Below are 893,158 nucleotides of genomic sequence, written 5' to 3' on the forward strand. Positions count from 1 at the left end.
CGAGGCCTACGAGCCCGGGCGGATCCGCATCCTCGCGCCGGGTAGCGATCTCCAGCGCTTTGCCGGCGCGCCGACCTGCGCACGCGTCGACGCTTCCATCGCCCGCTTCCTGCGCGAGCCGGACAAGCCGGTGATCCTGGCTCTCGCCCGGCCGGTCGCCAAGAAGAACCTCGCCGCCCTGGTGCGGGCCTTCGGCGAAAGCCCGGCGCTGCAGGATCGCGCCAATCTCGTCCTGTTCGCCGGCGCGCGCGAGGACTACGCGACGCTCGACGGCGACATGGCCGAGACCGTCGCCGAGCTTCTCGCCCTGATCGACCGCTACGACCTCTACGGGCGCGTCGCCTATCCGAAGCACCACCGGCCCGAGGACGTGCCGGCGATCTACGCCCACGCCAAGGCGCGCGGCGGCCTCTTCGTCAACCCGGCGTTGAACGAGCCCTTCGGCCTGACGCTGCTCGAAGCCTCGGCCGCCGGCCTGCCGCTGGTCGCGACCGATTCCGGCGGGCCCAACGACATCGTCGAGATGTGCGGCAACGGTATCCTCGTGAACCCGCGTCTCGACGCGGCGATCGCCGAGGCCGCGCTGACGATCCTGTCGGACGAGGCCGTCTATGCGCGCTTCGCGGCCGCGGGCGACAAGGTTGCGGCGGCCTACGACTGGACGCGCCACGCCGCGCGCTACCATGCGCTACTCGGCTCCCTCACGACCCTCAGCGACGCCGCGACGCGGCCTGAGCAGCTTCTCATCTGCGATATCGACAACACGCTCGTCGGCTGCGCCGACGGCGTGCGCACCTTCGGCACCTGGCGCGAGCGCCAGCCGGGGCTCGCCTTCGGCGTCGCGACCGGCCGCTCGTTCCACTCGGCGCTCGCGATCCTCGAACAGCAGGACGCGCCGCGTCCGCAGGTCGTGATCTCCTCGGTCGGCTCGGAGATCCATCACCTCGATCCGAACGGCACGACCTACACGCAGGACGCCGAGTGGCGCGCCATCGTCTCGCGCGCCTGGGACCGGGACGAGGCGCGCCGGGCGCTGGCACGGGTGCCGGGCCTCCTGCCGCAGGCGCCGCTCGAGCAGCGCGCCCACAAGCTCAGCTACTTCACCGAGGGGCAGCCCGGCATCGTCGGGCGGGTGCGCGCGGCGCTGGAGCGGGCCGGGCTGAAATGCTCGGTGATCCACAGCCACGGACGCTATCTCGACATCCTGCCGATCCGTGCTTCCAAGGGCACCGCGGTCGACTTCGTGCGCACGCGGCTCGGCCTGTCGCAGGACGCCGTCTTCGTCGCCGGCGACTCGGGCAACGACATCGAGATGCTGCGCACCATTCCGCAGGCGATCATCGTCGGCAACTTCTCCGACGGCCTCGCCGCCATGCCGGCGCTTCGCCACTCCTATGTCGCGCGCAACACCCATGCGCGCGGCGTGATCGAGGGCGTCCTCCACTTCCGCGACAAGGCGAGGGCCGCATGCAAGCCAGCGTCCTGACGCTGGTGCACGGGCGGCGGGATCACCTCGCCCGCCTGATGCAGGGGCTCGCCCGCCAGACGCAGCGCCCGTCGGAACTCGTGATCGCCTGGATGCAGGACGCGGTCTTTGCCGATCTGCCCGATCCCGGCTGCCCCGTGCGCCACGTCATGGTGCCGGGCGAGCCGATGCCGCTCGCCGCGGCCCGCAACCGGGCGGCCGAAACGGCGGCGTCGGACCTTCTGATCTTCCTCGACGTCGACTGCATCCCCTCACCGACCGTGGTCGAGGCCTATCGTGCGGCCGCCAAAGGGCAGGACGGCCTGTTTCTCGGTGAGGTCCTCTATCTTCCGGCCGGCGCGGCGGAGGCCGGGCTCGACTTCGCGCGGCTCGACGCGCTCGGCCGCGTCCACCCGTCCAAGCCCGCCGTGCCGAACCGGGGCGTGCGCCGCGAGCCGGATGCGGGCGAGCTCTGGGGCCTCTCCTTCGCGCTGCCCGCCGCGCGCTGGCACACGGTGGGCGGCATGGACGAGCGCTTCGTCGGCTATGGCGGCGAGGAGACGGACTTTGCCGTGCGCATGGCCGCCTCCGGCCTGCCGTTCTTCTGGACGGCGGGGGCGCGGTGCTATCATCAGCATCACCCGGTCCGGGTGCCCCCGCTCCACCACTTCGACCACATCCTGCGCAACGCCGCGCTGTTTCGCGAGCGGCATGGGCGCTGGTGCATGGACTACTGGCTCGGCCAGTTCCGCGACGCCGGGCTGATCGATTGGGGGGACGAGGCGATCCGTCTCCTGCGCGCTCCCTCGCCGGCCGAGATCGAGGCGTCCGGCGCGGGCGCGGCGGAGCGCCTCTTCTCCTGACCCGTCAGCGCCGGTGATCGAGCCGGGCGACGAGCCGGTCGCCCGCCCACTGCATGAGGCAGACGAGCACGACGAGGACGGCGACCACGGCCACCATGACCTCGGTCTGGAAGCGCTGGTAGCCGTAGCGGATGGCAAGGTCGCCGAGCCCGCCGGCGCCGATCGCGCCGGCCACCGCCGTTGCGCCGACCAGCGTGATCAGCGTCACGATGAAGCCCGCGACGAGGCCGGGCATCGCCTCCGACAGGAGGACGTGTCGCACGATCGTCCAGCGCCCGGCGCCCATGGCGCGCGCCGTCTCGACGAGGTTCGGGTCGACCTCGCGAAGGCTCACCTCGGCGATCCGCGCGTAATAGGGGATCGCGGCGATCGAGAGCGGCACGATCGCGGCATAGGTGCCGATCGACGTGCCGACGATGAGGCGCGTCAGCGGGATCAGCGCGACCAGGAGGATGATGAAGGGCACCGAGCGGAAGGCGTTGACGAAGCTGCCGAGGATGCGGTTCGTCCAGGGCTCCTCCAGGATGCCGCCCTTGGCGGTCACGGTGAGAAGGAGGCCGATCGGCAGGCCGACGAGGAGCGAGACGAGGCCGGAGGCCAGCGTCATCAGGATCGTCTCCCACGTCGCGCGGATGAGGAGGTCAGTCAGCGCGGACGACATGGCCGAGAAGCTCCGTGCGGATGGTGGACGAGGCAAGATGGGCGAGGATCGGCTCGAGATCGTCCGGCCGGGCCGGGGTCACGCCGACGAAGAGGCGCCCGACCGGAACGCCGCCGACCGGCTCGACACCGCCCGACAGGATGCGGGCCGAGGCGCCGAAACGGGTGCCAAGGTCCGACAGGAGCGGGGCGCTGGCGCCGGGTCCCCCGAGATCGATGCGGACCAGCGCCTCGCCGGCGCCGCCCGGCGCCAGCACGAGGCCCGGCGGCAGCGCGGCGGCGTCGAAGCCGAGGAGGCTCTTCGTGACGGCGGCCTGCGGGTCGGCGAAGACGCGCCACGTCTCGCCGGTTTCGGCGATTCGGCCGTTCTCGAGCACCACGACGCGTCCCGCGATGCGGCGCACGACGTCCATCTCGTGGGTGATGAGGAGGATGGTGAGGCCGAGGCGGCGGTTGATGTCGGCAAGAAGCGCCAAAATCTGCTCGGTGGTTTCCGGGTCGAGCGCCGAGGTCGCCTCGTCGGACAGGAGCATCGCCGGCTCGGGCGCCAGGGCTCGTGCGATGCCGACGCGCTGCTTCTGGCCGCCCGAGAGCTGCGCGGGATAGCGGTCCTCGCGGCCCTCGAGGCCGACGAGCTGCAGGAGGTCGCGCACGCGGGCCTGCCGCGCGCCCCGCGCCATGCCCGCGATGATGAGCGGCAGCTCGACATTCTCGGCCGCCGTGCGGTTGGCGAGGAGGTTGAAGTGCTGGAACACCATGCCGATGCGCCGCCGCACGGGCTTCAGCGCGCTTTCCCCCAGAGCCTGGATCTCGCGTCCCTCGATCGCGACCGTGCCGGCGTCCGGGCGCTCCAGCCCGTTGATGCAGCGGATGAGGGTCGACTTGCCGGCGCCGCTGCGGCCGATGATGCCGAGGATTTCGCCCGAGCCGACGGTGAGGTCGATGTCCGAGAGGGCGGTGTGGTCGCCGAAGCGCTTGCGCACGCCGGCGAGGCTGAGGATGGGGGCGGGAGAGGTCATGGGTGGGACATGCCGAAGGCCGACGCGGAAGGAAAGGCCTGCCGGCCGGATGAAAACGCATCCGGGCCCGCCTTCGGTGAAGGCGGGCCCTCTGGGCGAGACGAACAGGACGGGCGGCGGGCGCTTACCAGGCGGGCAGCGTCGTGCCCTTGTAGGCGTCGTTGAGCGCGGCCTTCACCGCATCGGTCTGGTAGGCCGCGACCAGCGTCTTCACCCAGGGCGCGTCCTTGTCGGCAGCGCGCACCGCGATGAAGTTGCGATAGGGATTGTTCTCCAGCGGCTCCTGCGCGATCCGCTCCCGAGCCGGATCGATGCCGCTCTTCAGCGCCCAGTCGGTGTTGACGACGCCCGCGTCGAGATCGTCGATCGAGCGGCCGACGATGCCGGCGTCGAGCTCGCGGATCTCGAGGTTCTTCGGGTTCTCCTCGACGTCGATCGCGGTGGCGAGGATGCCGGCCCCGTCGCGGAGCTTGAGGAGACCCTGCGCGGCGAGAAGGTTCAGCGCGCGGCCGGCGTTCGACGGATCGTTCGGGATGCCGATCGAGCCGCCGTCCGGAATCTCGGCGACGCTCTTGTGCTTGCGCGAGTAGAGGCCGATCGGCTGGACCAGCGTGTAGCCGACCGGCACGATGTCGTAGCCGTGCTGCTGCACCTGCGCGTCGAGATAGGGCTGGTGCTGGAAGGCGTTGGCCTGGAGCTCGCCGTTCGCCAGCGCCTCGTTGGGCTGGACATAGTCGGAAAAGGCGACGGTCTCGACGGTGAGCCCGGCCTTCGCCGCCTCCTGCGTAACGACCTGCCAGACCGCCTCGTCCTCGCCCGACATGATGCCGACCTTCACCGTCTCGGCCGCGGCGCCCGCGGCCGTGGCGGCCAGCATCGCGCCGGACATCAGGCCGAGGACCGTGCGGCGCGACAGGGCGGACAGGAAGGACGAGGGGCGACGCATCGGCGTATCTCCGGTTGAAATGGCACAGATCGCACTTGGGGGCGATCCGACGGAAGGACCCTAGCGTTTCGCGTTGCAGCACGAAAAGGATCGACTGCCTAAAAATCCGGCTTGGCGCGACAAATTCGACCATTCCGGTGGATTGAAGCGCCGCGCCGGTAGCGTGGCGGCCCCTCGACCGCCGTCAGCCCGGGAGGACCCGGTAGCGCAGATGCACCGCACCGCCCTCGATCGTTTCCGCCGACTGGAGCGACAACTGGGCCTTGCCCTTCAGTCCCTCCTTGCCGAAGGCGACGATGCCCTCGACCTCGGTGCCACCGTCGAGCGCGGGCGCCAGCACGACGCTGAACTCGTCGACGAGCCCGGCGGCGAAGAACGAGCCGTTGATCGCGGCTCCCCCCTCGACGAGGAGGCGCCGGACGCCGAACGCGTTCGACAGGACCTCCAGCGCCTTCTCCAGATCGACCTCAGGCCCGTCCGAGACGACGTAGCTGACGCCATCGGCGACGAGTTCGGCAAGATGGGCGTCGGACACGCCGTTGCCGAGAAGCACGACCACCGGATCGCCGCCGACGTCGGGGCCGCGGAAATGCAGCTTGCCCGCGGTGTCCGGCGCGATCGCCAGCGGGCGCTCATCCGCGCGGGGCGCACGGTGGATCGGGCGGGCCGGCTTGTCGAACGTCTCGGGCCGGTGCGGCTCACCCTTGGCCATCTCGGCCATCGTGGTGCGCCCGACGAGCCAGGCGTCGCCCTTCAGGGTCTCATGGATCGCCTCGTAGGCGCCGCTCCAGTCCTTTACCGCGCCGTCGGGGCTCTGCGTGTAGCGGCTCGGGTGCAGACGGCCGTCGATCGAGGACGTCATATGACAGACGACATGGGGGCGTTGGCTCATGGGACAGGCTCCTTCTTAAAAAAAGAGCCCCGCGTCGTCGGCCCGTCCCCGTTGCGCGCCGTCGTCAGGCGACGGTGGCGACCACGATCAGGGGAAGGGCGAAGGCCAAAAGGCCGAAGGCGATGCCGAGGCGGGGCGAGGGGGATGAACGGCGCATGGGGCGTCTCCGGTCCGTTGCGGGAAGGGAGCAGCCTCGGCGCGCGAGGTTAACGAAGGGTTACGACGGGATTTCCGGCCGAAAGCCGAGGACGAAGCGGGCCACCACCTCCGCCGGCATCTCGCAGGGGCGCAGGAGCGCCTCGCCGTCCGCCAGACGGTAGAGGTTGGCGCTGACGATGCCGCCGCCGCCCCGCTCCTCGCCGTAGAGCCAGATCCGGCGACCGTCGCCGGACCGATGCAGCGTGACGCCGAAGCGCCGCCCCTCGAACGAGCCTTCGCAATGGCCTTCCGGCCAGCCGTCGAGGCGCTCGGCGAGGATGCGGGGTTCGAGACACCCGGTCGCCATCGCTGGGGAGCCCGTCAGTGGCCGGCGTGCGCGTCGCCGCCGCTGCCGTCCGAGGCGGAGGACTGCTGGCTCTGCGTCAGGGTCTGCGTCGCGGCCGAGCCGGCGCCGGGCTGGGTTTCCACCGTGCCGTTGTCCTTGCAGGCACCGAGGCCGAGAACGGCGAGAAGCGCGGCGGCGGTGAGGGTCGGGCGAAGCGTCATCGATCGAAGTCTCCTTGCATTCGGACGCAACGCGCGAAAGCCGCGCCGGTTCGACAACGCGGCCCTTTCGCTGCCGGTCGATCAGGACGGCTCGTGATAGGGGCAGCCGTTGAACCGGGCGCGGAAGTCGGCCGAATGGCGGTAGGGCTCGCGGCGGGCCCGGTTGATGTTGCCGAGCGGCTGGTGATCCGCAATGCCGGTCCAGACCGAGAAGCGCATCTCCTCGTTGACCTTCTGCACGCGGGCGTCGTCCCAGCTGTCCTGCGCCTTGGCGCGGATGGTGCCGACGCGCTGGAAAGGCGCCTCGGTCTCGTCCCAGGCGACCGTCGCATCCTCGACCGGCTGCCGATCGAGATTGCGGCAGAGCTGGACGCGGAACTCCCATTCGGCGTCGAGACCGGCCATCTCGCGCCGCACTTCCTCGCGCACCGCATTGTCGCGGCCCTCGACCTCGATCTCCTGGCCGGTCAGCGCCGTCATCGCAGGCGCGACGGGTTTCAGGCTGAACTTGGCGATATGGTCGCCGTAGCGGAAGGGCGTCGTGGAATAGTAGGTCTCGCCGAGCGGCTCGACGTTCGGCGCGCCGCCGAGCGTGTTGACGGTCGGGCTCTCGATGCCGACCGTCTCCAGCGCCGTGCGCACGCCGCGCAGCACCTTCGAGGCGACCTTCTTGGTGCCTTCGATCCGGTCGGTCGTGGCGGCGAGGAGCTTGAGGCTGCCGAGGAACTGCTTGGCGCTCTCAGCCTGGAACACCGGCGCGTTGACCATCACGAAGTCCTGCGCCGACCCTTCCGAGCCGGGCAGCCGCTCGCCGGCAACGTCGAGCACCTTGATCGCGAGACCGCGTGGCAGGCTGATCGCGTCGGGCAGGATGTCGCCCGCATTGGTCGACATGCGCAGGAACACCTTGTGGGTGCCGGGCTTGGCGAAGAGACCCTGCGCCAGCTCGGGCGGCAAACCCTCGTCGATCCGCAGCTCGCCCTCCAGGATGCCGTGGGACTTCGCGTGCACGGAGCGAACGGCATGGCCGTAGTCTTCCGCGGTGCGCTCCAGGATCGTGTCGAACGTCTCCTTCAGGCCCTCGACGGTTTCGCTCTCGCCGGGATCGACGAACTCGACCTCCGGCCGGTAGAGTACAGCTTGCGCGATCATATCCTGCTCCATCTAGGTAGAACCGTTCAACATCGGGCGGACGGGAAAGGTTGCCGGCTGCGGACGCCGCTCGCCCTTGTGACCCCCTCGGCTTTCCGGCAAGAAGGAGCGATTGTTCCTCCGGTTCCGGTTTCCATGGCGCAGCAACCCTTTCCCGGCCGTCGCTTCGGCGCCTTCCTGTTCGACATGGACGGCACGATCCTGAATTCGATCGTGGCGGCCGAACGGGTGTGGGGGGCCTGGGCGCGCCGTCAGGGCATCGACGTCGACAGCTTCCTGCCGACGATCCACGGCATGCGGGCGATCGAGACGATGCGCCGCGTCGGCATTCCGGAGGCGGTACTGGAGGCGGAGATCGCCGGGCTGGTGCAGGCCGAGATCGACGACGTCGAGGGGATCGTCGAGATCGCGGGCGCGGCGATCTTCCTCAAGTCGCTGCCGCCGGAGCGCTGGACGATCGTCACCTCGGCGCCGCGCGCGCTCGCCGAGAAGCGGCTCGCCATCGCCGGCCTGCCGGTTCCCCCGCTGATAGTGACCGGCGAGGACGTGGCGAACGGCAAGCCGGCGCCCGACTGCTTCCTCCTCGGCGCCCGGAAGCTCGGCGTGCCGATCGAGGAGTGCCTCGTGTTCGAGGACGCCCCCGCCGGGATCCGGGCGGGCGAGGCGGCGGGTGCGACGGTGCTCGTGATCGACGCCACCCACAGCCACCGGCTCGATACGCCCCATCCGAGCGTATCTGGCTACGATGCGCTCGCCGTCTCGCAAGCCTCCGACGGGACGCTGGAGATCATCGCGAAGGGGTAGTTTCGCCCGCGCGGCGCTCATCCACGCGTTCGCCCCGCCCGTGAACCGGCCCGGACGGCCGGTTCACGGGCGGGGCGGCATGCGGCCTACCAGCAGGTAAAGCCGGCGTCGGCCTGCACCGTCGTGCCGGTCATCAGGCTGGAGGCGTCCGAGGCGAGGAAGTGGACCACGGAGGCGATCTCGTGCGGCTGGCCCATGCGGTGCATCGGCGTGTCGCGCAGCCACACGTCGATCATGCCATCGTTGCCCTCGCTGTAGCGCGTCATCTCCGTCTCGATATAGGTCGGCGCGACCGCGTTGACGCGCACGCCCCGGTCGGCCCATTCGGCGGCGAGCGACGACGTCAACTGGTGCACGGCGGCCTTGGAGGCGTTGTAGTAGGTCTGCTTCTGCGGCCGGTTGGAGATGAAGCCCGACATCGAGCCGATGTTGACGATCGCGCCGCCTCCGGCCTGCAGCATGTGCCGGCCGAAGGCGCGGTTGCACCAGAAGACGCCGTTGTAGTTGACGTCGTTGACCTTCAGCCAGCGCTCGTCCTCCGTATCCTCCGCCGCGACACCGGACATTCCGATGCCGGCATTGGCGACGAGGATGTGGACGCGCCCGTGCGCGGCGGCGATCCTCTCGGCGAAGGCCTCGACGTCGCGGGGCTTCGTCACGTCGAGGACGTGGGCTTCGGCCTCGAAGCCCTTGTCCTTGAGGGCTGCAAGGCCGGCGTCCGCGACGGCGCGGTCGATGTCGGCGATCACGATCCGCGCCCCGAACTCGGCCAGAGCTTCGGCGATCGACAGGCCGATGCCGCGCCCGCCGCCGGTGACGACGGCCGTGCGCCCGTCCAGACGGAACTTCTCCTGAAACATCGCGAGGTCTCCTCAAGCGTCGATGAAGGGGTGGCGGCCGGAGGCCGGGGCGCGCCGGTCCGCCGGCTTGGCGGACTCGTGGGCGCGCATCGCGGTCTTCCTCAGGCGACCATGAACCCGCCGTCGACCGGCATCGACAGGCCGTGGACCATGGCGGCGGCGTCCGACAGGAGGAACAGGATCACCTCGGCGATGTCGTCCGGCTCGGCAAAGCGGCCGAGCGGGATGCGGCCGAGCATCGCCGCGGCCTTGTCCGGGTCGCTCCAGGCCTTCACCGCCATCGGCGTCAAGGTCACGGTGGGATGGAGGCCGTTGACGCGGATGCCCTTTGGTCCGAGCTCCTTGGCCATGACCCGGGTCAGCCCGTCGAGCCCGGCCTTGGAGGCACAGTAGGCGGCGTGGTCGGGAATGCCGACGAACGAGGCGCAACTCGACACGTTGACGATCGCGCCGGGCCGTCCCGCGGCCACCCGTTCGCGCGCGTATTCCTGCGCGACGATCATCGGCGCGCGCGTGTTGACGGCGTGGAGGAGATCGAAGTTCTCGACGGAGACGTCGAGGAAGGATTCGAGCTCGGTCGTGCCGGCGCAATTGACGAGAAGGTCGGCGGGCAGCGCCTGCCGCGCCGCCGCGCGTGTCGCTTGCGCATCGGCGAGGTCGACGACGATCGTCTCGCAGCCCGTCTCGGCCTTGAGGGTTTCGAGATCGGCGCCGGAGCGGGTCAGCGCGACGACGCGGGCGCCGCGCCTTGCCAGCATCAGCGCGGTGGCGCGCCCGATGCCCTTGCCGGCGCCGGTGACGACGACGCGTTTGCCGGTGAAGTCGGCGCTCACAGCCGGCGCCCCGTCTCGCGGTCGAAGAGGTGGACGCGGCGCGTGTCGATCACGAACGACACCTCCTCGCCCGGCTGCGCGCCGATCCGGTCCTTGACCACGGCGTCGAGCGAATCCTTGCCGACCTTGGCGAAGACCTGCGTTTCCGAACCGGTCGGCTCCAGCACCGAGACGCGCGCGGGGACGCCGCCCGGTCCGATGTCGATGTGCTCGGGGCGGATGCCGTAGGTGACGGTGCGGCCGGGCTCGACGTGTCGTTCCCCGAGCGGCAGGCGGGCGCCGCCGTCGGCGGCGAAGACGGAGCCGTTCGGACCGGCCTCGATCCGACCGTGGACGAAGTTCATGGCGGGCGAGCCGATGAAGCCGGCGACGAACGTGTTGACCGGATTGTCGTAGAGGTCGAGCGGGGCGCCGATCTGTTCCACGCGCCCGTCGCGCATGACGACGATCTTGTCGGCCATAGTCATCGCCTCGATCTGGTCGTGCGTGACGTAGACGATCGTGGTCTTCAGCCGCTGGTGGAGTTCCTTGATCTCGACGCGCATGGCGACGCGCAGCTTGGCGTCGAGGTTGGAGAGGGGCTCGTCGAAGAGGAACACCTGCGGGTCGCGCACGATGGCGCGGCCCATGGCGACGCGCTGGCGCTGGCCGCCGGACAGCTCCTTCGGGTAGCGATCGAGATACTTTTCCAGATCGAGGATCGAGGCCGCCTTCCTCACCTTCTGCTCGATCTCGGATTTCGGCGCGCCCTTGATCTTGAGCGCGAATCCCATGTTCTCGGCGACCGTCTTGTGCGGGTAGAGCGCGTAGGACTGGAACACCATGGCGATGTCGCGGTCTTTCGGGGCGACGTCGTTGACGACGCGCCCGCCGATCGAGATCGTGCCGCCCGAAATCGGCTCCAGCCCGGCGATCATGCGGAGCAGCGTGGACTTGCCGCAGCCGGACGGGCCGACCAGCACCACGAACTGACCGTCGCCGACATCGACGTCGACGCCGTGCATGACCTGCACCTGGCCGTAGCGCTTGACGACGTTCTGGATGGTGACCTGTGCCATGGGGAACCTTGGGAAGTGAGGGGCGTGTCGGGCGAGCCGGGCGAGAAGCCCGCTCAGCCCTTCCAGACGATCAGCGCGCCGAGCGCGATCGCGATGACGTGGCAGACGGTGAGTGGGACCGCCTGCTCCAGGAAGCGCATCCAGAGGAGCTCCAGCGCGACGAAGAGGTAGATCCCGATGAAGAGCCGGTCGAACCAGTTGGTGGTGATCGGCAGGAAGCCGTGGCGCACCGCGGGTGGCTTCGTGCTGGCTTCCTCGTCTGCGGCGTCGAGGTCGACGGTCTTGTCCATGGCGTTACTCCTTCACCGCGCCGAAGGTGAGGCCGGCCACGATGTGGCGCTGCACGACGGCGAAAACGACGAGGGCGGGAATGAGGGTGATGATGGCGATCGAGGCCATCGTGCCCCATTCGGTGCCGGTGGTGGTGACGTATTCCGACAGGCCCGTGGTGATGGTGCGGGCGTTGAAGCTCGTCAGCGTGGCGGCCAGCAGGAACTCGTTCCAGGCGAAGACCCAGGTGAGGATCAAGGTGACGGCGAGACCCGGACGCGCGAGCGGAAAGATCACCTCGCGGATGACCTGCCAGGTCGAGGCGCCGTCGACGGTCGCCGCCTCGTCGAGCTCCTTCGGCAGCCCGTCGATGGTGGGCCGGAGGGTCCAGATCGCAAACGGCAGGTTGAAGGTGCAGTAGAGGAGGATCATGCCGATCCGCGTGTCGTAGAGCTTGAAGTCCCCGATCGCGAAGACCTGCGTGAACAGCAGGAAGAAGGGCAGGAGGAAGACCGCCGCCGGCGCCATGCGGTTGGTGATCGTCCAGAAGAAGATGTTCTCCTTGCCGCCCAGGTCGTATCGCGACAGCGCGTAGCAGGCCATGAAGGCGAGCGTCGTGCAGAGCACCGCGTTTCCGCTGGAGATGATGATCGAGTTGATCATGTAGCGGCGCAGCGTCTCGTTGCCGAGGACGTTGGCGTAGTTGTCCCAGAACACGGTGTCGAGGAGGACGCTCGGCGTCGTGAAGAGGTCCACCGCCGGCTTCACCGAGATCACGAACAGCCAGTAGATCGGGAAGAGGGTCAGGAAGGAGAGCGCGATCCACAGGAGGATCGAGACGAAGGGCCGCGACTGGCGCATCAGAACGTCCTCTTCTTGCGGGTGCGGGGGGCGACGAGGGCGACGTAGAGGATCCAGCACATCACGAGCGTGAGGTAGAGGACGATCACCGAGATCGCCGAGCCGTAGCCGTAGTCGGTCTTCGGGAACACGACCTTCCAGATGTGGAGGCCGATGTAGCGGGTGGCCGCGCCCGGGCCGCCGCCGGTCAGCATCCACACCTCGTCCACCGTGCGCAGCGCGTCCATCAGGCGGATGAAGACGGTGGCGAGGATCGCCGGGCGGATCATCGGCAGCGTGATGTGCCAGAACACCTGCCAGCGGCTGGCGCCGTCGATCTGGGCCTGCTCGAAGGGCTCCTTGGGCAAGGACACGAGGGCGGCGAGAAGCGTCAGCGTGACGAGCGGCGTCCAGTGCCAGATGTCCATGATGACGGTGAGGATGAAGGCGGCGCTGGCGTCGCGCCCGATGTTCAGCTCGTAGCCGAACCAGGCGTTGAGATAGTAGGGGATGATGCCGATCGAGGGCGTCGTGAGCAGGCGCCAGACCGAGCCGACGACGATCGGGGCGACGATCAGCGGCAGGGTGTGGATCGTGCGGAAGAAACCGCGCCCGGGGAACTCCTTCATGAAGAGCTGGGCGAGGAGGTAGCCGATGATGACTTCGGAGGCGACCGCGAAGAAGGCGAACTTCAGCGTGTACCAGATGGCGGTGAGGAACGCCTTGTCGAAGACGAGGCGGCGGAAGTTGTTGGCGCCGTTGAAGATCATGTCCGGGCTGGCGCCGAACGGGTTCCACTGGTGGAACGCGACGTAGAGCACGTAGACGAACGGCACGATGCCGAAGGTCGCCAGGATGACGATCGTCGGGGCGAGAAGCAGCCAGCCGACCTTGTTGGAACGCATGGGAACCATCCTCTCGAGGGGCTCGCGGTCGAGGATCCGGGCAAGGGGAAGGGCGCACGCCGAGGGGGCGTGCGGCGGCCCGCAGGCGGGCGCCCTGCTCGGTCGCGGTCGCTCCGGGGCGGCGAAAACAGCCCGCCCCGGAGGAGAGCGTCGGCGAGGCCGCCGGCGATGCCGGCGGCCTCGAGGCTTGCGGCCTACTTGCGGTAGCCGAGGCTCGTCAGTTCCTCTTCCGTTGCGGCAGCCATCTCGTCGAGGCCTTCGTCCGGTCCGACCTCGCCGGTCAGGATGCGGTAGAAGATCGGCGCGACGGTCTCGCGGACCTGCGCGTGGAACGGATACTTCGGCGCGCCGGCGAACAGCTTCCCGTCGTTCTTCAGCATCGTGTAGTAGCCGCCGAGCGTCGTATCCATCTCCTTCACCTTCGGGTCGTCGTAGGTGGCGGTGTTGGTGATGCGCGGCGCGGCGACGGCCCAGTCGGGTTGCACCGAGTTCTGGCCGATGTACTGGAGGAAGAGGAGCGCGGCGTCCTGGTTCTTGGCCGTGACCGGCACGCCGAAGGCGCCGCCATCGTAGTAGCCGATATATCCCTTGCCCGATTCCGCGTCCGCCATGACGCCGTCCGACAGCGGGGGCAGCGCGATGCCGACCTTGCCGACGACCTTCGACTTCGACTGGTCGGACGCGATCCAGGCGGCGTTCTCGCCGTAGACGAGGCCTTGCGCCGCGCGGCCGGCGGCAAAGGTCGTGGCGACCTCGGACCAGGTGGAGGCGGCCGATTCCGGCGGCGCGATGTCGCGCAGGTGCAGGAAGTACTTCAGCGCGGCCTTGGCCTTGTCGCTGTTCATCGTGCCGCCGTGCTCGACGGTGGCGCCGTAGTTGTCGTCGGCGTTGATGCCCCAGTTGTAGACGCCGAAGGTCGGTGCGACGGACTCGACATATTCATACCAGGAGGCGGGGTGGCCGGTATGGGCCTGGCTCGTCGTGCCCCAGAGCTGCCCGCCGTTCTCCTTGCCGTATTCGGTGAAGAACTCGGCGATCTCCGTGTAGTCCTCGTGCGTCTTCGCCGGCGCGAGGTCCTTGCCGGTCTTTGCCTTGAAGGCCTCCTTGATCTTCGGATCGTCGAAGAGGTCCTTGCGGTAGAGGTAGACCTTGATGAAAGCCTCCATCGGCACGCCGAAGAGGTCGTTGTCGGTGCCGCGGAAATAGTCGGCGAAGGTGGTGAAGTTCTTCTCGTCGAACTCGGGCGCCTTGAGGTCCGGCTTGTCGGCGAGCGTCTTGGTGATGTCGGTCAGGAAGTTGCGCTGCAGGTAGGCGTAGACGATGTCCTGCTCGATATAGACCATGTCATAGATGCCGGTCTTGGCCTCCATGTCCTTGATGGCCTTGTCGTACATCTGGTCCCACGAGGTGGTTTCCAGCTCGACCTTGATGCCGGTCTTCTCCTCGAACTGCTTGGCGAGCACGTCCTTGACGTAGTTCGACGGCGGCGTGCTCTCGGTCACGCCGTGCAGGGTCACGCCCTTGAACTTGGCGCCCGCGTCGGACCAGAAGTCCGCATGCGCAGCGGACAGGCCGCCGACGAGGCCGATCGTCAGGGCGATCAGGCTGGTGCTGAGGTTTCGCTTCATGAGTTTCGTTCCTCCCGAAGGTCCGCCTTGTCCGGCGGCGCGTTGCTGCCGCCCTTGTTGGCCGGGCGGTTTGTCCTCTGGAAAAGCGGGCCGTCGGTCCGCCGGACACGGCGGGCGGGAAGGCCGTGCCCTCATGCCTAGACCATCACGCGGCCCTGCACAACATTTGTTGCGTGTTCTGTCATATTATGTTGCAACAAGCACAAGAAACGCTGCATCGATGAGTTGCTCATAACCCAAGGGATTGCTTGTCTTCTCGCGAATGCACAATAACATTGTGCTGCACCGCGAATTCGTTGCTTTGCGTCGCAACACGATCCGCCGCTTGACAAATCAAGGTTGCGCAGATTTTGTTGCGCAATTCAACAATAAGGGAGGGCGCGATGAAGCGGCTGGGGATCCATTCGTTCGTGTGGACGGGCGGCGGAACGCAGGACGAGTTGGAGCGCGCGCTTGATCGCTCGGCCGAGTGCGGCTACCGCCTCATAGAATTCGCCTACCTGCGCCCCGAGAAGTTCGACCTCGACCGGCTGGGCGAAAAGGCGCGCTCGCTCGACATCGAGATCGCCGTAACCATGGGCCTGCCGCTCGCGGCCGACGTGTCGAGCACCGACGAGAGCGTGGTGAAGGCGGGTGAGGCGCTGCTCGCCGACGCCGTGAAGGCGGTGCGCGACGTCGGCGGCAAGACGCTCGGCGGCATCCTCTACTCCGCCCACACGAAATACGGCGCGATGCCAACCGAGCGCGGCCGCCAGAACGCGATCGCGGCCATCGCCAAGACCGCCGACATCGCGAAGGACGCCGGCGTCGATCTCGTGCTCGAGGTCGTCAACCGCTTCGAGAGCAACGTCCTCAACACCACCGCGCAGGGGCTCGACTTCATCGAGAAGACCGGCTCGGACCACGTCCGGCTCCATCTCGACACGTTCCACATGAACATCGAGGAGGCGAACCCGGCCGCCGCCCTGCGCCTTGCCGGCGACAAGCTCGGCTACTTCCACATCGGCGAGAGCAACCGCGGCTATCTCGGCGACGGCATGATCGACTTCGAGCTGATCTTCGACGCGCTGCTCGATATCGACTACGCACGCAACATCACGTTCGAGTCCTTCTCCTCCGCCGTGGTGGACGAGGCGCTGTCGCTCGCCTGCGCGATCTGGCGCGACACCTGGACCGACAACATGCCGCTCGCCCGCCATGCCAAGACCTTCATCGAGCTGAAGCAGGACGAAGCCAAGCGCCGCCGCGCCACCAACGCGCGGCCGTAAGCCGACGGGAGCGCCCGTGTCGCACGCCGCGTCCCTCGATCCTGCACTGCGCCGCGTCCGGCAGGGCAGCGAGATGGCGGCGCTGCGTGCGCTGCACCGCTTCGGGCGGCTGAGCCGGGCGGATCTGGCGCGCGTCCTCGGGCTCAACCGCTCCTCGTCCGGCCACATCGTCGCCGCGCTCACCGCCGAGGGGCTGGTGCGCGAGGTGGCGGACGCGCCGGACGGGGCGGAGCGCGCGGCCAAGGGCCGGGCAGGGCGGCCGGGCATTCTCCTCGAACTCCAGCCGGACGCCGTGTTCTTTGCCGGCGTCGAGATCGGCGTCGAGCACATCAGCTTCGTCGCGATTGACCTGTCGGGCACGATCGTCGCGCAGCGCATCGCGGCCTTCGACGCGCCGGCGGCCGGGCTCGACGACGCGTTCGAGACCGCCGCGCATCTGGCCGCCGACGCGCTGCCGTCGGACGGCTGGGCGCGCTGCGAAGGGTTCGGCATCGCCGTCCCGGCGCAGATGGAGCGCGGCGGGCGCGTGCGGGTCGCGCCGCTTCTGGGCTGGCGCGACGTCCATCCCGCCGCACTCATGCGCGCCCATCTGCCGGGCAAGGTGCCGGTGGCCGCCGAGAACGATGCCAACGCGTTCGCGATCGGCGACGCCTACGGACGCGATGCTGCGCGGCCCGGGGTCACGCTGGCGCTGGTGCTGGAAACGGGCGTCGGCGGCGGCATTCTCGTCGACGGCGCGCTGTTCCGGGGCGGCCACGGGCTTGCCGGCGAGATCGGCCACCTTCTCGTGCCGGCGGGCGACGGCGCGCTGCGGCGGCTGGAGGAACTCGTCGGGCTGGAAGGGGTCCTCTCCGCCTGGCGCGCCAGCGCGCCCGACGGGGCGGCGACGCTGGAGGCGTTCCTCGGCGAGGTAAAGGACCGCGCGCCGGGCGCCGTCGCGATCGCGGAAGGATGGGCGCGCGCGCTCGCCTTCGGCCTGTCGCAGGGCTGCCGGCTCGTCGACCCCGACCAGATCGTGCTCGGCGGCTCACTGGCCGCGCTCTATCCCTTGGTCGGCGCGCGTGTCGCCGCGCACTGGGCACGCATCCAGGACCCCGGCTTCCCCATGCCCGGCATCGTCGTCAATGCCGATCCGACCTTCGGGGCGGCCTTCGGCGCGGCCTGCATCCTTCACCAGCGGTTCCTGGCGGCCGACGCCGAACCGGCTCATATCTGACGGGAGACCAAACGCCATGCTGGATCGGTTTCGACTGGACGGAAAGGTCGCCCTCGTCACGGGCGGCAACCGGGGCATCGGGCTCGCCATCGCCAAAGCGCTTGGGCATGCCGGGGCGCGCTGCCTCGTCACCGCCCGGCGCGACAACCCCGACGGCGAGGCGGAGCTTCGCGTCTCGGGCACCGAGTTCGACGTGGCACGCGGCGACGTGCGCGACCCCGACATGCCGGCGCGCGCGCTCGCGCAGTGCATCGAGCGCTTCGGACGCATCGACATCCTCGTCAACAATGCCGGCGTCGCCTCGCACGGCCAGACCGAAAATTTCGACGACGAGCGGCTGGAGTTGATCCTCTCCACCAACGTCGCGTCCGTCTTCCGCTTTTGCCGGGAGGCGCTGCCGCACCTGAAGGCCGCGGGCGAGGGCGTCATCCTCAACGTCGGATCGGTATCCGGCTTTATCTCCAACATTCCGCAGAACCAAGCGGCCTACAACGCGTCGAAGGCCGCGGTGCACATGCTGACGAAATCGCTCGCCAGCGAGTTCGCGCCGGACGGCGTGCGCGTCAATGCGGTGGCGCCCGGCTACATCGACACGGACATGACACGCGGCGGCTTCGACAACCCGGACTGGGACCCGGTCTGGCGGCGGATGACGCCGATGGGTCGCTATGGCCAGCCGGAGGAGGTCGCGGCCTGCGCCCTGTTCCTCTGCTCGCCCGCCGCAAGCTACGTGACCGGCGCCGTGCTGCCGGTCGACGGCGGCTATCTCACTCGCTGACCGACGCGTCACCCGCTGAACAACGGGCACCCGCTGACGAATTTTCAAAGGGAGGAACCATCGACATGGCAGAGAAACTGGCGGGCAAGGTCGCGGCCGTCACGGGCGGCGCCTCGGGCATCGGCCTCGAATGCGCCCGCATCATGCTGGCGAACGGGGCGCGCGTCTTCATCGTCGACAACAACGACGAGCGCCTTGACAAGGCGGTCGCCGATCTCGGCGCGGGCGCGAGCGCGCTGAAAGTGGACATCACCGATGCCGCGAGCACCGGCACGATGCTGCCGCGCATCCTGGAGGAGGCCGGCCAGCTCGACATCTTCCACGCCAATGCCGGCTCCTACATCGGCGGCGACCTCGTGGACGGCAACGCCGACGCGTTCGACCGGATGCTGAACCTCAACGTCAACGCCGTGTTCCGCGGCGTCCATGCCGTGCTGCCGCACATGATCGGCCGCGGCACCGGCGACGTGATCGTGACGAGCTCGGTCGCTGGCCATCAGGCGATCCCCTGGGAGCCGGTCTATACCGCCTCCAAGCACGCGGTGCAGGCCTTCACCCATGCCGTGCGCCGGCAGGTGGCCAAGCACGGCGTGCGCGTCGGTGCGATCGCGCCGGGACCGGTGGTGACGCCCCTCGTCCAGGACTGGCCGGCCGAGAACCTGAAGCGGGCGATCGAGAACGGCGCGCTGTTCCAGCCGGTGGAGGTCGCTGAGGCCGTCCTCTTCATGCTGACGCGCCCGCGCAACACGGTGGTGCGCGACCTTGTGCTCCTGCCGCAGAACTTCGACATCTGAGACGGCCCTCCGCCGCTTGAAACCTCCGCACCGAGCCGCCATGTCGCGGCTCGGTTTGCAGCGGCAGAGGGACACGGCATGACGGCGGATACGGCAACGGGCGAGACGACGAAGAGCTTCGAGGCGGACGTCGCCCGGCTCCTGCACCTGATGGTGCACTCGGTCTATTCCGACAAGGACGTGTTCCTGCGCGAGCTCGTCTCCAACGCCGCCGACGCCTGCGAGAAGCTGCGGTTCGAGGCGATTGCCGCGCCTGAACTGCTCGGCGCGGGCGGCGAGCCGCTGATCACCCTGACGATCGACCCCGCGGCCCGCACGCTCACCGTCGAGGACAACGGCATCGGCATGAGCCAGGCCGAGATGACCGAAGCGCTCGGCACCATCGCGCGCTCCGGCACACGCGCCTTCATGGACCGGATGGCGGAGGAGGCGAAGGGCGGCGAAAGCCGGCTCATTGGCCAGTTCGGCGTCGGCTTCTATTCCGCCTTCATGGTGGCGGACCGGGTGGACGTCGTCTCGCGCCGCGCAGGCGGCGACACGGCGGCGCGCTGGAGTTCGGACGGCCTCGGCACCTTCACGGTCGGCGCCGCCGATCCGGCCGAGGCGCCGCCGCGCGGCACCCGCGTCACGCTCCACGTCAAGGAGGACGCCGGAACCTACCTCGAGCCTCACGTCATCGAAGAGACCGTGCGCGCCCAGTCCGGCCACGTGCCGGTGCCGATCGCGTTGAAGACCGCACCCGACGCCGAAGCGCGGCGCATCGCCGACGGCGCGGCGCTGTGGACGAAGCCGAGGTCCGAGATCTCGACCGACGACTACGCCGACGCCTATCGCACGCTCGCCGGCCAGTTCGACGAGCCGGCGCTGACGCTGCACTATCGCGCCGAGGGTCTGCACGAATACACGGTCCTCGCCTTCGTGCCGGGATCCAAGCCCTTCGACCTCTTCGACCCCGAGCGCGCCGGCCGCATGAAGCTCTACGTGCGGCGCGTCTTCATCACCGACGAGACCGAGATCCTGCCGCGCTGGCTGCGCTTCGTGCGGGGCCTCGTGGATTCGGCCGACCTGCCGCTCAACGTCTCGCGCGAGATGATCCAGGAAAGCCGGGTGCTCGCGGCGATCCGCAAGGGCGTGACCAGCCGCGTCCTGACCGAGATGGGCAAGCTTACTGAGGGCGACCCGGACCGCTACGCCGGCGTCTGGGAGAATTTCGGCGCCGTCCTGAAGGAAGGCCTCTACGAGGACGAGGATCGGCGCGCCGCCCTTCTCGGCCTCGCCCGCTTCCACACCACGACGGGCGGAACCGCTTGGCGCAGCCTCAAGGATGTCGTCGCCGACATGAAGGAGGGGCAGGCGGCGATCTACTACGCCGTCGGCACGGATGCCGAGCGGCTGAAGGCGTCGCCGCAGCTCGAGGGCTTTGCCGCGCGCGGCATCGAGGTGCTTCTCCTGACCGATCAGGTCGACGGATTCTGGACCTCGATGGTCCCCGAGTTCGAGGGCAAGCCGCTGCGCTCGGTGACGCAGGGGCTTGCCGATCTCGGCGCCGTGCCGCTCCGGGAGGGCGCCGAGCCCGCCTCCGCCGAGGCCGTGCCGGAGGTCGAGGGCTTCATCGCCTATCTGAAGGAGACGCTCGGGGAGGACGTCGCGGACGTGCGCGCCAGCGAGCGCCTGACCGACAGCGCCGTCTGCCTCGTGGCCAACGATCGCGGCATGGACCGTCAGCTGGAGCGTCTCCTGGCGAGCGCCGGCCGGCTCGGCGGCGCGGCCGCAAAGCCCATCCTCGAGGTCAATCCGCGCCACGATCTCGTCGCGCGGCTGGCGCGGCTCGATGCGGGCGACGCTGCGCTGCGCGAGGACGCCGCGCGCCTTCTTCTCGACGAGGCGCGCGTCGCCGACGGCGAGGCGCCGTCCGACCCCCGGGCCTTTGCCGCGCGCCTCGGCCGCGTGCTGGCTCGCGCGCTCGGCTGAGGCTCGGCCCGGCGCCCAACGCGCCGGGGTTGAACGCTGCGTCAGGCGGCCACCTGCTGGCTTGCGTGCGGTGCAGCCCGTAAGGATGGGGGACCTTCGTTCCACCCGTTCCGAAAGGCTGCCCCTCGTGCTTCTCGGCCTCTTCGTGCTTCTCGCCTGCCAGCTGGCCGGCGAGACGGTCGTCCGCCTTCTCGGCCTGCCGGTGCCGGGCCCAGTGCTCGGCATCGTCTTCCTGCTCGGCATCCTCGCGGTCACCGAGCGACGCCGAGCGGTCGGCGTGGCGTCGGCGGAGGCGCCGGTCGGCCGGGTCGCCGACGGGCTTCTCGCCCATCTCGGCCTCCTCTTCGTGCCGGCGGGCGTCGGCATCGCGCGCTCGCCCGATCTCCTCCTTGCCAACGGGCCGGGCGTGCTGGCCGCCCTCGTCCTGTCGACGGTCCTGACGCTTCTCGTCACCGTCGGTGTCTTCCGTCTCGTCCGCCGCCGGCGGGAAGGCGGCGCGGCATGAGCGGCGGGGCGTCCCTCTTCGAGCTTTGGGTCTATCTCTCCGCGAGCCCGCTTCTCTGGCTGACGCTGACCATCGGCGTCTTCCTCGCCGCCCGCGCCGTGGCACGGGCGAGCGGCGACCATCCGCTGGTCAACCCAATCCTCCTGTCGATCGCGGTCCTCGTCGCGCTCCTCGCGGCGACCGATACGCCCTACGCCACCTATTTCTCCGGCGCCCAGTTCGTCCATTTCATGCTGGGGCCGGCGACCGTCGCGCTCGCCGTGCCGCTCTGGCGCAACCGCGCGCTAGTGCGCTCGATGCTGGGGCCGGTGCTCCTTGCGCTTCCCGCGGGCGCGCTGGCCGCCACCGGCTCGGCCGTCGGGCTCGGGCTCCTCTTCGGCGTGCCCGAGCCGCTGCTCCTCGCGCTCGCGCCCAAGTCCGTCACCGCCGGCATCGCCATGGGCATCGCCGGCGAGATCGGCGGCGACCCGGCGCTGACCGCCGTCTTCGTGATCGCCACCGGCATCATCGGCGCGATCCTCGTCACGCCCCTGATGAACGCGCTCGGCATCCGCGATTATGCCGCGCGCGGCTTTGCCGCAGGCCTCGCCTCGCACGGCATCGGCACCGCGCGCGCCTTCCAGGTGGACGGCGTGGCCGGTACCTTCGCCGGGCTCGCCATGGCGCTGAACGGGCTCCTGACGGCGCTGATCGTTCCGATCGTGGTCGGGCTTCTCGGCTGATGCGGCTCAGCCGCGCCGCTCCAGGCTGAACTCGACGGCGGCGTGCGGGCGCAGCGGCAGGCGCTGTGCGTAAAGGCGCGAGGGCGCGTCCTCGCGCTGCACGATCGCGGCGTCCGCGCGTCCGACGGCCTCGCGGATCAGCCCCTCCGCCTCGCTCCAAGACCCGGCCAGGACGGCAAAGAGGCGGGTGCCGTGGCGCGGCTCGCGGTCGCGCGCCTCCGGCTCCACGGCACCGACGAACAGGGATGGGGAATCAGGCATGTCACCTCCAGTCCCCGGGAAGGATGGAGCATCGTTGGGCGGCTGACAGCCTGCCTCGTTTCGGTCCCTGTCGAAGTTAAACTAGTTAATGGACGAACGATCCCCAATCCATTCGGAAGGGCCTGTTCCGGAGGACTGGTCTTGGTCGCTTATCTCATCCGCAAACTGCAGAACTTCGCGCCGCTGTCCGACGAGGAGCGCTTGGCGCTGCAGGATCTCGCCGGCCGGCGGCTTCGCGTTCTCAACAGTCGTGACGACATCATCGAGCAGGGGCAGAAGCCGGGCTTCGTCAATCTCATGCTCGAGGGCTTCGCCTGCCGCTACAAGATCCTGCCGGACGGGCGGCGGCAGATCCTGTCCTTCTTCATTCCCGGCGACCTCTGCGACCTTCACAACGACGTGCTCGGCGTCATGGACCATTCGATCGGCGCCATCTCGCCGCTGCGCATCGCGCAGATCGCGGCGGACGAGATCGAAGTTTTGATGACGCGCTTTCCGCGCCTGCGCCGCGCCTTCTGGTGGAACGAACTGGTGGGCGAGGCGACGACGCGCGAATGGCTGACCAATCTCGGCCAGCGTACGGGCTCGGAACGTGTCGCCCATCTCCTCTGCGAGACCTTCGTGCGCATGCGCTCGATCGGCCTCGTGGACGAGACCGGGGCCTGCCCCTTCCCGATCACGCAGGCCGACCTGTCGGATGCGCTCGGCATCTCGATCGTCCACACCAACCGCATGCTGCAGGACCTGCGCGCCGAAGGGCTGATCGTCCTGAAAGGGCGCTCGCTGCAGGTCGACGACCTCGGCGCGCTGATGCGGCTCGCCAATTTCGAGCCGAGCTACCTGCACCTGCGCCGCCCCGGCGCGGACGAGGTCGGCCACGGAACCGAAGCGGACCGCGAGGCGCTCGCCTGACGGGCGCGCTGGCCGGCGAGACTCAGGCCGGTGGCGCCGTGAGGTGGATGCCCTCGGAGCGGAAGCGGCCGAGCAGCGTGAAGAGGATCGCGCTGCGCGTGCCGTAGACCTGCCGCGGCCCGCCGACGAAGGCGAAGGACTTGAAGGTCACCTTGCCGTCGTCGATCCCGTCGATGAAGACCGAGGGCGCGGGCTCGGCCAGCACCGCCTCGTGCCCGGCATAGGTTTCGAGGATCGCCCCGCGCACCGCCGCGACGTCGGCGTCGATCGGCACGGAAAACATGATCTGGATGCGCCCGAGCGGGTCCGCCAGCGTCATGTTGCGGATGGATTTCGTCACCAGCTCGGAATTCGGCACGATCAGGGTCGAGCGGTCGGCGATCTGGATCTCGGTGGAGCGCACGCTGATGCGCTTCACGTCGCCCTCGTCGGTGCCGATGCGCACCGTGTCGCCGATCTTCACCGGGCGCTCGGCGAGAAGGATCAGGCCCGACACGAAGTTCTGCGTGATCGCCTGGAGGCCGAAACCGATACCGACCGAGAGGGCCGAGACGACCAGCGCGATGCGCTCGACGCCGATGCCGAGCGTCGTGATCGCCCAGAATCCGGCGAGCAGGATGCCGGCATAGGTGACGATCGTCGACACCGAGTTGCGCGCGCCAGGGTCGAGATCTGTCGCCGGCAGGTAGCGCTCCTCCAGCCAGTGGCGCACGACGCGCATCAGGCCGATGCCGACCGCCAGCACCACGGCAGCCTTCAGGATCGCGCCCGGCACGATGGTGAAGCCGCCGATCTGGATCTCGGCCGAGGAGCCGATCTGGTAGAACAGGGAACTCGCACCCGGCCCCAGCGGCCCCGACAGGAGAAGCGCCGCCCACACGAGGATGGCGATGCGCAGGAGCGCCGACAGGAGGACGCCGAGCTGCCCGACCTGCGCGCGCCGGAGGCCGAGCCCCGTGTGGAGCGAGCGCCCGAGCCGGCTGTCGCCCGACAGGAACGTGGTGCAGAGGTCGTCCACCACGACGAGGAGCAGGAAGGCGCTGGCGGAGACGACGGCGGTCCAGATCACCTGGCGCGTCAGGAAGAGGGCAAGGTTCACGTAGCCCTGGAGCGCGGCGACGAGGCTCGCCGCGACGCAGGCCCAGGCGAGGAGCGTCGCGATCGTCACGAGCGTCGTGCGCGCGCTCGGCTGGCGGCTGGCGGCGTCGGGGTGGGCGCGGCGGATGCGCCCGAGGGTGACGAGGACGGAGACGATCAGCGCGCCGTAGACGACGGCGACGACGTAGTTGATGACGATCGCCGCCGGCTGGCTGACGCCCACGGCCCGCCCGCCCTCCACCAGGAGGACGCCGAGGAAGGTGAGGACGGCGGCGAGCGTCGGGAAGGGGCGCAGGCGCTGCACGGCCGTCTCGTCGAGGGGCAGGAGCCGCCAGGACGGCTGGCCGACGAGGAGAAGCCCGGCGCCGAGCGACAGGACGAAGGCACCGAGCGCCGCGGTCTGGGCGAGGCTCTCGGCGAGCGGGCGCACCGTGCGTGTCAGGACGCCGGCCCAGCCGAGCCCGAAGAAGAAGACCGAGACGCCGAGCGCGGCGGTGAGCGTGCCCACCACCACGAACCACAGCGCCAGCGCCGAACGGCGGGCGCGCGTGCTCGGCACCTGTTCGGAGGCGACGCGCCGCCCGACCTCGCGCAGGCGTCGGCGCAGCGGCAGGGCGAGCACGAGGGCGAGCGCCAGCGAGCCGGCCACCGCCGCGATGCGCGTCAGGGGGCCCGTCTGCGGGATCTGGTTGCGCCAGTCGCGCGCGAAGTCGCGGGCTCTGGCGAGATCGTCAGGCAGGCGGTTCGCGACCTGGGTCCACAGGAGCGGCGAGAGCGGGGAGGCGACCTCCTTGAACGTGTCGCGGCTGAAGGCCTCGTTGATCTCGCGGATCATCCGGTCGATCGTTTCCTTGGCGTCGGCGCCGACGAGGCGCCCGCGCTTGATCGCTGAATCGATGTCGCCGCGCTGGGCGGCCAGCTGGTCGCGCTGCGCCTTGACGTCGGGCGCCTCGGTGTCGTTCGCCTCGCCAAGTTCTGTGATGCGCGCGTCGATCGCGGCGAGCTGCGGCTCGAGGAGGCCCACCGCCTCGTTGGCCGCCGATCCCACCGCCATGGCGCGGTCGCGAAGCTCCGCCTTCTGGTCGACCGTGGTGTCGCCGTCGGCCGCCTGGCGGATCGCGGCGAGATCGTTCGCCTGCGTGTCGACGGCGGCGATCGTCTCCTGCGCGGCGCCCGCGTCCTGCGCGAGAGCGACCGGCATGCCGGCGCCGACGAGACACAACAGGAGGGCGAGGCCGGCGATGAGCCTCTGGATCGATCGGATCATGGTCGTGTCGCATCGGCGCAAGGCGCGCCGTCCCCTCGAAGTCCGGTTCACGGGCGGCCGCCCCATCCCCTTGGCGCGGCCGCCCGGCAAGAAGGCGGGTTCTGATCCGATCCGATGGGCCGAAATGTGGCTGCCTTCGATGATTTGCCGGCACGCGGCCGCTCGACAAACCGCCGCCTCGCGCCACTTGGCCCCTCATGAACCGCGACAAGGACATTCTTTGGCTGCGCGACGAGCTGACTCGCCGCTTCGATCTGGTTCTTCGGCCTTCCGCCGAGGAGATCGAGCGTTTTCGCGAGGAGGTTGCGCGTCTGGCCGCTGTCGTCGGTGACCGCGAGGTCGCCGAGCGCTCCGCTGCGCGCCGGATCTTCCTGATGCAGGCCGGCAGCGCCGACATGCAGCCGGCCGAAGGCCTTCGCAGCGCCGCCTGAGGCGGCTTTCGTTCAGTCGTGATCGTGCGGGTGCGGGGCGCCCTTCGCCGTCGCTCTGCCGGCGTCGGGGATCAGCACCAGTTCGCCGTGCCGGACCGAGCGTTCGGCGATCACATGGTCCGCAAAGTGCCGCACCGCGCCGATCTCGCCCTTCAGCACCGACACCTCCATGCAGGTTCCCTGGTCGAGATGGACGTGAAGGCTGGAGACCGACAGGTCGTGGTGGTCGTGATGGGCGTGGGTCAGACGGCGCGACAGGTCGCGCGCGGCGTGGTCGTAGACATAGACGAGCGCCGCGACGCAGCCGCCTTCGCCGATGTCCGCGCGGGCGCGCGACAGGCCGGCGCGGGCAAGGTCCCGGATCGCCTCGGAGCGGTTGGCATAGCCGCGCTCGGTCATCACCGCGTCGATATCGGCCATCAGTTCGTCGTCCAGCGTCACCGTCACGCGCTGCATGAGAGGGCTCCTGTTCCGTCCATCGCTCAGCCCGGCTTCTAGCGGGAACCGCGAGCGGATGCGACCGCCGGTCCGCGAGTATGATGATTTCCCATAGACTGCATACCGGTGCTCCCCTAGTGTCGCGGCGATTCGACGATCGCTTGTCCCGGAGTTCCCGTGTTCCCAAACGTCCTGCGTGCCGGCCTCGTGCTCCTGTGCTTCGGGGCGCCAGCCCTTGCCGCGCCGAAGACCGACCTCGTGCTGGCGATCGGCGGCGAACCGGAGACCGGCTTCGACCCGCTGCTCGGCTGGGGCGCCTACGGCCATCCCCTGTTCCAGTCGACGCTCCTGACGCGCGGTCCGGACCTTGAGACGGAAGGCGATCTCGCGACGGCGTGGACGCTCTCGGACGATCGCCTGACCTGGACCGTCACGATCCGGCCCGACGCCGTCTTTTCCGACGGCACGAAGCTCACCGCCCGCGATGTCGCCTTCACCTACCTGAAGGGTCGCGACACGGCGGGCGCGCTCGACCTGTCGGTGCTGGACGGGGCCGAGGCGCTGGACGACACGACCGTCCGCCTGCGTCTCCGGAAGCCCTGGATCACCTTCACCGAGACCTTCTTCTCGCTCGGCATCGTGCCCGCCGCCTCCTACGGGCCGGACTACGGGCGCCGTCCCGTCGGCTCGGGTCCCTACCGCTTCCTGTCATGGCAGCCCGGCGAACAGCTGATCGTCGAGCGCAACCCGAACTACTACGGCCGAGCTCCCGCCTTCGTGCGCGTCACCTTCCTGTTCACCGGCGACGACGCGGGGCTGGCGGCCGCGCGCGGCGGCGCGGTCGACATGGTGTCGGTGCCCGCGCCGCTCGCCGATGCGCTGCCGGACGGCTTTCGCGCCCTTCCCGTGCGCACCGTCGACAATCGTGGCCTCAGCCTGCCATTCCCGCCGGACGAGGGACGCACCACGCCGAACGGCGCGCGGATCGGCAATGCGGTGACCGCTGATCCCGCGATCCGCCACGCGATCAATCTCGGGCTCGACCGGCAGGCGGTGGTGGACGTCGCCCTCAACGGCCATGGCACGCCGGCCTTCGGCCCGGCGGACGGGCTGCCCTGGGCGGGCGAGGGCGAGACCGTCGCCACCGATCTCGACGCCGCGCGGCGGCTCCTCGATGCGGCCGGCTGGGCGCCTGGTGCGGACGGCGTCCGCGTGAAGAACGGGGTGCGCGCCGCGTTTCCGGTCAACTACCCGGCCGCCGACGCGACGCGGCAGGCACTGGCCGAGACGGTGGCCGCGCTGCTCCGTCCGCTCGGGATCGAGGCGACCCCCAAAGGCTCGTCCTGGGACGCGATCGGGCGCGTGATGCATGCCGAGCCGGTGATCTTCGGCTTCGGCAGCCATTCGCCCTATCAGCTCTACAGCCTCTACCAATCGACGCTGGCGGGCGTGGAGTACCAGAACCCGACCTTCTACGGGAACGCCCGCGTCGACGACCTGTTCGCCGAGGCGCAGGGGGCGCCGAGCCTCGAGGCCTCCTATCCCCTCTGGGCGAAGGCCGCCTTCGACGGGCAGACGGGCTACGGCACGCGCGGCGACGCGGCCTGGGCCTGGCTCGTCAATCTCGACCACGTCTACTTCGTGAACCGCTGCCTCGATGTCGGCCGTCCGCAGATCGAGCCGCATGGCCACGGCTGGCCGATCACCGCCTCGATCGCGAGTTGGACCTGGACGTGCGACTGATCCTCCCGGCGACCCTGCGGCTTGCGGCGCTACTCCTCCTCGTCGCAGGAGTCGCCTTCGCGCTCGTGCGCCTGTCGCCGGTGGACCCCGTCGCCGCCTATCTCGGGCCCGGCATCGCGCGTCTCCAGCCGGAGCAGCGCGAGAGGATCGAGGCGGCGTGGGGGCTCGACCAGCCCGCGCCCGTGCAGTTCGGTCGCTGGCTCGGGCACGTGCTCTCGGGGGATCTCGGCTGGAGCACCAGCCATAACGCGCCGGTCGCGACCGTGATCGCCGAGCGCGGCGCGGCGACCCTGCGGCTCGCCCTGCCAGCGCTGGTGCTCTCCAGCACCCTCGGCTTCGCGCTCGGCACCCTCGCCGGCACGCGCGAAGGCTCGCGGCTCGATCGCGCGGTGCGCCTCTACGCCTATCTCCTCGCAGCGACGCCGACCTTCTGGCTGGCGATCGTGACGCTGACCGTCTTCTCCGTCCAGCTCGGCTGGGCGCCGCTCTGCTGTTCCGGCCCGATCGGCGTGACGCCGGACCGGGTGACGCTTGCCGAGACGCTGGCCCACCTCGCCCTGCCGCTCGGTGTCCTCACGCTCTTCGGCGTCGCGCCGGTGGCGCTGCACACGAGGGAGGCGATCGCCGCCGCCATGCGCTCCGACCATGCCCTCTTCGCCTTTGCGCAAGGGGCGAGCCGCCGCGACGTCGCCTGGCGGCACGCGGCGCGCGCAGCGCTCCTGCCGGCGCTCACCATCGTCTGCGCCTCGCTCGGTGAGATCCTCGGCGGAGCGGTGCTGGCCGAACAGGTCTTTGCCTATCCCGGCCTCGGCCGCGCCACCGTCCAGGCCGGCACGCAGGGCGACGTGCCGCTGCTTCTCGCCCTGACGCTCATGGCCGCCGCGCTGGTCGCCACCGGAAACCTCGCGGCGGACCGGCTCTACGCCCGCATCGACCCACGCCTCCGCGCGCCGGGCCCGATCGCTTGAGCGCCCTGCCGCTCGACCGGCCGGCCGACGTGGCGCCCATGGCATCCACCAGGCGCCGGCCGCTCCTCGCGCCGGCGATCCTTGCGGTCGTCGTGACGGCGCTCGCCCCGCTTGCGCTCGGCGACCGGGGTCTCGTCCCCGATCTCGCCGCCCGGCTTCGGCCGCCGGAATTCCTGCACCCCTTCGGCACCGACGCGCTCGGGCGCGATATGCTGGCCCGCACGCTGCAGGGCCTGTCGGTGAGCCTGCGGATCGGGTGTCTCGCCGCCACCGCCTCCGCCGCCATCGCGCTTCTTCTGGCGCTCGTCTCGACGCTGGGCCGCGCCACGGATGCCGCCGTCTCGCTCCTGATCGACGCGGCGCTCAGCCTGCCGCATCTCGTCGCCCTGATCCTGATCGCCTTTTCGCTCGGCGGCGGGGCGGAGGCCGTGGCGGTCGCCGTCGCGCTGACACACTGGCCGCGCCTCGCCCGTATCCTGCGCGCCGAACTCCTCGGCGTCCTCGCCAGCGACTATGTCGCGGCCTCGCGCGGCTTCGGGCGCTCGCGCCTCTTCGTCGCGCGCGCGCATGTCCTGCCCCATCTCCTGCCGCAGCTCGGCGTCGGCCTGGTGCTTCTCTTCCCGCATGCGATCTTGCACGAGGCGGCGCTGACCTTCCTCGGCTTCGGCCTCGAGCCCACGAAGCCTGCGATCGGCGTGCTCCTCGCCGATGCGATGCGGACCTTGAGCGCCGGGCGCTGGTGGCTTGCCCTGTTCCCCGGCCTTGCGCTCCTTGCGCTCGCCCTGTCCTTCGAGGCGATCGGGTCTGCGGCCCGCCGTCGGCTCGATCCGCGGGCGGCGCGGTGAGCGCGCTCCTGTCGATCCGCGACCTGTCGGTGCGCTTTGCCTCGCCAGGGTCGACCGCGATGGACGCGGTGCTTCGCCACCTCTCGCTCGATCTCGACCGCGGCGAGATCGTCGCCCTCGTCGGCGCATCCGGGGCGGGCAAGAGCCTTCTCGCGCATGCGATCCTCGGTCTCCTGCCGCCGGGTGCCGTGGTCTGCGGCGAGGTCCGGTTCGAGGGGCAGGCGCTCGGGCCGGACACGCTGCCCACGCTTCGTGGCCGGCGGATCGCGCTCCTGCCGCAGTCCGTCACCCATCTCGATCCGCTGATGCCGGTCGGGCGGCAGGTGGCGCTGGCTGCGCGCCGCGCCGGCGCACCCGATCCCGGTGCGGACGGGTTCCGCCGCTTCGGGCTCGACCCCGCCGTGCGCCGAGCCCATCCGCACGAGCTATCGGGGGGCATGGCGCGCCGCGTCCTGGCGCTGGCGAGCCTTGCGGGAGCGCCCGACCTCGTGGTGGCCGACGAGCCGACCGACCATCTCGACCCGGACAGCGCCGCCGTCGTTCTCGCGGCGCTGGCGGAGGTCGCGCGCCGCGGCGGTGCGGTGCTTCTCGTCACCCACGACCTGCCGGCAGCGCTCCCCCTCGCGCACCGCGTCGCGCTGATGCGCGGCGGACGGATCGAGGCGGTCGAGCCGGCCGCAGGCTTTTCGGGAACGGGCGAGGGCATCGCCAGCGCCTACGGCCGGGCGCTCTGGCGGGCCCTGCCGCAGAACGGGTTTCTCACCGATGCTTGAGGCGATCGGAGTGTCCTACGCCTATGCGCCCGGCCGTCCGGCGCTCGCCCCGGTGTCGCTCGCGATCGCGCCGGGCGAGATCGTCGGCCTCTCCGGGCGTTCCGGAATCGGCAAGACGACGCTCGCCAAGCTTCTCGCCGGCCGGCTGCCGCTGCAGGCGGGCGCGCTGCGGCTCGACGGGTCGCCCCTGCCGGCGACGGGCCTGCGCCCGGTCCAGTATCTCGCCCAGCATCCGGTGCTCGACATGAACCCGCGCTGGCGCGTCGGGCGAATCGTCGCCGAGGCGGGCCCGCCCGATCCGGCGCTGGCGGCGCGTCTCGGCGTCGAGCCGGCATGGCAGCGGCGCTTTGCGCACGAGCTGTCGGGCGGACAGTTGCAGCGCGTGTCGCTCCTGCGCGCGCTTCGACCGGGCGTCCGGGTTCTTGTCGCGGACGAGATTTCCGCCCCGCTCGATGCGATCGCGCAGGCCGAGATCTGGCGGGTGCTCATGACCCTTGCGGCCGAGCGCGGCCTCGGGATCCTCGCGATCAGCCACGACCGCGCGCTTCTTGGGCGCGTCGCCACGCGCGAGGTGTCGCTCGCGGCCTGAAGGCCGTCAGTCGATGTGGCGCACCGGCAGGAAGTTGACGGCGCGACCCGAGAAATGCGCGGCGCTGCCGGGCTTGGCGCCGGTCGGCGCGAAGCCGAGGGCGAGGACGTCGTGCGGGCGCTCGGCCACCAGCTTGTCGGCGCTCGGCAGCGAGGGCGCCTGTTCCAGCGCCCGGCGCTCGGGATCGGCGAGGAGGGCGGCGATTGCGGTCTGCGAGCCCGACGGACGCGACTGATGCGCCCGCTTCTCGGGACGCGCGGCACCCGCAACGCGGCCGCCGCGCACCTTGGCGGCCAGGCTCGAGGCGGGCGCAGGAGTGGCAGGCACCGCAGCGCGGTGATCAAGGGAGGCTTCGAGGATCGGCGGGCGCGCATGCGGCATCGGTGCGCGTGCGAGACTGGCCGACGTTTCCGGCGCATAGGCAGCCGCCAACAGCGCGGGCGAAGCGGCCGGCGCAGCCGGCGTCGCGGCCGCGATCTCCTGTGCGATCTCGGATGCCGCACCCGGCAGGGCGGGCCGCTCATGCGGCATCGGGATGCCGTGCGGCAGCGCGCTCGCACCGTCGGCCTCCTCGGCGAGCGCCGCCACGAGGACGGCATCGATCGGGTTCGGTGCCTCCGGCTCGGGCGTGCGCGCCGGGGCGTGGGTCGGCAGCGGCACGCGCTCGGGCGTCACGAGGGCTGCGACCGCGACCTCGGCGCTCTTTGTCGGGGCGGAGGCGTCGAACGCGCCGGCATCGGCCATGGCGACGCCCGGCGGCAGTTCGGGCGGCTTCGCCTTCGGCGGAGCGGCGGCGGGAACGGGCTGGGGCGCCGGGGCCGGCGGCGCGGCCTTCTTGGCGAGCAGCGGGGCATCGCTCGCCTCCGCCTCCTCCTCGGCCTCGTCGCGGCCACCGCCGAACAGCGTCGCAAGGAACGAGCGGCGCGGCGCGGTGGAGCCGGCATCGGCCACCATCAGCTCGGACGCGCCCTTGCGCTGCTTGTAGGAGGCCATCGCCGCGGCATAGCCCGGCAGCGGCTTGCCGTCGGCGGGCAGGTGGATCGTCTTCCCGTCGGGGAAGATGCGGGTCAGCTCCTGACGGCTCATGCGCGGCCAGTAGCGCCCCGATCCGACGTCGAAATGGACGAAGGGTGCGCCGGAGCGCGGATAGAAGCCGACGCCGCCGATCTGCATCTTGAGGCCGATCTCGCGCAGCTTGGCGAGCGGCACGTCGGGGATGAAGAAGTCGACCGCCTTGCCGAGCATGTGCTGGGAGTGCTCGGCGACGCCCGTGTGGGCCGAGCGCGAGCGGAGCATCTTGTTGGTCTCGGGCGCCCGGAAGCCGCCGATCACGTGGATCGGCATGTGCGAGCCGCTCTTCTGGTAGGCTTCCCAGAGGAGGTCGAGGAGCCGCGGGTCCATCGTGGTCGGCTGGTTGCGGCGCCAGTCGCGCAGCGCCCAGTTCGCCTTCTTCAAGCCGTCCGGCAGGTATTTGCCGTCACGCTTGAAGGTGATCTCCGAGCTCTCGTGCAGGTTGATGTGGTAGATGCGAAGCGTTCGCGTCTCGGGCCGCGCGGTGGCCGTCGTGCCGAGCGCGACGCCCATCAGTCCGGCAGTCAGCGCCGCCGCATGACGAAGGCGCACGCGCCGTCGAACCGATCCCCCAACGGCCATGCTTCACGCTCTGCTCTCGTTTCCGTGAGGCCAATATGACACACCGAATGCGTCGGCACGAGGGCATGCGTTGCGCGGGGCTGGATCGGCGGCGGGATCCATCCGCCGAGGAGGGCCGATGGATCCCGGTCGTCGACCGCATTGCGCGACCGTGCCACCGCGATCGCGCAACACGCGAGGGTGGTGCCGGACGCATCCGCGCCCGGCGCTGGCGGTCAGTCCGCCGGCTGCGGCGGGATGTAGGGCCGCGGGCGGCCGCCGGGCGCCGGCAGGGCGCGCCCGCCGAAGGCGCGGCCGGCGTTGATCTCCGGCTGGGCCCCTGGGGCGGGACGCACGAGGGACGGATCGTAGCGACGATCGACGTCGGGGCGTGCGGGGGCGACGCGCGGCGGGCGGCCGGGACGGTCGTAGCCGACGCGCTCGGGCCGGTCGTAGTCCCGCCGCGGCCGATCGTAGCCGGGCCGGCCGTAATAGGGGCGGGCATCCTCGCGGTAGCGCGGGCGGTCGTAGCGGCCATAGCGCCGGTCGTCGCGCCAGTATGGGTCGCGATCGCGATAGATCGGCCGCGGCCGGTAACCGTCCTCGTAGACGACCACGGGCCGCGGATCGTAGATGCGCGGGCGCGGTTCGTAGACGGGATAGTCGTCGTAGACGGGGTATTCCGACACGCAGCCCGACAGTCCGAGAAGGGCGGCGCCCAGCACCAGAAGACGTTTCATCGAAGCCTCCCACACACGGAAGGTGAGATAGGCGGCGCTTATCCCAAGTCGATCGTGTCGCGCCGAAATGAATCGCCGGAACGGGATCGGCGGCCAAACGTCTCCCCTGCGAAAGGAGACCGATCATGGCAGACGTGAAAGACGGCACTGGAAGGGACGAGGCGCAGCATGGCGGCGGCATCGGCGACGTCGGTCGCCAGCCGATCGACCAGACCTCGGAAAATCCCGGCAACGGCACCCCGCAGACGGGACCCGGCGGCACCGGCGGCACGGGCCTCGCGGTGGACGAGGATGCGACACCCTCGGACGAGGACCCCGATCGCGACGCGGACGAGACCCTCGGCACCGTGGTCTGACGCGGCAAGAACAGCCGGCGCCGACAAGGCGCCGGCCGGCCTCTTCTAGACTCGAGCTTCGTCGAGTTGCGCCTTCAGCGTCATCGCGAAGGCGTTGAGGGCGGCGCGCACGTCGGCCAGGTGCCGTTCGTGGCCTTCGAAGTCCTCGGGATCGGACGGCAGGGACGCGCCGAGCCCCAGCACCTCTTCGGCGGCTTCCTGCGGGAAGGTGCCGCGCTGCAGGGCGCGCTCGGCGTAGAGGCCGCGCAGGAGTAGGTCCTGCGCCTGGAGCTGCGCCTGCAGCTTCATCACCGCGCCGGCCATCACGCGGATCGTATCGTCGGAAATGGGCATGGGTCGAAAGGTCCCCGCAGATCGCGCCGGGTCCTGCCCGGCTTCGCGCCCACCTTTAAGCGGCGGCGCCCGATCGGCATAGGGCGTCCCGCGCCGGGCCGGTCGGGCCGGGCGCGGGACGGACGGTCAGAGATTGCGCTCGATTGCGCCTTCCACCTTGCCGAGAAGGCCGGTGGTGCCGGATTTCGAGCTCTGCTGGGCCTGCGCGCCGCCGTCCGGCCGGGCGGGAGCCAGCGAGGGCTTGTCGCCCATCGGCACCGACTTGACCGCCGTGAACTCGGCGCGTCCGTCCATCGAGGCGCCGGCGCTCCAGCGGCCTTCGGGGATCGAGCCGTCCATCATGTGCCCGAAGTAGGCATAGGCGTATTCGCCCGCCTCCTGCGACTGCGGGAAGGAATTGGGGATCGGCAGGTTCTCGGCCGCCCCGCCCATGTCCTCGATGGCGGCGAGCCACTGCTGCTGATGCATCGTGTCGCGGGCGATCAGGAAGCTCAGCATGTCCTTCATGCCGGGATCGTCGGTCATGTTGTAGAGCCGCACGGCGAGCACCCGGCCCGAGCTTTCGGCCGTGACATTGGCGTACATGTCGGCGGCGAGATTGCCGGACGCATAGACGTGCGAGCAGTCGAAGGGCACGCCGTTGGCATCCGACGGCAGGGCGGCGAGGCCCGTCGACAGGATGTGGCGCATGTCCATGCCGTTCAGCACGGCGCCGCCCATCGCGTCGGCCGAGACCTCTTCCTGAAAGGAGAGCGGCGCGTTCTCGAGGTTGAGGGCGACGGCGGTCGAGAGCATCTCGATATGGCCGAGTTCCTCGGTTGCCGTGTTGAGAAGCATGTCGCGGTACTTGGCGGGGCCGCGCGCGCCGAAGGCCTGGAACATGTACTGGAGGGCGACGCGGATCTCGCCCTCGACGCCGCCGATCGCCTGCTGGAGGGCTCTCGCGAAGTGCGGGTTGGGGCGCTCGACGCGCACGGGATATTGCAGCTTGCCGTCGGTGTAGAACATGGAAATGGTCGCTTTTCGAATGGAGGTCGGGGCGGCTCAGGCCGCTCTGGCGCGCTCTGCGGGCAGCGCTTCGGCCACCTCGTTCAGGAGCGCGTCGATCTTTTTCTCTTCCTCGAGCGTCTGGCCGAGGAGATCGGCGGCCTCGTCGAGGCCGAGCTTTGCGGCCCAGGACTTCAGGAGGCCGTAGCGAGCGATCTCGTAGTGCTCGATCGCCTGCGCGCAGCCGATCAGGACGTCGTCGGCGGCTTCCGTGTCGCCGAAGTCCTCGAGATCCTCCTCCATCTCGGCCGTGAGGCCCTGCATGGCCTCGCAGGTCTTGCCCCGCGCCGCCTTGCCGATGATCTCGAAGACGCGCTCGAGGCGCTCGACCTGCCCTTGGCTCTCCTCGGCATGGGTCTGGAACGCCTGGCGCAACGCGTCGGCGCGCGCGGCCTTGGCCGATTTCTTCAAGGCCCGCACCGAGGCTTTTTCCGCGTAGTAGACGTCCTTCAGGGTCTCGTAGAACGCGTCGTTCAGGGTCTTCTCTTTGGCCATGGAATGATCCTCGCTGGAACGAAGGGTGGCAGCGCCGGAAGGGTCCCCGGCGCGCCGGATTGGGAGCGACCGCTCGCCGGTCAGGCGATCTGGCGCTTGATGTTCTGGAGAAGGAACAGGTGCGTCTCGATGCCGGTCACGCCGACGAGCGAGGCGCCGCGCGCCATCGGGTCGGAGCCGCCGCGCGCATAGCGGCGATGGAGGTCGAGAAGCTCGCGATGGCCCGCGATCTGGCCGTCGATGTACATCATGTCGAACATCGCGCCGTTCGCCGCCTCGAGTTCGGCGACGATCGCCGCCTGGTCGGGCCGCAGTCCGGCCTCGCCGGGGCGGGCGCCGAAGGCTTCGGCGACGGCCGCCTGTTCGGTGATCTCGAGCTTGGCGAACTCGCGCACGGCCGGATCGCGCGCCTTGCGGGTGGCGAGCTTGCTTGTGGCGGTCGAAAAGTCGCCGCCCATCAGGATCGGCATCTTCATCCGGTCCGTGGGCGCCCGCCGCTGGGCAAGCGCCAGGCCTGGCGCCGCGCCGAGGACCGCAGCCCCGAGAAGGCTTCCGGCGACCTGTCGTCTGTTCATGATCGTTGTCCCTTTGTCGACCGAGCGTCGTGGTCGATTAAGCGGCAGGGACAACTGTTGTTCCGAGACGATGATTTCGTTTTACTTGGCCGGCGAGCGGCATTTCTGCAATAATTGGCCGTATCATATTTCGCTTGGCAAGTATGTCTTGCTAAATATTGCCTGGCGAACCGTACGAAAAAAGGCCGGGCATCGGCCCGGCCTTTCCATTCAACCTCGTAGGATGAGCGAGCGTCCCGCCGGAGGCGGAACGGCATCAGCGCTCAGAGGGCCTTGATGTTCTCGGCGGCGTTCTTGCCCGAGCGACGGTCGGCGACGACCTCGAAGCTGACCTTCTGACCCTCGGCGAGGCCACGCATGCCCGAGCGCTCGAGCGCCGTGGCGTGCACGAAGACGTCGTTGCCGCCCTCGTCCGGTGCGATGAAGCCGAAGCCCTTGGTGTCGTTGTAGAACTTGACGGTTCCGTTCGGCATGACAGTGTCCCTTCAGACAAAGTGGATTGCTCGCGGCGCCGAGTGCGCAGCGATGCAGAAATCGACAGTGCAGAAGAGGATCGTTCAGTCAGCGTCGTGCTGAAAAAAGGGATCGACCGACAAAGTTCGATCGCCAATGCTTACGGTTTTACAGGTCATTTGGCAACCCGGATCGACGCTATGTTGGATTTCTGCCTCGGCAAGGCCCCCGTCGCGGCAGGGCGACCGAGGTTTTGCAGCGTCGTCTGTCGGGACGGATCGCCCCCGCCTCAGGGCGCAACCTCCTCGCTCGGCCGGGGCGAGCGGCCGCGCCCGGCCAGCCGTCGGCCGGCGGCCATCGACGGCGCTTCGACGAGGCGGAAGCAGAGAAGCGCAAAGGCGCTCGCGGCCGCGGCGACGAGCGGCAGGCCGAGCCAGACCGCGGCGTGGCCGAGCGCCTCCACCGGCACCATGCGGAAGACGACGAACACGAACAGGCCGTGGAAGAGATAGAGGCTGTAACTCGCATCGCCGAGCGCGACCGCCGGGCGCGAGGCGAGGACGCCGAACATCGTGTTGCCGGCCGCCACCGCCGAGAAGGGGATCCACAGGAGAAGAAGGGCGAGCGCCCCGAACGGATAGCCGGGAAGCGCCAGCATGGTGCTGAGCGCGGCGAGGCCGAGGATCGCCGCCGCCCGGCCGCGGAGCGCGCGCGCGAGTGCCCGCCCGCGCAGCGCCTCCGAGGTCAGCGCGCCGTAGGCAAAGCCGGCAGCGATATGCCACTGGAACCAGTCGATCGGGGCGGCGGGGACGAGGCTCATCAGCGCCGCGACGATCACGAGGGCCGCGACGCGCGCCGTGCCGCTCGGCCGCCGCATGAGGAGGAGGCCGATGACGGGCAGGGCGGCATAGAAGACCCATTCGTACTGGAGGGTCCAGATGACGCCGGCATTGATGAGATGCGCCTCCGGCGTGCCGCGAAAGCCGATGTCGGGGGAAAAGCCGAAGGTGAGCCAGGTCCAGAGGCTGCTCCAGGCCTCCGCCGCCGGCAGTGCCGACACGGTGTCGGCCGCCGCGAAGGACAGCGCCGCGATCCCGGCGAGCGACAGGAGATAGGCCGGATAGATCCGGAACACGCGCGCAATCGCAAAGCGCGGCACGTCGAGGCGCCCCCGCGCATCGACCAGCTTGCCCCAGAACAGGAAGCCGGTAATCATGAAGAACACGATCACGCCGGCCGGGCCGAGGTTCTTGAAGAGCGTTTCCGCCGGCAGGTCCCAGCGCCCGGTAAGACGCCAGTTCCAAGCGATGCGGAAGTGATGCGCCATGACGGCGAGCGCGAGGACCCCGCGCACCCCGTCGAGCGATCCGAGGCGCGCCATCGCGGTCGCCGGGCCGGGACGCCAGCGCGAGATCCCCCAGGCGACGCCGAGCGCCACCGGCCAGACGGCGAGGAGGGCAAGATAGCCCCAGGGCGCAGCGGCGCTCGACGAAACCAAGTCATCCCCCATCCGCCCCGAGGCGCCGACATCGCGCCTGCCGGCCGCCACAGCTCTCGCACGGGCCGCGCCCACATAGGACGAACCCGGCCGGCGGGAAAGCCGGCGTGCGAGGGGAAGCCCGAACGGCAAAAAGCCCGACGACGCAGGTCGCGGGCGGGGCGTTTCGTTCGGATCTGACGTAACACGGTTGGAGGGAAGGTGGTGGAGCCAAGCGGGATCGAACCGCTGACCTCTACAATGCCATTGTAGCGCTCTCCCAGCTGAGCTATGGCCCCATCGCCGCCTTGCGGCGGACATCGTGTCGGGACCCTTGGGCTGGCCCCGCGACTGGTGTGGCGGCTAGGTATGACAATGCTCGCGGGAGCGCAAGCGAAAAAAGAAGGGGCGGGAGGATTTCCCTCGCCGCCCCCGCAGAACCGGAGTTCCCTGCCCGATCAGGCGTCGTCCTCGTCGTCGCGACCGCCGCCGATGATGTCGGTCATGTCGTCGTCTTCGTCCTCGTCGTCGGCGAGGAACGTGTCGTCGTCGTCCGAATCGTCGTCGTCGTCGATGACGTCGTCATCCTCGTTGCCGTCGACGTTCGGCAGGTCGTTCGACGAGCCGCCGTCCTCGTCCTCGGCGACGTCGGCGAGCGACACCGTCTCCTCGTCGGTATCGGCGACCTCGGTCACCTCGACCTCCTGCTCCTCCTCGTCCTCGTCCTTGATGCGCGAGGCGCGCGGGGGCGCCTTGACGGTCTCGAAGAACGAGAGCGGATAGCTCTTGCCGGTGAAGGGCGAGACGATCGGGTCCTTGCCCAGATCGTAGAACTTGCGGCCCGTTTCCGGGTCGATGCGCTTGGTGCCGAGTTCGGGTTTTGCCATGGAGGGCCTCGCGGACGGGGGAGGGGCGGGCCGTGGAAGCGGCCGTTCGAGGGTCGTTGGGAGAAACCGGGCGACGGCCGATCGTTCCCGCCGAAAAATCGGTGGTCCCTTAGCGTCCTGCGGCCCGGCTTGTCAAAGAGGGCCGGAGGGGCGCCCGCGCGTCGCGCGTGACGCCCCGGACCGCGCATGTTAGGGCGTTGCGCCGAAGATCCCGGCGCCCGCCGCCGCCTGCCGAAGCCTCCCGAGGATGCCATGACCGCCCACGCTTCCGATCCCCGCCCCCTGACCAGCCGGCGCGACGGCGCCCTCCGGGGCCGCGTCCGGGTTCCCGGCGACAAGTCGATCTCGCACCGCGCCTTCCTGTTCGGGGGGCTCGCGTCGGGCCGCACGCGGGTCACCGGGCTCCTGGAGGGCGAGGACGTGCTCGCCACCGGCCGGGCCATGCGCCAGATGGGCGCGCGGATCGAGCGCGAGGGCGATGCCTGGGTGATCGACGGCACCGGCAACGGCGCGCTGCTCGAGCCGGAGGGCGTCCTCGACTTCGGCAACGCGGGCACCGGATCGCGCCTCACCATGGGCCTCGTCGGCCCTTACGAGTTCACGACGACCTTCGTCGGCGACGCGTCCCTGTCGCGCCGGCCGATGGGTCGCGTCCTCGATCCCTTGCGCGAGATGGGCGTCCAGGTGCTCGCCCGCTCCAAGGACCGCCTGCCCTTGTCGCTGCGGGGCCCGCGCGTCGCCGCCCCGATTGAGTACCGCGTGCCGATGGCCTCGGCGCAGGTGAAGTCGGCGGTGCTGCTTGCCGGCCTCAATACGCCGGGCGTCACCACCGTGATCGAGCCGGTGATGACGCGCGACCACACCGAGAAGATGCTGGAGGGCTTCGGCGCCCGCGTGTCGGTCGAGACCGACGGCGCCGGCGTGCGCACCATCCGCCTCGAGGGCCAGGGCGAGCTGCGGGGCGTGCCGGATTTCGTGGTGCCGGGCGATCCATCCTCGGCGGCCTTCCTCGTCGTCGCGGCGCTCCTCGTGCCCGGCTCGGACGTCGTGATCGAGAACGCGCTGATGAACCCGACCCGCACCGGCCTCGTCGAGACGCTGCGCGAGATGGGCGCCGATATCGAGATCCTCAATCCCCGCCTGTCGGGCGGCGAGGACGTCGCCGACCTCCATGTGCGCCACTCCGCGCTTCGCGGCGTCTCGGTGCCGGCCGCGCGCGCGCCCTCGATGATCGACGAGTATCCGGTGCTCGCCGTCGCCGCCGCGTTTGCGGACGGCACGACGCGGATGGAGGGGCTGGAGGAGCTGCGCGTCAAGGAGTCCGATCGCCTGGCGGCCGTGGCCGCAGGGCTTGCCGCCAACGGCGTCACCCATGAGGAAGGGCCGGACTGGCTCACGGTCACCGGGCGTCCGGACGGCCGGGGCCTCGGCGGCGGCACGGTCGAGACCCATCTCGACCACCGCATCGCCATGAGCTTCCTGGTCATGGGTCTCGCGTCGGAGAAGCCGGTGACGGTCGACGACGCGACCATGATCGCGACGAGCTTTCCCGAGTTCGAAGGGTTGGTGACGGGCCTCGGCGGCGTGCTGGAGCCGGCCGCCCGGTCGGAGCATTCGAAGGGGTGATCCTCGCGCTGTTTCTGGCGATCTATGTGCCCCTCGCGTTTATCTACGGCAGAAGCTTGGCTGGGCGGGTCCACGCTCAGGCGCGGCGATACGACCGGTCCGCGCTCGGGGTCATGGCGCCCAAGCTCATCCTGCCGGCAATCGTCACGCTGACGGTCGTTCTCCGCTTTTCAGGGGCGGATCTGGATGAATGGCTGGATGCGACCTCCAGCAGTACCCTCCGTACTGCGATACCGGTCTTGTGGTTCGTCGGCTCGCTGTTCGGCATTCTTTTCTTCGTGTCGATCCCGCTTGTCTTCGGCCGCCTCTTCGCTTTTGTCGCCGTCGCGGCCGGCTGGTTCAAAAATGTGCACGACGATCCGTTGAGCTTCGGCGCCCGAGGCTTCACAACGGATGCCGGGACGGCGGATCGGGAAGGGCTGGGGCGCATGGGGTTCACGGTGGCGATCGACGGGCCCGCGGCGGCCGGCAAGGGTACGATCGCCAAGCGCCTCGCCGACCATTACGGCTTCGCCTATCTCGACACGGGCCTCCTCTACCGGGCGATCGGGCGGGTGGCCGCGGAGCGCGGCCTCGACCTCGACGACGGCGAGGCGATGGGCGCCGTGGCGCGTGCGCTCGATCCCGCGGTCCTCGACGACGGGTCGCTGCGCGGCCGCGAGGCGGGCGAGCTCGCCTCGCGCGTCGCGGTGCACCCGGCCGTGCGCTCGGCGCTAACCGAGTTCCAGCGCGGCTTCGCCCGCCGGCCGGGCGGCGCGGTCCTGGACGGGCGCGACATCGGAACGGTGATCTGCCCGGAGGCCGAGGTGAAGATCTTCGTCACCGCCTCGGCCGAGGTGCGGGCCCGACGCCGCACCGCCGAACTCGTCGCCAAGGGGCGCAGCGTCGACTACGCGACGATCCTCCAGGAGGTGCGCGCGCGCGACGAGCGCGATTCGGGCCGGGCCGCCGCGCCCCTGAAGGCCGCACCCGACGCCGCCTTGCTGGACACGAGCGAACTCGATATAGAGGACGCGTTCCGGGCGGCTTGTCGGATCGTCGACGCGTCGCCACATCAACGGAACGGACCGTAGCGCCGAGCCGTCCAACGCCGAACCCTCGAGGGGGCCGGTGCCGGGCGGCGCGCATGCGTTCCGGAACACCAGAATTCACCGCCGGCCGCCGGTTCCTCGCGCCGAAACGGACCTGTCGCCCTCGAGGCGTCATGGCTCCGTGCCGCCAGCCCTCCCCGCAAAGCGCGGGCGTGGCCGGTGGCGGAACCGGCCGGACGGCCCCGTAGCGACGAACCCCCGGCGCGATGCCCCGAGCCTCGGATAGAGGCGGGGTCCCAAGGAGAACGAATGTCCAACGCAGCAGTTTCGCGCGACGATTTCGCCGCGCTTCTCGAAGCGTCCTTCCATGAGAACGATGTCGCCGAAGGCGCCGTGGTCAAGGGAACGGTCGTCGCGATCGAGAAGGACATGGCCGTCATCGACGCCGGTCTGAAGGTCGAGGGCCGCGTCGCCCTCAAGGAATTCGGCCAGAAGGGCGGCGAGTCCACCCTGAAGGTCGGCGACGTCGTCGACATCTACGTCGAGCGCATCGAGAACGCGCTGGGCGAAGCCGTCCTGTCGCGCGACAAGGCGCGCCGCGAGGAGAGCTGGGTCAAGCTCGAGGTCAAGTTCAACGCCGGCGAGAAGGTCGAAGGCCAGATCTTCAACCAGGTCAAGGGCGGCTTCACGGTCGACCTCGACGGCGCCGTCGCCTTCCTGCCGCGCTCCCAGGTCGACATCCGTCCGATCCGCGACGTCGGCCCGCTGATGAACACCCCGCAGCCGTTCCAGATCCTCAAGATGGACAAGCGCCGCGGCAACATCGTCGTGTCGCGCCGCACGGTTCTTGAAGAGTCGCGCGCCGAGCAGCGTTCCGAGATCGTCCAGAACCTCGAGGAAGGCCAGATCGTCGACGGCGTGGTCAAGAACATCACCGACTACGGTGCGTTCGTCGACCTCGGCGGCATCGATGGCCTCTTGCACGTGACGGACATGGCTTGGCGCCGCGTCAACCATCCGACCGAGATCCTCCAGATCGGCCAGTCGGTGAAGGTGCAGATCATCCGCATCAACCAGGAAACGCACCGCATCTCGCTGGGCATGAAGCAGCTCGAGGCGGATCCCTGGGAGGGCATCGGCGTCAAGTACCCGATGGGCGTGAAGGTCTCGGGTCGCGTGACCAACATCACCGACTACGGCGCCTTCGTCGAGCTGGAGCCGGGCATCGAAGGCCTGATCCACGTCTCCGAGATGAGCTGGACCAAGAAGAACGTCCATCCGGGCAAGATCCTCTCGACCTCGCAGGAAGTCGAAGTGGTCGTGCTCGAGGTCGATCCGGTCAAGCGCCGCATCTCGCTTGGCCTCAAGCAGACGCTCCAGAACCCCTGGGAAGCGTTCCGCGACCAGTTCCCGGTCGGCACGATCGTCGAGGGCGAGGTCAAGAACAAGACCGAGTTCGGCCTGTTCATCGGCCTCGAGGGCGACGTGGACGGCATGGTCCACCTGTCGGATCTCGACTGGTCGCGTCCGGGCGAGCAGGTCATCGACGAGTTCAACAAGGGTGACACCGTGCGCGCCCAGGTTCTCGACGTCGACGTCGAGAAGGAGCGCATCTCGCTCGGCATCAAGCAGGTCGGCGGCGACGCCGTCACCTCGGCCCCCGAGGCCGGCGACCTGCGCCGCGGCGCGATCGTCACCTGCGAGGTCACGTCGGTGAACGAGGGCGGCATCGAGGTCCAGATCGTGGACACCGAGTACTCCGCCTTCATCCGCCGCAACGATCTCGGCCGCGACCGTGACGACCAGCGCCCCGAGAAGTTCTCGGTCGGCCAGAAGGTCGACGCGCGCGTCACGCAGTTCGACAAGAAGGCCCGCCGCGTCGGCGTGTCGATCAAGGCGCTGCAGATCGCCGAGGAGAAGGAGGCCGTGGCTCAGTACGGCTCGACCGACTCCGGCGCTTCGCTCGGCGACATCCTCGCCGCCGCGATGAACAAGCGTGACGCCGAGTAAGCTTCGATCCGGGCGGCTTGCGCCGCCCGTTTCACGTGAGACAGAGAGACCCGCGCCGGACCGCCGGCGCGGGTCTCTTTTTGTCCGCGCGCGCCTTGCCCGGCACCCGGTGGCGTGGCATCCGGCACGCAATCACGGACGTTCCCGAGGACCCGCCATGAGCGAGACGCCCCGCTTCACCCCGATCGGCCGCGGCAAGATCGCGGCGATCGCCACCACGCTGGAAATGCGCGCCCCCGCGCCGCCGCGCCCGGTGCCGGCGGGTCTCGACGGCGAGGTCGTGTCGCTCGAGGGCATCTCGGCGGACGAGTATCTCGACCTCTTCCGCCGCGTCGGGCAGGACTACCTCTGGCTGACCCGCCTGTTCATGGCGCGCGAGACGCTGGAAGCGCAGCTCGCAAGCCCCGAGACAGAGGTCTTCGGCGAGCGCGTCGGCGTACGCCTGGAAGGTCTCCTCGAGTTCGACTGGCGGGGGGGCGCTGGCGACTGCGAGATCAAGTATTTCGGCGTCACCGCCGCGCGCCAGGCGACCGGCGCGGCGCGCCGCCTGATGAACCACGCGATCGCCCACGCCTTCGCGTCCGGCGCGACGCGCCTCTGGCTCCACACCAACACGATGGACCACCCGCGCGCGCTGGCCTTCTACGCGCGCTCAGGGTTCACCGTGGTCGGCCAGGAGGTCGAGATCAACGACGATCCGCGCCTTGCCGGCCTGCTGCCCCGGGACGCGGCACCCCACGTCCCGATCTTCGAGTAGCGAGCGTCAGCGCCAGCCGAGCGCCGGGGCGACGTGGGTCAGGATCGCCTCGATCACATGGGTGTTGTAGGCGACGCCGAGCTGGTTCGGCACCGTCAGGAGCAGCGTGTCGGCTTCCCGGATCGCCTCGTCGCGCCGCAATTCGTCCACCAGACGGTCCGGCTCGGCCGCATAGGAGCGGCCGAACACGGCGCGCATGTTGTCGATGACGCCGACCTGGTCGTGCGACGTGTCGCCGCCGAAATAGGCCCGGTCGAGATCGTTCACGATCGCGAAGATCGAGCGTGACACCGACACGCGCGGCCGCCGCTGGTGCCCGGCCGCCTCGAAGGCCGCGCGGTAGGCGCGAATCTGCCGGGCCTGCTGGACGTGGAACGGCTCGCCGGTCTCGTCGGCTTTCAGCGTCGAGCTCTGGAGGTTCATGCCCTGCTGCGCCGCCCAGACCGCGGTCGCATCCGACGCCGAGCCCCACCAGATCCGCTCGCGCAAGCCATCCGAATGCGGCTCGAGGCGCAAGAGCCCTGGAGGATTGGGAAACATCGGACGCGGGTTCGGCTCGGCGAAGCCTTCACCGCGCAGGAGATCGAGAAACGTCTCCGTGTGTCGCCGGCCCATGTCGGCGTCGCTTTCGCCGGGGCGGGGCAGGTGACCGAAATGGCGCCAGCCGTCGATCACCTGCTCGGGCGACCCACGGCTGAGGCCGAGCTGCAGGCGCCCGCCCGAGATGAGGTCAGCAGAACCTGCGTCCTCCACCATGTAATGCGGGTTCTCGTAGCGCATGTCGATGACGCCGGTGCCGATCTCGATGCGGCGCGTCCTCGCGCCGACGGCCGCCAAGAGCGGAAACGGCGAGGCGAGCTGGCGGGCGAAATGGTGGACGCGGAAATAGGCGCCGTCCGCGCCGAGCTCTTCCGCAGCGACGGCGAGATCGATCGACTGGAGGAGGACGTCGGCGGCCGAGCGCGTGGCCGAGCGGGCCGAGGGCGACCAATGGCCGAAGGACAGGAAACCGATGGACTTCATGGGTCATCTCCTGACGCCGGAACGGATGGGCGGCCGGGGGCGCCGCGCGATGGCCGACAGGTGCCCCCTCGGCGGGTCCCTGTCGAGGTTGCGGGACGGTGACCTCATCGTCTCCAAAGCGAAGACCGCATCGCGCCGCGGTGTCGAGCCGTCGAAGCACTTTGCGACGAACGGAGCGCGGCTTCCCGCCATTCCCCTTCCCAAAGGGAGAAATCCGATGCCTCATTTTATCGAACCCCGCCACGAGAACACCGATGCGCAGACACTGGCGCGCGGGCTCGGATGGTTCTCGATCGCGCTTGGCCTCGCCGAGTTGGCAAAGCCCCGTGCGATCCGCGACGGCACCGGGACGCCAGCCTCGTCCGGCCTCGTACGCGCCTTCGGCTGGCGCGAGATCGGAACGGGTGCTGCGATCCTCGCCTCGCGCCGCCCGGTCGCCATGGTCTGGGGCCGCGTCGCTGGCGATCTCGCCGATCTGGCGGTGCTCGCGCCGACCCTGCGCCACGACAATCCGCACCGGACCGTCGGCCTTGGCGCGTTTGCGATGGTCGCCGCGATCACCGCGCTCGACCTCTGCGTCGCGCTGCAGGGTGACGAGACGGCGTGAGGCGGGGGTACCCATGACCGTCCAGATTCCGCTCGGCAATGACGCGCTGGCGCCCGAAGAGGCCGGGCCCGCCCACCTCCACGAGGTTCGCCCCGACATCGCCTATCTCAGGCTCGCGCTCGTCAACGTCGTCTTCATCGGCCTGCCCTCGGCGGGCGACCGCGGCTTCGTGCTCGTCGACACCGGGATCGTCGGCGGCCTCGAGCGGATCGCCCGCGCCGCCGCCGCCCGCTTCGGGGCGGGGGCCCGACCGGCGGCGATCCTTCAGACGCACGGCCACTTCGATCACATCGGCGCGTTGGAGGACCTCAGTGCCGAATGGGACACCCCGGTGCTCGCCCATCCGTTGGAGCATCCGTTCCTCGACGGGCGGCAATCCTACCCGCCACCGGACATCTCCGCGGACGGCGGGCTGATACCGAAGCTCGCCCCCCTGTTTCCGCGCCGCCCCGTCGATGTCCGCGCACGTCTCCGGACCCTGTCGCCCGACGGCGGCATCGCCGAACTGCCGGGCTGGCGCTGGCTGCACACGCCGGGCCACACGCCCGGCCACGTATCGCTCTAGCGCGAGGCGGACCGGACGCTGATCGCCGGCGACGCCGTGATCACGACGGGGCAGGAATCGGCTTACGAGGTGGCGTTGCAGACGCCGGAGATGCACGGACCCCCGCGCTACTTCACGCCGGACTGGGTATCGGCCGCGCGCTCGGCGCGCGATCTGGCCGCCTTGGAGCCGGAGCTTCTCGTCACCGGCCATGGCCGGGCGATGGCGGGACCATCGATGCGCGCGGCGCTGCATCATCTCGCCGAGCACTTCGAGGCGATCGCACCGCCCGAGCGGCTGCGCGGAAAGGCGCCGGCCGGTTGAACTCCCCCGCGACGAAACAGCCCGGCATCCAACCCGGCGCCTTTCGCGTTGGACCGGCATCCATGATGGAGTTGATCCGATGAACCATCCCAAGATCACGGACGGGGCGAACGACCGGCCCCGCGACGCGTCGATCGGCCAGAGCGCCGGCGGCCTTCCCGACGACAGCGGTCGTCCGGTCATGGTCGACGAGGCCGAGGCGGAGCGCATGGCCGCTTCGCTCGAGGTCGAGGGCGAGGACGAGACCGAAGCGCACCCGTCATGACGGCGCGCGCTTCTTCGCTCGCGCGCGGCGTGCTCATCGTCGCGGCCGCCCTGTCGCTCGCCGCCTGCAACCCGACGGCCGGCGAGCGGACGGGCAGCGGCGACGGCCCGACGAACAGCGCGGGATCATCGAACACGCCGGGCCAGGTCATCAACGGCGGTCCGGCCGCCGAATAGCGATCGATTCCCGCAAGCATCGATTCACCAGGCCGGGGGAAATTCCCCTGGCGCTTACCGATCCTTCGGCAGGATCCGCCAGCTTGGGCGGAGAAACGCCGAAGGTCCGACATGATCGCCTCGCAAAAGGCATACACCCACCTCGTTCGACGCGTGCTGCTACCGATGATCGGTCTCGTGGCGCTGCTTCTCGTCGGGCTTCTCGCGGCCGTGTGGGTCGTCGCCGCGCACCAGACCAGCGCGGCGGTGGGCGAGGAAATCCGGCTCGTGCGCAGCGCGCTCGCGATGCGCGGCGAGTACATGCGCAAGATCGCGCTCGATTACGGCACCTGGGACGAGGCCTACCAGAACCTCGTCGCGGAACCCGATGCCGCATGGAGCGACGAGAACATCGGCTTCTGGTCGTCCAGCCATTACGGCTTCGACATGGCGCTGGTGGTCGGGCCGGACGGTGAGGCCGAGTATATCGCCGACCATGGCGAACGCGTCTCGTCCTCCATGTCGGCGATGCTGCCGGACGGGGCGGACGCCATCGTTCGCGCGGCGGTCTTGCCGACGGGCGAGGGTGCCGCGTCGGGACTCCTTCTCAGCGATGCGGGCCCGGCGATCGCCGCCGCCGCGATCATCCGGCGCGGCGAGCACGATCAGCCGGCCGAGGCCGAGCGCCACGTCCTGATCCTCGTCGACGTCCTCGACGACAAAACCCTCGCGCAGTTCGAGCGCGCCTATCCGCTGGCCCATCTGCGGCTGGAGACGCCGTCGTTCGCAGCGGCGGCGAGCGCGGCGATCGTCGACGACGAGGGCCGAACGATCGCCAGACTTGCCTGGGACGGCGAGCGGCCGGGCGACGATCTCCTGCGGGTCGCGATCCCGATCTGGCTGGCCGTCGCGGCGGCCTTCGGGCTCCTGATCTGGACCGGGACCGGACAGGTTCGGTCCTCCACGCGGATCGTGGCCGCCAGCGTCCACCGGGCGACGCACGACGCGCTCACCGACCTTCCCAACCGCGTCCTCCTGTTCGAGCGGCTCGATGCTGCCGCGCGGGCGCTCGGCGAGGGCGGCGCGCCGTTCGCGGTCGCCTATCTCGACCTCGACGGGTTCAAGGCGGTCAACGACCGGCATGGCCATGCCGAAGGCGACAGGGTCCTGTGCGCGGTCGCCGCGCGCCTGCGTGACCTCGTCGCCACCGATCGCGACACCGTGGCCCGTCTCGGCGGCGACGAGTTCGCGCTGCTCCTGTTTTCGGGGCGTGGCGACCGCGGCCGGCTGGACGGGCTCGCACGGCGCTTCATCGCGGCGATCGAGACGCCGATCGCGCTCGGCAACGGGGCGGAAGCCTCGGTCAGCGCGACGGTCGGCCTGTCGCTGGCGCCCGGCGACAGCACCGACCCGCTCGCGCTCCTGCGCCAAGCCGACGAGGCGCTCTATGCGGGCAAGCGGGCCGGCAAGCGCCGGACCCTGTTTCACGACAGCGTGGAACGCGGGCTCGCGCCCGCCGCCTGAGGCGCCGTCGCGCCGCGAGCGTCAGTGCCGGCCGCCGGCCGCGCGGCGCATGGGCGCGCGTTGGGCGGGCGGAGCGGCGTGCAGGCTCTCGCGCTCGCCGTCGGTCCGGAACGTTCCGACCCGCTCCGACAGGCTCATCGTCTCGGCCATCAGCGTCTTGGTGGCGGCGGTCGTCTGTTCCACCATCGCCGCGTTCTGCTGCGTTACCTTGTCGACCTGGTTGGCCGCGGTCGCGACCTCTGTCAGGCTGATCGACTGGTCCTGCGCCTTCTGGGCGATGGCGCTGACGAGGCGGCTCATCTCGCCGACCTGCGCGACGATCTCCTCGATGCTCTGGCCGGTCGCGGTGACGAGTTCGACGCCCGCCTCCACGTGCTGGCCGGACGCCTGGATGAGGTCCTTGATCTCCTTGGCGGCTTCGGCCGAGCGCTGGGCGAGACCGCGCACCTCCTGCGCGACCACAGCGAAGCCACGGCCCGCCTCGCCGGCGCGCGCGGCTTCCACGCCCGCGTTCAGGGCGAGGAGGTTGGTCTGGAAGGCGATCTCGTCGATCACGCCGATGATCTTGCCCACCATGTCGGACGACTGCTTGATCGCGCCCATCGTCTTGACCGCGGAAGCGACAATCTCCTCGCCCTTCTGGGCGTTACGGAGAGCGACGCTCGCGGTTTTCTGCGCCTGCGTCGCCTCCGTCGTCGTCTCGCGCACCCCTTGGCTGACCTGCCCGATGGCGGCCGATGTCTCTTCAAGCGCCGCGGCCTGCTGCTCGGTACGCTGGGCGAGGTCGCCGGCGGCGACCGAGATCTCGGTCATCCCCTCGGCGATGCGGTTGGAGGCGTTCTGGACCTCGACGATCGTGTCGCGCAGCGTCGTGCGCGCCCGGTTGTAGTCGAGCCGCAGCTGGTCGAGCTCGGGCGTGAGGGGCGCGGCGAGATGCTGGTCGAGCCGGCCTTCCGCGAGCGCGCCGAGCGCCCCGCCGATCTGGCTGACCGCCCGGATGCGCGGCGTCACGTCGGTAGCGAACTTCACGATCTTGGCGACCTGGCCCTTGCCGTCGAGGATCGGATTGTAGGAGCCCTGGATCCAGACGGCCTCGCCGCCCTTGGCCACGCGCTTGAACTCGCCGCTCTGGAACTGACCGGCGCGCAGCTCGTCCCAGAACCTCTGGTAGCCCTCGCCGGCGCGCTGCGTGCCGTCGAGGAACATCGCATGGTTCTGCCCGGCGATCTCGGACAGCTGATAGCCGAAGGCCTTCAGGAAGGCGGCATTGGCGGTCAGTACCGTACCGTCGGGACGGAACTCGATGACGACCTGCGAGCGGTTGATCGCGGCGATCTGGGCGGTGAAATCGATGTTGGCGAGCCGCTCCTTGGCGTCCGCCCATTCGACGCTGAAGCCGAGGAGCCGACCGTCGCGGCGCATCGGCGTCACCATCAGGTCGAAGCTCCAGTTGGCGACGCGGATCGTGGCGCTGTAGCGCGACTGCAGCGCGGCGAGGAGCTTGCGCTGGTGCGCGGGCGCCTTGTGGAAGATGTCGATGTTGCTGCCGATGAGGGTCGCCACCGAGAAGTTCGGCAGTTCCTTGCGAAGGTCGGCCTCGGCTTCCTTCAGGAGCTTGGTCAGCGCCTGGTTGACGAAAGTGATGCGCAGGTCCGCGTCGGCGAGCATGACGTTGGCGTTGAGGCCCTCGAGCGCCATCCGGGCGCTGGCGCCGTGCGCGCGGTGGAACAATCCGAAACCCATGCCTTCCCCCTATCGCACGCGCCTGCCGCGTCGGGGTTGCATCTTGCCGGGGTAACATTGATGTGTGGTTAACAACCTGTCTATCGAAGGACCGGAGGTTGTGGCCGCGGATGGCGATCTGTCGCCGCCCGTCGCCTCAGTTGCGCACCGTCAGGCACGCCTCGCCGCCCGAGCGCATGCGCCGGCACAGGCGGTCGGCGGAGGCGCGGTCGTCGAAGGCGACGCGGATGCGATAGTAGGATCTTGCCCCGCGCCCGCCGAGCCGCGTCGTGATCACGGTCGGCTGGTGTCCGGTGAGGAGCGCGCCGACCCGGCCCTGCAGCGCGCGGTAGTCGTCGAGCGCGCGCGCCTTGTTCGGCCCGGCGACGAGCTGGACGCCCCAGGGCGCGATCGCTTCCGCCAGCGCGCTGCGCGTCTCGCGCGGGTTCGACGCCTGGATCGCGGCGAGCGTCGCGAGGCAGTTGGCGCCGGTGTCGGCGTGCCGCCCGGCATCCCCGTCCCGCGCGTCGGCCGTCAGGTTGGCGCCCGTGACGAAGCGCACATGGGCGCGGGTCTCGTCGGGCAGGCTCGCTTCGCCGCTCCGCCAGCGCGCGATCCGCCCCGGGCCGGCGTTGTAGGCGGCCGCCGCGAGATCGAGGCTGCCGAAGCTGCCGCGCAGTTCCGACAGATAGGAGGCGGATGCGGGGATCGCGGCCTCCGGGTCGAACGGATCGGTGAGGCCCCGCTCGCTGGCGGTGGCCGGCATGAACTGGGCGATGCCCCTGGCGCCGACACGGCTGACCGCCTTCGGCCGGAAGCTGCTCTCGCGCCAGATCAGCCGGGTCAGGAACGAGGCGGGCAGCGAGTGGGTCGCGGCGGCGCGGTCGATCACCGCGCAGATCACGGCGCGCGAGGACTCCTCGGCGCGCGCCGTGCCGGCCGTCAGGCTTGCCGCCATGAGCGTCGCGGCGACGAGGATGGTCGATGGGCGCAAGCGATGATCCCTCCGGCCGGACGCCTCCGGCGGCCGGGACTATAGCCGCTCGACCTTAACCGACACACCCATCCCTCAAGCCGGCCAGTTGCCGTCGAAGGCAGGTCTCCCACGACATGTTGCGGCGAATCTGCGGGGGCGATGGCTCGTCCGGCGCTCTGTCCGGACGAGGATGGTACGCGCGACGAGGATGAAGGAAGAAGAGGGAACCGTTGCGATCGGGCGCGTTTCGAGTTCGCGATGGGCTTGTGCGAAAAAAAGGCGGCGCAGGGTGACGCGTACCGCACGGACCGGGATGCGTCAGCGACGAACAGGGTATCCCATACGTTGATGCGAGCAGCTTCGACCGCGATCGGCACCCGGGTATCGATCCTTCGACCTGTGCAAACCGGCTTCGAGCAATACCTTTCCATCCACGCGGCCGACACGATCCGAAGATGCCGTTGCCTGGCTCCTCCTCGCGAAGGGCCGGTTGGTGCCGGGCGCGCGTTGAAGGAGTACCAGGCCCCATGTCGACCCTCACCCATCCGCCCAGCTCCGCCGCGAGCGGGCTGCACGGGATTTTCCTGAGCTTTCCCGTCGCCCTGTTCTCGACGGCGCTGGCCGCGGACGCTGCCTATCTCGGCAGCGCCGAGATCCAGTGGACGAACTTCGCCAGCTGGGCGATCGCCGGGGCGCTGGTCTTCACGGGACTGACGGTCCTCTTCGCGCTCGCCGGCTGGCTGCGGCATATCCGCCGGCCGGGCGGCGTCCGGCGCCTCGTCTACCTTCTGGTGCTGGCCGCCCTGTTCGCGGTCGGCCTCGTCAACGCCTTCCATCACGCGCAGGACGGATGGAGCTCGGTCGGGACCATCGGTCTCGCGCTGTCCGCCGTGTCGACCCTTCTGGCGCTCGTCGCCGGCTGGATGTTCTTTTCCCGGACGCAGGCGGTGGAGATCGTGCGATGACCAAGGCTCTCTGGACCGCCCTTCTCGCCACGCTCGCCCTTTCCGGGTGCGAGGGCAGCGACCCCGCGCTGAACCAGACCGGCGCGCAACCCGACCTGCCGGCGGTGCGCCAGACGCTGGTGCCGCCGATGAACATCGCAACGCCCATCGGCTGGAACGGCGAGGTGCCGACGGTGCCGCAGGGCTTCACGATCGCGGCCTTCGCGAGCGACCTGTCGATCCCCCGCCAGATGCTGGTGCTGCCGAACGGCGACGTGCTGGTGGCCGAAGGGCGCGGCGGCCATGCGCCGGCGCTGCGCCCGAAGGACGTCATCGCCGGCGTCATCAAGAAGCGCGGCAATTCGAGCGGCAGCGGCGGCAACCGCATCACCCTCCTGCGCGACGCCGACAACAACGGCCAGCCCGAGGTCCGCACCGTCCTCATTGACAATCTCGACGCGCCCTACGGGCTCGCCCTGGTCGACGGGTTCCTCTACGTCGCCGAGCAGGGCGCGCTGACGCGCTTCCCCTACCAAGAGGGGCAGACCGAGATCACCGCGCCGGGCGAGCAGGTGACGAAGCTCCCCTCCGCCATCAACCATCACTGGACGAAATCGCTCGCGGCGAGCGCCGATGGTTCGAAGCTCTATGTCGGCATCGGCTCGAACAGCAATGTCGGCGAGCGGGGGATGACGGTCGAGGAGGAGCGCGCGGTGGTCTGGGAGATCGACCGCGAGACCGGCGCCGCGCGCACCATCGCACGCGGCATCCGCAACCCGACCGCGCTCGCGATCGAGCCGACGAGCAACGCGCTCTGGGCGGTGGTCAACGAGCGCGACGAGCTCGGGCCCCAGCTCGTGCCGGACTACCTCACCTCGGTGAAGGACGGCGCCTTCTACGGCTGGCCCTACAGCTACTGGGGCAAGAACCTCGATCCGCGCGTCGAGCCGCAGCGGCCCGACCTCGTGGGGACGGCGATCGCCCCGGACTACGCGCTCGGCTCGCATGTCGCCGCGCTCGGGCTCTCCTTCGCCCGCGACGGCGGCTTCGGCGGCCCGTTCGCGCAAGGTGCCTTCATCGGCGAGCACGGCAGCTGGAACCGCGAGGACCTGTCCGGCTACAAGGTCGCCTTCGTGCCCTTCGAGGGCGGTCGCCCGGCCGGCGAGCCGGTGGATTTCGCCACCGGCTTCCTGACCGCGGACGGACAGGCGCGCGGACGGCCCGTCGGTGTCGCCTTCGATCCGGGAAAGCGCGTGCTCCTGATCGCGGACGACCTGTCCAACACGATCTGGCGCGTCTCGCAGTCCGAACCCGCGCAGGCGTCGCTCACGCCGGCGCGGTAGGCTGCCAAAACCTCGTCAGACCGTGACGCGCCACGTCATGGTCCGGCTTTCGCCGGGCGCAAGGTTCACGACGCCCGGCTTTTCAGCGAACTCCCCGTCCCAGCCGACGGGGCTCGCCATCGACAGCCACGGCTCGATGCACAGGAACGGTGCGCCGGTCGGCTTCGACCAGATGCCGAGGTCGGGGTAGCCCTCCCACGAAAAGGCCAGCGCCCGCGCTTCGCTCCCGTCCGGTCGGCGCGCGACGAAGCGCACGGAGCGGCTCCTGACATCCGGCAGAACCAGCGCATCGTCGGCAAACAGCGTTTCGGACAGAGGCAGGGTCCGCCCATCGAGCGGGATCGGGCGCGGGGGGCCGAGAAGCCCGCCGACCACCGACAGCGCCTCGGGGGGCTCGTCGGCGTCGAACTCGACGACATGGTCCTCCTTCGCGACATCGTCCACCAGCGGCCAGCGGAAGCCGGGATGGGCGCCGAGCCCGAAGGGCAGAGCGCCGGGGCCGGGGTTCTCGACGCGTGCGACGACGGTCAGCGTCGAACCCTCGACCGCGTGGACGAGTTCGAGCGCAAAAGGAAACGGGTAGATCGCGCGGCTCGCCACGTCGTCGGAAAGGCGCATCACGACGCGCGCGGAGGTCGTCTCCACCACGCGGAACGCGCGGTCGCGCGCGAAGCCGTGCTGCGTCATCGTGTAGGCTTGGCCCTCGTGGCGCAGCGTGTCGCCGGTGAGGCGACCGACGATCGGAAACAGGACCGGTGCCCGGCGCGTCCAGGCGGTGCCGCCCTGCCAGAGAAGCTCCACCCCGTCGCGTCCGCGGATGCTCGAGAGTTCCGCGCCGAGAGGATCGACGGCGACCGTCAGCGTGTCGGTGCGGATGATGATCGGGTCGCTCATGGCGGACGGCTCTCCTCGTGATGCGCCCCGGCTTACGATATCGGGCGCTGCCGTGACAGGGGCGGTTTTCCCGCTTCGCAAAGGCTGCGATCTGCGGCTAGGAAGGAACCCCCGCCGACCGTTCGCAACGAGGACGCCCATGACGACCTACAAGATCGCCCTTATTCCCGGCGACGGCATCGGCGTGCCCGTGGTGGATGCGGCGTGGGCGGTGCTGGAGCGCGCGGGCGCGCGTCACGGCTTCCAGCTTTCGGCGACGCGCTTTCCCTGGTCCTGCGACTTCTACCGAGAGACCGGCGCGATGATGCCGGCGGACGGCATCGAGACGCTCCGCCCGTTCGACGCGATCCTCTTGGGCGCCGTCGGCTGGCCCGCGGCCGTGCCCGACGCCGTCTCGCTGCACGGGTTGCTCCTTCCGATCCGCAAGGCCTTCCGGCAATACGCCAACATCCGCCCGCACCGCCTTCTGCCGGGCGTCGAGGGACCGTTGCGCAAGGCAGGGTTCGACATCCTCTGCATCCGCGAGAATACCGAAGGCGAGTATTCGGGCGCGGGCGGCCGGGTGCATGTCGGCACCCCCGACGAGGTGGCGGTCGAGACGGCCGTGTTCACGCGCGTCGGCGTCGAGCGCATCCTGCGCTTCGGCTTCGAACAGGCGCGAGCGCGCCGCGGCAAGCTCGCCTCGGTGACGAAGTCCAACGCCCAGAAGCACACGATGGTGTTCTGGGACGAGATGACGCAAACGATCGCGGCCGAGTATCCGGATGTGGCCGTCACGCCCTACCACATCGACGCGATGGCGGCGCGCATGGTGATGGCGCCGGACACGCTCGACGTTGTGGTGGCCTCCAACCTCTTCGGCGACATCCTGACCGACCTTGGCGCCGCCATCCAGGGCGGGCTCGGCTTCGCGGCCTCGGCCAACATCACCCCCGACCGCACGGCGCCCTCGATGTTCGAGCCGGTGCACGGCTCTGCCCCTGACATCGCGCATCTCGGCATCGCCAATCCGATCGCGACCATCTGGTCGGGGGCGATGATGCTGGAGCATCTCGGCGAGCGCGACGCCGCGGCCGACGTCATGCGGGCGGTGGAGGCGGCGACGGCGCGGGGCATCGGCACGCGGCCCGGCCAGGACCGGACCGACACGATCGCAAGCGCCGTCCTCGACGCGCTCGGCTGAAAGCGTTCGCGCGGCGGTCGGCCGCCCGTCAAATTCCTATGATTTGCTTATCATCGTGACGGGCGGCTAGACTTGCGATCGGCATTGGGAGGTGCCGATCATGACCAAGCGCATCATCACAGCGGCGCTGCTGCTGGGAACCGTGAGCGCGTTCGCGCCGCTCGCCCACGCCGAAATGGCCGGTTCGGTCGAGACCGAGACGCGTCGCGTACCGGGTCTCGAGCGCCCGGCCGAGATCGTCGTCGACTTCTGGGGCATTCCCCACATCTACGCCGCCAACGAGCGCGACGCCTTCTTCCTGCAGGGCTACAACGCGGCGCGCGACCGCCTCTGGCAGATCGACCTCTGGCGCAAGCGCGGTCTCGGTCGGCTGTCGGAGAGCTTTGGCCCTGCCTATGTCGAGCAGGACCGTGCGGCCCGCCTGTTCCTGTTCCGGGGCGACATGGACAAGGAGTGGGCCGCCTACGGCCCCAAGGCCAAGGGTTACACGCAGGCCTTCGTCGAAGGCATCAACGCCTATGTCGACCGAGTCGCGGACGGCACGCTCGAGCTGCCGATCCAGTTCAGGGCGAGCAACAGCCGACCGGAGCGCTGGTCGCCCGAAGATGTCGTGCGCATCCGCAGCCACGGGCTGACGCGCAACGCGACCTCGGAGGTCGAGCGGGCGCGCGTCGCCTGCCTTGCCGGGCTGCGGGCCGATGCCCTGCGCGCCAAGCTCGAGCCGGCCTGGACGACGAAGGTGCCGGACGGGCTGGACCCCTGCCTCGTGCCGGAGGACGTTCTCAAGGACTACGAGCTCGCGACCAAGGGCGTGAGCTTCTCGCCCGAGACGCAGCGCGACGCCGCGCTCGACGCGCGCTCGTTCCTGGCGGCCTCGCGCGGGAAGCGCGACACGATCGGCTCCAACAACTGGGTCGTCGCGCCGGAGCGCACCGAGACCGGGCGCCCGATCCTTGCCAACGATCCGCACCGGGCGCACGGCGTTCCCTCGCTGCGCTACATCGTCCATCTCAACGCGCCGGGCCTGTCGGTGATCGGCGCGGGCGAGCCATCGCTGCCGGGCATCTCGATCGGCCACAACGGCACCATCGCCTTCGGCCTCACGATCTTCGCGATCGACCAGGAGGACCTCTACGTCTACGAGACGAATCCCGACAATCCGAACCAGTACCGCTACGGTGACGGATGGGAGGACATGCGGGTGGAGCGCGAGACGGTCTCCGTGAAGGGCGGCGCACCGCAGGAGGTCGAGCTGCGCTACACCCGGCACGGCGCGGTGCTCCGCAGCGATCCGGCCAAGAACCGCGCCTTCGCGCTGCGCACGGTCTGGCTGGAGCCTGGCACCTCCGCCTATTTCGGCTCCTCGGACTACATGACCGCCCGCAACTGGGACGAGTTCAAGGCGGCGATGGACCGGTTCGCGACCCCGTCCGAAAATCAGGTCTATGCCGATACCGGCGGCAATATCGGCTGGATCGCGGCCGGCATGACGCCCCGGCGCACCAACTGGGACGGGCTCCTGCCAGTGCCGGGCGACGGGCGCTACGAATGGGGTTTCTTCACGCGCTCTGACCTGCCCTCCGTCTATAATCCCGCCGACGGCTGGTTCGCGACCGCCAACCAGATGAACCTGCCGGCGGACCATCCCGCTGCCGAGAAGCCGATCGGCTTCGAATGGGCCAATCCCTCGCGCTACCAGCGTATCGCCGAGGTCCTGTCGGCCGACGACCACGTGTCGCTGAACGATGCCATGCGGCTCCAGAACGACGACGGCAGCATGGTCGGACGGCGCATCGCCAAGCTCTTCGCCGGACAGCCCGCGCCGGCCGATGCCTTGGAGCGGCAAGCCTTCGACGGCCTGCGCAACTGGGACGGAGAGGTGCGGGCGGACAGCGCGGCGGCCGCGGTCGCCGAGATCATGGTGGCCGGGCCGCTCGGGCGCGAGACCGTCAAGCTCGCGGTGCCCGAGCCCGCGCGCGCCATCGTGGACGACGGCGACATCGGCGCGGTGCTCGATCTTCTGGAAGCGCCGGACGACCGGCTCGGCACCGACCCGCGTGGGGCGCGCGAGCGCATCCTGTCCGCGGCGCTCACCACGGCGGTCGCCAAGGCGAAGGACTTGATGGGCGACGATCCCTCCGACTGGCGCTGGGGTGCGATCCATCGGGCGCTGTTCGTCCCCGACGTCGCGCCGCTTCTGTCGGCCAGCGACAAGGCGCAGATGAGCGTCGGGCCGCTGGCGATCGGCGGCTCCGCCTCGACCCCGCGCGCCACGAGCTACGGGCCGGACTTCGGCGTGCGCGCGGGCGCCTCGTTCCGCATGGTGCTCGACGTCGGCAACTGGGACGCCAGCCGGACCATCAACACGCCGGGTCAGTCGGGCGACCCGATGAGCCCGCACTACCGCGACCTCGCGCCGCTCTGGGCGGCCGGCGCCTATGTGCCGCTCCTGTATTCGCGCGGGGCGGTCGAGACCAGCGCAGCCGAGGTGCTGAAGCTCACACCCTGAGGCGCGAGGGGGCGGCTTCGGCCGCCCGCCTTGCCCCTTCCCATGACGGCGAAGGCCGGGGCGCTCCGGCGTCCCGCAGACACAAAGGAAAGCTGCCATGACCGCCATTCCCCTCCGGGCCGCGGGGCTCGCGCGTTTCGGGATTGCCCTCGGCCTCGTCGCCCTCGTGCCCGGTTTCGCGCAAGCCGATGATGCCGGGCGCGACGAGTTCTTCTGGCTCGGCGAGATGAACAAGGCGACTGCCGTCATCAACAGCGAGGCCGGACTGCTTCCCAAGGACAAGGTGCCGGCGATCGCCGCCGCGATCACCAGGGTGCTGGCCGACGGTTCCCAGCCCGGCGCCAAGCGCCCCTCGACCGTGATCAGCTTCGAGCCGCTCCTGATCAAGGCAGGCGGTGTCGAGGTGACGCTGCTGCATGCCGGCCGCTCCAGCCAGGACATGCACGCGACCTACCGGGCCGCGATCCTGCGCGACGATCTCCTGTCGCTCGCCGGGCAGCTCGAGGCGACGACGCGCACGCTGGTCGACCTCGCCGACCGGCATCGCGAGACGATCGTGCCGAACTATACCAACGGCGTGGCGGCCCAGCCGAACAGCTATGCGCACTATCTCCTGGGACACGCCGCCGGCTTCGGGCGCGACGCCGAGCGCATCCGCGAGGCCTATGCGCGCGTCGACCGCTCGGCGATGGGCACCACTGTGCTGAACGGCACCGGCTGGCCGCTCGATCGCGACCGGATGGCCGGCTATCTCGGCTTTGCCGGCATCGTCGACAATGCCTACGACGCCTCGCAGATCTCCTCGATGGAGCATCCGGTGGAGGCCGGGTCGATCGTCACCTCGATCGCCCTCCACACCGGGCACTTCATCGAGGACGTGATGACGCAATATGCGCAGACGCGGCCCTGGATCCTGCTCGAGGAGGGCGGCGGCAACACCTATGTGTCCTCCGCCATGCCGCAGAAGCGCAATCCCGGCCTCCTCAACTCGACCCGCAGCGACGCCTCCGCCGCGATCGCGCTGGCGCTCGGACCGATCCTTCAGGCCCACAACATCACGCCCGGCATGAACGACCCGAAGGACGTCGAGGCGAACGCCGCCGTGGTGGCGGCGGGCGTCGAGACGCTGGCCGGCCTCGACAAGGTGTTGAAGGGTCTCGTGATCCGCCCGGAGCGGGCGCTGGAGGAGCTGAACGGCGACTGGACGGCCTCGCAGGAGATCGCCGACATCCTGATGCGCGACCACGGGCTGCCGTTCCGCGAAGGCCATCACGTCGCCTCGGAGATCGTGACCTATGCGCGGGCGAACGGCATCAAGCCGCTCGACTTCCCGTTCGCGGACGCGCAGCGCATCTACGCAGAGACGGTGAAGGGCACGGCCTTCCCGCAGGCGCTGCCGATGACGGAGGCCGAATTTCGCGCCGCTCTCGACCCAGCGGCGATCGTGCGCAACCGAGCCACGAGCGGCGGCCCGCAGCCGGCCGAACTCGAGCGGATGATCGTCGCCGCCCGGAAGAGCCTCGACGCGCAAGGCGCCTGGATCGGCGAACGCCGCGCCCATATCGACGCGGCGCTGGCGCGGCTCGACAAGGATTTCGCGTCCCTGTCGCCGCAGTGACCCGGCGACACGGACGGATGGCGGAGCGCGCCGCCCGGCCGCCCGTCTCCCGCCTTCGCGAGGGCCGCGAAACCGGTATCATGCCGGCCGTCGCATTCGGGAGACTGGCATGTCGTTGAAGCTTTTCGATCTCACGGGCCGCACGGCCCTCGTTACGGGCTCCGGCCAGGGTATCGGCCTGTCGCTCGCCGAAGGGCTCGGGCGGGCCGGCGCACGCGTGGTGCTGAACGGGCGCGACGGGGGCAAGCTCGATGCCGCGGCCGAGCGGCTGCGCGGGGAGGGGATCGCGGTGGAGACGGCCGTCTTCGACGTGACCGACCATGCGGCCGTGAAGGCCGGCGTCGATCGCATCGAGGCCGAGATCGGCGCGATCGACATCCTCGTCAACAATGCCGGCATCCAGCGCCGCGCGCCGCTCGAGGACTATCCGGCCGAAACGTGGGACCTGATCATGCGGGCCAACGTCGATTCGGTGTTCTTCGTCGGCCAAGCCGTTGCCCGCCACATGATCGGGCGCGGGCGCGGCAAGATCGTCAACATCGCGAGCCTCCAGGCGCAGGCTGCGCGCTATTCGATCGCCCCCTACACCGCGACCAAGGGCGCGGTGCTGAACCTCACCAAGGGCATGTGCACCGACTGGGCCCGTCACGGGCTGCAGGTCAACGCGATCGGCCCCGGCTATTTCGAGACGCCGCTGAACCAGGCGCTGGTGGACGATCCGAAGTTCACCGAGTGGCTGCAGGTGCGCACGCCGACCGGGCGCTGGGGCAAGGTCGAGGAATTGCAGGGCGCCTGCATCTTCCTCGCGTCCGATGCGGCGAGCTTCGTCAACGGGCAGATCGTCTATGTCGACGGGGGCGTGCTGGCGACGCTCTGAGGCGCTGCTCGGCCGACGCCCGGTGCCGCGTGCGCATGGACCCAAGCGGTGATACGAGGGGGCGACGGCGGCCGGGGCGGGAGCGATTTTCCCTCGGGCCGCACCCCCTCTTCGAGGACTGCCGCCTTGCCAGACACCTCCCGCATTCCCGTCTTCGACGGCCACAACGACACGCTGCTCCGCCTGATGGAGGACGCGACCGGCGAGGCCGAGCGACGCTTCTTCGACGGGGGTGCCGGCGGCCACATCGACATGGCGCTGGCGGCCGAAGGTGGGCTCGTCGGCGGCCTCTTTGCCGTGTTCCCGCCCTCGCACATGGACGCCTCGCTGTCGGATGCGATGCGCGTGCCCCCTTATGCGCTGCCCTTTCCCGAAACGCCGAGCCTTGCCGACGCGCGCGAGACGACGCTGCGGATGATCGCGATCCTCCTGCGCCTCGAGCGCACGTCCGGCGGGCGCTTCGCCGTCTGCCGGACGGCCGGCGAGATCGAGGCGGCGATGGGGCGCGGCAGCTTCGCCGCCGTCCTCCATATCGAGGGCGCGGAGGCGATCGATGCGGACCTCGACATGCTCGACGTGCTCCATGCCGCCGGCCTGCGCTCGGTCGGCCCCTTGTGGAGCCGGCCGAACGTCTTCGGCGACGGCGTGCCGATGCGCTTTCCGTCATCCCCGGATACCGGCCCGGGCCTGTCGGAGGCCGGCCGGCGACTGGTCGAGCGCTGCAACGCGCTGCGCATCCTCGTCGATTGCTCCCATCTCAACGAAAAGGGTTTCGACGACGTGGCCGCCCTCTCGGACGCGCCGCTGGTCGCCACCCATTGCAACGCCCACGCGGTGACGCCGCACAGCCGCAATCTCACCGACCGACAGCTCGGCGTGATCCGCGAGACGGGCGGACTGGTCGGCCTGAACTTTGCGACCGCGTTTCTCGGCGACGGCGGCATGGACGAGACGATCGGCCTCGACCCGATGCTGCGCCACCTCGACCATCTCCTCCGGCATCTCGGCGAGGAGGGCGTGGCGCTCGGTTCCGACTTCGACGGGGCGACGATCCCGAGCGCGGTCGGATCGGCCGCCGGCCTCCCGCGCCTCCTGGACGCGATGATGGCGGCGGGCTACGGGCGCGAACTCGTCGAGCGCATCGCCTGGCGCAACTGGCTGTCGGTGCTGCGGCGGACCTGGGGCGCCTGAGCGTCCCTATGCCCCGGTCGCGAGGGCAAAGCCCTCGTCGATCCAGCTGGTGATGCCGCCCGCCATGATCTTCACCGGGCGGCCGAGTTCGGCGAGCCGCAACGCCCCGCGCGCCGCCCCGTTGCAATGGGGACCGGCGCAGTAGGTGACGAAGAGCGTGTCCGGCGGATAGGCCTCCAGCCGCGAGCGGACGATCTTGCCATGCGGCAGATGGATCGCGCCCGGCACGTGCCCGGCCTCGAACTGGGCGGGACCCCGCACGTCGAGAAGCACGAAGTCGGGCCCGCGCGACAGGGCGTCGTGGACGTCCCAGCAGTCGGTCTCGAAGCGGAAGGCGGCTGCGAAGTGCTCGCGCGCCAGCGTGCTCGGGGCGGCGGAAACGGCGGTGACGTTGGACGGCATGGAAACCTCCTTCAGCGGAATGCCGCCATATCGCCGCAAGCCGCCGGCGCTTGCCATTGGCAGGGATGACAGAGTACGGGCAGATCATGCCAAACACCGCTGGCCCCCTCGTCGTCGCACTCCTCTACGATGGTCTCTGCACCTTCGAGTTCGGCATCGTCGCCGAAGTCTTCGGGCTGCCACGTCCCGAGATGGGGGAGGGGTGGTATCGCTTCGCGAGCGCGGCGGTGGAGGCGGGGCCGCTGCGCGCCCATGGCGGCTTCGCGCTCCAGCCGGATCACGGGATCGACCTCGTGGACGCGGCCGACATCGTCGTCGTGCCGGGCTGGAAGGGGGCAGGGGTCGCGGTGCCGGATGCCTTGGCCGAGCGGCTGCGGGCGGCGCACGAGCGGGGCGCGCGGCTCGTCTCGATCTGTTCGGGCGCCTTCGTGCTGGCCGCCACGGGCCTTCTCGACGGTGGGACGGCAACCACCCACTGGCGCTACGCGGAGGCCCTGCGTGCGCTTCATCCCAGCATCGCGGTGGACGACGCCTCGCTCTACCGCTCGCACGGGCGCATCCACACCTCGGCGGGCAGCGCGGCGGGCATCGACCTCCTGATCGCAATCGTGCGCGAGGACTTCGTCGATGCCGCCGCCAACTCGGTGGCGCGTCGGCTGGTGATGCCGGCTCATCGCGGCGGCGGTCAGGCGCAGTTCCTCGAGCGGCCGGTCCCCGTGCCGCGCTCGGGCGCCGTCGCGCCGCTTCTCGACGCGGTGCGCGCCGACCTCGCCCATCCCTGGACGGTCGAGCGTATGGCCGATGCCTGCCGCATGAGCCTTCGCACCTTCGCGCGGCGCTTCCAGGAGGCCGTGGGCATGCCGCCCGGCGAATGGCTGGCGGGCGAGCGGGTGGAAGCGGCCAAGCATCTCCTCGTCGCGCGACAGCACGGGCTGGACGAGATCGCGGCGGCCACCGGCTTCGGCACCGCGGACACGATGCGCCACCATTTCGCGAGGCGCGTCGGCATCAGCCCGAAGGCCTACCAGGCGCAGTTCGGCACCGGTGCTTTGCCGGCGTCACGCAATGAGAAGGCGGGGTTGGAGCCGCAGCTACGCCTTTCGCGTTGAACCAGACGACGCCGGGAGACACGAGATGGACGACCCTCACAACCTCCAGCGGTTTCTGGATGCGCAGGCGCCCGTGGTCGAAACGGTCGAGAGCGAGTTGCGCGACGGGCGGAAGCGCAGCCACTGGATGTGGTTCATATTCCCGCAGATCGCGGGCCTTGGCCGCAGCCCGACCGCCCGGCACTATGCCATCCGATCGCTCGCCGAGGCGGAGGCGTTCCTCGCCCATCCGGTTCTCGGGGCCCGCCTCCGGCGTTTGACGGACCTTGCGAACCGGCACCACGGCCGCTCGGCTCTGGACGTCTTCGGTCCGCCCGACGACATGAAGTTCCATTCCAGCATGACGCTGTTCGCCCGTGCGTCGGGCGGCGAGGCGGCCTTCACCGAGGCCCTGGCCGGGTTCTTCGCAGGCCGCGAGGACCCGGCGACGATTGCCATCCTCGACGGCGGGGCCGGTCCCGGCTGAGGCCTGTCAGAGCGCGGCCTGCGCCGGCATCGGCAGGTAGGCGACGCGCTCGTAGGGCACGTCGGCGCGCGGCAGCGCCTCGCGCCCGCGGATGATGTCGGAGGCTTTCTCCGCGATCATGATCGTCGGCGCGTTGAGGTTGCCGGTGGTGATCGAGGGCATGATCGAGGAATCGACGACGCGCAGCCGATCGATGCCGATCACCCGCGTCTCGGGGTCCACCACCGCCAGCGGATCGTCGCTCGCGCCCATCCGGCAGGTGCAGGAAGGGTGGTAGGCGCTCTCGACATGCTCGGTGACGAACCGGTCGATCTCCTCGTCGCTCTGGACGGACTCGCCCGGCTGGATCTCGCGCCCGCGATAGCGGTCGAACGAGGGTTGCGCGAAGATCTCGCGCGTCAGGCGCACGCAGGCGCGCATCTCCGCCCAGTCGTCGGGATGGCTCATGTAGTTGAAGAGGATGCGGGGCGCCGCCGTCGGGTCGGCGGAGGCGAGGCGCACGTGCCCTCGCGATTTCGACCGCATCGGTCCGACATGGGCCTGGAACCCGTGCTCGGAGGCGAGGCCTCGGCCGTCATAGGTCACGGCGAGCGGCAGGAAGTGGTATTGGATGTCGGCATGCTCGACATCGGGGCGCGAGCGGATGAAGCCGCAGCTCTCGAAATGGTTGGTCGCCCCAAGGCCCCGCTTGGTGAAGAGCCAGCGCGCCCCGATCGAACCCCTGGCGAAGGGAGACATGGCGGAGAACAGCGTGATCGGCTCGCGGCAGGCGACCTGGAAGTAGAATTCGAGGTGGTCCTGCAGGTTCTCGCCGACGCCGCGCCGGTCGGCGACGACCGCGATGCCGTAACTCTTCAGCTCGTGGCCGGGCCCGACGCCGGAGAGCTTCAGGAGCTTTGGACTGTTGATCGACCCGGCGGCAAGGATGACCTCGCGGCGTGCCAGCGCCTGGCGCGCGGTGCCGCCGACGCGGAAGGCGACGCCGGACGCCGTGCGCCCGTCGAAGAGGACGCGCTCGACGAGCGCGTGGGTGACGACCTTGAGGTTCGGCCGCCCGAGCGCGGGCTTGAGATAGGCGTTGGCGGTGGACCAGCGGCGGCCGTTGTGGACGGTCATGTCCATCCGGCCGAAGCCTTCCTGCGTCGCGCCGTTGATGTCCTCGTTCATCGCATGGCCGGCCTCGCCCGCCGCCCGCACGAACGCGTCGTAGAGCGGGTTGGCGAGCGTGCCGTAGGTCGTGTGAAGCGCGCCCTCGCCGCCGCGGTAGGGGTCGCCGCCCGCGCGCCGGTTCTCGGCACGGCGGAAATAGGGAAGGACGTCCGGGTAGCTCCAGCCGGTCGCGCCCTGGTTTTCCCAGCGGTCGAAATCGGCCGGCGCGCCGCGCACGTAGACCATGCCGTTGATCGAGGACGAGCCGCCGAGCACCTTGCCGCGCGGGCAGTTCATCCGGCGGCCGTTGAGATGGGGTTCCGGCTCGGATTCGTAGCCCCAGTTGTACTTCCGCATGTTCATCGGGATCGACAGCGCGCTCGGCATCTGGATCAGCACCGAGCGGTCCGACCCGCCGAACTCGAGGACGAGGACGGTGCTGCGCCCGTCCTCGGTCAGCCGGTTCGCGAGGACGCAGCCGGCCGAGCCGGCACCGACGATCACGTAGTCGAAGTGTTCGATCTCCATCGCCCCTCGCTCCGGATCAGTAGGGCGCGTCGACGCGGCCGAGATTGACGTAGACGCTCTTCGCATGCGTATGCGCGAGGAGCGCGGCGCGCCCGTTCTCGCGCCCCAGGCCCGATTCCTTGGCACCGCCGAAGGGCAGCTCGATCGGCGTGATGTTGTAGGTGTTGATCCAGGTCGTGCCGGCCTCGAGCCGGGCGACGACGCGGTGGGCGCGCGCGAGGTCGCGCGTGAAGACGCCGGCGGCCAGCCCGAAGCGCGTGTCGTTGGCGCGCGCCACCACCTCGTCCTCGCTCCGGAACGGGAGGACGGTCATCACCGGGCCGAAGATTTCCTCCCGCACGATCGTCATGTCGTCGCGGCACCCGTCGAAGATCGTCGGCTCGACGAAGTAGCCCCGGCCGAGCGCGCCGGCCGTCACCCGGTTGCCGCCGCACAGGAGCTGTGCGCCGCCGCGGCGGCCCTCCTCGATATAGGAGAGGACCTTGTTCATGTGCGTCTGCGAGATCAGCGCGCCGACCTGCGTCGCGGGATCGGCGGGGTCGCCGACCACCATGGCGCGGGTGCGACGCTCCAGCTTCTCGAGGAAGGCCTCGCGCACGTCCTCGTGCACGAAGACGCGCGTCCCGTTGGAGCAGACCTCGCCGGCGGAATAGAAGTTGGCGAGCATCGCCCCGCCCACTGCGTCGTCGAGATCGGCGTCGGGGAAGACGATCAGCGGCGACTTGCCGCCGAGTTCCAGCGTCACCTGCTTCAGGGTGGTGGCGGCGTCCGCCATCACCTTCTTGCCGGTGCCGACCTCGCCGGTCAGCGAGATCTTGGCGATGCCGGGATGGCGCGACAGGAGGCGCCCGGTGCGCCCGTCGCCTTGCAGGACGTTGAAGACACCGGGCGGCACGCCGCACTCGGTCATCACCTCGGCGAGCTTCAGGGCGGTCAGCGGCGTCAGCTCGGCCGGCTTGAAGATGAACGCGTTGCCGGCGGCGAGCGCCGGGGCGGCCTTCCAGCAGGCGATCTGCAGCGGATAGTTCCAGGCGCCGATGCCGGCGACGAGCCCCAGCGGCTCGCGCCGGACATAGCCGAAGGCGGCGGGCCCGAGATCGACATGCTCGCCCGCGATGCCGGCGGCGAGCCCGGCGAAATACTCGATGCAGTCGGCGCCCGACAGGACGTCGACGGCGATCGTCTCCTGGATCGGCTTGCCGGTGTCGCGGGTTTCGAGAAGCGCCAGCTCCTCGTTGCGCTCGCGAAGCCGCATGGCGACGCGGTTGAGGATGCGGCCGCGCTCGGCCCCGGTCATCGCGCCCCACGTGCGCTGCGCCTCGCGGGCCGCCCTGACCGTCGCCTCCACCTCGGCCTCGCCGGCCATCGCGATCTCGGCGATCGTCTCGCCGGTCGCGGGATTGACGGTCGCGAAGGTCTCGGTGCCCTCGTGCCAGGGGAGATAGGCGCCGGCGACATGGCTCGTCAGCACCGGGGCGTCGGCGGCGCGCGCCAGCGCCTTCGGCTGCCCTCCGGCGTGCGGCGGCCGCGCCTCGGCGATCTGCGCGTCGGTGAAGCTCGTGGCGATGGTCCGGGCGAGCACGCTGTCCGTCTCGCCGGCGTCCGACAGGGAGGAGCGCAGCCACAGGCCGTCGATCACGGCGGCGATCGCCACCGCGATGCGCGCGGCATCGTCGGCCGCCACCAGCGCCTTCAAGTCGTGGCGCAGGTTCGAGAGCATGCGCTGCTGGTAGACGCGCTGCACGCGCTTCAGCCGTGCGGAATGGAGGACCTGGCCCCAGAAGGCGAGCCACACGGAGCCCGTGCGTCCGTCGAACTCCTCGGGCGCGAGATTGGCGTCGATCACGCTCTGGATGCGCTCGCGCGGCGTCTCGGCGCGCTTCAGCCGCCAGCGCGTGCCGTCCGAGACGCGCGAGGCGAGGTGACGCAGCGTCGCTTCGAGAAGCCCGTCCTTGTCGCCGAAGTAATGCGAGACGAGGGAGGGCGCGACGCCGGCGCGGCCCGCGATCTCCGACAGGCTGGCGGCGGCGAAGCCGACATCGGCCAGCGCCTCGATCGTCGCCTCGATCAGCTGCCGGCGCCGCTGGTCCTCGGAGCCGGAGCGGAGGGCGATGGAAAGGCGGGTCATGCGGGGGGTCTCCGGCGCAAGCATCGGACGGCAGGATTGATCACTCATTCAATCGAACGAAAACCGGTGGAATGCAATCCCTTGATCCCCGTATCGCGCTGCATGGTGGATGCTGGCCTGCGCCTCGTGGTCTTCAATCGTTGGACATGAGAGATCAGGAAAAGGGCAGTCTGCCTCTCGTTTCGACAGAAGTCATAAGCGCTCTAAAAAGAATTGAACGACTGTTCAACTCGCGCTTGACAGCTGCGGAAAGCCTGTCCTCAATTCACGAGGTCGTTCGATTGATGCAATGGTCCGCAGGTCGGTCCATCTGCTATCACCGGCGTCGGGGCATCGGCCCGTCACATCAGGAGAAGACCTCAATGGCGTCATCGCGTTCCCTCGTTCTGACCGGGCTGACGGCTCTTCTCCTCGGGGCGACAGCGGCCCAAGCCGCCGACCCGGCCTCGTGCCGCGCGGTGCGCTTTGCCGATGTCGGCTGGACCGACATCACCGCGACCACCGCCGCCGCCTCCGCGGTCCTCGAGGGGCTCGGCTACCAGCCCCGCACCGACGTCCTCGCCCTTCCCGTCACCTTCGCCTCGCTGAAGAATCGCGACATCGACGTCTTCCTCGGCAACTGGATGCCGACCATGGAGGCCGACCTCGCGCCCTACCGAGCGGAGGGCTCAATCGAGATCATCCGCGCCAACCTCGAGGGCGCGAAATACACGCTCGCCGTGCCGACCTACCTCTTCGATGCGGGGCTGAAATCCTTCGGCGACATTGCCAAGTTCCGCGACCAGCTCGACGGCAAGCTCTACGGCATCGAGCCCGGCAACGACGGCAACCGCCTGATCCAGGGCATGATCGACAAGGACCAGTTCGGCCTCAAGGGCTTCGAGCTCGTCGAGTCCTCCGAGCAGGGCATGCTGGCCCAGGTCGCGCGCGAGACGCGCTCGAAGAAGCCGATCGTCTTCCTCGGATGGGAGCCGCATCCGATGAACGCCAACTTCCAGCTGTCCTATCTTGCGGGCGGCGACGACGTGTTCGGGCCGAACTACGGCGGGGCGACGATCTACACGCTGACGCGCAAGGGCTTGTCGACCGACTGCCCGAACCTCGGCAAGCTCTTCGCCAACCTCGTCTTCTCGCTGCCGATGGAGAACGAGATCATGGGCGCGATCCTCGACGGGGGCGAGGCGCCGGAAAAGGCCGCCAAGGCGTGGCTCGCCGCCCATCCGGACGCCTGGAAGCCGTGGCTGGCCGGCGTCACTACCTTCGACGGCCAGCCGCCCGAGTCGGCGCTCAGTCAAGCGCTCGGCGGCTGAGGGGCGCCGAACCCCTGAAAGACACGGGCGGCGGGTCGATCGCCCGCCTCCCGCCTCTCGTCCCATCCTTCTCGCGCGAACTTCGAGGCCGCATGACGCAATGGCTCGTCGACCACAAGATACCGCTCGGGGCCTGGCTGCGCGCCTTCGTCGACGCGCTCACCACCAATGCGCAAGGGGTGTTCGACGCGATCTCGGTCAGCCTCGAGTTCCTGATCGGCGGGCTGACCGCCGGGCTTGAGGCGATCCCGCCGCTTCTGTTCATCGCGTTGGTCGCGGTGGGCGCCTATGTCCTGCACCGGTCGCTTGCGCTCGCCGCCTTCGCCGTCCTCTCGCTGCTTCTGATCGTCAACCTTGGCTACTGGGCCGAAATGATCCAGACGCTGTCGCTCGTCTTCTGCGCGACGCTTGTCTGCGTCATCGTCGGGGTGCCGATCGGCATCGCGGCGGCACACCGGCCCTGGCTTTACCAGGCGATGCGCCCGCTTCTGGACCTGATGCAGACGATCCCCACCTTCGTCTACCTCATCCCGACGCTGGTGCTGTTCGGCCTCGGCGTGGTGCCGGGCCTCATCTCGACCGTGATCTTCGCGATCCCCGCGCCCATCCGCCTGACGCATCTCGGCTTCACCACCGTGCCGGGCGCCTTGCGCGAGGCGGCGAGCGCCTTCGGGGCCACCAAGCGACAGCTCCTGTTCAAGGTCGAGCTGCCCTATGCGCTGCCCACCATCATGGCCGGCATCACCCAGTGCATCATGCTGAGCCTGTCGATGGTGGTGATCGCCGCGCTCGTCGGCGCCGACGGTCTCGGCAAGCCGGTGGTGCGCGCCCTCAACACGGTCAATATCGCCATGGGCTTCGAGGCAGGGCTCTGCATCGTCATCCTCGCGATCCTCCTCGACCGCATCTGCAAGGCGCCGGCGCGCCGCGCCGCCAGGGGAGCACGGGCATGAGCGACACGCTTCCCGCGATCGAGTTCCGCGACGTCGACATCGTCTTCGGCGATCGGGGCGGACAGGCCATCGCCATGCTCGACAAGGGCGCGACGCGTGACGAGATCCTCAAGGCGACCGGCGCCGTCCTCGGCGCGGCCGGCGTCAATCTCACCATCCAGCCGGGCGAGATCTGCGTCCTGATGGGCCTGTCGGGCTCCGGCAAGTCGACGATCCTGCGCGCCGTCAACCGCCTCAACACCATGTCGCGCGGGCGCACGATCGTCAGCCATCGCGGCCGGCCGGTCGATGTCGGGACCTGCGATGAGGCGACGTTGCGGGACCTGCGCACGCGCACCGTTTCCATGGTGTTCCAGCAGTTCGCGCTCCTGCCCTGGCGCACGGTGCGCGAGAATGCCGGCCTCGGGCTGGAGCTTCAGGGCATGCCCGCCACTGAGCGCCGGCGCATCGTGGACGAGAAGCTCGCCATGGTCGGCCTCACGCAGTGGGCCGACAAGTATGCGCACGAGCTGTCGGGCGGCATGCAGCAGCGCGTCGGTCTTGCGCGGGCGTTTGCGACCGACGCCGACATCCTCCTGATGGACGAGCCCTTCTCGGCGCTCGACCCGCTGATCCGCACCAAGCTGCAGGACGAGCTCCTGGAACTGCAGAAGCGGATCCGCAAGACGATCCTCTTCGTCAGCCACGATCTCGACGAGGCGATGAAGCTCGGCAACCGCATCGCCATCATGCAGGACGCGCGCATCGTGCAGCAGGGAAGCGCGGAGGACATCCTCCTGTCGCCCGCGACGCCCTACGTCGCCGAATTCGTGCAGCACATGAACCCGCTCAACGTCCTGCGCGGCTCGGCGCTGATGCGCCCGGCCGGCACGCTGCGGCGCGACGGCGACACGGTGCTGCTCGACCGGGACGGCGCGATCCGCCTCGAGCTCGACGCCGCCGACCGGCCGGCAGGCGTGCGGATCGGCGCGGGCGCCGGCACGCTCGGCCACGCCGACGCGCTGGAGGGCCGGGTCGACCGCCCCTGCGACGTGATCGTGGCGCCGGCCGACCTGAAGCTGCGCGCCGCGATCGCGCTGAAGCGCCAGACCAACCACCCGATCCTTCTCGTCGACGAGTTGGGGCGGCTGGCGGGCCTGTGCGGCGACGACGAGATCTATCGCGGTCTCCTGCAGCGCGCCGCCCCGGCCTGACCGGCTCCGGTCAGTCGAGGCTGGCGCGGCCCTCGACGATCTCCTGGCGCGCCGCCTCGTGCCGGTCGCGCAATTCCTTGAAGCGCGGCACGGCGTTCATGTCCTCGCCCGTCTCGTTGCGCCGGGTGAGCGCCCAGAATTCCTCGCTTTCCGCGGCATTCAGGCCGACGAAGACTTCGTGCCCGTCGTCGTCGATCGTCAGGGCGCGCATGCCGCGCAGGAACTCGCGTTCGTCGTCCGAAATGTCCATCGCTGTCTCCCGTCTGGTCGACCGATAAAGACGCTGGCGCGCGAAACGTTCGCAGGGGGCGGGTTCGCCCGGACGATTTTTCGCTGCGGCCGGAATGCGAGGGTCGCGGCGGTCGCGGCGTTTTCCCGCTGGTGCCGGCCCCGATCGGGGGTAAGCTTGCCCGTACCAGCGGGCGGCTTCGCCCGCCGGCATGGGAGGAGACCGTATCATGATCGAGCCGCAGATCGTCGGCTGGGCCCATTCGCAATTCGGCAGGCGGGACGACGCCCGCGACACGCGCGACCTCATGGCCGAGGTCGCCCTGCCGGCGCTGAACCATGCCGGATTGCCGCCGGAGGACGTCGACGCCCTGTTCGTCGGTGTCTTCAACAACGGCTTCTCAAGCCAGGACTTCCAGGCCGCGCTCGTCGGCATGGGCACCGAGGCATTGTCGCGCACGCCCGCCATGCGCACCGAGAACGCCTGCGCCACCGGTTCGGCCGCCCTCTATGCCGCGATGGACTTCATCGCGTCCGGCCGGGGCCGCGTCGCGCTCGTCGTCGGTGCCGAGAAGATGACGGGCGTGCCGACCGCACGGGCCGGCGACATTCTCCTCTCCGCCTCGTTCCGCGAGGAGGAGGCCGACGTCGAGGGCGGCTTTGCCGGTCTCTTCGGGCGCATCGCAAGCAGCTATTTCCAGCGCTACGGCGACCGGTCGGAGGAGCTTGCGATGATCGCGGCAAAGAACCACGCCAACGGGCTTCTCAACCCCTATGCCCATATGCGGAAGGACGTCTCGGTCGAGTTCTGCAACACGGTGTCGGACAAGAACCCCTATGTCGCGGCCCCGCTGCGGCGCACCGACTGCTCGCTGATCTCGGACGGCGCGGCGGCGCTGGTCATCGCCCATCCCGACGTCGCCGCCGATCTGCAGCGGGCGGTGGGATTTCGCGCCCGCGTCCACACCAACGACATCCTCGCCATGTCGCGCCGCGATCCGACGGCGTTCGACGGGCCGCGGCGGGCCTGGGCGCAGGCGCTCGACGCCTCCGGCCTGTCGCTGGACGACCTCGATTTCGTCGAGACGCACGACTGCTTCACCATCGCCGAGCTGATCGAATACGAGGCGATGGGGCTCGCGGGGCCCGGCGAGGGCTGGCGCGTGGTGCGCGAGGGAACCACGAGCAAGGGCGGGCGTCTGCCGGTGAACCCGTCCGGGGGCCTCAAGTCCAAGGGGCACCCGATCGGCGCGACGGGCGTCTCGATGCATGTGATGGCGGCCATGCAGCTCTGCGGCGAGGCGGGCGATATGCAGGTCGCGAACGCCGCCCGCGCCGGCGTCTTCAACATGGGCGGGGCGGCGGTCGCAAGCTACGTCTCGATCCTCGAGCGGGTGCGCTGACCACCGATCCCTAGCGGCAGATCGAACGGCGAGGGTGAGGCGATCGGGCCTTGCCCGCACCTCCAAGCCGCTGTCTCGGGGCTTGGAGCCGGCCAGGGCTATTTTGTCCGTGCCGCCGTCCTCGACGCGTCGGCTCCGCAGCGGCCGATGGTTCGAAGTCCGTCGAACCGGTTCATCTGCCGTTCATGTGGGTGGGCGTAAATCGGAAGCGTCTTCACGAGAAGCGCCTGCTGGCTCCCGTCCCTTCGCGAGCAGGTGCCTATGGCTGGGCGCCCTTCATCGGGCGTCCAGCTATCTTCCCCCGCTTCCGGCAACCGATCCGACCCAAAGCCAACCACCCAACCGGAAGCCGGTGACGGCTCCCGGTTGGGCTTGGCTGCGCCCGTCAGGTTGCCCTTCCGCAGCGCGCCATCTTCGCACGGCGAAGGATATCTTCCAACTCGGCCTTCGGCCGGCCCGGCCGGTTTCTCACCCGCCCGGCAGGAGAGGCGGCGCGTCGCGCCGCAGCTCCACGCCGCTCCGGCCCTGCGCCAGCATGCGCGAGACGAGGTCCTCGACCTGCCTGGCGGCAGCCTCCACGGGCAGGCCGCCCTCACGGATGTTGGAGATGCAGTTGCGCCGCGAGTCCGGGGTGCCGGGGGTGGGCGCGTGGGTGATGTAGGCACCGAGGCTGTCGGCGGCCGAGAGCCCCGGCCGCTCGCCCACCAAAAGCACCACGACGCGGGCGCCGAGCGCTGCGCCGACCTCGTCGCCGAGCGCGACGCGCGCCTGGCGCGCCAGAACCACCGGGGCCAGCCGCCAGCCGCGCCCGGCCGCGAGCGCGGCGATGCGCAGCGCGAGCGGCGCGGCGTTCAGCGTCACCGCCGTCGCCGACAACCCGTCCGCGATCACCAGCGCGAGGTCGGCGCCCTGCGCCTCGCCGCTCAAGACATCGCGTGAGGCGTCCGACAGGCGGCGGCCGAGATCGGGACGGCGCAGATACTCCGCCCGGTCGCCGACGAGGCTTTCGACGTCGAGCGCCGCCATTCCGCCGCCGAGGACCGCCTCGCGCACGCGGGGCCAGTCGACCTCCGTCCACACCGCCTCGCGCGCTCGCGCGTGATCGAGAAGAAAGCGCTGGTGGGCGTTGGTCGGCACGCCGCCGCCCACCTCGCCGAGAGCCACGCGCGCACCGGTAAGCCGGCGAAGGTCGAGCGCGCGCGGGCCCTGGAGAGCGGGCCGATCGTCGCCGCTCATGCCGCCGCTCCCCAGTCGGAGAGAAGCGGCAGGCGGTTCCCAAGATCGTCGAGAAGTGCGCGAGAGGCGCCGAGCCGGCCGCGATCGTCGAGGATGCCGGTCTCGGCGAGCCAGCGCTCGAATTCCGGCGCCGGCGGTCGCCCCAGCGTCTGCCGCGCGAACGCCGCGTCGTGATGCGACAGCGACTGGTAGTTCAGCATGATGTCGTCGGCACCGGGCACGGTGATCACAAAATTGACGCCTGCCGCGACGAGCAGCGTCAAGAGCGCGTCCATGTCGTCGCCGTCGGCGTCGGCATGGTTGGTGTAGCAGACGTCGACGCCCATCGGCAGGCCGAGAAGCTTGCCGCAGAAGTGGTCCTCGAGCCCGGCGCGGATGATCTCGCGGCCGTTGAAGAGGTATTCCGGGCCGATGAAGCCGACCACCGTGTTGACGAGGAGCGGATCGAACTCGCGTGCCACGGCATAGGCCCGCGCTTCCATCGTCTGCTGGTCGATGCCGAAGTGGGCGTCGGCCGAGAGCGCCGAGCCCTGGCCCGTCTCGAAATACATGAACTGGCCGCCCGCCGGGCAGCGGCCCAGCGCGCGTCCCGCGTCAGCCGCCTCGCGCAGCACGGCGAGATCAATGCCGAAGCCGGCATTGGCCTTCTGCGAGCCGGCGACCGACTGGAACACGAGGTCGACCGGCGCACCCTTGGCCATCGCCTCGATCGCGACGGTGACGTGGCCGAGGCAGCAAGCTTGCGTCGGCACGCCGAGGCGGGTGCGCAGCTCTTCCAGGAGCGATACGACGCGCCGGTAGTCCTCGACCGTATCGGTCGCCGGATTGACGCCGATCACCGCGTCGCCCGATCCCATCAGGAGCCCGTCCAGCGCGGAGGCGAGGATGCCGAGGGAATCGTCGGTCGGATGGTTCGGCTGGTTGCGCGTCGACAGGCGTCCCTCGAGCCCGATCGTCGAGCGGAAGCGGGTGACGACGCGGCGCCGGGCGGCGATCGCCACGAGATCCTGCAGGCGGCAGATCTTCGACACCGCCGCCACCATCTCCGGCGTCAGACCCCGGCCAAGCGCCGCGATCGCCTCGCCGTCGGCGGCGAGCAGCCAGTCGCGGAAGGCGCCGACGGTGAGCGAGGCGACGGGCGCGAAGGCCGCCTCGTTGAACTGCCGGTCGATGAGGTCGGTGACCTCGTCGCCCCGATCCGCCAGCAGCGGCTCGGCGCGGAAGGTCTTCAAGGGCGTGTCGGCGAGCGCCATCTGCGCGGCGAGGCGTTCGACAGGGCCGGACGCCGCGATCCCGGCGAGCGCGTCGCCCGAGCGCTGGGGTGTCGCCTTGGCGAGAAGGTCGGCCAGCGTTTCGAACCGGAAGACGGTGCCTTCCACCGTGTGCGAGAAGGGCATGGGTCGGCTCCCCGTTGGCGGCGATCTGCGGGGAGCGACCGGCGGCTCCCGCTCGGGAATGGTAGGCGGGGCGAGCCCCGCACCACAAGACCGCGGCCGCTGTTCAGCCGACCTTTCGCAGGTAGGCGTACCAGTAGGCGAGGCCGACCGAGCCGCCGCCGAGGATGTTGCCGATCGTCGCGAACAGGAGGTTCTTCAGGAAGCCGAAGACCCCGAGCGCCGCGAAGGCCGACGAGTCGGTGCCGGCGGCGGCCCAGAAATCCGGCCCCGCAAAGCCCTTCACGATGAGGGCGATCGGGATGATCGACATGTTGGCGACGGAATGCTCGAAGCCGGCGGCCACGAAGGCGGTGATCGGGCCGACGATCGCGAGGATTTTGCCGGGCACGGTGCGGGCGGCCTGCGCCATCCAGACCGCAAGGCAGACGAGCATATTGGCGAGGATGCCGCTGGCGATGAGCTGGAGGATGCCCTTCTCGACCTTGCCCGTCGCGGTTTCCAGCGCCGCGAGGCCGACCGCGCCGTCGCCCGCCAGATGGCCCCCGGCGATCACGAAGAGGATCGCGACCAGAAGCGCGCCGGCAAGGTTGCCGGCATAGACCACACCCCAGAAGCGCCACATCGTGCCGCGGTCGAGCCGGTCGCGCACGCGCTGGATCACCAGCATCGTGTCGCCGGTGAAGAGCTCGGCGCCGGCCACCGTCACGAGCACGAGCCCGACGGAGAAGCCGAGGCCGGAGAGGAGATGGCGCGGCCCGGAAAAGCCCTCGCCGGCCGCGGTGACGAGATAGAGGATCGCGCCGAAGGCGATGAAGGCGCCGGCCAGGACGCCGAGAAGGAACACGTCGCCGGTCGGCTTCTTCACCTTGGCGGCGAGATAGGCGAGGGCGTTCTTCGCCGTCTCGGGCGGCGACGCGTCGTCGATCGTGTTGGTGGACTTCTCGTCGGACATGGGGGCGCTCCATCCTTGTGCTGGCGGGACGAGACACGCGCGCCCGTTCGTCAGCCGGGAAATGGATGCCGGAGGCCGCCGGGAAAGGTGCGCGCCGCGAGGCCGCGCACCGTCTCCTCGAGGGTCGGTGCTACCACTCGATGCCGATCTTGCCGAAGTGGCTGGCGCCCTCCTCATGGCGGAAGGCCTCGGCGAGATCGGCAAGGGGAAAGCGGCGGTCGACGACCGGGCGCACGCCGTTCGCCTCCAGCGCGCGCACGAAGTCCTGCTGCTGGCGGCGGCTGCCGACGATGAGCCCCTGCAGCCGCGCCTGCTTGGTCATGAAGGCGCCGGTCGGCACCTCGCCGGAAAAGCCGGTGAGAACGCCGATCAGCGAGATATGGCCGCCGATCCGCACCGCCTCGATCGACTGCGCCAGGGTGCCGGGCCCGCCGACCTCGACCACATGGTCGACACCTACACCACCGGTCCACTCGCGGATGCGGCGGCCCCATTCGGGTTCGGAGCGGTAGTTCAGGGTGAACTCGGCGCCGAGCTGGCGGGCGCGCTCCAGCTTCTCGTCCGAGGACGAGGTGATCGCGACCCGGGCCCCGAACATTCGGGCGATCTGCAGCGCCCAGATCGAGACGCCGCCGGTGCCGAGAAGGAGCACCGTGTCGCCCGCCTTCAGCCCGCCGTCGCCGACCAGCGCACGCCACGCCGTCAGACCGGCGGTGGTGATGGTCGCGGCCTCGACCGCGTCGTAGCCCTTCGGCGCCTTGGTGAAGGCCGTCGCCGGCAGGACCGCGACGTCCCGCGCGAACCCGTCGATACCGTCGCCCGGCGTGCGGGCGAAGTCGCCGGCCGTCGGCGCTCCGTCCTGCCAGTCCGGAAAGAAGCAGGAGACGACGAGATCGCCCGGCGCAAAGTCCGACACGCCCTCGCCGACGCTCTCCACGATGCCCGCGCCGTCGGCCAGAAGGATGCGGCCGTCGTCCGCCTTCATCTTTCCGGTGGCGACCGACAGGTCGTGATAGTTCAGCGAACCGCCGTGCAAGGCGACGCGAATCTCGCCGGGTCCGGGCTGGCCGGGATCGGGACGGTCCTCCGCCACGATCCGATCCAGCCCGCCGGGTGCCCTCAACGCCATCGCCTTCATCGTCACATCTCCACGTCGTCCTGCCGGTCTCCAACGGACCGTTCGGCCTACATATGAACCGTCAGGACGCCGGCGAGGGGGAGGCGTCGCGTGGAGCCGGGCGGCCGCGCCGACGCGAGGCGAGGATCTCCTCCAGTGCGACGGGGCGGAAGGGAAAGGCGTCGACGCCGACGTCGTACTGGCGCGGGATCGGCTTCAACCGGGCGTGGGAATGGCCGTGGAGGTCGATCGCGCCCTTGCCCATCCCGTTCCAGGTGCGGAACGCATAGTGGCAGAGGACGAGCGGCCGGCCCTCGACGGTGAGTTCAGCATAGGCCTGGACGCTTTGCCAGCGCGGATTGCAGCGCGTTGCGGCATCGTCGTTGTTGCCGGCGACGAGGTGCTTCACGCCGCTCAGCCGGTCGAGGAGCGCGTCCTTCAACTCGCTCGGACCCCGCGCGAAGTCGCCGAGGTGCCAGACCTCGTCGTGCGGCCCGACGACCGCGTTCCAGGCGGCAATCAGCGCGGCGTCGTGGGCGGCGAGATCGGGGAACGGTCGACGGTCGATGCGCAAGACGCGCGGGTCGTTGAAATGGGTATCGGCCGTGAAGAAGATCATCGACGCGATCTAGGGCGGCGGCGCCCGGGCGGCGCGTGTCAGGCGCTGCGCCGGCCGGTGCGCGAAGGGGGCGCGCCGTAGCGTTCGCGGTAGCGGCGCGCGAACTCTCCCATGTGAAGAAAACCCCAGCGATAGGCGATCTGCGAGACCGGCAGACGTCCTTCGTTGGCAAGAAGGTCGAGATGGGCGTTCTCCAGCCGTCGGTCGAGGATGTAGCCGAGCGGCGTCTTTCCGGTGCGCATCCGAAAGGCCGACTGCAGGGTGCGCAGGCTGACGCCGGCGGCCGCCGCGACGCTGCCGATCGTCATGGGCTCGGCGAGATGCGCCTCGATGAAGTCCACCGCCTTGTCCGCCGCCCGCAACGAGCCGTCCACGGGCTGCGCCTGCCCGCGCGGCCAGGAGGTCAGGATCTGGTTCAGGAGAAGATCCATCAGGAGCGGGCCGGTCAGCGTGGCGGCCGGCGTTCCCAGGTGGTCGCCGATCTGGCGGATCGTGTGCACCAGCGCCTGGAGGCGAGGGCCTTCCAGATTGGTCGACGGCTGGAGCCGGAGGGCGGACGGGCGCTGCCCTTCGAGCTGTTCGAAGCGCGCGCGTAGATCCGATCCGCCGACTGAGCAGTTGAGGATGTCGGAGCCCGGCTGGAAGCGCGTGGCGACGATCTCGTTCGCCGGAAGGATCGTTGCAGTGCCGACCACTGTCTCGAACTCGCGACTGGCGGTGCGACGCACGACGCCGCCGCGCAAGGGGATGCGGATCGAATAGAGATCGAGGCCTTCCGACGGCGCGCTCTCGAAGCCGGTGGAGGATTGCACCGACCAGATCGCGAGGCGCGGCGAGCGGATCCCGCCGATATCGACCTGCGGCGCCTCGCGGCCGGTCGGCCGGAAATGCATCGGCATGCGCGCCTGATCGTTCAGATGCTCGAGCGCCTCGAAACCACGGACATGATGATCGAGCCACACGTCGGCACCGGGCGACCCGGCATCGCGCGTGGCGACATCACCCCTCCCGCCGTCGCTTCGCTCCGACCTGTCCTGCACGTGCCCCGACGCCCTTTTCGGCCTTCGTCCCGATGCGTCCAGTCGCGGGGCGTCTGGGGGAAGGCTCTACGGTTGCATACCACGCTGCGGTTGATGGCGGCATTAAGGCTACCTGTCAAAGTTGCAGGAATTTTTCGCCTCGGGTTACAGCGGGATGGCGACCGGCGCGGTCTGGCCAGGATGGTCGAGGATCGCCATCGCCAGGCCGTAGATCGCCTCCAGCGCCGGCGCGGTGACGACCTCCTGCGGGCGGCCGCGCGCGACGATCCGTCCCGCCTTCAGCGCCAGGATCTCGTCGCAGAAGCGGGCGGCCATGTTGATGTCGTGGAGGACCACCACGACGCCGACGCCGTGCGACCGGCTGAGGGACCGCACGAGGCCGAGGACCTCGATCTGGTGGGCGACGTCGAGCGCCGAGATCGGCTCGTCGAGAAGCAGGCAGCCGGCGTCCTGCGCGACCAGCATGGCGAGCCAGGCGCGCTGGCGCTCGCCGCCGGACAAGGCGTCCACCGCGCGCTCAGCCAGGGCCAGCATCCCGGTGGCCTCGAGCGCGGTCTCGACATGGGCGCGGTCGTTGTCGGTGAAGCGGCCGAAGGGTCCGTGCCAAGGGTAGCGGCCGAGGGCTGCGAGTTCACGCACGGTGAGGCCGGGCGCCGGCGGCGTCGTCTGCGGCAGATAGGCGACGTGACGGGCGAAATCGCGCTCGCCCCATGCGGCCAGATCGCGATCGCCGAAGCGGACGCGACCCCCCGTCGGTCGCTCCTGGCGGGCGAGAAGCTTCAGGAGCGTCGACTTGCCCGATCCGTTATGGCCGACGAGCCCGACGACGCGGCCGGGCGCGAGTTCGAGGTCGAGGGGGTGCAGCAGGGTCCGGCCGGACACCGCGAACGACGCGCCCTGAAGGGCGTAACCCGAACCGGAGCGGGGGCTGTCGGAACGATCGTTCATGGCGCGGCGGTTCTCCGGCGGGCGAGAAGCAGCATCAGGCACGGTGCGCCGACAAGGGCCGCGACGATGCCGGTCGGCAGGGTCCAGGGAAAGGCGAGGCTGCGGCCGAGCCAGTCCGCGACCACGAGGATCGCCGCTCCCGACAAGGCGCTGACGCCGAGCGCGGGCAGCGGACGGTGGACGCCGACGAGCCGGGCGAGATGCGGGGCCATCAGGCCGACGAAGGTCAGCGGCCCGGCGATCGGCGTCGCCGCGGCGGTGAGGACCGCGGCCAGTGCGAAAAGCGCGAGACGCGTGCGGGCAAGCGGCAGGCCGAGCGCGCGCGACACCGGGGCCCCGAGCGGCAGGAGGGCCAGCGGGCGCGCGGCAAGGGCGGCAAGCGACACAAGGACCGCCGCACCCACGCCCGCCGCGATGGCGGCCTCGGGGGTGAGCCCGCCGGTCGAGCCGGCCATCCAGCCCAGCAGCATCAGCGCTCGCGGATCGCCGCCCGCCGACAGGAGGCCAACCACGGCGTCGAGCAGCGCATTGAGCGCAATGCCGGCGAGGAGCACGCGCTCGGGCTGAAAGCCGGAGCGCCGTCCGAAGGCGAGGACCGCCATCAGGACGGCGAGGCTGCCGGCGACCGCCGCCGCGCCCATCGCGGCCGTCGCCGGCGTCGGCATGAGGAACAGCACCATCGCGGCCGCGAAGGCGGCGCCCGCGCTGACGCCGAGCACCTCGGGGCTCGCCATCTCGTTGCCGGTGAGGCGCTGGAGCACGAGGCCGGCGGTGCCGAGCATCGCGCCCGCCGCGCCCGCGCCCAGCATGCGCGGCCAGCGCAGCGGCAGGATGTCGGAGAAGAGGGCCGGCGGGAGCAGGCCCCAGGCGCCCGTCTCCGGATCGGGGCCGACGAAGAGGGCAAGGAGGCCGAACGCGAGGAGCCCGCAGGCGACGGCAGTGAGCCGTGCGCGCGGGCGCGTCGGCCCACCCGCCGCCTGCCGGATGGCGCCGTCGGCCGGAATCGGCGCACGATCGGCAGTGGCGAGCCGCGGCAGGAGTAGAAGCAGAAGCGGCGCGCCGACGATCGCGGTGACCGCGCCGGTCGGCAGGAAGGTGCCGACCGGCCCCGGCACGGCCTGCAGCGCGGCGTCGGTCAGAAGCAGGATCGCCGCACCGAGCCCCGTCGACAGCGCCAGCCGCGCGGCGAAGGAGCGGGCGCCGGACAGGCGCGCGAGAAGCGGCGCGACGAGGCCGACGAAGCCGATCACGCCGACGGCGCTGACCGTAAAGGCCGAGATCGCGACCGACAGGAACACGGCCATCGCGCGCAGGCGCGCCGGATCGAGGCCGCGCGCGCGCGCGTTGGCGTCGTCGAGATCGAGGAGCGCCAACGGACGCACGAGGAGGAGGGCGGGCGGCACGAGGAGCGCGAGGCGCAGGAGAAGCGACAGGAACGGGTCCCAGCTCTGCTGCGACAGCGAGCCCGAACCCCAGATGAAGAGGCTGGCGAGGTAGCGGTCGTTGAGCAGCGTCAGGAGCGCCGAGAGGGCGCCGGCATAAAGGCCGACCACGAGGCCCGCGAGGATCAGCGAGACCGCGGCGAAGTGGCGGCGGCGCACCAGCGCGAAGACGAGGAGTGTCGACAGTCCGCAGCCGGCGAGCGTCACGAGATCGCGGCCCCAGCCGAAGAGGGCGGGGGCCATGAGCGTCGCGACGGCGAGCGCCAGTCGTCCGCCGGCCTCGACGCCGAGCGTCGTCGGCGAGGCCAGGGGATTGCGCAGGGCCTGCTGCAGGAACGCGCCGGACGCCGCGAGCGCGCCCCCGCACAGGACCGCCATCGCGAGCCGCGGCAGGGTGGCGTGCAGCAGCACCATGCGCTCGATGTCGTAGGTCCCGCCCGACGGCGCTTCGAGCGCGGCGCGAAGCGGGCCGGACACGACATAGGCGGCGAGCGCCAGGGCCGGCAGCGCGAGAAGCGCGAGGACGAGGCCGCCGCGCGGCCGGGGCAGGGCCCCCGCGCTCACGCGGCCTCCCCCGCCAGCGCACCGGTGACGAGGCGGGCGCAGCGCGCCGCCGCCGAAACGGCGCCGAAGGTGAGGACGGGAGCGATCCGCCGGACGCGGCCTTCGCGCACGAAGGGCAGTTCGGTCCAGATCGGGCTGCGCTCCAGCGTCGGCCAGGTGTCGGCGGGGGCCGGGTCGACCGACAGGAGAAGCGCGTCGCCGTAGGGCGCGAGCGCCTCCACGCCGACGGTGGCAAAGCCCCACGGGTTCACCTCGCCGGGATAGGCGTTGGCGAGCCCCAGCGCTTCGATCGCGTTGCCGAACAGGCTGGCGCGGCCGAAGACGCGGGCGTGGCGCGTATCCATGAAGGCGACCATGAGAAGCGGCGGCGGGTTCGCCGGCAGGCGCTGCGACAGGCCGGCGAGTTCCGCGTCGAAGGCGGCGAGCGCGGCCGCGGCGCGGTCCTCGAGGCCCAGCCGCCGGCCAAGCGTGAGGAGCACCTCGCGGGCGCGCGGCAGGGGGTCGGTGCCCGCGCCGTAGATCGTCAGCCGCTCCACCGGCGCGATTCGCGCCGCGGCGGCCTCGGCCATCGCGGTATAGTCGGTCGACAGGATAAGGTCGGGCTTCAGCGCCACGAGGCGCTCGAGATTGGGCTCCTGCGAGGCGCCGAGGTCGGCGACCGAGGGGGGAAGCGGCGGCTCGCCGGTCCAGACCGGCCAGTCGGCCGCCGACATCACCGCAATCGGTTCGACGCCGAGAAGAAGCAGGAGCTCGGCCAGCGCATAGTCGAAGCAGGCAACGCGCCGGGGAAAGGGAGCGGCAGCCTCGGCTGCGACGCCGGGCAGGCAGCTGGCGGCAACGAGTGCGGACAGGAAAGCCCGGCGGTGAAGGGAGAACGGCAGCATCGGCCCGTTTTTGTGGAGTACTTCAGTCACCTTTCCCCTAGCGCTCGGCCCCGCCCGGCGCAAGGCCGTGCCGCCGAAGCCTCAGCCGCGCGCCTCTCCCAGCGTGTCGGCCATGCGGGCGCCGCGCTGACCCATCGGCCGCGCCGGGCTCGTGGTGGAATCGCGCGCGGTCTGGTGCTCGAGTTCGGCGTCGAGCTCGGCGCCGACGAGCACCACCATGGTGGATACCCAGATCCAGGTCATGAAGCCGATCGCCGCGCCGAGCGACCCATAGGTCTCGTCGTAGCTGCCGAAATTCTGCGCATACCAGGAGAAGGCGATCGAGAAGATCACCCAGAGCACCGCCGCCAGTCCCGCGCCGGGCGTGATCCAGCGCCAGCGCGCCCGCTCGCGGCTCGGCCCGTAGCGGTAGACGATCGAGAGGCCGCCCGCGACGACCACGAGAAGCAGCGGCCAGCGCAGGACGAGCAGCCACGGCTCGATGCCGCCGAGACCGATGAACTCGAGCGCGATCGGCAGGAGCACGACGGCGGCGAGCGCCAGGATCAGGAACACGATCGCGCACAGGGTGAAGAACAGGGAGACCAACGTCAGGCGGACGAAGCCGCGCGCCTCCTCCTCCTCGTAGACGATGTTGAGCGCGTCGAAGAGCGTCTTCATCCCCGCATTGGCGCTCCACAGCGCGAGGCCGAGGCCGAACGCGAGGCCGAGGCCAAGCTTGGTCTCGCCCTTGGAGGCGACACGCGCCATCTGCTCGCCGATGATGTCCATCGCGCCGCCCGGCAGGAACCCGGAGAGGATGCGCATCTGGTCCCCGAAGTTCGAGGCGTCCGTGAACAGCCCGTAGATCGAGACCATCGCGGTGATCGCGGGAAACAGCGCGAGGAGGACGTAGAAGGTGACGCCCGCCGAGACCAGCATCAGCCGGTCGGCGGAAAATTCAAGGGCGGTGCGCCAGAGGACGTCGATCCAGCCGCGTGCCGGGATCTCGCCGGGATGACGCGCCTCTCGGCCGCGTCCGCGCTCCGCGACGGCCGCCGACGCGTCGGCATGGCCGGCGCCTTCGGAGCGAAAGCCCTCACCCGTCTCGTCCTGGCGTTCGCCGGCGCCGTCGCGGCGCACCAGAAGCCCGAGCGCGCCGAGCAGCCCGAGCGAGGCGAGGCCGACGACGATCTCGCCGGTTCCGATACGGTGCCGGCTGCGGCGGCGGGCGGAAAACTCCATGGCCTGTCCCCTCTGGTCTCAGCTGCAAATCCCCGCGCCCGAAACGCCGCGGATCGCCTTCCGATCCCTGCGGAAGCGGGCGCTGCCGCCAGCCGCCTAACGATACGCACCTAAGCGAACAGTGGGCCCGGAACCCGGAACGCGTGCGGACGCCATCGCCTTCCCCTCCGACATCCCAAAGTCATGGAGGCGATCGATGAAGGCCCTGACCTGGCACGGCAAGAGCGATATCCGCTGCGAAAGCGTCCCCGATCCGACGATCGAGGACGCCGGCGACGTCGTCATCAAGGTGACGGCCTGCGCCATCTGCGGCTCGGACCTGCACATCTACGACGGTGTCATCCCCGGCATGGAGTCGGGCGACATTCTCGGACACGAGACCATGGGCGAGGTGGTCGAGACCGGCTCGGGCGTCTCCAAGCTCAAGGTCGGCGACCGGGTCGTCGTGCCCTTCACCATTTCCTGCGGCGAATGCTTCTTCTGCCAGCGCGGCTTCTATTCGGGCTGCGAGCGCTCCAACCCCAACAAGGACCTCGCCGCCAAGGCCTGGGGTCATTCGCCCGCCGGCCTCTTCGGCTACTCGCACCTCCTCGGCGGCTTCGCGGGCGGTCAGGCGGAATACCTGCGCGTGCCCTATGCCGATGTCGGGCCGATCAAGGTGCCTTCGCATCTCACCGACGAACAGGTCCTGTTCCTGTCCGACATCTTCCCGACCGGCTACATGGCGGCCGATTTCTGCAACATCCAGGAGGGCGACACGATCGCGGTCTGGGGCTGCGGTCCGGTCGGCCAGATGGCGATCAAGAGCGCGTTCATGCTGGGTGCGGGCCGCGTCATCGCGATCGACACGGTGCCCGAGCGCAAGGCCATCGCGGCAGAGAGCGGCGCGATCGTCCTCGACTTCATGGACGAAGACATCTTCGAACGCATCCAGGAGCTGACGGGCGGGCGCGGCGTCGACGCCTCGATCGACGCAGTCGGCTCGGAAGCCCACGGCACGGGTTCGTTCGATGCGGTGATCGACCGGGTGAAGCAGGCGACCTTCATGGGCACCGACCGCCCGCATGTCCTCCGGCAGGCGATCCACTGCACGCGCAACTTCGGCACCGTGTCGATCGTCGGCGTCTACGGCGGCTTCCTCGACAAGATCCCGATGGGCTCGGCGATCAACCGCGGCCTCACCTTCCGCATGGCGCAGACGCCGGTGCAGCGCTACCTGCCGATCCTGCTCCAGCGGATCGAGGAGGGGCAGATCGACCCGTCCTTCATCATCACGCACCGGGCGAGCCTCGAAGAGGGGCCGGAGCTCTACAAGACCTTCCGCGACAAGCAGGACGGCTGCGTCAAGGTGGTGCTGAGGCCATGAGCGCATCCCCGAACGGGCGCCCGCTCGCCGTGGTCACCGGAGCCTCGACGGGCATCGGGCTGGAACTTGCCAGGCTCTGCGCGCGCAACGGCTTCGACCTCGTGGTCGCGGCCGACGAGCCGCAGATCCGCAACGCCGCCGAGGAACTCCGGGCGCTCGGCGCCCGGGTCGACGCGGTGGAGGTGGACCTTGCAACGCGCGAAGGGGTCGCCGCCCTCTGCGAGGCGCTCCACGGCCGCCCGGTCGAGGCGCTCCTCGCCAACGCGGGACGCGGTCTCGGCCAAGCCTTCCTCGACCAGGACTTCGACGCCGCCCGGCGTGTCGTCGACACCAACATCACCGGGACGATCGAGGTGATCCACCGGATCGGCCGGGACATGCGTGCGGCCGGGCGCGGGCATATCCTCCTCACCGGGTCGATCGCGGGCTTCATGCCGGGCGCCTTCCAGGCGGTCTACAACGGCACGAAGAGCTTCATCGACAGCTTCGCCTTCGCGCTGCGCAACGAGCTGAAGGACACGGGCGTCACGGTGTCTTGTCTGATGCCAGGACCGACCGACACCGAGTTCTTCCGCCGTGCCGGCCTCATGGACACAGCCATGGGGCAAGGACCCAAGGACGACGCCGCCGCGGTCGCCAAGGCGGGCTTCGATGCGATGATGTCGGGGCGCGGCGACGTCGTCAGCGGCTGGAAGAACAAGCTGGCGACGACGCTCGCCGCGATCACCCCATCGGGGCTCCTGGCGGAGCAGCACAGAAAGATCGCGGAGCCCGGAACGAAAGGGTGAGGGCGACATTCCGAAGCACTGGCTGATATCGAAATGGGCACCACATCTTATTTCGTGTCCAAATTGATCTTGGCCGGTTGAATCAGCCCCGATTCGACGGCTAGACATACGCGCCAGGACAGGTCCGGCGCGAATGTCGAACTTCGTCCCCTTGCGTGAAGAGTTGATCGTGCCGAGCAAAGACCCCATCGACACCCGCATCGGAAGTCGTCTGCGCGCAGCCCGGGAGATGCGTCGCATGACGCTGGGGCAGGTGGGGCGCAGCATGGGGCTGACCTACCAGCAGATCCGCAAGTACGAGAGTGGCGAGAACCGGCTGAGCGCCAGCCGGCTCTACCATCTGTCGGTGCTCCTGTCGGTCGACCCGGGCTACTTCTTCCGCGGCCTCGACGGGGAGGGCGATGCCGCGGCCCTGATGGCCGATGGCGAGCCGACCCTCGCTGCGGCGCTCGACCGGATCGGCAGCCCGGAAGTGCGCCACCACCTTCGAAGCCTGATCGAAGTCCTCGACATCGACTTCTCATCCCGTGCAAGACTGGGAAGCGAGGCGGACGCGACGCCCTGAAGCACAGGCATGCCGACATGCAGGAAAGGCCGGACCCGGACCTGGTGACGCCATCGACGGGAGCGACCGGCACGGCGGATCCGATGGTTCCGGTCGTCGAAGGACGACGCCTTCGGCGCCTCGGCTACCGCCTCCTGGCATCGACGGCTCTCGCGCTGGCCGTTGCCGGCGTCGTCCTGCCGGGACTTCCGGCGACCCCGTTCCTGCTTCTGGCCGCCTGGGCGGCCTCGCGCGGCTCGCCCGAGCTTGCGGCCCGGATCGAGAATCACCCCCGGTTCGGTCCCATCCTGCACGACTGGCGCACGCGTCGGGCCGTCCCGGTGCGGGCGAAGATCCTCGCCTGCGCCTCGATGGCCGCAAGCCTCGCGATGCTCGCCGCATCCGGCGCGCCGACGGCCGTCATCGGCGGCGTCGCCGCGATCCTCGTCTGCGTCGGCTCCTGGCTCGTCACCCGTCCGTCCCGCTGAGCGAGGCGGCCCGAGCAGGCCTGCCTCATGCCGCCGCGCTCACTCCGCCGGCTGGGGCTGGCCGCGGTCGGGGTTCTCGCGCTCCAGTGTCTCAAGCTCGGCCTCCAGCGCGTTGCGCGGCGGCGAGAAGCGCGACAGGAGGACGTAGAGCGCCGGCACCACGAAGAGCGTCAGGAACGTGCCGAGCGTCGTGCCGGCGGCGATCACCGCGCCGACCGTGGTGCGCGCCTCGGCGCCCGCGCCCGATTCCAGAAGCAGCGGCACCGCGCCGATGATGGTGGCGAGCGTCGTCATCAGAATCGGCCGCAGCCGCTGGCCCGCGGCTTCCAAGGCCGCCTCGAACGGCTCGGCGCCCTCCTCGCGAAGCTGGTTGGCGAACTCCACGAGAAGGATCGCGTTCTTGGCGACGAGGCCGATGAGGAGCAGCATCGCGATCTGGCTGTAGATGTTGAGCGTCTGACCCATCGCCCAGAGGATGAGGACGCCGCCGGCGAGCGCGGCGGGGGCCGCCATCAGGATCACGAACGGGTGGACGAAGCTCTCGAACTGGCCGGCGAGCAGGAGATAGACGAGGACGAGGATCATCAGCATGATGAAGAGGACGGCCGACCCCGTCTCCTGGAAGTCGAGGCTCTGGCCGGTATAGGCGATCTCGGTGCCCGTCGGCTGCGTCTCCACGGCGATCTCTTCCAACTGCGCGAGCGCGTCGCCGAGCGAGAGCGAGGGGGCAAGGTTGGCGCCGATGGTGATCGAGGGCTGGCGGTCGAGGCGCTCGAGTTCGCGCACCGTGCCCACCTCCTCGCGGATCACGACGCTCGACAGCGGGATCAGCTCGCCCTGGCCGGATCGCACGAAGACGTTGTCGATGTCGGACGGCGTCAGCCGGTCCTCGGCGCGTGCCTGGAGGATGACCTCGTATTCCTCGCCGCGCTCGACATAGCGGGTGATCTCCGCCTCGCCGAACATGATCTGCAGCGTCTCGCCGATCGCCTGCGCGTCGACGCCGAGCGCCGAGGCGCGCGAGCGGTCGACGGAGACGCGCACCTGGGGCTTGGTGTCGTCGTAGTCCGAATCGAGATTGATGAGACCGGGGATCGAGCGGCCCTTCTCGACGATCTCCTGCGACCACGCGTCGAGAACGTCGCGGTCCGGCCCCTTCACCACCATCGAGAGCGGGCGCCCGCGGCCGATGCCGAGGCCGTTCGGGTTGATCGCGAAAGCCCGCACGCCGGTCACCGCCGGCAGAGCCTCTTGCAGCCGTTGCTGGAAGGCCATCTGGGTTTCCTCGCGCTCCGACCAGTCCTTCAACTGGACGATGAGGATGCCGACCGTCGGCTGGCCCTGTCCCGTGCGGCCGGGTGACAGGACGGTGAGGATGGCGCGCATCGGCCCGTCCTCGCCGTTGGTCTCGCGCACCACGGTCTCGAGGCTGCGCATCTTGTCCGACATGTAGGCGGGCGAGGCGCCCTCCGGCCCTTCCGCGCGCACGATGATCGCCCCGCGATCCTCGTCGGGCGCGAGCTCGCTCGGCACCACGGTGAAGGCGAAGGCGCCGATGCCGGCGAAGGCCAGGCCGGCGAGGAGCGTCAGCCAGACATGGCGGACGGCGACCCCCAGCACGCGCTTGTAGGCGTTGCCGAGCCGTTCGAGCCGGTCCCCGACGAAACGCTCCATGCGTGTCGGCTCGGTGCGCGTGGTGAAGAGCTTCGACGACAGCATCGGCGCGAGCGTCAGCGCCGCGGTGGTCGAGAACCCAACGATCGCGGCGAGGACGATGGCGAACTCGCGGAACAGGAGGCCGACATTGCCGCCGAGAAAAGCGAGCGGCAGGATCACCGCGATCAGCACCAGCGCGCTCGCGAAGACCGCAAAGCCTACCTGCCGGGTCGCGCGCGCGGCGGCGAGGAGCAGCGGCTCGCCCTGCTGCTGGCGGCGGCGGATGTTCTCCATGATGACGACGGCGTCGTCGGTGCACAGGCTGATCGCGAGGATGACAGCAAGGATCGTCAGGGTGTTCAGCGAGAAGCCCATCGCCACGGCGACGATCGCGGCCGGAATGATCGAGGCGGGGATCGTCGCGGCGGGGATGATGGTGGAGCGCACGGAGCCGAGGAAGACGAAGATCACGACCACGATCACCACGATCGTCTGGATCAGCGTCGAGGCGACGTTCTTCAGGTTCTCGCGGATGAAGACGGCCTCGTTGTAGCCGACCGCGATCTCGACCGAATCGGGGATCTGGTCGCGCACCGAATCGAGTTCCTCGATCACGCCTTGCGCGATTTCCAGCGTGTTGGCGTTGGACTGGCGCACGATGCCGAGCGAGATCGCGTCCTGCCCGTCAACGCGAAAGCCGGAATTGCGGTCTTCGACGCCGACCTCGACGGTCGCGATGTCGCCGAGCCGGACCCGGTTGCCCTGCCGGTCGACGAGCGAAAGTTCGCGGAATTCGTCGGCCGACGAGAATCGCGTGTCGGCCCGCAGGGTGATCGCCTGCGTCGCGGTCTCGAGTTCGCCCGCCGGAAGCTCGACATTCTCGGCCTCGAGGCGCGCCGACACGTCGGAGGCCGTCACGCCGCGCGCGGCCATGGCGCGCCGGTCGAGCCAGATGCGCATGGCATAGCGCTTCTCGCCGCCGATCTGGACCTGGGACACGCCCGACACGGCACCGATCGCGTCCACCACCGTCCGGTCGACGATGTCGGTGAGGGCGGCGGTGTCGAGTTCGTCCGAGCGCACCGTCAGGTACATCATCGGCTGATCGTCGGCCGAGGCCTTTTCGATCACCGGCTCCTCGACGAGGTCGGGCAGGTCGTTGCGCACCGCCGAGACCTTGTCGCGCACGTCCGCCGCGGCGGCGTCGATGTCGGTGCCCGCCACGAATTCGAGGTCGATGTCGGAACTCTCGTCGCGCGTCGTCGAGCGGATCTGCCGGATGCCGGCGATGCCCGACAGGTTCTCCTCGATGATGCGCGTCACCTCGCGCTCCACCACCTCGGCCTGCGCGCCCCGGTAGATCGTGTTCACCGTGACGGACGGCGGATCGACGTCGGGGAACTCGCGGATCGGAAGGGACAGGATCGCGCCGATGCCGATCGCGATCAGGAGGAGGTTGAACGACGCGGCCAGGATCGGCCGGGTGATGACGCTGTCGAGGAGGCGCATGAACGATCAGCCCCTTGCGGCCGGGGTGGCGGCCTGGGCTTCGCCGGGGCCGGTCTCCGGCCCGTCGCGGGCGGGCGGAGTGTCGCCCTCACCCGCATCCTTCGGCTCGATCGCCTGGCCGGAGGTGAGGTCCTGGAAGCCCTCGACCACGACCTGCCGTCCGGCCTCCAGTCCTTCCAGAAGCTCGACCTGATCGGCGTCCCGCTGGCCGACGCGCACCTCGACGCGCTCAGCCTTGCCGTCGTTGGCGGCGAAGACGAAATGGTTCGCGCCCTCGACCTGCACCGCGAGCGGCGGCACCACGACGGCGTCCTCGCGCTGGCCGGTCTCCACGGTCACGTTCATCAGCATGCCCGGCAGGAGCTTCTCGTCGCCGTTCGGCACACTCGCCTCGATCATCACGGTGCGCAGCGCCGGATCGACACGGCTTGCGATCGCCGTGACCTCGCCGCGGAACCGCTCGTCGGAGAAGGCGACGGACGTCGCCTCGATCGGCGCGCCCATGCGAATCTGACCGAGATAGCGCTCCGGCACCGTGAAGCGGATCTCGATCGGATCGACGGCATCGAGCAGCGCCACCTCCGCGCCCGGTTGGATCAGGGCGCCAAGGCTGATGTTGCGAAGGCCGAGGCGGCCGGCGAAGGGGGCGCGGATGTTGTAGTCGTCGAGCCGCTCGCGTGCCGAGGCGACCTCGGCCTCGGCCGCTTCCGCCTGCCGCTGCAGGTCGTTGGCGACGGCACGGGGGCCCGTGCCGTCCTGCGCCAACTGCGCGGCGCGGCCGAAGGCCTGGCGTGCCTCGTCGGCCGCCGCTTCCGCGACGCGCACCTGATCCTCGGCATCGGCCGGATCGAGGCGCACGAGGATATCGCCCTCGGCAACGTCCTGCCCGTCGGTGAAGGCGATCTCCTGCACCCGGCCCGACACGCGCGCCGAGACGGTCACGCTTTCGCGCGCCACCGTGTCGCCGACGGCTTCGAGCGTCAGGGCGATGTCGGCGAGCCCCGCCTTCGCCAGAACCACCGGCGTCGGCGGCTCCTCGCGCTCCTCCGCCTCGGCTTCCGCGGTCGCGCCGGGCAGAAGCGCGGCCACGGGCTCCGGCCAGCCGAACCCATAGGCAGTCGCTGCGAGCCCTCCGGCTGCGACGAGCAGGACGGCGAACGCGGTGGAAAGCGGCTTCATGTCGGGGTCGTCTCCGGCCGTGTGCGTCGTGGCGCAATCGGCGGGCGGGGCAATCGTTCCCACCCGCGGGGCGGGCGCGATGTCGCATCACCGGATGGTGAAAGGCGCTGGGCGATCGGGAGAAGGCCTGAGCGGGACGGCGCAGCGGGCGGCGCCGGTCAGGCCTCGGGCCGACGAGACGCCGGCCCGAGGGCGGATGACTTACTCGGCGGCGGCCGCCTTCTTGGTGGCGCGGCGGCGCTTTGCGGGCTTCTCGGCCTCCACCTCCACGGGGGCGGGCGCCTCCTCGACCTCGGGCTCCATCTCCGGCGCGGCCTTGCGGCCGAGGCCGATGCTCTTGGCCAGTTCCGAGCGCTTGGCGGCATAGTTGGCCGCGACCATCGGATAGTCCGGCGCGAGGCCCCATTTCTGGCGATAGGCCTCGGGGGTCAGGTCGTAATGCGTCTTGAGGTGGCGCTTCAGCGACTTGAACTGCTTGCCGTCCTCGAGGCAGATCAGATAGTCCGGCGTCACCGACTTCTTGACCGGAACCGCCGGCACCAGCGGTGCGGCCGGCGCCGCTTCCGGCTCCTTGGCAGCATCGAAGTCGAGCGAGGCGTAGACGACGCCGATCAGGGGCGCCAGGTCGTCGCGCGTCACATGGTTCTTGCTGACATAGGCCTTGACGATCTGAGCCGTCAGAGCCCGACGCGAGACGTCCTTACTGCTGTCCATTTCAACCCTCTCGAAGTTTTTCGGACAAATAACGTAGTCGCGTATATTGGTCCAGTCGCCGCGGCTCGCGACAACATCGTTACTGAATTATCGACCCTTAGTTGTCCAATATCGCCGATATCAAGACCTTCGACGACGTGGCCGCGGAACCGGGCCCGTCTTCGCATGCCTGACATGCAATTCGGGACATGGTGCACGATACCGATTCGTGGTCAGCCTGCGGCTGATTCGCATGAGTGATTGATCCATGACCCACCCGTCCGCCCCCGCCGTCCGTCCGGCCGACCTGACGCAGGCGCGTGACCGCGCCGCACCTCGTGTCGGCCTGGCGCTCGCCTCGCTGTCCCTCGGCTCCTTCGTGATCGGCGCGGGCGAGTTCGGGATCATGGGCCTTCTGCCCACGATGGCGAGCGACCTCGGCGTCTCGATCCCGCAGGCCGGCCTCCTCGTCACCGGCTACGCGCTCGGCGTCGTGTTCGGCGCACCGCTCCTCGCCGTCCTCACCTCGCGCTGGGAGCGCCGGCGCACGCTGTTCCTCCTGGCGCTCGTGTTCTTCGCCGGCAACCTCGCCTGCGCGCTGGCGCCGACCTACGCGCTCCTGATGGCCGCGCGCCTCTTCACCGCGCTCGCCCACGGCGCCTTCTTCGGCATCGGCGCGGTGCTTGCCGCCGAGATCGCCCGGCCCGGCAAGGAGGCGCAGGCAATCTCCATGCTCTTCGTCGGCATGACGCTCGCCAACGTCTTCGGCGTGCCGCTCGGCACCGTCATCGGCCAAGCCTTCGGATGGCGTTCCGCCTTCTTCGTGGTCAGCGCGCTCGCGGCCGCGACCGCCGCGATGATCTTCCTGTTCGTGCCCGTCAGCCGGCCGCGCCCCGGCGTGCGCTTTGCCGAAGAGCTGCGCGCCCTCGTGCGTCCGCCCGTACTCCTGGCCATGTCGTTGAGCGTCCTCGCCTCCTCGGCGCTCTTCGTCCTCTATACCTACATCGCGCCCCTGCTCGTCGGCGTGACGGGCCTTGCCGAGACCAGCGTTCCCTACCTCCTCTTCGTGCTCGGCACCGGCATGACCATCGGCAACCTCGCGGGCGCCAGGCTCGCGGACTGGAAGCTCATGCCCTCCATCATGGGGCTCTTCGCTGCCATGGCCGCGATCCTCGTCGGCATCCACGTCTTCGCGTCGAGCCCCGTCGTCATGGTCGCCCTGATGCTCCTCTGGGGCATGGTGGTCTTCGGCCTCACCTCGCCGATCCAGATGCGCATCGTCGCGACGTCGCAAGGCGCGCGCAATCTCGCCTCCACCATCAACCAGAGCGCCTTCAACCTCGGCAACGCCTTCGGCGCCTGGGTCGGCGCCATGATGATCTCCGCCGGCCTCGGCTACGACGCCCTGCCGCTCGCTGCCGCCGCGCTGGCACTCTGCGCGCTGGCCGTCGCCGCCTTGAGCTGGCGGATGGACGGGCGGGCATCGCGGGTGTGAGGCAGGGGCGCCGCCCCTGCACCCCGCCAGGGGAATGATTCCCCTGGACCCCCCATCTCGGGTGACATGAAAACGGGGGCCAGCGGCCCCCGTTTTCATGTCAAAAAGAAAGAAGGGCTCGGGAATTCCTTCCCGAGCGCGGACCGGGGCGGCAGCCCCGCCTCGATCCCGTGCTCCCGCTCCGATCAGCCGGCTTCAAGCGGCGAGATGGAGATCTCGACGCGGCGGTTCTGGGCGCGGCCGGCTTCCGTGGCGTTGGAGGCGATCGGGCGGCTCATGCCGTAGCCCTGCGTGTTGAGGCGGCGCGGGTTGACGCCCTGGCTTGCCAGGAACTGCGAGACCGAGGAGGCGCGGCGTTGCGACAGGGCGAAGTTGTAGCCCTCGCCGCCCACGTTGTCGGTGTTGCCCGCGACGTCGACGATCGAGCGGTCGTACTTGTTGAGCACGATCGCGACGGACTGGAGCGTCGGATAGAACTCCGAGCGGACCTGGTCCTCGTTGGTGTCGAAGGTGATGTTGGAGGGCATGTTGAGGATGATCCGGTCGCCCTGGCGGGTGACGGAGACGCCCGTGCCCTGCAGCTGGGCGCGCAGGTCGGCCTCCTGGCGGTCCATGTAGGCGCCGATGCCACCACCGCCGATGGCGCCGATGCCGGCCCCGATCAGCGCGGCGCGGCCGGGATCGGTGCCCGTGGCGCGGCCGACGAGGTAGCCGCCGAGCGCGCCCGCGCCTGCGCCGATGCCAAGACCGCCCGCGGTGTTCGAGATCTTCTGCTCGCCGGTATAAGGGTCGGTGGTGCAGCCGGCCAAAAGGCTCGCCGACGCGACGGCAGCCAGGATGAGCTTCTTCATGACGAGTTCCAGCCTTCCGATGGTTCGGGGCTCCTCGTGCGGCGGGAGGCCCTCGATGGTCGTGAGGAAAGGGCTAGAAAACAGTCTGGGCTGGATTGGGGCTGACGACCCGCTTTCGTCTCCGGCCTGAAAATAAATGCCCCGGCCGTGTCATCGCCGCCGCCGCCGGGCGAGAAGCCAGAGCGCCCCGAGCGACAGGCCGGCGATCTTGAGCGCCGCGCGATGCGGCTGGAGAGCGGTGTAGGGGCTGATCGGGATGCCGCGCGTATAAGGCGAATGGATGCGGCCGCCCTCGGTTGGCCGGTCGAGATTGTCGGTCGGCGTCAGGGGATGGCGCGAATGGGTGATGGGCGGCACGATGGCGGCGATGACCCGGTCGGTGAGGCTGGGAGCCACCGCCATGCCGAGGCGCAGGAGACCGCCGGGAAGGCCGATCGTGACCTCGCGCACAGGCCGCTCCAGCGCGTCGCAGATGGACGTGGCGACCAGTTCTGGCGCGTAGAGCGGCGGCATGACGCGCGGCTCGGCGGTGAGGTGGTTGCGCGCGTGGTGGGGCAGGGCGCTGGCGATGCCGGACGGCTTGACCTGCACGACGTCGATCCGGTCGCCGGCGGCCAGAAGCTCCATGCGCAGCGCGTCGGTAAAGCCCTTCACGGCATGCTTCGAAGCGGAATAGGCGCTGAGCAGCGGCACTGGCACGTCGCCGTTGACCGAGCCGACATTGACGAGGCGGCCGCGCCCCGGCCGCGAGCGGAAATGGGCGATGGCGACGAGCGAGCCGTGGACCGTACCCCAGTAGTTGGTCTCGAACAGGCGCCGGTGATCGGTGAGCGGCAGGTCGGTGAGCGTCGCGTAGGCCGCGACGCCCGCATTGTTGACCCAGGCGTCGAAGCGTCCGAAGCGGGCGACCACCGCCTCGGCCGCGCTGCGCACGGCCTCGTCGGAGGAGACATCCACCGGCAGGGCGATCGCTTCGGCCCCCAGCGCCTCGACCTCGGCGCGCACGGCTTCGAGTTCCTGCTGACCCCGCGCGACGAGGGCAAGGCGCGCGCCGCGCCGGGCGGCCTCCAGCGCCGTTGCCCGGCCGATGCCCGAGCTTGCGCCCGTCAGCACCACCACCATTCCCGAGAGCGTGCGAAGCGAAGCGGCCATGTCGTCTTTCCCGTTGGATCACGGGACCAACGCCGGGACCGCGCGGGCCGTTCGGTGCGCAAATCGTGGCCGACTGCCGATCGGGAGGGCAGCCACGAAAAAGGCCGGCCCCCTCTAAGGGAGACCGGCCTCGATCTGTTCGGGCGGAAGCGGCGTCAGGCGGCCTTCCGCTGGCCGATCAGCTTGCGGTTCACGAGAAGCTCGGCGATCTGGATCGCGTTGAGCGCGGCGCCCTTGCGCAGGTTGTCGGCGACGACCCACATGTTGAGGCCGTTCTCCAGCGTCTGGTCCTCGCGGATGCGGCTGATATAGGTCGCATCCTCGCCGGCGGTGTCGATCGGCGTGACGTAGCCGCCGTCCTCCTGCTTGTCGATCACGAGGCAGCCGGGTGCCTCGCGCAGGATCTCGCGCGCCTCGTCGGCCGTGATCGGGTTCTCGAACTCGATGTTGACCGCCTCGGAATGCCCGATGAAGACCGGCACGCGCACCGCGGTGCAGGTGACCTTGATCTTCGGGTCGAGCATCTTCTTGGTCTCGACCATCACCTTCCACTCTTCCTTGGTCGAGCCGTCTTCCATGAAGACGTCGATATGGGGAATGACGTTGAAGGCGATGCGCTTGGTGAACTTCTTCGCGGTCACCGGATCGGCGACGAAGACGGCTCGGCTCTGCTCGAAGAGCTCGTCCATGCCCTCCTTGCCGGCGCCGGAAACCGACTGGTAGGTCGAGACGACGACGCGCTTGATGGTCGCCTTCTCGTGCAGCGGCTTCAGCGCCACGACGAGTTGGGCCGTCGAGCAGTTCGGATTGGCGATGATGTTGCGCTTGGTGAAACCGGTGACGGCGTCGGCGTTCACTTCCGGCACGATCAGGGGCACGTCGGCGTCGTAGCGGAAGGCGGAGGAGTTATCGATCACGACGCAGCCGGCCTGACCGATGCGCGGCGCCCACTCCTTGGCGACGGAGCCGCCGGCCGACATCAGGCAGATGTCGGTGCCCGCCCAGTCGTAGTTCTCGAGCGCCTTCACCTTGAGGGTCTTGTCCCCGTAGGACACCTCGGTGCCCTGGCTGCGGCGCGAGGCCAGCGCCACCACTTCGTCGGCCGGAAAGCCGCGCTCGTCGAGGATATTGAGCATCTCGCGGCCGACATTGCCCGTCGCGCCGACCACAGCCACCTTGTAGCCCATCTTGAAACCCGCCAGTTCTTCGCCCCGAGAACCTGAAGTCACGCTCCTGTCGCCCCGTCCCGGGGGCAAGCGGGACGAGCGGTCAGATAATGATCGTGGTTTTGGTCAGGGTGAGCGCGGACATGGGCAAGGCTCATGCGCTCTCGACGCGGTGAAGTCAATCGCCGGGATGAGGTCGCCGAAATGGAGGCGGCAAACGAAAACGGCCGGCCCCCGAAGGCGCCGGCCGCGATCCGTCGAAACGGATGCCGAATGTCAGATGCGACGGTCCGGATAGGCGCCGCCCATCGGACGGGGGCGCACCGTGTCGCGGGCGGCGCGCTGCGTGACCTTCTTGGTGACCCAGCCGACGAAGAGGGCCTTGAGGATGCTGCGGATCATGGGGATGCTCCCGATCAGTTGAGTTGGGAGATGAATGCGGGTACCCGGCGTCGGTTCCAGCGCGCGCGACCCGGATGACATTCCTGTGATTGTGGCGAAGACAAGTTTGCAACTTCCCTTTCCGTCAGAATTCGGTAACTTTTCCGGTTAAGGCGCCGCGGAGCGCCGCCGCACCAACGCGGCCTGGGAGGGCAAGGGCGTGACGAGTTATCCAACGAGCGCCGATCTGGCGTCCGAACGCAAACCCATGACGAAGCGGGAGCGGAAGGTGATCATCGCCTCCTCGCTCGGCACGGTCTTCGAATGGTATGACTTCTATCTCTACGGAACGCTCGCCGCGATCATCGGCAAACAGTTCTTCTCGCAGTTCCCGCCGGCGACACAGGCGATCTTCGCGCTCCTGACATTCGCCGCCGGCTTCCTGGTCCGCCCGTTCGGCGCGCTCGTGTTTGGCCGGCTCGGCGATCTCGTCGGCCGCAAGTACACGTTCCTCCTCACCATCCTCATCATGGGCCTGTCGACCTTCGCGGTCGGCCTCCTGCCGAGCTACGACCAGATCGGCGTTGCGGCGCCCATCATCCTCGTCGCGCTGCGCATGGCGCAAGGCTTGGCGCTCGGCGGCGAGTACGGCGGCGCGGTGGTCTATGTCGCCGAGCATTCGCCGCGCAACCGCCGCGGCTTCTACACCGCCTGGATCCAGACCACGGCGACGATGGGCCTCCTCCTGTCGCTCGCGGTGATCGTGACGCTGCGCCTCAACATGGGCGAGGACGCGTTCCAGACCTCGCAGCCCCTGTTCTTCGGGCTCGAGGGCGGCTGGCGCATTCCCTTCCTCCTGTCGATCATCCTTCTCCTGATCTCGATCTACATCCGCCTGCAGATGCACGAATCGCCGATCTTCCAGAAGATGAAGGAGGAGGGCACGCAGTCCAAGGCGCCGCTGTCGGAGGCCTTCGGCAACTGGAAGAACGGCAAGATCGTGCTGATCGCGCTGTTCGGCCTCGTGATCGGCCAAGCGGTGGTCTGGTACACCGGCCAGTTCTACGCGCTGTTCTTCCTGCAGACGGTGCTGAAGATCGACCTCCTGACCGCCAACGTCCTGATCGCCTGGGCGCTCATCATCGCGACGCCCGGCTTCCTGATCTTCGGCGCGCTGTCCGACCGCATCGGCCGCAAGCCGGTGATCCTGGCGGGCTGCCTGCTTGCGGCCGCCACCTACTTCCCGCTGTTCAGCGCGCTGACTCAGGCCGCCAATCCGACCTACTCCAGCGCCATCCAGAACGTGCGCGCCGAAGTCGTCGCCGATCCCGCCACCTGCGGCTCGCTGTTCGATCCGGTCGGCATCCGCACCTTCACGAGCCCCTGCGACGTCATGCGCCGCACCATGTCGCAGCAGGCCTTCCGCTACACGCAGGTCGATGCGCCCGCCGGCACCCCGGCGCAGCTCGTCGTCAACGGCGGCACGCCGATCGCCTTCACCGACGCCAAGGCCTTCACCGAGGCGCTCGGACCCGCGATGGTCGCGGCTGGCTACCCCGCCGCCACCGACCCGGCGAAGGTGAAGATCGACGGCTTCTTCTCGGCGCTCGGCAACCCGCAGGCGCTGAAGGTGATCGCGATCCTGACGGTGATGGTGATCTACGTGACCATCGTCTACGGCCCGATCGCCGCCGCGCTCGTCGAGTTCTTCCCGACGCGCATCCGCTACACCGCCATGTCCCTGCCCTACCACATCGGCAACGGCTGGTTCGGCGGCCTCCTGCCGGCCACCTCGTTCGCGATCGTCGCCTCGACCGGCGATATCTTCGCGGGGCTCTGGTATCCGGTGATCTTCGCCCTGCTCACGGTCGCGATCGGCCTCCTCTTCGTGCGCGAGAAGAAGGGCGTCGACCTCGCCGACTGACGCAGACGGCCGACATGAAAAAGGGCCCCGGCAGCGATGCCGGGGCCCTTTCTTTTTCGGATGATCGAAAGGATCAGGCCGCGAGGCGGCGCGCGAACTCGGCGGCCACCGCATCGCCCATCTCGGCGGTGCCGACCTGCCGGCAGCCGGGCGCCATGATGTCGCCGGTGCGGGTGCCGGATTCCAGAACCGCCGCGATCGCAGCTTCCAGCGCGTCGGCTTCGCGCGTCAGCGCGAAGGAGTAGCGCAGCATCATCGCGAAGGAGGCGATCATCGCGATCGGGTTGGCGATCCCCTGTCCGGCGATGTCCGGCGCGGAGCCGTGCACCGGCTCGTAAAGCGCGCGGCGCTTGCCTGTGGCGGCGTCGGGCGCACCCAGCGAGGCCGACGGCAGCATGCCGAGCGAGCCGGTGAGCATCGCCGCGATGTCGGACAGCATGTCCCCAAAGAGGTTGTCGGTGACGATGACGTCGAACTGCTTCGGCGCGCGAACGAGCTGCATGCCGCCGGCATCCGCCAGCATGTGCTCGAGGCGCACGTCCGGGTATTCGTCGCGACCGACGCGGCTCACCACCTCGTTCCACAGGACGCCCGTCTTCATGACGTTGCGCTTCTCCATGGAGGTGACCTTGCCCTTGCGGGTGCGGGCGGCCTCGAAGGCGGCTCTGGCGATGCGCTCGATCTCGTAGGTCTCGTAGACCTGCGTGTCGATGCCGCGCTTCTGGCCTTCACCGAGGTCGATGATCTCCTTCGGGCTTCCGAAATAGACGCCGCCGGTGAGCTCGCGCAGGATCAGGATGTCGAGCCCGTCGACGAGCTCGCGCTTCAGGGACGAGGCTTCGGCGAGCGCGGGATAGCAGATCGCCGGGCGAAGGTTCGCAAACAGCGCCATGTCCTTACGAAGCCGCAGGAGACCTGCCTCGGGGCGGATCTCGTAGGCGACGCCGTCCCATTTCGGGCCGCCGACGGCACCGAAGAGCACGGCGTCAGCCGCGAGCGCGCGATCCATGTCGCGATCCGCGATCGGCACGCCGTGCGCGTCGATCGCGGCGCCCCCCACCAGCGCCTCCTCCGTCTCGAACCGGTCGCCGCCGGCCCCGTTCAGGACGGCGACGATCTTGCCGACCTCGGCCATGGCTTCGGGTCCGATGCCGTCGCCGGGCAGGAGGAGGAGCTTGTACGTCGTCATGAAGGGTCCTTTCGATCAGGCGAAGTGGGCGCTCGGCGGCGTGTCAGGCCCAGGGGCGCGTTTCGGCGAGCTTCGTCTCGAACGAGGTGATGCCGCCCTCCTGCTCCAGCGTCAGGCCGATGTCGTCGAGCCCGTTGAGGAGGCAGTGCTTGCGGAACGGGTCGATGTCGAAGCGCACGACGCCCCCGTCCGGGCGGCGGATTTCCTGCGCCTCGAGGTCCACCGTCAGCTTCGCGTTCGCGCCCTTGCCGGCGTCGCCCATCAGGGCTTCGAGTTCGTCTTGGGAGACGCGGATCGGCAGGATGCCGTTCTTGAAGCAGTTGTTGTAGAAGATGTCGGCGAACGACGTGGAGATCACGCAGCGGATGCCGAAGTCGAGGAGCGCCCACGGGGCGTGCTCGCGGCTCGACCCGCAGCCGAAATTGTCGCCGGCGACCAAGATCTCGGCCTGGCGGTAGGCCGGCTTGTTGAGAACGAAGTTCTCGTCCTCCGAGCCGTCCTCCCGGTAGCGGATGTTGGCGAAGAGGCCGACGCCGAGCCCGGTGCGCTTGATCGTCTTCAGGTAGTCCTTCGGGATGATCATGTCGGTGTCGACATTGAGGATCGGAAGCGGCGCGGCGACGCCCGTCAGATGGTCGAACTTCTGCATGGGAAACGCGTCCTTTCCTCGTCAGGCTGGCGGTCGGGCCTCGATACACCCTTCAACGCCGAGGCAAAAGCCTCGTCGCGCCCGCTTGAACGCGCGCGTGCGATCGGGCAGGGAGGGTCGATGACCCGCACCCCCGCCGCGCTCCTGCGCTCCGCCCTCTTCGTGCCGGCCGCCAATGCGCGCGCGCTCGAGAAGTCGGCCTTGCTCGCCGTCGACGCGCTGATCTTCGACCTTGAGGATTCGGCCGCCGAGGGCGAGAAGGGCGCGGCGCGCGAACGCCTGCGCGGCCATCTGGCGACCCGCGGCCGTCAGGCGGCCGATGGTCCCCTCCGCGTCGTGCGGATCAACCCGCTCGACACGCCGGCCGGCACGGAAGACCTCCTGATGGCCTGCGCGGTGCGGGCCGATGCGATCCTCCTGCCGAAAGTGGAGGGCCCCGAGGCGCTGGAGGAGGCCGACACCGCGCTCCAGCACTGCGACGCGCCGCCCGCGCTGGCCCTCTGGGCGATGGTGGAGACGCCGATGGGTGTCCTCCGGGCCGGCGCGATCGCGGGCGCCGCGCTGTCGCGCCCGCTCGGCGCGCTGGTCGTCGGACCGAACGACCTCGCGCTGGCCGCGGGGCTCCTCGTCTCGCCGGGGCGGCCCGAACTGATGCCCTGGATCGGCCCCATCCTCGTCGCCGGCCATGCGCACGGCGTGCCGGTGCTCGACGGCGTCTTCAACGATCTGGCGGACGCCGAAGGGTTTGCGGCCGAATGCGCCGCCGGCCGACGCTTCGGCTTCTGCGGCAAGACGCTGATCCACCCGTCGCAGATCGACCCGGCGGACGCGGCCTTCGGGCCGACACCGGACGAGATCGCGCGCGCCGAGGCGATCGTCGCGGCCTTCTCCGATCCGGCCCATCGCGGCCGCGGCGTGATTCGCCTGGGCACGCGCATGGTCGAGCGGCTGCATCTCGCGGAAGCCGAGGCGCTGCTCGCCCGCGCGGCCCTCATCCGAAACCGAAAGGACTAACGACCCATGAAGCTCTACCGCCTTCTGACCGGCCCCGACGATTCGGCCTTCTGCCACCGCGTCAGCCTCGCCTTGTCCAAGGGCTGGGAGCTGGCGGGCAGCCCGGCCTACGCCTTCGACGCCAAGGAGGGCGTGATGAAGTGCGCGCAGCCGATGACCAAGGTCGTCGAGGGCAAGGACTACGATCCGTCGATGAAGCTCGGCGAGCAGTAGGCGCCGTCGGAGCGTCAGGGCAATCCCGTTGCGCCGCGCGCTCGCGGTCGTCCTTGCGCTGGTCGCCACGGCGGCGGGGCTGATGGTGCTCGGCCTCGTCGTGCCCCGGCCGGCCGCGCTGTCGTTCCCCCCGCCTGGCGAGGCTGCGGGACGCCACGCGATCTATCTCGCGGCCAACCCGATCCACACCGACATTCTCCTGCCCGCGACGCCGGCGGTGCGGGACCGTTTCGCCTTCCTGGCGCGCGACGGGCTCGACCTCGGCCATCCCGCGCTCGCCACCATCGTTGTCGGATGGGGCGGCCGCGCCTTCTACACCCAGACGCCGACCTGGGGCGACCTGACCCTCGACGCCGTCTGGCGCTCGGCGACGATCGACCGATCCGTCCTGCATGTCGCGCTCGGCGGCCGGGTCGAGGGCGACCAGCCTGGCCTCGTCCGCGTCGACCTCGGGGACGCCGCCTTCGCCGCGCTTCTTGAGGCCGTCGCGGACAGCTTCCAGCCCGCCTCGGACGGCGCGCCGCAGCTGATCCCGAATGCTGCCTACGGCGCGTTCGACCATTTCTACGAGGCGCGGGGGCCGTTCAACCTTCTTCTCGGCTGCAACACCTGGACCGCCGCCATGCTTCGCGCCGCCGGCGTGCGCACGGGCCTCTGGACGCCCCTTCCGCCGCTGCTTCTCTGGAGCCTGACGCTCCACGAGCCGACCGCCGCGCCCTGACGGGACGCGGCTTCCAAAAGCGCCTCAAGGCGCCAGCCAGCGGCTTTCCAACTGGTGGCCGACCTTCCACCGATCGAGCTCGGCGACGTCGTCGTCGCAGGGCGCTTCGAACGGATCGCGGTATCGCAGGAATTCGCCGTCGACGATGGCGGCGATCAGGAAGCAGGCCTCGTCGTATCGCCCGCGCTCCTGGCTGACGACCCGAACCCGCGCCTCCATGGCGATGGCCTCGAGCGCACGGTCGTCCCACCGGGCCATGCCGTAGTCGGCGATCGTCAGATCGACGGCGGTCGGCTGCCAGTCCTGCGCCGGCAATCCGCGCCGCCAGTTCTCCACGGCGGGAAACAGCGCCGCGATCTCCGCGGAGGCCTTCTCGTCGTCGCCGGCGAGGACGACGCCCGGCTGCGCGATCATTCGCCTCTTGAGCCCTTCGGAGAAGCGGTTGAGAAGGGCCGCGGCCTCGGCGCCGTAGCGCGACCGCAAGTCGGCCTCCCGCGCTCCTCGCGTCTGTGCCTTCGCGTCGGCGGCGCGTTGCGCGACGCTGCGCTCCCCTTCCGCCGCCACCCGGCGTTCCTCCGCCTGGCGCAGGGCCTCCTGCCTCGCCGTCACGAGACCGGCAACGTTCTCTTCCAGGGACTTGCGCTCGTACCAGAGGGGAAGGAAGCTCGCCGCCCGGCCATCGCGCTTCAGACCATCGGCCAGAAGCTTCAAGGCATGCTCGGAGCCGTAGACGAGGCGGCATTCCTCGGCCTTGGCGGCCAGGAACGTCTCGTCGAGGCTCGCAAAGCGCGTCATAGGCCGCTGACTGATTTCCGTCGCGGCGTAGCTCGAGATCCGGCTCAGCATCTCGTCATGCGCGCCGCGGTCTTCCGATACCGTCGCGCAGATCGCCGCCTTGCCTGTCGCGAGCATCAGGGCGCCATAGTCGTTCCGCCGCTCGTTCGCCACGTCGTCCCGGATCGTGTCGGACAGCAACCGCTCCTCGTCCATCCGCTTGGCGACGTCGCGGAAGGGCATGACGTCGAAGACGCGCAACGACGCAGTCTCCAGAGCCTCAAGAAACGGCAAGGCAATGGACGGCGGCGCCGCCAGGAAGGCGCGTCGTTGGATCAGGAGGAGATCGCGGTTGGCGACGTCCATCGGACCGCAAGGGCTGGCGGAGATGATAGCGGCACGACCATCAAAGCGCTCCAGTTCGCTCGCCAAGGCGCGCTCGAGAGCCGGCGTCTGTGGGAGACCATGGAGACATAGGGAGGCCTGGCCCGTCCGGAACGTGAAGGCGCCGACGAGATTGCGCGCGAGCGATGGCGCTCGCGGGCTCGTGTTGTAGAGAACGACGACGTCGTCCGGCGGCCCCTGCAAGAGGACCGCGTTGGCCGCCGTGATGCTGACCGCCTGGGGGAGGGTGCCGGCCCCGTTGGAGACTGCCGTGTCCTTGCGCGTCAGAAGCGCGATTTCGCTGGCGAGACCCTGTTTCTGCACGGCGGCGATGGCGCGATCGCGGGCGGTCGAGAGGACATCCAGATCGTCGCTCTTCGCGTCATCCGTCAGGAGCTTCAGTTCGGCGACGACGCCCGGCAACTTCGGCGAGGCGAGGTTGGCCGCGACCCAAGCCGCCATCTGGCCGCGTGTGGTTTCCAACTCGGTCTGGAGCGCGATCCGGCGCGCCGCCGCCTCGCGAACGCGCTCCTCGCCGCGAGCCGCTTCGAAGACGGCAAATGCGGGCGCCTGCGAAAGGGCCGTGCGCAACCGGAGGGCCGTCGCGGCGAGATCCGTCGCCGATGCCGATGCCATCCCGCCTTTCAGGGTCGCGGCCTCGGCCGCGATATCGAGAAGGTTCGGCGTCTGCGGGTTGAGGCGAAGGAACGCGTCGGCATCGGAGAGAAGGTCCGTCGCCTCGCGCCGCGCCGCCTTCAGGGCATCGGCTTCCGCCCGCTGATAGGCGGACTTGTCGGAAAACCCCTTGGCCTGTGCCTCGCGAAACTCGTTGGAACTCGTGAACCCGGATCGACGAAACGCCTCGTGTTCGCGGGCCGTGTCGAAGCCGTCCACTTGCGCCGAGCGATACTCGGACGCCGTCGCAAAGCCCCCGGCACGGGCGCGGACGAACTCATCGCCGCGACGAAATCCGCCGGACGTCGCCTGATCCCAGTCACGCTGCGTCTGGAAGCCGAGGGTGCGGGCCTCGCTGAAGGCCGTCGCGGAGGGAAAGCCGCCTGCCTCCGCCTGCTGATAGGTCGCGGCATCCTGGAAGCCGCGCGCCTGAGCGAGGCTGCGCTCCGAATTGCTGCGGAAGCCGTCGGTCGCCGTCTGCTCGATGGACGACAGCGTATAGGTGTCGACCACCTCGCCGAACGGCAGGCCGTAACGATCGACATAGGCCGAGAACGCCACCCCGGTCGATGGTCCGATCAACCCGTCGACGGGCCCATGGTAGAGACCGAGACGCGACAGGGCCGCCTGCAGACGCTGGATGGACTGGCGATAGACCGGTCGCGTCATCAGATCGAGCGATCCGTCGCCGTCGAACGAATTCCAGACCACACGATCGAGGTTCTGGCCGTCCGACAGGAACGAGTCCTGCGGAATGATGTGCATCGCCTTCCGCGCTTCGAGGTTCGGCTTGGCCTTGTCCCGGTTGAGCGTCCCGGCCACGACCGCGTATCGCCCGTTTCGGCTCTGGATCACGGCGGTCGGACCGATCATCGGGGCGTAACTCTCTGCGAGGGCGACGGCTTCCTGCGGATCCTCGCGGCTGGCGATGACGAGCCAGGTCGTCACCGCCCGGCGTGCAGCAGGAGGCGCCGCGCGGCGGCCCCGCTCCTGGCTCTTGGCCATTTCCTTGATGATGCCGAAGACGAAATCGGCGGATCCTTCCGCCCTTGCCACCGAAGCGGAGGACAAGAGGGCCGCGACGACCACCCAGCGCATGATCCAATCCACGGGCCCGCCCCATTCACATACTGCGCGACCGGATCATCACGGCTCTTCGCCGCCCGACGAAGCCTGCTCCAGTTTGGCGCAAGCTTAGCAAAGCCGCGTCAACCTCCAATAGAAGATTCACGCGTCTCACGACTTAAGTGAGGATGACGCAACGTCGTGCCCGACAATGCCGATCCGGGAAAGGCCGAATCAAACGTCGGTCGCGAGTGCGGGCAGCGAGGATCGGCACGCAGACAGTCGGGTGAAGGAGGACGATGGAAGAAAACCAACACCGTCCTCTCGGCCCACGAAAGCGACGGTCTTTCGATCCGACAGCGTCACCGACCGGACGCCTTGGCACATTCTAGATGACGACAGCAGCAAACCGGTCACCGTCGCACTCGAAGAAGTATGGAGAATCTGGGAAAAATGGAGCGGGCGATGGGATTCGAACCCACGACCCCAACCTTGGCAAGGTTGTGCTCTACCCCTGAGCTACGCCCGCCCGCTCCTCGCTTCCGCCATTGGACTGTCGCCTCGGCGTCTGCGGTGAGCGGCTTATGGCCCAACCGGCGGAGGATTGCAACAGGGAAAATGACGATGATGCGACGCTTCGAGGGACGGCCCGGCCCGGCGCTCTGCAGCCGCCTTCGAAGGGCCTGCCCGCGCACGCGATCCGCCCGGCCGCGTCCGCCTTGATGGGGCGGCGCTTGCGCACGATATTGCGACCTGTCATCCCGAACGGGACCGGGCGAGCGACAGGCGATGTCCGGGGACGAGTTTTTCGAGAAGGGCCCCACCGGTGGCGCTGCAGCGCGCGGACGGGTGGCAGGTCTTCCAGTCACGCGGACGGTGTCGATGAGCAACAATCCTTATGCCTCGCAGCTCGGCGGCTATGGCGCCCAGACCACGGCCGCAGGGCTCGGCGGCACCGGACGGAGCGCGGCGCCGGCGCCGGCCAGCGAGCTCGTCAAGGACACGACCACCGCCGCCTTCTCGGCCGACGTGGTGCGCGAATCGCGCAACCAGCCGGTCCTCGTCGACTTCTGGGCTCCCTGGTGCGGGCCCTGCAAGCAGCTGACGCCGGTTCTGGAGCGCGCGGTGCAGGCCGCTGGCGGGCGCGTCAAGCTCGTGAAGATGAACATCGACGAGCACCCCTCGATCGCCGGACAGCTCGGCGTCCAGTCGATCCCCGCCGTCTTTGCCTTCGTCGACGGCCAGCCGGTGGACGGTTTCATGGGCGCGCTGCCCGAGAGCGAAGTGAAGGCCTTCATCGATCGCCTGACCGCCGGCCGGGCTGCGCCGGGCGGCGATCCGCTCGCGGAGGCGCTGGAGCAGGCGGCTGGGTTCCTCGCCGCCGGCAACGCGGCTCAGGCCTCGCAGCTCTTCGGCGCCGTCCTCCAGCACGACCCGGAGAACGCCAAGGCGGCCGCGGGGCTCGCCGAATGCTATCTCGCGGCCGGCGACACGGCGCGCGCGCAGTCGCTCGCCGACGCGATGCCGCCGTCGGTGCTCGACGATCCGGCCTTCGCGACCGTGCGCGCGCGGCTGAAGCTCCAGGAGGAGATCGCGGGTCTCGGCGACGCTTCGGCGCTTGAGGCGCGCCTCGCCGCCAACCCCGACGACCATCAGGCGCGTTACGACCTCGCGCTCATCGCGCAGGCCAAGGGCGACCGGGCGGGCGCGGCCGACCAGCTTCTCGAGATCGTGAAGCGCGACCGCACGTTCGAGGACGACGGGGCGCGGCGCAAGCTCCTCGAATTCTTCGAGGCGTGGGGGCCGATGGACCCCGCGACCAAGGACGGCCGGCGCAAGCTCTCCTCGCTCCTGTTCCGCTGAACGCGGGGCGGCCGAGCGAAGCGCCGCACTTGGCGCCGCCCGCCGCTGCGCCACTTGGGCGAGGACGCGAAGGAGGATCCCAGCCGTGGTTCAGGTCGGAAACGTCAACTACCGTAGCCTGTCGGATCTGCCCGAGGTCGTGCCCGTGTTCCCGCTGACGGGCGCCCTGCTGCTGCCGGGCGGGCAGATGCCGCTCAACATCTTCGAGCCGCGCTATCTCGCCATGCTCGACCATGCGATTGCCGGCGATCGCGTGATCGGCATGATCCAGCCGCGCCTCGACGGGGCCATGCGCTCAGACGGCGAGCCGGAGCTGTGCGCCGTGGGCTGTCTCGGGCGCCTCACCTCGTTTTCCGAAAGCGGCGACGGGCGCTACGTCATCAGCCTGCAGGGGATTGCGCGGTTCCGCGTCCTCGAGGAGACGGCCGGCCGCGAGCCCTACCGTCTTTGCCGCATCGCGCCGTTCTCGGCCGATCTCGACCCCGGCGAGGGTGCCGAGGACGTGGATCGCGAGGGGCTCTTGAAGGCCTTCCGCATGTATCTCGAGGCGAACCAGCTGCAGGCCGACTGGGACTCGGTGTCGAAGGCCTCCAACGAGACGCTGGTCAACGCGCTGTCGATGATGTCGCCCTATGGTGCGGCCGAGAAGCAGGCGCTGCTCGAGGCGCCCGACCTCAAGACGCGCGCCGAGACGCTCGTGGCGATCACCGAAATCTCGCTGGCGCGCGAGAATTCGGGCGACGGCGGCGGCCAGATCCTGCAATAGCCGACCGCTGGACCAGAACCGGAAAGGACGCCGCATGCCGGACGAAGCCGAGCGCAACCGGCCGGACCCGAAGCTGCTGGAGCTTCTGGTCTGCCCGCTCACCAAGGGGCAGCTGAGCTACGACGCGGAACGCGGCGAACTCGTCTCGCGCGCGGCGCGCCTCGCCTATCCCATCCGCAACGGCATCCCGATCATGCTGCCGTCGGAGGCGCGGCCGCTGGATTGAGGCGGTCCGTCGCCCCGTAAACCGGTCCGCCGTTTGGACGAAGAAGGGCGGGATCTCGCGACCCCGCCCTGTTCTCGTTCAGATCCCTGCGCCGTCGCGCACGTCGGTCGGGTCGACCGGCAGCGCCTCCGTCTCGGCCGGCACCATGAGGCGCCGGAGATAGGGGCGCAGCACGAAGTCGAGGACGCCGAGGATCAGCGCCTGCCAGACGGCGAGACCGAGAAGGAGGGCGATGACCGCCATCATCACCGCCGCCGCGCCGCGGAACAGCGTCACGCCGCGCGCGCGCCGGGCGTCGCTGGCGAGCGAGGGGCCTAGCCATTCCGCCTTGGCACGGTCGAAGGCCGAGCGCGGGGCGGCAGGCTGGCCCTTCGCGGCGGTCACAGGCGCCGGCATGCCGAGAAGCGTCGTTTGCGCCTCGGTGAGCGCGGTCACGATGCCGAGCGCCACCGTCTCGTTGGTCAGCTGGTCGATCAGGATGAAGGCGCCTAGCTCGCGGCTTTCCCCATAGGTCGTCGCCACCAGCGGCTTGTCGAAGGCGAGGGTGACGCGGCCGATCTCGTTCATCAGGAGCGCGTTGGCGGCGCGCGGCTGGTAGGAATGGATGTCGACCGCCTCGCGCAAAGCGCGCACGGTCGCCGGCGTTTGCGCCGAGGCGAGCTTGGCGATGACGCGCGCGCCGGCGATCAGCGGCCGGTCCACCATCCAGAGGATCTCGGCCTCCAGCCGCGTCTGCGGCGCGATCGCGTCGCCCTCGCGCACGATCACGTCGCCGCGCGACGCGTCGATCTCGTCGGTCAGGGTCAGCGTGACCGCCTCGCCGTCCTCGGCCTCCTCGACCTCGCCGTTCGGGCCGAAGATGCCTTTCACATGGCTGCGCTGGCGGCTCGGCAGCGAGAGGACGGCGTCGCCCTTTCGCACGCGCCCGCCCGCAACGGTGCCGCAGAAGCCGCGGAAGTCGAGGTTCGGCCGGTTCACCCACTGAACCGGCAGGCGGAAGAGCGGCGAGCCGGCCTGGAGCGTCTCCGGCTCGGCGCGCTCCAGCGCCTCCAGAAGCGTCGGCCCGTCGTACCAGGGTGCGGCAGGGGAGCGCGAGGCGAGGTTGTCGCCGTTCTTGGCCGAGAGCGGGATATAGGTGACGCTGGTGAAGCCGAGGCTCGGGCGGATCGCCTCGTAGCCCTTCACGATCTCGCGGAAGGTCGCCTCGTCGAAGTCGACGAGGTCCATCTTGTTGATCGCGACGATCACCGACTTGATGCCGACCATCGAGGTGATGAACGAGTGGCGCCGCGTCTGGGGCAGGATGCCCTTTCGCGCGTCGACGAGGATCACGGCGAGCTCGGCCTGGGAGGCGCCGGTCGCCATGTTGCGGGTATACTGCTCGTGGCCCGGCGTGTCGGCGATGATGAAGGCGCGCTTGCCGGTCGAGAAGTAGCGGTAGGCGACGTCGATCGTGATGCCCTGTTCGCGCTCGGCCGACAGACCGTCGACGAGCAGCGCGAAGTCGAGATCCTCGCCGGTCGTGCCGAACTTCTTGGAGTCGCGCTTCAACGTGTCGAGTTGGTCGTCGAAGACCGAGTTCGTGTCGTAGAGGAGGCGGCCGATCAGGGTCGACTTGCCGTCGTCGACCGAGCCGCAGGTGATGAAGCGCAGGAGCGATTCGGCGGGCGAGGCCAGAAGCGGCATGTCGGCCTGCGGGTCGACGATCTCGCCCGAGGCGGCGTCGGCCACCGCGCCGTCGGGCGCTGGGCCTGCGAAGGTCTCGTCCTCGACGAGCGCCCGCTCGTTGGCGGAAGCCGCCAGGATCTCGTCGCCGGCGGCGGTGTCTTGGGTCTTCAGCGCACCGCTCATCAGAAGTAGCCTTCCTGCTTCTTTTCTTCCATCGAGGCGCCGCCATCCTTGTCGATCAGCCGGCCCTCGCGTTCCGACGAACGCGAGCCGCGCATCTCGGAGATGATCCCCTGGAGGTCGGAGGCCTCCGAGCGAACGGCGCCCGTCAGCGGGTAGCAGCCGAGCGTGCGGAAGCGGACGGTCATCTCCTCGACGCTCTCGCCGGGCAGGAGTTTCATGCGCTCGTCGTCGCGCATGATGATCATGCCGTCGCGCACCACGACCGGGCGCTTCTTCGCAAAATACAGCGGCACGACGGGGATGTTCTCCAGCGCGATGTAGTCCCAGACGTCGGCTTCCGTCCAGTTCGACAGCGGGAACACGCGGAAGCTCTCCCCCTGCCGCTTGCGGGTGTTGAACAGGCGCCACGGCTCGGGGCGCTGGTTCTTCGGCTCCCAGCGGTGCTCGGCCGAGCGGAAGGAGAAGATCCGCTCCTTGGCGCGCGACTTCTCCTCGTCGCGCCGCGCGCCGCCGAAGGCCGCGTCGAACTTGTACTTCGCCAGCGCCTGCTTGAGGCCTTCCGTCTTCATCACGTCGGTGTGGACGCGGCTGCCCGAATCGAACGGATTGACGCCCGCCTTCACGCCCTCCTCGTTGATGTGGACGATGAGGTCGAGGCCGAGATCTTTCGCGATCTTGTCGCGGAACTCGATCATCTCGCGGAACTTCCAGGTCGTGTCGACATGAAGGAGCGGGAAGGGCGGCTTGCCGGGCGCGAAGGCCTTCATGGCCAGATGCAGCATCACGGCCGAGTCCTTGCCGATCGAATAGAGCATCACCGGGTTCTCTGCGGTCGCCGCGACCTCCCGGATGATGAAGATCGATTCCGCTTCCAGGCGCTGCAAATGCGTCATGTGCTTCATGGCGTAGGCTTTCCTATGGGCCGGAGCCCGACTATCCATCGGCCGGTCTGCCCGGGCGAACGCAGCTCGGGTCAGATGTCGGCCCGCTCGAAGAGAGCGGCCTTCGCCTCCTCCGTGTCGCTGACGGCGGCCGGGTCATCGACGTGGAGGCCGCATTCGCGCCGGGTCTCGTCCTCCCACCACCAGCGTCCGGCACGCTCAACCTCGCCGGGCCGGATGGCACGGGTGCAGGGGGCGCAGCCGATCGACAGGAAGCCGCGGCCGTGCAGGGCGTTGACGGGAACACCGTGGCGCGCCGTGAACGCCGCGATCTCGGCCCGCGTCAAGTCGAAGAGCGGGTTAGCCTTGACGAGCCCGCGCGCATGGTCGGCGCTTGCGAATTCCATGCTCTCGCGGTTGGCAGACTGATCGCGGCGCAGTCCCGCGATCCAGGCGCTGGCGCCTTCGAGCGCGCGGTTCAGGGGCTCGACCTTGCGCACCCCGCAGCAGGCCTTGCGCAGTTCCGGCGCGAAGTAGAACCCGTTGATGCCCTGGTCGTCGATCAGCGACTCCAGCGCGTCCGCCTGCGGGTACTTGGCCTTGATGCGGCGGCCGTACTTCTCTTCGGTCTCCTGCCAGAGCGTGTAGGTCTCCGGAAACAGGCGGCCGGTGTCGAGGGTCACGACCTCGATCTTCAACGCGTTGGTGAAGATCAGGTGCGTCAGCATCTGGTCCTCGATCCCGAGCGAGGTGGTGAAGACGATGCGGCCGGGCACGGTCTCGCGAAGGTGCTGGAGGCGCTCCAACGGGCTCATCGCCGGGAACGCGGCATTCAGCGCCTCGACCCGGGTGTCGAGCGCGGCGCTCATGCCCGCTCCCGCTGCGCGGCAAGGCGCTTCTGGAGGATGCTCATCTCCTCGCCATAGCCGGTCTGGTAGTGGTCGCGCACGATGTCCTTGGCCGCCATCCACTGCTCGACGGGTTGGCGCGCGGCCATCGCGTCGGGCAGTTCGATCTCGTCGAAGCCGCAGTCCAGCGCCTCGCGGAACTGGTCGGCGATCAGCGGGCCGGAGGCGCGCAGCGTACCCTTGAACCCGGCGCGGCGCAGGCGCTTGGCGAGCGACAGGCCGCGCCCGTCCGAGAAGGACGGGAAGCCGATCGAGATAAGGTCGACCGTCCCGAGATAGCTTTCCAGCGCGCAGACCGGCGTCTCGCCGCCGACATGGAGGCCGAGCGGCGTGTTGCGCCGATCGGCGATCGCCTGGTCGATCGTGGTGAGCGGCACGATCACTGCGCCCTCGTGAAGCGACAGGTCGGCGCCGTCCTCAACGCGCGAGAACGTGTCGGCCTTGGCGCCGGTCTCGTCGAGAAGAAGGCTCATGCCGGCTCTCCCGCGGTCTCGCGGGCGACATAGGCGGTGAAACCCTCCTTGAAGGGCTCGAGGCCTGCGCGCTTCACCGTATCGATGAAGGTCTCGGACCCCTGCCGCTCGCGCTTGTAGACCTCGACCAGCGCCTCGATCGCGCCGGGCACCTGGTCGCCGTCGATGCCGGGACCGACCCGCTCGCCGAGCGCCGCGTTCTCCGAGGCATCGCCGCCGACCGTGATCTGGTAGTTCTCGCGGCCCGACTTCTCGAGGCCGAGAATGCCGATATGGCCGACATGGTGGTGACCGCAGGCGTTGATGCAGCCCGAGATCTTGATCTGGAGAGGGCCGAGATCCTTCTGGCGCTCGTCGCTCGCGAAGAGGTTCGAGATGTCCTGCGCGATCGGAATCGAACGGGCGGTCGCCAGCGCGCAGTAGTCGAGGCCGGGGCAGGCGATGATGTCGGTCACGAGGCCGGCATTGGCCGTCGCAAGGCCCGCCGCCTTCAGCGCCGCATGGACTGCCGGCACGTCGTCGAGCTTCACGTGCGGCAGCACGAGGTTCTGGATGTGCGTCACGCGGAACTCGTCGAACGAATAGCGCTCCGCGATGTCGGCGAAGGCGCGCATCTCGGCGTCCGACATGTCGCCGGGCACGCCGCCGATCGGCTTCAGCGACACGGTCAGCGCGATGTAGCCGGGCTGGCGGTGCGGGAAGCCGTTCTGCTCGACGAAGCGGTCGAGCTCGGGATCGGCCGCACGGGCGGCGTCGAGCACGTGCGACGTCGCGGGCAGCGCCTCGTAGACGGGCGGTGCGAAGTAGCGGGCGATCCGCTCGACTTCCTCCTCCGGCGCGTTGATCGTCGGGCCGTTCAGCTGAGCGTACTCGGCCTCGACGCGCGCCTTGAACTCGTCCGTCCCGATCTCGTGGACGAGGATCTTCACGCGCGCCTTGTACTTGTTGTCGCGCCGTCCTTCCGCGTTGTAGACGCGCATCACGGCCTCGAGATAGGCGAGAAGCTCGTCCTTCGGCAGGAAGTCGCGGATCACCTTGCCGATCATCGGCGTGCGGCCGAGGCCGCCGCCCACGATGATCTCGTAGCCGATCTCCCGGGTTTCCGGGTGCCGCAGCACGCGGATGCCGATGTCGTGGACCTTGATCGCCGCGCGGTCGTGCTCGGCGCCGGTGACGGCGATCTTGAACTTGCGCGGCAGCCACGAGAATTCCGGGTGGAGGCTCGACCACTGCCGGATCAGCTCGGCGGTCGGGCGCGGGTCCTCGACCTCGTCGGCGGCGACGCCCGCGAACTGGTCCGCCGTCACGTTGCGGATGCAGTTGCCGGACGTCTGGATGCAGTGCATCTCGACGTCGGCCAGAAGGTCGAGGATGTCGGGCACGTCCTTCAGCTTCGGCCAGTTGTACTGGAGGTTCTGGCGCGTCGTGAAATGCGCGTAGCCCTTGTCGTACTTCTCGGCGATCAGGGCCAGCTGGCGCATCTGCTTCGAATTCAGCGTGCCGTAGGGCACGGCGACGCGCAGCATGTAGGCGTGGAGCTGGAGATAGAGCCCGTTCTTCAGGCGCAGCGGCTTGAACTCGTCGTCCGACAGCGAGCCGTCGAGCCGGCGCTCCACCTGATGGCGGAACTGGGCGACGCGCTCGCGCACGAAGCGCTCGTCGAATTCGTCGTAACGATACATGCCGCTGGTCCTTGTCCTGCCGCAGGAGCCTCCCCGGTCCCCCGCTCGATCCGGCCACCGGGGCGCGTCCGCCCCGTCTTGGCCGAAAAACCTCTAGAATTCCGCCTGCTTGCCGTATTGCGTCAGCATGGTCGGGCCCTTCTGGCGGATCGCCTCGCGGAAGTGGTTGGCGACCGGCAGCCCGTTGTCATCGCGCGTGACCTCGACGAGATAGGGATCGACGATCCGGTTCTCGGCAAAGCCCCGACGCCCTTCCGCTTCCATCCAGGCGGCCGTCTCGACATCGTCGGCGATCAGCGCCGCCTTCGGATCGAGGCTCCAGCCGTCCTCGGTCAGGAACACGACCTCGCCTTCGAGAAGATCGTTGGCGGTCATGATGACCGGAAGCTTCGGCCCCTTCGCCTTTGCGCCCGCCTTGACGTCGCCCGCCATAATCCTGCCCCGCTGCCCGATCCACGCACGCCGTCCGCGGGCGGAGTTCGATCCGCCGCGGCGAGGCTGTCATCGTTCTAAATAGGCCAAGGCGCAAGCGGTTGCGCCGTCGCCCGTTCCAATCCGGGGGCCGCAAGGGGAAGGAATTTGCGCGCCGTCCTCCGTGCGGCGTCGGTTCAGATCGGCAGGCCCTGCAGGAGGCGCGGCGACGGGCCGCTCGCGATGCCCGACGCCTGCGCGATGAAATGCCGCTTGGCAAAGGGCGCGCGGTCGACGAGCGACAGGCCGAAGGAGCGCACCGCGCGCACCAGCGCGCTGTCGTTGGAGAACAGGCGGTTCAGGATGTCGGTGGTCACGCCCATCTGCACCGTGTCGAAGCGGCGCCAGCGCTGGTAGAGCTCCAGCGTATCGAGGGCGCCGATGTCGCGGCCGAGCCGGGCGGCATCCACCACCACCTCGGCGAGCGCAGCCGCGTCCTTGAAGCCGAGGTTCAGCCCCTGGCCGGCGATTGGGTGGATGCCGTGCGCGGCGTCCCCGGCGAGCGCGATGCGGGGCTTCACGAAATCGCGCGCGAGCGTCAGGCCGAGCGGAAAGGCGCGTGGGCGCCCCTCGACGGTGAGGGCCCCGAGCTTCAGGCCGAAGCGCTGCTCCAGCTCCAGCTCGAACACCATGTCATCGGCGCGCAGCAGGCGTTCGGCCTCCGCGGTCGATTCGGTCCAGACGAGCGAGGACCGATTGCCCTTGAGCGGCAGGATTGCGAAGGGGCCGGCGGGCAGGAAGTGCTCCTCGGCGCGGCCCTCGTGCGGGCGCTCGTGCGCCACCGTCGCGACGATGCCGCTCTGGCCGTAGTCGGTGTGGATCGTGCGGATGCCGGCCATGTCGCGGATCTTGGAGCGCACGCCGTCTGCCGCCACCAGAAGCCGCGCCTCGACCGTCTCGGCGCCCAGCTCGACCGCGATCGAGGCGGGGCGGTCCGTGATTCCGGTGACCGGAGTGCCGGCGCGGATCGCGATGCCGAGCGCCTCGGCGCGCGCGCGCAGCGCCCCGTTCAAGGCGACGTTCGGCACCATGTGAGCGAAGGGCTCGCCGGGTTCCGCCTCGCCGCCGAAGGTCAGGAAGACCGGGCGCACGGGATCGCTGGTGCGCGAGTCCGTCACGATCATTTCGCGGATCGGCTCGGCCTCGGGGGCGATCGTGTCCCAGGCCCCGAGGCGCGTCAGCATGCGGATCGCGGCAGCCGCGATCGCCGAGGCGCGCGTGTCGCGCTCCCAGACGCCGTCCGGCGCCGCGTCGACCACGAGAACGTCGAGCTCGGGCGCGGCCTGCTTGATCGCGACGGCGCTGACGAGGCCGACATAGCCGGCCCCCGCCACCACGATGTCGGCGCGGGCGGGCGAGGCGTGCGCGGCCTGGGTCTCGGACATGGAACGGGTTTCCCCTCGATCTCTCCGGACCGCCGCGCGGCCCGTTCTCGAGCCTTGATCTAGGCGCCCGGCCTCGCCGGGGCAACCGAGCGGCCCTGCCTTGCGGGCGCGACCGATATGCCGGACAAGGCGCGCGAAGGATCGACGCGCGAGAGGGAGCCGAAGGCATGGACGAGACGATGGACCGGCTGATCCGGGCGCTCGACCTCGAGAAGCTGGAGGAGAACCTCTATCGCGGCGTCAGTTCCTCGGTCGGCTGGCAGCGCACCTTCGGCGGCGAGGTGATCGCGCAGGCGCTCGTCGCCGCGCAGCGCACCGTGGGGCCCGAGCGCCCCGTCCACTCGCTGCACGGCTACTTCCTGCGCCCCGGCAACCCGAAGGCGCCGGTGATCTACGAGGTCTCGCGCATTCGCGACGGCGGCTCGTTCACGACCCGGATCGTCCACGGCATCCAGCACGGCGAGGCGATCTTCACGCTGTCGGCCTCGTTCCAGCGCGTGGAGGAGGGGCTCGACCACCAGATGCCGATGCCCGACGTGCCGCGCCCGGACGAGCTTCCCTCCGCCGCCGAGCTGACGGCCGAGATCCTCGCCCGCGCGCCCGAGCCGATCCGCCGCTACTGGAGCCGGCCGCGGCCGATCGAGTTCCGCCCGGTCTCGTTCGACCATTACCTGACGCGCGAGCCACTGCCGCCGCGCCAGCAGGTCTGGGTGCGCACGGTCGAGCCGCTCGGCGACGATCCCGCGCTGAACGCCGCGGCCCTCGCTTATCTCTCCGACATGACGCTTCTCGACACCGCGCTCTTCGCGCACGGCCTGTCGGTCTTCGACGAGCGCATCCAGGCCGCGAGCCTCGACCACGCCATGTGGTTCCACCGGCCGGTCGATGTCGGCGCCTGGCATCTCTACTCGCAGGACTCGCCGTCCTCGTCGGGCGGACGCGGCCTGACGCGCGGGTCGCTGTTCGCGCTCGATGGCACGCTCGTCGCCTCGGTCGCCCAGGAAGGGTTGATCCGTCCCCGGCGTCCATCGGCTGTGTAATCTGCTGAAAATCTCGCCACCTGCCGCCACAAGCGGCAGTCTTGCGATCACGTTGCCGTTGCGGCTGTTCAATCCGGCGGCACGGCGGCCTTTCGCGCTGCACAATCGCGGCGAAATCGCGGCCGGTGGTCATCTGGCACGCATCTTGTTTCCGTCTCTCACGTGACCCTGTGGCCGACCGGCCGCCGGGCCGCCCAATTCAGCGGAGCGCCCGGGGGCGTGCCACCGCGTGACGATCTGAGGTGCACATGAAAATCGTGATGGCGATCATCAAGCCATTCAAGCTCGACGAGGTGCGCGAGGCCCTGACCACTGTCGGGATCCAGGGCCTCACGGTGACCGAGGTGAAGGGCTACGGTCGGCAGAAGGGCCATACCGAGATCTACCGCGGCACCGAATATGCCGTGAGCTTCCTGCCCAAGCTGAAGATCGAGATGGCGGTGCCCACCGACATGGTGGACCGCGCGGTCGAGGTGATCGCGGCCGCCGCCAAGACCGGCCAGATCGGCGACGGCAAGATCTTCGTCTACGGCATCGATCAGGCGGTCCGCATCCGCACCGGCGAAACCGACACGAACGCGCTCTGAGGGGACACGACAGACCATGCGCTTTCTGAAGACCTCCCTGGCGACCCTGGCCCTCTCCGGCCTCACGACGGTCGCCGCCCTCGCGCAGGAGACCGGCGTCGCGCCGGCGCCAGAGACCGTGCCGGCGGACGCCGCCGCCGCCGTCGTCGACGCCATGGACAAGGGCGACGTCGCCTGGATGCTGGTGTCGACGCTCCTCGTCCTGTTCATGATCCTGCCGGGCCTCGGCCTGTTCTACGGCGGCCTCGTGCGCGCAAAGAACATGCTCTCGGTACTGATGCAGTGCGTGACGATCACCGCGGTCGTCATGATCATCTACGTGATCTACGGCTACTCCTTCGCCTTCGGCGGCTCGACCAGCGCCTTCTGGGGCGGCACGGGCAAGCTGTTCCTCGCCGGCATCACCAAGGACACGATGGCCGCGACCTTCACCAAGGGCGTGGTGATCCCGGAATACGTCTTCATCGCCTTCCAGATGACGTTCGCCTGCATCACGCCGGCGCTGATCGTGGGCGCCTTCGCCGAGCGCATCAAGTTCTCGGCGGTCGTGCTGTTCACCATCCTCTGGGTGACGATCGTCTACTTCCCAGTCGCCCACATGGTCTGGGACGCGAACGGCTTGATCTTCACCGGCGCCCATGCCGGCGGCGTCGCCGCGCTCGATTTCGCGGGCGGCACGGTCGTCCACATCAACGCCGGCATCGCGGCGCTCGTCGGCTCGTTCCTCGTCGGCAAGCGCACGGGTCTCGGCCGTGACAACATGGCCCCGCACTCGATGACGCTGACCATGGTCGGCGCCTCGATCCTGTGGGTCGGCTGGTTCGGCTTCAACGCCGGCTCCAACCTCGAGGCCAACGGCGGCGCCGCGCTCGCCATGATCAACACCTTCACCGCCACCGCGGGCGCCACCGTCGCCTGGGTGCTGATCGAAGCCTTCGCCCGCGGCAAGGCCTCGATGCTGGGCGCGGTCTCCGGCATCATCGCCGGCCTCGTCGCCGTGACGCCGGCCGCCGGCGCCGTCGGCCCGATCGGCGGCATCCTGCTCGGTGCCATCGCGTCCGCCGCCTGCTACTTCTTCGTGGCAGTGGTGAAGCCGAAGTTCGGCTACGACGACTCGCTCGACGTCTTCGGCATTCATGGCATCGGCGGCATCGTCGGCGCCATCGGCACGGGCATCTTCGCCTCGACGGCGCTCGGTGGCGGCGGCTATCTCGACGGCGTCACCATGGGCTCCCAGGTCTACTCCCAGGTCGTCGCGGTGCTGATCACCGTGGTCTACAGCGGCATCGTCTCGGCGATCCTCTACAAGATCGTCGACGCGATCGTCGGCCTGCGCCCGACCGTGGAAGCCGAGCGCGAAGGCCTCGACATCACCTCGCATGGCGAGGCGGCCTACCACGCCTAAATCATGCATGCCCCGGACGAGGGGCTTGGACCGGAAGGGGCAGGCGGAGCGATCCGCCTGCCCTTTTTCATGGACGCCGGAAAATTTGCAGTCAGGCCCGGACGTCGCCGATCGACCAGGGCAGCGGCTCGCCGCCCCGGAACACCACGACGTCCTCGTCCTCGACCGAGACGGCGGCGAGCGCGGTGGCGGGCTTCTTCAGGAGCGTGATCGTGCCCTCGTTGACGGGCAGTCCGTGAAACCTCGCGCCGTTGAGGCTGGCGAAAGCCTCGAAGCGATCCAGCGCACCCTCCTCGTCGAAGACCTGCACATAGGTCTGCAGCGCCGTCGCCCCGCCGAAGACGCCGGCCGAGCAGCATTCGGCCTCCTTGGCGCCGCGACGGTGGGGCGCGGTGTCGGTGCCCAGCATGAAACAGGCCTCGCCCGACGTCGCCGCCGCGCGCAGCGCCAGCCGGTGGCGCTCGCGCTTGGCGACCGGCAGGCAGTAGAGGTGCGGCCGCAGGCCCCCCTGAAAGATCGAGGTGCGGTTGATCACGAGATGATGTGGCGTGATCGTGCAGGCAGCACGGTCGGCATGCGCGCGCACGAGATCGACCGTCTCCGCCGTCGTCGCATGCTCCACCACGACCTTCAGCCCCTCGTGGCGCTGGAGCAGCGGCAACATCTCGGCCTCCAGGAAGGCGGCCTCGCGGTCGAAGATGTCGATCGCGGGATCGGTCGCCTCGCCGTGGACGAGGACCGCCATGCCGATCCGCTCCATGCGCTCCAGGACCGGTGCGAGCTTCGCGATATCGGTGACGCCGGCATGCGAGTTGGTGGTGGCGCCGGCGGGGTAGAGCTTGGCGGCCAGCCACACGCCGTCCCGGTAGCCGCGCTCGATCTCGTCGGGGTCGGTGTGGTCGGTGAGGTAGCACGTCATCAGCGGCTCGAAGTCCGAGTCGCCCGGCAGGGCCGCGAGAATGCGGGCCTCGTAGCTTTGAGCCATCGCGACCGTCGTCACCGGCGGCACGAGGTTCGGCATCACGATGGCGCGGCGGAACTGGTTCGCCGTGAAGGGCAGCACCGCTTCGAGCATCGCCCCGTCGCGCAGGTGGACGTGCCAGTCGTCCGGCCGGCGGATGGTGATCGAGGGGACGGCGTCGGCCGGGGCGCGGGACGCGAAGAGGGTGTCGGTGGACATCGGGCGGGCCTCCGGGCGCGGCGAAAGACGGCTTGAAACGAAAGCGGGCGGCGCGGCTCTTGGATAGCCGCGCCGCCCGTGGATGGCCAGAAGCTGCGCCGGCCTATTCGGCTGCCGGCTGCATCTGCGGCGGGGGCAGGCGCTCGTCGCCGCCGCGCGCCTCGCGACCGCCGAACTCCGTCACCCGCTTCCAGGTCGGCCCGTGGCCGAGGTCCTGCGGCTGGACCGGAGCCAGCGGCGGGCCGTGGATCGGGGCACCGGCATGGGCGGTCTCGCCGTCCTCCTCGCCGCGGTTCGGCCGCAGCACCCAGCGGAAGACGCGGCCCGTCACGTGGCTGAGATCGTCCATCAGGGTGTAGAGCGAGGGGATGAAGACCAGCGACAGCACGGTCGAGACGAGGAGGCCGCCGATCACCGCGATCGCCATCGGCGCACGGAACTCGCCGCCCTCGCCGGTGGCCATGGCCGCCGGCACCATGCCCGCCGCCATGGCGAGCGTCGTCATGATGATCGGGCGCGCGCGCTTGCGGCCGGCGTCGATGATCGCGTCGCGCTGGCTCATGCCGTGCTTCTCCTGCTCCACCGCGAAGTCGACCAGCATGATCGAGTTCTTGGTGACGATGCCCATCAGCATCAGGATGCCGATCACCACCGGCATCGAGACCGCGTTGTGGGTGAGGAGGAGGGCCCCCACGACGCCGCCGACCGAAAGCGGCAGCGAGGCGAGGATGGTCAGCGGCAGGAAGACCGAGCCGAACAGGAGGATCAGCACCACCAACACCATCATGATGCCGGCGCCCATGGCCGAGGCGAAGCCGGCGAAGACCTCGCCCTGGATCTCGGCGTCGCCGACCTGCTGGAGGCGCACGCCCGGCGGCATGGTGCGCACGGCGTCGGACGCCATGATGTGCTCGGAGCCCTCGCCGATCTCGTGGCCGGGCGCCATCGAGGTGCCGACCTTGACGAGGCGCTCGCGGTCGTAGCGCTCGATGGTCGAGGGCCCCTGGCCGAAGCCGATGTCGGCGACGGCGTCGAGCGGCACCGATCCGCCGGTCCCCGTGTTGACGCGCAGCGAGCTGACCGTCGACAGGTCCTTGCGCGCGTCCTCCGACAGCTGGACGCGGATCGGGATCTGGCGCGTGCCGGCGTTGAACTTGGCGAGATTGGCGCCGAGGTCGCCGATGGTCGCGACGCGCACGGTCTGCGAGATCGCATCCGGCGCGATGCCGAGGTCGGAGACCTCGTCGAGGCGCGGGCGGATACGGATCTCCGGCCGGTCGAACGAGGCCATGGCGCTCGGATTGGCGAAGATCGGGTCGCGCCGCATCTCCGCCTCGAGCTTCGAGGCGGCTTCCGACACGGCCTTGCCGTTCTGGCCGAGGATGCCGACCGAGAGTTCGCGCTCGCCGCGGTCATTGACGAAGAACGAGCGGAGGTCCGGGATCGCCTGGAGTTTGGCGGTGATCACCGGCTCGAGTTCGGCCTGGCTGCGCGTGCGCTCGAACTTGCGCGTCAGCGCCACCGTCATCGCGGCGCGGCGCACCTCCAGCGTGCCGGTCGGCGAAGCGCCGCCGATCACGAGCACCGAGCGCACCTCGGGCAGCTCGCGCACGCTCGCCGCCGCCTGGTCGGTGATGCGGCGGGTCGTTTCCAGCGTCGCGCCGGGCGGCAGCTCCAGCGAGACCACGATGCGCGAGGCGTCCTCCTTCGGGATGAAGCCGGTCGGCAGGTACTGGATCGAGTGGATCGACAGGGCGAAGAGGCCGATGCCGACGGCGAGCGTCACCCAGCGCCAGCGCACGGTCACGCCGAGGAAGCCGGTATAGGCGCGCATCAGCGGCCCGTCGTGCTGCTCGGCCGGATGCGGGCGATTGAGGTAGGCGAGAAGCGTCGCGAGGACGAGCGCGCCGGCGAGGATCTCCACCGCGACGCGGCCCGCCGCGTCCCACGAGACGGGCGGCAGCGCGGCGGCATAGGGCTGGACGGCGCGCGCGAGCCCGTTGCCGGCACTGACGGCCTCCGGAAGGGCGGCAAGCCCGAACACCGCGCCGATGGCGAGGCCCGCGAGCGGCAGGAAGCGCAGGAGGTAGCGCTTCAGGAGGCGGCCGAAGCCCGGCCCCTCGTGACGCGGCGCCCGGAAGAAGTAGGCCGCCAGCATCGGCGTGATGAGGCGGGCGACCAGGAGCGAGAAGAACACCGCCACGGCGACCGTAAGGCCGAACTGCTTGAAGTACTGGCCCGCGACGCCCCCCATGAAGGAGACCGGCGCGAAGACCGCGATGATCGTCATGGTGATGGCGATCACGGCAAGGCCGATCTCATCGGCGGCCTCCATCGCGGCGCGATAGGGCTTCTTGCCCATCTGCATGTGCCGCTCGATGTTCTCGATCTCGACGATCGCGTCGTCGACGAGAATGCCCGTCACCAGCGTGATGGCGAGGAGGCTGACGAGGTTCAGCGAGAAGCCGAGCATGCTCATCGCCCAGAAGGTGGGGATGGCGGCGAGCGGCAGGGTGATGGCGGCGACGATTGTCGCGCGCCAGTCGCGCAGGAAGAGGAGCACCACGATGACGGCGAGCGCCGCGCCCTCGCCGAGCGTCTCCATCGCCGATTCGAAGTTGCCGTAGGTGTAGGTCACGCTGTCGTCGATGCGCGAGAAGCGCACGTCGGGATGCTGGGCGCCGAGCTCATGGACGCGGGCCTCGACGGCCGACGCCACGGTCGTGTCGCTCGCGCCCTTGGCGCGGTAGATCGAGAAGGCGACGACCGGCTCGCCGTTCAGCCGCGCGAACGAGCGCGGCTCCTCCCAGCGGTCGAGGACGGCGCCGAGTTCGTCGAGGCGCACCTCGCGCCCGCCCGGCAGCGCGATGCGGGTCGAGGCGAGGCCCGACACGGTCGCGGCCGAGGAGAGCGTGCGGATCGCCTGCTCCTGGCCGCCGAACTCGCCGCGCCCGCCCGACAGGTCCACATTGGTGGAGCGCAGCTGCGCGTTGACGCCGGCGGCCGTGATGCCGAGCGCGGCAAGCCGGTCGGGATCGAGGCGCACCTGCACCTCGCGCTCGACGCCGCCCATGCGATCGACGCGACCGACGCCTTTCAGGCCCTGCAGGGCGCGGATCACCGTGTCGTCGACGAACCACGAGAGCTGCTCGGGCGTCTTGCCGGGCGAGGAGGCCGCATAGGTGACGATCGACTGGTTCTCGACCTCCACCCGCTGGATGATCGGCTCCTCGATCGTGCGCGGCAGGTCGCCACGGATCTTGGCGATCGCGTCCTTCACGTCGTTGACGGCGCGGTCGGTGTTGATCTCCAGCCGGAACTCGGCCGCCGTCACCGACTGGCCGTCGGTGATGGTGGAGGTGATGTGCTTGATGCCGGAAACGCCGGCTACCGCGTCCTCGACGCGCTTGGTGATCTGCGTCTCCATCTCGGACGGGGCCGAGCCCTGCTCCAGGATGGTGACGGAGACGACCGGCACGTCGATGTTGGGAAAGCGCGTGATCGGCAGCGTCAGGAAGGAGATGATCCCGAGCGCGACGAGCACCACGAAGAGGAGGATGGGCGGAACCGGGTTGCGGATCGCCCAGGCCGAGATGTTCCAGTTCATCGCGCGGCCTCCGCGGTCTGCGTCTCGCTGTCCGTCGCGATCGGTGTCACGGCGTCGCCGTCGCGCACGAAGGTGCCGGCGAGCGACACGACGTCCTCGCCGGGCTGGAGGTTGTCGGTGATCTCGACCTCGTCGCCGGCGACAAGCCCGGTCTTCACCTGTCGCGTCTCGATCCGCCCGTCCTTGACCACCTGGACGCGGGCGACGCCCTCGTCGGTGAGGACGGCTGTGCGCGCGATCACGACGCCTTCCGAGCGTGCCGTCTCCACGCTGCCGCGGGCAAAGGAGCCCGAGCGCAGCGCGGGCGAGGGCGGCAGCGCGATGAAGACACGGCCGAGGCGCGTCGCCTGGTCGACCTTCGGCGAGACGAGCCGGACCTCGCCGGCCACGCTCTCGTCCCGGCCGGGCAGGCGCACGCTCGCCGGCTGGCCCTTCTCGATCGCGCCGAGCTGCGTCTCGCTGACCTCGGCGTCGAGCTCGATCAGGCCGTCGCGGGCGATCTCGAAGAGGGGGCCCGCGGCCGCCGAGACGACCGCGCCGAGGCGGGCCGAGCGGGCGAGCACGAGGCCGTCGGTCGGGGCCTTCACCTCGGCCTTGGAGCGGCGCAGCTCGAGCGAGCGCCGGTCGGCCTCGGCGGATGCGCGGTCGGCCTCGGCCAGCGCGATGCCCTGGCGCGCGGAGGCGAGGCGGGCGGTGGCGGCGGCGGCGGCCGAGACGCGCTGGTCGAGAATGTCCTGGCCGACGATGCCCTTGGCCGACAGGGCGCGGGTACGCTGGAGGGCGCTCGCCGCTTCCGTGTTGGCGGACTCGGCCTCCTCGACCTGGGCGCGGGCCTGCGTGATCGCGGCGTCGGCGCGGGCGATCTGGGCGGTGGCGCGGGCGAGATCGGCATCCACGAGATCGGTCGCCAGGCGCGCGATGACCTGCCCCGCCTTCACCGTGTCGCCCTCGTCGGCGAGGAGCTCCTCGATGCGCAGGCCCTCGACGTCGGCGCCGACGCTGACGGTCTCGCGTGGCACGAAGGTGCCGGTGACGGGCACGCTCGCGACGATCTCGCGGCGCTCGGCCTTCACGACGCTGATCGAGGGCGGTGCGACCGCGGGCGCGGCGGCCGCGTTCTCCTGCGCCAAAGCCAGGGGCGCGGTGCCGAGAAGCAGCGACAGGGCGAGAAGGGCGATGCGGGGGGTCATGGGCGGCCTCCGGTGAGACGCGTCGAAACGGAAGGAATGGGCAAGGGACGGACGCACGGGATCAGGCCTCGTCCATGCGAAGAAGCGCGCGCACGACGCGCAGGAGATGCGGCTCGATCGCCTCCAGCGCGACGTCGCGCTCGAACTGCAGGCGCATCATCAGCCCGTCGCCGAAGGCGAAGATCATGGTCAGGGCGACGTCGAGGTCGAGATCGGCCGGCACTTCGCCATGCGCGCGCGCCTCGGCGATCGCGGTGCGCATGGTGGTGCGGACCATCTCCTCGAGCTCGCAGAAGCGGGCGCCGACCGTGGTGTTGCGCAGCGATTCGGAACAGATCTCCACCATCAGCCCGCCGCTCTCCGGATCGCGCGCGGAGGCGAGATATTCCATCGCGGTGGCGACCAGCCGGTCGGCAATCGAGCCGGGACCGCGCAGGTGTTCCATGCAGGCGACGGCGCCCGCGCGTTCCTCCTCGGCGATCGCCTCGATGATCGCGTCCTTCGAGGGAAAGTAACGGTAGAGCGCGCCGGGGCTCATCTGCGCCTCGGCGCAGATCTGACCCATGGAGGCCCCGTGAAAGCCGGCGCGCGCGAAGCAGATGCGCGCGGCCGCCAGGATCTGACGGCGTCGCTCGTCGCTCGGCTGGAGCACTTGGGCGGCGGTGGGGGGAGGGGGCACCAGGGTCCTGACGGCAAGAGAGCGAACGATCGTTCTCATACCGGGGCGGGGTCACAAAGTCGAGAGAAGTTTGGGGACTGTCGAGCGAATTCCACTTCTAGCCAGCCCTGCGACGACCCACCGCCGCCGTCGCGGCTAGGAGGCCGGCGCGTCGTTGGCGGGGCGCGGGGCGCGCGAGGCCGGCGGGGTCCAGTCGGCCCGGAACGCCGCCAGCACCCGTTGCGCCCCCGGCCTGCGGCCCATGACGGCGTCGAGCACCGGACGGTTCAGCACCGACATCGCGCGCAGGATGCGCGCATCCGGCGACATCTCACCGCTTTCCCCGGTGGCGGGAGCTGCCCGCGACGGCTCGGCGGGACCGCCTGAGCGGTCTCCGGTCCGGGACGTGTCGGGGAAGCGTAGGATGTTCATCGCGCCGTCGATTGCATGGCCACCCGCTCCTGGAATTGGCACGGGTTCTCGTCCCAGCCTTACCGCCGGATGCTGAAAAGAGTGTTGGGAAAGGTGCTTAACGCTTTGCTTTTCGCAAGGCGTCGAACGACTTGGCTGTCAGCTGCGTCTTGACAGCGGCGATCGTCTTTGTTTCAAGCACCGGAATTCAGCGTTCGATCATCCGTCCGCGACCCGCCGACCGTGTCCCTTCCTCGGAAGCCGCACGGAGGTCACCATCCGCCAGCGAGTGTCGCCCGCGGATGCGTTTCCGTTTGGCGCTTCGCTCTGGCTTGGATCGGGCGCCACGAGTTCCCATTCTTCCGGCATTGCCGGAAGACAAGGAAGACAGCGGATGTTCGAATCCCTCCAGGACCGCCTCGGGTCCATCCTGAACGGCCTCACCGGCCGCGGTGCCCTGTCCGACGGCGACGTCGCGGCGGCGCTGCGCGAGGTGCGCCGTGCGCTTCTGGAGGCGGACGTCTCGCTGGAGGTGGTGCGCTCCTTCACCGACCGCGTGCGCGAGAAGGCCGTCGGCGCCCAGATCGTGAAGTCGATCAAGCCCGGCCAGATGGTCGTCAAGATCGTCCACGACGAGCTGGTCGCCACGCTCGGTTCCGACCAGGTCGCGATCGACCTTAATGCACCCGCGCCCGTCACCATCATGATGGTCGGCCTCCAAGGCTCGGGCAAGACGACCACCACCGGCAAGATCGCCAAGCGCCTGACGGAGCGCCAGAAGAAGCGCGTCCTGATGGCCTCGCTCGACACGCGCCGCCCGGCCGCGCAGGAGCAGCTGCGCGTTCTCGGCGAGCAGACCGGCGTCGCGACGCTGCCGATCATCGCCGGCCAGGGCCCGGTCGAGATCGCGAGCCGCGCGAGTCAAGCCGCCAAGCTCGGCGGCTACGACGTCCTGATCCTCGACACCGCCGGCCGCACACATATTGACGAGCCGCTGATGCAGGAGATGGCGGAGATCAAGTCCGCCACCCGCCCGCACGAGATCCTGCTCGTCGCCGATAGCTTGACCGGCCAGGACGCGGTGAACCTCGCCCGTTCCTTCGACGAGCGCGTGGGCATTTCCGGTCTCGTCCTTACCCGCGTCGACGGCGACGGGCGCGGCGGCGCGGCGCTCTCGATGCGCGCCGTGACCGGCAAGCCGATCAAGCTGATCGGCACCGGCGAGAAGATGGACGCGCTGGAGGAATTCCATCCCGGGCGCATCGCCGACCGCATCCTCGGCATGGGCGACATCGTCAGCCTCGTCGAGAAGGCGGCCGAGAACATCGACGCGGAACAGGCCGCGGCGATGGCCAAGAAGATGCAGTCGGGCAAGTTCGACCTCGACGATCTCGCAGCCCAGATCGGCCAGATGCAGAAGCTCGGCGGCATGGGCGGCGTGATGGGCATGATGCCCGGCATGGCCAAGATGAAGGACCAGATCGCCGCCGCCGGCATGGACGACAAGCTCCTGAAGCGGCAGCTCGCGATCATCTCGTCGATGACGAAGTGGGAGCGCGCCAACCCCGACCAGCTGAAGCACTCGCGCAAGAAGCGCATTGCCGCTGGCTCTGGGACGGATGCCGCCGACATCAACAAGCTTCTCAAGATGCACCGCCAGATGGCGGACATGATGAAGGCGATGGGCGGCAAGGGCGGCAAGGGCGCCGGCATCATGGGCAAGCTCATGGGCGGCCTCGGCGCCAAGATGGGCCTGCCCGGGGGGATGGGCGGCGGCATGCCGGACCTGTCGAAGATGGACCCCAAGCAGCTTGAGGAGATGGCGAAGGCCATGCAGAAGGGCGGGCTCGGCAGCCTGCCCGGCGGCCTTCCCCCCGGCCTTGGGCAAGGCGGCCTTCCCGGTCTTTCCGGCGGCGGCTTTCCCGGACTTCCCGGCCTTGGCCGGAAGAAATGACTTCCCGGCCTCGGCCGGAAGAAACAAGGGCTGCATCCCGGCTCGGACCACCTGACGAACGAAACCCGACGGCGCATCCCAAGAAGGCGCTGCGAGACAGAAGAAGCAGAAGGAAGACCCTCATGCCCCTGAAGATGCGCCTTGCCCGTGCCGGCTCCAAGAAGCGCCCGTACTACCACGTCGTCGTCGCCGACGCCCGTTCGCCGCGCGACGGCCGCTTCGTCGAGACCGTCGGCTCGTGGAACCCGATGCTCCCGAAGGACGCCGAGCGCGTCACCCTCAAGGAGGACCGGATCAAGCACTGGCTGAGCGAAGGCGCCCAGCCGACCGACCGCGTGCTGCGCTTCCTCGACAAGGCCGGCATCGTGAACCGTCCGACCCGCGCCAACCCGACCAAGGCCCTGCCGGGCAAGAAGGCGCAGGAGCGCGAGGCCGAGCGCAAGCAGCGCGAGGAAGACGCCCGCGAGGCCGCCGAGAAGGCTGCTGCCGAGAAGGCCGAGGCGGATGCCGGCGGCGCCGAGGCGTCGGCCGAGTAAGGCATTCCTTAACGTTTCACGTGAAACACCGGACGCGGCGTCCCGATTCGATCGGGACGCCGCTTTCGTTTCCGCCGCCGCCCGCAGCGATCCTAAACTTGACGAGGCGGGCGGAACGGGCGACTGACGCCCGGAACGAACCCCTGCCGCCTTTCGACCTTTTGACGGGAATTCCGCGCGTGACCGACGCCCATCGCGACACCATCCTTCTGGCCGTGATCGGCGGCGCCCACGGCATCAAGGGCGAGGTGCGCGTCCGCTCCTTCACGGAGGACCCCGAGGATCTTGGCGCATACGGGCCGCTCACCGACGTCAAGGGGCGGCGCTACACGGTCGTCTCGGCTCGCGCCCAGAAGAACGTCGTCGTGGTCCGCTTCAAGGAGGTCACCGATCGGAACGCTGCCGAACTCCTCAACGGGACCGAACTCTTCGTCGACCGCGCGGCATTGCCCGAGGAGGGCGAGGACGAATTCTACCAGGCCGATCTCGTCGGCCTCGTCGCCCGCCTCGTCGATGGGACGGTGATCGGCGAAGTCGTCGCCTTCCATGATTTCGGCGCCGGCGACATCCTTGAGATCGCGCCGGACGCGGGCAAGAGCGTGATGATCCCCTTCACCGAGGCGGCCGTGCCGGAGGTCGATCTCGATCTCGGCTTCATCCAGGTCGAGCCCATCGCCGCCGGCCTCGTTCCGCCGGACGAGGACGCGCCGCGCGACGCGTGACGGATCGACCGACTCTCGCCTCGTTTGAAGGATAGAGCTATCAAGAACCCTTGATCCCCTTCGACCTGCGGAGCGGCAAGACGCATGACGCACGGCCTTCACGATCCGACCCGGCCGTCCGGCGACGGACCCGCCGTGGGCATGGTCGGGGAGGAGCGTGATGACGCCGCGTCTTCGCCGGAGACCGTCGGGGACGAAAACGGGGCGGTCTCGGCCGATCCCGAGGCCTCGTCCGATCCGGCCAGAGCGAACGGAACCGGCGTAACCGCTCCGCTCTATGGGCCGCCCGCGGCTCCCGAAGTCGCGGCCGCCGCCGGGTTGATCTCGGCCATTCCTCTCATCGCACCGGCGTCTCCGATGGGCGCCGAAATTCTGGACAAGCCGGCAGGCGCGGGGGCACCCCCCGAAGCCGAAGCCGAAGCCGAAGCCGAAGCGGAAGCGGAAGCCGAAGGGGAAGCGGTGCTTCCACGGCCGGTCTCGCGCTGGGATGTACCATCCGAGGCCGCTGCGGGTCCGCCGGTGCGGCCTGCGGGCGGCACCGATGGCGGGGCGCTCCCCAGCGCCGTGCGCGTCGTCGCGCTCGTGCTTCTGGCCGGTGGCGCTCTCTATGCCGCACTTCTGGCCGTGCGGCCGGACGACGACCGTGCGGCCGTTGCGGTGCGGGCGCCGCGGGTGGAGGACGGGCGATCGGTGGTGGCCCAGCCCGGCCCTCGACCGAAGCCCCTCGTGGTCGAACGCTTCGCCGGCACCCGCGACCTCGACCTGAAGACCAGCGCCTTCCGCTTCATCCGCCTCGTGCCGCAGCCGCCCGCCGACGTCTGCGCGGTGTTCGGGACGGCCGGATGGGACGCAGGGCCCTGGGGCCCGAGCCCCCTCGGCGACCTCGACGAATGCGTGGCGTCGAAGGTCTTCGGCGGCCGGAAGCAGGCGGAGGCGTTCGCGGTCCTGCGCGGCCGCGAGACGCTGCTCGAGGTGCGCATCAAGCTGAACCTCTACGATGAGGCGCGCCGCGCGGAGGCTGCGAGCGAGATCGCGAGCCTCGTGTCGGGGTTCTTCGAGCGCTGGAACTGGGAGGGTGCGGCCGGCTTGAGGCAGCGGATCGCTGCGCTCGATCCGTTCGAGGAGACCGCCCACGGCACGCGGGTGGTCCTGTCGCGCGAGCGCGGCGAGGTCGAGCGATGGAACCTGTCGCTCCGCTTCCCGAGCCCGCCGAAGCCGCCCGAGGACAAGCCGAAGGCGTCGACCCTTGCCGACATCGCCGCCATGGCGGGCGTGCCGGTGCAGACCGTTCCACCGGAGCGCGACACGCCCTGATGGACGCGCGCCGGCTAACCTTTCAGCCTGCGTCCGGGGTCAGAGCGCGTTGCGGCGCCCGAGCGCCTCTTCCCAATCCAGCGCGTGGCGCACGATGAGCGACAGATCGTCGTATCGCGGTTCCCAGCCGAAGGCCTGCCGCGCGATCGTGGCATCGGCAACGATGGCGCTGGCGTCGCCCGGACGCCGCTCGGCCATCCGCACGTCGAAGTCGCGTCCCACCACCTGCCTCACGGTGTCGAGCACCTCCAGCACCGAATAGCCGTGACCGTAGCCGCAGTTGGCGATGATCGAGGCACCGCCGCCCCGCAGGTAGTCGAGCGCCCGGCGGTGGGCGCTGGCGAGGTCCGATACGTGGATGTAGTCGCGCACGCAGGTGCCGTCCGGCGTGTCGTAGTCGTTGCCGAACACGTGAAGGAAGGGGCGTTTGCCGAGCGCGGTCTCGCTGGCGACCTTGATGAGGTGGGTCGCGCCCTTGGTGGACTGCCCGGCGCGGCCTTTGGGATCGGCGCCCGCCACGTTGAAGTAGCGCAGCGCCGCGAAGGTGATCGGGTGAGCCGCCGCCGTGTCGCGCAGCATCAGCTCCGTCATCCACTTCGACGTGCCGTAGGGAGATTCCGGCGCCGGCGGCTGCGTCTCGGGCACCGGCATCGTCTTCGGCGAGCCGTAGACCGCCGCGGTGGACGAAAAGATGAAGTGCTTCACGCCGCCCTTCACCGCCGCTTCGATCAGCGCGCGCGAGGCGACCGTGTTGTTCAGGTAGTAGCCGAGCGGATCGGCCACTGATTCCGGCACCACGATCGAGCCGGCGAAATGGATGATCTCCCGGATATCCTTCTCGGCGATCAGCCGCTCGACCAGCGCCATGTCGGCGATATCGCCGACGACGAGTTCGGCCTCCGGCGCCACGGCCCATTCGAAGCCGGTCGACAGGCGGTCGAGCACAACCACGCGCTCGCCCGCATCCACGAGATCCCAGACCATGTGGCTGCCGATATAGCCGGCGCCGCCGGTGACGAGTACGCTCATGCGCGGGATCCTTCGATGGGCCGGGCCGCCCCGGTCTGAATCGCGCCGGATGCTATCTTGCACAGGATGTTTCGCAAGTGCGAAAACGCCGGTTGTGGGGCGGCCGGGCCGGTTCGCTTCCACCCACGGGATCGGATGTGCCGGATGCTTCGACGCGATGAATGGGTCGGTGCGCTGACAGCCGTGGCGGCCGGGGTCGTCCTGCTGGTCGGGATCGGCCTCCTTCTGCCGCGAACACCCCTCGTGTCGATGATCGGCCAGGTCCTGCCGATCCTCGGCCTCGCCCTCCTCCTGCCCGCCATTGGCCTCGCCCTCCTCCGGCGCCCGTGGCGGGCCGGCGGGACGGCGCTCCTCGCCCTCGCCATCCTGGCGCTGGCCTTTTGGCGCTTCGAGAGCGGGTCGGCCGACCGGGCTGCGGAGCCCGTCACCGGGGCGCCGTTCACGCTGATCAGCTTCAATGCGCTGTCCACCAACCGGGAGGGCGTCTCGGCGATCCCGTTCCTTCTCGCCTCCGGGGCCGACGCCATCCTGATCTTCGAGGCGGCGCAGTTCGAGGCCGAGCTTCCCCGCCTTCAGGCGGCCTATCCCTACCGTCTCGGCTGCACGGCGCCCGAGCCCTGCGACACACTCCTCCTGTCGCGGCGTCCACCGGTCTCGGCGCGGCAGACCTGGCTCGGCGCGGTGCCGGCCAAGCGCTACGCGGAGTTCGCGTTCGACCTCGATGGCCGCCGCGTGACGCTCGTCGGCGCGCACCTGACGAAGCCCTATTTCGACGAGCTGCCGGCGATCGAGCGCCTCGTGCTCGGCAACCGGCTGCGGGCGATGCGCGGGGCGGTGATCCTCGCCGGCGACTTCAACGCCGTGCCCTGGTCGCCCGATCTCGTGGACCTCGCGACGCGTGCCGAGATGCGCTTTTCCGGTGTTTACGTGCCGACCTGGCCGGCCGGCGCCGGGCGCTTCGGCCTGCCCATCGACCACGTCCTCACCCGCGGCGCCGTCGTGACGTCGCTGGAAGCGCTGCCGAGCGCCTTCGGTTCGAACCACCGCGGACTTCTGGCGCGGCTCGTGGTTCCCTGACCGGGGACCGAATACGACGGCGGCGGCCTCGGGTCGCCCCGAAGCCGCCGCCGATCATCATCCGTTCGCGATGGTCAGCCGATGCGCCCGCCGCCCTGGCGGGTGATCGCGACGACGGAGGGGCGCGTCGGCATGGCGTCGTCGAAGTCCGGCCAGCGGGTCGACAGGTCCTCGTAGTAGGACAGGCGGCCGAAGCCCTCCCAATCCTCGCCGCCGTCGGCCGGGTGCTGCACCGCGACGAAGGCCGTCTGCATGTCGGGCAGGAGGAGGGGGCCGCACATCTCGGCGCCGACCGGCACGCGGAAGAAGAGCTTCGAGGTGCCGCGGCCGTCGCCCTCGGTCTCCACCGCCCAGAGGCCGTCGGTGCGCCCGGTTGCCTTCGGCGAATTGCCGTCGGTCGACACCCAGAGGCGCCCTTCGGCGTCCACCGCGCAGTTGTCGGGCATGCCGAACCAGCCGTTCCTGGTGGTTTCCGTCGAGAAGGTCGCGCCGACCTCGGCCACCGACGGATCGCCGCATTTGAGCAGCACCTCCCAGCGGCCTGTCTCGGCCGTGAAGTCGTCGCCGTCCTCGTGGATCTCGATGATATGGCCGAAGGCGTTGGCCGCGCGCGGGTTGGCGGCATCGACTTGGTCGGCCTTGCGGCGCGTGTTGTTCGTCAGCATCACGTAGACGCGGCCGTTCGCGCCGTTCGGCTCGATGTCCTCCGGCCGGTCCATCGGCGTCGCCTCGAGAAGGTCGGCGGCGCGGCGCGTCTCGATCAGGACGTCGGCCTGGGACCGGAAGCCGTTGGCCTCGGTCAGCGGGCCTTGGCCGTGAACCAGCGGCAGCCAGGTCATGCCACCGTCCTCGCCGAACTTGGCGACGTAGAGCGTGCCCTCGTCGAGGAGGTCCATGTTGGCAGCCCGGTCGTCCGGGTTGTATCGGCCCGCGGTGACGAACTTGTAGACGTAGTCGAAGCGCTCGTCGTCGCCGAGATAGAAGACGACGCGGCCGTCCTTGGCCACCGTCGAGGCGGCGCCTTCGTGCTTGAAGCGGCCGAGCGCGGTGCGCTTCTTCGGCATCGACGTGGGGTCCTCGACGTCGACCTCGACGACCCAGCCAAAGCGGTTCGGCTCGTTCGGCTCCTTCGACAGGTCGAAGCGGTCGTGGAAGCGGCCCCAGGCATAGGTGCCCTCCGGAACGCCGAGGCGCTTGTAGTTGCCAGCCTCCGGGTGGCCCTCGGGCAGCGTGCCCGTGAAGTACCCGTGGATGTTCTCCTCGGCCATGATGTAGGTGCCCCAGGGCGTGACGCCGCCGGCGCAGTTGTTGATCGTGCCGAAGACGCGGGTGCCGGTGGCGTCGGCGTTGGTCTTCAGGCGGTCATGGCCCGCGGCGGGACCCGACAACGCCATCTCGGTCATCGCGGTGATGCGGCGGTTCTTCGCGCCGTCGCGCACCACCTGCCACTTGCCGTTCTCCTTCCGGATCTCGACCACGGTGCCGCCGTGGGCGGCCATCTCGATGTCGACGCGGGTCTTGTCGGCTGGAGCGATCTCCAGCTCCTTGACCATCTTGGCCGGGTCCTTCTTGTCGGCCTTCTCGACGACCTGCACGATCCCGGGGAACATCAGGTGCTCGTTGGTGTACTCGTGGTTGACCACGAGATAGCCGTGGTCGGACGAGCCGTCGATCGGGATGAAGCCGACATAGTCGTTGTTGTAGCCGAACTGGCGGGCCTGGGCTTCCGGCGTCTGGCGGTTCGGGTCGAAGGCCGGGCTGTCGGGGAACAGGGCGTCGCCCCAGCGCAGGAGGATGTCGGCGTCGTAGCCCTCTGCCACATGGTGGTGCTCGTCGATGCCGGCCTCGACTTCCGGAAAGTCGAAGCGCGTCGTCGAGGCCGCGCGGGCATGCTCGGCCGAGATCAGCGCCATCGGGCTGACCGTCGCGGCGATCGCGGCGGTCGCGAGCGAGCCGCGCAGGAAGTCGCGGCGGGAGAAGCGCGCGGCGATGATTTCGCCCATGGTGCGGTTCGCGGTCGGGTTCAGACCTTCGCCCTCGGCCTCCTCGAGGCGGCTGGTCGGAAACACGGCGTGGCGCGGCGTGACGTGCTCGTTCATCGGAGCGGTCCCTTTCCCTTGGAATGGTTCCAGGTCGCCCTAAGCAGCCAAGATCACAGCGGGATGACAGTCGGCGAGTTCGCCCGACGGTTTCACGGGGCTGTGAAGCGGGAACTGTGACGGTGCATGCCGCGTCCGGTTCGTTCCGGAGCCACGATCCCGCAAGGCTCCGTTCTTCAGGAGATTTCGCCCATGACGCCGCCGCTCCGCCCCGCCGCGCTGGCCGCCCTTCTCGCCTTCGCCGTTCTGCCGGTCCATGCGCAGGACCCCGGCGCCCCGCAGCCGCCTGTCCCCTCGGTGACGCAGGAATCCGAAACGCAGGATTCGGGTGTCGGCGACCTCGAGACCGCCGAGTGGATCGGCAAGCCGGTGATGAGTTCGGACCGCAAGGCCGTCGGCACGCTGCGGGAGGTCCGCACGGCGAGCGACACCGCCGATGCCGGCCTCCTCATCGTGGAGCGCGACGGCGGCGAGACGGTGGAGGTGCCGATGCAGGGCGCGGCCTTCGACGGCACGTCGGTCGTGGTCACGCCGCTGGCGGACGCCATCGCTGCCAACTGAGGACATGAAAAAGGCCGGGCGCCCGTCGGGGCGTCCGGCCTTTTCGAAGATTTGCAAACCTCAGTTCGAGCCGAGGCAGAGCACCGGATAGATCGAGTCCTGCACCTTGGCGGTCGCATCCGGCACGCTTTCGAGCGGGGCCGAGGCGTCGGCCGTCTCGAAGGCGACGTGATGGGTCTGAAGGAATCGGGCGGCGGCATCCGGGCGGATCGCGAAGTTGATCGACTGCGGAATGTCGCCCGTGAGATCGGCCACCGCGACGGCGTTGAGCTTGGCGGTGACGACGCCGACGACCCGGCCGGCGAGATCGACCAGCGGGCCGCCGGAATTGCCGGGCTGCACGGGGGCCGAAATCTGCAGGTAGTTCGCGTCGTTCATCAGGCCCATCAGCGACGAGACGTTGCCGCGTGTCACGTTCAGGCTGTCGGCGAGGATCGAGCGCAGCGGGAAGCCGAGCGCCAGGACGTCCTCGCCGAGACGCGGCTTGCCGGCGACGATCGGGAGCGGCTTCCCGACCTTGGCGTCGACCTTCAGGAGCGCGAGGTCATGGTCCTCGTCGACCACCACCTTGGACGCCGCGCCGAGATCGCCGACGAGCACGGTCTTGCAGGCCTTGGCGACGTGAGCATTGGTCAGGAGCCAGCCGTCCTTCGAGACGACGAAACCGGTGCCGGAGGAATCGAAGCCCGGCGACGGGCTGGCGAGCGACGGCGATTCGGACTTCGGCGTCGAAGCCTTGGCGTGCTCGCCCTCGCCGAACGCGACGCCCTCGGCCCGCCCGCTCTCGAAGAGGCGGGCCATTGGGCCGACGTCGCCTGAGCGCGGCTCGCCCGCGAAGGGCTCGACGGACTCGGCCGCGACCTGGGCGTAAGGGGCGATCACCGAGGCGTGCGCCGCGTTCCAGGCGACCGAGAAGCCGCGCAGATCGCCGCCGCGGCCGGAAAAGCGGATCAGGAAGTCGCGGCCGTCCTCGTGACCGCGGATGGTGAAGCCGCCGTTGGCTTTCGAAGCCTCGCTCACGGTCTTGTTCGGGCCGGTCTCGGACAGGACGCCGAACACGCCATCGAGCGTGTAGCCCTCCTTGGAGAAGCGCACGGTCTCGATCTCGACGCCGCCGTCGTCCGAGCGCCAGAGGCTGCCGACCTCGGTCTCGCCGACCGGGGCGACGACGTTGCCGGGCAGGCCGAGGCGCACCCCCGTCGCCGCGTCGGTCACCTGCACGAAACCGGCGGCGTCGCGCGCCGCGTCGCTCTTCTCGATCACGAGCTTTAGGAAGGCGTCGTCCATGACGCCGTCGGCAGCCAGACCGTGGCGGGCCTGGAAATCGCGCACGGCGCGCAGCGTCTGCGGGCCGACGCGGCCGTCGAACGGGCCGGCATAGTCGCCGGTCCAGGTCAGGCGGTGCTGCAGGCCGGTGCGGAAGGCAAGGTCCGTGTGCTGGTTGTAGAGCGTCGCGAGGTCGGCTTCGGCGCCGGTCGCGGCCGCGGCCGGGGCGGTCACGGCCACGGGTGCCGCGCACAGAAGCAGACCTGCCAGAACCGCCGTTGTCACGCCGCGCATTGCCGTTGCCCCCGTTTCATCACTCGCAGAAGAAACGCAGCACAACCGGATTCGATCCCGTGCATTAAACATTTGTCAAGCTTTGGATCAGCTGAATTTCCGTCTGGTTTCCGGAACGTGTGGAAAACCGGACGAATCGGAATGGTTCGGCGGTGGTCGGGCCCTGTCGGACTTAAGCCTGCGGCAGGTGTCCCGGTGCCTCGTCCTGTCCGAGTTCGGCCCCCGCGATCTTCTCGCCCCGCCGGATCAGCTTCTCGGTGGAGATCAGGATCTGATCGACGTCGCGCGCCGTCTGGCCGAGATGGGTCTTCAACGCCGCGACCCGCGCGTCGAGCCGCTGCAGGTCTTCCGACAGAAGGACCACTTCGCGCTGGATGAGCCCCGCCTCGCGCCGCATGCGCTGGTCCTTCAGGAGCGCCTTCACCACCTCGATCGACAGCATCAGGAGCGAGGGCGAGACGATCACCACGCGCGCGCGGTGCGCCCGCTGGATGATGTCGCCGAAATGCTCGTTGATCTCGGCAAAGACCGACTCCGACGGCACGAAGATGAAGGCGGTGTCCTGCGTCTCGCCGGGCAGGAGGTACTTCTCCGACACGGCGCGCACGTGCACCTCCATGTCACGGCGAAGGCGCGCGGCGGCGACATCCCGCGCCTCGTCGCTCGGCGCCTCGCGAAACGCGGTCCAGGCCTCGAGCGGGAACTTGGCGTCCACTACCAGCGCCGGCGCGCCGTTCGGCATCGGGATCAGGCAGTCCGGCCGCTTGCCGTTGGAGAGCGTCGCCTGGAACGAGTAGGCGCCGGGCGGCAGGGCGTCCATGACGATCGCCTCCATCCGCGCCTGCCCGAAGGCGCCGCGCGCCTGCTTGTTGGCGAGGATATCCTGCAGCCGCACGACCTCGCCGGCGAGCCCCTGGATCTGCCCCTGCGCCCGGTCGATCACCGCCAGCCGCTCGGCGAGCCGCGACAGCGTCTCGCCGGTGCGCGCCTGCGCCTCGGTCAGGGAATGGCCGACACGCTGGCCCATGCCGTCGAGGCGCTCCGACACGGCGCGGGCGAGGTCGGCCTGGCGCGCGCCGAGCATCTCGCCCATCGACTGGACGCGTCCGGCCAGTTCCGCCTGCGCCTGCAGGATGTCCTGCGCGGTCTCGCCCTCACGGCTCGGGCGACGCCAGACCATCCGGACGAGGAGCGCCAGGATGCCGAGGAGGAGCAGCGCCTCGCCCCATGAGAGCGCGATGCCGAACGGGGCGGCCAGCGGGCGGTCGAGAAAGGCGGCGAGGGCGGAGAATTCCATTGTTCCGAGGCTAGCCGATTCTGCGCGGGCGGGCCAGATCAAAACGGGAACATGCGGGCGCGGTTGACCGCTTGGCGGCTTGCGATTACCTGACGCCCATGAGCGTCAAGCCCCTTGTCATCCTGCCCGATCCGATCCTGCGCCGCGCGTCCGAGCCGGTCTCCCGCGTCGACGATGCCCTCAAGCGTTTCACCGACGACATGCTGGAGACGATGTACGATGCGCCCGGCATCGGTCTCGCCGCCATCCAGGTCGGCGAGCCGCTGCGCATCGTCACGATCGACCTGTCGAAGGAAGACGATCCGGAAAAGGCGCCGCAGGTCTTCCTGAACCCGGAAATCCTCGCCTCCTCCGACGAGCGCTCGGTCTACGAGGAGGGGTGCCTCTCGATTCCCGACTACTATGCCGAGGTCGAGCGGCCGGCCAAGGTCACGGTGCGCTATCTCGGCCTCGACGGGAAGACGCACGAGATTGAGGCGGACGGGCTCCTAGCCACCTGCCTCCAGCACGAGATCGACCATCTCAACGGCGTGCTCTTCATCGACTACATCTCGAAGCTGAAGCGCGACATGGTGATCCGCAAGTTCTCCAAGGCGTCGAAGCGCGGCGGCGCGTGAGCCGCCGATGACCCTTCGCCTCGTCTTCATGGGAACGCCGGACTTCTCGGTCCCGACCCTGCGCGCGCTCCACGAGGCGGGTCACGAGATCGCCGCCGTCTACACTCAGCCGCCGCGCCCGGCCGGTCGCCGCGGCCTCGAAACGGTGCCCTCGCCGGTCGAGCAGGAAGCGCGCCGGCTGGGTCTTTCCGTCCGCAGCCCCGTCTCGCTGAAGGGCGCCGAGGAGCAGGCGGCCTTTGCCGCGCTCCAGGCCGATGTCGCCGTGGTCGTCGCCTACGGCCTTCTCCTGCCGAAGGCGATCCTCGAGGCGCCGCGCTTCGGGGCGTTGAACGGCCACGGCTCGCTCCTGCCGCGCTGGCGGGGCGCCGCGCCCATCCAGCGGGCGATCGAGGCGGGCGACACGGTGACCGGCATGATGGTGATGGGCATGGAGGCCGGCCTCGACACCGGCCCCGTCGCGCTGACAGAGGAGGTCGCGATCAGCCCGACCGACACGGCGCGCGAGGTGCACGACCGCCTGTCGGCGGCCTCTGCCACGCTGATGGTCGAGGCGATGGCCCGGCTCGAGGACGGCTCGCTCCGTTTCGAGACGCAGGACGCGATCGCCGCGCGGACGGGCCGCGAGGTGAAATACGCCGCCAAGATCGAGAAGGGCGAGGCCGTCGTCGACTGGTCGCGGCCTGCCGCCGAGATCGCCCGGCGCATCAACGCCTTCTCGCCCTTTCCCGGCGCCTGGACGGTGCTCGGCGGCGAGCGGCTGAAGCTCCTGCGCGCGGCGGCCGAGGAGGGCCGGGGCGAGCCGGGCACGGCGCTTGACGACGCGCTGCTGGTCGCGGCCGGCGAGGGGGCGGTGCGGCTTCTCGAGGTGCAGAAGGCCGGCGGCAAGGCGAGCGACGCGGCGGGATTCCTGCGCGGCGCCAAAGTGCCCGCCGGCACGCGCTTCGGCGCCTGACGCGATGCCCCGCTACAAGCTGACCATCGAATACGACGGCTCGACCTATTGCGGCTGGCAGCGCCAGAAGAACGGCATTTCCGTGCAGGAAACCGTGGAACGGGCGCTTCTCGCCTTCTGCGGCGAAGAGGTCACCCTGTTCGGCGCGGGGCGCACGGATGCCGGCGTCCACGCGACGGGGCAGGTCGCCCATGTCGACATCGCCAGGCGCTGGAAGACCGACACGGTGCGTGATGCCCTCAATGCGTATCTTCGCGAGGAGGGCGGCGTCGCGATCCTCGCCGCCGAGGAGATGCCGGACACGTTCGACGCGCGTTTCTCGGCCAGCAAGCGGCACTATCTCTACCGCATTCTCAACCGCCGCCCGCCGCCCTCGATCCTGAAGGGGCAGGTCTGGTGGGTGTGGCGGCCGCTCGACGTCGCGACGATGGACCGGGCCGCCAAGCGGCTCCTCGGCACCCACGACTTCAACACGTTCCGCTCGGTGAACTGCCAGGCGAAGAACGCGGTGCGCACGCTGGAGCGGCTCGACGTCGTGGCGGCGCCGGGCGGCGAGGTGCATCTTCACGCCTCCGCCCAGTCCTTCCTCCACAACCAGATCCGCTCCTTCGCGGGCTCGCTGAAGCTCGTCGGCGAGGGGCGCTGGAGCGAGGGCGATCTCGTCGCGGCGCTGGAATCGCGCGACCGCAAGCGCTGCGGCCCCGTCGCCCCGCCGGATGGGCTCTACCTCACCCGCGTCGACTACGCGCCGGAAGCCACCTGGGGCGTGCCCCGCGCAGCGCCCGCGTTGCCTGCCTCACCCGACCGCCACGCCGAAGAGATCGGAGACGGCGGCGAAGGAGAGGAGTGAGACGAAGATCATCATCGTCACGATGGCGATCGCAAGCGGGGTGTCGCAACTCGTCGCCACCGCGATCAGCCGCACCGTCAGCCCGATCGACAGGAGCGCGATGACGAGGCCGAGGACTTGCGTGAGTTCGCTCGGGCCTCCGACGAGGAGGAGCACGAAGAACGGCGAGAACACCCAGGTCAGGAACGCCCCGCCCCAGTTCACCGCGACCACGAACGGCACCATGCGCCGCTCGAAGCCGATGTGCCGGGCGGCGATGCCGACGAGGAAGAGCGGCAGGAGCCAGGCCGTCAGATCGGCCAGCGCATGGGCGGCCAGCGCCGTGACGGGGCTCGCCGCGCTGAAGCCGCGCTCGACGCGCTCGAACTCCAGCCAGGACAGGGCCGTCGGCGGCAGCGCCACGACCAGCGCCGCGAAGGAACGCCAGAACCCGTCCGCCGACAGGTCGAACCGGTCGAGGCCGCGCCGGTCCCCGGCCATCAGGCGCCAGGCACCGGTGAAATAGCGCCCGATCTCGGGCAGCGTCGGCAGGAAGTCAGGACTGGGCGGCGAACCAGCGGGCAACGAAGGTTTCATAGATAGCCGTCAGCGTTTCGAGGTCCGAGAGGGCGACCCTCTCATTGGCCATATGCATGGTGGCGCCGACAAGGCCGAATTCCACCACCGGGCAGTGGTTCTTGATGAAACGCGCGTCCGACGTGCCTCCGGAGGTGGAGAGTTCGGGCCGGCGCCCGGTCACCGTCTCCACCGCCACCGAAAGCGCCTGCGTCAGGGGGCCGGGTGCGGTCACGAAGACGTCCGACACCGGCTCGCGCCAGGAGATCTCGTAAGGAGCCCCCCCAAGCGCCGCTTCGATCCGCCGCAGGAGCTCGGCGCGCAGCGTCTCCGGCGTCCAGCGGTCGTTGAAGCGCACGTTGAAGGCGATGGTGACGCGGCCGGCGATGACGTTGGTCGCCGCGTTGCCGGTGTCGACCGCGGTGATCTCGAGATTCGAGGGCTGGAACGCCTCGCTGCCCGCATCGAGCGGCGGCTCGTTCAGCGCGTCGACCGCGGCGGCCAGGCGGCGCATCGGATTGTCGGCAAGGTGCGGATAGGCGACATGGCCCTGCCGCCCGAGAAGTGCGAGGCGCCCCGACAGCGAGCCGCGCCGCCCGATCTTGATCATGTCGCCGAGCCGCTGCGGGTTGGTGGGCTCGCCGACGAGGCAGGCGTCGAACCGCTCGCCCCGCGCTTCGGCGAACTCGAGGAGCTTCACCGTCCCGTTGATCGCCGGTCCTTCCTCGTCGCCCGTGATGAGGAGGGAGACGCGTCCCCCGTCCAACGCGCCGCGTGCTTGGAGGCGGGCGAGCGCGGCGACGAAGCAGGCGATGCCGCCCTTCATGTCCACCGCGCCGCGCCCGAACATCTCGCCGTTCTCGACCGCACCGGAGAACGGCCCGTGCCGCCAGTCCGCCTCGGGCCCCGGCGGCACGACGTCGGTGTGGCCGGCAAAGCAGAGATGCGGCCCCGTCTCGCCGCGCCGGGCCAGGAGATTCTCGACATCCGGCGTGCCGGCCTCCGTGAACACCGGGCGCTCGATCGCAAAGCCCAAGGGCGTGAGCAGCGCGGCGAGTTCCGCGAGCGCGCCGCCCTCGTCCGGTGTCACGGACGGGCAGCGCAGGAGGCGCAGGAGATTCGCGGCGGGGTCGATGGGGAGCGTCGTCATGGCCCCGGTTTAGCGTCCGCGGCCGGGCTCGGATACGATTTTTCCACGGATCCCGGAACCTTTCGTCGCAGGAGCGGGCCGACGAATCATCGCGCGGATTCAGTCGGATAGTGTGGCGCGACCTTGTCTGGAATCTGTCAAGCTTGCCCGAAGCGCACGAATCCAACTTCGGTGGGGTGGTGTTTTTCGGTCACGTTGCGCTAACCTTCGTGAACGCTTCGTAACCTTTCCCCCATTCCCGCCACGTTTCGGCCGGGTTTGGGAGGGCAAGGACGAGGTCGAGGGAAACGGCTGTGGGGACCTTGCATGATTGATCAGCGGGCTGTGGGAGCCCGGAGCGCGCGTGTGCGTTCCGGCCGGGTGGTTTCGGTCGCCGGACTGGCGCTCCTCGCACCGTTGATCCTGTCGGCCTGCGTGTCGGACGGCGACCGGATGGCCGGCACGGCCGACATGACCCCGAAGGCCGCCAAGGTGGCCGATGCCGCCTCGGCGTCCACGACCTCCCAAACGCCCGCCGCGCCGACCCGTTCCGTGGTCGAGATCGCCGCCAACGACGCCGGCCCGAGCCGCGTCATCCTGCCGACCGACCGTCCGGACACGGGCGCGGTCGAGGTCGCCGAGGCGAAGGGCGGCCGCGTCGTCCATGTTGCCGCAGCCGCGCCGACCGTGCCCGCAGCTACCGCGCCCGCCATCGAGGCGCCCGGCATCGCCTCGCGGGCGATCGACACCGCCGTCGCCGCGCATGAAACCGTGAAGGGCGGCGTCGTCGCCGCCAAGGACACCGTGGTCGCCGGCGCTTCGGCGGTCGGGTCCGGCGCGGTCACGATCGCATCCGCCGGCGCGCGCACCGTGCGCGACGCGGCCAAGGCGATCGGCGACACGATCACCGGCGATCCGAAGATCGACCGTCTGATCGAGAAGGCCGCCGACGACAACGACATTCCCCGCGAACTCGCCTATGCCGTCGTGCGGGTGGAAAGCCACTACAACCCGCGGGCCCGCGGCTCCGGCGTCTACGGCCTGTCCCAAATCAAGCCTGCCACCGCGCGCGGCCTCGGCTTCGACGGGCCGGCGGAAGCCCTCCTCGACCCCGAGACCAACCTTCGCTACGGCATGCGCTACCTGAAGGGCGCCTGGGAGCAGGGCAACGGCGACGTCTGCCAGACCGCGATGAAATACAAGGGCGGCCACCGCACCACGGTGATGTCGAAGTCCGCCAGCGTCTACTGCTCCAACGTCAAGCGCCACATGGCCGCGATCCGTGCCCGCAAGTCGCCCGCCATGGGCGGCGAGGCGCCGACGCTGGTCGCCGCCGTCGAACCCACCGTGCGCTCCGGCCTGATCGCGCGCGAAGTCGCCGCCCAGCCGGCCGCCGCGCGCAAGGCCGTGGCCGCCGCCATGGCGCCGGAGGCCGCAGCGCCCGCCACCAACGCCGCCGCCGCCGTCCTCACCGTTCCGGCCGCCAGCGCGCCGGTGCCGGTCGCACGGCCCGTGCGCGTCGCCGAGAACACGCCGCGCCCGGCGCAGCCGAAGGCGTCCGAGGGCTCGATCGGGGTCGGCTCGATGGTGGGCGGACGCGTCGTGCGCCGCGAGCAGCCCGACGTCGGACGGTTCGGCGATGCCTTCGACTCCAGCGCGCCCGCCAGCGCAGCGCCCGCGGGTGGCCTCGGCTTCAACTGAGCCGGTCACGATGTTCCAACGAAAAAGGCCCGGAGCGCTCCGCTCCGGGCCTTTTTCGTTGGCAGGTGGTCTGCGCCGCGCGTCAGGCGCGCAGAAGATCGTTGATCGAGGTCTTGGAGCGGGTGCGCTCGTCGACGCGCTTGACGATCACGGCGCAGTAGAGCGCGGGGCCCGGCTCGCCGTTGCCCATCGCCTTGCCCGGCAGCGAGCCGGCGACGACGACAGAGTAGGGCGGCACCTCGCCGTAGGTGATCGAGCCCGTCTCGCGGTCGACGATCTTGGTCGACTGGCCGATGAAGACGCCCATGCCGAGCACCGAGCCCTCGCGCACGATGCAGCCCTCGACCACTTCGGAGCGGGCGCCGATGAAGCAGTTGTCCTCGATGATCGTCGGGCCGGCCTGCAGCGGCTCGAGCACGCCGCCGATCCCGACGCCCCCCGAAAGGTGGACATGCGCGCCGATCTGGGCGCAGGAGCCGACCGTCGCCCAGGTGTCGACCATCGTGCCTTCGCCGACGGAGGCGCCGAGATTGACGAAGCTCGGCATCAGGATGGCGTTCCGGCCGATATGGGCCGAACGGCGCACGATGGCGCCCGGCACCGCACGAAAGCCTGCCTCGCGGAAGCGGGCGGCATCCCAGCCGTCGAACTTCGAGGGCACCTTGTCCCACCAGGTCGCGCCGCCGGGGCCGCCCGCGATGGGTTCCATGTCGTTGAGGCGGAACGACAGGAGGACGGCCTTCTTCAGCCACTGGTGAACGGTCCAGATGCCGTCGTCCCCACGCGTCGCCACCTTCGCCTCGCCCCGGTCGAGGAGGCCGAGCGCCGCCTCCACTGCCTCGCGGACCTCGCCCGTCGTGTCCGGGGAGATGCCGTCGCGCCGGTCGAACGCGGCTTCGATCGTGGTTTCGAGGTCGGCGTGGGCGGCAGCGGACATGGGGCTTCGTCTCCGGGGTCTGGGGCCAATCGAGGGATCGCGCCTCTCCTAGAGGCAGCGCGGAAGGGGCACAAGGCTTGCCCCCGTCCCGCAACAGTCTCTAAACCCTTGGAGCTTCGGCAGAGCACATGGCAGGCAGGCGAAAATGGCCGACGACGATTCGACGAACACTGCACCCGCGCCAGTGGCACCGGCCGGGACCTGGGTCCCCTTTCCCTCGGCCGGCGACGACAAGAAGCGTCAGGAGGCGAAGCCCAGGACCCCGCAGACGCTGTCGCCGACCTACCGGCTCGCCTACGACGATCCGGACTTCCTGACCTCGGAGGCGACGCGCGGCGTCCGGCTGCAGCTCGAGCTGATGAAGCCAGAGCTCGCGCTGATCGAGGCCGGGATCCTCTCCACCGTGGTCTTGTTCGGCGGCGCGCGCATCCCCGAGCCCGGCCAAGCGGCCTGGGCGGCGCGCAACGCGGGCCAGAAGGCGCGCCTCGAGGCGAACAGCCGCTACTACGAGGAGGCGAGACGCTTCGCGCGCCTCGCCTCGCAGCACTCGGCCAACTCGTCGGGCGGCAAGGAGTTCGTGATCGTCACCGGCGGCGGGCCGGGGGTGATGGAAGCCGGCAACCGCGGCGCCGCCGATGTCGGCGCCGTCTCGATCGCGCTCAACATCACCCTGCCGCACGAGCAGGCGCCCAATCCTTATGCGACGCCCGAGCTCTGTTTCAATTTCCACTACTTCGCCACGCGCAAGATGCACTTCCTGTTCCGCGCCAAGGCGATGGCGATCTTCCCGGGCGGCTTCGGCACGCTCGACGAGCTGTTCGAGGCGCTGACGCTGATCCAGACCGGGCGCATGGCGCGCATCCCGGTTCTTCTCTTCGGGGCCGAGTTCTGGCGCCGGCTCGTCGACTTCGAGTTCCTCGCCGAGGAGGGAACGATCGCGCCGGCCGATCTCGACCTGTTCCGCATGGTGGATACGGCCGAGGAGGGGTGGGAAGCAATCCGCAGCTTCTACGGCTTCTGACGCCCGGAGGAACCCGCATCCCCGGCTTCCGTTTCGCCCTCGACAATATGAACGAGCGGAGACGGACGATGGGCGGCGAAGACACCGATTCGGAAATGATGCGGCGGCAGCAGGCGATGGACGTCGCGGAAACGATCCCGCCGGACGAGACGCGCGAGCGCCGTCCCGCCTCCGACAGCGACCCAATGAGCGCGTCGGCGCGTGCGGCGGCAAAGGCCGGAACCGCCGGCGCTGCGGAATGGGCCGAGGATGCCGTCCTTCGCCAGAACCAGGCAGGCCTGCCGCCGGCTCAGGCAACTGCCGGGCACCCCGCCCGCGGCGGCGCCGTGCCGGAGGGCTCCCTCGCCAGCCCGGGCCGCTCCCTGCTCGGTGATTGATCACAATGGCGTCGGATTCATCGCGAGCGCTGGAACGCCCCTGCGATTCGGCTCGTTAGCCGCCTTGAGAACCGCTATCGCAGCATTCGGCTCGGCGGCGGATATTCACGGGAGACCCGCATGAGCGACTATCGGAACTTCGGCGATCGCAACCGTTCGCGCTACGACGACGAGCGCAACGGCAGCCTCAACGAGCGCGACGCGCGACGCCGCGCCGCCTACGGCGAGCGCGATGCCTACGGCGAGTGGGACCGCGACAACTACGGCCAGAACACCGAGACCGGCTACGGCCGCGAGCGCGCGAACGCCGATCGCTACGGCTCGTATTCGCGCAACAGCAGCCAGGCGTCCTTCGGCGGCGCCTACGACGATCGCTACGATCGCAACGACAGCTATCGTGACCAGCGCTCGAGCTACGGTCCCAGCCGCTATGCCGGCCGCAACGACTACGGCCAGACCTCGTCCTACGACGACTATGCCAACCGCGACCGCTATCGCCAGTCCTCCGGCTACGGCCGCGACTATTCGAGCGACCGCGGCTACGGCTACGGCTCGTCCTCCTACAACGCCGCCCGCGACGAAGATCGCGGCTTCTTCGAGCGCGCCGGCGACGAGATCGCCTCCTGGTTCGGCGACCGTGACGCCGAGCGTCGCCGCGAGGCCGACAAGCAGTTCGGCGGACGCGGCCCGAAGGGCTACACGCGGTCGGACGAGCGCATCCGTGACGACGTCAACGACCGCCTGACCGACGATCACTACATCGACGCGTCCGACATCGAGGTGACGGTGAAGGATCGCGAGGTCACGCTGGCCGGCCACGTGCCGTCGCGCGACCAGAAGCGCCGCGCCGAGGATCTCGTCGAGCGCATCTCGGGCGTCAGCCACGTCCAGAACAACCTGCGCGTCGAGACCGGCTCGGGCGGCCTCTTCGGCACCAGCTCGACCACCGCGACCTCGACGACCGGTTCGACCTCGACGACGAGCGAAGTCGGCGGCCCGCGCGGCTGGAGCACCGACACGACGGTGAAGACCATCTCGTAACGACGGCGCGCCGGGACGTCGTCCCGGCGACCCGACCGACCGACCCCGGTGCGGCGACGCGCCGGGGTTTTTTCGTCGATCAGGCGGCGGCGCGGATGCGGCGCAGGAACGCCGTCAGGTCGTCGGTCACGAAGTCGATATGGGCGCCCTCGCGGCCTTCGTGCTCCCAGGCATCGCCGAGCGCCGTCTCGAAATTCTCCGGCACGATCAGGACGGTGCGCATGCCGAGGCGCTTGGGCACCTCGAGGTTGCGCGCGAGATCCTCGAACATGGCGGCGCGCGCCGTGTCGATGCGGTGGAGCCCCATGAACTTGTCGTAGGTCTCGGCGGCGGGCTTGGGGATGAGGCCGGCCGCCACGATGTCGAAGACGTCCTCGAAATGCTCGAAGATGCCGAGCTGGCGCGCGGTGCGCTCGGCGTGGCCCCGGTCGCCATTGGTGAAGATGAACTTGCGTCCCGGCAGGGCCGCGATCTCGGCGCCGAGCTCGGGATTGGGCGCGAGCCACGAGTAGTCGATGTTATGGACATAGGCGAGGAAGGCGTCGGGATCGATGCCGTGCACCTCCATCAGCCCGCGCAGCGTGGTGCCGTACTGGCGATAGAACCCCTTCTGGACCGCCTTGGCCTCGTCGCGCGGCACCGACAGGAGTTCGGCCACATAGTCCGTCATCCGTGCGTCGATCTGCGAGAACAGGTCGGTGCGGCGGGGATAGAGCGTGTTGTCGAGGTCGAAGACCCAGGTGTCGACATGGGCGAAGTCGGCGGGGTCGGCGTCGCGCGTGCGGCCGATCGATGTGTCGGTGCTGTTCATGACCTCATTCGGCACGGGAGCGGGGCGCCGTCAACGCCAAAGCGCGGGGATCAGTAGATGAAGGCGGCGCGAAGCAGGGTGGCGTTCACCCGCTCGCCGTCGTCGGGCCCGTCGACCGTCCGGCTGTGGACGTGCGTCGCGGTGAAGCGGAGCTGGTCGGTCGGATACCAGTTGGCGATGGCGGTCGCGGCAAACTCGGCACCGGCGTCCGGCCCGTCGTCGGTGAGATCGAGATAATCGAACCGCCCGCCGATCTCCAGCGCGCCGAAGCCGCCCTCGCCGAGCCCGCGACGGGGCTCGATCTGCTCGAAGATGCCCGACTTGGCATCATAGGCGCGATGATCGGGAGTAAGGAAGACGAGCGCTCCGAGATAGCCGCCATGCGCCGTCGTCCCGCGTCGCCCGAACCCTTCGGCATGCTGCACCATGTACTGGCTCTGGAGGGTGAAGCGGCCGAGCGTCGCGGCAAGCTCGAGGTTAGCGCCTTGTGTCTTGCCCTTCGGCTCGAAATCATCGGTGGAGACGAGCGAAGCGGAGACGAAGTCGACCCCCGCGCCGCCCGACAGCGAGAAGGCTTCCTGCCGGTCGAACCCCGCCGAGAGGCCGAGGCCGAGATGCACGGCGTCGTCGCCTTCGAGATAGGGCGCGTAGGTGGCGCGCGCGGCAAGGCCGATGCCGTCGTCGAAGGGCTGGCGGTTGATGTCCGAGCCGAAGACGCCGCCCGACAGGCTCCAGCGATCGGCGCCGTAGAGGGCTGCCGCGCCCACCGCATCAGCCGGCGACAGGGTCTCGACCAGGGCGTCCTCGGCAAACAGGGCGGAGCGGCTGCCTTGGAGTTCCTGGAACGAGTAGGTCACGTCCTGTTGGCCGGCACGCAGCGTCACGGCGTCGCTCGGCGCGTAGTCGATGAAGGCGTAGGGCACCTCGACGCGGCCCGGCGTCGCAAAGTCGAGGACAAGGCGGCCGCCGAAATCGTCGTAGCCGAAATCGGTGTAGATGCGCGCCCGGCGGACCGAGCCCTCGCGGCGCTCGTCGTCGCCGAGGAGGTCGCGCGGATGCGAGGACGCCCAACCGCCATCGAGCTGCAGGAAGGGCGAGAAGGCGACGAACCTGTCCTCGTTGCCGAACCGCAAGGGGTCGGCACCCTCTTCGGCCGCTGCCGGCGCGACGGCGAGAAGGAGCGCGAGACCCGGGACGTAACGCGAAACCATCGGCGAACCTCTTCGAAGCGCAAGGGTGCGCTCCGTTATCGCCGACGGGATCGATCGGGGCGAGTGCGTTGCAGCAACAGGCGGGTCGCCCCGCCCCGTCATCGAACCGTCAGGGAACGATCAGCGTGCCGGCGCCGTGCTCAGTGAGAAGTTCGAGGAGCACCGCGTGCAGGACCTTGCCGTTGAGGATGACGACGCCTTGGACGCCGCGCTCGATCGCCTCAATGCAGGTCTCGACCTTCGGGATCATGCCGCCCGAGATCGTGCCGTCGGCGATGAGCGCGCGCGCCTGCGCCACCGACAGTTCCTTGATCAGCTGGCCGTCGCGATCGAGAACGCCCGGCACGTCGGTGAGGAAGAGGCAGCGCGCCGCCTGGACGGCGCCGGCGATGGCGCCCGCGAACGTGTCGGCGTTGATGTTGTAGGTCGCTCCGTCGCGGCCCGGTGCGACCGGCGCGATCACCGGGATCATCTCGGAGCGCGCGAGAAGGTCGAGGAGCGTGCGGTCCACCTCGACCGGCTCGCCGACGAAGCCGAGGTCGAGCACGCGCTCGATGCGCGAATCGGGGTCGACATAGGTCTTCTTGGCCTTCTCGGCGAAGACCATGTTGCCGTCCTTGCCGCACAGGCCGATCGCCCACTCGCCCTCGGCGTTGATGAGCGCGACGATCTCCTTGTTGATCGAGCCGGCCAGGACCATCTCGACGATCTCGACCGTGCGCTGGTCGGTAACGCGAAGGCCGCCCTCGAAGCGGCTCTCGATGCCCATCTTGGCGAGCATCGCGCCGATCTGCGGCCCGCCGCCATGCACCACGATCGGGTTGATGCCCGACTGCTTGAGAAGCGCGATGTCGCGCGCGAAGGCGCGGCCGAGCGTCTGGTCGCCCATGGCATGGCCGCCGTACTTCACCACCACCGTCTTGTTCTCGTAGGCCTGCATGTAGGGCAGAGCTTCGGCGAGAAGGTTGGCCTGCATGGCGGCGCTGTCGGTCATGGAGCGGCTCCCGGCGGGTGTCGTGGTTCGGTCGGCGCTCTGCCTAACCGTGATTCGTGACAGGCTCTAGACCAGGTCGCCCGGCAAAAGAAGGGCATCCCGCCGCGGCCACGCGCCGGACGGGTCGGGATCAACGAAGGATTAAACTTCCAATTGCAATTCTATGCCGGACCGAAGGGGGCCGGGAATCGAGACGATGCCGACGAAACGCATGCGCAGTCGGCCATCGAGGGCTCTGGCCACCCTTGCCGCGCTGTCCGGATTTCAACTCGGGAGCGTGGAGGAGGCCACGGCGGGTGCCTGGACGCTCGAGAAGGGGCGGGGCCTTGCGATCGTCTCGGCCGGCGGGTCCGAGGCGCGGGGCGCCTTCGGTGACAACCGGCGCCGCGCGCCCGTCTCGGGGTTCCGAAAGGCGGAGATCCAGGTTCTGGCCGAGTACGGCATCACCAACCGGTTCACCCTGCGCGGGCGCACTGAAGTCCGCCATCTCAGCTTCGAGGCGCGCAATGGAGAGACGGGGCTCGGCGTGTCGGAGGTCGGCGGCCGGTTCCGCCTGATGCAGCGCGGCGGCTTCGTCGCTTCAGCGGAAGCCAACCTTCGCATCGCCGAGGCCGATCCGGCGCTCGATCCCGGCGGCGCGGGGCTGCTTGCCGGCGAGGTCGAGGCGCGGCTTCTGGCCGGCTACGGCTTCACGATCGCCGGGCGCGACGCCTTTGCCGAGGCGCAGGGCGCCTACCGGACGGCCGGCGGGCTGACGGCCGACGAGATTCGGGCGGACCTCACGCTCGGGATCCGGGCGCGGCCCGACATCCTCCTTCTGGCGCAGAGCTTCTCGGTGGTCGGTCTGCCGAAGGATGGGCTGGAAGGCTTCGACCAGCACAAGCTGCAGCTCTCCGGCGTCTACGATGTCACCTCCGCCATTTCGGTGCAGGCCGGCGGCTGGAGCGCGGTCGCGGGCCGCAACGCGCTCGACGAGCACGGCTTGCTCGCCGCGCTCTGGCTCAAGTTCTAGCGGGTCCCCCTCAGGCCGGGACGCGCTGCGCCTCGAGAACACTCGCGATCGCCGCCTCGAGGTCCTCCATGCCGTAGGGCTTCGACAGGATGGTCACGCGCGGGTCCTCGCCGGGCGTCACGCCCGCGACATGGCGGTCGCCGGTCGCGAACACGATGCCCGTGCCGGGCTTCACCTTGCGCGCCTCGTCGGCAAGCTCCGTGCCCGACATGCCCGGCAGGTTCACGTCGCTGACGAGAACGTCGAAGGGCACGGTCTGGATCGCGGTAAGCGCGTCCTCGGCGCGGCCCGCCTCGAAGACGACGTAGCCGAGGTCCTTCAGCATGTCGGCCGTGTTCATCCGGATCAGGCCGTCGTCCTCGACCAGAAGCACCGTGCCCTTGCCGGTCGGCTCGGGTTTCGGGGCCGCGGCGCCGAGACCGCCGGTCTTCACGGTCGGCGCGTCCGCGGCGGCGGGCGCGAGCGCGGGGCCCTTGAGGGCGGCCCGGCGCGCGCCGTTCACCTGCGCCTGGTTGGCGAGGACGTGACGGAACTTCCGCGCCAGCGCCTCGCGCGTATAGGGCTTCGACAGGAGCTGCACGCCGGCATCGAGCCGGCCACCATGGACGATCGAGTTCTCGGTGTAGCCGGAGGTGAAGAGCACCGCGAGACCGGGCAAACGCTCCTTCGCCTTGCGGGCGAGCTCGGGGCTCTTCAGCTTGCCGGGCATCACGACGTCGGTGAAGAGGATGTCGATTGGAATGCCGCTTTCCACGACGTTGAGCGCCGACTGCGCGTCCACCGCCTTGAGGACGCGGTAGCCGAGGTCGGTCAGCATCTCGACGGCCGTGGCGCGCACCTCCTCGTCGTCCTCGACCACGAGCACCGTCTCGGTGCCGCCGGTCACCGGACCGGTGTCGACCGCGATCTCCTGGTCCTCGCTCTGCGTCGAGCGCGGCAGGTAGAGGCGGATCGTCGTGCCCTGGCCGACCTCGGAATAGATGTTCACATGGCCGCCGGACTGCTTCACGAAGCCGTAGACCATCGACAGGCCGAGGCCAGAGCCCTTGCCCTCGGCCTTGGTGGTGAAGAACGGCTCGAACACGCGCTCGATGACCTCGGGGCTCATGCCGGAGCCCGTGTCGCTGACCGCGAGCATCACGTACTGCCCGGCCGCCACCTCGTGCCGGCGCGCATAGTCGTCGTCGAGATGGGCGTTGCCGAGCTCGATCGTCAGCTTGCCCTGGCCCTCCATCGCATCGCGCGCGTTGATGGCGAGGTTCAGAAGCGCGTTCTCGATCTGCGTCGGGTCGATGAACGTGTTCCACAGACCGCCGCCGAAGACGGTCTCGACCTCGATGCCCTCGCCGATCGCGCGCCGCAGCATGTCGTCCATGCCGCGCACGAAGCGTGTGACGTTGACGACCTTGGGCTCCAGCGCCTGGCGCCGCCCGAAGGCGAGAAGCTGCGCGGCGAGCTTGGCCCCCCGCGAGACGCCGGCGAGCGCGTTGCGCACGCGCGTCTCGGCTCGCTCGTTGCCGGCGATGTCCTTCAGGAGAAGCTGGAGGTTGCCCGAGACGACCTGCAGGAGGTTGTTGAAGTCGTGCGCGACGCCGCCGGTCAGCTTGCCGACCGTCTCCAGGCGCTGCGAGCGGTTCAGCGCGGCCTCGACGGCGCGGCGCTCCTCGACGGCCTGCGCGACGCGATGCTCCAGCGTCTCGTTCAGCTGGCGCAGCTGCTCTTCGGCGCGCTGGCGATGGCGGATCTGGCGCTCCAGCACGCTCGCGTGCTCGCGCAGCTGCTCCTGCGCGAGGCGCTCCTCGGTGACGTCGGTGTGGACGCCGACCCACTCGCGCAAGGCTCCGTTGTCGTCGAGGATCGGCACCGCGCGGATCGCGAACTGGCGCCATTCGCCGGAGGCGACGCGCACCCGGTGCTCGAAGACGAAGGTCGAGCGCGCGGCGACCGCCTCGTTCCAGGCCGCGACCGTCGCGTCGGCGTCTTCGGGGTGCACGGCGGCCGCCCAGCCGAAGCCCTCGTACTCGGCCTGCGTCTGACCGGTCAGCGCAGACCAGCCTGGCTGCTCGCCGCTCATGCGCCCTTCGGCCGAATTGGTCCACAGCGTCGAGTGAATCGCGGCGACGGCGGCGCGGAAGCGGTCGTTGGAGCGGCGCAGCCCCTCGCGCTCGGTGCGCTCGATCACCGTGCACAGGACCCCGCCGATCCCGCCGTTTCCATCGCGGATCGGAGTGTAGAAGAGGTCGAACACGACGTCGCGCAGGGCGCCGTTGCGGTGGAGGCGCATCGGCTGGTCGCGATAGGTCTCGGCCCGGCCGGCAAGGCCGGTCTCAAGGATCCGGCGGTTCCAGTCCCAGATTTCCGGCCACACGTCCGGCACGGTGCCGCCGAAGGCCGCCGGGTGCTTGTCCCCGGCGATCTCGCGGTAGCCGTCGTTGTAGACCATCACATGGTCGGGTCCCCACATCAGGACCTTCGGGATCTGGGAATCCAGAACGGTGTCGACCACCGCCGACAGGGCCGCAGGCCAGTTCGCGCGGGGGCCGAGCGAGGTCGCCTGCCAGTCCGTCCGGTCCAGAAGCGCGCGCGACGTGACCGAGGCCTCCGGCTGAAGGTCGAGCGCTGCGCTCATGCTGGTGGTCCCCCGGTCCCTGGCGCCGCGAGGCGGCCTTTGAAGCTAACGCGTTGACATGCCGTCAAATTGCGGCTCCCGCAAGGCCGTTCGTGCAACGGGCCCCGCGGTTCAGGCCCCCCGGCCGAGCCATCCGCGTGCCGCCAGATAGTGCATCAGGTCCGTGATGCCATAGCGCCAAGGCTGCGCCTTGTCGGTGTGGGTGACGACGTTCTCCAGGCGGCCGAGGCGCGGCGAGGCGATCGAGACGCGGTCGCCGACCTTGTGGGTGAAGCCCTTGCCGGGCGCGTCGCGGTCCTCGACCGGCGCAAAGAGCGTGCCGAGATAGAGCATCATGCCGTCGGGATACTGGTGGTGGCGTCCCAGCGCCTGGCCCGCGAGATCGGCCGGATCGCGGCTGATCTCGCGCATCGAGGAATGGCCCTCGAGCCGGTAGCCATCGTCCGCGCCCTCGACGGTGAGCGTCAGTTCGGCGGTGCGCACGTCATCCAGCGTGAAGCCGTCGTCGAAGAGGCGCACGAACGGGCCGATCGCGCTCGAGGCGTTGTTGTCCTTGGCCTTGCCGAGAAGGAGGGCCGAGCGTCCCTCGACGTCGCGAAGGTTCACGTCGTTGCCGAGCGTCGCGCCGACGATCTGCCCCGTCGAGCTCACCGCGAGCACCACTTCGGGCTCCGGGTTGTTCCATTCCGAGGACGGCAGGATTCCGATCTCCGAGCCCCAGCCGACGCTCGACAAGACCGGCGCCTTGGTGAAGACCTCGGCGTCCGGCCCGATGCCGACTTCGAGATACTGCGACCAGTATCCGCGCTCCTGCAGGATGCGCTTCACCTCCGCGGCCTTGGGCGAGCCCGCCACGACGTCGGTCAGCGCCCCGCCGATCACCTCGCCGATCTCGCCGCGGATCGCGGCCGCAAGGCTGAGGTCGCCCTTGGCCCGCTCCTCGATCACGCGCTCGATCATCGAGCGGGCGAAGGTCACGCCGCAGGCCTTCACCGCCTGGAGATCGCACGGCGCGAGAAGCACGGCGCTCGCCTCGCGGTCCGGCCCGTTGCGGCGGCTGGCCTCGACGACCTCGGCAAGATCCCATTCGCGCCCGCCCGTCGCGGAGCGAAGGGCTCTGACCGGATCGGAGAGTTCCAGGAGCTGCGACAGGGTCGGGGCGGCACTGCTCACCTCCACCAGCGTCTGCCCGCGCACCGCGACGAGGACGGGACCGCCGGTCTCGGGATCAAAGAGGCGGCCGACCAGCGTCGCATGGGCCGCGTCGTCGGGAAGAAGGGAAAGGGAGCTCATGTCGTCCGTCCATCGCTTGCGGGCGAATCACCCGTCGGCGGGGAGGGGACGCCAGAACCGCCGTCCGGTGCAAGCGTGCGTCATGCTGCGCTGCGAAGGACGCGTCCTCACCGGCGTCGCGCGAGCGAGGCCAGCTTGTCGCGCCAGCCAACCGGACGCTCGGGATCGGCCATGTCGGATTCCGCCAGCGCCTCCTCGGCGGCGGTAAGGGGGCGCAGCGGCAACGGCTTCAGCCGCGCTTCGCCGAGTTCGTCGACGACGCGCGCGAGCCGCCCGCGATGGCGATCCAGCGCCTCGCGCAGCGTCTGCGGCAAGACGCCGAGGTGCTCGGCAAGCAGCCCGTCGCGCTTGGCGAGAATCATGCGGCGCGTCCCCTCCTCGCCGCTGCCGGCCTCGATGAGGAGGTCGCATTCGGTGTCGTAGCCCATGGACCGGTTGTTGAGGTTGGCCGAGCCGAGCTTCAGGAGGCGGTCGTCCACCACCATGACCTTGGCATGGACGTAGATCGCCGAGCCCGCCTCGTTCACGGGATAGCGGATGCGGAACCGGTCGAAGCGGTCGGCGCGCTTCAGGAGGCGCAGAAGGCGGATGCGCGCCGTGTCCATCGCCTTCGCCTCCAGCCAGCCGTCGGCCGTGTCCGGATTGATCACGACGATGTCGGGCCCGTGCGGCTCGGCGAGGCGCTCGGCGATCGCGAGCGCGATCTTGCGCGAGGCGAAGTACTGGCTTTCGATATAGAGATTGTCGCGCGCGGCGCCGATCGCGGCGAGCGTCGCCCGCTCGATCTCGGCGACCTGCGGCCGCGTCCCGAATTCGGGCGCGGTGCGCGCGATCCCGATGCGGACGGCCTCGAGATCGACGGCGAGCCCCTCCGGCCAGATCGCGTGCGCGCCGGCCAGCTGCGACAGGGTTTCGCCGGTGGCCTGCGTCCACCGATCGCGCGCCAGCTCGGCAAGGGCTTGGGCGGCTGGTCCGGTGACGCAGCTTGTCGCATCGTGCCAGGGGCCGAGCGGCGCGCCGCGCGGCGAGCGTCGTCCGGGGCGGTTCTCCTCGTGCTCGCGCGTGTCCCAGCGCCCGGTGGTCATGTCGATGCCGCCGCAGAAGGCGATCGTCTCGTCCACCACGAGGAGCTTCATGTGATGGGCGCCGAGCGGGGGATGGGCGCCGTCGAGCTTCAAGCGCACGCGACCGCCCATCATCCAGTTCAGCATGAAGACCGGCGTCTCGCCGCGTGCCAGCGAATTGAGGAGGCCGAGGTCCCATTTCAGGATGCGCACGTCCAGATCGGGACTGCGCTCGGCCAGCCAGTCGAGGAGCGGTCCGATCCGGTTCGGCCCGTCCAGCGTCTGGCGCTCGGGCTCGATCTCGATGCGCGCGTCGAAGTCCCAGCCGACGAGGAGAATCGAGTGACGCGCGGCCAGCATCGCCTGCTTGGCGTGGAAGAAGAAATCGGCGGCATCCACGATCATCGAGAAGCGCTCGGCGCGCGCGATGCGCCAGCACGTCTCGCCCTCGCGCAGGAACGCGCCGCCGCCCGCTTCGGCCTCGTCCGGTTTCGTCATCACGCGGCCCCGCCTCATGCCAGTCCTTGGTCCCCCCTCCGAAGATGGAGGGGCACCCGCCCGCGCCAACCCGCAGGGAGGGGCGATGCCTCGATCCGAAAATCTCCGCCGTTAGACCTTTGTTCAATCTCGACGGCTAGAACAGGACCTGCAGCAGCGAACGAGCCGGCCCAAGCGCCCCTCCCGCCAGGCATGATGCCGATGTTGCCCGACGGTTTCGACCGTCATGTCCCAACAGTTTGTTTTTACGGGACAACTTCACATGTCTTCCATCAACTTCAATTCCGCCGCAAACTCCGCGCTTCGGACGCTTCAGGCTTCGAACACCGCGCTCGATGCAACGCAGAAGCGCATCTCGACCGGCCTCACCATCGGTGAAGCGAAGGACAACGCGGCCTACTGGTCGATCTCGACCACGCTGAAGTCCGACAACAAGGCTCTGGGTACCGTCTCCGACGCGCTCGGCCTTGGTGCTGCGACCGTCGACACGGCGTATCAGGGGCTGAACGCCGCCAAGGACGTGCTTGACCAGATCAAGCAGAAGCTCGTCGCGGCCAGCCAGGACGGCGTCGATAAGTCGGCTGTTCAGGGCGAAATCGCCCAGTTGCAGAACCAGCTGAAGGCGATTGCCTCGTCCTCGACCTTCTCGGGCGAGAACTGGCTCTCCGTCGACTCGACGTCTGGCTCCTACAATGCCACGAAGTCGGTCGTTTCTTCCTTCAATCGCGCCGCTTCTGGTGCGGTTACGGTCGACACGATCCAGATCGACTCCAGCAGCTTCGTCCTCTTCGACGCCAATAGCGCAAAGGAAGGCATCCTGGATGCCGGCAAGGTTGGAAATACGGCTGTCAACGGTCTCGCGACCTCCACGATCGCTGCCGTTACGGCTGCAGGTGCGACCGTCACGCCTGCTGGTACGCTGAACGCCGCCAACATCACAGCTTCGACGTTCTCGGGTAGCGTAGTCTATAACGGGCAGACGTTCACCTTCAGTGGAACTGCGACGGCTACCAGCGCCGCTTCCTTGGCCACCATCATCGGATCGGCACAGGTTGGTGGTACCGGTCCGGCTCTGAGCACCCTCGTGACGGTCGATCCCGCGACGCTGGCCATCACGTCGAACGCTACCGGCTCCAGCCAGTCGCTTGCTGTGACGATCACGGCGGCTGCCGGTTCGGGTCTGAACATTGCGACCACCAACGGTACAGCAGGTATCGACGCCGGTCAGAAGAGCACGGCGGCAGCTTTCGGCTCGACTGCGCTCACGCTGGACAAGAACGACTCGATCGCGATGGTCGCGACGGTTGACGGCGTTGCCAAGAAGTTCTCGATCACTCGTTCGGCGGTCGATGCTGCTCTTGGCGCTGTCGCCGGGGGACGGATCGGTACGGCTGGCGCCTACGCTTCTGTGATCAACAAGGCTCTTCAGCAGGCAAACATCACCGGGATCGTTGCCTCTGCGACGAACACGGGTACGCCGGCGAACGATGCCGTGGTTCTGACCGCGAGCGGCGCAACGGCACTAACGGTCAATCCGGCGGTTGCCAGCAAGGGCACCAGCGTCCTCGGTATTGATGTTACGACCGCCGATCGCTCGACGATCGTCAACTACATCAACATCGTCAGCGATGCGACGAAGCAGATCACGGCGTCCGCTGCGACGCTTGGAGCTGTCACCGCTCGTCTCGATCTGCAGAAGACCTTCGTCCAGAACCTGATGGACACGATCGACAAGGGCGTTTCCGGCCTTATCGACGCGGACATGAACGAAGAGTCCACGAAGCTCCAGGCTCTGCAGGTCAAGCAGCAGCTCGGCGTGCAGGCCCTGTCGATCGCCAACCAGTCGGCGCAGAGCGTCCTGTCGCTCTTCCGCAGCTAAGAACGGGGACCCTGACGGGGCCGTCGCCTTCGGGCGGCGGTTCCCGGATGGGAGAAAGGGCTCCCGGACCATCTGGTCCGGGAGCCCTTTTCGTTGGTCTCAACGGGCGTTCAAAAACTCGCCCGCCTCGATCAGCACGAACTCGTTGTCGTCGGCGCGGTCGAGGGCGCGGCCGGCGGAATAGGGGAAGTTGTTGTCGTTGGCGACGACGATATGCGTGTCGTCCACCCGGTCGACGTTCTCGATCGTCACGAAGGGCATGTCGTAGACGCCATGCGTCGTGCCCTGGCGCGCCTTGCCCTCCGGGTCCTTCACGTCCAACAGGTCGAGATAGCCGATCTTTCGCACCGGCTGGCCGACATTCGCGTCGCTCATCTCGATCTTATAAATGCGCTTAAGCTTGGCGGGCGTCGCGAAGCAGTCCGGCTTTGGCTCGCCCGTGCAGCCCTGCGCGGCGCGGCCCGCTCCGTTGTCGCGCTCGATCACGAGGGCGGTGGTGGCGTCCAGCATGTTGAAGTCGCCGATCGCCACGCCGTCTCGGCTCAGTGGATAGATCCAGGAGCGGCCGGTCCAGTCGCCCTTCGCGGCGTCGAACTCGATGACGCGAAGCCCCGTGCGCCTGTCGGACGTCGCCTCGGTCTTGCCTTCGGCGTAGAGCGGGCCTTCCAGAAGCGCGTAGAGATGCGCCCCGTCGGGCGAGCGGGCGAGGCCCTCGAAGCCGCCGGAGCGCTTGAGGTTGAAGGCCGGCATGGGCTTGGCCGGATCGGCCGGCAACTGCAGCACGGGGTTGTCGGGCGACACGACCTTGGTCTCGCCGACGCGTGTCTCGTGGACGCTCTGGAGCCGGCCTTCACGGTCGAACTTCAGGAGCCAGGGGCCGAACTCCTCGCCGACATAAAACCCGTCCGCGACCGGCTGGATCGATTCGACGTCGAAGTCGGCGCCCGTCAAGTAGCGCTTGTCGGCCCCTTCCATCGCGATCGGGAAGGGCGCCTTGCGATCGGGATCGGACAGGAACACCGTCTCGCGGCGGTCGACCGTCCCCTTGTCCCAGTCGATGGTGATGTGGTGCAGCATCAGCATCGCGTCGCTCGAGTTCGCCTTGGAGCCGAACCCGTTGTCGGAGAGCGTCCAGAACGTGCCGTCGTCCATCCGGCGGATGCCGGAGAAGCCCTGCACGGCCTGACCCCCGAGCGGCAGCGAGACGCCGGTCGGGCGTACGCCGTCCTTGCCGGGCACGGTGCCGAGGGCGTCCGCGCGGCGGCGGTCGGGCGTCGTGAACTTGCCGGCCTGACGCAGGTGCGCGGGGGCGTCGGCGGGGGCGGCGACCTGCGTGTCGGCGGGCAGGACGGCCTGCGCGGACAAGGTCGCCGGAAAGGCCTGACCTTCGGCGTCCTGAGCCTGCGCGTGGGCGGCGGTGCCGAGGGCGAGGAGCGCGAGGCTCGCGGTGAAAAGCGTCTTCATCGGTGTCGGTTTCCTGTTGGCCGGACGGCCGGGAAACCAACCCAAAAGCATGACAGCCGCACGACGAAGCGGTGACGCCCCGATGATGGATCGTCAGTCGCGCCGTGTGTCCGGCTCGCGGTCGCGCTCCTCACCGGGGAGCGGCTCGGGCACTGTCCCAGCCTCCTCGCCAGGCAGCGGCCGATCCTCGTCGTCGCCGCGGCGGCGGATCTCCTCGATATCGGGGGTGATGGGGCTCGCGCCGGGAATTCGGCTCATGGACGACCTCTGATCGCGTTCGAAGACGCCAAGTGCCGTCCGGCCGTCATGGTTCCCGCCTCAGGCGCAGGCGGCGCACAGGCCCTTGATCTCGACCGTCGTGCGCTTCGGAACGAAGCCCCGCTCGCCGGCCCAGCCGGCGAGGCGCGCCTCGACCGCGGCATCGGCGAACTCGGTCACCGCGCCGCATTTCTCGCAGATCGCGAAGGCCGTGAGGGCATGGGCGCAGGCGTGGGGATGGGCGCAGGCGACGAAAGCGTTGAGGCTCTCCAGCCGGTGCACGAGCCCGGTCTCCAAAAGCTTCTCCAGCGCGCGGTAGACCTGGGGCGGCGCGCGCAGCCCCTCCTCGCGCAGCGCGTCGAGGATGGAGTAGGCGCTGAGCGGCCCGTCCGCCTGCTCCAGGATGTCGAAGACGAGCTTCTGGTTGCGCGTCAGCGCCTTCTCGGCGCCGGCCGTATGAGAGTGGTGATGGTCGTGGCTCACGCTCGATGGTCTCCCGCAAGACTGTGCGCAACCCGCGCGTCCCGCCCCTGATATGGCGGCGATCGGCACCCGGCGAAAGGGTGCCGATCGTCTCGGCTCAACTCGTCTTCAGCGCCTTGGCGAGTTCGCCGGCGTTGTGGCGGAACATGTCGAGATAGGTCGGGGCCGGGCCGTCCGGCGCCGACAGGCTGTCGGAAAAGAGCGACCCGCCGATCTCGGCGCCGGTCTCGGCCGCGATCCGCTCGACGAGGCGCGGATCCGAGATGGTCTCGACGAACACGGCGCGGATCTTCTCGTCGCGGATCTGGTCGATGATGCGGGCGACGTCGGCCGCCGAGGCCTCGGCCTCCGTCGACACGCCGTTCGGCGCGATGAAGGCGATGCCATAGGCCTTGCCGAAATAGCCGAAGGCGTCGTGTGAGGTGACGACCTTGCGCGCCTCGGCCGGCACGTCGTCGAGCTCGGCGCGGATCTGCGTATCGAGCGCCTTCATCTCGGCGATATAGGTCGCGCCGTTCGCCTCGTAGTCGCCGGCATTGGCGGGGTCGGCGGCCTTCAGGGCCTCGACGATGTTGCGGGCGTAGATCTGGCCGTTGGCAAGGTCCTGCCAGGCGTGCGGGTCGTTCGGGCCGTGGTCGTGGCCGGCATGATCGTGGTCGTGGTCGTGGTGACCTTCGTGCTCTTCCTCGGAAAACGCGATCGGGGTTACGCCCGTGGCCGCCACGGCGGTCTCGCCGGTGAAGCCGGACGTCGCGACGAGGCGCGGCAGCCAGCCCTCGAACTGCAGGCCGTTGGTGACGAGGAGCTTCGCGCGTCCCAGCGCGCGCGCGTCGGCCGGCGTCGGCTCGAACACGTGGGCATCGCCGCCCGGACCGACGAGGGTGGTGACGGCGACGTGGTCGCCGCCGATGCGGCTCGTCATGTCGCCGAGGATCGAGAACGAGGCAACGACGGGCAGGGGCTCCTGCGCATGGGCGGTGCCGAGCGACAGGATCGCAGCGGCACCGGCGGCAAGACCGAGAAACAGACGGCGATGGATCATGGGAGAGTCTCCGGTTGGAGGGGGTCAGCCCGCCACCAGTCCGCCCCGGAGGGCGCGGGCGGCGAGGCTGTCGATGCGCCCGACGAGAACCGACAGGGCGTAGAGGGCGCTCGCCGACAGGATGATCGCCGGCGAGGCGGGAAGGCTGAGATGATAGGAGGCGAGGAGGCCGGCGACGGAGGACAGGAGGCCGACGAGGATCGCGACCATCATCTGGCCCGGCACCGATTCGGCCCAGAACCGCGCGGCGGTCGCCGGCAGCATCATGATGCCGACCACCATCAGGGTGCCGAGCGCCTGAAAGCCACCGACGAGATTGAGGACCACGAGCGCCACGAAGCCCATATGGACGACGCCCCCCCATCCGCCGACCGCGCGAAGGAAGCCGGGATCGAGGCATTCCACGACCAGCGGCCGGTAGATCGCGGCGAGCGCCAGCATGGTGAGCGAGGCGATCGAGGCCATCAGGAAGAGCGCGGCGTCGTCGAGCCCGAGCACGGTGCCGAAGAGGACGTGGAGGAGGTCGATGTTGGAGCCGCGCACCGAGACGAGGAGGACGCCGAGCCCCAGCGAGAACAGGTAGAAGGCGGCAAAGCTCGCGTCCTCGCGCAAGGTCGTGTAGCGCGACACGAGACCGGCGAGGAAGGCCACGGTGAGGCCCGTCAGGATGCCGCCGAGCGTCATGGCGAAGAGCGAGAAGCCGGCGACGAGGAAGCCGACCGCCGCGCCCGGCAGGATGGCATGCGCCATCGCGTCGCCGACGAGGCTCATGCGTCGCAGCACGAGGATCACGCCGAGCGGGCAGGCGCCGAGGCACAGCGCGAGGCACCCGGCGAGGGCCCGGCGCATGAAGGCATAATCGGTGAAGGGCGCGAGCGCGAGGTCGTGGAGGCTCATGCGGCGCGGCTCCCGAGCGCTTCGGCCTGCGTGTCCAGACCTTCGCTGAGAGCCTGGGCGCGCGCGAGGTTGGCATGGGCCAGCGCGTCGCCCGTCGGGCTCCAGGCGACGCGCTCGCGCGCCAGAAGCAGCGTCTCGGGGAAGTATTCGCGCACGAGGTCCATGTCGTGGAGGACGGCGATCACGGTCCGCCCCTCGCCGTTCCAGCGCTTCACGAGGTCCATGAGATCGCGCGTCGTGCGCGCGTCGATCGCGGTGAAGGGCTCGTCGAGAAGGAGGAGGCGGGCGTTCTGGAGGAGAAGGCGCGCGAAGAGCGCGCGCTGCAGCTGGCCGCCCGACAGGGTGCCGATCAGCCGGTCTTCCAGCCCTTCGAGGCCGACGGCGGCGATCGCCCCCTCCACCTCGCCCGTGAGGTCACGGCCGATGCGCCCGAACGGGCCGGTGCGGCGCCAGAGGCCAAGCGAGACGAGGTCGAGGACGCTGATCGGGAAGGTCCGGTCGAGATCGCCGACCTGGGGGAGGTAGCCGATGTCGCGGCGGCGGACGCCGTCCACCCGCACCTTGCCGCCGGCGGCGCGAACCGAACCCATGATGCCCTTGAGAAGGGTCGACTTGCCCGCCCCGTTCGGACCGACGATGGCCGTCATCGAGCCCGGCGCGAAGCGGCCCGACAGGCCGCGCACGGCCGGGCGCCGCCGGTAGGCGAGCGTCAGGTCGCTGAGTTCGACGGAGGGCGCGACGGCCGAAACGTTCGCCTTCACGCCGCGACCGCCCAGGCAACGACGCCCCAGAGAACCAGCGTTGCCAGAAACGCGACGGCAAGCCGCTCGAAGGCTGAGCGCCGCAGGACGGACGGAGTGCGGGAGGCGATGGGCGGCATAGGTCACGCAACGGCTTGAGGCGATGCGAGTGATATAACATTACACTTGCTGGGAGCAACCCGCTTTCGAGATCGCTGGCACCGACGCCTCCATGATGCGACGGCCAAACAGCCGGGACTCGGCTTTGCCCGCCGCCGCGCCACATTCACGACGCGATGACAAGCGAGGCAGCAAGCGCTATGACGCGGCGCACGCGCTGCGACTGAAGCGTCGGCGTACATCCGCGCCAGAATCGGAACTTGAGATGGCTTTGGGCAGACTCCTCTTCGCGCTCACCGCCCTTGCGCTGGCGGCGCTGGCCGGCGTCCTCTTCGCGGTGGTCATCACCGCCAACGGCACGACCTGGCTCCATGTCATCCAGATCGTGCTGCTCGCGATCTGCTGCGTCTGGCTCGCCTGGGGCTTCAATACGGCGGTGACCGGCATCCTGTTCGGCCGGACGCGCAAGCGCGAGCGCCGCACCGGCCTGCCGCCCGCCTCGCAGCACAAGACCGCGATCCTCGTGCCGGTCTACAACGAGGACGCCGGCGCCGTGATGGCGCGCGTCGCCGCTATGATCGAGGGGCTGCGCTTCATCCGGCGCATGGACAACTTCGTGTTCTTCGTCCTGTCGGATTCGACCAAGCCGGAATGCGTGGCGGACGAGAAGCGCACGATCCTGAAGCTCGCCGGCGAGCTCGAGACCGGCTCGATCCTGTTCTACCGAAACCGGGTCAAGAACACGAACCGCAAGGCCGGCAACATCGAGGACTACGTCACCAACTACGGCGGCGCCTACGAGTACATGATCGCGTTGGATGCCGACAGCCTGATGCGGCCGGAGACGCTGGTCGAGATGGTGGCGCGCATGGACGCCGACCCCGAACTCGCGCTGCTCCAGACCCAGCCGCTGATCATCGGCCGCAAGACGCTGTTCGGGCGTGCGCTGCAGTTCTCGGCCGCGCTCTACTCGCCGATCTTCTCGCGCGGCATCGCCGCCCTCCAGGGGCGCGAGGGTCCGTTCTGGGGCCACAACACCATCATCCGCACCCGCGCCTTCGCCGACTGCTGCGGCATGCCCAAGCTTTCGGGCACCCCGCCCTTCGGCGGCCTGATCCTATCCCATGACTTCGTGGAGGCCGCGCTCCTGTCGCGCTCCGGCTGGAAGGTGCGTCTCGACCCCGACCTCGAAGGCTCTTTCGAGGAAGCGCCCGCCAACATCATCGAATACGCCAAGCGCGACCGGCGCTGGTGCCAAGGCAACCTCCAGCACGGGCGGCTTCTCGGCGCGCCGAACCTGAAACTCTGGAGCAAGGTGTCGATGATTTCCGGCATCATGGCCTACGCGGCCTCGCCGATCTGGCTCCTGTTCCTGATCGCCTCGATGCTCGATCCGGTTCTGGCGCCCGCACCGAACTACTTCCCCGCCGACAGCCTGTTCCCGGTCTTCCCGACGCCCGAGACCGGCAAGGCGCTGCTTCTCCTCCTCGGCATCTTCCTGCTCCTCCTTCTGCCCAAGACGCTGATCGCCTTCCACACGGCGATGTCGCGGCGCGCCTCGCGCTTCGGCGGCGGCTGGGCGGTGCTGCTCGGGGCCACCTGCGAGCTGATCCTGACCAGCGCGCTCGCCCCGATCATGATGCTGTTCCAGTCGAAGGCGGTCGCCGAGATCCTGATGGCGCGCGACAGCGGCTGGCCGGCGACCGAGCGCGAGGACGAGGGCCTGCCCCTGTCGGCGGCCTTCGCGGCCAGCTGGTGGATGATGATCGCGGGCGCCGTGCTCGGCACCGTCGCCTACATCTACTCGCTGCAGCTCTTCCTCTGGGTCTGCCCGATCGCGATCCCGCTCTTCCTCGCGCCCTTCTTCATCTCGCTGACGGGCGATCCGGGCCTTGGCGAAAAGGCGCACAAGCTGTCGATCTTCGACACGCCCTTCGAGACCGATCCCGAGCCGGTGATCCGCGCCGCCGCCGTCTGGCACGCCCGCCTGTCGGCGAGCCCGGAGGAGCGCAAGGACAAGGTCGAGACGGCCGGCGTGCCGCAACCCGCCTGAGGAGACGCCCGTCATGACGTCCGATAACCGCACCTATCACGCCGTGCGCGGCGGACTGCCGCCGCAGACCCAGCTGACCCGCCAAAGCGCCGTCTTCACCGACGCCTATGCCGTCATCCCCGGCGGCACGATGGCCGACATCACGGCGAGCGCCCTGCCGTTCTGGGAGGGCACGCGCGCCTGGATCATCGCCCGGCCGCTGTCGGGCTTTGCCGAGACCTTCTCGCAATATGTGATGGAAGTGCAGCCCGGCGGCGGCAGCGACCGGCCGGAGCCGGATGCCGGGGCCGAAGGCGCGCTCTTCGTCACCGAGGGCGAGGCGACGGTCACCGTCGACGGCACCGAGCATGCTCTTGCCGCGGGCGGCTTCGCCTTCCTGCCGGCCGGCAGGGCCTGGCGCTTGCGAAACCGGGGCAGCGTGCCTGCGCGCTTCCACTGGATCCGCAAGGCCTACGAGGCGGTGGACGGCCTCGGCGCGCCCGATCCGGTGTTCTCAAGCGACGCGGCGGTCGCCCCGTCGGTGATGCCGGACTGCGGCGGCGTGTGGGCGACGACGCGCTTCGTCGACCCCGCCGATCTGCGCCACGACATGCATGTGACGATCGTCACGCTGCAGCCCGGCGGCGTCATCCCGTTTCCCGAGACGCACGTCATGGAGCACGGTCTCTACGTGCTGCAGGGCAAGGGCGTCTATCTCCTGAACCAGACCTGGGTCGAGGTCGAGGCGGGCGATTTCATGTGGCTGCGCGCCTTCTGCCCGCAGGCCTGCTATGCCGGCGGGCCGGGCCCATTCCGGTATCTGCTCTACAAGGACGTCAACCGGCATCCCAAGCTGCGCTGGCGCTGAACAATCCGCATCGAGGCGGCGGGGGCCGCCAGGGGAGGGGACCATGAAGGCATCTGACAAGCGACATCTGAAGCGGGCCGGGGTCGAGGTGACGGCGCTCGGCATGGGCACGGCGCCGCTCGGCGGGCTCTACACGCCGGTGGCGCTCGCCGACGCGCGCGCCGCCATGCAGGCGGCCTGGGATGCCGGCATCCGCCATTTCGACACCGCGCCGATGTACGGCCTGACGCGCTGCGAGCACCTGACGGGCGAGCTCCTGCGCGAGGAGGCGCCGGACTCCTACGTCATCTCCACCAAGGTCGGGCGCCTGATGAGCTTCGACCGCCCCGGCCGCCAGCTGCCGCCCGAAGGGCCGAAGAACGAGTTCGATTCGGGCTGGAACAGCGGCCTCTCGTTCCGCGAGATCTTCGACTACTCCTACGACGCGATCCTGCGCTCCTACGACGACTCGCGCCAGCGCACCGGCTGCCCGAAGCTCGACATCCTGTTCGTGCACGACATCGGCCGGGTCACCCACGGCGAGACGCACGACCACCACTGGGGGGCACTGACCAAGGGCGGCGGCTTCCGGGCGCTGGAGGAGCTGCGGGCGGCCAAGCTCATCGCCGGGTTCGGCCTCGGAGTGAACGAGAACGAGGCTATCCTCGACGCGATGGAGGAGACCGACCTCGACGTCTGCCTCCTGGCCGGGCGCTACACGCTGCTCGACACTTCGGCGGCCGACAGGCTCCTGCCGAAATGCGTCGAGCGGGACGTCTCGCTGGTGGTCGGCGGCGTCTTCAATTCGGGCATCCTCGCCTCGTCGTCGGGGCGCAAGAAGTTCAACTATGTCGACGCGCCGGCCGAGATCATCGAGAAGGCCGACCGCCTGCGGGCGGAATGCGAGGCGTTCGGCGTGGCCCTGCCGGCCGCCGCGATTCAGTTCCCGATGCGCCACAAGGCGACCGGCAACGTGGTGATCGGCGCCAAATCCGCCGACCAGGTCCGCCAGAACGTCGCCTGGTTCGAGCAGGCGATCCCGGACGAGCTCTGGCAGAACTTGGAGAATAAGGGTCTCGTCGCCGCGGTCTGATGAGGGCGGCGCCCGGTTGCCTTGCGCGCCGGGCGCGCCACCCTTGGGACCGATAGCCGGCTGCACACCGTTCCCTCCGAGGGAAAGGGCATGCCGGGGCAAGACCGGATCGGTGAGCAGGACGGAGCGCGGATGGAAATCGAAGAGGCCAAGGGCCCAGCGCGGCGCGACGAGCTCGCCTATCGGCTGAAGCAGCAGAAGCTGCTCGCCGAGTTCGCACGCCTCACCCTCCAGGCGCCGGACCAGGGCGCCCTGTTCCAGGGCGTGACGGAGCTTTGTGCCCGCGGTCTCGAAGCACCCTACTGCAAGATTCTCGAATATCGGCCCGACAAGGACGATCTCCTGATGCGCGGCGGCTGGGGCTGGGGGCCGGGCGAGGTGGGCGTCACGACGCTCGGCGCCGATCTCGAATCGCCGGCCGGCTACGCCTTCCACACCGGCGAATCGGTGCTCTCGAACCACCTGACCGACGAGACGCGCTTCCGCACGCCCAAGCTCCTCGCCGACTACGGCATCCGGCGCGCGGTGAACGTCCTGATCGATCGCGGCGGACGCCACCAGAAGGCATTCGGCGTGCTCGAGGTCGACAGCCCCGACGCCGGTGACTTCGACGCGTCCGACGTCGATTTCCTGTCGGGCTGCGCGCGCATCCTCGGCGCCGCGATCGAGCGGGTCGAGACCGACCGGCACCTCAAGGAGGCGATCGAGACGCAAGGGATGCTGACGCGCGAGATGAACCATCGCGTCAAGAACAGCCTCGGCGTCGTCGCCGGCCTCCTGCGTGTCAACTCCAACGTCGTCGCCGACGCCAAGGCGAAGGCCGCGCTGGTGGACGCCGAGGCGCGGATCATGACGATCGCGCGGGTCCACGACCACCTGTGGAAGGGGGCGAGCGTCACCGAGGTCGACCTGTCGACCTTTCTCGACGACCTCTGCTCGCAGCTCGGCTTCGCGACCGCGGGGCTCGAGATCCAGTGCCGCGCCGACGCGGTGGTGGTCAGCGCCGACAAGGCGATCCCCGTCGGCCTCATCGTCAACGAGCTCGTCACCAACGCGGTGAAATACGCCTACGACGAGGGCCAGCCCGGCGTCGTCGAGGTCTCGCTCTGGCAGAAGGGCAGCCGCGCCATGGTGCGGGTGCGCGACCGCGGGCGGGGCCTGCCCGACAGTTTCGACCTCGAGGCCGCGCGCAAGAGCTTCGGCATCCGCGTGATCCTCAGCCTCGTGCGCCAGCTCGACGCCGAGCTGACGGTCGAGAGCGTGCCGCGCGGCGCCTCGTTTCTCCTGTCCTTCGACCCGGTCACCGGGTCCTGAGGCGACGACGGGCCCGCCGGAGCGGGCCCGAACCCGTCAGAGAACGGGCAGGGCGCCGACGATGCGCAGCGACAGGCCTTCCCAGGGGTCGAGCACGATGCGCAGCTCGCCGTTCTCGGTGAGGTCGCCCTCGATGGTCTCGCCGATCATGTCGACCACGGGGCCGGAGCGCACGTTCGGCAGGATCACGGTCTCGTCCACCGGGGCGCGGCCGAAGTTGAGGGCCGTGACCTGCGTGCCGCGCCCGTCCGGCAGCTCGTGCACCATCAGGAGGAGGCCCGGCGTCGTCACGTCGGGGATCATGGTCTGGCGGCTCGCGGCGATGCCGTAGGCCTCGCGCACGGCCAAGAGCCGCTTCAGCTGCGAGGCGAAGGAGCCGGGCTGGACGAGCTGCTCGTTGATCGGGCCGTAGAGCGCGCGGGCCCTCGGCAGGCCCTCGGCCGACGTCGCCGCCTCCGGGTTGAGACCGATGAGGTCGTAGGCGCCGCGCTCGATCCAGCGGGTGTCGCCGTCCTGCATGTGCTCGGCGACGGCTTCCGGGGGCAGCGGCAGGGCGCCGACGAGATCCCAGCCCGACAGGGCGAAGATGCCGGGCTGGAAGGCGTTGTACATGGCCATCAGAAGATGGCCGCGCTGGATCTCGGCCTTGTCCTCGTCGGTGATCGCCGACAGGTCGGTGATGCCGAGCGCCGCGGTGACGACGCTCGCCGAGGTGCAGGCGATGCCGTTGGTGACAAAGCGCAGGTTATAAGGCGCATTGGTGCCCGACAGCTTCTCGTACATCGTCTCGCGGATGCGGGTGCGTAGCGTACGGCCCTGCCAGGTCTGGCCGCCGAACGTGTAGATGTCCTCCGAATGGAGGGTCCAGAAGTGGACGAGCTCGGTGGTCAGCTCGTCGTGGTTCTGCATGGCGTGAATCAGCGAGGCCGGGTCGATGCCGAACTCGTGGACCATGCGCAGCATCATGCGCAGGAACTCGGTGTCGCCGGTCAGGAGTGCGTGCTGGTAGGCTGGTCGCGTGATGAAGTCGTAGGAGAGGTCCGCCCCGCCCTTCGACATCGACGCGATGTCGTCGACCGTGAGGTTCAGCTCCTGGAACGAGAAGCCGCCGGCCTTGCGGATCATGCCCGCGAGCAGCGCATTGCCGGTGACCGACAGGGGATGGCTTTCGGACCAGGCGGGGCCGTCGAGGCGCTTCTCGACGCCGAGGAACCCGTTGGCGTCGAGGCGCAGGCCCCGCGCGCCCATCTGGTCGATCGAATGGAGCGCGTCGCCGATGATCATCTGCTGGGCGGCGAACGAGGGGTCGAGCCAGTTGAGGCTCGGCTGGCCCTCCTTGAAGTAGTGCAGGTAGACCCAGCGCCGCGTCACGCCGTCGACGCCGGTGACGGGGCCGGTGGCGCTCCAGTCGGTTTCCTTGACGCCCGGCTCGAAGAAGATGACGCGCTGCAGCTGGCCGACGATGTAGCCCTTGTCGCGCAGGGCATCGACGGTCGGCGGCGACAGGTTCACCGCGTCGCGGCCATCGGGCACCGCCGGCAGCAGGCCCCAGTCCTCCTCAGGGATCGCCACCATGTGGTAGAGGCCGGGATAGGACGAATGGTTCATCTCGGCGAGGCGGAAGTCGACGCCCTTGCCGGTATGGGCCGGGATGACGTCGTCGATCACCACCGCGTTGTGGGCGGCCGCCATGCGCGAGATCGCGACGAACTCCTCGGCCGTGCCGAAGGACGGGTCGATGTCGAAGCCGATGCGGTCGAAGTTGCCGTCGATCGTCGGCGTGTAGTGGCCGTCGCGCCAACCGCCGGCGCGCTTCGTCGGTCCGGTGTGGATGCCGCGCACCCCGATCGAGGAGAGTGCCGACCAGAGCTGCTGGTCGCCGAGCGTCGCCAGAACCGTCTCGCCCGGCCGCGTCACGATCGAGGCGGGGTAGGCGGTGAACCAGACGGGCGCGACGGCCGAGGCGATGCGCGGGCGCGTCTCGGCATAGGGCCGCTGCCAGAAGCGACCCTGGCCGCCGTAGTTCTCGGCGAAGCGGCGCGCCTGGTGAAGCATCGAGGTCTCGACCATCTGGTCGACCGTGGCGGTGTCCGGTGCGCTCATCGAGGCTCTGCCCTTCTGGTCTCTCGTGTCGCAAGGGGGAGACCTGTCCGGCGCCGCCCTCGCGAGGCCCCATCTAAGGGCGAGCGGGCCGCCGGCCAGACCCGGAGGATCATCGCCGGCCGCCGGTGTCGGACAGGACGCGGCGGATCGCGAAGGAGGAATTGATCCGCGACACGGCCGGAAGGCGCGACAGGATCTCCTTGTGGATGCGCTCGTAGTCGCCCGCCCCTTGCGCCTCGACGCGCAGGAGATAGTCCTCCGCACCCGTCATCAGGTAGCACTCGCGGATCTCGGGATGCTTCAGGACCTCCGCCTCGAAGCGGTGCAGGACGTCCTCGGTCTGGTGCTCCAGCGTGATGCGCACGATCACGACATGCGCGTCGTCGCCGCCCGGTCCCGCCACGATCGCGGTGTAGCCGCGGATCGCACCGGACTCTTCCAGCATCTGGACGCGGCGCAGGCACGCCGACGGCGACAGGCCGACCTCGGCGGCGAGCGCGACGTTGGTGACGCGAGCGTTGCGGCGGAGCGCCCGGATCAGGGCGCGGTCGATGCGGTCCATGCGAAGATCGTTGCGCCCGTTCGAAGGAAATGTCGGATCTGACGATAAATTAGCAGATCTTGCGGCAGTTCGGCATGTCCTTCGACGATCCTTCGACCATCATGGATGCCGGATCGCTCGGGGGACTTCGCCGTGAACGCCATGCCGTATTCGACCGACCAACGCGCCCCGGCCGCAGGCTCCGCCGGCGGCGTCCTGACCGTCGATCTCGGCGCGATCGCCCGGAACTACCGCGCGCTGGTGGCGCGAGCCGGGGGCGCGGCCGTCGCGGGCGTCGTCAAGGCGGACGCCTACGGGCTCGGCATGGCCCGGGTCGCCCCCGTGCTTCTGGAGGCCGGCTGCCGGACCTTCTTCGTGGCGCATCTCTCCGAGGCGCTGGCGCTGCGCCCGATCCTTCCCGAGGGCATCGAGATATTCGTCCTCAACGGTCTCCTGCCCGGCGACGAGCGCCTGTGCGCCGAGAACGGCATTCGACCGGTCCTCAATTCGCTCGACCAGGCGGAGGCCTGGAGCGCACTCGGAACCGGCCTCGGCCGACCGCTGCCGGCGGCGATCCAGGTCGACAGCGGCATGTCGCGCCTCGGTCTCGCACCGGCCGAGGTCGACGCGCTCGTCGCCTCGCCCGAGCGGTTCCGCGGCGTCGACACCGTCCTCGTCATGAGCCATCTCGCCTGCGGCGACGAGCCGGCCCACCCGGCGAACGCCGAGCAGCTGGCCGCCTTCCAGGCGCTGTCGGCCCGGCTGCCGCGGGCGCGGCGCTCGCTCGCCAACTCCGCCGGCCTCTTTCTCGGCGACGCATACCGCTTCGACCTCGTGCGGCCGGGCATCGCGCTCTACGGCGGCGCGCCGACCGGGGGGCGCCCCAATCCGATGGAGCCCGTTGTGCGGCTGGGCGCGCGGGTGATCCAGCTACGCGAGGTGCCGGTGGGTGCGGGCATCGGCTACGGTTTCACCGCGGTCGCCGAACGCCCGATGCGCCTTGCGACGCTCTCGGTCGGCTATGCCGACGGCTGGCTGCGCTCGGCCTCGAACCGCGGCGCCGTCTTCCATGCCGGCCGCCGGCTGCCGATCGTCGGGCGCGTGTCGATGGACTCCATCATCGTCGAGGCGGGCGATGCGCCGCTTCGGGCCGGCGATCCCGTCGAGCTCATCGGCCCGGACATCCCCCTCGACGCGGCGGCCGCGGCGGCGGGCACGATCTCCTACGAGATCCTGACCTCGCTCGGGAGCCGCTACGAGCGCCGCTACATATCGAACAACGCTGCAGGAGAGCGGGCATGAAGGTCGTCGTCCTCGGAGCTGGCATCATCGGCGTCACCTCCGCCTGGTACCTGATGAAGGCGGGCCACGAGGTGATCGTGGTGGAGCGGCAGGAGGGGCCGGCGCTGGAGACGAGCTACGCCAATGCCGGGGAGGTGTCCTTCGGCTACTGCAGCCCCTGGGCGGCGCCGGGCATCCCGCAGAAGGCCATCAAGTGGCTGATGATGGAGCACGCACCCCTCATCCTGCGCCCCAAGCTCGACCGCGCCATGCTGTCCTGGCTGACGAAGATGCTCGCCAACTGCACGGCCGGGGCCTATGCGCGCAACAAGAGCCGGATGCTGCGCCTGTCGGACTACAGCCGCGTATCGCTCAGCCAGCTTCGCCGTGATACCAACATCGCCTACGACCAGCGGATGCAGGGCACGCTGCAGCTCTTCCGTACACAGGCCCAGCTCGACGCCTCGGCCAAGGACGTGAAGGCGCTTGCCGCCGACGGCATCCCCTACGAGGTGCTCGACCGCGAGGGCTGCATCCGCGCCGAGCCGGCGCTCGCCCACGCGCGCGACAAGATCGTCGGCGGCCTTCAGACCCCGCAGGACGAGACGGGCGACTGCTTCAAGTTCGCGAACGCCCTGGCCGAGATCGTCGCCTCGCGCGGCGTCGAATTCCGCTGGGACCGCACCGTGCGCCGCATTCTCACCGAGAACGGCCGGGCGGTCGGCGTCGCGACGGATGCCGGCGACATCCGGGCCGACGCCGTGGTGGTGGCGATGGGGTCCTATTCGCCGGTGCTCGTGCGTCCGCTCGGGATCAAGCTGCCGGTCTATCCGGTGAAGGGCTATTCGCTCACCATCCCGATCGTCGACGAGACGCGCGCGCCCGAATCCACCGTCATGGACGAGACCTACAAGATCGCGATCACGCGGCTCGGCGACCGCATCCGCGTCGGCGGCATGGCCGAGATTTCCGGCTTCACCAACGACCGGTCGGAGCGCCGGCGCCGCACGCTCGAGCATTCGGTCACCGACCTCTTTCCCGGCGGCGACACCGGGCGGGCGAGCTTCTGGTCGGGGCTCCGGCCGATGACGCCGGACGGAACGCCGGTGATCGGGCCGACGAAGGTGAAGGGGCTCTTCCTCAACACCGGCCACGGCACGCTCGGCTGGACCATGAGTTCGGGCTCGGGCCGGCTCCTCGCCGACCTCGTGTCGGGCGCCACGCCCGACATCGACGCGCGCGACCTGTCCGTCGCGCGCTACGGCTGACCGGCGCTCAGATCCGGCCGACCGGCTTCTCCTCCTCGGTGCGGATGTCGCCGTAGCGCTCGGGATGCCGGTCAAACAGCGCGCGCACATAGGAGCAGGCCGGCACCACGGTCTTGCCCTCGCTCCGTGCGAAGGCGACCGCGTGGTCGACGAGCTTTTCGGCGATGCCTTGGCCGCGCAGGCGCTCGGGCACGTAGGTGTGGTCGAAGATCAGCGAGTTCTGGATGCCGGCCGGCGCATAGGTCAGTTCGGCCCGGTCGTCGCCCTCGCCATAGGCGAAGACGCCGGTGCGGCCCTGGTCCTCGTGAACGATCTGCATGGGGCGTGGTCCCTTGTGTTGCGGTTCCCTTCGCGCCTAGACGCCCCTCCGCCGGGCCCGTTCCATCAAACCAATGCGAGCGCGAGGGGGCCAACGGGCTCCGCAGGGTTAAACGACCCTTAACCCCGTTTGTTTACCTTGACCGCAAAGAGCCGGAGCCCGCGGGGGGCGCGCCGTCGAAGGACGCGTGCGCCCCCCGCGGCGCCGTCCGGGCAGGCAGCAGGCGAAGGGCAGCGACATGGCATCGATCGAGGCGCGGGACGAGGGGACGGGATCGATGGCACGACCGGCACGCTTGGGCCTCGGGGTCGCTCTGGTCGGCCTCGCGCTGTGGCTGGCGACCGCCTTCGCCACCTGGGCGGTGGACGATCCGTCGCTCAGCTATTCCAACGACAATCCGGTCCGCAACATGGCGGGCGCCGGCGGCGCGGTGGTCGCCGATCTCGCCATGCAGGTCTTCGGCCTCGGCGCCGTCCTCGTCCCGCTGGTGCTGGCGATCCGCGGCATCCTGTGCCTCGTCGGCCGCCGCGCGGGCCGCGCCGGCCAGCGCGCCTGGGTGGCGCTCGGCGGCCTCGCGCTCGCCAGCGCCGCGCTCGGCTCGCTCGAGGCGCCGGCCGGCTGGCCGCTGCCGATCGGTCTCGGCGGCATCGTCGGCGATCTTCTCCTGAAAATCCCGGCGCTCGCGACCGGCGCCTATCCGACGGGCGCCTGGAGCTTTGCCGCCGCGGCCCTCTTCGCCGCCCCGGCGCTCTGGTGCATCCTCCACGGCGCCGGCCTCGTTGGCGCGCCGGACGAGCCGGTCGCGCTGAGCGCCCGTCGCGCCTCGAAGATCGAGGAGGACGACGGCGAGGGCCGCCTCGCCCTTCTCGCCGGGGTTGCCAGCCACTGGGCCTACCGCATGCGCTCGGCCGCTGCGCGCGTGACGCAGTCGGTGCCGGTGCTCGGCCGCCGCGAGGATCCGTTCTCGCACCGCGACTGGGACGCCGACGCGCCCCTGATGCCGCCGGCCCCGCCCGCCCGCTTCCGCGACGGGGCGGCCGCGCCCGCCGCCCGCCGCGAGGTGCGCGTCGTGGTGCCGCCGGAGTTCCGCGAGCCCACCTTCGACGAGTCGGTGGCCGACCACGACGAGCGCGCCTGGGCCGAGGTACCCTATGCGCCCGAGTCCGCCGTGCCGGCGAGCCCTCGCGCGCCGGCCGCTGCGGCCCCCGAGATTGAGCCCGCCGCGCCCACCCGCCGCACGGTCGACACGAGCCGCGCCACTGTGCGCCACGGCCGCTCGGACTGGAACGGCTCCTACAAGATGGCGCAGCGCCAGGCCGCGATCGAGGCGGCGGCCGCCGCGGGCCGCGCCGAGCCGACCTTCGCCGCGGACGAGGCGGGCGACGAGGACCTCTTCGAGACCGGCGCGCCGGAGGATCGCGGCGTCGTCGGCTACGACGACATCCACCGCCACGACGCGCCGGCCTTCGACCATGACGACGAGCCGCCGTTCGAGACGCACCGGGACGACGCGCCGTATCTCGGCGACGACGGCCGCCTGTCCCTGGAAGAGCGGATCGCGATGGAGGAGGACGAGGCGCGCCTCGAGGCGCCCGAGCGCGCCCCGGCGCCGGAAGAGGGCGGCGGCTGGCGCGACTTCATCGCCAACAACATCGTCGCCTTCCCCGGTCTGAAGCGCGCCCCGAAGCCCGAGGCCGAGCTGCCGCGCGCCGCGCCCGTCGAGCCGCGCATGGCCCCGGCCGCCCCGGCGCCCGCCGCGCCGGCCCCGCGCGGGCCGATGTTCGAGCGCCCGGCGCGCGTCGTGCCGCAGGCGGCAGCCGATGCCGTCTCGCGCCAGTCCTCGCGCGCCCGCCTTGCCGAACTCGGCAATGCGGCCCTCAACGCCGAGTTCGAACTGCCGCCAATCGAGCTCCTGTCGCCGCCGAAGCCAAGAAACCGCGACAACACGCTGACGCCCGAGATCCTGCAGGAGAACGCGCGCCTTCTCGAGGGCGTCCTCGACGACTTCGGCGTCAAGGGCGAGATCATCGAGGTGCGCCCCGGTCCCGTCGTCACGCTCTACGAGCTCGAGCCCGCGCCCGGCATCAAGTCGAGCCGCGTCATCGGCCTCGCCGACGACATCGCCCGCTCGATGTCGGCGATCGCCGCCCGCGTCGCGGTCATTCCCGGCAAGAACGCGATCGGCATCGAGCTGCCCAACGCCAAGCGCGAGACCGTCTACTTCCGCGAGATGATCCAGTCGGAGACGTTCGCGGGCGCCAAGGCGAAGCTCGCTCTGGCGCTCGGCAAGACGATCGGCGGCGAGGCGGTGATCGCCGATCTCGCCAAGATGCCGCACCTTCTCGTCGCCGGCACCACGGGCTCGGGCAAGTCCGTCTCGATCAACACGATGATCCTGTCGCTCCTCTACCGGATGAGCCCGGCCGAGTGCCGCATGATCATGATCGACCCGAAGATGTTGGAACTGTCGATCTACGACGGCATCCCGCACCTCCTCGCGCCCGTCGTCACCGACCCGAAGAAGGCGGTCGTCGCCCTGAAGTGGACGGTCAAGGAGATGGAGGACCGCTACCGCAAGATGTCGAAGGTCGGTGTTCGCAACATCGACGGCTTCAACACGCGGGTGTCCTCGGCGATCGAGCGCGGCGAGACCATGTCGCGCACCGTGCAGACGGGCTTCGACCGCGAGACCGGCGAGCCGATCTTCGAGTCGGAGGAGTTCGACCTCCAGCCGCTGCCCTACATCGTCGTCATCATCGACGAGATGGCCGACCTGATGATGGTCGCCGGCAAGGACATCGAAGGCACCGTCCAGCGCCTCGCGCAGATGGCGCGCGCCGCCGGCATCCACGTCATCATGGCGACGCAGCGCCCCTCGGTCGACGTCATCACCGGCACGATCAAGGCGAACTTCCCGACCCGCATCTCCTTCCAGGTGACGTCGAAGATCGACTCGCGCACCATTCTCCAGGAGCAGGGGGCCGAGCAGCTGCTCGGCATGGGCGACATGCTGTTCATGGCCGGCGGCGGGCGCATCCAGCGCGTCCACGGCCCCTTCGTCGACGACGCCGAGGTCGAGGAGGTGGTCAAGCACCTGAAAGCCCAGGGCACGCCCGAATATCTCGACGCGATCCTCGAGGAAGAGGACGAGGACGGCGGCGCGGCGGCGGGCGGTTCGGGCGGCGGCTCGGCGGGCGGCGAAGAGTCGGCCGATCTCTACGACCAGGCGGTGGCCGTGGTCCTGCGCGACGGCAAGGCGTCCACCTCCTACGTCCAGCGCCGCCTGCAGATCGGCTACAACCGCGCGGCCTCGATCATCGAGCGGATGGAGCGTGAGGGCATCGTCGGCCCCGCCAACCACGCCGGCAAGCGAGAGATCCTGGTGCCGACGGACAATACGTGACGAGCCGGAGGAAGAAGTCCTCTTCCACCGGCCTTACATCTCGCCGTCCGCATGGCGCTTGTTCCAGCGGGCGACGACGAGCAGACATGAGCGGCATCGTTTCCGCATCATGCCGAGGACGCTGCGCTCCGTTCCCGCTCTCGAGCGCGGTCTGAGGCTTCGCGTGGCTGCGGTGCCCTTCGCCCTTTGGGGCATCGCTGTGCTTGCCTCGTTGCGTCTGTCACCCGAAATGAGGCAACTCTCGCTCACGTTGGCGGCCTACTATCTCGCTCCCATGATGCTTCACGGGATCTGGACCGTCGCATTCCGCAGGCGCCCGCTGAAGGTTTCAAGGTATCCGTGGACGTTTGGAATCGACGGTCTTGTTCTCGCGTGCAAAACCGCACTCATCGCGTTCGCTACCAGTCCCTTCATACTTTCTCTTTGCAACCATCTCTTTGGAGAGGGGCGGGAGCCGAGCCGATCCATATTGGGCGTCTCGGCATTCGATATCACCTTTCTCATGTTTCTGAGCGTCGCGCCCATGACGATCGGTGCCGGGGTCGGGTCTTGGGTTCTTTACAACATCATCGGAACCGGGCACCGCCGACGGCTTTACGAAGCTCTGACGCAGGCGCGCGCCGCACGCTAATTTCTCGCCGACTTCTTGCCGGCTGACCGCACCGGAATAGCTTCGCCGGATGAACCAGAGTTCATTTGAACTGCCGCAATGGAGCCGATCTGAGGCTGTATCGACGGGTCGATCCCGGTGCCGCTCTTCTTCGGCCCGCCCCACGCTTCGAGGACTTGTACGACCCATGACAACTCAACGTGGACGCATCGCTGGCGCCGTTCTCACGCTCGCCCTCCTCGCCGGCGCCTCGCTGTCCGGACACACGCTCGCCCACGCCCAGACCGCGACCGCCGCCGCGCAGCGCGTGGCCGACCATTTTTCCGGCGTGAAGTCGATGAAGGGCAACTTCGTCCAGTTCGACGCGGCCGGAAACCAGACCGAGGGCACGTTCTTCATGGAGCGGCCGGGCAAGATCCGCTTCGACTATTCCGGCTCGCCGGTGCGCGTCATCGCCGACGGCAGCCAGGTCGCGGTCAACAACCGCAAGCTCAACACCTGGGACCTCTACCCCCTGTCGAAGACGCCGCTGAAGCTGCTCCTCGACCAGCGGATCGACCTCTCGGCCGCCAACATCCAGAGCGTGAAGGAAGGACCCGACCTCACGACGATCGTGATGGGCGACAAGTCGATCTTCGGCAATTCGCGCATCACCATGATGTTCGATCCCTCGACCATGGACCTGCGCCAGTGGACGATCCGCGACGCGCAGGGCAAGGACACGACCGTCATGGTCTACAACGTCGTCGAGGGTGGCGCGGTGGACGACAAGCTGTTCAACATCCCCTACGCCAACATCCGCGGCGGCATGACCGGCAACCGCTGACGGGAACAGGCGCGGCGGGCCGGGGTTGAGCCTCTGTCCCGCGGCCTCCGTCGCGCCGCCACCCGGAACACCCGCCCATGCGCCCGATCCCGGTCCCGGTCCTTGCCCTCGGCCTCCTCGCTCTCTCCGGCTGCACCACGGTGACGCCGGCCGAACGACGCGCGGCGGACGAGGCGCGCTGCCGCGACTACGGGTTCCGACCGCGCACCGACGCCTTCGCTGCCTGCCTGCAGCGCATCGATCTCGACCGCAGCGAAGCCCGCCGGGCACGCCTCTACGGCGGCCCGGGGTGGAACGGCGGCATCGGCGTCGGGGTCGGCTACGGCCGGATCGGCTGGTAGGGGCGGCTCACCGGAAGAAGGCGAGCATCGCCGTCAGCGTCTCCTCCGGCGCCTCCTCCACCAGGAAGTGACCGCTGTCGATCGCCTGTCCCGACACGTCGTCGGCGTAGCGCGTCCAGACTTCGGTGGGATCGCCGTGCCTCGCCGGCGTGCCCTTGGCGCCCCACAGCGCCAGCAGCGGGCAGGCGATGCGCCGGCCGGCCGCCCGATCCTCCTCGTCGTGGCGCCGGTCGATCGTGGCGCCGGCACGGTAGTCCTCGCAGACGCCGTGGATCGTGTCGACACGCGAGAAGGACCGGCGATATTCGGCGAGCGCCTGCGGCGCGAAGGGTGCGGTGGACTGGTTGGCCGTCCAGCTCGCCAGCGTATGATCGACGTAGAAGACCGGATCGGAGCCGATCAGGCGCTCCGGCATCGGGTTCGGCTGGGCGAGGAACTGCCAGTGGTAGGAGGAGAGGGCGCCAGCCGCGTCCATCCGCTCCCACATCTCCACCGTCGGGATGATGTCGAGGAGCGCCAGCCGCTCGACGGCGTCCGGGTGGTCGAAGGCCAGGCGATAGGCGACGCGGCCGCCGCGGTCATGGCCGGCGAGGCGGAAGCGCTCGAACCCGAGCGCTGTCATGACACGCATCATGTCTGCCGCCATGACGCGCTTGGCGTAACCCTCGCCGCCCTTCGATTCCGGCGCCGACGACTGGCCGTAGCCGCGTAGGTCGGGCACCACGACGCGGAAGTGCTCGGCCAGGCGCGGGGCGATGCCCGCCCACATCGCGCCGGTCTGCGGGTAGCCGTGGAGAAGGAGGAGGGGAGGGCCCTCGCCCGCGATGCGGCAGAAGATCTCGGCGCCGTCGCCCTCAACCTTGCGCGTCTCGAAGCCTTCGAACATGACCTGAACTCCCGACCGCTCCATACGCGCCCGGCCACAACGCGGGCGCCGCTTTGTCGTTGCCTCCGGCGCGAGACGCCCAGGCGTTTCCTTCCGCGGCGGTGATGGACTAGACAGGCGCCGACGCCCCTGCCCATCGGACACGCCCCATGCCCTTCACGCTCGCCACCTGGAACATCAACTCGGTGCGCCTGCGCCTGCCGATCGTGGAGGCGTTCCTGCGGGCCGAAGCGCCGGACGTCCTATGCCTGCAGGAGACGAAGTGCCCGAACGAGCTCTTCCCCGAGGACGCGTTCCATGCGCTCGGCTACGAGCACATCGCGCTCCACGGGCAGAAGGGCTATCACGGCGTCGCCACGATCTCGCGCCTGCCCTTCGCCGACCTCGTGCGCCAGGACTTCTGCGCGATCGGCGACGCGCGGCACCTGTCGGTGCGCGTGGCGGCGGGCGAGCGGCAGATCCGCGTCCACAATCTCTACGTGCCGGCGGGCGGTGACGAGCCGGACCCCGAGATCAACCCGAAGTTCCGCCACAAGCTCGACTTCCTCGAGGAGATGCGCCTGATGCGCGCCGAGGCCGAGCCCGGCGTCTCGGCGATCCTCGTCGGCGACCTCAACATCGCGCCGTTCGAGGACGACGTCTGGTCGCACAAGCAGCTTCTGAAGATCGTCTCGCATACGCCGGTCGAGACCGAGGGCATGAAGCGCGTGATGGCGGAAGGCGGATGGACCGATCTCGTGCGCCAGCACGTGCCCCTGCCGCAGAAGCTCTACACGTGGTGGAGCTACCGCGCCAAGGACTGGGACGGCGCCGACAAGGGGCGCCGGCTCGACCACATCTGGAGCTCGGCCGACCTCGGACCCCACCTTCGCGAAGCGCGGGTCCTGCGCGAGGCGCGCGGCTGGGACCGTCCGTCCGACCACGTACCGGTGATCGTCACGCTCGACCTCTGAACAACGGGGGCGTGGATCCTGGAATCGTTCCGAAACCCGTGTCCGCGCTGCATCATTCACTCGGCAATACGACATCGCCGCGGTCGTCGCCCCGCGGGTCGAAACCCGGAAATCCCAATGATCGGCCGCGATCGGGCCCTGAGCAGGCCCGGCGACAAATATTGACTCTTTCAGTCATGTTTTCGTAGCGAGGATGGATCGGCGGGCGCGAGGGGCGCCGGCCCCAGCTTCCCGTGTGCGTCCATGCCCCGTTCAACACCCGTTTGCTCCTGCCCGATCCGTCCGCTGCTCCTTGCGACCACCGCTCTCGTGGCCCTGTCCTGCGCGTCGGCGCCAGCGCAGGAGATCGTGCTCGATACGGTGACGATCGAGACCGGCGGCGAGCGCGCGCGGACGGACGGCTCGCTCAGCGCAGCGGGCGGCGGGGTCGCGGGGGCCTCGGCGGACGGCTTCCGGACGGACGGCTACGTCACTGAGACGACGCGCTCGGCCACCAAGACCGACACGCCACTGGTGCGCGTGCCGCAGGCGGTGTCGGTGGTGACGGAGGAGCAGCTCGACGACCGCAATCCGCAGACGCTCAGCGACGCCGTCGGCTATACGCCGGGCGTGCGGATCGGCGCCTACGGGCTCGACCCGCGCTTCGACGCCTTCTTCATCCGGGGCCTGCCCGCGACCTATACCGGCATCTTCCGCGACGGGTTGCGCGAGTTCAACATCGGCTTCTCGACCTTCGACATCGAACCCTACGGACTCGAGGGCCTGTCGATCCTCAAGGGCCCGGCGGCCGGCCTCTACGGCTCGTCGAATGCCGGGGGCATCGTCGACCTGCGCTCCAAGCGTCCGACGCGGGCGGCCGCGCGCGAGGTGGAGGCGCAGGTCGGCTCCAACAGCCGCGTTCAGCTCAACATGGACGCGTCGGGACCGCTCGGATCGTCCGAGACGGCCTTCTACCGCGTCACCGGCGTCGCGCGCGACGCGGAGTCCGACTACCCGTTCGCCTCCGACGACCGGCTGACCGTCGCGCCGGCCTTCACCTGGACGCCGGACGCCGACACCTCGCTGACGATCCTCGGCGAACTCCAGCGCTCGCGCTCCGGCGGCACCTTCGCCTATGTCAACGACGGGACGCGCGTGACCGACGTCGCGGCGGGCGATCCGTCCTTCAACGACCTCGACCAGACCCAGGGCCGCCTCGGCTTCGAACTGGAGCGGCGCCTCGACGAGACCTTCACCTTCCGCCAGAAGGCGCGCGTCCAGAGCCTCGACGTCTACGGCGAGTACGCCTACGCGATCGGCGGCCCGCAGAACGGCATCGTCAACCGCGGCGCGGGCAATGTCGACCAGACGCTGAAGGGCGTCGTGTCCGACACGCAGCTGGAGGCGAGGTTCGACACGGGTCCGCTCGGCCACACGCTGCTCGGCGGCGTCGATGCGTCCTATGCCGAATACACCAACCTCGAAGGCTACGGCGCGGCGCCCTCGCTCCTCTTCGCCGCCCCGCGCTACGACACGGCGATCGCGACGCCCGCCTACTCGGTCGCGGCCTCGCAGGACCAGTCGCAGGTCGGCCTCTACCTTCAGGACGAGATCGCCTACGATCGCTTCACCCTGACGCTCGGCGGGCGGCACGACTGGGTCTGGACGGACACCGCGTCGGGCACGCCGGGCGCCCTCGCCGCCCAGCCGGAGCAGAAGGATTCGGAGTTCTCCGGCCGCGTCGGCCTGTCCTATCTCTTCGACAGCGGCGTCGCTCCCTATGTCAGCTACGCCACCGCATTCGCGCCCAACATCGGCACGAACACGGCGGGCGAGGCCTTCGTGCCGACCACGGCCGAGCAGTGGGAAGCCGGCGTGAAGTACCAGATTCCCGGCTGGAACACGCTCCTGACGGCCGCCGTCTTCGACATCACGCAGGAGAACGGCGTCTTCTTCGACGTGAACCCGCTCACCGGCACCAACGAACAGGTGCAGCGCGGCGAGCTGCGCTCGCGCGGGGTGGAACTGGAGGCGACGGCCTCACTCATGGCGGGTCTCAACGCCACGCTCGCCTACGCCTATACCGACCTCGAGATCGTCGAAGGCACGGCGGCCACCACCGGCAACACCCTGTCCTCGACGCCGCGCCACACGGTCTCGCTCTGGGCGGACTACACCGTGCAGTCAGGCACGGCCGAAGGGCTCGGGTTCGGGGCGGGGCTGCGCTACCTGTCGTCGAGCTTCGGCGACGACGAGAACACGTTCCGCAACGACGCGCGCGTCTTCATCGACGCGACCGCCCATTACGACGTGCTCGCGGTCGAGGGTCTTCGCATCCAGGTGAACGCCACCAACCTCTTCGGCGAGGATGCGCAAATCTGCTCGTCCGGCTTCTGCTACAAGGAACCCGAGCGCAACGTCATCGGCTCGGTGCGCTACCGGTTCTGACGTCTCCCGCGACCATGGGCAGTCAGGCTCTCTCCGCGGGACTGCCACGATGCCGCATCGGCGGGCGATCTGCCCGCCGGATAGGCGTTTTCGACAGGATCGGGCGTCATATCCGTCATGATCGACAAAAAAGTATCGTCGTTGCGGAAAGCCGGAGGTAGCTAAGCATCCGTCGAAGGTCTTAACTCCAAGCTGCAGAGTGCGGGGAACACGCGCCTGCAACGGGAGATACGGCCGGGAGGAGACGGCATGCATCCAGACCTGGAACTCGTCCAGATCCGGCAGGGAGAGGCGTTCAAGGCCTGGACGCACGGCTATCCCTTCCACACGGTCCGCTGGCACTTCCACCCCGAATACGAGATCCACCACGTCGTCGAGACGCGCGGCAACTATTTCGTCGGCGATTTCATCGGCGAGTTCGAGCCGGGCAACCTCGTCCTCACCGGGCCGAACCTCCCGCACAACTGGGTGAGCGACGTCGCGCCGGATGCCGAAATCCCGCTGCGCTGCCGGATCGTCCAGTTCTCCGAGAGCTTCGTCGAGGAGACGACGCGCGCGCTGCCGGAGTTCGCGGCAGCCGCTCCGCTCCTGGCGTCGAGCCGGCGCGGCGTCCTGTTTTCGCCCGACACCGCGGCAGCCGCCGGGCCGATCCTCGCCGAGATGGTCGAGGCGAGCGGCTTCCGCCGCCTGTCGCTGTTCATGGCGTTGATGGACGTCCTGACGGCGGCCGAGGACGCGCGCCCGCTCACCAGCGCCGACTACCTGCCGGACCCGTCGGGCTTCATGAGCGGGGGCATCAACGAGGCGCTCGCCTTCATCAACCGTCACCTGACGGAGGAGTTCTCGGAGCGCGACCTTGCCGCCATCTCCGGGCGCAGCCCCTCGACCTTCAGCCGCGCCTTCCGGCGGCACACCGGCATGACGCTGGTCAGCTACGTCAACCGGCTGCGCATCAACCTCGCCTGCCAGCTCCTGACCAGCGACCCGCACCGCGCGATCACCGACATCTGCTTCGCCGCCGGCTACAACAACGTGTCGAACTTCAATCGCCAGTTCCTGCTGCAGAAGGGGATGACGCCGACGCGCTTCCGCAACCTGTCGCAGCGAAACCAGACCCTGTCCTACGCCGCCTGACCGCGTGCGGGACGAGCCGATCGGCGGGCGGGACTCCGGTCCCGGTCCCGCCGCCAAAGGGCCCTTCGCGCGTGCCCGGAACGCCGAACTCGAAGACCATCAAAACCCAAGGGAGACAATCATGACTGTTTCGATGCGCCATGGCGGCCTTGCCGTCCTCGCCCTCGGCCTTCTGGCCGGCACCGCTTCGGCCCGCGCGGCCGACGCCACCGTCGCCTTCCTGATGCCCGACCAGGGCTCGACGCGCTACGAGGAGCGCGACTTCCCCGGCTTCAAGAACGAGATGGCGAAGCTCTGCCCGGACTGCACCGTGGTCTACCAGAACGCCAACGGCGACGCCGCGCTCCAGCAGCAGCAGTTCAACTCGGTGATCGCGCAAGGGGCGACCGTCGTGGTGCTCGACCCCGTCGATTCCAGCGCCGCCGCCTCGCTGGTGCAGCAGGCGCAGTCCCAGGACGTCAAGGTCATCGCCTACGACCGCCCGATCCCGGCGACGCCCGCCGACTACTACGTCTCGTTCGACAACAAGGCGATCGGCCAGGCGATCGCCCAATCGCTCGTCGACCACCTGAAGGCCAAGGGCGTGCCGGACGGCTCGGGCGTCCTGCAGATCAACGGCTCGCCGACGGACGCGGCAGCCGGCCTCATCCGCGACGGCATCGACGCCGCGCTGGACGCCTCGCCCTACAAGACGCTCGCCGAGTTCGACACGCCGGAATGGGCGCCGCCGGAGGCCCAGCAGTGGACGAGCGGCCAGATCACCCGCTACGGCGCCGACATCAAGGGCGTGGTCGCGGCCAACGACGGCACCGGTGGCGGCGCCATCGCGGCCTTCAAGGCGGCCGGCGTCGAGCCCGTCCCGCCGGTGACGGGCAACGACGCCACCACCGCGGCGCTCCAGCTGATCATCGCGGGCGACCAGTACAACACGATCTCCAAGCCCTCCGAGATCGTGGCCGCGGCCGCCGCCAACATCGCCTTCAAGTTCATCTCCGGCGAGAAGCCGGAGGCCAAGACGACGCTCTACAACACGCCGTCCGAGCTCTTCGTGCCGCTCGTCATCACCCGCGAGAACATCAAGGCCGAGATCTTCGACAAGAACATCACGCCGGCCTCCGCCGTCTGCACCGGTGACTACGCGGCCGGCTGCAAGGAGCTGGGCATCCAGTAAGCCTCGCGCGAGACCGCCGGTCGCCCATGCTCGGACGGCCGGTCCCCGTTCCATTTCAAGGGAGGCCCGGCTCATGGCCGATCATGCCGACCGCTCGACGTCTCCCCGTTCGGGTCGAGGCGAGCCGGTCATTTCGCTGCGCAACGTATCCAAGAACTTCGGCGCGGTGTCCGCGCTGACCGACATCGAACTCGACGTCTATCCCGGCGAGGTCGTGGCGCTCGTCGGCGACAACGGCGCCGGCAAGTCGACGCTGGTCAAGGTACTCGCCGGCGTCCACCAGCCCTCGTCCGGCACGATCCGCTTCGACGGCAAGGAGGTCGCCCTGTCGAGCCCGTCGACGGCGCTCGATCTCGGCATCGCGACGGTGTTCCAGGATCTTGCCCTCTGCGAGAACCTCGACGTCGTCGCCAACATCTATCTCGGGCGCGAGGACAACCCCTGGAAGCTCGACGAGGTCGCGATGGAGGTCCGCGCCTGGACGCTCCTCAACGAGCTGTCGGCTCGCATCCCGTCCGTGCGCGAGCCGGTCGCTTCCCTTTCGGGCGGCCAGCGCCAGACGGTCGCGATCGCCCGCTCGCTCCTGCTCGAGCCCAAGCTCATCATGCTCGACGAGCCGACCGCGGCGCTCGGCGTCGCCCAGACCGCCGAGGTCCTCAACCTCATCGAGCGCGTGCGCGACCGCGGGCTCGGCGTCATCGTGATCTCGCACAACATGGACGACGTGCGCGCGGTGGCCGATCGCATCGTGGTGCTGCGCCTCGGTCGCAACAACGGCGTCTTCACGCCCGCCGATTCCCATCACGACCTGATCTCGGCCATCACCGGCGCGTCCGAGAACGCCGTGTCGCGCCGCGCCGAGCGCCGCGCCGGCGCTGCCGAAGGGGGGCATCCATGAGCCTGAATCCCAATTCCGTGTCCGGCCAGGCGCTCGACCGCGCGGATGCGCGCGTGCGCCAGGACGAGGGCCTCGGCGGCGCGCTGCGCGCCTTCGGCGACCGGGTGCGCTCGGGCGATCTCGGGATGATCCCGGTGGCGGTCGGCCTTGTCCTCATCGCCGTCGTGTTCACGACGCTGAACCCGGTCTTCCTGCGCCCCGGCAACGTCTCCAACCTCCTCTACGACTGCGCGACGACGGGCATCATCTCGCTCGGCATCGTCTGCGTGCTGCTACTCGGCGAGATCGACCTGTCGGTCGGCTCGATGTCGGGCCTCGCCTCGGCGATGCTCGGCGTCCTGTGGATCAACAACGGCTGGCCGCTCGTCGGCGCGGTCGCGGTGGCGCTCGGCTTCGGCGCCTTCGTCGGGGCGCTCTACGCCACGCTCTACAACCGCGTCGGCATGCCGTCCTTCGTGGCGACGCTGGCGGGTCTCCTCGCGCTGCTCGGGCTCCAGCTCTATCTTCTGGGCACGTCGGGCTCGATCAACCTGCCCTTCAACCTTGCCTTCGTGCGCTTCGGCCAGAACGCCTACATGCCGAACTGGCTGTCGGTCCTGCTTGCCCTCGTGCCGGGCGCGGTGGTGCTCTGGGGCGGGCTCAAGGCGCGGGCGCGGCGGCAGGCAGCGGGCCTCACCGGCACGGCGCTCAGTGTCATCGTCGCCAAGGCGCTGGTGCTCACCGTCGGCCTCGTCGCGGTGGTCCTCTATCTCGCGCAGGGGCGCGGCGTGCCGTGGATGTTCGGCATGTTCGTCGCGATGGTCGCAGGCATGGACTACGCCATCACCCGCACCAAGTGGGGCCGCTCGATGATGGCGGTCGGCGGCAACCGCGAGGCGGCCCGGCGCGCCGGCATCAACGTGCGCCGCATCTACATGAGCGCCTTCGTCCTGTGCTCGACGCTGGCCGCGCTCGGCGGCCTCCTGTCGGCGGCGCGCCTCGGCTCGGCCTCGCAGCAGGCCGGCACCGGCGACGTCAATCTCAACGCCATCGCTGCGGCCGTGATCGGCGGCACCTCGCTCTTTGGCGGGCGCGGCTCGGCCTATTCGGCGCTGCTCGGCATCATCGTGATCCAGGCGATCTCGAACGGGCTGACGCTTCTCAACCTCTCGTCCAGCCTTCGCTACATGATCCTCGGCGGCGTGCTGGCGCTGGCCGTGATCGTCGATTCGCTCGCCCGCCGCTCGCGCGCCTCGCACGGCCGCGGCTGACCCTCGTACCCCCGCCCGCACCGCGGGCGGGGCGACCGTCGTCCCCATTCGTCCATTCGGGAACAGCACCCATGAACTTCGATCTCTCCGGCAAGGTCGCCGCCGTCACGGGCGGGGCGTCCGGCATCGGCCTCGAATGCGCCCGCACCTTTCTCGCGGCCGGCGCCGAGGTCGTCCTCGTCGACCACGCGGCCGACCGTCTGGAAGCCGCCTGCGCCGGGCTCGGGGCAGGGGCCCACGCCGTGCGCATCGACCTCACCGACGGCGCCAGCGTCGACACGATGATGCCGCAGATCCTCGAGAAGGCCGGGCGCCTCGACATCTTCCACGCCAATGCCGGCGCCTATGTCGGCGGCGAGGTGATCGAGGGCGACCCCGACCGCTGGGACCGGATGCTCAACCTCAACATCAACGCCGCCTTTCGCTCGATCCACGCCGTCCTGCCGCATATGGCCGAGCGCGGCTCGGGCGACGTCGTGGTGACGAGCTCCGTCGCCGGCCTCGTGCCGGTGGTCTGGGAGCCGGTCTACACGGCCTCGAAATTCGCCATCCAGGCCTTTGTCCACACGCTGCGCCGCCAGGTCATCAAGCACGGCATCCGCGTCGGCGCCGTGGCGCCTGGCCCGGTGATCACGCCGCTGATCGACGACTGGCCGGCCGCCAAGCTCGAGGAGGCGCGCGCCTCGAAGAGCCTGATGGAGGCCAAGGAGGTTGCGGACGCCGTGCTCTTCATGGTCACACGGCCGCAAGGGGTCGTGATCCGCGACCTCGTGATCCTGCCGCACGGCGTCGACCTCTAGTCCGAAGGCCTTCCAGATGAGCGCCAACGATCTCTTCCTCGGCATCGATGTCGGAACCGGCAGCGCGCGTGCCGGACTGTTCGACGAGGCTGGCCGTCTCGTCGCCACCGCCAAGCGCCCGATCCGGATGTGGCGCGAGCCCGGCGAGATCGTGGAGCAGTCCTCGGCCGACATCTGGCGCGCGATCTGCGAGAGCGTCCACGAGGCGCTGGGGGCGGCCGGCGGCGATCCGGCGCGCGTGCGCGGCATCGGCTTCGACGCCACCTGCTCGCTGGTCGCGGTCGGCCCCGGCGCGCAGCCGCTCGCCGTCGGTCCCTCGAACGACCCGCAGCGCGACATCGTGGTGTGGATGGACCACCGGGCGCTCGCGCAGACGGAGCGGATCAACGCCACCGGCCACCCGGTCCTCGCCTATGTCGGCGGGCGCATCTCGCCCGAGATGGAGACGCCGAAGCTCCTCTGGCTGAAGGAGAACAAGCCGGACACCTTCCACAGGGCCGAGCACTTCTTCGACCTTGCCGACTATCTCACATGGCGCGCCACGGGCTCGGCCGCGCGCTCGGTGTGCACCATCACCTGCAAGTGGACCTATCTCGCGCACGAGCGGCGCTGGGACGAGGACTACTTCCGCACGATCGGCCTCGGCGAGTTCGCCGACGAGGGCTTCCGGCGCATCGGGCAGGCGGTGCTCGACATCGGCGAGCCGGTGGGCGCCGGCCTGACGGCCGAGGCCGCCGCCGATCTCGGGCTAACGCCGGGCACGCCGGTCGGCGCCGCCCTGATCGACGCCCATGCCGGCGGCGTCGGCACGGTGTCTGGGGTCGGGCGCGATCTCGCGCTGATCATGGGAACGTCGGCCTGCGCCATGGCGGTGACGGCGGAAGCCACCTTCGTGGAAGGCGTCTGGGGTCCTTATTTCGGCGCGATGCTGCCGGGCGCCTGGCTTCTCGAAGGCGGGCAGTCCGGCTACGGCGCGGCGCTCGACCACCTCGTCGGCTCGCATCCGGGCTTTGCCGCCGCGCGCGAGGCCGCCGAGCGCGAGGGGCGGGGCGTCCTCGACCATCTCGAGGCCCGCGCCGTCGCGCTCGCCGGCTCCGTCGAGGCGGCGGCTCGGCTGGGGGCCACCCTTCACGTCGTGCCGGACCATCTCGGCAACCGCTCGCCGCACGCCGATCCGCATGCGACCGGCACGGTGAGCGGCCTGACGCTCGCCGCCGACGAGGACGCCATCGTGCGCCTCTTCGTCGCCGCGCTCTGCGGCCTCTGCTACGGCACGCGCGACATCGTCGAGGCGATGCGGGCGAAGGGCGTGCCGCTGGAGCGGATCGTGGTCTCGGGCGGCGCCTCGCGCTCGCCCCTTCTGCGGCGCATCCTGGCGGACGCGACGGGCACGACGGTGGTGCTGCCGGAGACGGCCGAGCCTGTCCTTCTCGGCAGCGCGATGCTCGGCGTCGTCGCGAGCGGTGCGGCGCCAGATCTGGCCGAGGCGGCGACGCTGATGTGCCGGGCCGGCGAGACGATCGAGCCCGCCGGCGGTGCGATCGCAGCCTTCCACGACGCGAAGTTCCGGGCCTATCGCACCCTGCAGGCGGCCGAGCGGCAGGTGCGCGAAGCGATGGCGACGGTCGAGGGCGGCGGCGCCAGCCGGGGCTGATCGCTCAGGGGCGCGGTTCGCCGTCTCCGGCCGGCGCGTCCGTCTCGTCGTCGTAGTCGAAGACGTCGGACAGGGCGAGGATCCGGGCGGTCATCGCCGCGAGCTCGCCCGTGATGCGGTCGTGCAGCGTTACCGCGATCTCGGGATATTCCTGCAGCATCCGGCGAAACAGCGGGCGCGAGATGCGGATGAAGTCGCAGTCGGTGGCGGTGACCGCCGTCACCGGCCGGCGCGTGTCGGCCATGAGGGCCATCTCGCCGAGGAGCGATCCGGGACCCGCCGTCTCGACGACGCGCCGCGCGTCGCCCTCGCCGTCCACGAGGTTGACCGTACCCGAGGCCACGATGAAGCCGGCATCCGCGCGCGCCTCGGCCCGAAACAGGATCTCGCCCGAACGCAGGTGGCGATGCTCGGCGCCGAAGGCCAGAAGCCGCAGCTGGTCGCGCGTCAGGTCCTGGAACAGGGAGACGCCGCCGAGAAGCTCCATGTCGCTTTCCAGGCTCATGCCGACCGAAACACCCTTCACGCCCCCTGCCGGGCGCGGGGCGCCCGCTTCGGACATCGCAGGAAATCGCCGCCGCGTGAAGCCCAAAGCGGGGCGAAGTCGCAGCCAGCCGGCCCCTTCGCCCCACGGCGTTTCCAGCCGGCCACACAACCGGCGGTTCGGGTCAGGGCATCAGCTTGTAGCCGCCCGACTCCGTCACGATCAGCCGGGCGTTGGAAGGCTCCGGCTCGATCTTCTGGCGAAGGCGATAGACGTGGGTCTCGAGCGTGTGGGTGGTCACGCCCGAATTGTAGCCCCACACCTCTTCCAGAAGGACGTCGCGCGTCACAACGCGCCGGTCGGCCCGGTAGAGGTAGCGGATGATCGCGGTTTCCTTCTCGGTCAGGCGAATCTTGCCGCCCTTCTCGTCGAGGAGGACCTTCTGGCTCGGCTTGAAGACGTAGGGGCCGACCTGGAAGGTCGCGTCCTCGGACTGCTCGTGCTGGCGCAGCTGGGCGCGGATGCGCGCGAGCAGCACCGCGAAGCGGAAGGGCTTGGCGACATAGTCGTTGGCGCCCGATTCGAGGCCGAGGATCGTGTCGGCGTCGCCGTCCTGCGCCGTCAGGATGATCACGGGCGCCTTGAAGCCGCCCTTGCGCAGCGTCTTCACCGCCTCGCGGCCGTCCATGTCCGGCAGGCCGACATCCATGATCACGAGGTCGATCAGGTTGGCGCGCGCGGTCTGGATGCCCTTGGTGGCGTTCGCCTCCTGGAGCACCTGGAACTCCTCGTGGAGGGCGAGCTGATCCACCAGTGTCGTGCGAAGGTCGTCGTCGTCATCGACAATGAGAATGCTACGTACGCTCATCCAGGGTCCTTCGTTTCAACGATCCGGTCGGGCGACTGATTCGCGCCCGGCTTTGTAATAATTTGTGAGCGCAATGCGGCTTTTTCCACCCCCTAGGCCGAGGAAACCCCGTTCGGGCCCGCTTTTGACCGTTCGCGCCTCGCCGCTCGACCCGCGCCGCGGCATTCTGGCGGCGGGTCCGCTGCGCATTCCTTGTGCGCTCGGCCGCTCCGGCATCACCAGCGGCAAGCGCGAAGGGGACGGAGCGACGCCGCTCGCCGAAATGGCCGTCGTCGCGGCCTTCGTGCGGGGTGGGCGGCGCGGGGCCCCGTTCCGGCTGCCCGGCCTTCCGCTCCGCCGCGCACGGGCCGAGGACGGCTGGTGCGATGAGCCTCGCCACCCCGCCTACAATCGCCCGGTGCGCCTGCCTTTGACGGCCAGCGCCGAGACGATGCAGCGCGAGGACGCGCTCTACGACGTCGTCGTGGTGCTCGACTGGAACCTGCGATCGCGCGCACGCGGGCGCGGCAGCGCGATCTTCTTCCACATCGCGCGGCCGGGCTTCCGCCCGACCGAGGGCTGCGTCGCGGTCACGCGCCGGGACATGGGACGCTTGGCACCGTTCCTGCGGCCGGGCGCGCGATTGGCGGTGCGGCGATAGGATCGCGTGGCGGCAGGGAACCCGGGGCGCTTTCGCGCGTCCCCCTCACTGGACCTTCAATCTTCCGTTCCCGCCGAGGCCTGCCGTCATGAAGCGTAGCGAGATCCAGTCCGAGCCCACGGTCGAACCCTATGACGAGCCGACGGGCGGCTGGGGCTCGGTGAAGTCGCTCGCCAAGAAGAGCCTTGCCGAGGGGCTGGCGATCTCGACCATCTGGAACACGCTCTACAAGCAGAACAAGCCGGACGGCTTCGCCTGCGTCTCGTGCTCCTGGGCGAAACCCGCGGACGCCAACACGTTCGAGTTCTGCGAGAACGGCGCCAAGGCGACGATCTGGGAGCAGACCAAGCGGCGCACCAACCGCGACTTCTTCGCCCGCCACAAGGTGTCCGAGCTTCTCGACTGGCCGGACTACGACCTCGAGAAGAACGGTCGCTTGACGACGCCGATGCGCTACGACGCCTCGCTCGACCAGTATGTGCCGGTGTCCTGGGAAAGCGCCTTCGCCGAGATCGGCCGGGAGCTGCAGGCGCTCGATCCGAAGTCGGTGATCTTCTACGCCTCGGGCCGCGCCTCGCTCGAGACGAGCTACATGTACCAGCTCTTCGCGCGGGTCTACGGGTCGCAGAACCTGCCCGACTCGTCCAACATGTGCCACGAGTCGACCTCGGTCGGCCTGCCGCTGTCGATCGGCTCGCCCGTCGGCACCATCGTCTACGAAGACTTCGAGCATTCCGACATGATGCTCTTCTTCGGCCACAACACAGGCACCAACGCGCCACGCCTTCTCCACCCGCTGCAGGAGGCGCGAAAGCGCGGCGTGCCCGTCTTCACCTTCAATCCGGTGGAGGAGCGCGGGCAGATGCGCTTCAAGAACCCGCAGTCGCCCGTCGAGATGCTGTCGCCGGGCGCCGGCACCAAGATGTCGAGCGAGTACTTCCAGCTGAAGTGCGGCGGCGACATCGCCGCCATCACCGGCATCGCCAAGACCGTGTTCCAGCTCGACGACGAGGCGAAGGAGAAGGGCGCCCCCCGTGTCCTAGACGTCGCCTTCATCGCGGAGCACTGCCACGGCTTCGAAGAGTTCGAGCGCTTCGTGCGCGATGCGACCTGGGAGGAGATCGAGCGCTGCTCGGGGCTTGCGCGCGCCGAGCTCGAGGAGGTCGGCCGCACCTACGCCCGCTCCAACGCCGTGATGGCGCATTACGGCATGGGCCTCACCCAGCACCGCCACGGCGTCGCCAACGTGCGCATGGTGGTGAACCTCCTCCTCATGCGCGGCAATATCGGCAAGCGGGGCGCGGGCATCTCGCCGATCCGCGGCCATTCCAACGTGCAGGGCCAGCGCACGGTCGGCATCACCGAGAAGCCGGAGCTCGCCCCGCTCGACAAGTTCAAGGCGTTCTACGACTTCGAGCCGCCGCGCGAGAAGGGCATGGCGACGGTGGAAGCCTGCCAAAGCATCATCGACGGATCGGTGAAGGCCTTCATCGGGCTCGGCGGCAACTTCTCGCGCGCGGTGCCCGAGACCGAGGCGATCGAGAGGGCGTGGCGGAACCTGCGCCTCCACGTCCAGATCTCGACCAAGCTCAACCGCAACCACCTCCTGCCGGGCGCGGTCACCTACATCCTGCCCTGCCTCGGCCGCATCGAGCGCGACCGGCAGGCCAGCGGCGACCAGATCGTCTCCATCGAGGACTCGACCGCCTGCATCCACGGCTCCAAGGGCTGGCGCCCGCCGGCCTCGCCTGAACTCCTGTCCGAGCCGAAGATCGTCGCCGAGATGGCGAAGGCGACCGTGCCGGGCAGATCCAGCATTCCGTGGGATGCGTGGGTCGGCAACTACGCGCTGGTGCGCGACGAGATCGAGCGCGCCTATCCGCAGTACTTCAAGGACTTCAACAAGCGCTTCATGCAGCCGGGCGGCTTCCACCGCGACCTGCCCGCGTGCCGGCGCGAGTGGAAGACCGAGAACGGCAAGGCCAACTTCCACGTGCCCGAGGACGGGTTCGACACCAACCCCGACATCGATACGCGCGGGCCGGACGTCTTCACGCTGATGACGCTGCGCTCCAACGACCAGTTCAACACCACCGTCTACGGCTACGACGACCGCCTGCGCGGCATCTCGGGCTCGCGGATGATCCTCCTGATGAACGCCGACGACATGGCGCGCCTCGGGCTCAAGGACCAGGACTTCGTGGATGTGGAAACCCATGCCGACGACGGGGTGGAGCGCCGCGTCGAGGGCCTGCGGGTGCACGCCTTCAAGCTGCCGAAGGGCGATGTCGGCGGCTACTATCCCGAGCTCAACCGCCTGATCCCGCTCTGGCACCACGCCAAGGACAGCCATGTGCCGGCGGCGAAATCCGTGCCGATCCGCGTGGCCAAGGCGCGCGTCGCGGCGGTCGCGGCGGAATAGCCGGGTCTGTGGCGCGGCTCTCCCGCAAGGGTCAGTCGCGCCAGGGCAGGGCGCCCGGCGCGCCGCGGCCGAGCCGGTCGGCGAGGAAGGCGAGGGCCGCGACGAGAAGCGTGGCGAGGACGGAGAGCGCCGCCGCCTCGCCCGAATTGCCCTCGTATTGCAGCGAGAACACCATGACGCCGACGGTCTGCGTCCCCGCGGACCACAGGAGCGCCGAGACGGTCAGTTCGTTGAAGGCGGTGAGCGCGGCAAGCAGCATGCCGGCCGCCGTCGCCCGGCCCGCGAGCGGCAGGGCGAGGAACGCCAGGCGTCGCCGGAGGCCGACGCCCGAAACGCGCGCGGCGTCGTCGAGCGCAGGGTCGAGGCTGGCGAAGGAGCTTGCGACCGGCGCCGTGACCAGCGGCAGGAACCGGGCGAGATAGGCGAGCGCCAGGATCCAGGGCGTTGCGTAGAGCGACACGCCGATGCCCGGCAGCGGCGGTAGGAACACCAAGATGAAGGCGAGCGCGAGGACGGTGCCCGGCACCACGAAGGGCGCATCCGCCACGATCCCCGTCATGCGCGCGACGGGGTTTCGCCGCACCGTCGCGAGATAGGCGAGCGGCACGGCCAGGGCGCCGGCGACCACCGCCATGCCGAGCGAGAGCGCCAGCGAGTTGACGAGGGCACGGCGGATCGCATCGCTCGCGAGCACCGAACGGAACTGCGCGAGCGTCGCGGTGTCGGGCGTCAAGGCGACGCCGATGGCGGGCGTCAAGGCGCCGGCGACCAGCGCCAGCATCGGCAGGACGGCGACCACCGCGACGCCGATCCAGACCAGCGCCGGCGCCAGGCCGTGCGGGGCCGTTCGGTCGAGGGCGGCGGGCTGGCCACCGACGCGCTCCACCGGCACGGCGAGCGCGCGCAGCGCAAGGCTTCGCAGCGCCAGCGCCGCCAGTGCCAGCGCCACCAGCACGAGCGCGATCACCGCCACCTGCGGCAGGACCGACGGGCCGAAGCCGTTGAGCCGCTGGTAGGCGAGGGTGGTGAGCATGGGGAAGCGTCCGGGGATGCCGAGGAGCGCCGGGATGCCGAAATTGCCGACGGAGGCCGCAAACGCCAGCGCCGCGCTGCCGGCGATCGTGGGGGCGAGCAGCGGCAGGACGATGCGACGGAGGATGCGGCCGCGCGGAACGCCCGCGATGCGCGCGGCATCGGCGAGATCGCCTGGCACCAGCGCCAGCCCCGCCCGCACGGCCAGAAACACGAGCGGCATCGCCTCGATGCCGAGAAGCAGCGCAACGCCGGGGCCGGAGTAGAGAATCCGGCCCGCCTGTGGCAGCACGAGGCCCGTGAGCTCGATCCAGGCCAGCGCCATGATCTGCGACGGCACGAGGAGCGGCGACAGGAGAAGGAAGGTCGGGAGCGCCCGGCGTCGGGCGGGCATGCGCGCCAGGAGAAGCGCGAGGCCCGCGCCGAGCGTGACCGCGATCGCGGTCGCGCCCAGCGAGGCGGCGAGCGTGTTCCAGAAGGCGCGGTGGATCGCCCGCGAGCCCCAAGCCTCCACGAGATTGCCGAAGACCGCACCGTCGTCGCCGGCCGCGAGGCCGAGCGACAGAAGGCGCAGGAGCGGCCACGTGCCGATCAGCGCGACGACGAGGAGGAGGGCGGCGGCCAGCACCGTCTCCGGCCGCAGCGTCGCACGGGCGAAGGGCCGCCGCTCTGGAGTGGCGGCCTCGAGGCTTGCGGTGCCGTCAGCCACCGAAGAGGTCGGAGAAGCGCGCCTTGAGGTCGGCCTCGTCCTCGACCAGCTTGGCGGAATCGGTCGCCAGAACGCGCAGCGTCTTTGGATCGGGATAGCCGGCGGGCGGCGCCATGCCCTCGATCACCGGGAAGTAGCCCTGCGCCACCGACTGCTCCTGCGCGGCGCGGCCGAGCTGCCAGTCGACGAAGGCCTTCGCCGCGTCGGGATTGTCGGTCCCCTTCAGGATCGCGACCGGCTGGGTGATCGTCGAGACGCCTTCCGACGGGAAGACGAAGGCGACCGGCGAGCCCTTGGCCTTGGCATTCATCGCCATGTAGTCGACGATCATGCCGTAGCTCTTCTCGCCGCGCGCGACGGCTTCGAGCACCGTGCCGTTGCCCTGCCCGGCCACGGCGCCGCCGTCGGCGAGCGCCTCGTAGTAGTCCCAGCCGAAGGCCGGCGCCTGCGTCATCGTGCCGACATGGACAACGGCCGCGCCGGAATAGAGCGGGCTCGGCATGATCAGCTGCGAGGCGGCGTCCTCGGCCTTCAGGTCGTTCCACGAGGTCGGCGCGGTCTTCACCTTGTCGGTGTTGTAGATGATGCCGGTGGTGAGCAGCTTGGTGCCGAAATAGGTGCGGTCGGGGTCGACGAGATTGGCCGGGATGCCCTCGACCGGCGCCTCAGTGTAGGGCAGGAGGCGGTCGGCCTCTTTCAACTGCGTCATCGCCACCGTGTCCGCGATCAGGACGACGTCGGCGGGCGAGCCGCCGGCCGCGAACTCGGCCTGCAGCTTGGCCATCAGCTCGGTCGTGCCGGCGCGGAAGATCTCGACGGTGACGTCGGGATTGTCCTTGCGGAATGCCTCGACCACGGCGGTCATCTGGTCGTTCGGCTGCGAGGTGTAGAGCGTGATCGCGCCGGACGCGTCGGCGGCGAGCGCGGAGCCCGACAGAAGGATGCCGGCGAGGGCGGCGAGGCTGGCGGTTAGGCGGCGCGACATGGGGCTGGATCCTTCGAGAGATGGTCGGGAGATGGCCCCCGCTATCGCCCCAACATGACAGGGGCTTGAAACTTAGTGATCGGCTCAGGGCTGGCGCGGAATGACCCAGCCGTCGGTGACGTGCAGCCGGACCGATGCGCCGGGGGACAGTGAAATCGGCCCATGCACCTCGACCGGCGTGTCGTCCCCGACCGCGACGTCGTGAAGATAGGCGCCGCCCTCGAAGCGCGAAGCCCGTACCGTGCCCGCCAGCGCACCGTCCGGCGATCCGGCATCCGTCAGGGCGAGGCCCTGGCGGCGCACGCAGAGCCAGCCGGGGCCGGCGGGCGCTTCGCCGGGCACGAGGAGGCGCGCCGCACCGAGCGCCACCTTCAATCCCGCGCCGGACGAGCCGTGCACCTCCACGGGCAGGAGACGCCCGTCGCCGATGAAGCGGGCGACCGCGGGCGAGGCCGGCCGGCGCCACAGCTCCTCGGGCGCGGCGCATTGCTGAAGCCGGCCGGCTTCCAGCACCGCAATCGTCGTGGCGAGCGCCAGTGCTTCGGCCTGATCGTGGGTGACGAAGACGAAGGTGGTGCGCGTTTCCGCGTGCAGGCGACGGAACTCGGCGGCCAGCCCCGTGCGCAGCGCCGGGTCGAGATTGGCGAGCGGCTCGTCGAGGAGGAGGAGCTTGGGGCGCAGCGCGAGGCTGCGGGCAAGCGCGACGCGCTGCCTCTGGCCGCCGGAGAGTTGGTGCGGCCGCGCCGCCGCCCGGTCCTCGAGGCCGACCAGCGCCAGCGCCTCGCGCGTGCGCGCCTCGATCTCGGCCGCCGCGAGGCCCTTGCCGTGGAGCGCGAAGGAGACGTTGCCGGCGACGCTCATGTGCGGCCACAGCGCATAGGACTGGAACACCATGCCGAGGCCGCGATCCTCGGGTTCGACGAAGGTGCCGGGCCCGGCCACCACGCGATCGCCGATCGTGATCGTGCCGCCGTCGGGCCGCTCGAGGCCCGCCAGAAGCCGCAGCACCGTGGTCTTGCCGCAGCCGGACGGCCCGAGGAGCGCAAGAAACGCGCCGTCCGCGACCTCCAGCCGCAGGCCGTCCACCGCCCGCGCGCCGCCGAAGCTCTTGGTCAGCCCGTCCAGCCGAAATCCCACCATGCCGCGTTCCTCTCGAAAGCCCGGGGCTTTAGGCAGGCTCCATGACGGTGGGATGACGCGGCTCGAGGCTGAAGGCCGAGCGGAAGCGCTGGAGCGCCAGCTCGTCGTCGCCCTCCGGCCACGCCTCGAGGCCGATCACGCCGCGGTAGCCCATGGCATCGAGCGCGCGAGCGATCGCGGGATAGTTGATCTCGCCCGTGCCCGGCTCGTGCCGGCCGGGTACGTCGGCCACCTGAATCTCGCCGATCAGCGGCAGCGCCCGGCGGCAGAGCTCGATCAGGTTCCCCTCGCCGATCTGCGCATGATAGAGATCGAGATTGAGGCGAAGGCCCGGCCGGCTTACCGCCTCGACCAGCGCGATCGTGTCCGCGGCCTTGGCGAAGGGCACCTTCGGGTGGTCGACCGCCTCGTTGAGGTTTTCGAGGACGAAGGTGACACCCTCGCGCTCGCCGAGGTCGGCGATCCGGCGCAGCGTGTCGACGGCCTCGATCCACATCGGCCCGGTCACCGTCTCGGCCGGCAGGACGGCCTGTCCCTTCCCGTCGAGGCCGGTACCGTGAAGGTTAAGCCGCGGGCAGCCGATTTCCTTTGCGACCGGGATCGACTGCGCGGCGGTGCGCAGGAGTTCGTCGGCGCCCTCGCGGTCGGCGAGCCGGCCGGTGACATAGCCCGTCATCGACGAGAAGCGCGCGCCCGAGGCGGCGAGCGCCTTGATGTCGTGCCGGGTCCAGTCCCAGATCTCGACCAGGAAGCCGGCGGCGGAGAGGCGCGCGAGGCGTTCCGGCACCGGAAGCGCGGCAAAGACGGTCTCGGCGCAGACGGCCAGCTGAAACGGCGTGGTCGATGTCGAACTCATGGATCCTCCCCAGGAACGCATCGAGCTTTACGGGGGATGGGGCGCCGCGTCGAGCGTCAGGCGCCCGCCGTCCAGCGCCAGACCGTGGTGCGCTTGACCTCGGCATCCTCGAGCGCGCGCGTCACCGGCACCTCGTAGACGGCCAGCCGCTCGACGCGTGCCGCCGGCAGGTAGGCGCGGCCGGGATCGCCGACCAGAACCTCGACGCCCCCGGCCGCCAGCCCGTCGAACCAGGGCGCGAGGCGGGCGGCGAAGCCCTGGTCGTAGAAGACGTCGCCGGCAAGAAGCACGTCCGCCTCGACCGGCCGGCCGATCCGGTCCTCGCTGGCGATCGCGAGCGTGACGCCGTTCAGCGCCGCGTTGAGCTCGGCGGCTTCTCGCGCGAACGGGTCGATGTCGAGCGCCAGCACGTGGGCCGCGCCCGCCTGTGCCGCCGCGATCGCGACGAGGCCGGAGCCGGAGGCAAGATCCACGACGCGGCGACCGGCGACAGAGGCGGGATGGTCGAGCACGTAGCGCGCCAGCCCCTGTCCGCCCGCCCAGGCAAAGGCCCAGAACGGCGGCGGCAGGCCGATCGCCTCCAGTTCCTCTTCCGTCTTCAGCCAGAGCTCGTGCGCCTCGTCGGCGAGATGAAGCACGATCTCCGGCACATGGGGCGGCCGGAGCGGAACGGTGTTGGCGCGGATGAAGTCACGCCGGCGCGAACGATCGTCCATCACGCGACGGTACAATCGGTGGAACCGGATGGCATAACGGAGGGTTGCAATCGTGACAGCAGCACAGGAATACGCGTCATGCTCAAAGGCGGCCTTCTCTGGCTGATCGGCATTCCGATCCCGATCATCCTTATTCTCTGGTTCCTCGGCTTTCTCAGCTAAATCCTGGAGAGCCGGAACATCCAACGAAACGGCCGCGCCTTCCGACAAGGCGCGGCCGTTTCGCGAACTTGGCGACGGTCCGGATCAGGCGTCCTTCAGGCGCTTGCTCTTGGCCTGCAACTCGTCGATCAGCTTCGACGCGTCGCCCTTGGTCAGCGTGTCGTCGAACGGGTGGTCCGTCTCCTCGCATAAGGTCTTGAGATAGGACGCCTGCGCCCCCGTCATCGGCTCGTCGCCGGTGGTCCAGTCGTCCGGGTCCTTCACCGTGTTGGAATTGGCGGCGTCCGCCTTGGGATTGGCTTCGGTCATCAAACGCTCCGCGTGTCTGTTGTTCGCGAAACGTTCCGGCCCGCGTCAGGTTCCCGTCGCCGTCTTCCAGTCGAGCCCGCCCATCTCGCAGATCGTGCGGAATTCGTCCTCCGTCACCGGCTGCACCGACAGGCGCGAATTGGTGACGAGGACCATGTCCTTGAGGCGCGGCTCGGCCTTGGCGGCATCGAGCGTCACCGGGTTCGGCATGTCGGCGACGGCGCGGACGTCGACGCATTCCCAGCGCGGGTCGTCCGCGGTCGAGTCGGGATGGGCGAGGGCACAGACCTCGACCACGCCGACGACGGCCTTGCCCTCGTTGGAATGGTAGAAGAAGCCGCGCTCGCCGAGTTGCATGGTGCGCATGAAGTTGCGCGCCTGGTAGTTGCGAACGCCCGTCCACTCGGTGCCCGCCGCGCCGCAGTCCTTCTGCTGCTGGAAGGACCACTTGAACGGCTCGGACTTGAACAGCCAGAAGGCCATCAGGCGGTCTCGGGGTTGTTGACCGACCAGTTCCAGCGCCGCACCGTGACCGACGAGAAGAGGCCTGCCTTCGCGAAGGGGTCCTGTTCGCCGAGCGCCCGTGCGGCCTCTGCGCTGTCCGCCTCGACCACGATCAGGCTGCCGGTCGGCTTGCCGTCCTCATCGAGGAAGGGCCCGGCGAACTTCAGCGTCGGACCGAGCGACTTGAGGTGGGCGAGATGCTCCGGGCGGTTGTCCGCGCGCAGGGTTCCGGCATCCGCGCGGTCTTCGCAGAGAAGGGCATACAGCATCGTCAGTCCCCGATCGTTTGGCTGACCGCCCCGTAGCAAATCGGGCCGGGCGATCAAGCGGTTTTCAGAACTCGCGTTTGAGCGGGCGCGCCAGAAGCGCGGCGACGGCGTCGGCCACCGGCAGCGTCCCGTCGAGAATGCCGGCGACGGCCTGGATGATCGGCGCCTCGATGCCGCGTTCCGTGGCGAGCCGCGCCGCGACACCCGCCGAGAAGACACCCTCGGCAAGCTTCAGGGTTGAAAGGTCCTCGCCGCGACCCAGCGCCAGCCCGTAGGCGAAGTTGCGCGACTGCGTGCCCGAACAGGTGAGCACGAGGTCGCCGAGGCCCGACAGGCCGACCAGCGTGCGGGGATCGGCACCGAGCGCCTCCCCGAGCCGCGTCAGTTCCACGAAGCCGCGCGTGACGAGCGCGGCCTGCGCCGAGGCGCCAAGGCCGAGGCCCGCGCTGGCGCCCGCGGCGATGGCCAGGACGTTCTTCAGCGCCCCGCCCGCCTCGACGCCGAGGACGTCGGTGCCGGCATAAATGCGGAAGGCGGGCCCCGCGAGGCGTCGTGCGAGCACGTCGGCGAGCGCCGCGTCTCGGGCGGCGAGCGTCACCGCCGTCGGCAGGCCGGCGGCCACATCGCTCGCAAAGCTCGGGCCGGACAGGACCGCGACGAGATGGCCGGGCAGTTCGGCCTCGACCACGGCGGAGGCGAAGAGCCCCGTATCGCGCTCGATGCCCTTGGAGCAGAGGACGAGCGCGGCGCCGGCCGGCAGATGCGGCGCCAGCGTCCGGCACACGGCGCGCAGCGTCTGGGCGGGCGTCACCAGGAGGACAATCCCGGCGCCGCCGATCGCCGCCGGCTCCAGCACCGCCTCGATGCCGACGGGCAGCACGATGCCGGGGAGATAGGCCGGGTTCTCCCGCCGCCGGTTGATCGCGTCCGCGATCGCCGCGTCGCGCAGGAGAAGGCGCACCGGTTCCTCGCGTGCGGCGACCGTCGCGAGCGCCGTTCCCCAGGCGCCGCCGCCCACCACCGCGACGCTCATGCCTTGGCTCCGCGCTTGCCGAAGCCGATCAGCGGCGCGGCGGCCTCGTCGAGCGGCCAGCGCGGACGCACCGGGGCGCTCGAGGCATCGCGCTCGCCCGCCTCGAGACGCTCGAGCCCGGCATAGGCGATCATCGCCGCATTGTCGGTACACAGGGCATGGGGCGGCGAGACGAGTCGCACGCCGGTGCGCTCGGACAGCGCGGCGAGCGCCCGGCGGATCTCGCCGTTGGCCGCGACGCCCCCCGCCACCGCGAGCGCAGGGTCGGCGAGATCGGGGAACCGGTCGCGGAAGCGCGCCAGCGCCAGCGCCAGCCGGTCCGCGACGCTCTCGCTCGCCGCGCGCTGGAAGGCGGCGCAGAGGTCGGCGACGTCCTGGGGCTCCAGCGGCGCGTTGGCTTCGGCCGTCTGCCGCACGGCGGTCTTCAGGCCGGAGAACGAGAAATCGAGCCGCTTCTCGCCGCGCAGCGGGCGGGGCAGGGGAAAGCGGTGCGAGTCGCCGCCCTCCGCCATGCGCTCGACGCTCGGGCCGCCGGGATGGGGCAGTTCGAGGAGCTTGGCGGTCTTGTCGAAGGCCTCGCCCAGCGCGTCGTCGATCGTCGTGCCCCAGCGCTCATAGGCCCCGAGGCCCTCGACCAGCAGGATCTGCGTGTGGCCGCCCGAGACGAGAAGCAGGAGATAGGGGTAGGCGAGACCGTCGGTGAGGCGTGGCGTCAGCGCATGGCCTTCCAGGTGGTTGACCGCGATGAAGGGCAGGCCGAGCGGCCGCGCGATGGCCTTGGCCGCCGTCGCGCCGACGATCAGGCCGCCGACGAGGCCGGGCCCGACGGTGGCGGCCACCGCGCCGAGATCGCGGAGCCCGACGCCGGCCTCGTCGAGCGCCGCCCGGACGATCCCGCCGATCGCCTCGGCATGGGCGCGCGCGGCGATCTCGGGCACCACGCCCCCGAAGGCGGCGTGCTCGTCGATCTGGCTGAGAACGACGTTGGAGAGGATCTGCGCCCGGCCTTCGGCGTCGCGTCCGACCACGGCAGCCGCGGTCTCGTCGCAGCTCGTCTCGATGCCGAGGACGAGCGGGCCGGCGGGGGAGGGGACTGTTGGCGTCATGGAGGAGCACATAGCCGCGCGATCAGGTTTTCGCCACCGTCGGCGCGCGCCGGGGCTTATGTGTGGAACCTGCCCGCCGGCCTGTTGTAGGGAGGGGCCGCACGGGCGGCGCATCCCGCCGCCGGTGCCGCGATCGAAAGGCTGAGCCTCATGACCTCCCGACCCTTCCGCATCGGCACGCGCGGCAGCCGCCTCGCGCTCGCCCAGGCGCACGAGGTCCGCACCCGCCTGATGGCCGCGCACGGCCTGCCGGAGGCGGCGTTCGAGGTCATGGTGATCTCGACCGCCGGCGACCGGATCCAGGATCGCGCCCTGTCGGAGGTCGGCGGCAAGGGGCTTTTCACCAAGGAGATCGAGGAGGCGCTGCTTGGCAACCAGATCGACGTCGCCGTCCATTCTTCCAAGGACATGGCGACCGCGGTGCCGGGCGGCCTCAGCCTCTCCGCCTTCCTGCCGCGCGAGGACGTGCGCGACGTCTTCATCGGCCGCCGCGTCCGGGCGATCAATGAGCTTCCGCATGGCGCGCGCGTCGGCTCCGCCTCGCTGCGGCGGCAGGCCCTCCTGCGCCGGCTGCGCCCCGATCTCGACCTCGTGATCTTCCGCGGCAACGTCCAGACGCGCCTCCAGAAGCTGGAGCGCGGCGAGGTGGAGGGCACGCTTCTGGCGCTCGCCGGCCTCAACCGGCTGGACGCCGCCGAGGTGGCCGGCGAGATCCTCGACGTCGCGGCGTTTCCGCCGGCGCCGGGGCAGGGCGCGATCTGCGTCGAGCAGCGTGCGGCCGACGAGCGGACCGCCGAGATGGTGGCGCCGCTCGACCACCCGGAGACGCACCGCGCGCTTCTGGCCGAGCGTGCGTTCCTCGCCGTCCTCGACGGCTCCTGCCGCACGCCGATCGCCGCCTATGCCGAGCCGCGCGGCGACGCCTTCCGCTTCCACGGCATGATCCTCACGCCGGACGGCGCTCGCATGCACGAGACGGAGATCCACGTGCCCCAGACCGACGCGGTGGGCGCGGCGCGCGATGCGGCCCACGCGCTCGTCGCCGAGGCGGGGCCGGACTTCTTCGTCGGCTGGGCTGGCTGAGGCGCCGTGGCGCGGGTCCTCGTCCTGCGCGAGCCTGAAGACGGGGCGCGCACGGCCGCGATCCTGCGCGCGCGCGGCCACGAGCCTTTGATGCTGCCCCTCCAGGCGGTGTGCCCGCTCTGGCCGCCGCTCGGGCAAGAGCCCATCGGTGGGTTCGTCGCGACCAGCGCCCATGCCGCGCCCTGGCTCGCCCGCCATGCGACGGGCACGGGCGCGCCGGTGCTGGCGGTCGGGGCGCGGACCGCCGAGGCGCTACGCTCGAAAGGAGTTTCCGGGGTGATTGAGGGGCCCGGCCGGGCTGAGGACCTCGTGCCGCTGGCGGAGGCGCTGCGGGCGCAGGCCCCGCTCGTCTACGCTGCCGGGCGCACCCGACTGCCCGACCTCGAGGCCGGCCTGCGCGCGCGGGGCGTCGCGTTCCGCACGCTCGAGGTCTACGACATGGTGGACCGGCTGCCCGCCGACCCGGAGGTCGACCAAGCGCTCGCGGGCGGCGCGCCCGACGCCGTACTGATCCTGTCGCGGCGCCAAGCCGACCTCTTCGAAACGCTATCCTCGCGCCGGCCCGAACTGCGGGCCCCCGGTCCTCGCCCGCTCTGCCTCTCGGAGGCTGTCGCCGCGCGCCTCGATCCCTCGCGCCGCCCGGAATGGGGCGCACGCTCGACGCTCGAAGGCCTTCTCACGCGTCTGTCGTAAGCCGGCGGCGAGGCGCTTCTTCACCGTGCCGGTTCACGAACGCGGTTAGTGCCCACAAACTCCGTTGCAGCTTGGCGCGGACACGCTAAATCAGCAACGGCCTGTCCCGGCTCCACCGGGAGAGGCGGATCGGCCGTGCGCCGGAACCCAAAGGATGCGGCTTCGTTCGGAGCCGACGCGACTCGAGGAGACCCGGATGGCCAATCGCCCGCGCCGCCCCACGACCGGCGGCAGACCGGAAACCATCATCGACGGCAAGGCCGAGCGGATCGGGGCGACCGGCGGGCCGGAGGATCTGGCGCGTCCCGCCGACGCCGAACGATCCGCCGTGGAGCCAGGGTTTGCCACGGACACGGTCTCGGGCGGCGACGAGGCGGTGGTGAGCGGCGGCGCTGCGGCCGATCGCACCTCGACGCCGTCCGACGCGGTGGTCGAGACCGGCGATGCGGGCGAGGCGGCGCGCGTTCACGATGCGGTGGCAAACCCCGCGCCCGAAGGTGTCGACCGCGTCGAGCCGGCGACGGGTGCCGCCCTGCCGGCCGGCGACGACCGCCCTGCGGCGGTTGAGACGAGCGAATCGCCGGCGGTCGAGTTTGCGCGCGAGGAAGGCTTCGTGCCCGAGGATGCGGTGGCGGCCGAGCCCGCGCGCCGGCATCTCGGCGAGTTCGAGGATGACGAGACGGTGCATCCGCAGGCCGAGGCCGCGCGCACGCAGACCACGGTTCCCGACAACAGCCCCTATCTCGCCGGCCATTCCAGCGAGCCCCGCGGCGGGGCGGGCTTCGGCTCGCTCCTGGGCGCGGGCGCGCTCGGCGCCGTGATCGCGCTTCTTCTCGGCGGTACCGCGCTCTACGGTGGTCTCATCCCGCCGCCCGGCCAGCAGCAGCCGGTGCAGACCCAGCAGTTCGCCCAGGCCGGCGACGTCCAGCAGCTTCGCAGCGATCTCGACCAGGTGCGCGGCGTGGTCGAGCAGGTCCAGTCCGCGCAGGCCGCCGGCGGCGCGGGCTCGGGCACGGTGTCCACCGCCGAGTTCACGCAGCTGACCGACCGCGTGACCGCCAACGAGCGTGCCATCCAGAGCGGCGGCACCTCGACCGGTGATGCGGCCGCGGCGGCCGCCACCGCCAACGAGGCGGCGACCACGGCGCGCGACACCGCGGCGCGGGCCGAGACCGCCGCCAACGCGGCCCGCGACACCGCGAACGCCGCGCAGGGCGCCGCCGACGAAGCGCGCCAGGGTGTCTCCGCCGCGCAGCAGGCCGCCCAGAACGCCCAGAGCGCGGCCAACGAGGCGCGCTCGGCGATCGACGGTTTCGGCCAGCGCCTCGGCGCGATCGAGGAAGCCAACAAGCGCGCCGCCGTCGCCCTGTCGGCCGCCGGGCTGAAGTCGGCGATCGACCGCGGCACGCCCTTCATGTCGGAACTCGAGAGCTTCGCGACCGCCTCCGGCGACGCTGAGACCGTCGCGCCCTTGCGCGATTTCGCGGCCAAGGGCGTCCCCACCGCGTCGACGCTGAATGCCCGCTGGCAGGAGGCCGAATCGGCGATCCTCTCGGCCGTGCGCCCTGAAGTCTCCACCGAGGATGTCGGCACGCAGGTCCTCTCGGGTCTGCGATCGCTGGTTCAGGTCCGCCCGGCCGGCAGCAGCGTCGCGCCCGATGCGCCGGGGCCGCAGGCGGCCGTCGCGCGCATGGACGCGGCCGTCACCTCTGGCGACTACGCCACCTGGCTCGCCGAGTGGGACAAGCTGCCGGACGCGGCCAAGACCGCCTCCGAGAGCTTCGCCGCCGACGTTCGCGCGCGCGTCGAGGCCGACCGCCTCATCCAGGACACGATCAACCGCGCCGTCGGCGCCTCGTCGCAGGGCTGACATGCTGGCTATTCTCGCCTTCTTCCTCGTCGTCCTGGCCGCCGGTCTCGGCTTCGCCTGGCTCGCCGACCATCCCGGAACCGTGTCGCTGATCTGGCAGGGCCAAGAGGTCGGCACGAGCTTCACCGTCTTCGTGGTTCTGCAGATTGCGCTGGTCGTTGCGGCGGTGCTCCTGTTCTGGATCGTGCGCGGCTTCTTCAAGGCGCCCAACCGCGTGTCGCGCTTCTTCTCGACGCGCCGCCGCGACAAGGGCTACCGCGCGCTGTCGGCCGGCATCATCGCGGTCGGTGCGGGCGATGCCGTCACCGCGCGGCGCATGACCAAGCAGGCGGCCAAGCTCCTGCCGGGTCGGTCCGAGCCGATGCTGCGCTTCCTCGACGCGCAGACCGCGCTGATCGAGGGCGACAATGCCCGCGCCCGCGCGATCTTCGAGGAACTGGAAGCCCAGCCCGAGACCCGTCTCGTCGGCCTCAGGGGCCTCTATCTCGAGGCCGAGCGCCTCGGCGACCGTGGGGCGGCCCGCAACTACGCCGAGCGCGCGGTGCGCATCGCGCCCCATGTCGGCTGGGCCGGCGGCGCCGTGCTCGACCTCAAGGCCGCGCAGGGCGACTTCGACGGCGCGCTGGCGATCCTCGAGGCGCAGCGCGATTCCCGCCTCATCGACAAGGCGGAAAGCCGCCGTCTTCGCGCGGTCCTGCTCGCCGGCAAGGCGCAGACGCTGGCCGACGCCGACCCGAACGGCGCCCGTGCGCTCGCCCGCGAGGCGCAGAAGCTCGCGCCCGATCTGGTGCCGGCCGCCGCGATCGCCGGCCGCGCCGCGATCCGCCTCGGCGACGGACGCGCCGCCACCAAGGCGCTGGAAGCCTCGTGGAAGCACGAGCCGCATCCCGAGATCGCCGCCCTCTACATCCACGCGCGCTCCGGTGACGGCGTCGAGGAGCGGCTGCGCCGCGCCCGTGCACTGGCGGCGCTGCATCCCGGCCATGTCGAGTCGCGCCTCGCGGTGGCCCACGCCGCCCTCGACGCCCGCGATTTCGCGACCGCGCGCGCCGAGGCGACGGCGGCCGCGGACGCTGCGCCTCGCGAATCGACCTACCTGCTCCTGGCCGACATCGAGGATGCCGAGTCCGGCAACGAGGCTCTGGTGCGCCAGTGGATGGCGCGCGCTGTCCATGCGCCGAAGGATCCCGCCTGGACCGCGGATGGCTTGACGCGCCGCGAGTGGGCGCCGGTGTCGCCGGTGACCGGACGGCTCGACGCGTTCCGCTGGGTGTCGCCGCCGGCAACGCCGCAGGTCGCGACCCTGTCGGAGCCCGGCTCGATCCGTGCCATCGCCGACAGCTACCCCCGCAGCGCCGACCAGCCGCGCAGCCCGGACGCTGCGGCCGACACGCCGCACCCCGCCGAACACGCCTGACCCTCTCTCGCTTCCACCCCGCCCGGCCCGGACGATTCCATGCTTGAAGGATTGAAGGACTTTTTCGCCGCGCTGACCGGGGGCGGGGCCGGTCCGCACGACGCCGACGACCTGCGGGTCGCCGCCGCCGCGCTTCTCTTCCATGTCGCGGAGGCGGACGGCTCGGCCTCCGCGCTGGAGATCGAGACGCTGCGTGCGGTTCTGGCGGAGGAATACGGGCTCGATGGCGAGGCCGCGCGCCGCATCGAGGCGGCGGGCGAGGCTGCCGACGCGGAGGCTGTCGACCTCTATCGGTTCACCAGCGTCCTGATGCGCCATCTCGGCGAGGCCGAGCGGGTGCATTTCGTCGAGCTCCTGTGGCGCGTCGTCTTCGTCGACGGAGCGGTGCACGAGCTCGAGGACAATGTCGTCTGGCGGATCGCCGAGCTTCTGGGCGTTTCGACCCGCGATCGCATGCGCGGCAAGCACGACGCGATGCAGGGCGCCGCGGAGCGGACCGGGAGCGTCGAGGCTTGACGCCCGCAGCGCCGGGCGAGGCGCCCGCACGCTTTCGCCTCTCCGGCCGCGACGATCCGAGACCCGTCCTCGTCGTCCTCCACCAGGAGACGTCGACGCCGGGCCGCGTCGGACAGGTGCTGGAGGCGGCGGGCGTGCGCATCGACGTGCGCCGGCCGGTGCTCGGCGAACGCCTGCCCGCCACCCTCGACGAGCATCGCGGCGCGATCCTCTTCGGCGGGCCGCCGAGCGCCAACGATCCCGACCCGCACCTGCGCCACGAGATCGACTGGCTCGACGTGCCCTTGCGCGAGAACCGCCCGTTTCTCGGCATCTGCCTCGGCGCGCAGATGCTGTCGAAGCATCTCGGCGGGACGGTCGGACCGCATCCCGAGGGGCTCGTCGAGGTCGGCTACTATCCGCTCGAGGCGACGGCGGAGGGGCGCGCGCTTCTCGGCGACTGGCCGCCGATGGTTTACCAGTGGCACCGCGAAGGATTCACGCTGCCGTCCGGCGCGACGCTGCTGGCGACCGGCGAGCGCTTCCGCAATCAGGCGATGCGCTACGGCGACAACGCCTACGGCGTCCAGTTCCATGCCGAACTGACGCTCGCGATGATGCACCGCTGGACGACGCGAGGCCACGCCCGGCTTTCGCTGCCGGGCGCGCAGGCGCGGCGCGAGCACTTCACCGGCCGCGCCATCCACGATGCGCCGGTCAAGCGCTGGCTCGGTGATTTCCTGGCTTTCATCTTCGGCCGGCCCGCCTGAGGCTCGAGGCCCGCCTCGCATAAGCTCCTTTCGCTATGCAGCATCGGGCGGCCGTCTCCGTTGAAGCGGCCGCGCAGGATGCGAAACGGCGCGGACGGGGGCCTCGATGCAGCGCTACGACATGATCGTGATCGGCAGCGGGCCGTCGGGCCGGCGCGCCGCCATCCAGGCGGCCAAGCTCGGGCGGCAGGTGCTGGTCGTCGAATCGCAGGCCCGCGTCGGCGGCGTGTCGGTCCACACCGGCACGATTCCGTCGAAGACCATGCGCGAGACCGTGCTCAACCTGTCGGGCTGGCGCGAGCGCGGCTTCTACGGACGCGCCTACCGGGTCAAGCAGGACATCACCAGCGCCGACATCCAGGCGCGCATGGTCAAGACGCTGGAGCACGAGGTCGACGTCCTCGACCACCAGTTCGCGCGCAACGGCGTGAGGATCCTCCATGGACGCGCCGCCTTTCGCTCGAGCCACGAGGTCGACGTCGCGCTGCCGTCGGGCGAGGTGCGCACGCTCCACGGCGACACGATCCTGATCGCTGTCGGCACGCGGCCCTTCCGCCCCGACTACGTGCCCTTCAACGGCACCAACGTCTTCGATTCCGACGAGATCGTCGAGGTGCCGAAGCTGCCGCGCTCGCTGACCGTGATCGGCGCCGGCGTCATCGGCGTCGAGTACGCGACGATCTTCTCGGCACTCGAAGTGCAGGTGACGCTGATCGAGCCGCGCCCGACCTTCCTCGACTTCGTCGACAAGGAGCTGATGGAGGAGTTCGTCCACGATCTGCGGGACCGCAACGTCGCGCTGCGGCTGGGCGCCGAGGTCACGAAGATCGACTTCGACGGCGCCGGGCGCCCGGTCTGCAGCCTCGCCACCGGGCGCGACGTCGCGGGAGACGTGCTTCTCTTCGCGGCCGGCCGCATGGGCGCGACCGACGGGCTGAATCTCGCCGCCGCCGGCCTGTCGAGCGACCATCGCGGTCGCATCGCGGTGGACGGCAAGACGCTTCAGACCGCCGTGCCCCACATCTATGCTGCCGGCGACGTGATCGGCTTCCCGAGCCTTGCTTCCACCTCGATGGAGCAGGGCCGCATCGCCGCCTGCCATGCCTTCGGCGTCGCGACGCCCCCGGCGCCGGAGTTCTTTCCCTACGGCATCTACTCCGTGCCGGAGATCTCGACCGTCGGCATGAGCGAGGAGGAGGTGCGCAAGCGCGGCATCCCCTACGAATGCGGCATCGCGCGCTTCCGCGAGACATCGCGCGGCCACATCATGGGCCTCCAGAGCGGCATGATGAAGATGATCTTCTCCAAGAAGACCCGCCGCCTGCTTGGCGTCCACATCGTGGGCGAGGGGGCGACCGAACTGATCCACATCGGGCAGGCCGTGCTCAACCTGAAGGGCACGATCGACTATTTCATGGAGAACACGTTCAACTATCCGACGCTCGCCGAGGCCTACAAGATCGCCTCGCTCGACGCGTGGAACCGCGCCTTCGCGCCGCTGCCGGGCGCCGTGCCCGTGGCGCCGCCGGAAGGGGCGGGCGAGGCGCTGGCCTGACCGGCCGCAAGCCTCGGAAGCCGCGATGACGCGGCGTTAAGTCCGGAGGCCCTATGCTCCGCCCCGAATGATCGGGAGATCGGGCATGATCCGCGTCGCGGCCCTGTTGTGCATGTGTTCCGTGGTGCTGGCCGCCTGCTACGGCGGGGGATCGCGCGCGGCGATCGTTCGCTCGTCGATGCCCGTCGCGGTCTGCCTCGACGGGCGCGACGCCGACACGCCGTCGTGGCGTCGCATCTGCCCGGGGCCGACGGCCGCGCGGGCCGCGGTGTCGCATCGTGTCGGCGGAACGCGCCTTCGCCGCTCGGCGGAACTCGCCCCTTGGGATCTGCGTCGTCCGGACTCCAGCGGCGAGGCGGCACGGCAGGTCTATCTCAGGCGTTTCGTCCTGCGCCGCGCGTCGTCCGAGCCGCTGTCGCCGCAGGACGCGGCGGGCGCCATCGACGCCTCGCTTCTCATGGTCCCCGCCAGCGGCCCGGCTCCGCTCGCCCAGCCCTATCTGCAGCTCGGCCTCGCGCTGCGCGGCAGCCTCGACTGAGGCCTACTCGCGCGCGGCAAGGCTGCGCGCCCGGCGCAGCTGCGGGAAGGCGAAGGCCCAGATGCCGGCGATCGCAACCGTACAGGCGCCTCCGATCACGGTGGCGGGCACCGCGCCGACCACCGACGCCATGACCCCCGCGCGGAACTCGCCAAGCTCGTTCGATGCGCCGACGAAGATGCCGTTCACCGCATTGACGCGTCCGCGCACGTCGTCCGGCGTCCAGAGCTGGAGCAGGATCTCGCGGATATAGACCGAGATCATGTCGGCCGCGCCCATGAGCATCAGCGCCGCGATCGACAGCCAGGGCGAGGTCGACAGGCCGAACAGGACCGTGAAGGCGCCGAACAGCGCGACGAAGGCGAACATCACGAGGCCGGCATGGTCCTTCACCGGATGGGCGGCGAGCCAGATCGCCGTGAGGATCGCGCCGACGCCGGGCGCCGCGCGCAGGAGCCCCAGCCCGAACTCGTCGACCTGGAGGATGTCGCGCGCAAAGACCGGCATCAGCGCGACGGCGCCGCCGAGCAATACCGCGAAGAGGTCGAGCGACACCGCGCCGAGGACCACCTTCTCACGCCAGATGTAGCGAAAGCCGGCAAGGACGGTGGAGAGGTTCGCGGGCTCGCGGCTGGTGCGCTGGGCGGGGGCCGGTACCGAGAGGATGAGCGCACCGGCAACGACGAAGAGCGCGAGCGCGACCGTGTAGGACAGGTGCGAGGACAGGCCGTAGAGCAGACCGCCGGCCACCGGCCCGACGATCGAGGCGATCTGCCAGGACGACGAGTTCCACGCGATCGCGTTGGCGAGCTCGTCCTTGGAGACGAGGTTGACGACGAGCGAGGAGGCGGCCGGGCCGAAGAAGGCGCGCGCGATGCCGAAGAGGACGAGGACCGCGAAGACCGGCGCGGGCGTGACGAGGTCCCCGTAGGTCAGGGCGAGGAGGACGCCGGCGCCGAGCGCCTGCACGCCGATCGCCAGCGCCATGATGTGGCGGCGCGAATAGCGGTCGGCGACCGTGCCGGTGACGAAGACGAGGAGGAGGGCGGGCAGGAACTGCGACAGGCCGATGAGGCCGAGATCGAGGGGATCACGCGTCAGGTCGTAGATCTGCCAGCCGACGGAGACGGCGACGACCTGTACGGAGAAGGCGGCCATGAACCGGGCGAGCCAGTAGCGCAGGAAACGGGTGTTGCGGAAGGCGGCGAAGCGATCCTCGGCCGGCGCCTCGACGGGCGGCTCGGTGTCGGGGGTCCGCAGGTCGTCGGTCATGGCTGCGCCTCGCGGGGCCGGTCGGGCCCGCTTGTCTGCCATGGGTCGCAAGGGGAGGAAATGGTGGAGCTGAGCGGGATCGAACCGCTGACCTCGTCATTGCGAACGACGCGCTCTCCCAACTGAGCTACAGCCCCGTCCACCAGTGGGCGGCTTGTAGGATAGCGGCGCGGGGCCTGTCAAGCAGGATGTGCCCCCGCGTTCACGATCGCGCAAGCGGGCCCGTGGCGCTGGTATTCGTTAGGGAAATACCCATTTCGTCGTGCGAGCCTCGCGCTTTGAAACCGCTGGCCCGAGAGCCGCAACCGAAAGGCCGCCGCCCGACATGCTCGCCGTCATCCAAGTCGTCCTTCTGATCCTCAACATCCTGTGGTGGATCATCATCGCGTCGGCGATCCTGTCCTGGCTCTTCGCCTTCAACATCGTCAATCCGCGCAACCAGTTCGTCTCCACGATCGGCGACTTCCTGTATCGGATGACCGAACCGCTCTACCGCCCGATCCGCCGCGTCTTGCCGAACTTCGGCGGGCTCGACCTGTCGCCGCTGGTGGTGCTCCTGATCATCTTCTTCCTGCAGCAGATCATCTACATCTACGTGGTCCCGGCGGTGTATCGCGCCGGCATCTGAGCTTTAAGGCTTGGCGAAGGTCGAGGCGGTCAGCGACAGCGGGCCGACCTCGGTCGGAATGCGCACGCGCACCGGCGCATAGACGCCGGTGTCGCCGATCGGGGCGAACCACAGCCGGATCACCTTGCCGCGCAGGAACCGCAGCCCGTTCGACGAGGTGCGGTAGCCGCTGACCGGGCGGACCGTCGTGGTGCAGACCACGGCCTCGCCGTCGAACCCGTCGGTGCGCACCCGCTCCGTTCCGGCGGGGCTGAGGGGCAGGTCGATGCGGCTCCAGCCGTCATAGACGTTGAGCGTGCGCCGGCAGAGATCGGCCGGCTTTTCCGGCGCGATCATCAGGCCGCTCAAGGGATCGACGACGCTCGTCAGCTGCGCCCGGCGCACCGGCACGAAATCGGCAGGCGCCGGGTTGCGCGCCGGTGGCGCGACCTTCGACGACACGACGCTTCCCGAGCGCAACGACAGATCGCTCGACCAGGATTTGCCGTCGCTCGTGTAGGCGAGCGCGTAGCGGTCGGCCAGAAGCCGGCGCCCCGCGATTCGCCCCGACACCGAGCTCGTGCCGCGCGTCGAGGACACGAGCTCGGCAAGGCCCGCCGAGGACAGGGTCCCCACCACCTTGAAGCGCCGCGCGTCGATCGTGGTGCGGAACTCGGCGCGCCCGACCGGTAGCCCGATCAGTGAAATCGTGTAGACCGTGCGCAGCGGCGCGGCCTCGGCGCCCGCCGGCGCGGCGAGGGCGAGCAGCGCCGATGCGAGAAGGCCGGTCGCGGCGCGAAGCATGTGCGGTTCTCCGGCTGGGCTCGAGATCCCTTCTTTGTGGGCGCGTGTGCGGGCCGGATCAAGCCCCGCGCTGGCCCCGATGCTGCGGCGGCTTGACGGGGCGCGCATACGCCACTATAGGCACAGTCGATTTTCCGATCATGCCATGGGGTCGATGATCGCGCTGCCGTTCCGGCGGCGGCGCGCCCCGGAAGGCCGTATCGAACGTTTGAAAGGTGATCCCATGTCACGCGCTTGCGAACTGACCGGCAAGGCCGTCCAGACCGGCAACAACGTCAGCCACGCCAACAACAAGACCCGTCGTCGCTTCCTGCCTAACCTGTGCCAGGTGACGCTGATCTCCGACGCCCTCGGCCAGCGCTTCCGCCTGCGCGTTTCGGCTCATGCGCTGCGCTCGGTCGAGCACCGCGGCGGCCTCGACGCGTTCCTCGCCAAGGCCGCCGAGCACGACCTGTCGCAGAAGGCCCGTCTCCTGAAGCGCCAGATCGCCAAGAAGACCGCGACGACGGCCGAAGCCGCCTGAGCCGCTTCGACACCTGACGATTTTTAGAAGGCGCCGCCCCCTCGGGCGGCGTTTTCGCGTTCGATCCACCCCGACGCTGGTGCCATACCCCAGCCTAAAAAAATGGATGTCCGCCGTGACCCTGTCCCGCCGCACTGTGCTGCCGGTGATCGCCATGACGATCATCGTCCTCGCCTCCAACATCGCCGTCCAGTTTCCCGTCCAGGGAACCCTCGGCCCCCTGTCGCTGGCCGACCTCCTGACCTGGGGCGCCTTCGTCTATCCCTTCGCCTTCATCGTCACCGACGTGAACAATCGGCTGTTCGGGCCGGCGGTGGCGCGGCGCGTCGTGTATCTCGGCTTTGCGGCGGCCGTTGCGAGCTCGATCGTGTTCCCGCCGATCCTCCATCGCCTCGGCCTGACGCCCTTCGAGACGGAAGCCGGTCGCCTGCTGCGCATCGCGCTCGCCAGCGGCTTCGCATTCCTGTTCGCACAACTTCTCGACATCCTCGTCTTCAACCGGCTGCGCCGCCTGTCCTGGTGGAAGGCGCCGCTCGCGAGCGGCATTCTCGGCACGATCCTCGACACGCTCGTGTTCTTCTCGCTCGCCTTCGCGCCGGCCTTTCTCATCCTCGGGCCGAACGAGCCCTTCGCACTGGAATCGGCCCCGCTCTTCGGGCTGCTCGCCGTCGAGGCGCCGCGCTGGGTCTCGTGGGCGCTCGGCGATTTCGGCGTGAAGCTGATCATCGCGGTGTTCGGCCTCGTGCCCTACCGCGTCGCGGTCAACGCCTTCCTGCCCTATCGCGACGCGCGGGTGGCGGTGGCCTGAGAGGCGCCGATCACCGGCCGGGAGCCGCCTCGCGGTCGTCCACGAGGCGGAACTCCAGATAGAGGTTGCGCTGGAAGAAGGAGCCGTTGTCGTCGGAGACGAGCGACAGGTGGGTGCGGCCGTCCGCGCCCCGCCAGGCGTCCAGCCCCTCCATGTTGTCGATCTCCTCGCCGAGATCGGCCTCCATCAATACCGGGCCATCGACTAGGGCGCCCGGACGGATCGTGGCGCCGTCGATCCGGCGGATGCGCATGCCGACGCGCCCCAGCCCCTCGTAGCGCCGCTCGAGAAGCAGGAGGTCCCCGTCCGGCAGGAAGGTGCCGTCGGTCACCGCCCAGGGCAACTCGCGCTTCACCTTGAAGACGCCGCGCCCCATCAGGGCGGCAAAAAGGTTGCCGGCATCGTCGACCGAGGTTTCCGCGACCACCACGACGGCGCCCTTGAGGGGCGAGTCCTCGGGCGAGGCGGCGATCGTCTCCAGCCCGCCGTTGCCGCGAAGCTCGCCGCGCGGGATCGGAAGGGGAAGGCGCCGGCCCTTCGCCTCGAAGGGGTCGGCTGCGGGGCGGAACGCCTCGATCCGATGGTCGCGCTCGAAGCTGACCAGTGCCTCGCCGCCTGCGATCGCGAGCCCTTCGGCGTCGGCCTGCCCCTTGTTCGGCATGGCGCGTCCGGCCGGGTTGAGGATCGGCGCGATGCGGGCGTCCGCGATGCCGACGGGACGCCCTTCGGCGTCGCGGCGGATCGCGCCGGAAAACCAGAAGCCGGTGTCGGTGACGGCAAGAAAGCCCGCGCCGCGCGGGCGCATGCGGATCGAGGACACGCCCGACAGCCGCCCGTCGGACGACGAATAGGCGAAGCCGCCGACATATTCGAGCGCCCCGAAGCGCACCGCGTCGCGCCCGATGCCGAACCGCGCGATCGGCTGCGCGCGGACCTCGGTCTCGGCCGATAGCGCGCGCGGGGCGGGGCTCAGCGTCGCGCCGGCGAGAAGGAGGGCGGCCAGGAGCGCGAGACGCCCCGTCCGCTTCAGGCGCGGCGGCACCGTCAGCGGCGGCCGGCCGAGCGCCGGCGGCGGGCCGGCATCTCGCCCTCGTCCTCGAACAGGGCGGCCAGCTGCTCGGTCATCGCGCCCGCCAGTTCCTCGGCGTCGGAGATCGTGACGGCGCGGCGATAGTAGCGCGTCACGTCGTGGCCGATGCCGATGGCGAGAAGCTCGACCGGGGAGCGCGTCTCGATCTCCTCGATCACGGCGCGCAGGTGCCGCTCGAGATAGTTACCGGGGTTCACCGAAAGGGTCGAATCGTCGACCGGTGCGCCGTCCGAGATCATCATCAGGATGCGGCGCTGCTCGGGCCGGCCGAGCAGGCGGTTGTGCGCCCAGATCAGCGCCTCGCCGTCGATATTCTCCTTGAGGAGCCCCTCGCGCATCATCAGGCCGAGATTGCGCCGGGCGCGGCGCCACGGCGCGTCGGCGCCCTTGTAGATGATGTGCCGGATGTCGTTGAGGCGGCCCGGCCGCTGCGGCTTGCCGGCCTTCAGCCACGCCTCGCGCGACTGGCCGCCCTTCCAGGCGCGGGTGGTGAAGCCGAGCACCTCGACCTTGACGCCGCAGCGCTCCAGCGTGCGGGCGAGGATGTCGGCGCAGGTCGCCGCCACCGTGATCGGCCGGCCGCGCATCGAGCCGGAATTGTCGATCAGGAGCGTGACGATCGTGTCGCGGAACTGGGTGTCGCGCTCCATCTTGAAGGAGAGCGGCTGCATCGGGTCGGTGACGAGGCGCGTGAGGCGCGCCGTGTCGAGGTAGCCTTCCTCGAGGTCGAAGTCCCAGGCGCGGTTCTGCTGCGCCATCAGGCGGCGCTGCAGGCGGTTGGCGAGCCGCCCGACGGCGCCCTGCAGCGACACGAGCTGCTTGTCGAGAAAGGCGCGCAGGCGGTCGAGCTCGGCCTCGTCGCAAAGCTCCTCGGCGCCCACCGTCTCGTCGAACGCTTCGGAAAAGACGCGGTAGTCGGTGTCGCCGAGATCGCGCGGCATCGCCTGGTTGGGGCGGCGCGAATCGCCGGGCGTCTCCGAGTCGGGCTCCTCATCGTCGGAAGGCTCCTCGGCCGTGACCTCGGAGGTCTCGGCCTCGGACGTGTCCTCCGATTCGGCTTCGCCTTCCGATTCCTCCGGCTCCGCCTCGTCTTGGCCGGCTTCCTTCTCGGCGCCGGACTCCTCGTTGTCGCGGCTCTGGTTGTCGCCGGCCTCCTCGGGCGATTCCTCGTCCTCGGACTGCTGGTCGTCGGCGAGCTCCTCGGCCATCTCCATGGAGACGAGCATGTCGCGGATCGCGCGCGCGAAGAGGCGCTGGTCCTCGACGGTCTCGCCGAGACGCTCGAACTTCTGGCCGGCCTTGTCCTCGATCCAGTCGCGCCAGACCTCGACCACGGCCTGCCCGCTCGGCGGCACGGGGCGGCCGGTGAGCTTCTCGCGCACCATCAGCGCCAGCGCGTCTTCCAGCGGCGCCTCCGCCCGGTCGGTCACCTCCGAGAGGTTGGAGCGGTGGTACTTGTCCTCCAGCATCGCGGCGAGGTTGTCGGCGACGCCCGGCATGGCGTTGGCGCCGATCGCCTCGCAGCGCGCCTGCTCCAGCGCGTCGAAGACGGCGCGCGCGCCGCGCCCGTCCGGCGAGAGCGTCGCATGGACGCGTGCGTCGTGGCGCGCCTTGCGCAGCGCCATGGCGTCCGACAGGCCGCGCACCACCGACACGTCGTTCTCGGCCGCGCGCTTGGGCAGTTCCGGCAGGCGGGCGCGGTTGCCCGTCAGGCCCGGCCGCTCGTTGCCGTAGGTGATCTCGAGCTCCGCGTCCCCGGCGATAGCGCGCATGCAGCCGGCCACCGCGCGCCGGAACGGCTCGCGGTCGGGCGCCTTGCTGCGCGGGGCCTTGGTCGAGTTGTCGCCGATGCGCGATGCCATGGAGATCAGTCGAGGACGAGGTTCGACGCCGCCTCCGGCAGGTCCTCGCCGAAGGCGCGCTGGTAGAACTCGGCGACCAGCGGGCGCTCGAGGTCGTCGCACTTGTTGAGGAAGGTCAGGCGGAAGGCGAAGCCGATGTCGCCGAAGATCTCGGCGTTCTCGGCCCAGGTGATCACCGTGCGCGGGCTCATCACGGTCGATAGGTCGCCATTGACGAAGGCTGAGCGGGTGAGGTCGGCGACGCGCACCATCTTGGAGACCTGCGCGCGCCCTTCCTTGGTCTGGAAGTGCTTGGCTTTCGCCTGGACGATGCCGACCTCGTTGTCGTGGGGCAGGTAGTTCAGCGTCGTGACGATCGACCAGCGGTCCATCTGCGCCTGGTTGATCTGCTGCGTGCCGTGGTAGAGGCCCGTCGTGTCGCCGAGACCCACAGTGTTGGCGGTGGCGAAGAGGCGGAAGGCCGGGTGCGGGCGGATGACGCGCGCCTGGTCGAGGAGCGTCAGGCGGCCCGAGGATTCGAGGACGCGCTGGATCACGAACATCACGTCCGGCCGGCCCGCGTCGTACTCGTCGAAGACCAGCGCCACGTTGTTCTGGTAGGCCCAGGGCAGGACGCCGTCGCGGAACTCGGTGACCTGCATGCCCTCGCGCACGGTGATCGCGTCCTTGCCGACGAGATCGATACGGCTGACGTGGCTGTCGAGGTTGATGCGCACACAGGGCCAGTTGAGCCGCGCGGCGACCTGCTCGATATGGGTCGACTTGCCGGTGCCGTGGTAGCCCGACACCATGACGCGGCGGTTCTTGGCAAAGCCGGCGAGGATCGCCAGCGTCGTCTGCCGGTCGAACAGGTAGTCCGGATCGATCTCGGGAACGTGCGGGTCGGCCTTCGAGAAGGCCGGGACCTTCAGGTCGCTGTCGAAACCGAAGGTTTCGCGGACGGAGACCATGGCGTCGGGCAGGTTCGCCACTTCCAGTTCCGCTGCACTCATCATACCTCCAGGGGCGCTGCCGCCGTTCGGCAGGCCTTACATCTCGCGGGTCGCCTCGTGCGGCCGCGCGTCTCGAACAGGGCTGGAATCAGGGATTAACAGAAGCCCGACGCCTTCAAAAGCTTGTAGGCCTGGATGACCTCGCGAAGACGGTCCTCCGAGCCGCGGTCGCCGCCATTGGCGTCCGGGTGGTACTGCTTGACGAGCGCCTTGTACTGCACGCGGATCGCCTCGCCGCCGGCGCTCTCGGGCAGGCCGAGCGTCGTCAGCGCCTTGACCTCGAGGGTGCGCGCCTTGCGGCGCGGCGCGGCCACCGTGGCCTCGCCCTCGCCGAAGAGATTGAAGCTGTCGCGCGGGCGCCCGCCGTTGAAGCGGCGCGGGCGCCCGCTCGGCTTCGTCGAGGGCGTCGGCGAGACCTTCGCCCCGCCCGAATTGTTGGAGCCCATCGTCCAGGTCGGGCGATGGCCGGTGAGCGAGTCCTTCAGGTACTTCTGGATGTCGTCGTCGCCGAGCCCGGAGAAGTAGTTGTAGGACTTGTTGTACTGGCGCACGTGGTCGACGCAGAAATGGAGGTACTGGCCCTCGTGGTCGCGCCCACGCGGCGCCTTGTGGGAGCCCGGCTCCTCGCAGCCCTCCCACATGCAGACGGGCGCACGTTCGGGTTCGGGCCCGGACCGGGCCGGGCGGACCCGGATCTTGTCGAAGTATTTGGAGTCGAGCTTCATCAGACCGCGATTATGGGGACCTGCCCCTGTGCGAACAAGAATTGACAGAACGGAAAACCCGCCCAAAACGGAAAGCCGGCGACGCACCCGCGATGTGGCGGGGCAAAGGCGATCACAGACGGACGGGGCGACATCATGACCAAGGCGGCCGAGATCGAGGCGAAGCTGACGCGGGGCTTGGCGCCTCAGCGCCTCGAGGTGGTGAACGAGAGCCATCTCCATGCCGGCCACCACCATGCCGGTAGCGACCATCACGACAGTTTCGACGGCACCGGCGAGACGCATTTCCGCGTCAGGCTGGTGGCGGAGGCGTTTGCGGGCAAGAGCCGGCTGGAGCGCCACCGCGCGGTGAACGCGCTTTTGGCCGAGGAGCTGGCGACCGGCGTCCACGCGCTGGCGATCGAGGCCGCGGCGCCCGGCGAGCCGACGCGGTTCTGACACCCGTGCGCCGCCGCGTCCGCCGCCGCGCGAGGGCGCGGATCGCCGTCGGCCTCCTCTTCGCCTCGCTCCTGTCCTTTGCGGCGGGGCTGACGGACGCCGTCGGATTTCTCCTCGCCGGCGACTTCGTCTCCTTCATGAGCGGCAATACGACGCGCTTCGGCATTGCGGCCGGCACCGGCGATCTCGCCCGCGCCGGCCATCTCCTGGCCCTCCTCGCGGCCTTCGTCGCCGGCAACGCGCTCGGCGTCCTCGTGATGCGCGTCGTGCGCGGCTCCCAGCCGGTGCTGCTCGTGGTCGTCGCCGCGCTGACGGCGCTCGGTGCGGCGCTGGGTCCCGGCGACCCGGCGATCGTGCTCCTGGTCTTGGCGATGGGCGCAATCAACGTCGCGCTGGAGGAGGTCGGCGGCCAGTCGCTGGGGCTGACCTATGTCACGGGCGCGCTGTCGCGCCTCGGACGGGGGTTGGCGCGCCGCCTCCTGCGCGAGCCGTCGCCCAGCTGGTGGGTGCAGGTCGTGCCATGGCTCGGAATGGCAGCGGGTGCCGTGGCGGGCGGCGTGGCCGAGGCCGAGCTCGGCCATGCAGCGATCCTCGCCTCGACGCTCGCCTGCGCGGTGCTGGCCGTTCTCGCGCTCTGCATTCCGAAGCGCTGGCGCCGCACCTATCTGGCGCGGCGGCCGGACAAGACCGTCAGGCCGCGAGCTCCTGGTTGAGGAAGTCCCGCACCGCATCCGGCGCGACGTCGCGCGCGACGTAGGCCCGGCCGATGCCGCGCGTCAGGATGAAGGTGAGGGCGCCGCGCGAGACCTTCTTGTCCTGCGCGATCTTGTCCATCAGCGCATCGACGGTGAAACCGTCGCCCGGGATCTCCTGGATGCGGGTCGGCAGGCCGGCGGCCCTGAGATGCGCTTCCGCGCGGCCGGCGTCCTGGCCGGGGCAGAGGCCGAGCCGGACCGAGAAGCGGTGCGCCAGCGCCATGCCGATCGCGACGCCCTCGCCATGGACGAGGCGCGCGGGGTCGTAGCGCACGACCGATTCCAGCGCGTGGCCGAACGTGTGGCCGAGGTTGAGAAGCGCGCGGTCGCCGTCCTCGCGCTCGTCGCCCGCGACCACCGCCGCCTTGGCGCGGCAGCTTGCCGCGACCGCCTCGACACGCGCCGCGCCGCCCGAAAAGATCGCGGCGCGGTTGGCCTCCAGCCATTCGAAGAAGTCCGGCCGGTCGATCAGGCCGTATTTCACGACCTCGGCGTAGCCGGCGCGGAACTCGCGCTCCGACAGCGTGTCGAGAACGTCGGTGTCGGCGAGCACCAGCGCCGGCTGGTGGAAGACGCCGACGAGGTTCTTGCCGCGGGCCGAGTTGATGCCGGTCTTGCCGCCGACGGAGCTGTCGACCTGCGCGAGCAGCGAGGTCGGGACCTGCACGAACTGCATGCCGCGCCGCGCGATGCCGGCGGCAAAGCCCGAGAGGTCGCCGATCACGCCGCCGCCGAGCGCCACCACCGCGTCGCCGCGCTCCAGTCGCTCGGCGAGGATCCGGTCGACGACAGCGATCAGGTGGTCGAAGGACTTCGTGGTCTCGCCGGGCGGCAGCGTGAGAAGCGCGGCGCCGATGCCGGCGCCCTCGAGCGCGGCAAGGAGGCGGTCGGCGTGGAGCGCGGCCACCGTCTCGTCGGAGACGACCAGCGCGCGGGCGCGCGGCAGGGCGGCCGCGATGTGCCGGCCGGCCGACGCCACGAGACCCGGCCCGATCAGGATGTCGTAGCTGCGCGGCCCCAGATCGACGCGCACGCGGGCGGGCTCTGGCGTCTCGGTCATGGATCAGGCCTTGAAATGGGGATGGCGTTCCAGCTGGTCGAGGATCTCGCGCGCCACCGCCTCGCGCTTCACGTTGCGGGTCGGCACGTGGAGGTCGGCCTGCGCGTAGACGGGATAGCGCACGTCCATCAGCGCCTTCAGCGTCGCGCGCGGATCGGGCGTCTGGAGGAGCGGGCGCGTCGGCTTCTTCATCACGCGATCCATCAGGACGTCGAGTTCCGCCTTCAGCCACACGGTGATCGAGCGCTCCGCGAGGAGCCGGCGCGTCCCCTCGTTCATGTAGGCGCCGCCGCCGGTCGCGATGATGCGTGGGCCGTCGTCGAGGAGGCGGGCGACGACGCGCGCCTCGAGCGCCCGGAACTCGGCCTCGCCATAGGTGGCGAAGAGTTCCGAGATCGTCATGCGCGAGGCGTCCTCGATCTCCTGGTCGGTGTCGACGAAGGGCAGATCCAGCATCTGCGCGAGCTTGCGCCCGACCGTTGTCTTGCCCGCCCCCATCAGCCCGACGAGCACCACGGGACGCTGGACGGCGCCCGAGGCTTGGCGGTGCGGGAGGGGCGCGGCGGCCCGGGCGGTCTCGATCATCGGTTCAGGCGGCACAGGAAGCGGCGGGATCGGTCCCGCGTGAGACCAGAAAAGCCCTGTGGCGTCAAGCGAGCGGGGCTCGCGCTCCCGCCCCGGACTTGCCGTCTTCGCCCGCCATGGGAGGCACCTTGGCACTGTCGCTTCGCCCGCGCAGCCTCTAGTGTCCGCCTGCCCACCTCATGAAAGCCATGCCGCCCGATGCCCACCCTGACGCGCCTCCTGACCATCCTCGCGCTCCTCGTGGGCGCGGTCTATGCGGCGATGGCGGCGCTGGTGGCCTTCGTGGAGCCGCAGCCGGTACCGGTGACGGTGAAGGTGCCGATCCCGGCGCTGCAGCCGGCGCCCGTCGTGCCCAACACGCAGACGGGGGTGGCAAAATGAGCCGCGACACCGCCCATCTCGACGCGTTCCTGGAGATGATGGCGGTGGAGCGCGGGGCGTCGCAGAACACGCTCGACGCCTATCGACGCGACCTCGACCATGCCCGCGCGGCGCTGAAGGCCGAGGGCGTGGCCTTGAGCGAGGCGACGACCGAGGCCGTTCGCGCCTACATGGCCGGGCTCGACGCCGGCGGTTTTGCCGCCTCCTCGCGCCAGCGGCGCCTGTCCTCGCTGCGCCAGTTCTTCAAGTTCCTCTATGCCGAGGGCCGCCGCGCCGACGACCCGACGTCGCCGATCGAGGGATCGCGCAAGGCGAAGTCGATCCCGAAGATCCTGTCGGAGGAGGAGGTCGACCGGCTGATCGGCGAGGCGGAGGCGCAGGCCGGCAATCCGGAGCTTCGCGGCACGGCGCTGGCAAGAGCCCGCCGGATGCACGCGCTGGTCGAGATCCTCTATGCCACGGGGCTGCGCGTCTCCGAACTCGTGTCGCTGCCGCGCTCGGTGTTGCGCTCGCGCGCCAGCCTGATCGTGGTGCGCGGCAAGGGCAACAAGGAGCGGCTCGTGCCGATCGGCGAGCGGGCGCGCGACGCGATGGACGCCTTCGCCGCCTCGCTCAAGGATCTACCCGGCGCGGGCGAGGCGTGGCTGTTTCCGGCGCTTTCGGAGAGCGGGCACATGACGCGCCAGGCCTTCGCGCGCGATCTGAAGGACCTGGCGATCCGCGCCGGCATCCGGCCGTCCCGCGTCAGTCCTCACGTCCTGCGCCACGCCTTCGCCAGTCACCTCCTGCAGAACGGCGCCGACCTTCGCGTCGTACAGGAACTCCTCGGCCACGCCGATATCGGCACCACGCAGATCTACACCCATGTGATGGAGGAGCGCCTGATGCGCCTCGTCACCGACCACCACCCCCTGTCGGAGCTCTCGGGGGACTGAAACCGCCCGCTTTCTTGACATTCCCATGTCGGATCGCCAGTTTGCGCGCCGACGCGAACCCCATGGTTCGGCGCGCGGCCGAGCCAGCCGGCCGGCCCCTCGGCCGGCAGGCTCCGGAAACCGCCGCCCGAACCCCGACAGGACGGCGCAAGGCCCGGCTGGATGCACAATTATCTCGACTTCGAAAAGCCCGTCGCCGATCTCGACAGCCAGATCATCGAACTCAAGAAGATCGGCGACACCGAGGGGCGGATCGACGTCTCGGAGGACATCCAGCGCCTCGAGACCCGCTCGACGGAAGCCTTGGCCGATCTCTACCGCAAGCTGACGCCCTGGCAGAAGACGCAGGTCGCCCGCCACCCCGACCGGCCCCACTGCACCGACTATCTCGCCCAGCTCGTGACCGAGTTCACGCCGCTGGCCGGCGACCGCTACTTCGCCGAGGATCACGCGATCATCGCCGGCTTCGGTCGCTTCAAGGGTCGGCCGGTCGCGGTGATCGGCCAGGAGAAGGGCTCCGACACACAGACCCGCCTCAAGCACAATTTCGGCATGGCCCGGCCCGAAGGCTATCGCAAGGCGGTGCGCATCATGGAAATGGCCGAGCGCTTCGGCCTGCCGGTCGTCACGCTGGTCGATACCGCCGGCGCCTATCCCGGCATCGGGGCAGAGGAACGGGGTCAGGCCGAGGCCATCGCCCGCTCAACTCAGGTCTGTCTCGGCCTCTCGGTGCCGCTGGTCTCGCTCATCATCGGCGAGGGCGGATCGGGCGGCGCGATCGCGATCGCGGCGGCCAACCGCGTCCTGATGATGGAGCACGCGATCTATTCGGTGATCTCGCCGGAGGCCGGCGCCTCGATCCTGTGGCGCGACTCGAGCCGCGCCAAGGACGTCGCCCAGGCGATGAAGATCACGGCGCAGGACCTCAAGGGCTTCGGCGTCATCGACGAGATCGTCTCGGAGCCGACGGGCGGCGCTCATCGCTCGCGCGAGCGCGCGATCGAGACGGCCGGCGCGCGCATCGAGGCGGCTCTCGGCGAACTCTCCACGCTGTCGGGCGACGAGCTGAAGCGCCAGCGCCGCGAGAAGTTCCTGGCGATCGGCCGCGAGCTGAAGGTCTGATCGGGACGCCTCGTCAGCCGTCACGCGATCGTTGCCTTCAAACGGTCTTCGATCGGGGTTAGAAGGCCTGTCGCAGGGTTCCGGAGGGGGCCTTGCGCCGAGGGAAAGAATTTTCGGACATTTCCCGCCCGGTCGTTAAGCTTCCGGTAACCGTCCCGGTCCGAAAAGAGGGCAGCGTCCCGAGCCGCGCGATGAGCGCGGCCGGGCGGGGATCGGTTCGAGGGCGCGGGGGAAAAGCCACCGCTCGCCCGCATCGTGGGGATCGGGGAATGACGGCACGACGTCTTGGGACGATGGCGTTTCTGGCGCTCGGTCTCATGGCCCTGTCCGGCTGCCAGCAGGACGACGTGTTCGCCGATCTCGTCGGGCCCAACGCGCCGCTGCCGCCCGCGCTCGTCAAGGTCATCAAGTCCAAGGAGATGGGCGAGAACTCGCCCATCCTCGTGCGCCTCTACAAGGAGGAGTCCGAGCTCGAGGTCTGGAAGCAGAAGACCGACGGGACGTTCGCGCTCCTCAAGACCTATCCGATCTGCGCCTGGTCGGGGCAGCTCGGCCCCAAGCGGAAAGAAGGCGACCGTCAGGCGCCGGAAGGCTTCTACCACCTGACGCCGGGCCTGATGAACCCGACCTCGAAGTATCATCTCGCCTTCGACATGGGCTACCCCAACGCCTACGACCGTGCCAACGAGGCCTCCGGCACCCACCTGATGATCCACGGCTCGTGCAACTCGTCGGGTTGCTACGCCATGGACAACTGGCAGATGGAGGAGCTCTACGCGCTCGCCAACCATGCCTTCCAGGGTGGGCAGAAGTCGATCCAGATCCAGGCGCTGCCCTTCCGGATGACGCCGGAGAACATGGCGCGCCACCAGAATTCGCCGCATGTCGCCTTCTGGAAGATGCTGAAGGAAGGCACGGACCGCTTCGACCTCACCCACAAGCCGGTGGCGGTGGCGGTCTGCGAGAAGCGCTACGTCTTCGACGAGACCCTGACGGACGGCCGCACGCTCGATGCCAACGGCGAGTGCCCGGTGGTGGAGACCCCGGCCGACCTCCTCGCCAAGCGCATGGCCGACGAGGAGATGCAGAAGAAGATCGCCGCCACCATGGCGCCCGAGGACTTCGCGATCACCACGGCCTCGACCTACAAGACCGGCACGCCGATCTCCGCCGAGGCCTACGCCGCCGAGCAGCATCGCCGGCAGGGCTTTGATCGCGACGGCAAGCCGATCCAGACCGCGCGCTCCTCGATGTTCAAGAACCTCCTGCAGAAGAAGCCGGCGCTGTCGGGCGGGAGCGACTGAGCGGGTTCGCGCCCGTCTCCGACGCCGCGCGTTCTCCGCTTCGCCGATCCACAGAGCCCGATATCGGGGCGGCGCTTCGCCGCGATGAACGCATTGCTCTTGGCAGCAAGGCCAGCCTGAAGCTCCCTGAGCCCGACGCGGATCACACGCTTGGTGCGGCGCTGACGCATCGCCGCTTTCCGTTCGTTCCCCGACCGACATCAGAACGCGCCACGTGCGAGCGGCATCCGCGCCAGCAGCCGACGCGACAGACGCGCCCGACCGGAGCGCCGATCGCAGACCGCTTCCGGACTTGTGCGGTGAACACTCGCGCGGACGGAGCCTCGGCCCCATCGGGTGTCCGCCACGAAAAAGGCCGGCTCGAAAGCCGGCCTTTTCACGGAGTTCGCCTCAGGCGATCTGCGCGTAGGCGCCGTGGCAGTGCTTGAACTTCTTGCCGGAGCCGCAGGGGCAGGGCTCGTTGCGCGAGACCTCGCCCCAGGTCTCCGGGCGCTCGGGATCGCGCTGCAGGCGGTCGGCGCCCGGCGGGTTGAAGTCGGCGGTGAGGCGCGCGGCACCGCGGCCGAACTCGTCCTCGCCGGTGGTTGCGTCGATATGATGCGCTTCCATGTCGGGCAGGACGGGCGCGTCGGTCTCGGGACGCACGAGTTCGACGCGCATCAGCTGCTGCGTGACGCGCTCGCGCAGCTGGTCCAGCATCACCTGGAAGAGCTCGAAGGCTTCCGACTTGTACTCGTTCAACGGGTCGCGCTGCGCATAGCCGCGGAAGCCGACCGCCGAGCGCAGGTGGTCGAGGTTGACGAGGTGCTCGCGCCACAGGGCGTCGATCGTCTGGAGAACGACCGAGCGCTCGATGTAGCGCATGATGTCGCCGCCGAACCGCTCCTCGCGATCGGCCGCCGCCTTGTCGACCGCCTCGAAGATGCGCTTCTTCACGTCCTGGTCGTCGATCCCTTCCTCGTCCGCCCAGGCGGCGATGGGCAGGTCGAGGTTCAGGAATTCGCGGATCTCCTCCGTGAGTTCGGCCGTCTCCCACTGCTCGGGATACGCGTTCTCGGGCATGCGCTTGGCGACCAGCGTGTCGATCAGCTCGTGGCGCATGTCGGTGACGGTCTCGTGGAGCGACCCGGCGTCCATCAGCTCGAGCCGCTGCTCGAAGATGACCTTGCGCTGGTCGTTCATCACGTCGTCGTACTTCAGGAGGTTCTTGCGAATGTCGAAGTTGCGCGCCTCAACCTTCTTCTGCGCCTTTTCCAGCGCCTTGTTGATCCAGGGATGGACGATCGCCTCGTCCTCCTTGAGGCCAAGGCGCGTCAGCATCGTGTCCATGCGCTCGGACCCGAAGATGCGCATCAGGTCGTCCTGGAGCGACAGGTAGAACTTCGAGCGGCCGGGATCGCCCTGGCGGCCCGAGCGGCCGCGCAGCTGGTTGTCGATGCGGCGCGATTCGTGGCGTTCGGTGGCCAGCACGTAGAGGCCGCCGGCGGCGAGCGCCTCGCCCTTCAGGCGCTGGATGTCGGCCTTCAGAGCCGTGATCGCGGCCTCGCGCTCGGGGCCTTCCGACACCTCGGCGAGCTCGCGATCGATGCGCATGTCGAGATTGCCGCCGAGCTGGATGTCGGTGCCGCGGCCGGCCATGTTGGTGGCGATCGTCACCGCGCCGGGCACGCCCGCCTGCGCGACGATATAGGCTTCCTGCTCGTGGTAGCGTGCGTTCAGCACCTGGAAGTCCTTGAGGCCCTCCTTGCGCAGCCGCTCCGCCAGCATCTCGGACTTCTCGATCGAGGTCGTGCCGACGAGGATCGGCTGGCGCCGCTCGGCCGCCGCCTTGATCTCCTTGGCGATGGCGCGGAACTTCTCCTCCGCCGTCCGGTAGACCTCGTCGTCCTCGTCGATGCGCACGACGGGCAGGTTGGTCGGGATTTCGACGACGTCGAGGCCGTAGATGTCGGCGAACTCGGCCGCTTCCGTCGCCGCCGTGCCGGTCATGCCGGCGAGGCGGTTGTACATGCGGAAGTAGTTCTGGAAGGTGATCGAGGCGAGCGTCTGGTTCTCGGGCTGGACCGTGACGCCTTCCTTGGCTTCGAGCGCCTGGTGCAGGCCTTCCGAGAAGCGGCGGCCCGGCATCATGCGGCCGGTGAACTCGTCGATGATGACGATCTCGTCGCCGCGGACGATGTAGTCCTTGTCGCGCTGGAAGAGCTTGTGGGCCTTCAGCGCGTTGTTGACGTGGTGGACGATCGTGACGTTCTCGATGTCGTAGAGCGAGGGGCCGTGCAGGTGCCCGGCCGCCTCCAGCATGCGCTCCAGCTTCTCGGTGCCGTCCTCGGTGAAGGACACCTGTCGCTGCTTCTCGTCGACCTCGTAGTCCTCAGGGCTCAGCTGCGGGATGAAGCTGTCGATCGTGCGGTAAAGGTCGGAGCGGTCGTCGAGGGGGCCCGAGATGATGAGCGGCGTGCGCGCCTCGTCGATCAGGATCGAGTCCACCTCGTCGACCAGCGCGTAGAAGTGCCCGCGCTGGACCATCTGTCCGCGCTCGTACTTCATGTTGTCGCGCAGGTAGTCGAAGCCGAGTTCGTTGTTGGTGGCGTAGGTGATGTCGCAAGCATAGGCCGCGCGGCGCTCGTCGTCGTTCATGCCATGCACGATGACGCCGACCGACAGGCCGAGGAAGTTGTAGACGCGGCCCATCTGGCCAGAGTCGCGCGTCGCCAGGTAGTCGTTCACGGTGACGACGTGGACGCCCTTGCCCTCCAGCGCCTTAAGGTAGACCGGCAGCGTGCCGACCAGCGTCTTGCCCTCGCCCGTGCGCATCTCGGCGATGGCGCCGCCCGCCAGCACCATGCCGCCGATCATCTGCACGTCGAAATGGCGAAGCCCGAGCGCGCGCTTCGACGCCTCGCGGACCGTCGCAAAGGCGGGCACCAGAAGGTCGTCGGTGGTCTTGCCGGCAGCGATCTGGGCACGGAACTCGTCGGTCCGGGCACGGAGCTGGTCGTCGGACAGCTGGGCGAGCTCGGCCTCCAGCGCGTTGATCGACTTGACCGTGGGCTCGAACTTGCGGACGCGGCGCGAGTTGGAGGACCCCAGCAGCTTGCGGGCCAGACCGCCGAAACTCACCATCCGAAACGTCCTTCCAGGAAACAAGATTGTCGCGGGCGCGATCCGCCTCGCGGGGTCCGCCGCCGGGGATCGTCGCCGATCCGCAAGCCCGCGCTCCGGGACGCGGCGGCTGGACTTTCAGAACGTGGGAGAGATAAGAGGGCCCCCGGAGGAAGTCAACGCCGGCCCCAGCGCGGGCGTGCGGCCCTCAAAACACCGCAAAGTCGGCTCTTTGCCAGTCCTCGGGAGCCGCCTTGCGCACCCGCCCGGCCGGGCGAGGACGCCCGGCGCTCCCCCTTTGTTTCGTCGTCGTCGGGAAGGCTTCCGCTTCATGCTCACCTCGCTCCGCTCGCGGCTCGCCGCCTCCGGCCTGATCCTGGCCTCGCTCGCCGTCGGCGCCCATGCCCAGGACGCGCCGACGTCCGCGCCGGCAGCGCCCGCCGCTGCGCCCGCGCCCGCCCCGGTGCCGCCGGAGACGGTGCTGGTGACGGTCGGCAACGCCAAGATCACGCAGGCCGATCTCGAGGCCGCCAGCGCCGACCTCGGCCAACAGTTCGCCCAGCTTCCGCCCGAGCAGCGTCGTCTCGCGACGCTGGCCGCCCTCGTCGACATCAAGGCGCTGGCCCAGAAGGCCGAGGCCGAGAAGCTCGGCGACGACGCCGAGACGGCGCGCCGCATCGCCTTCCTGCGCGAGCGCGCGCTGCACAACGCCTATTTCGAGAAGCACGGCATCTCCGCCATCACCGACGCCGAGGTGCGCGCGCGCTACGACAAGGAAGTCGCCGCGATCAAGCCGGTCGAGGAGGTGCACGCCAAGCACATCCTCGTCCCCACCAAGGAAGAAGCCGAGGCCGCGATCAAGGAACTCGACGCCGGCAAGGACTTCGATGCGCTCGCCGCCGAGAAGTCGACCGGCCCGACCGGGCCTCAAGGGGGCGACCTCGGCTTCTTCGGACCCGGCCAGATGGTGCCGGCCTTCGAGACCGCAGCCTACGCGCTGCAGCCGGGCACCTATACCAAGGAGCCGGTGCAGACGCAGTTCGGCTGGCACGTCATCAAGGTGATCGAGAAGCGTCCGCAGCAGCCGCCGGCCTTCGAGCAGGTCGCCGACCAGGTGCGCCAGGTCGTGATGCGCGAGAAGTATGTCGAGCTCGTCCAGGCCGCCCGCGCCGACGAGGCCGTGACCTACGACGACCCGGCCCTGAAGTCGCAGATGGACACGATGGAAAAGGCCATGTCGGGTGCCGCCGAGGATCCGGAGGCCGCGGCCGACGAAGCCGAGACGGACGCCGCGCCGGCCCCGGCGCAGTAACCGGCCGCGCGAACATCGAACCGTCGAGACGGGGCGCCGGAGCCGATCCGGCGCCCCTTTTTCGTGCGCCCGTCCGGCCGCGTCGCCGAAATGTCGCTTGCCGCTCACCCGCGGCTTGGGGCACAGGGAGGCGAACCGCTCCAGTTCCCCCGGCCGAAGGGTTGCGCCATGTCCCATCCCGTTTCCCCGCTCGCCCCCCGCTCCGTGCCGGACATGCCCGCCGTCGCGGGCGTGTCGATCGCGACGGGCGCCGCCGGCATCAAGTACAAGGGCCGCACCGACGTCCTCACGATGACCTTCGCGGAAGGCACCGCGGTGGCGGGCGTGCTCACCACCTCGCGCTGCCCCTCGGCCCCGGTGGACCATTGCCGTGCGAGCCTGAAGGGCGGGCGGGCCCGCGCGCTCGTCGTCAATTCCGGCAACGCCAACGCCTTCACCGGCCGCAAGGGCGTCGCCACCACGGATGCGACCGCACGGGCCGCCGCCGAGGCGGTCGGCTGCTCGCCGTCGGAAGTGTTCCTCGCCTCGACCGGCGTCATCGGCGAGCCGCTCGACGCCGCCAAGATCACGCCGCTCCTCGCCGGCCTCTTCTCGCAAGGGAAGGGCGCGCGCTGGCGCGAGGCCGCCGATGCGATCATGACCACCGACACCTATGCCAAGGTCGCGACGCGCGAGGTCGCGCTCGGGGACAAGACCGTGCGCCTCAACGGCATCGCCAAGGGTGCGGGCATGATCGCGCCCGACATGGCGACGATGCTCTCGTTCCTTGCCACCGACGCGGCCATCGCGCCGGGCGTCCTGCAGGCGCTGCTGGCAGACGCGGTCGGCCCGACCTTCAACTCGGTGACGGTCGACAGCGACACCTCGACCTCCGACACGCTGCTTCTGTTCGCGACGGGCGCCGCCGGCAACGCGGAGGTCGCGGACGCCGGCGACACGCGGCTCGGCCCCTTCCGCGAGGCGCTGGCCGCCGTCCTTCTCGATCTCGCGCGGCAGGTCGCGCGCGACGGCGAGGGCGCCCGCAAGGAGATCATCGTGACGGTGGAGGGGGCGGTCGATGACCGCTCCGCCAAGCGCATCGCGCTCTCGATCGCCAATTCGCCGCTGGTGAAGACCGCGGTCGCGGGCGAGGACGCCAACTGGGGCCGCGTCGTGATGGCGGTCGGCAAGGCGGGCGAGCCGGCCGAGCGCGATCGCCTCGCGATCTCGTTCGGCGACGTGCGCGTGGCGGTCGACGGCGAGCGTGACCCGGCCTACTCGGAGGCGGAGGCCTCGGCCGCGATGAAGCGGGACGAGATCCGGATCGGCGTCCAGCTCGGCCTCGGGAGCGGGCGCTGGACGGTCTACACCTGCGACCTCACCAAGGAATACGTCGCGATCAATGGCGACTACCGGAGCTGATCGCGTGCCGCGGCTGACCGTGGTCCGCCGGCTGGAGGCGGCGGGCTTCCGCGCCTGGCCGGCCAGCTCGACCTTCTACGACGGCACCTGGGCGGTGCGGGTGACCACGAGCTTCCCGGCCAAGCGGCTGAACTCGGTGAACCCGCTCGATCCCGCCGACGACGCCGAGATCGAGGCGCGCATCGAGCGGGCCGAGGCGCGCTTCGCTGCGGTCGGCCGGCCGCTGGTGTTTCGCCAGTCGCCGCTCGCCCCGCCGCGCCTCATCCGCCATCTCGACGAGGCCGGCTGGTCGAGCTTCGGCGAATCGATCGTCTACACCGCCGATCTCGCCAGCCTCGACCTCGCCGAGGCGATCGACCGGATTCCGCTGCAGGACGCGCGGCGCTACCTCGAGGCCTCGCTCGCCGTCCATCGCCGGCCGCCGGCGTTGCGCGAGGGGCTGGAGGCGGTGCTGGCCTCGATCCGCCCGCCCGCCGCCTATTTCGTGCGCGAGAACGACGAGGGCCGGCCGATCGCCGTGGCGCTCGCGATCTCCGACAACGACCTTGCCGGCATCCTCGACGTCGCGGTGGACAGCGGCTACCGCCGCCAGGGCATCGGCATCGATCTCGTCGCGACCGCGCTGCGCCACACCGCCCACAAGGGCGCGCGCACCGGCTGGCTGCAGGTCGAGGCCGAGAACGCCGCCGGCCGCGCCCTCTATGCCCGCCTCGGCTTCACGGAAGCCTATCGCTACGTCTACCGCGCCCCGCCGGGCATCATCGTCTGACGGGAGCCCTGTCCATGCCGACGCCTCGTCTCCTCCTCGTCGCGGCCTGCGCGCTGCTCGACGCCGACAACCGCATCCTTCTCGCCCAGCGGCCGCCCGGCAAGTCGCTCGCCGGCCTGTGGGAGTTTCCCGGCGGCAAGGTGGAGGCTGGCGAGACGCCGGAGGAAACGCTGATCCGCGAGCTTCGCGAGGAGATCGGCGTCGAGACCAAGGCGGACTGCCTCGCCCCGCTCACCTTCGCCAGCCATACCTATGACGGTTTCCATCTCCTGATGCCGCTCTATGTCTGCCGGCGCTACGAGGGCATTCCACGGTCGATGGAGGGGCAGGCTCTGAAGTGGGTGCGGGCTTCGGCCCTGCGCGACCATCCGATGCCCCCGGCCGACCTGCCGCTGATCCCGTTCCTCACCGATCTCCTCGCCTGAAGCGAAAAAACATGGGGGAGGCCCCCGCGTTAAGCATGCCGCTTAAACCGGTCTTCACGGTGCGCGGCGATGATCCCATCGGTCTGGCGCAGGGCGCGCCGGACGGGACCGGAGCCGGATCGCATGCGCAAGAAGCCCCACCGATCGCCACGTCGCCCCGGAGTCGCCGGCGCCCTTCTGCGTGCCGCCCTTCTCGTCGCTCCGCTCGCCGGTGCCATCGCCTTCGGGATCGCGCCGCGCGGCAGCGACCGACTGGTCGCGGCCAACGGCTCGGAAGGCATCGACACGATGACCACGGGTTCGGTGTCCGCTTCGCGCTTCACCTTCGCGGTCGGAGCCGGCCCGGTCGGCGGCTGCCTTCGGGTCGGCGACGGGCGGCCGGGGGGCGCATGCTGAAGCGCTTTCCCACGTCGCGCCGCTTTCTCGCCGACCATTCGGGCGCCACCGCCATCGAATACGGCCTGATCATCGCCCTCGTCGGGCTCGCGCTCCTGGTCGGCCTCGGCAATACGAACGACAGCGTCAGCGCGATGTTCAACGACCTGATGGAAAAGGTCACCGAAGTCCTCCAGCGCAAGTCCTGACGGATCGTCAGCTCTTCGGTCGCAACGCCTCCGCCAGGCTGTGCGTCGCGCTGCCGGGCTTCAGTGGCTTCTGCTGGCTCTCGTGCGGCTTCCAGCCGGAGAGGTAGACGACGTCGAAGGTCGCGCGCAGGCGACCGTCCGGGTCCGCGAAGCGCTCGGCATAGATTTGCGCTGCCCGGAAGAACAGCTGCCGCCCCACCGGGCGGCGCGCGCGGGCATGCAGCATGTTGCTCATGCCCATGTCGCGCAGGTCGCGCATCAGCTCGAACATCGAGGCGTAGCGCACCGTCAGCCGGTCCTGGTCGATGACCGGCAGCGCGAAGCCGGCGCGCTGGAGGAGGCCGCCCGCCTCGCGCAGGTCCGCGAACGGCGCGACGCGCGGGCTGGCGCCGCCCGCGATCTCGGCCTCTGCCGCCAGAAGCGAGGCGCGCAGCTCGTTCAGCGTCTCGCCGCCCAGGAGCGCGGCAAGGAACAACCCGTCCGGGCGAAGCGCCCGGCGGATCTGCACCAGAACGCCCGGCGTGTCGTTGGTCAGGTGCAGCGAGAGCGGCGACAGGACGAGATCGACGCTCTCGTCGCGCAGGGGCAACGCCTCCTCGTCCGCGACGACCCCTTCGCCGGGGCCGAGGAAACGCGCGTCGCGCTCGATGCGCAGCAAGCGCTCGACCTGGCCGCCTTCGCCAAGCCGCGCGGCCAGCGCCCCCGTGTGTCCGGCGAGTTCCACGCCCACCGCGAACTGGCGCTGGACGAGCGACAGGCGCTCGGCAAGCTCGTCCGCCACCGCGTCGAGCAGGAACGAGGCGCCCGGTGCCGCGCGTGCCACCGCGCGCACGCGGCGCCGGTCGATCAGCGCACGGTCGAAGGGGGCGTTGGCGGTCATTGTCGGGCTCCAGGTCTCGAAGCGGGGCAAGGGGCTTGTGGCCGGCTCGCCGGGGAGTATCGTCGGTGGCGGCGCATGGGAAGCGCCGGAGGAGAAGACGGGGTGGGGGCGATGGGCATGGATCTCGTCTGGCGCGGCCTGTCCCGTGTCGCAGGGCCGATCGGTCGGCTCATCTATCCGCCGGTCTGCGCCGGTTGCGGCGCCGCGCTCGCACGGGCGCCGGCCGTCTGCTCGCAGTGCTGGCGTTCGCTGCGCTTCATCGAGCGTCCCTATTGCGAGGTGCTGGGCCTTCCCTTCTCCTACGATCTCGGACGCGGCTTCCTGTCGGCGGAAGCGATCGCCGACCCGCCGGTATTCGCGCGTCTGCGGGCCGCCCTCGTCTACGAGACGCTCGCCGCGCGCATGGTCGCATCGTTGAAATACGCCGACCGGGCCGATCTCGTTCCGCTGATGGCGGCCTGGATGCGACGGGCCGGCCAGGAGGCGATCGCCGCCAGCGACCTCGTGGTGCCGGTGCCGCTCCATGCGCGGCGTCTGATGCGCCGGCGCTTCAACCAGTCCGCCGAGCTCGCCCGCGCAATCGCCCGCGCCGAGCGTCTCGCCTATGCGCCGATGAGCCTTCGGCGGCGGCGTGCGACGCGCAGCCAGGTCGGCCTCGGGCCGGACGAGCGGCGCGAGAACGTGCGCGGCGCCTTCGAGGTACCCGCCGCCCAGAGCGCCACCGTGCGCGGGCGGCGCGTCCTTCTCGTCGACGACGTCTACACGACCGGCGCGACGGTCTCGGCGGCAACGCTCGCGCTGAAGCGCGCGGGCGCCGCCGAGGTCAGCGTCCTCGTCTTCGCCAGGGTTGCGGCCGGCGGCGGATGACCGCATATCAGCGCGTCGCCTGAAGTTTCGAGGACGCCATGCCCCCCGTCACCATCTATACCCGACAGTTCTGCGGCTACTGCGCGCGCGCCAAGGATCTCCTGACCCGCAAGGGCGTCGCATTCGAGGAGAAGGACGCGACCGTCGAGCCGTCCTACCGGCAGGAGATGATGAGCCGCGCCCCCGGCAGCTCGACCTTCCCGCAGATCTTCATCGGCGACCGGCACGTCGGCGGCTGCGACGATCTCCACGCGCTGGACCGGGCCGGCAAGCTCGATCCGATGCTGGCCGGCTGAGGACCGAGGCGATGACGACGTTCAAGGCCGCCGTGGTGCAGATGCGCTCCGGCGAGGATCCCGCCCGCAACATCGAGGCTATGGAGGCGCTGGTCGCGGACGCTGCGGCGCGCGGTGCGCAGTTCGTGCAGACGCCGGAGATGACCGGCATCCTCTGCCGCGACCGCGAGCGGTTCCGCTCGCACCTGAAGCCCACGGACAGCGATCCGGTGGTCGCCGCCGCCAGAGCGCTGGCGCGCCGGCATGGCATCGTCCTCCATCTCGGCTCGACGGCGGTCGACGCCGGCGACGGGATGGCGGCCAACCGCGCCTTCCTGTTCGGGCCGGACGGCGGGACGATCGAGACCTACGACAAGATCCACATGTTCGACGTCGACCTCGACGGCGGCGAAAGCTGGCGCGAGTCGGCGACCTACCTGCCGGGCACCCGCTCGGGGCTCGCCGACGTGCGCTTTGCGGACGGCACGGCGCGGATCGGCTTTGCGGTCTGCTACGACATGCGCTTTCCCGAGCTCTTCCGGGCCGAGGCGCTGGCCGGTGCCGAGGTACTGACGGCGCCCGCCGCCTTCACGCGCCAGACCGGCGAGGCGCACTGGCACGTCCTCCTGCGTGCCCGCGCGATCGAGAACAACTGCTTCATGATCGCCGCCGCGCAAGGTGGGCGCCACGAGGACGGGCGCGAGACCTTCGGCCACTCGCTGATCTCGGACCCCTGGGGCCGGATCATTGCCGAGGTGAAGGGCGACGAGCCGGGCGTGGCGCTGGCGACGGTGGACACCGAACTCGTCGGCAGCGTGCGCGCCAAGATCCCCAACCTCAAGAACCGCCGGCCCTTCGAGGCGCCGGCGGTGCGCGCGACCGCAGAGGCATGATCCGCTACGCCCTTCGCTGCCGGGACTGCGGCCACGGTTTCGACGGCTGGTTCCGCTCCTCCGCCGATTTCGAGGCACAGGGATCGCGCGGGCTGCTCGCCTGCCCGGTCTGCGAGGGGCACGGCGTCGAGAAGGCGCTGATGAGCCCGGCCGTCGCGGCGGCGCCCGAGCCGGGTCGCATACCGGGCCACCGGCCGGGCGGCGCGGTGACGAGCGCACCCATTGGCGAGGCGGCCGAGCTTTACCGCCAGCTTCAGGAGATGGCCCGCAAGGTCCGCGCCGAGGGCCATTATGTCGGCGCGGGCTTTGCGGAAGAAGCCCGGCGCATCCACTACGGCGAGGCGGAAGGCCGGCAGATCTACGGCGAGGCGAGCGGGCAGGAGGTGCGCGGCCTCCTCGAGGAAGGCATCGCCGCGCTGCCCTTGCCGCCACTCCCCGAAGACAAGAACTGAACCGACGGACCGACCGACATGGCCAAGACCTTCGCCAAGGCGCCGAGCCCCTGCGTCTCCGTCTGCAAGTTCAAGATCGAGGGGCAGTGCATCGCCTGCCGGATGACCAAGCCCGAGAAGAAGCGGTTCAAGCGGCTGGAGGGCAAGGGCGAGAAGCGCGCCTTCCTCGCCATGCTGCGCGAGCGGCTGCAGGCGGCGGGCCGCTACGCCTACTGGTCGCGCATGTATCGCCGCCGCTGCGAGAAGAAGGGACGGCCCTGTCCGCTCGACAAGCTGGAAGCCGACCTCGACACGGGGGCCGAGGCTGCCTAACTCCAGGGTCCCGGACCCCGAGGACCTCTCCATGAGCGTATCGCCAGCCTGGGCGGATGCCCCGAGCCCCTGCGTCGACGTGTGCAAGTACAAGCGCGCGGGGCGCTGCGTCGGCTGCATGATGACCAAGATGGAGAAGGACTCCTTCCCCCATTCGGGGAGCGCCGAGCGCAAGCGCGCCTTCTTCGAGGCGCTGCTCGAGCGCCTGCGCGCCGAGCACAAGAACCCCGCCTTCTGGGCGATCGCCTATCGTCGCAAGTGCAGCCAGGAAGGCGTGCCCTGTCCGCTCGACGAGGAGGACGGCGACCTCTGACCCCATACGAAAAAGACCCGCCGGATCGCTCCGGCGGGTCTTTTTATCGAAGAGTCGATCGCTCAGGCGGCGGTCGACTTGAGGTGGGCGCGCAGCATCCAGGCGAACTTGTCGTGCTTCTCGATGCGGCCGGTCGCCATGTCGTTGGTCGCCCAGTCGCCGTGCTCCTCGGCGACCTGCGCCAGCGAGGACAGCGTCGAGGACAGCGTCTCCTGATCCTTCATCAGGACCTCGATCATCGTCTTGGCGTCGGTGCGACCGTCATGCTCCTCGACGGCGCTGCGCTCGAGATAGACCGAGAAGCGGCCTTCGGCATGGGCGTCGAACGCCTTGATGCGCTCGGCCAGAAGGTCCTGCGCCTCGAAGTGATCCTCATAGATCTCCTGGAACAGCTCGTGCAGCGAGCCGAAGCTCATGCCGGTGACGTTCCAGTGGAAGTTCTGCGCCTTGAGCGTCTCGATGGCGGTCTCGGCGAGCGCCTGCGTCAGGCCGTTGACGATCTCTTCCTTGGCGCTCGGTTCGATCTTGGCGGCAACCAGACCCATGATGCTTCTCCTGAGGTTTGCGGTTTCAACGCGTGGGCTTGCCCACGGGTTGCGAGGGCGAATTGGAATGGTTCCAAACTAGACGCGATGGCGACCCGTTTCAAGCCTTCTTTGAATCATTCTAAACTAGCAAGTGGGCGACGCGGGTGTGCGTCTCCCTGTGGGGCACGCCGGAGCGGATGCGCGATCGGGCGCTGCCGCAGGAAGAAACAGGAAGAGGCGGGATGAAGCGCATCCCGAAAAGGCCGACCGTATGGACGGGGTCGGCCGGGGCGCATCGGTCAGGCGGCGTCTAGCGCGCGGACCATGGCCGCGGACAGGAAGCGCATCCAGCGCCGCGCCGATGGGGCGACGCGCCAGGCGACGAGGGCGCCCGCCGCCGCGTCCTGCCCGTCGCGGCAGGCGGCAACGAGGCGCAGGAGCCAGGACTCGTCGTCGCTGACCGACACGGCGCTGGGGCGATAGATCACCATCTCCGACGACGCCCGCTCGGACAGGCCGCGGAAGAACACGGTGGCGAGGCGGTCGAGCGAGGCGGTCGGCTGGCCGGCGAGGATGTAGCAGGCGCGTTCGAGGTCGGCGCGCGGGGCGAGCTGCGAGCGCAGCGCGAGCCAGCGCAGGCGCTCAAGGTCCAGCCGCTGATCGTCCGTCAGGGTGCGGGCGACATGGATGCGCTCGGCGGTCGGGCAGCGCGGAAAGGCGACGACCCGGCGATCCTCGTCGGAGGGAAGGGCAAGCCGCGCGAGGGATGCTGACATCGAGAATTCCCGGCCTTCGCCGCGCCCGGAGGCCCGGCAACCTTAAACCTGACTTTCAACGGAAGCATTCCCTACCAGATCGCCGTCGCGACCGGAAGAGGGGGTCGGTTCCGCTTCAGGGTCGGCGGTAGAGGACCATATAGTTGACGTCCATGTCGCGCGAGCGGCGCCAGGCGTCGGCCAGCGGGTGGTAGACGACGCCGGTCTGGTCGATCCGCGTGAAGCCTTCCGCGCCGAGCGGCGCGTCGATCTCGCCGGGGCGGACGAGCTTGGCATATTCGTGCGTGCCCTTGGGCAGCCAGCCGAGAACGTATTCCGCACCGACGATGGCGAAGGTCAGCGCCTTCATCGTGCGGTTGATCGTGGCGACGAAGATCAGCCCGCCCGGCTTCACCATGCGCGCGGCCGAGGTGAGGAAGTAGTTCACGTCCGAGACGTGCTCGACGACCTCGAGCGCCAGCACGACGTCGAAGCGCTCGCCGGCCGCTTCCAGCGCTTCCGCGGTCTCGGCGCGGTAGTCCACCGCAACGCCGCTTTCCGCCGCGTGGAGACGCGCCACCTCGATGTTGGTAACTGAGGCGTCGGCGCCCACGACCTCGGCGCCGAGGCGCGCGAGCGGCTCGGAGATCAGGCCGCCGCCGCAGCCGATATCGAGCATGCGCAGGCCCTCGAAGGGCTTCAGCGAATGGAGGTCCCGTCCAAAGTTGAGGCCGACCTGCTCGCGGATATAGGCGAGACGCACCGGGTTGAACTTGTGCAGCGGCTTGAACTTGCCGCGCGGGTTCCACCATTCGGCGGCGAGCTTCGAGAAGCGCTCGACCTCGCCGGCGTCGATCGTGGTCTGCCGTGCCTCGGTCATGATGCTCATCCGTTGTCCGAAAAAACGCGTTGGCCGGGCATGTTCCGCCCGGCGGCGGGAAGTCAAGCGCGACAGGGTGGCCCGCCTCGCCTTGCGCTCCACCACCGCTTCGGCTAACCGAGGCCGCTCGCCGTGCCGATCGGGGACCGGCATCGAAGCGGGCGCTCGTGTTCCCTCCTGAATGGACGGGCACGCCCGCAGAGCGAACGGCGGGCGGCCCGCTCGACATCGGTCTGAAGTCATGGCGCGTCTCGTTCTCAAATTCGGCGGCACCTCCGTCGCCGACATCGACCGGATCCGGAACGTCGCGCGCCACGTCAAACGCGAGGTGGACGCCGGCCATCAGGTGGCCGTGGTCGTCTCGGCGATGTCGGGCAAGACCAACGAACTCGTCGGCTGGTGCACGCAGGCCTCCGCCATGCACGACGCGCGCGAGTACGACGCGGTGGTGGCCTCCGGCGAGCAGGTGACGGCGGGTCTCCTCGCCATCACGCTCCAGCAGATGGGCATCAACGCCCGCTCCTGGCAGGGCTGGCAGATCCCGATCCGCACCGACGGCGCCCACGCTTCGGCGCGCATCCAGGAGATCGACGGCTCCGAGATCGTGCGCCGCTTCGGTGAGGGGCAGGTCGCCGTGATCGCCGGCTTCCAGGGTCTGGCGCCCGACAACCGCATCGCGACCCTCGGGCGCGGCGGATCCGACACGTCGGCCGTGGCGGTCGCCGCAGCGCTGAAAGCCGACCGCTGCGACATCTATACCGACGTCGACGGCGTCTACACCACCGACCCCCGCATCGAGCCCAAGGCCCGGCGCATGGCCCGCGTCTCCTTCGAGGAGATGCTCGAGATGGCCTCGCTCGGCGCCAAGGTGCTGCAGGTGCGCTCGGTCGAGCTCGCCATGGTCCACAAGGTGCGCACCTTCGTGCGGTCCTCCTTCGAGGACCCCGACGCGCCGGGCATGGGCGACTTCCTGAACCCTCCGGGGACCCTTATTTGCGACGAGGATGAAATCGTGGAACAGCAGGTCGTCACCGGCATCGCCTACGCCAAGGACGAGGCGCAGATCTCGCTGCGCCGCGTCGAGGACCAGCCGGGCGTGGCCGCCGCCATCTTCGGGCCGCTGGCCGATGCCGGCGTCAACGTCGACATGATCGTGCAGAACGTCTCGGAAGACGGCACGCGCACCGACATGACCTTCACCGTGCCGGCCGGCGACCTCGCCAAGGCGACGCAGGTGATCGAGGGCGCGAAGGCCGAGATGCGCTTCGACGTCGTCCAGTCCGAGCGCGGCCTCACCAAGGTCTCGGTGATCGGCATCGGCATGCGCTCGCACACCGGCGTCGCCGCCACGGCCTTCAAGGCGCTCGCGGGACGTGGCATCAACATCCGCGCCATCACCACCTCGGAGATCAAGATCTCGATCCTGATCGACGGCGAGTATACCGAACTGGCGGTGCGCACCTTGCATTCCGTCTACGGTCTCGACAAAGCTTGAGCCGGCGGCGCCGCAGGGGCGCCCGAATCTCCTCCGGCCCGATCGAACCCTTGGGCCGGGACCGACCGCAGACCGACGGAAGACGTGCCTGATGCGAAGCGACTCCTCGGGACCGCGCATCCTTCTGCGCCGGATCAGGGAACTCATGGCCGAACCGCTCGAGGCGCAGGCGCGCCTCGACGAGATCGTGCGCCAGATCGCCGCCAACATGGTGGCCGAGGTCTGCTCCCTCTATGTGCTGCGCGCCGACGGCATCCTCGAGCTCTATGCGACGCAGGGGTTGAACCCCGGCTCGGTGCACCTGGCCCAGCTTCGGCTCGGCGAAGGGCTGGTCGGCACGATTGCCGCCACGGCCCGTGCGCTCAACCTCCAGGACGCGCAGAAGCACCCGGCCTTCACCTATCTGCCGGAGACGGGCGAGGAGATCTTCTACTCCTTCATGGGCGTGCCGATCCTGCGCGCGGGCCGCACGCTCGGCGTGCTGGTCGTCCAGAACAAGGAAAAGCGCATCTATCGCGACGAGGAGACCGAGGCGCTTGAGACGGTCGCCATGGTGGTCGCCGAGATGATCGCCGCCGGCAGCCTCGAGGGCCTGTCGCGGCCCGGCGTCGTCCTCGACCTGTCGCGCCCTGTCCACTTCGAGGGTCTGGCGCTCGCCGACGGGATCGGGCTCGGCCACGTCATCCTCCACGAGCCGCGCGTCGTCGTCACCAACCTCTTCAACGAGGACGCCGAGGCCGAGGTCGCGCGCCTCGAGAGGGCCGTGTCCTCGCTGCGGATCTCGATCGAGGACATGCTCCAGCGCCGCGACATGGCGGCCGAGGGCGAGCACCGCGCTGTGCTCGAAGCCTATCGCATGTTCGCGCACGACCGCGGCTGGGTGCGCCGGCTGGAGGAGGCCGTGCGCAACGGCCTGACCGCCGAGGCGTCGGTCGAGAAGGTGCAGAACGACATGCGCGCGCGCATGATGCACGCCTCCGACCCGTTCCTGCGCGAGCGGCTGCACGATTTCGACGATCTCGCCAACCGCCTCCTTCGCCAGCTGATGGGCCGGGACGGCGACATGTTCGGCGATGGCGTCGCGGGCGACGTCGTGATCGTCGCGCGCTCCATGGGCGCGGCCGAGCTTCTGGACTACCGGCGCGAGCAGATCCGCGGCCTCGTGCTCGAAGAGGGCGGGGCGACGAGCCACGTCGTGATCGTGGCGCGCGCACTCGGCATCCCGGTCGTCGGCCAGGCCAAGGGCGCCGTCTCGATGGCCGAGAAGGGCGATGCGATCATCGTCGACGGCGAGGAGGGGGCGGTGCACCTGCGCCCGCCCGCCGACGTCGAGAAGGTGTTCGTCGAGCGCGTCCAGTTCCGCGCCAAGCGCCAGCAGCGCTACCAGGCGCTGCGCGACGTGCCGGCGCGCACGCGCGACGGACAGGACGTCGCGCTCCTCATGAACGCCGGCCTCCTCGTCGACCTGCCGCAGGTCGAGGCGGCGGGGGCTGCGGGCATCGGGCTCTTCCGCACCGAGTTGCAGTTCATGATCGCCTCGACCATGCCCAAGACCAGCGACCAGGAGCGCCTGTATTCGGCGGTGCTGGACGCGGCCGACGGCAAGCCGGTCACCTTCCGCACGCTCGATGTCGGCGGCGACAAGGTCCTGCCCTACCTCCACCAGTCGCCGGAGGAGAACCCGGCGCTCGGCTACCGCGCGCTGCGCCTTGCGCTCGACCGGCCCGGCCTGATGCGCACCCAGCTGCGCGCGCTCCTCAAGGCGTCGGCGGGGCGCGAGCTGCGCGTCATGTTCCCGATGGTCACCGACCTCGAGGAGTTGCGCCAGGCGCGCGACCTCATCAGCCGCGAGTTCAAGCACCTCACGCGCTTCGCCCATGCCATGCCGCGTCGGCTGAAGCTCGGCGCGATGATCGAGGTGCCCTCGCTCCTGTTCCAGCTCGACGAGCTGATGCAACTCGTCGACTTCGTCTCGATCGGCTCCAACGACCTGTTCCAGTTCTTCTGCGCGGTCGACCGCGGCAATGCGCAGATCTCGGGTCGCTTCGACGATCTCTCCTCGCCCTTCATGCGGGCGCTGCGCGAGATCCTCGACGCCGGGCAGCGCCATTCCGTGTCCGTCACGCTCTGCGGCGAGATGGCGGGGCGCCCCTTGTCGGCGATGGCGTTGATCGGATTGGGGTTCCGGTCCATATCCATGACCTCGTCGGCGATCGGGCCGGTGAAGGCGATGCTGCTCGAACTCGATGCCGAGGACCTGCACCGCACGATCACCGCCCATCTCGCCGAACGTCACCCGCGCCAGACCTTCCGGCAGATGCTGGAAGATTACGCGCAGGCGCACGCCATTCCCCATTGAGAGGGTTGCTGCCGGGCCGCACGGTCCGGCGCGCCCGGACCGGACGACACGCATGGCCATTCTACCCGCCGACACCATGACCGAGATCCTCCGGCGCTCGGATCAGCTGTCATCGGAGATGGCGTCCGGTCCCGACCACGAGACCTATGCCCGGCTCGCCGCCGAATATGCGGGGCTGGAGGACGTCGTCGCCGGCATCCGCGCCTATCACGCGGCGGAGGCGGAGCTGGCGGGCCTGCGCGAGATGCTGGCCGACCCGGCGTCCGACCGCGAGATGCGCGATCTCGCCAGCGCCGAGATCGGCGAGGTGGAGGATCGGCTCGAGACCCTGTCGAAGGAGCTCCTCGTCCTCCTCCTGCCGAAGGACGCGGCCGACGCCAAGGGCGCGATCCTCGAGATCCGCGCCGGCACCGGCGGCTCGGAAGCCGGCCTCTTTGCCGGGGATCTCTTCCGCATGTACCAGCGCTATGCCGAAGGGCGCGGCTGGCGCGTCGAGATCATGGAGGCGTCGGAGGGCGAGGCCGGCGGCTACCGCGAGGTGATCGCCTCGGTGACCGGGCAGGGCGTCTTCTCGCGCCTGAAGTTCGAATCGGGCGTCCACCGCGTGCAGCGCGTGCCCGCCACCGAATCGGCCGGGCGCATCCACACCTCGGCCGCCACCGTCGCGGTGCTGCCGGAGGCCGAGGAGGTCGACATCGCCATCCGCAACGAGGACATCCGCATCGACACGATGCGCTCGTCGGGCGCCGGTGGCCAGCACGTCAACACCACCGATTCGGCCGTGCGCATCACGCATCTGCCGACCGGCATCGTCGTCACCTCGTCGGAGAAGTCGCAGCACCAGAACCGCGCCCGCGCCATGCAGGTGCTGCGCGCCCGGCTCTTCGACATGGAGCGCTCGCGGATCGACGCCGAGCGCTCGGCCGACCGCCGCGCGCAGGTGGGCTCCGGCGACCGGTCCGAGCGCATCCGCACCTACAACTTCCCGCAAGGGCGCGTGACCGACCACCGTATCAACCTGACGCTCTACAAGCTCGACCGCGTGATCGAGGGCGACATGGACGAACTCGTCGAGGCGCTGGTGGCCGACGACCAGGCCGCGCGCCTCGCCGCCATGGGCGACTGAGCCGGCCATGACCGCGCCGACCGTCGCCAGCCTTCTCGGCGATCTGCGCGCGCGCCTGCGCGCCGCGGGGCTGGAGAGCGCGGACCTCGACGCCCGCCTGCTCGTTGCCGCCGCGCTCGAGCTCGATGCCGCCGGCCTGATCCTGCGGGCCGGCGACCGCGTGGATGCCGGCGCCGCGGCGCGGCTCGAGACCATGGCGGCGCGGCGGCTCGGCTTCGAGCCGGTGCACCGCATCCTCGGGTACCGGGCCTTCGGCGAACACGAGTTCGCCCTGTCGCCCGACACGCTGGAGCCCCGGCCCGACACCGAGGCGCTGGTGGATCTCGCCAGCGAGGTTCTGGCGCGCCGGGGCGACGGGCCGCTCCTCTTTGCCGATGTCGGCACCGGCACCGGGGCGATCGCTGTGTGCCTTCTGTCGCGTCTTCCACGCTCGCGCGGGATCGCGATCGATCTTGCGGAAGGCGCGCTTGCGACGGCCCGCGGTAATGCCGAGGCTGCGGGTGTCGCCGACCGCTTCTGGCCGCTGCGGGCCGACTACCTTTCGGCCCTCCGGCCGCCGCTCGACGCGGTGGTGTCCAACCCGCCCTATATCCCGACCGCCGATCTCGACGGGCTCGACCCCGGCGTCCGGCGGTTCGATCCGGCGCTCGCGCTCGACGGCGGCGCGGACGGGCTCGACGCCTATCGCCGGATCGTCGAGGAGGCGGCGCGGCTTCTGCCGGCCGGCGGCGACCTGCTGCTCGAGATCGGCCGGGGGCAGGAACACGACGTGGCGCGTCTGGCCGAGGCGGCCGGGTTCGTCTCCATGGCATGGCGGAGCGATCTTGCCGGTATCGTGCGCGCGCTGTGGTTCCGGCGCGACAGCGATGGGGAAAACGAGGGGCGGATCGGATGATTTCCAAGGTCTCCGGCCCTTTGCCCCTTGTGAGGGGAGGGGCGAGCCACTAGTGTTTCCCAGCAAAGGCGGATGACGCGAGGGGTTTGTCCCCCGACCTCGGCTTCGGAACGCGCTCCAGGCAGGACGCTCGAACGCCGCCGCCCCGTTCGGCAAGACGGCCAGGGATGGCGCCGCACCGGACAGAAAGCTTCCATGAAGGGCATTGCCAGCCGGATCCTCGGAGCCGGGCGGCCGGGTGCCAGACAGTTCCCCCGCGAGGCGACGCGAAGTCCGCTCGCGACGCAAAGGAAGACCCGGCCCGGGACGCCGGACGATCCAGAAAACAGGATGAGCATGAGGCCAGGACAGCAGCAGCAGAACAAGCAGCGCATGCGCGGACGCGGGCAGCGCAAGGGCCCCAATCCGCTGTCGCGGAGCTTCGAGTCCAACGGTCCCGACGTCAAGATCCGCGGCACGGCCCAGCACATCGCCGACAAGTACACGACGCTGGCGCGCGACGCGGCCGCGGCCGGCGACCGGGTGATGGCCGAGAACTACCTCCAGCACGCCGAGCACTACGGCCGCATCGTGGCCGCCGCGCAGGGTCAGTTCCAGCCGAGCCAGCCCGAGCGCGACTATGCCGACTTCGACGAGGAGGACGGCGACGAGGCGCAGGGCGCCGACATGGGTCTCGGCCAGCCCTACGCCGGCGGTCAGGACCGCCAGCCGAACGGTTACCAGGGCGATCGCCAGCCGGGCCAGGGTGACCGCCAGCACGGCGCCGAGCGCCAGGGCGGAGACCGCCCGCAGGGCGACCGCCAGAACTTCCGCGACAACCAGAACGGCCGCGGCGACCGCCGCGACCACCGCGACAATCGCGGGGACCGGCCGTTCCAGAATCGCGACGGCCAGAACCGTGACCATCAGAACCGCGATGGGCAGAACCGCGATGGTTTCGCTCGCGAGGGCGGCTTCCGCGACGGCCAGAACCGGGACGGCCAGAACCGCGAGGATCGTCGCGACCGCGATCAGCGTCATCCCGGAACGGGCCCGCAGCCCTTCCCGCAGGCGTTCGAGACCGAGGGCGAGGGCGCGGCGCCTCGCCAGGACGGCCAGCGCTTCGAGGGCGGTCGGCGCGAGAGCCGCCGTGAGCGCGCCCGCATGAACGACCGCAGCGGCGAGCGCCGCTTCGAGGAGCGTTTCGGCCGCCAGCGTCATGGCGACGACGAGCCGCGCACCGATGCGCCGGCCGCCGAACACCGTCCGCAAGCCGAAACGTCCGTGCCGGCGCCGGTCCCCGCCGAGATCGCGCCCGCGCCGGTTGCCGCGGCGGAGCCTATGGCACCCCAGCCTTCGGAGCCTGTCGCCGAAGCCGTCTCGACCGATACGACCGCCGGCGAGCCCCGCGGGCGCGGTCGTCGGCGCCGGGATGCGGCGGTGGACGATGGCGCTGCCATCGCTCCTGCCGCGCCGTCCGAACTCGTCGCTGCGCCGGTCCCGCAACCCGAAGACGCCGCGCCGCCGCGCCGTCGCGCCGCCAAGCCCGCGGTCCCGGTCGATGCACCGACGGCTGGCGAGGACGAGGCTGCGCCCAAGCGGCGCGCGGCCAAGCCCCGGCGCAAGAAGGACGAGGGTGAGGGCGGTGACGAGCGGTCCCCGGCGCTGGTCGGCACCGACAGCTGAGACGCCGGCGCCTTCCAGCCTGATTTCGAGGGAAAGGCCCGGCACATTCTGCCGGGCCTTTCGGCTTTCCAAGGCCGGCTTTCACGAGACGTGATAGTGATCGCCGGGCGACCGGCCCCATCGAAGTGGCAACCGCGCACCGCTTGTCCGTCACATGCAACTTACCTACGGGAAGCCGTTACGAAGTGGTTGCAATCATGCTGTCATGCAACCTATTGTTGCTGCCGAGGCGGAGCAGGAGCGACGAGCGGTGATCTGGGTGAGGCAGGAGGAGAGCATGGCGGGGCGGGGCGAACAACTGTCCGGGTCGATCGGGTCGGTGGGTTTCGAAGGGGCGGCGATGATGATCGGTTACAAGCTCGGCGCGAACGGTCTGGAGCCCTTGTCGGGTGACGCCACGTCGGCAGGCGCGGACCCGACCGGCGAGACCCAGTCGTCGCGGCAGGTCGACGAGCGCACCGCCGTCTATCTCCTGTCGCTCGCCCGCGAACTCCTTCGTCGTGACCACAGCGCGATCGCCGGGATGATCGATTATGCGATCGCCGAGATCGAGGGTGGGCCCGAGCAGTAGGCACAGGATCCCCGTTGCGCCGATGGCGGCGCGCCAGGATGGAATGCAAACGCCGGCTTTCGCGCCGGCGTTCGTCGTTGCACCGCCCGAGGCGGCTTCGGGTCGCCGTATACCTTCACGAGACGCGAGTTTGCGGTGTCGGCTCTTCGCTGGCCGATTGGAACAGTCCGAGGAGCAAGGATCCAATGCGCTCGGCATCGCCCACTCCCCGCGTTCGGGAATGACTTGACGGTCGATGCGCCGACACGGTCCGGCATCTGCCTCGATCGAACCTTGGTGTCGAAGCATGGTACCGCCCCGAACAGGCCCCACTGGCCCGTTGAGCGCCCCTTCAGCGCCTGTGGGTTCCAGAGCCCGGATGGCACGGGGCCGGCGCACAATCGGATGTCGCTAGGCGACTTCAGTGCCAAAACACCCTGTCTGCCGCCTGTGAGGGTAGGGTGATGCTGCCTTAGTAGGCGTATCGGTTTGACATCGCCCTTCCACCGGATCGTGTCAGAACCCGGATATCAGTCGGGCCTCGGTCCGAACGGCATCTTCCTGCCCATGGCATGCGCAGGCGATCGCTTCGAGCTTTGAGGGCTTCGTGCTGACCATCCCGCACCTCTGCGGGTGTGGGCGGGAGGCCTCTCGGCGGGAACCAACCTCATTCAAAAGTGGCTCTGTCGATAGACGGCGACGCGTCGACAGCCTTGCCGGGTAGATCGGCTTAGTCGTTTCCTCCCTTCCTGGCCGGTTGCTGATGTCATCGCGGATGACAGTGGCTCCGAGCGGTTTGGGCAGGTCGTGATGGCCGGCACTCAGCGAAGATTCGCTCGCGGTTTGAATGGTCCGCGCGTCGGGCGCGGACGGCTGTCGGCAAAATCGTGTACAGCATTCCCTGACCCCCTTGGCTTTCGCTCAACCCGGTCAGCCAACGCCGATTCCCTCGGCTCGGCGGCAGGGCGTCGACTGACCCGACTAGCACTCGTCGGGGCGGAGGATCACAAGATCCGGGTCCTCTCCCGCAACGGCTGAACATCAAGTCTCGTGACCCGCAGAGACCATCGCTAAGCCGATCCCGTTGCGTGTCCTCGGTCTGCATGGAGCGCAAACGATGACGAGTTCGAAGCCGAGATGCTCGAGCGAAATGTGGGACGGTTGAGCTTCGCGCGAAACGAGTGCGCCCGCTCCCTTTGGGCGGGAGCGGGCGCGCAGGGCGACCAGACTTGGAAGTATCGTGGGGATCCTAGGAGGGCACCCTGTCGGGATCGGCAGGCCGCGCGGGGCGGCCTGCCTTGGCGTGTGGCGTCAGACGATGTCCGAGGCCGCGAGGTTGGTGACGCCGGCCAGCTGCACCACCAGATCGGCGCTGCCGTTCTGGTCGCTATCGACGAAGAGCCAGCCATCGCTGCCCACCGTCTGGAAGCTGTAGAGCGTCGGGCCCGAAGCGTTGGCAAAGGCCGCGTTGGCGTTGTTCAGCGCACCGTCGTAGGTGGCCGCCGAACCCGTTCCGAACGTCGTGGCGGAACCTGCCGCGAGGCCGAAGTCGAGGATATCGTCACCGACGGTGAAGCCCTCGATGCGATCCGCCGCGCCGAACGCCGTGCCCGAGGACCCGGCGCCGAACAGGAACGTGTCGACGCCCGCGCCGGCCACCATCGTGTCGGCACCTGCGCCGCCGACGATGGTGTTGTCACCGCCGCCCGAGACGATGCGATCGTTGCCGCCGTTGCCATAGACCAGCGAGTCGCCCGATCCGAGGAGGATCGTATCGCTGCCGTCGGCCGCGTCGAGCGAACCGCGACCGCCGTAGACGGTGGCGCTGACCGCCGACTCCGACAGATCGATGACGTCGGAGTCTTCGCCGCCGTAGATCGTCACGCTGTCCGAAGCCGAACCGTCGTAGACCGTGATCGTGTCGTTGCCGACGCCGCCGAAAATGGTCGACTGGCCGGTCACGTCACCTTCGATGCTGAAGTCGAGCGTGATGTCGTCCGCACCACCGTTGCCGGTGATGAGGGCGCTGCCCGAGCCGAACAGCTCGACGTAGATGTCGTCGGCATCGTCCGTCGGATCGACACCCGTCTGGCCACCGAACACGGTGACGTTGCCGTCGCCGAGGCCGACATAGATGTCGTCCGAGCCCTGGTCGCCCGAGATCTGCGAGTTGGAACCGGTATCGCCGGACAGGTCGGCATAGATCGTATCGTTGCCGACGCCGCCATAGACGGAAGCGGCCTGTGCGTAGACTTCGATGTCGTCGCTGCCGCCGTTGCCGAAGACCAGGGCGTTGCCGAAGGTGTCGACCTCGATGTCGTCGGCGTCGTCCGTCGGATCCACGCTGCCCGTGCCGCCGTAGACGGTCACGTCGTCATAGGCATCGACATCGATCAGGTCGGAACCGGCACCGCCGTAGACGACCGATTTGCCAGTGCGCTCGAAACCTTCACCGAAGACATAGCCGCCGTAGAGCGTATCGTTGCCGTCACCGCCGTAGACCGTGGCCTCGCTGGTCTCCCAGTCGATGCGGTCGTCGCCGCCGTTGCCGAAGATCAGGGCATTTCCGTCCACACCGACCGAAATCTCGTCGGCGCTGTTCTCCGGATCGACATCCGCGCTGCCGCCGTAGACGGTGGCGTTGCCGTCACCGAACACCTCGATCTCGTCCTCGCCGTCGCCGCCCACAACCAAAGCGTCGGTTTCGAAGGAAACATAGACGCTGTCGTTGCCGATGCCGGCATAGACGGTCGCACGCTCGGCATAGACCTCGACATCGTCGTCACCGCCATTGGCGAAGACGACGGCATTGCGACCGGCTTCGACGAAGATGTCATCGTCGCCGTCGGTCTCGTCCACCTCGGAAGAGCCGCCGTAGACGAGGATATCGCCCTCGACCGACGCGGAGATGTTGTCGTCACCCGCGCCGCCGGCGACGAAGGTCTCGTCGGAGAGGTCGCCGGCCGCGACAGCTGCGAGGACGGCGGTGTTGTTCGTCGGGATCGGCGTGAGCCCGAAGCCGGTGTTGATAAGGATCGTGTCGTTGTCGGCACCGCCATAGACGGTGTTGCTGCCCGAGCCCTGGACGACGATCAGGTCTTCGCCGGCATTGCCGGTGATGAGGTTGTCGCCGTTGCCGAACACGGCGATGATGTCGCCGCCATCGGTCGTGTCGCTGGCGCTCGTGCCGCCGTAGATCGTGTTGTCGCCATCCGAGCGGACCGCGATCACGTCGACGCCCGCCAGCGGGTCGGCGCGCTCGAGGACTTCCTCGATGAAGTCACGGTTCTGGAAGTCGAACTCGCCGGTGAACGCTTCCGGCAGGAGGTCGGTGTAGCTGTCCGCGGAGTTCTCGCCGCCGACCAGGAGGTTGCTGCCGTCGCCGGCAGGCTGGTCGAGCGTGCCGGCCAGGATCACGTCGGCGCCGAGGCCACCGTAGATCGTGTTGTTGCCGGTGCCCAGCACCGCGATGAGGTCGCTGCCGCCGTTGCCGTAGATCAGGTTGTCGCCATCGCCGTCGACATAGATCACGTCGCTGCCGTCCTCGGCATCCGCCGCGCCTTCACCGCCGTAGATCGTGTTGTCGCCGTCCGATTCGACGAGGATCACGTCGAGGCCGTCGGTGAGCTCGGCACCCTCGTCGCCTTGGCCGGCCAGAACGGCGACGGCATTGCCGAACGTGTCGGCGTCGTTGGCACCGCCGTAGATCAGGTTGGCGCCGTTGGAGTCCTCACCACCGGCGGTGATGAAGTCGTTGCCGTCGCCGCCATAGACGGTGTTGTTGCCGTCGCCGGCGTTGATTTCGTCGTCGCCTTGGTTGCCGAGGAGCAGGTCGTCCCCGTCACCGGCGTCGATCGTGTCGTTGCCCTGGCCGCCGTAGACCGTGTTGTCGCCGTCGCCGGCGTCGATCGTGTCGTCGCCCTGATTGCCTTCGATGACGTCGTCGCCGCCGAGGCCGAGGATCGTGTCGTTGCCCTCACCGCCGTTCAGCGTGTCGTTGCCGTCGGTGCCGATGATGTAGTCGTCGCCGTCCGTGCCGTTGCCGACGCCGTCGACCGGGAAGATCACGAGCTGGCCGTTCAGCTCGATCAGACCGTTGAGGGCGCTCAGGCCCACGCTGGCGAAGAGGATCTGGGCGCCGTTGTCGAGAGTCAGGCGGACGTTGCCGTCAACTTCGGCAAGGCCAGCGACGTTCAGCGTGCCGATGTTGAGGTTCAGCAGTTCACCGGTCTCAAGGTCGAGCAAGTCGGTGATCTCGACAACATCGCCATCGCCGATGCCGGTCAGGTCGACCGTCTGAACGAGGCCGTCGACAACTGGGACCACGACCTCATCGACCACGTCCCCGACTACGTCAATGATAACATTAAGCGGCATGACGCCCCCACGATGCGCGGCTCTCCACACGCAGGGAGAGCGCCGTTGCGATTGATGAACCTACTTAAGGTTGCAATCGCAGATAAGGACGACTCGCAAGGGCAATGCAACCGAAAATTGCATGGAGAAATTCGGATTGCAACTTGGTGGCAATCCTGCAACGCCGGCTGTGTCGGCCGGGCTGGACGGAAGGCGGAAATCCGGGCCTTTTCCGGAACGTGCCGTCGGGGCCGGCGTTCTGCGTGTCAGTCGACACTGCATGGAGGAGACCGATGTCCGACATCCACTACAAGATCGTCGAGCACGACGGCGGATGGGCCTACAAGGTCGGGGACGTGTTTTCCGAGACCTTCCCGACGCACGACCGGGCGCTGGCTGCCGCGCGCGATGCCTCGTCGCGGCAGGAATTGGCTGGCGAGACCGCCGGCATCCAGTATCAGGATGGCAGCGGCGTCTGGCACGAGGAGGTCGCACGCGGCGACGACCGGCCCCATGCCGACGTGGTGGACGGCGAGGCGTCGCGGGCCTGAGACCGGTTGCGGCGCCGCTATCCCGGCGATTCAGGACCCCGAGGCCGGCTCGCGGTGCGGGGTCTTTTCCCACATGTGCGGGGAATGGAAGAGCTGGCCGATGGCGCGCAAGCCTGCAAGGCTGACGATCAGCCAGTAGAACCATAGGGACCAGAGGCGGGGCAGGAGCGGGCGCTCGGCCTCGTTGGCGACGAGCCGGGCGGTCAGGATGAACACCGCGTAGGCCAGGGCGATGTTGAGGGCGTCGACTGCGGCGAGGACCCCGGCCGACAGGTAGATCTCGCCGTGCACGAGATAGGCGTAGGCCGCCGCAAGGAGGTGCCCTGCGAACATCACGTGCATCAGGCTTGCCGCGATCATGCCGCCGAACAGGATCTGGAAGGTGAGGAAGGCGCGGGGCCCGAGCTGGCGGCAGGCCAGCCGCGGGTCGCGCATGTGAACCAGCCAGGTCTGGCACCATCCCTTGATCCAGCGCGTGCGCTGGTTGCGCCAGTCGAGGAAGCGCGAGGGCGCGATCTCCGAGGTCGGCGAGGCGATGGTGCCGATCCGGTAGCCAAGGCGCGACAGGCGGATGCCAAGGTCGGCGTCCTCGGCGACGTTGTGGCTGTCCCAGCCGCCGGCCTCGACCAGCGCCGCACGGCGGAAATGGTTGGATGTGCCGCCGAGCGGCAGCGGCAGGCCGCGCCGCGCCAGCCACGGCAGGATCGCCCGGAAGAGGACGGCGTATTCCAGCGCGAAGAGGGTCTCCAGCCAGCCGTTGGCGGCGTTGCGGATGACGAGCGGCGCCTGGACGCAAGCGAGCGAGGCCGGGGCCGCCTCGAAGGCGGCGTGCGCGGCGCGCAGCTGGCCGGGATCGGGCCGGTCCTCGGCATCGAAGAGGACGACATAGTCGCCGCGCGTCAAAGGCAGGGCGAAGTTCAAGGCCTTCGGCTTGGTGGTCGGGTTGGTTCGCGGTGTCGCGATGACGGAAAAATTCGCCTCGCCAGCGATCGCCCGTTCCACCGCCATGATCGTCTCGGGATCGTTCGCCTCGCAGACGAAGAACACCTCGAGCCGCGAGCGCGGCCAGTCGAGGGCGGCCATCGCGCGCGCCAGGGGCTCGGCCATCGCCGCCTCGCGGTGGAGCGCGACGAGAACAGAATAGATCGGTGCGGGCGCGACCGTTCGCCGATTTGCCGGCGGGGCCGGGCGCGGCCGCGCGACGAGCGCCGTGCCGACGAGGACGCGCAGGCGAAACAGTGTGAAGCACAGGGCGCAGAGGCTCGCCGTCGCATGCGCCGCGAACCAGAAGTAGCCGGGCGCCGCGAGCCAGGCATGCGCCAGCGCGACGAGGACGAGCACGGCGACGGCCGCCTGCGCGGGCGTCAGCACGTCGCGGGCCGACCAGCGGTTGTGGTCGGCGGCAAGGCTGAGGCGCGCGCGCGTCGAGCGTTCCGTGGCGCTCGCCGCGCCGCGCTTGGCGGCGATGTCGGACAGGGTCGCGATGCGCAGCGTCGTGGCGAGCTCCGGCGCGCGTGCGACACGCCGGGCGAGGCCCTCGAGCCGGTCGAGCCGCGGGGCGAGGTAGAGCCGGGGGCGCATGGCGGTGTCGCATGTCTTGGCGTGACGCTCCGACGCGTCGAAGGCGCCGCGCCCGTCGCGCAGCAGCGAGGCGTCGTCGCGGATCGGCTCGAAGCGGAGGCCGAGGACCGCCGCCAACGTGCGGGCCAGCGTCGCCTCGTCGATGACGCCAGCCGCGATCAGTTCCTCGTCGGCGCTGGACCCGTTCCGCTCGGCGAGCCGGCAGGCGGCATCGAAGCGCTCCGCATCGAGGCCGAGCCGCGCCAGGGCTTCGGCGACGACGGGCGGAAGCGTCGGCAGGCCGGCATCGGCGAAGGCGATAGCGTCCGCGGCGAGCGCCGGCGCCGAAACCAGGCCGAGGCCGCTGGCATCCTCGTCCGCGAGGGCATATTCCGATACACGCAACAGACCAGCCCTCGAACGCGAGTCCCCTTGCGAGGATCGATCATATCTTGGGTTTGAAAACGGTGCCGGAGAAGAAACCCTTGCGTGCATTCCTCGCCGTCAGCGTGCTGGCCATGCAGCCTTGGGTTGTTCCATCGGCTGCCCACGCGCAGAACGCGCCGTCTGCCTCGCCGCCCTCGGCATCCAGTACCGTGGTGCCGACCCCGAATTTCTGGGACCAAGGCCAACGGTTCGCCGAGCCGGACCTGTCGGGCCGCGCGCGCGTCCGCTTCCTCACCTCGGTCGATTTCGCGCCGTTCAACTTCCTCGATCAGCGCGGCCGTCTCGCCGGCTTCCACGTCGATCTCGCCCGGATGATCTGCGAGGAGCTCGACATCGCCGCGCGTTGCCAGATCGAGGCGAGGCCATTTGCCGAACTCGGCGACGCGCTGGCGGCGGGCGACGGCGAGGCGGTGATCGCCGGCCTTGCGCTCAACGCCGACAACCGCGCGCGCTTCGCCTTCACCCATCCCTTCTTCCGCTATCCCGCACGCTTCGTGACGCTGAACGCACGCCCGCTTGACACCGAACTCGAGGCGGGCCTCTCCGGCGTCCCGGTCGGCGTCGTCGCGGGCAGCGCGCACGAGGCGATGCTGGCGGCCTTCTTCCCGCGGGCGAAGGCCGTCGCGCTGCCGACGCGCGAGGCGGCCCTCGAGGCGCTGCGCACTGAGCGCGTGCGCGCCGTCTTCGGCGACGGGGTCGGCCTGTCCTTCTGGCTGTCCAGCGAGGCGGCGGCGGACTGCTGCACCTTTGCCGGCGGTCCCTATCTCTCCGATCATTTCCTCGGCGAAGGGCTCGCCATCGCGGTGAAGCCCGAGGACGAGGATCTGCGCTCCGCCTTCGACTATGCGATCGGGCGGATCGTCGCGAGCGGGCGGATGTCGGAACTCCTCCTGCGCTATTTTCCCGTCAGCGCCTTCTGAGTTCCCGCCCGCCGTTGACGGCGGGACGCTCAAAAACCATAGACGGGTCTGGTCGATGCGAGCCCCGCCCTTTCCTGTGCGCCGTGGCCTCGCGGCACGAAAGGGCGATCCACCATGGGCGTTGAGAGCGAAGCGGCGGGCCGCAACAGGCCGGACATCCTCGAGGCGGCGCAGACCTCGCAGGCCTGGCCCTTCGAGGAAGCGCGCAAGATCGTCGCGCGCCTCCAGCGCACCGGCAAGCGCGAGGCGCTGTTCGAGACCGGCTACGGCCCGTCGGGCCTGCCCCATATCGGCACCTTCGGCGAGGTCGCGCGCACGACCATGGTGCGCAACGCCTTCCGCATCCTGACGAACGACGAGATCCCGACGCGCCTCATCTGCTTTTCCGACGACCTCGACGGGATGCGCAAGATCCCCGACAGCGTGCCCGACCGCGCGGCGCTCGAGCCCTACCTGCAGCGCCCGCTCTCCGACGTGCCGAACCCGTTCGGCGGCGAGGAGACGACGTTCGCCGGCCACAACAACGCGATGCTGCGCCGCTTCCTCGACACGTTCGGCTTCGACTACGAGTTCGCGAGCGCGACCGAGTACTACCGCTCCGGCCGCTTCGACACGGTGCTCCTGCGCGCGGCCGAGCGCTACGACGACATCATGGGCGTGATGCTGCCGACGCTCGGACCCGAACGCCAGGCGACCTACAGCCCGTTCCTGCCGATCTCGCCCACCACCGGCCGCGTCCTCTACGTGCCGATGCGCCATGTCGACGCGAAGGCCGGCACGATCACCTTCCTCGACGAGGACGGCACGGAGACGACGCTGCCCGTCACCGGCGGACAGGTCAAGCTCCAGTGGAAGCCCGACTTCGGCATGCGCTGGGCGGCGCTCGGCGTCGACTTCGAGATGTTCGGCAAGGACCACCAAACCAACGCCGTGGTTTACGACCGGATCTGCGAGATTCTGGGCGGCGAGGCGCCGGAGCACTTCGTCTACGAGCTCTTCCTTGATGCCGAGGGCGCCAAGATCTCGAAGTCCAAGGGCAATGGCCTGTCGATCGAGGAGTGGCTGACCTACGCCTCGCCCGAGAGCCTCGGCCTCTACATGTTCAACAAGCCGCGGGCGGCCAAGCGCCTCCACTTCGACGTGATCCCGAAGGCGGTCGAGGACTACTACGCCTTTGCCGGTGCCTTCGAGCGGCAGGATACGAAGTCGCGCCTCCAGAACCCGACCTTCCACATCCATGGCGGCGAGCCGCCGGTGAAGGGCATCCCGGTCTCCTTCGCGCTTCTCCTCAACCTCGTCTCGGCCTCCAACGCCTCCGACCCGAAGACGCTTTGGGGCTTCATCTCGCGCTATGCGCCGGGCGTGACGGCCGAGACCGATCCCGAGCTCGATCGCCTCGTGACTTACGCGCTGCGCTATTTCGAGGACTTCGTGCGCCCGACCAAGCGCTTCCGGACGCCCGACGAGGTGGAGCGCGCGGCGCTGGAGGATCTCGACCGGCGGCTCGCCACACTGCCCGAAGGCGCGGACGCGGCCGCGATCCAGGACGCGGTGCTCGACGCCGCGCGTCCGATCCCGCGCTACCAGGACGAGAAGAAGAAGGGCCCGGACGGCGGCCCCGGCGTCTCGCTTGAATGGTTCTCGGCGCTTTACCAGATCCTGATCGGGCAGGAGCGGGGTCCGCGCTTCGGCTCCTTCGCGGCGCTCTACGGCATCGACGAGACGCGGCGGCTGATCGCCGATGCGCTGGCCGGGCGTCTCGCCTCAGCCGCCTGACCGGGCGGCCGTCTCGTCGTCCGCAAGACCGTAGGCCCAGATGCCGCGCCGGGCCTCGCGCGCCTCGCGCTCGGCTGCCTCGTAGCGGCTGCCGGGCGCGGCGAACGCCCAGCCGTTGCGGATCACCCAATCGCCGACATCGGCCTCGCCGAGAAGGCAGGGCGCGGTGATCTCGCGCGCGTCGCGCTGGTCGGGCGACACGGCGCACATCAGAGAGCGCCCGCGGATCCAGCCGCGAAGGGCCGTGCGCGCCCGCGTCGCGCAGGACCAGGCCTGCGTGCCGTCCGTGCAGCGCGCGTCGCTCGCCACCGGCTCGACGTCCTCGACGAGAAGCGTGAGGTCGCCGGTCTTCAGCGTCCGGGCGTCCACCGCGATCGGCCGCGGGAACAGGCGATAGGACGGGCCGTCCGGCGCAGCCGCCGCGCTGGCGACCTCGGGCTCCGAGGCCGGGGGCGGGGCTTGCACGGCGGCCGGTACCTCGTCCGCTGCGGATGCTTCGGGCATCTCGGGACGGGGCGGCGTCGCCGCGCCGCTCGTTACGGCCGGCAGGCGGGTGAGGCCGGATGTGTCGATCGGCGTCGCGTCGATGGCGCGCACCGCAGGCGTGGCAACCGGCACTGCGAGCGGCACGGCGGCCGGTTCGGAACCCGCCGTCGCATCGGCGCGCTCCACGGCCGCCGTCGGTTCGCCCGCGTCGCGGCGCCCGGAAAACAGCGTCGTCTGCGCCGGCACCACCAGGAAGAACACGGTGACGAGCGCGAGAAGGCCAAGTGCGATCCGCAGCGGTTGCATCGTCGCCGTCCTCTCTTGCCTGCCCAGGCGCGCCTCGAAACCTGATCCGGCATCAGATTACCGCCGGACGGCGCCTGCGAACAGGCCGACCCGTCGCCGATCGATCCGGCGGACCGTGCCTGCCTTGTGCCGCTCCGGCCCTAGCTAAGGCTGGCAGACCCCAAGGGAAGGACGCCGGATGCAGAACCTCTGGTACAAGAACGCGGTAATCTACTGCGTCGACGTCGACGCCTTCAAGGATTCCAACGGCGACGGGATCGGCGACTTCCGGGGGCTCGCCGACCACCTCGACCACATCGAGGCGCTGGGCGCCAACTGCATCTGGCTCCTGCCCTTCTATCCCAGCCCCAATCGCGACAACGGCTACGACGTTGCCGACTACTACAGTGTCGACCCGCGCTACGGCAGCCTCGGCGATTTCGTCGAGTTCATGCAGGCGGCCAGCGACCGGGGCCTGCGCGTGATCGTCGATCTGGTCGTGAATCACACCTCGATCGACCATCCCTGGTTCCAGGCGAGCCGCTCCGACCCGCATTCGCCCTATCGCGACTGGTACGTCTGGCGGAAGGACAAGCCGGCCGATGCCGAGGAGGGGGTGATCTTTCCCGGCGTCCAGCGGTCGACCTGGACCTACGACCGCAAGCGGCAGGAATACTACAACCATCGCTTCTACGAGCATCAGGCCGACCTCAACATCGCCAACCCGGCGGTGCGCGAGGAAATCCAGCGCATCATGGGCTTCTGGCTCGCGCTCGGCGTCTCCGGCTTCCGCATCGACGCCGCGCCCTTCATGCTGGAAGGGCTGGAGGGCGATCCGCACGCCTATCTCGCCGAACTGCAGTCCTTCCTGTCCTGGCGAAAGGCCGAGGCGATCCTGCTCGCCGAGGCCAACATCCCGATGTCCGAGGCGGACGAGTATTTCGGCGACGGCGACCGCCTGCACCTCATCTTCAACTTCCCGCTCAACCAGCGCCTGTTCCTCGGCCTCGCCCGCCATGACGCCGCGCCCGTCGCGGACCTCCTCAAGACCCTCCCGGAGATCCCGCAGATCGCCCAGTGGGCGACCTTCCTGCGCAACCACGACGAGATCGACCTCGGGCGTCTCACCGACGAGGAGCGCGCCGAGGTCTTCGCGGCCTTCGGGCCGGAGAAGCACATGCAGCTCTACGAACGGGGCCTGCGCCGGCGGCTCGCGCCGATGCTGGGCGTCGACGAGCGGCGCATCCGGATGGCCTTCAGCCTGATGCTGGCGCTGCCCGGCACGCCCGTCCTCTGGTACGGCGACGAGATCGGCATGGGCGAGAACCTCGACCTGCCCGAGCGCCATCCCGTGCGCACGCCGATGCAGTGGACGCCGGAGGGTGCGGGCGGCTTCTCGGAGGCCGACCCGAAACGCTGGGTGCGCGCCCCGGTGATGGACGGCCCGTTCGCCCCCGCCTTCGTCAACGCCGAACGGCAGCGCGTCGAGGGCGAATCGCTGTTCTCGACCGTTCAGCGCCTGGTGCGTGCCCGGCGCGCCGCGCGCGAGATCGGCTGGGCGCCCGCCGAGGTGATCGACCTTGGGGCACCCTCGGTTCTGGCCCTGCGCGCCCGCTGGCGCGGCGGAGACGTTGTGACGCTGCACAATCTCGCCGATCGGCCGGCGACGGTCGACCTGTCGGCGGTGGTGGCAGGGCGGCGCTGTATCGCCCTCCTCGGGCAGGATGCGCAGGATGCGACGGGCAACGGCGGCGTCTGGCGGCTGGGGGCCTTCGGCTTCGAATGGCTGCGCCTCGGCTGATCGTCCGACCCCTCCGGTCGACTTTCCACGTCGATCACCCTCGCGGAAGGACGATAGCCGACGGAACCCTCCTACTTGCAAACCGTTCGCAATTGCATAGTTTGATGCCCAGATGCTTTCGGAGATCTGCGTGACCCTGTCCCGGCGACGCTTCGCCCTGTCCACCCTCGCCCTTGCCGCCGCCCTGGTGTCCGCACCCGCGCTCGCCGCCGACAAGCTGAAGGTCGCCACGACCTTCACGGTCCTCGCCGACATGACCCGCAACGTCGCGGGCGACCGGGCCGAGGTGGTCTCGATCACCAAGCCCGGCGCCGAGATCCACAACTACCAGCCGACCCCGCGCGACATCCTCTCGGTGCGCGACGCCGACCTCGTCCTGTGGAACGGGCTGGGGCTGGAGCTCTGGTTCGAGCGCTTCTTCTCCCGGTTGGGGGACAAGCCCTCGGCGGTTCTGACGAAAGGCATCGAGCCGATCCTGATCGGCGAGGGGCCCTATCAGGGCAAGCCAAACCCGCATGCCTGGATGTCGCCGACGCTGGCGCTGACCTATGTCGACAACATTCGCGACGCGCTGTCTGCCGAGGATCCCGCCAACGCCGCGACCTACGCCGCCAATGCCGAGCGCTACAAGGGCGAGATCTCGGCGAGCGTCGAGGGCCTGCGCACCTCGCTCGCCGCGCTGCCCGAGGGGCACCGCTGGCTCGTCACCAGCGAGGGGGCGTTCTCCTACCTCGCCCGCGACTTCGGTCTGCGCGAGCTTTATCTCTGGCCGATCAACGCCGACTCGCAAGGAACGCCCCAGCAGGTGCGCCGCGTGGTCGACACGGTGACGGCCGAGAAGATCCCGGTCGTCTTCTCGGAAAGCACCGTCTCGCCCGATCCCGCGAACCAGGTCGCGCGCGAGACCGGCGCGCGCTACGGCGGCGTCCTCTACGTCGACAGCCTCAGCGCCGAGGGCGGACCGGTGCCAACCTATATCGACCTCCTGCGCGTGACGACGCAGACGATCGCCGCAGGCTTCTCCTCGTGAGCGCGGCTCTCGGCATCGAGGCGTCCGGCCTCACCGTCGTCTACCGCAACGGTCACGTCGCCCTGCGCGAGGCCACGTTCAGCGTTCCGCGCGGCTCGATCGCGGCGCTCGTCGGCGTCAACGGCGGCGGCAAGTCGACGCTGTTCAAGTCCGTGCTCGGCCTCGTGCCGCAGTCGTCGGGTCGCGTGTCGATCCTCGGCGCGCCCGTTGGCCAGGCGCTGAAGAAGAACCGCGTCGCCTACGTGCCGCAGAGCGAGGAGATCGACTGGAACTTCCCCGTTCTGGTCGAGGACGTCGTGATGATGGGCCGCTACGGCCACATGGGCTGGCTTCGCCGCCCGAAGCCGGCCGACCACCGGGCGGTGGCGGCGGCGCTCGCCCGCGTCGGCATGGCGGACTTCCGCGCCCGCCAGATCGGCGAACTCTCGGGCGGCCAGAAGAAGCGCGTCTTCCTCGCGCGTGCGCTGGCGCAGGGTGCCGAGGTGATCCTTCTGGACGAGCCCTTCACCGGCGTCGACCTGCGCACGGAAGAAGCGATCATCGCGCTCCTGAAGGACCTTCGCCGCGAAGGCGCGGCGATGCTGGTCTCGACCCACAACCTCGCCGCCGTGCCCGACTTCTGCGACCGCGCGATCCTCGTCAACCGGACGGTGCTCGCCGCCGGGCCGACCGCCGACGTGTTCACCCCGGCGCATCTGGAGCGCGCCTTCGGCGGCACGCTGCGCGGCGGGCTGTTCGGCGCGATGCCGGCCGCCTCGGCCCCCGCCGCTGGCCGCGAGCCCGTGGAGGCCGTCGCGTGAGCGCCGCGCTCCTCGAGCCCTTCACCTACGACTACATGTTCAACGCCATCTGGGCCTCGATGCTGGTCGGCGGCGTCTGCGCCTTCCTGTCGGCCTTCGTGGTTCTCAAGGGCTGGTCGCTGATCGGCGATGCGCTGTCGCACTCGATCGTGCCGGGCGTTGCGGGCGCATACATGCTGGGCCTGCCCTTCTCGATCGGCGCCTTCCTGTCCGGCGGGCTGGCGGCCGGCGCGATCCTTCTCATCGCGCGCGTCTCGCGGCTGAAGGAGGACGTGGTGATCGGCCTGATCTTCACCTCCTTCTTCGGCCTCGGCCTCTTCATGGTCTCGATCTCGCCGGTGCCGATCGACATCCAGTCGATCGTGCTCGGCAACATCCTCGCCGTCACGCCGGCCGACACGCTGCAGCTCGTCCTCATCTCGGGTGTGACGCTCGCGATCCTGCTCCTCACCTGGCGCACGCTGATGGCCGTGTTCTTCGACGAGAACCACGCCCGCACGATCGGCCTCGACCCGACGCTCTGGCGCGCCCTGTTCTTCACCCTTCTCAGCGCGTGCGCCGTCGCTGCCATGCAGACCGTCGGCGCCTTTCTGGTGGTTGCCGCCGTGGTGACGCCGGGCGCGACGGCCTATCTCCTGACCGACCGGTTCGGGCGGATGATCGCCTTGTCCGTCGCGATCGGCGCGCTCACCAGCGGCATCGGCGCCTATGCCAGCTACTTCCTCGACGGGGCGACGGGCGGCGTGATCGTGGTGCTGCAGACGGCGCTCTTCCTTCTCGCCTTCGTCTTCGCGCCCAAGCACGGCATCGTCGCGGCGCGCCGCCGGGCGAGGGCCGAGGTCCGGGAGGCGCTGCCATGAGCGTTGCGGATCTCCTCTTCCCCTTCCAGATCGACTTCCTGCAATACGCCTTTCTGGCCGGCGCGCTGATCGCGGTGCCCTGCGCGCTTCTGTCCTGCTTCCTGGTGCTGAAGGGCTGGTCGCTGATGGGCGACGCGGTGTCCCACGCCGTCCTGCCCGGCATCGTCCTCGCCTATGCCGCCGGCCTGCCGCTGGCGCTCGGCGCCTTTGCGGCCGGCCTCTTCTGTGCCGCCGGCTCGGGCTTCCTGAAGAACAACAGCCGCATCGCGCAGGACACCGCCATGGGCGTCGCCTTCGCCGGCATGTTCGCGCTCGGCATCGTCCTCCACGCCAAGGTGCGCTCGGCGCTGCATCTCGACCATATCCTGTTCGGCGATCTCCTCGGCCTCGCGCCGGGGGATCTCGGGGAGATCGCCGCGATCGTCGTGCCGGTCCTTCTGTTCGTGGTGCTGTCCTGGCGCAGTCTCCTTCTGCACAGCTTCGACACGGTGCAGGCGCGCGTCTCGGGCCTGCCCGTTCGCCTCCTGCACTACGGGCTCCTCGCCGCCCTGTCGGCCGCGATCGTCGCCTCCATGCAGGCGGTCGGCATCATCCTCGTGGTGGCGCTTCTCATCGCGCCGGGTGCGACGGCCTTCCTCCTCGTCCGCTCCTTCGGCCGGATGCTGGTGGTGGCCGCGAGCGTCGCGCTTCTCGCCTCGACGCTCGGCATCTGGCTGTCGGTGTTCCTCGACAGCGCCCCGGCGCCGACCATCGTCCTCGTCATGTCGGCCGGCTGGATCCTGGCGCTCCTGTTCGGCCGCCGCGCCCCGCGCGAGGTGGAGGCGGAAGCCGCGACCTGAACCCGGCTGAGGATTTTGCGGGAAACCGCGTTTCCCCCGACGTCGTTCGCCTCCGGTGATCAACGAGGGAGTGCGGGCATGCGAGAGGGCAGGCGGACGAAATCGCAGGCGACGGTGCTGATCGTCGTGGCCATTCTCGTGGCCCTGTTCCTGATCGGGCTCTGGTCCGACGGGTTCGGCCTGATGGGAACCGAGATGGCGCCCGGCACGACGACGCCGCCCGGCAATCCGACCTGACGAGTGCCGGGCTTGGCGGGGGCGCCTCCGCCTCGCTATGACGGGTGGCCGGGACGCGCTGTGCGCCCGGCACCGGAGACGCGGATCACGCATGAACGCCGACAGGCAGAGCCGGGCGACGATCAAGGACGTCGCGCGCGAGGCGGGCGTCTCGGCGATGACCGTGTCCAACGTCATCAACAACAAGACGCAGTTCGTGGGGGCGGCGGCCCGTGCCCGGGTCGAGGAGGCGATCGCGCGCCTCGGCTACCGCCGTCAGTCAAGCGCGCGCAACCTGCGGGGGCAGGGGCCGCGCTCGATCGGCATGGTTATCGTCGACGAATCGCCGGCCTTCCTCGCCAACTTCTTCACCGCGCAGCTCGTCGCGGGTCTTGCCAACGTCCTCAACCGCGCGGACTGGACGCTGACGCTCTCCGGGCTCCATCCCGACCAGCTCGCCGCCTCCAGCCTGATGCGGACCTATGACGTCGGCGGCCTCTGCGCCATGGTGTCGGGCGAGCGCGCGGCGCGCCACGACATCGTGCGGCGCCTTAGCGACCTCGGCCAGCCGGTGGTCCTCTTCCAGGAGGTGGTGGAGACCGAAGGGCGCGACCTCTGCCTCGTGCGCCAGGACGACCGGGGGGGCGGCCGGCGGGTCGGCGCCCATCTCCAGCGTCTTGGCGTGTCGCGCGTCCTCGCGATGCTGCCGCGCCAGAGCTGGCCGGCGATCGAGAACCGGCTCGGCGGTCTCGGCCAGGGGTTGGGTGCCGAGCCGGCCGATGTCCTGCGCGTCGACCATGACGACTTCTCCGCCGTGCAGGAGGCCCTGCGCCTGTGGATCGCCGAAAATGGCCTGCCGGGCGCGGTCTGGGGCGCCAACGACCAGATCGCCTCGGCTGCGCTTCTCCATCTTCTCGACCGGGGCGTGGCGGTGCCGGGCGCCGTGCGCGTCGTCGGCTTCAACGACTTCCCCGCCCACCGGCATGCGCGCCCGCGTCTGACGACCCTGGCTTCGCCCGCCTATGAGCTCGGCGAGCGGGCGGGCGAGGCGATGCTGAAGCGCTTGGAAACCGGGCGCTTCGAGACGCAGGACCTGTGCCTTCCCGTCGCCTTTCTCGCCGGGGAGACGGGATGAGAGCGACTTGCAGGCGGTTTCATGTAACGTTAAACAAGGGGCGAGGGCGTCCTTGGGAGGGGAAGCATGAACCGCATCGATCTTGAAGGCCAGGTCGCCGTCGTCACCGGCGGTGCGCAGGGCATCGGCTTTGCCGTCGCGCAGCGTCTCGTCGCGTCCGGCGCCCGCGTCAGCCTCTGGGACACCAACGTCGAGCTCCTGCGCGACGCGGTGGCGGCGCTGGGGGAGGCCGCGTCGTCGCAAACCGTCGACATCACCGATCTCGCCGCTCTCGGCCGCGCCCATGCGGCTGTGGAGGCGGAGGTCGGCCCGGTCTCGATCGTCGTCAATTCCGCCGGCATCGCCGGCAAGAACGCGACGCTCGACGAATACGACCCGGACGAGTGGCGCCGCGTCGTCGAGATCAACCTGAACGGCACGTTCTACGTCAACCGCACCGTGGTGCCGGGCATGAAGGCGCGGAACTACGGGCGCATCGTCAACATCGCCTCGATCGCCGGCAAGGAGGGCAATCCCAACCTGTCCGCCTATTCAGCCGCGAAAGCCGGCGTCATCGGCCTGACGAAGTCGCTCGGCAAGGAACTGGCCAAGCACGACATCGCCGTCAACGCGATCACGCCCGCGACCGCGCGCACGCGCATCCTCGAAACCCTGACGCCCGAGTTCATCGACTACATGCTGGTGCGCATTCCGCGCGGCCGGTTCCTGGAGGTCGAGGAGGCCGCCGCGATGGTGGCCTGGCTCGTCTCCAAGGACAATTCCTTCACAACCGCCTCGGTCTTCGACCTGTCGGGCGGCCGAGCCACCTATTGAGGGGACACCACCCATGAAGCTTCTTCGCGTCGGCCAGAAGGGCCGTGAGCGCCCGGCCATCCGCCTCGAGGACGGAACCCTGCGCGACCTGTCGAGCCTCGTCGACGACATCGCCGGCGAGGCGCTGTCGGACGAGAGCCTCCAGAAGATCCGCGCCGCCGATCTCGCCTCGCTGCCGACGATCGAGGGCGACGAGCGCATCGGCCCCTGTGTCGGTCGCGTCGGCAAGTTCATCTGCGTCGGCCTGAACTACGCCGACCACGCCGCCGAAAGCGGCATGGCGGTGCCCTCCGAACCCGTCCTCTTCATGAAGGCGACGAGCGCCATCGTCGGCCCGAACGACGACGTCGTCATCCCCAAGGGCTCGATCAAGCCGGACTGGGAGGTCGAGCTCGGGGTCGTCATCGGGACCGAGGCGCGTTACGTCTCGGAAGCCGAGGCGCTCGACCACGTCGCCGGCTACTGCGTCGTCAACGACATCTCCGAGCGGCACTTCCAGACCGAGCGCGGCGGCCAGTGGGTCAAGGGCAAGTCGGCCGACACGTTCGGACCGATCGGCCCGTGGCTGGTGACGCGCGACGAGGTCGCCGACCCGCAGGCGCTCTCGATGTGGCTTGAGGTCGACGGCCACCGCTACCAGGACGGCTCGACGAAGACGATGGTCTTCGGCGTCGCCCACCTCGTCCACTACATCTCGCAGTTCATGAGCCTGCAGCCGGGCGACATCATCACCACCGGCACGCCGCCGGGCGTCGGCATGGGCATCAAGCCGGAGCCCGTCTGGCTGAAGGCCGGCAACGTCATGCGCCTCGGCATCGAGGGCCTCGGCGAACAGCGCCAGGACGTGAAGGCCTACGCGGGCTGATCGCTTCGCATTTCGAGACGAGGCCGGCGGAGCGATCCGCCGGCCTTTTCGTTGAGAGGCGATGATCGTCTTTCTCGACTTCGAGGCCTCGTCCCTCAACGCTAAGAGCTTTCCCGTCGAGGTCGCCTGGGTCTTCGAGACCGGCGAAGGGGAAAGCCATCTCATCCGCCCCCAGCCGGACTGGACCGACTGGGAGGCGGAGGCCGAGGGCATCCACGGCCTGTCGCGCGAACGGCTGGAGCGCGAGGGCATGCCGGCTGATGCGCTGGCGCGGCGGATGCTGGATGTCCTCGGGCCCCACGCGCTCTATGCCAGCGCGCCGTCCTGGGACGGGAAGTGGCTGAGCGTGCTCCTGCGCGGCGGCGGCCAGCCGCGCCACGCGCTCCGGCTGAAGGATACGGAAGACGCGCGGGCCGATCTCGTCGCCCGCCATCTCGGGCCGGGGCGGGACGAGGAGGCGCGGGCGATCCTCGCCGAGATCGAACGGATGGGGCGCGACGCCACGCCCGAGCATCGGGCGCTCGGCGACGCCGAACGCGAGCGGCAGCTCTGGCTGGAAGCCGGGCGCCGCGCTAGCGCGAAGGCGTGAGCCGAAGCCGGCTTCCTGTCGCCCGAACAAACCTCGCGCCGGGGCTTTCGTCGTCTGGACTTTCCCGCCCCGGCTGGCGATCCTCTGCATTGCGTGCGAAGCAGCCGAGGAGGATCGGCGCGGCTCGGCGCCGGGAGGACATGACATGCGGGCGATCCGTCTGGAGGGCGTCGGACAGCTGGCCGTGCGCGATCTCGAAACGCCGGTGCCGGGCGAGGGCGACCTTCTCGTCCGGGTCGAGGCCTGCGGCATCTGCGGCACCGACCGCCATCTCTTCCACGGCGAGTTTCCCTCGCGCCCGCCGGTGACGCTCGGCCACGAGTTCGCCGGCACGGTGGAAGCCGTCGGGCCCGGCGTGACACGCTTCGGCCCGGGCATGATGGTGACGGGCGATCCCAACATCGCCTGCGGCCGCTGCCCCGAATGCCACCGCGGGCGGGTGCATCTCTGCCGAAACCTCCAGGCGATCGGTATCCATCGCGACGGCGGCTTCGCCACCCACGTCCTCGTGCCGGAGACGCAGGCCCATCGCCTGCCGGACGGATTCGATCCCGTGCACGGCGCCTTCACGGAGCCGCTCGCCTGCTGCATCCACGGGATGGACGTCGCGGCTCCGAAGCCCGGCGAGACGGTCGTCGTCCTCGGCGGCGGCCTGATCGGCCTCCTCATCGTCCAGCTCGCACGCCTTGCCGGTGCATCGCGGATCGTCCTCGCGACCCGCAGCGCGGACAAGAGGGCCCTGGCCGAGCGGCTCGGCGCGACCGACACGGTGGATGCCGGGCATTCCGATGCGGAGCGCCGGATCGCGGGCGAAAACGGTCTCATGCCGGGCGGCGCCGATCTCGTGGTCGAGGCGGCCGGTGTCGCCGAGACGGTGGCACAGGCGCCGCGCCTCGCGGCGCGCGGTGGCCGCGTGCTTCTTCTCGGCGTCCTGCCGCAGGGCGAAAAGGTCGAGATCGAACCCTTCGACCTCCTCTTCCGCGAGGTCCAGTTCCTGACCTCGTTCGTCAACCCCTTCACCCATGCGCGGGCCGCGGCGCTTCTGGCCGCGGGCGCGATCGACGTCGCCCCGCTCGTCTCGCGCCGCGTCACGCTGCAGGAGGGCGCCGAGGCGATCTCGGCCCAAGCGCCCGCCGGCGAGATCCGCGCGATCGTCGTTCCCTAGAGCCCGAGGCTCGCCAGGTCCGGCCCGAGCGGCACGACACCGTTCGGGTTCAGTGCCCGGATCGAATAGTAGCCGCGCTTGATGTGGTCGATCGACACGGTCTCGCGCACACCGGGCACATCCAGCATCCGCCTGGTATGGGCGGTGAGGGCGGGATAGCTCGACAGCGGCTGGCGGTTGCACTTGAAGAGGCCGTGATAGGCGGCGTCGAAGCGGACGAGCGTGACGAAAAGGCGGATGTCGGTCTCGGTGAGCCGGCGCCCGAAGAGGAACGGTCCGCCTGCTGCGAGACAGTCCTCCAGCGCGTCGAGCGCCTCGAAGACGGCGGCGTAGGCGTCCTCGTAGGCGTCCTGCGTCGTCGCGAAGCCAGCGCGGTAGACGCCGTTGTTGAGGCGCGGATAGATCCAGTCGTTGAGTGCGTCGATCTCCGGCTCGAGGTCGGCGGGTCGCAGGTCGAGGTCGCCCCGCGCCAGCGTGCCGAAGCCGGAATTGAACATCCGCAGGATGTCGGCGGACTCGTTGTTGACGATCGTGCCGCGCCGCTTGTCCCAGAGGACGGGCACCGTCGCACGGCCGTTCACGTGCGGGTCGGCGCGGGTGTAGAGTTCGTGGACGAAGCGCGCGCCGTTGACCGCATCGTCCGTCGAGCCCGCGCCCGTGCCGAAGCGCCAGCCCTCGGCTCCAAGCTCCGGACGAACCACCGAGACGGACACGACGTCCTCCAACCCCTTCAGCCGCTGCGCGATCAGCGCGCGCGAGGCCCAGGGGCAAATGAGGGCGACATAGAGGTGGTAGCGGCCGGCTTCCGCCGGGAACCCGCCGTCGCCGGTCGGCCCGGCCGAGCCGTCCGGGGTGACGAAGTGGCGGAAGCTCGAGGTCTGGCGGACGAAGCCGCCCTTGGCGTCCGTGCCCTGCACCGGCTGCCAGTTTTCCGCCCAACGGCCATCGACCAGCATCTCAGCCTCGCTTCAGCGTGATGCCGACCCCGGCGGGATCGGTCAGGTGGATCGCCTCCCGCTCCCGCGCGGCCGTCGCGCCCGACGCGAGGATCGCGGCCTCGGCCGCCCCGAAGGCCGCCTCGTCGCGGGCAAGGAGCTCGAAGCCCCTGAGACCGGTGGCCGAGGGATCGCGGGCAGGAGCGCCGCGGCTGTTCCAGATGTTGCCGGCGACGTGGTGGTGATAGCCGCCGCTCGACAGGAAGGTGGCGCTCGGCATGCGCTGCATCACGTCGAGACCGAGAGCGGTCGCGTAGAAGCGCTCTGACTCGGCGACGTCGCCGACCTGGAGGTGGACATGCCCGACCGTGGTGCCCGTGGGCGCGCCGGCAAAGGCGCCGCCGGCGCCGGCGGCCAGCAGCGCCTGCATGTCGAGGGGATCGGACATCATCTGCAGCGCGCCGCCCGCGCGCGGCCATTCGGCCCCGGCCCGGTCGGCATAGACCTCGATGCCGTTTCCCTCGGGATCGGCGAGGTAGATCGCCTCGCTGACGCCATGGTCCGAGGCGCCCTGAAGCGGGGCGCGCAGGTCCGCCGCGTGGCGCAGCCAGCGGCCGAGCGATGCGCGGTTGGGCAGGAGGAAGGCGGTGTGGAAGAGGCCCGCCGCGCGGCGGCCGGAGAGGGGCGCCGACCGATCCTCGGTCAGCGCCAGGAAAGCGCGTGGTCCCGCGCCGAGATGCATGGTCGCGCCGTCCCGACCGATCTCGGCAAGGCCAATCACCTCGCGGTAGAAGTCGGCCATGCGGGCGAGGTCGCGCACCACGAGCGACACCGTGCCGATGCGCAGCGGCGTCGCGGGGATGGGGTCAGGCGGGCTCATGGGCGGGGCTCCGGGTAACGCCGGCGCGGGAGAGCGCCGACGGGTTCCCTGTCAGATAAGCCCCGAGGGGCCCTCCTGCCGAGGGCCTTCCCGTTGAACGGTCAGTCGTCGACGAGGATCGTGTCGGCGACCTCGATGCCAAAGCCGGTGAGGCCGACATAGGCGCGCTCGTGAGTGGCGAGCACCGAGATCGAGCGCACGCCGATGTCGCGCAGGATCTGTGCGCCGATGCCGACCTCGCGCCAGCGCTGGCGGCGCGCCTTGGCGCTGCCGTGGCGCTCGCCGTCGGTCACCGGCTCGCCGGGCGTCGGTGCGGCCTCGAACTGGTCGACCTCGGGCGTGCGCAGGAGCATCAGGATGCCCTGGCCGCGGTCCTTCAGCTTGTCGACGGCGAGCTCCACCCAGCTCGGGCGACCGCGCACCTTGGCGAAGAGGTCGTTGACCGGCTGCTCGCGATGGATACGCGTCGGCACCTTCTCGGCGTAGCGCACATCGCCGAACAGGGCGACGACGTGCTGCATGTCGTCGAACGGCGTCTCGTAGACGCGGATGCGTCCCTTGAGGCCGCCGATCATCATCTCCTCCTCGCGCACGCAGCGCACGAAGCTCTCGCGCCGGATGCGGTAGGAGATGAGGTCCTCGATCGAGACGATCTTGAGGCCGTGCTCGCGCGCGAAGGGAATGAGCTCGGGCAGGCGCTTCACCGTGCCGTCGTCGTTGACGACCTCGGCCAGAACCCCGACCGGCGGCAAGCCGGCGAGCGTGGCGAGATCGGTGCCCGCTTCCGTGTGGCCGGAGCGGGTAAGGACGCCGCCCTCGCGCGCGATCAGCGGGAACATGTGGCCGGGGCGCAGGAACTCCGAGCCCGGCACATTGTCGTTGGACAGGGCCCGCGCGGTCGCCGCGCGCTCTTCCGCCGCGATGCCGGTCGTCATGCCGACGCGGTAGTCGACCGACACGGTGAAGGCGGTGCGCATCGGATCGAGATTGTTGGCGACCATCGGCGGCAGGTTCAGCCGGTTCGCCCGCTCGCCCGTCATCGGCACGCACAGGATGCCGCTCGTGTGGCGGATCATGAAGGCCATCTTCTCCGGCGTCGCGCGCGCGGCCGCCATGATGAGGTCGCCCTCGTTCTCGCGGTCGGTGTCGTCCACCACCACCACGAGTTCGCCCGCGGCGATCGCGGCGATCGCGTCCTCGACCTTGTCCAGTTCCATGCGGCGTTCCCCCGAAAGTCCTTGTCACGCCGCGTGTAGACGGGCGCGCGCCGCCGATCAACGGCGACGGAGCGTTCGCCCGAGCGTTCCCCGGCGAAGCGGCCTCGCCGCGCCGCCGGGGAACGCCTCAGCCGCGCCCGCGATAGGGCGGCACGCCCTGGTCGGGCAGGAAGACGCCCTCCGGCGGCGCGCCGGTCTGCCAGAACACGTCGATCGGGATGCCGCCGCGCGGATACCAATAGCCGCCGATGCGCAGCCAGAGCGGCTGCGTCGCCTCCACGATGCGCCGCGCCACCATCACGGTGCAGTCCTCGTGGAAGGCGCCGTGGTTGCGGAAGGAGACGAGGAAGAGCTTCAGCGACTTCGATTCGACGAGGCGCTGGTCGGGCGCATAGTCGATCACGAGATGGGCGAAATCCGGCTGCCCGGTGACCGGGCAGAGCGAGGTGAATTCGGGGCAGGCGAAGCGCACGATCGCGGGCGGGCCCTCGCGCCGGGTGTAGGGCACGGTCTCGAGGACGGCGTCCTCGGGGCTGGCGGCGGGGCGCGCCTCGGCGCCGAGCTGGGTCAGGGTGGTGGTTGTCATCGGGCGGGCCTCGGGTGGACGTGTCGGCGGATGGCCTAGACCCGCACGCCCGTCGGTTCAACCTTGGCCCGCCATCCATCACGCGTCTTGCAACTTTGCGTGAGGACCGATAAGGCCGGAGGGCCAGGCCGGGCCCCTCTGGCAGTCGCATGATGCGGCTGCGATGTCGGACTGGCGGACGATTTTCTCCATCCGCGACCCGTCGCCTGCGAGCCCCGTCCGCCGACTGAACACCAGCCGCGCGTCCAAAGGTCTCGTCCCGCATGGGTTGCCCATCCGCTGGAGCGGCGGGAAAGGCCCCCATGTTCGAACTCCTCACACCCGAAGGCTGGCTGGCGCTCGGCCAGATCATCATCATGGACGTCGTCCTCGCCGGCGACAACGCGATCGTCATCGGTCTGGCCGTCGCCGGCCTGCCGGTCGACCAGCGCAAGAAGGCGATCTTCTGGGGCATCGCGGCCGCGACGATCCTGCGCATCGCCTTCACCGTCGTCGCGACGCAGCTTCTCGCCATCGTCGGCCTCCTCCTAGCCGGCGGCCTCCTGCTTCTGTGGGTCTGCTGGAAGATGTGGAGCGAGCTGCGCGCGCCCGAGCACGACGCTCATGGCGAAGCCGGCCTCGACGGGACGGCGGCGGGCAAGCCGCGCAAGACGCTGGCGCAGGCGACCCTCCAGATCATCGTCGCCGACGTCTCGATGTCGCTCGACAACGTGATCGCGGTGGCGGGCGCCGCCGAGGGCCATCACTGGACGCTCCTTGCCTTCGGTCTTCTCCTGTCGATCGCGCTGATGGCCTTCGCCGCCAACTTCATCGCCAAGCTCCTCAACCGCCATCGCTGGATCGCCTATGTCGGCCTTGCCGTGATCCTGTTCGTGGCCGTCGAGATGGTGCTGAAGGGCCTTGTGCAGGTCTATCCGCCGGCGGGCGAATACATCCCGTTCGCCATCGAGGACACCGCCCATCCGGCGCTGCCGGCCGGCACGGGGCAGGGCGCACCCGCTACGACCTCGGCGCCCGCACAGTAACCTGGTCCAAGGTCCGCGCCGTTTCGGGGGGCGGGCCTTTCGACATGAAAAAGCCGGCGGCTGCGATGCAGTCCGCCGGCTTTTTCATGTCTTGGGTCGCGGGTTCAGCCTCGGTCGTCGTCGTCCGGCGACACGGTCTCGTCCTCGGGGCCCGGAATGACGTAGGCGCCCGACAGCCAGCGGTGAAGATCGACGTCCTTGCAGCGCGGCGAGCAGAACGGGAAGGTCGCCCGGTCGGACGGGCGGCCGCATTCGGGGCACTTGCGGGCCGCGCGCAGGCCCGTGATCTCGGCGCTCATGGCAGGGCGCCCTCAGGTCAGCGGGGCGGCGCCCGGCCGGGGCACCACGAAGCCCTCGCCCGTCAGGAGCGACAGGGTCTCGTACAGCGGCAGGCCGACGACGTTGGAATAGGAGCCGACGAGGCGCACCACGAAGGCGCCGGCGAGGCCCTGGATGGCGTAGCCACCCGCCTTGCCCTGCCACTCGCCGCTCTCGACGTAGCGCTCGATGTCGTCGCGCGACAGGCGCTTGAAGCGGATGCGCGTTTCGACGAGACGCTGGCGCGCCTTGCCGCCCGGCGTGACGACGCAGACGCCGGTAAAGACGCGGTGCGAGCGGCCGGACAGGAGGCGCAGGTTGGTGACGGCGTCGTCGGCGATCTCGGCCTTGGGCACCACCTGCCGACCCAGCGACACCACGGTGTCGGCGCCGAGCACGAACGTGTCCTTCGTCTCGCCGCGCGCGGCGATCGCCTCAAAGGCCTTCAGAGCCTTTGCCTTCGACAGGCGCTTGGCGAGCGAGCGCGGGTGCTCGGAGCGCTCGGGCGTCTCGTCGATCGCGGTCGCGAGCAGGCGTGCCGGCTCGATGCCGACCTGCTGCAGGAGCTCGAGCCGGCGCGGCGACCCGGAGGCGAGCACCAGCGCGCTGTGGGGCGTGGCCGGCATCGGCGTCTTACTTGAAGCGGTAGGTGATGCGGCCCTTGGTCAGGTCGTAGGGCGTCATCTCGACGAGAACCTTGTCGCCCGTCAGAACGCGGATGCGGTTCTTGCGCATCCGGCCCGCCGTGTGGGCGATGATCTCGTGGTCGTTCTCGAGCTTGATGCGGAAGGTCGCGTTGGGCAGCAGTTCGGTGACCGTGCCGGGGAACTCGAGAACTTCTTCTTTCGCCATGCGGGTATCGGGCCTCGTTGCGGGGCAGGACGACGTCTCGCGTCCTCCCCTTGAGAATCTGGGGTCGCCGGGTGCGGCGACCTCGTCAATGGGTGAATTTGCGCCCTAGATCGGATTTCACGCGGCAAAAAGCAAGCCTGCGCTCCGCTTTCCGCCGCCCGACCGCCGTATCTCAGCCCGAAATGCGCTCGACCTCGGCCCCGCAGGCGCCGAGTTTCTCCTCCAGCCGCTCGAAGCCGCGGTCGAGGTGATAGACGCGGTTGACGACCGTCTCGCCGTCGGCGACAAGGCCCGCGATCACGAGGCTGACCGAGGCGCGAAGATCGGTTGCCATGACAGGCGCGCCGACGAGACGAGGCACGCCTTCGATGCGCGCCATCTGGCCGGACAGCGAGATCCTAGCCCCAAGCCGAGCCAGCTCCTGCACGTGCATGAAGCGGTTCTCGAAGATCGTCTCGGTGATGTGCGAGACGCCGTCCGAGCGCGTCATCAGCGCCATGAACTGGGCCTGGAGATCGGTCGGGAAGCCGGGGAACGGATCGGTCACGACGTCGACCGGCCGGATGCCGCCGCCGTTGCGGCGCACGCGCAGGCCGTTCGGCGTGTCGGTGATCTCGGCGCCCGCGTCGCCGAGCGCCGTCAGTGCGGTCTGCAGGAGGTCGGAATGGGTGCCTTCCAGCGTCACGTCGCCGCCGGTCATCGCGACCGCCATCGCATAGGTGCCGGTCTCGATGCGGTCGGGCAGCACGCGGTGGCGCGCGCCCGACAGCGCGGTGACGCCGTCGATCGTGATGGTCGAGGTCCCGGCGCCCGAGATCTTGGCGCCCATCGCGTTGAGGCAGGCGGCAAGGTCCGCCACCTCCGGCTCGCGGGCGGCGTTCTCGATCACGGTCTGGCCCTTGGCGAGCGAGGCCGCCATCATCATGACATGCGTCGCGCCGACCGAGACCTTGGGGAAGGTGTAGCGGTTGCCGACGAGCCCGCCCTTGGCCTCGGCGACGATGTAGCCGGCGTCGATGTCGATCGTGGCGCCAAGCGCCTGCAGGCCCTCGATGAAGAGGTCGACGGGCCGCGTGCCGATGGCGCAGCCGCCTGGCAGCGAGACGCGTGCCTTGTGGCAGCGGGCGAGCAGCGGACCGATCACCCAGAAGCTCGCGCGCATCTTGGAGACGAGCTCGTAAGGGGCGGTGGTGTCGACGATGGTGCGGGCGGTGAAGTGGATGGTGCGCCCCGAGGCGGCATGTGTCGCCAGCCGCTTGCCCGACACGGTGTAGTCGACGCCGTGGTTGCCGAGGATGCGGATCAGCTGCTCGACGTCGGCCAGATGCGGCACGTTCTCGAGCGTCAGCGTGTCGTCGGTGAGGAGCGAGGCGATCATCAGCGGCAGAGCCGCGTTCTTGGCGCCCGAGATCGGGATCGTCCCGTTGAGGGCGTTGCCGCCGCGAATGCGAATGCGATCCATGGGAATTCCAGCGCCTTGGCCGACGGACGGGACCGACGGACTCGTCAAAGCGCGTGTCCTACACGAGCGGCCCGTGTGGATCAAATTCGCGCCACCGGTCTTCCGGCCGCCGGTCGTCTCAGTGCGGGCGCAGGAGGACGTCGAGGCCGAAGACGACCATCGCGACGATCGCGAGCTTCCAGAAGTCGCCGCGGCGCCGGAAGCCCGGCAGGCCGATCGGGCGGATGATCTGGAGGATCATCACGAGGATGATCAGGAAGGAGAAGAGCTTGTTCATCAAGCTCCGCTCTTAGACCGTGCCACCCTGTCTGTCGCGTGGGGCCGTCAGCGCGAGACCGAGGAGACCAGCGGCTCCGGCGCGTTCTCGATCTCCAGCCACTCGCCGGCATTTGTCGGCGACTGCCGCTTCACGAAGCGGTAGGGCACCTCGGTCCAGCGGCGCACGCGCCAGTCGAGATTGTCGAGCACGAAGTCGCCGGACGCGGTGCGCAGCGTCAGGATGGCGTGGCCGGTGCCGTCGAGCTTGTTGACCACCGTCAGCAGGAGGTCCGACAGGGAGATGCCGGCCGCATGGAGGCGGGCCCGCTTCAGAAGCGCGTAGTCCTCGCAGTCGCCCTTGTTGTCGGTCGGGAAGGTCCAGTACTCCTCCTGACCGTAGAGCGCCTGGTCGCTCACCGGCTGGATCTCGGCATTCACCGCGAGGTTGATCTTGGCGACCTTGGCCATCAGCGCGTCGTCGAGCACGGGGGGCACCTCGCCGGCGTCGGCGGTCGGTCCGCATTCCTCCGGCTGGCGCTCGCAGAAGGCCTTGTGGCCGAAGGGCTGCTTGATGGGGTCGCCCACCACCATGGCGTCGCCGGGCAGGGCCGCGCCGGCTGCCAGGGCAGCCGCCGAATGCAGGCAAAGTACGACCGTCACGCCGAGAAAGCGCCGAAAAATCATCACGATCTCCGTCGAGCGAGCGACCCGTCATCGCTCGCGGACTATCGTGTGTGCAGTGCCAGAAGCTGTCAATCACCCAAAAACAGCGAAGGCGAAATAGGCGAGTGGGATCGGCCGGCAAGGGCGCCGCCTGAAAAGTTTTCCAGCCTGCAAAACTCCATGTGTTGCAGGGGCTTGCCGGCGATCGGGGCGATCGCGGCCGATTGTTGCGCAAACGTCACGATCGCTTGGTGCTGCGCGGCCGCATCGCGTCGGCATCAGGGGTGGGGCGGACGGCTTTCGCGCGCCAGCGCCCGCGCCGCCCGCTCCATGCGGGCGAGATCCTCGGGCCGCGACAGGCGGTGGTCGCCGTCCTCCACGAGCGTCAGCGTCACGCCCGCCGACGGCAGGAGCGAGACGAGTTCGAGCGCATGGCCGTAGGGGACGTCCGGATCCTCCATGCCCTGGATGACGTGGACCGGTACGTCGAGCGCGATCGGCCCCGTCATCACGGCGGCCCGCGCGCCGTCCTCGATCAGCTTGCGGGTGTAGAACGTCGGCTGGTCGGAATAGGGCGAGGGCTCGGCGATGAAGCCGTCGCGCTGGAGCGCCGCGCGGTCCTCCGCCGTCAGCTTCGGCTCGACGAGCCGGCTGGTGAAGTCGGGCGCGGGGGCAAGCAGGAGAAGGGCCTCCACCCGGCTGGGCAGGCGCTGGGCGAGGCGCAGCGCGATCCAGGCGCCCATCGACGAGCCGACGAGGACGAGCGGGCCTTTCGTGCGCGCCGCGATCACCGCGGCGGCGTCTTCCGTCCAGCCCGAGATCGTGCCGTCCTCGAAGCGCCCCTCGGATTCGCCGTGGCCGGAATAGTCGAAGCGCAGGAAGCCGAGCCCCTCGCGCTCGCACAGGGTCGACAGGACCTCGGCCTTGGTGCCGCGCATGTCGGAGCGGAAGCCGCCGAGCCAGACGAGCGTCGGGCCCTCGCCCCGCCCGTCGACCGCGAGATAGGCGAGGCGCTCGCCCGAATGCGGGGCGATCTCGAAACGGGGCGGCAGATGGGGGGCAGGCGCTTCGGTCATTCGGGCCTCCGTGGCGCGGCGATGGCTGAATTCTGGCGTTTTTTCTCAAGGCCCGGCGTGAAATCCGGGCCGGGGCGTGTTATATGAGGCTTCAGTCTCCGGGCAGAAGGTCCGGTCGTGGTGCGCCGCGGCCCCGCCTGTCCCGCCCGGCGCACCGTTTCGAGAATCGACCGTATTCGATCGTCAACAGCCGGAGTCAACGACCATTCGCAGACCATTTCGTGCACCGCCGACCCAGAAGGAGGGGCCGCGCTCCAACCGGGAGATCCGGGTTCCTTCCGTTCAGCTGATCGATGCCGACGGACAGAACCGGGGTGCCATACCCACCCAGGAGGCCCTGGCCCTGGCCGAGGAGGCCGGTCTCGACCTCGTAGAGATCGTGCCGACCGCCGTGCCGCCGGTCTGCAAGATCCTCGATCTCGGCAAGCTCAAGTACGAGGGCCAGAAGAAGGCCTCCGAGCAGCGCAAGCGCCAGAAGGTCATCGAGGTCAAAGAGATCAAGATGCGTCCCAACATCGACGATCACGACTACGAGACCAAGATGAAGGCCGTGCGCCGCTTCTTCGACGAGGGCGACAAGGTCAAGGTCACGCTGCGCTTCCGCGGCCGCGAGATGGCCCACCAGGAACTCGGCATGCGTCTCCTCAACCGGGTGCGTGAAGAGACCGCCGAGATTTCCAAGGTCGAGGCCGAGCCGAAGCTCGAGGGCCGTCAGATGATGATGGTGCTGGCGCCCAAGGGCTGACCGACCCCGGCATCGCCAGAGCCAAGTCTTGAAGGGCGGCCCGTACGGGTCGCCCTTTTTCGTGCGCATCGCGTTCGGGAATGGCGAGGGGGCGTCAGCGGGCTGGCGTCGCCGATGCCTCGGCCGACGCGGCCGCGCCGATCGCGCGCAGCGTCACCACGGCGCGTACCGCCCAGATCGGCGCAATCGGCGGCCCGGCCGGGCGCATGTGGACCGCAAGATGCGTGCCCTCCGGCCCTGCCATGATCCACCGCGTCTCCGGCGCGCCGTCGAGGAGGACGAGCGCGAGCGCGGCGTCGAAGCGCTCGCCGGTCCGGCGATCTGCCGGGCGCAGCGGCTGGCCAAAGGCGGCAGGACGGAACAGGCGCCGGCTCGACAGGATGTCATCGCCGGCCGGATTGGCGAAGAGGATGCGGCCGCGCGCGTCGAGGAGGAGGGCGGCGTAGGGGAGGGGATCGAGGAGGTGCTCGAGATCCGGGCGCGACGGCGTGCGCCCTCCGGCGATCCTCGTGGCGAGGCCGAGGGCCTCGCCGAGCGGCAGGGTCGCGAGGAGGCCGGTATCGGCGCCGGCGGGCACCCGGATCGTCCAGGTTCCAAGGTCCGGCACCTCGACGACAAAGGCGACGGTATCGCCTCGCGAGGCGGGCGGAAGGCGCTCGCCCGCGGGCGCGATGCCGGTGTCCGGCCCGAGTTCCGCCGCAAGACCTTTCGCCACCGCCTGCCAGCCGGTTCCTTCCAGCACGGCCTCGCCGAGGCGGAGCAAGAGGGCGGCGCGGTGACCGGCAGGGCAGGGGGTGTGGGTCATGGGAGCGGGGACGGAGGGCGATGGAGCGAGTATCGCGTGCAAACCTCTGCAAAGGTTCAATCCGAACGCGAAATTTGGCGGCGATGCGTCGATCTTGCGCGCGCCGCGCGTCGCCTGTATAAGCCGCCCGTTCACGCGAACCGGCCGGCAGGGCATGCCGTGTCGGTTCTGATGCTGTCGTGGCCTCCGATCCTTTGTCGGGATTTGATTCGACCGTTCCTTCGGGTCCGGTCGATGCGGGGCGCGATTTTCCGATCGAGGAGAGCAAAATGCCCAAGATGAAGACCAAATCGGCCGCCAAGAAGCGGTTCCGCATGACCGCCTCGGGCAAGGTCAAGGCGGGCGCCGCCGGCAAGCGCCATGGCATGATCAAGCGCTCCAACGACTTCATCCGCAACGCGCGTGGATCGATGATCCTCAGCGAGGCCGATGCCAAGATCGTCAAGGTCTACATGCCCTACAACCGCTGATCGCGGTCGGGCACTCAAAGATTTCAAGGAGATAAGATCATGGCACGCGTCAAGCGGGGCGTTACGTCCCACGCCAAGCACAAGAAGGTCCTGAAGGCCGCCAAGGGCTTCTACGGCCGTCGCAAGAACACGATCCGCGCCGCCAAGGCGGCCGTCGATCGGTCCAAGCAGTTCGCCACGCGCGATCGCCGCGTCAAGAAGCGCAACTTCCGCGCCCTGTGGATCCAGCGCATCAACGCCGGCGTGCGCGAGCATGGCCTGACCTACGCCCGCTTCATCGACGGCCTGAACAAGGCCGGCATCCAGGTCGACCGCAAGGTCCTCTCGGACATCGCGATCCACGAGCCCGAGGCCTTCGCCGCCCTCGTCGAGCAGTCGCGCACCGCGCTCGGCTACATCAAGGACGCGAGCGAGACCGCTCACGCCCGCGCCGTCGGCGAGAAGCAGGCCGCCTGAGGGCGGTCGACCTTCCGAGGTCGATGACACGCAAAGGCCCGCGGCGTCCGACGCTGCGGGCCTTTTGCTTTTCCAGAGGGCCGCCGCCGGGCGCCCGGGCTTTTTTAAGCGTTTTTCTTCCGCGATCGATGCTGTAGGACGGGCCCGCCGGAACGGGCCATCCCGCCCGGCTTCCCTTCGCCTGCCCGTGAGGACCTGCCGTGACGGACCTGTCCGCGATCGAAGCCCGCTATCTCAACGACGTGGAGAACGCTGCCGACGAAGCCTCGCTCGAGGCCGTGCGCCTCGCCGCGCTCGGCAAGAAGGGCGAGATTTCCGAGCTCCTGAAAGGGCTCGGCAAGATGGACGCCGAGGAGCGGCGCGAGTTCGGGCCGAAGCTCAACGGCCTGCGCGACCGCGTGGCCGAGGCGCTCGGTGCCAAGCGCGAGCGGCTGGCCGATGCCGCGATCGAGGCGCGCCTTGCGGCCGAACGGCTCGACGTGACGCTGCCCGTGCGTCCCTCGCCGGTCGCGCGCGGGCGCATCCACCCGATCAGTCAGGTCGTCGATGAGATCACCGCGATCTTCGCCGACATGGGCTTCTCGGTGGCCGAAGGGCCGGACATCGAGACCGATCGCTACAACTTCACGGCGCTCAACTTCCCCGAGGGCCATCCGGCCCGCGAGATGCACGACACGTTCTTCCTGAAAGCCAAGGACGGGGCGGAGCGCAAGCTCCTGCGCACCCACACCTCGCCCGTGCAGATCCGCACGATGGAAGCGCAAAAGCCGCCGATCCGTATCGTCATCCCCGGCAAGACCTACCGGCAGGATTCGGACGCCACCCACACGCCGATGTTCCATCAGGTGGAAGGGCTCGTCATCGACAAGTCCGCCAACATCGCCAACATGAAGTGGGTACTGACAGAGTTCTGCAAGGCGTTCTTCGAGGTGCCGAGCCTCAACATGCGCTTCCGGCCGAGCTTCTTCCCCTTCACCGAGCCCTCGATGGAGGTCGACATCCAGTGCGACCGCTCCGGTTCCGAGGTGCGCTTCGGCGAAGGCACCGACTGGATGGAGATTCTTGGCTGCGGCATGGTGCATCCCAATGTCCTGCGCGGCGTCGGGCTCGACCCCGACGAGTATCAGGGCTTCGCCTGGGGCATGGGCATCGACCGCATCGCCATGCTGAAATACGGCATGCCGGACTTGCGCGCCTTCTTCGACGCCGACATCCGCTGGGTCGAGCACTACGGCTTCCGCCCGCTCGACATGCCGACGCTGTTCGCCGGCCTCAGCTCGTAACGCTGAACCTATGGCGCGCTCGTTTCGCTATCCGGTGCGCGACCCGGCCGACTGGGCGGCGATGGAGCGGCTCTCGCCGCTCCATCGCCTGGCGCTCGCCCTTCGCGAGCGGCGCTACCGGCGGCGTGCGCGGCCGGCTGACGGGATCGTGCTGACGCCGGCAAGGCCGGAGCGGCCGCTGGCGGCGGACGACCTTGCCCTCGTCTGCACCGTGCGCAATTCGGCGAGCTATCTGCCGGCGTTTCTCACCCACTACCGGCGGCTCGGCGTCACCCGCTTCGTCTTCGTCGACGATCGCTCGGACGACGGCACGGCCGAGCTTCTGGCAAGCGAGCCCGACGTCGACCTCTTCACCTCCAACGTTACCTACGGCGCCGCCGCCTATGGCCGGGTGTGGCGCGACGCGCTGTTCACGCGATACGGCCGGGGTCGCTGGTATCTCAACGTCGACGCCGACGAGTTCCTTCTGTTTCCCGGCTGCGAGACGAGGTCCCTGCGCGACTTCATCGCCGACCTCGAGCGCGCGGGGCTGAAGCGCGGGCTTGCCCCGATGCTCGACCTCTATCCCGACGGACCGCTGCGCGAGGCGGTCTACGATCCCGCGCGGCACCGGCATCCGCTGGAGGTCTCGCCGCTCATCGACGGCGAGGGCTACGAGATCGCCCCCGAGAAGTTCACGCTGGCCGTGCGCGGCGGGCCGCGCACGCGGCTCTTCGGCAACCGGATCCGCCTCACCAAGTTTCCGGTGATCTTCGTGGACGAGGCGACGCAGGAGAACGGCTCCTCGATCCACGGACCCTTGCCGATCGCGCGCAACTTCGCGCCGGTCCACGCCGTGCTCCTCCATTTCAAGTTCTCGTCGGTCTCGGTCGAGGAGTTCGCGCGTCTTGCGAAGGAGGGCGAGCATTTCGGCGGCGGCGTCTTCTATGCCGAGATCGCGGCCTCCGGCGCCTTCAATCCCGACCTGTCGCTGGCATATCCCGGCTCGCTGCGGGTCGGCAGTTCGGACGATCTCGTGGCGCGCGGCTTCATGCAGGACCTGCGTCCCTAGCGCTTCGATTTGACCCGTGCCCCAAAGGCGGGCATCACAGCCGCGCCCGTTCCCGGGGCGTATCGCCCTTCAGCTGACGAGGAAACGCATCATGGCCCGATCCGCCGCCGGCATCGCCCGCTCCGCCGTGGTGGAGACCGTGTCCGTGATCGCCGGCGCGATCATCGGCACGCTGGTGGCCGCCATCTTCGGCTGGCTGTTCCTGTCGCTCGGTTTCGCGACGCTCGCCGCCTCGCCCTCGGTCTACATCCTCGCGCTCGTGACGGTCGCGATCTTCGCGGTGCTCTACGGCTATCTGCCGGCGACGCCCGCCGTCCTCGGCTCGCTGGCGGTCGGCATCCTCCTGCCGACCGTGATCGCCAAGTTCGCCTTCGATTCCACCAAGACGCTGGCAACGCTCCTCATCGTCAACCTCGTCTTCGCCGTGGTCGCTCTGTCGGTCTATCGCTTCGTCCACGCCAGCGGCCTCGTGCGACAGGCGGCATCCGACGTCGCCGACCGCACCTGACCGCTCCCGCCTTCGGCCCGCCGGGTCGCCTCCATCCGTTCCGTTCCCGTTTTTCGAGCCCGTCATGAAGTTCACCCTGTCCTGGCTGAAGGATCACCTCGACACCGACGCCACCCTCGCCGAGATCACCGAACGCCTCACCGCGATCGGCCTCGAGGTGGAATCGCTCGACGACAAGGCCGCCATGCGTGCCTTCACCATCGCGCGCGTCCTCGAGGCCCGCCGCCATCCCGACGCCGACAAGCTGCAGGTGCTCACCGTCGATGCGGGGCCCGCCGTCAACGGGGGCAAGCCGCTGCAGGTCGTCTGCGGTGCGCCGAACGCGCGCGCCGGCCTCGTCGGCGTCCTCGGACTGCCCGGCACCTACGTGCCCGGCCTCGACGTCACGCTCGGCATCGGCAAGATCCGCGGCATCGAGAGCTTCGGCATGATGTGCTCGGAGCGCGAGCTCGAACTCTCCGACGAGCACAACGGCATCATCGATTTGGCCCAGGACGCGCCGGTCGGCACGGCGTTCGCCGACTATGCCGGCCTTGCCGACCCCGTCATCGAGATCAACCTCACCCCCAACCGGCCGGACGCGACGAGCGTCCACGGCATCGCGCGCGATCTCGCGGCGTCGGGCCTCGGCACGCTGAAGGGCGGTGCGGTCGAGCCGGTCGCGGGCGAGGGCGCCTGCCCGGTGACGGTCCGGGTCGAGAGCGAGACCTGTCTCGGCTTCGCGCTGCGCCGCGTGTCGGGTGTGCGGAACGGTCCGTCGCCCGAGTGGATGCAGAAGCGGCTGAAGGCGATCGGCCTTCGCCCGATCAACGCGCTCGTCGACATCACCAACTACGTCACCTTCGACCGGGGCCGCCCGCTCCACGTCTTCGACGCGAAGAAGGTCGCGGGCGACCTCGTGGTCCGGCAGGCGGCGGAGGGCGAGGAGATCCTCGGCCTCGACGGGCGCACGCACGCGTTGAACAAAAGGGTCTGCGTGATCGCCGACGACCGGGGCGTCGAATCGATCGCCGGCATCATGGGCGGCGAGCATTCGGGCTGCGACGAGGGTACCACCGACGTCCTCATCGAATCGGCGCTCTGGGAGCCGCTGGCGATCGCCCGCGCCGGCCGCGCTCTCGGCATCATCACCGATGCGCGCTACCGCTTCGAGCGCGGCGTCGACCCGGCCTTCATGGAGCCGGGGCTGGAGCTCGCGACGCGCCTCGTGATGGATCTGTGCGGCGGCACCCCGAGCGAGGTCGCCCTGACGCCGGCCCGCATCGAGACGCGCGAGGCCATCCGTTTCCCCTTCTCCGAAGTCGAGCGCCTGACCGGCCTCACCGTCGAGCCCGTCCGCCAGGTCGAGATCCTGACGCGGCTCGGGTTCGAGGTGGACGAGCGGCCCAACCACGCCCTGGTCGTCGCGCCGTCCTGGCGTCCGGACATCGAGGGCAAGGCCGACCTCGTGGAGGAGGTCATGCGCCTCGTCGGCGTCGACAACATCGCGCCGCAGCCGCTGCCCGCGATTGCCGGCGTCAACGGCCGCGTGCTCACCCCGCGCCAGGTGCGCGACCGCGCCGCGCGCCGGACGCTCGCCGCCCGCGGGCTGGCGGAGGCCGTCACCTATTCCTTCGTCTCGGCCGAGGCCGCGAAGGCCTTCGGCGGCGGCGAGGCGCACTTGAGCCTCGAGAACCCGATCGCGGCCGACCTCTCCGACATGCGCCCGTCGCTCCTGCCGAACCTCCTGCAGGCGGCGCAGCGCAACGCGCAGCGCGGCTACGGCGATCTCGCGCTCTTCGAGGTCGCTTCGATCTACCGCTCCGACGAGCCGGACGGGCAGCGGCGCGTGGCCGGCGGCGTGCGCCGGGGCACGGCGACCCATGCGGGCGCCGGCCGCGACTGGGCGGGCAATGCCGCAGCGGTCGGCGTCTTCGACGCCAAGGCCGACGCGCTGGCCGTCCTCGAAGCCATCGGCGTGCCGGTCGAGCGGCTGCAGTTCGAGACGCCCGCAAGCCCCTGGTATCATCCGGGCCGCTCAGGGCGGATCAAGCTCGGCCCGAAGACGGTGCTGGCCGAGTTCGGCGAGTTCCATCCGCGCGCTCTGAAAGCCCTCGGCGTGACCGGTTCGGTCGCCGGCTTCGAGGTGTTCCTCGACGAGGCGCCGGAGGGCAAGCGGAAGGCCACGCGGACCAAGCCCGTGCTCCAGCTTTCGGCCTTCCAGCCGGTGAAGCGCGACTTCGCCTTTGTAGTGGATCGCGGGGTGGAGGCGATCAAGCTGATCCGGGCCGCGGAGGGTGCCGATCGCAAGCTGATCGGCGAGGTCCGCCTCTTCGACGTGTTCGAGGGCGCGGCGCTCGGGGCCGACGCCAAGTCGGTCGCGATCGAGGTCACGCTGAACCCGGCCGAGAAGACCCTGACCGACGAGGATCTCGAGGCGGTCTCGAAGAAGATCGTCGCGGCGGTGGAGAAGACGACCGGCGGGCGCCTGCGCGCCTGACCGGACGAGACGACGCAAGAAAGGGGAGGGGACGCATGCTGCGTTGGGGAATTCTGTCGGGTGCCAAGATCGGGCGCGAGCATGTCATACCGGCTCTCCTGAAGGCGGAGGGCTGCGTCTTGGAGGGGATCGCCAGCCGCGACGAGGCGCGGGCGCGCGAGCTCGCCCGTCACTTCGGCGCGCCCCGCGCCTTCGGCTCCTACGAGGCGCTTCTCGCCAGCCCCGACATCGACGCGGTCTATGTGCCGCTGCCGACCGCCGCGCACGTGGAATGGGCGGTGAAGGCGGCGGACGCCGGAAAGCATGTCCTCGTCGAGAAGCCGCTCGCGCTGCGCGCCGCCGACATCGCCCCGGTGATCGCAGCGGGCGACCGCGCGGGCGTGACGGTCGCCGAGGCCTTCATGGTGCGACACCACCCGCAATGGGCCAAGGTCCGTGATTGGATCGCGGCCGGCCGGATCGGGCGCCTTCGCCTTGTGCAGGGCGCCTTCTCCTATTTCAACGACGACCCCGGCAACATGCGCAACCAGCTCGATCTCGGCGGCGGCGCCCTGCCCGACATCGGCGTCTATCCCGTGGTCGCGACGCGCCTCGTCACCGGCCTCGAGGGCCGGACGGCGCGCGCGCGGATCGAGCGCGACGCGCGCTTCGGCACCGACATCCTCGCCGAATGCGAGGTCGAGTTCGAGGGCTTCCGCTTGAGCTTCTACGTCGCGACGCAGCTCGCCGCGCGCCAGACCATGGTGTTCCACGGCACCGAGGGCTTCATCGAGGTCGATGCCCCCTTCAATGCCGGGCTCTACGCGCAGGCCGCCGTCCACTGCCACGACCGCGGGCACGCCCACGCCGAGACCGTGCGCTTCGGTGGCGTCGACCAGTACCGGCTGCAGGCCGAGGCCTTCGCGCGCGCGGTCGCCGGCTCGGGCGAGACGCTGTTCACGCTGGAGGAATCGGTGCTCAACCAGCGGGTGATCGACGCGTTCTACGCCTCCGCCGAAGCGGGCGCGGTGGTTCCCGTCTGACTTACGCCCTCCCGGTGCCATCCCCGCGCAAGCTTCAGGCCAAGCGTTGGCCTTAGTTTCGGCCGATCTGTCGGGCTCATCGCAGCCGAACGGAAGGGCTGGGCGCATGGCGGGATCGATGAAGCTGGGACGGGTGGTCGGACTGGGGTTGGCGCTCGGCCTCGTCATGACGGGCGCGGCGAGGGCCGAAACCCCCGCCAAGGACCTGTTCTCGGCCGAGCACTATCCCTCGGCGGCACCGGCGCAGAGCATCGGCTTCTATTCCAAGGGGTGTCTGGCCGGCGGCATGGCGATGCCCAAGGACGGCCCGACCTGGCAGGTGATGAAGCCCTCGCGCGACCGCGCCTATGCCCATCCCGCCCTGATCAAGCTCCTGCAGCGCCTGTCGGTGGACGCCCGGCGCGAGGCCAACTGGCGCGGCCTCCTGTTCGGCGACATGGCGCAGCCGCGCGGCGGCCCGATGAAGGACGGCCACGCCTCGCACCAGATCGGCCTCGATGCCGACATCTACCTCACCGAGATGCCGAACCGCCGGCTGACGGACGACGAGCGCGACCACATGCCGTTGCCCTCCGTCATCGACAAGCGCACCCGCCACATTGACCTGAAGCGCTGGCGGCCCGAGATGATGAAGCTCATCCGCACCGCCGCCACCGAGCCGGAGGTCGAGCGGATCTTCGTGCATCCCGGCATCAAGGAGCAGCTCTGCAAGACGGCCGGGCGCGACCGCGCCTGGCTGAACAAGGTGCGGCCGATGTACGGCCACGACTACCATTTCCACGTTCGCATGGTCTGCCAGCCGGGTTCGCCCAACTGCAAGCCGCAGGAGCCGACCGTGAAGGGCGACGGCTGCGACAAGCTGGACTGGTGGTTCGACGTGGCGCTGCAGCCGCCCAAGCCGAGCGCCAAGCCCTACAAGAAGCCGCCTCCGATCTTCCTGTCGGCGCTGCCGCGCGCCTGCGCGGCCGTCCTGAAGCAGCCGGACGCCGCGGGTGCGCGGGCCGCCGCGCCGGTGCGTGCCGCGCCCGTGGCGGCTGAAGCCCCTGTGATGGCCGACGATTTCGATGGCAACGTGCCAATGGCGCTGGCTCCCGAGCCGGCGCCGCGCGCCTCGGCCGCCCCGGTTCCACCCGCCGCGGTGCCGGACGACGGGGGCTTCGCCATGCCGCGCATGCGCCCGGCCGGCTGAACGCCGCGCCCCGGCGAAACGGCGCTCCGGCGGTCTTTTGCCGGATGACGCCGGATGCTATGGCGCGAGGCTTCAAAGGGCAAGACGGAGGGTTTCCATGGGTTCGGCGAGCAAGGGCACCGAGGGTCTCCGGTTTCCGATCCTGATCGGCGACATCGGCGGCACCAACGCGCGCTTCGCGCTCCTGCGCGACGCCCGGGCCGAGCCCGAGACCTTCCCGATCGTCCAGACGGCGGACTTTCCCAACATCGACGACGCCATCCGCGCCGCCGTCTTCGACAACACGGCCGAGCGCCCGGTGACGGCGGTGCTGGCCATCGCTGGCCCGGTCGACGGCGACGAGATCGACCTCACCAACTGCCCCTGGGTGGTGCGCCCGCGCACGCTGATCGCCGATCTCGGCTTCCAGGAGGTGCTTGTCCTCAACGATTTCGAGGCGCAGGCGCTCGCCGTCTCGGCTCTGCCCGACAGCGGCCGGCAGGCGATCGGCGGCGGCACGGTGCGCGAGGGCTCAAGCCGCGTCGTGGTCGGCCCCGGCACGGGGCTTGGCGTCGGCGCGCTGGTGCACGCGCGCGGCATGTGGATCCCGGTGGCGGGCGAGGGCGGCCATGTCGATCTCGGCGCCCGCACGGCGCGCGACCGCGAGATCTGGCCTCATCTCGAGACCATCGCCGGGCGCATCTCGGGCGAGCAGATCCTGTCGGGCCGCGGCCTCGTCAACCTCTACCGCGCGATCTGCGCGGCCGACGGGGTCGAGCCGACCCATCCGACGCCCGCCTCCGTGACCGAGGCCGCCCTCAACGGGCGCGACGGGCAGTCGGGCGAGGCGGTGCAGCTTTTCGCCGAATATCTCGGCCGTCTCGCGGGCGATCTCGCGCTCCTCTTCATGGCGCGCGGCGGCGTCTACATCGCCGGCGGCATCTTCCAGCGCATCATCCCGATCGTCCACGCGCCCGAGATGCGCGCCGCCTTCGAGGACAAGGCGCCGCACGAGGCGCTGATGCGCGACATCCCGCTCTTCGTCATCACGCAGCCGCTCGCCGCCCATGTCGGGCTCGCCGCCTATGCCCGCAACCCGCAAGCCTATGGTCTCGAGACCGCCGGCCGACGCTGGGTGGGTTGAGGCAGCCGCAACGCGAGGCCCCGTAGGCATCCCGCCGTCGACGCGCTATAGAGCCGCCGAACGAGGTTGGTGGCGTTGATCGGAACCAAGAAGAGCCTGTCCCTGTCCGACGGGGCCGAGCGCGGCGAAGCGCTGCGGCTGCTCAGGCGCATCTTCGCCGAGAACGGGCGCGAGCACATCCGCGGCTATGCCTTCGCGAGCGTCTGCCTCGTGCTGGTGGCGCTGTCGACCGCCTTCCTCGCGTGGATCATGCGCGACGTGATCGACGAGATCTTCGTCGAGGGCAACCGCGCGGTCCTCTTCTCGCTGCCCTTCGCCGTGTTCGTGTCGTTCCTCGTGCGCGGCCTTGCCTCCTACGGGCAGGGCGTCGTTCTCGCGCGCATCGGCAACGACATCGTGGCGCGCTACCAGCGCCGGCTGTTCCGGCATCTCACAGAGCTTTCGGTCGACTTCTACGGCGAGAACCGTTCGGCCCAGCTCGCCGCGCGCATCAACCAGAACGTGACGGGCGTGCGCGAGACGCTGAACCTCACGGTCACCTCGATCGCGCGCGACCTCCTGACGCTGATCTTCCTGATCGGCGCGATGATCTGGCAGGACTGGGTCCTGTCGCTGATCGCGCTGACCGCCGGCCCGCCGATCGCGATCATGATCTCGAACCTCTCGCGCAAGCTGCGCAAGGCGACGCGCCAGTCGGTCGACCTCAACGCGCGGGTGCTGGGCTCCATGCAGGAGACCGCGCAAGGGATTCAGGTCGTGAAGGCCTTCACGATGGAAGAGCTCCTGCGCGAGCGCACCGAAGGTCTGATCCGGCAGGCCGAGGAACGCTCCAACCGCATCGCCGTCATCACCGAGCGCTCCGGGCCGGTGACCGAAACCGTGGCGGGCCTTGCGGTCGCCGCCGTGATCGCCTGGTCGGGCTACCGCTCGATCGTCTACGGCTATTCGCCGGGCGCGATGTTCGCCTTCATCACCGCGCTGCTTCTCGCCTACGATCCCGCCCGGCGCCTCGCGCGCCTGCAGGTGCAGCTCGAAAAGGCGCTGGTCAACGCGCGCATGATCTACGAAATCCTCGACGAGCCGCCGCGACAAGTGGACGCGCCGGGCGCCGAGGCTCTGACGGTCACGCGCGGCAAGATCGTGTTCGAGGACGTGCGCTTCCGCTATCCCGGCGGCGAGGACGTCCTGCGCGGCATCGGCTTCACCGCGCCGGCGGGACGGACCACGGCGCTGGTCGGGGCTTCGGGCGGCGGCAAGTCGACCGTCCTGGCGCTTCTGGAGCGCTTCTACGATCCCGCGGCCGGGCGCATCACGATCGACGGGCAGGACATCCGCGCCGTCACCAAGCATTCGCTGCGCACCAGGATCGCCTACGTCCCGCAGCAGCCGGTCCTCTTCGAAGGCACGATCCGCGACAACATCCGTTTCGGTCGCCCGGCGGCCTCCGACGCCGAGGTGGAGGAGGCGGCGCGCCGGGCGCAGGCCGAGGAGTTCATCCTCGCCCAGCCGCTCGGCTACGAGACACCGGTCGGCGAGAGCGGCGCGACATTGTCGGGCGGCCAGCGCCAGCGCCTGTCGATCGCCCGCGCACTCCTGCGCGACGCCCCGATCCTGGTGCTGGACGAGGCGACCTCGGCGCTGGATTCGCGCTCCGAGGTGCTGGTCCAGCGGGCGCTGGAGGAGGCGATGCGCGGTCGCACCGTGCTCGTCGTCGCGCACCGCCTCTCGACGATCGTCGGAGCCGACCAGATCCTCGTCGTCGATCGCGGCCGCATCGCGGAAGGCGGCACCCACGCCGAGCTCAGCCGGCGGCCGAACGGATTGTATGCCCGCTTCCACGCGCTCCAGTCGGGCGCGGGCGAGACGGTGGACTGAAGGGACGACAGGTGATGGACGCGATGCGGCTGGTGATCCTCGGGGCGGGCGGGCGCATGGGCCGGACGCTGGTGCGTCTCGCTTCCGAGGCGCCGGAGTTCGCGGTCGCCGCTGCCGTGGAGCGGCCGGGCTCGGCCCATCTCGGCGACGACGCCGGCACGCTCGCCGGGGTCGCCGCGCTCGGTGTGCCCGTGTCGGACGACCTCGAGGCCGCGCTGCGCGAGGCCGACGGCGTGATCGACTTCACCGCGCCAGCCGCCAGCGTCGCGCTGGCGCTTCAGACCGCGCGGCGCGGGCTGGTGCACGTCATCGGCACGACGGGCTGCTCGGCCGACGACGATGCGGCGATCGCGGCGGCGGGTCGCGATGGCGCGCGGATCGTCAAGTCCGGCAACATGAGCCTCGGGGTCAATCTCCTGTCGGTGCTCGTCGAGCAGGCGGCGCGTGCGCTGGGGCCCGACGCCTTCGATCTCGAGATCCTGGAAATGCACCACCGCCACAAGGTCGACGCGCCCTCCGGCACGGCGCTGCTCCTTGGGCATGCGGCGGCGGCGGGGCGCGGGATCGATCTCGCCGACCGGTCGGTGCGCGTGCGCGACGGCCATACGGGACCGCGTCCGCAGGGGACAATCGGCTTCGCCACCCTTCGCGGCGGCTCGGTGGTTGGCGACCACGAGGTGATCCTGGCCGGCGAAGGCGAGCGCATCACGCTAAAGCACCACGCCGAGGACCGGGCGATCTTCGCGCGCGGGGCGCTGCGCGCCGCGCTCTGGGCGCGAAGCCAGCCGCCGGGCCTCTACTCGATGCGCGACGTCCTCGGTCTCTGATCCTTTTCCTCCGTCCTCAAGCCAAGGGAGCCAAAGCCCATGTCCCGTACTCTCGTCCTCGTCCGCCACGGGCAGAGCGAATGGAACCTCAAGAACCTCTTCACCGGCTGGCGCGACCCGGACCTGACGGAGCTCGGCGTCGAGGAGGCGCGCGCCGCCGGCCGCCGCCTGAAGGATGCGGGCCTGCGCTTCGACGTCGCCTTCACCAGCGTCCTGTCGCGCGCCCAGCGCACGCTCGCCCTCATCGAGGGTGAACTCGGGCAGGGCCCGATCGAGACGCATCGCGACCAGGCGCTGAACGAGCGCGACTACGGCGACCTGTCGGGCCTCAACAAGGACGACGCCCGCGCCAAGTGGGGCGAGGATCAGGTCCATGTCTGGCGCCGGTCCTACGACGTGCCGCCGCCGGGCGGCGAAAGCCTGAAGGACACGGGCGCGCGGGTCTGGCCCTACTACATCCATCGCATCCAGCCGAAGGTGCTGTCGGGCGGCACGGTGATCGTCGCCGCCCACGGCAACTCGCTGCGTGCCCTGATCATGGCGCTCGATGGGCTGACGGGCGAGGAGATCGTCGCGCAGGAACTCGCGACCGGCGTCCCCATCGTCTACCGCCTCAACGCCGACTCCTCAGTCGCGTCGAAGGATGTCCTGTCGGCTTAGGATCTGTCGCGGACCGGGGCTTCGTACCCCCGGTCCGCGATATCGAATTGTCTATTACATGACCGGATTTAGTAGATCATTCCTATCCTGATGGGTCGTTGCCCTTTAGCTTCCTTCCATCGAAGCTCGGGCTCTCGGCCAAAAAAGGATTTTCCGCGAATGCGTCTGTCCCTGTCGCTTGGAATTGCCGCCGCCGCCCTGATGGCGCTCAGCCTGCCGGTCTCGGCCCAGACCCTCCTCAACGTCTCCTACGATCCGACGCGCGAACTCTACCGCGACTTCAACGCCGCCTTCGCCGAGCACAGACAAGCGGACGGCAAGGACGCGCCGACCGTGCGCATGTCGCATGGCGGCTCGGGAGCGCAGGCGCGGACCGTGATCGACGGCCTCGACGCCGACGTCGTGACGCTGGCGCTCCAGGCCGACATCGACGCCATCGCCAAGGCGACGAAGAAGATTCCCGAGAACTGGCGCACGCTGCTGCCGCACAACTCCTCGCCCTACACGTCGACGATCGTGTTCCTGGTGCGCAAGGGGAACCCGAAGGCGATCAACGACTGGGGCGACCTCGTGAAGGACGGCGTCCAGGTCATCACGCCGAACCCGAAGACGTCGGGCGGTGCGCGCTGGAACTATCTGGCAGCCTGGGCCTGGGCCAACAAGCAGTACGGCGGCGACGCCGAGAAGGTGAAGGGCTTCGTCGGCGACGTCTACCGCCACGTCCCGGTGCTCGATACCGGCGCGCGCGGCTCGACCACGACCTTCGTCCAGCGCGGCATCGGCGACGTGCTGCTCGCCTGGGAGAACGAGGCGTTCCTGGCGCTCGAGGAGCTCGGTCCCGACCAGTTCGAGATCAAGGTGCCCTCGATCTCCATCCTCGCCGAGCCGCCGGTGGCGCTCGTGCCGGGCAACACCGACACCAAGGGCACGACCGAGGTGGCCAAGGCCTATCTCGATTACCTCTATTCGCCGGAGGGCCAGACCATCTCGGCCAAGCACTACTACCGCCCGTCGGAGCCCGAGAAGGTCACCGACAAGGCGCTTCTGGAGCGGTTTCCCCAGATCGATCTCGTGAAGATCGACGACGCCCAGTTCGGTGGCTGGGCGAAGGTCCAGCCCGAGCACTTCGGCGACGGCGGCATCTTCGACCAGATCTACAAGCCCGCCAACTGAGACGCGCGAGGCCCTTAAGCCCGGGTGCCTACGATCCCCGGCGCCTCGGGCATCCTCCCGACCCGATGCGCTCCCCGGTCCCGCCGCTCCCATCGGCGGGGCCGTCCTCCTGCCGCCGGATGATCGGCGCGGCAAGCCGGCGGTATCGCCGCGCGGCTTGCCGCGCTATTTTGCCACCCAAGCGCCCACCACCTTCAGCCGACGTCTCGTCAGGAACCGCATGGCTTCGACAACCGCCGATCGCCCGGCCTTTCATTTCCGCCAACCGAGTGTCGTACCGGGCTTTGGCCTGTCGCTGGGTGTGACGCTGGCCTATCTCAGCCTGATCGTGCTTCTGCCGTTGTCGGCCTTGGCGGTGCGTGCGGCGGGGCTCGGGCTTTCCGACTTCCTGGCGCTGGCCGGCGACCGGCGCGTCGTCTCGGCGCTGACCCTGTCGTTCGGCGCCTCGCTGGTCTCGGCCGTCGTCAACGCCGTGTTCGGTCTGCTGCTCGCCTGGGTGCTCGTGCGCTACCGCTTCCCCGGCAAGCGATTGGTGGACGCGGCGATCGACCTGCCCTTCGCGCTGCCGACCGCCGTCGCCGGCATCGCGCTGACCTCGCTCTACGCGCCGAACGGCTGGGTCGGGCGGCTGTTCGCGCCGGGCGGCCTCTTCGCGCCGCTGTTCGGCGAGGGGGGCCTTCGCATCGCCTATTCGCCGCTCGGCGTCATCGTGGCGCTGACCTTCGTGTCGCTGCCCTTCGTCGTGCGCACCGTGCAGCCGGTGCTGGAGGAGATGGACGGGGAGCTCGAGCAGGCCGCCGCGACGCTCGGCGCGGGCCGCCTCCAGACCGTGTTCCGCGTCGTGCTGCCGACGGTCACGCCGGCGCTCCTCACCGGCTTTGCGCTCGCGCTCGCGCGCTCCATCGGCGAATACGGCTCGGTGATCTTCATCGCCGGCAACATCCCCTACGTGTCGGAGATCGCGCCGCTTCTGATCGTGATCCGGCTGGAGGAGTTCAACTATGCCGGCGCGACCGCGGTCGCCGCGCTGATGCTGGTCATCTCCTTTGCGATCCTGCTTGCGATCAACGTCATCCAGACCTGGAGCCGCCGGAGGTATGGCCTTGGCGCTTGATACGACCCTTGCGGCCGCGCCCGGCGTGGAAGCCCTGCGCCCGCGCCGACCCTCGCCGACCGACGAGAGCCCGGCGGTGAAGTGGACGCTGATCGCGGTGGCCATGCTGTTCCTGGCGCTGGTCCTCTTCCTGCCGCTCGTCGCCGTGTTCGTCGAGGCGCTGCGCGGGGGCGTTAGCGCCTTCCGGCAGGCCGTCACCGACCCGGACGCGCTCGCCGCGATCCGGCTGACGCTGACCGTCGCGGCGATCGCGGTGCCGGTGAACCTCGTCTTCGGCCTGTGCGCCGCCTGGGCGATCGCCAAGTTCGAGTTCCGCGGCAAGACGCTGCTGACCACCTTGATCGACCTGCCCTTCTCGGTCTCGCCGGTGATCGCGGGCCTCGTCTTCGTGCTCCTGTTCGGCGCGCAGGGCTACTTCCACTGGATGGTGCAGGCGACCGGCATTCCGATCGTCTTCGCGCTGCCGGGCATCGTGCTCGCCACCGTGTTCGTCACGCTCCCCTTCGTGGCGCGCGAGCTGATCCCGCTGATGCAGGAACAGGGCACGGGCGACGAGGAGGCGGCGATCTCGCTGGGCGCCGGCGGCTGGCAGACCTTCCGGCGCGTGACGCTGCCGAACGTGAAGTGGGCACTCCTCTACGGCGTGCTCCTTTGCAACGCGCGCGCCATGGGCGAGTTCGGGGCGGTGGCGGTGATCTCCGGCAAGATCCGGGGCGAGACCAACACGATGCCGCTCCATGTCGAGATCCTCTACAACGAGTACGCCTTCTCGGCGGCCTTCGCCGTGGCGACGCTGCTTGCCATGCTGGCGCTCGTCACGCTCTGCCTCAAGACCTTCCTCGAATGGCGCTATGCCGGCGACATCAAGGCCAGCCGCGGCGGCCACTGACATGACGGGTTCCCACTGATGAAGATCGGCGTGCGCAACATCCGCAAGGAATTCGACCGCTATCCCGCGCTCCACGACGTCTCGCTCGACATCCGCTCGGGCGAGCTGATCGCGCTGCTCGGGCCGTCGGGCTCCGGCAAGACGACGCTTCTGCGCCTCATCGCGGGGCTCGAGTTCCCGACCGCGGGCCGGATCCTCTTCGGCGACGAGGACGCCTCGACCAAGAGCGTGCAGGAGCGCAACGTCGGCTTCGTGTTCCAGCACTACGCCCTGTTCAAGCACATGACGGTGGCCGACAACATCGGCTTCGGCCTGTCGGTGCGCGAGCGCGCCTCGCGGCCTTCGAGCGCGGAGATCCGGCGCCGGGTGCAGGAGCTTCTCGACCTCATCCAGCTGCCCGACGTGGCCAAGCGCTACCCGATGCAGCTGTCGGGCGGCCAGCGCCAGCGCGTGGCGCTCGCCCGGGCGCTGGCGATCGAGCCGAAGGTGCTGCTTCTCGACGAGCCCTTCGGCGCGCTCGACGCCAAGGTGCGCAAGGACCTGCGGCGCTGGCTGCGCGAGTTGCACGAGCGCACCGGCCACACCACGGTCTTCGTCACCCACGACCAGGACGAGGCGGTGGAGCTCGCCGACCGGGTCGTCGTCATGAGCCAGGGCCGGATCGAGCAGGTGGGCTCGGCCGACGACATCTACGACCGGCCGCAGAGCCCGTTCGTCTTCTCCTTCATCGGCCAGTCGAACGAGCTGCCGGTCGAGGTGCGCGGCGGCGAGATCGCGTTTGGCGGCGTGCCGCTCGGGCGCACCGACGCGCGCGACGGGTCCTGGCGCATGTTCGTGCGCCCGCACGACTTCGAGGTGCTGGCGCCGAGCGCGCGCGGCCTGTCCGGCCAGATCGCGCTGACGCGGCGCGTCGGCGGGGCGCGCATGGCCGAGTTCAACCTCGCCGACCCCGCACGCCGGATCGAGGTCGAACTGCCCGCCCACGCCCCGAGCGAGGCCGGAACACCCATCACCGTGATGCCAAAACGCTGGCAACTCTTCGCCTGAGCCGAGAGCGGCGCGACATCGCGCCGCCTGCCGGGCCGTCCCGCCGCCGCCCATCTTCCGCTCGGGCGACCGACGGGAGGGGCGATTGAGCGAGGACGAGCTGTCCGAACTGATCCGGGACTGTCCAGTCCTCTACCATATGGCGGCCGCCGGTTCCTGGCCGTCGATCCGGCAGCACGGGCTCTGGGGCACCAGCGCGCTGCTCGACCTCTTCGAGGTCACGGGCGACGCGCGGCGGGCGCTGGAGGCGCGGCGGCCGGCCTCGGTCGAGATCCGCCATCCCCGGCTGGGGCGAGCTGTGATCCGCGACCAGAAGCCGATGAGCGACCGGAGCCTCGCGGCCTGCCTCGAGGACGGGCTGGCACCGGCGGACTGGTACGCGATCCTCAACGCGCACGCCTTCTTCAGCCTCACCCGCGCCCGCCTCCTGCGCATGCTGAACGCCGGCTCCTATCGCGCAGAGGCGCATGACGTGATCGAGGTGGACACGGCCTCCCTGGTCTCCGCCCATCGCTCGCGCATCACGCTCGCAGCGATCAATTCGGGCTTTGCCCAGCGCCGCGCCGTCCCGCGCGGGCGCTCGACGTTCCTCGGCATCGACGACTACCCCTATGCGGAGTGGAAGCGCCGCCGCGCGCGGGGCGAGCGCGTCGTGGAACTGGCCGTCGAGCCGGGGGTCCCGGACATCGCCTCCCACGCGCGGCGCGTGGTGCGCATGCAGGGCGGGGCCGAGCTCGAGACGCTGTGGTTGCGAGGCTGACGCGCGGCCGCACTGGCCTTCTCGCCGCCGCCTGCCTAAAGCTCCGGGAAATACCGCCCGAGGAGCCGTCATGAGCGAGACTGTCGACCCGTCGATCCCGGAGCGGCGCCGTGGCTCGGGGGCACGGCTCGTCTACGAGCAGCTGCGCGACGAGATCCTCGACCTCCATCTGTCGCCGGGCAGCCCGATCGACGAGGTGGCGCTCGCCGAGCGCTTCGGCCTGTCGCGCACCCCGATCCGCGAGGCGCTGGTGCGTCTCCAGGGCGAGGGACTGGTGACGGCGCTGCCGAACCGCTCGACCCTCGTCGCCTCGCTCGACGCCGCCGCCCTGCCGCCCTTCTTCGACGCGCTGGTTCTGATGTACCGCGTGACGACGCGGCTGGCGGCCGAACACCACCGGGCGGACGATCTCGATGCGATCCGCGCGCGACAAGTGGCCTTTGCAGGCGCTGTCGCCGCGCAGGACGCGCTGGCCATGATCGCGACCAACGCCGCCTTTCATTCGGCGATCGCGGACAGCGGGCGCAATCCCTATTTCGCCTCCCTGTTCGACCGGCTGCTGAACGACGGGCGCCGGCTCCTGCGCCTCTATTACGACTCCTACCAGGACCGCCTGCCGCCCCGCTTCGTCGAGGAGCACGAGGACCTGATCGCAGCGATCGCCGCGCGCGATGTCGATGAAGCCGACAGGCTCGCCGGCATCCATGCCGAACAGATCGTCGAACAGATCGACCGGCTCATGAAGCGGCGGTCCGATCTGGCGATTCCGCTCGCGCGGGCCTCTGTCGACAAATAAAATACAAGATGCTAGAACGGCTCATGGGCGCGAGAGAGCCGTCGCGCCGGCCCGAACCTTCAGGAGCCCCGCGATGTCTTCGTCCGTCTTCTCCGGCGTGATCCCCGCTCTCATGACCCCGTGCAAGCCCGACCGCACGCCGGACTTCGACGCGCTGGTGGCGTTCGGCCAGCGCATGATCGCCGCCGGCATGTCGGCGGTCGTCTACTGCGGGTCGATGGGCGACTGGCCGCTCCTGACCGACGCGCAGCGCATGGAAGGCGTCGAGCGCCTCGTGAAGGCCGGCGTGCCGGTCATCGTCGGCACCGGCGCCGTCAACACGGCCTCGGCCGTCGCCCATGCCGCCCATGCCGCGAAGGTCGGCGCCAAGGGCCTGATGGTGATCCCGCGCGTCCTGTCGCGCGGCACGGTGCCCGCCGCCCAGAAGGCGCATTTCAAGGCGGTGCTGTCGGCCGCGCCCGGGCTTCCGGCGGTCATCTACAACAGCCCGTACTACGGCTACGCCACCAAGGCCGACCTCTTCTTCGCCCTGCGCGCCGAGCACCCGAACCTCGTCGGCTTCAAGGAGTTCGGTGGCCCGGCGGACCTGCGCTACGCCGCCGAGCACATCACCAGCCGCGACGACGGCGTGACGCTGATGGTCGGCGTCGACACCGCGGTGGTCCACGGCTTCGTCAACTGCGGCGCGACCGGCGCCATCACCGGTATCGGCAACGTCCTGCCGCGCGAGGTGCTGCATCTGTGCGCGCTCGCCCGGGCCGCTGCCAAGGGCGATGCCGACGCACGCCGGCAGGCGTTGGAACTCGAAGGGGCGCTCGCCGTCCTCTCCTCCTTCGACGAGGGGCCGGACCTCGTCCTCTATTTCAAGCACCTGATGGTGCTGAAGGGCCATGACGAGTTCGCGCTGCAGTTCAACGAGACCGACGTCCTGTCGGATTCGCAGCGCGGTTTCGCCGAGGCGCAGCTGAAGCTCTTCGACGCCTGGTACGCCAGCTGGTCGAAGACCGCCTCCCACGCGCCGCGCCTTGCGGCCTGACGACCGCGAAGGCATAGCTCGGCCATGAACGAGGCAGTGCAGCCGGACATCATCGTGATCGGGGCCGGCGTCGTCGGCCTCTCGGCAGCGCTCGCGCTCCAGGGGCGGGGTCGGCGCGTCGCGGTCGTCGATCGCGAGGGGCCGGCGGCGGGGGCGTCCGCCGGCAATGCCGGCGCCTTCGCCTTCACCGACATCCTGCCGCTCGCCTCGCCCGGTCTGATGCGAAAGGCGCCGCGCTGGCTGCTCGACCCGCTCGGGCCGCTCTCCGTGCCACCCGCCTATGCGCTTCGCATCGCGCCCTGGATGCTGCGCGTCGCGAGGGCGTGCTCGCCCGGCCGGGTCGAGGCGGCGACCGCCGCGCAGACCGCCCTCATGGATCTTTCCAAGGCCGAGCTCGAGCCCTTCCTCAAGACGACCGGCACGCTGCCCATGCTGCGCCGGGAGGGCAATCTCGAGGTCTTCGAGAGCGAGGAGGAATGGCGGGCCTCGCTGCCCGGCTGGGACGCGCGCGAGCGCCACGGCATCGAGTTCCGCCACATGAGCGCGGCCGAGATGGCCGAGGTGCAGCCGGGTCTGGCAAATCGCTTCGTGCGCGGCACCTTCACGCCCGGCTGGTTCTCGATCTCGGACCCGAAGCTCTACGTCCTGGCGCTCGCCGAACGCTTCCGCGAGAACGGCGGGACGATCGAGACGGCTGATGTGCGCGCCCTCCTGCCGGACGCCGCTGGCGTGACGCTCGACACCGGCGATGGGCCCCGCCGCGCCGCCGATGTCGTCGTGGCGGCCGGCGCCTTCTCGCACCGGATCGCGGCGACGGTCGGCGAGCGCGTGCCGCTCGAGACCGAGCGCGGCTACAACACGACGCTGCCGGGCGACGCGTTCGATCTGCGCACGCAGGTCACCTTCGGCGGCCATGGCTTCGTGGTGACGCGGCTCTCCACCGGCATCCGCGTCGGCGGGGCGGTGGAGCTCGGCGGGCTGCGGCTGAAGCCCAACTTCAAGCGGTCGGACGCGATGCTGGCCAAGGCGAAGAGCTTCCTGCCGGGGCTGAAGACCGACGGCGGCCGGCAGTGGATGGGCTTTCGCCCGTCGCTGCCCGACTCGCTTCCCGCCATCGGCTTCTCGCGCGGCAGCCGGCGCATCGTCCACGCCTTCGGCCACGGCCATCTCGGTCTCACCCAGTCGGCCGGCACCGCCCGGATCGTCGCCGACCTCCTGACCGGCCGGGCCTCGCCGGTCGATCTCGCACCCTTCTCCCCCCAGCGTTTCGCTTAAGGCGTTCCATGGCATCGCGCACCTTCTCCTGTCTCGACGGGCACACCTGCGGCAATCCGGTCCGCCTCGTCTCCGGCGGCGGGCCGTTGTTGCAGGGCGCGACGATGCTGGAGAAGCGGGCCCATTTCCTGGCCGAGTACGACTGGATCCGCACCGGCCTGATGTTCGAGCCGCGCGGCCACGACATGATGTCGGGTTCGATCCTCTATCCGCCGACGAGGCCGGACTGCGACGTCGGCGTCCTCTTCATCGAGACGTCGGGGTGCCTGCCGATGTGCGGCCACGGCCTCATCGGCACCGTGACCATGGCGATCGAGAACGGGCTGGTGACCCCGCGCGAGGCGGGACGTCTGGCCGTCGACGCCCCGGCCGGCCGCGTCGACGTGACCTTTCGGCAGGAGGGACGCTTCGTCGAGGAGGTGCGGCTGCGCAACGTGCCGGGCTTCCTCCATTCGGAAGGTCTGACGGCCGAGGTCGAAGGTCTCGGCGAGGTGGTGGTGGACGTCGCCTACGGCGGCAACTTCTACGCCATCGTCGAGCCGCAGCGGGTGTTCCGCGACATGGCGGACTTCACCGCCGGCGAGCTCATCGGCTTCTCGCCGAAGCTGCGCAAGGCTCTCAACGAGAAGTACGAGTTCGTCCATCCCGAGCACCCGGCGATCCGTGGCCTCAGCCACATCCTGTGGACCGGCGCGCCGCGCCACGAGGAGGCGCACGCGCGCAACGCCGTGTTCTACGGCGACAAGGCGATCGACCGCAGCCCTTGCGGCACCGGCACCTCGGCGCGCATGGCGCAGCTCGCCGCCAAGGGCAAGCTCAACGTGGGCGACGACTTCATCCACGAGAGCATCATCGGCTCCCTGTTCCGGGGCCGGGTGGAAGCAGCCGCCGAGGTCGGCGGCCGCCCCGCGATCGTCCCGTCGATCGCCGGCTGGGCGCGTCAGACCGGCATCAACACGATCTTCATCGACGACCGCGACCCCTTCGCCCACGGCTTCGTCGTGGTGTGATCAGGCGAGGCCCTCTTCGCGAAGCGCGGTCTGGACCGCGGGCCGAGCCCGCACCGCCGCCATGAACCGGGCGATCTCGGGGAAGGCCGTCAGGTCGAGCTTCACGAAGCTGGCCCAGTTGAGGACCGTGAAGAGATAGGCGTCGGCGGCCGTGAAGGTTTCGCCGGTGAGATAGGTCTTGCCCTCCAGCGCCTGGTCAACGAAGCCGAAGCGCTTGGCCAGAAGCTCCTCCTGGATCTCCTTGGTGGCGTTCGGCGTGTTCGGCTTGAACAGCGGGCTGAACTGCTTGTGCAACTCGGTCGAGACGAAGGCCAGCCACTGCTGGACGCGGTAGCGCGCCGTCGAGCCGGCCGACGGCATCAGGCCGCTCTCGGGCTTCCGGTCGGCGAGATACTGGACGACCACCGAGGCCTCGGTCAGGACCGGGCCGTCGCCGATGTCGAGCGCCGGCACGTAGCCGTTGGGGTTCACGGCGAAATAGTCGCCGCCGTCTTCGAGCTTTTTCTGCACGAGATCGACCGACACGAGTTCGACGGGAAGATCGGCCTCGCGGGCGACGATATGGGGCGCAAGCGAGCAGGCGCCGGGCTTGTAGTAGAGCTTCATCGGTTCGATTCTCCCGTTGGGTCCGGCGGTCTCATGCCACGCTTCGGGGAAGCGCGCAGCCGAGGCGCGCGACGACGCAGCGTTCACGCCGCGAAGGCGCCGTCTTGACAGGGCAGGTGAGATGGGACGGCGGGGATGCTATCAGCGCCCCGGAACAGGCCCGCGCGAGGACGACCGACATGAGCAACACGCAGAGCACCATCGAGACCGTGATCGCCGGGGAGATCGGGGCGCGCGGGCCCCAGGTCGCCGCGGCGGTCGCGCTTCTCGACGGCGGCGCGACGGTCCCCTTCATCGCGCGCTACCGCAAGGAGGCGACGGGTGGGCTCGACGACGCGCAGCTCCGCACGCTGGAAACGAGGCTCGCCTATCTCCGCGACCTCGAGGCGCGCCGGGCGGCGGTCCTGAAATCGGTGCGCGAGCAGGGCAAGCTGACGGGCGAGATCGAGCGGGCGATCCGGGGCGCGGCGACGCGCGTCGCGCTCGAGGATCTCTACCTTCCCTTCCGCCCGAAGCGTCGCAACCGCGCCGATGCCGCCCGCGAGCGGGGTCTTGGTCCCCTGGCCGAGCGTATCCTGAAGGATCGCAGCGTCGATCCGGCGGCGCTCGCCGCCGGTTTCCTCAACACCGACGTGCCGGACGCGAAGGCGGCGCTGGAGGGCGCGCGCGACATCGTGGCCGAAGGCATGGCGGAAAATCCCGCCCTTGTCGGCGAGATCCGCCGCCACCTCGTGGCGAAGGCTCAAGTTCGCGCCCGCGTCGTGCCGGGCAAGGAGGAGGCCGGCGCCAAGTTCTCCGACTATTTCGACCATGCCGAGAAATGGGCCGGCGCGCCGAGCCACCGCGTGCTCGCGCTCCTGCGGGCCGAGAAGGAGGGCGTCGTCACGCTCGACGTCGAGGTGGATGCCGACGATCCCGCCAGCGTGAAGCCGGTCGAGGCCATGGTCGCGCGGCATTCGGACGTGAAGACCGCGGCAGGCTCGCCTGCCGACGCCTGGCTGATGGGCGTCGCACGCTGGGCCTGGCGCCAGAAGCTGAAGCCCAGCCTCTCTACCGAGATGATGGGCACCTTGAAGGAAGGGGCGGACGGCGAGGCGATCCGCGTCTTCTCGCGCAACCTCAAGGACCTGCTCCTCGCCGCGCCCGCCGGGGCGAAGGCGACGATGGGGCTCGACCCCGGCGTGCGCACCGGCGTCAAGGTCGCGGTGGTGGACGCGACGGGGCGCCTCGTCGATCAGGCGACGGTCTATCCGTTCCAGCCGAAGAACGACGTGGCCGGCGCGATGGCCAAGCTCGCCCAGCTGATCGGGCGCCACGATGTCGAACTCGTCGCCATCGGCAACGGGACGGCGAGCCGCGAGACCGAGGCGCTGGCCGCCGAGGTGATCAAGGCGCTGCCGGGGCGAAAGCCCGTGAAGGCGGTGGTGAGCGAGGCCGGGGCGTCGGTCTACTCGGCGTCCGAGCTCGCGTCGAAGGAGATGCCGGGCGTCGACGTCTCGATCCGCGGCGCCGTGTCGATCGCGCGGCGGTTGCAGGACCCCCTGTCCGAACTGATCAAGGTGGACCCCAAGGCGATCGGCGTCGGCCAGTACCAGCACGACGTCGACCAGGGACGGCTGTCGAAGGCGCTCGACGCCGTCGTCGAGGACGCCGTCAACGCCGTCGGCGTCGATCTCAACATGGCCTCGGCCGCGCTCCTGTCGCGCGTCGCCGGCCTCGGGCCCTCGCTCGCCGAGGCGATCGTCGCCCATCGCGACGCCGAGGGGCCGTTCAAGACACGCCGCAAGCTTCTTGACGTGCCGCGCCTCGGGCCGAAGGCCTTCGAGCAGTGCGCCGGCTTCCTGCGCATCTCGGGCGGCACCGAACCGCTCGACGCCTCGGCCGTCCATCCGGAAGCCTATCCGGTGGCGCGGCGGATCGTGGCGGCGGTGGGCAAGGACGTGCCGGCCGTGATGCGCGATCCGGCGGCGCTGAAGTCGCTCGATCCCCAAAAATTCGTCGGCGACGGCTTCGGCCTGCCGACGGTGAAGGACATCATCGCGGAACTGGAAAAGCCCGGCCGCGATCCGCGGCCGGCCTTCCGCACGGCAGCCTTTGCGGAGGGCGTCAACGCCATCACCGATCTCAAGCCCGGCATGAGCCTCGAAGGCACCGTCACCAACGTCGCGGCCTTCGGCGCCTTTGTCGACATCGGCGTCCACCAGGACGGGCTCGTCCACGTCTCGCAGCTCGCCGACCGCTTCGTGAAGGACCCGGCCGAGGTCGTGAAAGCGGGGCAGGTGGTGCAGGTGCGCGTCGTCGAGGTCGACGTGAAGCGCAAGCGGATCTCGCTGACGATGCGCCGCGAGATGCCCGATGCGGCGGAGCGCAAGGGCGGCGAGCGCCCGGCCGTGCGCGCGCCGTACAAGCCGGCACCGGCCAAGGCGCCTCCGGCCTCGCAGGGTGCCTTCGGTGCGGCCCTGTCGGCGGCGTTCAAGCGGAAGTAGCGCCGGCGCCTCAGCGCCGCGCGGTGCGCGCGTGAAGCTCGCGCACGGCTTCCGCAAGGTCCGCGTCCGGTCCGTCGACGGGCACGCCGGAGGCGACCTCGTTGATGGCGAGCGGGCGCACCGGGGAGGGGGCCAATCCGAGGTCCTTCTGCCACGCCGTCAGCTGCGCGGCCGAGGAGGCGTAGACGATCCGCCCGAGTCCGACCCAGGCATGGGCGGCCGAGCACATCGGACAGTGCTCGCCGGACGTGTAGACCGTGGCCTCCCGGCGCTCGGCCGGCGAGAGGTGTGCTGCGGCCCAGCGCGCGATGGCGAACTCGGGGTGCTGCGTGGCGTCGCCGCCGCCGATCTCGTTCCTGGCTTCCAGACGCGTCGCGCCGTCCGCATCGACGAGGATCGAGCCGAAGGGCTCGTTGCCCGCCTCCAGCGCCTCGGCCGCGAGCGCGACGCAGCGTTCGAGATGCGAGCGGTCGGTCGCGTCGATCATGGTGTCATTCCCTCCGATGGTGTTCGGCCGCGCAAGGAATGGGCTCGCCTCCCGTGCGCTCGGACATGAGCTTGGCCGGGGCGGCGATTGGTCAAGAGGGCCGGCCGGCTTCATGATCTCGGGGCCGCGCGCATGGGAAAGAAACCGCGTCCTGCCGCGTTGCGGGCGGATGACAGCGACGCGCGACGGCGAAACCTCGAAGGATCTGAAAGCCGAGTGGCCGTTTCCCGTGGCGGCCGCGCTCGGCTCGCGCGTGCGCGCGCAAGGGATCGAGCGCGAGCTGCGTGCCCGCCTCGCGTTTCCCGATCGCAAGCATCTCGGCGTCGAGGACGGACGGATCGTCCTGCGCTTCGAGGCGGATCAGGCGGCACGGCTCGCGGAGGCCATGCGCGTGGTCGAGACGGTTCTCGCCGGCGTCGACGCGCTTCCCGTCCTGCCACGCGAGGTCGACGACATCCTCACCATCCTGCCGCGCGAGCGCCTGAAATGGTTGAAGGACGGCCGGTTGCAGAGCGCGGGCACCCGCACCGTGAAGCTGCGCGGCCGGGCCAAGGCCGTGACCTTCCACGTCTTCGATCCCCGCCAGATCGAGGATGTACTCGACCGGGATCTACCCGCGCTCTGGCGGATCGAGGACGCGGAGGCTTTGAAGGAGAAACGCTCGCGCGCCGCCGGCAAGGCGGCGCTCACGCGCGGCGGCAAGGCCGAGCCGAAGGCGGCGAAGGCTTCGCGCAGCCGCGATCCGAAGCCGCGCCTTCGCGAGTGGGACGCGTTCGACGCCGAAGGCTTCCTGCGTTGAGGACGGGCGCCCGCTTCCCTTAGCCCACGGACGTGCCGAGGCGCCCGGCGATCGTGTCGGCGACGCGCAGCGCGTTGGCGATGATCGTCAGCGTCGGGTTCACCGCGCCGATCGAGGGGAAGAAGCTCGCGTCCGTGACGTAGAGATTGTCGATCCCGTGCGCGCGGCAGTCGAGATCGAGGACGCTCGATGCCGGGTCCTCGCCGAAGCGCAGCGTGCCCGCCTGATGCGCCGTGCCGCCGATCGGCGTGTCCTTGCCGAGATATAGCGAGCGATCGACGAGGTGTGGATGGATCTCGGCCTTGTCGCAGATCCGGCGCAGCATCTCGCGCAGCGCCCGGTGCCCGTCCATGTTGGTCTCGGTGAGATCGAGATGCACCTGCCCGTTGCGGTAGAACACGCGGTTTTCCGGTCGCGGGAGATCCTCGGAGGTCAGCCAGAAGTCGATCGAGTGCCGGGCGATCCAGTCGAACGGCTTCTCGGGCAGCCAGTGCAGGAAGCCGGGCAGCCCCTCCGCCTCGATCTGCATCCCATCCGACTTGCCCACCATCTGGATGTGGCCGAGCGGGAACTCGTGCGGGTTCATCGGCGACTTGGCATGGGCGTGGTAGAAGTCGTTGAGGCCGAGCGTCTTCTGGAACTCGGTCGGGTTGGGCACCTTCGAGATCGCGAGCGCCGTCGCGTTGTTGTGGCGCATGTAGTTGCGCCCGACCAACCCTGAGCCGTTGGCGAGCCCGTCCGGGTGGCGATCGTTGGCGGATCGCAGGAGGAGGAGCGCCGACGACAGGGCGCCGCAGGCGACCACCACGATGTCGCCGCGGATCGTGTGGGTGCGCCCTTCGACGATCGTCTCGACTCCCGTGACGGTGCTGCCGCCGGCGTCGGTCAGGAGGCGTTCCACATAGGCGTTCTTCAGGAGCGTCAGGTTCGGATGGGCCTCCAGCGCCGGGTCGACGCAGATCACCTGCGCGTCGGCCTTGCCGTTGGTGAGGCTCGGATAGCCGTCGAACGGGTCGCAGCGCAGGAGCGGCGAATGGGGCGTCGCCGCCCCGGTCTCGTCCTGGTCGAGAAGCGCGCCCATCGGCAGGTGGAAGGGGTTGAGACCCTCGCGTGTCCACGCCTCCGACAGCGCCTCGATGCGCGGCTCGTGGCGGATCGCGGGGTGCTTGTAGGGCTTGTGCGAGGGCGGCTCGGTCGGGTCTTCGCCCCGCTGCCCGCGCACCTCGAAGAGCTCCTCGGCGGCCTGATAGTAGGGCTCGAACGTGTCGTACTTCACCGGCCATTCCGGCGCCATGCCGTCGGGATGGCGCACGGCGTCGAAATCCTCGAGGCGCAGGCGCAGGAGGACGCCGCCATAGACCTTGGAGTTGCCGCCGACGAAATAGTGCAGGCCCGGCCGGAACGTGTCGCCGGACGACGAGGTCCAGGTCTCGTCGGTCTGGTAGCGTCCCCTGGCGAAAACCTCGCGCGTGTCCCAGTTCTCCCGCTCGCGCTTCAGGTAGTCGCCGCGCTCGATCAGGAGGATGCGCTTGCCGGTCTGCGCGAGCTTCCAGGCCATTGTCCCGCCGCCCGGCCCCGAGCCCACGATCACGACGTCGTAGCGGTCCTCGATCATGCTGCGCCTCCGAAAGCCTTGGGATGTCGCGGCTAAAGACGGGTCTCGCGGCCGATCGTTCCCCTCGTTTCGCGCCCGGCCGCATGAATTCGCGGCAAGGCAGGGGAACGCTTGGCCCGGCTTCGCGCTTGCCCTCCCCGACAGATGCTGCCCGGGCCAACCGCCGACATGACGTTCGAGATCCTCGTCGCTTTTCTCACGCGCCTGTCGCTGGTGCTCCTGTTCCTGCCGTTCAGCGCGCTCGACAAGGTGCTGAACTTCGAGGCGGCGACCCGGCAGGCGGGCGAGGCGACGAGCAACCGCTCGCTGGCGAAGGCCCTCATCCTCGTCGGCTTCGCGGTCGAGATCGCGATGTCGCTCGGCGTCCTCACCGGCATCGCCGACCGGCTCGCGGCCTTCGTGCTGGCCGGCTACTGCGCGGCCACCGCGATCCTCTTCAAGCGGTTCTGGCGCGCGTCCGACTTTCGCCTGCGCGGTCCCTCCAAGGGCCGCGAGACGATGTGGGACTTCCTCAAGAACTTCGCGGTCGCCGGCGGCTTCCTTCTCATCGCGTTCGGCACGACGGCCGGCGATGTGGGGGCCTTCTTCGCCGATCCCCTGTCCTCCACCCATCCCTATTCGACCGGAGCCGAGCCGTGAGCCAGGACAAGCCGACCGTTCCCTACTGGCACCTCTACACCGATGAGGACGGCGTCAGCCGGCAGCGGCAGTGCCGGATGACCGAGTTCGAATTGAAGAGCATGCAGCCGCCGGCCGCTCCGCAATGGCGGGGCCAGAAGCATCACGACGGGATGACGGTGATGGTCACCGTGCAGCCTGCCGGCTGGGAGGGGGCCTGGCACGAGAACCCCGCGCCGCAGTGGATCATCCCCCTGTCCGGCCGCTGGTATGTCGAATCGATGGACGGGACGCGCGTCGAGATGGGGCCGGGCGAGATCTCGTTCGGCGAGGACCAGGGCACGCGCGAGCGCGACGGCCGCAAGGGCCACATGTCCGGCACGGTTGGCGACGAGCCCGCCGTCCTGATGGTGGTGCAGTTCGACACCAAGCGCGACGAGACGAGCCCATGCCGTTTCCGGTGAGGGTGGCGGCGTGAGCGAGATCGGGTTCGAAAGCTGCGATCCGCGGTTCGATCGCTACGTCCTCGGCAACGCGCCGATCGAGCTTCTGGCGACGGGCCTGCGCTGGATCGAGGGTCTCGTCTGGATGGGCGACTGGAACAGCCTCCTGTTCCAGGACCTGCCGCGCGACCGCACGATGATGTGGAGCGAGACGGCGGGCCTGTCGGTCTGGCGCTTTCCGAGCGGGCAGGCCAACGGGCAGGCGCGCGACCGCAACGGCCGCGTCGTGTTCTGCTCCAACCGCGAGCGGGCGGTCTGCCGCGTCGAGCACGACGGCCGCATCTCGGTGCTCGCCGACCGGTTCGAGGGGCGGCGTCTCAATTCGCCGAACGACCTCGTCGTCAAGAGCGACGGCTCGATCTGGTTCACCGATCCCGTCTACGGCATCTCCAACGACTACGAGGGAGAGCGCCAGGCGTCGGAAACCCGGCCCGGCGTCTACCGGCTCGACGCGGACACGGGCGCGCTCGACCTTGTGTCGGACACCTTCGACGGGCCGAACGGCATCGCCTTCTCGCCGGACGAGCGGCGGCTCTATGTGGCCGAGACGGGCGACCAGACGAAGCCCGACCCGACGCAGGTGCTGCGCGTCTTCGACGTGGCGGCCGACGGGCGGACGCTCCAAGGCATCAGCGACTTCGCAAAGGTCTCGCCGGGCTACACCGACGGCATGGCGATCGACGAGGACGGCAACGTCTGGTCGAGCGCCGGCGACGGCGTGCACTGCCTGTCTCCGGACGGCCAGCTTCTCGGGCGCATCCGCCTGCCCGCGACCGTGTCGAACCTCTGCTTCGGCGGCTCGCCCCATCTCAACCGCCTGTTCATCGGTGTCAGCCACTCGCTCTACGCGGTGTTCCTCAACCGGCGCGGGGCGCGCTGGCCGTGACGGGCGCCGAAATCCTCGGCGTGCGCCTTGCCTGCCGCGACGTCGCGGCGGTCCGGGCATTCTGGGTGACGGCGTTCGGAGCGGTCGCGGACGGCGAGGGGCTGCATCTTGGTCCACAGCGGCTGGACCTCGTCGCGGCGATAGAGGCCGGCGGCGCGCCGCCGCTGTCGAACGAGACCGGCTTCCAGCACTGCGCGATCGTGGTCTCGCGCATGGATGAGGCGATGCGGCAGCTCGACGCCACGACGGGCTGGTCGCCGATCTCGAAGGCCGGCCCCGAGCGCCTGCCGGCGGCATCGGGCGGCGTGACGGCCTTCAAGTTCCGCGATCCCGAAGGGCACCCGCTGGAGTTCCTGGAGTTCCCGGCCGACCGCGTGCCGGATATCTGGGCCGGTGCTCGCGGCAGCCCGTGTCTCGGGATCGACCACAGCGCGATCGCGGTCGCGGATGCCGAGCGGTCGATCGCCTTCTACCGGCAACTCGGATTTCGCCTCGCCTCGCGCCAGGAGAATCGCGGGGCCGAGCAGGGGCGCCTCGACGGGCTGGGGCCCGATACGGCGGTGGAGGTCGTGACGCTCTCGTGTCGGGGCGGATCGGCGCCCCATCTCGAACTCCTCTCGTACCGCAGGCCCGAACCGTCGCCGCGCCCGGCGCCCGACGGCTCGCCCCTTGCCACCGTTCTCGTCTGTCGGGGCCGGGCCGGGGACGCCGGCAGCCTCGTCGATCCCGACGGGCATCGGCTGGCGTTCGAGCCGGATCACCCTTAGCCGGCCGGTCTGCGGACGGGCGCCGCGATGCCGCGGGAACATGCGGCACGGCTCGAGGGTTTATTGGCCATCTCAGCACAAGGAAATTCCGCATGGCCTATATCGCAGCGAAGGACGGCACGCAGATCCATGTCAAGGACATGGGGCAGGGCCGTCCGGTGGTCCTGATCCACGGCTGGCCGCTCACCGGCGACATGTTCGAGTATCAGACGCTGGCCCTCCTCGAGGCGGGCTTCCGGGTCATCACCTACGACCGCCGCGGCTTCGGCCAGTCCGGCCACCCGGCGACCGGCTACGACTACGACACGTTCGCCGACGACCTCGCCGCCGTGCTCGAAGGGCTCGACCTCAACGGCGTATCGCTCGTCGGCTTCTCGATGGGCGGCGGCGAGATCGCGCGCTACCTGACGCGCCACGGTGCCTCGCGCATCGCCAAGGCCGTCCTCGTCGCCTCGGTCGCCGGCTATCTCCTGAAGGACGACACCAACCCGGACGGCGTCGACGGCGACGTGTTCGAGGACATGAAGGCGCAGATCCGCAAGGACCGCTTCGCCTTCCTGCAGAGCTTCGCCAAGACCTTCTACGGCGTCGGCCTTCTGTCGAAGCCGGTCAGCCAGGGCATTCTCGACTGGAGCTTCGTGCTCGGCGTTATGGCGAGCCCCTTGGCGACGATCCGCTGCGTCGACGCCTTCGGCAAGACGGACTTCCGCCCCGACTTCAAGAGCTTCACGGTGCCGACCCTCGTGATCCACGGCACGGGCGATGCCACGGTGCCGATCGACCCGACCGGCCGCGCGGCCGCCAAGGCGATCTCGGGTGCGCGCCTCATCGAATACGAGGGCGAGCCGCACGGCCTGTTCGCCACCGTGCCCGAGCGGCTCAACGAAGACCTGATCGCGTTCCTGCGCTGAATAAGGCGGCCGGGGGCGGCCCCGCGACGGGCCGCCCCCGGCCGGTTTCATGTCATGCCGGCCAAGCCGACGACAGGGGAAGGGGTGTCCGATGCTCGATCTCAACACGGCGACGGCCGAGGAACTCGACGGGATCGATGCGCTGAAGGGGCACGGTTTCGAGATCGTGCGATATCGCGAGGAGCGCGGCCGCTTCACATCGCTTCGGCAACTTGACGAGGTGCCGGGCCTCAGCGGCAAGGCGGACGGGGTCGACGCGGCGCTGACCGTCTCGGATCGTTGAGAAACACGACGGCGACGGGCCCGAAAACGAGGAAGCCCGCCAGCACCTCCCAGAGCTGACGGGCTTCGAGCTGGTGCAGCTAGCCAGCGCGACGCAGCCACGGGTTGCGGTGTAGCAGATTGCAGCCGCGTGACAATGCGCAAGCTTGGCGACAGTTTGCCCACGACGACACCAAATGCTCAAGTGCTGAGCGCAATGCCTGCAAACATTGGCCTTCCTGCTGACGTGCGCGCCGAGCCTTGACGCGGCTGCAGGCCTGCCATGCAGCGAATGCACTACCGCACCGCACACTGATCGACTAGTTTCATCTCACGAGTTTCGCACGAGCCTTCTCCTCCCAATATGGCTCCTGCGGATCCGCCCGACGGCATCCTCCTCCCAGCCGAAGGGTACTCTCTGACGCCTGCCGGTCCTCCCCCGGCAGGCGTTTTTGTTTTCGGGCCCTTGGCCGAGCAGGCCGAGACCTCTTGCTTAATTTCATCCCGTTCTCATACGAGCCGACCGCTGCCGATCACGCTCGGTGCACGCGGTGGTTGGGCCTATCCTGCTGATGGTTGAAAACTAAAATCGTCCGCACGCAACGTTGGCTACAGAGTTGCGTTCTATGCTCGATATCCTTGGCGGACGGATAGAGGCATGCCCATGCGAGATCTGGCGAAACTGCTGGCCGATCATTCGCTGCAAAAGCGCGTGCGCCAGAGCATGCAGCATGCCGAGCCGTTCAAACCCTCCGAGCGGCTTCCCGACGACCTGCAGCGCAAGCTCGACGAACTCGACCGCGTGTTCGAGGCGCGCGAGAAGGACACCCGCAAGCATTGATGCGGGCGGGAAGGCCGATGCGTCCGCCGCTGCCCGTTTGACCACCCGTCGTCCGCCGCCGGGCACGGGCCCATCCATCAGCGGACACGCACCCCCGACCGGAGGTGTTCACGCGTCGCCGAAATCGGCGGGCAACTCGCCGTAGCGCGCGAGCACCACAGGATCCTCGACGACCTCGCCGGTATCGGTGTCGATCGTCTGCTGCAGAGCGACGACGCCGACCGTACGGGCAGAGTCCCGTTCGGCCCGCCCCTCGGCTTCCCCGGCGGTCTTGAACTCCATCTGCCGACCGGCCACCAGCCGCTTGCCGATGCGTTCGAACTGCTGGACGAGAAACAGCGTCTTCTCGGGCATCCCTGTCTCCTCCGGCGAGCCTGCCGTCGCGGTTCGCGCCCATGGAGCGGCAAGCGTTCGGGAGGCGAGGCCATCCGTTGCTCGTTACGACGCACAGGCCGGATCGGCCAGCCCCTCCCTCGCATGCGCCGGCAGTCGATCGCGGGACCAACGCCTTCGACCTTCGGTCGATGCCGCCCATTCGTTTGCCGGCGAAATGGAAACGGGGCGGGTGCGGCATCGTGTACGCTCAACCCTCGAACCCTTGTCCGGACGGCCCTCCCGCATCCCGTCCGAGTGAAGGGTTAAGCGATCCTTGCCGTCGATCCCCAGATTTGAGGAGTTTTCCGCGCGCCGCTGGCGCTACGTCCTTCGTCAGAACCCGAATGATGCCGAGGCCGAACCATGAGCGGACGCTATCGACCGAACGAGCCGACCTGCCCGATTTCCCTGGAACTCCTGGCCCTTCTCATGCGCTCGTCCGACGAGCGCGTGGCCGAGATGGCCGATGCGATGCCCTTGCGCGAGCGGGCGGAGCTCGCGCTCCACTGCGTCGCCCGCACGCATCTTCGACGCATCGCCCTCACCGTCGCCGCGCGATGCCCCGAGCAGGCGCTCTGGGAGGTTGGCGGCCGCGTCGGCCTCGCGCTGTCCGAGCAGTGCCGCGACCGCGCCGCCTTCGACCGCGAGCCGGGCCAGATCGTGCGGCGCAAGGTCTCGCTCGCCCGCGTCGCCTGAGCACTGAAAACACGGGCTTCGCGGCCGCAGATCGGTGGCCGCGACCCTTTCTTGACATTTCCGTGAACGGCGCTCTCTTCGAAGACGAGAGTGCAGTTCGCAGGACCCCGAGCCATGGACATCAGCGCGCCGCAAATGACGCCGGGCCCGGAGGCGTCCGACCTCGACCCGCCCCTGGACGCCGAGAAGCCTTCCGACGTCGTGCTGGCGCCGGCGGAAGCCTTTCCGCGGATCGACCTGCGTGCGCAAGGCGAGCCCTGGGAGCGACGCCGGGCCGCCGGAAAGCAGTTGCGCCGCGAGGTGCCGCATGCCGTCCATGCCGAGGCGGTCCCGACCGACGGGCGCCCCGATCCCGTGGAACTCGTGGAGCGCTCGAACGCCGGCCGGCAGGCCCGCCTCGTGCCACTGCGCATCGCGCGCATGGCGGAGTCGCCCTTCGCCTTCCTGCGCGGGGCTGCCGGCGTCATGGCCTTCGACCTGTCGCGCACGCCCCGCAGCGGCATCGACGTCGTGATGAACGGCGACGCCCATATCTCGAACTTCGGCCTCTTCGGCACCCCGCAGCGTGATGTCGTGCTCGACCTCAACGACTTCGACGAGGTGACGATCGGGCCGTGGGAATGGGACCTGAAGCGGCTGGTCGCGAGCCTCAACGTCGTGGCGCGCCAGCAGGAGATCGGGCGCGGCGAGCGTCAGCGGATCGTCACGAGCTGCGTCGAGGGCTACCGGCGCTCGATGCTGGATCTCGCCCCGCGTGGGCCCATCGACGTCTGGCATCGCGCCGCCCGCGCCGACCGGCTCGACTTCAACGGCATCGAGATCGACGCGGATTCACAGGCCGCGCTGCGCAAGGCGGTGGAGAAGGCGCGCCGCCGCGACAACGCCTCGCTCCTGGAAAAGGTCGGCGAGCGTCAGGTCGACGGCGGCTGGCGCTTCCGGCTCGACCCGCCGATCCTGACCGCCGTCGGCGAGGCGACGCGCGAGGCGGTGATCTCAGGGCTCGAGCACTATGCCGAGTCCCTGCCGCGCGAGCGCCGCTTCATGCTGAGCCGCTACCATGTCGTCGACGTCGTCCACCGCGTGGTGGGCGTCGGCAGCGTCGGCACGCGCGCCTATCTCGCCCTCCTGTTCGGCAATTCCGACCAGGACGCCCTGTTCCTGCAGGTCAAGGAAGCGATCACGCCGTCGCACGCCCCTTACGTGCCGCCACTGCCCGAGCCCTACGGCTCGCATGACGGCGCGCGCGTCGTCTATGGCCAGCGCCTCCTGCAGGCGGTGGGCGACCCGCTGCTCGGCTGGACGACGATCGGCGATCGGCCGTTCTACGTCCGCCAGATGAAGAACATGAAGGGCGAGATCCCGCACGCGCTCCTTGGCGGGCGCTCGCTGGAATTCTTCGCCTTCGGCTACGGCGCCCTCCTGGCGCGGGCGCACGCGCGCACCGGGGACGCCGCCGCGATCGCCGGCTATTGCGGCGGGGCGGAGAACCGCGGCTTCGACCAGGCGCTCGACGAATGGGCGGAGCGCTACGCCGACCAGAACGCGCTCGACCACCAGGCGCTGGTGCATGCGGTCGCCGCCGGGCGCTTTGCCGGCGGGGCGGCGGAAGACGGCGACTGACCGGCCGTCAGCGCCCGGCCCCGTCCGGCCGGCGCGGCTTGCGGCCTCGGCGGGCCTTGTCCCTGGCCGGGTGCGACGTGGCGGCGAGGCCGGCGGAAAGCTTCGTCAGGTTGCGCTCGATCTGGGCGTTGAGGTGCGCGACGCCCTCGCGCACCACGTCCTCGCCCCGGTAGACCTCGGGAAAGCGCTGCGAGAGCCAGAGCCAGGCCGTGGCGAGATTGACGCCGTCCTCGAGGCGCTGGAGGTCGCCCGAGCGCAGCGGCGGCAGCGGCGCTGGCGTGCCGGCCGCATGGGCGCGGGCCCAGGTCAGCACCGTGTCCATGAACCAGGGATGGCGCAGCGACACCGGCACCACGGCATAGGCGAGGCGGTCGAGAAGCGGCAGGTCGACGCCGGACAGGCGCCGCGCCTTTTCGATCTCCTCGTCCATGTCGCCGATCTTGAGGTCGGGATGGTCGAGCACGAGACGCGATCGCAGGTAGGCGAGGATCTGGTCGAGCGCGTCGGTTTCGAGGAACTCGGCGGCGAGCGCGACGCTCTCGCGGTTGGGACGCACGAAGGCGCGCCCGGTCAGTTCCTTCGGCGGCGACGACAGGGCGGCGCGGATCTTCTCGACGCCGTAGGCGCCGCCCCCGATCACGCCGACGAAGCCCTCCTCGAACATGCCGAAGCGGCCGGCCCGCCCGCCGATCTGGCGGATCTCGGAGTGGAGGAGGGCGCGGCGCCTGGTGCCGTCGAACTTGTCGAGCGCGGAGAAGAAGACACGCGAGACGGGAAGGTTGAGCCCCATGCCGATCGCATCGGTCGCGACCACCACGTCGGCCTCGCCCCGGCGGAAGCGCGCGGCCTCGGCGCGGCGGACCTCCGGGCTCAGCGCGCCGTAGACGGTGGCGACCGACAGGCCGAGCGGCACGATCGCCTCGCGCAGCTCGTGCACCGCCGCGCGCGAGAAGGCGACCACGGCATCGCCCCGCCGGAGATCGCGCAGGGCGATCGGCTGCGGCCAGACCGCGAGCTCGTTCTTGCGCGCGAGCACGCGCACCTCGAGCGGCTCGCCCAGCACCTTGGCGAGGCGCTCCACCATCGGCACCGCATCGGGCGAGCCGGTCATCACCACGAGATCGGCCGGCACGCCGAAGAGCGCCTGCGTCCACGCCCAGCCGCGCTGCTCGTCGGCGAGCATCTGGATCTCGTCGATCACCGCGACGTCGACGCGCCGGCCGACGTCGATCGTCTCGATGGTGCGGGCGTAGTGCGTGACGTCCTCGCCCGTGTCGCGCTCCTCGCCGGTGACGAGGCCGGCGCGCACGCCGCCGGCGCTCAAGGTTTCGCGATGCTCGTGGGCGAGAAGGCGGAGCGGCGACAGGACCTCGGCCGTCGGCGCCTCGATCGCCAGCCGCATGGCCTCGTAGGTCTTGCCGGAGTTCGTCGAGCCGGCGAGGAACAGGAGCCGGCGGCCGATCGCGCGCGCGAGCGGGAAGAGGCTGGGATAGCGGTCGTAGCCGGACGCCTCGGCAAAGCTTGCGCGCCGCCGGCTCTGTCGTCGGTATGAGCGCACCGAGGCGGCGATCTTGTCGAACCACCGGTCGCAGGTCGCGCGCACCTCGTCCTCGCCGGTCGTCTGCGCCGCGAAGACGAAGCGTTCGAGATCGGCCTGCGTCGCCGCCTTCAGGAAGGCGGCGGGGTCGCCGAGATCGCGGGTCTCCTCCGTGAAGCGCCGCGCGTAGTCCGCGCCGACCGCTTCAAGCGTTTCGCGCATGCGGGCGACGACCGCGCGCGCCTCCAGGGCGACGGCTTGCGCGGTTGCCTCGATCTCGTCCTCGCCGATGATCTCGTCGTCGGCGAGGCGTCGACCGATGCCGCCCGGTGCGCGCACGCGGGCGAACGCCATGAGGAGCGTCTCGCGCTCGACGGGGAAGATCGCGGCGAAGACGGGCACCTCGACCTCGAAGGCGGCAAAGGCGCTGTCGGTCGAGCGCCGGACGCGCACGACCTCGTCGGCTTGCTCGCTCGCCCAATGCGCGATCCGGTCGGCCTCGTCCGTCTCGTCCTCGCTGGCGATCTCGACGTCGGGGACGTGCAGGATCGACCGGACCCGGCCGGCCGGAACGAGGATCGCCTTGCGCCGGCCGCCGTCGTCCTTGGCCTTGTCGCCGAACGGTACCTCCATGCGGCGAACCAGCCCCGCCTCGACGATGGCGCGGCATCGCGCGAGCGAGCGGCCGGTGAGCGCCGGAAGCATGGCGATGGGATAGCTGGCGGGAGGCTGCATGCGGGGCTCTGGGTGATCGAAGGCGGCTGTGGCGTCCTCGTGGACGAAAGCCCGGGGCGTGTCCATGCCGCGCGGGAGCGGCCCTCCCGGCGTGGCCATCCGTCGCAAGCCGTGGACCCGAGGGCGCGAGCGCTATCTTCTGTCGGGGGTGTCGCATGATCTGGCGACAAGGGTGGGTAACGACGCGAGGGGCTTGAAGGATGCACGAGGACCCGACGTCGCTGCCATCGGCCGATCATCGTCTCTCGCGACACGCGGCAAGGTCGGCTTCGTGAACGAGGCGGCCAGCCGGCTCGGCATCCGCGATCTCAGCTGCCGCTATGGCGAGACGCTTGCGCTCGACGGCGTCGGCTTCGATGTCGCGCCGGGCGAGTTCGTGTCGATCCTCGGGCCGTCGGGCTGCGGCAAGTCGACCCTCCTGCGCGCCATCGCGGGCCTCGAGCCGGTGGCCGGCGGCGAGATCCGGATCGGCGACCGGTCGGTGGAAGGTCTCGCGCCCAAGGACCGCGGCGTCGCCTTCGTGTTCCAGTCCTATGCGCTCTATCCGCACATGACCTGTCGCCAGAATCTGTCGGCGCCGCTCGTGATGCGCGAGTTGTCCGCGCTCGAGCGCGTGGGCGCCGCGCGCCTCCTCTCGCCGCGTGCGCGGACGAAGCACCGGTCGATCGCGGCGCGCGTGATGGCGACCGCGCAAATGCTCGGCATCGACCATTTCCTCGACCGTCGGCCCGCCGCGCTGTCGGGCGGCCAGCGCCAGCGCGTCGCCCTCGGGCGCGCCCTGATTCGCGAGCCGCGGCTGTTCCTTCTCGACGAGCCGCTCGCCAATCTCGACGCGGCGCTTCGCAACCGGACGCGCTCGGACCTGCGCGCCCTGCAGCGCCGCATCGGCGCCACCACGCTCTTCGTTACCCACGACCAGTCGGAGGCGATGGCCATCTCCGACCGCGTCATCGTCATGTTCGAGGGGCGCGTACGCCAGATCGGCACACCGGACGAGCTCTACCGCCATCCCGCCGACCTCGATGTCGCCCGCTTCCTCTCGCAGCCCCACCTCAACGTCATCGACGCGGCGACGCTGCGCGCGGCGATCGGCGAGCGGACGGCGCACGGCGACATCATCCTCGGCGGGCGGCCGCTGGCCGCGATCGACGGCGTCGTCGCCTTCCGGCCGGAGCATGCCGGCATCCGCCGTCGCCACGAGCCGGGGCTGCCCGGCCTGCACGTGGTGGTGGACCATGCCGAGCATGCCGGCGTCGAGGCGCATCTCTTCGTGCGCACGATGGCGGGCGGGGAGCCCTGCGTGGTGCGCATTGCGTCCGAGGCGATCGGGCAGTGGCCGCCGGGCAGCGAGGGCGTGCTGCAGTTCCAGACCGGCGCCGTCCACGTCTTCCCGCGAGCGGAGGCCGCAACCCAACCGACCACCCCGCCGGCGCGGGCCGTCGCTTGAACGCGGACCTCCGCCATCGCCGCCGGGTCGGGGCACTCTTGGCCCTGCCAGGTGCGACGCTGCTTCTCGCGCTCCTCATTCTGCCGTCGATCGCGGTGCTCGCCCTCTCCTTCACCGACTACCAGTTCGGCATGCTGGGCGCCGCCTTCGTCGGCTGGCGGCAGTATGCGGCGCTCGGCAGCGACGCGGGCCTTCGCAACAGCCTCGCCAACACCGCGCTCTACGTGGCGATCGTCGCGCCCGTCTCGATCGGCGGCGCGCTGTGGCTGGCGGTGCTCCTCCAGGGGCAAGGCCGCTTGCGGCCCTTGTTCCAGACCGTGTTCTTCCTGCCGGTGACGGCGACGCTGGTCGCCATGGCGACCGCCTGGGAGGTGGTGCTGCACCCGTCCTTCGGCATCGCCAACACGGCCCTGTCGTGGCTCGGCTTCGAGCGCGTGCGCTTCCTGACGGACCCCTCGACGGCGCTCGGCACGCTCGCCGCGATCGGCGTCTGGAAGATGCTCGGCTACAACATCCTCCTGTTCCTGGCCGGGCTCGCGACGATCGACCGCCAGCTCTACGAGGCCGCCGCGCTCGACGGCGCCGACCGCGGCTGGAGCCGGTTCACGCTGGTCACCCTGCCGACGCTGGCGCCCGTCACGCTCTTCGTCACCGTGATCACGCTGATCCGCAGCGTGTCGGAGTTCGAGACCGTCGCGGTCCTCACCCAAGGGGGCCCGAGCGGGGCGACGGAGATGCTGCTCTACACGCTCTACCAGCAGGCCTTCCGCTACTTCGACGTCGGCGCGGCCGCCGCGCTCGCCGTGGTCTTCCTCCTTCTCGTCGGCCTGCTCTCGATCCTTCAGGTGCGCCTCTTCGACCGGGGAAGCGCGCATGGATGAGGTGCGGCTCGAAGGCGCCTCGCGGCTCCGGCACGCACTGTCGGTCCTCGTGCTCGTGCTCGCCGCCGGGCTGACGCTCCTGCCCTTCGTGGTGATGGTGGCGGTGAGCCTTGCCGCCCCCGGCACGGTCTACGACGGCTCCCTCCTGCCGGCGCCGAGCTGGACGGGCGCCTTCGCCAACTATGCGCTGGCCTTCTCCAGCCAGCCGCTCCTGCGCTTCATGCTGAACGGCGTCGTGGTCTGCGGGGCGATCCTCGTCCTCCAGATCCTCGTCGCCGCACCCGCCGGCTACGCGCTCGCCAAGCTGCCGTTCCGCGGCCGCCCGCTTCTCTTCGGTGCGGTGGTCGTTTCCCTCCTGATCCCGATCCAGGTCCCCGCGATCCCGCTCTATCTCGCGATTGCGCAGGCCGGCCTCCTCAACACCTATGCCGCACTCGTCCTGCCCTTCGTGGTGTCGGCCTTCGCGATCTTCCTGTTCCGCCAGTTCTTCCTGTCCTATCCCGACGAGGTGCTGGACGCCGCCCGCCTCGACGGCTTCTCCGAGCTTGGCATCGTCTGGCGCCTGATGCTGCCGGCGGCCTGGCCCGCGGTCGCGGCCTTCGCGACGATCAGCGTGATCGCCCACTGGAACGACCTCTACTGGCCGCTCGTCGTCGTCACCCGCACCGAGATGATGACGCCGCCGCTCGGGCTCCTCGCCTTCCGCGCCTCGGGCGAGACCACCGGCAATGTGGGAGCGCTCATGGCCGGCGGGGTGATCGTCACCGCGCCGCTCGTCCTCGGCTTCCTGTTCTTCCAACGCCATCTCGTGCGCGGCCTGTCCGTGCGCGCCCGCAACTGATCTCCGCCGCCACGAAGGAGCCCGCCATGAAATCCCTGATCCTCGGCCTCGCGCTTGGCGCGGCCCTGGCCGCCGCGCCCGCCGTCGCGGCCGATACGACCCTCACCGTCCTCCATGCGTGGCCGCATCACGCCACCTGGCAGGGTGAGATCGCGCGCCGCTACATGGAGACCCATCCGGACGTGAAGATCACGTTCCAGGCGCCGTCCACCGACTACGGCGAGGGCCTCGTCTCGGTGATCCGGCAGGAGATGGCGGGCGAGGCGCCCGACGTCTTCATGGTCGGCTCGCACCTCCTGCAGAACCTCGTCGCGCGCGGCATGGTGAAGCCGCTCGACGACATGACGGCGGGCAAGGATATGGCCGCGCTCGGCTACACCGACGCGATCCTGAAGCTGACGCAGGTCGACGGCGTGCAGTACGGCCTGCCCTGGACGAGTTCGACGCCTGTCATGTTCTACAACAAGGACCTCGTCGCCAAAGCCGGCGGCAATCCCGACGCCATGCCCAAGACCTGGGACGAGACGATCGCGCTGGCGGCCAAGATCCAGGCGCTCGGCGGCGTCACCGGCATGTACTATTCGCTCGGCGACGACGACTGGATGACGCAGAACCTCCTGGCGACCAACGGCCTCGCCCCTGTCGGTGCGGACGGACGCGAGATCGCCTTCGCCACCGAGGGCGGGCGCGAAGCCGTGCGCACCTATCGCCGCTTCTTCGACGAGGGCGGGCAGCAGCCGATCGCCGACAAGGCGGCGCGCCAGGAGATGTTCGCCGGCAAGCTCGGCATCTACTTCAACTCCACCGCGGCCGTGCGCTCCTTCTCGCGCGAGATCGGCGACCGCTTCGCCTGGAGCACGGCCGAGATGCCGGTGCTGAAGGCCGGCGGCGGCGTCGCTTCGGGCGGCATGGCGGCGGTGATCCTGACCGACGATCCCGCCAAGCGCGCAGCCGCATTCGACTACCTCCTCTTCGGCACCAGCCCGGAGAGCCAGGCCTACGTCGTGGAGCAGACCGGCTACATGCCCTCCAACGAGAAGGCGATCGAGACGCTGAAGCCCTTCTACGCGGCCAACCCGAGCTTTGCGACGAGCGCCCGGCAGATCGACCGCGCGCTGCCCTGGTTCGCCTGGCCCGGCCAGAACGGCGTCAAGATCAGCCAGACCGTGCTCGACGACATGACGGCGGTCGGCAACGGCGCGATGACGCCGGACGCGGCATCGGCGGCGATGGCCGAGACGATCGCGCCGATGATGAAGTAACAGCCGAGGGCCACCGCTTGGCCTGTCGGGCGGCGGAGAGCAGACGCTCCCCGTCGCCGACCGTTTCGCTCTCACGGGATGCCGATGGGGCCGCCCGCGAGGCCTGACGTTTCCTGCCCACGACCGCAAGTCCGATGCCGTTTTGCGCGTTTTGCCGCGGGGATCGGGCGCATTTGAACGGTTCGCTTAGGCCGGTCCTCGCATTCATCTGTCATCGTTCGGCCGACCGAAGCCAAGGCCCGAACCCGATGCGCGCACGTTTCCTCACCCTCCTGCTGCTCTTCCTGGCCCTCGTCCATGCCGATGTCGGTTGGGCGCGCGAATGGCGGGTCGAGCGCGTCAGCGGGACGGCCTGGGCGATGGAAAGCAACGAGAAGCGCGACGTCCTGACCACCGGCATGATAGTGCCCGAAGGCCGGACGATCGCGACCGCCAAGGCGAGCCGCGTCCGCCTGTCGAGCGAGAACAACGTCATGACGCTCGGGCCCGGCAGCGTCGCGATGGTGCAGCCCAAGGGCTTCTTCAGCTCCAAGACCGAAGTGCTGCAGCAGACCGGCAGCATCGCCTTCGACATCGAGAAGCGCTCGGCCCCCCATTTCACCGTGAAGACCCCGTTCATGGCGGCCGTGGTCAAGGGAACGGCGTTCACGATCAGCGTCACCAGGACGGACACCAAGATCGGCGTCGACCGCGGGCTCGTGCAGGTAAGCGACCTGAAGACGGGCGAGACGGCTGGCATCGGCGCCGGACAGCGCGCCAGCGTGTCGGCCGCAACGTCCGGCCTTCGCACGGCGGGCGTGAACGCGCCGGGCGTGACGCCGGGCAAGCCGGCCGCGCCGAGCGTCGCCCCGGTCGGTCAGGCGCTCCAGAGCTTCCGTGCGGCGCAGGCGCCCGAGCCGGCCCGGTCCTCGGCCGTGTCGACGAGCCGCGATGCGGCTGCCTCCACCCACGGTACCGCGAACGGCACGGGCGCGTCGCGTTCGTCGGACGCGGCCGGTTCCGGCGGCTTCGGCGGCGCCGATTCCAACGGACGCGACCGGCAGTCGATCGGCAGCAGCGTCGCCGAGACCAATGCGCCGAGCGGCGAGACAGCAAGCCGGTCGGCGGCGAGCAGCGAGAGCCTCGGCGGCGGCGCGAGCCCGGCCGGCACTGGCGGGGCGGGCACCGGCGGAAACGGCTTCGGCGGCACGGCGGGAACCGGAACCAGCGACGGCCGCCCCGGTGGGAACACCGCCGGCCAGCCCAGCCAGGGTGGCCCGCAAGCCGGCGCTCCCGCCGGTGGGCCGGGTGCGGGCGGCAGCGACAAGGGCGGACCCGACAAGGCGGGTCCGGGCAAGGGTGGCCCCGGTCACGACGGACCCGGCATGGGCGGCCCGGACAAGGGCGGCCCCGATAAGGATGGCCCGGAGACGGGTGGACCGGCCGCTGGTGGTCCGGGCAGGGATGGCCCCGGTCACGGTCCCGACAAGGGCGGACCCGGAGCCGCCGGCCCGAATGGCGGCGCTGATAAGGGCAACCCCGGCAAGGACAGCCCGAAGGACAACAACGGCAACGGCAACGGGGGCGGCAACAACGGCAACGGCAAGGGGAATGGCGGTCCGAACGGCGACGGCGCCCCCGGCAACGGCAAGGGCAACAACGGAAAGGGTCTCGGCAACGGCGGTCCGAAGGGCGCCCTCGGCAGCGACAAGGGCAACAACGGCAACGGCCACGGGCCGAGCGGCTTCGGCGGCAGCACCAAGTAGCTGACCGCCGCCCCATCGGCGGATCGCGGGACAGGAGTTGACACAGGATGCCAAGCCCGACGATCCGCCGCCGCGTTGCCCGTCTGACGGTGGCCGACATCCGGTCGCTGGCAACGCTCCTCGTCGTTGCCGCCTGTCTGGCCGGAGCCTTCCTGTCGGGCGCGCCGGCCGCGCTGGACAGGACCCTGTCGGACGCCCGGTTCCTACTCGGACCCCGTCCCGCCTCCGGCGGGATCGTCCTGGTCGACATCGACGCCAGGAGCCTCGCGGAAATCGGGGTCTGGCCTTGGCCGCGCCGCCTCCATGCCGATCTCCTCTCGGCCGCCGCCACGGCGGGGGCCGCCCGGGTCGCCTTCGACGTCGATTTCTCGTCCCGCACCCGGCCCGAGGACGACGCCGCCTTCGCCGCGGCGCTCGGCTCCGCCGGTCCCGAGACGTTTCTGGCAGCCTTCGTCCAGCATGATCCGGCGTCCGGCGCGGTCCTGGCGTCGATGCCGATCCCGCCGCTCCTGGCGGCATCCTGGCCTGTTTCGATCAACGTGCCGGTCGACGACGACGGGCGCGTGCGACGCTTTCCTTCCAGCATCGACGTCGACGGCGAGGCCATCGCCTCGATGCCTGCGGTGCTTGCCGGGCGCGAGACCATGGACGGCGATGTCGGGATCGATTTCGGGATCGACGCCGCCTCGATCCCGCGCGTTTCCTTCGTCGACGTCCTGCACGGGCGGATCGCGCCGGAACAGCTTCGGTCGAAGACGCTGGTCGTCGGCGCGACCGCGATCGAGCTTCACGACCTCTTCCCCGTGCCCCGCGCCGGCATCGTTTCCGGATCCACCGTGATCGCGCTGGCGGCCGAGACCCTGATGCAGGATCGGGCGCTGGCCTCGTGGCGACCTTCGTCCGGTCTCCCGGCGCTCCTTTTCGTTCTTGGCGCGTGGTTTGCCCTTCGGCACGGGTTGCGCCGGACCCTTCTGGCCGCCGCGATCACGGCGCTCGCGATCGAGGCCGTCGCGGCATGGTTCTATGTCGAGCGCGCGGTGATGCCGGAGACGGCGGGACTGCAGCTGGCGCTCGCGGCGGTCGCGCTGTGGAGCCTCGTGCGCGAGTTCGACCTGCGCCAGTTCCGGCTCTGGGTGTCGCGGGTGGAGACCCGCAACACCGCACGGCTTCTGGAGCGCGTGGTCGACGACGGCTTCGACGCGATCGTCATCGTCGATGCGCAGGGGCGCATCATGCGCATCAACGAGGTCGCCCAGCGCCTCCTCGACCTGCCGCCGGGCGGGCGGCCGGACACCGTGGCCGACCTGCCGCCCGCGCTGGTCACCGTGGTGGAGACGGCGATGGCCGCGGCGGACGAGGCCGCCGGCCCGCGGCATCCGGCGCGGCGCATGCTCGAACTGGCCGGCACGGGCGAGGCGCGCGTCCTCGAATACACCGTCTCGCCCTTCTGGCTGGAAGATCGGCGCCGCGGGCGCCGGGAGGCGAACCGGCTGCGTTATGTCAGCCTCCTGCTCCATGACGTGACGGACCGCGAACGGGCGCAGGAGCGGCTGCGCTTTGCCGCCTTCCACGACAGCCTGACCGGCCTTCCCAACCGAAGGGCCCTAGAGGCGGATCTGGAAGGGCTGGCCGCCGAGAGGGTGCCGGTCGCGCTCCTCGCCTTCGACCTCGACCGCTTCAAGGGGGTCAACGATGCGCTCGGCCACGCCACCGGCGATGCCGTCCTCGTGGAAACCGCGCGGCGCGCGGCGGCCCTCCTGCCGGCGGAGGCCACGGTGTTCCGGATCGGGGGCGACGAGTTCCTGGTGCTGTCGCGCACCGCGGACCCGAGGCTCGTACGGGCGCTGGCCGAGCGCCTCGTCGAGGCGATCGGGCAGGATTTCGACGTCAACGGGCACCGCATCTCGATCGGGACGTCGGTCGGGATCGCCGTCGAGGCGGAGGGATGCCGTGACCCGTCGGTGCTGCGTCGGCGGGCCGATGTCGCCCTCTATCAGGCCAAGCGCACGAGTGCCGGCCCGGTGGTCGAGTTCGACCGTTCGATGGACGAGGCGCGCCTCGAGCGTCTGGCGCTGGAGCGCGACCTCGCCGCGGCCATCGACGCCGGAGCGTTCGAGCTCGCCTACCAGCCGCAGATCGATCTTCAGAGTGGCCGCTGGACGGGCGCCGAGGCGCTCCTGCGCTGGCGGCATCCCGAGCGCGGCTTCGTCTCGCCCGCCGAGTTCGTGCCCGTCGCCGAGGAAACGGGCCTGATCCACCGGCTCGGGGCCTTCGTGCTGGAGGTCGCCTGCCGCGATGCCGCACGCTGGCCGGCGGCGATCAAGATCGCGGTGAACGTCTCGCCGCTGCAGTTCCTTACCGGCGACATCGTCGGGGCCGTGCGCTCCGCCCTCGCATCCTCGGGGCTCGACCCGAAGCGCCTCGAACTCGAGATCACCGAGTCCGCCTTCGTCGGCGAGAACCACCGGCTCGCCGGCATCTTCTCGGACCTCCTGGCGCTCGGCGTCACCTTCGCGCTCGACGATTTCGGCACCGGCTATTCCTCGCTCGGCTACCTCCACCGCTTTCCGATCGCCAAGATCAAGATCGACCGCAGCTTCGTGACGGACATTCCCGGCAACCGGCACTCGATGGCCGTCCTGCGCTCGGTCGTGGTGCTGGCCGACGGCCTCTCGATCCGCACCATCGCGGAAGGCATCGAGACGGGGCAGCAGGCAGAGATCCTCGGTGAACTCGGCTGTGGCGAGGGACAGGGCTACCTGTACGCGAAGCCGCTCGACATCGGTCAGGCCTGCGCGCTCTTCGCGGGCGGCGCAAAGGACGGCGAAAGAGGGGGCTGGACCGAACGCCGGGCCAGGCTTGCGGTCGTCTGAGCCATCGGTCGCCCAGGAATTGTTAGCCTTCAAACGATCTCAATTGGCTGCCAAAACGTCGCAGGGGACGCTTTGGAGACGTTCGTATGACTGCGCAGCACGCGGAAGGCCGAAAGGCTCACGACGATGGGAAGGCTCGGCACGAGAACCCCTACGACATCAACACCGAAGCCTGGAACTGCTGGATGGACGGCTTCGACCAGGCGGCATCCGAGGCCGCGTGCCGGGGCATGAAGCGCTCGGCCTGACGACAGGCATGCGGTCGGCGCGGAGCCGACCGCACCGGCCCGACGGCAGGTTCCCACAGCCGGCACGTCGCCCGCAACCGGCGGTTCGGGACGCTGCCGGCAAGAGCCGCGTCGTCCCGATCGTGCGGCGAAGATCGGCCCTGCCGTCGAGCCGACGGGCTTTTGCGGCCTGCTGCACCACCTTGGTCACTTCGTATCAAGGAGACGCAGCATGAAGAAGACAGCACTTGTGGTGGGGGCGAGCGGGATCGTGGGCAGCGCGACGGCGGACCTTCTCATCGCAGACGGCTGGACGGTCCACGGTCTCGCGCGCCGGCCGGTGGAGCAGCCGGGCGTCCGGCCCGTGGCCGCCGACCTGCAGGATGCGGCGGGAACGGCGGACGCCCTGCGCGACCTGACGCCGGACGCCGTGTTCATCACCACCTGGGCCCGCCAAGCGACCGAGGCCGAGAACATCCGCGTCAACGCCGCCATGGTGCGCAACCTCCTCGATGGCCTGCGGCCGGCCGGATCGGTGCGCCACGTCGCCCTCGTCACCGGCCTCAAGCACTATCTCGGACCCTTCGAGGCCTACGGGAAGGGCACGCTGCCCGAGACCCCGTTCCGCGAGAGCCAGGGCCGGCTCGACGTCGCCAACTTCTACTACGCGCAGGAGGACGAGGTGTTTGCCGCCGCCCGGCGCGACGGCTTCGCCTGGAGCGTCCACCGCCCGCATACGGTGATCGGCAAGGCGGTCGGCAACGCGATGAACATGGGAACGACGCTTGCCGTCTACGCGACGCTCTGCCGCGAGACCGGCCGCCCGTTCCGCTTCCCCGGCTCGGCGGCGCAGTGGAACGGCCTCACCGACATGACCGACGCGCGCCAGCTCGCCCGCCAGCTCCTGTGGGCGGCGACGACGCCGGACGCCTTCAACGAGGCGTTCAACATCGTCAACGGCGACGTCTTCCGCTGGAAGTGGATGTGGGCGCGCATCGCCGAGTGGTTCGGGCTGGAGCCCGCCCCGTTCGACGGGACGGTCCTGCCGCTGGAGGAGCAGATGCGTGACGACGCGCCGGTCTGGCGTCGCATCGCCGAGCGGGAGGGGCTGGCCGAGGCGGACCTCGATCGCCTCGCCTCGCCCTGGCACACGGACGCCGACCTCGGGCGGCCGATCGAGGTCGTCACCGACATGGGCAAGTCGCGCCGCCTCGGCTTCCTCGACTACCAGCCGACCGACGACGCCTTCTTCGACCTCTTCGAACGCCTGCGCGCCGACCGGCTGATCCCGTAACGGCGCAAGGCTTCGACGACCCGCGCGACCGCCCCGCAGAGGACGCATCTGCGGGGCGGTCGCGCGACGGTCCCGCCTGCTGGCCGCTTGACAAGATCCCGAACCCGCTTTCACATTGAAATCGGTTTCACTCTGTCGGGCGGGACGTGTCTTTGGATCTGTCGGTTCTGACGCCGTATCTCGGGGCGCTCGGTCAGGGGGCGATCCTGTCCGCCGAGGTCTGCGCGCTCGCGATCCTCGGCAGCACGATCCTTGGCATGCTCGTCGCCATCGCGCGCACCTCGTCCTCGCGCTGGCTGCGCGGCGCGGCCTACGTCTATGTTGACCTGTTCCGGAACGTGCCGTTCCTGGTCCAGCTCTTCTTCCTCTACTATGGCCTGCCGGAGATCGGCATCTTCATCGATGCCTTCACCACCGGCGTCCTCGCCCTGTCGATCTCCGGCGGCGCCTTCGCCTCCGATGCGATCCGCTCGGGCATCCTCGCGATCGAGCCCGGCATCCTGGAGGCGGCCGAGGTCTCCGGGCTGTCACGCCGGGTGATCTTCACCCGCATCGTCCTGCCGATCGCCTTGCGCACCGCGATCCGCCCGCTCGGCTCGGTACTCGTCAACCTCATCCTGACCTCCTCGATCCTCTCGGCCATCACCCTGAACGAGCTGACGGGAACCGGGCGGATCGTCGCCTCCGACACGTTCCGGCCCTTCGAGGTCTATGCGGTGCTGCTCGTCGCCTATGCCGCGATGACCTGGGCCGTCTCGGTGGCGGTCGAACTCCTGCATCGGCGCATGAACCGCGGCCTCGCGCAGGATGTCGCCTGATGCGCTACACGAGCTTCACGCCCTACGACGCGGTGCTCCTGGCACAGGGGCTCGGCACCAGCCTTGCGGTGTTCCTCGCGACCTCGGCGATCGGGCTGGTCCTCGGCGTCGCCTGGGCCGTGGTGCGCTTCTACCGCGTGCCGGTCCTCTCGCAGGGGCTGACGTTTCTCGCCGAGATCCTCAAGAACTCGCCGGTCCTCGTCCAGCTCTTCCTCGTCTTCTTCGGCCTGCCCGCCTTCCTCAAGATCAACGTCACGCCGGTCGAGGCGGCGATCATCACCCTGTCGGCCAACACCGCGGCCTTCGTCTTCGTGATCGCGGTGGCGGGCGTCGAGGCGGTGGGGCGCGACCAGATCGAGGCGGCGCGCGTCTTCGGGCTGACGCGCTGGCAGGTGCTCCGACGCGTCGTCGCCCCGCAGGCGGTCGCCTTCGCGATCGGGCCGTTGGTGGCGCTTCTCGTCAACCAGTTGCAGGTCACCTCGCTGATTTCGGTGATCGGCATCACCGATCTCACCAAGGTCGGCAACATCCTCAACCTGCGCACGCTGAAGCCCTTCGTGGTCTGGACCGTGGTCGGGCTCCTCTACTACGTCGCGGCGAAGCTGGTCGCCCATCTCGGCGCGCGCCTCGAGAGGCGCTTGCGCGCCCACAACGCCTGGCGGGGGCTGTGACATGCTGACGGTGGACAAGGTTCGCAAGGTCTTCGGCGCGACCACCGTGCTCGACGGGGTCGACCTCCGGATCCGGCCGGGTGAGGTGGTCTCGGTGCTCGGCAGTTCCGGCTCGGGCAAGTCGACCCTCATCCGCTGCATCAACGGGCTGGAGCGGCTCGACGGCGGGCGCATCACGGTGGACGAGTTCGACGTCTCCAAACCCCGTGAGCTCGCGGAGGCGCGCAAGCGCTCCGGCACCGTGTTCCAGCTCTTCAACCTCTACCCGCACATGACCGCGGTCGAGAACGTCATGCTGGCGCCGGTCGAGGTCTTGAAGCGCCCGCGCCGCGAGGCGGAGGCACAGGCGCGCGCGATCCTCGCCTCGGTCGGCCTCAGCCCGCGCGCCGATGCCTATCCCGCCCAGCTGTCGGGCGGCCAGCGCCAGCGCGTCGGGCTCGCCCGCGCGCTCGCCATGGAGCCGCGCTATCTCCTCCTCGACGAGGTGACGAGCGCGCTCGACCCGGAGATGACCGCCGAGGTGCTGGCGATCCTCGCAGAGCTCGCCCGCGGCGGCACCACCATGCTCTTCGTGACCCACGAGATCGAGTTCGCGCGGCGCATCTCCGACCGCATCGTCTTTCTCGACGCCGGGCGCCTCCTCGTCGACCTGCCGACGGTCGAATTCTTCAGCCCGGCCGGCGGGCTCGCCAACCCGCGCATCGCGCAATTCCTTTTCAAGATGCACAAGGACTGACGCGGACATGCTGCTCCTCGCCAATGCCGAGGCCTGGCCGGGCTTCTCCACCACCGTCGATCGCCTGCGCGCGGGGCAGGGCAGTCTCGACGCCATGGTGGAGGGGATCGGCCTCGTGGAGCGCGAGGAGAAGGTTCGCAGCGTCGGCTACGGCGGCTGGCCGAACATGCTGGGGATCATGGAGTTCGACGCGGCCGTGATGGACGGGACGACGCGCGAGGTCGGATCGGTCGGCGCCGTGCCGGACACGGTGCCCGTGGCAAGGCTCGCGCTCGAGGTCATGCGCCGCCTGCCGCACGTGATGCTGACGGGCGAGGGCGCGCGGCGCTTCGCGACCGAGATCGGCATGCCGATGGATGCGACGCTGCTGGACGACAGCCGCCGCGTCTGGTGGGAGCGCCTCGAGCGCGAACTCTCGCCGGACGAACTCGCCCGCTTCCCCGATTTGGCTCTCGCGCCCCTGAGCCGGACCATCACCGATCCGGAGCGCGTGCGCGATACGACCGTGTTCCTCAGCGCCGATCCTGCGGCCGGCATCCACGCCGCCACCTCGACCTCCGGCTGGGCCTGGAAATATCCCGGCCGGCTCGGCGATTCCCCCATTCCGGGCGCCGGCTTCTATGCCGACAGCCGCTATGGCGCCGCCGCCTGCACCCATACCGGCGAGATGACCATGCGCTGCGGCACCGCGCGCTCGATCGTGCTCGCCATGCGGCTCGGGCACTCGCTCCGCGATGCCGTCAAGCTCGCGGTCGAGGACCTCGCCGAGCTTCGCGAGGGCTTCCTCGCCGGTGTCGTGATCCACGCGGTGGATGCACACGGCGGGCACGAGGTGGTGAATTTCCGGTGCGAGGGCGAGATTCGCTACTGGTTCTGGACCGACGGGATGGCCGAGCCCGAACTTCGGCCGGCAACGGTGTTTTAACGAGAAGGGGAGAAGTCCATGAAGCGCATCCTGACTGCCATCGCAGCCCTCGCGCTCGTCGCCGGCGCAGTCGCGCCCGCCGCGGCCGCCGCGGCCGGCAAGATCAACGACATCCGCTCGGCGGGCAAGGTCCGCATCGGCGTGTCGCTCGGCGGCGAGCCGATCGGCTTCCGCGACCCGCAGAACAACCCGGTCGGCTACGATGTCGACGTCGCCAACCGCCTCGCCGAGAAGCTCGGCGTTCCGGTGGAACTGACCGACGTCTCGGGTGACGCGCGCATCTCGATGCTCGTTTCGGGCCAGCTCGACATCGTGGTCGCCAACACCTCGGCGACGCTGGAGCGCGCCAAGACGGTGGACTTCTCGATCCCCTACAACCGTGCGGGCCTGCGGGTGATCGTGCGCAAGGACGCCGGCATTTCCTCGCTCGCCGAACTTGCCGGCAAGAGCGTCGTGGTCGGCCGCGGCACGACGGGCGAAGCCTTCATCAAGCGCGAGGCGCCGGGCGCGACGATCGCCTATGTCGACAACTTCGCCCCGGACGGCGTCCTCCAGCTGCAGCAGGGACGCGTCCAGGCCGCGGTCGAGGACTCCTCGCTCGTCGACTATCTCGCCACGCAGAACGACCAGCTCGTGACGCTCCCCGACCTCTACTCCAACGACCCGATCGGCATCGCCGTCGCCAAGGGCGATCCGGAGTTCGTGCGCTGGCTCGACATGTTCGTCTCCGACTACGTCCAGTCGGGCGCCTACGAGGCGAACTACAAGAAGTGGTGGGGCGAGAACGCCAACCCGCCCAAGCTGAACCCGCTCTGGTAGGGCCGCACCGCTTGCCCAGCGCGGCCGGGGCTCACCCGGTCGCGCGCGGGAAGAAGCGCGTGGGAACGCCGACCGGCGGCGAGCCGGCCACGAAGGTCTCCGGATGCACCACGAAGCGCACGATGTGCTCGACGAAGCGGGCCTTGTCGAAGCCGATCGAGCTGATCGGGTAGGCGTCGTGGTCGGTGATGCTGAGATTGTCGAAGCCGTAGAGGCGGAAGCGGTCGGGGTGATCGCCGGGAAAGAACGCGCGGCAGGCGTCGAGGACGCCCATGGCCATGGCGTCCGAGGTGCAGAACACGGCGTCGGGCGTCGGTCCGCCCTGGAACGCGGAGGCCGCCGCGCGCCCGCTCGCATAGGAATAATCGCCCTGAAGGACGGTCTCCAGCACGATGCCTTCCGCCGAGAGCGCCGCGCGATAGGAGGCGACGCGCTCGTCCTCGATGCGCGAGGAGGCGCGGCCGGTGACCAGCGCGGCGGTTCCGACGCCCTGGCGGGCGGCGTGCGCCACCGCCTCGCGGATGCCCACGGCCTCGTCCGGCACCACGGCGGGCGACAGCGCGTCGTGCCGGCCGTTCATCATCACCACGAGATCGGAGCGGAACATCCGCCGCACGGTTGCGGCGTCCGCGAAGTCCGACCAGACCAGCGCCGCATCGACATGATGCGCCACGCCCTCGCGCAGGAACGCCTCGGCGCGGTCGACCGAGCCGACCTTCACGAGCAGGACCTGCTTGCCGATCGCCTGGATCTCGCCGAGCAGCCGGTCGAAGAGGTCGAGGTCGGACAGGTCGTGGATGTGGTTCACCACCACGGCGACGAGATTGGTGCGCTTCGTGGTGAGGCTGCGCGCCAGCGGGTTCGGCCGGTAGCCGAGCGCCTCGGCGGCCCGGAGCACGCGCTCGCGCTTGTCGGCCGAGACCGGGCGCGGCGAGGGCGACAGCGCGCGCGAGACCACCGCGCGCGAGACCTCGGCCAGCGCGGCCACGTCGGCCAGGGTCGGCCGTCCAATCTTGTCGTCTGCGGGTTCGCTCAAACGTCGCCTCGGCGGATCGGGCTTGCGCCCGTCCTCTTCCATGCGCCGCCGGACGGCTCGGCGCAACACGCCGCATGGCGGCCCCGTCGTTCTTCCCTCCGACCCGATCAGGACATCCCATGACCGAGCATCCCGGCCTCGACCTCATGTACGACGAAATGCGCCGCCAGGGGCCCGACGCCCTCGCGACGATCGAGGCCGGCGCGCCGGTCGCCGTCCGCATCGCCGACGCCGTGCGCCGCACCGGCCGCATCGTGCTCTATGCGATGGGCGGCTCGCATCACGTCAACCGGATCGCCGAGCCGCTCTACCGCGACCTCGGCTGGGACGCGCGCGCGCTCAACGCCTCGGAGGCGCTCCTCTCGCCTCTGCCCGACACGGCGCGCGCCGCGCTCGTCGTCTCGCAGTCGGGCGAGTCCGGCGAGATTCGCGACCTCCTGAAGCGCGGGCCCGGACGCGAGGAGCGCTTCGGCCTGACGCTCGAGGGCGACAGCACTCTCGCGCGCAGCGCACGCGCCTCGATCGTGGCAGCCGGCGGTACCGAGCGGGCGTTTGCCGCCTCGCGCTCGATCGTCCTGACGCTGGCCATGCACGGCGCGGTGCTGGAGGCGCTGGGCGCGCCGCAGGACGCGCTGCGGGCGAGCCTTGCCGAAGCCGCCGATCCGGCCGCGGTCGACGCCGCCGATGCCGCGCTCGCCGGGGTCGACGCCACGATCTTTGCCGGACGCCACGCGATGGCGGGCGTCGCGGAAAGCGCGGCGCTGTCGATGATGGAGCTTGCCCGCGTTCCGACGATCGGCTTCGAGGGCGGCCAGTTCCGCCACGGGCCGTTCGAGGTGCTGCGCCCCGGGCTCGGCGTGGTGCTGTTTCGCAGCCTCGGGCCCGACCGCGCCGGTGTCGCGCCGCTGGCGGAGGCCGCTGTCGCGGCCGGATGCGCCACGGTCGTCTTCGATGCGTCCGGCGACGCGCCGCCGCCGGGCACGGTGCACGTGCCGCTCCGGCGCGGCGAGGGGCTGGCGGCGGCGGCCAGCATGATCCTTGCGCTCCAGCACCTCAACATCGCCGTCGCGCGTCGCACCGTCCCGGCGGGAATCGGCACGCCCCAGCGCACCACCAAGGTCACGGCCTGACGGGCGGGCGGAGGCGATGGTCCGGGAGGATAGCTTCATAGGGATCGACCTCGGCGGCACGCAGCTTCGCGTCGCGGCGATCGATGCGGCCGGCCGCATTCTCGACCGCCGCGCCGCGCCCGTCGATCGGGCCGGGGGCGTCCGGGCGGTGATCGGGCAGATGGAGGCGCTGATCGCCAAGGTCCGGCGCCCGGACACGGCGGTCGTCGGGATTGGCGTTCCCGGCGCCTTCGATCCGGGGCAGGGGCTCGTCCTCGACATTCCCGCCCTGGCCGGCTGGACCGCGATCCCGCTTGCCACTGAGATCGAGGCGCGCACCGGTCTTCCCACCGTCCTCGAGAACGATGCCAAGGTCGCCGCGCTCGGCGAGTGGCGCTTCGGAGCCGGGCGCGGCATCGCCGATTTCGCCTATCTCACGATCAGCACCGGCATCGGGGGCGCCTTCGTCGTCGGCGACCGGCTGGTGCGCGGATTCCGGGGTCTGGCCGGCGAGGTCGGCCACACCCGCATCACCGACCGCTCGGCGCCCTGCTCCTGCGGGCACGAGGGCTGCTGGGAGGCCGTCGCGTCCGGCACGGCGCTGGCGCGGGCCGCCCGTATGGCGGTGGACCGGCAACCCCGTTCACGGTTGGCGGCGCTCGCCGGCGAAGCGCTGGCCACGGGCGAAGACGTGACGCGCGCCGCGCGCGAGGGCTGCCCCGTCGCGCTCACGCTCCTGCGCGAGGAGGCGGTCTGGCTCGCCGCCGGCCTCGTCAACGTGCAGCATGCCTTTTCGCCCGAGCGCGTGGTGCTCGGCGGCGGCGTGTCGCAGGCGCTGGACCTGATGCTCGCGGACATCCGCGAGGCGATGCGCCGCCGCCTGCTTCCCGGCCACGAGGTGCCCGACATCGCCAGCTCGAAGCTCGGCGACGACGCCGGTCTGATCGGCGCCGCCGTGCACGCGAAGGAATCGCGATAAGCGCGACAGGTCGAGCGGCAGGGCGGTTGGCCGGCTTGTTCCTCCGGATGGCTCAACTTTTCCATCAAGATGGTTTGATGGCCTCCCGGTTTTCGCAGCTGCGAACCGACCCTAGCTCATGGGCGGAGGCCGGATGTTCCGGCTGCATGATGGAGCAAGACCCATGACCAAGTCCTGGAAGAAGCCCGAGATGTGCCAGGTGGCGGCCGGTTTCGAGATCACCCGCTATGCGGAAGCCGAGATCGCCGTGCGCAAGGACGCCAAGAAGTAAGGAGCCCGCGGGCTCGTTCCGACGGCCCGCCGCTCCTGCGGCGGGCCGTTTCCTTGTGCAGCGGGGCTTGCGACAGGTGCGATTGAAGATCCTCGGATCGGCGGCGGGCGGCGGCTTCCCGCAGTGGAACTGCAACTATCGGCTGAGCCGCGCGGCGCGCGCGCGCGCGCCCGGCATCTGCCCGCGGCTGCAGTCGAGCCTGGCGGCGAGCGCCGGGGACGATCGCGGCTGGGTCCTTTTCAACGCCTCGCCGGATATCCGCCAGCAGATCAACGAGACGCCCGAGCTCCAGCCGGCCGCCGACGCGCCGCCCCGTTCGACGCCGATCCGCGCAGTGGTGCTCACCAATGCCGACGTCGATCATCTTGCCGGGCTCCTGTCGCTGCGCGAGCGGCAGGCCTTCCATCTCTACGCGACGCCGCGGGTCCTCGGTGTTCTCGAGGCCAACCCGATCTTTCGCGTGCTCGATCCCGTCCTCGTCCGACGCGTGCCCGTGGTGCTCGATCGGCCCTTCGCGATCGGGGGGCCGCAGGGCGAGGCCGGGCTCACCGCCGAACTCTTTGCCGTTCCCGGCAAGGTCGCGCTGTTTCTGGAGACCGGCCGGCGCGCGCAGGATTTCGAGGCCGATCCCGAGGACACAGTCGGCGTGCGCCTGACCGACGCCGACGGACGGTCGGTCTTCTACGTGCCGGGCTGCGCCCGCGTCGATCCGGTGCTGCGGGCCCGGGTCGAGGGCGGCGACGTGCTCCTGTTCGACGGAACCGTGTTCCGGGACGACGAGATGGCCGAGGCCGGCGTCGGCAGCAAGACCGGCCGGCGCATGGGGCACCAGCCGATCACCGGCGAGGACGGCTCGCTCGACGCCTGGACGGGCGTTGGGGTGGCGCGACGCATCTTCGTTCACATCAACAACACCAATCCGATCCTCGACGAAGCCTCGCCCGAACGCCGCCTGGTGGAGGCCAGCGGCTGGGAGGTCGCGTTCGACGGCATGGAGATCGCCCTGTGACCCCGGACTTCCGGCTCGACCGCACGCTCTCGGCCAGCGAACTCGAAGACGTGCTGCGGCAGGTGGGGAGCGAGCGCTACCACATCCGCCACCCGTTCCACCGCCTGATGGTGGAGGGCCGCCTGACGCGCGGCCAGATGCAGGCCTGGGCCCTGAACCGCTACTGCTACCAGGCGGCGATCCCAAGAAAGGACGCCATCATCCTGTCGCGGATCGAGGACCGGTCGCTGCGGCTCGTCTGGCGCGAGCGCATCCTCGACCACGACGGCGACGGTGCCTCGCCCGGCGGCATCGAACGCTGGATGCGGCTGGCCACCGGCGTCGGGCTCGACGCCGCCATCGTCGCCTCGCAGCGTCTCGCCCTGCCGGCCACGCGCTTCAGCGTCGGCGCCTATCTGACCTTCGTCGAGAAGCGCACGCTTCTCGAGGCCATCGCCTCGTCGCTGACCGAGATGTTCTCGCCGCAGGTGATCGGCGAGCGCGTCGCCGCGATCCTCCAGCGCTACCCCTATATCGACGAGGACACGCTCGGCTATTTCACGCCGCGCCTGACGCAGGCCCCGCGCGACGTCGACGTCGCCCTCGCCCATGTGCGCGAGCACGCCCGCTCGATGGAAACGCAGCAGCTGGTGGTCGATGCGCTGATCGCCAAATGCGAGATCTTGTGGACCATGCTGGACGCGCTGCATTTCAGCTATGTCGAGCCGGGCCACGTGCCCCCCGGCGCGTTCGTGCCGGAGGCGGCCTCGTGACGGCCCACCGGAGACCGATGGCGGTCGAGGCCTCCCGGCCCGTCCTGCCGCGCCACGTTCGCATGCATTTCGACCCGCACCGGGGCGCCTGGGCGCTTCTTTCGCCGGAAAAGGTGCTCTGGCCCGACGAGATCAGCCTCGCGATCCTGCGACGCTGCGACGGACGCGCGAGGGTTGCCGAGATCGCCCGCGACCTCGCACGCGAATACGGAGCGGACGAGACCGAGGTGCGCGCCGACGTCCTCGCCTTCCTGCAGGACTGGAGCGACCGCATGGTGGTGCGCCTGTGAGCCTCGCCGGACCCGGACTTCCGATCGGCATCCTCGCCGAGCTCACCCACCGCTGTACCCTGCAGTGCGCCTACTGCTCCAATCCGCTCGAACTGCTCAAGGCCGACCGCGAACTGGGCACCGACGACTGGGTCTCGATCTTCCGGCAGGCCGCCGATCTCGGCATCCTGCAGGTGCATCTGTCGGGCGGCGAGCCGACCCTCAGGCGCGACCTGCCGACGCTGATCGAGACGCTCGCCGCGCGCGGGGTCTATACCAACCTGATCACGGCGGGCGTCGGCGTCGATGCGCCGCTCGTCGAGACGCTCCGGGCGGCCGGCCTCGACCACGTCCAGATCTCGTTCCAGGGCGCGCGGCCCGAGACCACCGAGCTGATCGGCCGGCTGAAGGGCGCGCACGAGCGCAAGCTCGCCGCCGCGCGCGCCGTGCGCGACGCCGGCCTGCCGCTCACGGTGAACGCGCCGATCCACCGGCACAACATCGACGAGGTGGAGCTCTTCATCGAGCTTGCCCTGGAACTCGGCGCGGAACGTCTGGAGATCGCCAATGTCCAGTATTACGGCTGGGCGCTCCTCAACCGCGCGACGCTGATGCCCTCGCGCGCCGCGCTAGAACGCCAGATCGCGGTGGTGGAAGCGGCGCGCGAGCGCCTGCGCGGCGTCCTTGCGATCGATTTCGTCGCGCCGGACTACTATGCGCGCTATCCCAAGGCCTGCATGGGCGGATGGGCGCGCGACGCGTTCATGATCACCCCCGACGGCACCGCGATGCCCTGCCACGGCGCGGCGTCGATCCCGCATCTCGTCTTCGACAACGCGGCACGGGTTCCGCTCGCCGACATCTGGGCGCGCTCGCCCGCCTTCGAGGCCTATCGCGGGACGGCTTGGATGAAGGAACCCTGCCGAAGCTGCGAGCGGCGGGAGATCGATTTCGGCGGTTGCCGCTGCCAGGCGATGATGCTGGCGGGCGACGCCGCCGCCACCGACCCCGCCTGCTCTTTGTCGCCCCTGAACGATCGGATCAACGCCATCGCGCGGGACGAAGCGCAAGGCGAGGCACCGCCGTTTCGCTACCGCCGGATCGGAGCGGCGAGGGAGCCGGCCTGAAACGCCAGGCCGCGGCCTGCGGCATCAGGAGGATGGCGGCACGAGGCGGAGGAGGCGTCCGGGCGTTCCGTCGGTCAGCACCTGAATGGACCCGTCGGGCGCGGACCGGACGTCGCGGATGCGGGTCTCGAGTTCGGCGAGCAGCAACGCCTGCCCGGTGATGCTTTGGCCGTCGCGCCGGACGAGGCGCACCGCCTTTTCCACCAGCGCGGGCACCAGCAGCGCGCCGCGCCATTCGGGAAACAAGGCGCCCTCGTAGATCGCAAGCCCCGACGGCGCGATCGAGGGCGTCCATTCGAGGAGCGGCGCCTCGAAGCCGGGAAGCGCGGCAAAGGGCGTGACGCGCGCGAACGTGTAGTCGAGGCCACGCGAGGCGAGCGGCCAGCCGTAGTTGCCGCCCGGCACGAGGCGGTTGAGTTCGTCGCCGCCGCGCGGCCCGTGTTCGGCAATCAGCAGCGCGCCGTCGGCTGGGTCGAGCGCAATGCCCTGGACGTTGCGATGGCCGAGGGTGAGGATCTCGGGCGCGGCGCCGTCCTGGCCCACGAACGGATTGTCCGGCGGGATTGATCCGTCGCGGTTGAGCCGCACGATCTTGCCGAGCGTGTTGGCGGGGTTCTGCGCCTCCTCGCGCCGGTCGAACCCGTCGCCGAGCGAAAGTGCCAGCGTGCCGTCCGGCAGGAAGGCGATGCGGCTTCCGTGGTTGGAGTCGCCCGATTTCGGTGTCGCGGTGAAGAGGACGCGCAGATCGTCCAGCACGCCGTCGCCAAGGCGGGCGCTGACGAGCCGCACGTTGTTGGCGCTTGCGTCGCCATGAAGGAAGCTCAGGAAGATCCGGCCCGTCTCGCCGAAGTCCGGGTCCACCGCCACGTCCATCAGCCCGCCCTGGCCGGCCGTGTAGATCGGGGGAAGGCCGCGTACCGGTTCGGGATCGAGCGCCCCGTCCGGGCCGACGATGCGAAGCCGCCCCACCGCCTCGGTGACGAGGCGCCGCCCGTCGGGCAGGAAGGCGAGCGACCAGGGACGCTCCAGCCCCTCGACCTCGGCGACGATGCGGTAGCGCGCGGGATCGACGCGCGCGGGCTCGGCAACGGCACCCTCGGGAAGGCCTGCGAGGAACCCGATGGCAAGGAGACCCGCAGCCAGACGACGGCGTCGGGAGGCCGAGGGCATGTCGATGTTCGGGTTCATATCGGCGATCTCGCTCCTATCTCGACGGGAAGATAGGCGCGAAACGACTGGCGACGCCGCGGCACAAGGAATGGTGAACGATGATCGCAACCGCCGGGCGTCTCGCATTCGCCTTCCTGCTCGCGGTGCTGGCGACGGCGATCGCGGCCAGCATCGTCCAGACGCAGTTCAACCTGTCCGCGCTCACGGCGCTCGGCGCCCCCGTGACGCCCTCGATCCGCGCGCTCACCACGCTTCAGGACATCGCCTTCTTCGGGCCGGTGATGGCCGCAATCACGGCCGCCGCGTTTCTGCCGGGCCTCGCTGCCGCCTCGCTGGTGTCGCATGCCTTCCCGATCGCAAGGGGGCTGATCCATGCGGTGGCGGGCGCCGTGTCGCTGTGGACGGCCTTCGAAGTGATGGGTGTCTTCACGCCGATGCCGACGCTGGTCGCGGCCGCCCGCACGACCGAGGGCCTCCTGGCGCTCTCGTCGACCGGGCTGATCGGCGGCGCAATCTTCGCCCGCCTCACCGGTCGACACCGCTTGTCGCCCGCGCGAGCGGTCGCCTGAGGCCGCCGCTCAGTCCCGCGGGAGCCGCCGGTCGGACCTCTGCAGTTCCGGCGCCACCTGCCCGAAGTTGAAGCAGGCGACGAGCGCGATGCCGCCCAGCATGTTGCCGAGGAGCGTCGGCACGAAGAAGGTGAAGACGTAGTCGCGCAGCGTCGCCTCGCCGATCTGGACGAGATACGACGCCTCGACCGAGCCCGCGATGATGTGGGCGAAGTGACCGACGGCCACGACATAGGTCACGATGATGATGACGAAGGGCTTTGAATCGCCCGAGGCCGGCATCAGCCACACCATCAGCGCGATCAGCCAGCCGGCGAACACCGCCTTCAGCAGCATCGTCCAGAAGGGCGACGCCATCGTGGACTGCGAGAAGGCGGCCAGCGCCTGTTTGATCTCCGGCTCGAAGACGGGCGTGTGCGCGAGGACCGCCGAGAATATCCAGGTGGCCGCCACGTTCGAGAGGAGGACGATCAGCCAGAGCCGCAGCACGAGGCCGGCCCGCCGCCAGCTCGGCGCACGCAGCATGGGCAGGACGGGCGTCAGCGTGTTCTCGGTGAAGAGCTGCTGGCGTCCGAGCACCACGATCAGGAAGCCGACGGTGTAGCCGAGCGAGGTCAGGAGATGCTTCCACGGCGCTTCCGGCAGCGCCACGATCAGGATCGCCGGCACCACGACCGAGAAGCCGATCGACAGGCCGGCCGCAAGGCCCGACATCATCAGCGCGAAGCCGCTGCGCTCGAGCTCCCGCTCGCCCTCGACCCGGATCGTCTCGTGGATCAGCGCCGCGCTCGGGCGGCTCTGATGGTCGACGGCCCGCTGCTCGCCCTCGTTGAGGTCCTCGGCCGAGGCGGCGGGGGTCAGGCGGTTCGCATCGTCGTCGGTCATCGGGTTCTCGCCTTCGATCTGGTCTGCGCACCGCCGGCGGAAGGTCGCCAGGGTCTTCTTGAAAGTCGGCCGTGCGGGCGGGTGCGCAAGGCGCGGTACGGATCGAAGTCGTTGGCTGACGCCGGGAGACCGGGTTGCCAGCGGTATCGGGTCGGGGCGCTCAGCGGGCGCGCAGCGTCACGCGGGTGAGTTCGGGCGGCACGAACAGGCGATAGGCGAAGCCGGGCCAGAGGGCGGTTCCGTTGCTGACGTAGAGGGTCATGGCGCCGATCGGGTAGACGCCGGAGACGAACCCCTCGTTGGCGTTGGCGACCAGCCGGTCGAAGCCGATCATCATGCCGCCGTGCGTGTGGCCGGACAGCTGGAGGTCGACCCCGGCCGCGGCATTGGCCGCGGCCCCTTCCGGGCGGTGCTGGAGAAGGATGACGGGCGCATCCGGCGCCCCGCCGAGCGCGGTGCCAAGGTCGGGACCCGGCAGGCCGAAACGGTCCGCCACCGTGTCGGCGACCCCCGCGATCACCAGCTGCGCGCCGTCCCGCGCCACCACCTCGTGCCGGTTCACCACGGACCGCCAGCCCGGCGCGCCCAGACGCTCCATCCAGCGCTCGAAACCGAAGTAATATTCGTGGTTGCCCGCGATGAAGAAGATGCCGTCCGGCGCGCGGAGATCGGCCAGCGGGGCGACGTCGGCGACGCGCCGTTCCGGCGTCCCGTCGATCACGTCGCCCGACACCACGATCATGTCGGGCGTCAGGTCGTCGACGCGCCGCACGAGATCCTCGACCCAGCGTGCGTCGAAGAGGCGGCTGACATGGAGATCGGTGAGGTGGACGAAGCGGTAGCCTTCAAACGCGGGGGGAAGATCGGCGATCTCGACCTCGATCTCCTTCACCTCCGGCACCCGGATGGCAGAGGAGACGGCATAGCCGGAAACGCCGAAGCCCGCGACGGCGAGCGCTACACCGACGCCGGCCGGAACGCGCGCCATGCGGCGCCTGAAGGCCGACAGTGCGAGGGCGAGGACGTCGGCGAGCGCGTGGAAGATCGCAAAGAGAACGGCCCCGGCAAACAGCCAGTTCACCGCGATCACCACCGGGCGCGGCAGTTCGAGCGAGAACATGCTGCCCCAGACGAGATCAGTCAGCCAGTGGTGGCGCAGCAGGGCGAGAAGCGCGAGCGAGAGGGCGATGCGCCACGGGCCGATCGGCAGGCGCCGGATCACCCGCAGAGTGAGGTAGAGCCAGACGGCGATCGCGATCCACAAGAGCATGCGTGGTCCGTTCGGTGGGCGACGGCGATCGGCCGCGACCTGCCGGATGCGACGTCTCGGCAGCGCAGCGCGCGTGGGGGGAGGGCGTAGGCCTGCGCGAGCCCTTGCGGGCCGCACTTAGCAGGATGTGTGGCACTCGGGTCGTTTGGAAATAGACGGACGCCCGGCACTCCGCGCGTTCGCACCGGCGGGCCGAGGCCGGATCGGTGCGCCGCCGGCCGGACATGCCGGAGCGGCCGGCGAAGCCAGGGGGCTCGGCCGACCGCTTGCGAGGGATCTAGCGGGCGCTAGTTCTTGCGCACGTCCTCCAGCCAGAAGCGGCCGAGCGGGTTCTGGTAGAAGCCGTCGATATTGGCGCGCGTCACGTTGATGTAGGGGCTGTAGTAGAGGTCGATCCAGTTGACCTCCTCCTTGGCGATCTTCTGCAGCTCGACATACATCGCCTCGCGCTTGGCGGGATCGGCTTCGGTACGCGCCTTGGCGACGAGGTCCTTCACCGTGTCGTTCTTGTAGCGCGTCATGTAGTTCATGTTCGTGTCGTGGCCGAGCACGAAGGTGGTCTTCTGGTCGGGGTCGAGGACGTCGTTGGTCCAGTAGCCGACGGCCACGTCGAAATCGCCGTTGATGAACATGTCCCACTGCGAGGCGGCGTCGACCTTGTTGATGTTGACGGTGACGCCCGCCTTCGAGAGCTGCTGCTGCATCAGGACGGCGATCTGCTCGTCCACCTCGTCGCCGGCCTTGACGTTGTAGTCGAGGGCAAGGTCGGAAGCGCCCGCCTCCGCCAGCATCGCCTTGGCGCGTTCCGGGTCGTAGGGGCGGCGCAGGTTGTCGGTGTAATAGTACAGCGCGCCCTTCGGGATGTAGGAATTGGCGACCTCGCCGATGCCGAAGGTGACGGCGCCGACGATCGCCTGCTTGTCGATCGCCATGTCCAGCGCCTGGCGCACCGCGATCTCGCCGAGCTTGCCCTTCTCGTGGTTGATGAGCAGCGCGTCCTCGCGGGTCGAGGTGTCGAGCGAGACCTTGAGCTGCGGGTCCTGCTTCAGCTGCTCGACGCGCGAGAAGGGCACGAAGATCGCCGCGTCGAGCTGTCCCGCCTGCACGTTCAGCATGCGCGTGTTGTCGTCGGGCACCGAGATCCACTCGACGCCGTCGAGGCTGACCTTATCGGCCTCCCAGTAGTTCGGGTTCTTCTCGAGGATCACGCGGTCGCCGCGGACCCACTCCTTGACCGAGAAGGCGCCGGACCCGATCGGCGCGGACGCGAACTCCTCGCCCTTGGCCTCCACCACGGCCTTCGGCAGGACCGAGACGTTGGGCAGCGCCAGCGAGGCGAGGAAGGGGACCGACGGCTCCTTCAGCTTGACGGTGAGCGTGCGCGGGTCGCTGGCCGTCGCCGTGTCGACGATCGCGTAGCTCGACGACCAGAGCGAGGTCGGATCGTCGCGGATGCGCAGGAGCGAGAAGGCCGCGTCCTCGGCGGTGACGGGCGAGCCGTCCGAGAACTTCGCCTCCCGCAGCTTGAACGTGTAGGTCAGCTTGTCGTCCGAGACGGTCCAGCTTTCGGCCAGGCCCGGCTCCAGCTTGGTGCCGGTCTTGTCGACCCGCACGAGCACGTCGAAGACGTTGGAATAGACCCAGTTGTCGACGTTCTGGGCCGAGGCGATCGGGTCGAAGGTCGTGGAGTCCTCGCGCCGTCCGATCGTGAGGACGCCGGCGGCCTCCGCGATCGAGGCGGTGAGCGACAGGGCGGCGAGCGCCGTTGCGGCCAGAAGGCGGGTCATGCGGGGTCGGGACATGGAAAAGCCTCGCGGGTCGTTGGGGGAGGGGAGGTCGGCGGTTCGCGGACCGGCGCCGGGAGGACGCCGGGCTCGAGGATGCAGGCCCAGCCGTGGTCGTCGGCGCGGCGCAGGGCGGGCGCCGGGCCGGTGCGGCAGCGATCCTCGGCATGGGAGCAGCGCGGATGGAACGGGCAGCCGGGCGGGGGATCGAGCGGGCTCGGCGGCTCGCCGCCCATCGGCGCCAGCGGCAGCGCGATGTCGGGATCGATCTCGGGGATCGAGGCGATGAGGGCCGCCGTGTAGGGGTGGCGCGGCGCGCGGAACACGCTCTCGGTCGGGCCTTCCTCGACGATCCGGCCGAGATACATCACGGCCACCCGGTCGCAGAGCCGGCGCACGATGGCCAGATCATGCGCGATGAAGATCAGCGTCAGGCCGATCCGTTCTTTCAGGTCGAGGAAGAGGTTGATCACCTGCCCCTGGATGGAGACGTCGAGCGCGGCGACGCATTCGTCGGCAATGACGAGGCTGGGCTCGACCGCCAGCGCCCGCGCGATGCCGACGCGCTGGCACTGGCCGCCGGAGAGCGCGGCCGGACGCCGGCCGGCCAGCGCCGGATCGAGGCCGACCATCGCCAGAAGCTCGGCGACGCGGGAATCCGTTCCGCCGCGCGGCGCCTTGCCGTGGACGCGCAGGACTTCGGCCAGCGTCTCGCCGACCGTGAAGCGTGGGTTGAGCGAGTTCGCGGGGTCCTGGAACACCATGGCGGTGCGTCGGCGCAGCGCCTTCAGGTCGGCCCGCCGGCCTTCCGAGACCGCCAGTCCGTCGAGCAGGACGTGGCCGCCCGAGATCGGCTCGAGCCCGAGAAGCGCGCGGCCGAGCGTCGACTTGCCCGATCCCGATTCGCCCACGATCCCGATCGTCTCGCCGCGCCGGACCTGAAGCGAGACGCCGTTCACCGCCTGGACGCTGCGCCGCCGGAGGCCGAGGGGCCCCGCACCGGGGCCGGGAAAGCGGACGACGACATCGTCGGCTTCGAGGATGATGTCGGGCTGGCTCATGCCGCGCCCTCCAGGACGCCGTGCCCGAGGGGATGGTGGCACGCCGCGCGTCGCTCCGTATCCATGGCGACGAGCGGCGGCTGGCGGGTGCGACAGTCCTCGCCCGAGCGGGGGCAGCGGGGATGGAACCGGCATCCGGACGGCATCTCGCCGGCGCCCGGCGGCTGACCTTCGATGGTGCGAAGGCGCCTTGCGCCGGTGCTCTGCGCCGGCTGGCACGCCACGAGGCCGGCCGTATAGGGATGGCGCGGCCGCATCAGGACGTCGCGCTTCGGCCCGATCTCGCAGAGCCGGCCGGCATAGAGCACCGCGATGCGGTCGCAGAGCTGCGACACGACGCCTAGATCGTGGGTGATGAAGACGATCGCGAGGCCACGCCGGTCGCGAAGGTCGAGAAGGAGGCGCAGGATCTGGGCCTGGACCGTCACGTCGAGCGCCGTGGTCGGCTCGTCGGCAATGAGGATGTCGGGATCGGAGGCGAGGGCGACCGCGATCATCGCGCGCTGGCGCATGCCGCCGGAAAACTCGTGCGGGAAGGCCTCTGCGCGCCGCTCGGGATCGGGGATGCCCACCTGCCGGAGAAGCTCGACGCTTTCCGCGCGGGCCTCGCGCCGCCCGAGGCCGCGTGTCAGGCGCACGGTCTCGGCGATCTGCTCGCCGATGCGCATCACCGGATCGAGGTGGCTCGCCGGGTTCTGGAAGACCATGCCGATCTCGCGGCCCCGCAGCGGCGCGAACTGCGCATCGGAAAGCCCGGCGACCTCGCGGCCCTTCAGGCGGATCGCGTCGGCCGACACGGCGAGTGCCGGCGGCAGGAGCCGCATCAGGGCGCGGCAGGCGACCGTCTTGCCCGAGCCGCTCTCGCCGACGAGCCCGAGGATCTCGCCGCGCGCGAGCTGGAAGGAAAGGTCGTCGACGATCCGGCGCTCGCCGAGCGGGCCGGACGCCGCGACGGTGAGGCCTTCGACCTCCAGCGCATGCGAACCCGCCCCGCTCATGCCCGCCGCCCGAGGACGTCGCCCAGCCCGTCGGCGACGAGGCTGAAGCTGAAGGCGAGGAGCACGATCGCAAGGCCCGGGAAGGCGGAGATCCACCAGGCGCGCGCGAGAAAGGCCTGCCCCTCGGCCACCATGATTCCCCATTCGGCGGCGGGCGGCTGCACGCCGAGGCCGAGATAGCTGATCGCCGCGCCCGACAGGAGGACGAGCACGCAGTCCGACATGGCGAAGACCACCGACGCCGTCAGCGCATTGGGCAGGAGGTGGCGGAACATGATGCGCGCATGGCTGAAGCCGAGCGAGCGGGCGGCGAGTGCGAAGTCGCTGCCCTTCAGGACGAGGATCTGCGCCCGCACGAGCCGCGCGTAGGACACCCAGCCGACCAGCGCCATCGCGATGAAGAAGCTCTGGAGGCCGGGTCCGAGAATGGTGATCACGGACAGCATCAGGACGAGGAACGGAAAGGCGAGGACGACGTCGACGACGCGCATGAAGATGCCGTCGACGAGCCCGCCGAAATAGCCGGACACGGTGCCGACCACCGTGCCGATCAGGAACGGGAAGACCACGCCGAAGACGGCGAGCTGCAGGTCGATCCGCGTGCCCCAGATGATGCGCGAGAGGATGTCGCGCCCATAGTTGTCGGTGCCGAAGGGATGGGCGAGCGAAGGCGGGGCAAGACGCGCGGCGGCATCCTGGAAGATCGGGTCGTAGGGCGCGACGAGCGGGGCGAGGAGCGCCAGAAGGAGAAAGCCCGCGAGCAGCGCGAGGCCCGCGACGAGCGGCAGCGGCGTCCCTGCGCCGCGGCGCGGCCGGGCGGGAACGAGCAAGGGGGCCGGGACGGGGACGACGCTCACAGGCGCACCCGCGGGTCGGCCGTCACGGTCAGGACGTCGGCGAGGAAGTTCACGAGGACGGTGGCCAGCGCGAAGACCATCGCGACGCCCTGCACCACCATGTAGTCGCGCGAGAAGATCGCCCGGACCAGGAGCTGACCCATGCCGGGAATGGCGAAGACCTGCTCCACCACGACGGTGCCCCCGATCAGCCAGCCGATGTTGACCGCCAGGAGATTGAGCGTCGGCAGGATCGAATTGGGCAGGACGTGCCGGCGGAAGATCACCGCCTCGGGCAGGCCACGCGCGCGGGCCGCGAGCGCGACGTCGGACCGCATCTCGGCGATCAGCGAGGCGCGCAGCTGCCGCGTGAGGACGGCCGACAGCGAGAGCGCGACGGTGAGCCAGGGCAAGGCCATGTGGTGCAGCTTCTCGAGAGCCGTGTCGCCGTAGCCCGAGACTGGAAACCAGCCGAGCGTCACCGAGAAGAGGATGATCAGCATGATCGCCAGCCAGAAGTTCGGCAGGCCGAGGCCGAGCGTCGAGGCGAGCCGCACGCCGCTGTCGGTGGCCGAGCCCTGCCGCCGCGCGGCGATCGTGGCGAGCGGCACGCAGATGAGGAGCGACAGCACGACCGATCCCGCCACGAGCACCAGCGTCGGCTCGATGCGCTGGAGGATCAGGCCGAGGACGTCGACCTTGTAGAGGATCGAGCGGCCCATCTCGCCGTGCCCGAGATTGCGCAGGAAATAGAGGTACTGAAGCCAGAGCGGCTCATCCAGGCCGAACTGCGCGCGCACGCGCTCCAGCGCCTGCGGCGTCGCGCGCGTGCCGAGGATCAGCCGCGCCGGGTCGCCGGGGATCGAGCGGACGAGCACGAAGGTGACGAGGCTGATGCCGATCAGGACCGGGATCAGCTGGAAGGGGCGCGACAGGACGAAGCGATAGCGATGCATCGGGCGGGCTCAGGCGGCTCCCGCAAGGTCGGCGGCTCGGCTTCGCCCGCCCCGGCGGGCGAGGAAGTCGACCAGCACGGGGAAGAACGCGGCCGGCTCCTCGAAGAAGGGCATGTGGCTGGAATTCGGGAAGACGCGGAGCTCGGCATCGGGCAGGGCGAGCTTCATGCGCATGGCGCAGGCCGGCGTCAGTTCGTCGTGCTGGCCGACCGTGATCAGGGTGGGCACCGTGATCCGATGCATGTCGGGGATGCGGTTCCAGTCCTTCAGGTTGCCGGTGTAGGTGAACTCGTTCGGCCCCTGGATCGTCTCGTAGGGACCCATGTTCCAGTCGTCCAGCGAGCGGCGCACCGGGGCCGGCCATTCGGCGAGGCGGCAGACATGCCGGTAGTTCAGGACCGTGATCGCCGCCTGATATTCGGGATGGTCGAGCGTCCCCTCCGCCTCGTGGCGCTGCATCATGGCGACCGTCTCGGAGCCGAGCGCCTCGCGCAGGCGGCCGAGTTCGGCGACGAGATGGGGAATGTCGGCCGCCGTGTTCTCGAGCACCAGCGTGCGCAGTGCCTCCGGATGGGTCAGCGCGTATTCGACCGAAAGCCAGCCACCCCAGGACTGGCCGATGAGGTGGACGGGGCCGAGATCGAGGGCTTGGCGCACGGCCTCCACCTCGCCGACATAGCGCGTGATCGTCCACAACGCGGGATCGGTCGGCCGGTCCGAGCGCCCGGTGCCGAGCTGATCGAAGGCGACCACGCGATAGCCGTGGTCGACGAGGCAGGAATGCGAGTCGCGCAGGTAGTCGCAGGGCAGGCCGGGCCCCCCGTTGAGGAGGAGGATCGTCTCGTCGCCCTCGCCGAACGAGTAGGTGACGACGCTGCCGCCCTCGACCTCGACACGCTGGACTTGGTCCGGTTCGATCTCGCGCCACATGGCTGTCCGTCACCCCGTTGGTTGCGTCGCGCCGAGACTAGGCCGGGGTTCGCGCCCTGCGAAAGCTATCAAAACTAACAGGATGGCAGCGTGCCCGCTTGCCCGGCGCCGCACAAGATGTGAACATGCCTCAATGTTCAGCAGCGGGATGCGCCCGTGACGGCCTGGAATGCTTTGGAACTCGAAGCGGCGCTGGAGGAGGCGCCGACGATCGGCGCTCGCCTCGACATCGCCCATGCGGCGATGGCGGCGCTCGGGCTCGGCGCCCTGATCTACGACTACGCGCCGGTCGCCTACACGCATGAGGGCGAACTCATCACGCCGTCGTTCTTCGGGATGCGCGAGGTGCCGGACGACATGGTCGACCTCTGGTCGTCGAGCGGTTTCTACCAGATCGATCCGGTGCAGCATCTGGCGCTGAACAGCCCCCGCCCGTTCGTCTGGAGCTACCGCCGGAACGGGCAGACGGTGCTGAACCGGGCGCTCGACAAGCGGCACGAACCGGTCGTCACCTATGTCCACGACATGGCGATCACCTGCGGCATGACGGTGCCGATCCATGGGCGGTCTGGCGACTGCGCGACGGTGACCGGCATCCGCTATGGGGCTGAGGACGATTTCCACCGCGAGGGCGCCGAGCTTCTGGGCGACTTCACGCTCCTCGCCCACGCGGTCCATGCCGCGGTGGAGCCGCTGTTCGGCGAGGCGGAGCGCCGCTCGCGCGCGGTGCACCTGACACCGCGCGAGCGCGAATGCCTGCGCTTTTCTGCCGAGGGCCTGTCGGCGAAGGACATTTCCGGTCGCCTGTCGCGCTCGGTGCCGACCGTCACGATGCATCTGAACGCGGCTGCCCGGAAGCTCGGTGCGCGTAACCGGGCGCAGATGATCGCGCGGGCTGCGCACTACCGGCTGCTATAGGCTGTGAAGGTCGAAGCGGAGCCCGGTGCGCTCAGTCCGCTGCCGCGAAGTAGTAGACGGAGAGCGACAGGCCGATCAGGATCACGATCCCGCGCAGGATCGACTGCGGCAGCCGCTTCGCTGCCCAGACGCCGGCGTAGCCGCCGAGCGCCACGCCCGGCACCATGGCCGCCGCGTGGGGCCAGCTGATCAGCCCGCCGCTCACGAACACCGCGATGGCGACGAGCGCGATGACGATCGACAGGAGGTTCTTCAGGGCGTTGAGGCGGTGGTAGTCGGCAGGTTGGGTGAGGCCGAGCGTCGCCAGCATCATCACGCCCATCCCCGCGCCGAAGAAGCCGCCGTATAGGGCGGTCAGGAACTGGACGATGCTGCCGGGCAGGGTGCCGACGCGCGCCGACGCTCCGGCTTCGCGCGGCTTGGGCTTCAGCCACGGGCCGGCGGCGAAGAGTGCCGTCGCCCCGAGCAGCAGCCACGGCACGGTGAGGCGGAACTCGTCGTTGTCCAGGACGAGAAGGATCGCCGCGCCGGCCAGGGCGCCGAGCGCCGACAAGAGCGCCAGCAGCAGCGCGCCGCGCCAGAAGCGCGCGATGTCGGCGCGATAGGCGAGTGTCGAGGTGACGTAGCCCGGAAACTGCGTCACCGAGGACGTGGCGTTGGCGACGATCGGCGGCACGCCGGCGAGGCTGAGCGCGCCGAACGTGATGAACGTGCCGCCGCCGGCGACGGCGTTGATCGCACCCGAGACAAAGCCCGACAGGAACAGGAGGAGAATCCAGAGAAGGGACATGCGCGGGGACGATCGCCGGAGGGGTTCGGGGAGGGATCAGGCGGCCTGCACGAGATGGCCGGGGCCGACCTGCGTGTAGGTCCGCTCGGGCGGAACGTAGCTCAAGGGGCGCACCGCGCTGCGCAGGTCGTCCGAGCCGACCGTGCGCTTCAGGTGGCGTCGCGACGGATCGGGCACCGGGACCGCGGCCATCAGCTTCTTCGTGTAAGGGTGCTGCGGGTTCTCGAAGATGGCCTGGCGCGGCCCGATCTCGACGATCTCGCCGAGATACATCACCGCCACGCGATGGCTCATGCGCTCCACCACCGCCATGTCGTGGCTAATGAAGAGATAGGCGAGGCCCATCTCCTCCTGCAGGTCGAGGAGGAGGTTACAGACCTGGACCTTGATCGACACGTCGAGCGCAGACACCGCCTCGTCGGCGACGATCACCTTCGGCTTCAGAGACAGGGCACGCGCGATGGCGATGCGCTGGCGCTGTCCCCCGGAGAACTCGTGCGGAAAGCGGTCCGCCGCCTCCTCGCCGAGGCCGACGCGGCCGAGAAGGTCCGCGACCATCGCCTCCGCCTCGCGTCTCGTGCCGAGACCGTGGGCAAGGAAGGGCTCGGCCACCGTCTCGCCGACGCTCATGCGCGGGTTGAGCGAGGCGAACGGGTCCTGGAAAATCATCTGGGCGCTCTGGCGCATGCGCCGCAGCTCGGCGGGGCCGAGATTGCGCACGTCCCAGCCGTCGAGCTGGATGGTCCCGTCGCTCGGCTCCAGAAGGCGGATCACCGAACGCCCCGTGGTGGACTTGCCGCAGCCGGACTCGCCGACGATCGACAGGGTCTCGCCGGCGCGCAGGTCGAAGGACACGTTCTCGACCGCGTGGACCGAGCCGGTGCGGCGCCCGAACGCGCCCGAGCGCACGGGAAAGCGGGTGCACAGGTTGCGAACGCTAAGGATCGGCGTCGCCTCCGACCCGAGCGACACCGCGAGCGGCGCGCCTTCGACGAGCGCCCCATCCTCGATGCCGACCGTCGGGAACCGGCGCGGCATCGCCTCGCCGTTCATCGAGCCGAGGCGCGGCACGCTGGCCAGAAGCGAGCGCGTGTAGGGCTTGGCGGCATTCGAGAAGATCTCGGCCGTCGGTCCGCTCTCCACCACCGAACCGCGGAACATCACCAGCGTCCGGTCCGAGATCTCGGCCACGACCCCCATGTCGTGCGTGATGAAGAGGACGCTCATGCCGTCCTCGTCCTGCAGCGTCTTGATGAGGTCGAGAATCTCGCCCTGGATCGTGACGTCGAGCGCGGTCGTCGGCTCGTCGGCGATCAGGAGCTTGGGCGACGAGGCGAGCGCCATCGCGATCATCACGCGCTGTCGCATGCCGCCGGAGAACTCATGCGGGTAGCTGCCGAAGCGGGAGGCGGCGTTGGGAATGCGCACCTTCTCGAGCGTGCGGATCGTTTCGGCGCGCGCGGCCGCCGCGCCCATGCCGCGATGGCGCATCAGCACTTCGGAGATCTGCCGCCCGATCGTGTAGACCGGATTGAGGCTCGTCATCGGCTCCTGGAAGATCATCGCGATCTCGTTGCCGCGCACGTCTCGCATCGCGCGCTCGGGGATGGCGAGGAGGTCGCGGCCTCCCATCGTCACCGAGCCCTCGATCCGGCTCGCGCCCTTGGCGAGGAGCCGCATGATGGCGAGCGAGGTGACCGACTTGCCCGATCCCGACTCGCCGACGATCGCCACCGTCTCGCGCGGGGCGACGTCGAAGGAGGCGCCACGCACCACGGGTTTCCAGGTTCCCGCAACGGGAAAGGACACCGTGAGGTCGCGCACGGACAGGATCGGGGCAAGGGTCATGGCGCGGGTTTCCTTATCGGCCGACGGCGTAGGCCTGCATGAGGCGCGGCGTCGCCGCCGCGCGCAGGAGGCCGGACGGGTCGCGCTGCGCGGCCGTCAGGCGGCCGATGCTCCAGGGATCGGTGACGGCGAGGCGGTGGCCGCGACGCTCGAGTTCGGCCAGCGTCGCATCGCCGAAGGAGCGCTCGATCGTCAGATTGCCGGGCGAGCGGGTTCGCGGATGGAACGAGCCGGGAAAATGCGTCGTGTGGAAGAGCGGGCGGTCGATCGTCGCCTGCAGGTCGCCGCCGTGATGGATGTAGCGCAGGAAGAACGAGAGTTGCCACTGGTCCTGCTGGTCACCGCCGGGCGTCCCGAAGGCCAGCCGGCGGCCGTCGCCGTGGATGGCGAGCGAGGGCGTCAGCGTCGTGCGCGGGCGCTTGCCGGGCGCGAGCGAGGTCGGAAGGCCCGGCGTCATCCAGAACATCTGGGCGCGCGAGTTGAGGCAGAAGCCGAGGTCGGGGATGATCGGCGAGGACTGGAGCCAGCCGCCGGAGGGCGTTGCCGAGACCATGTTGCCCCAGCGGTCGATCACGTCGATATGCACCGTGTCGCCGCGCTTCTCCGACAGGTGCGACATGGTCGGCTCGTAGACGGTGCCGGCCGTCATGCCGTCGGCGTTCAGCATGGCCATCGTGCGGTCGTGCAGGTCCTCGAAGCCTGGAAGGCGCCCGGCATCGAGGTCGAGCGAGGCGCGATCCATCCGGATCAGCCCGCGGCGCTCGTCGTTGTAGGCGTCCGACAGCAGCCGATCGATCGGCACGTCGCCGAAATTCGGGTCGCCGTAGTAGATGTCGCGGTCGGCATAGGCGAGCTTCATCGCCTCGGTGACGACATGGACGAAGTCCGGGCCTTCGGTATCGAGGTTCTTGAGGTCGAAGCCCTTGAGGAGCGCCAGCGACTGGAGGAGCACCGGACCCTGGCCCCAGGGCCCGGTCTTGGCGACCCTCCAGCCCTCGTATTCGTAGGTCTGCGGCGCTTCCACATGGGCCTGGTAGCCCGCGAGGTCGTCGGCGGACAGGACGCCGCGATGGCGGGCGCCGCTGCCGTCCATGACCTCGGCCGTGTCGAGATAGCGCGTGATCGCCTCGGCCACGAAGCCGCGATAGAAGGCGTTGCGGGCCGCCTCGACGCCGGCCTCGCGGCTGCCCGCCGCCTCGGCCTTGGCCTGCCCCCGTTAGGCGGCCCGGTTCAAATCTAATGCATGGTGGGCTTGCCGGCGACGGTTGAGGTAGCCGGCGAAGCGGGTTGGTGTTGCGCCGCCGGCCACGGCACGGCGGCAGGAGCCGGTGGACGGTAGCCCAGGCTCGAGTGTGGACGCTTGGTGTTGTAGTGGTGCCGTTAGCTCTCGATGACGATCCGGGCCTCTGCGAGGCTATAGAAGATCTCGCCGTTCAGGAGTTCATCGCGGAGTTTCGAGTTGAAGCTCTCACAGTATCCATTCTCCCATGGGCTGCCAGGCTCGATGAATGCGGTCCTGGCGCCGACCGCCGTGATCCAGTCGCGAACCGCCTTGGCGATGAACTCCGGACCATTGTCGGAACGGATGTAACCGAGCACGCCGCGCAGGATGAAGAGGTCCGACAGGACGTCGATGACATCCGCGGACTTCAACTTCCGGTCGCTCCGGATGGCGAGGCACTCGCGGGTGAACTCGTCGATCACGTTCAGCATCCGGAACTTGCGGCCGTTGTGGGTTCGGTCCTCCACAAAGTCATAGGACCAGACATGATTGGGCCGCTCGGGCCGAAGCCGAACGCACGAGCCGTCGTTCAGCCAGAGCCGACCGCGCTTGGGCTGGCGAGCGGGGACCTTCAGACCTTCCTCCTGCCAGATGCGCTCCACCCGCTTCACGTTCACAAGCCAGCCAGCATCCCGCAGCAGGGCCGTGATCCGGCGCCTATCAGCGATTGCGAGCAATCGCTTGCCGGCCAGGGGGATACCCATAGCGTCCATACCTCGTCGCGAGCTCGATGATGTCGGCCGTCAGCGCCGCATCGTCGGCTCGCCCTTTGGGCGCCCTGCGCTGCGTCGATCGGTGCTGCCCCAGGACCCGGCACGCCAAACGCTCCTTCACGCCATGCTTCTTCATGACATGCTCGATGCATTGGCGACGGCGGGCGGGGCTCACCAGTTTCTTAGATAGCGGCCTCCTTGAGGGTCAGCTTCTCCAGCGTCAGATCGGAGACCGCCTTGCGCAGGCGCTCGTTCTCCTTCTCCAACTCCTTCAGCCGCTTCACCTGATCAACCTTCAGCCCACCATACTCCTTGCGCCACCGGTAGTACGTGAGCGGCGTCACGCTGATCGTGCGCACCGCTTCAGCAACGGGGCGCCCCTGCAAAACGAGAACATCTACCTGCCGCAGCTTGGCGACAATCTCTTCCGGGCTTGGCTTCTTCCTCGGCATTCTCGGCATCCTCCAAAGGCTCAAAAGCCTACCTCACGGAGGGCCACTTTTCAGGGGGCAGACCATCTCGTCCTGCAAGCTGACCCAACAGGTCGCGGATGCGACCGAGAGTCAGGGCGGAATTGTCGGGGCCAGTGAGCGACAAGGCGTGACCAAACCAATCAACGATTGGTTCAGACAAATCGCTTTCATTGGCCGTGTCAACCGTATTTTGTGCAGATCGAGAGATGCACATTTTCTGGTCATTGAGGCGGCCGGAAACCCTGCGGTTCTTTCGGAGGCCAGACCGGCTCAGTTGTATGCCTCGTCTTTGAACGGTCCTTCAAGCCATGGTCGTCTAAGCACGCCGGATCGAACCCTTATCCCTTCCTCAACCATCGAAGGGCCAATGTGACGCAGCGGCAGGGCGGGGCGCAGCATGGATCTGACATTCAATCTCAACATGATCGATGTCCCGATCTTCGTGGTGGACGTCGAGTCCGGCCCACGCTTTCGCATCTTCGGCATGAACCAGGCGGCCGAGAAGGAAACCGGCCAGTCCAGCGGAAGCCTGGCGGGGCGCATGTTCGAGGACTGCGTTCCACCGGCCAAGGCCAGCATGCTGACGGATCGCTACGGGGTCTGCGTCCGGTCGCGTCGCTCGATGCAGTTCGAGGAGCGGGGCGAGATGTCCCCGACCGGCGACTGGTACCGGACGACGCTCTCGCCCTGCATCGACCGGGAAACCGGGGAGGTCGTGCGCATCCTGACGATCTGCCAGAACATCACGGCGACCAAGCGCCTCGCCGACGCGGCGCTGAAGGATGCGCTGACCGGTCTTGCCAACCGGCGCGGCTTCGAGGGGATGCTCGCCGAGCGGTGCGACGCGGCCATCGCATCGCGCCTCGGCTTTGCCCTGGTGGTCGTTGACCTCGACGGTCTGAAGGAGATCAACGACCGCCACGGGCACGACGCCGGGGACGAGGCGATCCGGCGCGTCGGGGCCTGGCTTCGAGATCACGTGCGTCCCGGCGAGGCCGCCGCGCGGATCGGGGGCGACGAGTTCCACCTGCTCCTGGAAGAACCCGACGAGGCTTGCCTCGACCGGCGCCTCGATGCGCTGCGCGAGGCTGCCGCCGACGAGCTTCGATGGTCGAGCCTGCCGACGCGGATCGCCGTTTCGCTGGGCGGGGCCGTCTGGCATCCCGGCGACGCCGTGGCGCAGACCCTGTCGGTCGCGGATACCGCGATGTATGCCCGAAAGGGCTCGCATCGCCGCGCCTCGGCGCCGACCGTCTCGCGTGCCGCCGGCTTCACGGGGCGCTAACCGTTCCGGCAATCGCCGCCGAAAGCGGTGGACAGGCACGGGACCGGCGCGCGGCTCGTCAACCTTCGCCTGCGAGGGTTCGGGCTCCCAGGCCATGACGAGGAGACCGTCATGAACGTTCCCGCTGCCCTTTCGCCCGCGAGCCCGCTCGATCCACCGAGCTGCGAACTCATCCTGCAGAGGCTCTCCCATCCCGTGCTGGCGCTCGGCGCGGACGGCAGCGTGACCTATGCCAATGCGGCGGCGGAAGCCTCGTTCGGGGGGTGGATCATCGGTCTCAACATCCGCGACCTGTTTTCGGGCTTTGCGCCGGCGGCTGCGGACCGCGGCCGGTCCTCGCCGATGATCCTGACGACCAAGGAGGACGTGAGCTTCGACGCCCGGCTCGCGCCCCTCGGCGAGGGCTCGTTCGTCGTCGACCTCAGGCTCGCGAACGAGGGGAGGGAAACCGCCATCGCGGCGGACCTCGACGACCTCACCGGGCTCGCCAAGCGCAACATGTTCATGCGGCACCTGGCTGCGGCGCTGGCGCGCGGCGAGGGCTCGGCCGTCGCGGTCCACTGCCTCGATCTCGACCGCTTCAAGATGATCAACGACACGCTGGGTCACGGGATCGGCGACCTTCTCCTGAAGAAGGTGGCCGACCGCCTCGCCAGCGCCTGCCGGAAGGGCGACGTCGTCGCGCGTCTGGGCGGCGACGAGTTCGTGGTCCTCCAGCACGGCGTGCGCGAGACGGCGGACGCCGAGAAGCTGGCCGCCCGCATCGTGGATCTCGTCGGGCGGACCTATGTGCTCAGCGGCCATACGATCAACATCGGCGTCAGCGTCGGCGTCGCGCTGCAGGGCGATGTCACGCAGGCGCGGGACTTGCTGCGCAACGGCGACCTCGCGCTCTACGAGGCCAAGCGGGACGGCCGGGGCCGCTACCGCCTGTTCGAGACCGGCATGGACGATCTCCTGCAGCGACGCCGGGAAATGGAGATCGACCTGCGCCGCGCCCTTGCGCTCAAGCAGTTCGAGCTGAACTTCCAGCCCTTCCTCGACCTTTCTGACGACCGCTGCATCGGCTTCGAGGCGCTCCTGCGCTGGAAGCACCCGGTGCGGGGCTACATCCCGCCGCTGGAGTTCATCTCGCTCGCCGAGGAGAACGGGCTGATCGTCAAGATCGGCGAATGGGTGCTGCGGACGGCCTGCCAGGAGGCGGCAACCTGGCCGGGCGAGATGATCGTCGCGGTCAACGTCTCCCCGATCCAGTTCAAGGCCGATACGCTGCTGGACACCGTGATGTCGGCGCTTAAGCGATCGGGCCTGCCGGCTCACCGGCTGGAGATCGAGATCACCGAGGGCGCGCTTCTCGACGATACCGACAACGTCCTGAGGACGCTCGCCGCGCTTCGCGACATCGGGGTGAAGATCTCGATGGACGACTTCGGCACGGGGTATTCGTCCCTCAGCTATCTCCAGAAGTTCCCGTTCAACAAGATCAAGATCGACCGCTCCTTCATCGCCAACGCGAACGCCGACAGCGAGGCGATCCTGCGGGCGGTCGCGGGGCTCGGCGCAAGTCTGGGCATGGCGATCACCGCCGAGGGCGTCGAGACCGCCGAACAGCTCGCCCGCATCCGGGACGAGCGCTGCACGCATGTCCAGGGCTACCTGACGGGGCGGCCGATGGCGGCCCATCTCGTCGCCGACTTCCTGACCCGGCCCGACCAAGATCCGAAAGGCGATCCGCGATGAACGACGACCTCTTTCGTCTCGTCTACTACAGCCGCAACCACATCCGCGGCGACGCCGACACGTTCGACGCCCATGTCGGCGACATCCTGGCGCGAAGCCGCACCAACAACACGCGCGACGGCATCACGGGCGCACTCCTGTTCAACCGCGGCTGCTTCGCGCAGGTGCTGGAGGGCCCGCTCGCGACGGTGGAGGCGGCCTTCGAGCGGATCCAGCAGGACGAGCGGCACGGCGACGTGTCGCTCCTCGCCCTCGATCCGATCGCCGCCCGCAGCTTTCCGAACTGGGCGATGGGCTTCGTCGGGGCGTCGGACGTCGATGCCGGGCGCTTTGCCGGCGTCGGCGCGTCCAGCGGCTTCGACCCGTCGCGCCTCAGCGGCGACGAGATCCACACGCTCCTGCGGGACCTGACGATCGAGGAAGAGGCCGCCTGACGACGCGCCCTATCCGCTGGCTGGCGGGCGCACGAAGCCGTCGCTCGCCGTCATCAGCGTCCGCGCATAATCGGACGCGACGTCTCGGGCGGCGAGGCGACCCTCCTCCAGCGCTTCCACCGCCTCGCCGCCGCGCATGACGAGGAGGCGCTCGCACATGTGGTCGACCACGGCGAGATCGTGGCTGACGAAGAGGTAGGTCAGACCCCGTTCCGCGCGAAGTCGCGTGAGGAGGTTCAGGACCTCGGCCTGGATCGAGGCGTCGAGCGCCGAGGTCGGCTCGTCGAGAAGCAGGACCGACGGCTCGAGGATCAGCGCGCGGGCGATCGCGATGCGCTGGCGCTGCCCGCCCGAGAGCTGGTGCGGCAGGCGGAAGCGGAAGGCCGGGTCGAGCCCGACGTCCGACAGCGCCTGGAGCACCCGCCGGTCGCGATCCTTGAGACCGTGGATCGCCAGCGGCTCTGACAGGATGCGGTCGATCGTGTGGCGCGGGTGCAGCGAGCCGTAGGGGTCCTGGAACACCATCTGGACGCGGGCGGCGAAGCGCTTGTCGCGCCGCTCCCCGAGCGTCTCGCCATCCACCCGGATCTCGCCCGCCGAGATCGGCGCCAGCCCGCAGATGGCACGCAGGATCGTAGATTTGCCAGAGCCCGATTCGCCGACGAGACCGAAGGACTCGCCCGTCTCCACCCGGAAGGACACGCCCTTCACCGCGTCGACGCGGTTGCGGCCTTCCCCGAGCGTCACCACGAGGTCGCGGACTTCGATGCGGGGGCCCGTCGTCATGCGTTCAGCCATTCCGGTCGGCGGTCGAGCGTCGGCAGGGTCTCCTGCCCGCCGCCGATGCGCGGCAGGCAGGCAAGAAGCCCCTGCGTATAGGGGTGGCGCGCTTCCCCGAGCCGGTCGGCCTCGATCTCCTCGACGATCCGCCCGCGATACATCACGAGCACCCGGTCGCAGAAGGTCGAGACGAGGCGCAGGTCATGGCTGATGAACAGGAGCCCCATGCCGCGCCCGCGCACGAGTCCGTCGAGGATCCGAAGGACCTCGAGCTGGACGGTGACGTCGAGCGCCGAGGTCGGCTCGTCCGCGATCAGGAGTTCGGGCTCCGGGATCAGCATCATCGCGATCATGACGCGCTGCCCCATGCCGCCCGACAATTCGTGCGGATAGGATCGCAGGACGCGCTCGGGGTCGCGGATCTGCACGTCCTCCAGCATCGCGATCATGCGGCGCCGCGCTTCCGTGGACGAGATGCGCCCATGGGCGCGCAGCGCCTCGCCGAGCTGCCGGTCGATCCGCATGACGGGATTCAGCGAATATTTCGGGTCCTGCATGACCATGGCGATGCGCCGGCCGCGCACCGCGCGCATCTCCTTTTCGGACAGGCCGAGGAGATCGGTGCCGCGAAAGGCGAGGCGGTCGGCCGCCACGTGCCCGGGCGGGCGTACGAGGCGCAGGATCGCGCGCCCCGTCATCGACTTGCCCGAACCCGATTCGCCGACGATCGCGACCCGCTCGCGCCCGACATCGAAGGAGATGCCGCGCACGGCTTCCACCAGACCGCGCCGCGTATCGAAGCCGACCTGGAGATTGCGCACCTCGAGAAGCGGCGCGTCTGACGAGACGGGCCCGCTCATTGCTGGCCGCTCCGCGGATCGAGGATGTCGCGAAGCGCGTCGCCGAGGAGGTTGAAGGCGAGGCTGACGAGCAGGATCGCGATGCCCGGAATGGTCGCGACCCACCAGTGGGTGAGGAGGTACTGCCGGCCCGACGAGATCATCGCCCCCCATTCGGCGAGCGGCGGCTGCGCGCCGAGGCCGAGGAAGCCGAGGCCGGCGGCGGTCAGGATGATGCCGGCCATGTCGAGCGTGATGCGCACGATCACCGAAGACAGGCACATCGGCATGATGTGGCCGGTGATGATGCGCAGCGTGCCCGCCCCCTGCAGCCGGGCGGCGGCGATGTAGTCGGAGCGGCGCACGGTCAGCGTCTCGGCGCGCGCGACGCGCGCATAGGGTGGCCATGCGGTCAAGGCGATGGCGAGGACCGCGTTCTCGATGCCGGGACCAAGCGCCGCGACGAAGGCGAGCGCGAGCACGAGGCGGGGGAAGGCGAGAAAGATGTCGGTGATGCGCATCAGCACGCGGTCGGTCCAGCCACCGAGCGTCCCGGCGACGGTGCCGATCACGAGGCCGAGCACCGGCGCCGTCAATGCGACGAGGGCGACGACATAGAGCGTGACCCGCGAGCCGTAGACGAGGCGGCTCCAGACGTCGCGGCCGAGTTCGTCGGTTCCCAGAAAGTGGCCGGTGCCGGGCGGCAGGAGGCGCGTGGACAGGTTCTGCGCGTTGGGATCGTGGGTGGCGAGAAGCGGCGCGAAGGCCGCCATCAGGAGAAGGATCGCGATGAGAACGAGGCCGATCATCGCCAGCGGATTGCGGCTGAGGATGCGCCATCCCTGGTAGAGCGAGACGGCGCGCGCCTGCAGCCGCGAGCGCGGCGTGTCGGTCGTCAGCCAGCGGACCCAGCCGGTGGAGGTCGAGGCCGTCCCGCTCATCGCGCCCTCGGATCGACCAGCGTGTAGACGAGGTCGGACATGATGTTGAGGACGACGAAGACCGCGCCGATCACCAGCGTGCCGCCGAGCACCGCGTTGAAGTCGGCGGCGAAGAGGGCCTGCGTGATGTAGAGCCCGAGGCCGGGCCAGGCGAAGACGGTTTCGGTGAGCACCGAGCCCTCCAGAAGCGCGGCATAGGACAGCGCGATCACGGTGACGAGCGGCACCATGGCGTTGCCGAGCGCATGAACCCAGACGACGCGCCGCTCCGACACGCCCTTGACGCGCGCGGTCGTCACATAGTCCTGCGACAGCTGCTCCAGCATGAAGGAGCGCGTCATGCGCGAGATGTAGGCGAGCGAGAAGTAGCCGAGCACCAGGGCCGGCAGGATCAGGTGCGACAAGGCGTTGCGGAACACGTCCCAGGCGCCGGACAGGGCGGAATCGATGAGGATCGAGCCGGTGACGGGCGTCACGTCGAACTCGTAGGCGAGCTCGTAGGAGACGTCGAGCCGCCCGGGGCCGCCGACCCAGCCGAGCTGCCCGTAGAACACGAGAAGCGCGATGAGGCCGAGCCAGAAGACCGGCATCGAGTAACCGAGAAGCCCGACGACGCGGATCGCCTGATCCTGCCATCGCCCTTGGTGCACCGCGCCGACGACGCCTGCGGGAACGCCGATGAGGACGCCGATCAGCGTCGCGAGCGTGGCAAGTTCGAGCGTTGCCGGGAAGGCCGAGGCGATGTCCTCGACGACGGGACGCGAGGTGAGGTTGGAGCGCCCGAGATCGCCGGTCACGACATCGCCGAGATAACGCACGAACTGGACGGGGAGCGGCTGGTCGAGGCCGAGCGAGACGCGCGCGGCGTCGTACTGCGCCTGCGTCGCCCGGTCGCCGACGATCGCGAGCACCGGATCGACCGGTACGACGCGCGCGATCAGGAAGGTGACGAAGAGCAGGCCGAAGAGCGTCAGCAGCAGGCTGAACAGAAGGCTCGCGCCGCGCGAGACGAAGCGCGGCAGGCCGAAGGCGCGAAGCCCCGAGCGGGCGCCGTGCAGCGCCGGCTCGTCGATCACGGGCGGGCTCAACGGCCCGCCTCCACGGTCTTGGCGATCACGCTTACTGCGCCGTCTTGGTCACGGTCCAGTAGAAGGCCGAGGCCACCGCGCTGCCGGTCTTGAAGCCGTCGACGCCCTTGCGCACGGCCGGCTGCTCGGAGCGCTGGAAGAGGACGGCGATCGGCGAGGCCATCTGCTCATGGCGCTGCATGTCCTCGTAGAGCTTGGCGCGCTTGGCCTCGTCCTTCTCGACCACGGCGGCGGCCACCTGCGGCGTCGTTTCCGTGGCCGCATAGGCGTTGCGCCAGGCGAGGTTGCCGACGAGGGCGCCCGCGTCGGAGTTGTCGGCGTTGGCGGCGAAGACCGAGGCGTTGGTCTGCGGGTCCGGGTAGTCCGGACCCCAGGTCTGCAGCGTCAGCTTGTGGTTGCGCGCGCGATAGATCGAGAGCGCCTCGGCGCCCGTCACCGAGCGGAGCGACGCCTTGATGCCGGCCTGGGCGAGCGTGCCCTGGATGGCCTGCGCGATGTCGACGCGCTCCTTCTCGTTGCGGATCAGGATCTCGGTCTCGAACCCGTCGGGATAGCCGGCCTCGGCCAGAAGCGCCTTGGCCTTGGCGACGTCCAGCTTGAACGGCTTGTCCTCGATCGCGCCGAGGAAGCCGGCAGGCAGGAAGGACTGGTGCACCTGCTCCTGGCCCTTCAGGAGTTGGCTGGTTATGCCGTCGTAGTCGATCAGGTACTTGATCGCCTCCATCACCTTCGGCTTCGACAGGATTTCGTCCTTCTGGTTGCCGGAGAGATAGTAGACCTGTCCGCGCAGCTCGGTCTGGACCTTGAGGTTCGTATCCTTCTCGACGGAGGCGATGTCGGTGGGCCCGAGGTTGCGCGCGACGTCGACGTCGCCCTTCTGGAGAAGGAGGAGCTGCGTCGCGGGCTCGACGACATGGCGCACGAAGACGCGCTTCATCGCGACCTCGCGGTCGAAGTTCGGGTTGGCGTCGAGCACGACGGACTCGTTCGGCTTCCAGGCGCGAAGGACATAGGGTCCCGAGCCCGCCGAATGGGTGTCGAGCCAAGTGTTGCCGTAGTCCTCGCCGGCATTCTCCATCACCACCGCCTTGTCGACGATCGAGCCGACCTCGGCGGTCAGCGCGTTGTAGAGGAAGGACGGCGCGTAGGGCTTGTCGGTGACGATCTGGAGCGTCGAGGCGTCCACCGCCTTCACGGTCTGGTCGACATTGTCCTTGGTCAGGCCGAACTGGGTGAGGATGAAGGCCGGCGTCTGGTCGAGCTTGACGGCGCGCTGGAGCGAGAAGGCGGCGTCCTCGGCTGTCACCGGATTGCCGGACGCGAACTTGCGCCCCTCGGCCATCTTGAAGGTGAAGGTCAGGCCGTCGTCACTCACCGACCAACTGGCGGCCAGTCCCGGAACGGGCTTCAGCGTCTGCGGATCGATCTCGACCAGCGTCTCGTAGATGTTGTTGATCTGATCCTGGCCTGAGAACTCGAAGCTTTCGGCCGGGTCGAGCGACTTCATGTCGTCGATGCCGTTGGCGATCACCAGCGTGTCGGCCGGGGTCTCGGCCAGAGCCGCCGAGCCCGCGGCGACCGATCCGAGAAGCACGGTCCCGGCAAACAGGCGGCAGGCGAGCGAACGGAGAGAAGAAGACACGGGCGACCTCGTCGGGTTCGTGGAGCAAGCAGGAGCGGCGGGAGAGAATCCCGTCACGTCCCGGTGAGGGGACGCTATGCGATGATGAAACGGGCGGCAAGCATGTGCGCTGCACAAAGCCGGGGCGTGCGATGGACGGGGCGGACCGTGCCCGGGATTGGGTCCACCACACCGCTCGGGCAGGGCGCGATCTGGTCATCGCCACGCGAGAGCCGGTCGCGACGACGCGCCGGGCAGGCTCTGGCGGGACGATGGCCGGATGGTCCCGGTTGCCCCTCGGCATGCACCGCGATCCGAGGGTCGTGCGGAACCCTCGATCCGGCCGAGCGTCTAGAACGGCCGGCTCTGTCCGGCGCCTGGCCGCGGACGCGTTCCGGCCGCCGGCATTCCCGCCGGACACTTCGTCACGCGCCCAGGATTTCGCCATGAGCCAGCTTTCCCATCACGGCCGGTACGACTACGCGCCCATCGTCGGGCGTCCGGACTACGCCTGGCCCGAGGGGCGCCGGCTGGCCGTCTATCTCGGCGTCAACCACGAGGTGTTCGGGTTCGGCGACGGGCTGGGAGCGACGCTCGCGCCGTCCCAGGCCCAGCCCGACGTGATGAACTTCGCCTGGCGGGACTACGGCAACCGGGTCGGCGCCTGGCGCTTCATGGAGATGTTCGACCGGCTGGAGCTGACCACGACGGCGCTTCTGAACAGCGCGGTGATCGAACGCTGCCCGGGCCTTGCCGAAGCCTGCCGGGATCGGGGCGACGAGATTGCCGCTCATGGCCGCACCAATGCGGAGGCGCAAGGCGGAATGGGCGAGGACGAGGAGCGCGCGATGATCGCCCGAACCCTCGACGATTTCGCGACGATCGGCGTCCGGCCGCGGGGCTGGCTGGGGCCGTGGATTTCCGAAAGCCATCGGACGCCCGATCTTCTGGAGGAGGCGGGCTTCGCCTATGTTCTCGACTGGGCGCACGACGACCAGCCGACCCGGCTGCGGACGCGCAGCGGGGCGGGGATCCTGTCGGTTCCCTATTCGCAGGAGATCAACGACATCCCCGCGATCGTCTCGCGCCATCAGGAGGGGGCGACCTTTGCCGCGATGATCGAGGATGCCGTCGATCAGCTTCTGAGCGAATGCGACCGGCGCCCCCTGGTTCTCGGGATCGCGCTCCACCCCTACATCATGGGACAGGCCCACCGGGCCCTCCACCTCGATCGCGTCCTGACCCGGTTGCGCGAGAAGGACGATCCGCGCATCTGGTGGACCACGGCGGGCGCCATCGCCGACCATCTGGCGCCGACGCCTCCGAACGACCGGGACTGACGCCAGGGGCCGGTCTGCGGGCACCCGCCGTCCATCACCGGCCCGCGCCGTCAGCGGCGGCCGTGAACGCTGCGGATGGTGGCAACGAGGTTCGCACGGTGGAAGCGCTCGTAGAAACGGCGTGCGGCGTCCGGCAGGGCGTCGATGCCCTCCACGAAGTCCGTCAACCGGAGCCCGTCCGGCAGCGCGTCGTCCGGGGCGACCGAGGGCGCGGCGCCGAGTGCGCCGACGCGTTCGGCCAGCGCCTCGAAGTAGGCAAGGTTCCTGTCCACCGTCGAGGGCGCGTCGGTCTGGCCATGCGCGAGGACGAGGTGTCGCGCGCCGAGGCGCCTGATGCGGTGGAGCGAGGCGACGAGGGAGGCAAGGTCCGCTGGATCGTCGCTCCAGACCTTCGGAATCGGGTTCTCGACCGCATCGACCGCCAGGCATGTCCGCAGTTCCGGGATCCAGACCACGACATGGTCGGGCGCGTGCCCCGGCGTGTGGAGGAGTTCGAGCGTGAGATCGCCCCCGTCGAGTCCTATCCGATCGGAGAAGAACAAGGTGGGCGGATGAAGCTCGACCGCGCCGAAGCGCGCGTCCTCTGCCGCCTTGCGCCGCAGGACCTCGTGGACGCTTCCGTTCCGGAAGCGCTCGCGCGCGGCCTCGTGCGCGACGATCGCCGCCCGCCCGGCGACGGCCGCGTTGCCCCAGAAATGGTCCCAGTCCATGTGGGAGTTCACGACGACCAGCGGCCGGCCACCGCGTTCTGCGCCGACGAGTTCCATCGCCACACGGCACGTCTCGGGCGTGTCGAGCGTATCGATAAGGACGTCGAAACGCGCCGTGCGCACGAAGATCGCATCGACGGTGGTGCCGAGCCGAAGCACCGAAATCCGCTCGTCGAGACCCGGATAGGTCGCCAGTTCGATGCCGCTGCCCATGCCCACTCCTCCCGAAGGCGCGCCGCTGAAGAAACGCCTTGATGCGACGGACCAGGACCGCCGGGCAACCGCGCGCGTCCGTCGGTTCGAAAAGGCCGCTGCGCGTCAGCCTGGCGGATGCGACAGGAAATCCTGCCGGAAGGGCGTGAACGTGTCGACGAGACGGCCCTTCTCGAGCGCCTTCACGCCGTGCCGCAGGCCGGACGGGACGATGAAGCAGTCGCCGGCGCGCAGCGTCTCGGTACGACCGTCCACGGTCACCTCGAAGGCCCCTTCCGCGACATAGCTCGACTGGACGTGCGGATGCTCGTGCAGCCAGCCGACACCGCCGGCCTCGAAGCGGAACTCGACCATCATCAGTTCCGGCGTCCAGCAGACGATGCGCCGCTCGTTGCCGTCGGGCGTCGGCTCGAAGGTGCCGTCGCCGGCGCGCGCGAAGATGTCGGGTTTGGCGGTCATGGGGGTCACCTCGCGAGCCAGCCGCCGTCGACCGGCAGAACCGTTCCGTGGACGTAGCGCGAGGCCTCGGCGAGCAGGAACACCGTGGCCGCGCCGATATCCTCGGCGACGCCCCAGCGTCCGGCGGGGATGCGCTCGAGGATCGCGCGGGACCGGTCGGGGTCGGCGCGCAGCGCCGCCGTGTTGTTGGTCTCGATATAGCCCGGCGCGATGGCGTTGACGTTGATCCCGCGCGCCGCCCATTCGTTGGCGAGAATCTTGGTGATACCCGCGACGCCGTGCTTGGCGGCGGTGTAGGCCGGCACGCGGATGCCGCCCTGGAACGACAGGAGCGAGGCGATGTTGACGATCCGTCCCGGCCGGCCGTCGGCGAGGCAGCCTCGCGCGAAGGCCTGCGACAGGAAGAAGACCGACTTGATGTTGACGTCCATCACGGCGTCCCAGTCGGCCTCGCTGAAGTCGACCGAATCTGCCCGCCGGATAATGCCGGCATTGTTGACGAGACCGTCGAGCGGCGCGTCCGCGATCAGCCGCTCCAGCGCCCCGGTGCCGGCCGCGATGTCCGAGAGGTCGACGAGGCAGGGCGTGAACGCGCCGCCGGTGGCCTCCACGCGCGCGGCGGTCTCGTCCATCGCCGAGCGGCCGATGCCGACGACAGTGCCGCCGGCCTCGGCGATCGCGACCGCGATGCCCTGGCCGATCCCTGTGTTGGCGCCGGTCACCGCGATGCGCCGGCCTTGGAGGCTGAACGGGTTGGGGGCCATCAGCGCATGTCCTTCAGGGGGGCGGGGTCCATGTCGGTGTAGTCGACGTTGTCTCCGGCCATCGCCCAGACGAAGGCGTAGGCGCTGGTGCCGCAACCGGAATGGATCGACCAGGGCGGCGAGACGACCGCCTCCTCGTTGGCCATGACAATATGGCGCGTCTCGTCGGGCGCTCCCATCATGTGGAAGACGCGCGCTTCGGGGGGCAGGTCGAAGTAGAGATAGGCCTCCATCCGCCGGTCGTGGACATGCGCCGGCATCGTGTTCCAGACCGAGCCTTCGGCGAGCTGGGTCATGCCGACGACGATCTGGCAGGTCTCGATCGTCGTCGTGTACTGGAAGATCGAGCGCTCGTTGGCGGTCGCACGGGCGCCGAGGTCCATGCGCTTGGCCGCCGCATGCGGCAGGTGCCGCGTCGGCAGCGTGCGGTGGGCGGGCGCCGACAGGAGGTAGAGCCGCGCGGGATCGCCGGCATCGGCGGAGCGGAACGTCACCTCCTGCCCCATGCCGACATAGAGCATGTCGCGGGGCTGGAGTGCGTGGCTCTCCTTGCCGGCGCGGATCTCCGCCGCGCCGCCGCCGACATGGACGACCACGAGTTCGCGGCGCTCCAGGAAGCGCGCCGTGCCGTTGGGTCGGATGGTCTCGAGGGGGAGGGGATCGGCGCCCGGGACGGCACCGCCGACGATCATGCGGTCGTAGTAGGTGTAGGTGAGGCGGATGCGGCCGGGCTGGAAGAGGTCCTGGATCAGGAAGTGCCGGCGGAGGTCCTCGGTGCCCATGGCTGCCGCCGCATCGGGATGGACGGCAAAGCGTGTCTCGTGGTCGATCGTCATGATGGTTCCGGTTCCGTATCGGGAGGGCGTCGGCCGCCGGCTGCGGCGGCGTAGGAGTCCTGCTGGTGGGCGAGGCGGCGGCGGTAGCGCTGCTGGGCGGAAGTGAGATGCCGGCGCATCGCGTCGCGCGCGCCGGCGGGGTCGCCCGCCGTGATCGCCTGGAGCACCGCGAGGTGCTCGCGCTGCAGGCCCATGAGGTATTGCGGCGAGAGGACCTCGACCGAATACCAGGGCGAGGTGCGGTCACAGGGAATGGTGCGGTCGCCGAGCGCGTCGAGGATATCAACGTAGAACGGGTTGTTGGTGGCCGCCGCGATCTCGCGGTGGAAGGCGAAGTCCGCCTTGCCGGTCTGCTCGCCGAGCGGGATGAGGCGGTCGAACTCGAAGAAGGCTTCCTGGATGCGGGCGGCCTGCGAGGCGTTGCAACGCTCGGCGGCAAGCCCCGCGCTCTCGATCTCGATGCCCATGCGCACCTCGAGCACGTTGATCGCCTGGCTGATGCGGTCGCCGACATCGGCGGCGATCGAGGCGATGCGGCGCTGCGGGTTCATCCGCACGAAGACGCCCGCGCCGTGGCGCGGCTCGACCAGCCCGTCGGCCGACAGGATGGCGACCGCCTCGCGCACCACGGTGCGGCTCACCCCGAAGATCTCGGACATGCGCGTCTCGGTCGGCAGCTTCTCGCCGACCGCGAAGTCGCCGGCGATGATCTGGGCGCGCAGCGCGCTGACGACGTTCTCCGAGAGCTTCGCCTTGCGCTCGACGCGCCAATCCACGGATGCTTCGGACATCGGTCAGACCCTTATCGAAAGACAGCTGGCAGCCACAGCGACAGGGCGGGAATGTAGGTCACGAGAAGCAGGACCACGACGCCCGCCCCGTAGAACGGCCATACGGAGCGCATCGCCTCCCATACCGTGATCCGGCCGACGGCGCAGGCCACGAACTGCACCCCGCCGACGGGCGGCGTGTTCAGCCCGATGCCGTAGTTCAGGATCATGATCACCCCGAAATGCACGGGATCGATGCCATAGGCGGTGGCGATCGGCAGGAAGATCGGCGTCGTGATGATGATCGTCGGCCCCATGTCCATGAAGGTGCCGAGCAGCAGCATCAGGACGTTGAGGAGAAGGAGGATCATGATCGGGTTGTCGGAGAGGCCCTGCATCCAGTCGACGAGGGTCGCCGGCACCCGGAGGAACGCCATCAGCCAGGAGAAGGCGGCGGCCGTGCCGATGATGAGGAGCACCATGGCGGTGGTGCGCACCGCGCCCATCGTGGCATGGACGAAGTCCGCCCAGGTCAGCTGCCGGTAGACGAAGGTGGTGACGAGGAGCGCGTAGAGGACGGCGATGCAGGAGCTCTCGGTCGCCGTGAAGATACCGGACCGCACGCCGCCGAAGATGATGGCGATGAGAAGGAGGCCCGGCACCGCGGCGGCCAGAAGATGGCCGATGACGAGGAAGCCCTGGAACGGCTCGGTCGGATAGCCGCGCTTCCGCGCCACGATATAGGCCGTCACCATGAGCGAGGCGGCCAGAAGCAGGCCGGGGATGATGCCGGCGGTGAAGAGGTCGGCGATCGAGATGCGCCCGCCCGCCGAGATCGAGTAGATGATCATGTTGTGGGACGGCGGCAGGAGGAGCGCGATCAGCGCCGCCATCGAGGTGACGTTCACGGCGTAGTCCGCGCCGTAGCCGCGCGACTTCATTTGCGGGATCATGATGCCGCCGACGGCCGCCGCCTCCGCCACCGCCGAGCCGGAGATGCCGCCGAAGAGGGTCGAGGTCAGGATGTTGACCTGCCCCAGGCCGCCGCGCACGTGGCCGATGACGCTCGCCGCGAAGGCGACGATGCGCCCGGCGATGCCGCCGCGCACCATCAGGTCGCCGGCGTAGATGAAGAAGGGGATGGCGAGCATCGAGAAGACGCTCATGCCCGAATTCAGCCGCTGGAACACGACGAGCGGCGGCAGGCCCATATAGGCGACCGTGGCGAGGCTCGAGATGCCGAGACAGAAGGCGATCGGCGTGCCGATCAGCATCAGTGCCGTGAAGCTGCCGAAGAGGATCAGGAGTTCCATGACGGTCAGCCCTTGGTGTTGAGGTCGGCCGCGTCGCGGCGCACGTCGGCGATGTTCTCGAGTTCGACCGCGATCTCGGACGGGGCGACCTCGTCGAGCGCCGCGTCGATCGGCGCGCCCGACAGGCGCAGGACGATGCGCTCCAGCGCAAACAGCGAGACGAGCGCCCCGCCGCCGACGATTGGGTAGTAATCCCAGGCACCCGAGATGCCGAGCGCGGGCAGCGTGGTCGCGGCGGTGAGCGCGACGAGGCTGGAGCCGTACCAGACCATTCCGATCCCGAAGACGAGGATCGCGATGTCGGAGATCATCCGCAGCCATTTCTTGCCGCCGGGCGGCACGACATAGAGGAGGACGTCGAAGCCGAGATGGTTGTTCTCGCGCACGCCGACGGCGGCGCCCAGAAAAATGAACCAGCTCATCAGCATCACCGCGCCGGGCTCGGTCCAGCTCGGAGAATCGTTGAGGACGTAGCGGCAGAAGACCTGCCAGCCGACGATCAGCGTCATCAGGACGAGCCCGATGCCCGCGACGTAGAGGGCGGCGAGGTTGAACCGTGACAGGATCGGGACGCCATAGGTCGGCTGTGCGGACATCGGATCATCCGTTGCGCGGGGGAGGCAGGGGTGCGGGGCGCCGATGCCGCGCGCGGTGACGCGCGGCCGGTGGCGGATCGGGGCGATGGGATCGGGGCCGGCCGTGCCGACCCGAGGGAGCCGCCTTACTGCGTCGCGCGCACGTCCTCGACGAGCTTGCGCAGGACGTCGTCCTTCACGTGCTTGTCGTAGACCGGTTTCATCGCGTCGATGAAGGCCTGCTTCTCGACCTCGTTGATCTCGGCGCCGGCCTCCTCCACCTTCTTGCGCGAGCTCTCGGTCATCGCGGTCCACAACTCGCGCTGGCGCCCGACGCTGTCCTTGGCGGCCTGGCGGAAGATCGCCTGATCCTCCGGTGTCATCCCGTCGAAGGCCGCCTTGTTCATCACGAAGACCTCGGGAAGGATCGTGTGCTGGTCGAGCGAATAGTATTTCGCGACCTCGACATGGCGGGCCGTGTCGTAGCTCGGGAAGTTGTTCTCGGCCCCGTCGATGACGCCGGTCTCGATGGAGGAATAGACCTCGCCGTAGGGCATCGGGGTGGCGTTGGCGCCGAGCGCCGACGTCATGTCGACGAAGATGTCGGACTGGATGACGCGGAACTTGAGACCGGCGAGGTCGGCGACCGTGCGGATCGGCTTCTTGGAATTGTAGAAGGAGCGCGAGCCCGCGTCGTAGAAGGCGAGCGCCACGAGACCGGCCGGCTCGAACGCGGCCTTGATCTGGTCGCCGACCGGGCCGTCCATGACCTTGTGCATGTGCTCCTCGTCGCGGAACACGTAAGGCAGCGCCGGGACGATCGTCTCCTTCACCGTGCCGTTGAAGGGCGCCATGGAGACGCGGTTCAGCTGGATCACGCCCGAGCGTACCTGCTCGATCGTGTCCTTCTCCTCGCCGAGCTGGGCGGAGTGATAGACCTCGACCTCGTAGCGCCCGGCCGTGCGCTCCTTCACCAGCTCGCCGAAATACTTGACGCCCTCGACCGTCGGATAGCCGTCCGGGTGGGTGTCGGACGAGCGAAGGAGCGTCTGGGCGCCGGCCGCGCCCATGCCGAGAAGGGACGCGAGCGCGACGCCCGCCAGAAGTTTCATCATGCGCATGGGGTGTTCCTCCAAAGGGTCCGGGCTTTTCGCCCTGTTCTGATCCGTCATGCCGGTTCGGCTTCGCCTACGGGGGCGGGCCTCCGTTCGGGCAAGGCCGCCGCGTCTTCGAACGGGTCCGTCCTGAGACGGCGGCGGTATCAAAGCCGGTAGGCCTTCTTGGCGAGGCCGTAGGCGAGGTCGTGGGCCAGCTCGTGCACTTCCGCCTCGCGCAGGCGGTGCTCTGTCACGAGGCGGGCGAGGAAGGCGCAGTCGACGCGACGCGCGACGTCGTGGCGCGCGGGGATCGAGGGGAAGGCACGGGTGTCGTCGTTGAAGCCGACCGTGTTGTAGAAGCCGGCCGTCTCGGTCGTCGCCTCGCGGAAGCGGCGCATGCCCTCCGGGCTGTCGTGGAACCACCAGGCGGGGCCGAGCTTCAACGCGGGATAGACGCCGGCGAGCGGGGCGAGCTCGCGTGCGTAGCTCGTCTCGTCCAGCGTGAAGAGGATGACGCTCGCGCGCGGATCGGTGCCGACGGCGTCGAGAAGCGGCTGGAGCGCGCGCACGTAGTCGGTGCGCGTCGGGATGTCGAAGCCCTTGTCGCGGCCGAAGCGGGCGAACATGGCGGCCGAATGGTTGCGCATGGAGCCGGGGTGGATCTGCATGACCAGCCCGTCGTCGGCGCTCATGCGCGCCATTTCGGTCAGCATCTGGGCCCGGAACAGGGCGCGCTCGCCGGCGTCGGCCGTGCCGAGGCGCACCCGGTCGAAGAGGCGCGCGGCCTCGGCCGCCGATAGGTTCGCGGTCTCGGCGGTCGGGTGCCCGTGGTCGGTCGCCGTCGCGCCGAGCGCCTGGAACACGGCTCTTCGCTGGCGATGCGCGTCGAGATAGCCGTCCCACGTGCCGGTGTCGGCGCCGGTGATCTCGCCGAGCCGGTCGAGGTTGGCGGCAAAGCCTTCGAAATCGGGATCCACCACGGCATCCGGGCGATAGGTTGGCACGACGCGGCCCTGCCAGCCGCTGTTGCGGATCGCCCGGTGCGCCGACAGATCGTCGAGTGCGCCGTCGGTGGTGGCGATCACCTCGATGTTGAAGCGCTCGTAGAGCGCGCGGGGGCGGTAGCTGTCGCTGGCGAGCCGCTCGGCGATCGCATCGTAGTGCCGGTCGGCGGTCGCTTCCGTCAGGGGCTCGTCCAGCTCGAAGAGGGTCTGGAGCGTGTAGTCGAGCCAGAGCCGTGTCGGCGTGCCGCGAAAGAGATAATACGACTTTGCGAACCGTCGCCAGATCGTGCGCCCGTCCGTTTCCACCGGCGCACCGTCGAGCGTCGGAATGCCGAAGTCCTCGAGCCGGTGTCCCTGGCTGAACAGCATCCGGAAGATGTAGTGATCGGGGACGATCAGCAGCTGCGCCGGATCGGGAAACAGCCGGTTGTCGGCGTACCAGAGCGGGTCGGTATGGCCGTGCGGACTGACGATCGGAAGGTCGCGGACCGTGCCGTAAAGGTCACGTGCCAGCGAGCGCACGCCGGGTTCGGCCGGAAACAGATAGTTCGGGTCGACGAGTGCCATGCGTGCGCGAGCCCCTCCCAAGGCAAGCGGACGGTAGTGCCGCAGCGGAGATCATGTCAACATACAAATTCAGAAATGGTATGATGACTTTGTATCGGGAGGAACGTCGATGGTGAGGATCGGAATCGTCGGGCTCGGCATGGCGGCCGCCCCCCATGTCGCGGCGCTTCGTGCGCTCGGGTCCCACGTGGAGGTCGCCGGGGCGTTCAGCCCGTCGCCCGAGCGCCGCGCCGCGTTCGGGCAAGCGCATGGGCTTCCGGTGGCGGAGCGGCTCGAAGCCCTTCTCGACGACCGCTCGATCGAGGCCGTCCTCATCCTGACCCCACCCGCGACGCATCTCGATCTCGTGCGCCGGGCGGCGGCGGCCGGCAAGCACATCCTCCTGGAGAAGCCGCTGGAGGTCGACCCGGCCCGGTCCCGCGCGCTGGTCGAGGCGGCGGAGGGGGCGGGCGTGCGGCTCGGCGTCGTCCTGCAGAACCGGTTCCGCCCATCGGTGGAAGGGGCTCTGCGTCTCCTCCGCGAGGGCGCCATCGGCGAGGTGGTCAGCGTCTCCGCGCGTCTCAGCAACTGGCGGCCGCAGAGCTACTATGACGAAGCGGGGCGGGGAACGCGGGCGCGCGACGGCGGCGGCGTGCTTCTCACGCAAGGCATCCATACGCTCGACGCGATGATCGCGCTCGTCGGCCTGCCCGATGAGGTCGCGGGCTTCGCCACGACCAGCCGCGCCCACCGGATGGAGACGGAGGACGTGGCCCACGCGGCGCTGCGCTTTCCCAACGGCGCGCTCGGTGCGGTCAGCGCGACGACCGCAGCCTTTCCCGGCTTTCCCGATGCGATCGACCTGTTCGGTACCCTGGGCTCGCTGCGGCTCGATTCGTCGAGCGTCGCCGTCATGCTGGCGGACGGCCGCCAGTGGCGCATCGAGGACGGAACGGTGGGCAACGGCACGGGCGCCGATCCCATGGCCTTCTCCAGCGCGAACCACCAGCGACTGCTGGCAGACTTTCTCGACAGTCTCACTGAGGGCCGCGAACCGCGCGTCTCGGGACGCGAGGCGTTGAAGGTCCACGCCCTGATCGACGCGATCCTGGCCTCCTCGCAGGCTTCCGGCGCCCCGACGAGGGTGGCGGTCGGGCCGGCGGGCGATCGGGTGTGAGGTCGCATTGCGGGCGCGATACGGCGGCCTCGTCGAGAGCGTTTCCCGACCGGTTCGGGTGGTCGGCACGGAGGTGGTTCTGGTTCTCGGCAAGGCGCGAGGAGGGAGCGATGCTGTCGCATCGTGACCGACGAGCAACGCCGTCGCGGAGCGAAAGCGCCCCGCCGCGCAGCGGGCGTCCGAAGGACGATGACGGTCATTCGAGCCGGTCGGAAAGCGCTCTAGGCCTGCGTCCTGAAGGCGCGGGGTGTGCAGCCCATGGTGCGCTTGAAGGCGGTACTGAACGCGCTTTCGGACTCGTAGCCGAGCCCCGGTGCGATCGCCGCGATCGGCTCGCCTTGCTTGAGGCGCTCACCCGCCAGAAGCATCCGCCAGCGCTGGAGATAGCCGATCGGCGTCTCCCCGACGCGCTCGCGAAAGGTCAGCGCGAAGGCGGAGCGCGACATACCGGCGATGCGTCCGAGTTCGCTCAAGGTCCAGCGCCGGCCGGGATCGGTGTGAAGGGCCGCCATCGCCGCGGCAAGCCGCGGATGGGCGAGCGCGAAATACCATCCGGTGCCGCTCGTCGCCGCATCGGCGAGATGCAGCCGCAGGGCCTGGACGAGCATCATGTGGGCGAGGTGCCGTGCGACGAGCGCGCCGCCCGGTCTCGGCTCGCGCACCTCGCGCCGCATCTGCTCGACCAGCCAGACGAGCGCTTCCTGGTCCGCCGCGCCGCGCACCTGCACGATGGCGGGCAGGCCGTCCAGAAGGACGGACGCCAGCCGCCCCTCGACCGCAAAGCGGCTGCCGACCAGGGCAAACGACCCGCCACCGTTGAGGCAGACGACCCCACCGGCGACGGGGGGCGGGAAGATCGTGCGGGCGTCGACGGGCGGTGTGACGAGATCGCTTCCCAGGCGAAAGGGGCGCCCCCGCGGCAGGACGAAGCATTCGCCGGCCGCGATGCGCACGGGCGCCTCGCCTCCCTCGACGCTCAGCCAGCAGGACCCGTGCGTGACGGCGTAGCACTTGATGCGCGCCTCCGGGTCCGCAAAGCGCACCGCCCAGTCGCCGCCCGCCTCGAAGCCCGACGATACAGAGCTTCGAGGCTTCAGGAGGGAGAGGACTTCGGACAACGGATCGGGAAGCATCCTGGACGATCTCGAAGAAAAGCTGGACCAGCTCGCATGGAGCGTCCGACCGCTTGAGGGTTACACGATTTCCAGCGGTCGCGCATGTCGGCCCTCAGGAAAGGTGGATGTCATGATCGTCGTCACCACACCGACCGGTGCCATCGGCAGCCAGGTTCTGGCAAAGCTCCTCGATCTCGGCGAAACCGTCCGCGTCGTCGTGCGCGATCCCGGCCGCATCCCGCCGGAAATCCGGGAGCGCGTCGACGTCGTCGCGGGATCGCACGGCGATGCCGTCGTCGTGAACCGCGCATTCGAGGGGGCGCGCGCCGTCTTCTGGCTGCCGCCGCCGGACATGCATGCGCGCGATCTCGACGACGTCTATGCGGGCTTCGCCCGTCCAGCCTGCGAGGCCTTCGCGCGGTGCGGCGTCGGCCATGTCGTCGGCGTCTCGGCGCTGGGGCGCGGCACGCCGCTGGCGCAGCAGGCGGGGTTCGTGACGGCCTCGCTCGCCATGGACGATCTGATCGCGTCCACCGGTGTCGCCTTTCGGGCGCTCGTCATGCCGTCCTTCATGGACAACCTGCTGCGGCAGGCCGCCTCGCTGCGCGAGCGCGGCGAGTTCTACCTGCCGGCACCGGGCGATCTGAAGGCGCCGATCTGCGCGACGGGCGACATCGCCGACAGGGCCGTGACGCTCCTGCGCGACCGGGCCTGGACGGGTCAGGGCGAGCAGCCGGTGCTCGGACCGGAGGACCTTTCGCCGAACGACCTGGCCCGCATCATGTCGGACGCTCTCGGGCGGCCCATCGCCTTCCGCGAGGTCGCGCTGGACGACTTCCGCGCCACGCTCGCCCGGCGCGGCCTGTCGCCGGCCATTGCGGACGGCTATGCCGCGATGATGGCCGCAAAGGCCGAGGGGCTCGACAACTTCGTCGCCCGCACGCCCGAAAACACGACGCCGACGACCTTCCGCCAATGGTGCACGGACGTCCTGAAGCCGACGGTCGATGGCTGAGGGGCTTCCACGATGAAAAGCCGGCGCGGGGAGGCGCCGGCTCGCTCCCGTCTCCGTTCCGGACCGCGCATGGCTGACTTGTCACCCCATCGGCTTTCGGTGACCGTGCCCGCAGCCTTTCCTTCCGACATCGGCATCCGAAGGTTGGTATCCATCGTGCCGTCGGCCGCTTCTGCAGCGCCGGCACGGCCGCCCTTTCGGCGATCAGGCGTCTCGGGGGACCCTTGCCGCGATCGCCGCTGCGGCGGTCGATCCCTCGTCGCGGCGAAGAACCTCACGCGAGGCGCGGGGCGCGGATGCCCTCGGGGGCCCCGCGCCCGAGGGCCGCGCTAGCGCGCGAGCGCCGCCTGGCGCTGGAGGGCGATGCGCTGCTGGAGGCGCTGCTGGAACTGGTCGACGACGACGGCCGCGATGATGACGAGGCCCTTGATCACGGTCTGCCAGAACGAGGAGACGCCCATCATCACGAGCCCGTCGGACAGGATGCCGATCACGAAGGCGCCGACGATCGTGCCGCCGATCCGTCCCCGGCCGCCCGACATGGAGGTGCCGCCGAGCACTGCCGCCGCGATGGCGTTGAGCTCGAAGGTTTCGCCGGTCGCGGGATGCGAGGCGACGAGCTGCGATGCGACGATCAGACCGACGATCGCGGCGCAGAAGCCGGAGAACATGTAGACGAACATCTTGGTCCGGTTGACCCGCAGGCCCGACAGGGCGGCGGCGCGCTCGTTGCCGCCGACCGCATAGATCGCGCGGCCGAGCGGCGTGCGGGCGGCGAGATAGGCCGCGCCGCACCCCACCACGACCAGCGTCCAGATCGAGACGGGGATGCCGAGGAACGAGCCGGACCCGATCAGGGGGAAGCCCGCCGTGCCCCATTCGGCAGAGCCGCGGAGGTTCGGGAAGGTCGCCCCATCGGACGACAGGAGCGCCAGCCCGCGCGCGACGTAGAGCGTGCCGAGCGTCGCGATGAAGGGGGCGACGTTGAGCCGGGTGATCAGGAGCCCGTTGACCACGCCGACGAGGACGCCGACGCCGAGCGTGATCAGCACGATCTCGAACGTGTTGAAGAACACGGTGTAGCCGACGAGGTCGATCGCCACGCCGTTCAGCACTAGGTAGCCCGCGACCATGCCGCAGAGGCCGACGATCGAGCCGACCGACAGGTCGATGCCGCCCGTGATGATGACGAAGGTCATGCCGATCGCGAGGAACGCGTTCAGCGCGACATGCTCCGACATGATGATGAGGTTCGCCGTCGACAGGAAGTTCGGGGCGGCGAAGGAGAAGAACAGGACGACAAGGATCAGCGCGATGAAGGTGCGCGCCTTTAGAAGCAGGAGCGCGAGGGACAGGTCGCTGGCGGGCGCGGTGGCCGCGGGATGGGTGGCGGTCATCGGGCGGGCTCCGGTCGGAACGGTGGGATGGCGGGCGCACGGCCGTGGCCGGCGGCGGACAGGGCGACGATCTCGGGCTCGTCGGTCTCGGCGCGGTTGCGCTCGCCGGTGACGCGGCCGTTGGACATGACGACGATGCGGTCCGACAGCTCCATCACCTCCTCGAGGTCGGAGGTCACGAACAGGATGCCGAGCCCTTGCGCGGCCAGCTCGCGCATGACGCGAAACACCTCCGCCTTCGCGCCGATGTCGATGCCGCGGCTCGGCTCGTCCATCAGGAGCACCCGGGGGCCCGTCATCAGCGCCTTGCCGATGACGATCTTCTGCTGGTTGCCGCCCGACAGGGAGGACACCGGGTTGTCGATGCTGGACACCTTGACCGCGAGGCGCTTGACGAAATCGCGCACGCTCGAGCGCTCGCGCTGGATGTCGAGGTGGAAGAGCCGCGTGAAGGACGACAGGCTCGACATGGACATGTTCTCGGCGACCGAGAGGATCTGCACCAGCCCTTCCGCCTTGCGGTCCTCCGGGATCAGCGCGATGCCGCGCTTGATGCGGCCGTGGATCGAGCGGTCGGACAGCGTCTCGCCGCCCAGCGTCACGCGGCCGGTCGACAGCGGCTCGCGGCCCATGATGCAGTCGAAGAGCTCGGTGCGCCCCGCGCCCATCAGCCCGTAGATGCCGACGATCTCGCCCGAGCGCAGCGACAGCGACACGTGATCGACCGCGAACCCGCCGCCCTTGCGCGGCAGGGTCATGTCCTCGACGCGCAGGATCTCGGGCCCGTAGTCGTGTTCGACCACCTTGGCGAAATCCTTGGAGGACGAGCCGATCATGGCGCGCACGATCCAGGGCACGTCGACGTCCCCCATGCCTCTCGCGCCCGTGATGCGCCCGTCGCGCAGGACCGTGATGAAGTCGCCGATGCGCACCAGCTCCTCGAGCCGGTGGGAGATGTAGACGATCGCGACCCCTTGCGCCTTCAGCTCGCGGATCACGCCGAAGAGGATCTCGACCTCGGTCGCCGACAGGGCCGACGTCGGCTCGTCGAGAATCAGGATGCGGGCGTCCTGGCTCAGTGCCTTCGCGATCTCGACGATCTGCTGCTCGCCGATGCGAAGGTCCCCGACCATCGTGCCGGGCGAATTGGAATGCTCCAGGCGGGCGAGCAGCGCGCGGGCCAACTCGTTCTGCGCGCCGCCGTCGATATCGATCCCCAGCCGCGTCTTCTCGCGGCCGATGAAGATGTTGTCGGCGATGCTCATGTTCGGGAAGAGGTTGAGTTCCTGGAACACGATGCCGATGCCGTGGCGCGAGGCCGCGGCGGTGTCGGGCAGCGAGACGGGCTTGCCGTCGAGATGGATCTCGCCCTCGGTCGGCTGCTCGACGCCTGCGATGATCTTCATCAGTGTCGACTTGCCGGCCCCGTTCTCGCCGACGAGCACGTTGACGGCGCCGCGCCGGACGTCGAAGTCGACGCCCTTGAGCGCCTGCGTGCCGGGATAGACCTTGGTCGCGCCCCGGACGGACAGGACGATGTCGTCGCTCACGCGCCGGCTCCGAGCTTCACGAGAACGGGCGTGACGACCAGCTTGTCGCCTGCCGTGCGGAGCGTGAAGACACCCGTCGCCTCGACGCGCGATCCGACCAGTGTGTCGCGCGGCAGGTCCTTCAGGGCGCGCTCGAAGGCCTGCGTGTTCAGCGCCTTGGCGACATCGGCATATTCGATCTGGTTGGCGTAGCTCGTGAAGGAGACGAAGGGCAGGACGTCGCGGATCGAGGTGCCCTTGACGACGGGTCCGAGCTGGAGCGTCGCATCCGGCTTGCCGTCGCCGTCCGTGTCGACCTCGGCGGTCGCGGCGCGCGATTTCGTGTTGGCCTCGACGATCGTGCCAACGAGCGCGACCGGAAAGTTCCAGGGCGCGCCTTCCGGCACCTCGCGATAGCCGAAGGTCTTGCCTGCGGCATCAAGCCCGCCCCCGAGCGCGGCGCGGATCTCGCCGAGAGGTTTCGCCTTCCCGACCAGATACGGCACGATCTCGGCGTCCCAGCGGCCGGCGATGTCGGAGCCGGCCGCAGGCGTCGCGGCAGCTTCGGCGCGGGCGGCGAGTTCCGCGGTCTCGACGAACTTGCATCCCGGCAGGGCCAGGATGAGCGCGAGCGCGGCAAGACGGGCAGGGCGGCGGATCATCGGCGACCTCGACACGGGGCGGGCGGCAGGAAGGGCCGGCGGACCGGCCCTGGATCGGCAGCAGGTGGGCGGGCGGTCGGCGGGACCGCCCGGCGACCCGTCAGTCCTTCAGGGCGAAGGTCTCGAGCTTGGCCGCGTTGTCGGCATTGATCAGGACGCAGTCCATCAGCTGCTTCTCCTCGACGCCCGTCTTGCCGGTCTCGAGATACTGCTTGGCCTGTTCCACCGCGAGCTGGGCCTGACGGTAGGCCGGCTGCAGCACGGTCGCCTTGATGCCGCCGGCCTTGATCGAGTCGCGCACGTCGTTGGAGCCGTCGAAGCCGACCACGATCACGTCCTTGCGCCCGGCCTGCTCCAGCGCGGCCCAGGCGCCCATCGCCATCGTGTCGTTGCCCGAGATGACGCCCTTGATCTCCGGATTGGCCTGCAGGATCGTCTGCATCTTTTCGAAGGCCTCGGTCTGGCTCCAGTTGGCGGACTGCTGGGCCACCATCTTCATGTCGGGATACTGGTCGATCACCTCGTGGTAGCCGCCGGAGCGGATGCCGGCATTGGTGTCGGCCTCCCGGCCGAGAAGCTCGGCATACGGCCCCTCCTCGCCCATCAGCTTGACGAACTCCTCGGCGCCGAGCTGCGCGCCCTGGTAGTTGTTGGAGACGATCTGCGACACGGCGATGCCGGTCTCGTTGATCTCGCGGTCGATCAGGAAGGACGGGATGCCGGCGTCCTTGGCCTTCTGCACCGCCGCCGTGGTGGCCGCCGCGCCGGCGTTGTCGAGGACGATCGCCTTCGCGCCGCGCGCGATGGCCGTGTCGATCAGCTGGTTCTGCTTGTTGGCGTCGTCGTCGTGGACGAGGATCAGGGGCTCGAAGCCGAGTTCCTTAGCCTTGGCCGCGGCGCCTTCCGCCTCGGCCTTGAAGAACGGGTTGTCGTGGCTAGGGGTGATGATCGCCATCAGGTCCGCAGCCGACGCCGTGATCGGCGAGGAAACGATGGCGGCGGCAGACAGCGCCGACAGGATGAACGTCTTGAGCATGTGGTCCTCCTCAACGCGGAGGCGCGGCCCCCCAGCGACCCGCATCAAATCTCCGCTCCCTCTCCCAAGGGCCGACGGGACTATCGGACGACGCCGGAACAGATGTCAACTGGTATGATGAGGTCGTAAGATCGTGGAGATGGACTGACGGGCGACCGTGGTTCGCGATGGCCTCGTTTGGATCCGCCTCGCCGGTGGTCCGTGGCGGCGACCAGCGTCATGCCACGCCGGGAGATCGGCCCCATGCCCTTGAAAGGGATCGCTCTTTCGGTCCGCGGTTGATGAGGCGTCCATCGAACTATCCTCGGATGGCCCTCTCGACGTGACGCGGATCGGGACAATCTACGACCTGATCCGCCCTGCGATGCTCGAATCGAGCGGCCGCGGGCGACCCACATCCTTGAAGCGAACATCTTTGCGAGCCCAGCCATGACCATGATGAGTCAGCACCCCCTGACGGGAGCCGCCTGTTCGATTTCCACCGGTTGCCTCGAAGACATGAGCAAGCGCGTGCGCGACCGCGCCTACCAGTTGTGGGAGGCTGCAGGCCGGCCCTGGGGCCACGAGCACGAGTTCTGGGCCCGGGCGTCCGCCGAGATCGAGGGCGAGTGGCTGATGCAGGGCAAGCCCGAGCGGATCGTCGCCCGCTGACGATCGCGGACGCGACGCTTCACGAGGGCCGCAGCGCACGGCCCTTGCCGGCCACCACCAGGATCGACGCTTCGTGAGGGCTATTCTGCGCGCCGCGAGCGGCTGCCCTCATTCGGCCGGGGCGATGCTTCGCGGCTTCTCCCGCTCGTCCCGCAGCCGCGCATAGACATTGGCGAGAAGCGCGCCGGAGATGTTGTGCCAGACGCTGAAGATCGCGCTGGGAACGGCGGACAGCGGCGAGAAGTGGGCGCTCGCCAGGGCCGCGCCGAGACCGCTGTTCTGCATGCCGACCTCGATGCTGATCGCCTTGCGCTTGGCCAGCGACAGGCCGCAGGCCCGTGCCGCCAGGAACCCCAGCGCATAGCCGATGCCGTTGTGCAGGATCACGACGGCGAAGATCAGGAGGCCGGAACCGGCGATGGCTGCCTGATTGACGGCCACGACCGCCGCGACGATGAGGACGATGCCGGTGACGCTGACGAGGGGCAGGGCGGGCTCGGCCACCCGCACGAGCGACGGGGCGAGCTTCTGGAGCGCGAAGCCCAGCGCGAGGGGCAGGAGGATGACCTTCACGATGCTGACGAACATGCTCATGGCGTCGATCGGCAGGAACTGGCTGGCGAAGAGCCAGACCAGAAACGGCGTGACCAGCGGGGCAAGGAGCGTGGTGACGCTGGTGCAGGCGACGCTCAGGGCGACGTCGCCCTTGCTGAGATAGGTCATCACGTTGCTCGACGTGCCGCCGGGGCAGCAGCCGACGAGGATGACGCCGGCCGCGACCTCCGGCGACATCGGGATGATGCGCGTCAGGAGAACCGCCACGAGCGGCATGATCAGGAACTGTCCGAGCACGCCGACGCCGACGTCGAAGGGACGGCGGCCGACCTCGCGGAAGTCGTCGAGCGACAGAGTGAGCCCCATGCCGAACATGATGATGCCGAGGAGCGTCACGATGTAGGGCGCGACAGGCCGGAAGGCGGCGGGCAGGAAGAATCCGAGCGCGGCGAACACGATGACCCAGGTCGCGAACGTTCTTCCCACGAACGCGGACACCGAACCCAAGAATCTCATAAGGCAACCTTCCCTTGTTGCGGGCAGCAGTACCCGCCGTTACGCCGTCTGGCAAGCCGCCGCGGTCGGGCAGGGTGCAAGGGCGGCGAACGGGCAGGCGCGCGGGAGAGGGCGCCGTGTCGAGGTGTCTGGTTTCCGCCTCTGCGGTGCGGCTATTTCGGGGATCGGGAAGGGGGTTGGGCTCTGCGACCCCGGTCGCAAGGGGCGCGCCCTTCGGGCGTCAGAGAGCACCGAGTTCGCTTTCGCAACTTAGAACCCCGGCCGAGTTTCGGACGGGCCGACGTGTGGTCGTGCTGCTGGATTCTAGCGCGTCGGGTGAGAGCCGAGGATTGGGGGCACCTTTCGCGACCGCATGCCTCGGCGGCATGCGTCGGATCGGGCGGCCTCGACAAGCGCGGGACTACGAGGTCTCCCAGGAAGCCGCGCGGCGAAGGCGTTTTGGGGCAGCGGCAAGAAGGCTTGCCGGCAATTGGCCGCAGCCGCTGATGGTTCGGGGCGCATGGACGACGGATATCGACAGAGATGACGTCCGCTGATGCCGCGCGACCCATCCGGATGGGATGTGGGAACCGAACGGCCCAGTTCGCTTGTCGGTGTCGATGCCAAGGGTTGGCCCTGGCGTGGCATTCCATCCGGAGGCCCAGTCGGTTCGTTCCGGGTATGGGGACAGGTCGAAGCGTCCGTCTCGTTCCATCGATGCCAGTGATCGAACAGGATCTTCGCCGGCTCGCAGACGGCCTGAAGCTCCCGCAAGGGAGCGGCCGAAGCCGCTCCGCCAACCCGGCAAACGACCGGGGGTATCGACTTCATCGTGTCCCAGACGGGTCCCGATCGGGTCGATCCTCGTCAGTCGCGGGGACTGCGGTTCAGGGCTTCGGCCGATACGTGATGCCGACGCTCGGCGCCTCGGAGGAGATCGCCTTCGGAGCCTCGCCACGCGTGATCTCGGCGAAGATGTCGTCCGACGAGGACCGGTTGCCGCCGATCCCCGCTTCCAGAAGCGCCTGGTCGAGCGAGGAGCCGCTCTGCAGCGCCTGAAGCTCGGCGCCCGCCTCGAGCCGTCCCGCCATGGCCTCCTGCCGCTTCTTGACGCGCTCGAGCGATTCCATCGCGCTGCCGAGACGCGAGTTGACGCCGGCATGGCTGGAGGCGATCGCCGACTGCGCCTGCAGGAGCGACTCGTTCGCCTTCACGCCTTCCACCTCGCGGCGCATCGTCTGGATGCGCGTCTCGGTGTCCTGCACGGCCCGCAGCATCTGCGACTGCGCACCCTGCAGGCGCTGCAGTTCGGCCTCGTCGCGGGCCATGTCGGCGCGGTTGCGCGACATGCGGTCGGCAAGCTGGCGGGCGAGGTCCTCGCGGCCGGCCGCCATCGCCGCGCGTGCCGATTCGAGATCCTTCTGGTCCTTGGCGCGGGCCTCGTCGACGCGGCGGCCGAGCGCCTTGGCCGTCGCCATGATGCCGGCGAGGTCGGAGCGCGCCTTGCGGAGCGCATTGTCGGCGTCGCGAATCTCCTGGTCGAGGATGCGCAGCGCCTGCGTGTCCGCCGCGCTTTCGGCCGCCTCGTTGATGCCGCCACGCACGGCCGAGAAGAGTTTGCCCCAGACGCTCATGCCGCGATCTCCCCGTTGCGCCATTCCTCGATGAGGCGGGCCGCGTCCTCGGCGTTGCCGGCGAGCACCGCGACTTCCTCGACCACGACCTCGGCCGACGAGCGGGCCGAGAGCGAGCCGAAGAGTTCGTACCACTCCTGCCCGTTCACGATCGAGATGCCGAAGGTGGAAAGCGGCACGAGCTTGTGCGTCTTGAGCGCGAGGCGCTCGAAGGCGCTGCGCTCGGGCACGCTGTCGGCGGGCGCCAGCATGACGCTGGCGAGGATCTGCTCGCCGCCCGCGACGACGAAGACGTCGAGATGGCCCTTTTCCTTCAGGGTGACCCGCAGGACGTCGCCCTCGATCGAGACGTCGACGTCTCCGAGCGCGGGGGGATCGGAGGCGAAAAGCTCCGTCAGGGATGCGAGATTCCAGTTGGCCATGTCTCTCAAACTCCCGTCTCGAACCGTCGTCGCCCTTCCGTCGGGCGGCCGGCATGTCATAAGGGTTGCAGCGAGCGGCACAAGGTGGAACGCGGATGATCGGACGCTTCTTCGGCTGGGGATCGGGTGAAAACGCGGCGGCGCTGCCCGCGGAATACGGGCCGCTCAGCGCCGCCATCGATGGCGGCATCGAGATCGACACCCTCAGCCTCCAGGCGATGACGGCGGGCGCCGAGCCCGCCATGCCGCTGCCGGCCGGCGGGGTGATGCTGGTCGCCGCCTATGGCGAGGCGCGGCTCGACCCGCAGACGGTCCTCTCGCGCTATTATGCCGACGACAACACGATGCTCCAGATCCTCTCGGCGTCCGCGGCACCCGGCGACGAGCTTCTCGACGTCAGCCTCTACCAGCCTTGGGACTCCGTGGTGCCAGCGGGCGCGGCGGACTGGGCGCGCTGGCGCGGGCCCTCGGGCCTCATCGGCCAACCGCGCTACGACGCGGACGGCATCGTCTTCGAGCGCTTCTGGGGCGACGGGGCGGGGCGTGCCGACCTCGTGGAGTTCGTCGAGACCGTGAACGACGGCCAGAGCCGACGCGAGATCCACCAGTCCTGCATGCTCTACGCCCGCCCGCTCGGACAGGCGCGCGAGATGCTGCTGATCAACATCGAGCGCGATCTCGGCACCGGACCCTCGCAAGGCGCGTCGGTCGAGTTCATCCTTGGCTACGGCCTGATGGCGGCCGACGTGCGTCGCCTGTGATCCCCGCGCGCGCCCTCTTCTGACACAAGGACCTTCCGCAGCATGTTCGGCTACGTCGCAGGCCTGCCGGCCTTTCTCGCCTACTTCGCCACCGGGCTCGGCTCGCTCGCCGCCTTCTCCGTTCTCTATTCCGCCCTGACGCCGCAGCACGAGCTGACGCTGATCCGAACCGGCAACGCGACGGCGGTCGTCGCCTTCCTCGGCGCGATCCTCGGCTTCTCGCTGCCGCTCGCCTCGGCCGCGGCGAACTCCGTCTCGCTCGTCGACTTCGTGATCTGGGCGCTGATCGGCGCCGTGTTCCAGGCGATCGCCTTTGCCGTCGCCTGCCTGACGATGCGCGGGCTTCCCCAGCGGATCACGAATGGCGAGATGGCCGGCGGGCTGTGGTCGGCCGGCATGTCGCTGGCGATCGGCATGCTCAACGCCGCCTGCATGACCTATTGAGGGACGCGGCCATGACCCGACGCTTCCTCTCCCAAAGACCGCCGCTTCTGGCGCTCGGCACCATCGCCGCCGGTGGTCTGGCGCTGTCGGGCTGTGGCGACGAGCCCGCCGACGACACGCTCTTCACCTCGCCCGCGCAGTGCATCGAAGCGGGCATCGACAACAACATCTGCAACGCCGAGTATCAGGCGGCGCTCAGCCAGCACCTGCGCGATGCACCGAAGTTCGACGGCCAGGCGGCCTGCGAGACCGAGTACGGTGCCGGGCGCTGCATGGAGGTGCCGCGCGACCAGGCCGGCACTACGGGCGGGGGCAGCTTCTTCCTGCCCTTCATGACCGGCTATCTCATCTCCTCCGCCGTGCAGCGGATGACCAACTACAACTCCTACGGCAGCTATGTGGGCGGCGGCTCCTATGTGCGTCCGACGCCGATCTTCACCGGGCGGAACGGCACGACCTACCGATCCGACCCGGTGATCGGCACGCAGACCGCGACGCCGCGGCCCGCCAACGTCAACACCCGCACCGTCTCGCGCAGCGGCTTCGGCGGCCTGTCGTCGAGCCGCGGCGGCTTCTCCTTCGGCGGCTGAGGGTGGAGCGTCGACGCATCGAGCCGCGCGAGGGCTGGCAACGGAAGGCCGAGGCCGTCGGCTTCGGGTTCCACGAGATGTACGGCGAGCCCTACTGGCTGGACGACATCTACTACCGCTTCAGCCTCGCCGAGATCGAGGCGAAGGTCGAGGCTCCGACGCAGGCGCTGCATGTGCTCTGCCTCGACCTTGCGGCGGAGGTCGCCGCGTCCGACGCGCTGATGGCGCGCCTCGACATCCCGCCGGAGCAGTTCGACTTCGTGCGCCGGTCCTTTCGCGAGGGAGAGCCCTCGCTCTACGGCCGCTTCGACCTCGCCTATGACGGGCGCGGGCCCGCCAAGCTTCTGGAATACAACGCCGACACGCCGACCGGCATCTTCGAGGCGGCCTACTTCCAGCACAACTGGCTGACCGACCAGATCGCGCTCGGACGCCTGCCCGGCGACGCCGACCAGTTCAACCTCCTGCAGGAGAGTCTCGTCTCCGCCTTCGCGGCGTTTCCGGCGGACCGCATCTTCCACTTTGCGGCGGTGACGGCGAGCGACGAGGACCGCGGGACCGCGGCCTATCTCATGGACTGCGCCGTGCAGGCCGGGCACCATACGGCCCTCATCGACATGGGCTCGATCGGCGTCGACGCGATCGGTCGCTTCACCGACCCGAACGAGCGCGTCATCGACCGCTGCTTCAAGCTCTATCCGTGGGAGGACATGATGCGCGAGCCCTTCGCGCGCCATCTCCCGGCGTCGGGAACGCAGTGGGTCGAGCCAGGCTGGAAGGCGATCCTCTCGAACAAGGGCATCCTGCCGCTTCTCTGGGAGCGCCATCCCGGCCATCCCAACCTCCTGCCGGCCTTCTTCCGGGACGACCCGCGCGCCGGCTCGCTCGAGCGCTCCGTGCGCAAGCCCTTCTTCTCGCGCGAGGGCGAGAACATCGCGATCCTCGAAGGCGGCCGCGAAGCCGAGGCGACGGACGGCGATTACGGCGCGGGGCCTGCCATCGTCCAGGAACTGACGCCGCTGTTCGAGGCCGAGGGGCAGTTCGCGGTGCTCGGCGCCTGGGTCGTCGGCAACGAGGCGGCCGGGCTCGGCATCCGCGAGGACCGCTCGCGCATCACCCGCAACCTGTCGCGCTTCGTGCCGCACGCGATCGAGGGCTGACGGCAGGGGCAATCCTCCGTCGGTAATGGACGATTTCGCCTCGAGCGGAGGCTCACAAGGCCGGCTCGCCGGAGCATCGGGGCGGGTGCCCAACTCGGGGCAAATGACGGCTCTCGAGCTTCGGACCGAATGATCTTCGAAATGGTGGCGGATCGGAATCCGTCACCGATCGTGGGCGGTCCGGACGGACCGCGAATACGTCGCACCTATGCGTGCACCGCAGCCATCGGAAGCGATCCGGACGACGTTCCCGGTCCTGCCGCCGCAGCGGCATCGGCGTCGCGTTCCCTCCGAAGATCTCGGCGAACGCATTAACGCTCCCTTGCGAAAAACGATCGAGTCCACGGTCTGGCATATAGTCATGACTTAAAGTCTAGATGATACTTCCCATAGGGTAGGAGATTAGCAAGGCAAGCGTTTCTCCTGCGATTGATCTTTCATAAAATTGTAACCGCGAGGGCAGAATGCGCTTTCCCGTGCTCGGCTTGCTGTGGCTTCTCACAGCCTGCAGCGGCTTGTTCCTCATCAGCCAACCCGTCAGCGTCGACGCGCAATTGACGGTGGCGTCGATCGCGATCGCGGTCGGTGCGGCGATCTACGTGCTGCGCCTGCAGGGGCCCTGGCGCTTCGTGTTCCTGGCGATCACGACTGCCGTGGTCCTGCGCTATGCCTATTGGCGCACCACGGCGACGTTGCCCTCGCCCGACGACCTCGCCAACTTCGTCCCGGCCGTGATCCTCTACCTCGCGGAGATGTTCTACATCGTCCTCCTCGGGATGAACCTCTTCGTCGTGTCCGACCCGCTCGAGCGCGCCGCAGCGCCGGAGGTCGACGACGCGGCCCTGCCGCATGTCGACGTGTTCGTGCCGTCCTACAACGAAAGCAAGGCGATCCTGGCGCTGACGCTGTCGAGCGCTCTCGCCATGGACTATCCCGCGGGCAAGCTGCGCGTGTTCCTCCTGGACGACGGCGGAACCGACGAGAAGCGCAACGCCCGCGATCCGATGAAGGCCGCCGAGGCGCGCCATCGCCACGAGGACCTGCAGGCGCTGTGCCGGGATCTCGGGGTCACCTACGTCACGCGGGCCCGGAACACCCACGCCAAGGCCGGCAATCTCAATGCGGGGCTTGCCGCCTCGAACGGTGAGCTGGTCGTGGTCTTCGATGCCGATCATGCGCCGGCGCGGGAGTTCCTGCGCCAGACGGTCGGCTACATGGTGGCCGACCCGAAGACCTTCCTCGTCCAGACGCCGCATTTCTTCTCCAATCCGGATCCGATCGAGAAGAATCTGAGCACCTTCGAGCGGATGCCGTCCGAGAACGAGATGTTCTACGGCACGATCCAGAAGGGCCTCGACAAGTGGAACGCGGCATTCTTCTGCGGGTCCGCGGCCCTCTTGCGCCGGTCCGCCCTGATGGAGGTCGGCGGCTTCTCCGGCATCACGATCACCGAGGACTGCGAGACCGCCCTCGACCTGCACTCGCGCGGCTGGAAGAGCGTCTATGTCGACCGGCCGATGGTCACGGGCCTTCAGCCGGAGACGCTGTCGAGCTTCATCGGCCAGAGGTCGCGCTGGTGCCGCGGCATGCTCCAGATCCTGTTCCTGAAGAACGCCGCGCTGGTGCCGGGCCTCAGCCTGGCACAGAGGATCTGCTACCTGTCTTCGGCGCTCATCTGGTTCTTCCCGATCGTGCGCGTCGTCTTCCTGATCGCGCCGCTCCTGTTCATCTTCTTCGACATGAAGATCTACGACGTGTCGGCGCAGGAGTTCGTCGCTTATACGCTGACCTACCTCGTCATCAGTTCGCTGATCCGCAACTACCTCTACGGCCGCGTGCGCTGGCCGTGGATCTCCGAGCTCTACGAGTACGTCCAGTCCGTCTATCTCTTCCGCGCCGTCCTCAGCGTCATCGTCAATCCGCGTCGGCCGACCTTCAACGTCACCGCCAAGGGCGACACCCTTGCCGAGGATCGCCTGTCGGAACTCGCCTGGCCGTACTTCGCGATCTTCGCCGTCCTCCTCGGCGCGATGGGCTACGCGGTCTATCGCTACCAGACCGAGCCGCTGGTCGGAGGCATCCTGCTCGTGGTCGGCGCCTGGAACCTCCTCAACCTCGTGATCGCCGCCGCCGCGCTCGGCGTCGTCACCGAGCGGCGCGAACGCCGCGGCATGCCGCGCATCGTCACCGAACGGATGGCCGAGCTCGCATTCGCCGAAACCGTGGTGCCGGTCGTCGTGGTCGACATCTCGTCCTCGGGCGCCAAGCTCCGCCCGCTCGCCGGCCTGCCCTTCGTCGGCACCGAGCAGCGTGCGGACCTGAAGGTCTCGCGGACCGACGGGTCACCGGTCGGCACGCTTCCGGTGGTGGTCCGCTCGACGGGTGAAGAGGGCGGGCGTCCGGTCCTCGGCGTCCACTACCGGACGGAGACCTGCGACTACCCGCTGATCGCCGAACTGATGATGGGCGACATGGCCTCCGTGCGTGCCCAGCGCGCCGGTCGGCAGCGCCGCAGGGGCCTCGTCCTGTCGAGCGCCAGCATCATCGGCTGGGCCCTCGGCACGCCGCTGCGCGCCTTCCGCCACCTCGTCTTCGATCGCCCGGCCTCATCCGGTCCGGACGTGCAGAACGTCCTCTCGATCCCGCCGCTACAGGCTGCCGCCGACCCGGCGCCGTCGTCCCACCCTTGAGCCAACGGAACACGACCATGACCTGGAACCTGTCTTCCCATCGGCTCCGGATGGCCGGAGCGACCGCCCTCGGCCTCCTCGCCCTCGCGACCGTGCCGGCGGGCGCGCAGACGGCGCCGGCCTTCGACTTCTCCGGCGCCCCGGCCGGAGCGACGGCGGCCGTCTCCCCAAGCGCGGACCTCGCTCCGCTTCTCGCCGCGTCCTCGGACCTGCAGTTCTCGGGCGAAGCGTCCCATCGGGTGTTCCCCGTCTTCGTCACGGGCGAGCAGAGCACGAAGGAGGCCCGCCTTACGCTCGGCTACACGTCCGCCGTCTCCGTCGCGCCGGAAGGCTCCTCGCTCGTCGTCAGCGTCAACGGGGTCGAGATCGTCTCGCAGGCGATCCGGGTCGGGAGCGCGCAGTCACTCGACCTGCCCGTGCCGCCCGGACTCCTGCGCCCCGGTTTCAACGCCGTCGGCATCTCCATGCAGCAGTTCCACCGCGTCGACTGCTCGGTGCAGGGGACCTACGAGCTGTGGACGTCGTTCGACCCCGCGGCGAGCGGTCTGCGCTTCCCGAGGACCGGCGCGGCCGTCGCCGGCTTTGCCGACCTGCCCGCCCTGCCGCGCGACGGGCAGGGCAAGGTCCGGATCGCCGGCCTCGTGCCGGAAGGCTCGACCGCGGAGCGGACCGACAACACGCTTGCCGCGATCGAGGCCGCCGTCGTGATCGGTGCGATGGACGACCCGCTCGTCCAGCTCGGCCGCGAGGGCGGCAGCGATGCCGTGCTCGACGTCGTCGTCGGCACGATGGACGAGATCGGGCCCCTGGCCCGGCAGCCGGGTGCGCAGACGCCCTGGCCCGGCGTTTCGCTTCTGCCTGCAGCCGTGGATCGGCCGGCGACGCTCGTCGTGACCGGCTCCACCGCCGGCGACGTGCGCAAGGCCCTCGATCAACTTCGAGCCGGCGCGCAAACCTGGGCCCCTGACGGCTCGCAGGCCGGCCTGCAGGCCATCGCCGATCGCCGGGGCCGGGCCGTCTCCGGCCATGCCGACCTGCGGCTCGACGCGCTGGGCGTCGACGGCAGGCCCTTTGCCGGTCGCCTGTTTCGCGAGGACCTGCGCCTGTCGCTTCCCGCGGATTTCTATGCGGCCGACTACGACGCGGCCAGCCTGGTCCTGAACGGCGCCTATGCCGCCAATCTGTCCGCGGATGCCACGCTCTTCGTCCGTGCCAACGGGCAGGTGGTCGCGACGCTGCCCCTGTCCTCGCCCCAGCCGGGCAGGATCGAGGACAAGCGCCTGAAGGTCCCGCTGAACCGTCTGAAGCCGGGCCCCAACACGATCAGCATCGAGGCTCTCGTGCCCAATGCCGAGGATGAGGCTTGCGAAGCCACCGCCGGCGGCGAGCGGCCCGCGCGGTTTGCGCTGTCTGGCGACACGCGCCTCGAACTTCCCGCCCTGGCCCGTGTCGGCTCCTATCCGAACCTTTCGGCGACCCTGGCCGGCGTCGGCTCGCTCGGGGCGGCCGACCGCGACCTGATGGTCTACGTGCCGGGCAACGACCCGTCGGCCCGCGATGCGGCGGCAACCATCGTCGCCCGCATGGCGGCCAGCTCCGGCACGGTGCGCCAACCGCGTTTCGTCAACACGCTGCCGCATGCCGAGGGCGGCGATCTCCTGGCCGTGGGGACCTATTCGTCCCTGCCCAACGACCTCGCATCGGCCCTGCGGCTGCGCGACGGGACCTCGGCCTTCGCCCTGTCCGAGACCCCGACGGGATGGAGCGGCGTGTCGGAGGCCAACGCCTCCACCATGCACGGCGAGGCACCGGCCGACGTACCCGCGCCGGACGCCACGACGCTGTCGGCCTTCGCCGATCCCGTCGGCGTCGGGCAAAGGGTCGCCGAGATCACGCGTCCGGTGACGAATGCGATTCATAATGCCGTCGCGACCTATCGCGAACGCCGGGCGGAGGCTCCGCGGGAACTGCCGCAGGACGGCGCGCTCCTTGTGCAGGCCGCGACGCCCGCGCCGGGAACCGCCTGGACTGTCTTCACCGCCCCGACCTCGGCGCTGCTCACGCAGGGGCTGCATCGCCTCGGCACGCCGACGACGTGGAATGCGATCGACGGCGCCAGGACCGACATCCCGGCGGCGGCCGATCAGGCCCTCGTCTCGACGAACGACGACAAGGAGATGCTGTTCGAGACGCAGCCGCGCAGCATCTCGAACGCCCGTCTGGTCCTCGCTGGCTGGTTCTCACGGCACAGCGATCGCTACGCGGCGCTGATGTTCGCCTCGTCGATCCTCCTGGCCGTGTCGACATTCCTGCTCCTGCGCCGGCTCGGCGAGAAGAAGTCGTGACGGGCCGGAGACATGTTTGCGCGCTGGCGCTCGCGGTCGCGACGATGATGGCGCCACAACCCTCGTTCGCCGCAGCCGACGCGCTGCCGGAGGTCCGGGTTCAGCCGATCGACTACCTCGTCGGGGGCTGGGAGCTCTATCGAAGCCGCTTCGTCACCGACGAGGGTCGGGTCGTCGACGACGACAACGGTGCCATCAGCCACAGCGAGGGGCAGGGCTACGGCATGCTCCTGGCCGTCGCCGCCGGCGACCGGCCGAGCTTCGAGAAGCTCTGGAACTGGACCAGCCAGGAGCTCTTCATCCGCAAGGACGGGCTCGCGGCCTGGCGCTGGGACCCCGGCGCCGAGCCCCGCGTCACCGACATGAACGACGCCTCGGACGGCGATCTCCTGATCGCCTGGGCGCTCCTGCGCGCAGCCGAGGCGTGGAACGTGCCGGAATGGCGGGGCTCGGCGACCCGGATCGCCGACGCGGTCGCGGAACTCGCCGTAAAACCCGCGGGATCGCGCAGCGTCCTGATGCCGGCCGTCTCGGGCTTCAGCGCGGGCGAACAGCCGGACGGACCGGTCGTCAACCTGTCCTATTGGGTGTTTCCCGCGATCGAGGACCTGTCCGCCGTCTCGCCGACGCTGGCGAAGGCGAACCTCTCGCAGAGCGGCCGCGATCTCGCGGCCTCCGCCCGGTTCGGCGAGCAGGGGCTCCCGAGCGACTGGATCTCGTTGGCGAAGGGGACGCCGGCCCCCGCCCGGTCGTTTCCCGCCATGTTCGGCTGGAACGCCGTCCGCGTTCCGCTCTATCTCGCCTGGAGCGGGCCTGCCGAGCGCGACCTCCTCGCGTCCTACCGGGAAAGCTGGGGCACCGCGGGCCCGAAGATCGTCGACCTCGACACGGGGCTCGTGATCGATCCGCTTCCCGCGGCGGGCTACGGCGCGATCGCCGACCTTGTCGCCTGCGCCCTCGACGGCCGACCGGCCGGGGACGCCACGCGAAACTTCGAGCCGACCACCTACTACCCCAGCACCCTTCATCTCCTGAGCCTCCTGGCCCTTGCCGAAAGGTATCCGCGATGCCTGTGAAAGCCTGTCTGCTCGCGTCCGCGAGCCTCCTCCTCGTCTCACTGACCGCCACCAATGCCCAGGTGGCCGCGCCGAACTTCGGCACCGGTGCGCTGGCCGCCCCGGCCGCGGTGGCGCCGGCTGCGGGCGGCGTGCGACCGCCGTCCTTCGCACCCGCCCCGATCGCGGCAGCCAGCCCCGCCGCGCCGGCTGCGGGCGGCGCCAATCCGTTCGCGGCCGTCCAGCCGCCGGAAGCACCCGCGCAGGCGCCGACCGCCGCGTTCCAGATCGCGCCCGCGGCGGCCGCCGCGAACGAGCCCGACGCACCGTCCGGCCCCGACGATGCGGCCCTTCGTTACTACGCCGCGCAACGCGACATGGCGCGTGTCGGCGCCGAAATCCGCCGCCTGAAGGCACTCTACCCGACCTGGGCGCCCCCCGAAGACCTGTTTTCGGCGGGCCCGAAGGTCAGCGAGCAGCCGATCTGGGATCTCTTTGCGACAGGAGACTACGCGGGAGCGGCCGCGATGGTCGAGAAGCTGAAGGGCGACAACGCCGGATGGCAGCCGACGGCCGATCTCGGCGAGAAGCTGGCCGACGCGACGGCACGATCGTCCATCGCGGCGGCCGCTGCCAACGGCTCGTGGCCGGCGGTTGTGAAGGCCGCGCAGTCCCGCCCGTCGCTCCTCACCTGCGACAATGTCGATCTGATGTGGAACCTCGGGGAAGCCCTTGTGCGCACGGGCGACCTCGCACGGGCCTACGACGCCTACGCCTACGTTCTCTCGCAGTGCCAGGACGGCGGCCAGCGCCTGGCGACCGTCCAGAAGGCAAGCGCCCTCCTGCCCCCCGCCGGAGCCGACGCGCTGATCGCGCTCGGCCGGACAGGCGCGGACGGGCGCAGCGAGTTTGCCACCCTCCGGTTCGACCCCTTGCGCGCCGAGATGGGCCGCGTCGCATCCGGCCTCGCCTCCAACCTTCCCGCGGACGCCGACCTCGCCCGCTTTGCCGAGTTCGTCGGGCGCGAGCGCTCGGCCGGCGATGCGCAACTCTTCGGATGGTACTACTACGGCCAGAAGAAGTGGGCGGAGGCCGCCGACTGGTTCCGCGCCGCGGCCCAGATCGACTCCAGCCCGAAGAACGTCGAGGGCGTGGTTCTTTCGCTGCGGCAGGCCGGCGACCTCGATGCGGCCGGCAAGCTCGCCTACGACAATCGCGATCGCGCGCCGGAAATCGAGAAGATCTACATCGAGCTCGTGTCGGAGCGACTGAGTTCCGGGGCTTCCGACACGCTGCCGGGCGCGGACGAGGTCAGGCGCTTCGCCGACGTGGTCGATGCAAGCCGCTCGGCCCTCGGCGCCCAGTCGCTGGGATGGTACTGGATCGGCCAGGAGAAGGTCGAGACGGCCAAGGCTTGGTTCGAGAAGTCGGTGGGCTGGGACGAGAGCAGCCAGGGCGTGATCGGCCTCGCCGTCGCGAGCGCCCGCCTGAAGGACACGGCCGGGCTCAAGGCGGTGAAGGCGCGATACGGCGAACGCTATCCTGAACTTGCCGAGTTCCAGACGGCTTCTGCCGCCAGTGCGCCGCGCGCCAAGGCACGCCCGGTGACCGTGCGCAAGGGCGGCGGCGGGGGCCAGGATGCGGCGCTTCGCGAAGCGCAGAAGCAGTTCGATGCCGGCGACTACAAGGCCGCCCTGGCGACGCTCGACAAGCGCCAGGCCGCCAAGGGCTACGATCGCGGCGCCGAATTGCTGCGCGGCTGGACGAACCTGAAGATGCGGCGCTTCTCCGAGGCCCGGCAGATCTTCAAGGCCGAGGACAAGAAGGGATCCACCAAGGACACCCGCTTCGGCATCGGCGCGACCTTCAACTCCCAGTTCAACGCTTGGTGACCCGGACGAGCCGGGGCGCCACCACCCGATGACCCCCGGCCTGCATTCCATTCCATTGAAAGGTTCCGCCCCCATGAGTCAGCTGCTCGACACCCTGATGGCCACGCCGTTTCCGTCCGGATCGACGCGTTCCGAGCTTCTTCGCGGGACGGGCGGCGGCGATCGCATCGCGTCGGGTTCGGGCAGCGACACGATCTACGGCGACCTCGGCGCCGATACGATCCATGCCATGCCGCTGGCAGGCGAGCGCGTCCTCGTCTTCGGCGGCCGCGGTCCGGGAGACGCGCAGGACGGCGATGACGCGATCGCGGTCGCGGGCGAGGGATCGGGCGAGATCTACGCCAATGCCGGCAACGACACGATCCTCTACCGCGCGCTCGGCAACGCGACGATCTCGGCCGGCCTCGGGGACGACGAGGTCCGGATCCTCAACAAGGCGAACAACGCGGTCGTCGGCGGGTCCGGCAGCGACACGATCACGATCGACAGCACGGGCGACAACACGATCTTCGGCGGCAACACCGGTTCCGACCCGAGCGACGGCGCCGATCGCATCGTGGTGCGCGGCAACGGTCAGAACGTGGTCTATGCCAATGCCGGCAACGACGACATCTTCATCGGCGGCTCGGGCAACAACCATCTCTTCGCTGGGCTCGGAAACGATACGCTGCGCATCCAGGGCGTCGGCTCCAACGTGATCGTCGGCGGGCTCGGCGCCGATACGATCACGGTCGAGGGGAGCGGCAACAACACGATCTTTGGCGGCAGTGGTGCGGCCGATCCGCTGGACGGGAACGACGTCATCACCATCATCGGCGATGGACACAATCTCGTCTTCGCCGTCGGCGGCGATGATCTCGTCCGCGTCATCGGCAGCGTTGGAACGACGATCGACGGCGGCGCGGGAAACGACACGCTCCTCGGAGGCGACGGCCTCGATCGCATCGTCGGCGGGCGGGGCCTCAACGTCATGACCGGCAACGCGGGCGCCGACACGTTCGTCCATACGGCTGGAGCTCAGGACGTCATCACCGACTTCGACTGGTATCGCGGAGACCGGATCGAGACCGGCGTCCCGGTAGCGGGCCTGACGCAGATGCCCGACGGGACATTGTTCGTGGTCTATGCGGATCAGAGCTTCGTCGCCATCCAGCACGCCGCGCCGGAACTCATCACGTACAACCTGTTCGTCTGAACCCGTCGGCCAGACGTTCCAGGGCCTGCCTTCGAGGGGCGCCGTCCTGCAGCGGGAGTCTCGCCCGTGTTTCCGAGCGGGACCCTCCGTCGCATCGATGGCCGGCGCGGCATGCATTGGATCACCCAAGGGAAGCCTTTCAGGGTGTCCACAGCCCGCGCGAGACTCCGATCTCGTTGACCAGTGAACCCTGACATCCTCATCCGTTCGTCGGATCAGGACCCCAGCTTGGTGACATCGGGCACCAGAAGGCGGTCGTCTTCGCGAATGATGATGCCGGCATACTGCAGGTGGCTCATGGTGCGTGACACCGCTTCGCGATAGGTTCCGATCCTGCAGGCGATATCGGAATGCGTGGGGATGGGATGAATGGACGCCGATCCGTCGTGCCGGGCGTGCTTGCGGCAAAGGCGCATCAACTCGCTGCGAATGCGCTGACTGACATCGAGCGTCGTCAACTCGACGACCTGTTCGATCAGAACCTGCTCGCGATCGATCGCGCTTCGCAGGAGAGAGAGGACCAGCTCCCGGTCCTGGCAGAAGAGGTCGAGGATCGCAGCCGGTTTGATGACGGCGACGGTGGAATCCGCTGACGCCTCCACCGCGAAGTTGGCCGTGAAGCCGCCGACCAGAGCCGCTTCGCCGATGAACGATCCGACGCTGGATTCGCGGAGGGAAACGACCTTGCCTTCCTCGGTATAGGCGAAGAACCAGAATTCGCCCCGCGTCACGACGAAGACCTTGTCGAGGAGATCGCCAGGCAGGACGATGGTCGCGCCTTCTCGAACATCGAGCCATCGGGCCTGCCTATTGAGCTCCCGGATTGTGGCCTCGGACAGGCGCTGAAACATCGGGAGCGCACGCAGATCCCTCGCCATTTCGCCGTTGAGCGAGCCGTTGGTCTGCGAGCTTTCACGCATCGAACGCGTCTCCTTACCCGACCTCATTCACACATGGCGTTCGATGACTTCCCGGTTGCGGGTCTCGCGTACGAGCGGCCGCTATCAGGCAGGGTGTCTTGATCCCTCCAGCTTGCTCAAAAGATAGACGACTTCCGTTCTGTTGCGGGCCTTCAGTCGTTTCATGATGTTTCTGACATGAACCTTGACGGTGCTTTCACACATGTTCAGATCGTAGGCGATGATCTTGTTGGCCTTACCCTTCCGAAGGGCATCGATCACCAGCATCTGTCTGGACGTGAAAAGGCTCACGCTGTCCTCGTCCGCACTCGCGGCGGGGCTTTGCCGGATGAGCTGCTCGCATCGGGTCAGAATGCTGGCCGGGACATAGATTCCACCTGCCGCGACCAGATGCATGGCGCTGACCGCCACCTCCAGGCTGACCGTCGGCGGGATGTACCCGCGCACCCCGACCTCGAAGGCTCGTAGCACGTCCGACACGTCCTCGATCTCCGACAGGATGATCGTATCGGTCTCCGGCCTGTCGGCACGAACCTTTGCGATCTGGGACATATAATGCTCCGACTTGGCCTTCGACCAAGTGGCGCAGATCAGGATGATGTTGATGTGCCCAATCTTTGCGTCCGACGCATCGAGCGACTTCAGGTCGGAGAAGTAGTGAAGCTCGAGCGTTTCATCGACGGCCCGCAATCCGCGTCCGAAGCAGTCACGGATCAACGGACGATCGTCGATGACGGCGATTGTGAGGGGCGTCTCGCGATCGAGGCCGCGTCGCTGATCCTCCAGCCAGGAGCCGGCGAGGAAACTGTCGACCCCGCCTGGCGAAGCCTTGTCGACCGGGTGAATGCTGAAGGAGGAGGCATCATGCACGGCGCTCATCGATCGACCTCACAATTGATGTTTGACGTCATCCCTATCAATTAGGTGGAAAGTCACAGGCTCGCTCTGCAGGCCCGACCGCATCCGAAGGTCGGGGCCTGCAACTCGTTGGTAGGTAAACGATTCCTGAATTCAACCTATGCATCCATATTGCCTATTACAAATTGTTAAGGTGTGAGAAAACGCACAAGTGCAAGATAATCGTGCACTTACGGCCGTTTCCGTACGCTCAGACGCTACGGCATCCGGATCACGATGCAGTCGAGCCGACTTATCCACAGAGCAGTGGATAATTTTTTTGAGCCGGCTGAAGGTTTCCACCGAGGGAATTCCCTCAGACAAGCTGCCACTTCGTAATGTTCGATCAGGACATGTGGGTTCGCGGGAGAGATCGAGGTCTGCTTCAAAAGGTTGAAGGAGAAGGCCCGAAGGAAGGCTGGCGATTCGCCCCACCGTTCTTCCCTATGTTCTTTGGCGAAGTAACCGTTCCGGTCGAGACAGCGCCGTGCGAGCGTCATCGCGCGCTGATGCCAGGACGGGGCATGACGGTGCTTGTAAGGTCGGCAGCAAGCGGCTCCAGCAACCATCTGGCCCGATCGGGCTATCTAGGTCCGAGAAATTCCGCGACCGCCATCGTTGGTTGCCGCCCGAAGAGGTGTTGCCTGGCGCGCCTTGGTTCAGCTGTCGTCGTGACGAAGCAACTCAGCTTGGGAGGCTTTGCGGGTCCGGTACCCCTCGCAGGTGAAACCGCGGGAAACCCATCCCGGCGATAGGGCCTGCGTAGCGTCTCGCTGCGGGTTTCCACCTACCACCAGCCGGGCATGCCCAGCCAGCCGAACCAGATTTTCTTGAAGGCGACCCAGCCGAAGGCCGCTTCGCAAATGATCATGCACAGACCCAGAACGAGAAAACCCCGATCGCTTTCCACGGATTGGTCGGCATTACCGCGGGTGCGGTCGAATTCCAGCAGCTCGGCTTCCTGCTCCGTCAGGCATTGGGCCTGCTTGCGGGCGTAGAGGATACTCGCATGTCCGGCGATGTTCTGCGCGCCCATGGCTGATCTCCCTGTTTTGACAGCGAATCGCACCGGGCCGGGAGGGGCACCTTGTCAGGGACCCTTGGTCCGCTCGTGCGGCTCGTCCTTCTCCTCATCGTATGGCGGCCCCTCGAGGGCGACAATGTTCCCCCACCGCCCCAAAAGATCATCGGGATCCGGCGATCGAGCCAACGGGCAAACGCTTGCCGCCACCGTCCGATCGCCCCATTCGCCGAAAGAACACGACCTTGTTCCGAAGACGTAGCGACTGGCGAACGATCGATCGAAAGACCTATGAAGTCGCCGCGGAAGTGGAAGCGTCCGGCGCTTTGCTTCGAATAGGCAAGGCTGCCGCCGTCGTATTGTCACTCGACCCCATGGCAAGCCGACCGCACGATGGGCTCATCTCCCACAGGCAGAAGAGCTCGGCGACGCCATGCGGATCACGATCATAGGCTCAGGTTACGTCGGCCTCGTCAGTGGGGCGTGCTTTGCCGACTTCGGTCATGTGGTGACCTGCGTCGACAAGGCGGAGCACAAGATCGAGGCGCTGCGCGCCGGTCGCATGCCCATCTACGAGCCTGGGCTCGCCGAGATCGTCGCCAGTAACGTGCAGGCGGGCCGCCTTTCGTTCTCGACCGATCTCGCCGGTCCCGTCTCCGAAGCCGACGTCGTCTTCATTGCGGTCGGAACGCCGTCCCGACGCGGCGACGGACATGCCGACCTCAGCCATGTCTTCGACGTGGCCCGGGACATATCGCGGCATGTTCAGGGGTTCACGGTCGTCGCAACGAAGTCGACCGTTCCGGTCGGAACCGGCGACGAGGTCGACTACATCATCCGCACGGCCAATCCGAATGCAGACGTGGCCGTCGTCTCCAATCCGGAGTTCCTGCGGGAAGGCGCCGCGATCGAGGACTTCAAGCGACCCGACCGGATCGTCGTCGGCTATGCCGATCCGCGAGCGGTGGAGGTCATGACCGAGGTCTACCGGCCGCTCTACCTCAACGCCGCCCCGATCCTCTTCACCAGCCGGCGCACGTCCGAACTCGTCAAATACGCCGCGAACGCCTTTCTCGCGCTCAAGATCACCTTCATCAACGAGATCGCCGATCTCTGCGAGAATGTCGGGGCCAACGTTCAGGAGGTCTCGCGCGGGATCGGGCTCGACAAGCGCATCGGGCCGAAATTCCTGAACGCAGGGCCGGGCTACGGGGGATCCTGCTTTCCCAAGGATACGCTCGCTCTCGTCAAGACCGCCCAGGACAGCAACGCGCCGCTCCGGCTCGTCGAGGCGACCGTGGCCGTCAACGACCAGCGCAAGCGGGCGATGGCGCGCAAGGTGGTCGCGGCCTGCGGCGGGCGGGTGCGAGGGCGCACGATCGCCGTGCTCGGCCTCACCTTCAAGCCGAACACCGACGACATGCGCGAGGCGCCCGCCATCTCCATCATCCAGGGGTTGATCGATGCGGGCGCGCGCGTCACCGCCTATGATCCGCAGGGAATGGAGCAGGCCCGCCCGCTCCTCGATCCCCATGTCGCCTATGCGGAGGATGCCTATGCCTGCGCGCATGGAGCCGATGCGCTCGTCATCGTGACGGAATGGGACCAGTTCCGCGCGCTCGACCTCGACCGACTGGCGGCGGGCATGACGGGCAACGTCCTCGTGGATCTGCGCAACATCTATCGCAGCGAGGAGATCGAAAAGCGGGGCCTTCGCTACACCTGCCTCGGCGATGGGCTCGCGACGCTTTCCCTCTCGTATCCGGTGGCCGCGGAATGACCCACGCCGCTCCCGACCACGCCGCTCCCCAGCGGCCCTGTTTGCCTACAACGCCACGCGAGGTCCACCCGTCATGAGGATCCTGATCACCGGGACCGCGGGCTTCGTCGGATTCCATCTGGCGAACCGGCTTCTCGACGACGGTCACGAGGTCGTCGGCTTCGACGCGATGACGCCTTACTACGATGTCAAGCTGAAGGCGGCCCGGCATGCGATCCTGGCGCGCCGCCCCGGTTTTCGCGCCCTGACCGGACGCGTCGAGGACATGGATGCGCTGCGCCATGCCGCAGATCTCGCCGATCCCGAGATGGTGGTGCACCTCGCCGCGCAGGCCGGGGTGCGCTATTCGATCGACCACCCGCAGACCTATGCGGACAGCAACCTCATCGGCTCCTTCAACATCGTGGAACTCGCGCGCGGCCTCAAGCTGAGGCATCTGATGCTGGCGTCGACGAGTTCGGTCTACGGCGCCAACACCGCGCTGCCGTTCGCCGAGTCCGACAAGGCGGACCTGCCGTTGACCTTCTATGCCGCGACCAAGAAGGCGATGGAGGAGATGTCGCATGCCTATGCGCACCTCTTCTCGATCCCGACGACCTGCTTCCGGTTCTTTACGGTCTATGGACCCTGGGGACGGCCGGACATGGCGCTTTTCCGCTTCGTCGAGGCGATCGAGGACGGTCGACCGATCGAGATCTACGGGGAGGGGCGCATGCGGCGCGACTTCACCTATGTCGGCGATCTCGTCGAGGCGATCGCGCGGCTGGCCGACTGCCCGCCCTCGATCGGTCGACCGGTGCAGGTGGAGGGCGTCGCCGACACCCTGTCACCCGTCGCGCCCTGGCGGGTCGTCAATATCGCCGGCGGCAAGCCGGTCGAACTGATCGATTTCGTGTCTGCGATCGAGCGCTGCCTCGGCAAGCGGGCAGTGCGCAGGATGCTGCCGATGCAGCCGGGCGATGCCGCCGTCACCTTTGCCGACCACCGCCTGCTGGAGGCGTTGACCGGTTACGCTCCGAAGACGCAGGTCGAGGACGGGGTTGCGGCCTTTGTCGAGTGGTATCGAGAACATTGGGCCCGGACGACCCCGGCACCGGTCCCCGCCTGATGCCTCAGGCGGGCCTGCGGCACGGGCCCAGCCGGGCGTGCACCTTTGGGCGCCGCCCGTCCGGCGACCCGCGCCAGGTGGTGACTTCGATCGTGATGCCATCGCCGCACAGAACCGAGAACCCGCGTTCGGTGTGGCCCTGGACCTGACCGGTCAGGCCGATATGGCGCCCGCGTGGTGCCAGCGCGCACGCCGAGCCGACGACGATCCGGTCGCCGGCATCGAAGGTGAAGGCTCCCGGATAGGGGTCGCCCACCGCCCGCACGAGACGCAGGATCGCCTCGGATGGCTCGCGCCAGTCGATGAGACCGTCCGCTTCGGTCCGTTTGGCGCAGTAGCTCGCAAGCCGTTCGTCCTGGGCGGTGCCGGCGGCCTCGCCCCTCGCGATCCTGTCCAGCGCATCCACAGCGATCTCGGCGAGCGCCTGCTTGTGCTTGTCGTAGAGCGATCGGGCGGTTTCGTCGTGCGCGACGGGGAACAGACGCTGGACGATGATCGGACCGCTGTCGACCCCTTCGTCCAGCCAGAAGACGCTCGAGCCCGAGGTCGTCTCCTCCGCCAGGATCGTCCAGGGGATCACCGCCCGTCCGCGGAAACGCGGCAGGGGCGAGGGGTGGTAGCCGAGGGTTCCCAGCCGTGCCACCGAGCGGAAGGGCTCGCGGCAGATCTGCGACCAGCCGATCACCATCGTGAGGTCCGGTGCCGCTGCGCGGATCGCTTCGACCGTTTCCGGCGCATTGATGTTGGTCGTGAAGTGCACGGCCGCCCCGGCTTTGCGGGCGGGACGAGCGAGATCGACGTAATCCGAATGGCGATGGGCCGATTCCGGCGGAAGCGTGACCACCAGAACGGGAGCCCGTCCGGCGGCGATCAGGGCCTCGAGCGCGACGAGCGATCCTTCGACTGCTCCTACGAAAACGGTGCGGATCGAACTCATGATCCCCGCGGCTCCCGAATCATTCGATCGCACGTTCGGCGACCTTCCGTTCTCGAGGCCACAATGGAACCTCGACCGGTCCAAGTGCGCCTTTAGACGTAGGAAGAGGTCGCGCCGACGCTCCAAAGTCCAGCTGTTCCGCCGTGCCTTGCCCCGCATACTCGAAGGACGCGAGGGATCGAAATCCGGGGCACCGCTTGGGACACGAACGCAACCCGACGACGTTCAAACCGGTCGCAGGCCTTCCGCCCGCTGCGGGCGCGGCGGCGAGGATCTGCATCGTCCTGCCCGGATTGGGAGCGGGCGGGACCGAGCATGTGGTCAGCGTGCTTGCCAACGAATGGATCGCTCGCGGCCGATCGGTGACGATCCTGACGCTGGAAGAGCCGGGCGCGGTTCCCTACTACCCGCTCCACCCCGGCATCAAGGTCCGGCGTCTGGGGCTGCCGCCGGGCCGCCGTGGCGCGGTCTCGGCGATCGGTACCGCGGGTCGTCGCGTGTGGCGTCTCCACCGGGCGCTGCGAGAGGTGGGACCGGACGTCGTCGTCAGCTTTCTCGTCCGCACGAACGTCCTCACGCTGATGGCTGCGTTCCGCCTCGGCGTGGAGGTCGTCGTGTCGGAGCGCAACAACCCGGCGGCCCAGACCGTCGGACCGATCTGGAACACCCTCCGCTCGCGCCTCTACCCGCGCGCCTTCGGCCTCGTGACGATGACGAAGGGTGCGCTCGAGTTCTTCCCCGCGCCGATGCGCCGGCGCGGATGGGTGATCCCCAATCCGGTCGATCTGCCGGCGGCGGGACGGCGTCGGTCCGATGGCCGGACGCTGACCGCCGTCGGCCGGCTGGTTCCGCAGAAGGGGTTCGACCTCCTCCTGCGCGCCTTCGCCGAGATCGCTCCGGAAGTTCCGGACTGGCGCCTCGTGATCTGGGGCGAGGGCGCCGACCGTGGCCTTCTCGAAGCCGAGCGCGCCAGTCTCGGGCTCGATGGCCGGGTCGAAATGCCCGGCGTCACCGATGTGCCGGGCGTCTGGGTCGATACGGCCGACGCCTTCGTCCTGTCCTCGCGCTTCGAGGGCTGGGGCATCGTTCTTCTGGAAGCCATGGCCGCAGGCCTTCCCGTGGTTTCCTTCGACTGCCGCTGGGGCCCAAGGGAGATGATCGAGGATGGCCAGAACGGCCTTCTCGTCGAGCCCGAGAACGTGGCGGCCATGGCCGGGGCGCTGCGGCGCCTGCTCTCGGACGAGAGCCTGCGCCGGCGTCTTGCCGAAGCGGCGCGCCAAAGTAGCCGCCGGTTCACCACCGCTCACGTCGTGGACCGCTGGGACGAGGTCGTCGATGCGGCGCTCACGTCCCACTCCCATTCGAGGTACGGCCCATGACCATGCTGCATCAGCGCGCGTTCCGGAAGATCGACCGCCGGGTCAGGATGACCTGGGCGGCCGTCGGGGCCGACACGTTCCTCGTGTCCTACCCGAAGTCGGGACGGACGTGGTTCCGCTTCATCCTCTCGCACTACTTCGCGTCCCTCGCGCGCGAAGGGGAGGCGGTCGATCTGCGGGAAATGTTCGGGGTCGTTCCGAACTACGATCTCGATCCGGTGCGCGGCATCCCCGCGTTCCGATACGGACATCGGCGCAGCGATGTTCCGCTGATCCTCGTCACTCATCATCTCTACCGGCGATCGCTCTTTCTCAATCGCCCGATCATCTTCATGGTGCGCGACCCCCGCGATGTTCTCGTCTCGGCCTACTTCCATGCCACGCGTCACAAGCACCGCTTCATCGGCGGGATCGACGAGTTCATCGTGGACGAGGCGCAGGGCGCTCCTGCCCTCGTTCGCTACCTCAATGCCTGGGGAAGGGGGCTTCCTCATCACCGCAACATCGTCATCAGCTACGAAGCGCTGACGGCCGAGACGGAGGCCACCAGTTCGAGCGTGGTGGATTTCCTCGGTTTCCCGCCTCGACCGGAACCGATGCGACGTGCGGTCGAGGCGTCGCGCTTCGAGGCGATGCGCGAGCGCGAGATCGAGCAGGGGCTCCCGGCGCACGACTATGATCGCGGCGATACCGAAAGCCTGCGGATGCGGCGCGGCGTGGCGGGCGGCTTTGCAGACTATCTCAGCGAAGCGCAGGCGGTCAGGATCCTCGACATCTGCGAGCGCCAGCTGACGCCGGCCGCCAAGGCTCTGGTGTCGAAGACCGGCCTCCAACTCGGCTAGTTCCCGTCTCGAGCCTTCACGGGCGGGATCGGGGTCGGCGGCTCCTCGAACATGTCGTCGATCACGTTCGCGAGTTGCTCGGCGCCGAACGCGCTGAGATGGTCGTCGTCGCGATAGAGCGAGCGGCCACCGATCTCGGCCGCGCAGGTCGCCCCGTCGCAGAGATGACGCGCCGGTGCGATGAACTGGAACCGATGCCATTTGGCGAGCTGCGCGAAGACGTCTTCCACCACCGCGTTCCGGCGATGGAAGGCTTCGGCGGTCGTGCGGGGCGGCGAGCGGCGGAAGAGATCCGCCATCGCCAGCGCCATCGGCGGCAGGAACTCGTTCTCGGGGACCGCGCCGATCACCGTGATGCGCCGATCGGACAGCGCGTCGAAGGCCCGGTCGAGGCCGCGGATGAGCGAACGCTTGTTCTCTTCGATCGACACTTCGGGCGACTGTCCGTCCGTATAGAAGGAAACAGGCTGCTGGTAGCCTGTCCCCAGGGCCTGGCGCGTCCAGCGTGCGGCGAAGACGACCTCCTCGATCGAGGCCTGCGCCCGGATCTCGTCGATCGCCTTGGCGACGAAGGTCGAGCACGATGCATTCCGCTTGCCGTCCACGACACGCGCGACGCCGAGCATCGGTCGGCAGGCGTGCTTGACGAAGACGAGCCCCTTCTGTCGGTGGTGCGTCGCGGCCAGTTCGAAGGCCGGAATCAGCGCTTCCGCGTGGCTGTCGCCGATCACGGCGAAGCTCAGGTCGGGCGCCGACAGATCCCCCACGAGGCAGATACCCGACAGATTGGTGCGCGCTGCGGACCAGCTTGCACAGGACACGCGGCTTTCGGCTTCGGGCGGTAAGAGCGGGCTATAGGCGAGAAGCCGATCGGGCAGGCGCTGCGGCAACCCGCCGGTTGCCTGAAGGACGATCCCCGTCAGGAAGATGCCGGCCGTGACCGCAGCCGCCCTGCGCAGGACCGCCGCCCTGGATTGCGTTCGCGGGCGCCGGAACGGTTCCTCGACGAAGCGCCAGGAGACGATGGCCAAAAGAACGGAGGTCGCAAGCGCTGCTGCGGTCTCGAAGCCATCGAGCTCGCGAGCCAGCGCGTAGCGCAGGAGCGACAGGACCGGCCAATGCCAGAGGTAGAGCGAGAACGAGAGCCGGCCGACCGCGACCAGAGGGCGGCTTCCCAGAAGCTTCGACGCCCCGACGTGGCCCGATGTCCCCGCACCGATCACCAGCGCCGCGCCGAGGGTCGGCAATAGGGCGGCAAAGCCCGGGAAGGGCGTTTGAGCATCGTAGATCGCAACGGCCAGGAGGATCGATGCAAGACCGAGCCAACCCGCGCGTCGAGCGAGCGCGGGCGGAAGCGCGGGGCCGGGTGACAGAGCCAGAAGAGCGCCGAGAAGCAGTTCCCAGGCCCGCGGCGGCAGGAGGTAGAAGGCTGCCTGGGGATCCTTGTGCGTGGCGATGACGCCTATGGCGAACGAGGCGGCGGTCAGGCCCGCCAGCACGCGCCGTCGATTTGGCGGATCCATCCACCAGAGGAGGACCAGAAGACAGGGAAAGCCGAGGTAGAACTGTTCCTCGATCGACAGCGACCAGGTGTGAAGGAGGGGTTTGAGCTCCGCCGGCGCATCAAAATAGTCGGCTTGAGCCCAGAACAGGATATTGGAGGCGAAGCCCGCCGTCGCCGCGATCGAAGCGCCGAGCGAGCGGAAGTCCGGCGGAAGAAAAAAGCATCCGGCGACGATGCAGGTGACGAGAACCGTGGCGAAGAGGGCCGGGAAGATGCGCCGGACGCGACGGGCGTAGAAGTCGGCGAATGTGAAGCGACCGCGGTCCAAGTCTTCGCAGATGATCGATGTGATCAGGAAGCCGGAGATGACGAAGAAGACGTCGACGCCGACGTAGCCGCCTGCAAAACCGGGCAACTCAGCGTGAAACAGGAGGACCGCGACGACGGCGACCGCTCGCAGGCCGTCGATGTCGGCACGATAAAACGAGCGCTCCCGTGCGCTCGATCGATGAACCGGGTCTTGCCCCATACAGTCCCCGCCGCCCCGTGCGGACGAGAGCCGGACGGTTGGCCCGGCAGCTTATCGTCCACGGGCGACGCGTCGCCCCCGGCAAAGGTCTACCGTGCCCCAGGACTGCGGAGCGACAGGAGTAAGGGGGTAAGGCGAACGACGTAGATCATCGTTGCCCGCTTGGTCCGAAGGGGGCGGTCGTCGGAGGTCGGAGACCGAAGGGCGAACTAGCCGCGCTTTCCCGCCCGCGCACTATGAGGCTGCGACGAATGCGGCGGGATAGGCTGTCCGGGCGATCGCAAGAGGCGATCTTGGCCCATTCGAACCTCCTTCCCGGTCGTGTGCGAAAGGCTCTGCGCAGCTTCCGGCAGACGGGCGACCATCGCACGCGCCTCGCCAATATCGGCCATCTCCTCACCGGAAACTTCATCGGCTCGCTGCTCGGCCTTGCCGCCTTCGCACTCTCCGCGCGCGCGCTGGGCCCTGTCGATTACGGGCTCCTTGCGATGATCTACACATTCGTCCGCGTGGTGGAGCGCGTCGTCAGTTTCCAGACATGGCAGCCGATCATCAAGTACGGCGCCGACCTTCAGCATCCCGCGCAGCGCGGCGACCTGCGCATGCTGCTGAAGTTCGGCTTCCTTCTCGACCTCGCAAGTGCGGTCCTTGCCTTCGCCGTCGCAGTCCTTGGAGCCCTCATGGGGGCGTATCTCTTTTCCTGGCCGGCCGAGACGACGCATCTGGTGATCGCGTACTCGAGCGTCCTCCTGTTCCAGCTCACGGGAATGCCGACCGCCGTCCAGCGCATGGCCGGCCAGTTCCGCCTCGTGGCCTACGGGCAACTGGTCAACTCGATCGCGCGCGTCGGCCTATGTCTTGTCGGCAGCCTGATGATGGCCGGGCTGCCCTATTTCGTGGCGGTCTGGGCCGGGACGCAGGCGCTCGGCTCGCTGATCATGCTGGGATTGGCACTTCATACCCTGCGCCGACAGGGCATCCACCGGCTGCTGACGGCGAGCGTGCGGGGCGTCACGCAGCGCTTCCCCGGCATCTGGGGTTTCGCCTGGTCGGCCAACCTGTCGCTGACGCTGCGCATGAGCGCGCAAGAGTTCGACACGCTTCTCGTCGGCGCACTGACCGATCCCGCGGCCGCCGGCCTTTACCACATCGCCAAGCGGATCGGACGCGTCGGGCAGCAGGTGGGGGCACAGGTCCAGGCCGTGCTCTATCCGGACGTGACACGGCTTTGGGCTCAGGGACGCGTCGGCGAGTTCAAGCGCTTGATCCTGCAGATCGAGGGGCTGCTCTTCGTCGCCAGTCTCGTCGGCATCGTCGCGATCGCGGTCCTGATCCATCCGCTCCTTCTCTGGACGGCCGGCCCGGAATTTCTCGGCGCTTCCTCGCTCGTCGTCGTGCAGATGGTGGCCGTCGCCTTCGTGCTATGCGGCTCGGCCATGCGCGTCGGGCTCCTCGCCATGGGCCGCCAGCACGACGTCCTGCGCACCGTCGTGGTCGGAACGATCGTGTTCTTCGCCGTCGCCCTTCTCCTCATTCCGACGATCGGGCCCATGGGCGGCAACATCGCCCATATCGCGCTCGGGATCTGCTGGGCGGGCGGTCTCAGCTTCACGCTCCACCGCGCGCTCGTGCACCATCAGACGGCGCGCCCGGATCCGCTCGATCTGCCCCGCGACACCGCTCTCCTCGTTTCGAAAGGCGCATGATGTCCATCGCTGTTCCCCTTGCCCCGGAAACCAGGCCCGCGTCCGCACGAGAGGCAGGAGGCGGTTCGCTGCCGGAACATCTCCGGCGTCTCGAGGCCGAGGCGATCTTCATCTTCCGTGAGGTCGCCGCCGAATTCCAGAATCCGGTGCTGATGTATTCGATCGGCAAGGACTCGGCCGTGATGCTGCATCTGGCGATGAAGGCGTTTTTTCCCGCCCTGCCGCCGTTCCCGCTGCTTCACATCGACACGACGTGGAAGTTCGCCGAGATGATCCGGTTTCGCGACGAGACGGTGGCCCGTCTCGGTCTCGACCTCGTGGTCCATCGCAACGAGGCGGGACTGGCCGAGGGGATCAATCCGTTCACGCACGGATCCTCGTTCTACACGCAGGTGATGAAGACCGAGGCGCTGAAGGCGGCGCTGTCGGCTCATCGCTTCGATGCCGCGTTTGGCGGTGCGCGTCGCGACGAGGAGAAATCGAGGGCCAAGGAGCGCATGTTCTCGTTCCGCTCGGCCAATCATGGCTGGAACCCGAAGGATCAGCGGCCGGAACTCTGGAACCTCTTCAACACCCGCATCAAGTCGGGCGAGTCGATCCGCGTCTTCCCCCTGTCCAACTGGACCGAGCTCGACGTGTGGGAATACATCCTGGCCGAGGACATCCCGATCGTCCCTCTCTACTTCGCGGCGCCGCGCCCCGTGGTGGAGCGCGACGGGCAGTGGATCATGGTCGACGACCACCGCCTGCCCCTGCGCGCGGGCGAGGTGCCCGAGATGCGCAGCGTGCGCTTCCGCACGCTCGGCTGCTACCCGCTGACGGCGGCGTGCGAAAGCGAGGCCGCAACGCTTCCCGACATCGTCCGTGAGATTCTCCTGGCCCGCACATCGGAGCGTTCGGGGCGCCTCATCGATCATGACGAGGCCGCATCCATGGAGAAGAAGAAGCAGGAGGGCTATTTCTGATGAGCGCCGTTCTCGACACGTCCCACGCCGGTCCTGAAGCGGCCTCCGGCCTTCCCGGCCTCCTGCCCGGTGCGGAGCGCAAGAGCCTTCTGCGGTTCCTCACCTGCGGCAGCGTCGACGACGGCAAGTCGACCCTCATCGGCCGGCTCCTCTACGACACGAAGCTCCTGACCGAGGACCAGCTCGCCGCCCTCGGCCGCGACTCCAACCGCCGTCGCGGCGCCACGGAGGATGAGCTCGACTTCGCCCTTCTCGTCGACGGTCTCGCCGCCGAGCGCGAGCAGGGCATCACGATCGACGTCGCCTATCGCTTCTTCGCCACGGATGCGCGCAAGTTCATCGTCGCCGACACGCCGGGCCATGAACAGTACACCCGCAACATGGCGACCGGCGCTTCCAACGCCGATCTGGCCGTGCTCCTCGTCGACGCGCGCCACGGCATCCTGACGCAGACGCGCCGCCATTCCTTCATCGTCTCGCTGCTCGGCATCCGGCACGTCGTCCTGGCCGTGAACAAGATCGATCTCGTCGACTATTCGAAGGATGTCTTCGAGGCCATCGTGGCGGAGTACCAGGCCTTCGCCGAGAGTTTCGGGTTCCGCTCGCTGCAGGCCATCCCGTTGGCGGCTCGCTTCGGCGACAACATGCTGACCCGCAGCGAGCGGACGCCCTGGTACGAGGGGCCGTCGCTGATCGAACACCTCGAAACCATCGAGGTCGAGGAGGCCGACCCCAGCGCTCCCTTTCGGATGCCCGTCCAATGGGTCAGCCGCCCGCATCTCAACTTCCGCGGCTTTGCCGGCACGATCGCGGCCGGATCGGTGCGGACGGGCGATCGGATCGTCGTCGCCGGGTCGGGCATCACCAGCCGTGTGAAACGGATCGTCACCTATGACGGTGATCTCGCGGCCGCGGGTGCGGGCGCGGCCGTCACCCTGACCCTCGAGGACGAGATCGACGCCTCGCGCGGCGACGTCATCGCCGCGGCGGTCGCTCGCCCCCAGGTCTCGGACCAGTTCGCCGCGCACCTGATCTGGATGCATGCCGATCCCCTGATCGCCGGCCGCCCCTATCTCGTGAAGATCGGCACCCGGACGCTCACGGCCAGCGTCACCGACATCAAGCACAAGGTCGACGTCAACACCCTTCAGAAGCTCGCCGCCAGGACGCTCGAACTCAACGAGGTCGGGTTCGTCAACCTGTCGACGCACGAGCCGATCGCCTTCGATCCGTTCTCGAGCATCAAGGAGACCGGCGCCTTCATCGTCATCGACCGGATGACGAACCTCACCGTCGGTGCGGGGATGATCGAGTTCGGTCTTCGACGCGCGCACAACATCCACTGGCAGGCGCTCGACGTCGACAAGTCGTCGCGTGCCGCGCTCAAGGGCCAGAAGCCGGCCGTCCTCTGGTTCACGGGACTTTCCGGCGCCGGCAAATCGACCATCGCCAACCTCGTGGAGAAGCGGCTCCATTCGCTGGGCATCCACACCTATATTCTGGACGGCGACAACATCCGCCACGGGTTGAACCGCGACCTCGGTTTCACGGAAGCCGACCGGGTGGAGAACATCCGACGCGTCGCGGAAGCGGCCCGCCTCTTCGCCGACGCCGGCATCGTCACGCTGGTTTCCTTCATTTCGCCCTTCCGAGCCGAACGGCGGATGGCGCGCGAGATGCTGCAGGAGGGCGAGTTCATCGAGATTTTCGTGGACACGCCCATCGAAGTCGCCGAAAGCCGGGATCCGAAGGGCCTCTACAAGCGCGCCCGCCAGGGTCTGATCGAGAACTTCACCGGCATCGACAGTCCCTACGAGCCGCCGGAAGAGCCCGATATCCGGATGACGCCGGACCTCAGCGCGGCCGATGCCGCCGAAGTCGTGGTGTCGCATCTCATGCGGGCCGGCTACATCACACAAGGCGCGCACTGATGCCGGAATGCAGGCGTCTCGACGCGGCCGGCCCGCTTCGGGTCTGCTTTCCCTTCGTGGGAGACGACGTGGGAGGAAGCCACATCTCCGCGCTGAAGCTGATCCAGGGCTTCGACCGCTCTCAGGTGGAGCCCGTTGTCGTGCTGCAACGCACGGACGGGCCGCTTGCGGCCTTTCTGCGCCGCGAGGACCAGGCCTTCGTCGGCTGTCCCCTGGAGGCGACGCTGTCCCCTCGGAACGGCGAGCAGCCGCACCTTGCGAGTTTCCTGGGGCAGACCTTGCCCTTCCTGCGCCGTTTCATCCGCGAAGGGCGCTTCCATATCGTCCATACGAACGACGGGCGGATCCATGCGAACTGGGGTCTTGCAGCGCGCCTCGCCGGCGCGCGACTGGTGTGGCACCACCGGGGCGATCCCGCCGCACGGGGCGTCAACCGCCTCGCGCCGTTGATCGCGAACGAGATCGTCACCGTTTCGCATTTCTCGCGCCCGAAGCGGCCCCTCCTGCCGCTCCGCGATCGGCTCAGCGTGATCAACAGCCCGTTCGATCCACCCCTCCGATCGCCGGACCGAAACGACGCCAAGGATTTGCTGCTCGGCGAACTCGGCCTGCCTGCCGGAACGAGAGTGCTCAGCTATGTGGGAAGCCTGATCGAGCGCAAGCGGCCCCTGCTTTTCGTCGAGATCGTCGCGCAATTCCGCCAGCGACATCCCGCCATCCCCATCGTGGGATGCATGTTCGGCGCGCCCGATCCCGCCGGCGCTGATCTCGATGCGGCGGTTCGCGCCCGTATCGAGGCTCTCGGCCTCCAGCATGTCGTGCGCCTCATGGGCTTTCGAAGCCCCATGGAGACCTTTCTGGCCGCCACCGACATCCTGCTTGTTCCCGCTTTCGGCGAGCCGCTCGGGCGCACGTTGGTGGAAGCCATGTTTCTTCGCACGCCGGTGGTGGCGACCGACCATGGCGGCAATCCGGAGGCCATCTGCGACGGACGAACCGGTTTCCTCGTCCATCCCGAGAGTGCGGATGCGTTCATCTATCCCATGGCCCGACTGCTGTCGGACCCGAACCTCTCGACGCGCATCGCCGATGCAGCCGAGGCCGAGGCCCATCAGTCCTATGGTTCGGTGCGCCATGTGGAACAGATCATGGCTGTCTATGCCCGCGCGCTTCGCCGGCCTGCACGTTCCGCCAGGCTGACCGGCGTCACGGAAACCTTCGCTTAGCAGCACCGTGGCGCGACCGCCGCCAGCCATTCGAAACCAGGGAGTGCACCAGGCATGCGCGCGCAAGACATCGACTTCCTGATCATCGGCGCGGCCAAGAGCGCGACGACCTGGTTGCAGAAAGCTCTTCAGGCCGATCCGCACGTGTTCATGCCGGAGCCCGAACTGCACTACTTCAGTCGCAACCACGAGCGGGGGGACGACTGGTACTTCCGGCAATTCGAGGGATGCAGGGCGGACCAGATCGTCGGCGAGAAGTCGAATTCCTACCTCGACAATCCGCTCGCGCCGGCGCGCGTCCAGGCCCTTCTGCCGCATGCCCGGCTGGTCGTTCAACTCCGGAACCCGGTCGAGCGCGCCTATTCCGACTACTGCATGCTGTATCGGCGCGGCGAGGCCGGCGGGAACATCGAGGCGGAACTCGATACGCGGACGGGACGGGGCAACCGCTTTCTCAACGGCGGCCTCTACCACGATCAGCTGACCGCCTACCTCGACCTATATCCGCAGGATCAGCTTCTGGTTCTCTTCTACGAGGACATGCTGGCCGATCCGGGTCGACAGCTCGCGAAGGTCCGCGCGCATCTCGGTCTTCCCGAAGCAGATCCGCGTTCCGTCGACATGAAGAAGGTGAAGGATCGCACCGAACCGATGGTCGGGCGGGGTCTGCGCCGTGCGCTCGGTCCGATCAAGCCGATCGTGCGGCCTTTTCGTCGCCATCCCCTTTTCGTCGCGGCGCGGAAGCGGCTGATCGGCGAGGTCGCGTATCCGGCCCTGTCGTCCTCGCTGCGCGCGAGGCTCGTGGACTATTATGAACCGGACGTCGCCCGGTTGGGCAATCTCATTCAGGCCGACCTGTCTGGATGGCTTGGCCGTGCCGGACGAGGTACGTCTTTCGAGTAACGAGCGCTTCTGAAGTCAGTATGATGCGAAGGATGCAGGCGTTCTTCGCGTCAACTGAGTGTATTCCATAGCAAATCGTAGCCAAGAAGGCGCAAGTACTTCTCCCTTCTGTCTCGTCGCAGCGTTCGTGTTCCGTGCCATCCGTTGCGACATGAGCCGAAACGAGCAGCAGGTTGCGTCGGTTCGGCGACCCACGGTTTCCTGAAGGGGTTCCCCATGGCGTCTCCCATCGAACTGCAGCGGCCGGGCGGCGGCGCCCTCGGCCTTCATGCCATCCCCCTGTACGCGGCTTCCATCGCGCGGAATCTCCTGAACGGCCCGGCATCGTCGCCCTGGCCCAGCTTCGTCAGCCGGAACGAGCTCTACCATCACCTGCGCCAGAGAACGGCAAAGCGCCTGAAGGCGACGCGCAGCAATCTCGGACTCTATGCCGGCGACCTGGCTCTGGCAGCGGTCGCGTTCTTGCTCGCTTCGGCCGTTCGTCTCGGACTCGAGGGCCAGGCGACGAGCCCGGACAGCTTTCGGGCCCTGTCCTATGCCCTGCCGCTCTTCGTGGCGACATGCGCACTGATCTTCCCGATGACCTGCCTTTACCGTCGCAACTGGCGTTATGCCTCCGTTGCCGACCTTCTCGACATCGTCAGGGCTGTCGCGATTGCCTCGCTCGGCTTCGTCATATGCCTGTTCCTGACGACCCGGTTCGACGCGGTGCCGCGCTCGGTCGTCGTCATGCAGGCTCTCCTTCTGACGTTCCTGCTCGTGGGCGCACGCATGCGCTTCAAGATCGCGGAGATCCGTCGGTTCGAACCCGGGACCGGCGTCGCCACCAAGAGCGGTCGCGATATCGTGCCCGTGCTCCTCGTCGGGGCGGGCGACATTGCCGACCTTTATCTTCGCGCTCTGCAACGCGACGGCACGGCACGCCATTGGCCTGTCGGCATCCTCGATCGCGCGACGGGAACGGCGGGAAACCTCCTGCGCGGCGTTCCGATCCTCGGCACTATCGCAGACTTCGACGAAGCGATGGGCGATCTCGAGGTCCGAGGACTGAAGCCGCGCCACCTGATCTTCACCGAAACGATCTCGAGCTTCACCGATCCGGAAATGAAGGCGCTGATCGACCGCGCCGATCGTCTGGGCATCGCCATCTCGCGGCCCGCCCCGGCACTCGAACTCCGCAACCCGAATGCCGGGAACCGCCTCGAACTGCGTCCCATCGAGCTGACCGATCTCCTGGAGCGTTCGCAGACCACGCTCGATCGGGACGCGCTGCATCGCCTGATCCATGGTTGCCGCGTGGTGGTGACGGGAGCGGGCGGGTCCATCGGCCGGGAACTGACGCTTCAGGTGGCTGGGCTGGGGCCGGCCGAGATCGTGCTGATCGAGAGCTGCGAGTTCAATCTCTATGCCATCGATCTCGAACTATCGGAAAAGCACGGGTCCACGCCGCGGAAAGCCTATCTCTGCAACGTCCGCGATGCCGGCCGTCTCAACGAGATCTTCGCGCGGCACAAGCCCGATCTCGTGTTCCATGCGGCAGCCCTCAAGCATGTCCCGATGGTCGAGATGAACCCTTGCGAGGGGATCCTCACCAACGTCATCGGCTCGATGAACGTTGCGGAAGCCACGCGGGCCTGCGGCGCACGCGCCATGGTCCAGATCTCGACCGACAAGGTGGTCAATGCCACCAGCGTCATGGGCGCGACCAAGCGACTGGCCGAACTCTACTGCCAGGCGTTGGACCTTGCCGGCGAGAGAAGCGACGAGCGTACGCGCTTCATGACCGTGCGCTTCGGCAACGTCCTGGGCTCCAGCGGGTCGCTGATTCCGCTCTTCGAGCGTCAGCTCGCGCGTGGCGGCCCGCTGACGGTCACCCATCCCGACATGAAGCGCTTCTTCATGACCATTCGCGAAGCGGTGGAACTGACGCTTCAGGCTTCCGCCTACGGTCTCGAGAAACGCCTCGGACTAGGCGAAATCTTCGTCCTCGACATGGGCGAGCCCATCAAGATCATCGACATGGCCCGGCGCATGATCAAGCTCGCCGGCTACCGCCCGGGCGAAGACATCAAGATCGATTTCGTCGGCTGCCGTCCGGGCGAGAAGCTCTTCGAGGAACTGTTCGACGCCGACGAGGAGCGTGTCGCCTCACCCGTGCCGGGCGTGTTCGGCGCCGTGCCGCATCCCGTTCCGCTGCAGGAGCTGCGCCAGGCGTTCGAAGGGTTGGAGAAGCTCGCCCAGACCGGCGACGCGCACAGCGTCATCGGGTTTGTCGCAAGGGTCCTGCCCAGCTACCAGAACCCTCTTCACCAGGACCTTGCCAACGCTGAACCGGCACCGCTCGCGTGTGCCGCAGGGTGAGCGAAGAGGCTGCGTCATGATCAGGCTTGGCGCCGTCGCGCTGCTCATGTTCCTCGTCCATCCGCTCGACGGACGAGCCCAGGATACAGTGGAAACCGCTCCGGGCGCGGCCGCCCGCCAAGCCATGGAGAAGGCCGGTGCCTTTTTCAGAGATCGGCTCGGCGTCCATGGAACCTATGTCTGGCGCTATTCCCTGGATGGACGCCGGAGGGAGGTGGAGGGCGGCAGCGCCGCCCCTTCGGTGGGCTGGGTTCAACCCCCGGGCACGCCCGCCGTGGGAGCCGCCTTCCTGCGGATCTACGAGGCGACGGGCGATGCGCAATGGCTCGACGCGGCCCATACCGTGGCAGCTGCGCTGGTCGACGGTCAGCTCATGTCGGGCGGCTGGCACTTCTCGATCGAGACCGACCCGGACGAGAGGGAGAACTGGTGCTACCGCTCGCGTGACATCGAGGCCAAGGCTTGCCAGCGGATCAAGGACAATCGCTCGGCCAATCGGACGGTCCTCGACGACAACACCTCCCAGAGCGTCTTCAACTTCCTGATCTGGTTCGACGAGGCGAACGGCGGCAAGGACCGGAGCGTGCGCGAGGCGATCGACTACGGTCTGGGGCAGCTGACGCGGGTCCAGTACCGCAACGGCGCGTTCCCCAACTTCTTTTCGACCGGTGCGCCCGGCGCAGACGTCGAGACCGCCTCGCACGCCAGCATGCCCGCTTCCTGGTCTCCGGACTGGCAGAAACCCGAGACGCCGCCCTATTTCATCGTCAACGACAACGTGCCCCGAGATACGGGTCGCCTGTTTCTCAGCGCCTATAAGACCTATCGCAATCCCGACTACCTGAAGGCGGCCATGCGCCTCGGCGACTTCCTCGTGGCGGCACAACTGCCGCATCCCCAGGAGGGTTGGGCACAGCAGTACGACCGGACGCTTCAGCCCGTCTGGGGACGAAAGTTCGAACCGCCGGCGGTGGTGTCGCGCGAAACGGCCGGATCGATCGACTTTCTTCTCGAACTCTACCAGGCGTCCAACAAGGCGCGCTACCTCGAGGCGGCGCGGTCGGCCGGAGACTGGCTCTCCGGCGCACGGCTGCCCGACGGCACATGGGCCCGCTACTATGAACTCAACACCAACCGGCCACTCTACGTCGACAACGACAACCGGGTGACCTTCGAGCCCGTCAACCTCCTTACGCATTACGGAATGAAGGGCGAGTTCGAAATCCCCCTGACCCTTGCCCGCCTCGCGCGCGTCCTTCGAGGAGAAAGGCCGACGGAGCCGAACCTCTGGATCAGTCCGGCTGACGATCTTGGCCCCGACCAGCTGCAGAAGGATGCCGCGGTCCTGATGGCGACCCAAGACCCGGAAGGCCGGTGGGCGGACGGCGAGTGGGTGGATGGAAAGCGCTTCGTGGACGCCGTCTTCGTGCTGGCCCGCCATGCTGCGATCCAGGATGACGCGGAGCAATGAGACCGGTCGTCTTCGGCAGTGTGGTTGCGGTCTGTCTTCTGGTGCCGGGCCCCGGCGGGTCGGAGGCGCATGCCGAGCCGGTCTCGGCGTTCCCGGGAGCCGAGGGCTTCGGGCGCCTCTCGCAAGGCGGGCGCAACGGGCGGATCGTCGAAGTGGTACAGCTCGGCGATTCCGGACCGGGCAGCCTACGCGCCTGCCTGCTCGAGACTGGGCCGCGCAACTGCGTCTTCCGCGTGTCCGGCACGATCGTCCTCGACCAGTCGCTGGTCGTGCAGGGGGAGGCAGCTGGCCAGCTCTCGATCCTCGGCCAGACGGCGCCGGGCGAGGGCATCACCATCACGACCAGACCGGATGCCGAGGGCTTCCGGCGAACGCCCCTAATCCTGCGCAGCACTCATGACGTTCTCCTGCGGCATCTGCGCCTTCGGCCCCAGTTTCCCAACACGGTCAAGAACGTCGACGCGCTGACGGTGGAAAACAGCCGCCGTATCTATGTGGACCACGTCTCGGGTTCCTGGGCGACGGACGAGAACATCAACCTCGAGGGCGCGACGAGCGACGTCACGATCGCCCATTCCGTCTTCGCTGAGGGACTGCGCCCGCACAGCAAGTGCGCCCTCCTCGGATCGGGTTCCGGCGTGGCCCAGAACATCTCGTTCTGGCGCAACCTCTGTGCCTCCAACGGCGATCGCAATCCCGACACCAATCATCGCGCAGGGTCCTGCGTGGAGGTCACCGACAACCTCTTCTACAATGCTGGCTCCGAGTGGACCGAAGTCTTCAGCCAGGAAGCCGGCGGCACGCCGATCTCGATCGTCGGCAACTACTTCAAGGCCGGTCCCTCGACGGCCGATCTGTCCTATGCGATCCGCTGGAACGACACGAACGCGGTCGCGCCGCCCCGCATCTTCGCCCACGACAACCAAAGCTGGGCGCCTCCCGGCAAGCGGATCGTCGATGCGAGCGAGAACGCGCTTCCCCATTTTGCCGCAGCACCTCCATGCCCGCTGAGCGCGCCAAGTCTCGGGGACGCGAAGCGGGCCTTCGAAGATGTCGTGACGGCGGCGGGCGCTTTTCCGCGCGACGGAATCGATCGCCGATTGGTCCGGGAAGCGGGAAGGCCTGGTCTGCCCGGTACGGGCAAGATCCGCCGCGGCCCTGGCAAGATCGTGCAGGTCGAAGGGCAGGCGGCTTACGAGGATCTCGATGGCGACGGGATGGCGGATGCCGTCGAGCAGCGTTTCGGCGCGGTGCCGGGCGTTGCCGATGCCTGGGCTGCGCTCGACGACGAAGGTCGATACCCGTTCGATCGCTTCATGGAATGGCTGTCGCGCGAGCGGATCGAGGGGCGCTATCCCGGTTGATGGGGCGAGCGTGGGACGAGGGGTGCGGCATGGCTGCGCGAGCGCCATCCGGCCGCTCGAGCGTTGCGGCCGGGGGCCCGCCGTTTCAAGCTTCTTGCCCGGCCGAGCAGGCCGTAATTGAGCGATACGACGCTCGGCGCGAGTCCCAGGAGGAGGGGAACCACGAAGAAGCGCCCGTAGAGGTGGGGAAAGGCGTTGGCGGTCGCCGCAAAAAGGCAGACCGCGGTCAAGGCGCAGGCGCCGGCAAGGCGATCGCGACCGGCGCCGATCGCGGTGATGCCGATCAAGACCCCGCTCAGAAGGATAAGCGCGAAGCCGATCACACCCAGCAGTCCAGCTTCCACCCAGATGAGAAGATATGCGTTGTGGACGGGCGCATGAAAGGCGCTGACGACGCGGTACTGATCCGCCCCGAAGCCGAAGAGGAGGGAGTGGTCGGCCATTCCCATCGCCTCGTGGATCAGTTGCATGCGGCCTGCGAATGTTCCCGCCTGGTCGATGTCGCCGTTCTCCAGCGCCCCTAGGACGCGGCGCTGGAACACCGGCGGCAGGAACTCGCGACCCCAGGTCACCATCACCATCAAGAGGCCGACCCCCAAGCCCGCGGCGACCGCGATCCGCCAGATCGAGGCCGTCAATCCGGTGAAGGCGGCGATGGCCAGAAGGAGCCCGATCAGGCCGGTGTTCGATCCGGTCAAGGCAATCCCGTAGGCGAAGAGGAGGAGGAGCGGCCATCGCAGCCATCCGCGGACGCTTCCTGATGCCGTCAGCCAAAGCGCCAGGGGCGCGCCCATGGCGATCAGCGAGGCGCACTCGTTCTCGCGTTCGACGAACCCGACGAGGCGGCCGCTGCCGGTCACGAAGGTCGTGTTGCGCTCTCCCAGGACGTCCACCACCAGGATGCCGTGCAGGCACATGAGGACGAGGGACGCGAGGAAGGCCTTGATGAGCAGAATGGTCTCCCGCCACGGCCGCGCCAGGACCACGTAGGGAAGGAGGAGATAGGCGAAGCAGTACTGGGCCCACAGGATCACTCCCCGGTCCGCTGCTCCGTGAAGGAGGCTGCTCGCGAGGAGCATGACCGAAAGCAGCATGATCCCGAGGTTCCAAAGGGGGGTTGCCGCTCCCAGCGGTGCATAGACGAAGGATCGGTTCGTCACCCTGGCCAGAAGCGTCGCCACGACCAGCACGTCGCTGGCGGTGAAGTAGAAGGCATCGACCCGAAGGATGTTGAAGGGGGCGAGGAAGACCGCGCCAACGGCCAGCCAAAGCTCCAGCCTGCCGCCGGCGCGTGCTGGTCGGTCAGGCTCCGATCGAAAGGGCGTGGCGCCGCCCCACGACCTTGGTTCCGCTTCGTGGTTCATTTCGCACCGTTCGCCGAGCCGCCACCCTATCGCCGCGGCCGGGTCGCTTCTGCCTCGATCGGACTCAAGTGTTCGACGGCCAGCGCTTGAAGCCCTCCGATCGGTTGCCCGCCTTCGCCTTTTGGCGGATGAGCACGCGTTCGGCTCGTCCGTTTGGCGCACTCGGCCCATCGTCCGCCCATGCTACGCATTCGGGAATGTCGTCGTGTCGACAGGCGTCGACACCGCCTGAAGGCACGGCTGAGACCGTTGGGCCCGGAGGCGACTGGTCATGGGCGTGCTGGACGAGACCGTCTATACGCAGCGCTTTACTCCCGCTGCCACCGACTGGCCGGAAACGCAGGGAAGCGGCCGGCTCATCGGCGCCCGTGAACTCATGAGCCTTGCCCGCCGACGCAGGCTGCTGATTGCCATGTTCGGCCTCTCCGGGCTCCTGCTTTCGCTGCTGGCGATCCACGAACTGTCGCCAAGCTACAAGGCCCAGTCGATGATCTTGCTGGAGCCCGACGACCCGAACCTGCTCGACGATGCACCGGATCAGGCCGTGCAGCAGCCCAACTCGTCCAAGCTGGATACGGAAGCGGACCTGATGACCTCGCGCTCGTTCGCCGGGCGGGTGGTGGACGAACTCAACCTGATCGCCGAGCCCGAGTTCAATACCTATCTCGTCGCGGCCGGTTCGGAGCAGGCGGGGGCGTCCGCAGGCTGGCTGCGCAGCTGGCTGCTGGGTGTCTCGGCCGCCTTCGGGCAGGATGAGCAGGCTGCCGAACCGTTGCCGCCGAGCAGCGTGCAACGGGACAGCGCCATCACCGTCCTTCTTTCCCGGCTCAACACGTCGCGCAGCGGCGAGAGCTCGGTCATGGTGGTGTCGGCGGTGGATGAGCAGCCCGAGCGTGCCGCGTTGATCGCCAATACCACGACCGGGCTCTTCGTGGACTGGTCGCGCGATCAGAAGCGCGAGGAGATGAAGGAGGCGGCCGACTTCCTGCGCCAGCAGGCCGGCGAACTCGCAACCCGCATCGGGCGGATCGAGCAGGAGATCGCCGAATATGGCGGTCGCAACCAGGTATCGAGCGACCCTCGCGACGATCTCCTGCGGCTGGCCATGCAGCAGGCCAACGAGCAGCTGAGCGCGGCGCGAGGAGACTTGACCCAGGCTCGTGCAAGACTTGCCCAGGCGCAGGCCGCGGCTGCGGGCGGCGTGCGTTCGGGCATGGATCAGCTGTTGTCGTCCGATTTCCTTCGCACGCTCCGGACGGAGGAGGCGACAGCGCTCGGGGAACGCGCCGACCTCGCACGGAGCTTCGCGCAGGCTCATCCCCAGATCCAGCGCGCCGACGCCAAGATCGCGAGCGTCCGTGCGCTGATGTCGGAGGAGTTCCAGCGCATCCTTGCAGGGATGGAAGGCGATGTGCGCATCGCGGAAGGGCGCGTCGCCGATTTCGAGCGCGACCTGGAAGCCGCCACCGTCGAACTGCGGCAGCGAAGCCTTGCGGAGATCCGGCTGCGCGAACTCAATCGCGATCTGCTGACCGAACAGAAGCTCTACGACGTGACTGCTTCCCGCCTCGGTAAGCTCGACCCCTTCGCCGCCGTCGCAAAAGCCAATGCACGCGTGGTTTCGGTCGCGGAAGTGCCGACATCCCCCTACTTTCCCAAACCTCGAATGCTGGTCGGCGGTGGCGTCGTCGGCGCCTTGGTCCTCGGCTTCGTGGTGGCCGTCACGCTGGAGAGCCTCGATACGCGGATCCGCGACGGACGCGGGGCCGCCGGCGTCGCGGGCGCACCGTTGCTGGCCTCGATCCCGCGGCTTCGGCGCCGGCTCGGCTCGCGAAAGACCGATCTGTTCCAGGAGATCCAGGACAGCCCGCATGCACTGCCGGCCGAGGCCTTCCGCGCGTTGTTTCGCAGCTGCCGGCGCATGGTGCCGAAGGACAGGCCCCAGTCGGTGCTGCTGACCTCCGCTCTTCCCTCGGAAGGCGCATCCCCGACCGCGGCCGGCCTCGCGGCGGCCGCCGCGCTGCTCGGAGCCCGCACGGTCCTGATCGATCTCGACCCCCGTTGCGCAGATCGTCCGATCTCGCTCTCCCAGGAACCTGTCGGGCCATCCTCGTTTGCAATCGACCGGTTGGAGCGCGGGTTCGACATAGCCGACGGGCTCAAGCCGGTCTCGGCTATCCCCTCGCTGTCGATCCTCGAGATCGCGGAAGGGGATTCTCGTCTCGTCGGTGAAGATGCCCTGGAAACACTTCTCTTCCGGCTTCGGGAAAGCTGCGAGTTCGTGGTGATCGCAGCCCCGCCGGTGCTGTGCCGCGAAACGGCCGTGTGGGCGGGCGCCCACGTGGATACGGTGCTGCTGGTGGCGAGTTGGAACCGGACGAGCGACGAGAAGCTGGCCCAGGCCGGCCAGCGCCTGCGACTGAGCGGGATCGAGCCAAGGGGCCTCGTCATCGATCAGGTGGAGCCGGAAGCGTCGTCCGCCCGCAGGACGCGCCGCCACCGCACGGGCGCCAGATCATAAGGCACCGGGATACCATGCTTTGCCGGACCTGCGTGGTGTGTCGGCAGATTTTGGAGTTCGGCCTGCGAAGGCGGAGGAACCCTCGACCACGTGGTGGGAAACAGGCATCCGTGTATTCCGACACCAGTCGCAACGACCATTTGGACGGTTGCTAGGCCGGAAGCTTGGAGCGGTAGTAATCCAGGCAGACTTGCGCATAAGAGCGCGCTTCCATCTCGGCCAGGAGGCGCTGCCAGGGATAGTCGATCTCGCGAAGCGAAATGTCCCCGCTCGGAAGGTCCATGACCGCATAGCTCGCCCGGCTCAGTTCCTTGCGGTTCTGGCCGAGGCTGCCGCAGTTGACGATCCTCTTCCCCGATCGCCGGACGTCGAACGCATGATGGGTATGGCCGATCAGGTAGTCGCGATCGATCTCGATATCCGTATCGCGGAAGACGCGCTGGCCGTCGATCGTGTGGATGCAGGTGAAGCCGCCGAGATCGGTGCTCAAGGGAAGATCGCGGATCAGGTCGGCTCGCTCGAAGCGCGCGCTGGCGTGCTCGTAGAATTGCCGGACCAAAGGGATCTCATGGGCGACCGGATCGAGACCCAGGAACAATCTCTCGTGATTGCCTTCCAGGAGAATGCTGTTGGGCAACGACACGATCAGTTCCAGGCAATCGTCGCTCCAGGGACCGTAGTTCACGACGTCCCCCAGGCACAGATAGGCGTCCACCTCGCGGGCCGTCGCTGCGACGAAGGCCTCCAGTGCCGGCAGATTGCCGTGGACGTCGCTGAATACGGCTACGCGCATGGAACGGGCTCCTCGGACCTCGCCCGCAGCATGGCCAGCCCATCCACGAGGGACGTGGGAACGTGGCCCCACATGGCCTGCGTCTTCGCCATGGACAGGGCGGGGAAGCTGCGCTGCGGTTCACCGGCGAAGGGCTGCGCTTCGATCGTCACCGCGAAATCGGGAAAGGTTGCTCGTACGGCCCGGGCGAGATCCAGAACGGAATGGGCCTTGCCTGAACCGGCGTTGTAGACGCCAGGCTCCCCGCCGCGGACCGCCGCCTCGATCAGGCGAGCGACATCATCCACATGGACGAAGTCGCATTCGGCCGTTCCCCCGTCGTGTACCGGCAACGGCTTGCCAGCTGAGGCTTGGGCCATGAAGAACCCGACGACGGATCCTCTCTCCATGCCGGGCCCATAACAGGAGCCGACGCGGAAAACGATCGAGGCGAGCCCGTGCCGGCGCCTCAGATGCTCCACGAACAACTCGCCGGTCAGCTTGCTGGCGAGGTAGAACGTCGCCCTCTCCGCGGGGTAGAGCGCAGCCTCCTCCGTGACGGCCACGTCCGACCAGGCATAGGCCTGGCCCGAGGAGCAATGCACGAGGCGTTTGCCCGCGCCCGCACAGCATGTGGCCAGCTGAAGCACCGCCATCGCGTTGGTCTCGAAGCATGCCTGCGCATGGGCCGGGTCGGCGTAGTCTGGTGGCAGAAAGGCGGCGAGGTGGCAGACGACATCCGCGCGCGCCACCGCATCGTCGACCAGCGCCTCGTCGCAAAGGTCGCCGGCAATCGTCCGGATCGTCCCCGGGCCGGGGAAGGAGGGGACAGGACTGCGGTGGACGAGGGCGGTGACGTGATGGCCTTGTGACACCAGCAGGCGGGTCACGCGTCGCCCGAGTGCGCCGGAGGCTCCCGTGAGAAAGACCCGACGCGACGACGTGTCCTCAAAGAAGGATGGCATCGCCGGTGATCTCGCCGGCCTGTGCCATGGCCGCCACCCGAGAGTTGTCGACCGCCATCTCCTTCCAGTAGCGCAGGATGGTCATTTCGCGCGCCTCCGGCTGGGGGGATTCGTCCCGCAGCAGATAGTTGGCGATCATCAGCGGCTCGTTGAAGCCGGCCAGCGATCGGCAGAAGGTCGTGCCGGACGAGCGCGCGTTGAACTCGAAGATGTAGGGGATCCCGTCGCGCAGGCGCAGTTGCGTGTTGCAGGCGCCGTAGGGTTTGAGCGCTTGCATGACGGATGTCACGAAGGCCGAAAGACTGGCGTTCTTCTCGACAAAGGCCTTGTAGGTATCGCCATCGCGCAGAATGCGCCGCATGGTGATCACGCCGAAGCAGCGCCCTTCGAAGTTGACGCTGCCGCAAGTGTACTCGTCGCCTAGGATCTGCTCCTGGACGACATAGTTGTCCGCCGGCAGCGTGTCGGCGAAACGCGAAAGATCCTCCCTCGTCCTGGCGACGAAGACCCCTTGCGAGCGCGATCCGCCCCGGCGTGGCTTGAGCACTGCGGGAAAGGACGCGAAATCGTTGGGGTCATCCGACAGGAGAAGGGTGCGGGGCGTCGGAAAGCCGTTCGCTTCTAGGAACTGCGCGGTCGCCAGCTTGTCGTCGCTGATCTCGACGATCCGCGGTTCGCTGATCGAAACGTGCATGCCGGCTGAGCGGAAACGACCGACGGCGGCCGCAAAGACCGGAAGTTCGGGATCGAGCCCCGGGAAGACAAGCTCCGCACCCTCCTTTCGGGCGATCTCGAGGATCCGATCGACGAAGGCGGGATCGCTTGCGCGCGGAACCCGGTAGGCGCGGTCGACCGCGTAGAGTCCGGTCGCCGTCGCTTCCGCATCGACCCCGACGACGCGATAGGAACTGCCTTGCAGGCTCTTCAGGATGCTTTGGCCGACCCCGCCGCCAACGCCGGTGACGATGATGGTCTTCATGCGATTGAACCTCTTGTCGCGAGAGCATCCAGGGACCCGGCCCCCTGCCGGTTCCAAGGTTCGGGTCGGCACGGGAACCGCGCGGCCGTCCCATCGAGTTGAGCACGACTGCAGACGGAGAAGGGCACGTCTTTCGGTGAACCCGTCACCGCCTGACGGGTCGATCGGCGCAGCAGGCATTGTCCATTTGGATGAGGTAGGCAGCATGCGCCATCAGGCGGTGTGGCGATCGGTGCGGGGAGGGATGGTCGCATCGTCCCACTGCCGGTTGAGGCCGAGGGCCTGCATCAGCCCCGCATTGACCTTGTGGACATCGAACCTCTCTTCGGCGAGCCTGCGCGACCGGGCACCCATTCTGGCCGCAAGCGTTTCATCCCGGAGAAAGGCTTCCATTCGAACGGCCAGCGCCTCGGCATCGCGCGCCGGCACGAGGAAACCGTTCTCGCCTTCGCGTACCGTCTCACGGCATCCCGGCGTATCCGCGGTGATGATGGCGCGTCCTGCCGCCAACGCCTCGAGCGCGCTGCGCGGGATGCCCTCTCGATAGTAGGAGGGGAGCACGAACACCGTCGAGGCCGTCAGATAGGGTCGCACGTCTCGCGTCTCGCCGAGATATTCGACGATCCCCTCTTCCACCCAGCCGTCGAGTTCCGACTTCGCGATGACGAGGGGGCTCGGGTCGAATGGCCCGAGCAGTTGGAAACGCGCGTGGGGAAACGTCCGCTTCAGGACGCGGGCGGCTGCCGCGAACTCGCACACACCCTTGTCGCGCAGGAGGCGCGCCACCAGAAGGAACGTCGGAGGGCCGGCCGGTGGTGGTTGTGTCACGAAGCGATCGAGGTCGACGCCGGAGCCATCGAGCATGACCAGCGGCGTGCCGTCGCCGACCATCGTGTGGCGGCGTATGTCCTGCGCATCCGCATCGTTGTAGGCGAAGGCCGCCTTAACTCCCACGAGGGCCAGGCGGTGCAGCGCGATGCTCAGCCGTCGTATGGCGGTCACGCGCCAGCCGCCGGTGCGACTGCCGAACAGGAAGCCGAAGCCGGTGAACAGCGCAAAACGCTCCGGTACCCCGGCAAGACGTGCGGCGAGGCTGCCGTAGACGATCGGCTTCATCGTGTAGGACAGGACGGTATCGGGAGAAATTCGACGCAGTTCCCGGTAGAGCGCTAGGACGGTTCTCAGGTCGGTCAAGGGGTTGGTCCCCGTGCGCGCCATCGGGATCTGCACGAAGCCGACGCCGATCTCCCGGAGTGTCGCGATGGCGCCGGGATCGTGGTCCGGGGCGAAGGCGACCACCTTGTGTCCGGCCGCGACCATGGCCTTCAGAAGGTCGAGGCGGAAGCAGACCAGCGACCATGTGAGGCTCGCCACGACAACGACGCTCTTTCCCCGGCTATCCGCGCGCGCAACCGCTTGGGGCGCCGTATCCCCGGCGAACGGCAAGTGGGCCTCGACGATCGTCACGACACGGCCCGGGGAACGAGCGCGGGTCGGGAACGGTCGAGCACCCTCTCGTAGAGATCGAGATGGCGTCGGACGTAGAGCGAGAGCGAGAAGCACTCGATGATGCGTTGTCGTGCGCGAGCGCCCAGAGCCCGTCGCTCGTCGGGCGAGAGGCTGAGGAGCTGTGCCAAGCCTGCCGCCAGAGCTTCGCTGTCGGCCGGCTCCACAACGACGCCCGTCGGTCCGACGATCCACCCGCAGTCGCCTACCGCCGTTGTGACGGGCGGCAAGCCCGAGGCCATCGCCTCGCCAAGGGCCAGCGGGCACGCTTCGCCCCAGGCGGAAGACAATGCGTAGATGTCGAGTCCCGGGAGCAGATCGGAAAGGTCGTTGCGGACGCCGAGCGTCGTGATGCGCGCGTCGATGCCCAGTTCGCGCGCGGTGGCCCGCACCGGTCCATCGATGTGCCCGTCGCCGACGAACACACCCTGCACATCGTGCCCCGCGCGAACGAGCCGGGCGATGGCCCGTACGAGACTGGTCTGGTCCTTCATGGGATGGAAACGCGCCACATGGCCGATCAGGAGGCGTTCTGGCGGTACTGCCAATTCCTCGTGCAATCGCGCTCTCGCCTCTGCCGACGGCTTGAACCTGCTGCAATCGGTCCCGTTGGGGATGACGACGCGTCGGCGTGGATCGAAACCCAGCCGCTCGTGATCGTCGGCCGCCACGCGCGAGCAGTAGCAGATGGCGCCGGCGCGGCTCGAAAGCCTTGCCGAAAGGCGCAGAAGCCTGCGCGTGAACGGGCTCTCGTCGCTCAGGCGCGTGATCGTGTGATGAATGCCCCAGATCACGGGCGGGAAGCGCCCGGTCAGGACGGACCCCATCATGGCGGCCAGGTTGCCGTGGTACATCCAGCCATGCAGAAGATCGGGCGCGGCGTCGCTGACGCAGCCGGCCAACCGCGGGACATCGCGCGGTCGCGGTCGTCGCCCCATGTCGATCGACGTGACCCCGATGCCCTGCCGGGTGATCTGCTCGCTGACCGCCCCAGGCGCGAGCAGTGACAGGACCGCCGAAGGAAACGCCTCCCGGTCGACCTGTTCCAGGAAGCGGGCGAGCATCATCTCGGCTCCGCCGACATTCAGTCCCGTGATGGTGTGGAGAACCCTGGAAGCCATGGCGGGAGCTTTCCTGCTCGGGTGGGGCGGCACGGATGCGCACCGAAGGCGGGCACTGACCGCCGCCGAGGATAAGCAAGCCATAGTGGGCATCCAGATAGCCAAAGGGTGCACGCGACGTGACCTTGGCCGTAGGCATGGGCACGGCGTTTCAACCGAAAGTGTAGCTGACCCCCGACGGCCAAGGCGCCCTAGGCTCGTCCCGGGGGAAGCACCCCGCCAGGGGTCGAGCAGAACGCCATGAGAGCCATCCGCACCATCGCCCGCAGCATGTTCCGCGATCCGGAACGTCGCTCCCGCATCGTCGCGACGGCGGGCGCCTTGCTCCTGGTCTCCCAACTGATGGGGCCGGCGCGGGCCGATGCGGACGATACCTACCGCCTCGCACCGGGCGATACCCTGACCTTCGATTTCGTGGACGACGCATTGCCGGCCGAACAGTTACCCGTGTCCAGCGGCGGCGGCGTGAGCATCCCGCTCCTTGGCGATTTTCCCGTCGCAGGCCGCACCGTCACCGAAGCACTGGGCGCCATGCGCACGGCCTTTGTCGAGCGCAAGTTTTTGGTCGATCCGCAGATCTCGCTCTCGGTCGCGAGCTTTCGCCCGATCTACGTGCTCGGCGACGTGAAGGCACCCGGATCCTTCGCCTTTCACCCCCTCCTGAACGTCGAGCAGGCCGTGGCGCTCGCGGGAGGGCAGGCGGTCGGCGGCATCACGGCCGAGGATCGGGTGGTGGCACGGGCCAGACTGCGCGGCGACATCGACGAGATCGAAGTCCAGACCGCGCAGGAAGCGGTGATCGCCGCCCGTCTCACGGTGCAGCTGGCCGGCCGCTCGGACCTCACCGCCGACGACCTGCCCCCCAAGACACGGCCTCTCATCCGCGATGAATTGCTGGGGGCGCTGATGCCCACGGCCCGCAAGATCCTCAGCACCGAGCAGCGCGGCTTCGAGACCCGGCGCGCCCAGCTCACGGAGGCGATCGCCGAGGTCAAAAGCGCGCTCGTCAATCTCGACGAGCTTGCACAGAAGCAGAAGGCGGTGATCGAGTCCGCGCGAGCGGAATCGGAACGCGTCAAGACCCTCAACCGGCGCGGACTGAAGACCCTGACGGAGGTCGCAGGCGGCGAGCGTGATGCCACGTCCCAGGAGTCGCACCTGCTCGAGATCTACAACCAGGCTTCCACCACGCGGCGGGAACTCGGCGAACTCCAGCGTCAGCTCGACGACCTGACCGACAATCGCTCGCGGTTGGCGCTGACCGATCTTCAGGCGCGGACCGCCGAAATCGAGCGACTTCTGGCGTCGCGCTCTTCGATCGAGGAGCAGATCCTGCTTCTCGGCAGTCTGGCGGCCGATGCGGAGCGCCGTGCTGCCACGGTTCAGTTCCAGTACCGGATCCGCCGCCTGGAGGACGATCGAGCCGTGACGCAGGATGCCGCGCTGGACACTCACGTGCTGCCGGGCGACACGGTCCTCGTCTCGATCGCCGACGGCTCGACCTCGATGAGCGCCCTTCCGCTCGCGAGCCGGGCGCTCGAGGGGTTGAGCCAATGACGCCCTCCCTCCGTCGCTCCGCCGGCATGCGCGCCCTGCGGGCCGGTCTGGGGCGCGCCCTTGCGCTCCTGACACTCCTGGCTCTGCTTCCCCTGGCGCTTGTCACCGCGATGCTGGTTTTCGTGACGCTCGGACGGCCACTGCTGTTTCGGCAACGTCGCTCCGGCCTGCATGGGCAGGCCTTCGTTCTCTGGAAGTTCCGAACGATGCGGGAGGCCCGTGACGCCCGCGGCGAACTGCTCCCCGATGCGCTGCGACAGACGGCGCTGACGCGGCTGCTTCGCGCGACACGCCTCGACGAGGTGCCGCAGCTTCTGGCCATCTTCCGCGGTCAGATGGCGCTGGTGGGCCCGCGTCCATTGCTGCCCGAGACGATCGCCGGGTTCGGGGCGCTCGGTGCCATCCGATCGAGCGTGCTGCCGGGCCTGACGGGATGGGCACAGGTCAACGGCAACACCTGTCTCTCGGATCGCGAGAAGCTCGCCCTCGATCTCTGGTACGTCGAAAACCGCTCCTTCGCCCTCGATTGCCGCATCCTGGCTCTCACCGTGTTGGTGATCCTCACGGGCGAGCGGCGAAATCTCGGCAATCTCGAAAAGGCACGGCCGATCCTGCTGGACCTCGAAGCGACGACTGCCGCGAGCGTCCGGCCATGAACGAGAGGTTTCTGGGTCGCTGCCTCGTGATCGCGCCTCACCCGGACGACGAGGTGCTGGGTTGCGGCGGGACCATGGCGCGCGCCGCCGCAGTCGGCTGCGAGGTACACGTTGCCGTGGTCACGCGCGGACAGGCCCCGGCCTTCAGCGAAGACCTGATCAACACGGTGCGGGCCGAGGCTCGCGCAGCTCACGCTCATCTCGGCGTCCTGGAAACGCACTGGCTCGAGCTTCCCGCGGCCCAGCTCGCCGAAACCCCGCATGCCCGCCTGAACGCAGCGCTCGCCGACCTCGTGCGCAAGGTGCGACCCGACACCCTGCTGATCCCCTTCGTGGGCGACATGCACCTCGACCACCAGCTGATCTTCCTGTCTTCGCTGGTCGCGTCACGGCCGCATCAGGCCGAATACCCCCGGCGGATCCTCGCCTACGAGACCGTGTCCGAGACCAACTGGAACGCACCCTATGTGACGGCAGGCTTCGTGCCGAACGTCTTCATCGGGATCGAGGAGACGTTGGAGCGCAAGCTGGAGGCCGCGGCCCTGTTCCGGTCGCAGGTGCGCCCGTTCCCGCATGAGCGCTCGCTGGAGACCCTCCGCGCCCTCGCCGTCGTCCGCGGCACCGCCATGCACCTGGCCGCCGCCGAAGCCTTTGTTCTCATCCGGGACGTGATGTGACGTTCCCCATCCACCGAGGAGTGTGCCGCCATGAAACGCTGGCCGATCTATGACGAGGAGCAGATTTCCGACGTGGTCGAGGTGCTGCGGTCGGCGAAGGTGAACGCGTGGACGGGCGACCATGTCGCCCGCTTCGAGGAGGCCTATGCGAAGCATCTGGGTCGTCGCCATGCGGTCGCGGTCGCCAACGGCACCGTGGCGCTCGACCTCGCCTTGCGCGTTCTGGGAATCGGTTCGGGCGACGAGGTCATCGTCACGCCGCGCAGCTTCGTGGCGTCGGCGGCCTGCGTGCCGTTCGCCGGGGCGACACCGGTCTTTGCCGACGTCGACCCCGTTTCGGGCAACCTGACCGCCGAAACCATCGCTCGCCGCATCACCCCACGCACCAAGGCGGTCATCCTCGTGCATCTGGCGGGCTGGCCCTGCGACATGGAGCCGATCATGCGGCTCGCCCGGCGGCGAGGTCTCAAGGTCATCGAGGACTGCGCGCAGGCGCACGGGGCGCGCTACGACGGGCGACCCGTCGGCTCGTTCGGCGATATCGCGGCCTTCTCCTTCTGCCAGGACAAGATCATCACGACCGGCGGGGAGGGAGGGCTGATCGCGACGGACGACGACGCCCTCTGGGAGGCGGCCTGGAGCCTGAAGGACCATGGCAAGTCCTATGCGCTGGCGCATCAGGGCATCGGAGCACCCGGCTTTCGCTGGCTGCATCAGTCAATCGGCACCAACTGGCGCATGATGTCGATCCAGGCGGTTCTGGGACTGCGGCAGCTCGAGCGTCTGGAGGACTGGCGGCTCGAGCGGGAGCGCAACGCGCGGATCTGGATGAACGGACTGCGCGACCTCGCGCTGGTCTCCATCCCCGAACTCTCGTCGCGGCATACTCACGCCTGGTATCGTCTCTACGCCCACTTGGATCCGTCGCGTCTCGCCGAGGGCTGGACGCGGAACTTGCTGGTCGCGGCCATCGCCAAGGCGGGCGTGCCGTGCTTTTCCGGCAGCTGTTCGGAAATCTACCTCGAGGAAGCGTTTGCCTCCGCCCATCTTGGCCCGGCCAAGCGGCTGCCCATGGCTCGTCGCCTCGGCGAGCGGAGCCTGGCGTTCCTGGTCGACCCGTCCTGGAGCGCGCAGGAGACGAGCGAGGCCGTGGCGACCGCGCGCGACGTCCTCCTCGGCGCCACCCGCGAGATCGCCCTGACGCGTCCCGTCTCCGAGCTCCGCGACCTGTCGCAGATCAAGCCTGTCCGCATCCCGGACGCCGTGTTGGCGCAGGTCGCCCTGCGTCCGTCCATGCAGCGGGATCGGGCGAGTTGACGGTCTTCCGGGAGCTTCAGGACGCGGAACGGGTCGGACGAAAGTCCGGCCCGTTCCGCGTTTCGATGAAGGGGTCGCGACAACGAGGGCGGCCGATCAGATGGCGCGGCACCCCTCAGGATGTTCCGACGGCAGGCGGCGCGATGTCGCGCCGCTCTCGGCTCAGGCGAAGAGTTGCCAGCGTTTTGGCATCACGGTGATGGGTGTTCCGGCCTCGCTCGGGGCGTGGGCGGGCAGTTCGACCTCGATCCGGCGTGCGGGGTCGGCGAGGTTGAACTCGGCCATGCGCGCCCCGCCGACGCGCCGCGTCAGCGCGATCTGGCCGGACAGGCCGCGCGCGCTCGGCGCCAGCACCTCGAAGTCGTGCGGGCGCACGAACATGCGCCAGGACCCGTCGCGCGCGTCGGTGCGCCCGAGCGGCACGCCGCCAAACGCGATCTCGCCGCCGCGCACCTCGACCGGCAGCTCGTTCGACTGGCCGATGAAGGAGAAGACGAACGGGCTCTGCGGCCGGTCGTAGATGTCGTCGGCCGAGCCCACCTGCTCGATCCGGCCCTGGCTCATGACGACGACCCGGTCGGCGAGCTCCACCGCCTCGTCCTGGTCGTGGGTGACGAAGACCGTGGTGTGGCCGGTGCGCTCGTGCAACTCGCGCAGCCAGCGCCGCAGGTCCTTGCGCACCTTGGCGTCGAGCGCGCCGAAGGGCTCGTCGAGAAGCAGCACCTTCGGCTCGATCGCCAGCGCCCGGGCGAGCGCCACGCGCTGGCGCTGGCCGCCCGACAGCTGCATCGGGTAGCGCTTGGCCACGTCGGGCAGCTGGATGAGGTCGAGAAGCTCCTGCACCCGGCGCCGGATCTCCGCGCTCGAAGGCCGCGAGGCGCGCTCGCGCACCGACAGGCCGAAGCCGATGTTGTCGGCCACCGTCATGTGCTTGAACAGGGCGTAGTGCTGGAACACGAAGCCGACGTTGCGCTCCTGCACGCTCTTGGTCGAGGCGTCCTCGTCGCCGAAGAGGATCCGGCCCGCGGTCGGGAACTCGAGCCCCGCGATGAGGCGCAGAAGCGTCGTCTTGCCGGAGCCCGACGGCCCGAGCAGCGCGATCAGCTCGCCCGAGCGGATGTCGAGCGAGACGTCGTGGAGCGCGGGATAGCGGTCGAATTCCTTGCGGATGTTGCGCACGCCGATCTTCATCAGTGGGAACCCGTCATGTCAGTGGCCGCCGCGGCTGGCCTTGATGTCGCCGGCATAGCGCCATTCGAGGAAGGTCTTGAGGCAGAGCGTGACGAGCGCCAGCATGGCAAGCAGCGTCGCCACGGCGAAGGCCGCCGAGAAGGCGTACTCGTTGTAGAGGATCTCGACATGGAGCGGCATCGTGTTGGTCTCGCCCCGGATCTTGCCGGAGATCACCGCCACCGCCCCGAACTCGCCCATGGCGCGCGCGTTGCAAAGGAGCACGCCGTAGAGGAGTGCCCACTTCACGTTCGGCAGCGTCACGCGCCGGAAGGTCTGCCAGCCGCCGGCGCCCAGCGAGATCGCCGCCTCCTCGTCGCCCGTGCCCTGTTCCTGCATCAGCGGGATCAGCTCGCGCGCCACGAAGGGGAGCGTGACGAACACGGTGGCGAGCACGATGCCCGGCAGCGCGAAGACGATCGGAATGCCGGTCGCCTGCACCATCCAGTGGAAGTAGCCCTGCGCGCCGAACAGGAGCACGAAGACGAGGCCCGCGATCACCGGCGAGACCGAGAAGGGCAGGTCGATCAAGGTGGTCAGCAGCGTCTTGCCGCGGAACTCGAACTTGGCGATCGCCCAGGCGGCGCACAGGCCGAAGACGAGGTTCACCGGCACCGCGATCGCCGCGACGGTCAGCGTCAGCCGGATCGCGGCGAGCGCGTCCGGGTCGGTGACGGCCTGCCGGAAGGCGCTAACGCCCCCGCGCAGCGCCTCGACGAACACGGCGACGAGCGGCAGGAAGAGGACCAGCGCCAGGAACAGCATGGCCACCGCGATCAGCGTCCACTTCACCGCCGGGCTCTCGTCGGTCGGCGAGGGTCGGCGCGGGCGCAGGGCTTCCACGCCGGGCGCGGCCGCAAGGGTCGTATCAAGCGCCAAGGCCATACCTCCGGCGGCTCCAGGTCTGGATGACGTTGATCGCAAGCAGGATCGCAAAGGAGATGACCAGCATCAGCGCGGCGACCGCGGTCGCGCCGGCATAGTTGAACTCCTCCAGCCGGATCACGATCAGAAGCGGCGCGATCTCCGACACGTAGGGGATGTTGCCGGCGATGAAGATCACCGAGCCGTATTCGCCGATGGAGCGCGCGAGCGCGAGCGCAAAGCCGGTGAGGAGCGCCGGCGTGACCGTCGGCAGCACGACGCGGAACACGGTCTGGAGGCGGCCCGCGCCGAGCGTCGCGGCGGCCTGCTCGAGCTCCCCGTCCATCTCCTCCAGCACCGGCTGCACGGTGCGCACGACGAAGGGCAGCGACACGAAGGTCAGCGCCACGATGACGCCGAGCGGCGAATAGGCGATGCGAAGGCCCCCCTCGCCGAACAGCGGCGCGAAGAGGCCGCCCGGCGCGAACAGCCGCCCGACCCAGCCGTTCGGCGCGTAGAGCGAGGTCAGCGCGATGCCGGCGACGGCGGTCGGCAGCGCGAAGGGCAGGTCGATCGCCGCGTCCACCAATCGCTTGCCGGGGAAGCGGTAGCGCACGAGCACCCAGGCGAGCAGCAGACCGAACACGGCGTTGACGACGGCCGAGACCAGCGAGGCGCCGAACGACAGGGTCAGCGCCGAGACGACGCGCCGGTCGCCGGCCAGCGCCAGGAAGTCGGAAAGCCCGAGCCCCGCCGCACGCACCGCCAAGGCCGACAACGGCAGAAGCACGATCAGGCTGAGATAGGCCAGCGTCACACCCAGCGACAGGCCAAAGCCCGGTACGACACTCGGTTGGCGGAAATGAAAGGCCGGGCGGGCCGATACGGCTTGCCGTATCGTAGGTGCCTCGGCAACCGATCCCGGAGGTCGAACCAACCCGGCGTCGACAGCGGATCGCTCGGCATGAAGGAAAAGACGATCCGAGTGCATGCGCCCCGCCCTCGAGAACTCGGAGAAATGAAGTATTCGCCTGGTCTGCGATAGGAAAGATGCTCTCGTGCTAAAGCACGAGCCATGCGATCAGCAGCGTGATCCAGAGGATGGCCGATAGCGCAAGGCCGACGAAAAGCCCGACCGCCGGCTGGAGCTCCTCGGGGCTCGAGACGTCTTCGTGTCGCGGAGAATTTCCAATGACAAGGGGCGTCGTATGGCTGACCATGCTCGATCCTTTCCAAGAGAAATCACTCCCGCGACTATAGCGACAATCGTTCGGCTCGCAGCACCGCCTTTAGGCGGTGGTGGGCGGCGCCGGAATCTCATCAGGTCGTCAGGTCGCAGGTTCACGCAGCGTGCCGACGGATATCCACCCTCCTCATGACATCAGGATCACGAGAACGGGCGAGGTCGCAGCTTCCCGGACCCATGGCCACATCGCGCAAGCCGTGCCCCGAAGCCCTCGTTGCAGCCAGTTGGACGAGTGGGCGGATCGCTCCGTGGCGTGGAGGGGCGGGCGAGAGGGCGTAGCCGACGGCTTCCACCACACGCCGTCCAGGGCACCTCGCCCTGTAGGCAGCCGGCGCATTCCGAAGGGCGAGGATCGCGAACCTACCGGCTGCGAGGCTGGGCAACGAAGGGCGAGACGGCGACAGAAGCCGGTCGGCCAGCGATGCCGCTCCAGCGGTTTGATGGTTTTCGGGCGGCGCGGCTCGCCGCCCGAACAACTGACGTCTCCAGTGTTCAGACCACGTCGGCGCCGCTGAACCCACCAAGCGTGTTGAGGCCCTTGAGGAGCACGGACTGGTCGGCCACGCCATCGGCATTGCTGTCCCAGAACAGCCAGCCGTTGGATGCCGCTGCGATGAACACCACGCTCTTGCCACCGCCCATGGCGGCCTGCGCCGCGGTGACGGCATCGGCGAAAACGTCCGTCGTGATCGCAGCCTCCGCATAGGCCAGCGGGCTGAGCACTCCGTTGACGACGCCAAGGTCGATCACGTCGAAACCGGTGACGAAGTCGAGGATCGTGTCGTTGGTCGTTGCATTCATGGACGTCTCGCCAAGGCCGAAGGCGAAGGTGTCCGCTTCGGCTCCGCCCGACAGGGTGTCGGTTCCTGTCCCGCCAACCACCGTATCCTGGCCCGACTGACCCGACAGCCTGTCGTTCTGGCTGTCGCCCTGGATGAGGTCGTCACCATCCCCGCCGGCAAGGTCGTCGCTTCCCGTGCCTCCGATGAGCGTGTCCTGCCCCCCGCCCGCGTTCAGGAGGTCGCCCCCGTCGCCGCCTTCCAGGCGGTCGTCGCCCTTGCCGCCGTTCAGCGTGTCGTTGCCCGATCCGCCACGCAGGATGTTGGCGGCGCTGTTCCCGTTCATCAGGTTGGATAGCGTATTGCCGGTCCCGTCGATCGCTCCGCTACCGGTCAACGTCAGGTTCTCGACATTGTCCGCGAGCACGTAGCTCACGCCGGCGTTCACGAGATCGGTCCCCTCGTTTGCGAGTTCCACGACCTGATCGTCGTTGGTCGCCACGCCGTCGTCCGTGAAGACGTCGACGTAGAAGACGTCGTTGCCCGTGCCGCCATACATGGCATCCGCGCCCGCGCCGCCATCGATCGTGTCGTTGCCGGCCAATCCGTAGATCGTATCGCCGTAGATCGTAGGCTGCAGCGCCACGTTGATGGCCGTTGGCCCGATCGTGTTGTTGCCGCTGCTGCCCGTGATCGTGCGCCCTGTCTCGTTCACGTCGGTGATCCGGACCGACAAGGTCTGCTCATCGAACAGCTGTCCGTCCGTCGCCTGCACCGTGACGGAATAGATGTTGTCGCGGTCGGTATCGAGCGGCATCTCGAAGTCCGGCGCGGTACGGAACGACAGGGCGCCGGAAATGCTGTCGATCACGAAGAGGCTCGCGTCGCTTCCTCCCGAGATCGCGTAGGTGGGGATGGTGCCGTTAGGGTCGCTCGCCGTCACCGTGACGACGGCGGTGAGGTTCTCCGCCAAGGTCAGGGAAGCATTCGCTCCCCCGCCACTCGACGTGATGACCGGCGGATCGCTGTCCGCCTTGTCGATCACGGAGACCGACAGAGCCTGCGCATCGATCCCGCCATACCCGTCGTTCGCCGAGACGACCACGTCATAGACGTTGTTCGCGCCGCTATCGCGCGGCATCTCGAAATCTGGTGCCTCGATGAAGCTGAGGGCACCCGTCAGCCGGTCGATCTGGAACAGGGCGGCGTCCGCGCCACCCGAAATGCGGAAGGAGAGGGTCTGGTTGGGATCGGGATCGGTGGCGGCCACCGTCGTCACGACGACGGTGTTCTCCTCGATGGCAAGGTTCGCTGTGTCGCCACCGCCGTCGGAGGTGATAACCGGAGGCGCATTGGTGGCGCCGATCGAAAGGGTCGTATCGATAAACTCGAGAAACTCGACATTGAGGACAAGGTCGGTCCCGTCCGGCGAGCCGCCCCGAAGGTCCGTCACGAGATAGCCGCCGTTGATCGCTCCCTGGATGTCGTAATCCGAGCGCTGCCCGGAGAACACCACCGTATCGACGTTCGCGCCGCCATCCAGCGTGTCGTTTCCGGATCCCGTGATCAGCCGATCGTCGTCGAGGCCGGCCGCCAGAAAATCGTTGCCGCCTCCACCGTCCAGGAGGTCGCTTCCGCTTCCCCCCGCCAGTTCGTCGTCTCCGCCGCCGCCGTACAACTGATCGTTGCCGGAGCCGCCGTCGAGCTTGTCGTTGCCGCCGAGGCCCGCTTCGTCACCATAAAGCGTGTCGTTGCCGGCTTCGCCCAGGAGGTTGTCGCCGCCGAGCCCACCGTAGAGCACGTCGTCGTCGTCCCCACCCTCGAGCCGGTCCGTGCGCGCGCCGCCAAAGAGCGTGTCGTTGCCCGCGCTGCCCCGCAGCGTGTCATCGCCGGCGATGTTGTTGAAGCCGAAGTCGTCGCCGTAGAGGAGGTCGTTTCCCTGACCGCCCGTGAGAAGATCCGCGCCACGGCCGCCGATCAGAAGATCGTTGCCGGTATCCCCGTTGATGGTGTCCTTGCCGGCACCTCCGATGATGGTGTCCTGACCGGTGTCGCCGTTGATCAGAATGGATCGCTCGTAGTCGAAGCCGCTGGGCCGCGCGCTGAAGTCAGCCAGATCGTCGCCACCGCCCAGCGAGAACTGCTCGACGGAATCGAAGCCGCCGAAGCCATCCTTCAGGCTCGCGTCGTTGTAGACGATGAAGTCGTTGAGGTTCGAACCGTAGAGCGTGTCGGATTTGTCGTAACCGAGGAAGACGTCCGTCGAGTACTGGATGTTCAAGGCGGTCAGCGTGAATGTCGTCGTCGCGCTCGTCCTGAGGCCCGTCTGCCAGTCCAGCCGAGCCAGCACGCCGTCGGCCAAGGCGTCATCCAGACTGCTCGATCTGGTGAAGGCGAAGAAGCTGTCCTGAAGTGCAGTTCCCGAGATGACCGCGCTTCCCAACGAATTGAACGGCATGCCCCACCCCCGATGAAAACCTTCCGAAACTGACGTCGCGATCTCTCGAATTTTTCGGACGGCATCACATTGCTGAAGGCCGCGGCAGGCTGCCAAGAAGTCCTAATGGATAGGGGGCGCCACCATTCGACTTACGAAGCGACGAAACCAGGAGCGTTCGATGCTTCGTTCCGCCGACAGCGCACCAGGGACTTGTGCATCCAGATCAGTCAGACCCAGTTCCTTCACTTGGTAGGAACTGGAACTTGCCGGATGGGGAGACGGACGGGCATCGAGGAAGGGGAGCGCCTGCACGTCGATGGTAACCTGACGCAAGCTGGCAAGTTGCTCCCTTAGAACGGCCGCAGGTGGAGCCGATACGGGCCTGATCAAAGCCACCGGTCGCCGTTCGGCTGTCGTCGTGCTCCCTTGCGGTGAATGCCTCTTCGATCGTCTCGTGACGCCTGCCGTCGGTCTCCAACAAAGCCGCAGCATCGACCTGCAAGCGGCCTACGGACGAGAGCAGCGGCCATGATCGGCTTCGTGAGCGAGGGACTGTCTGACAGCGAAGATACCCGGTTTGGCACCCCCGCTCTCAATCGCAACCGGATCGAATGAACCGCTCGACGGCGAACGAGCCTCGACCCTGACCCGACGCAGGATTGGTGAGGAGAACGATCGTCGGTTCGCCGGTTGGGAGCGTCTCGCGCACGGCGATCAGCGTCTGCCGACCGATCTGAGCCTTCACCTTGGGCATCCTGTCGCGAAGGGTCTGGAGAGGGTTGAAGTCCATGGCATCCGCCCCGTCCACACGCGTCGCCCATACCCACCGGCCACCGAGACGAAATCCGAGAGGGGCAAAGCGGTCGGGGTCCAACGAGACGATACGCGAAGCCAGGACGCGTTGAACGTCCGGTCGCAGGCAAGCCATATGGATGTGAAGGCGATCCTGGGATCGCTCGAATTCGGAATTGATCCCGAGCGCAAAGCCGTTCGGGGGATCGACCGTGGCGTTCCCCGGCGATAGCAGCCAATGACGTTCGCGCCAGGCATCGGCAAAGAAGTTCGGTGCGTTCGCCGCAATCAATTGCGGATCTTCGATGCCGCTGATGCTGGCCAAGGCAGTCAAGATCGTCCTTTGTCGCGTGCCTGGCTCCCGCAGGATCGCATATCCATCGTCATCCGTTCTGCCGGCATCGACAGCGAGGCAGGGCAGGGGTGATGACAGGAGAGACGCGTTCGCACGACAGGCTGCCACGACCACCCCGAGTGCCGAACGGCTGACGGGCTCGAAGCCAATCGACCACAGGCATAGGGCGACGAAGCCCATTATCAGAATGACCCGACGGCGCACTGGATCTCGCTTGGTGAAGGCGGTGGCTTGCCCCCGGTAGGTGGCTCGAAGCGAAATCTAATGCATGGCGGGCTTGTCGGCGATGACTGGGGTCGCCGGCGAAGCGGATCGTCGCCACGCCGATCCGCATGTACTCGGCAGAGGACAGCACCGTTGGCATGTAGCACCACCGACCACTCGCCCGATTGGCCGTGGGCAGAGCGGGCCGCGTCACCGTCGAGGCGACGGTCGTCGCGTCCGTCGTGTGGAACCGCAACGGCTCTGACCCGACCTTTGCGAGGCGCCGCGACTTGGACACCAAGAGCGATCGCGGCCCTTCGGCAAGCCAGCCAGCGGTTGCCGAATTGTCGCCTTCCCGGAATGGTGTTCGAGGGGCGCGTCCAAATCGGCCTGCCTCACAGGCGCCGGTTCAGCCAGGGTCTCGCCGATCCGCACCATCGTCATCCCGAGGTCCCGCGCTTCCAGCATCCCGATCAACGCCGCGGGCGCACGTTCCAGACCATCGACGATGTTCCCGTCGATATGGCCGTCGCCCTTAAACCTGCGCCATGCCGCCGTCGACCGGCAGTTCGGCACCCGTGACGAAGCTTGCGTCGTCGCTGGCGAGGAACAGGGCGGCGGCGGCGACTTCATCCGGCCGCCCCATCCGCCCGAGCGGGATCAGCGCTGACAGCGACGCCCGTATCTCCTCCGACGTCGCGGCGAACATGGCCGTATCGGTCGGGCCGGGGCTGACGACGTTGACGCGTATGCCGCGCGGCGCCAGCTCGTTGGCGAAGGTCCGAGCGAACGACCGCACGGCGGCCTTGCTGGCACCGTAGGCACCGTAGCCCCTCGTGCCGATCTCGCCCGCGATGGAGCCGACGAGCACGATCGAGCCGCCCTCGCCCATGTGTCGTGCGCCCTCCTTCACCGAGAAGACGAGCGATCGGACATTGAGGCCGAAGGTCCGGTCGAAATGCTCCTCGCTGATGTCGTCGAGCGGTGCAAACTCGGACAAACCCGCATTGACAACGAGGATGTCGATCCGTCCGGCAGTGGCGACGACGCGGCCGATCGCCGCCCCGATATCGGCGATCCGCGAGGCGTCGGCGGTGATGGCGTGGACGGCCTTGCCAGCTGCCGGCACGCCGGCGTCCCTGGGGTGAGCGGACCGGCTGGTGGCGTAAACCTCGGCGCCTTCCGCCAGCAGACGGTGCGCGATCGCGCCGCCGATGCCTCCCGACCCGCCGATGACGAGGGCGATCTTCCGTTCGAGCTTGGTCATGTCGCATCCATCCAGACAATGATGGAGCGTTTGATATAAGATCTATATCTACGGTCAATTACGCACTATGTATAGCGCAGATATCAAAGGGTATACCGATGCCGCAGACGACGACAGCCTCGCGGCGACCCGCGAAGCGCCAGCATGCCGCCTCCGGCGACCCGGTGCAGGAGGCCCTGATCGATGCCCGCGCGACGCGTCCGATCCTCGAACACATCGCCAACAAGTGGTCCGTGCTGATCCTGACGGTTCTTTGCACGCGCCCCTCGCGCTTCAACGAGATCATGCGCCGGCTCGATGGGATCACGCACAAGGCTCTGGCTGATGCCCTGAAGCGGCTGGAGCGCAACGGGCTCATCAAACGCACCATCCTTCCGACCGCGCCGATCGGCGTGGAGTACACGATCACGCCGCTCGGCCAGTCCCTCCAGCAACCCTTCGAGGCGCTGTATGCCTGGGCTCTCGCGCACGGCCCGGAGCTGGAGCGGGCACAGGCAAGGTTCGACGCCCGCTCCGGCACCCCGTCGGAAGACGGCACCGCTTGAAAGCGGGCCTGCCGCTGACCTCGCCCGTGTTTCGAACCGGTCATGCCGCAGGGCTTTGCGCTGGGCGAAGAAGGGGGAGCAGGCCGATCCGGTCGAGGAACTGCTCGCGCACCCGATCCGTCACGGCGAAGGTGACGACCGCTCCATCGCTGGCGGGATCGACGTGGATTTGCAGCGGACGCCATCCCGGCGGCCGTGACACGACATCGGCGACCGCCCGCCCGATCGCGGCGGGATCGGCCCGGTCGGGAACCGTTCCGGCAAGCGCCTCGCAAACCTGATCCGCAAATCCGTCCGGATAGGCGCGCTCATAGGCTTGCGCCACGTCCCCGTCGTCGGGCGAACCGGCATGGGCGAAATCGTTCGTGCCCGACGTGAAGGCGCCCGGCACGATGATCGACGAGTTGACGCGGACGGGGCGAGCCGCTGGGCCGTGAACGCCTCGCTTGGGCCGGAAATCCTGTGGCCGGCGTTGCGGATGAGCATGTCGATCCGCCCAGGTTCCCTGGCGATCCGCTCGACGGCGGTGTGGATCGAGTGGTCATCCTGTCGATCCAGCTCGATCGTGCGCAAATCGACGGCGCCGTTTGGCGAGGAGGCGGCAGTCTCTTTGACCTTCCTCCCGTTCGGCGTGCGATCGAGGCCAATCGACGCGTCTTTGACGGGAAGCCGGACCAGAGGTCCTTGCAGGGCGAGCATCGGAAGGCGGAGCCTGCGCCTCTTGCAACCTCGCAGGCAGCCGGACCGCCGTGAGAGAACCCGTCGGCGCCGTCCGGGCATGGCACGACGGGTCCGAATGGTGCAGGACTTCGAAATGCACGACGACGACATCCACCCCGCGGCGGCGACCGCTCCCGGCTATCTCGCCAACCACGCTGCCCGCGCCTTCAATCGCGTGGTGGATGCGACCCTGAAGCCGCACGGTCTGACGATGGCGCTGATCGGTCCGCTCCTGCTCCTCAACTGGAAGGGACCTCTCCTCCAGCGCGACATCGTCCGATGGTCGGCGACGCGGCAACCGGCCATGGTGGCGCTCCTCGACAAGCTGGAGACGATGGCACTGATCCGCCGCGCGCCGTCGCCGAGCGACCGGCGGGCGGCCTTCGTCGAACTCACCGACGCCGGCCGCGACGCCGCGCGGATCGGGAGCGACGCTTTGATCGCCGGTAACGCCAGAGGGCTCGAGGGCTTCTCGAGCGAGGAAGCCGGGCAGCTCGTCGTTCTCCTCCAGAGGTTGGTCGTCAACCTTGACCGCCCGTGACCGAGATATACATCAGTCATGATGTATTTGACCGTTGAGGGCCCAGGCCATGTCCCTGCGTATTCTCGTCTCCGGTGCCAGCGTCGCCGGCAACACGGCAGCCTGGTGGCTTGGCCGTCTCGGTCATGACGTCACGGTAATCGAGCGCGCGGCCGAGTTCCGCGACGGAGGGCAGAATATCGACGTGCGCGGCATCGGACGCGAGGTCCTGCGCCGCATGGGGCTCGAAGAGGCTGCGCTCGAACGGGGCACCGGCGAGGAGGGTACGACCTGGATCGACGAGGACGGCGAGGTCGTCGCCCGATTTGCCACCGACGAGATCGACGGCGATGGACCCACGGCCGAGATGGAGATCCTGCGCGGCGACCTGGCGCGCCTCCTGTATGAGCCGGCGCGGGAATACGCCACCTATCGTTTCGGCGAGGCGATCGAGCGGATCGCCGACGACGGCGAGCGGGCCCGCGTCACCTTTGTCGGCGGCGCGACCGAGAGTTTCGATCTGGTCGTCGTGGCGGAGGGCGTCGGGTCGCGAACGCGCGAGAGGTTGTTTCCCGGCGAAAATGACCCGCGCTGGATGGACCTGACCATCGCCTACTTCACCATTCCCCGCGCGCCGGACGACAACCGGATGTGGCGCTGGTACAACGCGACGGGCGGACGGAGCATCTCGCTGCGGCCGGACCGACACGGAACGACGCGGGCCAGCCTCACCATCCAGCAGCCGCCGGGCGGCGAGCATGAATGGGACGTGGAACGCCAGAAGGCCTACATGCGCGAGCGCTTCACGGATGCCGGATGGCAGGCGGACCGTGTGCTGGCCGGCATGCACGATACGCAGGACTTCTATTTCGACGTCCTCCGGCAGGTGCGTCTGAAGCGCTGGTCCAGTGGCCGCGTCGTCCTGACCGGTGACGCCGCCTGGTGCGCAACGCCGCTCGCCGGAATCGGAGCGACGCTCGCAGTGACCGGCGCCTACGTGCTGGCGAGCGAGGTTCATCGCGGCAGTGACGTGACCGCCGCCCTCGCGGCCTACGAGGCGGCGATGCGGCCCATGGTCGAGGACGGGCAGGGCGTTCCGAAGATCGCGCCGAGAATGATGCATCCGCGCAGCCGGCTTGGCATTCACCTCCTGCATGGCGCGCTCGGCCTCGCAAGCCGGCCGACGGTGCGTAATCTCGCAGCCAAAGTCTTCGCGTCCGAACCGAAGGCGCCCGATCTGTCGGCCTATCCCGTCGCTGCCGATCCGTGACCCCGCAAGGACTGGACCCTTACCCTCTTTGAACGGCACCTTCGAACCCTGGAGGAACTCAAAGCGGGCGTTGTTCGGTCTGATCCGCTGAACCGCTGCGGGTCACATAAGTTCTGAACGCCTCGACCAGATGTTCGAACACGACCGCGATACGCGGCGTGCGCCTCAGGTCGATATGCGTCACGATCCAGGTGTCGATGGCATGGACCAGCCGATCGGGCAGCACGGCGACGAGATTGGTGTCGGCGTATCCGATCGGGGCCTGCAGAACGCCGATACCCAGCCCCGCTCGGATCGCCGCCGCCTGCGCCGCATGGCTGTCCGTGCGGATCGCAAACCTTGGATGCGGCAGGGACGGCAGCAGCGCTTCCGCGATCGCCAAGTCGCTCGGAGCTCGGTCGGGGCCGATCAGGGCATGATCGGCGAAGTCCTCGACCGTCTGCGGCAAGCCGTTCCGTCCGACATAATCGCGATGGGCGAAGAAGTGCAACGGGACTGCGCCGACATGCTGGGCAAGCAACGCGTCTTGGCGCGGCGGATGCATGCGGACGGCGATGTCGGCCTCCTGATCGAGCAGGTCGGCGGGAAGGTTGCTGAGCGTCATCTCGATCGCCAGGGCGGGAAAGCGCTCGCGAAGCGGCACCAGCATGGCGGGCAGCACTTCAATGCCGACGAATTCCGAGACGGAGACGCGCACGGTGCCGCCGATGCCATCTCGAGGCGCTGCGGCGGCGCGCGCGAAGGCTTCGGATGCCGAGGCCATCGTGCGCGCATAGGAACCGAGCGTCACGGCCTGCTCGGTCGGCACCAGCCCGTTGGGCGAGCGGGTGAAGAGCGCAAGGCCCAATCGCGCCTCGAGGGTCTCGATCCGCCGTCGGACGGTGGGTTGGGCGAGCGCCAGTCTGCGCGCCGCGCCGGAGAGGCTGCCACTCTCCAGTACCGCGAGAAAGGTTCGTTGATCCTCCCACTCGATCCCTCTGCTCATCAAAACATGATGAGCCATGGGCAAGAGATTGGCAATTCCTGGCAGGCTCATCGAGCGGCATGGTGTGCGCATTCACATGGGCATCGGAGAGACCCCAATGAGCGACAGGACAGCCTTGGTACTGGGGGCAACCGGCGGCGTGGGTGGTGCGATCGCGGCCACCCTGGCCAGCCGCGGATGGACCGTACGCGGGCTCGCGCGCGATCCAGGGAAGGCGTCGGCAGGCTGGCCGTCTCATCGCAGGCCGATCGACTGGGTGGGCGGCGATGCCATGAGCCGCGGCGATGTCGTGAAGGCCGCGCAGGGTGCGGCCGCCATTGTGCATGCCGTCAATCCGCCGGGCTATCGAAACTGGAAAACGCTCGTGCTGCCGATGATCGACAACAGCATCGCCGCGGCTCGCGCCGCCGGCGGCGCCCGGATCGTACTGCCGGGGACGATCTACAACTTCGATCCGGCGACGACCCCGGTGATCGACGCGCAGAGCCCACAGCGACCGCGCACTCGCAAGGGTCGGGTCCGTGTCGAACTCGAACAGCGAATGGAGGATGCGGCGACCGGCGGGGTCCCGGGTCTGGTGGTCCGGGCCGGCGATTTTTTCGGCGCCGATGCGCGGTCGAGTTGGTTCGGGCAGGTCATGGCGAAATCCGACGGTCCGCTTCGACGGATCATCGATCCAGTCAGGCCGGGGATCGGGCACGCCTGGGCCTATCTGCCCGACCTTGCGGAAGCCATCACGCAACTGATGGAGATGGAGGATCGGCTGCTTCCCTTCGAGCGCGTTCAGTTCGCGGGTTTCTGGGACGGGAACGGAACGGCGATGCCGGCTGCGATCCGGAGGGTGGTCGGACGCCCGGATCTGCCTGTCCGGCGCTTTCCATGGTGGATCATGAGCCTTCTCTCTCCCTTTGGCGGCTTCCCGCGCGAAGCGGCCGAGATTGCACCTCATTGGCGCTTTCCGGTGCAGCTCGACAATCAACGTCTGGTGGCGCTTCTTGGCGAGGAGCCACGCACGCCGATCGATGTTGCACTGAGGGCAACCCTCGGGATGAAAGCGGAATGATCGGTCGGCGCGCATCTTGCGGAACGAGTCGAACGAGGCCCCTGCCATTCCCGAAAGCCGGGAGACGACCGGGCGTTCGGTTCTTCCAGAATGTCCTCAGGGATATCATTCCGTGTTCTGCCGTTTGAGAACGTCGATGAACGCGCGAAGCGTCGACGGCACGTGGCGGCGACCGGGATAGTAGAGGCAAAATCCCGGATAGGCAGGACACCAGTCGTCCAGGACGCGGACGAGCCGACCGTCGCGCAGGTCCTCCAGTGCGAAGTACTCCGCAACGAACGCGATCCCGAGCCCGCCCACCGCGGCCGCGACCATCAGCCGGTTGTCGTCGAGCGTCAGCGATCCCGGCACATTCATGGCGAGTTCCTGCCCATGCTTCTCGAACTCCCAACGGTAGAGCTTCCCGCTGGGCAGCCGATGGCGGATGCATCGATGGCGGTGCAGGTCGTCGGGAACGAGGGGAGATCCGAACGCCTCGATGTATCCTGGCGCGGCAACGGCCAGGAAGCGAACGTCGCTGCCGAACGGCACCGCGATCATGTCCTGGGGAACGGACTCGCGCAGCCGGACGCCGGCATCGAACCCGGCATCGACGATGTCGATCAGGCGTCCGTCGGTGACGAGATCGAGCTCGACGCCTGGATGGAGTTCGGCGAAGGTCTTCGCCGTCGTCTCCAGGAGTATGGCCGCGGCACCGAGGCCGCAGTTGATGCGCAACGTACCGGCAAGATTGCCGGCATCGCTGCGCACCGCATCGAGCGTTTCATCGAGATCGCGCAGGAGCGGGATGAGGCGGCGCAGGAGGGCATCGCCCGCCTCCGTGGCCGAGACGCTGCGCGTCGTCCGGTTGAGGAGCCGTGCGCCCAGCTTGCGTTCGAGGGCGATCACGGCGTGACTGAGGGTCGAGCGCGAAACTCCAAGCGCATCGGCGGCCAGGCGAAAGCTGCGATGGCGCGCGACGCTCGCGAACGCCTCGAGCTCTTGGAGATCCGGCTTCGGCATTGGTGGGTTTCCTGCACCAGTTCATGCGGATTGGGCTGACTAATCCTTCCAATCCGCAGTTGCTAGATCGGGACGACCGAAACAAGGGATCGCACCATGATCAAGACATGGCTCATCACCGGCGCCTCCTCCGGCCTCGGACGGCTCATGACCGAAATGCTTCTGGAGCGCGGCGACCGCGTCGTCGCGACCGCCCGCCGGCCCGACGCGCTGGCCGGTCAAGCGCAACGTCACGGCGACCGTCTGAGCGCCCTGCCTCTCGACGTGACCGACACGGCAGGCATGCGCGCCAGCGTCGACCTAGCTTTCCGCACGGCGGGGCGCATCGACGTCGTCGTCAGCAATGCCGGATACGGCCTGTTCGGCGCGGCGGAGGAACTGTCGGACGCACAGATCGAGCGGCAGATCGCGACGAACCTCCTGGGTTCCATTCAGTTCATCCGTGCAGCCCTTCCGCATCTGCGGTCGCAGGGAGGGGGACGCGTCGTCCAGGTGTCGTCGGAAGGCGGGCAGATCGCCTACCCGAACTTCAGCCTCTACCACGCCACCAAATGGGGTATCGAAGGCTTCGTCGAAGCCGTCGCGCAGGAAGTGGCCCCGTTCGGGATCGACTTCCTGATCGTCGAGCCTGGGCCGACCGCGACGAACTTCGGGGCCGGCCTCGACGCGGCGGCAGCCATGCCGGAGTATGATGCGACTCCCTCCGGTGCATTCCGGCGTGCGCTGAGCGATGGCAGCTTCGCCATCAAGGGCGACGCGAGGCGGACGGCGGAAGCGATGATCGCGGCCGCGGACGCGGATCGAGCGCCGCTGCGTCTGGCGCTCGGCAGCACCGCCTTCCGCAGCATCGAGAAGGCTCTCAGCCAGCGGCTGGAGGCGATCCGTGCGCAGGAAGCCGTAGCCTTCTCCGCCGACATCGCGTCGGGCGGGGGAGAGCCGTCTTGAGCCGGGCGTCCAAAGCCGTCGCGATCCTCGCGATGCTCGTTGCAACGACCGATGTCGGCCGCGCCCAGTCGCCGAACGAGGTGCTGGGTACCTGGCGCATGGTCTCCGCAACGATCGAGCGCGAAGGCGACGATGTTCCAGCCTACGGGGCAAGGCCAAACGGGATGCTCGTGTTCACGCCGGACATGCACTTCGTCGAGGTCCTGACGGACGCGGACGTGCCGAAGTTCGCATCCAACGTCCGAGGCGAGGGGACGCCGAAGGAGAATGCGGCGGCCATGGCGGGCGGCATCGGCTTCTTCGGCACCTACACGGTCGACGCAAACGGGGTCTTCAGCGGCAACCGGGTGGAGGGCTCGACCTTTCCCAACTGGGTCGGCGGCGTTCGCACGAGCCGGGACCTGAATCTGCGCGTCGTGGGCAACCGGATGTTCGAACGCTTCCAGCGTCCGGACGCTACTCGGGTGAGCATCGTCTTCGAGCGACTACGCTGATCTGCGACGGTCCGTTGGATCGACATGCCGATCGATCTCCCTCCCAACGAGACGCCGGGAGTGATGGGCGGCTGGCAGCGTCCGCCTCCCCGGCAGCGGTCAGCCTGACCGGAGGGTATGCGGTTCCTGCGCTTCCGGACTCGCGCAAAGGAAAGTTGACGTCGGGCGACCGCCATTCGAAGGATGCGACCAAGGTCCCGACACCGCCTGCTCCGCGGCGCCGAGCTTGAAAACGTCGGCGGACGATCGGGGCCGGGCTGGTCACATCCGACGCGATGGGCGAGGGGTCGAAGGCGTCAGCCTTCGATGGCGCAGCCGAGTTTTTGGAGCGCGGCGTCGACCCAGGCGCGGTCGTTGCGGCCGGCCCTGATGTTCTCCATCTGGCGCGTCTCGGCCTCGTGCTTCTTGGAAGCCGCTGCATAGATGGCGGCAACCTGATCGAAGGGCACGGCGAGGAACCCGTCGGCGTCGCCGCAGACGAGGTCGCCGGGCTCGATCACCATGCCGTCGATGGCGATCGGGACGTTCACCTCACCGGGGCCGTCCTTGTAGGGGCCGCGATGGGTGACGCCCGCCGCAAAGACCGGGAAGTCGCCGTCCGCGATCTCCTCGCTGTCGCGGATCGCGCCGAAGATGACGATGCCGCCGAGGCCACGCTGGATGGCGTGGGCCACCATCAGTTCCCCGATGATGGCGTTGGTGAGGTTCCCGCCCGCGTCCACCACGACGATGTCGCCGGCCTCGGCGATGTCGAGCGCCTTGTGCACCATGAGGTTGTCGCCGGGGCGCGTCTTCACCGTCACGGCCGGCCCGACCATCCGCCCGCCGGCGTGCATCGCATGGAGCGAAGCGCCGCCCGCGCTCATGCGGGACATGACGTCGCTGACATTGGCCACCGGCAGGCTGCGGAACTTCTCGACCCACTGCGCATCGACGCGGCGGCGCAGGGGCAGGACACGGAATCCGATCATCTCATTCTCCCAATCGTCTGTGTTCGGTGGCGGGACGGTCGTCAGGCTGCGCGGGACGCCGGCTCGTTGGCGCAGGCGCGGGCGTCGTAGCCCCGACCCTGAAGGACATCGATGATCGCCGTGGCGCTCTGGACCGCCATGTTGCGCAGCGCCGAGCGGCTGGCACCCGCGACATGGGGCGTCGCGAGAACCCCCGGCAGCGACCAGAGCGGATGGTCGGCGCGCGGCGGTTCCTCCTCGAAGCTGTCGAGGGCAGCACCCGCGATCGTCCCGGCACGCAGGGCCTCGGCGAGGGCCGCCTCGTCCACCACCGCGCCGCGCGCGGTGTTCACGAGGAAGGCGTCCCGCTTCATCCGGGCCAGGCGCTCGGCGTTCATCAGGTAGCGCGTCTCGTCGGTCAGCGGGCAGTGGAGGCTGACGACGTCGGCGTGGGCCAGCACCTCGGCGAGATCGCGCACGACGAGGGTCCCGTCGGCGGCTCTCCCTGGCGTGGCGACCGGATCGTAGGCCATCGGCTCCATGCCGAGCCCGCGCGCCAGGGCGGCGGCCCGTCGTCCGATCTCGCCGAAGCCGACGATGCCGAAGACGGCGCCGCCGAGGTCGCGCCCGACATAGCGGGTCTTCGGCCATTCGCCGGCCTTCACGGCCGCATCGAGGCGGCCGACGTCCTTCATCAGCGAGACGGAAAGGGTAATGGCGAGTTCGGCGACGGACTGCGCATTGGCGGCGAGCGCACGCAGCACCGGGACACCGCGCGCCGACGCGGCTGCGAGGTCGATATTGTCGACGCCCGAGCCATGCTTGGCGATGACCTTGAGGCGCGGCGAGGCATCGACGACGCCGGCGTCGATCATGCCCTGGCGCACGAGGAGGCCGTCGACCGCCTCGGTGCGGGCGATCTCGGCAAGGTCCGCCGAGGTGGCGTAGCCGTCCGCATAGATCGCTCGCACGCCGTGCGCGGTGAGGAGCGCGCGGGCTTCCTCCACGAGTTCGGCTCCCGTCACCAGGATCGTGTGGCGGCTCTCGCCGGCCGTTGCTGTGTGCTGTCCGGAATTGACCATCGGTCCTCGTCCTCCTCCCGGGTTGACGCGACCGGCGTAACAGGTATTGTACTAGCTGAAAAGGTGTTGTACTTAGTACAACGTACAACACTTTGGGAGGATCGAATGCCGGGAAACGCAAACGGGGTCGCCGCCGTCGAGCGCGCGGTTTCGCTGCTGGAGGCCTTTACGGAGCGCGACACGTCGCTGTCGCTCGGCGAGCTCGCGCGTCGCACCGAGCTCGACAAGGCGACGGTGCTGCGCATCGCGCGTTCGCTCGCCAAGTCCTCGATGCTGCTGCGCAACGAGGATGCGAGCTGGCGCCTCGGCCCCAAGCTCGTTCGGCTCGGCGCTCTCTACCAGTCGACGTTCCGGCCGGCCGCGATCGTCGAACCGGTGCTGGCCGAGCTGTCCGAGCGCACCGGGGAGAGCGCGGCCCTTTATGTGCGCGAAGGCGATCGCCGGGTCTGCCTGTTCCGGCACGATTCCAGCCAGTCGATCCGCCATTCGGCGCGCGTCGGCGACGCGTTTCCGCTGGACCGCGGAGCGCCCGGCCGCGTGATGCTGGTCTTCGACGGTGACCATGACCCGCTCGCCGACGAGATCCGCGCCCGCGGCTGGCTCTGCACGCGCGGCGAACGCGATCCGCAGGTCGCGAGCCTCGCCGCCCCCGTCTTCCGCGACGGCCGCAATCTCTTCGGATCGGTGGCGCTTACCGGTCCGCCCAGCCGCTTCACCGAGGAAGCGGTCGAAAAGCATCTGCCCATACTCCTCGACGGCGCCGCCAGATTGTCGGCGGCCATGGGGGGACACCCGGAACCCGAATAGCGGCGCGCCGGGGCGCTGCCATCACAACCCCTGTCTGGGAGGACACGCATGAACACGACGATCAAGACGGCGATGCTTGCCGCGACGGCCCTCACGCTGGCCGCCGGCACGGCCCGTGCCGAATGGCCCAACGACCGCCCGATCCAGATGATCGTCGCCTTCTCGCCGGGCGGTTCGACCGACGTCATGGCGCGCGCCATGGAGCCCTATCTCGAGAAGCGCCTCGGCGCCGACATCGTCATCGAGAACCGCCCGGGCGCCTCGGGCGAGATCGCCTATACCGCGCTCGCCAAGGCCAAGCCCGATGGCTACACCTTCTCCTACATCAATACGCCCGGCTTCCTGTCGATGCAGGTCCAGCGTCAGCTCGGCTACGACCCGCAGGCGATCAAGCCGATCGCGCGCATCGTTGACGATCCGTCTGCCGTGGTCGTGCCGGCCGCCTCCGAGATCAAGACGCTGAAGGACTTCGTCGAGGCCGCCAAGGCCAACCCCGGCGCGGTCTCCTTCGGCTCCTCGGGCGTCGGCACCGACGACCATCTCGCGATCATCCTCCTGGGCGCCCAGACCGGAGCGACCTTCACCCACATCCCGTTCAGCGGGGCGGGCGAGACGCGCACGGCGATCCTCGGCTCGCAGATCACGGCGGGCGGGCTCAACGTCAGCGAGTTCGGCGGCAACGACACGTCGGGTCTTCGCATGATCGGCCATTTCGGCAAGGAGCGCTCCAAGCAGCTGCCCGACGTGCCGACGGCGGCCGAGCAGGGCTACGAGGTGTTCATGACCTCCGAGCGCGGCATCGCCGCGCCGCGCGAGACGCCGGACGAGATCTCGCAAAAGTTCGCCGAGGCCGTGAAGGCGACGCTCGACGACCCCGAGTTCCAGAAGCAGGCTGAGCAGCTCGCGCTGCCGCTCGCCTATCTGCCGGGCACGGAGTGGGAGGCGCAGATGCCGGCCCGGCTCGAGGAGTTCCGCAAGATCTGGGCGGCGACGCCCTGGGTGCAGTGATGCGCGCGGCGGGTGCGGAGGGCAGGCGCGACCTGCCCGACCTTCTCGCCGGCGTCCTGATGATCGCGATCGGCGCGATCGGCCTCTGGGCCGGTCGCAGCCTCGCCTTCGGGACGCCTGCGATGATGGGGCCGGGCTTCTTGCCCGGCGTCATGTGCGCGCTTCTGATCGCGATCGGCGGCTTCGTTCTTGTGAAGGGCCTTGCCAAGCCGGCGGAGCGCCTCGGCCTCGTCAATCTCAGGCCGCTGGCGATCCTCGTCCTTGCGATCGCCGGCTTCGCCTATGCCGCCGAGACGCTCGGTTTCGTCGTGGCGACGGTCTGGCTCCTCGTCGTCGGCAGTCTCGCCGACCAGGAATCGCGCTGGAAGGAGATCGCCCTGTCCACGGCGATCCTGACGAGCATCGGCGCGCTGGTCTTCATCGAAGGCCTCGGCGTGCAGATGCCGATCTGGCCGTTCTGACCTTCCGCGCTCCATCGGATTTGAACCCATGCAGTTCCTCGACCTCCTCGTGCTGGGGTTCTCGGAGGCGCTCACGCCGACGAACCTTCTCTTCTGCTTCATCGGCGCGCTGCTCGGCACGCTGATCGGCGTGCTGCCGGGCATCGGCCCGACGGCGACCGTGGCGATCCTCCTGCCGATCACCTTCTTTCTGCCGCCGCTGGCCGCCCTCATCATGTTGTCCGGCATCTTCTACGGCGCGCAGTACGGCGGCTCGACGACGGCGATCCTCGTCAACCTGCCGGGCGAGGCGTCGGCGGTCGTCACCGCGATCGACGGCTACCAGATGGCGCGAAAGGGCAGGGCGGGCGCCGCGCTCGCGATCGCCGCGCTCGGATCGTTCTTCGCCGGCACGGTCGCGACCATCGCGCTCGCCGTGGCCGGCCCGACGCTCTCGTCCTTCGCCCTGTCCTTCGGGCCGGCGGAATATGTGGCGCTGTGTATCTTCGGCCTGCTCGCCGCGACGATCCTCGCCCACGGCTCGGTCATCAAGGCGATCGGCATGGTCTGCCTCGGCCTGCTGCTCGGCATGGTCGGCATCGACGTGAATTCAGGCTCGATGCGTCTCACCTTCGGCTCGACCGAGCTTTACGACGGCATCGAGTTCGTGGTGATCGCCGTCGGCCTCTTCGGCGTCGCCGAGATCGCCGTCAACCTCGAGTCCAAGGAGCAGCGCGGCATTCTCCAGAGCACGATCGGCCGCCTCTGGCCGACACGCGAGGAGTTCCGGCAGAGCTGGGGCGCGGTCCTGCGCGGCACCGGCGTCGGCACAATCCTCGGCGTCCTGCCGGGCGGCGGCGCGACGCTTTCGGCCTTCTCGGCCTATTCGGTGGAGAAGAAGGTCTCGCGCCATCCCGAAACGTTCGGCCACGGCGCGATCGCCGGCGTCGCAGGCCCGGAAGCGGCCAATAACGCGGGCGCGCAGTCCTCGTTTATCCCGCTCCTGACGCTCGGCATCCCGTCGAATTCGATCATGGCGATGATGCTCGGCGCGATGACCATCCACGGCATCACGCCGGGCCCCGGCGTCATCCAGAACCAGCCCGAGCTCTTCTGGGGCCTCGTCGCCTCCATGTGGCTCGGCAACGCGATGCTGCTCGTCATCAACCTGCCGCTGATAGGGCTCTGGGTGCGCCTTCTGAAAGTGCCCTACCGGGTCATGTATCCGGCGATCCTCCTGTTCTGCTGTGTCGGCGTCTACTCGGTGAGCAACCGGGGCTTCGACGTCGCGCTCGTGATCCTGTTCGGCATCCTCGGCTACATCCTGCGCAAGGCGAAATGCGAGCCGGGTCCCTTGCTTCTCGGCTTCGTGCTGGGCCCGCTCCTCGAGACCAACCTGCGCCGGGCGCTCCTCCTCTCGCAAGGCGATCCGCTCGTCTTCGTGGAACGGCCGATCAGCGGCGTCCTCCTCGCGATCACGGCGGCGATGCTGCTGATGATGGTGCTGCCGTCGATCCGCAAGGGTCGGAAGGAAGCCTTCGAGGAAAGCGAGAACTAAAGGTCGCCTCCACAGCATGCCGTTCGGCGGACCCCTTCCCGGGTTCCGCCGAACTCGTTTTCGGGTGACCTTGTGCACCCGACCAAGAGGAATGACGCCCCATGTCGTCCGAGACCAACCCGCGGCCCGGCTTCGTTGCGACGAAACGCGAGACCTGGCCATCCCGGGCCTCGTCGCGGCTCGCCCGCGTCCTCAGCCTCGACGACTTCGAACCCCACGCGCGGCGCATGCTTCCGCGCCCGCTCTTCGGCTACATCGCGGGGGCGTCCGAGCGGAACGCCTCCCTCGCCGGCAATGAAGCCGCCTTCGCCCGGCACGCCTTTCGCCCGCGTGTCCTCACCGACGTCTCGGGACGCCGCCAGGAGACGCGCCTGATGGAACAGGACCATGCCGCACCCTTCGGCATCGCCCCGATGGGCATCAGCGCGCTCATGGCCTATCGCGGCGACCTCGTGCTGGCGAGAAGCGCCGAGGCGGCCGGCATCCCGATGATCATGAGCGGCTCGTCGCTGATCCGCCTGGAAGAGGTGGCCGAGGCCGCGCCCACCGCGTGGTTTCAGGCCTACCTGCCGGGCGAGCCCGACCGCATCGACGCGCTGGTCGACCGCGTGAAGGCCGCCGGCTTCGGCACGCTGGTGCTGACCGTCGATACGGCGACGCTCGCCAATCGCGAGAACAACGTCCGCGCCGGTTTCTCGACGCCGCTGCGCCCAAGCCTCAGCCTCGCCTGGCAGGGCGTGTCGCACCCGCGCTGGACCGTCGGCACCTTCCTGCGCACGCTGAAGGAGCATGGCGTGCCGCATTTCGAGAACTCCTACGCCACGCGCGGGGCGCCGATCGTCGCCCGTTCGGTCGAGCGCGACTTCGGCAAGCGCGATCATCTGAACTGGACCCATCTCGACCAGATCCGTCGACGCTGGCCGGGCAAGCTGGTGGTGAAGGGTGTCATCCGAAGCGAGGATGCCGCGACGGCGGCCGAGCGCGGCGTCGATGGCATCATCGTCTCCAATCACGGCGGCCGGCAGCTTGACGGCACGATGGCCCCGCTGGATGCGCTGCCCTCGGTTGTGGAAGCGGTCCGGGGCCGGGCGGCCGTGATGCTCGACGGCGGTGTGCGCCGCGGCACCGACGTCCTCAAGGCCTTGGCGCTCGGTGCCGAGTTCGTCTTCGTCGGTCGCCCCATGCTCTATGCGGCCGCGGCCTTCGGCGCGGCGGGCGTCGATCGCGCCATCGCGATCCTGAAAGAGGAGATCCACCGCGACATGGCGCTTCTGGGCATTGAACGGCTGGGGGATATGACGTCGGACTTCCTCGCTCCCAATCGCTGACAATGGGAGAGCCCGTGATGGGAAGCCTTCTGACCGACGATCGCCGTCGACTCGTCTTCTGATCAACAGGCGATTTCAGAGTCCGACTATTATATTCCCGGCGATGACACGTTTTATCGAGACGATCACAGACCTATAGAGCAAAGCAAGATGAGTCCTGACAATCTAAACTATGCGAATTTATTGATCTAAAGTTATGATGGTAGATTTAATTCGTAATGTATTCTAATTATATTGTCTAAGAAAATTCCTGCAGAAGAATTCCAGGTCGCCAATTCATACTGAGGAATGGCCGGGTATAGAGTGCGATCCTCGCCGACGGCCGATGACGATTGCGACGCCTTCATGCAGCTCGTTCGGATGCTCTAGGAGCAGACGGTTGACCGAATTTCCAGACCGACATCCACACCCGGCAGCGAGCGACTTCGAACTCGCACTGCAGCATGAGATTTGGGGGCGAAGGGTCGGAACGCTTCAGGCCTCTTCACGTTTTCGAGAGACCGTTTGAGTTAGAAAGTGGATGACTTTCATGTTGTGGACGATCGCCGTCATCTTGTTCGTTCTTTGGTTGCTTGGGGGATTCGTTTTCCACGTTGCTGGAGGGCTCATCCACCTCCTTCTCGTGATCGCGATCATCGTCGTGGTGTTCCAGCTTATTTCCGGACGCCGGCGAATTTAGCACTACTTTGGCAGAATGTGCCTAGAAGGGGTTCCCCGGGCATTTGATCGGTGATTCATAGGAGGTCGGCTTAGGGAGGGCCGACCGTGGGATCGGATCGGCGAGTGGAACTGGAACGGTGGCTGTCGCCGTTCCTGACGGCGCTGGGGCATAAGGCGTGGGCCAGGATATGCCCGGCCTATGTGGCAGGCCTGATCGCGATTGGTGAGCGCAAGAGCATTCAGCCGATGGCGCTGCGCGACGGCGTCGTCGGCTACGATCAGTTGCATCATTTTGTCGGCGCCGGTGTGTGGGACGCAGCGCCCCTGGAGCAGGAACTGGCACGTCAGGCCGATGCGATGCTGGGCGGGGACAAGGCCTTCCTGATCGTCGACGGTGAGCAGGAAAAGCGAATGATCCAGCGAATCATTCGCCTGCGAACGCGCTGCCGAAGAAGGGCGCGCACTCGGTCGGCGTGGCGCCGCAATACGCTTCGGCGCTGGGCAAGAATGCCAACTGCCAGACGCTGGCGTCGCTGACGCTCGCGTCTCGTGAGGTGCCGGTCATGGTGGGCTTGCGGCTGTTCCTGCCCGAGAGCTGGACGAGTGACGAGGCGCGGCTCGCCAGAACCGGTGTGCCGGAGCATCGCAGAGCCTACAGGACCAAACCCGAGATCGCGATCGAGGAGATCGATCGGCTGCGCGCCGCCGGTGTTCGCTTCGGCTGCGTTCTGGCGGATGCGGGATACGGCCTGTCGGCACCGTTCCGACAGGCTCTGAGCGACCGCGGCCTGTCCTGGGCGGTCGGCATCCCCGAACACAAAAGGTCTACCCGTCCGACGTGGCGATGATCTTCCCCGTCGCAAGCCGCGGGCGACCCAGGAAGAACCATATGCCCGACGTCGTCTCGGTTCCGGTCCAGGCCATGCTGGAGAGCGTGCGATGGCGCAAGCTCTCCTGGCGGCGCGGCGTGAAGGGCCCGCTGGCCGCCCGCTTCGCTGCCATCCGCGTGCGCGTGGCAGACGGCCCGCCCCAGCGCATCGGCGCCATGGGCGCACAGCACCTGCCGGGCCAGGAGGTCTGGCTTGTCGGCGAGCATCGCTCGTCGGGCGAGAGGAAGTACTATCTCGCCAATCTGCCACCCGAGACGCCGTTGACGCGCCTCGCCGGCGCCATCAAGGCGCGCTGGGTGTGCGAGCCAAGCGCACCAGCAGATGAAGGAGAAACTCGGCCTCGACCACTTCGAGGGCCGATCATGGGAAAGGCCTTCACCAGCACGCGCTCATGAGCATGATCGCCTTGCTGTTCCTTCAATCTCGCCGCCTGACCGAGGCGAGGCGGGAAAAAAAGAACGGCACGCCCATCACCGTCGGGACCACCGCAACCGAGCTTGCCAGCCGTTCGGGCCGCGCTCATCCAAGCCTTCGCCCAGCCGCCCCCAAACATATGCCCGCATTGCAGGCTCCCGCTCATCACCAATGATCTGCCAAAGTAGTGCTAGGCGCTGTCGTTGTCCGAGAGCCATTCGACGGCGTGCGGGATCTTGACGGTGCCGAAGCGACGTTCGACCGCCGCGACTATGAGGCCGCGCACCATCTCGCCGGAGATGCCGGCACTGGCGAAGGCCGACCAAGCGATGACCTCCCTGTCGCAGGCGTCCAGCACGAAGAGGATGTGCACGACCTCGCGGTTGCGGGCGTGGATCTCCAGATGGTCCGAGCACCAGCGGATGTTGTAGCGCAGCGCGATGACGATGCCATCATGCGTTCGACCGGGCCGCGAGGCGGTATGGCGTTCGAGCGTCAACCCGTGACGCTGCATGATCCGCAGCACCCTCTTGGCGTTGACGGTCGGCTTTCCTTAAAGGCGCAGCTTCCGGTTCGGCGTTTGAGAGAGGCTTCTTGCGCTGGTTCAGGAACGCGGCGTCAGGCTTGGCATGGTGTTCCTGGATAGGGCGAACATCCGGGCGCACCAGAAGGCAGCGGGTGCCAGCCGAAAGGGGGATCTGCAAAAGAGCGAGACGGCCGTGAGGCGCTTGGCCGATCTCGGGGCGGCTACGGCACCAAGGCCTGCATGACGGCCGACGGCGTCGGGCGCGCTATCGCCTTTCCCTTTAAATAGGACGGGCCCACGAACTGCCGTACGCCGTTCCACCCCTCGATCACCTGCTAGACGTCCCGAAGTGGGTCGTGACCGACCACGGCTACACCAACCATGCGTTCCGTTGGCACGTCTGGGCCACAGGCACTCGCCCTGCCATTCCGCCGCTTCGCCACGAGGCACAAGTGGCCTGCCCGGACTAAGTTTACAACAACCGCAATCGGGCCAACTGACGAATGTCCCAGACGTAACATGAGCAATTTTCTTCCTAACGGACGCGGACGATCGGCGATTCTCAAAAAACGTTCTGCGATCTCTAGATGCTTTTTTGAGTTGCCAATTGTCGCTTCCGTGATGCTTCACGCCAGCTCAATTTTCGTATCTCGGCACCGTTCACGACTACCTGAATACTTGCAATGATCGTCATGTAACGATAGGACATGTCAAATGGCGGGGATTGACCGGGACGCGACCGGAAGAGTGCCTTCTCGGACGGAATCCACAGTCTTTGCGTACGTGAAGCGTATCGGTCATTTATGGGCTCAAGCGGAAAGCGAAACCGATCAGCCACAAACCCTCGTTTCTCTAGTCAACTGGTTTTCGCGTTCTCATGGGCGCTGGGCACCGTCCACGATCCGCCAGTATCGAGCGGCGTTGCGCCTGCGTTTGGAACAAGAGGAGGCAGGGGGCACACCCGAACCCCAGGTCGAGGCACTTCGTGCTTTGCTGAGGCATGGGCCGGACCCGGCACCGAATCCTCGGGTCCGCCATATATCAGCGAAGAAGCGAAAGACTCTACGCCTGGTAGAGCTCGAAAAGCTGCTGCGTCGCCTCCGAGAGGGGTCCACAGACGACGCTCTCCTTCACAATTTGATCGCCTGCAACCTGCACGTGGGTCTGCGACCGTGCGAATTCGAGGCCGTTCATTTCGAAAGCAATGCATTCGTTGTGCGATGCGGAAAGGCGACGAATGACCGGTCCACTGGTACTCATCGGCGGGCGAGCATGCCCGAATTCCGGTTCGATGGGGTCCCCTTCGCGCCGTCGTTTGAAGAAACGATCGGGAGGTTCAAACGGCTCTGCGAACGGTCGAATGCCACATTAGTCCTGAGCCGCTTCTCGTCTCGCCTGACGTGACCCCCTGAATTTCAGCCACGGATGGCTAGAGTCCGCCCAACGATAGGGGACGGACGGATGAAGAAGTCACGGTTCACGGAAGAGCAGATCATTGCGATCCTGCGGGAACAGGAGGCGGGCGTTGCAACGGCTGAGGTCTGCCGAAGACACGGCGTCAGCTCGGCCACGTTCTACAAGTGGAAGGCCAAGTACGGCGGCCTCGACGTGTCGGAGGTGCGACGGCTGAAGGGGCTGGAGGACGAGAACGGCCGCCTGAAGCGGATGCTGGCAGATGCCATGCTCGACAACGCCGCGCTGAAGGATCTTCTGGGAAAAAAGTGGTGACGCCCGCCGCCAGACGGGAGGCCGTGGCGCCCTTGCTGCGACCTTCCAGATGAGCGAGCGGCGGGCGTGCCGGGTGATCGGGGCGGACCGGGCGAGTGTTCGATACGAGGGGACGCGACCTGATGATGGGTTGCTCCGAGCACGGCTGAAGGAGTTGGCGGGCGAGCGCCGTCGGTTTGGCTACAGGCGGTTGCACGTCCTGCTGAAGCGGGAGGGCCATGCCGTCAACCGCAAGCGCATCCAGCGGCTTTATCGCGAGGAGAAGCTGACCGTTCGCCGTCGCGGCGGGCGCAAACGGGCCATGGGAACACGGCGACCGATCGAGACGCCCATGGCCGCCAACCAGCGCTGGAGCCTGGACTTTCTGTCCGACCAGCTCACAGACGGTCGCCGCTTCCGGATCCTGGCCGTGGTCGACGACTGCACTCGCGAATGTCTGGTGCTGGTCGCCGACACGTCGCTGTCGGGTCTGCGGGTTGCGCGTGAGCTCGACGCCATCGTGCGTCGTCGCGGGCGCCCGACGACCATCGTCAGCGACAACGGCACGGAGTTCACCTCCAACGCGATCCTGACATGGGCGAACGAGACCTGCGTTGGCTGGCATTACATTGCGCCCGGCAAGCCGCAGCCAAACGGCTTCATCGAGAGCTTCAACGGACGGCTGCGCGACGAGCTTCTGAACGAGACGTTGTTCCGATCCCTGCCGCATGTCCGCGCTGTGCTGGAAGCCTGGCGGCGGGACTACAACGAGGAACGACCGCACTCCAGGCTCGGCTGGATGACGCCTCGGGACTTTGCCCGCACCATTACCAAAACCACCGGCCGAAACGCTGCGCTCAACAACAGCTCCGCGCTTCGGCCTCTTGCAACCGCCATCGACGATGGCTCAGATCACGACAGGACTCTCGCTCCCGCTGGATGAAAAACGGGGGTCACGTCAGCGCGAAACTTGGCCTCTGCGGCACGGGCGACGGCGACGTCTTCCAGCCGTTGGCGGTCACCACCCCGCGGCGTCACCACCACCGGCTGATAGTCGATGCGACCGAAAACCTTGTCCAGATATGCGGAGCGCAGATCATAGGTGTAGACGAATCGCGCCTTGATCTCTCGATCGTCGCGCCTGAAGGGCGTGGCCGTGAACAATACCCTTCGGGCATCCGGGAAATCGTCCAGCAGCATCTGCCACGTGACGGCTGGGCTATGGTGCGCCTCGTCGACAAGGATCAGGTCGAAAAGATCGGCCTGAGGCTTAGGAACTCCCTCGATGTGTGAACTTACGCTCGGCACGGTCGCGACGACGGCGTCGAAGTCGCGCATCGCCTCCCATCCCGCAGGGTCCGTCACCCGATGCGCAGTCGGCATCACCTTGGGCGGGTTCAGATCCTGGGGCAGCGCTCCAACACGCTTGAGCACGCCGAGAGCCGCGAAATCCTCGGAGACTTGCTCTCGGACAAGTCGGCTCGGCGTCAGGATGAGCACGCGCTTCGCCCTCAGCAGGAAAGCGCATGCCTGAAGCACAGCTGTCTTTCCTGACCCAGTGGGCATAGTGACGATGGCAGGCTCTGGTCTGGCGGTGAAATGTGACCCGACCGCGAACAAAGCTCCGCGCTGAGCTTCGCGGAACCCGTCAATCTTCTTCTCTTGGTCGGAGATCGGAAACGAGAGCTTCGGGTAGTTCGATTCGAAGTAGGACACCCTTCCTCCCGGCGAAGTGGTTCTTCTATGTCCTCATATTACGTGTCGAGGAATTGTCAGCAACCGGACGTTGGGCATGGATCATCCATACATAGCCGGTCGTTAACTGGGAGGTTTACGAAAGGCAGATTTTTGATTCCAGCGCTTGCAAGCAGACCTTCTGCTTTCGGCCGGTAAAAGCTTGTATAAGCGCCTTAAAGGCGAACTCGTGCGTTTGGCATGATGGCATGATCGCGCTAGCGCCTTTGGGCGCCTCGCGGGGTTTGGGGCCAAGTCGCTCGATCTATGTCTGTGAGACAGTCGGAGCCATGAATCGCCCGTCGAGGGCGACCATGGCTCCGGGATGGGAGATCGACTACAGGCGCTCCAGGTTACCACGCGTCTCAGACGTGAGCAGGGCACCGAGGAGATAGATCAGGGTGACGGCGACCGTGAAGATGGCGAGCGTCGTCGGGATGCCCGATGGGCCGCCCGCCGTCAGTGATACGAAGGTTGGTAGGATGCCGCCCAACGCGAAGCCGATGTTCCAGGAAAGTCCCGTTCCGGTCGCGCGGATTGCGGTCGGGAAGCGCTCGTTGAGGTAGATCAGGAGCGGGCCATAGCTGGCGTTGGCCAAGAACGAGAGAGCGAAGCCGCACAACGCGATAGTCCATAGGCCGGTGGTGCTGCCCATGAGAAGGAACAGAAGCGGGAAGGCGACGAGCCTCGCCACGCCCATCCAGATGAAGGCCGGGCGACGGCCGATACGCTGGCTGAGTTCGCCGCCACCACAGGCGCCAAGCGCCGCGCCGACATTGGCGAGGATAAGCATGATCGAGGCCGACGATCCGGGGACACCGTTCACGACGTTGTAGAAGGTCGGAAGGTAGCCCGACGTTAGATAATAGGCCGATCCGCCGCCGAAGGACAGAAGCAGGGTCAGAAGGAAGCCATTGAGCTGCGGACGGGAGAACAGGGTTCTGACCGGCGAGGCATCCTTCGGCGCGGTCGCGCTCTTCAGCGCCTTCTTCGCCTGAAGCTGCTTGAAAAGCGGCGACTCCTCGAGATTGCGGAAGATGAAGAGGCCGATCACCGAGGTCAGGAGGCCGGAGAAGAACATCACGCGCCAGCCGGTCTCGGCGAAGGCGTCTCCGGGAAAGAGGAGCGAGACCACGAAGAAGACCAGCGAGGCAAGGAGGCCGCCGATGGCCGAGCCGCCGCCGCCGATTGCCCCGGACATGAAGCCGCGCCAGCGCTCAGGGACGGTTTCCGTGCCGATCGTGTGAGACGACGCGACGACGCCGCCGACGAAGATGCCCTGTACAAGACGGAAGAACAGGAACAGAGCGGTCGCGAACCAACCGATCTGTCCGACTGTGGGGAGAAGCCCAAAGATCGCCGTAGAGAGGCCGACACCCGTCACCGCGACCATCAAAGCCCGCTTTCGCCCGAACCTGTCAGCGTAGGACCCGAAGATTGCAGAGCCGAGCGGGCGAACGAGAAGCGTTACGGCGAAGGAGGCATAGGCCCCCGCCAGCGACAGCATCGGCTGTTCGGAGGGGAAGAAGAGGCGTCCGACAACCGGTGCGACGTAGAGCAGGATGAAGAGGTCGAAGAGGTCGAGCCCCCAACCGAAAAGGGAGGCGGCGGCGGCTGTGATGGTCTGCCGGCGCGTGGGAGGCGCTATGGCGGGGTGATCCGCTCGGTCTATCGCGTTCATGATGGGGTTCCTCCACGGTTGCACCGGTCTTGGACGCCGGCGTCTTCGGATTTTGGACAAGCTTCTCCGGCCCCGGCGGCGAGCCGGGTGCTCGGGTTTTCGTTCGTGTCTGGAGGGCCTGACGAGTTGGCCGCTGGAGCCGCGTCAGGCCCCTTTGAAGACAGGCCTACGCTTGGCGTGGAAAGCCTCGACACCTTCCCGGAAGTCCTCCGACATCCGCAGGCGCGAGTAGTTCAGCCCTTCCAGCTCGATCGCGGTGGTCAGGAGCGCGTCGTCGCTGTCGTTGAGGAGCTTCTTGGCGGTGCGCTGGGCGAGCGGCGAGAAGGTGCGCAATTCATCAACCAGCGCCGCGACGGCGGCCTCCAGCGCATCATCCGGGTGGCATTCGGTGGCGATTCCCCAGTCGAGCGCCTGGGACCCCGAAATGCGTTTGGAGCGCATCACGATGTCCTTGGTGCGCGTGACGCCGACGATTTTCTGAAGGCGCGCCGATCCACCCGAGCCCGGAATCTGGCCGAGTTTCTGCTCGGGTAGGGCGTAGAGCGTCGTTTCGGACGCCAGACGGAAGTCGCAGGCGAGCGACAGCTCGAAGCCGACGCCGAAGCAGTAGCCGCGGTTCATCGCGATCACGGGCTTCTCGCAGCGCGCCGGCGCCGCCACGTTCCAGGCGAGCTTGGAGACATGCTCGGGGCTCGCTTCCAGAAAGCCCTTGATGTCGCCGCCGGAGGAGAAATGCTCGCCGGCACCCGACAGGACGATCACCCGCACGCGCGGATCGGCGTCGAGCGCCTCGAAGGCGAGACGAAGCTGGTCGCGCGCGGCCATCGACACGACGTTGTAGGGGGGACGATCGAGCACGATGTCGGCCCGCTCGTGGGCCGGGTCGATCGTGACCGCGAAGCCGTCGAGAGATCGGAGTTCGGGATGGTCGAAGCGATAGGGTTCGCTCATGGGAATGATCCTTCGGATGGAATGTCAGGAGGCGGCGCGCGTCGCGGCCGGGGTTTCGGGCTCATACTCCCCGGCCACCAGGAGGCGACGCAGCAGCTTGCCGACGGGGCTCTTGGGGATGGCGTTCACGAAGATGTAGGCGCGGGGCCGCCGGAAGTTGGCGAGGCCCGAGCGCTTGCAGTGCTCGTCGAGTTCGGCCTCGTCGACCATGCCCGAACGCTTCACGAAGGCGGTGACGACCTTGCCCCAGCGCTCGTCGGGAAGACCGACCACCGCCACCTCGTCGACGCAGGGGTGGAGCGACAGGCAGCTTTCAATCTCGACTGGCGAGACATTCTCGCCACCGGTGATGATCATGTCGTCCGTGCGCCCGGTTACGAAGAGGTCGCCGTCCTCGTCGAGGAAGCCGGTGTCACCCGTGAAGTACCAGCCGTCGCGGATCGCCTTGGCGTCGGCCTCGGGGCGCTTCCAATAGCCTTCGAAGCTCTCGTCCCCCTTCAGGAGCACGGCGATCTCGCCCTCTTCTCGCGGGGCTGCGCGTCGGGAGGCGTCACGCTCGCCGAGCTTCACCACACGGACCATCTGGTTGATGCCCGCGCGGCCCGCCGAACCGGGCTTTTCCGGCGCCTTCTGATCGATCGTGAACGTGTAGACCTCGGACGAGCCGTAGTGGTTGACGAAGAGTTCGGGCTGGAAGCTTTCGCCAAGGCGTCGCATGAGGCCGTCGGTCATAGAGGCGCCGGCGAAGCCGAGCTTGGTGACGCTGCGCACGCGGCCGGGCGAGAAGGACGGATGGTGGACGATGTCGTGGTAGAGGGTGGGGACCAGATAGAGATTGGTGATCCCGTTCTCCTCGATGGCGCGCAGCGCCCCTTCCACGTCGAAGCGCGGGAGGCAGACGAAGGTGCCGCCGATCAGCGAGGTGGCGAGCAGCGAGCGCACGCCCATCGTGTGGTAGAGCGGCATGACGCCGAGGGTGCGCTCGCCGTGCCGGTAGAGGTTCTGCGCGACATGGGCGAGCGCGCCGGCGCGCTCGGCGTGGTGGCGGCGCGGCACGCCCTTCGGCCGCGACGTGGTGCCCGACGTATAGAGCATCAGCGACCAGTCCTGCGCCGACGCGCGGGGTTCGAAGGCCGCTCCGTCGCCCGTGATCAGTCCGGCCAGGCTCGTGCCGCCGTTCCCGTCCTCGACCGGCAGCCGGATCGCCTCCTGTGCCCGCGGGCTGGCGCTGACGGCATCGGAGGACACGGGTTCGTAGACGAGAATGCGCGCCTCGGAATCCTCCAGCGCGTAGTCGATCTCGTCGCCCTTCGCGCGCCAGTTGAGCGGCGTGACGACCAACCCCGCGAACTGGCAGGCCCAGTGCAGGGTGGCGTTCTCCCAGCGGTTCTGCAGGAGGGTCAGGACGCGGTCGCCCGGCCGGAGACCCAAGTCCGTGAGGCCCTTCGCCAGCGCGACGATGCGAGGCAGCCACTCGGCATAGGTCAGTCGCATCGTGCCGTCGACGATCGCCAGCGCGCCCGGATCGCGCTCGACGCTCGCGAGAAAGCTGGTCCCGAGATCAAGCATGCGTTTCCTCCCGTCGTGCCTGGTTGAGCCTGTCTCGGGCATCCAGCGCCGCGCGCATGATGGGCGCGTAGCCGGTGCAGCGGCACAGATGCCCGGACAGGTGATCGCGAATTTCCGCCTCGTCCGCGTCCGGTCGAGCGCGGAAGAGGCCATCAAGGGTCATGAGAATGCCGGGCGTGCAGAACCCGCATTGCAGCCCGTGATGCCGACGAAACGCCTCCTGGAGCACCGACAGGCGCCCGGCCTCGGGCTCCAGCCCTTCGACCGTGCGGACCGCCTGACCGTCGACCTGACCCGCCAGAACCAGGCACGCGCGGGCCGGCTCGCCATCGATCTCGACCGTGCAGGCACCGCAGACGCCGTGCTCGCAGCCGACATGGGTGCCGGTGGATCCAAGCCCGTGGCGGAGAACGTCCGTCAGGAGGGTGCGGGGCTCCGCCCAGGTCTCGACGGGGCGTCCGTTGAGGGTGAAACGGACGGGATGGCGTTCGGATTTCGTCAGCTTCGGCATCTCAGCGCCTCCTCGATGGCATCGCGGCCGAGGCGGCGCACGAGTTCGCGCCGGTATCTCGGAGTGGCATGGAGGTCCTCTCGCGCGTCGAGCGACCAGGCGAAGTCGTTGAGGGCCTCGTCGAGATCGCCGCTCGAGGGATCGGGAAGCTCCCGCAGCGTCGGCACGTCGCCGACCCCGCCCACGGCCAGCCGAATGCCTTGCGGTCCGGCCACCGCTGCGCAGGCGACCACGGCGTAGTCGCCGTGCCGCCGGGCCACTTCCCGGAAGCCGAATCCCTGGCCCGCGCGCCGTAGCGGAAACGACACCGCCTCGATCATCTCGCCGGGCCGAAGGGCAGTCGCCATCATTCCCAGAAAGAACTCCCGCGCGGCGACGGTCCTGTGCGCCTTCTTCGTGCGCAGGTGGATCTCCCCCTCCAGCGCGATCAACGCGAGGGGAAGCTCGGCACTCGGATCGGCATGGGCGAGCGATCCGCACACCGTTCCGCGCGACCGGGTCTGGACATGCCCGATGTAAGGAACGGCGGCGGCCAGCAGCGGGAGCCGGGCCGTTAGATCGGCCCAGCGCGCCAGTTCGACCTGCCTGACGCCGGCACCGATGCGTAGCGCGCCTTTCGCAACCTCGAGACCGCGCAAGTCCGCAACGCTCATGATGTCGACGAGCACGCTGGGCCGCGCCAGACGCATGTTCAGCATGGGAACGAAACTCTGGCCGCCGGCGAGAACCCGCCCGTCCTCGCCCGCCTGCGCCAAGGCATCGAGTGCCTCGGCCAAGGTGGCGGCGCGGATGAAGTCGAAGGGCGCCGGTTTCATGCGCCCCTCCCCAACAGGCGGCGGAGCCTTGCCAGCAAACCGGAGCCGGTGCCTTTTCCGCCTCCCGCGTGGGCGGCGAGCGACTTGAAGAACTGACCGATCACCACGCGCGCCGCGCCGTCGAGAAGACGGCCGCCGACGGAGGCGACCTTGCCACCGATCACGGCCTCGTAGGCATAGTGGACCGTGGTCCGGTCCGGCGCGGTCTCGGCCAGCGTGATCCGGCCGGAGCCGCGGCCGAAACCGAGCGCCCCGTCCGTGCCCCCCGACAAGGTGACCGCACCCGGCTCGTCCAGATCCGAAAGCTCGATCTCGGCGCGGTAGCGTCCCTTGACCGGGCCGACGCCGAGCGTGACGTCGGCCAGGAAGCGGGTGGATGAAACCTTGCGAACCCCGTGCGCGCCAGGGATCACCGCCTCCAGCGTCTTGGGATCGAGCAGCATGTCCCAGACGGCCTGCCGTGGTGCCGCGACCAGTGCCGAGCCTTCGCCCGTCAGCTTGCGCTCGCCGGGCTTGGCGGCCGCGGCCGCTCTTGTCGGGGCCTCGCGAGAGGGCTTCTCCTCGGCGGCAAGACGGTCCGCAAGGCGCGCGGGAACGAGCGGAAGCGTCACATCGTCGAAGTCGCAGGCATCCGCCACCGCGTTGGCGAGACAGACGGGGGTGGACATGCAGTTCCCTTCGCCGACGCCCTTGGCTCCCAGCGGGGTGAAGGGCGACGGGCTTTCGTAATGGAGGATGACCGGCTCAGGCACTTCCATCACCGTGGGAATGAGGTAGTCCGCCAGCGTGCCGGACAGGAAACTGCCGTCCGGGCCATAGGCGTATTCCTCCAGGAGCGCTGCGCCGACCGCGTGGGCGAAACCGCCGGTCACCTGCCCTGCCACCATGCCGGGATGCAGGATCCGGCCGCAGTCGTGCATCGTCACGTACTTGTCGATGCGCACCGCGCCGGTGAGCCGGTCGACCTCGACGCCGCAGAAGTCGAAGATGAAGCCGTGACAGAGCGAGGAGTTCACCGCGTCCTCGTCGTCCGGCGCGATCAGTTGCTCTGGTGTCCAGAACACCGTCTCACGGATCGTCTGATCGACGTCGTCAGGCAGCGTCCCCGGCGCCCAGTGCGCGGCGGCCGCGACGCGCGCGAAGGATACGGCGTTCTCGGGGTTGCCGCGCGCTTGGGCGCGCCCGTTCGCAAGGTCCACCTCGTCGGCCGCGACGTTGAGCTGCCCGGCGGCGACGCGCTTCAGCTTCTCCGCGACCCGGTCGGCCGCGAGCTTGGTCGCGCCGGCGACGGCGGGGGCGAAGCGGCTAGAATAGTTGCCCGAGGCGATGGACCAGGCATCGCGCGCCGTATCCACATCGGCAAGAACGCGGATGGCACCGGGCTCCAGTCCCAGGACATCGGCGACGACCTGCGCGAGCACCGTGCGGTGCCCCTGTCCCTGCGGCACGGAGGCGACCTTGACGGACACCGCGCCCAAGGGATCGATCGCGATGGTCGCGGTCGCCTGCGCGCCGTTCTTCGGACCGGCCTTACGGCGCGCGGCCGGCGACAGCACGGCGGTGATGTAGCCCATGTTGGAGACGCTCGGCTCGACGGCGGCCGTATAGCCGATCCCGTAGAGCCGGCCTTCGGCGCGCGCCGCCCGGCGGGTTTCGATGAGGTCCGCCAGCCCGCCTTCATCGACAGCGCGGGTCATGGCCGCCTGATAGTCGCCGCTGTCCAAGAGGGCGCCGGTCGCCGTTCGGTAGGGAAAGGAGCCAGCAGGCACGAGATTGCGCCTAATGACGTCGAGTGGATCGAGCCCTAGCTCAACAGCGATCCGCTGCATCAGGCGCTCGAGCGCGAAGTACATTTGCGGGCCGCCGAAGCCCCGGTTGAGGCCCGTCGGGGTTTTGTTGGTGAGCACGATCCGGTTGCGGATGGCGACATGGCGAATGGCGTATGCGCCCGTCATGTTGCCGTGCATGCGATAGAGGGTGGCGGGTTCGGGCGCCCTGAGGTGGGCGCCGCAATCCTCAAGCTGGTCCCAGCGCAGCGCCGCGACCCGCCCGTCCGCCTCGACCGCGGCCTCCAGGGTCGTCACCCGGTTCGTCGCGGACACGGAAGCCGAGAGGTGTTCGAGCCGATCCTCGATCCACTTCACCGGCCGGTCGGCCAAACGAGCGGCGAGCGCAATGAGGATCACATAGGGGAACACCCCCTGCTTGATGCCGAACGAACCGCCTGAGTCTTGCGGCGTGCGCAGGCGCATTCGGTTGCCCGGCACGTTCAGGGCGCGCGCGATTACGGCGTGGATGGAAAAGGGACCCTGGAAGTTGGCCGTAACGTCGTAGGCGTCCTCGCCCGGATCGTAGGATGCCACGACGCCATAGGTCTCGATCGGCGTGCCCGAGTTGCGGGGGTAGCGGACGGTGACCGCCACGCGATTGGCAGCACTCTCGAAGGCCGCGTCCGGGTCGCCGTAACGAAACAGGCGCTCGTTGATGACGTTGCCGCTCAAGGAGGGATGCAGCCTTGGAGCGTCCGGCTCGGCCGCCGCACCGGGATCGACGATCGCTGCCAAGACCTCGTACTCGACCTCCACGAGATCGGCGGCGTCTTCGGCGATGTAGCGATCAGCCGCGACGATCACTGCGACCGGCTCGCCGACATAGCGCACCCGGTCCACGGCGATCGGCCAGGCCTCGACATCGGCCTTCACGCCAACGGTCATCGCGCGCGACAGGCGTCGCACTTCGTCGGACGTCAGGACAACGGCAACGCCGGGCAGAGCAAGCGCCTTGGAGGCATCGATGCTCAGGATCTTGGCATGGGCATGAGGCGAACGAAGGATCGCGGCGTGCAGCGTTCCCGGCGCGATCGGCAGATCGTCCATGTAGCGGCCGCGGCCCGTCAACAGCGCCGCGTCCTCGACGCGCGGCACAGAACGCCCCGTCCAGCCGCCCGTTGGCGGAATGGCGGTCATATGTGAATCCTCCCAAGGCGCCGACCTGTCGGGAGCGCCATGGACAGGAGCCTAGGGAGAGCCTTCTGGACGCACGATCCCGTCCGGTCTCACGGCTTACCGAGGAGTCTCAAAATCAAACGGGCATTCGCGTCACGGCGCGAAAACCCGAGGGCGACGAACCAGCATGGTCGTGGAAGAAGCGGGAGAAATGCGCAGGAACGGAAAAGCCAAGACTCTCCGAAATCGCGGAGAGGTTCGCCTCGCTGTCGGAAACGGCCTGCACGGCTCGCTCCAATCGGGCGGCGTTCAGATAGACGCGGGGCGAAACGCCGAAGGATGTCTCGAACAGCCGAAAGAACTGCGCCCGCGACACGCCCGAGCCGGAGATCAGATCGTCGATCTGCCGAACCGCGCCCGGGTCTGACTTGATCTGGGCCGCGACCGTCCGGATCCGCCGGTCGATGCTCGGCCCTCTCGCCAGATCCCGCAGCGATACGGCCGTCTCGCGCCAGGGCGTGAAGCGCTCGATCACGGAAACCATCAGCGCCGACAGCAACGTCTCGTGCAGGCTTCGGTTTCCCGGCTCCGCGACCATCGCGCGCGCCATATCATCGGCGAGAACGCGGATGCGCGGGGTGATGGCGCCTGCGGCTTGCGCGAAGAAGCCGGGGCGTCCGCTTGCGGTCCAGTTGGGTCTAAATTCGGCGAGCCACCGGGGCTCGATATAAAGCGCGAGGATAATCGTCGGCGGGCGACGAGCGTCGTGCGCATAGGCATGTGGTTCCCATGCATTGACGAGGACGGCGCTGTCGTCAGTGAGAGGAACGAGGTCGTCGCGCACCGAGAACTGCGTATCCGCACCCTCCACCTTCAAAAGAACATGGCAATGAGGATGAGCATGCCGCACAAGCGGACGATCCATGTCCAACAGGGCGACGCGGCCGAATTTCCCCTGAGCAATTCTTAAAGCGCTCGACATCCGCTGATCATACGGCAATTTCAGCGAAATGGCATGGCCGATCACCCGTCGAGTCGCTTCGTTGGCCACAAGACAGGGTGCAAGAGCCGATAGTTAGCTTTTGCCTAATGTCGGCTTTCTAAACGACCAATCGCTAAGCTGCCGGTCCGCTATCGGCCCTTCACTTGGTTTCATCCCATAAGCCATTCGCGCAGTTTCACACTCCCGTCGGCCATTCAGGCCATGGGAGAACGACAATGGGACATTCGACAATTGATCCGGCAACCAACGGAAGGAGAGCATGGAACGCAGGCCGGGTGGTCGGCGCCAAGCGGGCATTGAAGCCGCCACAGGTTTGGGCGATCCGCTTCTGGCTCGATCATGAAGGACGGCTGCGCGACAGGGCCCTGTTTGATCTTGCCATCGACAGTAAGCTGCGTGGCTGTGACGTCGTAAAGGTGAAGATCGGCGACCTCGTGTCGGGCGGACGCATTCGAGCCCGCGCCATCGTCGTGCAGCGTAAGACGAAACGGCCAGTGCAGTTCGAACTCATGGAAGCAGCACGCACAAGCCTTCTGGCATGGCTTGAGCGACGTGGCGGAACGGTCGAGGATTACGCCTTCCCGAGACGCATCGATCACTCCCCCCACCTCAGCACACGACAGTATGCCCGCCTCGTCGATGAGTGGGTGACGGCGATCGGTCTGCGGAAGGAGGACTATGGCACGCATTCGCTGCGGCGGACGAAGGCATCGATCATCTACCGCGCGACCGGCAACCTTCGCGCTGTTCAGATCCTGCTCGGCCATACCAAGATCGAAAGCACTGTGCGTTACCTCGTTGTCGATGTCGAAGATGCACTGACGCTAGCCGAGGGAACCGAGGTTTAAGACCCCCTTAAACCGAAGCATCTCAACGAGGGACGGCCGCTTACGAGCCTCGTTTGCGACCGTTCCCTTAGCGACGTGGGGTGGAAACCCGACCGTCCGCTTCCGAGATCGATCGCGCGGGAAGCGGACAGTAACGACTTGCCGGTATCCCACGCGTCGTTATAGGTGCAATGGCCTTTTCTCGCTGATCGTTTTGGCGAGGGCGTCCCGCCTGCTGCCTGCAAGTTAGGTCGAGAAGAGGCCGGCGCCCGGTTCTGTCCTGCGCGGGGTATCGAACTCTCCGTCCGACTTCAGAAGCCCTCGAGCACGACCTTGCCCCGCGATCTGCCACTCTCGAGAAGGGCATGCGCCTGACGCAGGTTCGCGGCGTTGATGGGCGTCAGCGTGCTTGTTGCGGTGGTGCGGACGCGGCGCTCGTCGATGAGCTGCGCGACCTGACCGAGGATCCGACCCTGTTCGCCCATGTCGGCCGTCTGGAAGATCGAGCGGGTGAACATCAGCTCCCAATGGATCGAGATGGCTTTGCGCTTGAACGGGGTGACGTCGAGGGCGTCGGGATCGTCGATGAGCCCGAAGCGGCCCTGCGGAGCAATGAGTTCGACGATCTCGGAGAGGTGTCGGGTCGTCTCGGTCGTCGAGAAGACGAAGGCGGGGGCCCCGATCCCGAGGGCGGCCACCTGTTCGGCCAGAGGCCGGGAATGGTCGATCACGTGGTGGGCTCCGAGCTCGCGGACCCAGGCCTCGGTCTCGGGCCGCGATGCGGTCGCGATGACGGTGAGCTGGGTGAGCGCACGGGCGAGCTGGATGGCGATCGAACCGACGCCGCCGGCGCCGCCGACGATCAGGACGGCGTTCGCTGCGCCGGGGACCGGCCTGGCAACGTCGATCCGGTCGAACAGCATCTCCCAGGCGGTGAGGGCCGTCAGCGGCAGGGCGGCGGCCTCGGCATCCGACAGCGATGCCGGTTTCATCCCGACGATGCGCTCGTCGACGAGATGGAACTCGCTGTTGCTCCCCGGGCGGGCGATCGAACCGGCGTAGAACACGTCGTCGCCGGGCTTGAAGCCGACAACCTCGTCGCCGACTTCAACGACTTCTCCGACCGCGTCCCAGCCCAGCACCTTCCAACCGTCGTCGGCCGGCCGCGCGCTTCTGCGGACCTTGGTGTCGACCGGGTTCACCGAGACGGCCCTGACCGCGACGAGGAGATCGCGCCCGGTCGGAACGGGGCGGGGAAGTTCGATGTCCTCCAGCGCGTCCGCTCGATCGATCGCTCCGGGCGTCCTGTAGCCGATGGCCTTCATGATGAGCGCTCCTGCTTCGGCTTCGCTTGTTGAGACAGGCGGAACTTGGCTGTAGTCTCGTGCGATCTCAATACGCACAAACACAGCCCATAGTGTCAAAAAGGATACCGTCATGGCGAAGGCGCGGTTCTCGCGGTTCGATTGCAGTCCTGGCTGTTCGGTGGAAGCGGCAGTCGGTCTGATCGACGGCAAGTGGAAGTCGGTGATCCTGTTCCACCTTTTGTCCGGCACGCTCCGCTTCGGCGAGATCCGTCGGCAGATCGCGAACGTGACGCCGCGCATGCTCACCAACCAGCTCCGGGAACTGGAGGAGGACGGACTGGTGGAGCGAAAGGTTTATGCCCAGGTGCCACCGAAGGTCGAGTACAGCCTCTCGCCGCTTGGGCGGACGATGGAGCCCATACTCCTTGCCCTGAAAGGATGGGGCGACGCCCATCTCGGCCTCTATGGCAAGCCGAAGCAAGGCTCGCCTGCGGAAGGGGTGGCGAACGAAAAGGGCGAGGAGGGACGCCAAGCCGCCTGAGCGGGAGGACCGCTTGCGGGTGCGCACAGACGGGCTGCAAATATTTGCGGAGGAGCGATAGCGGACGGACTGCTTCGACACGTCCGTTTCCCCCGGGCGCCGATCGCCTCAGAAGGGTGGAAAGCTCCTAATCCGCTCTCGTATTGAAGCTAGCAATAAGCTGCCGTTCGAGATCGTGAGGGGCTTTCCCGCAAACGATGGTGAAGCGGAAAAGCTCAAGCGTTGAGGTCGGTGACGACCTCGCCGATCAGCGACCTCAGCCAGCGGTGCGCTGGGTCATGTCTATAACGAACGTGCCATGCCATCTCGACGGGGAAGCTGCCGAGGTCGACCGGGGCCGGCAGGATCTTCAGCCGAGGCTCCTGCATCAGCCGCTTGCAGATGAGCAAGGGTAGGGTGGCACAATAGTCGGTCACCGCCACCATCTCGGCGACCGCGAAGAAGTTGGTCACGGAGATCGCTACGTCGCGCTTCAGTTGCTGCTGGGCCAGCGCCTGAAACAGCCCGGCACGCATCCGTCCTGGCGGCACGATGTTGACGTGCTTCATTGTCTCGAACTGCTCACGCGTCATGGCATCGCCGACGTTCGGATGGTCGGCGCGTACGGCGCAGGCGAACCCTTCGTCCATCAGGTGCTGAACGACGAGGTTGTCGGGCGGGTCGACGATGCGACCCAATACGAGCGCTGTCGTTCCGGAAACGACACCCGTTTCGGCGAGATCGTTGCCGTACGGCGTCAGGTGGAGCCTGATGCCGGGCGCAACCTTCTGCAGTCGCGCCACAACAGCGGGGACGAGGACGAACTCGGCATAGCCGTTCGGCGCGATGGTGAAGAGCCGTTCCGCCTGCTTTGGATCGAAGGCCTGTTGGCCAAGGACCACATCGTCGAGCTGCGCGAGCGCCTCGGTGATCCGTGGCGCGAGTTCGAGCGCGACCGGCGTCGGCTGGACGCCGTAGCGCTCACGGACGAACAACTGATCCTGCAGCATGAGACGGAGGCGGGACAGGGCGTTGGACAGCGCCGGCTGGGTCATGCCCAAGCGCACGGCCGCCCGTGTGACGCTGCGCTCCTCCATCAAGGCGACGAATATCGGCAGCAGGTTCAGGTCATATCGCATGGAGGTATCATGTAGTCCGCATATCAATAATCAAAAATATCAATTTCTTGAATATGTCGACCGTACCCAACTCCCTTCCATCGGCGACGGACGCCGCAAATATGAAGGCTCAGATGCGCATCCACGCGGCGATCGCTGAGGCGGAGCCGCGATCCGGCGCAAGCTGAAATCCGACTCGAAGGGAACATGGCAATGACCAAGGGTATCGAAGACAAGGTCGTCCTCATCACCGGCGGCAGCACCGGCATCGGCGCTGAGACCGCCCGACTTCTTGCTGAACGGGGTGCGAAGGTCGCCATCGCTGCACGACGCAAGGACAAGCTCGACGAGGTCGTGGCGGAGATCGTCGCGAACGGCGGCACGGCACGTGCCTACGCGCTCGACGTCACCGACAAGTCGGCAATTCAGTCCGTCGTCGGCGCGATCGTAGCTCAATTCGGCCGTCTCGACGTGCTGATCAACAACGCCGGTCTGATGCCGATTCGTCCGATGGCCGAGGTCAACACGGACGAGTGGGACCAGATGATCGACGTCAACCTGAAGGGCACGCTCTACGGCATCGCCGCAGTTCTTCCCGGCTTCCTCGAGCAGGGCAGCGGTCACATCATCAACCTGAGCTCGGTTGCAGGGATCAAGGTCTTCGCACCGGGTGGCACGGTCTACTCCGGCACCAAGTTCGCCGTCAGCGCGATCAGCGAGGGCTTGCGCCAGGAGGTAGGCGAGAAGGTCCGCGTCACGTCGATCGAGCCCGGAGCGGTCGAAAGCGACCTGAAGTTCACGACGTCGGGCACGGCTGCCGAGACGGTGCTGGACTTCTATAAACAGGCGATCCCGGCAGCGTCGGTGGCGCGCGCCATCGCGTTCGCTGTCGAACAGCCCGAGGACGTCGACATCAATGCAATCGTCATCCGGCCGACCGCTCAACAGTTTTGAACACCAAGAGGAGGCGGGGCGGAGTGTGCCCCGCCTTCGTCACGTCCGCTGTTCGTCCACTCTGTCGGCGTGAGCTAGGATGCAAGCCCTGGATCAAGTTGAAATAGAAGATGGCTCAGACGCGTACTACTGATGTAAAAACGCGATCGACAGGCGCTGCGACCGAAGTCCCGGGCAGCTTGACCGCGCCATAAGCTACACTGCAGCGGCGCGACTGTTGATTCAGACCGCGATCAGGGTCGCCCGCAAGTGTTGAGGCGGCTTTGCAATCAGTTAGTGTCCCCGCGTTCTCTTTCCGGGAACCTGCTCTATCCTCTTGAATTATTCCAAACTTTGGTGATTGCCCGTGACGTATCTCCGCTACCATCCCGACATCGAACAATCTCGGCCCGACGAGCAGGAGACGATCGACGGCATCATCCGGGGAATGACGCAGCAGAGCGAGATTGTCGAGAAGCGCAAGCAGCACGCCGTGCGCGCCAGCCATGCCAAGAGTTCGGCCTGCGTCGTCGGCACGCTGGTGATCGCCAACGACCTACCGCCGGAGCTGGCACAGGGATTGTTCGCCGCAGCGGGCACCTACGATGTCGCGATCCGCTTCGCGCAAGGGCCCGGAGAGACACTTGGAGACCGCGTCTCCACCCACCGCGGCATGGCGATCAAGGTGTTCGGCGTCGAGGGCGAGAAGCTGCCGGGCCACGATGCGCCTACGCAGGATTTCGTCCTTGCCACGGGACGGACGTTCCCGTCCGGCACGGCGAGTGGCTTCCTGAGCGACGCGAAGAAGATTGGTGCCGCCACGCCCATGCCCGAGGGCGTGAAGAGCGCGGTGTCGTCGATGGCGCGCAACTTCAACAAGGTGCTGGGCCTGTTCGACACCGCCTATGCCAAGGCGGATTTCTTCGGCCATCCGTTCAGCCACCCAATCGGCGACGACTATTTCAGTCAGGCACCGGTGCGCTATGGTGACTATGTCGCCAAGCTCGGCGCGGTACCGGCGTCGCAGGCGCAGGACGCGCTAGGCGAGTGGAAGCTCGATCCGCATCAGGACGAGGACGGCTACCGCCACGCCGCGACCGATTACTTTCGTGACCATGAGGCGGTGTTCGAGCTGAAGGTCCAGCTCTGGGCGAACGCGGAGACGCAGCCGATCGAGGACGCCTCGATTGAGTGGCCGTCGCAGGACAGCCAGTACCGCACTGTCGCCACGATCCGCATTCCGGCGCAGGACGCCTACAGCCCGGCGCGCGTGCGCTATTTCGACGAGGTGATGACCTTTCGCCCGGCGCACAGCCTAGCCGCCCACCGGCCGCTTGGATCGGTGATGAGGGCGCGGCTGCAAGTGTATCGTGCGCTGTCCGCCTATCGCCACCGCGAGAACGGGGTTGCCGAGGAAAACACCGCCGACATCGCGGCCATCCCGGCCTAACGCGAAGCAAGAAGGCGCCGATCATGCCGACAGCTGTCAATACCGCCGCATACGCCGCCGTGCCGATCGGCACGGTACCCACCACGCTGACGATCAACGGAGAGACGCGCACCCGCGCGATCGAGCCGTGGACGACGTTGCTCGACCTGCTGCGGGAAGGCGAAGACCTGATCGGCACCAAGAAGGGCTGCGACCACGGCCAGTGCGGCGCGTGCACCGTGCTGATCGACAGCCGCCGCATCAACTCGTGCCTCAAGCTGGCAGTGACGCTGGACGGGGCGGAGATCACGACGATCGAAGGGCTTGGTCAGCCGGGCAACCTTCATCCGTTGCAGTCCGCCTTCTGCGACCACGACGCCTTCCAGTGTGGCTACTGCACGCCGGGTCAGATTTGTTCCACGCTGGGCCTCATCAACGAGGGCAAGGCGAGTGCTCTGCCCCCTGAAAAGTGGCCCTCCCTGAAGTAGGCTTTCGAGCTGACGGAGGATGACAAGATGGGACAGGAGAAGCCCAAGTCGGAAGAGATCGTCGCCAAGCTGAGGCAGGTCAATGTGTTGCTCTCGCAGGGCCGCCCGGTAGCGGATGCGATCCGCACGATCAGCGTGACGCCGTTTACCTACTACCGGTGGCGGAAAGAGTTCGGGGGGCTGAAGTCCGACCAGGTGAAGCGTCCGAAGGACCTCGAGAAGAGGAGCGAGCGGCTGCGCAAGGCCGTGTCGGACCTGACGCTGGAGAAGCTGATCCTGAAAGAGGCCGCTATCTAAGAAACTGGTGAGCCCCGCCCGTCGTCGTCGCTGCATCGACCATACCGTTCTGAAGTTCGGTGTGTCGGAGCGGCTGGCGTGCCGGGTTCTGGGGCAGCACCGATCGACGCAGCGCAAGGCGCCGCGGGGACGTTCCGACGATGCGGCGCTGACGGCCGACATCATCGAACTGGCGACGCAGTATGGACGCTACGGATATCCCCGTGGCCGACAAGCGATTGCTCGCAATCGCTGATAGGCGTCGGATCACAGCCCTGCTGCGGAATGCCGGATGGGTGGTCAACGTGAAGCGCGTCGAGCGGATCTGGCGGCAGGAAGGTCTGAAGGTGCCGGCCAGACAGCCCAAGCGCGGTCGGCTCTGGCTGAACGATGGTTCATGCGTTCGGCTTCGGCCCGAGCATCCAAACCACGTCTGGGCCTATGACTTCGTCGAGGACCGGACCCACAACGGCCGCAAGTTCCGCACGTTGAATGTCGTAGACGAGTTCACTCGGGAATGCCTCGCCATCCGGATCGATCGGAAGCTGAAGTCCGCAGACGTCATCGACGTTCTATCCGACCTCTTCATACTACGCGGCGTGCCAGGTTACATCCGTTCTGACAATGGCCCGGAGTTCATCGCCAAGGCGGTGCGCGAATGGATCGCCGCAGTTGGTGCCAAGACCGCGTTCATCGAACCGGGCAGTCCTTGGGAGAACGGCTACTGCGAGAGCTTCAACTCCAAGCTTCGCGATGAACTCCTGAACGGCGAGATCTTCTATAGCCTCGCCGAGGCGCGCATCGTCATCGAAGGTTGGCGCCAGCACTACAACACCAAACGTCCACACTCGAGCCTGGGTTACCGTCCACCCGTTCCAGCCGCTGCGCTATGGCCGGCGGCGCCACCCCAACCCGCTTCGCCGGCCATCTCAAACGTCGCCGGCAAGCCCACCATGCATTAGATTTGAACCGGGTCACCTAACGGGGGCAGGCCAACCTAACGTGGTGTGTTCGGCTCGACGATGATCAATGCGGATACCTTGTTGCTGCTGTAAGCGAACTCGAGCGAGTTCCAGCTCGGCATCGGCATAGGTGCCGAATGATTTAACAAATGGCGGAAAGCCCTTCGTCCGCAATCTTACCTGCCACGACGTTCTGCCAGCCTTGCTGGTACGCGCATGGATGCCAGGTGCCGTTTTCCGTTTCTTGCCCGTCTTTGATGCCATAGGACACGCCGTCTTTCGCGAGAATGTCCCAGGAGTGTCCCCGATTCGGTCAAAATCCGTGAGTCGACTGGCCAAGTCATTGAAATTCATGGCGCACCCGACAGGATTCGAACCTGTGACCTCTGCCTTCGGAGGGGCGGGGAATAGACGTTTGTGTTGTGGATAATGCCTATAACAGCGGGATTGTAAGCCTTTCGCTCTTATGGGCATCATGCGCATCCCACACATCAGTGTGGGACGTTGTGTGGGAAGTCCGATGCCAGCCGCTCCAAAGAACGAGATCGACACGCCTTCGAAGCGCGCCCGGCTAATCCACCGCAAGAACCCGTACTGGCTCGGTGTGAGCGGAGGGCGCGGTGGCGTCTCGCTCGGCTACCGCACAAGCGCGCGGGGGAACGGCGCCTGGATTGCGAAGATTGTCGTCGAGGGGACGCGGCTCGAGGAACGCTTAGGCGACGCCGATGACGACGGCGCACCGGCTGGCGCAATGACGTACCGGGCCGCCGTCGCCACCGCGCTGGACTGGAGCCGTCGGCAGACTGCCGCCATCGAGGCGCGCGAGGGGACGCAAGCGCCCGCCGAAGGGCAGACGGTCCGTTCGGCCGTCGAACACTACGGGTCCGCTCGGAAGGCAAGAGCGCCAGCCGCCGGAAAGATCACAGAGGACCGCTTGCGCAAGCATGTGCTGGCGGACGAGGCGTTCGCAAAAATTCCGCTCGCGAAGCTGCGTGCGTCGTCGATCGACGCCTGGCGGGGCCGCCTGGCTCTGCGCAACGCTGACGACGAGGAAGGGGAGGGCGCGCCGCTCGCTCCGGCCACGATCAATCGGCTCCTAAACGACTTGCGCGCCGCCCTGAACGCCGCAGCCGAGCGCCACCGGCGCGAGCTGCCGCCGCATCTTCCGAACGAGATCAAGGTCGGAACGCGCGCCGTGTCCGTCGAGAACGAGGCGCGCCGGCAGCTCCTGACGGACGAAGAGGTCGGCCGGATCGTCGCGGCCGCCTTCCAGGTCGACGACACCGGCGACTTCGGGCGCATGGTGCTGACGGCGGCCGCAACCGGCGCGCGCCATGCGCAACTGCAGAGCCTGCGCGTCGGCGACGTCCAGCCGGCCCGCCAGCGCGTCATGATGCCGGGAAGCAAGAAGGGCCGATCCACGAAGGCGAAAGCTCCTGTTCCTGTGCCGTTGGCGCCGGAACATCTCGTTGCGCTCGAGCCGGCCCTAGCCGGCCGCCGAGCCGAAGATCCGCTGTTGGAGCGATGGGCGTTCAAGCGCGCGAAGGCGCCGGCTCGTTGGGAGCGAGATAAGCGTCGGCCATGGGGCCCGGCCTATGAGCTCGGCGACCTTTGGGCGGCGACGATCGCAAAGGCCGAGGTGCCCGCCGATACGATCCCCTATGCCCTGCGGCACTCGTCGATCGTGCGCGGCCTGCGCGCGGGTTTGCCGATCCGTCTCGTCGCGGCGTTGCACGACACGAGCGTCGAAATGATCGAGGCCCACTATTCGGCTTTCATCGCCGATGCGACCGAAGAGTTGGCACGGCGCGCCGTCCTGTCGTTCTCAGTCGGGTAGCTACGGACAGTTTGTCCAAGGTTGGATGTATTCCGTTCGACATACAAAGTATCTGAGTTCGGTCTGCGATCTATTGAATAGACCGCATTGACGATGCAGGGTGGGTGTGCCATCTATCCATTGCCGCACCTGCTATTCGTTGCTTTCTGACATTCTGATCTTCTGACAAGCGGCCTCCCCAAACCGAGATCGTCAGGCGAACGCGTCATTACGCGTCGCAGTCAGGAGCACCATGTCGGCGCTACTCAAAGCCGAGCTACGCTCGCATTCCGCAGTGAACGATGGATACACGCCATGGCGTGAGCGGCCGCATCTCTCGATGAAAGTCGCCGCCGAGATCGCAGGCCTCTCGGCGGCGAGCCTCTACAAGTACGCCGATGCCGGCAAGCTCGCCTTGAAGCGAATGGCCGGTCGTACCTTTGTCGACACCGCCAGCCTCGTCGAATTGCTTCAGACGGCCGAGCCTTGGACGCCATCAAAGGCCGGAACTGCGGCGCGCGCCGCCCGTGCAACTCGAGCCGCGCAGGCCCGGGCATGAGCGGTTCTCTTCCTCTCGTCCGCACGCTGTTCGCTGGCGCGGATAGCGGTTTCCCGCGCGTTGTCGCGAACGTCGACCCTGGCGCCTTCCTTGACGCTCAGTACTTCGAGGACGATCCGTCGCGGCCGGTGCAACTCCGGCCCCGGCTCAAAGCCGACTTTTCTCCCTATCGCCAGAAGGCGCTGAAAGGGGAAATGGTCTTGGCGACGCGCGGCGTTTCCCCGCGGATCAACGCTTTCGTTCGGCCCCCGCGGGGCATGCGCGTCAACACCGTCGAAGCTGTCGAGTGGTGCGTCTCGCAGTTGGAGCGCAACCAGCCCGCATACGGAAAGATCTTCCGAGCGCTGATCGACGGGAAGCTTCCGGCCGGAATGACTCGCGTCCCGCCGGATCCCATCAGCTCAAGCAAAGGCGCCGCTACCGACGGCAATCGGTAACGGCGCGGAGATGCTTTCAACATGAGTAACTTAGCGCATTCGGCCGATGCCGAAAAGGCTTCGGTCGTCCCGTTCGGTGACTACGTCGCGCAGAAGAAGGGGGCGGCCTCGCCGCGCCCCTCCAGCCGCCCGAACCCTTTCCGCCAGCTCTGGGACCGCGGCTATCGCGGGTTGCTCCCCGTCGTGCCGCCGACGGGCGGCATCCGGTCGGCCGGCAAACGGCCTGGCGTTCTCGGGCCGTCTGGCTGGTCGGGCCGCAGCGCCGCCTCGTTCAATGCGACCGTCGAGGATCTCGACGTCTGGCACGGATGGGGCGCCAGCGTCGGCGTCCGGTGCTGGAACGGCATTGGCGGGATCGACATCGACACGACGAACCCGATCCTTGCCGGGCGTGCCCGTGAGCTCGCGATCAACATTCTCGGACCCGCGCCGGTCCGATATGGCCGGGAGCCGAAGGGCCTTCTGCCATATCTGATGCCGCTCGACATCGGCTATCGCCAGGCACGCTTCGACGACGGAGTCGACCCGAAGAAGCCGGGTCTCGTGGAGCTCCTGGCCGGCGAGACGAAGATGTTCGTCGCGCAGGGCATCCATCCGGGCACTGGCAAGCCCTACACCTGGCCTGAGGGCATCTGGGACTACAGCGCGCTCACCCGCGTCACGCACGAGCAGCTCGACGCCTACTTCGCCGCACTCGCATCGGAGATGCCGGGCTGGCGCTCGCTGACCTCCAGCGTCGACCGCGCCATGATCGACCAGCAGACGCTGCGCGGCGATCCCGACCGCATCCGACGCGCCATGTCCGCTCTGCCGAACGACGGGCGCTTTGGCTATCCGGAATGGGTGAACATGGCGATCGCGCTCCACGGCGCGCTTCCCGACGACGAGGCGCTGGCCCTCGAGCTCTTCGAGGACTGGACAGACAAGGCCGGAATCCCGGATCCGACCGAAGACGCCGCGCGCGTCTTCCGCTCCGTCCAGGGACCGTTCTCGCTTGGTGCCTCCATGATCGAGGACTATGCCACCAAGCACTCCAGCGGTGCGTTTACGGTGGCGGATCGGTACTTCGACGCTGCGGCCGTGGAACGGGCTGCGCGCTCGGCCCCTGTAGAAGCCGCTGCGACATCGCGCCATCCGCCCTTCGACTTCGCCGCGGCTGCGCGCCTTGACCGTGCGCGAATGGAAGCGATCCCGGAACGCGCCTTCGTGTTGGGCTCGAGGTTTCAGGCCGGCACGCTGACGCTCGGCGCCGGCCCGGCCGGCGTGTCGAAGTCGACCTTTGCGATCAAGTCGGCACTGGCGATCGCCACGGGCAAGCCGTTGACCGGCGAGACCGTAGCGAAGAGCGGCCCCGTCCTGATCTACAACAGCGAGGATCCGCGCGACGAGATGCTGCGGCGCCTGATGGCAACGGCGCGGCTCGACGGTCTCGACATCGATCTCGTCCAGGAGCGCGTTCGGATCCTTTCCGGCTACGACGATCGACGCCTCGTCTTCGCCGAGCGCCGCGACAAGGGCGGACCCATCCGCCCCGGCCAGGACACTGACGACCTTGCGCGCTTCGTCGCCGCCGAGGGGATCGTGCATGTCGCCCTGGACCCGTTGGTCGCGCTGCATCGCGGGCTCGATGAGAACGCGGCGGCGGATATGGAGGCGCTCGGCGATCAGCTCCGGCAGTTCGCCAGCCGAACAGGCGTGTCAGTCGACCTCATCCATCACACCGCGAAGGCACGCGGCGCCCAAGCGGACGCGAATGCAGGCCAGGCCGACGCGGCCCGAGGCAGCGGTGCCGTGATGGGCTTCGTGCGCTCGGCCTACACGTTGATGCCGATGGGCGCGAATTTCGCCCGCGATCTCGGTTTGGACGCCGGTCGGGCCGCGCAGATGGTTCGGCTCGATGATTCGAAACGGAACTACGCTCGGCGATCGGCGCGCGAGCTCTGGTTCGAGATCCTCTCGGTTCTCCCAACTGGGGAGGTCGTGTCGCCCGGCGATTTCGATTCCCATGACGAGGAAGTCCGCCGCCGCGCGAGCACATCGGCCGGCGTGCACGTTCTCTTCGACATCCGTCGACAGCGTGCGCTCGCCGCGATCGCCAACTCCGAGAGCGAGGACGTTCAGCAGTCGGCCCGGCTGCAATACTTGGTCGCGCTGATGGATGGCGACGCTGTCCCCCGTGCCACCCTAGCCGCCTCCTACGGTTTCGCAATGAAGCTCGGCGGGACGCAGGCCCGAACGCACATCGACGGAATGGTGCCAGTCGGCGCCATGAAGGCCGTCGAGGTCGAAACGGAGGGCTACGCCTGGTCCGTTTGGCGCGAGGAACGGCGCGGCGGAAAGGGGAAACAATGGGTGATCCTGCGCAAGCGTCTTGGACAGGTTGTCCGCTCCGAAGAGCCTTCGGGGGCTTCGGACGAAGCGAACGGGGGAGTTTTCGACTGATGCCTGCGGAGCCTGCAGTCTCGCAAACCCTTAGTTTCCAGTGCCTGCGGCGCCTGCGGTCGGTTTTTCGGCCGCTGCAGCCGCAGGCTTGGCCTCGTAAGCTCCATTGCACAAGGGTTTCAGAGCCTGCGGCGGCAGTACGCCTGAAGCCTGCAGCGGTCCCCCTTATAAGGGACCGCTGCAGGCGTAGGCTGCAGGCTGTCCGGATGGAAGAGAACGGCCGAAGGAGGGAACAGGAGATGGGAGGCCGACGGACAGCGTGTCCGGCGTGGTCCGCTTCATCTGTCTATGTGTCGTCCAGCGCGATACTTCACGCGGCCCATTTTAGAACGGTGTTCCGATGAGCCCCCGCAGGCGGAAATCCCGGCCGAGTCCTGCGCGCTCCGCGAACGCTCGGATCCAGGCCGCCGAGATCAATGCCCGGCGCGCCTCCATGCCGAAGTGCGAAGCGAAGACGCGCACGACCGGCGAACCCTGCCAAAACCTCGCCATGGCGAACGGCCGGTGCCGGCTGCATGGGGGCGCGACGCCGAAGGGCGACCGGTGGCACCTGCCGGTCTGGCCGAATGGGAGCGCGCCGGGCGCGATCGAGAAGGCGAACCGAAAGTCCGCCGACCTTGAGAAGCGTAAGCGCAAGAAGGCCAAGCGCCTCGCGCGCCGATCACCCGACGAGCTCGCCGAGCACGACGCCTGGCAGAAGGCGCGCCAGCCGGGCAGCGCGAAGCGGCGGAAGGCCGATCGGGAGACGCGGCGCCAGCAGGTAGAGGCGCATGCGGTGCTACAGGCTCAAGCGCCGCCGCGGGGAATCAACGTCGCAGACCGCGCGCTCGCCAATGCGCTTGCCGTCGCAGAGGCGAACCTGCGCGCTCTCGATCGACAGGACGACCTCGCCGAAGCGTGGATCAACGGAACTGGAGTTTTCGGATGAACCTGGAGAACGACGACGTCAGTGACGAGGATCTTGAGCGCCTGCGGCGCAAGCTTGAGTTCAAGGCGCTGACAAAGGCAGACGCCATGCTCGACGATCCTGCAACGCCAGCCACAGCGCGCGCATCCGTCATTCGCGGCGTATTGAGCGATACCGCCACGCGCCGGCATGACGAGTTGCCCGGCGACAAGGACTTCGCGGCCATGACGGCGGCCGAGCTCGCATCGGCCCGGCGAGCGCTGGAAATGCAGATCGCCCGCTCCAACGCGGCGCCGCTGGAGCTTGAGGCGGTCTCGGACAAATCAGTCGGTGCCGACGTGTTCGATTGATCCAAACAGGGAAAGGCCGAGCTACTTGGCCTTCTCGCTGTCGCGCTTGCGCGCCTTTTCCGCCTGAAGCCATAGCTTGAAGCGCATCTTCTGCACCCACGCCTCGTGTTGCTCTTCGGGTGTTGGTTCCCGGAGCCTTTCGGCTCGCTTGGCCTCTTTAGCGGCCTTGCGTTGGGCGATGAACGCGTCGACGTCCTTTCGGTCGAAGAGCGCAGGAACGCCGGGGATGTAGGGAATCATCCCCTTTCGCCGAAAACCTTGGATGGTCGTGCGCTTAAGGCCCATAAGTCGAGCAAACTCGGCTTCAGTTATCAAATCCACCTTGGCATCCCGTGTTCAGATTGTACGTTTTGTCATCAGACACTCGGCGCCCGTTCCAAACAACGCATCGCGTTAACAATGTAAACCGACAGTCAGCAGACACACATCATTTGACTAGCGCCCATCATTGATACACGAGCATCGCACCGAAATGCGAGAGGTTCGATGCTTTTACCTATCACCGACGGCAACAAGCTTACCGACTACAAGATGTATCAGCGCGGGTTCTGGGTCGTGTTCCAGATATCGAAGGGCGTTGGTGCCTGCCGCATTGTCGAGGTCATGGACGAGCGCCAGGTGCTCGAGTCCTTGCTGCCTCACCTGGAGCGCTTCGGACTTCCTGCGGAAATCGTCGAGGAAGAGCTAGGAACCGGCTCATGGATACTCGAGACGTCGGGATCGATCGGGCGGACCGATCGCCTCCTGGATCTTCTCAGAGACGAACACGGAATGAAGAAGCTGCGGAACGTCATCATTTGCGAGGCCGAAGCCCGTAGACTTTACGGCGAAGAGGCGTGTCAGGCTGCCCTCGCCAGGATCCGGCCGACTTGAACAGCGGACCAAGCGCCACCGCGCGCCGTGCCTACCGCCCGGGCGTTCAGCGTCTCGGCGATCGCGCGATGCGAGGTCGTGCCAGCCGCTTGGATGCTGGCGATGATCGGCAGGACATTGGCCGCGAATGCGTCGGCTTCACGCGCATTCGTCGCCGCGCCGGCCTGTGCCGCCCGCGCGAGGTTCGTTGGGTTGCCGAGCTGGGCGCCGGCCGCCTTCTTCGCCTGCAAGGCCGCTTTCGTGCGAGCGGCGATCAATGCGCGCTCCTTCTCGGCCAAAGCGGCATAGACGTGCAACATGAACGGGTCTGCATCGACGCCGAGTTCGGCAACGATGAACGGCACGCGCTGTGCCATCAGACCGGCGATGAAGGCGACGTCACGCGACAGGCGGTCGAGCTTGGCGACGATCACCGCGCACTTGAGCTTGCGCGCTGCGGCCAGCGCCGCAGCGAGCATCGGCCGGCGGTCGAGTGCGTCGGCGCCCTTGGCCGTCTCGACCTCTTCGAACGTGTCGACGAGCTGATAGCCATGCGCCGCTGCGAACTGTTCGATCGCCGCGCGCTGCGCTTCCATGCCGAGACCACTGCGGCCCTGACGGTCCGTGGACACGCGGATGTAGGCGACAAGGGGGCGGATCGGAGCGTTCATGACGGCGTCTCGGTTAGGGTGTTACAACACTATATGTGCGTTTAGTGTTGTAACGCAAGTGCGTGAAACATTCAGCTGGAACGAAAAAACCCGCCGGCCGAAGCCGACGGGGCTGGCGTTCGTTCGGTACCCATGAGCGCCGATCAGGCCGGCCGCATTCCCTTGACTCGTTCGACGTCCTGCAGGTCGGCAGGGTCCGACGTGTCCGGGCTCACGGCGCCTTCCTCGTTCTCTGGATCCGGGTCGTTCTCAAGCTGGCCGCCGCCCGGCATCTTGCTCTCGGCTCGCGCAACGCGATCGGTCTCGGTTTCGCCTGGCCGGAGCGGCTCGTTGTCGATTGTGCGGGACATGGCGGCTTCCTCTCGATCGTTGTCGGAGAGGAAGCGTCGGCGAAGGCGCTTGTTCCGGATTTACTGCCGGTCCGGCCGCGGTCAGAGCCCGCGAATGAGCGGGCGTCGACCCATCATCGTCTTCACCTGTGCGAACCGCAGCGCCTGCAGACGCTGGTGGGGCGACAAGCCCTTGATCGTCTCGCTCGCCTGCGGCGACGCTTCCCATTCTCCGCAGGACGGGCAGCTTACTGCCACAGCTCCTTGCGTGATGGCGGTGATGAAACGAGCGGGGCTGTTGCAGATGGGGCAGTTCATGGGCGTTCCTCACTTAAAGAACGACCCTATCCGAGAAACCAACCGAGCAGGGATTAATCGGTGAGGCAGGCTCGTCCCCGCTGGTTGGCTTCGCCCCTCGAGGCCGCAGTCACACCCCGGCCGACCCCTGGATCCACCCCTTGGGGGTACTCCCAACGCTCTTGCTGGAACGGCCGCCCATGCCCGAAGAAAGTCGCGGTTCCTGAGGACTTTGGGTCGATGAAGTAAATGTATGTCATGACGACATACAAGACCAAGCAAAAATTGCGCAGGTTGGTCCGATGTATTTCCAAATCCGCTTGCCATGCTGACCGTTGTGCGGGTATCATGCTTCGCATGAACGCAGATCATCTTGATCGGCCGGAGACGACAACATGACCGCATCGAACGACAACGCCGCGCCGGCCGCGGATCCCGCGAAAATGTACGTGCGGATGCTCGGCGAGTGCGGTTTCGGGCCGCCGCTGCCGCACACCACCGGACCGGACGAGCCGATCGCATGGGGCGCAACATACCTGCGCGCCGTGGCGAGCGGCGTCGATCCGGTCCACCATGCGGCGCTGGCGCTGCGGACCCTCCTGCAGGCCCTGCCGCGCGGCGATCTCTCCCGGGCAGCGCCCGACCTTCTGGCGAACCTAGAGGCGGCCGTCGAGCCGGCCTTTCGTCGCCTCGTGCTCGAGGCACCGCGGGGCGTCGTGCCTGACACCGTCGCACTCGGCATGGGCTCGCTGCAGTGGATCGTGCAGCTTCTCCGCGATCGGCGACCGCGGGATGAGCTGTTGAAGAATGCGGACGGCATCGGCGAGCGCCTCGACTGGATTGCGCTCCTGGCCGACGAGCTCGACGCCTCAGATCGGCGCCGCCGGCTCGATGAGCGCGGCGGCAGGCTCGCTCGGCTTGTCGCCTTCAACGCCAGCATTCACCGGACCGATACGGCCGGTCTTCCGCTTCACTGAGGATCGGCACCATGGGTAGCATTCGAGCGAACCGCCGTTTCTACAACAATCCGGAGATCGGGCAGGCCTTCGATAACCTCGCCGCTGCGTTCGCCCCGCCGTCCGGCGCCGATGCCGCAGGATGGGCCCGGGCGAATGCCAAGCGCGAACAGGCCGCGCGTTTGGCCAAAATGTTCGACTATGCGAACGACCCGAACTACGACCAGACGCGCGCCGATCGCCTGGGTGTGCTTGGCGGCCTCTATGCCCCGACGCAGAGCTTCTATGCCGTCGACAAGGCGGACGACACGACGCGGCGCGGCCAGGACGTGTTGGCCGCCTCGTCGCGCTACGGCTCCGACCGCACCTATGCGGCATCGACCGAGAACAACGTCCGAGACAACGCGCGCGTCGTCCAGACGAACGAAGCGGACAACGTTCGGGCACTTGAGGACCGCCGCCTTCAGGAGGCCGGCGCGCTCCAACGTCTCTACGCCGAGCCGGTGAAAGTCGGCCAGGGCGAGCGCGCCTATCTTCCCGCGCAGGCGGCCGCCGCCATGAGCTTGCCGGAGCAGCTCAACGGCGCCGACAAGCCCATGTCCACCGACGAGGTCGCCGCCATGGCGATGCAGGCGATGCCGCTCGGCGATCGTCAGCAGTTCGTGCGGGACAAGTTCGCTCCGACGGAGACGCAGGTTCAGGGCCAGGAGCGGCGCGACCTGCGTGATCGCGGAATCCTTACCGATGACGACCTCGTCGCCGATGTGCTCAGCGCCATGCCAGTCGAAGAAGTCGTCGGCGCCGGCGGCCGGCCGGAGTTCGTGCGCCGCCAGGATGCGGTCGGGCGCCAGCCGGCGCCGAAGCAGCCGATGGTTTCCGTCAGCACCGGCGAGGCGCCCGACGGGAAGCTTCGCGGCAAGCTCGACGAGAGCGAGGGCAAGCGGCTGTCCGACCTTCAGGCCACGGCGGTCACGTCGTCCGGGCTTCGGCAGGATCTCGACCTCATGGATCAGCTCATCGAACAGGCGCCGCAGGGCCCTCTCGTCGGCCGTCTGGCCGCAGTCCTGCCGGGCTTCTCGGATGCCAGCGCCGCATTCCAGTCCGTTGTCGAGCGCGCGGCGCCCGGCCTCCGCGTCGAAGGCTCCGGCGCCACGTCCGACATCGAGTTCCGCGGGATGCTGAATTCGCTGCCGCAGCTCCGCAACCGGCCGGAGGCGAACCGCCTCATCGCCGGCATGATGCGGGCCAAGGCGGACATCAACATCCGTCGCGGCGATCTCGTCACGGCCTACCAGAACGGCGACATCGACGCGTCGCAGATGCGCCGACAGCTCGCCGACCTCAATCGCCAGAGCATCGCGTCGCCTGCGCTGCGCGACATGATCGACGCCGTCGGTGGGGGCGTCGAGCCGATGTCGGGCGCCAAGCCGACCACGGACGCGCCGTCGCCCGGGTCGATCGTCGACGGACATCGCTTCCGCGGCGGCGATCCGGCCGACCCCGCGAATTGGGAGCTTCTGTGATGGCCGGACCTTGGGAAAATTACCAGAAGGCCGACGCCGCGGCGCCAGCCACAGGCCCTTGGGCACGATATGCGCCGTCAGCGGCCGCCGCGCCCTCCTTCGTCACACCGGAGCCGCCGCCCGGCGTCGTCATCCATGGCGGTGACGGGCGATCCTACGTCGCCGACAAGCCGGAGATCGGCGTCCAGCGCGACGCAGCGCCCGGCTCCCGCGATGAGGCCATCCAACAGCAGGCCCTCGCAGCGCGCGCCCGCACCGACGGTGCCGTTTCGGACGTCGCCCGCGCCGCACGCCCTTTCACGCAAGGGCAGAGCCTGAACCTTGGCGATGAGTTCGTCTCCACGGTGCTGGCCGCCATCGAAGGTGTCCAGGGCAACTCGCCGCGCGACGCCTTCGACTTCGGCCAAGAGTATCAGCGCCAGGAGCTGGAGCGGCGACGCGAAGAGGCTCCGTTGACGTCCATGGTGACCGAGATGGCCGGCGGCCTAGCGATGGGCGTCGCCGCAGCGCCGAAAGTCTTCGCGTCCGGCGCCGGGCTCGGCACCAACATGCTGCGCGGTGGTGTCTCCGGCACGACTGGCGGAGCGGTGTCCGGCTTTGGTGGCGGCTCCGGTCTCGAGGACCGCAGCTCCGATGCGCTGATGGGCGCCGGGATCGGCGCCGGCGTCGGCACAGCCGCTCCCCTCGTCGGTGCGGCGGTCGGATCGGGCATTCGCGCCTATGGCGCCCGCAACGCCGCCCGCGAGGTGCTTGAGCCCGTCGGCGTCGGCCGGCGCGCTGCGGACCAGATCGAAACCGAGCTGACGCGGGACGGCCTGACGGCAGCGGACGCCCGTGCACGTCTCGACGAGCTCGGCCCCGATGCCATGCTTCTGGATGCCGGCCGCAACGTCGGCGAAGGCGCCGAGGTCGTCGCGCAGCTTCCGGGCGCCGGCAACCGCGTGATCCGCGACCGGCTGGCCGCCCGCGGTGAGGCCGCGCCACAGCGCATCACCGACGCGGCGGATGCCGCTCTCGGTCCTGCGCGCAATATGGCCGAAACGGTCGACGCGCTGATCGCGCGGCGCACCTCCGAAAGCGAGCCCGCTTATGCCGCCGCGCTCGGCCGCCCGATCGAATGGAGCGACCGCCTACAGGCTTTCATCGACGAGCCGACGATCCGCAAGGGCCTGCGCGAGGGCGTCGAGATCCACCGGCTGGATTCGCTGGCGCGCGGCGAGCGCTTCGACCCGTTCGACCTCGCCATCTCCGGCATCGACGAGGCGGGCGACCCGATCCTGACCGGCGTCCCCAACATGCGGACCCTGAACGTCGCGAAGAAGGGGCTCGACAACATTCTCGAGGGCTATCGCGACCCGGTGACGGGCCGGCTGAACCTCGACGAACGCGGCCGCGCCATAGCCGGCGTTCAGCGGGCCTTCCTGTCTGAGCTCGACGCAGCTAACCCGGACTATGCCGCCGCTCGCGCCACGTGGGCGGGGCCGACACGGGTCCGCAACGCGATGTCGACCGGACAGGATGTCTTCGATCGCTCCGTCCGCCCGGACCAGCTCCGGCAGCAGCTTGCCGCCATGTCGCCGGACGAGCGCGAGGCCTTCCAGATCGGCGCCCGCGATCAGCTCGCCGAGGTGATGGGTACGGCCCGGCGCGATGCGACCGCGGCGCGCGCTATGTTCGAGACCGGGTGGAATCGGGAGAAGCTTGGCCTTGTGCTTGGCGACGACGAGCGCGCGGGCGCCTTCTTGGACACGCTCGGCCGAGAGACCGACTTCGCCAACCGGGCGAACAACATCACCGGCAACAGCGCGTCGGCGCGGCGCCTGGAGCGCGCACCCGAATACAAGGGCGAACGCTCGGCTGCGCGGACTGCGCTGGATCCGGCCAGCGGACTGTGGGGCGACACGAAACGGGTCGTTGCGCGCGTCGGCGACGCCTTCCTTGACGGCCGCAGCGCCCGGAACGCCGAACAGATGCGCGCCGAGTTCGGCGATGCAGTCTCGCGCCAAGGCAATGAAGCCGACGCCCTGATCGCCGCGATCATGGGCTATGGCGAACGCAACGCGGCGTCCGCGCAGCGGGCCGTACCCTATGAGGAAATGATCCGCGCGATCATGAGCGGCGGCGCCCTGGCGGCTGCTGGACAAGCGCCGTAGCCGAACCGACCACTCGACCCGACCGATCACCACCGCCACCCCGCGAGGAACAGGAGAAATCGAATTTACGGAGGGCCTCATGGCCGACCCGACCCGATACCAGCCGTCGTACAGCTTCACCGGCTGGCAGACCTCCGACCCGCGGCGCCCGCTGCCAGCGCAGCGCGTCGACATCGAGTTCCAGAATCTCGCGCTCACGACGGACGAGATCATCACGGCGCTCGGCCAGATCCGTCGTTCGGACGGCAAGCTCGCCAGCCAGCTCGTCACCTTCGAGAGCCTGACGCCGGCCGTCCGGGCCGCGATCGGCGGGCCCGGGCACGGTGACGCCGACGGCAATCTGCGGATCGGCGACATCGTGGGCCTGACGGACGCACTCGAGGACAAGGCCGATCTTTCCGCGCTGCTCGGCCTCGACGACGCCCTCGACGAGGTGGCGGCGCGTAGCGTGACAGGTGGCGGGCTCGCCGGGCGCACCGTGACAGGCAGCGTCACCGCGATCAGCGTGCCCGTCGCAACGCAGGCCCAGGCCGAGGCCGGCGTCGACAACGGGGTCGCGATGACCCCGCTGCGTGTCGCCCAGGCGATCGCTGCGATCGGCGGCGATGCAGGCGGGACAAACCCGGCTGACGCTGCGATGGTCGTCCGGACACCGGTCTACTTCGACAAGTCGGACACCCTGACCGCAACGCGGCTGTTCGCGCGGGAGGGCGCCGCGGCGAACCATAGGGCCCAGAAGCTCGTCGACACCAAGATCCCGTTCAACACGCTCACGACAGCTGGACAGTCCGCCTTTCACGTTCGGGCGGTCGCCGAAGGGAGCTCGCAGAACGGTCCAGGCCCTGCCTCGATCGGCGCCTCAGTCTCCGCGTTCAAAGAGGGGTTCGGGACGGGGGGCGCGAAGGGTGGCGAGCTCGATGCGCTCTATGTCGTCGTTCGCCAGGACAGCCCGCGGACGGGTGCGCAGGGCGTCAACGATCCCGACCGGGGCGACGGCTGCGGCATCCTGATCGACGCGGCTGTTCATGAGAATGTCGGCTTCGTCGGCGGCATCGAGGGCGCGACGACGGTCCTGTCGAACTCGCAGCTGAACGCCAACGGCAACCCCACTCCGACGCGCCGGCTCGTCTATCAGTTGGGGTGCACGGACACGACGTCGGCTTCCTCCATCGGCCTGTTCACGAGCGCGGCGATGGGCTCGCACTCGGCCGGCTTGCTGGTCTATGGCGCCGAGGGCGCGGGCGGGTCGTTCGATCACTACATCCAGTGCCGGACGGATACGGTCGGCATCTTCAACGTCGATCGCGGGGGCACCGTGTCGATGGGGCGGCGTCTGAACAGCGGCCAAATGATCGACCTCGCCGTCCACATGGCGGTGCAGTCCGACTTCTCGCTCTCCTGGCTCAACGCCGGCAAGACCGTTCCGCTCCTCAATCTCGACCAGAACGGCAACCTGACCGCCCGCGGCGGCGTGTCGGGCTCGGCGATCAACTCGACGACGAACGTCCAGGCGCAAGGCAACATCATCGCCGGCGGGAAGGTCTCGGCAACCCTGCTTCGTCTTACGCCCGGCACGGCGGGCTCGCAGAGTTCGGAATTCGTTGCCGGGACATTCTCAGTTGGCGCCAGTGGCCGGCCACGCTTCTGCATGGCGAACGGCCAGGCGCCCGTCTTTCTCGCAACCACCACAAGCTGAGGCCCCGTGATGCGGATCGACTTCTCGCAGACCCTTCAATCCATCAATGGCGTGCCGCTGGCACTCGAGGCGAACGAAGACGGCACCGTCAAAACGCCGGCCACGCTCGGCCACGTTGCGGCAGCCGCGGTGATGGCGCCGAAGGTCGTAGACGGCCAGGCGCAACCTGCGTCCGGCCAGGAAGCACTGCGCGCGCTCAGCATTGCGCTTCGAATCTTCGAGGCGAAGGCGCCGATCGAGATCACGCCCGAAGAGGCCGTCTATCTGCGCGAGCGGATTGCCGAGCACTGGACGTTGCCGATCGTCGTCGGACGCTCCTGGCAGATGCTGGAGGGCGCATGATCGATCCAGCCGCCACGACCCTCGAACACGCGACGGAGATCGTCGTCGCCTATCTCGCTCGGCATGATGTCCCGCCTGCCGATCTTCCCGCTTTGATCGCCGCCGTGCGCGCCGCGATCGAGCGGGAGGTGACACCAGCCAGTGAGCCGGAACCGGCGCGCAAGCTGCGCCCCCTGCGTCCGACGAGCGACCCTGCTGTGCCGATCACCGAGACCATCACGCCGGACTACCTCGTCTCGCTGGAGACCGGGCAACGGCTGAAGGTGCTCGAGAAGCATCTGAAGTCTTTCGGCCTCACGCCCGCTGCTTACCGTGCGCGGTGGGGGCTGCCGGCCGACTATCCGATGGTTGCGCCGCGCGTCGGGGCTTGGCGGTCTAACTACGGCCGGATGTTGGGCCTCGGACGAGTTCCTAGGCTATCGACTGAGGCGTAGAGCTCGACGCCGGTTTGGCCGGATCCTCAGTTGGACTTTGCGCCGTCGAAGCCGGCGCGCCAGGACACGCCGTCGGCGCTCTGCGACCGGTACGGATTGTCGTGCCGGCAGTAGCCGCAATAGGCAGCGTGGGCGCCTTCCATGCGGACCATCTCATCGCGGGTCAAGCCACGGCGACGACGACCGACGTCGAACGACCTCGTTTCTGCATCGAACATGACAGGCTGCATCTGGCTCACGATTTCCTCCCTAATGTACGACCCAAGGTTCTGACGCGAAGCTGACGCCAAGCTTGGATCGGCGGTGTTCTTGGACTGGTCGAATGATTGCCGCGACCTAGACGGGTGATCGACTTCGCCCAGTTCCGCATTCTCTCAAAGAGCCGAGCCGGCTCAGTGCTGTAGCGTACGTCGAACGGTTTGATCTGAGCCGATCGCTTGCAACACGACTTCCAGGCTCCGCTCCGCGCGATAGCGCAGGTAGACGTTCGGGCCGTCAGCCTCCTGCCGAGGCACGGCCAACTTCTTCGCTTTGGCAGCAACCAGTGCGATCTGGTCCGTCCACCCCCTCGTGCCGTCGCTCATAACCCACCCCGCCGTTAAGGAATGGGTAAGGATTACCCGAACGCCAGCAGGGGTTGGAGTTAACGGCTCCAACCCTTGGGAATATGGTGAAAGCGGATAAGCTGAAGCATCGGCGCGCGATGGTCGGGCTCAGTGTCCCTGCCGATCGCACTCATCGAGAACCATCGCGATCTCGGCCGGATCGGCTGCGATCTCGCTATCCAGTCCGGCTTCCAGCCGCTGATCTGCCTGGCGGTACTCTTCGCATCGACCGGTTCGAGCGAGATCGGCCGCGCTGTCCGGCGTGAACCAGCGATAGGCATAGACGGCAACCGCCACCAGCAGAACGACGGACAGAACGAGCTTCAGGGTGCGACGGGACAAGGGAAGGCCTCACAGCAGCGAAAGCCATCAGGAACAACAGCGGGCTTTCGCCGGTCTGTCGCTTTTGGCCAACGAGATCCCAAACGCTCTGCCGGTGCAATCTCGGAATGAACCGGAAGTTGCTCGGCCAACCCTTGAGTGTGTCGTAAACGACGCATTCGCGGTTATCACTTCCAAAAACTTTAGAGAATAATCGCTGTTCCCGTAGCGGCATGGTAGGTCTGTCGCAAGGGAACCTACCGAGGTCGGATGAGGGTACGGGAGGCGCAGGCCAACGACGTCGATCGCGTTGTGAAGCTATGCGCGGAGCATGCTTATCCCGAGCTTCTGTGGAAACATGTTCGCTTTCAGCCGGACGCGTTGACGGAGACGCTGAGGCTCATGGTCGGCAGCCCGACAGGAACATGTCTTCTTTTGGAAGAAGAGGGCGGCGATCTCGTCGGTTTCGCATTGGTCTTCGTAAACCGATACTTCTTTTCGCATGATCGATACGCGTCCGACCTCACCTTCTACGTACGGCCTGATCGGCGTCGTGGCTGGCCAGGTGTTCGGCTTATTCGGGCTATGATCGCGTTCGCGAAGTCACAGAATGTCCAGGAACTCCTCTTGACCGTCAACAGCGGCGTCAAGGTCGAGCGGACCGTCCAGTTGATCGAGCGCCTCGGGGGGCGAGTGCTCGGCCGATCCATGTCCATAAGCCTTCGGGGGAATGAAGAATAATGTGCGGCCCATCCATCAACCTGCTGCCGGCATCCGATACAGGCACGTCGAATTCTGACGGCATCACATCGGATCCGACGCCATCCTTCTCTGGCTCATACCAAGTCTTTCCCAGCGGTGCCGTTCCGAACGCGACAGTCGACATCTACGCGAACGGCCTTTTTGCCGGCTCAGCCGTAACAGCATCGGACGGATCGTTCGATTTCACCTCAAGCTCACTGCCTGATGGCGATTACCGATTCGAAGTCGTGGACCGCGCGAGCGGCTTGCCCGCCAACTCATTTTTCGGGACGGGACCGGAACTGGTTACAGTGGATACGGCGCCACCGGCTCTTGCCTCGTCGTACGTGAATGGCGACAGCTTGGTTCTGACCTTCGACAAAAGCTTCGATGCGAGTTTCACCCCCGCCGGTGGTGACTTTACCGTTTTGGTCGACGGTATCCCAAGCACGGTGACGGCTGTCTCGGCCTCGGGACGTGAGTTGATCCTTACCCTCTCCAGCCCTGCTCTTTCCGGGGACCCTGTCGAGATTGCGTATACCGACGCGACAACGGGCGACGTCACCGCAATTCGAGATGTTGCAGGGAATGAACTCGACTCTATAGCAACGAGATCCGTCACTAATGTGACCGGCGATGTCGTAGCGCCGACGTTCGTGTCTGCCGAAGTTAGCGGCAACCAGCTTGTTCTCACCTACGACGAAGCGCTCCGAGCCGGCGCTCTGCCGGCTGCCAACGCCTTCACAGTGGATGTTGGCGGGTCGAACGTCGGGGTCACGAACGTCTCCGTCGATGGTAACAGCGTGACGCTCACGCTGGCATCCAGCGCTCGGGAAGGAGACGTTGTAAGCGTCACCTACGTCGACCCTACCGGCGGCGACGACACAAACGCCGTCCAAGACTTTGCCGGCAACGATGCGGCCAGTCTGACGAACGAAGCCGCGACGAACGACACGGTTCAGCAAACATATGCGGTTGCTGATGCTACGACCGTCACCGAAGGTGGCGTTCTGAGGTTTGTCGTCTCCAGAACCGGGGACCTCTCGGTCAATGAAGAAGTGAGTTACATGATCGGCGGAACAGCGGCGTCCACCGACATCGATACACCAAGCGGTCAGGCGTTCTTCGCCGCCGGTCAATCAACGACGACGATCAGCGTCAATACGGTTCAGGATAGCGCTTCCGAAAGCACGGAAACGGTGACTGTCACGCTCACCGGTGTCGACAACGGCGGTGCGATCGGCTCCCGCAGTGTCGCTAACGGTCAGATTACCGATGATGACGTCTCACCGCCGTCTGGTGGGGGCGGCAATCCCGCGCCGGCACCGACGCCGATCGATACGGTGGGGACGGAGGGTCCTGACGCCATCACCGGTACTGCAGCAGCCGATACCGTCATGGGCGGCCAAGGTGCGGATACCCTGCTTGGCAACCAGGGCAACGACAGCCTCAACGGTAATCAGGGCGACGACACGGTTCGCGGCGGCCAAGGCAACGATATCGTCCGTGGCGGCCAAGACGATGACGAGGTTCAGGGCGACCGCGGCGACGACCAGGTGTTCGGCGACAACGGCAACGACGTCGTCAACGGCAACCAGGGCGCCGACACCGTCAATGGCGGCATGGGCGATGACATCGTACGTGGTGGTCAGGACAACGACGAGGTCCGAGGCGGTCAAGGCGACGACTTCGTGTTTGGCGATCTCGGGAACGACGAGGTCTGGGGCGATCTCGGAAACGATACGCTATCCGGTGGGGCAGGGGCCGACGTGTTTCAGTTCGCTGCCAATTCCGGCAACGACGTCGTCACCGACTTCAGTCGCGCCGAGGGCGATACGCTCAACTTCGGCGGGCAGACCTATACGGTGGCCGATGTCGACGGCTCGGCGGTTTTCACTCTGTCAGGCGGCGGCACGGTCGTGCTGACAGGCGTGTCGTCCGCCAGCCTCGACGCAGGCGCTTTCGCTTAACGGTCGAAGGTCGTAGTCAATGATAAAGAGGCCCGCCCGGTTCGCTGCGGCGGGCTTTTTGCATGGTTGCAACTGTTTCTCTCGGAAGTGCAGCAAGCGGAATCGCGACCATTTGCGTGGTCGCCCTACAGAGCTGGGGACTGATCAAGCTGCCAGCAAGCTGCATCGTCCGAGAATTAATCGTAGATCAAAGAAGGGCTGGGTACTGGCGGGAGCGTGCCCTACCCTCATCGAAGTAGGCCGCGCTGGCGTGGCTCGGTTTCTGTCGACAGTGGTCCGCAACCATGCTGATCAGGACGTCCGTACGCTTGCTGTTCGCTTGGGAACTATGGTTCGCCTGGCGTCCTGTTGTTCCGTTTACCCGCAGGCCGGACGTCCCATTCCAGCGTGTATGGCTGAAGCGATGCTATCGCCGGCGTCATCATCGAGGCCGTTGGCAGTACAAGACGCTTAAGTGCGTGTCAGCTGCTCAAATGGAGCCAAGTCACCAGCGCTACGAGCCAGAAAATGGTCGATAGGGCGACCCCCACCGCCAGTCCCCGCGATGGGCTTTGGGCAGACTGATACTGTTGCCGTGCGAGCGACTTGCGACCGATTTTTGCGTGCTGGACTGCGTGTGCCATGGCTCAATCCCTTCATCGCATAAACGATGATGGGCCCGATGGGTTCTCCGAACCTTACCTTCTTGCATGTGGTCCGTTTGACGTTCTGGTGATCGCCACAGCCAGGGAGCTCGCGGCCCCTTCTCCGGCGTCGAGCTCAACCGAAGCGCTCCCGCTTGGCGCCGTACATCGCAGCGTCGGCAGCCGATCGCAGATCGTCCCCGGTCATGCCAGGCTCCCAGAGCGCGGCACCGAGGCTGACCCCGATCGGAACGCGAACCTGTCCGAGATCGATCGGTTCGACGAACTGACGGCGGATCCGATCGAGAGCCACCGCGACGGCCCCGTCTGTTGCGGACGACAGGATCGCGGCGAACTCGTCACCGCCGACCCGTGCAATGCGATCCTTCTCGCGCAGCCCTGATCGCAGACGCTTCGCGGTATGGCGTAGAACATCGTCGCCGACCCCATGTCCGTAGGTATCGTTGATCGACTTGAAACGATCGAGATCGGCCAGGATGAGCGTGAACGGAACACCGCGGTCCACCGATTGCGCCATGGCTGCGGCGAGGTCGAGCTCGAAACGGCGGCGGTTCGCAATGCCCGTCACCGGGTCGACGAAGACAGCGGACTGGAGCTCGATCTCGGCCCGTTTTCGGTCGTTGATATCGGCGGCCAGTCCGAGAAGCTGAACGATCTTGCCTGTCTCGTCGACGACCGGCGACAGGATCGTGCGCCACCAGCGAAGTCCCGATGGTGTTTCCGCCAGTTCCTCGTATTCGTCCATGACCCCGGAGGCGAGGCAGCGGCGGTAGTTGGCCTCCCAAGCCTCAGCCCCTTCGAAGGACATGAACTCGGCCGCCGTCTTGCCGATGAACATCCCCTTCGTCAGGCCCGAGATCTGACACAGGATATCGTTGATGCCGTCGTAGCGCAGAATGCCGTCGTCGGTGATGGCCACCGAGAATGCCGGAACGGCGAGCGAATCCACGTTGATCTTCGACACCGAGCCCAGCCCTATTCCGCAACGTCAGATTGACGAGGATGGGTAAAGATCAACTGAAGTTTACAGTCGCAGCTGACCCGAAGGCTTAGTCGAGCGTCGACGTGGTGCGAAAGCGAGCGCGCTACAGCGGGAACGAAAGGTGGCTCCAGGCATGAGAAAGCCCGCCGCGGCGAACCGGGCGGGCTCTCTGCCTCGATGGACGTTGAACGTCAGGCGATCAGGAAGTCTCCGAGGCTTGCCGGACTGACGCCCTGCAGAACGATTGTGCCGCCGCCCGACAGGTCGAACACGGTCGAACCGTTGACCTCCGAGACCGTGAAGGTCTGGCCCTGCAAGTCGAGCCGGTCGCCTTCGGACTGGTTGAAGTCGACGATGATGTCGTTGCCCGAGCTTGCCGCAAAGCGGAACGTGTCCGCGCCGCCGCCGCCCGACAAGGTGTCGTTGCCGAGATCGCCCCAGACCTGATCGTTGCCAAGATCCCCGAACACGAAGTCGTCGCCCTGACCGCCGCGCACCTCATCGTCGTCCTGCCCACCATGAACGGTGTCATCGCCCATGCCGCCGTTGACGGTATCGGCACCTTTGTTGCCGTTCACCCAATCCTGACCGTTGTCGCCGAAGACCTGATCGTTGTCGCGACCACCTTGGACGACGTCGTCGCCTCGACCGCCTCGCACCAGATCATCACCCTGATTGCCATTCAGGTCGTCGGCACCTTGGTTGCCATTGATGCTATCGTCGCCTTCACTACCGGCAATGGTGTCGCTACCGAAAGCGGCAACTGCCCGATTACTTGCTATCCCGGATGCCGCAGACATTCCTGCACTGAATGGCGGCGCATCACCTGCTAGGATGTTGCTGCCTGCGTTGCCAGTAATGGCGTTAGCACCATTGTTGCCGGTCGCGTTAATGTTGCCATTGCCCGTGAGGGTCACGTTCTCAATCCCATCCGGCAGAGTAACCGAGAAGGGCGATGAGACGTTATCGACGCCTGGCGTCGCAAATTGCGCAAGCTGCTCGGGTGTCTGCGGCTGGGTCAGCGAGATGTTCGTTGAACCGTCCGGGTTTGGCGTTGATGTGACCGGATTGTCCACTGGAGGTGAGGGCGGAACCGGCGTGTTGTTGGCCACGCTCAAGGCCGCAAACGTCAGCGCGTCGTTGCCAGCAATGTCCTGGATAGCGCTAGTGTCGTCGCCGTTGGTCGGATCGGTATAGGCTACCGTCACAGCCTGACCGTTTGCGACTGCACTTCCCAAGGTGAGACTGACCGTTTTGGCCACCGCATCGACGACAACGGATGAAACTGACACCGCGCCGCCAGCAACATCCACCGCGAAGGCGGAGGGCGTGGGCACATTCGTCGCGTCCAGGGTCTCGCCATAGGTCAAGACCAAAGTCGCGCCGCTTACGGCTGCCGATGCGAATATCGGCTTGGTTGCATCGACCGTAATGGCACCAGAGGAGCTGGAGGTGCTGGTGTTGCCAGCTGCGTCCTGCTGGCGGACCACGACAGATCCCGCGATGTAGGTGCCGGACGCAAGGGTAAAGCTCGTGCCGGTGCCCGCGGTGTAGGTCAGACCGCTATCGGTGGAGTAGCTCCACGTTGCGCCGGGCTCGATCTGACTGACGTTGATCGTTCCGTTTTGGGTAATCCCATCTGAAGCGCTGGCGCCCGTGTCGCTAGCCAGCGCGAAGGCGGCAGGTGGCGGCGGGATCTCATCAGCGTCCAGTACGGTCAGGACGAAGGGGCTGGACGTGAGTTCGACGGCCGATCCAATGGTAGGGTCATCCACCGTGACCGAAACGCTGTAGGTCGATTTCGTCTCGAAGTCCGGAGATGCGCCGACGAAGAAGAGTTCGGTGCCGCGGATTTCAAATGACGCCGCATCCGAACCAGTCAGGGCCAACGTGTTGGTGCCAAGCTGATCGTCCGTCACATCGATATCGGCAACTTTTTGGCCACCGCCGACAGGGATATTCTCCGCAATCGTCCCACCCGACGACGCCGTGAGTAGGACGGCAGTAGGGGCTTCGTTCACATCGGTGACGCTGACCGAAACCGCTTGGCTCGTCGACAAGCTCCCGTCCGTCGCCGTCACGGTCAAGCCGATCGAGGGCTCAGCCTCGAAGTCGATAGTTTGGCCGGCTTTCAGATAGAGGCTCCCGCCGTCGATTTCGAAGCGGCTGTCGTTAACCGACAGGACGTTGTTATTGCCCGACGTATCCGGATCGACCACCGTCAGATCGGCAACCTTGGTACGAGCCGCGGTGTTCTCCGCTAAGGCCACCTGATTGGTGACATTGATGGCCGTTGGGGCGTCGTTCACGCCAGTCACGGTGATGGTGACAGTTCCGGTATCCGACAGGCTGGTCGAGTCCGTGACGGTGTATTCGAAGCTCGTTGTACGCGTCTGACCGGCGTTGAGGTCTTTGAAGTCGCCGTCGTCACGGAACTGCAAGGTTCCATTCGCCCCCAACTGAGCCTGCCCACCTCCTGCGAGGTCGACCCAGTTACCGATGCCGGACGACGACCCGTTGATGGCGGTAACCATGTTGGCGTCTACGACGCCGAGCGGCCCACCGTTGTCGAGATCAATATCGTTGGTCAGAACGTTTTTCGACGTCCACGCCCCACCCGCCGTCACAGCGTAGGCGTCGTCCACTGCCTGCGGCGCATCATCGAGTTGGTTATCGTAGAAGACGGTTTGCGTGACGACGGTGCCGGGTTGGAACCCGTTGAAAAACCAGTCTAGTGTCAGCTCTTTGGTCGTAGCATTGTAGACCGGATTGTTGATCGTGTTGACGCCGGACATCTCGCCGTTCTCGACGATGGTGCCTGGCGCTACTCCCTCCGGGGAAAGACCGGCAATCTTGATCTTGAAACCGGCAGGCTGCGCAGTTCCCTCAAACTGCGCAAAGACCTGATTACCAGAGATGTCGACAGTTACGATCCCCTGAAGAAGCCCATTTTCCCCCTGAACCGGCTCCAAGTCGCCGTCGCCGTCCGTGTCGGAGAGGATGCGGTATGAGATCGGGACGCTGAGCTCATTCCCCGGGCCTACAACAACGGAGTTGTAGGTGATGGGGATGGTACTTTCGAAGAAGCCTTGAATCTCAAACGTCACATTGACGGAGATCCCCTCCAAACTGCCTGCCATGCTTTTCTCCCCAACCCGAGCGTGCTGTGCGCTCGTCTGACGTGTATCCGAGATTGATGATGGCCGGTAGGGCACACTCATGAGATGAACAGATCGTGCAGGAATAATCTTGTAGGTGTAATCCGCCTGCTACGGGACAGGGACGATGTCTCGCTTTCGTTGCGTCAGGTCCATTTAGCCGTTTGCCACCGTGATGCGGGTCCAGCGGTAACGGCCACGTGAACCGAATCTGAACGGACCGGTTCAGCGTACCGAGGGCTGGCCGAGCCTAGAACCGTCATCACCGAAACAGGAGCGGTGATGACGATGACCGACGACTTCAACGAAACAGCCACCCCGACGGCGGCGGCTGCAGCCCCCGCAGCAACGACGACCGCAGGGCGCCAGCGCTTGACCTCGCGCAACGCGATCCTCGGCGCCGGTGCCCTTGGTGCCCTGGCCCTCGGCTTTGCCGGCGGCGCTGCCGCCTGGAGCGCGACGCAGCACCGCGAGGCCACGTTCGACGTCAGCCTTGCTACGACCCCGATCTCTCAGCTTTCCAACGCTTCCGCGGTCGGTATCGCCGGTCAGGTTGCCGAGATCTACGGCAACAAGTTCGTGGTGAGTGACGGCGCCGCCAAGGCACTGGTCGAGACCGGCCGGGCCGGTGAGGGCGGAAAGCTGGTGACGGCTGGCGAGACCGTGACGGTGCAGGGCCGCTTCCGCGACGGCTTCCTCCATGCGAGCGCCATCCAGCACGCTGACCAGCGTATCGACGAGCTCGATCCGCCGCCCCCGCACCGTCATTGGCCGAAGCACGGTCCGCGCGACCTTGGTCCGGCGGGTCCGGATGCGCCGAACAAGGCGAACTGATCGCCTTCCTGGACTGACCCCATCTGGGTCGGATCAATCCCTTTCCCCAACTGCCCGGCGAAGCAGCCGGGCAGACCCCGGCCCCTTTGGCGTCCGTCCTGGAACGGCACCATGGCTCAAGGCTCGATCCGAAAGGCGCCGGATCGGAGCATCTTGCTCAAGGATCGAGATCCCATGATCAAATCAGCTTTGCTCGCAACGGCTTTTGCCGTCGGGCTTACCTCCTTCGCGGCGGCGCAAAGCGCCCAATCGCCCGATGCTCCGCCCCCGCTGCCGGCCGCTGCAGCGATGGCGGGACCGGATGGCAACGCCCGTCCCGCACCGGGCGACCTTCCGCCTCCGCCCCCTCCGGGCGAGGCACCGCGTCCCGGCGATCACCGCGGACCGCCACCCCCGCCGCCGATGGGCAAGGGCGTGGAAATCCGGCTCGGCCGCGATGCGGGCATCCGGATCAACTGCGGCGATGAGCCGATGGAGGCTTGCATCGCGGCCGCCAAGCCGCTGACCGACCGCATTCCCGATCTCACGCTGCCGCCAGCGCCGCCGGCGCCGATCGGGGCGCCGATGCCTTCGGCGAACTAAAGTCTACAGGCCGGACGGCGGGAAACTGCCGCCTGGTTTCAGTCAATGCCAGCCCGGCCCATGACTTCGGGGCGTCACGGCGTCACGCGAGCCAGAACTGTGAAAAATCCCCGTGGCGGCCGTGTATCGGGCTCCGTTCGACGGGCTTGCGACGGATCCCTAGGCGCCGAACCGTGGTTCGGGCACGCCGCGGATTCCAAGATCGTAGATCGCGAAGAGGCTGCCGCGCTGAACGCCGTCGCCGGGAAAGCGCGGCAGGGGAGGCTTAGCCATTGACGTGACGTAGAGGATGTCGAGGTTCGGACCACCGAACATGACGCTCGTCACCTTCTTGACCGGCATGTTGATGACGCGTTCGACCGTCCCGTCCGGCGTATAGCGCACGAGCTTGCCGTCGTAGACCAAAGCATTCCAGAGGCAACCTTCCGCATCCACCGTCGAACCGTCGGCGGCGCCGCCGTTCGAGGTGTCGACCTTCGCGAATGTGCGTCGGTTGGTGATGGCTCCGGTCTCGATGTCGAAGTCGTAGGCCCAGATCTCGCCGGTCCAGGTGTCGGCGAAGTAGAAGGTCTTGTCGTCCGGCGCGAAGCAGGGGCCGTTGGAGCAGATGATGTCGGAATCGACCTTGTGAACCGTGAAGTCCGGATCGAGCCGGTAGAGCGCGCCGTAGGGGCCTTCCTCCATCGTGTCCATGGAGCCGGCGAAGAAACGGCCGCGCCGATCGACCTTGCCGTCGTTGATCCGGTTGGCGGAGCGATCGGGCTCCGGATCGTGGATCAGGTCGCAATCGCCGGTCCGGAAATCGAGCGCGTGAAAACCCTGCTGGAGCGAGACGATTGCCCCGTTCCCGTCCTTGCGCAGCGCCATGGAGCCGATCTTGCCAGGCACATCCCAGGCCCTCAGCTCACGTCCGTCCACCGTCGTGCGGAAGACGCGTCCGTCGAAGCTGTCGATGAAGTAGAGGCGCTCCTGCTCGGCATCCCAGAGCGGGCCTTCGCCGAGCGTCGTCTTGACGTCGAGGAGAACGTCGATGCGCATGAGAAACTCCTATCCGTTGAAGCGGGGTTCGGGCAGCCCCCGGACACCGAGCCCGTGGACGGCGAAAAGCCCTCCGGCCTCGCGCTCGCGGTGGTAGGCGCCCCGGTGGGGACGGGCCATGGAGGTGACGAAGGCGACGTCGAGGTTCGGACCGCCGAAGGTGAGGCTGGTGGTCGACTGGACGGGCAGGCCGACGACGCGGTCGATGACGCCGGACGGATCGAAGCGGATCAAGCGGCCCGAATAGACCTCGCAGGACCAGACATAGCCGTCCGCGTCCACTGTCGCGCCGTCGGGCAGCCCGCGCTCGTTCTCGAAGCTCGCGAAGACACGGCGCGATCGCACGATCCCGCTCTCCGTGTCGTAGTCGTAGGCATAGATCACCGCCCGGCCCGTATCGGCGAAATAGAGCGTGCCGCCGTCGGGCGAGAAGCAGGGGCCGTTGGAGCAGACGATCCCGGTGTCGAGCGTGTGGACCGAGAGATCGGGATCGAGGCGGAAGAGCTTGCCCACCCCGTCGCGCTCCTCGAAGTCCATGGAGCCGGCGAGGAAGCGGCCCTGCCGGTCGACCTTGCCGTCATTGAGGCGGGGCCGGAGATCGCCGGGATGCGTCGCGGCGATGAGCGACACCTTGCCCGTGGCGAAGTCGAGAGCGTGGAAGCCGCTGCGCAACGCCACCACGGCGCCGCCGTCCCGGCGAAGCGCCAGCGATCCGATCGGCTCGGGTACCGTCCACCGGCGATGGTCGCTGCCGTCCGCCCGGCACGAGAACACGGCCGGACCGTAGGAATCGATCCAGTAGAGCCTCTGCTCCTCCTCATCCCAGAGCGGGCCTTCGCCCAAGGCATCGCGCTGGTCGCCCATGAGTTCGATGCGCAGCATCGCCGTTCCTCCCCGATTGGCGCCGGTTCTCAGAAGCCGACCTGATCGCCGCCCTTGAGGTCCAGGATGGCGCGGGCCTCGTCGGGGGTCGCGACCGAAAGGCCGAGGCCCTCGATGATCTGGCGCACCATGCGCACCTGCTCGGCGCTCGATGTGGCGAGCCTGCCCTTGCCGGCCCAGAGCGAATCCTCCAGCCCGACGCGCACGTTGCCGCCCATGGCAGCGGACTGCGCGGCGATGCGCAGCTGGCTGGAGCCTGCCCCCAGCACCGACCACCGGAACTGCGAGCCGAACAGCCGATCGGCCGTGCGCTTCATATGGATGACGTCTTCCGGGTGGGTGCCGATGCCCCCGAGCAGGCCGAACACCGACTGGACGAAGAAGGGCGCTTTGACGAGGCCGCGGTCGGCGAAATGCGCGAGATTGTAGAGATGCGCGATGTCGTAGCACTCGAACTCGAAGCGCGTGCCGTTCCCGTAGCAGGTCTCGAGAATGTACTCGATGTCTTTGAACGAGTTGCGGAACACGAGGTCGCGCGTGGCTTCGAGATGCGGCTTCTCCCAGTCGAACTTGAAGGTCTCGTATTTCGGCGCGAGGTGGTAGAGTCCGAAGTTGATCGAGCCCATGTTGAGCGAGGCGACCTCGGGCCTGAAGGTCGCGGCCGGCAGCACGCGCTCCTCCACCTTCATGTAGGGGCTGCCGCCGGTCGTGATGTTGATGGCCGCGTTCGTGCCCTGCTTCACGCGCGGCAGGAAGCGCGCGAAGGCCTCCGGCGTCTGGTCCGGCTGGCCGTTCTCGGGGTTGCGGGCGTGCAGGTGCAGGATCGCCGCGCCCGCCTCCGCGGCGCCGATGGCGTCCGCCGCGATCTCGTCCGGCGTGATCGGTAGGTGCGGCGACATGGTGGGCGTGTGGATCGCGCCGGTCACCGCGCAGGTGATGATGACCTTGGCCGTGGAGGGGGCCGTGGCAGGGGCCGTGGCGGGGACGGACGTGGTGGACATGACGGATTCCTTGCGGCGAATGGGGGATCAGCGACCGAGGTCGCGGTCGGCGGCGCGCTTGTGGGCGCGCAGCGCCATGAGGCGGCGGTCGCGCCACGTCTGGCGCTCGGCGAGATCCTGCGCGGGGACGGCGGCGCGGCGCTCCGTCTCGATGCGGTCGGCGGTGATCGCCGTCCAGTCGGGCTGCGTTCGCATCGTCTTCGCGAGGCCCGCATACATCGGACCGTAGCGCGCGACGTAGTCGGCGATGCCGCCCGGCGCGTTGAGGTCGATCGTCTCGAAGGGGCCGATGAAGCTCCAGCGCAGCGCGAGGCCGTCGGCGATGCCGCGATCGACGTCCGTCGCGCTGGCATAGCCGCCCTCGACCAGCCGGAACGCCTCGTCGAGAAGCGCGCCCTGCAGGCGGTTCATGATGAACCCGTCGATCTCGCGCTCCATGACCAGCGGCACCTGTCCGATGCCGCGCAGGAACGTCGCGCCGCGCTCCATCACGGCCGGGTCCGTCCACGGGGCCGGCACGAGTTCTACGGCGGGAACGAGGTAGGGCGGGTTGATCGGATGCGCGACGACGACGCGGGCGCGGCCGGGCAGCCCTTCCGAGATGGCGGACGGCAGAAGCGCCGAAGACGAGGAGGCGAGGACCGTCTCCATCTCCGACAGCCGGTCGAGGATCGCGAAGGTCTCGCGCTTCACCTCGATTTTCTCGGGCCCGCATTCCTGCACCCAGACCGCCCCCGCCAAGGCGTCGGCGAGCTCGGCGACGGGCTCGATGGCCGTGAGCACGTCCTCGACGGAGCGGCCGGACAGGAGGTCGTTGGCGTGGAGGTCTTCCGCGACCGAGCGCACGAAGTCGATGGCCCTCGGCGCGGCCGCGGGGTCCGGATCCCAGAGCCGGACGCGGCATCCGGCCCGGGCGAAGGTGATGGACCAGGCGCGGCCGATCAGGCCCGCTCCGACGACGGCGACGGTCTGCATCTAGAGGGTCTCCACGTTGCCGTCGACGTTGAAGGACATGGCCGAGAGGTTGCGGCCGGCATTCGACAGGAGGAAGGCGATGGAGGCGGCGACGTCCTCGGGCGTCACCATGCGGCGCAGCGACGTGGTGGCGAGATAGCGCGCCTCCATGTCCTCGTAGGAGACGCCGGTCTGCGCGGCGCGGGCGCGGATCACGCCTTCCATGCGCGGACCCGCGACGATGCCGGGCAGGATGGCGTTGACGCGGATGTTGTGGGGGCCGAGCTCTTTGGCGAGCGACTGCGTGAAGCCGATGACGCCCCATTTCGCCGCCGCATAGGGCGTGCGGAAGGCATAGCCGTGTCGCCCGGCCGAGGAGGACATGTTCACCAGCGATCCGCCGCCGGCCTTCTTGATCTCGGGCACGGCGAGGCGCGCGCAGAGGAACTGGCCGGTGAGGCCGATGTCGAGGCAGCGGCGCCAGTCGGCGACCGAAATCTCCTCGACGCCGCCCGTCGGCCCGGCGATGCCGGCGTTGTTTACGAGAGCGTCGAGACCGCCGAGGCCGCCGAGCGCGGCCTCGAAGAAGCGCGCGACATCGGCTTCGTCGGAGACGTCGGCGCGGACGGTGATCGTGCCCGGCAGGTCCGCCGCGACCCTCTCCAGCGCCTCGTCGGACACGTCGCAGACCGCAAGGCGGCAGCCCTCGGCATAGAGCAGGCGGGCGGTGGCGAGGCCGATGCCGCCGGCGCCGGCCGTGACGACGACCCGCTGGCCGTCGAGGCCGCTCATGATGTTGCTGGCCACGGGATCAGGTCCTTTTCTCACGGAGGGCGATGACGGCCGCGAGGACGACGCAGCCGAAGAAGATGGCGCGGAAGGCGTAAGGGAGCGTCGTCCCGGCGAGCAGCGTCTGGAGCGCGGTGAGGAGGAGCGCCCCGCCGACCATGCCGAGGAAGTGCCCGCGCCCGCCGGTGATGAGCGCGCCGCCGACGACCACGATCGCGATCGAGGGCAGAAGGTAGTCGTCGCCCATGCCAAGGCTCGCCTGGCCGGAGAAGCCGGTGAGGAGGATGCCGACCAGCGCCGCGCAGAGCGCCGACAGGACGTAGACGCCGACGATCACCCGCCCCGTCCGCACGCCCGACAGGCGCGCCGCCTCCAGGCTGTTGCCGACGGCGTAGACCCGCCGCCCGAAGGCGGTCCGCGACAGGAGAAGCGTGCCGAGCACCAGGAAGACGGCGAGAGCCAGGAGGACCGGGGTGATGGGTCCGAGCCGCCCGGTCATCAGCCAGCGCAGGGCCGGCGAGGCGAAGCCGGACGGCGTGCCGCCGGAATAGAGAAGCGCGATGCCCTGCAGGATGCCGTTGGCCGCCAGCGTGACGACGATCGGGGAGAGCCCGAGCGCCACGACGCCGAGCCCGTTGAACAGACCGATCAGCGCGGCGAGCCCCAGGACCGCCGGCACGGCATAGAGGAGCGCCGCGTCCGACCCTTGCACGATGCCGGCGAGGAGGATGCCGGACAGGCCGATGGTCCAGGGCACCGACAGGTCGAGCCCGCCCGTCAGGATCACCGAGCCCTGGCCGAGCGCGAGGACGACGAGAAAGGTCGAGAGCACGAGGAGCGAGTTCCAGAAGCTCCAGCTCGCCAGGGTGTTGCCGAGCAGAACCTGCGTGACGACCAGCACGATGGCGAGGCAGGCATAGGCGGGCACGGCATAGCGAAGGGTGCGCCCGTGCCGCTGCAGGACGCCGGGTTCGGCGATCCGGTCGCCGACGGGTCGGCCTTGCGCACGCCCGGCGACGAAGGGGAGCTTCCGGTCGTCTTGCGGGCGCTGCGAGACATGCGTGCCTGCGCGCCTTGCCCGAGCGACGCCCGACAGGCGGCGGATCTGCTCGACGAGGACGCTGTCGCGCGCGCAGGAGCCGATCAGCACCGCCGCGAGCAGCACGCCGCCCTCGGCGATGGTCGAGAAATAGGCCGAGACGTTGAGCGCCAGAAGGATGTTGACGACGATCATCAGCACGAAGGCGCCGAAGATCGTGCCGACGAGCCCGCCCTTGCCGCCGCCGAGCCGGGTGCCGCCGATGACGACCGCCGCGAACATCGAAAGGAGGAGCGAGTTGCCGACGAGCGGGTCGCCCGAGCCGGTCTGCGCGCTGACGAAGACGCCCGACAGGCCGTAGAAGCCCCCGGCCAGCACGTATGCGCTGAAGCGCACGAGCGGCACGCTGACGCCGGTGGCGGCCGCCGCATGGGGGTCGCCGCCGACGGCGTAGAGCGCGACGCCCAGCCATGTCTTCTTCAGCCAGAGCCAGAACAGGGCGGCGAGACCGAGGAGCACGAGCGAGGCGGGCAGGACCTCCGGGATCGCGTCGCCCATGTAGAGATTGCCGAGCGAAGGCGAGACGAAGCCGCCGGGCTGGTCGAGGACGAGGAGCGTCAGCCCCTGCACGATGAACATCGTCGACAGGGTCACGACGATCGGCTGCAGGCGCAGCACGGCGACGAAGAAGCCGTTGAAGGCACCGACCGCCATGCCGACCGCGATGCCGGCGAGCGTCCAGACGAGGACGGAGGCTTCCATGTCGGCCGGGTCCATGGTGGCCGCAAGTACCGCGTTGACGAGCGAGATGACGGCGCCCGCCGACAGGTCGAAGCCGCCCGACAGCACGACCAGCGTCTGGCCCATGGCGGCCAGGGCCAAGGGCGTCGCGCCGCTCGCCTGGAACGAGACGTCGAAATAGGTCATCGGACCGGGGCTGATCGCGTCGACCAGCGCGAAAAGGGCGGCAAAGACCAGGAGCGCGACGAGGGCTGCGCGGTTGCGGCCGAGCCAGCGCATCGGCGGCGAGGCCGCGCGCGCCGGGGCCGGCCGGCCGATGGATGCGAGGGGGCGGCTCATGCGGCGACCCCGGCGACGGGACCGGGCATCGCGGCGCCGCCGAGCGCTGCGCCCATGATGGCGCGCTCGTCGATCTCGTCCGTCTCCAGCCGCGCGGCGATGCGACCCTCGTAGAGCACGACGACGCGATCGCTGAGATGGACGAGCTCGGGAATCTCGGTCGAATGGAAGAGCACGGCGCCGCCCGCATCGGCGAAGGCGCGCATCAGGTCGTAGAGCTGGTGCTTGGTGCCGACGTCGATGCCGCGCGTCGGATCGAAGAGGAGGAGGACGCGGCTTTCGGCGACCAGCCACTTGGCGATCGCGATCTTCTGCTGGTTGCCGCCCGAGAAGGCGCCGGCCTCGGTGAAGGAGGCGACGGGCGAGACGTCTACGACGGAGAAGACGGCCTCGGTCGCGGCCCGTTCGGCCTCGCCGTCGATCAGCCCGCCGCGCCGAAAGCGTCCGATGACGGGCAGGCTGGCATTGGTGGTGCCGTCGAGCTTGAGGAACAGCCCTTGCGTCTTGCGATCCTCCGGCAGGAAGCCGATGCGCAGCGAGGGGTGGAGGGCGTCGGCGGGCGTCGAGAGATGGACCGGCCGGTCGTCCACCCAGATCTCGCCGCCAGTCGCGGGCACCGCGCCGAAGCAGGCGGAGAAGAGATCGAGCTGGCCCATACCCTGAAGCGCGGCGACGCCGAGAATCTCGCCCGGCCGCAGCTGAAGGTCGACATCGCGAAGCTTCGGACCCGCGCACAGGCCGCGCGTCTCGAGCACCGGCGCGGGCGGGACCGCCGCGCTCGTCCGCCGGCGCGGCGGGAAGGTCTGGTCGAGCGAGCGGCCGATGATGAGTTCCACCACCTCATCGTCGGAGAAGTCGCAAACCGCGCCGCTGGCGATGTGGCGGCCGTTGCGCAGGATCGTCATGCTTTCGCAGAACGCCCGCACCTCCGGCATGCGGTGGGAGATGAAGAGGACGGTGACGCCGCGCGAGGTCGCATCGGCGATGATGCGCCCGAGCCAGTCCACGTCACCGCCGGCGAGCGCCGACGTCGGCTCGTCGAGGAGCAGGATGCGCGGATCGCGAAAGAGCGCGCGGGCGATCTCGATCTTCTGGCGCATGGCGAGATCGAGGCGGCCCGCCTCGGCATGAAGGTCGACCGCCATCCTGAGCCGCTCGAAATGGGCGGCGACGCGCTGCGCGACGGACCGGCGCTTCAGCGTGCCGAGCCAGCCGGTCGGGGCGGTCGGCAGGAGCATGTTGTCGAGCACCGAGAGGTCGCGCACCAGGGTCAGTTCCTGGAAGGCTGTGCGGATGCCGGCACGGTGCGCGTCCTTCGGACTGGCGAGGCGCCGCAGGTCGCCGTCGATGCGGATCTGGCCGGCGTCGGGCTCGATCAGGCCGGACAGGAGCTTCATCGTCGTGGACTTGCCCGCGCCGTTCTCGCCGAGCAGCGCGTGTGCCGCGCCGGTCGCGACGGAGAAGCTGACGTCGGTCACGGCCTTGGTCGCGCCGAAGGCTTTCGACACGGCTTCGAACGTGATGGCGGGCGGCGGGGACGACCGGGACATGGCACTCTCGTCGCGCGGAAGGGGCGCGCGCGACGGGGCGGCGCGCGCAAGGCATGCTCGGGGGATGGACGGGCCGACCTCTGGCCGAGCCCGTCTGCCGGCTCGGCGGCTCAGTTCTCGGGCTGGCCGACGAGCGCGGCGTTGAGGCCGACCTCCGGCGTCTCGGCCGAGAAGATCGACGCGAACCAGCCGGGATTGGCGACGATCGACGGCTTGAAGACGTTGCAGCCGTTCTTCATCTCTTCCCAGGTGCCGGTCTCGCAGAGCTTGACCGTGTCGTTGGTGACGGTGGGCAGCGGCAGCGTCGTGTGATGCGGCACCTCCGTCTTGCCGTCGAGCATCTGGACCGCGAGCTTCAGCGCATAGGCGCCGGAGTAGGGCGGCGAGGCGTAGGAGAAGCGCGGCGCGCCGAGCGGGGCGTAGGGGCCGTCAGCGCCCTCGACCTCGGTGCCCTTCGGCAGCATCTGGATGCGCCCACCGTTGGAGCCTTCGCCCGCGCAGGGCTTCAGCTGCTCGGCGGTGCGGCCGGCCTCGAGCTGCATGGCGTTGGCGGTGTAGCAGCCGACCTGCATCCAGAGCCCGTCGATCCCGTCCCAATTGCGCGTGGCCAGCAGCTTCGACAATTCGGTGCGGGCGACGGCCTGGCTCCAGAGGCCGACGGCCTCGCCGACGATCTTGATGTCCGGGTGCTTGGCGAAGACCTCTTTCGCCGCCGCCGTGCGGGCCGTGTCGACCGAGGTGCCGGGCACGCCGGTGACGAGCACGATGTTGCCCTTGCCGCCGAGCTTGTCGGCCAGCCATTCGGCGGTGCGGCGTCCGGCTTCGGCCTGGTCGATCGTCACGTTGTAGGCGCAGGGCTCGGTGATCTCGGCATCGTAGGCGACGATCTTCACGCCCTTGGCGCAGGCGTTCTTGACCACCTGGTTGAGGGCCGTCGGCGAGATCGGATAGATCACGATCGCCTTCGCCCCGGCTTGGACCATGGCGTTGATCTGCTGAATCTGGCGCTGGGCGTTGGGACCGGCGACCTGCACCTCGAGGTCGACCTTATCCTTCATGTCAGCGGAGGCGGCCATGGCCTTGACCATGTTGGCGGCCTCGGCCTGCCAGTCGTTGCCGATGTAGCTCATCGACAGGTAGACCTTGTGCTTCTCCTGAGCGACGGCGGGCAGCGTCATCAGAGCCGAAAGGCCGAGCGCCGTCGCCAGCGCCCCGTAATGGGTCGCAAACGTCATGATGTCCTCCCAAACACCGCCCCGAGCCGTCTCTCCAGCAGCTTTCTCGGCGTGCATTTTGATTTTAGATCAAAAATCGAAAGGTACTACAAGAGGTCCTGTTCGACCTTTATGGTGGGCCAGCGAAGCAGTGCGTGTGGGATCAGGAAATGTCAGCTATTCGAGGAAGCGTTACGCCACTGCGCAAGGAGACACTGCAGGATGGCGTATTTCGTCGTCTCTGCGGGCTGATTCTCGAAGGCGGCATTGCCCCCGGTCAGTCGATCACGGTCGCCAGCCTTGCGGAGGCATTCGATGTCAGCCCGATGCCGGTGCGAGAGGCACTCACTCGTCTGACCGCAATCGGAGCCCTGACGGTGGTTTCGGGTCGCACGATCGGCATCCCGAAGCTGACGCGGGAGCGGTTGGACGATCTGACCCGGGTCCGTCTTGAGGTTGAGAGCACTGCGGTTCGTTGGGCGAGCGAGCGGTCAAATCCACAGTTCCTCGCGGAACTCGCGCCGATCCTGGAACGCCTACGTCTCGCAGAGCGCACTGCCGACGCAACGCTCTACGTCGGCGCCAACTACGACCTTCATTTCCGGATTTACCGGCAGGCCTCGTCACCCGTGCTCGTTGGCATGGTCGAAGTGCTTTGGCTGCAAATCAGCCCGTACTTCCACCTTTTGCGGGAATCGGGGAACTTCCACATATCGAACGATCGCCATGAGGAACTTTTCGACGCGCTGGGGGCATCAGGCGCGGATCGCGCCGTCGGCGCTCTCCAAGCCGATATCAACGGGGCATACCGTGTTCTCAGTGATCTGATTTAGGTCTACGAATCAACTACCTCGGATGCATCATCGAGGAAGCAGGGATCGTCGGCCTGCCTGACTTTTGAGCCTGCGGCGCCTGCTGGCGTCAGTGGCTTCCGTCCCGCGTGACGATCGATAAACACGGCCTATCGTGTGAAGCTGCCGACCGGTGCGGCGATCGACGGACGATCCGGCCGTGCCGATCGCGGAGTCCGTGACGCCCGACTACATCGTGTCCCTGGAGACGGGTCAGCGGTTCAAGGTGCTCGAGCGGCATGTGCGCTCGCTCGGCCTGACGCCTGCGGGCTACCGCCGGCGGTGGGGCCTGCCGAAGGATTATCCGATGGCCGCGCCGAACTACGCGGCGTTTCGCAGCGGGATCGGCCGGGCGTTGGGGCGACGAGAATTAGCGTCGGTTACAGCGTTCTGACTCACGCTTTCGAAGATCCGCCATTCGACAGATAAGTCTGCAATCGAAGCCTACGGGCCAAGAGCCAGCATGTCCGGACCATCGGCACTGTTCAGAACGTCCATCATACGCTCCGCGTCAGGCAGGCTCATCCTGGCCATATCGACGTCGTTGATCGAGACCGTCTCTCCCGTGGCGGCGGAGGTCACCGTCCAGGTACCCTGGTCGTCCCGCGTGATCGCGTAGGCTGCCGCCATCTGGGGTCTGGAAAAGAAATCGATGCCGAACCGACGCGAGGGGCGGTGTGACGGCAGCAAATCGGACGGTGGAAAATCTGGATGATCGAACAAGTCTTCGATCTCGCCGCCCTCGTAGTGCGCTGTTTCCGTGTCGATCGTGCATTGGAAACGCTTCTCGCTCTTGTCTGCGACCAGAAACCGGACTGCCGCATCGAGAGTGGCGAACTTTCGAAACCTCAGTGACCCTTTCGGCATCTGCCGCTTGGCGGACGCGCACCAGAAAACCTCGGCCGGCCGCGTGTAGTCGATCGTCTTCGCGCCGCTCATTTGCCTGACCCCACCGTCCTATCGGGAAGACAGATCGCGGCAGCAGCGTCCTCTCGCTCCATGCGCCCCGCTCGAAGCAAAAGGGACTTCGCACGCGTCGCCCGGGCAGCGGCGGTCACCGCTTCGAAGGTCGACGGGGGTGATGCTGAGGAGGCCCCCGTCTTGAAGAGCTTGTTGGCAGCGTTGAGTGCATGGAAGCGGGTCATCAGAGACACCTTTCGAAAATGCAGGGAATGGTTCGCCGAAAGCAAACTTCGCTGGGGTTGCAGGCAGCGGGCTCGGGTCGCTTCAGTCCGCCGGCCCCAGGCGTTTGATGTTGGCTCAAACGATGGTCCTGTAGCGGTCGATCAGGCTCTCGAACGATCCACCGGTCATCGCTGCTTCCATCGTGTCGATGGCGGCTTCGATCTTCTCACGCACCATCAGGCTTGCTTCGTCGATGGCCTGTGGCCCGCCAAGTCCAAGACGGTAGAGCCGGAGATGCATCGCCTGCTGCGATTCCATCGCGAGAAGCACGAGGTTCGCGGCGAACCCGTACATGACGTTCAAGTCGACGTTCCACCTGCATCGCGAAGTGTGGCGAGATCCGCCATGGCGCGCCACGTGGCCTCTGCTTCGCTGTGCTTCTTCTGTACGTTCGCGAGCGAGGCGTCGGCTGCGGCCACTCGGGACTCGTCCGCTCGATCGAGATAGAACTGCGCGAGCGAGGGCTTCATGATGGTACTCCGACCGTCGAGGTCGGCATGCGGATCGCATTCGCCTGGTCCTCAAGTTCCATGCGAATCCTGCGAAGCCGCTTCTCGGCCATCGAGGTGACGATGGTCCGCATCTCCGAGCTTTGAAGTCCGGGGAAGAGTTCGATGACGAGCTTCAAATGGGCAGCCCGTGTGGGAGCGAAGCGGGAAACGGACATGCGAAACCTCCTGGATGAATGAGTTCGGTGGGTTGATGGCCAGCGCCGAAGCGGGCCTAGAAGGTCTTGCCTTCCATCCAGGCATGAACCTCCTCTTCGACGTCAGCCTTCGGTCGACCCGAGCGGTCGCGCACCATCGTGGCGAGTTGCTGCTCGTTGTGGATAGTCGTGACGTCGAAGCGGGTCAGGAAGGGCCAGCGCTGCTGCGCTTCAGCCATGTAGCCGCGTTTGCGCGCGACGGTCTCGCCGCTCTCGCCGCCTTGGTATCCGAACATGGGACTGGCTCCGTAGGGCGGAAGCGCCAGAGGCACGGGCGGCGGAGGATCTCGCCAGGCCGTATTTCTTCAACGCCCTCGCAATAGAGATAGTCCTGATCTCTCGAATAGCAAACGCCGATTGCCTAAATTCGACGAACCGGATCGATTCTGCGGTATGGAATGGAAAATCGATGCCAGATTTATTTCTAGACATCCTTGTAAATCGGATGGCGAGAGCGTAGTTTTCTCTGATCGAACTTTGGTAGTCGATCTTATTTTTGGCGCTTAGGCGCCCGAGCGATCCTCTTTCTCACTGTCGATCTACGCATCGGAGCGCACACGGTGCTGCGAGCAATTCGCCTTGTTTTGAAGGGGCATCATCATGGCCACTGGAACCGTCAAGTTCTTTAACGACACCAAGGGTTTCGGCTTCATCGCTCCCGAAGACGGCAGCACCGACGTCTTCGTCCACATCTCCGCGCTGGAGCGCTCCGGCATCCGCGGACTTGCCGAAGGGCAGAAGGTCAGCTTCGAGGTCGTCGCCGACCGCCGCTCCGGCAAGAACGCGGCCGAGAATCTTCAGGTTCTCTGAGATGATCCATCCCAGGACCACGGATGGACCTGCATGGGAGCTGGAAATGGGGAAAGGTCGGGCGCTGCCCGGCCTTTTGTCGTTCTGAGATGCAGGACCCTCAACCCGTCATTCTCCTGTGGGGCGACGAGCAGATCAAACCCTCTCCGGCCTCATGGCGTCGAGACGAAGGCGAGCGCTGGCCGAACCTGAACGAAGCGATCGCGTTCGCCATGGCCATGCGATACGACAAGGCTGCAAAGGGTCTGCACCCGTGGATCTGGACGTCGAGCGGCAGCATCTATTCGCCCGCGACGATCAATACGATGGCAGAAGTGCTGTATCGCAACACGCGCCTAGCTCAGGAATAGTCGTGCACGTCAGCCGTCCGTAGAGTTGTCCCCACGGAGCGCGGCCAGCAGTATATCTTGCTGATTGTAGATCGCGTCCAGAATCCATTTACGTGCAGCCGTCGCATCAGCGATGTCCTGGCGCATGAGAACCTTCAGTTCGGTCCGCCCGGCTTGGGTGCAAACGGCAGCGGTAAACGTCTCCAAGTTTCCGAACCATCGATCGCACTCAACCAGCAATGTCGTCAGTTGGCGGAGCGGTAGCGCTTCCAGCGCGGAAGCGTCCGGGTAGACTACGGCAACAGGTAGATGGCTTCGGTGCGGCATGGTGGACCAGCGCAAGAGGGAAGCCATTCGGAGGCTGTGGTGGAGGAAGGCACGTCTCGACCATGAGTTCCCATCCCGCTGCTCGCGCACGCCAATGAGTGCGTTTCTTACGTCGTTTGCCCTACGTCACGACCTAAGCCTCCGACGGACGTAGCCGGCCGAGATCCGCTCCGCATACGCCTCCTGCAGCGACCGCTGGCCGAGGATGAGCGCCTTGATTGCCACCATCGGATCGCCCCCGGCGACCCGCAGCGCGTCGCCGGCCGCCTCGTCAAGATCGTCCTTCAATGGCAGGTCCGTGATCCGTTCGGCCAGCTTCGACATCGTCCGTCTCCTGCGATTCGCTCTGTGGATCATGACTCCAAAGACGGTTGCAGGGAAGCTTTTGTTCCTATTTTGTTCTGATCGATAGGAATCGAACCGGAGCTTCCCCATGCTCGACCGCCGCCTCGCCAAGCCCGTAACCGTCGACGCCGAACAACTCGCGATCGATGCTCTCGGCTATATCGCCAGCGAGCCCGACCTGATGAAGCGCTTCCTGGACCTGACGGGGATCGAGGCCGACGGGATCCGGGAGGCCGCAGCGGCTCCGGGTTTCTTCGTCGGCGTGCTCGACTTCCTGCTGGCGAACGAGAACGACGTCGTCGCCTTCAGCCATGCGACCGGGACGGCGCTCGAGACGGTTCAGATCGCAAGGGACAAGCTGGACCGCGGCCCGACCGGCTGAGCGTCGTGGTTCAGCGGATCCGGGACTTCGCGGAAGGGCTGCGGAAAGGGCTTGGCATCGTCATCGAATGCCGGTCCTGCGGGAAGCGTGTCACCTACCGCTGCTAGGATTTCGTCGGCTACATCCGCCCAGCAGCCGAGATCGAGGCCTTGCGCTGGCGTTGCGCCTGGTGCCGGACGCCGGCCGACAGCGCGCGATACGTTCTCGTCGAGAAGATGGACCGGCAGGATCTCGCGCAGTGGAAGGCGCCGCCGTGGCTGAAGCGGCGCTCATGAGCGGACTTGAATTTCTCTCCGTGTCAGCCTCGTGGTTTAAAGCAGCGGGAGAACGCCCGGAGAATGGTATGCATCCCAAGATTGCAACGATCGGCTACGAGGGCAGCACGCTCCAAGCTCTGCTAGGCGCGCTTGAGGCTGCTGACGTCCAAACTCTTGTGGACGTCCGCGCCGTGCCTTTATCGCGTAAGCCAGGCTTTTCGAAGCAAGCACTACGAGCTGGTGTCGAAAGCGTGGGGCTCGATTATCTGCACCTGCGGGACCTCGGAAATCCTAAGGAGGGGAGAGAGGCAGCGAAGGTCGGTGGCATGCCTGCGTTCGCGAGCATTTACGAAGCGCATTTGGTTTCCACTCCAGCCCAAACTGCCCTCGGCGAATTGGCCGCTCTCGCTCAGGAGCGCCGTGTTTGCCTTCTCTGCTTCGAAGCGGATCCTTTGACCTGCCACCGCCTACTTGTCGCACGTGCGCTGGTTGCAAAAGCGGGCGGCACGATTGAGCATCTTCACCCACAGGCGTCCCGATTCGGATCAGGCCATGGGCATCACCGAAAGCAGCTCTCCAGCGCTCTCAGGTAAAGGAGACGCCTTCATCATCGTGAAGGCGACCCCAAACGTCAGCACGCGCCACGGCGAAACCGTGTGCTGCGCGGCGATCGATACGTACCGGAATTGGTATCGCCTGTACCCCGTCTCGTTTCGACACCTCAACGAGGCCAAGCGGTTTGGCAGATGGGATCGCGTTCAGTTCACATGGCGGAAGCCAAAGGACGACAACCGTCCTGAGAGTCGGCGGATCGATCAGGACACCCTGGAAATCACTGGAACGCTGCCACAAAAATCACGTGCCAGTTTTCTGGCGAATTCGTGCGTTCGGAGCCTGAAGGCTGAACGAGAAGCAGGGCGGACGCTGGCGCTACTCCGTCCGGAGATCATTGATTTCTCCTATCGCCGGCGTCCTGACGATGAACTGCAAGAGGCGGCGAAGCGCCTGGCGGCCGCGCGAGCGCAACAGGACATGTTTGCCGTCAAGAACCTGCTTCCATACGAGCCCTGTCCATACCGCTTCGTCTATCAATACCGTGATGACGATGGCGAACATGAGGGCACGTGCCAAGATTGGGAGACGGAGGCGACCTTCTTCCACTGGCAGAGGCAATACGGTGAGCAGAAGGCCTTGCTCGAAATGCAGCGTGTGTTTGGGGAGGAGTACCCTAAGAGGGGCATGGTCCTAGCGATGGGCACGCATTCGCGCTGGCCCGATCGCTGGCTCGTAAACGGAGTTGTCCGCCTGGACGAGACCGCCCAAACTTCGTTCCTCTAGTCGTCGTTCGTCGCGTCGAGCTCGTTAGTCCGCTTGCCCTTGTCGTAAGGACCAGACCGGTCCCGCAGCCGCACCCCGGCCCCGCCGCCATTCTCCGGGATGAACTCCACGCCGGCCGCCTCGAGCGCTGCGCGGATGGCAGCGACTGTGCGGGGCTGCGCAGCCAACAGGCCGGGCGACGTCTCTAGACGCTTGATCGACGGCAGGGACACGGCCGAAGCGTTCGCGAGATCCCGCTGCTCCCAGCGGATCAATGCTCGGGCTGCCCGCACCTGTTCGCTGGTAATCATCGTCCGCGCAGCCTCGTAATACCTGAGGTATTGACAGTGCCGCAGGCACCGAATAAGTCCTGAGGTATCACAGCAGGAGTTAAGCAGCAATGAACGCCACCACCCCTGTCGCTTCGATCGCCACGCCCGCCGGATCCGACCCGCTCTTAGCGGCCGTCCTCAACTTCAACGCCGAGGCCGATCGGCTGGACAGCGCCCCGGGCGACGACCAAGCGGACGACGATCGGTTCGCCGCGGTTATGGACGACCTCTGCGACAACACGCCGGAGTGCACGTCGGATGAAGGCGCCTTCGCGGCCTTGGCGCTGGCCGCAAGCCAGATTGAGCACAGCGTGCACAGCGATTTCCACGACGCGCTCGTCGCAGTCGTCCTGGACTACGCGCACCGCCGGCAGTGCGACGCCTGACCGGCCGTCGGAGATCGAGAGGAGGAGGGGCCGCTTTATGCGGCCCTTCTTGCGTTCATGGTGGCCCCGTTCGAAAGGCGAGACCGGCGAAATCCGTCAGGCGTCCGCCTTCGCGCGGGCCTTCGTGGGCCGCTTGGCCTTCGACAGAGCCGTCGGCTCCGGCACCGCCGCCGGTTCGGACACAACAGCTTCGTCCGCCGTAGCCTCTGCCGGGGCAGTGCGCTTGCGGCCCAGACCCAACGCCTTGGCCACTTCGGCGCGACGCTTCGAATAGTTCGGTGCGACCATCGGGTAATCAGCCTTCAGCCCGTACCGCTCGCGATAGGTCTCAGGCGTCAGGCCATGCGTCGCGAGGTGACGGCGAAGCGCCTTGTAGGGCTTCCCGTCGATCATGCTGACGATGACTTCGGGATCCGCCAAGCTCTTCCGCGCGCTGACGGCGCCCTGGTATTCCTCCAGAGCCTCTGCAGGCGCTGGCGCTGCTTCGACCGGCGGATCGATCATGCCGACGAGAGCCGCGTGACTGTTCTTCAGGAAGGTATGGACATCCTCGGGAGCGACCCGCGTGTTCGGGTTTGAGAGCCACGCAGTCGTGATCTCGACGGCCAACTCGACCGCGTTGGACTTTTCTTCCAAAACAATTCTCCATTTCGAGCAATGACCGCTGCAAGACGGATGATTCGACGTTCTGCAGCTTCATGACCACAAATAGTCCGCGGCAGGAGCGTTTTGCCAGTGGAGATAGTAGCTTTGGCCCCTTTCCAAACCGCAAAGTTGGTATCGCTCAACAGCAGCCGATCGCGGTTTGCGGCAGATGCAGCGCATTAGATCGGCAACGATCGCGCGGACTACCATGTGCGGTCCTGACCGTTTGCCATTCAATGCGCGTCAATAATGCTGGCTTAGGATCCCGTTCAGCCCGGGAGCCCGCCGCCATGCAGTCGATGTTCGCCAACCTCACCGCCATTCGCAGCCGGCGGGAAATGCGGATCAAGGTCGCGCTTGCGACGCTCGTAATCGTCGCTGTGACCGATGGCGTCGACGCCCTTGTCAATCTCTACACGCAGCCGGATCGCATCTGGCCGTCGTTCATCCAGACGACGCTGATCGCGGCTGCGATGTCGCTGTTCTTTCTCGGCCTCCTGGCCCGGTCGAACTTGCGCCTCTTCGAACTGAAGGAGCGGTTTGAGACGCTCGCCCTGACCGATATGCAAACCGGGCTTCTGAACCGGCGCGGTTTCTTCGCCTCTCTCGATCGCGTCAAGGCGAGCGGCGCCGACATGACGCTTGGCGTCGTAGACATCGACCACTTCAAACGGATCAACGACACGTACGGGCACCTCGTCGGCGACTACGTCATCGCCGAAGTCGGCCGTTCGCTGCGTGAGGGGATGGGGGCACCGCACTTCGTGGGGCGGGTAGGCGGCGAGGAATTCGCCCTCGCGCTGAACGGCATGTCGCTTGGTGAGGCAGCTGAAGCGGCCGATCGGCTTCGCATGAGGCTGCAGGACATCGGCGGGCCCCGTCTGCCGCCAGGGTTCAAGGTGACGGCGAGCGTTGGCCTCGCTCGAATCGGGGAGGACGAAGTGATGTCGGGCTACGCCCGCGCGGATAAGGCGCTCTACGAGGCCAAGCGTCGCGGCCGGAATCTGACGATCAGCGCCGAGCTCGACCTTGGCAGCAACGTCGTTCCCCTGCCGATCGCAACGGCCAACGGGCGCGATACCAACTGACCGGCTAAGAGTAGCGGCCGCATACGCGTCCCACACGGCGTCGGTGTGGGACGTCGCCTCAAATCGGCATCGTGTGGCACGGGCCGGTGCGCGTTGTGCCGACGATCGTCCAGGCGTCGGCCGTCCCAAGTGGGCCGTTCGGCTCCGTCTGGATGAGCAGGCGGCAAGCCGATGCGCTCGAATAGCCGCCGTAGTTCGTGACGACGGGCGGGCCGTCCACCACGTACACGCGGCCGCCGGTAATTGGGTAGAAGGTCGAAGGCGTCAGGCCGGTCTCGCCGGTAAAGTCGGCCATAGTCCGCCCCTTGAACGCGCGCAGCCGATCGCTCCGGTCCTCTTCGACCTGTTCGGCTGTTTGGCACCCTGCCAGTGCCAGCAGCACCCCAACCCGGACGATCCGTCCGCCCCATGTCCCGTCCATCGCCGTCTCTCCGCACTTGTGTGGGGCGGATGAAGGCAAGCCGGGGCAGGGCACGCAAGTGAGCGGCCAGCGCCGCTATGTGGGAAACGTCTGTGGGACGATACCGGCAAGATCAGCTAAGTGATTGAAAACGTTGGCGCACCCGACAGGATTCGAACCTGTGACCTCTGCCTTCGGAGGGCAGCGCTCTATCCAGCTGAGCTACGGGTGCGGACCGCTCGGGAGCGGTGGGTGAGAAGCTGACGTTCCGTCCGGGTTCGTCAGTACAGGATCGGCGCGCGCGAGGCAAGGCGAGGGTGGGCTCGCAGGAGGGCGGAACTGCGAGCGAAGACGCTTTGTGCCCTCCGGCGAACCCTTCGTTCAGTGGCGGGAGAAGGTCAGGCGCAGCTGTCGGTGCCGGAGCCGTCGGCCGGCTCGATCTGGACGCGCGTGTGACCTGAATCGATGAAGCCGAGCCGCTGCGCGGCGCCCTTCGACAGGTCGATCAGTCGGCCCTTGATGAACGGGCCCCGGTCGTTGATGCGCACCACGACGGAGCGCTGGTTGCGCAGGTTGGTCACCTTGACCTTGCTGCCGAGCGGCAGGGTCTTGTGGGCGGCCGTCATCGCCATCGGATTCATGCGCTCGCCGGAGGCGGTGCGCGAGGTGAGGGCGTACCATGAGGCGCCGCCACAGGTGGTCTTGCCGCCAGCCGCCTCAGCGGGAACCGAGGTCAGCAGAGCGGCGCCCACTAGGGCAACCGCCGTCAGGGATTTTGCGATCAATCGTCCGGTCCTTCTACCGTTTCATACGGACGCGGACCGAGATCTATGATTTCTTTGATGAAATCCCCTCGTGGCCCCCGCCGTTCGACGGGCGAGAGGTGCGGGTGGGAAGCGGCCAAAACGTGGCGGTTCCATCACGAAACGTTACATTGCGATTCAATCTCGCGATTTTTCGTTATCCAGCAGGGATGCTCGGGAGGTCAGAAGGCTCATCAGCCCCTCCCGAAACGTCGGGAAGCGCAGGGCATAGCCGGCATTCTTCAGTTTGCTGTTCGCGACTCGTTTGTTCTCCCCATAAAAGGATCGGGCCATCGGCGTGAGATCGGCCGCGCCGAAATCGATGGCCGGGGGAAGGGGGTACCCGCCGATCTCGGCCGCATGGGCGACCACGTCCTGCGGCGGTGCCGGTTCGTCGTCGGTCACGTTGAAGATGCCGGCGGCGTACGTGCCGGCGAGATGGCCGAGAGCCCCCGCGATATCTTCGACATGAATGCGATTGAACACCTGGCCAGGCTTGACGAGACGTCGCGCCGTGCCGGCGCGAAGCTTGTCGAACGGACTGCGCCCCGGGCCGTAGATGCCCGATAACCTCACGGTCGCCAGCGGCAAGCCGAGATCGTCCGCCAGCGCCGCCCAGGCCCGTTCGGCTTCGAGCCGCTCGTGAGAGCGCCTGGATCGGGGCTCGGGCGCGGTCGTCTCGTCCACCCAGGCGCCCCCATGGTCGCCGTAGACGCCGACCGTCGAGAGGTAGCCGATCCAGCGCAGCGCGGGCGCATGAGCGCGAAGATCCTCGCCGTGGTGCCGCAGGACGGGATCGCCGTCGTCGCCGGGCGCGATCGAGACGACAAGATGGGTGGTCCGGCGGAGGGCCTCGGCGATGCCGTCCCCCGGCGCGTGCCCGTCGAAAAGAAACGGCGGCCAGCCCAAAGCACGAAGCTGCCCCGCCTTCTCCCCGGAACGCGTGGTGGCGCCGACGATCTCCTCCGTCTCGCGCGTCCGCAGAAAGGCGCTTGCCGAATAGCCGCAGCCGAAGACGAAGAACCGGGCAGCCTCGGGTGCCTGGGAGACGCTTACCATGAGCCGCGATCCGATCGAGGAGCGTGGGGGATGGCCGGGGTGCGGTTCCGCCCGTGTCGAACCAGAGCCCCTCCCACCCGAGATCTGTCGGTTGCCGCCGTGCCGATCGCGGAACAATCCGCTGCAGATATCCTGGCTTCCGGTGCGCCCGACATATTGTCCGCCGTTGACGGTCCCGGCTCAGCAGCCCTCATTTGTCCGCCCACCCTCGATCGCATCCCATTCCATCCTCACCTCGTCGTTCATCTCGTGCGCCAGCGCCTCATCCCGCGCCGACAGGGCTTCTTCAGGCGCAAGACGCCCGAGCGCCCAGACCGCCATCGCGCGCACGCCGGGCGCTGCGTCGCCGAGCCTCCTGCGCACGTCGGGCAGAAGGTCCGGCCGCCCGGCGTTGCCGGCGGCGATCAGGCAGTTGGCGACGAACTTGTCGCGGCCGATCCGCTTGACCGGAGAGCCCGAAAACAGCGTGCGGAAGGCGGCATCATCGAGCCGGAGAAGCGCGTCTAGCCGCGGCGCGCGAAGGTCCTCGCGCGCCTGCAGCTTGGCCTCGCGCGCGGTTCTGGCGAACTTGTTCCAGGGACAGACCGCAAGACAGTCGTCGCAGCCGTAGATCCGGTTGCCCATCAGCGGGCGAAGCGTGCGCGGTACGGGCGCGCGCGTCTCGATCGTGAGATAGGAGATGCAGCGCCGCGCGTCGATCCGGTAGGGCTGGGGGAAGGCGCCCGTCGGGCAGGCATCCTGGCAGGCGCGACAGGAGCCGCAACTGTCCACGCCCGGCGCGTCGGGCTCGAAGGCGATCGTCGTCGCGATCGAGCCGAGGAACAGCCAGGAGCCGAACTCGCGGCTGACGAGATTGGTGTGCTTGCCCTGCCAGCCGAGCCCGGCGGCCTGTCCGAGCGGCTTTTCCATGAGTGGCGCGGTGTCGACGAAGACCTTGGCGTCGTGCGGACGGCCGTCGGGCCGCGCCCCGGCCCGCGCCACCATGCGGCCTGCGAGTTCCTTGAGCTTGCCTTTCACGACGTCGTGGTAGTCGCGGTGCCGCGCGTAGACCGAAATCGCACCTCGGTCCGTCCGTGCATTGACGGCGAGCGGATCCTCGTCCGGTCCGTAGTTGAGGCCGAGGACGACGACCGAACGGGCCTCGTCCCAGAGTGCCGTCACCGCGCGCCGACGCTCGGCCGTCTCGGGCAGCCACGCCATGGTGCCGTGATGACCGGCGGCGAGAAAGGCATCGAGGCGTTCGCCGGCCAGCGCATCTTCGGCCGGTGTCGCGACACCGACGGCGTCGAAGCCGAGGCGGCGCGCATCGTCGTCGAGAAAGCGGCGCAGGGCGGGGAGGGGCAGGGCATCGGCCATGGCCGATCCTTACCAGAGGCGGCGGCCCCTTGCGACGGCCGGCTCCGGGCCGACGTGAGGGACGCAACGTCTCTCGGAGCCCGCCCGAAACTTCCGCCGGGTCGGCTCGGCGGCGCTTTCCACCCCGCATGTCGTCGCCGATGCCTCGTCGATGCCGGCAGCATCGACCGCTGTCGGCTCCCCGTGGGCCACGAAAATCCCTCGCCGATCCTCCGACGCGGATGTCCGGGAGGGCTCTTAGAAGTCGAGTTCGGCGTAGTGAGCGGCCGGCGGCACGCCGCGCACACGCTCCACCAGGAAGGGCCGGAACGAGGGGCGGGACTTGATGCGCATGTACCAGTCCTTGGCGGCCGGCTCCTCCTCCCAGGCGACCTCGCCGAGATAGTCGAGGATCGAGACCGCGGCGGCGGCCGAAAAGTCGGCATAGGAGAGGCGCGATCCCGACAGCCAGTTCCGGCTTTCGGCGAGCCAGCCGATGTAGCGCATGTGGTTCTTGAGGTTTGCCCGCGCGGCGCGGATCGCCGAGGCGTCCGGCGCGCCGCCGCCTTCGTTCGAGCGCATCTCGCGCTTGAAGACGCGCTCGCGCACGAGATAGCGCGTCACCTCGGCGTCCATCTTGCCGAGGAACCACTCCACGAGGCGCCGGATTTCGGCGCGCTCGATCGGCTTTTCGGCGAGAAGGCGTTTCTCGCGCTGGAAGGCGCCGCGCGTCTCGTCGAGATATTCGGCGACCACGGTGCCGCCGATGATCGGCACGCTGCGGTCCTCGGTCAGGACGGGCAGCGTCGCCGCCGGATTGAGCGCCAGGAATTCGGGGCGCCGTTCCCAGGGTCGCTCCTCCACCAGTTCGGCCCGCTCGCCGTATTCCCCGAGGACCAGCCGCACGAAACGGGAGGCGGCGGACATGGGATGGTGGTGCAGGATGAGCATGGAGGCGGGAAACTTGTACTCTCGATGACGCGGCCGAAGGCGGTCGCGAAAAGGGTTGCCGTGACCTTAAGACCAGATGGTTGGCGGATCGTGAACGTCCGCAAGCGCTCCGGTTCCCACGCGCCACATAAGCCGATCCTCGTCAACAGCAAGCTTTTTCGCGCCGAGGCCGGCGACAGGGTGGGCCGGGGAAAGCTCCATCCTTCATACTGCAGTGCGGCGAAGGCCTTGACCCCCAGCGGGTCGTCGCGGCATTCCCCGGACGCCAAGCCAACTTGCGGGACCCGCGATGGATACCCTCCAGCTCTTCGACGCCTTCGTCCTCGGTCTGATCGAAGGGCTGACCGAGTTCATACCGGTGTCCTCGACGGGCCACCTGATCCTCGCCGGCCAGCTTCTCGGCTTCCACTCCACCGGCAACACGTTCGAGGTGCTGATCCAGCTCGGCGCGGTGCTGGCGGTGCTGTCGGTCTATTTCGGCAAGCTCTGGCATCTTCTCGTGACCCTGCCGTCCGACCCGAAAAGCCGGCGCTTCGTCACCGGCATCCTGCTGGCCTTCCTGCCGGCTGCCGTGATCGGTGCGATCGCCCACGACTTCATCAAGGGTGTCCTGTTCGAGACGCCGATGGTGATCTGCGTCGCGCTCCTCATCGGCGGCTTTGTTCTCCTGGCGATCGACCGGATGCCGCTCAACCCGCGCTATCGCGACATCGAGGAGTATCCGCTGTCGCTCTGCTTCAAGATCGGCCTGATCCAGTGCCTCGCGATGATCCCCGGCACCTCGCGCTCGGGCGCGACGATCGCCGGCGCACTGCTTTTGGGCACCGACAAGCGCTCGGCGGCCGAATTCTCGTTCTTCCTCGCCATGCCGACCATGGCCGGCGCCTTCGCCTATGACCTCTACAAGAACTGGTCGCTCCTGTCGGTGGACGACGCGGCGACCATCGGCATCGGCTTCGTCATGGCCTTCCTCTCGGCCCTTGTGGTGGTGCGCTCGCTCCTCGGCTTCGTCTCCAAATACGGCTTTGCCCCGTTCGCCTGGTGGCGCATTGCGGTGGGCGCGATCGGCATCGGCGTCATTCTCGCCTATCGTTGAGTGCCGCCGCCGGCCGATCACGAAAAAGGGCGCCCCCGAGGGCGCCCTTTTTCGTTGCTTGCAGGCGCCGCGAGTGCGGCGCGCACCATCAGGCCTTGGCGATCCCGTCGTCGCCGGGCAGGCTGTCGTCCTCGGCCGGACGGTCATCGTGCGGCTGCGGCTTGGTGAACTGGCCCTGCGGGCGGAAGCGCACGAGATAGGTCGGCAGCACCGCGGCGAGCGTGCGCGGAGCGATGTCGAACGCCTCGAACGTGCGCCCCTCCGCCTTCGCGGCGTCCGACACGACGTTGTCGATCTGAAGCTGGACGACCTGGTCCGGCGTCAGGGGCGCGCCCGGCAGCGCCCTCATCCAGCCGGCCATCGAGGCGGCCAGCCCGAACGGGATCGACACGAGGCGGCGGCGCCGCTCGATCACCCGCAGCATCTCCTCCATCATGGCGCGGAAGCTTATCGCCTCAGGCCCGCCGAGCTCGTAGACGCGACCGCCCGCGACCTCGCCGTCGACGGCTTTCGCCACCGCGAGCGCGACGTCGTTGACGAAGACGGGCTGGAAGCGCGTGTGCCCGCCGCCGAGAAGCGGCAGGACGGGCGACAGCCGCGCCATGTTGGCGAAGCGGTTGAAGAACTGGTCCTCCGCACCGAACACGATCGAGGGGCGCAGGATCACGGCATCCGGCACGGCCGACAGGACGCGGGCCTCGCCCTCCGCCTTGGTGCGTGCGTAGCTGGACGGCGAGTTGGCGTCCGCGCCGATCGCCGACATCTGGACGAGGCCGACCCCGGCCTTGGCGGCCGCACTCGCGACATGGCCGGCGCCCTCGGCTTGGAGGGCCGCGAAGGTCTGCTGCCCGCCTTCGTTCAGGATACCGACGAGGTTGACCGCGTGGTCCGAGCCCTCCAGCGCCCGCTCCACCGACCACGGGTGGCGCAGGTTCGCCTGGATCGCCTGGATCTGACCGAGCCGCCCGGCGATCTGCAGATGATAGGCAAGGTCGGGCCGGCGGCAGGCGACGCGGATGCGATGGCCACGCTGGGCCAGCGCGTGAACGACGTAGCGGCCGAGGAAGCCCGACCCTCCGAACACCGTGATCTGCTTCCTGGTATCGACCTTCATCTGGCTCAATCCCTGTCCGGACGTCGCGCATTCCCGGCGCGTGGTCCGCATGATGTGTCGCGCGTGGCTTTAGCGGCAATCGCGGAAGGCGAAAAGCCCGATCAGGAGCCGCTTTGCCGCAACGCTCGGCCTCGCACGCATTTTCTTCCCGAATCGATTGACAGCACGGCGCGACGAAACTAATCAACCGCCAGTGCCCAGGTGGCGGAATTGGTAGACGCGCACGGTTCAGGTCCGTGTGCCGCGAGGCGTGAAGGTTCGAGTCCTTTCCTGGGCACCAATTCCCCTGATTGTTCAGGGAAGCCCGATACTCAGCAACATAGATGAAAATTAATCGAACGGCTGTCCGGACGGCCGCAAGATCTCGTAATCGGGTGGCTTAAAATCGCTGCGGGCGCCATCGGCTCGTTTATTTCGTTCCGGCCGAGTTCGACAGCCATCCTTCCGCCATACCCGGTGCGGTTCGCTGCGTCGACCTGATGAGTTGGTTCGATTTTTCCCAGAAACGAGTTTCGCCCCTCAGTTGCCCTTCAAGGGGGCAAGGAGGGGGTGCTGCGATCCTATGGGGCGCGCCCTGCCGTTGCGCCGACCTCGCGGCTGGTTTTTGACGTCGTTCTATGCGCTCATCGCCCTGGTGACACGGCCGGTGCCAATGCAACGATCGAGCTCAAGGGAACAAGTATCGCGGATGAGGACCTATGCCATCGCCGCCGACATGCCGGGCGAGACGGAGGAGGCCGCCAGTCGCCGGACCTTTCTGGCCGATCGGATCCGCACGTTCTTCCCCACCTGCTGCCAGCCGTTCGGCGCGCTATGGATCGTGAAATCCGACCGGGAGCTCGGCGAGATCCGGGACAACCTTGCGCCCTATCTGAACGAGGGCGACAAGCTCGTCGTTCTCCTCACGGACGACGCCTGCGCCTGGCGGGGTCTTGCACCCGATGCCGCCCTATGGCTGCAGGAGCAACTGTGAGGAAGCGACCGGCGTGCCTCGCTCGCGCCTGATCTGATCGCGTCGGTCGGCCGGAAGTGAGCCCCCGGTCCTGAAGGTACTGGCGGTCGGCGCTCGGATTGTCGTCCGGCTGCGCAACCCCCTGGAGCGAACCGCCCTGCCGTCACGCTCGACAACGCTGCGGCGTCCGAGAGGCCGGCGGACCCGCACCTTACGGCGCGGCGAGACCCGCCTTCCGGTCGCTCAAGCGATCTTCGACCGGATCGGATGGTAGGGCACGGAGGTGATCTCGCCTCGTGGCACGGCGCGAGGAAGGAGCGGTTCCATCGCGTCGTGACCGCCGGGCAATGTCGGCTCGAAGCGAAGGCGTCCGCTGCATGGTGGGCGTCCGAAGGAGGATGGCGACCGTTCGACCCATTCGGAAAGCGCTCGAAGGGGAGGTCCGAGAAAGTTGGGGTTTGACGGTCGGGTCTGTTGGCCGACGGCCGGCAACACGTGGTGAGTGAGATCAGTGTCGCCTGGCCCGCTCAACCCCTTCGAACCCGGATGCGCGCCGGTGGTTCGGCACTCCTTCGCCGGTCCCGGCACGCCCGATGCCCTCGGGAGAGCACAGGCCCCCGGCATCGGTCCTCGTCAGCCGCCCCTCGTTTGAACAACCCGAATTCATCGTCCTTTGCCCCCACGGGTCACGATCCGCCTCCCGCCCTCGAGAGCCGGACCGTTTCGCTGCGCGCGATCCGCTTAAGCTGCTGGACGTCCTAGATCGCCAGAGCGTTCTCGGCTGCAGCGGCGAGGATGATCGCCTCGCCTCCCGCCGCGTTGGGATGCTGCTGGGAACCGGGATTGCCCGTGTCCGACGCAAATCCGGCCCTCCACAGATGCGGATCGCCGGGAAGTTGGGCGGGCAGTGCGAACTCCACGAACCCTGCCAAGAGGGAACCGAAACCGCCGGTTCTCAGATCGGCGTTGAAGGCAAGGCGCCGCCCGTCCTGCATTGCGGCAGGCACCGTCTGGTTGCCTTCGGTGATCGGAGCCGTCGCCACCGTCGAGGGTGTGATCGTCGACTGGTAGATCCGCACCGAAGGGATCGCCGCCTTGAAGGCGCCGAACAGGGTGGTGAGGTGACCCTTCAGGGTGGCTGCCGAGGACGACGAGGACATGTCGTTCACCCCGAGATCGCAGAAGATGTCGGTGACGCCGAGCGCCTGCATCAGGGCGATGCGCCGGGTGTAGGTCGCGCGGTTGGCCTGTGCCGACGCGCCGGAGCGCCCGAGATGCAGCACGCTGCCGGTGCCGGTCTGCACGACGAGGCCGGCGAGAATGCCAAGTGCAAGGCCTGGAGCCGCCCCATGGGAATAGCCGCCGATGCCTTGGGAGATGCTGTCGCCGGCAAGGGCAAAGAGGCGATGGGAGGAAGACATGTCGCCGACGAGCCCGATCGCGGCAGCCGGCAGCTGCTGCGTCGCGTTGCCGATCGTCCCCGACGTCGCCTTGTCGACCAGGTCGACGCCCTCCTCCATGTGGCCCGCATTGGCGCTACGGAACGCGTCGGTATAGGACCAGCGGCCGCCGCTCGGCACCCGGCCGTGCGTGCGGATCCAGTAGAAGCCGGCCGGAACCGTGAAGCCCGCGGCCTTTTCGGATCGCGCCAGGATCGTGCCCGGCACCACGGTCACCGGCGCGCCCATGTCGCGGATCGTGCCGTCCGGCAGCTCGATCGCGCTGTGGTAGGTGGCCTCGTTCGGATAGTCGAACTCGGCGCCCGAATTGTAGTGGAAGCCGGTATAGGCGACCTCCGGATTGGGGATCGGGACCGGCGTATAGAAGCGTTTGCGGACGTTGAAGGCGGTCTTGGTCCCGTCCGACGGGCGGATCTGGTTGCCCTGGTCGCCGCCGAAGCCGGCAAGGCGCCGGACGGTCTCGCCGCTGGCGGCATATCCGGGGCCGATGACGGTCGCGGGCGATGTGATCTCCGTTCGTGCCGCGAGTGCCTGACCCGGCGAGGGTGCCGTGCCGAGCTGATGGGACCAGCGCCCCAGCGCGGAGGTCGTCGCGGTTCCGACGGGCATGCCGTCGAGAAGGACGATCACGGTCGCGCCCCGAGGCGCACGCCCGCTTGCCGTGCGTGTCGCGGGGTCGAAGACCGGTCGCGACAGGCTGGGGCCTCCACGCGCGCCCAGAAGCAGCCCGATGCCGAGACCCGCCATCACGCCATCCCCACGATATGGCCGGCCGTGGTACCTGTCGCGAGGACACGGCCGACGCGGATCGGAAGCCCCGCGCCGTCCGCGAGATTGCGGAACACGACGGTTTCGCCGGTCGTACGATCCTGCACCGCGAGATCGCCGCCCGTGCCGACGAAGAGGCCGGTGGTCACGAAGGCCAGGTCGAGGCTGTCGCTCGGCACCACCGCGAAGAGTCGGTTCGCCGGGCCGTCTGCGGTCGGGGCATTGCTGGAATAGGGGTCTTGGGCTGCCATCGGGCTCTCCTTGGAACGCCCCAAGGCTAGAGCCGAGGCCGGAGGCCGCGGAGAGACGGGGGAGATGGGCCGAGGACCATGCTCAACTGGCAGCGCTCTGGGCGGGAGGGCGCGTCAACACGCCGATCTTCCCCCTGGCTCGGCGAGGTCGAACCTCACTGTTCGGCTGCGGACTGATGCGCCCTCCGGCGCTCAAGGGGCTTCCTAGCGAAGGCTGCGCTGCCGCGTCCTGCGCATCTCTCCCATCGCGTCGCGCATCGCGGCGAGGAATGTTCCCGGCTTCAACTCGCCGCGTGCCGTCAGTGCGGAGCCGACGGCGAGCTTGCGAAGGAGCGCGCTGCGCAGCGCCGGGATGCGGCCGGCATGGCGGGCGATCACGAGAAGTCCGGACGGATAGTACTTCGCGCGGATTGCCGTGTTGCGGTCGCGGTGGCCGATCGAGGGGAGCGGCATGAAGCGCGTGCGGCGGCACAAGGCGAGCGCCCTCAACGCGTAGTCGGTGTCTTCCGAGCCGTTCAGGCGCGCGCCGACGCCAAGCTCCGGATCGAAGCCGCCGATCTCGCGAACGATGGGGCTGCGAAACACCATCGTGTTCGAGGAGGCGCGTCGCAGGACGTCCTGGACCGAGGCGTCCCGCTCGATCGAACCGTCCACGGGAACCGGAGCGGACGCGTAGTCGCAGAACCAGAAGTCGAGATCGGGCTGCCGGGCGAAGGCATCGTGGATGTAGCCGAGCGCGCCCTCGGGATACCAGCAGTCGTCGTCGGGAAAGGCGACGATCTCGTCGCCGTGCATCCACCCGAGACGACGGCCTTCGTCGAGCAGCCTGTTGCGCGCCGCCGACAGGGAAACGAGGCCAGGCGTGGTGAGGAGGGTGACGAAGCGGGCATCCTCCTGCGACAGGAGATCGGCCGGAGCCTCTCCGCAGCACTGCAGGAGGATCATCAGCCGAAGGTCGATGTCGGGCCGCGCCCGGGCCGTGGCGGATACCGACGTGATCATCCGCGACAGGGCGTCGGAGCGGCCGGACGACAGGTTCGCCGTGCTGAAGAGATTGACGATCATGAACGGGAAGCTCCGGTCGCAGATGGCTCGGGGGCGAGGGGGAGGGCGGCGGTTGGGGGTTGCACGCGGCAACGCCTCTGCGAGATCGCTGCCATCCGTCAGCGATCTCGATCGGTCGCGCAGGGCAGGACGCCGTCGTGCACCAGGCGTTTCATGACGTTGGGCACGATCACCGCGGTGGCGCTGCCTGGCGTCGGATGGGCACCGTCGACGATCGCAAGATACAGCGCGTCGGCGCCCATCGCCTCCCAGCCCGGCCGGTGGTCGATGTAGCGGGCGCCGATCTCCTCGGCCAAACGGCGGTGTGCGTCCTCGTAGCGGTCGCGGAACGGGCGGGCCCAGGAACGGCGGCCGCTCACCGGATTCATTGTCATGAGGTAGACGAGGATGTCGGGATTCTGCCGGCGGAATGCGGCGACGATGGCGCGCATGTTGCCAACACTCTCGTCGACGCCGATCCACTTGTTGAGCGCAGCGTCGTTGACGGCAAATTCCAGGAATACGATGTCGGGCCGGGTGGCCGCGACCGCGTCCACCGCCGCGACGCCCCAGTCCGACGCCGCGCCCGCTAGCCCGTCGTTCGTGATCTCGACCGGTTGCCGCAGGCAGGTCCCGATCGCTTCCGCGAGGGGAGCCTGCCAGCCGCCGTTGGCCGTCAGGCTCGTGCCGTAGGTGGAGATCCTCAACGTTGCGTCCCGCGCCGCGGCCGGAAAGGCTCCGACCAGCGCGCAGCCGACGAGCAGCAGGGAGCCGAGGGTCCGGACCATCGCATCCTTCACATCCCGCCTCCGGTCCCCGGCCGGCCGTCCGGTCCGTGGGACGACCGGTCGGCCAGTTCCTTCCGGGACGTCAGGCCGAGCGCGCGAGGGGTTCGGCGGCCGGCGCCTGCACGCTGCCGCGGCCGATCGAGTGATATTCGAAGCCGGCCTCCGCCATGGTCTCCAGCGAGAAGACGTTGCGGAAGTCGACGAGGATCGGGTTGCGCAGGGCGGCGCGGTAGCCCTCCAGCGGGAAGCGCACGAACTCCTCCCACTCGGTCGCGAGAACGCATAGGTCGGCCCCTTCGATCGCGTCCTGCATCGTCGGGCAGTACTCGATCGCATCGCCCAGCATCTCGCGGGCGTGGTCCATGCCCTTCGGGTCGAAGGCGCGTACGATGGCACCGCGCTGCGTCAACTGCTCGGCGACCAGCACCGCGACGCTGTCGCGCACGTCGTCGGTGTTGGGCTTGAAGGTCAGGCCGAGGAGGGCGATCGTGCGCCCGTCCACCGAGCCGCCGGCGGCCTGGATGACCTTGGCCACCATGCGGTGCGGGCGCGAGCGGTTGACGGTGATGACGGCCTCGACGATCGTCGCGGGGCTGAGCGCCTTCTCGCCGATATGGACCATGGCGAGCGTGTCCTTCGGGAAGCACGAGCCGCCGTAGCCGGGGCCGGGCTTCAGGAACTCGCGGCCGATGCGCTTGTCCGAACCCATGCCGCGCGAGATCGCACCGATGTCGCCGCCGACCTTCTCGCAGATGTCGGCCATCTCGTTGATGAATGAGACCTTGGTCGCCAGGAAGGTGTTGGCGGCGTACTTGATGAGCTCCGACGAGATGATGTCGGTGGAGATCAGCTCGAAGCCCTGGTCGGTGAAGGGGCGATAGAGCGCCTCGAGACGTTCGCGGGCCCGCGCGCTGTCGGTGCCGATGACGATGCGATCCGGCTTCATGAAGTCGGAAACCGCGTTGCCCTCGCGCAGGAACTCGGGGTTCGACGCGACGTCGAAGTCGAGGTTCGGGTTCTCGCGCTCGATGATCCGGCGCACCTCGTTGCCGGTGCCGGCCGGCACGGTCGACTTGGTCACCACCACGGCATAGTGGTCGAGGTTGCGGGCGATATCGCGGCTTGCGGCGTAGACGTACTGCAGGTCGGCATTGCCGTCGAGCTTGCGGGTCGGCGTACCCACCGCGATGATGACGATCTGCGCTTCGCGCAGCGCCTCGGCGATGTCGGTTGTGAAGGTGAGGCGTCCGGCTTCTGCGTTGCGGACCACGACCTCGTCGAGACCCGGCTCGTAGATCGGGATGATGCCCTTCTTCAGCTTCTCGATCTTGGCTTCCACCTGGTCGACGCAGGCGACGCGCCAGCCCGACTCGGCCAGGCAGGCTCCCGAGACGAGGCCGACATAGCCGGTTCCGATCACGGCAACCTGGGGCGCCGAGCTTCCGGCAAGCGACATATCCAGCATCGGACCGATCCATCACGTTCGAGTTGCAGATCGCGCCGGAGGGCATCGCCGGTCGATATGCATCTACAGGATAACGGACCCATGTTTCACGTCGTTCTTCGCATTGCAAGAAAAGGAACGTGACAGGGTTTCCGGCGGGATCTGCAAACCCCCTCCGCCCGCTGCGTTATGCGATGAACGTGACACTACCATGGAGAAGCCGCAAGGCTTCGAAGGTCCGCGCCGGGGCGGGCGTCGGTCAGACCGCCGTCTCTTCGCCCGCCTCCGGTCGTACCGCGCGGTCCTGTCGCAGCGAGACGACCATGCCGGCCAGCGTGCGCAGGGGATCGCCCGCCGCGCTGGCAGACGGGGTCGCCTCGACCGTTTCGCAGACCGGGATCGTATGCTGGTCGACGAGGGTCTGGGCGTGCTCGCGGATGGCGTCGAGATCTCGCTGCAGTGCGGCGCGGCGGAACGGTCCGCCCCGCAGGAGGCCGCTGATCCGCCCGAGCGACTGAAGGCGTGCGCTCGCCGCCTCCAGGCGCTCCATCTGCGTCCAGAATTCGGCTTCGGCGGTTGGATCGACCCATGTCCGATTCTGAAGCATGCCCCAAGTCCCAGCGAATGCGATCCTTATAATGAGATGCAATTTGCCGGATCAAGCTTGTTTGGGCCTGTGAGTCTGTCGGTCATCAGGGCCGGACCGCCGTCCGCCGCGAGCCGCGAATTGGTTGATCCTTTTCATGTTGCACTGCATATGAACGGGACGGGTGCTGACGGAGGTCGCGGTGAAGCAGGCGATGGTTGTGGGCGGGGCCGGGTTCATCGGGACCCACCTCTTGGCGCATCTGAAGGCGGAAGGGCGCTACGACCGGCTTGTCAGCGTCGACATCGCTCCGCCGCAGCGGCCGGTCGCCGGCGTCGCCTACGAGATCCACGACATCCGCGCCCCGTTCCCAGAGCGGCTCGACGGCGCGTTCGGCGCGATCTTCAATCTCGCGGCCGTCCATCGCACGCCCGGGCACGAGCCGCACGAGTACTACGAGACCAATCTCGGCGGGGCGCTCAACGTCTGCGAGTTCGCGGCGCGCAACGGCATCGAGGCGATTCTCTTCACGAGTTCGATCGCGGTCTACGGTCCGGGCGAAGACCTGAAGACCGAACGTTCTGTGCCCGAGCCCGTCTCCGACTACGGCCGCTCCAAGCTTCTCGCCGAAGGCATCCATCGCCAGTGGCTGGCGGGCGAGGCGGCGCGTCGCCTCGTGATCGCGCGGCCCGCCGTGATCTTCGGGCAGGGTGAGGGTGGCAACTTCACGCGCCTCGCCAAGGCGCTGCGCAAGGGCACCTTCGTCTATCCCGGCCGCAAGGACACGATCAAATGCTGCGGCTATGTCGGCGAGATCGTGCGCTCGATGGACCATGCGATGGACCTCGGCGAGCGCGAGTTCCTCTACAACTTCTGCTATCCGCAGGCCTATACGATCGAGGAGATCTGTCAGGCGTTCGAGCGCGTCGCGGGCTACAGGTCGCCGCGCGGCGTCGTTCCGCAGCCCGTGATGAATGCGGCGGCGATCCCGTTCGAGGTGCTGAACCGGGTCGGGGTGCGCAACGGCATCGATCGCGAGCGCATCCTGAAGCTCGTCCGCTCGACGCGCGTCGAGCCGGCGGCGCTTCTTGCCAGCGGCTTCCGTTTCTCCACCGATCTCGAGGGATCGCTGCGCGACTGGAAGAGCCGCAGCACCGGCGACGTCATGGTCTGAAAGGGGAACGCTCGCGCGCGTTCCCTTCTTTTCGGCGCGGAAAAAAAGGGGCCGCCGGCGAGATGCCGGCGGCCCCTTTCGTTGTCTGGCTGACCGCTACTCGCCTCAGGCGAGGAGGATGTGCTCGGCCTTGAGATCGACGTTCGCGCCGATGAACGCGATCTCCTGCGAGCCGCCGGCGCCCGTGCCGTTCTCGTCGTAGGACAGGATGCCGGTCGCCCGGTTGTAGATCAGTTGGGCGTCGGTGCCGACGGCCGTGTTGAACTGCAGGTCGGCCGGATCCAGGGCGCCGTTGACCGCCGTGAGGCCGGTGAAGGCGCCCTGCGAGCGGTCGAGCACGATGACGTCGTCGGCGCCGAAGTCGAAGATGCCGTCGCGGTTGCCCGCACCCGCTTCCGCGAAGACGAACTTGTCGACGCCGCCATTGCCGTAGAGCCGATCGTTGCCCGCGCCGCCAGCGATGACGTTGTCGGCGGCGTTGCCGGTGATCAGGTTGTTCAGGCTGTTGCCCGTGCCGTTGATGGCGGCATCGCCGACGAGGCGCAGGCTCTCGATATTGGCGTTGTCGGCGCCGGCATCGCCGAGCTTCACTGAAACCGTCGTGAAGATCTGGTCGTGACCGCCGTTCGCGGCTTCGCCAGTGACCTTCTCGCCGACCGTGTCGAAGACGTAGGAGTCGTCGCCGGCCGAGCCCTTGAAGATGTCGAGACCGCCGCGGCCGTCGAGGAAGTCGTTGCCGGCGCCGCCGACCAGGACGTCCTGGTAGCCGCTCGCCTTGATGATGTAGCGCTCGACGCTTTCGCCGGTCAGCGAGCCGGTCGGGATGAAGCCGAAGGCATAGGACTTCACCGTCACGGCCGTCGCGTCGCCGGTCCCCTCGGACGACATGACGATCCGCTTGTCGGAGGTGAGCTCCAGCGTGTCGATGCCGGCGCCGCCGTCGAACTTCGAGCCGAACAGCAGACCGGTGTTCTCGTTGACGATCAGGCGATCGTCGCCGTTGCCGCCGAAGAAGTCGCTCGAGGTGATCACGCCGCCGCTGTCCGGCGTCTGGAAGACGTCGTTGCCGTCGAGACCGTGGACCGCGGCGTTCTTGTAGAACAGCGACGTCAGCGTGTCGTCGCTGTTCGTGAGAGACACCTTACCAAAAGATAAAAGTTTACTGAAATCCATGTCGACCCCCTGCTGTTGGTTAGCAACCTATTAATGACGCTAGGGGAGGAGTCAATCAGATGAATAATGATAAGTTAATGATAACAGTTTATGTCATATAGATTAAATCTGGCGCTATCAGGCGGTCGATGACGTTGGGGCAGTCGATGTCGGTTGGGGCCGATGTCGCGATCGGCGGACGGGCGTGCGGAGGTGATCCCGCGGATACGGGGCGCGAGTCGTCACGGAGCGGCTGGACGCTGCAGAGTCAGGGCAGGGGCGTTCGAGGCCCGGTGCGGGCCCGCCGTGGCCGGGTCAGCGGATATCGAGCTGGCGCTTTTCGCAGATGTCGATGTCTCTGTAGACCTTGAACGGCTTGGCCCTGGGGCGCGTCGCCGATCGCGCGCGCGCCGGCTGCGGATCGTTGAAGTTCACCGTGAAGGTGAAGATGCACTTGTTGTAGTCGTCGAAGATCGTCACCGTCCGCGAAGAGCCGCCGGTCAGCGGGATGCGGGTCAGGTTGCGGTTGTTGGCGACGAGTTCGCTTGCAAATGCTGTGACGGTGTAGATCGTCTCCGACGTCTCGTTCTTCAGTTCCACGCGCAGCGTCGCAGCGTCCGCGGGCGCGGCAGCAAGGAAGGTCAGGAGACAGGCCATCGATCGGCGCATCGGTCATCGTCCTCGTCGCGGTTGCATGGTCGAACTTGCGGTTTGCCCGCCGCTTGGCAAGCCGGATCCCCGCCGGTCATTAAGACCAATTCGAATGCTTTCTAGACAATGACGGACCTTTGCCGTCTATAGCGGGCCGATATGCCGGCCGCGCCGATGGGCTTGGCCGGGATGGTAGACGGTCGGTCGAGGAAAGAGTTGAGCGCATGACGGTATCCAGCAGGGCTCGCCAGGTTCATCCCGTCGTGATCGCCGGCGGCTCGGGAACGCGGCTCTGGCCGGTGTCGCGCGACACGATGCCCAAGCAGTTCGTCTCGCTTCTGGATTCCGGCCGCTCCACCTTCGAGGAGACGATTCTGCGCGTGTCCGGCCAAGGCTTCGCGCGCCCCGTCGTCGTCACCCATTCCGACTTCCGCTTCGTGGTCGCCGAGCAGCTCGCCGGCCTCGGGGTCGAGGCCGACATCGTGCTCGAGCCGGAGCGCCGCGATTCGGCGGCAGCCATCGCCGTCGGTGCGCTGATCGCGGCCGGGCGTGACGAAGACGCCGTCTGCCTGGTGCTCGCCGCGGACCATCTGATCCCCGACGGCGACCTCTTCACCGCCGACTGCCAGGAGGCCGCCGCGGCCGCGGCCGGCTTCCAGCGCATCATGCTCCTCGGCATCGAGCCGACCGGCCCGTCCACCGCCTACGGCTACATCGCGCCCGGCGCCCCGCTCGGCGACAGCGGCGCCTTCACGGTCGAGCGCTTCGCCGAGAAGCCGAACCGCGAGACGGCCGAGACCTATGTCGCGGAAGGCTATCGCTGGAACTCGGGCAACTTCGTCTTCCCGGCGCGCCTGATGCAGGAAGAGCTGTCGACCTATGCGCCCGAGGTCCTGAATGCCGCGCGCGGCGCGCTGGAGGCCGCCGTGCGCGACCTCGACTTCCTGCGCCTCGACGCCGACGCCTTCGCCAGGGCCCCGCGCATCTCGATCGACTACGCCGTCATGGAGAAGACGCGGCGCGCCGGCGTTCTGAAGACGCGCTTCCGCTGGTCAGACATCGGCTCCTGGGACGCCATGTTCGACGTCAAGGACAAGGACGAGGCCGGCAACGTCCTCGAGGGCGCCGTCAGCGTCCTCGACACGCACGGCTCCTTCGTGCGCTCCGACGAGGTGCTGACGACCGTCGTCGGCCTCGACGACGTCGTCGTGGTGACGACGCCCGACGCCGTTCTCGTCACCTCGCGCGAGCGGGCCGGCGAGGTGAAGTCGCTGGTCGCCAAGCTTCATGCCGAGAAGCGTCCCGAGGCCGGGCAGCACCACCGCATCCACCGCCCCTGGGGCTGGTACCAGCGGATCGACATCGGCGACAGGTTTCAGGTCAAGCATATCTGCGTCAAGCCGGGCGGCATCCTCAGCCTGCAGCGCCATTACCACCGCGCCGAGCACTGGGTCGTCGTGCGCGGCACCGCCGAGGTGACGGTCGACGGCGCGGTCAAGCTTTTCCACGAGAACGAGGCGGCCTACCTGCCGATCGGCTGCACCCACCGCCTGCACAATCCCGGCAAGATTCCGCTGAAGCTCATCGAGGTCCAGGTCGGCTCCTATACCGGCGAGGACGACATCGTGCGCATCGAGGACATCTACGCCCGCAATTGAGCCCGGCGGCTCCTGTTGCGTGCGGAACGAAGCTGAAGGGCAGGCCGGCGGATGAGCAGCTTGAAGTTCGGAACCAGCGGCCTGCGCGGCCTGGTGGTGGATCTCGTCGGCGGTCCGGCGGCCACCTGGACCGCGGCGTTCCTCGCCCATCTCGACGCGGCGGGCCTGAGCCCGGCCACGCGCGAGGTGATCGTCGGGCAGGATCTGCGCTCGTCGAGCCCGCAGATCGCCGCCGACTGCCTGCGCGCCGCCAGCGCCAGGGGTTGGCACGCGCTCGACGCCGGCGCGCTGCCGACGCCGGCGCTCGCGCAGGAGGCGATCCGGCGCGGCGCGGCCGCGGTGATGGTGACGGGCAGCCATATCCCGGACGATCGCAACGGCCTGAAGTTCTACCGCCCCGACGGCGAGATCACCAAGGCCGACGAGACCGGTATCCGCGCCGCCTTCGAGGCGGGGGAGCAGGCCGGTGAGGCGGGTGGGGAGCCCCGGACGCTCGAAGGCCTCACCGAGACCTACATCGACCGCATCGTCGGCTTCTTCGGGCCGGAGGCCCTGTCCGGTCTGCGGGTCGGCGTCTACCAGCAGAGCTCGGTCGCCCGCGACGTGCTCATCGAGGCGCTGGGCCGCCTCGGCGCCTCGCCCGAGCCGCTCGCCCGTGCCGACCGCTTCATTCCCGTCGACACCGAGGCGCATCGCCCGGAGGACCTCGACCTCATCGCCGGCTGGACGGCGGACGGTCGCTTCGACGCCGTCGTCTCGACCGATGGCGACGCTGACCGGCCGCTTCTGGCTGACGAGCGCGGCCGCATCGTGCGCGGCGATCTTCTTGGGCTCCTGACCGCCCGCCGGCTCGGCGCCGACATCGTGGTGACGCCGGTCACCTCGTCGTCGAGCCTCGAGCGCGCGCCGTTCCTCTCGCAGGTCGTGCGCACCCGCGTCGGCTCGCCCTTCGTGATCGAGGGAATGGAAGGCGCGGCGGGATCGGGCACCGTCGTCGGCTTCGAGGCGAACGGCGGCGTCCTCGTCGGTTCGGACGTGGAGCGGGACGGGTGCCGTCTGTCCGCGTTGAAGACGCGCGATGCGCTGCTTCCGATCGTCGCGACGCTCGCCGAGGCGAAGGCCGCCGGCCAGTCCGTGTCGCGTGTCGTCGAGGGCCTGGAGGCGGGCGCGGCGGCGGCCGATCGCCTGCCCGAAATCGCGGCTGACAAGAGCACGCCCTTCCTCGCCATGCTGGCGGCGGGGGGCGAGGATGCCCGGGCCTTCTTTGCCGAGCGCAGCACGATCGAGGACGTCAACACGTTCGACGGCGTGCGCACGACGCTCGCCGATGGCTCGACCGTTCACTACCGCGCCTCCGGCAACGCGCCGGAGCTGCGCTGCTATGTCGAGGCTGGGAGCGAGCCCGCCGCGGCCGAGCTTCTCGCCTGGGGTCTCGAAGCCGCCCGGCGTCGCCTCGGCGCCTGAGGTCCAAGAGCCCGTCCGGAAAGTCCCCGGCGGAGGATGGGCGAGGGATTTTCGTCGCCCATGAGGCGCCGAACGCAGTCGATGCTGGCGGCGTCAGTGAGAATCGGTCACGAAATGGGTGACGGAAAGCACCGCCGAGCCGACCCGGCGGACTTTCCGGACGGGCTCTAAAGAAGGCGGTCGAGGACGGCCTTCGTCGATACGCGCCAGTCGGGCAGGACGAGGCCGTAGACCCGGCCGAGCTTCTCGCCCGATAGGCGCGAATTGGCCGGTCGGCGCGCCGGCGTCGGATAATCCGCCGTGCCGATCCGCCCGACGGTGACGCGCTTGCCGGTGCGGGCCTCCCGTTCCGTGAAGATCGCCTTCGCGAAATCCGCCCAGGTCGCCTCGCCCGAGCCCGTCAGGTGGAAGGTGCCGCGCAGGCTCGGGTCGGGGTCCGCCGCCAGGCGCCGCGCGACCGCGATCACCGCGTCGGCGATATCGAGCGCGCTCGTCGGCGTGCCGTGCTGGTCGGCGACGACGTTCACCGCGTCGCGCGTCTCGCCGAGCCGCAGCATGGTCTTCAGGAAGTTCGCGCCGAAGGGCGAGTAGACCCAGGCCGTGCGCAGGATCGCATGGTTCGGCTGCGCTTGTGCAACGCGTCGCTCGCCTTCGAGCTTCGAGCGGCCGTAGACCGACACCGGTCCGGTCGGATCGCTTTCGACATAAGGGTCGGTCTTTTCGCCGGAGAACACGTAGTCGGTCGACAGGTGGACGATGGGGACGCCGAGTTCGGCGGCCACCGCCGCCAGCGCCGCGGGGCCCTCGGCGTTGACCGCAAAGGCGAGATCCGGCTCGCTTTCCGCCTTGTCCACCGCTGTGTAGGCCGCGGCCGAGACGATCGCATCCGGCCGGGCGGCCGAGACGGCGGCGCGGATCGAGGCGGCATCGGCCAGATCGAGGTCCGGTCGGCCGAGCGCGACGATGTCCACGCCCGCGGCCGGACCGCGCTCCAGAAGGGCCGAGACCACCTGTCCCTGCCGGCCCGTCACCACGATGCGCATCGATCGATCCCCATGCCTCAAGTCGTTCGCCCCTCCTTACGGCGTGAGCGGCGCCGTTTCGAGCAAAAAGGTTGGCCCAGCCTCTCGCGACGCCTCGGAGAGCCAGGACCGGAAGGCTGACATCGCGGAGGTCTCGGGACGCGAATTCAGGCGGGTGAGCCAGTAGCGGCCGAGGTCGACGACGTCCGCGAAGGGCTGGACCAGCGTGCCGGCGACGAGGTGACGGTCGAAGAGGGCCGGCGGCGCGAGTGCCACGCCCACGCCCATCAACGCCGCTTCGACCATGGCGAGCGAGGTGTCGAACACGATGCCGCCCGGCATTCGAACGTCGCCCTCGAGGCCGGCGAGCGCGAACCATTTGGCCCATTCGTCCGACCGGTAGGAGCGCAGCAGCCTCTGGCCGAGGAGATCCTCCGGCCTCGTTAGCGCGGCGGCGATCGCGGGCGTGCAGAGCGGGCTCAAGGGCGCGTCGAGGATCGGCTCCGACCACGTGCCGTGCCACGCGCCGTCGCCGAACCGAATGGCGTAGTCGAGGCCTTCGGCCGCCGGGTCGACGCGGTTGTTGTGGGTCGACAGGCGCAGGTCCACGAACGGGTGGCGCTCCGAGAAGTCGGACAGGCGCGGCACCAGCCAGCGGACCGCGAAGGTGCCGACGGCTCCCACCCGCAGCGTCTCGCGCATCGCGCCGTTCTCGAAGCGCGTCAGCGTACCCGCCATCCGGTCGAACGCGTCGCGCACGCCCGGCAGCAGCATCTCCCCCTCGCGCGTCAGCATCAGGCCGCGCGGCAGACGCTCGAAGAGCGCGGCGCCGAGCGACTGCTCCAGCGCCTTGACCTGATGGCTGACGGCCCCTTGCGTGACGTTCAGCTCGATCGCCGCGCGGGTGAACGACTGGTGGCGCGCCGACGCCTCGAAGGCCCGCAGCGCCGTCAGCGGCAGATAGGGCCTGGCCATCCTCGTCCCCCAATTTTTCTCATGGCTCGCCCGAGAATTCGTGGTTTGCGCCGGATGCCCGAAGTTCCGCAGATGCGGGTCAGAAAGATGCACCGGCGGACCGTCTCGCGGCCACCGCCACCCATAAGGTCAACGATCCATGCCCGCCAGCCCGACGCTCCGATCCCTTCTCTCCGGCCTTGCCATGGCGGCCTCTCTTGCCGCCTTGGTGTCGCCTGCGGCCGCCACCGATCCGGCGGCCGTCGAGCGCCAGGTCCGGTCGGTCATCGAGCCCGTCATGCGCGAGGCGTCCATTCCCGGCATGGCCGTCGTGGTGATCGAGAACGGTCGTCGCCATCAGTTCAATTTTGGTGTCGATGCGCCCTCGGGCGGCAAGCCGGTGACGGCGGACACGCTGTTCGAGCTCGGCTCGCTATCGAAGACCTTCACCGCGACGCTCGGCGCGACGGCGGAGGCCGAGGGGCACCTGTCGCTCTCCGACCCCGCCGAACGCTACGAGCCGGCCCTTGCGGGACACCTCATCGGCCGCGCGACGCTTCTCGACCTTGCGACCTATACGGCCGCCGGTCTGCCGCTGCAGTTTCCCGACGACGTGTCGGGCAACGAGGCGATCCTTCGCTATTTCCAGAACTTCCGGCCGGAGGTCGAGCCCGGAACGGTACGACGCTACTCCAACCCGTCGATCGGCCTCTTCGGCGATCTTGCGGGGCGCGCGACGGGAGAGGGCTTCGAAGCGACGATGACGCGCGACATCCTGCCCGCTCTCGGCCTTCGCAGCACGTTCCTGACGGTCCCGGAGCGCGAGATGCCCCGCTACGCCTTCGGCACCGCGCCGACCGGCGAGGCGATCCGCGTGTCGCCCGGCCCGCTCGACGGATCGGCCTACGGGCTGAAGTCCACGGCTACCGACATGGCGCGCTTCGTGGAGGTGCAGATCGATCCCTCCTCGCTGCCCGCCCCGCTTCGCGCCGGGGTCGAGGCGACCCATCTCGGGCACGCCCGGGTCGGTCCGATGGTGCAGGGGCTCGGATGGGAGCAGTATCCCTATCCGGTCGATGTCGAGATGCTTCTGACCGGCAACTCGGCCGACATGGCGTTGAAGCCGCAAACCGCGACGCGCCTCGATCCGCCACAGGCACCGCAGGGCGCGGTGCTCTTCAACAAGACCGGCTCGACCCGCGGCTTCGGCGCCTATGCCGCCTTCGTGCCGGAACGGCGGATCGGCGTCGTGTTCCTGGCGAACCGCAACTGGCCGAACGCGACACGCGTGCGGGCTGGCCATGCGATCCTGTCGGCGCTGGACTAGAGCGCTGTCCGAGCGGATCGAACGGTCGTCATCGCCCTTCGGACGCCCGCTGCACCGCAGAGCGCTTTCGCCCCGTGCCGGCCTTGCTCGAGAACCGAAACCGCCTCAGTGCCGACCACCCGATCCGGTCGGAAAACGCTCCGGAGGCGACGCGTCAGCTCCGCTCGAAAAGAAGGCGCACGACGTTGTCCGTATCGGCCGGCTTACGGAACACCGGCACGTCGTCGTATTCCTGGGGGATGATCCAGTCGTCGTAGCCGGTGACGAAGACGATCGGCACGCCGTGGCGGCGCAGCGCGTGGGCGACCGGAAAGACCTTGTCGCCCGCCAGATTGACGTCGAGGATCGCAGCATCGACTGGCCCGCCGCCTTCCAGGACGTTCAACGCATCGTCGACGCTCGCGACCGGCCCGACGACCTCGCCGCCACCTGCTCTCACCGCCGCGGTCAGCGCTTCGGCAGCGAAATACTCGTCCTCGACGATCAGGACGCGTTGGCCGGAGAGTTCGAAGGCAGAGGCTGTGAACATGGCGCAGTCCGCTCGCGCGCGATCCTTTTCTTGCGATGTAAGAGCTTTACAACCGCTTGGCGAATGAAATGGCGGTAAGAAACTCGTCTCGCCTACCGAAGCATTCCGCCCGGGCCGCCGATTGCCATCTTCGGGAGGGCGCGGCGGGCTTGTGCCGGCCCGTTTCCGCTCGTTAGATCAGGCGCACGATGGATCGGCCGAAGGACAGTGCGGATGGTTCCCGAGCCTTTCGACCACCTGCCGCCGGACCTTCTCGCCGGCTTCGTCGACTGCCTCTGGCGGATGGACCGCGACGGAATCGTGACCGCCGGTGGACCGATTGCGAGCCATGCCGCCGATGCGTCGGCCTGGGCCGGGCGACGTTTCGTCGAGTGCGTCGACCCGCAGGACCGGCCACGCGCCGAGCGCCTCTGGAGCGAAGCCGTGGCCGGGCAGGCGCCGGTCGAGGGTTCGCTTCGCCTCGCGGCCGACGGCGGGCGCGACCTTTTTCGCCTCCGCTTGGTACCCGTCACGAATGGGGGCTGGCACGGCATCGGCCGGCGCGTGTCGCAGGACGACCTGCAGGCCGAGGCTCACCGCCGGCTGATCGAGACGATCGACGACGGGTTCTGCACGCTCGAACTGATCCCGGGCGCCGACGGTCAGCCGGTCGACTACCGCTTCCTGTCGGTCAATCCCGCCTTCGAGCGACAGAGCGGCCTTGCGGATGCCGCAGGGCGCACCGCACTCGAACTCGTGCCCGAACTGCCGCAGGAGTGGCTGAAGATCTACGGACGTATCGCCCGCAGCGGCGAGGCCGAGCGATTCGAGGAGGAACAGAAATCGCCGCACCGGTTCTACGAGGTCTACGCGACCCCGTTCGATCGGTCCGGCCTCGGCCGGATCGCCGTTCTGTTTCGCGACATCCTGCCCCGCCGAAAGGCCGAGGAACGGCTGTCCACCAGCGAGCGTCGGCTGACGACCCTCGTCCAGGGCATGCCGCAGCTCGTCTGGCGGGCCAGCGCCGCCGGCCGCTGGACTTGGGCAAGCCCGCAATGGGCGGCCTATACCGGCCAGGCGATGGTCGAGGCGAGCGGCTTCGGCTGGCTGAAGGCCGTCCATCCCGACGACCGGCAGCGCGTGGTCACCGCCTGGCGGGAGGCGGGCGCGCGCGGCGAGTTCCGAGCGGAGATCCGGATCCGCGGCGTGGAGGAGGGGGCCGAGCGCTGGTTCCAGGCCAGGGCGCTGCCGGTCCTCGACGAGCGGGGCAAGGTGGTGGAATGGATCGGCACCTCGACCGATGTCGACGAGATGCACCAGTTGCGCGGTCGGCAGGACGTCCTTCTCGCCGAGCTCCAGCATCGGACGCGCAATCTCCTCGGCGTCGTCACCTCGGTCGCCGAGCGCACCGCGCGCAACGCTGCCTCGCTGGAGGACTTCCTCCCCCGCCTGCGCGAGCGGCTGCTGGCGCTCTCGCGCATCAACGGGCTTCTGTCGCAGCTCGACCGCGGCCAGCGCGTCACCTTCGATTCATTGATTCGCGCCGAACTGGAGGCGCGGGGGTTTCTCGACCCCGACGGCGACGCGCGGGTGCTCCTCGACGGGCCGGACGGGGTTCGCCTTCGCTCGGCCAGCGTCCAGACCTTCGCGCTGGCGATCCACGAACTTGCCACCAACGCCGTGAAATACGGGGCCCTGTCGCAGGACGAAGGCCGGCTCGCGGTGCATTGGCGGCTCTGCGAAGCCGACAGCGGCCTGCGCCGTCTCGTTGTCGACTGGATCGAAAGCGGGCCTGAGCGCCCGGTCGCCCCACCACCTCTGCCGGGCGGCGGCTACGGCCGGGAACTGATCGAAAAGGCGCTGCCCTACCAACTGAAGGCAAGAACCACCTATGAGATCGGGCCGGGCGGCGTGCGCTGCACGATCGACCTGCCGGTGGACTGAGCGGCCGGCGGCTTCCCTCCCGTCGCGGCTTGCGCCTCAGAAGCCGCTTGCGATCCGCGCATGGAGCGTGTGGACGGGTGAGCCTCGCCGCGGGGCGCTGCGCTCCGCCGCCAGTTCGAACCGGCCGATCATCTCGTTCAAGGCCCCGACCTCACCCGACAGTTCGGCACAGGCGGCAGCCGATTCCTCCACCATCGCGGCATTGCGCTGGATCGAGCGATCGAGCGTTCCGACACCCGTGTTGACCTCGTCGAGCCCGTGCGCCTGGTTGCGGACGGCATCGACGATCACGCCGACATGGTCGTTCACGGCGGCGAACTTGTCGACGATGCTTTGCAGCGACACGCCGGCACGCCCCACGAGATCGACGCCCTCGGCCACCTGCTCGCGCGAGGTCGAGATCAGCGCCTTGATCTCCTTGGCGGCCTCGGCCGAGCGCTGTGCGAGCCCGCGTACCTCCTGCGCCACCACCGCGAACCCGCGTCCTGCCTCGCCGGCGCGCGCGGCCTCGACGCCCGCGTTGAGCGCGAGAAGGTTGGTCTGGAAGGCGATCTCGTCGATCACGCCGATGATCGAGCCGATCCGGTCGGAGGAGCCCTGGATCTTGCCCATCGCGTCCACCGCGACGCCGACGATGGAGCCCGACTGCTCGGCTTCGCGGCGGGTGCGGGCGACGAGTTCGCCCGCTTCCTCCGCCTTGCTGCTGGCAATCCGCATCCCCGAATTCATCGCGGACAGCGCCGCCGAGATCTCCTCCACCGCCGCGGCATCCTGTTCGGTGCGTCGGGCGAGGTCGTCGGACGCGGCGCGCAGGCCGTCGGCATTGGCCTGGATCGAGGCACCGTTGCGGGAGATCGCGAGCATCGCCGCGCCGAGCGTTTCCACCGACCCGTTGAAGCTCTGGCGGATCGGATCGAGCGCGGGCGTGAAGGGCGTCTCGATGCGGCGATCGAGGTCGCCGCCCGCCAGCGCCGTCAACGCCTGGCCCAGCGTCCGGACGGCGCGCACACGCCCGCTGACGTCGGAGGCGAACTTCACGATCCTCGCGACCTTGCCGTCCAGTCCGAGCACCGGGTTGTAGGAGGCCTGGATGAAGACGTCCTGCCCGTCCTTGGCCACACGGCGGAACTCGTCGGCGATGAACTCGCCGGCGCGCAGGCGCGACCAGAACTCCGCGTAGGCGGGAGAGGCCGCCTCGGCGCGATCCACGAACAGGCTGTGATGGCGGCCGACGATCTCGTCCAGCCGGTACCCGAAGGCCTTCAGGAACGACGGGTTGGCGGTGATGATCTCGCCGTCCAGCGTGAACTCGATGATGGCCTGGGAGCGGTCGAGCGCGGCGATCCGCGCAGAGCTGTCGATCTGTCGCTGCTTGGTGGCCGTGATGTCATTGGCGAACTTGACGATCTTGACCGGCTTTCCCGCGCGGTTGAGGATCGGGTTGTAGTTGCCCCGGATGAAGACCTCGCGCCCGCCCTTGGCCAGGCGGCGGAACTCGTCGCACTCGAACTCGCCGCGGCGCAGCTTCGCCCAGAAGGCGGCGTATTCCGGCGAGGCGGCATAGGCATCCTCGACGAAGAGGCGGTGCGAGCGCCCGACGATCTCGCCTTCGGTATAGCCCATCAGGTCGCAGAAGTTGCGGTTCGCCCGCAGGATCTTGCCGTCGAGGTCGAACTCGATCATCGCCATCGACAGGTCGAGAGCCGAGAGGATTCGGTCGGCTTCCGAGGCGAACAGGCCACTCATGTCAGGATCTCCCGATGACGTGGGTCGGATCCTAAACGCCGCCTCTTAAAATCGCTTAAAAATTGATTGTACGATACATGCTTCGTGCCGAACGAAAGAATTGTTAAAATTTTCCAAGTTAACTGCATTCGATCATGGATTATTAAGGAATGTTGACTGGGCTGGGATTAACGGCAGTTTAACCTCACGAAAAGGCGAGGTGCCGTTATGACAATTGCAGCCGACGATTGGGTCAAGCCGAACCCCCTGTCCAACCCCGAAAGTCTCGAGTTCCGCTTCCGGGCGCGTCGCTTCGCGCAGGTTGCGTCCCTGATCGAGGCGGCGCTCGCGACGCGCCGCGAGATCGAGATCCTCGATCTCGGCGGAACCGAGACATACTGGAACATCGGCGCGGAGCTTCTGGCGCGCCATGCCGGGCGGATCACCATCACGCTCGTCAACAACGAGGCGGCACCGGAGCCGCAGGGCGCAATGTTCCGAAACCACTTCGGCAATGCGTGCGATCCCACGCTCTTCAACGGGCGGCAGTTCGATCTCGTCCACTCCAACTCGGTCATCGAGCATGTCGGCGACTGGGACGCGATGGTCGCCTTTTCCCGCACCGTCCACCGTCTCGGGTCGCGCCACTTCATCCAGACGCCGAACTACTGGTTTCCGCTCGAGCCGCATTTCCGCGTCGTCGGGTTCCAGTACCTGCCGATCGCCCTGCGCGCGGCGCTGACGCGCCACTTCAACCTCGGCTTCTTCCCGCGCGCGCGCAGCGCCGCCGAGGCCTGGAGCAATGTCCGCGATATCCGGCTTCTCGATGCACGCATGATGCGCACGCTGTTTCCGGGATCGCGGATCGAGATGGAACGCGTCGCCGGGCTCAACAAGTCGATCATGGCGATCCGCGACTGAGGCCGACAGGCGGGGCTAGCGCACCTTGTGCCGGTGCTGCCGGATCCGCCGCCGCAGGCGACCGATGAGATGTCGGCGCTTCGAGAGGGGCTCGAACATCTCGGCCGGGCCCTCGGGATCGAGGATCTTGTTGTCGGCGAGCCATGCCTCGACCTCGTTGAGCTCGGGCGTCTCGTAGGGGACGAGCGAGCGGCCGGGACCGCGCAGCGCCTCGATCGCCGCGATCAGGGATCCGCTCGTCGCCAACGCGTCTGACACTTCGTCGGGTCTGCGGCCGAGGTGCTCGGCGAGGAGATCGTTGCGGATGTCGACGATCGACCCCGCCGCGCCGTCCGGCGCCAGCGCGGCGTCCACCGTGACGTCGCATTCGGTGTCGAGCCGCATCGAGCGGTTGTTCATGTTGGACGAGCCGACGCGCAGGAACCGATCGTCGACGACGAGGATCTTGGCGTGGACGTAGATCGCCTCGCCGCCCTCGTTCACCGGATGGTACATGCGGAAACGGCCGTGACGGTCGAGCTGCCTGAGCGCCTCGACGAGGCGCGCGCGGGCCGTGTCCATTGCGATCGGCTCCAGCCATCCCTGCGCCGAGACCGGGTTGATCACGACGATCTCGGGGCCGTCCGGCTCCTCCAGTCGGTGCGCGATCGCCTCCGCGATGCGCCGCGAGGCGAAATACTGACTTTCGGCATAGACGATGCGGCGCGCGGCGCGGATCTGGTCGACATAGAGGTCTTCGATCTCGTGCACCGCGTCGCGATGGCTGAGTTCGGGTGCCGAACGCGACACGGCGATGTCGAGGTCGCGGAAGGTCGTCCACAGACCCTCGGGCCAGATCGCCGTCTCGCCCTCGATCGGCTTCGGGTCCGGCGCGCCGCCGGCGGTCAGCCATCGCTGGCGACAGATCTCGCCGAGCCGGGCGGCAGCCGGGCCGGTCAGCGCCGTCGAGGCGTCGTGCCAGGGCTTGTAGCGGCGGCGCGTGAAGGGGCGGCGGCGCCGCTCGTCCTGGAACGCGTGGGCCCGCGTGTCCCAGCGGTCGGCCGTCATGTCGATCCCGCCGCAGAAGGCGAGGGCATCGTCGATCACCACGATCTTCTGGTGGTGCGAGGAGCCGGTCGGATGGGCGCCGTCGAGCTTGGTGTGGATGCGCGGATGCGCCATCCACTTGAGGAGGGTGAAGAAGGTCGAGCCGCGCAAGAGCGTCTTCAGAGCGCCGACGTCCCAGCGAAGAAGGAAGATCTCGAGGTCCGGATTGCGCTCCACCAGCCAGAGCACGAAGTCGCCGAGCTTCTCCGGGCCTTCCGCCCCTGCCTCGTAGCCGAGCGCGATGCGGCCGTCGAAGTCCCAGCCGACCAGCATGATGCGCCGCCGCGCGGCCGTCATCGCCTGCCGGGCGAAGCGGAAATAGTCGTCGGCGTCGACGATCACCGACAGGCGGTCCGCCCGGTCGATCGCCATGCAGTTGCGCCCCGGCTCCAGGATCGTCGTCGGGGCGGCTTCGGCGGTCGCCACGTTCACAGCATCCACGGCCGATGTTCCTTCTTCGCTCATGCCGCGGTGCGCGACCGCAGGTGTTCCATACCAGAGGCGGGACGCAAAGCCATGACGGGCGCCGTCCTCAGCGGACTTCCCCTGCCGCCTCGCGGCGCCGGAGGTCGAGCTCCTCGCTGTAGCGACGCAGCGTGTGGCTTTCGGTCAAGAGGCCGACGACGTTGCGCGTCTTCGCCCCGTCCACCACCGCCAGTGCCTCGCTCTCCGCCCGGTCGAAGAGGCTCGCCGCCTCGCGCGCGCTCATCTGCGGCAGGAGCACGGCGTCCTTCCAGCGCAGGAGGGTGTCGATCTTAGCCTCGAGGTCGGTCGCCTCGTCGGAATAGGCGTCGGCGACGAGCACGATGCCGGCATAGGCGCCCGTCGCGTCCACCACCACGACGCGCTGGGCGGAGCCGAGCGGGAAGTCGCGCCGGAAGGTCTTGAGGCTGGTTCCGAGCGTCGTGGTGCGAACGTCGGTGCGCATCATGCGGCCCACCGTCAGGTTGCGGATCCAGCCGACATCGTGGGCGCTGCGGATGTTCTCGCCGCGCAGGTGGAAGCGCCAGGTGGCGAAGGAATAGCCGAAGGTCTTGCGGGCGGTCAGCGATGCGGTGACGACGGCGGCGAGCGCCAGCGCGGTGATCGGGAAGTCGCCGGTCATCTCCAGCGCCAGGAAGGTCATCGTCATCGGCCCGCCGACGATGGTGACGGCGAGCGAACTCATGCCGACGATCGCGAAGGTGACCGCAGTCAGGGCGGTGTGCGGAAACACGTAGGGCGCGGCCGCCGCAAAGAGGTTGCCGAGGAGCGCGCCCATGAAGAGCGAGGCGAAGAACAGGCCCCCGCGAAAGCCGCTGCCGATGGAGACCGCCGACGCCAGCGCCTTCAGCGCCAGGATCAGCGCGAGCATCGACAGGGAGGCGGGCAGGTCGAGCTGCAGATGGAGCGCGCCGTGGCCCGACGAGAGAACCTGCGGCGTGACGAGCGCCAGCGCCCCGACGAGGAGACCGCCCGCGATGGGGCGCAGCGGCGCCGGTAGGCCGGAGCCGCGGATGCCGCGCTCGACGCTCGTCACGCCCTTCATGATGGCGATGCCCAGGCCGGCTGCGAGGATCGCAAGGAGGATCGCCGGCGGATAGTCGAGCGCCGTGATCCGGCCCGGCGTGCCGACCTCGATCAGGAAGGGGGCGGCCCCCAGGAGCTGTGCGACGAACGTCCCGCAGAGCGCCGCCGCCACGACGGGCGCGAGCGTGACGACGGAATAGGTGCCGATGATGAGCTCGAACGCGTAGAAGGCGCCGGTGAGCGGCGCGTTGAAGGCGGCGGCGATGGCACCCGCCGCGCCGCAGCCGACCAGCATTCGCAGGTCCCCCCGCCGCATCTCGAAGGCGGTGCCGAGACGCGAGGCGAGCCCGCCCGACATCTGCGTGTAAGCCGCTTCCAGCCCGACCGAGGCGCCGAAGCCGTTGGACACGAGGTTCTGCGCCACCACGATCACGCTGTCGCGCAGCGACATGCGTCCGCCGTGCAGCGCGTTGGCCTCGATCGGATCGACCAGCGGCCGCGCCTTGCGCCTGCGTGTGGCAAACAGCCAGAGGCCGAGAAGCGCACCGCCGCAGGCCGGCAGGGCCGCGTGCCAGGGAGAGGCGAGGGCCGTCATCGAGCTGAGATGCCCGTCGTCGGCCGAAAACAGGAGCATGTGCAGCGCCTGCGCCGCCCGGCCGATCGCGGTCACCACAAGGCCGGCGACCACGCCCACCACGCAGGCGACGATCACCAGTCCGATCTCGTTGCCGCGGACCCAGGCGCGGAAGCGGCTGGGTGCCTTGACCGGAACCGTGGTCGCCGGCGTCTCCTGTGGAGCCGTGCCTCCGTCCATCGTCGCGATCGCCGCCAGTTCTCGTCAGCCCTTCGTCCGGGCTACATAGGCCACGACCGGCAAAGGGCTCGCGCCGGCGGCGATCTTTCATGAACCGGAGCGCTTTCCGGCCGGATCGATCGGTCGTCATCGTCCTTCGGACGCCCGCTGCGCGGCGGGGCGCCTTCGCCCCGAGCCCACCAATCGACCCGCTCGGAACGCGCTCTAGCCCGCGTCTGACCCCGGCTTGGTGCCGACCGACAGGCCGCCGGCGGCTTCCAGGCGCCGGTGCGCGGCCTTGGGCGGGCGGGCACGCAGCGAGGCGAGCCCCTCCAGCGCCAGCGGGCGAAGGTCCGCGCCGCCGGCGTCGACATGGGCGAAGATCATGTCGCGCATGCGCGGCGTCCAGAAGGCCGCGACGTGGTCGGCGACGCCGAGAACGCCCGGCTCATGCGCCTGGCTTTCGAAGAAGCGCGCCACCTGGTTGACCATGGTGACGAGCTTCTGCGTCTCGCCGTCGTGGGGTTCGGGTGCCGCGCTCATTCGGCGGGCTCGGCGGCGGCCACGCGGCGCGAGGTGGCGGCGAACGAGTTGTAGCGCTCCTGCCAGTCGGTCGGCCCGTTGGAGGGCGAGACCTGGACCGCCGTGACCTTGTATTCCGGGCAGTTGGTCGCCCAGTCGGAATAGTCGGTCGTCACGACGTTCGCCTGCGTCAGCGGATGGTGGAAGGTCGTGTAGACGACGCCTGGCGCCACGCGGTCGGTGATGAGGGCGCGCAGCGTGGTGTCGCCCGCCCGGCTCGCGACCTTGACGAAGGCCCCCTCACGAATGCCGCGCTCCTCGGCGTCGTGCGGATGGATCTCGAGGAGGTCCTCCTCGTGCCACATCGTGTTGTCGGTGCGCCGCGTCTGCGCGCCGACATTGTACTGCGAGAGGATGCGGCCCGTCGTGAGAAGCAGGGGAAAGCGCGGGCCCACCTTCTCGTCGGTCGGCACGTATTCTGTGACGACGAAGAGGCCCTTGCCGCGCACGAAGCCTTCGAGGTGCATCAGCGGCGTGCCGAGCGGGGCCTTGTCGGTGACGGGCCACTGGAGGGTTTCGGTCTCCAGCCGCTCGTAGGAGACACCGGCAAAGGTCGGGGTGAGCGCCGCGATCTCGGCCATGATCTCGGAAGGGTGCCCGTAGTTCATCGGGAAGCCCAGCGCGTTGGCGAGAAGTTGCGTGATCTCCCAGTCGGCGTAGCCGTTCTTCGGCTTCATGACGCGGCGCACGCGCTGGATGCGCCGCTCGGCGTTGGTGAAGGTCCCGTCCTTCTCGAGGAAGGTCGAGCCCGGCAGGAAGACGTGGGCGTGGACGGCCGTCTCGTTCAGGAAGAGGTCCTGCACCACGACGCATTCCATCGCGGCAAGACCGGCCGTCACGTGGCGCGTGTTGGGGTCGGACTGAAGGATGTCCTCGCCCTGGATGTAGATGCCCTTGAACTCGCCGGCGACGGCGGCGTCCAGCATGTTGGGAATGCGCATGCCCGGCTCGTCGTCGAGCTCGACGCCCCACATCGTCTCGAACAGCGCGCGCGCCGTGTCGTCCGACACGTGGCGGTAGCCCGAGAGCTCGTGCGGGAAGGAGCCCATGTCGCAGGCACCCTGCACGTTGTTCTGGCCGCGCAGCGGGTTCACGCCCGCGCCGCGCTTGCCGATGTTGCCGGTCGCCATCGCAAGGTTCGCGATCGCCATCACCGTGGTCGAACCTTGCGAGTGCTCGGTGACGCCGAGGCCGTAGTAGATCGCGGCCCTGCCGCCGGTGGCATAGAGCCGGGCCGCGGCGCGAAGCTCGTCCGCCGGTACGCGCGTCATCGGCTCCGAGGCTTCCGGCGAGCGCGAGGCGTCGGACACGAACTCGGCCCAGGCCTGGAAGGCCTCGAGGTCGCAGCGCTCGCGCACGTAGGTCTCGTCGACGAGGCCTTCGGTGACGATCACATGCGCCATCGCGGTGAGGACGGCGACGTTGGTGCCGGGGCGCAGCGGCAGATGGTGCGCGGCCTCGACATGGGGCGTCTTGACGAGATCGATGCGGCGCGGGTCGACGACGATCAGCTGCGCGCCCTCGCGCAGGCGCTTCTTCATGCGGCTCGCAAAGACCGGATGCCCGTCGGTCGGGTTGGCGCCGATCACGAGGATGACGTCGGCCTCCTCGACCGAATCGAAGTCCTGCGTGCCGGCCGAGGTACCGAGCGTCGTCTTCAGGCCGTAGCCCGTCGGCGAGTGGCAGACGCGGGCGCACGTGTCGACGTTGTTGTTGCCGAAACCGGCGCGGATCAGCTTCTGGACGAGGAAGGTCTCCTCGTTGGTGCAGCGCGAGGAGGTGATGCCGCCGACGGAGTTGCGTCCGTACTTCGCCTGGATGCGCTTGAACTCGGATGCCGTGTGGGCGATCGCCTCCTCCCACGACACCTCGCGCCAGGGCTCGGAGGTCGAGTTGCGGATCATCGGCGAGGTGATGCGCTCGCGGTGGTTGGCGTAGCCATAGGCGAAGCGGCCCTTAACGCAGGAATGGCCGTGGTTCGCCTTGCCGTCCTTCCACGGCACCATGCGCACCAGTTCCTCGCCCCGCATCTCGGCCTTGAACGAGCAGCCGACGCCGCAATAGGCGCAGGTCGTGACCTTGGAATGCTCCGGCACGCCCATTGCCACGACCGACTTCTCCATCAGCGTCGCGGTCGGACAGGCCTGCACGCAGGCGCCGCAGGACACGCATTCGGAGGAGAAGAAGTCCTCGCCCTGGCTGGGCGAAACGCGGCTGTCGAAGCCGCGGCCGGCGATCGTCAGCGCGAAGGTGCCCTGCACCTCCTCGCAGGCCCGCACGCAGCGCGAGCAGACGATGCATTTTGACGGATCGTACTGGAAATAGGGGTTGGAGAGGTCCTTCTCCATGAAGAGCGGGTTCGGGCTGCCGTGCTCGTGAGGATGCACGTGGTTCTCGCCGTGCTGGCCGTAGCGCACCTCGCGCAGGCCGACCTCGCCGGCCGTGTCCTGCAACTCGCAGTCGCCGTTCGCCGAACAGGTGAGGCAATCCAGCGGGTGGTCGGAAATATAGAGCTCCATCACGCCGCGGCGGAGCTTGGCGATCCGGTCGGTCTGGGTCTTTACCACCATGCCGTCGGCGGCCAGCGTCGTGCACGAGGCGGGCGTTCCGCGCATGCCTTCCACTTCGACGAGGCACATGCGGCAGGAGCCGAAGGGCTCGAGACTGTCCGTCGCGCAGAGCTTCGGGATCTTGGTGCCCATCTCGGCAGCCGCGCGCATCAGCGAGGTGCCGGCGGGGACGGTTACCGTCTCGCCGTCGATCGTCAACGTGACGTGTTTCTCGGCGCGGCGAGCCGGGGTGCCGTAGTCGGTTTCGGGAACGAGAGACATGGTCGTGTCCTCCTTATTCCGCCGCCTCGAGCCCGGCCGGCAGGCGACGGGCGTCGAGGTCGAAATCTTCGGGGAAATGGGTCATCGCTGACGTCACGGGATAGGGCGTGAAGCCGCCGAGCGCACAGAGCGAGCCGAACTTCATGGTGTCGCAGAGGTCGGCGAGCAGCGTCAGCTCCTTGGCCACCGGCTGGCCCGCCGAGCGCTTCTCGAGGATGCGGTCGACGGTCTCGACGCCGCGCACCGCGCCGATGCGGCAAGGCGTGCACTTGCCGCAGCTTTCCGCAGCGCAGAACTCCATGGCGAAGCGCGCCATGTGGGCCATGTCGACCGTGTCGTCGAAGACCGTGATGCCGCCGTGCCCGATCAGCCCGTCCTTGGCGGCGAAGGCCTCGTAGTCGAAGGGCGTGTCGAAGAGGGACGGGGGGAAGTAGGCCCCGAGCGGGCCGCCGACCTGAACCGCGCGCACCGGGCGGCCCGACGCCGTGCCGCCGCCGATCTCATGCACGAGTTCGCCGAGCGTGATGCCGAAGGGCACCTCGACGAGGCCGCCATACCGGACGTTGCCGGCCAGCTGGATCGGCATCGTGCCGCGCGAGCGCCCGAGGCCGAGCCGCTCGTAGGCTTCCGGCCCTTCGGCGAAGATCGCCGGGACGGCGGCGAGCGACAGGACGTTGTTGACCACGGTCGGCTTGCCGAAGAGACCCTGAAGGGCCGGCAGTGGCGGCTTGGCGCGCACGATGCCGCGCTTGCCCTCGATGGAGTTGAGGAGGGACGTCTCCTCGCCGCAGACATAGGCGCCGGCGCCGACACGCACCTCCATGTCGAAGGCGAGGCCCGACCCGCCTACCGAAGCACCGAGCCAGCCGGCCTGACGCGCCCCGGCGATCGCGTGCTCCATCGCCTCGATCGCGTGCGGATATTCCGAGCGGATATAGATGTAGCCGTAGGTCGCGCCGACGGACACGCCGGCAATGCACATCCCCTCGACCAGCCGGAACGGATCTCCCTCCATCGTCATCCGGTCGGCGAAGGTGCCCGAATCCCCTTCGTCGGCATTGCAGACGACGTATTTCTGCGCCGCCGCGGCCTTGCGGACGGTCTCCCATTTGATGCCGGTCGGAAAGCCCGCGCCGCCGCGGCCGCGAAGGCCCGAGGCCGTCACGGTCCGCACCCGCGCCTCGGCATCCTCTTTCAGCGCCGCCGACAGGCCGCGCCAGCCGCCGTGGGCGGCATAGTCTGATTCCGAGCGCGGATCGACGATGCCGCAGAGCGCCATGGTGGAGCGCGTCTGGCGGGCGAGGAACGGATGGTCTTCCGGCCGGCCGATCCGCGACGGATGGTCCGCGCCGTCGAGCATCCCGGCCGCCAGCAGCGCGTCGACGTCGGCGGCCGCGACCGGCCCGTAGCCGATGCGCCCCTCGGCGGTCTCGACCTCGACCAGCGGCTCCAGCCAGTGCATGCCGCGCGAGCCCGTGCGCACGATCTCGACGGCGCGGCCCGACGCCTTGAGCGCCGCCGCGACCTCGTCGGCGCCGACGGCGACGGCTGCCGCATCGCGCGGCACGAAGATGCGGGTCGTCGGGGTCATCGCATCGCCTCCTCGATGATGGCGGTCAGGCGGTCCGCGGTCAGGCGGCCGTGGATGCGGCCGTCGACCATCGCGGCGGGCGCGACGGAGCAGAGGCCGAGGCAGTAGACGGGCTCCAGCGTCGCCGCGCCGTCGCCGGTCGTGCCCTTCATCGGCACGCCGAGGAGGTCCTTGGCTGCCGCCTGCAATGCGCGGCCGCCCGCGGCCTGGCACGCCTCGGCAGAGCAGAGCTTGACCACGGTTCGCCCGGCCGGAAGGCGGCGGAAGTCGTGATAGAAGGTGAGGACGCCGTGGACGTCCGCGCGCGACAGGTTCAGCGCCGCCGCGATCGCGGGCACCGCCGCGTCGTCCACCATGCCGAACTCGGCCTGCACGTCGTGCAGGATCGGCAGGAGGGCGCCCGGCTTTCCCGCATGGGCGGCGATGATCTCATTCAGGCGCTCGGCATCGAAGGGCAGAGCGCGTCGCGCGGCATCGAGCATGTCGGTCTCCCGAGAAGGTCGGAAGCCGGCGCAGCCGAGGCGCGCGCCGGCTCGGGTGTCAGTCTAGAACAGGGCGGAGGCCTTCAGAAGCGTGATGTAGACGCCCCAGAGGAGCGGCAGGCCGACAGCGACCCAGGCGGCGATCGCCGGCCCGTTGAAGCCGCCGCGGCCGATGCCGTGGTCGCCGAACGCGGGCGCCGCCGCAGCGCCGCCCCGCGCCGCCGGTGCCACGCCCTTGGCCTCCTGTCGCATCTGGTATGTCTCGGCCACCGGCCGGACCAGGAGGTTGGCGACGAAGCCGACCGCCAGAAGCGCCGCCACCGTGAAGAAGATCGGCTGATAGACCGCCTCGCGCGGCACGCCGGCCGCGATCTGCGCGTCGCGGATGTTGCCGGTGATGAGACCGCCGAAGACGCCGGCGAGCGACCAAGCCGTGAGGAGGCGTCCATGGATCGCGCCGACGAACTTCGTGCCGAAGACGTCGGCGAGATAGGCCGGGACGGTGGCGAAACCGCCGCCATACATCGAGGCGATCACGCAGAACGAGGCGACGAAGAGGAACAGGATCCCGCTCGATGCCGAGAAGGGGATCAGCGCCGCGTAGAGCGCGATGCCGAGCGCCAGGATCACCGCGTACATCGTCTTGCGGCCGAGCCGGTCGGAGAAGGAGGCCCAGAAGAAGCGCCCGCCGATGTTGAAGAGCGAGACGAGGCCGACGAAGCCGGCGCCGACGGCGGCGGCGGCCGTGCGCTGCTCGGGCGTGAAGTCGAGGAAGGCGGTGCCGGCCGCGCCGATCAGGCGGCCGCCGAAGATTTCCTGCAGCATCGGCGACGCGACGCCGATGAGGCCGATCGATGCGGTCACGTTGGTCAGGAGCACGACCCAGATCAGCCAGAACTGCGGCGTCTTGTGCGCGTCCTTGAGGTGCACGTCGCCGGTCGCGATCATGCGCGTGCCGGCGGCCGCCGGCGGAGTCCATCCGGACGGGCGCCAGTTCTCCGGCGGCACGCGGTAGCCGAGCGCGCCCGCCACCATGAACACGAAATAGCCTGCGGCCAGCACCAGGAAGGTCTGCCAGACGCCGACGCCCTCGGGGCTCGCGAAATGGCGCATCAGGATGTCGGCGAGCGGCGAGCCGATCATCGCCCCGCCGCCGAAGCCCATGATCGCCATACCGGTCGCCATGCCGCGCCGGTCGGGGAACCACTTGATCAAGGTCGAGACCGGCGAGATGTAGCCGAGACCGAGGCCGATGCCGCCGATCACGCCCGAGCCCAGCCACATCAGCCAGAGCTGGTGGAGGTAAATGCCGAGCGCCGAGATCACCATGCCGCCGCACCAGCAGACGGCCGAGACGAGGCCGGCCTTGCGCGGGCCCGCCCGCTCCAGCCAGCCACCCCAGATCGCCGCAGCGCCGCCCAGCACCACGAAGAACAGGGTATACATCCACAGGAGGTCCGACACGCGCCAGTCGCACGTTGTCGTGAACAGGGCGGTCATCAGGGTCATGCCCTCGCAGGCGACCGGCTGGGCGACGCCGATGGCGCGCGAAAGCGGCAGCCAGAAGACCGAGAAACCGTAGGCCATGCCGATGCACAGATGGATCGCGAGCGCGCAAGGGGGGATCAGCCAGCGGTTGAAACCGGCCTTCGCCACCGTGTTCTCGCGGTCCAGGAACCCAACGCCCGGCGGGCGCGCGACATCGGCTGCAGAACTCATCGATCCTCCCTATGCATGTGCGGGCGCGGCCTCCCAGCCGTTCGCTCGTCGTCGCAAAGGGTTGCGTCCAATTTAGAACGCGTCAAATGTTCACGGAACGATCAATAATAGACGAACTCGATCAGCCGCTATCGGCGGCGCTGTCGGGATCGTCCCGCAGAGCCGCGATGCGCCGCCGGAACTCGACCGAGCGAACGCCGGACAGGATCGCCCGGCTCTGCGCCGACATCGGATGGCGATCGAGCACCACGAGCCCCACGGCCTGGGGCGGCGACGGGTCGTCGAAGGCGAGGATGCGGATCGCCGGATCGCGCTCGGCGGTCCCCGCATGGCTGTGCGGCAGGATCGACGATAGCTCGCCCATCCGAACCATCGACAGGAGCGCGGTGTAGGAATTGGCCGTGGCGCGCGGCTGCACCTCCATGCCGATCCTGGCGATCTGCGCGTCGAGGATGCGCCGGTTCTGCATGTCGCGGGTCAGGAGACAGAGGGGGGCGGCGGCCGCCTCCGCCCAGGAGATCGTCGAGCGACCGGCGAAGGGGCCGTCGGCCGGCGTCGCGAAGCGGTAGCGCTCCTCGTAGAAGGTCCAGGTGATGACCCCGCCGAGCGGTTCGTTCTCGAGATAGGTGACGCCGCCGTCGATGTCGTGGGCGTGGAGCGCGCGCTCGATCTCGCGCGAGGTCATCGACAGGATGACGAGCTGCAGGTCGGGATGATCGGTGGCCAGCACCGGCGCGATCGCGCCGACCGCGGGCATCGCGGCGGGAATGACGCCGAGCCGCAGCCGCCCGGTCAGGCCGATGCCGGGCTTGCCGGCCGCGCGCAGCATGCCATCGCAGTCCGCCAGCATCTGCTGCGCCCAGGGAAGGGCGGCCTCGCCCTCCGCGGTCAGGCCGACGAAGCGGCGGTCCCGGCGCACCAGTTCGACGCCGAGGGCCGTCTCCAGCGAGGCGATGCCGGACGACAGCGTCGGCTGCGTCACGCCGCAGCTTTCGGCCGCGCGCCGGAAATGGCCGAGCCGGGCGAGCGTCACGAAGTAGCGGAGGTGGCGTATCTGCATCGAGGCCTTTCGCGCCCGGCGGACGGAGCCGGGCGTTCGCGGAAGGCCGAGGGAATCGGGTGCCTGCCGCAAGGCGCCAGCGTGACGCGACGGCCCGCGCCGATCCAGTCCCCTTCGCGTGATGCGTCCCGAAACAACCCATGACGTCATTCTCGGGCGGAATGACGTCATGTGCTAACATCGCTTGAGAAACGCCACGGCCGGAGCCAAGACTGGTGGAATGCCGACGGCTCGCGAACCCGGCGAGACGCCGTCAGTCGGACCCGGAAAGGATCAGCTTGTGAGCGACGCCGCCTTCGTCACGCCCGACCACATCCGCACCCGCTTTTCCCGGACCATGTCCGACATGTATCGGTCCGAGGTGCCGCAGTACGGAACGCTGATGGAACTCGTCGCCGAGGTCAACGCGGCGACGCTCGCCGCCGACCCGGCGCTGAAGGCCGATCTCGAGCGCACCGACGACCTCGATCGCATCGACCTCGAGCGCCACGGCGCGATCCGCCTCGGCACGGCCGAGGAACTGTCCACGATGCGCCGGCTCTTTGCGGTCATGGGCATGGAGCCGGTCGGCTACTACGACCTGTCGGTGGCCGGCGTGCCGGTCCATTCCACCGCGTTCCGCCCGGTCCGCGAGGAGAACCTCGCCCGCAATCCGTTCCGCGTCTTCACCTCGCTTCTCCGGCTCGAACTCATCGAGGACGAGGCCCTGCGTCAGGAAGCGGCCGCCATCCTGTCGCGCCGGCGCATCTTCACGCCCGGCGCGCTGGCGCTGATCGAGCGGTTCGAGGCGGCGGGCGGCCTGACGGACGCGCAGGCCGAAGACTTCGTGCGCGAGGCGGTCGAGACCTTCCGCTGGCACCGCGAGGCGACGGTGGACGAGGGCACCTACCAGCGCCTGTCGACGGTGCATCGGCTGATCGCCGACGTCGTCTGCTTCAAGGGACCGCACATCAACCACCTGACGCCGCGCACGCTCGACATCGACGCCGTGCAGGCCGCCATGCCCACGCGCGGCATCGCGGCCAAGGACGTGATCGAGGGGCCGCCGACGCGCCGCTGCCCGATCCTCCTGCGCCAGACGAGCTTCAAGGCGCTGGAGGAGCCGATCCTCTTTCGCGGCGCGGACGGCGCGCAGGCCGGCACCCATACGGCCCGCTTCGGCGAGATCGAGCAGCGCGGTCTGGCGCTGACGTGCAAGGGCCGCGCGCTCTACGATGAGCTTCTGGCGAAGGTGCGCGACGCGGGCGGGCAGGGCAATGCGGGCGCCGACTATGCCACGCATCTTGCCGGCGTCTTCGAAGCGTTCCCGGACGATCACGAGACGCTGCGCCGCGAGGGGCTCGGCTACTACCGCTATGTTCCGACGGGCAAGAGCGGCGGAGCGGCGCCGGGGGCGCTCGACAGCCTGTCGCTCGAGACGCTGGTCGCGAGCGGCCATGTCGAGGCCTACCCGATCGTCTACGAGGACTTCCTGCCGGTTTCGGCGGCGGGCATCTTCCAGTCGAACCTCGGCGGGCAGGAACAGCGCAGCTACGCGGGCAATGCGAGCCGGGGCGCCTTCGTGGAAGCCCTCGGGGCCGAGGTCCGAGACGAATTCGAGGTCTACGAGGAGGCGCAGGCGCGCTCGATCGAGGCGGTGCGCGAGACGCTGCGCCCCGCCCGCCAGCCCGACGCGGCCTGATCCATGAAGAACGATCCGCGCAGCCACGGCCTGTGGGAGGCCTCGGCGCCGCCCGCCCCGCCGACGGTGGCGTTGTCGGGCGAACTCGATGTCGACGTCGCGGTGATCGGCGGCGGCTTCACCGGCTGTTCGGCGGCGCTGCACCTTTGCGAGGGTGGGGCGAGCGTCGCGGTTCTGGAGGCCGAGGAGATCGGCTTCGGCGGGTCGGGCCGCAATGTCGGCCTCGTCAACGCCGGCATGTGGGTGATGCCGGACGATCTGCCGGGCGAACTCGGGGACGTCTACGGCGAGCGGCTGCTGCAGCTTCTCGGCGAGGCCCCGAGCGTCGTGTTCGAGCTCGTCGAACGGCATGCGATCCCCTGCGAGGCCGAGCGGCGGGGCACGCTCCATTGCGCGGTCGGGCCGAAGGGCCTCGACGAGGTGCGCGAGCGCGAGCGCCAGTGGCGCGCGCGCGGCGTGCCGGTGCGGCTTCTCGATCCCGAGGAAACCGCCGCCAAGGTCGGCACCATGGCCTATGCCGGCGCGCTTCTCGACGAGCGGGCCGGCACGATCCAGCCGCTCGCCTATGCGCGGGGTCTCGCGCGTGCGGCGATCGCGGCTGGCGCGACGATCTTCACCGCGAGCCCCGTGATCGAGGCCACCGACGAGGGGGCAGTCTGGCGTCTCGCGACGCCGACCGGCGTTGTGCGCGCAAGATCCGTCGTGGTCGCCACCGACGCCTACGGCACGGGCGTCTTCCCGCAGATCCGCCGGGAGCAGGTGCATCTGCCCTATTTCAACATGGCCACCCCGCCGCTCGGCGACAATGTCAGGCACTCGATCCTCCCCGAGCGCCAGGGCGCCTGGGATACGAAGGAGATCCTTTCCTCCTTCCGCTTCGACCAGGCCGGCCGGCTCGTGTTCGGCTCGGTCGGCGCCCTTCGCGGCGGCGGCCAGATGGTGCACCGGGACTGGGGACGCCGGGCGCTGGCACGGCTGTTCCCCCAGATCGCGGGCATCGACTTCGAATATCAGTGGTACGGCCACATCGGCATGACCGAGAACAGCCTGCCGCGCTTCCACCGGCTGGGGCGCGACGTCGTCGCCTTCAGCGGCTACAACGGGCGCGGCATCGCGCCGGGCACCGTGTTCGGGCGCTGCCTCGCCCGGCTTCTTCTCGGTGAGATCGGCGAGGCCGATCTGCCGCTGCCCGTCACCGACCCTTTGCCCGCGCCACGGCGCGCCCTTCGCGAGGCCTATTACGAGGTCGGCGCGCAGGTCGCCCATCTGGCCGGCGCGCGGCTCTGATCCGCACCCCGACGCTTCTTCCTGAGGATCCGACCACCATGCTCGACACGCCCACCTCCCTCGCCACCGAGGCGCAGTCCCTCCTGTCCTCGCTCGGCGTCGCCGAGACCGCGTTCCGCGGCGGCTCCCGCGAGGTCGTCTCGCCCGTCGACGGCGAGGTCCTGGCGTCCGTCCCGACGGTCGATCCGGCAGCCGTCGGCGAGGCGATCGGGCGCGCGCACGAGGCTTTTCTCAAGTGGCGCGAGGTTCCCGCCCCGCGGCGCGGCGAACTCGTCCGGCTCCTCGGCGAGGAGCTTCGCGCCCACAAGGACGCGCTCGGCCGCCTCGTCAGCCTGGAAGTCGGCAAGGCGCCGTCCGAGGGGCTCGGCGAAGTGCAGGAGATGATCGACATCTGCGACTTCGCGGTCGGCCTGTCGCGCCAGCTCTACGGCCTCGTGATCCCGTCCGAGCGCGCCGACCACAAGCTCACCGAGCAGTGGCACCCGATCGGCGTCGTCGGCGTCATCTCGGCCTTCAACTTCCCCGTGGCGGTCTGGTCCTGGAACGCGGCGCTCGCCTTCGTGTGCGGCGACGCCGTGGTCTGGAAGCCGTCGGAGAAGGCGCCGCTCACCGCGCTCGCCGTCCAGGCGATCTTCGAGCGCGCCGCCGCCCGCTTCGGCGATGCGCCCGCAAACCTGTCGACGCTTCTCGTCGGCGAGCGCGAGGTGGGCGAGGCGCTGGTCGATGATCCGCGCGTGCCCGTCGTCTCGGCCACCGGCTCGACCCGGATGGGACGCGCGGTCGGCGAGCGGCTCGCCCGCCGCTTCGCCCGCGCGATCCTCGAACTCGGCGGCAACAACGCCTCGATCGTCACGCCGTCCGCCGATCTCGACCTGACGCTGCGCGCCGTCGCCTTCGGTGCCATGGGCACGGCCGGTCAGCGCTGCACGACGATGCGCCGCCTTATCGTCCATGAGAGCGTCTACGACACGCTGGTGCCGCGTCTCGCAAAGGTCTACCGCTCGATCTCGGTCGGCAATCCGCTGACCTCGGACGCGCTGGTCGGGCCGCTGATCGACCGCGCCGCCTTCGAGGCGATGGGCCGGGCGCTGGAGGCCGCGAAGGCCGCCGGCGGTACGGTGCACGGCGGCGAGCGGGTCGACGTCAACGGCGCGAACTCGTTCTACGTACGCCCGGCACTGGTCGAGATGCCGGCGCAGACCGGGCCGGTGGTCGAGGAGACCTTCGCGCCGATTCTCTACGTCCTGAAGTATCGCGATCTCGCGCAAGCGATCGCGCTGCAGAACGGCGTGCCGCAGGGCCTGTCGTCCTCGATCTTCGGCACCGACATGCGCGAGGTCGAGCGCTATCTTTCGGCGGCGGGCTCGGACTGCGGCATCGCCAACGTCAACATGGGCACCTCGGGCGCCGAGATCGGCGGCGCTTTTGGCGGCGAGAAGGAGACGGGCGGCGGACGCGAGAGCGGCTCGGACGCCTGGAAGGCCTACATGCGCCGCCAGACCAACGCCATCAACTACGGCCGCTCCCTGCCGCTCGCGCAAGGCGTGAAGTTCGACGTGGACGGGGGCTCGGCGGAAGCATGAGCGCGCTGGCCGCCGCCGGGATGCCTGCCTTTCGGCCGGCCGAGCGCATCGCCTCGGTCGGGGTGTCCGAAATCCTGAAGATCACGGCCAGAGCCGGCGCGCTGAAGCGTGCCGGTCGGCCGATGATCATCCTCGGGGCGGGCGAGCCCGACTTCGACACGCCCGATAACGTGAAAGAGGCGGCGATCCGCGCGATCCGCGACGGCGCCACCAAGTACACCGCGCTCGACGGCTCCCCCGAGCTGAAGGACGCCGTGCGGGCCAAGTTCGAGCGCGAGAACGGGCTCGTCTTCGCCGCCGACGAGGTGACGTGCGGTGCCGGCGCCAAGCAGATCCTCTATAATGCCTTCATGGCGACGCTCGGGCCGGGCGACGAGGTTGTCATCCCCACTCCCTACTGGACGAGCTACAGCGACATCGTCGCCATCGCGGGTGGAACGCCTGTGCTCGTGCCGTGCGGGATCGAGGCGGGCTTCCGGCTCCGGCCCGAGCAGCTCGAGGCGGCGATTACCCCGCGCACCCGCTGGCTTCTCCTCAACTCGCCCTCCAACCCGTCGGGCGCCGCCTACTCGGCCGAGGAGCTCGAGGCGCTGGCGGGCGTCCTGCGTCGCCATACTCATGTCTGGGCGATGTCCGACGACATGTACGAGCACATTCTCTACGACGGTCTGGCGTTCGCGACGCTGGCCGCTGTCGCGCCGGATCTTCGGGATCGCACGCTCACCGTCAACGGCGTTTCGAAGGCCTATGCGATGACCGGCTGGCGCATCGGCTACGGCGGTGGCCCCGCCGCGCTGATCCGGGCGATGGCCGTGGTGCAGAGCCAGGCGACGTCCTGCCCGTCCTCCGTCAGCCAGGCGGCGGCGGTCGAGGCGCTGAACGGGCCGCAGGCCATCGTCGCGGAACGCTGCGCGGCATTCCAGCGGCGGCGCGATCTCGTGGTCGCCGGGCTCAACGCCGTTCCCGGCCTCCAGTGCCCGGTGCCGCAGGGGGCCTTCTATACGTTTGCCAGCTGCGAGGGGCTTCTGGGCGCACGCACGCCGGACGGGGGCGTCCTGCGTTCCGACCGCGATGTCGCCGACTACCTTCTCGAGGCCGACGTCGCGGTGGTGCCCGGCGCGTGTTTCGGCCTCGAGCCCTTCTTCCGCATCTCCTACGCGACGTCGGACAGCGAGTTGAAGACGGCGCTGGAGCGGATCGAAGCCGCCTGCGCCCGCCTCCATCACGCCTGACGGGGCGGGCCGCGAGGTCGAGGGCGGGAGTGTTGCGGCCTCTCCCATTCCGCTATGGAATGGCGGGATGCAGACACCCCGCCGCTTCCTTCCGTCCATCGGCCTTCTCTGCGCCTTCGAGGCGGCGGCGCGCACCGGCAGCTTCACCGCGGCGGCGGGCGAGCTGAATCTCACGCAGAGCGCCGTCAGCCGGCAGATCAAGGCGCTGGAAGAGCAGCTCGACGTCGAACTGTTCCTGCGCGAGCGCCAGACCGTCCGGCTGACTCCGGCGGGTGAGGCCTATGCCCGCGACATTCGCGATGCGCTGCGGCGGATTTCCACGGCCTCGCTCAACATCCGCGCCAACCCGTTCGGCGGCACCTTGAATCTGGCGATCCTGCCGACCTTCGGCACGCGCTGGCTGGCACCGCGCCTGCCGGATTTCCTGGCGCTCAATCCCGGCATCACGATGAATCTGGCGACGCGGCTCGTCGAGTTCGACTTCCGGCTCGACACGATGGACGCGGCGATCCACTTCGGCGTGCCGAACTGGCCGGGGACCCGCCACCTCCAGCTTCTGGCCGAGGACGTCGTGCCGATGGGCAGCCCCGAATTCGCCGCGGCCCATCCGGTCGGCGGCGATCCGGCGGCGCTGCGCGCGCTGCCGCTCCTGCACATCACCTCGCGTCCCGACGCCTGGGAGACGTGGTTCGCCGCGCAAGGCGTGGCGCCCGACGGCGTGACGGGCATGCTGTTCGACCAGTTCGCCACGATCGCGCAGGCCGCGATGGCGGGGCTCGGCGTCGCGCTCCTGCCGAGCTTTCTCGTCGCCAAGGAGATCGAGCGCGGCGAGCTCGTGCCGATCATCGACCGCCCGATGCGCTCGCGCGAGGAGTATCATCTCGTCTGGCCGAAGGAGCGCGACCGCTTCCCGCCGCTCGTCGCCTTCCGGCAATGGTTGTCCGCCATCACGGGCCGGGACGGTGCGCCCTCCGGCCCTTAGAGCGTCTCGTTGCGCCCTTGCCGCGAGCGGCGGCCTCGATTGGAGGGGTGTCGGTCGGGCCCGCGTCCGCGGGATGTTCGCTGCAGGCCGAAGCGCCTGCGTCGAACATCCCGCGACAATTCAGTCGGCTGCCACTTGAGATTTGTCGCTGCAACCTCCGTGATTTGATTCCGCCGGCCGCTCGCGGAGAAAGGCTCGGTTCCGACCTCGAATGCACGCGCCGTCCGCCCGAGGCAGATCGACCGTCCGGCGCCCGGAACTCGCGATAAACGCTCAGTCCCGAACGAACGAATCGTCAGCAGAACGCCTGAAATGCAGGGAAGTAAGTCGGCTCGTCGATCGGACCGAGGCAGGGCGATGGCCTGCCAGGTTATCGATGTCTATCGCAAGGAAAAGAGATCGCTGCAGCGCCGCGACCCGCCACTAGAGCTGTCCGGCTGTCCCACTCCGGATCTGCGAGGAGGATCGAATGGTGGGCACGACTGGGATTGAACCAGTGACCCCTGCAATGTCAATGCAGTGCTCTCCCGCTGAGCTACGCGCCCATTCGATGGAGCGGCTTACACCACAGGAGGCGCGGTGCGGTCAAGACCGTTTGCGCCTCTTGTGGGGATGAAGCCGCAAAAAAATCAGGCGGCGTCCTGGAGCATCTTGCCGACCTCCTCCACCAGCTCGCGCAGGTGGAAGGGCTTGGACAGGATCTTGGCGTCCTTCGGGGCCTTGGAGTCGGGGTTCAGCGCGACCGCGGCAAAGCCCGTGATGAACATCACCTTGAGGTCGGGGTCGAGCTCGGTGGCGCGGCGCGCCAGCTCGATGCCGTCCATCTCGGGCATCACGATATCGGTCAGGAGCAGCGAGAACGGCTCCTCGCGAAGGCGCTCGTAGGCGCTGCCGCCGTTGTCGTAGGCGGTCACCTCGTAGCCGGCCTTTTCCAAAGCCTTGGCCAGGAAGCGGCGCATGTCGTTGTCGTCTTCGGCCAGAAGGATCTTGTACATCTCGTAACCTGAATGTCGCGGCGGGTGCCGGACGTGAAGCCTGCTCGCAATCAACCTTTTAGCAGATTGCTTAAGCAAGAGCTAAATGGAATGTTCGAGCGGCAGAACGGCCCTATCTCCAGTGGAACGCGGTTTGCGAAAGGGAAATGAAGGGGAGTGCATTTGGACGTCGCCGCTCCCAACCTGGAAACCGCCGCGGGCGCGTGCCCGGCCTTCGAGGTCATCGAGCCGACCCGCCAAACCAGCCCTTTCGTGTTCTGCTCGCCCCACAGCGGGCGCGCCTATCCGTCCTCGTTCCTCGCGCAGAGCCGGCTCGGCCCCTCGGCGATCCGCCGCTCGGAAGACCTCTTCGTCGACCAGCTCTTCGACTTCGTGCCGGCGCTCGGCGCGCCGCTCCTCGTCGCAAGGTTTCCCCGCGCCTTTCTCGACGTCAATCGCGAGCCCTACGAACTCGACCCGGCGATGTTCTCCGGACCTTTGCCCGACCGCGCGAACTCGGCCTCCGTGCGGGTCGCTGGCGGCCTCGGCACCATCCCGCGCATTGTCGCCGAGCGCGAGGAGATCTATGCCGGGCGAATTCCCGTCGGCGAGGCGCTCTCGCGTATCGACACGATCTACATGCCCTTCCACGAGACGCTGGAGCGCCTCGTCGAGACGACGCGCCGCGCCTTCGGCTTCGCGATCCTGATCGACTGCCATTCGATGCCCTCCTCGGTCCGGCCGATGCCGGGCGGGCCGAAAGCGGATATCGTGGTCGGCGACCGGTTCGGCACCAGCGCCGCCCACCACTACGTCGCCATGGCGGTGCAGCGCCTGACGGCGCTCGGCCTCGATGTAACGCGCAACAAGCCCTATGCCGGCGGCTACATCACCGAGCGCTACGGGCGGCCGCGCGGCGGGGTCCACGCCATCCAGCTCGAGATCAACCGCGCGCTCTATGCCGACGAGCGCAATTTCGTGCCGCATGCGGCCTTCGGCCATTTCCGGCGCATCCTCTGGGAGTTCGCCTCGTGCTTTGCCGCCGAGGTGGAATCGGAACTCCAGCGCCCCGCCGCGGCGGAGTAGGACGCCCTCGCCAGGACCCTGCGTTGGCCGTATAGGACGGGTCCCGGCTGGAGACCCGACGATGACGACGCTGCCCGATGCTTCCTTCCTGTTCCGCCTGGCGGACGCCGCCGCGAAGGAGACGCTGCCGCGCTTCCGCACCGCGCTCAGCATCGATTCCAAGCCCAAGGAGGGCTTCAGCTTCGATCCGGTGACCGAGGCCGACCGCGAGGCGGAGAAGGCGATCCGGGCGATCATCGAGGCGGAGTATCCGTCCCATGCGATCCTCGGCGAGGAGTTCGGCTTGTCGGGCTCCGGCGACCATCTCTGGGTGATCGACCCGGTGGACGGCACGCGGCCCTTCATCTGCGGCGTCCCGGTCTGGGGCACGCTGATCGGCCTCCAGGTGCGCGAGCGCGCCGAGATCGGCATCATGAGCCAGCCCTACACGCGCGAGCGCTTCTGGGCGACGCCGGACGGCGCCTTCGGCGACGGGCCGCAGGGCGAGAAGCGCCTCCGCGTGCGCGACATCGGGGGACTGTCCGGCGCGACGCTCTTCTCGTCGGCGCCGGAGCTGTTCAAGGGCGGGCTGAAGGACCGCTTCCAGAGCCTCGTCGATCAGGTTCGGCTCACCCGATTCGGGGCCGACTGCTACGCCTTCGCCATGCTGGCCGCCGGCCATGTCGACATCTGCGTCGAACCCGGCCTCCAGCCCTATGACATCGTGGCGCTGACGCCGATCGTGGAGCAGGCGGGCGGCGTGATCACGACCTTCTCGGGCGACCGGCCGGAGAATGGCGGCGACGTCGTGGCGGCCGCGACGCCCGCCCTGCACGAGGCGGCGCTGCGCATCCTCAACGGCTGACAGGCGCCGGGGGCGGAGCGGGCGCGGCGGCGGCCGCCACCGCCTCGCCGATCAGCGTCTCGTCGAGCGCCGGCAGGGGCGGGGGCTTCGGCAGGCTCTCGGCAAAGAACGTCTCGATCGCGCCGAGCGCCGGCTCGCGGAAGCGGTCGGCCTCCTGCAGGAGTTCGTGCCGCGCGCCCGCGACGCGGATCGAATGGCCGCAGCGCATGCGCCAGGCGAGGCGCTCGGCGGCGGCGGTCGAGACGACCCGGTCGTCGCCCGGCAGTAGGAAGAGGGCGGGAAGGTCGAGCCGCGCGATCCGGTCGGAATCGTCGAGGCGGCGCATCGCCTTCAGGGCGGCGCGCAGCCAGGATGCCGAGACGCCCTCGACGGTGAGCCAGGGGGCGGCCGCGCGCAGGGCCCGGTTGCGCTCGAAGCGTCCCGCGTCGGTGGTCAGGACATTGCCCGCGAAGGGCTCGGCCGGGTCGATGCGCCGCGCCCGGCGGAGCGGCAGGAAGCCGAGGCCGCACCAGTGAAGCGCGCCGGCAAGAAGGCCAATAGACCGGTGCAGCCCCGGCGAGCCGGGCAGCGCGACGAGGGGCGCGATCAGCGCCATGCGCTCGACATGCGACGACAGGCGCGCCGAGGCGGCGAGCGCGACGAGGCCGCCCATCGAATGGGCGACGAGGGCATAGGGCGGCGCGCAGCGGTCCAGCACGACCTCGCGCAGGAAGCGCTCGAGGTCGTCCGCGTAGTCTTCGACGCTCGCCACATGCCCGACGCCCGGCAGGAACGTGCCGCGACCGGAGCCGCCCTGGCCGCGCCAGTCGAAGGTCGCGACCGTGAAGCCGCGCGCGTTGAGGTCGGCGATCGTCTCGTAATATTTCTCGATCGCCTCGTTGCGCCCCTGGAGGAGGAGGACGGTTCCACGGCTCGTCATGCCGGCCGGCCCCCGCCCGATCGCGTAGCGCAACCGCACGCCATGCCCGAGGTCGTGATGGCCGGTTTCGAGGCCCGGCGGTTCCGGGTTCGCCTCGAGGGCGACGAAGGCGTCTTGGGTCTCGGGCACGGCGGCTCCGTCGGGCATCAGGGCTGCCAAGCTCCTAGCGCAGACGCGCGGCGGGTTGAAGGCGGGGCGGCAGGATGAGGGGAGATCGGGGACCCTCCTGCGAGGATCCCCGACCCCGAGCGACCGGGGCGGAAGGGACGGGACGCCTCGATCGTTTGGCGCGAAAGGGTGCTCAGGCGGTCCTGCTCGAATGCGGTGATGTCCGGGCGATGCAGGCGGCCGGGGCTGGAAAGGCCGGGGTTCTATCGCCCCCCGAATGAACGGTAGCCGAAGCCCGCGTTCATCTGCCGTTCACATCGCGGGCGATCGCCAAGCCGTTGTTTCGATTGGCGGAAAAAATTCGGCATGGTGGCTTGCGGCAGCCCTTGAAGCCGTTTTCTGGCTTTACCATCTCATCTCTTGCGATCGCCCAATCGTGGGATCGCTGGCCAGGATCGACCGGCCGCCGCCCGTTGCGCGGGGCCTTCCAGTCGACCGGCCAGACACGCAAAACCGTTGCTCAATGGAGAACACACATGCGTCAGTTCGACTTTGCCCCCCTCTACCGGTCCACCGTCGGTTTCGACCGGCTCTTCTCGATGCTCGACGCGGCCGGCAATGCCGAGAACGCCCAGAGCTATCCGCCCTACAACATCGAGCGCACCGGCGAGACCACCTACCGCATCACCATGGCGGTGGCCGGCTTCTCCGAGACGGAGCTCTCGATCGAGTCGCGTGAGAACACGCTGACCGTGAAGGGCGAGAAGGGCGACGAGACGAACGGCTCGTCGGAGTACCTTTATCGCGGCATCGCGGGTCGCGCCTTCGAGCGCCGCTTCCAGCTGGCCGAGCATGTCGAGGTGAAGGGCGCGAGCCTGAAGAACGGCTTGCTGCACATCGACCTCGCCCGCATCGTGCCCGAGGCCTTGAAGCCCCGCCGCATCGAGATCGCCACGGCCAACACCAACGAGGCCAAGACGATCGAGGCGTCCGCCGCCTGATCGCGGGACTTTTCGATACGTTTGAGGACGGCGCCCTGCGGGGCGCCGTTTTCGTTTGCGCGTCTTAAGCGATCAGATCGCAGAAACGCGCGACGTCGTCCCTTCCGGTCGACCAGCTCGTCACGAGGCGATAGAGGCCCTCGCCCTCGCGCACCAGGCCCGGCATGTCGTGTGGCGCGTTCCAGTCGTAGAAGGTGGCGCCCTCAGCCCGCAGCCGCTCGGCGGTCGCCGTCTCGATCACGGCGAAGATCTCGTTGGACCGGGTGTCCCAGGCCTGACGCGCATGGGCCGACCGGCCGATGCCCTCGCGCAGGGCGTCCGCCATGGCATTGGCGTGGGCGGCGAGCTCCAGCCACAGGCCGCCGTCGAGATAGGCGGCGAACTGGGCGGCCATGAAGCGCGTCTTGGAGAAGAGCTGGGCGCCGCGCTTGCGGATGTAGGGAAATTGCTCGGCCTGTTTCGGGTCGAAGAAGACCACCGCCTCGGCGCACCAGCAGCCGTTCTTGGTGGCGCCGAAGGACAGGATGTCGACGCCGGCCCGCCAGGTCATCTCGGCCGGCGAGGCGTTGGTGGCGGCCAGCGCGTTGGCAAAGCGTGCACCGTCCATGTGGAAGGCGAGGTTGCGCTCGTGCGCGATCTCGCCGATCGCCGCGATCTCGGCCACCGAATAGAGCGTGCCCGCCTCGGTCGCCTGGCTGAGCGAGACGGCCATCGGCTGGCCGGCATGCACGAAGCCCGGCCGGAACCGCCCGAGCTCGGACACGAGATGGCCGGGGTCCATGCGTCCGAGCGCGCCCTCGACCGGCACCATGCGCGCGCCGTGGGTGAAGAATTCCGGCGCGCCGCATTCGTCCTGCGCGATATGCGCCTCGCGGTGGCACATGACGACGCCGCCCGGCCGGTTCACCGCGGCAAAGGACAAGGAGTTCGCCGCCGTGCCCGTGCCGACGAAATAGACGGCGACCTCGCGCTCGAAGATCTCGTTGAAGCGCCGCTCGACGGCCTTGTCGATGTCGCTCGCCCCGTAGGCGGCGGCAAAGCCCGCGCCGTGGCGCTCCAGCGATTGCGTGACGGCGGGATGGGCGCCGGACCAGTTGTCGGATGCAAAGATCATGGCGGCTGACTAACGCGCCCGCGCGCGCCCGTCAAAGCCGCGAATGGCTCGCCGCCTTTGCATGGAATGCTCGGCGAAGTTAGAACCGCTCTTGCCGCAGAAGCACAAGTCTGGCATAAGCTGCGAAATAGGTCAGCATTGCTGCCCTATCTGGGGCGGCCGTTCCCGGACGGCGCCCGACTAGGCGCGCCGGGAGAGGGCGGCCCCGACCACGAACAGGCAGGCGCGGCGCGCGGCGGCAGGGAGCCGGACCGGGCGCCAAAGTCCTGCCCGAAGAACCAGGTTGCCTCGATCCTTCGGGCGACGACGAGACAGGGAGACACGCGATGACGATCGAAACGCCATCCATCATCGAGGGTGAGGTCATTGAGACCACGAACACCGCGATGGGCGCCGTCAAACCGCGTCGCCTGCCGGAGGCCCAAGGTCTCTACGATCCGGCCAACGAAAGCGACGCCTGCGGCGTCGGCTTCATCGCCCACATGAAGAACCAGAAGTCCCACTCGATCATCGAGAAGGGCCTGAAGATCCTGCACAATCTCGAGCATCGCGGGGCGGTCGGCGCCGACCCGCTGATGGGCGACGGCGCGGGCATGCTGGTGCAGATCCCGCACGACTTCTTCCAGGCCGAAATGGCGGCCCAGGGCGTCGAGCTGCCCGAGGCCGGCCACTACGGCGTCGGCTTCGTGTTCATGCCGCAGGACGAGGCGCGCCGCCTCCACTTCAAGACGATCTTCGAGGCTGCCGCCGCCGAGGAGGGCTGCACTGTCATCGGCTGGCGCGACGTGCCGGTGGATAATTCGTCGCTGTCCAAGGCTCCCGAGATCGCCGCGACCGAGCCCTGCCACCGGCAGGTCTTCATCGCGCGCCCGGCATCCGTCGCGAGCGACGACGAGTTCGAGCGCAAGCTCTACATCATCCGCAAGGTGGTCTCGAACCGCGTCTATGCCGAAGCCCATTCGGTGGACACCGACTTCTACGTCGTGTCGCTCTCCTCGCGCACGATCGTCTACAAGGGCATGTTCCTGTCCTATCAGGTCGGCGCCTACTACAAGGACCTGAAGGACCCGCGCTTCACCTCGGCGCTGGCGCTCGTCCACCAGCGCTTCTCCACCAACACGTTCCCGTCCTGGCGCCTCGCGCACCCCTACCGCATGGTGGCGCACAACGGCGAGATCAACACGCTGCGCGGCAACGTCAACTGGATGGCCGCCCGGCAGGCGTCGGTCGATTCCGAGCTCTTCGGCAACGACATCTCCAAGCTCTGGCCGATCTCCTACGAGGGCCAGTCCGACACCGCCTGCTTCGACAACGCGCTCGAGTTCCTGACGCAGGGCGGCTACCCGCTCGCCCATGCGATGATGATGCTCATTCCCGAGGCCTGGTCGGGCAACAAGGAGATGAGCCCGGAGCGCCAGGCCTTCTACGAGTACCACGCCGCGCTGATGGAGCCTTGGGACGGGCCGGCCGCCGTGTGCTTCACCGACGGACGCCAGATCGGCGCGACGCTCGATCGCAACGGCTTGCGGCCAGCGCGCTACGTCGTGACCGACGACGATCTCGTGATCCTCGCCTCAGAAGCCGGCACGCTCGAGGTCGCTGAGGAGCGCATCGTCAAGAAGTGGCGCCTCCAGCCGGGCCGCATGCTGCTGATCGACCTCGAGAAGGGCCGCATCGTCTCTGACGAGGAGGTCAAGAGCGAGATCGCGGGCGCCAACCCCTATCGCGACTGGCTGCGCTCCACCCAGCTGATCCTCGAGGACCTGAAGCCCGTGCAGCCGCGGGCGTCGCGCGCCGACGTGTCGCTGCTCGACCGTCAGCAGGCCTTCGGCTACAGCCAGGAGGACACCAAGATCCTGATGGCGCCGATGGCCACGACCGGCCAGGAAGCCATCGGCTCGATGGGGACGGACACGCCGATTTCCGCCATGAGCGAGAAGTCGAAGCTGCTCTACACCTACTTCAAGCAGAACTTCGCGCAGGTCACCAACCCGCCGATCGATCCGATCCGCGAGGAACTGGTGATGAGCCTCGTCTCGTTCATCGGCCCGCGCCCGAACATCCTCGACCTCGAGGGCACCTCGCGCCGCAAGCGGCTGGAGGTGCGCCAGCCGATCCTGACCAATGCGGACCTCGAGAAGATCCGCACGATCGGCCACACCGAGGACCGGTTCGACACCAAGACGCTCGACACGACCTACCCGTCCGAGCAGGGCGCGGCGGGCATGGCAGGCGCGCTCGACCGGCTCTGCGAGCGGGCGGAGGCGGCCGTCGTCGGCGGCTACAACATCATCATCCTGTCCGACCGCCAGATGGGGCCGGACCGCATTCCGCTGCCGGCGCTGCTCGCTACGGCCGCCGTGCATCATCACCTGATCCGCAAGGGCCTGCGCACCGCCGCCGGCCTCGTGGTGGAGTCGGGTGAGCCGCGCGAGGTCCATCATTTCGCGTGCCTCGCCGGCTACGGCGCGGAGGCGATCAACCCCTATCTCGCCTTCGACACGCTGCTCGGCATGCATGCGCGCGGCGACTTCCCGCCGGAGGTCGATGCCAAGGAGGTCGTCGGCCGCTTCATCAAGTCGGTCGGCAAGGGTCTGCTCAAGGTCATGTCCAAGATGGGCATCTCGACCTATCAGTCCTATTGCGGCGCGCAGATCTTCGACGCGATCGGCCTCAAGTCCGAGTTCGTGAAGCGCTACTTCGCCGGCACCTCGACCACGATCGAGGGCGTCGGGCTGGAGGAAATCGCCCGCGAGACGGTGGAGCGCCACGCGCTTGCCTTCTCCGACGATCCGGTTCTGGCGCGCTCGCTCGAGGTCGGCGGCGAGTATGCCTACCGCATGCGTGGCGAGGCCCACATCTGGTCGCCGGATGCGGTCGCGACGCTCCAGCACGCCGTGCGCCTCGACAGTTACGACACCTACAAGGAGTACGCCGCGCTCGTGAACGAGTCGGCCGTCGCCAACTCGACCATCCGCGGCCTCTTCAAGCTGCGCATGGCCGAGGAGGTCGGCTTGACGCCGGTGCCGCTCGACGAGGTCGAGCCGGCCGCCGAGATCGTCAAGCGCTTCTCGACGGGCGCCATGAGCTTCGGCTCGATCAGCCGAGAGGCGCATGCGACGCTCGCCGTCGCCATGAACCGCATCGGCGGCAAGTCGAACACGGGCGAGGGCGGCGAGGAGCCGGACCGCTACCTGAAGCTGCCGGACGGCTCGGCCAACCCCGAGCGCTCGGCGATCAAGCAGGTGGCGTCCGGGCGCTTCGGCGTGACGACCGAATACCTCGTCAACGCCGACATGCTGCAGATCAAGGTGGCGCAGGGTGCCAAGCCCGGCGAGGGCGGCCAGCTGCCCGGCCACAAGGTGGACGCGACCATCGCCAAGACCCGGCATTCGACGCCGGGCGTCGGCCTGATCTCGCCGCCGCCGCACCACGACATCTACTCGATCGAGGATCTGGCGCAGCTCATCTACGACCTGAAGAACGTCAACCCGGCGGCCGACATCTCGGTGAAGCTCGTCTCCGAGGTCGGCGTCGGCACGGTGGCCGCCGGCGTCGCGAAGGCGCGCGCCGACCACATCATCGTGTCGGGCTATGACGGGGGCACCGGCGCCTCGCCGCTCACCTCGATCAAGCACGCCGGCTCTCCGTGGGAGATGGGCCTTGCCGAGACCCAGCAGACGCTGGTGCTCAACGGCCTTCGCTCGCGCATCGCGCTGCAGGTCGACGGCGGCCTCCGGTCGGGCCGCGACGTCGTCATCGGCGCGCTGCTGGGCGCCGACGAGTTCGGCTTCTCGACGGGCCCGCTGATCGCGGCCGGCTGCATCATGATGCGCAAGTGCCACCTGAACACCTGCCCCGTCGGGGTCGCGACGCAGGACCCGGTCCTTCGCTCGCGCTTCAAGGGCACGCCGGAGCACGTCATCAACTTCTTCTTCTTCGTCGCCGAAGAGGTGCGCGAGATCATGGCGGCCATGGGTGTTCGCACCCTTGCCGAACTGATCGGGCGCTCCGAGCGGCTCGACAAGCGGGAGCTGATCGACCACTGGAAGGCCAAGGGGCTCGACTTCTCGAAGATGTTCTTCAAGCCGGACGCCGCGCTGGAGGAGACCTACTGGACGAAGCGCCAGGAGCATCCGATCGCCGACGTTCTCGACCGCAAGCTGATCGCGCAGGCGGAGAGCGCTCTTACCGCGCGCCAGCAGGTCGAGATCGAGACCGCGATCGGCAACGTCGACCGGTCGGCCGGCGCGATGCTGTCGGGCGAGGTCGCCAAGCGCTTCGGCCACAAGGGGCTCGCCGACGACACGATCAAGGTGAAGCTGACCGGCACCGCCGGCCAGAGCTTCGCGGCCTTCCTTGCCAAGGGCGTCACCTTCGATCTCGTCGGCGACGGCAACGACTATGTCGGCAAGGGCCTGTCGGGCGGCAAGATCATCGTCCGGCCGCGCGCCAACACGCGCATCGTGCCGGAAGAGTCGATCATCGTCGGCAACACGGTGCTCTACGGCGCGATCGCCGGCGAGTGCTACTTCCGGGGCGTGGCGGGCGAGCGCTTCGCCGTGCGCAACTCGGGCGCCATCGCGGTGGTCGAGGGCGTGGGCGACCACGGCTGCGAATACATGACCGGCGGCGTGGTGGTGATCCTCGGGCATACGGGCCGCAACTTCGCGGCCGGCATGTCGGGCGGCATCGCCTATGTCTACGATCCCGAAGGCAACTTCGCCAAGCGCTGCAACATGGCGATGGTCGAGCTGGAGCCGGTGCCGGAGGAGGATGATCTCCTCGAGAAGCTGCACCACCACGGCGGAGACCTCCAGCACAAGGGACGCGTCGACGTCTCGTCCAACATGACCGGCCACGACGACGAGCGGCTGTTCCAGCTGATCTCCAACCATTTCCACTACACGGGCTCGACCCGCGCCAAGGAAATGCTGGATCACTGGGAGACCTACCGCCCGAAGTTTGTGAAGGTCATGCCGGTGGAGTACCGCCGCGCGCTTCTCGAAATGGAGCGCATGCGCATGGGCGTCGCGGCCGAGTAGGCCGCCGCCTTCCGGAGCCCGCGAAACGTCGGGCCGCCCCTCGCGACGAGGCCGGCGGCCCGGTCGCGGGTCCCGGCTCGCGATCGCGAAGTTTGGACGCGTTCTATCCTCGCGGAAATTGGTGTAAGGCGAGCCCGGTCGGCAAAGGTCCGATCGCTCGCATGAGGGGTGGCTTCGCGCAGCTGACATCAGCGCCGCCGCCCGGACGGAGGGGCATTATGGGCAAGGTCACGGGCTTTCTCGAGATCGACCGGCAGACGGCGAAGTATCAGCCGGCATCCGATCGCATCCGGCATTTTCGCGAGTTCACGCTGCCGATGTCCGACGAGGAGGTCGGCAAGCAGGCGGCGCGCTGCATGGACTGCGGCATTCCCTTCTGCCACGGGCCGACGGGCTGCCCCGTCCACAACCAGATCCCGGACTGGAACGACCTCGTCTATGCCAACGACTGGGAGGGCGCGATCCGCAACCTCCACTCGACCAACAACTTCCCCGAGTTCACCGGCCGCATCTGCCCCGCCCCGTGCGAGGAAGCCTGCACGCTGAACCTCGAGGACACGCCGGTCGCCATCAAGACGGTGGAGCAGGCGATCGCCGATAAGGCCTACAAGCTCGGCCTCATCAAACCGCAGCCGGCCGAGACCAAGACCGGCAAGCGCGTCGCCGTCATCGGCTCGGGGCCTGCCGGCATGGCCGCCGCCCAGCAGCTCGGCCGCGCCGGCCACGAGGTGCATGTCTTCGAGCGCGAAAGCCGCGCCGGGGGGCTCCTTCGCTACGGCATTCCCGACTTCAAGATGGAGAAGCACTTCATCGACAAGCGCGTCGAGCAGATGGAAGGCGAGGGCGTCACCTTCCACTACGGCGTCAATGTCGGGAAGACGAAGCCGCTCGAGGAACTGCGCGCCGAGTTCGACGCCGTGCTCTACTGCGGTGGCGCCGAGCGCCCGCGCGACGCCGGCATCCCCACCAACGGCCTCTACGGCATCCACGACGCCATGCCCTACCTCGTCCAGCAGAACCGCCGCGTCGGCGGCGAGCCGGTCGAGAGCGCGGGCTGGAACGCCGGCGAGATCTGGGCCGGCGGCAAGCATGTCGTCGTCGTCGGCGGCGGCGACACGGCGTCGGACTGCGTCGGCACCGCCTTCCGGCAGGGCGCGGTGAAGGTCACGCAGCTCGACATCCGGCCGCAGCCGCCGAAGATGGAGAACAAGCTCGAGGTCTGGCCCTATTGGGCGACCAAGATGCGCGTCTCCTCGTCCCAGGCCGAGGGGGCGATGCGCGAGTTCCAGGTCGCGACGCTGGAGTTCATTGGCGAGGACGGCCAGCTCACCGGCGTCAAGTGCGCCGAGGTGGACGAGCGCCGCAAGCCGATCCCGGGCACCGAGTTCGTGATCCGCGCCGATCTCGCCTTCATCGCGATCGGCTTTGCCGGCCCCTTCACCGACGCGCTGGTGGCCGAGGCCGGCGAGGCGCTGGCGATGAAGCGCGACGCGCGCGGCAACGTCGCCGTCCAGGCCGACGATAAGGCCTATGCGACCTCGATGGACGGCGTCTATGCCGCCGGCGACGTGCGCCGCGGCCAGTCGCTGGTGGTCTGGGCAATCCGCGAGGGCCGGCAGGCCGCGCGCGCGATCGACCTCGCGCTCACCGGCCAGACGACGCTGCCGCGCTGACGCCGATCCCTGGCGCCGGGTCCGCCCGGCGCCCGTTCGCCTGCGTCGGCCAAGGGGAGGCGAGATGGACTGGTTCGCGCCGATCGACGCCTATTGCGAACGGCTCGGGCCGGGCGTCTGGGCCGAGCCCCTGAACGCCGCGACCAACCTCGCCTTCCTCCTTGGCGCGGCAGTCGCGTGGCAGGCGTGGCGACGGGCGTCCCGTCGCGACGGCGTCACGCTCGCCTTCATCCTCCTCGTCGCGGTGATCGGGCTCGGCTCGTTCCTCTTCCACACGCTCGCCAACGGCTGGTCGCTTCTCGCCGACGTCATCCCGATCGCCGTCTTCATCTACGGCTTCTTCGCGCTCGCGCTGTTCCGCTTCGTCGGTCTTCGACCGGCGCTGGCCGTCACGGGCACGATCGGATTTGCCGTCGCGGCGCAGGTCGTCGAGCGAATGGCCGGACCCGTCCTCGGCTCCTCCGCCTCCTACCTGCCGGCCTTGCTGGCACTCGGCGGCATCGGCGGCGTGCTCCTTGCCCGGCGCCACGGCGCCGGCCGGTGGCTGCTCGGGGCCGCTGCCGTCTTCGTCCTGTCGCTGACCTTCCGCACGCTGGATGCGCCGCTCTGCGATGCCCATCCGCTCGGCACGCATTTCCTCTGGCACGTCCTCAACGCGGCAACGCTGACGCTCTGCCTCCTCGCGGCCATCCGTTACCCCGCCGAGTCCGAAGGACTTCGGCCCGCCGGGCCCGCAGGACCTCGGACTACCGGCAGCGCATCTGATCCGGTCCGCCGCCCATGAAAAAGGGCCGGGCACTTCCCCCGAAGCGCCCGGCCCGCGGCGTCCCCCGCCGTGAAACTTAGATTAGCTCTGCGGAGCCTTCATGCGGCGTTCGGCTAGGCGTTCCTTGCCCTGGAGCACCACGACGCGGGCGTTCATCGGAACGCGCTCGTAGAGATCCACGATGTCCTGGTTCATCAGGCGGATGCAGCCCGACGAGACCGACTTGCCGATCGACCACCACTCCGGCGTGCCATGCAGGCGGTAGAGCGTGTCCTTGTTGCCCTGATAGAGATAGAGCGCGCGGGCGCCGAGCGGGTTCATCAGGCCCGGCTCCATGCCGACCTCGTTGCCGTAGGGCTTGAGTTCGGGGCGACGCGCGATCATCTCGGCCGGCGGAAACCACTTCGGCCAGTGCTGCTTGTCCTTGATGTCGGCCTCGCCCGCCCAGGAGAAGCCGGCCTTGCCGACGCCGATGCCGTATCGCATCGCGGTGCCGCGGGGCTCGACGACGTAGAGGAAGTGGTTGGCCGTATCCACCACGACAGTGCCCGGCTCCATGCCCTCGCTCGCGTAGAACACGCGCTGGCGGCGATATTTCTCGTCCACCTTGGAGATCGGGATGGCGGGCAGCTTGAAACCGCCGTCCTCCATCGCGGCATAGGCCGTCAGTTCGACCGGGCCGAGCGGACCGCCGGAGACGATCGTCTCGGCCGGTGCCACGTAGGCCTGCGCCATCGGCACCGGGGCCGGATTGAGCGAGGCGCGCTGCTGGGTCTGCGTGGTGCAGGCGCCGAGCGTGGCGAGGGCGGCGAGCGCGACGCCGAGAAGAAGGGTGTTCGAGCGGGTCTTCATGGAGCGTCCGGTGCGACTGCGAGGGCATGACGGCCAGGCATGACGGGCTCCCAGGACAGGCAGTCCCCCGTCGGAGGCCACCCTCTGGTACGCCGCGGCGAGTCGCCTGGCAACGCGGTCAGTAGACCCTGGTATGGTTAAGATTGTCTTTGTTGCCGCACCACAACAGTTGACGCCGGGGAGACCCGTTCCACTTGGGGTTGACGGGGCGAAGTTCGAGCAAAACCGGGGACTTCGGATGAACATCGGGGAAGCTGCACGTCGTTCGGGCCTGCCGCCCAAGACGATCCGCAACTACGAGGACCTCGGTCTCGTGTCGCCGGCGCGCGCGCCCAACGGCTACCGCGACTATTGCGAGCGCGACGTGCACATCCTGCGGTTCCTGCAGCGTTCGCTCTCGCTCGGGTTCGACGTGTCGGAGACGCGCCGGCTCCTCGCCGCCTATGCACCGGGCGCCCATCGTGACGAGGCGCGACAGCTGGCGGAGCGACGTGCGGTCGAGATCGATCGCAAGATCCTCGAACTCCACAGCCTCCGCCGCGCGCTGGTCGACCTGATGGACGAAAGGGACGAGTCCTGCGGCTGGCCGGTGCTCGACGAGGTGCCGAACGAGGGAGCCCGCGTGGCACGACCTGCGCTCTAAGTGGCCAGCCGCGCAGGGCGAGTGTTTCCGATTCGTTTCGCCGCACCCCTTGATTCGGCTCCGCTTTCCCCGCTACTCCGGCGGCCATGCCGATCGTTTCTCCCTTCCGCCGCGATCCTCTCGTCGACGGGCGCCAGTCTGAACGGGCCATGCTGGTGCGTCGCGGCGTCCAGCGCCTGATGATCCAGATGCGCGTGTCGGTCCTGCCGGAAATCCCGCTCGTGTCGGGCCGGCGTGCCGATCTCCTCTGTCTGTCGGAAAAGGGGGAGTTCTCGATCGTCGAGATCAAGTCCTCGATCGAGGACTTCCGGGTTGATCGCAAGTGGCCGGACTACCGGCTGCACTGCGACCGCCTGTATTTCGCGACGCATCCGGGCGTGCCGGTCGACATCTTTCCGGAGGACTGCGGTCTCATCCTGTCGGACGGCTACGGCGCCGAGATCCTGCGCGAGGCGCCGGAAACACGCATGGCGTCGGCGACCCGCAAGGCGCTGACGCTTCGCTTCGCGCGCCTCGCCTCCGACCGGCTGCTCCAGGCGGAGTGGGTCGCCAATCCCTACATGACCGGCGACGCCGCCGACTAAACGCGCCTCAGCGCGGCGCGCGCTTGGCGAGGATGCGCTGCAGCGTGCGGCGGTGCATCGAAAGGCGGCGCGCCGTTTCCGACACGTTGCGGTCGCACATCTCGTAGATGCGCTGGATGTGCTCCCAACGGATCCGGTCGGCCGACATCGGATTCTCCGGTGGTTCGGCCTTGATCTCGGGATCACGCGTCAGCGCGGCAATCACCTCGTCGGCGTCCGCGGGCTTGGCGAGATAGTCGATCGCTCCGAGCTTCACCGCGTTCACCGCGGTCGCGATGTTGCCGTAGCCGGTCAGCACCACGGCGCGCGCGCCCGGCCGCTGGCGTCGCAGCGCCTCGATCACGTCGAGGCCGTTGCCGAGCCCGAGGCGCAGGTCCACCACGGCATAGGCCGGGGCGCCGGTCTTCAGCGCAGCCAAGCCTTCGGACACGGTTTCAGCGGTGCGGACCTCGAATCCACGTTGTTCCATCGCGCGGGCGAGACGCCCGACGAACGGACGGTCGTCGTCCACGAGAAGCATCGTCTTGTCGTCGCCCGCCTGCGGGGCAGCCATCTGATCTGTCGCCATGAGATCGTTCCTTCCTTGACAGGAAAGATACGTCGTCCGGGCGGCTTATCAACTGGCGTGCGAGACGATCGATCGCGCAAATCTTGCCAAAAAGGGTGTCAGGCCAACTGTGGCGGCAGATCGAACGCCTCCTCGTCGCGATCGGTCTCGCCGACGGGTTCGATCGTCAGGCGCCCGAAGCTCTCGACCGGCCACGACACCGTGATCCGGGCGCCCGAGCCCTGCGCCTCGCTGCGGTTCTCGAAGCGGATGCGCGCGCCCGAACGCTCGATCAGCGTCTTGGCGATGAAGAGCCCGAGGCCGAGGCCACCGCCCGACTGGCGCTGCCCGGCGTCGCGCACCGACATGTAGGGATCGCCGATGCGCTTCAGGACGTCGGGCGGGTAGCCCGGACCGTCGTCGCAGATCTCGATCGCGATGCGGCCGCTGTTCCAGGACAGGCCGATCTCGACCTCGCCGCTCGCAAAATCCACCGCGTTCTCGATGAGGTTCCCGAGGCCGTAGATCACGCCGGCATTGCGCCGCATCACCGGTTCGGAGCCGGACGCCTCCTGCACCCGCACGCGGATGTCGACGCCGAAGTCACGATGCGGGGCGACGGCCTCCTCGATCAGCGAGGACAGAGGCATCTTAGCCAGATGCTCCTCGGACGTCGACGACAGGCTCGCAAGCTGCCCGAGGATCGCGCGGCAGCGGTCGGACTGGCTGACGAGAAGTTCGATGTCCTCGCGAAGGGTCGCGTCGTCGGGGGCCGCGCGGCGCATCTCCTTGGCGACGAGCGCGATCGTGGCAAGCGGCGTGCCGAGTTCGTGGGCGGCGGCGGCTGCCAGCCCGTCGAGCGCCGACAGGTGCTGCTCGCGCTGGAGCATCAGCTCGGTCGCCGCGAGCGCATCCGACAGCGCCCGGCTCTCGGCCGCCACGCGGTAGATGTAGAAGGTCGAGAAGATCAGCGTCGTGACCAGCGCGAACCACATGCCCCCGAGATAGGGGAAGGGCAGCTGCAGGCTGTGGCCGGCCGGCCAGGGGATCGGATGATGGAGAAAGGCGATCGCGGTGGCGCAGAGGACCGCCAGGACGCCGATCCCGACCGCGATGCGGGCCGGCTGCGTTGCCGCCGCGATCATCGCGGGGACTACAAGGAACACCGCGAACGGGTTCTGGATGCCGCCGGTCAGGAACAGAAGGCCCGTCGGCTGCACGACGTCGAAGACGAGGATCAACGAGGTCCGCCTCTCCGACAGGCGCTCGGCCTTGGAGTAGCGGGTAGACAGCCAGACGTTGAGCGCCACCGACACGCCGATCAGGAGGAAACAGGCCCAGACGGGATAGGGGTACCAGAGCCCCCAGGCGACGAAGACGCAGGCCGCCGACTGGCCGGCGATCGACAGCCAGCGCAGGCGCGTCAGCGTGGCGAGGCGCACACGCTGCCCTTCGCGCGACAGGCGGCGTTCGGGCGGCAGGTCGGCGTCGAGGTCGAGGCCCTTGGCGATGGTCATCATGACAAGCGAATTAGGTGCCGTCCCGCATCCGCACAGGTGCGGCGCGGCAGCACAGCGCTGCCGTGTCAGCCGCGCGGCTTTGCCCGGTTGGTGGCGGGCGCCGTGGTCGGGTCCTCCGGCCAGGGATGGCGCGGGTAGCGGCCGCGAAGGTCCGCGCGCACGTCGGCCCAGGAGCCCTTCCAGAAGCCCGGGAGGTCGCGCGTGATCTGGATCGGCCGGTGCGCCGGCGACAGGAGCTCGAGGATCAGTGGTAGGCGCCCGCCCGCGATCGCCGGATGCCGCGACAGGCCGAAGAGTTCCTGGACGCGCACCGCGAGCACCGGCCCCTCCGCCTCATAGCGGATCGGCAGGTGCGAACCGGTCGGCGCTGTGAAGTGCGAGGGCGCGAGGTCGTCGAGCCGCCGCGCCTCGCCGGGCGGCAGGCGGGCGAGGAGCGCCTCGCGCAGCGCTCCCTCGCCGATCTGCGCAAGGGTTGAGACACCCGGCACGAAGGGCAGGAGCCAGCCTTCGAGGTCGGCCAGCAGCGCCTCGTCCGTGAACGCGGGCCAGCCCGACTCGGCGCCGTAGGCGGGCTGGAGAAACCGCAGCCGCGCCAGGAGCCGCTCGCCCTCCTTGCCCCAGGGGAGGCGCGCGAGGCCGATGTCGCGAAGGCCCGCCATCAGTGCGCGCCCCGTCGCCTCGCCGGCGGGCGTCGGCAGCGGCGCTTCGGCAAGGACCGCGCGGCCGAGGCGACGCACGCGGCGCGCGCGAACCGAGCGGCTCGCGGGGTCGAACTGGAGCGTGTCCTCCTCGACGATGCGCGCCGCGAGGAGCGCGTCGAGGCGCGCCTTATCGATCGCCGCGGCGCTGCGGATGCGGCCGGTACGCTGCGCGGCGCCGGTCGAGACGCCCTGAAGGTCGGCGACGACGAGCGCCGGCTCGCGCGACAGCGCATGCTCCCTTTCCAGCGTCCCCCCGCGCCCGTTCGACAGGAGGAAGCTGCCGGGCGCGCCGCGCGCCAGCGCCACGCGGTCGGGATAGGCGAGCGACAGGAGCGCGCCGGGATCGTCGTCGTCCAGATGGTCGCCGAGATCGGACGGCGCCATGCCGGCAATCCGGCCGGCGAGCCCCTCGGCCGCGCGGGCACGGGGCGAGCGATCGGCCCGCCACAGGCGCAGGCGCTCGGCAAGGTCCACGGAGGGGCCGCCGAGGCCTGGCTCGGTCAGGAGGACGGCAAGGCGCGCCGCGATGCGCCGGGGCTCGCCGGGGGCGGCGCCCACCACCATGCGCGCGAGGCGGGGCGCCAGCGGCAGCGCGCGCATCGCCTCGCCGGTCGCGGTCATCCGGCCGGTCTCGTCCAGCGCGCCGAGGTCGCGCAGGAGCGCGCGCGCTTCCGCGATGGCCGGGCCGGGCGGCGGATCGAGGAAGCGCAGCGAGGCGGGATCGGAGACACCGAAGGCGAGGGCGTCGAGCACCAGCGCCGAGAGGTCGCTGACCAGGATTTCCGGCCGGTCGAAGGCGTCGAGCGCCGCGGTCTGCTCGGCGCGCCACAGGCGGATCGCCTCGCCGGGCGCCGTTCGCCCCGCGCGGCCTGCCCGCTGGTCGGCCGAGGCGCGCGACACGCGCACGGTCTCCAGGCGCTGCAGCCCCGTCGCCGGTTCGAAGACGGGCGCGCGCTTCAGGCCGGAATCGACCACCGTCGTCACGCCGTCGATGGTGATCGAAGTTTCCGCGATCGTGGTGGCGAGCACGACCTTGCGACGGCCGGCCGGTGCCGGGCGGATGGCGAGGTCCTGCGCCGCCCCCTCCAGCCGGCCGTAGAGCGGGGCGAGGATCACGTCGGCGGGCACGCGGCCGTCCAGCCGCTCCAACGTGCGTTCGATCTCGCGCTGGCCGGGCAGGAAGGCGAGGATCGAGCCGGAGCCTGCGCCGAGCTTCTCGCGGATCGCCGCGGCCACGGCGTCCTCCACGGCTTCGCCCGGGGCGCGGTCGCGGTGGCGGATCGTTACCGGAAAGGCGCGGCCCTCGCTCTCGATCACGGGCGCATCGCCCAGAAGCGTCGCGACACGCGCGCCGTCGAGCGTCGCCGACATGACGAGGAGCTTCAGGTCCGGCCGCAACGCCTCGCGAATGTCGAGCGCGAGCGCCAGCGCGAAGTCGCCGTCGAGCGAGCGCTCGTGAAACTCGTCGAAGAGGATCGCCGCGACGCCGGACAGCTCTGGGTCGGACAGGATCATGCGCGTCGCGACGCCCTCGGTCACCACCTCGATGCGCGTCGAGGCCGAGACGCGGGTGTCGAGGCGCATTCGCCAGCCGACCGTCGCGCCCGGCGCTTCGCCGAGAAGATCGGCCATGCGTGTCGCAGCCGCGCGGGCGGCGAGGCGTCGGGGCTCGACGAGGATGATCCGCCCCTTGGCGATGTCGCCGAGAAGATGCAGCGGCACCAGCGTCGTCTTGCCGGCGCCGGGCGGCGCCACGAGCACGGCGGCGCCATGGTTCGCGAGCGCTTGGCTGAGGGCGGGAAGGACGTCGGAGACGGGGAGGCGGGGCAGGCTCGCACGCATGGCCCGTCTTGCCCGAGCCGCAGACAGCTTGTCCAGCGGCGGCGTCAGATGACGCTGGCGCCGACGTTGACGGCGAGCGCCAGCACCGTCGTGTTGAACAGGAAGGCGAGGATCGTATGGGCCAGCACCAGTTCGCGCATGCCCTTGGTGGTCACCTCGACGTCCGAGGTCTGGCAGGCGGCGCCCATGGTGAAGGCGAAATAGAGGAAGTCGCCGTAGCCCGGCGTCTTGTCGCCGCCGGGAAAGTCGAGGCCACCCTCGGCATTCGGCCGGCCATAGAACTCGCCGGCATAGTGCAGCGCCATCATCACCTGCGTCACGACCCACGACAGGAGAATCGTGAAGCCGGCAAGCGTCAGGCGCCAGGGGTTGGGGTTGTGGTCGCCGATGCCGTGCAGTTCGGCGGCGATGGCGCCGAAACTGGCAGCGATCGCAAGGCCGGTGAGAAGAAGGATCGCCCGCCGCCCCTCGTCCTGCCGGTGGGCGCGGCGGCGCAGGTCGCCGGCATCCTCGGATTTCACCATCATGCGCGCGATGACGGCGAGGTAGAACAGGACGCCGGCGTCCCAGCCGATCAGGATGCGCGTCGACAGGTCGAGCGAGCGGGGGCTGAGAAGTGCGACCGCGACCGCGACGCCCGCTGCGATCAGGAGACGCGGCCGGGCGCGCATGCCGCGGATGAAGGCGCGGTGAAAGGTGTGGGATCCCGGTTTGCCGCTCATTGCTCAAGTTGCCTTCCCGATGCCGTGCCGGCTGAAACACTCGCCGCGCAATGATGGTTCGCACGCTTGGCGCGGATCGGCTAAAGGATGATCCGATCCGCCGCCAGATCCCGGACGGCGCAGCCTTCGCGAGTGACACGATGTCCGATGCCGCCACCCCCGCCGACACCCGTCCGACGCTGGTGCTGACCGGTGCATCGCGCGGCATCGGCCATGCCACCGTCAAGCGTTTCTCGCGCGAGGGCTGGCGCGTCATCACCTGCTCGCGCCAGGATTTCGCCGCCGACTGCCCGTGGCCGGCCGGCCCCGAGGATCACATCAAGGTGGACCTGTCGGACCCCGAGGACGTCGGCTACGCCGTGTCCGAGATCCGCCAGCGGCTGCAGGCGAACGGCGGCAAGCTGCAGGCGCTCGTCAACAACGCGGCGATCAGCCCGAAGGCGGACAAGGGCGCGCGGATGGATTCGATCCGCACCCCGATGCATGTCTGGCGAGACGTCTTCCAGGTGAACTTCTTCGCGCCCATCATGCTGGCGCGCGGCCTTCACCAGGAACTGGCGAGCGCGAACGGCGCGATCGTCAACGTCACTTCCATCGTCGGCAGCCGTGTCCACCCGTTCGCCGGAACGGCCTATGCGACGTCGAAGGCCGCGCTCGCCTCGCTGACGCGCGAGATGGCGGCCGACTTCGGGCCCGACGGCATCCGCGTCAACGCCATCGCGCCGGGCGAGATCGACACCGCGATCCTGTCGCCGGGCACCGAGAAGATCGTCGAGCAGATCCCGATGCGGCGGCTCGGAAAGACCTCCGAGGTCGCCGACATCATCTACTTCCTGTGCTCGGGGCAGGCGTCCTACGTCAACGGCGCCGAGATCCACATCAACGGCGGCCAGCACGTCTGACCCCGGCCGGCGCTATCGCGCGCGCAGCGCCGCGAAGAGAAGGCTGGTCCCCGAACTGATCAGCGAGATGCCGAGGAAGAGGCCGATCGCCCAGATCGCGGTTCCTGGAAGGCCGATGACGAGGAAGAGCGCGAGGCCGATGTTGATGATGCCGGCGAGCGCCAGCAGCCAGAACTGGCCGCCCGACACGCGGAACGCATTGGCCATCGCGAAGGTCGCAAGGCCAAGGAGCAGGAAGTAGACCGCGAGAAGCGTGGTGAGCGCGACGGCCCCCGCGAACGGGTCGGCAAGGATCAGGATGCCGAGGAGCAGCGTCACGACGCCGATGAGAAGCCCGGTGCCCCGCCCGCCGAACTCGCGGCCGGCGCGGACCGTGGCGACGATCCCGACGATCCCGAGGATCACCAGAAGCCAGCCGAAGAACAGGGTCGAGGCGAGCGTTGCGGCGAAGGGCACGAGGATCGCGACCGCGCCGGCCGCGATCATCAGCACCGCCTGCACCGTATAGCCCTTCCAGTGGCTGTGCAGGTGGCGCCGGACGTCGCGCTCGAGGTCTCCGGACTGGGTTAGGCCTGCACGCGACATCCGGAACACTCCTCGACGATGGATAGCCGCCGAACGTTCCCCCCGGGTTAAGGTTCCGCTCAGGCGCCCTGCCGGCCGAGCGCGCGGGACGTGTCGAGCAGGCGGTCGACGAGCTCGTCGAGCCGGGTGCGATCGCCGCTCTCGGCAAGGCGGCCCTTTGCGTCGAACGCGGCTTCAGCGGCCGATAGCCGGAACTCGGCGGTCAGCACCTCGGCGCCGAGGGCGGCCAGCGTTGCCCGCACCTGCCAGAGCGCCGACCGTCCGTCCCCGCGCCCGGAGCCTGCCGAGGCCAGCGCCACGACGAGCCGGGCGAAGGGCGGGCGCGCCGCCCGGTCCATGTCCGCCGCCGCGGCCACCCAGTCGAGCGCGTTCTTCAGGGCGGCCGGCGGGCCGGCGTTGATTTCGGGAAGAGCGATCAGGAGCCCGTCCTGCAGCGCCAGCCGCTGGGCGAGCAGCCTGGCGTTCTGCGGCGCCTCGCCGCCGCCCGGCCCCTCGAAGAAGGGGAGGGGATAGTCGGCGAGGCTCGCGCCCGTCAGCGCGACGTCGGTCAGGGACAGGGCCCGTGTCGCTTCCAGCGCGAGGCGGGCCGAGGGGGAGCCCGGCGCGGTGTCGCCGGTGAGGACGAGGATGCGCGGGATCAATGCAGCGGACGCGCCCCGGCCTGGCTGTAGATCCAGACGCGGGCCGGCGGGATGTTGTCCCAGACGATGTCGGAGGACGACACGTCGAAGAGGCCCGGCACCGCCTTCACCGGCGGCTTCCAGAGATAGGAGAGCTGGGTCAGGTTGCCGCCTGGCCGCAAACGCTCGAAATAGCGCGAGAACAGCGCCTGGCGTTCGGCCTGCGGGAACTTCACGATCGGGATCGCGAAGAGGATCGCGGCGAACTTCGCCGAGCCGCCGTCATCGAGCGTCGCATCGAGGTCGAATCCGTCGCCGCGGATGACGTTCACGGCCGGGAAGCGCTCCTTGAGGGTGCGCGCGAACTCGGCGTCGTATTCGATGGACGTGATGCGGCCGGGATCGACGCCCGCGTCGAGAAGTGCCCGCGTGACGCAGCCGAGGCCGGGTCCGAGTTCCAGGATCGGGCCGTCGAGCCCGGTCGTCGCCGAGGCGACCATGGTCGCGCAGTAATGCGCCGATGAGGGCGCGACGGCGCCCATCTTGATCGGATTGCGGACCCAGGTTCCGAAGAACCGCGCCAGATCCCGGCGCCGTTCGCGTGCCGCGTCCTGCCCCATGCGAGTGTCCATCGTGCTCTCCCGTCTCGCGCGCGGCCTGCCGGGCCGCTTCGACGTCGATGCCTAGCAGGTCATTTTGGCATTGCGACGAAGGTCGGCAAAGCCCGATCGCGCGCCGCGTCTCGATCTCGCCGATAGGTGATCACGCGGGCGGGCGGCAGGTTGCGCTTGATCCAGGGCGAGACCGTCGAGCCGGCGTCGATGCGCTCGGCGCGGACCGGCGGCGCGAAGGCGTAGGAGAACTGGATGAAGGGCGCGCCCGGCGGTAGGAGGTCGAGATAGCGGGCGATCGCCCGCGCCCGCTCGGGCTCGGCCCTCGTCATCAGCGGCAGCGAGGAGACCACGGCGCGCAAGGGACGCTCGTCCAGAAGCCGGGCGAGGGCGGCGGGCGGCTCGTAGGCGTCGCCCTGCAGGACGTGGACGCGCGGGAAGCGGGCGCGCAGGAGCGTGCAGAACTCTGGCGAATATTCGAGACAGACGAGGCGTTCCGGTTCGATGCCGGCTTCCAGGAGGCAGGCAGTGACGACGCCGGTGCCGGGGCCGAGCTCGACCACGATCCCGTCCGCCGGCTCGTCCGGCACGGCCTCGGCCATCCGACGGCCGAGCGCGCGCGATGAGGGCGAGACCGCCCCCATCTTCAACGGGCTCTTCAACCAGCTGCGGATGAAGGCCGCGTCGGCCTGACGCCGCAAGGGATGCTCGTCCACGTCCACAACACCCTCCCCGATGCCGCCATGTCCGGCTGCCTCAGTCGCTGAGGCCCTCGAAGAATTCCTTCATGCGGGAGAAGAAGCCCGTCGATTGCGGCGAGTTCTCGGAGGAGGAGATGTCCTCGAACTCCTGCAGGAGTTCGCGCTGGCGGCGCGACAGGCTCTGTGGCGTCTCGATCGAGATCTGGATGAAGAGATCGCCGGTCTGCGTCGAGCGAAGCACCGGCATGCCCTTGCCCTTGACGCGGAACTGCTTGCCGTACTGCGTGCCCTCGGGAACCTTGACGCGGGACTTGGCGCCGTCGAGCGTCGTGACCTCGAACGAGCCGCCGAGCGCGGCCGTCGTCATCGAGATCGGCACCTTGCAGAAGAGGTCGGCGCCGTCGCGCTGGAAGAACTCGTGCGGCTTCACCGACAGGAAGATGTAGAGATCGCCCGCCGGTCCGCCGCGCAGGCCCGCCTCGCCCTCGCCGGCCAGCCGGATGCGCGTGCCGTCCTCGATGCCGGCCGGGATGTTGACCGAGAGGTTGCGCTCCTCCGGCAGTCGCCCGTCGCCGCCGCACTTGCCGCAGGGGTCGGCGATGATCTCGCCGCGACCCTGGCAGGTGGGACAGGTGCGCTCGATCGAGAAGAAGCCTTGCGCAGCACGCACGCGCCCGACACCGCCGCAGGTCGGGCAGGCTTTCGGCGCCGTTCCCGTCTTGGCGCCCGTGCCGTGGCACTGGTCGCACTGGATGGTGGTCGGCACACCGATCTCGGCAGTCTTGCCGGTGAAAGCCTCCTCGAGGCTGATTTCCATGTTGTAGCGAAGGTCGGAACCGCGCTCACGCCCCGACTGGCCGCCCTGGCGTCGTCCGCCGGCGCCGCCGCGCCCGCCCATCATCTCGCCGAAGATGTCGTCGAAGATGTCGGCCATCGAGGAGGCGAAGTCGCCCCGGCCCGCACCGCCGCCGTTCTGGAACGCGGCATGGCCGAACCGGTCGTAGGCAGCGCGCTTCTGCGGATCCTTCAGGACCTCGTAGGCCTCGCCGATCTCCTTGAACTTCAGTTCAGCCGCGGCGTCGCCCGGGTTCTTGTCCGGGTGATACTGCATGGCGAGCTTGCGGAACGCGGCCTTCAGGGTCTTGTCGTCGCAACCCTTCACGACGCCGAGCATCTCGTAGTAATCGACCTTCACGGACAAGCGTATCACCGTTCTCGTGCGCATCGGACCAGCCGTCCGGTGCAGTCATGACGTGGAGACGGAAAGTCCAGCGAAGTTCCGTCGCGGGCCCGATGTAGGCGTGGAGGGCCCGCGTTACCATAGGACAGCGATCAGCAAAAGCGGATGGAGCTTGCGCGGACCCGTCGCGGCCTCAGGCCGAGGCGAGCGTCGGCGGCCGGGGCTTCGCGCCGCGCTCGCCCGCCAGCCGGCGCCCGAGCGGCCCCTCGACGAAGCGCGCCGACAGGAAGGCGAGCGCGATCGTCGCCAGCATCGGGACCGGCAGGAAGGCGTAAAAGCTCATGATCTCCTGCGGCTCCAGGATCCGCCTCCACAGGAAGGACAGGAGCACGATCTCGCACGCCGCATGGAGGATGTAGATACTGAAGGACAGGCGCAGGAGCGGCATGGCCGGCTCCAGCCGCTCGGTGGAGCGGGGCCGCGCGCCCTCGGACAGGCCGATCAGGAGGATGGCGAGGAAGAGGAGCGCGAGCGTCAGGTGGACGAACGCGGGGATCGCCATGGTGAGGAGCGCGGCGGCGAGCGCAAGCAGTCCCGGCATGTGCGAGGTGACGGCGAGCGCGCGCCGCGCAACGAGGGCGGCGGCCAGCGCGCCCGCCGTGAAGTCGGCAAAGGCGCGGTAGGCGCCGAACGTGTCGGCATTCGTCCAGTGCCCGCTCGGAAACACGCCGGCATAGCTCCAGACTTCGAGCACCGCGATCCAGCCGAACAGGAGGAAGGCGAGGCCGGCGATGCCGGCGCGCCGCCAGACGAGAACGACCGCCGGAAACAGGAGGTAGCAGAAGAACTCGGCGCTGACCGACCAGCTCGGATAGTTGAAGGTGAGCCGGTCCGTCGTGCCCCAGGCGTGGACCGCGAGGACATGCAGCGGCAGGTCCGCCATGTTCCAGCGCGGCAGGTCGTGCAGCGTGACGAGGCCGAGCGCGCCGGCCGCGCCGATCGAGCCGAAGAACAGAAGCGTCAGGAAGTGGAGGGGATAGAGGCGCGCGAGACGCCGGCGCAGGAAGCGTCGGTAGTCGCCCATCGTGTTCATGCGCGGCGCATAGCGTGCGGCGATCACGAAGCCGGAGATCATGAAGAAGGCGTCGAGAAGCGGCAGGAGATGGTGCAGGGCGTCGGTCGCGATCGCGGCGTGCGTGCCCGGCGCGAAGAACATGAAGTGATAGGTCATCACCAGGATCGCGGCGGAGAAGCGCCAGCAGTCGAAGATCCGGTAGTGCATCGGCAGGTCTCGCTGCGGCAGGGCGACGGCAAAGCCCCGCTCGTCCCAGGACGACGCGGGGCAGGGGGGCGGAACGGGGGCGGGAGCCCCTCGGCTTCGGTTCAGGCGGCCCGGCGGGCCGGCGCGTGACCGTGGAAGGCGCGGGGCCGCTCCTCGCCGATCTCGAACTGCGCGACGAGGCCGCGCAGATCTCCGGCCTCGCCCCGCAGCGCCTGGCTGGAGGCTGCCGCCTCTTCCAGCATCGCCGCGTTCTGCTGGGTGATCTGGTCGATATGGGAGACGGCCGTGTTGATCTCGCGGATGCCGGTCGACTGCTCGGCCGCCCCTTGCGCGATGGCCGTGACCTTGCCGTCGATCTCCAGGACCTTGGCGGCGATGCCCTGGAGCGAGGCGCCGGCCCGCTCGACGAAGGTCACGCCGACCTCGACCTCGTGCGAGGCGCGGGCGATGAGGTCCTTGATCTCCTTGGCAGCCTCGGCCGAGCGCTGGGCGAGCCCGCGCACCTCCTGCGCCACCACCGCGAACCCGCGTCCCGCCTCGCCGGCGCGCGCCGCCTCGACACCGGCATTGAGGGCGAGGAGGTTGGTCTGGAAGGTGATCTCGTCGATCACGCCGATGATCTTGGCGATGCGCGACGAGGAGTCCTCGATCGCGCGCATGGCGTCGATCGCCTGCGTGACGATCTCGTCGGAGGCCTGCGCGGCGGCGCAGGCGCCCTTCACCGTCGTGGATGCCGATACGGCGTGACCCGCGCTCTCGTTAACGCGCAGCGTGATGTCGGCGAGCGCGGCCGAGGTCTCCTCGAGGCTCGCCGCCTGGCCCTCGATCCGGCGCGCCATCTCCTGCGCGGCCGCGCTGATCTCGCCGGTGCCGCCGTCGATGCTGGTGACGATGCCGGAGACGGTCCGCATCGTCGACTGGAGCTGGCCGACCGCCGCGTCGAAATCGGCGGCGAGCTTGGCATAGGAGCCGCCGATCTGGCCCGACAGGCGGCAGGTCAGGTCGCCGGCCGACAGCCGGGCAAGGCCGCTGCCGACGAGCCGCACGACATCGGCCTGCTCGGCCGCGGCGCGGGCACGTTCTTCCTCGCCCTCGCGGCGCGTCGTCTCGGCCCGCACGCGTTCCTGCGCGGCGACGGCCTCGGCCTGGCGGCCGGAGGCGAGTTCGTGGCGAAAGCCTTCAAGCGCAGTCGCCAGCGCGCCCGCCTCGTCGCGGCTGCCCTGTCCCTCGACGGGCCGCGTGTAGTCGCCGGCGCTGAGAGCCTCGACACCCGCCAAGAGCCGCTGCAGCGGACGGCGCACCACGCGGTGCGAGGCCATGGCCAAGACGCCGAGCGAGATGGCGACGACGAGAAGACCGCCGCCGATCAGAAGAAGGCGCTCCTCGCGAACGGGGCCGGCGACGACCGCTTCGGGAACATCGACCAGCGTCGCCCAGGTGAGATCGAAGCCCGGCACCTGGAACGGCAGGGCGACGCGGGTCGTGCCGTCGGCCAGCGTTCCGAGAACGCGCGGCTGGCCGTCGGCCGCCGCCTTCGCGAGATCGACCGCGCCGATGTCCTCGTAGGGCTTGGTGCGCATGGCCGCATCGGGCGCGACCAGCCACTTGCCGTCGCCGCTGACCAGAAACACCCGGCCGGTGCCGAAGGGCTGCAGGGCCGAGACCGTGGCGGCCAGCTCCTGCATCCCGACGTCGATGCCCGCGACGCCGATCAGCTTGCCGCCCGACATGACGGGATAGGCGGCCGACGACATGAGGACGCCGGTCTCGGAGAGATAGGGAGCGGTCAGGTAGCCTTTGCCGCGCGCCACCGGCTCCTTGTACCAGTCCGCATCGTATTTCGCGGTGAAGGTGCTGTACTCGGCGCCGCCATTCGCGCCCTTGGTCCAGTAGGGGGTGAAGGCGCCGTCCTTGTTGGAGCCGGCCGCCGCGGGATCGCTCGTCCCGTCGATGCCGCCCGGCGCTTCCGCCATCCAGGAGCCGAAGAGGTTGGGGTAGGAGCCGATCGCCGGCTTGAGCAGCGCGACATAGGCGGTGCGATCCCGGAGGCCCGCCTCGTGCATCGCACCGATCGCACCCGCCGTCGCGTTGCCGACAGCCGTCGCCTGACCGAGCCCGATGCCGATCGTGTTGGCGACGATGCGTGCCTCGGCGGTCGCGCGGTCCAGCGCCATTGCCTCGATCCGGTCCGCCGAACTCATCGAGATCCAGGTGAAGGCGCCGGCCAGGACCAGGGTCACCGCGCCTCCCGCGGCCAGGATCAGCTTGGCGGACAGGGAACTGGACAGCGATTTCATGGCATCCTCGGAGCGAGATGTCAGAGACGGGTGCCGATGACTCTGGAGGATGACTGATAAAATTTCGTTGTGCGGTGCCTAACGGCGAAAGGTTCCGCAGGACGACATGGAACAAGGCCCCGGCGGGAGCGTCCCGCCGGGGCCTTTCATCCTAGGCGTTGAAGAGGTCGATCAGGCCGACTTCTTGCGCTCGTCGTCCTGCACTTCCTCGAAGTCCGCGTCGACCACGTCGTCACGGCCGCCCTGCGCGGTCGAGGCATGCGGCTGGGCCGCCTCGTCCTCGCCGGCCTGGCTCGCCTCGTACATCGCCTGACCGAGCTTCATCGAAGCCTCGGCGAGCTTGTCCGACTTCGCCTTGATGGCGTCGGCATCGGCGTCGGCCTTGTCGAGCTCGGCGCGCAGGTCCGCGATCGCGTCCTCGATCGCCTTGCGGTCGGCCTCGGACACCTTGTCGCCGTAGTCCTTCAGCGACTTCTCGGCCGAGTGCACGAGGCTCTCGCCCTGGTTCTTGGCCTCGACCGCGGCGCGGCGCTTCTTGTCGGCGTCGGCGTTGGCCTCGGCTTCCTTAACCATCTTGTCGATGTCGGCGTCCGACAGGCCGCCCGACGCCTGGATGGTGATGCGCTGCTCCTTGTTCGTGCCCTTGTCCTTGGCCGACACGTTGACGATGCCGTTGGCGTCGATGTCGAAGGTCACCTCGATCTGCGGCACGCCGCGCGGTGCCGGCGGAATGCCCTCGAGGTTGAACCGGCCGAGCGACTTGTTGTCGGCGGCCATCTCGCGCTCACCCTGGTAGACCTGGATGGTCACGGCGTTCTGGCCGTCCTCGGCGGTCGAGAAGACCTGGGACTTCTTGGTCGGGATCGTCGTGTTGCGGTCGATGAGGCGCGTGAACACACCGCCGAGCGTCTCGATGCCGAGCGACAGCGGGGTCACGTCGAGAAGGAGCACGTCCTTCACGTCGCCCTGGAGAACGCCGGCCTGGATGGCAGCGCCCATGGCGACGACCTCGTCCGGGTTGACGCCCTTGTGCGGCTCCTTGCCGAAGAAGTTCTTCACGACCTCCTGGACCTTGGGCATGCGCGTCATGCCGCCGACCAGCACCACCTCGTCGATGTCGGACTGGGTGAGGCCGGCATCCTTGAGGGCGGCCTTCATCGGGCCGACCGTGCGCTGCACGAGATCGTCGACGAGGCTCTCGAACTTCGAGCGCGTCAGCTTCAGCGTCAGGTGCTTCGGACCGGAGGCGTCCGCCGTGATGAACGGCAGGTTGATCTCGGTCTGCGAGGCGGACGACAGCTCGATCTTGGCCTTCTCGGCCGCTTCCTTCAGGCGCTGAAGGGCGAGCTTGTCGTTCTTCAGGTCGATGCCCTGGTCCTTCTTGAACTCGGACGCGAGGTAGTCGACGAGGCGCATGTCGAAGTCCTCGCCGCCGAGGAACGTGTCGCCGTTGGTCGATTTCACCTCGAAGACGCCGTCGCCGATCTCGAGCACCGACACGTCGAACGTGCCGCCGCCAAGGTCATAGACCGCGATCGTCTTGCCGTCGTTCTTCTCGAGGCCGTAGGCAAGGGCCGCGGCCGTCGGCTCGTTGATGATGCGCAGGACGTCGAGGCCCGCGATCTTGCCGGCGTCCTTGGTCGCCTGGCGCTGGGCGTCGTTGAAGTAGGCGGGAACGGTGATGACGGCCTTCTCGACCTTCTCGCCGAGATAGGCTTCCGCCGTCTCCTTCATCTTCTGCAGGATCATGGCCGAGACCTGGCTCGGCGAATACTTCTCGCCGTGCGCCTCGACCCAGGCGTCGCCGTTGTTGGCGTTGACGATCTTGTAGGGGACGAGGCCCTTGTCCTTGGCGACGGTCGGGTCGTCGTAGCGACGGCCGATCAGGCGCTTCACCGCGAAGAGCGTGTTCTCGGGGTTCGTCACCGCCTGGCGCTTGGCCGGCTGGCCGACGAGACGCTCGTCGTCGTTCGAGAAGGCGACGATCGAAGGCGTCGTGCGCGCGCCTTCCGCGTTCTCGATCACCTTCGCGGTCTTGCCGTCCATGACGGCGACGCAGGAATTGGTGGTTCCGAGATCGATGCCGATCACCTTCGCCATTGTCTGTCTCTCCTTGTTGAGCGTGGGGCCCGGACCCTCGATCGAGGCGTTCCGCGTGGCCGCACCTTGGATGGGATTTCGGTTCGCCGAGGGGCTCTCGAAAACGGCCGCCCCGGCGGGCTGAGGGCTATATATGAACGGGCTTTGGGGGGCGCAAGACGGTCTCGAACCTCGACCGCACGGCTTCGTCCGACCCCCGGCGGGCCGACGGAGCATAGGTGGCTAAGCCGTTTAACCCGCAAGTCGCAGAAACCATCAGCCGGGGTGAATGTTGGCTTTCCTGAGCGGTCGGGGCGCATATGCCTGCCCGGCCGCCCCATCGCCGTCGCGAAAGGAGGCCGCCCATGAACAGCATCATCTACCTCATCGGCTTGATCGTCGTCGTCCTCGCCATCCTGTCGTTCCTCGGCCTCAGGTAGGAAGAACCTCATGTCCGATCCATTCCAGACCGGCTCACGAGCCGAGACCGATCGCCAGACCCTGTCCGACGCGGCCCGGCGCGAGGGCCAATCCATTCGTGACACAGCGGCGCACGCCGGCGAGACGCTGCGCCGCGAGGGCGCGAGCCTCGGCGACAGCATGCGCGAGCGCGCGAGTGCCAGCGTCGAGGACGGCAAGGCGGCCGCCGCCTCCGGCCTGTCCGACTTCACCGCCGCGATCCGCAAGGCCTCCGAGGAACTCGGGGCGCGCGACCAGTCGATGGCCGCCGGCCTCGCCCGCCAGGCCGCGTCCGGGCTGGAGCAGGCCGCCGAGGCGATCGAGGGGCGGAGCGTCCAGGACATCACCCGGTCGGTCGCAGACTTCGCGCGGCGTCAGCCGAGCGCCTTCCTGATCGGCGCGGCGCTCGCGGGCGTCGCGCTCGGCCGCTTCGTGCGCGCTTCGAGCGACCATGCCGGCCCGCTCGGCTCGAACGCCGGCCATGGTGCTCGCTCCAGCGACGACTGGCGCCATGACGACGGCCGCTCCCGCTTCCAAGGCCACTCGTCCGGGTCCGGCGCAGCGTCGTCGTTCGGCGACCGTTCGGGGCGACAGGACATGGGGTCGGCGTCCGATGCCGCGCTGAACCGTCCGGGCGCGTCGGGCTCAACGGCGACGAGCGGTCTGACCTCCACCCCGACCGCTGCCGCCTCGTCGCAGGCCGACGCGACCGGCTACCGCGCGCCGCAGGATGCGCCGCAGACCTCCGCCCTCAACCAGCCCGGCGTATCCGGCTCATCCAACACGGCCGGCCTGTCCCATTCCTCGAACCCCGGTACGGGAGAGCGTCCATGAGCGTCGATCCGCAGCAAAGCCGTTCGGTCCCCGACCTTCTCAGCGATCTCCTGCGCGAGACCACCGAGCTCTTTCGCACCGAAGGCAAGCTTATCCGCGCGGAGATTTCCGACAAGGTCGCCCAGATCCAGCTGGCCGGCGGCTCGCTGGTGGCCGGCGCGATCTGCCTCCTCGTGTCCCTCATCGTCCTGTCGGGGGCCCTCGTGGTGGCGCTCGGCAAGGTCATGGATCCGGCCTGGGCAGCGCTTCTCGTCGGCGTCGTGATTGCCGTGATCGGCGTTGTTCTCCTCGCCGCCGGCAAGAAGAACCTCGAGGCCGTGAACCTCGCGCCCGAGCGCTCGCTCGGCCAACTGCAGAAGGACGGCCAACTCGTGAAGGAGCAGACGCGATGAGCACGGAAACCGATCGCCTCGCCCGCGAGGCCGAGGAGCGCCGCTCCAACCTCGACGCCACGCTGGAAAGCCTGAAGGGCAAGCTGTCGCCCGGTCAGATCGTCGACGAGGCGATGGGCTACCTGCGCGAAGGGCAGGGCGCCGACATGGCGCGGACCCTCAACCGGCAGGTGCGCGACAACCCGCTGGCACTCGGCCTCGTCGGCGCCGGCATCGCCTGGCTGATGCTGGGGCAGGGCGCCAAGGACACGGCGCGCGACGCCGGCCGCCGCCTGCGCGACAGATACGACGACACGTTCGACCGCGGCGATCGGGACTGGAGCCCCGACCGCTGGGCGGCCGACGACCGTGACAACCGGTTCGAGAGCTACAACAGCGGCTACGAGGCGGATCGCACGCGCGGCGTGACCTCCGGCCCCTATCCCGGCGGCAGCGGATCGTCGTCCTCGGGCATCGGGTCCTCGGTGTCCGGCGCCGCCTCGTCCGTCGGTTCGGCGGCCTCGAGCGCGGCGGGCGCCGTCAGCGATGCCGCCCGCAAGGCGGGCGATACGATCTCGCATGCGGCCTCCTCCGCCTCCGACAGCGCTTCGCGCCTGTCGCACGACGCACGCGACGCTGCCACCAGGGCGCGCGAGGCGTCCTATCGCGGCCTGTCGCATGCCGGCGATAGCGCGAGCTACTACGGGCGGCGCGCGCGCCGCACATTCCTCGATACGCTGCAGGAGGAGCCGCTGGTGCTCGGCGCGGTGGCCCTGGCGGTTGGCGCGGCGATCGGCGCAGCGCTGCCCTCCACGCGGACCGAGGACGAGTGGCTGGGCCAAACGCGCGACCGGCTGCGCGACCAGGCGCTCGATTCCGGGCGCGACGTGCTCGACAAGGCCGGCACGGTCGCGGCGAAAGCCTTCGATGCGGGCAGCGCGGAAGCCGAGGCGAAGGGGCTGAAGCCGACGGGCGAAGGCGAGACGATCGCGCAGAAGGTGTCGTCCGTCGCGCAGGCCGCCTACGGCACCGCCCGCGACGAAGCCAAGAAGGAAGGGCTGGCCTGACGCCGTCAGCCTTCGGGAAACTGAAAGGGCCGCCGGCGTCTCCCGCCGGCGGCCCTTTTCATGTCATCCGCCGAACAGGCCGCGAAACAGCGAGCGGTCGCTGGCTCGGCCGCCGGGGGCCGGTCCCTCCAGCACCGCGTCGGGCGGCAGCTGGTCGGGGCTCACCGCGATCGCCGGTCCTTCGAGCACGGCATCGGGCGGCAGCTGGTTGCGGCCGACCGTGCGCGGCGGACCGATGTCGGCAGGCGGGCGCATGCGGGCCGGCTCGCCGTATCCGTATTCCGGCGGCGGGCCGCCGTACTGATCGTCGCCATAAGGATCCTCGCCTTGCGGCGGCGGCCGGCGCGCGTAGTCCGGCTCGGTGGGCAGGTCGCGATAGCCCGGCGTCGAGCGGTACTGCGGCTCGTATTGTGGCTCGCGGCGCGGGCTCCGCTCGGCATAGCCGTCCTGGCCGGGCACGACGCTGCCGGGCGCAGCCACCGGCGGCAGGTCGCCCGTCGCCTGCTGCGAGGCCTCGCCCTCGAAGCCCGGCCCAGGCAACTCGTTGCTCTCGTAGACCGGGTTGCCGTCGGCGTCGTAGCCGATGATGCGGTCGCCGTAACCCGATGCCATCGGCTGGTTGCCGGGCTCGCCGATCCGGTAGTCGCCCGGCAGCGGCATCGCCGGCAACCCCTCGTGGGCGGCGGTCATGAACGCCTTCCAGGCGTCCGCGGGCAGCGAACCGCCGGTCACCTGGCGCATCGGCTTGCCGTTGTCGTTGCCGAGCCAGACGCCGGTGGTGAGGTTGGCGGTGAAGCCGACGAACCAGGCGTCCTTGAAGTCCTGCGTGGTGCCGCTCTTGCCGGCCGCCTGCCAGCCCTTCAGCGCGGCGCGCCGGCCGGTGCCAGAGGTGATGACCCGCGTCATCATCGCGTTCATCATGCCGACGATATCGGCGGTGACGATCACCGGCGGCACCGCGTCGTCGCGCTGGTAGAGCACCTTGCCGGACACCGTCGTCACCTTGTTCACGAGGTGCGGGGTCGCCTGGTAACCGCCGTTGGCGAAGGTCGCATAGGCGCCGGTCAGCTCCAGAAGCGAGACTTCCGACGTGCCGAGCGCCAGCGAGGCGTTGTCGACGAGCGGCGACTGGATGCCCATGCGCTTGGCCGTCTCGATCACCGCGGCGGGGCCGACCTGCGCGGTGAGCTGGGCGGCGATCGTGTTCAGCGAGCGCATCAGGGCGTCCGCCACCGTCACCGGACCGCGGAAGCGGTTGTCATAGTTGGACGGCGACCAGTTGCCGATCTTGACCGGCCCGTCGTTCATCACCGTCTCCGGCCGCACGCCGTATTCCAGCGCCGTCTCGTAGACGAAGGGCTTGAAGGCCGAGCCCGGCTGGCGCTTGGCGTCCACGGCGCGGTTGAACTGCGAGGCGGCGTAGTCGCGCCCGCCGACGATGGCGCGGATCGCGCCGGTGCCGTCGATCGAGACGAGCGCCCCCTGCGTGACGTTCTGCGTCGCGCGGTCGATCGTGCCGGCGATCGCCTTCTGGGCTTCCTTCTCCAGCGTGAGGTCGATCGTGGTGTCGACCACGACGTCCTCCTTGATCTCGCCGCCGACGAGAAGCGGCAGGTCGCGCATCACCATGTCGGCCGCGTAGTGCTCGGGGCCTGTCCAGAAGCTCTTCGCCTTGGTGGGCTTGGAGGCGAGGGCGTCGTCGAACTCGACCTTGGTGATCTTGCCTTCCTCGAGCATGGCCTGCAGCACGACCCCGGCGCGCGCGCGCGCCGCCTCCGGGTCGCGCGCCGGCGACAGGCGCGAGGGCGCCTTCAGGAGCCCGGCGAGCGTCGCCGACTCGATGAGGTTGAGCTCGTCCGCGTTCTTGTCGAAGTAGCGCCGCGCAGCCGCCTGGATGCCGGTCGCGCCCGAGCCGAAGTAGACGCGGTTGAGATACATCTCCAGGATCTGGTCCTTGGAGAACTTGGTCTCCAGCCAGAGGGAGAGGATCGCTTCCTGGATCTTGCGCTGGAGGGTCTGGTCCGGCGTCAGGAAGATGTTCTTGGCAAGCTGCTGCGTCAGCGTCGAGCCGCCCTGCACGGTGTCGCCGGCCGCAAGGTTCTCGGAGAAGGCGCGCAGGATGCCGACCGGGTCGACGCCCCAGTGTGAATAGAAGCGCCGGTCCTCGATCGCCATGACCGCCTGCGGCACGTAGGGGCTGATGCGGTCGAGCGCGACGGCCTCGCCGCCGGTCGTGCCGCGGTCGGCCAGGAGGTCGCCCGAGACCGAGACGATCTTCACGTTGGGCGGCCGGTCCGGGATCGCCCAGGCCTCCTGCGGCAGCTTGATCGCGAAGTAGCCGATCAGCGCGAGGCCGGCGATGCCGCCCCAGAAGACGAGCAGGAAGGAGAGGCGGAAGAGATGCCCGACGAAGGAGCGCCGGCGCCGCGGCCGGCCGCCGAAGAAGCCGCGACCGCCCTCGTCGTTGCCACCGCCACCGCCCGACCCGCCGCCCGCGCCACGACGCCCGCCGCGACCGCCCGATCCGAGGTCCTTGACCCGGCGCGTCGCTTCGCCGTCGATCTGGCGCCCGCGCGACGGGCGGCCGGTGCTGGCGACGGCCCGGTCGTCGGGCGAGATGCGGATCTCGTCCTCGCCACCGCCCGATCCGCCGAAGCTCGGCTCGATTCGCTCGCCCTTGCGCCTCGCGGCCATCGCGACTGTCCCCTCGTCTTGACCGGCGCCGTTCGAGGCCGATGTCATGCAACCCGTGGGGCCCAGCGCCTGAACGCGCGCTGAACTTGCCAAAGCCGCAAGCACGGGTGCGCCCTGCCTGTCCCCATGGGTGGCCGTGCAGAGTAAATACGGCGATTTAACGGGGCGTTAACGAAGGCTGACGGGCCGTTAAGGCGATCCGCCGCCCCCGATCGCGGCCACGAAAAACCCGCCCGGACGGCCGGGCGGGTGACAGGACGCGACCGGGCGCCGTGATCAGAACAGGTCGATCGAGAAGCGCTTGGAGATGCCGAACCCGGCGAAGAACTGGTCCTCCGAACCGACCTTGACGATCGGCGAGTCGGCGGCGTCGCCGACCATGCGCTCGTAGGCGGCGTTGGCGTTGAGGAACCAGTCGGGGCGGAACTCGTAGCGCGCCGAGGCGGCCGCCCCGACCGACTTGAAGCCGCCGCCGGCATCATAGGCGGCGAGGCGCCCGCCGGACGCGATCGATTCCAGCGGGCGCACCGAGAAGTAGGTGCTGTTGTAGTTCGAGTCGGCGAAGGTCGTGCGCGGCCCGAGCTTGAACTCCCACTGCTCGGTCGGGCGCGAGATGAAGTCGATGCCGGCGCCGCCGACGAAGCCCTCGCCCTCGTTGAACGCGTAGCGCGCTTCGCCGTACACCTCGATGTTGAGCGTGTCGTAGACCGGGAACTCGTAGCCGGCGCGAAGGCCGAGCTGGTAGCTGCGGTCGAGCGCCAGCGTGCCGTTCAGCTCCGGGTAGTCGTTGGCGTTGCGCTTGTCGATGAAGCGGAACGAGGGGCCGATGCGAAGGCCACCCTGCTTCTCCTCCGGCGAGCCGATCGCAAAGAGGCCGGGAATGTTGAGATACTGGAGCGAGACGATCGGGTAGCCGGAGATATCGTAGTCGTCGGCGCCCTCGTAGGCCGGCTGCGTCGAGATGCCGGCGCCGAGCTCGATGATGAGGTCGGCATTGTTGACGATCGCGACCTCGCTCGTGTCGACGGTCTCGTAGTCGGCGGCGAGCGCCGGCGCGGCGGCGAGGACGGTGGCGGCGAGAAGACCGGCGAGGAGGCGATGCGTCATGATGGGAACTCCGGCGGCGCAACGGGCGCCCTCGGCCGACATCTTTCGCACCAGGTGGGCGGTTTCAATCGTCTCCCTTTCGATCTTGCGACTTCCCGGAAGCGGCGTGGCCTGTGGGTCACATGACACAAACGCGTGAACGCTCGATTCAATCGATATCAACGGATCGGCGCGATTGCAGGCGGCCGGCCGGCCGTTCATCCTCCCGCGCGCCCCGACGGGCGCCAAGGGAGGTTGCATGAAGACTTTGACCGCCATCGCCGGAGCCCTCGCGCTCCTCGCCGCCACGGCCATCGGCGCTGCCGCGCAGGACTATCCGAACAAGCCGGTGACGCTGGTCGTGCCGTTCGCGGCCGGCGGCTCGACCGATCTCGTTGCGCGCACCATCGCGCAGAAGATGAGCGAGACGCTCGGTCAGCAGGTGCTCGTCGACAACAAGGGCGGGGCCGGCGGCAATCTCGGCGCGACCTTCGTCAGTCAAGCCCAGCCCGACGGCTACACGATCCTCATGGGCACGATCGCGACGCACGCGCTCTCGGCCTCGCTCTACGCCAAGCCGCCCTTCGACCCGATCGCCGACTTCACGCCGATCGTCTGGCTGGTGACGGTGCCGAACGTCCTCACGGTCAACAAGGACTACCCCGCCAAGACGGTGCAGGAGCTCGTCGCGCGACTGAAGGAGAAGCCCGGCGAGGAGGTCTATTCCTCGTCCGGCAACGGCACGCCACTCCATCTGTCGGGCGAGCTCTTCAAGTCGATGACCGGCACTGACATGGTGCACGTCCCCTACCAGGGCTCGGGGCCGGCGCTGGTGGACGCGGTGTCGGGCGCGGTGCCGATCAACTTCGACAACCTGCCGTCCTCGACGGAGTTCATCCGCTCGGGCGCGCTTCGTCCGCTGGCGGTGACGACGAAGGAGCGCGCGGCCAACTTCCCCGATATCCCGACGATGGAGGAGGCGGGGGTGCCGGGCTACGAGACGAACACGTGGAACGCCCTGTTCGGTCCCAAGGGGATGTTGCCTGCGGTGGTGGCGACGCTGAACAAGGCGGCCAACGAGGCGATCGCGGACCCGGTGGTGAAGGCGCGGCTTGCCGAGGTCGGGGCGACCACGGTGGGCGGCACGCCGGAAGAACTGGACGCCCACGTCAAGGCCGAGATCGCCCGCTGGAAGCCGGTGGTCGAGGCCGCCGGAGCCCGGATCGAGTAAGAGCGCGGCTCAAGGTCCAACCCGGACTGGGGAGGGCGACGCGGTTCGCCCTCTTCCTACATCATCGAGTGTTTCCATGTCCCTGACGCTTCACGGCATCCGCAACTGCGACACGGTCAAGAAGGCGCGGTCCTTCCTTGAGACCCACGGGGTCGAGCACCGATTCCGCGACTTCAAATCCGAGGCGCCGGGCGAGGCGGAACTGCGGCGCTGGTGCGCGGCGGCCGGCTGGGAGACGCTCCTGAACCGTGCCGGCACGACCTTTCGCAAGCTGCCGGAGGCCGAGCGCGCCGACATGACGGAGGCGAAGGCCATCGCCCTGATGCTCGCGCACCCCAGCCTCATCAAGCGGCCGGTCGCCGAAACGGGCGAGACCGTCCTCGTCGGTTTCAAGCCGGACACCTACGCCAGCGCCTTCGGCTGATCCGGGGCGGGCCGTCAGGCGTCGCGCGCGGCGGCGAACCAGCGGCAGATGTCGTTGAGAAAACACGTCTCGCAGCGCGGCCGGCGCGACAGGCACACCGTCTTGCCGAACTGCAGCAGCCAGAAATGACCGTCGCGCCGGGCCCAGTCCGGCACCAGACGCTCCAGCGCCGCGGCGGTCTTGTCGGCGGTGCGCTCATTGGTAATGCCGGTGCGGTTGCAGACGCGAAAGACGTGCGTGTCGACCGCGATCACGTCTTCGTCGAAGGTGAAGCTCATGACGATGTCGGCACATTTGCGTCCGATGCCGGGCAGCGCCATCAGCCCTTCGCGCGTCTGCGGCACGACGCGGTCGTGCTCCTCGATCAGCGCGGCGCACAGGCGTTTGATGCTCTTCGCCTTCATGTTGTAGAGGCCACAGGGCTTGATCGCGCGGGCGATCTCCTCCTCCGAGAGCTTCAGCATCGCGTCCGGGGTCCTGGCGAGCGCGAACAGCGCCTTGGCGGCCGCCGCCGTGTTCACGTCGCGGCTCTGCGCCGACAGGAGGCATGAGACGACGGAGCGGAACGGGTCGGGCTGGTCCTTCGGACCCTTGGCGCTCGGGGTGCGGCCCGGCATGTGCTCGCGGAGCCGGCTAAAGGCCTCCGCGCGTTCGGCCTCGCCGAGTGCCCCGTGCCCCGTGTCCTTCTCCACCGCTGCGTCCATGCCGGTCGTCCTCCGCGCGTCGTCGGGGTGGGGGACGCTCCGGGCCGCCGACGGGTTCCCCGCTGCGGCGATCAGCCCGCGGACGTCATCGCGAACTCCCAGCCGAGCATCGCGCGCTTGCGCGTCAGGCCCCAATGGTAGCCGGTGAGAGCACCGGACTTGCCGACCACGCGGTGGCACGGCACCACAAAGGAGATCGGATTGCGCCCGACGGCTGCCCCGACCGCGCGGGAGGCCTTCGGCGCGCCCATCTCGGCGGCGATCCCCGAATACGTGTGCGCCGCGCCGAACGGGATCGCGAGGAGCCGCTCCCAGACCCGCACTTCGAAGTCGGTGCCGATGAGGACGATGCGCAGCGGCGCGCCGGCGCCCCACTCGTCCGGCCGGAAGACGCGCGCGAGGCGCCGGGCCGCGCCCTCGTCGTTGCGCACGCTGGAGGCCCGCGGCCAGCGGCCGAGAAGATCGGCGAGAGCGTGCGCGTCGCCGCCGCGTTCCTCGTCCGAGAAGGCGAGACCCGCCAGCCCCTGCACCGTCCAGACGGCCAGCGCGCGGCCGAAGGGCGTGTCGGCGAAACCGTAGGACAGGGACAGGCCCTCTCCGCGCGCCTTGTGGAGCCCGGGGCTCATCGCCTCGTGCTTCACGAAAAGGTCGTGCAGGCGCGACGGACCGGACAGGCCGACCTCGATCGCCGTGTCGAGAAGCGGCAGCCCGTCGCCGAGAAGGCGCCGGGCGTGATCGATCGTGACGGCCTGGAGGAACGCCTTGGGGCTGAGGCCGGCCCAGCGCCGGCAGGCGGCTTCCAGCCGCTGGGACGTCACCCCGCAGGCCTCGGCCACGGCGTCGAGCGAGGGCTGGCTGCGGTATTCCGCCGAGATGAACTCGATCGCCGTGCGCACCAGCGGATAGTCCGAAGGCGGGGGAACCTCCGCGAGGCCGTCGAACGGCTCGGCCGGACCGGGGGAGGGCGAGTGGTGGGTCATCGGATCGCTCCGCGCGTCATCTTCGACGCGACGATGGACCATGACCGATCCCGCGGCCACCCGTTTTCCCGGTCGTCCCGCGTCAGCCGCGCTTCGCCTCGTTGAGCGCGCGGTTGAAGGCTTCCGCAAAGCTCTCGCGGTCCTCCGGATTGAGGAAGGCGCCGATCTCGGTCTGCCGCCCTTCGCCCGCGACCGCCATGTGGGTGACGCCGGCCAGTTCGTGCCGGCGAACGAGGAAGCGCGTCCAGAACGGGTTGTAGCGGGCCTCCTGCACCGCGCCGCGCGGCGAGGTCTTGCGGATGGTCAGTTCGGTGCGCGACACGCGGACCTCCTCCGACGCGCGGGCCGAACGGAAGCTCGCCCTGAGCGCCACCCAGAGGAGCAGGACGTCGAGCCCGAAGAAGCCGACGACCGGCCAGGCGCCGTGGGAGACGAACACCGCGCCCGACAGGAGGCTCAAGCCTCCGAACAGGGCCATGGTCACGTTGAAGCCGCGCTTTCCCAGCGAGCGGTAAGGCGTCAGAAGGGCATGGAAGACGGTGCGATCGGCGCTGTCGGTCATCTGCGTCTTGCCTCGCAGGCTGGATCCGTTCCAATGGGCGGCGGCTCCCCGAGCTGCCGAGGCGATAATAGGGCTCTGACCATGGCGGAAAAAGCGCCTGCGACCAAGCGCGCGCGAAAAGCGCCATCGACGGGCGCGAGCAAGGCCGCACCCGTGGCCAAGGCCGTCCGTGCCAAGGCGCGCGCGAAGGCGCCGAAGATCCCTTACACGCCGGACGAGGTGGCCGAGATCTTCCGCCGCCTCGCGGTCCAGCGCCCGCACCCGACCTCTGAACTCGAGCACGTCAACACGTTCACGCTGCTCGTTGCCGTGGTCCTGTCGGCGCAGATGACGGATGCGGGCGTCAACCGGGCGACGCGTGGCCTCTTCGCGCGCGCCTCGACGCCGGACGCGATGGCGGCGCTCGGGGAGGACGAGATCCGCGAGGCGATCAAGTCGGTCGGCTTCTTTCGCACCAAGGCGAAGAACGTCCAGCGGCTATCGGAAATCCTGCGCGACCAGCACGGGGGCGAGGTGCCGCGCGACCGGGCGAGCCTCGAAGCCCTGCCGGGCGTCGGGCGAAAGACCGCCAACGTCATCCTGAACACGGCCTTCGGCGAGGAGACGCTCGCGGTCGACACGCATATCCTGCGCATCGGCAACCGCATCAAGATCGCGCCCGGCAAGACGCCGGAGGCGGTGGAGGACGGGTTCCTCAAGATCATCCCGGACGGGTTCCTGCGCCACGCCCATCACTGGCTGATCCTGCACGGGCGCTTCGTGTGCAAGGCGCGAAAGCCCGACTGCGCGGTCTGCATCATCGCCGACCTCTGCCGGGCCGACGAGAAGTGGTGCGAGACGGCGGCGCCGCTCGTCGCCCTGCCCGACGCCCCGCCGGGGCCTCAGCCCCTGCCGCCGGGGGCGAAGCGTCCGGGCGGCTGAGCCGCGACGCCCGGCGCGCCTTCGATCGTGCCTGGCGTGACGCCGTCGATCGGCAGGCCGCCCTCGCGCTGCGACACGCGCTGGTGGAGATGCACCATCATCGCCGCGGCGAAGAGCGGGGTCAGAAGGTTCAGGATCGGCACCGCCAGGAAGGCCGCCAGAAGCAGGCCGGCGGCGAAGACCGTGCCGCCGTAGCGCGAGCGAAGTGCACGGACTTCCTCCTCCGATCGGTAGCGAAGCGCTGCGAACTCGAAATACTCGCGGCCGAGAAGGTAGCCGTTGATCACGAAGAAGGCGCCGAAATTGACCACCGGCACGAGAAGCAGCGCGAAGGCGAGGAGGTTGCCGAGGATCACGACGCCGAAGAACTTGACCGACAGGACGATCGAGCGCCCGAGCGGCAGCGCGCGGCCGACGGCATGGCCGGGATAGTCGCCCTGCTCCACGACCTCCGCGACGTCGTCGAGGAAGAGGCCCGCGATCACCGCCGAGACCGGTGCGATCAGGAAGGCGAGAAGGAAGGCGAGCGCGATGCCTGCCGCCCAGCCGGCAAGGGTCCCGGCATTGTCGACCCAGGCCGGCATGTCCGGAGAGAACTGCGAGAAGAACGGGATCACCTCGGCCTCGAACAGCCAGCGCACCGCGAACCAGAGCGCCACGAGGACGACGGCAGTGAGACCGAGCGATTTCCAGAGCGCGGCCCGGAAGGGCGGTGAGAAGACGTCGCCGAGGGCGCGGCCAGCCGAGGCCAGGATCATCGCTGAGGCTCCATCGTGTGTTCGGGAACAGGAGATGGGACGGCGGAGCGCCGCCAGCAATGGCACGCCCCAAGTGGACTTGCGCGCCCATCCCCGCTACCTCGCGCGAGAAGACGCCCTTTCCAGCCGAGGAAGCCGCCATGTCGCTCAAGGTCGCGGTCCAGATGGACCATGTGTCGGGAATCACCATCAAGGGCGATTCGACCTTCGCCCTGTGCCTGGAGGCCGAGCGGCGGGGGCACCAGCTCTTCCACTACACGCCCGACCGCCTCTCGCTGCGCGACGGGCGCGCGACGGCTCGCGTCGAGACGCTGAACCTCGTCGAGGAGCAGGGGAAGCATTTCGTGCTCGGGGCCCAGGAGAAGGTGGACCTCGCCGACATGGACGTGGTGCTCTTGCGCCAGGACCCGCCCTTCGACATGAACTACATCACCTCGACTCACATCCTGGAGCGGGTTCACCCGAAGACGCTGGTGGTCAACGATCCGGCCTGGGTGCGCAACATGCCGGAGAAGATCTTCGTCACCGAGTTCGCCGACCTGATGCCGGAGACGATCATCACCAAGGACCCGCAAGAGGTCGCCGACTTCCGCGCCGAGTTCGGCGAGATCGTGATGAAGCCGCTCTACGGCAACGGCGGGGCCGGCGTCTTCCACCTCACGAAGGAGGACCGCAACCTCTCCTCCTTCATGGAGACCTTCGCGCTCCTCTTCCGCGAGCCCTTCATCGTCCAGCGCTACCTGAAGGACGTGAGGAAGGGCGACAAGCGCGTCATCCTCATCGACGGCGAGCCGGTCGGTGCGATCAACCGCGTGCCGTCCGAGACCGACGCGCGCTCCAACATGCATGTCGGCGGGCGCGCCGAGCCGACCGAGCTGACGGAGCGCGAGCGCGAGATCTGCGCGCGCATCGGCCCGACGCTGAAGGAGCGCGGCCAGGTGTTCGTCGGCATCGACGTGATCGGCGACTACCTCACCGAGATCAACGTGACGTCGCCGACGGGCATTCGCGAGGTGAAGCGCTTCGGCGGCGCCGACATCGCCGCGCTCTACTGGGACGCCGTCGAGGCGAAGCGCTGAAGCCCGTTCCTGAACGCCCGATGAACGCGGCGTTCGGGAACCGTTCGACCGCGCCGTGCTTGAATGCGTTCATCGAAGCCTTGTGACCGGACGGCTCCCATGCCCCGCCTGACCTTCCTGAAATCCGCCCTCCTGATCGGTGCCCTCCTCGTGCCGGGCACTGCCACCGCCGCAACCGCCATCGCGACCACGAACGTCAACCTGCGCGCCGGCCCGTCCACCGCCTATCCGCCTGTCAACGTGGTGCGCGGCGGCGAGGACGTGCGCGTCTACGGGTGCCTCGCCAACCGCTCGTGGTGCGACGTCGACTTCTACGGCCAGCGCGGCTGGATGTCGTCGAACTACCTCGCCTTCGTACGCGGCGGCGTGCGTTACACCGGCGAGCGCTCGGTGCGCTACATCGGCGCGCCGGTCGTCACCTACTCGTTCGGCGACTACTGGGATCGCTACTACCGCGACCGGCCCTTCTATCGCGAGCGTCAGCGTTGGGACGGCATCTACGGTCCGCGCATCTTCGACCGCGGTGGTCCGCCGCGCCGCGACTGGCGCGACGGCCCGCCGCCCCCGCCCTATGCGCGCCGCGACGACCGCCGCTGGGAGGAGCGCCGCGACGAACGCCGGGACCGCTGGGAAGAGCGCCGCGAGGAACGGCGCCAGCGCTGGGAGGACCGGCGCGACCGCTACGAGGACGGCCCCCCGCGCTGGCAACGCACCGATGCCGGCCCGTTCGATCCCGAGGGCTACGACCGCGATTACTGACCACAAAAAAGGGCGCCTCGGGGCGCCCTTCTTCGTTTCTGCACGGAGCCGTCAGACGCCCGCTGCGCCCTTCGCCAGCGGCTTCGGCGCGCCGACGCGGGGTGCCGCGGGAGCCGGCGCCGCTGCGGGGGCCGGAGGGGCCACCGGCGCTCCGATCTTCGGCGCGAGCTCCAGCTGCGCCGGCTCGCGGGTCACCTTCCCGTAGATGCGGCGCTCCAGGTCCTTGGCGAGTTCGCGCGCCATCGCCCGGTCGACCCGCGCACGGTCCTGCGCGACCGAGATCACCGCGCCGGCGATGCCGTTGATCGCGCCCTGGTCCGACGTGCGCGCGTCGAAGCGGGTGATCTCGGTGCCGTCCTCCGCGCGCAGCACGCCCTTGGCCGTCAGGTGATTGGAATCGCCGGCGAGAAGCGAGGCGACCGGGTTCTTGTAGTGAACGTCGACCAGCGTCAGGTCGAGCACGGCCGGCTTGCCCGGATGGGCGCCGACGAGCTGGGTGGGCACGGTCTGGCGCACCTGCGGCAGAAGATCGGTGTGCGCCTTCAGCGTCGGGGCGGTATTGATGTCCACCCGCGTGATGGCCAGCGGGCCGGTGGTCTTGACGATGGGCTGGGCGCAGCCGGCGAGCAGGAGCGCAAGGCCTGCCGCTGCGAGAGGTTTGAACACGAAAGATGAAATCCCGGGAGGTCGAAGGAGAGCGACCTGTAGCGGCGACCGGGCCCGCCTAGTAGTTTGATTGTGGCCGGCAAGCACTTCGTCCGGTCAAGTTTGCGTGTCCCGCCATTGACCCGTCGAACACCGAGCGAAAACGCGCGGGAGTTGTGGAGGACGGTGTTTGTTCCCGCCTCGTTCTTGTCGCCGCTGCGGCGCTTCGCTAATCTTCAAAGGATTGGGGCGACAGGCGTTGGGGAACGGGCCGGCATGATCTCGCGCGTCAGGACCGTCGCCTTCCAGGGCGTCGACGCCATTCCGGTCGATGTCGAGGTGATGGTCGCGCCCGGCAAGATGGGAATGCAGATCGTCGGCCTCGCCGACAAGGCGGTGGCGGAAAGCCGCGAGCGCGTCCAGGCGGCGCTGCACGCGTCCGGCCTGTCGATGCCCCCCAAGCGCGTGACGGTGAACCTCGCGCCCGCCGACCTGCCGAAGGAAGGCTCGCACTACGACCTGCCGATCGCCCTCGGGCTGATGGCGGCGCTCGGCGCGCTGCCCGCCGAGAAACTCGCGGGCTACCTCGTCCTCGGCGAACTCTCGCTCGGCGGAACGGTCTCGCCGGTCGCGGGCGTCCTGCCGGCGGCGATGGCGGCCCACGACCTGTCGCTCGGCCTGATCTGCCCGGAGGCCGGCGGTCCGGAAGCCGCCTGGGCGAGCGTCGACATGCCGATCGTCGCCGCGCGCAGCCTGATCCAGATCGCCAACCACTTCCGCGGCACGCAGGTGCTCGGCCGACCCGAACCCGCCGTGCGCGCATCCGCCGCCGACCTCCCCGACATGGCCGAAATCCGCGGGCAGGCGGCCGCCCGCCGGGCCCTCGAGGTCGCGGCTGCCGGCGGCCACAACATGCTGAGGGTGTGCTACATTAATTGACACGTATACACCGACCCCGACCGACCCAAGCTCGCCGTTCGACGGGGTTCACTAGAAACCCGAAAGCGGCCGTTCCGCAGTCTGAGTTACTAAACCCCGATCGCCACGCCCCCAGCGCACCGAAGGGCACGACCAGCCACGGCGGCGCCTTCCAGATTGTGAGCAGAACGAAGCACGTCGGGGCGAGAGCAAACGAGATGACATGGCAAGGCAGAAGCGCCTGCTCGGCGTCTTGGAGGCGGTCGAATCCTGCCACACGGCCAGGATCGGCGGCTACGTGATTGAAGGGCACGTGCCCATGGATGGCGTCGACAGGCTCATGTCGACAGGCCGAGGGTTGCGGGCATCGCGGCACCGGGCATGCCAGCGGGATCGCCCGGCATGGCAAGACCCGAAGGCCCGGTCCGACGTCCTGTCGTTCGGAGACGTGTCGACCGCCCCCGGGGTCTTCTACCGCGCTGGACGGGAGTGAGACCCGATGGCCCCACCGGAGACACGCATACGGCCACTCCTGGGTCGTCGTTCCTCGCACCTCGTGCCGATCGAATGGAACTCCTTCCGCCGCCGCCTGTTCTCGACGGATCGGAAGTCGGAACGTCCCATGCTCGGCGCATGCCTGCGTAGTCTCGTCGTCATCCTGTCCCTGGTTGCGGTCGCCGCGTTCGCCGGGCACGGAACGGCGACGGCCGGCGTGAGCGTCCACGACCATCCGGCCGCCGATTGCGCGCCGAGTCCGTCGACGCATGCCCATGGCGGGGCACACAAGCCCGACGGCGACACGTCTGGCATGTCCTGCTGCGGGAAGTCCTGCACCAGCCTCCTGCCGTTCCCGGCGCCGCCCGGCTTCGTCCGCGTGGCCCTCGAGGCCGATCCCGCCCCAACCTTGTACCAGGACGGCAAGGGCATCCTGCCGCCCGGCCCGAAGCGTCCCCCAAAGACCGCCTGAGCCGTCTCGAGAGGCCCGACCGACCGTGCCGAGCCCTCGCGGCCGCGAGGCGGTCCGAGTCCGATGGCGTCGCTCACCGTCCCCGTCCGACGACGGTCGCCGCGGCGTCGGCGACCGGATCGGCACGAATCCCCATCCATGACGACGCATGCCGTCGGCGGGGCCGGAGCACCCGGTCCGCCGTCACTGAGCGAACAAGCAACGGCGTCGCCGCGCTCCCGCGGCCGCACGCTGACATCCAGCAAAAGGTCCCGAGGGACCCCATCCATAGGAACGAACCAATGCGCAAGATCACGATCCTGTCCGCCGCTCTTCTCGCCGCCGCCGTCTCCCACGCTTCCGCGCAGGACCAGCACGGCATGGCGGCGTCGTCGGAGCAGGTGACGCTCCCCGCCGCCTGCGAGGCCGCCGCCGGGTCCATGGACATGTCCAAGATGATGGGCGGCATGGAGGGCATGATGTCCGGCGGCCAGATGGACGAGGTCCAGAAGGGCAACATGGACGCGATGATGAAGATGCACGGCCCCATGATGAAGGCGGCCATGATCAAGGACCCGGACCTCGCGTTCAACTGCGGGATGATCGCCCATCACCAGGGTGCGATCGCCATGTCCGAGGTCGAGCTCAAGACGGGCAAGGACGAGAAGTCCAAGGAGATGGCCCGGATGATCATCGACGCGCAGAAGAAGGAAATCGAGGAGATGACCGCCCGCGTCGAGGCGCTCGCGAAGTAAGCGGCGGACCCGTGCCCCGGGGGCGGCCGCCTCCGGGGCATCTCGACACACCAACGAACGGAGCAGGAGCTATGGGTTACGGACGGTTCGCCGCGATGATCGCGACCTCGACGGTCGTGATGTTCGGCTTGATGTACCTAAACACATACGCGCTCGACCACGTCTTCTACAGCCAGACGCGGACGTGGATGGCCGTGGTGATGGGTGCCGTGATGGCACTGATCATGATCGGCTTCATGTGGGGGATGTACCCCAGGAAGGGTACCAACGCGGCCATCGTCGCGGCCGGCGTCGTCGTCTTCGCCGGGGCCCTGTGGCTCGTGCGCAGCCAGGAGACCGTCCACGACGTCGCCTACATGAAGGCGATGATCCCCCACCACTCCATCGCGATCATGACGAGCGAGCGCGCACACATTCGCGACCCGCGGGTCCGCGAGCTCGCCGACGGCATCGTGGAGGCGCAGGTCCGCGAGATCGGGGAGATGGAGCGCCTCATCGCCGACCTCGAGGCCAACCCGCCCGCCGACGGCGCACCGGACCTGCCGCCGCGGATGCCCGAGGCCGCCATCGCGGCCGGCAATTGAGCGAAGGAAAGGACGCCGACATGTCCACGACGATTGCAGACGGCAGCACGGCTCCCTCAAGCGCGGTGAAGGCCAAGCGGGCGACCATCTACCGGATGGTCATGCCCAAACACATCTGCCCCTGGGGCCTGCGCGCCGTCGACCTCCTCAAGCGCGAGGGCTTCGAGGTCGACGACCGCTGGCTGACGACCCGCGACGAGACCGACGCCTTCAAGGCAGAGCACCACGTGGAGACGACGCCCCAGACGTTCGTGGACGGGAAGCGGGTCGGCGGGTACGACGACCTCCGGCGCTTCCTCGGCAAGTCCGTCGCCGACCCCAAGGCCGTCACCTACAAGCCCGTTATCGCCATCTTCGCCATGGCCGCCCTGATGGCGATGGCGGTGACCTGGGCGCTTCTCGAAACCCTGCTGACGGTGCGAACCGTCGAGTGGTTCGTCTCGATCGCGATGTGCCTCCTGGCTGTGCAGAAGCTGCGGGACGTGGAGGGCTTCGCCACGATGTTCCTTGGCTACGATCTCCTGGCCCAGCGCTGGGTCCGCTACGCCTACCTCTACCCCTTCGGCGAGGCGCTGGCGGGCGTGCTGATGCTGGCAGGCGCCGCGATGTGGCTGTCCGTCCCGGTCGCGCTGTTCATCGGCACGGTCGGAGCCATCTCGGTCTTCAAGGCTGTCTACGTCCAGAAGCGCGAACTGAAGTGCGCGTGCGTCGGCGGGGACTCCAACGTGCCCCTCGGCTTCGTGTCCCTCACCGAGAACCTCATGATGGTCGGGATGGCGGTTTGGATGGCTGCCCGCATGTTCGCGTGACGGGGAAGCCGGATCGTCGTCGGTTCAGCGCGTCCGCAGGACTGCCTCCGTGCCGGCGACGGTGTCGCCGCCGTTCGGGAACGCCTCGACGGAGGTGATCGTGCCGAGGCCCAGCACGACGGCCCCCACCGTGGCGCGGAAGAGGTTGTTCGGCGTCACGAAGAATGCCTCGCCATCAAAGATACAGACGATCGGGTAGGCGTCGGCCTGCGGCCCATCTGCTTCCGGCCCGTTCGCGCCGTAGGTACCTCTCATAAATCCGCTCCCTAGCGGACGATACGATTCCTAGGCGCACTTTGCCAAAGCGTTGCACGTCCTCAGTTGGTGGCGGCGTTCCACAACGCGTTCTTGAGGTCGATGAGCGGCGGGTTGGGCAGGACGGGAGGCGGCTGGCGTCCCGCCACCCCCGGAGGCGCCAGGATGGAGAAGCGGATCTCGCCGTCCGTGTAGTAGCGGTCCCCTTCGCCATTGCGACCGTTCAAGGTCAAGCCGACGCCCGTCACCTCGTAGACCTCCGCAACACGCCCGGTCCTGGCAAGATCGGCCGCCAACTCGTCACGCATCGCATCGACGTCCGGAGAGATGGCATGGGTCACGGCACCCGTGTAATGGCTGAACCCGACGCCGACATCGAACGAGGCGGATCCGAGCCAGACAGGTCGGCCCTCCGCCCCGGCTGACAGGACATTCCAGAAACGCACATGCTGGCGCCGGTCTGCGCTCAGTCCGACCGCCTTCTCGAAGGCGAGGTCCTGTTGTCGCCTTTGGTAGAACAGCGGACTTACGGGCGCATCGCGATAAGCGCGGTCGAGAACCACGCTACCGACGATCTCGATGCTGGTGCGAAGCGTCACGGGATCGGCCGGCGTCCAACCTGCGGCTGCCATGGCCGTCACGAGTTCGCTCCGGGATCCGACGACGCCGACGTTGAGAGGATCGCCCGACAGCCCGTCCGCCGTACGCGTCACCATCTCCAAGCCGTTCAGCGCGGTCTGATGCTCGTAGTGGCGCAGCGCGAACGGCAGGACGAGATACGCCATGCAGGCCCACGCGACGGCACTTCCGCCGACGGCAAGCGCTAGGCGTCGCAGGACCATGCGCCCTCGTCGAACGATACGGCACCCTGGGTGCTGCTTCGGCCCGTCCGGTCGACCACATTCCACACCCGAAATCGACCGACCGGGTGCCATCCCTTTCGCACGATCGGCACTACGAAACGAGCCTCCTGTAGCAGACCATCAGCCATCGACCCTTCGGAGACAACACGCGTGTTTCTGTAACTTCCCTCAACAGGACAGCGCCGGTCGCCGCACAAGGCTACGCATCCTCCTCGATGTCGATCTGCGCGATACGCTGGGCGCTGTCGTTGTAGCGTGAAGCCACGAAGTGACCAACGGCAACGGCCGCCACGCACAGGACCACCGACAGGGCAACGTTCAGCATGGCGCGGGGGACGGCACCGGCCCGCAGGAGATCGAGCGTCTGAAGGCTGAACGAGGAGAAGGTGGTGAAGCCACCGCAGAGGCCGATCATCACGAACAGACGAAGGTTCTCCGAAGCCGGGAAACGGCCCGAAGCGAGCGTGAGCGTCCCGAACAGGCCGATCGCGAAGGAGCCCGCGATGTTGATGAGGATCGTGCCCCAGGGCAGGTCGCGGCTGATCGGCAGGGCGACAACCGAGATGGCGTAGCGCAGGAACGTGCCGAGCGCACCGCCCAGCATGACGATGACGCAACTGGTGAAGGACATGCGGGTCTCCTATCGACATGGGTTCGCATGCTCGGAGAAATCCAAGCATGCGCCGCGGTTTCGATAGGAGTCATCAGCCCGACGCGGGCGGTTGTGGGGGAACCCCATCCCCGTAGCGATGAGACGGTAACGCGCTCTCGCGAGGTTGGGAAGTCACCGCTCCCACCCTTCCGTGCGCATCAAAGCCTGCGCCTCCGGTGTGACCAGGAATTCGGCGAACTCCTTCGCCTGCGGATCGGCGTCCGGAGCGACCGCAATGTTCAGGTCGCGCCAGATGCGGCGGTCCGTCTCGATCGGCACGGCGTCGAGCACGTCGGCCTTCGTCACCGTCCAGTCCGGCCACGTGATCCAGGCGTCCGCATCGAGATCCCCGAACGCCTTGAAGCTGGCGCCAGAGCCGGTGGAGAAGCTGACGATGTTGCGGCGGAAGCGCTCGATGTCCGACAGCCTGCCGAGACGGCCCGCCACGTCCTCCCAGGTTCCGGTGCCCGACGTGTTGGCGACGCCCGACCCTTCCGTGACGACAATCCGCATGCCGTCCTTCAGGAGGTCCTCGAAGCCCTGGATCCCCTTCGGATTGCCTTTCTTCACCGCGATCACGGTGGGACGGACGTAGATCGGCTGAACTTGGGTCGACGAGAAGGTCTTGTAGGTCTGGAGGAAGGCCGTCATCGACTGCTCGGACGTGCCCCAGATGATGTCGGCATCACCCTGGGCCTTCTTCGACCACGTGCCCTCCGGGCCGGCGGTGATCTCGACCTTGTTCCCGGTCTGCCGCATCCAAAGGTCGGCGACCTTCTGGAACGCCGTGTTGGGTCCGCCCGCACCGTAGAGGCGAACGACGCCGTCCTTCGGCTCGTGCCGGATGGTGGGATCGAACAGTTCGGTGTCGGCGGCCTGCGCGAAAGCGCATGCGGCAAGCACGGCGCCGGCAGCAAGAAGTGGAAGGCGGAACATCGGAACTCCTGGCGGTTTGCGTCGGGTGGTGGGTGCCCCAAAGACCGGGCGGTTCAAGAAAGGGACGCTGCCCGCCGGAGTTTATTCCGCGAGACGCACCCGAGATTTTTGCCAATCGCACGGGAATAAGGGATCGTCGGCAGCGTCTCGGCATGGTCAGCAATCTCCGACGTCGAGGACGAACACCCATGAAGACCCTTCTCGCCACCGCGGCCATGGCCGTGATCACGGCAACCGCAGCCCATGCCGGCCCTGCCGCCGACATGGCGCAGGCCCGCATCGCATCGATCGCCAAGGGGGACACCGCCGCAGTCGCAGGCGCCTACGGTGACGGCGCGACCCTTCATTGGGTAGGCGGCCCGCTCGACGGCACCTACAAGGGTTCCGAGATCAAGGCGGTCTGGGAGAAGTTCGCCAAGGCCCAGCCGAACCTGACCGCGAACGTCATGGGCGTCTCGGAGGCGATGAACCCGAAGGGTGCGACCGTCACCGCGAACGTCGTGTTCGCGGGCAAGGACAAGATTCCCGTGCGCTACGTCATGCTGTTCCGCGACGGCAAGCTTGCCGACGAGATCTGGCAGGTCGACCCGGCGCTCGCGAAGTAAGGCCGGGAAGCGAGGGCCGCCATGAGCGAGGATGAGATCGCACGGTTGGTGGAACCGCTGATCCCGGGGCTGCGGCGCTATGCCTACGCCCTAGTGCGGGACGCCACAGCCGCCGACGATCTCGTCCAGGACTGTTTGGAGCGCGTCGTCGGGCGCTGGCACCTGCGCCGCCCCGACGGCGACCTGCGCGCCTGGATCTACGCCATCCTGCGCAACCTTCACCTGTCGGCTCTGCGCCAGGGCCGCCGGCGCGGCGAGCACGTCGGGCTCGACGACATGGCCGAGCCGCCCGGAGTCGATGGCGGCCAGTTGGGCAAGGCCGAGTTCCGCGACGTCCTCGCCGGCCTAGAGACGCTCAGCGAGGAGCACCGCACGGTGCTTCTTCTCGTCGGCGTCGAAGACCTGAGCTACGAGGAGACCGCCAAGGTCACGGGACTGCCGATCGGAACCGTGATGTCGCGCCTGTCGCGTGCCCGGGAGCGCTTGCGCTCTTATCTCGACCATGGCGCGAGGCCGAACCTCAGGAGGGTCAAGTGAACCCGATCGATCTTCCCGTCGGCGAGGACGACCTCCAGGCCTATCTCGACGGGCGTCTCGGTGCCGAACGCGTCGAAGCGGTGGAACGCTATCTCGTGGACCACCCTGCGATCGCCGCCGACCTGGAGCGGGATCGCAGGCTGCTCGCCGAGTTGCGCGACCGCCTTGGGCCCAAGGCCGCCGAACCCATCCCGGCTCGCCTTCGCATCTCCAGCATCCGCGCCGGGGTGCGCCGTCGCCGGCTGCTTCATCTACGGTCGGTCGCGGCCGTCTGCGCCTGGCTCGCACTCGGCGGGCTCGGGGGCTGGATGGCGAACGGCATCCTCGGCGCCCCGAACGCCGAACCCGTCCGCACCGCCCGCATGGCGGACGACGCGATCGCGGCCTACCGCACCTTCGTGGTCGAGGTCGTCCATCCCGTCGAGGTCAGGGCCGACGAGGGAGCCCATCTCGTGGGCTGGCTGTCGAAGCGGCTGCGAACGCCGATCACCGTCCCAGACCTTACCCGGCTCGGCTACCGCCTGATGGGCGGCCGCCTTCTGCCGGGTCGTTCCGGTCCGGCCGCGATGCTGATGTACGACGATGACGCGGGCACGCGGCTGACGCTGTACGTCAAGACGGATGAGACGGAGGAGACGTCGTTCCAGTTCGTCGAGGAGGACGGCGTATCCGCCTTCCTGTGGCGCGACCGCGGCCTTGGCTATGTCGTGACGGCCGCGACAGCCCGCGAGGCGTTGATGCCGGTCGCCCGGCTCGTCTACGACGAACTGGAGCGACCGCCGGAGCCCAAGCCCGCGAACCAGCTTTGAGGAGCGCCCGTGACGCTGGAACAGCTTCGCATCTTCGTCGCGGTCGCCGAGCGCCAACACGTGACCGAGGCGGCGCGGTCGTTGAACCTCACGCAGTCGGCCACGAGCTCGGCGCTGGCCGCGCTGGAGAGCCGTCACGGCGTCCGTCTGTTCGACCGGGTCGGGCGCGGCATCGAGTTGACCGAGGCGGGACGGTTGTTCCTCCCGGAAGCGCGCTCGGTCCTCGCACGGGCCGCGGAGGCGGCCAAGGCACTCGACGATCTGACCGACCTTCGGCGCGGGCATGTCGCGCTGGCAGCCAGCCAGACGGTCGCCAACCACTGGCTTCCACCTCGCATGCGGCACTTCCGCGAACGCCATCCCGGCATCACCCTCTCCCTGCGGATCGCCAACACACTGGAGGTCAGCGAGGCGGTGGCCGCCGGGGATGCCGATCTCGGCTTCGTCGAGGACGAACTGCGCGATCCGCGTCTGCGCACGACCCGTGTCGCCGACGACCGGCTCGTTCTCGTCGCATCCCCAGGTGCTGAATCGCCCAAGGGCGCCCCGCCACGCGTCCCGGAGCTTGCAGGGGTGAGATGGGTCATGCGCGAGCCCGGATCCGGCACGCGTAGCATTCTGGAAGACGCGCTGCGGGGCGCGGGCATCGATCCCGCCGCATTGTCGGTCGATCTCGAACTCCCGTCCAACGAGGCCGTGCGATCAGCCATCGAGGCCGGCGGCGTCGTGGGCGTCCTGCCGCTCGCAGTGGCTCAGCCGGGACTGCGGAGCCGGACGCTGATCGAGATCGCCTTTGCGCTTCCCGCTCGCGGCTTCCATGCGGTGGAGATGAAGGAGCGCAGCCTCAGCCGAGCGGCATCGGCGTTCCTGCACGAGCTTCGAAACGACCATCCGGGTCCGGGCGCGTGACAGGCAACCAGAAGACGGGGCTGGATCGTCTCGTCATGCACATGGCCGCATCGGCCGGGATGCCGACCCTCTTCAATCCCTACGCCGACACGGACCCGGCGGTCGATGTTCCGGATGCCGCTTCGATCCGCTGCCGCAACCTTCGGCGATACCTCCATGCGTTTGCCGGACGGGACGGCATCGACCTATGGCTCGGTGAAGCGCCTTCGAGGTTCGGAGCCCGGCGCACGGGCGTGCCCTTCACGGGCGAAGGCCGACTGGTCGACCTCTCCTCGCGCCTTGCCATCGCACCGTTCGAGATCGCCACGACGGCCGACGCCTCCGCCGCACCGCCGTCCGGCACCTCGCGCCAGATCTGGGATGCACTGCCGGAACGGCTGCCCCTGTTCTGGAACGCGGTGATGCACCACCCGCACCGGACGGGGATACCCGTGCGCAACCGAACGCCGTCCCGGTCCGAGATCACTAGGTCTCGGGACACACTGGCGCTTCTCGTCGAAGCCATCCGACCCCGTCGCATCCTCGCCATCGGTCGAGTGGCGGAAGGCGCGAGCGAAGGGTTCGGCGTACCGGTCACCTACGTCCGCCATCCCGCCCAGGGCGGTGCGGCAAAGTTCCAGGCTGGCGCGGCTGCGTTTCGTTCTGAAGGGTCGTGACGACAGTCGGTTCTTGGCTGTGTCGGGAAGGACGCTCGCCAGCCCCGCCCGCATTCCTTCAGGGCGGGTTCCGAGGGCATGATCGGGTCAGCACAAAGGTGGATCAGCCGGCCTTGAGGCAGGGAGCGACGAAGAGGTCGCCGCGCCACGCGCCCCGGACCGTGCGCACCGCCACGATCGACCAAACCACGGCCAGAAGTGCGACCAGCGCCACGCCGAAGCCGTGGATCGCGGGAATGGGCAGGATGGTGCCGAGCTTCAGCGTCGTCACGGCGTAGACGCCGATCGGGAACGTGTAACCCCACCAGCCTAGATTGAACGGCAGGCCTTCCCTGACGTAGCGGACCGTGACCAGCGTCGCGATGGCGAGCCACCACAGGCCGTAGCCCCAGAGAAGCAGGCCGCCGACGAGGCCAACGCCCTCCATCGTCGCCCCGAAGCGGTCCAGCCCGTTGGCGGCGAGGATCGCGGGGGCGGCTCCGCCCAGCGTCATCAGGCCAAGCGCGCCGGTGCCGATGGGGCCGAGCGCCAGCCAACTCGACGAGGCCATGGATGCGTGCGGCAGCTTATGGACGGCGAGCCGCAGAACGAGCACGACGAGGACGCTCATCGCGATCGGTACCGACAGGGCCCAGAGCGCGTAGGACAGCGTGAGGACGAGGAGCTGGCTCTGCGGGTCGGCGAGATGGGGTGCAAGCAGCCCGCCCGACACCGCGGCGACCTCGGCCGCCACCATCGGCAGAAGCCAGACCGCGGTCATCTGGTCGATCGAGTGGCTTTGGCGCGTGAACATCATGTAGGGGATCGCGATCCCGCAGGCCGCCGCCATTGCGACGTCGATCCACCAGAGCGTCTCGGCGATCCCGACCGCGGCGGAGCCGAAGCGCGGTAGTCCGAAGACGAGGAAACCGTTGATGATGGTGGCGAGCCCCATCGGAATGCAGCCGAAGAACATCGACACGACGGAATGGCCGAAGATGCGCTTGGCCCCGTCGAAGAAGAAGATCCAGCGGGCGGCGTAGAGCGCGGTGAACAGGGCGAAGAGCCCGATGTTCAGCATCCACAGCCCTTCCCCGATCGCATGGAGGACCGGGACCGCGGTCCCGAACTGCGCGAGCGCGATGGCCAGGATGCCCGTCCCCATGGTGGCGGCGAACCAGTTCGGGGTGAACTGGCGCACCACCTCGCGGGGGCTGTCGAGGCGCGACAGCGGGTGGAGGCCGAGCGAGACGGCACGCATCTGTTCGAAGGTCATGGGCGGAGGTCCTTTTTCTGCTCAGACCATGCGCGGCGGCGACGGATTCATCCAACGCGTTGTTCCGGTCTTTCCGATCGGTTGCATCGATCGGTTGCTTCCAGCGTCGGACCGGCAGCGGCGGACGCGCTCTCGGCTCCGCGTCGCGGAAAAAAGTCGCGACGTCGGGAATGAAAGCGTTCGCCGAGCGTCTTCCCTTCCAGCCCGTGCTCGGAGGAAACGCCAGCCCCATGTTGAAGACGCTCCTCCTCGCCCTCGCCTTCGCCGGGATGTCATTGACTTCGGCCGAAGCGCAGGACGCTCGTGCCCATCAGCATGCGACGATGGCACCAGCCTCGCCCGACGGCTCGCCCTATGCGCAAGCGACCGCGGCGGCGATGGAGACGATGCACGCAGGCATGATGTCGGCGCCGGTGACCGGCGACCCCGATCATGACTTCCTGTCCCAGATGATCCCGCATCATCAGGGTGCGATCGACATGGCGAAGGCTGTCCTCGGATCGACCGAGGACCCGGCGATCCGCAACCTCGCCCAGTCCATCATCACCGAACAGACCTACGAGATCACGCTGATGCGCTCGATGCTTGCCGCATCAGCCGACACCGCGAAACCCGTTCCGGAGACGACCCCATGACCCGCACCGCCATCCTCGCCGCCGCGCTCGTCGTCTCGACATCGGCCTTCGCGCTGCCTGCCGCCTCCGATCGCGTCTATACCGCCGACCAGAACTCCAACACGGTGTCTGTCATCGACCCCGTCGGGAACACGTTGCTCGGCCAGATCCGCCTCGGCAATCCACGCCCGGACGTTCTGAGCCCGCTCTACAAGGGCGAGGTCAACGTCCACGGCCTCGGGTTCTCGCCGGACCACAAGACGCTCGTCGTCGTCTCGACCGTCACGAACTCCGTCACCTTCATCGATACGGCGACCAACGCGGTGAAGGGCACGACCTATGTCGGGCGCAACCCGCACGAGGCCTTCTTCACGCCGGACGGCGCGCAAGTCTGGGCGACGGTGCGCGGGGAGGACTACCTCTCGGTGATCGATGCCGCGACCTTCAAGGAAACAGGTCGCATCCCGACGACGAGCGGTCCGGGCATGACGAAGTTCTCCCGCGACGGCAAGTTCGCCTTCGTCGCGAACTCGTTCAATCCGGTGCTGGAGGTCTTCGACGTCGCGAGCCACGCGCTCGTCAAGCGCATTCCTGTCGTCTCGCCCTTCGTGCCCTTCGTGCAGGTCAGCCCCGACGGCAGCGACGTCTGGCTGACGCACAAGGACGTCGGCAAGGTCACGCGCGTCGATGCTAGGACGCTCGAGGTGAAGGAGGTCATCGACAGCGGGCCGATCTCCAACCATCTCGGCTTCGGCACGGTAAACGGGGAGACGCTGGTCTATGTCACGATCGGCGGCGAGAACGTCGTGAAGGTCTACAAGCCCGGAGAGAAGACAGAACTCGTCGCAACCATTCCGGTGGGCGCCCTGCCTCACGGCATCTGGGGATCCGACGACGGCAGCCGTATCTTCGTCGGGCTCGAGAATGACGATCGGGTCGATGTGATCGACACGGCCGAGCAGAAGGTCGTCGCCGAGATCCCGATCGGACAGGCCCCGCAGGCGCTCGTCTTCGTGCCGGGCGCGGTCCCGGATGGTGCGGGCACCGAGAACCTTGTGCCGCTGAAGGCGGGTCCGGAGAACCTAACGCTTTCGCTGAAGGCGCCTGAGGGGGCCACTGGCTCCGGGATGGTCGTGTCGCGCAATCTCGGGCTCGTCGACGCGATCGATGTCAGCGTCGCCAAGCTGAAGCCGATGACGGAGTACGGCGTCTTCTTCGAAGGACAGGACGAGCCCGTCGTGGTGCTGAAGACCAACGACAAGGGAGCCGGCATGGCCTCCAGCATCGGCCCGGTGCGCACGCTTGCCGTCCCGGGGGAGCCGACGGCGGGGGAGGAGCCGCGGCTGGTCGTGGTCGAGGGTCTGAAAGCCACCGCCGCCCCGGTCCTCAGCAGCCGCTAGAAGGGTGGACCAGCATTGCATCGCTAGCGAAGCGTCATCCACAGGACGACGCAGACCGCCAGCAACGAACCTGCGATGAGAAGCCATGTCAGACCCGAGCCTACGGTCGATCGGGACGCGCCTCTGGCTGCGGCCTTCCGATCTTCAATTTGGGCTAGCTCCTTCATCTCGAGCCCCTCCGGATCTTCCCAGCCGTCTGGTTTGCTCATGACAGTTCCCCTCATCATACGGTCCGCAGGTCTCCAACCCACCGCATCTCGGTCGGCGCTTTTCTCTGCCCAAGCCAACCGGATGCGTTGAGTTGTAATTGTCAGAGCCCGAGAGCTTAGCCGACGCTGACCGAGACGCGATGCCATGAATTGGCGAGGTAGCCCTTCCAGTTCCAGATCCTCGCGATGTCCTCGGGTTGCGAACCGCCGACCTCGTCGAAGGAACGGACGTCGAGCTGGTGCTGACCGGCCGGCAGGTCGAGGACAACGGACCAGAAGACCCACGCCCATTGAGTATCGGCCCGCTTGTCGATGGCGGCCTCGTGCCAGTTCTCGCCACCGTCGTAGGAGACCTCGACCTTCGCGACGCCATTTTGCGTCCCGATCGCGTAACCCTCGATTGTCGTCGTTCCCGGCCTCAATGTTGCCCCGGCCGCCGGCATGCAGATCGCGGAATTCAGCGGCATGTCGTTGATGACGACGTTCGGGTCCTTGTCGGCCGTTTCCTTCGTCGTCGTCGGGGGAAAGAGCCGATACTCCTTGCGCTGGATCGGGGTATCGGCCTCTTCGTCCTGCACCATGATGGAGGCCAACCATTTGGGGCTGCGCGTTCCCGCATAGCCGGGTACCACGACGCGTAGGGGAAAGCCGTGCTCGGCCATCAACGGCTCGCCGTTCATGGCCCATGCGAGGAGCACGTCCGGCGTCATCGCCTTCTCGAGCGGGATCGAAACGCCGTAGTCGAAGCGGTCATCCTTCATGACCACCTCGTCGTGAGCGGAGAAGGCGACGTGCAACCCGCTACCGTCTTCGACGCCGGCAGCGCTCAGGACGTCGGCAAGTGAAACGCCTGTCCACTCCGCATTGCCGATCGCTCCGGGACCCCAGAGATCACCCTCGACATACCCGACGTCGACCATGTCGGCCCGGCGGTTGCCGGCGCACTGCATGACGGCCATCACCTTGCGCTCGGGAAAGCGTGACTTGAGATCCGAGAGCGACAGCTCGATGGGCGCTCTCACCTTGCCGCCGATCGTCAGCCTGTAGCCCGCCTCCTCGATCGTCGGCACGGTGCCGTGGTCGCGGATATAGAACTCGGCCTGGGGCGTGACGAAGGCGGACCGGAGCTTGGCGATCGGCGTCTCGGCGTTCAGGGGAAGCTTGCTGTGGACGAGCAAGTCGCTGGAAGGCTCGGAGGGTGCCGCCATGGTCGCCGACGCCGAAGCGGCGGAAGCGGGCCATGTCGTACGAGCCACTGCGATGGAACTTGCCCCCTGGAGCACGGCGCGTCTTGTGAGCATGGTGACATCTCCGAGGGCGCAGGAAACTGCGTCAGGAGAGAGCAACATTCCCTTCGCCTACCAGTTCCCCGTTGGCGTATCTCGCGACGCACGAGGCCCGCGTTGACAATGCTCGCGGCGATCACGTAGACGTCATGAACGGCAATGGATTCTGCCGGGCCTCGCGCCGAACCGCTCCCCGATGGGCTGATGACTCCTACTCCACCCGCAACACACGCGGGCGAGTAGTCATGTCCGGCCCGTGTTTCCCGACACTCCGTCTGATCGCTCCGCCCTCATCCGGAGCCAGACCATGCCGCCCAACGCCCTCGCCAACCGAACCCTACAGGCGTTCGCTCTCGCCCGATGGGTGCTCTTCGTCCTGCCGATGGCGGCCGCCGTCGGTTCGGCCTGCGCCTTGTTCCTGTGGGCGCTCGACGTCGCGACGCGCACGCGCTTCGACAACCCGGTGCTCCTCTACTGGCTGCCCGTCGGCGGTCTTGCGGTCGGCCTCGTCTACCACTGGTTCGGCCGCTCGGCCGAGAGCGGCAACAACCTGATCGTCGAGCAGATCCACGAGCCCGGCGCGGGCGTGCCCTTGCGCATGGCGCCGCTGATCCTTGTCTCGACGGTCGCCACGCACCTGTTCGGCGGCTCTGCCGGACGCGAGGGCACGGCGGTCCAGCTCGGCGGGAGCTTGGCCTCCGGCTTCGGCAAAGCTTTGCGCCTCGAGTTGGGCGAGGTTCGCCTCCTGCTCATGGCCGGCATCGCGGCGGGCTTCGGTGCGGTGTTCGGCACCCCCATCGCCGGGGCGGTGTTCGCGCTCGAGGTGCTGACCGTCGGTCGCATCCAGTACGAGGCGCTGGTGCCCTGTCTCGTCGCGGCAGTGGTCGGAGATTGGGTCTGCCTCCAATGGGGGATCGAGCACACCCACTTCCTGATCGGGTTCGGTGCCGACGGGCCAGGGTTCCGGCTCGATATCCTCTTGTTCGCCCAAGTTGCGATCGCGGGCGTCGCGTTCGGGCTCGTCAGCCAGTTCTTCGCCGAAAGCCTTCACGCCGTGCAGGGGCTGGTGAAGCGCGTCGTGCCGTTCGCGCCGCTGCGCCCTGTCCTCGGCGGTCTTGTCCTGATCGCGCTGGTCCATGCGCTCGGCACCCGCGAGTATCTCGGCCTAGGGGTCTGGTCGCCGAACCCGGCCGACGTGACGATCTCCGGCTTCTTCGATCCCGCCCGTTCCGATGCGTGGGCCTGGGCCTGGAAGCTTCTGTTCACGGTCGTCACGCTCGGCTGCGGGTTCAAGGGCGGCGAGGTCACACCCCTGTTCTTCATCGGCGCCGGCCTCGGGGCATCGATCGGCCACACGATCGGTGCGCCGGTCGACCTCTTCGCCGGGATCGGCTTTGTCGCCGTATTCGCAGGCGCCTCCAACACGCCGATCGCCTGTACCATCATGGGCATCGAACTCTTCGGCGCCGACAACGCCGTCTACATCGCGACCGGATGCTTCCTCGCCTACGTCTTCAGCGGCCATTCAGGCATCTACCTGTCCCAGCGCGTCGGGGTGCCGAAGCTCGACCACGGCTTCGTGCCCCCCGACGTGTCGCTGCGCGAGGTGCGCGCCCTGCCGCGTCCCCGCCCGAACGTGTCGCTGCCCCGCCGACGCGCCCGTCCGGGTGTCGTCGTTCCGATCGTCTCTTATGCCACCGAAGGAACCACCATGACCGACACCCACTACCTCATCCCGAGCGACGTCGGGATGCTGCGCATCTACCTGAGGCCACGCGACAAGGCGCCGGGATCGGGGCGCTTCGCCTCCTGGGGCGCCAAGCCGCTCTATCGTGAACTCGTGCTCCTGGCGAAGAAGGCGGGCATCGTGAACGCGGTCGCCCACCACACGCACTACGGCTTCAGCAACCACGGCCCCGTGCAGCCCGAGGGTAGCGAGACGCCGAACCCCGAGCTGACGATGTGCGTCGAGCTGGTCGGCCATCGGCCGGACCTCGAGGCGTTCTGCCGACATCACGGCGCGCTGCTGCGCGACAAGGTGATCGTGTTCAAGCATATCGAGCGCTGGACGGTCGGGGCGGGCGACGGCGCGCTCGAGGAGAAGACGCCGGCCCCCGAGACCGACGACGTGGCCGTCGCCCGCGTCGGATAGCGTGTTCCGCAACGAAGTCCCCGTCTCAAAAGAGGAGTCACATCATGAAACTCGCTCTTGCCTCCTGGCAGTTCTGGGCACTGTGTTCGGCGGGGTTCGCCGCCCTGACCGCGATTCTCGCCAAAGTCGGCGTCGCCAACATCGATTCCGATTTCGCGACGCTGATCCGCACCGTGGTGATCCTGTTCGTTCTTGCCGGCATCCTGGCCGTTACCGGGCGTCTGCAATGGCCGGGGGCGGTGTCGGGACGGACCTACCTGTTCCTGGTCCTTTCCGGGCTGGCCACGGGCGGCTCGTGGCTCTGCTACTTCCGCGCCCTGAAGATGGGCGATGCGGCCCGCGTCGCACCGATCGACAAGCTGAGTGTCGTTCTGGTGGCGATCCTCGGCGCACTGTTCCTCGGCGAACGGCTATCTGGCCCGAACTGGTTGGGCGTCGGGCTCATCGCGGCGGGGGCCGTGCTGGTCGCGTACCACGGGTGATGCTTCCGTTGCTGCAATTGAGTTGATGTCAGGTAGTCGACCGACACTCCCTTAAATTGGGCAGGAAGCTTTTTACTCAGATGCGTCACTGAGAGGTACGTTACGCTGACTAAAATCCGGCGTCCGCGTCATACTGATGGTGTGCGACATTAACCGGACCGCTTGTCAACAATTTGCGGCGTAGAAGGACGTTGCACGGACGACCGGCAGATGCCCCCTGGCGAAGCCGACGCAGGACTCAGAGCACCGGAGCGGCCGGCACGGCTGCGGGAGTTCTCGGCTGCGAGACCGGTTCTCGGGGTAGCCGCAGGAGCGCCGCCGCAGACAGGCGCGGGACCGACTGCCCCCGGCGAGCAGGCAATAGTCCCGTGAGGGGCCTCCCCCGTCCCGCCGGCCCCTAGGCGGGGCGCTGCCCGGCACGAGGGCGGCGGGGACCGCGAGGACGTGCCCGAGGCCGTCTGAAGAGGCCGGAGCGTTCTGGAGGCTTCTGTGCGAGCCGCCAGAACGACGAAGTGAGGTTGGGCGGCACATTCCTACCCCTTGAAACTTCCGTCGCTCTTAAGGGCCTTCCTGCGAGCCGCGAGAGCGGTGAGTCCTTGCCGGGCGGCATCGGACCACCCCGTCGAGTCCTTGCGGCGAGAGGGTGCCGGGCGGCCGTTTCAGATGCCCGCCAGACTGCGCTTGCCCATCCCGCGAACAGCGAACCCCCCGGCGAGGGTTTCGCTCCCCTCGACGGGTTCACCGGACACCGCGGCGAGAAGGCATCGGCCGCGGGCGCGCCAGTCCGACAGGCAGCGCTCCGGGGCGCGGTCGGCGGCGACGAATAGGCGCCGCCATGCCGACAGGTCGTCGTCGGCGAGCGTGACGAAAACCGCCTGTAAGGCGTCGTCGCGTGCCACCGTGAGGTCCCGGCCAAGGACCGCGCACCACGGCTCGCCCGGCTGGCGGGTCCGCCGCCACGGCCGGCCGGAGGTAGTGGCCTCGGCCTCACTACCGGCGAGGGTCCATGCGCGGAGGCGGTCGTCGTAGATGACCCACTCCGCAGCGGTGCGTCCGGCGGCACGCTCGCGGGTGTACCGCCGGAGCGCGACGGCATCCCGGCGAGATTCGAGGATGGCGGTCGCGCCGGTCACGTCGGCCGCCGCTCGTAGTCGTCGGCCGGGGCCGGGACGTCGGGCTGCGCGACGACGGTTGCCGCTTTCGGGTCTCGCTCCAACTCGACCTTCCCGAGCTTGCGGAAGGCCGGGAGCGAGGCCGTCACCTCCTCGCGGGCGGACTTGGCGAGTTCCGCCCGCTGGTCGTCGTCCAAGTGCGAGGCGACGAAAGCCCGGAGGTCGGGGTCCAGCTTGCGCAGCGCAGCCACGTCGCCGGCGGCGGCGGACAAGAGGACATCGGCCTCGCGGGTCTCGCTGCGCACCGCGCGGAGTTTCGTCGCGGTGTCGGCGACGGAACCGGACTCGGCTGCCCAGGCTGCCGCGACGGCGGGCGGCGGGACGTAGCCTGCGAGGTCGACGCCCTGGCGCTGGCACTCCGTCCAGAGTCTGGCCTGCGCTTCCGGAGGCCATGGACCATCGAGCTCAAGGGTGCTGCCCCAATCCTCGGCGGCCTTGCTCGCGAGGGCGCGCAGCGCGGCGTCACTGACCGGCCCGACGAGGTCCACGTGGTCGCCGGAGTCCAAGAGGCGGCTGCGTCCGCCGAGGCCGACGCGGACCCCGGCAGGCGACTCCACCACGTCGGCGAATCCGCGGCGCCTCCAGCGATCGGCGAGACTGATCGCCTCGTCCTCGGGCATGCTGCCCTTGCGGCGGCCCTTGCCCGGCTTCTTCGCCGCAGCGGTGCGCGCGAGGCGGTCGATGCCGTAGCCCGTCGACTCGCCGATGGCCTCGGCGAGGGCGGCGGCAGCCGGGCTGCGCGCCCCCCAGACGGTCACGGTGCCGGACTCGTCGTCGCTCTCGACCCATGCGCCGTCGCGGAGCAGCGCGCGGGTGCGGCGCGGGTCGCGCACATCGACCATGTAGAGCGCGGCTGCCGTGTCGGGCGCGAAGTCCGCGTCGGGGAAGCGGTCGCGGAGGATTCCGAGCTTGTAGTCCTGCTGGTGTGGGGCCTTCGTCTTGCGGTCGGGAGCGCGGGCGAATCCGCGTGCTTTCAAGGCCATGTCCATCTCCGTTCGGGTGAGTTCGTTGTCCAGCTTCTGGGTCTCGCGGATTCCCGCGACGACGGCGGTTCGTCGATCATGTCGATGCCGCGTTCGGACCGCGGCCATGCGGCGCTCGCCCATGGGCGGCTCGGGGGGCCGGGGATCGCCGCGGGCCGCATAGCTCCGGTGGTCCGCGCGCCGCTTAGAACCAGCGGCGCGAAGGTGCGCGTTGATGACCCCGGCGATGCGCTCGCGCTCGCGCGTCAGGGCATCACCTCGGGCGCCGCCGCCGTGGCTCCCGCCGGACGTCAGGAGGGCGTTGACGGCCTCGTTGCGTTTCGCCGCGAATCCGGTCGGGGACGCGGGGTCGAGCTTGCGGACCGTGAGGAGCATGTGGACGTGCGGCTGCTCGCCGCGATCGGCTGCACGCGGCTCGTGGAGGGCCACGTCGGCTACGGCCCCGACCGCGAGATAGGGTTCCGCAACGTCGGCGATGAACGCGCCCCACGCGCTGCGCGGAAGGTCCCGGGGGATCGCGACTTGGAGTTCGCGGGCGGTCTGGGCATCGCGGCGGCGCTCGGCGAGTTCGACGCGCGACCAGAGCTGTTCGCGGTCGAAGACCCAGGCGGGCGCCTCGGCGGGAGCCATGACGTAGGAATCAGTTACGGCGCGCTTGCGGGAGTAGTCCCACACCTGACCGGTGCGGGCGTCCGTCAGGCGGGCGGCGGCACGGTAGGCGGCGGCCGCGACCGCGCTCTTGCCGCGCGATCGCTGGATGACCGACGCCCGGATGTGGCACAGGGCCTCGTGGTCGCGGAGCGAGGTCATGGCGCCGCTTCGCGAAGATCGAGCCTACGGAGAAGCCCCTCGCCGGCCTGCGAGGCCGGGGTGAGCCACAGGCCGGCGGTGCCGACCTTCAGTGCGATGCGATCGCCATGCGCGATCGCGCGGACCCCGAACGATGCCAAGGACTCGTCCATCGACCGGACCATGTACCCGTGCCCGAGGCGCCAGTTGTACGTCAGGAGGTAGACGGCGCTGGGCCTCGGCTCGTTGTGCATGGACGCGATGCGGTTGCCGACGAGCGAAGGCAGCCCCGCCGCCATGAGCTCGGAGTAGGTCGGCCCGGTCAGGTACGTCGCGCCGGGACGTAGGGCGAGCATCCCCTCGGCCGTCCATTCCGGCGCTGCGGGGGCGGGCGGCATGGGCGCGGACATCGCCTCGATCGGCACGAGCTTGCCCCGGAAGACGTAGTCGGCGGCGCTCGTGGGCGGTGCGGTCATGAGGACTGCGGCAGCGAGGAGGAGCGCTGCTCTCATCGGTTGCCCCCTGCACCGTAGTCCAGCGCCGCGAGCGTGGCGTAGAGCCTCGCGCAACGAACGCGGTACTCGGGGTCTACGACGGCTGCGGCCGTCTGCACGTATGTTGCGGCCTCGGCGAGGTCGTCCGCGCTCGCGGTGCCGGAGGCCAGGAGGTCCGCCTGGTACTCGCAGGCGAGCGCGTAGCGCGACCGGGCCGCGTCCTCAAGTCTCGTCAGAATGTCGTCCATGTCGTCCCTCCACGCCGGCGACGGGGAGGACCAGCCCCGCAGGGCGCGACGTTCGCAGAACGTATAATCGCGCCCTTCGGGTTCTCCCGGTTTCCCCACGCAGAGCGTCAGGCGCCGATTTGCGCGACGCAAGCCGACGCCGAACCATGGCTGTCGGGCGCTCCGCGTGGGTGCCTGCGGGCCGCACGAAACCTCGCAAAACTGGCGGTTGGCCCGCTCGGAGCGGAAGAGTTTTCCGATCCGCGCTTCGGATTCCGCCGGCGGCGATGAGTCGATCGGCACGAACGGGAGGACACCGCATGGCACTCGACCTCAACCGGCTCGCGCAGAAGAAGGCGCGCCTCGAAGCGGCCCTCGCCAGCGCGGACACCGCGCTCCGGGAAGCTCGCCGCCGCGACGACACGAGGCGCAAGGTCGTCCTCGGCGGCGCCTTGCTCGCGGCGCTGCGCGACGGCACTGCGCCGGACTGGATTCTGTCGGCGCTGGTTGGTCGGATGCAGCCGCGGGACGCGGCCTTGTTCGCCGACATGGCGAGAGGTCCCGTGCCCGAGTTCGAGGGGGCGGGACAGTGAGCCCGGCTGACCTCCTGAAGGAACCGCCCGCGACGGACGTGGGGTGGCGGATCGTCACCACCATCCTGCCGCTGTCGTCGGACACCACGGCGTTCGCGACCGTCGTCCGCTACCTCTCGGCCGGCCTGCTCGTCGTCGCCTGCGGCGTTCTCTCCTACGCCCTGCTGTCCATGGTCCTGCGCGCGGCCGAGCGCGGCGAGGCGCTGTCCGAGCGCCAGTCGGGTGCGGCGGCGATGATCCGCGTCGTCCTGGGCCTCGGGTGCCTCGTGCCGGTCGCGGGCGGCCTGTCCGTCGTCCACTACGTGCTGCGGGACGGGTTCGCGCGGCCGGGCCTCAACATGGCGAACGCGGCCGCCGCCGGCGCGGCGGAGTACGTGCTGCGCGACGGGCATCCGCTCTCGCCCGTGTCGGCGAACGGCCGGGACGTCGTGCTCGCGGTGATCGAGTCCGAGGTCTGCGCGCAGGCCTATGCCGCCGCGCGGGCGAACCAGATGATCGAGGGCGACGGGGCGGCGGTGCTGCCCCCGCCGGCCGGCATGGATGTCGTCTCGCCGGCTCGTGCAAGCTGGTTCCCGTGGGGCGAGGACCAGCCCGCGCGGGTGACGGGCTACGCGTGGTCGTGGGGTCCGGCCTGCGGGTCGCTGTCGCTGTCGACGGCGGACGCGTTCGGCGCCGGAGAGTTCGGTCACGCGCGGCGTGCGGCGGTCGCCGCGGTAATCTCGGAGGCCCGCGCGATGGCGTGGATTCCGCGGCTCGCGGAGGCGGTCAAGACGCTGTCCGAGACCCATGTCGCGGGGCCGGACGCGGAGACGGCCTACGCGCGGCTCGGCTACCTTCGAGAGGGCGTCGATGCCGCGCTGCGCGAGGCCGGCGAGCGCTACGACCGGGGCCTGTCGGCGGTGGCCGCCAAGCTCTCGAACGGCGACGACGGCGACATGCGCACGCTCGTCCTCCGGGACATCGAGGAGCGGGGCTGGTACGCGCTTGGGAGCTACTACCGGACCTTGGCGCACTCGTCGCTCGTGTCCGCCGAGGCCGTCGCCGAACGCGCGGAACGCACCAAGCCGGACCCTGCGGCGTGGGAGACGCTGGACGGGGCGGTCGGAACTGCCCTTGCGACGTTGGACGGCCAGCTACGGCGTGGAACCGCGCTCGCCGCCCTCTCGACGAGCGAGGCGCTGACGGGGGACGCGGCGCAGGGAAGCAACCTCCTGTCGGCGGTCGTGGAGTCGATCACACTGCCCGTCACCGACTACCTGACGGGGTACGACGGCGTGCGCGTCGATCCCATGGGGGACCTGATGTCGCTCGGGTCCCTGCTGCTCGTGTCTGGGCAGGCAGCCTGGGCCACGGCGCTTGTCGCCTATAGCGGCAGCGCGGTGTTCGGCGGGATCGGCGGCGGCCTGCTCGACTTCGTGATGCTGGCTGGCTGGCCGCTGATCGCGGGCGCCGTCGTCGTCGGGGCGATGCTCTGCTACCTCGTGCCGCTCGTCCCGTTCATCTACATGACGTTCGCGCTGGCCGCATGGGCGTGGGAGGTCGTGAAATCGGCGATCGCGGTTCCGATATGGGCTTTCCTACACGTGAGGCTGGACGAGCCGGAGCTCGTCGGACAGGCGCAGCGTCAGGGCTACGTCTCCCTGCTGGTCGGCGTGATGCTCCGACCGATCGTGACCGTCGGCGCCTTCGTCGCCATGCACATGATGAACGCGGTGATCCTCAACGCCTTCCTGGAAGGCTACAACGCCGCCTTCAAGTCCTCGCAGGCGGGCCAGACGATCGGGGCGGTCGGGGTGATCGTGTCCGTCGTCGTGATGCTCTACGTCCAGTGGTCCATCATCCAGTGGTCGTACCGGATGGTCACGCAGATGCCCGCCAAGGTCGCCGAGTTCATCGGCTACAGCGCCTCGTCGTGGGGCGACGACGACGCCGGGAACACGGTCGTCGCCGGGGTCACGGGCGGCGCCCGCCACGTTCCGAAGCCGGGCGGCGGAGGGTCCGGCAGGACGGGCGGCGGGTCAGAGGACGGCGGGCACGGCGCGAAGGCCGGGATGAAGCTCGGGGCGAAGGCTGCGGCGACGGCGGCCGGCGGCCCCGGAGCGGCGGCCTAGGTGCTCGAGGACGCGGCAGACATGCGAAAGGGCGCCCCATGCGGGCGCCCTTCGTCGTTCCCGGCGAACCCTGCCGGCCTTAGCCGTAGAGGGCCTTCCAGACGGCGTAGACCACGACGGGGGCGCTCAGGAGCATGACGGGCGGCAGGGCCATCAGCCCCATGACCGCCAGCGCGCGGACCCAGCGGCTGCGGATGCCTGCGGTGATCTGGATGGCTGCCTGTCCCATGGTCGTTTCCTCGATCTGCTGGCCGCCCCGGCGGCCGTTCCGGCCTCGACCAGCGGCATCCCGGCCGGGGGTAGCTGCCTCGCCGACGTGTCGGCGACGCTCGCGCTTGGGCATCGGCGCCCGCGACCGAGGATGCCGTAGAGGCGTTACGGAACGGCGTCCAGGCGGCTTAGGATTCGATCGGATCGGGCTTGCTGACAGCAGGCAACGCGGCCCTGCGCTCGCGCTGGGATAGGGTCTGGGCCTCCGCGGTGTAGTGCCACGCGGCGATCCCGCCGACCATCCACCAGCCAGACTCCATCGCGTCATTCATGCTGCCCGTCCAGAACAGGAGGCCGCCGTAGGCGAGCGCGACGGTCCCGCCGAGGTAGCCCGCGGCGAGGACGAGGCGCCGCGTCCAGGGGCGGCGGTGGAGGGCGTTGGTCAGGACGATCGGCAGCATGGGGGGCCTCCTTGGTGGTCGAGAGACCAGCGTGCGGCGCGGCCGTTCGGGCGTCCAGGTCAGACTTCGTCGGCGAGGATTCCCGCCAGTCTCCATGCGACGGTGATGGCCTCGTGGCAACGCCGCCCGAGCGCGAGGTCGTCGTCCGAGGCTCCGGCCTCGTCGCGCAGCTTGAGATACGCGTCCTCGGCTTCGCGCATCTCCTGCCAGAGCGATTTCCGCAGATCGGAGTACGTGGTCATGAGCATCCTCCTGCGGCGAGCGCCGGATCGCGATGGACGAGCATCCAGGCATCGCGCGCGGCCCGCGCCATCGCGGCGCCGATCGTGTCCTCGATCGCGTCGGCCAGAGGCGGCATGTCGCCGCCCGGAACGACGGCCAGACCCTTCTCCACCGTCGCCCGCCAGCCGCTCGTCGTTGGTGCAACGGTGAGGAGCAGCCTCGGCCGCTCGCGGCCGGAGCCGTCGTCGTCCGCGTCGGCCTCGCGCGGGTCGGCGGCACCGACCATCGCGGCGCTCCACTCGCCGCCGGTCTCGTGCGTCCAGTGCGTGAGACGGAGGTCGGTGCGCACCGCGACGCCGAGGGCGACGGCGGCTGCCGCGGCATGGACGGGCGCCTGGCCGTAGCGGATGGCCAGCGCTTGGCGGATGACGGCGTCGAGTTGGTCGTCAGTCATCACATCACCCCTTCGAGAAGCGGCGTCCCGACCGGGGTCGTCTCCGCCTGGCCGCTGTGGAGCGACCAGCCCCGGCGGAGGTGCGTGGCGAGGGCCGCCCTCGCAGCCATCGGGGCGCCGGCGGACGCGAGATCCGCCAGTCGCTCGTACCCGGTCTCGGCCAGCCGGGCGGTCTCGTGGTCGGGCAGCGGCACGGTTCCGGCTTCGGCGCAGGCGCGCTCGTAGCCGGGGCGGTCGATGTACCTGAGGAGGTCTGCCGGCTTCGTCATCGTGCCGCCTCCTGCTCGCCCTGCTCCCACATGTCGGCGGCGAGGTCGCGCGGCTCCCAGAGGTAGCGACGGTAGAGGTCCATCTTCGCCGCGATGTCGTCGGCCCGGCTGACGACCGACACCGTGCCCGGCTGCCCGGCGGGCGGGTAGAACATCGCGACCGCCTCGCCGTCGTCCACGCACAGGTGGACGGTCCAGCCGCGCGGCACGCCGGCGACGTGCTCGACGGCGATGCCGGTCATCGTGTGGGGGTACGCGTCCGACCAGTAGCGCGCGTCCCGGGAGCGCAGGTTCACGCGCATCCAGTCGGACAGGCTGTCCCACTTGTCGGCATAGGGCGGCCGCTCGCCCTCGCCCGAGGGCGTCAAATCTCTCTCGATGTCCATAAGGGTCTCTCCGGGGAACCGCTCCCCACCAAGCCGCCGCGGTCGTCGCGGCGGCTTGGTGGGGAGCGGCGGGCCGTAGCCCGCCGGCGCCTAGCGCGCCTCCAAGGCCGCCTCGATCACCTCGTGGAAGATGCCGGCGAGCACAAACTCGTTCAGCCGCTTCCCGGCACCTGGTGCTTCGTCCCCGACCTCCTCGAACATGAGGGCGTACAGCCGTTCGACATGTTCCGATGCCATCGACCCTACCGCGGCCTCGACGGCCTCTCTGTCGCGCTGGGCCACCAGGACGTTCACGCGCGCCTGGAAGGTGTCCTCGTAGAGCGCCGCATCTGCGGGGGTCAGTTCCGAGAGGAAGCCCGCCTCGGCCAAGGCCGCGCGGAGTTCGGGCTGGTACGTCTCGTCCTCACAGTACGCGGCGTTGGAGGGGTCGAAGCCCTCTTCGTCGTAGCAAGCCGAAACCCATTCCTCGGCATCGCGCCCGGCCATTTCCGAGGCGGTCGTGTCGAGCCACTCCTCGCGCCAAGCTGCGTTCACGTAGCCAAGGTCGACGTCGGCGATAGCCGCTTCCAATGCCTGTCGGGCCTCCTCCCGCGACACGCCGAAGCGGGCCGCGAGCTTGTCGGCTTCGTCGGATGCATCACCGTCGAACTCGAACTGGACGAACTCCTCGACCGACGAGAAGCGGTCGTTGACGTAGGTTCGTCCGTTGGCATGCACGTCATCGTGCGCGGACAACGCGTATGCTGCCGCTACCTTCTCGATCGTCTTTTCCATGGGTCTCTCCGGGGAACCGCTCCCCACCAAGCCGCCGGGCCGATGACCGGCGGCTTGGTGGAAGGCGGCGGGCTGTGGCCCGCCGGGGTCGTCGTCAGGCGGCGGCTTCGGCAGCGGATCGCTGGCGGTAGGTCCCGACCTCAATGCCGAAGCGCGCTACGAGGTCATGGTCATGAGCCTCGTAGGTGCCCTCGGGCATCCGCACGGCCACGAAATCACCCTCCTGGCGCTGGCGGTCGGGCACCCGTTCGACGGTGACTGGCTCCCCTCCGATCTCCGAGAGCTGGCGCGCGGCATCGGCGATCGCGTCCTCGTCGTCGAATTGGTCCGACTGGACGTGCACCGTGCCGCCGAGCGTCAGGAGCAGGACAGGAGCGAACTCGCTGTGCAGTTCCGCGACATGCGCCGCGTCGATCTCCTCGTCGGTGATCTCGGCGGAGACGCGGTAGAATTCGCGGATGGTGGGCGCGTCGTTGCGGGCGTTGATGGCCCCGGACGCGATGCCGTCCCGGATGGCCTGCCTTAGGTCGTGGACCTGGGTGATGGTGGTCTGCTGCTCGTCCATGCTGCCTCTTGTCGGGGTGCGAGTGGTGCCGTCTTGGCCGTCCCTCTCCGGGCCGTCGCAATGCGCGGCGGCCGGGAGAAGGGCGGGCATGGTGCCCGCCCGGATCGTCAGGCGCCCTCGACCGCGAAGAACCGCTCCACCGTCTCGGCGTCGGCATGCTGCTCCGCGAACTCACGGGCCCCCTCGACGGTGATGGGGATCAGGCCTTCGCCGCCCTGTAGGCCGCCACTCACCCGCTCGGCCCATCGGGACCGCGCGCCACCTTCCCCAGCGAGGAAGAAGCGGCCTCCGGACGTGCGGTAGAGCGTGGTGTCCTCGTACTCGAAGTCGCGGGGGTAGCCGCGTTCGTAGCGGCAGACTGCCTCGGCCTTGGTCGTGTCGTAGCGCAGTCCGCCGACGACCTTCTTGATGCCCATAGTGTGCCTCCTTGTGGCTGGTTCGAGGGTTCTGGCCGTCCCTCTCCGAGCCGTCGCGCTGCGCGGCAGCCGGGAGAGGGGCGGGCTGGGTGCCCGCCCAGATCGTCAGGCGTTCTCGATCTCGGCAGCGTTCTCCCGGACCTCCCGCAGGAAGGCGCGGACGTTGCCCACAAGCATGACCTCCTGCGCGATGGCATTGGCCCTGAGCGTGGCCTCGATCCGGGCGAGGTCATCATCGGTCGTGTCCGGCGCGATGCCGAGGTCGCTCACCGTATCTCCGACGTAGTAGTGGAAGTGCTCGATGCTGGCGGCGCCGTCCTCGCCGAACCCACGCCTTCCCGCTTCGGTCCTGATGTTCTCCAGGAGTTCCAAGGCCTCCTTGGTGAAGGCGCCGTCCTCCGCACCGTCGAGGATCGTCCCAAGATCGGGCACGAGGCGGCGGAGGAGCGCAACCAAGGCATCGCGGCGAATGCCGCCGTAGAGCGGAATAAGCGCCTTCGCGAACCCGCCCTGTGCAGGGCTGTAGGGGTCCGTGATGTCCGGCAGGAGTTCGAGCCCCCCGGAAGGGAAGAGGCCGATAGCCGCGGTGCGCGGCTCATCGGAATTCGAGGTGTGAAGCGGCGCGCCCCAGGCTGGGCCGCTCCGTTCGAGGTGCTCGACCGTGATCTCGATGATCGACTGCATGTCAGCGATCTCCGTGGTTTGACGCGAACGCCGCCAGCGCCTCAGCCTTAGTTTCGCCGAACGGCATGTCGTCGGCCGGCCTCTTGGGGATCGGCGAAAGGCAGGTTCTCGAGTAGCGCCTGCGAGCTGCGCTCGAATTCGTCGGCGCATTCAATGATCGTCCAGGCGAGGGACTGCTCGAGGTCGGAAGCCCCGAGAACGAACAGAAAGCTGGTCCTTCTGGCGTCGGGCATCATGACGGAGGTGAGCCAGGGCAGCCCCCTGGGGGCTTCAGTCGGAACGGAGCCGAGCGCCGGCTCGGCCAAGGCCTGGGTGACCAGCCACATCCCGGGGGCGGCCTCCTCGCTCCAGGCGACACAGCAGGAGGAAATCCAAACATCCTCCCTCCAGATCTCGAAGGCCGCGCCTCCGGGCTCGCAGCAAGGGACCATGCGGACGTCCCATCCGAGGACCGGTCCGCCTCCGTCAAGGACGACCGGCTTCAGCTTCTCGACGACGTGATCCTCCACGTCGGTCCGCTCCATCCGCAGCGTCTCTCCGGTCACGAGCGTCAGGAACTCGAGCGAAATCGTTCGGGGCGACGTAGTGTCGCCCGCGTTATGAATGGCCATTGATGTGTCCTGTGTTGGAAGGCTTTGCCCTTCTCCCGACGGTCGCGCTGCGCGGCGGTCGGAAGAAGGGCGGGCACAATGCCCGCCCGTGGTCAGGCTGCCCGGCGTCGGGACGCGACCCACCGCCAGAGGTCCGACGCAACGCGCTCAGGCTCAGTCAGGTACTGCTCGTAGTTGAGCGACTTCAGCAGTCTTTTCGACTCGCACTGAACGGCATCTTCGAACGATCCGTCGACGTGTCGAAAGTAAGCGCCCACGTTACCGTTGTCGGCCCAGAGGTAGGTCGTCCAGCCCAACGGCACGCCCGGCACGTTCTCGAGCTGCACCCCGGTCCGGGCGTGCTCGAAACCTTCCAGCCACAGCATCGGCTGCTCTGCAAGGACGACGACGCGCTGGTGGTCGTCGAGCAGGTCCCAGGCGTCCTCTTTGGATTCCAAGCCGTACTCGGACAGCGCGTCGTAGGCGCCCGTAGCCAGGAGCACGCACACGGTCCTCGCGTCGGGTTTCGTGAAGTCTGCTTCCATCAATGCCTCCTATGATGGTTGTCGAAGGGACGGTAGCTGCCCCTCATCCGACCGCTCCCATGAGTGGAGGAGTCGGAGGAGCGGCAGCCTCAAGCCGCGCCGCAGCGTCCGTCCATCGCTGCCAGGGCCTGCGCGAGGACCGCCCCAACCTCGACGCCCAGACGATCAGCTTCAGCGGTGAGACGATCTGCGGGCTCGGCCGGAAGCCGGAGAAGTCGGGTGGTGGAATGCCGACGGCGGTAGCGGCGGGAGCGCTCCGCATCCGTCATCGCCCGCTCCCCGATCGGCATGGCCCCGCAGCGGCGGGCAGGGGGAAGGTTGTCGGTCTCGTTCATCGTTTGTCGCTCCGTCATGTGTCTCTCCACAAAACGTGGCGTGGATCGAAACGGGCGTCAACCGGGTAAGCGATCGAAAATGAAGAAGATCGAGCATGAAACTTCCCGCAGACAAACACCCCTAGTGTCTGCGGGAAGTTTCCTCGATCCGTAACGAACTTATCCGTTGGCGCGGAATTGTTGACAGTACGCCCAGTGCGTCGAACTGAACTTGAATCCTTGCCGTAGTCGAAGCGACGCAATCCAGAACAACTAGATTTTAACCTAGGACTTGCGGTGGATCGGCGTAACGGACAGATAATGTACGTATCGAAGGATTCGATAGCGTTGCACTGGTGCCGACGGCGGCGCTGAGCGCGAGTGGACGTGGTTGCGCCTCGTCGCCTTGCCCTTCCACCACTCTCCGAGTGGGACGCCAGTCGATGGCCCAGCGCAGACGACACAACGGCGAGGCAGCCCAGGCGGTTGAGAGGGAAATGCTTTCGACGGGAAGAGTGTGATCCGGTACCGAGAACCATCCCTGCTTTTTTACTATAGACCATACTCCCCACCCCTCAGGCCGCAGGCTCACCGGAAGGCCAGTTCGCCCGGACGGTCTTGCGGTCCTTGCCGACGCAGCGCGCGATACCTGAGACGGTGACCGGCTCCCCAGCGGCGCGGGCCGCGTCGATCGCCTCGCGGATCGCGTCGGCCGAACGGCTGCGGCGCGTAGCATGGGTGTGGCGGGCACCCACCGCCTGTCGTGCGGACGTGCCGTTGAGCTGCGCCACCGCCTCGGCGCAAGCGCCGACGTCGCGAGCTGCCCGGAGCGAGCATTTCGAGGGGTCCCAGTGGTCGGCTGCGTAGGTCGTCACCCGGTAGAGAATCGCCTGAGCCTGCTTCGGATTCCCGGCGCTGGCACTCGCCCCTCCGACGAACTCGCGGAACAGCCGCTCGGCGATGGCATCGCGGTCCTTCATCAGGATTGCGCGCACGTAGTCGGCATCGCCGGCACGGTGCCACGTTCTCAACGCCTCGAAGGCGAGCGCCTGAATATCCGTGAAAAGCGCGTTGGACGCCTTCTTCGTCATGCCGGAGAGGCCGGCCGCAGCCTCCTTGGCGAGGTCGCGTCGACGTCGGGACGTGTCCACCCATTCCGCCCACTCTCCGAGGGTCGGGAACACGGTCTCGTTCCAAACCCGGATGTCCCAGAACGGGCTCAAGGGGTTCTTGATCTTGGTCGGGTTCGACAGGCCGCCGGGGTCGGCGCCGAGCGGGAGGAAGGCGCGCGTGATCCCGGCGAGCACGCCGCGCCATAGGTCCATGATGTCCCGGCGGCAACGCGGATCGTCCGAGAACCAGACGCCGGCTCCGTAGGGCAGAAAGAACAGGACGTGCGGGCGCCTTACGCGACCCTTATCGTCCTCGCGGCCGACGACGACGGACGGCAAGCACGGCAGCGCCAGTTCCTCGACCGCGAGGTAGAGGTCGCCCCACGATTCGAAGATGCGGTCGAGGTCGATCCGCAGGACCGCGCGGACGGTGCCGTTGACGTGAACGTATGGCTCGTCCAGCCCGAGGAGCTTGGAGTCGGTGGACCAGACCGCGCCCTTGTCGCGCCCAACCTGCATCCTGCTCGTCCGCGGGATCGCGTGAACGAGCCGGCGCAGGACGTGGTGCCGGGCGGATCGCAAGCCCTGTTCGATGAAGGCGTCGCGGTACTCGCCCGCGACCTCTCCGCCGAAGTGCTGGAAGCCGATCGCAAGCCGCCGATGGATCAGGTCGCGGCGGCTGGCAGCAGCGGCTACGAAGAGTTCCGCTCCGGGCTTCAGGGGGCCGCGAGACGGCTGCTTGCAGTCCGCTACGACGGCGCGGACCCAGGCTTCCTCTTCCCAGCGCGTCTCGAACTCGCGGACGGACGCGGGTAGCGAGGCGGACCCAAATTGTTGACACGCGATTTGGACAGAGTGGGGCGTCGGGGAGGCTGGGGTATGTCCCAGCCCGCAAGTCAAACGTGTGCCGCCAATAGATTGACGGCATCCAGCATGGACGCCATGATTCTCTCGCCTCTATGGACCCCCGCCGAGCGCCTGGCAGCGCGATGACGCGGGGGTATCCATTTCAGGCTGTCGCCGGTGCTCGCGGGCGTCAAGCGCGGATGTGGTGGCGGCCGTCACGCCGATCCCGCCCGCGACGGGGTCGCGACAATGCGAACGATCCGGGCAACTCGCGGTAGGGGGCACCGTGCGAAGGTGGCGGCTCCACCAGACAGGAGCCTCCATGCGCCACGCCGCCCGCGTATCCCTCTTCGCTATTCTCGCGCTGTCGTCCACCGCCGCCGTCGCCGGCCCCGACCTCGATCGCGCTACGAAGGTAGGGGCTGCGCGCGGCGTCGAGCGCTTCGGGGCTATCTATCGCGAGGGCGGGATCAGCGCGGCCGCGGATGCCGTCCGGACCTGCTACCGGTCGCCCAAGGCCAAGGGCGGGGCCGGAGGGCTGGCCGAGTGCGCGGCGCTCGACGTCGCGGCATCGGTCGCCGACCTTCAAGCCAGGATGAGCCTAGGTGTTCCCCCGTACCCCTTCTTCGCGGGCGCCGCGATGGAGAGCCGGGTCTCCGCGGGGCTCAAAGCCGCCAAGCTGCCGAAGTCGGCCCGCGCAAGCCTAGACCGTGCCATCCTGGCGGCGATGGAGGGGCCGGAGGCGGGGTCGGCGGACGACGGCTACATGGACGAGTGAACCGCCCCGACCGGGCGCCCGTGCGGAAGACGTAACGAATTTCTTCGTGACGAGCTTGGGTGGAAAGGCGACGGTCCGCTTCGTGTGACCTTGGCAAAGAAAGCGGACGCGTAGGACGCGGTTGTTGTTGTGGAATGGCACCCACTGAATGAGGGATCGCGTTTTAGTCAGGCAGCTCGGGGGCCGAGATCGGCGCCGGCTTTTCGTAAGTCCTGCTCGGCAACGCCGATGCTTTGGAAGAAGCGCAGAAGCAGCACCGGATCGAACTGGCCGTGCCAGCGCGACATGCGGGCCAGCGCCGTCTTGGTCGACCAAGGGTCCTTGTAAGGGCGTATCGAAGTCACGGCGTCGTAGACGTCGCAGATCGATAGAATGCGCAGCGGCAGCGAGATGGCAGCGCCCGCTAGGCCGGACGGATAGCCGCGACCGTCGATACGCTCATGGTGATGCAAGCACAGATCGCGCACTAAGTCGGGCAGGTCCCGCTCGTCCTGGAGGAGGTCGTAGCTCGCCTGCGGATGGGTTTGCATGAGCGCCATCTCTTCGCCCGTCAGCTTACCCGGCTTGCCCAGGAGCTCGGACGGGATCGTGATCTTGCCGATGTCGTGGAGAAGAGCCGCGATGCTGAGGTTCTGGATGGTCTGTGCGTCGAGGCTGAGGAACCGAGCAAAGTGCGTGACCAGCGCGCAGACCGCGACGGAGTGGCGGTAGCTATACTCGTCCTTCGACTTCAGCCGCGTCATGGTCAGAAGCGCGCGCGGGCGCTCGCGCACCGCCGTCTCGATGTCGGCGACGACCTCGTGCACAACGGCTGTGTCGAGCCCGTCGCCTGCCCCCACCGTCTCGAACAGCGTGCGCAGTTTGCGCGTGGTCCGGTGCAGCATGGCGGCCGCGCGGCGCAGCTCGCGCTCCTCCGACGTCGGGAGGCGGGATGTGGGGGCGGCCCGCTGTGCGGCGACGCGCCGGCTCCCGCCAAGTGCGAGCGCCGATGAGGCCTTCAAGGGACCGACCCCCTTCGACAGATCGATCACGAGGCTCGTGATGGCACTCTGTCGCAGACGAACAAGGTCCCTTGGCTGCGCCAGCTTGAAGCTGCGCGTCCAGAACGGACTATCGAGCCAGTTGCCGTCGACGCGGTGGACGAACATGCCCACCCGAGCCTGTTGTATCGTAATCCGCAGCAGCATGGGTCCGGCTGCGCCTCAAAGGGACTTCGCGAGGAGTCGGCGCATGGCGTCCGCAGGACGCGGCTCGGCTGACAGGAAGGCCACGAGTTTGGCGTTGCGATCAAGACGAAGCGTGAGGATGTCGCGGATCGCATCGTCATCGTCCGCTTGGCTGTCGCCGTTTCGGCCAAGACCCAGCGTGCGTTCCAGGCGCGCAATTTCCGCGACGCTCGCGTGCCCGATGCGTTCCAAGTCACTGCGCGTCTTGGCGTCAATCAGGACATGATCGACAGGCCAGCCATCGCGCCCGCTTGTCAGGTCCTCGCCGACGACCTGGCCCTCGACAACGACGCGCACCCCCATCTCGCGCAAAGTGGCGAGGTCCGCGCGGATGCGGTCTAGGTCGAGGCGCCCGAAGCCCTTGGCGATCTGTAGCTCGAGCCGTGAGGCCGGAAGGCCCGTCTCACGTAGGGCCAGAGCGACGGAGCCCGGAAGGTCGCCGCTCAGCATCTGCACCGAGGAGACGGGAACCGATACGGTGACGAGCGGCCAGGAGGCGGCTGCCTTGGTGGCCGCGCGCAACGCCCAGTCGCCGAGCGGCACCACGAGACCGCTCGACTCCGCCAGCAGCATGAAGGCGGGCGCCGTCATGCGTCCGCGCTCGGGATGGTTCCACTCGATCTGAGCCTCGACCGCTTCCAGCACACGGTCCTCGGCGGTGAAGCGGGGACGGAAGAAGAGCTCGAACTGCTCAGCCTTGATGCCGAACTGCATCTCATGGGCTAGGTGGCGGCTTGCCACCGTTTCCTCAGACGAGACGGCGTCCGAGAAGAACGTGTGGGTGCCGCGATGGCTGCCCTTGGAACGATAGAGCGCGACGTCGGCGTGGCGCAGCAGTTCCTCGGCGTCCACCGAGTCCACCGGCGCCTGTGCGATGCCAATCGACAGACCAACGGTCAGGCTCGTTTTCTCGTGACGGATCGGATCGCTGACCGCCGCGATGAGCCGACCAGCCAACTCGGCTGCGGCCTCACGCGACAGGTTCGGCGCCACCACGACGAACTCGTCACCTCCGACCCGGGCTGCCATCTGATCGACCGACAACGTGAGCTTGAGACGCGCCGCAATCTCGCGCAGCACGTGGTCGCCGACATGGTGTCCGAAAGTGTCGTTGATCGGCTTGAAGTGGTCGAGATCGAGATAAAGGACTGAGAGCGTTCCGTCCGGCTCGGCCAGAGCCTCGTCCATGAAGCGCGACAGGCCGAGGCGGTTCGGTAGCCCTGTCAGGCGGTCCTGCACCACCTCGCGCTGAGCCCGGGTCAGGTTTTCGGCGAGCTGCACATCGGCGGTGATGTCGGTCGCGATCTTCACGACCTTGAAGGGCTGACCGTTCAGGTCGAGGATCGGGTTGTAGCTCGCCTGGATCCAGACCTCGCGACCGTCCTTGGCGGTGCGGCGGAACTTCGACGACAAGAACTGACCCTGGCGAAGGTCCTCCCAGAATTGACGGTACTGGTCGCTCTCGGCCATGCTGGGATCGACGAACATGCGGTGGTGACGACCCACGACCTCGTTATGCGTGTAGCCCATGGCCTCGAGGAAGTTTGCATTGGCGTCCGTGATCGTGCCGTCCATCGTGAACGATACGACGCATTGCGACTTGGCGATCGCTGCGATCTGACCCTCGTGGTCCGACTGGCGCAACTTCTCGGCCGTCACGTCGCTCGCGGTCTTGACGATCTTGAAGACGCGCCCGTTCATGTCGAAGATCGGGTTGTAGCTCGCCTGGAGCCACACCTCGCGCCCGTCGCGGCAAAGACGCTTGAACTCGCCGCTTCTGTGGTTGCCGGCGGCCAAGTCCGTCCAGAAAGCGGCGTAGTCCGCACTCTCACGCTCGGCGGCTGAGACGAACATGCGGTGATGCCGGCCGCGCACTTCCGACAGACGGTAGCCGGTGAGCTGGAGGAAGTTGTCGTTGGCGTCGAGGATCGTGCCGTCGAGGGCGAAGGACACAACGGCCTGCGACTTATGGATCGCCGCGATCTGACCCTGGTGGTCGGCCTGGCGCAGCTTTTCGCGGGTGATGGCGGTGGCATATTTCACCACCTTGAACGGCACCCCGTCCTGGTCGAACACCGGGTTGTAGGTCGCTTGCAGCCAGAGTTCCGAACCGTCCTTGGCGCGACGCTTGAACTCGCCGCCGCGATGGTGCCCCTCGCACAGGTCGCTCCAGAAGACCTCGTAGTCGAGCGAATGGGCGTAGGAGGGATCGACGAACATGCGGTGATGGCGCCCCTCGATCTCCTCCATCCGGTAGCCGGTTGCGCGAAGGAAGTGGTCATTGGCGTCCGTGATCGTGCCGTCCATAGCGAAGCTGACCACGCATTGCGACTTGTGGATCGCGGCGATCTGCCCTTCGTGATCGGCCTGGCGCAGCTTCTCAGCCGTGACGTCGGTCGCGTACTTCACCACCTTGAAGGGGCGCCCGTTGACGTCGAGGATCGGGTTGTACGTGGCGCGCAGCCAAACCGGACGTCCGTCCTTGGCAAGGCGACGATACTCGCCCTCGCCGTGGTGACCGGCGGCCAGCCGCTTCCAGAACGCGGCGTATTCCTCGCTCGCGGCCTCGGCGGGGTCCACAAATAGGCGGTGATGGCGGCCTTGGATTTCCGTGAGATCGTAGCCGGTGGCTTGGAGAAACAGCGCGTTGGCATCCAAGATCGTGCCGTCCATGGCGAAGTGGATGACGGCCTGTGAGGTGTTGATGGCAGCGATCTGGCCGCCTTCGTCGGCCGAGCGCTGCCGCTTGGCGGTGATGTCGCGCAGGAACACGACGATCTCCTGGAGTGCGCCATTCCCATCGTGGATGGGCACGAAGCTGGCTTCGGCCCAGAAGGGCGTGCCGTCGCGGCGCACGCGGCGCACCTCGCCCGTGTAGGGCTCGCCACGCTCGATCGCACGCGTCACGGCGTCCTCGCCTCCACAGCCGTCCACGGCCCCATCCGTTGTCGCTTCAGGCAGGAGAATGGTGCGGCTGCGTCCCGCCAGGTCCCAGGCGCGATAATCGAAGAGTTCCAGAAACGGGGCATTGGTGCGCAGGATCGTCCCGTCTGGCGCGATTGCCACGCGTGCGACAAGCTTATCGAGCGCCTTCATGTCGGCGGGCATCAGGCGCGTCTCGGTGATCTCTTGCAGCACGGTCGTATCCTCGGTCTCATACAAGCGTGAGTCGCGTGAGCCGATCTTTGGCATAGGGGTTCATAACGATCGGTAGATCGCGTTCCAATGATTCCGACTGCTGGTAAAGGAACGGCAAATAAGCCTTGTCAGACTTTTGGTCTATGCGATCAGAGCGTATACCGCTGCTTGAGAATTGCAGCCTCGGAGGACGCACGACGAGACTCCGTCGTCTCGAATGGGACGATGGAGGATGGACCGCCTTAGCATCCCCGTTTCCGCAACGCCGATCGCCTTTGAAGGTGGAAAGGTGACTGTCCGCTCTGGAGCAGTTACGCGTTAGAGCTGACATCCGTCGACGCGTTCGAGGGTGCGCAGGCTGCTTCCTTGACGAGGAGTCTGACGGAGGCAAAGGCAACAACCGCCCCGCAGCCGAGGAGCGCCGTGACCAGCAGGCCGCCGCCGACGCCCATCCAGTCCGTCGCGAGAGCGAAGGCGAACGGCGCCGCTGACCCGACGATCAGCCGTATGGACGTGACCCGCCCCTGCAACGCGCCGTACCCCTCTGGCCCGAAGAGCGCGAGCGGCAGGGTGCCTCCGACGATGCTGTAGAGGCCGTTCCCGAGGCCGAACAGGGCGGCGAAGACGGCAGCCCCGACGGGCGATGGCGCAGTGGCCGCGAGGAGGACCAGCGAGGCAGGCAGAAGGGCTGCGGAGATCACCGCGAGCGCCAGCGGTGACAGGTCCCGCCCGAACACCATGAGGGTGAAGCGGCCCGCGACCTGCGCCGGCCCGAACACGGCGCTGACCATGACGCCCGCGAGGCCCAGCCCAAGCGCGGACAGGATCGGCAGCATGTGGACCAGAACGGACGAGACCACGAGGCTCTGGAAGGCGAAGGCGACCCCCATCAGGAGGAAGGCCCGGGACCGGAGATGCGGCGGCACGAGGCCCCATGCCGGGGCGACGGGGGCAACAGGTTCAATTCCGGCCACCAGGAGCTCCGAGGCCTTCGGCCGACGGGCCAGCCACAGGTGGATGGGGAGGCAGACCGCGAGGTTCATGGCCGCGAAGACGAGATAGACCTCCCGCCACGACATCGTCCCGTGAAGCCATGTCGTCAGGGGCCAGAACAGGGTCGAGGCGAACCCGGCGATCAGGGTGAGGGTAAGGATGCTCCGCTGCGCCGTCTCCGGGTGACGCTGGACCAGCAGCGGGAACGCCGCCCCGTATTGGACGAAGGTGGACGCGACCTCGATGGCGACGAGGGCGAGGACGAAGGCGGGGGCAGCGGGAGCAAGGGCAGCGGCGACCAGCGCAACGGCGGCCGCGACGGAGCCCGCGGCCATGACGCGACCGGCGCCGAAGTGGTCGAGCCAGCGCCCCGTCCAAGGGGCGACCAGCCCGCCCGCGAGCAGCGCGACCGAGAGAGCGCCGAACACCCATTCGGTCGGCCACCCGATGTCTTGCGCCATCGCGGGGGCGAGGATGCCGAAGCTGTAGTAGAGGGTCCCGTAGCCGACGATCTGGCTGACCCCGAGGGCGGCGATATCCGCCCAAGGGCCTCGCGGGCTGCTCACCGCGACGAGACGAGCGGCAGCCACACCCAGAGGGCGGCGAGCGTCGCCAAGAGCACGGGCGGGGTCAGGACAAGACCGACTTTCATATACTGGCCCCAGGTGATCCGCTGCCCCTTGCCCGCGAGGACGTGGAGCCACAGGAGGGTCGCGAGCGAGCCGATCGGCGTGAACTTCGGTCCGAGGTCGTTGCCGACGACGTTGGCGTAGACCATGAGCTCGCGGGTGAGGGGCGCCACGTCGGCCCGGTCGATGGCAAGCGCCCCGACGAGCGTGGCGGGCATGTTGTTCATGACGGAGGCGAGCACCGCCACTACGAACCCCGTGCCGACGGTGGCAACGAGCGTGCCCCGATCGGCGAGCCAGCGCAGGACGTTTGCGGCGATGTCAGTCAGGCCGGCGTTCCCGAGGCCGTAGACAACGAGGTACATGCCGATCGAGAACAGGACGATCTGCCACGGCGCCTCGCGCAGGACGTTCGGCAGGTCGACCACCGCACCGTGCCCACTGGTGAACCACCGTCCCGCGACCGCCATGAGGACGAGAGCGGCGGCACCTGTGACGAAGGCTATTGGCACGCCGAGCGGCCCCGTCACGAAGTAGGCGACGAGCAGGAGCCCAAGAAGCGGGAACGCGGTCCGGAACACGGCCGGGTCGCGGATTGCGCTGCGGGGGGCCTCAAGCTGGCGCACATCGTAGGTCGCCGGGATGTCCTTCCGGAAATAGGCCCACAGGACGAGGAGCGTCGCGGCCAGCGAGACGAGGTTCACTGGCACCATGACCGCGGCGTAGCGGCCGAAGGACACGTCGAAGAAGTTCGCGGTGACGATGTTCACGAGGTTCGACACCACGAGCGGCAGGCTGGTCGTGTCGGCGACGAACCCGCAGGCGACGACGAAGGCGAGCGCCCCCGCTGGCGGGACGTCGAGGCGCAGGAGGATGGCGAGCACGATCGGGGTGAGGAGCAGCGCGGCCCCGTCATTGGCGAAGATGGCGGCGATCGCCGCGCCCAGCACGACGACGAGTGGGAACAGCCGCCGTCCGTTGCCTCCGCCCCAGCGGGCGACGTGCAGAGCCGCCCAGGCGAAGAACCCGGCCTCGTCGAGGACAAGCGAGATGACGATCAGCGCGACGAAGGTGAATGTCGCGTCCCAAACGATCTCCCAGACCGTCCCGACATCACCCCAGCCGACGACGCCCGTCACCAGCGCGACGGCGGCGCCGGCGAGCGCCGACCATCCGATGCCAAGGCCCCGGGGCTGCCAGATGACGAGGACAAGCGTGGCGACGAAGATCGCGAGTGCGAGCATGGGCGGTCCGAGGACAAGAGGATCAGAGGGTGCGCTGGTTCACGCGCGCCGAGAGTTGCTCGGCGCTCTCGACGCGCTCGGAATAGCGGTTCGTCAGGTAGTCGGAGCGGCCGCGCACGAGATGGGTGAACTTCACCAACTCCTCGCAGACATCGACGACGCGGCTGAGATAAGCCGACGGCTTCATGCGCCCCGCCTCGTCGAACTCAAGGAACGCCTTCGGGACCGACGACTGGTTCGGGATCGTCACCATGCGCATCCAGCGGCCGAGAATGCGCATCTGGTTCACGGCGTTGAAGGACTGCGAGCCACCCGACACCTCCATGACGGCCAGCGTCTTGCCCTGCGTCGGGCGCTTGGCGCCGAGGGCGAGGGGTATCCAGTCGATCTGCGCCTTCATGATCCCAGTCATCGCGCCGTGGCGCTCCGGGCTGACCCAGACCATGCCTTCCGACCAGTCGGCGAGGTCGCGGAGTTCCTTGACCTTCGGGTGGTCGGGCTCCGCCCCGTCCGGCAGCGGCAGGCCGCGGGGATCGAAGGTGCGCACCTCGCAGCCGAACCACCGTAGGAGGCGACCGGCCTCCTCGGACAGGAGGCGGGAGTAGGACCGCTCGCGGATCGAGCCATAGAGGACAAGGATGCGCGGCGAGTGCGTCGGGACGCCGGGGCCGGCGAGCGCGTCCCCGTCGATCGGTCGAAGCTGGTCGAGATTGACGGAGGGCAGGTCGAGAGCGGCGGGTTCCGTCATCGTCCAGTCTCCTTTTGCCACAAAACGGCCGAGGCCGCACAGAGGCCCGTGGCCTGCCGTGTCGCCAGCACCGCGGCGGGTGCCTCCGTCCGTTCGATGCGGCGGAAGCCGAGCGCTGCGAGGAAGGTCCGCTCTCCGTTTGTGAAGGCGAACGCGTCGGCCGCGCCCCGCTGCCTGGCCCGTCCCATGAGATTGGCGGTAATGGATCGACCAATGCCGTGCCCGCGATGCTCGGGAGCGACGGCGATGGATCGCAGGAGGACGGCGGCCCCAAGGGGTTCGAAGCCGCCGATCCCGACGAACTCGCGGCCCTCGTTGGCGTAGCGCAGGAACACCCGGCCGGGCTCCGCCACGTCCTCGGTCGGTAGCCCCGCCGCAGACAGGAGGCCGACGAGACCGGCCGGATCGTCAACGGCGGTCGCGTCAAGCCTCGGCATCATGCCCGATAGCCTCCAACGGTTTCCCCGTCCTCCTTGGTGAAGGTGGCGACGGGGTTGTCGAGAAGCGGCAGCACCCTCTCCGACGGGCGGCAGAGCGCGGCGCCCCTGTCCGTCACGACGATCGGGCGGTTGATCAGGATCGGGTGCGCCATCATGGCGTCGAGGAGGGCGTCGTCGGCCAGCGTCTGGTCCCCAAGGCCGAGTTCGGCGTAGGGGGTGCCCTTCTCCCGAAGAATGTCCCGCGGCTTCAGGCCCATCATGTCTAGGAGTTCGGCCAGCACCTCGCGGCTCAGCGGGTCCTTTAGGTACTCGATCACCTGCGGGTCCTCGCCGGACCGGCGGATCATCTCCAGCGTGTTGCGGGACGTGCCGCAGGCGGGGTTGTGGTAGATCGTGACGGTCACGGACATGTCTCCGACGGGCAGGAGGGGGCGAGGAGATCGGCTCCGAGGTTCCCGCAGATCTCCGGGTTCCCCGAACAGCAGTCCTCCGTCAGGAAGGCGAGGAGCCGGCGCATGTCGTCGTAGCTCGCCGCGTAAAGGATGCGGCGGCCGTCGCGCCACGAGCGCAGGAGCTTGGCGCGCTCCAGCGTCGCGAGGTGGAAGCTCATCCGCGTCGGCGCGATGGACAACGCCTCGGCGATCTCACCGGACGGCATGCCGTTCGGGCCGGCACGGACGAGCATCCGGAAGGCCGCGAGGCGGTCGGCGTGAGCAAGGGCGGACAAGGCTGCAACGGCTGAATCGTCGTTCATCCCTACGATATTGCAAACATCATTGTAATGTTCAAGGATTCGTGGCGAACGAGCGTATGGGCCCATTGGCTACGCAGCTCTCGGAGCACACTCTTCAATTCGTTCAGCCGCCGATCTCGATGACCTTCCCGTCCGTTGGAGTGTCATCGGCATCGTGCGTGACGAGAAGCGCGGGAATGCGGCGCGTCGCGACCTCGCGGAACACCAATGCGCGAATCTCCGGTCGCAAGGCGGCATCGAGACGTGAGAAGGGTTCGTCGAGCAGGAGCAGCCGCGGCTCGCTAAGGAGCGTCCGCGCCAGCGACACGCGAGCCGCCTGGCCGCCAGACAGGGTAATGGGAAAGCGGTCGAAGGTTCCGGCGAGCCCGAGCCCCTCCAGCATGTCCTCCGCCATCGACTTGCGGAGGCCGCGCCCGCGCCGGACGGCAGGGATCGCGAAGGTGAGGTTGCGGCCGACGCTCATGTGCGGGAACAGGAGGGCGTCCTGGAACATCAAGCCGACGCCGCGCGCTTCGGGCGCAAGCGCGAGAAGATCCCGGCCGCCGAGGATCGCCTTGCCGGAGGCTGTGAAGCTCGGGTTCAGGAAGCCTGCCAGAAGCGCGAACAGGCTCGACTTGCCGGAGCCGGACGGGCCGCGAATGGTCAGGACGCTCCCGGCCTCGATCGCCGCGTCGATGTCCAGCAGAAGCCGCCCGCGCAGCGAGATGCGGACCGCTTCAAGCCTCAGGGTCCCATCGCTCGTGGCCACCGTCACGTCAGCCGTCCCGATTTAGTGGCGAAGAGCATGGGGACGCTGCCGGCGAGAATGAACACGATCGTCGGCAGCAGCGTCTGGAGCAACGCATACGTGCCGACGATGCGCGGGTTGCCGCCCGACGAGAGCGCCACCGCTTCCGTCGTGATCGTCGGGAAGCGTCCGGCGCCGATGAGGAGGGTGGGAAGATACTGGCCGACCGAGACGGAGAAGCCGACGGCGAAGGCGGTGGCCAGCGCCGCGGCCAGCATCGGCAGCCGGACGCGCAGGAGCGAGCGTAGGCGCGACGTCCCGAGACCCGCCGCGACCCGTTCGTAGCGTGGATCGAGCGCATACCAGGGCGCCGCCAGCGCGAGCGTCACATAGGGCACGACGAAGACGAGATGCGTCGCGACGAGAAGCGAAAGGGACGCCTCGGCCCTCAGCGACAGGACGAGGATCTGAAGGCCGAACAGGAATGCGACCTGCGGCACGACGAGCGGCAGGTAGATCAGCCCGGCCATCACCCGGGGCAGTCGGATGTCGTCCCCGCGCTGGCTCCGGCGGTGGGATTCGAGAAGGGCGACGACGAGGACGAGCGCGATCAGGGCCGATGTCGCGGCGACGGCAAGAGTGGTGATCAACGGGCCCGACGCGCTGGACCAGGCCCGGAGCCAGGTCGTTCCCGACAGCCTGGCGGGAAGAAGGTCGGGGAACTGCCAGAGCCCGGCAGCAGACCAGAGCGCCAGAACGACGAGACCGGCGCCGACCGTCGACAAGGCAAGGCCGACGATGCCCGCGGCCGCGAACCGGACCGCTCCGTCCGCTTGTCCGCGCCGTCCCGAGTTCCCGAGGATCGCCATCGCCATTCCGGCCGCCCGCTCGACCGCGAGCCAGGCGGCCACCACGGCGAGGGTCACGCCGAGTTGCAGGATCGCACCTGCGGAGGCGAGGAAACGGAAGGACAGGTCGGGATCCGACATCCAGCGAACGAGACGCACGGCGAGCGTCGGCGGGAGGGAGGGGCCGAGGATCAAGGCGACGTCGACGACCGAGGAACCGTATGCCGCGACCGCCAGGACGGGCAGTCGGATCTGACGGTAGACGCCCGGCCAGACGCAGGTGAGGAAGCCGGCGACACGCCCGTACCCCAGTGACCGAGCCACCATCATCCGGCGTTCGGGATCGACCTGCGGCAAGGCGGCGATGGCGACGAGGAGCAGGAAGGGCAGTTCCTTGGCGACAAGGCCGGACATGAGCGCCAGTCCCCAGGGATCGCCGACGATGAGAAGGTCCGGTGGGCGGTCGAGGCCGAACGGGCCGGCGACGGCCCGCATGAACAGTCCCGAGGGCGCGATCAGGAAGGCGAGGCCGAAGGCGGCTGCCGCGTGCGGCACGGAAAGCACCGGCGACAGGAGGCGCTGGACGAGGGCGAACGTCCGCGTGCCGGAGAAGGACGCAAGGAACAGCGCGGTCGCCCCGACCGACATGAGCGTGGTCGCCAGCCCGGTGGCGAAGGACAGGGTCACCGACGCCGCAAGAGCCGGCTCGGCGAACAGGGCGCGAAAGGGCGCCGTGGTCGCCGACGAGCCACCGAGCGCCGGAAGGAAGCCGAAGGCCGGCAGGAGAACGCCGAGCAGCCCTGCCACGACGGGTGCGGCGAGGAGTAGCGCGACGCCTATGGCGACGGGACCGGACCCCCGTCCGGCCGCCGTCCCGATCCCCGGGCCTGCGCTCGTCCTCGCCACCCGCATCATCGTCCCGTGCCGTAGCGCTTCATCCACTCGGCTTCGAGGCGGGTCATCCAACTGGGATGAGGCTCGGACAGGACCGGGCCGAGCTCGGACGCTTGCAACGTCGCCGGACCGAGGTCGAGCCCCTCGAATGCGGCGCGCTCGGGCTGCGGCAGCTTGGCCATGTCGAGTACGGTCGGATCGCCCCAATGGGACGGATCCTCCTTGCGGAGCTGCGCCTCCGGCGAGAGGAGGAAGTCGGCGACGACCTTCGCAGCCGCCTGCGAGCCCGAGTTGAAGGGGATCGCCACGTAGTGCGTGTTGCCGAGGGTCCCGCCGGGGAAGGTGAAGGAACGCACCGTGTCGGGCAACTCGCCCGCCGCTATTCCTGCCGAGGCCTCCCCGGGATTGAAGGCGAAGATGATGTCGAGTTCACCGTCGGCGAGGAGCTGTTTCATGGCCGGGTAGTTGGCTGGAAAGTCGCGCCCCCCGCGCCATAGGAGCGGGTTCAGCGCGTCGAGATAAGTCCAGAGGGGTGCCGTCACGCTGGCGAACGCCGCCTCGTCCACGGGGCGCTCGAGGAGGCTGCGGTCGGCGACCTGTTCCAGCAGCACCTGCTTGAGGAAAGACGATCCGACGAAGTCGGGCGGTGCCGGATAGGAGAAGCGCCCGGGATGGGCCTTGGCAAAAGTCATGAGGTCCGCGGCGGAGCGGGGCAGGTCCGCCTCGGCGGTGCGCGCGGAATCGTAGAAGAACACCAGCTTGGCGCGGCCCCAGGGAGACTCCTGTCCCTCGATCGGCAGCGTGAAGTCCGTCGTGGCCCCGGGGTTGCTGGTGTCGACGTAGCGCCAGTTCGGCAAGTCCGTTGCGAAGCCGTCCGCCAGCAGCCCTTGCTCCTTGAGGGACGCGAAGTTCTCTCCGTTGATCCACACGAGATCGACCGATCCGCCCTGAAGGCGCCCGGCCGCCTTCTCGGCGACGATCGCCGAGACCGCGGTCGCGGTGTCCTCGAGCTTCACGTGGTTCAGCGTGATGCCGTAGCGGTCCCTGACGATGCCGCCGGCCCAGGTGATGTAGTCGTTGATGTTGGGCGACCCGCCCCAGGCATGGAACTGGACGGACTGGCCCTCCGCCGCGGCGAGCGTCGCCTGCCATTCGGGCGACGTCGCCTCGACCGCATGCGCGGGCCCCGCCGGGAGCGCAGACGGTAGGAGCATGAGGGCCAGGGCGGCGGCAAGGGTCAGATGCTTCGCTCGTCTCATGGGCGGTTGCCTCCTCGTGATGAAGCGCGCGGCGGGATCGCGTAGCGCTCGACGAAACTGGTGTCGCTCCAGCGCTTCCAGCGAGCGACCCAGCGCCCGCTCGCCGCCAGTCCCCACTTGTCGGCGATCGCGCTCCCGTTCGCGAGCGAGATCAACGCCAGCCAGTGCCGTTGCGGCCGAAAGGCGCGCAGCGTCGCACCGGACAGCGCCTGCCGAAGGTTGTGGTGAAGGACGGGGCCGGCACGGACCGCGAAGACGCCCGACTTGGGGCGGGGATCGTAAAGGGATGCGACGTCGCCCGCGGCAAACACCGCGGGATGCGAGATCGAGCGGAGGTGACGGTCGACGCGTACGAAGCCGCGTTCGTCGAGAGCGAGACCGCTGGACCGAAGCCAGGGCGGTGCCGCGCTCGAGGTCGTCCAGATCACTTCCTGGACGTCGAGTTGGCGTCCGTCGGAGGCCACGAGCACACCGTCGACGAACGCGACCGCGTCGAAGCCATCGACCGTGGCGATGTCCGCCTTGCGAAGCTCCTTCGCTACCAACCGACGTGCGAGTGCGCCGCGAGATGGCATGGGTTCGTTCGAACGCCCGACCAGCAGGATCTCCACGGGCCGGCGGTCCGGGCTGCGGGCGAAGCGTAGGCGGAGCGCGAACGCGATCTCCACGCCCGCCACTCCCTGTCCCACGACAGCAAGGCGGACGGGATGGTCGGCGCTTCGCACCAGTCGGTCGAGGTCGGGAAGCCGCTCCGCGAAGGAGGCGATCGGCTTCACCGCGATGCCTTCTTGGGCACCCCTCGGATGAGACGGTCGCGAACCGATGTCGAGGGAGAGCAGGTCGTAGGAAAGAACCGAGCCGTCGGCGAGGGCGACGCTCCGTCGCTCGGCGTCGATGCCTGTCGCCTCGCCCTGCCGAAAGGCGATGTCCGAGGCCGCGCAGAGCGCCGGGAGATCGACATGGATGTCGTCGAAGCCGTAGTCCCCGGCGACGAAGCCGGGCAGCATGCCGGAATAGGGCGTGAGGCGCGCCGGGGAGACCAGCAGCGGCTCGCAGTTTCCGGCACGGGCGAGACCGAGGCGCCTGATCACCTCGACATGCGCATGACCGCCGCCGAGCAGCAGGAGACGCGGCGGAGCGCCCCGACCGCGCGGATGGGCTTCGCTCGGATGGCTCGCCGTCAAGCGGCAGCCGCGGGAGCGCTGGACGGCAGCACCACGATCGGCGTCCCGTCGGGGACGCGCTCGTAGAGGTCGGCGACGTCCTGGTTCAGGAGGCGGATGCATCCCGACGAGACCGCTCGGCCGATCGACCATTCCTGGTGCGTCCCATGCAGGCGGTAGAGCGTGTCGCGGCCGTCCTGGAAGATGTAGAGGGCGCGCGCGCTGAGGGGGTTCGTCAGGCCCGGATCCATTCCGCCGTTGGCGATGGAGTACGGCTCGAGTTCGGGCTGCCGGGCGACCATCTCGTCCGGCGGCGTCCAGCGGGGCCACTTGCGCTTGTACTGGACCTTGGCACGGCCGGACCAGGAAAAGCCCTCGCGACCGACGCCGATCCCGTAGCGCACCGCGGAGCCATCGGCCTGCGTGAAATAGAGGTACTTCGCGTCAGTATCGACCACCAGCGTCCCCGGGGGCTCGTTCGTTGTGTTTGCGACTTCGCTTCTCCAGAAGCGCGGGTCCACCTTCGAGACGTCGACCGCCGGAACCGGGAACGCCTCGTCCGGCATGGCATCGTACATGAGGGGCCTCGGCGGCGGCGGGGGAGCCGCGGCCGGAATGGCCCGGGCCTGCTGGCGCGGCAGGGAGGCGCACCCCGACAGAACGAGTCCGGCGAGGCCGAGAACGACATGCCGGCGAGATGGCGAGAAGTGGACGGTCGGACGTTCGGTCAAAGGGCATTTTCCGTATTCTGAACGGGGATCCGGCAACGACTGGGATGTGGCGCGTCGACGGGCGTCAGTTCCCGGCCTGCACCGAGCCGCGGACCGGGTAGTCGTTCTCGATGATGAACTTCAGGCCCCCGAGGAGATCGTCCAGCCGCGGCCGGGCGAAGGGGACGTTCTGTAGATGGAGCGCGTAAACGCGTCCGTCGGGATACAGGACGGCGATCCCGGGCTCGGCGAAGCGATCGGGCTCGGGATCCTTCGCCTTGGCGGAGATGAAGAGGCTCCAGGCGCGTGCGCTCTCCTCGGACAGCCCGTATCCGATCGGGAGCGCACCGACGTTCCACTCGGTCGCCTGTCGCTCGGCGCGCTCATGGGAGTCCATCGAGACCGCGCGGACCTCGACGCCGAGCTTGTGGAACGCCTCGAGCTTGCCGGACAGCTCTTCCAACTGGCTCTTGCAGATCGGGCAATGAACCCCGCGGTAGAAGAAGATGGCGGTGATATTCTCGGACTTGGCATCCGAGAGATCGAACGCCTCCCCTCCGAGCACGCGGAACCTGAGGGCGGGGGCGCTGTCGCCGGGAAGCGGGGTCGTGTGGTTCATGACGTTGTCCTTGGTTTTGGGGTGTCCGTGCGGCGGTGCGGTGCGTCTCAGCCGCCGGCCGTCGGGTGCTCCGATCCGATCCCGTCGGGCGGAACCGGCGACAGCATCGCGATCTGTGTGTCCGCGAGCGCGCGGAAGTAGGCAGTGCCCGCGGCCGTGCGCGCCATCACGCGGATCGAGACGATCGTGCCGAGGATGGCCTTCGCGAAAGCCGCGGCATCCAAGCGATTCGAGATGGAGCCGTCGGCCTGACCGCGCAGGACGGCCCTGTGGAGAGCCTCCTCCACCTCGCGCAGGCCGGCCGCGACGTCGTCGCCGAGTTCGCGGTCATGCGCCGCCACCTCTGCCGCCGAGTTCACGAGGAGGCAGCCGTCCCGGCTTCGCGCCGAAGCTTCGACGACGGCGTCTAGGAAGGCGACGATCGCCTCCCGGGGGGCGGGGCTTGCGTCGAGCAGCGCGACACGCTTGCGGCTCGACCCGTCCAGATAGTGCTGGAGCGACCGCTTGAAGAGGGACCGCTTGTCGCCGAAGGCGTTGTAGAAACTTGCGGGGTTCATGCCCATGGCCCTTCCGAGGTCGCGCACGGACGATGCGGCATAGCCATGGGACCAGAACCGCTCCACCGCCCTGTCGAGTGCTTCGCTCTCTTCGAAGCTCCTGTTACGTCCCATCACGCAAAATCCTTGGTGGATCACGACGCCGACATGAGCCGGTCGACTGCTTGTTATTTTAGATCGACCGCTCCAAAACGGTAGCCCTGACTGTAGACGGAGGACTACACATGAGCGTCATGACCCTGAGGACCGCCGCGGCGGCGATCGTTCTTTCCGTTTCCGCGTTCGCGAGCGCCACCGCGTCCGCTGCCGAGATCGCGCCCTTCGAGATGGCCGCCTTCGAGAAGGCACAGACGGACGGAAAGCCGATCGTCGTCGACATCGCGGCGCCGTGGTGTCCGACCTGCGCCGCGCAGAAGCCGATCATCGAAAAGCTCGCGGCCGACCCCGCGCATGCCGACATGAAGATCTTCCACGTGTCGTTCGACGACCAGAAGGACGTCGTTCGGGCATTGAACGCCCGGATGCAGTCCACGTTGATCGCCTTCGACGGAGCCAAGGAAACCGGTCGCTCCGTCGGAGACACGAACCCGGCCTCCATCGCGGCCCTGTTCGCCTCCACGAAGGGAGAGTGAACGTGACCGCGCTGTTCGCACTGCTGGCGGGCGTGCTGTCGACGCTGTCGCCCTGCGTCTTGCCGCTTCTGCCCGTTGTGCTGGGCACCGCGGTCTCACAGCATCGCATGGGACCCGCGGCGCTGGCCGCGGGTCTTGCCATATCCTTCGTGGCGATCGGGTTGTTCGTCGCGCTCGTCGGCTTTTCGATCGGGCTCGACCTCGCCGTCTTCCGCACGATCGGGGGCTTCGTCCTCGTCGGCATCGGCGCGGTCCTGATGGTTCCGCGGCTTCAGACGAGGCTCGCAACGGCTGCGAGCCCGGTCGGGACGTGGGCCGAGCATCGGTTCGGCGGCTTCGAGGGAAGCGGGCTGGGTGGTCAGTTCCTCGTCGGCCTGCTCCTGGGGGCGGTCTGGAGTCCCTGCGTCGGGCCCACCCTCGGAGCGGCATCCATGATGGCCGCGAGCGGGGAAAACCTGGGGCAGGTCACGATGACCATGCTGGCGTTCGGCGTCGGTGCCGCCCTCCCGCTGCTGTTGCTCGGCACCCTGTCGCGTGAGGCACTCGTTCGATGGCGCGGCCGCCTGCTCGGTGCCGGCCGGGGCGGCAAGATGGTCCTGGGCGCGGTCCTGGTGACCGTCGGCATCCTCGTCGTTTCGGGTCTGGACAAGAAGGCGGAGGCGGCGATCGTCGCCGCGTCTCCCGAGTGGCTAACCAACCTCACAACCCGTTTCTGACGTTGCGGGCGTGAAGGAGTCTGAGAGGAACGGCGGATGAGCGACGGAATGGACTGCGACATCTGCGTGGTCGGCGCCGGATCCGGCGGTCTCTCGGTGGCGGCCGGTGCGGCGCAACTCGGCTTGCGGACCGTCCTCGTCGAAGCCGGGCGAATGGGCGGGGACTGCCTGAACACGGGCTGCGTGCCCTCGAAGTCCCTGCTTGCGGTTGCCAAGCTGGTCCACGCCCACCGGACCCCCCATCTGGCGGCCGTCCCGTCGCATTCCTTCGACCCCGACCGTCAGGGGGTGGACGCGCATGTTCAAGGGGTGATCGCGACGATCGCTCCCCACGACTCCGTCGAGCGCTTCGAGGGCCTCGGCGTGCGCGTGATCCGCGGCCATGCAAGCTTCCTCGACGAGCGGACTCTGACCGTTGCCGGCGAGACGATCAGGGCCCGCGATTTTGTGCTGGCCGTGGGATCGCGTGCGGCCATCCCGTCCATTCCGGGGCTCGATCCAGCGCGCGTCCTGACGAACGAGAGCCTCTTCGACATCGGGACGGTGCCCGCCCATCTCGTCATCATAGGGGGTGGCCCGATCGGGATCGAGATGGCGCAGGCCCATCGGCGCCTCGGCTCGCGCGTCACCGTCGTCAGCCGGGGCACGATCCTGTCGAAGGACGATCCCGACGCCGTCGAGCTGGTACGGCGGAGCCTCATCGGCGAGGGCGTCGACATTCTCGAACACGCCGAGGTCCGGTCCGTCCGATACGGGGACGCTGGACACGTCGTGGAGGCCGTCGTCGACGGAGCGACACGCCGTCTGGAGGGGTCCCACATCCTCGTCGCGACGGGCCGGGCCGCGAACGTCGAGGGGTTGGCTCTCGACCGGGCGAAGGTCGAGTGCGGGCGGCAGGGCATTCACGTGGACAAGCGGCTCCGGACCAGCAATCGACGCATCCATGCCGTCGGCGACTGTACCGGGGGACCGCAGTTCACCCACGTCGCCGGCTACCATGCCGGGATCGTCATCCGGAATCTGGCCTTCCGGCTCCCGGCCAAGGTGGACTATGGTGCCTTGCCTTGGGTGACGTACACGGATCCTGAACTCGCCCACGTCGGCATGACCCTCGCGACCGCACGGGCGCGGCACGGCGACGGGGTCCGATGCCTCACCAAGTCCATGGGCAACCTCGACCGCGCTGTCGCCGAGGGGCGCCGGCAGGGACTCCTGAAGGTCGTCGCCCTCCCGAACGGGCGCATCCTCGGCTGCTCCATCGTTGGTCCCGGCGCGGGTGAGCTGATCGGTCTCTGGGCCCTGGCCATCGCGAAGGGGTTGAAGCTCCGCGACGTCGCATCCCTCGTGCTTCCCTATCCGACGCTCTCGGAGGTCTCCAAGCAGGCCGCGGGGGATTGGTACAGCCCGGCCCTCTTCAGCGATCGGACACGTCGCCTCGTGTCCATGCTCCGCAAGCTCCCGCGCTGGTGAACCATTCTCGTCCCCCCTTCAGCTTCTCATCGTTGATCGAAAGGTCTCGCCCCATGTCCCGTCGCGGATGGGTTCTCGTCGCGGTCATCGTCGTCCTCACGCTCGGCGCCTACGCCCTTGGACTGACCGACTACCTCAACATCGAGACGGTGAAGGCGCGACGCGAGGAGCTTCTGTCCTACGTGGAAGCGCGGCCGGTCTTCTCGGGGGTGACCTTCTTCGCCGCCTATGTCGCGATCACGGCGCTGTCGCTGCCCGCGGCGTCCGTCATGACGCTGCTCGGAGGCTTTCTCTTCGGCACGCTAGTCGGCGGGGCGCTCGCCGTGGTCTCCGCCACGGTCGGCGCGACCATCCTCTTCCTGGTCGCGCGCTCGTCGGTCGGCGGCGCGTTGCGCGCGCGTGCCGGCCCCCTGGCCGAGCGGGTCTCGGAGAGCTTCCGCCGGAACGCCTTCGAGTACCTGCTCTTCATGCGGCTCGTGCCGCTGTTTCCCTTCTTCGCCGTCAACATCGCGCCCGCCCTTTTGGGCGTCGGATTGCGGACCTACGTCCTTGCGACCCTTCTCGGCATCGTTCCCGGCACGTTCGTCTATGCGCATCTCGGCCGTGAGCTCGGCACCATCTCGAGCCTCTCGGATCTCGTGTCGGCCGACGTCCTGGTGGCGTTCACGCTGCTCGGCCTCGTGGCGCTCCTTCCGGTCGCCTACCGGAAATGGAAGTCGGGCCGCTTGGGGACCACCGCGCTGGTCGCGCTCGTCGCCGTGGGGCTGACATTGGCCGGCGGGGCGATCGAGGCTCGCGCGGCCGACGCATCGTACGAGCGCTTCGCGACGGCGTATGGCGGACTGTTGAGCGCCCACGTCCGTCCGGCCCGCAGGAACGGCATCGCTTACGCGGGCGTCGATTACGGGTCGTGGCGCAGGGACGCGCGGCATGCCGAAGCCCTGGCGGCCCTGTTGGCGTCCGATCCAAATTCCGCCGCCAGTCGGCAGGAGAAGCTCGCCTACTGGATCAACGCCTACAACTTCCTGACGGTCGATCTCATCACCCGGGAGGGTGAGACGCGCTCGATCAAGAACCTCGGTGGCTTGCTGGCCAGCCCCTGGAAGCGCTTCCGCTGGCCGATCGGCGGTCGGGAAATGAGTCTCGACGACATTGAGCACGGGACCATCCGCAAACTCGGCGAACCGAGGATCCACTTCGCCGTCAACTGCGCGGCGATCTCCTGTTCGGACCTGCGCGCCGAACCCTATGTCGCTCGGAACCTCGACGCGCAGCTCGCCGACCAGGTGGCCAGGACATTCGCCAGTCCCGCAAAGGGTTACTCTGCCGACGGCGCCGCCGTTCGCGTCAGCAAGGTCATGGACTGGTATCGGAAGGACTTCGACGGGGGCGACGTGGCCGGCTGGATCCGGGCGAACGCCCCCGTGGAGTTGCCGGAGGGCGCGCGGATCGCGTTCCTGGCCTATGACTGGACGCTCAACGACCTCTGACGGGACCGGCAAGCCGCCATGTTCGACCATCGCATCATCCCGCTCCAGAACCGCGTCCTCGTCCCCATGGCACGGGTGCTCGTGAAGCGAGGCGTGCGGGCCGACGCGCTGTCGTGGACGGGGTTCGGGCTCGGCGTCGTGGCCTTCGCCCTCATCTGGGCCAACTGGTATCTCGCCGGCCTTCTGGCGATCGCGGCCAACAGACTGGTCGACGGTCTCGACGGGAGCGTTGCGCGCGCCACCCGTCCGACGGACAGGGGCGCGTTCCTCGACATCGTTCTCGACTTCGCCTTCTACACGCTCGTGCCGCTTGCCTTCGCGCTCGCGGATCCGGCCGCGAACGCCCTGGCGGCCGCCGTCCTCATCGCCAGCTTTGTCGGAACGGGAACCAGCTTCCTCGCCTTCTCGCTCATCGCCGAGCGCCGGGGCCTGCGGTCCGCTAAGTTCCCGGCGAAGGGCATCTATTACGTCGGGGCGCTCGCTGAGGGCGCTGAGACGATCGCGGTCTTCGTCGCCATGTGCCTTGTGCCGACCTACTTCCCGGCGATCGCCTACGGCTACGCCGCTCTGTGCGCGATCACCACGGCCCTCCGGTTGAGGCTCGGCATGGCAATGCTTCGGGACGGGTAACGGACCGCGATCCCGTATGGCTCCCGTTTGGGCGACAAGAACAGGATTCCCAACATGCCGCAGACCCCTTCCGTCATCGTCTTCGACGTCAACGAAACGTTGCTCGACATCACCGTGCTCGAGCCCCTGTTCGCACGGCTCTTCTCCGACGCCTCGGTGATGCGGCAGTGGTTCGCCGAACTCATCCTCCAGTCCGAGGCGCTGACGCTCGCCGGACTGTACGTCCGCTTCGACGAGCTGGCCTCGGGAGTCCTGCGAATGGTCGCCGAGACCCGGCAGGTCTCCATCCAGGCGAGCGACGTCGAGGAGTTGGGCGCCCTTCTGCGGGCCATGCCGGCGCATCCGGACGCGGCTCCCGCGCTGGCCGCGCTTAAGCACGCTGGGTTCCGGCTCGTCACGCTGACGAACTCGCCCACGTCCGCAGCCCCGAGCCCACTCGAGCGGGCGGGCCTCGCCTCGTTCTTCGACCGGAGCTACAGCGTCGATCAGGTCCGAAGGTTCAAGCCGGCGCCCGAGACCTACCGAATGGTGGCGAATGGTGAAGGCGTGTCGCCGGCCGATCTCTGTCTCGTCGCCTGCCATGTCTGGGACACCGTCGGCGCTCAGGCCGCCGGGTGCTCTGCCGGATTGGTCGAGCGGCCCGGGAACGCGGCGCTGCGTGCCGAGGGTGTCCCGTTCCCTGATGTCGTCGCCCCGGACCTTCACCAACTCGCGGCCGAGATCGTTCGCCGTTGGGGACAGTCAGCACCCGCTGGATAGCCGACACCGTGCGGCGTCGATCGACACGTCCGGGTGGTTTCGGAATTGTCTGGTTTCGAACGGTCATCCTTACACGAGGGACGCATCCAACCTTTCGGTTGAGGCAGGAACGATTTAGGGCTAGCGCAGGATGGTTTCGCTCGGAGGTCGAGCCGGATCGTAAGCGAGCGAAGGCATGCCACAGACCCTCGAGCCTGAGGTCATGGACCATCCAGTTCAAAGCGCGACCATGGTCGAACGTGTGGCTGGCCTCGACTGGTCCGCGACGCCGCTTGGGGGACGGGCCGGCTGGCCACAGAGCCTGCGCACGACCGTCGACATCATGATGGGCTCCGGACACGCCATGTGCCTCGCCTGGGGGCCGGAGCGTACGTTCCTCTACAACGATGCTTACGCGCCGTTCCTCGGAGCCCGGCATCCGCAGGCGCTCGGCAAACCGTTCGCTGACGTGTGGCCGGAGATCTGGGACGACATCGGTCCGCTGGTCAGCCGTGTCTTCGGGGGTGAGACGACGTCCTTCCAGGCGATGCCGCTCGTCATGACGCGCAACGGCTACACCGAGGACACGTGGTGGGACTTCTCCTACTCGCCTGTCCACGACGAGGCCGGGACGGTTGCCGGTCTTCTGAACGTCGCGGCCGACGCGACGCCGCGCATCCTCGCCGAGCGTGAGCGTGCCGCGGCCACGGAGAAGCTGCGTTTGAGCGAGGCCGTCGCGCAGGAGAACATCCAGCGGGTCCAGCTTGCCTTGGGAGCCGGTGCCATCATCGGCACCTGGTTATGGGACATCGTGGCCGATCGCTTCACAGTCGACGAGCCCTTCGCCAAAGCCTTTGGGCTCGATCCCGCGATGGGCCGCGAGGGCATCCCGCTCGCGCAGATCGTCGAGACCGTTCACCCGGACGACCAGGCGGGCCTCGCCATTGCGATCAACGAGGCCGTTGCCCGCGGCGGCGCCTATGCGCACCAGTACCGGGTACGGCGGGCCGATGGGAACTACTACTGGCTGGAGGCCAACGGACGCGTCGACCATGGGCCGGACGGCACGCCGATCAGCTTTCCCGGCGTTCTCATCGACATCGAGGATCGACGGGCCGCCGGCCTCGAGCGCGACCGGATGGTAAGCGCGCTCGCCGCCAGCGAGGCACGGTTTCGGGCCCTGTTCGAGAACATCGACGCCGGGTTCTGTATCAGCGAGGTGAAGTTCGACGAAGCGGGGCATCCGGTCGATCACCGCGTGATCGAGGCCAATCCTGCTTTCGAGCGCCACACCGGCTTAACCGATGCGGTCGGACGCTATGCCAGCGAGGTCGCGCCCGGCATCGAGCAGCATTGGCACGACGCCTACGGGCACGTTGCCAAGACCGGCGAGGCCATCCGCTTCGAGGGCGAGGCAAAGCCGCTCGGACGCTGGTACGACGCGCATCTCTTTCCCGTCGGAGGCGGCCGGGTCGCGATGCTGATCGCCGACGTCACGGCACGCCGCGAGGCGGAAGGGGCGCTGGCCCGCAGCGAAGCGAAGTGGCGCAACGTCTTCGAAACGCTGCACGAAGGGTTCATCCTGGGCGAGGTGGTCCGGGATACGGCCGACCGCGTCGTCGACTGGCGCTATGAAGCGGTGAACGATGCCTGGCACGACCTCGTCGGCGTGCCGCGGGGAACGGCGATGGGACGCACCGTTCGAGAGGTGTTTCCCGGTATCGAGGACGCTTGGGTCGACGAGTTCGCTGGCGTCGTCGAAACGGGCAAGGCAGTGCGTTTCACCCGCCGGGTCGGCACGATCGACCGCTGGTACGACGGCGTCGCGCAGCCGATCGGCGGCGATCGCTTCACGGTGTTCTTCATCGAGGTCACGGAGCGCATCAAGCGCGATCGGAGGCAGGCGACGCTCCTGACGCTGGCGGACGAGCTGCGCGGGCGGTCGGACCTGGAGACGATCATCACGGCGGCCGCACGCTGCCTAGCCGACGGCCTCGAGGTCGACCGCGTTGGCTCGGGCATCGTAAACCTTCGCGAGGATACGATCGTCGTGCAATCCGACTGGTGCGAGCCCGGGGTCCCCAGCGTCGTCGGTCAGCATGCCTTCTCGTCCTATGGCTCCTATATCGCGGATCTCAGACGCGGTGAGCTTGTCGCGGTCGACGACGTCGCCTCGGATCCGCGCACCTGCGGCCGGGAGGCAGGCTTCGAAGCGATCCAGACCCGTTCGTTCCTGGACCTTCCCATCAGCTTCGATGGCCGCCTGTATGCGGTGGTCTTCGCCCACGCGCGCGATCTTCACCAGTGGACGGACGGGGAGCGTCAGTTCGCCGAGCAGGTCGGAGACCGGGTTCGTGTGGCCCTGACCCGCCAGAGGATGGAAGATGCGCAGCGCGTCCTGACCCAGGAGATGGCGCACCGCATGAAGAACTCGCTCGCCATGGTGCAGGCGATCGCGACGCAGACGCTTCGGCAGGCCCAAACGATGGACGAGGCGCGGGAGGCGATCTCGAGCCGCCTTGCGGCGCTCGCGCGGGCGCAGGACATCCTGACGCGTTCGAACTTCACCGAAGCCGACGTCCAAGAGGTCGTCAAGGCGGCCATCGCTCCGCACCGCTTGGGTGGTGACCGGGTCACCACGACAGGGCCCCATGCCGAGCTGTCGGCGCAGCGGGCGCTCGGTCTAAGCCTCGCCATCCACGAGCTCGCGACGAACGCCGCGAAGTATGGGGCGCTGTCGAACGAGACAGGTCGCGTCGCCATGATCTGGGAGGCGGCGAATGGTACGTTCGAGTTCCGATGGATCGAAAGCGGCGGTCCGCCGGTTATCCCGCCGGAACGGCGCGGGTTCGGCTCCAAGCTGATCGAGCGGATCGTTGCCAGCTACTTCGACGGCGAGGGACACATCGACTTCGACCCTGCCGGTATCCGTTTTACCCTGACGGGGGCGCTGGAGCAGCCCGTGGTCACATCGAACGCTTGAACCAGACACCATGGCCCAGTCCTTCGATCCCGCCCGCTACGCCGTCCTGATCGTGGAAGACGATGCGCTCGTGCGCGCCGAGGCCGTGGACCTGTGCGAGGAGGCCGGCTTCACGACCTACGAGGCGAAGAACGCCGATCAGGCCATCCGCCTTCTGGAGCGCCATTCCGACATCCGCGTCCTCTTCACCGACGTCGAGATGCCCGGCACGATGGACGGGCTGAAGCTCGCCCGAGCCGTCCGTGACCGCTGGCCGCCGGTCGCGATCATCGTCACGTCCGGACGCCTGAAGGTCGAGGCGACGGACATGCCGGAGAACGGGCTGTTCTTCGCCAAGCCCTATCCGCCGCGGGGCATCATCAAGGCGCTGAACGAGATCGCGGCGCAGATCCAGAACTGAAGCGTTTCGGCATGCTCGTCGCCGTGGGGTTCAGGCAGCAGGCGCCGGGCGAACCCGAAAGGCCTCTGGGGTGCCCTGCGGTCGACGCAGCTCGAGAGAAGGTGCGCAGCGGACAGAAGGATAACGCCGCTAGTGGAGGAGCCCGCCGCTGGATGCCGGCGGGCCTCAACGAGCTACTGAGCTTTGATCATCGTCATGACGAGCTTGTCATCGACGCGGACCGGGCCGTCCTCCTTGGCACCCAACGTGTACTCGAACACGCCCTTCTTCATGCCGCCGTCCTCGGCGTGAACCATCAGCATCAGCATGTCGCCGGGCTTCACGTCCTCCGTCAGGATCGCCGCGACGTCGTTCGTGGTGCCGGCCCGGATCGGGGCATGCCCGACAACCGGCCCCGGCTTCATCGCGGCGTCCGTGCGGTGGACGACGAGCCAGCCGTTCTTCGCAGCCATGACGGTGTCGGCGCTGACAATGCCGTTCGAGACGTCCTGATCGACGGCTTCCACGCCCTGCATGGCTGGCTGAGCGAAGGCGGACAACGCCGCGAGGCTCAGCGTTCCGGCGATCAAGATCGCGCTCTTCTTCATGTCCCACTCCCGTGTTCGGTCTCCAAACACACAAGATACGAGGGAGCGTCGGCACCGGCTTCGACGATCACTACCACGTGACCGGCGATGACGAACTAACTTGTATGGTGGCCGTCCGCTTTCGAGATGAACGCAACATTGCTCTAAACGACCGACTTGGGTCGGAAGCGGCTGGTCCGCTTCTGGGCGTCCGCTCTATCGGAGCCGATTGGCTCGACTGGGTGGAAAGGCGTCGGTCCGGTTTAGGGTAGGTGAAGTCGCAAAGCCGCCGTTCAACGACAGCCCGGCGATCATCGGACCGCCATGACGGGTTTGTCGCTTCCACGAGCCGACAACCCTCCCAATAGGAGCGAGACGGCACCTGCCAGGAAGATGCCTCCCGCAAGGACCATCACCGTACCATCGTAGAGGGTGCCGAGCCCGATCGCGAAGAGCGTCGCGACCAAGCTTGATCCCGATGCGATCAGTGAGGCGCCAAGACCAGCAACTTCGCCCAGCAAGCGCATCGCCATGGCGTTGAGGTTGCCGAACAGGATGCCGATCGCGAAGAAGGCGCCGAAACCGGACAGCAGAAGGAATGCGAGGGGTGGTCGACCGTCATAGGCTATCGACGCAGCCAGCATGAACAGGCCGGCCAGCGTCAAGCCAAGGAAGCCGAACCGTGCCATGGCGTCCATGCCGAAGCGCCCGACAAAGCGACCGTTCAGGTAGGAGGCGAGGCCGATCCCAGCGGCGAGCATAGCGAAGTAGATCGGGAACGTCTCACGGACCCCGTAGGCGTCCGCGAAAAGGTCGGCGGCGATGCTGAGATACAGGAGTTGCGCGCCGAACACGAAGCCGGTCGCCATGATCAGAAGGGCGACGCGCCTGTTGGTGAGGATGCGGGCGCCGTTGGCGAGGAGAATGCGGGGGCGGAACGGGATGCGCCGTTCGGGCGGCAGCGTTTCGGGTTGGCGCATAACAAGCCAGGCTCCCAGTCCGAGAGCCAGTATGAGGTAGAGCGTAAACATGCCTCGCCATCCGGCAAGCGCGATCACGCCCTGGCCGAGCGCCGGCGCAATCATTGGCACGAGGATGAAAAGTGAGAACAGGAAGGACATGACGCGGGCCATAGCCTCGCCCTCGAACTGATCTCGGATCATGGCGCGGGTCGCGATCTTTGGACCCGCCACGCCGATGCCTTGCAGGACGCGCCCGAGGATCACCCCTTCGAGCGAGGACGCTAACAGCGCGACCAGCGTCCCGATCGCGTAGACGCCGAGCCCGGCCACCAGCGCCCGCTTGCGCCCAACCGCATCCGAGATGGGTCCGAAGACCAGTTCGCCGAACACCATGCCGAAGATGAACAGGGTGACGACGTGTTGCGTGGACAAGGGAGGTGCCACGCCGAGCTCGCCGGCGATATCGCGTAGGCCCGGTAGGAGCGCGTCGATGCTGACGGCGGTGAGCGCCGTCAGCGCGGCGTAGAGGACGATGCGCTCACGCGGGACGCTCGACGACATGCAACCATGATCCTTTGTTGGGGAAAGTCGGCCACCGTCTACTGTTCTGGCTCCGGATGGGAAAGCTGCGCTCAGAGGGTCTGCTTCCGGCTCGCATTTGTCCCGGTGGGAATAACATAGAAGGGTCGAAAGCAGCGGTTCAGCGCGACCGCGCGTCGGCGACGATTCGGCTGACGGTGGGCTGCGACACCCCGTAGAGCCGCGCCATGTCCGCCGCCGTTCGCCGGCCCGACACGACGCTCTCAACGATCTCGCGACGTTGAGCCGCTGTGAGCTTCGGGCGCCGCCCGCCGACGCGTCCCTCGGCTCGAGCCTGACGGAGACCGGCAGAGGTTCGCTCGCGGATCATGGCGCGCTCGAATTCGGCGAAGGCGCCGATCATGTGCATGAGCATCCGCCCCGGAGCGGTTGAAGTGTCGATGGCCTCGGTGAGGGAACGGAAACTCGCGCCGGCCGCCTCGACCCGTTCCATGACAGTCAAGGCATCCTTAAGGGACCGCGACAGGCGGTCGAGTTTCCAGACTACGAGCGTGTCGCCCGGCCGCAGGTGATCGAGGAGGCGTTGAAGCTCCGGGCGGTCCCAGCGGCCGCCGGACGCGACCTCCTCGAACACCCTTTCGCACCCAGCCTCGCGCAGCGCGCCCGCTTGGCCATGGTGGACTGATCGTCGGAGGTGGATACGCGGGCGTAGCCGAGGAACATGGTACGGGATGCCTTTCGCAAACGGCCGTTTCCCCATGCGATCGGCAGGGTGCGGTCGCGTCGGGCGTTCGGCCTTTCACAATCCTCTTTCGCTGGCGGCGCATCTTGCAAGAGGTTTGCGAAGCCCCTCTTCGATGCGAAGGCAGGCCGTCCTACTCATCATTCGGATGAGCTACTTCTCGGCCACAATCTTCCGGAAGTTCGACACAAGGCGCGACTGGACCTCTTCCCGACTTGCGTTCCAAAGCTGGGCAAGCCCCTCCACGGTTGCCCAGGCATCCCATGGCTTAGTAGGTTGTCCCTGGTACTGCCCGAATGGCCCGTCGGATTCCGTGAGGACCCGATCCCAAGGCATCGCACGCACGGCTGTCCGTCCACGCTCCCCGAGCAGCACGCTTGGGCCGACGGAGAACCAGCAGCCCATTTCAGCGGCACGCTCCACTTGGCGTTTCGTGCCCACGAACCAATGCAGGATCGGGCGGCCGGCGCTTGGCTCGGCCTCCAGGGCGTCAAGCACGCGGTCGATGGCGCCCCTACTGTGCATGGACATCACCCGCCCACCTGCGAGCGAGCACATTCGGAGGATGTCCCGCAACACCCCGAGCTGGGCATCCATCGTGTCGCGGTGCTCCCGCGATCCGTCGAGCCCAATCTCCCCAACGTAGTCCGTTCGGGGCAGCAGGCGCTCGAACAACGGCAACTCCCGGGCTCGCGCGGCGGCGAGTTCCGGATGCAGTCCGAGCGCCGTCTTGATCCTGCTTCCGTCGGGCGCCAGCGCTGCGGTGCCCTCGAACGCGCTGGGAACAGTCGTCACCGACAGGACGTAGAGGCGCCGTGTGATGCACTCCGCGACCATTCCCGACGGATCGGGATACAGGTCGAGATGGCAGTGCAAGTCGATCAAGGCCAGGCGATCGCGTCGAGGAACGCCTTCACCTCCGCGGTGCCCCTGCGCACCACGTCGACATGGCCACGCCGCAAGTCCGGATCCGTCGGGAGCGGGCCTGCCTCGCTTGCCCAACGTGCCACGTCGCGGCGCTCAAGCGTCGCCGCCGCGAACCTCGCCGCCGCCACGTCCTCGTTCGACGCGTGTTCGGAAAGGTCGTTCGCCCAGTAATCCGTACCGTCCCGCATGCCCGCTGCCTCGAAGGAAGCCCGGCGTATAAGGCATGGCACGCAGCGACCGCAATGTTGGTTGAGGCGTTTTCCCTTCCCACACGAATAGGAGCGGTGCGCGAGCTCGTGGATAAGTTCGTCTCGGCATTCGGCAAGCATCTGCCCCTTAGTCTTGAGGGCGTAGGGCGTGCGAATGCGCGCAGGCAGGCCTACTCCGTCGAGGACACGTTGGAGGGACGAGATGAAGTGCGGGTGCGTCGTCCGCGTGCTGAGGCTCGCCATGCGCCGATGCGTCAGCGGCGCGTTGATCGAGATCAGTCCGTTCTCGGGAACGAAGAGGTCGACCGGCGCCCCATCCCGGGCGAGCGACGCCGCCGCCACGGCCCCGTAGCCGAGGAACAGCATGGATCGTGCCCGTGACGACGGTTCGTACGGCTGCCGCCAGCGCTCCGAGGCACGCGCCGAGAAACGTTCAGCGTCCATGCCGATCAGCCCTGCCAAGGTGCGCTGGACCGACCCCTCCTTCGGCGACGCCTGGCTGACGAGGAGGGGCCTCCGGCCTTCCGCGCGTAGGTCGAGCGCGCCAATCAGGCTGTCGAGGCCGCCGGAGAACAGGCATGCGCAATCCCGGTCTGTCGGCCGGTCTGCGACGGCCGGAGGGCGTGCGCCCCCGCCGCGGAACCTGACGCTCCATATATCGCTCGAAAGGAAGCGAAGAGTGTCCTCGATCGCCCCGGCCTGGGCCGCCCACGGCTCGGGATCGGCAAGCTCGACCTCCAGCGCGATCATGCGCGTCCAGGAGTCGGCTGCTTCCTTGCGGATGACGAAACGGTCGGCGGCATGGACCGCCAGGGCGATGGAGAGGAAGTCCCACGCCAGGACCGACGGGGTTCTCGGGAGTGCGGCCGCCGCTTGGTTAAGCGTGCCGCCGAGGCCGGCGAGTTCAGGGCGACCGATGTGATGCAAGGCAACGCCGACGTCGCCGTGGGCGACCGCGGCCGTCGCGCGCATGGCATTCGGCGTGGCGAGCACGCGGGTAGGGATGCGGGTCACCATGTCGAGATCTCCTCGAGCGCGACCTGCACGGTCCGCGCGACCAACGCGGACATCCGCTGTCCGCTAAGGACAGCTCCCGCGGCGACCAGGATCGGAGCGCCGACCAAGTCGACAACCTCTTTCACGAGAGAGCGGATGTCTGCCTCCCGTTGTGCCGCCGCCACGGGGCCGATCGCGGCCAGGGCCTTGCCGGCGTCGCCTGCGACCTGCGTGAACACGAGCTCTGCCACGAAGGCCAGGGTGGCGGTCTGCACCGCCTCGGCGTCGAGCGCGGCGGGATCGAAGGCCCCCGCGTTGCCTAGCGCTTCCGCGACGGCTACCTCCATCGAAAGGCGGGCTGTTACCTCGTCGATGATGCCGGCCGGCATGAACGCGTCGACGATCGCCGCGACTGCCACGTCCAAAGGCTGTCCCGCGAGTTCGCGGATGTCGATCTGGCCGGCCTCGGGCGGTTCTCCCGCGCCGGCGCGCGCGAGGCCCGCCAGCGCGGATCCACCGGTGCGCGCTGCCCGTGCGACGCGCCGGGCTCCGGCTGGACCGCCCCCAACGGACTTGTTTGCCCATCGGCCCAGGGCCGCCCTGGCATCCGCACGATCGTTCGACGCCCCGAACCTACTCAGCGCCATCCGGAAGGGGCGGAACCGAGCAGGCTCGGCAACCTCCTCCACCTCTTCTCCGTCGACGACGTCGTCGGCCAGCGGGCCGGGGTCGTCGTCCTCCGGCTCGGGGACGGGATCTTCCGGAAGAGGATCCGGTAGCGGCGGAGGTGGTGCTGGGTCTTGGTCGGCCCATGGCGGAACGAGGGGAGCCGCCGGAGGAGCGTCAGGCTTAGAGCGCGAGGTTCCCATCACTTGGTCTCCAGCATGCCGGTCTTGCGAAGGAGGAACTGAATCCCCTTGGTCATCTCGCCGGTGTTGAGGCTGCCAATGAAGGCCTTGAGTTCCGTCTTGGTCTCCGGAAGTGCCTCCGCGATCATCAAGGCGCCGTAGAGGCCCGGGACCGCCGAGGTCCAGTCGGCTTCCCGCATGGTCGCCACCAGCCCGGACATGACGGCGCGCTTGTCGTCAGGCGTCAGGCCGGCGACGATCCTCTTTCCGACCGGGGACGCGATGCCGTCGATCTTGAGCAAGGCATCGATGGCGGTTCGGGCCGCTTCGCTGATGTCCGAGCGTGCCCGCGCCGGTGCCATGACGTCGCGGCTGAGGAAGACGGCCGGCCTCAGTCTCTCGGCGTTCTCGAACGGCGGGTCGAGCTTTCGCCACTCCTCGACGAAATCGGCATGCGGCTCCCACTCTTTGGGCAACGGGGACGGCTTGGCCTTATCCTTGCCGCCCGGCAGGAGGACCTTCTCGACGTCCTTTCCATCCATGATGAGCTGGAACAGCGCGAGCGTTGCCGGACCGTCGGTGCAGCGCTCGAAGATGGCGAGCTTCGCCAAGGTCGCGAAGTCGACGTTCATCTGCCGTTTCGCGGCCAGGGTACGCCGGAGCGACACGGCGTTGAGAAGCCGCTTCACGATGCGGGGGTTGCCCTGGATCTTCGGCGCCGACGCCATCATCGGCGCCAGCCTGTCGGCGATGGCGAGGTTGTCCAAGAGGTCGGGAGGGTTTCCCGCGAGTCCTGCGATCTCGGCCTTCTCGAATGTCTCGTTGCGCCATCCTTCTTGCAGTGCGGAAAGGAGCCGCTCTTGCACGGCGGGCAGGCGGTCGGGCGCGGCTAGGCCGACGAAGAGCGAGTACATGTAGGCTCGCAGGTCCTCCGCCCCGACCCTCGGTACGCGCATCGGCACCTGGATGACCTTATCGAGATAGTCGCGCACGTGGGACGCGTTGGGATCGTCGAAGTGCTTCGCGACCGAATGGCGGATCATATCCTCGTCGGCGGCGATGACGAACGCCGTCTGAGGCATGAACAGGAACAGCCGGATCGCCTCAAGCGTGCCGATCGCGACGTCGGGAAGGCATCGGTCAAGGTTGTCGACGAAGACGACCAACGTCGTCTCTAGCCCCTCTAGCAAGGAGCCGAACTCCTCGCGGAAGGCCACGATCTCCTTTGGCGGCGTCCGCTTCTCGGCGGGCTTGATCAGTTCGCCGAGCCCCTTCCGAGCCTCGGCCGCGTCCTCCTTAGCCGTACCGTATTGCTCCTCGGTCAGACCGCCCGCAAGAGCCGAGGACACTGCGGCGCCCGCCCTCGTCAGGAGGCCCGGGGGGATGCCGAGGGCCATCCCGACGCCGAAGTCGGCGATCATCCCCAAACCACGGAAGTAATTGACCCGTCCCGCGAACTCCTTCGCCTTCTCGACAAGGGTCTTCTTCTCCTCCGCCAACGCGAGAAGCTCGGTGGCGACCACCTCCATCAGGGCGGCACGCGCGTCGTCGAATCCTTGGTACATCCAGGCGTCGAACCTGACGACGACGGCAGCCGCGTCCCCGTCTCTCGGGGCGGGCAGGCGTGCCTCGACGAGCTTCAGCACGGTCGACTTTCCCGTGCCCCACGTTCCGAACACGCCGATCGAGATGGGCAACAGGGATGGAGTGGTCGCGAGGGTGGCGATCTGGTCCGCCACCTCGGTAAAGTTCAGGAAGTCCTGCTCGCTCTCGCTGTCGCGCCACATGATTCGGATTGCCGCTCGGGAATCTAGGTTCGATGATTATACACAACCCACACTCGTAAGCAGCGTGTCGTTTGATCCGTTCGATGCCGTTGCGACAATCAGTTCTTTGTGTTGCAGGGAATCGTTGGGTCGTCCGTTGCGACTCAGGGGTGTGGCACCACAAGGAAGTTGCTCCATCCCTCTGACTAGCTGACCCTCAGTTGCGGAAGGCTACGGCCGTCCCCGTTTTCCAGCCCGAACGGGCCGAAGCCGAAGGCGGAGCAGGCGGAGGGGCGCAGCGCCCCTCAACTGGCGCCGAAGGTGCCCCGGAGCCTGTGCGTCAACGGGGGCGACCGGGTCGTCGGTCACCGACCGTTCACCTGATTCCTTGACCCGAAACGAACGGACCACGCGGTAGGCAACTGTCACGAGCAACAACGTGACGGCGAACCAATGCGGGCAATCGATCTCTTCTGCGGTGCCGGGGGCATGTCCCTCGGTCTGACACGGGCTGGCTTCCAGATCGTCCAGGGGTACGACGCGAACGAGAAGGCCCTGAGGGTCCACGGCGCGAACCTCCGCCGGCCGCTCGATCGGCTTTTCAAGCGCGACCGCCACCGGAAGGCGGACCTTGCGGACCTCCTGACGATGGCGCCCACCATCGCCGCCCTGGAGCCCGACATCATCGTCGGCGGCCCGCCGTGCCAGGACTTCTCCTCGGCCGGCAAGCGTCAGGAGGGACGCAACGCGTCCCTGACGCTCGGCTTCGCCGTGGCGATCATCACCGCAAGGCCCGCGTGGTTCGTCATGGAGAACGTTCCCCGCGCCCGGAAAACGAAGACGTACGCGAAGGCGCGCGCCCTGTTCGTCAAGGCCGGCTACGGACTGACGGAAGTCGTACTCGACGGCAGCCGCTACGGCACGCCGCAGATGCGCAAAAGATTCTTCGCCGTGGGAAGGCTCGGGGAGGCCGACGGCTTCCTCACGTCGGCCATCGCCGAGGCCGCCTCTCCCCGTCGCATGTCGATCCGCGATGCCCTCGGCGACGACGTGGGCGTTCACCCGGGCGGGGACCATCCGCCAGAGGCCCGCGCATTCTTCATGCGGCCCTACACAGGGCATTCGGGCGTCCGGTCGATCGACCTCCCGTGCCCAACGCTCCTGCGCAGTGCGCATGAGGGACCGCAGAACTGGTACACGGACCACGAGCGCGACATGGCGCCGTCGGCACTCGTCGACCCGCTGCCGATGGATGTCCTTTCCCGCATCCAGGGCTTCCCCGCGGACTGGGACTGGCTCGACATCCCGGCGACCAGGCAGAGGATGTTGATGATTGCCAACGCGGTCCCCCCTCCGTTGGCGGAGGCAGTCGGGCGGGTAATCCTCGCACGCGAACGGGGCGAGTCGATCCCGACGACGGAGAAGGCATTCGACGCCTGGCTCCAGAAGGGTCGCAGGGGTCTTACCGGGCAGTCCCTTCGGAACCGGCGGCTGCACCTGAAGCAGGCACGGAAGCTGTTGGGCGGTCGAATCCTTGCGGACCTCGACGCCGAGCTGGCGCTCCTGGAGCGCGCCGAAGGTTTCTCGACGCTGTCGACGAACGCGAAGTCGGACCTGCGGCGCGCATTGCGCTCGCATGCCAAGTGGCGCGCGGAGGTTGCCGCGAAGCGCAAGGCTCGGGCCGAGGCAAGGCTTGAGAAGCTGCGCACGCCTGTCCCGCGCCGCCCGCTCGGCGCGCCTGTCCGCGTTCCGGCGTCGGCGGCATTCCTCGAAGCGGCCGAGTAGGGCCCGGGTCGCCGAACCCCCACCCGGTCCTTCGGACCAGCTCCACCCCTCCCCGCGGGGAGGGGTTCACGCCCCTCGCAGGGGCGTTGCCGGGTGCGGGCGGGTCGCGCCGGCTACGCCGACGCTCTCCGCCCGCGCATCTTCGCAAGGGTACGGAGGTTGCGGGTCTCCTCGTCGGGGTCGGGTGTGTCATCCATGCCGACGAACCCGGACGGGTCCGTGTCGTCGTTGAGCCACATCTGCCAAGCCAGCATGTGGCGGGCGCCGACGATCGCGGGCACGTCCTCGGCGGGGACGCCCGGCCGCGGGGTGAGGTACGCGAGCACCCCCAAGTCGGGATCGAATCGAACCTCGGCCACAAGTTGGCGAAGCTGTTCGGCGAGACGCGTCCTGATCGCGTGCCGGTCGTCGCCCTCCGCTTCCTCCATCGCCCGTGACAGGTCCACGGCCTCACCGAGACGGGCGCGTAGGCCGGGGTCGGCGGCGGCCGTCGCGGCGGCCTTCTCGGCCTCGCGGAGCTCGCGCTGGATGGTCTTGGCCTCCTCGCCGAGCGCCCGGTAGCGGTCGGCCGCCCCGTCGTCCCCGTCCTCGACCAGTCCGAGGAGGCGCTTGCGGCGGCCCTCGACCTCGGCGAGGCGAGCGCCGAGGATGGTCACGCGATCGGCCTCGGCGGTGGGCTGCGCGCCGCGGAGGACCGCCCCTGCGTCGAGGTAGGCCAGCCCCCGGAGGAGGCGGCGTTCGATGCGGTCGGCACGCCACCTCGTGCCGTTCTCGCACCCCGCGCCGCGCCGTTGCGTGGCGCACTCGAAGTACGTCCCGCCCTTCGGTGGCGGTCCCTTGTCGATCACGTACATGGACCCGCCGCAGCGGGCGCACTTGCCAAGCCCGAGGAGAAGGTGAGCGACGCCGCGTCCCCGTCGACCGGCTGCGATGCGGCGGCCCTTCGATGCCTGCCGGGCCCGCCAGTAGGTCTCCTCGTCCACGACGGCGGGGTAGTAGCCCCTGATTGGGTTGCCCTCGGGCTGGCGGTTGCCGCCGCGGTGGGTGCCCGAATGCGGCTGGTACTCGCCGAGCGCGAGGCGTCCGCTGAGAATCTTGGCGACGGTGGACGTCTGCCAGCCGATGCCGCCTCGCCATGTCGGGGTTCCGGCCGCGTTGAGCCGAGATACGATCTGCCGTTGCCCGTAGCCCTCGATCGCCATGTGGTAGATGCTGCGCACGATCTCGGCGCGGTCCTCGCGGAGGACGAACTTGCCGTCCTCGATCGCGATCCACTCGGGACAGCGCAGCGTGAGGGGCCGGCCCTCATCGCGTGCCGCGGCCTTCTTCCTTGCCCAGGCGGCCCCAACTCGCTCTCCCTTCGTCCGGGACTCCTCGTGGGCGCGAGCCATCACTGCGATCGACACGATCAGCGGCGTCCAGTCCGTGCGCAGGCGCTCCTCGGAGTAGACCTGACCGTCGGAGAGAGTCACAACAATGACTCCCGCGCGGATCAGGTCGAACAGCCGCGCCGCGGCATCCAGAACAGCCTCTCGGGACAGACGGTCCAAGGACTCGACCACTAAGTACGAGCCGTGCGGGACCTCCCCCGCCTCAACCAAAGCAAGGAATCGCTTGAGGGCGCCGATGTCCCGGTGAGCGCCCTTGTACGCAGATATGCCCAGGTCCCGGAGGCTGTCGTCCAACTCCAGCCCGCGAGCCTGGCACCAGTCCCTCGCCCTAGATAGCTGACGACGGAGTGAGTCGCCGCGTGCCTGCTCCGGCGACGAGAAGCGTATGTAGCTGAAAGCCTTGGGCATCGGTAACCGTCCGTCGGGTTCGATGCTGTTAATGTAGCATACCTTGCTGATGTGCGGGCCGCCGGGCTCGGGCAAGTCGATGATCGCCGGGCGCTTGCCCTCGATCCTGCCGCCGCTCGTGCCCGCCGAGATCCTCGACGTTTCGCGCATCGCCTCGATCGCGGGCGAGTTGTCCGATGGCCGGCTGTCGGATCGGCGCCCCTTCCGCGCACCGCACCACTCCGCCTCGATGGCCGCGATGGTCGGCGGCGGCCATCGCACGCGCCCCGGCGAGGTGTCGCTCGCCCATCGCGGCGTGCTCTTTCTCGACGAATTGCCGGAGTTCTCGCCCGCCGTACTCGATTCGCTCCGCCAGCCGATCGAAAGCGGCGAGAGCGTCATCGCGCGCGCCAACTACCGCGTCACATACCCCGCGCGGTTCCAGCTCGTCGCCGCGATGAACCCGTGCCGCTGCGGCATGGCCGGTGAGCCCGGACACGCCTGCGCGCGCGGGCCACGATGCGCTTCGGACTATCAGGCCCGCGTGTCCGGCCCACTCCTCGACCGCATCGACATCCGCATCGACGTGCCCGCCGTCTCGGCCGCCGACCTCCTGGCCGTCGCCCCGTCCGAGCCGTCCGCCATGGTGCGCGCGCGCGTCGAGGCCGCCCGCGCCATCCAGGCCGCGCGCTACGAAGCCCTCGGCCTGCCGCCCACGACCCTCAACGCCCATTGCTCGGCCGCCCTCGTCGAGCGCGTCGCCGCCCCCGATGCCGCCGGCTCGAAGCTCCTGCGCGAGGCCGCCGAGCGCATGGCCTTCTCGGCCCGCGCCTACCACCGCATCCTCAAGGTCGCCCGGACGCTGGCCGACCTTGCCGGCACCGAGACCGTCGGCCGCCCGCACCTCGCCGAAGCCATCAGCTACCGCGTCGCCACCGAGCGCCCCGCGGTCGCGGGGTAAGGCTCGGGATGGGATGCCAGCAGGGGCGCTGCCCCTGCACCCCGCCAGGGACATGATGTCCCTGGACCCTCCTCATTTCGAGGAGTGTCCAAAAGAATGGGGGCCGCTGGCCCCCCATTCTTTTGGAAAACTGTCAAATGAACGCAGGGGTTCGGGGACGTCAGGCCCCGAGCGGGGACCGGGGCGGCAGCCCCGCAACGCCCCATCCGCTCCTATCCCAAGATCGCGCGAACCTCCGGCAGGTCGGCGAGCGGGGTCTGGGGGCGCGGGCCGATCTGGGCGATGATGTGGCCGGCGGCGATGGCACCGAGGCGGGCGGACTGGTCGTGGGGGAGGCCGGCTGTGTAGCCGCGCAGGAAGCCGGAGGCGAAGAGGTCGCCGGCGCCCGTCGTGTCGACGACGTCGGGAACGACGGTCGCGGGGAAGGCCTGTCGGCTGGCGTCTTCGACGACCACGCAGCCTTCGGCGCCGCGGGTGACGACGGCGAGGCGCTTGGCATCCCGGCCGAGGTGGTGGAGGGCTTCTTCCAGGATCTCGGTCTGGTAGAGGGCCAGCGCCTCCGGCTCGTTGGCGAAGACGATGTCGACGGTGCCGGATCGCATGAGGTCGAGAAACTCGGCGCGGTAGCGGTGGACGCAGAAACTGTCCGACAGCGTCATCGCGACCTCGCGCCCGTGGGTGTGGGCAATCCGGGCGGCTTCTAGGATCGCGTCCTTGGCGCGCGGCGGATCCCAGAGGTAGCCCTCGAAATAGGTGACGCGGGCGGCGGCGACGATCTCCTCGACCACGTCCTCGGGCGACAGCTCGACGCAGGCGCCGAGATAGGTGTTCATCGATCGCTCGCCATCGGGCGTGACGAGGATCATGGAGCGGGCGGTGGGGGGCGTGTCGCCGAGCGGCGCCGTCTCGTAGCGGATGCCGAGCGAGCGGATGTCGTGGGTGAAGATGCGGCCGAGCTGGTCGTCCGCCACCTTGCCGAAATAGGCGCCGGTGCCGCCGAGCGAGACGAGGCCGGCCACCGTGTTGCCCGCGCTGCCGCCCGACATTTCGGTGGCCGGGCCCATCTTGCCGTAGAGCTCCTCGGCGCGGGCGGCGTCGATCAGCGTCATGGCGCCCTTCTCGATGCCGGCCTCGGCCAGGAACGCATCGTCGGTCCGCGAGATGATGTCGACGATGGCGTTGCCGATCGTCAGGAGGTCGTAGTCGGCCATACGGAGAGGAGCCTTCGGGTTCGGGTGGTCAGGCGGGGGCCCAGGCATTGGGGATGTGGACCGGCCAGCGGCGGGGCAGGACGGCGACGATGTCGAAGCGCAGCGACAGGCGGGCATGGTCGCGCTGCTTCTGGAGCCAGAGGTCGGCGGCGCGCGCGATGCGGGCCTGCGCGGCGGGCGTGACCGCGTCCATCGCGGCTTCGAGGCTGGCGCGCGCCTTCACCTCGACGATCGCGACCGTATCGCCGCGCCGGGCGACGATGTCGATCTCGCCGAGCTTCGTGCGGTGGCGCATGGCGAGGATGCGGTAGCCCTTGAGGCGGAGCGCCCAAGCCGCCAGCCACTCGCCGCGATGACCCTTGGCGAAGCGCGCGCGGCGCTCGGCGAGGCGATCGGCCGCCTTCATGGCGACTTCAGCGCCAGAGCGCGTTGGTAGAGATCGCGGCGGGAAAGACCGGTCAGCTTCACCGCCTCCTGCGCGGCCTTGGCGGGCTTCATCTCGGCAAGGAGCCCGCGCAGGATGGCGTCGACGTCGGCCGGCGCGTCCGCCGCCTCGTCGGCCGGCGGGCCGATGCAGACGACGATCTCGCCGCGCACGCGCTCCATCACGGCGAACTCGGCGGCCAGGTCCGGCAGGGGCGCGCGGTAGATCGTCTCGAAGGCCTTGGTGAGTTCGCGGCAGACGGCGGCGGGACGCGGGCCCAGCACATCCGCCATGTCGGCGAGACTGTCGGCGATCCGGTGCGGTGCCTCGAAGAACAGGAGCGTGCCGGGAATGCGGGCGAGCGCCTCCAGCCGCGCCCGCCGACCGCTTTCCTTAGGCGGCAGGAAACCGGCGAAGAAGAAGGCGTCTGACGGCAGCCCCGAAGCGAGAAGCGCGGCGAGCGGCGCGGAGGCGCCGGGCACCGGAACGACGGGGAGGCCCCGCGCGATCGCCTCGCGCCCGAGCCGGTAGCCGGGATCGGAGACGAGCGGTGTCCCGGCGTCGGAGACGAGGGCGACGGAGCGCCCGGCAGCGAGCTCCCCGAGCAGCGCCTCGTCGGCGCTCTCCGCCGAATGTTCGTGATAGGACCAGGCCCGGCGCCGGATGCCGTAGCGCTGCAGGAGCTTGCCGGTCTGGCGCGTGTCCTCGCAGGCGAGGACGTCGGCGCCCGCGATGATCTCCAGCGCGCGCAGCGTGATGTCGCCGAGGTTCCCGATCGGAGTGGCGACGAGGTAGAGCGCCGGCTCGGGGCGGTAGGCGGGGAAGGCGGCGTCGCGGATCGTGAAGCCGCCGCGCTCCTCGCCGGTCACGATCGTGGGCTCGGCGTCGGGCTCGTCGCTCATGCCGCCCTCGGCGCCCAGAGGATGATGGCCGCACCCGCGAGGCAGAGCGCAGCGCCGATGAGGTCGAACCGGTCCGGCCTTGCGCCCTCCGCGCCCCCCATCCACAGGAGCGAGGCGAGAATGTAGATCCCGCCATAGGCGGCATAGGCACGCCCGGCGAACTCCGCGTCGACGCGCGTCAGGGCATAGGCGAAAAGCGTGAGCGCAACGAGGCCGGGAGCCAGCCACAAGCGCGAGGCGTCGAGCCGCAACACCGCCCAGAACGCGAAACAGCCGGCGATCTCCGCCACGGCCGCGAAGGCGTAGACGGCGAGCGTCGTCACGCGAGGTCCGCCACCACGGCGTCGAGCACCAGCATGCCGGTCGGCGTCGCGCGGATGCGGTCGGGCCCGAGACGCTCGACCATGCCGTGGCCGGCGAGCTCGCGGACCGTCTCGGCGTCGAGGTCGCGCCCGGACAGTTCGCGCCAGCGCTTCAGATCCATGCCCTCGACAAGGCGTAGGCCCATCAGCATCAGCTCGTCCGCCTGCTCCTGCGCTTCCAAGGGCACGTCCTCGACGAAGCCGGCGTCCCAGTCCTCGACCATGCGCAGCCAAGTTTCCGGATGCTTCTCGTTGGAGACGGCATGGCGCGCGCCGTCCGGGCCGGGAAGGCGGGCATGGGCGCCGGGGCCGACGCCGGCATAGAGGCCGTAGCGCCAGTAGGTGAGGTTGTGGCGCGATTCCGCGCCCGGCACGGCGTGGTTGGAAATCTCGTAGGCCGGAAGGCCGTGCGCGCGGGTGATCGCCTGCGTCGCCTCGTAGAGCTCGGCCGAAAGCTCGCCGTCCGGCACCTTCAGCTTGCCCGCCTTGTGGAGGGCGTGGAAGGCCGTGCCCTCCTCGATAGTCAGCTGGTAGAGCGACAGGTGGTCGGCGGCGAGCCCGATGGCCTGCGCGAGCTCGGCTTCCCAGTCCGCGACGCCCTGACCGGGGCGGGCGTAGATGAGGTCGAACGAGAGGCGCGGGAAAATCTCGCGCGCGAGGCCGATCGCGCCGAGCGCCTGATCGACGTCGTGGAGGCGTCCGAGGCGGCGTAGGTCCTGGTCGTTCAGCGCCTGCACGCCGAGCGAGACGCGGTTGACGCCGGCCGCCCGGTAGCCGCGGAAGCGTGTCGCCTCGACCGAGGAGGGGTTCGCCTCCAGCGTGATCTCGGCCCCGTCGGCCACGCTCCAGAGCGAGGCGATCTCGTCGAGGATCGCGCCCACCGTCGCCGGTTCCATCAGGCTTGGCGTGCCGCCGCCGAGAAAAATGGAGGTGACGGTCTCTGCCCCGGTGCGCCGCGCCTGCTCGGCGAGCTCGCGCCGGAAGGCGGCGACATAGCGCGCCTGGTCCACAGGCTCGTGGCGGACGTGGCTGTTGAAGTCGCAATACGGGCACTTGGCGGCACAGAAGGGCCAATGCACATAGACGCCGAAGCCGGGATCGCCGGCCGGCGGCGTATAGGGCCGGATCGCCGACAGGGGGCGCAGCGCGAGGCTCACGAGACCCCGAGCGCTTCCCGCGCGAAGAGCCGGAAGGCGCGGGCGCGATGCGACAGGGCCGTTTCCTGTCCGGGCACCCAGCCGTGCTTCTCATGCGAGGGCATCTCGCCGAAGGTGCGCGTCTCGTTCTCGGGCAGGAAGCAGGGGTCGTAGCCGAAGCCGAGGCTTCCGCGTGGCGGCCAGACGATCGTGCCCTCGATCTCGCCGCGGAACTCGCGCGTCTGCCCGTCGGGGAAGGCGAGGCTGAGGACGGCGACGAAACGACCGGTGCGCCGGTCGGGCGTCGTGGCGCCGGCCGCCTGAAGCTTCTCCTCGATCTGGCGCATGGCCATGGTAAAGTCCTTGGCGGGTCCCGCCCAGCGGGCCGAGTAGATGCCGGGATCGCCGCCCAGCGCATCGACCGCCAGCCCCGAGTCGTCCGACAGCGCGGGAAGGCCGGTCGCGCGGGCGGCTGCCAGCGCCTTGATCCGTGCGTTCTCCTCGAAGGTCGTGCCGGTCTCCTCGGGCTCGGGCAACCCCTTGTCCGCCGCCGAGACGACCTCGAAGCCGAGCGGCGCCAGAAGCTCGCGAAATTCGGCGATCTTGCCGGCGTTGTGGCTGGCGATCAGCAGCGGGCCGTCGGCCGGGTCGAGGGGCAGGTCGTGCGTCATGAAGAAAACCGCTTCCGTTCGAGGAGCCCGGCTCAGGCGCCGAGCACCGCCTTCTGCTTTTCGACGAGCTGGCGGATGCCGGCGTCCGCCAGACCGAGCAGCGCATCGAGCTCGGCGCGCGAGAACGGCTCGCCCTCGGCCGTGCCCTGGATCTCGACGATGCCGCCGCGCCCGGTCATCACGAAGTTGGCGTCGGTCTCGGCGGCCGAGTCCTCGAGATAGTCGAGGTCGAGCACCGGCGTGCCCTGATGGATGCCGCAGGAGATGGCAGCTACGTGATCCTTGAGGACCGCGTCGCGCTTGACCATGCCGCGCGTCTCCATCCAGGCGAGGCAGTCCGACAGGGCGACGAAGGCGCCGGTGATGGCGGCCGTGCGCGTGCCGCCGTCGGCCTGAATCACGTCGCAGTCGACGGTGATCTGGCGCTCGCCGAGCGCCTGAAGGTTGACGACGGCGCGGAGCGAGCGGCCGATCAGGCGCTGGATCTCCTGCGTGCGGCCGGACTGCTTGCCGGCGGCCGCCTCGCGGCGCATGCGCTCGCCCGTGGCGCGCGGCAGCATGCCATATTCGGCCGTGACCCAGCCCTTGCCGGTGTTCTTCAGCCAGCCGGGGACGCGCTCCTCGAGGCTGGCGGCGCAGAGCACGTGCGTATCGCCGAACTTGACGAGGCAGGAGCCCTCGGCGTGGCGCGAGACGCCGCGCTCCAGCGAGACGGGCCGCAATTCGTCGTTCTGGCGTTTGGAAGGCCGCATGGAGTGTCCGCTCGGGCTGGGTAAGGTGTTGCGGTCTCCTTAACGCATACCATCGGCGACCGGAAGCGGCGGCGCCGATTATGCGCCGCCGGCCGCCGCGAGCACCCGTCAGCCCGCCCGTGCGGCGACCTCGGCGATCTCGCGCACGCACGTCTCGATCAGCCGCTCGCGCAGGGCGAGCGTCTGCCAGCCGTGGTCGCCGCCAGGATAGGACGTCAGCCGCGCCTCCGGCCAGACGGCATGGTAGCGCTCGGCATAGCGGAACGGCACCACCTCGTCGGCCTCGCCGTGATGGAGGAAGACGGGACCGCGATAGGCCGAGAGGCCCGCATAGGCGTCGTAGCCCTCCATGCCGCGCACGAAGGCGGGACCGATCGCCTGGCCGTTCACGTCGAACGGCTCGCCGGCGAGGATCGAACCATAGGGCCGACCCAGGATTTTGCCGTTCGCCACCTCGTCGACGCTCGCGGCGGCTGGGGCGAGGAGGGTGAGGCTCGCGATCGTGTCGGGCCGGCGGCCGGCGAGCGTCGCCGATTCCATCCCGCCCAGCGAATGGCCGACCAGGTGCACCGGAGGGGGCGCGAGGTCGCACATGGCCGACAACTGCGCCAGTTCGTCCGGTACGTTCACGTCGAAGAAGCGGCCGTCGCTCTCGCCATGACCGGCGCGGTCGAAGCTCACGACGTCGAAGCCCTTGGCGGCCAGCGCCCGCGCCAGTTCGACGAACATGCGGTTGTTGCCCATCCGGTTGCTGGAAAAGCCGTGCGCCAGGAGGACGTGGCCGGCATGGCCGCCGGGGTAGCGTGTGCCGCGAAGCGTCAGGTCGCCGTGCTGGAGTTCGAGGGGTTCCATGGGGCTTCGCGTCCTGTCGGATTTCGGTCTCGTCTAGCTAGATCGGATCGCACCCGAGGCCACCGTCGCGGTCCCGCGCGTCCCGATCGGCAGGACGGTGCGCAGGTCCCCCGATTTCCCCGCGCCTGCGCCATCGCGGCGCTTGGCCGGGCCCACGCCGATCCATATATTCGGGACCGTCATGAAGTTCGGCCCCTCGCTCTCCCTCCCGCGTGATCCCCTGGATCGGCGCCTCGACCTCGGGCAGGCGCTCGACGAGCGCTCGCGCGAGATCTTTCGGCTGATCGTCGACAGCTATCTCGAATCGGGCGAGCCGGTCGGCTCGCGCAACCTGTCGCGCCTCCTGACCAACCAGCTTTCGCCCGCCTCGATCCGCAACGTCATGTCGGACCTCGAGGCGCTCGGCCTGATCTACGCGCCGCATGTCTCGGCGGGACGCCTGCCGACCGAGATCGGCCTGCGCTTCTTCGTCGACGCCTTCCTCGAAACCGGCGACCTGCCGGAGCGCGAGCGCCTTGAGATCGAGGAGCGCGTGCGGGCCGAAGGCGAGCGTCGTCCCGTCGACGCGCTTCTGACCGAGGCCTCGCAGCTTCTTTCCGGCCTGTCGCGCGGGGCGGGGATCGTGCTGGCCTCCAAGGCCGACATCCGGCTGAAGCACATCGAGTTCGTGCGCCTCGATGCGACGCGCGCGCTGGTCGTGCTCGTCGGCGAAAACGGCGAGGTCGAGAACCGCGTCCTCGAACTGACGCCCGGCATCACCGCCTCGCAGCTCGTGGAAGCCGCCAATTTCCTCAACGCACATGTCGTCGGGCGCACGCTCGGTGAGGCGCGCGCCCGCATCGCCGCCTTGAAGGACGACACCGCCCGCGCGCTCGACCGCCTGTCGCAGGAACTCGTCGAGGCGGGGCTCGCCGTGTGGTCGGGCGAGGGTGCGGGCACGCCGTCCCGCCTCATCGTGCGCGGTCGCGCCAACCTTCTCGACAGCGTCACCGCGGCCCCCGACCTCGAACGCCTGCGCCACCTCTTCGACGATCTCGAATCGAAGAGCTCGATCATGGAGCTCATCGATCTCGCCGAAGCCGGCAACGGCGTGCGCATCTTCATCGGGTCGGAGAACAAGCTGTTCTCGATGTCGGGCTCGTCGCTGGTGATCGCGCCCTACAGCGACGGCGACGACCGGGTGATCGGCGCCGTCGGCGTGATCGGCCCGACGCGCCTCAACTATCGGCGCATCGTGCCGATGGTGGACTACACCGCCCGGCTCGTCTCGCGCCTTCTTTCGGGCACCGCGCCGCCCCGTCGGCCTTGATTTTCCGCCCGCCCCATTCGATATCCCGCACCGACCCATTCCCGGCCGCGACGGCCGTCGACCCATCGCGTCGACGGCGGGAACTGGCCCGATCTTCCCATGACGAAGGAGCGCCCTCTTCGATGACGAGCGACACCGACAAGACGGCAGGCGAACGCCAGGGCGAGGCGGCGACGACGGGCGGACAGGCCTTCTTCAAGGGCGGCGGCAGCGCCGGGGCGACCGCCGGCGACATGAACGCGCCGCACATCGAGACGCCGACGGGCGATGACGATACGGTCCCGACCTGGGGCGGCAACCACGCCACTGACGCCGACCGCGCCCGCGTCGCCGAACTCGAGACCGAGAATGCCGACGTCAAGGACCGCCTGCTGCGCCTTGCCGCCGACATGGAGAACCTGCGCCGGCGCACCGAGCGCGAGATCAAGGACGCGCGCCAGTTCGCGGTCGCCAACTTCGCCCGCGACATGCTCTCGGTGTCGGACAATCTCGACCGCGCCATCCAGGCCCTGCCGGCCGGGGCGCGAGAGAGCGGCGACGCCGGCTTCACCGCGCTCGTCGAGGGCGTCGAGATGACCGGCCGCTCCATGCTGTCGGCCATGGAGCGCCACGGCGTGAAGAAGCTCGAGCCGCTCAACCAGCGCTTCGATCCGAACTTCCACCAGGCGATGTTCGAGGTCCCGAACCCGGACCTGCCCGCTAATACCGTGGTGCAGGTCGTCCAGGAAGGCTACGCCATCGGCGAGCGCGTCCTCCGCCCCGCCCTCGTCGGCGTGTCGAAGGGCGGCCCCAAGGGCGCGGCTCCCACCGCTGGCGTCGACAGCAAGCTCGGCGTGCCGGACGAGAGCACCAAGGACGCCTGAGGGCGCGGCGAGGGGATGGGCAGGGGCGCCGCCCCTGCACCCCGCCAGGGGACATGATGTCCCCTGGACCCCTCCTCATTCGAAGAGTGTCCAAAGACGAAGGGGGCCAGCGGCCCCTTCGTCTTTGGAAAGATCGTCAAATGAAAAGAAGGGTTCGGGAATTCATTCCCGAGCGGGGACCGGGGCAGCAGCCCCGCCGATCCCCGGCCGCGCCCCTCAGAACGTCGGCGGCGTCTCGCCGGCCGCGCGGTAGGCGGCGGTGACGGTGTTGGCCATGAGCATGGCGATGGTCATCGGGCCGACGCCGCCGGGAACGGGGGTGATGGCCGAGGCGATCTGGCTTGCGGGCTCGAAGGCGACGTCGCCGACGAGGCGGGTCTTGCCTTCGCCGCGCTCGGGCGCGTCGATCCGGTTGATGCCGACGTCGATGACGACGGCGCCCGGCTTGATGCAGTCGGGGCCGAGCGCCTGCGGGCGGCCGATCGCGGCGACGAGGATGTCGGCCTCACGGCAAAGGGCGGGCAGGTCCTTCGTGCGGGAGTGGGCGACGGTGACGGTGGCGTTGGCGAGAAGGAGTAGCTGCGCCATCGGCTTGCCGACGAGGTTGGAGCGGCCGACGACGACGGCGCGCCGGCCCGACAGGTCGTCGCCCAGCACCCGGCGCAGCATCACCATGCAGCCGGCGGGCGTGCAGGGCACGAAGGCCTCACGGGCGAGGCCCGACGCGAGACGCCCGGCATTGACGACAGTGAGGCCGTCGACGTCCTTGTCCGGATGGATGCGACCGACGACGGCGTCGGCGTCGAGGCCCTTGGGCAGCGGCAGCTGCTGAAGGATGCCGTGGATGGCGGGATCGGCGTTCAGCCGGTCGATCAGGGCAAGGAGGTCGGCCTGCGGCACGTCGGCGGGCAGCGTGTGGGTGACGGAGTGGAAGCCGCATTCCCGCGCCATGCGCCCCTTGGAGCCAACATAGACCTGGCTCGCGGGGTCTTCGCCGACCAGCACCACGGCGAGCCCCGGCTTTACGCCCCTGCGCGATTCGAGGTCGGCGGCCGCCTGCTTGACCTTCGCCAGCACGTCCTCGGCCACCGCCTTGCCGTCGATCCTCGTCGCTGCCATCGAAACCGTTCCCTGTCCGAGCGCCATGTTGCGGCGCTTATAAAGCGCGAACGGCGGGCGCGCGAGTATCGAGGCGTCGTTTGGCGAGGACGGCGGGGCTGTTCGCCGGCTCCGGGGCTTCTATCATCTGCGGCATCGAGAGCCGGCAGGGGACGGGCGTCATGCAGCTTCAGGGACAGGTCGCGGTGGTCACGGGCGCAGGGTCGGGCATCGGCCGGGCGATCGCGCTGGCCTTTGCGCGCGAGGGCGCGAGCGTCGGCATCGCCGACATCGCCGCGGACGGCGCGCAGAAGGTCGCGGCCGAGATCGAGGCGGCGGGCGGGACGGCTCTGGCGGTGACGATGGACGTCACCGACGAGGCGATGGTGAACGCCGGCGTCGACCGGATCGCCGAGCGCTTCGGGCGTCTCGACGCGATGGTGGCCAATGCCGGGATCCAGATCGTCCACCCGATCGAGGAGTTCCCCTACGAGGAGTTCCGACGCGTGGTGGACATCCACCTCGGCGGCTCGTTCCTGCTCACCAAGGCGGCCGTGCGGCACATGTATCCGAAGAAGCGCGGTGCGCTGATCTACATGGGCTCGGTGCACAGCCACGAGGCCTCGGCGCTCAAAAGCGCCTATGTCGCCGCCAAGCACGGCATCCTCGGCCTCGCCCGCACGATGGCGAAGGAGGGCGGCAAGCACGGCGTGCGCTCCAACGTCATCTGCCCCGGCTTCGTGCGCACGCCCCTCGTCGAGAAGCAGATTCCCGAGCAGGCGCGCGACCTCGGCATTTCCGAGGAGGAGGTCGTCAAGAACGTGATGCTCGGGCGCACCGTGGACGGTGAGTTCACGACGCTGGAAGACGTCGCGGCGCTCGCCGTCTTCCTCGCCGGCTTCCGCTCGGCCGCGCTCACCGGCCAGTCGATCACCGCCAGCCACGGCTGGTACATGGGCTGACCCCAAGGCTTTCGGAGACGACCATGGATATCATCACGATCCAGCCGATCGGGGCGCTGATTGCCGGCGTCCTGATCCTCTTGATGCCGCGCCTCCTGAACTACATCGTCGCGATCTACCTGATCGTGATCGGTATCACGGGGCTGATGGGAACCATCTAGCCCCGCAGGTCTTCGCGTTGCGGAACGCAACGGACGAGGAACGGGCATGGTGGATCGGGCGACGGGACGGCGGGTGCTGATCCTGGGCGGCGGCGCGGGCGGTCTGGAACTCGCCTCGCAACTGGCGGGCAGGGACGGCGTCGAGGTGACGCTGGTCGATCGCGAGATGACCCACCTCTGGAAGCCGCGGCTCCACGAGTTCGCCGCCGGCACCGTCTCGTCGACGCTTGCCGAGATTTCCTTCTACATGCTGGCGCGCATGCGCGGCTTCCATTTCGAACAGGGCGAGGTGCGGGCCGTCGACCGCGGCGGCGGCCGGGTCGAGCTCGCGCCGATGCACGACGAGGAGGGGCGCGAACTCGCGCCTGCGCGCTTCCTCGCCTACGATCTCCTGGTGGTGGCGCTCGGCGGCGTCACGCCCGACTTCGGCACGGAGGGCGTCGCCGAGAACGCCGTGCGCCTCGACCGCCCCGAAGATGCGGAAGACTTCCGCACGCGCTTTGCCGGCGTGATGATCCGGGCGCGGGCGAGCGGCATGCCGGCCGAGGTTGTGATCGTCGGCTCCGGCGCGACGGGCACCGAACTTGCCGCGCATCTTCGCAACTCGGAGACCGGCTTTCTTCTTCGCGGCGGCAAGGCGAAGGCCGAGCGGCTGCTCGGCATCACCATCCTCGAATCCGCCGATGTCATCATGCCCGGCATCGACGACGCCCTGCGCGCCAAGCTCGTCGAGCGCCTGAAGGACCTCGACGTGAAGACGGTGACCGACGCCAAGGTCGCGGCGATTGAGTCCAACGCCGTGCGCTCGGTCTCGGGCGAGCGCTGGCCGGCCGACGTCGCGGTCTGGGCGGCGGGCCTCATCGGGCAACCGGTCCTGAAGCGGCTTGCCGACTTCGAACTCGACGACAAGGGCCGCATCCGGGTCGACCGTACCTTGCGTGCCACGGTGGATGAGCGGATCTACGTGATGGGCGATGCAGCGAGCATGGTGCCGAAGGGCAGCGAGAAGCCGCTGCCGCCGACCGCACAGGTCGCCTCGCAGCAGGCCGACTACCTCGCCGAGACCATCCCGCTGCTTCTCCAGGGCCAGCCGGTCGAGCCCTTCGAGTATCGCGACCGCGGGCGGCTCGTGCAGCTCGGCCGCGCCGGAACGGTGGGGCGCATCGGCTCCGGCCACGGCGACGACTTCCTGATCCACGGCCAGTTCGCGACTGCGGCCTACAACGCCCTGCAGCGCCAGCACCAGTGGAAGGTGCTGGGGCGCCTGCGCGGGACGGTCGCGATCTTCGCCGACATGCTGTCGCCGGCCAAGGGACCGGCGCTGAAGCTGCACGGCTGACGCGTCAGAACTCGATGCCGCGCTGCGCCTTGATGCCGGAGCGGAAGGGATGCTTGACCATCTCCATTTCGGTGACGAGGTCGGCGAACTCGATGAGTTCGTCGCGCGCGTTGCGGCCCGTAATGACGACGTGCTTCATCTCGGGCTTGTGGTCGCGCAGGAAGTCTACGACCTCCTCGACCGGAATGTATTCGTAGCGCAGGACGATGTTGAGCTCGTCGAGCACCACCATCTGATGCTCATCGTCCGCGATCATCGCCTTGGCGCGGTCCCAGGCCTGGCGCGCCGCGGCGATGTCGCGCTGGCGGTCCTGCGTCTCCCAGGTGAAGCCGTCGCCCATCGCGGTGATCGTCACCTCGCCGGGGAAACGCTCCAGCGCCTGACGCTCGCCGGTCTCCCACTTGCCCTTCACGAACTGGACGATGCCGACCTTCATCCCGTTGCCGAGGGCGCGGAAGACGAGGCCGAAGGCGGCGGTCGACTTGCCCTTGCCCTTGCCGGTGTGGACGATCACGAGTCCCTTTTCCTGCGTCTTCGTCGCAAGGATCTTGTCACGCGCCGCCTTCTTCTTCTTCATCTTCTCGGCGTGGCGCGCGTCAAGTTCCTCCTCGGTCATCGCGGCAAGGAGCGGGGATTTCTCGCTCATGAATGGTGATCCTCCGTTGCGAGGGTGAATTGTGCCGAGTTGGAGCGCGGACGCCAGAGGCCGCGCGCGATGGCTTCCCGGAAGCGCGCCCGCATCTCGGCCATTGCCGCCGGATTGTTGGCTTCGAGGAAGGCCGCGACCGTCTCGTCCTCGAGATAGGCGGCGTGGACGAGGTCGAAGTGCCGGTCGGCCACCGCGTTCGTGGTGGCGGCGAAGGCGAAGAGATAGTCCACCGTCGCCGCCATCTCGAAGGCGCCCTTGTAGCCGTGGCGCATGACGCCGGCGATCCACTTCGGATTGACGACGCGCGCCCGCACGACGCGCGCGATCTCCTCGTCGAGGGTGCGGATCACTGGGCGCTCCGGGCGCGAGTGGTCGGTGTGGTAGGCCGCGGGCGCCCGGCCCGACAGGTGCTCGACGGCGGCGCTCATTCCGCCTTCGAACTGGTAGTAATCGTCCGAATCCAGAAGGTCGTGCTCGCGATTGTCCTGGTTCTGGATCACCGCCTCGATCATCCCAAGCCGCGTCTCGAAGGCGGCGCGCTCGGGCATGCCCTCCGCATCCGCGCCATAGGCATAGGCGCCCCAGACGAGAAAGGACTCCGCAAGGTCACTGCGCGTCTGCCAGCCGCCCTCGTCGATCAGCGCCTGGAGGCCTGCGCCGTAGGCACCGGGTTTCGAGCCGAAGACGCGGTAGCCGGCCTGCCGCCGAGCCTCGCCGGGCTCGAGCCCTTCGCGTTCCAGCGCGCGCGCTTCCCGCGCCATGCGGGCGGCGATCGGATTGTCGTCTTCGTCCTCCTCCAGCGCGCCGACCGCGCGGCAGGCGCGGTCGAAGAGGGCGATCTGGTCGGGAAAGGCGTCGCGGAAGAAGCCGGAGACGCGCAGCGTCACGTCGACGCGCGGTCGGCCGAGGACGGCCGGCGGCAGGATCTCGAAGCCGGTGACGCGCCCCGACGCGCGGTCCCAGGTCGGCTTGGCGCCGATCAGGGCGAAGCCTTGCGCGATGTCGTCGCCGCCGGTGCGCATGTTGGCGGTGCCCCAGCAGGTGAGGCCCGCCGTGCGCAGCCAGTCGCCGTGGTCCTGCAGGTGGCGCGTGACGAGAAGCTCGGCGGACTTGCGGCCAAGGGCCCAGGCCGCCTCCGTCGGCACGGCGCGGGTGTCGACGGAGAAGAAGTTGCGGCCCGTCGGCAGAACGTCCGGACGCCCGCGCGTCGGCGCGCCGGAGGGGCCGGGGGGCACGAAGCGGCCGTCGAGACCGGCGAGTAGCCCTCCGATCTCCGCCTCGCCGCAGGCGGCGATCGCCGGTTTCAGGCGTGTCGCGATCTCGGAGAGAACGGCTGGGGTGGCCTCCCAGCCTTGTTCAGGAACCTCCGTTCCCGCGACGAGGCGCGAGGACAGGAGTTCCAGCCGCTCCACCGTGTCGCCCGCGGTCCGCCAGGGCTCGGCGGTTTGCCGCTGGAGAGCGGCGGGACATGGGCCGTCCCAGGGCGCGCCCATCGCGCAGTCCAGCGGATCGAACCCGTCGAGACCGCAGTCTCGCCCAAGCGCCCGCAGGAGCGAGGCGTCCCCCTCCCGGTCGCCGCGCGGCAGGCGCGCGAGCGCGACCGCGAGATCGTCGAGGAGCCGGCCGTCCGGAGCGCGCCCGAAGACGTGCAGCCCGTCGCGGATCTGCATCTCCTTCAGGTCGCAGAGCCAGGCGTCGAGCCGTTCGAGCGCCGCGTCGTCCACCTCGTCGACGTGGAGGCCGGCGTCGCGCCCGAGCCCGGTTTCTCCGAGCATCTCGACGATTTGCCGCTTCAGGAGCGCGGTGCGGCGGGGGTCGCCCTGCGCCGCCTCGTAATATTCGTCCACGAGGCGTTCGAGGTCGCGCGCGGGCCCATGGCTTTCGGCGCGCGTCAGCGGCGGGGTGAGGTGGTCGACGATCACGGCAGCGGAGCGGCGCTTGGCCTGCGTCCCCTCGCCGGGGTCGTTGACGATGAACGGATAGAGATGGGGCAGGGGGCCGAGCACGGCCTCGGGGAAGCAGGCGTCCGAGAGCGCCAGCGCCTTGCCGGGCAGCCATTCGAGATTGCCGTGCTTGCCCATGTGCACGATCGCCTGCGCGCCGAACGTCTCGCTGAGGTAAGCGTAGGTGGCGAGATACCCGTGCGGCGGCGCGAGGTCCGGCGCGTGATAGGTCTCCTTCGGGTCGATGTTGTAGCCGCGCGCCGGCTGGACGCCGACGATGACCTCCCCGAACCGGGCAAGCGGCAGGGCGAAGCCGTGGGCGGCGTCGAAGAACGGATCGTTCTCCGGCGCGCCCCAGCGCTCGGCCATCGCCGTGCGGGCCGCGGCCGGCAGGGCGTCGAAGACGCGGCGGTAGTCGGCGAGCGGCAGCGTCTCGCGGATCTCACGCGCGTCGCGTCCGGCATTGGTCGGTCCCGCCTGGAGATGGGCGATCAGCGCGTTGCCGTCGTCCGGCAGGGGGCCGGTCCGGTAGCCTGCCGCCTGCATCGCGCGGAGAACCTCGATCGTGCCGGCCGGGGTGTCGAGCCCGACGCCGTTGCCGATCCGCCCGTCCCGGTTGGGATAGTTGGCGAGAAGGATGGCGATCCGGCGCTCAGGCGCCGGCGTCCGCCGCAGCGCCGCCCAGCGCGCAGCGAGCGCCGCCGCGAAGGCGATGCGGCCGGGCTCGGGGCGATGGGCGACGATGTCGCTCTGCGTGCGCTCATGCCAGTCGCCGGCCGACTTGAAGGCGAGGGCGCGCGCGAGCACCCGGCCATCGACCTCCGGCAGGGCGACGTTCATGGCGAGATCGCGCGCCGAGAGCCCTTGCGACGACGCGTCCCAGGCTGCCCGCGTGGTGCCGGCAAGGACCCCCTGCAGGACGACTGCACCGCCTTCGTCCAGCACGGTCGCCGCGAAGGGGCGGCCGGGGGCGGAGGTGGCGAACCCTGTGAGATTGATCACGACGTCCGGCGCGCGCGGCGCGAAGAGCGCGCGTAGCGTCTCCGCGCTGACGGGGTCCTTGAGGCCGGAGACATAGGCGGCCAAGACGTCGAACCCTTGAGCCTCCAGCGCCTCGGCGAGCGCCTCCACCGTCTCCGTCTGCCCGCTCTGGATGAGGGCGCGGTAGAAGACGACGGCGGCGAGCGGCCGCGCGGCGACCGGCGCGGGCGCGCGCGGGCGCTCCAGTCGCCCGGCTTTGAGGATCGGGCGGGCCGGCGCCTCGTCCGGCACAAGCCCGTCGGCGAGCGCAAGGCACGCCCGCAGAAAGGCATCGGCATTGGCGGCTCCGCCCTCGCGCAGGTAGGCCCAGAGCCGCTCGCGCTCGGGCTCCGCCAGCGTCGAATAGGCGTCGAGACCGGGGTCGGGTCGGTCGTCGCCCGGCAGCACGCAGAGCGCAAAGCCATGGCGCCGCGCCGCCGCGCTCCAGGCCTCGCAGCCGTGCCGCCAATAGGCCGCGCCGCCAAGAAGCCGGATCACCACGAGGCGCACATGCGGCGCGAGCGCCCCGACATGCGTGTCCACCGACATCGGGTGCGCGAGGCGCAGAAGGTTGGCAAGGCGAAGCACCGCCCCGTCCAGCGCCAGCCGGTCGGCGGCAAACGCCAGCGCGGCGAGCTCGGTGTCGGCCGCCGACAGGACGATGACGCGCCCCGGCGTCTGCCCGAGGTCCACCGCCTCGCGCCCGTCCTGGATCGTCCCGCGCTGGAGGCTGAGAAGGTGCAAGCTACTCGGCCGCCGCGGCCGGCGCCTCGGCCAGCGCCGCGATGCCCTCGCGGATCGCCGCCTCGCCGTCCTCGATCGCGTCGTGGAGGCCGATCACGACGAAGCGCGAGACGCGCGCCTCGCCGGCTGAGAAGGGCCGGTCGAAATAGGTCTCGATCCGGCCGCCGACGGCTTGAACGACAAGGCGCATCGGCTTGCCCCGGATCGCGGCGAAGCCCTTGAGGCGCAGGACGTCGTGCCGCGCGATGACGCTCGTCAGACCCGCCGTCAGCGCCTCGACGGAGACATATTCCCCACCCTCCGCGACGATGCTCTCGAAGTCCTCGTGATCGTGGCTATGGCCGTCGGCATGGTGGATCTCGTGGTGCGAGCGGCGGTCGGCGATGAGATCCTCCGTGCCGGCCTTGAGGCCAAGGAGGATGTCGGCGGGCAGGCGCCCGTTCTCGGCGGTCACGACGGCGAGCTTGCGGCCGGCTTCCGCCTCGACCTTCGCGCGGACGGCGGCCAGAGCCGCGGCATCCACGAGATCGGCCTTGTTGAGGACGAGGAGGTCGGCGGCGCGGATCTGGTCCTCGAAGAGCTCCTCCAGCGGATTGTCGTGGTCGAGGCTCTCGTCGGCCTCGCGCGCGGCCTGGACCTTGGCCTCGTCGTCGGCGAAGCGCCCGGCGGCGACGGCCGCCGCGTCGATCACGGTGACGACGCCGTCGACGGTGACGCGCGCCTTGACCTCGGGCCAGTTGAAGGCGGCCACCAGCGGCTGGGGCAGGGCGAGGCCCGAGGTCTCGATCACGATGTGGTCGAGCCGGTCGGCGCGCTCCAGGAGCGTTTCCATCGTCGGGATGAAGTCGTCGGCGACGGTGCAGCAGATGCAGCCGTTGGTGAGTTCCACGACGTCCTCCTCGCGGCAGGTCCGGGCGTCGCAGCCCTTCAGGATGTCGCCGTCGACGCCGAGGTCGCCGAACTCGTTGATGATCAGCGCGATGCGCCGGCCCTCGGCGTTCTGAAGGAGGTTGCGGATCAGCGTCGTCTTGCCGGCCCCGAGGAAACCGGTGATCACGGTGGCGGGAATCTTCTGCATGGGATCAGCCCTTGAGCTTGAGCGGCAGGCCGGCGGCGACGAAGGTCACCGCGTCGGCGAGGGCCGCGACGCGTTGGTGGAGCCGGCCGGCATGGTCGCGAAACTCGCGCGCCATCCGGTTGTCCGGGACGATGGAAAGGCCGACCTCGTTGGAGACGATCACGACGAGGCCGGGAAGCGGCGTGCGCAGCGCCTCGGCCAGCGCATCCGAGGCGGCGGGAATGTCGCCGTCCTCCAGCATCAGGTTGGTGAGCCAGAGGGTGAGGCAGTCGACGAGGATGGCCCGGTCGTCGCGCGCCTCTCGGTTGAGGGTCTCGGCGAGCGCCAGCGGCTCCTCGATCGTCTCCCACGGGGGCGGGCGACGCTCGCGGTGCTCTTGGATCCGCGCCCGCATCTCGGCGTCGAACGCACGGCCCGTCGCGAGATAGAGGGGGTGGAGGCCGCTGCCGAGGACCATGTCCTCGGCCAGCGCGCTCTTGCCCGAGCGCGCCCCGCCGAGGACGAAATGAAGGCTCATGCCGGAACGGCGACGGCGCGCCGGGCCCGATCGAGCCCAAGGCCGAGCAGAGCGCCCGTCATGGCCCACAGGGAGGCCGACAGACTGAGCGATGCGACGGCGAACTCGGCGGCGAGCGCCGCCGGCACGGGGCTTGCAAGATCGGCCGGATGCGGCGCGCCGACGAGGTGCGGCAGGAGAAGCAGCGCGAGCCCGCCAAGAATCGCCGCGCTCGAGCGGCGCGACACGAGGAGCCACAGGCCGCCCGCCGTCAGCGCGACCGTCGCGAGCCACCACGCCTGACGCGCCGCAAGATCGGCCGCGGGCATGGCGGGAAGCTCGGGCGGCAGGCCGAGCGCCGGAGCAAGCGTGACGGCCGCAAACCCGGCCAGACCCCAGACGGCGCCGTTGCGAAGCGTCACCGGCCGGTCAAGGCCGAGGCTCGCCGCCAGAATCAGGAGCGAGAAGGCCGCGCCGATGACGACGTTGGCCACGAGCGTCCCACCGAGGCGGGCGACATCGCCGCTCTCCTCGTGCGTTGCTCCACTGTGGGCCTGGGCCGGTGTGACCAGGCGGAGCGACGAGGCCGCGTGGTCATGCTCCGTGCCGCCGCCCTCGTAGGTTTCGGCCGCCAGAATCAGTGGCGTCGTCTTGAGGTGCTGGAGCGGCGTGATGACGACGCCGGCGAGAATGCCGGCAAGAAGCGCGGCGAGAAAATAGCGAACGAGCATGGGACTTCCCCTTCCGGCCGGCGGGTCGCTGCGAAGCGACGCGCGGCGCGGCCGTGCCATAGGACGAGGCCTCCGCCGCCGGTCAGGCGAGCGGATGCGATCGATGGATCGAGGCGAGGAGCCTCTAGTGGCAGGGCAGGCCCATGGCATGGCGCGCGTCGTGCGCCGTGTCGTGCAGCGCGTCGGCGCCGGCAAATCCGGCCCCCCAGAGGAGGAGCGCGCCGGCGGCGAAGGCGAGAAGCGCGGCCGGCAGGCGCGCGGACAGGGCGGGGCTTCGAGCGGTGCTCGTCGTGGACGACGTCATGGTGTTCAACCTCCGTGACAGCGGCCGGAATGGCCGCCTCGAGACGGATGGCAGGTCTCCTGGCTCACGGGTCACCGGTCGTCCCCCTGCCTTCCCGGACGGTCCCGTCCAGTGGCGTTTCCGGCAGAACCCTGCCGGCGGAGGCACCTCGCCGTTCTACAGTCGCGGGGTCGGCTGCGATACGGGCCCTTGGTTTAAGTCGGCCCTTCGCATTCCCTCTTAGCCTGCCCGCGCGAGTTGCGGGGCAGGACCATCCGCGCGCGAGGATAGACGAAGCGGGGTTCCAGTCAATCGAAGAGGCGCAAGAGGGGCGAGACGTTGAGGTGGGATTGGCGCGAAGCAAGCCGGGGCGTGCTGTGCGATGGGCAGCTTCGGCCCAACCCGGTCGCCCGAACTGCCGTCGAGGCTTCTCTAAAGCGGTTGTTTGCCGTGCCCCCGTCGACATCGGATCAGTGCGGCAAGCGATCTTTCCCGGCGGCATCACAAATCTTGGACGGAGGCTGGCGGCTGCATGAACTCGATCGTCGCGCCGTCTGGGCCAACAACATAGATCACGCGCGTTCCAGCCCGCGCACCGCTTGCGATCGGCTGCGGAATGCCTTGCGCCTTCCAGCCGTAGGTGGCGATCCGCGCCAGAATCGCGTCGATGTCATCGACCACGAGGGCCAGATGCGCAAAGCCCGGGTCGAACGGCTTGGCCAGCACAGTTGAGCGATTCAGACCTCGATATTCCAAGAGCTCGATCGTCTGACCCGCCAGCGAGATGATCGCCATGCGAACCTGTGCCCCATGCGCTCCCGTCACTTGGCCGAGGAACTCGCCCCCCATCTCGCCGGTTCGCACGAGTTGCGCGCCAAGCCCGTCGACCCAGAACCGAAGAGACTCGTCGAGGGAGGCGACCGCGAAGCCGACGTGATCGGCGCGACGCACGTGGATGCTAGTGTGTTCCATCATGCGAAACGTCTGGCTGGCAAAGGGGTTCAATCGTCTACAAAAGGTCGTCGCCAGTCTTCCGGCTATGTCCTCTTCGATGCATATGCCATTTGGAAACGGACCAGCAGGAAACCACGCTTGAGTCACCGTGTTCTCCGTCATAGACGCGCACCAATCCTCACCGCCACACACAAACCCGTCGGCCTTCCATCCTCCGCCCGCTCGGCTATCTCTTGCCCGAACGCCACTGCCGGAAGGCCCGACCCATGCACCATCCCGCCATCGCTCCGCTCCACACCGCCGTCGTGATCGGGGGCGCGGGGGGGATCGGGCTGGCGGCCGCGCGCCGCTTCGCCAAGGCCGGCCTCAAGGTCGCGGTGGTGGACCGGCGGATGGAGGACCTGACGAGCGCGCACGAAGAGCTCGTCGCGCTCGCCGACGGCGACGAGACGCGGATCGTGGCGGCGGCCTGCGACGTGAGCGATCGCGCCGGTCTGCAAAAGACGGCCGATCACATCGCCGAACGTCTCGGCAAGGTGCATGTCCTGATGAACAATGCCGGCATCCAGCCGGGCTCGTCGATTTTCGGGACCCAGGCCAACTGGGACGCCGTGCTGTCGATCAACCTCGGCGGCGTCATCAACGGCACGCGGATCTTCGGCCCGGCCATGATGGCGCATGGCGAGCCGGCGCTGATCGTCAACACCGGCTCCAAGCAGGGCATCACGACGCCGCCGGGCGATCCCGCCTACAACGTGTCGAAGGCGGGCGTGAAGGTGTTCACCGAGGCGCTGCAGCACGAGTTGCGCGAGACGGCGGGGCATCAGGTGGAGGCCGCGCTCCTCATACCCGGCTTCGTGTTCACCGGGCTGACCGCCAGGGGGCGCACCGAGAAGCCTGAGGGCGCCTGGACGCCCGACCAGACGATCGACTTCATGATGGACCGGCTGGAGGCGGGCGACTTCTACATCCTGTGCCCGGACGGCGAGACGGACCGGCGCACCGACGAGAAACGCATCCGCTGGGCGGCCGGCGACATCGTCGAGAACCGCCCGCCACTGTCGCGCTGGCACAAGGACTGGGCCGGCCGCTTCAAGGATTTTGCGACCGAGGACTGATCGGCGTTCAGACCGAGCGCAGCGAGCGCGGACCCCGCTCGGGGCCGCGCGTCATGTGGCGCAGCGTCGCGTCGCGCCGCACGAGCCCGTGCCAGAGCGCCATGGCGATGTGGCCGGCGATGAGCACGAAGAGCGTCCAGCCGAGGAAGCCGTGCAGGAGGTTGGCGGGCGCGGTCAGCGCCGGATTCGCCTCGCCGCCGGGCGCCACGAGTTCGATGCCGTAGACCCGCAAGCCCCGCCCGTTGTTCGCGGCGCGCAGGATGGCGAGCGAGGGCACGATCACCATCAAGAGATAGAGCACGAGGTGGCCGAGCGTCGCCGCGCGCTGGAGAAGCGGCGGGCCCTCGTGCGGGGGGCGCTGCTTCAGCTGCGACAGGCCCCAGGCGCCGCGCAGGAGCACGAGCACCCAGAGCGTGAAGCCGACGGAATAGTGCGTGCCCCAGAAAAAGCGCTCGATCGCCGTGTCCTCGGCGACCGCCGAGAGGAACACCGTCACGAACTGCCAGACGAAGAGGAGCGCCATCGTCCAGTGCAGCGTGCGCGACACGAGGCCGTATCCGAATCGCGAATCGGCGAGGGTCGATTTGGCCATGAAGCGGTGTCCCCGTTGCGTCCTCTCGATGTTGGAACGCTTCGAGATGGATTGCCAATTACGGAAACGACATCTTGCGCGCGGCCGATCAGCGCGCGCGGGCGATCCGTTCCAGCGCTGCGATGTCAAGCGAGGTCTCGAGCCGGGCGGCGATGGCATCGAGCGCCGCCTCGATCTCGCCCGCGTGCGAGCGTCCGCCGGGCGCCACCCCAAGCGTCGAGAGCCAGGTCTCGCGCCAGCGGTCCCCGGTGAAGAGGCCGTGGAGATAGGTGCCTGTCACCCGCCCGTCGGCACTCGCAGCGCCTTCCGGGCGGCCCGCGACGATGGCGAAGGGCCGCAAGCGGTCCGGCCCCTCGCTCCGGCCCATGTGGATCTCGTAGGCGGGGAACGCTGTCCCGTCCATCGCGAGGGCCTTGACCTGAGCGAGGGTCTTGGGTCCGAGAAGGCGCGTCTCGATGTCGAGAAGACCGAGACCCGCCGTCTCGCCCGCTTCGCCCTCGATGCCGTGGGGGTCGTTGATCCGCCGACCCAGCATCTGGTAGCCGCCGCAGAGCCCCAGCACCCGGCCGCCGCGTGCGTGGTGGTCGAGGATCGCGCGATCCCAGCCTTCTGCGCGCAGGGCCGTAAGATCGGCGATCGTCGCCTTGGAGCCCGGCAGCAGCACCAGTCCGGCCTCGCGCGGCCAGGACTCGCCCGGCCGGACGAGGCGCACGCAGACGCCGGGCGTCGCCGCCAGCGGATCGAGATCGTCGAAGTTGGCGATATGCGGCAGGCGCGGCACGGCGACGACGAGATCGCCCGGACGGGGCTCGGGCGCCGCGCGCCGATCGAGCGCCACGGAATCTTCCGCCGGCAGGCGCGCCGTCTCCGGCAGCCAGGGCACGACCCCGAGGCTCGGCCAGTTGGTGAACCGGGTGACGGCCGCAAGCCCCTCGTCGAAGAGCGAGACGTCGCCCCGGAACTTGTTGATCAGGAAGCCGTGGATCGGCGCGCGGTCGGCGGGCGGGAGGATCGCGTGCGTGCCGACCAAGGAGGCGATCACGCCGCCCCGGTCGATGTCGCCGACGAGGACGACCGGAACGCCGGCGGCGCGCGCGAAGCCCATGTTGGCGATGTCGCCGACCCGCAGGTTGATCTCGGCCGGCGAGCCCGCGCCCTCGACGACGACGAGGTCGGCGCCCTGCGAGATACGGGCGAAGCTGTCGAGGACGGCCGGCAGGAAGGTCGCCTTCAGCGCTTGGTAGTCGCGCCCGCGTGCCGTGCCGGCGACGCGGCCCTGCACTACGACCTGCGAGCCGGTCTCCGACTGCGGCTTGAGGAGCACCGGGTTCATGTGGACGCTCGGCGCGACGCGGCAGGCCGTGGCCTGGAGGGCCTGCGCCCGGCCGATCTCGCCCCATTCGCCGGCTTGGTCGTTCCAGGCGACGGCGGCGTTGTTGCTCATGTTCTGCGGCTTGAAGGGCCGCACCGCGAGGCCCCGGTTCGCGAACAGCCGGCAGAGGCCGGCGACGAGGACGCTTTTCCCGACGTCCGACCCCGTGCCCTGCAGCATCAGGGCCGGGACGCGGGCGCCGCTCACGACCAGAGGAGCCGCACCGCGAGCGCGATGCAGACCAGCACCAGGAGCGGGCGGATCAGGCCGGCGCCGAAGCGCATGGCGACGCCGGCGCCGACGCGCGCGCCGAGGAACTGCGCGATCCCCATCGCGAGCCCGAGCTTCCAGTGGATGGTGCCGACGAGGGCGAATACGGCAAAGCCCCCGACGTTCGAGGCGAAGTTCAGGAGCTTGGTGTGCGCCGTCGCCTTGAGGACGCCGTAGCCGGCGAGCGACACGAAGGCGAGCATGAAGAACGAGCCGGTGCCGGGCCCGAACAGCCCGTCATAGGCGCCGATCAGCGGCACGAAGACGAGGGCGAAGGTGCGCGGCGAGATGCGCCGTTCGCGATCGATGTCGGTGAGGCCGGGCTTCACCGCGAAGTAGATCGCGATGGCGATGAGAAGGAAGGGGAGGAGCCGGCGCAGGAGGTCGAGCGGCAGGGCCGTCGCCAGAAGCGCGCCGAGGCAGGCGCCGGCAAAGGAGAGGCCCGCCGCAGGCAGCAAAGGCCCAAGCTTCACGTGGCCGCGCCGCGCGTAGGAAATCGTCGCCGAGGCCGAGCCGAACAGCGACTGGAGCTTGTTGGTGCCGAGCGCCGAGAGCGGGTCGAGCCCGCCGAGGAGCAGCGCCGGCACCGTGATCAGACCCCCGCCGCCCGCGATCGCGTCGATCAGTCCCGCGCCGAAGGCGGCAAGGACCAGAAGCAGGAAGGTTTCGTCGAAGGGCATGGCGGCGGCTTTCGCGGGCGGGCCGGATGGCCTTAAGGCGGGTGGCGCCTCCGGCCAAGGGAAAACGGACGCGATTTGACGAAGCGGTCGCCGTCCGTCATGAAGCCGGGGCCTGACGGTGCCTCGAACGGGGCTCTCACACATGATTTCACGGGCGGCCGACCCAATCCGGGGGCCGACGCGGAAACCGGCGGATCGATTCGTCGCGCGTCTGGCGCGGCGCCTCCTCCGGCGCGACACGACGACGGAGGACGACCATGAAGGCCTTGATGCTGTGCGGCCACGGCAGCCGCGACCGGGGCGCGGTGGACGAGTTCCGCGGCCTTGCCGAGAAGATGGCCCGCCGCCTGCCGGACTGGAGCGTCGACTACGGCTATCTCGAATTCGCGACCCCGATCATCCGCGACGGCCTCGACCGGCTGAAGGCCAAGGGTGCGACCGATATCCTGGCGCTGCCCGGCATGCTGTTCGCGGCCGGGCATGCCAAGAACGACATTCCCTCCGTCCTCAACACCTACGCCGCGCAGAACGACGTCACGGTCACCTACGGGCGCGAGCTCGGCATCGACCCGAAGATGATCCGGGCGGCAGGCGAGCGGATCCGCGAGGCGCTGCGCGCGGACGGCTGGCGCGACGGCGAGCCGCTGCACGACACGATGCTGGTGGTGGTCGGGCGCGGGGCGTCCGATCCCGACGCCAATTCCAACGTCGCCAAGGTCATGCGTCTCCTGTGGGAGGGCCTCGGCTTCGGCTGGGGCGAGACGGCCTATTCCGGCGTCACCTTTCCGCTGGTCGAGCCGGGCCTGACGCATGTCGCGCGGCTCGGCTACCGGCGCGTCGTGGTGTTCCCCTACTTCCTGTTCACGGGCATCCTCGTCGACCGCATCTTCGATGCGACGGACCGCGTGGCCGCCGCCCATCCGGACATCCGCTTCCTCAAGGCGAAGTATCTCGGCGCGCACGATCTCGTGGTCGAGACCTTCGTCGACCGGCTGGAGGAGATCCTCCAGGGTACGAACCTGATGAACTGCCAGATGTGCAAGTATCGCGAGCAGGTGCTGGGGTTCGAGGCCGAGGTCGGCCTGCCGCAGGAAAGCCACCACCATCACGTCGAGGGCATCGGTACGGGCCCGGCGGCGCACGGCCACGACCATCCTCATGATCACGACCATGGTCATGAGCACCACCACGGTCACGACCATTCGCACGACCACGGTCACCATCATCATGGCGGCGGGCACCACCACCACCACGATCATGCGCACGCGCATGGCCACGATCACGGCCATGCCCACACCCATCATCCCTATCCGCACGCCGATCACCCGCTGGGCCCGCGCACGCTGAAGGGGCGCTGAGCCGGCGATGTCCGTGCCCGCCTATCTCCGCGACCCCGCCGCGATCTACGACGCGAGCTTTCGCACCATCCGCGAGGAAGGCGCGACGGCGCTGGCGCGTCTGCCGGGGGATGCGCATGACCTTGCGATCCGCATCGCGCATGCCTGCGGCATGGTGGACGCGATCGGCGACCTCGTCGTCTCGGCGGGCGTCGTCGAGGCGGGACGGGCGGCCTTGCAAGCCGGGGCGCCGATCCTCATCGATGCCGAGATGGTGGCGCACGGCGTGATCCGGGCCCGCCTGCCGGCCGGCAACCGGGTGCTGTGCCGACTGAACGAGGCGGGCGTGCCGGAGCGCGCCCGCCGTCTTTCCACCACCCGCTCCGCCGCGCAGGTCGACTGGTGGGACGACGATCTCGAAGGCGCCGTGGTCGCCATCGGCAACGCCCCGACCGCCCTGTTCCGCCTCCTCGAGCGGCTCGACGAAGGCGCGCCGCGCCCGGCCGTCATCCTCGGCTTTCCCGTCGGCTTCGTCGGCGCCGCCGAATCCAAGGCGGAACTCGCCGCAAACCCGCGGAACATTCCCTTCGCGACGCTCACCGGTCGGCGCGGCGGCAGCGCGATGGCCGCCGCCGCCGTCAACGCGCTGGCCGCCGGCCTCGCAGGCGCGCCGGCATGACGGCCTGGCTCCATGTGATCGGGGTCGGTGACGGCGGGCTCGACACGCTCTCGCCCGACGCCGCGCACCGGCTTGCGCAGGCTGAGATCGTCTTCGGCGGCACGCGGCATCTCGCGATGCTCGCCGCCCACCACCCGGCCGAGCGACGGGCGTGGCGCTCGCCCTTTGCCGACACGGCGGCCGACATCCTCGCCGCGCGAGGCCGGCCGGCGGTGGTACTGGCGACCGGCGATCCCTCGTGGTTCGGACCGGCGCGCTGGCTGCGCACGATCCTCGATGCCGGCGAATTCGCCGTCCTGCCCGCTCCGTCCGCCTTTTCGCTCGCCGCCACGCGGCTCGGCTGGTCGCTGGAGGAGGTGCGCTGCCTCTCGGTGCATGGGCGGCCGATCGAAAGTGTGCTCGCCGAGCTTTCCGACGGTGCCCGCCTCCTTCTCCTGTCGGAGGATGGTTCGACGCCGGCCCTGCTCGCGGCTCGGCTCTGTGAGCTCGGGTTCGGGCGTAGCCGGCTCCACGTCCTCGAACACCTCGGCGGGTCGGGCGAACGCGTGCGCTCTTCGGTGGCCGGCACGTTCGATCTCGACGAGGTCGCCGCGCTGAACACGATCGGCCTCGAATGCCGCGTCGAGGAGGGCGTGCGGACCTATTCGCGTGTGCCCGGCCTTGCCGACGACGCGTTCCGGCACGACGGCAAGATGACCAAGCGCACGCTGCGCGCACTGGCGCTCGCCGCGCTCGAACCGATGCCGGGCCAGCTCCTGTGGGATGTCGGGGCCGGCTGCGGCTCGATCTCGGTCGAGTGGCTGCGCGCGGCCCCCGGCGGACGGGCGCTCGCGATCGAGCCGGTCGAGGCGCGCCGCGCGATGATCGCCGAGAACGCCGCGCGTCTCGCCCCCTCCGGCCTCGACATTGTGGACGGGCGCGCGCCGGCTGCCCTGGAGGGCCTTCCCGCACCCGATGCCGTGTTCCTCGGCGGTGGCCTCACTGACGGCCTGTTTCCGGCCGCCTTCGGGGCCCTGAAGCCCGGCGGGCGGCTGGTCGCCCATGCCGTGACGCTGGAATCGGAGGCGATCCTTCTCGCCCTCCATGAGGTGCACGGCGGCGAACTCCTGCGCGTTTCGGTGGCGATGGCCGAGCCGGTCGGCCCCTATCGCGGCTGGCGCGCGTCGATGCCGGTGACGCATTGGCACATCACCAAGCAGGGGGCTTCGTGAGCGGCCGTCTCTTCGGCGTCGGTCTCGGACCCGGCGATCCGGAACTCCTGACGCTGAAGGCCACGCGCATCCTGCGTGAGGCGTCAGTCATTGCCTATCCGCTGTCCGAGGGGAGCGCGAGCCTCGCACGCTCGATTGCCGAGCCGCATCTCGGCCCTGCGCAGCGCGAGATCGCGATCGAGCTTTGCATGTCGACGGAGCGCGCGCCGGGGCAGGGCGCCTACGACCTCGCCGCACCACGGATCGCCGCCGAGCTTGACGCGGGCCACGACGTCGCGGTGCTCTGCGAGGGCGACCCGTTCTTCTACGGCTCCTTCCTCCAGCTCTTCGCGCGCCTCGGGCATCGCTATCCCACCGAGGTCGTGCCGGGTGTCTCCTCGGTGATGGCGGCGGCGGCGCGCACCCGGCGTCCGTTGTGCGCGCGCGGCGACCGCTTCGCCGTCCTGCCCGCGACGCTGGCCGACGAGGCCCTGCTGCCGGCGATCGCAGCGGCCGACAGTGTCGCGATCCTGAAGCTCGGCCGCCACTTCGCGCGCGTCAAGGCGCTGATCGAGGGCATGGGCCTTGCCGGTCGAGCGACCTATGCCGAGCGGATCGGGCAGGCCGGCGAGCGCGTACTGCCGCTCGGCGAGACCGGCGAGACGGCCCCCTATTTCGCGATGATCCTTCTCTACAAGGGCGCAGAGCCGGCGATCCTAGACGCCCTGAACGGACCCCAGCCTCGATGAATGCGCCCGCGATCCTCTGCCTCGGTCCCGCCGCCCTGCCGCTTGCCCGCCGGATCGCCGATGCGCTCGGTGGCGAGGTGCATGCCGGGGAGCGGGTGCCGGGCGGCGACGTCGCCTTCGCGGGGGCAGGCGACCACATTCGCGCGCTCTTCTCCGAAGGGCGCCCCATCGTCGCCCTGATGGCCTCGGGCGCGCTGATCCGCATCCTCGCGCCCCGTCTTGCCGACAAGGGCGCGGAGCCGCCGGTCCTGTGCGTCGCCGAGGACGGATCGGCCGTGGTGCCGCTTCTCGGCGGCCATCACGGCGCCAACGATCTGGCCCGCCGCATCGCCGCCGTGCTTCGGGTCGCCCCGGCGATCACGACTGCGGGGGATCTGCGCTTCGGCATCGCGCTGGACGATCCGCCGGCCGGCTGGGTCCTCGAGAACGCCGGCGATGCGAAGGCGGTCATGGCGGAGCTTCTGGCCGGCGAGCACGCCTGGATCGAGGGTGTGGCCGACTGGCTGGAGCGCTCGTCGATCCCGCTGTCGGACGACGGACGCGTGACGCTGTCGGTCTCCGACGAGGCCCGCGCGCCGCGCCCGCTCGAACTCCTCTACCGGCCGAAGACGCTGGTGCTCGGCATCGGCGCCGAGCGCGGCGCGCCGTCCGAGGAGGCGGTGGCGCTGGCGGAGAGCGTGATGGCCGCCGCCGGCCTCAGCCCCCTGTCGCTCGCCGCCGTCGCCTCGCTCGACCTCAAGGCCGACGAGCCCGCCGTCCATGCCGTGGCGGCCCGCTTCGGGGTGCCCGCCCGCTTTTTCGATGCCGCGACGCTGGAGGCCGAGACGCCGCGGCTCTGCCATCCCTCCGACGTCGTGTTCCGCGAGACCGGTTGCCATGGCGTATCCGAGGGGGCGGCGCTGGCCGGGGTCGGGCAAGCCGGCGAACTGGTGGTGCCGAAGCGGAAATCCGCACGCGCGACGGCGGCCCTTACCCGCAGCCCCCGCCCGGTCGACGCCGAGGCCATCGGCCGCGCGCGGGGACGGCTCTTCGTCGTCGGCATCGGGCCGGGCGGGGCGGCGTGGCGCTCGCCCGAGGTCTCGGCCATGGTCGGCCGCGCCACCGATCTCGTCGGCTATTCGCTCTACCTCGACCTCCTCGGGCCGCTGGCAGCCGGCAAACGCCGCCACGACTTCGACCTCGGCGCGGAGGAAGCGCGCGTGCGCTTCGCGCTGGAACTCGCGGCCGAGGGCCGCGACGTCGCGCTGGTCTGTTCAGGCGACGCCGGCATCTACGCGATGGCGACGCTGGTGTTCGAGCTGATCGACCGGGGCGATGTGTCGGATGCGGCGCGCCGCGTCGCGATCGCGGTGTCGCCCGGCATCTCCGCGCTCCAGGCGGCGGCGGCCCGTGCCGGCGCGCCGCTCGGCCACGACTTCTGCACGATCTCGCTGTCCGACCTCCTGACGCCGTGGGAGGACATCCAGCGTCGGGTCGAGGCGGCGGCCGAGGGCGACTTCGTGATCGCCTTCTACAACCCCGTCTCGAAGCGCCGCCGCACCCAGCTCGCCTATGCCCGCGACGTGCTGCTCGCCCACCGGCCGCCGGAAACGCCGGTCGTGCTCGCCACCAATCTCGGGCGCGAGGGCGAGAGCGTGCGCATCGTCGAACTCCGGCATCTCGACGTCGAGGCGGTGGACATGCTCACCGTCGTCGTCGTCGGCTCCACCAACACGCGCGCCTTCGTCAGCGGCGAGGGGCGCACCTACGCCTATACGCCGCGCGGCTACGCCGCCAAGGCCGGATCGGGGATCGGATCGTGACAGTCCATTTCATCGGCGCCGGTCCCGGCGCGCCTGATCTCATCACCGTGCGCGGCCTGCGCCTCATCGAGCGCTGCCCCGTCTGCCTCTATGCCGGCTCGCTGGTGCCCGAGGAGATCGTGAAGGCCGCGCCGTCCGGCGCGCGCGTCCTCGACACGGCGCCGATGCATCTCGACGAGATCGTCACCGAGATGCGGGCCGCCCACGAGGCCGGCCTCGACGTCGCGCGCGTCCATTCGGGCGACCCGTCGATCTACGGCGCGACGGCCGAGCAGATGCGCCGCCTCGATGCGCTCGGCATTCCCTACGACGTGACGCCTGGCGTGCCGGCCTTTGCGGCGGCGGCGGCGGCGCTCCGGCAGGAACTGACGATCCCGGAGGTCTGCCAGAGCGTCATCGTCACGCGGACGGCGATGAAATCCTCGGCCATGCCGGTGGGCGAGGACTTGGCGACGCTGGGGCGGAGCGGCGCGACGCTCGCGATCCACCTGTCGATCCGCAACCTCGCCCATATCGAGCGCGAGCTCTCGCCCCTGCCGGCCTACGGGCCGGACTGCCCGGTGGTGGTCGCCTATCGCGTCGGCTGGCCGGACGAGGCGTTCATTCACGCGACGCTCTCGACCGTCGCGCGCCGGGTGCGCGAGGCGAAGCTGACCCGCACCGCGCTCGTGCTGGTCGGGCGGGCGCTCGGCGCCGAGGGGTTCGTCGATTCCAAGCTCTACGACGCCTCCCATCCCCATATCCTCCGCCCCAAGGTGGCGAAGTCAGCCGGCTAGCCAGGCCAGCGCCGCCTCGACGCTCCCGACCACCGGCGGCGGCGGCGGGGCGGGGCGGTCGATCAGGATGACGGGAAGACCCAACAAGCGCGCCGCCTCGATCTTGGCGTAGGACGCCGCGCCGCCCGAGTTTCGGCAGACGAGATGGCTGACGCCGAGGCGCTCGAACAGCGCGATCTCGGACCCGCGGTCTCCGGGCTTGCCGAGGACGACGTCGGCGGCGAACGGCAGATCCTCCGGCGGGTCCACCATGCGAAGGGCGATGCGAAGGTCCGCGCGATGGCGGAAGGGTGCGATATGCTGGCGGCCGAGCGCCAGGAACGGCCGGGCGCCCTCGGGCAAGGCGTCGCGCGCCGCACCGAGGCAGTCGACGCACTGCCAGCGATCGCCGGCCGTCTCCTCCCAACCGGGACGGTGGAGCGTAAGACGAGCGACACCAGCCGCCGCAGCCGCCGCGGCCGCGTTGCGCGAGATGCCGGGCGCGAAGGGATGGGTCGCGTCGACGAGATGGGTGATGCGCTCAGTCGCGAGCCAGTCGGCCAGCCCCGCGGCGCCGCCGAAGCCGCCGATCCGCGTCTCGACCCCCTCGGGCCGGTCGGGCGCGAGCGTGCGCCCCGCGAGCGACAGGACGAGGCGCTGCGGCGCGACGTCTTGGCGGCTTTGCTCCGCCAGACGCGTCGCCTCCGCCGTGCCGCCGAGGATCAGGATGCGCCGGTCAGCCGGCATGGGCGATCACGCGGCCAGCCCGATCCGTCACCAACACCTCGACGATGACGGGCGCGTCGCCGAGCGCCTGGCTTGCAACGGTACGCGCGAGATCGGCGACGGGCGCGGCCAGATCGATCCCGTGCGCGGCCGTGAGGTCCAGCGCTTCCTTGGCCGTGTTGGCGCCGAGCACCGCGGCTCGCAGCGGCGCGGCGGCGTCGCCGGCAAGGCCGAGCAGGAAGGCGCGGTCGACCTGGCTGCGGCCGGAATGAAGATCGAGGGACCCTTGCGCAAGCTTCGTGAACTTGGCGAAGCCGCCGGCCAGCGTCAGGCGTGGCACGGGATGGCGCCGAAGATACTTCAGGAGGCCGCCGGCAAAGTCGCCCATGTCGAGATAGGCGATCTCGGGCAGTTCGGGATGACGGCGGCGGACGGCATCCTCGCTCGCCGACCCCGTGGCGCCGACGACATGGGCGAGGCCCGAGGCGCGCGCGACGTCGATCCCGCGATGGATCGAATGGATCCAGGCGGCGCAGGAGAAGGGGTGGACGATGCCGGTCGTGCCGAGGATCGACAGGCCGCCCACGATCCCGAGCCGCCCGTTCCACGTCTTCTCCGCCAGCCGCTCGCCGTCGCGCACCTCGATCGCGATCTCGACATCCGCCGGCACGCCGTGCGCGGCGCAGAGCGCCTCGACCTCGGTCTGCATCATGGTGCGGGGCACCGGATTGATCGCGGGCTCGCCGGGCGGGATCGGCAGGCCGGGCCGCGTCACCATGCCGACGCCGGGTCCGGCGCGAAAGACGATGCCGGACCCCGACGGTCCCAGGCGCACCCGCGCACCGATTTCGGCGAGATGCGTGACGTCCGGATCGTCGCCGGCATCCTTGACGATCGCGGCGAAGGCCGTGCTCTCCGACCGCTCGGTGCGGGCAAGCGGAAAGGCCGGGTGCTCGCCCTTCGGCAGCACGATCTCGACGGGATCGGGAAAGTCGCCGGCAAGGAGCGCCGTCAGGGCGGCCTTGGTGGCGGCCGTCGCGCAGGCGCCGGTGGTCCAGCCGCGCCGCAGCGGCGCGCCGTCGCGCATGTCGCTGGAGCGCGTGCGCCGCTGTCCGAGTTCGATGGCCATCGTCTAGAGCCGGCGTCGCGGCGTGCGCGGCTCGGCAGGACGGTTCAAAGGGGTCATGATGCGCGTGCCGCCGATCCCGATCCGGGAACTTTCCGATCGAGCCTCTTATAGGCGGCGCGCATCCATGCGAAAAGCGCCGCCACCATGCACACCGCCTTGTCTCGCCCCGGTCTCCTCGTCGCCGCGCCGCAATCGGGCAGCGGCAAGACGCTCGTCACGCTGGCGCTCCTGCGCTGGGCGCGTCGGCGCGGCCTTCTGGTGGCGCCGGCCAAGGCCGGTCCGGACTACATCGATCCCGCTTTCCATGCCGCCGCGGCCGGACGGGCATCGGTGAACCTCGACCCCTATGCCATGCGCCCCGTGCTGATCCATGCGCTGGCCGAGGTGGCCGGCCGGCCGCTCGTCGTCGAGGGCATGATGGGCCTCTTCGACGGCGCGGCCGACGGCACGGGCTCGGCCGCTGATCTCGCCCCCATGCTCGGGCTGCCGGTCCTTCTCGTGGTGGACTGCGCGAAGCAGTCGCAGTCCGTCGCAGCGCTCGTGCGCGGATTTCGCGACCACCGGCCGGGCCTCCCGTTCTGCGGGCTGGTGCTGAATCGTGTCGGCAGCGCACGGCACGAGGCGCTCCTGCGCACGGCGCTGGAGCCGCTAGGCCCGTCGATCCTCGCCGTGCTGCCGCGCCGCGAGGCCCTGGTCCTGCCCGAGCGGCATCTCGGCCTCGTGCAGGCCGGCGAAACGGCGGGGCTCGAGACCTTCCTCGAGCGGGCTGCCGACTGGTTCGGGGAAGGGGCGGACGTCGCCGCCTTCGAGACGCTTCTCGCCGCCGTGCCCGCACGTGAAAACCCGGCTTTGGCACCGACCCGCCTCCCGCCGCTCGGCGCCCGCATCGCCGTCGCGCGCGACGAGGCCTTCGCCTTCGCCTATCCGCACCTTCTGGACGGGTGGCACGCGGCGGGCGCCAGCCTTTCGGTCTTCTCGCCGCTCGCCGACGAGGGGCCCGATCCGTCGTCCGATGCGGTGTTTCTGCCCGGCGGCTACCCCGAGCTTCATGCGAGCCGGATCGCGGCGGCCGAGGGGTTTCGCACCGGCATGACGGCCGCGCGCGACCGCGGCGCCGCGATCTACGGCGAATGCGGTGGCTACATGGTGCTCGGCGACCGGCTGGAGGCGGCGGACGGCGTCAGCCATTCGATGCTCGGCTTCCTGCCCCTCGCGACCTCCTTCAAGGTGCGGCGGCTGCATCTCGGCTACCGGCGGCTGCGATCGCGGCCGAGCGGGCCGTGGAGCGGGCCGCTCGTCGGGCACGAGTTCCACTACGCGACGATCATCGAGGAAGGCGCGGGCGAGCGCCTTTTCGATGCGACGGACGCGCTGGGCGACGACCTCGGGGCCCTTGGCCTGCGACGCGGCCGGGTGTCTGGCTCGTTCGCGCATGTGATCGATCTCGCATGAACCCGCACCTGGTCCATGGCGGCGCGCTCTCAGCGGCGCTCGATCGCTTCGGGGGGCGGCGCGAGGACTGGCTGGACCTGTCGACGGGTATCAATCCGATGCCGGCTCCCCTGCCGCCTTTGCCTTCCGACCTTTTCACCCGCCTGCCGGAAGCCGATCTCGAACGCGAAGCCTACGAGGCCGCGCGGCATCATTACGGCGCGACGGCGACGGCCGGTATCGTCGCCGCACCCGGCAGCCAGGCCCTGATCTCGCTCCTGCCGCACCTCCTGCCCGGCGGCGCGGCGGCGATCCTGCGCCCCGCCTATGGCGAACATGCGCGCGCCTTCGCGGCGGCCGGCCACCGCGTCTGCGCCGTCGCGAACGTGGACGAGGTGCCGGACGGCGTGGCCGTGGCCGTCTTCGTCAACCCGAACAATCCGGACGGGCGTCGCTTCGAGCGCCGCTCGCTTCTGGCGCTCGGCGACCGGCTGGCGGCGCGGGGCGGCTGGCTGGTGGTCGACGAGGCCTACATGGACGCCGATCCGCGGGAGAGCCTCGCCGGCGAGGCGGGTCGGCCGGGCCTCGTGGTGTTGCGGTCCTTCGGCAAGTTCTTCGGCCTTGCCGGGCTGCGGCTCGGCTTCGCGCTGACGACGCCCGCGCTCGCGGCGAGCCTGGCCGCGCGCCTTGGCCCCTGGGCGGTGTCGGGGCCGGCGCTCCATGCCGGCGCGAGGCTCATGGCGGACCCTAGGACGGTCGACAGGCTGCGCCGCGAGATCGCGGCGCGCGGGCGGGAGACGCGCAACGCGATTGCGGATGCCGGTTTCACGCCGCAGGGCGACGCCGGTCTCTTCGCCCTCGTCGAGACCCTGCACGCCGGCGCCGTGTTCCAAGCGCTGGCGCGCCGGCACATTCTCGTGCGCCCCTTTGCGGACCCAGCCGATTGGCTGCGCTTCGGCCTTGTCCGCAACGAGGGGGAGGCGGCGCGACTTGCGCGGGCGCTCGTTGGGGCGCGGCGGGAGGTGGGCCTTTGAGCGGAGCCCTCGCCGCCCTTGCGCTCGCCATCGACCGTCTGGTGGGAGATCCCGACGCGGTGTGGCGACGGGTGCCGCATCCCGTCGCCGGGTTCGGCGCGCTGATCGCGGCCGCCGACCGGACCTTCAACCGGCCGCATTGGCCGGACGGTGTCCGGCGCCTTGCCGGCCTCGCGTCGATCCTGGTCCTCCTGATGCTGGCCGCGCTTCTCGGCCATGCGATCCACCTCGTCCTGGCCCCGCTCGGCTGGCCTGGCCTCGTCCTCGAAGCCGCGCTCGCCTCGATCCTCCTCGCGCAGAAGAGCCTGTCCGATCATGTGCGGCGCGTTGCGGAGGCTCTGGATCGGGAGGGCTTGCCGGCCGGGCGGAAGGCGGTCTCGATGATCGTCGGGCGCGATCCGCAGGCGCTGGACGAAGCGGGAGTGTCGCGCGCGGCGATCGAGAGCCTTGCGGAGAACGCCTCCGACGGGGTGGTCGCTCCGCTGTTCTTCCTCGCCCTCTTCGGGCTTCCGGGCCTCGTCGCCTACAAGATGCTGAACACCGCCGATTCGATGATCGGCCATCTCAGCGAGCGGCACCGCGCCTTCGGCCGGGCCGCTGCGCGCCTCGACGACCTCGCCAATCTCGTGCCGGCCCGCCTGACGGCCGCCGTCTTAGCGGCGGTGACCGGCATGATCCTCGGACGCCGGGCCGCCGGCCGCGCCGTCCGCGCGGCCCTTGCCGACGGGCCGCGCCATCGCTCGCCCAATGCCGGCTGGCCGGAAGCGGCGGTGGCCGGCGCGCTGGATCTGGCGCTCGGCGGGCCCCGCCGCTACGGCGAACTCGTCGTGGACGCGCCGATGCTCCACGCTCCGGGCCGGCGCGAGGCCACGGCCGCCGACATCCGCAAGGCCCTCATCCTCTTCGCCCGGACCTGCGACCTCCTCCTTGTCGCGGCGGTCGCGATCGCCCTTATCGGCTGATCAGCGCAAGACCGAGGAGCCAGGCAATCTCGTCGATCTGCTGGCAGGCACCGAGCGTGTCGCCCGTCTGCCCGCCCAAACGTCGAAGGAGGACGCCGCGCAGCCAGAACCAGCCGAGTGCGGCAAGCGCCGGCGGCAACGCGAGCGCGCTCCATCCGAAGACCGGGAGCGTCAGGGCTGCCGATAGCGCGAGGCCGACCAAGGCAGCTGCCGCGCCACGTCGGCCGGACGGGCGCCCGACGCGATCGGCGAGCCCGCCGGGATCGGCGCTCGGCAGTGCGGACCACAGGAGCGCCATCGCGCCGCGACTGCCGGCCGCCGCCGCCAGGAGCGCGAGCGCCGCATGGGGCCCGGATAGTTGAGCGATCGCCGCCAGAAGCGAGATGCGCAGGGCCAGCGAGCCCATCAGCGCCAGCGCCCCATAGGTGCCAATCCGGCTGTCCTTCATGATCGCGAGGGCGCGATCCCGGTCGGCATGGCCGAAGATCCCGTCGGCCGTGTCGCCGAGCCCGTCCTCGTGAAGCGCGCCGGTGAGGGCGACGAGGAGAAGGACGGCGGCTGTTGCGGCGGCGAGCGGCGCGAGGCCGGCTGCAAGGAGGCCGAGGAGGACAAGGGCCGGCAGGGCAGCGGCGAGGATGCCGGCCACGGGAAACGCCGGCGCGTCGCGCCCAAGCGGCACCGGCGCGCCGGCAAAGGCGGCCGGCACCGTCGGGAGGCGGGTCAGGAAGGCGCAGGCGCGCAGCACGCTGTGAACGAGGCGAATCATGGCTCGCAGCCTACACGAAGCCGCGCTGCGGCCGCGCCGTCGCAGTCGGCCGCCCGGGTTTGCGAAGCTCCGGCTTTGCGCCTATCACCCCGCCAACTGAAAGCCCGATCCTTCCGGAGCCACCATGTCCGCCACCGGCCTTCCCTTCGACGACATCCGTGCCCTCCTTCGCCAGATGCCGAAGGCCGACGGGGCGGCGCGCCATGCCGCGCGGCACCGGCAGGAGGAACTGACGAAGCCGTCCGGCAGTCTCGGTCGGCTGGAGGACATCGCGGAATGGATGGCGGCCTGGCAGGGGCGCGCCCCGACCGTCGACCGGCCGGTGGTCGCGGTCTTCGCGGGCAATCACGGGATCGCGAAGAAGGGCGTGTCGGCCTTTCCGCCCTCCGTCACCCAGTCGATGGTGGAGAACTTCGCGGCGGGCGGTGCCGCCATTAACCAGATCTGCGCCACGTTCGACCTCGGCCTCAAGATCTTCGATCTCGCGCTCGACTACCCGACGGCCGACATCTCGGAGGAGGCGGCGCTCAGTGAGCGCGACTGCGCGGCCACGATGGCCTTCGGCATGGAGTGCCTCGCCGGCGAGCCGGATCTCCTGATCCTCGGCGAAATGGGGATCGGCAACACGGCGGTGGCTGCTGCCCTTTTCGCGGCGCTGTTCGGCGGCACCGCGGCCGACTGGGTGGGGCCGGGTACGGGGCATGACGCCGCCGGCATCGCGCGCAAGATCGTGGTGGTCGACGAGGCGCTGGAGCTCCACCGCAGCCATTTCGCCGATCCGCTGGAGGTGCTGCGGCGTCTCGGCGGGCGCGAGATCGCGGCGATGACCGGCGCGATCCTGGCCGCGCGGATGCAGCGTGTGCCCGTCATCATCGACGGTTTCGTCGCGACCGCCAGCGCCGCCGTGCTGCATGCGATGGACCCGCGGGCGCTCGATCACTGCCTGTTCGGCCACGTCTCGGCCGAACCGGGACACCAGAAGGCGCTGCGTCACATGGACAAGGTGCCGCTCCTCGCGCTCGGCATGCGGCTCGGCGAGGGCACGGGCGCGGCCGTGGCCGCCGCCGTGGTGAAGGCCGCGGTCGCCTGCCACAACGGCATGGCGACCTTCGCGCAGGCCGGGGTCGCCACCCGCGACTGAAATCAGGCTCCGGCGGGCGGTCCGGGCTCCCGGTCCGCCGACGGCTCGTCCGCCACGGGCTTGTAGGCGATCAGGAAAGTCCAGGCGGCATAGGCGCCGATCGCGCCTGTCATGATTGCCCAGGTCGGATCGCCGACGACGAGTTCCACCACCGTCCACGTGGCGCAGACGGCGACCAGCGCCACGCGGCGCCAGAGCGGGCGGAAGAAGGGATGGCTGGCATCCTTCAAGGGGCGGTCCTCCGGCCGGTCCATCCGGCCCCCGCCTTATAGCGGTGTGCCGTCCCCAAGGCACGGGGGCCCGCGCACGATGTCGCGATCTCGCCTCAGGCCCGCGCTCTCACGCCCGCTGCGGCGTCGCGCTCGCGCGGCGAGGCCATGTCCGCGACGGGCACGGGTGCATTCACGGCGCGCCACCAGTCGAGAAACAGCGCCAGCGCGAAGTGGACGCCGAGCCCCAGCACGATCAGCGCCGTGTCGAAGGCGAGCGACGGCTCGCGGTTGAGCCGCAGGAGCTGGGCGAGAAGCGACAGCACCGTGCCGACGGCGAAGACGGGCAGCGAATGGCGCCCGAGAAGCGCGAACGGGTTGTCGCGGCCGACCCGCTGCAGCGGCGAATGGCTCGGCGCGTGCGCGAACACGTAGACCAGCGCCAAAAGATGCAGGAGGCGCGGCGGCGAGACGTAGGTCTTGTCGAACTGGACCGCGAAGGCCGGCAGCGGCAGCGTCTGCTCCCAGCCCCAGAGCGAGGCCCACACGAACAGGAAGGAGACGCCGAGATAGGCGAGCGCCGCGATGTAGAGCGGCCGCGAATAGGCGACGAGCGCCTGCCCGCCCGCTTTCGCGAGGCCGACCGCCAGACCGATCGCAAAGAGGAACTGCCAGGCGAACGGATTGAACTGCCAGCCGCCGGGATTGGGATGGTTCGGCAGGTTCAGCCGCAGGAGACCGCATGCGAGCCAGACAACGCACGAGACCCCCAGAAGACCGGGCAGGCCGAGGCGCCGCACCAAGCCGAGCATGAGGGGCAGCATCAGGAGCAGCACCGCATACATCGGCAGGATGTTGAGATAGGCGAACTGATGACCGAGCGTCGCGATACCGGCGAGCGTATCGACCGGGCGCGACAGGAAGTAGCCGAAGCCGAGCTGCATGAGATAGCGGCCGTCGCCGGTCGCGAGCGAGGCGAAGGCGTAGAGGCTGGCCACGATCATCGTGAGCGCGATGTGGTTGAGGTAGAGAACGCCTGCCCGGCGGACGGCGCGGATCGTGGCGATCAGGCCGGAGCGCTCGAAGAAGCTGCGGCCGTAGGCGAGCGCGCAGGACACGCCTGCCAGGAACACGAAAAGCTCGGCCGAATCGGAGAAGCCGAAATTGCGCGAGGTGAAGTGCTCCCAGAGAACCCCGGGCACGTGGTTCACGAAGATCATCAGGAGCGCGATGCCGCGGTAGAAGTCGATGCGATGATCGCGCGGCGTGGGAGAGCGCCGGGATGAGACTGTCATGGATGCTGTGGTTGACTCGTTACGCACTCGCCCGCGCGGTCGTGAATGAACCGTGCAAGCGTCATGTCCCTCTGAGCGATATCTCGCGAGGGTGGGGCGCGGGCAAGGCGCGAGGGGATGGTGAAGCGGTGAGGGACGACGCAATGGAGAGCGCGCGAGGCCGCCCGAACGTGTCGTATGCCTTACGTTTCAGGCGGTTGCCGCCCGTCGCACTGGGCTGGAGATCCGGTTGTGGAAAAGCGCTTAGCCGGACAGGCGTCTAGCGCATTTCCTCGTCGGTCCGCGTCATGTGCTCGCGCAGGATCGGGCGCACCGGCATGGAGAGCGGCGCGCGCGGCGGCGGCAGGAGCAGCTTGCGCAGGAAGGCGAGGGCCTTCCGCTTGCCGAGCCGCGCCGCCTCGATCACGACCTGCGGCTCGGGCCCGGTCCGGCCCTCGAAGACCAGCCGCTCGGCGATGGCGGCCAGGAGGTCTTCCTCGGTGAGATCCGGCCGGCCCACCAGCATGCCGGCCGGGCGCGCGTCGAAGAAGCGCTCCGGCGGCGTCGCCGTCTCGGCATCGGTGCGGCCGGCGAAGAACGTCGTCGGCCCCCTCATGGACGGCCCGTCCACTGGTAGAGCCAGGTTTCGGAGATGATGCGCTGGTTGAACGAGAGCTTGGCCCGCAGTTCGACCGGCGAAGCGTCGAGCTTCTCCAGCTCGATCGACAGGCGCCAGCCGCCGCCCGGCAGGCGGCTGACGCCGCTGTGGACGAGGCGGGCTGTGTCCGGCACCTCGAGGATGGGCACCACGACCGCGTCGCCCGGCAGGTTCTGCGCCGTGCCGCCGACGAAGTTGATCTCGAAGCGGCGGAGATTGGTGGTCCCGGTATCCGCGGCGTTGCCCCCGAGCCCGGCATAGGTCGCTCCGACCACGGCCTGATGGGTCTCCATGTGGTCGACGTAGCCCCAGTGCATCCGGTAGCGGAACTCGAACTGGGAGCCGGCCGCCGGCTTCTCCTCCGGCACCCAGAAGACGACGATGTTGTCGTTGACCTCCGAGTCGGTCGGAATCTCCACGAGTTGCACGATGCCACGGCCCCAGTCGCCCATCGGCTCGATGACGAGGGAGGGACGAAGTTCGTAATGCGCCTCGACGTCTTCGTAGTGCGAGAAGTCACGATCGCGCTGCAGGAGGCCGAACATGCGCGGCGAGGTTTCGCCGAAATAGGAGAGGGCGAGTTCCTCCGGGTTCTTCAGGGGACGCCAGAGGCGCTCGCCGGTCGGGCGCAGGATGAACAGCCCGTCGCTGTCGTGCACCTCCGGTCGGAAATCCTCGCGCTCGTTATGGTCGTTCTCGCCGAAATGGTACATCGAGGTGAGCGGGGCGACGCCGAGCCGCTCGACCTCGCCGCGGAAGTAGAGCCGGGCCGTCACGTCGATCTGCGTCTCGACGCCCGGCCGGACGTTGAAGGCGTAAGCGCCGGCAAGGCTCGGGCCCTCCAGCTCGGCGAAGATCTGGATCGTCTCCTGCCCCGGCTGCGGCTTGACGATGTAGAAGGCGGTGAAGCGCGGGAACTCCTCCGCCGCCGCCGTCGCCGTGTTGATGGCGAGACCGCGCGCCGACAGGCCGTAGCGGTTGTTCATGCCGAGCGCGCGGAAGTAGCTGGCGCCCAGGAACGACACGAGCTCGTCGTAGAGGTCGGGCCGGTCGAGCGGGTAGTTCAGCCGGAAGCCGGCGACGCCGGGAAGCTGCAGGTTCTGGAAGGCGGACGGGTCGAGCGGCGCCAGGAACTCGAAGTTCGCGCCCGAGAAGACCTGCGGCTGGAAATGCGTGCCGTCCCCGATGAAGAGGCGCGTCGTATCCTTGTAGAGGAAGCCCGGAAAATAGGCCTGCAGGTGGAAGTTCAGCGGCTCGTTCGCCCAGATCGTCTGGTCGCGCCGGTAGAGGATGCGACGGTAGCTGTCGTAGTCGAGGTCGGCGATCGGCTGCGGCAGGTCGCGCGGCGGCTCGCTCCAGGGCGCTGCGGCGCGCGCGCGCATGGCGTTCGACAGGGCGTCGTAGGTGAAGGCGTTGAGGTCCACCACGGTGGGCGGCGGCGCTGCGGGCGCTGCCGGGGCGGGCACGGGCGTGCCGGGGGCTGCAGGCTGCTGGGCCGACGCGCGATGGGCCCAGAGCAGCGAAAGCGCTCCACCCAGACCGTATTTCAGTGCCGTGCGGCGGGAGGTGAAGGAGGAACTCGTCACGGAAATGGGAGGCTTCTTTCGGAACTGCAGCAAGGCCCTTAGCATATGCAAAAAGCCGACGCCTGCCTAGCGCACGCGTCCCGCGTCCCGAGCGCTCTCCGTAGCGGTCAGCGAAGCCGGCGAAGCTTCGCGGTGAGGAGCTCGTCCGCCTCGCGCAGCGCCGTCAGGAGATCGTCGCGCCGCCCGGGGGCGACCGCCGAGGCGAGATCGCCCTCGAGCTTCTCCCACAAGGCGTTGACCCGCCCGCGGACCGTCTCGCCAGCCGGGGTCAGCATGACCATGGTGCGGCGCGCGTCGTGGCTGTGGGCGGTGCGCTCGACGAGGTTCTTCTCCATCAGGCGGTCCAGCATCTTAGAGACCGTCGACGGTCGCACCGAAAGCTGGTCGGCCAAGGCCGAAACGCTGACGGGCACGCCGGGCTCGACGCGTGCGAGAAGCTGGTCCTGCCCCGGATGCAGGTCGATTTCCATGAGGAGCAGCGACAGGAAGGCCCTGGTCGACTTCGAGATCGACAGGAGGTGCTGCACCATGCTTCCGTCCTCGACCTGCGGAGCAGGCGAGGATGCGGAAGCGGCGCCGGTCGAAGGATGGGTTTGGCTCATGAAGCCGTTTTGTCTCATCCGTCGCCACCCATCATTAAACTACTTGTAAGTCTGACAAATAAACTTGCGCATGAGACAAGTCGCTCGCGCACAACCAGTTCGTGTGATCGGCGGGCTGATCTTTCGAGCGACCTCGATCCATCGCGTCATTCCGGCATTGGTGGAGATCGCCGCCGAACGCGCGTCGCCTCAGACCTCGTCCTGCGACTGCAGTTCGTTGAGGCGAGCCTCCATGCGGCAGCGCAGGCCCGCCGGCTCGTAGTGAATGGTCACCGATCCGCTCGCCGAACCCGGCAGGCCCATCTCGATCAGCCGCGTGCCGAAGCCCTTCTGGGCCGGCGACTCGACGGCGGGGCCCCCGGCCTCCCGCCAGTCGAGAAGGAGGACGCTCGAACCATCGGGCGATTCGCCGACCGTCCACCGCGCCTCGACACCGCCCTCCGGGGCCGACAGCGCACCGTATTTCACGGCATTGGTCGCCAGCTCGTGGCCGATCAGGGCGAGCGAGAGCGAGGCCTTCGGGCCGATCATCACAGCGGGGCCGTTCAGCCGGATCCGCTCATCGGGATCGTGCGGCGCGACGGCGGCGCGCAGGATGGCCTCGACCGAGCCCGCATCGCGCCGACCGGCGAGCAGGATGTCGTGCGCCTGCGACAGGGTGCGGATGCGCTGGCCGAGGCTGGCGCGGGCTGTGGCGAGGTCGGGCGCCCCGCGCAGGGTCTGCGTGGCGATCGACTGCACCACGGCGAGCGTGTTCTTCAGGCGGTGCGCGAGCTCGTGGTTGAGAAGCATGCGCTGCTCGTCGTCGCGCTTGCGCCCCTCGATGTCGCTGACGGCGACGACCGCGGCGACCGTGCGGCCATGCCGGTCCTTGACCGCGCTGCCCTGCACCTCGATCCAGCGGCCTCCGTCCTCCGGCCGACCCGTGCGCATCTCCATCGCGGCGCTGTCGGTCGCGCCGCTCGCGATGCGCGCGAGGGGATGGTCGTCGTGCGCCATCGGGGCGCCGTCCTCGCGCAGCCCTGCGAAGAGCGCGTCCGAGATCGCGGGCAGCGAGCCAGGCTCGACGCCGAGCAGCCGTCCGAGACGCCGGTTGGCGATGAGGATGCGTCCCGACGGCGCCTCGGCCAGCGCCACGCCGATCGGCATGCTGTCCACGAGCGTGCGGATGCGCGCCTCGTTGTTGCGCAGCGCCTCCTCCTTCGCCAGCCGGTCGCTGACATCGAGGAAGATCACCGTGAAGCGGTCCTCGCCCACCGGCCGGACGATGCCCTCGTACCAGCGGCCGAGCGTGCCGACGCGGCGGGTGAAGCGCCGCGCCTCGCCGGTCTCGACGACCGCGGCGAACTCGTCGATCCATTCCTCCTCGACGCCCGGCAGGACGTCCCGCACGCTGCGGCCGACGGCCGAGCCTTCGGGAAGGCCGGTCAGAGCGTACCAGGCGCGGTTGACCTCCTCGTAGACCCAGTCGACCACGCGGCCCGTCTCGTCGCGCTGGAGGCGACCGAGGATGAAGGCCTCCTCCAGCTGCTCGAAGATCATGCGCCAGCGCGCGTCCGACAGGCGCTCGGCCATCGCCGACATCACGAGCTCGCCGGCCGAGGCGAGGCGCTTGAGGTCTCCGTCCGTCCACGGCCGGGGCTGGCCGTCGATCGCGGCGAGCGCGCCCACCAGTTCGCCGTTGCCGAGCCGCAGGGGAACGCCGAGATAGGCGACGACGCCGAGCGCCTCGACGGCCCCGTTGTCGCAGAAGTCCGGGTCGCGATGGGCGTCCGGCACGATCACGGGCCGGCCGTCCTCGACCACGTGCCGGCAGAAGGACATGTCGAGGGGCGTTGCGCCTTCGCTCGCCCAGGGCTCTCGCAGGCCGGGGCTGGCGGCGAAGAATTGTCGGTCGCTGCCGATCAGCGTGACCAGCGCGACCGGCACGTCGAGCATCACGCGCACGTGCTCGGCGATCAGGCGGAACTGCGTCTCGCCCGCTCGCTCCAGAAGGCCGCTGCGCAACAGCGCCCGCGAGCGCGTGTCGTCACGCCCCGCGAGCAGGCTCGCATCGGGCGTCAGGTCGGATCGGGTTTCGTTCATCGGCCGGTTCTGAAATTCCAAGGCAAGGCATCTAGTCGGCCAAGCCGCCGCGGACAGGGGCAACCGGTGCGCCTGTGCCACTTGCGGTTGCCGCGTGGCATCCCGGCGACAGGTGGGTTCCCTGTCATTTTTCCTTGATCGCCTCCATCGCGACGTTGGTGGACGTGCTCGCGACGTAGGGCAGGTTCGAGATCACCTCGCCGAGCACCTGCCGATAGCGCCGGATGTCGCGGGTGCGCACCTTCAGGAGGTAGTCGAAGCGCCCGGCGATGAGGTGGCACTCCTCCACCTCCCGGATCTTCTTCACGGCCGCGTTGAAGGCGCCGAGCGCATCCTCGCCGGTCGAGGATAGCTTCACCTCGGTGAAGGCGACGTGGTCGAGGCCGATGCGGGCGGGGTTGATCACCGCCTTGAACCCGTCGATGAAGCCGCCCTCCACCAGCCGGCGGAAGCGGATCTGGCAAGGCGTCTTCGACAGGCCGACGCGGCTCGCCAGCTCCGTGACGGAGATGCGGCCGTTTTCCGCGAGAATATCGAGCATTCGCCGGTCGAAGGCGTCCAGATCGCCCAAGTGGGGCTCGTCCATGGTTCGTTTGTCCTGAAAACGGCGCCAAGATCGATCCATACGGACCAAACCGGGCTCAACACAAGTCGGATCGCTGGCAAGGGCTGGCGTATGATCCGTGCGTCCCATCCGCCGCGCCCGGAGCCCTTCGATGTCCGAGACCCTCGACCGTCCCACCACCGTTCCATCCGACGGGCCGGCGCCGTTCGCGCGGTTTGCGCCGCCGATCTCCGGGCAGACGCCGCTGCGGGCGGCGATCACGGCGGCCTATCGCCGTCCGGAAACCGAATGCCTGCCGCTGCTGGTCGAGGCGGCGCGTCTGCCGGCCGAGCTGCGCGAGCCGGTCGCGCGCACTGCGAGGGGGCTGATCGAGGCGCTTCGCGCCAAGCACAAGGGCACGGGCGTCGAAGGGCTGGTGCGCGAATACTCGCTGTCGAGCCAGGAGGGCGTCGCCCTCATGTGCCTCGCCGAGGCGCTTCTGCGCATTCCCGACACCGCGACGCGCGACGCCCTCATCCGCGACAAGATCGCGGACGGAGACTGGAAGTCGCATGTCGGCTCCGGCCGCTCGCTCTTCGTCAACGCCGCGACCTGGGGTCTCGTCGTCACCGGCAAGCTGACGACGACGGTCAGCGACCGCACGCTGTCGGCCGCGCTGACGCGCCTCATCGCGCGGGCCGGCGAGCCGGTGATCCGGCGCGGCGTCGACATGGCGATGCGCATGATGGGCGAGCAGTTCGTCACCGGAGAGACGATCGAGGAGGCGCTGAAGCGCTCGAAGCCCCTGGAGGCGCGTGGCTTCCGCTACTCCTATGACATGCTCGGCGAGGCCGCGACGACGGCCGCCGACGCCCAGCGCTATTATCGCGACTACGAGAACGCCATCCATGCGATCGGCAAGGCGTCGGCCGGGCGCGGCGTCGTCGAGGGACCGGGCATCTCCATTAAGCTGTCGGCGCTGCACCCGCGGTACGCGCGCGCGCAGGCGACCCGCGTCATGACCGAGCTTCTGCCGCGCGTGAAAGCGCTGGCCTTGATCGCCAAGCGCTACGACATCGGCCTCAACATCGACGCCGAGGAGGCCGACCGGCTGGAGCTCTCGCTCGACCTTCTGGAGGCGCTGGCGCTTGATCCGGTGCTGAAGGCGTGGAACGGCCTCGGCTTCGTCGTTCAGGCCTACGGCAAGCGCTGCCCCTTCGTGATCGACTGGATCATCGACCTCGCGCGCCGCGCCGAGCGGCGGATCATGGTGCGCCTCGTCAAGGGCGCCTACTGGGACGCCGAGATCAAGCGCGCGCAGGTAGACGGGCTGACGGGCTTCCCGGTCTACACCCGCAAGGTCCACACCGACGTCGCCTATGTCGCCTGCGCGCGAAAGCTCCTGGCGGCGCGCGACGTCGTGTTCCCGCAGTTCGCCACCCACAACGCGCAGACGCTGGCCGCGATCTACCACCTCGCCGGGCGGGACGCCGCGCCGGACGCCTACGAGTTCCAGTGCCTCCACGGCATGGGCGAGCCGCTCTACGACGAGGTCGTGGGCCCGGAGAAGCTCGGCCGCCCGGCGCGCATCTACGCGCCCGTCGGCACGCACGAGACGCTGCTGGCCTATCTGGTGCGTCGGCTTCTCGAAAACGGCGCCAACTCCTCCTTCGTCAACCGGATCTCCGACCCGAAGGTCTCGGTGGACGCGCTGATCGCCGATCCGACCGAGCTCGTCGCGGCCGAGGCGACGATCGGCGCCCCACACGAGGCAATCGCGGCGCCCGCCGACCTCTTCGCGCCCGAGCGCGTCAACTCGCGCGGCCTCGACCTGTCGGACGAGACGGTGCTTGCCCGGCTGTCGGCCGAGCTTGCCGCGTCCGCGGCCGAGCCGGTGTCGGCACATCCGCTTCTCGCCGAAGGCGCTGACGATGCCGCCGGCGCGCAACGCACGGTCCGCAATCCGGCCGACCACCGCGATGCCGTCGGCACGGTCCGGGAGCTTTCCCCGGATGCGGTCGCGACGGTGCTGCAGGCGGCGGCGCGCGGACAGGATTGGAGCGCGCTGCCGACCGCCTCCCGCGCGGCATGCCTCGAGCGCACCGCCGACCTGATGGAGGAGCGCATCAGTCCGCTGATGGGCACGATCATGCGCGAGGCCGGCAAGACGGCGGCGAACGCCGTCGGCGAGGTGCGCGAGGCCGTGGACTTCCTGCGCTACTACGCCGCCGAGGCGCGCTCGGGGCTCGGCCCCTCGCACCCGCCGCTCGGGCCGGTCGTCTGCATCAGCCCGTGGAACTTCCCGCTCGCGATCTTCACGGGCCAGGTCGCCGCCGCGCTCGTCGCGGGCAACCCGGTGATCGCCAAGCCCGCCGAGGAAACGCCACTGATCGCCTACCAGGCGGTCCGCATCCTCCACGAGGCGGGCGTGCCGGCGGAGGCGCTGCAGTTCGTGCCGGGCGACGGCCGCGTCGGCGCGGCGCTGGTGGCGGCGCCCGAGACGGCCGGGGTCATGTTCACCGGCTCGACCGAGGTCGCGCGTCTGATCGGGGCCGAACTCGCGACGCGGGTCTCGGCCGCCGGCAAGCCGATCCCGCTCATCGCGGAGACCGGCGGCCAGAACGCGATGATCGTCGATTCCTCGGCGCTTGCCGAGCAGGTCGTCGCCGACGTGATCGCTTCGGCCTACGATTCGGCCGGCCAGCGCTGCTCGGCGCTGCGCGTCCTGTGCCTGCAGGAGGACATCGCCGACCGCACGCTCGCCATGCTGAAGGGCGCGATGAACGAGCTCGCCCTCGGCCGCACCGATCGCCTCGCCGTCGACGTCGGCCCGGTGATCAGCGAGGAGGCGCGCGCCGGGATCGAGGCGCATGTCGAGCGGATGCGGGGCCTCGGCCTCACGGTCGAGCGACTCCCGCAGCCGGAGGAGGCTGCCCACGGCACCTTCGTCGCCCCGACGCTGATCGAGATCCGGGATCTCGCCCAGTTGCAGCGCGAGGTGTTCGGTCCGGTCCTGCATGTCCTGCGCTACCGCCGCGACGACCTCGACGCGTTGGTCGACGCGATCAACGCCACCGGCTACGGCCTGACCTTCGGCCTCCACACCCGTCTCGACGAGACGGTGGCGCATGTGACCGCCCGCGTGAAGGCCGGCAACCTCTACGTCAACCGCAACGTCATCGGCGCGGTGGTCGGCGTCCAGCCGTTCGGCGGACGGGGCCTGTCGGGCACCGGCCCGAAGGCGGGCGGGCCGCTCTATCTCGGCCGCCTCGTCGCCCGCGCGCCGGTGCCGATGCGCGAGGGCATGCCGCACACCGACGAGGCGCTGATCGATTTCGCGCGCTGGCTCGAGGAGCGCGGCCATGCCGCCGACGGCGCGGCCGCGCGCGACATGGCGGAGCGGTCCGGCATCGGGCTCGTGCGCGAACTGGCCGGGCCGGTCGGCGAGACCAACCTCTACGGGCTCCATCCGCGCGGCCGCGTGCTTCTCGTGCCGGAAACGGAAGCGGGCCTGCGGCGTCTCCTCGCGGCCGCACTCGCGACCGGCAACACCGCGGTGGTGGACGAAGGCGCGGGCCTCGCGGCGCTCGCCGACCTGCCGGCCAGCGTTGCCGCGCGCGTCTCCCATGCGTCCGACTGGGCGGTGGCAGGGCCGTTTGCCGGGGCGCTCATCGAGGGGGACGCGGCTCGCGTCCAGGACGTCAACGCCCGCATCGCCGCGCTCGACGGCCCGCTCGTGCTCGTGCAGGCGACGACCGGCGAGGCGCTGCGGGACGACCCGGAGGCGATCTGCTTGAGCTGGCTGGTCGAGGAGGTGTCGACCTCGGTCAACACGGCGGCCGCGGGCGGCAATGCCAGCCTGATGACGATCGGCTGACGAAAATGGGCCGGGGGCGATGCCCGCGGCCCATCCTATCCGACTTGGATGAAGGGGTGAGCCATCAGCCCATCTTCTCCGAGGCGTAGCCGCCGGGCGAGGCCGGGAAGACCACGGTGCGGTCGCCGTTCGGGAAGACGCGGTGATGGATATGCGCGTGGATCGCACGCGAGAGAACCTGCGCCTCGACGTCGCGACCGATCGACACGTAGTCCGCCGCCGACTGGGCGTGCGTGACGCGCGCGACGTCCTGCTCGATGATCGGGCCCTCGTCGAGGTCGGCGGTCACGTAGTGTGCCGTCGCCCCGATCAGCTTCACGCCGCGGTCGTAGGCCTGGCTGTAGGGCGCCGCGCCCTTGAAGCTCGGCAGGAACGAATGGTGGATGTTGATGATGCGGCCGGACATCTTCTGGCACATCGCGTCCGAGAGCACCTGCATGTAGCGGGCGAGAACGATGAGCTCGGTGCTCGCACTCTCCGCGATCTCGAGGATGCGCGCCTCGGCCTGCGGCTTGTTGGCCTTGGTCACCGGCACGTGGTGGAACGGCAGGTCGTGGTTCACCACGAGCTTCTGGTAGTCGAGGTGGTTGGAGACGACGCCGACGATCTCGATCGGCAGCGCGCCGATGCGCCAGCGATAGAGGATGTCGTTGAGGCAGTGACCGAAGCGCGACACCATGAGGAGGACCTTCATGGGCATGCGCGTATCGAAGATCTCGTAGGTCATCGAGAAGGGCGCGGCGACGGCTTCGAAGCCCTCGCGCAGCGCCTCCAGCCCGACGCCCTCCTCGGAGCGGAAGCCGACGCGCATGAAGAAGCGGCCCGCCGCCATGTCGTCGAACTGGGCGCTGTCGATGATGTTGCAGCCCTGGCCCGCCAGATAGGTGGAGATGGCGGCGACGATGCCGCGCGCCGTCGGACACGTCACCGTCAGGACAAATGGCTGCATCGTCGGTCTCGTCAAAGCGGGGGAGGGGCCCGTCGCCGTCAAGGCGCGGGCAGGGGCGGGCAAGGCCCGCCGTCGGGAACGGGGTGTGCCGTCAGCTGTCCATCTTCAGGGCGGCGATGAAGGCTTCCTGCGGGATGTCGACCTTGCCGAACTGGCGCATGCGCTTCTTGCCCTCCTTCTGCTTGTCGAGGAGCTTGCGCTTGCGGCTGGCGTCGCCGCCGTAGCACTTGGCCGTCACGTCCTTGCGCAGCGCCGAGATCGTCTCGCGCGCCACCACCTTGCCGCCGATCGCCGCCTGGATCGGGATCTTGAAGAGGTGGTTCGGGATCAGCTCCTTCAGCTTCTCGCACATGGCGCGGCCGCGCTTCTCGGCCTGCGTCCGGTGCACCAGCATGGAGAGCGCGTCGACCGGCTCGGCATTGACGAGGATCGAGAGCTTCACGAGGTCGCCCTCGCGATAGTCGGCGAGCTGGTAGTCGAACGAGGCGTAGCCCTTCGAGATCGACTTCAGGCGGTCGTAGAAGTCGAAGACCACCTCGTTCAACGGCAGCTCGTAGGTGACCATGGCGCGCTTGCCGACATAGGACAGGTCGACCTGGATGCCGCGGCGCTCCTGGCAGAGCGTCAGGATGTTGCCGAGATAGTCGTCCGGCGTCAGGATCGTCGCCTTGATCCAGGGCTCGTAGATCGCCTCGATCTGCATCGTGTCCGGCATGTCGGCCGGATTGTGCAGCATCACGGTCTCGCCGTTGCGCATCTTGATCTCGTAGACCACCGACGGGGCGGTCGCGATGAGATCGAGGTCGAACTCGCGGGACAGGCGCTCCTGGATGATCTCGAGATGGAGCAGCCCGAGGAAGCCGCAGCGGAAACCGAAGCCCAATGCTGCCGAGGACTCCATCTCGAACGAGAAGGACGCATCGTTGAGGCGCAGCTTGCCCATGGCGGCGCGCAGGTCGTCGAAGGCGGCGGCATCGGTCGGGAACAGGCCGCAGAACACCACGGGCTGGGCCGGCTGGAAGCCCGGCAGCATCTCGGCGGTCTGGCGCTTGTCCTCGGTGATCGTGTCGCCGACGCGCGTGTCGGCGACCTCCTTGATCGAGGCGGTGATGAAGCCGATCTCGCCGGGGCCAAGGGCCTCCATGTTGATCATCTTGGGCGTGAAGACGCCGACCCGGTCGACCGGGTACTTGGCGTCGGTGCCCATCATGCGGATGGTCTGGCCGCGCTTCAATTCGCCGTCGATGACGCGCACGAGTACGACGACGCCGAGATAGGCGTCGTACCAGCTGTCCACCAGCATCGCCTTCAGGGGCGCTGCGCGGTCGCCGGTCTTGGGGGCGGGCAGGCGCTTGACGATGGCTTCCAGCACGTCCTCGATGCCGATGCCGGATTTGGCCGAGATCATCACGGCCTCGGAGGCGTCGATGCCGATCACCTCCTCGATCTGTTCCTTGACCTTGTCGGGCTCGGCGGCGGGCAGGTCGATCTTGTTGAGGACGGGCACGATCTCGAGATCGTTGTCGAGCGCGAGATAGACGTTGGCGAGCGTCTGCGCCTCGACGCCTTGCGCGGCGTCGACGACGAGGAGCGCGCCCTCGCAGGCCGACAGCGAGCGTGACACCTCGTAGGCGAAGTCGACGTGCCCCGGCGTGTCGATGAGGTTAAGGACGTAGGTCTCGCCGTCCTTGGCCGGATAGGTCAGGCGCACGGTCTGCGCCTTGATCGTGATGCCGCGCTCCTTCTCGATATCCATGTTATCGAGAACCTGCTCCTTGCCCGCCATCTCGCGCGCGTCGAGGCCCCCCGTCAGCTGGATCAGCCGGTCGGCGAGCGTCGATTTGCCATGGTCGATATGGGCGACGATGGAGAAGTTGCGGATGCGGGAAAGAGGCGTCTGGCTCATGCCAAACGCCTATAAGGCTTTGCGGGCCGGACGGGAATGGGGTTTTACGCCGCCATTCCCGTTCGCGAGCGCTTCAGGCGCCGTCGCCGCGGGCGACGCGCCCGCCGCGGCGCTCGCCGAAGAAGAACGGGCGCAGCCGCACGCCGACCGCGTTGCCCGCGAAGGCCGCGACGAGCCACAGCCAGCCGTGCAGCGAGCCGCTCGCGATGCCGGAGAAATAGGCCCCGATGTTGCAGCCATAGGCGATGCGCGCGCCGTAGCCGAGGAGAAGGCCACCGAGGACGGCCGCCATGAGCGAGCGCAGCGGAATGCGAAGGCTCGGGCTGAACCGACCGGCAAGGCTCGCCGCCAGCATGGCGCCCGCGATGATGCCGAAGTCCATCACCGAGGTGATGTCGGCAAAGACGCTCTGCGACAGGGCCCGGGCGTTGGCGGGTGTCTGCCAGTAGGCCCAGGTCGAGGGCTCGAAGCCGAGGATCTCGGCGCCCTTGGCACCCCAGAGCGCAAAGGCCGAGGTGATGCCCCAGGGGCGGCCGGCGAGCGCCAGCGTCACGAAGTTGAGGACCGCGAGCGCCAGCGCCCCGGCGACGAGCGGCCAGGGGCCGCGTGCGAACCGGGAAAAGCCGCGGGTGGCCGGCGCCGCTTCCGTCTCCAGCGCACCGTGGCGGCGACGCTCGGCGAAGACGGTGACGGCCGCGATCGTGGCGAACAAGGCGAGCGACACGGCGATGCCGGGCAGGGGGCCGAGCGTCTGGACGAGCGAGACCGGCTGGAGGGCCGGCAGCGACAGCCACCAGTCGAAATGCACGGTGGCGAGCGCCGAGCCGACGACGAAGAAGAGGAGCGTCACCAGCATGCGGGCGTTGCCGCCGCCGGCCGTGAACAGCGTGCCCGACGCGCAGCCGCCGCCCATCTGCATGCCGATGCCGAACAGAAACGCCCCGACCACGACGCCGGTCGAGAGCGGCGAGACGAGACCCGTCACCGGCTGGCCGAAGAGCGTGCCGGCACTGAGCGCGGGAAAGAACAGGACGACGGCGAGCGCCAGCATCGCCATCTGCGCGCGCAGGCCGCGCCCGCGACGCTCCAGGATGAAGACACGCCAGGCGGAGGTGAAGCCGAAGGCGGCGTGATAGAGCGTCAGGCCCAGCGCGCCGCCCAAGAGCAGGAGCGCACCCTGGCGCGGGCCATAGGCGGCGCCGAGCGCCAGACTGCCGAGGAGAAGCGCGGCGAGCGCCGCAAGGCCTGGCCCGCCGGGCAAGGCTGTCGGGGCAGGACGAAAGGTGGCGTCTGTCATGCGTTCACTCCAGGCATGACCGAACGGCCATGCAGAAATCAGCGAGGGTCGGGCAGAATGTAAGTGTCCCATAAGATCAGAGCGAGCGAGAGACGTGCGAATTCAAGACGGAATGCGGAAGGATTTTCCTCCGGTCGCCGGAAGCAACTGGTCCTTGTGTGGCGCGATGCGAATACAACTAAATCCTGACCAGTGAATAACGTTAGTGTCCGTTAGGATATCGTGGGCAATTGCGATCCGTCATCGTAGGCTCGTGTTAGTGGTTCCCCAGTAAGCTCGAAAGTCGGTGATCCACTTCCGGCGCTCGAAACTCGTGCAACTCCGCCTCATCAGTTTTGCGAAGGACAAGACCGGGTCCGCGGCGGTCGAATTTGCGCTTGTCGGGTCGCTCTTCCTGACGCTTCTGCTCGGCCACGTCGAGGTCGGCTACCTCCTGTTCCTTCAGCATCGGCTCGACGATGCGACGATCGCGGCGTCCCGGTCCATCATGCTCGGCGTGTCCCAGAGGGCGTCGGACGATACCGTCGAGAAGTTCAAGACGAACCGCATCTGCCCCGCCCTCCGACCGTTCTTCGACTGCTCCCGGCTGATCGTGGAAGGCGGGATCCTGCCGGATTCCGCCCCAGCCTTCGATGCGGACACCTGGAAGCGTCGGGCCGTCGGTTCCCAGTCCAGCGGCCAGTACTGCCTCGGAGCGACCGGTCAGTACATGTTCCTACGGGTCTCCTACCCGCAGCGTCCGATCGTCGGCCAGATCCTGCCGGCCGGCATGTTCAGCACCTATGGCGGAGAGCGCGTCACCATGCTGACGTCCTACGCGGCATGGCGCAACGAACCTGTGGAAGCCAAGAAGACGGGCCCTTGCCAATGAGGAGGCCGCGCCTTCTTGTCCGACTCGTGCGCCTTCGCAGGGAGGAGGACGGGACCGCGGCCATCGAGTTCGCGATCATCCTCCCGGTCATGCTGGTCCTGCTCCTTGGGACCTTCGAGATCAGCCGTTACATCTATGCCAGCAATCAGATCGTCCATGCTGTCAGCATGGTCGGCCAGATGGCCTCCCAGCTTCCGGCATCGGCCAAGGCGTCCGACGTGCAGCGCATCTGGAGCGCGGCGCCCCTGATCGCGCCCGAAGCCGGCGCCGTCGCGCGGCGGCTCGGCAGATCGGTCTGGAGCGACGCCCTCACGGTCACGATCTCCAACATCGCATTCGATAAAAGCGATGCCGCGTGCCAGACCGACTGCCAGTACCAGGCGAGCGTCGCCTGGAGCGTCGGTCAGAGCCCTCTCGCCTGTGGCACGATCTCCCAAGGGCAGAAACTTCCCCCGACCGACGCGATCATCCCCACCGAATTCTTCGGCGACGGCAGCGTCATCCTCGTCCAGGCTGCGCTTCCCTACGTCCCGCAACTTGAAGGCACCGCTGGCTTCCTCGACGGCGTGGCCAGGAACTTGACCACCACGCTCAGCGAATCCAGCTGGTTTCTGCCGCGAAACGCCAAACGCATCGCGCTGTCGCCCTCGGCCGGCGGCGGTCCCCGTTCGAACATCTGCCCGGGTTGAGCCCATGACGCAAAAGCGCCCGACATCCTTCGGCAAGGACATCCGCGGCAACGTCGCGACGATCTTTGCGCTGTCGCTCATTCCCCTCATGGGGTTCACCGGGCTTGCGACGGACTATGCAAAATCCGTTCTGGTGAAGCGGCGCCTGGAACTGGCCATCGACAGCGCCGCCTTGGCCGCGGTCCGCAGGACGGTCGAGATCATCAACGACGGCAACCAGACCCAGGCGCAGGCGATCGCGGCGGGCGAGCGCGAAGGCAAGGCCTATCTCGCCGCACAGGCGGTTCGGATCGTCGACGCCTCCCTGAACAGTTCCGACGTGACCGTGACGATCAAGGGCGAGGTCGTATCGTCGGAAACGCGTTACGACGCCTCGGTTCCGACTGTGTTCGCGCAGCTCTTCGACGTCGAACGGTTTCAGGTCGGAGGATCGTCGGGTGCGTCCGTGACCCTTCCGCCCTACGTGAACGTCCATGTGCTCGTCGACATCTCGCAGTCGATGGGGATCGGTGCGACGGCCGTCGACCAGGAGATCATCCGCAACATGCAGGTCCGCCGCTTCAACGGCGGCGGCTCCTGGGTCGGCTCGAACGGCTGCGCCTTCGGCTGTCACATCCTCCAGTCGGAGTTCAAGAGCAACAATCCGGCCTACCCGACCAAGTCGACCTATCAGATGGCGCACGAGAACGGGGCCCGAATGCGCATCGACGTGGTGCGTGACGCGGTCGGGAAGCTCGCCAACAGCCTTCTTCAGCGGGAGGACAAGCGATACCAGGTGGCGCTGCACACGTTCCATTCCTCTTTCAACACTCCTCTTGAGCTGACCGACAGCGCCAGCAAGGCGGAAGCGGCGATCGGGAACCTCGGACCTTCGACGCGCGAAGGCGGCACCAACGCGCATGTCGCGTTCAAGCAACTCCAGGGCATCATCGGAACGCCGGGTGACGGGCTGACCCGTTTGAAAGCCAAGGCGATCGTCGTCGTCATGACCGACGGCACCGAGGACACACAGATGGAGTATCCGGATCGGGACGGGATCACCTGGGATCCCAACTTCGTCTACTTCGAGCCTACGGCCGGAGACTGGGGCGGCCGGATCCAGTCCTTCGATCCAGGCATGTGCGCGCCGCTCAAGACCCGGGGCGTGCGGGTCATCGCCCTCAACACCAAATACCTGATCCCCGCCGGCGACTCGAACCCGAAATTCACGGCGATCCGGGACTGGTTGTACTGGTACATCGAAAACAACATGGCGAAATGCGTAAGCGGAGACGGCGACTACTACGACGCGTCGAGCCCCGCGGATATCAACCGGGCGATCGACCAGATCATCAGTTCGATCTCGAAGCCGCTGGCGCTGACGCACTGACCGCCCCTTGCGGCCCCAGCGCCGGATCATCGCCGGCACGCTCCAGGGCGGGCGCTTGAACGACTGCCGGAGAGCGGTCATCGCACGGCAGCGATGGCTGCGGCTTAGCCGCCCCCGTGCCGGACGTCCGACAGCCCCAGCCAGTTCGCCAGGAGCCGCAGTTCCGCTTCCAGCGCCTCGCGCGTGTCGGGCGGCGCGTCGGGTTCGAGGTGAAGGGCGGGCACGAGGAGGCGGGATCGCGCGCGGTCGGCCTTGAGGTCGACGCGCGCGGCGAGGCGTCCGGCGTGGAGGAAGGGCAGCACGTAGTAGCCGTGCTGGCGCTGGGCGGCCGGCACGTAGATCTCGATGCGGTAGCGGAAGCCGAAGAGGCGCTCGGCGCGTGCGCGCTCCCAGACCAGAGGGTCGAACGGCGCGAGGAGGGCCGAGGCGGCGATGCGGCGGGGCGTGCCGGCCTCCGCATGGAGGAAGGCCTTCGGCCAGCCCGGCACGGTGGCCGGGACCAGCGTCCCGGCTTCCACGAGATCGGCGACGGCGCGTTGCGTCTCCGGGCCGCCGAGGCGGAAGTAGTCTTTGATTTCCCCGAGCGTTGCGATCCCGAGCGCGCGGGCCGAGCGCTCCACGAGGACCCGGTGCGCCTCGCGCTCGTCGAGAGCGGGCAGGGCGAGGACGCTCGAGGGAATCACCCGTTCCGGCAGGTCGTAGACCCGCTCGAAGCCGCGCCGGCGCGTCAGTGTCGTCACGTGGCCGGCGTAGAAGAGCCATTCCAGCATGCGCTTTGGCTCGGACCATTCCCACCAGCCGGTCCGCCCCGTCTCGACATCGGATGCGCCGAGCGGCCCCTCGTCGCGGATGCGGGCGAGGAGCGCCATCGCCTCCGCACGGCGCGCGCCCGCAAAGGCGCGCATGCCGGAATAGCCAGCCTCGCCCCGGTCGGCGCGCGCCATGCGCCAGCGCAGCGCCGGATGAAGGTCGAGCGGAACGAGCGAGGCCTCGTGCGCCCAGTATTCGAAAACGCGCCGCTCCGACACGCGGCTCCAGGCGTCGCGGTCGAGAACCGCGGTGTCGTAAACGCCGAGGCGCGAGAAGGCCGGCAGGTAGTGGGCGCGCGAGAGGACGTTGACGCTGTCGATCTGATGGAGCGCCAGCCGGTCGAGATTGCGGCGCACGTGGAGCGTGCCCGCTCGCTCCGGCCGGGGGCGGGCGAAGCCTTGCGCACCGAGCGCGATCCGCCGGGCCTCCGCGGGCGAGAGGGACAGCGTCAAGGCGCGCGCTCCAGACGCGCGCGCTCGTCCGGCGTCAGCGGGCGGACGGCGCCCTTCGGCAGGTCGCCGAGCGCGAGCGCGCCGATCGACACGCGCACGAGCCGCAGCGTGTCAGTGCCTAGCGCGGCGAGAAGCCGGCGGATGTGACGGTTGCGGCCCTCGTCGAGCACGATCTCCAGCCAGGCCGTGCGCTCGCCCTCGCGCAGCAGCCGAACCGAGCGGACCGCGAGATGCTCGCCCCGATCCTCGACGCCGGCACGGATGCCCGACAGCAGCCCGTCGTCCACCGGCCGGTCGATCTGCACGTGGTAGGTCTTCGGCACGTGCGAGGCGGGATCGAGGAGGCGCTGCGCGAAGGCCGTGTCGTTGGTGAGAAGCAGCAGGCCCTCACTCGCCTTGTCGAGCCGGCCGACCGGCGAGACATGGGGCAGGTCGAGACCTTCGAGGCAGCGATAGATCGTCTCGCGCCCCTGCGGATCGTCGCGCGTCGTCACGAGGCCGCGTGGCTTGTTCAGCATCAGCGTGACAGGTGTCTCGGCCGCCACGGGCCGGCCGTCCACCTCGATGCGGACGGCGGAGGCAAGCGTGCGATGCTCGGGGTCGCGGACAACGCGGCCGTCGACCCGCACCCGGCCCTCGCGCACCAGAGCCTCGCCTTGCGACCGCGAGCAGTAGCCGAGCTTGGAGAGGACGCGCGCGATCCCATGGCCGCGGTCGATGGCGGCAGCCGGAGGCGCATTCGTCCGGCTGCCGGGCCGAGCGGGCGGGCGGTCCCTGTGTCGTGTCATCGGGCGGGGCGCATGGGTGGCGTCATGCCCGCCGGCTTGCCGCAGCCGGGGCCGGCTTGGCAAGCCCTCGCAGACCGTCCCCGGACCCTGCGATGACGGACCGCACGGCGCTTCAGGCCGGAACCGGCTCCGGCGGCGCGGCAGGGTCGGGCGCCTCGGCGGCCAGCGTCCAGAGCCGCGATATGCGCGCGGCAAAAGCGTCCGGTCGCTCGGCCAGAAGGCGCCCGCAGGTCTCGGCGGCCTGCGCGCGCAGTTCCGCCTGATGGCGATCGAGCAGCGCCAGCACGACGTCGAGATCGGCACGGGCCCCGAAGGAGCGCGGATCGGCCAGCATTTCGGCATGGAGCACGGCGTAGTCGTGGTCGCGGCCGAGCGCGTCGGCAGCGCGATCCGCCTCCTCGCGCAGCGGCGACAGCACGGAGGGCCACAGGTCTTCCAGAAGCTTGAGGTGCATGCCGAGATACTTGATGCGCTTGCGCAGGTCGTGGAAGTCCTCGGCATGGCCGCTGGCAAGCGCCGCCTTGAGATCGCGCCGCCCGCGCCGGTAGTTCGCCTCGATGCCGGCGACGATGCGTTCGCGGTTGCGCGCCGCGCGCCGGCCGAAGACGAGGCCGTCCAGCCGCGCGCGGCCCTCCTTCAGACCCTTCAGCGCCTCCGCGGCGCTGTCGGCCGCGCTTCCCTCCGCCTCGATCGCCGCCTGCCGCTTCAACTCCAGCGCGGTGCGCACCACGTCGAAGGAGGAACTGGCGACCTCGCCCGAAAATCGCGCCTCCAGCCCGTCGAGCGCCTCGATCAGTGCCGTCCGGTCGCGCACGGCCGAGAGCGTGCGCCCGGCATCGCGGTAGCGCGCGTTCTCGGCCTTTGCGAAATCGGGATCGGCCTCGCGCAGGAGGCGCACGAGCCCGCGCAGCTTCTTCAGCCGCTTGCGCGCCTCGTGCACGGCCTCGTGCCGTCCGTCCTCGCCCCCGGACAGGTCACGGATCGCCTTGTCGATCTGTTCCTGGGCGGCGCGCCGGATCGCGGCGTCGACGGGGGCTCGGGGGTCGATGCGGTAGGCCATGGTCTCCTCGGCGGCCGGCAGGGCACGGCCGAGCATCTAGCGCATGACGGCGGGAAGGGGACCCGGCGTCAACGCTGCGGCGCGTCGCCGTCCGGTCGGCCGTTCAGCGCCATGGCGGCGTTGGTGTAGCGGGGGTCGTCGGTGACCTCCCGGCCGATCCAGTCCGGCAGGTCCACGGCATGTCCGGCGGCCGGAAGCTCGATCTCGGCCATGACGAGGGGCGAAAGCGCCCCCTCGAAGACGTCCACCTCGACCGTCAAGTCGCCGAGCGGCACGAGATGGCGGCGCTTTTCGACGACGAAGCCGACGCGGGCGGCTTCGAGCTCGCGCGCGTCGGCTTCGGGGACTTCGTATTCGTACTCGCCGCGGGCGTCGCCCGCGCCGGTCTTGATGGTGATCATCGGCTTTCGCCCCTCGCGCAGCCGGACCCGGACGGTGAGCCCCTCGCGGATGGCGAGGTAGAACTGCCGGACCCGTGTGCCCGCGTCGGCATGGCGGCGCCAGGCGTCGCCGGCCAGGAGGAACTTGCGCTCGATCTCGATACCCATGACGTCAAGGGTCGGGCGCAAGCGCGTTCCGTCAAGCCTCGGCTCAGTCGTCCTCGACGAAGACTTCCTTGCGCTTGTTCCGGATCGACGGGAGGAGCGCGAAGACGACGCAGGCGAGGCCCAGCGCCAGGAGCGTTGCCGAAATCGGGCGCTCCAGGAACACCATGGCGTTGCCCCGCGAGATGATCATGGCCCGCCTCAGGTGCTCTTCCAGAAGCGGTCCGAGCACGAAGCCGAGAAGCAGCGGTGCTGGCTCGCAGCCGAGGCGGATCAGCACGTAGCCGAGCACCCCGAACAGTCCGATCGCATAGACGTCGAACGGATTGTTGTTGATCGAGTAGCAGCCGATCGCGGCAAACAGTACGATCGCGGGGAAGAGGATGCGGTAGGGGATCGTCAGCATCTTCACCCAGATGCCGATGAGCGGCAGGTTGAGGATGACGAGGAGCACGTTGCCGATCCACATTGAGGCGATAATGCCCCAGAAGAGCGCCGGCTGCGTGTTGATGACGTTGGGGCCGGGCGTGATGCCCTGCAGGATGAAGGCGCCGACGATCAGCGCCATCACGGGATGCGCGGGGATGCCGAGCGTCAGGAGGGGGATGAACGACGTCTGCGCGGCCGCATTGTTGGCGCTTTCCGGGCCCGCAACGCCCTGGATCGCACCATGGCCGAACTCGGCCTTGTTGGACGCGAGGTTCTTCTCCATCGAATAGGAGGCGAAGGAGGAGAGGACGTGCCCGCCGCCCGGCAGGACGCCGAGGATCGAGCCGAGCGCCGTGCCGCGCACCACCGGTCCGATGATGCGCTTGAAATCGTCCTTGGTCAGCCAGAGGCCGGCCACCTTCTTCACGCCGATCTCGCGCGTCGTCTCGTTCTCGAGGTTGCGGAAGATTTCCGCGACGCCGAAGACGCCGACGGCGATCGAGACGAAGTTGACGCCCTGGTAGAGCTCGAGCTGACCGAAGGTGAAGCGCGGCGTGCCGGTGTAGATGTCCTGTCCGACGGTGCCGAGCAGCAGCCCGAGGCAGATCATGGCGAGCGCCTTGATGATCGAGCCGTGGGCGAGCGAGATCGAGACGAGAAGGCCGAGTACGATGAGCGCGAAGTATTCGGGCGCGCCGAACTGGAGGGCGACGCGCGCCAGCGGCGGGGCGGCGATGGCCAGCAGCAGCGTCGCCACCGAGCCGGCGAAGAAGGAGCCGAGCGCGGCCGTGGCGAGCGCGGTGCCGGCCCGTCCTTTCCTCGCCATCTGGTAGCCGTCGATCGCGGTCACCGCCGATGAGCTCTCACCCGGCAGGTTGATGAGGATCGCGGTCGTCGAGCCGCCGTACTGGGCGCCGTAGTAGATGCCCGAGAGCATGATGAGGGCGGTGACGGGCGAGAAGGAGAAGGTGATCGGCAGGAGCATCGCGATCGTCGCCGTCGGCCCGATGCCGGGCAGGACGCCGACCAGCGTGCCCAGCAGCACGCCGACGAAGCACCAGAAGATGTTGATCGGGGTGAGCGCCGTTTCGAAGCCGAGCGCGAGATTGGCCAGAAGATCCATCGTGTCCGCGCCTCAGGAGAGGGTGAGAAGGGGGCCGAAGGTCGGCAGGGTGATGCCGAGGCCGACCTTGAAGACCAGCCAGCACAAAGTCGACATGCAGACCGCGATTGTCAGCGACGAGACGATCGAGTTCTTCGCGGAGGCGAGCGCCACGATCGCGGTGCCGATGAAGACGACCGGCACGAGGCCGAGGAGCGAACCGAACTCGCCGAAGATCACGAGAGCGGCAAGGATCAGGACGATGCCCTTCCAGGGGATCGGGGTCTTCTCGATCCGCTCGTCCTTGCGCAGGCCGCCGAAAGCGATCATCGCGCCGAAGATCGCGAGCAGGATCGCGAGCGTCATCGGGATGAAGCCGGGTCCCATGCGGATCGCCCGGCCCATGTCGTACTTCGAGGCCTCATATGCGAAGCCCGCGGCGATGGCCATGAAGATCAGGCCCGCCAGAAGATCACGGCGCGATTTCGCGCCTTCGGTTGCTTGCATGAAATGGTCCCCCCGGACGGATACGATCGGACGAGCCGGCCGGGGCGAACCCCGGCCGGACGGCACTGTCTGTGAGCCGTGGAAGGCCGGTCAGTCGGCGTAGGTGCCGGCCGCCTGGATGATCGGACGCCAGAGCTCGATCTGCGAGGTCAGCTGCGCCTTCAGCGAGTCCGGGGTCGCCTCCGCGGCCGAGACCGGCGCGGTGCCGAGTTCGGCGAAGCGCGCCTTGACGGTGTCGTTGGCCAGCGCCTTCTGCAGGGCGCCCTCGAGCTTGGCGATGATGGCGGGATCGGTGCCGGCCGGCGCGTAGAGCCCGTGCCAGACGCCGATCTGCATCTTGTCGAGGCCGACTTCCTTCGTGGTCGGAAGATCGGGGAGCGAGGCGACGCGCTCGGGCGTCGTCACGGCGTAGGCCTTCACTTCGCCGGCCTTGATCTGGTTGGTGGTGTTGGTGGTCTGGTCGCACAGGACGTCGACCTGACCGCCCACGATGTCGGTCATCGCCGGGGCGGCGCCCTGGTAGGGCACGGTGATCATCTGGACGCCGAGCGCTTCCTGCAGGAGCATGCCGCACAGGTGCGATGCGGAGCCGATGCCGGCATGGGCGTAGGTCGTGTCCGCGCCGTTTTCTTTGAGGTAGGTGATGAGACCGGCGGCGTCCGATGGCTCGAGGTCCTTGCGGGCGACGATGGTCATCGGCACCGAGGTCACCTGACCGATCGGCGCGAAGGCCTTGAGCGGGTCGAAGGCGAGCTGGCGGTAGAGGGTGGGCGCCGTCGACATGCCGATATGGTGGAGGAGGAGCGTATAGCCGTCTGGCTTGGCTTGGGCCACCTGACCGGCGCCGAGCGTGCCGCCCGCGCCGCCGACGTTCTGCACCAGCACCTGCTGGCCGAGCTCGCTCGTCATGGTCTGCGCGATCAGGCGCGTCACGGTGTCGGTCGGACCGCCAGCGGAGAACGGCACCACGATCGTGATCGGCTGCGTCGGGTAGTCCGCCTGCGCGGACGCGGCGGATGCGGCAGCCAGAACGGCGATCGAGGCGAGAAGCCCCTTCCAAATCGTCGACATGATTCCTCCCAGAGTGTCGGCGCGCCGGAGAGCTTGGCGCATGGCCGGACAGCACAGGATTTGTGACGGTTTGTCCAGTCGTGTTCTGTCGACAAGCCGTGGGAAAACCACGGTTTTCGACGATTATCAGCGATATACTGGTATTGTATCGTTTGAAAGGAAGGCTTGCATAGTTCTGTTGCGGGGTCGGAGGCAGTTAGTCAGAGGAATGTGAGCGCTTTTCATGGCGTGTTCACCAGACCGCTGCGAACAACTTGCAGGCGCAAGTGCGATCACGAGTTCGTCAGGCAACCTCCGTAGTCGGACAAGAAAAAACCCTGCAGCCGGATCGGCGCAGGGTTCGCTCATGTCGGTCGTCGCCCCGTTTCGCCAGTGCATCCGTGGTCGAAGCGGGAAGACGGGAGAAGGTCTAGCGGATCGAGCTTGCTCGAAGCTTGCCTTTCGAAGGAGGCCCGCCGACGGATCGGCGGGGAGATCGGGAAGGCCCGTCCCGGTTCGGGAAGGCCGGACCCCGGATGGGCTCAGAGAGCCTTGAGGTTCTGCGCCGCGAGCTTGCCGGTCTTGCGGTCGGCCACGAGCTCGAAGCTGACCTTCTGGCCGTCGGTCAGGCCATCGAGGCCCGAGCGCTGCACCGCCGTGATGTGCACGAAGGCATCCTGACCTCCGTCATCGGGGGCGATGAAGCCGAAGCCCTTGTCGGAGTTAAACCATTTCACGGTTCCCGTAGCCATGGGGCACCTTTCTACGCAAGCGTTCGTCGGCGGCCTTCCGGCGCGCTCCAGTTTCGAGTATCGCGATGAAACGGGAGAACCGGCACTGCGCCAACGGCGCAAGGCCCAAGCGTCCGGCCATCTTTCGACCATTCCGATATGCCCTCGCCGGACCAAAAAGGCAAGTCGTCGTTACGTCCGGGCGCGGCAATCATTCTTGCCCTGGCCTCGCATGCGCGCGTGTGCCGCAGGATCTTATGTGGCCGCCGAAGCATTCGTGCGGGGATGACCCATGTGCCAACGCCTGCGGCGCGTTCCTGTATCTCGTTCGATCGACCGGAGGTCCCATGCTGAACCGGGTGAAGCCGGCCGAAGACCCCGGCGTCGTGAGGCCCGGGCGGCCGGGCCCCCTGCCGCTCGAAAACTACAGCGCGCTCGGCGACGGTCGCAGCGTCGCCCTCGTCGGGACCGACGGCTCGATCGACTGGTGGTGCGTGCCGAACATGAACTCGGCCCCGATGCTGGATCGCGTCCTCGACGAGAAAAGCGGCGGGTTCTTTTCGCTGACCCCGGTCGGCGAGTTCACGTCGCAACGCGCCTACCGGCCGGACTCCAACGTCCTCGAGACGGTCTTCGAGACGCCGCGCGGGCGCGCGCGCCTCGTGGAGGCGCTGAACAGCGGGTCGGGCGGACGCCTGCCCTGGTGCGAACTGGCGCGCCGGATCGAGGGGCTCGAAGGCGAGGTCACCTTCGAGATGCGCCTCGTCTTCGGCACGCAGGCCGACACGATCTGCCCGTTCCTCTACACCAACGCCAATGCTACCACCTTCCACGCCGGATCGGTGATCGGGCTCCTGCGCGTGAGCGACGGTGTGCAGATCGAGGAGGAGGGCGACAGCGAGATCCGGGGCCACGTCACCGTCGGGGCCGGGGCGCGCGAGATCGTCGCGATCGTGGCCGGCGAGGACGAGCCGCTGGTGGTCGAGGACCCCGAGCGGATCAGCGCCCGCATCGACGTGACCGACAACGAGTGGCGCCAGTGGGCGAACGGCGTGCGCTTCGAGGGATCGTATCGCGCCGAGGTGATGCGCAGCGCGCTGGCGCTGAAGCTCCTTCTCTACTCGCCGACCGGCGCGATCGCCGCAGCCGCCACGACGTCGCTGCCCGAAGGCATCGGCGGCGAAAAGAACTACGACTACCGCTACGCCTGGGTGCGCGACGCGTCCTACACGATCAAGGCCTTCCTGCGTATCGGCGCGATGGCGGAGGCCAAGGGTGCGTTCACCTGGTTGATCAAGCGGCTGGCCGAGCATGGCGCGCTCGTCTGCTACACGCTGGAAGGCGAGCGCCTGCCGGCCGAGGAGACCGTGATCGACCTGCCGGGTTATCGCGGCAGCCGTCCCGTTCGACGCGGCAATCAGGCGGCGGGACAGCACCAGCACGGCATCTACGGCGACATCTTCGAGACCGCCGCGCGCTTCGTCGCGGGCGGGCATGTCCTCGATCCGCGCAGCGCCTCTGTCCTGGCGGGCGTCGCCGACCGGTGCGCGGAGACCTGGCGCCAGCCGGACTCAGGCATCTGGGAACTGTCCGAGCGCCGCCACTATACGATGTCGAAGATCAGCGCATGGCAGGCGCTCGCCCGCGCCGTGGAACTGGCCGACGGCGGCCACATCCCCTCGACCTGCCGCGAGCGCTGGGCGCGCTCGCGCGACCGGATCGCCGAATGGGTGGACGCCAACTGCTGGTCCGAGCGCGATCAGGCCTATGTCATGGTTCCCGGCGAGAGCGGCCTCGACGCCTCGCTAGCGCTCGCCGTCCGCTTCGGTTTCGACGGCCGCGAGCGGCTGGAAAAGACGCTCCGCGCGCTCGACCGGCGCCTGCGCAAGGGCCTGTTCCACTATCGCTACCACGGCGTCGAGGACCACGAGGGCTGCTTTCTCGCCTGCACCTTCTGGATCATCGAGGGTCTGGCGCTCCTCGGCCACCGCGACGAGGCGCGCCTGCGCTTCGACGAGGTTCTCACGGCACTGGGAGATCGGGGGGCGGGCATCCTGGCGGAGATGGTCGATCCCGAGACGCTCGCCTATCTCGGCAACATGCCGCAGGGCCTCAGCCATCTCGCCTTGATTCAGACCGCCGCGACGCTCGACGGCTGCGCCCTCTGACGGCGCCGCTCGTCGAGCTTCCCTAGAGGCAACGAAAGATTAGCGCGCCGCCGCTAGGGTCCGGGACCGAATCACCGGACCACCATCCAGCCGCGCGAGCCATGACCCGCGCGGTTCAGGGCGCGTCATGACGGCACTCGACCTCGGAACCGTCCTGGTTCTGCACAAGACCTCGCTGCTGGCAGGAGCCGGCGGGCTTCTCCTGCCGTGGCTCGGCGGCGGGCGCCCGCGCGGCGTCGGCGCCCTCGCGGTCGGGTACCTCCTTCTCGCGCTCGGCGCCTTTCTCGCTGGGCTCGGCGAGTTCGGTGCGATCAGCGCCGAGACGTGGCGCAGCAGCAGCCTCGCCCTCGGGGTCTTCGCCTATACGCTGATCTATTGCGGCATCCGCCGGCTCGACCGCCCCGCCGGGCGTACGCTCTGGCTCCTGGCGGCGTCTCCCGTGGTCCTCGCCGTAGGCCTCCTGACCCCCGTCTTCGACGACAACACCCTGCGCGCCTCCGCCTTCCACGCGGTGGCGGCCTTGGCCGGACTGGCATCGGCCGTCTCGCTGATCCGGGGCGGCCGGCGCGAGCGGCTCGCCTCGCGCGCGCCGCTCGCCTTCGCGCTCGGCGCCTGCGGGCTGGTCTACGGCATCCAGTTCCCGTTGATCGCGCTCGGCTTCAGTTCGCCCGGCTCGATCGCGATCGGGTTCGCCGTGACGATGATGCTGAACTTCTCGATCGCCGCGCTCGTCGTGTCCTTCGTGCGCGAGCGCGGCGAGGAAACCGAGCGCCGGCGTTCGGTGACGGACGCGCTCACCGGCGTTCTCAACCGCCACGGATTTCGCGATGCGGTGCCCGATTTCGTGCCCGAGGGCGCGGCGATGCTCCTTCTCGATCTCGACCACTTCAAGTCGATCAACGACCGCTTCGGCCATGCCGGGGGCGATGTCGTGCTGACGCGCCTGTCGCGCATCGTGGAAGCGTGCCTTGAGCCCGGCGAAATCCTCGCGCGGCTCGGCGGCGAGGAGTTCGTCGTGTTCCTCCCCCATGGCGGTGGCCGAGCGGGGGACCTCGCCGAGACGGTGCGCATACGGTTGGCTGATGCCGTGATCGACTGGCGCGGCGAGCGTATCGCGGTCAGCACCAGCGTCGGCGTGGCGCATGCCTCGCCGCGAAGGAGCGAAGGCCGAGAGGCGCTTCTCGCCTGTGCCGATGCCGCGCTCTACCGCGCCAAGCGGCTCGGCCGGAACCGGGTGGAGATCGACGGCGCCGCGCTGTCGGACGATGCGGAGCGACCATCCGCTTCCTGGCAGGGCGTCACACCGCACTTCGCGCCGGGCTGAGCGACCGCGGCGTCTGCCCGTCATCGCGTCGAACGGTGCCGTGCGGAAGGAAATGGATGTGCGGGCGGGCGTGATGCGGCGAGGTCTCGACGCGCGCCTCGACCGCGAAGACCTCGCGCAGAAGACTTTCCGTCAGCACCTCGTCCGGCGTGCCGTCGGCGACCACACGACCGCGATCGAGGATCAGCAACCGGTCGCAGAACATCGCCGCATGGTTGAGGTCGTGCAGCGAGACGATGCAGGTCATCGACAGGCTGGAGACGAGTTGCAGGAGACTGATCTGGTGCTGGATGTCGAGGTGGTTCGTCGGCTCGTCGAGGAGAAGCTCGGTCGGCGTCTGGGCAAGGGCGCGCGCGATATGGGTGCGCTGGCGCTCGCCGCCGGACAGGGCATGCCAGCGCTCGTGGCGCTTCGACGAGAGTCCGGCCCGCCGCAGCGCCTCGTCCAGCGCCGCCTCATCCGCGCCGGTCCAGCCCGAGAAGGGCGAGCGGTGCGGAAAGCGGCCGAGCCGCACGACGTCGATCACCTTGAGGTCGGCGCTGGTGGCCGCATACTGCTCGACGAAGGCGACGCGCCTGGCGAGCGAGCGCCGTCCGAGCCGCGCGATGTCGGCGCCGTCGAGCCGGACGGTGCCCTGGTGCGGGCGCCGAAGGCCGGCGAGAAGGCGCAGAAGAGATGTCTTGCCTGAACCGTTGGGTCCGAGCAGTCCCAGCACCTTGCCGGGCTCGGCCGCCAGGGAGACGCCGTCCACGACGGTCCGCCCGCCGATCCGCCAGGTGAGATGGTCGGCGACGATGCTCATGCGGGCCGTTGCAGGCGATAGAGGATGACCGAGAAGAAGGGTACGCCGACCAGCGCTGTGACGACACCGATCGGCAGGACCTGCTGCGGGATCAGGACGCGCGAGGCGATGTCGGCGAGCACCATGAAGACCGCGCCGATCAGCGCGCAGGCCGGCAGCAGACGGACATGCAGCGGCCCGACGAGGAAGCGGGCGGCATGGGGGACGACGAGCCCGACGAACCCGATCGAGCCGACCATGCTGACGATCGTCGCGGTCATCACCGCGATCAGCGAGAAGAGGACAAGGCGCGTGCGTCCGACATGCACGCCCATCGCGGCGGCTGCCTCGTCGCCGAAGGCGAAGGCGTCGAGGACCCGCGAGTGCAGGAGGCAGGCGACGAGGCCCGCGCCGACCACGACCGACACCAGCGCGAATTCGGGCCAGCGCACGCCCCCGAAGCTTCCGAGGAGCCAGAACATCACGTCGCGCGCCTGCTGCGCGTTGCCGGATGTGGTGACGACGTAGGACGTCGCCGCGTTGAAGAGCTGCGAGGCGGCGACGCCCGCGAGGATCGTCCGATCCGCCCCGCCGCGCGTGCCGCCGGACAGGAGAGCCACGAACAGGAATGCGGCGAAGGCGCCGAGAAAGGCGCCCGCCGACAGGGACACGGCGCCCGATCCGAGGCCGAGGATCACCACCGCAACGGCCCCGGTCGATGCGCCGGCGGAGATGCCGAGGACGTAGGGCTCGGCCAGAGGGTTGCGCAAAAGCGCCTGCATGATGGCGCCCGACAGGGCGAGGCCCGCGCCGCAGAAGGCGGCGACCAGCGCGCGGCTGAGGCGATAGTCCCAGATCACCGTCTCGTGGATGCGGCTGATCTCGACCGCGGTCCAGCCGAGGCGGTTCGTCAGCGCCGCAAGCGTCGTCGTCAGGGGAATGGGAAGATCGCCGATCCCGACGCTGACGCCCACCGCCAGTGCGATCACGGCGAGCGCGGCAAGGACGAGCGTGGCGGGCAGGGCGCCGCGGCCAAGCGCGCCGGACAGGACCGTCACTTGCGCAGACCGAGGGCCTTCAGCTGCTCGGCCACCTGTTCCGCCCCGTAGATCGTGCGGATCGTCGGGTTCATCGCCTGTCCGTCCATCACGACGATCGCCTTGTTGCGGACCGCCTTCATCTGGCTGGTCGCGGGATCGGAGTTGAGGAACGCGATCTTGGCCTCCGGCTTGTCGAGTTCCCAGCGGTTGCGGTCGAGGCCGGCGACGACGATCACGTCGGGATCGGCGGCGATGATGCTCTCCCAGCCGAGCGTCGGCCATTCCGCTTCGGTCTGGATGGCGTTGGTGCCGCCGAGGAGATCGGCGATGAAGCCGGACGCGCCGTTGCGGCCGCCGAGATAGGCGTCGGCGGTCGGCGACGGGCTGGAGAACCAGAACACGTAAGTGAGCTTGCGCCCGTCCTCGGCGGGCGCGGACGCCCGGAGGGCCGCCTCGCGCGCCTTGAAGTCGGCGATGAGGGCTGCGCCGCGGTCCTGCACGTCGAAGATCTGCGCAAGTTCCTCGATCTCCTCGTAGAGGAGGTCCATGTTCCACAGGTTCGCGCGGGCACCGTAGGCGTCGGTGCCCTCCTTGCGCTCGAGGCAGGTCGAGGGCGAGAGGTGGGAGGGGACGCCGACCTTTTCGAAGTCCTCGCGCTTGGCGACCTTGCTCTCCGGTCCGAGCAGCGTCGGCAGGGCGGCCGCGACGAAATCGGGGTTCTCGGCGAGGATCGATTCGAAGGTCGGGAACTCCACCGCCAGGAGCTTCACCTTGACATTGGCCTCGGCGAGCTGCGGCAGGACCTTGCTCGGCCAGAAGGCGGTGCCGGCCATGCGGTCCTCGAGGCCGAGGAGGAGCATGATCTCCGCGCTGTTCTGCCCGAGGCCGATCGCCCGCTGCGGCGCCTTCTCGACCGTGACGGCCTCGCCGCAATTCTCGATCGTCAGCGGATACTGCGTCGGCTCCGCATGCGCGCTTCCGTTCGTCAGTCCGAGGCCCACAAGCAGGAACGAGGCGGCAAGGAGCTGTTTCGGGAGAGCCACGGGAGGTCGTCCTATATGGGGATCAGGTTGATGCCCGGCTGAGTACTCTTCGCCGCTCGTTGAAACAAGACGTCACGTGTCAGCTTTTACTGCGCGCACCCCGTTGTTCTCTTCGAACGATTCTAAACTCCATCGCGGATGCGCGAGAAGTAGTTGTCGCCGCCGACCTGTCCGCCCTTCAGCGCGATCTCCAGACCGTCGAAGGCGGGATCGTCGCTATGCGCGAGCGCCACCGGCGAGCCCGGCGTGTCGGGCAGCGGCAGGCGGGTCGTGAGTGCGTGAACGCCGAGCTGGCGCAGGGCATGGCTCGAGGTGTCGCCGCCTGCGATCACCGCGCGGCGCAGGCCCAGCCTGCGCACGAGACCCGCCTGCAGGCGTCCAAGGCCACGCCCGATCGCATGACGCGCGCCCTCCGTGCCCGACAGTTCCGGCCCTAGGTCGCTGTCCGGCCCCATCGCGGTGTGGACGATCACCGAGCGGCCGGCGCTCAAGGCATCCGCGGCGCGCGCCTCCACCTTTTCGATCGCCGACGTATCGCCGGATACGAAGGCACGCGGATCGAAGGCGATCGGCTCGAAGCCGTTGTCGCCCGCATGCCGGATCTGGCGCTCGGTGGTCGGGGAGCAGCTGCCGGAGACGACCGCGATGCGATCGGCCGGCGGCAGGGGCGCGAAGGCGGCTGGTTCGGCAAGGCGGCCGGTCGTCATCCAGTGGGCGGCCAAAGCGTATTCGACGCCCGACGAGCCGATCGCGAAGCGGCAGCCGGCCTCCGCCAGTCGCTCCAGCTGGCGGCCCGCTGCAGCCTGCGTCGCGGCGTCGAGGACATCGATGAGGACGAGGCCCGGATCGTCGCGGAGGATCGCGTCGAGCCTGATATCGGCGTCGCCCGCCAGAAGCGCCACGGCATCGAGGAGGGCGACAGGAAGCGGCGTCTGCTCCGTCAGATGCCGGCGAAGGTCGGCCTCCCGCATCGGCGTCACCGGGTGCCGGCTCATCACGGGATGGCGGTCGATCCGGAACGTCTCGCCGCGGTAGGCGGCGAAGAGGTTTGCGAATGCGGTCCAGCGCTTCAGCTGCGGCGCGCCGACGACGAGGGGCACCGGCCGGCCGCCGAAGACGGCACGCCCTATCTCGGCGGCTCGACCGATCGAGCCGATGGCGGGGCTGGAATCGAAGGTCGAGCAGATCTTGTAGTGGGTGATCGCGGCGCCGCGCGCCTTGAGCCACTCGAAGACGCCCGGCAGGTTCGCGTCCATCCAGTCCGGCGTCTCGCTGCGACTGGTGCCGGCAACGCCGATGGCTCTCGCGTCCGGAAAGCGGGCGAGCTGCGCATCGGTCGGCAGGTCGGTGAAGAGCACGGTCTCGATCCCGCGCATCGCCAGCGATTCCATCACGTCGGTCGATCCGGTGAGGTCGTCGCCGTAGAAGGCGATCAGCGGCGTCGTCATCGCGTCAGGCTCCCTTGGCGTCCGGCCCGCCGAAGGCCCGGATCGAGGCGGCAAGTTCCGGATGGTCGGCGGCGTAGGCATCGAGATCGACACCCGCGACCGCCGCCTCCCAGGCCTGGCGCACGGCGCGCACGCCGGCGGCCGGACCCATCGGATGGCTGACGACGCCGCCGCCGCAGAGGTAGAGAAGGTCGGTCGAGCCGACCGCGGCGTAGGTCGCCGGTGCCTGTCCGCCCCACTGGCCGGAGCCGACGACCGGCAGCGGTCGGTCGTCGTCGCGAAACAGCGGACGGCGAAGGGCATGATAGGAGTGCAGGAACGAGGCGTCCGGCTCCCAGTATTTCGCCGCGATCCCGTTGATCTGGAACTGGTCGACGCCGAGAAGCCGCCAGAACGTCTGGTAGACGCGAAAGTCCAGCCCGAGCGAAGGGTGGCGCGTGAGAATGTCCCAGCCGTTGCGGTGCGCGTGCAGCACCAGCCCGGACCGGCGGCGCAGGAAGGCCATGGCGCCCATGCCGATCGAGTTGATGTTGACGATCGCCGCGTTGCCGCCCGCCGCCAGCACGAGGTCGTGGTTGCGCATCATCTCGTCGGGGTCGGTGGCGGTGATCCCGAACGCGACCATGACCTTCTTGCCGGTCCGCTGCTCGTGGTCGAGCACCACCGGCATGATCGCCTTCACGCGCTCGGCGAGCGGCGAATAGGCTGGGCTCATCAGCTTCTCGTCGTCCTTGATGAAGTCGACGTCCGCCTCCACGAGTTCCTTGACCATCGCGGCGCTTTCCGGCGGGCGCAGGCCGAGCGCCGGCTTTACGATCGTGCCGATGATCGGGCGCCCGGACACGCCGGTCAGCCGCTTCGATCCCTCGATGCCGAACTGCGGCCCCGGCCAGGCCTCGCCGAAGGCCGGCGGCAGCCGGATGTCCGTCACGCGGATGCCGCTGAAGCCCTTGATCGAAAAGACGCCGCCGATGGCGATGGTCATCAGCGCGGCGAGATCCGTGCCGATCGCCTCCATCGGAAAGGCGATGTCGGCCTCGCTGCAGCGGAACGAGCGGGGCGCGGCCAGATCGTCGTGCGAGCGACCGAAGGCGGGTTCCTCGACCGGCTCGAGCGGGCGCACGGCGAGAACGCGGGCGGCGACGCGGGCTTTCAGCTCCGGCGTCTCGCCGGGCAGCGGCACGAAGGTGCCTGTGGACTGGTCGCTCGCAATCTTCTCGGCCAGCTTCTCGACGCTGCCGGGTGTCTCGATCCGGTAGGTCAGGACGATGTCGTCGCTCATGGGCAGAAAAGCCTGTTCGGAAAGGAAACCACGCGACGGCTCGCGAGATCTGGTATCATCGGCATACCAGTTTTGCGCGGCCGCTTCGGGCGGACGGATGTGTGGGGAGCGTCAGCCATGGTCCAGCCGAGCGAGCCGATCGTCCGCCGCAAGCTGTCCGACGAGGTCTACGAGCGCCTCAAGTCGATGATCACGACGGGCGAACTGAAGACCGGCGACCAGATGCCGTCCGAGCGTGAACTGATGGAGCGCTTCGGCGTCGGCCGGCCGGCGATCCGCGAGGCGATGCAGGCGCTGAACGGGCTGGGGCTCGTCGCGATCTCGCACGGCGAGCGGGCCAAGGTCCTCAGCCTTACCCCGCGCTCCCTGTTCGGGCAGGTCGACCGCGCGGCCGAGATCATGCTGACCACCTCGCCCGGCGCGCTCGACCATCTGAAGGAGGCGCGCATCTTCTTCGAGCGCGGCATCGTCCGGCAGGCGGCGGAGCGGGCAGGCGATGCCGACGTCGAGGCGCTGGGCGCGCTTCTCGCCGAGCAGCGCGGCGCGCTCGGCGATCCCGAGCGCTTCATCCGCACCGACATGCGCTTCCACGCGCGCATCGCCGCGATCCCCGGCAACCCGATCTTCGAAGCGGTGGCCGAATCCATGCTGGGCTGGCTGCGGCAGTACCACACCGAACTCCTGATCTGGAGCGGCAAGGAGAACGTCACCCTTCTCGAGCACGAGGAGATCGTCGAGGCCATCGCCGGGCGCGACCCAGAGGCCGCGGAAGGCGCCATGGTCCGCCACCTCGAGCGCTCGCGCGACCTCTACCGTCATCAGGGCGCCTGAGGCGAGACGAGGCGCACGACCGCGTAAGGCGGCAGGCGAAGGCCCGTGCCGACGGGCTCGGGCGGCGGCATCTCGCCTCGGCTTGCCGTCTCGAAGGATGTCTCATCCAAGATCGATGCCGCGACCTCCAACCCGAACCCGTCCAGCACGACGTCCCCGTCCTCGGGGCCGAGATTGGCGAGCCAGATCTCGCGGCTGCCATCCGTGCGCAGCGCGGCAAAGCCGTCGACCCTGTCGCGCCGCGTCGATACAAGGTCCAGCCGCGCGGCGCCACTGACGGCCGCAAGACCCCTGGCCGCGTGGAAGGCCGGCACCACGCCGCCGTCCGCCAGCAGCAGCCCGCGCGGGCCCGCAAGGCTCGTCCCGGTCCAGGCTTCGATGCCGGCGCCCTGAAGGCGTGCGGCATAGCCGATCATGAAGGCGGCGCCGAAGAGGCCGCGCGCCCGCGGATCGTCGTCTGCCATTGGAATGCGCCGCCCGTCCGGGTTCGGCATGGTGCGCGAACCGTAGGGGTTCTGGCGCATGCCGATCGTGGTCGGCCCGAGCCGATAGGGCTTGTCCCCGACGAAGGCGCGGGTCGAGCGCGTGATGAACGGGATCGCCTCCAGCGTCTGCATCACCGACAGGTCGTCCGCGGCGTGGACGATCGGGTTGGTCGCGTGGGTGACGAAATCAAGCTCGCCGAGCGGCACGCGCTTGCGGTTCAGCTCGGTGAAATAGGACAGCATGCCGCCGCCAAGCCGCAGGCCCGGAAAGGCGGCGCGGGCGGCGCGGTAGACCTCGTCCAGCGGCGGGCATGCCGGCCAGGCACTGCCCGGCGGCGTCGAGCGCCGGTCGGCCGCGGGGCCGACGACGAGCGTCTGCGGCCGGAAGCCGGCGGCGCGCACACGGCGCGCGGCCTGGTCGAGTTCGCCCGCCGTGTCGCCCTCTCCGGGCACCATGAGTTCGAGGACGGGCTCCACCTTCGGCACGAGCGCGGCGATGCGGGCGAACGCCTCCAGCGCGTCTGAGCCGTGGCCGGCGAGCGGATCGAAGTGAAACAGCAGGAAAGCCGGGGCGAGGCGCGCCAGCCTGTCCGGCCGGGCGAGGATGTCGGCGGTCTCCTCGGGCGCGACGCCCAAGCCGAAGCGCGGCATCGTCTCGCCGAGCGGGGCGCCGAGCCGCACCTCGACCGGCCCGCCGGTCGGCGCGGGCGACGCCGGGACGGCGTCATGCGAGGCGTCGATCGTCAGCGTCACGACCTGCCGGTTCGCGGCCCCATCCGCCATCCGATAGGGCCAGGGCCGGGCGAGGGGGCGGACATAGGTCTTGTACGAGGCATCCGACCAGGCGCGCTGGTCCTCCATCTCGAAGGCGTCACCCTCCATTCGGCACGTCGCGCGAAGGCCGGGCGCCGGATGATGAGCTAGGGCGCGGAGGTCCTGGAACGGCTGCCACGGCTCGATCGCGTCTGGAAACCGCGAGACCTCGCGCGTGCCGTCGGTGTGCTCGACCTCGACCGGCGTTCCCGCGACGCCCTCGATCGGGTGGAGAACGCAGAAGCCGCAGCGGTTGGTCTCGAAATCGCCCTGCGGCACGGCCTCGACGGCAAAGCGGAGCGTTCCGTCCGCGCGGCCCTCGATTTCGGCGGCATAGGCGAGGCGGGTGCCACCCGGCCCCGAAACCTCCGCCCGGTAGCGGACCGTGAAGCGGTCGTCGGCGTCCTCGACGTCGAGATCGAGGATCGGCGGATCGTAGGTTCCCCAGTCCCGGTCGCGCACGACATAGGCGATCGAGCGCAGGACCTCGATGCCGGCGAAGGACACGGCGCGCAGGTTGCCCGACACGAGATCCGCCGTGAGCCGTCCCGCCTGAAGGCGCCGGACTGGGGCGACCGGATCGCACGTTCCGAAGAGCTTCAGCGCGTCCGCCATCGTCAGACCTCGGACGGGTCGAGCGTCGCGCCGCTCGCGGCGCTGCGATAGGCGGCCTCGACGAGGGCGAAGGTCTTCAGGTTGTCGCGGCCCGACGTCGCGGGCTCGGCACCCGCGTGAAGCGTCTCGACCCAGTGGCGCTGGATCAGGGCAACGCTCTCCTGGATGTTGTGCCAGGGGCGCGAGGCCCAGGGGAGGAGCTCCGGCGAGACGTCCTCGTGCCGCGTACCGCTCGGGCCCGTCACCGTCAGGCGGTAGCCCTCGTCGAGGCGGATCGAGCCCGCCGCACCGTCGACCTCGACGAGGGTCTGGGGAAAGCGCTCGGTTTCGAGTTTCGTAGCATAGGAACAGTCCACCACCGACGGGAGGCCCGCCTCGTGGTCGAGGAGCATCGTCGCGACGTCCTCGCCGCGGATGCGAGGATTGACGCGGGCGGTGCGTGCCGTGATCCGGGCGACGTCGCCGAACAGGAAGCGCGCGATGTCGAGGGCATGGATGCCGAGATCCTCGATGATGAAGCGCTCGCCTTCGGCGAGATACGGCTGGCCCGCATAGACGTCGAAGGCTGAGCGGAACGACACGCGGCCGAAGAACGGTGCGCCGATCTCGCCGCTGTCGAGAACGCGCCGCACGGCCTGGATCGGCGACTGCCAGCGGAAGTTCTCGTGGATCATCAGCGGCACGCCGGCGGCTTCGCAGGCGTCCACCATCGCCCGCGCGTCGTCGATCGTCGGCGCGATGGGCTTCTGGCAGACCACCGGGATCTTCATGGAGGCGGCGAGTTCCACCAGCGCCCGGTGACTCGGCGCGGTGGTGGCGATATCGACGAAGTCCGGCTGCACCTCGCGCAGCATCTCCGCCGCATCGGTGAAGCGCCGAGCGATGCCGAACGCCTCGCCCATCTCGGCGAGCCGCGCCTCGTCGCGGTCGCAGATCGCGACGATGGACAGGCCCGGGATGTCGTCCCAGGCGTGCATCTGGTTGCGGGCAAAGAAGCCGCAGCCGATCAGGGCGCCGCGCAGCTCGCTCATGGGTTCGGCTCCGTCGGTTTCGGGTCAGGTGATGCGGCGGATGGAAGCCATCAGCTCGTCCGGCTCGAAGACGCGCTTCCAGTCGTCGCGCATCAGGGCCGGCTTGCCGAACTCGATCGCCTTGTTGCAGGCGTCGGAGAAGACGCCCGGCGTTTCCTCGAAGATCACGGCGCCCAGCACGTTCATGTGCCCGAGCAGGAAGTCGCGGGCGGCCTCCTTCGGCACGCCGCGGCGGACGACTTCGTCCATCGCCTCGCGCATGACGACGAGAAGGCTCGCCGTCACCGTCTCGGAGAGGCCAGGCTCCAGAAGCGCCATCTGCTCCACCGTGATGCGGTGCGAGCGCATGACCGGGGCCCAGATCACCTTGGCGATCTCCTCGCCGAGCGCATAGGCCTCGTCCGGCCCCTGCATCAGCGCCGAGACGATGTGCTGCTTGGCTGCGACGCCGCCGAAGAAGTCGCGCTTGGCCGCCTGTTCGGTCTCGTCGTTGAAGATCGGCGGGTGGCAGGGATGGGTGACGAAGTAGGTGAGGTCGGCACGCTCGGGCAGATGGCCGGCAAACGGCGCCGCGGCGTCGAGAATCATCACCATCGTACCGGGCTTGAGCTTCGCCTCGATGCCGGACAGGACGCGGCCGATCAGGGTGTCGGGCACCGCCAGCACCACGACTTCGGCGCCGTCGAGCGCCTGGTCCTCGTCGACGCAGGTGACGCCGAGTTGGGTGCGCAGCCGCTCGCGGCCCGCGTCCGAACGCTCGACGTGGCGCACGTCGAAGCGCGAGCCCTTGAGATTGCCGGCAAGGCGCGTGCCCATCTTTCCGCCGGCCCCGAACAGGGCAATCGATGTCATGGAGGAACCCCGCATGTTGGAACCCCCATGGCGTCGCATAACGCCGAGAACTCGTCAACTGGTATGACGAGTATCTCTGTGGTCAGGCATCCTCGAGCGTGAAGCCGATCTTCAAGCCGACCTGGTAATGGGCCACCCGGCCGTCCTCGACATGGCCGCGCGTCTCGGTCACCTCAAACCAGCGGATGTTGCGCACCGACTTCGCGGCGTCGGCGATGGCGTTCTCGATCGCCTTCTCGACCGATTCGGGCGACGAGCCGACGACTTCGATGATCTTGTAGGTGTGTTCCGACACGTGGGTCCTCCGAAGGCCAAGTCGCTCGGGCAGGCGAGCGTCCCCTTCTTTCTAGGCGCGCGCGGGGTGGCGCAAAGGGCGCCGCGCTACTGGCTGACCCAGAGGATGCGTGCGATCCACTCGATCTCGGCGAGCGGGAACTGGCGGTCGGGAAACTCGGGATTCACAGAGGCGAGCTCGATGGTGCGCGCCGTCTGGCGCTGGAGCACCTTCACCATGACCTCGCCGCCCTTGGTGCGCACCACCACGCGGTCGCCGCGCCGCACCGGGGCGCCGGGCTTCACCACCACGATGTCGCCGTCGCGGTAGAGCGGCATCATCGACTGCCCCGACACTTCGAGCGCATAGAGCGAATCGTCTGCGCCAGGCAGTTCGACTTCCTCCCAGCCCTGGCCGGCGGGAAAGCCCGCATCGTCGAAATAGCCGCCCGCGCCGGCTTCCGCGCTGCCCAGCAGCGGGACGGAACTTCGCGGCGGCGGAACCGGGCGGATCGATCGCAGGCTCGCCTCCGGGCCGGCGAAGAAGCTCTCCGAACTCGTGCCGGTCGCCTCCAGAACCTTGGCGATCGATTCGGTGGAGGGCCAGCGCGGACGCCCGTCCGGCGCGTTGCGCTTGGACTTGTTGAAGGTCGTAGGATCGAGGCCCGCCTTGCGCGCAAGACCCGACGGCGACATCTTCAGCCGGGCGGCGAGGCCGTCGATCGCGGCCCAGATCCTGTCGTGCGACAGCATGCGGCAAACCTCTCGTTGCGGGAGGGGCGACCCGGTCCGGCCACCGTTCCAAGGAATATAGTCCTCGTTACAATCTGTCTAGGATGCCGCTCCGCCCCTGTCGACAACTTGCGGCGCAAATCAGCGGCACGGGCGACGGGAATTCGAGGTTTTCCACCGCCTAGGTCGATCTTGGGCCGCGGCCCGCGCGTTCGATCTTTCCACCGGGAGAAGGAACGGTTCGCCCGAATGCGGCGTTTCTCGGGGTGAATCGTGGCAGGCGTCCGGCCGACTGCGGGTTCGCGTCGCTGTTACGCGGTGAAGGTTTGAATGAGTTCGATCGGCTTCCGCTTCGCGCCCAATACGACGGAGGAAACGCGCCGACGCGCCAGTGAGCCGGGTCGCGGGCGCGATGCGACGGGTCCGTTCGGCATCCCGTGGGCCGGCTGGAAGGATATCATCGGCCGGCTGTACTACTCGTTCTTCGAAGACCGCGTGATGCTGATCGCGGCGGGGGCGACCTTCTATCTTCTTCTGGCGCTGTTTCCCGCCTTCGCCGTCTTCGTTTCCTTCTACGGCATCGTCGCCAACCCGACCACGATCGCCGACCACATCGCCTTCATCGGTCGCTTCCTGCCGCAGGCGGGCACCGACATCCTCACCTCGCAGCTCGAAAGTCTCGTCTCGCGTGACCCGGCTTCGCTCTCCTTGAGTTTCGTGACGGGCCTTCTGTTCTCGCTCTGGAGCGCCAACAACGGCATCAAGACGCTGTTTGAGGCGATGAACGTCGCCTACGGCGAGCACGAGCAGCGCTCGTTCCTGAAGCTCAACGCGGTCGCCTTCTGCTTCACGATCGGCGCCTTCTTCATTGCCACCATCCTCTTCGTGTCGGTCGGCGTGGTGCCGGCCGTGATGGCGATCGTCGGCGCGCAGAGCTACACCGACGAGCTCGTCGCCGCCGCGCGCTGGCCGGTGGTGTTCGTGGTGATCGTCGGGGCGATCAGCATGATCTACCGCTACGGGCCGAGCCGCAACCGGGCGCGGTGGAGCTGGGTCTTCTTCGGCGCTCTCCTGACGGCGTCGGTCTGGCTCGCCGCCTCGATCGGCTTCTCCTGGTACCTGCGGTCCTTCGCCAACTACTCGGTGACCTACGGTTCGCTCGGCGCGGCGATCGGCTTCATGATGTGGGTCTGGATCTCGTCGATCATCTTCATCGTCGGCGCCGAGGTGAACGCCGAGATGGAGCACCAGACCGCGATGGACACGACCGACGCCCCCGACAAGCCGCTCGGCGAGCGGGGCGCGCGCGTCGCCGACACGATCGGCCGCTCCCTGGCGCGGGAGAAGCGCGAGGGGGCGTGACCCCCTCGGCGATCCGTTAAGGTTTAGGCCGCGGCCTTGGCCGGAGCGAAGCGCGAGTAGAAGCTTTCGCCGCGCGAGGCCATCTCCTTCAGGAGCGGCGTCGGACGGAAGCGCTCGCCATGCTTGGCGGCAAGCTTTTCGCACAGCGCCACGAAGGCCTCGACGCCCATCCCGTCGATGTAGCTCAGCGTCCCGCCGGTATAGGGCGCGAAGCCGAACCCGAGGATCGAGCCGACATCCGCCTCGCGCGGATCGGTGACGACGCCTTCCTCGACGGTCCGAGCCGCCTCGAGGGCCATGGTCACGAGGAAGCGCTCCTTCAGTTCCTCGAAATCGACCTCATCGGCCTTCTGCTGCGGGAACTTGTCCTTCAGCCCCGGCCAGATGTGCTTCTTGGCGGGCTTGGCGGGATAGTCGTAGAAGCCCTTGCCGGCCTTGCGGCCGAGTCGGCCCTCCTCGTCCACCATCTCGTTGACGAGGGCGAAGTGGCGTGGGTCGATCGAACCTTCGCCCATGTCGCGGATCGTCGCCTTCATGATCTTCTGGGAGAGATCGACCGCCGTCTCGTCGTTGAGCGCGAGGGGGCCCACCGGCATGCCGGCGAACTTCGCCGCGTTCTCGATCATCACCGGCGGCACGCCCTCGACCAGCATGTCGTAGGCCTCCGTCATGTAGCGGAGCACGCAGCGATTGGCGAAGAAGCCGCGCGTGTCGTTGACGACGATCGGCGTCTTCTTGATCGCGCGCACGAAGTCGAGCGCGACGGCGAGCGCCCGGTCGCCGGTTTCCTTGCCGAGGATCACCTCGGTCAGCATCATCCTGTCGACCGGCGAGAAGAAATGGATGCCGACGAAGCGCGAGGCGTCGGGGAAGGCTTCCGCAAGGCTGGTGATCGGCAGCGTCGAGGTGTTGGAGGCGAAGATCGCTTGCGGCTTCAGCACCTCGGCCACGCGCCGCGAGACCTCGGCCTTGACGTCGCGGTCCTCGAACACCGCCTCGATCACGAGGTCGGCGTCGCTGAGCGCGGCGTAGTCGGGCGTTGCCTGGATGCGGGCGAGCAGCACTTCCGCCTCGTCGGCCTTGGCGCGGCCCTTCTTGACAAGGCCCTCCATCAGGCTTGCCGAATGCGCCTTGCCCTTGTCGGCGGCGGCTTGGGTCTGGTCGACCAGCACGACCTCAATCCCGGCCTTGGCCGCGACATAGGCGATGCCGGCGCCCATGAAGCCGGCGCCGACGACGCCGACCTTGGCGATCGCCTGCTCCGGCACGCCGGCCGGGCGGCGCGCGCCCTTGTTCAGCGCCTGCATCGAGACGAACAGCGAGCGGATCATCATCGCCGCTTCGGTGGTCTGCAGGACCTCGGTGAAATAGCGTTGCTCGATCCGCAGGCCCACGTCGATCGGAACAAGCAGGCCCTCGTAGACGCATTTCACGATGGCGCGGGCGCCGGGATAGTTGTCGGCGGTTTCCTTGCGGTAGAGCGAGGCGACGGCGGGCCAGACCTGCGCGCCGGCCGGCGAGTAGACCGGGCCGGACGGCAGCTTGAAGCCCTTCTCGTCCCAGGCCTTCACGGGCTTTAGACCCGCCTTCAGCATGGCCTTGGCGGCGTCGATCAGCTGATCGTCGGGCACGACCTCGTCGATCAGCTTGATGCCCTTGGCCTTGGCGGCGGTCAGCGTCTCGCCCTTCAGGAGCATCTGGAGCGCGCTTTGCGTATCCGCGAGGCGCGGCACGCGCTGCGTGCCCCCGGCGCCGGGGAAGATGCCGACCTTCACTTCCGGCAGGCCCATCTTCGCACTCTGGGCGGCGACGCGCCCGTGGCAGGCGAGCGCCAGCTCGAAGCCGCCGCCCATGCAGGTGCCGTTGATCGCGCAGACATAGGGCTTGCCCGACGTTTCCAGCTTGCGCCAGATCCGGCCCATCTCGCCGCAACGCTCGAAGAGCTCGGCGACGGCGCCCTGCGGGTCGCTCTTCCGCTTCGCGTCGAAGGCGGCGAACATGGCGCCGAGCATGTTGAGGTCGGCGCCGCCGGTGAAGGTGCCCGTCTTGCCGGAGGCCAGCACTACGCCCTTCACGGAAGCGTCGGCCGCGAAGGCGTCGACCAGCGTCTCGATCTCGCGCAGCACCTCTTCGGTGAAGACGTTCATCGAGCGGTCCGGCATGTCCCAGGTGACGAGGGCCAAGCCGTCCGCGTCGGTCTCGACGGTGAAGTTGCGAAGATCCATGCGTGTCTCCCAAATCCTCGATCCGCAGCGCCAGAGGCTTGCGGAAATGTGTAGCCGGGCTCTTAGAAGCCCTTGATCTTCAGGGTTTTCAAAGACCCTCGGAGTAGAATCAGTCCATCAAAGGGGCGATGGAATCTTCATCATGGCGACGGACTGCGAAGGGTGCCGCTCGGGCAAGCCGCTCGACTTCGACTTCTCGATGGCCTTCCAGCCCATCTTCGACATCGCGGCGTCGCGTGTGTGGGGCTACGAGGCGCTGATCCGGGGAACGGCGGGCGAGGGGGCCTACGCGATCCTCTCCCAGGTGTCCGACGAGCAGCGCTACCGGTTCGACCAGGCCTGCCGCGTGAAGGCGCTGGAACTGGCCGCCCGTCTCTTTCCGCGTGGGCAGAACACGCGCCTGTCGATCAACTTCCTGCCCAACGCGGTCTATGAGCCGGCGGCCTGCCTGCGCGCGACGCTGATCGCCGCGCGCCGCCACGACTTTCCGCTCGAGTCGCTGATGTTCGAGTTCACCGAGAACGAGGAGATCGTCGACACCGGCCATCTCCAGAACATCCTGACCGAATACCGGCGCCAAGGCTTCATCACGGCGCTCGACGACTTCGGCGCCGGCTATGCCGGCCTGACGCTTCTGGCCGATTTCCAGCCCGACCTCATCAAGCTCGACATGAAGCTGATCCGAGGCATCGAGGTCAGCCGTCCGCGCCAGATCATCGTGGCGACGATCGCGACCGCCGCGCGCGAGCTCGGCATCCAGGTGCTCGCCGAGGGCGTCGAGACCGAGGACGAGTTCACCGTCCTGAAGGCGGCCGGCATCACGCTGTTCCAGGGCTACTGGTTCGCCAAGCCCGCCTTCGAGGCCCTGCCACCGATCGACATGTCGGTACGTGCCACCCACCGGGCGGACCGCAGCCGGGTCGCCTGACCGCCGGGCGCGCGGCGCCGCGAGCATCACACGCGCTCGATGATCGTCGCCGTGCCCATGCCGGCGCCGATGCACAAGGTGACGAGCGCCGTCTGTTTGTCCTGGCGCTCCAGTTCGTCGAGCACCGTGCCGAGGATCATCGCGCCGGTCGCTCCGAGCGGATGCCCCATGGCGATCGCGCCGCCGTTGACGTTCATGACCGCCGGGTCGATCTCGAAGGCCTGGAGGTAGCGCAGTACGACTGCCGCAAACGCCTCGTTCAGCTCGAAGAGGTCGATATCCGCGAGCGACATGCCGGAGCGCTTCAGGAGCTTTTCCGTCACGTCCACCGGGCCGGTCAGCATCAGCGCCGGGTCGGAGCCGATCGAAGCGAAGACGCGGATGCGGGCGCGCGGCTTCAGCCCCAGCGTCTCGCCGCCCGCCTTGGAGCCGAGGAGAACCGCCGCCGCCCCGTCCACGATGCCCGACGAGTTGCCGGCATGGTGGACGTGATTGACCGCCTCGATTTCCGGATGCGCCTGGATCGCGACGGCATCGTAGCCGCCCATCTCGCCCATCATCGCGAAGGAGGCGTTGAGCGAGCCGAGCGACTGCATGTCGGTCGAGGGGCGCATGTGCTCGTCGCGGTCGAGGATGAGAAGCCCGTTCTGGTCTCTCACCGGGATCACGGAGCGCTGGAAGCGGCCTTCGTCCCAGGCTTTCGCCGCGCGCTTCTGCGATTCCACGGCATAGGCGTCGACGTCGTCCCGGCTGAAGCCGTACTTCGTGGCGATGAGGTCGGCTGAGACGCCCTGTGGCATGAAATAGGCGGGGATGCCGACCGAGGGGTCCATGATCCAAGCGCCGCCCGACATGCCCATGCCGACGCGCGACATGGATTCGACGCCGCCCGCGATCACCAGCTCGTCCGAGCCCGCCGCGATCTTGGCGGCGCCAAGATTCACCGCGTCGAGGCCGGAGGCGCAGAAGCGCGAGATCTGCATGCCGGGGGCGGCGAAGGCGTAGTCCGCCTCGAAGGCCGACGCCTTCGGGATCACCGAGCCGGCTTCGCCCACCGGATCGACGCAGCCGAAGATGATGTCGTCGACTTCGGACGTGTCGAGCCCGTTGCGGTCGCGCAGAGCCTCGAGGACCTTCGCGCCGAGGCGCACCGCCGGCACCTCGTGCAGAGATCCGTCCTTCTTGCCGCGGCCGCGCGGCGTGCGCACGTGGTCGTAGATGAAAGCGTCGGTCATCACTTGCCCTTAATCATCCAAAGGTTGTTGCGACCGCGCCGGCCGTACTCGAGCAAGCCCTTGCGAGCTAGCTGATTTGCTGCCCATCGGACATCATACTGCCATGTGAAGAAGTGGTCGCCCGCCTCACGGAGTTGTTCTTTGTGGTGGTCCCAGATGTGCCTACAAACTTCGACGATCGTTGCTTCACCGTCGTGTGCCTTCAGCGCCGCGATAACCCATTCGACAAAGCGTTCTCGCAATTCAGGCCCCTATCCTGCAGCACTCAGAAGGCGTCGGCGTCGAGCGACATCATCGAGTCGGCGCCCGACGAGATGCGGGCGAGGTGGGCGGCGGTCTCGGGCATCAGACGGTCCATGTAAAAACGCGCGGTCACGAGCTTGTTCTCGAGGAACGATGTATCGTCGCCGGCCCCCGACGCCAGCTTTTCCTGCGCGGCATGCGCCATGCGGCCCCACATGTAGCCGAGCGCGACGAGCCCGAAGAGATGCATGTAGTCGGTGGAGGCGGCGCCCGCGTTGTCGGGCTTGGCCATGGCGTTGGTCATCAGCCACATCGTGGCCGACTGGAGGTCGTTGAGCCCCTTCTTCAGCGACTTGGTGAAGGGGGCCATCGCTTCCGTCGAGCGGTGCTCCTCGCAGAAGGCGCCGACTTCCTTGAAGAAGGCCTGGATCGCTCGGCCGCCGTTCAGCGCCAGCTTGCGCCCGACGAGGTCGAGCGCCTGGATGCCGTTGGCGCCCTCGTAGATCTGGGCGATGCGCGCGTCGCGCACGAACTGCTCCATGCCCCATTCGCGCACGTATCCGTGGCCGCCGTAGACCTGCTGCGCCATGACGGCGTTCTCGAAGCCCTTGTCGGTGAGGACGCCCTTGATGACCGGGGTGAGGAGGCCCATCCAGTCGTCGGACGCCTCGCGCACCTTGGCGTCCTCGGCGCGGTGCGACAGGTCGCCCCGCAGCGCCGTCCACAGGATCAATGCGCGGCCGGCCTCGTTGACGGCGCGGATCGTCATCAGCATGCGGCGCACGTCGGGGTGGACGATGATCGGGTCGGCCGCCTTCTCGCCGTGCTTGGAGCCGGCGAGCGCGCGGCCCTGCAGGCGGTCGCGGGCATAGGCGACGGCGTTCTGGTAGGCGATCTCGGAGATGGCGAGCCCCTGCACGCCGACGCCGAGCCGCGCCTCGTTCATCATCGTGAACATGGCGCGCAGGCCCTTGTGCGCCTCGCCGACCAGCCAGCCCGTCGCCCCGTCGTAGTTCATGACGCAGGTCGCGTTGCCGTGGATGCCCATCTTCTCCTCGAGCGAGCCGCAGGAGACGCCGTTGCGCGTGCCGGGATTGCCGGCCTCGTCCGGCAGGAACTTCGGCACGATGAAGAGCGAGATGCCCTTCACGCCCTCCGGCGCGCCCTCGATGCGGGCGAGAACGAGGTGGACGATGTTCTCCGACAGATCGTGCTCGCCGGCCGAGATGAAGATCTTCTGGCCCGAAATCCTGTACGCGCCGTCCTCCGCCGGCACCGCGCGTGTGCGCAGGAGACCGAGATCCGTGCCGCAATGCGGCTCGGTGAGGTTCATGGTGCCGGTCCAGATGCCGTTCACCATCTTGGGCAGGTAGAGCGCCTTCTGCTCGTCCGAGCCGTGGCTCTCGATCGCCGCGATCGCGCCGCGCGTGAGGCCCGGATACATGGCGAAGGCCATGTTGGCTGAGGACAGGAACTCGTTGACGGCGGCCGCCAGCGTGTGCGGCAGGCCCTGGCCGCCATATTCAGGGCTCGCTGAGAGCCCGCCCCAGCCGGCCTCGCGGAACTGGTCGTAGGCTTCCTTGAAGCCCTTCGGCGTCGTCACCGAGGCGTCGGCCGCGCGCTTGCAGCCCTCGTGGTCGCCCACCTGATTGAGCGGCAGGAAGATGTCGGTCGCGAATTTGCCGGCCTCGCCGAGGATCGCTTCCACGACGTCGGGCGTCGCATCCGCAAAGCCCGGCAGGTTGCCGTGGCGTTCCCAGCCGAGGATGTCGTTGAGGACGAAGAGCGTATCGGCGACGGGGGCCTGATAGACCGGCATGACGGAACTCCCAGCGTCAAACTTTGACGTTTGCGTAAACGTCACTGAGCGATCTCTACTCCTGTTCGGGCCTCCGATCAAGCGGGCCACCCCGGTGCCGACCCGACCATTCCAGCCGATGGTGGATCGGGTCTTGAGATCGTCGGCCGAGACTGAAACAGAGAAAGGCGACCATGCAAGGAAGGGCCGGTTCCATGTTCCAGAGCTTCGACGAGGTGTCCGATTCCAGCCAGAGCGCCTCGCGCGTCGAGCGCCTGCGGGCGAGCCTGCGGGAGGCCGGTGTCGACGGGTTCGTGGTGCCGCGCGCCGACGAGCATCAGGGCGAGTACATTCCGGCCTCCGCCGACCGCCTGCGCTGGCTCACCGGTTTCACGGGTTCGGCGGGCACCGCGCTGGTGCTGCCGGAGGGCGCTGCGATCTTCGTCGACGGGCGCTACACGGTACAGGTGCGCGCGCAGGTGGACGCCGCCGTGTTCGCCATCGAAAGCTCGGTCGACACGCCGCTCGGGACCTATCTGCGCGAGCACGCCAAGGGTCTGCGGATCGGCATCGACCCGTGGCTCCACACGGTCGGGGAGGTGGCGGCGCTCCGCACCGCCATGGGCGAGGCCGGCGGCGAACTCGTCGCCCTTCGCCACAACCCGCTCGATCGCGTCTGGCAGGACCGGCCGGAGCCGCCGAAGGGCGCCGTCTCGGCCCACCCGCAGGCGCTGGCCGGCCGCTCGGGCGAGGAGAAGCTCGAGCAGATCCGGGACGCGCTCCGCAAGGCCGATGCCGACGCCACCGTTCTCACCGACCCGTCGTCCGTCGCCTGGACCTTCAACATTCGCGGCTCCGACGTGCCGCACACGCCGCTGCCGCTGTCCTTCGCCCTGATCTCGCGCGAGGGGCGCGCGACGCTCTTTATCGACCGCGACAAGCTGGGGGCGGACGCGATGGAGGCTCTTGCCTCGCTCGCCGACATCGCCGCGCCCGAGGCGCTGGAGGCCGCACTGGGCGAGATCGCCGGCGGGCGCCGCGTCATGCTGGACCCGGCGCTCGCCGCCGACCGGCTGCGCGAGGTCGTGGAGGCCGCCGGCGGGACCGTGGTGTCCGGCATCGATCCTGCGCGCCTGCCGCGCGCGCGCAAGAACGCGGTGGAGATCGAGGGCTCGCGCCGCGCCCACCTGCGCGACGGTGCGGCGGTCTCGGCCTTCCTCGCCTGGCTCGACGCGCAGGCGCCCGGCAGCCTCGACGAGATCGGCGCGGCCGAGGCGCTGGAGGGCTTCCGCACGCGGCTCAGTGAAGCGGACGGGCAGCCCCTGCGGGATCTGTCCTTCGACACGATCTCGGCCGCCGGCCCCAACGCCGCGCTGCCGCACTACCGGGTGAACCGCCAGTCGAACCGCGTTCTGGCCGCGGGCGAGGTGTTCCTCATCGATTCCGGCGCGCAGTACCGCGACGGCACCACCGACATTACCCGAACGGTGGCGATCGGCGAGGTGAGCGAGGAGGCGCGGCACAAGTTCACGCTGGTCCTGAAGGGCATGATCGCGGTCAGCCGCGCGCGCTTTCCCGTCGGCACGCGCGGCGTCGATCTCGACCCCCTGGCGCGCGTCGCACTCTGGCGTGCCGGCTGCGATTATGCCCACGGCACCGGCCACGGCATCGGCTCGTATCTCGCCGTCCACGAGGGGCCGCAGTCGATCTCCAAGCGCGGCATGGCCGTCCTGGAGGAGGGGATGATCGTCTCCAACGAGCCGGGCTACTACCGCGAGAGCGCCTTCGGCATCCGCATCGAGAACCTCATCCTGGTGCTGCCGGCCGAGCGCATCGCCGGTGCCGATCTCGATACCCATGCGTTCGAGACGCTGACCTTCGCGCCGATCGACCGGCGTATGATCGCCGTCGAGCATCTGGAGGCCGAGGAGCGCGCCTGGCTCGATACGTATCACGCAGAGGTGCGCGCGCGGATCGGCCCGCGCCTCGACGGCGAGGCGAGAGCGTGGCTGGAGGTGGCGACGCGGCCGCTCCCGTAAGCGGAGAAATCCCTAGCGGCAGAGGCGGCGCGGGCCGGACGACGGCTGGTAGGTTCCGGTCTCGGGATCGAACGAGCGGTAGCGCGTTTCGCAGTAGCGATACCAGGGGCCGGTGAACGGCGCCGGAGCGCCGCCGCGCCGGACCACCGTCACGCTGCGCGGGGTGTCGGCATCCGCCAGCGCGGCGTCGAGGTCGAAGGCGAGGATCGATCCGGCCGAGAGGGCCGGATTGTCGCGATAGAGACCGGGCACCGGCGGTGCGGGACGGGCGTAGTAGAGGGGGCCCGCCACCTGCGGCCCGCCGAAGGCCCCGGACTTGCGCTCATAGACCGGCGGCGAGACGGCCAGCGGAACCGTCGGGACCGGGCCGGACGGCGCGTAGACCGGGCGGTTGTAGGGATCGAGCCCGACATATTCCCACGCCGATGCGGGCAGGGTGGCCGAGGCGAGGCTCGCGGCCGCCCCCAGCACCAGTATCGCCGCCTGACGCCAGCCCATCATGTCATCCTCCTCGAAACCCATCGACCCGTTGGGCGGGAAGGCGGAAAGAGGGGCGTTGGTTCCCGAACGCAAAACGGCCGCCCGATGATCGGGCGGCCGCGAGATGTCGTGGACCTTGGACAGACCCGTCAGCGGCAGAACTGACGCGGGCCGTTGTAGGGCTGGAAGGTGCCCGAGCGGGGGTCGAAGGACCGGTAGCGCTGCGAGCAGTAGCGATACCACTCGCGCGTCCAGGGCTCGGCCCGGTAGGCTGGGGCGGCGTAGTAGCGCGGCGCGCGCTCGACATAGCGCGGTTGCGCGGCGCTGGCGATGGCCGCACCGACGCCGAGGCCGACGATCGCGCCGGCCACTGCCGCCCCGCCGCCGCCGCGGCGATAGCCGCGATGTCCGTAGCCGTAGCGGTGGCCGCCATAGTAGCGCTGCCCGCCGTAATAGCCGCGGCCGCCATAGTAGCGCGGACCGCCCCAGCCGGCGCCGCGGAAGCCGCCGGGCCCGTAATGCGGGCCGTAGCGGTAGTAGGGGTCGGCCTTGGCGCTGGAAATGCCGATCAGCGGCGTGGTGGAGGGCAGGGCGGCGGGAACCATCGTCAGCGCTAGGGCGACGGCCAGGGTGCGTCCGGCCAGCCATTTCGGAATGCGCATGGAATTCCTCCGAAAATACATGGGGATCATGCGCATTAACTGGTTCGCGAATGAACGGTTCCTGAACGGGGCCGGACGGCGGAGGATGGCGTCGATGTCGCGGTGTGACCGGCCCGCACTCATCTGGAAAAATTGATTAATATTTCGTAAATCATGTTGCTTCGGATGCACGGGCCCGGCAAGACCTGCCGGTGATCGGATCGAAAGGGAGTCGATAGGGATGAGCTCACCGCTGTCGTTCTTCTTTCGGCGTGACGGCCAGCGCCCGAGCGAGAACGCCACCGAGCGCCCCGACTTCGGAAAGGTGATGGATCCCGTGGCCTCTCGCGCGTCCGCACCCGCGTCCTCCACTACCCATGCCGGTTTCGTGCCGCCGCTCGACAGCATCGGCCAGCGCAACGAGATGCTGAAGGTGCGCATCGGCGAAATGGCCGAGCGGCTCGGCGACCTGCGCTCCCTGACCGACGACTTCTCCCAGCTGATCGGCCCGATCGAGACGATCGCCGAGGAACTGCCGCGGTCCAAGTCGCGCATCCTCGAGCTCGAAGCCCTGCTCCAGCAGGAGATGGAGAGCGGGCAGGCGCTGCGGCGCGAGGTGGATTCGCTTCTCGGCCGCTATTCCACGGCGTCCAGCGAGCTCTCGACCGCGGTGGCGCGCGCCACGCGCCTTGAAAACCTCATGCGCGAGCAGGAGACCGCGTTCGACGAGCAGCGCCTGACGCTGCGCGAGAAGACGACGCATGCCAATGCGCTGGAGCGGCAGCTGCTCGCCGAGGTCGAGCAGAACCAGTCGCTGGCGCTGGAGGTGAAGACCCTGCGGGCCGAGGCGCAGGTGTCCGACCAGGCGCTCGCCGACGCCGAGCGCATGCTCGCCGAAGTGTCCGAGCGTCGCCAGATCTTGGAGCAGGAGAACCGCCGCTTCCAGAATCTCGCCGAAGAGCAGGCGGCCGAACTCGTCTCGGCCGGCTCGCGCATGGACGAGCTGTCGACACAGGTCGAGGCGCATCTCCAGACGATCGCCCTGCAGGAATCCCATATCGCGGCCGAGCAGGCCGGTCGCCAGCGCGCCGTGGCGCAGCTCGAGGCCGAGTTGGCGGCCATGAAGACCGAGCGCTCCAGCGCGGCGATGAAGATCGAGGCCCTCTCGGCCCGCCTGATGGCGACGGACCAGATCCTCGCGCAGGTGCGCGGCCAGCTGCGCGAGCGCGAGGAGGCGATGCGCGCCGCCGAGCGCGCCAACAAGGAGGCGATCGCCGAGCGCACGACCTTCGACCGGCGCCTGGAAGCCAGCAAGACGGAAGCTTCGCGTCTTCTGACGCAGCTCCAGGACGCGCAGAAGGGCCGGATGGAGCTCGAGGCGCGCGCCGACATGCTGGTGAAGGCGCTGGCGGCCAAGGACGCGGCGCTGGAGGGCGTGACGACCCGCGCCAACAACCTGTCGGACCGGGTCGAGGCGCTGACCCTGCGCTTCGAGCAGGAGCGCCAGACGCTCGAGGCCGCGAACCGCCGCCTCATCGAGGAACTGCAGACCGAGAAGGCCGAGCGCACGCTGGCGCAGGGCGCGCTCGACATCGCGCGCGAGAACCGCACGGCGCTGCAGCGGCAGAACGAGACGCTGAAGCGGGCGACGCGCTCGCGCTCGGGCGATGCCGGGCTGATGGGCGACGGGCTGCACGACGGGCACGGTGGCGAAACCTCCTCCAACGTGCGACCGTTCATGATGCCCGAGAAGGGCGACTGAAGGCCGGACGGCTATGGGTCCCATCGAGCCGGGCGAGGACCCGTTTCGAGCGACCCGCGGCCTACGGCCGGAAGGAAATGCACCGCAACCTATTGATGGGATGCGGCGAAATGGTCGAAGGTTCGGGGAGAGCCCTCGGCGGCGATGCGTGAGCGGCGGCAAAGGATCGGCATGATGGCCAACAGTGCAAGCGAAGAGATCGGCGTGAGCCTTCGTCAGAGCGTCTCGGAGCATGCGGGCTCCGGCCGCACGGACGGCGGTTTCGTCCTGGTCTCCAACAACGACCGGTCGGGCGCCGCGCGCGACTGGTCGGCGGCGCTCGATCTCGTGCGCGAGGCGAGCGAGGCGATCCGCATCCGCGACGAGCGGGCGACCGAGATGGAGATCGAGCATCGCCTCGATGCCGAGCGGGCGAGCGAGGAGATCCGTTCGCTGCAGGAGCAGCTCGACGAAGCCGAGGTGCGGCTGGCCGAGACCGAGGCGCGCGTGCGTCTCGCCGAAGCGCGGGCCGCCGAGGCGGAGACCTGGCTCGCCAAGATGCACGACACGATCGTCGGCAGCTTCGGGCAGGTGCTGTCGAGCGAAGACAGCGCCGAGGCAGAACTGCGCGCCGCGCTCGCCAGCGGGCGTCTTGGTATCGACGAATGAGCGCGGTTCGCGAGCCCGCCTCCTTCCCCGAGCTTGAGGCCGAGGTCATGGTGCAGTCGGACGGGACGCGCGGGGCCGAGGTGACGACGCTCTACCCGGCGAACGAGGCCGCTGTGCCCGAGGCCGCCGAAGTCGAGACGATGCCGGCCGGCGCCGCTCCGGCCAGCGCCGTGGCGCTCGCGGTCGGCCATCTGACGATCGAGCCGTCGCCGACCGACTGGACGCGAACGCTGACGCTGGTCGAGCGCACGGCCGCGACGATCCGCGCCTACGAGAAGCGCTTCGTCCAGCTGGAGAAGCAGTCCAAGGCGCTCGCCGACCGTTCCGCCGAGGACCAGCACCGGCTCCAGACGCACATCCAGTCGCTCGAGGAGCGGCTGCGCCAGTCCGAGGAGCGGGTCGTCACCGCCGAGACGGCACTGCGCGACGCCGAGTATCACGAGTGGGAAGCCGACATGCGCGCCAAGCGTGCCGAGCAGCGCGCGCTGGAGGCCGAGGCCAAGTGCCGGCAGACGGAAGCCTATCTGCGGCGCGTGCACGAGCTTCTGGCCGGCGTATCCTGATCGGCAGGACTAAGGCGATCCAAGATTCAGACGGGAAGGGCGGGGCGCTGGCGTGTCGCCCTTCTTCGCATCCGAGCCGGATGATCGTCTCGGGCGGCAGGCGCGGAACCGTCGATCGCGCGTCCTGATGCGGTAAGCGCGCGGTTTCCCTCAAGCGCGATACTTGCCCGCGTGTCGAGCCAGCGACGACAGGGGTCGGCGCGCACGCTTCCCATGCTCGGGTCGCCGACGGTTTCGGCCATTCCGGAAGCGGAGCGAGGCGATCTGGGCGGAGGCGACCGCTGAGAAGTTAACTGCGCCGAATGCAGAGCGTCCGATCTTCTCGATCGAACCGAAATCCAACGCACTATGAACGCCTTGAGGCGGGTCGCGCTCAGGCCGGTTCCACGAACCCTTCGAGCACCCGCTTCTGGCCGGCCCGGTCGAAGTCCACTGTCAGCTTGTTGCCCTCGACGAGCGCCACCGTGCCCCCGCCGAACTTGATGTGGAACACGCGGTCGCCGACCGAGAACCGGCTCGGCTCGTCGGCCACCGACTTGGCGACGAGGGTGCCCTCGATCTCGCGCGGGCCGCCCGCACGCGCCGAGGAGTAGAGCCCGCCGCCCTTTCGTGGTGGCTGATTGGCGCCGCGCGAGCGGTTGGCGGAAAACGGGTCGGTGAGGCGCCCCGCAAAGCCCGACCGGTCGGGCCCGTTCGCCGGCGCCTCCTCGAACCCGCCGGACGACCGCCCGCCGGCGCCGTCGCGCGCGATGTACTTGTCGGCGGTCGCCGCCGCGCGCGAGCGCGCGTCCGAGCCCGACACGCCGCTCTCGCCGTATTCGATCGCGCGGCCCCGACCGCCGGCATAGCCGCCCACCCCGCCCGACGCCTGCGCCCGACGCCAGCCGGGCGTGCCGTAGGATGAGGTCGAGAAGGCGTTGCCGTCCCAGCGCGAGGCGCCGTAGCCGCCCATGCCGCCGGCCCCGTACCCGCCATAGGAGGCGGAGGCTTCCATCACCTCGACATGCTCCTCGGGCAGTTCGTCGAGGAAGCGCGACGGGATCGTCGACTGCCACATGCCGTGGATGCGCCGGTTGGAGACGAACCAGATCTTCACCCGACGCTTGCCGCGCGTGATGCCGACATAGGCGAGACGCCGCTCCTCCTCCAACCCGGAACGCCCGCCCTCGTCGAGCGAGCGCTGGTGTGGGAAGAGACCCTCCTCCCAGCCCGGCAGGAACACGGTCTCGAACTCCAGCCCCTTGGCCGAATGCAGGGTCATGATCGAGACGGCGTCGGTCTCGGCGTTCTGCTCGGCGTCCATGACGAGGGCGATATGCTCTAGAAAGCCCGGCAGGCTCTCGTAGTCGTCCATGGAGCGGATGAGTTCCTTCAGGTTCTCCAGCCGGCCCGGCGCCTCGGCCGAGCGGTCGGCCTGCCACATCTCGGTATAGCCGGACTCGTCGAGGATCATCTCGCCGAGGTCGGTGTGGCGCATGGTGGACAGGAGGCCCGACCAGCGCTCGAAGTTGCGCACGACATCGGCCAGCGCGGCGCGCGGGCGCGGCTTCAACTCGTCCCCTTGCACGATGTCGGCCGCCGCCGCGATGAGCGGCAGGCCCTTGGCGCGGGCATAGTCATGCAGGAGGCGGATCGCGGCGTCGCCGAGGCCGCGCTTGGGCGTATTGACGATGCGCTCGAAGGCGAGGTCGTCGGCCGGCTGGCAGACGCAGCGGAAATAGGCCAGCGCGTCGCGGATCTCCTGCCGCTCGTAGAAGCGCGGGCCGCCGATGACGCGGTAGTTCAGGCCGAGCGTGACGAAGCGGTCCTCGAACTCGCGCATCTGGAACGAGGCGCGCACCAGGATCGCCATGTCGTTGAGCTTGACGCCCTTGCGCTGGAGCTGCTCGATCTCCTCCCCGATCGCGCGCGCCTCTTCTTCCGAGTCCCAGCCCGCGTTGACCGTCACCTTCTCGTGCTCGGGATCGCGCAGGTCCGTGAAGAGCGTCTTGCCGAGCCGGTCCTCGTTGTTGGCGATGAGGCCGGCGGCTGCGCCCAGGATATGCTCGGTGGAGCGGTAGTTGCGCTCCAGCCGGATCACCGTCGCGCCGGGAAAGTCGCGCTCGAAGCGCAGGATGTTGTCGACCTCCGCGCCGCGCCAGCCGTAGATCGACTGGTCGTCGTCGCCGACGCAGCAGACGTTCACCTTGTCCTGTCCCGCCTCGGCGCGCACGGCGGAATGCTGGGCGAGAAGGCGCAGCCAGAGATACTGCGCGACGTTGGTGTCCTGGTACTCGTCGACGAGGATGTAGCGGAAGCGCTTGTGGTAGTCGGCGAGCACGTCCGGATGGTTCTGGAAGATCGCGATCGGATGCATCAGGAGGTCGCCGAAATCGGCCGCGTTGAGGCTGACGAGGCGGTCCTGGTAGGCGCGGTAGAGCTCGCGCCCCTTGCCGTTGGCGAAGGCGCGCGCGTCGCCCTCCGGGATCTTGTCCGGCGTCAGGCCCTTGTTCTTCCAGCCGTCCATCAGGTTGGCGAAGGTGCGCGCCGGCCAGCGCTTGTCGTCGAGGTTCTCGGCCTGGATCAGTTGCTTGATCAGGCGGATCTGGTCGTCGGTGTCGAGAATGGTGAAGTTCGACTTGAGGCCGACGAGCTCGGCATGGCGGCGCAGGATCTTGACGCCGATCGAGTGGAACGTGCCGAGCCACGGCATGCCCTCCACCTCGCCGCCGACGAGATGACCGATTCGCGTCTTCATCTCGCGCGCGGCCTTGTTGGTGAAGGTCACCGCGAGGATCTGCGACGGAAAGGCGCGGCGGGTCGCCAGGATATGGGCGATGCGGGTCGTCAGGACGCGTGTCTTGCCGGTGCCCGCGCCCGCCAAGACCAGCACCGGGCCCTCGGTCGTCTCGACCGCGGCCCGCTGCTCCGGGTTCAGCCCCGAAAGGTAGTCGGCCGCGTTCGGCGCGACCGGGCCGCCGCGTGCGGCCAGCGCGCGCGCGGCGATGCCGCCCTTCGGCCGGCCAGCGGGGGCGGCGTTCGGATCACGTGTCTCGTCCATCGCCCCTACTTAATCGATTTCGCGGGGAACACTAGGGGAACATGATCGAGACGGAGGTCCCACCCCGCGCCGTTGCCTTTCCCCTTGTCTGTGGTGCCGGCCGCCTTGCTCTTTCCGCGACTTATGCCGCAAGAACGAGGACGGATGCTGCCGCTCGGGCGGCCGGACGCGCGCCCGTCGGGAAGGAGGCATGACGCATGAAGCTCTTCATCGCGCTGGGCGGCCTTCTCGTGGTCGTCCTCCTCGCGCTTCTCGTCGGCCCCTCCTTCATCGACTGGACGAGCTACCGCGCGAGCTTCGAGGCCGAGGCGTCGCGCATTCTCGGGCAACGCGTCGAGGTGCGAGGCACGGCCTCGGCCCGGCTCCTGCCGTTCCCGTCCTTGTCATTCACCGACGTCGTGGTGGGCGACGATCCGGCCGACCCGGTGCTGACGGCGCGCGCCTTCCGCATGGACGCCGAGCTGGCGCCCTACCTGTCGGGCGAGATCCGCATCTTCGACATGCAGATCGACGGCCCGGCGCTGAGCCTCCCTGTCGAGGCCGACGGCGCGATCCGCTGGCCGGTCGGATCCGGGGCCGCCCCGCCTGAGGAAACGGTGGTGCTGGAGCGGATCGTGGTGGCCGACGGTTCGGCACTTCTCGCCGACCGCCGCTCGGGGCGCCGCATCGCGCTGACCGACGTCAACGGCATCCTCTCGGCGCAGTCGCTGCGCGGGCCCTTTGCCGGCAGCGCGACGCTGCTCGCCGACGGCGAGCCCCTGGCCGTTTCGCTCTCGACCGGCACGGGCGCAGGAGAGGGGCGGCTCGCCGCCCGCCTGACGATCGATTCGCAGCGCCTCGACACGCGCGCCGCCTTCGATGCGATCGTCTCCACGATCGACGGCGAGCCCCTGGCCGGCGGCACGCTCAGCGTCTCGAGCCCGATCGATCCGGCGGCGAGCCGCGACGGCAAGCCGCCGGCGATCCTGCCGCCCTCGCGCATGACCGCCCGGCTCGACGTCACGCCGACCTCGCTTCGGGCGAGCGACCTTCGCGCCGAGGTCGGCGATCCGCAGCAGCCCTATGTCGCGACCGGCTCGGCGCTGATCGACGTCGGGTCGATCCCGCGCTTCGACCTGCAACTCGACGGACAGGCGATCGACGTCGACCGCATCGCGCCGCCTGCCGCCCCCAGCGGCGAGGCGCCGGGACTGGCGGCCCGGATCGAGGCTCTGCGCGCGGCCCTCGCGCGGCTGCCGACGCCGCGAATGCCGGGGCGCGTGCGCCTCGCCCTGCCGCTGGTGACCGTCGGCGACACCACGATCCGCAACGTCTCGCTGGCCGGCTCGCCGGCCACCGAGGGCTGGTCTCTCCAGTCGCTCTCGGCCGAGCTTCCCGGCCGCACGCTGGTGCAGGCCTCGGGTGTCCTGCGCACCGACGACGAGCCCGGCTTCCAGGGCGACCTGCTCGTCGCTGCGCGCCAGCCGGCGGCCTTCCTCGGCTGGGCGGCCGGCGTTTCCGACCCGGCGCTCGCGCGCCTTCAGCGGGCGGGCTTTTCCGCCGACGTCGAGCTGACGCCGACCGACCAGCGCTTCGACAAGCTGGAGATCGATCTCGACGGCCAGAGCCTGAAGGGTTCGATCCGCCGCGCCGTCCGGCCGGAGGGCCGCAACACGGCGATCGACTTGACGGGCGATGGCGTCGATCTCGAGCCTCTGGCTGCGCTCGCCCGGATGCTGGCCTTGAGGGACGGCGCATTAGGCGAGGGTGAGCGGTTCGAGGTGCAGTTCTCGTCGGGTACCTCGCGCTTCGGCGACTTCGAGGCAGCCGGGCTCGATGCCGACCTCTCGCTCGATCGCGGGCTTGTGGACATCGCGGGCTTCGACGCGCGCGATTTCGCGGGCGCCGACATCCATCTCGAAGGCACGCTCCTCGATCCGTTCGGAACGCTGCGCCCCGATCTCAGCCTCGAGGTATCGGCCGAAGATCCGTCTCGCCTTGCCGAGTTCCTGCGCCGTCGTCTGCCGGACAGCCCGCTCGCCGAAACGCTGTCGCGCCGCGCGGCAACGCTCGGCCCGCTGTCACTCGGCGGAACCGCGACCTCGCAAGGCACCAACCGCGACGATCTCGCGCTCGACCTGACGGGGAGCGCGGCCGGCACCGATGTCGCGTTGCGGCTGGCGATCGAGAACGGTCTGGCCGCGGCGGAGCGCAACGGGCGCTTCGGCCTCGACCTGTCGCTTGCCCAGGCGGATGCCGACGTTCTCCTCGCGCAGGCCGGCCTGTCGCCGCTGCCGATCGGCGGGACGGTGCCGCTCGAGGCGAAGCTCACGGCCTCCGGCATGCCCGGCGCCGCCGCCGACGTGTCGCTGACCCTCAGCTCGTCCGGCACCGAGGCCTCGGCCGACGGCACCGCGACGATCGGCGCCGACGGCCTGCAGGCAGCCGATCTGTCGCTGCGTCTTGCGAGCGAGGATGCGGCCCCTTGGGCGACGCGGCTCGGCCTGGCCTACGGCCAGCCGCTGGACGGCCTGCCGGCGTCCGGGACGGCGCGGCTGTCATGGGCCAACGGGAGCTGGACCCTCGACGGGCTCGACGGAACGATCGACGGGGCGGCGGTCGCCGGAACCTTCAGCGCCCCGATGGGTGCCCCCGTCACCGGCACGCTCGCCCTGTCGGCCCTCTCGCTCGACTGGCTCGGGACGCTCGTCACCGGCGTCGATCTGGCGGATGCCACGGAGCCCGGCGCCGGCACGCCCGTGACTTTCGCGGCGCCGCTTCTGCCGGCACGCGCCTTCCAGATCGCTCTCACCGCCAGTCGTGCGGATGGGCTCGGTCTGTCGCTCTCGCGCGTGGCCGCCGAGATCGCCGGCGACGGCGCGCGGCTGGCCGTCTCGGGACTTGCGGCCGAGACCGGCGCCGGCGGCCGTCTGACAGGGGCCGGCGAGGTCCGGAACGCCGCCGGTATCCTGTCCGCCCGGCTCGACATGCGGCTCGGCGACCAACCGATCGAAACCGCGAACGGCACCTTCTCCGGTCGGCTCGATCTGTCGGGTGAGGTTTCGGGCGGCGGCGAGACCTGGCCCTCGCTTCTCGCCTCGCTCGACGGGCGCGGTCGCCTCACGGTCGAGGAGGTACGACTGGCCGGCGTGCGGCCGGACCTCCTGCCGCCCGTCCTCGAGGCGTCGGAGGCAGACGGGTTCGAGACCGGCGAGCCGGCGGTCGCCGCGCTGGTCGCCCGCCTGTCCGACGGGGCCGTCGCCCCGTTGGGAACGCTTGCCGCCGACTGGACCCTGGGGGCGGGAACGCTGCGCACCGCCCCGCTCCGCCGGGCCTTCGAGGGGGCCGCGCTGGATGGCACGGCGTCGTTCGAGATGCGCTCGGGTCAGGTCGACGCCGCTCTCGTGCTCATCCTCGTTCCGCCCGCCGACGACGCGGTCGCGGACGCGTCGCCCAGCGTCGGCTATCGCATCGCCGGTTCGTGGCGCGAGCCGACCGTCGAGCCGAACGTCCGGCCGCTTGCGACTTATCTCTCGGCCCTCGGTGCGCGGCGCGAGGAGGAGCGGATCGAGGCGATCGAGGACGACCTGCGGGAGACGGTCCGGCTGCGGCGCGAGGCGCGGGTCTATCGCGAGCGCCAGGCGGAGCGGGAGACGTTGCGCCGGGAGCGCGAGGCGCGCGAGGCGGCCGCCCGCGAAGAGGCGGCGCGGCAGGAGGCGGAGCGAGCGGCGCGCGAGCGCGAGGAGACGGCGCGCCGGGAGGCCGAGGCTGAGGCGGCACGACGCGCGGAAGCGGCCCGTGAGGCCGCCGTCCGGGAGGAGGCCGCCCGGGCCGCCGCGGCGCAGGCCGCAAGGGAAACGCTTCCGACCGCTCCGTCCCGTCCCCCGCCATCCGACTTCGAACTGCAGCCGCTACCGCCGCCCGCCGCACCGCCTGCTGCAGGTTTCGGCGGCCTACCGGGCGTCTCGAACCCGAACGGCTTTTAGTGCGTCCAACAGAGCCTCCGGGCGGAGGGTTGGCGAGGGATCTGGGTTCAGTGCGAGGCGGCCGAGCGCGGCCCATGCAGCGCATGGACGAGCATCGGCGACGACGCCGTGAAACCGAAGATCCGGAAAGCCGACCTCCACGAGGTTTCATTGGAGGCTTGAGTCGCGGGCTATCGCGAGCCGCCTTCCAATCACGGGTCATCGAGAAGCGGCCAGCGGTCCACAGCATGCCACTCTCGTCAAGCGCAGGGTCAAACGCCGCATTCGGGGTGCTCGCGCAGGAGACTTGGAGGCTGCGCACCCCTGCGGCCGTCGCTCGTGCCCCGAGTTGACCCAAGAGTTTCTGTGGCGGGAGGATCGAGTGCCGCCTTCGATTGGGGTGGACCGATCGAAACACCTTCGAGCCCGTCCGAAACGTCGGCCGGATCGGCTCGGCGGTGCTTCCCTCCGCCCTTTCGTTGCCGATCCTCGCCGATGCCTCCGGCAATGACTTCATTCGGTGTTGAGAGCGGCGAAAACTCCCCGCCGATCGTCCGCCAGCGTCTTTGGACGGGCTCTTCGAGTTTTAGATGATGCTCGGCCGCCCTCGGAGCATGGCAGCGCGGCCGTATCGAACCGCAGCTTGGTCGGACGGGTACCAACGGCCGCTTCCTCGCTCACGGCTGCCCGTTCGCTTGCAGAAGGCGATTCGAGGGCTCAAGGGGCACGGGCACTCTCTCGATGCGAAGACGGGATCGGGGAAGGGCAGCAGATCCGTCACGCAGAACTGACGTCTTGCCGGCAGATCGTTTCGAACACGGACAGAGGGGAAGCTCGAAGGACGCGCCGTTACGGCGGCCAGTCAGGCATCGATTTTCGCGCGAGACAGCGCGTCCGCCAGCACCCGAAGGCGGATCGCGGAGGACAGGTTGGTGTCCGGGCCCCGCTCGGCGTCGATCTCGGCGATCAGGGCGGCGAGGCTGGTGTGGCGGCGGGCTGCGATGGCGCGAAGCTCTACCCAGAACGCGTCCTCGAGGCTGATCGAGGTGCGGTGTCCCCGGATCGACAGCGAACGCTTCTCGGTCATTGCGCGGGCGGTTCGTCCGTCTCGCGACTGTGTTTGGCAGAGGGGTCGCGCCGGGCGGCGTCGAGCAGACGCTCGGCCCGTTCGGCCTCGCGGCGGGCCGTCTCGCGCTCGGGCTTGGCGATCCCGTGGCGGGCGCGATTGCGCTCCGCCACCTCGGCATCCGCCGCGCGCGCGGCGCGCTTGCGGGCGAGGCGAAGGTTGATCACGTCGCCCAAGGTGTCAGGGCTTCTTGCGGAAGGCGTCCAGCGAGACGACATCGGCCGAGGCCTTCTCGGCCTGCGCCTTTTCGTCCGCGGCCGCGGCGTCGCCCGTCTCGGACTTCGCTTCCTTGGCCGGCTTGGTCGGAAGCTTGGCGGCAGGCGCGGCCTTGGTCGGCAGCGGCTTCACGGCGGTGGCGTTCGGCGACACTGGGGCGAGGGCGGTGGGCGCGGGAGCGCCGGCCTCGTCCTGCGAGTTGGCGGCGTCCATGTCGCGCACGTCGAACTCGAGCTCGAAATTGACCGCCGGATCGTAGAAGCCGCGGATCGCCGAATAGGGGATCAGCAGGCGCTCGGGAATGTCGGAGAAGGACAGACCGACCTCGAACGCGTTGTCGTTGACCGTGAGGTCCCAGTACTGGTGCTGGATGACTATGGTCATCAGCTCCGGGTACTTCTCGCGCAGGCGCGAGGACAGGCGCACGCCGGGCGCCGAGGTCAGGAAGGTGATGAAGAAGTGGTGCTCGCCGGGCAGGCCGGTCTTGACGACCTCGCCCAGCACCTTGCGAATCACGCCGCGCAGGGCATCCTGCGCCAGAACATCGTATCGGATAAGGTCCTGGCCCATCGGTGGTCCTGAATTCGCAACGCTCGACTGCGGGCGACGGGGCCCGAAAGGAAGTGGAGGTTTCTGTTGCCAGGCACCTCCGAGCCCCGCCTGAAAGTGCGAACCCTCAGGGCTTGATTTGAAGCTATCGCACCGCGTTAGGCGGCGAGACGGGCTTCCGCATAGTTGTCGTTGGCAACTACTTTTTTAGCCCGATAACGGTGGTACAATGCCGAGCGAAAGAACGATCTTTACACCCTCGTCGATCCTATTTCGCCCCCGCCTCAGACCAGCGCGAGGGCTGGGCTCAGGTGGAGGCGCCGGGTACCGCCCCCGGGTCCGAAAGGTTTATTCCATCGGCCGTTTATCGCCATAGCCGGAGCAAGCCCCAGCCCGGCGAATATAGGGTTTTGGCGCGCCGCTGAAAAGACGGGAAATCGGTTTTGATGGCCGATCGCGGCAAAGATGCGGAAGGGACTCGACTCCGCGCCGCAAAGGGTCGATCCATCGGGCCGTGATTGCGATGCCGGAGTGCCCATGCGCGCCTATCTCGACCTTCTCGCCCGCGCGCTGAACGAGGGCACGGACCGCGGCGACCGCACCGGCACGGGCACCCGCGGCGTCTTCGGCCACCAGATGCGCTTCGACCTGGCCGAGGGTTTTCCGCTGGTCACCACCAAGCGCCTGCATTTGCGCTCGATCATCCACGAACTTCTCTGGTTCCTGCGAGGCGAGACCAATATCGCCTATCTCAAGGACAACGGCGTGCGCATCTGGGACGAGTGGGCCGACGAGAACGGCGATCTCGGTCCGGTCTACGGCTCGCAGTGGCGCTCGTGGCCCGACGGGCGGAGCGGGCACATCGACCAGATCGCGAACGTGGTCGATCAGATCCGCAAGAATCCGAACTCGCGCCGCCTCATCGTCTCGGCGTGGAACCCGGCCATGGTGGACGAGATGGCGCTGCCGCCCTGCCACTGCCTATTCCAGTTCTATGTCTCGAACGGGCGCCTGTCCTGCCAGCTCTACCAGCGATCCGGCGACATCTTCCTCGGCGTCCCCTTCAACATCGCGTCCTACGCGCTCCTAACGCACATGGTGGCGCAGGTCACCGGGCTGGGGCCCGGCGACTTCGTCCATACGCTGGGCGACGCCCATCTCTACCACAACCACCTCGAGCAGGCCCGCCTGCAACTGACGCGCGCGCCGCTGCCGCTGCCGCGCCTTCTGCTGAACCCGGAGGTCACCGACCTCTTCGCCTTCCGCTTCGAGGACATCGCGATCGAGGGCTACGAGGCGCACGGCCACATCGCCGCGCCCGTCGCGGTTTGAGAGGGGCGGCATGAGTGCGCTTCCCCTCGTCGCGGTGGTCGCGACCGCCGCCAACGGCGTGATCGGTCATCTCGGCGGCATGCCCTGGTCGGTGCCCTCCGACCTCCGGCGCTACCGCGCGCTCACCATGGGCAAGCCGATGATCATGGGGCGGCGGACGCTCGAATCGATCGGCCGCGTCCTGCCGGGGCGCGACACGATCGTCCTCACCCGCGCGTCCGAACTGCCGTTCGAAGGGGCGATTCTGGCGAAGTCCCCGGACGAGGCGATCGCGCTGGCGGCCCGAGCGGCGGATCGCCGCGGCGCGAACGAAATCGTGATCGCGGGCGGCGGCGAGATCTACCGCGCGTTCCTGCCGCGGACGACCCGCGTCGAGCGGACGGTAATCGAGGCGGAGCCCACCGGAGACGCCTTCTTTCCCGACCTAGCCGCCGCCGGTTTCCGGCTCGTGGCAGAGGAGAACGGCGCTGCCGACCCGCGCGACAGCGCGCCGACGCGCTACGAGCGCTGGGAGCGGGCGTCCTCACCGCGCTAACCATGGCAGGAGAGCTGCCGATCATTCGCCCGTGACGCGCGTTGAAACGCGATTTTGCGGTTCCTATAAGGAGTTGACGACGCGATGTGCCGGATTTCCGGGGCGCGCGCGAAAAGTTCGGACGGAAGGACATCCATGCCCTGGAGCAATCAGACGGGGAACGGCGGCTGGAAAGGCGGCGGTGGCGGCGGCCCTTGGGGGCAGGGACCGCAAGGACCGCGCCCCGGCGGCAACAACAACTCGCCTGATCTCGAGGACATCCTGCGCCGGGGCCAGGACCGCCTGCGCCGCGCGATGCCGGGCGGCGGCGGTCGCGGCCAGGGCGCCGGCGGCAGCGCGGCGATCGCGGGTCTCGCGGTCGCCGGCCTTGCGGTCGTCTGGCTCCTGAACGCGGTCTACACGGTGCAGCCCGACGAGCGCGGCGTCGAGCTCCTGTTCGGCAAGCCGAACGAGCAGCTGTCCGAGCCCGGCCTTCACTTCGTCCTCTGGCCGTTCGAGACGGTCGAGACGGTCAAGACCTCCGAAAGCCAGATGGTGATCGGCTCCAACCAGGGCGGCGAGGGCTCCGGCCTGATGCTGTCGGGCGACCAGAACATCGTCGACGTCCAGTTCACCGTGAACTACCAGGTCGCGAGTCCCACGAGCTTCCTGTTCAACGTCCAAGACCCGCCGGCGCTGCTGCGCCAGGTGGCCGAGAGCGCCATGCGCGAGGTCGTCGGCCGTCGTCCGGTCGAGGACATCTTCCGCGACGACCGCGCGGGGATCGCCGAGCAGGTCCGCGCGATCACGCAGGACACGCTGAACACCTACGGCGCCGGCCTTCAGGTCAACGCCATCACCATCCAGGACGCCGCGCCCCCGTCCGACGTCGCCGACGCCTTCGAGGAAGTGCAGCGCGCCGAGCAGAACGAGGCGCAGTTCGTCGACGAGGCGCGTCGCTACCAGAACGAGCAGCTCGGCCGGGCGCAGGGCGAGGCGGTGCAGATCCGCGAGGACGCCGCCGCCTACAAGAACCGCGTCGTGCAGGAGGCGCAGGGCGAATCGCAGCGCTTCACCGCCATCCTCGGTGAATACGAGAAGGCGCCCGAGATCACGCGCCAGCGCCTCTACTTCGAGACGATGGAAGGCGTCCTCGGCAATTCGTCGAAGGTCATCATGGACCCGCAGGCCGGGGGCGGACAGGGCGTCGTGCCCTACCTGCCGCTGAACGAGCTGCCGCGCCCCGGCGCGCAAAGCCCCAACGCCGTCGGCGGCACGCGCACCATCCAGCCGAGCAACACCAACACGCCCGATTCCAGCGTGCCGGCGCCGGGCCAGAACGGGAACGTGCAGGGCACCAACCTGTCCAGCATCCAGGGGACCGGCCGATGAGCAACCGCGTCTATGCTTCGCTCGCGGTCGTCCTCGCCGCGCTGTTCGTTCTCTACAATTCCGTCTTCATCGTGCGCGAGGGCAACCAGGCCGTCGTCACGCGCTTCGGTCAGATCCAGCGCGTCGTTACCGAGCCGGGCCTCTACTTCAAGCTGCCGCTAAATTTCGCGGGCGCCGACAACATCCAGGTCCTGCCGAACCGGCTTCTGCGCCTCGACCTCGACAACATGCGCGTCCAGGTCTCGGGCGGCGCCTTCTACATCGTCGACGCCTTCCTCGTGTACCGCATCAACGATGCGGCGCGCTTCCGTCAGGCTGTGTCGGGCTCGGTGGACCAGGCCGAGCAGCGCCTGCGCAACCGCTTCGATGCGGCCGTGCGCCGGGTCTACGGTCTGCGCAACTTCGAATCGGCACTGTCCGAGGAGCGGGCGCAGATGATGGTCGAGGTTCGCGATCAGATCCGCCCCGATGCCACGCAGCTCGGCATCGATCTCGTGGACGTGCGCATCCGTCGCACCGACCTCACCGACGACGTCTCGCAGCAGACCTTCGCGCGCATGCGCGCCGAGCGTCTGGCCGAAGCCGAGCGGGTTCGCGCCCGCGGCCGGGTGTCGGCCCGCGAGATCCGCGCCGCGACCGACCGCTCGGTCTCGGAGACCGTGGCGGGCGCCCGGCGCGATGCCGAGGTGCTGCAGGGTGAGGGCGAGGCCGAGCGCTCGTCGATCTTCGCCAATGCCTACCAGCGCGACCCGGAATTCTTCCAGTTCTACCGCGCGATGCAGGCCTATCGCACGGCGCTGGAAAACGGCGGCACCACCATGCTGCTGCGCCCGGACTCGGAGTTCTTCCGCTACTTCGACAACGCCGGTGGACCGGGGGCGGCACCGGGCAGCGCGCCGACGGCAAGCGTTTCGCCTGAGGCGCCGGCTGCAGCGCCCGCCGCAACGCCGGCGCCGCCCGCAGCGGCCGCAGCGCCGGTTCCTGCGGCGCCGGCTGCCACGCCTGCCGCACCGGCGGCACCCGCCCCGGCCAACTGACCGGACCAAACCTGAGAGCCCGCCGCGTCCCCCGCGGCGGGCTTCTTGATTCCAACGCTTTTATCGGCTTGCCTCCTTCGGGCGGTCTGCCGCCGCCATGCCCCGGCCGAGGAACTTCCGGATGTCGCTTCCCAACGCACGCCTCGCTTCATCGCTCGCCGGAGCGGCGCTTGCGCTTCTGGCCGTCGGCGCCGGCCCTGCGGGCGCGCAGGGTGTGATCGCCCCGCCGTCCGAGGGGCAGCCGATCGCGCCGCAGCCGCCGACTGCCGCGACGATCGATCCGGCCGCACCGGGCGTGCCGGCCCAGCCGGGCTCCGCGCAGCCGCGCATGATCGGCCCGGCATCGGTCGCCGATCTCGCGGACCGCCTGCTCGGCGCCGTCGTCAACATCTCGACCTCGCAGAAGGTCGAGGGCGGGCCGCCGCGCGATGCCACGCCGCCGCTGACGGCGCCCGACGGCTCGCCGTTGCAGGACTTCTTCAACGACCTTCTCAACGGCAAGGAAGGCGACGGCGAAAACCGCGTCCAGTCGCTCGGCTCGGGCTTCGTGCTCGACCCGTCCGGCATCGTGGTGACCAACAACCACGTCATCGCCGATGCCGACGAGATCACGGTGAACTTCGCGGACGGGCGACAGCTCGACGCCACGGTGGTCGGCGTCGATCCGAAGACCGACCTCGCCGTCCTGAAAGTGGAATCGCCGACGCCGCTCGCGGCCGTCCGGTTCGGCAACAGCGACGCGGTGCGCATCGGCGACTGGGTGATGGCGATCGGCAATCCGTTCGGCCTTGGCGGCTCGGTCACGGTCGGTATCGTGTCGGCGCGCGGGCGCAACATCCAGGCCGGCCCCTACGACAACTTCATCCAGACGGACGCGGCCATCAATCGCGGCAATTCCGGCGGCCCGCTGTTCGACATGTACGGCAATGTCATCGGCATCAACACGGCGATCATCTCGCCGACCGGCGGCTCGATCGGCATCGGCTTCGCGATCCCCGCGCTGCTCGCCCAGAACGTCGTCGACCAGCTGCGCGAATACGGCGAGACGCGGCGCGGCTGGCTCGGCATCCGCCTCCAGGAGGTGACGGACGAGATCGCCGAAGGCCTCGGCCTGCCCAACGCGCGCGGCGCCCTCGTCATGGGCATCATCCCGGAAGGGCCTGCCGACAACGGCCAGATCGAGATCGGCGACGTCGTCACCCGCTTCGACGGGCGCGAGATCGCGACCTCGCGCGACCTGCCGCGCATCGTCGCCGAGACGGAGATCGGAAAGACCGTGACGCTCGACATCCTGCGCAAGGAGAGGCTCGACGCGCCGGCGAAGCCCGTCAGCGTCCAGGTGACGCTCGGCCGTCTCGAGGACGCCGACGAGACGGATGCCGGCGAGGACGACACGCCCGCCGACGCCGATGCCGCAGCGCCTGATGCGCCCGCAGCGCCCGCGCCGAACGCCACGCTCGGCCTTCAGCTCTCCGACGCCAGCGACGAGTTGAAGAAGCGCTTCGATCTCGCCGACGACTTCACCGGTGTTCTCGTGACCGAGGTCGCGCCGAACTCGGCGGCCGGCGAGAAGGGCATCGAGCCCGGCACGGTGATCAAGGAGATCGGTCAGGAGGCGGTGAAGGATGCCGCCGACGCCCGCGAGAAGCTGACCAAGCTGAAGGCCGACGGCCGCCGCAACGCGCTCCTCCTTCTCGCCGATCGCGCCGGCGACCTGCGCTTCACCGTCGTGCCGATCGACTGACGCGTTGTCCGACAGGTTCGGAGCGAACGCGCCGCGGCGACCCTCCGTGGGGGGATGGCGACCGTTTAACCCGGTCGTGAAGCGCTCCCGTGCTGGGTCTCGCGCCAGTCTTCGGCCGTGAGCCCGTAGAGGCTGTGGCGGACGAGATGCGGATGGGTGGCGGCCGAGACCTTCGGATGGTCGAACGTGCCGCGAAGGGTCATGCCGAGCCGCAACATCACCTTCTCGGAGGAGCGGTTCTCGACGACGCACTGCGCGACGATGTCGGGCAGGCGCAGGACGTCGAAGCCATGGGCAAGGCAGGCCCTCGCGCCCTCCGAGGCGTAGCCCTGGCCCTCCGCGTCCGGGACGAGGCGCCAGCCGATCTGGACGGTCGGCGCAAAACGGTAGGCATCCTCCGTGATCGGCGCGAGGCCGATCGTGCCGATCACCGCTCCGTCCCGGCGGCGCTCGGCCGCGAGGAACGACATGCCGTTGTCGTCGAGGCCCGCGTTCCAGCGGTCCATCGTCGCGTCGGCTTCCTCGCGGCCCAGACGCTTGTCGAAGAAGCGCATGATCACGGGATCGCTGTTGAGGGCATGAAAGATCGGCCGATCCGCCTCGCGCCAGCGGCGCAGCGTGAGGCGTTCGGTCTGGAGCCCGTCCATCAGTCGACGAACTCGCTGGCGCGGTAGCCCTGGAGGAAGAGAAGGGCTGTCAGGTCGCCGTGGTCGATCCGAAGCGGGGCGCGCGCCGCGACCGCCGGCTTGGCATGGATCGCGACGCCGGTGCCGGCGGCCAGGATCATCGGCAGGTCGTTCGCCCCGTCGCCGACCGCGATCGCGTCCGCCGGCGTCGTGCCGAGCCGGGCCGCGATGTCCTGCAGCGCGGCAAGCTTGGCTTCGGCGCCGAGGATCGGCTCCGCCACGGTGCCGCTCAGCCTATCGCCCGAGACGTCGAGGATGTTGGCACGATTCTCGGCAAATCCAAGGCGCTCGGCGATGACCGAGGTGAACGCGGTGAAACCGCCGGAGACGAGCGCCGTGTGGGCGCCGTTGCGGTTCATCGTACGCACCAGCGTCGCGCCGCCCTCGGCCAATGTGATGTGGTTGGCGATGACGTCGGCGATGGTGGCGACGGGCAGGTCCTTCAGGAGTGCCACGCGCTCGCGCAACGCCGGCTCGAAGGCGATCTCGCCGTTCATCGCGCGCGCCGTGATGGCGGCGACCTGATCCTTGATCCCGATCGCGGCAGCCAGCTCGTCGATGCATTCCTCGTTGATCATGGTGGAATCCATGTCGGCCAGGAGAATCCGCTTGCGGCGCCCCGCCTGCTCCTGCACCACGCAATCGACGCCCTCGTCGAGCGCGAGGCGCCGGAGCCGCTCCTGCGCAGTGGGGCTCAGCGGTTCGGCGGTGACGAGGTCGCAGGCGACGTCGGCCTCCAGCCAGTGGATGTCCGCCTCGCCGATCTCGCCGGCGGCGGTCTCTGCCAGTGTGCGCGACACGCGCGGATCCCGCCGCGCCGACAGGAGGGTGACGACAAACATGGAAGCGGCGACCTGACGCAAATGGAGAAACCGAAGGCGATCCTGATAGCGGGGCCCACCGCGAGCGGCAAGTCGGCGCTGGCGCTCCGGCTGGCGCGCGCTGTCGGCGGCGTCGTCGTCAACGCCGATTCGATGCAGGTCTATGACGGGCTGCGCATTCTGAGCGCCCGGCCGGGCGAAGCCGAGATGGAGGGCGTCGAGCACCGCCTCTACGGTCATGTCGATCCTGCCGCGCCCTATTCCGCCGGCCATTGGCTGCGCGAAATGACACCGCTCCTCGAGGAACTCGGCGTCCGCGGTCTCGTGCCCGTCATCTGCGGCGGCACCGGGCTCTACTTCAAGGCACTGCTCGGCGGCTTCGACGACCTGCCGCCCGTGCCGAACGCGATCCGAGACCACTGGCGCTTGCGCGGCGCCAGCGAGGCCCCGGACGTTCTGCACCGCGAGCTCGCCGCGCGCGACCCGGAGGCTGCGCGCGCGATCCGCCCGAGCGACCCCACGCGCATCGTGCGCGCGCTGGAACTGATCGAGGCGACGGGCCAGCCGCTCGCAGCGCTCCGTCGCAATGCGGGGCAACCCCTTCTCGGCGCAGAGGGCCTGGTGAAGCTCGTCGTCGCGCCCGACCGCGCGGTGCTGCGCGCCCGCATCGCCGATCGCTTCGACGCGATGCTGGAGGACGGTGCCATAACCGAAGCGCTGGCGTTCCGGGCGCGGGGGCCGGACGCGATGCAGGGTCTCGCCGCGCAGGCGATCGGCCTTCGCGAACTCCTCGATCAGGCCGACGGGCGCCTGCCCGCCGCGCTCGCGCGCGAGCGCGCGGTCACCCGTACCCGGCAATATGCCAAGCGGCAGGAGACGTGGTTCCGCAACCAGTTTGGCCCGGACTGGCATCGGCTGGACGATCCGCGCCGCTACAACCTGGGAGCCTGACGCGGGAACCGGCGGAGCACGAGGTCGTTACCAGCCCCACAAGGAGTGCAGCCATGTCGACCAGCCTTCCCGTGCGCGACCATCGCGACGCCATCGAGAAGGGCGCGCGGCTCGGCTATCTCGCAAGGGCGGCCGTGTTCATCGTGATCGGCACCTTCGCCTTCCGCACGGCCTTCGCGACCGGCGGCGGCACCTTGAGCGAGGAGGATGCGATCAGCCGCATCGTCGCCTCGCCGCTCGGCGGGGTTCTCCTGGTGCTCCTCGCCGTCGCGCTTCCCTGCTTCTCGCTCTGGCGCTTCGTGCAGGCCATCTTCGACGCCGACGGATACGGAACGGGTGCGAAGGGCATCGCAACGCGCATCGGCCGTTTCGTCTCCGGCCTCACCTACCTCTTCCTGTCGTTCTATGCGGCCTCGCTCCTGTTCGGCCTGTCGACGGGTGGGGGCGAGGGCGGCGGGCTTCTCAACCAGTGGGCGCCGCTGTTCGGACCCTGGTTCACCGTTCCCGCCGGGATCGTGATGCTCGGCGTCGCCGGCAGCCAAGCGAAGAAGGCCTGGAGCGGTTCGTTCCTGCGCTTCCTGAGCCTGCCGCCGGCCCATGCCCGGTGGATGACGGCCGTGTGCCGCTTCGGCATCGCGGCGCGCTCGCTGGTGTTTGCGGCGCTCGCCTTCCTCTTCTTCACCGGCGCCTCGCGCTGGTCGCCCGACCACATGCCGGGGCTGGAGGACGCGCTGGTCGCCATCGGCTCATGGCCCTACGGCTGGCTGCTCCTGTCCGGCACCGGGCTCGGTCTCGTCGCCTTCGGCGCCTATGCGCTCATCCTCTCGCGCTACGGCCATATCCGCTCGCCGGACCTCGATCCGACCGACGCCCTGAAGCGCATGGGCGCGTGAGGCGAAAAAGAGCCCGGCGACGCTTGACGCTAGTGTGAACGCTCCGTAAAGTCCCGGCCCATGCAGACGATCACGCTCATTCTCGTAAGCAGGCGCACACGCGAGGCGGTCTAACGACCGTCCGGCTCCTGCCACGTGTGCGCATCCCAAGGCCCCTCGAAGGGCCTTTTTTATTGCCTGAATTTTCCGAAGAACGCGCCGCAGCCTAGAAAAGCCGGCACCCAACACGAGCAGGCCGAGCCATGAACCAGATGACGATCGAGACCACCGTCCGCCAGATGACCGGAGCCCAGATGGTGGTTCAGGCGATGAAGGACCACGGCGTCGAGCATCTCTTCGGCTATCCCGGCGGCGCGGTCCTTCCGATCTACGACGCGCTGTTCCAGCAGTCCGACGTCAAGCACATTCTGGTCCGCCACGAGCAGGGCGCCGGCCATGCGGCCGAGGGCTATGCCCGCTCCACCGGCAAGCCGGGCGTCATGCTGGTGACCTCGGGTCCCGGCGCGACCAACGCGGTGACGCCGCTGCAGGACGCGCTGATGGACTCGATCCCGCTCGTCTGCATCACCGGCCAGGTCCCGACGACGCTGATCGGCTCCGACGCGTTCCAGGAATGCGACACGGTCGGCATCACGCGCCCCTGCACCAAGCACAACTGGCTGGTGAAGAGCGTCGAGGACCTCGCCGAGATCCTGCACGAGGCCTTCCACGTCGCGACGTCGGGCCGGCCTGGCCCGGTCGTCGTCGATATCCCGAAGGACGTCCAGTTCGCGACCGGCACCTACACGCCGCCCTCGCTCTCGCGCGCCACGCAGCGCTATCAGCCAAAGCTCGACGCCGATCTCGGCCGTATCCGCGCGGCCGTCGAGCTGATGAAGAGCGCCAAGCGCCCGATCCTCTACACCGGCGGCGGCGTCATCAATTCGGGGCCTGAGGCGTCGAAGCTCCTGCGCGAGCTCGTCGCGATGACCGGCTTCCCGATCACCTCGACCCTGATGGGCCTCGGCGCCTACCCGGCGAGCGGTGAGAACTGGCTCGGCATGCTCGGCATGCACGGCACCTACGAGGCCAATCTCGCCATGCACGGCTGCGACGTGATGGTGTGCATCGGCGCGCGCTTCGACGACCGGATCACCGGCCGCCTCGACGCCTTCTCGCCGGGATCGAAGAAGATCCACATCGACATCGACCCCTCGTCGATCAACAAGAACGTGCGCGTCGACCTGCCGATCATCGGCGACGTCGCCCATGTGCTGGAGGCGATGATCGGCATCTGGCGCGAGACGGGCGACACGCTCGATCGCGAGGCGCTGTCCGAGTGGAAGGGCAAGATCGCCGGCTGGAAGGCGCGCAACTGCCTGAGCTACCGCCAGGAGGGCGACCTCATCCTGCCGCAGCATGCGGTGAAGCGCCTCTACGAGCTGACCAAGGACCGCAAGACCTTCATCACCACGGAGGTCGGCCAGCATCAGATGTGGGCCGCGCAATTCTACGGCTTCGAGGAACCCAACCGCTGGATGACCTCGGGGGGCCTCGGCACCATGGGCTACGGCCTGCCGGCGGCCGTCGGCGTCCAGATCGCGCACCCGGATGCGCTCGTCATCGACATCGCGGGCGACGCCTCGATCCAGATGATGATGCAGGAGCTCTCGACCGCCGTCCAGCATGGCGCGCCCGTCAAGGTGTTCATCCTGAACAACCAGTACATGGGCATGGTGCGCCAGTGGCAGCAGCTCTTGCACGGCAACCGCCTGTCGAACAGCTATTCCGAGGCGATGCCGGACTTCGTCAAGCTCGCCGAGGCCTACGGCGGCACGGGCATCCGCATCGAGAAGGCGGATGATCTCGACGTCGGCATCCGGGCGATGATCGACACCGACGGTCCGGTGATCGTCGACTGCTGCGTCGCCAACCTCACCAACTGCTTCCCGATGATCCCGTCCGGCAAGGCGCACAACGAGATCCTGCTGCCCGACGAAGCGAGCGACGACGCGGTGGCCAACGCGATCGACGCCAAGGGCAAGGCGCTGGTGTAAGCGCAACCGGCGGGGCATAAGCCCCGCCGATCCCATCACGACTGCCGCGCCGACTTCTCCGGGAAAGACCCATGAACCTTCCGCTTCAGCCGCCCGCCTCCGCCTATTTCATCACCGACGACAAGCCGCCGGTCGTCTCGCGCACCCTGTCGATCGTGGTGGACAACGAGCCGGGCGTGCTGGCGCGGGTGATCGGCCTGTTCTCGGGCCGCGGCTACAATATCGAGAGCCTGACGGTCTCCGAGACCGACCACAACAAGCACCTGTCGCGCATCACCGTGGTGACGCGCGGCGCGCCGGGGGTCATCGAGCAGGTGAAGAGCCAGCTCGACCGCATCGTGCCGGTGCACCGCGTTGTCGATCTCACCAAGACCGCGACGGGGCAGGGCGAGGACGGGCCCATCGAGCGCGAACTCGCGCTGGTCAAGGTGGCGGGCGCGGGCGACGACCGCGTCGAGGCTCTGCGCCTTGCCGACGTGTTCCGCGCCAAGGTGGTGGACAGCACCACCGACCACTTCGTCTTCGAGATCACCGGCAAGACCTCGAAGATCGAGAAGTTCATCCAGATCATGGCGCCGCTCGGCCTCGTCGAGGTCTGCCGCACGGGCGTCGCCGCGATGAGCCGCGGCAAGGATCCGATCATCGAGGGCTGAGCGGCTTCGAGCGCGCCGGACCGTCCTTCCTGCGCCGCCCGGCCTGCCGCCGGGCGCGATCCCTTGCGCCCATCACCAACCGGATGCCCGACGATGTCGACCGATGTCCTTCTCGCGCTCACCACCTTTGCCGTGGTCTCCTCGCTGACGCCGGGACCCAACAACCTGATGCTGATGACGTCGGGCGTGAACTTCGGCTTCCGGCGCACGATCCCGCACATGCTGGGGATCGAGCTCGGCTTCGGGCTCCTGCTTCTGGCGGTGGGCGCGGGGCTCGGCGCGCTCCTTCATTCCGCGCCCGGCCTGCAGCTCGCCATGAAGATCGCGAGCGCGGCCTATCTCCTGTGGCTGTCCTGGAAGATCGCCTTCTCCAAGGCCTCGATGGGCTCGGGCGCCCGCGCGGAGAAGCCGATCACCTTCGGCCAGGCCGCCCTGTTCCAGGTCGTCAACCCGAAGGGTTGGGCGATGGCGCTGGTCGCCATGGGCGCCTATGTCAGCGCCGACGCGCCGATCCTCTCCATGCTGGTCGTGGTGGCGGCGTTCCTCCTCGTTGGCATCCCGACCGCGGTGATCTGGACGGGGTTCGGCATGGGGCTTCGCAACTTCCTCGCCGATCCGCGGCGCTTGCGCGTCTTCAATCTCGTCATGGGCCTCGCGCTCGTCGCGACGCTCTGGCCGCTCCTGCGCTGACGGCTTGCCGCGGGGGCCGATTTCTGCGACGCCGAGCCCCATGAAATTCTCACCCCAACAGGACGAGGCCCTGACGTGCGTCGCCAACTGGCTGAAGCGTGGCGACCAGCCGATCTTTCGCCTCTTCGGCTATGCCGGCACCGGCAAGACGACCCTCGCGCGCCACTTCGCCGAAGGCATCGAGGGCGGCGTCCAGTTCGCCGCCTTCACCGGCAAGGCCGCGCAGGTGCTGCGCTCCAAGGGGGCGAAGTCCGCCAAGACGCTGCATTCGCTGATCTATCGCCCGCGCGGCGAGGAGGCGACCGACGACGAGACGACGGGCACGGCGCGCGTCTCGCCCACCTTCTCGCTCAACCGACAGAGCCCCGTCGCCAAGGCCAAGCTCGTCGTCGTCGACGAATGCTCGATGGTGGACGAGGCGCTGGGGCGCGATCTCCTGTCGTTCGGCACGCCGATCCTGGTGCTCGGCGATCCCGGCCAGTTGCCGCCCGTGTCGGGCGGCGGCTTCTTTACCGAGGCCGAGCCGGATTTCCTCCTCACCGAGATCCACCGGCAGGCGCGCGACAACCCGATTCTCGCGCTGGCGCTCGAGGCACGCGAAGGGCGTCCGCTTTCGTTCGGCGACCATGGCGCCGCCAAGGTCATCTCGAAGCGCGAGGTGGACCGCGACGAGGTGCTGGCCGCCGATCAGGTGCTCGTCGGCACCAATCGTACGCGCCGCCTCTACAACAACCGGCTGCGCGAGCTGAAGGGCTTCACCGGCCCGCTGCCGCAGTCGGGCGACAAGCTGGTGTGCCTGCGCAACGACCCGGCCAAGGGGCTTCTGAACGGCTCGCTCTGGCAGGTGATGACCGCCTCGCCGGAAAAGACGAAGCCGGGCACCAATCTCATCGTGAAGCCCGATGACGACGACATCGACCGGGGCGCGGCCAAGATCAAGCTTCTCCGGGAAGCCTTCGAGAACCCGAGCGCCGAGGTGCCCTGGGCCACCAAGAAGCGCTACGACGATTTCGACTACGGCTACGCGCTGACCGTCCACAAGGCGCAAGGCTCGCAGTGGGATCATGTCATGCTGTTCGACGAGAGTTGGGCCTTCAAGGATTCGCGCGAGCGCTGGCTCTACACGGCCATCACCCGCGCGGCCGAGCGCCTGACCATCGTGAAGTGAGACCTTCGGCGCCCGCAACCTTGGTCCGGGCGCATCGTTCGACGGCAAACACCGCCCGTCCGCCGCGACGGACCCTGAGGAGGAGACGACCCGATGCCCTGCGAACTGTCGGTCAATCTCAATGCGGTCGCGATGCTGCGCAATCGGCGCGACCTGCCGTGGCCGAGCGTCGAGCGCTTCGGGCGCATCGCGCTGGAGGCGGGGGCGCACGGGCTGACCGTCCATCCGCGCCCCGATCAGCGGCACGTCCGCTTTTCCGACCTCCCGGTCCTGCGGCGCCTCATCGACGAGGAGTTTCCGCAGGCCGAGTTCAATATCGAGGGGTTCCCAAGCGAGGACTTCCTCCAGCTCGTGCTGGCCAACCGGCCCGAGCAGGTGACGCTCGTGCCCGACGATCCGTCCCAGCCGACCTCCGACCACGGCTGGGACTTCGCCGCCCATGCCGCGCTTCTGAAGGGCGTCGTCGAGCGGCTGAAGGGCGAGGGGATGCGGGTCTCACTCTTTGCCGATGCCGATGCCGCGATCATGAACGCCGCCGCCGACACCGGGTGCGACCGGGTCGAGCTCTACACCGGCCCCTATGGCGGCACGCATTCCGACCCGGTCGCGGCCGAGGCCTGGCTCGACCGGATGGGGACGGCGGGCGATGCGGCGACCGCGCTCGACCTCGGCCTCAATGCCGGCCACGATCTCACCGTCGCCAATCTGCCGCCTCTCGTGCGGCGCCTGCCGCAGCTTGCGGAGGTGTCGATCGGCCACGGGCTGACCGCCGAGGCGCTGGAGTTCGGCATGGCCGGCTCGGTGCGCCGCTTCGTTGACGCCTGCGCCGGCTGACATACCGGCCGCGGCGCCGGTCTCGCGCCGTGGCCTCCCAGCTGGTGAAACTTTTCTCCAGCATCGCCTCCGCCCTTGCGAAGCGACGGGATCGCGGCTAAGCGGTGTACCGTAACGTACGGTACGCATGCGGGCGGGTCCCGCGGCTGGGCAGGGCGGCTTCTATTGAGCGGAACGGTCGAGATCGACGGAAAGGCGATGACGAAGCGTCAGGGCGAAGTGCTCGACGCGGCGCTGGCGCTGCTCGTGTCGGACGACGAGAGCCTGACGATGACCGCCGTCGCGCGGCGCGCCAGCTGCTCCAAGGAAACCCTCTACAAGTGGTTCGGCGGTCGCGACGGGCTGCTCACCGCGACGGTCCAGTGGCAGGCGGCCAAGGTGCGCGCCGTGCCGCTCGACCCGCAGACGCTCGACCGCGGGCGGCTGGAAGCCAGCCTCATCGGCTTTGCCACCGACTGGCTCACCGTCCTGTCGGGCGAGACCTCGATCGCGCTCAACAGGCTGGCGGTCGGTCATGCCGGTTCCGACCGGCGAGACCTCGGGGCGATCGTCCTCGAGAACGGACCGGCCGCGATGCGCCAGCGCCTCGGCTCGGTGCTGGAGGCCGGGCGGCGGGCCGGACTCCTAAGCTTTTCCGACACCGGCGAGGCCTTTTCGACCTTCTTCGGGCTGACGGTGCGCGACACGCAGATCCGGCTCCTCCTCGGCGAGCGCCCGACGCTCGATGCGGCGGGGATCGAGCGGGCCGCGCGCACGGCCACCCAGCAATTCTTCGTCCTCTTCGGGACGAGCGAACAGGTGGGCCCGTGCGCTCGCCGAACACCCCCATCCGGCGCCTGACGTCGGTCAAACCAGGAAGGAAACGCTCCGATGCGCGTCTACTACGATCGCGATGCCGATCTGAATCTCGTCAAGTCCAAGAACGTCGCGATCGTCGGCTACGGCAGCCAGGGCCGCGCCCATGCGCTGAACCTCAAGGACTCGGGCGCCGGCAACGTCGTGATTGCGCTGAAGGCCGGCTCGCCGACGATCAAGAAGGCCGAGGCCGACGGCTTCAAGGTGATGACTGTCGCCGAGGCTGCCAAGTGGGCCGACCTCCTGATGATGGCGACGCCGGACGAGCTCCAAGCCGACATCTACAAGGCCGACATCGAGGGCAACATCCGCGACGGCGCGGCGATCGCCTTCGCCCACGGCCTCAATGTCCACTTCGGCCTGATCGAGCCGAAGAAGTCCGTCGACGTCGTCATGATCGCGCCCAAGGGCCCTGGCCACACCGTGCGCGGCGAGTACCAGAAGGGCGGCGGCGTGCCCTGCCTCGTGGCGGTCCACCAGGACGCCTCCGGCAATGCGCTCGACCTCGCCCTGTCCTACGCCTGCGGCGTCGGCGGCGGCCGTTCGGGCATCATCGAGACGAACTTCAAGGAAGAGTGCGAGACCGATCTCTTCGGCGAGCAGGTCGTCCTCTGCGGCGGTCTCGTCGAGCTGATCCGCGCCGGCTTCGAGACCCTCGTCGAGGGCGGCTACGCCCCGGAGATGGCCTATTTCGAGTGCCTGCACGAGGTGAAGCTGATCGTCGACCTCATCTACGAGGGCGGCATCGCCAACATGAACTACTCGATCTCGAACACCGCCGAGTGGGGCGAGTACGTCACCGGCCCGCGCATCATCACCGACGAGACCAAGGCGGAGATGAAGCGCGTCCTGAAAGACATCCAGACCGGCAAGTTCACCTCCGACTGGATGCAGGAGTACCGCTCGGGCGCCTCGCGCTTCAAGGGCATCCGCCGCGTCAACGACAGCCACCAGATCGAGGAAGTCGGCGCCCGGCTTCGCGGTATGATGCCGTGGATCGCCAAGAACCAGCTGGTCGACAAGGCCCGCAACTGAGCCTTCCCGCTTCCGGGACCGGGGCCTCGTGCCCCGGTCCCGAACGGCCGGTCGTGGCGCCGCGGCGCAGGATTCAGCCGATGCTAACCTTTCGGAGCGATGGTTCGCCGATGCGAACGCCGAGAGGATCTCATGGTCGCCATGTCCCAAGCCGCCCAGAATGACGCCGAGCGCCGGATCGCGCCGCGCACCCGCATCCTGAAAAGCGGCAAGATCCTCTTCAACAACCGCTATTCGACCTTCGACTGCACGGTGCGCAACATCTCGGCCACCGGTGCGCTCCTGACGATCGACCCCGCCGTCCCGCTGCCCAAGGTCTTCGAGATCCGCATCGGCGAGGAGGAGGCCATCCGCCCCGCCAAGCTCGTCTATCGCCGCGACTCGCTCGCCGGCATTCACTTCATGGACGCCGCGGACGCCGAGGGGGAGGAGACCGCGGCGACCAGCCCATCTGCGGGCGAGGACCTGCGCATCCACCCGCGCCCCCTACCTTCCGCGATGGTCGCGAACCTGCCCTGGCTGCAGCCCTGAACCTTTCGAACGAAACCCCGAAGTTTCCTCTGGACATCACGGGGCGCTTCGCTTAGAAGCCCCCTCAGACGCGACGGGCCAGCGCCCACCGCGTTCCGGGTGATTAGCTCAGTTGGTAGAGCAGCTGACTCTTAATCAGCGGGTCGTAGGTTCGATCCCTACATCACCCACCATTTCCCCCTGCGAGTTGCGGCGAGTTTTAGGGTCCATACCTAATTGCGCGTCGCATTGGGCATCGGAGATGCGGTCTTGCCTGCCGCGCGGATCTCGGAAGACCCCAGCGTTACCCTGGTCCTTGAGCCTGTCAGCCTGTTTTCCGGAACGAGACCGTAGCTCTGCGGGGTCCGAGCCTGGATCGTTTCACGCTCCTTGCTTGTGATGGCGAACCGGTATTCCTCCGCATCCCGGCTCTGGCGAAACCGGACCCCTTCGTTTTTCCATCACCCCCAGCGTTTCGAACTACTCGCCCTCGATCGACGGCGACGGCACGATCTACCGATCGATTGTCACCACTCAAGCGGTGAGGATGACATCGCTCGGATCGAGGAAGCCGAGCATCCTGCCGATGAAGGCGATGTCCTCGGCAGCGCCGGCTCCGACACCGTCCGCATCGTAGGACAGGATGCCGGTCGCCTTGTTGTAGATCAGTTGCGCGACGCCGCCGAGGGCCTTGCCGGTTTGCGACAGGGCGTCGAGATCGAGAAGCCCGTCACGGTCCTTGTCCAGTCCTGCGAAGGTCGCCTGCGACAACTCGATCCTGTCATCGTCGTTGAAGTTCCAGATCGAGTCCCGGTTCGCGGCGCCCTTTTCGGCGAAGGAGAACGTATCGGCGCCGCCTTTCCCATAGAGGCTGTCGTTACCGCCGCCGCCCGCGATGGTGTTGCGGCCGCTGGACCCGGTGATCAGGTTGGCCGCGTCGTTCCCCGTTCCTTCCGTTCCATCGGCCCCAAGGCGCAGATTTTCGACCCCGTACTGATCGCGCAGGTCCACGGACACCCAGGCCCAGATCGTATCGCTTCCATCCGCCGGAACCGTCGCGATCGAGCCATCGAACAGAGCCACCCGATCGCCTGCATCGTCGAAGACGTATTGGTCGCTTCCCCTGGTCTTATAGAACAGGTCGGCGCCCGAACCGCCGTCAAGATGGTCGTTGCCGCGGTTCCCGATCAGGACGTCGGCCGCCGACGTTCCAAGGATCTCGATGCGCTCGATGTCGTCGCGAAGGAAGAACTGGCCGGCGCTGATGCCGTCGGCATGCAGCAGCGTGATGATGGTCGTGAAGCCGCCGCCGTTAATGTCCGTGAAATCGATCCCGGCGCTGCCGAGTTTCGACAGGTCCAGCTTCACGCTGTCCGATCCGCTTCCCCCGGAGACGTTGATGTCGACTTGGCCGAGATAGTCCCTGGCCGGCGCGAAGACGAGACTGTCGTTGCCCTCGTTGCCCTGAATGTCACTCGACGTCTCGAAAAGTCCGGGGACATCGACATTGGAGACCCGGATGCGGAACGCGTCGTCCCCGCCATAGCCGTAGTAGCCGTCGGATATCTCGAAGACGTCGCCGTCGGCGTTCGTCTCGAGCGTCAGAGGCCGCGTGTAAAATACGTCGGGACCGTTCGTACCGCTGAAATCCATGACCTAGGCTCCATCGTGCAGGGGGGGGCATGCCGGGCGGAGGATCGCAGCGTGGTCGCGAACCTGGCTGCGATGCCACACATCGCGAGTTGCAAGCCAGACCGTCGGAGTTGTGCGACCGGTGGGGCCAGCGATCCGCGAAACTCGGCGTTTCGGGAGATGCCGTGCGTGCCGGCATGCGCTTCTGGCCAAGCCCCGGCGCTTCCGGCACTGCCTTCGACGCGATAGCGGAAACCGGAGGTTTCGAAGGCAACGCCGACAAGACAAAAGGCGAGAATTTCCAGGGTTCCTCGATCGCGCGCGTCAAAATCACTCCAAACGCATCCCTCCAGCTTCAGAGCTCTACGCCATGGGACAGGAGGGTGTCGGCAAAGTTCCAGTGCAGAAACCCCCGTTGGGCCGCGAGACCCAAAGCGCTTCTGCGTGACGCCGGATTCACCTCAGTTCGAGGGTCGGCTCCTGCCCCATCGTCTGCAACGTCCATGCGCTTGGGGCGCCTTGGAGGCAGCCGACGAACGTGGATGCGGCGGGCGCGAAGAGTATGCCGACGGGACCTGGAGGAGGCCTGCGGAGGCCTGTCGGTCACGGCCTAAACTCGCCTGACATTTCATCCGCTGAGCTCCGAAGCGCGCAGCGGAAAAGTTTTTCAGGTTATGCCTTGAAATCCTGCAGGTTGTGTCCGGACGTTAGGGGTCTTTCAAGGGTCCTATAGAATTTTAGCACGGCTATCACCTCTTCGTTAGGTCTGCCTCATGCTGAACAATATGCGGATCTCCACCAAGATCGCTCTCATCGCGGTTCTCATCAGCCTCTCCGGCATCGCCTCGGCGATCTATGCGATCTCGTTCATCCGCGCGTCGGACGAGGGCTATTCGGAGATGATCGAGCGCCTCGACAAATCGGCGATCTACCTCGCGCGTCTCAACCGCACTGCCAACGCTGTCGGCTACGCCGCCTATCGTGCGATCGCCTACGACGGTGCTTCGGCGGAGGCGCAGTCCGCCGCGGCGCTGGCGAAGGACCAGTTCGATGCGATGAAGTCCTACTACGGCGAGGTCGCGTCGCGGCTGACGGACGAGGCCGATGCGCTCAAGGCTCTCGGCGCGAAGATGGATTTCATTGCCGAACGCACCAACGCGGCCATCGCGGCCGGTCTGCGGAACGACAACGACGCGGCGCTCGCCAGCATGCGGACGGTCGATCCCGCCGTCGTCGAACTCAGCAAGCAGACGTCGGCCCTCAACGAAAAGATCATCGCCCGCGTCACCGCCACGACGAACACGCTGTCGGATCAGGCGGCGGCGACGTCCTGGACGCTGTTGGCCGGCGCTGTAGCCAGTGCGGTTCTCGGGCTGGTGCTGGCGCTCTGGTTCTCCCGGAAAGCCATCACCGCTCCGATCGACGCGCTTCGCTCGCGCATGGTGGATCTCGCCGGCGGGCGGCTCGATGTCGAGGTGACGGGGCAGGATCGCCGCGACGAGATCGGCGGGATGGCGCGCACCGTGCAGGTGTTCAAGGACGCGGCGGTGCAGAACAAGCGCCTTGAAGCCGAGGCCGAAGCGGCCCGCACGGCCGAGCTGGCCCGGCTGGAACGCGAGGCGGCTGCCGAACGGATCAAGGCTCAGGAACTCGCCTCCTTCGTCGCCAGCATCGAGTCCGGCTTCACGCGTCTTGCGGATGGCGACCTCACCGCGCGCATGAACGAGGCGGTCGCCCCCGAATACGTCGCGACACGCGACCAGTTCAACACATCGGTCGGGAAGCTCGAGCACACGATCGGCGCCGTCGTCGGCTCGATCGGCTCGATCCGCACAGGGCTGACGGAGATCAACGTCGCCTCCAACGACCTGGCCCAGCGCACCGAGCAGCAGGCGGCGAGCCTGGAAGAAACCGTCGCGGCGCTCGGTGAGGTGACGCGTGCGGTGAACGAGACAGCCCAGAACGCCAGCCAGGCGCAGACCAGCGCGCAGAGCGCCCAGCGCAACGCGGAAAAGGGTGGCGAAATCGTCGGTCGTGCCATCGGCGCCATGCAGATGATCGAGCAGTCGTCCCAGAAGATCGGCAACATCATCTCGGTGATCGACGAGATCGCCTTCCAGACGAACCTCCTGGCGCTCAACGCGGGCGTCGAGGCCGCGCGTGCCGGCGAGGCGGGGCGGGGCTTTGCGGTGGTCGCGCAGGAGGTGCGCGGGCTCGCGCAGCGCTCGGCGGAGGCGGCCAAGGAGATCAAGGACCTCATTCAGGCGTCGGGCGAGCAGGTGGCCTCGGGTGTCGAGCTCGTCTCGGCCTCGGGCAAGAGCCTTGCCGAGATCATCTCCGAAGTCGGCGACGTCAGCCGCGTCGTCTCGGAGATCGCGCGCCGGGCGCAGGAGCAGGCGGTGTCCTTGCGCGAGGTGTCGACGGCGGCCGACCAGATGGACAAGGTCACGCAGCAGAACGCGGCGATGGTCGAGCAGGCGACGGCGGCGGCGCAGACGCTCGCCAACGAGACCGACGAGCTTGCGCGCCTGATTGCCGAGTTCAGGACGGCGGCGACCGCCAACCATGCCCGCCAGAGCGAGCGCGCCGCCCAGCGGACCGCGAACGTCGCCAAGCGCGCCGCGCCTCGCCCGGTGGTGCAGATGAAGCCGGTCGCGCAAGGTAACGCTGCCTTGACCGCTTTGGAGGACAATTGGGAAGAGTTCTGAGCGGCGTCCTTCCGTGGGAGGACCGGCGGCGGTGCCCGCCGGTCCAGAAGGCAGGCATGTGTCTTCGGTCCGCGACCGATGGGGTGGGGCAGGGAGTGAAATGGTGAAGGATCGTCGCTTCAGGAGCGTCACCCTGGCCCGGGTCGAGCGGGTGGAGCCGCACGAGGACGGGACGATCGCCGTGTTCGGCATGACGGGGTCGGGCGATGCTGTCGCCCTGACCGTTCAACCCGCTGCGATCCGCGACCTCCTGATCGGTCTTCAGTCGGCGGCGCTGCCGGTCGACTGACATACCGAGCCGAGGGTTCGCTCGGCCTTCCTCGATGATCGAGTCATCACGATGGTGAACTGTCGCCCGGGACGCCAGATCTGGCGCCCCGGGTGAACGCGTCAGCCGGCACCCATTTATTCGTCAGTCGCGCTGGTCCGCTTCGACGAGGCTGCTCGCGTCGGTACGAGTTCGGACCGACAAGACCTGACATGCCAGCCTGCGTCCCCGGATAGGCCGATGGACGGAAACTCGAAGCCTCGTCGGTTTCCATGACGCCGTCCGCCGGTGCGGCGGGCGAAGCTGGATCCGTTTCCGCCGGGCGTTCATGGCCCGAGCTTCGATCCCGCCGACGAAGGCCCCAATGGTCCTTGCGACAAGCGTCTATGCCGCCCGCGAGTTTCGAAGCTGCGATCCCTCGGCCGCCACCGTCTCGCATCGCACCGCCTGCCCCGAACGCAAAACGCCCTGCCGGGGGAGGACCGGCAGGGCGTCATGGGTAAAGCCAGCGTGGGAGGAACGCGGGCTTCGATCCGCTTCGGCCGTTGGGAGGAGAGTGGCCGACGCGAAACCTTCAAAAACCGTTAGCGGCTGGCCTGACGGGCCACGGCCGGGATGTCGGAGCGCGAGATGCCGAGGTCGGCGAGCTCGCGGTTGGACAGCCTATTCAACTCGTTGGCGGTTTCGCGAGCCTTGCGGAAGGAGCGGAGGGCATTGGCGAAGCGCATGGGATGGTCCCTTTCTGTGCGGCCTCTCGTCGATGGTGGCCGCGTCTCTCGTTTCTTTCGACACCCGAAACATAGTCGCGCGGCACTGCGGAAAGGAGCGCAAAGTCCGCAGAACAGCCATGCAGGCGCTCGCTATCTCGCCGGTGCAAGGCAGCCTTGCGCCCGGCGCGGGGTTTGGCCGCAGATGCAACCCTTGTTTGCTTCAAAGGCTTCTACTTCGCATCTCGTGAGGCGGCGACGGGCCGCCTCCGGCAATCGAAAAGCACCGCATCGACATGGCACGCTTCACGGACAAGGTCGTCATCATCACAGGCGCCGCATCGGGCATCGGGGAGGGCGCCGCCCGGCGCTTCGCGGCGGAAGGGGCGACGCTCGTCCTCAACGACCGCGACGCGGAGGGGCTGTCGAAAGTCGCAGCGAGCCTTTCGAACGCGCGCGTCGAGACGCTGGCCGGCGACGTGTCGCAGATGGCCGACTGCGAAGCGCTGGTGGCGCACGCGACCAAGGCTTTCGGCCGCATCGACGTCCTCGTCAACAACGCCGGCGTCGACCATCTCGGCAAGCTCGACGAGGGCGACTTCTCCGCCTTCACGACGGTGATCGAGAGCGATCTCTACGGCGTCGTCCAGATGAGCCGCGCGGCGATCGCCGCCTTGCGCGCCTCGCGCGGGGCGATCGTCAACGTCTCATCGGTCTCGGGCCTCGGTGGCGACTGGAACCACAGCTTCTACTGCGCGGCCAAGGGCGCAGTGACGAACTTCACCCGCGCGCTCAGCCTGGACGAGGCGAAGAACGGCGTGCGCGTCAATGCGGTCAACCCGTCGCTCACCTATACCGGCCTCACCGCCGGCATGCAGGACCAGCCCGACCTCATCGCCGAGTTCGAGGCGCGGATCCCGATGGGCCGCGGCGCGCAGCCGGACGACATTACCGGGGCCATCGCCTTCCTCGCCAGCGAGGACGCCCACTACATCACGGGCGTCAACCTGCCGGTGGACGGCGGCCTGTCGGCCTCGAACGGCCAGCCGCCGCTGCGCTGAGCTTGCGACCGCTCCGATTGTGGATCGCCGGGTAAGGGCCGGTCAGGGATAACGCTCCATTAAGTCGGGCGTCCTAGCGTCCCCCGCGAAAGGGGGACGCCCATGCGTTTCATAGCGATCCCGAGCCTTCTGGCCGTCTTGGCGCTCGCCGGCTGCGCCTCGGCCCCGAAGAGCACCGGCAACGCCTGCGCCATCTTCAGCCAGCGCGACGGGCTCCTGTCGGACTGGCGGGCCGATGCCCGGCGCGCATCCGCCGAGTTCGGCGTTCCGGTCCACGTGCTGATGGCGACGATCCAGGCGGAATCCAACTTCGAGGCGCGCGCCCGACCGCCGCGCCGCTGGATCCTCGGCTTCATACCGGGCAAGCGTATCTCGACCGCCTACGGCTATGCGCAGGTGCTCGATGGCACCTGGGACGACTACCAGCGCCGCACCGGGCGCCATGCCGACCGGCGCAACGACTTTGCCGACGCGGTGCGCTTCATCGGCTGGTACCATGCCGACAGCGCGCGCCGGCTCGGCATCGACAAGAGCGACGCCTACCGCCTCTACCTCGCCTACCATTCCGGACATGCGGGCTACGAGCGCGGCGTCTGGCGCAGCCGCCCGGAGGCGCTGCGCGGCGCCAAGCGGGCGCAGGACATGGCCCGCCGCTACGCCGCCCAGCTCGCGCGCTGCTGACGCGTCCGTTCCGGCAATCGGCTGGGGAGCCGGTGCTTGGCGGCCATAGCTTCGACCTATGGCGGCCAGCCGCGATCCGTCTTTGCCAAACCAGGCGTCGGGCCCGACATAAGGGGGCGACCTCTCTGTTGGAGCGCCCATGGACACCCTGTCGACCCCCGACGCGCACGGCGACATCCGCGAGGCCGTGCGCGCGCTCTGCGCCGGGTTCCCGCCCGAGTACCATCGCGAGGTGGACGAGGCGCGCGCCTATCCGGAAGCCTTCGTCGAGGCGCTGACGAAGGCCGGCTGGTTGGCCGCGCTGATCCCGGAGGAGTATGGAGGCTCCGGCCTCGGGCTGACGGAAGCCTCCGTCATCATGGAGGAGATCAACCGATCGGGCGGCAATTCGGGCGCCTGCCACGGCCAGATGTACAACATGACGACGCTGGTGCGGCACGGGTCGGACTGGCAGCGCCGCACCTTCCTGCCGAAGATCGCGAGCGGCGAGCTGCGGCTCCAGTCGATGGGCGTCACCGAGCCGACCGCCGGAACCGACACGACGAAGATCAAGACGACCGCCGTTCGCCGGGGCGATCGCTGGGTGATCAACGGCCAGAAGGTCTGGATCAGCCGCGTGCAGCATTCCGACCTCATGATCCTCCTCGCGCGCACCACGCCGATGGATCAGGTCGCGAAGAAGTCGGACGGCCTGTCGATCTTTCTCGTCGATCTGCGCGAGGCGATGGGGCGAGGGCTCGCCGTCCAGCCGATCCGCAACATGGTCAACCACGAGACCAACGAGCTCTTCTTCGACGATCTCGAGATCCCCGCCGAGAACCTTATCGGCGAGGAGGGCCAGGGCTTCCGCTACATCCTGACCGGGCTCAATGCCGAGCGCGCGCTGATCGCCGCCGAGTGCATCGGCGACGGCTACTGGTTCGTCGACAAGGTCACGGCCTATGCCAGGGAGCGCGTCGTCTTCGGCCGCCCGATCGGGCAGAATCAGGGTGTCCAGTTCCCGATCGCCGAAAGCTTCATCGAGCTGAAGGCGGCCGACCTCATGCGCTTCGAGGCGTGCCGGCTGTACGACGCCGGCCGGCCGTGCGGGGCCGAGGCCAACATGGCGAAGTACCTCGCGGCCAAGGCGAGCTGGGAGGCGGCCAATGCGTGCATCCAGTTCCATGGCGGCTTCGGCTTCGCGGCGGAATACGATGTCGAGCGCAAGTTCCGCGAGACGCGGCTCTATCAGGTCGCCCCGATCTCGACCAACCTCATCCTGTCCTATGTCGCCGAGCACATGCTCGGCCTGCCGCGGTCGTTCTGATGCCCGAAAACCTCGATCATCTGCGGGACTGGACCGGGCGGGAGGAGCGGCGCGAGGACTGGCTGACGCCCGATCTCGCGGCGAAGTTCCACGCGACGCTGGCGCTGCCGGGTGCACCCCCTGCCGAGGGAGAGCCCGCCCCGCCGATGATCCATCTGTGCCTCGCGCAGCCGGCCCTTCCGTCCGATGCTCTGGGTCGCGACGGACACCCGCAGCTCGGAACCTTCCTGCCGCCGGTGCCGCTGCCGCGCCGGATGTGGGCCGGGGGAGACCTGCGCTTCCATGCGCCGCTGCTGGTCGGCGAGCGCGTGACGCGCGTCTCGCGCATCGCCGGCGTCACCCCGAAGATCGGCCGCACCGGGCCGCTCTGCTTCATCGACGTCGAGCACGAGATCCGGGTCGGGGACGACAGCCGCGTCGCCGAGACGCAGACGCTCGTCTATCGCGGCGACGACGCCCCCGCGCCGCCGGCCGCCGAACCGGCGCCGGAGGGCGAGACGGTCCGCGACGTCGAGACCACGCCGACGCTCCTCTTCCGCTACTCCGCGCTCACCTTCAACGGGCACCGCATCCATTACGATCGGCGCTACGCCCGCGAGGTCGAGCACTATCCGGGTCTCGTGGTTCACGGTCCGATGCAGGCGACGCTTCTCTGCCTCCTCGCCGCCGAGATCGCCGGCCAGACGCCCCGGCGCTTCCGCTTCCGCAGCCTGTCGACGATCTTCGACGGCGACGGGCTGCGCCTTTATGCGCGGCGCACGGCAGCCGGTGTTTCGCTCTGGACCTCGCGCCCCGGCGGGCCGCTCGCGATGTCGGCTGAGGCCGAGTTCGCCTGACGGACCTTTGAGAGGTCCGGAAACCGGACCACTCGCCAGACCCCTATCGATCGGCCTATGCTCGCGCGGCAATGTGTCGGCCGATTCGCATCGCTGACACCATGCTTCTCAAGGGGAGGGAGGCCTCAAGGGATGACCACGCAACCGATCCGCGCCGGCGTCGTCGGCCTCGGCTCCATGGGGCTCGGCATCGCCGCGTCGCTCGTGCGCGCCGGTATCGAGACCTGGGGCTTCGATCCCAATCCCGCCGCGGGCGCGGCCTTCGCCGACAAGGGCGGCCATGTCGCCGCGTCCCCAGCCGAGGTCGGCGCGAAGGCGGACGTCCTCTTCTGCGTCGTCGTCAACGCGGCGCAGGCGGAGGCCGCACTTCTCGGAGACGCCGGCGCGGTGGGCGCCATGGCGCCCGGCTCGGTCGTCGTCCAGTGTGCGACCTGTGCTCCCGACGCCGTGCGTGCGCTGGCCCGGCCGATCCTCGACGCCGGGCTCCTCTTCATCGACGGACCGATCTCGGGCGGCGCCGCCAAGGCCGCGACGGGCGAGATCACGGTCATGGCGTCCGGCGACCCGGCCGCCTTCGCAAAGGCCCGGCCCGCCTTCGACGCCGTGGCGGCCCGGGTGTTCGATCTCGGCCTCGAGATCGGCGCGGGCTCCCAGGTCAAGCTCGTGAATCAGCTTCTGGCGGGCGTCCACATCGCGGCCGCTGCCGAGGCGATGGCCTACGGCATCTCGGGGGGCTGCGACCCGAAGGCGCTGTTCGAGGTGATCACGGCCAGCGCCGGCAATTCCTGGATGTTCGAGAACCGGGTGCCCCACATCCTCGACGACGACTATGTTCCGCGCTCGGCGGTCGACATCTTCGTCAAGGACCTCGGGCTCGTCCACGGCAGCGCCCACGCGCGCAAGTTCCCGCTGCCCCTGACGGCGCAGGCGCTGCAGATGTTCACGCAGGCCTCCGCCATGGGCCTCGGGCGCGAGGACGACGCGGCCGTGGTGAAGATCTTCCCCGGCGTCGCGCTGCCGTCGCGCGACGGCAAGGACGAGGCCTGAATGGCGTCCCCGCTTCTCGGCTGCATCGCCGACGACTTTACCGGCGCGACCGACCTCGCCAGCCAGCTCGTCTCCGCCGGCATGCGCGTCGTGCAGACGATCGGCGTACCGGACGCGCCGCTCGACACCGTATGCGACGCCGTGGTCGTCTCGCTGAAGTCGCGCACGAACGCGCCGACGCAGGCCGTCCAGCAGTCGCTGGAGGCGCTGGCTTGGCTGCGCGGGGAGGGCGCCCGGCGCTTCTTCTTCAAGTACTGCTCGACCTTCGATTCGACGCCGGCGGGCAATATCGGGCCGGTGACCGACGCGCTCCTCGACGCGCTCGGGCAGGACTTCACGCTCGCCGTGCCCTCGCTGCCGGCCAACCGCCGCACCGTCTACAACGGCTATCTCTTCGCAGGCGACGTGCTCCTCAACGAAAGCGGCATGCAGGACCACCCGCTCACCCCGATGCGCGACGCCTTCCTGCCACGCGTCCTCGCCCCGCAGACGCGGCACAAGGTCGGCCTCGTCAGCCATCATGCGCTGGCCGGGGGCGCGGCGGGCGTGCGTGCGCGGATCGCGGAACTGCGCCGCGAGGGCGTCGGCATCGCCGTCTGCGACACGCTGGACCACGACGATCTCGTCTCGATCGCCGAGGGCTCGAGCGACCTTCCGCTGGTCACCGGCGGCTCCGGCCTCGGCCTCACGATCCCGGCGACCTTTCCGGGCTTTTTGCCAAGGGGCGACGCCGCCCGGCTCGATCCCGTCGGCGGCCGGGCGCTGGTCGTCTCCGGCAGCTGCTCGCGCGCGACGCTGGCGCAGGTCGAGCACGCCAAGGCGCACATGCCTGCGATCGCGGTCGACGTCGACGCGCTGTTTTCGGACGCGCAAGGCCACATCGAGGCGCTGGTGGCGTTCGCGGCCGACCGGCAGGGCGATGGGCCGGTGCTGATCCACGCCAGCATTCCGCCTGAGCGCCTGCGCGCGGTGCAGGAACGGTACGGCGTGGCGCAGTCGGGCGAGCGCGTGGAGCATGCGCTCGCAACCGTTGCCCGCCGGCTGGTCGAGGTGGGCGGCGTGCGCCGGATCCTCGTGGCCGGCGGCGAGACGTCCGGCGCGGTGGTGAGCGCGCTCGGCGTGACGAACCTTCGCATCGGTCCGACGATCGATCCCGGCGTACCCTGGACGCAGAGCGTCGGCACCGCCGAACCGCTCGCGCTGGCGTTGAAGTCCGGCAATTTCGGCGGGCCCGACATCATGACGCGCGCCTTCGAGCGCCTCGCATGACGATGTCGCCCGCCGAAACCTCGCTGCGCGAGGAGATGGCGCGGATCGGTGCGGAGTTCCGCGCACTCGGCCTTGCACCCGGCACATCCGGCAATCTCAGCGCGCGCCTCGACGACGGCTGGCTGATGACGCCGACCAACGTCGCGCTCGGCGACCTCGTGCCGGAGCGCATCTCCAAGCTCGACTGGGACGGCAACCATCTGGCCGGCGACAAGCCGACCAAGGAAGCCGTCCTCCACCGCGCGTTCTACGAGAACCGGCCGGGCACCGGCGCCGTGGTTCATCTCCATGCGCCCCACGCCGTCGCCCTGTCCTGCCTCGACGGGCTGGACGCGGAGAGCTGCATTCCGCCGATCACCCCCTACTTCGTGATGCGCGTCGGGCGGCTGCCGCTCCTGCCTTACTTTCGGCCGGGAGATCCGGCGATGGGCGAGGCGGTGGCGCGGATGGCGGATACGCGCTCCAGCGTGCTTCTCGCCAATCACGGTCCGGTCGTGTCCGGCCCGACGCTGGCCACTGCCAAGGCCGCGATGGAGGAACTCGAGGAGACCGCGCGCCTCGCGCTTCTCCTCCACGGACGGCCGGTGCGCGTTCTCGGCGAGGACGAGATCCAGCCGCTGCGCGAGACGTTCGGCGCCATCTGGTAGCGATCGGAGGACACCACCCATGCCGCGCTTTGCCGCCAACCTCACTATGATGTTCAACGAGGTGCCGTTCCTCGACCGCTTCGCCGAGGCCGCGCGCGCAGGCTTTGCCGGTGTCGAGTTCCTGTTTCCCTACGAATGGGAGGCGCAGGCGATCGCCGAGCGGCTGCGCGCGAACGCACTGACGCAGGCCCTCTTCAACATGCCGCCGGGCGACTGGGCGGCCGGCGAGCGCGGCATCGCCTGCCTGCCAGGCCGCGAGGCGGAATTCACGGAGGGCGTCCAGACGGCGGTGCGCTATGCACGGGCGCTCGGCTGCGAGCGGATCCATGCCATGGCGGGCCTCCTGCCGGCGGGCACGGAGCGCAAGCGGTCGCTCGACCTCTACCGCCGCAACATCGCAGCCGCCGCGCGGCGCCTCGCCGACGACGGCCTGACGCTCGTGATCGAGCCGATCAACACGCGCGACATGCCGGGCTATCTCCTCAACCACCAGCGCGAGGCGCATGCGCTCGTCGCCGAGATCGGCGCGGCCAATCTCAAGGTCCAGATGGACTTTTACCATGCGCAGATCATGGACGGGGACCTCTGGCGCCTGTTCGAGGCGCACCGCGAAACCGTCGGCCACATCCAGATCGCCTCCGTGCCGGAGCGCCACGAGCCGGACGAAGGCGAGGTGAACTACCCCTGGCTTTTCGAAAAGCTCGACGAAGCCGGCTACGAAGGCTGGGTCGGCTGCGAATACCGGCCGCGCGGCGACACGCGGGCCGGGCTCGGCTGGTTCGCGCCGCAGCGCTGACCGGTCAGATCGTGCGTCCGCCGTCGACCTCGAGGATGACGCCCGTCACGAACCGGGCTTCGTCGGAGGCGAGGTAGAGGCAGGCGCCGGCGACGTCGTCCGGCTCCGACAGGCGGCCGAGCGGGATCGTGGCGATGAACTTCGCGCGGTTCTCCGGCGTGTCGGGCAGGCCCATGAAGCTTTCGAGCAGCGCCGTCGCGCCCATCACCGGGGCGACCGCGTTGACGCGGATGCCGCGCGGCGCGAGTTCCACGGCGAGCGAGCGGCTCAGCATGTTCACCGCGCCCTTGGAGCCGTTGTACCAGGTGAGGCCCGGCCGCGGGCGCAGGCCCGCCGTCGATCCGATGTTCAGGATGACGCCCGCCCCTTGGGCGGTGAAGACCGGCAGGCTCGCCTGGACCGAGTGGTAGATCGACTTGACGTTGATGGCGTAGACCCGGTCGAACTCGTCCTCCGTGACCTCCTCCAGCGGCTTGTTGCGATGGGTCCAGCCGGCATTGTTGACGAGGATGTCGAGCCGGCCGCCGTGCCGCGCGGCCTCGGCGACGGCACGATCAAAATCCTCGCGACGCGTCACGTCGCCCCTGAGGCTCGCCGCCGCCGCGCCGATCTGACCTGCGACGCGCCGTCCGCCGTCCTCGTCGAGGTCCATGATCACGACGCGGGCGCCCTCGCGTGCGAAGGCCTTGGCGATCGCCGCGCCGAACCCCGACGCCGCGCCCGTCACCAACGCCGATTTGCCATCCAGCCGTCCCGTCATGTCGTGCGATCCTCCCAAATCCTTGCGGAGCATATGGCGGAACGCCGCGCCGCGGCGAGCCCGCTCAGGCCGCGTCCTCCACACGGCCGGCGGGGGCGAATTCGGCGCGCAGCGCCTCGGTCTGCTGCCCGAGCGCCGGAACGGCACGGAATGCCGGGTCCTGTCCGTCAAAGCGGGCGCCGGGCGCGAGATAGGCGACCGGGCCGGCCGGCGTCTCCACCGTCACGAAGCGGTTCTGCGGGTGGTCGGCGAGGTCCTGCATCGAGCTGACGCGGCCATAGGCGATGCGCGCCTTTTCCAGCCGCTCGATCATCTCCGGCCGGTCCGCCATGGCAAAAGCACCGGTGACGATCGCATCGAGCTTCTCGCGGTTGGCCACGCGACGGGAGTTGTCGGAAAAGAGCGGATCGCCCGCCAAATCCGGCGCCAGGAGGACGTCGCGGCAGAGATTGGCCCATTCCCGCTCGTTCTGGATCGAGAACAGGACGGAGGCCCCGTCGCGGCAGGCATAGGCACCGTAGGGCGCGATAGTCGGGTGATTGAGCCCCGAGCGCGCCGGCTCCTTGCCGCCATAGACGTATTGCAGGTACGGCACGTTCATCCAGTCGGCGAGCGCGTGGAAGAGCGACACGTCGATGTGCCGTCCCTCGCCGGTCTTCGCCCGGCCGATCAGCGCCTGCAGCACCGCCTGGAAGGCCGTCATGCCGGCGGCGATGTCGCACACCGATACGCCGACGCGCGCCATGCCGTGCTCGTTGCCGGTGATGTTCGACAGGCCGCTCTCCGCCTGCACGAGGAGATCGTAGGCCTTAAGGTCGCGATACGGGCCCTCGTCGCCATAGCCCGAGATCGAGCAGGTGATGAGGCGCAGGTTGCGGCGGCGGAGTTCGGCGGGCGGAAATCCCAGCTTGTCGATCGCGCCGGGCGCGAGGTTCTGGACGAAGACGTCGGCCGCATCGATCATGCGAGCGAGCACTGCCTTGTCGGCCTCCGACTTCAGGTCGAGGCAGACCGACTCCTTGCCCCGGTTGAGCCAGACAAAATAGGCGCTCTCGCCCTTCACCAGGTGGTCGTAGCCGCGGGCAAAGTCGCCCTCCGGCCGCTCGATCTTGATGACGCGCGCGCCCGCGTCCGCCAGCCGGCTCGACACGTAGGGAGCGGCCACCGCCTGCTCGACGGAGACGACGACTAGACCCTCGAGATCGGTGTTCATCGGTCCTGACCCTCGCTTCTCGGACGCTGCCAGTTAAGGACGGCACGAGCGCGCCTCGCCAATAGCAATGCGCGAGACGCTCCATAACCCGTCGATATGGGCGCCGAGGCCGCATAGGGGCCCCCTATGACCGCCAGCGCGAAAGCCTATTTCCCGTGAGGCGGCCACAGATCCGACAACCCTCGGGTCCGTGGTTCCGACGAGACAGGAAAGATCCCATGCCGTCCACGATCAGCGATGCCGCGCTGTTCCTCTTCGTGCCGGGCGACCGCCCGGAGCGCTTCGCGAAGGCCTTTTCGGCCGGCGCCGACGCGGTGATCCTCGATCTCGAGGATGCCGTCGCGCCGGACGCCAAGGCGCGCGCCCGCGCGGCGATCGAGGCTGTCGCGTCCGAGATCGCGAGCGCGCCATGCGCCGTTCTCCTGCGCATCAACGCGGTCGCCGATCCCGCGCACGCGGCGGACCTCGCCCTTGCCGCGAGGATCGAGGTGGCGGGCGTCATGCTGGCGAAGGCCGAGCGCGCGGCCGATGTCGAGCGCGTCGCCGAGGCGTCGGGCCGGCCCGTGGTGGCGTTGGTCGAGAGCGCGCTCGGGCTCGGCGAGATCCGGCAGATCGCGGGCGCTGCCGCGCGCCTCGCCTTCGGAACCTTCGACTATGCCGCCGATCTCGGTTGCCGCCCGACGCGCGAGGCGCTGGCCTCCGCGCGCCACGAGTTCGTGCTGGCCAGCCGTCTCAAGGCTCGCCCGGCCCCGATCGACGGGGTGACGGCGGCGACGCGCGACGAGGCCCTGATCGAGGCCGACGCGGCCTATGCCGCCGAGCTCGGCTTTTCCGCCAAGCTCCTGATCCATCCCGCTCAGCTTCCGCCGGCTGCGCGCGGGTTCGCCCCGGGCGCAGAGGCCGTCGCCTGGGCCGGGCGAGTTCTCGACGCCGGTCGGGGCGGGGGCGCCGTGTCGCTCGACGGCGAGATGGTGGACGCGCCGGTGATCCTGCGCGCGCAGGCGATTTTGGCGGCCGCCGCGCGGGCGAGCCGGGGAGGACGATGATGAGTTCCCAAGGCGCCCCGATCCGGGAGGCGGATCTCGTCTCCTCCGTCGCCGACGCGCTGCAGTACATCGCGGTGTTCCATCCGCCGAGCTTCGTCCGAAGCCTCGCCGCCGCCTACGAGCGCGAGGAGAGCCCGGCGGCGCGCGATGCGATCCGCCAGATCCTGATGAACTCGCGCATGGCGGCCTTCGGCCGGCGCCCGATCTGCCAGGATACGGGCACGGTGAACGTCTTCGTCAAGCTCGGCATCGGCGCGCGTATCGAGACGACGCACCCGCTCACTGACCTCATCAACGAGGGCGTCGCACGCGCCTACACCGACCCCGACAACCCGCTCCGCGCCTCGATCGTCCGCGATCCGCTGTTCGGCCGGACGAACACCGGCGACAACACGCCGGCCGTCGTGCATTTCGACGTCGTGGCCGGCGATGCGCTGACGATCACGGTTGCCGCCAAGGGCGGCGGCTCGGAGAACAAGGCGAAGTTCGCCAACCTCGCGCCCGCGGCCTCCGTGTCGGACTGGGTGGTCGAGACCGTCGAGACGCTCGGCGCCGGCTGGTGCCCGCCGGGGCTGCTCGGGATCGGCGTCGGCGGCACGGCCGAAAAGGCGATGATGATGGCGAAGGAAACGCTTCTCGAGCCGATCGACATGGCCGAACTCCTCCACCGCGGCCCGTCCTCGCCGATCGAGGAGATGCGGCTCGAGATCTACGAGCGCGTCAACGCGCTCGGCATCGGGGCGCAGGGGCTCGGCGGCCTGACGACCGTCGTCGACGTGAAGATCCGCTCGCATCCCTGCCATGCGGCGTCCAAGCCCGTCGGCCTCATCCCGCAATGCGCCGCCGACCGGCATCTCACCTTCACCCTCGACGGCTCGGGGCCGGCCCGGCTCGTGCCACCGGACCTTTCGCTCTGGCCCGAGCTCGACATGGGCGAGCAAAGCGCCGGTGCGCGGCGCATCGATCTCGACCGCCTGACGCGCGAGGAGGTGGCGACCTGGCGGGCCGGCGAGACGCTGCTCCTGTCGGGGCGGATGCTCACCGGGCGCGACGCCGCCCACAAGCGCATGGCCGACATGATTCGGCGCGGCGAGCCGCTGCCGGTCGATCTGAAGGACCGCGCGATCTACTATGTCGGGCCGGTCGACCCGGTGCGCGAGGAGGTCGTCGGACCGGCGGGGCCGACCACGGCCACCCGCATGGATGGCTTCACCGACCTCGTCCTCGACGCGACCGGCCTGCTCGTGATGATCGGCAAGGCCGAGCGGGGCCCTGCCGCGATCGAGAGCATCCGTCGCCACGGCGCGGCCTATCTGATCGCCATCGGCGGCGCAGCCTATCTCGTCTCGAAGGCCGTGAAGGAGGCCCGTGTCCTCGCCTTCGCCGATCTCGGCATGGAGGCGATCCACGAGTTCGTGGTGGAGGACATGCCGGTCACCGTGGCGGTCGATGCCGAGGGCACCTCGATCCACCGCACCGGCCCCTCGCAATGGCGCCGTCCGGCGGTAACCGTCAAAGGCTCGGTGCCGGCCTGACGCGGCAGCTTCTCGCGGAGGGATGGGGGTGGTGCGGGCGGTCGGACTCGAACCGACATATCCGTGAGGACGGCGGATTTTGAGTCCGCTGCGTCTACCAATTCCGCCACGCCCGCAGCGGGCGCCGCCTTGGCCGCGCCGCGATCCTCTTGCCAGAAAAGCGTGAATGCGTCCATAGCGCCCCGGCAGGCGGGCGGCGTGACGCGGCGGCACGGGAGCGGAGTTTCCAAAGGCATGGCGGGGCAGGTCACATTCCAGGGTCACACGGGGTTCCGGCAAACCCTTTCGGCAGCGCTGCTCGCGGGCGGCATGGCGGCGACGGTCGGGGGCGCGCTCCTGTTCCAGCATGTCGGCGGCTACATGCCCTGCGCGCTCTGCCTCGAACAGCGCACGCCCTACTACATCGGCATTCCCGTGGCGCTGGCGGCCCTCGTGGCGGCAAAGTTTCGCGCGCCGGCCCTCGTGACGCGCGGCCTTCTTCTGGTCGTCGGGCTTCTGATGCTCTGGGCAACTGCCCTCGGCGTCTATCATGCCGGCGTCGAATGGGGCTTCTGGGCGGGGCCTGTGGACTGCGCGGCGGCGGGCGCGGTCGACCTGTCCGTCGATCTCCTGTCCTCGATCGACGCGGTGCGCCCGCCGTCCTGTTCGGAGGCGGCGCTGCGCATCCTCGGCGTGTCGCTCGCCGGCTGGAACGCGCTGATCGCGGCGGCCCTCGCGGCGTTGGCCCTGCGCAGCGCGCTGGCGCGGGGCGACCGCTTCGCCTGAACGAGAAAAGCCCGCCGACTTGCAGGTCGCGCGGGCTTCTATTCGGCTTCCAGTTCGGTGTCCCAGTAGAGATAGTCGAGCCAGCTTTCGTGCAGGAAGTTCGGCGGGAACTGCCGGCCGTTGTTGTGCAGGTCGTGCACCGTCGGCTGGTAGGGTGCCTGGTGCGGATGCATCCCGGCGTCGCGCGGCATGAGGCCGCCCTTCTTCAGATTGCAGGGCGAGCAGGCGGCGACGACGTTCTCCCAGGTGGTGAGGCCGCCGCGCGAGCGCGGGATCACGTGGTCGAAGGTCAGTTCGTGCGGCGAGCCGCAGTACTGGCACTGGAAGCGGTCGCGCAGGAATACGTTGAAGCGCGTGAAGGCTGGGTGCCGGGCCGGCTTCACGTAGGACTTCAGGCACACGACCGAGGGTAGCCGCATCGAGAAGGTCGGGCTGTGAACGGCCCGGTCGTACTCGGCAAGGATCGTCACGCGGTCGAGGAACACGGCCTTGATCGCGTCCTGCCACGACCACAAGGACAGCGGATAGTAGCTCAGCGGGCGATAGTCGGCGTTGAGGACAAGCGCCGGAGACAAGGAAGACGGCACTGCGATCGTCAAGGAGCTTCTCCTTCACGCAAGGCAGAGGTTTCGCAAGAACGGGAGCCGGTTTTGCGAAACCGTATGCTCATGCACGTTTCATATGCGTTACCTTTATCGTGGCCTATCGTGTCGCCTTTGTGAAGCCTTTGGCGCCGCTTGCAAAACGCCATACACAGACAGGTCGGACCCCTGCGGCGTCACGCCTCGCCCGGCGGCGCTGCGACGGGCGCAGCATCGCGCCGGAGGAGCGCGGCGTAATAGGCCCAGAACAGCCGCGCGGCGACCGAGCGGTGGGGCCGCCAAGCGGCGGCCGCCTGCGCCACCACGCGCTCGGGTGGCCGCTCCCCGAGCCCGAGGCCGCGGCCCACCGCGATTCGCAGCGCGAGGTCGCCGGCGGGGAAGATGTCGGGATGGGCGACCCCGAAGAGGAGATGGCACTCCGCCGTCCAGCGTCCGATGCCCGGCAGCGCGACGAGCGCCGCGACCGCCTCGTCGGCCGGCAGGAGCGCCACCCGGTCGAGCGCGAGGTCGCCGCGCAGAATCGCCACCGCGACCGCCCGCACCGTGCGCATCTTGGCGGTGGAAAGTCCCGCCTCGCGCAGCGTCTCGTCGGATGCGTGGGCGAGGGCACCGGCGTCGGACAGGTCGACCAGCCGCGCGAGGCGGCCGAGGATCGCGATCGCGCTGGCGCGCGAGACCTGCTGGGCGACCACGGTCGCGACGAGGCCGTCGAGACCGGGCGAACCGGGTCGAAGGGGAACGGTGCCGGCCGTGGCTGCGATCGGCCGAAGGCGCGTGTCGAGCACGAGAAGGGCTGCGAGGTCGCGCTCCACATCTCCTTGTGTCCGGATCATCGCCCGCTCCTTTTCGCCGCCCGGACCGCATGAGATAGGGGAGCATGGTCGCCGCTCCGCCCGTCTTTCGATTCGCGCCGAGCCCGAACGGGCTCCTGCATCTCGGGCACGCCGCGTCGGCACTCATGAATGCCGATCTTGCCGCTGCGAGCGGGGGGCGCCTCCTCCTGCGTCTCGAGGACATCGACCCTGTCCGCTGCACGCCGGAGCTGGAAGCCATGCTTTTGGAGGACGTCGCCTGGCTCGGCGTTCCCTTCGAGACGCCGGTGCGTCGGCAGAGCGAGCATTTCGACGACTACCGCGCGGCGCTCGACGTCCTCGTCGCCGAAGGCCTCGCCTATCCCGCCTTCATGACGCGAGGCGAGATCCGCCGCTTCGCAGCCGACTTCGAGGCGCGCGAGGGGCGTCCGTGGCCGCTCGATCCCGATGGCGCGCCGCTCTACCCAGCCCTCGACCGATCGCTCGGCGGCCGGGGGCGTAAGCTGAAAATCGCGTCCGGCGCGCCTTTCGCCTGGCGTCTCGACATGACGGCCGCGCTGCGGCGGCTCGGGCGACCGCTCGGCTTCCTGGAGACCCGCGGCGGCGAGGCGATCGAGATCGCGGCCGAGCCGGCGCTCTGGGGCGACGTGGTGCTGGCGCGCCGCGAGACGCCGACGAGCTACCATCTGTCGGTGGTGGTGGACGATGCCCTCCAGGGCATCACGGATGTCGTGCGCGGACGCGACCTTCTGGCCTCGACCTCGGTGCACCGGGTGCTTCAGGCGCTTCTCGCGCTGCCCGTGCCGGTCTATCGCCATCACGACCTCGTCCTCGGGCCGGACGGGCGCAAGCTCTCGAAGAGCCGGGGCGACGTGGCGCTTCGCACGCTGCGCGAGGCCGGGCTTTCGCCCGCCGACATCCGCCACATGGTGGGGCTCACCGCACCAGAGCCAGCCACCCCGTCAGCGTCAGGGCCGACAGGAGCGTCGACAGCACGATGACGCCGGCCGCCAGCCGCTCGCCGGTGCGGAAAAAGGTCGCGAAGAGATAGGCGTTGACGCCGACGGGGCAGGCGGCGGCCGCCACCGCGACGGCCAGCCACAGCGGCGGCAGGATGGCGACGCCGACGGCGAAGACGATCCCCGGCTGCACGAGAAGCGCCAGCGCAGCGAGGGCGAGCGGCGCCGCGCGGTCGGAACCGATGGGAAAGCGCACCATCGACATGCCGAGCGCGAAGAGCGCCGTCGGCCCCGCGGTTCCCGCCACCAGCCGGACCACCTCGCCGTGCGGCCCGTCGAGCGGCAGGCCGGTCCAGCGCCAGAGCGCGCCGAGTGCCAGACCTACCACCAGCGCGTTGCGCGACAGGTTGCGCGCGACCTGCCCGACGACGCGGCGCGGCGAGAACGAGGCCGTCTCGCCCCGGTCGCGCGCGTCGCCGAGCCCGGCCCGCTCCAGAAGCAGCGTCGAGACCAGCATCATGGTCGGCAGGTGGATCGCGAGCAGCAGGGCGAGGACGTCGAGCCCTTCGCGGCCGAAGGCGCGCTCGGTCATCGGCACGCCGACGAAGATGAGGTTGGAGAAGCTCGCCGAGACGCCGGCGATCACCGCGCCGCGCCGGTCGGTGCCCGCAAAGCGCCGTCCGATCCACATTCCGGCGGCATAGACCGGCGCAACGCCCGCGAAATACGCGATCCAGAGAAGGAGCGGGTTCGCCTCGCCGAAGTCGGCCGTGGCGACAGTGCGGAACATCAGGGCGGGCACCGCGACCTTGAACACGAAGCCCGACAGCGCGTCGCCGGTCGAGCCGGGGAGGTAGCCGGCCTTTGCCGACAGCGTGCCGAGCGCGATCAGGACGAAGATCGGGGCGACGACGGAAAGGACGAGCGTCATGGCATCTCGGCTGCGGCGGATCGTGCCTCCCGTTACCGCGCATGGCCGGGCGAGGCGAGGCGCAATCGAACGGCCCGCGGGCTTGACGCATGCCGCCCGGCTGGTATCGCGGGCTTGTCGCCGGAACGATCGCGAGATCGTGCGGCGCTGCATGAAAGGATCTTCGGGCCTTGCGCCGGCTTCTTCCCTTCTTCCCGGCCATCTTCGTGTTTCTGTGGTCCACCGGCTTCGTCGGCGCGCGCTACGCCATGCCCCATGTCGAGCCGTTCACGTTCCTCTCGATGCGCTATGCGCTGGCGCTCGTGATCCTCGTGCCGATGGCCGCCTTCGCGCTGCGCGGGGCCAAGGGCGTGACGGTGCCGCGGCTCGCCCATGCCGCCTTTGCCGGCAGCCTCATCCACGGGCTCTATCTCGGCGGAGTGTTCTTCGCCGTGCGCCACGGGCTGCCGGCCGGCGTGACGGCGCTGGTGGCGGGGCTGCAGCCGCTCCTCACCGCGCTTCTCGCCGCCTCGCTCATTGGCGAGCGGGTCACCGCGCGGCACTGGATGGGGCTCGCCGTCGGCCTCGTCGGCGTCGGCCTCGTGGTCGCGCCCAAGCTCGGGAACGCCGGCGGCTTCACGATCGGGCAGCTGATGCCGGCGCTCGGCGCCGTCGCCGGCATCTCGCTCGGCACCGTGTGGCAGAAGCGGTTCGTCGGCAGCCTCGACCTGCGCGTCGGAACGGCGGTGCAGTATGTCGGGGCGCTACTGCCGACCTTCATGGCCGCCTACGCCTTCGAGACCATGCAGGTCGACTGGGCCGCCGAAATGGTGCTCGCGCTGGTCTGGCTGACGCTGGCGCTGTCGATCGGGGCGATCTTCCTGCTTCTCTACCTCATCCGCGAAGGGGCGGTCTCGCGCGTCGCCTCGCTGATGTATCTGGTGCCGGCCGTCACCGCGCTGCAGACCTTCGTGCTCTTCGGCGAGCAACTGACCGCGGTGCAGCTTCTCGGCATGGCGGTGGCGGCCGGCGGCGTCGCGGCGGCCACCGGCGCGCTGCAGATCGGCCGGCGCGACCGCGAGGCATGACGTCGCGGTGCTCGCGCACGCGCGCGTGAACACCTATATCCCGCCCAGCGGCCAGCAGCCGGAAAGAAGCCAGATGTCGACGATCTTCACCATCCTCGCCGTGATCTTCATGGTCGCGGTCGCCGTGGTCCTCGTGATGGGCCTTGCCAACATGATGCGCGGCGGTCCGGGCAACACCTCGCAGAAGCTGATGCGCGCGCGCGTCATGCTGCAGGCGATCGCGGTCGCCGTGATCGTGGGCGCCCTCTACTTCGCACGCTGAGCCGTTTTCCCGGTGGCGCCGCGTCCTAGATGGGGCGCGACACGGCGACGGGAAAACTAAGCATGGTCCGGCTCACCAAGATCTACACGCGCACCGGCGACAAGGGCACCACGGCGCTCGGCAGCGGCGAGCGACGCCTCAAGAGCGATCTTCGGATCGAGGCCTACGGTACGGTGGACGAGGCGAACTCGCTGATCGGCGTCGCACGCCTCGACGCGTCGCCCGAACTCGACGCCAGCCTGTCGCGCATCCAGAACGACCTCTTCGATCTCGGCGCCGATCTCGCGACCCCCGAAACCGACGAACCGCTGCCGTTCGAGCGGCTGGCGATCGTGCCGGCGCAGGTCGACTGGCTGGAGCACGAGATCGACCGGCTGAATGCCGACCTCCAGCCTCTGAACTCCTTCGTTCTTCCCGCCGGCACCGCGACGTCGAGCCGGTTGCACGTCGCGCGCACCGTCGCGCGACGGGCCGAGCGGCACATGGTCGAGCTGTCGCGCCGCGAGGGCGAGCGCGTCTCGGACGCTGCGCTCAAATACGTCAATCGCCTGTCGGACTACCTCTTCGTCGCGGCGCGCCATGCGAACGACGGCGGGCGCGGCGACGTCCTGTGGGTGCCCGGCGCGAACCGCTGAACACTTTGACCTTTACGTCAAAGGAATATAGCTTCCAGAGCGATCCATCGAGCCGGGCGGCTATCCGCTCGCTTGAACCCGCTTCGCCGTCTCCTTAAGACAGTCGGAGCTTGAGAGACCGGCCCGAAGCGCGACTCGAAACGGGCCAAGACAGGGAAGCCCCGCATGAAGATTCTCGTCTGCGTGAAGCGTGTCGTCGACTACAACGTGAAGGTCCGGGTGAAGGCGGACGGGACGGGCGTCGAGCTCGCCAACGTGAAGATGTCGATGAACCCGTTCGACGAGATCGCGGTGGAGGAGGCGCTGCGCCTTAAGGAGAAGGGTGCGGCCACCGAGATCGTCGTGGTATCGGCCGGCCCGGCCCAGGCGCAGGAGACGATCCGCACGGCGCTCGCCATGGGTGCCGACCGCGGCATCCTCGTGAAGGCCGAAGGGCGTCTTGAGCCGCTCACCGTGGCCAAGCTCCTCAAGGGCGTCGTCGAGGCCGAGAAGCCCGACCTCGTGATCCTCGGCAAGCAGGCGATTGACGACGACTGCAACCAGACCGGCCAGATGCTCGCCGGCCTTCTCGGCTGGGCGCAGGGCACGTTCGCCTCGAAGGTCGAGGTGGCGGACGGCGCGCTGAACGTCACGCGCGAGGTGGACGGCGGTCTCCAGACAGTCGGCCTCCGGCTTCCGGCGATCATCACCACCGACCTTCGCCTCAACGAGCCGCGCTATGCCTCGCTCCCCAACATCATGAAGGCGAAGAAGAAGCCGCTGGAGGAGCGGGACGCGGCCGAGTTCGGCGTCGATCTCTCGCCCCGCCTCGAGGTCGTCAAGGTCGCCGAGCCGAAGGGCCGGCAGGCGGGCGTCAAGGTCGGCTCGGTGGACGAGCTGGTTTCGGCCCTCAAGGGCGCCGGGCTGGTTTGAGCCGCCCGCGACCGACGCCCCGCTCCCTCTTTTTCGCGAGATCCGTTCCATGACCACGCTTCTGATCGCCGAACACGACAACACGACGCTCTCGGGCGAGACCGCCAAGGCGCTGACCGCCGCAAGCCAACTCGGCGGCGACGTCCATGTCCTCGTGGCCGGCGAGGGCTCCGCCGCGGTCGCCGAGGCCGCTGCCAAGCTCCAGGGCGTCGCCAAGGTGCTGCATGCCGACGCCGCCGGCCTCGGCCACCACCTCGCCGAGCCGCTGGCCGCCCTCGTCGTGCAGCTTGCCCCGAGCTATGACGCGATCGTCGCGCCGGCGACTGCGGCCCTCAAGAACGCCCTGCCGCGCGCGGCGGCGCTCCTCGACGTCATGCAGGTGTCGGACGTGATCGCCGTGCATGGCACCGATACGTTCGAGCGTCCGGTCTATGCCGGCAACGCGGTCGAGACGGTGCGCTCCACCGACAAGATCAAGGTGCTGACCGTGCGCACCGCGGCCTTCGCCGCGGCGGGCGAGGGTGGCTCGGCCTCCGTCGAGAGCGTCGGGGCCGCGAGTGACCCCGCCGTGTCGAAGTTCGTCTCGGAGGCCGTCGTCCATTCCGAACGCCCGGAACTGTCGGGCGCGAAGGTCATCGTGTCGGGCGGCCGGGCGCTGGGCTCCAAGGAGAAGTTCGAGGAGGTCATGCTGCCGCTCGCCGACAAGCTGGGCGCGGCCGTCGGCGCGTCCCGCGCGGCGGTGGACGCGGGCTACGCGCCGAACGACTGGCAGGTCGGCCAGACCGGCAAGGTCGTCGCGCCCGACCTTTATGTGGCCTGCGGCATTTCGGGCGCGATCCAGCATCTCGCCGGCATGAAGGATTCCAAGGTCATCGTCGCCATCAACAAGGACGAGGATGCCCCGATCTTTCAGGTCGCCGACTACGGCCTCGTCGGCGACATCTTCCAGATCATCCCCGAACTGACCGGCAAGCTCTGACGGGGACGGATACGGAGGGCGCGATGACGAACATTCGGACGGTGGGCGTCATCGGCGCCGGGCAGATGGGCGCGGGAATCGCGCAGGTCAGCGCACAGGCGGGCTACGACGTCGTGCTCTACGACGTCAGCCTCGACCTCGCGACCAAGGGGATCGAGAAGATCGCCTCTGGTCTCGATCGGCTCGTCGCCGGCGGCAAGCTGGATGCCGAAGCGCGCGAGGCGGCGCTGAAGCGCCTCAAGCCCGCCGACGGGGTCAACGATCTCGCCCCGTGCGACCTCGTGATCGAGGCGGCGACCGAGAAGGAGGAGATCAAGCGGCGGATCTTCGCGCAGGTCTGCCCCGTGCTGCGCCCTGACGCGATCCTCGCGTCCAACACGTCCTCGATTTCGATCACGCGCCTGGCGTCCGGCACCGACCGCGCGGAGCGCTTCCTCGGCATCCATTTCATGAACCCCGTACCGGTCATGAAGCTCGTCGAGCTGGTGCGCGGCATTGCCACCGACGACGCCGTGTTCGAGGCGTCCAAGGGCTTCGTCGCCAGCCTCGACAAGACGATGACGATCTCGGAGGACTTTCCGGGCTTCATCGTCAACCGCGTGCTGATCCCGATGATCAACGAGGCGATCTACACGCTGCACGAGGGCGTCGGCTCGGTGGAATCGATCGACGCCTCGATGCGGCTCGGCGCCAACCATCCGATGGGCCCGTTCCAGCTGGCCGACTTTATCGGGCTCGATACCTGCCTGTCGATCATGCAGGTGCTGCACGACGGCCTTGCCGATTCGAAGTACCGGCCGTGCCCGCTCCTGGTGAAATATGTCGAGGCCGGATGGCTCGGCCGCAAGGTGAAGCGCGGCTTCTACGACTATCGCGGCGAGACGCCGGTCCCGACGCGCTGAGAGGTCCAAAGGCCTTGAGCGACACCACGTGCGACTCGAACGGCACGCCGCTTTCCGACGGCGACAGCGTGACCCTGATCAAGGACCTCAAGGTCAAGGGCACCAGCGTGACGCTGAAGCGCGGCACGCTGGTAAAGAATATCCGCCTGACCGGCGACCCGGATCTCGTCGAGTGCCGGGCCGAAAAGGTGAAGGACCTCGTGCTGCGGACGGAGTTCCTGAAGAGGGCCTGATCGTCAGGCGCCGCCGCCCTTCAGGGCGTCGATGAGGCGCAGGCCGTCGGGGCTCGCCCATTCCGCAGGGCCGTTCATCGCCGCGCGCGCGCAGCCGCCCGCGTCGACCAGGAGCGTCACCGGCAGGCCGAGCGCCACGCCCTGACGCTTCAGGTCGTTGAAGACGCCCATCGTCTCGTCGCGGTAGTAGGGCAGGGTCTTGAGGCCCGTCTCGGCATAGAAGCCGCGCGGCTTGGCGTCGTCGCCCATGTCGACGTTGATCGGCACGACCGAGAAGCTCTCGTCGCCCGCCTCGCGCTCCAGCTGATCGAGCGCCGGCATCTCGGCGCGGCATGGCGCGCACCACGTCGCCCAGATGTTGACGAGGAGCGACTGGCCCTTGAGGGCCGCAAGGCTCGTGTCGCGGCCATCCCCGTCTTTGAAACGCAGCGCGGAGACGTCGAACGGGGTCTCCAGCGGGCGCATCGCCGCGACCTCGCCGCGTGCGGCCCCGTCGAGCGCCGCCGAAAGGGCTGCCGCGGCCGGGCAGGACGCCACCGCTTCGTTGCCAGAGCGCGTTTCCATCACGTATACGCCGAGGGCCCCGGCGAGCAGTCCGCCGGCGAGCGCAATGCTCAGGATCCGCTTCGTGCCCCAAGGCCGGGGGGCGGGGGACGGGGTCTGCTTCGGGTCGGACATCGGCAGGAAAGGCCTTTTCGTGGACAAGACGACGAGCAACGAGATGTGGGGCGGACGCTTCGCCTCCGGTCCCAGCGCGATCATGGAAGCGATCAACGCCTCGATCGACTTCGACAAGCGCCTTTACCGGGAAGACATCGCCGGGTCGATCGCCCATGCCGAAATGCTCGGGAACCAAGGCATCATCTCGGCCGAAGACGCGGCGGAAATCAGGCGCGGTCTGGAGATGATCCGCATCGAGATCGACGAGGGGCGCTTCGCCTTCTCGAAGGCGCGCGAGGACATCCACATGAACGTGGAGGCGCGGCTCGCCGAGCTGATCGGCCCGGCCGCCGGCCGCCTCCACACCGCGCGCTCGCGCAACGATCAGGTGGCGGTCGACTTCCGCCTGTTCGTCAAGGGCGCGGCGGGCGATCTCGACCGGGCGCTGCGCGGCCTGCAGGAGGCGCTTCTCGCGCGCGCCGAAGAGCACGCGGCAACCGTGATGCCGGGCTTCACCCATCTCCAGGCCGCCCAGCCCGTCACCTTCGGCCACCACTGCCTCGCCTATGTCGAGATGGCGGGGCGCGACCGCGGCCGGGTGCAGGACGCGATGCGGCGCATGGACGAATCGCCGCTCGGCGCGGCGGCGCTCGCCGGCACCGGCTTTCCGATCGACCGCCACCGCACGGCGGAGGCGCTCGGCTTCCGCGAGCCGACGCGCAACTCGCTGGATTCCGTCTCCGACCGCGACTACGCGCTGGAATTCCTGTCGGCCTCGGCGATCTGCGCGACGCACCTGTCGCGCCTGGCGGAAGAGATCGTCATCTGGTCGACGCCGCAGTTCGACTTCGTGCGCCTGTCGGACGCCTTCTCGACCGGCTCCTCCATCATGCCGCAGAAGAAGAACCCCGACGCCGCCGAACTGGTGCGCGCCAAGACCGGACGGATCGCCGGCTCGCTGGTGGCGCTCCTGACCATCATGAAGGGACTGCCGCTCAGCTATTCCAAGGACATGCAGGAGGACAAGGAGCAGGTCTTCGACGCCGTCGATAGCCTCGCCCTCGCCATCGCGGCGATGACCGGCATGGTGAGCGATCTCCAGGTGAACGCGGCCAAGATGCGCGCGGCAGCGGGCGCCGGCTTCTCCACCGCGACGGACCTCGCCGACTGGCTCGTGCGCGAACTCGGGCTGCCGTTCCGCGAGGCTCATCACGTGACGGGCCGCGTCGTGGCGCTCGCCGAGGAGCGGCGCGTCGCGCTGGAGGATCTGCCGCTTGCCGACCTCCGGTCGATCGAGGCGCGGATCGGCGAGGAGATCTATTCGGTCCTCTCGGTGGACGCGTCGGTCGCCAGCCGGACGAGCTTCGGCGGCACGGCACCCGACGGCGTACGCGTGCAGGCGAAGGCCTGGCGCGAGCGGCTCGCCGCCGAAGGCTAGAGATTGGCGCGCCGACGCGCTAAGCACGGGGAAGCCGGGCCGCACGCCCGGAGCATGGGTGACGGGGTTCCGGACAGCATGACGAAGCCAGCTTACGCGATCTGTCTCGGCCTCTGCGCCGCCCTGGCGCTTGCCGGTTGCGGGCGCAAGACCTTCCCGGTGGCGACACGGGCCGACGGACAGGTCTCGCGCGCCGTGGTGCCGGACGCGGCGGGCACCGCGCGCCTGCCCAAGGTCGCCCCGCTCGCCAGCGACCGGTCGGTTCTGCCGACCGAAGTCACCACCAATTCCGATGCCGACAAGAAGCGCTTCGTCCTCGACGGCCTTCTGAACTAGACCGCCCAAGGCGACGCCATGAACCATTTCGAATACCGGGACGGCATCCTTCATGCCGAGGGCGTCGACCTCAGGGCGATCGCGGCCGATGTCGGAACGCCGTTCTACTGCTATTCCACCGCGACGCTGACGCGGCACTACCGCGTCTTCGCCGACGCCTTCTCCGACATCGACGCCACCGTCTGCTACGCGATGAAGGCGAACTCGAACCAGGCGGTGCTCCGGACGCTTGCGGCGCTCGGCGCCGGCGCCGACGTCGTGTCGGGCGGCGAACTGGCGCGCGCGCTCGCCGCCGGCATCCCGCCGGAAAAGATCATGTTCTCCGGCGTCGGCAAGACGGCGGCCGAGATCGACGCTGCGCTCGATGCCGGCATCTTCTGCTTCAACGTCGAGTCGGAGCCTGAGCTCCACGCCATCTCGGCGCGCGCCTCGGCCTCGGGGCGCACCGCGCACGTCTCGTTCCGCATCAACCCGGATGTCGACGCCCGCACGCACGCCAAGATCTCGACCGGCAAGAAGTCCGACAAGTTCGGCATCGCCTTCGAGCGCGCCGAGGCGGTCTACGACCTCGCGGCGACGCTGCCGGGCATCGCAGTCTCGGGCATCGACATGCATATCGGCTCGCAGATCGTCGAGCTCGAGCCCTTCGACCTCGCCTTCGCCAAGCTCGCCGAGTTGGTGCGGCGGCTGCGGGGGCGCGGGCACGACATCACCCATATCGACCTCGGCGGCGGCCTCGGCGTGCCCTACCGCCAGTCCAACGAGCTGCCGCCGGGGCCCCCCGCCTATGCCGAGATCGTCAAGCGGCATGTGCGCGACCTCGGCGCCAAGGTCATCTTCGAGCCCGGCCGGCTGATCGCGGCCAATGCCGGCATCCTCGTCACGAGCGTCATCTACCGGAAGGAGGAGGCGGGCCGCACCTTCCTGATCGTCGACGCCGCGATGAACGACCTCATCCGTCCGACCCTCTACGAGGCGTGGCACGAAATCCGGCCCGTGGTGGAGCCGGAGCGCGATGCCGAATTCGTGACCGCCGATGTCGTCGGCCCGGTCTGCGAGAGCGGCGACTTCCTGGCCAAGGACCGCTCGCTGCCGGCCGCGGAAGCCGGCGATCTTCTCGCCGTCGCCTCGGCCGGAGCCTACGGGGCCGTGCAGTCCGGCACTTACAACACGCGGGCGCTGGTGCCCGAGGTGCTGGTGAAGGACGACGCCTACGCCGTGGTGCGCCCGCGCATGGAGGTCGAGGCCCTGATCGCGCTCGACCGGCTGCCGCCCTGGCTCTGACGCGCGGCGCGGCGCGGCATCACGCCCGCGTCAGCGCCTCGCCTTCGCCTCAAAAGCTGTTAGTCTGTTGAATGACTTGAGGGACGCCCGGCGCCATCGTGCACCGGCGGCGCCCTCGGCATTGAGGCGCGGAGCCCGAGCCGGCGGCGGCACGGCCCGCCCGTTTCGAAAGCGGCTTCATGGGTCCTGAAACCTCCGGCTTCGACATGGCCCGCACCGCCTCCGTGCGCGGTGCCGCCTTTGCCGCGCTTCTGGTGGAGCGGATCTGGCCGGTCGTGGTGCGCCTCGTGGCGCTCGGTGGCATCTTCCTCATCCTCGCATGGTTCGGCATCCTGGCCGCCGTGCCGGATTGGCTGCGCATCGCGCTTCTCGTCGTTCTCGCTCTCGGCGCTCTCGCCATTCTCTGGGGCGCGCGGCATGTGCGCCTGCCGACGAGGGGCGACGTCGCGCGCCGCGTCGAGGCCGACAGCGCACTCCAGCACCAGCCGTTGCAGGCGCAGGAGGACCGCGTGCCGGGGGGCGACGATTTCGCCGCCGCGCTCTGGCGCGAGCATCAGCGGCGTATGGCCGAGCGGCTGCGGGGCCTGCGTGCCTCGGGCCCGCGCACGCGCACCTACGCGATCGACCCCTACGGCCTGCGCGCCGTGCTGGCGCTTCTCGTCGTCACCGGTTTCGCCTTCTCCTTCGGCCCCCGCGGCGGGCGGATCGCCGATGCCGTGGCGCCGTTCGAGACCGCGCTCGTCGCGGGCGTGCGGGTCGATGCCTGGGCGACGCCGCCGGGCTACACCGGCCGCGCGCCGATCCTTCTCACCGCCGAGGCCGCTCTGACCGGCCCGATCGAGGTGCCGGAAGGCACCGTCCTGTCGCTGCGCGTCTCCGATCGGCGCGGCACCGACGTCACGTTCCGGCCGGAGGGCGGCGAGGGCGCGCCGATCGCGCCCGTCGTGCCCGAAGGACAGGCGCCGGCCGATGCGGCGGCGCTCGAGGACGCCGACACGCCCGTGGCCGGCGAGTACGAGCTTCCCCTCCAGGCCAGCGGCACCGCGCGCATCGCGACGACGTTCCGCGAACTCGGTGCCTGGACCTTCTCGGTGACCCCGGACAATGCCCCGACCGTCGCCTTCCGCGGCGAGCCGAAGCCGGGGCGCAACGGGTCGCTCGACCTCGCCTTCGCGGTGAGCGACGATTATGGCGTCGCGTCGGGCGAGGCGAAGCTTGCCACGCGCGAGCTCGTGGCGCCGGGCGCCCGGCCGCTGATCGCGCCCCCCGAACCCGCTCTCTCCCTGCCGCGCCGCCGCGCGGGCGAGGCGGAAGGGCGCACCAGCCTCGCGCTCGCCGACAGCCCCTATGCCGGCACGCGCGCGGCGCTGACGCTGACCGTTCGCGACGATGCGGGGCAGGTCGGCGAGACGCCGCCGCTGGAGGTGACGCTGCCCGAACGCCGCTTCACCGACCCGATGGCGCGCGCCGTCGTCGAGCAGCGTCGCATTCTCGCGCTCGACGCCAACGCCGTGCCTCGCGTCGTCTCGATGCTCGACGCGATCACGCTGCGGGGCGACGAGTTCATTCCGAACCCCTCGCACTATCTGGCGCTGCGCGCGGTGCGCGAGCGCATCGCCCATGCGCCGGACGACGAGACGCTGGTCTCGGCGGTCGATTTCCTCTGGCAGATCGCGATCGGCATCGAGGACGGCGATCTCGGCGCCTCCGAGCGGCGGCTTCGCGACCTGCAGGAGCAGCTCAGCCAGGCGCTCGAGAACGGCGCGAGCGACGAGGAGATCGCCAAGCTCATGCAGGAGCTGCGGCAGGCCATGCAGGAATACATGCAGGCCATGGCCGAGGCGATGCGCAACATGCCGCCGCAGAGCCTGTCGCAGATGGGCGAAGCGCAGGAGATCCGGCCGCAGGACCTCGACCGGATGCTCGACAAGATCGAGGATCTCGCCCGCTCCGGGTCGAAGGATGCCGCGCAGCAGCTCCTGTCGGAGCTGCGCGACATGATGGACAGCCTGCAGGCCATGCGCCCGAACCAGGGCCAGCAGCAGTCCGGCCAGCAGAGCCCGATGCAGAGCCAAATGAACCAGCTCGGCGAGATGCTGCAGCGCCAGCAGAAGCTGATGGACGAGACGTTCGAGCTCGGCCGCCAGCAGATGCGCCGCCAGATGGAGAACGAGCGCGGCGGCGAACCGGGTCGAGAGGGCCAGCAGCCTCAGCAGGGACAGGAGGGTCAGCAGGGGCAGCAGGCCCCGATGACGGCGGAGGAGCTGCGCGCCATGCAGGAACGCCTGCAGGCCGAGCAGAGCCAGCTTCAGAAGGACCTTCAGGCTCTGCAGGAGGCGATGCGCGGTCAGGGACTGCAGCCGAGCGACGACCTCGGTCAGGCCGGCGAATCGATGGGGCGGGCTGAAGGCGCGATCGGCCAGGGCGACGATGGCGAGGCCGTCGGCCAGCAGGGCGAGGCGATGAGCGCGCTTCGCCGCGGCGCGCAGGATGCGATGAACCAGATGCAGGCGATGCAGGGGCAAGGGCAGGGCGAGGGCCCGCAGCCGGGCCAAGGCATGCAGCCGGGTGGTCCCGGCCAGTTCGGTCAGGCTCCGGGCCAGCAGCGCTCCGGCCGCGACCCGCTCGGTCGCGAACGCCAGACGCAGGGGCCGGACTTCGGGCAGGATGTCGGCGTGCCCGACGAGATCGACATCCAGCGCGCGCGCCGCATCCTCGACCAGATCCGCGATCGCCTCGGCCACCAGCTGTCGCCGGAACAGGAGCGGCAGTACCTCGAACGCCTCCTGCAGACGCCCTGACGCGTCGCCGGCGGGTTGGCGCGGAAGGTCGGTGGGCGTAGAAGCGGGCATCCGCACGCCCGAAGGATCGCTTGCCATGGCCGACTGGAACCCGGGGCTCTACTCCCGCTTCGAGGACGAACGCACCCGGCCCGCGCGCGATCTCCTTGCCCGGTGCCGGATCGGCGCGGACGGGCGCGGTGCGGGCCTGCGGATCGCCGACCTCGGCTGCGGCCCCGGCAACTCCACGGCGCTCCTCGTCGAGCGCTTTCCGGAGGCCGAGATCATCGGCTACGACATGTCGGAGTCGATGCTGGAGGCGGCGCGCCGCCGCCTGCCGAACACGCGCTTCGAGCGGGCCGACATCGGCACCTTCGCGCCGGGCGTCTCCTTCGATCTCCTGTTTTCCAACGCCGCTCTGCAATGGGTGACGGGGCATGCGCAGCTGTTGCCGGCGCTGTTCTCGCATGTGCGCCCGGGCGGTCTCCTCGCCGCGCAGATCCCCGACAATCTCGGCGATCCCTCGCAGGTGGCCATGCGCGACATCGCGGCGGAAGCGCCGTTCGCGGCGGTTCTTAGCGGCATGGACGAGGCGCGCGAGGTGATCGCCCCGCGCGAAGACTATTACGACTGGCTGGCGGCGGAGGCGTCGGAGGTCGACGTGTGGACGACGGTCTACAACCATCCGATGGAAGCGCCGCAGGCGATCACCGACTGGTTCACGTCGACGGGATTGAAGCCGTTTCTGGACCCGCTCGACGCGGCAATGAGGGCGGCGTTCTCGCAGCGCTACACAGAGGAAATGGACCGGCGTTACCCGCCGCGCGCCGACGGTCGGCGGCTCCTCGCCTTTCCGCGCCTGTTCATGGTCGCGCGGAAGGCGTGACGCGTCAGGCGTAGCGGCGGAGCGGTTCGGAGGTTTGCGTGGCGGCCGAGCCGCATAGCGCCTGCGCCACGCGCTGGCGGATCTCGGCGATCGTGAAGGGCTTTTCGACGACGCCGAGAATGAAGGCCGACAGGTCCTCGGCCGCTTCCTTCTGCTCGGCATAGCCGGTCATCAGGAGGATCGGCAGGTCGGGAAAGGTCGCATGCGCCGCGTGGGCGAGTTCGATCCCGGTCATGCCCGGCATGCGAATGTCGGACAGGAGGAGATCGAACGCGCCGTTCTCCTCGGCCAGAATGTCCACCGCCATCTCGCCGTCCTCGGCGACCAGCACCTCGTGGCCTTCGAGGCGCAGGGCACGCGCCACCAGAAGCCGGATGCCGGTGTCGTCCTCGGCGATCAAGATTCGGGCCATGGTGTCCTCTTCCTCGCATGCGCCGGAAAGCACCGGCCGGACAGAGCAAGACCCGGTCCGTGGCACGGAGTATGCGGGGCGACCCTTGTCCGAACCCTTACCGAACAGGGCTAACCGTTCATGAAGGCGAGAGCGGCGCGTTCAGCCCTTGAACTCGACCGTCGTCCTGGCCGGCTGGACCAGCTTGGCGAGCGCTTCCGCATCCCAGTTGGTCAGGCGGACGCAGCCATGGCTGCCGGTCTTGCCGATCTGCGAGGGCTCGGGCGCGCCATGGATGCCGTAGGTCGGCTTCGACAGGTCGATCCACATCGCGCCGACGGGACCGTTCGGGCCGGCCGGGATGGTCAGCTTCTTCTTGTTCTTGCCCTGCTGGAAGTTCTTGTCCGGATCGTACTCGTAGGTCGGGTTCGGCGCGCTGCCGTTGACCTTCATCGTGCCGCTCGGCGAGGGCGTGTCGTCGGAGCCGATCGTGGCGGGGGCGGACATCAGGACGCGGTTGTCCGCGTCATAGGCGAAGAGTTCGCCCTTCGACTTGTCGACGACGATGTGATCGACCTTGCCTTCCGGCGACGCGCCGGGGTCGGCGACGAGGAGCTTCGTGTCGGTGGACTTGAAGTCGGCGCCGGGGTTCAGGGCGAGAAGCAGCTTCTCGTCCATGTGGAACCGCTCGGCGAGCATTTCCGACGGGCCGCGGTAGCAGAGGCAGTCGAGCTTGGCCATCGCGCCGTAGTCCGACGGAATCTCGGAGATGTAGCGCTGGTCGATATCCTCGCGCGTCAGCTGGTAGGTCTTCACGGCCGCGCCGCCGTCCACTGAGAGCGCCTTCCAGAGGGCTTGGTCCACCACGCCGTCGACGCTCATGTCGTGCGCCTCCTCGTAGGCGCGGATCGCCTTTTCGGTGTTGCCGCCCGAACGGCCGTCGATGACGCCCGGCGACGCGTGGGCGCGGTCGAGAAGCACCTGGACGCGAATCATGAACGGGTCCGGCGCATCCTCCGGCTCGGCCTCGGCGTCCGCGGGCGGCTCGGCGGTCGGGCTTGCCGTCTGCGAGCCTTCCGGCGGGGCGGGTTCGTCGCCGTCCTCGACCGGGGCGGCAGCGTCATCGTCGGCCGGCTGGTCGCCCGCGTTCTCGGCCGCGGCATCGGCGGCCTGCTGCCGCGCCGTCCAGTCCTCGAAGCTTGCCGAATTGATCGCACTTTCCGAGAGGTCGGGCATCGGGGGCGCTGCGAGCGCGGTCTCGCCCATCGCTAGGACCAGGGCGAGGGTGATCCATGACGGCTTGGGCATTGGCGTCGTCTCCTGATCCGATTGGAGGCGACAACGCGTCGGCGACGCTGCGGCTCCACGCGCAAAAGCGCGCAGAACCTTAAATGTCCCAAGGGAGCGTTCAGTCCACGACCCGGCCGACGAAAGGCAGCTCGCGGAAGGCGTGGCCGACATCCATGCCGTATCCGACCACGAAGACGTCCGGGCAGTTGAAGCCGACATGCTCCGCCTCGATCGCGGCCGCGCGCTTCATCCGCTTGTCGAGGAGAACGGCGATCTCGCAAGCCGTGGCCCCGCGCTTCAGCATCAGGTCGCGCGCGAAGAGGAGCGTGCGGCCCGATTCCAGGATGTCGTCGACGATCAGCACCTTGCGGCCCTCGATCGCGCCCTCGACATCGCGCACGATCCTGACGTCGCCGCCGACGGTGCCCGCGCCGTAGGAGGACAGCGAGATGAACTCCATCTCGGGCGCAACGCCATGTCGATGCAGCGCGCGGATGAGGTCGGCGGCAAAGACGAACGAGCCCTTCAGCACCGCGACGACGAGAAGATTCTCCGGCTCCTTGGCGGCGATCTCGGCCGCCATCCGGTCGATCTCGCGCGCGATTACCTCCTCGCCGAAGAGGACTTCGAGCTCGCGCCCGCGAACCCGGATCATCGGACCACCTGCGGGGCGGCGGCGAGGCGCACGCTCGGCGCCGCCGTGCCGTGGCGCACGGGCTCGCCGGGCAGGAGCGCGAAGACGGCGAGCGCCGCCAGCGCGACGCCGGCCGGCAGCGCGAGACGGGTGAGGCCCGGCGTTGCGGGCGCGAACCGCGCGGCGGCCTCGAGCGCCGCACCCCAGCGGGGCACGGACGGCGATGCGAAGGACGAGCGGCCGCCCGAAACGACGTGGCCCTCGATCACGAGGCCGCGGGCGTTGCGCCAGTCGTCCCGAAGCCGGCTGCGGCGGATTTCGCGGTGGATCGGCTCCATGCCGCCCTCCTTCCGATTGGGATCGCGCGCGAGATCGGCGCGACAGGTCAGGATTCGGTAAGCTCCTATGGTTAACGGAAGCTTGTGGGATCGAGAACGCGGCCCGAATGCGGCCGGAATGATGGATCAGGGACGGGGTTCGGCGCCGCGCGGCGCCGGTGCGAGAGGGAGGCCGGGGCGGCTTGATACGGTTCGAGAACGTGGGCCTGCGTTACGACATGGGACCGGAAGTCCTGCGCGACCTGACCTTCGAGATCCGGTCGAAGTCCTTCCAGTTCCTGACCGGCCCGTCGGGGGCCGGCAAGACGAGCCTCCTGCGCATGCTGTTTCTGGCGCTCAAACCCACGCGCGGCATGATCACCGTGCTCGGCAAGGACGCCTCGACCCTGAAGCGCACCGATCTGCCCGCGATCCGCCGCCGCATCGGTGTCGTGTTCCAGGATTTTCGCCTGCTCGACCATCTCACGACCTACGAGAACGTCGCGCTTCCCCTGCGCGTGCGCGGGCGCGAGGAGGCGAGCTACCGGCGCGATGTCGAGGACCTCATCAAGTGGGTGGGGCTCGGCGAGCGCATGGACGCTTCGCCCGTGGTGCTGTCGGGCGGCGAGAAGCAGCGCGCGGCGATCGCGCGGGCCCTCATCGACCGGCCCGACATCCTTCTCGCCGACGAGCCGACCGGCAACGTCGACCCGCCGCTCGCCCGCCGCCTCCTGCGCCTCTTCATGGAGCTGAACCGCACCGGCACGGCGGTCGTCATCGCCACCCACGACCTCGGCCTGATGGACCAGGTCGAGGCGCGCCGCCTCATCCTCGCCGAGGGGAGGCTGCAGATCTATGACTGATCCGCGCGCCCTCCTCGCATGGTGGCGTGCGCGCGCCGAGGCGCGGCCGACCCCGATCGTGCCGCCCGGCAACGTGGCGGGCCGCGCGCTCCTCACCGTGATCGCGATCATGACCTTTCTCGCCAGCCTGACGCTCGGCGCCGTCACGCTCGTCGCCGATACGGCGGCCGACTGGCAGAGCGAGATCGCGCGCGAGGTGACGGTGCAGATCCGGCCGGACGAAGGTCTCGACATGGCCGCGGCGCTGGCAAAGGTCCGCGAGACGGTGCTCGCCGTTCCCGGCGTCGTGTCGGCAAGCGCGCTCGACGACGCGGCGACCGGCCGGCTTCTGGAGCCGTGGCTCGGCGAGGGCCTCGACCTCGACGAACTGCCGGTGCCGCGCCTCGTGATCGTCGGCATCGACGAGCGCTCGCCGCCCGACTTCCAGCGGCTGCGCGAGGCGGTTCGCGCCGCGGTCCCCCAAGCCAGCCTCGACGACCACCGCGCCTGGGTCTCGCGCCTCGTCTCCATGGCCCATGCGACGGTCCTGATCGGCATCGCGATCCTCGGCCTCGTGATGATCGCGACCGTTCTCACCGTCGTCTTCGCGACGCGCGGCGCAATGACGGGCAACCGCCACATCATCGAGGTTCTGCATTTCGTCGGCGCGCGCAGCGGCTTCATCGCGGGCGAGTTCCAGCGCCATTTCCTGAAGCTCGGGCTGATCGGGGCCGTGACCGGGGGCGCCTGCGCCTTCCTCGTGTTCCTGGCGATCGGCCAGTGGACGCGCGCCAACCAGGCGACGCCGGAGGCCGACCAGATCAGCGCGCTGTTCGGCTCCTTCGCCATCTCCTGGTGGGGTTACGGCGGCACGGCGGCGCTCGTGGTCTTGATCGGCGTCTTGACCGCACTCACCTCCCGCATCACGGTCACCAGCCAATTGGCCGCGATCGACATGCTGTCGCCGGTGGACGGATGAGAATGAACACGAACGACCGCTCTGACGGCGAGGCGGTGCGGTGACGGTACGGACGGAACGGCGCAGCCGCTGGCCGCGCCGCATCGCATGGCTCGTGCTGTTCGCGGTGCTGGCGAGCGGCGCCTATCTCGTCGGCGGCTTCGCGCGCTTTGCGAGCGACGTCGCGGCCCTGTCCGCACCGCCGACCGCCGCCCATGCCGACGGGATCGTGGTGCTGACGGGCGGCGAGCAGCGCCTGCGCAAGGCGATCGGGCTCCTGCGCGAGGGCGAGGGGCGGCGGCTCCTGATCAGCGGCGTGAATCGCGACACGAGCGCGGGCGCCATCGCGCGCGCAACCGGCACCGAGATGGCGCTGATCGACTGCTGCGTCGACCTCGACTACGAGGCGATGGACACGATCGGCAACGCCGAGGCGACGGCCCGCTGGGCCAAGGAGCACGGGTTCTCGCGGCTCCTGCTCGTCACCAGCGACTACCACATCCCGCGCTCGCTCCTGGAAATGAGCGGCGTGTCCGATCCGCCGGCGATCGTGCCCTATCCCGTGTCGCCGGAGAAGCTCTGGCGGCGCGACGGCTGGCCGACGCGGCTCGGCCTGCGCCTTCTCGTCACCGAATACGCCAAGGTGCTGGTGGTGAAGGCGCGGCTGGCGACCGGCGTCGACCTGTCCACCTTGGGCGGCAGCGTGCATCACCGCGTGGCCGAGCGGGCGGACTAGGCGCGCGCCGCTTCCCCTCCGCCGCCGCACCCCGTATGAGAGGGCGCCCGCCCGTGGGCCGCCGCACTTCCCGAGCCTTTCGCCCGATGATCACCCTGCGCTCCGTCCTGTTCCAGGTCCTGTTCTACACGCACCTGATCGGACAGCTCCTCGTCAACCTGCCGGTCTTCTTCCTGCGTTCGGAAGAGGCGCGCTGGCGCACCGTGAAGGGCTGGGCCCGCAACAGCCTCTGGCTGCTGCGCCATGTGGCGGGAACGCATTCCGTGGTCGAGAAGGCCGACCTCGTGCCGAACGGCCCCTGCATCGTCGCCGCCAAGCACCAGTCCTTCTGGGACGTGATCGTCCTTCTCCTGGTGGTCGAGCGCCCGACCTTCATCCTGAAGAAGGAGCTGATGGGCATTCCGGTCTTCGGCTGGTACGCGCGCACCATGGGCATGATCCCGGTGGACCGCTCGCGCCGCGCCGCCGTCCTGCCCTCGCTCCTGGCCGGTGCCCGCAAGGCGGTGGCCGAGGGGCGGCAGATCGTGATCTACCCGGAAGGCACCCGCTCGGCGCCCGGCACCGCGCCGAACTACCGCCCCGGCATCCACTATCTCTATGCCGAGCTCGGGCTTCCCGTCGTGCCCGTGGCCCTGAATTCCGGCCTGTTCTGGCCGCGCCAGGCGGTGCGCCGCGAGCCGGGGACCATCCGGGCCGAGTTCCTCGAGCCGATCCAGCCCGGGCTGGAGCGCGAGCCGTTCATCTCGGAACTGCGCGACCGGATCGAGGCCCGCTCGCTCGACCTCGTCAAGCGCGCCTATGCCGAGCGGCCGGACCTGCCGAAGAGCGATCTCGTGGCGCGGCTCCTTGCCGATCCCGACCCCCATCCGGTGGTCGAGGAGCGCGCGCCGGCCGGCACGCAGGGGCTCTAGAGCCGCGCGGCGACCCCTTCGAGCCAGCGGTCGCTGAGGCCGAGCGCGCGGATCTCGGCGAGCGCGGAGAGCACATAATCGCGATTGGCGCCGGACTGGCCGTGCGAGCGGCCGACGAGCGCCGCCGCCGTTTCCACCGACAGCCGGCCCGCATACTGCGCGTGGCCCCGGTCCACGACATAGGCGAGCGCGCGCACCGGCCGCCCGTCGAGAAGGCGCACCGGCAGGGTCGTCTCGAGATAGACGCTGGTCACGAGTTCGCGCTCGCGCAGATACGCGATCGTCGCCTCGGCGCGGCTCGCCGCGACACGGAACGCCATGCCGACGCAGGAGCCGCCGCGGTCGAGGCCGAACACCAGCCCCGGCCGCTCGGGCGTGCCGCGATGGACGTGGGAATAGATGCAGAGCGAGCGGTGGAAGCCGGCAAGGCGCGCCTTGGCGCGTTCCTCGTACTCAAAGCCCGGCCGCCAGATCAGCGAGCCGTATCCGAACACCCACAAATCGTCCATCGCTCTTGCCATTCCCGTTCCCGGCGCTTCATGAAGGCGCCGGTTCGGCCGTGCAGAAAGGATGCCGGGATGGCAAGGTCAAGGGCGGATGGGGACACGGGCCGTCGCTCCGGCGCGGGCAGGGTCTTCGCGGGCGTCGCGATCCTCGTCGTCGTGCTGGCGGCCGCCCTCACCGTTGCCTGGTACTGGCTGGCGGGCGAACTCGACCGGCGCGTCGCCTCGGCGCTCAACGCGGCGGCGGGCGGCGGCACCACGATCACCTGCGACAACCGCGGCGTCTTCGGCTACCCCTTCCGCATCGGCCTGTCCTGCGACAGCGTCGGCGTCGACGCCCCGGAGAACGGCATCCGCCTGTCGGCGGGCTCGCTGCGCACCGCGGCGCAGGTCTACCAGCCCTCGCACATCGTCGCCGAACTCGCCGGCCCCTTGCGCGCCACGGTTCCCGACCTTCCCACGATGGAAATGAACTGGTCGCTCGCGCAGGGCTCGACGAGCCTCTGGAGCGAAGGGCTGGAGCGTGTGTCGGTCGCGGTCGACCAGCCCGTCCTGTCGCTGGTCGGCGAGGCGGGGGCGCTGACGCCGCTCGCCCGCTCGGCGCGGCTCGAGACGCATGCCCGCCAGAACGGGGCGGGTCTCGACTTCGCCCTGTCGGATACGGGCGTCATCGCCACCATCCCGCCGATCGGCGATATTCCCGCCTTCGATCTGGCCGTCGACCTCACCGTCGACGGCGCGGCGAACTGGCTGCGCGACGGGGTGCCCGGCGGCCAGGTCGGTCCGGCGTTGCGTGGGCAAGCCGGCATGATCCGCGCCCTGCGCCTGAGCTCCTCGGTCGGTGCAATGGTGGACGTCTCCGGCCCGTTCCGCGTGTCCGAGACCGGCGAAATCTCCGGCGACTTCCGCCTGGGGCTCCAGAACCCGCAGGCGATCGCGCAGCTCGTCTCGGTGCTTGTGCCTGGCACCGCCGGCATCGCGTCCACGATCGCCAGCGGCATCGGCCTCGTCGGGCGTCAGGAGAACGGCCAGACGGTGCTCGACGTCGCGGTCCGCGACGGCGAGGCCCGCCTCGGGTTCATTCCCCTCGGCCGCCTGCCGCGCATCTGACGAAAAGGCTCTATTCGCCGGGCGCGCCGGCCTCGTTCCAAGGGTCCTTACGCGGCTTGAGGCGCCCGAAGTTCGCCTCTTCCGTGTCCTGGCCGGCCTGCACGATGGAGCGCCGGATGGCGCGCGTGCGTGTGAAGAGATCGAACAGCGCCTCGCCGTCGCCCCAGCGGATCGCGCGCTGAAGCGAAGCCAGGTCCTCCGAGAAGCGGGCGAGCATTTCCAGCACCGCCTCGCGATTGGTGAGGAAGATGTCGCGCCACATCGTCGGGTCGGACGCCGCGATGCGGGTGAAGTCGCGAAAGCCCGAGGCCGAGAACTTGATGACCTCGGACTGGGTCACCGTCTCGAGATCGGCGGCCGTGCCGACGATGTTGTAGGCGATGAGGTGCGGCACGTGGGAGACGATCGCGAGCACAAGGTCGTGGTGCTCGGGCGTCATCGTCTCGACCATGGCCCCGGTCGCCAGCCACAGGGCGCGCAAGCGCTCCGTCGCGGCCTCGTCGGTTTCCGGCAGCGGGGTGAGGATCGTCCAGCGGTTCTCGAAGAGCTCGAGGAAGCCGGCGTCCGGGCCGGACTGCTCGGTGCCCGCGATCGGATGGCCCGGCACGAAATGGACGTGGGCCGGCAGATGCGGCTGCATCTGGTCCACCACCGCCTTCTTCACCGAGCCGACATCCGAGACGATGGCGCCGGGTTTCAGGGCCGGGGCGATGGCCGCCGCCGCCGCGCCGCACGAGCCGACCGGCAGGCAGAGGATCACGAGATCGGCGTCGACGACGGCGTCCGCCGGATCGAGATGGTAGCTCGTGCCGAGCCTAAGATCCTCTGCCCGGCGCAGCGTCGCCTCGCGGCGCGTGGCGATCGAGACGTGACGCGCAAGGCCCCGGTCGCGGATGTTGATCGCGATCGAGGAGCCGATCAGACCGATGCCGATCAGCGCGATCTTGTCGAAGAGCGGTTCCGTCATTTCGAGAGGAAGTCCTTCAGCGCCGCGACGACGCCCTCGTTGGCTTCGCTCGAGCCGACCGTGAGGCGCAGCGCGTTGGGGAAGCCGTAGCCCGCCACGCGTCGCAGGATGAAGCCGCGCTCGGTCAGGAAGGCGTCGGCATCGGCCGCGGTGCGTCCGGCCTCGTCGGGGAAATGGACTAGCACGAAGTTGCCGACCGAGGGCGTGACGCGGAGGCCGAGCGCCGACAACTCTCGCGCCAGCCGCTCCAGCCACGCGTCGTTATGCGCGACGGTCTTCTCGACATGGTCGCGGTCGCGGATCGCGGCGGCGCCCGCGGCGATCGCCATGGCATTGAGGTTGAACGGCCCGCGGATGCGGTCGAGCGCGTCCACGATGGCTTCGGGAGCCAGCATCCAGCCGATGCGCAGCGCCGCGAGGCCGTGGATCTTCGAGAAGGTGCGCGTCATCACGACGTTGTCGAACTCGGCGACGAGCTTGGCGCCGGCCTCGTAGTCCTCGCGGCGGACGTATTCGGCATAGGCTGCGTCGAGGACGAGGAGGACGTGACCCGGCAGCGCGGCATGCAGCCGGCGGACCTCCGTCTCCGGCAGGTAGGTGCCGGTCGGGTTGTTCGGGTTGGCGAGGAACACGATCTTGGTGCGTGCGGTGACGCAGGCGAGGATCGCGTCGACCTCGGCCCGCTCGTCCCGCTCCCGCGCGACCACCGGCGTCGCCCCGGCTGCGCGGATGTAGATGTCGTAGACGAGGAATCCGTGCTCGGTGTGGATCGCCTCGTCGCCCGGCGACAGGAACGCCTGCGCGAGAAGCCCGAGAAGCTCGTCCGAACCGTTGCCGCACAGGATGCGCGAGGACTCAAGCCCATGCACCTCGGCGATCGCCGCCTTCAGCGCGCCGGCCTGGCCGTCGGGGTAGAGCTCGAGATGCACCGCCACGTCGCGCAGCGCGGCCTGCACGTCGGGCGAGGCGCCGAACGGCGTTTCGTTGGACGAGAGCTTGTGCAGCTTGACACCCGTCGGAGCCTTGCTCTTGCCCGGCACATAGGCCTCGATGTCGAGGACGCCGGGCTTGGGCTGGGGGCGGGCGGGAAGGCTGGTCATGGCGGGTCCTGACGGTCGGCCTGTGGAAGACATGCGCCCGCGCATACTCCCCACCGCCACGCCTGTCGAGACGAAGCGCAACAATCCGTTGCGCTGCGGGACGGTCGGCGATAGCACGGGCCATGTCGATCATCGCCGATCCCGCCACCGAAGAAACCTTGAGCGCGCGCGAGGCGCGCCAGCCCTCCTCGAAGGTCGCCTTCTTCGGCGAGGGCGAGCCGCTGCGCCTTGACGCCGGCCGGACGCTTTCGCCCTTCCACATCGCTTATGAGACCTATGGCGAACTCAACGCGGCCAAGTCCAACGCGATCTACGTCTGCCATGCGCTGACGGGCGACCAGTACGCGGCGAGCCCCAACCCGGTGACGGGCAAGCCGGGCTGGTGGTCGAGCCTGATCGGTCCGGGCAAGCCGATCGATACCGACCGCTTCTTCGTCGTCTGCTCCAACGTCATCGGCTCCTGCATGGGCTCGACGGGGCCGGCCTCGGTCGACCTGTCGACGGGGCTCCCTTACGCGCTCGACCTGCCGGTGCTGACGATCGGCGACATGGTGCGGGCGCAGGCCATGCTGATCGACCGGCTCGGCATCGACCAGCTCTTTGCCGTGATCGGCGGCTCAATGGGCGGCATGCAGGTGCTGCAGTGGACGGTGGCCTATCCGACCCGCGTCTTCGCGGCGCTGCCGATCGCCACCGGCGCACGCCACTCCTCGCAGAACATCGCCTTCCACGAGGTCGGGCGGCAGGCCGTGATGGCCGACCCCGACTGGCGCGGCGGACACTACCTCCAGCACGGCACGCGCCCGCACAAGGGGCTCGCCGTCGCGCGCATGGCCGCGCACGTCACCTACCTGTCGGAGGCTGCGCTTCACCGCAAGTTCGGCCGCAACCTGCAGGACCGCGAAAAGCTTGGCTTCGGCTTCGAGGCGGACTTCCAGATCGAGAGCTACCTGCGCCACCAAGGCATGACCTTCGTCGACCGCTTCGACGCCAACGCCTATCTCTACCTCACGCGCGCGATGGACTATTTCGACATCGCGGCCGAGCACGGCGGCCGGCTTGCCGAAGCCTTCCGCGGCGCGCGCACGCGCTTCTGCCTCGTGTCCTTCTCGTCGGACTGGCTGTTCCCGACCAGTGAAAGCCGGGCGATCGTCCATGCGCTGAACGCCAACGCCGCCTCGGTCTCCTTCGTCGAGATCGAGACCGACAAGGGCCACGACGCGTTCCTGCTCGACGAGCCGGAGTTCACCGGCGCGGTGCAGGGCTTCGTATCGGCGGCCGCCAAGGCGAGGGGCCTTCAATGAGCGCGGTGGAGAGCCTGCCGGTGCCGACGACGCCGGGCGTCGCCTTCGAGGACGCGGGCGCGCGCGTCGACCTGCGCATCATCGCCGAACTCGTCGAGCCGGGCACGCGCGTCCTCGACATCGGCTGCGGCGACGGTTCGCTGATGGAACTCCTGCAGGCGCGGCGCGGCGTCGACGCGCGCGGCATCGAGCTCTCGCAGCCCGGCGTCAACGCCTGCGTCCGGCGCGGCCTGTCGGTGATCCAGGGCGACGCCGACCGCGACCTCGTCCACTATCCCGACGCCGCCTTCGACTACGCGATCCTCTCGCAGACCATCCAGGCGACCGACAACCCCAAGCTCGTGCTTGGCGAACTCCTGCGGATCGGCCGGCGCGCCGTGGTGTCCTTCCCGAACTTCGGCCACTGGTCGGTGCGCTCGTCGCTCTTCTTCAAGGGGCGGATGCCGGTGACGAAGAGCCTGTCCTATTCCTGGTACGACACGCCCAACATCCACTTCTGCACGATCCGCGACTTCGTCGAACTGACCCGCGAGCTGGGCGCCGAGGTGGAAAGCGCGGTCGCCTTGAACTCCGCGGGCGAGCGCATCGGCATGCGCCTGCCCTGGGCGGTGTGGAACCTCCTCGGCGCGCAGGGCGTGTTCGTGCTGAGGCGGCGCTGACGCGCCGCCCGGCAGCCGATCGTCAGAGGTTGACCGCCTTCATCCCCGCTTCCGGGTAGCGCTCGCCGGCGGCCGCTCCCGTCGGGAAGGCCTCGTCGATCTCGGCGAGATCGTCGGCGGTCAGCTCGACATGGACGGCTTCCGCGTTCTCCTCGAGATAACGCATCCGCTTGGTGCCGGGGATCGGCACGATGTCGTCGCCTTGCGCCAGAACCCAGGCGAGCGCGAGCTGGGACGGGGCGGCGTTCTTCCGCTTGGCGATCGCCTTCACCGTATCGACGAGCTTCAGGTTCTTGGCGAAATTCTCCGGCGAGAAGCGCGGGCTTCCTTTCCGGAAATCGTCGTCCGGCAGATCCTCGGGCGTCTGGAAGCGGCCGGTGAGGAAGCCGCGGCCGAGCGGCGAGTAGGGCACGAAGCCGATGCCGAGTTCGCGTAAAGTGGGCAGGATCTCGGCCTCCGGGTCGCGGCTCCAGAGCGAGTACTCGGTCTGGAGGGCGGCGATCGGATGGGTCGCGTGCGCGCGGCGGATCGTCTCGGGTCCGGCCTCCGACAGGCCGAGGAAGCGCACCTTGCCCTCCTCCACGAGGCGGCCCATCTCGCCGACCGTGTCCTCGATCGGAACGTTCGGGTCGACCCGGTGCTGGTAGTAGAGGTCGACGTGCTCGACCCCGAGGCGCTTCAGGCTGGCGTCGCAGGCGCGCCGGAGGTAGTCCGGCCGGCCGTTGATGCCGAGGCGCTCGCCGTTCGCCCCACGCACGTTACCGAACTTGGTGGCAAGGACCACGCGGTCGCGTCGACCCTTCAGCGCGCGCCCGACGAGCTCCTCGTTGCGCCCGACACCGTACATGTCGGCGGTGTCGAGGAAGCAGATACCGAGGTCGAGCGCGCGGTGGATCACCGACAGCGATTCGCCGTCGTCGCCCGCGCCGTAGAATTCCGACATGCCCATGCAGCCGAGGCCGAGGGCGGACACTTCGAGATGGGGGCCGAGCTTGCGCTGTTCCATGGAGGCACTCCTGATCGATGGCCGAGGCCCGGAGCTAGGGTGTCTCGGGCGGCTTTTCGAGGTGCAGCGCCGGACGACCCTGCGGCACCAGCACCGGGCGCATCGCGCGGATGCGGCTGCGCTCGCGGCTGGTGACGGGAATGCCACGATAGACGAGCTTGACCGCCTCGATCACGATCGCGCCCGCGAAGATCGGCCAGAAGCGGCGCCCGGCGCGATCCCAAGGGCCGGCGAGGTTGAGGAGCCGCTCGCGGCGGAAGGGCGGAAAGAACAGGGCCTCCGAGAAGCCGGCGGGCGTGAACTGCGTGTCGCGCAGGAGACGTGTCGCCTGCGCGCGCGACCAGGGACGGCCCGAGCCGAAGGGCGTGTGCTCGAAGCGCGACCACATCCCGCCGCGGCTCGGCAGCACCATCACCAGGCGCCCGCCCGGCGCCAGGACGCGCCAGGCCTCGCCCAGCATCTCCGCCGGGTCCTCGGCGAACTCCAGCGCGTGCACCATGAGGATGCGGTCCACCGCCGCGTCGCCGAGCGGCAGTTCGGAGGGATGGACGAGGGCGGCGAGCGACGGGCGGCCGAGCGGCCAGTTCACCGCGCCTTGCGCGGCCGGCATGAAGGCGAGCGTGCGCTCGGCCTCGCCGGTCAAGCGGTCGAGATAGGGGGTGACGTAGCCGAGGCCGACGAGGCGTTCGTCGCGGATCGGCTTCCACACCGCACCGAGCGCCATGGCGAGCGAGCGAACGCAGGCATCGCCGAGCCGCGAGGCGTAGAAATCGCGCAGGTCCACGATGTCGGCGTTCACGGTGGTCATCCGCTCTCCCGGTGCAGGACTCGCGCCCTACCTAGCGCGGGCAAGGCCAAGGCGCGAGGTTTGCGATGTCAGCGTATCCGATTCAGCAGTTTCCCTGTCGCGAGACCAATATCGGTCTCCTCCTGCACGACCCGCAGGCAGGAAACACGATCGCGATCGACGCGCCGGAGGAGGGGCCGATCCTCGATGCGCTGGAGCGTGAGGGCTGGCGCCTGACGCATATCCTGACCACCCATCACCACGACGACCATGTCGCGGCGAACGCGGCGCTGAAGGCGCGGTTCGGGGCCGAGGTCATCGGCCCCGAGGCGGAGCGGGACCGCATTCCCGGCATCGACCGGGGCGTGCGCGGCGGCGATCGGTTCGAGATCGGCTCGCTCGCCGTCGAGGTGATCGACACGCCCGGCCACACCGCTGGGCACGTCGCCTACTTCGTGCCGGGGGCCAACGCGCTGTTTGCGGCCGATGCCCTCTTCTCGCTCGGCTGCGGCCGGCTGTTCGAGGGCGATGCGGCGACGATGTGGGAGAGCCTCCAGCGCCTGCGCGCCCTGCCGGACGAGACGCTGCTCTATTGCGGGCACGAATACACCGCGACCAACGCGCGCTTTGCGGTCGATGTCGATCCCGGCAACCTTCTCCTGCAGGAGCGGGTGAAGGAGGTCGAGGCGTTGCGCGTGCGGGGCGAGGGGACGCTGCCCGTCGCGCTCGGGCGCGAGAAGCGCACGAACCCGTTCCTCAGGGCGGACGACCCGGAGCTTCAGGCCGCCTTCGGCATGGCGGGCGAGGACCCCGTCGCCGTGTTCGCGGCGCTGCGTGAGAAGAGGAACGGATATTGAGGGCGCGCGACGTCATAGCGGCGCTGAAGCTCGCACCCCATCCCGAGGGCGGCTGGTATCGCGAGACGTTCCGCGACACCGCCACGGACGAGACGGGCCGGGCGCGCTCGACCGCGATCTACTTCCTTCTGGACCTCGGCGAGACGTCGGAGTGGCACCGCGTGACGGATGCCGCCGAGACCTGGGCCTGGCATGCCGGCGCGCCGCTCGTCATCACCGTGTCGCCCAACGGGCACGACGCCTCGGCCCAGCGGCTGGGGCCCGGCATCCTCATCGGCGAGGCGCCCCAGTTCACCGTGCCGGCGGGCTGGTGGCAGACGGCGACGAGCCTCGGGGAATGGACGCTCGTCACCTGCACAGTCGCGCCGGGCTTCCGGTTCGAAAGCTTCGAGATGGCGCCGCCCGACTGGCGGCCGACGCCGCGCCCGCCGCGCGCCGGATAGCGCGGCGGGCGTCCGGTCTCAGAACTCCTCCCAGCTGTCCTCGGCCACGGCGGCATGGGGGCTCGCCTTGGCCTGAGCGACGCTTCGCATCTGCGCCACCGGCCGCGAGGCCGCCGGGGCGGGGCGATGCGGGACGCGCGCGGGCGCGGTCTCGGCTGCCAGGCCCCCGGTATGACGGGTGCGGAAGCGGCGGGTGAGGGCGGCGAGCTGCTCGGTCTCGGCCGAGAGCGCCTGCGCGGCCGCCGTCGTCTCCTCCACCATCGCCGCGTTCTGCTGCGTGACCTTGTCCATCTGGTCGGCGGCCGTCGACACTTCGCGAAGCGCCACGGCCTGCTCGCGGGCCGAACCCGCGATCTGGCCGACGATCCGATTCATGTCGGCGACCTCGCCCATGATCTGCTCGAGGCTGCGCCCCGAGGCGGTGACGAGCTCGACGCCCGCCTCGACCTGCGTGCCCGAGGCCGAGATCAGCGTCTTGATCTCCTTGGCGGCCTCGGCCGAGCGCTGGGCGAGCCCGCGCACCTCCTGCGCCACCACCGCGAACCCGCGTCCGGCCTCACCGGCGCGTGCGGCTTCGACGCCGGCGTTCAAGGCGAGAAGGTTGGTCTGGAAGGCGATCTCGTCGATCACGCCGATGATGCGGCCGATCTTGCCGGATGAATCCTCGATCTCGGCCATGGCGGACATGGCGCGCGCGACCACCGCGCCACCGGCCTCGGCGTTCTTCTGCGTGGCGGCGGCCGATCCTTGCGCCTTCGAGGCGCCCTCGGCCGTGCCGTTCACTGCACGCGTCACCTCACCGAGCGCCGCGACGGTTTCCTCGAGATTGGCGGCCTGCTGCTCGGTGCGCTGGGCGAGATCGTTGGACGCGTTGGAGATCTCGCCTAGGCCGAGGCGGATCGTCCCGATCGCGCCGACCACCGCGCCGATTGCGGTCTCCAGCGAATCGACGGAGGCGTTGAAGGTCTGACGGATCGGCTCGAACTCGGGCGCGACGCCCGCGTCCATGCGCACCGTCAGGTCGCCCGACGCGAGGCGATCGAAGCTCGTCTCGACGAGATGGACGAAGGCGCGCAGATCCTCGGCGCGGGCGCTGTCGATCGCCGCCTGGCGTTCGCGGGTCGAGGCCTGCGCCATGCGCGAGGCTTCGGCCTCGGCTTCCAGCCGCTCCTTCTCGATCGCGGCGGTCTTGAACACCTGCACCGTCTCGGCCATGGCGCCGATCTCGTCGCGGCGACCGAGGCCCGAGACCTCGACCGTCTTGTCGCCCTCGGCAAGGCGACGCATGTCGGCGGTGAGGCGGATCACGGGCTTGGAGATCGAGCCGGCGATGGCGAAGGCCGCGGCGCACAGCACGGCGAGGATCGCCGCGCTCCAGCCGGCCGCCTTGTAGAGCGACGAGCGGAACAGCGTCTCGAGGTCGTCGACGTAGACGCCGGTCCCGACCGTCCAGTTCCAGGGCGCGAACTGGGTGGTGAAGGAGAGCTTGGGCTGCGCCACGTCCTCGCCGACGCGCGTGCGGTAGTAGCTGGTGAAGCCGCCGCCGTTCGCCGCGTTCGCGATCAGGGCCCGGATATGGTAAAGGCCGTTGCTGTCGCGCTCGTCCCAGCCGCTCTTGCCTTCGAGCTTGCTGTCGCCGTGGATGACGCGCGTGCCGTCCGGCAGGAAGGCGAAGACGTATTCGCCCTTGCCGTAGCGCGCGTTGCGGACCGCTTCGCGCGCGGCGGTCTGCGCCTGCTCCTGCGTCATGCGACCCGCATCCGCCTCCTCGGCGAAGTGCTTCATCACCGAGACGGCCGCCTCGACCTGCATCTGCAGCATGTGCTGGCGGTCGGCCCAGATGGTGGAGCGCAGCTCCATGAGCTGGACCGCCATCACGGCGAGACTGCCCATCGCGGCGAGCGCGATAAGCATGGCGAGCTTGCGTGAGATCGTAAGACGCATGGTGCGGACGGTTCCCCCCCCCCTGAATTGTTCTCGAGGGCGAAGGTCTCACCTGCGGCTTAAAAGTCTGTCTGTCTGATGATCGAGGATGCGTGAAGGATCCTTGCCCGGCTACGGGACGGCTTCAGGAGCCCCGCGCGTCGCAAGCCTTCGAAACATCGGCAGGGCGGCCAGTGCCGCGCCGCCTGTGATCAGGAGCGCCGCCGCAAGGAGCGAGAGCGAAAACGGCGCCTCGCCGAAGGCGACGAGCGCCAGGGTCGAGAGGATCGGCGCGAGATAGCTGGCGGCGCCGAGCAGCTGGATATCGCCGCGCTTCACGCCGATGTCCCACGAGAAGAAGGCGGCGCCGACGGGCAGGAGGCCGAGAAGGACGATCGCCGTCCATTCCTCGCCGCCCGTCGGCCAGACCGTTTCCTCGAACAGGAGATGGCAGAGGAGGGAAAGGATCGCGGTCGCCGCGCAGAAGCCGCCGACGACCTCGCTCGGCACGGCGGCCAGCCGCCGCGACAGGAGCGAGTAGCCCGCCCAGAACACGGCCGCCGTCGCGGCGAGGAGATAGCCCGGCGTGTACTGGGGCGAGAAGGAGAGACCCTCGCCGCGGCCCGCGATCACCAGCGCCGTGCCGACCAGGCCGATCGCCGCCCCCGCGATATGGTACCAGCGCAGCCGCTCGCCGGGCAGGAGCGCCGAGCCGACCACGATCAGGAGCGGCCAAAGATAGGCGATGAGGCTCGCCTCGACCGGCGGGGCGGCCCGCACGGCAGCAAAATACAGGGCGTGGTAGCCGAACAGGCCGCCGACCCCGACGAGCCAGACATGCGGCGGCTGGCGCAGGACGCGCAGGCCGCCGGGCCGGACGAGAAGCGGGACGAGGCAGACGAGGGTTCCGATCGCGAACGTCATCGCCGCCAGCTGGAAGGCCGGCATCGTGCCGCTCCGCGCGGCGAGCAGCGCGAGAAGCGCCCACATCAGGATCGCCGAGAAGCCGAAGATCGTCGCCATGCCACCCTTGTCCGATCGTACCTGATGCGCTTGCATTTCGCGCGTAGCCGAGCGCGCCGGGGACGGCAAGGCACCCGGCTGGACGGGGCGGCCACTGCGGCGCATAAGCCGATCCATGCGCGAGATGTGGAAAGGGAAGGCCATGCGTCGTCGGTTCATTCAGTGCGATGTCTTTTCGGACGTTCCGACCCGCGGCAACGGTCTGGCCGTGGTGCTCGACGGCGCCGGGCTGGACGACGAGGCGATGCAGCGCTTCGCGGCCTGGACCAATCTTGCCGAGACGACCTTCCTCTTGCCGCCGAGCGATCCTGAGGCCGCCGACTACCGCGTGCGCATCTTCACCACCACCGGCGAGTTGCCCTTTGCAGGCCACCCGACGCTCGGAAGCTGCGCCGCGTGGCTCCAGGCCGGCGGCACGCCGCGCGATGCCGCGCTGGTGCGCCAGGAATGCGCGATCGGGGTCGTCGAGATCGACCGCAGCGGCCCGGTCCCGGCCTTCGTTGCGCCGCCGACCCGCATCCAGCCGATGGAGCCCGAGCGCCTCGCCGAAACCCTGGCGGCGCTGCGCATTCCCTCCGGCGCGGTGCGCCGCGCGGTGCGTCTCGACAACGGCCCGACCTGGGATGCAATCGAGCTCGACGGCGCGGAAGCCGTGCTGGCCGTCGACGCGCGCGGCGCGAGCTTTCCGACCGAGCGCCGCATCGGGTTGATCGGCGCGCATCCGCCCGGCGACGACGCCGACGTCGAGGTGCGCATGCTCACGGTCTGGCACGGCATCAAGGAGGATCCGATCACCGGATCGCTGAATGCGGCGCTGGCCCGCTGGCTGGAGGGGGAGGGTCGTCTGCCGGAGCGCTACACGGCGGCGCAGGGAACCGCGATCGGCCGCCTCGGACGCGTGCATGTGCGCTCGGAGGGAAAGGGACGGGTCCTCATCGGCGGCGCGGTGACCATCCTGATCGAAGGCACGCTCGAACTCTAGGGATCGGTCCAGACGGGAGACATTCGATGCGACCCCTGCTTCTCGTTCTCGGCGTCCTGTCCGGGCAGCCCGCCGCCCCGCCGCCTTCGGAGATCACCGGCGCGGTCTCGCCGCTTATCGCCGGCCTCTGCCGGCCGTTTGGCGAAGGGCAGGGCGACGGGGCTGTCCTGCGCTGCTCCGGGCTCGTCGGGACCGATGTCTTCCTGCGCGGCGACGAGGCGTCGCGCGAGGTGGCCCTCGGCAGGCCCGACGCCTTCCTGCCGCCGCCGCCCGAGGGCGGGCGGCTCGGCCGTTCGGTCACGTGGCGGCTTCTCGGTGATCGCCCGTTCGCCGCCGTCCTTCGCTACCGGTTTCCCGATGCCGCATCGAGCACGCCCGACCTCCTCGTCGTGCTGAAGGCGCCGAGCGATGATGAGGCGCCCTGCCTCGTCGGGGCAGCGCAGGACGTTGCAGGGCCGACGGGGTCCGGGCTGGAGCGCGCGGTCGCCTTTGCCGACCGCCGCGCGCCCCTCTTTCGCTGCGGCCGTGATACGCCGGCCCTTCTCGGCGGCGTCTCGGACGGCGCGCGCGCGATCCTGTCGGCCTGGTTCGGTGCGATGAGGCCGGACGACGGCTGATGACCACGATGTTTCGGTCGCCGCGCGGCGCAAAGTAGGGCTTGCGTCGAATCTTACGGATTGCCGAGGGAATGCGTTAGCTGCCGGTCCGGCATTCTGGCGTCAGATCCATCCGGGGAACTCGCCATGTCCGCTTCCGTCCTGTCGGCCAACCCCTCCCGCCGCCGTTCGCGCGCTGCCGCCGCACCGACCGGCGAAGCCCTGAAGCCCGCCCGCGGCATCATGCTCGGTCTCGGGATCTCCGCGATGATCTGGACCGGGATCGGCGCGCTGATCTTCGGCTGACGATCGACCCTAGCGCAGGGCCGGCGTCGGCGTCGGCACCCGATCGGCCGGCGCAGCGTCGGCGGCCGCCAGCGCCATATCCGGGGCCGCAACGTTCGGCAGGACCGGGCCGACCTGCGCGACGCTATCGGCTCCGGGCAGTGACCCGCGAGGCATCTCGACCAGAACGACCTCGACAAGATCGCCCGGTTGGAGGACGGCAGTCGCCTCGACCTCCTGCCGCGCCGACGCGCCGCCGCTGCGCGTGATGAAGTAGCGGATCGCTTCCGGCTCGTCGCCGACATCCGACACGATGCGTGCCTTCTGGCGTAGCCCCTCGACATGCGCCGATGCCTGATTCACCTCGGCCGAGGCGATCTGGAGCGCAGCAAGATTCTCCATGCGTGCGGTGTCGTCGAGCTTCGCGAGTTCGCGCTGGAGATCGGTCACGTCGCGCTCGACCACGCTGATCGCCGATAGGGTGTCGAGCGAACGGGTCGAGACCAGGAGAGCGCCGCGCTGGGCCGCCCGCAGCCGGTCGATCGGGGTCAGCCCCTTCTGCAGAAGGTCCTCGACGCGCTTGATCTCATCGTCGTAATTGCGGGTCTCGTCCGCGAGGTTGCGTTGCGTCTGCCGAAGGAAGCCGAGGCGCGCGGTGGACCCCTCGATACTCGTCACGAGGTTTCGGCGCGACTTCTCGCGGTCGTCGCGGCGGGCCGCGAGCTGTTCGCCGACCAGCGTGCGCAGACGCTCGGCCAGTGCCGGCTCGACTCCGTCGGCGGCAACCGCGGCAAGGTCGGCTTCGCCCGGTCCCGCAAGCTCCGCTTCGAGGCGTGCCACCTTGAGCCGCGCCTGGAACAGCGCCGAGAATGCCGCGGTCTCCTCCTCGCCCAACCCGGCGCGGTCCAGCGAATGGTCCTGCCGCGATCGCGAGACGCTCGGGCCGCCGACGACCGCCACCACCTGCGCCACCGTGAGGCCCGCCCGGAACGGCTGGGCGCTCGGGGTCAGGACGTCGCCCGACACATAGACCGGGCGGAACTCGCCGACGTCGAGAAGGACGCCCTCCGGGTAGATCACGCTCCAGACGGCCGCCCCCTGCACATCGACGCCGGCGGGATAGGAGACGGTCTTCAGGCGCTGCGAGACGCTCTCGCGCAGGGCCTCGATCGTCAGCCCGGCGGCAGGAAACCGGCCGCCGAGCGGAATGCTGATCGTGCCGTCCTGGTCGATCATGATCTTGCGCGTGACGGGAAGCGTCCCGAGGATCGCAAAGTCGACCATGTCGCCGACCTGAAGCCTGTAGGGCTCGCCGGCCGAGACGGGCGCGCAGGCGAGGAGCCCGGCGAGAAGCGCGGCACCAAGGGTGGACGGGCGGCAGGCGATCCAAGGCATGCGCATCGTCCTTTATTCGTTGTCCGGCAACAGATTCATCATTGCCGCCTTCACCGGAGCGCCGTCAAGCCGCATTGCTGCGCTGCGGCATGTTGCGCGGCGAGGCCGATGCCAACGCCGCGTTGCGTCGAGCCGACGCACGCGATAGGCCAGACGGCAACGCGGGCCGAACCCCGGCTGCGCCGGAGGGATGCGTGCCGATGATCGTCGTTGCCGGAATCTTGAGACTGACGCCCGAGGGCCTTGCTGCGGTTCGCGAGGTCGCGCGCGCGACCGTCACGACCACCAACGCCGAGGCCGGCTGCATCGTCTACGCCTTTGCCGAGGACATTCGCGAGCCGGGCCTCATTCGCATCTACGAGGAATGGGAAAGCCGCGAGGCGCTGGATGCCCACGGCAAGGCGGCCCACATGACCGTGTGGCGCGACGCCCTGAAGACCGTCGAGGTGAAGGAACTGCAGCTGAAGCTGGTCGAAACGGCTTCGGTCGAACCCTTCGCCTGACCCGAGCCAGCCACGCGATGCCGTTTCACGCCAGCGTCCTGACGCTCTATCCCGAGATGTTTCCCGGCCCCTTGGGCGTATCGCTCGCCGGTCGGGCGCTGGAGCGCGGGGACTGGCGGCTCGAGGCGCGCCAGATCCGCGACCACGGGATCGGGCGCCATCGCACGGTCGACGACACGCCGGCGGGCGGCTCGCCGGGCATGGTGCTGCGGCCCGATGTCCTCGCCGAGGCGATCGACGCGGCGACGCCCGACGGCGACGCGCGGCCGCGCCTTCTCATGAGCCCGCGCGGTCGTCCGCTCGATCAGGCGCGGGTGCGTGAGATCGCCGCGGGGCCCGGCGCCGTCATCGTCTGTGGCCGGTTCGAGGGCGTCGACGAGCGCGTCATCGAGGCACGGGCGCTCGAGGAGGTCTCGATCGGCGACTACATCCTCTCCGGGGGCGAAATGGCGGCACTGGTGCTCCTCGACGCCGTGGTGCGTCTCCTGCCGGGCGTCATGGGCAATGCCCAGTCCGGCCAGACCGAGAGCTTCGAGGACGGACTTCTGGAGCACCCGCATTACACGCGCCCCGCGGTCTGGGAGGGGCGCGAAATTCCGCCAGTGCTGGCTTCCGGCCATCACGGCGCGGTGGAGCGCTGGCGCCGCGAAGCGGCCGAGCGACTGACGGCGGAGCGTCGTCCGGATCTCTGGGCCCGGCGCAAGACCACGAAGTCCTGAACGCGAGTTTAGGCGACAGGTGCGGCGCGATCCGTTAACGTTGGGCGGACCAGCATGTGGCGAAGGGCTCATCTCATGACGGGATCGCTGGAGCTTGCCGCTCTCCTCCGCCGCGCCGCGGCCAAGGCCTATGTGGAATGCCCGGACGTCCTTCGCCCGGCGCGAGGTCTCGCGGTCGGGCTGGCGCTCTCGGCCATCCTCTGGCTGGCCGTCGTGAATATCGCGATGCTGGTCTAGCCGCCGGTCCGATACAGGAAGCCCGCCCGGTCGAGATAAGCGACGACCTCGTCCGCCAGTTCGTCGGCGGAGCGGCGGTGCGTCTCGAGATGCAGTTCCGGCGCAGCCGGCGGCTCGTAGGGACTGTCGATGCCGGTGAAGTTCGGAATTCGGCCGGCGCGCGCCTGCGCGTAGAGCCCCTTCGGATCGCGGGCCTCGACGACGCCGAGCGGCGCGTCCACGAATACTTCGACGAACTCGCCCTCGGCGAGGAGATCGCGCGCCAGCTGCCGCTCGGCGCGGAACGGCGAGATGAACGAGGCGAGCGTGATCAGGCCGGCGTCGACCATGAGTTTCGCCGTTTCGGCGACGCGCCGGATGTTCTCCACCCGGTCCGCCGCCGTGAAGCCGAGGTCGCGGTTCAGCCCGTGGCGCACGTTGTCGCCGTCGAGAAGATAGGTGTGGTGGCCGAGCGCGAAGAGGCGCTTCTCCACGAGGTTGGCGATCGTCGACTTGCCGGCGCCCGACAGGCCGGTGAACCAGAGGAGCGCGGGGCGTTGCGCCTTGGCGGCCGCGCGCGCGGCCTTGGTCACATCCACGGCTTGCCGATGGATGTTGGCCGCGCGGCGCAGGGCGAAATCGATCGTGCCGATCCCGACCGTCCGCCCGCTCGCCGTATCGGCGACCGTGAAGGTGCCGAGCACGCGGTTGCGCTCGAAGGGCTCGAAGGCGATGGACTGCGCCAGCGACAGGTTCACCCGTCCGCGATCGCCGGAGCGAAGCGTGCTGGAAGCCGAGCTCGCCCCATCCCCGGCTAGCCGGTGCTTGATGCGTGTCACGCTTCCCGCCACCTGCCGCGGGCCGATCTCGATCCGGTAGGCGCGGCCGGGCAGGAGAGGGTCCGGGCCGAGCCAGAGAAGATCGGCGGCGAACTGGTCGCAGGTCTCGGGCCGGTCGCCGGCCGCCGCCAGCACGTCGCCCGCGACCGGACCGAGCGGCGCGTCGAAACGGATCGTCGCCGTATCGCCGGGCCCGGCTGCTGCTCGCGCCTCGCCTTCCACCTCGACGGCGAGGACACCGGCGACCCGCCCCGTCTCCACGGCGGCGATCCTGTCGCCGGGGCGCACGGACCCCGCGACGATGGTGGCGACCGCCATCTGCGCGGACGGCGCGCCCGAGACGCTGACGCGAAAGGGAGCGTCGGGCGAGGGGGCAACGTCCGGCAGGCTGTCGAGCCAGTCGTCGAGGTGACGCCGCAAGTCGGCACTGTTCCGCCCGAGGGTGACGGTGACCTCACCGGGTTCGCGTGCCGCCGCGCTCCCTGTCTGGGAAGGCGGCGTCTCCTCGCCATCGGGCGATTCGACCAGCACGAGCATATGGTCGAGCTCGATGAGCCGGACGATTTCGAGAAGGCGGCGGGTCCCGACGTCGGGGAGAGGCCGATCCGACACGACGACCGCCGCCTCGCATCCTGCGCCGGCCCGCGCCAGCGCGCCGGGATCGTCGGTGCCTCGGAGGTCGCTGACCATCAGCGGGCGACCACGTATCGACCTGTTCGGAAGGTCGATGTCGCCGACACCGCGAAGGCCGCAGAGGAGAAGGCGCAGCGGAGCGGACGCTTCGTGGGCGTGGGGCGGCATGCGACGGGTCTCCCGGGTCAGGCTCGACAGCTCACGATTCGCGGGCGATGCGATCCGTGCAGGCGAGCGGGAGAATGGCGGGATCGCCGAAGGCAAGGAAGTGCGGGTTGGCAAAATCGGCGTCATGCGCCTGTTGCTGCTTGCCGTAGCGCAGCGGCTGCCCGTCGCAGGTCGTCACGCATCCACCCGCCGCGCGCAGGATGGCGTCGCCGGCCGCCGTGTCCCATTCCATCGTCCGGCCGAAGCGGGGGTAGAAGTCGGCCTCGCCGGCGGCCAGCATGCAGAACTTCAGCGACGAGCCGCAGGCGGCAAAGCCCGCGACCGGCAGGCGTTCGAGATAAACGGCCGTTTCCGCCGAACCGTGGCTGCGCGAGCCGACGACGGTGAGGGGACCCGGTGCCGCGCGCACCCGCATCGGATGGCGCTTCTCCGCGCCCTCGCGGCGCCAGGCGCCTGCCGGGCCGCCAGCAAAGAGGCGTCCGAGCGCCGGGGCATAGACCACGCCGAGAACCGGCACGCCGTACTCGATGAGAGCGATGTTGACCGTAAACTCGCCGTTGCCGGTGATGAACTCGCGCGTGCCGTCGAGGGGGTCGACCAGGAAGAAGCGGGCGCTGGCGTCGGGGCACCGCCCAGCCGCCGCCTCCTCCTCCGCCACCACGGGGATTCCCGGCGCGATCTCAGCCAATCCCTCGAGGATGATCGCCTCGGCCTCGCCGTCGGCCTGGGTGACCGGCGAACCGTCGCCCTTCGTCGCCACCGCTACGTCCGGCCTGTAGTGTCGCAGGATGCAGGCGCCGGCCTCCAGCGCGAGCGCGCAAAGCGGCTCGAGCAGCGCATCGAGATCAAGCGCCGGCCGGTCGGGCGAAGGGGGGAGCGGGTGCGTCATGCCTGCATTCCTTCGCACGAAGCGCGTTGTCAGGAAAGCCGCGCCGCCACAGCAAAAAGGGGAAGGCCGCGGACGACCTTCCCCTTTCAGTTCGAGTGCGAGGCGGCTGAGATCAGCAGCTACCCTCGCGCTTCATCACGACCTTGACCGTCTTGATGAGGATCTGAATGTCGAGCCACAGCGACCAATGGCGGACGTAGTAGGTGTCGAACTTGACGCGCGAGGCATAGCTCGTGTTCGACCGGCCGTTGACCTGCCACATGCCGGTGACGCCCGGACGGGTGCGCTTGTAGGCCTCGAAGCGGTGCGTGTAGCGATGCACCTCCTCATCGACGATCGGGCGCGGGCCGATCAGGCTCATCTCGCCGCGCAGCACGTTGAAGAGCTGCGGCAGCTCGTCGAGGCTGGTCTCGCGCAGGAATCGGCCGAGGCGCGTGACGCGCGGATCGTTGCGAAGCTTCTGCGTGGCTTCCCACTCGGCGCGCGCCGTCGGGTCGGTCTGGAGGAGGCGCTGCAGGAGCTCGGCCGAGTTGGTGGCCATCGAGCGGAACTTGTAGCAGCGGAAATGTCGGCCATCGAAGCCGACGCGCTTGTGGCCGAAAAAGACCGGGCCGGGGTCGCTGATCTTCATCGCGGCGATGATGATGAGCATCAGGGGGCTGAGAACGAGGAGGGCGCCCAAGGTCAGCGTGATGTCGACGGCCCGCTTCAGCGATCCGCCGACTGGGCGGGAAAGATCGACCGCTGCAGGTTGTCGGGTGACGTCGCTGGTGGTGGTCGCCAACGTGGTGATCTTTGCCATCGGATTCCCGTCGGGTTCTTTAAAGAACGGTAAGCATCTTATAGAGGAGTTGATGCTTCCCGGCAACGCTCCGTTCGCAGTTGCACAGTGCAGGGCGGGTTTGCGCTAGACGCGCAGGTTGCGGGAGGCGCCTTTCAAGGCGGCTTGAGAAAGCGGTTTCAACAACTTCAGGGTTCGCAGAACCGTCAAAAAAGCCCGGGATAAATCGTTATAACGAGCTTGTAACGATCCGTGAGCCCGATGGAATTGAACGCAGCTCACGGCGAAGCGCGGGGTTGCGCTCAGATGTCGTCATGCTGCAATGCAAAATAATATGGCATCGGTGATGCATTCTAGGCGAAGATCGCCCGCTCCGTATCCACCAGCTCGGCGATGAAGCGGGCGACGGCCTGGACCCGCGAGAGGTCGCGTGCGCTCTCATGGTACACCAGCCAATATTCGCGCCGGAGCTCCCGCTCGGGCAGAACGCGCTCGAGACCGTGGCGCCCGGCCGCCGAGAAGCTGTGCAGGATGCCGATGCCAAGGCCCGCCGCCACGGCCTCGGCCTGACCGAGGGCGGAGGAGATCTCGATCCGGCTCTGCCACCCCGGCGCGAACTCGGCCGCGTATTGCAGCGAGGCGCTGTAGAGGAGGTCGTCGACATAGCCGACGAGCGAATGGGCGGCGAGATCGCCGACGCCCTGGGGTCGCCCCGCTCGGTCGAGATAATCCGTCGAGGCGTAGGCGCGCAGGCTGTAGGACACGAGACGCCGGGCGACGAGCCGGCCCTGCTCGGGACGCTCCACGGTGATCGCGATGTCGGCCTCGCGCCGCGACAGCGAGAAAGCGCGCGGCACCGGCACGAGCTGCAGCGTCAGGCCGGGATGGCGGTCCATCAGAGGCCCGAGGCGCGGGGCGAGGAACGCGGTGCCGAACCCGTCCGGCGCGCCGATCCGCACGGTGCCGGACAGGGCCAGGTCCGCCTCGCCGATGAGGGCCCGCGCGTTCTGCGCTTCCGCCTCCATTCGCTCGGCCGCCGGAAGGAAGGCTTCGCCCTCGCCGGTCAACGTGCAGCCGCCCGGTCGCCGCTCGAAGAGGCGGGTGCCTAGCGCACCCTCCAGTGCGTCGAGCCGCCGGCCGACGGTCGCGTGGTTGAGGCCGAGCCGCCGCGAGGCCGCCAGGATCTGCCCGGCGCGTGCCACCGCCAGAAATACGCGCACGTCGTCCCAATTCACGCGGACGTCTCCCAAGACTTCGATTTTCGCACAATGGATGCACGATCCCGCCCCTTGCTTTCAAGGGCGGGTGACGGCCACAAACCGGCAGCACAAGGGAGAGACGGCATGAACGAGATCGGTCACTTCATCGACGGCGCGCGCGTCGCGGGCACCAGCGGGCGTTTTGCCGACGTCTTCAATCCGGCCACGGGTCAGGCGACGGCGCGACTGTCGCTAGCCAGCCGCGACGAGCTGCAGCGTGCGGTGGATGCGGCGCGCGCCGCCCAGCCGAAATGGGCCGCCACCAACCCGCAGCGCCGGGCCCGCGTCTTCATCAAGTTCGTCGAGCTCCTGAACGCCCACATGCAGGAGCTCGCCGAACTCCTGTCGTCGGAGCATGGCAAGACGGTCGAGGACTCCAAGGGCGACATCGTGCGCGGCCTCGAGGTCTGCGAGTTCGTGATCGGCATTCCGCACCTGATGAAGGGCGAGTTCACCGAGGGCGCAGGGCCCGGCATCGACATGTACTCGATCCGCCAGCCGGTCGGCATCGGCGCCGGCATCACGCCGTTCAATTTCCCGGCGATGATCCCGATGTGGATGTTCGCCCCGGCGATCGCCTGCGGCAACGCCTTCATCCTGAAGCCCTCGGAGCGCGACCCGTCCGTGCCGATGCGCCTCGCCGAACTGATGCTGGAAGCAGGCCTGCCGAAGGGCATCCTTCAAGTCGTCAACGGCGACAAGGAAGCGGTCGACGCGGTGCTGGAGCACCCGGAGATCGGCGCGATCTCCTTCGTCGGCTCGACGCCGATCGCCGCCCATGTCTATGCCGAGGCGACGAAGCGGGGCAAGCGTGCCCACACGTTCGGCGGCGCCAAGAACCACATGATCATCATGCCCGACGCCGACCTCGACATGGCGGCGGACGCGCTGATCGGCGCGGGCTATGGCTCGGCCGGCGAGCGCTGCATGGCGATCTCGGTGGCGGTGCCGGTCGGCGAGGAGACCGCCAACGCCCTGATCGAGAAGCTGATCCCGAAGGTCGAGGCGCTCAAGATCGGTCCCTACACCGATGCCGCCGCCGACTACGGCCCGGTTGTCACCAAGGCGAGCCAGGAGAAGATCCTCGGCCTCGTCGAGACGGGCGTCCGGGAAGGCGCCAAGCTCGTCGTCGACGGTCGCCAGTTCCGCATGCAGGGCTATGAGGACGGCTTCTTCGTCGGCTCCTGCCTCTTCGACCACGTCACGCCCGACATGGAGATCTACAAGGCCGAGATCTTCGGGCCCGTGCTCTCGGTGGTGCGCGCCAAGGACTACGAGGCCGCGCTCGCCCTGCCGACCGAGCACGAATACGGCAACGGCGTCGCGATCTACACGCGCGACGGCGATGCAGCGCGCGATTTCGCAAGCCGCGTTCCGATCGGCATGATCGGCATCAACGTGCCGATCCCGACCCCGCTCGCCTACCACTCCTTCGGCGGCTGGAAGCGCTCGTCCTTCGGCGACCTCAACCAGCACGGACCGGACTCGATCAAGTTCTGGACCCGCACCAAGACGGTGACGAGCCGCTGGCCGTCCGGCATCAAGTCGGGCGCCGAGTTCTCGATGCCGGTGATGCGCTGAAGGCGCGGCGCCGGTGATGTGCCAAGGCGTGGGCAGAACCTCGCCTTGAGAACGTAAGCATGCCAGAAGGGTCGGCGGTCGCTCCGCCGGCCCTTCATCGCATTCCCGTCCGACCCGATGTTCCAGATCCTTCTCTTCTCGCTCGCGCCGGTCTTCTTCGTGATCGGGCTCGGTTTCGTCGCGGGTCGCCGGCGCTGGGTGGACGCGAGTGCCACCGGCATGCTCGGCGCCTTCGTCGCGCAGTTCGCGCTGCCGATCGCCCTGTTCCTCGCGATCGTCACAGCGCCCCGCAGCCTGCTGACGGCCGAACTCGCACCGACCGCTGCTTACGTCGCGACCTTTGCGGCGATGCTCGGCCTCACGCTCCTGGTCTCACGACGCTGGGGCCTCACGCCGATCACGACGGCACTCTTTGCCCAAACCGTCGGCATTCCCAATCTTGGCGGCATTGGTCTTGGCCTGTTCCAGGCGCTGGAAGGGCCGGGGTCGGAGGTGACGCTGGCCGTCGCCAACCTCGTCGGCACGCTGACCGTCACGCTCTATTGTTTCGTCCGGCTGGAGATGCAGGGCGGCGGCCATATCGGCCGAGCCGTCGGGGCAGCGCTGGTCAAGCCGATGACGATCCTGCCCGTGCTCGGCTTCGTCATCGCCTTTGCCGAGGTGCCGTTTCCGGCGCTCGGCATCGCGGTCCTGAAGCCCCTGGCGCAAGCGACCGGCGGCGTCGGCCTGTTCCTGACCGGGGTAATCCTGTCGACGCAGCCCCTGCGCTTGTCTCGGACGAGCCTTTTCGCCGTCGCCCTGTCGAATGTCCTGCGCCCGGCGCTGGCGCTGGCGCTCTGCCTCCTCCTGTCGCTGCCGCCGGCGATCGAGGCGCGGATCGTCGTCGCCATGGCGATCCCCGCCGGCTTCGTCGGAACGATCCTCTCGGCGATCTACCGGGAAGGCACCGCGGAATCGGGCGGCGCGCTGGTCGCCACCACGGTCGCCTCGCTGGTCACGCTGCCGATCTGGATCACGGTCGCGGTCTGGCTCGCCGGACCTTGAGCCCCGGTCGCTCAGGCGTCGGAGCGTAGCACAAGGTCAGCCGGCCGGCTTTTGGCCAGCACGAGGCGCATGTTGGGAAGGTCGTTGCCTTCCATCTGCCGGACCATCGCGTCCGGATCGAGCTGGAACCCCATCCAGCGCTCCGTCAGCCGGCCGATCAGCACCTCCTCGCTCGCCTCGACCATGACCGTCAGGTCGAAGAGGTCGCCGAGGTCGCGCCAGCCCGGCTCGTCGAGGAGGAGGTAGTTGCCCTCCGTCAGCACGATGCGCGTCGACGGCTCGATGATGCGGCCGCCCGCGCGCGCGATCTCGATCGAGCGGTCAAAGACCGGCACGGCGACCTCGCGGCCGTCGTCGGCGCGAAGCCGCTCCAGCGCCGTGCGGTAGCCGTCGAGGTCGAACGTATGCGGCGCGCCCTTGCGCGGGCGGTGGCCGCGCGCGTTCAGCACCGTGTCGTCGTAGTGGAAACCGTCCATCGGGAACACGTCGGCGACACCCGCGCGGCGCGCGTTGAGGCGTTCCTTCAGTTGATCGGCCGTGGTGGACTTGCCGGAGCCCGGCGCGCCGGCGATCGCGACGATCCGGCGGCGCTCGCCCTCCTCGCTGAGAAGCGCGTTCGTCAGCCCCGCCAGCGTCACCTGCTCGCCCATGTCCGTCCTCCCGAAGTGGTCAGACGGCCTTTGCCTGAAGGCGCGAGGTTTGGCGAGAGGGATCGAGCCGCTCGGGCTCGTAGCCGAGGAGGGCGGACGGCTCGACATCGGCAAACACGCGCCCGACGCCGATCAGGATCGGCCGGTCGATGCCGACGCGCCCGACGATCTCCCCGAGAGATGAGAGCGGTCCGACCACACGGATCTCGTCCGGCCGGGTGAGGGCCGCGGCGACGGCCACCGGCGTTTCCGGTGGAAGCCCGTGCGCGATGAGCTGCTCGGCGATGCGCCGCGCCATGCGCCCGCCCATGTAGAAGATCGTGGTCGCGTTGTCGTCGGCGAGCGCCCGCCAGTCCATGTCGTCGGGAAGGTCGCCCTTCTGCGAATGTGCGGTGACGAAGCGCACGGCCTGCGCCCGGTCGCGGTGGGTCAGCGACACGCCGAAGGCGCCGGCCATGGCCGAGGCCGCCGTGATGCCCGGCACGATCGCGACGGGAATACCCTGCGCCCGTAGGTCGGCGATCTCCTCGCCCGAGCGCCCGAAGACGGAGACGTCGCCGGATTTCAGCCGCACGACATGCTTACCGGCATGGGCGAACTGCGCCATCATCGCGTTGATGTCTTCCTGCCGGCAGCTCTCGCGCCCGCCGCGCTTGCCGACCAGCATGCGCTTGGCCTCGCGGCGGGCGAGCTCCAGGATGTCGTCGGACACGAGGTCGTCGAAGAGGATGACGTCGGCGGCCTGCAGGGCGCGCACGGCCTTCAGCGTCAGAAGCTCGGCGTCGCCGGGGCCGGCGCCGACCAGCGTCACCCGTCCGCCGGCCTGCGGGCGATTGGCGAGGTCGCGAACGAAGGCGCGGGCCTCCAGCTCGGCCGCCTCGTCGGGCGCACGGCGCGTGAAGGCGTCGTCGGAAAAGCGCTCCCAGAAGGCGCGGCGGGACGGGCCCGGTGCGAGGCGGTCCATCACCTCGGCGCGCACGCGCGCGGCCATCTTCGCCCAGCCGGTGAGGGTGGCGGGCAGCAGCGTCTCGATGCGCCGGCGGATCGCCTGGCCGAGGATGGGCGCCGCGCCATCGGTCGAGATGCCGACGACGACGGGCGAGCGGTTGACGATCGTGCCGAAGCGGAATTGGCAGAAGTCCGGCTTGTCGATGACGTTGACCGGGACGCCGGCGGCGCGCGCGGCGCAGAAGAAGGCCTGCGCTTCCGCCTCGCTTTCGCAGTCGGCGACCGCAAGCGAGGCGGCGGCAAAGACGTCGAGTGCCCAAGGGCGGTCGTGATGGCGGATCTCGCCGTCCGCAAAGGGGAGGGCGAGGACGGTGCGCATCTCCTCGCCGAGGTCGTCGGCGGGGCAATAGAGATCGACGGTCGCGCCGGAGGCGGCCAGCAGTTCGGCCTTCCAGGCGGCGCCGTCCGAGCCGCCGGCCATCGCCGCGCGCTTGCCCTTGAGGTCGAAGAAGACGGGCAGGGTCGCGAGCTCGCCCATGCGCTGCGGGCGCTGGCGGGCGGGCGCGGTGTCAGCTTGGCTCGAGGACACGTCGTTCCGCATCGATCAATCCCTGGATCTCGGTTCTGCAGGAGCCACAATTCGTGCCGGCCCGCAAGCTCTGGCCGATGGCCGCGACGCTCGCGCAGCCGCCGCCCACAGCGCGCCTGATGTCGTTGGCCCCGACGCCGAAACAAGAGCAGACGAGCGCACCGGGGTCGGGCCGCTCGGCGCCGGCGCGTCCGGCGAGGACACGTGCGCGAGCCTGGGGTTCGAAGGCCGGAGCGTCGAGCAGCGAGACGGCGAAGGCGCGCGAGACGGCGACGGGCTCCGGCGAGAGCCAGAGCGCGGCGAGGAGCCGGTCGCCGGCATCGAAGGCGGCGAGGCGGCGCTGGCCGGTGCGGTCGGTGTAGTCGAGAAGGTCTGCGGCGGGGTCGAGGCCGAGGAGGGCGTGGGGCTCCGGCGCGGTGCCGTTGCCGGCGAGCTCCAGCCGCCAGCCGCCGGGCGCGCGGGCCTTGGCCCAATAGATGAGGTCGTCCGCTTCGGGCTCGGCGCGCGAGACCGCGAAGCCGTACCACTCGGCCGAGACGCGACGGAGCGCGGCGGGCGCGGCCTTCGACGCCGGCTGGCCCGAGATCGGATCGGTGCGTGCGGGGACGAGCGCGTTGATGCGCGCTGCGCCCGAGAACTGGCCGGTCCAGTGCATCGGGGCGAAAAGCGTGCCGGGCGCGACGCGGGGCGTCAGGAGCGCGCGCAGGGTGGCGCTGCCGTGATCCGTCGAGAGCGACACGAGATCGGCCTCCGCGATGCCGAGGCGTTGCGCATCGGCCGGGTGGATTTCGCAGAAGGGCTCCGCGAGATGGGCCGACAGGCGGGCCGAGCGCCCCGTTCGCGTCATCGTGTGCCACTGGTCGCGGATGCGGCCGGTGTTGAGCACGAAGGGGCGCTTGGCCGTGAGGGCGGGCGCCTCGGCCGGGGCGACGGGCAGGAGTTTCGCCCGGCCGTTCGGCGTGAAGAAGCGGCCGTTTGCGAAGAAGCGGGTGGTCGGCGCGGCGCCGGCCGGCTGGGGCCATTGCACCGGCGCCAGCGCCTCGTAGGCCGCATCGTCGAGGGTTTTGAGCGCGCCGATATCGAAATCGCGTGCACCCTCGTTTTCGAAGGCGGAGAGGGCGGCGTGCTCGCGGAAGATCGCGGCCGCATTGGCGAAGTCGAAGCCTTTTGCGAAGCCCATGCGCCTCGCGACTTCCTGGATCTGCCACCAGTCCGGCCGCGCCTCGCCGGGCATGGCGAGGAAGCCACGCTGGCGCGAGATGCGGCGCTCGGAATTCGTCACCGTGCCATCCTTCTCGCCCCAGGCGGCGGACGGCAGGGCGACATGGGAGAAGGGCATCGTGTCGGTGTCGGTCACGACGTCGGAGACGACGACGAAGGGGCAGCGGCGGAGCGCCTCGGCGACGCCGTCGGCCTCAGGCAGCGAATCGACGGGATTGGTCCCCATGATCCACAGCGCGCGCACCCGGCCGTCGGCGACTGCCTTGAAGAGGTCAACGGCTTTGAGGCCGGGCGTCTGCGCCACGTTCGGCGCATTCCAGAAGCGGCGCACGACATCCGCGTGGACGGGGTTGCCGAGGTCCATGTGGGCGGCGAGCTGGTTGGCGAGCCCGCCGACCTCGCGCCCGCCCATCGCGTTGGGCTGGCCGGTGACGGAAAAGGGGCCGGTGCCGGGGCGCCCGATGCGGCCGGTGGCGAGATGGCAGTTGAGGATCGCCGACACCTTGTCGGTGCCGCCCGCCGACTGGTTCACGCCCTGGCTGTAGACGGTGACGGTCTTGTTCGTGCGGGCATAGAGATCGAGGAAGGCCGTGAGCTTGTCCGCGTCGAGCCCGGTGGCTGCGGCGAGGCGCGCAAGATCGGCGAAGGGCCGGGCGGCTTCCAGCGCAGTGTCGAGACCTTCGGTGTGGGCTTGCGTGTAGGCGCGGTCGATCGCGCCGGCCGCCTCGATCGCGGCAAGCGCCCCGAGGAACAGCGCCGTGTCGCCATCGGCGCGGATCGGCAGATGGAGATCGGCTTCCCGCGCGCTCGCGGTCTCGCGCGGGTCGATGACGACGAGGCGCATCTCGGTCCGGCGCGCGCGCGCGGCCTGCACGCGCTGGAAGAGGACCGGGTGGCACCAGGCGAGGTTGGAGCCGACGAGGACGAGGAGGTCGGCCTCTTCCAGATCCTCGTAGGTGCCCGGCACCGTGTCGGAGCCGAAGGCGCGCCTGTGGCCGGCGACCGAGGAGGCCATACACAGGCGCGAGTTGGTGTCGATGTTGGCCGAGCCGACGAAGCCCTTCATCAGCTTATTGGCGACGTAGTAGTCCTCGGTGAGGATCTGGCCGGAGACGTAGAGCGCGACCGAATCCGGCCCGTGGTCGCGGATCGTCTGCGAGAACCGCGAAGCGACAAGGTCGAGCGCGGCGTTCCAGGAGGCACGCTCGCCCCCGATCTGCGGATGCAGCAGCCGGCGGTCGGGCACCAGCGTCTCACCGAGCGCCGCGCCCTTGGAGCAGAGGCGGCCGAAATTGGCGGGATGCGCTCCGTCGCCCTCGATCGCGACCGTCCCGTCGTGGCGGGGCGTCGCCACGACGCCGCAGCCGACGCCGCAATAGGGGCAGGTGGTGCGGGTCGCGCCCGAGGTCGCCAGCGTGTTCATCTCACCACGCGTTGTAGGCGAGGTACTTGCCGCTCATGCGGACCTCGATCCGGTCGCCCTTGGGGTTCGGCACCTTCTCGACCTCCATGTGGAAGTCGATCGCGCTCATGATGCCGTTTCCGCACTTCTCCTGGACAAGCTCCTTGAGGGTGTCGCCGTAGACGCCGACGATCTCGTAGAAGCGGTAGATGCACGGATCGGTCGGGACGCTGCGGTCCCAGACCTTCGTCGGATATTCCGCCAGCGTGACCGCCGCCTCCTGCGGCAGGCCGAGGTTCCTGGCCAGAAGATCCGCCTTGTCGCGCGGCAGGGCGTTCATGCCGAGGCAAGCCGAGGTCGTGAAGACCTCGCTCATGCCGATGCCTTCAGCGATCGCGGCCCAGGACAGGCCCGCCTGACGCTTGCGCTCGTAGACGAGATCGGTGACGTCCTTCTTCGACAGCATCATGCGTCTCCTATTCCGCGGCTTCTCGAAAGGCTTCGGCTTCAAGCCGGATTTCCAGCGCCCCGTCCGCACTGATCCGCACCAGGAAGGTCCGCACCCGGCCCTCGTCCGGTCCCTGCACCAGCCCGGTGTCGAGGGCGATCACCTGGGAGTGGAGCGGGCAGGTGACCGAGCCGCCGTGGACGATCCCCTGGCTCAGCGGGCCGCCCTTGTGGGGGCAGCGGTCCTCGGTGGCGTAGACCTTGTCGTCCATAGTGCGGAAGACGGCGATCCGGCCGAGCGGCGAGGTCACGCAGCGCGCGCCGCGGCGGGGGATGTCGTCGAGGCGGCCGATCGCCGCCCATGCGGAGAGGGTGCTCATTCTGCGGCCTCGCGGAAGGAGGAGAGATCGGCCAGCGGCTTGAACTCGTGGGCGGCGACGCCCTTCGAGGCGCGCTCCGCCCAGGGGTCGACCTGCGCGAACTGCTGGGAATAGACGAAGCGCTCGAAGTAGGTCTGGCGCTTCTCGAGGTCGTCGACGATCGCCGCGCGGATCGAGTCCATCCCGACGCGCTTCAGCCACTTATAGATGCGCTCGAGATAGTGGCCCTGCTCGCGATAGAGCTGGGTGAGCGCGGCGATGACGACGACGGCCTCGTCCTCGGTGTCGACATGGCAGAGGACCTGGGTGCCGTGGATGTCGAGGCCGGCGGCGCCCGCGAAGTGGATGTCGTAGCCACTGTCGACGCAGATGACGCCGATGTCCTTGCAGGTCGCCTCGGCGCAGTTGCGCGGGCAGCCGGAGACGGCCATCTTCAGCTTGGCCGGGGTCCAGGAGCCCCACATGAACTTCTCCAGCCGGATGCCGAGCCCGGTGGAATCCTGCGTGCCGAAGCGGCACCAGTCGGTGCCGACGCAGGTCTTCACCGTGCGCAGGCCCTTGGCGTAGGCGGCGCCCGAGACCATGCCGGCGGCGTTGAGGTCGGCCCAGACGGCGGGCAGGTCCTCCTTCTTCACACCCAGCATGTCGATGCGCTGGCCGCCGGTGCATTTCACCGCCGGGATGGCGAACTTGTCGACGACGTCGGCGATGGCGCGCAACTCGGCCGAACTCGTCATGCCGCCCCACATGCGCGGCACGACGGAATAGGTGCCGTCCTTCTGGATGTTGGCGTGGACGCGCTCGTTGATGAAGCGCGACTGCTTGTCGTCCTGATACTCGCCCGGCCAGTCGGCGAGGAGATAGTAGTTGAGCGCCGGGCGGCACTTGGCGCAGCCGCAGGAGGTCGTCCACTCCAGCTCCTGCATCACCGCCGGGATGCTCTTCAGCCCCTTCGCCTTGATCAGCCGGCGCACGTCGCCGTGGCCGAGCGTCGTGCAGCCGCACATCGGTTTCACCGCATTCGGGTTGAAGGCGGCCCCCAGCGTCACGCTCATCAGCTGCTCGATGAGGCCGGTGCACGAGCCGCAGGAGGCCGAGGCCTTGGTGTGGGCGCGCACGTCGTCGAGGGTCGTCAGGCCCTTGGCGGTGATGGTGGACGTGATCTTGCCCTTGCAGACGCCGTTGCAGCCGCAGATCTCGGCGTCATCGCCCAACGCTGCAACGGCCGCCATAGGGTCCAGCGGGGACCCTCCCTGGTAGCTCTGGCCGAAGATCAGCGTGTCGCGCATCTCGGCGATGTCGGTGCCCTTCTTCAGGAGGTCGCCGAACCAGCCGCCATCCGCCGTCTCGCCGTAGAGCACGGCGCCGAGGATGCGGTTGTCCTTGACGACGAGGCGCTTGTAGACGCCGGCCGAGGCGTCGCGCAGCACGATCTCCTCGCGATCGGGTGCATCGGCGAAGTCGCCGACGGAATAGAGGTTGATGCCGGTGACCTTCAGCTTCGTCGGCGTGTCGGAGTGGCGGAAGCCCTCTCCGGGCTGGCCGGCGAGCCGGCGGGCCGCCACTTCCGCCATCTGGTAGAGCGGCGCGACGAGGCCGTAGACGCGCCCGTCGAGCTCGACGCATTCGCCGAGCGCCGAGATGCTCTCGTCGGAGGTGACGAGCTGGTCGTCGACATGGATGCCGCGACCGACGGCCAGGCCCGCGTCCTTGGCGAGCCCGGCAGAGGGGCGGATGCCGACGGCCATGACGACGAGGCTCGCCGGGATGACGCGGCCGTCCTTGAGCCTGACGCCCTCGACCCGTTCCGTGCCGAGCACCTCGTCCGTGTTGGCGTTGCAGATCACCTCGATGCCGCGCTTCTCCAGGGCGCGCTGGAGGAGAAAGCCGGCGGCGGGGTCGAGCTGGCGCTCCATCAAGGTCGGCATGAGGTGGAGGACGGTAACCTCCAGCCCCTGCGCGCGCAGGCCCGCGGCGGCTTCGAGGCCGAGAAGTCCGCCGCCGATGACGACGGCCTTGGCGTTCGACTGCGCCGCGAGGATCATTGCGTCGACATCGTCGAGGTCGCGGTAGGCGAGGACGCCGGGAAGGGTGTGGCCGGGGACGGGCGGGATGAATGGGGTCGAGCCGGTGGCGATGACGAGGTGGTCGTAAGCCTCCGTCACCCCCTTGTCGGACGTCACGGTCTTCGCCGCCCGGTCGATCGCGACGATCTTGTGGCCCTTGTAGAGCGTGACGCCGTGGCTGACGTACCAGCCGTCGCCGTGGATCACGATGTCCTCGAAGCTCTTCTCGCCCGACAGGACGGGGGAGAGCATGATGCGATCGTAGTTCACGCGGGGTTCGGCGTTGAAGATCGTCACCTCGAAGGCATTCGGCGCCAGTTCGAAGAGGTGTTCGAGCATCCGGCCGGGGGCCATGCCGTTGCCGACGACGACGAGTTTCTGGGTCATGGGTCTCATCCCGAAACGGAAAGGTTGAGAAGGGCGTCCGGCGCGGCGTCGGTGGCGCGCCGGGCGATCAGTCCGGCGTCAGGCCGCTTCAACGAAGCGGTTGCGCTCGTAGAGGAACCGCAACACCGCCTGGCGGCACTTGAGGTAGATCGGGTCCGTCGCGAGCTTGATGCGGTCGCGCGGCCGGGCGAGCGGCACGGCGAGGATCTCGCCGATGTTGGCCGATGGGCCGTTCGTCAGCATCACGATGCGATCCGACAGGAGCACGGCCTCGTCCACGTCGTGGGTGATCATCATCACCGTCGTACCGAGGTCGGCCTGGATCTGCATGACTTGATCCTGCAGATGCGCGCGGGTGAGCGCGTCGAGCGCGCCGAAGGGCTCGTCGAGGAGGAGGATCTTCGGCTCCATGGCGAGTGCGCGAGCGATGCCGACGCGCTGCTTCATGCCGCCCGAAATCTCCGACGGACGCTTGTCCCGGGCGTGGCCCATATGGACGAGCTCGAGGTTGCGCATCACCCATTCGCGGCGCTCAGGTGCCGACTTGGCCTTGCCGAACACCTTGTCCACCGCGAGCGCGACGTTCTCGTAGACCGTGAGCCAGGGCAGGAGCGAATGGTTCTGGAACACGACGCCCCGGTCGGGGCCCGGCTGGTCCACGACCTTGTCCTCGAGGAGGACGACGCCGGTCGTAGCCTTCGTCAGCCCCGCCACGATGTTGAGAAGCGTGGACTTGCCGCAGCCGGAATGGCCGATGATCGAGATGTACTCGCCCTTGTCCACCGTCAGGTCGATGCCCTTGAGGACCTGGGTGGTGGCGGCGCCCCGCTTGAAGGTCATGTCGACGCCTTCGATGGACAGGAACGGTTTGGCTTGCATGGGTTCGCTCCGGGTCTGTCGAGGAGGGATCAGGCCGCGGCCGTGCCGCGGGTGACGAGACGGCCGACCAGCGCCACGATCCGGTCGAGCACGAAGCCGACGAGGCCGACATAGGCGAGGGCGACGATGATGTCGGAGATCAGCGACGAGTTCCAAGCGTCCCAGATGAAGAAGCCGATCCCAACGCCGCCGATCAGCATCTCCGCCGCGACGATGGCGAGCCACGAGAGGCCGACGCCGATGCGAAGCCCGGTGAAGATGTAGGGGGCGGCCGCCGGCAGCATGATCTTGGCGAAGAACTCGAGGCCGTTCAGGCGCAGCACCGCCGCCACGTTGCGATAGTCGGCCGGAATGTTGCGCACCCCGACGGCCGTGTTGATGATGATCGGCCAGACCGAAGTGATGAAGATCACGAAGATCGCCGCCGGCTGGCCGTTCTGGAAGGCGGCGAGCGAGAGCGGCAGCCAGGCGAGCGGCGGCACCGTGCGCAGCACCTGGAAGATGGGATCGAGGCCGCGCATGGCGAGCGTCGACTGGCCGACGAGCACGCCGAGCGAGATGCCGACGGCGACCGCGATCGAATAGCCGATCGCGACGCGCTGGAGGCTCGCCCAGATCTGCCAGCCGAGGCCGACGTCGTTGCCCGAATTGACGTAGAACGGATGGGCGATCAGCTCCCAGCTGTCGCTGAGCACTTGGCTCGGCGCCGGAAGCGCGGCGCCGGGATGGGCGCACAGGAGCTCCCACAGGCCGAGAAGCACCGTGAGGGTGACGAGGAAGGGCAGGATTTCGGCCGCCCAGTCGCGCGAGCGCCGGACGAGAGCGGGGCCGATGGGCGCACGGCGCGTCGGCAGCGCGAGGACGGCGGCGCCGGCCTTGGCCGCGGGCGCCGGGCCCTTCAGGGGCAGCTTGGTGACGGTCTGGGACACGGGGGACGGCCTCCGTTGAAGCGAGGGGCGGGACGGGCTTCAGGCGATGCGCTTGATCGAAAGGCTCGCGAGGTAGGCGTCGGGGTTGGCAGGATCGAAGGTCTTGCCGTCGAAGAAGGTCTCGACGCCGCGCGAGGTCGAGGCCGGGATGTCGGACTCCGCCACGCCGAGGTCCTTGGCCGCCGCGCGCCAGATGTCCTCGCGGTTGACCGCCGCGATCAGCGCCGCCTTGTCGAGCCCGGCGGGCAGGTAGCCCCAGCGCTGGTCCTCGGTGAGGAACCAGAGGTCGTGGCTCTGGAAGGGGTAGGAGGCGTGGTCGCGCCAGAACTTCATGACGTGGGGCGAGTTCTCGACCACCGGCTTGCCGTTGCCGTAGTCGTAGGTGCCCTTGAGGCGGTCGACGATATCGGCGGGGGCGACGTTGAACCAGGCGCGCTTGCCGACTATCTGGCTGAGCTCGTCCTTGTTCTCCATCGCGTCGCACCACTGCTGCGCCTCGAGGACCGCCATGGTCAGCGCCTTGGCGGCGTTGGGGTGAGCCGCGACCCAGTCGGCGCGCATCGCGAAGCTCTTCTCGGGATGCTTGGCCCAGAGCTCGCCCGTCGTGATGGCGCTGTAGCCGACGTCCTGGTTCACCATCTGCTCGTGCCAGGGCTCGCCGACGCAGAAGGCGTCCATCGTGTTGACCTTGAGGTTCGCCACCATCTGCGGCGGCGGCACGACGATGGTCTCGACGTCGGTATTCGGATCGATGCCGGCGGCGGCCAGCCAGTAGCGCATCCACAGGTCGTGCGTGCCGCCGGGGAAGGTGACGGCGACCTTCGACACGGTGCCGGCCGCCTTCTTGGCCGCGAACGCGTCGCGCAGGACACCGGCGTCGAGGCCGACATTCTCCTTGCGCAGGCCGGTCGCGACGGAGATGCCCTGGCCGTCGAGGTTGAGACGGGCGAGGATCTGCATCGGCAGCGGCGCGCCCTGCGTGATCGTCCCGGCGCTCATCAGGTAGGGCATGGGGGTGAGGATGTGGGCGCCGTCGATGCCCGATCCCGCCGAGCCGAGCACGAGGTTGTCGCGCGTCGTGCCCCAGGACGACTGCTTCACCACCTCGACATCGGGCATGCCGTGTTTGGCGAAGAGGCCCTTTTCCTTGGCGATGATGAGCGGCGAGGCGTCGGTCAGGGCGATGAAGCCGAGGACGGCTTTGGTGGTCTCGGGACCCGCACTTTCAGCAAACGCGCCGCCTGGGAAGCTCGCCGAGATCGCCGAGACGAGCGCGGCGGTGCCCGCGGTCGCGGCGGTGCCGAGAAGGAAGCGGCGACGGTTGAGGCCGGAATTGTCGGAAGCGGGCATGGCGGTCCTCGGCGGGTGAGGGAAGGCCAAACGAAAACGACGCCGCGGACCACATGCCCCGTCCGCGCCTCGTCCGGCGTGGGTTGGGTGGCATCGGGTTCGCGACGTCGATGTCGTCGAGGCTTGGGAGAAGCTCGGTGACCCTGTCGTCCTTGACGGGTCATGGTGTTATCCAACCGCAGAAGCGTCATTTTGCAAAGCACAAATGTACGCCAGATAAGCACGCCTAGAAATTCAGCATAATGGTTCCAGAGTGCGGCGCCGCAGGTGTTTGACGGTGCTTTGGCCTCGCGCGTGTTCTTCGGTCACGACGCGCAAATGTTGGGCATCGATCCTCGAGCGCTTGTCAGTCGCTGGCTGGTGACGCGCCGGGGGGCGCCGAAGGGATCTTCGCGAGCGCCGCCTCGATCGCATCCGGATCGAAGTCCGGGCCGGCATCGGGCGAGCGTTCGATACGACTGTCAGGCAGCGCCTCGGCGCGTCCGGGCAGGGCCGAGCGGTAGACGTCGGGCCGGAACGCCTGCGCGGCCTGGCGCGCCGCGTCCGGCGAGTAGGTCGCCTGTCCCCAGCGCACCATCTGCGCGAAGACCCAGAGCGCCTGCGAGCGGCGCGGCAGGTTGGCGCCCTCCGGCCGGAAGTCGACATAGGCGGCGAGCGCCCGGCGGGTGCCGTCCGGGTCCACCGGCAGGTCGCCGCCCAGCACCGTCTCGAACAGGGCGGCGCGGCCGCCGACATGGGCGGGCTCGGCGAGGATCGCGGCGAGCTCCCGCCGGTTCGCAGGATCGGCGCACCAGAGGGCGCTGGCGTCGAGCGCCGCGAGCAGACGCTCGGCCGTGTCGCGCCGGTCCTGCCACCAGTCCGGCCGGAGGCCCAGCACCTTCTCCGGCGAGCCCGGCCAGATGTCGGCCTTCACCGCCACGATGCGCCCGATCCCCTCTTCCACGGCCATCACGTTCCACGGCGCGTTGACGCAGAACCCGTCGATCAGCCCGGCGCGCAGGGCATCGGCGGTCATCGGCGGCGGCACCACCGTCAGCGTCACGTCGCGGTCGGGATCGATCCCCGCCGACGCCAGCCAGAGCCGGAACTCGTAGGCGTGGGAGGAGAAGGGATAGGTCACGCCGAACACCGGGGCGGCTTCGCCCGCACGGCGTCGTCGCTTCAGCGCCCGCTTCAGCGCCCGCGCATGGGCGCCGGCCCTGTCGGGATAGTCCTCGCCGTCCATCGCCGCGCGCATGGCAGCCATCAGCGGCGTCGAGAGCGTGATGGCGTTGCCGCCCTCGGCGAGCGCGAAGGGGGCGATGACCTTGTGCGGGTTGGAGCCGAGGCCGAGCTCGCCCGCGACCGCCATGGGGCCGAGCATGTGGGCGACGTCGAACTGGCGGAAGGCCAGCCGGTCGCGGATGTTCGACCACGACACGTCGCGCGTCAGCTCGATCCTGACGCCCTCGCGCCGGTCGAGGCCGAGCGCCGAGGCGGCCAGGAGCACGGCGGCGTCGAGAAGCGGGATGAAGCCCGCGCGCACGATCCGTTCGGGAGCGCTCATCCTCAATCCTCCCCGCCAAGAAGGCTTGCGGCCGTCACCAGCGAGCGGGCGATGTCCACGAGCTTCTTCTTCTCGTTCATGGCGGTCTGGCGCATCAGGCGATACGCCTCCTCTTCCGACAGGCCTCGCATCCGCATGAGAAGCCCCTTGGCGCGCTCCACCACCTTGCGGTCGGCAAGTTCCGAACGCGCGTCCTGCAACTCGCGCTCCAGCCGCGAATAGGCCTCGAAGCGCAGGACGGCCGTGTCGAGGATCGGCTTGACGCGCTCCTTCTTCAGCCCGTCCACGACATAGGCCGAGACGCCGGCGGCGATCGCGGCCTCCATGGAGGCGGCGTCGGAGCGGTCGACGAACATGGCGATCGGCCGGCGCACCGAGCGCGAGACTTGGAAGAACGCCTCCAGCCGGTCGCGATTGGGGTTTTCGAGATCGACCACGATCACGTCGGGCCGGAACGCCTCGATCTCGCGCACCAAGCCTTGCGCGTCCGCCACGATGTGGACGCGCTCGTGGCCGGCCTCGCGCAGGCCCTCTTCGATGATCGCGGCCCGCGCCCGGTTCTCGTCGACGATGAGGACGGCAAGGGCGGGGCGGGGTTCCATGGCGGGAAGAGTGGCAAAGAGGCGAGGGCGGCGCAATATCCCGCGCGCCGCCCCTGCTGCATTGCGGAAGAAATCAGCCGGCGTCGGCGGTGAGACCCACGGCCTCGATGCCCGCGGACGCTGCCGCCTCGTCGTTGTCCGAGGTGTCGCCGGTGATGCCGACCGCGCCGACGACCTTGCCGCCATCGCGGATCAGCACGCCGCCCGGCACCGGCACGAGCGAGCCGCTCGTCAGCGTGTTCATCGCATCGATGAAATAGGCCTGCTCCTCGGCGCGCTTCCACAGCGCGCGCGAGCCCATGCCCATCTGCACCGCGCCGTTGGCCTTGCCGATGGCGATCGCCGGGCGCAGCGGCGAGGCACCGTCCTCGCGCTCCAGCACCAGAAGGTCGCCGCCGGCGTCGAGCACCGCGACGGTCAGCGGCTTCAGGCCGAGCTCGCGCCCCTTGGCGCGAGCGGCCTCGACGATGCGGCGGGCGGTGTCGAGCGTCAGTGCGGTCATGGGCTCAAGGCTCCTCGTGTCGGGGAGCCCTCCCTAGCGCGGGGCGACCGCCGCTGGCAAACCGCTCAGGCGAAGCGGCGGGCCGCGTCGAGGCCGAGGCCGAGGCCGACCGAGCCGAAGGCGTCCGATAGGGCGACGCGCGCTTCCGGAAAGCGCGCGGTCGCCGCCCTCGCCACGGCCGGCACCTGCGCGCCGCCGCCGGTCAGGATCACCGTCTCGATCGCCTCCGGACCGATGCCGGCGAGCTGGAGCGAGGCGGCGATCGCGCCGTCGATCCGTTCCACGAGCTCGGCCGTCGCCGCCTCGAATTCGGGCCGCGTCACCGGAGCCTCCAGCGTCAGGCCCGATTCGCGAAGGCTGATCGTCGCCTCGTCCTCGTGCGTGAGGGCGATCTTCGCCCGCTCGACCGCTCCGGCGAGGCGGTGGCCGGAGCGGTGCGCGAGCATGTGCTCCATGCGCTTCAGCTTCTCCGGCTCGGCGGCTTCCTTGGCGAGCGAGCGGATGTCGGCCAGCACTTTGGGCGTGTAGAGCGTGTTGATGCGGTGCCAGGTCGCGAAATCGTTGAAGTACCAGACCGGCAGCGTCCGCTTGCCGTCGGCCGTGGTCGAGCCGAGCCCGAGCAGCGGCTGCATGCGGGCGATGTTCAGGAGCCGGTCGAAATCCGTGCCGCCGACATGGACGCCGGTGGTGCCGAGGATGTCGTCGGCGCGGTCGGGACGCCGGGCGCGGTCGGGGCCGAGGCGCAGGATCGAGAAGTCCGACGTGCCGCCGCCGATATCGACGACGAGCGCCACCTGCTCGGCGTTCATCCCGCTCTCGAAGTAGAGGGCGGCGGCGACCGGCTCGTACTGGAACTCGACATGGGCGAAGCCTTGCGCGCGCGCGGCCGAGGCGAGCTGGTCCTCCGCCTCTTGGTCGGCCGCGTCGCTCTCGTCGACGAAGCGCACGGGACGGCCGAGCACGATGCGGTCGACCGGCGCGTCGCTCTCGCGCTCCAGCGTCTTGCGCAGGTGCTCGAGGAAGGTGCCGATCAGCGCCTCGAAGCTCATGCGCTGGCGCCCGACCTGCGTCGTCTCCTTCATCAGCGACGAGCCGAGGATGCTTTTCAGCGCGCGCATGAAGCGGCCTTCCGCGCCGTCGACATATTCGAAGACGGCGCGTCGGCCGAAGTAGGTCTGGCCGTCCTCCAGCGAGAAGAACAGGGCCGAGGGGATCGTCAGGTGGTCGCCCTCGACGGGCAGGAGCCGCGGCGCGCCGCCGGGGGCGCAAAGCGACAGGGTCGAGTTCGTGGTGCCGAAGTCGAGGCCGGCGAAGGAGGCGGACATGGGGGCGGGCTCATGCAGGAACGGCGTCGCCACCTCGGCCGGGCGAGGCGTCGAAACGGGGAACGGGGCGGGGCGGCCCGTCTAGCCCATCGATTCGCGGAAGGGAAGGGGCGGCCGGTCCGACCGTCCGGTTCCCGTCAGTTCGCTTCCGGCTTGCGGTACTGCTCGCCGATCCGTCCGAACTCGCCCTGCACGCGGCCGAGCGCGATCTGCAAGGGGTAGAGGCCGATCAGGAGCGAGCGCTGGCGGATCGCCTGCAGGATGGCGCGAGGCGGGGCGGCAAGAAGAAGCGCCGCGGTCTTGGCGGCCGAGCGCACGCGCCCGTCGCGCCGCCGCTGGATGGCGCTCGACAGGGCGCCGTTGCGCAGCGAGCGCGCGTGGAGCCACGACCATTCCGTGCGGCGCGCCGGCACCGTCTCGTCGACCGGGGCTTCCGCGCACCAGCCAAAGCGGGCGCCCTTGCGGGCGGCGCGCGAGAAGAAGTCGGAGTCGCCGCCACCGGTGAAGTTGAAGGCGGTGTCGAAGACCGGGTCGCCCATGCGCTCCAGCAGCGCACGCGTGAGGCAGAGATTGCCGGACGACAGGAGGATCGGGACGCGGCCCGTCGCGCCGTAGGGCGGGCGGAACACGGGATGGCGGGCGACGGCGTCGCGCGCCGGCCCCTCGAAGACCGGCACCTGCGGGGCGCCGACCACATCGACGTCGAGCCGCTCCACCGTCTCGATCATCCGCTCGGCCCAGTCCGGGCCTGCCGCCTCGTCGTCGTCGATCACGAGGCAGTGGCGCATTGCGGGGAACTCGGCGTGCGCGACCTTGAAGCCGGCATTGTAGGCCGAGCAGTTGCCGCGCTCGTGCGCGACGAGGACGAGCCCCGCCATCGCTCCGGTCTCGAAGAGGCCGCGCGCCGCCGCAAGGCCCGCCCGGCCGTCCGCGTCGTTTTCCATCACGACGACGGCAAGGTTCCGTTTCGTCACCTGCGCCGCCAGCGAGGCCAGCGTCCGCAGGAGCCCGTCGGGACGGCGGAAGGTCGGCAGGATCACCACCGCCTCGAACCCGCTTGCGGCATGCGGCGAGCGCGCTTCGATCGTGACGCAAGGGGAGGCGGGCTTGTGATCTTCCATGACCGGCACGCTAGCGCGGCAGTCCTGAATAAGCGGCGAAGATGACGCGTTAAAACGCCGGCTTTGACGAAATCGCAACGGGCGGGGTGCTAATGTGGCGATCAAACAGGGTGAATCGTAGCGCCGATGCATATCCTCTTCGCGACATCGCTCCTGCCCGAACGGGAACCGGCGACCGGTTTCGAGATCGCCAACCGTGCGATCGCCGACGCCTATCGCGCGGCCGGGGCGCGGGTGACGGTGGCGGGCTTCCGGCGCCCCGGCGCGGCGCTGCCGGACGTCGCCCATGTCGATCTCGGCGAGGTCGCGATCGAAAACGCGGGGGCCGGGCGCGCGCGCAAGGTGCGCTGGGTGCTGAACGCGATCCGCCGCGGCCTACCGGTCGGCGCGGCCAAGCTCCGGGTGATGCCGGAGGCGACGCTTCTCGGGCGCCTGCGCGCGGCCGGACCCTTCGATGCCGTGGTGCTGTCGGCGGCACAGCTTCCGATCGCCTTTCCCGGCCTCCTCACCATCGCCCCGCCGATCTTCGTCGCGCACAATGTCGAGCATCTCTCGGCCGCCGAGATGGGGCGGAGCGCCGGCAGCGCCGCATCCCGCTTCCTCTATCGCCGCGAGGCGACGCTCCTGCGCGCGGCGGAAGAGCGCCTCTGCGCCGCCGCGCGCGTCGTCCATAGCCTGGCCGTCGCTGACGCCGAGCGGCTGGGTCTGTCCGGCGATCCACGTTCGATCCCGCTCAGCCTCGGCATCGGTCGCGGCGCGGCGCCCGCCGACGACGGCGCGCGGCGGTTCGATGTCGTGATGATCGGCACCTGGAGCTGGGCGCCCAACCGTCTCGGGCTCGACTGGTTCGCCGCCGAGGTCGCGCCGCGCCTGTCGCCCGGCATCACGGTCGGCGTCGCCGGTCGGTTCGACGGCACGCCGCCGCAGGCACCCGGCAACGTATCCTTTCTCGGGCGCGTGCCGGACGCACAGGCCTTCGTGCGCTCGGGGCGCGTCGTGGCGCTTTCGACGCGCGGCGGCACCGGCGTTCAGCTGAAGACGATCGAGACCCTGGAAGAGGGCATGCCGGCCGTCGCGACCCCGTCCGCGCTCCGTGGCATCGGCGCGGCCCTGCCCGGCAACGTGCGCGTGGCGAGCGATGGGGTGGGCTTTGCCAGCGCCCTGGAAGACCTCGTGACCCGCGAGCGCGCCGGCGAGGTCCTGCGCCTCGACGGCCGCGCCTTTGCCGAACGCCAGCGGCTCGACTGCGAGCGGGGCGTGCGCGCCGGGCTGGCGCTCGTCGGTCTGGGTGCGGAGGAAGCGAGCGGACCGGCGGTCCCGGCGATGGAGGCACTTGCGTCATGATCGATCCCGCGCCCATCCAGCCCGCGGCCGGTAAACCGGTCGTCATCCGCAAACGGGCCGACGCACAGACACCTGTCCGGCGGCTCGGCGGCCTCGATGTCGCCGTCGTCACCGGCGTCGACGCCATCGCCCGCATCGACGCGGCCATCGCCTCGCGCCAACGCCTGCAGATCGCTTTCGTCAACGCCCATTGCGTCAACGTGTCGATGACCGATGCGGATTATGCGGCGGTGATGTCCGAGATGCTGTGCCTGCCCGACGGGATCGGCGTCGACGTCGGCTCGCGCATGCTGTTCGGCGAGCCGTTCCCAGAGAACCTCAACGGCACCGACTTCCTGCCGCGCTTCTTCGGCGAGACGCAGGGCGAGCTGCGCGTCGGCCTCGTCGGCGGCGAGCCGGGCATCGTCGACCGCGCGGCCGAGCGCTTCGGCGAGCGCTTCCCGCAGCATCGCTTCATTGCGGTCTCGCACGGGTTCTTCGCCGAGGGCGAGGAGACCGAGCGGCTGCTCGACTGGATCCGCCTGGCGCGGCTCGACGTGCTTCTCGTCGGCATCGGCGTGCCCCGGCAGGAGCGCTTCCTCGCCCGCCATGTCGGCGCGCGCGAGGCGCCGGTCGCCTTCGCCGTCGGCGCGCTTCTCGACTTCACCGCCGGCAAGGTCGCCCGGGCGCCCGCCTTCGTGCGGCGCCTGCGGATCGAATGGATCTGGCGCCTCCTGATGGAGCCGCGGCGTCTCGCGCGGCGCTACCTCGCCGGCAATCCGGCCTTCCTCGCGCGCATCGCCCACCAGCGTCTTCGCAAGTGACGTCGATGCGCTTCGCGCTGGTCACCTCGAGCTATCGCGGCGATCTGGAACGCTGCCGCCTGCTGTGCGACAGCATCGATCGTTTCGTCACGGGCTTCGAGACGCACTACCTTCTCGTCGAGGCGCGCGATCTCCCGCTGTTCAAGGGGTTCGAAGGCCCTCGGCGACGGGTCGTCAGCGAGCGCGATCTCCTGCCCTGGTGGCTGCGGCCGGTGAACCACCCGCGGCAGCGCGGCCGCCGGCTCTGGATCCATCCGTTCGGCCTGCCGCTGCACGGCTGGCACGTCCAGCAGCTGCGCCGCTTCGCGATGGCGCAGACGATGGCGGAGGCGGCGATGGTGTCGCTGGATTCCGACGTCGTCTTCGTGAAGCCCTTCGACGTCCGGTCGATGGAGGCCGGCGGGCGCGTCGCCTTCTACCGCGTGCCGGACGGCATGGACCGCGTGCTCCCCCATCTCCAGGCCGAGCACGAGAGCTGGGCCCTGCGCGCCGCCCGCCTGATCGGGCTTCGGCCTCCCGTGTCGACCCGCACCACCTATATCGGCACGCTGATCGCCTGGCGTCGCGACACGGTGCGCGACCTTCTCGCCCGGATCGCGGCGGTCGGCCGGCGGCCGGCGATGATGGTGCTGTGCGCCTCGCGGGCCCTCTCCGAATGCACGATCTACGGCCGCTTCGTTGAAGAAGCGGAGGCACGGCCGGAGCGCCATGCGCCGGACGCCACGCAGCGCTGCGCCGTCTACTGGGACGGGCCGCCGCTCGACGAGATGGGCCTTGCCGCCTTTCTCGCCGATCTCGCGCCCCATCAGGTGGCGATCGGCCTCCAGTCCTTCACCGGCACCGACCCCGCCCTGATCCGCCGCGCTGTCGGCCTCTGACGCCGCCGGCCGCTCAGGCCGGCCGCGCGATCGGCATCCGTCGCGTGTCGAGCGCGGTGTAGGTCGCCATTGCGGAGGCGAGCCAGAGGGCGGCGAACACGCCGTTGAGACCGACCACCCAGGCCGTGTCGCCCGCCGCCTCGCCCCCGCGCAGGACCAGCGTCAGGAGCGCGCCCTTGGTCAGCGTCAGGAAGCCGAGGACCACGGCGCGCGTGCCCGTGCGGCCGCGGGCGTAGAGGAGTTCGCCCTCGTACTCCACGAGATTGCGGAAGGCGGGCACGAGAAGCGCCATCAGGACGAGCGGTGCCGCATCCGCGACATTGGCGCCGAGCAGCGTCGGGCGGGCGTGCAGGATGAGGCCGAGCACGGCGAGGCCGCCAACTGACACCAGCGCGATTCCGGCCTCGACGCCCCAGCGCACGCGCCAGGAGTCCAGCCGGTCGGGCCGCCGCATCAGCGCCTGCACCGCCATCATGTTGAAGGAGCGCACGGGCAGGGCGGTAAGGTCCACGAGGCGCATCAGCATGGCGTAGAGGCCGGCGATATGCGGGCCCCCGAGCGAGAGGACGAGCAATTTGTCGAGCTCGGACTGGAGGTAGAACAGGACCTCGGCCCCGGCCACGGCGATGCTGTCGGCGGCACGGCGGCGATAGAGGTCGGGCCGCCAGCGCAGCCGCTGGCGCGGATAGAGGAACAGGATGCCGCCGAGCGCCGCGAGCCCGTTGGCGGCAAGGTAGAACAGGCTCCAGGCGGCCAGCCCGCCCTCGCGGCCCACCGTTCCCGCAAAGGCGAGCGCGGCGAGCGCCTTGGCGCCCGTGCCGATCACCACCAGCACGGAGGCGCGGCCGAAGCGGTTCATGCCGTTGTTGACGATGCAGACGACCTCGAGCGCCCGCCAGCAGACGATCTCGGCGGCGAGGATCGCAGCGAAGGGCGCCAGCGCCATGTCGCCGGCAAAGACGCCGAGATAGAACAGTGCGGCCCCGAGCGCGACCAGCGGCAGCGAGAGGACGAAGGCGGCGAGCAGCCCGGCGGTATAGGTGCCGACGAGATGGGGCTTGCGGGTCGCCGAGCGGTAGAGCGGCGAGACGAAGCCGAGCCCGGCCACGCGCGACAGGACGATGCCGGTGGCTGACGCCGTGGCGAAGAGGCCGAACTCCGAGACGGTGAGGACGTTGGCGACCGCGGTGAAATAGGCGAGCGACAGCACCAGCCGGCCGCCCGACCCGCCGAGCAGCTTGGCGTAGTCGCGGGCCATCTTCAGCTTTGCTTCAAGACTTCCTGTCAGGAATCCGGGGCGTCGCATGGGGCACCTTGGAAGGGCGGGGACGGATGACGAACGACCAAAGCAGCGCTCCCCGCGCCGCGCCGCGCTCCCCCTTCCATACCGGCCCGAGCTTAACGCGGCGTTCGCTCCTCGCCGGCGCCGCCGCCTTGGCCGCCGGCATTCCGGCCACGGCGTCGGCGCGCGGCACGGGCGTCCCGTTCGGCGCCGCCATCCAGAACGAGTATTTCGACGATCTCGGCTATCGCCAGCTCTTCACCAGCGAATGCGACCTCGTGATGCCGATGAACGAGCTGAAGTTCGCGCTGGTCCAGCCGGAGCGCGGGCAGTTCGATTTCAGCCGCGCCGACCGCCTCCTCGCCTTCGCGGACGCCAACGGGCAGAGTGCCCGCGGCACGACCTTCGTCTGGTGGTCGACCAACCCGCCCTGGCTCGAAGCGATCGAGGACCCCCTGGATCTCGAACGGGCGCTCGTCGAGCACATCGAGCGCGTCGCCGACCACTGCAAGGGCCGGCTGACGAGCTGGGACGTCGTCAACGAGGTCATCGCGCACGATCCGCAGGAGCATCGCGGCCCCCTGCGCGACACGTTCTGGCTGCGCCGGCTCGGGCCCCGACACATTCCCGTCGCCTTCCAGGCCGCCGCGCGCGCGGATCCGACGGCGCGGCTCGTCCTCAACGATTACGACCTCGAGTTTCGCGGGCCCCGCTTCGACCAGCGCCGCGCCATCGTCCTGTCGATCGTGCGCCAGCTGCAGAAGGCCGACATCCGCATCGATGCGGTCGGCATCCAGGGACACCTCTACGCCCACCAGGAGATCGACGTGGAGGCGCTGGCGCGCTTCGGCGCAGACCTGAAGGCCCTCGGGGTCGGGCTCCTCGCCACCGAGCTCGACGTCATCGACTTCCAGGTCCGCGGCGGGCCGGCGGAGATCGATGCCGCCGCCGCCAAGGTCGTCGGCGACTTCCTCGACGGTCTGATGGGCGGCCAGCGCCCCGAAACCGTCATCACCTGGGGGCTGACGGATCGCTACAACTGGGTGGAGGACGTCATGCCGCGCGAAGACGGCCAGCCGTGCCGTCCGCTGCCCTTCGACGCCGATCTCCAGCCGAAGGCATGGTACGCCATGCTGCGCCGACGGCTGTCGCAGGGCTGACGCCCGTGCATCAGACAGCAGGGGATTAACCCTTTCTTTGCCATGAGCAGTGAAAGGTGCGGGCTGCAAACCGCGCCGCTCCTGTCCAGGGCCTTTCCATGTTCTACGCCGAGGATGCCGCATCCCGCCCCGCGTCCCGCTGGGATCCCGTTCCGGAGGTGGAACCCGTGCGCCGC

839 protein-coding genes, 8 tRNA genes, 1 other RNA gene, 14 pseudogenes and 3 riboswitches (2 of these 865 only partly in view) are annotated in these 893,158 nt (G+C 68.9%); of the genes and pseudogenes, 429 read left to right on the forward strand and 433 right to left on the reverse strand.

All coding sequences use genetic code 11. The annotated features are described in order from the left end of the window. Positions 1-1,486, forward strand: partial view of an HAD-IIB family hydrolase gene (locus tag ACLNGM_RS04080; protein ID WP_416357308.1) — the 3' portion only. The gene continues 590 nt to the left of window position 1, outside the view; the window shows 1,486 of its 2,076 coding nt (coding positions 591-2,076); its start codon lies beyond the left edge, outside the window; its stop codon occupies positions 1,484-1,486. After that, positions 1,468-2,328 carry a glycosyltransferase family 2 protein gene (locus tag ACLNGM_RS04085; protein ID WP_416357309.1) on the forward strand — a complete coding sequence of 287 codons (861 nt, stop codon included), beginning with the start codon at positions 1,468-1,470 and terminating at the stop codon, positions 2,326-2,328. The genes ACLNGM_RS04080 and ACLNGM_RS04085 overlap by 19 nt, the downstream gene beginning before the upstream one ends. A gap of 4 nt (positions 2,329-2,332) precedes the next feature. On the opposite strand, the gene ACLNGM_RS04090 is transcribed toward ACLNGM_RS04085, so the two are convergent. From ACLNGM_RS04090 to ACLNGM_RS04120, 7 genes are all read right to left on the reverse strand, one after another. Beyond that, the gene (locus ACLNGM_RS04090; protein WP_416357310.1) at positions 2,333-2,989 is read right to left on the reverse strand and encodes a methionine ABC transporter permease; all 657 of its coding nucleotides are present in this window, start codon (positions 2,987-2,989) and stop codon (positions 2,333-2,335) included. Beyond that, positions 2,970-4,007 (reverse strand): methionine ABC transporter ATP-binding protein, encoded by a 1,038-nt coding sequence (locus ACLNGM_RS04095; RefSeq protein ID WP_416357311.1) that lies wholly within the window; start codon positions 4,005-4,007, stop codon positions 2,970-2,972. Before ACLNGM_RS04095 ends, ACLNGM_RS04090 begins: the two co-directional genes overlap by 20 nt. Positions 4,008-4,131: 124 nt before the next feature. Further along, positions 4,132-4,953, reverse strand: a complete 822-nt coding sequence (locus ACLNGM_RS04100) for a MetQ/NlpA family ABC transporter substrate-binding protein (protein ID WP_416357312.1) — start codon at positions 4,951-4,953, stop codon at positions 4,132-4,134. Between the two features lie 184 nt (positions 4,954-5,137). Next, positions 5,138-5,845 (reverse strand): dihydrofolate reductase family protein, encoded by a 708-nt coding sequence (locus ACLNGM_RS04105; RefSeq protein ID WP_416357313.1) that lies wholly within the window; start codon positions 5,843-5,845, stop codon positions 5,138-5,140. A gap of 217 nt (positions 5,846-6,062) precedes the next feature. Then, positions 6,063-6,350, reverse strand: coding sequence for a hypothetical protein (locus ACLNGM_RS04110; RefSeq protein WP_090963198.1), 288 nt, complete (start codon positions 6,348-6,350; stop codon positions 6,063-6,065). Positions 6,351-6,364: 14 nt separating this feature from the next. After that, a complete protein-coding gene (locus ACLNGM_RS04115) occupies positions 6,365-6,550 on the reverse strand; it encodes a hypothetical protein (RefSeq protein WP_090963199.1) in 186 nt (61 codons plus the stop codon). An 81-nt stretch (positions 6,551-6,631) separates the two neighbouring features. Continuing rightward, complete coding sequence (locus tag ACLNGM_RS04120; RefSeq protein ID WP_416357314.1) at positions 6,632-7,702, reverse strand: catalase family protein; 1,071 nt, start codon at positions 7,700-7,702, stop codon at positions 6,632-6,634. A gap of 135 nt (positions 7,703-7,837) precedes the next feature. On the opposite strand from ACLNGM_RS04120, the gene ACLNGM_RS04125 reads away from it, so the two are divergent. Beyond that, a complete protein-coding gene (locus tag ACLNGM_RS04125; protein ID WP_416357315.1) occupies positions 7,838-8,506 on the forward strand; it encodes an HAD family hydrolase in 669 nt (222 codons plus the stop codon). 86 nt (positions 8,507-8,592) lie between these two features. Here ACLNGM_RS04125 and ACLNGM_RS04130 read toward each other — a convergent pair whose 3' ends face one another. From ACLNGM_RS04130 to ACLNGM_RS04160, 7 genes are all read right to left on the reverse strand, one after another. Beyond that, complete coding sequence (locus tag ACLNGM_RS04130) at positions 8,593-9,366, reverse strand: SDR family NAD(P)-dependent oxidoreductase (protein ID WP_416357316.1); 774 nt, start codon at positions 9,364-9,366, stop codon at positions 8,593-8,595. Between the two features lie 101 nt (positions 9,367-9,467). Continuing rightward, complete coding sequence (locus ACLNGM_RS04135; RefSeq protein WP_416357317.1) at positions 9,468-10,199, reverse strand: SDR family oxidoreductase; 732 nt, start codon at positions 10,197-10,199, stop codon at positions 9,468-9,470. Further along, positions 10,196-11,257, reverse strand: coding sequence for an ABC transporter ATP-binding protein (locus tag ACLNGM_RS04140; protein ID WP_294645683.1), 1,062 nt, complete (start codon positions 11,255-11,257; stop codon positions 10,196-10,198). Before ACLNGM_RS04140 ends, ACLNGM_RS04135 begins: the two co-directional genes overlap by 4 nt. A 53-nt stretch (positions 11,258-11,310) precedes the next feature. Next, positions 11,311-11,547 (reverse strand): DUF2160 family membrane protein, encoded by a 237-nt coding sequence (locus ACLNGM_RS04145; protein ID WP_090963210.1) that lies wholly within the window; start codon positions 11,545-11,547, stop codon positions 11,311-11,313. 4 nt (positions 11,548-11,551) lie between these two features. Next, complete coding sequence (locus ACLNGM_RS04150) at positions 11,552-12,388, reverse strand: carbohydrate ABC transporter permease (protein ID WP_294645685.1); 837 nt, start codon at positions 12,386-12,388, stop codon at positions 11,552-11,554. Further along, positions 12,388-13,272 carry a carbohydrate ABC transporter permease gene (locus tag ACLNGM_RS04155; RefSeq protein ID WP_090963214.1) on the reverse strand — a complete coding sequence of 295 codons (885 nt, stop codon included), beginning with the start codon at positions 13,270-13,272 and terminating at the stop codon, positions 12,388-12,390. Before ACLNGM_RS04155 ends, ACLNGM_RS04150 begins: the two co-directional genes overlap by 1 nt. A gap of 194 nt (positions 13,273-13,466) precedes the next feature. Beyond that, positions 13,467-14,900: an ABC transporter substrate-binding protein gene (locus tag ACLNGM_RS04160; protein ID WP_090963216.1), complete on the reverse strand. Its 1,434-nt coding sequence runs from the start codon at positions 14,898-14,900 to the stop codon at positions 13,467-13,469. A gap of 383 nt (positions 14,901-15,283) precedes the next feature. Here ACLNGM_RS04160 and ACLNGM_RS04165 point away from each other — a divergent pair, with 383 nt between their 5' ends. The 7 genes from ACLNGM_RS04165 to ACLNGM_RS04195 all read left to right on the forward strand — a co-directional run bounded on the left by ACLNGM_RS04165 (position 15,284) and on the right by ACLNGM_RS04195 (position 22,154). Further along, positions 15,284-16,168: a sugar phosphate isomerase/epimerase family protein gene (locus ACLNGM_RS04165; protein WP_416357318.1), complete on the forward strand. Its 885-nt coding sequence runs from the start codon at positions 15,284-15,286 to the stop codon at positions 16,166-16,168. A 16-nt stretch (positions 16,169-16,184) separates the two neighbouring features. Next, positions 16,185-17,384, forward strand: coding sequence for an ROK family transcriptional regulator (locus ACLNGM_RS04170; protein ID WP_416357319.1), 1,200 nt, complete (start codon positions 16,185-16,187; stop codon positions 17,382-17,384). A gap of 16 nt (positions 17,385-17,400) precedes the next feature. Continuing rightward, a complete protein-coding gene (locus ACLNGM_RS04175) occupies positions 17,401-18,162 on the forward strand; it encodes an SDR family NAD(P)-dependent oxidoreductase (RefSeq protein ID WP_416357320.1) in 762 nt (253 codons plus the stop codon). Between the two features lie 65 nt (positions 18,163-18,227). Beyond that, on the forward strand, positions 18,228-18,956 hold the full coding sequence (locus tag ACLNGM_RS04180) for an SDR family oxidoreductase (protein WP_416357321.1): 729 nt from the start codon (positions 18,228-18,230) through the stop codon (positions 18,954-18,956). A gap of 78 nt (positions 18,957-19,034) precedes the next feature. Continuing rightward, positions 19,035-20,927, forward strand: a complete 1,893-nt coding sequence (htpG, locus tag ACLNGM_RS04185) for a molecular chaperone HtpG (RefSeq protein ID WP_416357322.1) — start codon at positions 19,035-19,037, stop codon at positions 20,925-20,927. 127 nt (positions 20,928-21,054) lie between these two features. Further along, entirely contained in the window at positions 21,055-21,432 is a 378-nt protein-coding gene (locus tag ACLNGM_RS04190; RefSeq protein ID WP_090963226.1) for a CidA/LrgA family protein, read from the forward strand. After that, positions 21,429-22,154 (forward strand): LrgB family protein, encoded by a 726-nt coding sequence (locus ACLNGM_RS04195; protein ID WP_416357323.1) that lies wholly within the window; start codon positions 21,429-21,431, stop codon positions 22,152-22,154. The genes ACLNGM_RS04190 and ACLNGM_RS04195 overlap by 4 nt, the downstream gene beginning before the upstream one ends. A 6-nt stretch (positions 22,155-22,160) precedes the next feature. Here the strand turns inward: ACLNGM_RS04195 and ACLNGM_RS04200 are convergent, their stop codons facing one another. Beyond that, positions 22,161-22,415, reverse strand: a complete 255-nt coding sequence (locus tag ACLNGM_RS04200) for a hypothetical protein (RefSeq protein ID WP_416357324.1) — start codon at positions 22,413-22,415, stop codon at positions 22,161-22,163. Between the two features lie 141 nt (positions 22,416-22,556). On the opposite strand from ACLNGM_RS04200, the gene ACLNGM_RS04205 reads away from it, so the two are divergent. Then, positions 22,557-23,327 (forward strand): Crp/Fnr family transcriptional regulator, encoded by a 771-nt coding sequence (locus tag ACLNGM_RS04205; protein WP_416357325.1) that lies wholly within the window; start codon positions 22,557-22,559, stop codon positions 23,325-23,327. A gap of 22 nt (positions 23,328-23,349) precedes the next feature. Here ACLNGM_RS04205 and ACLNGM_RS04210 read toward each other — a convergent pair whose 3' ends face one another. Next, entirely contained in the window at positions 23,350-25,692 is a 2,343-nt protein-coding gene (locus tag ACLNGM_RS04210) for a DUF3772 domain-containing protein (protein WP_416357326.1), read from the reverse strand. 197 nt (positions 25,693-25,889) lie between these two features. Here ACLNGM_RS04210 and ACLNGM_RS04215 point away from each other — a divergent pair, with 197 nt between their 5' ends. Then, entirely contained in the window at positions 25,890-26,123 is a 234-nt protein-coding gene (locus ACLNGM_RS04215) for a hypothetical protein (RefSeq protein ID WP_416357327.1), read from the forward strand. A 12-nt stretch (positions 26,124-26,135) separates the two neighbouring features. Here the strand turns inward: ACLNGM_RS04215 and nikR are convergent, their stop codons facing one another. Further along, positions 26,136-26,579, reverse strand: a complete 444-nt coding sequence (gene nikR / locus ACLNGM_RS04220) for a nickel-responsive transcriptional regulator NikR (RefSeq protein ID WP_416357328.1) — start codon at positions 26,577-26,579, stop codon at positions 26,136-26,138. A 159-nt stretch (positions 26,580-26,738) separates the two neighbouring features. Between nikR and ACLNGM_RS04225 the strand changes: the two genes are divergently transcribed. From ACLNGM_RS04225 to ACLNGM_RS04245, 5 genes are read left to right on the forward strand one after another with little or no spacing between them, the layout of a single operon-like run. Further along, positions 26,739-28,304 (forward strand): ABC transporter substrate-binding protein, encoded by a 1,566-nt coding sequence (locus tag ACLNGM_RS04225; protein WP_416357329.1) that lies wholly within the window; start codon positions 26,739-26,741, stop codon positions 28,302-28,304. Beyond that, positions 28,295-29,272: an ABC transporter permease gene (locus ACLNGM_RS04230; RefSeq protein ID WP_416357330.1), complete on the forward strand. Its 978-nt coding sequence runs from the start codon at positions 28,295-28,297 to the stop codon at positions 29,270-29,272. The genes ACLNGM_RS04225 and ACLNGM_RS04230 overlap by 10 nt, the downstream gene beginning before the upstream one ends. A gap of 38 nt (positions 29,273-29,310) precedes the next feature. Further along, on the forward strand, positions 29,311-30,117 hold the full coding sequence (locus ACLNGM_RS04235) for an ABC transporter permease (protein WP_416357331.1): 807 nt from the start codon (positions 29,311-29,313) through the stop codon (positions 30,115-30,117). After that, the gene (locus tag ACLNGM_RS04240) at positions 30,114-30,890 is read left to right on the forward strand and encodes an ATP-binding cassette domain-containing protein (protein ID WP_416357332.1); all 777 of its coding nucleotides are present in this window, start codon (positions 30,114-30,116) and stop codon (positions 30,888-30,890) included. Before ACLNGM_RS04235 ends, ACLNGM_RS04240 begins: the two co-directional genes overlap by 4 nt. Further along, positions 30,883-31,479: an ATP-binding cassette domain-containing protein gene (locus ACLNGM_RS04245; RefSeq protein WP_416357333.1), complete on the forward strand. Its 597-nt coding sequence runs from the start codon at positions 30,883-30,885 to the stop codon at positions 31,477-31,479. Before ACLNGM_RS04240 ends, ACLNGM_RS04245 begins: the two co-directional genes overlap by 8 nt. A 6-nt stretch (positions 31,480-31,485) precedes the next feature. Here the strand turns inward: ACLNGM_RS04245 and ACLNGM_RS04250 are convergent, their stop codons facing one another. Next, positions 31,486-33,102: a DUF882 domain-containing protein gene (locus ACLNGM_RS04250; protein WP_416357334.1), complete on the reverse strand. Its 1,617-nt coding sequence runs from the start codon at positions 33,100-33,102 to the stop codon at positions 31,486-31,488. Positions 33,103-33,347: 245 nt separating this feature from the next. Continuing rightward, the gene (locus tag ACLNGM_RS04255) at positions 33,348-33,851 is read right to left on the reverse strand and encodes a hypothetical protein (protein WP_416357335.1); all 504 of its coding nucleotides are present in this window, start codon (positions 33,849-33,851) and stop codon (positions 33,348-33,350) included. A 125-nt stretch (positions 33,852-33,976) separates the two neighbouring features. Between ACLNGM_RS04255 and ACLNGM_RS04260 the strand changes: the two genes are divergently transcribed. Then, positions 33,977-34,207 (forward strand): hypothetical protein, encoded by a 231-nt coding sequence (locus ACLNGM_RS04260; protein ID WP_416357336.1) that lies wholly within the window; start codon positions 33,977-33,979, stop codon positions 34,205-34,207. Between the two features lie 45 nt (positions 34,208-34,252). On the opposite strand, the gene ACLNGM_RS04265 is transcribed toward ACLNGM_RS04260, so the two are convergent. The 8 genes from ACLNGM_RS04265 to ACLNGM_RS04300 all read right to left on the reverse strand — a co-directional run bounded on the left by ACLNGM_RS04265 (position 34,253) and on the right by ACLNGM_RS04300 (position 39,474). Continuing rightward, entirely contained in the window at positions 34,253-34,540 is a 288-nt protein-coding gene (locus tag ACLNGM_RS04265; RefSeq protein ID WP_090963253.1) for a hypothetical protein, read from the reverse strand. A 126-nt stretch (positions 34,541-34,666) separates the two neighbouring features. Beyond that, positions 34,667-35,548: a manganese catalase family protein gene (locus ACLNGM_RS04270; RefSeq protein ID WP_416357337.1), complete on the reverse strand. Its 882-nt coding sequence runs from the start codon at positions 35,546-35,548 to the stop codon at positions 34,667-34,669. Positions 35,549-35,584: 36 nt separating this feature from the next. Next, positions 35,585-36,082, reverse strand: coding sequence for a ferritin-like domain-containing protein (locus ACLNGM_RS04275; RefSeq protein ID WP_416357338.1), 498 nt, complete (start codon positions 36,080-36,082; stop codon positions 35,585-35,587). Between the two features lie 80 nt (positions 36,083-36,162). After that, positions 36,163-36,657: a DUF4142 domain-containing protein gene (locus ACLNGM_RS04280; protein WP_416357339.1), complete on the reverse strand. Its 495-nt coding sequence runs from the start codon at positions 36,655-36,657 to the stop codon at positions 36,163-36,165. A gap of 263 nt (positions 36,658-36,920) precedes the next feature. Further along, the gene (locus ACLNGM_RS04285) at positions 36,921-37,130 is read right to left on the reverse strand and encodes a cold-shock protein (RefSeq protein ID WP_090963262.1); all 210 of its coding nucleotides are present in this window, start codon (positions 37,128-37,130) and stop codon (positions 36,921-36,923) included. A gap of 269 nt (positions 37,131-37,399) precedes the next feature. Beyond that, on the reverse strand, positions 37,400-38,608 hold the full coding sequence (locus ACLNGM_RS04290) for an acyltransferase family protein (RefSeq protein WP_416357340.1): 1,209 nt from the start codon (positions 38,606-38,608) through the stop codon (positions 37,400-37,402). A 202-nt stretch (positions 38,609-38,810) separates the two neighbouring features. Continuing rightward, positions 38,811-38,886 (reverse strand) — tRNA-Ala (locus tag ACLNGM_RS04295). Positions 38,887-39,045: 159 nt separating this feature from the next. Next, positions 39,046-39,474 carry a TIGR02300 family protein gene (locus tag ACLNGM_RS04300; RefSeq protein WP_090963266.1) on the reverse strand — a complete coding sequence of 143 codons (429 nt, stop codon included), beginning with the start codon at positions 39,472-39,474 and terminating at the stop codon, positions 39,046-39,048. A 252-nt stretch (positions 39,475-39,726) separates the two neighbouring features. On the opposite strand from ACLNGM_RS04300, the gene aroA reads away from it, so the two are divergent. From aroA to ACLNGM_RS04320, 4 genes are all read left to right on the forward strand, one after another. Further along, positions 39,727-41,100: a 3-phosphoshikimate 1-carboxyvinyltransferase gene (aroA, locus tag ACLNGM_RS04305; RefSeq protein ID WP_416357341.1), complete on the forward strand. Its 1,374-nt coding sequence runs from the start codon at positions 39,727-39,729 to the stop codon at positions 41,098-41,100. Between the two features lie 428 nt (positions 41,101-41,528). Next, positions 41,529-42,173, forward strand: a complete 645-nt coding sequence (gene cmk, locus ACLNGM_RS04310) for a (d)CMP kinase (protein ID WP_416358383.1) — start codon at positions 41,529-41,531, stop codon at positions 42,171-42,173. A gap of 267 nt (positions 42,174-42,440) precedes the next feature. Next, positions 42,441-44,141, forward strand: a complete 1,701-nt coding sequence (gene rpsA, locus ACLNGM_RS04315) for a 30S ribosomal protein S1 (RefSeq protein ID WP_090963270.1) — start codon at positions 42,441-42,443, stop codon at positions 44,139-44,141. Between the two features lie 157 nt (positions 44,142-44,298). After that, entirely contained in the window at positions 44,299-44,898 is a 600-nt protein-coding gene (locus tag ACLNGM_RS04320) for a GNAT family N-acetyltransferase (RefSeq protein ID WP_416357342.1), read from the forward strand. A gap of 6 nt (positions 44,899-44,904) precedes the next feature. On the opposite strand, the gene ACLNGM_RS04325 is transcribed toward ACLNGM_RS04320, so the two are convergent. Then, on the reverse strand, positions 44,905-45,921 hold the full coding sequence (locus tag ACLNGM_RS04325) for an LLM class flavin-dependent oxidoreductase (RefSeq protein ID WP_416357343.1): 1,017 nt from the start codon (positions 45,919-45,921) through the stop codon (positions 44,905-44,907). A 217-nt stretch (positions 45,922-46,138) separates the two neighbouring features. Here ACLNGM_RS04325 and ACLNGM_RS04330 point away from each other — a divergent pair, with 217 nt between their 5' ends. The 5 genes and pseudogenes from ACLNGM_RS04330 to ACLNGM_RS04350 all read left to right on the forward strand — a co-directional run bounded on the left by ACLNGM_RS04330 (position 46,139) and on the right by ACLNGM_RS04350 (position 49,340). Then, positions 46,139-46,528, forward strand: coding sequence for a hypothetical protein (locus ACLNGM_RS04330; RefSeq protein WP_416357344.1), 390 nt, complete (start codon positions 46,139-46,141; stop codon positions 46,526-46,528). Positions 46,529-46,541: 13 nt separating this feature from the next. Continuing rightward, positions 46,542-47,396 (forward strand): annotated as a pseudogene (locus tag ACLNGM_RS04335) (MBL fold metallo-hydrolase). A 79-nt stretch (positions 47,397-47,475) separates the two neighbouring features. Further along, positions 47,476-47,661, forward strand: coding sequence for a hypothetical protein (locus ACLNGM_RS04340; protein ID WP_090963279.1), 186 nt, complete (start codon positions 47,476-47,478; stop codon positions 47,659-47,661). Then, positions 47,658-47,837, forward strand: a complete 180-nt coding sequence (locus ACLNGM_RS04345; RefSeq protein WP_416357345.1) for a hypothetical protein — start codon at positions 47,658-47,660, stop codon at positions 47,835-47,837. The genes ACLNGM_RS04340 and ACLNGM_RS04345 overlap by 4 nt, the downstream gene beginning before the upstream one ends. 111 nt (positions 47,838-47,948) lie before the next feature. Beyond that, positions 47,949-49,340, forward strand: coding sequence for a diguanylate cyclase domain-containing protein (locus ACLNGM_RS04350; protein ID WP_416357346.1), 1,392 nt, complete (start codon positions 47,949-47,951; stop codon positions 49,338-49,340). Positions 49,341-49,361: 21 nt separating this feature from the next. On the opposite strand, the gene ACLNGM_RS04355 is transcribed toward ACLNGM_RS04350, so the two are convergent. Then, on the reverse strand, positions 49,362-51,083 hold the full coding sequence (locus ACLNGM_RS04355) for a methyl-accepting chemotaxis protein (RefSeq protein ID WP_416357347.1): 1,722 nt from the start codon (positions 51,081-51,083) through the stop codon (positions 49,362-49,364). 136 nt (positions 51,084-51,219) lie between these two features. Next, positions 51,220-52,056 (reverse strand): lytic transglycosylase domain-containing protein, encoded by an 837-nt coding sequence (locus tag ACLNGM_RS04360; RefSeq protein WP_416357348.1) that lies wholly within the window; start codon positions 52,054-52,056, stop codon positions 51,220-51,222. Positions 52,057-52,565: 509 nt separating this feature from the next. On the opposite strand from ACLNGM_RS04360, the gene ACLNGM_RS04365 reads away from it, so the two are divergent. Both ACLNGM_RS04365 and ACLNGM_RS04370 read left to right on the forward strand, forming a co-directional pair. Then, positions 52,566-53,003 (forward strand): DUF2231 domain-containing protein, encoded by a 438-nt coding sequence (locus tag ACLNGM_RS04365; protein WP_416357349.1) that lies wholly within the window; start codon positions 52,566-52,568, stop codon positions 53,001-53,003. Then, complete coding sequence (locus ACLNGM_RS04370; RefSeq protein WP_416357350.1) at positions 53,000-54,325, forward strand: PQQ-dependent sugar dehydrogenase; 1,326 nt, start codon at positions 53,000-53,002, stop codon at positions 54,323-54,325. Before ACLNGM_RS04365 ends, ACLNGM_RS04370 begins: the two co-directional genes overlap by 4 nt. A 15-nt stretch (positions 54,326-54,340) precedes the next feature. On the opposite strand, the gene ACLNGM_RS04375 is transcribed toward ACLNGM_RS04370, so the two are convergent. Continuing rightward, entirely contained in the window at positions 54,341-55,219 is an 879-nt protein-coding gene (locus ACLNGM_RS04375; protein ID WP_416357351.1) for an aldose 1-epimerase family protein, read from the reverse strand. A gap of 139 nt (positions 55,220-55,358) precedes the next feature. Here ACLNGM_RS04375 and ACLNGM_RS04380 point away from each other — a divergent pair, with 139 nt between their 5' ends. The 5 genes from ACLNGM_RS04380 to ACLNGM_RS04400 all read left to right on the forward strand — a co-directional run bounded on the left by ACLNGM_RS04380 (position 55,359) and on the right by ACLNGM_RS04400 (position 62,597). Further along, entirely contained in the window at positions 55,359-56,402 is a 1,044-nt protein-coding gene (locus tag ACLNGM_RS04380) for a tartrate dehydrogenase (protein WP_416357352.1), read from the forward strand. 100 nt (positions 56,403-56,502) lie between these two features. Then, positions 56,503-58,911 carry a penicillin acylase family protein gene (locus ACLNGM_RS04385; protein ID WP_416357353.1) on the forward strand — a complete coding sequence of 803 codons (2,409 nt, stop codon included), beginning with the start codon at positions 56,503-56,505 and terminating at the stop codon, positions 58,909-58,911. 97 nt (positions 58,912-59,008) lie between these two features. Further along, the gene (locus ACLNGM_RS04390) at positions 59,009-60,529 is read left to right on the forward strand and encodes an argininosuccinate lyase (RefSeq protein WP_416357354.1); all 1,521 of its coding nucleotides are present in this window, start codon (positions 59,009-59,011) and stop codon (positions 60,527-60,529) included. Between the two features lie 109 nt (positions 60,530-60,638). Continuing rightward, positions 60,639-61,406 (forward strand): SDR family oxidoreductase, encoded by a 768-nt coding sequence (locus ACLNGM_RS04395; RefSeq protein WP_416357355.1) that lies wholly within the window; start codon positions 60,639-60,641, stop codon positions 61,404-61,406. Positions 61,407-61,532: 126 nt separating this feature from the next. Beyond that, entirely contained in the window at positions 61,533-62,597 is a 1,065-nt protein-coding gene (locus ACLNGM_RS04400; RefSeq protein WP_416357356.1) for a dipeptidase, read from the forward strand. Positions 62,598-62,603: 6 nt separating this feature from the next. On the opposite strand, the gene ACLNGM_RS04405 is transcribed toward ACLNGM_RS04400, so the two are convergent. Then, positions 62,604-62,999, reverse strand: coding sequence for a rhodanese-like domain-containing protein (locus ACLNGM_RS04405; protein WP_416357357.1), 396 nt, complete (start codon positions 62,997-62,999; stop codon positions 62,604-62,606). Between the two features lie 65 nt (positions 63,000-63,064). On the opposite strand from ACLNGM_RS04405, the gene ftrA reads away from it, so the two are divergent. Both ftrA and ACLNGM_RS04415 read left to right on the forward strand, forming a co-directional pair. Beyond that, entirely contained in the window at positions 63,065-64,108 is a 1,044-nt protein-coding gene (gene ftrA, locus ACLNGM_RS04410) for a transcriptional regulator FtrA (protein WP_416358384.1), read from the forward strand. Between the two features lie 25 nt (positions 64,109-64,133). Then, positions 64,134-64,574, forward strand: coding sequence for a DUF1810 domain-containing protein (locus tag ACLNGM_RS04415; protein ID WP_416357358.1), 441 nt, complete (start codon positions 64,134-64,136; stop codon positions 64,572-64,574). A 6-nt stretch (positions 64,575-64,580) separates the two neighbouring features. Here ACLNGM_RS04415 and betA read toward each other — a convergent pair whose 3' ends face one another. Beyond that, entirely contained in the window at positions 64,581-66,251 is a 1,671-nt protein-coding gene (gene betA / locus ACLNGM_RS04420; protein WP_416357359.1) for a choline dehydrogenase, read from the reverse strand. A gap of 16 nt (positions 66,252-66,267) precedes the next feature. Beyond that, positions 66,268-68,379 carry a betaine-aldehyde dehydrogenase gene (gene betB / locus ACLNGM_RS04425; protein WP_416357360.1) on the reverse strand — a complete coding sequence of 704 codons (2,112 nt, stop codon included), beginning with the start codon at positions 68,377-68,379 and terminating at the stop codon, positions 66,268-66,270. A gap of 362 nt (positions 68,380-68,741) precedes the next feature. Between betB and ACLNGM_RS04430 the strand changes: the two genes are divergently transcribed. From ACLNGM_RS04430 to choV, 3 genes are all read left to right on the forward strand, one after another. Then, complete coding sequence (locus ACLNGM_RS04430; protein ID WP_416357361.1) at positions 68,742-69,689, forward strand: choline ABC transporter substrate-binding protein; 948 nt, start codon at positions 68,742-68,744, stop codon at positions 69,687-69,689. A 92-nt stretch (positions 69,690-69,781) separates the two neighbouring features. After that, positions 69,782-70,642, forward strand: a complete 861-nt coding sequence (gene choW / locus ACLNGM_RS04435) for a choline ABC transporter permease subunit (RefSeq protein ID WP_090963417.1) — start codon at positions 69,782-69,784, stop codon at positions 70,640-70,642. Then, positions 70,639-71,835, forward strand: coding sequence for a choline ABC transporter ATP-binding protein (gene choV / locus ACLNGM_RS04440; RefSeq protein ID WP_416357362.1), 1,197 nt, complete (start codon positions 70,639-70,641; stop codon positions 71,833-71,835). Before choW ends, choV begins: the two co-directional genes overlap by 4 nt. A gap of 10 nt (positions 71,836-71,845) precedes the next feature. Here choV and ACLNGM_RS04445 read toward each other — a convergent pair whose 3' ends face one another. Next, entirely contained in the window at positions 71,846-72,085 is a 240-nt protein-coding gene (locus ACLNGM_RS04445) for a hypothetical protein (RefSeq protein ID WP_416357363.1), read from the reverse strand. Positions 72,086-72,293: 208 nt separating this feature from the next. On the opposite strand from ACLNGM_RS04445, the gene ACLNGM_RS04450 reads away from it, so the two are divergent. Next, a complete protein-coding gene (locus ACLNGM_RS04450; protein WP_416357364.1) occupies positions 72,294-73,466 on the forward strand; it encodes an acetyl-CoA acetyltransferase in 1,173 nt (390 codons plus the stop codon). Between the two features lie 468 nt (positions 73,467-73,934). Here the strand turns inward: ACLNGM_RS04450 and eutC are convergent, their stop codons facing one another. The 10 genes from eutC to ACLNGM_RS04500 form a co-directional block, all read right to left on the reverse strand. After that, complete coding sequence (gene eutC, locus ACLNGM_RS04455; RefSeq protein WP_416357365.1) at positions 73,935-74,702, reverse strand: ethanolamine ammonia-lyase subunit EutC; 768 nt, start codon at positions 74,700-74,702, stop codon at positions 73,935-73,937. After that, positions 74,699-76,099 carry an ethanolamine ammonia-lyase subunit EutB gene (locus ACLNGM_RS04460; RefSeq protein ID WP_416357366.1) on the reverse strand — a complete coding sequence of 467 codons (1,401 nt, stop codon included), beginning with the start codon at positions 76,097-76,099 and terminating at the stop codon, positions 74,699-74,701. Before ACLNGM_RS04460 ends, eutC begins: the two co-directional genes overlap by 4 nt. 103 nt (positions 76,100-76,202) lie before the next feature. Continuing rightward, positions 76,203-77,051, reverse strand: coding sequence for a formate/nitrite transporter family protein (locus ACLNGM_RS04465; protein WP_416357367.1), 849 nt, complete (start codon positions 77,049-77,051; stop codon positions 76,203-76,205). Positions 77,052-77,181: 130 nt separating this feature from the next. Continuing rightward, entirely contained in the window at positions 77,182-78,189 is a 1,008-nt protein-coding gene (locus tag ACLNGM_RS04470; protein ID WP_416357368.1) for a zinc-dependent alcohol dehydrogenase family protein, read from the reverse strand. A gap of 61 nt (positions 78,190-78,250) precedes the next feature. Next, on the reverse strand, positions 78,251-78,787 hold the full coding sequence (locus tag ACLNGM_RS04475; RefSeq protein ID WP_416357369.1) for a metallophosphoesterase family protein: 537 nt from the start codon (positions 78,785-78,787) through the stop codon (positions 78,251-78,253). A gap of 38 nt (positions 78,788-78,825) precedes the next feature. Further along, positions 78,826-79,749 carry an AraC family transcriptional regulator gene (locus ACLNGM_RS04480; protein WP_416357370.1) on the reverse strand — a complete coding sequence of 308 codons (924 nt, stop codon included), beginning with the start codon at positions 79,747-79,749 and terminating at the stop codon, positions 78,826-78,828. A gap of 222 nt (positions 79,750-79,971) precedes the next feature. After that, positions 79,972-80,775 (reverse strand): ABC transporter ATP-binding protein, encoded by an 804-nt coding sequence (locus ACLNGM_RS04485; RefSeq protein ID WP_416357371.1) that lies wholly within the window; start codon positions 80,773-80,775, stop codon positions 79,972-79,974. Then, positions 80,772-82,781 carry a Fe(3+)-hydroxamate ABC transporter permease FhuB gene (fhuB, locus tag ACLNGM_RS04490; protein ID WP_416357372.1) on the reverse strand — a complete coding sequence of 670 codons (2,010 nt, stop codon included), beginning with the start codon at positions 82,779-82,781 and terminating at the stop codon, positions 80,772-80,774. The genes ACLNGM_RS04485 and fhuB overlap by 4 nt, the downstream gene beginning before the upstream one ends. Next, positions 82,778-83,665 carry an ABC transporter substrate-binding protein gene (locus ACLNGM_RS04495; protein WP_416357373.1) on the reverse strand — a complete coding sequence of 296 codons (888 nt, stop codon included), beginning with the start codon at positions 83,663-83,665 and terminating at the stop codon, positions 82,778-82,780. Before ACLNGM_RS04495 ends, fhuB begins: the two co-directional genes overlap by 4 nt. A gap of 81 nt (positions 83,666-83,746) precedes the next feature. Beyond that, on the reverse strand, positions 83,747-84,889 hold the full coding sequence (locus tag ACLNGM_RS04500; RefSeq protein ID WP_416357374.1) for a YihY/virulence factor BrkB family protein: 1,143 nt from the start codon (positions 84,887-84,889) through the stop codon (positions 83,747-83,749). A gap of 196 nt (positions 84,890-85,085) precedes the next feature. Between ACLNGM_RS04500 and ACLNGM_RS04505 the strand changes: the two genes are divergently transcribed. The 4 genes from ACLNGM_RS04505 (at position 85,086) to ACLNGM_RS04520 (ending at position 88,075) form a co-directional block, all read left to right on the forward strand. Next, positions 85,086-86,255 carry a zinc-dependent alcohol dehydrogenase gene (locus ACLNGM_RS04505; RefSeq protein ID WP_416357375.1) on the forward strand — a complete coding sequence of 390 codons (1,170 nt, stop codon included), beginning with the start codon at positions 85,086-85,088 and terminating at the stop codon, positions 86,253-86,255. Continuing rightward, positions 86,252-87,043, forward strand: a complete 792-nt coding sequence (locus tag ACLNGM_RS04510) for an SDR family NAD(P)-dependent oxidoreductase (protein WP_416357376.1) — start codon at positions 86,252-86,254, stop codon at positions 87,041-87,043. Before ACLNGM_RS04505 ends, ACLNGM_RS04510 begins: the two co-directional genes overlap by 4 nt. A 238-nt stretch (positions 87,044-87,281) precedes the next feature. Next, on the forward strand, positions 87,282-87,608 hold the full coding sequence (locus tag ACLNGM_RS04515) for a helix-turn-helix domain-containing protein (protein WP_416357377.1): 327 nt from the start codon (positions 87,282-87,284) through the stop codon (positions 87,606-87,608). Positions 87,609-87,652: 44 nt separating this feature from the next. Continuing rightward, a complete protein-coding gene (locus ACLNGM_RS04520; RefSeq protein WP_416357378.1) occupies positions 87,653-88,075 on the forward strand; it encodes a YbaN family protein in 423 nt (140 codons plus the stop codon). A gap of 39 nt (positions 88,076-88,114) precedes the next feature. Here the strand turns inward: ACLNGM_RS04520 and ACLNGM_RS04525 are convergent, their stop codons facing one another. The 3 genes from ACLNGM_RS04525 to ACLNGM_RS04535 all read right to left on the reverse strand — a co-directional run bounded on the left by ACLNGM_RS04525 (position 88,115) and on the right by ACLNGM_RS04535 (position 93,133). Then, the gene (locus ACLNGM_RS04525) at positions 88,115-91,240 is read right to left on the reverse strand and encodes an efflux RND transporter permease subunit (protein ID WP_416357379.1); all 3,126 of its coding nucleotides are present in this window, start codon (positions 91,238-91,240) and stop codon (positions 88,115-88,117) included. 6 nt (positions 91,241-91,246) lie between these two features. Beyond that, positions 91,247-92,419: an efflux RND transporter periplasmic adaptor subunit gene (locus ACLNGM_RS04530; RefSeq protein ID WP_416357380.1), complete on the reverse strand. Its 1,173-nt coding sequence runs from the start codon at positions 92,417-92,419 to the stop codon at positions 91,247-91,249. A gap of 201 nt (positions 92,420-92,620) precedes the next feature. Further along, positions 92,621-93,133 carry a MucR family transcriptional regulator gene (locus tag ACLNGM_RS04535; protein WP_416357381.1) on the reverse strand — a complete coding sequence of 171 codons (513 nt, stop codon included), beginning with the start codon at positions 93,131-93,133 and terminating at the stop codon, positions 92,621-92,623. Between the two features lie 247 nt (positions 93,134-93,380). Here ACLNGM_RS04535 and ACLNGM_RS04540 point away from each other — a divergent pair, with 247 nt between their 5' ends. After that, on the forward strand, positions 93,381-94,607 hold the full coding sequence (locus ACLNGM_RS04540) for an MFS transporter (RefSeq protein WP_416357382.1): 1,227 nt from the start codon (positions 93,381-93,383) through the stop codon (positions 94,605-94,607). A 185-nt stretch (positions 94,608-94,792) separates the two neighbouring features. Here the strand turns inward: ACLNGM_RS04540 and ACLNGM_RS04545 are convergent, their stop codons facing one another. The 4 genes from ACLNGM_RS04545 to ACLNGM_RS04560 all read right to left on the reverse strand — a co-directional run bounded on the left by ACLNGM_RS04545 (position 94,793) and on the right by ACLNGM_RS04560 (position 98,178). Beyond that, complete coding sequence (locus tag ACLNGM_RS04545) at positions 94,793-95,458, reverse strand: OmpA family protein (protein WP_090963350.1); 666 nt, start codon at positions 95,456-95,458, stop codon at positions 94,793-94,795. A 150-nt stretch (positions 95,459-95,608) separates the two neighbouring features. Further along, entirely contained in the window at positions 95,609-96,610 is a 1,002-nt protein-coding gene (locus ACLNGM_RS04550) for an SDR family oxidoreductase (RefSeq protein ID WP_416357383.1), read from the reverse strand. Positions 96,611-96,765: 155 nt separating this feature from the next. After that, positions 96,766-97,797: an aspartate-semialdehyde dehydrogenase gene (locus ACLNGM_RS04555; protein WP_090963354.1), complete on the reverse strand. Its 1,032-nt coding sequence runs from the start codon at positions 97,795-97,797 to the stop codon at positions 96,766-96,768. 255 nt (positions 97,798-98,052) lie between these two features. Next, positions 98,053-98,178 carry a hypothetical protein gene (locus ACLNGM_RS04560; protein ID WP_280137645.1) on the reverse strand — a complete coding sequence of 42 codons (126 nt, stop codon included), beginning with the start codon at positions 98,176-98,178 and terminating at the stop codon, positions 98,053-98,055. Between the two features lie 247 nt (positions 98,179-98,425). Here ACLNGM_RS04560 and ACLNGM_RS04565 point away from each other — a divergent pair, with 247 nt between their 5' ends. Then, on the forward strand, positions 98,426-100,081 hold the full coding sequence (locus ACLNGM_RS04565) for an MFS transporter (protein ID WP_416358385.1): 1,656 nt from the start codon (positions 98,426-98,428) through the stop codon (positions 100,079-100,081). Positions 100,082-100,154: 73 nt separating this feature from the next. Here the strand turns inward: ACLNGM_RS04565 and leuB are convergent, their stop codons facing one another. Together leuB and leuD are read right to left on the reverse strand one after the other, a co-directional pair. Next, positions 100,155-101,270 (reverse strand): 3-isopropylmalate dehydrogenase, encoded by a 1,116-nt coding sequence (gene leuB, locus ACLNGM_RS04570; protein WP_416357384.1) that lies wholly within the window; start codon positions 101,268-101,270, stop codon positions 100,155-100,157. Between the two features lie 43 nt (positions 101,271-101,313). Then, positions 101,314-101,919, reverse strand: a complete 606-nt coding sequence (gene leuD, locus ACLNGM_RS04575) for a 3-isopropylmalate dehydratase small subunit (protein WP_416357385.1) — start codon at positions 101,917-101,919, stop codon at positions 101,314-101,316. A 120-nt stretch (positions 101,920-102,039) separates the two neighbouring features. Here leuD and ACLNGM_RS04580 point away from each other — a divergent pair, with 120 nt between their 5' ends. From ACLNGM_RS04580 to ACLNGM_RS04590, 3 genes are read left to right on the forward strand one after another with little or no spacing between them, the layout of a single operon-like run. Then, the gene (locus ACLNGM_RS04580) at positions 102,040-102,933 is read left to right on the forward strand and encodes an HpcH/HpaI aldolase/citrate lyase family protein (protein WP_416357386.1); all 894 of its coding nucleotides are present in this window, start codon (positions 102,040-102,042) and stop codon (positions 102,931-102,933) included. A 6-nt stretch (positions 102,934-102,939) separates the two neighbouring features. Beyond that, positions 102,940-103,146 carry a DUF1737 domain-containing protein gene (locus ACLNGM_RS04585; protein ID WP_090963362.1) on the forward strand — a complete coding sequence of 69 codons (207 nt, stop codon included), beginning with the start codon at positions 102,940-102,942 and terminating at the stop codon, positions 103,144-103,146. Between the two features lie 28 nt (positions 103,147-103,174). Further along, the gene (locus ACLNGM_RS04590; protein WP_416357387.1) at positions 103,175-103,867 is read left to right on the forward strand and encodes a TIGR02117 family protein; all 693 of its coding nucleotides are present in this window, start codon (positions 103,175-103,177) and stop codon (positions 103,865-103,867) included. 24 nt (positions 103,868-103,891) lie between these two features. On the opposite strand, the gene ACLNGM_RS04595 is transcribed toward ACLNGM_RS04590, so the two are convergent. Both ACLNGM_RS04595 and ACLNGM_RS04600 read right to left on the reverse strand, forming a co-directional pair. Further along, positions 103,892-106,798 carry a hypothetical protein gene (locus ACLNGM_RS04595; protein WP_416357388.1) on the reverse strand — a complete coding sequence of 969 codons (2,907 nt, stop codon included), beginning with the start codon at positions 106,796-106,798 and terminating at the stop codon, positions 103,892-103,894. Between the two features lie 421 nt (positions 106,799-107,219). After that, positions 107,220-107,294: transfer RNA gene (locus tag ACLNGM_RS04600), tRNA-Gly, on the reverse strand. 347 nt (positions 107,295-107,641) lie between these two features. Between ACLNGM_RS04600 and trxA the strand changes: the two genes are divergently transcribed. The 3 genes from trxA to ACLNGM_RS04615 all read left to right on the forward strand — a co-directional run bounded on the left by trxA (position 107,642) and on the right by ACLNGM_RS04615 (position 109,620). Then, on the forward strand, positions 107,642-108,628 hold the full coding sequence (gene trxA, locus ACLNGM_RS04605) for a thioredoxin (protein ID WP_175526845.1): 987 nt from the start codon (positions 107,642-107,644) through the stop codon (positions 108,626-108,628). An 85-nt stretch (positions 108,629-108,713) separates the two neighbouring features. Beyond that, positions 108,714-109,394, forward strand: a complete 681-nt coding sequence (locus tag ACLNGM_RS04610) for an LON peptidase substrate-binding domain-containing protein (protein ID WP_090963368.1) — start codon at positions 108,714-108,716, stop codon at positions 109,392-109,394. Between the two features lie 34 nt (positions 109,395-109,428). Continuing rightward, complete coding sequence (locus tag ACLNGM_RS04615; RefSeq protein WP_090963369.1) at positions 109,429-109,620, forward strand: Trm112 family protein; 192 nt, start codon at positions 109,429-109,431, stop codon at positions 109,618-109,620. Positions 109,621-109,698: 78 nt separating this feature from the next. On the opposite strand, the gene cysN (ACLNGM_RS04620) is transcribed toward ACLNGM_RS04615, so the two are convergent. The 7 genes from cysN (ACLNGM_RS04620) to ACLNGM_RS04650 form a co-directional block, all read right to left on the reverse strand. Beyond that, positions 109,699-111,471 carry a sulfate adenylyltransferase subunit CysN gene (gene cysN, locus ACLNGM_RS04620; RefSeq protein ID WP_416357389.1) on the reverse strand — a complete coding sequence of 591 codons (1,773 nt, stop codon included), beginning with the start codon at positions 111,469-111,471 and terminating at the stop codon, positions 109,699-109,701. Continuing rightward, positions 111,471-112,373: a sulfate adenylyltransferase subunit CysD gene (gene cysD, locus ACLNGM_RS04625; protein WP_416357390.1), complete on the reverse strand. Its 903-nt coding sequence runs from the start codon at positions 112,371-112,373 to the stop codon at positions 111,471-111,473. The genes cysN (ACLNGM_RS04620) and cysD (ACLNGM_RS04625) overlap by 1 nt, the downstream gene beginning before the upstream one ends. 71 nt (positions 112,374-112,444) lie before the next feature. Further along, positions 112,445-113,221, reverse strand: a complete 777-nt coding sequence (locus tag ACLNGM_RS04630; RefSeq protein WP_416357391.1) for a phosphoadenylyl-sulfate reductase — start codon at positions 113,219-113,221, stop codon at positions 112,445-112,447. Continuing rightward, positions 113,218-113,733: a DUF934 domain-containing protein gene (locus ACLNGM_RS04635; RefSeq protein ID WP_416357392.1), complete on the reverse strand. Its 516-nt coding sequence runs from the start codon at positions 113,731-113,733 to the stop codon at positions 113,218-113,220. The genes ACLNGM_RS04630 and ACLNGM_RS04635 overlap by 4 nt, the downstream gene beginning before the upstream one ends. Beyond that, complete coding sequence (locus tag ACLNGM_RS04640; RefSeq protein ID WP_416357393.1) at positions 113,730-115,415, reverse strand: nitrite/sulfite reductase; 1,686 nt, start codon at positions 115,413-115,415, stop codon at positions 113,730-113,732. Before ACLNGM_RS04640 ends, ACLNGM_RS04635 begins: the two co-directional genes overlap by 4 nt. A gap of 93 nt (positions 115,416-115,508) precedes the next feature. Then, complete coding sequence (locus ACLNGM_RS04645) at positions 115,509-115,847, reverse strand: DUF2849 domain-containing protein (protein WP_090963381.1); 339 nt, start codon at positions 115,845-115,847, stop codon at positions 115,509-115,511. A 176-nt stretch (positions 115,848-116,023) separates the two neighbouring features. Continuing rightward, positions 116,024-117,271 (reverse strand): ubiquinone biosynthesis hydroxylase, encoded by a 1,248-nt coding sequence (locus tag ACLNGM_RS04650; protein ID WP_416357394.1) that lies wholly within the window; start codon positions 117,269-117,271, stop codon positions 116,024-116,026. Between the two features lie 167 nt (positions 117,272-117,438). Here ACLNGM_RS04650 and ACLNGM_RS04655 point away from each other — a divergent pair, with 167 nt between their 5' ends. The 3 genes from ACLNGM_RS04655 (at position 117,439) to ACLNGM_RS04665 (ending at position 120,303) form a co-directional block, all read left to right on the forward strand. After that, on the forward strand, positions 117,439-118,311 hold the full coding sequence (locus ACLNGM_RS04655) for an acyl-CoA thioesterase (protein WP_416357395.1): 873 nt from the start codon (positions 117,439-117,441) through the stop codon (positions 118,309-118,311). Positions 118,312-118,559: 248 nt separating this feature from the next. Next, on the forward strand, positions 118,560-118,898 hold the full coding sequence (locus ACLNGM_RS04660; protein WP_416357396.1) for a P-II family nitrogen regulator: 339 nt from the start codon (positions 118,560-118,562) through the stop codon (positions 118,896-118,898). Between the two features lie 16 nt (positions 118,899-118,914). Further along, the gene (locus tag ACLNGM_RS04665; protein ID WP_090963387.1) at positions 118,915-120,303 is read left to right on the forward strand and encodes an ammonium transporter; all 1,389 of its coding nucleotides are present in this window, start codon (positions 118,915-118,917) and stop codon (positions 120,301-120,303) included. A 91-nt stretch (positions 120,304-120,394) separates the two neighbouring features. On the opposite strand, the gene pyrC is transcribed toward ACLNGM_RS04665, so the two are convergent. The 5 genes from pyrC to ACLNGM_RS04690 all read right to left on the reverse strand — a co-directional run bounded on the left by pyrC (position 120,395) and on the right by ACLNGM_RS04690 (position 127,370). Further along, positions 120,395-121,483, reverse strand: a complete 1,089-nt coding sequence (pyrC, locus tag ACLNGM_RS04670; protein WP_416357397.1) for a dihydroorotase — start codon at positions 121,481-121,483, stop codon at positions 120,395-120,397. A gap of 103 nt (positions 121,484-121,586) precedes the next feature. Beyond that, entirely contained in the window at positions 121,587-125,090 is a 3,504-nt protein-coding gene (locus tag ACLNGM_RS04675) for an efflux RND transporter permease subunit (protein ID WP_416357398.1), read from the reverse strand. After that, positions 125,087-126,280: an efflux RND transporter periplasmic adaptor subunit gene (locus ACLNGM_RS04680; RefSeq protein ID WP_416357399.1), complete on the reverse strand. Its 1,194-nt coding sequence runs from the start codon at positions 126,278-126,280 to the stop codon at positions 125,087-125,089. The genes ACLNGM_RS04675 and ACLNGM_RS04680 overlap by 4 nt, the downstream gene beginning before the upstream one ends. A 61-nt stretch (positions 126,281-126,341) precedes the next feature. Continuing rightward, a complete protein-coding gene (locus ACLNGM_RS04685) occupies positions 126,342-126,959 on the reverse strand; it encodes a TetR/AcrR family transcriptional regulator (protein WP_416357400.1) in 618 nt (205 codons plus the stop codon). Between the two features lie 135 nt (positions 126,960-127,094). Further along, complete coding sequence (locus ACLNGM_RS04690) at positions 127,095-127,370, reverse strand: hypothetical protein (RefSeq protein ID WP_416357401.1); 276 nt, start codon at positions 127,368-127,370, stop codon at positions 127,095-127,097. Between the two features lie 373 nt (positions 127,371-127,743). Here ACLNGM_RS04690 and ffh point away from each other — a divergent pair, with 373 nt between their 5' ends. The 4 genes from ffh (at position 127,744) to ACLNGM_RS04710 (ending at position 131,875) form a co-directional block, all read left to right on the forward strand. Continuing rightward, complete coding sequence (ffh, locus tag ACLNGM_RS04695; RefSeq protein ID WP_416357402.1) at positions 127,744-129,303, forward strand: signal recognition particle protein; 1,560 nt, start codon at positions 127,744-127,746, stop codon at positions 129,301-129,303. Between the two features lie 122 nt (positions 129,304-129,425). Then, complete coding sequence (gene rpsP, locus ACLNGM_RS04700; protein WP_055891882.1) at positions 129,426-129,839, forward strand: 30S ribosomal protein S16; 414 nt, start codon at positions 129,426-129,428, stop codon at positions 129,837-129,839. A 179-nt stretch (positions 129,840-130,018) separates the two neighbouring features. Next, entirely contained in the window at positions 130,019-130,561 is a 543-nt protein-coding gene (gene rimM / locus ACLNGM_RS04705) for a ribosome maturation factor RimM (RefSeq protein ID WP_416357403.1), read from the forward strand. An 84-nt stretch (positions 130,562-130,645) separates the two neighbouring features. After that, a complete protein-coding gene (locus ACLNGM_RS04710; RefSeq protein WP_416357404.1) occupies positions 130,646-131,875 on the forward strand; it encodes a DUF6030 family protein in 1,230 nt (409 codons plus the stop codon). 39 nt (positions 131,876-131,914) lie between these two features. On the opposite strand, the gene galE is transcribed toward ACLNGM_RS04710, so the two are convergent. Then, positions 131,915-132,904 (reverse strand): UDP-glucose 4-epimerase GalE, encoded by a 990-nt coding sequence (gene galE, locus ACLNGM_RS04715; protein ID WP_416357405.1) that lies wholly within the window; start codon positions 132,902-132,904, stop codon positions 131,915-131,917. Between the two features lie 144 nt (positions 132,905-133,048). On the opposite strand from galE, the gene ACLNGM_RS04720 reads away from it, so the two are divergent. Beyond that, complete coding sequence (locus ACLNGM_RS04720) at positions 133,049-133,981, forward strand: endonuclease/exonuclease/phosphatase family protein (protein WP_416357406.1); 933 nt, start codon at positions 133,049-133,051, stop codon at positions 133,979-133,981. Between the two features lie 74 nt (positions 133,982-134,055). Here ACLNGM_RS04720 and ACLNGM_RS04725 read toward each other — a convergent pair whose 3' ends face one another. Next, positions 134,056-136,080: a PhoX family protein gene (locus ACLNGM_RS04725; RefSeq protein WP_416357407.1), complete on the reverse strand. Its 2,025-nt coding sequence runs from the start codon at positions 136,078-136,080 to the stop codon at positions 134,056-134,058. 192 nt (positions 136,081-136,272) lie between these two features. On the opposite strand from ACLNGM_RS04725, the gene ACLNGM_RS04730 reads away from it, so the two are divergent. Further along, positions 136,273-136,641, forward strand: a complete 369-nt coding sequence (locus ACLNGM_RS04730; protein WP_416357408.1) for a hypothetical protein — start codon at positions 136,273-136,275, stop codon at positions 136,639-136,641. Positions 136,642-136,701: 60 nt separating this feature from the next. Here the strand turns inward: ACLNGM_RS04730 and ACLNGM_RS04735 are convergent, their stop codons facing one another. Then, positions 136,702-138,201, reverse strand: coding sequence for a trypsin-like peptidase domain-containing protein (locus tag ACLNGM_RS04735; protein ID WP_416357409.1), 1,500 nt, complete (start codon positions 138,199-138,201; stop codon positions 136,702-136,704). 172 nt (positions 138,202-138,373) lie between these two features. After that, positions 138,374-139,498, reverse strand: coding sequence for a DNA recombination protein RmuC (locus ACLNGM_RS04740; RefSeq protein ID WP_416357410.1), 1,125 nt, complete (start codon positions 139,496-139,498; stop codon positions 138,374-138,376). A gap of 98 nt (positions 139,499-139,596) precedes the next feature. Between ACLNGM_RS04740 and def the strand changes: the two genes are divergently transcribed. The 3 genes from def to truA are packed head-to-tail and all read left to right on the forward strand — an operon-like array spanning position 139,597 to position 141,917. Further along, a complete protein-coding gene (gene def / locus ACLNGM_RS04745) occupies positions 139,597-140,115 on the forward strand; it encodes a peptide deformylase (RefSeq protein WP_416357411.1) in 519 nt (172 codons plus the stop codon). A 7-nt stretch (positions 140,116-140,122) separates the two neighbouring features. After that, positions 140,123-141,067, forward strand: coding sequence for a methionyl-tRNA formyltransferase (gene fmt, locus ACLNGM_RS04750; protein ID WP_416357412.1), 945 nt, complete (start codon positions 140,123-140,125; stop codon positions 141,065-141,067). 4 nt (positions 141,068-141,071) lie between these two features. Beyond that, the gene (truA, locus tag ACLNGM_RS04755) at positions 141,072-141,917 is read left to right on the forward strand and encodes a tRNA pseudouridine(38-40) synthase TruA (protein WP_416357413.1); all 846 of its coding nucleotides are present in this window, start codon (positions 141,072-141,074) and stop codon (positions 141,915-141,917) included. Here the strand turns inward: truA and ACLNGM_RS04760 are convergent. Both ACLNGM_RS04760 and dapE read right to left on the reverse strand, forming a co-directional pair. Continuing rightward, positions 141,864-142,481 (reverse strand): hypothetical protein, encoded by a 618-nt coding sequence (locus tag ACLNGM_RS04760; protein ID WP_416357414.1) that lies wholly within the window; start codon positions 142,479-142,481, stop codon positions 141,864-141,866. The genes truA and ACLNGM_RS04760 overlap by 54 nt on opposite strands. Continuing rightward, on the reverse strand, positions 142,453-143,622 hold the full coding sequence (gene dapE, locus ACLNGM_RS04765; protein ID WP_416357415.1) for a succinyl-diaminopimelate desuccinylase: 1,170 nt from the start codon (positions 143,620-143,622) through the stop codon (positions 142,453-142,455). Before dapE ends, ACLNGM_RS04760 begins: the two co-directional genes overlap by 29 nt. A 345-nt stretch (positions 143,623-143,967) precedes the next feature. Between dapE and ACLNGM_RS04770 the strand changes: the two genes are divergently transcribed. Further along, entirely contained in the window at positions 143,968-145,302 is a 1,335-nt protein-coding gene (locus tag ACLNGM_RS04770) for a lytic transglycosylase domain-containing protein (RefSeq protein ID WP_416357416.1), read from the forward strand. A gap of 82 nt (positions 145,303-145,384) precedes the next feature. Here ACLNGM_RS04770 and dapD read toward each other — a convergent pair whose 3' ends face one another. Continuing rightward, on the reverse strand, positions 145,385-146,239 hold the full coding sequence (gene dapD / locus ACLNGM_RS04775; RefSeq protein WP_416357417.1) for a 2,3,4,5-tetrahydropyridine-2,6-dicarboxylate N-succinyltransferase: 855 nt from the start codon (positions 146,237-146,239) through the stop codon (positions 145,385-145,387). Between the two features lie 145 nt (positions 146,240-146,384). Between dapD and ACLNGM_RS04780 the strand changes: the two genes are divergently transcribed. The 3 genes from ACLNGM_RS04780 to ACLNGM_RS04790 all read left to right on the forward strand — a co-directional run bounded on the left by ACLNGM_RS04780 (position 146,385) and on the right by ACLNGM_RS04790 (position 148,678). Continuing rightward, on the forward strand, positions 146,385-147,260 hold the full coding sequence (locus ACLNGM_RS04780) for an LOG family protein (protein ID WP_090963449.1): 876 nt from the start codon (positions 146,385-146,387) through the stop codon (positions 147,258-147,260). 68 nt (positions 147,261-147,328) lie between these two features. Beyond that, on the forward strand, positions 147,329-147,637 hold the full coding sequence (locus ACLNGM_RS04785; RefSeq protein WP_090963451.1) for a hypothetical protein: 309 nt from the start codon (positions 147,329-147,331) through the stop codon (positions 147,635-147,637). A 120-nt stretch (positions 147,638-147,757) separates the two neighbouring features. Continuing rightward, positions 147,758-148,678, forward strand: coding sequence for a BON domain-containing protein (locus ACLNGM_RS04790; RefSeq protein ID WP_416357418.1), 921 nt, complete (start codon positions 147,758-147,760; stop codon positions 148,676-148,678). Between the two features lie 79 nt (positions 148,679-148,757). On the opposite strand, the gene ACLNGM_RS04795 is transcribed toward ACLNGM_RS04790, so the two are convergent. From ACLNGM_RS04795 to argB, 3 genes are all read right to left on the reverse strand, one after another. Continuing rightward, positions 148,758-149,489 carry a pyrimidine 5'-nucleotidase gene (locus tag ACLNGM_RS04795; protein WP_090963455.1) on the reverse strand — a complete coding sequence of 244 codons (732 nt, stop codon included), beginning with the start codon at positions 149,487-149,489 and terminating at the stop codon, positions 148,758-148,760. Between the two features lie 50 nt (positions 149,490-149,539). Then, positions 149,540-150,700: an OprO/OprP family phosphate-selective porin gene (locus ACLNGM_RS04800; protein WP_416357419.1), complete on the reverse strand. Its 1,161-nt coding sequence runs from the start codon at positions 150,698-150,700 to the stop codon at positions 149,540-149,542. 109 nt (positions 150,701-150,809) lie between these two features. Further along, on the reverse strand, positions 150,810-151,694 hold the full coding sequence (argB, locus tag ACLNGM_RS04805; protein WP_055891933.1) for an acetylglutamate kinase: 885 nt from the start codon (positions 151,692-151,694) through the stop codon (positions 150,810-150,812). Positions 151,695-151,890: 196 nt separating this feature from the next. Between argB and ACLNGM_RS04810 the strand changes: the two genes are divergently transcribed. Continuing rightward, a complete protein-coding gene (locus ACLNGM_RS04810; RefSeq protein ID WP_416357420.1) occupies positions 151,891-152,706 on the forward strand; it encodes a hypothetical protein in 816 nt (271 codons plus the stop codon). A 10-nt stretch (positions 152,707-152,716) separates the two neighbouring features. Here the strand turns inward: ACLNGM_RS04810 and ACLNGM_RS04815 are convergent, their stop codons facing one another. The 3 genes from ACLNGM_RS04815 to ACLNGM_RS04825 form a co-directional block, all read right to left on the reverse strand. Further along, positions 152,717-155,335: a response regulator gene (locus tag ACLNGM_RS04815; RefSeq protein WP_416357421.1), complete on the reverse strand. Its 2,619-nt coding sequence runs from the start codon at positions 155,333-155,335 to the stop codon at positions 152,717-152,719. 111 nt (positions 155,336-155,446) lie between these two features. Further along, complete coding sequence (locus ACLNGM_RS04820; protein ID WP_416357422.1) at positions 155,447-156,628, reverse strand: fumarylacetoacetate hydrolase family protein; 1,182 nt, start codon at positions 156,626-156,628, stop codon at positions 155,447-155,449. 107 nt (positions 156,629-156,735) lie between these two features. Continuing rightward, positions 156,736-158,190 (reverse strand): phospholipase D-like domain-containing protein, encoded by a 1,455-nt coding sequence (locus ACLNGM_RS04825; protein WP_416357423.1) that lies wholly within the window; start codon positions 158,188-158,190, stop codon positions 156,736-156,738. A 262-nt stretch (positions 158,191-158,452) separates the two neighbouring features. Between ACLNGM_RS04825 and ACLNGM_RS04830 the strand changes: the two genes are divergently transcribed. Continuing rightward, complete coding sequence (locus ACLNGM_RS04830; protein ID WP_416357424.1) at positions 158,453-160,069, forward strand: flagellin; 1,617 nt, start codon at positions 158,453-158,455, stop codon at positions 160,067-160,069. Between the two features lie 99 nt (positions 160,070-160,168). On the opposite strand, the gene ACLNGM_RS04835 is transcribed toward ACLNGM_RS04830, so the two are convergent. The 7 genes from ACLNGM_RS04835 to ACLNGM_RS04865 all read right to left on the reverse strand — a co-directional run bounded on the left by ACLNGM_RS04835 (position 160,169) and on the right by ACLNGM_RS04865 (position 165,093). Then, on the reverse strand, positions 160,169-161,533 hold the full coding sequence (locus ACLNGM_RS04835) for an esterase-like activity of phytase family protein (RefSeq protein ID WP_416357425.1): 1,365 nt from the start codon (positions 161,531-161,533) through the stop codon (positions 160,169-160,171). A 93-nt stretch (positions 161,534-161,626) separates the two neighbouring features. After that, positions 161,627-161,791: a hypothetical protein gene (locus ACLNGM_RS04840; RefSeq protein WP_416357426.1), complete on the reverse strand. Its 165-nt coding sequence runs from the start codon at positions 161,789-161,791 to the stop codon at positions 161,627-161,629. A 60-nt stretch (positions 161,792-161,851) separates the two neighbouring features. Continuing rightward, positions 161,852-162,274: a Fur family transcriptional regulator gene (locus tag ACLNGM_RS04845; protein ID WP_090963470.1), complete on the reverse strand. Its 423-nt coding sequence runs from the start codon at positions 162,272-162,274 to the stop codon at positions 161,852-161,854. Positions 162,275-162,371: 97 nt separating this feature from the next. Beyond that, a complete protein-coding gene (locus ACLNGM_RS04850; RefSeq protein ID WP_416357427.1) occupies positions 162,372-163,316 on the reverse strand; it encodes a metal ABC transporter substrate-binding protein in 945 nt (314 codons plus the stop codon). A gap of 24 nt (positions 163,317-163,340) precedes the next feature. Then, positions 163,341-164,213, reverse strand: a complete 873-nt coding sequence (locus ACLNGM_RS04855) for a metal ABC transporter permease (RefSeq protein WP_416357428.1) — start codon at positions 164,211-164,213, stop codon at positions 163,341-163,343. Continuing rightward, a complete protein-coding gene (locus tag ACLNGM_RS04860) occupies positions 164,210-164,974 on the reverse strand; it encodes a metal ABC transporter ATP-binding protein (RefSeq protein WP_416357429.1) in 765 nt (254 codons plus the stop codon). The genes ACLNGM_RS04855 and ACLNGM_RS04860 overlap by 4 nt, the downstream gene beginning before the upstream one ends. Continuing rightward, the gene (locus ACLNGM_RS04865) at positions 164,971-165,093 is read right to left on the reverse strand and encodes a hypothetical protein (protein ID WP_280141110.1); all 123 of its coding nucleotides are present in this window, start codon (positions 165,091-165,093) and stop codon (positions 164,971-164,973) included. Before ACLNGM_RS04865 ends, ACLNGM_RS04860 begins: the two co-directional genes overlap by 4 nt. A gap of 245 nt (positions 165,094-165,338) precedes the next feature. On the opposite strand from ACLNGM_RS04865, the gene mdoH reads away from it, so the two are divergent. The 4 genes from mdoH (at position 165,339) to ACLNGM_RS04885 (ending at position 170,359) form a co-directional block, all read left to right on the forward strand. Continuing rightward, positions 165,339-167,126 carry a glucans biosynthesis glucosyltransferase MdoH gene (gene mdoH / locus ACLNGM_RS04870; RefSeq protein ID WP_416357430.1) on the forward strand — a complete coding sequence of 596 codons (1,788 nt, stop codon included), beginning with the start codon at positions 165,339-165,341 and terminating at the stop codon, positions 167,124-167,126. A 13-nt stretch (positions 167,127-167,139) separates the two neighbouring features. Beyond that, the gene (locus ACLNGM_RS04875) at positions 167,140-167,973 is read left to right on the forward strand and encodes a bifunctional allantoicase/(S)-ureidoglycine aminohydrolase (protein WP_416357431.1); all 834 of its coding nucleotides are present in this window, start codon (positions 167,140-167,142) and stop codon (positions 167,971-167,973) included. A 43-nt stretch (positions 167,974-168,016) separates the two neighbouring features. After that, positions 168,017-169,045, forward strand: coding sequence for an aldo/keto reductase (locus ACLNGM_RS04880; protein ID WP_416357432.1), 1,029 nt, complete (start codon positions 168,017-168,019; stop codon positions 169,043-169,045). A gap of 90 nt (positions 169,046-169,135) precedes the next feature. After that, positions 169,136-170,359, forward strand: a complete 1,224-nt coding sequence (locus ACLNGM_RS04885; RefSeq protein WP_416357433.1) for a sensor histidine kinase — start codon at positions 169,136-169,138, stop codon at positions 170,357-170,359. 36 nt (positions 170,360-170,395) lie between these two features. Here the strand turns inward: ACLNGM_RS04885 and treS are convergent, their stop codons facing one another. Beyond that, positions 170,396-172,462, reverse strand: coding sequence for a maltose alpha-D-glucosyltransferase (treS, locus tag ACLNGM_RS04890; RefSeq protein WP_416357434.1), 2,067 nt, complete (start codon positions 172,460-172,462; stop codon positions 170,396-170,398). Between the two features lie 109 nt (positions 172,463-172,571). Then, a complete protein-coding gene (locus ACLNGM_RS04895) occupies positions 172,572-173,024 on the reverse strand; it encodes an Lrp/AsnC family transcriptional regulator (RefSeq protein WP_055891976.1) in 453 nt (150 codons plus the stop codon). A gap of 141 nt (positions 173,025-173,165) precedes the next feature. Between ACLNGM_RS04895 and alr the strand changes: the two genes are divergently transcribed. Both alr and ACLNGM_RS04905 read left to right on the forward strand, forming a co-directional pair. Beyond that, a complete protein-coding gene (gene alr, locus ACLNGM_RS04900) occupies positions 173,166-174,305 on the forward strand; it encodes an alanine racemase (protein ID WP_416358386.1) in 1,140 nt (379 codons plus the stop codon). Continuing rightward, complete coding sequence (locus ACLNGM_RS04905; protein WP_416357435.1) at positions 174,302-175,552, forward strand: D-amino acid dehydrogenase; 1,251 nt, start codon at positions 174,302-174,304, stop codon at positions 175,550-175,552. Before alr ends, ACLNGM_RS04905 begins: the two co-directional genes overlap by 4 nt. A 7-nt stretch (positions 175,553-175,559) precedes the next feature. On the opposite strand, the gene ACLNGM_RS04910 is transcribed toward ACLNGM_RS04905, so the two are convergent. Then, entirely contained in the window at positions 175,560-175,871 is a 312-nt protein-coding gene (locus ACLNGM_RS04910; protein WP_082505803.1) for a GNAT family N-acetyltransferase, read from the reverse strand. Between the two features lie 238 nt (positions 175,872-176,109). Here ACLNGM_RS04910 and ACLNGM_RS04915 point away from each other — a divergent pair, with 238 nt between their 5' ends. The 4 genes from ACLNGM_RS04915 to ACLNGM_RS04930 all read left to right on the forward strand — a co-directional run bounded on the left by ACLNGM_RS04915 (position 176,110) and on the right by ACLNGM_RS04930 (position 181,051). Next, the gene (locus ACLNGM_RS04915) at positions 176,110-179,274 is read left to right on the forward strand and encodes a DNA translocase FtsK (protein WP_416357436.1); all 3,165 of its coding nucleotides are present in this window, start codon (positions 176,110-176,112) and stop codon (positions 179,272-179,274) included. A 163-nt stretch (positions 179,275-179,437) separates the two neighbouring features. Next, complete coding sequence (locus ACLNGM_RS04920; RefSeq protein ID WP_416357437.1) at positions 179,438-179,905, forward strand: hypothetical protein; 468 nt, start codon at positions 179,438-179,440, stop codon at positions 179,903-179,905. 166 nt (positions 179,906-180,071) lie between these two features. Then, the gene (locus tag ACLNGM_RS04925) at positions 180,072-180,710 is read left to right on the forward strand and encodes an outer-membrane lipoprotein carrier protein LolA (protein WP_416357438.1); all 639 of its coding nucleotides are present in this window, start codon (positions 180,072-180,074) and stop codon (positions 180,708-180,710) included. 77 nt (positions 180,711-180,787) lie between these two features. Next, the gene (locus tag ACLNGM_RS04930; protein ID WP_416357439.1) at positions 180,788-181,051 is read left to right on the forward strand and encodes a hypothetical protein; all 264 of its coding nucleotides are present in this window, start codon (positions 180,788-180,790) and stop codon (positions 181,049-181,051) included. Between the two features lie 7 nt (positions 181,052-181,058). Here the strand turns inward: ACLNGM_RS04930 and ACLNGM_RS04935 are convergent, their stop codons facing one another. Then, on the reverse strand, positions 181,059-181,937 hold the full coding sequence (locus ACLNGM_RS04935) for an alpha/beta fold hydrolase (RefSeq protein ID WP_416357440.1): 879 nt from the start codon (positions 181,935-181,937) through the stop codon (positions 181,059-181,061). Positions 181,938-182,086: 149 nt separating this feature from the next. Between ACLNGM_RS04935 and ACLNGM_RS04940 the strand changes: the two genes are divergently transcribed. The 8 genes from ACLNGM_RS04940 (at position 182,087) to ACLNGM_RS04975 (ending at position 192,224) form a co-directional block, all read left to right on the forward strand. Beyond that, complete coding sequence (locus ACLNGM_RS04940) at positions 182,087-182,890, forward strand: exodeoxyribonuclease III (protein ID WP_416357441.1); 804 nt, start codon at positions 182,087-182,089, stop codon at positions 182,888-182,890. 243 nt (positions 182,891-183,133) lie between these two features. Further along, positions 183,134-185,317, forward strand: a complete 2,184-nt coding sequence (locus ACLNGM_RS04945; RefSeq protein ID WP_416357442.1) for a TonB-dependent siderophore receptor — start codon at positions 183,134-183,136, stop codon at positions 185,315-185,317. A 249-nt stretch (positions 185,318-185,566) separates the two neighbouring features. After that, complete coding sequence (locus tag ACLNGM_RS04950; protein WP_416357443.1) at positions 185,567-186,451, forward strand: helix-turn-helix domain-containing protein; 885 nt, start codon at positions 185,567-185,569, stop codon at positions 186,449-186,451. A 121-nt stretch (positions 186,452-186,572) separates the two neighbouring features. Then, positions 186,573-187,622, forward strand: coding sequence for a sugar ABC transporter substrate-binding protein (locus tag ACLNGM_RS04955; protein ID WP_416357444.1), 1,050 nt, complete (start codon positions 186,573-186,575; stop codon positions 187,620-187,622). Positions 187,623-187,695: 73 nt separating this feature from the next. Then, positions 187,696-188,520 carry an ATP-binding cassette domain-containing protein gene (locus tag ACLNGM_RS04960; protein WP_090963510.1) on the forward strand — a complete coding sequence of 275 codons (825 nt, stop codon included), beginning with the start codon at positions 187,696-187,698 and terminating at the stop codon, positions 188,518-188,520. Continuing rightward, positions 188,517-189,770, forward strand: a complete 1,254-nt coding sequence (locus ACLNGM_RS04965; RefSeq protein ID WP_416357445.1) for a sugar ABC transporter permease — start codon at positions 188,517-188,519, stop codon at positions 189,768-189,770. Before ACLNGM_RS04960 ends, ACLNGM_RS04965 begins: the two co-directional genes overlap by 4 nt. Before the next feature lie 71 nt (positions 189,771-189,841). After that, on the forward strand, positions 189,842-190,570 hold the full coding sequence (locus tag ACLNGM_RS04970) for an SDR family oxidoreductase (protein WP_090963514.1): 729 nt from the start codon (positions 189,842-189,844) through the stop codon (positions 190,568-190,570). Between the two features lie 16 nt (positions 190,571-190,586). Continuing rightward, a complete protein-coding gene (locus ACLNGM_RS04975) occupies positions 190,587-192,224 on the forward strand; it encodes an FGGY-family carbohydrate kinase (protein ID WP_416357446.1) in 1,638 nt (545 codons plus the stop codon). Between the two features lie 4 nt (positions 192,225-192,228). Here the strand turns inward: ACLNGM_RS04975 and ACLNGM_RS04980 are convergent, their stop codons facing one another. Both ACLNGM_RS04980 and ACLNGM_RS04985 read right to left on the reverse strand, forming a co-directional pair. Further along, positions 192,229-192,786 carry a cyclic nucleotide-binding domain-containing protein gene (locus tag ACLNGM_RS04980; protein ID WP_416357447.1) on the reverse strand — a complete coding sequence of 186 codons (558 nt, stop codon included), beginning with the start codon at positions 192,784-192,786 and terminating at the stop codon, positions 192,229-192,231. 106 nt (positions 192,787-192,892) lie between these two features. Then, complete coding sequence (locus ACLNGM_RS04985; RefSeq protein WP_055892020.1) at positions 192,893-193,576, reverse strand: response regulator transcription factor; 684 nt, start codon at positions 193,574-193,576, stop codon at positions 192,893-192,895. A 124-nt stretch (positions 193,577-193,700) separates the two neighbouring features. Between ACLNGM_RS04985 and ACLNGM_RS04990 the strand changes: the two genes are divergently transcribed. Beyond that, the gene (locus ACLNGM_RS04990) at positions 193,701-194,216 is read left to right on the forward strand and encodes a L,D-transpeptidase family protein (protein ID WP_416357448.1); all 516 of its coding nucleotides are present in this window, start codon (positions 193,701-193,703) and stop codon (positions 194,214-194,216) included. Positions 194,217-194,304: 88 nt separating this feature from the next. Continuing rightward, positions 194,305-196,638 carry an FdhF/YdeP family oxidoreductase gene (locus tag ACLNGM_RS04995; protein ID WP_416357449.1) on the forward strand — a complete coding sequence of 778 codons (2,334 nt, stop codon included), beginning with the start codon at positions 194,305-194,307 and terminating at the stop codon, positions 196,636-196,638. Between the two features lie 31 nt (positions 196,639-196,669). On the opposite strand, the gene ACLNGM_RS05000 is transcribed toward ACLNGM_RS04995, so the two are convergent. The 10 genes from ACLNGM_RS05000 to tsaD form a co-directional block, all read right to left on the reverse strand. Then, the gene (locus ACLNGM_RS05000) at positions 196,670-198,379 is read right to left on the reverse strand and encodes an ABC transporter permease (RefSeq protein WP_416357450.1); all 1,710 of its coding nucleotides are present in this window, start codon (positions 198,377-198,379) and stop codon (positions 196,670-196,672) included. After that, complete coding sequence (locus ACLNGM_RS05005) at positions 198,372-199,364, reverse strand: ABC transporter substrate-binding protein (protein WP_416357451.1); 993 nt, start codon at positions 199,362-199,364, stop codon at positions 198,372-198,374. The genes ACLNGM_RS05000 and ACLNGM_RS05005 overlap by 8 nt, the downstream gene beginning before the upstream one ends. A gap of 84 nt (positions 199,365-199,448) precedes the next feature. Then, the gene (locus ACLNGM_RS05010; RefSeq protein WP_416357452.1) at positions 199,449-200,504 is read right to left on the reverse strand and encodes an ABC transporter ATP-binding protein; all 1,056 of its coding nucleotides are present in this window, start codon (positions 200,502-200,504) and stop codon (positions 199,449-199,451) included. Between the two features lie 28 nt (positions 200,505-200,532). Then, on the reverse strand, positions 200,533-201,360 hold the full coding sequence (locus tag ACLNGM_RS05015) for a TIM barrel protein (RefSeq protein ID WP_416357453.1): 828 nt from the start codon (positions 201,358-201,360) through the stop codon (positions 200,533-200,535). A gap of 56 nt (positions 201,361-201,416) precedes the next feature. Next, on the reverse strand, positions 201,417-202,076 hold the full coding sequence (locus tag ACLNGM_RS05020) for a class I SAM-dependent methyltransferase (protein WP_416358387.1): 660 nt from the start codon (positions 202,074-202,076) through the stop codon (positions 201,417-201,419). Between the two features lie 246 nt (positions 202,077-202,322). Continuing rightward, on the reverse strand, positions 202,323-202,547 hold the full coding sequence (locus ACLNGM_RS05025; RefSeq protein WP_090963532.1) for a DUF3072 domain-containing protein: 225 nt from the start codon (positions 202,545-202,547) through the stop codon (positions 202,323-202,325). 45 nt (positions 202,548-202,592) lie between these two features. Further along, positions 202,593-203,030, reverse strand: coding sequence for an EVE domain-containing protein (locus tag ACLNGM_RS05030; RefSeq protein WP_416357454.1), 438 nt, complete (start codon positions 203,028-203,030; stop codon positions 202,593-202,595). After that, positions 203,030-203,320 carry a YciI-like protein gene (locus ACLNGM_RS05035; protein ID WP_416357455.1) on the reverse strand — a complete coding sequence of 97 codons (291 nt, stop codon included), beginning with the start codon at positions 203,318-203,320 and terminating at the stop codon, positions 203,030-203,032. Before ACLNGM_RS05035 ends, ACLNGM_RS05030 begins: the two co-directional genes overlap by 1 nt. A 64-nt stretch (positions 203,321-203,384) precedes the next feature. Beyond that, positions 203,385-204,353 carry an NAD(P)H-dependent glycerol-3-phosphate dehydrogenase gene (locus ACLNGM_RS05040; protein WP_416357456.1) on the reverse strand — a complete coding sequence of 323 codons (969 nt, stop codon included), beginning with the start codon at positions 204,351-204,353 and terminating at the stop codon, positions 203,385-203,387. After that, entirely contained in the window at positions 204,350-205,459 is a 1,110-nt protein-coding gene (gene tsaD, locus ACLNGM_RS05045) for a tRNA (adenosine(37)-N6)-threonylcarbamoyltransferase complex transferase subunit TsaD (protein WP_416357457.1), read from the reverse strand. Before tsaD ends, ACLNGM_RS05040 begins: the two co-directional genes overlap by 4 nt. Positions 205,460-205,609: 150 nt before the next feature. Here tsaD and hemC point away from each other — a divergent pair, with 150 nt between their 5' ends. The 8 genes from hemC to ACLNGM_RS05085 all read left to right on the forward strand — a co-directional run bounded on the left by hemC (position 205,610) and on the right by ACLNGM_RS05085 (position 213,880). Further along, positions 205,610-206,542, forward strand: coding sequence for a hydroxymethylbilane synthase (hemC, locus tag ACLNGM_RS05050; RefSeq protein ID WP_416357458.1), 933 nt, complete (start codon positions 205,610-205,612; stop codon positions 206,540-206,542). Between the two features lie 6 nt (positions 206,543-206,548). Further along, complete coding sequence (locus ACLNGM_RS05055) at positions 206,549-207,235, forward strand: uroporphyrinogen-III synthase (RefSeq protein ID WP_416357459.1); 687 nt, start codon at positions 206,549-206,551, stop codon at positions 207,233-207,235. A gap of 196 nt (positions 207,236-207,431) precedes the next feature. Then, positions 207,432-209,105, forward strand: coding sequence for a hypothetical protein (locus tag ACLNGM_RS05060; protein WP_416357460.1), 1,674 nt, complete (start codon positions 207,432-207,434; stop codon positions 209,103-209,105). A gap of 1 nt (position 209,106) precedes the next feature. Further along, positions 209,107-210,522 (forward strand): heme biosynthesis protein HemY, encoded by a 1,416-nt coding sequence (locus ACLNGM_RS05065; protein ID WP_416357461.1) that lies wholly within the window; start codon positions 209,107-209,109, stop codon positions 210,520-210,522. Positions 210,523-210,561: 39 nt separating this feature from the next. Next, the gene (locus ACLNGM_RS05070; RefSeq protein ID WP_416357462.1) at positions 210,562-211,038 is read left to right on the forward strand and encodes a TerB family tellurite resistance protein; all 477 of its coding nucleotides are present in this window, start codon (positions 210,562-210,564) and stop codon (positions 211,036-211,038) included. Further along, positions 211,035-211,787, forward strand: a complete 753-nt coding sequence (locus ACLNGM_RS05075; protein WP_416357463.1) for a glutamine amidotransferase — start codon at positions 211,035-211,037, stop codon at positions 211,785-211,787. Before ACLNGM_RS05070 ends, ACLNGM_RS05075 begins: the two co-directional genes overlap by 4 nt. A 106-nt stretch (positions 211,788-211,893) precedes the next feature. Then, positions 211,894-213,342, forward strand: coding sequence for a Si-specific NAD(P)(+) transhydrogenase (gene sthA, locus ACLNGM_RS05080; RefSeq protein ID WP_416357464.1), 1,449 nt, complete (start codon positions 211,894-211,896; stop codon positions 213,340-213,342). Between the two features lie 85 nt (positions 213,343-213,427). Next, positions 213,428-213,880, forward strand: coding sequence for a hypothetical protein (locus ACLNGM_RS05085; protein WP_416357465.1), 453 nt, complete (start codon positions 213,428-213,430; stop codon positions 213,878-213,880). A 3-nt stretch (positions 213,881-213,883) separates the two neighbouring features. On the opposite strand, the gene ACLNGM_RS05090 is transcribed toward ACLNGM_RS05085, so the two are convergent. Next, complete coding sequence (locus ACLNGM_RS05090; RefSeq protein WP_416357466.1) at positions 213,884-215,152, reverse strand: MFS transporter; 1,269 nt, start codon at positions 215,150-215,152, stop codon at positions 213,884-213,886. Between the two features lie 61 nt (positions 215,153-215,213). Next, positions 215,214-215,289: transfer RNA gene (locus tag ACLNGM_RS05095), tRNA-Ala, on the reverse strand. A gap of 188 nt (positions 215,290-215,477) precedes the next feature. On the opposite strand from ACLNGM_RS05095, the gene ACLNGM_RS05100 reads away from it, so the two are divergent. After that, positions 215,478-215,780 (forward strand): YggT family protein, encoded by a 303-nt coding sequence (locus ACLNGM_RS05100; RefSeq protein ID WP_090963558.1) that lies wholly within the window; start codon positions 215,478-215,480, stop codon positions 215,778-215,780. Between the two features lie 3 nt (positions 215,781-215,783). Here the strand turns inward: ACLNGM_RS05100 and ACLNGM_RS05105 are convergent, their stop codons facing one another. Next, a complete protein-coding gene (locus ACLNGM_RS05105) occupies positions 215,784-216,563 on the reverse strand; it encodes a DUF3108 domain-containing protein (RefSeq protein WP_416357467.1) in 780 nt (259 codons plus the stop codon). A 223-nt stretch (positions 216,564-216,786) separates the two neighbouring features. On the opposite strand from ACLNGM_RS05105, the gene rpmB reads away from it, so the two are divergent. Then, positions 216,787-217,086, forward strand: a complete 300-nt coding sequence (gene rpmB, locus ACLNGM_RS05110) for a 50S ribosomal protein L28 (protein ID WP_055892333.1) — start codon at positions 216,787-216,789, stop codon at positions 217,084-217,086. Between the two features lie 106 nt (positions 217,087-217,192). Further along, on the forward strand, positions 217,193-217,894 hold the full coding sequence (locus ACLNGM_RS05115; protein ID WP_416357468.1) for a queuosine precursor transporter: 702 nt from the start codon (positions 217,193-217,195) through the stop codon (positions 217,892-217,894). A 10-nt stretch (positions 217,895-217,904) separates the two neighbouring features. Here ACLNGM_RS05115 and ACLNGM_RS05120 read toward each other — a convergent pair whose 3' ends face one another. From ACLNGM_RS05120 to ACLNGM_RS05135, 4 genes are all read right to left on the reverse strand, one after another. Beyond that, complete coding sequence (locus tag ACLNGM_RS05120) at positions 217,905-218,936, reverse strand: esterase-like activity of phytase family protein (RefSeq protein ID WP_416357469.1); 1,032 nt, start codon at positions 218,934-218,936, stop codon at positions 217,905-217,907. A 2-nt stretch (positions 218,937-218,938) separates the two neighbouring features. Continuing rightward, positions 218,939-220,855, reverse strand: coding sequence for a cobaltochelatase subunit CobT (gene cobT, locus ACLNGM_RS05125; protein WP_416358388.1), 1,917 nt, complete (start codon positions 220,853-220,855; stop codon positions 218,939-218,941). Next, complete coding sequence (gene cobS / locus ACLNGM_RS05130; protein ID WP_090963702.1) at positions 220,852-221,838, reverse strand: cobaltochelatase subunit CobS; 987 nt, start codon at positions 221,836-221,838, stop codon at positions 220,852-220,854. The genes cobT (ACLNGM_RS05125) and cobS overlap by 4 nt, the downstream gene beginning before the upstream one ends. Positions 221,839-221,933: 95 nt before the next feature. Beyond that, positions 221,934-222,563: a J domain-containing protein gene (locus tag ACLNGM_RS05135; protein WP_416357470.1), complete on the reverse strand. Its 630-nt coding sequence runs from the start codon at positions 222,561-222,563 to the stop codon at positions 221,934-221,936. 135 nt (positions 222,564-222,698) lie between these two features. Between ACLNGM_RS05135 and ACLNGM_RS05140 the strand changes: the two genes are divergently transcribed. Both ACLNGM_RS05140 and ACLNGM_RS05145 read left to right on the forward strand, forming a co-directional pair. Next, positions 222,699-223,001 carry a BolA family protein gene (locus ACLNGM_RS05140; protein WP_416357471.1) on the forward strand — a complete coding sequence of 101 codons (303 nt, stop codon included), beginning with the start codon at positions 222,699-222,701 and terminating at the stop codon, positions 222,999-223,001. A 5-nt stretch (positions 223,002-223,006) separates the two neighbouring features. Beyond that, on the forward strand, positions 223,007-223,714 hold the full coding sequence (locus ACLNGM_RS05145; protein WP_416357472.1) for a YoaK family protein: 708 nt from the start codon (positions 223,007-223,009) through the stop codon (positions 223,712-223,714). Here the strand turns inward: ACLNGM_RS05145 and aroB are convergent. Together aroB and ACLNGM_RS05155 are read right to left on the reverse strand one after the other, a co-directional pair. Further along, the gene (gene aroB, locus ACLNGM_RS05150) at positions 223,692-224,816 is read right to left on the reverse strand and encodes a 3-dehydroquinate synthase (protein ID WP_416357473.1); all 1,125 of its coding nucleotides are present in this window, start codon (positions 224,814-224,816) and stop codon (positions 223,692-223,694) included. The genes ACLNGM_RS05145 and aroB overlap by 23 nt on opposite strands. 3 nt (positions 224,817-224,819) lie before the next feature. Beyond that, the gene (locus ACLNGM_RS05155) at positions 224,820-225,401 is read right to left on the reverse strand and encodes a shikimate kinase (protein ID WP_416357474.1); all 582 of its coding nucleotides are present in this window, start codon (positions 225,399-225,401) and stop codon (positions 224,820-224,822) included. Between the two features lie 198 nt (positions 225,402-225,599). Here ACLNGM_RS05155 and ACLNGM_RS05160 point away from each other — a divergent pair, with 198 nt between their 5' ends. From ACLNGM_RS05160 to ACLNGM_RS05175, 4 genes are all read left to right on the forward strand, one after another. After that, a complete protein-coding gene (locus tag ACLNGM_RS05160) occupies positions 225,600-225,782 on the forward strand; it encodes a hypothetical protein (protein ID WP_090963575.1) in 183 nt (60 codons plus the stop codon). Beyond that, positions 225,779-226,717: a site-specific tyrosine recombinase XerD gene (locus ACLNGM_RS05165; RefSeq protein WP_416357475.1), complete on the forward strand. Its 939-nt coding sequence runs from the start codon at positions 225,779-225,781 to the stop codon at positions 226,715-226,717. The genes ACLNGM_RS05160 and ACLNGM_RS05165 overlap by 4 nt, the downstream gene beginning before the upstream one ends. A 162-nt stretch (positions 226,718-226,879) precedes the next feature. Further along, positions 226,880-227,839 (forward strand): acetyl-CoA carboxylase carboxyltransferase subunit alpha, encoded by a 960-nt coding sequence (locus tag ACLNGM_RS05170; protein ID WP_416357476.1) that lies wholly within the window; start codon positions 226,880-226,882, stop codon positions 227,837-227,839. Between the two features lie 269 nt (positions 227,840-228,108). Further along, positions 228,109-229,143 carry a L,D-transpeptidase family protein gene (locus ACLNGM_RS05175; RefSeq protein WP_416357477.1) on the forward strand — a complete coding sequence of 345 codons (1,035 nt, stop codon included), beginning with the start codon at positions 228,109-228,111 and terminating at the stop codon, positions 229,141-229,143. Between the two features lie 390 nt (positions 229,144-229,533). Here the strand turns inward: ACLNGM_RS05175 and secA are convergent, their stop codons facing one another. Next, positions 229,534-232,266 carry a preprotein translocase subunit SecA gene (gene secA / locus ACLNGM_RS05180; protein WP_416357478.1) on the reverse strand — a complete coding sequence of 911 codons (2,733 nt, stop codon included), beginning with the start codon at positions 232,264-232,266 and terminating at the stop codon, positions 229,534-229,536. Between the two features lie 310 nt (positions 232,267-232,576). Between secA and ACLNGM_RS05185 the strand changes: the two genes are divergently transcribed. The 6 genes from ACLNGM_RS05185 to ACLNGM_RS05210 all read left to right on the forward strand — a co-directional run bounded on the left by ACLNGM_RS05185 (position 232,577) and on the right by ACLNGM_RS05210 (position 236,736). Continuing rightward, entirely contained in the window at positions 232,577-233,557 is a 981-nt protein-coding gene (locus tag ACLNGM_RS05185; RefSeq protein WP_416357479.1) for a peptidylprolyl isomerase, read from the forward strand. A gap of 168 nt (positions 233,558-233,725) precedes the next feature. After that, positions 233,726-234,958, forward strand: a complete 1,233-nt coding sequence (argJ, locus tag ACLNGM_RS05190) for a bifunctional glutamate N-acetyltransferase/amino-acid acetyltransferase ArgJ (protein ID WP_416357480.1) — start codon at positions 233,726-233,728, stop codon at positions 234,956-234,958. Beyond that, positions 234,939-235,727 carry a GNAT family N-acetyltransferase gene (locus ACLNGM_RS05195; RefSeq protein WP_416357481.1) on the forward strand — a complete coding sequence of 263 codons (789 nt, stop codon included), beginning with the start codon at positions 234,939-234,941 and terminating at the stop codon, positions 235,725-235,727. Before argJ ends, ACLNGM_RS05195 begins: the two co-directional genes overlap by 20 nt. A gap of 14 nt (positions 235,728-235,741) precedes the next feature. Continuing rightward, positions 235,742-236,152, forward strand: coding sequence for a (deoxy)nucleoside triphosphate pyrophosphohydrolase (locus tag ACLNGM_RS05200; protein WP_416357482.1), 411 nt, complete (start codon positions 235,742-235,744; stop codon positions 236,150-236,152). A gap of 123 nt (positions 236,153-236,275) precedes the next feature. Continuing rightward, positions 236,276-236,548 (forward strand): hypothetical protein, encoded by a 273-nt coding sequence (locus tag ACLNGM_RS05205; RefSeq protein ID WP_090963590.1) that lies wholly within the window; start codon positions 236,276-236,278, stop codon positions 236,546-236,548. Beyond that, the gene (locus ACLNGM_RS05210; RefSeq protein ID WP_416357483.1) at positions 236,542-236,736 is read left to right on the forward strand and encodes a Flp family type IVb pilin; all 195 of its coding nucleotides are present in this window, start codon (positions 236,542-236,544) and stop codon (positions 236,734-236,736) included. Before ACLNGM_RS05205 ends, ACLNGM_RS05210 begins: the two co-directional genes overlap by 7 nt. A gap of 7 nt (positions 236,737-236,743) precedes the next feature. Here the strand turns inward: ACLNGM_RS05210 and ACLNGM_RS05215 are convergent, their stop codons facing one another. Next, entirely contained in the window at positions 236,744-237,616 is an 873-nt protein-coding gene (locus ACLNGM_RS05215) for a class I SAM-dependent methyltransferase (protein ID WP_416357484.1), read from the reverse strand. 117 nt (positions 237,617-237,733) lie between these two features. Here ACLNGM_RS05215 and ACLNGM_RS05220 point away from each other — a divergent pair, with 117 nt between their 5' ends. From ACLNGM_RS05220 to ACLNGM_RS05245, 6 genes are read left to right on the forward strand one after another with little or no spacing between them, the layout of a single operon-like run. After that, the gene (locus ACLNGM_RS05220; protein WP_416358389.1) at positions 237,734-238,483 is read left to right on the forward strand and encodes a ComF family protein; all 750 of its coding nucleotides are present in this window, start codon (positions 237,734-237,736) and stop codon (positions 238,481-238,483) included. A 38-nt stretch (positions 238,484-238,521) separates the two neighbouring features. Further along, positions 238,522-238,779, forward strand: coding sequence for a glutaredoxin 3 (gene grxC, locus ACLNGM_RS05225; protein ID WP_055892137.1), 258 nt, complete (start codon positions 238,522-238,524; stop codon positions 238,777-238,779). A gap of 11 nt (positions 238,780-238,790) precedes the next feature. Then, positions 238,791-239,651: a carbon-nitrogen hydrolase family protein gene (locus ACLNGM_RS05230; RefSeq protein WP_416357485.1), complete on the forward strand. Its 861-nt coding sequence runs from the start codon at positions 238,791-238,793 to the stop codon at positions 239,649-239,651. Next, positions 239,648-240,103 (forward strand): DUF1178 family protein, encoded by a 456-nt coding sequence (locus ACLNGM_RS05235; protein ID WP_416357486.1) that lies wholly within the window; start codon positions 239,648-239,650, stop codon positions 240,101-240,103. The genes ACLNGM_RS05230 and ACLNGM_RS05235 overlap by 4 nt, the downstream gene beginning before the upstream one ends. 18 nt (positions 240,104-240,121) lie before the next feature. After that, positions 240,122-240,415 carry a DUF1289 domain-containing protein gene (locus ACLNGM_RS05240; RefSeq protein WP_416357487.1) on the forward strand — a complete coding sequence of 98 codons (294 nt, stop codon included), beginning with the start codon at positions 240,122-240,124 and terminating at the stop codon, positions 240,413-240,415. 31 nt (positions 240,416-240,446) lie between these two features. Further along, entirely contained in the window at positions 240,447-240,728 is a 282-nt protein-coding gene (locus ACLNGM_RS05245) for a DUF1289 domain-containing protein (protein WP_416357488.1), read from the forward strand. A 62-nt stretch (positions 240,729-240,790) separates the two neighbouring features. Here the strand turns inward: ACLNGM_RS05245 and ACLNGM_RS05250 are convergent, their stop codons facing one another. The 3 genes from ACLNGM_RS05250 to ubiG form a co-directional block, all read right to left on the reverse strand. Further along, a complete protein-coding gene (locus ACLNGM_RS05250) occupies positions 240,791-241,273 on the reverse strand; it encodes a Dps family protein (RefSeq protein ID WP_055892151.1) in 483 nt (160 codons plus the stop codon). 281 nt (positions 241,274-241,554) lie between these two features. Beyond that, positions 241,555-242,031, reverse strand: coding sequence for a hypothetical protein (locus ACLNGM_RS05255; RefSeq protein WP_416357489.1), 477 nt, complete (start codon positions 242,029-242,031; stop codon positions 241,555-241,557). Positions 242,032-242,146: 115 nt separating this feature from the next. Continuing rightward, the gene (ubiG, locus tag ACLNGM_RS05260) at positions 242,147-242,890 is read right to left on the reverse strand and encodes a bifunctional 2-polyprenyl-6-hydroxyphenol methylase/3-demethylubiquinol 3-O-methyltransferase UbiG (RefSeq protein ID WP_416357490.1); all 744 of its coding nucleotides are present in this window, start codon (positions 242,888-242,890) and stop codon (positions 242,147-242,149) included. Between the two features lie 241 nt (positions 242,891-243,131). Here ubiG and ACLNGM_RS05265 point away from each other — a divergent pair, with 241 nt between their 5' ends. The 6 genes from ACLNGM_RS05265 (at position 243,132) to ACLNGM_RS05290 (ending at position 251,001) form a co-directional block, all read left to right on the forward strand. Next, positions 243,132-244,385, forward strand: a complete 1,254-nt coding sequence (locus tag ACLNGM_RS05265; protein ID WP_055892160.1) for an aspartate kinase — start codon at positions 243,132-243,134, stop codon at positions 244,383-244,385. Positions 244,386-244,476: 91 nt separating this feature from the next. Beyond that, positions 244,477-246,744: a phosphoenolpyruvate--protein phosphotransferase gene (ptsP, locus tag ACLNGM_RS05270; RefSeq protein WP_416357491.1), complete on the forward strand. Its 2,268-nt coding sequence runs from the start codon at positions 244,477-244,479 to the stop codon at positions 246,742-246,744. 52 nt (positions 246,745-246,796) lie between these two features. Then, the gene (prfA, locus tag ACLNGM_RS05275; RefSeq protein WP_416357492.1) at positions 246,797-247,870 is read left to right on the forward strand and encodes a peptide chain release factor 1; all 1,074 of its coding nucleotides are present in this window, start codon (positions 246,797-246,799) and stop codon (positions 247,868-247,870) included. 7 nt (positions 247,871-247,877) lie between these two features. Then, positions 247,878-248,765: a peptide chain release factor N(5)-glutamine methyltransferase gene (prmC, locus tag ACLNGM_RS05280; protein WP_416357493.1), complete on the forward strand. Its 888-nt coding sequence runs from the start codon at positions 247,878-247,880 to the stop codon at positions 248,763-248,765. 336 nt (positions 248,766-249,101) lie between these two features. Next, positions 249,102-250,430, forward strand: coding sequence for a DUF4167 domain-containing protein (locus tag ACLNGM_RS05285; RefSeq protein ID WP_416357494.1), 1,329 nt, complete (start codon positions 249,102-249,104; stop codon positions 250,428-250,430). Between the two features lie 250 nt (positions 250,431-250,680). After that, positions 250,681-251,001, forward strand: a complete 321-nt coding sequence (locus tag ACLNGM_RS05290) for a hypothetical protein (protein ID WP_416357495.1) — start codon at positions 250,681-250,683, stop codon at positions 250,999-251,001. 1,290 nt (positions 251,002-252,291) lie between these two features. On the opposite strand, the gene ACLNGM_RS05295 is transcribed toward ACLNGM_RS05290, so the two are convergent. Further along, positions 252,292-255,306, reverse strand: coding sequence for a beta strand repeat-containing protein (locus ACLNGM_RS05295; protein WP_416357496.1), 3,015 nt, complete (start codon positions 255,304-255,306; stop codon positions 252,292-252,294). Between the two features lie 323 nt (positions 255,307-255,629). Here ACLNGM_RS05295 and ACLNGM_RS05300 point away from each other — a divergent pair, with 323 nt between their 5' ends. Continuing rightward, entirely contained in the window at positions 255,630-255,887 is a 258-nt protein-coding gene (locus ACLNGM_RS05300) for a DUF2188 domain-containing protein (protein WP_090963616.1), read from the forward strand. 30 nt (positions 255,888-255,917) lie between these two features. Here ACLNGM_RS05300 and ACLNGM_RS05305 read toward each other — a convergent pair whose 3' ends face one another. Beyond that, positions 255,918-257,852 (reverse strand): glycosyltransferase family 2 protein, encoded by a 1,935-nt coding sequence (locus ACLNGM_RS05305; protein ID WP_416357497.1) that lies wholly within the window; start codon positions 257,850-257,852, stop codon positions 255,918-255,920. Positions 257,853-257,932: 80 nt separating this feature from the next. Between ACLNGM_RS05305 and ACLNGM_RS05310 the strand changes: the two genes are divergently transcribed. Both ACLNGM_RS05310 and ACLNGM_RS05315 read left to right on the forward strand, forming a co-directional pair. Continuing rightward, entirely contained in the window at positions 257,933-258,814 is an 882-nt protein-coding gene (locus tag ACLNGM_RS05310) for a transporter substrate-binding domain-containing protein (protein WP_416357498.1), read from the forward strand. Between the two features lie 114 nt (positions 258,815-258,928). Further along, the gene (locus tag ACLNGM_RS05315) at positions 258,929-260,590 is read left to right on the forward strand and encodes a lysine--tRNA ligase (protein WP_416357499.1); all 1,662 of its coding nucleotides are present in this window, start codon (positions 258,929-258,931) and stop codon (positions 260,588-260,590) included. Here ACLNGM_RS05315 and ACLNGM_RS05320 read toward each other — a convergent pair. Then, positions 260,579-261,382: a hypothetical protein gene (locus ACLNGM_RS05320; protein ID WP_416357500.1), complete on the reverse strand. Its 804-nt coding sequence runs from the start codon at positions 261,380-261,382 to the stop codon at positions 260,579-260,581. The two genes, ACLNGM_RS05315 and ACLNGM_RS05320, sit on opposite strands and share 12 nt — an antisense overlap. A 178-nt stretch (positions 261,383-261,560) precedes the next feature. Between ACLNGM_RS05320 and ACLNGM_RS05325 the strand changes: the two genes are divergently transcribed. From ACLNGM_RS05325 to ACLNGM_RS05375, 11 genes are all read left to right on the forward strand, one after another. Further along, positions 261,561-263,162, forward strand: a complete 1,602-nt coding sequence (locus ACLNGM_RS05325; RefSeq protein WP_416357501.1) for an alpha-amylase family protein — start codon at positions 261,561-261,563, stop codon at positions 263,160-263,162. Between the two features lie 112 nt (positions 263,163-263,274). Beyond that, on the forward strand, positions 263,275-264,192 hold the full coding sequence (locus ACLNGM_RS05330) for a metal ABC transporter substrate-binding protein (protein ID WP_416357502.1): 918 nt from the start codon (positions 263,275-263,277) through the stop codon (positions 264,190-264,192). Further along, on the forward strand, positions 264,189-264,992 hold the full coding sequence (locus ACLNGM_RS05335) for a manganese/iron ABC transporter ATP-binding protein (protein WP_416357503.1): 804 nt from the start codon (positions 264,189-264,191) through the stop codon (positions 264,990-264,992). The genes ACLNGM_RS05330 and ACLNGM_RS05335 overlap by 4 nt, the downstream gene beginning before the upstream one ends. Then, complete coding sequence (locus tag ACLNGM_RS05340; RefSeq protein ID WP_416357504.1) at positions 264,989-265,852, forward strand: metal ABC transporter permease; 864 nt, start codon at positions 264,989-264,991, stop codon at positions 265,850-265,852. The genes ACLNGM_RS05335 and ACLNGM_RS05340 overlap by 4 nt, the downstream gene beginning before the upstream one ends. Further along, positions 265,849-266,691 (forward strand): metal ABC transporter permease, encoded by an 843-nt coding sequence (locus tag ACLNGM_RS05345; protein ID WP_416357505.1) that lies wholly within the window; start codon positions 265,849-265,851, stop codon positions 266,689-266,691. Before ACLNGM_RS05340 ends, ACLNGM_RS05345 begins: the two co-directional genes overlap by 4 nt. Before the next feature lie 78 nt (positions 266,692-266,769). Next, positions 266,770-266,928, forward strand: coding sequence for a hypothetical protein (locus ACLNGM_RS05350; protein WP_175526851.1), 159 nt, complete (start codon positions 266,770-266,772; stop codon positions 266,926-266,928). 91 nt (positions 266,929-267,019) lie between these two features. Continuing rightward, positions 267,020-268,042: a LacI family DNA-binding transcriptional regulator gene (locus tag ACLNGM_RS05355; protein WP_416357506.1), complete on the forward strand. Its 1,023-nt coding sequence runs from the start codon at positions 267,020-267,022 to the stop codon at positions 268,040-268,042. 66 nt (positions 268,043-268,108) lie between these two features. Next, a complete protein-coding gene (locus tag ACLNGM_RS05360; RefSeq protein WP_416357507.1) occupies positions 268,109-268,855 on the forward strand; it encodes an SDR family NAD(P)-dependent oxidoreductase in 747 nt (248 codons plus the stop codon). A gap of 13 nt (positions 268,856-268,868) precedes the next feature. Further along, positions 268,869-269,720: a fumarylacetoacetate hydrolase family protein gene (locus ACLNGM_RS05365; protein WP_416357508.1), complete on the forward strand. Its 852-nt coding sequence runs from the start codon at positions 268,869-268,871 to the stop codon at positions 269,718-269,720. 61 nt (positions 269,721-269,781) lie between these two features. Next, positions 269,782-270,309, forward strand: coding sequence for a transcriptional regulator (locus tag ACLNGM_RS05370; protein WP_416357509.1), 528 nt, complete (start codon positions 269,782-269,784; stop codon positions 270,307-270,309). A 145-nt stretch (positions 270,310-270,454) separates the two neighbouring features. Further along, positions 270,455-271,474: a zinc-dependent alcohol dehydrogenase family protein gene (locus ACLNGM_RS05375; RefSeq protein ID WP_416357510.1), complete on the forward strand. Its 1,020-nt coding sequence runs from the start codon at positions 270,455-270,457 to the stop codon at positions 271,472-271,474. Here ACLNGM_RS05375 and ACLNGM_RS05380 read toward each other — a convergent pair. The 4 genes from ACLNGM_RS05380 to queF all read right to left on the reverse strand — a co-directional run bounded on the left by ACLNGM_RS05380 (position 271,471) and on the right by queF (position 275,092). Then, positions 271,471-272,430 (reverse strand): glutathione S-transferase family protein, encoded by a 960-nt coding sequence (locus ACLNGM_RS05380; RefSeq protein ID WP_416357511.1) that lies wholly within the window; start codon positions 272,428-272,430, stop codon positions 271,471-271,473. The two genes, ACLNGM_RS05375 and ACLNGM_RS05380, sit on opposite strands and share 4 nt — an antisense overlap. 1 nt (position 272,431) lies before the next feature. After that, on the reverse strand, positions 272,432-273,289 hold the full coding sequence (locus ACLNGM_RS05385) for a VOC family protein (protein ID WP_416357512.1): 858 nt from the start codon (positions 273,287-273,289) through the stop codon (positions 272,432-272,434). Between the two features lie 101 nt (positions 273,290-273,390). Beyond that, entirely contained in the window at positions 273,391-274,506 is a 1,116-nt protein-coding gene (gene ribB / locus ACLNGM_RS05390; RefSeq protein WP_416357513.1) for a 3,4-dihydroxy-2-butanone-4-phosphate synthase, read from the reverse strand. Positions 274,507-274,633: 127 nt separating this feature from the next. Beyond that, the gene (queF, locus tag ACLNGM_RS05395; protein ID WP_090963642.1) at positions 274,634-275,092 is read right to left on the reverse strand and encodes a preQ(1) synthase; all 459 of its coding nucleotides are present in this window, start codon (positions 275,090-275,092) and stop codon (positions 274,634-274,636) included. A gap of 302 nt (positions 275,093-275,394) precedes the next feature. Between queF and ACLNGM_RS05400 the strand changes: the two genes are divergently transcribed. Then, the gene (locus ACLNGM_RS05400) at positions 275,395-276,117 is read left to right on the forward strand and encodes a TerC family protein (RefSeq protein ID WP_416357514.1); all 723 of its coding nucleotides are present in this window, start codon (positions 275,395-275,397) and stop codon (positions 276,115-276,117) included. 104 nt (positions 276,118-276,221) lie between these two features. Here ACLNGM_RS05400 and yacG read toward each other — a convergent pair whose 3' ends face one another. From yacG to ACLNGM_RS05435, 7 genes are all read right to left on the reverse strand, one after another. After that, positions 276,222-276,416 (reverse strand): DNA gyrase inhibitor YacG, encoded by a 195-nt coding sequence (gene yacG, locus ACLNGM_RS05405; RefSeq protein WP_090963645.1) that lies wholly within the window; start codon positions 276,414-276,416, stop codon positions 276,222-276,224. A 12-nt stretch (positions 276,417-276,428) separates the two neighbouring features. After that, positions 276,429-277,061 (reverse strand): Maf-like protein, encoded by a 633-nt coding sequence (locus ACLNGM_RS05410; protein ID WP_090963647.1) that lies wholly within the window; start codon positions 277,059-277,061, stop codon positions 276,429-276,431. A gap of 7 nt (positions 277,062-277,068) precedes the next feature. Further along, a complete protein-coding gene (gene infA / locus ACLNGM_RS05415) occupies positions 277,069-277,287 on the reverse strand; it encodes a translation initiation factor IF-1 (protein ID WP_055892241.1) in 219 nt (72 codons plus the stop codon). 172 nt (positions 277,288-277,459) lie between these two features. Further along, entirely contained in the window at positions 277,460-278,749 is a 1,290-nt protein-coding gene (gene murA / locus ACLNGM_RS05420) for a UDP-N-acetylglucosamine 1-carboxyvinyltransferase (protein WP_416357515.1), read from the reverse strand. 118 nt (positions 278,750-278,867) lie between these two features. Then, a complete protein-coding gene (locus tag ACLNGM_RS05425; protein WP_090963651.1) occupies positions 278,868-279,026 on the reverse strand; it encodes a hypothetical protein in 159 nt (52 codons plus the stop codon). A 47-nt stretch (positions 279,027-279,073) separates the two neighbouring features. Further along, positions 279,074-279,691, reverse strand: a complete 618-nt coding sequence (locus ACLNGM_RS05430; RefSeq protein WP_416357516.1) for a transglutaminase-like cysteine peptidase — start codon at positions 279,689-279,691, stop codon at positions 279,074-279,076. A 257-nt stretch (positions 279,692-279,948) separates the two neighbouring features. Continuing rightward, positions 279,949-280,746, reverse strand: coding sequence for an alpha/beta fold hydrolase (locus ACLNGM_RS05435; protein WP_416357517.1), 798 nt, complete (start codon positions 280,744-280,746; stop codon positions 279,949-279,951). 205 nt (positions 280,747-280,951) lie between these two features. Between ACLNGM_RS05435 and infC the strand changes: the two genes are divergently transcribed. Further along, positions 280,952-281,491, forward strand: coding sequence for a translation initiation factor IF-3 (infC, locus tag ACLNGM_RS05440; RefSeq protein WP_090963710.1), 540 nt, complete (start codon positions 280,952-280,954; stop codon positions 281,489-281,491). Between the two features lie 94 nt (positions 281,492-281,585). On the opposite strand, the gene ACLNGM_RS05445 is transcribed toward infC, so the two are convergent. Further along, on the reverse strand, positions 281,586-282,296 hold the full coding sequence (locus tag ACLNGM_RS05445; RefSeq protein ID WP_416357518.1) for a hypothetical protein: 711 nt from the start codon (positions 282,294-282,296) through the stop codon (positions 281,586-281,588). A 269-nt stretch (positions 282,297-282,565) separates the two neighbouring features. On the opposite strand from ACLNGM_RS05445, the gene rpmI reads away from it, so the two are divergent. The 21 genes and pseudogenes from rpmI (at position 282,566) to ACLNGM_RS05550 (ending at position 304,339) form a co-directional block, all read left to right on the forward strand. Next, positions 282,566-282,766, forward strand: a complete 201-nt coding sequence (gene rpmI, locus ACLNGM_RS05450) for a 50S ribosomal protein L35 (RefSeq protein WP_055892255.1) — start codon at positions 282,566-282,568, stop codon at positions 282,764-282,766. Between the two features lie 39 nt (positions 282,767-282,805). Beyond that, entirely contained in the window at positions 282,806-283,222 is a 417-nt protein-coding gene (gene rplT, locus ACLNGM_RS05455; protein ID WP_090963659.1) for a 50S ribosomal protein L20, read from the forward strand. Between the two features lie 200 nt (positions 283,223-283,422). After that, positions 283,423-284,505 carry a phenylalanine--tRNA ligase subunit alpha gene (pheS, locus tag ACLNGM_RS05460; RefSeq protein ID WP_416357519.1) on the forward strand — a complete coding sequence of 361 codons (1,083 nt, stop codon included), beginning with the start codon at positions 283,423-283,425 and terminating at the stop codon, positions 284,503-284,505. A 10-nt stretch (positions 284,506-284,515) separates the two neighbouring features. Then, positions 284,516-285,556, forward strand: coding sequence for a glycosyltransferase family 2 protein (locus ACLNGM_RS05465; RefSeq protein ID WP_416357520.1), 1,041 nt, complete (start codon positions 284,516-284,518; stop codon positions 285,554-285,556). A gap of 91 nt (positions 285,557-285,647) precedes the next feature. Further along, positions 285,648-286,064 carry a hypothetical protein gene (locus tag ACLNGM_RS05470; protein WP_416357521.1) on the forward strand — a complete coding sequence of 139 codons (417 nt, stop codon included), beginning with the start codon at positions 285,648-285,650 and terminating at the stop codon, positions 286,062-286,064. Positions 286,065-286,128: 64 nt separating this feature from the next. Continuing rightward, entirely contained in the window at positions 286,129-288,543 is a 2,415-nt protein-coding gene (pheT, locus tag ACLNGM_RS05475) for a phenylalanine--tRNA ligase subunit beta (protein ID WP_416357522.1), read from the forward strand. A gap of 35 nt (positions 288,544-288,578) precedes the next feature. Then, positions 288,579-289,565, forward strand: a complete 987-nt coding sequence (locus tag ACLNGM_RS05480; RefSeq protein WP_416357523.1) for a Gfo/Idh/MocA family protein — start codon at positions 288,579-288,581, stop codon at positions 289,563-289,565. Between the two features lie 106 nt (positions 289,566-289,671). Then, positions 289,672-290,547: pseudogene (gene mepA, locus ACLNGM_RS05485) on the forward strand (penicillin-insensitive murein endopeptidase); the annotation flags it as partial. A 304-nt stretch (positions 290,548-290,851) separates the two neighbouring features. Beyond that, entirely contained in the window at positions 290,852-291,877 is a 1,026-nt protein-coding gene (locus ACLNGM_RS05490) for a glucokinase (protein ID WP_416357524.1), read from the forward strand. A 78-nt stretch (positions 291,878-291,955) separates the two neighbouring features. Further along, the gene (locus tag ACLNGM_RS05495; protein WP_416358390.1) at positions 291,956-293,752 is read left to right on the forward strand and encodes an ABC transporter ATP-binding protein; all 1,797 of its coding nucleotides are present in this window, start codon (positions 291,956-291,958) and stop codon (positions 293,750-293,752) included. A gap of 14 nt (positions 293,753-293,766) precedes the next feature. Then, complete coding sequence (gene dapB / locus ACLNGM_RS05500) at positions 293,767-294,579, forward strand: 4-hydroxy-tetrahydrodipicolinate reductase (RefSeq protein ID WP_090963678.1); 813 nt, start codon at positions 293,767-293,769, stop codon at positions 294,577-294,579. Between the two features lie 39 nt (positions 294,580-294,618). Continuing rightward, a complete protein-coding gene (locus ACLNGM_RS05505) occupies positions 294,619-295,239 on the forward strand; it encodes a 2,3-bisphosphoglycerate-dependent phosphoglycerate mutase (protein WP_416357525.1) in 621 nt (206 codons plus the stop codon). Positions 295,240-295,398: 159 nt separating this feature from the next. After that, positions 295,399-296,412, forward strand: a complete 1,014-nt coding sequence (locus ACLNGM_RS05510; protein ID WP_416357526.1) for a sulfate ABC transporter substrate-binding protein — start codon at positions 295,399-295,401, stop codon at positions 296,410-296,412. 220 nt (positions 296,413-296,632) lie between these two features. Further along, complete coding sequence (gene cysT / locus ACLNGM_RS05515) at positions 296,633-297,526, forward strand: sulfate ABC transporter permease subunit CysT (RefSeq protein WP_416357527.1); 894 nt, start codon at positions 296,633-296,635, stop codon at positions 297,524-297,526. Continuing rightward, positions 297,510-298,415, forward strand: a complete 906-nt coding sequence (gene cysW / locus ACLNGM_RS05520) for a sulfate ABC transporter permease subunit CysW (RefSeq protein WP_416357528.1) — start codon at positions 297,510-297,512, stop codon at positions 298,413-298,415. The genes cysT (ACLNGM_RS05515) and cysW (ACLNGM_RS05520) overlap by 17 nt, the downstream gene beginning before the upstream one ends. A gap of 18 nt (positions 298,416-298,433) precedes the next feature. Continuing rightward, positions 298,434-299,462 (forward strand): sulfate/molybdate ABC transporter ATP-binding protein, encoded by a 1,029-nt coding sequence (locus ACLNGM_RS05525; RefSeq protein WP_416357529.1) that lies wholly within the window; start codon positions 298,434-298,436, stop codon positions 299,460-299,462. Between the two features lie 85 nt (positions 299,463-299,547). Further along, on the forward strand, positions 299,548-300,222 hold the full coding sequence (locus ACLNGM_RS05530; RefSeq protein ID WP_416357530.1) for a DUF7002 family protein: 675 nt from the start codon (positions 299,548-299,550) through the stop codon (positions 300,220-300,222). Between the two features lie 70 nt (positions 300,223-300,292). Further along, on the forward strand, positions 300,293-301,018 hold the full coding sequence (locus tag ACLNGM_RS05535; RefSeq protein WP_416357531.1) for a GntR family transcriptional regulator: 726 nt from the start codon (positions 300,293-300,295) through the stop codon (positions 301,016-301,018). A gap of 73 nt (positions 301,019-301,091) precedes the next feature. Then, positions 301,092-302,054 (forward strand): dihydrodipicolinate synthase family protein, encoded by a 963-nt coding sequence (locus ACLNGM_RS05540; RefSeq protein WP_416357532.1) that lies wholly within the window; start codon positions 301,092-301,094, stop codon positions 302,052-302,054. Between the two features lie 24 nt (positions 302,055-302,078). Next, entirely contained in the window at positions 302,079-303,329 is a 1,251-nt protein-coding gene (locus ACLNGM_RS05545; RefSeq protein ID WP_416357533.1) for an NAD(P)/FAD-dependent oxidoreductase, read from the forward strand. An 8-nt stretch (positions 303,330-303,337) separates the two neighbouring features. After that, complete coding sequence (locus ACLNGM_RS05550) at positions 303,338-304,339, forward strand: 4-hydroxyproline epimerase (protein ID WP_416357534.1); 1,002 nt, start codon at positions 303,338-303,340, stop codon at positions 304,337-304,339. Here ACLNGM_RS05550 and gstA read toward each other — a convergent pair whose 3' ends face one another. Next, positions 304,340-304,945, reverse strand: coding sequence for a glutathione transferase GstA (gstA, locus tag ACLNGM_RS05555; RefSeq protein WP_416357535.1), 606 nt, complete (start codon positions 304,943-304,945; stop codon positions 304,340-304,342). A 179-nt stretch (positions 304,946-305,124) separates the two neighbouring features. Between gstA and ACLNGM_RS05560 the strand changes: the two genes are divergently transcribed. Continuing rightward, complete coding sequence (locus ACLNGM_RS05560) at positions 305,125-307,431, forward strand: Tex family protein (protein WP_416357536.1); 2,307 nt, start codon at positions 305,125-305,127, stop codon at positions 307,429-307,431. 10 nt (positions 307,432-307,441) lie between these two features. Here the strand turns inward: ACLNGM_RS05560 and ACLNGM_RS05565 are convergent, their stop codons facing one another. Then, positions 307,442-307,918, reverse strand: a complete 477-nt coding sequence (locus tag ACLNGM_RS05565; protein WP_416357537.1) for a nucleoside deaminase — start codon at positions 307,916-307,918, stop codon at positions 307,442-307,444. 169 nt (positions 307,919-308,087) lie between these two features. Here ACLNGM_RS05565 and ACLNGM_RS05570 point away from each other — a divergent pair, with 169 nt between their 5' ends. Beyond that, positions 308,088-308,717 carry a hypothetical protein gene (locus ACLNGM_RS05570; protein WP_416357538.1) on the forward strand — a complete coding sequence of 210 codons (630 nt, stop codon included), beginning with the start codon at positions 308,088-308,090 and terminating at the stop codon, positions 308,715-308,717. Positions 308,718-308,736: 19 nt separating this feature from the next. Here the strand turns inward: ACLNGM_RS05570 and ACLNGM_RS05575 are convergent, their stop codons facing one another. After that, a complete protein-coding gene (locus tag ACLNGM_RS05575) occupies positions 308,737-310,332 on the reverse strand; it encodes an FAD-dependent oxidoreductase (protein ID WP_416357539.1) in 1,596 nt (531 codons plus the stop codon). Between the two features lie 168 nt (positions 310,333-310,500). Between ACLNGM_RS05575 and ACLNGM_RS05580 the strand changes: the two genes are divergently transcribed. The 7 genes from ACLNGM_RS05580 (at position 310,501) to ACLNGM_RS05610 (ending at position 315,119) form a co-directional block, all read left to right on the forward strand. Next, positions 310,501-310,971, forward strand: a complete 471-nt coding sequence (locus tag ACLNGM_RS05580) for a DoxX family membrane protein (RefSeq protein WP_416357540.1) — start codon at positions 310,501-310,503, stop codon at positions 310,969-310,971. Continuing rightward, positions 310,968-311,414 (forward strand): cupin domain-containing protein, encoded by a 447-nt coding sequence (locus ACLNGM_RS05585; protein ID WP_416357541.1) that lies wholly within the window; start codon positions 310,968-310,970, stop codon positions 311,412-311,414. Before ACLNGM_RS05580 ends, ACLNGM_RS05585 begins: the two co-directional genes overlap by 4 nt. Positions 311,415-311,424: 10 nt before the next feature. Continuing rightward, positions 311,425-312,339: an SMP-30/gluconolactonase/LRE family protein gene (locus ACLNGM_RS05590; RefSeq protein ID WP_416357542.1), complete on the forward strand. Its 915-nt coding sequence runs from the start codon at positions 311,425-311,427 to the stop codon at positions 312,337-312,339. Beyond that, positions 312,336-313,106 (forward strand): VOC family protein, encoded by a 771-nt coding sequence (locus ACLNGM_RS05595; RefSeq protein ID WP_416357543.1) that lies wholly within the window; start codon positions 312,336-312,338, stop codon positions 313,104-313,106. The genes ACLNGM_RS05590 and ACLNGM_RS05595 overlap by 4 nt, the downstream gene beginning before the upstream one ends. 92 nt (positions 313,107-313,198) lie before the next feature. Continuing rightward, a complete protein-coding gene (locus ACLNGM_RS05600) occupies positions 313,199-314,017 on the forward strand; it encodes an alpha/beta fold hydrolase (RefSeq protein ID WP_090966334.1) in 819 nt (272 codons plus the stop codon). Positions 314,018-314,108: 91 nt separating this feature from the next. Next, on the forward strand, positions 314,109-314,300 hold the full coding sequence (locus tag ACLNGM_RS05605; protein WP_416357544.1) for a ComEA family DNA-binding protein: 192 nt from the start codon (positions 314,109-314,111) through the stop codon (positions 314,298-314,300). 636 nt (positions 314,301-314,936) lie between these two features. Further along, complete coding sequence (locus ACLNGM_RS05610; RefSeq protein WP_294640380.1) at positions 314,937-315,119, forward strand: hypothetical protein; 183 nt, start codon at positions 314,937-314,939, stop codon at positions 315,117-315,119. Between the two features lie 108 nt (positions 315,120-315,227). Here ACLNGM_RS05610 and ACLNGM_RS05615 read toward each other — a convergent pair whose 3' ends face one another. Further along, entirely contained in the window at positions 315,228-315,473 is a 246-nt protein-coding gene (locus ACLNGM_RS05615; protein WP_090966338.1) for a hypothetical protein, read from the reverse strand. A 384-nt stretch (positions 315,474-315,857) separates the two neighbouring features. On the opposite strand from ACLNGM_RS05615, the gene ACLNGM_RS05620 reads away from it, so the two are divergent. Then, on the forward strand, positions 315,858-316,190 hold the full coding sequence (locus ACLNGM_RS05620) for a hypothetical protein (RefSeq protein WP_416357545.1): 333 nt from the start codon (positions 315,858-315,860) through the stop codon (positions 316,188-316,190). Between the two features lie 114 nt (positions 316,191-316,304). Further along, positions 316,305-317,810: a DUF2252 domain-containing protein gene (locus tag ACLNGM_RS05625; protein WP_416357546.1), complete on the forward strand. Its 1,506-nt coding sequence runs from the start codon at positions 316,305-316,307 to the stop codon at positions 317,808-317,810. Positions 317,811-317,817: 7 nt separating this feature from the next. On the opposite strand, the gene ACLNGM_RS05630 is transcribed toward ACLNGM_RS05625, so the two are convergent. Further along, the gene (locus ACLNGM_RS05630; protein ID WP_416357547.1) at positions 317,818-320,082 is read right to left on the reverse strand and encodes a helicase-related protein; all 2,265 of its coding nucleotides are present in this window, start codon (positions 320,080-320,082) and stop codon (positions 317,818-317,820) included. A gap of 193 nt (positions 320,083-320,275) precedes the next feature. Here ACLNGM_RS05630 and ACLNGM_RS05635 point away from each other — a divergent pair, with 193 nt between their 5' ends. The 13 genes from ACLNGM_RS05635 (at position 320,276) to ACLNGM_RS05695 (ending at position 334,621) form a co-directional block, all read left to right on the forward strand. Then, entirely contained in the window at positions 320,276-321,529 is a 1,254-nt protein-coding gene (locus ACLNGM_RS05635; RefSeq protein ID WP_416357548.1) for an ABC transporter ATP-binding protein, read from the forward strand. Beyond that, positions 321,526-322,410 carry a carbohydrate ABC transporter permease gene (locus ACLNGM_RS05640; RefSeq protein WP_416357549.1) on the forward strand — a complete coding sequence of 295 codons (885 nt, stop codon included), beginning with the start codon at positions 321,526-321,528 and terminating at the stop codon, positions 322,408-322,410. Before ACLNGM_RS05635 ends, ACLNGM_RS05640 begins: the two co-directional genes overlap by 4 nt. Further along, positions 322,403-323,251 carry a carbohydrate ABC transporter permease gene (locus ACLNGM_RS05645; RefSeq protein ID WP_090966347.1) on the forward strand — a complete coding sequence of 283 codons (849 nt, stop codon included), beginning with the start codon at positions 322,403-322,405 and terminating at the stop codon, positions 323,249-323,251. Before ACLNGM_RS05640 ends, ACLNGM_RS05645 begins: the two co-directional genes overlap by 8 nt. Before the next feature lie 26 nt (positions 323,252-323,277). Then, entirely contained in the window at positions 323,278-324,513 is a 1,236-nt protein-coding gene (locus tag ACLNGM_RS05650) for an ABC transporter substrate-binding protein (RefSeq protein WP_416357550.1), read from the forward strand. Between the two features lie 248 nt (positions 324,514-324,761). Further along, the gene (locus ACLNGM_RS05655) at positions 324,762-326,258 is read left to right on the forward strand and encodes a FecR domain-containing protein (RefSeq protein WP_416357551.1); all 1,497 of its coding nucleotides are present in this window, start codon (positions 324,762-324,764) and stop codon (positions 326,256-326,258) included. A gap of 47 nt (positions 326,259-326,305) precedes the next feature. Next, on the forward strand, positions 326,306-329,131 hold the full coding sequence (locus ACLNGM_RS05660) for an EAL domain-containing protein (RefSeq protein WP_416357552.1): 2,826 nt from the start codon (positions 326,306-326,308) through the stop codon (positions 329,129-329,131). Positions 329,132-329,217: 86 nt separating this feature from the next. After that, the gene (locus tag ACLNGM_RS05665; protein WP_175526944.1) at positions 329,218-329,379 is read left to right on the forward strand and encodes a hypothetical protein; all 162 of its coding nucleotides are present in this window, start codon (positions 329,218-329,220) and stop codon (positions 329,377-329,379) included. 211 nt (positions 329,380-329,590) lie between these two features. Beyond that, positions 329,591-330,652 carry an SDR family oxidoreductase gene (locus ACLNGM_RS05670; protein ID WP_416357553.1) on the forward strand — a complete coding sequence of 354 codons (1,062 nt, stop codon included), beginning with the start codon at positions 329,591-329,593 and terminating at the stop codon, positions 330,650-330,652. Between the two features lie 146 nt (positions 330,653-330,798). Beyond that, a complete protein-coding gene (locus ACLNGM_RS05675) occupies positions 330,799-331,470 on the forward strand; it encodes an amino acid ABC transporter permease (RefSeq protein WP_090964997.1) in 672 nt (223 codons plus the stop codon). Further along, complete coding sequence (locus tag ACLNGM_RS05680) at positions 331,470-332,141, forward strand: amino acid ABC transporter permease (protein ID WP_416357554.1); 672 nt, start codon at positions 331,470-331,472, stop codon at positions 332,139-332,141. The genes ACLNGM_RS05675 and ACLNGM_RS05680 overlap by 1 nt, the downstream gene beginning before the upstream one ends. 1 nt (position 332,142) lies before the next feature. Further along, positions 332,143-332,877: an amino acid ABC transporter ATP-binding protein gene (locus ACLNGM_RS05685; RefSeq protein ID WP_416357555.1), complete on the forward strand. Its 735-nt coding sequence runs from the start codon at positions 332,143-332,145 to the stop codon at positions 332,875-332,877. A 7-nt stretch (positions 332,878-332,884) separates the two neighbouring features. Continuing rightward, on the forward strand, positions 332,885-333,802 hold the full coding sequence (locus tag ACLNGM_RS05690; protein ID WP_416357556.1) for an isoaspartyl peptidase/L-asparaginase: 918 nt from the start codon (positions 332,885-332,887) through the stop codon (positions 333,800-333,802). Between the two features lie 18 nt (positions 333,803-333,820). Then, positions 333,821-334,621, forward strand: a complete 801-nt coding sequence (locus ACLNGM_RS05695) for a transporter substrate-binding domain-containing protein (RefSeq protein ID WP_416357557.1) — start codon at positions 333,821-333,823, stop codon at positions 334,619-334,621. Between the two features lie 31 nt (positions 334,622-334,652). Here ACLNGM_RS05695 and ACLNGM_RS05700 read toward each other — a convergent pair whose 3' ends face one another. After that, positions 334,653-335,657, reverse strand: a complete 1,005-nt coding sequence (locus tag ACLNGM_RS05700) for a LacI family DNA-binding transcriptional regulator (protein WP_416357558.1) — start codon at positions 335,655-335,657, stop codon at positions 334,653-334,655. A 119-nt stretch (positions 335,658-335,776) separates the two neighbouring features. On the opposite strand from ACLNGM_RS05700, the gene ACLNGM_RS05705 reads away from it, so the two are divergent. The 6 genes from ACLNGM_RS05705 to pqqE all read left to right on the forward strand — a co-directional run bounded on the left by ACLNGM_RS05705 (position 335,777) and on the right by pqqE (position 341,173). After that, positions 335,777-336,787, forward strand: coding sequence for an SIS domain-containing protein (locus tag ACLNGM_RS05705; RefSeq protein ID WP_416357559.1), 1,011 nt, complete (start codon positions 335,777-335,779; stop codon positions 336,785-336,787). Positions 336,788-336,803: 16 nt separating this feature from the next. After that, positions 336,804-337,745, forward strand: a complete 942-nt coding sequence (locus ACLNGM_RS05710) for an ROK family protein (RefSeq protein WP_416357560.1) — start codon at positions 336,804-336,806, stop codon at positions 337,743-337,745. 347 nt (positions 337,746-338,092) lie between these two features. Beyond that, positions 338,093-339,025 carry a pyrroloquinoline quinone biosynthesis protein PqqB gene (gene pqqB, locus ACLNGM_RS05715; protein ID WP_416357561.1) on the forward strand — a complete coding sequence of 311 codons (933 nt, stop codon included), beginning with the start codon at positions 338,093-338,095 and terminating at the stop codon, positions 339,023-339,025. After that, positions 339,022-339,777: a pyrroloquinoline-quinone synthase PqqC gene (gene pqqC / locus ACLNGM_RS05720; protein WP_416357562.1), complete on the forward strand. Its 756-nt coding sequence runs from the start codon at positions 339,022-339,024 to the stop codon at positions 339,775-339,777. Before pqqB ends, pqqC begins: the two co-directional genes overlap by 4 nt. Positions 339,778-339,794: 17 nt before the next feature. Beyond that, the gene (gene pqqD, locus ACLNGM_RS05725; protein ID WP_416357563.1) at positions 339,795-340,067 is read left to right on the forward strand and encodes a pyrroloquinoline quinone biosynthesis peptide chaperone PqqD; all 273 of its coding nucleotides are present in this window, start codon (positions 339,795-339,797) and stop codon (positions 340,065-340,067) included. Continuing rightward, positions 340,064-341,173, forward strand: a complete 1,110-nt coding sequence (pqqE, locus tag ACLNGM_RS05730; protein ID WP_416357564.1) for a pyrroloquinoline quinone biosynthesis protein PqqE — start codon at positions 340,064-340,066, stop codon at positions 341,171-341,173. The genes pqqD and pqqE overlap by 4 nt, the downstream gene beginning before the upstream one ends. Positions 341,174-341,197: 24 nt before the next feature. Here pqqE and ACLNGM_RS05735 read toward each other — a convergent pair whose 3' ends face one another. Beyond that, positions 341,198-342,361, reverse strand: coding sequence for a PQQ-dependent sugar dehydrogenase (locus ACLNGM_RS05735; RefSeq protein WP_416357565.1), 1,164 nt, complete (start codon positions 342,359-342,361; stop codon positions 341,198-341,200). 80 nt (positions 342,362-342,441) lie between these two features. Here ACLNGM_RS05735 and ACLNGM_RS05740 point away from each other — a divergent pair, with 80 nt between their 5' ends. After that, a complete protein-coding gene (locus tag ACLNGM_RS05740) occupies positions 342,442-342,912 on the forward strand; it encodes a hypothetical protein (protein ID WP_090964976.1) in 471 nt (156 codons plus the stop codon). A 9-nt stretch (positions 342,913-342,921) separates the two neighbouring features. On the opposite strand, the gene ACLNGM_RS05745 is transcribed toward ACLNGM_RS05740, so the two are convergent. From ACLNGM_RS05745 to ACLNGM_RS05780, 8 genes are all read right to left on the reverse strand, one after another. Further along, on the reverse strand, positions 342,922-343,797 hold the full coding sequence (locus tag ACLNGM_RS05745) for a formate/nitrite transporter family protein (protein WP_416357566.1): 876 nt from the start codon (positions 343,795-343,797) through the stop codon (positions 342,922-342,924). Positions 343,798-343,957: 160 nt separating this feature from the next. Further along, positions 343,958-345,067 (reverse strand): metallophosphoesterase, encoded by a 1,110-nt coding sequence (locus ACLNGM_RS05750; RefSeq protein ID WP_416357567.1) that lies wholly within the window; start codon positions 345,065-345,067, stop codon positions 343,958-343,960. Positions 345,068-345,354: 287 nt separating this feature from the next. Beyond that, the gene (locus tag ACLNGM_RS05755) at positions 345,355-346,869 is read right to left on the reverse strand and encodes an ABC transporter substrate-binding protein (protein ID WP_416357568.1); all 1,515 of its coding nucleotides are present in this window, start codon (positions 346,867-346,869) and stop codon (positions 345,355-345,357) included. Continuing rightward, positions 346,851-347,912 carry an ABC transporter ATP-binding protein gene (locus ACLNGM_RS05760; protein WP_416357569.1) on the reverse strand — a complete coding sequence of 354 codons (1,062 nt, stop codon included), beginning with the start codon at positions 347,910-347,912 and terminating at the stop codon, positions 346,851-346,853. The genes ACLNGM_RS05755 and ACLNGM_RS05760 overlap by 19 nt, the downstream gene beginning before the upstream one ends. Continuing rightward, complete coding sequence (locus tag ACLNGM_RS05765; RefSeq protein ID WP_416357570.1) at positions 347,909-348,910, reverse strand: ABC transporter ATP-binding protein; 1,002 nt, start codon at positions 348,908-348,910, stop codon at positions 347,909-347,911. Before ACLNGM_RS05765 ends, ACLNGM_RS05760 begins: the two co-directional genes overlap by 4 nt. Next, positions 348,907-349,740, reverse strand: a complete 834-nt coding sequence (locus tag ACLNGM_RS05770; protein ID WP_416358391.1) for an ABC transporter permease — start codon at positions 349,738-349,740, stop codon at positions 348,907-348,909. Before ACLNGM_RS05770 ends, ACLNGM_RS05765 begins: the two co-directional genes overlap by 4 nt. A 23-nt stretch (positions 349,741-349,763) precedes the next feature. Next, positions 349,764-350,702 carry an ABC transporter permease gene (locus ACLNGM_RS05775; RefSeq protein WP_416357571.1) on the reverse strand — a complete coding sequence of 313 codons (939 nt, stop codon included), beginning with the start codon at positions 350,700-350,702 and terminating at the stop codon, positions 349,764-349,766. A gap of 9 nt (positions 350,703-350,711) precedes the next feature. Next, complete coding sequence (locus tag ACLNGM_RS05780) at positions 350,712-351,632, reverse strand: proline iminopeptidase-family hydrolase (protein WP_416357572.1); 921 nt, start codon at positions 351,630-351,632, stop codon at positions 350,712-350,714. Positions 351,633-351,788: 156 nt separating this feature from the next. On the opposite strand from ACLNGM_RS05780, the gene ACLNGM_RS05785 reads away from it, so the two are divergent. Beyond that, the gene (locus tag ACLNGM_RS05785; protein ID WP_416357573.1) at positions 351,789-352,550 is read left to right on the forward strand and encodes a LuxR family transcriptional regulator; all 762 of its coding nucleotides are present in this window, start codon (positions 351,789-351,791) and stop codon (positions 352,548-352,550) included. 31 nt (positions 352,551-352,581) lie between these two features. Here ACLNGM_RS05785 and ACLNGM_RS05790 read toward each other — a convergent pair whose 3' ends face one another. The 4 genes and pseudogenes from ACLNGM_RS05790 to ACLNGM_RS05805 all read right to left on the reverse strand — a co-directional run bounded on the left by ACLNGM_RS05790 (position 352,582) and on the right by ACLNGM_RS05805 (position 357,635). Continuing rightward, complete coding sequence (locus ACLNGM_RS05790; RefSeq protein ID WP_090964956.1) at positions 352,582-353,340, reverse strand: sulfite exporter TauE/SafE family protein; 759 nt, start codon at positions 353,338-353,340, stop codon at positions 352,582-352,584. A gap of 36 nt (positions 353,341-353,376) precedes the next feature. Beyond that, positions 353,377-355,188: an ABC transporter ATP-binding protein gene (locus ACLNGM_RS05795; RefSeq protein WP_090964955.1), complete on the reverse strand. Its 1,812-nt coding sequence runs from the start codon at positions 355,186-355,188 to the stop codon at positions 353,377-353,379. Between the two features lie 13 nt (positions 355,189-355,201). Further along, positions 355,202-356,395, reverse strand: a pseudogene (locus ACLNGM_RS05800) (gamma-glutamyltransferase family protein); the annotation flags it as partial. Between the two features lie 29 nt (positions 356,396-356,424). Further along, positions 356,425-357,635, reverse strand: a pseudogene (locus ACLNGM_RS05805) (IS3 family transposase). Between the two features lie 418 nt (positions 357,636-358,053). Here ACLNGM_RS05805 and ACLNGM_RS05810 point away from each other — a divergent pair. The 3 genes from ACLNGM_RS05810 (at position 358,054) to ACLNGM_RS05820 (ending at position 361,115) form a co-directional block, all read left to right on the forward strand. Next, positions 358,054-358,941 carry a diguanylate cyclase domain-containing protein gene (locus ACLNGM_RS05810; RefSeq protein ID WP_416357574.1) on the forward strand — a complete coding sequence of 296 codons (888 nt, stop codon included), beginning with the start codon at positions 358,054-358,056 and terminating at the stop codon, positions 358,939-358,941. A 111-nt stretch (positions 358,942-359,052) separates the two neighbouring features. Continuing rightward, positions 359,053-360,681, forward strand: coding sequence for an EAL domain-containing protein (locus ACLNGM_RS05815; RefSeq protein WP_416357575.1), 1,629 nt, complete (start codon positions 359,053-359,055; stop codon positions 360,679-360,681). Beyond that, positions 360,678-361,115: a BLUF domain-containing protein gene (locus ACLNGM_RS05820; RefSeq protein ID WP_090964943.1), complete on the forward strand. Its 438-nt coding sequence runs from the start codon at positions 360,678-360,680 to the stop codon at positions 361,113-361,115. The genes ACLNGM_RS05815 and ACLNGM_RS05820 overlap by 4 nt, the downstream gene beginning before the upstream one ends. Before the next feature lie 9 nt (positions 361,116-361,124). On the opposite strand, the gene ACLNGM_RS05825 is transcribed toward ACLNGM_RS05820, so the two are convergent. Genes ACLNGM_RS05825 through ACLNGM_RS05845 form a run of 5 tightly spaced genes read right to left on the reverse strand, consistent with a single transcriptional unit; the run spans position 361,125 to position 366,405 of the window. Continuing rightward, positions 361,125-361,901, reverse strand: a complete 777-nt coding sequence (locus ACLNGM_RS05825; protein ID WP_416357576.1) for an ABC transporter ATP-binding protein — start codon at positions 361,899-361,901, stop codon at positions 361,125-361,127. Further along, a complete protein-coding gene (locus ACLNGM_RS05830; RefSeq protein ID WP_416357577.1) occupies positions 361,898-362,755 on the reverse strand; it encodes an ABC transporter ATP-binding protein in 858 nt (285 codons plus the stop codon). Before ACLNGM_RS05830 ends, ACLNGM_RS05825 begins: the two co-directional genes overlap by 4 nt. Beyond that, the gene (gene nikC / locus ACLNGM_RS05835) at positions 362,752-363,675 is read right to left on the reverse strand and encodes a nickel transporter permease (protein WP_416357578.1); all 924 of its coding nucleotides are present in this window, start codon (positions 363,673-363,675) and stop codon (positions 362,752-362,754) included. Before nikC ends, ACLNGM_RS05830 begins: the two co-directional genes overlap by 4 nt. Next, positions 363,672-364,763 (reverse strand): ABC transporter permease, encoded by a 1,092-nt coding sequence (locus ACLNGM_RS05840; protein ID WP_416357579.1) that lies wholly within the window; start codon positions 364,761-364,763, stop codon positions 363,672-363,674. Before ACLNGM_RS05840 ends, nikC begins: the two co-directional genes overlap by 4 nt. A 31-nt stretch (positions 364,764-364,794) precedes the next feature. Continuing rightward, positions 364,795-366,405, reverse strand: a complete 1,611-nt coding sequence (locus tag ACLNGM_RS05845) for an ABC transporter substrate-binding protein (protein WP_416357580.1) — start codon at positions 366,403-366,405, stop codon at positions 364,795-364,797. A gap of 425 nt (positions 366,406-366,830) precedes the next feature. Here ACLNGM_RS05845 and ACLNGM_RS05850 point away from each other — a divergent pair, with 425 nt between their 5' ends. Continuing rightward, a complete protein-coding gene (locus ACLNGM_RS05850) occupies positions 366,831-367,724 on the forward strand; it encodes a polysaccharide deacetylase family protein (RefSeq protein ID WP_416357581.1) in 894 nt (297 codons plus the stop codon). A gap of 50 nt (positions 367,725-367,774) precedes the next feature. On the opposite strand, the gene ACLNGM_RS05855 is transcribed toward ACLNGM_RS05850, so the two are convergent. The 9 genes from ACLNGM_RS05855 to uxaC all read right to left on the reverse strand — a co-directional run bounded on the left by ACLNGM_RS05855 (position 367,775) and on the right by uxaC (position 376,032). Next, positions 367,775-368,647 carry an MBL fold metallo-hydrolase gene (locus ACLNGM_RS05855; protein ID WP_416357582.1) on the reverse strand — a complete coding sequence of 291 codons (873 nt, stop codon included), beginning with the start codon at positions 368,645-368,647 and terminating at the stop codon, positions 367,775-367,777. 105 nt (positions 368,648-368,752) lie between these two features. Then, positions 368,753-369,106, reverse strand: coding sequence for a cupin domain-containing protein (locus tag ACLNGM_RS05860; RefSeq protein WP_416357583.1), 354 nt, complete (start codon positions 369,104-369,106; stop codon positions 368,753-368,755). 5 nt (positions 369,107-369,111) lie between these two features. Further along, on the reverse strand, positions 369,112-369,870 hold the full coding sequence (gene kduD / locus ACLNGM_RS05865) for a 2-dehydro-3-deoxy-D-gluconate 5-dehydrogenase KduD (RefSeq protein WP_416357584.1): 759 nt from the start codon (positions 369,868-369,870) through the stop codon (positions 369,112-369,114). Further along, complete coding sequence (gene kduI, locus ACLNGM_RS05870; RefSeq protein WP_416357585.1) at positions 369,870-370,706, reverse strand: 5-dehydro-4-deoxy-D-glucuronate isomerase; 837 nt, start codon at positions 370,704-370,706, stop codon at positions 369,870-369,872. Before kduI ends, kduD begins: the two co-directional genes overlap by 1 nt. Then, positions 370,703-371,497: a FadR/GntR family transcriptional regulator gene (locus ACLNGM_RS05875; protein WP_416357586.1), complete on the reverse strand. Its 795-nt coding sequence runs from the start codon at positions 371,495-371,497 to the stop codon at positions 370,703-370,705. Before ACLNGM_RS05875 ends, kduI begins: the two co-directional genes overlap by 4 nt. A gap of 11 nt (positions 371,498-371,508) precedes the next feature. Further along, the gene (locus ACLNGM_RS05880; RefSeq protein WP_090964922.1) at positions 371,509-372,789 is read right to left on the reverse strand and encodes a TRAP transporter large permease; all 1,281 of its coding nucleotides are present in this window, start codon (positions 372,787-372,789) and stop codon (positions 371,509-371,511) included. Positions 372,790-372,794: 5 nt separating this feature from the next. Further along, positions 372,795-373,385 (reverse strand): TRAP transporter small permease, encoded by a 591-nt coding sequence (locus ACLNGM_RS05885; RefSeq protein ID WP_416357587.1) that lies wholly within the window; start codon positions 373,383-373,385, stop codon positions 372,795-372,797. Between the two features lie 125 nt (positions 373,386-373,510). Further along, positions 373,511-374,485, reverse strand: a complete 975-nt coding sequence (locus ACLNGM_RS05890; protein WP_416357588.1) for a TRAP transporter substrate-binding protein — start codon at positions 374,483-374,485, stop codon at positions 373,511-373,513. A gap of 140 nt (positions 374,486-374,625) precedes the next feature. Beyond that, positions 374,626-376,032, reverse strand: coding sequence for a glucuronate isomerase (gene uxaC, locus ACLNGM_RS05895; RefSeq protein WP_416357589.1), 1,407 nt, complete (start codon positions 376,030-376,032; stop codon positions 374,626-374,628). Between the two features lie 109 nt (positions 376,033-376,141). Between uxaC and ACLNGM_RS05900 the strand changes: the two genes are divergently transcribed. Continuing rightward, positions 376,142-377,188, forward strand: a complete 1,047-nt coding sequence (locus ACLNGM_RS05900; RefSeq protein ID WP_416357590.1) for a Gfo/Idh/MocA family protein — start codon at positions 376,142-376,144, stop codon at positions 377,186-377,188. A 221-nt stretch (positions 377,189-377,409) separates the two neighbouring features. On the opposite strand, the gene ACLNGM_RS05905 is transcribed toward ACLNGM_RS05900, so the two are convergent. Beyond that, entirely contained in the window at positions 377,410-378,306 is an 897-nt protein-coding gene (locus tag ACLNGM_RS05905; RefSeq protein ID WP_416357591.1) for an AraC family transcriptional regulator, read from the reverse strand. Between the two features lie 127 nt (positions 378,307-378,433). Here ACLNGM_RS05905 and ACLNGM_RS05910 point away from each other — a divergent pair, with 127 nt between their 5' ends. Further along, positions 378,434-379,318, forward strand: a complete 885-nt coding sequence (locus ACLNGM_RS05910; RefSeq protein ID WP_416357592.1) for an NAD(P)H-binding protein — start codon at positions 378,434-378,436, stop codon at positions 379,316-379,318. A gap of 329 nt (positions 379,319-379,647) precedes the next feature. On the opposite strand, the gene ACLNGM_RS05915 is transcribed toward ACLNGM_RS05910, so the two are convergent. From ACLNGM_RS05915 to ACLNGM_RS05930, 4 genes are all read right to left on the reverse strand, one after another. Further along, entirely contained in the window at positions 379,648-380,715 is a 1,068-nt protein-coding gene (locus tag ACLNGM_RS05915; RefSeq protein ID WP_416357593.1) for an ABC transporter permease, read from the reverse strand. Beyond that, positions 380,712-382,265, reverse strand: a complete 1,554-nt coding sequence (locus ACLNGM_RS05920; protein WP_416357594.1) for a sugar ABC transporter ATP-binding protein — start codon at positions 382,263-382,265, stop codon at positions 380,712-380,714. The genes ACLNGM_RS05915 and ACLNGM_RS05920 overlap by 4 nt, the downstream gene beginning before the upstream one ends. Beyond that, positions 382,262-382,906, reverse strand: a complete 645-nt coding sequence (locus ACLNGM_RS05925; protein WP_416357595.1) for a DUF2291 family protein — start codon at positions 382,904-382,906, stop codon at positions 382,262-382,264. The genes ACLNGM_RS05920 and ACLNGM_RS05925 overlap by 4 nt, the downstream gene beginning before the upstream one ends. Positions 382,907-383,006: 100 nt before the next feature. Continuing rightward, complete coding sequence (locus ACLNGM_RS05930) at positions 383,007-383,942, reverse strand: D-ribose ABC transporter substrate-binding protein (protein WP_090964904.1); 936 nt, start codon at positions 383,940-383,942, stop codon at positions 383,007-383,009. A 429-nt stretch (positions 383,943-384,371) separates the two neighbouring features. Here ACLNGM_RS05930 and ACLNGM_RS05935 point away from each other — a divergent pair, with 429 nt between their 5' ends. Further along, positions 384,372-384,593, forward strand: coding sequence for a DUF2934 domain-containing protein (locus tag ACLNGM_RS05935; protein WP_244546044.1), 222 nt, complete (start codon positions 384,372-384,374; stop codon positions 384,591-384,593). A 108-nt stretch (positions 384,594-384,701) separates the two neighbouring features. On the opposite strand, the gene ACLNGM_RS05940 is transcribed toward ACLNGM_RS05935, so the two are convergent. The 3 genes from ACLNGM_RS05940 to ACLNGM_RS05950 all read right to left on the reverse strand — a co-directional run bounded on the left by ACLNGM_RS05940 (position 384,702) and on the right by ACLNGM_RS05950 (position 387,699). Continuing rightward, positions 384,702-385,664: a bile acid:sodium symporter family protein gene (locus ACLNGM_RS05940; RefSeq protein WP_416357596.1), complete on the reverse strand. Its 963-nt coding sequence runs from the start codon at positions 385,662-385,664 to the stop codon at positions 384,702-384,704. 866 nt (positions 385,665-386,530) lie between these two features. Further along, positions 386,531-387,277, reverse strand: a complete 747-nt coding sequence (locus ACLNGM_RS05945; RefSeq protein ID WP_416357597.1) for a PspA/IM30 family protein — start codon at positions 387,275-387,277, stop codon at positions 386,531-386,533. Further along, a complete protein-coding gene (locus ACLNGM_RS05950; protein WP_090964899.1) occupies positions 387,274-387,699 on the reverse strand; it encodes a DUF2170 family protein in 426 nt (141 codons plus the stop codon). The genes ACLNGM_RS05945 and ACLNGM_RS05950 overlap by 4 nt, the downstream gene beginning before the upstream one ends. A 95-nt stretch (positions 387,700-387,794) precedes the next feature. Between ACLNGM_RS05950 and ACLNGM_RS05955 the strand changes: the two genes are divergently transcribed. From ACLNGM_RS05955 to ACLNGM_RS05995, 9 genes are all read left to right on the forward strand, one after another. Next, on the forward strand, positions 387,795-388,460 hold the full coding sequence (locus ACLNGM_RS05955; protein WP_416357598.1) for a DUF2491 family protein: 666 nt from the start codon (positions 387,795-387,797) through the stop codon (positions 388,458-388,460). A gap of 42 nt (positions 388,461-388,502) precedes the next feature. Beyond that, positions 388,503-388,904: a DUF350 domain-containing protein gene (locus tag ACLNGM_RS05960; RefSeq protein ID WP_416357599.1), complete on the forward strand. Its 402-nt coding sequence runs from the start codon at positions 388,503-388,505 to the stop codon at positions 388,902-388,904. 11 nt (positions 388,905-388,915) lie between these two features. Further along, complete coding sequence (locus tag ACLNGM_RS05965; protein ID WP_416357600.1) at positions 388,916-389,494, forward strand: DUF1190 domain-containing protein; 579 nt, start codon at positions 388,916-388,918, stop codon at positions 389,492-389,494. 2 nt (positions 389,495-389,496) lie between these two features. Then, the gene (locus ACLNGM_RS05970; RefSeq protein WP_416357601.1) at positions 389,497-390,654 is read left to right on the forward strand and encodes a glutathionylspermidine synthase family protein; all 1,158 of its coding nucleotides are present in this window, start codon (positions 389,497-389,499) and stop codon (positions 390,652-390,654) included. A 464-nt stretch (positions 390,655-391,118) separates the two neighbouring features. Continuing rightward, a complete protein-coding gene (gene bcsA, locus ACLNGM_RS05975; protein ID WP_090964889.1) occupies positions 391,119-393,344 on the forward strand; it encodes a UDP-forming cellulose synthase catalytic subunit in 2,226 nt (741 codons plus the stop codon). A 17-nt stretch (positions 393,345-393,361) separates the two neighbouring features. After that, the gene (locus tag ACLNGM_RS05980; protein ID WP_416357602.1) at positions 393,362-395,689 is read left to right on the forward strand and encodes a cellulose biosynthesis cyclic di-GMP-binding regulatory protein BcsB; all 2,328 of its coding nucleotides are present in this window, start codon (positions 393,362-393,364) and stop codon (positions 395,687-395,689) included. After that, positions 395,686-396,765, forward strand: coding sequence for a glycosyl hydrolase family 8 (locus ACLNGM_RS05985; RefSeq protein ID WP_244546043.1), 1,080 nt, complete (start codon positions 395,686-395,688; stop codon positions 396,763-396,765). The genes ACLNGM_RS05980 and ACLNGM_RS05985 overlap by 4 nt, the downstream gene beginning before the upstream one ends. Further along, on the forward strand, positions 396,756-398,636 hold the full coding sequence (locus ACLNGM_RS05990) for a hypothetical protein (protein ID WP_416357603.1): 1,881 nt from the start codon (positions 396,756-396,758) through the stop codon (positions 398,634-398,636). The genes ACLNGM_RS05985 and ACLNGM_RS05990 overlap by 10 nt, the downstream gene beginning before the upstream one ends. Before the next feature lie 73 nt (positions 398,637-398,709). After that, positions 398,710-399,831, forward strand: coding sequence for a calcium-binding protein (locus tag ACLNGM_RS05995; RefSeq protein ID WP_090964883.1), 1,122 nt, complete (start codon positions 398,710-398,712; stop codon positions 399,829-399,831). Positions 399,832-400,046: 215 nt separating this feature from the next. Here ACLNGM_RS05995 and ACLNGM_RS06000 read toward each other — a convergent pair whose 3' ends face one another. From ACLNGM_RS06000 to ACLNGM_RS06010, 3 genes are all read right to left on the reverse strand, one after another. Next, entirely contained in the window at positions 400,047-400,751 is a 705-nt protein-coding gene (locus tag ACLNGM_RS06000; protein WP_183193314.1) for a Crp/Fnr family transcriptional regulator, read from the reverse strand. Positions 400,752-400,835: 84 nt separating this feature from the next. Further along, complete coding sequence (locus tag ACLNGM_RS06005; RefSeq protein ID WP_416357604.1) at positions 400,836-401,630, reverse strand: LuxR C-terminal-related transcriptional regulator; 795 nt, start codon at positions 401,628-401,630, stop codon at positions 400,836-400,838. An 805-nt stretch (positions 401,631-402,435) separates the two neighbouring features. Further along, a complete protein-coding gene (locus tag ACLNGM_RS06010) occupies positions 402,436-402,684 on the reverse strand; it encodes a hypothetical protein (protein ID WP_090964877.1) in 249 nt (82 codons plus the stop codon). 418 nt (positions 402,685-403,102) lie between these two features. On the opposite strand from ACLNGM_RS06010, the gene ACLNGM_RS06015 reads away from it, so the two are divergent. After that, positions 403,103-404,449 carry a UDP-glucose dehydrogenase family protein gene (locus ACLNGM_RS06015; RefSeq protein WP_416357605.1) on the forward strand — a complete coding sequence of 449 codons (1,347 nt, stop codon included), beginning with the start codon at positions 403,103-403,105 and terminating at the stop codon, positions 404,447-404,449. A 73-nt stretch (positions 404,450-404,522) separates the two neighbouring features. Further along, on the forward strand, positions 404,523-405,557 hold the full coding sequence (locus ACLNGM_RS06020; RefSeq protein ID WP_416357606.1) for an NAD-dependent epimerase/dehydratase family protein: 1,035 nt from the start codon (positions 404,523-404,525) through the stop codon (positions 405,555-405,557). 4 nt (positions 405,558-405,561) lie between these two features. Here ACLNGM_RS06020 and ACLNGM_RS06025 read toward each other — a convergent pair whose 3' ends face one another. Next, on the reverse strand, positions 405,562-406,485 hold the full coding sequence (locus tag ACLNGM_RS06025) for a methionyl-tRNA formyltransferase (protein WP_416358392.1): 924 nt from the start codon (positions 406,483-406,485) through the stop codon (positions 405,562-405,564). 281 nt (positions 406,486-406,766) lie between these two features. Here ACLNGM_RS06025 and ACLNGM_RS06030 point away from each other — a divergent pair, with 281 nt between their 5' ends. Together ACLNGM_RS06030 and ACLNGM_RS06035 are read left to right on the forward strand one after the other, a co-directional pair. Next, positions 406,767-407,873 (forward strand): glycosyltransferase family 4 protein, encoded by a 1,107-nt coding sequence (locus ACLNGM_RS06030; protein ID WP_416358393.1) that lies wholly within the window; start codon positions 406,767-406,769, stop codon positions 407,871-407,873. Beyond that, entirely contained in the window at positions 407,870-408,715 is an 846-nt protein-coding gene (locus ACLNGM_RS06035) for a sulfotransferase domain-containing protein (protein ID WP_416357607.1), read from the forward strand. The genes ACLNGM_RS06030 and ACLNGM_RS06035 overlap by 4 nt, the downstream gene beginning before the upstream one ends. Here ACLNGM_RS06035 and ACLNGM_RS06040 read toward each other — a convergent pair. Beyond that, positions 408,712-410,748, reverse strand: coding sequence for an acyltransferase family protein (locus ACLNGM_RS06040; protein WP_416357608.1), 2,037 nt, complete (start codon positions 410,746-410,748; stop codon positions 408,712-408,714). The two genes, ACLNGM_RS06035 and ACLNGM_RS06040, sit on opposite strands and share 4 nt — an antisense overlap. Before the next feature lie 293 nt (positions 410,749-411,041). On the opposite strand from ACLNGM_RS06040, the gene ACLNGM_RS06045 reads away from it, so the two are divergent. The 8 genes from ACLNGM_RS06045 (at position 411,042) to ACLNGM_RS06080 (ending at position 422,675) form a co-directional block, all read left to right on the forward strand. Then, on the forward strand, positions 411,042-412,454 hold the full coding sequence (locus tag ACLNGM_RS06045; RefSeq protein ID WP_416357609.1) for a lipopolysaccharide biosynthesis protein: 1,413 nt from the start codon (positions 411,042-411,044) through the stop codon (positions 412,452-412,454). Continuing rightward, complete coding sequence (gene cysD, locus ACLNGM_RS06050) at positions 412,454-413,419, forward strand: sulfate adenylyltransferase subunit CysD (RefSeq protein ID WP_090965006.1); 966 nt, start codon at positions 412,454-412,456, stop codon at positions 413,417-413,419. The genes ACLNGM_RS06045 and cysD (ACLNGM_RS06050) overlap by 1 nt, the downstream gene beginning before the upstream one ends. Continuing rightward, positions 413,419-415,350, forward strand: coding sequence for a sulfate adenylyltransferase subunit CysN (gene cysN / locus ACLNGM_RS06055; RefSeq protein WP_416357610.1), 1,932 nt, complete (start codon positions 413,419-413,421; stop codon positions 415,348-415,350). Before cysD (ACLNGM_RS06050) ends, cysN (ACLNGM_RS06055) begins: the two co-directional genes overlap by 1 nt. Then, positions 415,350-416,576 (forward strand): glycosyltransferase family 4 protein, encoded by a 1,227-nt coding sequence (locus ACLNGM_RS06060; protein WP_416357611.1) that lies wholly within the window; start codon positions 415,350-415,352, stop codon positions 416,574-416,576. Before cysN (ACLNGM_RS06055) ends, ACLNGM_RS06060 begins: the two co-directional genes overlap by 1 nt. Positions 416,577-416,630: 54 nt before the next feature. Further along, positions 416,631-417,479, forward strand: a complete 849-nt coding sequence (locus tag ACLNGM_RS06065) for a sulfotransferase (protein WP_416357612.1) — start codon at positions 416,631-416,633, stop codon at positions 417,477-417,479. 216 nt (positions 417,480-417,695) lie between these two features. Then, positions 417,696-419,840 (forward strand): polysaccharide biosynthesis protein, encoded by a 2,145-nt coding sequence (locus ACLNGM_RS06070; RefSeq protein ID WP_416357613.1) that lies wholly within the window; start codon positions 417,696-417,698, stop codon positions 419,838-419,840. Between the two features lie 16 nt (positions 419,841-419,856). Continuing rightward, positions 419,857-421,311, forward strand: a complete 1,455-nt coding sequence (locus ACLNGM_RS06075; protein WP_416357614.1) for a hypothetical protein — start codon at positions 419,857-419,859, stop codon at positions 421,309-421,311. Beyond that, positions 421,308-422,675, forward strand: a complete 1,368-nt coding sequence (locus ACLNGM_RS06080) for a pectate lyase family protein (RefSeq protein ID WP_416357615.1) — start codon at positions 421,308-421,310, stop codon at positions 422,673-422,675. Before ACLNGM_RS06075 ends, ACLNGM_RS06080 begins: the two co-directional genes overlap by 4 nt. On the opposite strand, the gene ACLNGM_RS06085 is transcribed toward ACLNGM_RS06080, so the two are convergent. Then, a complete protein-coding gene (locus tag ACLNGM_RS06085; RefSeq protein ID WP_416357616.1) occupies positions 422,663-424,039 on the reverse strand; it encodes an O-antigen ligase family protein in 1,377 nt (458 codons plus the stop codon). The genes ACLNGM_RS06080 and ACLNGM_RS06085 overlap by 13 nt on opposite strands. Before the next feature lie 271 nt (positions 424,040-424,310). Here ACLNGM_RS06085 and ACLNGM_RS06090 point away from each other — a divergent pair, with 271 nt between their 5' ends. Next, positions 424,311-426,560, forward strand: a complete 2,250-nt coding sequence (locus ACLNGM_RS06090) for a GumC family protein (RefSeq protein ID WP_416357617.1) — start codon at positions 424,311-424,313, stop codon at positions 426,558-426,560. Between the two features lie 151 nt (positions 426,561-426,711). Here ACLNGM_RS06090 and ACLNGM_RS06095 read toward each other — a convergent pair whose 3' ends face one another. From ACLNGM_RS06095 to ACLNGM_RS06115, 5 genes are all read right to left on the reverse strand, one after another. Beyond that, positions 426,712-427,353, reverse strand: a complete 642-nt coding sequence (locus ACLNGM_RS06095) for a metallophosphoesterase family protein (protein ID WP_416357618.1) — start codon at positions 427,351-427,353, stop codon at positions 426,712-426,714. Next, the gene (locus ACLNGM_RS06100; RefSeq protein WP_416357619.1) at positions 427,344-428,222 is read right to left on the reverse strand and encodes an NAD-dependent epimerase/dehydratase family protein; all 879 of its coding nucleotides are present in this window, start codon (positions 428,220-428,222) and stop codon (positions 427,344-427,346) included. The genes ACLNGM_RS06095 and ACLNGM_RS06100 overlap by 10 nt, the downstream gene beginning before the upstream one ends. Before the next feature lie 58 nt (positions 428,223-428,280). After that, positions 428,281-429,276, reverse strand: a complete 996-nt coding sequence (locus ACLNGM_RS06105; protein ID WP_416357620.1) for an ATP-grasp domain-containing protein — start codon at positions 429,274-429,276, stop codon at positions 428,281-428,283. A gap of 213 nt (positions 429,277-429,489) precedes the next feature. Further along, positions 429,490-430,650 (reverse strand): glycosyltransferase family 4 protein, encoded by a 1,161-nt coding sequence (locus ACLNGM_RS06110; protein WP_416357621.1) that lies wholly within the window; start codon positions 430,648-430,650, stop codon positions 429,490-429,492. A gap of 89 nt (positions 430,651-430,739) precedes the next feature. Then, positions 430,740-431,849 carry a glycosyltransferase gene (locus tag ACLNGM_RS06115; RefSeq protein WP_416357622.1) on the reverse strand — a complete coding sequence of 370 codons (1,110 nt, stop codon included), beginning with the start codon at positions 431,847-431,849 and terminating at the stop codon, positions 430,740-430,742. Between the two features lie 294 nt (positions 431,850-432,143). Between ACLNGM_RS06115 and ACLNGM_RS06120 the strand changes: the two genes are divergently transcribed. Genes ACLNGM_RS06120 through ACLNGM_RS06135 form a run of 4 tightly spaced genes read left to right on the forward strand, consistent with a single transcriptional unit; the run spans position 432,144 to position 436,110 of the window. Then, the gene (locus ACLNGM_RS06120; protein ID WP_416357623.1) at positions 432,144-433,460 is read left to right on the forward strand and encodes a polysaccharide biosynthesis/export family protein; all 1,317 of its coding nucleotides are present in this window, start codon (positions 432,144-432,146) and stop codon (positions 433,458-433,460) included. Continuing rightward, on the forward strand, positions 433,457-434,116 hold the full coding sequence (locus tag ACLNGM_RS06125; RefSeq protein WP_416357624.1) for a sugar transferase: 660 nt from the start codon (positions 433,457-433,459) through the stop codon (positions 434,114-434,116). Before ACLNGM_RS06120 ends, ACLNGM_RS06125 begins: the two co-directional genes overlap by 4 nt. Further along, positions 434,113-434,793, forward strand: coding sequence for a PIG-L deacetylase family protein (locus ACLNGM_RS06130; RefSeq protein ID WP_416357625.1), 681 nt, complete (start codon positions 434,113-434,115; stop codon positions 434,791-434,793). The genes ACLNGM_RS06125 and ACLNGM_RS06130 overlap by 4 nt, the downstream gene beginning before the upstream one ends. Before the next feature lie 30 nt (positions 434,794-434,823). After that, positions 434,824-436,110, forward strand: a complete 1,287-nt coding sequence (locus tag ACLNGM_RS06135; RefSeq protein WP_416357626.1) for a DegT/DnrJ/EryC1/StrS family aminotransferase — start codon at positions 434,824-434,826, stop codon at positions 436,108-436,110. A 162-nt stretch (positions 436,111-436,272) separates the two neighbouring features. Here ACLNGM_RS06135 and ACLNGM_RS06140 read toward each other — a convergent pair whose 3' ends face one another. The 6 genes from ACLNGM_RS06140 to ACLNGM_RS06165 all read right to left on the reverse strand — a co-directional run bounded on the left by ACLNGM_RS06140 (position 436,273) and on the right by ACLNGM_RS06165 (position 445,287). Further along, positions 436,273-437,301, reverse strand: coding sequence for a sulfate/molybdate ABC transporter ATP-binding protein (locus tag ACLNGM_RS06140; RefSeq protein WP_416357529.1), 1,029 nt, complete (start codon positions 437,299-437,301; stop codon positions 436,273-436,275). 18 nt (positions 437,302-437,319) lie between these two features. After that, entirely contained in the window at positions 437,320-438,225 is a 906-nt protein-coding gene (gene cysW, locus ACLNGM_RS06145) for a sulfate ABC transporter permease subunit CysW (RefSeq protein ID WP_416357528.1), read from the reverse strand. Then, positions 438,209-439,027 carry a sulfate ABC transporter permease subunit CysT gene (cysT, locus tag ACLNGM_RS06150; RefSeq protein WP_416358394.1) on the reverse strand — a complete coding sequence of 273 codons (819 nt, stop codon included), beginning with the start codon at positions 439,025-439,027 and terminating at the stop codon, positions 438,209-438,211. Before cysT (ACLNGM_RS06150) ends, cysW (ACLNGM_RS06145) begins: the two co-directional genes overlap by 17 nt. A gap of 915 nt (positions 439,028-439,942) precedes the next feature. After that, the gene (locus ACLNGM_RS06155) at positions 439,943-442,687 is read right to left on the reverse strand and encodes a hypothetical protein (protein ID WP_416357627.1); all 2,745 of its coding nucleotides are present in this window, start codon (positions 442,685-442,687) and stop codon (positions 439,943-439,945) included. Between the two features lie 574 nt (positions 442,688-443,261). After that, positions 443,262-443,996: a CDP-diacylglycerol diphosphatase gene (locus tag ACLNGM_RS06160; RefSeq protein WP_416357628.1), complete on the reverse strand. Its 735-nt coding sequence runs from the start codon at positions 443,994-443,996 to the stop codon at positions 443,262-443,264. Positions 443,997-444,555: 559 nt separating this feature from the next. Beyond that, entirely contained in the window at positions 444,556-445,287 is a 732-nt protein-coding gene (locus ACLNGM_RS06165; RefSeq protein ID WP_416357629.1) for an SDR family NAD(P)-dependent oxidoreductase, read from the reverse strand. 98 nt (positions 445,288-445,385) lie between these two features. Here ACLNGM_RS06165 and ACLNGM_RS06170 point away from each other — a divergent pair, with 98 nt between their 5' ends. Next, positions 445,386-445,832: a winged helix-turn-helix transcriptional regulator gene (locus tag ACLNGM_RS06170; RefSeq protein ID WP_090966668.1), complete on the forward strand. Its 447-nt coding sequence runs from the start codon at positions 445,386-445,388 to the stop codon at positions 445,830-445,832. 40 nt (positions 445,833-445,872) lie between these two features. Here the strand turns inward: ACLNGM_RS06170 and ACLNGM_RS06175 are convergent, their stop codons facing one another. Continuing rightward, positions 445,873-446,223, reverse strand: a complete 351-nt coding sequence (locus ACLNGM_RS06175; RefSeq protein ID WP_090966670.1) for a hypothetical protein — start codon at positions 446,221-446,223, stop codon at positions 445,873-445,875. 92 nt (positions 446,224-446,315) lie between these two features. Further along, positions 446,316-446,663, reverse strand: a pseudogene (locus tag ACLNGM_RS06180) (hypothetical protein); the annotation flags it as partial. On the opposite strand from ACLNGM_RS06180, the gene ACLNGM_RS06185 reads away from it, so the two are divergent. After that, positions 446,647-447,093 (forward strand): MarR family winged helix-turn-helix transcriptional regulator, encoded by a 447-nt coding sequence (locus tag ACLNGM_RS06185; protein WP_416357630.1) that lies wholly within the window; start codon positions 446,647-446,649, stop codon positions 447,091-447,093. The pseudogene ACLNGM_RS06180 and the gene ACLNGM_RS06185 overlap by 17 nt on opposite strands. Before the next feature lie 49 nt (positions 447,094-447,142). Then, on the forward strand, positions 447,143-448,342 hold the full coding sequence (locus tag ACLNGM_RS06190; protein WP_416357631.1) for an FAD-dependent monooxygenase: 1,200 nt from the start codon (positions 447,143-447,145) through the stop codon (positions 448,340-448,342). A gap of 58 nt (positions 448,343-448,400) precedes the next feature. On the opposite strand, the gene ACLNGM_RS06195 is transcribed toward ACLNGM_RS06190, so the two are convergent. Next, complete coding sequence (locus tag ACLNGM_RS06195) at positions 448,401-449,378, reverse strand: LysR family transcriptional regulator (RefSeq protein ID WP_416357632.1); 978 nt, start codon at positions 449,376-449,378, stop codon at positions 448,401-448,403. 46 nt (positions 449,379-449,424) lie between these two features. Between ACLNGM_RS06195 and ACLNGM_RS06200 the strand changes: the two genes are divergently transcribed. Then, positions 449,425-450,390 (forward strand): NAD(P)H-binding protein, encoded by a 966-nt coding sequence (locus ACLNGM_RS06200; protein WP_416357633.1) that lies wholly within the window; start codon positions 449,425-449,427, stop codon positions 450,388-450,390. Between the two features lie 105 nt (positions 450,391-450,495). Here the strand turns inward: ACLNGM_RS06200 and ACLNGM_RS06205 are convergent, their stop codons facing one another. After that, on the reverse strand, positions 450,496-451,392 hold the full coding sequence (locus tag ACLNGM_RS06205; RefSeq protein ID WP_416357634.1) for a LysR family transcriptional regulator: 897 nt from the start codon (positions 451,390-451,392) through the stop codon (positions 450,496-450,498). A 96-nt stretch (positions 451,393-451,488) separates the two neighbouring features. On the opposite strand from ACLNGM_RS06205, the gene ACLNGM_RS06210 reads away from it, so the two are divergent. Together ACLNGM_RS06210 and ACLNGM_RS06215 are read left to right on the forward strand one after the other, a co-directional pair. Beyond that, a complete protein-coding gene (locus ACLNGM_RS06210) occupies positions 451,489-452,337 on the forward strand; it encodes an SDR family oxidoreductase (RefSeq protein ID WP_416357635.1) in 849 nt (282 codons plus the stop codon). Continuing rightward, positions 452,334-452,831: a lipocalin-like domain-containing protein gene (locus ACLNGM_RS06215; RefSeq protein ID WP_416357636.1), complete on the forward strand. Its 498-nt coding sequence runs from the start codon at positions 452,334-452,336 to the stop codon at positions 452,829-452,831. The genes ACLNGM_RS06210 and ACLNGM_RS06215 overlap by 4 nt, the downstream gene beginning before the upstream one ends. A 296-nt stretch (positions 452,832-453,127) precedes the next feature. Here the strand turns inward: ACLNGM_RS06215 and ACLNGM_RS06220 are convergent, their stop codons facing one another. Both ACLNGM_RS06220 and ACLNGM_RS06225 read right to left on the reverse strand, forming a co-directional pair. Next, entirely contained in the window at positions 453,128-453,802 is a 675-nt protein-coding gene (locus ACLNGM_RS06220; RefSeq protein WP_416357637.1) for an RraA family protein, read from the reverse strand. A 41-nt stretch (positions 453,803-453,843) separates the two neighbouring features. Continuing rightward, positions 453,844-454,863 (reverse strand): hydroxyacid dehydrogenase, encoded by a 1,020-nt coding sequence (locus tag ACLNGM_RS06225; RefSeq protein WP_416357638.1) that lies wholly within the window; start codon positions 454,861-454,863, stop codon positions 453,844-453,846. A 105-nt stretch (positions 454,864-454,968) separates the two neighbouring features. On the opposite strand from ACLNGM_RS06225, the gene ACLNGM_RS06230 reads away from it, so the two are divergent. The 7 genes and pseudogenes from ACLNGM_RS06230 (at position 454,969) to ACLNGM_RS06260 (ending at position 462,143) form a co-directional block, all read left to right on the forward strand. Further along, the gene (locus tag ACLNGM_RS06230; RefSeq protein ID WP_416357639.1) at positions 454,969-455,670 is read left to right on the forward strand and encodes an IclR family transcriptional regulator; all 702 of its coding nucleotides are present in this window, start codon (positions 454,969-454,971) and stop codon (positions 455,668-455,670) included. A gap of 48 nt (positions 455,671-455,718) precedes the next feature. Continuing rightward, positions 455,719-456,678 (forward strand): tripartite tricarboxylate transporter substrate binding protein, encoded by a 960-nt coding sequence (locus tag ACLNGM_RS06235; protein ID WP_416357640.1) that lies wholly within the window; start codon positions 455,719-455,721, stop codon positions 456,676-456,678. Next, the gene (locus ACLNGM_RS06240) at positions 456,678-457,139 is read left to right on the forward strand and encodes a tripartite tricarboxylate transporter TctB family protein (RefSeq protein WP_416357641.1); all 462 of its coding nucleotides are present in this window, start codon (positions 456,678-456,680) and stop codon (positions 457,137-457,139) included. Before ACLNGM_RS06235 ends, ACLNGM_RS06240 begins: the two co-directional genes overlap by 1 nt. Positions 457,140-457,167: 28 nt before the next feature. Continuing rightward, a complete protein-coding gene (locus tag ACLNGM_RS06245) occupies positions 457,168-458,676 on the forward strand; it encodes a tripartite tricarboxylate transporter permease (protein WP_416357642.1) in 1,509 nt (502 codons plus the stop codon). A 227-nt stretch (positions 458,677-458,903) separates the two neighbouring features. Continuing rightward, positions 458,904-460,004 (forward strand): alpha-hydroxy acid oxidase, encoded by a 1,101-nt coding sequence (locus ACLNGM_RS06250; RefSeq protein ID WP_416358395.1) that lies wholly within the window; start codon positions 458,904-458,906, stop codon positions 460,002-460,004. 529 nt (positions 460,005-460,533) lie between these two features. Continuing rightward, positions 460,534-460,683, forward strand: a complete 150-nt coding sequence (locus ACLNGM_RS06255) for a lmo0937 family membrane protein (protein WP_416357643.1) — start codon at positions 460,534-460,536, stop codon at positions 460,681-460,683. 86 nt (positions 460,684-460,769) lie between these two features. Next, positions 460,770-462,143 (forward strand): annotated as a pseudogene (locus ACLNGM_RS06260) (IS701 family transposase). 18 nt (positions 462,144-462,161) lie between these two features. Here ACLNGM_RS06260 and ACLNGM_RS06265 read toward each other — a convergent pair. After that, a pseudogene (locus tag ACLNGM_RS06265) lies at positions 462,162-462,521 on the reverse strand (DDE-type integrase/transposase/recombinase); the annotation flags it as partial. A gap of 31 nt (positions 462,522-462,552) precedes the next feature. Between ACLNGM_RS06265 and ACLNGM_RS06270 the strand changes: the two are divergent. Next, positions 462,553-462,961: pseudogene (locus tag ACLNGM_RS06270) on the forward strand (IS5/IS1182 family transposase); the annotation flags it as partial. A gap of 994 nt (positions 462,962-463,955) precedes the next feature. Next, positions 463,956-465,144, forward strand: a pseudogene (locus ACLNGM_RS06275) (IS3 family transposase). On the opposite strand, the gene ACLNGM_RS06280 reads toward ACLNGM_RS06275, so the two are convergent. The 8 genes from ACLNGM_RS06280 to ACLNGM_RS06315 all read right to left on the reverse strand — a co-directional run bounded on the left by ACLNGM_RS06280 (position 465,114) and on the right by ACLNGM_RS06315 (position 475,389). Beyond that, a complete protein-coding gene (locus tag ACLNGM_RS06280) occupies positions 465,114-465,917 on the reverse strand; it encodes a DEAD/DEAH box helicase (RefSeq protein ID WP_416357644.1) in 804 nt (267 codons plus the stop codon). The pseudogene ACLNGM_RS06275 and the gene ACLNGM_RS06280 overlap by 31 nt on opposite strands. Positions 465,918-466,272: 355 nt before the next feature. Beyond that, on the reverse strand, positions 466,273-467,640 hold the full coding sequence (locus ACLNGM_RS06285) for an MFS transporter (RefSeq protein WP_416357645.1): 1,368 nt from the start codon (positions 467,638-467,640) through the stop codon (positions 466,273-466,275). Positions 467,641-467,760: 120 nt separating this feature from the next. Continuing rightward, complete coding sequence (locus ACLNGM_RS06290; protein ID WP_090965893.1) at positions 467,761-468,567, reverse strand: enoyl-CoA hydratase/isomerase family protein; 807 nt, start codon at positions 468,565-468,567, stop codon at positions 467,761-467,763. Positions 468,568-468,591: 24 nt separating this feature from the next. Continuing rightward, positions 468,592-470,136, reverse strand: coding sequence for an AMP-binding protein (locus ACLNGM_RS06295; protein ID WP_416357646.1), 1,545 nt, complete (start codon positions 470,134-470,136; stop codon positions 468,592-468,594). Then, complete coding sequence (locus tag ACLNGM_RS06300; protein ID WP_416357647.1) at positions 470,129-470,647, reverse strand: (2Fe-2S)-binding protein; 519 nt, start codon at positions 470,645-470,647, stop codon at positions 470,129-470,131. The genes ACLNGM_RS06295 and ACLNGM_RS06300 overlap by 8 nt, the downstream gene beginning before the upstream one ends. Then, complete coding sequence (locus ACLNGM_RS06305) at positions 470,635-471,462, reverse strand: FAD binding domain-containing protein (RefSeq protein WP_416357648.1); 828 nt, start codon at positions 471,460-471,462, stop codon at positions 470,635-470,637. The genes ACLNGM_RS06300 and ACLNGM_RS06305 overlap by 13 nt, the downstream gene beginning before the upstream one ends. Then, positions 471,459-474,428 carry a xanthine dehydrogenase family protein molybdopterin-binding subunit gene (locus ACLNGM_RS06310; protein ID WP_416357649.1) on the reverse strand — a complete coding sequence of 990 codons (2,970 nt, stop codon included), beginning with the start codon at positions 474,426-474,428 and terminating at the stop codon, positions 471,459-471,461. Before ACLNGM_RS06310 ends, ACLNGM_RS06305 begins: the two co-directional genes overlap by 4 nt. A gap of 115 nt (positions 474,429-474,543) precedes the next feature. Further along, positions 474,544-475,389, reverse strand: a complete 846-nt coding sequence (locus ACLNGM_RS06315; protein WP_416358396.1) for an AraC family transcriptional regulator — start codon at positions 475,387-475,389, stop codon at positions 474,544-474,546. A 236-nt stretch (positions 475,390-475,625) separates the two neighbouring features. On the opposite strand from ACLNGM_RS06315, the gene ACLNGM_RS06320 reads away from it, so the two are divergent. Continuing rightward, positions 475,626-476,258, forward strand: a complete 633-nt coding sequence (locus tag ACLNGM_RS06320; protein ID WP_416357650.1) for a tyrosine-type recombinase/integrase — start codon at positions 475,626-475,628, stop codon at positions 476,256-476,258. Between the two features lie 290 nt (positions 476,259-476,548). On the opposite strand, the gene ACLNGM_RS06325 is transcribed toward ACLNGM_RS06320, so the two are convergent. Further along, positions 476,549-477,562, reverse strand: a complete 1,014-nt coding sequence (locus ACLNGM_RS06325) for a zinc-binding alcohol dehydrogenase family protein (RefSeq protein ID WP_416357651.1) — start codon at positions 477,560-477,562, stop codon at positions 476,549-476,551. Between the two features lie 112 nt (positions 477,563-477,674). Here ACLNGM_RS06325 and ACLNGM_RS06330 point away from each other — a divergent pair, with 112 nt between their 5' ends. Beyond that, the gene (locus tag ACLNGM_RS06330) at positions 477,675-478,085 is read left to right on the forward strand and encodes a winged helix-turn-helix transcriptional regulator (protein WP_416357652.1); all 411 of its coding nucleotides are present in this window, start codon (positions 477,675-477,677) and stop codon (positions 478,083-478,085) included. 215 nt (positions 478,086-478,300) lie between these two features. On the opposite strand, the gene ACLNGM_RS06335 is transcribed toward ACLNGM_RS06330, so the two are convergent. Further along, positions 478,301-479,203, reverse strand: a complete 903-nt coding sequence (locus ACLNGM_RS06335) for a LysR family transcriptional regulator (protein WP_416357653.1) — start codon at positions 479,201-479,203, stop codon at positions 478,301-478,303. Positions 479,204-479,395: 192 nt separating this feature from the next. Between ACLNGM_RS06335 and ACLNGM_RS06340 the strand changes: the two genes are divergently transcribed. The 10 genes and pseudogenes from ACLNGM_RS06340 (at position 479,396) to ACLNGM_RS06385 (ending at position 489,781) form a co-directional block, all read left to right on the forward strand. Next, positions 479,396-480,136, forward strand: coding sequence for an SDR family oxidoreductase (locus tag ACLNGM_RS06340; protein WP_416357654.1), 741 nt, complete (start codon positions 479,396-479,398; stop codon positions 480,134-480,136). Between the two features lie 346 nt (positions 480,137-480,482). Continuing rightward, a complete protein-coding gene (locus tag ACLNGM_RS06345) occupies positions 480,483-481,565 on the forward strand; it encodes a catalase family protein (RefSeq protein ID WP_416357655.1) in 1,083 nt (360 codons plus the stop codon). A gap of 23 nt (positions 481,566-481,588) precedes the next feature. Next, positions 481,589-482,032 (forward strand): (2Fe-2S)-binding protein, encoded by a 444-nt coding sequence (locus ACLNGM_RS06350; RefSeq protein WP_416357656.1) that lies wholly within the window; start codon positions 481,589-481,591, stop codon positions 482,030-482,032. Positions 482,033-482,059: 27 nt separating this feature from the next. Then, a pseudogene (locus ACLNGM_RS06355) lies at positions 482,060-483,270 on the forward strand (IS3 family transposase). A gap of 520 nt (positions 483,271-483,790) precedes the next feature. After that, complete coding sequence (locus ACLNGM_RS06360) at positions 483,791-485,107, forward strand: tyrosine-type recombinase/integrase (protein ID WP_416357657.1); 1,317 nt, start codon at positions 483,791-483,793, stop codon at positions 485,105-485,107. A 232-nt stretch (positions 485,108-485,339) separates the two neighbouring features. Then, the gene (locus tag ACLNGM_RS06365) at positions 485,340-485,645 is read left to right on the forward strand and encodes a hypothetical protein (RefSeq protein ID WP_416357658.1); all 306 of its coding nucleotides are present in this window, start codon (positions 485,340-485,342) and stop codon (positions 485,643-485,645) included. Then, on the forward strand, positions 485,642-486,082 hold the full coding sequence (locus tag ACLNGM_RS06370; protein ID WP_416357659.1) for a hypothetical protein: 441 nt from the start codon (positions 485,642-485,644) through the stop codon (positions 486,080-486,082). The genes ACLNGM_RS06365 and ACLNGM_RS06370 overlap by 4 nt, the downstream gene beginning before the upstream one ends. Before the next feature lie 21 nt (positions 486,083-486,103). Then, positions 486,104-488,524, forward strand: a complete 2,421-nt coding sequence (locus ACLNGM_RS06375; RefSeq protein WP_416357660.1) for an AAA family ATPase — start codon at positions 486,104-486,106, stop codon at positions 488,522-488,524. Positions 488,525-488,957: 433 nt separating this feature from the next. After that, positions 488,958-489,452, forward strand: coding sequence for an HGGxSTG domain-containing protein (locus ACLNGM_RS06380; RefSeq protein WP_416357661.1), 495 nt, complete (start codon positions 488,958-488,960; stop codon positions 489,450-489,452). Continuing rightward, the gene (locus tag ACLNGM_RS06385) at positions 489,449-489,781 is read left to right on the forward strand and encodes a hypothetical protein (protein WP_416357662.1); all 333 of its coding nucleotides are present in this window, start codon (positions 489,449-489,451) and stop codon (positions 489,779-489,781) included. Before ACLNGM_RS06380 ends, ACLNGM_RS06385 begins: the two co-directional genes overlap by 4 nt. Before the next feature lie 21 nt (positions 489,782-489,802). Here the strand turns inward: ACLNGM_RS06385 and ACLNGM_RS06390 are convergent, their stop codons facing one another. Further along, positions 489,803-490,066, reverse strand: a complete 264-nt coding sequence (locus ACLNGM_RS06390; protein WP_416358397.1) for a hypothetical protein — start codon at positions 490,064-490,066, stop codon at positions 489,803-489,805. 201 nt (positions 490,067-490,267) lie between these two features. Here ACLNGM_RS06390 and ACLNGM_RS06395 point away from each other — a divergent pair, with 201 nt between their 5' ends. Then, positions 490,268-490,654: a hypothetical protein gene (locus ACLNGM_RS06395; protein ID WP_416357663.1), complete on the forward strand. Its 387-nt coding sequence runs from the start codon at positions 490,268-490,270 to the stop codon at positions 490,652-490,654. On the opposite strand, the gene ACLNGM_RS06400 is transcribed toward ACLNGM_RS06395, so the two are convergent. The 3 genes from ACLNGM_RS06400 to ACLNGM_RS06410 form a co-directional block, all read right to left on the reverse strand. Beyond that, on the reverse strand, positions 490,621-491,304 hold the full coding sequence (locus tag ACLNGM_RS06400) for a recombinase family protein (RefSeq protein WP_416357664.1): 684 nt from the start codon (positions 491,302-491,304) through the stop codon (positions 490,621-490,623). The genes ACLNGM_RS06395 and ACLNGM_RS06400 overlap by 34 nt on opposite strands. Positions 491,305-491,447: 143 nt before the next feature. Further along, on the reverse strand, positions 491,448-491,654 hold the full coding sequence (locus ACLNGM_RS06405; protein ID WP_416357665.1) for a hypothetical protein: 207 nt from the start codon (positions 491,652-491,654) through the stop codon (positions 491,448-491,450). Between the two features lie 81 nt (positions 491,655-491,735). After that, positions 491,736-491,951, reverse strand: a complete 216-nt coding sequence (locus tag ACLNGM_RS06410; RefSeq protein ID WP_416357666.1) for a hypothetical protein — start codon at positions 491,949-491,951, stop codon at positions 491,736-491,738. A gap of 374 nt (positions 491,952-492,325) precedes the next feature. Here ACLNGM_RS06410 and ACLNGM_RS06415 point away from each other — a divergent pair, with 374 nt between their 5' ends. From ACLNGM_RS06415 to ACLNGM_RS06440, 6 genes are all read left to right on the forward strand, one after another. Next, positions 492,326-492,907, forward strand: a complete 582-nt coding sequence (locus ACLNGM_RS06415; protein WP_416357667.1) for a hypothetical protein — start codon at positions 492,326-492,328, stop codon at positions 492,905-492,907. 11 nt (positions 492,908-492,918) lie between these two features. Then, on the forward strand, positions 492,919-494,409 hold the full coding sequence (locus ACLNGM_RS06420; RefSeq protein ID WP_416357668.1) for a hypothetical protein: 1,491 nt from the start codon (positions 492,919-492,921) through the stop codon (positions 494,407-494,409). After that, entirely contained in the window at positions 494,409-496,562 is a 2,154-nt protein-coding gene (locus tag ACLNGM_RS06425) for a hypothetical protein (protein ID WP_416357669.1), read from the forward strand. The genes ACLNGM_RS06420 and ACLNGM_RS06425 overlap by 1 nt, the downstream gene beginning before the upstream one ends. A 79-nt stretch (positions 496,563-496,641) precedes the next feature. Next, positions 496,642-498,258 carry a hypothetical protein gene (locus ACLNGM_RS06430; protein WP_416357670.1) on the forward strand — a complete coding sequence of 539 codons (1,617 nt, stop codon included), beginning with the start codon at positions 496,642-496,644 and terminating at the stop codon, positions 498,256-498,258. Positions 498,259-498,267: 9 nt separating this feature from the next. Beyond that, positions 498,268-498,600 carry a hypothetical protein gene (locus ACLNGM_RS06435; protein WP_416357671.1) on the forward strand — a complete coding sequence of 111 codons (333 nt, stop codon included), beginning with the start codon at positions 498,268-498,270 and terminating at the stop codon, positions 498,598-498,600. After that, positions 498,597-499,034, forward strand: a complete 438-nt coding sequence (locus tag ACLNGM_RS06440; protein ID WP_416357672.1) for a MucR family transcriptional regulator — start codon at positions 498,597-498,599, stop codon at positions 499,032-499,034. Before ACLNGM_RS06435 ends, ACLNGM_RS06440 begins: the two co-directional genes overlap by 4 nt. Before the next feature lie 26 nt (positions 499,035-499,060). Here ACLNGM_RS06440 and ACLNGM_RS06445 read toward each other — a convergent pair whose 3' ends face one another. After that, the gene (locus ACLNGM_RS06445) at positions 499,061-499,273 is read right to left on the reverse strand and encodes a hypothetical protein (protein ID WP_416357673.1); all 213 of its coding nucleotides are present in this window, start codon (positions 499,271-499,273) and stop codon (positions 499,061-499,063) included. A 474-nt stretch (positions 499,274-499,747) separates the two neighbouring features. Further along, complete coding sequence (locus tag ACLNGM_RS06450) at positions 499,748-499,981, reverse strand: hypothetical protein (protein ID WP_416357674.1); 234 nt, start codon at positions 499,979-499,981, stop codon at positions 499,748-499,750. A gap of 249 nt (positions 499,982-500,230) precedes the next feature. Here ACLNGM_RS06450 and ACLNGM_RS06455 point away from each other — a divergent pair, with 249 nt between their 5' ends. Both ACLNGM_RS06455 and ACLNGM_RS06460 read left to right on the forward strand, forming a co-directional pair. Further along, positions 500,231-500,701 carry a GNAT family N-acetyltransferase gene (locus tag ACLNGM_RS06455; RefSeq protein ID WP_416357675.1) on the forward strand — a complete coding sequence of 157 codons (471 nt, stop codon included), beginning with the start codon at positions 500,231-500,233 and terminating at the stop codon, positions 500,699-500,701. Beyond that, entirely contained in the window at positions 500,701-502,671 is a 1,971-nt protein-coding gene (locus ACLNGM_RS06460) for a SwmB domain-containing protein (RefSeq protein WP_416357676.1), read from the forward strand. Before ACLNGM_RS06455 ends, ACLNGM_RS06460 begins: the two co-directional genes overlap by 1 nt. Before the next feature lie 759 nt (positions 502,672-503,430). Here the strand turns inward: ACLNGM_RS06460 and ACLNGM_RS06465 are convergent. Both ACLNGM_RS06465 and ACLNGM_RS06470 read right to left on the reverse strand, forming a co-directional pair. Next, positions 503,431-504,279, reverse strand: a complete 849-nt coding sequence (locus ACLNGM_RS06465; protein WP_416357677.1) for a GGDEF domain-containing protein — start codon at positions 504,277-504,279, stop codon at positions 503,431-503,433. A 209-nt stretch (positions 504,280-504,488) separates the two neighbouring features. Beyond that, positions 504,489-507,437, reverse strand: a complete 2,949-nt coding sequence (locus ACLNGM_RS06470) for a SwmB domain-containing protein (protein ID WP_416357678.1) — start codon at positions 507,435-507,437, stop codon at positions 504,489-504,491. Between the two features lie 300 nt (positions 507,438-507,737). Here ACLNGM_RS06470 and ACLNGM_RS06475 point away from each other — a divergent pair, with 300 nt between their 5' ends. Both ACLNGM_RS06475 and ACLNGM_RS06480 read left to right on the forward strand, forming a co-directional pair. Further along, complete coding sequence (locus tag ACLNGM_RS06475; protein ID WP_416357679.1) at positions 507,738-508,289, forward strand: hypothetical protein; 552 nt, start codon at positions 507,738-507,740, stop codon at positions 508,287-508,289. A gap of 174 nt (positions 508,290-508,463) precedes the next feature. Beyond that, positions 508,464-508,871, forward strand: a complete 408-nt coding sequence (locus tag ACLNGM_RS06480) for a hypothetical protein (protein ID WP_416357680.1) — start codon at positions 508,464-508,466, stop codon at positions 508,869-508,871. 159 nt (positions 508,872-509,030) lie between these two features. On the opposite strand, the gene ACLNGM_RS06485 is transcribed toward ACLNGM_RS06480, so the two are convergent. The 8 genes from ACLNGM_RS06485 to ACLNGM_RS06520 all read right to left on the reverse strand — a co-directional run bounded on the left by ACLNGM_RS06485 (position 509,031) and on the right by ACLNGM_RS06520 (position 518,382). Beyond that, positions 509,031-509,909 carry an SMP-30/gluconolactonase/LRE family protein gene (locus tag ACLNGM_RS06485; protein ID WP_416357681.1) on the reverse strand — a complete coding sequence of 293 codons (879 nt, stop codon included), beginning with the start codon at positions 509,907-509,909 and terminating at the stop codon, positions 509,031-509,033. A 9-nt stretch (positions 509,910-509,918) separates the two neighbouring features. Further along, positions 509,919-510,791, reverse strand: coding sequence for an SMP-30/gluconolactonase/LRE family protein (locus ACLNGM_RS06490; protein WP_416357682.1), 873 nt, complete (start codon positions 510,789-510,791; stop codon positions 509,919-509,921). A 29-nt stretch (positions 510,792-510,820) separates the two neighbouring features. Next, complete coding sequence (locus tag ACLNGM_RS06495) at positions 510,821-511,792, reverse strand: 3-keto-5-aminohexanoate cleavage protein (RefSeq protein ID WP_416357683.1); 972 nt, start codon at positions 511,790-511,792, stop codon at positions 510,821-510,823. A 27-nt stretch (positions 511,793-511,819) separates the two neighbouring features. Further along, a complete protein-coding gene (locus ACLNGM_RS06500; RefSeq protein ID WP_416357684.1) occupies positions 511,820-512,767 on the reverse strand; it encodes a 3-hydroxyacyl-CoA dehydrogenase in 948 nt (315 codons plus the stop codon). After that, positions 512,768-513,538 (reverse strand): SDR family oxidoreductase, encoded by a 771-nt coding sequence (locus tag ACLNGM_RS06505; RefSeq protein ID WP_416358398.1) that lies wholly within the window; start codon positions 513,536-513,538, stop codon positions 512,768-512,770. Positions 513,539-513,557: 19 nt separating this feature from the next. Next, on the reverse strand, positions 513,558-515,594 hold the full coding sequence (locus tag ACLNGM_RS06510; protein WP_416358399.1) for an ABC transporter permease: 2,037 nt from the start codon (positions 515,592-515,594) through the stop codon (positions 513,558-513,560). A gap of 56 nt (positions 515,595-515,650) precedes the next feature. After that, on the reverse strand, positions 515,651-517,204 hold the full coding sequence (locus tag ACLNGM_RS06515; protein WP_416357685.1) for a sugar ABC transporter ATP-binding protein: 1,554 nt from the start codon (positions 517,202-517,204) through the stop codon (positions 515,651-515,653). A gap of 110 nt (positions 517,205-517,314) precedes the next feature. Continuing rightward, the gene (locus ACLNGM_RS06520; RefSeq protein ID WP_416358400.1) at positions 517,315-518,382 is read right to left on the reverse strand and encodes a sugar ABC transporter substrate-binding protein; all 1,068 of its coding nucleotides are present in this window, start codon (positions 518,380-518,382) and stop codon (positions 517,315-517,317) included. A gap of 191 nt (positions 518,383-518,573) precedes the next feature. Between ACLNGM_RS06520 and ACLNGM_RS06525 the strand changes: the two genes are divergently transcribed. Continuing rightward, complete coding sequence (locus ACLNGM_RS06525) at positions 518,574-519,251, forward strand: GntR family transcriptional regulator (protein WP_416357686.1); 678 nt, start codon at positions 518,574-518,576, stop codon at positions 519,249-519,251. Positions 519,252-519,447: 196 nt separating this feature from the next. After that, on the forward strand, positions 519,448-519,663 hold the full coding sequence (locus tag ACLNGM_RS06530; protein WP_416357687.1) for a MucR family transcriptional regulator: 216 nt from the start codon (positions 519,448-519,450) through the stop codon (positions 519,661-519,663). Positions 519,664-519,713: 50 nt separating this feature from the next. On the opposite strand, the gene ACLNGM_RS06535 is transcribed toward ACLNGM_RS06530, so the two are convergent. The 5 genes from ACLNGM_RS06535 to ACLNGM_RS06555 form a co-directional block, all read right to left on the reverse strand. Beyond that, a complete protein-coding gene (locus ACLNGM_RS06535; protein WP_416357688.1) occupies positions 519,714-520,208 on the reverse strand; it encodes a hypothetical protein in 495 nt (164 codons plus the stop codon). 321 nt (positions 520,209-520,529) lie between these two features. After that, the gene (locus tag ACLNGM_RS06540; RefSeq protein ID WP_416357689.1) at positions 520,530-520,757 is read right to left on the reverse strand and encodes a hypothetical protein; all 228 of its coding nucleotides are present in this window, start codon (positions 520,755-520,757) and stop codon (positions 520,530-520,532) included. Further along, positions 520,754-520,924, reverse strand: coding sequence for a hypothetical protein (locus ACLNGM_RS06545; RefSeq protein WP_416357690.1), 171 nt, complete (start codon positions 520,922-520,924; stop codon positions 520,754-520,756). The genes ACLNGM_RS06540 and ACLNGM_RS06545 overlap by 4 nt, the downstream gene beginning before the upstream one ends. Next, positions 520,921-521,121 carry a hypothetical protein gene (locus ACLNGM_RS06550; protein ID WP_416357691.1) on the reverse strand — a complete coding sequence of 67 codons (201 nt, stop codon included), beginning with the start codon at positions 521,119-521,121 and terminating at the stop codon, positions 520,921-520,923. The genes ACLNGM_RS06545 and ACLNGM_RS06550 overlap by 4 nt, the downstream gene beginning before the upstream one ends. A 56-nt stretch (positions 521,122-521,177) precedes the next feature. Next, complete coding sequence (locus ACLNGM_RS06555; RefSeq protein WP_416357692.1) at positions 521,178-521,396, reverse strand: hypothetical protein; 219 nt, start codon at positions 521,394-521,396, stop codon at positions 521,178-521,180. 364 nt (positions 521,397-521,760) lie between these two features. Between ACLNGM_RS06555 and ACLNGM_RS06560 the strand changes: the two genes are divergently transcribed. Continuing rightward, positions 521,761-521,970, forward strand: coding sequence for a cold-shock protein (locus ACLNGM_RS06560; RefSeq protein ID WP_055889324.1), 210 nt, complete (start codon positions 521,761-521,763; stop codon positions 521,968-521,970). Positions 521,971-521,993: 23 nt separating this feature from the next. Then, positions 521,994-522,320, forward strand: a complete 327-nt coding sequence (locus ACLNGM_RS06565) for a hypothetical protein (RefSeq protein ID WP_416357693.1) — start codon at positions 521,994-521,996, stop codon at positions 522,318-522,320. Positions 522,321-522,329: 9 nt separating this feature from the next. On the opposite strand, the gene ACLNGM_RS06570 is transcribed toward ACLNGM_RS06565, so the two are convergent. Both ACLNGM_RS06570 and ACLNGM_RS06575 read right to left on the reverse strand, forming a co-directional pair. Further along, positions 522,330-522,641, reverse strand: a complete 312-nt coding sequence (locus ACLNGM_RS06570) for a hypothetical protein (protein WP_416357694.1) — start codon at positions 522,639-522,641, stop codon at positions 522,330-522,332. Positions 522,642-522,752: 111 nt separating this feature from the next. Next, on the reverse strand, positions 522,753-522,950 hold the full coding sequence (locus ACLNGM_RS06575; RefSeq protein WP_416357695.1) for a hypothetical protein: 198 nt from the start codon (positions 522,948-522,950) through the stop codon (positions 522,753-522,755). Between the two features lie 109 nt (positions 522,951-523,059). Here ACLNGM_RS06575 and ACLNGM_RS06580 point away from each other — a divergent pair, with 109 nt between their 5' ends. From ACLNGM_RS06580 to ACLNGM_RS06595, 4 genes are all read left to right on the forward strand, one after another. Continuing rightward, on the forward strand, positions 523,060-523,353 hold the full coding sequence (locus tag ACLNGM_RS06580; RefSeq protein ID WP_416357696.1) for a DUF3572 domain-containing protein: 294 nt from the start codon (positions 523,060-523,062) through the stop codon (positions 523,351-523,353). A gap of 149 nt (positions 523,354-523,502) precedes the next feature. After that, positions 523,503-523,628 (forward strand): hypothetical protein, encoded by a 126-nt coding sequence (locus ACLNGM_RS06585; RefSeq protein ID WP_416357697.1) that lies wholly within the window; start codon positions 523,503-523,505, stop codon positions 523,626-523,628. After that, entirely contained in the window at positions 523,607-524,203 is a 597-nt protein-coding gene (locus ACLNGM_RS06590; RefSeq protein WP_416357698.1) for a DUF488 family protein, read from the forward strand. The genes ACLNGM_RS06585 and ACLNGM_RS06590 overlap by 22 nt, the downstream gene beginning before the upstream one ends. Continuing rightward, positions 524,163-524,948, forward strand: a complete 786-nt coding sequence (locus ACLNGM_RS06595; protein ID WP_416357699.1) for a hypothetical protein — start codon at positions 524,163-524,165, stop codon at positions 524,946-524,948. Before ACLNGM_RS06590 ends, ACLNGM_RS06595 begins: the two co-directional genes overlap by 41 nt. On the opposite strand, the gene ACLNGM_RS06600 is transcribed toward ACLNGM_RS06595, so the two are convergent. Then, entirely contained in the window at positions 524,945-525,238 is a 294-nt protein-coding gene (locus ACLNGM_RS06600; RefSeq protein ID WP_416357700.1) for a transcriptional regulator, read from the reverse strand. The two genes, ACLNGM_RS06595 and ACLNGM_RS06600, sit on opposite strands and share 4 nt — an antisense overlap. A gap of 89 nt (positions 525,239-525,327) precedes the next feature. Here ACLNGM_RS06600 and ACLNGM_RS06605 point away from each other — a divergent pair, with 89 nt between their 5' ends. Then, on the forward strand, positions 525,328-525,645 hold the full coding sequence (locus ACLNGM_RS06605) for a hypothetical protein (protein ID WP_416357701.1): 318 nt from the start codon (positions 525,328-525,330) through the stop codon (positions 525,643-525,645). Between the two features lie 96 nt (positions 525,646-525,741). Here ACLNGM_RS06605 and ACLNGM_RS06610 read toward each other — a convergent pair whose 3' ends face one another. Further along, positions 525,742-526,254 (reverse strand): MucR family transcriptional regulator, encoded by a 513-nt coding sequence (locus ACLNGM_RS06610; RefSeq protein WP_416357702.1) that lies wholly within the window; start codon positions 526,252-526,254, stop codon positions 525,742-525,744. A gap of 89 nt (positions 526,255-526,343) precedes the next feature. Between ACLNGM_RS06610 and ACLNGM_RS06615 the strand changes: the two genes are divergently transcribed. Beyond that, on the forward strand, positions 526,344-527,378 hold the full coding sequence (locus ACLNGM_RS06615) for a GGDEF domain-containing protein (RefSeq protein ID WP_416357703.1): 1,035 nt from the start codon (positions 526,344-526,346) through the stop codon (positions 527,376-527,378). A 58-nt stretch (positions 527,379-527,436) separates the two neighbouring features. Here the strand turns inward: ACLNGM_RS06615 and ACLNGM_RS06620 are convergent, their stop codons facing one another. The 6 genes from ACLNGM_RS06620 to ACLNGM_RS06645 all read right to left on the reverse strand — a co-directional run bounded on the left by ACLNGM_RS06620 (position 527,437) and on the right by ACLNGM_RS06645 (position 531,926). Next, positions 527,437-527,799: a hypothetical protein gene (locus tag ACLNGM_RS06620; RefSeq protein WP_416357704.1), complete on the reverse strand. Its 363-nt coding sequence runs from the start codon at positions 527,797-527,799 to the stop codon at positions 527,437-527,439. Positions 527,800-527,933: 134 nt separating this feature from the next. Further along, positions 527,934-528,010: transfer RNA gene (locus tag ACLNGM_RS06625), tRNA-Arg, on the reverse strand. A gap of 166 nt (positions 528,011-528,176) precedes the next feature. After that, a complete protein-coding gene (locus tag ACLNGM_RS06630; protein WP_416357705.1) occupies positions 528,177-528,563 on the reverse strand; it encodes a septal ring lytic transglycosylase RlpA family protein in 387 nt (128 codons plus the stop codon). A gap of 156 nt (positions 528,564-528,719) precedes the next feature. Then, the gene (locus ACLNGM_RS06635) at positions 528,720-529,640 is read right to left on the reverse strand and encodes an SDR family oxidoreductase (RefSeq protein ID WP_416357706.1); all 921 of its coding nucleotides are present in this window, start codon (positions 529,638-529,640) and stop codon (positions 528,720-528,722) included. A gap of 180 nt (positions 529,641-529,820) precedes the next feature. After that, a complete protein-coding gene (gene queG, locus ACLNGM_RS06640; RefSeq protein ID WP_416357707.1) occupies positions 529,821-530,996 on the reverse strand; it encodes a tRNA epoxyqueuosine(34) reductase QueG in 1,176 nt (391 codons plus the stop codon). A 237-nt stretch (positions 530,997-531,233) separates the two neighbouring features. Further along, entirely contained in the window at positions 531,234-531,926 is a 693-nt protein-coding gene (locus ACLNGM_RS06645; RefSeq protein ID WP_090961933.1) for a glutathione S-transferase family protein, read from the reverse strand. A 289-nt stretch (positions 531,927-532,215) separates the two neighbouring features. On the opposite strand from ACLNGM_RS06645, the gene ACLNGM_RS06650 reads away from it, so the two are divergent. Continuing rightward, positions 532,216-533,022 carry an undecaprenyl-diphosphate phosphatase gene (locus ACLNGM_RS06650; RefSeq protein WP_416357708.1) on the forward strand — a complete coding sequence of 269 codons (807 nt, stop codon included), beginning with the start codon at positions 532,216-532,218 and terminating at the stop codon, positions 533,020-533,022. An 88-nt stretch (positions 533,023-533,110) separates the two neighbouring features. Here ACLNGM_RS06650 and ACLNGM_RS06655 read toward each other — a convergent pair whose 3' ends face one another. Beyond that, positions 533,111-534,136 (reverse strand): complex I NDUFA9 subunit family protein, encoded by a 1,026-nt coding sequence (locus ACLNGM_RS06655; RefSeq protein WP_416357709.1) that lies wholly within the window; start codon positions 534,134-534,136, stop codon positions 533,111-533,113. A 195-nt stretch (positions 534,137-534,331) separates the two neighbouring features. Between ACLNGM_RS06655 and ACLNGM_RS06660 the strand changes: the two genes are divergently transcribed. Together ACLNGM_RS06660 and ACLNGM_RS06665 are read left to right on the forward strand one after the other, a co-directional pair. Continuing rightward, positions 534,332-534,416 (forward strand) — tRNA-Leu (locus ACLNGM_RS06660). Positions 534,417-534,824: 408 nt separating this feature from the next. After that, positions 534,825-535,109, forward strand: coding sequence for a hypothetical protein (locus tag ACLNGM_RS06665; protein WP_416357710.1), 285 nt, complete (start codon positions 534,825-534,827; stop codon positions 535,107-535,109). Positions 535,110-535,846: 737 nt separating this feature from the next. On the opposite strand, the gene ACLNGM_RS06670 is transcribed toward ACLNGM_RS06665, so the two are convergent. The 6 genes from ACLNGM_RS06670 to ACLNGM_RS06695 form a co-directional block, all read right to left on the reverse strand. Then, the gene (locus ACLNGM_RS06670; protein ID WP_416357711.1) at positions 535,847-537,295 is read right to left on the reverse strand and encodes an SGNH/GDSL hydrolase family protein; all 1,449 of its coding nucleotides are present in this window, start codon (positions 537,293-537,295) and stop codon (positions 535,847-535,849) included. Then, positions 537,295-537,567: a spike base protein, RCAP_Rcc01079 family gene (locus ACLNGM_RS06675; RefSeq protein WP_090961947.1), complete on the reverse strand. Its 273-nt coding sequence runs from the start codon at positions 537,565-537,567 to the stop codon at positions 537,295-537,297. Before ACLNGM_RS06675 ends, ACLNGM_RS06670 begins: the two co-directional genes overlap by 1 nt. Before the next feature lie 204 nt (positions 537,568-537,771). Continuing rightward, positions 537,772-538,632, reverse strand: a complete 861-nt coding sequence (locus ACLNGM_RS06680) for a glycosyltransferase family 2 protein (RefSeq protein ID WP_416357712.1) — start codon at positions 538,630-538,632, stop codon at positions 537,772-537,774. Between the two features lie 98 nt (positions 538,633-538,730). Next, complete coding sequence (locus ACLNGM_RS06685; RefSeq protein ID WP_416357713.1) at positions 538,731-539,399, reverse strand: SGNH/GDSL hydrolase family protein; 669 nt, start codon at positions 539,397-539,399, stop codon at positions 538,731-538,733. 82 nt (positions 539,400-539,481) lie between these two features. After that, positions 539,482-540,864, reverse strand: a complete 1,383-nt coding sequence (locus ACLNGM_RS06690) for a UDP-glucose dehydrogenase family protein (protein ID WP_416357714.1) — start codon at positions 540,862-540,864, stop codon at positions 539,482-539,484. A 238-nt stretch (positions 540,865-541,102) separates the two neighbouring features. Then, positions 541,103-541,450 carry a hypothetical protein gene (locus ACLNGM_RS06695; protein WP_416357715.1) on the reverse strand — a complete coding sequence of 116 codons (348 nt, stop codon included), beginning with the start codon at positions 541,448-541,450 and terminating at the stop codon, positions 541,103-541,105. A 181-nt stretch (positions 541,451-541,631) separates the two neighbouring features. Between ACLNGM_RS06695 and ACLNGM_RS06700 the strand changes: the two genes are divergently transcribed. After that, positions 541,632-542,603, forward strand: coding sequence for an NAD-dependent epimerase/dehydratase family protein (locus tag ACLNGM_RS06700; protein ID WP_416357716.1), 972 nt, complete (start codon positions 541,632-541,634; stop codon positions 542,601-542,603). A gap of 105 nt (positions 542,604-542,708) precedes the next feature. Here the strand turns inward: ACLNGM_RS06700 and ACLNGM_RS06705 are convergent, their stop codons facing one another. Together ACLNGM_RS06705 and ACLNGM_RS06710 are read right to left on the reverse strand one after the other, a co-directional pair. Further along, on the reverse strand, positions 542,709-543,776 hold the full coding sequence (locus tag ACLNGM_RS06705) for a hypothetical protein (RefSeq protein WP_416357717.1): 1,068 nt from the start codon (positions 543,774-543,776) through the stop codon (positions 542,709-542,711). Positions 543,777-544,070: 294 nt separating this feature from the next. After that, complete coding sequence (locus ACLNGM_RS06710; protein WP_416357718.1) at positions 544,071-544,424, reverse strand: hypothetical protein; 354 nt, start codon at positions 544,422-544,424, stop codon at positions 544,071-544,073. 206 nt (positions 544,425-544,630) lie between these two features. Here ACLNGM_RS06710 and ACLNGM_RS06715 point away from each other — a divergent pair, with 206 nt between their 5' ends. Both ACLNGM_RS06715 and ACLNGM_RS06720 read left to right on the forward strand, forming a co-directional pair. Beyond that, complete coding sequence (locus ACLNGM_RS06715) at positions 544,631-546,064, forward strand: mannose-1-phosphate guanylyltransferase/mannose-6-phosphate isomerase (RefSeq protein WP_416357719.1); 1,434 nt, start codon at positions 544,631-544,633, stop codon at positions 546,062-546,064. Between the two features lie 51 nt (positions 546,065-546,115). Then, positions 546,116-547,528 carry a phosphomannomutase gene (locus ACLNGM_RS06720; RefSeq protein ID WP_416357720.1) on the forward strand — a complete coding sequence of 471 codons (1,413 nt, stop codon included), beginning with the start codon at positions 546,116-546,118 and terminating at the stop codon, positions 547,526-547,528. Positions 547,529-547,695: 167 nt separating this feature from the next. Here the strand turns inward: ACLNGM_RS06720 and rfbD are convergent, their stop codons facing one another. Both rfbD and ACLNGM_RS06730 read right to left on the reverse strand, forming a co-directional pair. Then, positions 547,696-548,571 carry a dTDP-4-dehydrorhamnose reductase gene (gene rfbD / locus ACLNGM_RS06725; protein ID WP_416357721.1) on the reverse strand — a complete coding sequence of 292 codons (876 nt, stop codon included), beginning with the start codon at positions 548,569-548,571 and terminating at the stop codon, positions 547,696-547,698. 36 nt (positions 548,572-548,607) lie between these two features. Continuing rightward, positions 548,608-549,525, reverse strand: a complete 918-nt coding sequence (locus tag ACLNGM_RS06730) for a LysR family transcriptional regulator (protein ID WP_416357722.1) — start codon at positions 549,523-549,525, stop codon at positions 548,608-548,610. A 184-nt stretch (positions 549,526-549,709) separates the two neighbouring features. Here ACLNGM_RS06730 and ampC point away from each other — a divergent pair, with 184 nt between their 5' ends. After that, complete coding sequence (ampC, locus tag ACLNGM_RS06735) at positions 549,710-550,831, forward strand: class C beta-lactamase (protein WP_416358401.1); 1,122 nt, start codon at positions 549,710-549,712, stop codon at positions 550,829-550,831. A 154-nt stretch (positions 550,832-550,985) separates the two neighbouring features. Here ampC and ACLNGM_RS06740 read toward each other — a convergent pair whose 3' ends face one another. Further along, on the reverse strand, positions 550,986-551,360 hold the full coding sequence (locus tag ACLNGM_RS06740) for a response regulator (RefSeq protein WP_416357723.1): 375 nt from the start codon (positions 551,358-551,360) through the stop codon (positions 550,986-550,988). 213 nt (positions 551,361-551,573) lie between these two features. Here ACLNGM_RS06740 and ACLNGM_RS06745 point away from each other — a divergent pair, with 213 nt between their 5' ends. Next, positions 551,574-553,283: a PAS domain-containing protein gene (locus tag ACLNGM_RS06745; RefSeq protein WP_416357724.1), complete on the forward strand. Its 1,710-nt coding sequence runs from the start codon at positions 551,574-551,576 to the stop codon at positions 553,281-553,283. A gap of 36 nt (positions 553,284-553,319) precedes the next feature. Here ACLNGM_RS06745 and ACLNGM_RS06750 read toward each other — a convergent pair whose 3' ends face one another. Further along, the gene (locus ACLNGM_RS06750; RefSeq protein ID WP_416357725.1) at positions 553,320-555,029 is read right to left on the reverse strand and encodes a PAS domain-containing methyl-accepting chemotaxis protein; all 1,710 of its coding nucleotides are present in this window, start codon (positions 555,027-555,029) and stop codon (positions 553,320-553,322) included. A 207-nt stretch (positions 555,030-555,236) separates the two neighbouring features. On the opposite strand from ACLNGM_RS06750, the gene ACLNGM_RS06755 reads away from it, so the two are divergent. Beyond that, a complete protein-coding gene (locus ACLNGM_RS06755; RefSeq protein WP_416357726.1) occupies positions 555,237-555,929 on the forward strand; it encodes a methyltransferase domain-containing protein in 693 nt (230 codons plus the stop codon). Between the two features lie 15 nt (positions 555,930-555,944). Here ACLNGM_RS06755 and ACLNGM_RS06760 read toward each other — a convergent pair whose 3' ends face one another. The 8 genes from ACLNGM_RS06760 to ACLNGM_RS06795 form a co-directional block, all read right to left on the reverse strand. Next, on the reverse strand, positions 555,945-557,456 hold the full coding sequence (locus ACLNGM_RS06760) for a phospholipase D-like domain-containing protein (protein WP_416357727.1): 1,512 nt from the start codon (positions 557,454-557,456) through the stop codon (positions 555,945-555,947). A gap of 91 nt (positions 557,457-557,547) precedes the next feature. Then, a complete protein-coding gene (locus tag ACLNGM_RS06765) occupies positions 557,548-559,338 on the reverse strand; it encodes a chloride channel protein (protein WP_416357728.1) in 1,791 nt (596 codons plus the stop codon). A gap of 204 nt (positions 559,339-559,542) precedes the next feature. Further along, the gene (locus ACLNGM_RS06770) at positions 559,543-559,860 is read right to left on the reverse strand and encodes a formate dehydrogenase subunit delta (RefSeq protein WP_416357729.1); all 318 of its coding nucleotides are present in this window, start codon (positions 559,858-559,860) and stop codon (positions 559,543-559,545) included. Further along, a complete protein-coding gene (gene fdhF, locus ACLNGM_RS06775) occupies positions 559,857-562,730 on the reverse strand; it encodes a formate dehydrogenase subunit alpha (protein WP_416357730.1) in 2,874 nt (957 codons plus the stop codon). The genes ACLNGM_RS06770 and fdhF overlap by 4 nt, the downstream gene beginning before the upstream one ends. Before the next feature lie 13 nt (positions 562,731-562,743). Further along, positions 562,744-564,321: an NADH-ubiquinone oxidoreductase-F iron-sulfur binding region domain-containing protein gene (locus tag ACLNGM_RS06780; protein WP_416357731.1), complete on the reverse strand. Its 1,578-nt coding sequence runs from the start codon at positions 564,319-564,321 to the stop codon at positions 562,744-562,746. Beyond that, a complete protein-coding gene (locus ACLNGM_RS06785) occupies positions 564,318-564,803 on the reverse strand; it encodes a formate dehydrogenase subunit gamma (RefSeq protein WP_090961999.1) in 486 nt (161 codons plus the stop codon). The genes ACLNGM_RS06780 and ACLNGM_RS06785 overlap by 4 nt, the downstream gene beginning before the upstream one ends. A 63-nt stretch (positions 564,804-564,866) precedes the next feature. Then, entirely contained in the window at positions 564,867-566,522 is a 1,656-nt protein-coding gene (locus ACLNGM_RS06790) for an OFA family MFS transporter (RefSeq protein WP_416357732.1), read from the reverse strand. Positions 566,523-566,643: 121 nt separating this feature from the next. Then, positions 566,644-567,582 (reverse strand): LysR family transcriptional regulator, encoded by a 939-nt coding sequence (locus ACLNGM_RS06795; protein WP_416357733.1) that lies wholly within the window; start codon positions 567,580-567,582, stop codon positions 566,644-566,646. A 337-nt stretch (positions 567,583-567,919) separates the two neighbouring features. On the opposite strand from ACLNGM_RS06795, the gene ACLNGM_RS06800 reads away from it, so the two are divergent. From ACLNGM_RS06800 to ACLNGM_RS06820, 5 genes are all read left to right on the forward strand, one after another. Further along, positions 567,920-569,263 (forward strand): VOC family protein, encoded by a 1,344-nt coding sequence (locus tag ACLNGM_RS06800; protein ID WP_416358402.1) that lies wholly within the window; start codon positions 567,920-567,922, stop codon positions 569,261-569,263. A 3-nt stretch (positions 569,264-569,266) separates the two neighbouring features. Then, positions 569,267-570,550 (forward strand): NAD(P)/FAD-dependent oxidoreductase, encoded by a 1,284-nt coding sequence (locus ACLNGM_RS06805; RefSeq protein WP_416357734.1) that lies wholly within the window; start codon positions 569,267-569,269, stop codon positions 570,548-570,550. A gap of 38 nt (positions 570,551-570,588) precedes the next feature. Then, complete coding sequence (locus tag ACLNGM_RS06810; protein WP_416357735.1) at positions 570,589-572,133, forward strand: aldehyde dehydrogenase family protein; 1,545 nt, start codon at positions 570,589-570,591, stop codon at positions 572,131-572,133. After that, complete coding sequence (locus ACLNGM_RS06815) at positions 572,130-573,365, forward strand: pyridoxal phosphate-dependent aminotransferase (RefSeq protein WP_416357736.1); 1,236 nt, start codon at positions 572,130-572,132, stop codon at positions 573,363-573,365. The genes ACLNGM_RS06810 and ACLNGM_RS06815 overlap by 4 nt, the downstream gene beginning before the upstream one ends. Positions 573,366-573,432: 67 nt before the next feature. Further along, positions 573,433-574,347 carry a LysR family transcriptional regulator gene (locus ACLNGM_RS06820; RefSeq protein WP_416357737.1) on the forward strand — a complete coding sequence of 305 codons (915 nt, stop codon included), beginning with the start codon at positions 573,433-573,435 and terminating at the stop codon, positions 574,345-574,347. A 470-nt stretch (positions 574,348-574,817) separates the two neighbouring features. Here ACLNGM_RS06820 and ACLNGM_RS06825 read toward each other — a convergent pair. Together ACLNGM_RS06825 and cpdR are read right to left on the reverse strand one after the other, a co-directional pair. Beyond that, positions 574,818-574,892 (reverse strand) — tRNA-Val (locus ACLNGM_RS06825). Positions 574,893-574,976: 84 nt separating this feature from the next. After that, the gene (gene cpdR / locus ACLNGM_RS06830) at positions 574,977-575,342 is read right to left on the reverse strand and encodes a cell cycle two-component system response regulator CpdR (protein ID WP_019996719.1); all 366 of its coding nucleotides are present in this window, start codon (positions 575,340-575,342) and stop codon (positions 574,977-574,979) included. 162 nt (positions 575,343-575,504) lie between these two features. On the opposite strand from cpdR, the gene ACLNGM_RS06835 reads away from it, so the two are divergent. After that, a complete protein-coding gene (locus ACLNGM_RS06835; protein ID WP_416357738.1) occupies positions 575,505-576,407 on the forward strand; it encodes an N-formylglutamate amidohydrolase in 903 nt (300 codons plus the stop codon). Positions 576,408-576,468: 61 nt separating this feature from the next. After that, the gene (hisN, locus tag ACLNGM_RS06840) at positions 576,469-577,251 is read left to right on the forward strand and encodes a histidinol-phosphatase (RefSeq protein WP_416357739.1); all 783 of its coding nucleotides are present in this window, start codon (positions 576,469-576,471) and stop codon (positions 577,249-577,251) included. Here the strand turns inward: hisN and ACLNGM_RS06845 are convergent. Next, the gene (locus tag ACLNGM_RS06845) at positions 577,241-578,299 is read right to left on the reverse strand and encodes an alpha/beta fold hydrolase (RefSeq protein WP_416357740.1); all 1,059 of its coding nucleotides are present in this window, start codon (positions 578,297-578,299) and stop codon (positions 577,241-577,243) included. The two genes, hisN and ACLNGM_RS06845, sit on opposite strands and share 11 nt — an antisense overlap. Positions 578,300-578,814: 515 nt before the next feature. On the opposite strand from ACLNGM_RS06845, the gene ACLNGM_RS06850 reads away from it, so the two are divergent. After that, positions 578,815-579,279, forward strand: coding sequence for an Hsp20 family protein (locus ACLNGM_RS06850; protein ID WP_090962034.1), 465 nt, complete (start codon positions 578,815-578,817; stop codon positions 579,277-579,279). Positions 579,280-579,343: 64 nt separating this feature from the next. On the opposite strand, the gene ACLNGM_RS06855 is transcribed toward ACLNGM_RS06850, so the two are convergent. Then, entirely contained in the window at positions 579,344-580,393 is a 1,050-nt protein-coding gene (locus tag ACLNGM_RS06855) for a threonine aldolase family protein (RefSeq protein ID WP_416357741.1), read from the reverse strand. A gap of 326 nt (positions 580,394-580,719) precedes the next feature. Between ACLNGM_RS06855 and gltB the strand changes: the two genes are divergently transcribed. From gltB to ACLNGM_RS06870, 3 genes are all read left to right on the forward strand, one after another. Then, positions 580,720-585,438, forward strand: a complete 4,719-nt coding sequence (gene gltB / locus ACLNGM_RS06860) for a glutamate synthase large subunit (RefSeq protein ID WP_416357742.1) — start codon at positions 580,720-580,722, stop codon at positions 585,436-585,438. Between the two features lie 218 nt (positions 585,439-585,656). Next, positions 585,657-587,111 carry a glutamate synthase subunit beta gene (locus ACLNGM_RS06865; protein WP_416357743.1) on the forward strand — a complete coding sequence of 485 codons (1,455 nt, stop codon included), beginning with the start codon at positions 585,657-585,659 and terminating at the stop codon, positions 587,109-587,111. A gap of 64 nt (positions 587,112-587,175) precedes the next feature. Continuing rightward, on the forward strand, positions 587,176-587,895 hold the full coding sequence (locus ACLNGM_RS06870) for a ceramidase domain-containing protein (RefSeq protein WP_090962045.1): 720 nt from the start codon (positions 587,176-587,178) through the stop codon (positions 587,893-587,895). A 63-nt stretch (positions 587,896-587,958) separates the two neighbouring features. Here ACLNGM_RS06870 and ACLNGM_RS06875 read toward each other — a convergent pair whose 3' ends face one another. Further along, complete coding sequence (locus ACLNGM_RS06875; RefSeq protein WP_090962048.1) at positions 587,959-588,729, reverse strand: L,D-transpeptidase; 771 nt, start codon at positions 588,727-588,729, stop codon at positions 587,959-587,961. 238 nt (positions 588,730-588,967) lie between these two features. Between ACLNGM_RS06875 and ACLNGM_RS06880 the strand changes: the two genes are divergently transcribed. After that, complete coding sequence (locus ACLNGM_RS06880) at positions 588,968-589,372, forward strand: MerR family transcriptional regulator (RefSeq protein ID WP_416357744.1); 405 nt, start codon at positions 588,968-588,970, stop codon at positions 589,370-589,372. Positions 589,373-589,458: 86 nt separating this feature from the next. Beyond that, complete coding sequence (locus ACLNGM_RS06885) at positions 589,459-589,956, forward strand: MmcB family DNA repair protein (RefSeq protein ID WP_090962054.1); 498 nt, start codon at positions 589,459-589,461, stop codon at positions 589,954-589,956. 7 nt (positions 589,957-589,963) lie between these two features. Here ACLNGM_RS06885 and ACLNGM_RS06890 read toward each other — a convergent pair whose 3' ends face one another. The 4 genes from ACLNGM_RS06890 to ACLNGM_RS06905 all read right to left on the reverse strand — a co-directional run bounded on the left by ACLNGM_RS06890 (position 589,964) and on the right by ACLNGM_RS06905 (position 595,288). Continuing rightward, on the reverse strand, positions 589,964-590,524 hold the full coding sequence (locus ACLNGM_RS06890) for an ActR/PrrA/RegA family redox response regulator transcription factor (RefSeq protein WP_090962057.1): 561 nt from the start codon (positions 590,522-590,524) through the stop codon (positions 589,964-589,966). Positions 590,525-590,622: 98 nt separating this feature from the next. Continuing rightward, positions 590,623-592,020: an ActS/PrrB/RegB family redox-sensitive histidine kinase gene (locus ACLNGM_RS06895; RefSeq protein WP_416358403.1), complete on the reverse strand. Its 1,398-nt coding sequence runs from the start codon at positions 592,018-592,020 to the stop codon at positions 590,623-590,625. A 68-nt stretch (positions 592,021-592,088) separates the two neighbouring features. Further along, entirely contained in the window at positions 592,089-594,566 is a 2,478-nt protein-coding gene (gene hrpB / locus ACLNGM_RS06900; RefSeq protein ID WP_416357745.1) for an ATP-dependent helicase HrpB, read from the reverse strand. Between the two features lie 44 nt (positions 594,567-594,610). Continuing rightward, entirely contained in the window at positions 594,611-595,288 is a 678-nt protein-coding gene (locus tag ACLNGM_RS06905; protein ID WP_416357746.1) for a DUF1345 domain-containing protein, read from the reverse strand. A 140-nt stretch (positions 595,289-595,428) separates the two neighbouring features. Between ACLNGM_RS06905 and ACLNGM_RS06910 the strand changes: the two genes are divergently transcribed. Next, entirely contained in the window at positions 595,429-596,190 is a 762-nt protein-coding gene (locus ACLNGM_RS06910; protein WP_294641021.1) for an SDR family NAD(P)-dependent oxidoreductase, read from the forward strand. A 12-nt stretch (positions 596,191-596,202) separates the two neighbouring features. On the opposite strand, the gene ACLNGM_RS06915 is transcribed toward ACLNGM_RS06910, so the two are convergent. The 8 genes from ACLNGM_RS06915 to dnaK all read right to left on the reverse strand — a co-directional run bounded on the left by ACLNGM_RS06915 (position 596,203) and on the right by dnaK (position 605,566). Further along, complete coding sequence (locus tag ACLNGM_RS06915) at positions 596,203-596,775, reverse strand: HdeD family acid-resistance protein (protein WP_416357747.1); 573 nt, start codon at positions 596,773-596,775, stop codon at positions 596,203-596,205. A 59-nt stretch (positions 596,776-596,834) separates the two neighbouring features. Next, complete coding sequence (locus tag ACLNGM_RS06920; RefSeq protein ID WP_416357748.1) at positions 596,835-597,416, reverse strand: NADPH-dependent FMN reductase; 582 nt, start codon at positions 597,414-597,416, stop codon at positions 596,835-596,837. Further along, complete coding sequence (locus ACLNGM_RS06925) at positions 597,413-598,027, reverse strand: class I SAM-dependent methyltransferase (protein WP_416357749.1); 615 nt, start codon at positions 598,025-598,027, stop codon at positions 597,413-597,415. Before ACLNGM_RS06925 ends, ACLNGM_RS06920 begins: the two co-directional genes overlap by 4 nt. 59 nt (positions 598,028-598,086) lie before the next feature. Next, positions 598,087-598,722, reverse strand: coding sequence for a class I SAM-dependent methyltransferase (locus ACLNGM_RS06930; protein WP_416357750.1), 636 nt, complete (start codon positions 598,720-598,722; stop codon positions 598,087-598,089). Between the two features lie 40 nt (positions 598,723-598,762). Further along, the gene (gene dnaJ, locus ACLNGM_RS06935) at positions 598,763-599,881 is read right to left on the reverse strand and encodes a molecular chaperone DnaJ (RefSeq protein ID WP_416358404.1); all 1,119 of its coding nucleotides are present in this window, start codon (positions 599,879-599,881) and stop codon (positions 598,763-598,765) included. Between the two features lie 199 nt (positions 599,882-600,080). Next, a complete protein-coding gene (locus tag ACLNGM_RS06940; RefSeq protein WP_416357751.1) occupies positions 600,081-601,169 on the reverse strand; it encodes an acyltransferase family protein in 1,089 nt (362 codons plus the stop codon). A 101-nt stretch (positions 601,170-601,270) separates the two neighbouring features. Then, a complete protein-coding gene (locus ACLNGM_RS06945) occupies positions 601,271-603,466 on the reverse strand; it encodes a methyl-accepting chemotaxis protein (protein WP_416357752.1) in 2,196 nt (731 codons plus the stop codon). A gap of 171 nt (positions 603,467-603,637) precedes the next feature. Then, entirely contained in the window at positions 603,638-605,566 is a 1,929-nt protein-coding gene (gene dnaK / locus ACLNGM_RS06950; protein WP_416357753.1) for a molecular chaperone DnaK, read from the reverse strand. A gap of 429 nt (positions 605,567-605,995) precedes the next feature. Here dnaK and ACLNGM_RS06955 point away from each other — a divergent pair, with 429 nt between their 5' ends. Genes ACLNGM_RS06955 through ACLNGM_RS06965 form a run of 3 tightly spaced genes read left to right on the forward strand, consistent with a single transcriptional unit; the run spans position 605,996 to position 608,276 of the window. Next, positions 605,996-606,838, forward strand: a complete 843-nt coding sequence (locus tag ACLNGM_RS06955; protein WP_416357754.1) for a hypothetical protein — start codon at positions 605,996-605,998, stop codon at positions 606,836-606,838. Then, on the forward strand, positions 606,835-607,230 hold the full coding sequence (locus ACLNGM_RS06960) for a phage holin family protein (RefSeq protein ID WP_416357755.1): 396 nt from the start codon (positions 606,835-606,837) through the stop codon (positions 607,228-607,230). The genes ACLNGM_RS06955 and ACLNGM_RS06960 overlap by 4 nt, the downstream gene beginning before the upstream one ends. Further along, a complete protein-coding gene (locus ACLNGM_RS06965; RefSeq protein ID WP_416357756.1) occupies positions 607,227-608,276 on the forward strand; it encodes a DUF3618 domain-containing protein in 1,050 nt (349 codons plus the stop codon). Before ACLNGM_RS06960 ends, ACLNGM_RS06965 begins: the two co-directional genes overlap by 4 nt. A 63-nt stretch (positions 608,277-608,339) precedes the next feature. Here ACLNGM_RS06965 and ACLNGM_RS06970 read toward each other — a convergent pair whose 3' ends face one another. Next, entirely contained in the window at positions 608,340-610,970 is a 2,631-nt protein-coding gene (locus tag ACLNGM_RS06970) for a PBP1A family penicillin-binding protein (protein WP_416357757.1), read from the reverse strand. Between the two features lie 276 nt (positions 610,971-611,246). Next, complete coding sequence (locus ACLNGM_RS06975) at positions 611,247-612,077, reverse strand: MipA/OmpV family protein (protein ID WP_416357758.1); 831 nt, start codon at positions 612,075-612,077, stop codon at positions 611,247-611,249. Between the two features lie 238 nt (positions 612,078-612,315). On the opposite strand from ACLNGM_RS06975, the gene ACLNGM_RS06980 reads away from it, so the two are divergent. Together ACLNGM_RS06980 and ACLNGM_RS06985 are read left to right on the forward strand one after the other, a co-directional pair. Next, positions 612,316-613,287, forward strand: a complete 972-nt coding sequence (locus tag ACLNGM_RS06980) for a Bug family tripartite tricarboxylate transporter substrate binding protein (protein WP_416357759.1) — start codon at positions 612,316-612,318, stop codon at positions 613,285-613,287. A 76-nt stretch (positions 613,288-613,363) separates the two neighbouring features. After that, a complete protein-coding gene (locus ACLNGM_RS06985; RefSeq protein WP_416357760.1) occupies positions 613,364-613,711 on the forward strand; it encodes an arsenate reductase in 348 nt (115 codons plus the stop codon). A 14-nt stretch (positions 613,712-613,725) separates the two neighbouring features. Here the strand turns inward: ACLNGM_RS06985 and ACLNGM_RS06990 are convergent, their stop codons facing one another. The 3 genes from ACLNGM_RS06990 to ACLNGM_RS07000 all read right to left on the reverse strand — a co-directional run bounded on the left by ACLNGM_RS06990 (position 613,726) and on the right by ACLNGM_RS07000 (position 615,957). Then, entirely contained in the window at positions 613,726-614,415 is a 690-nt protein-coding gene (locus ACLNGM_RS06990) for an endonuclease III domain-containing protein (protein ID WP_416357761.1), read from the reverse strand. A gap of 71 nt (positions 614,416-614,486) precedes the next feature. Further along, positions 614,487-615,395, reverse strand: coding sequence for a methylated-DNA--[protein]-cysteine S-methyltransferase (locus ACLNGM_RS06995; protein WP_416357762.1), 909 nt, complete (start codon positions 615,393-615,395; stop codon positions 614,487-614,489). A gap of 82 nt (positions 615,396-615,477) precedes the next feature. Further along, positions 615,478-615,957 carry a DUF2244 domain-containing protein gene (locus ACLNGM_RS07000; RefSeq protein ID WP_416357763.1) on the reverse strand — a complete coding sequence of 160 codons (480 nt, stop codon included), beginning with the start codon at positions 615,955-615,957 and terminating at the stop codon, positions 615,478-615,480. 81 nt (positions 615,958-616,038) lie between these two features. On the opposite strand from ACLNGM_RS07000, the gene nth reads away from it, so the two are divergent. Then, positions 616,039-616,878, forward strand: a complete 840-nt coding sequence (nth, locus tag ACLNGM_RS07005; RefSeq protein ID WP_416357764.1) for an endonuclease III — start codon at positions 616,039-616,041, stop codon at positions 616,876-616,878. Here the strand turns inward: nth and ACLNGM_RS07010 are convergent. Continuing rightward, positions 616,839-617,636, reverse strand: coding sequence for a sulfate transporter family protein (locus ACLNGM_RS07010; protein WP_090962093.1), 798 nt, complete (start codon positions 617,634-617,636; stop codon positions 616,839-616,841). The two genes, nth and ACLNGM_RS07010, sit on opposite strands and share 40 nt — an antisense overlap. Before the next feature lie 140 nt (positions 617,637-617,776). On the opposite strand from ACLNGM_RS07010, the gene gshB reads away from it, so the two are divergent. Beyond that, a complete protein-coding gene (gene gshB / locus ACLNGM_RS07015; RefSeq protein WP_416358405.1) occupies positions 617,777-618,715 on the forward strand; it encodes a glutathione synthase in 939 nt (312 codons plus the stop codon). A 99-nt stretch (positions 618,716-618,814) separates the two neighbouring features. Continuing rightward, a complete protein-coding gene (locus ACLNGM_RS07020) occupies positions 618,815-619,474 on the forward strand; it encodes an SH3 domain-containing protein (RefSeq protein WP_416357765.1) in 660 nt (219 codons plus the stop codon). A 51-nt stretch (positions 619,475-619,525) separates the two neighbouring features. Here ACLNGM_RS07020 and ACLNGM_RS07025 read toward each other — a convergent pair whose 3' ends face one another. Beyond that, positions 619,526-620,140, reverse strand: a complete 615-nt coding sequence (locus tag ACLNGM_RS07025; protein WP_416357766.1) for a hypothetical protein — start codon at positions 620,138-620,140, stop codon at positions 619,526-619,528. A gap of 255 nt (positions 620,141-620,395) precedes the next feature. Between ACLNGM_RS07025 and ACLNGM_RS07030 the strand changes: the two are divergent. The 6 genes and pseudogenes from ACLNGM_RS07030 to ACLNGM_RS07055 form a co-directional block, all read left to right on the forward strand. After that, positions 620,396-621,043 (forward strand): annotated as a pseudogene (locus tag ACLNGM_RS07030) (magnesium chelatase domain-containing protein); the annotation flags it as partial. A 217-nt stretch (positions 621,044-621,260) separates the two neighbouring features. Beyond that, positions 621,261-621,530, forward strand: coding sequence for a DUF411 domain-containing protein (locus ACLNGM_RS07035; protein ID WP_051091529.1), 270 nt, complete (start codon positions 621,261-621,263; stop codon positions 621,528-621,530). A 63-nt stretch (positions 621,531-621,593) separates the two neighbouring features. After that, positions 621,594-622,004: a hypothetical protein gene (locus ACLNGM_RS07040; protein WP_416357767.1), complete on the forward strand. Its 411-nt coding sequence runs from the start codon at positions 621,594-621,596 to the stop codon at positions 622,002-622,004. A gap of 281 nt (positions 622,005-622,285) precedes the next feature. Continuing rightward, positions 622,286-622,738: a DUF305 domain-containing protein gene (locus ACLNGM_RS07045; RefSeq protein ID WP_019996252.1), complete on the forward strand. Its 453-nt coding sequence runs from the start codon at positions 622,286-622,288 to the stop codon at positions 622,736-622,738. A 71-nt stretch (positions 622,739-622,809) separates the two neighbouring features. Beyond that, positions 622,810-623,322 carry a DUF305 domain-containing protein gene (locus ACLNGM_RS07050; protein WP_019996253.1) on the forward strand — a complete coding sequence of 171 codons (513 nt, stop codon included), beginning with the start codon at positions 622,810-622,812 and terminating at the stop codon, positions 623,320-623,322. A 20-nt stretch (positions 623,323-623,342) separates the two neighbouring features. Next, the gene (locus tag ACLNGM_RS07055; RefSeq protein ID WP_019996254.1) at positions 623,343-624,131 is read left to right on the forward strand and encodes a glutaredoxin family protein; all 789 of its coding nucleotides are present in this window, start codon (positions 623,343-623,345) and stop codon (positions 624,129-624,131) included. 24 nt (positions 624,132-624,155) lie between these two features. On the opposite strand, the gene ACLNGM_RS07060 is transcribed toward ACLNGM_RS07055, so the two are convergent. From ACLNGM_RS07060 to ACLNGM_RS07075, 4 genes are all read right to left on the reverse strand, one after another. Continuing rightward, the gene (locus ACLNGM_RS07060; RefSeq protein ID WP_019996255.1) at positions 624,156-624,386 is read right to left on the reverse strand and encodes a hypothetical protein; all 231 of its coding nucleotides are present in this window, start codon (positions 624,384-624,386) and stop codon (positions 624,156-624,158) included. A gap of 62 nt (positions 624,387-624,448) precedes the next feature. Beyond that, complete coding sequence (locus ACLNGM_RS07065; protein WP_040408374.1) at positions 624,449-625,228, reverse strand: LssY C-terminal domain-containing protein; 780 nt, start codon at positions 625,226-625,228, stop codon at positions 624,449-624,451. A gap of 220 nt (positions 625,229-625,448) precedes the next feature. Continuing rightward, positions 625,449-625,880, reverse strand: a complete 432-nt coding sequence (gene crcB / locus ACLNGM_RS07070; RefSeq protein ID WP_062236508.1) for a fluoride efflux transporter CrcB — start codon at positions 625,878-625,880, stop codon at positions 625,449-625,451. A gap of 57 nt (positions 625,881-625,937) precedes the next feature. Beyond that, a riboswitch (Fluoride riboswitch) is annotated at positions 625,938-626,001 on the reverse strand. Between the two features lie 32 nt (positions 626,002-626,033). Next, on the reverse strand, positions 626,034-626,837 hold the full coding sequence (locus tag ACLNGM_RS07075) for a substrate-binding domain-containing protein (protein ID WP_019996258.1): 804 nt from the start codon (positions 626,835-626,837) through the stop codon (positions 626,034-626,036). Positions 626,838-627,025: 188 nt separating this feature from the next. On the opposite strand from ACLNGM_RS07075, the gene ACLNGM_RS07080 reads away from it, so the two are divergent. Genes ACLNGM_RS07080 through ACLNGM_RS07100 form a run of 5 tightly spaced genes read left to right on the forward strand, consistent with a single transcriptional unit; the run spans position 627,026 to position 630,353 of the window. Beyond that, positions 627,026-627,442, forward strand: a complete 417-nt coding sequence (locus ACLNGM_RS07080; protein ID WP_019996259.1) for a nuclear transport factor 2 family protein — start codon at positions 627,026-627,028, stop codon at positions 627,440-627,442. A gap of 21 nt (positions 627,443-627,463) precedes the next feature. After that, entirely contained in the window at positions 627,464-627,979 is a 516-nt protein-coding gene (locus ACLNGM_RS07085) for an RNA polymerase sigma factor (protein ID WP_019996260.1), read from the forward strand. After that, positions 627,976-628,788: an anti-sigma factor family protein gene (locus tag ACLNGM_RS07090; protein ID WP_019996261.1), complete on the forward strand. Its 813-nt coding sequence runs from the start codon at positions 627,976-627,978 to the stop codon at positions 628,786-628,788. Before ACLNGM_RS07085 ends, ACLNGM_RS07090 begins: the two co-directional genes overlap by 4 nt. A 9-nt stretch (positions 628,789-628,797) precedes the next feature. Beyond that, positions 628,798-629,697, forward strand: coding sequence for a LysR family transcriptional regulator (locus tag ACLNGM_RS07095; protein WP_019996262.1), 900 nt, complete (start codon positions 628,798-628,800; stop codon positions 629,695-629,697). Beyond that, positions 629,694-630,353, forward strand: coding sequence for a uracil-DNA glycosylase (locus ACLNGM_RS07100; protein ID WP_019996263.1), 660 nt, complete (start codon positions 629,694-629,696; stop codon positions 630,351-630,353). The genes ACLNGM_RS07095 and ACLNGM_RS07100 overlap by 4 nt, the downstream gene beginning before the upstream one ends. Positions 630,354-630,456: 103 nt before the next feature. Here ACLNGM_RS07100 and ACLNGM_RS07105 read toward each other — a convergent pair whose 3' ends face one another. Continuing rightward, positions 630,457-631,608 (reverse strand): TDT family transporter, encoded by a 1,152-nt coding sequence (locus ACLNGM_RS07105; protein WP_019996264.1) that lies wholly within the window; start codon positions 631,606-631,608, stop codon positions 630,457-630,459. Between the two features lie 230 nt (positions 631,609-631,838). Here ACLNGM_RS07105 and ACLNGM_RS07110 point away from each other — a divergent pair, with 230 nt between their 5' ends. Both ACLNGM_RS07110 and ACLNGM_RS07115 read left to right on the forward strand, forming a co-directional pair. Further along, a complete protein-coding gene (locus ACLNGM_RS07110) occupies positions 631,839-632,243 on the forward strand; it encodes a DUF305 domain-containing protein (RefSeq protein ID WP_040408462.1) in 405 nt (134 codons plus the stop codon). Then, the gene (locus ACLNGM_RS07115; protein WP_019996266.1) at positions 632,240-633,622 is read left to right on the forward strand and encodes a YncE family protein; all 1,383 of its coding nucleotides are present in this window, start codon (positions 632,240-632,242) and stop codon (positions 633,620-633,622) included. The genes ACLNGM_RS07110 and ACLNGM_RS07115 overlap by 4 nt, the downstream gene beginning before the upstream one ends. 325 nt (positions 633,623-633,947) lie before the next feature. On the opposite strand, the gene ACLNGM_RS07120 is transcribed toward ACLNGM_RS07115, so the two are convergent. Continuing rightward, on the reverse strand, positions 633,948-635,039 hold the full coding sequence (locus ACLNGM_RS07120; RefSeq protein ID WP_416357768.1) for a molybdopterin-dependent oxidoreductase: 1,092 nt from the start codon (positions 635,037-635,039) through the stop codon (positions 633,948-633,950). 224 nt (positions 635,040-635,263) lie between these two features. Further along, a riboswitch (Fluoride riboswitch) is annotated at positions 635,264-635,338 on the forward strand. A gap of 86 nt (positions 635,339-635,424) precedes the next feature. On the opposite strand from ACLNGM_RS07120, the gene ACLNGM_RS07125 reads away from it, so the two are divergent. Continuing rightward, positions 635,425-637,269: a DUF190 domain-containing protein gene (locus ACLNGM_RS07125; RefSeq protein WP_019996269.1), complete on the forward strand. Its 1,845-nt coding sequence runs from the start codon at positions 635,425-635,427 to the stop codon at positions 637,267-637,269. A gap of 44 nt (positions 637,270-637,313) precedes the next feature. Beyond that, positions 637,314-637,751, forward strand: coding sequence for an EamA family transporter (locus ACLNGM_RS07130; protein ID WP_019996270.1), 438 nt, complete (start codon positions 637,314-637,316; stop codon positions 637,749-637,751). 659 nt (positions 637,752-638,410) lie between these two features. Here ACLNGM_RS07130 and ACLNGM_RS07135 read toward each other — a convergent pair. From ACLNGM_RS07135 to ACLNGM_RS07150, 4 genes are read right to left on the reverse strand one after another with little or no spacing between them, the layout of a single operon-like run. Then, the gene (locus ACLNGM_RS07135; protein ID WP_019996271.1) at positions 638,411-638,884 is read right to left on the reverse strand and encodes a hypothetical protein; all 474 of its coding nucleotides are present in this window, start codon (positions 638,882-638,884) and stop codon (positions 638,411-638,413) included. Beyond that, the gene (locus ACLNGM_RS07140; protein ID WP_416357769.1) at positions 638,881-640,716 is read right to left on the reverse strand and encodes a MobA/MobL family protein; all 1,836 of its coding nucleotides are present in this window, start codon (positions 640,714-640,716) and stop codon (positions 638,881-638,883) included. Before ACLNGM_RS07140 ends, ACLNGM_RS07135 begins: the two co-directional genes overlap by 4 nt. Then, the gene (locus ACLNGM_RS07145) at positions 640,713-641,207 is read right to left on the reverse strand and encodes a hypothetical protein (protein ID WP_026358495.1); all 495 of its coding nucleotides are present in this window, start codon (positions 641,205-641,207) and stop codon (positions 640,713-640,715) included. The genes ACLNGM_RS07140 and ACLNGM_RS07145 overlap by 4 nt, the downstream gene beginning before the upstream one ends. Beyond that, entirely contained in the window at positions 641,204-641,437 is a 234-nt protein-coding gene (locus ACLNGM_RS07150) for a hypothetical protein (protein ID WP_019996273.1), read from the reverse strand. The genes ACLNGM_RS07145 and ACLNGM_RS07150 overlap by 4 nt, the downstream gene beginning before the upstream one ends. A 299-nt stretch (positions 641,438-641,736) precedes the next feature. On the opposite strand from ACLNGM_RS07150, the gene ACLNGM_RS07155 reads away from it, so the two are divergent. Beyond that, on the forward strand, positions 641,737-642,009 hold the full coding sequence (locus ACLNGM_RS07155) for a hypothetical protein (RefSeq protein WP_019996274.1): 273 nt from the start codon (positions 641,737-641,739) through the stop codon (positions 642,007-642,009). Then, positions 642,006-644,120 carry a DotA/TraY family protein gene (locus ACLNGM_RS07160; RefSeq protein ID WP_019996275.1) on the forward strand — a complete coding sequence of 705 codons (2,115 nt, stop codon included), beginning with the start codon at positions 642,006-642,008 and terminating at the stop codon, positions 644,118-644,120. Before ACLNGM_RS07155 ends, ACLNGM_RS07160 begins: the two co-directional genes overlap by 4 nt. Before the next feature lie 79 nt (positions 644,121-644,199). On the opposite strand, the gene ACLNGM_RS07165 is transcribed toward ACLNGM_RS07160, so the two are convergent. The 14 genes from ACLNGM_RS07165 to ACLNGM_RS07230 all read right to left on the reverse strand — a co-directional run bounded on the left by ACLNGM_RS07165 (position 644,200) and on the right by ACLNGM_RS07230 (position 651,641). Continuing rightward, positions 644,200-644,349 carry a hypothetical protein gene (locus ACLNGM_RS07165; protein ID WP_019996276.1) on the reverse strand — a complete coding sequence of 50 codons (150 nt, stop codon included), beginning with the start codon at positions 644,347-644,349 and terminating at the stop codon, positions 644,200-644,202. A gap of 169 nt (positions 644,350-644,518) precedes the next feature. Further along, positions 644,519-644,791, reverse strand: coding sequence for a hypothetical protein (locus ACLNGM_RS07170; protein WP_019996277.1), 273 nt, complete (start codon positions 644,789-644,791; stop codon positions 644,519-644,521). 59 nt (positions 644,792-644,850) lie between these two features. Then, complete coding sequence (locus ACLNGM_RS07175; RefSeq protein ID WP_019996278.1) at positions 644,851-645,033, reverse strand: hypothetical protein; 183 nt, start codon at positions 645,031-645,033, stop codon at positions 644,851-644,853. Beyond that, positions 645,030-645,467, reverse strand: a complete 438-nt coding sequence (locus ACLNGM_RS07180) for a hypothetical protein (protein ID WP_019996279.1) — start codon at positions 645,465-645,467, stop codon at positions 645,030-645,032. Before ACLNGM_RS07180 ends, ACLNGM_RS07175 begins: the two co-directional genes overlap by 4 nt. Further along, positions 645,467-645,736 carry a hypothetical protein gene (locus tag ACLNGM_RS07185; RefSeq protein WP_019996280.1) on the reverse strand — a complete coding sequence of 90 codons (270 nt, stop codon included), beginning with the start codon at positions 645,734-645,736 and terminating at the stop codon, positions 645,467-645,469. The genes ACLNGM_RS07180 and ACLNGM_RS07185 overlap by 1 nt, the downstream gene beginning before the upstream one ends. Continuing rightward, complete coding sequence (locus ACLNGM_RS07190) at positions 645,733-646,122, reverse strand: hypothetical protein (RefSeq protein WP_019996281.1); 390 nt, start codon at positions 646,120-646,122, stop codon at positions 645,733-645,735. The genes ACLNGM_RS07185 and ACLNGM_RS07190 overlap by 4 nt, the downstream gene beginning before the upstream one ends. Before the next feature lie 90 nt (positions 646,123-646,212). Then, positions 646,213-646,896 carry a hypothetical protein gene (locus tag ACLNGM_RS07195; RefSeq protein ID WP_019996282.1) on the reverse strand — a complete coding sequence of 228 codons (684 nt, stop codon included), beginning with the start codon at positions 646,894-646,896 and terminating at the stop codon, positions 646,213-646,215. A 94-nt stretch (positions 646,897-646,990) separates the two neighbouring features. After that, entirely contained in the window at positions 646,991-647,461 is a 471-nt protein-coding gene (locus ACLNGM_RS07200; RefSeq protein WP_019996283.1) for a hypothetical protein, read from the reverse strand. A gap of 107 nt (positions 647,462-647,568) precedes the next feature. Next, positions 647,569-647,877: a hypothetical protein gene (locus tag ACLNGM_RS07205; RefSeq protein WP_019996284.1), complete on the reverse strand. Its 309-nt coding sequence runs from the start codon at positions 647,875-647,877 to the stop codon at positions 647,569-647,571. A 105-nt stretch (positions 647,878-647,982) separates the two neighbouring features. Continuing rightward, positions 647,983-648,561, reverse strand: a complete 579-nt coding sequence (locus tag ACLNGM_RS07210; RefSeq protein ID WP_019996285.1) for a hypothetical protein — start codon at positions 648,559-648,561, stop codon at positions 647,983-647,985. Positions 648,562-648,608: 47 nt separating this feature from the next. After that, entirely contained in the window at positions 648,609-649,085 is a 477-nt protein-coding gene (locus ACLNGM_RS07215) for a hypothetical protein (protein ID WP_416357770.1), read from the reverse strand. Positions 649,086-649,264: 179 nt separating this feature from the next. Further along, entirely contained in the window at positions 649,265-649,696 is a 432-nt protein-coding gene (locus ACLNGM_RS07220) for a hypothetical protein (protein WP_019996287.1), read from the reverse strand. An 89-nt stretch (positions 649,697-649,785) separates the two neighbouring features. Continuing rightward, positions 649,786-650,031: a hypothetical protein gene (locus ACLNGM_RS07225; RefSeq protein ID WP_188911597.1), complete on the reverse strand. Its 246-nt coding sequence runs from the start codon at positions 650,029-650,031 to the stop codon at positions 649,786-649,788. A gap of 554 nt (positions 650,032-650,585) precedes the next feature. Continuing rightward, the gene (locus tag ACLNGM_RS07230) at positions 650,586-651,641 is read right to left on the reverse strand and encodes a hypothetical protein (protein WP_019996289.1); all 1,056 of its coding nucleotides are present in this window, start codon (positions 651,639-651,641) and stop codon (positions 650,586-650,588) included. 21 nt (positions 651,642-651,662) lie between these two features. Here ACLNGM_RS07230 and ACLNGM_RS07235 point away from each other — a divergent pair, with 21 nt between their 5' ends. Then, positions 651,663-651,938, forward strand: a complete 276-nt coding sequence (locus ACLNGM_RS07235; RefSeq protein ID WP_019996290.1) for a hypothetical protein — start codon at positions 651,663-651,665, stop codon at positions 651,936-651,938. Between the two features lie 352 nt (positions 651,939-652,290). After that, entirely contained in the window at positions 652,291-652,746 is a 456-nt protein-coding gene (locus ACLNGM_RS07240) for a hypothetical protein (protein ID WP_019996291.1), read from the forward strand. A gap of 167 nt (positions 652,747-652,913) precedes the next feature. On the opposite strand, the gene ACLNGM_RS07245 is transcribed toward ACLNGM_RS07240, so the two are convergent. From ACLNGM_RS07245 to ACLNGM_RS07315, 15 genes are all read right to left on the reverse strand, one after another. Continuing rightward, positions 652,914-653,894, reverse strand: a complete 981-nt coding sequence (locus tag ACLNGM_RS07245; protein ID WP_019994466.1) for an HD-GYP domain-containing protein — start codon at positions 653,892-653,894, stop codon at positions 652,914-652,916. A gap of 54 nt (positions 653,895-653,948) precedes the next feature. Next, complete coding sequence (locus ACLNGM_RS07250) at positions 653,949-657,110, reverse strand: PAS domain S-box protein (RefSeq protein WP_416357771.1); 3,162 nt, start codon at positions 657,108-657,110, stop codon at positions 653,949-653,951. Between the two features lie 311 nt (positions 657,111-657,421). Further along, a complete protein-coding gene (gene arsK / locus ACLNGM_RS07255; RefSeq protein ID WP_244498137.1) occupies positions 657,422-658,669 on the reverse strand; it encodes an arsenite efflux MFS transporter ArsK in 1,248 nt (415 codons plus the stop codon). After that, entirely contained in the window at positions 658,666-659,976 is a 1,311-nt protein-coding gene (locus ACLNGM_RS07260; RefSeq protein ID WP_416357772.1) for an arsenic transporter, read from the reverse strand. Before ACLNGM_RS07260 ends, arsK begins: the two co-directional genes overlap by 4 nt. Positions 659,977-659,998: 22 nt before the next feature. Continuing rightward, complete coding sequence (gene arsH, locus ACLNGM_RS07265; RefSeq protein ID WP_416357773.1) at positions 659,999-660,724, reverse strand: arsenical resistance protein ArsH; 726 nt, start codon at positions 660,722-660,724, stop codon at positions 659,999-660,001. Further along, positions 660,721-661,164 carry a GNAT family N-acetyltransferase gene (locus ACLNGM_RS07270; protein ID WP_416357774.1) on the reverse strand — a complete coding sequence of 148 codons (444 nt, stop codon included), beginning with the start codon at positions 661,162-661,164 and terminating at the stop codon, positions 660,721-660,723. The genes arsH and ACLNGM_RS07270 overlap by 4 nt, the downstream gene beginning before the upstream one ends. Then, complete coding sequence (gene arsC / locus ACLNGM_RS07275) at positions 661,161-661,568, reverse strand: arsenate reductase (glutaredoxin) (protein ID WP_294641653.1); 408 nt, start codon at positions 661,566-661,568, stop codon at positions 661,161-661,163. Before arsC ends, ACLNGM_RS07270 begins: the two co-directional genes overlap by 4 nt. Further along, positions 661,565-661,918: an ArsR/SmtB family transcription factor gene (locus ACLNGM_RS07280; protein ID WP_294641654.1), complete on the reverse strand. Its 354-nt coding sequence runs from the start codon at positions 661,916-661,918 to the stop codon at positions 661,565-661,567. The genes arsC and ACLNGM_RS07280 overlap by 4 nt, the downstream gene beginning before the upstream one ends. A gap of 103 nt (positions 661,919-662,021) precedes the next feature. After that, the gene (locus ACLNGM_RS07285; protein WP_294641655.1) at positions 662,022-662,672 is read right to left on the reverse strand and encodes an ATP-binding cassette domain-containing protein; all 651 of its coding nucleotides are present in this window, start codon (positions 662,670-662,672) and stop codon (positions 662,022-662,024) included. Beyond that, positions 662,669-664,399: an ABC transporter permease gene (locus ACLNGM_RS07290; RefSeq protein ID WP_416357775.1), complete on the reverse strand. Its 1,731-nt coding sequence runs from the start codon at positions 664,397-664,399 to the stop codon at positions 662,669-662,671. Before ACLNGM_RS07290 ends, ACLNGM_RS07285 begins: the two co-directional genes overlap by 4 nt. 5 nt (positions 664,400-664,404) lie before the next feature. After that, complete coding sequence (locus ACLNGM_RS07295; RefSeq protein WP_416357776.1) at positions 664,405-665,646, reverse strand: ABC transporter substrate-binding protein; 1,242 nt, start codon at positions 665,644-665,646, stop codon at positions 664,405-664,407. Continuing rightward, complete coding sequence (locus tag ACLNGM_RS07300) at positions 665,643-666,830, reverse strand: FAD-dependent oxidoreductase (protein ID WP_416357777.1); 1,188 nt, start codon at positions 666,828-666,830, stop codon at positions 665,643-665,645. The genes ACLNGM_RS07295 and ACLNGM_RS07300 overlap by 4 nt, the downstream gene beginning before the upstream one ends. Continuing rightward, the gene (locus ACLNGM_RS07305; protein ID WP_294641659.1) at positions 666,827-667,540 is read right to left on the reverse strand and encodes a L,D-transpeptidase; all 714 of its coding nucleotides are present in this window, start codon (positions 667,538-667,540) and stop codon (positions 666,827-666,829) included. The genes ACLNGM_RS07300 and ACLNGM_RS07305 overlap by 4 nt, the downstream gene beginning before the upstream one ends. Before the next feature lie 64 nt (positions 667,541-667,604). Beyond that, entirely contained in the window at positions 667,605-668,138 is a 534-nt protein-coding gene (locus ACLNGM_RS07310) for a redoxin domain-containing protein (protein WP_416357778.1), read from the reverse strand. 47 nt (positions 668,139-668,185) lie between these two features. Further along, on the reverse strand, positions 668,186-668,809 hold the full coding sequence (locus tag ACLNGM_RS07315) for a TetR/AcrR family transcriptional regulator (RefSeq protein WP_416357779.1): 624 nt from the start codon (positions 668,807-668,809) through the stop codon (positions 668,186-668,188). A gap of 119 nt (positions 668,810-668,928) precedes the next feature. On the opposite strand from ACLNGM_RS07315, the gene ACLNGM_RS07320 reads away from it, so the two are divergent. The 8 genes from ACLNGM_RS07320 to ACLNGM_RS07355 all read left to right on the forward strand — a co-directional run bounded on the left by ACLNGM_RS07320 (position 668,929) and on the right by ACLNGM_RS07355 (position 677,754). Then, positions 668,929-669,327 (forward strand): thioredoxin family protein, encoded by a 399-nt coding sequence (locus ACLNGM_RS07320; RefSeq protein ID WP_416358406.1) that lies wholly within the window; start codon positions 668,929-668,931, stop codon positions 669,325-669,327. Continuing rightward, positions 669,324-670,043 carry a cytochrome c biogenesis CcdA family protein gene (locus ACLNGM_RS07325; RefSeq protein WP_058602555.1) on the forward strand — a complete coding sequence of 240 codons (720 nt, stop codon included), beginning with the start codon at positions 669,324-669,326 and terminating at the stop codon, positions 670,041-670,043. The genes ACLNGM_RS07320 and ACLNGM_RS07325 overlap by 4 nt, the downstream gene beginning before the upstream one ends. A gap of 36 nt (positions 670,044-670,079) precedes the next feature. After that, a complete protein-coding gene (locus ACLNGM_RS07330) occupies positions 670,080-671,513 on the forward strand; it encodes a dihydrolipoyl dehydrogenase family protein (RefSeq protein WP_416357780.1) in 1,434 nt (477 codons plus the stop codon). 53 nt (positions 671,514-671,566) lie between these two features. After that, complete coding sequence (locus ACLNGM_RS07335; protein ID WP_416357781.1) at positions 671,567-673,003, forward strand: DUF547 domain-containing protein; 1,437 nt, start codon at positions 671,567-671,569, stop codon at positions 673,001-673,003. 18 nt (positions 673,004-673,021) lie between these two features. After that, entirely contained in the window at positions 673,022-673,633 is a 612-nt protein-coding gene (locus tag ACLNGM_RS07340; protein ID WP_416357782.1) for a CDP-alcohol phosphatidyltransferase family protein, read from the forward strand. 54 nt (positions 673,634-673,687) lie between these two features. Continuing rightward, complete coding sequence (locus ACLNGM_RS07345) at positions 673,688-674,392, forward strand: haloacid dehalogenase type II (protein WP_416357783.1); 705 nt, start codon at positions 673,688-673,690, stop codon at positions 674,390-674,392. Between the two features lie 175 nt (positions 674,393-674,567). Next, entirely contained in the window at positions 674,568-677,354 is a 2,787-nt protein-coding gene (locus ACLNGM_RS07350; RefSeq protein ID WP_416357784.1) for a PAS domain-containing protein, read from the forward strand. Positions 677,355-677,364: 10 nt separating this feature from the next. Next, positions 677,365-677,754 (forward strand): response regulator, encoded by a 390-nt coding sequence (locus ACLNGM_RS07355; RefSeq protein ID WP_062224348.1) that lies wholly within the window; start codon positions 677,365-677,367, stop codon positions 677,752-677,754. A 173-nt stretch (positions 677,755-677,927) separates the two neighbouring features. Here ACLNGM_RS07355 and ACLNGM_RS07360 read toward each other — a convergent pair whose 3' ends face one another. The 7 genes and pseudogenes from ACLNGM_RS07360 to ACLNGM_RS07390 form a co-directional block, all read right to left on the reverse strand. Then, on the reverse strand, positions 677,928-678,341 hold the full coding sequence (locus ACLNGM_RS07360; protein ID WP_416357785.1) for a hypothetical protein: 414 nt from the start codon (positions 678,339-678,341) through the stop codon (positions 677,928-677,930). A gap of 290 nt (positions 678,342-678,631) precedes the next feature. Beyond that, on the reverse strand, positions 678,632-679,843 hold the full coding sequence (locus ACLNGM_RS07365) for a multidrug effflux MFS transporter (protein WP_416357786.1): 1,212 nt from the start codon (positions 679,841-679,843) through the stop codon (positions 678,632-678,634). 139 nt (positions 679,844-679,982) lie between these two features. After that, a pseudogene (locus tag ACLNGM_RS07370) lies at positions 679,983-680,545 on the reverse strand (recombinase family protein). Positions 680,546-680,717: 172 nt separating this feature from the next. Then, entirely contained in the window at positions 680,718-681,449 is a 732-nt protein-coding gene (gene qatD / locus ACLNGM_RS07375) for a Qat anti-phage system TatD family nuclease QatD (protein WP_019994350.1), read from the reverse strand. Next, positions 681,446-682,717, reverse strand: coding sequence for a Qat anti-phage system QueC-like protein QatC (gene qatC, locus ACLNGM_RS07380; RefSeq protein WP_019994351.1), 1,272 nt, complete (start codon positions 682,715-682,717; stop codon positions 681,446-681,448). The genes qatD and qatC overlap by 4 nt, the downstream gene beginning before the upstream one ends. Then, on the reverse strand, positions 682,711-683,385 hold the full coding sequence (locus ACLNGM_RS07385; protein ID WP_019994352.1) for a hypothetical protein: 675 nt from the start codon (positions 683,383-683,385) through the stop codon (positions 682,711-682,713). The genes qatC and ACLNGM_RS07385 overlap by 7 nt, the downstream gene beginning before the upstream one ends. A gap of 179 nt (positions 683,386-683,564) precedes the next feature. Continuing rightward, positions 683,565-685,331, reverse strand: coding sequence for a KAP family P-loop NTPase fold protein (locus ACLNGM_RS07390; protein ID WP_019994353.1), 1,767 nt, complete (start codon positions 685,329-685,331; stop codon positions 683,565-683,567). Between the two features lie 468 nt (positions 685,332-685,799). On the opposite strand from ACLNGM_RS07390, the gene ACLNGM_RS07395 reads away from it, so the two are divergent. Then, on the forward strand, positions 685,800-687,095 hold the full coding sequence (locus ACLNGM_RS07395; RefSeq protein ID WP_235919371.1) for a DNA cytosine methyltransferase: 1,296 nt from the start codon (positions 685,800-685,802) through the stop codon (positions 687,093-687,095). Positions 687,096-687,208: 113 nt separating this feature from the next. Here ACLNGM_RS07395 and ACLNGM_RS07400 read toward each other — a convergent pair whose 3' ends face one another. Then, positions 687,209-688,894 (reverse strand): recombinase family protein, encoded by a 1,686-nt coding sequence (locus tag ACLNGM_RS07400; RefSeq protein ID WP_373289015.1) that lies wholly within the window; start codon positions 688,892-688,894, stop codon positions 687,209-687,211. 37 nt (positions 688,895-688,931) lie between these two features. Between ACLNGM_RS07400 and ACLNGM_RS07405 the strand changes: the two are divergent. Next, positions 688,932-689,834 (forward strand): annotated as a pseudogene (locus ACLNGM_RS07405) (YifB family Mg chelatase-like AAA ATPase); the annotation flags it as partial. Positions 689,835-690,046: 212 nt separating this feature from the next. Here the strand turns inward: ACLNGM_RS07405 and ACLNGM_RS07410 are convergent. From ACLNGM_RS07410 to ACLNGM_RS07445, 8 genes are all read right to left on the reverse strand, one after another. Then, positions 690,047-691,045, reverse strand: coding sequence for an adenosine kinase (locus tag ACLNGM_RS07410; protein WP_416357787.1), 999 nt, complete (start codon positions 691,043-691,045; stop codon positions 690,047-690,049). A gap of 28 nt (positions 691,046-691,073) precedes the next feature. Then, positions 691,074-691,451, reverse strand: coding sequence for a YraN family protein (locus ACLNGM_RS07415; protein WP_416357788.1), 378 nt, complete (start codon positions 691,449-691,451; stop codon positions 691,074-691,076). Beyond that, positions 691,448-692,371: a 16S rRNA (cytidine(1402)-2'-O)-methyltransferase gene (gene rsmI, locus ACLNGM_RS07420; RefSeq protein ID WP_416357789.1), complete on the reverse strand. Its 924-nt coding sequence runs from the start codon at positions 692,369-692,371 to the stop codon at positions 691,448-691,450. The genes ACLNGM_RS07415 and rsmI overlap by 4 nt, the downstream gene beginning before the upstream one ends. Further along, entirely contained in the window at positions 692,368-692,694 is a 327-nt protein-coding gene (locus ACLNGM_RS07425; protein WP_416357790.1) for a YnfA family protein, read from the reverse strand. Before ACLNGM_RS07425 ends, rsmI begins: the two co-directional genes overlap by 4 nt. Beyond that, complete coding sequence (hemW, locus tag ACLNGM_RS07430) at positions 692,691-693,890, reverse strand: radical SAM family heme chaperone HemW (RefSeq protein ID WP_416357791.1); 1,200 nt, start codon at positions 693,888-693,890, stop codon at positions 692,691-692,693. The genes ACLNGM_RS07425 and hemW overlap by 4 nt, the downstream gene beginning before the upstream one ends. Continuing rightward, the gene (gene rdgB / locus ACLNGM_RS07435) at positions 693,887-694,540 is read right to left on the reverse strand and encodes an RdgB/HAM1 family non-canonical purine NTP pyrophosphatase (protein ID WP_416357792.1); all 654 of its coding nucleotides are present in this window, start codon (positions 694,538-694,540) and stop codon (positions 693,887-693,889) included. Before rdgB ends, hemW begins: the two co-directional genes overlap by 4 nt. A 32-nt stretch (positions 694,541-694,572) precedes the next feature. Further along, entirely contained in the window at positions 694,573-695,292 is a 720-nt protein-coding gene (gene rph, locus ACLNGM_RS07440) for a ribonuclease PH (protein ID WP_416357793.1), read from the reverse strand. Positions 695,293-695,400: 108 nt separating this feature from the next. Next, the gene (locus ACLNGM_RS07445) at positions 695,401-696,144 is read right to left on the reverse strand and encodes an alpha/beta fold hydrolase (RefSeq protein ID WP_416357794.1); all 744 of its coding nucleotides are present in this window, start codon (positions 696,142-696,144) and stop codon (positions 695,401-695,403) included. A 181-nt stretch (positions 696,145-696,325) separates the two neighbouring features. Between ACLNGM_RS07445 and hrcA the strand changes: the two genes are divergently transcribed. Next, positions 696,326-697,453: a heat-inducible transcriptional repressor HrcA gene (gene hrcA, locus ACLNGM_RS07450; protein ID WP_416357795.1), complete on the forward strand. Its 1,128-nt coding sequence runs from the start codon at positions 696,326-696,328 to the stop codon at positions 697,451-697,453. Between the two features lie 122 nt (positions 697,454-697,575). Beyond that, entirely contained in the window at positions 697,576-698,316 is a 741-nt protein-coding gene (grpE, locus tag ACLNGM_RS07455; RefSeq protein WP_416357796.1) for a nucleotide exchange factor GrpE, read from the forward strand. Positions 698,317-698,532: 216 nt separating this feature from the next. On the opposite strand, the gene folD is transcribed toward grpE, so the two are convergent. Beyond that, positions 698,533-699,435, reverse strand: a complete 903-nt coding sequence (gene folD, locus ACLNGM_RS07460; protein WP_416357797.1) for a bifunctional methylenetetrahydrofolate dehydrogenase/methenyltetrahydrofolate cyclohydrolase FolD — start codon at positions 699,433-699,435, stop codon at positions 698,533-698,535. Positions 699,436-699,596: 161 nt separating this feature from the next. Between folD and ACLNGM_RS07465 the strand changes: the two genes are divergently transcribed. From ACLNGM_RS07465 to ACLNGM_RS07475, 3 genes are read left to right on the forward strand one after another with little or no spacing between them, the layout of a single operon-like run. Further along, positions 699,597-700,376: a 3-hydroxybutyrate dehydrogenase gene (locus tag ACLNGM_RS07465; RefSeq protein WP_090962357.1), complete on the forward strand. Its 780-nt coding sequence runs from the start codon at positions 699,597-699,599 to the stop codon at positions 700,374-700,376. A gap of 23 nt (positions 700,377-700,399) precedes the next feature. Next, positions 700,400-700,537 (forward strand): DUF3096 domain-containing protein, encoded by a 138-nt coding sequence (locus ACLNGM_RS07470; protein ID WP_090962125.1) that lies wholly within the window; start codon positions 700,400-700,402, stop codon positions 700,535-700,537. A gap of 46 nt (positions 700,538-700,583) precedes the next feature. Beyond that, complete coding sequence (locus ACLNGM_RS07475; RefSeq protein ID WP_416357798.1) at positions 700,584-701,876, forward strand: NAD(P)/FAD-dependent oxidoreductase; 1,293 nt, start codon at positions 700,584-700,586, stop codon at positions 701,874-701,876. A 4-nt stretch (positions 701,877-701,880) separates the two neighbouring features. Here ACLNGM_RS07475 and cobO read toward each other — a convergent pair whose 3' ends face one another. The 7 genes from cobO to ACLNGM_RS07510 form a co-directional block, all read right to left on the reverse strand. Further along, a complete protein-coding gene (gene cobO / locus ACLNGM_RS07480; RefSeq protein WP_416357799.1) occupies positions 701,881-702,522 on the reverse strand; it encodes a cob(I)yrinic acid a,c-diamide adenosyltransferase in 642 nt (213 codons plus the stop codon). After that, positions 702,519-706,232 carry a cobaltochelatase subunit CobN gene (gene cobN / locus ACLNGM_RS07485; RefSeq protein WP_416357800.1) on the reverse strand — a complete coding sequence of 1,238 codons (3,714 nt, stop codon included), beginning with the start codon at positions 706,230-706,232 and terminating at the stop codon, positions 702,519-702,521. Before cobN ends, cobO begins: the two co-directional genes overlap by 4 nt. Position 706,233: 1 nt before the next feature. Continuing rightward, entirely contained in the window at positions 706,234-707,310 is a 1,077-nt protein-coding gene (gene cobW, locus ACLNGM_RS07490) for a cobalamin biosynthesis protein CobW (RefSeq protein ID WP_416357801.1), read from the reverse strand. 4 nt (positions 707,311-707,314) lie between these two features. Next, complete coding sequence (gene cobU, locus ACLNGM_RS07495; RefSeq protein WP_416357802.1) at positions 707,315-707,827, reverse strand: bifunctional adenosylcobinamide kinase/adenosylcobinamide-phosphate guanylyltransferase; 513 nt, start codon at positions 707,825-707,827, stop codon at positions 707,315-707,317. Next, complete coding sequence (locus ACLNGM_RS07500; protein ID WP_416357803.1) at positions 707,824-708,537, reverse strand: CbtA family protein; 714 nt, start codon at positions 708,535-708,537, stop codon at positions 707,824-707,826. Before ACLNGM_RS07500 ends, cobU begins: the two co-directional genes overlap by 4 nt. Positions 708,538-708,661: 124 nt before the next feature. Then, a complete protein-coding gene (locus tag ACLNGM_RS07505; RefSeq protein WP_416357804.1) occupies positions 708,662-708,841 on the reverse strand; it encodes a CbtB domain-containing protein in 180 nt (59 codons plus the stop codon). A 31-nt stretch (positions 708,842-708,872) separates the two neighbouring features. Then, positions 708,873-709,111, reverse strand: a riboswitch (cobalamin riboswitch). A gap of 210 nt (positions 709,112-709,321) precedes the next feature. Beyond that, entirely contained in the window at positions 709,322-709,936 is a 615-nt protein-coding gene (locus tag ACLNGM_RS07510) for a VOC family protein (protein ID WP_416357805.1), read from the reverse strand. A gap of 104 nt (positions 709,937-710,040) precedes the next feature. Here ACLNGM_RS07510 and ACLNGM_RS07515 point away from each other — a divergent pair, with 104 nt between their 5' ends. Continuing rightward, entirely contained in the window at positions 710,041-710,892 is an 852-nt protein-coding gene (locus tag ACLNGM_RS07515; RefSeq protein ID WP_416357806.1) for an SDR family NAD(P)-dependent oxidoreductase, read from the forward strand. A gap of 7 nt (positions 710,893-710,899) precedes the next feature. Here the strand turns inward: ACLNGM_RS07515 and ACLNGM_RS07520 are convergent, their stop codons facing one another. From ACLNGM_RS07520 to ACLNGM_RS07530, 3 genes are all read right to left on the reverse strand, one after another. Then, positions 710,900-711,484 carry a cytochrome b gene (locus ACLNGM_RS07520; protein ID WP_416357807.1) on the reverse strand — a complete coding sequence of 195 codons (585 nt, stop codon included), beginning with the start codon at positions 711,482-711,484 and terminating at the stop codon, positions 710,900-710,902. Positions 711,485-711,572: 88 nt separating this feature from the next. Beyond that, on the reverse strand, positions 711,573-713,036 hold the full coding sequence (locus ACLNGM_RS07525) for a cobyric acid synthase (RefSeq protein WP_416358407.1): 1,464 nt from the start codon (positions 713,034-713,036) through the stop codon (positions 711,573-711,575). 23 nt (positions 713,037-713,059) lie between these two features. Next, positions 713,060-713,806, reverse strand: coding sequence for a TSUP family transporter (locus tag ACLNGM_RS07530; protein ID WP_416357808.1), 747 nt, complete (start codon positions 713,804-713,806; stop codon positions 713,060-713,062). 257 nt (positions 713,807-714,063) lie between these two features. Between ACLNGM_RS07530 and ACLNGM_RS07535 the strand changes: the two genes are divergently transcribed. Genes ACLNGM_RS07535 through cobM form a run of 6 tightly spaced genes read left to right on the forward strand, consistent with a single transcriptional unit; the run spans position 714,064 to position 720,339 of the window. After that, a complete protein-coding gene (locus ACLNGM_RS07535; protein ID WP_416357809.1) occupies positions 714,064-715,164 on the forward strand; it encodes a sirohydrochlorin chelatase in 1,101 nt (366 codons plus the stop codon). Positions 715,165-715,177: 13 nt separating this feature from the next. Next, positions 715,178-715,822 carry a precorrin-8X methylmutase gene (locus tag ACLNGM_RS07540; RefSeq protein ID WP_416357810.1) on the forward strand — a complete coding sequence of 215 codons (645 nt, stop codon included), beginning with the start codon at positions 715,178-715,180 and terminating at the stop codon, positions 715,820-715,822. Next, complete coding sequence (gene cbiE / locus ACLNGM_RS07545; RefSeq protein WP_416357811.1) at positions 715,819-717,033, forward strand: precorrin-6y C5,15-methyltransferase (decarboxylating) subunit CbiE; 1,215 nt, start codon at positions 715,819-715,821, stop codon at positions 717,031-717,033. The genes ACLNGM_RS07540 and cbiE overlap by 4 nt, the downstream gene beginning before the upstream one ends. Then, entirely contained in the window at positions 717,030-717,761 is a 732-nt protein-coding gene (gene cobI / locus ACLNGM_RS07550) for a precorrin-2 C(20)-methyltransferase (protein ID WP_416357812.1), read from the forward strand. The genes cbiE and cobI overlap by 4 nt, the downstream gene beginning before the upstream one ends. Beyond that, positions 717,758-719,563 carry a precorrin-3B C(17)-methyltransferase gene (gene cobJ / locus ACLNGM_RS07555; RefSeq protein ID WP_416357813.1) on the forward strand — a complete coding sequence of 602 codons (1,806 nt, stop codon included), beginning with the start codon at positions 717,758-717,760 and terminating at the stop codon, positions 719,561-719,563. The genes cobI and cobJ overlap by 4 nt, the downstream gene beginning before the upstream one ends. Then, on the forward strand, positions 719,560-720,339 hold the full coding sequence (gene cobM / locus ACLNGM_RS07560) for a precorrin-4 C(11)-methyltransferase (protein WP_416357814.1): 780 nt from the start codon (positions 719,560-719,562) through the stop codon (positions 720,337-720,339). Before cobJ ends, cobM begins: the two co-directional genes overlap by 4 nt. On the opposite strand, the gene ACLNGM_RS07565 is transcribed toward cobM, so the two are convergent. Continuing rightward, on the reverse strand, positions 720,328-721,065 hold the full coding sequence (locus tag ACLNGM_RS07565; RefSeq protein WP_416357815.1) for a cobalt-precorrin-6A reductase: 738 nt from the start codon (positions 721,063-721,065) through the stop codon (positions 720,328-720,330). The genes cobM and ACLNGM_RS07565 overlap by 12 nt on opposite strands. Continuing rightward, positions 721,055-722,173 (reverse strand): cobalt-precorrin-5B (C(1))-methyltransferase, encoded by a 1,119-nt coding sequence (locus tag ACLNGM_RS07570; RefSeq protein WP_416357816.1) that lies wholly within the window; start codon positions 722,171-722,173, stop codon positions 721,055-721,057. The genes ACLNGM_RS07565 and ACLNGM_RS07570 overlap by 11 nt, the downstream gene beginning before the upstream one ends. A gap of 144 nt (positions 722,174-722,317) precedes the next feature. On the opposite strand from ACLNGM_RS07570, the gene ACLNGM_RS07575 reads away from it, so the two are divergent. From ACLNGM_RS07575 to cbiB, 3 genes are read left to right on the forward strand one after another with little or no spacing between them, the layout of a single operon-like run. Next, a complete protein-coding gene (locus ACLNGM_RS07575) occupies positions 722,318-723,625 on the forward strand; it encodes a cobyrinate a,c-diamide synthase (protein WP_416357817.1) in 1,308 nt (435 codons plus the stop codon). Then, entirely contained in the window at positions 723,622-724,638 is a 1,017-nt protein-coding gene (gene cobD / locus ACLNGM_RS07580; protein WP_416357818.1) for a threonine-phosphate decarboxylase CobD, read from the forward strand. Before ACLNGM_RS07575 ends, cobD begins: the two co-directional genes overlap by 4 nt. Further along, complete coding sequence (gene cbiB / locus ACLNGM_RS07585) at positions 724,635-725,600, forward strand: adenosylcobinamide-phosphate synthase CbiB (protein ID WP_416357819.1); 966 nt, start codon at positions 724,635-724,637, stop codon at positions 725,598-725,600. Before cobD ends, cbiB begins: the two co-directional genes overlap by 4 nt. Here cbiB and ACLNGM_RS07590 read toward each other — a convergent pair. Then, the gene (locus ACLNGM_RS07590) at positions 725,590-726,366 is read right to left on the reverse strand and encodes an adenosylcobinamide-GDP ribazoletransferase (protein ID WP_416357820.1); all 777 of its coding nucleotides are present in this window, start codon (positions 726,364-726,366) and stop codon (positions 725,590-725,592) included. The two genes, cbiB and ACLNGM_RS07590, sit on opposite strands and share 11 nt — an antisense overlap. Positions 726,367-726,490: 124 nt before the next feature. On the opposite strand from ACLNGM_RS07590, the gene cobT (ACLNGM_RS07595) reads away from it, so the two are divergent. Further along, positions 726,491-727,507: a nicotinate-nucleotide--dimethylbenzimidazole phosphoribosyltransferase gene (gene cobT / locus ACLNGM_RS07595; protein ID WP_416357821.1), complete on the forward strand. Its 1,017-nt coding sequence runs from the start codon at positions 726,491-726,493 to the stop codon at positions 727,505-727,507. 2 nt (positions 727,508-727,509) lie between these two features. Here cobT (ACLNGM_RS07595) and ACLNGM_RS07600 read toward each other — a convergent pair whose 3' ends face one another. The 7 genes from ACLNGM_RS07600 to ACLNGM_RS07630 form a co-directional block, all read right to left on the reverse strand. Beyond that, positions 727,510-727,737: a hypothetical protein gene (locus ACLNGM_RS07600; RefSeq protein WP_090962364.1), complete on the reverse strand. Its 228-nt coding sequence runs from the start codon at positions 727,735-727,737 to the stop codon at positions 727,510-727,512. 95 nt (positions 727,738-727,832) lie between these two features. Continuing rightward, positions 727,833-729,011: an OpgC family protein gene (locus tag ACLNGM_RS07605; protein WP_416357822.1), complete on the reverse strand. Its 1,179-nt coding sequence runs from the start codon at positions 729,009-729,011 to the stop codon at positions 727,833-727,835. A gap of 259 nt (positions 729,012-729,270) precedes the next feature. Further along, positions 729,271-729,606, reverse strand: coding sequence for a hypothetical protein (locus ACLNGM_RS07610; RefSeq protein ID WP_090962176.1), 336 nt, complete (start codon positions 729,604-729,606; stop codon positions 729,271-729,273). Continuing rightward, positions 729,603-731,234 carry a glucan biosynthesis protein gene (locus ACLNGM_RS07615; protein ID WP_416357823.1) on the reverse strand — a complete coding sequence of 544 codons (1,632 nt, stop codon included), beginning with the start codon at positions 731,232-731,234 and terminating at the stop codon, positions 729,603-729,605. Before ACLNGM_RS07615 ends, ACLNGM_RS07610 begins: the two co-directional genes overlap by 4 nt. A gap of 107 nt (positions 731,235-731,341) precedes the next feature. After that, entirely contained in the window at positions 731,342-731,764 is a 423-nt protein-coding gene (locus ACLNGM_RS07620; protein ID WP_244545936.1) for a MarR family winged helix-turn-helix transcriptional regulator, read from the reverse strand. Positions 731,765-732,025: 261 nt separating this feature from the next. Then, positions 732,026-733,921: an HWE histidine kinase domain-containing protein gene (locus tag ACLNGM_RS07625; RefSeq protein WP_416357824.1), complete on the reverse strand. Its 1,896-nt coding sequence runs from the start codon at positions 733,919-733,921 to the stop codon at positions 732,026-732,028. Positions 733,922-734,045: 124 nt separating this feature from the next. After that, positions 734,046-734,507: an Lrp/AsnC family transcriptional regulator gene (locus ACLNGM_RS07630; RefSeq protein WP_090962179.1), complete on the reverse strand. Its 462-nt coding sequence runs from the start codon at positions 734,505-734,507 to the stop codon at positions 734,046-734,048. Positions 734,508-734,637: 130 nt separating this feature from the next. On the opposite strand from ACLNGM_RS07630, the gene putA reads away from it, so the two are divergent. Next, a complete protein-coding gene (putA, locus tag ACLNGM_RS07635; protein WP_416357825.1) occupies positions 734,638-738,342 on the forward strand; it encodes a trifunctional transcriptional regulator/proline dehydrogenase/L-glutamate gamma-semialdehyde dehydrogenase in 3,705 nt (1,234 codons plus the stop codon). A gap of 64 nt (positions 738,343-738,406) precedes the next feature. On the opposite strand, the gene purU is transcribed toward putA, so the two are convergent. From purU to ACLNGM_RS07650, 3 genes are all read right to left on the reverse strand, one after another. Beyond that, positions 738,407-739,291 (reverse strand): formyltetrahydrofolate deformylase, encoded by an 885-nt coding sequence (purU, locus tag ACLNGM_RS07640; protein WP_416357826.1) that lies wholly within the window; start codon positions 739,289-739,291, stop codon positions 738,407-738,409. A gap of 91 nt (positions 739,292-739,382) precedes the next feature. After that, positions 739,383-741,197 (reverse strand): translation elongation factor 4, encoded by a 1,815-nt coding sequence (lepA, locus tag ACLNGM_RS07645; RefSeq protein WP_090962185.1) that lies wholly within the window; start codon positions 741,195-741,197, stop codon positions 739,383-739,385. 73 nt (positions 741,198-741,270) lie between these two features. Next, positions 741,271-742,494, reverse strand: a complete 1,224-nt coding sequence (locus tag ACLNGM_RS07650; RefSeq protein ID WP_416357827.1) for a YeeE/YedE family protein — start codon at positions 742,492-742,494, stop codon at positions 741,271-741,273. A 313-nt stretch (positions 742,495-742,807) separates the two neighbouring features. Here ACLNGM_RS07650 and ACLNGM_RS07655 point away from each other — a divergent pair, with 313 nt between their 5' ends. Genes ACLNGM_RS07655 through ACLNGM_RS07665 form a run of 3 tightly spaced genes read left to right on the forward strand, consistent with a single transcriptional unit; the run spans position 742,808 to position 745,423 of the window. Continuing rightward, positions 742,808-743,365 (forward strand): TadE/TadG family type IV pilus assembly protein, encoded by a 558-nt coding sequence (locus ACLNGM_RS07655; protein WP_175526807.1) that lies wholly within the window; start codon positions 742,808-742,810, stop codon positions 743,363-743,365. Positions 743,366-743,391: 26 nt separating this feature from the next. After that, the gene (locus tag ACLNGM_RS07660; RefSeq protein WP_416357828.1) at positions 743,392-744,054 is read left to right on the forward strand and encodes a TadE/TadG family type IV pilus assembly protein; all 663 of its coding nucleotides are present in this window, start codon (positions 743,392-743,394) and stop codon (positions 744,052-744,054) included. 4 nt (positions 744,055-744,058) lie between these two features. Then, the gene (locus tag ACLNGM_RS07665) at positions 744,059-745,423 is read left to right on the forward strand and encodes a TadE/TadG family type IV pilus assembly protein (protein WP_416357829.1); all 1,365 of its coding nucleotides are present in this window, start codon (positions 744,059-744,061) and stop codon (positions 745,421-745,423) included. 104 nt (positions 745,424-745,527) lie between these two features. Here ACLNGM_RS07665 and ACLNGM_RS07670 read toward each other — a convergent pair whose 3' ends face one another. The 8 genes from ACLNGM_RS07670 to ACLNGM_RS07705 form a co-directional block, all read right to left on the reverse strand. Then, a complete protein-coding gene (locus ACLNGM_RS07670) occupies positions 745,528-746,685 on the reverse strand; it encodes a winged helix-turn-helix domain-containing protein (RefSeq protein WP_416357830.1) in 1,158 nt (385 codons plus the stop codon). Further along, a complete protein-coding gene (locus tag ACLNGM_RS07675; protein WP_416357831.1) occupies positions 746,682-747,473 on the reverse strand; it encodes a pseudouridine synthase in 792 nt (263 codons plus the stop codon). The genes ACLNGM_RS07670 and ACLNGM_RS07675 overlap by 4 nt, the downstream gene beginning before the upstream one ends. A gap of 112 nt (positions 747,474-747,585) precedes the next feature. Further along, on the reverse strand, positions 747,586-748,569 hold the full coding sequence (locus tag ACLNGM_RS07680) for a CHAD domain-containing protein (protein ID WP_416357832.1): 984 nt from the start codon (positions 748,567-748,569) through the stop codon (positions 747,586-747,588). A gap of 32 nt (positions 748,570-748,601) precedes the next feature. Beyond that, positions 748,602-749,102 carry a CYTH domain-containing protein gene (locus ACLNGM_RS07685; RefSeq protein WP_416357833.1) on the reverse strand — a complete coding sequence of 167 codons (501 nt, stop codon included), beginning with the start codon at positions 749,100-749,102 and terminating at the stop codon, positions 748,602-748,604. 22 nt (positions 749,103-749,124) lie between these two features. Then, the gene (locus tag ACLNGM_RS07690) at positions 749,125-750,630 is read right to left on the reverse strand and encodes a tripartite tricarboxylate transporter permease (RefSeq protein WP_416357834.1); all 1,506 of its coding nucleotides are present in this window, start codon (positions 750,628-750,630) and stop codon (positions 749,125-749,127) included. Positions 750,631-750,642: 12 nt separating this feature from the next. Next, positions 750,643-751,116, reverse strand: a complete 474-nt coding sequence (locus ACLNGM_RS07695) for a tripartite tricarboxylate transporter TctB family protein (RefSeq protein ID WP_416357835.1) — start codon at positions 751,114-751,116, stop codon at positions 750,643-750,645. A 90-nt stretch (positions 751,117-751,206) separates the two neighbouring features. Beyond that, positions 751,207-752,187 carry a tripartite tricarboxylate transporter substrate-binding protein gene (locus ACLNGM_RS07700; RefSeq protein ID WP_416357836.1) on the reverse strand — a complete coding sequence of 327 codons (981 nt, stop codon included), beginning with the start codon at positions 752,185-752,187 and terminating at the stop codon, positions 751,207-751,209. A 521-nt stretch (positions 752,188-752,708) separates the two neighbouring features. Continuing rightward, positions 752,709-752,918 carry a cold-shock protein gene (locus tag ACLNGM_RS07705; protein ID WP_055890979.1) on the reverse strand — a complete coding sequence of 70 codons (210 nt, stop codon included), beginning with the start codon at positions 752,916-752,918 and terminating at the stop codon, positions 752,709-752,711. A gap of 326 nt (positions 752,919-753,244) precedes the next feature. Between ACLNGM_RS07705 and ACLNGM_RS07710 the strand changes: the two genes are divergently transcribed. Together ACLNGM_RS07710 and ACLNGM_RS07715 are read left to right on the forward strand one after the other, a co-directional pair. Next, positions 753,245-755,065 (forward strand): glycoside hydrolase family 15 protein, encoded by a 1,821-nt coding sequence (locus ACLNGM_RS07710; protein ID WP_416357837.1) that lies wholly within the window; start codon positions 753,245-753,247, stop codon positions 755,063-755,065. 127 nt (positions 755,066-755,192) lie between these two features. Further along, positions 755,193-756,389, forward strand: a complete 1,197-nt coding sequence (locus tag ACLNGM_RS07715; RefSeq protein WP_416357838.1) for a diguanylate cyclase domain-containing protein — start codon at positions 755,193-755,195, stop codon at positions 756,387-756,389. A gap of 46 nt (positions 756,390-756,435) precedes the next feature. On the opposite strand, the pseudogene ACLNGM_RS07720 reads toward ACLNGM_RS07715, so the two are convergent. The 5 genes and pseudogenes from ACLNGM_RS07720 to oiaX all read right to left on the reverse strand — a co-directional run. After that, a pseudogene (locus tag ACLNGM_RS07720) lies at positions 756,436-757,191 on the reverse strand (ABC transporter ATP-binding protein); the annotation flags it as partial. Further along, positions 757,188-758,192 (reverse strand): FecCD family ABC transporter permease, encoded by a 1,005-nt coding sequence (locus ACLNGM_RS07725; protein WP_416358408.1) that lies wholly within the window; start codon positions 758,190-758,192, stop codon positions 757,188-757,190. The pseudogene ACLNGM_RS07720 and the gene ACLNGM_RS07725, both read right to left, overlap by 4 nt. A gap of 32 nt (positions 758,193-758,224) precedes the next feature. Beyond that, positions 758,225-759,253, reverse strand: coding sequence for an ABC transporter substrate-binding protein (locus ACLNGM_RS07730; RefSeq protein WP_416357839.1), 1,029 nt, complete (start codon positions 759,251-759,253; stop codon positions 758,225-758,227). 122 nt (positions 759,254-759,375) lie between these two features. Then, positions 759,376-760,701, reverse strand: a complete 1,326-nt coding sequence (locus ACLNGM_RS07735; protein WP_416357840.1) for a four-carbon acid sugar kinase family protein — start codon at positions 760,699-760,701, stop codon at positions 759,376-759,378. Positions 760,702-760,705: 4 nt separating this feature from the next. Beyond that, the gene (gene oiaX / locus ACLNGM_RS07740; protein ID WP_416357841.1) at positions 760,706-761,983 is read right to left on the reverse strand and encodes a 3-oxo-isoapionate-4-phosphate decarboxylase OiaX; all 1,278 of its coding nucleotides are present in this window, start codon (positions 761,981-761,983) and stop codon (positions 760,706-760,708) included. A gap of 117 nt (positions 761,984-762,100) precedes the next feature. On the opposite strand from oiaX, the gene ACLNGM_RS07745 reads away from it, so the two are divergent. Next, the gene (locus tag ACLNGM_RS07745; protein WP_416357842.1) at positions 762,101-762,814 is read left to right on the forward strand and encodes a transcriptional regulator NanR; all 714 of its coding nucleotides are present in this window, start codon (positions 762,101-762,103) and stop codon (positions 762,812-762,814) included. On the opposite strand, the gene ACLNGM_RS07750 is transcribed toward ACLNGM_RS07745, so the two are convergent. The 5 genes from ACLNGM_RS07750 to ACLNGM_RS07770 all read right to left on the reverse strand — a co-directional run bounded on the left by ACLNGM_RS07750 (position 762,802) and on the right by ACLNGM_RS07770 (position 767,636). Beyond that, positions 762,802-764,727 (reverse strand): hypothetical protein, encoded by a 1,926-nt coding sequence (locus tag ACLNGM_RS07750; protein WP_416357843.1) that lies wholly within the window; start codon positions 764,725-764,727, stop codon positions 762,802-762,804. The two genes, ACLNGM_RS07745 and ACLNGM_RS07750, sit on opposite strands and share 13 nt — an antisense overlap. A gap of 2 nt (positions 764,728-764,729) precedes the next feature. After that, positions 764,730-765,758: a Gfo/Idh/MocA family protein gene (locus tag ACLNGM_RS07755; RefSeq protein WP_416357844.1), complete on the reverse strand. Its 1,029-nt coding sequence runs from the start codon at positions 765,756-765,758 to the stop codon at positions 764,730-764,732. A gap of 24 nt (positions 765,759-765,782) precedes the next feature. Next, positions 765,783-766,610, reverse strand: a complete 828-nt coding sequence (locus ACLNGM_RS07760) for a phosphogluconate dehydrogenase C-terminal domain-containing protein (RefSeq protein WP_416357845.1) — start codon at positions 766,608-766,610, stop codon at positions 765,783-765,785. 82 nt (positions 766,611-766,692) lie between these two features. Next, positions 766,693-766,905 (reverse strand): dodecin, encoded by a 213-nt coding sequence (locus ACLNGM_RS07765; RefSeq protein WP_090962228.1) that lies wholly within the window; start codon positions 766,903-766,905, stop codon positions 766,693-766,695. Between the two features lie 86 nt (positions 766,906-766,991). Continuing rightward, on the reverse strand, positions 766,992-767,636 hold the full coding sequence (locus tag ACLNGM_RS07770) for a S24 family peptidase (protein ID WP_090962230.1): 645 nt from the start codon (positions 767,634-767,636) through the stop codon (positions 766,992-766,994). A gap of 309 nt (positions 767,637-767,945) precedes the next feature. On the opposite strand from ACLNGM_RS07770, the gene ACLNGM_RS07775 reads away from it, so the two are divergent. Further along, positions 767,946-768,977, forward strand: coding sequence for a YihY/virulence factor BrkB family protein (locus tag ACLNGM_RS07775; protein ID WP_090962232.1), 1,032 nt, complete (start codon positions 767,946-767,948; stop codon positions 768,975-768,977). 23 nt (positions 768,978-769,000) lie between these two features. Here the strand turns inward: ACLNGM_RS07775 and ACLNGM_RS07780 are convergent, their stop codons facing one another. Continuing rightward, complete coding sequence (locus tag ACLNGM_RS07780; protein ID WP_416357846.1) at positions 769,001-771,202, reverse strand: FAD-dependent oxidoreductase; 2,202 nt, start codon at positions 771,200-771,202, stop codon at positions 769,001-769,003. Positions 771,203-771,344: 142 nt separating this feature from the next. Here ACLNGM_RS07780 and ACLNGM_RS07785 point away from each other — a divergent pair, with 142 nt between their 5' ends. Then, the gene (locus tag ACLNGM_RS07785; protein WP_416357847.1) at positions 771,345-772,130 is read left to right on the forward strand and encodes an EAL domain-containing protein; all 786 of its coding nucleotides are present in this window, start codon (positions 771,345-771,347) and stop codon (positions 772,128-772,130) included. A gap of 26 nt (positions 772,131-772,156) precedes the next feature. Here the strand turns inward: ACLNGM_RS07785 and ACLNGM_RS07790 are convergent, their stop codons facing one another. Further along, the gene (locus ACLNGM_RS07790) at positions 772,157-773,365 is read right to left on the reverse strand and encodes an acetyl-CoA C-acetyltransferase (RefSeq protein ID WP_416357848.1); all 1,209 of its coding nucleotides are present in this window, start codon (positions 773,363-773,365) and stop codon (positions 772,157-772,159) included. A gap of 265 nt (positions 773,366-773,630) precedes the next feature. After that, a complete protein-coding gene (locus ACLNGM_RS07795; protein WP_416357849.1) occupies positions 773,631-775,427 on the reverse strand; it encodes an acyl-CoA dehydrogenase C-terminal domain-containing protein in 1,797 nt (598 codons plus the stop codon). A gap of 194 nt (positions 775,428-775,621) precedes the next feature. Here ACLNGM_RS07795 and ACLNGM_RS07800 point away from each other — a divergent pair, with 194 nt between their 5' ends. Further along, the gene (locus tag ACLNGM_RS07800) at positions 775,622-777,445 is read left to right on the forward strand and encodes an aminopeptidase P family protein (protein ID WP_416357850.1); all 1,824 of its coding nucleotides are present in this window, start codon (positions 775,622-775,624) and stop codon (positions 777,443-777,445) included. Between the two features lie 12 nt (positions 777,446-777,457). Here ACLNGM_RS07800 and ACLNGM_RS07805 read toward each other — a convergent pair whose 3' ends face one another. Together ACLNGM_RS07805 and ACLNGM_RS07810 are read right to left on the reverse strand one after the other, a co-directional pair. Then, positions 777,458-777,946 (reverse strand): BA14K family protein, encoded by a 489-nt coding sequence (locus tag ACLNGM_RS07805; protein WP_416357851.1) that lies wholly within the window; start codon positions 777,944-777,946, stop codon positions 777,458-777,460. Between the two features lie 128 nt (positions 777,947-778,074). After that, entirely contained in the window at positions 778,075-778,587 is a 513-nt protein-coding gene (locus ACLNGM_RS07810; protein ID WP_416357852.1) for a BA14K family protein, read from the reverse strand. A gap of 220 nt (positions 778,588-778,807) precedes the next feature. On the opposite strand from ACLNGM_RS07810, the gene ACLNGM_RS07815 reads away from it, so the two are divergent. The 3 genes from ACLNGM_RS07815 (at position 778,808) to ACLNGM_RS07825 (ending at position 781,539) form a co-directional block, all read left to right on the forward strand. Then, a complete protein-coding gene (locus tag ACLNGM_RS07815) occupies positions 778,808-780,328 on the forward strand; it encodes a chromosome partitioning protein ParA (RefSeq protein WP_416357853.1) in 1,521 nt (506 codons plus the stop codon). Between the two features lie 171 nt (positions 780,329-780,499). Continuing rightward, positions 780,500-780,976, forward strand: coding sequence for a hypothetical protein (locus tag ACLNGM_RS07820; protein ID WP_416357854.1), 477 nt, complete (start codon positions 780,500-780,502; stop codon positions 780,974-780,976). Continuing rightward, positions 780,973-781,539 (forward strand): hypothetical protein, encoded by a 567-nt coding sequence (locus tag ACLNGM_RS07825; RefSeq protein WP_416357855.1) that lies wholly within the window; start codon positions 780,973-780,975, stop codon positions 781,537-781,539. Before ACLNGM_RS07820 ends, ACLNGM_RS07825 begins: the two co-directional genes overlap by 4 nt. 373 nt (positions 781,540-781,912) lie before the next feature. Here ACLNGM_RS07825 and ACLNGM_RS07830 read toward each other — a convergent pair whose 3' ends face one another. Beyond that, positions 781,913-784,579: an ATP-dependent helicase gene (locus ACLNGM_RS07830; protein ID WP_090962249.1), complete on the reverse strand. Its 2,667-nt coding sequence runs from the start codon at positions 784,577-784,579 to the stop codon at positions 781,913-781,915. A gap of 197 nt (positions 784,580-784,776) precedes the next feature. On the opposite strand from ACLNGM_RS07830, the gene ACLNGM_RS07835 reads away from it, so the two are divergent. Next, entirely contained in the window at positions 784,777-788,544 is a 3,768-nt protein-coding gene (locus tag ACLNGM_RS07835; protein ID WP_416357856.1) for an AsmA-like C-terminal region-containing protein, read from the forward strand. 841 nt (positions 788,545-789,385) lie between these two features. Here the strand turns inward: ACLNGM_RS07835 and ACLNGM_RS07840 are convergent. The 4 genes from ACLNGM_RS07840 to ssrA form a co-directional block, all read right to left on the reverse strand. Next, complete coding sequence (locus ACLNGM_RS07840; RefSeq protein WP_090962253.1) at positions 789,386-789,610, reverse strand: ribbon-helix-helix domain-containing protein; 225 nt, start codon at positions 789,608-789,610, stop codon at positions 789,386-789,388. Then, positions 789,607-789,816 carry a DUF4169 family protein gene (locus tag ACLNGM_RS07845; RefSeq protein ID WP_416358409.1) on the reverse strand — a complete coding sequence of 70 codons (210 nt, stop codon included), beginning with the start codon at positions 789,814-789,816 and terminating at the stop codon, positions 789,607-789,609. The genes ACLNGM_RS07840 and ACLNGM_RS07845 overlap by 4 nt, the downstream gene beginning before the upstream one ends. A gap of 13 nt (positions 789,817-789,829) precedes the next feature. After that, on the reverse strand, positions 789,830-790,435 hold the full coding sequence (locus ACLNGM_RS07850; protein WP_090962257.1) for an SspB family protein: 606 nt from the start codon (positions 790,433-790,435) through the stop codon (positions 789,830-789,832). A gap of 52 nt (positions 790,436-790,487) precedes the next feature. Beyond that, positions 790,488-790,846: a transfer-messenger RNA gene (gene ssrA / locus ACLNGM_RS07855) on the reverse strand. Positions 790,847-790,951: 105 nt separating this feature from the next. Between ssrA and ACLNGM_RS07860 the strand changes: the two genes are divergently transcribed. The 5 genes from ACLNGM_RS07860 (at position 790,952) to ACLNGM_RS07880 (ending at position 796,433) form a co-directional block, all read left to right on the forward strand. Beyond that, complete coding sequence (locus ACLNGM_RS07860) at positions 790,952-791,746, forward strand: thymidylate synthase (RefSeq protein ID WP_416357857.1); 795 nt, start codon at positions 790,952-790,954, stop codon at positions 791,744-791,746. Positions 791,747-791,756: 10 nt separating this feature from the next. Further along, positions 791,757-792,281, forward strand: a complete 525-nt coding sequence (locus ACLNGM_RS07865; RefSeq protein ID WP_416357858.1) for a dihydrofolate reductase — start codon at positions 791,757-791,759, stop codon at positions 792,279-792,281. Positions 792,282-792,416: 135 nt separating this feature from the next. Further along, the gene (hflK, locus tag ACLNGM_RS07870; RefSeq protein ID WP_416357859.1) at positions 792,417-793,652 is read left to right on the forward strand and encodes an FtsH protease activity modulator HflK; all 1,236 of its coding nucleotides are present in this window, start codon (positions 792,417-792,419) and stop codon (positions 793,650-793,652) included. Further along, complete coding sequence (hflC, locus tag ACLNGM_RS07875) at positions 793,649-794,689, forward strand: protease modulator HflC (protein ID WP_416357860.1); 1,041 nt, start codon at positions 793,649-793,651, stop codon at positions 794,687-794,689. Before hflK ends, hflC begins: the two co-directional genes overlap by 4 nt. A gap of 121 nt (positions 794,690-794,810) precedes the next feature. After that, positions 794,811-796,433, forward strand: a complete 1,623-nt coding sequence (locus tag ACLNGM_RS07880; protein WP_416357861.1) for a Do family serine endopeptidase — start codon at positions 794,811-794,813, stop codon at positions 796,431-796,433. Between the two features lie 65 nt (positions 796,434-796,498). On the opposite strand, the gene ACLNGM_RS07885 is transcribed toward ACLNGM_RS07880, so the two are convergent. Beyond that, positions 796,499-797,080, reverse strand: a complete 582-nt coding sequence (locus tag ACLNGM_RS07885) for a GNAT family N-acetyltransferase (protein WP_416357862.1) — start codon at positions 797,078-797,080, stop codon at positions 796,499-796,501. After that, positions 797,080-797,961, reverse strand: a complete 882-nt coding sequence (gene serB, locus ACLNGM_RS07890) for a phosphoserine phosphatase SerB (RefSeq protein WP_416357863.1) — start codon at positions 797,959-797,961, stop codon at positions 797,080-797,082. Before serB ends, ACLNGM_RS07885 begins: the two co-directional genes overlap by 1 nt. Before the next feature lie 21 nt (positions 797,962-797,982). Between serB and miaA the strand changes: the two genes are divergently transcribed. The 11 genes from miaA to ACLNGM_RS07945 all read left to right on the forward strand — a co-directional run bounded on the left by miaA (position 797,983) and on the right by ACLNGM_RS07945 (position 807,759). Beyond that, positions 797,983-798,891, forward strand: coding sequence for a tRNA (adenosine(37)-N6)-dimethylallyltransferase MiaA (gene miaA, locus ACLNGM_RS07895; protein WP_416357864.1), 909 nt, complete (start codon positions 797,983-797,985; stop codon positions 798,889-798,891). Positions 798,892-798,944: 53 nt separating this feature from the next. After that, positions 798,945-799,784 carry a DUF1206 domain-containing protein gene (locus tag ACLNGM_RS07900; protein ID WP_416357865.1) on the forward strand — a complete coding sequence of 280 codons (840 nt, stop codon included), beginning with the start codon at positions 798,945-798,947 and terminating at the stop codon, positions 799,782-799,784. A 251-nt stretch (positions 799,785-800,035) separates the two neighbouring features. After that, entirely contained in the window at positions 800,036-801,820 is a 1,785-nt protein-coding gene (locus ACLNGM_RS07905; RefSeq protein WP_416358410.1) for an acetolactate synthase 3 large subunit, read from the forward strand. A 71-nt stretch (positions 801,821-801,891) separates the two neighbouring features. Next, entirely contained in the window at positions 801,892-802,473 is a 582-nt protein-coding gene (gene ilvN / locus ACLNGM_RS07910; protein ID WP_090962273.1) for an acetolactate synthase small subunit, read from the forward strand. Between the two features lie 93 nt (positions 802,474-802,566). Beyond that, positions 802,567-803,163, forward strand: coding sequence for a LysE family translocator (locus tag ACLNGM_RS07915; protein WP_416357866.1), 597 nt, complete (start codon positions 802,567-802,569; stop codon positions 803,161-803,163). 40 nt (positions 803,164-803,203) lie between these two features. Next, positions 803,204-804,331, forward strand: a complete 1,128-nt coding sequence (locus ACLNGM_RS07920; protein ID WP_416357867.1) for an ATP-dependent DNA helicase — start codon at positions 803,204-803,206, stop codon at positions 804,329-804,331. A 93-nt stretch (positions 804,332-804,424) separates the two neighbouring features. Continuing rightward, positions 804,425-805,165, forward strand: a complete 741-nt coding sequence (locus tag ACLNGM_RS07925) for a pyridoxine 5'-phosphate synthase (RefSeq protein WP_416357868.1) — start codon at positions 804,425-804,427, stop codon at positions 805,163-805,165. Positions 805,166-805,363: 198 nt separating this feature from the next. Then, positions 805,364-806,005 (forward strand): TetR/AcrR family transcriptional regulator C-terminal domain-containing protein, encoded by a 642-nt coding sequence (locus tag ACLNGM_RS07930; RefSeq protein ID WP_416357869.1) that lies wholly within the window; start codon positions 805,364-805,366, stop codon positions 806,003-806,005. Positions 806,006-806,035: 30 nt separating this feature from the next. Beyond that, positions 806,036-807,055 carry a ketol-acid reductoisomerase gene (ilvC, locus tag ACLNGM_RS07935; RefSeq protein ID WP_090962285.1) on the forward strand — a complete coding sequence of 340 codons (1,020 nt, stop codon included), beginning with the start codon at positions 806,036-806,038 and terminating at the stop codon, positions 807,053-807,055. A gap of 141 nt (positions 807,056-807,196) precedes the next feature. Beyond that, positions 807,197-807,586 carry a PilZ domain-containing protein gene (locus ACLNGM_RS07940; protein WP_416357870.1) on the forward strand — a complete coding sequence of 130 codons (390 nt, stop codon included), beginning with the start codon at positions 807,197-807,199 and terminating at the stop codon, positions 807,584-807,586. A gap of 97 nt (positions 807,587-807,683) precedes the next feature. Next, positions 807,684-807,759: transfer RNA gene (locus tag ACLNGM_RS07945), tRNA-Lys, on the forward strand. A 340-nt stretch (positions 807,760-808,099) separates the two neighbouring features. Here the strand turns inward: ACLNGM_RS07945 and ACLNGM_RS07950 are convergent. Continuing rightward, complete coding sequence (locus tag ACLNGM_RS07950) at positions 808,100-809,218, reverse strand: hypothetical protein (RefSeq protein WP_416357871.1); 1,119 nt, start codon at positions 809,216-809,218, stop codon at positions 808,100-808,102. A gap of 752 nt (positions 809,219-809,970) precedes the next feature. On the opposite strand from ACLNGM_RS07950, the gene ACLNGM_RS07955 reads away from it, so the two are divergent. Further along, positions 809,971-811,905, forward strand: a complete 1,935-nt coding sequence (locus ACLNGM_RS07955; RefSeq protein ID WP_416357872.1) for a methyl-accepting chemotaxis protein — start codon at positions 809,971-809,973, stop codon at positions 811,903-811,905. 100 nt (positions 811,906-812,005) lie between these two features. Then, complete coding sequence (locus ACLNGM_RS07960; protein ID WP_090962779.1) at positions 812,006-812,194, forward strand: hypothetical protein; 189 nt, start codon at positions 812,006-812,008, stop codon at positions 812,192-812,194. Between the two features lie 563 nt (positions 812,195-812,757). On the opposite strand, the gene ACLNGM_RS07965 is transcribed toward ACLNGM_RS07960, so the two are convergent. Then, the gene (locus ACLNGM_RS07965) at positions 812,758-812,901 is read right to left on the reverse strand and encodes a DUF1127 domain-containing protein (protein ID WP_090962781.1); all 144 of its coding nucleotides are present in this window, start codon (positions 812,899-812,901) and stop codon (positions 812,758-812,760) included. Positions 812,902-813,176: 275 nt separating this feature from the next. On the opposite strand from ACLNGM_RS07965, the gene ACLNGM_RS07970 reads away from it, so the two are divergent. The 8 genes from ACLNGM_RS07970 (at position 813,177) to otnI (ending at position 820,523) form a co-directional block, all read left to right on the forward strand. Continuing rightward, positions 813,177-813,941, forward strand: a complete 765-nt coding sequence (locus ACLNGM_RS07970) for an SDR family NAD(P)-dependent oxidoreductase (RefSeq protein ID WP_416357873.1) — start codon at positions 813,177-813,179, stop codon at positions 813,939-813,941. Positions 813,942-814,043: 102 nt separating this feature from the next. After that, positions 814,044-814,622 carry a transglycosylase SLT domain-containing protein gene (locus ACLNGM_RS07975; RefSeq protein ID WP_090962785.1) on the forward strand — a complete coding sequence of 193 codons (579 nt, stop codon included), beginning with the start codon at positions 814,044-814,046 and terminating at the stop codon, positions 814,620-814,622. 139 nt (positions 814,623-814,761) lie between these two features. Then, positions 814,762-815,928, forward strand: a complete 1,167-nt coding sequence (locus ACLNGM_RS07980; protein ID WP_416357874.1) for an acyl-CoA dehydrogenase family protein — start codon at positions 814,762-814,764, stop codon at positions 815,926-815,928. Then, entirely contained in the window at positions 815,928-816,764 is an 837-nt protein-coding gene (locus tag ACLNGM_RS07985) for an FAS1-like dehydratase domain-containing protein (RefSeq protein WP_416357875.1), read from the forward strand. The genes ACLNGM_RS07980 and ACLNGM_RS07985 overlap by 1 nt, the downstream gene beginning before the upstream one ends. Positions 816,765-816,896: 132 nt before the next feature. Further along, positions 816,897-817,811 (forward strand): L-threonate dehydrogenase, encoded by a 915-nt coding sequence (gene ltnD / locus ACLNGM_RS07990; RefSeq protein WP_416357876.1) that lies wholly within the window; start codon positions 816,897-816,899, stop codon positions 817,809-817,811. Continuing rightward, positions 817,812-819,080 carry a 3-oxo-tetronate kinase gene (gene otnK / locus ACLNGM_RS07995; protein ID WP_416357877.1) on the forward strand — a complete coding sequence of 423 codons (1,269 nt, stop codon included), beginning with the start codon at positions 817,812-817,814 and terminating at the stop codon, positions 819,078-819,080. Further along, entirely contained in the window at positions 819,077-819,727 is a 651-nt protein-coding gene (otnC, locus tag ACLNGM_RS08000) for a 3-oxo-tetronate 4-phosphate decarboxylase (RefSeq protein ID WP_416357878.1), read from the forward strand. Before otnK ends, otnC begins: the two co-directional genes overlap by 4 nt. A gap of 19 nt (positions 819,728-819,746) precedes the next feature. Further along, positions 819,747-820,523, forward strand: coding sequence for a 2-oxo-tetronate isomerase (gene otnI, locus ACLNGM_RS08005; protein WP_416357879.1), 777 nt, complete (start codon positions 819,747-819,749; stop codon positions 820,521-820,523). Between the two features lie 4 nt (positions 820,524-820,527). Here the strand turns inward: otnI and ACLNGM_RS08010 are convergent, their stop codons facing one another. Further along, positions 820,528-821,283, reverse strand: coding sequence for a glucose 1-dehydrogenase (locus ACLNGM_RS08010; RefSeq protein ID WP_416357880.1), 756 nt, complete (start codon positions 821,281-821,283; stop codon positions 820,528-820,530). A gap of 64 nt (positions 821,284-821,347) precedes the next feature. Beyond that, positions 821,348-822,496 carry a CaiB/BaiF CoA transferase family protein gene (locus tag ACLNGM_RS08015; RefSeq protein WP_416357881.1) on the reverse strand — a complete coding sequence of 383 codons (1,149 nt, stop codon included), beginning with the start codon at positions 822,494-822,496 and terminating at the stop codon, positions 821,348-821,350. A 218-nt stretch (positions 822,497-822,714) separates the two neighbouring features. On the opposite strand from ACLNGM_RS08015, the gene ACLNGM_RS08020 reads away from it, so the two are divergent. Next, complete coding sequence (locus tag ACLNGM_RS08020; protein WP_416357882.1) at positions 822,715-823,542, forward strand: HpcH/HpaI aldolase/citrate lyase family protein; 828 nt, start codon at positions 822,715-822,717, stop codon at positions 823,540-823,542. Then, the gene (locus tag ACLNGM_RS08025; RefSeq protein WP_416358411.1) at positions 823,542-825,077 is read left to right on the forward strand and encodes a fumarate hydratase; all 1,536 of its coding nucleotides are present in this window, start codon (positions 823,542-823,544) and stop codon (positions 825,075-825,077) included. Before ACLNGM_RS08020 ends, ACLNGM_RS08025 begins: the two co-directional genes overlap by 1 nt. A 29-nt stretch (positions 825,078-825,106) precedes the next feature. Here ACLNGM_RS08025 and ACLNGM_RS08030 read toward each other — a convergent pair. Then, positions 825,107-825,193, reverse strand: a tRNA-Leu gene (locus tag ACLNGM_RS08030). A 118-nt stretch (positions 825,194-825,311) separates the two neighbouring features. On the opposite strand from ACLNGM_RS08030, the gene ACLNGM_RS08035 reads away from it, so the two are divergent. Then, on the forward strand, positions 825,312-825,842 hold the full coding sequence (locus ACLNGM_RS08035) for a disulfide bond formation protein B (RefSeq protein ID WP_416357883.1): 531 nt from the start codon (positions 825,312-825,314) through the stop codon (positions 825,840-825,842). Between the two features lie 38 nt (positions 825,843-825,880). Here the strand turns inward: ACLNGM_RS08035 and ACLNGM_RS08040 are convergent, their stop codons facing one another. Together ACLNGM_RS08040 and ACLNGM_RS08045 are read right to left on the reverse strand one after the other, a co-directional pair. Further along, positions 825,881-826,441 carry an HNH endonuclease gene (locus ACLNGM_RS08040; RefSeq protein ID WP_279481832.1) on the reverse strand — a complete coding sequence of 187 codons (561 nt, stop codon included), beginning with the start codon at positions 826,439-826,441 and terminating at the stop codon, positions 825,881-825,883. A 179-nt stretch (positions 826,442-826,620) separates the two neighbouring features. Next, positions 826,621-827,277, reverse strand: coding sequence for a DNA-3-methyladenine glycosylase family protein (locus tag ACLNGM_RS08045; RefSeq protein WP_416357884.1), 657 nt, complete (start codon positions 827,275-827,277; stop codon positions 826,621-826,623). A 44-nt stretch (positions 827,278-827,321) separates the two neighbouring features. Here ACLNGM_RS08045 and gluQRS point away from each other — a divergent pair, with 44 nt between their 5' ends. After that, on the forward strand, positions 827,322-828,257 hold the full coding sequence (gene gluQRS, locus ACLNGM_RS08050) for a tRNA glutamyl-Q(34) synthetase GluQRS (protein ID WP_416357885.1): 936 nt from the start codon (positions 827,322-827,324) through the stop codon (positions 828,255-828,257). On the opposite strand, the gene ACLNGM_RS08055 is transcribed toward gluQRS, so the two are convergent. Then, positions 828,193-829,146 carry an AEC family transporter gene (locus ACLNGM_RS08055; RefSeq protein WP_416357886.1) on the reverse strand — a complete coding sequence of 318 codons (954 nt, stop codon included), beginning with the start codon at positions 829,144-829,146 and terminating at the stop codon, positions 828,193-828,195. The genes gluQRS and ACLNGM_RS08055 overlap by 65 nt on opposite strands. A 170-nt stretch (positions 829,147-829,316) precedes the next feature. Between ACLNGM_RS08055 and ACLNGM_RS08060 the strand changes: the two genes are divergently transcribed. The 7 genes from ACLNGM_RS08060 (at position 829,317) to ACLNGM_RS08090 (ending at position 834,136) form a co-directional block, all read left to right on the forward strand. After that, positions 829,317-830,213 (forward strand): DMT family transporter, encoded by an 897-nt coding sequence (locus tag ACLNGM_RS08060; protein ID WP_416357887.1) that lies wholly within the window; start codon positions 829,317-829,319, stop codon positions 830,211-830,213. Positions 830,214-830,286: 73 nt separating this feature from the next. Continuing rightward, entirely contained in the window at positions 830,287-830,475 is a 189-nt protein-coding gene (locus tag ACLNGM_RS08065; protein WP_090963055.1) for a twin transmembrane helix small protein, read from the forward strand. Positions 830,476-830,537: 62 nt separating this feature from the next. Further along, a complete protein-coding gene (locus ACLNGM_RS08070; protein ID WP_416357888.1) occupies positions 830,538-831,110 on the forward strand; it encodes a cob(I)yrinic acid a,c-diamide adenosyltransferase in 573 nt (190 codons plus the stop codon). Between the two features lie 165 nt (positions 831,111-831,275). Further along, a complete protein-coding gene (locus ACLNGM_RS08075; RefSeq protein ID WP_416357889.1) occupies positions 831,276-832,022 on the forward strand; it encodes an electron transfer flavoprotein subunit beta/FixA family protein in 747 nt (248 codons plus the stop codon). Between the two features lie 49 nt (positions 832,023-832,071). Continuing rightward, complete coding sequence (locus tag ACLNGM_RS08080) at positions 832,072-833,001, forward strand: electron transfer flavoprotein subunit alpha/FixB family protein (protein ID WP_416357890.1); 930 nt, start codon at positions 832,072-832,074, stop codon at positions 832,999-833,001. A gap of 23 nt (positions 833,002-833,024) precedes the next feature. Further along, on the forward strand, positions 833,025-833,903 hold the full coding sequence (locus tag ACLNGM_RS08085) for a 3-hydroxybutyryl-CoA dehydrogenase (protein ID WP_090962818.1): 879 nt from the start codon (positions 833,025-833,027) through the stop codon (positions 833,901-833,903). Between the two features lie 14 nt (positions 833,904-833,917). Next, positions 833,918-834,136, forward strand: a complete 219-nt coding sequence (locus ACLNGM_RS08090; protein WP_416357891.1) for an alkylphosphonate utilization protein — start codon at positions 833,918-833,920, stop codon at positions 834,134-834,136. 3 nt (positions 834,137-834,139) lie between these two features. Here the strand turns inward: ACLNGM_RS08090 and tlpA are convergent, their stop codons facing one another. Continuing rightward, a complete protein-coding gene (tlpA, locus tag ACLNGM_RS08095; protein WP_416357892.1) occupies positions 834,140-834,814 on the reverse strand; it encodes a thiol:disulfide interchange protein TlpA in 675 nt (224 codons plus the stop codon). Between the two features lie 43 nt (positions 834,815-834,857). Between tlpA and argH the strand changes: the two genes are divergently transcribed. From argH to tam, 5 genes are all read left to right on the forward strand, one after another. Then, positions 834,858-836,234 (forward strand): argininosuccinate lyase, encoded by a 1,377-nt coding sequence (argH, locus tag ACLNGM_RS08100; RefSeq protein WP_416358412.1) that lies wholly within the window; start codon positions 834,858-834,860, stop codon positions 836,232-836,234. A gap of 78 nt (positions 836,235-836,312) precedes the next feature. After that, a complete protein-coding gene (locus tag ACLNGM_RS08105; protein WP_416357893.1) occupies positions 836,313-836,570 on the forward strand; it encodes a hypothetical protein in 258 nt (85 codons plus the stop codon). A gap of 18 nt (positions 836,571-836,588) precedes the next feature. Then, the gene (gene lysA / locus ACLNGM_RS08110; RefSeq protein ID WP_416357894.1) at positions 836,589-837,854 is read left to right on the forward strand and encodes a diaminopimelate decarboxylase; all 1,266 of its coding nucleotides are present in this window, start codon (positions 836,589-836,591) and stop codon (positions 837,852-837,854) included. 179 nt (positions 837,855-838,033) lie between these two features. Beyond that, a complete protein-coding gene (locus tag ACLNGM_RS08115) occupies positions 838,034-840,655 on the forward strand; it encodes a TIGR02302 family protein (RefSeq protein ID WP_416357895.1) in 2,622 nt (873 codons plus the stop codon). A gap of 76 nt (positions 840,656-840,731) precedes the next feature. After that, positions 840,732-841,520, forward strand: a complete 789-nt coding sequence (gene tam / locus ACLNGM_RS08120; protein WP_416357896.1) for a trans-aconitate 2-methyltransferase — start codon at positions 840,732-840,734, stop codon at positions 841,518-841,520. A gap of 4 nt (positions 841,521-841,524) precedes the next feature. Here the strand turns inward: tam and ACLNGM_RS08125 are convergent, their stop codons facing one another. The 4 genes from ACLNGM_RS08125 to ACLNGM_RS08140 form a co-directional block, all read right to left on the reverse strand. After that, positions 841,525-841,932 carry a response regulator gene (locus ACLNGM_RS08125; protein ID WP_416357897.1) on the reverse strand — a complete coding sequence of 136 codons (408 nt, stop codon included), beginning with the start codon at positions 841,930-841,932 and terminating at the stop codon, positions 841,525-841,527. A gap of 141 nt (positions 841,933-842,073) precedes the next feature. Next, complete coding sequence (locus ACLNGM_RS08130; RefSeq protein ID WP_416357898.1) at positions 842,074-843,219, reverse strand: L,D-transpeptidase family protein; 1,146 nt, start codon at positions 843,217-843,219, stop codon at positions 842,074-842,076. A 100-nt stretch (positions 843,220-843,319) separates the two neighbouring features. Then, positions 843,320-843,856, reverse strand: coding sequence for a hypoxanthine phosphoribosyltransferase (hpt, locus tag ACLNGM_RS08135; RefSeq protein WP_416357899.1), 537 nt, complete (start codon positions 843,854-843,856; stop codon positions 843,320-843,322). After that, on the reverse strand, positions 843,853-844,173 hold the full coding sequence (locus ACLNGM_RS08140; protein WP_416357900.1) for a hypothetical protein: 321 nt from the start codon (positions 844,171-844,173) through the stop codon (positions 843,853-843,855). Before ACLNGM_RS08140 ends, hpt begins: the two co-directional genes overlap by 4 nt. A 182-nt stretch (positions 844,174-844,355) precedes the next feature. On the opposite strand from ACLNGM_RS08140, the gene ftsE reads away from it, so the two are divergent. The 4 genes from ftsE to ACLNGM_RS08160 all read left to right on the forward strand — a co-directional run bounded on the left by ftsE (position 844,356) and on the right by ACLNGM_RS08160 (position 847,599). After that, complete coding sequence (gene ftsE / locus ACLNGM_RS08145) at positions 844,356-845,015, forward strand: cell division ATP-binding protein FtsE (protein WP_055893141.1); 660 nt, start codon at positions 844,356-844,358, stop codon at positions 845,013-845,015. Further along, positions 845,008-845,973, forward strand: a complete 966-nt coding sequence (locus tag ACLNGM_RS08150; protein WP_090962835.1) for a cell division protein FtsX — start codon at positions 845,008-845,010, stop codon at positions 845,971-845,973. Before ftsE ends, ACLNGM_RS08150 begins: the two co-directional genes overlap by 8 nt. Before the next feature lie 40 nt (positions 845,974-846,013). Beyond that, positions 846,014-846,688, forward strand: coding sequence for a YdcF family protein (locus ACLNGM_RS08155; protein WP_416357901.1), 675 nt, complete (start codon positions 846,014-846,016; stop codon positions 846,686-846,688). A gap of 86 nt (positions 846,689-846,774) precedes the next feature. Continuing rightward, on the forward strand, positions 846,775-847,599 hold the full coding sequence (locus tag ACLNGM_RS08160) for a lysophospholipid acyltransferase family protein (protein WP_416357902.1): 825 nt from the start codon (positions 846,775-846,777) through the stop codon (positions 847,597-847,599). Here ACLNGM_RS08160 and ACLNGM_RS08165 read toward each other — a convergent pair. Then, on the reverse strand, positions 847,596-848,108 hold the full coding sequence (locus ACLNGM_RS08165) for a gamma-glutamylcyclotransferase (RefSeq protein ID WP_416357903.1): 513 nt from the start codon (positions 848,106-848,108) through the stop codon (positions 847,596-847,598). The two genes, ACLNGM_RS08160 and ACLNGM_RS08165, sit on opposite strands and share 4 nt — an antisense overlap. Before the next feature lie 69 nt (positions 848,109-848,177). Between ACLNGM_RS08165 and ACLNGM_RS08170 the strand changes: the two genes are divergently transcribed. Then, complete coding sequence (locus tag ACLNGM_RS08170) at positions 848,178-849,212, forward strand: DUF2125 domain-containing protein (protein ID WP_416357904.1); 1,035 nt, start codon at positions 848,178-848,180, stop codon at positions 849,210-849,212. 10 nt (positions 849,213-849,222) lie between these two features. On the opposite strand, the gene ACLNGM_RS08175 is transcribed toward ACLNGM_RS08170, so the two are convergent. Then, positions 849,223-850,179 carry a prephenate/arogenate dehydrogenase family protein gene (locus ACLNGM_RS08175; RefSeq protein ID WP_416357905.1) on the reverse strand — a complete coding sequence of 319 codons (957 nt, stop codon included), beginning with the start codon at positions 850,177-850,179 and terminating at the stop codon, positions 849,223-849,225. After that, the gene (hisC, locus tag ACLNGM_RS08180) at positions 850,176-851,279 is read right to left on the reverse strand and encodes a histidinol-phosphate transaminase (RefSeq protein ID WP_416357906.1); all 1,104 of its coding nucleotides are present in this window, start codon (positions 851,277-851,279) and stop codon (positions 850,176-850,178) included. Before hisC ends, ACLNGM_RS08175 begins: the two co-directional genes overlap by 4 nt. A 122-nt stretch (positions 851,280-851,401) precedes the next feature. Between hisC and metX the strand changes: the two genes are divergently transcribed. Both metX and metW read left to right on the forward strand, forming a co-directional pair. Next, positions 851,402-852,583 (forward strand): homoserine O-acetyltransferase MetX, encoded by a 1,182-nt coding sequence (metX, locus tag ACLNGM_RS08185; protein ID WP_416357907.1) that lies wholly within the window; start codon positions 851,402-851,404, stop codon positions 852,581-852,583. Beyond that, positions 852,580-853,242: a methionine biosynthesis protein MetW gene (gene metW / locus ACLNGM_RS08190; RefSeq protein WP_416357908.1), complete on the forward strand. Its 663-nt coding sequence runs from the start codon at positions 852,580-852,582 to the stop codon at positions 853,240-853,242. Before metX ends, metW begins: the two co-directional genes overlap by 4 nt. A 22-nt stretch (positions 853,243-853,264) precedes the next feature. On the opposite strand, the gene ACLNGM_RS08195 is transcribed toward metW, so the two are convergent. After that, a complete protein-coding gene (locus tag ACLNGM_RS08195; protein ID WP_416357909.1) occupies positions 853,265-854,248 on the reverse strand; it encodes an aldo/keto reductase in 984 nt (327 codons plus the stop codon). Positions 854,249-854,282: 34 nt separating this feature from the next. Continuing rightward, entirely contained in the window at positions 854,283-855,047 is a 765-nt protein-coding gene (locus ACLNGM_RS08200) for a class I SAM-dependent methyltransferase (RefSeq protein WP_416358413.1), read from the reverse strand. 74 nt (positions 855,048-855,121) lie between these two features. Here ACLNGM_RS08200 and gloB point away from each other — a divergent pair, with 74 nt between their 5' ends. Next, on the forward strand, positions 855,122-855,892 hold the full coding sequence (gene gloB / locus ACLNGM_RS08205; RefSeq protein ID WP_416357910.1) for a hydroxyacylglutathione hydrolase: 771 nt from the start codon (positions 855,122-855,124) through the stop codon (positions 855,890-855,892). After that, positions 855,889-856,335, forward strand: a complete 447-nt coding sequence (locus ACLNGM_RS08210) for a cupin domain-containing protein (protein WP_416357911.1) — start codon at positions 855,889-855,891, stop codon at positions 856,333-856,335. The genes gloB and ACLNGM_RS08210 overlap by 4 nt, the downstream gene beginning before the upstream one ends. Before the next feature lie 18 nt (positions 856,336-856,353). On the opposite strand, the gene ACLNGM_RS08215 is transcribed toward ACLNGM_RS08210, so the two are convergent. Beyond that, positions 856,354-858,279 (reverse strand): methyl-accepting chemotaxis protein, encoded by a 1,926-nt coding sequence (locus ACLNGM_RS08215; protein ID WP_416357912.1) that lies wholly within the window; start codon positions 858,277-858,279, stop codon positions 856,354-856,356. A 111-nt stretch (positions 858,280-858,390) separates the two neighbouring features. Beyond that, positions 858,391-859,281 carry a DMT family transporter gene (locus ACLNGM_RS08220; protein ID WP_416357913.1) on the reverse strand — a complete coding sequence of 297 codons (891 nt, stop codon included), beginning with the start codon at positions 859,279-859,281 and terminating at the stop codon, positions 858,391-858,393. A 142-nt stretch (positions 859,282-859,423) separates the two neighbouring features. Here ACLNGM_RS08220 and ACLNGM_RS08225 point away from each other — a divergent pair, with 142 nt between their 5' ends. The 3 genes from ACLNGM_RS08225 (at position 859,424) to ACLNGM_RS08235 (ending at position 861,165) form a co-directional block, all read left to right on the forward strand. After that, on the forward strand, positions 859,424-860,263 hold the full coding sequence (locus tag ACLNGM_RS08225) for a PhzF family phenazine biosynthesis protein (protein WP_416357914.1): 840 nt from the start codon (positions 859,424-859,426) through the stop codon (positions 860,261-860,263). Positions 860,264-860,289: 26 nt separating this feature from the next. Continuing rightward, a complete protein-coding gene (locus ACLNGM_RS08230; RefSeq protein WP_416357915.1) occupies positions 860,290-860,880 on the forward strand; it encodes a hypothetical protein in 591 nt (196 codons plus the stop codon). A 126-nt stretch (positions 860,881-861,006) separates the two neighbouring features. Continuing rightward, the gene (locus ACLNGM_RS08235; protein WP_416357916.1) at positions 861,007-861,165 is read left to right on the forward strand and encodes a hypothetical protein; all 159 of its coding nucleotides are present in this window, start codon (positions 861,007-861,009) and stop codon (positions 861,163-861,165) included. Positions 861,166-861,174: 9 nt separating this feature from the next. On the opposite strand, the gene ACLNGM_RS08240 is transcribed toward ACLNGM_RS08235, so the two are convergent. Beyond that, positions 861,175-862,539 carry a polysaccharide biosynthesis/export family protein gene (locus ACLNGM_RS08240; protein WP_416357917.1) on the reverse strand — a complete coding sequence of 455 codons (1,365 nt, stop codon included), beginning with the start codon at positions 862,537-862,539 and terminating at the stop codon, positions 861,175-861,177. A 200-nt stretch (positions 862,540-862,739) separates the two neighbouring features. Between ACLNGM_RS08240 and ACLNGM_RS08245 the strand changes: the two genes are divergently transcribed. From ACLNGM_RS08245 to ACLNGM_RS08255, 3 genes are all read left to right on the forward strand, one after another. Then, the gene (locus ACLNGM_RS08245) at positions 862,740-863,042 is read left to right on the forward strand and encodes a putative quinol monooxygenase (protein WP_416357918.1); all 303 of its coding nucleotides are present in this window, start codon (positions 862,740-862,742) and stop codon (positions 863,040-863,042) included. Between the two features lie 17 nt (positions 863,043-863,059). Continuing rightward, on the forward strand, positions 863,060-863,761 hold the full coding sequence (gene trmD, locus ACLNGM_RS08250; RefSeq protein ID WP_090962867.1) for a tRNA (guanosine(37)-N1)-methyltransferase TrmD: 702 nt from the start codon (positions 863,060-863,062) through the stop codon (positions 863,759-863,761). A gap of 75 nt (positions 863,762-863,836) precedes the next feature. After that, positions 863,837-863,998: a hypothetical protein gene (locus ACLNGM_RS08255; protein ID WP_175526828.1), complete on the forward strand. Its 162-nt coding sequence runs from the start codon at positions 863,837-863,839 to the stop codon at positions 863,996-863,998. Here the strand turns inward: ACLNGM_RS08255 and cysC are convergent. From cysC to ACLNGM_RS08275, 4 genes are all read right to left on the reverse strand, one after another. Then, complete coding sequence (gene cysC, locus ACLNGM_RS08260) at positions 863,995-865,617, reverse strand: adenylyl-sulfate kinase (RefSeq protein WP_416357919.1); 1,623 nt, start codon at positions 865,615-865,617, stop codon at positions 863,995-863,997. The two genes, ACLNGM_RS08255 and cysC, sit on opposite strands and share 4 nt — an antisense overlap. A gap of 31 nt (positions 865,618-865,648) precedes the next feature. Further along, positions 865,649-866,506 carry a 3'(2'),5'-bisphosphate nucleotidase CysQ gene (gene cysQ, locus ACLNGM_RS08265; protein WP_416357920.1) on the reverse strand — a complete coding sequence of 286 codons (858 nt, stop codon included), beginning with the start codon at positions 866,504-866,506 and terminating at the stop codon, positions 865,649-865,651. Positions 866,507-866,618: 112 nt separating this feature from the next. After that, positions 866,619-867,308, reverse strand: coding sequence for an exopolysaccharide biosynthesis polyprenyl glycosylphosphotransferase (locus ACLNGM_RS08270; RefSeq protein ID WP_416357921.1), 690 nt, complete (start codon positions 867,306-867,308; stop codon positions 866,619-866,621). 332 nt (positions 867,309-867,640) lie between these two features. Further along, positions 867,641-868,522 carry a LysR family transcriptional regulator gene (locus ACLNGM_RS08275; protein WP_416357922.1) on the reverse strand — a complete coding sequence of 294 codons (882 nt, stop codon included), beginning with the start codon at positions 868,520-868,522 and terminating at the stop codon, positions 867,641-867,643. Between the two features lie 108 nt (positions 868,523-868,630). Between ACLNGM_RS08275 and ACLNGM_RS08280 the strand changes: the two genes are divergently transcribed. Both ACLNGM_RS08280 and ACLNGM_RS08285 read left to right on the forward strand, forming a co-directional pair. Beyond that, positions 868,631-870,127 carry a CoA-acylating methylmalonate-semialdehyde dehydrogenase gene (locus tag ACLNGM_RS08280; RefSeq protein WP_416357923.1) on the forward strand — a complete coding sequence of 499 codons (1,497 nt, stop codon included), beginning with the start codon at positions 868,631-868,633 and terminating at the stop codon, positions 870,125-870,127. Between the two features lie 117 nt (positions 870,128-870,244). Further along, complete coding sequence (locus tag ACLNGM_RS08285) at positions 870,245-871,171, forward strand: AEC family transporter (protein ID WP_416357924.1); 927 nt, start codon at positions 870,245-870,247, stop codon at positions 871,169-871,171. A gap of 11 nt (positions 871,172-871,182) precedes the next feature. Here ACLNGM_RS08285 and ACLNGM_RS08290 read toward each other — a convergent pair whose 3' ends face one another. The 14 genes from ACLNGM_RS08290 to ACLNGM_RS08355 form a co-directional block, all read right to left on the reverse strand. Further along, on the reverse strand, positions 871,183-871,821 hold the full coding sequence (locus tag ACLNGM_RS08290) for a nucleoside triphosphate hydrolase (protein ID WP_416357925.1): 639 nt from the start codon (positions 871,819-871,821) through the stop codon (positions 871,183-871,185). Positions 871,822-871,840: 19 nt separating this feature from the next. After that, positions 871,841-873,307: a siroheme synthase CysG gene (gene cysG, locus ACLNGM_RS08295; RefSeq protein ID WP_416358414.1), complete on the reverse strand. Its 1,467-nt coding sequence runs from the start codon at positions 873,305-873,307 to the stop codon at positions 871,841-871,843. Between the two features lie 31 nt (positions 873,308-873,338). Next, positions 873,339-876,002, reverse strand: a complete 2,664-nt coding sequence (locus ACLNGM_RS08300) for a molybdopterin-dependent oxidoreductase (protein ID WP_416357926.1) — start codon at positions 876,000-876,002, stop codon at positions 873,339-873,341. Position 876,003: 1 nt separating this feature from the next. After that, complete coding sequence (gene cynS, locus ACLNGM_RS08305) at positions 876,004-876,450, reverse strand: cyanase (protein ID WP_416357927.1); 447 nt, start codon at positions 876,448-876,450, stop codon at positions 876,004-876,006. 7 nt (positions 876,451-876,457) lie between these two features. Beyond that, positions 876,458-876,808, reverse strand: coding sequence for a nitrite reductase small subunit NirD (nirD, locus tag ACLNGM_RS08310; protein ID WP_416357928.1), 351 nt, complete (start codon positions 876,806-876,808; stop codon positions 876,458-876,460). Next, entirely contained in the window at positions 876,805-879,261 is a 2,457-nt protein-coding gene (gene nirB, locus ACLNGM_RS08315) for a nitrite reductase large subunit NirB (protein ID WP_416357929.1), read from the reverse strand. The genes nirD and nirB overlap by 4 nt, the downstream gene beginning before the upstream one ends. Before the next feature lie 78 nt (positions 879,262-879,339). Next, positions 879,340-880,140, reverse strand: a complete 801-nt coding sequence (locus ACLNGM_RS08320) for an ABC transporter ATP-binding protein (protein ID WP_090962887.1) — start codon at positions 880,138-880,140, stop codon at positions 879,340-879,342. 29 nt (positions 880,141-880,169) lie between these two features. Continuing rightward, positions 880,170-881,069 carry a nitrate ABC transporter permease gene (ntrB, locus tag ACLNGM_RS08325; RefSeq protein WP_416357930.1) on the reverse strand — a complete coding sequence of 300 codons (900 nt, stop codon included), beginning with the start codon at positions 881,067-881,069 and terminating at the stop codon, positions 880,170-880,172. A 39-nt stretch (positions 881,070-881,108) separates the two neighbouring features. Then, a complete protein-coding gene (locus ACLNGM_RS08330) occupies positions 881,109-882,419 on the reverse strand; it encodes a CmpA/NrtA family ABC transporter substrate-binding protein (protein ID WP_416357931.1) in 1,311 nt (436 codons plus the stop codon). Positions 882,420-882,765: 346 nt separating this feature from the next. Next, a complete protein-coding gene (locus tag ACLNGM_RS08335) occupies positions 882,766-883,965 on the reverse strand; it encodes a CmpA/NrtA family ABC transporter substrate-binding protein (protein WP_416357932.1) in 1,200 nt (399 codons plus the stop codon). 2 nt (positions 883,966-883,967) lie between these two features. Then, a complete protein-coding gene (locus ACLNGM_RS08340) occupies positions 883,968-884,567 on the reverse strand; it encodes an ANTAR domain-containing response regulator (protein ID WP_416357933.1) in 600 nt (199 codons plus the stop codon). 73 nt (positions 884,568-884,640) lie between these two features. Beyond that, positions 884,641-885,069, reverse strand: a complete 429-nt coding sequence (locus ACLNGM_RS08345) for a GlcG/HbpS family heme-binding protein (protein WP_416357934.1) — start codon at positions 885,067-885,069, stop codon at positions 884,641-884,643. A 65-nt stretch (positions 885,070-885,134) separates the two neighbouring features. Next, on the reverse strand, positions 885,135-886,394 hold the full coding sequence (locus ACLNGM_RS08350; protein ID WP_416357935.1) for an Hsp70 family protein: 1,260 nt from the start codon (positions 886,392-886,394) through the stop codon (positions 885,135-885,137). Positions 886,395-886,531: 137 nt separating this feature from the next. Next, a complete protein-coding gene (locus tag ACLNGM_RS08355; protein WP_416357936.1) occupies positions 886,532-887,515 on the reverse strand; it encodes a glycosyltransferase family 2 protein in 984 nt (327 codons plus the stop codon). 126 nt (positions 887,516-887,641) lie between these two features. Here ACLNGM_RS08355 and ACLNGM_RS08360 point away from each other — a divergent pair, with 126 nt between their 5' ends. The 3 genes from ACLNGM_RS08360 to ACLNGM_RS08370 are packed head-to-tail and all read left to right on the forward strand — an operon-like array spanning position 887,642 to position 890,540. After that, positions 887,642-888,859, forward strand: a complete 1,218-nt coding sequence (locus ACLNGM_RS08360; protein ID WP_416357937.1) for a glycosyltransferase — start codon at positions 887,642-887,644, stop codon at positions 888,857-888,859. Beyond that, a complete protein-coding gene (locus ACLNGM_RS08365) occupies positions 888,856-889,662 on the forward strand; it encodes a WecB/TagA/CpsF family glycosyltransferase (RefSeq protein ID WP_416357938.1) in 807 nt (268 codons plus the stop codon). The genes ACLNGM_RS08360 and ACLNGM_RS08365 overlap by 4 nt, the downstream gene beginning before the upstream one ends. A gap of 5 nt (positions 889,663-889,667) precedes the next feature. Continuing rightward, complete coding sequence (locus ACLNGM_RS08370; protein ID WP_416358415.1) at positions 889,668-890,540, forward strand: DUF6492 family protein; 873 nt, start codon at positions 889,668-889,670, stop codon at positions 890,538-890,540. 13 nt (positions 890,541-890,553) lie between these two features. On the opposite strand, the gene ACLNGM_RS08375 is transcribed toward ACLNGM_RS08370, so the two are convergent. Then, positions 890,554-891,798 (reverse strand): lipopolysaccharide biosynthesis protein, encoded by a 1,245-nt coding sequence (locus ACLNGM_RS08375; protein WP_416357939.1) that lies wholly within the window; start codon positions 891,796-891,798, stop codon positions 890,554-890,556. Between the two features lie 74 nt (positions 891,799-891,872). Here ACLNGM_RS08375 and ACLNGM_RS08380 point away from each other — a divergent pair, with 74 nt between their 5' ends. After that, on the forward strand, positions 891,873-892,982 hold the full coding sequence (locus ACLNGM_RS08380; RefSeq protein ID WP_416357940.1) for an endo-1,4-beta-xylanase: 1,110 nt from the start codon (positions 891,873-891,875) through the stop codon (positions 892,980-892,982). 98 nt (positions 892,983-893,080) lie between these two features. Continuing rightward, a protein-coding gene (locus ACLNGM_RS08385; RefSeq protein WP_416357941.1) for a GumC family protein crosses the window boundary here: on the forward strand, positions 893,081-893,158 show its beginning. Its footprint extends 2,007 nt past the window's final position; the window shows 78 of its 2,085 coding nt (coding positions 1-78); it begins with the start codon at positions 893,081-893,083; its stop codon lies off the right edge, out of view.

The organism is Aureimonas phyllosphaerae, from assembly GCF_047943035.1.
Taxonomy (GTDB): domain Bacteria; phylum Pseudomonadota; class Alphaproteobacteria; order Rhizobiales; family Rhizobiaceae; genus Aureimonas; species Aureimonas phyllosphaerae.

Bases quoted from the DNA above. Each gene is read 5' to 3' on its own strand.
- ACLNGM_RS07470 (WP_090962125.1), top strand. From the start codon at position 700,400: ATGGATATCATCACGATCCAGCCGATCGGGGCGCTGATTGCCGGCGTC.
- ACLNGM_RS07930 (WP_416357869.1), top strand. From the start codon at position 805,364: ATGACGAAGCGTCAGGGCGAAGTGCTCGACGCGGCGCTGGCGCTGCTC.
- ACLNGM_RS08345 (WP_416357934.1), bottom strand. From the start codon at position 885,069: ATGACCGCACTGACGCTCGACACCGCCCGCCGCATCGTCGAGGCCGCT.
- ACLNGM_RS05365 (WP_416357508.1), top strand. From the start codon at position 268,869: ATGAAGCTTCTTCGCGTCGGCCAGAAGGGCCGTGAGCGCCCGGCCATC.
- ACLNGM_RS05195 (WP_416357481.1), top strand. From the start codon at position 234,939: ATGGCGACTACCGGAGCTGATCGCGTGCCGCGGCTGACCGTGGTCCGC.
- ACLNGM_RS06755 (WP_416357726.1), top strand. From the start codon at position 555,237: ATGACAATTGCAGCCGACGATTGGGTCAAGCCGAACCCCCTGTCCAAC.
- ACLNGM_RS07810 (WP_416357852.1), bottom strand. From the start codon at position 778,587: ATGCGCATTCCGAAATGGCTGGCCGGACGCACCCTGGCCGTCGCCCTA.
- ACLNGM_RS06720 (WP_416357720.1), top strand. From the start codon at position 546,116: ATGAGCAGCTTGAAGTTCGGAACCAGCGGCCTGCGCGGCCTGGTGGTG.
- fdhF (WP_416357730.1), bottom strand. From the start codon at position 562,730: ATGTCTCTCGTTCCCGAAACCGACTACGGCACCCCGGCTCGCCGCGCC.
- ACLNGM_RS08085 (WP_090962818.1), top strand. From the start codon at position 833,025: ATGACGAACATTCGGACGGTGGGCGTCATCGGCGCCGGGCAGATGGGC.
- ACLNGM_RS06310 (WP_416357649.1), bottom strand. From the start codon at position 474,428: ATGACCGCCATTCCGCCAACGGGCGGCTGGACGGGGCGTTCTGTGCCG.
- ACLNGM_RS05480 (WP_416357523.1), top strand. From the start codon at position 288,579: ATGCTGCGTTGGGGAATTCTGTCGGGTGCCAAGATCGGGCGCGAGCAT.
- ACLNGM_RS06190 (WP_416357631.1), top strand. From the start codon at position 447,143: ATGTCCCTGCGTATTCTCGTCTCCGGTGCCAGCGTCGCCGGCAACACG.
- ACLNGM_RS05445 (WP_416357518.1), bottom strand. From the start codon at position 282,296: ATGACCCACACCCCCTGCCCTGCCGGTCACCGCGCCGCCCTCTTGCTC.
- ACLNGM_RS06795 (WP_416357733.1), bottom strand. From the start codon at position 567,582: ATGCAGATACGCCACCTCCGCTACTTCGTGACGCTCGCCCGGCTCGGC.
- ACLNGM_RS06595 (WP_416357699.1), top strand. From the start codon at position 524,163: ATGGGCATCACCGAAAGCAGCTCTCCAGCGCTCTCAGGTAAAGGAGAC.
- ACLNGM_RS06940 (WP_416357751.1), bottom strand. From the start codon at position 601,169: ATGCACTACCGGATCTTCGACTGCTGGCGCTTCTCCGCCGCGATCCTG.
- ACLNGM_RS06090 (WP_416357617.1), top strand. From the start codon at position 424,311: ATGGGCGTGCTGGACGAGACCGTCTATACGCAGCGCTTTACTCCCGCT.
- ACLNGM_RS08280 (WP_416357923.1), top strand. From the start codon at position 868,631: ATGAACGAGATCGGTCACTTCATCGACGGCGCGCGCGTCGCGGGCACC.
- ACLNGM_RS05610 (WP_294640380.1), top strand. From the start codon at position 314,937: ATGCCCATGCGAGATCTGGCGAAACTGCTGGCCGATCATTCGCTGCAA.
- rpmI (WP_055892255.1), top strand. From the start codon at position 282,566: ATGCCCAAGATGAAGACCAAATCGGCCGCCAAGAAGCGGTTCCGCATG.
- ACLNGM_RS05945 (WP_416357597.1), bottom strand. From the start codon at position 387,277: ATGAGCGTCTGGGGCAAACTCTTCTCGGCCGTGCGTGGCGGCATCAAC.
- ACLNGM_RS05240 (WP_416357487.1), top strand. From the start codon at position 240,122: ATGGCCAAGACCTTCGCCAAGGCGCCGAGCCCCTGCGTCTCCGTCTGC.
- ACLNGM_RS05350 (WP_175526851.1), top strand. From the start codon at position 266,770: ATGCGAGAGGGCAGGCGGACGAAATCGCAGGCGACGGTGCTGATCGTC.
- ACLNGM_RS04965 (WP_416357445.1), top strand. From the start codon at position 188,517: ATGAGCCTGAATCCCAATTCCGTGTCCGGCCAGGCGCTCGACCGCGCG.
- ACLNGM_RS04150 (WP_294645685.1), bottom strand. From the start codon at position 12,388: ATGCGCCAGTCGCGGCCCTTCGTCTCGATCCTCCTGTGGATCGCGCTC.
- ACLNGM_RS05790 (WP_090964956.1), bottom strand. From the start codon at position 353,340: ATGTCCCTTCTCTGGATTCTCCTCCTGTTCCTGTCGGGCTTTGTCTCG.
- ACLNGM_RS07790 (WP_416357848.1), bottom strand. From the start codon at position 773,365: ATGACCGACGCTTTCATCTACGACCACGTGCGCACGCCGCGCGGCCGC.
- ACLNGM_RS06915 (WP_416357747.1), bottom strand. From the start codon at position 596,775: ATGTCGCGTGCAGGCCTAACCCAGTCCGGAGACCTCGAGCGCGACGTC.
- ACLNGM_RS04330 (WP_416357344.1), top strand. From the start codon at position 46,139: ATGCCTCATTTTATCGAACCCCGCCACGAGAACACCGATGCGCAGACA.
- ACLNGM_RS07345 (WP_416357783.1), top strand. From the start codon at position 673,688: ATGCCGCAGACCCCTTCCGTCATCGTCTTCGACGTCAACGAAACGTTG.
- kduI (WP_416357585.1), bottom strand. From the start codon at position 370,706: ATGACGATCGACCACGAGACACGCTTTGCCGTCCATCCCGATGCGGCG.
- ACLNGM_RS07020 (WP_416357765.1), top strand. From the start codon at position 618,815: ATGCCCCGCCTGACCTTCCTGAAATCCGCCCTCCTGATCGGTGCCCTC.
- ACLNGM_RS07515 (WP_416357806.1), top strand. From the start codon at position 710,041: ATGCACCATCCCGCCATCGCTCCGCTCCACACCGCCGTCGTGATCGGG.
- ACLNGM_RS07900 (WP_416357865.1), top strand. From the start codon at position 798,945: ATGTCGACCAGCCTTCCCGTGCGCGACCATCGCGACGCCATCGAGAAG.
- rpsA (WP_090963270.1), top strand. From the start codon at position 42,441: ATGTCCAACGCAGCAGTTTCGCGCGACGATTTCGCCGCGCTTCTCGAA.
- ACLNGM_RS08195 (WP_416357909.1), bottom strand. From the start codon at position 854,248: ATGGAACAGCGCAAGCTCGGCCCCCATCTCGAAGTGTCCGCCCTCGGC.
- ACLNGM_RS05690 (WP_416357556.1), top strand. From the start codon at position 332,885: ATGCTGCTCCTCGCCAATGCCGAGGCCTGGCCGGGCTTCTCCACCACC.
- ACLNGM_RS06665 (WP_416357710.1), top strand. From the start codon at position 534,825: ATGAGGACCTATGCCATCGCCGCCGACATGCCGGGCGAGACGGAGGAG.
- aroA (WP_416357341.1), top strand. From the start codon at position 39,727: ATGACCGCCCACGCTTCCGATCCCCGCCCCCTGACCAGCCGGCGCGAC.
- nikC (WP_416357578.1), bottom strand. From the start codon at position 363,675: ATGAGCGGGACGGCCTCGACCTCCACCGGCTGGGTCCGCTGGCTGACG.
- ubiG (WP_416357490.1), bottom strand. From the start codon at position 242,890: ATGACCGAGGCACGGCAGACCACGATCGACGCCGGCGAGGTCGAGCGC.
- choW (WP_090963417.1), top strand. From the start codon at position 69,782: ATGACGCAATGGCTCGTCGACCACAAGATACCGCTCGGGGCCTGGCTG.
- ACLNGM_RS07950 (WP_416357871.1), bottom strand. From the start codon at position 809,218: ATGGATTTCAGCGGTACGAACGGTCCCGACGTATTTTACACGCGGCCT.
- ACLNGM_RS07565 (WP_416357815.1), bottom strand. From the start codon at position 721,065: ATGCCGGCTGACCGGCGCATCCTGATCCTCGGCGGCACGGCGGAGGCG.
- ACLNGM_RS05040 (WP_416357456.1), bottom strand. From the start codon at position 204,353: ATGAGCGTCGCGGTGGTGGGCGGCGGCGCCTGGGGAACGGCGCTCGCG.
- ACLNGM_RS04930 (WP_416357439.1), top strand. From the start codon at position 180,788: ATGCGCCCGATCCCGGTCCCGGTCCTTGCCCTCGGCCTCCTCGCTCTC.
- ACLNGM_RS05220 (WP_416358389.1), top strand. From the start codon at position 237,734: ATGGATCTCGTCTGGCGCGGCCTGTCCCGTGTCGCAGGGCCGATCGGT.
- ptsP (WP_416357491.1), top strand. From the start codon at position 244,477: ATGCGAAGCGACTCCTCGGGACCGCGCATCCTTCTGCGCCGGATCAGG.
- ACLNGM_RS05030 (WP_416357454.1), bottom strand. From the start codon at position 203,030: ATGGCCTTCTGGCTGTTCAAGTCCGAGCCGTTCAAGTGGTCCTTCCAG.
- ACLNGM_RS06765 (WP_416357728.1), bottom strand. From the start codon at position 559,338: ATGGACGGAGGCACGGCTCCACAGGAGACGCCGGCGACCACGGTTCCG.
- ACLNGM_RS05470 (WP_416357521.1), top strand. From the start codon at position 285,648: ATGGCCCGATCCGCCGCCGGCATCGCCCGCTCCGCCGTGGTGGAGACC.
- ACLNGM_RS07140 (WP_416357769.1), bottom strand. From the start codon at position 640,716: ATGACCTCGCTCCGCGACCACGAGGCCCTGTGCCACATCCGGGCGTCG.
- ACLNGM_RS07475 (WP_416357798.1), top strand. From the start codon at position 700,584: ATGGTGGATCGGGCGACGGGACGGCGGGTGCTGATCCTGGGCGGCGGC.
- ACLNGM_RS06015 (WP_416357605.1), top strand. From the start codon at position 403,103: ATGCGGATCACGATCATAGGCTCAGGTTACGTCGGCCTCGTCAGTGGG.
- ACLNGM_RS07710 (WP_416357837.1), top strand. From the start codon at position 753,245: ATGCTGAACCGGGTGAAGCCGGCCGAAGACCCCGGCGTCGTGAGGCCC.
- ACLNGM_RS06385 (WP_416357662.1), top strand. From the start codon at position 489,449: ATGAACCTGGAGAACGACGACGTCAGTGACGAGGATCTTGAGCGCCTG.
- ACLNGM_RS04260 (WP_416357336.1), top strand. From the start codon at position 33,977: ATGGCAGACGTGAAAGACGGCACTGGAAGGGACGAGGCGCAGCATGGC.
- ACLNGM_RS05250 (WP_055892151.1), bottom strand. From the start codon at position 241,273: ATGGGTCTGGTTGCCGCCAAGATCGAACCGAGCGCCAAGGAAGAGATC.
- ACLNGM_RS07225 (WP_188911597.1), bottom strand. From the start codon at position 650,031: ATGAACGAGACCGACAACCTTCCCCCTGCCCGCCGCTGCGGGGCCATG.
- ACLNGM_RS07800 (WP_416357850.1), top strand. From the start codon at position 775,622: ATGTTCCAGAGCTTCGACGAGGTGTCCGATTCCAGCCAGAGCGCCTCG.
- ACLNGM_RS05015 (WP_416357453.1), bottom strand. From the start codon at position 201,360: ATGAGTTCGACATCGACCACGCCGTTTCAGCTGGCCGTCTGCGCCGAG.
- ACLNGM_RS04975 (WP_416357446.1), top strand. From the start codon at position 190,587: ATGAGCGCCAACGATCTCTTCCTCGGCATCGATGTCGGAACCGGCAGC.
- ACLNGM_RS06325 (WP_416357651.1), bottom strand. From the start codon at position 477,562: ATGAAGGCCATCGGCTACAGGACGCCCGGAGCGATCGATCGAGCGGAC.
- ACLNGM_RS05170 (WP_416357476.1), top strand. From the start codon at position 226,880: ATGCACAATTATCTCGACTTCGAAAAGCCCGTCGCCGATCTCGACAGC.
- ACLNGM_RS04850 (WP_416357427.1), bottom strand. From the start codon at position 163,316: ATGATCCATCGCCGTCTGTTTCTCGGTCTTGCCGCCGGTGCCGCTGCG.
- argJ (WP_416357480.1), top strand. From the start codon at position 233,726: ATGTCCCATCCCGTTTCCCCGCTCGCCCCCCGCTCCGTGCCGGACATG.
- ACLNGM_RS04905 (WP_416357435.1), top strand. From the start codon at position 174,302: ATGAAGGTCGTCGTCCTCGGAGCTGGCATCATCGGCGTCACCTCCGCC.
- ACLNGM_RS05860 (WP_416357583.1), bottom strand. From the start codon at position 369,106: ATGACCGCCAAACCCGACATCTTCGCGCGCGCCGGCGACGGCACCTTC.
- ACLNGM_RS07815 (WP_416357853.1), top strand. From the start codon at position 778,808: ATGAGCTCACCGCTGTCGTTCTTCTTTCGGCGTGACGGCCAGCGCCCG.
- ACLNGM_RS07880 (WP_416357861.1), top strand. From the start codon at position 794,811: ATGTCGCTTCCCAACGCACGCCTCGCTTCATCGCTCGCCGGAGCGGCG.
- ACLNGM_RS07530 (WP_416357808.1), bottom strand. From the start codon at position 713,806: ATGCCCTTCGACGAAACCTTCCTGCTTCTGGTCCTTGCCGCCTTCGGC.
- galE (WP_416357405.1), bottom strand. From the start codon at position 132,904: ATGAGCGTACTCGTCACCGGCGGCGCCGGCTATATCGGCAGCCACATG.
- hisC (WP_416357906.1), bottom strand. From the start codon at position 851,279: ATGACCAGCCTTCCCGCCCGCCCCCAGCCCAAGCCCGGCGTCCTCGAC.
- ACLNGM_RS05630 (WP_416357547.1), bottom strand. From the start codon at position 320,082: ATGCAGCCTCCCGCCAGCTATCCCATCGCCATGCTTCCGGCGCTCACC.
- ffh (WP_416357402.1), top strand. From the start codon at position 127,744: ATGTTCGAATCCCTCCAGGACCGCCTCGGGTCCATCCTGAACGGCCTC.
- ACLNGM_RS06490 (WP_416357682.1), bottom strand. From the start codon at position 510,791: ATGCTGCGCATCGAACTCATGGGCGACCAGCGCGATGCCTTGGGCGAA.
- ACLNGM_RS07150 (WP_019996273.1), bottom strand. From the start codon at position 641,437: ATGGACGACATTCTGACGAGACTTGAGGACGCGGCCCGGTCGCGCTAC.
- ACLNGM_RS04365 (WP_416357349.1), top strand. From the start codon at position 52,566: ATGTCGACCCTCACCCATCCGCCCAGCTCCGCCGCGAGCGGGCTGCAC.
- nikR (WP_416357328.1), bottom strand. From the start codon at position 26,579: ATGCAGCGCGTGACGGTGACGCTGGACGACGAACTGATGGCCGATATC.
- ACLNGM_RS04500 (WP_416357374.1), bottom strand. From the start codon at position 84,889: ATGGAGTTTTCCGCCCGCCGCCGCAGCCGGCACCGTATCGGAACCGGC.
- ACLNGM_RS04825 (WP_416357423.1), bottom strand. From the start codon at position 158,190: ATGACGAAACCGGACGAGGCCGAAGCGGGCGGCGGCGCGTTCCTGCGC.
- ACLNGM_RS05645 (WP_090966347.1), top strand. From the start codon at position 322,403: ATGGATGAGGTGCGGCTCGAAGGCGCCTCGCGGCTCCGGCACGCACTG.
- ACLNGM_RS07220 (WP_019996287.1), bottom strand. From the start codon at position 649,696: ATGGAAGCAGACTTCACGAAACCCGACGCGAGGACCGTGTGCGTGCTC.
- ACLNGM_RS05540 (WP_416357532.1), top strand. From the start codon at position 301,092: ATGTCTTCGTCCGTCTTCTCCGGCGTGATCCCCGCTCTCATGACCCCG.
- ACLNGM_RS07780 (WP_416357846.1), bottom strand. From the start codon at position 771,202: ATGGATCTTCGCAACTTCACCGTCGAGACCGACGCGGACGGCTTGGCC.
- choV (WP_416357362.1), top strand. From the start codon at position 70,639: ATGAGCGACACGCTTCCCGCGATCGAGTTCCGCGACGTCGACATCGTC.
- ACLNGM_RS05665 (WP_175526944.1), top strand. From the start codon at position 329,218: ATGACTGCGCAGCACGCGGAAGGCCGAAAGGCTCACGACGATGGGAAG.
- ACLNGM_RS08215 (WP_416357912.1), bottom strand. From the start codon at position 858,279: ATGCGTCTTACGATCTCACGCAAGCTCGCCATGCTTATCGCGCTCGCC.
- ACLNGM_RS06560 (WP_055889324.1), top strand. From the start codon at position 521,761: ATGGCCACTGGAACCGTCAAGTTCTTTAACGACACCAAGGGTTTCGGC.
- ACLNGM_RS07750 (WP_416357843.1), bottom strand. From the start codon at position 764,727: ATGGCGGACGCGCTGAAGCTCTTCGGAACGTGCGATCCGGTCGCCCCA.
- ACLNGM_RS05490 (WP_416357524.1), top strand. From the start codon at position 290,852: ATGGGTTCGGCGAGCAAGGGCACCGAGGGTCTCCGGTTTCCGATCCTG.
- ACLNGM_RS06980 (WP_416357759.1), top strand. From the start codon at position 612,316: ATGAAGACTTTGACCGCCATCGCCGGAGCCCTCGCGCTCCTCGCCGCC.
- ACLNGM_RS04800 (WP_416357419.1), bottom strand. From the start codon at position 150,700: ATGGTTTCGCGTTACGTCCCGGGTCTCGCGCTCCTTCTCGCCGTCGCG.
- ACLNGM_RS04580 (WP_416357386.1), top strand. From the start codon at position 102,040: ATGACCCGCACCCCCGCCGCGCTCCTGCGCTCCGCCCTCTTCGTGCCG.
- ACLNGM_RS05545 (WP_416357533.1), top strand. From the start codon at position 302,079: ATGAACGAGGCAGTGCAGCCGGACATCATCGTGATCGGGGCCGGCGTC.
- ACLNGM_RS06210 (WP_416357635.1), top strand. From the start codon at position 451,489: ATGATCAAGACATGGCTCATCACCGGCGCCTCCTCCGGCCTCGGACGG.
- ACLNGM_RS07045 (WP_019996252.1), top strand. From the start codon at position 622,286: ATGCGCAAGATCACGATCCTGTCCGCCGCTCTTCTCGCCGCCGCCGTC.
- ACLNGM_RS06390 (WP_416358397.1), bottom strand. From the start codon at position 490,066: ATGGGCCTTAAGCGCACGACCATCCAAGGTTTTCGGCGAAAGGGGATG.
- ACLNGM_RS04380 (WP_416357352.1), top strand. From the start codon at position 55,359: ATGACGACCTACAAGATCGCCCTTATTCCCGGCGACGGCATCGGCGTG.
- ACLNGM_RS07520 (WP_416357807.1), bottom strand. From the start codon at position 711,484: ATGGCCAAATCGACCCTCGCCGATTCGCGATTCGGATACGGCCTCGTG.
- rfbD (WP_416357721.1), bottom strand. From the start codon at position 548,571: ATGCGCATCGTGGTGACGGGCCGGCAGGGACAGGTGGTCTCGGCCCTT.
- ACLNGM_RS04105 (WP_416357313.1), bottom strand. From the start codon at position 5,845: ATGAGCCAACGCCCCCATGTCGTCTGTCATATGACGTCCTCGATCGAC.
- ACLNGM_RS05175 (WP_416357477.1), top strand. From the start codon at position 228,109: ATGACGGCACGACGTCTTGGGACGATGGCGTTTCTGGCGCTCGGTCTC.
- purU (WP_416357826.1), bottom strand. From the start codon at position 739,291: ATGCAGCCATTTGTCCTGACGGTGACGTGTCCGACGGCGCGCGGCATC.
- ACLNGM_RS05100 (WP_090963558.1), top strand. From the start codon at position 215,478: ATGCTCGCCGTCATCCAAGTCGTCCTTCTGATCCTCAACATCCTGTGG.
- ACLNGM_RS06645 (WP_090961933.1), bottom strand. From the start codon at position 531,926: ATGCTCATCCTGCACCACCATCCCATGTCCGCCGCCTCCCGTTTCGTG.
- ACLNGM_RS06875 (WP_090962048.1), bottom strand. From the start codon at position 588,729: ATGAAGACCCGCTCGAACACCCTTCTTCTCGGCGTCGCGCTCGCCGCC.
- tsaD (WP_416357457.1), bottom strand. From the start codon at position 205,459: ATGACGCCAACAGTCCCCTCCCCCGCCGGCCCGCTCGTCCTCGGCATC.
- htpG (WP_416357322.1), top strand. From the start codon at position 19,035: ATGACGGCGGATACGGCAACGGGCGAGACGACGAAGAGCTTCGAGGCG.
- ACLNGM_RS07700 (WP_416357836.1), bottom strand. From the start codon at position 752,187: ATGTCGACGATTTGGAAGGGGCTTCTCGCCTCGATCGCCGTTCTGGCT.
- miaA (WP_416357864.1), top strand. From the start codon at position 797,983: ATGGAGAAACCGAAGGCGATCCTGATAGCGGGGCCCACCGCGAGCGGC.
- ACLNGM_RS06820 (WP_416357737.1), top strand. From the start codon at position 573,433: ATGCAGACACCCCGCCGCTTCCTTCCGTCCATCGGCCTTCTCTGCGCC.
- ACLNGM_RS06580 (WP_416357696.1), top strand. From the start codon at position 523,060: ATGCTCGACCGCCGCCTCGCCAAGCCCGTAACCGTCGACGCCGAACAA.
- ACLNGM_RS05550 (WP_416357534.1), top strand. From the start codon at position 303,338: ATGGCATCGCGCACCTTCTCCTGTCTCGACGGGCACACCTGCGGCAAT.
- ACLNGM_RS05565 (WP_416357537.1), bottom strand. From the start codon at position 307,918: ATGATCGACGCGACCGACCGCTCGCATCTCGAACGCTGCGTCGCGCTC.
- ACLNGM_RS07035 (WP_051091529.1), top strand. From the start codon at position 621,261: ATGGCAAGGCAGAAGCGCCTGCTCGGCGTCTTGGAGGCGGTCGAATCC.
- ACLNGM_RS06405 (WP_416357665.1), bottom strand. From the start codon at position 491,654: ATGTCCCGCACAATCGACAACGAGCCGCTCCGGCCAGGCGAAACCGAG.
- ACLNGM_RS04530 (WP_416357380.1), bottom strand. From the start codon at position 92,419: ATGAAGCCGCTTTCCACCGCGTTCGCCGTCCTGCTCGTCGCAGCCGGA.
- yacG (WP_090963645.1), bottom strand. From the start codon at position 276,416: ATGAGCGCCGAGATCACGGGCCTGCGCGCGGCCCGCAAGTGCCCCGAA.
- ACLNGM_RS07570 (WP_416357816.1), bottom strand. From the start codon at position 722,173: ATGGCCATCGAACTCGGACAGCGGCGCACGCGCTCCAGCGACATGCGC.
- ACLNGM_RS07820 (WP_416357854.1), top strand. From the start codon at position 780,500: ATGATGGCCAACAGTGCAAGCGAAGAGATCGGCGTGAGCCTTCGTCAG.
- ACLNGM_RS05710 (WP_416357560.1), top strand. From the start codon at position 336,804: ATGGTCCGGGAGGATAGCTTCATAGGGATCGACCTCGGCGGCACGCAG.
- ACLNGM_RS06095 (WP_416357618.1), bottom strand. From the start codon at position 427,353: ATGCGCGTAGCCGTATTCAGCGACGTCCACGGCAATCTGCCGGCACTG.
- ACLNGM_RS04980 (WP_416357447.1), bottom strand. From the start codon at position 192,786: ATGTCCGAAGCGGGCGCCCCGCGCCCGGCAGGGGGCGTGAAGGGTGTT.
- ACLNGM_RS08300 (WP_416357926.1), bottom strand. From the start codon at position 876,002: ATGAACACGCTGGCGACCTCGGGCGCGACCCGCACCACCTGCCCCTAT.
- ACLNGM_RS05425 (WP_090963651.1), bottom strand. From the start codon at position 279,026: ATGAACAAGCTCTTCTCCTTCCTGATCATCCTCGTGATGATCCTCCAG.
- ACLNGM_RS04430 (WP_416357361.1), top strand. From the start codon at position 68,742: ATGGCGTCATCGCGTTCCCTCGTTCTGACCGGGCTGACGGCTCTTCTC.
- ACLNGM_RS06375 (WP_416357660.1), top strand. From the start codon at position 486,104: ATGAGTAACTTAGCGCATTCGGCCGATGCCGAAAAGGCTTCGGTCGTC.
- ACLNGM_RS04510 (WP_416357376.1), top strand. From the start codon at position 86,252: ATGAGCGCATCCCCGAACGGGCGCCCGCTCGCCGTGGTCACCGGAGCC.
- ACLNGM_RS07390 (WP_019994353.1), bottom strand. From the start codon at position 685,331: ATGTGGCGCGACAGCGAGAGCGAGCAGGACTTCCTGAACTTTACCGAG.
- ACLNGM_RS06535 (WP_416357688.1), bottom strand. From the start codon at position 520,208: ATGAGCGGCGCGAAGACGATCGACTACACGCGGCCGGCCGAGGTTTTC.
- ACLNGM_RS06680 (WP_416357712.1), bottom strand. From the start codon at position 538,632: ATGATCGTCAATCTCTTCAGCACGGCGAACCTGTCGTCCGGCCGCTCC.
- ACLNGM_RS06890 (WP_090962057.1), bottom strand. From the start codon at position 590,524: ATGGCGACAGATCAGATGGCTGCCCCGCAGGCGGGCGACGACAAGACG.
- ACLNGM_RS05025 (WP_090963532.1), bottom strand. From the start codon at position 202,547: ATGACCGAAGCCAATCCCAAGGCGGACGCCGCCAATTCCAACACGGTG.
- ACLNGM_RS06165 (WP_416357629.1), bottom strand. From the start codon at position 445,287: ATGACCAAGCTCGAACGGAAGATCGCCCTCGTCATCGGCGGGTCGGGA.
- ACLNGM_RS05670 (WP_416357553.1), top strand. From the start codon at position 329,591: ATGAAGAAGACAGCACTTGTGGTGGGGGCGAGCGGGATCGTGGGCAGC.
- ACLNGM_RS04645 (WP_090963381.1), bottom strand. From the start codon at position 115,847: ATGGCGGGCGACGTCAAGGCGGGCGCAAAGGCGAAGGGGCCGAAGCTT.
- ACLNGM_RS06565 (WP_416357693.1), top strand. From the start codon at position 521,994: ATGGACCTGCATGGGAGCTGGAAATGGGGAAAGGTCGGGCGCTGCCCG.
- ACLNGM_RS06960 (WP_416357755.1), top strand. From the start codon at position 606,835: ATGAGCGTCGATCCGCAGCAAAGCCGTTCGGTCCCCGACCTTCTCAGC.
- ACLNGM_RS06785 (WP_090961999.1), bottom strand. From the start codon at position 564,803: ATGCTCGATGCCGCGCGACGCGCTCTGCCCTTCGATGCCGAGCGCCTG.
- ACLNGM_RS05400 (WP_416357514.1), top strand. From the start codon at position 275,395: ATGTTCGAACTCCTCACACCCGAAGGCTGGCTGGCGCTCGGCCAGATC.
- ACLNGM_RS04160 (WP_090963216.1), bottom strand. From the start codon at position 14,900: ATGAAGCGAAACCTCAGCACCAGCCTGATCGCCCTGACGATCGGCCTC.
- ACLNGM_RS06675 (WP_090961947.1), bottom strand. From the start codon at position 537,567: ATGGCAGCCCAAGACCCCTATTCCAGCAATGCCCCGACCGCAGACGGC.
- ACLNGM_RS05005 (WP_416357451.1), bottom strand. From the start codon at position 199,364: ATGTCGCGCCGCCTAACCGCCAGCCTCGCCGCCCTCGCCGGCATCCTT.
- ACLNGM_RS04515 (WP_416357377.1), top strand. From the start codon at position 87,282: ATGACGCTGGGGCAGGTGGGGCGCAGCATGGGGCTGACCTACCAGCAG.
- ACLNGM_RS07860 (WP_416357857.1), top strand. From the start codon at position 790,952: ATGCGCGCCTATCTCGACCTTCTCGCCCGCGCGCTGAACGAGGGCACG.
- ACLNGM_RS06670 (WP_416357711.1), bottom strand. From the start codon at position 537,295: ATGGCGGGTCTCGGCATCGGGCTGCTTCTGGGCGCGCGTGGAGGCCCC.
- ACLNGM_RS07355 (WP_062224348.1), top strand. From the start codon at position 677,365: ATGGCCCAGTCCTTCGATCCCGCCCGCTACGCCGTCCTGATCGTGGAA.
- ACLNGM_RS08340 (WP_416357933.1), bottom strand. From the start codon at position 884,567: ATGGAACCCCGCCCCGCCCTTGCCGTCCTCATCGTCGACGAGAACCGG.
- ACLNGM_RS04960 (WP_090963510.1), top strand. From the start codon at position 187,696: ATGGCCGATCATGCCGACCGCTCGACGTCTCCCCGTTCGGGTCGAGGC.
- cysC (WP_416357919.1), bottom strand. From the start codon at position 865,617: ATGCCGCCCCACGCCCACGAAGCGTCCGCTCCGCTGCGCCTTCTCCTC.
- ACLNGM_RS05060 (WP_416357460.1), top strand. From the start codon at position 207,432: ATGGCCAATCGCCCGCGCCGCCCCACGACCGGCGGCAGACCGGAAACC.
- ACLNGM_RS04535 (WP_416357381.1), bottom strand. From the start codon at position 93,133: ATGGACAGCAGTAAGGACGTCTCGCGTCGGGCTCTGACGGCTCAGATC.
- ACLNGM_RS06430 (WP_416357670.1), top strand. From the start codon at position 496,642: ATGGCCGACCCGACCCGATACCAGCCGTCGTACAGCTTCACCGGCTGG.
- ACLNGM_RS08080 (WP_416357890.1), top strand. From the start codon at position 832,072: ATGACCACGCTTCTGATCGCCGAACACGACAACACGACGCTCTCGGGC.
- ACLNGM_RS04125 (WP_416357315.1), top strand. From the start codon at position 7,838: ATGGCGCAGCAACCCTTTCCCGGCCGTCGCTTCGGCGCCTTCCTGTTC.
- ACLNGM_RS05385 (WP_416357512.1), bottom strand. From the start codon at position 273,289: ATGAGCCCGCCTGACCCCATCCCCGCGACGCCGCTGCGCATCGGCACG.
- ACLNGM_RS07280 (WP_294641654.1), bottom strand. From the start codon at position 661,918: ATGAACGACGATTCAGCCGTTGCAGCCTTGTCCGCCCTTGCTCACGCC.
- ACLNGM_RS06245 (WP_416357642.1), top strand. From the start codon at position 457,168: ATGCAGTTCCTCGACCTCCTCGTGCTGGGGTTCTCGGAGGCGCTCACG.
- ACLNGM_RS05745 (WP_416357566.1), bottom strand. From the start codon at position 343,797: ATGACCGACGACGATGCGAACCGCCTGACCCCCGCCGCCTCGGCCGAG.
- cysD (WP_090965006.1), top strand. From the start codon at position 412,454: ATGTCCATCGCTGTTCCCCTTGCCCCGGAAACCAGGCCCGCGTCCGCA.
- ACLNGM_RS05775 (WP_416357571.1), bottom strand. From the start codon at position 350,702: ATGCATCGCTATCGCTTCGTCCTGTCGCGCCCCTTCCAGCTGATCCCG.
- gloB (WP_416357910.1), top strand. From the start codon at position 855,122: ATGTCAGCGTATCCGATTCAGCAGTTTCCCTGTCGCGAGACCAATATC.
- ACLNGM_RS05955 (WP_416357598.1), top strand. From the start codon at position 387,795: ATGATCGGACGCTTCTTCGGCTGGGGATCGGGTGAAAACGCGGCGGCG.
- dnaJ (WP_416358404.1), bottom strand. From the start codon at position 599,881: ATGCTCGGCGTCGTGAAGGGTTGCGACGACAAGACCCTGAAGGCCGCG.
- ACLNGM_RS07295 (WP_416357776.1), bottom strand. From the start codon at position 665,646: ATGAGACGAGCGAAGCATCTGACCCTTGCCGCCGCCCTGGCCCTCATG.
- ACLNGM_RS07620 (WP_244545936.1), bottom strand. From the start codon at position 731,764: ATGGTGCAGCACCTCCTGTCGATCTCGAAGTCGACCAGGGCCTTCCTG.
- ACLNGM_RS05855 (WP_416357582.1), bottom strand. From the start codon at position 368,647: ATGGGCAGCGGCATCGAACTGGCGACCTATCCGGGTCTCGACGAGCGG.
- ACLNGM_RS07735 (WP_416357840.1), bottom strand. From the start codon at position 760,701: ATGACGACGCCGCTGATCGCCTTCTACGGCGACGACCTCACCGGATCG.
- leuD (WP_416357385.1), bottom strand. From the start codon at position 101,919: ATGCAGAAGTTCGACCATCTGACGGGCGTCGCCGCGCCGCTTCCGATC.
- ACLNGM_RS07200 (WP_019996283.1), bottom strand. From the start codon at position 647,461: ATGGACGAGCAGCAGACCACCATCACCCAGGTCCACGACCTAAGGCAG.
- ACLNGM_RS07245 (WP_019994466.1), bottom strand. From the start codon at position 653,894: ATGTTCGTCCACCGCGTCGACGGCAACTGGCTCGATAGTCCGTTCTGG.
- ACLNGM_RS05020 (WP_416358387.1), bottom strand. From the start codon at position 202,076: ATGGACGATCGTTCGCGCCGGCGTGACTTCATCCGCGCCAACACCGTT.
- eutC (WP_416357365.1), bottom strand. From the start codon at position 74,702: ATGAGCGGCGACGATCGGCCCGCTCTCCAGGGCCCGCGCGCGCTCGAC.
- ACLNGM_RS06070 (WP_416357613.1), top strand. From the start codon at position 417,696: ATGGCGTCTCCCATCGAACTGCAGCGGCCGGGCGGCGGCGCCCTCGGC.
- ACLNGM_RS05705 (WP_416357559.1), top strand. From the start codon at position 335,777: ATGACCGAGCATCCCGGCCTCGACCTCATGTACGACGAAATGCGCCGC.
- ACLNGM_RS04275 (WP_416357338.1), bottom strand. From the start codon at position 36,082: ATGGCCAAAGAGAAGACCCTGAACGACGCGTTCTACGAGACCCTGAAG.
- ACLNGM_RS05235 (WP_416357486.1), top strand. From the start codon at position 239,648: ATGATCCGCTACGCCCTTCGCTGCCGGGACTGCGGCCACGGTTTCGAC.
- bcsA (WP_090964889.1), top strand. From the start codon at position 391,119: ATGCGCTTTCCCGTGCTCGGCTTGCTGTGGCTTCTCACAGCCTGCAGC.
- cobD (WP_416357818.1), top strand. From the start codon at position 723,622: ATGAACCCGCACCTGGTCCATGGCGGCGCGCTCTCAGCGGCGCTCGAT.
- ACLNGM_RS07905 (WP_416358410.1), top strand. From the start codon at position 800,036: ATGACGATCGAGACCACCGTCCGCCAGATGACCGGAGCCCAGATGGTG.
- ACLNGM_RS05065 (WP_416357461.1), top strand. From the start codon at position 209,107: ATGCTGGCTATTCTCGCCTTCTTCCTCGTCGTCCTGGCCGCCGGTCTC.
- ACLNGM_RS07155 (WP_019996274.1), top strand. From the start codon at position 641,737: ATGGCACTCGACCTCAACCGGCTCGCGCAGAAGAAGGCGCGCCTCGAA.
- ACLNGM_RS05535 (WP_416357531.1), top strand. From the start codon at position 300,293: ATGAGCGAGACTGTCGACCCGTCGATCCCGGAGCGGCGCCGTGGCTCG.
- ACLNGM_RS06510 (WP_416358399.1), bottom strand. From the start codon at position 515,594: ATGCGCTGGCTCGGCCGCAACCGCGCAGCCCTCGTCGCGCTCCTGGTC.
- hrpB (WP_416357745.1), bottom strand. From the start codon at position 594,566: ATGCGTGCGAGCCTGCCCCGCCTCCCCGTCTCCGACGTCCTTCCCGCC.
- ACLNGM_RS04540 (WP_416357382.1), top strand. From the start codon at position 93,381: ATGACCCACCCGTCCGCCCCCGCCGTCCGTCCGGCCGACCTGACGCAG.
- ACLNGM_RS04655 (WP_416357395.1), top strand. From the start codon at position 117,439: ATGGACGAGACGATGGACCGGCTGATCCGGGCGCTCGACCTCGAGAAG.
- ACLNGM_RS05285 (WP_416357494.1), top strand. From the start codon at position 249,102: ATGAGGCCAGGACAGCAGCAGCAGAACAAGCAGCGCATGCGCGGACGC.
- ACLNGM_RS05205 (WP_090963590.1), top strand. From the start codon at position 236,276: ATGCGCAAGAAGCCCCACCGATCGCCACGTCGCCCCGGAGTCGCCGGC.
- ACLNGM_RS07505 (WP_416357804.1), bottom strand. From the start codon at position 708,841: ATGACGTCGTCCACGACGAGCACCGCTCGAAGCCCCGCCCTGTCCGCG.
- ACLNGM_RS06520 (WP_416358400.1), bottom strand. From the start codon at position 518,382: ATGACGCTGCCCGCCGTCGCTCAGGAGAAGCACAAGGTCTACCTGTCG.
- ACLNGM_RS04375 (WP_416357351.1), bottom strand. From the start codon at position 55,219: ATGAGCGACCCGATCATCATCCGCACCGACACGCTGACGGTCGCCGTC.
- ACLNGM_RS06085 (WP_416357616.1), bottom strand. From the start codon at position 424,039: ATGAACCACGAAGCGGAACCAAGGTCGTGGGGCGGCGCCACGCCCTTT.
- ACLNGM_RS05830 (WP_416357577.1), bottom strand. From the start codon at position 362,755: ATGAGCGGGCCCGTCTCGTCAGACGCGCCGCTTCTCGAGGTGCGCAAT.
- ACLNGM_RS05465 (WP_416357520.1), top strand. From the start codon at position 284,516: ATGGCGCGCTCGTTTCGCTATCCGGTGCGCGACCCGGCCGACTGGGCG.
- ACLNGM_RS05325 (WP_416357501.1), top strand. From the start codon at position 261,561: ATGCAGAACCTCTGGTACAAGAACGCGGTAATCTACTGCGTCGACGTC.
- ampC (WP_416358401.1), top strand. From the start codon at position 549,710: ATGGCGGCCTCTCTTGCCGCCTTGGTGTCGCCTGCGGCCGCCACCGAT.
- ACLNGM_RS04835 (WP_416357425.1), bottom strand. From the start codon at position 161,533: ATGAAGACGCTTTTCACCGCGAGCCTCGCGCTCCTCGCCCTCGGCACC.
- ACLNGM_RS06485 (WP_416357681.1), bottom strand. From the start codon at position 509,909: ATGCGCATCGACGTTCTCCTCGACGTCAAGACGACGCTCGGCGAAGGC.
- ACLNGM_RS06420 (WP_416357668.1), top strand. From the start codon at position 492,919: ATGGGTAGCATTCGAGCGAACCGCCGTTTCTACAACAATCCGGAGATC.
- ACLNGM_RS04095 (WP_416357311.1), bottom strand. From the start codon at position 4,007: ATGACCTCTCCCGCCCCCATCCTCAGCCTCGCCGGCGTGCGCAAGCGC.
- ACLNGM_RS05990 (WP_416357603.1), top strand. From the start codon at position 396,756: ATGCCTGTGAAAGCCTGTCTGCTCGCGTCCGCGAGCCTCCTCCTCGTC.
- ACLNGM_RS06605 (WP_416357701.1), top strand. From the start codon at position 525,328: ATGAACGCCACCACCCCTGTCGCTTCGATCGCCACGCCCGCCGGATCC.
- gltB (WP_416357742.1), top strand. From the start codon at position 580,720: ATGACGATCGAAACGCCATCCATCATCGAGGGTGAGGTCATTGAGACC.
- pyrC (WP_416357397.1), bottom strand. From the start codon at position 121,483: ATGTCCACCGACACCCTCTTCGCGTCCCGCGCCCCGGCCGACGCCGTC.
- qatC (WP_019994351.1), bottom strand. From the start codon at position 682,717: ATGGTGACCCGCATCCCTACCCGCGTGCTCGCCACGCCGAATGCCATG.
- ACLNGM_RS07205 (WP_019996284.1), bottom strand. From the start codon at position 647,877: ATGGGCATCAAGAAGGTCGTCGGCGGACTGCGCTACGACACGACCAAG.
- ACLNGM_RS06945 (WP_416357752.1), bottom strand. From the start codon at position 603,466: ATGAAATCGCTGTCCAGTTCCCTGTCCGCCAAGCTGATCCTGGCCGCG.
- ACLNGM_RS06885 (WP_090962054.1), top strand. From the start codon at position 589,459: ATGCCGATCGTTTCTCCCTTCCGCCGCGATCCTCTCGTCGACGGGCGC.
- cobU (WP_416357802.1), bottom strand. From the start codon at position 707,827: ATGAGCCTTCATTTCGTCCTCGGCGGGGCGCGCTCGGGCAAGAGCGCG.
- treS (WP_416357434.1), bottom strand. From the start codon at position 172,462: ATGAGCGCACCGGACACCGCCACGGTCGACCAGATGGTCGAGACCTCG.
- ACLNGM_RS06985 (WP_416357760.1), top strand. From the start codon at position 613,364: ATGTCCCTGACGCTTCACGGCATCCGCAACTGCGACACGGTCAAGAAG.
- ACLNGM_RS08055 (WP_416357886.1), bottom strand. From the start codon at position 829,146: ATGACGCTCGTCCTTTCCGTCGTCGCCCCGATCTTCGTCCTGATCGCG.
- ACLNGM_RS05660 (WP_416357552.1), top strand. From the start codon at position 326,306: ATGCCAAGCCCGACGATCCGCCGCCGCGTTGCCCGTCTGACGGTGGCC.
- ACLNGM_RS07185 (WP_019996280.1), bottom strand. From the start codon at position 645,736: ATGACGAAGCCGGCAGACCTCCTCAGGTACATCGACCGCCCCGGCTAC.
- ACLNGM_RS06770 (WP_416357729.1), bottom strand. From the start codon at position 559,860: ATGAGCGCGGCACCCGAACCCCACGACGGCGAGACGCAGAAGCTCGTC.
- ACLNGM_RS04555 (WP_090963354.1), bottom strand. From the start codon at position 97,797: ATGGGCTACAAGGTGGCTGTGGTCGGCGCGACGGGCAATGTCGGCCGC.
- dapB (WP_090963678.1), top strand. From the start codon at position 293,767: ATGGACGCGATGCGGCTGGTGATCCTCGGGGCGGGCGGGCGCATGGGC.
- ACLNGM_RS04320 (WP_416357342.1), top strand. From the start codon at position 44,299: ATGAGCGAGACGCCCCGCTTCACCCCGATCGGCCGCGGCAAGATCGCG.
- ACLNGM_RS08220 (WP_416357913.1), bottom strand. From the start codon at position 859,281: ATGGCGACGATCTTCGGCTTCTCGGCGATCCTGATGTGGGCGCTTCTC.
- ACLNGM_RS06750 (WP_416357725.1), bottom strand. From the start codon at position 555,029: ATGAGTGGCCTGTTCGCCTCGGAAGCCGACCGAATCCTCTCGGCTCTC.
- ACLNGM_RS04270 (WP_416357337.1), bottom strand. From the start codon at position 35,548: ATGTTCTACACCGACGGCAAGCTGCAATATCCCGTGCGCGTCGAGCGC.
- ACLNGM_RS07805 (WP_416357851.1), bottom strand. From the start codon at position 777,946: ATGATGGGCTGGCGTCAGGCGGCGATACTGGTGCTGGGGGCGGCCGCG.
- ACLNGM_RS06295 (WP_416357646.1), bottom strand. From the start codon at position 470,136: ATGCTTGATCTCGGGACCAGCTTTCTCGCGAGCGTCGAGCGCGATCCG.
- ACLNGM_RS05345 (WP_416357505.1), top strand. From the start codon at position 265,849: ATGAGCGTTGCGGATCTCCTCTTCCCCTTCCAGATCGACTTCCTGCAA.
- nirB (WP_416357929.1), bottom strand. From the start codon at position 879,261: ATGACCCAGAAACTCGTCGTCGTCGGCAACGGCATGGCCCCCGGCCGG.
- ACLNGM_RS05505 (WP_416357525.1), top strand. From the start codon at position 294,619: ATGTCCCGTACTCTCGTCCTCGTCCGCCACGGGCAGAGCGAATGGAAC.
- ACLNGM_RS06635 (WP_416357706.1), bottom strand. From the start codon at position 529,640: ATGGTAAGCGTCTCCCAGGCACCCGAGGCTGCCCGGTTCTTCGTCTTC.
- ACLNGM_RS05430 (WP_416357516.1), bottom strand. From the start codon at position 279,691: ATGATTTTTCGGCGCTTTCTCGGCGTGACGGTCGTACTTTGCCTGCAT.
- ACLNGM_RS05680 (WP_416357554.1), top strand. From the start codon at position 331,470: ATGCGCTACACGAGCTTCACGCCCTACGACGCGGTGCTCCTGGCACAG.
- ACLNGM_RS05650 (WP_416357550.1), top strand. From the start codon at position 323,278: ATGAAATCCCTGATCCTCGGCCTCGCGCTTGGCGCGGCCCTGGCCGCC.
- ACLNGM_RS06965 (WP_416357756.1), top strand. From the start codon at position 607,227: ATGAGCACGGAAACCGATCGCCTCGCCCGCGAGGCCGAGGAGCGCCGC.
- ACLNGM_RS06850 (WP_090962034.1), top strand. From the start codon at position 578,815: ATGCGTCAGTTCGACTTTGCCCCCCTCTACCGGTCCACCGTCGGTTTC.
- ACLNGM_RS04970 (WP_090963514.1), top strand. From the start codon at position 189,842: ATGAACTTCGATCTCTCCGGCAAGGTCGCCGCCGTCACGGGCGGGGCG.
- ACLNGM_RS06955 (WP_416357754.1), top strand. From the start codon at position 605,996: ATGTCCGATCCATTCCAGACCGGCTCACGAGCCGAGACCGATCGCCAG.
- ACLNGM_RS07190 (WP_019996281.1), bottom strand. From the start codon at position 646,122: ATGGACATCGAGAGAGATTTGACGCCCTCGGGCGAGGGCGAGCGGCCG.
- ACLNGM_RS08035 (WP_416357883.1), top strand. From the start codon at position 825,312: ATGGCGGGGCAGGTCACATTCCAGGGTCACACGGGGTTCCGGCAAACC.
- ACLNGM_RS05575 (WP_416357539.1), bottom strand. From the start codon at position 310,332: ATGATCGAGGACCGCTACGACGTCGTGATCGTGGGCTCGGGGCCGGGC.
- ACLNGM_RS07365 (WP_416357786.1), bottom strand. From the start codon at position 679,843: ATGTCGTCGAGCGTCCCGCGTGAGCGCATCGTCCTCTACGCCGCGCTG.
- ACLNGM_RS08020 (WP_416357882.1), top strand. From the start codon at position 822,715: ATGCCGTCCACGATCAGCGATGCCGCGCTGTTCCTCTTCGTGCCGGGC.
- ACLNGM_RS05765 (WP_416357570.1), bottom strand. From the start codon at position 348,910: ATGAGCGGGGCGGGTTCGCATGCGCTGGAGGTCGAAGGCCTCACCGTC.
- ACLNGM_RS04175 (WP_416357320.1), top strand. From the start codon at position 17,401: ATGCTGGATCGGTTTCGACTGGACGGAAAGGTCGCCCTCGTCACGGGC.
- ACLNGM_RS04720 (WP_416357406.1), top strand. From the start codon at position 133,049: ATGCTTCGACGCGATGAATGGGTCGGTGCGCTGACAGCCGTGGCGGCC.
- ACLNGM_RS04935 (WP_416357440.1), bottom strand. From the start codon at position 181,937: ATGTTCGAAGGCTTCGAGACGCGCAAGGTTGAGGGCGACGGCGCCGAG.
- ACLNGM_RS08350 (WP_416357935.1), bottom strand. From the start codon at position 886,394: ATGTCCGCCTCCTTCGCCGGCCTCGACTTCGGCACCACGAACTCGACC.
- ACLNGM_RS04445 (WP_416357363.1), bottom strand. From the start codon at position 72,085: ATGGACATTTCGGACGACGAACGCGAGTTCCTGCGCGGCATGCGCGCC.
- ACLNGM_RS06715 (WP_416357719.1), top strand. From the start codon at position 544,631: ATGACGGTATCCAGCAGGGCTCGCCAGGTTCATCCCGTCGTGATCGCC.
- ACLNGM_RS05880 (WP_090964922.1), bottom strand. From the start codon at position 372,789: ATGGAACTCCTGATCCTCTTCGGCAGCTTCACGGCACTGATGCTGATC.
- ACLNGM_RS05330 (WP_416357502.1), top strand. From the start codon at position 263,275: ATGCTTTCGGAGATCTGCGTGACCCTGTCCCGGCGACGCTTCGCCCTG.
- ACLNGM_RS05980 (WP_416357602.1), top strand. From the start codon at position 393,362: ATGACCTGGAACCTGTCTTCCCATCGGCTCCGGATGGCCGGAGCGACC.
- ACLNGM_RS06575 (WP_416357695.1), bottom strand. From the start codon at position 522,950: ATGTCGAAGCTGGCCGAACGGATCACGGACCTGCCATTGAAGGACGAT.
- ACLNGM_RS06685 (WP_416357713.1), bottom strand. From the start codon at position 539,399: ATGGTCCGGACCCTCGGCTCCCTGCTGCTCGTCGGCTGCGCGCTGGTC.
- ACLNGM_RS07175 (WP_019996278.1), bottom strand. From the start codon at position 645,033: ATGACCACGTACTCCGATCTGCGGAAATCGCTCTGGCAGGAGATGCGC.
- cysG (WP_416358414.1), bottom strand. From the start codon at position 873,307: ATGGGCGAGCTCGCGACCCTGCCCGTCTTCTTCGACCTCAAGGGCAAG.
- ACLNGM_RS06480 (WP_416357680.1), top strand. From the start codon at position 508,464: ATGATCAAATCAGCTTTGCTCGCAACGGCTTTTGCCGTCGGGCTTACC.
- ACLNGM_RS06435 (WP_416357671.1), top strand. From the start codon at position 498,268: ATGCGGATCGACTTCTCGCAGACCCTTCAATCCATCAATGGCGTGCCG.
- ACLNGM_RS06200 (WP_416357633.1), top strand. From the start codon at position 449,425: ATGAGCGACAGGACAGCCTTGGTACTGGGGGCAACCGGCGGCGTGGGT.
- ACLNGM_RS06330 (WP_416357652.1), top strand. From the start codon at position 477,675: ATGGCGAAGGCGCGGTTCTCGCGGTTCGATTGCAGTCCTGGCTGTTCG.
- grxC (WP_055892137.1), top strand. From the start codon at position 238,522: ATGCCCCCCGTCACCATCTATACCCGACAGTTCTGCGGCTACTGCGCG.
- ACLNGM_RS06060 (WP_416357611.1), top strand. From the start codon at position 415,350: ATGCCGGAATGCAGGCGTCTCGACGCGGCCGGCCCGCTTCGGGTCTGC.
- ACLNGM_RS05105 (WP_416357467.1), bottom strand. From the start codon at position 216,563: ATGCTTCGCGCCGCGACCGGCCTTCTCGCATCGGCGCTGCTCGCCCTC.
- ACLNGM_RS05825 (WP_416357576.1), bottom strand. From the start codon at position 361,901: ATGACGACGGGCCCCCGCATCGAAGTCCGCGACCTCGTGGTGACGCTC.
- ACLNGM_RS07445 (WP_416357794.1), bottom strand. From the start codon at position 696,144: ATGGAACCCCTCGAACTCCAGCACGGCGACCTGACGCTTCGCGGCACA.
- ACLNGM_RS07835 (WP_416357856.1), top strand. From the start codon at position 784,777: ATGAAGCTCTTCATCGCGCTGGGCGGCCTTCTCGTGGTCGTCCTCCTC.
- ACLNGM_RS07000 (WP_416357763.1), bottom strand. From the start codon at position 615,957: ATGACCGACAGCGCCGATCGCACCGTCTTCCATGCCCTTCTGACGCCT.
- ACLNGM_RS06495 (WP_416357683.1), bottom strand. From the start codon at position 511,792: ATGTCCACCACGTCCGTCCCCGCCACGGCCCCTGCCACGGCCCCCTCC.
- ACLNGM_RS05695 (WP_416357557.1), top strand. From the start codon at position 333,821: ATGAAGCGCATCCTGACTGCCATCGCAGCCCTCGCGCTCGTCGCCGGC.
- ACLNGM_RS04640 (WP_416357393.1), bottom strand. From the start codon at position 115,415: ATGTATCGTTACGACGAATTCGACGAGCGCTTCGTGCGCGAGCGCGTC.
- ACLNGM_RS04985 (WP_055892020.1), bottom strand. From the start codon at position 193,576: ATGAGCGTACGTAGCATTCTCATTGTCGATGACGACGACGACCTTCGC.
- ACLNGM_RS08105 (WP_416357893.1), top strand. From the start codon at position 836,313: ATGACGAAGCCAGCTTACGCGATCTGTCTCGGCCTCTGCGCCGCCCTG.
- tlpA (WP_416357892.1), bottom strand. From the start codon at position 834,814: ATGTCCGACCCGAAGCAGACCCCGTCCCCCGCCCCCCGGCCTTGGGGC.
- ACLNGM_RS07915 (WP_416357866.1), top strand. From the start codon at position 802,567: ATGTCGACCGATGTCCTTCTCGCGCTCACCACCTTTGCCGTGGTCTCC.
- ACLNGM_RS07525 (WP_416358407.1), bottom strand. From the start codon at position 713,036: ATGCTGCAGGGCACGGGGTCGGACGTCGGGAAAAGCGTCCTCGTCGCC.
- folD (WP_416357797.1), bottom strand. From the start codon at position 699,435: ATGGCAGCGACGAGGATCGACGGCAAGGCGGTGGCCGAGGACGTGCTG.
- ACLNGM_RS04725 (WP_416357407.1), bottom strand. From the start codon at position 136,080: ATGAACGAGCACGTCACGCCGCGCCACGCCGTGTTTCCGACCAGCCGC.
- ACLNGM_RS05750 (WP_416357567.1), bottom strand. From the start codon at position 345,067: ATGCTCTTGTGGATCGCGATCGCCGTCTGGCTCTACCTCACTCTGCGG.
- ACLNGM_RS06810 (WP_416357735.1), top strand. From the start codon at position 570,589: ATGCTCGACACGCCCACCTCCCTCGCCACCGAGGCGCAGTCCCTCCTG.
- cysD (WP_416357390.1), bottom strand. From the start codon at position 112,373: ATGAAGCACATGACGCATTTGCAGCGCCTGGAAGCGGAATCGATCTTC.
- ACLNGM_RS05135 (WP_416357470.1), bottom strand. From the start codon at position 222,563: ATGAAGCTCGACTCCAAATACTTCGACAAGATCCGGGTCCGCCCGGCC.
- lysA (WP_416357894.1), top strand. From the start codon at position 836,589: ATGAACCATTTCGAATACCGGGACGGCATCCTTCATGCCGAGGGCGTC.
- ACLNGM_RS06710 (WP_416357718.1), bottom strand. From the start codon at position 544,424: ATGCGCCGATCGATGGCCTGTCTCCTGACCTTCCTTGCTGCCGCGCCC.
- ACLNGM_RS04325 (WP_416357343.1), bottom strand. From the start codon at position 45,921: ATGAAGTCCATCGGTTTCCTGTCCTTCGGCCATTGGTCGCCCTCGGCC.
- ACLNGM_RS06410 (WP_416357666.1), bottom strand. From the start codon at position 491,951: ATGAACTGCCCCATCTGCAACAGCCCCGCTCGTTTCATCACCGCCATC.
- ACLNGM_RS04100 (WP_416357312.1), bottom strand. From the start codon at position 4,953: ATGCGTCGCCCCTCGTCCTTCCTGTCCGCCCTGTCGCGCCGCACGGTC.
- ACLNGM_RS06290 (WP_090965893.1), bottom strand. From the start codon at position 468,567: ATGAGCGAACCCTATCGCTTCGACCATCCCGAACTCCGATCTCTCGAC.
- ACLNGM_RS04470 (WP_416357368.1), bottom strand. From the start codon at position 78,189: ATGAAGGCGATGGCGTTGAGGGCACCCGGCGGGCTGGATCGGATCGTG.
- ACLNGM_RS08150 (WP_090962835.1), top strand. From the start codon at position 845,008: ATGACTGATCCGCGCGCCCTCCTCGCATGGTGGCGTGCGCGCGCCGAG.
- ACLNGM_RS05900 (WP_416357590.1), top strand. From the start codon at position 376,142: ATGGTGAGGATCGGAATCGTCGGGCTCGGCATGGCGGCCGCCCCCCAT.
- ACLNGM_RS06115 (WP_416357622.1), bottom strand. From the start codon at position 431,849: ATGATGCTCGCCCGCTTCCTGGAACAGGTCGACCGGGAGGCGTTTCCT.
- ACLNGM_RS07170 (WP_019996277.1), bottom strand. From the start codon at position 644,791: ATGCTGCCGATCGTCCTGACCAACGCCCTCCACCGCCGCCCCTGGACG.
- ACLNGM_RS06905 (WP_416357746.1), bottom strand. From the start codon at position 595,288: ATGAGCGGCAAACCGGGATCCCACACCTTTCACCGCGCCTTCATCCGC.
- ACLNGM_RS06800 (WP_416358402.1), top strand. From the start codon at position 567,920: ATGTCCGACATGTATCGGTCCGAGGTGCCGCAGTACGGAACGCTGATG.
- ACLNGM_RS05820 (WP_090964943.1), top strand. From the start codon at position 360,678: ATGAACGACGACCTCTTTCGTCTCGTCTACTACAGCCGCAACCACATC.
- ACLNGM_RS07360 (WP_416357785.1), bottom strand. From the start codon at position 678,341: ATGAAGAAGAGCGCGATCTTGATCGCCGGAACGCTGAGCCTCGCGGCG.
- ACLNGM_RS04550 (WP_416357383.1), bottom strand. From the start codon at position 96,610: ATGGCCGCTTCGCTTCGCACGCTCTCGGGAATGGTGGTGGTGCTGACG.
- truA (WP_416357413.1), top strand. From the start codon at position 141,072: ATGCCCCGCTACAAGCTGACCATCGAATACGACGGCTCGACCTATTGC.
- ACLNGM_RS06460 (WP_416357676.1), top strand. From the start codon at position 500,701: ATGTGCGGCCCATCCATCAACCTGCTGCCGGCATCCGATACAGGCACG.
- ACLNGM_RS08255 (WP_175526828.1), top strand. From the start codon at position 863,837: ATGACGGGATCGCTGGAGCTTGCCGCTCTCCTCCGCCGCGCCGCGGCC.
- cysN (WP_416357610.1), top strand. From the start codon at position 413,419: ATGAGCGCCGTTCTCGACACGTCCCACGCCGGTCCTGAAGCGGCCTCC.
- ACLNGM_RS05140 (WP_416357471.1), top strand. From the start codon at position 222,699: ATGACCAAGGCGGCCGAGATCGAGGCGAAGCTGACGCGGGGCTTGGCG.
- ACLNGM_RS07630 (WP_090962179.1), bottom strand. From the start codon at position 734,507: ATGGACGAGCCCCACTTGGGCGATCTGGACGCCTTCGACCGGCGAATG.
- ACLNGM_RS04840 (WP_416357426.1), bottom strand. From the start codon at position 161,791: ATGAGCCGAATTCCCGGCGCGAGCCCCATCACCCCCGATATCGAGGAG.
- betA (WP_416357359.1), bottom strand. From the start codon at position 66,251: ATGGAGATCGAACACTTCGACTACGTGATCGTCGGTGCCGGCTCGGCC.
- ACLNGM_RS06745 (WP_416357724.1), top strand. From the start codon at position 551,574: ATGGTTCCCGAGCCTTTCGACCACCTGCCGCCGGACCTTCTCGCCGGC.
- ACLNGM_RS07085 (WP_019996260.1), top strand. From the start codon at position 627,464: ATGAGCGAGGATGAGATCGCACGGTTGGTGGAACCGCTGATCCCGGGG.
- ACLNGM_RS06035 (WP_416357607.1), top strand. From the start codon at position 407,870: ATGACCATGCTGCATCAGCGCGCGTTCCGGAAGATCGACCGCCGGGTC.
- ACLNGM_RS06335 (WP_416357653.1), bottom strand. From the start codon at position 479,203: ATGCGATATGACCTGAACCTGCTGCCGATATTCGTCGCCTTGATGGAG.
- trmD (WP_090962867.1), top strand. From the start codon at position 863,060: ATGCCGTTTCACGCCAGCGTCCTGACGCTCTATCCCGAGATGTTTCCC.
- ACLNGM_RS06990 (WP_416357761.1), bottom strand. From the start codon at position 614,415: ATGGACGCAGCGGTGGAGAAGGACACGGGGCACGGGGCACTCGGCGAG.
- ACLNGM_RS07705 (WP_055890979.1), bottom strand. From the start codon at position 752,918: ATGGCTACGGGAACCGTGAAATGGTTTAACTCCGACAAGGGCTTCGGC.
- def (WP_416357411.1), top strand. From the start codon at position 139,597: ATGAGCGTCAAGCCCCTTGTCATCCTGCCCGATCCGATCCTGCGCCGC.
- ACLNGM_RS06205 (WP_416357634.1), bottom strand. From the start codon at position 451,392: ATGCCGAAGCCGGATCTCCAAGAGCTCGAGGCGTTCGCGAGCGTCGCG.
- nirD (WP_416357928.1), bottom strand. From the start codon at position 876,808: ATGAGCACCCTCTCCGCATGGGCGGCGATCGGCCGCCTCGACGACATC.
- ACLNGM_RS07465 (WP_090962357.1), top strand. From the start codon at position 699,597: ATGCAGCTTCAGGGACAGGTCGCGGTGGTCACGGGCGCAGGGTCGGGC.
- ACLNGM_RS07625 (WP_416357824.1), bottom strand. From the start codon at position 733,921: ATGAACGAAACCCGATCCGACCTGACGCCCGATGCGAGCCTGCTCGCG.
- ACLNGM_RS04255 (WP_416357335.1), bottom strand. From the start codon at position 33,851: ATGAAACGTCTTCTGGTGCTGGGCGCCGCCCTTCTCGGACTGTCGGGC.
- ACLNGM_RS08175 (WP_416357905.1), bottom strand. From the start codon at position 850,179: ATGACGGAACCGCTCTTCGACAAGATCGCGCTGATCGGCATCGGTCTG.
- leuB (WP_416357384.1), bottom strand. From the start codon at position 101,270: ATGACGACGTACAAGCTCCTCCTCCTGCCCGGCGACGGCATCGGACCC.
- ACLNGM_RS04595 (WP_416357388.1), bottom strand. From the start codon at position 106,798: ATGCGCTGGGTGGTCGTCGCGGCCCTCTTGTCCTCCGCTTCGGTGGCA.
- hflK (WP_416357859.1), top strand. From the start codon at position 792,417: ATGCCCTGGAGCAATCAGACGGGGAACGGCGGCTGGAAAGGCGGCGGT.
- gstA (WP_416357535.1), bottom strand. From the start codon at position 304,945: ATGAAGCTCTACTACAAGCCCGGCGCCTGCTCGCTTGCGCCCCATATC.
- ACLNGM_RS07165 (WP_019996276.1), bottom strand. From the start codon at position 644,349: ATGGGACAGGCAGCCATCCAGATCACCGCAGGCATCCGCAGCCGCTGG.
- cysT (WP_416357527.1), top strand. From the start codon at position 296,633: ATGGCTTCGACAACCGCCGATCGCCCGGCCTTTCATTTCCGCCAACCG.
- ACLNGM_RS07980 (WP_416357874.1), top strand. From the start codon at position 814,762: ATGGACACCCTGTCGACCCCCGACGCGCACGGCGACATCCGCGAGGCC.
- prfA (WP_416357492.1), top strand. From the start codon at position 246,797: ATGGCCATTCTACCCGCCGACACCATGACCGAGATCCTCCGGCGCTCG.
- ACLNGM_RS05380 (WP_416357511.1), bottom strand. From the start codon at position 272,430: ATGCTGGTCGATGGCCGTTGGGCGGAAAACTGGCAGCCGGTGCAGGGC.
- ACLNGM_RS04560 (WP_280137645.1), bottom strand. From the start codon at position 98,178: ATGATCCGCAGCATCCTCAAGGCCCTCTTCGTCGGCTGGGTCACCAAG.
- ACLNGM_RS08380 (WP_416357940.1), top strand. From the start codon at position 891,873: ATGACGAACGACCAAAGCAGCGCTCCCCGCGCCGCGCCGCGCTCCCCC.
- ACLNGM_RS06545 (WP_416357690.1), bottom strand. From the start codon at position 520,924: ATGAAGCCCTCGCTCGCGCAGTTCTATCTCGATCGAGCGGACGAGTCC.
- ACLNGM_RS07755 (WP_416357844.1), bottom strand. From the start codon at position 765,758: ATGAGCGAGCTGCGCGGCGCCCTGATCGGCTGCGGCTTCTTTGCCCGC.
- ACLNGM_RS07650 (WP_416357827.1), bottom strand. From the start codon at position 742,494: ATGACAGACGCCACCTTTCGTCCTGCCCCGACAGCCTTGCCCGGCGGG.
- ACLNGM_RS05625 (WP_416357546.1), top strand. From the start codon at position 316,305: ATGGACATCAGCGCGCCGCAAATGACGCCGGGCCCGGAGGCGTCCGAC.
- ACLNGM_RS06305 (WP_416357648.1), bottom strand. From the start codon at position 471,462: ATGAAACCGGCGCCCTTCGACTTCATCCGCGCCGCCACCTTGGCCGAG.
- ACLNGM_RS05160 (WP_090963575.1), top strand. From the start codon at position 225,600: ATGCCCACCCTGACGCGCCTCCTGACCATCCTCGCGCTCCTCGTGGGC.
- ACLNGM_RS04945 (WP_416357442.1), top strand. From the start codon at position 183,134: ATGCCCCGTTCAACACCCGTTTGCTCCTGCCCGATCCGTCCGCTGCTC.
- ACLNGM_RS08320 (WP_090962887.1), bottom strand. From the start codon at position 880,140: ATGCAAGCCAAACCGTTCCTGTCCATCGAAGGCGTCGACATGACCTTC.
- ACLNGM_RS07065 (WP_040408374.1), bottom strand. From the start codon at position 625,228: ATGGTCCTGCGACGCCTAGCGCTTGCCGTCGGCGGAAGTGCCGTCGCG.
- ACLNGM_RS04200 (WP_416357324.1), bottom strand. From the start codon at position 22,415: ATGCCTGATTCCCCATCCCTGTTCGTCGGTGCCGTGGAGCCGGAGGCG.
- ACLNGM_RS07695 (WP_416357835.1), bottom strand. From the start codon at position 751,116: ATGCAAGCAACCGAAGGCGCGAAATCGCGCCGTGATCTTCTGGCGGGC.
- ACLNGM_RS04120 (WP_416357314.1), bottom strand. From the start codon at position 7,702: ATGATCGCGCAAGCTGTACTCTACCGGCCGGAGGTCGAGTTCGTCGAT.
- ACLNGM_RS06225 (WP_416357638.1), bottom strand. From the start codon at position 454,863: ATGGTCAATTCCGGACAGCACACAGCAACGGCCGGCGAGAGCCGCCAC.
- rph (WP_416357793.1), bottom strand. From the start codon at position 695,292: ATGCGGCCTTCCAAACGCCAGAACGACGAATTGCGGCCCGTCTCGCTG.
- mdoH (WP_416357430.1), top strand. From the start codon at position 165,339: ATGGCTTTGGGCAGACTCCTCTTCGCGCTCACCGCCCTTGCGCTGGCG.
- ACLNGM_RS06020 (WP_416357606.1), top strand. From the start codon at position 404,523: ATGAGGATCCTGATCACCGGGACCGCGGGCTTCGTCGGATTCCATCTG.
- infA (WP_055892241.1), bottom strand. From the start codon at position 277,287: ATGGCGAAAGAAGAAGTTCTCGAGTTCCCCGGCACGGTCACCGAACTG.
- ACLNGM_RS06160 (WP_416357628.1), bottom strand. From the start codon at position 443,996: ATGGGCTTCGTCGCCCTATGCCTGTGGTCGATTGGCTTCGAGCCCGTC.
- ACLNGM_RS06515 (WP_416357685.1), bottom strand. From the start codon at position 517,204: ATGTCCCGGTCGTCCCCGCCGCCCGCCATCACGTTCGAAGCCGTGTCG.
- ACLNGM_RS07975 (WP_090962785.1), top strand. From the start codon at position 814,044: ATGCGTTTCATAGCGATCCCGAGCCTTCTGGCCGTCTTGGCGCTCGCC.
- ACLNGM_RS07590 (WP_416357820.1), bottom strand. From the start codon at position 726,366: ATGATTCGCCTCGTTCACAGCGTGCTGCGCGCCTGCGCCTTCCTGACC.
- ACLNGM_RS06705 (WP_416357717.1), bottom strand. From the start codon at position 543,776: ATGGATTTCAGTAAACTTTTATCTTTTGGTAAGGTGTCTCTCACGAAC.
- ACLNGM_RS04525 (WP_416357379.1), bottom strand. From the start codon at position 91,240: ATGCGCCTCCTCGACAGCGTCATCACCCGGCCGATCCTGGCCGCGTCG.
- dapD (WP_416357417.1), bottom strand. From the start codon at position 146,239: ATGTCCGCTGCCGCCCACGCCGACCTCGAAACCACGATCGAAGCCGCG.
- ACLNGM_RS06005 (WP_416357604.1), bottom strand. From the start codon at position 401,630: ATGAGCGCCGTGCATGATGCCTCCTCCTTCAGCATTCACCCGGTCGAC.
- dapE (WP_416357415.1), bottom strand. From the start codon at position 143,622: ATGACGACGCTCCCCATCGACCCCGCCGCGAATCTCCTGCGCCTCCTG.
- cobO (WP_416357799.1), bottom strand. From the start codon at position 702,522: ATGAGCGAGAAATCCCCGCTCCTTGCCGCGATGACCGAGGAGGAACTT.
- otnC (WP_416357878.1), top strand. From the start codon at position 819,077: ATGACGATGTCGCCCGCCGAAACCTCGCTGCGCGAGGAGATGGCGCGG.
- ACLNGM_RS05580 (WP_416357540.1), top strand. From the start codon at position 310,501: ATGACGTTCGAGATCCTCGTCGCTTTTCTCACGCGCCTGTCGCTGGTG.
- otnI (WP_416357879.1), top strand. From the start codon at position 819,747: ATGCCGCGCTTTGCCGCCAACCTCACTATGATGTTCAACGAGGTGCCG.
- ACLNGM_RS04460 (WP_416357366.1), bottom strand. From the start codon at position 76,099: ATGCCCTTCTCGCACACGGTGGAAGGCACCGTCTTCCGGTTCGAAACG.
- ACLNGM_RS08375 (WP_416357939.1), bottom strand. From the start codon at position 891,798: ATGGCCCGCGACTACGCCAAGCTGCTCGGCGGGTCGGGCGGCCGGCTG.
- ACLNGM_RS04385 (WP_416357353.1), top strand. From the start codon at position 56,503: ATGACCAAGCGCATCATCACAGCGGCGCTGCTGCTGGGAACCGTGAGC.
- ACLNGM_RS04340 (WP_090963279.1), top strand. From the start codon at position 47,476: ATGAACCATCCCAAGATCACGGACGGGGCGAACGACCGGCCCCGCGAC.
- ACLNGM_RS07080 (WP_019996259.1), top strand. From the start codon at position 627,026: ATGAAGACCCTTCTCGCCACCGCGGCCATGGCCGTGATCACGGCAACC.
- ACLNGM_RS05910 (WP_416357592.1), top strand. From the start codon at position 378,434: ATGATCGTCGTCACCACACCGACCGGTGCCATCGGCAGCCAGGTTCTG.
- ACLNGM_RS06650 (WP_416357708.1), top strand. From the start codon at position 532,216: ATGGATACCCTCCAGCTCTTCGACGCCTTCGTCCTCGGTCTGATCGAA.
- ACLNGM_RS08285 (WP_416357924.1), top strand. From the start codon at position 870,245: ATGTTCCAGATCCTTCTCTTCTCGCTCGCGCCGGTCTTCTTCGTGATC.
- pheT (WP_416357522.1), top strand. From the start codon at position 286,129: ATGAAGTTCACCCTGTCCTGGCTGAAGGATCACCTCGACACCGACGCC.
- ACLNGM_RS06040 (WP_416357608.1), bottom strand. From the start codon at position 410,748: ATGGGGCAAGACCCGGTTCATCGATCGAGCGCACGGGAGCGCTCGTTT.
- ACLNGM_RS04630 (WP_416357391.1), bottom strand. From the start codon at position 113,221: ATGAGCGCCGCGCTCGACACCCGGGTCGAGGCGCTGAATGCCGCGTTC.
- ACLNGM_RS05315 (WP_416357499.1), top strand. From the start codon at position 258,929: ATGGGCGTTGAGAGCGAAGCGGCGGGCCGCAACAGGCCGGACATCCTC.
- ACLNGM_RS08170 (WP_416357904.1), top strand. From the start codon at position 848,178: ATGGCAAGGTCAAGGGCGGATGGGGACACGGGCCGTCGCTCCGGCGCG.
- ACLNGM_RS08130 (WP_416357898.1), bottom strand. From the start codon at position 843,219: ATGCCCAAGCCGTCATGGATCACCCTCGCCCTGGTCCTAGCGATGGGC.
- ACLNGM_RS04115 (WP_090963199.1), bottom strand. From the start codon at position 6,550: ATGACGCTTCGCCCGACCCTCACCGCCGCCGCGCTTCTCGCCGTTCTC.
- ACLNGM_RS07960 (WP_090962779.1), top strand. From the start codon at position 812,006: ATGGTGAAGGATCGTCGCTTCAGGAGCGTCACCCTGGCCCGGGTCGAG.
- ACLNGM_RS06655 (WP_416357709.1), bottom strand. From the start codon at position 534,136: ATGAAGGTCGATACCAGGAAGCAGATCACGGTGTTCGGAGGGTCGGGC.
- ACLNGM_RS05885 (WP_416357587.1), bottom strand. From the start codon at position 373,385: ATGTCCGCACAGCCGACCTATGGCGTCCCGATCCTGTCACGGTTCAAC.
- rplT (WP_090963659.1), top strand. From the start codon at position 282,806: ATGGCACGCGTCAAGCGGGGCGTTACGTCCCACGCCAAGCACAAGAAG.
- ACLNGM_RS04735 (WP_416357409.1), bottom strand. From the start codon at position 138,201: ATGCGCGGCGTGACAACGGCGGTTCTGGCAGGTCTGCTTCTGTGCGCG.
- ACLNGM_RS05245 (WP_416357488.1), top strand. From the start codon at position 240,447: ATGAGCGTATCGCCAGCCTGGGCGGATGCCCCGAGCCCCTGCGTCGAC.
- ACLNGM_RS06555 (WP_416357692.1), bottom strand. From the start codon at position 521,396: ATGTTCGGATACCAAGGCGGCGAGAGCGGCGAGACCGTCGCGCGCAAA.
- ACLNGM_RS07825 (WP_416357855.1), top strand. From the start codon at position 780,973: ATGAGCGCGGTTCGCGAGCCCGCCTCCTTCCCCGAGCTTGAGGCCGAG.
- ACLNGM_RS05810 (WP_416357574.1), top strand. From the start codon at position 358,054: ATGGATCTGACATTCAATCTCAACATGATCGATGTCCCGATCTTCGTG.
- ACLNGM_RS06105 (WP_416357620.1), bottom strand. From the start codon at position 429,276: ATGAAGACCATCATCGTCACCGGCGTTGGCGGCGGGGTCGGCCAAAGC.
- ACLNGM_RS06615 (WP_416357703.1), top strand. From the start codon at position 526,344: ATGACCACAAATAGTCCGCGGCAGGAGCGTTTTGCCAGTGGAGATAGT.
- ACLNGM_RS07510 (WP_416357805.1), bottom strand. From the start codon at position 709,936: ATGACGGAGAACACGGTGACTCAAGCGTGGTTTCCTGCTGGTCCGTTT.
- ACLNGM_RS07195 (WP_019996282.1), bottom strand. From the start codon at position 646,896: ATGGAAAAGACGATCGAGAAGGTAGCGGCAGCATACGCGTTGTCCGCG.
- ACLNGM_RS07180 (WP_019996279.1), bottom strand. From the start codon at position 645,467: ATGACTGACGACCAACTCGACGCCGTCATCCGCCAAGCGCTGGCCATC.
- ACLNGM_RS07310 (WP_416357778.1), bottom strand. From the start codon at position 668,138: ATGAACCACACGACCCCGCTTCCCGGCGACAGCGCCCCCGCCCTCAGG.
- ACLNGM_RS05925 (WP_416357595.1), bottom strand. From the start codon at position 382,906: ATGATCCGCCGCCCTGCCCGTCTTGCCGCGCTCGCGCTCATCCTGGCC.
- ACLNGM_RS06505 (WP_416358398.1), bottom strand. From the start codon at position 513,538: ATGAGCGGCCTCGACGGCCAGCGGGTCGTCGTCACGGCCGGCGCCGGC.
- ACLNGM_RS04875 (WP_416357431.1), top strand. From the start codon at position 167,140: ATGACGTCCGATAACCGCACCTATCACGCCGTGCGCGGCGGACTGCCG.
- ACLNGM_RS07690 (WP_416357834.1), bottom strand. From the start codon at position 750,630: ATGGATCTTCTGGCCAATCTCGCGCTCGGCTTCGAAACGGCGCTCACC.
- murA (WP_416357515.1), bottom strand. From the start codon at position 278,749: ATGGATCGCATTCGCATTCGCGGCGGCAACGCCCTCAACGGGACGATC.
- ACLNGM_RS07320 (WP_416358406.1), top strand. From the start codon at position 668,929: ATGACCCTGAGGACCGCCGCGGCGGCGATCGTTCTTTCCGTTTCCGCG.
- ACLNGM_RS07120 (WP_416357768.1), bottom strand. From the start codon at position 635,039: ATGGCGGCACCCTCCGAGCCTTCCAGCGACTTGCTCGTCCACAGCAAG.
- ACLNGM_RS04665 (WP_090963387.1), top strand. From the start codon at position 118,915: ATGCGCTTTCTGAAGACCTCCCTGGCGACCCTGGCCCTCTCCGGCCTC.
- ACLNGM_RS06130 (WP_416357625.1), top strand. From the start codon at position 434,113: ATGAACGAGAGGTTTCTGGGTCGCTGCCTCGTGATCGCGCCTCACCCG.
- ACLNGM_RS06550 (WP_416357691.1), bottom strand. From the start codon at position 521,121: ATGTCCGTTTCCCGCTTCGCTCCCACACGGGCTGCCCATTTGAAGCTC.
- ACLNGM_RS05755 (WP_416357568.1), bottom strand. From the start codon at position 346,869: ATGTCCCGACCCCGCATGACCCGCCTTCTGGCCGCAACGGCGCTCGCC.
- ACLNGM_RS06255 (WP_416357643.1), top strand. From the start codon at position 460,534: ATGTTGTGGACGATCGCCGTCATCTTGTTCGTTCTTTGGTTGCTTGGG.
- secA (WP_416357478.1), bottom strand. From the start codon at position 232,266: ATGGTGAGTTTCGGCGGTCTGGCCCGCAAGCTGCTGGGGTCCTCCAAC.
- cysN (WP_416357389.1), bottom strand. From the start codon at position 111,471: ATGAGCGGTGCGCTGAAGACCCAAGACACCGCCGCCGGCGACGAGATC.
- hisN (WP_416357739.1), top strand. From the start codon at position 576,469: ATGACGACGCTGCCCGATGCTTCCTTCCTGTTCCGCCTGGCGGACGCC.
- ACLNGM_RS07865 (WP_416357858.1), top strand. From the start codon at position 791,757: ATGAGTGCGCTTCCCCTCGTCGCGGTGGTCGCGACCGCCGCCAACGGC.
- ribB (WP_416357513.1), bottom strand. From the start codon at position 274,506: ATGGAACTGGACAAGGTCGAGGACGCGATCGCCGCGATCGCCGCGGGC.
- ACLNGM_RS07240 (WP_019996291.1), top strand. From the start codon at position 652,291: ATGCGCCACGCCGCCCGCGTATCCCTCTTCGCTATTCTCGCGCTGTCG.
- ACLNGM_RS06135 (WP_416357626.1), top strand. From the start codon at position 434,824: ATGAAACGCTGGCCGATCTATGACGAGGAGCAGATTTCCGACGTGGTC.
- ACLNGM_RS04545 (WP_090963350.1), bottom strand. From the start codon at position 95,458: ATGAAGAAGCTCATCCTGGCTGCCGTCGCGTCGGCGAGCCTTTTGGCC.
- betB (WP_416357360.1), bottom strand. From the start codon at position 68,379: ATGACCCGCCTTTCCATCGCCCTCCGCTCCGGCTCCGAGGACCAGCGG.
- ACLNGM_RS04740 (WP_416357410.1), bottom strand. From the start codon at position 139,498: ATGGAATTCTCCGCCCTCGCCGCCTTTCTCGACCGCCCGCTGGCCGCC.
- ACLNGM_RS04280 (WP_416357339.1), bottom strand. From the start codon at position 36,657: ATGAACAGACGACAGGTCGCCGGAAGCCTTCTCGGGGCTGCGGTCCTC.
- ACLNGM_RS05510 (WP_416357526.1), top strand. From the start codon at position 295,399: ATGCGTCTGTCCCTGTCGCTTGGAATTGCCGCCGCCGCCCTGATGGCG.
- crcB (WP_062236508.1), bottom strand. From the start codon at position 625,880: ATGTCCTTCACCAGTTGCGTCATCGTCATGCTGGGCGGTGCGCTCGGC.
- ACLNGM_RS04880 (WP_416357432.1), top strand. From the start codon at position 168,017: ATGAAGGCATCTGACAAGCGACATCTGAAGCGGGCCGGGGTCGAGGTG.
- ACLNGM_RS06740 (WP_416357723.1), bottom strand. From the start codon at position 551,360: ATGTTCACAGCCTCTGCCTTCGAACTCTCCGGCCAACGCGTCCTGATC.
- cobW (WP_416357801.1), bottom strand. From the start codon at position 707,310: ATGCAGAAGATTCCCGCCACCGTGATCACCGGTTTCCTCGGGGCCGGC.
- ACLNGM_RS06925 (WP_416357749.1), bottom strand. From the start codon at position 598,027: ATGGACACTCGCATGGGGCAGGACGCGGCACGCGAACGGCGCCGGGAT.
- ACLNGM_RS07010 (WP_090962093.1), bottom strand. From the start codon at position 617,636: ATGATCCTGGCCTCGGCTGGCCGCGCCCTCGGCGACGTCTTCTCACCG.
- ACLNGM_RS07270 (WP_416357774.1), bottom strand. From the start codon at position 661,164: ATGATGCCGAGGCTTGACGCGACCGCCGTTGACGATCCGGCCGGTCTC.
- ACLNGM_RS05085 (WP_416357465.1), top strand. From the start codon at position 213,428: ATGATCCGCGTCGCGGCCCTGTTGTGCATGTGTTCCGTGGTGCTGGCC.
- ACLNGM_RS07050 (WP_019996253.1), top strand. From the start codon at position 622,810: ATGGGTTACGGACGGTTCGCCGCGATGATCGCGACCTCGACGGTCGTG.
- ACLNGM_RS05185 (WP_416357479.1), top strand. From the start codon at position 232,577: ATGCTCACCTCGCTCCGCTCGCGGCTCGCCGCCTCCGGCCTGATCCTG.
- ACLNGM_RS05760 (WP_416357569.1), bottom strand. From the start codon at position 347,912: ATGAGCCAGCCCGACATCATCCTCGAAGCCGACGATGTCGTCGTCCGC.
- ACLNGM_RS07260 (WP_416357772.1), bottom strand. From the start codon at position 659,976: ATGCTCGCACTCGCGATCTTCGTCGCCACGCTTGTCCTCGTCATCTGG.
- ACLNGM_RS04925 (WP_416357438.1), top strand. From the start codon at position 180,072: ATGACAACTCAACGTGGACGCATCGCTGGCGCCGTTCTCACGCTCGCC.
- ACLNGM_RS05950 (WP_090964899.1), bottom strand. From the start codon at position 387,699: ATGGCCAACTGGAATCTCGCATCCCTGACGGAGCTTTTCGCCTCCGAT.
- ACLNGM_RS06000 (WP_183193314.1), bottom strand. From the start codon at position 400,751: ATGCGTGAAAGCTCGCAGACCAACGGCTCGCTCAACGGCGAAATGGCG.
- ACLNGM_RS04675 (WP_416357398.1), bottom strand. From the start codon at position 125,090: ATGAACTGGAACATCTCGGCCTGGGCGATCCGCAACCCGGTTCCGCCC.
- ACLNGM_RS06340 (WP_416357654.1), top strand. From the start codon at position 479,396: ATGACCAAGGGTATCGAAGACAAGGTCGTCCTCATCACCGGCGGCAGC.
- aroB (WP_416357473.1), bottom strand. From the start codon at position 224,816: ATGACCGAGACGCCAGAGCCCGCCCGCGTGCGCGTCGATCTGGGGCCG.
- ACLNGM_RS07395 (WP_235919371.1), top strand. From the start codon at position 685,800: ATGTCCCTCGGTCTGACACGGGCTGGCTTCCAGATCGTCCAGGGGTAC.
- ACLNGM_RS04955 (WP_416357444.1), top strand. From the start codon at position 186,573: ATGACTGTTTCGATGCGCCATGGCGGCCTTGCCGTCCTCGCCCTCGGC.
- ACLNGM_RS05255 (WP_416357489.1), bottom strand. From the start codon at position 242,031: ATGTCAGCATCCCTCGCGCGGCTTGCCCTTCCCTCCGACGAGGATCGC.
- ACLNGM_RS06865 (WP_416357743.1), top strand. From the start codon at position 585,657: ATGGGCAAGGTCACGGGCTTTCTCGAGATCGACCGGCAGACGGCGAAG.
- cysW (WP_416357528.1), top strand. From the start codon at position 297,510: ATGGCCTTGGCGCTTGATACGACCCTTGCGGCCGCGCCCGGCGTGGAA.
- ACLNGM_RS05410 (WP_090963647.1), bottom strand. From the start codon at position 277,061: ATGCCGGCCACGCCCCACAGCGCGCTGGTGCTCGCCTCCGGGTCGCCG.
- ACLNGM_RS05960 (WP_416357599.1), top strand. From the start codon at position 388,503: ATGTTCGGCTACGTCGCAGGCCTGCCGGCCTTTCTCGCCTACTTCGCC.
- ACLNGM_RS07415 (WP_416357788.1), bottom strand. From the start codon at position 691,451: ATGAAGGCGGCCGATCGCCTCGCCGAGCGCCGCGCGCGCTTCGCCAAG.
- ACLNGM_RS04140 (WP_294645683.1), bottom strand. From the start codon at position 11,257: ATGGCACAGGTCACCATCCAGAACGTCGTCAAGCGCTACGGCCAGGTG.
- ACLNGM_RS05265 (WP_055892160.1), top strand. From the start codon at position 243,132: ATGGCGCGTCTCGTTCTCAAATTCGGCGGCACCTCCGTCGCCGACATC.
- rpsP (WP_055891882.1), top strand. From the start codon at position 129,426: ATGCCCCTGAAGATGCGCCTTGCCCGTGCCGGCTCCAAGAAGCGCCCG.
- ACLNGM_RS06995 (WP_416357762.1), bottom strand. From the start codon at position 615,395: ATGACCCACCACTCGCCCTCCCCCGGTCCGGCCGAGCCGTTCGACGGC.
- ACLNGM_RS08015 (WP_416357881.1), bottom strand. From the start codon at position 822,496: ATGAACACCGATCTCGAGGGTCTAGTCGTCGTCTCCGTCGAGCAGGCG.
- argH (WP_416358412.1), top strand. From the start codon at position 834,858: ATGTGGGGCGGACGCTTCGCCTCCGGTCCCAGCGCGATCATGGAAGCG.
- cysQ (WP_416357920.1), bottom strand. From the start codon at position 866,506: ATGACGCACCCGCTCCCCCCTTCGCCCGACCGGCCGGCGCTTGATCTC.
- metW (WP_416357908.1), top strand. From the start codon at position 852,580: ATGAGCGCGGTGGAGAGCCTGCCGGTGCCGACGACGCCGGGCGTCGCC.
- ACLNGM_RS05570 (WP_416357538.1), top strand. From the start codon at position 308,088: ATGACAGCGACGCGCGACGGCGAAACCTCGAAGGATCTGAAAGCCGAG.
- ACLNGM_RS06500 (WP_416357684.1), bottom strand. From the start codon at position 512,767: ATGCAGACCGTCGCCGTCGTCGGAGCGGGCCTGATCGGCCGCGCCTGG.
- ACLNGM_RS05035 (WP_416357455.1), bottom strand. From the start codon at position 203,320: ATGCTGTATGCCCTTCTCTGCGAAGACCGCGCGGATGCCGGAACCCTG.
- ACLNGM_RS04495 (WP_416357373.1), bottom strand. From the start codon at position 83,665: ATGCTGCCGTTCTCCCTTCACCGCCGGGCTTTCCTGTCCGCACTCGTT.
- ACLNGM_RS06140 (WP_416357529.1), bottom strand. From the start codon at position 437,301: ATGAAGATCGGCGTGCGCAACATCCGCAAGGAATTCGACCGCTATCCC.
- ACLNGM_RS07925 (WP_416357868.1), top strand. From the start codon at position 804,425: ATGCCCTGCGAACTGTCGGTCAATCTCAATGCGGTCGCGATGCTGCGC.
- ACLNGM_RS04465 (WP_416357367.1), bottom strand. From the start codon at position 77,051: ATGTCCGACGAGAAGTCCACCAACACGATCGACGACGCGTCGCCGCCC.
- ACLNGM_RS04910 (WP_082505803.1), bottom strand. From the start codon at position 175,871: ATGCAGATCGTTCACGAGGACCAGGGCCGCACCGGCGTCTTCGCCTAT.
- pqqD (WP_416357563.1), top strand. From the start codon at position 339,795: ATGGCGGTCGAGGCCTCCCGGCCCGTCCTGCCGCGCCACGTTCGCATG.
- ACLNGM_RS07230 (WP_019996289.1), bottom strand. From the start codon at position 651,641: ATGCAGGTTGGGCGCGACAAGGGCGCGGTCTGGTCCACCGACTCCAAG.
- cobJ (WP_416357813.1), top strand. From the start codon at position 717,758: ATGAATGCGCCCGCGATCCTCTGCCTCGGTCCCGCCGCCCTGCCGCTT.
- ACLNGM_RS06695 (WP_416357715.1), bottom strand. From the start codon at position 541,450: ATGCTTCAGAATCGGACATGGGTCGATCCAACCGCCGAAGCCGAATTC.
- ACLNGM_RS08235 (WP_416357916.1), top strand. From the start codon at position 861,007: ATGTCCGCTTCCGTCCTGTCGGCCAACCCCTCCCGCCGCCGTTCGCGC.
- ACLNGM_RS04395 (WP_416357355.1), top strand. From the start codon at position 60,639: ATGTCGTTGAAGCTTTTCGATCTCACGGGCCGCACGGCCCTCGTTACG.
- oiaX (WP_416357841.1), bottom strand. From the start codon at position 761,983: ATGAGCGACGACATCGTCCTGACCTACCGGATCGAGACACCCGGCAGC.
- serB (WP_416357863.1), bottom strand. From the start codon at position 797,961: ATGTTTGTCGTCACCCTCCTGTCGGCGCGGCGGGATCCGCGCGTGTCG.
- ACLNGM_RS04300 (WP_090963266.1), bottom strand. From the start codon at position 39,474: ATGGCAAAACCCGAACTCGGCACCAAGCGCATCGACCCGGAAACGGGC.
- ACLNGM_RS07105 (WP_019996264.1), bottom strand. From the start codon at position 631,608: ATGACCTTCGAACAGATGCGTGCCGTCTCGCTCGGCCTCCACCCGCTG.
- ACLNGM_RS05930 (WP_090964904.1), bottom strand. From the start codon at position 383,942: ATGCTCAAGACGTTCATCCTGTCGGCGCTGTCTGCCGCCGCCATCGTT.
- ACLNGM_RS06195 (WP_416357632.1), bottom strand. From the start codon at position 449,378: ATGAGCCTGCCAGGAATTGCCAATCTCTTGCCCATGGCTCATCATGTT.
- ACLNGM_RS06600 (WP_416357700.1), bottom strand. From the start codon at position 525,238: ATGATTACCAGCGAACAGGTGCGGGCAGCCCGAGCATTGATCCGCTGG.
- ACLNGM_RS05995 (WP_090964883.1), top strand. From the start codon at position 398,710: ATGAGTCAGCTGCTCGACACCCTGATGGCCACGCCGTTTCCGTCCGGA.
- ACLNGM_RS05320 (WP_416357500.1), bottom strand. From the start codon at position 261,382: ATGCAACCGCTGCGGATCGCACTTGGCCTTCTCGCGCTCGTCACCGTG.
- ACLNGM_RS08115 (WP_416357895.1), top strand. From the start codon at position 838,034: ATGGGTCCTGAAACCTCCGGCTTCGACATGGCCCGCACCGCCTCCGTG.
- ACLNGM_RS07940 (WP_416357870.1), top strand. From the start codon at position 807,197: ATGTCCCAAGCCGCCCAGAATGACGCCGAGCGCCGGATCGCGCCGCGC.
- ACLNGM_RS06415 (WP_416357667.1), top strand. From the start codon at position 492,326: ATGACCGCATCGAACGACAACGCCGCGCCGGCCGCGGATCCCGCGAAA.
- ACLNGM_RS08140 (WP_416357900.1), bottom strand. From the start codon at position 844,173: ATGGAGCCGATCCACCGCGAAATCCGCCGCAGCCGGCTTCGGGACGAC.
- ACLNGM_RS07215 (WP_416357770.1), bottom strand. From the start codon at position 649,085: ATGGAGCGGACCGACGTGGAGGATCACGTCGTCGAGAAGCTGAAGCCG.
- ACLNGM_RS08290 (WP_416357925.1), bottom strand. From the start codon at position 871,821: ATGGGCGAGCAGGTGACGCTGGCGGGGCTGACGAACGCGCTTCTCAGC.
- ACLNGM_RS08245 (WP_416357918.1), top strand. From the start codon at position 862,740: ATGATCGTCGTTGCCGGAATCTTGAGACTGACGCCCGAGGGCCTTGCT.
- ACLNGM_RS06300 (WP_416357647.1), bottom strand. From the start codon at position 470,647: ATGCCGAAGCTGACGAAATCCGAACGCCATCCCGTCCGTTTCACCCTC.
- ilvC (WP_090962285.1), top strand. From the start codon at position 806,036: ATGCGCGTCTACTACGATCGCGATGCCGATCTGAATCTCGTCAAGTCC.
- ACLNGM_RS06370 (WP_416357659.1), top strand. From the start codon at position 485,642: ATGAGCGGTTCTCTTCCTCTCGTCCGCACGCTGTTCGCTGGCGCGGAT.
- ACLNGM_RS05875 (WP_416357586.1), bottom strand. From the start codon at position 371,497: ATGTCCGAAGCATCCGTGGATTGGCGCGTCGAGCGCAAGGCGAAGCTC.
- ACLNGM_RS07610 (WP_090962176.1), bottom strand. From the start codon at position 729,606: ATGAGGGGGCCGACGACGTTCTTCGCCGGCCGCACCGATGCCGAGACG.
- ACLNGM_RS04730 (WP_416357408.1), top strand. From the start codon at position 136,273: ATGACGCCGCCGCTCCGCCCCGCCGCGCTGGCCGCCCTTCTCGCCTTC.
- ACLNGM_RS04650 (WP_416357394.1), bottom strand. From the start codon at position 117,271: ATGTCCGAGACCCAGGCCGCGCACGCCTCGCCCGCCCGCGCCGACATC.
- ACLNGM_RS08335 (WP_416357932.1), bottom strand. From the start codon at position 883,965: ATGAGCGCTCCCGAACGGATCGTGCGCGCGGGCTTCATCCCGCTTCTC.
- ACLNGM_RS04195 (WP_416357323.1), top strand. From the start codon at position 21,429: ATGAGCGGCGGGGCGTCCCTCTTCGAGCTTTGGGTCTATCTCTCCGCG.
- ACLNGM_RS05615 (WP_090966338.1), bottom strand. From the start codon at position 315,473: ATGCCCGAGAAGACGCTGTTTCTCGTCCAGCAGTTCGAACGCATCGGC.
- ACLNGM_RS08065 (WP_090963055.1), top strand. From the start codon at position 830,287: ATGTCGACGATCTTCACCATCCTCGCCGTGATCTTCATGGTCGCGGTC.
- ACLNGM_RS06975 (WP_416357758.1), bottom strand. From the start codon at position 612,077: ATGACGCATCGCCTCCTCGCCGGTCTTCTCGCCGCCACCGTCCTCGCC.
- ACLNGM_RS06380 (WP_416357661.1), top strand. From the start codon at position 488,958: ATGCCGAAGTGCGAAGCGAAGACGCGCACGACCGGCGAACCCTGCCAA.
- ACLNGM_RS07885 (WP_416357862.1), bottom strand. From the start codon at position 797,080: ATGGACGGGCTCCAGACCGAACGCCTCACGCTGCGCCGCTGGCGCGAG.
- argB (WP_055891933.1), bottom strand. From the start codon at position 151,694: ATGACCGACAGCGCCGCCATGCAGGCCAACCTTCTCGCCGAAGCTCTG.
- ACLNGM_RS05850 (WP_416357581.1), top strand. From the start codon at position 366,831: ATGAGCCAGCTTTCCCATCACGGCCGGTACGACTACGCGCCCATCGTC.
- ACLNGM_RS08025 (WP_416358411.1), top strand. From the start codon at position 823,542: ATGAGTTCCCAAGGCGCCCCGATCCGGGAGGCGGATCTCGTCTCCTCC.
- cysW (WP_416357528.1), bottom strand. From the start codon at position 438,225: ATGGCCTTGGCGCTTGATACGACCCTTGCGGCCGCGCCCGGCGTGGAA.
- ACLNGM_RS08370 (WP_416358415.1), top strand. From the start codon at position 889,668: ATGCGCTTCGCGCTGGTCACCTCGAGCTATCGCGGCGATCTGGAACGC.
- cbiE (WP_416357811.1), top strand. From the start codon at position 715,819: ATGACGGCCTGGCTCCATGTGATCGGGGTCGGTGACGGCGGGCTCGAC.
- putA (WP_416357825.1), top strand. From the start codon at position 734,638: ATGTCCGAGACCCTCGACCGTCCCACCACCGTTCCATCCGACGGGCCG.
- ACLNGM_RS06230 (WP_416357639.1), top strand. From the start codon at position 454,969: ATGCCGGGAAACGCAAACGGGGTCGCCGCCGTCGAGCGCGCGGTTTCG.
- ACLNGM_RS07130 (WP_019996270.1), top strand. From the start codon at position 637,314: ATGAAACTCGCTCTTGCCTCCTGGCAGTTCTGGGCACTGTGTTCGGCG.
- ACLNGM_RS04795 (WP_090963455.1), bottom strand. From the start codon at position 149,489: ATGAACAGCACCGACACATCGATCGGCCGCACGCGCGACGCCGACCCC.
- ACLNGM_RS07145 (WP_026358495.1), bottom strand. From the start codon at position 641,207: ATGAGAGCAGCGCTCCTCCTCGCTGCCGCAGTCCTCATGACCGCACCG.
- ACLNGM_RS06870 (WP_090962045.1), top strand. From the start codon at position 587,176: ATGGACTGGTTCGCGCCGATCGACGCCTATTGCGAACGGCTCGGGCCG.
- ACLNGM_RS04505 (WP_416357375.1), top strand. From the start codon at position 85,086: ATGAAGGCCCTGACCTGGCACGGCAAGAGCGATATCCGCTGCGAAAGC.
- ACLNGM_RS07605 (WP_416357822.1), bottom strand. From the start codon at position 729,011: ATGACAGTCTCATCCCGGCGCTCTCCCACGCCGCGCGATCATCGCATC.
- ACLNGM_RS04485 (WP_416357371.1), bottom strand. From the start codon at position 80,775: ATGAACGATCGTTCCGACAGCCCCCGCTCCGGTTCGGGTTACGCCCTT.
- ltnD (WP_416357876.1), top strand. From the start codon at position 816,897: ATGACCACGCAACCGATCCGCGCCGGCGTCGTCGGCCTCGGCTCCATG.
- ACLNGM_RS04680 (WP_416357399.1), bottom strand. From the start codon at position 126,280: ATGACCCCCCGCATCGCCCTTCTCGCCCTGTCGCTGCTTCTCGGCACC.
- ilvN (WP_090962273.1), top strand. From the start codon at position 801,892: ATGAACCTTCCGCTTCAGCCGCCCGCCTCCGCCTATTTCATCACCGAC.
- ACLNGM_RS08330 (WP_416357931.1), bottom strand. From the start codon at position 882,419: ATGCCCGCTTCCGACAATTCCGGCCTCAACCGTCGCCGCTTCCTTCTC.
- ACLNGM_RS05735 (WP_416357565.1), bottom strand. From the start codon at position 342,361: ATGAACCCGAACATCGACATGCCCTCGGCCTCCCGACGCCGTCGTCTG.
- ACLNGM_RS07985 (WP_416357875.1), top strand. From the start codon at position 815,928: ATGCCCGAAAACCTCGATCATCTGCGGGACTGGACCGGGCGGGAGGAG.
- ACLNGM_RS04585 (WP_090963362.1), top strand. From the start codon at position 102,940: ATGAAGCTCTACCGCCTTCTGACCGGCCCCGACGATTCGGCCTTCTGC.
- ACLNGM_RS05560 (WP_416357536.1), top strand. From the start codon at position 305,125: ATGAGCAACACGCAGAGCACCATCGAGACCGTGATCGCCGGGGAGATC.
- ACLNGM_RS08070 (WP_416357888.1), top strand. From the start codon at position 830,538: ATGGTCCGGCTCACCAAGATCTACACGCGCACCGGCGACAAGGGCACC.
- ACLNGM_RS07315 (WP_416357779.1), bottom strand. From the start codon at position 668,809: ATGGGACGTAACAGGAGCTTCGAAGAGAGCGAAGCACTCGACAGGGCG.
- ACLNGM_RS05940 (WP_416357596.1), bottom strand. From the start codon at position 385,664: ATGAGATTCTTGGGTTCGGTGTCCGCGTTCGTGGGAAGAACGTTCGCG.
- ACLNGM_RS04215 (WP_416357327.1), top strand. From the start codon at position 25,890: ATGAACCGCGACAAGGACATTCTTTGGCTGCGCGACGAGCTGACTCGC.
- ACLNGM_RS07675 (WP_416357831.1), bottom strand. From the start codon at position 747,473: ATGACACGACACAGGGACCGCCCGCCCGCTCGGCCCGGCAGCCGGACG.
- ACLNGM_RS06075 (WP_416357614.1), top strand. From the start codon at position 419,857: ATGATCAGGCTTGGCGCCGTCGCGCTGCTCATGTTCCTCGTCCATCCG.
- ACLNGM_RS07745 (WP_416357842.1), top strand. From the start codon at position 762,101: ATGGTCCAGCCGAGCGAGCCGATCGTCCGCCGCAAGCTGTCCGACGAG.
- ACLNGM_RS04995 (WP_416357449.1), top strand. From the start codon at position 194,305: ATGAAGCGTAGCGAGATCCAGTCCGAGCCCACGGTCGAACCCTATGAC.
- ACLNGM_RS04090 (WP_416357310.1), bottom strand. From the start codon at position 2,989: ATGTCGTCCGCGCTGACTGACCTCCTCATCCGCGCGACGTGGGAGACG.
- ACLNGM_RS08125 (WP_416357897.1), bottom strand. From the start codon at position 841,932: ATGGCCCGAATCTTGATCGCCGAGGACGACACCGGCATCCGGCTTCTG.
- ACLNGM_RS05230 (WP_416357485.1), top strand. From the start codon at position 238,791: ATGACGACGTTCAAGGCCGCCGTGGTGCAGATGCGCTCCGGCGAGGAT.
- ACLNGM_RS08355 (WP_416357936.1), bottom strand. From the start codon at position 887,515: ATGGAAGATCACAAGCCCGCCTCCCCTTGCGTCACGATCGAAGCGCGC.
- ACLNGM_RS06910 (WP_294641021.1), top strand. From the start codon at position 595,429: ATGTCCGATGCCGCCACCCCCGCCGACACCCGTCCGACGCTGGTGCTG.
- ACLNGM_RS06970 (WP_416357757.1), bottom strand. From the start codon at position 610,970: ATGGCCGCGAGGCGCAAGGGCGAGCGAATCGAGCCGAGCTTCGGCGGA.
- ACLNGM_RS07535 (WP_416357809.1), top strand. From the start codon at position 714,064: ATGAAGGCCTTGATGCTGTGCGGCCACGGCAGCCGCGACCGGGGCGCG.
- ACLNGM_RS04450 (WP_416357364.1), top strand. From the start codon at position 72,294: ATGATCGAGCCGCAGATCGTCGGCTGGGCCCATTCGCAATTCGGCAGG.
- kduD (WP_416357584.1), bottom strand. From the start codon at position 369,870: ATGGCCCCCAACCCGTTCAGCCTCCAAGGCCGGCGCATCGCGGTGACC.
- ACLNGM_RS04475 (WP_416357369.1), bottom strand. From the start codon at position 78,787: ATGATCTTCTTCACGGCCGATACCCATTTCAACGACCCGCGCGTCTTG.
- ACLNGM_RS06065 (WP_416357612.1), top strand. From the start codon at position 416,631: ATGCGCGCGCAAGACATCGACTTCCTGATCATCGGCGCGGCCAAGAGC.
- ACLNGM_RS05620 (WP_416357545.1), top strand. From the start codon at position 315,858: ATGAGCGGACGCTATCGACCGAACGAGCCGACCTGCCCGATTTCCCTG.
- ACLNGM_RS06690 (WP_416357714.1), bottom strand. From the start codon at position 540,864: ATGCTGGATATGTCGCTTGCCGGAAGCTCGGCGCCCCAGGTTGCCGTG.
- cpdR (WP_019996719.1), bottom strand. From the start codon at position 575,342: ATGTACAAGATCCTTCTGGCCGAAGACGACAACGACATGCGCCGCTTC.
- ACLNGM_RS04690 (WP_416357401.1), bottom strand. From the start codon at position 127,370: ATGAACATCCTACGCTTCCCCGACACGTCCCGGACCGGAGACCGCTCA.
- cmk (WP_416358383.1), top strand. From the start codon at position 41,529: ATGGGGTTCACGGTGGCGATCGACGGGCCCGCGGCGGCCGGCAAGGGT.
- ACLNGM_RS06440 (WP_416357672.1), top strand. From the start codon at position 498,597: ATGATCGATCCAGCCGCCACGACCCTCGAACACGCGACGGAGATCGTC.
- ACLNGM_RS06010 (WP_090964877.1), bottom strand. From the start codon at position 402,684: ATGGGCGCGCAGAACATCGCCGGACATGCGAGTATCCTCTACGCCCGC.
- nth (WP_416357764.1), top strand. From the start codon at position 616,039: ATGGCGGAAAAAGCGCCTGCGACCAAGCGCGCGCGAAAAGCGCCATCG.
- ACLNGM_RS07920 (WP_416357867.1), top strand. From the start codon at position 803,204: ATGAAATTCTCACCCCAACAGGACGAGGCCCTGACGTGCGTCGCCAAC.
- ACLNGM_RS04940 (WP_416357441.1), top strand. From the start codon at position 182,087: ATGCCCTTCACGCTCGCCACCTGGAACATCAACTCGGTGCGCCTGCGC.
- ACLNGM_RS06240 (WP_416357641.1), top strand. From the start codon at position 456,678: ATGCGCGCGGCGGGTGCGGAGGGCAGGCGCGACCTGCCCGACCTTCTC.
- queG (WP_416357707.1), bottom strand. From the start codon at position 530,996: ATGGCCGATGCCCTGCCCCTCCCCGCCCTGCGCCGCTTTCTCGACGAC.
- ACLNGM_RS04110 (WP_090963198.1), bottom strand. From the start codon at position 6,350: ATGGCGACCGGGTGTCTCGAACCCCGCATCCTCGCCGAGCGCCTCGAC.
- ACLNGM_RS04780 (WP_090963449.1), top strand. From the start codon at position 146,385: ATGGCCGACGACGATTCGACGAACACTGCACCCGCGCCAGTGGCACCG.
- alr (WP_416358386.1), top strand. From the start codon at position 173,166: ATGCCGTATTCGACCGACCAACGCGCCCCGGCCGCAGGCTCCGCCGGC.
- ACLNGM_RS04635 (WP_416357392.1), bottom strand. From the start codon at position 113,733: ATGAGCCTTCTTCTCGACGAGACCGGCGCCAAGGCCGACACGTTCTCG.
- ACLNGM_RS07775 (WP_090962232.1), top strand. From the start codon at position 767,946: ATGAGTTCGATCGGCTTCCGCTTCGCGCCCAATACGACGGAGGAAACG.
- ACLNGM_RS06120 (WP_416357623.1), top strand. From the start codon at position 432,144: ATGAGAGCCATCCGCACCATCGCCCGCAGCATGTTCCGCGATCCGGAA.
- ACLNGM_RS04790 (WP_416357418.1), top strand. From the start codon at position 147,758: ATGAGCGACTATCGGAACTTCGGCGATCGCAACCGTTCGCGCTACGAC.
- ACLNGM_RS07210 (WP_019996285.1), bottom strand. From the start codon at position 648,561: ATGCAGTCGATCATCGAGATCACGGTCGAGCACCTCGAACGGAGCGGC.
- ACLNGM_RS05525 (WP_416357529.1), top strand. From the start codon at position 298,434: ATGAAGATCGGCGTGCGCAACATCCGCAAGGAATTCGACCGCTATCCC.
- ACLNGM_RS06880 (WP_416357744.1), top strand. From the start codon at position 588,968: ATGAACATCGGGGAAGCTGCACGTCGTTCGGGCCTGCCGCCCAAGACG.
- ACLNGM_RS05435 (WP_416357517.1), bottom strand. From the start codon at position 280,746: ATGACCGAAGCGCCTGCCCCCCATCTGCCGCCCCGTTTCGAGATCGCC.
- ACLNGM_RS07330 (WP_416357780.1), top strand. From the start codon at position 670,080: ATGAGCGACGGAATGGACTGCGACATCTGCGTGGTCGGCGCCGGATCC.
- ACLNGM_RS04355 (WP_416357347.1), bottom strand. From the start codon at position 51,083: ATGGGTTTCGGATTGTTCCACCGCGCGCACGGCGCCAGCGCCCGGATG.
- ACLNGM_RS06395 (WP_416357663.1), top strand. From the start codon at position 490,268: ATGCTTTTACCTATCACCGACGGCAACAAGCTTACCGACTACAAGATG.
- dnaK (WP_416357753.1), bottom strand. From the start codon at position 605,566: ATGGCGAAGGTGATCGGCATCGATCTCGGAACCACCAATTCCTGCGTC.
- ACLNGM_RS07770 (WP_090962230.1), bottom strand. From the start codon at position 767,636: ATGCTGTCGCACGACAGGATCTGGGCCGCGATCGACGGCCTCGCCGCC.
- gshB (WP_416358405.1), top strand. From the start codon at position 617,777: ATGTCGCTCAAGGTCGCGGTCCAGATGGACCATGTGTCGGGAATCACC.
- ACLNGM_RS04815 (WP_416357421.1), bottom strand. From the start codon at position 155,335: ATGAGCGCAGCGCTCGACCTTCAGCCGGAGGCCTCGGTCACGTCGCGC.
- ACLNGM_RS05200 (WP_416357482.1), top strand. From the start codon at position 235,742: ATGCCGACGCCTCGTCTCCTCCTCGTCGCGGCCTGCGCGCTGCTCGAC.
- ACLNGM_RS06730 (WP_416357722.1), bottom strand. From the start codon at position 549,525: ATGGCCAGGCCCTATCTGCCGCTGACGGCGCTGCGGGCCTTCGAGGCG.
- ACLNGM_RS08240 (WP_416357917.1), bottom strand. From the start codon at position 862,539: ATGCCTTGGATCGCCTGCCGCCCGTCCACCCTTGGTGCCGCGCTTCTC.
- ACLNGM_RS08045 (WP_416357884.1), bottom strand. From the start codon at position 827,277: ATGATCCGGACACAAGGAGATGTGGAGCGCGACCTCGCAGCCCTTCTC.
- ACLNGM_RS07055 (WP_019996254.1), top strand. From the start codon at position 623,343: ATGTCCACGACGATTGCAGACGGCAGCACGGCTCCCTCAAGCGCGGTG.
- ACLNGM_RS07115 (WP_019996266.1), top strand. From the start codon at position 632,240: ATGACCCGCACCGCCATCCTCGCCGCCGCGCTCGTCGTCTCGACATCG.
- rdgB (WP_416357792.1), bottom strand. From the start codon at position 694,540: ATGACGCACGACCTGCCCCTCGACCCGGCCGACGGCCCGCTGCTGATC.
- hpt (WP_416357899.1), bottom strand. From the start codon at position 843,856: ATGATCCGGGTTCGCGGGCGCGAGCTCGAAGTCCTCTTCGGCGAGGAG.
- ACLNGM_RS08165 (WP_416357903.1), bottom strand. From the start codon at position 848,108: ATGGACGATTTGTGGGTGTTCGGATACGGCTCGCTGATCTGGCGGCCG.
- ACLNGM_RS08360 (WP_416357937.1), top strand. From the start codon at position 887,642: ATGCATATCCTCTTCGCGACATCGCTCCTGCCCGAACGGGAACCGGCG.
- ACLNGM_RS04210 (WP_416357326.1), bottom strand. From the start codon at position 25,692: ATGATCCGATCGATCCAGAGGCTCATCGCCGGCCTCGCCCTCCTGTTG.
- sthA (WP_416357464.1), top strand. From the start codon at position 211,894: ATGCAGCGCTACGACATGATCGTGATCGGCAGCGGGCCGTCGGGCCGG.
- ACLNGM_RS04710 (WP_416357404.1), top strand. From the start codon at position 130,646: ATGACGCACGGCCTTCACGATCCGACCCGGCCGTCCGGCGACGGACCC.
- ACLNGM_RS05360 (WP_416357507.1), top strand. From the start codon at position 268,109: ATGAACCGCATCGATCTTGAAGGCCAGGTCGCCGTCGTCACCGGCGGT.
- ACLNGM_RS04820 (WP_416357422.1), bottom strand. From the start codon at position 156,628: ATGAGCTCCCTTTCCCTTCTTCCCGACGACGCGGCCCATGCGACGCTG.
- ACLNGM_RS06475 (WP_416357679.1), top strand. From the start codon at position 507,738: ATGACGATGACCGACGACTTCAACGAAACAGCCACCCCGACGGCGGCG.
- ACLNGM_RS07075 (WP_019996258.1), bottom strand. From the start codon at position 626,837: ATGTTCCGCCTTCCACTTCTTGCTGCCGGCGCCGTGCTTGCCGCATGC.
- ACLNGM_RS07795 (WP_416357849.1), bottom strand. From the start codon at position 775,427: ATGCCGGTCTATCAGGCCCCCGTCGCCGATACGCTCTTCGTCCTCAAC.
- ACLNGM_RS07850 (WP_090962257.1), bottom strand. From the start codon at position 790,435: ATGGGCCAGGACCTTATCCGATACGATGTTCTGGCGCAGGATGCCCTG.
- ACLNGM_RS06170 (WP_090966668.1), top strand. From the start codon at position 445,386: ATGCCGCAGACGACGACAGCCTCGCGGCGACCCGCGAAGCGCCAGCAT.
- ACLNGM_RS06220 (WP_416357637.1), bottom strand. From the start codon at position 453,802: ATGATCGGATTCCGTGTCCTGCCCCTGCGCCGCCGCGTCGATGCGCAG.
- ACLNGM_RS06455 (WP_416357675.1), top strand. From the start codon at position 500,231: ATGAGGGTACGGGAGGCGCAGGCCAACGACGTCGATCGCGTTGTGAAG.
- ACLNGM_RS04130 (WP_416357316.1), bottom strand. From the start codon at position 9,366: ATGTTTCAGGAGAAGTTCCGTCTGGACGGGCGCACGGCCGTCGTCACC.
- metX (WP_416357907.1), top strand. From the start codon at position 851,402: ATGTCGATCATCGCCGATCCCGCCACCGAAGAAACCTTGAGCGCGCGC.
- ACLNGM_RS05300 (WP_090963616.1), top strand. From the start codon at position 255,630: ATGTCCGACATCCACTACAAGATCGTCGAGCACGACGGCGGATGGGCC.
- ACLNGM_RS05780 (WP_416357572.1), bottom strand. From the start codon at position 351,632: ATGTGGCGCGAGATCGAACCGGACCAAGTCCAGCGTGTCGAGGTCGAG.
- ACLNGM_RS07955 (WP_416357872.1), top strand. From the start codon at position 809,971: ATGCTGAACAATATGCGGATCTCCACCAAGATCGCTCTCATCGCGGTT.
- ACLNGM_RS07125 (WP_019996269.1), top strand. From the start codon at position 635,425: ATGCCGCCCAACGCCCTCGCCAACCGAACCCTACAGGCGTTCGCTCTC.
- ACLNGM_RS07965 (WP_090962781.1), bottom strand. From the start codon at position 812,901: ATGCGCTTCGCCAATGCCCTCCGCTCCTTCCGCAAGGCTCGCGAAACC.
- hflC (WP_416357860.1), top strand. From the start codon at position 793,649: ATGAGCAACCGCGTCTATGCTTCGCTCGCGGTCGTCCTCGCCGCGCTG.
- ACLNGM_RS04855 (WP_416357428.1), bottom strand. From the start codon at position 164,213: ATGAGCCTCCACGACCTCGCGCTCGCGCCCTTCACCGATTATGCCTTC.
- ACLNGM_RS04265 (WP_090963253.1), bottom strand. From the start codon at position 34,540: ATGCCCATTTCCGACGATACGATCCGCGTGATGGCCGGCGCGGTGATG.
- ACLNGM_RS05815 (WP_416357575.1), top strand. From the start codon at position 359,053: ATGAACGTTCCCGCTGCCCTTTCGCCCGCGAGCCCGCTCGATCCACCG.
- ACLNGM_RS07680 (WP_416357832.1), bottom strand. From the start codon at position 748,569: ATGCTCGGCCGTGCCCTGCCGGCCGCCGAGGAGACCATGGCCTACCGC.
- ACLNGM_RS04895 (WP_055891976.1), bottom strand. From the start codon at position 173,024: ATGGACCGCATCGACCGCGCCCTGATCCGGGCGCTCCGCCGCAACGCT.
- ACLNGM_RS07715 (WP_416357838.1), top strand. From the start codon at position 755,193: ATGACGGCACTCGACCTCGGAACCGTCCTGGTTCTGCACAAGACCTCG.
- ACLNGM_RS04950 (WP_416357443.1), top strand. From the start codon at position 185,567: ATGCATCCAGACCTGGAACTCGTCCAGATCCGGCAGGGAGAGGCGTTC.
- ACLNGM_RS04660 (WP_416357396.1), top strand. From the start codon at position 118,560: ATGAAAATCGTGATGGCGATCATCAAGCCATTCAAGCTCGACGAGGTG.
- ACLNGM_RS04155 (WP_090963214.1), bottom strand. From the start codon at position 13,272: ATGCGTTCCAACAAGGTCGGCTGGCTGCTTCTCGCCCCGACGATCGTC.
- ACLNGM_RS04145 (WP_090963210.1), bottom strand. From the start codon at position 11,547: ATGGACAAGACCGTCGACCTCGACGCCGCAGACGAGGAAGCCAGCACG.
- ACLNGM_RS04285 (WP_090963262.1), bottom strand. From the start codon at position 37,130: ATGCCGAACGGAACCGTCAAGTTCTACAACGACACCAAGGGCTTCGGC.
- ACLNGM_RS04810 (WP_416357420.1), top strand. From the start codon at position 151,891: ATGCCGACGAAACGCATGCGCAGTCGGCCATCGAGGGCTCTGGCCACC.
- ACLNGM_RS07500 (WP_416357803.1), bottom strand. From the start codon at position 708,537: ATGCTCGTTCGCTATTTTCTCGCCGCGCTTCTTGCCGGCATTCTCGCC.
- ACLNGM_RS08270 (WP_416357921.1), bottom strand. From the start codon at position 867,308: ATGGCAAAGATCACCACGTTGGCGACCACCACCAGCGACGTCACCCGA.
- ACLNGM_RS06815 (WP_416357736.1), top strand. From the start codon at position 572,130: ATGAGCGCGCTGGCCGCCGCCGGGATGCCTGCCTTTCGGCCGGCCGAG.
- ACLNGM_RS06320 (WP_416357650.1), top strand. From the start codon at position 475,626: ATGGGACATTCGACAATTGATCCGGCAACCAACGGAAGGAGAGCATGG.
- ACLNGM_RS07840 (WP_090962253.1), bottom strand. From the start codon at position 789,610: ATGACCGAGAAGCGTTCGCTGTCGATCCGGGGACACCGCACCTCGATC.
- ACLNGM_RS06620 (WP_416357704.1), bottom strand. From the start codon at position 527,799: ATGGACGGGACATGGGGCGGACGGATCGTCCGGGTTGGGGTGCTGCTG.
- ACLNGM_RS05375 (WP_416357510.1), top strand. From the start codon at position 270,455: ATGCGGGCGATCCGTCTGGAGGGCGTCGGACAGCTGGCCGTGCGCGAT.
- ACLNGM_RS08365 (WP_416357938.1), top strand. From the start codon at position 888,856: ATGATCGATCCCGCGCCCATCCAGCCCGCGGCCGGTAAACCGGTCGTC.
- ACLNGM_RS07400 (WP_373289015.1), bottom strand. From the start codon at position 688,894: ATGCCCAAGGCTTTCAGCTACATACGCTTCTCGTCGCCGGAGCAGGCA.
- ACLNGM_RS05090 (WP_416357466.1), bottom strand. From the start codon at position 215,152: ATGACCGACGACCTGCGGACCCCCGACACCGAGCCGCCCGTCGAGGCG.
- hrcA (WP_416357795.1), top strand. From the start codon at position 696,326: ATGAAGTTCGGCCCCTCGCTCTCCCTCCCGCGTGATCCCCTGGATCGG.
- grpE (WP_416357796.1), top strand. From the start codon at position 697,576: ATGACGAGCGACACCGACAAGACGGCAGGCGAACGCCAGGGCGAGGCG.
- ACLNGM_RS04415 (WP_416357358.1), top strand. From the start codon at position 64,134: ATGGACGACCCTCACAACCTCCAGCGGTTTCTGGATGCGCAGGCGCCC.
- ACLNGM_RS04915 (WP_416357436.1), top strand. From the start codon at position 176,110: ATGGCATCGATCGAGGCGCGGGACGAGGGGACGGGATCGATGGCACGA.
- ACLNGM_RS06350 (WP_416357656.1), top strand. From the start codon at position 481,589: ATGCCGACAGCTGTCAATACCGCCGCATACGCCGCCGTGCCGATCGGC.
- uxaC (WP_416357589.1), bottom strand. From the start codon at position 376,032: ATGGCACTCGTCGACCCGAACTATCTGTTTCCGGCCGAACCCGGCGTG.
- ACLNGM_RS04350 (WP_416357346.1), top strand. From the start codon at position 47,949: ATGATCGCCTCGCAAAAGGCATACACCCACCTCGTTCGACGCGTGCTG.
- ACLNGM_RS06855 (WP_416357741.1), bottom strand. From the start codon at position 580,393: ATGATCTTTGCATCCGACAACTGGTCCGGCGCCCATCCCGCCGTCACG.
- ACLNGM_RS04785 (WP_090963451.1), top strand. From the start codon at position 147,329: ATGGGCGGCGAAGACACCGATTCGGAAATGATGCGGCGGCAGCAGGCG.
- ACLNGM_RS08225 (WP_416357914.1), top strand. From the start codon at position 859,424: ATGCGTCGTCGGTTCATTCAGTGCGATGTCTTTTCGGACGTTCCGACC.
- ACLNGM_RS07760 (WP_416357845.1), bottom strand. From the start codon at position 766,610: ATGACATCGATTGCCCTGTTCGGGGCCGGCGGAAAGATGGGCACGCGC.
- ACLNGM_RS07340 (WP_416357782.1), top strand. From the start codon at position 673,022: ATGTTCGACCATCGCATCATCCCGCTCCAGAACCGCGTCCTCGTCCCC.
- ACLNGM_RS06315 (WP_416358396.1), bottom strand. From the start codon at position 475,389: ATGTCGAGCGCTTTAAGAATTGCTCAGGGGAAATTCGGCCGCGTCGCC.
- ACLNGM_RS08230 (WP_416357915.1), top strand. From the start codon at position 860,290: ATGCGACCCCTGCTTCTCGTTCTCGGCGTCCTGTCCGGGCAGCCCGCC.
- ACLNGM_RS05115 (WP_416357468.1), top strand. From the start codon at position 217,193: ATGTCCGCCGTGACCCTGTCCCGCCGCACTGTGCTGCCGGTGATCGCC.
- ACLNGM_RS06790 (WP_416357732.1), bottom strand. From the start codon at position 566,522: ATGAGTTCTGCAGCCGATGTCGCGCGCCCGCCGGGCGTTGGGTTCCTG.
- ACLNGM_RS04565 (WP_416358385.1), top strand. From the start codon at position 98,426: ATGACGAAGCGGGAGCGGAAGGTGATCATCGCCTCCTCGCTCGGCACG.
- ACLNGM_RS04885 (WP_416357433.1), top strand. From the start codon at position 169,136: ATGCCGGGGCAAGACCGGATCGGTGAGCAGGACGGAGCGCGGATGGAA.
- ACLNGM_RS05155 (WP_416357474.1), bottom strand. From the start codon at position 225,401: ATGATCGAGACCGCCCGGGCCGCCGCGCCCCTCCCGCACCGCCAAGCC.
- ACLNGM_RS04830 (WP_416357424.1), top strand. From the start codon at position 158,453: ATGTCTTCCATCAACTTCAATTCCGCCGCAAACTCCGCGCTTCGGACG.
- ACLNGM_RS04345 (WP_416357345.1), top strand. From the start codon at position 47,658: ATGACGGCGCGCGCTTCTTCGCTCGCGCGCGGCGTGCTCATCGTCGCG.
- ACLNGM_RS07830 (WP_090962249.1), bottom strand. From the start codon at position 784,579: ATGGACGAGACACGTGATCCGAACGCCGCCCCCGCTGGCCGGCCGAAG.
- gluQRS (WP_416357885.1), top strand. From the start codon at position 827,322: ATGGTCGCCGCTCCGCCCGTCTTTCGATTCGCGCCGAGCCCGAACGGG.
- ACLNGM_RS07665 (WP_416357829.1), top strand. From the start codon at position 744,059: ATGACGCAAAAGCGCCCGACATCCTTCGGCAAGGACATCCGCGGCAAC.
- ACLNGM_RS06425 (WP_416357669.1), top strand. From the start codon at position 494,409: ATGGCCGGACCTTGGGAAAATTACCAGAAGGCCGACGCCGCGGCGCCA.
- ACLNGM_RS04865 (WP_280141110.1), bottom strand. From the start codon at position 165,093: ATGCCGCCCATCGCCTCCCGCACTCCGTCCGTCCTGCGGCGCTCAGCC.
- ACLNGM_RS06365 (WP_416357658.1), top strand. From the start codon at position 485,340: ATGTCGGCGCTACTCAAAGCCGAGCTACGCTCGCATTCCGCAGTGAAC.
- ACLNGM_RS07110 (WP_040408462.1), top strand. From the start codon at position 631,839: ATGTTGAAGACGCTCCTCCTCGCCCTCGCCTTCGCCGGGATGTCATTG.
- ACLNGM_RS06780 (WP_416357731.1), bottom strand. From the start codon at position 564,321: ATGACCCCGACGACCCGCATCTTCGTGCCGCGCGATGCGGCAGCCGTC.
- ACLNGM_RS07335 (WP_416357781.1), top strand. From the start codon at position 671,567: ATGTCCCGTCGCGGATGGGTTCTCGTCGCGGTCATCGTCGTCCTCACG.
- ACLNGM_RS05210 (WP_416357483.1), top strand. From the start codon at position 236,542: ATGCTGAAGCGCTTTCCCACGTCGCGCCGCTTTCTCGCCGACCATTCG.
- ACLNGM_RS05370 (WP_416357509.1), top strand. From the start codon at position 269,782: ATGATCGTCTTTCTCGACTTCGAGGCCTCGTCCCTCAACGCTAAGAGC.
- ACLNGM_RS05600 (WP_090966334.1), top strand. From the start codon at position 313,199: ATGGCCTATATCGCAGCGAAGGACGGCACGCAGATCCATGTCAAGGAC.
- ACLNGM_RS04085 (WP_416357309.1), top strand. From the start codon at position 1,468: ATGCAAGCCAGCGTCCTGACGCTGGTGCACGGGCGGCGGGATCACCTC.
- ACLNGM_RS05010 (WP_416357452.1), bottom strand. From the start codon at position 200,504: ATGGTGGGATTTCGGCTGGACGGGCTGACCAAGAGCTTCGGCGGCGCG.
- ACLNGM_RS04405 (WP_416357357.1), bottom strand. From the start codon at position 62,999: ATGCCGTCCAACGTCACCGCCGTTTCCGCCGCCCCGAGCACGCTGGCG.
- ftrA (WP_416358384.1), top strand. From the start codon at position 63,065: ATGACAGAGTACGGGCAGATCATGCCAAACACCGCTGGCCCCCTCGTC.
- ACLNGM_RS04370 (WP_416357350.1), top strand. From the start codon at position 53,000: ATGACCAAGGCTCTCTGGACCGCCCTTCTCGCCACGCTCGCCCTTTCC.
- ACLNGM_RS05915 (WP_416357593.1), bottom strand. From the start codon at position 380,715: ATGACCGCCACCCATCCCGCGGCCACCGCGCCCGCCAGCGACCTGTCC.
- ACLNGM_RS06185 (WP_416357630.1), top strand. From the start codon at position 446,647: ATGCACGACGACGACATCCACCCCGCGGCGGCGACCGCTCCCGGCTAT.
- ACLNGM_RS04390 (WP_416357354.1), top strand. From the start codon at position 59,009: ATGACCGCCATTCCCCTCCGGGCCGCGGGGCTCGCGCGTTTCGGGATT.
- tam (WP_416357896.1), top strand. From the start codon at position 840,732: ATGGCCGACTGGAACCCGGGGCTCTACTCCCGCTTCGAGGACGAACGC.
- ACLNGM_RS06125 (WP_416357624.1), top strand. From the start codon at position 433,457: ATGACGCCCTCCCTCCGTCGCTCCGCCGGCATGCGCGCCCTGCGGGCC.
- otnK (WP_416357877.1), top strand. From the start codon at position 817,812: ATGGCGTCCCCGCTTCTCGGCTGCATCGCCGACGACTTTACCGGCGCG.
- ACLNGM_RS06360 (WP_416357657.1), top strand. From the start codon at position 483,791: ATGCCAGCCGCTCCAAAGAACGAGATCGACACGCCTTCGAAGCGCGCC.
- ACLNGM_RS07350 (WP_416357784.1), top strand. From the start codon at position 674,568: ATGCCACAGACCCTCGAGCCTGAGGTCATGGACCATCCAGTTCAAAGC.
- ACLNGM_RS06895 (WP_416358403.1), bottom strand. From the start codon at position 592,020: ATGACCATCGCCAAGGGCCTCGACCTCGACGCCGACCTGCCGCCCGAA.
- ACLNGM_RS08075 (WP_416357889.1), top strand. From the start codon at position 831,276: ATGAAGATTCTCGTCTGCGTGAAGCGTGTCGTCGACTACAACGTGAAG.
- ACLNGM_RS04245 (WP_416357333.1), top strand. From the start codon at position 30,883: ATGCTTGAGGCGATCGGAGTGTCCTACGCCTATGCGCCCGGCCGTCCG.
- ACLNGM_RS07575 (WP_416357817.1), top strand. From the start codon at position 722,318: ATGCACACCGCCTTGTCTCGCCCCGGTCTCCTCGTCGCCGCGCCGCAA.
- ACLNGM_RS05935 (WP_244546044.1), top strand. From the start codon at position 384,372: ATGACCATGATGAGTCAGCACCCCCTGACGGGAGCCGCCTGTTCGATT.
- ACLNGM_RS06470 (WP_416357678.1), bottom strand. From the start codon at position 507,437: ATGGCAGGCAGTTTGGAGGGGATCTCCGTCAATGTGACGTTTGAGATT.
- ACLNGM_RS05685 (WP_416357555.1), top strand. From the start codon at position 332,143: ATGCTGACGGTGGACAAGGTTCGCAAGGTCTTCGGCGCGACCACCGTG.
- ACLNGM_RS04615 (WP_090963369.1), top strand. From the start codon at position 109,429: ATGCCGGACGAAGCCGAGCGCAACCGGCCGGACCCGAAGCTGCTGGAG.
- fmt (WP_416357412.1), top strand. From the start codon at position 140,123: ATGACCCTTCGCCTCGTCTTCATGGGAACGCCGGACTTCTCGGTCCCG.
- ACLNGM_RS05605 (WP_416357544.1), top strand. From the start codon at position 314,109: ATGCTCGATCTCAACACGGCGACGGCCGAGGAACTCGACGGGATCGAT.
- ACLNGM_RS05070 (WP_416357462.1), top strand. From the start codon at position 210,562: ATGCTTGAAGGATTGAAGGACTTTTTCGCCGCGCTGACCGGGGGCGGG.
- prmC (WP_416357493.1), top strand. From the start codon at position 247,878: ATGACCGCGCCGACCGTCGCCAGCCTTCTCGGCGATCTGCGCGCGCGC.
- cobT (WP_416357821.1), top strand. From the start codon at position 726,491: ATGTCCGCCACCGGCCTTCCCTTCGACGACATCCGTGCCCTCCTTCGC.
- rpmB (WP_055892333.1), top strand. From the start codon at position 216,787: ATGTCACGCGCTTGCGAACTGACCGGCAAGGCCGTCCAGACCGGCAAC.
- ACLNGM_RS08160 (WP_416357902.1), top strand. From the start codon at position 846,775: ATGATCACCCTGCGCTCCGTCCTGTTCCAGGTCCTGTTCTACACGCAC.
- ACLNGM_RS07970 (WP_416357873.1), top strand. From the start codon at position 813,177: ATGGCACGCTTCACGGACAAGGTCGTCATCATCACAGGCGCCGCATCG.
- ACLNGM_RS07785 (WP_416357847.1), top strand. From the start codon at position 771,345: ATGGCGACGGACTGCGAAGGGTGCCGCTCGGGCAAGCCGCTCGACTTC.
- ACLNGM_RS06805 (WP_416357734.1), top strand. From the start codon at position 569,267: ATGAAGAACGATCCGCGCAGCCACGGCCTGTGGGAGGCCTCGGCGCCG.
- ACLNGM_RS05890 (WP_416357588.1), bottom strand. From the start codon at position 374,485: ATGCGCATGATGAAACTTCTGGCGGGCGTCGCGCTCGCGTCCCTTCTC.
- ACLNGM_RS05795 (WP_090964955.1), bottom strand. From the start codon at position 355,188: ATGACCCTTGCCCCGATCCTGTCCGTGCGCGACCTCACGGTGTCCTTT.
- ACLNGM_RS05655 (WP_416357551.1), top strand. From the start codon at position 324,762: ATGCGCGCACGTTTCCTCACCCTCCTGCTGCTCTTCCTGGCCCTCGTC.
- lepA (WP_090962185.1), bottom strand. From the start codon at position 741,197: ATGAGCCAGACGCCTCTTTCCCGCATCCGCAACTTCTCCATCGTCGCC.
- ACLNGM_RS05165 (WP_416357475.1), top strand. From the start codon at position 225,779: ATGAGCCGCGACACCGCCCATCTCGACGCGTTCCTGGAGATGATGGCG.
- ACLNGM_RS06235 (WP_416357640.1), top strand. From the start codon at position 455,719: ATGAACACGACGATCAAGACGGCGATGCTTGCCGCGACGGCCCTCACG.
- ACLNGM_RS07060 (WP_019996255.1), bottom strand. From the start codon at position 624,386: ATGAGAGGTACCTACGGCGCGAACGGGCCGGAAGCAGATGGGCCGCAG.
- ACLNGM_RS05215 (WP_416357484.1), bottom strand. From the start codon at position 237,616: ATGACCGCCAACGCCCCCTTCGACCGTGCGCTGATCGACCGGCGCCGC.
- hemC (WP_416357458.1), top strand. From the start codon at position 205,610: ATGACCTCCCGACCCTTCCGCATCGGCACGCGCGGCAGCCGCCTCGCG.
- ACLNGM_RS05355 (WP_416357506.1), top strand. From the start codon at position 267,020: ATGAACGCCGACAGGCAGAGCCGGGCGACGATCAAGGACGTCGCGCGC.
- cobS (WP_090963702.1), bottom strand. From the start codon at position 221,838: ATGAGTGCAGCGGAACTGGAAGTGGCGAACCTGCCCGACGCCATGGTC.
- ACLNGM_RS06250 (WP_416358395.1), top strand. From the start codon at position 458,904: ATGCTTCCGCGCCCGCTCTTCGGCTACATCGCGGGGGCGTCCGAGCGG.
- ACLNGM_RS05740 (WP_090964976.1), top strand. From the start codon at position 342,442: ATGATCGCAACCGCCGGGCGTCTCGCATTCGCCTTCCTGCTCGCGGTG.
- ACLNGM_RS06080 (WP_416357615.1), top strand. From the start codon at position 421,308: ATGAGACCGGTCGTCTTCGGCAGTGTGGTTGCGGTCTGTCTTCTGGTG.
- queF (WP_090963642.1), bottom strand. From the start codon at position 275,092: ATGACAACCACCACCCTGACCCAGCTCGGCGCCGAGGCGCGCCCCGCC.
- ACLNGM_RS07410 (WP_416357787.1), bottom strand. From the start codon at position 691,045: ATGGCCGACTACGACCTCCTGACGATCGGCAACGCCATCGTCGACATC.
- ACLNGM_RS08010 (WP_416357880.1), bottom strand. From the start codon at position 821,283: ATGACGGGACGGCTGGATGGCAAATCGGCGTTGGTGACGGGCGCGGCG.
- ACLNGM_RS04235 (WP_416357331.1), top strand. From the start codon at position 29,311: ATGGCATCCACCAGGCGCCGGCCGCTCCTCGCGCCGGCGATCCTTGCG.
- cynS (WP_416357927.1), bottom strand. From the start codon at position 876,450: ATGATGCTGTCGAAGAAGGACGTCACCGATCTCGTCTACGAGCGCAAG.
- rsmI (WP_416357789.1), bottom strand. From the start codon at position 692,371: ATGAGCGACGAGCCCGACGCCGAGCCCACGATCGTGACCGGCGAGGAG.
- ACLNGM_RS06400 (WP_416357664.1), bottom strand. From the start codon at position 491,304: ATGAACGCTCCGATCCGCCCCCTTGTCGCCTACATCCGCGTGTCCACG.
- ACLNGM_RS06155 (WP_416357627.1), bottom strand. From the start codon at position 442,687: ATGCCGTTCAATTCGTTGGGAAGCGCGGTCATCTCGGGAACTGCACTT.
- ACLNGM_RS04165 (WP_416357318.1), top strand. From the start codon at position 15,284: ATGAAGCGGCTGGGGATCCATTCGTTCGTGTGGACGGGCGGCGGAACG.
- ACLNGM_RS05965 (WP_416357600.1), top strand. From the start codon at position 388,916: ATGACCCGACGCTTCCTCTCCCAAAGACCGCCGCTTCTGGCGCTCGGC.
- ACLNGM_RS04180 (WP_416357321.1), top strand. From the start codon at position 18,228: ATGGCAGAGAAACTGGCGGGCAAGGTCGCGGCCGTCACGGGCGGCGCC.
- arsH (WP_416357773.1), bottom strand. From the start codon at position 660,724: ATGACGGAACCCGCCGCTCTCGACCTGCCCTCCGTCAATCTCGACCAG.